This is a genomic window from Microbacterium sp. AC132 (assembly GCF_979258525.1).
This window is the reverse complement of the sequence record NZ_OZ409862.1, coordinates 169,856-1,082,130: the sequence shown is the minus strand read 5'-3', so window position 1 is coordinate 1,082,130 and position 912,275 is coordinate 169,856. Positions and strand designations below refer to the sequence as shown.

Here is a 912,275-nt window from a genome sequence, read left to right as displayed (position 1 = left end):
CGTAGCTGACTCCCGCATGATCGGCGAAGCCGACCAGCCAGTCCATGCCCTCGCGATTTCCCTCGACGTAGGCCTGCACGAGCGCCGCGGAGTGGTGCTTGCGGATCTCGGCGAGACGCTTCCCCTGCAGCAGGGTGAGCTTGCCGGTGTTGCCGCCGGTCGCGAGCTCGGCGACGGATCCCGCCTCGATCACGGCGACGTCGAGACCGGCGCGCGTGAGCATGACCGCCGTGCTGAGGCCGGTGAGGCCCGCACCCACGATGATCACGTCGTGTCGTGCGCCGGGGTCGAACGGTGTGCCGATGGGCGGGGTCCGGTCGAGCTTCCACAGTGGCTTCATGGCCTCAGTCTTCGCCTGCCGACCACCTTCGCCCAACGGGTTGACATTTGAGGAAGGCGTTGCAACGGCGCGGATAGAGTTGCCGGGTGACCTTTCGCCGCCTGCTCCTCGTCTTCGTCGGCGGCAGCATCGGCACCGCCGCTCGGCTCGCGATCGGTCTGCTGATGCCGGATGTCGGGGGCGTGCCTGTCGCGACGATCGTCGTGAACGTGCTCGGATCGCTGCTGATCGGCCTTCTCGCCGCGCGCCTGCCCGGCGCCACGGAGCTCAGACTGCTGCTCGGCACGGGCGTGCTCGGCGGCTTCACGACCTACAGCGCGTTCATGACCGGAACGGTCGCGCTCTGGGGCGACGCCCCGGTGCTCGCATTCGCGTATGCGGCCGCCAGTCTGGTCCTGGGACTCGCTGCCGCCGCGGCGGGCCTGCGACTCGGACGCCCGCGTCGACCGACGCTCCCTGCGGGAGGGAGCGCATGACTCCGCTGCTGTTCGTCGCGGCCGCTCTCGCCGGAGGGGTGGGAGCCCTCCTCCGGTACGTCATCGACCTCGGTGTCTCGAAGGTCGTCGGACGCCGCCTCCCTTGGGGCATCCTCGTCGTCAATCTCACCGGATCGTTCGCGTTGGGCCTGCTGACCACGGCACTGCCGTCCGAGTCGTTCGTGGTCGGGGCCGGTCTTCTCGGCGGATACACGACGTTCAGCACCGCCATGCTCGACACCGTCGTGCTGTGGCGAGACGGTCAGCGCAGAGCATCCGCTGTCAACGCCATCGGGATGCTGCTGCTCGGGCTGATCGCCGCTGGTCTCGGGCTGGCGCTCGGGTCGACGCTCTGACCGTCGACGCCGGGATCCGGGCGAACCCACAGCTTCGCGATGCAGAATGTACAAACGTACATGTACGCCCGTACAGGGGTGATCGCGCTGGGGGTCAGGATGAGCGATGGCACGCGCCGCCGCCGCGATCCTGAAGCGCGCCGTCGCGAGATCATCACCGCGGCAGCCGAGCTGATCGTCGAGATCGGCGTCGACGCACTCACCCACCGCAAGGTCGCAGCCCGGGCCGGAGTGCCGCTGGGATCGACGACGCAGTACTTCGCCACGCTCGACGATCTGCGTGAAGCGGCGATCGGAGCGCTGGCCGCCGAGATCGAGGCGCGCATCGACGCGACACGACGGGCCGTCGTGATCGAGGGAGTGACCCCGGAGGGGCTCGCGCGCCTCGTGCGCCGCGGGCTCGAGGACGCACGCGCCGTCCAGGCCGACCGCGCCGTCGTGACCGCCGCGGTGCATGACCCGCGCGTCCGGCAGTTCGCGCGACTGTGGTCCGACGAGATCGTCGGCTTCATCGCGCCCGTTCACGGGGTCGACAGAGCCAGGGCCGCAGCCGTCTTCATCGACGGCGTACTCTGGCACTCTCAGATCCACGACGAGCCGCTCGACGAAGAGCTCATCCGCGACGCCCTCGCCGGGATCCTCACTCCTCAGGCGTCCACCTCCGCACCCACCGCCGCAGCATCCGCCTGACCCGCAGAGAGAGAATCCGCCTTGTCGAACCTCGCCGTCCTGAGTCTGAAGAACCGCGCACTGATCGCGTTGATCACGATCGTCGCCGCCGTGTTCGGCGGGCTCGCTCTGACGAACCTCAAGCAGGAGCTCATCCCGTCGCTCGAGCTGCCCAACCTGATGGTCATGACGACCTACCCCGGCGCCTCGCCCGAGGTCGTCGAGAACGACGTCTCGACCCCCATCGAGTCGGCGATCCAGGGTGTCCCCGGCCTCGAGGGCACGACCGCCACGAGCACGACGAACGCGTCGATCGTGCAGGCCACCTTCGCCTACGGCACCAACCTCGCGACCGCCGAGCAGAAGATCCAGCAGGCGATCAACCGCATCTCGGGGCAGCTGCCGGAAGACGTGAGTCCGCAGGTGCTGACGGTGTCGATCGATGACTTCCCGGTGATCCAGGTCGCCGTGACCGGCTTCGAGGACGCCGAGAACGCGCAGGCCGAACTGCAGAGCGTCGCGATCCCCGAACTCGAAGACGTCGACGGGGTCAACGCCGCGGAGATCATCGGTGGCGTCGGCCAGCGCATCACGATCACACCCGACGTCGCGAAGCTGGCGGCGATCGGTCAGAGCACGCAGGCCATCACCACGGCGCTGCAGCAGAACGGCACGCTGTTCCCCGGCGGAGACATCACCGAGAACGGCCAGACGCTCACCGTCCAGACCGGCGCGAAGATCACCTCGGTCGATGAACTCGCGGCGCTGCCGCTCGTCGGCACCACCGAGAGCATCGGCGACGTCGCCACGGTGGTGCAGGAGAGCGACCCCATCTCGTCGATCTCGCGCGTCGACGGCAAGGACGCCCTCTCGATCTCGATCACCAAGCTGCCGGCCGCGAACACCGTCGAGGTGTCGCAGGGTGTCATCGCCGCGCTCGACACGATCGGCGAGGCCTTCCCCGACGCCGAGTTCACGATCATCTTCGACCAGGCTCCGTTCATCCAGCAGTCCATCGAGACGCTCGCCACCGAAGGCCTGCTCGGACTCGTCTTCGCCGTGATCGTCATCCTCGTGTTCCTGCTGTCGATCCGCTCGACGCTCGTCACGGCGATCTCGATCCCCACCAGCGTGCTCATCACCTTCATCGGGCTGCAGGCGTTCGGCTACTCGCTGAACATCCTCACCCTCGGCGCGCTCACGATCGCGATCGGCCGTGTGGTCGACGACTCGATCGTCGTGATCGAGAACATCAAACGGCACTATGTGGGGGACGCCGACAAGGGAGACGCCATCCGTCTGGCGGTGCGCGAGGTGGCGATGGCGGTCACATCCTCGACCATCACGACGGTCGCCGTCTTCCTGCCCATCGTGTTCGTCGGCGACATGGTCGGCGAGCTGTTCCGGCCGTTCGCCATGACCGTGTCGATCGCGATGGTCGCGTCGCTGCTGGTCTCGCTGACCATCGTGCCGGTGCTCGCGTACTGGTTCCTCCGCCCGGGCAAGCCGCTGCTCGATGAGAACGGCGTGCAGATCGACCCGGAGGACCCGGACGCTCCGCCGACGCGACTGCAGAAGGGCTACCGTCCGATCCTCGGCTGGACGCTGAAGCACTCCGGCCTGACCGTCGTGCTCGCCGTCGTGGTGCTCGGTGCGACTCTCGCCGCCGCACCGCTCATGAAGATCAACTTCCTCAGCGACTCCGGTCAGAACACCATGACGGTGACGCAGGACCTCGGCCCGACCGCGAGCCTGGAGACCAAGTCGGAGGCGGCGATCGCCGTCGAGGACGCACTGCTCGACATCGACGGCATCACCCACGTGCAGGCCTCGATCGGTTCGAGCGGATCCGCCCTGCGTGACGCGTTCTCGGGCGGAGCCGGTGTGACCTACTCGGTGCTCACCGACGCGGATGCCGACCAGGAGAAGCTCCGAGCCGACGTGCAGGACGCGATCGAGGGGCTCACCGATGTCGGCGAGGTGTCGGTCGCCGCCTCCGCCGGACTCGGCTCGAGCGACATCGAGATCACCGTCTCGGCATCCGACTCCGAAGACCTGCAGACCGCCACCACCGCCGTGGTGGACGAGCTCGACGGTCGGGACGGCATCGGACAGGTCACCGACAACCTCGCCGCGGCTCTGCCGTACCTGGCCGTGGTCGTCGACCGCGACGCCGCCGCGCAGCGTGGACTGTCGGAGGTCGCCGTCGGATCCATCGTCTCGAACACGATGCGCCCCCAGCAGGTGGGCACGGTCGAGATCGACGACACCGCGCTGACGATCTACCTCGCCGCATCCGAGCCGCCCGCCACCGCGCAGGCGCTTCGCGAGCTCACCATCCCGAGCGCCACCGGTGTGGTGCAGCTGCAGGACATCGCGACCGTCGAGGAGCGCAACGGCCCGACCTCCATCACCACCGAGCAGGGACGCCGCACCGCCACGATCACGGTGCCCCCGGCCTCCGACAACCTCGCCGTGGCGACCCAGTCGGTCACCGAGGCGCTGGCCGCGGTCGACCTGCCTGACGGCGCGTCGGCCGAGGTGGGCGGTGTCGCCTCGCAGCAGGCCGACTCGTTCTCGCAGCTCGGGCTCGCCATGCTCGCCGCGATCCTGATCGTCTACGTCGTGATGGTCGCGACGTTCAAGTCGCTGCGTCAGCCGCTGCTGCTGCTCGTCTCTGTGCCGTTCGCGGCCACGGGGGCGATCCTGCTGCAGATCGTCACGGGTGTGCCGCTCGGCGTCGCCTCGCTGATCGGTGTGCTGATGCTCATCGGCATCGTGGTGACGAACGCGATCGTGCTCATCGACCTCGTCAACCAGTATCGCGAGAAGGGGCTGTCGACGATCGAAGCGGTGAAGGCCGGTGGCGAGAAGCGTCTGCGTCCGATCCTCATGACGGCGCTGGCGACGATCTTCGCGCTCACTCCGATGGCACTCGGCATCACCGGGCACGGCGGGTTCATCTCGCAGCCGCTCGCCATCGTCGTGATCGGTGGACTCATCTCATCGACCGTTCTGACGCTGATCGTTCTGCCGACGCTCTACAACCTGGTCGAGGGTGCGAAGGAGCGTCGACGCGCCCGCAAGGCGGGGTCGGGCGACGACGGCTCTGCACCGAACGGCGACTCGGACCCCTCGGACGGCCCTCGTCCTTCGGGCGATCTGGCGCTGGCCGGCGCGGGCATGTCGGAATCGGGCTCGGCGGAATCGGGTTCGTCGCTGCCGCACGCGAATCAGCTGACGCGCCGGGAGTTGCGCGAGCGCGGCGAGTAGTCGCCCTCGCCGTCCCGTCCTCCGCACGACGGAGTCTGACGCCCGCCCGGAACTTCATTCCGGGCGGGCGTCAGCCGTTTCCGGCGGAGTTGTGGAGCGGGCGCGGCCGAGCTCAGTCGAGCGTGATGCCCCAGTCGAGGGTCCAGGTCTCACCGGGGGCGAGGCGGCGCAGGCCGACACCGCTGTTCAGTGCATCGGCGGGCGCGGTCATGGGCTCGATCGCCACCGCGAGGGACTGGCCCGGGTACTTGTCGGTCGTGTAGACCTGCGCGAAGTCGAACCCGGCGCCCTGCCAGAGGGTGAGTCGCCGACCGTCGGGGGCGGTCAGCGAGTGCCGGACCAGCCCGTCGGCATCACGGTCGAGGTCGGTGAATCCGGTGTCGAGGCTCACATCGCCGATGCGCACTCCGTCGCGCAGCGCGGCATCCGCCGGGTGCGTGCCCGTGGGGAGCATGCGCTCGTCGGTGTCGAACGCGGTCTGCGCCGGCACCCGCAGCACGAGCTCGTGCGGGTCGACGTCGCCGATCGTCACGAACGGATGCGTGCCGAGTGCCACCGGTGCCGCAGTGGCGGAACGGTTGGTCAGCGCGTGCGTGACGTCGATCCCGTCGGCACGCAGCACGTAGGTGACACTGGTCTCGACGAGATAGGGGTAGCCCGTCTGCGGCACGATCGTGGCGCTCAGCGTCGTCGCCGACGCCGTCTCCTCGATCGCGTAGGCCGTGAATCGCAGCAGCCCGTGGCTGGCGTTCATGAACTTCGGCTCGGTGATCGCGAGCTGCCGCTCGGTGCCCTCGTCGTTCCAGGCTCCATCCCTGACGCGATTCGGCCAGGGCGTGAGCACGACGCCCGAGCAGGAGGGGGTCGGCGAGTCGAGTGGATACGGGGCGATCAGATCGACGGATCCGATGCGGAGGGAGCGGAGGGATGCGCCGACCTGCGCGATCTGAGCGCTGACGTCGCCGAGCTGGAGGTGCACCTGTGTGCCGGTGGGGGATGCGGAGTTCACTCCGCAATCGTATGGCGAGCAGCATCCGCGATGGGGCTGGGCGGTTTTTCAGGTGCGACCGCTACACTTGATGGGTCGGCTTCGGACACCCGCGCATGGCGCGGACGTTTTTGTGTAAGAAGTGTGAGTCCAGGGGCCGATGGTGAGCGTCGCTCGACGCTAATCAACCATCACATGAATGGCCCCGGCCGCTGACAGTCCGGAACCCCGTCCGATCGCATCCGATCCGGCGCTGGGTGCTCGCGCGTGCGCGCGGCGCTGTTCTCGTGCGAGAACTCAGAAGGACACACCCATGCCCAAGAACAAGAAGCCCCGCGGCGGACGCCCCTCCGCCAACTTCGAGCCGCGCTACGGCGCGAACAAGACCTCGTTCCACGACCGCCACGCCGGTGGGCGCGACAGCGCTCGCGACACCCGCGATTCCCGCGACGTGCGGGGCGGACGAGCGGATGCCGGCGAGCGGCGCACCCCGGCGGCCGGCGTCGACCGTCGTCCCGGCAGCCGCAGCGCCAGCCACCGCGGCTACCGTCCCGCAGAAGAGGGCGCACCCAAGCAGCGCTGGTCCTCGCAGGAGCGCGCGGGTAGGGATGAGGCCCGTGGCATCCGCAACCGTGCGGAGTCGGGTCGCCGCGAGGCACCGCACCGCGGCGGTTCCGAGCGTCCGCGCTTCGACGATCGTGCCGAGCGCCCCCGCTACAACGACCGTTCCTCCACGGGCTTCGACCGTCCGCGTCGCGATGACCGCGGCGGCCAGCGTCCGACCGGTCCCGGTACGTACCGCGATGAGCGCGGCGGCCAGCGCGACGAGCGTCCGCGCCGCGACGACCGCGGTGCGGGCACGCAGCGCCAGGGCTTCCGCGACAACGATCACCGCGATGGCGGACGTCCGGGCCGTGACCAGCGCTCCGGCGGCTTCCGCGACGATCGCGGTGGTCAGCGCTTCTCCCGTGACGAGCGCCCGCAGCGCGACGACCGCGGCGCATCCGAGCGTCCGCGCTTCAACCGCGACGACCGCTCGCCGCGTTCGGGCGACCGCACCGAGCGTCCGCGCTTCGACCGCGCGGCATCCGAGCGTCCCCGCTTCGACCGTGACGACCGCCCGCGTCGCGATGACCGCGGCGCCGAGCGTTCCTACGACGCCGACCGCGCACGCCGTGCCTTCGACCGCGATCGCACGCAGCGGTCGATCGAGGGTGGGCGTGACGAGCGTTCGCGTCCCTCGACCGGTGGCGCGTACCGCACCGATCGTCCCCGCCCGCTGACGTCGGACACCCGCGGGCGGCCGTCGCGCAATGAGCGACCCAGCCGTAACGACTGGAACGCCACATCGAGCGCGGCACCCGCCAAGAAGTTCGAGCCGACGGACGACGTCGTGCACGAGCGCCTCGAGGCCAAGTCCGTCGCGGCGGTCGAGGTCGACGGTGTGACCTTCGGCGACCTGGGTCTCGGATCCAACATCGTCGAGACCCTCGTCGGCATGGGTGCGGCGACTCCGTTCCCCATCCAGGCGGCCAGCATTCCGGCCGTGCTCGAGGGGCGCGACGTCCTCGCCCGTGGCCGCACCGGCTCAGGCAAGACCATCGCCTTCGGCGCACCGCTCGTCGAGCGCGTGCTGCAGTCGCAGGCGGGCAAGCGCCGTGAGTTCGGCCGCTCGCCGCGCGCGATCATCCTCGCTCCCACGCGCGAGCTCGCACTGCAGATCGACCGGACCATCCAGCCGATCGCCCGCAGCGTCGGCCTGTTCACCACGCAGATCTACGGTGGCGTCCCGCAGGGCCGTCAGGTGGGTGCGCTGAAGAAGGGCGTCGACATCGTCATCGGCACCCCCGGTCGTGTCGAGGACCTCATCAACCAGGGCAAGCTCGACCTCTCCGACTGCCGCATCGCGGTGCTCGACGAGGCCGACCACATGTGCGAGCTCGGATTCGTCGAGCCCGTGCAGCGCATCCTGCGTCACACGGCCGACGGCAGCCAGAAGCTCCTCTTCTCGGCCACGCTCGACCGTGAGGTCGCGGCACTCGTCGACGAGTTCCTCGTCGACCCGGCCGTCTACGAGGTCGCCGGTGAAGATCAGGACTCGAGCACCATCGAGCACCGTGTGCTCGTGATCGAGCACCGCGACAAGGCCGAGATCCTCACCTCGCTCGTCGACCGCGACGGCAAGACCCTGGTCTTCGCCCGCACCCGCGCCTACGCCGACATGCTCGCCGAGCAGTTCGACGACGCCGGCATCCCCGCGGTCTCGCTGCACGGCGACCTCAACCAGGCCAAGCGCACGCGCAACCTGGAGCGCCTGACGTCGGGTCGCGTGAACGTGCTCGTCGCCACCGACGTCGCCGCCCGCGGAATCCACGTCGACGACATCGACCTGGTCGTGCAGGCCGACGCTCCTGACGAGTACAAGACGTACCTGCACCGTTCAGGCCGCACCGGCCGCGCCGGTCGCTCGGGACGCGTCGTCACGCTCATCACGCGTCAGCGCCAGCGTCGCATGACCGAGTTGCTGGATCGTGCGGAGATCGACGCGCCGTTCGAGAACGCGCGCATCGACGACGACCTGATCGAGGAGATCGCCGGTCGCGTGCCAACCGCCGCCGACCTCACGGCCTGATCCGTCACGTTCGAAGGCCCCGCTCCCGCATTAGCGGCGGCGGGGCCTTCGTCGTTTGCTCGGCCGATCTGCGGCACAGGGATGCGCGGTGCGGGCGGGTGCGCGTCCAGCGAAGGAGATCTCTCACTCCGAAGGGCTGACGCGTCGGATCGCTCCTACGGAGCGCGTGATCTCCTTCCGAGCGGCGGCTCAGCCGAGCTGGTGCTCGTGGATGGCCGTGGTCAGTGTCGTGCCGTTGAGGTCGAGGTAGAGCACCTGCTCGGTCACGGTGAGCGTCATCGTGTTGCGGCGTGCGATGAGCGGTGCCGCGGAGTCGATGAAGCCGGGGTCGAAGCTGTAGACCCGGAGGTCCTCGGAGCGGTGGATGCGCTTGTCGGCCCACGGCGCCATGACCTTCGCGGGGTCGCGGTGCGTATAGACGACGGTGCGCTCGGCGAGGCGGCTGCCGTAGTGGAGGCGCTCTGCATCGGGCGCGCCGACTTCGATCCACGCCGTCGTCTTTCCGGTGAGGTCGCGCACCAGCACGGCGGGCTCATCGGTCTGCGAGATGCCGCCGCCGAATGCGATGCCCTCGGTGAACTCGAGTCCATAGGCGAGCACGCGGGTCAGCATGTAGGCGTCGGTCTCGGACGGATGCCGCGCCACGCGCAGCGAGTAGTCGTCGTAGACACCGCGATCCATGTCGGCCAACTGGACGTCGAACGTGTGCATCGTGGAGCCGGTAGCCATAACGCTCGAGCCTACGCGCCCCGGGGGTGGCTTCCCGACCTCCGACGCTCCACCGGACCGGCGTTCAGAACAGCATCGGCTGTGCGGGGGCGGGCGCTGGCGTGAATGCGGGCGCCGGCCTCCCGTGCGGTGCAGAAGCCCGGATGCCGCGCACGGGGTAGTCGTCCTCGTGCTGCCCATCGAGTCCGTGCAGTCTGATCAGCGGCCGTGCGCGCTTCGCGAGCCATTGGCGGTAGCCCTTCGGCGCCTCGGCGGAGACTCCGGGGTACAACCCGCGATACGACGACACGAGGTCGGGGCGGAAACCCTCGAGCCACTGCATGAACCAGGGCTTCACTCCGGCGCGCAGGTGCAGGGCGCCGTAGATCACGCGGCTCGCTCCGGCCTCCTTGATGCGCCGCAGGGCGGTGTCGATCGCCTCGACCGAGTCGGTCATGTGGGGCATGATCGGCATCAGGAAGACGGTGACGCGGAAGCCGGCATCCCGCAGTGCGCGTACCGTGTCGAGCCGTGCCTGGGTCGTCGGAGTCCCGGGTTCGATCGCCTTCTGCAGATCGTCGTCGTACATCGCGATGGACATCTGGATGTCGACGGGAACGCGCTGCGCCGCCCGCACCAGCAGCGGGATGTCGCGCCTGATCAGGGTGCCTTTGGTGAGGATCGACATCGGCGTGCCCGACGTCGCGAGGGCATCGATGATCCCCGGCATCAGCTTGTACCGACCCTCGGCGCGCTGATACGGATCGGTGTTCGTGCCCAGAGCGACCGTCTCGTGCTCCCAGCTGCCGCGACGCAGCTCCTTCTTCAGCACCTCGACGACGTTGACCTTCACGACGATCTGCGAATCGAAGTCCGATCCGCCGTCGAGATCGAGATACTCGTGCGTTCCCCGCGCGAAGCAGTAGACGCAGGCATGGCTGCACCCGCGGTACGGGTTGATGGTCCAGGCGAACGGCATGCGCGATGCGCCGGGCACATGGTTGAGGGCCGACTTCGACAGCACCTCATGGAACGTCATGCCTGCGAACTCCGGCGTGGTCACCGTGCGGAGCACGCTGGAGCGATCTTCGAGGCCGGGCAGCGCAGCGGCGTCGACGTCACCGAGTTTCTGTCCTTGCCACCGCATGTCCTCCATTCGAACATAAAGACGATACTCCGTCAACCGAGCGTGTGAATTCTGTTCGAATGGACATGAGGGACAATGGAAGCATGTTCTTCCCGCCGCAGCCTCAGCATGCGGCGCCGCGCTCCCCGATCCGCGGTCCCGCGCTGCCCATCGGTCTCGCGGCGACGGCGATCGGCGTGCTGCTGTCGCTGGCCGGTGCGCCGGTGGCCGAGACGACCGACGAGCTGGCGATGCCGCAGCCGTCCGTCGTGCAGGAGGTGCCGGCGGTCGAGGTCGGTGCGACCACCGCTGCCGATCCGTGTTCGGAGCCGAGCGTGCTCGAGGCGATAGCCGTCGCCGACGATGCGGCGATCATCGCCGGCTTCGGGGGTGGCGAGAGCTTCCGTTCCGCTGTCGTGGCGGGCAACGCACCCTGCATCGCGCTCGACGACCCGGCTCACGTCTGGGTCGTCGTCAACAAGGCGCGTCCGCTCGCTCCGGTCTCCTTCGCGCCGTCGTCGCTCGCCGACCTTCCGCTGCAGATGACCACCCGCTCCGGTCAGGCGCGGACGGACGTCGCCGCGGCGGTCGGAGAGATGGCGGATGCGGCGGCCGCCGAGGGTGCGGGGCGCATCGGAGCGAACAACGGCTACCGATCGTATGAGCTGCAGGTCGTGACCCACGCCTCGCATGTGCGCAACAGCGGGCAGGCGGGAGCGGACGCCTCGTCGGCGCGTGCCGGTCACAGCGAGCATCAGACGGGGCTGGCGCTCGATCTCGTGGCGTGCGATTCGTCGTGCGGAGCCATCGAGTCGTTCGGCGCGACGGTGCAGGGGCAGTGGATCGCGACGAACGCCTGGGAGTACGGCTTCATCGTGCGCTACGAGCAGGTCGGCTCCGGCATCACCGGATACAAGCCCGAGCCCTGGCACCTGCGATATCTCGGACGCGAGCTCGCGGCGGCGTATCACCACGGCGGGTATCACACGCTGGAGGAGTTCTTCGGGCTCCCCGCGGCCCCTGATTACGCCCACTGAGCGCAGTGACAGCGGCGCGTGTGCGACCGCATTGCGGCATCCGACAATCGCGGTACCGAGTCTCACGGATTGTGGGATGCATTCTCACAACGAGCTGTCGCGGTGTCGGCGACCCGGCATAGAATCGCCGGAGCAATGACGCACGAACGTTCGGGAGGACGCAATGGAACGCGACATCTACGAAGAGGATCACGAGGCCTTCCGCGACCTCGTCAAGGACTTCGTCAAGCGCCACGTGAACAACGAGGCCATCGAGCGGTGGGATGCCGCGGGTGAGATCGACCGGGCGACGATGCTGGCCGCGGGCGAGGCCGGTCTGATCGGACTGTCCGTCCCCGAGGAGTTCGGCGGTGCCGGCATGCTGCAGGACTACCGCTTCCGCACCATCGTCATGGAGGAGGTCATCGCTTCCGGAGCAGGGTCGCTCGCGGGTGCCTTCGGCATCCAGGACGACCTCGCCGTGCCCTACCTCGTGCACATGGGCACGCAGGAGCAGAAGGAGAAGTGGCTGCCCCGCATGGCCACGGGCGAGGTGCTCGGTGCGCTCGCCATGACCGACCCCGGCGCGGGCTCTGACCTGCGCGGCATCAAGACCAACGCGAAGAAGGTCGACGGGGGCTACATCCTCAACGGCGCCAAGACGTTCATCTCATCGGGCTCGACGGCCGACGTCGTGGTGACCTTCGTCAAGACCGGTGAGGGCAACCGTCCCGACGCGTTCAGCCTGCTGCTCGTCGAGAAGGGCATGGAGGGCTTCGATCAGGGCAAGAAGCTCAGCAAGATGGGCTTCCACGGCTGGGACACGGCCGAGCTCAGCTTCACCGACGTGTTCATCCCCGACGAGAACCTCATCAGCGGCAAGGAGGGGCAGGGCTTCATCCAGCTGATGCTGAACCTGCCGCTCGAGCGGCTGTCGATCGGCGTGGCCGCGGCCGCTGCCGCCCAGGCCGCCCTCGACTGGACCGTCGCCTACACGAAGGATCGTGAGGCGTTCGGCGAGCGCATCGCCGACTTCCAGAACACCCGCTTCCGGCTCGCCGACATGGCGGCGACCACCGACGCGATGTGGGCGTACATCGACCGTGCGCTGCTCGCCTACAAGAACAGCACCCTCACCGCCGAGGACGCTGCGAAGGTCAAGTTCTGGGCGACCGAGCGCGAGTGGGAGGTGCTCGACACGGGTGTGCAGCTGCACGGCGGCTACGGCTACATCATGGAGTACCCGATCGCCCGCGCCTTCACCGACGCCCGCGTGCACCGCATCTACGGCGGCACGAACGAGATCATGCGCGACCTCGTCGGCCGCCAGATCGTCGGCAAGCGCTGACGAACCTCTCAGAGAAGGGCCCCGGATGCCGGCATCCGGGGCCCTTCTCCTGTCGATGGCACGGCTGACCGCATGAAACGGGCCTGCAGGCGCGCAGGCGGACAGGAGCCAGCGCGGGTCAGCGGGGCAGCCGGCCACCGACGCCGGCCTTGCGCAGCCGATCGGCGATGAGGATGCCGAGTGCGGTGGCGCCGAGGCAGCTGCCGAGGGTCACGGCGAAGAAGGTGATCTGAAGGGGAAGCCCGAAGCTGCCGAGATCGAACGAGGCCCAGGCGAGGATCGGGTAGACGATGCCGACGATCAGTGCCCCGAGGTAGTGCAGCCAGGTTCCCCAGTAGCGCCAGAGGACGAACAGGAACGGCAGCTCGGTGAACGCCGCCCACCAGAGGTTGGTGGCCACGCTGCTGAAGCCGTAGCCCGAGAACGGCACGATCACGAGACCGGCCAGCAGGCCCACCAGCAGGCCGACGAGCGGGCGCCGCAGCAGGCGGAGGGCGATCACCGAGGGGAGCAGCCAGAGGCCGGCCAGCGCCACGCTCACGAAGGGCAGGCCGGGGAAGAGGATCGTCGAGATCCAGTTCGCCGGGGCGAGGAGCGCGCCACCGGCGACTCCGAGTGCCGCGCACGTCAGCAGGATCGCCGTCGGGATGCGGAATCGCGAGCGTCCGCCGCCGGTGCGGGGTCGATTCTGCACCTCGGAAGCCGATTCGCGGTGCGTTTCCGACCCCGCACCGTTCACAGCATCCGCGCCGTTCATGCGAGGGGCTCCGCCGCAGCCTCGCGGGCCGCCTTCGAGGTGGGCGAGGCCGCGCCGATCTTCCAGTAGCCGCAGAAGCTCACGTCGTTCTTGTCGACACCGCGCTCGCCGACGAGATGCTTGCGTGCACCCGAGGCCAGCGACTGCTCGCCCGCGGCGTACGCGTGGAACGGCGCTGCCGGCAGTGTCAGCTCGCGCAGCCGGGCGAGGGCGAACGACCCGGGGTCGAACTCGTGCGGCCGCGCAAGCCAGATGATCTCGACGCCGGCGGGGTGCGGGAACTCCAGGGCGTCGGCCTCGGACGGCACCTCGATGATCGCCGTTCCCGTCGCGTCCGCAGGCAGTGACGCGCAGATCGAGGCGATCGCGGGGAGCGCCGTCTCATCGCCGACCAGCACCACGCGATCCGTTCCGCGCTGCGGGTTGAACGTGAGGCCCTCGTCGATGATGAGCACGTGCTCGCCGGGTTCGCAGGTCTCCGCCCAGCGTGACGCGGGGCCGGCCGTGCCGTCGGCCGCAGACCCGTGCAGCACGAAGTCGACGTCGATCTCGGCGCCCGACTCGGCGATGGCCGCCCGGTACGCGCGCACGCTGTAGTTGCGCATGACCGGGCGCTCGCCGTCGGGGATCCGCAGGAACCTGAGGTATCCGAACATCTTGTTCGCCTTCGCGGGAACGCGGTCGAGCCCCGCATCGCCGCCGATCGGCAGGAACAGGCGGAACCACTGGTCGAAGCCCATCGGGCGGAACTTCTCGATCTCACCGCCTCCGAGCGTGACCCTCATCCAGTGCTCGGAGAGGCGCTCGGTGCGCAGCACGCTGAGATGGAGGAGTTCGGCGGTCTCGGGCTTGACCAGTCTGCTGTATGCCATGCGGGCGCCTTTCAGGGCAGCTGCCAGGGGAAGAAGAGCATGAAGATCGCGGCGGATGCGGCGATCGAGGCGACGATGAAGACGGTGTCTCGGATGCGGAACGGCACGAGGTGCCTCTCGGTGCGCGTCGAGTGCGCGCCGAAGGCCCGCGAGTCCATGGCCAGGGCCACGCGCTCGGCGTGGCGGATCGCACCCGCGAGCAGCGGAACGATGTATCCCCAGCCGCGAGCGATGCGCGCGAAGGGACTGCTGCCCCCATGGTGCCCTCGCACGCGATGCGCGGCTCTGATCACCGCGAGCTCGTGCCCGAAGCGCGGCACGAAGCGGAACGCGGCCAGGGCCGTGTAGCCGATGCGGTAGGGCACCCGCAGCTGCTGCACGCTGGCGCGCACGAGGTCGGGGCCGGTGGTGGTCAGGCCGCCGATGAGTGCGAGCGAGACGATCGCGCCGAGCCGCAGAGCCGTGGCGAAGCCGATCGCGAGGGCGCCCTGGCGCAGCGTCCAGTCGCCGAGCTGCACCACGGCAGCGGTGTCGCGCACGATCTCGGCGTCGACCCACAGCGAGAACCCGAGCCCGATGGCGATCATGCCGAGTGGGAGTGCGAGAAACAGCACCGCGGCGATGCGCCAGGTCACCCGCGATCCGATGACGATCACCGCGAGGGACAGCGCCAGGAAGGCGGCGGGCGTGGCGAGGTCGCGCACGAAGATCAGCAGCACCATGGCCGGGGCGACTCCCGCGACCTTCGCCAGCGGATTGAGCGCATAGAGGAACTGGCGCCGAGACGATGCCGACATCGCGGAATACGGGTCGAAAGCGTGGGCGGTCATGCGATCGCCCGTCCCGCTGCGGCGAGCACGCGCTGCAGCGCCGGAAGGCGGAGCCCTGCCTCGACGAACGGCGTCTCGTCGGCGAAGAGCGCGTCGGTGCGATCGGCGGCGTGCACGCGACCGTCTTTCAGGATCACCGTGTGCGACGTGTGCTCGGCGACGAGCTGCAGGTCATGGGTCACGATGACGATCGTCGTCCCCTCGTCACGCAGGTCGTGCAGCAGAGTGAGGAGCTCGGACGCCCGTGCACGATCCTGGCCGAAGGTCGGTTCGTCGAGGGCGAGCACCCGCGGGCGGGTGATCAGGGCCGTGCCGACCGAGAGGCGGCGCTTCTCGCCGCCCGAGAGCAGGAACGGATGCACATCGGCCTTGGCCTCGAGGCCGAAGCGCATCAGCATGGCGTCGACGCGCTCGCGCGTCTCGGCATCCGGAGTGTGCCGCAGCCGAAGTCCGTGCGCGAGCTCGTCGAACACGGTGTGCGCGATGAACTGGTGCTCCGGGTTCTGGAACACGAACCCGATGCGGCTCGAGAGCTCGCGCGGCGAGGCCGACCCGGGGTCCATGCCGTCGACCGTGACCTGCCGCCGGGGCGGCGGGACGACACCGGCGAGCGCCTGCAGAAGGGTGGTCTTTCCGGCGCCGTTGGTCCCGACGATCGCCGTCAGGGTTCCCGCCTCGATGTCGAGGTCGATGCCGTGCAGGATCTCCGTGCGGTGACGACGAACCGTCAGCCCGCGGGCGCGGACGATCGGAGTGGCTGCACGGTCTGCCGCATCCGTCATTCCTTCGTGCGTCTGCAGGACCGACGCACGGATGCCGGAGGAGACAGCGGTATCCGGTCCTGCATCCGTGCCGTGGTCCTGCACACCGGACGGATCAGGAGTGGCGGATGCCGCCGCCAGTGCCGCGGCGAGCTCCTCGGGTGTCAATGGAAGGTCGTCGAGATGCAGTGTTCCGGCATCCCGCATCCGCAGCGCCGCGAGTGTCGCCGCAGGCAGCCAGACACCCATCTCGACGAGCTCCGCCGCGTGCTCCCGGATGATCCGGGCCGGCGGTCCGTCGAAGACGACCCGCCCTGCGCGGTCGAGCACGATCGTGCGGGTCAGGAACCCCATCGCGGCGTCGAGATTGTGCTCGACGAGCAGGATGCCGCGGTCGCCCGCTGCGATGACGTCGGTCAGTGCGGCGTAGACGTCGTCGATGCCCTGCGGATCGAGGTTCGCGGTCGGTTCGTCGAGCACGATCAGGGGCGACCCCATCGCCAGCGCGCACGCGATCGCGAGACGCTGACGCCCGCCGCCGGACAGGCGATCGGGGTTCTCATCGCGCCGCTCCCACAGGCCGACACGGCGCAGTGCGTCTTCGGTTCTCGTGCGCACCTCGTCGAGCGACAGCAGCAGGTTCTCGGGGCCGAAGGCGACCTCGTCGTAGACCGTGCCGGTGACGATCTGGGCGTCCGGGTCCTGGAAGACCATCGCGACGTGGGTGCTCAGCGATGCGGTGTCGGCATCCGCCGTGCTGACTCCGCCGGCCTCGACCGATCCCGTCATGGTCGCGGGCACGGCGTGCGGGATCAGCCCGTTGAGCGCGAGCGTGAGCGTCGACTTGCCCGAACCCGAAGGGCCGAGCAGCAGCACCACCTCGCCGGCATCGATGTCGAAGGTGACGTCCCGCGGCGAGGGGTGCACAGCATCGGCGTGGGTGATCGAGAGGTCACGCACGCGGAGGAGAGGCGCAGATGAGCGCACGGCATAACCCCGGTTTCAGCGGATCGGTACCGTTTTAACTTAGCTGAGCCTTACCTGATCTGCACAGGCCGGACGGCTCGGAAGGGTCGGACGCCGTGATCAGCGCCGAGCGACGCCTGCGCGGCTGAGAGAAGATCCGATCGCGAGTCCTGCTGCGGTCCACGCGATCGGACCGAGCACCGCGATCACGAGGTAGGAGATCTCCGCCCACAGCGGGAAGGTCGCGAGGTCGACGGCGAAGAACACCACGACGGCCACGATGACCCCGATGATCGCTGCGGAGATGAAGAAGCGCCAAGGGCCCCAGGAGCGGTAGCGGGTGAGCGCGGCGATGCCCTCCTGGATCGCCCCGAACAGCAGCGCGGTGCCGATGAAGCGCAGCGTCCAGGCCGGGTTGAACGCGCTCGAGATGAGGGCGGCGAACACGTGCGTGACGAGGGCCACGAAGGGGCGGCGCAGCACCTCCTGAGCGATGATCCCCGGCAGCACGTGCGAGCCGAGCACGAGTCCGTAGAGATACGGAGCGCCCACGATGACGATCGGCGTGATGAGCCCGGCGATCCCCCCGAGGATGCCCGTGGCGACGCCGATCGCGGCGCAGACCAGCAGCACGCGGGTCGTCAGAACGGGGGAGGGGGCCACCCCTCCAGCCTACTGTCGACCATTGTCGACACGGCTGGCCGTTCGTCCAGGAATAATCCCCGACCCTGGTGTGTGGACGGAAGCCGGGCGTAGCTTGAACGGCGGTGCGGCACCGCAGTCGCACCGTGATCATCGGGAGAAGCACATGGGTCGAACACCCCTCCGGATGGCAGCGGCCACCACCCTGGCAACGCTGTTCATCGCATCGACGGCAACCGCAGGCTACGCAGGCACGGAGGAGGTGACAAACCCCACTCCGGTCGACGGCACGCCCGGTCACTACATCGTCGTGCTGAAGTCCGATCCGCTCGCGAGCTACACCGGCGACGTCAACGGGCTCAAGGCCACCAAGCCCGCCGAAGGCGAGCAGCTCGAGACGCAGTCGCAGGATTCGCAGCGCTACGTGCAGCACCTCGAGGCCGAGCAGCAGACGGTCGCGCAGGAGGCGGGAGTCACTCCCGAGATCAGCTACCAGGTCGTGCTCAACGGCTTCAGCGCCGAGCTCACGGGCGCGCAGGTCGACAAGCTGCGGGCGTCGAAGGACGTGTACGACGTCTACCCCGACTTCGTCCGTCACCCCGACGCGCAGACCTCGACGGACTTCCTCGGTCTCGGCGATGACAAGAAGGGGCGTGGCGGCGTCTGGCAGCAGACCGGCGGCGTCGACAAGGCCGGCGAGGGCGTGGTCGTGGGTGTCATCGACACGGGCATCGCTCCCGAGCACCCCTCCTTCGAGGGCAAGAAGCTCAAGAAGCAGCCGAAGAACGACAAGCGCCACAAGGGCGGTCAGCCGTACACCGACGGCACCTTCGTCTACTTCGACAAGTCCGACGGCGGCCAGTTCCAGAGCACGATGGTCGAGGCTCAGGAGTGGGACAAGGGCGACTACTCGTCGAAGCTCATCGGAGCCCAGTACTTCTACACCGGCGCCGAGGCGGCCGGATTCGACTTCCAGTACGACTACCTCTCGCCGCGCGACGGCGACGGCCACGGTTCGCACACCGCGAGCACGGCGGCCGGCAACTTCGGCGTGAAGGCCTCGATCGAGGACGTCGACTTCGGCAAGATCTCGGGGGTCGCCCCCGGAGCCAAGGTCGCCGCCTACAAGGCCTGCTACGTCGGGCCCGATGAGGCCGTCACCACCGACGACATCTGCGCGGGCAGCGACCTGATCGCCGCCATCGACCAGGCGGTCGCCGACGGCGTCGACGTGATCAACTACTCGATCGGCGGCGGAGCGGCATCCACCGTGCTCGCCCCCGAGGACATCGCGTTCTTCAACGCGGCGGCAGCCGGCGTCTTCGTCGCCACGAGCGCCGGCAACGACGGTCCCGACTCCGTCACCGCCGACCACGCCTCCCCCTGGTACACCACGGTCGCGGCATCGACGATCCCGACGTGGGAGGGCACCGTGCAGTTCGACGGCTTCGCCCAGGCCGGCGCATCGGTGAGCGTGCCGTTCGGCACGACTGTCACCGGGCCGTCGATCTACGCGGGTGACGCGCCGGCTGCCGGACAGGCTGCCGCCGATGCCGCGTTGTGCCTTCCGGGCACGCTGGATGCGGCGAAGGTCACGGGTCACATCGTGGTCTGCGACCGCGGGGGCAACGCCCGCGCCGAGAAGTCGCAGGTCGTGAAGGATGCCGGCGGCATGGGCGTCGTGCTCGTGAACGTGCCCGGTGGTGCGGACTCGCTCGACAACGACTTCCACGCGGTGCCCACCGTGCACCTCTCGTCCGTGCATCGCGCAGCCGTGCTCGCCTATGTGCAGGGCGGCACCGATCGCCCGATCACGCTCGTCGGCGAGAACACGACCGGTGTCGTGACCCCGGTGCCCCAGATCGCCGGCTTCTCGAGCCGTGGCCCGATGCTCGCCGACGGCAGCGACATCATGAAGCCCGACATCGCAGCCCCCGGCGTCGCGATCCTCGCGGCCACGCAGAACGGGCCCGGAGAGGCGCCGACCTTCGGCATCCTGTCGGGCACGTCGATGGCGTCACCGCACATCGCCGGTCTCGCGGCGCTGTATCTCGGCGAGCGTCCCAACGCGAAGCCGGCTGAGGTCAAGTCGGCCATGATGACGACCGCCTACGACACGGTGAACCCCGACGGCTCGGCCAACAAGGACCCGTTCCAGCAGGGTGCGGGCCAGGTCGACCCGAAGCGCTACTTCAACCCGGGCCTGCTCTACCTGAACGACGTGCCCGACTGGGCCGCGTTCCTCGAGGGCAAGGGTCTGGCGGAGTTCGACGGCGTCGAGCCGATCGACGGCAGCGACCTGAACATCGCATCGTTCTCGATCGGATCGCTCGCGAGCGCGCAGAGCGTCACCCGCACGGTGACGGCGACCGAGAAGGGCACGTTCACGGCATCCGTCGATCTGCCCGGCGTCGACGTGACCGTCGAGCCCTCGACGCTGAAGTTCACCAAGCCCGGCCAGACCGCGACCTACACGGTCACGTTCGACAACCAGAGTGCTCCCGTCGAGCAGTGGGCGACCGGGTCGCTCACCTGGACGAGCAAGAGCAACTCGGTGCGCTCGCCGATCGCGGTCTTCCCCGTGACGGCCGACGCGCCGGCCGAGGTCGAGGGCACCGGAGTCGAGGGGGCGACCACGGTCGAGATCACCCCCGGCGTCGACGGCGCTCTGGCGCTCGGGCTCTCGGGACTCACGCCGTTCAGCCTGCTGGAGGACCCCGACGGCCGTGTCGTCGGACACTCGGGCGATGAGGCGTCGGGCGATGAGAACAAGGACGTGTCGTGGATCGTCGACGTGCCGGAGGGCACGACGCTCTCGCGCTTCGACCTCGACTCGTCGGATGACGCGGGCAGCGACCTCGACCTGACCGTCTACCGGGTCGTGAGCGCCGACGACCTGCGCTACTACGAGCGCTGGCAGTCGGCGACCGGTTCGGCGGATGAGCAGGTCACACTCCCGGCTCCGACGGCGGGCACCTACCTGGTGGTCGCGAACGTCTACTCGACCTCGGCCCCGATGACGTGGGACATGACCTACGCCAACGTGCAGCCCGAGGGCGAAGGGGCGTTCACCGCGACCCCGAACCCGATCGAGGCCGTCCGCGGCCAGGCGACGAGCTACGAGCTGAGCTGGACCGGCCTCACCGCCGGCACCCGGTACCTCGGCCTCGTGCAGTACGGCGAGTCCGCCGTGCGCACGATCGTGACGGTCGACGCGCAGTAGCGATCAGCGCCGGCGCCCCGTGCTCTTCGGAGCGCGGGGCGCCGGCGCGTGCGGTCGCCGCATCGTCGAGGCCGCGTCGAGGCCGCGTCGAGGCCGCGTCGCGTCGCGCGCGGGGCGCGGTGTCGCAGTCAGAGCCGTCAGATCTTGCGGCCGCGCGGCATCAGCCGCACGTCGGGAAGAGGCGGAGCGGGGATGCGGACGTCGTGCCCTTCGACGACACCGAACCGCGCGGAGGCCGCCTCCCATTCGGTGCGAGCCTCGACGATCTCCTCGTGCGTGCGTCCGGCGAAGTTCCACCACATGACGATCTCGTCCTCGAAGGGCTCGCCGCCGATGAGGAACAGCAGCGCTCCGTGTGTGCTGGACACCTCGACCGAGTCCCTCGAGTCGCCGAGGTACAGCATGTCGTTCGACGACATCCCGTGCGTGGCGACGACGGCATCACCCTCGACGAGCATGAGGCCGTGCTCCCATCCCGAACGCAAGGGCAGGTGCAGACGAGCGCCCGCGGGGATCCGGATCTCCGCGCCGACGATCGGAGTGTGCACGGTGGCCGGCGATGAGGTGCCGGCGAACTCGCCGAGGACGACGGTGGCGGTGGCGTCCTGACCCTCGTCGGCAGGGAGCGGCAGCTGTGGCAGCTCGGTGTGCCGTTCGAAACCGGCAGCACCGTGCCGTGCGCTCTCGGGCAGCACCACCCAGAACTGCAGGGCGTCGAGGGGAATCGGATCATCGCCGATCGAGTACTCCGAATGCGAGATGCCGTTGCCGGCGGTCATGAGGTTCAGCTGGCCCCTGCGGAGGTCGGCGTCGCTGCCGACCGAGTCCCGGTGACGGATCTCTCCGACCAGCGGCCAGGTCACGGTCTGCAGCCCGATGTGCGGATGCGGTTCGACCCGCATCCTGGTGTCGGCGGGGCCGAACCGGTCGAGGAAGCACCACGCCCCGATGGTCGGGAGGTTGCGATGCGGCAGCACGCGCAGCACGTTCATCCCGCGCACCCCGCCGAGCGGCACCTCGCGTGGCTCGAGCACGATGCGTCGTTCGCCGATCATCACGCCTCCGTCGGAGCAGCGCCGGGCCGCTTCGGCCAGCGGATCTCGGCGCCCGGGATCTCATGCGTCGTCAGGTACTTCGCGATGTACGGGCAGAGCGGCACGATCGCGTCGCCGGATGCCGCGGCATCCGTCAGGGCGCGCTCAGCGAGGATCCCCGCGAGTCCCTGACCCTGGAACGCGGGGTCGATCTCGGTGTGGATGAAGCGGATCGCGCTCGGACGCAGCTCGAACTCGGCGAAGCCGGCGAGCGTCTCATCCGAGTGGATCTCGTAGCGGGAGGCGTCGTCGTTGCGGGTGACGGTGATGTCGGTCATCGGGGCTCCTTCGGGCGTCTGCGACAAACCTACGCCCGCTGAGTGTCCACAGGCGCGGCCGACGTCGGCGGGGGTCGTTACGCTGGAGGGATGCCGCAGACTCCCCGTGACCCGTACGAGGATCTGCCCTACGCCGACGAGCCGTGGGACGGCGCAGGGTGGGAGCCCTCCGAGCCGCCCGAGCCGATGGACTGGGAGCCGCAGGGCGCCGGGTACGAGCCGCCGCTCGACTGGGGCCAGGGCCCCGTGACACCGGTCGGATCGGCGTCCGCGCGGTCATCCGCACGCTCGTCTGCTCCCGGGGTGACGGCGACGGCCGCGCGACAGGCCGCCCCCAGCCGATACGCGACCGCGGCCGAGGCGCTGCATACGGTCTTCGGCTACGACGAGTTCCGCGGCGATCAGGCCGCGATCGTCGATCAGGTCATCTCGGGCGGTGACGCTGTCGTGCTCATGCCCACCGGCGGCGGCAAGAGCGTCACCTATCAGGTACCCGCACTCGTGCGTGAGGGCACCGGCCTCGTGATCAGCCCGCTCATCGCTCTCATGCACGACCAGGTCGACGCGCTCCGGGCCAACGGCGTCAACGCCGCCTATCTCAACTCGACCCAGGCGATCGAAGAGCGGCGCGAGGTCGAACGGGCGTACGTCGCCGGCGAACTCGACCTCATCTACGTCGCCCCCGAGCGGCTGTCCTCCCCGCAGACGACCGCCCTGCTGCAGCGCGGCACGCTCAGCGTCATCGCGATCGACGAGGCGCACTGCGTGTCGCAGTGGGGTCATGACTTCCGCCCCGACTACCTCGCACTCGGCGATCTGGGCGAGCGGTTCCCCGGTGTTCCGCGCATGGCGCTCACGGCCACCGCCACCCGGGCGACGCACAAGGAGCTCACCGAGCGACTGCGTCTCGACGCCGCCCAGCACTACGTGGCCAGCTTCGACCGGCCCAACATCCAGTATCGGATCGTGCCCAAGGTCGATCCGCGCAAGCAGCTCGTCTCGTTCATCCGCGCGCAGCCGGAGGGCTCGGTCGGCATCGTCTACGCGCTGAGCCGGAAGTCCGTCGAGCAGACCGCGACCTATCTCGCCGCTCAGGGCTTCGACGCGCTGCCGTATCACGCCGGTCTTCCGGCCGAGGTGCGCGCGAAGAACCAGTCCCGGTTCCTGCGCGAGGACGGCGTCGTGATGGTCGCGACGATCGCCTTCGGCATGGGAATCGACAAGCCCGATGTGCGCTTCGTCGCTCACATCGACCTGCCGAAGTCCGTCGAGGGCTACTACCAGGAGACCGGTCGCGCGGGCCGTGACGGCGAGCCGTCGATCGCCTGGATGGCGTACGGCCTGGGCGACGTGGTGCAGCAGCGCCGCATGATCGACCAGAGCCCGGGCGATCGCACGTTCAAGATGCGCCTGGGGCAGCACCTCGACGCGATGCTCGCGCTGTGCGAGACGGTCGAGTGCCGCCGCCAGAACCTTCTCGGCTACTTCGGGCAGGACTCGCAGCCGTGCGGCAACTGCGACACGTGCCTCGACGAGACCGAGACCTTCGACGGCCTGATCCCGGCACAGAAGCTGCTCTCGACGATCGTGCGGCTCAAGCGCGAGCGCAATCAGGCCTTCGGAGCCGGGCATCTGATCGACATCCTCCGCGGAGCCTCGACCGAGCGCATCCGTCAGCAGGGGCACGAGAAGCTCGCGACCTATGGAATCGGCGCCGACCTCTCCGACCAGGACTGGCGCAGCGTCGTCCGCCAGCTGCTCGCACGGGGGATCATCGTGGCGCAGGGCGACTACGGCACGCTCGCTCCGGGCGAGCAGTCGGCCGGCGTGCTGAAGGGCGAGACCCCGGTGCCGTTGCGCAAGGACACGATCGGACGCCCCGCTTCGTCGCCGCGGGCACGCAAGGCGAGTGCGGCGGACGCGCTCGATCAGTCCGACCGCCCGCTCTTCGAGGCGCTGCGGGCGTGGCGCGCCGAGACGGCGCGCGAGCAGGGCGTTCCGGCGTACATCGTCTTCGGCGATGCGACGCTGCGTGCGCTCGCCGAGCATCGTCCGGCTTCGCTGGCCGACCTCGACGGGATCACGGGGATCGGCGCCAAGAAGCGGGATGCCTACGGCGAGGGAGTGCTCACCGTCATCGCCGCCGGCTGACGCAGGGCGCCGTTCAGCTCGGCAGCACGTCTTCGAGATGCGCGCGCAGGTGGGCGCCGACGTCGACGGCCCCGCGGTCGTAGAGCCACTGGTACTGCAGGCCGTCCCACAGGGCGATCAGCCAGATCGCCTCGTGCTCGGGGTCGCGGTGCTCGGGCAGATCGCCGTCGATGCGGGCGAGACGGAACAGCTCGGTGAAGTAGTCGATCGCCTGGGAGAACCGCGTGGCGAAGTAGTCGTGCGCAGGGTGCATGGCCGGCACCGCTTCGCAGGAGAGCACCGCGTAGACCTCGATGAGGCCGGGCTCGTCGAGTGCGCTCACACGTGCTCCGAGCGGGATCGCGCGCAGCGCGTCGGCGGCTCGCTCGGCATGGGTGGACTCGCTGCGCACACGGATCGCGCTGTCGCGCTCGGAGAGCACCGCGCTGAGCAGTAGTTCCTTCGACGGGTAGTGGTGGAGCAGAGTGGACTTCGAGACGCCGACAGCCTGAGCGATGTCCCGAAGACTGGTGTCCCCGTAGCCGTCCTGGGAGAACAGGCGTGAGGCGTCGGCGAGGATCTGCGCGCGGCGGCGCCGTCCCACCTCGTATCCCGGGGAGTCGTCGACGGCGGGCTCTCCGAACACAGGCGGCAGGGGGCCGGCAGCGGTCGGAGAAGGGTCGGGGCTGTCGGCATCCCGCCACCCGTAGGGCAGTGCCCACAGGGCTTCGCGCTCCTCGAGCATCTGCACGACGTCGACCCGCTCAGGCAGATACTGAGAGATCAGTTGCAGCCCGTCCCAGCCCGCGCTGTGACGCACGGACTCGTCCGCGACGTCGCGGTCGGCGCCGATCGTCCCATGCAGCGCCGCATCTTCGAGGACATCCGTGCTGAGGCGGTGCAGGCGTGCATACCGCTGGCGCATCCGCTCGTGCGCCGGGTGTCCGGAGGCGGATGCTTCCCCGGTGAGTGCGGCGAAGAGCTCGAGGTAGCCGGGGGTGCGCGCGTTGCGTCGAGCCACGTCCGCGAAGATCAGTTCACCGGAATCGGATGCCGCAGCGAGCAGGTCGAATGCCCGTTCGTTGTCGTCCTCGAAACCGGCGACGACCTCGGCGAGCAGGTCGTCCTTCGACGCGAAGTGTCCGAGCAGCCCCGGATGGCTCACGGATGCCGCGGCGGCGATGTCGCGCAGGGACGTCGAACGGTATCCGTTCGAGACGAAGAGCTCTCGGGCCGCGTCCACGATCCGCTGACGCGTGGCCGCGGCGCGCGCCTGGCGCGAGCCCGTCGTGGCTGCTGTCGTCATCCCGTCCACCCTTCCCTCTCATTCTCTCTCATTACCAATCGGTAGACATTCACTTACCAATCGGTCGATATTCCGGTATTGTCATCCTCACGTCGTGTCGCAGATGACCGGCGCACCTTGCCCGAAAGGATCCACCCGTGACAGAGCTGTCATCGGCCGCCACCGCGGCCGCCGTAGGAACGACCGGTTTCAAAGTTCCCGGCACCACCCCGCTGAAGACGCCCCGTGGCTACACCCCCGGACTCGCCGCCGTGAACTTCGGTGTCTACCTCGCCCTGCTCACCCCGGTGATGGTGTCGATGGCCTTCAAGATCCAGCGGCTCGACCCCACCAACACTGAGGCGAGCCTCGGACTGGTGATGGGTGTCGGTGCGGCCTTCGCGCTCGTCGCGAATCCCCTCGTCGGTCGCCTCTCCGACCGCACGACCTCGCGGTGGGGGATGCGCCGCCCCTGGATCCTCGGCGGCGCGATCGTCGGTCTCGGCGGCTTCGCGATCATCGGCGCCGCGACCTCGGTGCTCGTCGTTCTTCTCGCGTGGTGCCTCGTGCAGGCATCCATGAACGCCGTGCTCGCGGCGGCCAACGCGACCCTGCCCGATCAGGTGCCGGTCTCGAGCCGTGGCAAGGTGTCGGGCATCATCGGCATCACGACCCCCATCGGCATCCTCGCCGGCAGCTTCATCGTCAACTTCCTCCCCGGCGACTTCGAGCGCTTCTTCGTCCCCGGTGCCATCGCGCTGATCCTCGTCATCGTGTTCGTGCTCACCCTCAAGGACCGTCGTCTCACCGAGAAGCCCGCCACGCGCTTCACGGTCGGCACGTTCTTCGGCTCGTTCGTGTTCAACCCCCGCAAGCACCCCGACTTCGGATGGACCTGGCTCACGAAGTTCTTCGTGATGTTCGGCTACGCGGGCATCGCCACCTTCCTGCCGCTCTACCTGGTGACCAAGTTCCAGCTCGACGAGCAGGGCGCAGTCGGCACGATCCTGATCGCCAACCTCGCCTCCATGGCCGCGATGGCTATCTCCGCGCCGCTCGGCGGATTCCTCTCCGACAAGATCGGCAAGCGCCGGCCGTTCGTCGCGATCGCCGGCGTCATCATGGTCGTGGGCCTCGTCATCCTCGCGATCGCTCCGTCGATCGCCGTCGTCATCGTCGCTCAGGCCATCATCGGACTCGGTGCCGGGTCGTTCCTGTCGGTCGATCTCGCGCTGGCGACCGAAGTGCTGCCCAACCCCGACGACGTGGCGAAGGACCTCGGCGTGCTCAACATCGCCAACGCCCTTCCCCAGTCGATCGCCCCGGCCATCGCGCCGAGCATCATCGCTCTCGGCGCCGCGACGCCGCTGGGCGGCTACACGACCTGGTACCTCTTCGGAGCGCTCGTCGCACTCGCCGGCGCCGTTCTCGTCTACCGCATCAAGGGAGTCAAGTGACCATGACCGACACCGACGTGACCACTGCCCGACCGTGGCTCGACGCGGCCCTGCCGGTCGATGAGAGAGTGCAGCTCCTCCTCGACGAGATGACCGTCGAGGAGAAGGCCGGACTGTTCTTCCACACGATGATCGCGATCGGAGACCTCGATGAGGCGAACCCGATCTTCGGCACACCGAGCGCCCGCGAGTTCATCGACCTCAAGAACATGACGCACTTCAACCTGCTGGGGGCGGCGCCCACCGGGCGAGAGATAGCCGCCTGGCAGAACGAGCTGCAGCGGCTGGCGGCCTCGACCCGGCTCGGCATCCCGGTCACGCTGTCGACCGACCCGCGGCATTCGTTCAGCGAGAATCCCGGGGCGTCGATCCTCGCCGGACCGTTCTCGCAATGGCCGGAGACCCTGGGTCTCGCAGCCACCCGTGACCCCGAGCTGGTCGAACGGTTCGCAGATATCGCTCGTCAGGAATATACGGCTGTCGGCCTGCGCGTCGCCCTTCACCCGCAGGTCGACCTCGCCACCGAACCGAGGTGGGCGCGGCAGACGGCGACGTTCGGAGAGGACCCCGAATTGACGGGCATTCTGGGAGCGGCATATATCCGCGGGTTCCAGGGCGACTCGTTCGGTCCCGGATCGGTCTCGACCATGACCAAGCACTTCCCCGGCGGCGGGCCGCAGCTCGACGGCGAGGACCCGCACTTCCCGTACGGGCGGGAGCAGGTGTATCCCGGGGGTGCGTTCGACCTGCACCTCAAGCCCTTCGAGGATGCACTGGCCGCCGGCACGCGTCAGATGATGCCGTACTACGGCATGCCCGTCGGCACCGAGTACGAGGAGGTCGGGTTCGGCTTCAACAGGTCGGTGATCACCGGGCTGCTGCGCGAGCGATTCGGCTTCGACGGCCTGGTGTGCACCGATTGGGGTCTGATCAACGATGCGGAGATCTTCGGCCAGCCGTTCCCTGCCCGCGCCTGGGGCGTGGAGCATCTGACGCCGCGAGAGCGGATGCTCAAGGTGCTCGATGCGGGTGTCGATCAGTTCGGTGGCGAGGACTGCCCCGAACTGCTGCTCGGGCTGGTCGCCGAGGGCTCGGTCTCGGAGGAGAGGCTCGACCTCTCCGCGCGACGGATCCTGCGGGAGAAGTTCGAGCTCGGGCTCTTCGAGAACCCGTTCGTCGACGAGGACGCGGCGGACGAGATCGTCGGCAGCGCGGAGTTCCGCGCCGCGGGAGAGGCGGCCCAGCGCGCCTCCGTGACCGTGCTGACGAACGATGGCTCGCTGCCCTTCGCCCCCGGGATCAAGCTCTACGTCGAGGGGATCGAACCATCCGTCGCAGCCGCGTACGGCGACGTCGTGGCGACCGTCGACGAGGCCGACCTGGCGATCCTCCGTCTCCAGGCGCCGTTCGAGCAGCGCGACACGACCTTCGAGAACTTCTTCCATGCGGGGTCGCTCGAGTTCTCCGACGAGGTGCTCGCGCATGTCGCCGCCATCGCCGGAGCCGTGCCGACCGTGGTCGATGTGCTCGCCGATCGACCGCCCATTCTCGAACCGATCGTGGCCGGTGCGGCGGCCGTCACCGTCAACTGGGGGTCTCAGGGGCGGCGCTGCTCGATGTGCTGAGCGGCGTCGCGAGCGCGCAGGGCAGGCTCCCGTTCGACCTGCCGAGGTCGATGACCGCGGTCGTCGCCTCGCGACCCGATGTGCCGTTCGACACCGCTGATCCGCTCTTCCGATTCGGCGACGGGCTCGCTCTGTAGCCCTCGCTTCACGCCCTGAACCGCCCCGCAGACCTCGGTCTGCGGGGCGGTTTCGTCGTGTGGCCGGAGTGCGTGTCGCGCCTGCGCGGAGTGCGCTGGACCCCTCCTATTCGTCCTGGAAAAGACGTCCTCGCCGACAGACCTGTGGGCAGGTCTCAATGACCGATGACGAAATGTCTCATCTGATGACGTTTCCTGAAAGATCACTGGACAATCGCTGGACTTAACATTCTCGATCCGGCAATACTGTCTGGACATGCGCTCGGTCGGCACCTGTCGACGCCTGGGGAGGGCCTTGTGACGCGGAACATCTGCATCACGGGAGAGGCGAATGGAATTCTTGGAGGGGAAGACTCTGCGGCGACGCAGAGCCATCGGGGGAGGCATCGCCGGCGTGACCGTCGGCGCGATGATCCTTGCGGGTGCACTGGTACCGACGGCGGCGAATGCGCTCGATGACGCGAATCCGAACGATCCGTCGGTCGCGCAGGGACAGATCATCCAGTTGCCGGCCGACCTGCTCGGCGGATTGGACGTCGCCGCACTCGGGCACACGCTGACGAGCAACCCGGCCGCGGTCGGCCCTGAGCTCGGCGGTCTCGACCTCGACGTGCTCGAGGCGCTCAGCATCGACGTGGGCACGCTCAACGTGCCGCTGCTGACCGACGGCACGTCGCCCGGTCTGCTGCAGCTGGGCGATCTGGGGGGCGCGCAGAGCTTCAGCTCCTCACCCACGCAGACCCAGTCGATCGCGTCCTCCGGCGCGATCACCTCCGGTGGTGCGATCGACGCGGGGGCGATCGACGGAAGCGTCAACCCCGCCACCCTCGAACTCACCGATCTCTTCGACCAGCTCAGCGTCGCCGGTCTCACCGACGCCGTCCTCGACGAAGCGTCGGTCGGCATCGGAGCCCTCGCATCGCGGGCGGAGTCGAACGCCGGCGTCGCCGGCTCCGAATACCGCATCGCTGGCCTGGACCTCGACCTGCACAGCAACCTGGTCGCGGGGCTCGCGACCACTCTGGGCACGGCCATCCAGGGCACGGTGACCCCGGTCAGCGACCTCGCCGGTCCCGGCGGAGCGCTCACCGGGCTCGTCACGACCGTGGTCGACACGATCAACGCGATTCCGGATGTGCCCCTCGTCGCCGCCTTCGAGGCGACGGGCGGAACGGTCGCTATCGCCGGCCTCGACACAGTCGGGGCGACGGTCGTCACGGAGCTCCTGACGGAGCCGCTCGAGAACACCACGGGCTCGGTGCTCGTCGACCTGAGCGACGGGACGATCTCGGTCGACCTCGCTCAGATCCTCGTGGAGACGGGCGCAGGAGCCGACCTCAACTCGCTTCCCGCGAACACCCCTGTGCTGTCTGCGACGACGATCGCCGCCATCCAGCAGGGGATCACCTCTGCTCTGACCGGAACGCACCCGAACAGCCTCAACGGCAAGGTCGCGACCATCCTCGACTCCACCCTCGACTCGCTGGCGGTCACGCTCACCGTCGGGGTGGATCTCACCAACCCGCTCACCGGGATCGACCTGGTCTCCGGCGATGTCACGATCGCCGGCTCGCTCGCTCAGTTCGCGGGCACGGCCACGCCGGTTCCGACGGTGACCACCGACATCTCGCTCGCCGGGCTCAACATCGGTGCGCTGCTCAACCCGGTGGTGAGCGCTGTGACCACGGCGGTCACCACGACCACCGGCCCTCTAGTGAACACCGCGCTGACCAGCGTCATCCCGCTCGTCCAGCCGGCCCTCGCAGCGGTCACCGGCCCCGTGCTCTCGACGCTGGACCCCGTGCTGCAGGGCGTGCTGTCCGGCATCGCGACCATCACGATCAACGAGCAGTCCGAGCCGGGAGACATCCCCGGTGACAGCTTCACCGTGCGGGCGCTCGCCATCGATCTGCTCCCGGCCGTGGGCGGAGGGGTCGAACTCGATCTCGCGTCGTCGACCGTCAAGGCAGCGGCGGCGGCAGTCGCGGCTATCGACGCCGCAACCACCGTGCAGGCCGGAACCGATCTTCCGGTCACCGGCTCCGGCTGGCCGGCCAACACCCAGGTGACGATCCAGGTGGCAGCACCGGACGGAACCCCGGTCAACGAATCAGCGCCGGTGACCACCGACGCGTCGGGCAACTTCACCGGCACGGTCTTCATCCCGGCCTCGACCGTGCCCGGCACCGGCTACATCGTCACGGCGACCGACGGCACCAGCACGGCGACGGACACCACCGAGGTGACCGCCGCGGCAGCGATCGATGCGGCACCTGCCGTGCAGGACGGAACCGACCTCGGCGTCTCGGGCACCAACTGGCCCGCGAACACACAGATCTCGGTGCAGCTGACCGCTCCCGGCGGCGGCGCGAACATCGGCGGCCCCGAGCTCGTCACGACGGACGGGTCGGGTGCCTTCGTGCTCGGCTACCCCGTTCCGGCCGGAACTCCTGCGGGAACCGGCTACACGGTCACCGCGACGCTGGGCGCGCAGACGGCGACGGACACCACCGAGGTGACGAACGCTCCGGTCGCCTCGATCGATGCGGCGCCGACCGTTCAGGCAGGCACCGATCTCGCGGTCTCCGGCTCCAACTGGCCGGCGAACACCGAGATCTCGGTGCAGCTGACGGCTCCGGGCGGAGGCGCGGACGTCGGTGGCCCCGAGACGGTCACGACGAACGGCGACGGTGAGTTCACGCTCTCCTACCCGGTGCCCGCATCGGCGACGCCCGGCACGGCCTACACGGTCACCGCGACCGCTGGCGCCGAGACGGCGATCGACACCACCGAGGTGACGGCCGCCGCTGCGGTGGATGCGGCCGACACGGTGCAGGCGGGAACCTCTCTCCCCATCACCGGTGCGAACTGGCCGGCCGACACCGTCGTCGAGGTGCAGCTGACGGACCCGGACGGCGCTGACGTCGGGGGTCCCGAGACGGTCACGACCGATGGCGACGGCGGGTTCACGCTGAACTACCCGGTTCCCGCGTCGGCGACCCCGGGCACGGGGTACACCGTGACCGCGACGGTCGGCGGCCAGACGGCTGAGGACACGACCGAGGTGACCGCCGCGGCAGCGGTGGATGCCGCGGACACGGTGCAGGCGGGCACGAGCCTTCCCGTCACCGGCACCGGCTGGCCGGCGAACACCGAGGTCTCGGTGCAGCTGACCGCTCCGGGCGGAGCGACCGTCGGCGGTCCTGAGACGGTCACGACCGATGGCGACGGCGGGTTCACGCTCGACTACCCGGTTCCCGCCTCGGCGACGCCGGGCACGGGCTACACGATCACCGCGACCGTCGGCACGCAGACGGCGACCGACACGACGGAGGTGACCGCAGCGGCGACCGTCGACGCGGCCGCGACCGTCGAGGCCGGCACGGACCTGGCGATCACCGGTGCGGAGTGGCCGGCCGACACCGAGGTCACCGTGCAGCTGACAGCCCCCGGTGGTGCGGTCATCGGCACGCCCCAGACGGTGACGACCGGTGCTCTCGGCGGCTTCGCGATCGACTATCCGGTGCCGGCGGGAACTCCCGCGGGCACCGGATACACGGTCACCGCGAGCGCGGGCACGCAGACAGCCACCGACACGACCGAGGTGACGGCTGCTCCGGTCGTCGTCGACGCGGCCTCGTCGGTTCCGGCAGGTACCAACCTCGCCGTCACCGGCACGGGTTGGCCGGTGAACTCCACCGTGTCGCTGCAGCTCACCGCGCCAGGCGGGGGAGCGGACATCGGAGGCCCGGTCATCGCGACCACTGACGAGTTCGGTGCGTTCACGGAGAACTACCCGGTTCCGGCTGATGCCGAGCCCGGCGCGGGCTACCTGCTCACCGCGACATCCGGCGCGTCCAGCGACACGGACACCACCGAGGTGACCGCGGGCGACCCGGGTGACGTCAACACCAACGCGGCTGCATCGGCATCCGCTTCGGCTGACGCGACCGCAGACGGCGACCCGTCGGCGCAGGCGGCGGCTGAGGCCGCGGCCCTCGCAGACGCGACGTCGGCGGCCTCAGCGGCGGCGACCTCGGACGCCACCTCGGCGGCGGATGCGGCGGCGACGCCGGATGCCTCGTCGGCCGCGACGACCGATGCCACCTCGACGGCCAACGCCTCGGCGGCAGTTGCTGCGCAGGCGGCGGCCCAGGCCGACGCGTCGGATGACGTGAACGCGGATGCATCGACGGCGGCGGAGTCGAACTCGGCGTCGTCGTCGGAGTCGGCGGCCATCGCCGACTCGTCGACGGATGCCTCGTCCGAGGCTGCGGCCAACACGAACGCGGCGGCGTCGGCATCCGCGTCGGCGAACGCCGATGCATCGACCGACGCGATCGCTGAAGCGGCCGCGCAGGCGGCGGCGTTCGCGGACGCCACGGCAGAGGGATCGGCTGCGGCTGACCCGACGGCTGAGGCTGCGGCGGAGTCGGCGGCGACGGCGACATCGTCCACGGCAGCCACGGCGGACGCCACCTCGGAGGCGAACGCCGGTGCGGCGGTAGCGGCTCAGGCTGCGGCGCTGGCCGACGCGACGGCGGATACCGCGGCTGAGGCCTCGGCGACATCGGACGCCTCGACGAGCGCAGCATCGAACTCGAGCGCGGCGGCGATCGCCAGTGCATCGACCGACGCATCTTCCGATGCAGTCGCCACGGCCGATGCCTCGGCTGCGGCCGACCCGTCGGCTGAGGTCGACACCAACGCCTCGGCATCCGCTGCGGCGTCGGCTCAGGCTGATGACGACAGCAACGCGGCGGCTCAGGCGGCGGCTGTCGCTGCGGCTCTGGCCGATGCGACGAGTTCCGCTTCGGCGGCGGCTGACGTGACGGCTGATGCGGCCGCGTCTGCGGCGGCGACGGACGACGCATCCACGGACGCGTCGACCACGGCCACGACGGATGCGGACGCGTCTGCTGCAGCGGCCGCTCAGGCGGCGGCGCAGAACGATGCGACCTCGACGAGTGCGGCTGACGCGTCCGCGGCGGCAGATGCCGACCCGAACGCGTCGGCGGCCGCGGCGGCCAACGCCTCGTCGTCGGCCACGGCGTCCGCGACGGCGGCGGCTGACGCTTCCGCTGAGGCAGAGGTCGAGGCTTCCGCTGCGACCACGGCTGACGCTGCGGCTACGGCTGATGCCTCGGCTGCGGCCGACCCGTCGGCTGAGGTCGACACCAACGCCTCGGCATCCGCTGCGGCGTCGGCTCAGGCTGATGACGACAGCAACGCGGCGGCGCAGGCGGCGGCTGTCGCTGCGGCTCTGGCCGATGCGACGAGCTCCGCTTCGGCGGCGGCTGACGTGACGGCTGATGCGGCCGCGTCTGCGGCGGCGACGGACGACGCATCCACAGACGCGTCGGCCACGGCCACGACGGATGCGAACGCGTCGGCCGCCTCCGCGGCAGCGGCGCAGGCGTCGGCGCAGAACGACGCGACCTCGACGAGTGCGGCTGACGCATCGGCTTCGGCTGACGCTGATCCGAACGCGTCGGCGGCCGCGGCGGCCAACGCCTCGTCGTCGGCAACGGCGTCCGCGTCGGCGGCGGCTGATGCCTCCGCTGAGGCTGTTGCCGAGGCATCCGCCTCGGCGACTGCTGAGGCCTCGGCGTCTGCAGACGCGGCAGCCGACCCGACCGGACCGATCGCCATCACGATCAAGGTCCCGGTTCTGGAGCGCGGAGAGAAGCAGACGGCGGTCGGCACCGGGTTCCAGCCCGGCGAGTCCGTCACCGGTGTGATGACGTCCGAGCCGATCGCACTGGGCACCCAGGTCGCCGATGCGCAGGGCACGGTCACCTTCACCTGGACGATCCCCTCCGGCACCGACCTCGGAACCCACGCCGTGACACTGACCGGAGCGACCTCCGGCAGCGTGTCGGCCTCGTTCCAGGTCGTGGCCACGGGCCTCGCCACCACCGGTGGTGAGATCCAGGGCGGGTGGATCGCGCTGGCGGCTCTGCTGCTGATGCTCGGACTCGGAATGACGAGGGTCGCGCGTTCCAGACGGCCGCTCGTCCAGACGGAGTAACGCAGTGCAGGAACGCTGAGAGGTCGGGGCCGTCGCTGCGGCGGCCCCGACCTTCAGCGGTGAGAAGGATGTGGATGGGCACGATGACTGAGACCTCACCCGAAGTGCAGGATGCGGCGGTCGCCGCGACCGCCCCTCGACCGCGCCCGACCTGGTGGGTGAAGCTCATCGCGTTCGCCGCGTGTCTGCTCACCCTGTGGCACGTGGGGGCGTCGTTCCTGTGGATCGCTCCGTACTCGGCGCTCCGCGAGATCCCCACGCAAGAAGTCCTCGCCGGGTACATACTGCCGATGTTCGGTCAGTCGTGGAGCGTCTTCGCGCCCGAGCCCATCAACGGCGACTACCACTTCAACGTGCGTGCCGTCATCGAGAAGGACGGTGAGGAGATCGAGACCGGGTGGGTGAGCGCCACCGACGTCGAGCTCTCGATGATCCGCTACAACCTCTTCCCGCCCCGAGCGGGGATCCAGTCGAGCGAGGTCGCGAGCGGCCAGATGAACGCCTACAACAAGCTGGACGACGACCAGAAGGCCGTCGTCGGGCTCGACTTCGCCGAGGATGGCTGGGAGGAGTGGATGGTGCGCTCCTTCGACGAACTCGAGGGCGACAACCCGTCGACCGACGCGTACATGGCGGAAGAGCACCTCTCCACCGCCTACGCCACCCAGGTGGCCTATGCGATCTGGGGCGCCGACTCCGTCATCAAGGTCCAGTACCGCGTGAGCCGCCAGAACGTGGTGCCCTATGCGGATCGCAACGATCCGAGCGCGCAGCGCCCCGACCCCACGTTCTCGACCACCGGGTGGCGCCTGCCTATAGAAGAGGAAGGGCAGAGTCGCGAGAACTTCGCGAACACCTTCCGCGCCCAGTTCGAGAGGATCCAGCCGTGAGCGCGCCCACCAAGACCGCGCCCCAGACGAACGGCGCCGCGAACCGCAACCGGAAGAAGGATGCTGCCGGGCGGTCGACCGTGACGGCGCCCGCTCCGGCATCCGCTCCACCCGCCTCTGCCCCCGAGCCTTCGCCGCCGCGCATGCCCGCGCCTTCGGGTGCGCCTGCCGCCCCGCCTCCCCGGTCTTTCGTGACCCGCCTGCTGAGCTTCGCCTCGTCGATGATCGGCGGACTGTGGTCGATGGTCCTCTCGGCGATCGACCGGATCTCCGCGTTCGTGGGGGACTGGCTCTTCAACGGCAAGAAGGCCCTCTACGGTCTCGCGGTCACCCGCATCCTCTTCGGCGTCACGGCGATCGGCCTGCTCGCGTCGAACTTCAGCACTCGTCTCTATACGTTCGGCTCGGGGTCGGCGTGGAACGGCGAACTCGCCGAACCCGTCAGCGAGTTCCCGAAGATCTGGATCTTCAGCGCGTTCCATGCCGCGATGGGCAATGACGCGCTCTACACCGCCCTCTATCTGCTGCTCGGCGTGCTGGCGGTGCTGTTCGTCCTCGGCTGGCGTTTCCGGATCGTCCTCCCGGTGTTCTTCTGCCTCTGGGTCGGGTTCATCGAGGCGAACGACATGGTGGGCGATCAGGGCGACAACATGTTCCGCATCGCGCTGCTTCTGCTGTTCTTCGCCGACCCGGCCGCTCGCTGGTCGATCGATGCCAGACGTCGCGCCAAGAAGGGGGAGTGGTTCGCTCCGGGAAGCCAGCCCGCCCTCCTGGGAACGGTCTTCCACAATCTGGCCCTCGTGGCGCTGACCGCGCAGGTGTGCTTCGTGTACGCGTCGGGTGCTCTCTACAAGGCGGGAGGTGCGCCCTGGGAAGAGGGCTACGCGGTGTACAACCCGCTGCAGACCGCTCGGTTCGGCACGTGGCCGGTGCTCAGCGACCTGGTCACGACCTGGGGCCCGATGGTCGTCGCGGCGACCTGGGGTTCGATCATCCTGCAGGTGGCGTTCCCGCTGATGCTGCTCACGCGGCCCACTCGGCTGATCGGCCTCATCGGCATCCTCTCCTTCCACATCGGCATCGGCGTGCTGATGGGGCTGCCGTGGTTCTCGCTGACGATGATCGCGATCGACTCGATCTTCATCCGCGATCGGACGTGGGCGCGGTTGAGCGAAGGGACGAGACGGCGGTGGGAGCAGGCGCAGACCGCGCCTCCCACGCCCGCACGCGTCGAGGCCTGAGACTGCGGCTGGGCTGAGACTGTGGTCTGACGACAATCCGACCGGGCGCCGTCCCGGGAGCTTGTTGGAGGATGCGCACACAGCAGTTCGCTCCTGGTTGTGGCAGACCTACCATGGGAGTATCCCTACTTCCCTCTGAGAGGAACGCTCATGGTCGACGCCGCCGTCCGTCCGAAGACGACTCGCCCGCACACCGACAGCGCAGATGCGAACCTGAGGTTCGATGTCGCCCGGGTCACCGATCTGCTGATGGGCACCTGGGCCGACACGCGCCGCGAGGCGCGCGAGCTGATCAAGGATTCGGCGTTCTGGCGCGATGACGCGCTGAGCAAGGACGAGCACCGCGAGCGTGTGCTCAGCCAGCTGCACCTGCTCGTCGAGAACAAGGCAGTGCACCGGGCATTCCCGACCGCACTCGGCGGAGAAGACAACAACGGCGGCAACATCGCCGGCTTCGAGGAGCTCGTCGTCGCCGATCCGAGTCTGCAGATCAAGTCGGGAGTGCAGTGGGGGCTGTTCGGCTCCGCCATCCTGCAGCTCGGCACCGCCGAGCACCACGAGAAGTGGCTGCCCGGTGTCATGGATCTCTCGATCCCCGGCGCCTTCGCGATGACCGAGATCGGGCACGGCTCCGATGTGGCAGCGGTCGGCACCACCGCCACGTACGACCCGAGCACCGAGGAGTTCGTGATCAACACGCCGTTCCGCGGCGCGACGAAGGAGTACCTCGGCAACGCGGCGCTGCACGGCGTGGCGGCGACGGTGTTCGCTCAGCTGATCACGAACGGCGTGAACCACGGGGTGCACTGCTTCTACGTGCCGCTGCGCGGCGAAGACGGCGTCGATCTTCCCGGCATCGGTCGTGAGGACGACGGGCTCAAGGGCGGGCTCAACGGCATCGACAACGGCCGCCTCAGCTTCGACCACATCCGCATCCCCCGCACGAACCTGCTGAACAAGTACGGCGATGTGGCGGCCGACGGCACGTACTCGAGCGCGATCGACAGCCCCGGTCGCCGCTTCTTCACGATGCTCGGCACGCTGGTGCAGGGACGGGTCTCGCTCGACGGCGCCGCGTCGTGGGCTTCGGCTCTCGGGCTGAAGATCGCGATCACCTACGCGACGCAGCGCCGCCAGTTCGACGGAGCAGACGGCCAGGAGGTCGTGCTCATGGACTACGGCAAGCACCAGCGCCGCCTGCTGCCGCGCCTGGCGACGACCTACGCGCAGATCTTCGCGCACGACGAGTTCCTGCAGAAGTTCGACGGCGTGTTCTCCGGCCGCATCGACACCCCTGATGACCGTGAGGACCTCGAGACCCTGGCGGCAGCCCTCAAGCCGCTGTCGACCTGGCACGCGCTCGACACCCTCCAGGAGGCTCGCGAGGCCTGCGGCGGAGCGGGCTTCATGTTCGAGAACCGTCTCGTGGGACTTCGCGCCGACCTCGACATCTATGTCACTTTCGAGGGCGACAACAATGTGCTCCTCCAGCTGGTCGGCAAGCGGCTGCTCACCGACTACGCCAAGCAGTTCACCGGCAAGGATGCTGCGGCCCTGGCCAAGTTCGCCGTAGGCATGACCGCCGGCAAGCTGTTCCACGGCGCAGGCCTTCGTCAGTTCGGCCAGTCGGTCGTCGACCTCGGTCAGGTCTCGCGTTCGGTCGAGAACGGTCTGCGTGAGGAGCAGCAGCACCAGCTGCTCGCCGAGCGCGTGCAGCAGATGGTCGCCGACATCGCCGGCCGGCTGCGTCCGGCGGGCAAGGACAAGGCCCTCGGCGCGAAGCTGTTCAACGAGAATCAGGCCGAGCTGATCGAGGCGGCCCGTGCGCACGGTGAGCTGCTGCAGTGGGAGGCGTTCACGGATGCCGTCCACCGCGTCGACGACGCCGACACCAAGAAGGTGCTCACGTGGCTGCGCGACCTCTTCGGTCTGCAGCTCATCGAGAAGCACCTCGCCTGGCACCTCATCCACGGGCGTCTCTCGACGCAGCGCGCCGCCGCGGTCTCGCGATACATCGACCGTCTGTGCGCCAGGCTCCGTCCGTACGCACTCGACCTGGTCGACGCGTTCGGCTACGAGCCGGAGCACGTCCGGGCGCCCATCGCCTCCGGCGCCGAGCGCGTGCGGCAGGACGAGGCTCGGGAGTACTACGCGGCGCTCGCGGCATCCGGTGACGCCCCTGTGCTGGAGAAGGCGCTCAAGAAGAACGCGAAGCGCTGAGGTTTCCTCGTCGCTCCGCTGACGAAGGCCGGGATCAGTGGTCCCGGCCTTCGTCGTGGGCGGTCAGGTGCCGCAGAGGAGGGCGCGAGTAGTGTCGATCTGTCCCATCCGCACCGATCAGAGGAGTCCGAGATGACCCGCGTCACCGCCTATGCCGCACCCAGCGAGGCCGCACCGCTCGAGAAGACCGTCATCGAGCGCCGCGAGCTCGGCCCGAACGACATCCTGATCGACATCGCGTTCGCCGGCATCTGCCACTCCGACATCCACACGGTGCGCGGAGACTGGGGGCCGCAGCAGTACCCGCTCGCACCCGGACACGAGATCGCCGGAACCGTCGCGGCTATCGGTTCGGATGTCACCAAGTACGCCCTCGGCGATCGGGTCGGCGTCGGCTGTCTCGTGAACTCGTGCGGAGAATGCCGCAACTGCCTGCGCGGCGACGAGCAGTTCTGCTCCAACGGTGCGATCTTCACCTACGGCAGCACCGACCGTGACGGCAGCGTCACTCAGGGCGGATACTCCGAGCAGGTCGTGGTGACCGAGTCCTTCGCCGTGCGCATCCCCGACGCGCTCGGGCTCGACGTCGCGGCACCCCTGCTCTGCGCAGGAATCACCACGTACTCCCCGCTGCGGCACTGGAACGTCGGACCCGGCACGCGCGTGGCGGTCGTCGGCCTCGGCGGACTCGGCCACATGGGCGTGCAGATCGCGCACGCTCTCGGAGCAGAGGTCACCGTGCTGTCGCAGACGCTCAGCAAGAAGGATGATGGCCTCCGTCTCGGTGCCGATCACTACTATGCGACGAGCGATCCCGAGACGTTCCGCTCGCTGCGCGGGTCGTTCGACGTCATCCTCAACACGGTCAGCGCGGTCGTCGACCTCCGCGCCTACCTCGGTCTGCTCGACGTGGGCGGGTCGATGGTCTGCGTGGGAGCCCCCGCAGAACCGCTCTCAGTGAACGTCTCGTCTCTGATCGGCGGGCGTCGATCGCTCGCGGGGTCCAACATCGGCGGCATCCAGGAGACCCAGGAGATGCTCGATTTCTGCGCCGAACACGGCATCGCAGCCGAGATCGAGATCATCAGCGCATCGCAGATCAACGAGGCGTACGAGCGCGTGCTCGCCTCTGACGTGCGCTATCGCTTCGTGATCGACGCCGCGACCATCGCCGACTGAGTGCCGGAGAGGGTCCTCGGGCACGCCCCGGGGACCCCCGTCGGTTTCTCTCCTGGGACCGTTCGCGCAGTGGCTGCGGCGGTGTGGGCCGGGGTGATGCTGGGCCTGTGCGGCAGGGCGGCGCGGTAGCCGTAGCCGTAGCCGCGCTCAGTTCGCGGGATCCGGCTCGCGGTAGTACTCGAGGAAGTTGCTGCGCGTCGCGGCGTGCAGCTCGTGGATCAGATCTCCGGCTCGTTCGCCGTCACGGGCTTCGGCCGCTGCAGTGATCGCGCGGATGAAATCGCGCGCCTGGAGAGGCGTGACGAGGTTCTCGCGAGGCGTGAGGAAGCGCACCAGCTGCAGCGACAGGGTCTCGGCCTTCGCTCGCAGCACGGAGTTCGTCGCGGCGCGGACGACGACGAGGAAATACCGGCGGATCGCTCGTCCGAGAGCGGCCGCGTCATCTGCATCCACCGCATCCTCGACATGCGCCAGCTCGCGACGCAGGTCGGCGATATGCGCATCCGCGAGGTCGGCGGTGGTGGTGCGGGCAAGGTGCTCGTGGATCACTCCGATCACGAACAGGCTCTCGTTGATCGCCGCGACGTTCACCGGGGCCACCCGGGTGTGACGGTGCGGCACCAACTCGACGACGTCCTCCTCGGCGAGTCGATTGAGCGCCTCGCGGATCGGGGTTCTGGACGACCCGAGCCACGTCATGAGCTCCTCGTCGTGGAGAACTTCCCCGGGTTCCAACGTCCCGTCGAGGATCGCCCCGAGGATCGTGTCGTAGACCTCGTCGCGAAGCAGCCGCCGCGGCGGAGGTGTGTCCCTCGTGGGCATCACGCGTCCTCGCTTCCGCGCCGCTCAGCTGTATCGGCGCCAGCAGCGACCTGCGGGCTCGATTCGGCCGCATCTCGTGCCTGCACGCTTGCGGCCCCTGCAGTGAAGTACGCCTGTGCGGCCAGGGCTGCGGCATCCGCGTTCCCTGTGGCGGCGGCGGAGGCAAGTGCGTCGAGCGCGGCCGATGTGTCGGTCGCGTCGAGTGCGCCGGGTCGAGCGGTGATCATCCGGGTGACGTGCGGCACCGACTTCTCGCGGATGCGCTGAACGAGGGTGTTGCGGTAGCGGTCGACGAACACGTTCATCAGGTTGTTCACGATCCGTGCGCGTTCGAGGGCGTTCGAGGTCCGGCTCACCGTCGTGTGCAGGTCGGCGATCTGCGTCCGGTCCGCGTCGGTGAGGAGCGGGACAGCCTCGCGCACCGTCGCCGAGTACACGACGCCGAGCATCTCCATCTCCTCTGCGAACCTCGTGGGATCGAGAGGTGCGATGCGGGTGCCCCTCTGAGGAAGCACTTCGATCAGCCCCATGCCGGCGAGCCGGTTCACCGCCTCCCGGATCGGCGTGCGCGAGGCGCCCAACCAGCTCTCGAGCTGCTTGTCGGAGATCGGCTCCCCTGCGGCCAGGTCACCGGCGACGATGGCATCCAGAAGCGTGTCGAAGATCTGGTCGCGCAGCAGCTTTCGGGGCATTTGCGCCGGGGTCTTGGGCACAGGCATGGGTCAATGCTAGTCGGAATCATCTGGGTACCTGATATATCAATCGCCCGCAATATATACCCATGCCCTGGCTCTCGGTGGATGAGGCGACGACTTCAGGCAGGGTGCCGGAGCATTGAAATATCAGATGATTTGTGTCCGCGGCTCACTTATGTCATCCTCTAATCATCCAATATGTTAGTTGATGAGAGCGATGTGATCATGCCCATGGGCTCCCTCGAGGACCAACTGCGCCCGCAGCTTCTCAGCGGTCTCGCATACGAGCGCCTGCTCGCCGAGATCGTGAGCGGCCGCATCCCGCCCGGCCAGCGACTGCGGCTCGATCTGCTCGCCCACGCGTGGGCCGTCTCCCGGACGCCGGTGCGCGAGGCGCTGCAACGGCTTGTCGAGATGCGGTTCGTCCAGGTGTCTCCGAGCGCCGGAACTCGTGTGGCGGAGTGGTCGCGCGCTGACATGATCGAGCGCGCCCACGTCGTCGGTCGCCTGATCGTCGAGAAGAGCTGCATCGGCCCGCCCGTGCGCACGCACCAGCAGTCGACGCGACTGGCGGACGAGACCTGCGAGCTGCTCGGCTACCTCGAGCTCTCCGAGATCCTCATCTCGCGGGAGCTCGGCCGTCTGGGCCCCCGCCTCGCCCGCGACCACATCGACCCGCTGCGGCTGTTCGTGGATCCGCAGACGGCCCGCCACCACGGCATCGATCTCGACACGGATCGGGCCTCCCGCCGCCGTCTCCTCTCCGCGGCCCTCGCCGCCATCGAACGACAGGATGCTGCCGCGGCGCGCGAAGCTCTCGACGGGTTCTCGACGTCGTTCATCGACGCGCTCGGATCCGGCCCCGCAGAGGCCGCTGCGTAGTCCCGGCAGGAGAGCCGGGATCACCCGCCGTGTCGGTGGCGGCGGCTAGCGTGGGCTCATGACGTCTCTGATCGCCGGCCCCGACCTCCGCGACCGATGCGGGTGGGTGGGCGACGACGCCGAATACCGCCGCTATCACGACGAGGAGTGGGGCACCCCGCTTCACGGCGACCGGGCGCTGTTCGAGAAGATGGCCCTCGAGGGGTTTCAGGCGGGGCTCTCGTGGATCACCATCCTGCGCAAGCGCCCCCGGTTCCGCGAGGTCTTCGCCGGCTTCGAGCCCGAGCGGGTCGCCGAGTTCGACCGATCCGACGTCGAGCGGCTCATGGCGGATGCGGGGATCATCCGCAACCGGGCGAAGATCGAGGCCACCATCGGCAACGCCCGAATCGTGCGCTCGATGGCAGACGGCGAGCTGGATGAGCTGATGTGGTCGTTCGCGCCGGCATCGGGACCGCGGCCCGCATCGTTCGCGGATGTTCCGGCGGTGACGCCGGAGTCTACGGCGATGAGCAAGGAACTGCGTCGTCGCGGCTTCCGATTCGTGGGTCCGACGACGATGTACGCGCTCATGCAGTCCGCGGGCATGGTCGACGATCATGTCGTCGGGTGCTGGCGCGCCTGACCACCGAGGCGTGCTGGGCGCGCCCGCCGTGTCGGGGGCGAGCGGAGGGGCGACCGCCCGCCTTCGGGATCGTCCACACCCTCGATATACTCGTGGTCGGGGGGATCGCCCAGCGCGGCGCGCAGGGATCATGCAGAGCGCGGTCTCCCGACCGACCGTGAGGAGCATGGGTGGCCACGCGCATGGCATCGACACCGCCGACGCTGGCGGGGTACAGCTATGTGCGTCCGCTCGGATCCGGCGGGTTCGCAGATGTCTTCCTCTACGAACAGGACATGCCGCGACGCGTCGCCGCTGTGAAGGTGCTGCTGGCGGATGCCGTGAACCGCGAGGTTCTCCGCACCTTCAACGTCGAGGCCGACATCTCCGCGCGGCTCAGCGCCCACCCCTCGATCGTCACCATCTATCAGGCGTCCATCTCTGCAGACGGTCGGCCGTACTTCGCGATGGAGTACTGCCCCGACACCATGAGCGCCCGGTACAAGAAGGCGCCGCTGGCGCTCGCCGAGGTGCTCGACACGGGCGTGCGCATGGCAGGCGCCCTCGAGACCGTGCACAGGGCCGGACTCCTGCATCGCGACATCAAGCCGTCCAACGTGCTCATCAACTCCCTCGGCGCCCCCGTGCTGGCCGACTTCGGCATCGCGGCCGCCGTGATCGACGAGGGCGACGGAGAGACCATCGCGATGTCGGTGCCGTGGAGCTCGCCGGAGGTGCTGCAGGAGCGCGTCTCCGGATCCGTCCCGAGCGAGATCTGGAGCCTCGGAGCCACCCTGTACACGCTCCTCGCGGGAAGAAGCCCGTTCGAACGCGCCGACCGAGGCTCCAACTCCCGCGACCAGCTCACCGAGCGCATCATCAAGGCGCGCTATACCGCGGTGCCGATACCCGGCATCCCGCCGATCATCGACGAGATCTTCGCGACCGCGATGCACCGTGATCCGGCCAGACGGTTCGCGAGCATGGCCGACTTCGCGGAACGCCTGCGCTGGGCGCAGTTCGAGCTGGGTCTGCACCCGACGGCCTTCGAGGCGGCGTCCGCTGAATGGGCCGCAGCAGCGCCCGTCAGCTTCTCCGACTCCAGCGCCCGCGGCCCGGTGATCACCACCGTCGCCCCCGACTCGCGACGTGCAGTGCGCGCCGCGAAGCAGCAGGCGATGCCGCGCGACCGCGACGAACTGCCCGCCGCGCGTGCGAAGACCCGCTCGCCCCTCGTCGCCGGCGTGATCGGCGCGTTGATCGGAGCAGCGGTCCTCGGTGGCGTCGGCGTCGGCGTGCTCTACCTGACCGGGGTCCTGTGATGGCCATCGGCGACCGCGCTCGATCGGAGGCGAACCCCCGATCGCGCGGACGCCTGATCGCGGCCATCTCGGGTGTCGCCGCCCTGGCGGTGGTGCTCACGCTCGCCATCACGGCCCAGGGATACCAGTCGCAGGAGGTGCCCCGCCTCGAGTCGTCCGTCTGGGTCATGCGCGACAGCGGCCAGTACGCCCGCGTGAACACCGAGCTCGCCGAGATCGACACCGTGCGCAACGTCGACGATCCCGAGGCCGTCTGGCAGAGCGGCTCGGCGGCCGTCATCTACGCCCAGGGCAACAGGCAGCGGTGGGATCTCGACCCCGCGAATCCCGCCGACCTGCTCTCCGACGCGTCGGATGAAGGCACGCCGATCGCTTCCGAGCCGACGCCGGCGGGCACGCGGGAGATCCTGTCGGCCGGTGCCTATGTGGCGTATCGCACCGACACCGGCCAGGTATCGGTCACCACTCTCGAGGCGGGTGCCGCCACTGCTCTCGTCGACCCGTTCGCGGGCGTCGAGGTCGAGGAGGGCGAGGACCCTCCGACGTACACGGCGGATGCGATCGGGCTGTCGCCCGCGGGCCTGCTGGTGCTCTTCTCCGCAGACGAGGGCGCGATCCGCCGGTTCGACATCGACGAGCACCGCTTCCTCGGCGATCCTGAGTCCGTCTCGCAGGCTCCGGATGCCGCAGAGGGCCTCCTCGTCACGGTCGTGGGCGACCGCTGGGCGATGCTCCAGGCGGGCACCGGCGAGCTGTGGCTGCAGGGGCGCGACGAACCCGTGGAGCTGGACGTCGCTGAGGACGCGCGTCTCCAGGAGGGCGCTGAGTCGGGCGAGAACGTGTCGATCGCCGACTCCGACGGACTCGTGTCGGTCGATCTGGATTCCGGAGAGTCGGAGCGGGTCGCTGACGCGTCGGGCGTGCCGGCGACGCCGGTCGTCGTCGACGGCGAGGTCTATGCCGCCTGGCTCGACACGGGTGCGGGCACTCTGTGGGCAGGTGGCGAGACCGTTCCGCTGCGTGTTCCGGACGAGGCCCTCGACTCTTCGACGATCGAACCGGTCTTCCAGGAGAACGGCGATCGAGCGGTGCTGAGCGAGATCGGTACCGGACTCATCTGGACGGCCCCCGACGGCGTGCTCATCCCGCTCGAGCAGTGGGCGATCGAAGACGACACCGAGCAGCAGGAGGGCACGATCATCGTCGAGGACGTGGCCGAGCAGATGCCGCCCGTCGCCGTCGACGACGCATTCGGTGTCCGTGCGGGCGAGCAGGTGATCCTGCCGGTGCTCCTCAACGACCACGATCCGAACAAGAAGGACGTGCTGTCGATCGATCCCGAATCGGTCTCGGGCGGGCTCGGCGACCCGGCGTTCGGTGACCTGACCCTCGTCGCGAACGGGCAGTCGCTGGTGGTCGACGTCAAGGCGGGCTCGGGGCAGGCGAGCTTCACATATGCGGTCACCGACGGCGCCGCGGTGTCGGCTCCGGCGACCGTGACCCTGACCGTCGTCGATCCGGAAGCGAACTCCGCGCCCGTGTGGTGCGGAGTCGACGCCTGCCAGCAGGAGTGGCCGACGCCCCAGCTCCTTCCGGGCGGCAGCACGGTCGTCTCGGCGTTGTCGGGCTGGGTCGATCCCGAGGGCGATCCGTTCGTGCTCAGCGATGCCTACGAGACCGATTCCTCGTCGCCCGTCATGGTCGTGCCGATGGCCGACGGACGGGTGGCCATCCGCCACACCGACCCGAATGCCGCGGATGCCGTGATCTCGGTCACCGTGGTGGTCGAGGACGTGCACGGTGCGACCGCGGAGAAGACCCTCGATGTGCAGGTCACAGGGAGCCCGGCTCTCGTCGCCTCGCCGGTCGCGCTGACCGCGCGTGTCGGGGAGCTCCAATCGGTGCGCATCTCAGATCATCTGTCCGGCGGCTCCGGTTCGTATCGTCTCGTCGACGCTGTGCAGACTGCGGCGACCGCGCAGGGACTCGAGGTCAACCCGAACGCGGCATCCGGCACCGTCGAGATGACGGTGGCCGAACCGGGGCAGTACGTCGTCACCTACACGGCTCAGGACGTCACCACCCAGGCCGAGCAGTCGGCCGTCATCCGCATCACCGCGGTCGACGGATCCGCGGGCCTCGCGATGGCACCGCTGACCGCGTTCGTCCGCGAGGGCGAGGACACGACGGTCGACGTCATCCGCGCCGTGCAGAACACCAGTGGTCGGGTGCTGATGCTGGCCGATGCGGTGAGCTCGACGCCGCAGCTCGGCGTGCGTGTGGTCGGCAACGAGAGCATCCGGGTGAACGGCACCACGGAGGACGGCGAGCCCGGGGTCATCGGCAAGGCCACCGTGACGATCGCCGACGGCACCGGTGCCGCAGTGCAGGGAACCGTCACGGTCTTCCTCACGCCGCCGTCGACGGTGACGCGTCCGATCGTCTTCCCCGACGCGATCACCGTGCGCGCAGGTTCGCTCACGCGCATCGCTGTCACGGCCAACGACGTGGCGCCGCGAGGGGAGCCCCTGGTCGTTCTCCCCGAGGTGACCGGCTCGGGCGAATCGGGTGAGCTCGTCTTCGCCGACCGCAACGCGCTGCGCTATCTCGCACCCACGACGCCCGGCACCTACCGTCTGTCGTACTCGGTGTCACTCGAGCGCAACCCCGCCCTCGCCGACAACGGTGTCGTGACGGTCACGGTCGTGCCTCCGGGCACCAACCGTGCCCCGACGCCGTCGACCCTGACCGGCCGAGTCCTCAGCGGTCAGACCGTGTCGCTGCCCGTGCCTTCGACCGGCATGGACAGCGATGGCGATCGAGTCGTGCTCGCGGGCGTCGACCAGCCCCAGAAGGGTGCGGGCACGGCGACGATCTCGGCCGACGGCGACGCGATCGTCTACCGGGCGCCCGCGGGCGGTGTCGACGGCGGTCAGGTCAGCTTCGGATACACGGTGCGCGACCCGCAGGGCGAGCAGGGGACGGGCACCGTCCGCGTCGGCGTGCTCGACGCGGACATCGATGACGCGGCGCCCGTGACCTTCAGCGATTACGTGCGCGTCGAGGCCGGATCGACGACACCGATCGTCCTCGACCCGCGTCTCAACGACCTCGATCCGGCGCAGAGCGAGCTCGAGATCACCGAACTCATCCCGAACGCGCCACCGGTCAAGGGGAATCCGCTCTACGACCGCCTGAACGCGCTGATCGATCCCGACACCTCTCTCGAAGACGGCCGTGTCGTGCTGCGCGCGGGGGACACCGCCGGCACGAACTCCTACTTCTATACGGTCAGGTCCACTCGCACATCCAGCACGTCGCAGGGTCTCATCGTCGTGACCGTGACCGACGGTGCGGTCGCCGACCAGCCGAGCGTCGCCGACACGGTGCTCACTGCGCGCGATCGGGAGGAGCTCCCGGATCGCGGCATCGACGTCGTGACCGATCGTGTCAGCTGGCCCTCGGGTGACGCCTCCTCCCTCACCTTGAGCCTGTGGGGCGACCAGCCCGGGTTCACTGTTCGGGGGAACCGCATCGTGGGCGCGGCCCCCGAAGACGGTGCGCTCGTTCCGTTCCAGCTGAAGGGCGAGGGATCGGGCGGCAGAGCGGTGGTCGCCTACGGGTTCCTGCGCATACCCGCCTTCGACGACATGCAGGTCCAGCTCAAGCCCGCCTCGACTCCTGTCGTGGTCGACGAGGACGCCTCGGTCTCGTTCGATGCGGCGGACTACGTCGACCTGACCTCCTCAGATGCCCTCGAAGTGGGATCCGGGCAGTTCACCGCGCAGCGGGCGGCCGCATCGTGCTCCGCCGAGGGTGCAGGCAGCGCGACGTATCGCGCCGGCCGTGAAGCGCCATGGTCGGACACCTGCCTGGTCCAGGTGCGGTTGCAGGGGCAGGAGCGCTGGTCGTTCATCGACGTGCCGATCAGCATCCGTCCTGCCGAGCCGCAGCTGCTGCTGTCGTCGATCTCGCACACGATCGCCCCCGGAACCACCGAGACGGTCGACATGTACGCGAACATGGCCGCGTGGGAGGGCGGACGTGAGGGTGACGCGGGATCCCTCGAGTACCGGATCGTCTATTCGGGCTCGGCCTTCATCGTCACCCGAAACGGGCCTCAGCTGACCATCGAGGCACGCGCAGACGCGCGACCCGGCAACGCCGAGAACGTCAGCGTCACGGTGCCCCAGTACGGCGAGCCGTCGGCATCCGTCCGTCTCGTCGTCGGAGCCGCGCCGCCGGATGCGCCGCGCGGCGCGACCTTCACGAAGCAGTGCATCGTGACGAACCCCAGCTGCACCATCGACGTCGTCGACGTCGCCGGGGAGTACGACCCGTTCGCCGGGAAGCCCGGATCGGGCCTCCGACTGATGTCCCTCGGCGGGGGCACACGATGCGATGTCGCGTCGATCTCGACTTCGGGAAGCAAGGCGATCACGGCGAGCTGGCCCGGCGGAGGGCAGGCGCCGGGTGGACAGTGCATCATCCCCTTCGTCGTGCAGGATGCGCAGGGGCGCACCGGCACCGGAACTCTGACCCTCGATCTGCAGGGCTTCCCGCAGGCACCCGCCAGCGTCACGACGGTCGGATTCACCCGCTCGACCGTGGTGCTCGACGTGCCCCTCGGTGAGGCCGGTCGCGCGCACCCCGGCGTCACGGGGGTCGAGATCCTGCAGGACGGAGCGCCGGCGAACGCGTCGTGCAGCCCGGCGGCAGGTGCCTACCGGTGCACGGTGAACGGACTCGTCAACGGAGCGCCGCACGTCTTCACCGCGGCGGCCGTCAACTCGGTCGGCACATCGGCGGCGACGTCACCGCACACCAGCTGGGCGTATGCCGCCCCTGTGGTGTCGAAGGCGAACGCCACACCCGTCTATCGCCCCGGCAGCACGGAGCGCGGGCGCGGCATCGTCGCTCTCGCGGTCGATGCGTCGGACGACTCCCTCGCGTTCCGCATCGAGGAGACCGGGCAGGTCATCAACCGCACCGGCGCGACGACGACGGCCGACATCGCGCTGGCGCCGGGCCCGCAGAACATCACGATCGTCCCGATCAGCCAGTTCCAGCCGCCGACGGGCGATGGTGGAAACGAGGGCGGAGCCTTCCGCACGTCCGTCACCGCTGCGGGAACCGTCTACTTCGACCCCTCGGGAGCACGCGCGACCGCGACGTCGAACACCTCGATCGACGTCTCGGGAGTGGCAGCGCAGCCGAACGGCAGCGCCCTCGGCATCGACGTCGTGTACCTCGCCTGGCGATCGGGCAATGCGAGCTGCACCGCTGACGGCGACGGTCGTCTGCAGGTCTCGGGTGCGGAGGCGCAGTCGTCGTCACCCACCCTCACCAAGCTCGCCGAGTACTCGACCTACAACGTGAAGGCGTGCGCATCGAACGGCTTCGGCGTCGCCGAGTCGGCGACCACCCAGGTCTTCACGTTCACCTTCGTGGAAGGCCCGAAGGGCAACACGAGCTACACGATCGCCACCCAGCCGTCGGTCCAGGACAACCGCTATTCCTACCGGCTCGAGTCGGCGCCCGACATCGCCGTGCGAGACGGCTTCGTTCCGCAGTACTACATGTACGGGTCCTGGCGGTCGGACTTCCAGCTGAGCACCGACTCATCACCGTTGCCGGTCGGGGCGCGCTCCTGCCACGCGGTGCTGCGGGAGTACTGCTCCGATTCGGTCGAGATCTCGCCCCGGACGGCGCCGACGACGGTGGCGGTCGAGTTCCGCGAGTGTGTGCCCGCCAACCCGGATGACGCGTTCGTCGTCAGCCCTGCCGCCCGCGGTTCGTACTCCCTCGCCGTGACTCCGAGGATCGTCGACGGCATCTCCATGGTCGACATGAAGATCACGTGGACGGGCGCTTTCAGTTCGCTCAAGCCGATCACGCACCGCGTGACGCTGTGCACGCAACCGGAGCCGGAGCCGGAGGATCCGAAGGACTCCGACAAGCCTGCCGACCCCGCCGATCCTGCCGGATGAACCCGCCGCGATGACGACTCCCCCTCCCCACCGCCCTGCACAGCGCAGGTGCCAGAGACGAATACGGTTGCCCTATGCCTGCTCCCTCCGCTGCTCCCGTGACCATCGCCGCCGAACAGGCCGCCTGGTTCGCCGAGACGTTCTCGATCCTCACCGCCAACGTCGAACAGGCGATCCTCGGCAAGCGGCACGTGATCGAGCTCGTGCTCGCCGCCGCGGTCAGCGGCGGCCACGTGCTGCTCGAGGACTTCCCCGGCACAGGCAAGACGGCTCTCGCGCGGGCGATCGCGCAGACCGTGACGGGAACGAGCACCCGGATCCAGTTCACGCCCGACCTGCTCCCGGGCGATGTCACGGGCATCACCGTCTACGACCAGAAGGAGGGCGCCTTCGAGTTCCACGCCGGTCCCGTCTTCGCGAACATCGTGCTCGCCGACGAGATCAACCGGGCGAGCCCGAAGACGCAGTCGGCGCTGCTGGAGGTCATGGAAGAGGGCACGGTCACGGTCGACGGCGTCACACGGCCGGTCGGATCGCCGTTCCTCGTGATGGCGACGCAGAACCCGATCGAGCAGGGCGGCACCTACCGTCTGCCCGAGGCGCAGCTCGACCGCTTCATGATCAAGACGTCGATCGGATACCCCGACGAAGCCGCGACCATGCGCATCCTCCAGGGAGCAGCCCAGCCGAAGCACGTGCTCGACGGCATCGTCGGCGTCGACACCATCCTCACGATGGCCGAGATGACCCGCGGCGTGTACGTGAACCCGCTGGTCTCCGACTACATCATGCGCATCGTCGATGCGACGCGTCGAGCGTCCGAGGTCCGCCTCGGTGCCAGTGTGCGAGGAGCCCTCGCCCTGTCACGTCTCGTGATGACGTGGGCTGCCAAGAACGGTCGCACCTTCGTCACCCCCGACGACGTCCGAGAGCTCGCCGTCGTCGCCCTCGCGCACCGCCTGGTGCTCGAGCCGGAGGCCGAGTTCGACGGCGTCACCGCGGTCGCCGTGGTGGGGCAGATCCTGCTCGACGTCGAGCCGCCGCGCGAGAACGGCACTGCGTGAGCTTCAGCACCGAGTCCCGTCTGACGCGCACCACGGCGGGCACCAGCACGTCGACGCGCACGTCGACGGTCACGCGCTACGACCGCACGCGCCGCGGCCCCGTCCGCGGCGCCGTCTTCGGCGTGCGTCGGGCCGCTCGCAGCACGGAGCGCGCAACCCGAGCGGCTGTCGCGTGGGTGCGTGAGACGGTCACATCCGCCGGGATGCTGGTCGTCGCGGCGCTGGTCCTGTGCCTCACCGCCGGGCTGCTGTTCGGCTGGGTCGAGGCGTGGGCGGTGGCGGCGATCGCGCTCGTGCTGCTGATCGCCTGCATCCCCTTCATCCTCGGCACCCACGACTATCGCATCGAGCTGACCCTCGACCGCGACCGCGTGGTCGCCGGTGCCGAGATCGGTGCGACGCTCGACGTGCGCAACAACAGCGAGCGTCTGTCGCTGCCCGGCATCGTCGACGTTCCCGTGGGGGAGGGGCTCGTCGAAGCGCACGTCCCCCTGTTGCGCCCCGCCGCCCACCATCGCGAGCAGCTGACGATCGCCGCGCACCGCCGCGGTGTCATCGACGTCGGCCCCATGACCATCACCCGCGGTGATCCGATCGGCATCCTCCGCCGTGAGCTGCGCTGGCCCGATGTCCAGCGCATCCACGTGCATCCGGTCACGGTGCGCCTGCCCAGCACCAGCGCCGGTCTCATCCGCGATCTCGAGGGCACGCCGAGTTCGACCCTCGTCGATGCCGACCTCTCGTTCCACGCGGTGCGCGAGTACGTCGTGGGCGATTCGCAGCGGCACGTGCACTGGAAGTCGACCGCCAAGACCGGCAAGCTCATGGTGCGTCAGTACGAGGAGTCGCGGCACGCTCGCATCGCCATCATCCTCGACCTCGACAGCGAGTCGTACGAGAGCGACGACGAGTTCGAGAACACGGTCAGCGCCGCCGCATCCCTCGCCCTGCAGGGTGTGCGCGACGGTCGTGACGTGCTCTTCTCGGTGAGCAACGAGATCCCCGAGCACAGCCGCGCCGAGTTGCTGTCGATACGCACTCTTCCCACGGTGACTCCCAAGGCCCTCCTCGATGCCACCTCGACCATCGATCCGGCCGACCGCGTGATGCGGCTCGAGGCGGTCGCCGCGCTCACCGCCCAGTCCTACCCCGACCTGTCGATCGGATTCCTGATGACGGGCTCGCGCATGCCGCTCGAGCGGCTGCGCCACGCCGCCATCACTCTGCCGGCGGCGGTCGAGGCGGTCGCGGTGCGCAGCGAACTCGGCGAGCAGCCCACCCTGCGCACGGCGCGCGAACTGGCCGTGATGACGCTGGGCGCACTCGGCGACCTTCCGCAGATGCTCGCCCGCGGAGCACTGCGATGAGCGCCGCGGGTCCGCGGCGCGGCGTCGCGAGGTCGCGCCGGACGTTCGCGCTCTCGGCTCTGACCCTCTGGTCTCTCGGATATGTGCTGGTCGGCATCGGTCTCGCCACGGCGGCTGCATGGCCGGTGTACGAGTCCCCCCGGGCGCTGGCGGTCGGCCTGATCGGCGGCCTGCTGGGCATGGTCGTCGCCGTGCTGACCCGGCTGCTGCGGTGGGGGCTGCTGATCGGTGCGCTCGCGGTGACCGGCGTCTATCTGGTCGTCTCGGTTCCGCTCGCCATCCCCTCGGCGCTCCCGTCGCTTCCCGCGTTCCTGGGCGGAATCCGCGACGCGGTGCTGGGGGTGGTGCTCGGCTGGAAGCAGATGCTGACGCTGAACCCGCCCCTCGGTGAGTACCAGGCGGTGCTCATCCCGCTCCTCGTGGTCATGCTGTTCGGTTCCTTCATCGCCACTCTGCTCGTGCTCGAAGGCGGACGTCGGGCGACCATAGCGGTTCCCGTCGTGACCGCGATGAGCGTCTTCGGCATCGCCTTCGGTGTGAGCGGCACGACGGCTCCGGTCTCGGTGCTCGGCGTCGCGCTTCCCGCTCCTCGGGAATGGCTGATCGGCGTCGCGCTCTTCGTGGTCTCTCTCGTCTGGTTGGTCGGACGCTCGCGGCTTCAGCGGGCACAGGCGCTGCGCACCGTCGCGGCGGCGAACATCTCGCGCCGGGCGACCCCGGTGTGGCTCACGATCCGTCGGCATCTCCTGTCGGCCGGTCTCGCGGTGATCGCCCTCGTCGCCGGTTTCGCGGTGGCTCCCGCCGCGGCAGGGTGGAGCGACCGCTCCGTTCTGCGCGACGAGGTCGAGCCGATGATCGTCGTGCAGCAGCAGGCGAGCCCCCTCAGCGCCTACCGGTCGTGGTTCGCCGGCAGCACTCTCGATGACACGGTCGTGCAGGTGGAGGGCGATTCTGGAGCGCTGGAGCGCCTCCGGCTCGTCACCCTCGACTCGTACGACGGCGAGGACTTCCACATCGCGCCGGACGACCGGTTCAGCCGGCTGCCCCGCAGTGCGATGCCCGGCGAGGGCCGCGTGTCGCTCGGGATCACGATCGGCGACGCCTACCGGGGCATCTGGGTCCCCTCGCCGGCCGGTCTCGCCGAGGCGCCGGACTTCTCGGGTGCGCGCGCCGAAGCGCTCGCCGACGGGTTCCACGTCAACTCGGGCGGCGACACGGCGATCACCGTGGCAGAGGCACCCGGCGGGGGAGAAGGGCTCGTTCCGGGCGATCGCTACAGAGTGCTCGTGGACGCCCCGGCGAGCCCCGGCGATATCACCGCCGTGCAGGGCGGTGCCTCGAACCTCGACACCGACCTGTATCCCGCGCTCACCGAGTGGGCCGAGATGCAGGAGCAGCCCCGCACCGGGGCCGGGTATCTCGAGATCATCGACCGCCTGCGCTCCCGCGGTTACCTCAGCCACGCGCTGATCGACGATGAGGCGGCGGCGGGATGGATCGCCTCGTTGAAGGAGTCCGAGGGGTACGCTTTCGCACCCAGCTATGCGGGACACTCCGCGGCCCGCATCGAGGAGCTGTTCACCGACCTGCTCGAACAGGAGCGCAGGGCAGGCTCGGATGCCGCGCCGGAGCTGCTCGTGTCGGCGGTCGGCGACGATGAGCAGTTCTCAGTGGCAGCGGCGCTTCTCGCCGAGCACTGGGGGCTCGAGTCCCGAGTCGTGATCGGTGCGCGCCTTGCGGCCGCAGAAGAGGTGCCCGGCATTCCCGCCTGCACGGAGACCTGCACGGGCGCGAACATGAGCGCCTGGGTCGAGGTGAGAGGATCGGGCGGCGAGTGGATGCCGGTCGACACCACACCGCAGTACGCGATGCTTCCGAGTTCCATCACCGAGGGCGAGCAGCTGCCCGAGCATCCCACGGTGCCCGAGCAGCCCCGGTCGGAGGCGTTGGATCCGCCTCAGGCGCAGAGCGATTCCAACAATGACGCGCCTCCGCTCGAGTCGCCGCAGTCAGAGGTGCTCGCCGTCCTGCTGCCGATCCTCCGCGCTGTGGGGCTCGGCATGCTCGCGCTGGCATTGATCGCGCTGCCCTTCCTCGTGCTGCTGCTGGCCAAACGGCAGCGAGCCAGGGCCCGCCGAACCGCCGAAGATCCCGAGGTGCGTCTCGCCGGGGCGTGGGAGGAGCTGGTCGACGTGTACGCCGACCACGATGTGCCGATGGATGCCGAAGGCACCCGCATCCAGCGCGCGCTCTCGACCGACCGAGAGGCAGCGGACCGCCTGGCAGAGATCGTCGATCGCGCCGTGTTCGCCGAGCATCCTCCGACGGACGAGGATGCGCGCGCCGCCTGGGAGATCGTCGACGCCGAGCGGACGGAGCTCGCAGCGGCAGGCAGATGGTGGCATCGCATCGTCATGCGCGTGCGACCGACGTCGTTCGTCGGTCGCATACGGGGCGCGAACGGTCGTGGATTCACGGCCGCCGTGCCTGTGCTCGCTACGCTCGGATTGACCTGGTCGCCCGGCGACCGGAAGAAGGGGAACTCATGATCGCGCCCGTGGATACCGGCTACGTCACGATGCTCGCCATCGTCGGCGGCGTCGGCGTGCTCATCGGCCTCGCCGTCTACGTCTGGTACGCGCTGGCGCTGTCGCGCCTCTTCCCGCGCATCGACGGAGAGGGGTGGAAGGGCTGGGTCCCCATCCTCAACGAGGCGGAGATCCTGGCGCGCGGCGGAGTGCCGGCGTGGTCGGTGGTGTTCTACTTCATCCCGATCGTGCAGCTGTACGGCATCTACCTCAAGGTCGTCGCGACCCACCGCATCAATCGGAGGTTCGGTCGCGGTGCGGGAATGACGGTGCTCGCGATCCTTCTGCCCCCGGTCTGGGCGACGGTTCTCGCCTGGGGGGCGCCGCCGTACCCCGAGGGCGAACGGCTGGCCGCTCTGCAGCCCGGCCCGCGCCGAAGCTCGCAGCCCACGGCCACCCCGGCGAGGGACGCATCGGGGTACACGATCCCGTCGCTGGCTCCGCATACCCAGAGCCAGCCTGACGCCCCCGCGCCCGTGTTCCCCGACTACGCCGCACCGAGCCGTCCGACCGCGCAGCCCGACCGGACTGCGACCGCAGCCGCGGCGAGCGGTGGTCCCGCGGGTTCAGGGTGGGGCGCGCCTCCCGTCCCGGGCGCCCCGCCGGTTCCCGTCGCCGGACAGCCCGCTGTGCAGGGTGCGCCGGCGGCATCATTCGCTCCGCCGCAGCCGCCCACCTCGTCCTTCGCGCAGCAGCCTCCTGCGCCTCAGCCTCCTGCGCCTCAGCCTCCTGCGCCTCAGCCTCCTGCTCCTCAGCCTCCTGCGCCTCAGCCTCCTGCTCCTCAGCCTCCTGCTCCTCAGCCTGCGGCTCCTCAGGCGCCGGCTTTGCAGCCTCCTGCGCCGCCCGCGCCGGTGCGCGCACCTGAGCCCCCTGCAGTGGAGCAGCCACCCGCCGTGAACCCGCCGGCTCCGACCGAGGCGCACCCGACCACCGGCATCATGGCCGCAATGGGTGGCGCGCCTGTGGCTCCGGCGGCGCCGCAGCCACCCGCGCCGCCGGTACCGGTATCCGACGACGTCGTGCCTCAGCAACCGGCACAGACACCGGCGCCGAGACCGGCGGCGGCCCCGGCATCCGCTCCCGTGCCCGAGTTCGAGCGGCCGGCGGAGAACCGGCCTGCCGCGGCTCCCGCCGAAGAGGCGCAGCGGATGGTGCGGCCCGCTCCGCCCTCGTTCCGAGATGGTGGCCTCTCGGATGAACAGCCGCAGGCGCCGGTGATCCGTCCTGTCCCGTCGTCCCCCGCGGCTGCGGGGACCACCGCGGATGTGCCTGCGGCCGCCGTGGTGCCCCCGGCCGATGCAGCGCCCGCACCCGCGGTCGAGGAACCCGTGCCGGCGCCCCTCGCGATGCCGTTCGGAGGCCTCGCGGCCGACGTCGACAAGACGGTCGTCACACCGCGTCCGACGCACGATGTCGACGAGGACCTCGACGCCACCGTCGTCGTCGCCCGCAAGCGCGGAGTCCGCCGATCGCTCGTGCTCGATGACGGACGGAAGTTCTCGCTGTCCGGCGCCAGCGTCGTGATCGGCCGCAATCCGATCGGCGAGCCGGGCGAGCAGCGACTCGCCATCTCCGATACGACCCGCACGCTGTCGAAGACGCACGCTCGTCTCGTCGTGCACGACGACGAGTGGCGTCTCACCGATCTGCACGCCACGAACGGCGTCGTCGTGGTCGAGGAGAACGGCACCGAGACCCTGCTCGATCCCGGAGAGAGCGTCACCGGCAACGGCCGCTTCATCCTCGGTGAAGTGGGGATGCATGTGATCGCGGAGCGCGATTCATGACGCTCTCCTCGGTCGTCCTCAGCGTCGCGTCACTCACCGACACCGGTCTCACGCGCTCGGCGAATGAGGACTCGGTGCTGGTGGCGTCTCCGGTCTTCCTCGTCGCGGACGGCATGGGCGGGCATGAGGCGGGGGATCGTGCGAGCGCTGCGGTGGTGGAGGCGTTCGAGCCGCTTCGCGGGGCGACGGTCGACGTCGCCGACATCGGACAGGCATTGAGTCGCGCTTCGGCTGTGGTCGATGACATCTCCGCCGAGCACAAGCGCGGGGCAGGAAGCACCGTGACCGGTGTCGCTCTCGTCGATCACGACGGCGTGCCGCACTGGCTCGTCTTCAATGTCGGCGACTCCCGTGTCTACCGGCACCACGGCAACGAGCTGACACAGCTGACGATCGATCATTCGCTGGGGCAGGAACTGGTGGATGCCGGTGAGCTCCGCGCCGAGGATCTCTCGACGTTCTCGCAGCGCAACGTCATCACGAGGGCGATCGGTGCTCCCGACAGCACCGCGGACAGCTGGCTGCTGCCCGTGGTCGACGGCGAGCGACTGCTGATCTGCTCCGACGGCCTGAGCGGCGAGGTGAGCGACGAGGCGATCCGAGCGACCCTGACGATGAACGGGCGGCCGGAGACCGCGGCAGCGGCTCTCGTGAGCCGGGCGCTCAAAGCGGGTGGTCGCGACAACGTGTCGGTCGTCGTGATCGACGTGATCTCGGGAGGCGCGAACGGGCACTCGGACGACCTCACTGCGGGCCGCGATGCCGCATCCGCCTCGCTGACCGATTCGATGCTCGAGGGCACGACGATCCCGGTTCGAGCCAGATGACGGACGACGAGACCGAGGTCGAAGAGACCGTCATGCTGACCAGACGCGATCGGCGCCGGGGGAGACCGGTCGCCGAGTCCGGCGAAGTCGCCGAGTCTGCTGAGCCCGTCGAGCCTGCCGAGTCCGCTGAGCCTGCCGAGCCCGCTGAGCCCGTCGAGCCTGCCGAGCCCGCCGAAGTCGCCGAACCCGCTGAGCCAGCGGATGACGTGGACGAGGCGACGGTCGTCGTCGACCGGAGACCCGCGGAGGCTGAGGAGCCAGGTGCCGATCGGGAGGACGACCCTGTCGACGAGTCGACGGTGCTCGTCTCCCGGACGCCGCGTCGTGTGCGACGCAAGAGATCGGAACAGCCCGCCGACAGCGACGACTCTGCCGACCGCGCAGAGGCTGACGTGCCCGCCTCGTTCGAGGCGCCGACGGATGCGCCGGCACCGGAGATCTACCGGCCGCGTCCGGCCCCGCTCGGCCCTTCTGCCCCGCCCGTCGTGATCGGCGCCGCGGCGCCCACGCGCACGGTGGACCCGGATCTCCCGTCGGTCGCGAAGCAGGGACTGCGCTGGAGCCGGGCGGCCCTCATCACGTTCGCAGCAGCCTGCGTCGTCTCGGTCGCGGGTCTGGTGGGTCTGGGCTTCTTCGTCTTCGGGTGACGCCCTCACCCTGACGGAGCCGTGCTCAGCGTCCGCGCACTCCCACCGGCCGTCGGGCCGCCTGGGTGCCCTGAAGCGGCCGCGCCGTGTCGCTGCGGACCATCGCGCCGCGCGTCTCAGTGAAACGTGCTCGGGTCACCCGATGCCGGACCGGGGATGTTGAGCAGTCCGCCTTCGCGTTCGACCTCGACCGGATCCACGACCGGCTGCTCTCTGCGGCGACGCAGCACGATGAGGATGCCGAGCACACCGAGCAGAGTCGCTCCGCCGATCGCGGTGAACAGCGCGGCCTCCCGTGTGAGCAGGAACGGCGACGCTCCATGGTCGGGGTCGGCGGTGGCTGCGGGCGGTCGCACGGCGCTCTCCGAGGTGTCGAAGTATGGGCTCACGGGCCCGCGCGTCGTCTCATCCGGGAGCAGCTCGATGGCGGCGAGCGGCTGGATGAAGCCCCAGCCGTCGATGTCGTCCCGATTGTCGGCGTCGGTTCGCAGCGCGGTGGCGGTGAGCCGATACGCCCAGCCGGCGGGCGGATCGTCGGGGTGCGCTTGCGCCACCAGTGCGGCAGCCGCGCTCGCGTATCCGGTCGCGAAGCTCGAGGCAGGGGCATCGGCGGCGAAGACGCAGTCGCCCCCGCCCACCGCTGCGCTCAGCACCGTGCTTCCGGGGGCTGTCACGCCGACCTGGGGTCCGTGGATCGAGTCATCGGTCGCGCGCCCGGTGGCGTCGGCCGCGCTGACCCCGAGAACCTGCTCATAGGCCGCGGGGTAGCGAGCGCCGTCTTCCGCGTCCGGATCTGACGCCCGGTTCCCGGCGCTCGCCACGACCAGGGCGCCGACGGCGGACGCGTGTTCGACCGCCGCCCGGAGATCGGGGGAGTCGGCTGTCTGCGAGATCGAGACGTTGATGATGTCCGCGCCGTTGTCGGCCGCCCAGTGGATGCCGTCCGCGATGCGCTGCGAGGTGGGCCCGTACCCCTTGTCCTTGTCCTGCTGCTGCTCGCTGCGGAACACTCGCACGGAGAGCAGCCGGGCGTCGGGCGCGAGTCCGACGACGCCGGAGTCCGCGACCGGCTGTGCGGCGATCTGCCCGGCGATCGCCGTGCCATGCCCGGTCGTGTCGGTCAGACCGTCAGCCCGCTCGCCGTCTCCGACGAGATCGACACCGCCGATCACGGCTCCGGCGAGATGCGGATTGCCGGCATCGATGCCCGAGTCGACGACGGCGACGACGACCCCTCGGCCCGTGGCGACGCGGTGGGCCTCGTCAGCACCGAGCAGTGCGAGGGCGGGTGGGACCTCGGGCGTGAACACCACGTTGCCGGGTGTGCAGGCATCGCCGGACGTCGCCATCGATGCGATCGACGTCGGGACGGCAGGCGATGCCAGAGCGGATGCCGGTGCGCCCAGCAGCGTGGCGCCGAGGATGACGGCCGTGAGAGCGGCTGTGCGGCCGCGCATCAGTCGGTCCCCGAGCCGGGCGACTCTCTCGCAGCATCGGAGGTCAGCGCGGGGCCGGCGGCGAAGAACTCGATCCACGCGTCCGACACCTGTCCGACGTCATCGGGGAGTACCCGAGCTGAGCGATGGGGCCGCTTGCGGACTCCTCGGCGCTCTGCGCTGCTGCAGCACCGGGGATCGCGAACGCGGTGCCGGATTCGTCGATGAGCACGGCGAGACCCGCCGCGTCCTCGGACCCACCCGTGACCTCGACGAGGGCGCCGCCACCGACCTTCACATCGACGCCGGAGCGCTGCTCGGGCAACTCGGTGGTCGTCGCCGCGAGCACCGTGTGCGCGTCATCGGTGAGCATCGCGCAGGGCGTCTCGCCGGCGGCGAGCGTGGTCAACGGCAGCGTCGGCCAGTCCTCGCCCCCGATGTACGGGCGGGTCTCCACGTCGGCGACCTCGGCGGGGGAGACCTCCTGCTGAGCACCGACCTCCTGGCCGCTGCCGAGGAGGTAGAGCTGATATGCGAGGGGACTGAGCCTGGCGAGCTCGCCGGTGCCGAGCGCCACGTAGCGCTCGTCGGCAGGGCTGCCCTGGGTGTGCACGATCGTGCCGGCTCTCAGATCCGTTCCGGGCACCGATGCGCCGACGCCGTTGATGCGGATCGGCTCGAGCTCGTCACCGGACTCGAAGAGGTTGAGCCATCGTCCGTCGACCTCGAGGACGTCGCTGGTGCCGAGTCCGACGGCGCGGAGCACGGCGTTGGCATCGTCGGCGGGCACTGCGTGGCGTTTGCCGTCTGCGATCACGAACAGCTCGTCGCCGCGCTGGACGACGGCACCGGTTCCCGTCGACACCTCGGCGATCGGCGCGCTCGACAGTGACACGGCGGCGCCGGCCGTGTCGTCGATGCACGCTGTCCAGGAGGAGTTGATCAGTGCCGCGGGCGCGGGCAGATCATCGGGCGCACCGAGGATGCCGATCGAGGGGCCGACCGGGATCCCGTCGAGCGCCGCCTGATCCGTGCGCACCACCTTGAACTCTCCGGCGGGGATCAGAAGCCGTGCGCTGGCCGTGTTGATCACCGGGTACAGCGTGCCCTCGACGGAGACGTAGCGGGCACCGGTGTCGGTCGCGACGATCAGGCGGTTGTTCTGCCAGTCGCCGGGGAGCCCGGGCTGCATGATTCCCCAGAACACCCCGACGAGGATCACGCCGACCGTGAGTGCGACTCCGGCGACGACCGCGCGCAGGGGCTTCGCGGGGTCGAGCTCTTTGCCCCCGGGGGCTCCGCCGGTGAACGCCGAGAGGAGGCGGCGCCTGCTGAAGCCCTGGGCCTCGATCAGATCCTTCTTGGTCGCCATGGGTCAGATGAGTCCGGCCGTCGTGACGCCGAGCGGCAGCAGCAGAGCGAGTGCGATGACCTCGACCGTGTCGCCCAGCCTCGTGAGCCGCAGACGCGCTTTCGGCGTGAGCAGCGTGAGACCGACCAGGATCACGGTGGCCACGACCAGGATGAGAAGCATCCAGGTGCGGACGTCGGGCAGAGCGAGTGCCACCGTCACGCCGGTGACGGCGAGCCCGATCGCGCCGATGGCCATGAGGACGAGCACGCCGAGGCGCGCGTGGATCTGACGCGACTGGAACATCATGCCCACGAACGCGAGCACGCAGAGCAGAGCGCCGAAGACGCCGCTCCCGGCGACCAGAGGGGTCGCGATCAGCGCCGCGAGGCCCAGCGCAGCGCGCAGTGCGATGAGAGTGCGCGTCCCCGCGGCGGCGCGGCGCTTGACCTCGTCGGCATCGATGGGCTCGGGTGCGGCGAACATGTCGGCGTCGCTCTGAGGGGAGATGACTCTGATGCGCGTCGAGCTGAGAGCGAGCCACGGGATGCCGTTCGCGAGCAGTGCGGTCGTGGCGAGCATGATCGCGTAGGGAGCGAGCGCATCGCCGAAGATCGCGGCGGTCGTCGCGGTGATGCCGATCGAGGCGCCGAGCGCGATCGGCACGAGATGGATCTCGGGCTTCTCCTGGGTGACGGCGAGGCCGAGGCCGCCGACGATGACGAGACCCAGTCCCATGGCCGCGAGCGGCCAGCCCCAGATGCTCTGCACGGGAACGGCGAGGAAACCCGCGAGCCCTCCGTATGCCGCGGCGGTGAGTCCCAGGGCGTGTCCGGCTTCCGGCTGACGGAGGCGCATGAGCACGGCGGCCGCGACGCTGAGGACGATGGCTCCCGAGGCCGCGATGATCGCGGGCAGGAGGGACGTCGGCGGTGTGGCGACGAGCAGCAGCGCGCAGAGGGCGAGGAAGGTGAGGCTGACGAAGAGCGCTGTGCGCGAGCTGTCCGCGGGCGTCCAGGAGCCGTGCTGCTCTGCCGTCGCGTCGATCACCGCTTCGACGACGTCGTCGTAGACGCGCGGCTCCTGCATGAGGCCGCCGCGGACGAGAGTGAGCAGCTCTCCGTCGTGCACCCCCTGCGCCGCCGCGCCGCGTGCCGGGTCCAGGGGTGTGCCATCGGCTCGCTGCAACGAGTAGCCGCCGTGGGTGAGGGTCGGGTCGAGCACGCCGAGACTCCGGGCGAACCCGGGGATGATCTCGACCAGCGGGACCTGCGACGGCACGCCGACGTCGAGCCGACGGTCGTCGCTGACGACGGAAAGCCGCAGCACGGTGCCTGCCGTTGCGCTGCTCTGAGTCATGGAACGACGCCCCCTCCATGGTGTGCAGCCGGGCGGGAGGAGACCCGTGGCTGCGCATTCCGCCTTTCACCCTAGTTGAGGCGTGCGACAACGCACAGTCGCAGGATGCGACGTTTCTCCATCGACTGCACGATCTCCCGGAGGATGCGCTGTGCGTTCTGGTGATCGGAGGCAGGACCTCTCGAGCCTCTACGCGATACTCGAAGCGCGGGGGAACCAGTGCGCTGATCGTGTGCCGTGACAGGGCGCTGAACTGAGCATCTTCGATTTTCTCCATCGACTGCAGGATCTCCGCTCGGATGCATTATGAAATCTGGCGATTCGTTCCGATGTGTTCTAGCCTGTGTCGTGAAACAGATTCGTGGGGGGTTGTTTCGTTGTCGTCCCAAGACTGGGATGCGCTCCCCCGCACGTGTGTCCCATGTGGACCGGAGGGAGTGAGTTATGGCTGATGTCATCTCCGCAGAAGAAGGGGCTCTGCGTCGCGGAGCCCAGGCGGTGCGGGAGACCAAGTCCGGGATCGACCAGCAGACCAAGAAGGTCCGCGGTGAGATCGAGCAGCTGCGTGGTTTCTGGACCGGTGCGGCTGCTGTGTCGTTCACGACGCTGATGTCGCGGTGGGACGAGCAGGCGCGTCAGCTGAACGAGGTCCTCGTGACGCTCGAGGATGCTCTTGCGGGCACCGAGCGTGACCAGGCTGCGACCGAAGAAGCTCACCAGCAGACCATCTCGGGCCTCGGCTCGATGATGGGCGCCTGAGCGTAGACCACAGAGATTTCAAGGAGAACATGATGCAGTCGATGTCAGTTCGCCCGGAGCAGGTCAACGCTCTGGCAGCGCAGATCCGCAGCGGGTCGCAGGGTATTCGTTCCGAGCTGGACCGTCTCGAGTCCGAAGTCAGCAAGCTCCGTGCGGCGTGGGATGGTTCCGCGCAGCAGGCGTATGACCAGGCTCAGGCCAAGTGGAACCGTTCGCTGAGCGAGATGCAGCAGCTTCTCACGCAGATCGCGGGCAAGACCGAGGAGATCTCGGGCCAGTACGTCCAGACCGACAAGTCGGCCGCTGGGCGTTTCGGGGCCTGATCCGTGGCGCGGGCCCGACGCAGCGATGCGCCGGGCCCGCGCCGTCTGCTGTGCTGTTCGGCGATCGAGTCGGAGGGCGCAGCAGATGTTTCGGAATCATCTGCCGTTGTGAAGGGGAGGGGCGTCGATGAGCATCGCAATCGACTTCGATGGAGTGTTCGCTGAGCTGAAGCGGATCCTGCGTGAGCTGCAGGAGTTCCCCAGCCCGTCCGAGGTGGCGGTCTCCGAGGGAGGGTCGTCGAAGGCCACCGTCGACTTCCGGCGGGCCGTGGCCGATGCCGCGCAGTCGATGGGAGACGCCACGGCCCGGACCATCGCCAAGATCCAGGACACCCACGACGTGATTCGCGCCGCCGTGATGCAGATCGCTGAGCAGGACGCGTCGCTCGCCGACGAGACGAAGCTGATCGTGTCGCTGCTGGACTCGGCCGTCGCCCAGGGCGACGGCGACACCGCGACATCGACAGGCGCTGGGACCGGCGCGACGGGTGGGGGCTCAGCCGGAGTCCAGGCATCTGCACCGACGTCTACAGGTGCCGATGAGCCCGAAGAGGCCGACTACTGATGAGACGCACTCGCCGCGGAGTGATCGCGGCGGTCGGCGCTATGGCGCTGGCCGCCGCGATCGCGGTGCCCTCGAGCGCGACAGCGGCCGCCGCATCGGGTCTGTGGTGGTTCGATCGCGGCAAGGTCCAAGAGGCGCACGATGCGGGCTTCGACGGGGCGGGAATCAAGATCGCCGTGATCGACAGTCAGATCAACCCCGACGTGGTCGGGCTCCGCGGGGCGAACGTCACCGTCGATGACTCCTCGTACTGCTTCGACGCGACCGGCCAGCCGTATCCGGCGGTCTCTGCCGAGTACGGCAAGTCCTCTCACGGCACCCAGGTGGTCTCGATGATCGCCGGAACCGGCGAGGCTCCGGCCGGGGGCGCCCCGGTCAAGGGTGTGGCGCCGGGGGCAGAGGTGGTCTTCTACAGCACCGGCGTCCTCGACGGCGTCATCGGCGAAGACGGCGGCGATGCGGAGTGCCTCCAGGAGAACGGCGAGGAGCTGGGCGACGACGGTCGTTTCGCTCTCGACCGCGCGATCTCGGACGCCGCGGCAGATGGCGCCGACATCATCTCGATCTCCTCCGGAAGCAGCATCAACATGCGGCAGGGTCTCGCCGACGCCTATGCCTCCGACGCGGTCGTCGTCGCCGGCATGTCGAACGAGGACGGGATCAGCCTGTGGCCCGCGGGGCTCAACGGAGTCGTCGCGGTGCAGGCCTTCGGTGAGGACGGCAAGATCCAGACCGGAACGAACGGCAAGCCGAACCTGGCGGAAGACGTCGTCGTCGCCGCACCCGGGGTCGGGCTCCTCCTGCAGGGGACCCCGGATTCCTGGGACGCCCAGCAGATCGGGTCGGGAACGTCGTTCTCGACGCCTATCGTCGCGGGCTTCCTCGCGATGGTCAAGCAGAAGTACCCGGATGCGACAGCAGGGCAGCTGATCCAGAGCCTGATCCACAACACGGGCACCAAGGGCGAGCACGAGCCGGAGTGGAACGACAGCACCGGGTATGGAGCGGCCTCCCTCACGGGGATGCTCGCGGTCGACCCGTCGAAATATCCTGACGTGAACCCGCTCTTCGACACCGAGGACACGTACGCGCAGCCGTCTCTCGGCGACGTGAACGAGGCGAAGGCGGCGCTCGGAGGCGGCGCGCAGACACCCGTCCCGACGGACGGGCCGGTCGCCGAGCAACCCGATCAGCAGGCATCGCCGATCACTCCCTGGCTCATCGGCGGAGGGATCGTCCTCCTGCTGCTGGTGATCGGCGGGATCATCCTCGCGATCGTACTGACACGCTCCTCACGACGAGACACCACCGAACAAGGGGGAAACCATGGCCGGTAAGCAGATGGGCCCGGGCGGGTACGAGGCGGAACTGAACCGCATCCGGCAGCTCGACGACTCGATCATCCCGCGGCTCTCGGCCGTGACGAATGCGTTCACCTCACTGGAGCGAGCGCTCTCGGCCGTGCGCCTCTCCGAGTTCTGGGAGGGCGAGTCCGCCAAGGGGGCGACCGCTGACATCGACGAGATCCGGTCGAAGGTGTCGGCCATTCTCAGACTCGTCGAGGCCGTGGACTCCGCGGTCGTCGAAGGCAACTCGGCTCGACGCGAGATCGCGGCCGCCGAACTCCCGTCGGCATCGATCGACCCCTTCTGGGCGAACGCTGCCAAGGGCGCGTCCTTGGTGGTGCACCCGGTCCTCGGTCCGCTCGCGGCGGACAAGGCTCTGGACGCCATCGGCGACTTCCTCGGCAACCAGCGGGAGGATGCCGCGCGCGAGGTCGTTCAGAAGGTCGAGGCGTCGCTGACGGAGCCGACGAACAAGCTGGCTCAGGCGGCCCGCGCGATGAACGAGGTCGACTACCGGTCGTCGAAGGCCCCGTCCGGTTCTGACGAGCCGATCCCGGGCACGCAGATCGACGCCCCCTGGATCGGATCCCCGGGGATCGGCGGCGGCCCGTCCGGGTACACGCCCGGTGGCGGTGGATACCAGACCGGTGGCGGTGGAGGCGGGGTCGGCGAGTATGTCCCGCCGACGCCGACGGACCCGACCGTCCCCGAGTACCTGCCTGACCCCACCTATCCGACGATTCCCGATGGTCCCGGAGACTGGGAGTACGACCCCGACGGACCGGGAGGCCCCGGTGATACCGGCGGCGATGACCCGACGGTCGACTTCCCCGGCGGCGGCGTGCTGCCGGGAGGCACCGGCGGCGGCGGTTCAGGAAATGGAGGCGGGTATCCGCTGCACCCCGGTTCGACGCTCCCCGGCGGAGTCATCGGTGGGGGCAGCGGCATCGGCGGCATCGTGGGCGGCGGCGCAGGAGCCGCGGCCATCGCTGCGGGATCCAAGATCGCCGGTATCGGCAGCATGGGCACCCTCGGCGGATCCGCACTCGGAGGCTCGTCCGGCGCCGGCCAGAGAGGCAGTGGCGGCCTGCTGGGCAAGTCCGCCGTCGGCGGAGTGGGTGCGCGCGGCGCGGGTGGATTCGGCTCAGGTGTCGGTGGCGCTGGCGGCGTCGGTGGCGCTGGCGGTGTCGGCGGTGTCGGCGGAGCAGGCGGTGCGGCGGGCTCGTCCGGCGCAGCAGGCTCCGGCATGCGTCCGGGTATGGGAATGATGGGCGGCGCGGGAGGCGCCGACGAGGAGGAGAAGGCCAAGCGCTCCGGTCTCGGTGGTCCGATCGCTCCCAAGCTCGAAGACGACGAGGAGCGCGGTCCGCGTGCCAAGGGCGCCCAGGCGGGCTCCCGCGACGAGCACGCGGACTGATCAGGATCACCGCGGCGGGCGTGGACGGCGGATGCCGTCCACGACCCGCACGCGTGCATGGTCGGTGGTCGGTCACGCCGCGGAGTGAGCAGCCGCACACGGTCGATAGGGTTCAGGTATGTCAGTCGAAACGGTAGAACGGCGTCGGATCGTTCTTCAGAGCGAGGACCGTCGTTTCGACCTCTCGCTTCCCTTCGACGAGACCCTCGATGACGCGCTCGTCCTCAGCGGACTGTCGACGGCCGATCGCTTCGCGACGATCGGTCCCGGCGGATTCGAGATCCCCGGCGACACCGAATGCGAGGACCTCATCGACGGAGGCCTCTACGCGCTGATCGACCGCACGGCACTCGCGCCGCAGGCGCGAGCCACGGGCGCGCCTGAGCGGCCTTCGCGCGCGGACCACGGCGCCCGATGGTGGATGCTCGGCGTCAGCGGACTGCTGCTCGTCGCGGTCTTCGCCCAGGGGGCCGGAGATCCCCTGCTCAGGCTCCTGATCGGTCTCCTCCTCGTGGTCGGCGCCGTGAGCGGTGCCGTCGCATGGTCGCGCCGGGACTCCGCAGCGGGGGCGCGCGGCATCCTCGGCGTCCTCGCGCCTGTCCTCCTGTCGTTCTCGGCCGGAGCGCTCCTGATCCCGGCTCAGCTCGACGCGAGTGCGCACCTCTCTGCCGCATCCGGGTTCCTCGCCGCGGGCATCACCACTTCGGTCATCGCCGTCTCTGCCCGAGCCCGTCCGATGCGCGCGGCCGCCGGAACGGCGACCGTGCTCCTCGTGGGTCTCGCGGCGGTCTGGGGGCTCTCGCTGCTGCTGCGATGGGGCCCCGCCGAGGCCGCAGCCATCTCTCTCGGACTCGTGCAGCTCGGGCTGCGCGCACTGCCCAGCAGCCTGGTGAACCTCCCGGAGGGGTACTTCATCGACTACAAGCACTTCATGACCAGCCGGTGGACGGTCCGAGGGGCGATCCCGGAGTCGGTCGGGCTGCTGCGGCCCGAGCGCATCATCGCCGTCGTCGATGACTCCTCGGCCCGGCTCATCGCCGGAACAGCAGTGCTCAGCGTCGTCGCCGCGCTCATGGCTCCTCTCGCCTTCCTGCGCCCGTGGCCGGACGACCCCTTCGTGATCTCGGGTGGCATCGCACTCCTCGTCTGCGTCGCGCTCGCACTCCTCCTCACCCCTCGGCACACGACGTCGCGCATCCTCCGCTGGCTCCCGCGTGCGGCGGCGGCGGTGGTGTCCGTGGTCGCCGGGCTGCAGGCGGCCGCAGCGCTGGGCTCCGGCTTCCAGGTGCTCGGCGCCGCCGTGCTGTTCGCGGTGGGCCTCGCGGCGGTCGCCGTGATCATCCCCGTCTCCCGCGGCGCGAGCTCGCTCATCTGGTCGCGCTTCGGTGACGCCTTCGAATGGCTCGCCGTCGCCCTCGCCCTTCCCGCGGCGCTGCTCTACGCGAATGTGCTGTCCCTCGTTCGTGGAATGATGGCCGGATGAGCGGGAACGGTGAACCACAGTCCTGGCCGGGCGGTGGAGCGATCCCACCCGTCCAGCCCGGACCCGGCCAGCTCGGGGAGGTCCCGGCGCTGCCACCGGCACTGATCGCCGCGGCCCCCGGTGTCGACGGCGCGCCCCTCCGGTCCGCATCCGCGCCTCCGAGCCCCACTCCGATCGTCTCGACACGCGCCAGGACGAGACGACCCGAAGACGGGCTCGGTCCGGCTTTCGTCGGCTCGCCCGCGGGGACCGGGGCGCGGATCGCCGCCTTCACGCTCGACAGCGCCGCCGTCATCCTCGCCGCGTCCATCGTCCTCATCACCACTCGCAGCATGCTGCTGGCCGGCCTCACGGTCGCCGAGCTCGCGATCTTCCTATGCGTGCTCGAAGCGCGCACAGGACTCACCCTGGGCAACGCCGTGCTGCGTCTGCGCGCGTCTCGCGGCGACCGGCCGTACTCGCCCGGCGTGGGGCGCCAGTTCGTGCGGGGGATCATCACCGGCGCCGGCTTCCTCGTCGCGGTCGGCAGCTGGGTCGTCGTCGCCTCGAGCGCATGGGACCGTGGCGGACGTCGTCAATCGTGGGCCGATCGCGTGGCCGGCACGGTCGTCGTCGCCGTCCCGCCTCGGGCGCCCGCCGATGCGCCGCAGGAGGCGACGGTCGCCGAGGTCGCCACTCCGCTCGCTCCTCCGCAGGTCGTGCCTCTCGGTGCCCATCCGTCCGTCGTCGACGAGGACTCCGAGCCCACCGACGCCCGCGCGGCCTCGCACCGCACCGAGAAGCCCGCCCCCGCGGCCCAGGGTGACGACAAGCCGCTCTTCACGGTCGCCCCGGCGGCTGCGCAGCATTCCGATGCTCCGACTCCGGCATCCGAGTCCGGGGCGTTGCTCCTGATCTTCGACACCGGCCAGCGCGTGCAGCTGGGGCTCCCTCTGGCGGCGAACATCGGTCGCGCGCCGGTGGCGAGTGTGCACGACGATCGGCTGGTGACCGTGACCGACCCCGACTCCTCGGTGTCGAAGACGCACCTCCGGCTCGAGCACTCGCGCGGCAGAACCTGGGTGACCGATTTCGGCTCCACCAACGGGTCCGATATCCGATCCGACGACGGGCAGACGACCGAGCTCGTCGCCGGCGAGCGCGTTCTGCTCGACGATGCCGACCGGGTGCGCATCGGCAATCGGAGCTTCACCATCAGCCTCCTGCTGGCCACCGACAGCAGCGCCGGAGAGAGAGCATGACAGGACCCCGTCTCGCGCCGCCCCGAGTCCCCTCCGGAAAGCTCCCCGTCCAGGCGCCGCCCGAGCTGCAGCCCAATGACGGCGGTATGGGAATCCTCGGATCCCTCCTGCCGATGCTGGGCAGCGTGGGCGCGATCGTCATGGTCACGATGTCGAACCAGTCGGTGACCGGACTGCTCACCGGCGGGATGTTCCTGCTGTCGTCGCTCGGCTTCGTGGCGGTGAACGGATGGCGTCAGCGATCCCAGCGGCAGGCCGCGACGCTCGGCTCGCGCCGTGAGTATCTCGCCTACCTGACCGAGCTGCGTCAGACCGTGCGGGTCGCGGCTCGCCAGCAGCGCCGTGCAGCGAACTGGCACCTCCCCGCACCGTCGGCGCTGCCGTACATCGCCGAAGAGCGCACCAGGGTATGGGAACGCGGGATGAACGACCCCGACTTCCTCACGGTGCGTGTCGGCACGAGCGACCAGCCGCTGTGCATCTCGCTCGAGGCACCGGAGCTGCCGCCGCTCGCCCAGCTCGACCCGGTCGCCGCCTCTGCCGCGCACCGCTTCATGCTGACGCACGAGATCCAGAAGAACCTCTCGCTCGGCATCACGCTGCGCGACTACGCCCGTGTCGAGATCACGGGAGACGAGACCGAGTCCCGCGGCCTCGCGCGCGCCATCCTGCTGCACCTCGCGACGATGCACGATCCCGACACGGTGCAGGTCGTCATCGCGGCGGACGCGGCGGTGCTCCCGCAGTGGGAGTGGGCGAAGTGGATGCCGCACACGCACTCGCGCACGGTCAGGGACGGGCTCGGCGCTGCGCGCATGATCGGCTCTCAGCTGTCGGAGCTCGAGGAGATGCTTCCGGCCGAGGTCAGGGAGCGGCCGCGTTTCGCGCGTGACGGATCCGGTGCCAAGGTGCCGCACATCGTCATCCTGACCGATGGGGTCAGCACCTCCTTCAACGACGCGCTCGTCAGCGGCGACGGCGTGCAGGGTGTGACCGTGATCGACCTCCCCTCACGGTGGGGCGATCTCGACGATCCGAACGCCCTGCGCATCGCGTTCGAGCCGGGGGACAAGGGTCGCCGAGCCGAGCTGGTCAGCCTGCAGGTTCCCGCGCGTCCGTTCGAAGCCGACTCGATCAGCATCGTCGAGGCCGAGGCGACAGCGCGTCGACTCATCGCCCTCTACGCGGGTGGCACGACCATCGCGAAGAAGAAGAGCGCGACCGATCAGGCGGAGCTCGTCGAGCTGCTCGGCCTTCCCGACGTCCGCGATCTCGATCTCGATGCCGCGTGGGCTCCGCGTCTCGAGCGCGACCGTCTCCGGGTGCCCATCGGGCAGACCGAAGACGGCAGCCCTCTGATCCTCGACATCAAGGAATCGGCCCAGCAGGGCATGGGCCCGCACGGCCTCATCATCGGTGCGACGGGTTCGGGCAAGTCTGAGGTCCTCCGCACGCTCGTGCTCGCGCTGGCGATGACGCATTCTCCCGAGCAGCTCAACTTCGTGCTGGTCGACTTCAAGGGTGGTGCCACCTTCGCCGGTATGGCGGACATGCCCCACGTCTCGGCGATCATCACTAACCTCGGCGAGGAGATCTCGCTCGTCGACCGTATGCAGGATGCGCTGCAAGGCGAGATGGTCCGCCGTCAGGAGCTGCTGCGGGCGACGGGGCCCTTCGCCAACGTCGCAGACTACGAGAAGGCCCGCCGTGGCGGACGCACGGACCTCGCTCCGCTTCCCGCTCTGCTCATCGTCGCCGACGAGTTCTCGGAGCTGCTGTCGGCGAAGCCGGAGTTCGTCGACACGTTCGTCAACATCGGTCGCCTCGGACGTTCGCTCCAGGTGCACCTGCTGCTCTCCTCGCAGCGCCTGGAGGAGGGCAAGCTGCGCGGTCTCGACACGCACCTGTCGTACCGGATCGGCCTCCGCACGTTCTCGGCCGCCGAGTCGCGCACCGTGCTCGGAGTTCCTGACGCGTACCACCTGCCCACTCAGCCCGGTGCCGGAATCCTGAAGTCCGACACCGAGACGATGACGCAGTTCCGCGCCGCCTATGTGTCCGGGCCCCCGCCCCGCCGCCGGCGCCGCGCGACATCGGGCTCTGCGCAGAGCACCGGGTCGACAGCGGTCGAGCTCTTCACCGCAGCACCCGTGTGGCGGGCCGAGACGCCCGTCGACGAGCCTGAGGTCGTCGTCGACGCCGAGCCCGAAGAGAAGCGCAACACGTTCGAGATCGCCGTCGAGACGATGAGTGGCCGAGGACCGGCCGCCCATCAGGTGTGGCTCCCGCCGCTCGAGACGCCCGCGACGCTCGACCAGCTGTTCGGCGACCTCGTCGAAGACCCCGCCCTCGGTCTCATCTCCCCGCGCTGGCGGGGCGCCGGCGCACTCACCGTGCCGCTGGGAATCGTCGACGTGCCGCTCGAACAGCGACGCGAGAACCTCGCGATCTCGCTCGGAGGGGCGGCCGGTCACATGGCGATCGTGGGCGCTCCGCTCAGCGGCAAGAGCACCCTCGCCCGCACCACGTTGGTCGCGCTGGCGCTCACGCACACTCCGCAGGAGGTGCAGTTCTTCGTCATCGACTTCGGCGGCGGCAGCTTCACCGGCCTGCAGCGGTTCACGCACATCAGCGGGGTGGCCACGCGTTCGGAACCCGACATCGTGCGTCGCACGGTGGCGGAGGTCACGGGCCTGCTCAACGCCCGCGAGGTGTACTTCCGTCAGAACGGCATCGACTCGATCGACACCTACCGCCAGCGCCGCGCCCAGGGCCTCGCCGACGACGGCTACGGCGACATCTTCCTGCTGGTCGACGGCTGGGGCACCCTGCGTGCCGAGTTCGAGATGCTCGAACCGCAGATCCAGGCGATCGCCGCGCGAGGCCTCACCTACGGTGTGCACATCGTCATCACGGCGTCGCGCTGGATGGAGGTCCGAGCCAACATCAAGGACCTCATCGGCACCCGCATCGAGCTGCGCCTCGGCGATCCGACCGACTCCGAGGTCAACCGCAAGGCCGCCGAGAACGTCACGTCGATCCCGGGCCGCGGACTCAACGAGAACGGCCTGCAGATGCTGACCGCACTGCCGCGCATCGACGGTGTCGATGACGCCTCCTCGCTGGCCGACGGCATCGACGACCTGGTCACCCGGGTGGCATCAGCGTGGCACGGCCCCGCGGGTCCGAAGCTTCGTCTGCTGCCGTCGCGCATCAGCCACGCCGATCTGCGAGCGGTCGCCGCCGCCGCTTCGACCGACGGCTCGGAACCCCGCGAGATCCTGCTGGGAATCGACGAGGCCAACCTGGCCCCGTTCTCGATCAATCCGCTCGAAGAGCCTCTGCTCTACCTCTACGGCGACGCCGACTCGGGCAAGTCGTCGATGCTCCGTGGTGTCGTGCATGAGATCACGCGTCTCTACGGCCCGACGGAGGCGAAGATCTTCGTCGTCGACTATCGCCGCGCGCTGCTGGGCGAGATACCGCAGGAGTATCTCGGCGCCTACCTCACGTCGCACGAGATGACCGAGGGCGGGATGAGCGAGCTCGCGCAGTTCTTCCAGAGCCGCATCCCCGGCGCCGATGTCACGCCCGACCAGCTGCGCTCCCGGTCGTGGTGGAAGGGCGCCGAAGGTTTCGTGCTGATCGACGACTACGACCTCGTGGCGACGTCGCAGGGCAATCCGGTCGCTGTGCTCGCACCTCTGCTCGCGCAGGCCGCCGACCTCGGGCTCCACGTGATCCTCACGCGTCGCACCGGCGGAGCCAGCCGCGCGGCCTACGATCCGATCATCCAGCGGATGACCGACCTGGGTGCCACCGGCATCCTGCTCTCGGGAAACCCCGAGGAGGGTCAGCTGATCGGCAAGGTCAAGGCGATCCCGGCCATTCCGGGGCGCGCCCAGATCGTCAGCCGAGACCGCGGGCTGGTCGCCGCCCAGCTGCTGTGGGTGCCGCCGAGCTACCAGTAGTACCGAGAGAGAGGCCGTCATGACCTTCGAACCCCTAACGCCGTCTCAGCCGATGGTGCCGCCCGTGCTCTATCTGCCGTTGAGCGTGACGTCGACTCCGGAGGCGCAGCTCGTCGAGATCAGGGAGCTGAAGGACGGGCGGCTCGCTCTCCTCGCATACACGGCGCTCGACCGGCTGCTGACGCTTGCGGGCGAACGGCAGCCGTGGATCCTGGTGCGCACCGAGGACCTCGCGGAGATCAAGCGCGCGCAGCCGTACGACGTCGTGATCTTCGATCTCGATGTGCCCGCGTCGTATCGACGGGACGGGGCGATCGCATGACTCGCATCGCGATGGACCCGGAGGTCATGGCCGTCCACGCGAGCATGCATGAGGAGGCCGTGGAGGCGATCGAAGGCAAGCTCGCCGCCATTCCGACCGCCGTCGACGGTGGCCTCGCTTCCGATGCGGTGGCGGCGATCATGATGCGGGTCGGTGACGGCGTCGACGCGCTGTACCGGATCAACGGCACGCTCGGAGAGATCGTCCGTGCCATAGCACAGGATTCCGCGACGAACGAGCAGGACGTGATCGATCAGCTCACCCCGGTCGCGACGATCGTCGAGGACCTCTGATGACGATCGACACGACCACCCATGGTGACGCCGCGCAGGTGCGGGCGGCTGCGGAGTGGCTCGATCCCGGTCTGAAAGACGCGGCCGACGGTTCGTCCCGCACGACGAGCTTCATCCCCACGGGCGTGCGATCGCACTGGTACGGCGAATCGGCTGACGATTACGTCACCATCCTGTCGCGGACCACGGACGCGGCGGACGAGATCGCAGGGTTGGCGCGCGACGCGGCGGAGAAGCTGCGCTCGTACGCCGGCCAGCTGGAGCGGATGAAGGAGGACTTCGCCGCGCATCGGGAGAAGGCCCGCGGCGAGGGGCTCCCCGTGAACGGAATGGTGATCGGTCGGCCGGTCTCCCTGATTCCCGTGTGTCCTGCGACGCGCGACGATCCGTACTGGGATGAGTGGCAGCAGCACCTCGACCGCATCGACCTGTACAACAAGATCGCCGAGGACGTCGGTTCGTGGTGGGGCGAGCTCGAAGTCTGGATCAGCGAGAATCTCGACGGCTTCCTCGATGGGCTCCCGACGCAGTCCACCGCACAGAAGATCCTCGCCGGGCTCCACGAGGCGGGCGGTGAGGCTCCGAAGATCTACCTCGAAGGGCAGGCGCTCGCGTGGAAGACGACGGCGACCGACCTTGTCTCCCACGCGGAGGATCTCCGCCTCGGGGCCTCCGACTTCGTGCGCGAGCTGCGGTCCGGGAACCCGGCTGTGAAGGCGGCTGCTGAGGCGGCCAACCCCGGCGGAATGCGCTGGGCGGCGGACGAGGCGGAAGACCTCGCTCGGCGACTCTCCCGAGCGGGCAAGGCGCTGCCGGTCGTGGGCTGGGGCATCGACATCTGGAACCTGGGTTCCGACATGTCCACAGGTGACGACCCCTCCTCCACTGCTGTGGAGATCGGCGGCGGTGTCATCGGCGGCATCGCTGCCACCGCTGGCGTCGCGGCTCTCGCCGCGGCGGGTGTGATCACTCTGCCGGTCTGGGGCACTGCGGTCGTCGTCGGCGGGGCTGCGGTGGCAGTGGGCGCCGGCGCTGTCTGGGCGTACGAGAGCTGGGTGCCGCAGGACGTGCGGGAGTCCATCGATGCAGGGATGGAGAACGCATGGGACGCGACCACGGACTTCGCCGAGGACGCGTGGGAGAACACCACCGATTTCGTCGGCGACGTCGGTGACGGCGTCGGGAAGGCGTGGAAGGGTCTGTTCGGGTGATGGGGCAGGAGAAGACCGCGGAGACCGTCTGGGTTCCCGGCCATGCCGGATGGCAGGGCCAGAAGGGGTCGACGACGGGGCTGGTGGTGCTCGGCGTCGTGCTCACGGCAGCAGTCGTCTTCTATGCGGTCACACTGCTGGCTGACCCCGCCCCGGCCATGAAGCTCCTCGGATCGGGGGTCGTGCTGGCGGTAGGCGTCGCGGCGTGGCTGTTGACCGCTCATCTCCGGATCGAACGAGTGAGGGTCGTACGGGTTGCGGTCGACGGATCGACGGTCGTGTTCGGCGGTGCGGCGGAGGTCGTCTGGCCGCTGCGCGCGTTCGTCGCAGCCGGAGCGCTGCTCCTCGCCGGATGGGCGTGGAGCATCTTCACCGTTCCTGCCGAACGGATGACGATACTGACTCTGCTGGGCGTGCCGGTGATCGGGCTGATCCTGCTCACCGTCGGCGTGCGCTCGTGGTTCCGTCCTCTCGACGGCCATCGCCTCACCCTGCGTCGTGACGGGGTCGAGCTGCGGATTCCACGCAACCGCGTGAATGCGGCCTGGGATGAGATCTCGGCTGCATCGTTGGAGGGCGATCGCGTGGTCGTCCGGACGACGACGACGCGTCCATCCTCGTGGGCGACGCGCGATCTCGCGAGTGATCCGGTGATCCTCGCGGAACTCGTCTCCTTCTACGGGAAACGCCCCGAGGCCCGCGCCGAGATCGGAGCGGGAACTCTCGCTCGGCTTCGCTCGGGAGACTTCTGAGCGCGAGACGTGTGAACCCGCGAGCTCAGCGCGTGGCGTCGGCCAGATGACGCGCGTCGTGACTCAGCACCTTGACGATGATGCCGTGGCGACGCAGCTCCTTGGCGGTACGCGCGCCCTCTTCGGAGTCGCGGCCGAGAGCGTTGATGTTCGCCACGACCAGGACGTCACCGGGCTTCAGTGTGCTGATCAATCGCGACAGCCGATCGCTCCAGCTCTCGAGGATGTCGGGAGCGGGGTGCCGGAATCCTTCGATCGGCACCCCGAAACGCGTGAGATCGTCGCGCTGCTCGACCACCGAGGGCATGCCCTCGCGGGAGACCACGAGCCCTACCAGACGTGAACCGTCAGGGCGTGCGAGCCAGAAGTCGCGATTCTGCTGCAGTTCTGTGAAGCACTTGGGGCACTCCGCAGCCGCGTGCGGCAGATGCAGCGGGCTCGTCAGGGCCTCGTCGACGGATGCCGTCGCCTTCATAGGATCGATCGTCTCGCTCATCGCGCACCTCCGGCATCCATTCTGCCCTGCGCGGAGCCGGAGCGGTGACCTTTCAGAGCATCCCGAGGGCTGTGACCGCGTCCCGTTCCTCGACGAGCTCGGCCACCGAGGCATCGATGCGCGTGCGGGCCCACTCGCTGACCTCGAGCCCCTCGACGATCTGCCATTCTCCGTCGACCGACCGCACGGGGAACGACGAGATCAGGCCGGCGGGCACGCCGTACTCGCCATGCGAGACCACGCCGGCCGAGGTCCAGTCGTCGGTGCCGCGCACCCAGTCGCGCACATGCTCGATCGTGGCGTTCGCGGCGGAGGCGACGGACGATGAGCCGCGCACCTCGATGATCTCGGCACCTCGCTTCGCGACCCGGGGGATGAAGGTCTGCTCGAGCCACGTGGGCACATCGCCGACGATGGCCTCGAGCGCATCCGCGACGGGCCTGCCGCCGACGGTCGCGTGCGAGACGTCGGGGAACTGCGTCGCGGAGTGATTGCCCCAGATCGGCACACGTCGCACGGTGTCGACCGGCACGGCGAGCGTCTGCGCCAGCTGGGCTCTGGCGCGATTCTCGTCGAGCCGGGTGAGCGCCGCGAATCGCTCGGCCGGAACGCCGTCCGCCGAGGCCGACGCGATCAGCGCGTTCGTGTTCGCCGGGTTGCCGACCACCGTGACCCGCACGCCATCCGCGGCATGGGCGGCGATAGCGGCACCCTGGGGACCGAAGATGCCGGCGTTGGCCGCGAGCAGGTCTCCGCGCTCCATGCCCGGCCCGCGCGGTCTCGCGCCGACGAGCAGAGCGAGATCGCACCCGTCGAAGCCGACGGCCGGGTCGTCCGTGACCTCGACGTGCTCGAGCAGTCCGAAGGCGCCGTCCTGCAGTTCGAGGGCCGCACCCTCGGCGGCGCCGAGCCCCTGAGGGATCTCGAGCAGCCGCAGCCGTACCTTCTCGTCGAGGCCCAGCAGGTCTCCTGCGGCGATCCTGAAGAGCAGTGCGTAGCCGATCTGTCCGCCCGCACCCGTGAGCGTGATGGTGGTCGTCATGCCTCGAGCCTACGACGGTGCGAGCCCGTGGTGCAGAGTACCCTCGTGGCATGACCTTCAACCCTGACGCAGACGTCTCCGGCAACACGGCCCGCCGACGTGGCCGTGGTGCCGTCGTCGCCGGAGCGGGCGGCGTCGGCCTGCTCGGCATCATCGCCCTGATCGCCGGACCCCTGCTCGGCATCGATCTGACCGGCCTCCTGGGCGGCGGCACGACGGGTGGCGGGACGGAGCCGCAGGGTGGCAGTGTGATCGAGAACTGCCAGACCGGCGAGGATGCCAACGAGAACGTCGACTGCCGTGTCGCCGCATCCCAGCTCGCGCTCGACGGCTACTGGGAGGACTACATCGATCCGTATCGGCCGCCGCAGCTGATCGTGGTCGATGGAGCGACCTCGACCGCCTGCGGCACCGCGTCGAACGCGGTCGGTCCCTTCTACTGCCCGCCGGATGAGACGGTCTACATCGACCCCACGTTCTTCGATCTGATGGAGCAGCAGTTCGGAGCATCCGCCGGCAACCTCGCCCAGCTGTACATCGTCGGGCACGAGTGGGGACACCACATCCAGTACATCACCGGCGTCATGGACAGGTACCCGAACAACGGCACGGGGCCGGACAGCAACGGCGTGCGCGTCGAGCTGCAGGCCGACTGCTATGCGGGTGCGTGGATCGGGCAGATGACGAAGGAGAAGGACCCCGACGGGGTTCCTTACCTCCTGCCGCCGACCGAGGCGGAGCTCGAGGACGCCCTGAACGCCGCGAACACCGTCGGCGACGACAACATCCAGCAGCAGTCGTCCGGCACCGTCAATCCCGAGAGCTTCACGCACGGCACGAGTGTGCAGCGCAAGGCCTGGTTCGCCCAGGGATACACCAACGGTCTGGACGTCTGTGAGCAGCCGCTGACCGTGTCCGGCGGAGAGCTGTAGGCAGGCGCGATGGACCTGGACGCGCTGTACCCGCCCATCGAGCCCCATGAGACGGGCGAGCTGCTCGTCGGTGACGGACACCGCATGTACTGGGAGGTCAGCGGGAACCCCGAGGGCAAGCCCGTGGTCTTCCTCCACGGCGGACCGGGCAGTGGCACCTCGCCCTGGCAGCGACGATTCTTCGACCCGGAGGTCTACCGCATCGTGCTGCTCGACCAGAGGGGCTGCGGGCGCAGCACCCCGCACGCGAGTGCGCCGGACGCCGACCTCCGCTTCGTCACCACCGCGCACCTGATCGCCGACATCGAGCTGCTGCGCAAGAACCTCGGCGTCGAGCAGTGGCAGGTGTTCGGGGGATCGTGGGGTAGCGCGCTCGCACTCGCCTATGCGCAGGCTCATCCGGATGCCGTCAGCGAGCTGATCCTGCGAGGCATCTTCACCCTTCGGCGCGCAGAGCTCGAATGGTTCTACGAGGGCGGGGCCGCCGCACTGTTCCCCGACCTGTGGGAGGAGTTCATCGCTCCGATTCCGGTGCTCGAGCGCTCGCACATGATCGAGGCCTACCACCGGCGTCTGTTCGACGCCGACCCTGCGGTGCATGGTCCGGCGGCGGTGGCCTGGTCACGGTGGGAGGCGTCGACTGTGACCCTTCGCCCGGACGCCGCGCAGATCGAGGCGATGTCAGACCCGGACACGGCTATCGCCTTCGCCCGGATCGAGAATCACTTCTTCGTGAATCGCGGATGGTGGAGCGAGGGTCAGCTGATCGACGGTGTCGACGGCATCCGCCATATCCCGACGGTCATCGTGCAGGGACGCCACGACGTGTGCACGCCGATGATGACGGCGTGGGATCTGCACGTGGCCTGGCCGGAGGCGGAGTTCGTCGTGGTCGACGACGCGGGTCACTCGGCGACGGAGCCCGGCATCCAGCGAGCGCTGCGTGCCGCGACCGACCGCTTCTCGGCCTGACGGCTCGCGGCCGCAGGGAGCGCGTCAGGCGCGCAGAGCCGCAGTCAGCGTCTTCACCAGCCGGATCAGACCGCCGTCGGCGCGGAATCGCGTGAGCCCTTCGCTGACAGTCGCCCCCGTGCGCGCGGAGACGAACCACGGCGGCTTCGGGAGGATGCTGAGGCGTCCGCCGCCATTCGCCACCGGGAGCGACCGGGGGAAGGGACGGAACGGTCCGCGGATCACCGAGCGCTCGACGCGGTCGAGCAGGAGCGCGTTGTGGACCACTCCGATGCCGCTGCCGACGTCGGCGATCGTGCTGCCGGGGAATGCTCCCCAGGTCATCGTCGGGGTGATGAAGCCGAAGGCGGTCCAGCCGTTGATCGCGATAGACCCGTAGCGCAGGGCGGCGATGGCACGGTCGAATCCGGCGCCGAGGGCCTTCTCGGTCGACGGCTCGATGAGCAGGTTCGCCCCGAGGGTCCCCTGCAGCCGGTCATTCGCATAGGCCACCGCCGAGTCGAGGAACTCCTGACCGGTTCCGGTGAGCGAGACGACGCCCAGCACCGGGGCGAAGTACTCGGTGCTCTGCAGCGCCGTGGCGTCGTCGCCCTCGGAGACCTCGACCAGCACTCTGTCGCCGAGCACGAGGGCATCGGGGTACGCGTCGGTCGCGAGGTGCATCCGCGAGGGGGAGCCCGGGTACCAGATCGGTCGTTCCGGAGCGTTCGCATAGGCGCGGCGGAGGGCCGCCCGGAAGTCATCGGCCTGCGCCCAGTCGGAGGACATGATGACGACCTGTCCGGCGATGCAGTTGTGGCCGCTGTTCTGCAGGCGCATGGTGGCGACGTGCTCGGCCTGGTACGTGAGATCGGCGTCGGTCCACTCGCCCGGCACGATGATGATGGGCGATACTCCGCCGAGCTCGGCGGTGATGGGCTTCTTCAGCAGCGGGCGGTCCTCACGGCGTCGCCGGGTGGCGGCAGCTCCGGTGCCCCACACGATCGTGTCGAAGGTCGCGGCCGATCCGGTGATGTGCACGTGCGCGAGGCCGGAATGCCCCGTGAGGTAGGTGCCGACCTCGGGCCCGCCACGGGTGATGCGCAGCAGTCCTGGGCCGATGAGCGGTGCGAGCGCCCGCTTGTAGACGGGCACCAGCGCATCCTGGGTCGGATTGACCTTGAGCAGCGCCGTGCGATTGTGCGCGAGCAGTTCGTAAAGCACGTCGAGCACGGGGATCGAGGTGATGTTGCCGGCGCCGAGCACGAGCCCCACGCCTCCCGATTCCGAGGGTGTGCGCTGGGCCAGTCCGGCCGCGGCGCGTGCGCCGTTCGGGGTCACCCCGGGTTCGAGCCAGACCTCGCCCGTGTAGCCCGAGAGCAGGAACCGATCGAGGCCCGTGAGAGGGAAGGCATGCACGCGGGTGCGTCCACCCGGGGCGCGGTCGATCGTGATCCCGTCGAGCGGGTTGGTGCCGTGCGCGAGGCGCGCGAGGGTCTCGATGTAGGCGTCGAGGGCGCCGAGAACGCTGTAGGGACCGCTGAGCCATTCCTCGCCACGCAGCGGATGCCGGGCGTCGAGGCCCTTCGAGGCGGCTGCGGTGTGCGCCCAGTCCTCAGCAGCGGCGGCGACGCTCGAGCGGACGGCCCGCAGGAGCGTGACCCGCTGAGCCAGTGTCAGCGCTGCCCAGGTTCGGGTGCCGGCGTGCAGGTCCTCGATCGCGGTGTCGAGGCGAGTGCGTTCGGCCTCGCCCAGCTCGGGGCTCGCCGTCGAAGCGGCGGGCGTTGTCGCAGAAGTCATCGGCGTCTCCTTCGGACGGGATCCCAGCTTATGTCGCGGACTCCGGTCGGGTGTCGATGTCGGCGCGACGCAGACGGTAGTGGCGGAGCGTCAGCAGGCTCGCTGCCATCAGGAACGAGGGCAGGATGCTGAACGCCAGCACGATGCCCGTGATCGCGGCATCCGGTTGTGAGGCTGTGGCACCTGCGACGCTCGACACGTAGCCCGTCGCGGCGAGGGTGAGGGACACAGCGCTCGCTCCGAGCGCGAACCCGATGGTCTCTCCCGCCGTCCACACTCCCGTGAAGGTACCCGCCTGCCCGCGGCCGCTGTGCCGCTCATCGTGCGAGATCACGTCGGGGAGCATCGCCATGGGCAGCGACTGCAGCCCGGCGTAGGCGATGCCCGCCACCGCGATCGAGCCGTACATCCATGCTCCCGGCGTCCAGACCGCGACGACGAGCGATGCGGCGGCGATCAGGAAGACCCCGCTCGCGATCGCGAACGCCCGCTCCTTGCCCAGACGTCGCGCCACGATCGTCCACCCCGGCGTCGCCACCAGGGCGGGACCGACGAGCGCCAGGAAGACCAGCGTGACGGCGTCCTCCGAGCGCAGCACCCAGGTGGCCACGTACTGCGCGCCGGCGAGCATCGTGCCGGTGGCGAGCGCCTGCAGGAGGAACGTGCCGAGCAGTGCGCGGAAGGGCTGGCTGCGACGCAACGTGCGCAGGCCCGCAGCGTACTGCTCACGCAGGCCCACGGGGGCGAGGGCCTTCGGTCGGTCAGCCGCGGCCATGCTCCGCGCGGCCGCATCGGCTGTCCGCGATGCGATGAGCATGCCGATGCCGATGAGCACGCCGGCGACGACGCCCATCAGCAGGTATCCCGTGACGGGGTCGGCGGTCGCGCGTCTCAACTCGGGTCCGCCGGCGCCGAAGAGCAGGATGGATGCGGTGAGCACGACCACGCGCCACCCGAGCAGGCGGGTGCGCTCGTCGTACCCTGACGTCAGCTCGGCGGGCAGCGCGACGTAGGGCACCTGGAACAGGCTGAATGACGTCGCGGTGGCGAGGAACGCGAGCAGCACGCACACCGCGCCGGCGAGGGGCCCCCACGCCGGCGGCACCGCGAAGGTCAACGCGAAGAACACGGGGAGCGTCAGAGCGCCGACGACCATGAGTCCGCGACGCGAACCGGTCTTCGCGTACTGGCGGTCCGAGGCTGCGCCGATCAGGGGGTCGATGACGACGTCCCAGATCTTCGCCGCGGTCACGATGAGACCGGCCGCGAGTGCGGCGACGCCGAGATTGTCGGTCAGGAAGTACGTCAGCACGAGCCCGGGCAGCGTGGCATAGCCGCCTGTGCCGAGCGAGCCGATCGCGTACAGGGCGACCGTGCGAACGGGCAGGCGGACGGACGCCCGTTCGGGCCGAGCCGCGGTGCTCATCGCGCCAGTGTATCGGTGCGCGACGAGGCCGCTTCAGGTCAGATCAGGGAGAGTTCGCGGAGCTTCGACTCGACGTCCGCGTTCGACGGCTCGACGTGGTGCGAGGAGTCGGGGTAGACCACGACGGGGATGTTCGTGCGACCGGAGATCTCCTTCGCGACGTCGGCCGCGGAGGGGTCGGCGACGAGGTCGACATAGGTGTACTCCACGCCGAGGGAGTCGAGCTGCTTCTTGGTGCGGATGCAGTCGCGGCACCAATCGGCACCGAACATCGTGATGGCGGAGTCTGCAGGAGAAGTCATGTATCCAGCGTAGAGCCGCTCGGCTGGGCAGGCGCCGAGACGGCGGATGCGGCGATGCGACTGATCCGCCATTGATAGATAAGGGTACCCTTACCTATACTCGGGCGTATGAACAGCGCATGCGAGCACCTCGAGGATCCGGACTGGGAGAACATCGAGGGAGTCGTGCTGATCGCGGGTGATTCGACCGATGCCGGGGCCATCGCCGCCATCGCCGCTCGCATGCCGTGGGATGCCGAGGGGGTCATCCTCATCGAGGCGGCCGCTCGCATCCAGTTCCGCCACATCGACGTGCCCGAGGGAGTGTCCGTGCGGTGGCTGCTGCGCGGTGACGGTGCCCGTCAGCATGCGAAAGGCGAGCGCCTCGCGAACGCGGTGCACTCCTGGTGCGTCGAGTGGACGTGCGCGGAGCCGGCGCTGCAATGGACGGTCTGGCTCGGTGCGCACACGCCGCCGCACGTCGCACGGATGGCGCGCAGCCTGCTCGGCGTCGCGAACTGACTGACGGCAGGGTCCGGCCCGGGCCCGCCCCGCCGTCAGTCAGGGGCAGTCAGCGCGTCGCGAGCGCAGGAGCGCCGCCGACGGTCGCGCCTGCGCTGATCGCATCGAGCGCACGACGCAGCGACGAGCTCGACGTGTGCGCGGTGTACGGGAAGTACACGACCTCGACGCCGACCTCCCCGAACTCCCTCTCGAGCCGCAGGCCCTTCTCGGTGCCCCGCCAGTCGTCGCCCTTGAAGAAGTGCGTGAACTGCACGTCTCGCCACGAATCCATCTTCGACGGCGTGGTCTCGACGTACACATCATCGACGAACGAGATGTGACGGACGATCTCCGCCCGCTCGACGGTCGGGATGACGGGCTCGATGCCCTTCACCTGCCGCAGCATCTCATCGCTGACGACACCGGCGACGAGAATGTCGCAGTGCTGCTTGGCGTGACGAAGAAGGTTGAGATGCCCGACGTGAAACAGGTCGAAAGCACCCACGGCATAGCCGATGCGCGTCCCCATGATCTCCCCAGATCAGTATTTCCCCAGAGGCGGATCCCCATCCGCCCAGCGACTCCCACAGCCGCATCCCGTCACTCTAGCAGGTCGCGGTTTCCCGACGCATAGGAACACATGGAACTATGGAGTCCGCAGTGATGCCGGTACAGGCGAAGGGGGCGGACAGTGGGGACAGCGGTCACCGTCATCGTGCCGACCTTCAACGAACGCGACAACGTCGCTGAACTGGTGGCCCGCACCGCGCTCGCGCTCGCCGCGTACGACGCCGAGATCCTGTTCGTCGACGACAGCACAGACAGCACGGCCGCCGAGGTCGAGCGGGTCGCAGCCGATGCTCCGCTGCCCGTGCGCGTGATCCACCGGGCCGACAACACCGGTGGGCTCGGGGGAGCGGTCGTCGTCGGGCTGGAGGCCGCACAGCACGATCTCTGCATCGTCATGGACGGCGACCTGCAGCATCCGCCCGAGCTGCTTCCCGTTCTCCTGGGAAGGCACGGCGAAGGCGGCGCCGATCTCGTCGCCGCCTCGAGATACATCGGCGGCGGCGACACGAGCGGCTTGGGAACGGCGGTCCGCTTCGGTGTCTCCAGGGCGGCCACCTGGCTGACACGGGCGATGTTCCCGATCCGTCTCGCCCGCAGCACCGATCCGATGACCGGGTTCTTCCTCGTCGACCGGTCGCGTCTGGACCTGGCCGCCCTCAAGCCGCAGGGATTCAAGATCCTCCTCGAGATCCTCGCTCGCACGGACCTCCGCATCGCCGAGGTGCCGATGGAGTTCGGCGAGCGTCGTCACGGGACCTCCAAGGCGAGCCTGCGTCAGGGGGCGACCTTCGTGGCGCACCTGGCCAGACTCCGATTCGGCAAGATGTCGCTCTTCGCGATCATCGGAGTGATCGGCGCGGCTGCGAACCTGGGGATCATGTGGCTGCTCACCGCCGCAGGTGTTCCTTATATATGGGCCGCGATCATCGGCGCCGAGGTCACGATCATCGGCAACTTCCTCCTGCAGGAGCGGTTCGTCTTCGCGGACATGCGCACGGACGCACGCGGACTGGGCGGCCGATTCGCCGCGTCGTTCACCTTCAACAACGTCGAAGCCGCACTGCGGATCCCCGTGATGGCGCTCATGGTCGAGACCTGGCATATCTCCAGCGTGCTCGCGACGGGGCTGTCGCTCATCGTCGCCTTCTTCGCGCGATTCCTCTTCCACTCCCTCGTGGTCTACGCGCCGCAGCGACGGGCGAAGGAGGCGACGCAGGACGGGGAGCCGAAGCCGGACACGGCGACGCTGCGCATCATACGGGCGATCGATGCCGAGGCGATGAAGCCCGGCGAGCTCTGAGCCGAAGAGCGTACGACCGGGGCCGCCGGTGCTGCGGATGGCCGCGCTCCGACGCCGGGATCGAGCGACGTCGATGGCGTGCGAGGATGTCAGGCGGGGAGGCGACATGAAGCGCAAGGCACTGGGGGCCGTGATCGCGCAGGCGGCGCAGGCGGGTATCGGTCTGCTCCTGCAGATCCTCGTCGCCCGACTGCTCGGCATCGAGGAGTACGGCCGATTCGCGATCCTGTACGGTGTGGTGATCGTCGCCACCGCTGTCGTCACCGGCCTCGTCGGCGATTCCCTCGTGGTGCTCGACCGCTCGCAGCGCCCGATCAGGGCAGGCCTCGAGGCGATGCTGCTCGCATCATCCGCGGTGCTGGCGGTCGGCTCCTTCCTGATCGCCTGGCTCACCGGATTCTCTGACGCAGCGGAATCGGCGCTGTTCGCACTTGCCCTCGCCGCGTTCGCGGTCGAGGAGATCGTCCGGCGGATGCTGATCGCGCATCTGTTGTTCATCCGCACCGCGATCACCGACGTCGCAGGATTCGTCGTCGCGCTCGCCATCATCCTCACGGTGCATGTCACGGGCACCCTGACACTCGCCGCCTTCCTCGGCGGCATCGCCGCGGGACAGATCGTCGCGACGTTCGTCGGCTGGTTCCTGTCACCTCGGAGCGACAGGCGTCTCGTGGGCCTCCGTGGTGCGGACATGGCCGCGGTCTGGCGGTACGGAATGTGGCGTGGGCTTCAGCAGGTGCTGCGCCCGAGCCTGTTCACCGTGCTGCGTCTGCTGGTGCTCGCCGGCGCCGGGCTCACCGCCGTCGGTCTGCTCGAGGCCGCTCGCACCTACACCTCTCCGCTGATCCTCGTGATAGGCGGGCTCTCGTCCTTCCTCTTCGTGCGCTTCGCCGACCAGCACAAGGCAGGCGGAAGCGGATCCGTACGCGAGGCCGACCGTGTCGTGGTCTTCCTGCTCGCAGGCACGGTGGTGATGAGCGCGATCGCCGTGGTGCTCATCCCGTGGGTGAGTCCGCTCCTGTTCGATGTCGAGGTCGACCCGCTTGCTGTGATCGCATGGCTGGCCTACGGAATGTCCGTCGCTGTCGTGACCCCGTACGGGGCGTTGGGGGCGGTCGCCGGTCGCCAGGTAGCGGTATTCGTGATCCGTCTCTCCGACACGATCCTCGCGATCGCGGCCGTGATCGTGATGATCGCGCTGGGTGCGCAACCGTCGACGCTGCCGTTCGCGCTCGCCGTCGCATCACTGCTCGGGGGTCTGGGACTGCGTTGGCTGGTCGTCGCGGGTCGTGGCCCCGGCAGCCCGCGTGGTGACAGAGCACAGGACCGTGAATGATAGGTTTAGGCCCTGTCTTCGGCTGAGGGGGTTGGCGATGGAAGATGTCCCTTATGGACGTATCCTGCGCGAGGGATGGGTTGTCATCGTCGTACTCGCGGTGCTCGGTGCCGGCATGGGGTGGTTCGTCACGAAGCTGTTGCCCGAGACGTACGCGGCCACGTCGACACTGCTGCTCCGTGTCGATTCGACCGAGGCATCTCTCTTCGAGCGGAATCAGTTCAGCCTCGCCCGTATCAAGTCCTATCCGCCGCTGGTCGACAGCCCCGAGGTGATCGACAAGGTGCGCGCAGAACTCGACCTCGACGAGGACGAGTACACCGACCGTGACATTCGACAGATGCTGTCCGCCGAGAACACAGCCGACACGGTGCTGCTCGTGGTGCGCGCTGATGCTCCCACCGCTGAGCTCGCCACCGACATCGCCAACTCGGCCGCGACGCATCTCTCGGAGCTGATCGGCGAGACCGAGAACGACGAGGACGACGCACGGTACACTGTGGCACTCGATCAGGTGCTCCCGGCGGTCGCTCCCCTTGCGCCGATCTCGCCTCAGGTGACCGCGATCACCGGACTCGGTGGCATCGCGGGCCTCGCGCTCGGCGCCATCATCGCGGTCTATCGCACGACGACGAACCGTCGGCTTCGGACCATCTCCGACGTGCGGCGCTCCTCGGGTCTCCCGGTCATCGGGCAGATCCCGCGGCGCAGTCGACTCCGTCCCGATGACGGCTCCGGCGCGATCGTCGCATACGAGGAGGCGGCCGGGAACCTCGTGGCGCTCGCCGGAGGGCGCATGCGAACGCATGTGCTCGTCCCCGCCTCGGACGGAGCGATCGACGACGATGCGGTCACCGGGATGCTCGAAGCGCAGCGTCTGATCGGCGCGACCGCCTGTGTCATCGATACCCGCGAGGCCCACGTTGCCGGTCATGGGCACACCCTGAACGAGGTGCTCGACGGGGCGACGATCTCGGACGATGAGGACAAGAGAGCGGTCTTCGTCGCCGCGGAGCCCATCACGCTCGAGAGGCTCGTCTCCGAGCTCCCCGAGCTGGTCAGCTCCATGCACGACAGCTTCGACGTGGTGATCGTCGTGTGCGAACCCGGCGCATCCGCGCTCATCGAACAGCTCATGGGCCCGGGCGCCGGTCTCATCATCACGGTGAGGCACAACTCGACGTCGGCGACCGACCTCGTCGCCGTGGCGACACGGTTGCGGGTCATGGGCGTCCGCCCTCTGGGCGTCGTCATGCTGCACACGGGGTCTCGGTCGCTGGGCTCCATCGCCGAGTCGTGGCGAGTCTCCGATCGCGACACCGTCGCCGCGGGCGCCGGAGGCTCGCATGCTCGCTCCGACTGATCTTCAGCGCCCGCCTCGGCAGCAGTCCGCGCACCATCCCAGCGCGGCGAGAGTGGCGGTGGTGGGGGCTCTCTATGTGCTGATCATCGTGAGCGTGATCCCCTGGCGCAGCGCGACGATCTACTCCGGCGGCGCGGATGGGGTGGTTGTCGCCAAGGCGTTCATCGCGCTTCTCGCGCTCGCCGCGACGGTCGCGCTGGCGGCGAGGACGCGCGAGCGGGTCGCCGTCGGTATCGCACCCGCGGGAGTGATCGCCGTCGCGCTGCTCGTCAGTGTTCTCGGGTCGATTCTCGCGGGCAACGACTCTGCGACGATCGTCCTCGTCGGCAGGATGTTCCTGGTGATGGCGACGATCCTCTTCCTCCTCACGACGGTGCCGTGGGTGACGAGCATCGTGTGCCTGCTCGCGGCGATGGCCTCAGTGGCCGTCGTCGCGGCGGTGACCGGACTGCCGAGCCTGGCGGCGAGCGGTCGTCTCGGTGGGGGTATCCCCGAGATCCACCCGAACGAACTCGCCGGCCTTGTGGCGGCGCCGATCGTCGGTCTCGTCATCCTCATGCTGCGCAACGGCGTGCGGGTCTGGCGGCTGCTCGCCGCCGTCCTCCTGGTCGGCATCGCCGTGGCGAGCGGATCACGCACCGGCCTGCTCGCGATCGTGGTCGGAATCGGCGTCGCAGTGGTGGTCAACGGCATCCGGGACCGCAGCGTCGTCTACCTTCTTCTCGGCGCTCTTCCACTCGGCTACGCGATCGGGTCGTTCACCGACGTCTTCGGCAGCCTCGCCACCCGAGCAGGGTCGAACGACACCTCCACCGCTCTCGACTCGCGTTTCGACGTGTGGAGGGTCGTGATCGGATGGGACTGGAGCGAATGGCAGAAGTGGATCGGCATCGGCCTCTCCGCCAAGAAGATCCCGGTCGACATCAAATGGCGTGACGAGCAGGTGCTCGACAGCAGTTGGGCCTCGCTGCTCGCCCAGACGGGGCTCATCGGCACCGCGCTGATCGGAGCGCTGATCGTGTGGTGCGTGGCGAGCGCGCTGATCTCATCTCGGCGCCGATGGCTCATCACGCCTTTGCTGACGCTGGTCATCATCCGCTCCGTCACGGAGAGCGGTCTCATCGACAGTGCGACTGCCTTCATCCTGTTCTTCGTCGTGGCCTCATTGCTCACCCATCGTTCCAGGCACGCCGATGACCCTGTCGGACCCGAATACGATCGGGTGGACGGGCGCCGGTCGCGACAGGCGAGTCTCACCTAGAATGTCGGAATATCCGTGTCGTCGACGCGGAGACCCGGCGCGGAGGAGAGACCAGTGACTGAGTCGGTCGGAGGTCCGCAGCGGCGGATGGGGTGGCGTGGATGGACGATCGTCGGCGTGGTCGCCGTGCTCCTCATCGGCGGGATCGTGTGGGGCGTGATCGCGAACAGCAACTCAGGTCAGGGGGAGCCCGGTGCGTCGACCACACCGGGGGTCACCACCACACCGGGACCGACGCCGACACCACAGCCCACCGAATTCGAGACTCCGACGCCCGGTGCCACCGACGACGTCGCGAAGCCCGGCGACGGTGAAGAGGTGCCTCTCGACGAACCCGCCCCCGCGGTCGACGGCGTGGTCGCGGAAGTCACGGCGATCGAGTCGATCACCGCAGGCAACGACATCCCGGGCGAGCCCAGCGGGCCGGCGATCCAGGTGACTGTCCGCCTCACGAACGATTCGGATGCGCCCGTCGACACGGCGGGGGCGAACGTCACGCTGACCTATGGCGGGGACGACCGGCTTCCCGCGGCGGGGTTGACCGGCGAGGGCACCACAGTGTGGCCGGATTCCATCCCGGCAGGCGCCAGCGCGGATGCGATATACCAGTTTGCAGTTCCCTCTTCTCCTGACGGGGACGTGCGTGTTACTGTCGATATATTGGCCGCTGCGCCAAACGTCGTCTTCGTCGGTCCTCGACCTTAGGTCGTCACCGTCGGACGACGGATTACTGGGGAATCATCGTTCGGTGCCAATGTAGGGGTTGAGCGCGAACGGTCCATCATCTGGGGAGATGAACGATGGGCACTACAGCTCTGTCTTGGGGACGCCGCGCACGGGGAGCATCGATCGCGATCGCGATGACGCTCGCCATAGCCTTCGGATCGCTGGTGGCGATCTCGCCGGCTCAGGCGGACGTCAGTCCACCCGAGGGGGAAGCGCCGACGGTGACCGCCGACTCGCTTCCGACGGTTCAGATCAACGGCATCGTCTGGGATCAGGCAGTCGTGGGCAACGTCGTCTACGCGGCCGGAAAGTTCACCAGCGCACGCCCGGCGGGCGCGGCCGCGGGGACGAACGAGACGCCCCGATCGAACCTGCTGGCCTACGACATCCGCACGGGCGCGCTGATCACGTCGTTCGCCCCCTCGATCAACGGCCAGGTGCGCCAGGTCGAGGCCTCGCCCGACGGAACGCGGCTCTACATCGTCGGCGACTTCACCACGGTGAACACCCAGACGCGCAACCGCGTCGCCGCGTTCGATCTGCCCAGCGGCAACCTGGCCGCGTTCAACCCGAACTCCAACGGCGTCACCTCCGGCGTGGCCGCGACCAACGACACCGTGTACATCACCGGCACGTTCGGCCGAGTCTCGGGCAACGACCGCTCCGGCGCCGCAGCCTTCACCCGCAGCGGCACTCTGCTCCCCTGGGCGCCCGTGCTCGAGTCACGTCAGGGCCGCGTCGTCACCGTCTCTCCCGCGGGTGACAAGGTCGTGCTCGGCGGAAACTTCCTGACCCTCAACGGCAGCTCCAATCCCGGTTACGGACTGGCCATGGTGTCGGCATCCGACGCCTCGCTGCTGCCCTTCTCCGCGAACAACGTGATCCGCAACGCCGGTCTCGACGCGGCGATTCTCTCGCTCAAGTCCGACGGCGACGACATCTACGGCACCGGCTACGTCTTCGGCAACGGCGGCAACCTCGAGGGCTCGTTCCGTGCGTCGTGGTCGAGTGGCAACCTGGTCTGGGTCAACGACTGCCACGGCGACCAGTACGACGTCGAGCCCATGGGCGACAGCGTGTACGCGGCTGGCCACTCGCACTACTGCGGCAGCCTCGTCGACGGATTCCCGCAGAGCGACCCCTGGTCGTTCTACCGCGGCCTGGCCGTCACAAAGGACGTCGAGCGCACCACGCCCTATGGCCTGAACCTCGGCTACTACGACTTCGGCGGAAACCCCGCACCCAAGCTGCAGCACTGGTTCCCCGCCTTCAACGCGGGCAACGTCAGTGGCGCATCGCAGGGTCCGTGGTCGGTCTCCTCCAACAGCGAGTACCTCGTGTACGGCGGCGAGTTCACCCGGGTGAACAACACCGGGCAGCAGGGCCTCGCCCGCTTCGCCGTGACCAGCAAGGCTCCGAACGCACAGGGCCCTATCCTCTGGAACACCGCGTGGCCGGCATCCTCGATCGCGCTCACCGGCGGATCGATCCGCGTGAGCTGGCCACTCAACTACGACCGTGACAGCGAGTTCCTGAAGTACGAGGTCCTGCGCGACAACGTGGTCGTCAAGACCTACGAGAAGATCCGGTCGAAGTCCGCCGACTGGGGCCTGCCCCCGATGGCGTTCGTCGACACCACCGTCACGAACGGCACGAGCTACACATACCGGGTGCGCGCCACGGACAACGAAGGTCATTCGATCCTCGGCGGGACGACGACCGTGACGGCGTCCGGCTCGGCGGCTCCGAGTGCGTACCGTACCGCGGTGCTCGAGGACGCGCCCCTGAGCTACTGGCCGCTCGACGACTCGTCCGCGACCCTCTCGTACGACTGGGCCGGTGCATCGGACCTCGCGGTACGCAGCGGCGTCACCCGCGGAACCTCGGGCGCCATGCTCTCGGATTCCCGTGACGCCTCCGACTTCGACGGCTCGGCCAACGGCTTCGCGTCGACCACCTCGGCCATCGCCGGCCCTGACACCTTCGGTGTCGAGGCCTGGTTCAAGACGACCTCCACCGACGGCGGCAAGATCGTCGGCTTCGGCAGCAGCTCGACCGGCACATCCGGCAGCTATGACCGCCACGTCTACATGGAGGCCAGCGGACGCGTCACCTTCGGCGTCTACCCCGGCTCATCTCAGACGATCAGTTCGTCGTCCGCATTCAACGACGGTCAGTGGCACTACATGTCCGCCGGTCTCAGCGACGGCGGCATGGTGCTCTACATCGACGGCGTCCGGGTCGCCCAGCGCACCGATGTCACCTCTGCCCAGCCGTACAACGGGTACTGGCGTGTCGGTGGAGACACCTCCTGGTCTGGAGCCGCGTTCTTCGACGGTCAGATCGACGAGGTCGCCATCTACGGGGCTCCGCTGACGCGCGAGCAGGCAGCCGCCCATTACACCGCATCCGGGCGCGAGCTCGAGGGCTCGACCGCACCGAGCGACGCATACGGCGCAGCCGTCTACGCCGCCGACCCCGCGCTGTACTGGCGTCTCGGCGAGTCGACCGGCAGTGTCGCGGCAGACGCCTCCGGTTACAACCAGAAGGGCAACTACTTCGGCGCTGTCACCAAGGGCGCGAACGGAGCTCTCGAGGGAGTCAGCAACTCGGCGGCCACGTTCGAGGGCGGCCAGGTCATCAGCCAGAACGCCTTCACGAACCCGCGGTCGTACTCGCTCGAGGCGTGGTTCAAGACGGACACCACGACCGGTGGCAAGATCATCGGATTCGGAAACAGCGCTGACGGCAACTCCTCCGGGTACGACCGACACGTCTACATGACACCCGACGGCAAGCTGATCTACGGCGTGTGGGTCGGTTTCGCCGAGACGCTGCAGACCAGCGCGTCGTACAACGACGGTCAGTGGCATCAGGTGGTCGCGACGCAGGGCGCGACCGGCATGCGTCTCTACGTCGACGGCGTGCTGCAGGGGTCGAACGGCCAGACGAACGCGCAGGACTACACCGGATACTGGCACGTGGGTGGCGACGTCACCTGGGGCCCCGGAGACTGGGAGTTCGACGGAGCCATCGACGAGGTCGCGGTCTATCTGACGCCCATCTCCGAGACCGCCGTCTCTCAGCACTACGCGCTGGGAACGACCGGCGCGCCGGCGAACATCGCGCCGAGCGCCAGCTTCACCACCGCGGTCACGAAGCTCGGCCTCGCGGTCGACGCCTCGGCCTCGACTGACGCCGACGGCACGATCCAGGCCTACAGCTGGAACTGGGGCGACGGATCGCCCGCGGGCTCCGGTGCTACGGCGACGCACACCTACGCCGTCGCCGGGTCCTACACGGTGACCCTCACGGTCACCGACGACAAGGGCGCGACCGACACCGAGACGGCGATCGTCGAGGCGGTGGCCAACCAGGCGCCCGTATCGTCGTTCACCTCGGCGGCGGCCGACCTCAAGGTCGACGTCGACGCGAGCGCTTCTCAGGACACCGACGGCACGATCGCCGGATACTCCTGGAACTGGGGTGACTCGACGGCAGCGGGCTCGGGGGCCACGGCGACGCACACATACGCTGCAGCCGGCACTTACACGATCACCCTGACCGTCACCGACGACGAGGGTGCCACCTCGCAGAAGACCGCCTCGATCACCGTGTCGGCGCCGGTCGGTGCAGTGACATACGCCTCGGATTCGTTCAACCGCACGGCCGCCAGCGGCCTCGGGACCGCAAACACGGGTGGGGCCTGGACGCTGTCGAACACGGCATCCAACTACCTGGTCAGCGGTGCATACGCGGCGTTCCAGCAGCCCGCCGGAGGAGCGCAGCGGTACGCCTACCTCACCGGCGTCTCCTCGACAGACACCGCGGTGGACGTCGATGTGGTCCTGCCGCAGCTTCCGACCGGAGGCAGCGCGTACTACACAGTGGCGGCACGCCGCGTCGGCACCGAGGACTACAGGTCCCGTGTGATCGTGTCTCCGACCGGCGGGGTGCAGCTGCAGCTGCAGCAGACCACCACCGTGCTGACCACGGTTCCGACCGGGCTGACCGTCGCCGCGGGCGAGGCGCTGCATGTGCGCACCGAGGCGACCGGCACGTCTCCGACCACGGTCCGGGCGAAGGTCTGGAAGGTCGGAACGACGGAGCCGACCGCGTGGACGTCGACCACGACGAGCTCCGCGGCGGGACTGCAGTCGGCGGGCCACGTCGGACTCGGCGTGTACCTCGGCGGATCCGTCACCAACGTGCCCTTCCAGACACGGTTCGACAACTTCTGGGCAGGCTCGACCACGGGCGGTCCCACTCCTCCCGCCAACCAGGCGCCCACGGCCGCGTTCACCAGCTCGGTGAGCGGCCTCGCAGCGACGGTCGACGGGTCGACCTCGGCGGACGCCGACGGAACCATCGCGTCGTACGCATGGGAGTTCGGAGACGGGTCCACGGGTTCGGGAGCGACGCCGACGGCGCACACGTACGCCGCGGCGGGCACGTATCAGGTGAAGCTGACTGTGACGGACGACAAGGGTGCGACGGGCACGGTGACCAAGCCGGTGACCGTGACGGCTCCGGCCCCGGGGAACCAGAACCCGGTCGCTTCGTTCACGGCCACACCGACGGATCTCACCGTCGCAGTGGATGCCTCGGCATCGACGGACCCTGACGGCTCGATCGCCTCGTATGCGTGGAACTTCGGTGACAGCACCACCGGCACGGGCGCGACGACTTCGCACCCGTATGCCGCAGCGGGCACATACACGGTGACGCTCACGGTGACCGACAACGCCGGCGCCGTGAACACCGTCACCCAGTCGGTGACCGTGGTCGCTCCCGCGGGCGCTGCCTTCGCCGCCGACGACTTCGGTCGGGCGAACGGTGCTCTGGGAACGGCGCAGACCGGCGGCGTCTGGTCGCAGACCAGCGGAGCGGCGAACGTGTCGATCGACAACGGCGCCGCGAAGTTCACGACGCAGGCGGCGGGGCAGACCCGCACCGCATCGCTGAACGCGGCGACCTCGACCAGCACGGACCTGACCTTCACGGTCACGGCCCCCGCACTGCCGACGGGCGCGCGGGTCTACGTCGCGGCTCTCGCCCGGGTCGTCGGTGCGGACGACTACCGTGCACGCTGGCTGATCGGGGCCGACGGCTCGGTGACGGCGCAGCTCGCTCGCGGCGGCACGGCGCTCGTCTCGCAGAACCTCACCGGGTTCACATTCGCGGCGGGAACGATATATAACGTGCGAGTGCAGGCATTCGGCACAGGTACGACGACGCTGCGGAGTAAGCTCTGGGCGGCGGGAACGACAGAACCGGCTGCCTGGCAGCTGTCCACGACCGATTCCACCGCAGCCCTGCAGACCGCCGGCTACATCGGGATCTCGACATACGCGGGGTCCGGATTCAGCAGCGTTCCGTACACCGTGGCATTCGATGACTTCCGAGCACGAGGAGTGACCCCCTGAGTTTCGCAGACGCCTACCGGAGCCTTTCAGCAGCGCAGAAGGGGAGGGCCCGCGGGGCCCCCGCCTACTCGGTGTTCGTCAATCGTCCGGTGGGTCGAGTGATCGCGGCGGGCGCATACACCGCCGGCCTCACGCCCAACAAGGTCTCGCTCATCAGCGCCGCGTTCACCTTCACGGGGATCGTCCTGCTGGCGACGGTGCCCCCGTCCATCGTTCTCGGCATCGTCGTCTGGCTGCTTCTCGCGATCGGCTATGCGTGGGACAGCGCCGACGGCCAGGTGGCGCGACTGCGTGGGGGCGGATCGCTCGCCGGAGAATGGCTCGATCACGTTCTTGATTCGACCAAGCTCGTCTCCCTCCCGCTCGCCGTCGCGATCGGGTGGTACCGCTTCTTCCCGCTGCCCTCCGATCTCTGGCTTCTGGTTCCGCTCGGGTTCGCCGTGATCTCGACGGTCACGTTCTTCGGGATGATCCTGAATGACCTCCTGCGCGGCAAGCGCGGGGTGCCGCAGGCGGCGCAGGCCGGGGGATTCTCGCTCGTCCGTTCTCTGATGGGTCTACCCACCGACTACGGCGTGCTGTGCTTCGCGTTCGTGCTCTGGGGTTGGGCGCCCGCGTTCATGCTGGTATACAGCCTGCTGGGACTCGCCGCGCTGTTGTACCTGGCCGCGGCCTTGGCCATATGGTTCCGAAAGATGTCGGCGCTCGGCTGAGTCGAAAGGATCTCCGATCGCTGACGTTTACTCAATCGATATCAGCGAACCCAGCGTGACTACCCAGGGAATTCAGGCTATGGTCTAGGATAATCCGCCACCCGAAGGCGGATGTCGTAGCTGCCACCCCGACCCTGCAGTGACGAGAAGCACATCGGAGCCTCCCCCTCATGCGCAAAAAACCCTCCCCCTCATCGCATCCCTATCCGCACTTCTACTCCCCTTGGTCGTCGTCTCACCCGCCGCGGCGGCGACGACAGACGTGGTCGTGGTTCAGGACTCCATGACCCGTACCGTCGCCAAGGGCCTCGGCACATCGGCCCAGGGCACGACCTACGACGCGGCACCCGTGACCTCAGCCTCGGTCGCCAACGGCGCGGCGAAGCTGACCGCCGCCGCCTCGGGCGCCACGGTCACCGCTCGGCCTGTCGGCCTGTCGGTCAGAGACTCGACCCAGTCCACGGTCTTCACCCTCCCGAAGCTTCCGACTGCAGGCTCCGGCGTGTACCTGAGCCTGCAGTCGCGCCTCGCCGCCGACGGCTTCTATCAGACCCAGGTGCGCGTCGACCCGAAGGGCGTGATCCTTCTCGAGACGCTCCGAGTCAACGCCGGCGTGCAGACCTCGCTCGGCCACACCTCGGTTCCGGACCTGCGGGTCAAGGCCGGAGTCCCCTTCGTGCTCGAGACCCGTCTCGCGGGGACGGTCGCCGTCACCATCGACGCGCGTGTGCACGCCGTGGGCGTGAAGCCGTCCACCTGGAAGCTCAGCGTCACCGACCGTGCGACGAAGCGACTCACGGTCGCCGGCCGCACCGGAGTGCGACTCTATGTCTCGCGGAGCACTCCCGCACTCGCGGTCCTGTTCGACGATCTTCGGGTGACGACGAAGCAGGAGGTGAAGCCGACAACGCCCCCGGCGACGCCGACCGCTCCGACGGCCCCGACGACGCCGACCGCTCCGACGACGCCGACCGCTCCGGCGGCCCCCGCAGGTGGAGCCCCGGTCTGGAACGTGGCCGGCACTCGCACCGCGGCCGGTTCTGCGGTGATGGGGTCGACGAACTACGCCGTTCCATCGGGTGCGCTCTTCGTGAGTCCCAGCGGCACGGCCGCCGGAACAGGGTCGTCCGCAGCGCCTTTCGCCACCGTGCAGACTGCGGTCGACCGTGCAGCATCCGGGGCCACTCTCGTGCTTCGGGCAGGCACGTATCACGAGTCGGTCGTGATCCCCGCGGGCAAGAAGCTCACGGTGCAGTCTTACCCCGGCGAGGCCGTCTGGTTCGACGGGGCGTCGACGCTGAAGAACTGGCAGGGCTCGAGTGGACGCTGGTTCAGCGCCGACTGGAAGTACGACTTCGACTCCACCCCATCGTTCACGAAGGGTGAGGCCGACGGCACCGAGGCCGGGTGGAGATGGCTGAACGACGCGCATCCCATGGCCGCGCATCCCGAGCAGGTCTGGATCGATGGCGTCGCACAGGCGGAGGTCGCCTCGCTCGCGAATCTCAAGGTGGGCACATTCTTCACGGACGTCGCGAACGACCGCCTCTACCTCGGCACCGATCCGACCGGACGCAACGTCAAGACCTCGACGCTGACGAAGGCGCTATCGCTCCGAGGCGAGGGAGCCGTGGTGCGGGGGATCGGCATCCGCAACTATGCGACGTCCGTGTGGATGATGGGCGCCGTCACGGTCGAGGCGCCGCGGGCGACTCTCGAGAACGTCGTGATCTACGACAACGCCTCGACAGGACTCTTCGTCGGGTCGTCGAACGCCACGGTCCGCGATGTCACGCTCGCACGCAACGGCCTCATGGGCCTCGGCGCGAATTACGCCGATGCGCTCGTCATCGATGATCTGCTCGCTATCGAGAACAACGCCGAGCATTTCAACACATCGCCGGTGTCCGGCGGAGTGAAGATCGCGAAGTCGCGCGGCGTGACGGTGACCGATTCCGCGTTGCTGCGCAACGACGGGCCGGGTGTCTGGCTCGACCAGTCCGTGTACGACGTCCGCATCGCCGGATCCGACATCATCGAGAACAAGGGAGCCGGGGCATTCCTCGAGCTCTCGCAGAAGATCGATTTCGTCAACAACCTCGTGCTGCGAAACGTCGGCAACGGGGTCAAGATCAACAACACCGGTGGTGTGAACCTCTGGAACAACACGATCATCGGCGGCGACCGCGCCGTCAACGTCGTGCAGGACAGCAGAAGCGCCACTGACGCGTCGGTGCCGGGACACAACGCTCGGCGCCCGTTCCCGGACCCGACGATGCCGTGGCTCATCCGCGACATCTCGATGGGCAACAACGTCATCGGTGAGAGCGCGGGCAACTGCACGGTGTGCGTCGAGGACTACACCCACCGGTACACACCCGCGCAGCTGAACATCCGCTCGGACGGCAATGTGGTCCAGCGCAACGGTGCCGCCGCACCCACCTGGTTCGTCGTCTGGTCGCGCGGCGCGGAGAACGTGAACCCCTACGTCTTCTCGACGTGGGCGACGTACCGCGGCACGACCGGGCAGGACGCGAACTCGACCGCGATCGAAGGTCGTGCGGCCACCGATCGCTCCGGAAGGCTGCTGGCCGGGGTGACCGCGTCGGCCCGGACGATCCCGGCAGTGGTGGCGACGATCCTCGGTTCTGCGACGCCGACCATCGGGGCCCGCTTCCCCTGATCGGCGGAACACATGCAAGAGGCCGGGGTGCGTGAGCACCCCGGCCTCTTTGCTTCCCCTACTGAGCCGGGCCGGACCAGAAGTCGTCGTAGGTGTACACGACCGGCACTGCCGTCGCGCTCCCCGACAGGTAGCTGTTCACTCCGACGTAGCCGGCGGTCTGCAGGGACGCCGTCGCATCCGTGGCAGTGAGTGCCCACGCGGTGGGTTCGGTGGCCGACGTGCGCCACACCTTCGCCTTCAACGTGGTCGGGTTCGTTCCGGTGACCTGCAGTCTGACGCTCAGCTGATCTGCGGTGGTGACCGAGAGACCGGGGATCGTCGTAGACGACAGGACCGTCTCGACCCCGCCGATCGTCTTCGTCAGCCACAGCGACACGACGCCCGTGGAGGCTACACGGAACTTCGCGCGGTAGTCGTTGCCACTGTCGATCTGACGGCCCAGAGCCGAGAAGTAGAAGCCGCCGCCGGTCGACGGCTGGTTGAACGCCACGGTGAACCGCTCCTCGGTGTTCGTCGACGGCGTGGAGCCGGCGAGCGATGCCGAGTAGTTGTTGCCGGCGGACAGCGTGACCGTGCCGCCCGTGCCGTTGACGGCGAACTTGCTGAGGGCCGTCGCGCTGCTCGGGAACATGGTCCATGGGCCGCCCGTCGTCGTCGCGGTGCCCCAGCCGTTGGTCGCCGTGCGCGTGAAGGCGTCCTGCGCCCATACCTGCGGAGCCGCCACCGTGACCGCGTTCGTTGTGGTGGCAGTGGCGCCTCGGTCATCCGTCACCGTCAAAGTCACGGTGTACGTGCCCCCGGCAGCGTAGGCGTGCGTGGCTGTCGAACCCGAGCCCGAGGTGCCGTCTCCGAAGTCCCAGGCGTAGGAGGCGACGGTACCGTCGGCATCCGCGGAGCCGGAGGCGTTCACGGAGGCGGTGAGGTTCGCGACCGACGTGGTGAAGGCCGCGGTCGGTGCCTGGTTCTGCGCGACGGTGACGTCGTGCGTGACCGTCGAGGTGCCCCCTCTGTTGTCGGTCGTCGTGAGCGTCACCGTGTAGGTGCCGGCATTCGCGTAGGTGTGCTCCGCGGTGGCTCCGGTCGCGGTCGCACCGTCTCCGAACTGCCAGGCGTACGACTCGATGGTGCCGTCCGGGTCCGCCGCCGTGGACGCGTCGGTCGAGACCCGGAGCATGTCGGTCGCCGTCGTGAAGGCGGCCGTCGGATCCTGGTTCGGCGCCAGCGTCGTCGTCACCGTGCGAGTCGCGGTCGCCGTGGCGCCGCTGTCGTCGGTGACGGTGAGCGTTGCGGTGAATGTGCCCGCCGTCGTGTAGCTGTGCGACGCGGTCGCCCCGGTGCCTGTCCCGCCGTCACCGAAGTCCCAGGCGTACGAGGCGATCGTGCCATCAGGATCCGTCGATGCCGACCCGTCGAAGGCGACGTCGAGGTGATCCGCGTTCGTGGTGACGACTGCCGTCGGGACCTGGTTCGGAGCGACCGTCACGGCGCGCGTGAGGGTGTTGACCAACGATGTGCTGTCCGTCACCTTGAGCGTGATCGTGTACGTTCCGCCAGCGGCGTAGGTGTGCGACGCCGTCGGCCCGTCCGCCAGGGTGCCGTCACCGAAGTTCCAGGCGTAGACGAGCGGGCCCCCGTCAGCGTCGGTGGAGGTGCTGGCATCGACCGCGATGTTCAGCTTGTTCGCCGCAGATGTGAACGCTGCCACCGGGGCACGTCCTGGCACTGTCCGGCCGCTTGCGGCGAAGTGATCGCGCACCCGCTGCTCAGAGAGAGCGGTGGGGTACACGGCGACCTCGTCGAGTGTGCCGGCGATGTAGTTGCTGAGTGTGCTTCCCCAGGTGCGGTCCGCGCCGATGCGCCAGTAGCCGCGGTAGTTCTCAGCCCCTGCCATCGAGTTGCTGCCCACCAGCTGCGTGTCCAACCACAGTTTCATGCCGCCGGTGCCCTGAGTGGCCACCACATGGTGCCACTGCCCGTCGTTGTAAGCCGTGGGGGTCACGAGCGTCGTCTGCGGCTGCCCGCTTCCGAACTGGATCTTGCCGTCACTCTGCATCACCACGTGACGGTCGTACGACGAGCTCAGTCCGCTGGTCGAGTTCCCGAACCCGATCAGGGTCCCACCCCTGGTCGACGTCGTCTTGAACCACAGCTCGGCGCTGTAGGTGCTCGGCGCCGTCCAAGCCTCCTGAGCGACGACGAGCGCGCTCGTCCCGTTGAACGTGGTCGCCGTGCCGGCCCCGATCGCGGATGCCTGCCCCCGGGTCACGGTGCCGGAGAGGTTTCCGGTCGTGCCGCCGGTCGCCGAATCGACGATGCTTCCCGCAACGGTCTCGTTGAGACGCCAGAACAGGTCAGGCTTGTCCGTGGATACGGCGGCGCCGTAGACATCCGTCGGAGTCGAGGTCCAGGCTGCGGAACGCCCGCTCGCGAGGTAGTGCGACTGGATGTCCGACGGGCTCAGGGCCGCCGGATACACGGCGACGTCGTCGATCGTTCCCGCGAGTCCCGCGTTGGTGGGCTTGTTGGTGAAGCCGTTGGTCTGGTCGGCGCCGATGCGCCAATACCCGTCGTAGATCCTCGGCGAGGTTCTGGCCTGGTCGCGGTCGACGCGCTTGCCGTCGACGAAGAGCTGCATCCCCTCACTGCCGACGGTACCCACGATGTGGTGCCAGTTGCCGTCGTTCACGGCGGTCCGGCTGTAGATCGTGCGGTAGGAGCCGTCGTTGATCGCGAAGTTCGCTCGCCCCGAGGTGTCGAGGTAGAGCACGCGATCGGTGGTGCCCGAGGTCGAGGTGCCGGTGGCCGAGTCGCCGAAGCCGACGATTCGTCCGCCCCTGGTGTTCGTGGTCTTCACCCAGGCTTCGACGGTGACTGCGGCGGGCGCGGCGTTGACGTCCTGCGTCGTCATCTTCGGTGAGCTGCCGCCCGCGGAGGTGATGGCCGCGTTCGTGTCGTTCGTCATCGCGCCGCTCGAGCCGAGCGTGAGGCCTGTCGCAGTGCCCACTGCGTTTCCGATGTCGTCCTTGAGGCGGGTTCCCGTGGTCTCATCGAGGCGCCAGTAATGCTCGGCTCCGCTCGCTCGCACTGCCGCGCGGTATGCAGCGGTCGGCGTGCTCGACACGGTGACGTAGGGCGACCACGCGCTCCACTGGACGTTGCCGTCTGCGTCCTTGGCCCTGACCTGGTAGCGCACCTGCGCTCCGGGCGCCTGCCCGGTGTCGGTGATGCTGAGGTCCGGGAGGTTCCAGAAGCGGCCGTCGCTGCGCGTGAAGGTCGCGATCTTCACCGACGGGCTGCGGAAGACGTCGTACGTGATCGTGGCGTTGTCACGATCCCAGACGCTGGTGAACGGCACGCGCACGACGCCGGACTCGTTCGAGTACGGAGCCGGTGTGAGGCCCGCGTTGTACACCGGGCCGACCGCGTGCGGCGAGACGCTCGTCTTGCCGAAGCGGACGAGCCCCTGCTGAGCGACGTTGTTCACCTTCGGGAACTCGCCGCCGAGCACCACGTAGTTCGCGTTGCCGGTCACTGACCAGGCCGCCTGGCGAGAGCTGGTGTAGGTGCCGAACTCGAGGTCGGGGTACCAGTTCAGCTGCTCGGTGTACGGGAGTCCGGTGAAGTCCCAGCCGTAGGCGTCCTTCTTGGTGATGACGCCCGTGGGTGTCGTGCTCTCGGCGATGGCCTTGGTCCACCGTGAACGCGGGTTCGTGTCGCCGAACGCGCCGACCACACTGCAGTCGTGTTTGTGCGAGACGGAGTACAGCACCCCGTCCCTGGGGAACGAGCCGTAGGTGTCGCCGAGGCAGTCGTTGACCCAGTTGATCGAGCCCGTGTACGGGTCCGCAGCGAATGTTCCCTCGAACGACGCTCCAGCGCCGAAGGCATAGCCCGTCCCGTAGACCTGGGTGCCGTCAGTGCTGAGGCTCGAGATCGCGCCATTGAGGCCGGCCGTCTTGATCTTGTCGGTGGCGGCCCACGGAAGGGCGGCGCCCGACGCAGCATCGATCGATGCCATGCCGTAGGCGGACGCGCCGTTGAGCGTCGTGAAGGAGCCTCCGATGATGACGCGGGACGCGTCGGGACTCATCAGCATGTCCCAGACGAATCCGTCGCCGGCGGCAGACGGAGCCCACGGGAGGATCGCCTTGGTCGTGCTGCTCCAGGCGGCCAGCTCGCTGCGCGGTTGCCCCCCGCTGGAGCGGAAGTTGCCGCCGACGTAGACCGTGTCACCGGCGAACGCGAAACCGCGTACCTGTCCGTCAGCGCGCGGTGCCCAATCGAGCATCGCACCGGTTGCGACGTCGAACGAGGCCACATGCGCGCGAGCCTGTCCGTCGACAGCGGTGAAGTCGCCGCCGAAGTAGACCGTCTTGCCGTCGGGGGTGACCCGCACGACGAGGCCCTGGCCGTCGAAGGCGTGGTTGAAGTTCGGTACCGGGTTGCCGGTGGTGATGTCGAAGGCGAACACGTTGTTCGCGTCGATCTCGCCGGGGCCGCCGACGGCGACCCCCGGCGGACGCGCCTTGGTGAAGCTGCCCGTGACGTACACGGTGTTCCCGGCGACCGCCTGGCTCCAAACGACGCCGTTGATCTGCCACGTCGGCAGGACGTCGGCGGTGACGGTGTCGGGCTGGCCGGGGGTCTCAGCGGATGCCGACTCGGTCGGCAGCGCGATGAAAGCGATCATGGCGAGCGCCGTGGCCGCGGTGGCGATCGCGGCGATCACGCGACGGAGACGATCTGCTCCGCGGGCGGTGCGTGTCATGGAAGTTCCTCGTTCTGAGATGCGGTCGAGTCGAGTGGTGGCGCGCGGGCTCAGTGATGACATGTCAGTCGAGCCCTCCGCGGAAGATTGCGGATGTATGGTCGCCGTCGAAGTCGACGACCAGCGTGACCTCGTCGCGCGCATCGGCGGGAACGGCGAAGGCGTACGCGGCGGTGGCGCTCTCTCCGGCTGCCAGGACACCGGCGAGGTCGACAGTCTCAGCCTCTGCGGCGTATACGCGCACGGCGGTCGCACCGTTAGCGTCGAGCAATGTCAGCACGGAGGTGCCGAGGTCGATCGCCTGCGAGGAGCCGTTGTCGATCGTGATCGTCAGGCGGGCGTACTCGCGGTCCGGGAAGCTCCCGGGGCCCTGCGCCGTCTCTGCTGCGAACGTGACATCGTCGATCGCGACGCTCACGCCGTCGTCATAGGACACCGCATCCGAGGTGCGGGCGGGATCCGCCTTCACGCTCGGTTCGCCCGACTGGCCCGCCCTCTCGATCTTCGCGACCGGTTCGTCCGGAGACGGCCCGTCGGACTCGCTCGGTGCTACGGCACCCGCGGTCGGATCCGAAGTGGACGTCGCCGACGGATTCGCCGACGGCCCCCCGCCGCTCGGTGCCTCGCTGCTGCCGGTGCAAGCGACCAGGCTCACGCAGAGCGCGAGGGTCGCGATGGACATGCTTGTACGCGCAATCATCATGATTGTCGATCCCCAGATTCCCCAATCAGGGTTGCCGACATCGATCCGTTCAGAACGGATCGGTCAGCTTGTGTCATCCCCAAATGACACTATCCCCAGTGGCGAGATCATATCATGTCCACCGGATGGGGGACAAGAGACCTGTGGATAGAGTTCGCTAGACCTTCAGGGCAAGCGCGGCCAGGATGCCGTCCGAATAGCGCGCAGTCGAGAACGCCTCAGCGACGGCGACGGAATCCGCCAGTGCGAGCCGAGCCTGCGCGGGCCAGTCGTCGATCTTCGCGGCGATGGTCGCAGCCAGTTCGGCGGCGTCGCCGGGGGTGACGAGCGTGGCGCTCTGCGAGGCGCTGACAGCCTCGGGCAGACCCCCGACCCTGCTCACGACTGCGGGGCGCGCGGACAGCGCGGCCTCGACAGCGGTGTTCCCGAACGTCTCGTCGACCAAAGAGGTGACGAGCGAGAGATCTGTGCGGGCCAGGGCGTCCCACACGGAGGCCTTGAAGCCGAGGAAGGAGACGCGCTCGCCGAGTCCGCGCTGCTCGATGCGAGCGTGCAGTTCCTCGAGGTAGGACTCGTTGCCCGGGAAGACGGCTCCGACGATGTCGAGGCGGGCGTCCCGGCGACCGCGCACGAGGATGTCGAGCGCATCGACCGCGACATGCACACCCTTGCGGTGAGAGAGACGCCCGACGTACAGAAGGCGGGTCGGCGCGACGAGGGACGAACGCGGTGGCACGACCTCTGGCGGCCCCGGAACGGCGTTGTGCACCACCACGGTGCGCGAGCGCACCCGAGGCGCGGCCTCAGCGAGGACACGCCTTGTGAAATCGCTGTTCGCGATCACCCGATGGCTGAACACGAGTGGAAGATAGAGCGCGCGTCGCAGGATGCCCGACACGGAGCCTTCACCCTCATGGACATGGCACACGGTCAGCCGGCGGCTCCACCGGGCCAGGGCGATCCACAGCGGGGGAGTGATCGTGTTCACGATCACGGCGCCGGGGTCGACGCGCCGGATCAGTCGGAGGCCCGGTCCGATCGACCTCAGAGCGGTGACGAACAGGCTGATCAGCCCGCGCGGACTCAACAGGCCCTTGCGCACGATGGGAGTCGAGCATTCGACCACCTCGGCACCCGCCTGCGTGAGCAGCGGCACGAGAGGTCCCGAAGCCGGCACGGTGACGACGACTCGTCGCCCCGCACCTACGAGAGCCCGCACGGTCTCGAGCACCATCCGATCCGAGCCGTAGAGGTCGGCACCGGGGTTCGCGATCAGGACGACGTTGGGATCACCGGTGGGCATGTCAGCGCTGCGGCCAGTATTCGTCGACGAGACTCACTGTCGACGCGATGTTCGCCCTGCTCGATGCGCCGAAGACGATCGACTCGAGGTTCGGTAGCGAGGTCACCCATTCGATGGCCTCCCGCGGCGGGATGGCACCGCTGGCATACACCGACATCGCGACCGCGCGGAACGGGCGCTTGTCCATCGCCTCGCGGTAGGCGTCGACGCCCCCGGACATACGGAAGCCGAGCTTGTTGATGTTCGAGCACACGATCGGGTTCTCGACGCCGGCCTTGTCGAGGTCGTCGAGCAGGCGAGGCAGGTTCATCGTGATGAAACCGGGTTCCGCGTTGTAGCGCTTGCGCACGTGATCGGCGAAGATGCGGAACGCGTCGGTGAAGCCCAGCCCCGAGAGCAGATCGACGACCACGTTCTGAAGCCAGATGACGGGGGTGTCGAGGCCCTCGAACATCTTCATCTCGGCGTCGATGAGCAGCGTCGTCACGCCCTCGATGTCTTTGCGGGCGAGCGAGGAGGTGCCGCGAGCGATGCTGTCGAGGAGTCCCTCCTCCGGGAGGAACTTGCGGATTGCGCCGAGGAAGCCGTCTTCCGTCACCGCATTGGCGTACTTGTGCGCATACGGCATACACGGGAAGAAGGTCATGTCCGAGTAACGATCGGGGTGCGCGCGGACGTGGTCCGTCACCTCGGCGATCCGGTCGTGAGTGGTGCACATGAAGGTGTGGACACCCTCGTCGTACGCGGCGTCCAGGACGCTCATGATGGCGTCTGTGTCCTGGAAGCGCATCTGCTGCGCCCGTGCCTTCTCTTCTGACATGTGATTGACGCCGAAGAACTGGTTGTCACCGAACAGCAGCCGGTCCATCGTTCGAGTGGTTGTCGTCATGGTCATTTCCCTCCGCGCAGCGCGGTCAATGCCGCCGCGATGCGCCCCTTCGGTGCGGTGTTCACTGCGAGATCGGATGCTGCGTCAGAGGTGAGGCGCGAGTCCTCGCGCACCGCGTCCTCGCTGATCATGGAGATCACCCTGTCGGTGACCGCGGCCGACGCGAAGTCGTTCGTGCCGGCGGACGCACCGGCCTGCGCACGCTGCACGAACGAGTCGAGCTGGGCGCTGTACTCCTCGCCGCGCAGATAGAACCACGGTGCCTCGGTGAGCTCGGTGGTGTATCGGACGTTCCAACCGACACGGTATCCCTCGGGGATCGTCGCCGTGTCTCGCAGGTAGACGTGGATCTCCTGGCGGTCTGCGTAGATGCGACCGTTGGTGCCCCACAGCGTGATCTTGGTGGTCATCTTGCGCTGCGACTCGTCAGACCAGTTGGAGATGATCTGCGCCGTGCCGTCGGGGTAGTGCAGAGTGCTCGCGACAGCGTCGTCGATCTGGGCGGAGAAGATGCTCGTCAGCTGACTGCCGCTCACCGACTCCGGTGTGCCCAGGTACCAGGTGAGGAGGTTGAGCGGATGCGCCGCGTAGTCGTAGAGGCACCCTCCACCGGTCGCTCGCTCGCTTCGCCAGGTGCGCCCGGCGGGCTTGAGCACGACGGGGCCGTACGCCTCGGCGAGCGCGGTGTTCACGGTGCCGATCGCGTCGAGGTCGAGGAGTCGCTTGACTTCGCGGAAGGCGCCGACGAACCGATTGTGGTAACCGACCTGTGTGACCAGACCCTTCTGCTCGGCGAGTGCGGTGAGCTCGATGCTGTCAGCGGGGTCGATGACGAGAGGCTTCTCGCAGAACACGTGGATGCCGCGTTCGAGCGCCCGCCGGATCATGCCGGCGTGCAGGTGCGTCGGCGTCGCGATGATGATTGCCTGCGGACGAGCCTCGTCGAGCATCTTGTCGAGGTCCTTGTATGTCGTGACCCCCGTGTACTTCGCGAGGATGTCGAGAAGGTACCCCGTCGCATCGCACACTCCGACGAGATTCACGTCTGGGTGGGCCTTGATCATCGACAGGTGGGACAGTCCCATCTTCCCCAGTCCGACTACCGCGACATCGATCATGCGTTTACCCCTGTCTGCTGATGCGTGTGGCCTCGTCGCGCGAGTGCCGTCTGTAGCGCCTTCTCGTACTCGGCGCCGATCTTGGTCCAGGTGAATTCCGCGTGGAACCTGTCGCGGCTGGCGGCGCCCATGCGCTGCCGTCTGCTGTCATCGGAGAGCACGTCGTCGAGCAGGCCGGCGAGATCGTCGGCTCCGGTGAAGTAGGCGTTGTCGGGTCCTGCGACCCAGGTGTTGTAAGAGTTGTCGTGAGCGATCACGGGGTTGCCTGCGGCCATGGCCTCGACGAGCGAGGGGTTGGTCCCACCGACAGTGTGACCGTGCAGATAGAGAGCGGAGTGGAACCGGAGCGACCGCATCCGCTCCGGCTCGAAGATGGCACCGGGGAAGAGCACCTCATCGGATGCCGCCGCCCGCACAGCCACGTGGTAAGGGTCGTCCTCGCCGTAGGGGCCGACGACCACCAACGGCATTCCCCGTGAGGTGGCCGACCACGCCTGCACGATCTCGAGAACGGAGTTCTCGGGGATCGGTCGGCAGACGACGGTCGCATACCTGCCGGGCACGAGGCCGAGTTCCTCGACGGGGGCGGTCGGAGCATCGACGACCTCGTGGGCGCCATAGGTGATGGTCTGAACGCGCCGCGTGCCGAAGTGGCGCCGCAGATACGTCGCGATCACGGGGTGGTCGGCGATCAGCACATCGCCGACCCAGCCGGCGAGACGCTCGTTCGCCAGCAGGATTCCCTGCTTGACGATGCCCCAGCGCTTGCGTGTCCACTCCATGCCGTCCATGTTGATGACGTTGGGGATCCGCCGAAGCCGCGGGAAGACGTCGAAGACACCGGTGTTGTAGCCGAAGGTCAGCCAGACGTCGCCGTCGATGTGCTCGCGCATCGCGTGACGGATCGTGGTCAGGTCGAATGCCGACGTGCCCTTCCAGCCTTCACGTGGCTCGTGCACGAGCACGCGCTGGAGACCGTTCCAGTCGTCGACCGTGGTCGGACCCTCGCCCGGGAGCTGGCAGTAGACGATGACGTTCCACCCCTGATCGCGAAGATACAGACCGACGTTCTCGGCCGCCGTCTCGAAGCCGCCATAGGCGGCAGGAACGCCGTGGGTGCCAAGTATCCGAACGGTTGATGGCACGGTGATTTCCCCCTCATGTCGGGTGCTCCCGCACCCATTTCACTGCATCACGGCCCTGCATCCGCCTCCCCGGCAGACCGAACCACAGTGTTCTGTACCTAGTATGCCCCGCTGGGCTGCACCATGACCTTGGCGGTGCGCCACATGATCTGCAGGTCGTTCATGACCGACCAGTTCTCGACGTAGCGCAGGTCGAGGCGAACGCTCTCGTCCCACGAGAGATCGCTGCGCCCGGAGACCTGCCACAGGCCCGTGATGCCCGGCTTGATGTAGAGCCGACGGAACACGGTGCCGTCGTAGGCGGTGACCTCGGTGGGCAGCGGCGGGCGCGGACCCACGACGCTCATGTCGCCGATGAGGACGTTCCAGAACTGCGGCAGCTCGTCGAGAGACAGCTTGCGCAGGATCCTGCCCACCCGCGTGACGCGGGGGTCGTCCTTCATCTTGAACAGCAGGCCCGCTCCCTGGTTCTGCTCCTTGAGCGTCGCGAGCTGCTGCTCGGCGTCGGTCTTCATCGAGCGGAACTTCATGATCTTGAAGGTGCGACCGTCGCGACCGACGCGCTCCTGCGAGAAGAACAGCGGTCCGGGCGAGTCCAGCTTGACGAGGAGCGCGAGGATCGGCGTGATGAGTGCGATCGGGATGAGAGCGACGGACGCGACGGCGATGTCGAGTGCGCGCTTCAGCACGTGCTGACCGCCCTCGTACGAGGGGATCTGCACCTGGATCAGCGGAAGACCTTCGACAGGAGCGAAGGAGATGCGCGGGCCCGCGACATCGGTGAGGCGGCTCGAGAGCACGAGCTCTGCGGCGGTGCCCTCGAGCTGCCAGCTGAGGTGCTTCACGAAGTCGGGCTCGCCGTCTGGGCGGCTTGCGACGATGATCGTGTCGGCGCCCAGTTCGGCAGCCACGGTGGAGACGGAGTTGACGTTGCCGAGCACCGGGAACTGCTCGCCGCGTGCTTCGACATCTCGCGCGTTGCCGTCGAGCAGCGTCGCGCCCACCACCTGGTACCCGGAGGCGCCGATCGGGTGCAGGGTGCGGATGACGTACTCGACGTCGTCGCGGTTGCCGACGACGAGCGTGCGCGAGGCGAAACGACCTCGCGCACGCTGCGCCGTCAGCCAGTGCCGCCACGCCCAGCGCGTGACGAGCAGTGTGAGGACACCGAGCGGCAGGCCGACGAGCAGCACGAGCTGCATCGTCTGCCAGCCGAGCACGACGCTGAGCATGGCGATGATCCCGAACGCCAATCCACTCGCGTGTGCCACACCGCGGTACTCGGTGGCGCTGGCGCGGAACAGCGCTGCGTCACGGGTGTGCAGCGCGCCGAGCATCAGATACCAGAGCGTGGCCAGCAGAATGCCGTTGCGCAGGGCCTCTTCCCCTGCGACACCGGTCATCATCTGGACCGCTGCTGTGATTCCGACCGCGAACAGGATGACCCCAGCATCCGTGATCCGCAGTCGCATCCGATAACGCCGCTCCCACTGGCGACGTCGCTCCAACGTTGCGGACACGCGCGGTGTGACCACCGTGCGCGTGACCGACTTCGCGGCTCGCGGAGCAGAGATCGGCGTGAAGACCGAACCCGCGCGAGTGATGCTCAGAGCATCCTCGACGGAAGTCATGCCGAGGCCCCTTGAGCCTTGAATGTACGCAGAATTCCCCAGTGCGCCATAGTTATCCCCAGATATTCCCCAGACCACGGACCCCACGTCCATGGCATCGTCTGCGTTCCCGACCCCTCGGGTCCTGCTGCATCCGTGATCCCACATCACGGGTTGCGGTCACCGTCCCACACGGTGGTGCTGGCAGCAGGCACTGCAGACTTCGTTCACTCTAGCGGAACCAAACGTTCAAGGGAAGATAATTCACGGGAGTGGATCAACCTGTATTCCGGTACATCTGCTTAGTCGGAGAATGGCCCCGATATTCTGACCGCGTGACCACCACTTCAGCGCCTCGATTCCGTCTCAGCCGCATGCTGCCGAGGGATCCGGCTCAGCCTCATCGCACGGCCAGCACGCTCGAGCTGTTCTTCGATCTCGTCTTCGTCGTCGCGGTGAGCATCGCCTCGGCCCAGCTGCACCACGCGCTGAGCCACGGCGACTTCGTGCACGGAATCACCTCCTACGCGATGGTGTTCTTCGCGGTGTGGTGGGCGTGGATGAACTTCACCTGGTTCGCCACCTCCTTCGACACAGACGACTGGTTGTATCGCGTCACCACCATCATCCAGATGGGCGGAGTGCTCGTGCTCGCTGCCGGCATCCCCGCGGCGTTCGAGGAGGGGGACTTCACCGTCCCGGTGATCGGCTACATCGTCATGCGCGTGGCCATGATCGCGCAGTGGCTCCGGGCGTCCCGCGGTGCGGGAGATCTCAAGGCCGCCGCGCGTCGGTACGCCATCGGGATCGCCTGTGTGCAGGTGCTCTGGGTGCTCTTCCTGCTCATCCCGTCGGGCCCCCTCCAGCTCGTGGCCTTCGTGGTCTTCGCTCTCGTCGAGGTCAGCGTGCCCGTGTTCGCCGAGCACCGCAGACAGACGCCCTGGCATCCCCATCACATCACCGAGCGCTACGGGCTGTTCACCCTGATCGTGCTCGGCGAGAGCCTCCTCGCCTCCGCCAATGCGATCATCGACGCGAAGAACGAACTCGACTCCTTCGTCCCTCTCATCTCGATCTCCGTGCTGACCCTGGTCGTGACCGCGTCTCTCTGGTGGATCTACTTCTGGGCGCCGCACCACAGGGCGATCACGACGTTCGGCCGCTCGCTCCGCTACGGGTACACGCACTATCTCGTCTTCGCCGCGGCCGCCGCCTTCTCGGCGGGCATCGAGGTCGAACTCGACGTCCTGATAGGGGAGAGCCATCTCTCCACCATCCAGGCGTCGTTCACCGTGACCATCCCGATCGCGATCTTCCTGCTCGGCGTCTGGTGGATCGCGATCCGCGAGAACGCCGACAGGGTGGTGAACACCGTCGTGCCGGTCGGTGCGGCTGTCGTCCTCCTCGACGCCCTGCTGCCTATCCCCGTGGCGGTCAGCGCCCTCGTTCTCGTGGTGATCGTGGTCGTCCTCGTCCTCCATCCGCCGGTGCGTCGAGAGCCATAGATTCTGCATAGACGCGGCATAGCTCGCTGATCGTCTCCTCCGTGACCATGGGTACATCGACACCCATCCACATCGAGAGGAGCACGATCATGAGCCGCATCCCCGAACCCGTACAGACCCCTGAGGGCCCGACCTACGAGGGGCGGCTGCTCGACCGTGCCGATGAGGAGGTCGTGGATCAGGGCGCCGCCTTCGACATCCGCACCCTGGTGACGCGCCGCGGCATTCTCGGACTCGCCGGACTCGGGGTGGGCGCGATGGTGCTCGCCGCGTGCGCCCCGTCGGGCGGCGGCAGCACGAGCGAGTCGACATCGACGAGCGATACGGGGACGACGTCCGGATCGTCGACCACGACAGCGGCCGGCGAGATACCCGACGAGACCGCAGGTCCCTACCCCGGAGACGGATCGAACGGACCGGACGTCCTCGAGGATTCGGGCATCGTGCGACAGGACATCACGACGTCGATCGACGGGTCGGCGACAGCCGACGGCATCCCGCTGACCTTCGAGTTCCAGGTGGTCGACCTCGCGAACGGCAGCGTCCCCTTCGAGGGCGTCGCGGTGTACGCATGGCACTGCACGGCTGAGGGGGAGTACTCGATGTACTCGTCGGGGCTCGAGGACGTCACCTACCTCCGTGGAGTGCAGGTGGCGGATGCCGAGGGGAAGGTCTCGTTCACGTCGATCTTCCCCGGCTGCTACTCGGGCCGCTGGCCGCACATCCACTTCGAGGTCTACCCCGACCTCGCCTCGATCACCGACTCGGCCAACGCCATCGCCACGTCCCAGCTGGCACTGCCCGAAGATGTCTGCGCCACCGTCTACGCCGATTCCCGCTACCCGGGCTCGACGCAGAACCTGTCGCAGACGAGCCTCTCCGGCGACAACGTCTTCGGCGACGACTCCGGGGCCCTTCAGCTGGCCATTGTCACCGGCGGCGGCAGCGGATACACCGCGACGCTCGTGGTCGGCGTCGACACGGCCACGACGCCCGGCGCAGGCTCCGCGCCGTCGGGCGGCGCGGGCGGCCCCGGTGGTGGCGGCGAGCCGCCGTCCGACTGAACCCGAACCCCGACAACCCCTCCACGCGAAAGAACAGAGACCATGCTCCAGAACCTCACAGGGTGGCACGCCCTGATCATCCTCGCGATCGTCGTCCTCGTCTTCGGCGCCGCGAAGCTCCCCGCCCTCGCCAAGAGCGTCGGCCAGTCGATGCGCATCCTCAGATCGGAGGTCGCCGAGCCTTCGAACGAGGCACGGGTCGAGCCGACGCCGAGGGGCCGGGACCGTGTCGACGCTCGGGAGTCCGCAGACCTCCCGCAGCCCGTCCTGCGGCCCGCGGAGTAAACCGTGTCCTCGCTCGCCGCTGATGCCGTCGAGGCGAGCACCGCGCCCGCCCTGGCCCGGATGCCGCTGTCCTCGCACCTGCGGGAGGCGCGCACGCGCTCGTTCCGTGCGACGGCGGCGCTCCTGACCGGGGTGGTCGCCGGGTATCTCCTCTCGGACCACATCCTCGAGGTCGTGCGAGCACCGATCAGTGCGCTCGCCGAATCGCGCGATGCGAGCCTCAACTACGACAGCATCACCGGGGCTTTCGACCTTCGGCTCAAGATCGCGCTCTTCGCCGGTGTCGCGCTGTCGAGTCCCGTCTGGATGCACGAGCTGCTCGCGTTCCTCGCTCCGGGTCTGACCAGCAGAGAGAAGAGGTACACGTTCGGGTTCCTGGCGGCATCCGTTCCCCTGTTCGTCGGCGGATGCCTGATGGGCTTCCTTCTCTTCCCCCACATGGTCGAGCTGCTCGCGAGCTTCGCCTCGACCGAGGACAGCACGCTGCTGCAGGCGTCGTACTACGTCGACTTCATCCTCAAGATCGTGCTCGCGACCGGGGTCGCCTTCGTGCTCCCGGTGTTCGTCGTGATGCTCAACCTGCTCGGTGTCGTGTCGGCGGCGGCGATCGCGCGGAGCTGGCGTCTCGTCGTCGTCGCGATCGTCCTCTTCAGTGCGGTCGTGACCCCCGCGGCCGACGTGCTGTCGATGTTCCTGATCGCGATCCCCATGACCCTGCTGTTCCTGATCGCCCTGCTGCTCGCATGGCTGCATGACCGCAGGGTCGGGGAGTCGGCCGTCGGCACGACGGAGGCATGACGATGTTCGGACTCACGATCGAGAAGCTGTTCCTCGTCGCGCTGATCGCAGCCGTGATCATCGGTCCTCGGCGACTGCCGGAGTATGCGGGCCGTCTCGGCGCCCTCGTCCGCCGGGTGACGCTCACCGTCGGCGAGGCGGCGCGGCGAGCCGAGCAGGAGGCCGGAGTGGCGAGCATCCGCCAGGAATGGACCGCCGTGGATCCTCGGCAGTACGACCCGAGGCAGATCATCCGCGAGGCGTGGGGTGCGGGGAGGAGCCGGACGGCTCGAAAGCCGCTGAGGCCCCGCAGCCGGAGCCCGAGGGGCGCTGGATCGTGGCTGGATCGTCCGGTCATCCACGGCGCGTGTGGGAGCCCGCTGAGGCGGAGGCCCGCGTGCGCGGCGCCGACCTGCTAGACTGATGGAGCAACGTGAGTTCTGGCCGCCCTCTAGGCCACCACGAAGCCACTGATCAGGGCCATTACGGACCAAGCGCATCGATGCGCGCGGCATCCGCCTTCGATCTCACATCTTGCGGGTCGCGACAACGCGTGCCCGTCACACAGCAATGAGTATCACCATGAGCACGACCACTTTTCCTCCTTCCGATCCGTTGACCTGGAAACAGGCCGACACAGATGTGCACGTCGCGACCCGCGGCGGCGAGTTCGCCGGGTTCGTCGAATTCGACGGCACCGCGCATGTCGCCCGCGACCAGCGCGGTGACGACCTCGGCTCGTTCGAGTCGCTGGATGCCGCCCGTGACGCCCTCGAGAGCGCGAATGCGCCGAGATCTCGCCCGCGTAGCCTCAGCTCTCCCTTTCGCCGCGCCCTCCGCAGCCGACCGCGTCGCGCACGCGCCTGACCGTTCCATGCGGGGGAACTGTGAATCGTCAAGGGATGCTGATGTATTCCCCAAATCGCATGAGGGCAGGGTTAGCCTGAGTTAAGCGTTCGGCGATCTGCCTTGGGCTTCACATCAGCTCAAGGGCTCCGATCGACGGGAGAGCAACATCTCCATTTCACAGGTCGAAAAGACCGACGCAGTTCTCGGACCGGTACGTCAGACGTATTCGGGCAATGCGGACATTCCTCCGATGACCCACGCCTACAAGCAGGTCTCGCAAGTCATCCGCGAAACCGGCCTCCTCCAGCGCGCCGGATGGTTCTACATCTTCGTGGCCGCCGGCATCGCCGTGGCTCTGGGCGGAGTCATCACCGGCTTCATCCTTCTCGGCGACAGCTGGCTCCAGCTCCTGATGGCCGGGGCTCTCGGCATCATCCTCACGCAGGTGGCGTTCCTCGCCCATGAGGCCGCGCATCGTCAGATCCTCTCCACGGGCCCGGCGAACTTCCGCCTCGCCCGCATCCTCGCCGCCGGCGTGGTGGGAATCAGCTATTCCTGGTGGGACTCCAAGCACACCAAGCACCACGGCAACCCGAACCAGGTCGGCAAGGACCCCGACATCGAGGTCGACACGATCTCGTTCCTCGAGACCGATGCCGCGCAGTCCCGCGGTATCGTCCGTCTGATCACGCGCAAGCAGGGGTGGCTGTTCTTCCCGCTGCTGACGCTCGAGGGCCTGAACCTCCACTACCTGGGCGTGAAGCACCTGGTGACCAGCAAGAAGGCCAAGGGCCGCTGGATCGAGCTGGGCCTCATCGCCCTCCGGTTCGCGATCGTCCTCGTGCCTGTGTTCCTGATGCTGCCGCTCGGCATGGCATTCGCCTTCATGGGTGTGCAGCTCGCCGTCTTCGGCGTCTACATGGGCGCGTCCTTCGCGCCGAACCACAAGGGCATGCCGATCATCGATCCCAACGCCCGTCTCGACTTCTTCTCGAAGCAGGTGCGCACCTCTCGCAACATCCGTGGCGGATGGTGGGCCACCTGGCTCATGGGCGGACTCAACTACCAGGTCGAGCACCACCTGTTCCCGAACATGCCCCGCCCGCACCTCTCGAAGGCTCGCGAGGTCGTGCGCGACTACTGCGCCGCCAACAACGTGCCCTACACCGAGACCAGCCTCGGCCGGTCGTACGCGATCGTGATCGAGTACCTCAACCGCGTCGGTCTCGCCGCCGGTGCTGATCCGTTCGACTGCCCCGCAGCGGCCCAGTTCGTCCGGGCGTAGACACTCTCGCGGCATCGCAGCCGACCCGCACATCGAACGTCCCCATCCTTCGGGATGGGGCCGTTCGCATGCCAGACGGTCAGTTCCGCCGGATCCAGCGGAACGTCGCGCGGCTGAGGATGAAGCCGACCACGAGCCATGCGGCGAGGGCGACCGCCACGAGCCCGAGATCCCATGATCCGCTCGGCTCTGCCGAGGAGAACGACTCGGGCAGGATCGCCGCGCGCATACCCTGAGCCATCCACTTGAGGGGAAAGACCGCAGCGACGTTCTGCAGCCATTCCGGCAGCGCGGTGAAGGCGATGTAGACGCCGGAGATGAACTGCAGCAGCAGCACGACCGGGATCACCACGGCGGACGCCGTCTTGCCCGACCGCGGCACGGCCGACAGCGCGATGCCGAGCAGCGTGCACGAGAGCAGGCCGAGCACGAAGACCCAGGCGAAGCGACCCCAGGCCTCAGCATCCGAGGGCAGCTCGACCTGATAGAGGACGACCGCGACGACCAGCAGCAGAGTGATCTGCAGGATCGCGGTGACGAAGACCTCACCGATCTTGCCGATGAAGTACGTCGCCGGTGAGATCGGCGTGCTGCCCAGCCGCTTGAGGGTTCCGTCGCTCTTCTCCACTGCGATCTCGATCGACAGGCCCTGCATCCCGGAGAGGAAGATGCCTCCTGCGACGAGACCGGGAAGATAGTACGTCGCCATGCTGATCTTGTCGGGCCCTTCGCCGATGTCGCCCGTGAAGATCGTCGCGAAGATGAGGTACATGAGGGTGGGGAACAGGAAGGTGAAGAAGACCTGGTCGCTGGCACGGAAGTACTGACGCAGTTCGAACGGGATGCGGCGCACCCCGAGGCGAACCGTGCGAGCGAGCCCGAAGTTCGGCGTGGCAGTCGTGGTGTTCATGCGGACTCCGCCACATCTGCCCGCAGGGCCTCTGCGGTCGGATCGGAATCGGATGCGGCTCCGTGCTCACGGATGAGGCCGAGGTAGATGTCCTCGAGAGTGGGACGCACGACCTCGAGGCCGTCCGGCTCGCCGCCCGCTCGCTGAAGCTCGGAGACGACCGCGCCGGGAGCGTTCGTACGCTGCTCTTGGCGCACGCCGGCGGCATCCCTCCAGCGCACCATCGGCGTCCTCGCCTCGGGCCCGCCGATCTCGTCGATCTTCCCGATCGCCACGATGCGCCCGTCTGTGATCACCGCCGCGCGATCGCCCAGCCGGGCGGCCTCATCGAGATAGTGAGTGGTCAGCAGGATGCTGGTGCCCTCGGACTTCAGGGTGCGGATGAGCTGCCAGAACTGCTGTCGGGCCTCGGGATCGAAGCCGGTCGTCGGCTCATCGAGGAACAGGAGTTCGGGGCGTCCGATGATCCCGAGGGCGACATCGAGACGGCGCTGCTGACCACCGGACAGCTTGCCCGCTCTGGATCGCTGCTTGTGCTCGAGCCCCACGGCGGCGATCACCTCGTCGACCGGACGAGGGTGGGGGTAGTAACCGGCGAACTCGGTGAGCAGCTCCCGCACGGTGAAGTTGCCGGCCTCTCCGGTGGACTGCAGAACGATCCCCAGTCGCGCCTTCCACGCCAGACCGCCGCGCTGGGGGTCGACACCGAGCACGCGCACGTCGCCGGACGTGCGGTGACGATAGCCCTCGAGGATCTCGATGGTCGTCGACTTGCCCGCGCCGTTCGGGCCCAGAAGAGCGAAGGTCTCTCCCCGGCGGATGTCGAAGCTGATGCCGTCGACTGCGACGGCACCCCCGTACTCCTTGCGGAGATCCCGCACCTCGATCACGCTGTCTGTCATAGGTACAGCGTGCACGCTGACGGCTCCGAGCGATAGCAGGACGGGTGAACCGAGCGAGGGCGTGGACGGATATCCGCCCACGCCCTCGCTCGGTCAGTCAGGAGAAGTCGCTCAGCGGGAGGCCTTCTGATCGGACTCGACGACCTCGATGGTGATCTTGCCGTCGATCGTCTCGGCGTTCTCGTCGAGGAGCTCGTCCTCCAGTGCCTCGTCACCGCGGAACTCCTCGTCGCCGGTGACCTCGTCGACCGCGTCGTCGGAGTCGTCGATCAGCTCGGCTTCCTCGACCTCGACGGTCTCGGCGTCGGTGTCGTCATCGACCTGCGACGCGGCCGCTGCAGAGCCGACGGATGATGCCTCGTCGCTGAAGATGCCCTCCGGGCGGATCAGCTCGCGCACCTCGGCCATGAAGCTGGCGAGCTGCTGCTGCTGCCAGCGCAGCTGGCGCGCGTGGTCCTCGGCATCCCGCAGCACGGCGGACGTGTGACCCGTCACCGAGTCGACGATCTTCTGCGACTTCACGCGGGCACGGTCCAGGGTGTCGCGGGCGCGCACCTGAGCATCCGCTTCGATGGTCTGCGCCTGCGACCGCATCAGGCGCTCGTAGTCGTCAGCCTTCGCCGAGATGCGCTGCGCGTGATCGAGCGAAGCGGCCACCTGCTCGTTGGCATCGGTGGTGATGCGCTCGGCGTGGGCGACGGCCTGGTTGTGCAGCACCAGGAACTCCTGCTGAGCGTCGTCCTGCCGACGGGTGAGCGTCTCCTCGAACTCGAGGACGCGGGCGTTCATCTCGCGCACCTCGCGCTCGGCCTCGGCGCGCAGCTGGGTGGTCTCGCGGGTGACGAGCGAGCGGAGCGCCGCAGCGCCCTTCTCCGCCTCGGTGCGGATGGCCGTGGCCTCCTGCGTCGCCTGATGCACCCGCTCTGCGGCGTGCGCGGCCTCGCGCTCGAGCGTCGCCTGGTGGGCGGTGTACTCGGTGTCGATCTTCAGGCGCACCTGGTCGGCGTCGTGCTGAGCGTGCGCGATGATGCGGGTGACGTCGGCATCCGCCTCGGCCCGCTGTGCGGTGACCTCTTCGCGCGCGGCCGCCATCAGACGGTCGGCCTGCACGGCGGCGTTCTGGATGAGGACGTTGGCCTGCTCCTCGGCCACCCGGAGGATCGCCTCGAACTGCTCCCGCGACGGTGCCTCCTGGCCATCCGCGCGCGGGGTGTCGACGAGCTCGTTGGTGAGGGTGGCGACCTGCTGCTCGGTCTCGGCAGCCTTCGCCTTGGTGGCGAGGAGCTCCGCCTCGAGCTCTTCGCGGGCGATGCGCTCTTCTTCGCGAAGCGCCTCGACTGCGTCCTCGTGACGTGCCTCGGTGGCGGCGAGGTCGGCCTTCGCCTGCTTCAGCTGATTGCGCAGAGTGCTGAGGGCCGAGTCGACCTCCGCCTTGTCGTAGCCGCGGAACGAGGCCGTGAAGCCGGACTGCTCGCGCGGCGTCTCTTCGATCAGCTTGTCGAAGAAGTCGGGGGTCCGGTCGTTGTCGGGGGATTCACTCATGGGTCGGCCTTTCCGGCGCAGGTCACAGGGACTGAGAGCTGTGATGAGAAATGGTGCCGTCGCGAGGCCGACTGTGGGCTGGCCGGTGCGTGATCAGCAGTAACACAGCCTAGTTGCGACGGCTGTGGGATGCACCCGATGTTCCGGTACGCGCCGGGCTTCTCTACTCCGCGATCCACGACTCGGTCGCATCGTCGCGCCGGTGCCGCAAGGGCGGCCCGGGTGAGACCTGGACGCCCTCAGCGCGTGCTGCGGCGGAGACGGCGGAGCGCAGGTCTGACCAGAACTCGGAAGTGTTGGGAACGCCCAGATGCTCGCGGATCCTCTCCACCTGCAGACGGGTCCCGTTCTCATCGTCGACCACCCGCACGATCGCGTCATCCGGTGCGACGAATCGGATGCCGTAGCCTCCGCTCGCGAGCGGGGTGAACTTGCGTGGCTGCTGACGCACGACCCCGTCGACGATCTCCCTCGCCGTGGCCTCAGACGTCTGCAGCACCAGCGTCGTGCCCAGTTCTTCGAGTATCCCGGTGAGGCGGTCGGCCACGTGACGCTGCCCTGCTCTGCCGCCGGCGGCGCCGGTGGAGCGACGGACCCAGCGGGGCAGGAGGATCGCGAGCACGATGATCCCGCCGATCGCGGCGATGTAGATGAGCGGATTGTCCACGGATACAACCTACGTGCACCTCGTCCCCGAGGCCTTGGAGGAATTTAGCTCCAGTGCTACATTCGGAGCATGACGATCATCCGCCGTGTCCGTGCTCAGCTCCGTCGGCGACTCCTGATCACCTATCGGGTGGATCCGGAGGTCGCCGCCTCCTTGCTGCCCACGGGATTCCGCCCGCAGATCGTCGACGGGTCTGCGGTGGCCGGCGTGTGCGTGCTGGGGCTGGAGTCGATCCGACCGAGCTGGGCGCGGCGCCGGTGGGGTCTGCGCTCCGAGAACGCCGCCCACCGGGTCGCCGTCGAGTGGGACACCGCGGATGGCGTGCAGAAAGGCGTCTTCATCGTCGGTCGGCACAGCTCGGCGTGGCATCCGGTCATCTTCGGCGGACGGTTGTTCCCGGGGGTGCATCGCCGAGCGAGGTTCGAGATCGAGGAGGGGGATGATCGCTACGCGGTCACGATGGATGCCGGCGAGCACAGTCTCTGCGCGGATGTCGAGGTGGGAGGCGCATGGTCGAGCTCTCTCTTCGCCTCGATCGACGAGGCCTCGGACTTCTATCGCGCCGGTCGGCTCGGCTGGTCGGCGGCGCGGGGAGGGCGCGGCGTCGAATCGGTCGCGCTCAGCACCGACGCGTGGAGGGTCGAGAACGCACACCTGCACAGCGTGAGCTCGTCGTTCTTCGACGCTCTTCCCGCCGGCTCAGCGGTGTTCGACAGTGTCGTCGTGATGCGCGATCTTCCGCTGACGCTGTCGGACGTGCGCGAGTCCCAGATCGACGCGGTGCTCAGCCCAGCAGGAACATGATGAGGATCAGCACGGGCAGGCAGCCGAGAGTGGTCAGGAATACGGTGTCGCGCGAGATCGTCTCGCCGATGTCGTAGCGCTGCGAGTAGTTGAAGACGTTCTGTGCGGTCGGGAGCGCGGCGAGGATCACGACGATCAGCACCTCGGCCGGCGAGAGCGCGAAGACGAACTCGGCCACCACCCACGCGATCAGCGGCATCGCGATGAGCTTGAGCGAGGTGGCGAGGATGATGTCCCGCCGGTGGCCGGGGGCGCCGAGCACGCGCTGGCCGTGCAGGGAGATGCCGTAGCTGATCAGCAGAACCGGCACGGCGGCATCGGCGATCAGCTGAGCCGGCTCCATGATGAGGGGCGGCACTGTGAGGCCCAGCACCGAGATGAGCGTGCCGAGGAGCGACGCGATGATGATGGGATTCGTCGCCGTGCGCACGAGCGTCTTTCGCAGCGATACGCGATCGCTCGTGACGGCGTCGAGGATCGTCAGCGAGATCGGGGTGAACACCAGCAGCTGCATCAGCACCACCGGTGCGGGGTACGCGGCGCTGCCGAGAAGGTAGAGCGACAACGGGATGCCGATGTTGTTCGAGTTGACCTGCCCCGCCGACAGCGCTCCGATCAGGGTCTCTCCGACCGGACGCTTCCACCAGAGCCGCGCGATGAGGGTGTAGATCCCGATGATCGCGACGGCCGCGATCGCCGACACGGGGAGCAGCGAGGAGAAGAGCATCTTCGCATCGGCGTGGGCGAGCACGGTGAAGAGCAGGAACGGCGACAGCACGAAGAAGATCAGACGCCCGAGCACGTGCCGGGCGTGCGGTCCGAGCAGGTCGATCCGGCCGAGCAGATAGCCGAGTGCGATCGCGACTCCCACGACGGCGAATCCGGTGAGCGTCTCGAGCATGGTTCGAGCGTATCCAGCCCGGACGCACGTCGTCGCCACCGGCACGGTCCGCGCGCGGGAGTCCGCCGTAGCAGTCGGAGTGGGCCCGCGTCAATGGATGAGCTCCGATCAGCGTCAAGACGGGGTGCGGCCATACGCTGAGAACACGACGAGCAGCATCTGCCGCTCTCCGTCGGTCGAACCAGACGGTGCCCTCGAGTTCTCTCGGTCTTGAGCGCCCACATGGGGGTGGGTGCGCTTGCGGACCTTCTCATCGACTGCTCCGGTCCCCCCGTTCGGGCGCGGGGGACCGGAACCAACTCCCTCGGGAGTGGCCTCTACTTCAGGCGGAGCATCCTCTGCACGGCCTTCACGCCGGCGTTCGCGCTGCGGGCGCGCATCGCGGACTCGAGCTCCTCGAGCGATTCCTTCGTGTCCACCCGGGGCTCGCCGAGGTAGAGGTCGCGGAACACGAGATACCAGAAGTCGCTCAGCATGAGTCGATAGAGATCGTTGAGCGCGCGGTCGGTGAGGAACTCGAAGAGCTCCACATGGGCTTCGATCCATCCCTCGCCCGTTTCGACGGACCGGATGGCGTCGGCGATCAGTTCGCACGCGATGGCGAGATCCGCCTCGGACAGCGCAAGCGCGGCCTCACGGATGATCTCCCCGCCCTGAGAGGCGGCGAACTCGCGGGTGATGCGGGACCGCTCGTCGGTGATGTCGGTGACCATCGAGTAGCGGTTCGCGTGGACCTCCATCAGCCCGGCGCGCGCCAGTCGCTGCACGGCCTCTCGGACGGGGGTGCGGGTGACTCCCAGATCGTCTGCGATCGCCTTGTCGCTCAGTTTCGCGCCCGGCGCGTAGGTGCCGTCGGCGATCGACGTCGCGAGTCGACGAAAGAGCTCTTCAGCTCCGAGGTTCCGCTGCGCCCCAGGCACAACGGGCAGTTCAGGTCCCATATCGGTATATTACGACGCATAGGTATGGCGGGGCTGTCCGCCGAGCGAATGCGTGTTTGACCTGCGGCCCGTGCACCTGCTCGACGCATCGAGACGGTCGTCCTGAGACGTGTCGTCTCGTGGCTGGAGCGCGTGACGACAGGCACAGAACCAGCAGCCCAGGGGAGCGGAGCAGACACCGACTCTCACCGGAAAAGCGGAAACCCCCGCCATGTAGAAGCTAGGCGAGGGTTCCTAAGGTGACTGTAATGATCACCCTGTGGCTCCGACGGGCGTCGATCCCGTGACCTCACGATTTTCAGTCGTGCGCTCTACCAACTGAGCTACAGAGCCATGCGACCGGCTAGACCTGTCGCATCTAGACGAAAGGCCCTTCTCGAAGAAAAGGGCCCGTCGCTTAGAGCGACCCTGACGGGACTTGAACCCGCGACCTCCGCCGTGACAGGGCGGCACGCTAACCAACTGCGCTACAGGGCCATACTTGTTTTCAATTGTACCGGAAGGAGTGACCCCAACGGGATTCGAACCCGTGCTACCGCCGTGAAAGGGCGGCGTCCTAGGCCGCTAAACGATGGGGCCGAAGTCTGTCCCGGAGGACTTCCTTGCCGACGCTCAAGCATAAGGGAAGATCTGAGCAAAACGCGAATCGAGGGCGAGCCTGCTGTCTCCCGGGCGTGTTCAGGAGGACGATGGACTCACATCGCTGTGCCCTCTCCCGCTGTCCGCCCCCTGGTGCGGATGTGAAAGAAGTTGTTAGTGTGGCATCTGTGAAACCGGCGAAAGGGGCCGTGTGAACGACCATCACTCCACGTCGGATGCTGCTGCGGCGGCGTCCGACGACTGCGGCTGCGCGCCGACCCCTGCGGAGAGCCGCGCGTTCTGGAGGGACCGTTCGGTCACCCGTCGCAGCGCCCTCACGTTCGGCGCGCTCAGCGTCGTCGCCCTCAGCGCCTTCGGCGTCTCCTCAGGAGTGACCGCCGCGTACGCCGCCTCGTACCCCAGCTGGGACGACGTGCAGAACGCCATGAACAACGAGTCCGCGAAGGCAGCGGAGGTCACGCGCATCGAGGGACTCATCCAGTCGCTCAAGCAGCGGGTGGCGGATGCGCAGGCCAAGGCCGTGCTCGCGGGCGAGGAGTACAACGCCGCGCAGCTCGCCTACTTCGACGCCATCGCCGTCGCGGAGGAGCTCCAGTCGAAGGCCGATGAGCAGGCCGTCGCCGCCGATGACGCCACGAAGAAGGCGGCCCAGCTCGCGGCGCAGCTGTATCGCAACGGCGGCGACGACACCGCCCTCGAGCTGTTCTTCGCCGGCTCGGCCGACAACGCCGACCAGCTGCTCTCGCGTCTCGGCACGATGGACAAGGTCTATCAGTACAACCAGACCGTGCACGACAACGCGGTCGCTGCCCGCAACTCGGCCCAGCAGCTCACCGATCAGGCTGTCGTCGCCCGCACGGAGCGCGATCGCCTGCAGCAGATCGCCGAGCAGAAGATGATCGAGGCTCAGGCCGCTGCGGACGCCGCTCAGGCTGCGCTCGACGAGCAGTCGGCGAACCTCGCGACGATGCAGGCACAGCTCTCAGCCCTGAAAGACGCCACGGCGACGACCGTGGCCGGGTACAAGGAGGGCGTGCGCGTCGCGGAGGAGGAGCGCAAGCGTCGCGAAGCGGCCGAGGCCGCGGCAGCCGCCGCAGGCAACGGCGGCGGAGGAGGTGGCGGCGGAGGCGTCGGCGGCTCGCCGGGTTCCGGCGGCTGGGTTCGACCGCACGGAGGACACCGGAGCGCCGGATTCGGCCCCCGGCCCAAGCCCTGCGCAGCCTGCTCCGGCTACCACTACGGCGTCGACCTCGCGAACGGGTGCGGCGCGGCGATCTATGCGGCGCAGTCCGGAACCGTCGACTACGCCGGTCCGCGCGGCAACTACGGCAACTACATCCGCATCCAGCACGGTGGGGGAGTCTCCTCCGGCTATGCCCACATCAGGGACGGCGGCTTCGCCGTCCGCAGCGGGTCATGGGTCAACTCCGGTCAGGTCATCGCCTACGCGGGCAACACCGGAGCATCCGTCGGCTGCCACCTGCACTTCGAGGTGTACATCAACGGGAGGTACACCAACCCGATCACGTTCCTCGCAGATCGCGGCGTCTCGGTCTGAGAACGACCACAACGAGAAGACCCCCGGCCGCTGAGCGGAACCGGGGGTCTTCTCGTCGGAGCCTGGGGTCAGTGACCCTGCTCGCCGAAGCGGACGATCGCCTCGTCGAGGATGCGCTGCGCCTCTGCGGCGTCGCCCCATGCGTCGACCTTGACCCACTTGTTGGGCTCGAGGTCCTTGTAGTGCTCGAAGAAGTGCTCGATCTCCTTCTTGGTGTACTCGGCGACGTCGCCGATGTCCTGGATGTGGGCCCAACGGGGGTCCTTCGACAGCACGGCGACGAGCTTGTCGTCTCCGCCGGCCTCGTCGCTCATCTTGAGCACGGCGACCGGGCGCACCTCGACGACGACGCCGGGGTAGATGGCGTGGTCGAGGAGCACGAGAACGTCGAGCGGGTCGCCGTCCTCGCCGAGGGTGTTGTCGAAGTAGCCGTAGTCGGCGGGGTACCCGAAGGTCGTGTAGAGCACGCGGTCGAGGTGCACTCGTCCGGTCTCGTGGTCGACCTCGTACTTCACGCGGCTGCCGCGCGGGATCTCGATGACGGCGTCGTGTGCGCCCATGCGTGTGCTCCTCAGAAATGACGGTTGGATGCCGCGCACTAGCCTAGCCGGGCCGTCGACGGGTGCTGTCAGCGTTCGGCGGCCGGGGCGATGCCGAGCAGTGCATCCTGGACGGCCGCCGTGCGGTCGCGGATGGCGGCAGCCACCGCGGCGACCGCGGGCTGGCGCAGCGAGTCCGGACGCAGCACCATCCAGTAGGGCAGGCGCTCGGCGAAGTCGTCGGGGAGGAGCCGCACCAGATCGGCGTGGCCGTCGGCCAGGAAGCACGGAAGGAAGCCGATCCCCGCGCCGGCGCGCGTGGCCTCGACGTGGACGAAGACGTTGGTCGAGCTGAGCGAATCCGGCATCCCCGGCACGAGTCGTCGAGGAGCATCCAGATCGTCGACCTGGAGCATCGAATCGACGAAGTAGACCAGTGGATGCCTGCTCAGCTCATGGGAGTCGCCGGGCGTCCCGTGCTCGTCCAGGTACCCGTGCGACGCGTACATGCCCAAGGTGTAGAAGCCGAGTCGGATGGCCTCGGCGCGGTGCACCTGCGGTTCTCCGACCACCACTTCCAAGTCCAGCCCGGAACGGTACTGCAGAGCCCGCCGGGTGACGTTGACGATCTCGACGCTGAGTCTCGGATACTTTCGCCGCAGCTGCGCGACCGCGGGCGCGATGACGAACGCACTGAACCCGTCGGTGGCGGAGATCCGCACGACCCCGGCTATCTGATCGGACTCGGCTTCTCCTTCATGGATCGTCGCCACCGCCGTCTCCACGTCCTCGGCAGCGCGCACCGCCCGACGCCCGAGGTCTGTCAACTCCCACCCTCCCGAGCTGCGGGCGAGGACCCGCCCGCCGAGGACTCTCTCCAATGCGGCGATGCGTCGCGAGACTGTCGTGTGATTCAGCCCCAGGCTCTGGCCGGCAGTCGTGAAGCGACCGGTGCGCGACACGGCGAGAAGGATGAGGAGATCGTCGGCGTGCGGCTCGGAGGTACTCGGGGAAGATGTCACATCTGCAATTGTGCACTCCGTCTCTGCTCTACTGGTCATTGGCGCACAGAGCCGGGCATGCACATACTGGCGGAGGCCGCCCGCAGACGGGATACCGGCCCGCCAGGCAGCCGTCGACGAGGACGCTGCAGAACACGAAGGAGTGCATTCATGGGCGTCGAGCAACCGGTCGACTCGCAGGTCGAGACCCGAACATCCGGGCTGAAGAAGATCGTGGCCGCCTCGATGGTGGGCACGGTGGTGGAGTGGTACGAGTTCTTCCTCTACGCCACCGCCGCATCGCTCGTGTTCGGCACCTTCTTCTTCCCCAACGCCGGCACCGAGCTCGACGGCATCATCGCCGCATTCCTGACCTACGCGGTCGGATTCATCGCCCGACCGCTCGGCGGCATCGTGTTCGGCCAGATCGGCGACAAGCTCGGCCGCAAGCACACCCTGCAGATCACCATCATCCTCGTCGGGGTCGCGACCTTCCTGATGGGGTGCCTGCCCGGCTTCGATTCGATCGGCTACTGGGCGCCGGCGCTGCTCGTGCTCCTGCGATTCATCCAGGGGTTCGCCGTCGGCGGTGAATGGGGCGGTGCCGTGCTGCTGGTCGCCGAGCAGAGCCCCGACAGGTCTCGCGCGTTCTGGTCGAGCTGGCCCCAGGCCGCCGTCCCGGTGGGCAACCTGCTGGCGACCCTGGTGCTGCTCGGCATGTCCTGGGCGCTTCCCGCCGACCAGTTCCTGAGCTGGGGATGGCGCGTGGCGTTCTGGGTCTCGGCGATCGTCGTCGTCATCGGCTATTACATCCGCCGGCACGTCAGCGAGGCGCCCATCTTCTTCGAGGCCCGCGCACAGGTCGAGGCCGACAAGGCCGTGAGCTACGGAGTGCTCGAGGTCGTGCGCAAGTACCCGCGGGGCATCTTCGGAGCCATGGGCCTGCGCTTCGCGGAGAACATCCTGTACTACATCATCGTCTCGTTCACGATCGTGTACCTGAAGACGGTGCACGCCTACGACACGAGTCAGCTGCTGCTGGCGCTTCTGGTCGCGCACGCCATCCACTTCGTCGTGATCCCGCAGGTCGGCCGGCTCTCGGACGCCTGGGGACGCAAGCCCGTCTACCTCGCCGGCGCGGTGCTCGGAGCCAGCTGGGCGTTCTTCGCCTTCCCGATGTTCGACACCCAGAACCCGTTCGTGATCATCGCGGCGGTCACGATCGGTCTGTGCTTCCACGCGCTCATGTATGCGGGGCAGCCGGCGATCATGGCCGAGATGTTCCCGACCCGCATGCGCTATTCCGGCGTCTCCCTGGGGTACCAGGTCACCTCGATCGTCGCGGGCTCGCTCGCGCCGATCATCGCCACGGCCCTGCTGCAGGACTTCGGCTCGTGGCTGCCGGTGGCGATCTACGTCGCGGCAGCTTGCGCCGTCACCGCGGTCGCGGTGGTCACCCTCAAGGAGACCCGCGGGGTGTCCCTGCACGACATCGATGACGCGGATGCACGCAAGCACGGGCTGAACACTCCGCGGGTGAGCGCGGCATGACCGAGCGAAGCATCGAGAGGCCGGGTGCGGCCGGTCTGTCGCTGAGCGGCCGCCGAGCCCTGGTGACGGGAGGCGCCAGCGGGATCGGCCTGGCGGTCGTGCGAGCATTGGCCGCGCGTGGCGCTCACGTCGTGGTCGCAGACAAGGATCGCGCGCAGTGCGAGGCCGCCGCGGCCGACGTCGGAGGCTCGAGCTGGGTGGTCGATCTGCTGGAGCCGGCCGCCGTCACCGACGACCGGCTGGCCGACGTGCTGGCCGGTGTCGACATCCTGGTGAACAACGCCGGGATCCAGCACATCAGCCCGATCCAGGATTTCGATCCCGAGGACTTCCGACGGATCGTGACCCTCATGTTGGAGGTTCCGTTCCTGCTGATCCGCGCGGCTCTGCCGGAGATGTACGCGAACGGGTTCGGCCGCATCGTGAACGTCTCATCGGTGCACGGACTGCGCGCATCGCCCTACAAGTCCGCCTACGTCGCGGCCAAGCACGGGCTGGAGGGACTGTCGAAGGCCACCGCGCTCGAAGGAGGGGAGCACGGCGTCACCAGCAACTGCGTCAACCCCGGCTACGTGCGCACGGCGCTGGTCGAGAAGCAGCTGTCCGACCAGGCGCGTGTGCACGGCATCCCTGAAGTCGAGGTGCTGGCGAAGATCATGCTGACCGAAAGCGCGATCAAGCGCCTGATCGAGCCCGACGAGGTGGCATCGCTGGTCGCCTGGCTGGCGAGCGACGAGGCGTCGATGGTCACCGGGGCGAGCTATGCGATGGACGGCGGCTGGTCGGCGCGATGAGGAACGATCCGCGTCCAGAGCCGATCCAGGAGCGATGACAGAGGTCCGGTGAGCCAGAGCAGCAGCAGGGCGAGGTACCCCACCCCTCCGAGGCTGATCGCCAGCAGCATCGCCACCGCCGAGAGCAGGATCGAGGCGATGTCGGCGGCGGCACCGTGACGGATGCGGGAGGGCGGCGTCTTCGTCAGGTCAGGGTGCCGCAGCAGATAGATGCGCGCGCCGAGCGTGGTGATCTGCGTGGCGATGAGCGTGCCGATGTAGAGGACCACTTGCAGTGGGTCGGTGTCCATCTGACCGAGCATCGCCGTAGGCACCGGCAGCCAGACGATCGTCGCCATCCAGGCCACGTTGAGCCAGAGAAGCGGGCTCGTGATCCGCGTGACCTCGTCGTACTGTCGGTGGTGCCCCATCCAGAAATTGGCGATGAGGACGAAGCTCAGCCCGAAGCTCAGCAGCTGTCCTGCATGCTCCTGCAAGAACTCGGCGGTGCCCAGACCTCCGGCGGCGGCCTCGGACACGGACTCCATCAGCGGCAGGATCAGCAGCGTCATCGCGATGGCGACGACCGCGTCGACGAACGCCTTGAATCGTTCGGTCCTGAACCGCAGCACGTGATCCGTCACGGCGCCAGGCTAGAGCGCGATGCCCGTCGAGCGCGAGCGCTGTGCGGTGATCCGTCCCCGTGATCTACCGTTGGTCTGTGCCGTCGCTCTCTCCCGTCATCGCCGAGATCCGCCTCGCCGTGCGCACCGCGCTCGCCGATCTGCCCGAGGGGTCGACAGTCGTCGTCGCTCTCTCCGGGGGAGCGGACTCCCTCGCGCTCGCCGCGGCGACCGCTTTCGAGGCGCCCAAGCTCGGGCTTCGGGTGGGCACGCTCACCGTCGACCATGGGCTGCAGAACGGGTCGGATGCCGTCGCCGCGCGCGCTGCGAGAGCGGCGGCCGCGCTGGGGCTCGACGCGCTGGTCGTGCGCGTGGAGGTCGGCGCTGACGGAGGCCCTGAGGCAGCGGCGCGAGACGCGCGGCACCGGGTGCTGAAGGACGCCGCGACGGATGCGGGTGCGGCGGCCGTGATCCTCGGGCATACGCTCGACGACCAGGCCGAGACGGTGCTGCTCGGTCTCGCACGCGGATCCGGCGCCGCGAGCCTGCAGGGGATGGCTCCCGTGCGAGAGGACGATGACGGACTGCGCTGGGTGCGCCCGATGCTCGGGGTGCGGCGCGAGACCACGCGAGCGTTCTGCGCGGAATCCGATCTCGAGGTCTGGGACGACCCGCACAACACAGAGGATCGGTTCGCCCGGGTGCGGGTGCGCGACCGGGTCCTTCCCGTGCTCGAGACCGAGCTCGGCCCCGGCATCGCCGAGGCGCTCGCGCGCACCGCCGAGCAGCTGCGCGAAGACGCCGAGGCGTTCGACGAGATGATCCACGAGACGATCGAGGACATCGTCGAGCACGCCGAGGCGGGGATCTCCGTGAGCGTCGCCGCGCTCGCCGCGAACCCCGCCGCTCTCCGCAACCGCATCATCCGACTCGTGGTCGACAGCGAGTTCGGCGTGAGCCTGACCCGATCGCAGACCCTCGAGGTCGCTCGTCTGGCGATCGACTGGTCGGGTCAGGGGCCCATCGATCTGCCGGGGTGCTCGGCGGCTCGAGCGGGCGGTCGCATCGTGTTCACCGCGCGCTGAGCCGCGGCATCCCACCCTCGCAGAGACGGAGAACCCCCGCGGTCCCCCCCAGGAGGGGACCGCAGGGGTGTCGTCCAGCAGGCTGGCGGGGCTACTTCTTTCCGCCCAGCAGGCCGCCGAGGATGTCTCCGATTCCGCCGCCGCCCGACGAGCTTCCGCCGCCGAGGATGCCGCCGAGGATGTCTCCGATTCCGCCGCCGCCCGTGGAGCCGCCGCCGAGGATGCCGCCGATGACGTCACCGATTCCGCCGCCGCCCGACTGCGACTCTGCAGGCGCGGACTTCGCGGACTTGTCCTTGGTGGCGTTGGCGATCAGGCCCATCACGATCGGAGCGAGGATCGGAAGGAGCTTGCCGAAGTCGATGCCGGCGGTCTCCTTCGATTCGGTGAGCTTCTGGGTGACCTTCTGCTCGTCGTCGCCGAGGATGTGCGAGACGATCTTGCCGCCGTCGGTCTGATCGATGTCGTCGACCTTCGCCGCACCGGTCCGTCCCTCGTGGCGCTTGAGCGCGTTCTCGATCGCGGAGGAGCCCTCAGCGGTCGAGGCGTTCTTGGCGAGGCCGCCGAGCAGCACCGCTCCGCCCTGTTCGACCGCCTCCTTGGCGACGTCGGGGGAGACTCCGAGCTTCGCGGCGATGTCGTCGATCGGGACCTGCTTCAGGATGTCGTCGAGAGCCATGGGTGAATCCTTCCGTCCGGGGCGTCCGCCCGTCACACCGTCAGAGTAGTGGGGATGCCGGCGCGCTTCCGGAATTCTGGTCGACGATCTGCGGATGCTGTGCAGGACCATGGTGATGCGTCGCCTAAAATCGATCCATGCGCGCCGCGGAGATCCAGGACGACCTTGCTCAGATCCTCGTCACAGAGGAGGAGATCATCGCGAAGCTCGATGAGCTCGCGGCCCAGGTGGCGATCGATTACGAGGGCAAGGAGATCATCCTCGTCGGCGTGCTCAAGGGCGCGGTCATGGTCATGGCCGACTTCGCCCGCGCACTTCCGTTCCACGCTCCGATGGACTGGATGGCCGTCTCGAGCTACGGTGCGAGCACCAAGTCGAGTGGTGTCGTGCAGATCCGCAAGGACCTCGACACCGACCTGAACGGCAAGCACGTGCTGATCGTCGAGGACATCATCGACTCGGGTCTGACGCTCAGCTGGCTGCTCGAGAACTTCGAGTCGCGCGGTGCGGAGTCCATCGAGGTGCTCGCCCTCCTCCGCAAGCCCGAGGCCGCGAAGGTGGTCATCGACTGCAAGTACGTCGGCTTCGACATCCCGACCGACTTCGTGGTCGGCTACGGCCTCGACTACGACGAGCGCTACCGCAACCTGCGCGATGTGGCCGTGCTGGCCCCGCACGTCTACAGCTGAGCGGACGCTCCGGCGCACCCGCTACGCCGTGGGTGAACGCACAGCGGCCACCTAGGGCGCGCGCGATACGCTGATCCGACCATGGATGTCAAGAAGCTCACGCGGAACCCGCTGATCTACGTCGCTCTGATCGGACTGCTGCTGTTCGGCGGCTTCCTGCTGATCTCGAACCTCGGCGCCCCCAAGCAGATCACTACCCAGGAGGGTCTCGAGCTGCTCGGCGGCAAGACGGTGACCGAGGTCGTCAACACCGACGGCGACCAGCGGGTCGACATGACCCTGTCCAAGGCCTTCGAGGGCGCGGACAAGGTGCAGTTCTACTACGTCGACGCCCGGGCCGAAGAAGTGGTCACGGCGATCAACGACGCCGACCCGAAGGACGGCTTCAACGATGCCGTTCCGCGTGCGACCTGGTTCGACGGCATCCTCTCCCTTCTTCTTCCTCTCGTGCTGCTCGGCCTGCTGTTCTGGTGGCTCCTGTCGTCGATGCAGGGCGGCGGCGGCAAGGTCATGCAGTTCGGCAAGTCCAAGGCCAAGCTCGTCAACAAGGAGACCCCGACCGTCACCTTCGCCGACGTCGCCGGTGCGGACGAGGCGATCGAGGAGCTCCACGAGATCAAGGAGTTCCTGCAGGACCCGGCCAAGTTCCAGGCCATCGGCGCCCGCATCCCGAAGGGCGTGCTGCTGTACGGCCCTCCCGGAACCGGAAAGACGCTGCTCGCCCGCGCGGTCGCCGGCGAGGCGGGAGCCCCGTTCTACTCGATCTCGGGTTCCGACTTCGTCGAGATGTTCGTCGGTGTCGGCGCATCCCGAGTGCGCGACCTGTTCAACGTGGCGAAGGAGAATTCTCCCGCCATCATCTTCATCGATGAGATCGACGCCGTCGGTCGTCACCGCGGTGCCGGCATGGGCGGCGGAAACGACGAGCGCGAGCAGACGCTCAACCAGATGCTCGTCGAGATGGACGGCTTCGACCCGAACGCGAACGTCATCGTGATCGCCGCGACGAACCGTCCCGACATCCTCGACCCCGCACTGCTGCGTCCGGGCCGCTTCGACCGCCAGATCGGCGTCGACGCCCCTGACCTCCGCGGCCGCCAGAAGATCCTCGAGGTGCACAGCAAGGGCAAGCCGCTGTCGAAGAGCGTCGACCTCGAGGTCGTCGCCCGCAAGACTCCCGGATTCACGGGTGCCGATCTCGCGAACGTCCTCAATGAGGCCGCGCTGCTGACCGCCCGCTCGAATGCGCAGCTGGTCGACAACCGTGCGCTCGACGAGGCCATCGACCGTGTGATCGCCGGCCCTCAGCGTCGCACCCGCGTGATGAAGGACAAGGAGAAGCTCATCACCGCGTATCACGAGGGCGGTCACGCTCTCGCAGCTGCGGCGATGAACTACACCGACCCTGTGACGAAGATCACGATCCTGCCTCGCGGCAAGGCCCTCGGCTACACGATGGTGCTGCCGCTCGACGACAAGTACTCCGTCACGCGCAACGAGCTGCAGGATCAGCTCACGTACGCGATGGGTGGCCGCGTCGCCGAGGAGATCATCTTCCACGACCCGACCACCGGTGCCTCGAACGACATCGAGAAGGCGACCTCGATCGCCCGCAAGATGGTCATCGAGTACGGCATGACCACCCAGGTGGGTCCGGTCAAGCTCGGTTCCGAGGGTGGCGACATGTTCGTCGCGCGCGACATGGGCCGCGGCCGCGAGTACTCCGAGAAGGTCGCGGAGCGGGTGGATGCCGAGGTGCGCGCACTCATCGAGCAGGCGCACAACGAGGCGTACGAGGTCATCAGCGCCAACCGCGACATCCTCGACAGGCTCGCTCTGGCCCTCCTCGAGGAGGAGACGCTGGACCACAATCAGATCGCCGAGATCTTCACCGAGGTGAAGAAGCTCCCCGAACGTCCGCTGTGGCTCTCTAGCGAAGACCGCCCCGTCTCGGAGCGTCCCCCGATCGAGGTCCCGAAGAAGGACGTCTCGCTGGCTGCTTCGATCCAGGCGCCGGCGTCGGCTCCGCGCACACAGCCAGGATCGGCGGGAGCCGGTCAGGCTCGACCAGCGACGGCCTGACCCGTGTCTGTCGACCGCGCGCGTGTCGAGCGACTCACCAGGGAACTGCTCGAGGCGATCGGCGAAGACCCTGACCGTCCCGGGCTGAAGCAGACGCCGACGCGGATGGGCGATCTGTATGCGGAGTTCTTCGCCGGGGTTGGCGAAGACCCCGCAGCGCCTCTCGCGCACACGATCAGCGTCGCCCGGGGTCCCGCACCCGACACGCTCCCCTCGGGTGCCGTGCTGCTGCGGGACATCCGATTCCGGTCGGTGTGCGAGCACCACCTGCTGCCGTTCGCGGGGCGCGCGCACATCGCCTACCTTCCGGGCGAGCAGGTGGTCGGGCTGGGCGCGCTCGTGCGCGTCGTCGAGATCCTCGCCACCCGCCCCCAGGTGCAGGAACGACTCGGCGAGCAGATCGCCGACACCATCGCGGAGCACCTCGACACCCGCGGAGTGCTCGTCGTGCTGGATGCCAGCCACGGCTGTGTGACGATGCGCGGAGGACGGCAGCCGGAGGCATCCACGCTGACGATCGCCGCCCGCGGCGAGTACACGGACCCGATCGCGAGGGCGGAGCTCATCGCGCTGATCGGCGCCCCGAGCGCGGGGCACGCATGACGGGGATCTGGGGGATCGTCAACGTCACGCCCGACTCGTTCAGCGACGGCGGTCGGTATCTCGACGTGGATCGGGCCGTCGAACACGGCCTGCGGCTGCGGACCGAGGGAGCCACCGTGCTCGACGTCGGCGGCGAGTCGACGAGGCCGGGAGCCGAGCGCGTGGGGGCGGAGATCGAGCAGGAGCGCGTGCTCCCCGTGATCGAGCGACTCGTCGCTGAGGGCGCGCCTGTGAGCATCGACACCATCAACGCGTCGACTGCGGCGGCGGCCGTCCGAGCGGGCGCTCGGATCGTCAACGACGTCTCCGGCGGGCTCGCCGACCCCGACATGCTGGCTGCCGTCGCCGAGTCCGGCGCGGACTATGCGATCGGCCACTGGCGTGGTTTCTCCGCTGACATGTACGAGCACGCCGAGTATCGTCGTGCCGCCCGCGAGGTCGCGGGAGAGCTGCGCGAGCGCATGGGCGAGGCCGCGGCTACGGGCATCGCGCCGTCGCGCCTGATCGTCGACCCGGGGATCGGATTCTCGAAGAAGGGCGGCCAGAACTGGGGCGTCCTCCGCGGCCTCGACGAGATCGTCGCGCTGGGGCCACGCGTGCTCGTGGGCACCTCCCGGAAGAGGTTCCTCGCGGAGACCATCGGCGCCGACCCTGCGGCGGTGTCCGAGGCGCGTCGCGACCTCGCGACAGCGGTCACGAGCGCCCTCGCCGCCCGCGCCGGAGTCTGGGCCGTCAGAGTCCACGATGTCGGTGCCACCCGCGATGCTCTGGCCATCGTGCATGCCTGGGAGGGATGAACCATGGATGTCCTCGACGAGATCGTCCTCACCGGACTGACCGTGTTCGGTCGGCACGGCGTGTACGACCACGAGCGGGAGAACGGTCAGGAGTTCACGATCGATCTGCGCCTTCGGATGCCGCTGGACGATGCGGCGTCATCGGACGACGTGGCCGACACGGTGCACTACGGAGAGCTCGCCGAGAGAGTCGCAGAGGTCGTCGCGGGCGAGCCGGTGAACCTCATCGAGACGCTCGCCGATCGCATCGCGGCTGTCGCGCTCGCCGACGCCCGGGTGCACTCCGTCACCGTCACGGTGCACAAGCCGCATGCTCCGATCGCCCTGACCTTCTCGGACGTCGCCGTCACCGTGCACCGGGCGCGACAGCAGTTCGCCGAGGAGGAGTCGCGATGAGTCGCAATCTGGCGAACCCGCCGAGTCTCCCCGGCCCGCGACCCGGGCGCGAGGATGCCGTCGCGGTCGTCGCCTTCGGCGCGAATCTCGGTGATCGCGAAGGCACGATCCGCGCCGCCGCCGAGCGCATCTCGCGACTGCCGCTGGTCAGAGACGTGCGGTTGTCCTCGTTGATCGAAACCGTCGCGCTGCGGCTCGACGGGCCGGATCCCGACGCCCCGGGGTATGTGAACGCGGTCGCCCTGGTCACCACCCGCCTCGCTCCGTCGATCCTGCTCGGCATGCTGCACGCGATCGAAGACGAGTACGGCCGCGAGCGCCTGGAGAGATGGGGCGATCGGACACTCGACCTCGACCTGATCGCCTACGGTGACGAGTCGGCGGAGGGTGACGGACTGCAGCTGCCGCATCCCCGTGCGTTCGAGAGGTTGTTCGTCCTCGAGCCGTGGCTCGAACTCGATCGCGACGCAGTGCTTCCCGGTGCGGGTCGGGTCGCCGACCTCGTCGCGGATCTGCGACGCCGGGAGCAGCGATGAAGCGCACCTCGATCGGACTCCTCGTGCTTCTCGCCGTGCTCGCCGCCGGCGGGGGCTTCGTCCTCGACCACATGCTGACGGCGATGGGCCGCACGACCTTCACGCCGTCGTTGTTGCTGCCCGTGCTGCTCCTGCTCATCGGCGCAGCCTCGCTGGGCGTCGCCTGGCCCGTGCGCGCGAGTGTTCGCAACGGCGTCCGCATCGATCCGTTCCGTGCGACGCGCGCGGTGACGCTGGCGCGCGCGTCCAGTCTCGTCGGGGCGATCATGGCGGGGTTCGGAGCGGGCCTCTTGGCGTTCCTCCTCTCCCGGCCGATCGATCCCCCGGTAGGGTCGACTGTGGCGATGCTGGCACTGATCGGAAGCGCGGTCGTGCTGACCGTCGCCGCGCTCATCGCCGAACAGTTCTGCATACTTCCGAAGGATCCTGATGACTCAGAACCCAGAGATCGAGCCGGGGATCCCGGCCCCGCTGAACTCGGCGGAGGTCGCTGACCGCGCGGCCCTCGACCAGGGCACGTACCCGCAGCTGCGCACCGCGCGCAGCGAGGCGAGACTCGAGCTCGACGGGACCTGGCATCAGATCTCCCCTCGCTACGTGGTCTCGCAGAACGTGCAGAACCTGATCTTCATCGCCGTCGTCCTCGCGGTCGCGGCGGTTCTCGCGCTCGTGCTGCATCAGACCTGGGCGTGGATCCCGGCGGGTGTCGTCGTGCTCATCACGCTGATCACCATGGTCATCCTGCCGAGGCAGGCGAGGGCCATCGGATACATGCTCCGCGAAGACGACATCGTCTTCCGCAAGGGCATCCTCTGGCAGCGCATGATCGCCGTGCCCTACGGACGCATGCAGCTCGTCGACATCACCCAGGGGCCGCTGGATCGCGCGTTCGGCATCTCCCAGCTGAAGATGGTCACCGCCGCTGCGACGACCGGAGTGCAGATCCCCGGGCTCACACAGACGGCGGCAGAAGCGCTGCGGGACACCCTGATCGAGGTCGCCGAGACTCGCCGGACGGGCCTGTGAGCGAGCACCAGCCGCCGGCACCGACGGGAGAGCGGCCCAGCGCGGCCACCGGGCGCGAGACCCTCGCCGACGGCGAGTGGCATCGGATGCATCCGCTCACCCCGCTCTTCAAGGGCGGGCTGGCCCTCATCATCATCGCGGGCATCGCGATCGCCAACCTTCGCGACCGTCTGATCGCCTGGTTCGTCGACCTCTTCACCCCCGAAGAGGCGCAGTACGACTACAGCGGCGGGGATCCCGTCGACTGGGTGCTGCAGAACAACCTCATCGTCATCGTGCTGCTCAGCGTGCTCGGACTGGTCGTCGTCCTCGTCCTCATCTTCTGGTTCGTCTGGCGCTTCCAGCAGTTCCGGATCACGGGGGACCACGTCGAGGTCCGCAAGGGCATCGTCTTCCGCTCGCACCGTCGCGCTCCGCTCGACCGGGTGCAGGGCGTCAACCTCACCCGTCCGTTCCCCGCGCGCATCATCGGACTCGCGAAGCTCGAGGTCGTCGGTGCCGGCACCGATTCCAACGTCGAGCTCGAGTACCTCGCGACTCCGCGCGCAGAGGCGGTGCGCACCGACATCCTGCGCCTCGCCTCGGGTGCGCGCGCAGCCAGACTCACAGCTGCGGACGCCGCGGCCGGCGTGCGCTCCTCTGACGCCGCAGGCTCGGGGACGGTCGCGCCCGGTTCGGCACGGGCACAGCTCGTCGGATCGATGAACGCCGGCGTCAACGATCTGATCAGCGGCGTCGACCTCGCCGACGTCGAGCCCGAGAGTGTGGTGAAGATCCCGACGGGGCGTCTCGTCGGCTCCCAGCTCATCTCGAGCGTCCTCTGGCTCATCTTCTTCGGGATCATCTTCGGGGTCGCGGTCGGCGGCGTCGCGATCGGCTCGCTGATCGACGGAGACCCCATCGGCGGGTTCCTCGGTCTCGGGATCACGCTGGGCATCGCGATCCCCATGATCATCGCGATCGTCGGAATCACCTGGGCGCAGATCTCGAAGTCGCTGCGCTACTCGATCGCCCCGACGCCCGACGGCGTGCGGATCACGTACGGTCTGCTGACGACCGTGACCGAGACGCTGCCGCCTGGACGCATCTTCGCCGTGGAGGTCACGCAGTCGCTGCTGTGGCGGCCGTTCGGCTGGTGGACCATCAGGATCAACCGCATGAGCGGCAAGAGCGCCGCTCAGCAGTCGTCGGGTTCGGCGCAGCAGTTCAGCGTCGTGCTGCCGGTCGGCAAGCGCGCCGATGTCGAACGCGTGCTCGCGCTGATCCTTCCCGATGCTCCGGTCGCCGACATCCCGCTCGTGTGGGAGCACGGCATTCTCGGGCCGGTCGAGGGCGACCCGTACCGGACGATGCCTCGGCGCGCATGGTGGCGCAGGCCCGTGTCGTGGAAGCGTCACGGCTTCGCGTTGACCGAGTTCGGACTCCTGCTCCGGCGTGGCATCGTCTGGCGCAAGCTGGCGATCTTCCCGCTCGCCCGGCTGCAGGGAGTGTCGCTCTCGCAGGGGCCGATCGACCGTGCGCAGCGTGTGTCCGGTGCGCAGGTGCACTCCGTGCAGGGGCTCATCACGGGCTATCTGTCGGGTCTCGAACGCGATGACGCGCTGTACCTGCTCGACAGGGTGAGCTCGGCAGCGGTCGCCGCCGCCGCGCGCGATCACACCCACCGGTGGGGCGAATACGTGACGGATGCCGAGGGAGCGCAGGTTCCCGGGTACCCGGTCGCCGGGGCGGATGCCGCTGCAGGCGTCTCCGGGGCCCCGCTGCCTTCTCCTGTCGCGCCGCCCGCTCCGCCTGTCGTGCCTCCGGCTCCGCCTGTCGCGCCACCGGCTCCGCCTGTCGTGCCTCCGGCTCCGCCTGTCGCACCGCCCGCTCCGCCTGTCGTGCCTCCGGCTCCGCCTGTCGCGCCACCGGCTCCGCCTGTCGTGCCTCCGGCTCCGCCTGTCGCTCCGCCCGTACCTCCGGCCCCGCCCGCAGCGCCGGCTCCGAACGGTGAGTGATCCGACGCGCCGCGATGGACGCCTCGGAGTCGGCATCATCGGCGCGGGACGAGTGGGGCCGGTCATCGGCGCGGCTCTCGCCGGAGCAGGACACGCGATCATCGGCATCACAAGCGGCTCTGACGACGACCGTGCGTCAGCGGTGCTGCCGGACGTCCCGATCCTCGATGCGCTGGAGGTCGTGCGTCGCAGCGAGCTGGTCGTGGTGGCCGTTCCTCACGATCAGCTGGCGGGCCTGATCGCGGGCATCGCCGAGGTCGGAGGCTGGCAGCTCGGCCAGCTCGTGCTGCACACGGACCCCGGTCACGGCATCGAGGTGCTGCGACCGGCGGCCTCGAGCGGTGCGATCCCGCTCGCCGTGCATCCGGCGATCACCTTCACGGGCACGTCGATCGATCTGCGTCAGCTGCAGGCGAGCTATGCGGCGGTCACCGCTCCGGCGGCGGTGCTTCCCATCGCACAGGCTCTGGCAGTCGAGATGGGATGCGAGCCGGTCGTGATCTCGGAGGCGGATCGGGAGGCCTACGCCGACGCGATCCAGACCGTCACCGAGTTCTCACGCTCGATCATCGCGCAGTCCACCTCGCGCCTCGGTGAACTCGGCGTCGAGAACCCGGGGGGATACCTCTCCGCCCTGGTGCAGTCGACGGTCGAACGGGCGCTCCGCGATGCGTCAGGGCCGCCCCCTCTGCTCTGACGTCAGCGACCGCCCGAGAAGCCGCCTCCACCGCCTCCGCCGGAGAAGCCGCCGCCGAACGATCCGCCTGCGCTCGACGACGAGCTCGCACTCGGTGCCGCGTACGTCGCGGACGCGTGCGACGTCGCAGCGAACGCCACGAGCTGACCGCGGACGAAGGGCGCGCTGGGATCCCCGATCCACGACGCGCCTCGTTGCTCGTAGGCGTACACCTGCTCGAGAATGGCGCCCCATTCGTTCTCCATGCCGAACAGCATCGCGTAGGGGAGCAGGCGCTCGTAGACGACGATCACGTTCGCGCTGCCGTCCTGTCGCCTCTCGGCGCCCGTGTACGACTGGAGCATCCGGAGTCGGTCGGCTTCGGCGACGCGGATGAACTCCCTGACGCCCATGAGGTATTCGTACTGTCGGGCGCCTTCGGCGGTGAGGACGGTGTGCTTCGAGAAGCCGTAGAAGGAGGACAGGAGAACGAGGAAGACACCGAACGCGATCGCGACGAACGCAGGAATCGCTGTGACACGTCCGCCGATGATCCCCCAGAGGCCGAGGGCGAAGCCTGCGAGCACGACGCCGATCGCACACCACTGCAGGATCATCGCGCCCCTGCTGCGCGCCTTGGTGGTGAGGCCGCGTGACACCGCTGCCTCGACGCCGCTCTGCGACAGCGTCTTCATGCGGGCCGCGAAGTCCTCGCTCGAACTCGGAACCTCGGCGACTCCTGCGGCGTCGGCGCCGACGAAGAGCGCATCCAGTGCCTGGGCGTCGAGCTCGTCAGGAATCCTCCCACCCGGAAGGCGTCGCAGCCGTGGCTGCTCGACGTCGGTGCCCTCCTCGATGCGCAGCAGGCCGCGTACCGCGAGGTGGATGATCTCTGCGGGGATCGGGTCTTTGGCGCCGGGCACGATCCCGGCGGCCAGCAGTGGCGGCAGCGAATCCGGCACGTCGTACTGCGCGACGATGATGCCGCTGGATGTGCGTCGCTTCTTCTTGAACGCCGACACGGCGATCCAGCTTCCGACCGAGAGCCCGAGCCCGCCCAGTGCCGCGATCGCGGGAACGGTGTCGGTCACGGGATCGGGCTGCCGCGCCGACGGCTGCACAGCGGTGCCAGGGTCGAATCCGACGGCGACCGTGATCCCCTCGCCGGGGGAGAGCTCTTTCGCCTCGACAGCGAAGTGCGCGCCGTCGGGCGACGCGACGAGGTCGCACTCGTTCGTCGATCCCTGGTAGCCGGTGTAGCAGCGGGCGTTTCCGGTCAACCGATCCGTCATCGTCTCGTCGAACACGATCTCCGCACGGAAGTCCTCGACGGGCTGCGTGCTGTCGAGAGGAAGCAGGTCCCAGTAGAACTCGTCGACTCCGGAGTCTGCCGCCAGGATCACGTCGCGCATCTCGTATTCGATCACGTAGGTCGTGAGTCCGCGCACGTAGTCGTCGTCGCCGGTGAGCACCAGCAGCAGCCCGTCCTCCTGCTCGGTCTCGTAGGGCACGTCGGCCCCGGTCTCGTCGGTCACCGACAGCACTCGCACATCGAGCCACGCGTTCTCGTAGCTCGTCGGAAGGCCGCGGACGATCCCCTTGTTCTGATCGACCTCGGGGAATCGAGCCGTGAGGGACTCGGTGACGTGCATGTGCGAGCGGCCGTCGTCGTCGAGACCCACCTCGTACCGTGCATCCCACGATGCGTAGGAGAAGTCGTCCACGTCGGCGCGGATTGCGGTCGAGGCGCCGGCGGCGGGTGCGGGTCCCGCTGCTGCTGCAGCTGCCGGTGTCGTGGGCACGAGCAGTGCAGCGGCGGTGAGACCGATCGTGACGAGCGTGCGGGCGAGTCTGGTGGCTGCCATGCTTCGAGGCTACCCAGACTCGACCGCAGGGTGAGGGGTCGGACCTCGGTAAACTGGACACGACTTTCAAGGAGCCCCGAATGACTGACGCGTCTGCCGCGCCCGAGACGACCACCGCCGCCACCGAAGAAGACGTCCACGAGCAGAAGGCCGTGCGCCTGGCGAAGCGCGAGCGTCTGGTCGCGAACCGCGCGGACGCCGGCGGGGGAGCGTTCCCTGTCAGCGTGCCGGTGACTCACCAGATCCCGGCGCTGCGCGCCGAGTACGGCGAGCTCGAGGCGGGTGCCGAGACGGGCGTCGTCGTCGGAGTCGCAGGTCGTGTGGTGTTCAGTCGCAATACGGGCAAGCTGTGCTTCGCGACGCTGCAGGCCGGCGACGGCTCGCGGATCCAGGCGATGATCTCGCTCGCGAACGTCGGGGAGCAGTCGCTCGCCGATTGGAAGGAGTACGTCGACCTCGGGGATCACGTCTTCGTGCACGGCGAGGTGATCTCCAGCCGCCGCGGCGAGCTGTCGATCATGGCCGACGGGTGGGCGATCGCCTCGAAGGCGATCCTGCCTCTGCCGAATGCGTACTCGGAGCTCAGTGAAGAGGGCCGGGTCCGCAGCCGCTACCTCGACCTGATCGTCCGCGAGCAGGCGCGCACGACTGTCCGCGCTCGTGCGGCGGTGAACGCGAGCCTGCGAGCGACGTTCGGCAGCCACGACTACCTCGAGGTCGAGACCCCGATGCTGCAGGTGCAGCACGGTGGAGCATCCGCTCGCCCGTTCGTCACCCATTCGAACGCGTTCGACACGGAGCTCTACCTGCGGATCGCGCCCGAGCTGTACCTGAAGCGTGCCGTGGTCGGCGGCATCGAGCGGGTGTACGAGATCAACCGCAACTTCCGCAACGAGGGCGCAGACTCGACCCACAGCCCCGAGTTCGCGATGCTCGAGGCCTATCAGGCCTATGGCGACTACAACCAGATGGCCGCGCTGACGCAGGAGCTGGTGCAGCAGGCGGCGATCGCGGTCGCCGGTTCGACCACGGTCACCTGGGCGGACGGCACCGAATACGACCTCGGTGGCGAATGGGATCGCATCTCGATGTACGAGTCGCTGTCGGCGGCATCCGGTCGCACGATCACCCCGACCGATCCGGTCGAGGACCTGATCGCCTTCGCCGAGGCGAACGGCGTGGACCTGCCCGCTCAGGCCACGCACGGCAAGCTCGTCGAAGAGCTGTGGGAGCACTTCGTGAAGGGCGACCTCGTGCGCCCGACCTTCGTCATGGACTTCCCTGTCGACACCTCGCCCCTCGTCCGCGAGCACCGCTCGATCGAGGGCGTCGTGGAGAAGTGGGATCTGTACATCCGCGGGTTCGAGCTGGCGACCGGATACTCCGAGCTCGTCGACCCCGTCATCCAGCGCGAGCGCTTCGTCGAGCAGGCGAAGCTCGCCGCCCGCGGTGACGTCGAGGCGATGCCGGTCGATGAGGAGTTCCTGCGGGCGCTCGAGCACGGCATGCCGCCGTCCGGCGGCATGGGCATGGGCATCGATCGCCTGCTGATGGCAATCACCGGGCTCGGCATCCGCGAGACCATCCTCTTCCCCCTCGTCAAATAACGGGCGTCGCGCCGCGTCTGAACGCCCACTCCGGCAGCATCGCCGCGTCGATCATCGACGCGAGCAGCGCGGCGAGACCGTACTCGGGATCGATCGCCCGCACGAGATCGAGGTACTGCGCGGCATGGCTCGAGCGGCCGAGTGCCCACGAGAGCCATGCCGCAGCGGTGAGCGGAGCGGGTCTCGCCGCAGGCGGGGCGAGAGCGGCAGCCGTGCGGACGAGAGAGAGGGCGACTGCGAGTCGCTGCGGATCAGGAGTGGGTCCCCGGCCGAGGAAGACATCGCCCAGGTCGTCGGGCACCCTGGTCGTCGCGCCCGCGAAGTCGAGCTGCGCCTGGAGCGTGCGCTCGCCGCCGCGCGCATCGGTCGCCCATTGGGTCAGCGCGACGTCTCGGAAGAGCGGGCGATCGAGGCACCAGAGGAGGGCCGCGGTGGCGAACGGCGGCAGATCGTCCGGGGATGCCAGAACGGACTCGAAGAAGGCCGGGATGTCCTCGAGGAGCACGAGCGCCGCGATCGCCTGAGGGTTCTCCGTGCCCGTCGCCCCAGGTGTGCCACCTCGTTCGAGGAGACCGCTGACGTCACGCAGTGCGCGCCCCACCCGCTCCTTGTCGGCGAAGCCGACCGCAGGAAGAGCAGCACCGGACAGCTGGTCCCCGGAGACGTCGCCGACGCCCGGCACCTCGGGTGCGAGGCGGTCGAGACGGCGGACCTGCGGATCGCCGTCGAGGTAGCTCGACCACCCGTCGGGGGTCACGCAGAGCGCGTCGACGATACGCAGTCCGGCGTCCTCCGCCCGACCCAGCACTTCATCGACCTCGACGGCGAAGGGGAGCACCAGCCCGTCGCGTGTGCGCTGCACGGTGTCATCCGTATAGACCACGAGGGCGACCGCATCCGTCCGCTCGACTCGCGAGACGAGGCCGACCGCGGCATCCGCGTAGTCGGCGAGGTCGTCGTGGCTGCGGGGGAGGTCGAGTCGCATCGCGCCGTACGTGCGGGTGCCACGGAACGGCAGCAGGACGAGGCTCTCAGTCGGGGTGAAGCCTGCGAGAGAGGGGACGATGCTGAGGAACTCAGCGGAGCCGGAAGCGCGGAGCAGTGTTGTCATCCGGCGAGTCTCATCGCACGAGCACGCTCGCGGTCGGTCTCCACAGCGCCGATGGTCTATCCCCCTTCTGCGCCCGAGTGTGGAGGAGCAGTGGGGTAGTGAGTCGCGTACCATGGAGCCATGGAGAACTTCTGGCTCGCAGCCGCATGGTCGCTCATCCCGACCATCGGGGTGAGCGTCGTGTTCTTCTTCGTGCTCCGCGGAATCCTGCGGTTCGATCGCACCGAACGCAAGGTGCACGCACGGATCGAAGCCGAGGAGCGGGCCGCACGCGGTCTGCCGCCGCGCTCCTGAGCGGCGTCGGAACCATCGGCTACTGTGTAGCCAGCGCACCGTCATCGGTGCCCACTGAAGCGCCCGGCGTCGAAGTGCCGAGCGGCCGAGAGGACGAGGGATGACGCCCGAGATCTGGGCTTGGTGGACCGCGGCGTTCCTGATCGCCCTCGACCTGACCATCCGCATCACGGCGATCATCATCATCCCGCGCAACCGGCGTCCCACGGCGGCGATGGCCTGGCTGCTCGCGGTCTTCTTCATCCCGTTCGTCGGCGTGTTCCTCTTCCTGCTCATCGGAAATCCACGGCTGCCGCGAGCGCGGCGTCGCAAGCAGGATCAGATCAACGAGTACATCGCCGAGACGAGCGAGCACCTGCACTTCGGCACCCTGCGCCCGAATGCGCCGAGCTGGTTTCCCCGCTCGTCGAGATGAACCACCGTCTCGGAGCGCTGCCGATCTCCGGCGACAACGGCGCGCATCTGATCGCGGACTATCAGGACTCGCTCGACGCGATGGCCGACGAGATCCGCAAGGCCCAGGACTACGTCCACATCGAGTTTTACATCCTCCAGTCCGATGCGTCGACGGACAACTTCTTCCGCGCGATGGAAGAGGTGGCAGAACGCGGCGTGCATGTCCGCGTGCTGCTGGACCACTGGGCGAACAGGTGGAAGCCGAAGTACCGGAAGACCGTCGCCCGGCTCAATCGGATGGGCGCGAACTGGCACCTGATGCTGCCGGTGCAGCCGCTGAAGGGACGCATGCAGCGGCCGGACCTGCGCAACCACCGCAAGCTCCTCGTGGTCGACGGCAAGGTCGCGTTCCTGGGCTCCCAGAACGTCACGGACTCGACCTACAACCTTCCCAAGAACATCAAGCGGGGTCTGCACTGGGTCGACCTCATGGTCCGCATCGACGGGCCGGTCGTGCTGAGCGTGAACGCCATCTTCCTCAGCGACTGGTACAGCGAGACCGACGAGGTGCTGCAGGAGATCGACATCTCGCACGCCGAGGCGGGCTCGGGCGACCTGGACTGCCAGGTCGTGCCGTCGGGACCGGGGTTCGAGGTCGAGAACAACCTGCGTCTGTTCCTCGGGCTGCTCTACGCGGCCAAAGAGAAGATCATGATCGTCAGCCCGTACTTCGTGCCGGATGAAGCGCTGCTGCTCGCGGTCACCGCAGCGGTCGACCGAGGGGTCGCGGTCGAGTTGTTCGTCTCCGAAGAGGGCGACCAGGCGATGGTGTACCACGCCCAGCGCAGCTACTACGAGGCGCTGCTGAAGGCCGGGGTGCGGATCTGGATGTATCGCAAGCCGTACATCCTGCACACGAAGAGTCTGACCATCGACGACCAGGTCGCCGTGATCGGCTCGAGCAATATGGACATGCGCTCGTTCGGTCTGAACCTCGAGGTGTCGATGCTCGTCCGCGGCGAGGAGTTCGTCCTCGAGATGCGCGCGGTCGAAGACGTCTACCGCTCGCTCAGCCGGGAGCTCACTCTCGAGGAGTGGATGCAGCAGCCGCTCCGGTCGACAGTCCTCGACAACCTCGCCCGTCTCACCTCGGCGCTGCAATAGGGCGCCGATAGGGGGTGCTTTCGGCAGACCGCGGCCGGTACCCTGTGTGCATGGCTTCCCCGTCGCGTGTCGTCGCCGCTCTCTCGTCCCTGGCCGCTCTGCTGCTGATCGCGGGGTGCACGATCGGCCCCGGGGCCACAGGATCGCAGGCGACCTCGAACCCCTCGAGCGGGCCCGGGCAGAGCACCGACGATTCGGACGACGTCGAAGGCACGCTGCTCGACGACGGCCGCATGTTCGCCGTGGTGACGTGGGGCTCCTCGACGTGCATTCCCCAGGTCGACGCGGTGACGGCCGAGGGGCAGACGGTATCGGTGACGCTGGTCGAGCCGGAGTCAGAGACGGACGGCGAGAAGGCGTGCACCGCTGACCTGGCCTCCCGCGCGAGCATCGGCGCACTGCCCGAGGGAGTCGACCCGACGAAGGAGATCACTCTGCAGGTGACGTACGGCGACATGGTCGACGACGTCGAACTCGACGGCGACCCGTCGTTCACCGGCACCCCCGGCTCATCGACGGAGTACGCGCCGAGTGCCGGCTGGTTCGATGACGGCTCGCTGGTGCTGCTCACGTGGGGCTCGTCAGGCTGCCCCCCGGTGGTCGAGAGCCTCGAGGGATCTGGTGCATCGGGCACCGCGACCTTCACGACCGACGACGATCAGGTGTGCACCATGGACATGGCACCGCGCGCGACGATCCTGGAATTCGGCGAGGACGCCGTCGATGATGACGCCTTCACCCTCACGCTCGTCGGCGGGAACCTCGACGGCACGGTCGAGGTGCGCAGCTGACGCTGTAAGAAGTGCGCGCCCCGGTGGATCAGAGCGATGCGACCGGGTGATCGGCGGGGAGCGCCAGCAGAAGAGCCCCGGGATCGACCCGGCACGTGACGCGCACCGCTGTCCCGAACTCGTCGCCGTCGAGCTCGATCGGGGTGGGAGACGTCACCGCGGCTTCGGCGACGGCTCCGCGGAAGTAGTGCACCGATGCGTCCCGGCCCCGTCGCTCGAGCACGCGACGGCCGGCGCGCGAGCGTCGCAGCACCGAGTTGTCCCACCAGATCTTGCGCCACACGCCGAGCCAGCCCCAGACGCCGGTCGGCTGGATCACGGCGACGTCGAGGACGCCGTCGGTGATGGAGGCGTCGGGGATCAGCGCGATTCCCGCAGGCAGGGTCCCGCAATTGGCGAACAGGATGCTGTGCACCTTCGTCGAGTGCAGGCGGCCGTCGTCGATCTGGAACACGGATCGGAACGGCTCGGCGCTCACGAGCGACCTCGCCGCGCCGTCGACGTACGCGATCCAGCCGACCGACTTCTTGAGGTCCGGGCGCGTGTTGGCGATCATGTCGGCATCCAGCCCGACGCCGGCGAGAACGACGTAGGCGTGCTCCTCGTCTTGCCCGCTCTCTCTCGTCAGACGCGCCCAGCCGATGTCGATCGCGTGGCGGAATTCGCCCAGCGCCGCGCGGATCATCTCGTCGGGGTCGGCCAGCGGGAGGCCGAGATTGCGCGCCAGCAGGTTGCCCGTGCCACTCGGCAGGATCGCGAGCGGCACCCCGGTGTTGGCGATGGCCTCGGAGACAGCGCGTACCGTGCCGTCTCCGCCGGCCACCAGCACGACATCCACGCCGCGTGCGAGGGCCTCGGCCGTCGCACCCTGACCGGGATCTTCGATCGTGGTCGGATAGAAGGCCGGATGCTCCCACCCGGCCTCGTGCGAGAGAGCGCGGACTCGCGCCCGCAGCTGCTTCCCGTCGACCTTGATCGGGTTGTAGACGAGCGCTGCCTGGCGTCGGCCGGTGGCGCTCGTGGTCATGGCGCTACTCTAGCCCGGGCGTCGGCCCGCCCGGACGCGGCGGACGCGCCCGGGCCGCACCATAGACTTGATGGATGATCGACCTCGCACTCCTCCGCGAAAATCCGGAGATCGTCCGCCGCTCTCAGGCCGCCCGTGGCAACGACCAGGGCACCGTCGACACCGCGCTCGAGGCTGACCGATCGCGCCGAGCGGCGCTCGCCGCGTTCGAAGAGCTGCGCGCCGAGCAGAACGCCTTCGGCAAGCTGGTGGCGAAGGCTCCCAAGGAGGAGAAGGCGGCGCTCGTCGCTCAGGTCAAAGACCTCGCCGAGCGCGTCAAGCAGGCGCAGCAGGCCGCGAACGAGGCGGCAGACGCCCTGGCGGTGGCTCTCGCACGCATCGAGAACGTCGTCGTCGACGGCGTCCCCGCGGGCGGCGAGGCGGACTTCGTCGAGCTGCGACGCGTGGGCGAGGTCCCCGCATTCGACTTCGAGCCGCGAGACCACCTCGAGCTCGGCGAGATCCTCGGCGCGATCGACATGGAGCGCGGCGCGAAGGTGTCGGGCGCCCGCTTCTACTTCCTGCGCGGGATCGGAGCGCGGCTCGAGATCGCGCTCATGAACCTCGCCCTCGACAAGGCGCTGCAGAACGACTTCATCCCGCTGATCACGCCCACCCTGGTGCGGCCCGAGATCATGCAGGGCACCGGATTCCTCGGCGAGCACGCCGACGAGGTGTACCACCTGGACAAGGACGACGACCTCTACCTCGTCGGCACCAGTGAGGTCGCACTCGCCGGATACCACAAGGACGAGATCCTCGACCTCGGCAAGGGCGCGCTGCGGTACGCCGGATGGTCGACCTGCTACCGCCGTGAGGCGGGCTCCCATGGCAAGGACACCCGCGGCATCATCCGGGTGCACCAGTTCAACAAGCTCGAGATGTTCGTCTACACCAACCCGGAGGACGCCGAGGCCGAGCACCTGCGCCTCGTCGCGCTGCAGGAGGAGATGCTGACCTCGCTCGGTCTCGCCTACCGCGTGATCGACGTCGCCGCCGGCGACCTGGGCTCCAGCGCCGCACGCAAGTACGACATCGAGGCGTGGGTCCCGACGCAGGGAGCGTTCCGCGAGCTCACCTCCACCTCGAACTGCACGACGTATCAGGCGCGCCGTCTCGACATCCGCCACCGACCCGAGGCTCAGGAGGGGCAGACCGCGAAGACGCAGCCGGTCGCCACCCTCAACGGCACCCTCGCGACGACCCGATGGATCGTCGCGCTGCTCGAGACGCACCAGCAGGCCGACGGATCGGTCCGCGTGCCGGAGGTGCTGCGCCCGTACCTCGGCGGGCTCGAGGTTCTGGAGCCGACCGCGTGACAGCTCCCTGGCTCGTCGGGCTCGACGTCGACGGCACGATCATCCTGCAGGACGAGACGATGAGTCCCGGTGTTCCCGAGGCGGTCGCGCGCCTGCGAGACGCCGGCCATGTGGTCACGATCGCCACCGGACGCAGCTGGATGGCGACGCGTCGCTACGTCGAGCAGCTCGAGCTGACCGCCGATTTCGTGGTGTGCTCGAACGGTGCGGTGACCATGCGCCGTGTGGGAGACGACTGGGAGCGGTGGCACATCGAGACGTTCGATCCGTCTCCTGTGCTCGCTCTGCTGCGCGAGCGGCTCCCGGAAGCCCGCTACATGGTCGAGCTCGGGTCAGGGCTGCGGCTCTACACCGAGCACCTGGACGACTGGACGCTCGACGGCGGACGGCAGGTCGGCTTCGAAGAGCTCGTCGCCGAACCGGTGTCCCGTGTCGTCGTCGTCTCTCCCGGGCACGACGAGGAGGACTTCCACCGCCTCGTGGCGGACGCCGGGCTGAATGAGGTCTCCTACGCGATCGGCTGGACGGCCTGGCTCGACATCGCACCGCAGGGAGTGGACAAGGGCACGGCGCTGGAGCGCGTGCGCACCGAGCTCGGCTTCGAGCGCGGGCACGTCTTCGTGGCCGGCGACGGGCGCAACGACATCGGCATGTTCGGCTGGGCGCTGGGTCTCGACGGCCGGGCGGTCGCCATGGGGCAGGCGCCGACAGAGGTGAAGGATGCCGCGGGCGAGGTGACCGGCGATGTCGAGGACGGCGGTCTCGCGATGGCGCTGAACACGCTTCCAGCGGCCGCCCAGGTCAGCGCGGGAGAATAGAACTCGGCTAGACTCACGGCTTGTCGGCAGATTCGTCTGTCGGGAGGGTTGTCCGAGTGGCCGATGGAGCTGGTCTTGAAAACCAGTGGGCAGAGATGTCTCGTGGGTTCGAATCCCACACCCTCCGCATTCCAGGGACGGTGCCTCCGCGCCGTACGCTGAACCGAAAGGCCCCGAGTGAGTCCCACCACGCGACGCCGCCGCACCATCGCGCGCCACGGTCAGCTCCACACGCCGGGCCCCCTCAGCCAACTGCTCAAGTTCATCGCGATCGGTCTCGCCGTCGTCCTGGTGAGCGGCTTCGGCGTCGTCTCCTACATCGTCTACGACCTCTCGAGCACCGTCTCGGCCAACGCTGTCGAACTCGACAGCACCGAGGAGCTGCCGCCCGACATCAGTGAGTACAAGGGCGGATTCAATCTGCTGCTCACCGGTGTCGACACGTGCGAAGAGGCGTACGCGCAGTACTTCGGCGACCGCTGCACGGGCGCGGATTCCGAAGGCACCCTCAACGACGTGAACCTCCTCATGCATGTGTCGGAGGAGCCGCGCCGGATCACCGTCGTCAGCCTTCCGCGCGACATGATGGTCCCGATCCCCGAGTGCGAGGACGCAGAGGGCGAGGTGCACTCCGCGATGAACAAGCAGCAGATCAACGTCGCCTACACCGACGGAGGACTCAACTGCGTCGCGAAGACGGTCTCCGACCTCTCCGGTCAGGACATCCAGTTCGCGGCCTCGGTCACCTTCGGCGGCGTGATCGAGATCACCAACGCGATCGGCGGCGTCGAGGTGTGCCTCGCCTCCCCGATCAAGGACCGGTACACGGGCCTCGACCTCGCAGCCGGAAACCATGTGATCGAGGGCATCACCGCGCTGCAGTTCCTGCGGACCCGACACGGAGTCGGCGACGGCAGCGACCTCGGCCGCATCGGCAACCAGCAGCAGTACATGTCGAGCCTCGCGCGCACGCTCATCAGCGGCGAGACGCTCGGCAACGTGCCGATGATGCTGAAGCTCGCGACGACCGGTCTCGACAACGTCGAGGCGAGCACGTCGCTGGCCGACCCGATGAAGATCGTGCAGATCGCGCTCGCGGTGAAGTCCGTGCCCTTCGAGGACATCGTCTTCCTGCAGTACCCGACCTTCACGGACCCGGACGACCCCAACCGCGTCGTGCCGGACAAGACGTCAGCAGAGGCCATGTGGGACGCGATCAACCAGAACGCTCAGCTGCAGGTCACGCATCAGAACACCGAGAACGACGGCGTCGTCGTCACGGACCCGGGAACGCAGGCACCGGCGGAGCCGGGAGCGGAGGCGGCGACGCCGGACCCCTCGGCCGCACCCGAGAACGTGGTGGCGCTGCCCGACACGATCAAGGGCAACTCGGCCGCACAGCAGACCTGCTCGAACGGGAACGTGCGCTGACGCGCTGACTGCACTCTCCGTCACGAAGAACCGCCCCTCGCCTACAGCGCGAGGGGCGGTTCTCCGCATTCAGCCCTCTTGCGCGTCGGGCTGATCGGTCGGCGGGTAGAGCACATCCATCAGAGCGCTGATGATGCCGGGCATGTCGACCGAGCGGTCGATCATCCACTGCAGTTGGAGTCCGTCGGCGACCGCCTGGATCACGCGCGCCATGGTGTCCGGATCGAGAGCGGCTCGACGGTCGGCATCGTGGGCGAAGGCGTCGGTGATGCTCTCACGGAGTCGCTCGCTGCGCTCGAGGAAGTACTGATGCGCGGGATGCGCGGGGTCGACGGCATCGACGGAGAGTCGGGAGAACAGCTCCACGACGCCCGGGACCTCGGTGTTGTGGCGGATGACGTCGACGAACGCGGACTTCGCGTCTTCGGGGTTCGAGGTCTGCGGCGCCATCCCGTCGTGTTCGTCGCGCGTGCGCAGCACCTCGGTGAACAGCTCCTCCTTGCTGCCGAAGTAGTGCAGCAGGGCGGCCGGGGTGACGCCGACGAGTTCGGCTATCTGCTTGAGTGAGGCGTTCTGATACCCCTTGCGGCCGATCACATCGAGAGCGCTCTCGAGGATCTCCTCGCGCCTGGCGACGCCCTTCGCGTATGAACCTCGTCGTGCCATTCCTCGAGAGTAATCCTGAACAACGTTTGAGATCCAATACTTACTGGCATATAGTTTTCGCAAGACACCGTTGTCGCGCGCGAAAGGAAGACCATGACCGACACCTCGGCATCCGATCTCACCCTCGAGGAGAAGGCGTCGCTCACGAGCGGCGCGGACTTCTGGACCACGAAGGCCATCGATCGCGTCGGTCTGCCGTCGATCATGATGACCGACGGGCCGCACGGCCTGCGCAAGCAGTCGGGGGGAACCGACCACCTCGGCCTCTCGAGCAGCGTGCCGGCGACGTGCTTCCCACCGGCCGTCGGCATCGGATCGTCGTTCGACCCCGAGCTCATCGAGCGGGTCGGCGCCGCCATCGGAGTCGAGGCGGCCATCGAAGACGTCGCGATCGTGCTGGGCCCCGGCATCAACATCAAGCGGTCGCCGCTGTGCGGCCGCAACTTCGAGTACTTCTCCGAAGACCCGATCGTCTCGGGAACCCTGGGTGCCGCCTCGGTGCGCGGTGTGCAGTCGCAGGGCGTCGGCACGTCGCTGAAGCACTTCGCCGCGAACAACCAGGAGTTCGACCGGATGCGGGCGAGCTCCGACGTCGACCCGCGACCGCTGCACGAGATCTACCTGCGTGGCTTCGAGCGCGTGGTCAAGGACGCTCAGCCATGGACGGTCATGTGCTCGTACAACCGCATCAACGGCGTCTACGCATCGGAGGACCCCTGGCTGCTCACCCAGGTGCTCCGCGACGACTGGGGCTTCGACGGTCTCGTCGTGTCGGACTGGGGTGCCGTGAACGATCGTGTGGCGGGCGTCGCCGCCGGCCTCGATCTCGAGATGCCGTCGTCGGGAGGTCGGACGGATGCGCAGCTCGTCGCTGCCGTGCGGGCCGGCGAGCTCGCTGAGAGCGTGCTGGACACAGCGGCCGCCCGCGCGATCGATCTGGTCCGCAAGGCGCAGCGGCGTCCGGCCGTCTCCGGCCCGCTCGACGTCGACGCGCACCATGCGCTCGCCAGGGAGGCGGCCGGTCGCTCGATCGTGCTGCTCAAGAACGACGGAGACCTGCTGCCGCTCGCCCCCGAGCAGCGCATCGCGGTCATCGGCGCCTTCGCCACCGAGCCGCGATTCCAGGGAGCAGGATCGTCGCTCATCAACCCGACCAGGGTCGACAAGGCGCTGGACGAGCTGCGCGCGATCGGTGGGGACGACGTCGCATATGCGCCGGGCTTCGCCGTGGAAGGCGGCGACACCGCCGCATCCGGTCGCTCGGCTGACGACCTGCTCGCGGAGGCGGCCGCCGCCGCGTCCGCAGCGGATGTCGCGGTCGTGTTCCTCGGCCTCCCCGCCGCAGAGGAGTCGGAGGGCTTCGACCGCGAGCACATCGACCTTCCGGCGGCGCAGCTGTCGGTGCTCGACGCCGTGATCGAGGCGAATCCCGCGACGGTCGTCGTGCTCTCGAACGGCGGCGTCGTCGCGCTGCCCTTCGCCGACCGGGTGCCCGCGATCGTCGAGACCTGGCTGCTCGGACAGGCGGGCGGCGGAGCGGTCGCCGACGTGCTCTACGGCGCCGTGAACCCGTCGGGCAAGCTCACCGAGACGGTGCCGGTGCGTGTGGAGGACAACCCGTCGTTCGGCAGCTTCCCCGGCGAGTTCGGTCATGTCCGCTACGGCGAGGGAGTGCTGGTCGGCTACCGCTGGTACGACGCCAAGGGACTCGATGTCACGTTCCCGTTCGGCCACGGGCTCTCGTACACGGCCTTCTCGTACGGCGAGGCAACGGTCGACGCGGCCGAGAACGGTGACATCGCCGTGCGCGTCGACGTGACCAACACCGGAACCCGCGACGGCCGCGAGATCGTGCAGGTGTACGCCGCTCCGGTGTCCTCGGTCGTCCAGCGCGCGCCTCGCGAGCTCAAGGCCTTCGCCTCGGTGGCGATCGCCGCGGGCGAGACCCGGACGGTCGAGCTGGTCATCCGTCGCGAGGACCTCGCCTACTGGGACGTCCGCGTCGACCGCTGGATCGTCGAGCCCGGCGAGTACCGCATCGATGTCGCGGCATCGAGCCGCGACATCCGCTCCACCGCGACCGTCGAGGTGGCGGGTGATGTGGTCTCGCTGCCCCTCACCATGAACTCCTCGATCGGCGATGTGATGGCGCACCCCGTCGCGGGGCCGATCATGATGGGCGCGCTCGGCGGCTTCCTGGGCGAACTGAGCGGCGCCGATTCGTCGGCGGCATCGATGATGCCCAACGACGAGGCCATGGAGAAGATGATGGCGTCGTTCCCGATCGGCCGCCTCATCGGATTCCCGGGGGTGGACGTGACGCACGAGCAGGTCGAGGAGCTGCTCGCCGGAGCGAACGCCGGCGCGCTGCCGCAGGCCTGACCGCACGCCTCGGCGCCGAGAACTCAGGCGCCGAGGCGGGCCCCGTCGTCGAGCAGGGGAGCGAAGCGGAGCCCGAGGCCGTGGTGCGGGTTCTCGGTGAGGTGGCCGTCGGCGATCGTCACCGGCGAGGGGTCGGCGAGAGCTCCCAGCGCACCGAAGCCGGCGTCTTCGACGTCTTCGACCAGGACCTCGTGGCGGGTGTCTGGCAGAGTCAGCGCGAGCTGACCCGAGAGCTCGGGCAGAAGGTGCGGGTGCAGGGTCGCACCGTGCGCGGCGACCAGCTCGGCGATGCGGAGGAACGGCGTGATCCCGCCGACCCGCACGATGTTGGGCTGCAGGATCTGCGCCGCACCCGCGCGCAGGAAGTCGCCGAAACGGTGCGCGGTGTGCAGATTCTCGCCGAGCGCGATAGGCACGTCGATGCGCCGTGCGAGTTCCGTGTGTCCGTCGAGGTCGTCGGCGCGCAGGGGCTCTTCGATCCAGGCGAGGTCGAAGCGCGACAGGACCTCGACGGATGCGGTCGCCCGCGCCAGATCCCACCGCTGGTTCGCGTCGATCATCAGCCCCCGATCAGGGCCGAGCAGCTCGCGGACGGCGGCGACCCGATCGGCGTCCTCGGCCATGTCGGGCTTTCCGACCTTGATCTTGACCGCCTCGAACCCCGCATCGATCCAGCGCTGCACCTGGGCGAGCAGTTCGTCGAGCGAGTAGTGCAGGTTCACGCCTGAGCCGTAGGCGCGCACCCGTTCGCGGCGGCGGCCGATCGACTCCGACACCGAGACGCCGGTCGACCGCGCCTCCGCATCCCACAGCGCCAGGTCCAGACCGGCGAGTGCGATCGTCGTGATCCCCCCGCCTCCGGCTTCGTGCAGGTGCTCCCACATCCCCTGCCAGCTCTCGGCGGGCGTGGCGGAGCGGCCGACCGCGGCGGGAGCGATGTCATGCTCGAGCAGCGCCTGCACGGCGGGCGCACCGATCTGCGGACTCCACGAGAAGCCCCATCCCTCGCCACCGTCGGAGCGCACGACATGAGTCGCGATCACGCCGACGGAGGTGACGTCGGCAGCCCACGGGCGAGTCAGCGGCACCCTCTGCAGACGAGTCGACAGGCTCCGGATCGTGGTCACAGCAGTGCCAGCTCTGCACGCCAGGTGCGGGACGGGCGCCAGCCGAGGAGTCGGGCGGCCTTGTCGGACGAGAAGGCGGGGGAAGTGCCGGTCAGCGCCGCGGCCGCGTGCTCGGTGCCGGGGTGGAACTCGGGCAGCAGCTCGCTCAGCGGGCGGCGGGCGAGGGCATCGTCGGCTCCCACGAAGAATCTCTCGCCGTTCGGGATATGGTCGAGCGCGGCGAGGAGGGTGTCGGTGAAGGCTGCGACGTCGCGGGCGTCGACATAGTTGAAGAGCGCGGGCGCGGAGAGCGCCGGATCGTCGATACGATCGAGAACGGTGTGGCCCTGCTGGGTGAGAGCGCCGGCCCACTCCTCCGGGGCGATCACGTAGCAGGGGCGGAAGGAGGCGAAGCGCACGTCGTCGCCGGCCTGACGCCGCAGCATGTCGACGGTCTGCTCGATGAGCAGCTTCGACAGGGCGTAGGCGTTCCAGGGCTCGGTCGGCGACGTCTCGTCGAGGGGGAGGCGCTCAGGGGTCCAGCCGCGAGGTGCGCCATAGCCGACCACGGTGGGACTCGACGCCGCGACGACGCGGTGGATGCCGGCCCGTACGGCTCCGCCCAGCACCGACTGGGCGAGAGCCGCGTTCGTGCGGATGATCACGTCCTCGGGTGCGCTGAACGGCACTGCGATCGCCGCGAGATGGATCAGTGCATCCGCCGACGTCGCGGCGAGAGCGGATGCCGTGGCATCCGCGTCCGTCAGGTCGAGGGACGCCTGCGTGATCCCGTCCCGGTCGAGGGCCGCGCTCGGCTCCCGGTCGATCGAGACGATCTCGTGCCCGGCATCTGCGAGGCCCGTCACCAGGGTGCGTCCGAGTCTGCCCGAACCGCCGGTGACGATGATCCTCATGGCCGCGCCAGCAGAGCGATCCCGAGCTCGTCGACCTTCACCGGAAGGCCCGTCTCGAGTGAGCGGTTCCCCGCGATGCCCACCGCGATCGAGCGGATGCCGTCGGTCCAGTCGGCCGGACGCGCGAGGGGGTCGTCCCCGGGGCCCTCGAAGACATCGGACAGCAGCAGCTCGTCTCCACCGCCGTGGCCTCCGTCGCCGCCGTCGATCGGCACCTCGTAGGCCTCTTCCCAGTGGCGCTGAACGATCAGACGCTCGCTCTCAGGGCGCAGTGCGGTCGTGCCGTGGCCGCCGGAGAGGCTGGGGTCGATGTGCGGGTGCAGTCCCTCGCCCGCGAGCACGGCGCCGCGCTCGACCACCTCGAGCTCGACCCGGCCGAGGGTGCCGTTGACGGCGACGCGGTAGCCCTCCCAGGGGGAGTGCGCGTTCAACGAGTACGACATCGTCGCGCCGGACGCATAGTCGACGACGAGTGCGAGGTTGTCCTCGATCGTGATGCCTTCGCTGAACACGTCGAGATCGCGCCGGTACCCGTCGTGCTCCTCGGCGTCGAGGTAGAGCGCGGTGAGACGCTCATCGGTGCGCAGGTCGAGTTCGAACAGGTCGCCGTCGTCGTGGGTGCCTCGCGCCGGTCGCTCGCCGAGGCCACGGCCGGCCGCGTTCTCGGCTCCGTAGAAACGCAGGCCGCCGGACGCGAAGACGCGGATCGGCCGCGAGCGGATCCACCAGTTGACGAGGTCGAAGTGGTGGCTCGACTTGTGCACGAGCAGACCGCCCGAGTTCTTTTTCTCGCGGTGCCAGCGGCGGAAGTAGTCGGCGCCGTGGTTCGTGTCGAGCATCCACGAGAAGTCCACGGACGTGACGTCGCCGATCGTGCCGTCCTGGATCACCTGGCGCAGTGCGCTGTTGCGGGGCGAGTAGCGGTAGTTGAACGTCAGCACGACCTGGCGACCGGTGCGCTCGACGGCGTCTTCGATGCGGGCGGCGCTCGCCGCGTCGATCGTGAGCGGCTTCTCGACGACGACGTCGGCGCCCGCTTCGAGCGACCGGACGATCAGCTCGGCGTGGAGGTCGTCGCGGGAGCAGATGATGACCCGGTCGACCCGCTCGTCGCTGATCACCTGCTCGAGCTCGTCGGGGGTGGCGAGGCGGGGCGCCGGCGCGCCGACCTCCGCGATGCGGTCGGCGTAGTGCGCGGCCCGCACCGGGTTCGGCTCGATGATCGCCACGAGCTCGGCGCGGTCACGGTGCGTGCCGATGATCCCCTCGACGTACATCTGGGCCCGGGCTCCGGCGCCGGCGAGGGCGTAGCGGGTCTTCGTCATCGTGATCTCTCTTCGATCTCCGGGCAGGAAACGTTTTCTCGACGATAGCACAGGGGAGGTGTCGGGCCCCGGGACCGCCGACGGTTCAGGGCGTGTGGACGGTGGCGGTGCTGCCGCGCACGATCAGGGTCGGCGTGAAGGTGAGCGCTGCCGTGGGATCGCCGCCGGTGAGCTGGTCGTGCATCGCAGCCCATGCGGCTGCGCCGATCTCGACCGCGGGAACGGCCACGGTCGTGAGCGGGGGTGAGGTGTAGGCGGCGAAGGGGATGTCGTCGAAACCCGTGATCGACAGCTGCTCCGGCACGTCGATGCCGCGCACGGTCAAGGCCGAGAGCAGCCCCATGGCGACGAGGTCGTTGTAGGCGATCACTGCGGTGGCTCCGCTCGCGAGAACCTGGTCGGCGACCGCGGTGCCGCTGTCGAAGTCGACGCCTGCGGTGATCTCCTCGACTTCGAGCCCGTCGGTCCGGGAGAGCTCCGCCGCGATCGCATCCTGCCGCGCCCTGTGCGTCACGCTGCGGGTGGCGCCGGCGAGATAGACGAGCCGGCGGTGGCCGAGCGAGGTGAGGTGGCCGACGATCTCGCGCATGCCGGATCCGTAGTCGGCGCCGACCACGGGAGTGCTCGTCTGCGGGCCGCGGTTGATCACGACGGCGGGGGAGAGCATCGGCAGCAGTCGGCCAAGGTCCTCCTCGGGCATTCGAGGGGCGCAGAGGATCACGCCGTCGGTGCGCAGCCTGGTCGCTCGGGCGAGCGCCTGCTCTTCATCCAGGTCCTCACGCGAGTCGGCGACCAGCACGTGGTATCCGTCGGCCGCGGCCGCGCGGCTGAGGCCACGCAGGATCGCCTGGAACGTCGGGTTCTCGAGGTCGGGGATCACGACGGCGATGGTCTGGGTGCGGCCGAGCACCAGGCTCCGTGCCACGGGGTTCGCCGTGTAGCCGAGCTGCGCAGCGGCTGCCTGCACGCGCTCGGCGAGCGCCGGATCGACCGTCGGGTTGCCGTTCATCGCGCGCGACACCGTCGACAGTGAGACGCCGGCGAGTTTCGCGACGTCGGTGATGCCGGGGCGTGTCGATTCGCGTGCCATCGGCATCCCTTCGTATCCGCGAGAGGTCGCGGCTGTCGTCATACTACGAGAAAACGTTCTTCAGGGAGGGTCTCATGGCTGGAGCATCCGAGGACCGCGCCGAGAAGCAGGATCGGCTGGCGCGCGTGCGCCGAGAGGTCGACGGGGCGCCCGTGGTGCTCGTCTCTCACGAATCGCTGTCGTGGTACCTCGAGGGCGTGCGCACGCATGTGTCGCTCGCGGGTCCTCCGGTGCTCGCGGTGCGGGCGGAGGCGCAGGGCGATGTGCTCTTCATCGCCGAGAACGAGGCCGATCGGCTGATCGCCGAGGAACTGCTGCCGGAGGATGCCGCGCGCGTGGTGCGGGTGCCGTGGTGGATCCCACCCGCTGCCGCCGCGGCTGAGGAGGCCGGCGTCGCCGAATCGCACGTGGCGGCCGAACTGCGCGCGGCTCGCGCGCGCCTGCTGCCGGCCGAGCATGGCAGATATCGACTTCTCGGACGGGAGACGGCCGAGGCGCTGACGGATGCGCTCACCCGCGTCGGCCCGGAGCAGAGCGAGCGGACGGTCGCCGCAATCGTCTCCGCCGAGCTCATCGCCCGAGGGATCGATCCGCTGGTCGTGCTGGTCGCCGGTTCCGATCGGACTGCGTTCCGGCATCCGCTTCCGACCGCCGGGCTGCTCGGAGAGCGGGCGATGATCGTCGTGTGCGGGCGTCGGAACGGGCTCATCGCCAACGCGACACGCTGGGTCGGCGCATCCGTCGACGAGGAGCCGATCTGGGGCGTGGAGCGGGCTTTCCTCGATGCGTCTGTGCCGGGAGCCCGTCTGAACGACGCGTTCACGGCGGGCATCGCGGCGTACGCCCGCTTCGGGTTCGACGCCGACGAATGGCAGCGCCACCACCAGGGCGGACCGACCGGGTATGCCGGTCGCGATCCCCGCGCCACGGCATCCACTGCGGATCTGATCGTCGAGGATCAGGCGTTCGCCTGGAACCCGACCGCACCGGGCCGCAAAGTCGAAGACACCCTGCTGCGCACAGATGACGACTGGGAGGTGCTCACGGTCGATGAGCGCTGGCCGTCGGTCGAGTACGAGGGGCTGCATCGGCCGGTCTCGAGGGCGTACGGGACCTGATCGGGGGCTCGGTGGCGGGGCTCTGGGCCGAAATGCATGCTCAGGTTGCGGATGCATGTGAGCCGCCGAGGTCCGGGGAAGGCGGCCCCGGGTCAGCCGACGGTCGAGCTGCGTACGATCAGCTCGGGCGGGAACACGGTCTGACGGGGGATGCTCTCGGGGTCGGCCGCCTCTTCGAGCACGATCCGCAGCGCCGTGCGACCGATCATGCGGCTGGGCTGCCGGATGGATGACAACGGCACCGCGGCGGCGGCCGCGAACGGATTGTCGTCGAAGCCGATCAGCGCGATCTCGTCGGGGACGAGCAGGCGTCCGCCCGACACGAGCGACTGCAGCAGGCCGAGGGCGAGCAGATCGTTGGCGGCGAAGAGCGCGTCGGGCCACTCGCGCCGAGGGCGGGTGAGCAGGCGCGCTCCGGCGGCGACGCCCTCTTCGACCGTCATCGCCGCCGTCGGCACGACCTCGAGCTCGACGTGCACCGCCGCGTTCTCGGCCGCCGCGCGAGCGCCCGCGAGACGGTCGGTGACCTGACGCATGTCGAAGGGGCCCCCGACGAAGGCGATCCGCCGCCGACCGCCCTCGATGAGGTGCTCGACCGCCAGTCGCCCACCCGCGACGCTGTCGACCGACACCGACGAGAACCCGCTGTCGGCGCTGAATCGGTCGACGAGAACCGTCGCGATCCCGCTCGCTCGGAACTTGCGCAGCTGCGTCATGACGTCGCCGTAGGGGGCGATGAGCAGGCCGCGCACCTGCTGCTCGCGAAACAGGTCGAGATAGACCTTCTCGCGGGACGGGTCGTCGTCGGTGTTGCCGTACAGGATCGCGATGCCGTGGCTGGACGCCTCGTCTTCGGCACCGCGCACGACATCGTTGTAGAAGGGGTTCTGGCCGTCGAGCACGACGAATCCGACGGTCGTGCTCACGCCGGCTCTGAGCTTGCGGGCGGCGTCGTTTCGCACGTAGCCGAGCTCTTCTATCGCCTGCGTCACTCGCTCGACCGACTCGCTGGAGACCTCGTCCGGTCGGTTCAGGACGTTCGAGACGGTGCCGACGGAGACGCCAGCGCGAACGGCGACATCGCGGATGCTGACCGGCATTCGGCAGTCCTCTCGTCGTCGGGCGGATCACGCTTCGGCATCGGGGGTTGACCTGAGACCGGCATCACATACACTAGCCTGAAACGAGCTTGAATCGATTCAGGTAAAGTTCATTCCGATCATCATCCCCCTCAACGGAGAGGAAAGCCAGTGGTAGACGCAGCCTCCGCCCGCAGCGCTCCCCCCACCGCGCTCGAGCTGCATCGGGTGGTGAAGTCCTTCGGCCCCGTCGTCGCACTCCGCTCCGGCAGCCTGACGCTCCGCCCCGGCTCGATCCACGCCCTCATCGGCGAGAACGGCGCGGGCAAGTCCACGCTCGTGAAGATCATGGCCGGTCTGTACCGCCGCGACTCGGGCGATTTCCGTCTGCACGGCGACGATGTCGATTTCACCAGCACCGCCCAGTCGAAGGCCGCGGGCATCGCGGTCATCTACCAGGAGCCGACGCTGTTCCCCGATCTCTCGGTCACCGAGAACATCTTCATGGGACGTCAGCCCACCGGCTTCCTCGGCCGCATCGACCGCAAGGCCATGCGCACCGAAGTCGACCGGATCTTCCGCCGCCTGGGCGTGACGCTCGACCCCGACCGCATCACCGAGGGTCTGTCGATCGCCGACCAGCAGATCATCGAGATCGCCAAGGCCATCTCCCTCGACGCGAGCGTGCTGATCATGGACGAGCCGACGGCCGCACTCAGCGGCGTCGAGGTCGACCGACTCTTCGCGGTCGCGCGGAGCCTCCGCGACGAGGGACGCGCGATCCTCTTCATCTCGCATCGCTTCGACGAGGTGTTCGACCTGTGCGACACCGTCACCGTCATGCGTGACGGGGCATACATCGACACCACTCCCATCGCCGAGACCACGGTCGACGAACTGGTGCGCCAGATGGTCGGCCGCGACGTCACTGAGCTGTTCCCCAAGCAGGAGGCCGCCATCGGCGAGCCGCTGCTCGAGGTCACAGCGCTCACCCGTCCCGGCGTCTTCCATGACATCTCGTTCACGGTGCGCGCGGGCGAGATCGTCGCACTGGCAGGTCTCGTCGGCGCCGGTCGCTCGGAGGTCGCCCGCGCGATCTTCGGCGTCGATCCCTACGACGAGGGAGAGGTGCGGATGCTCGGCGCGGGCGTCGCCCGCCGCAACCCGACCGCCGCGATGCGCAGCGGACTCGCGCTCGTTCCCGAGGACCGCCGCAAGCAGGGGCTCGTGATCGACGCGAGCGTCGGAGGCAACATCACGCTCGCCATCCGCCGGCGCCTCTCGAAGTGGGGACTCATCACGAGCGGCATCGAGAACCGTGCGGCGAAGGAGTGGGCGTCGCGCCTCGAGGTGAAGACGCACGCGCTCGACACCGTGGCCTCCACCCTCTCGGGCGGCAATCAGCAGAAGGTCGTGCTGGCCAAGTGGCTGGCCACCGACCCGCGCGTCCTCATCATCGACGAGCCGACCCGCGGCATCGACGTCGGCACCAAGTCCGAGGTGCACCGACTGCTGTCGCAGCTCGCCGGCGAGGGCATGGGCATCCTGATGATCTCGTCCGAGCTGCCCGAGGTGCTCGGCATGGCGGATCGCGTGCTCGTGATGCGCGAAGGACGCATCACCGCCGAGATCTCCCGCGACGACGCCACCAGCGAGAACGTCATGTTCGCCGCCACCCACTCATCGGAGCTGCACTCATGAGCACCACCACCGCACCCGCGGCCGCCGCTCCGGCGATCGCGAAGAAGCCCGGCGGCATCGGCCGTGCACGCGAGTTCGGCATCCTCGCCGCGCTCGTGCTCGTCGTGATCGCCGCGACCGTCAAGAATCCGGCGTTCCTCTTCAGCTCCGACGGCTGGCGCGATCTGCTGCTCACGCCGTCGATCCTCATGCTCGTCGCCGTGGGCCAGGCGATCGTCATCATCACGCGCAACGTCGATCTGTCGGTGGGCTCGGTGATGGGCCTCACGGCCTACCTGACCGGACGACTCTTCGTCGACGTCCCCGGCATCCCGATCGTGGTCGTCGTGATCGCGGCCGTCCTGCTCGGGGCCTTCCTCGGCCTGGTCAACGGCGCATTGGTCGCCTTCGCGAAGGTGCCGGCCATGGTGATCACGCTCGGCACGCTCTATGCCTACCGCGGCATCAACGTGCTGTGGACCGGCAGCGATCGCATCAACGCCTCCGACATGCCCAAGGACTTCCTCGCACTCGGCACGCAGCAGATCCTGTTCATCCCTGTGCTGACGATCATCGCGGTGATCGTGCTCGCGCTCGCGGCCTGGTATCTGCGCAACATCCGCGGCGGACGCGAGTACTACGCGATCGGCTCCGACCCCTCGGCGGCCGAGCTCTACGGCCTCAAGGTCACCCGTCGGGTGCTCTCCGCGTTCGTCCTCTCGGGTGCACTCGCAGGTCTCGCCGGCGTCTTCTACGCCGCGCGATACGGATCCATCAGCTCGCAGGCGGGAAGCGGCTGGGAGCTGGATGCCGTCGGCGCAGCCGTCATCGGTGGCATCGCGATCACCGGCGGTGTCGGCACGGTCTGGGGCGCGGCCATCGGCGCGATGCTCCTGATGACCATCAACCGCGCGCTGCCCATTCTCGGCATCCCGGACTTCTGGCAGCGTGCCGTGGTCGGTGTGCTCATCATCGGGGCCATCGTGCTCGACCGGGTGCTCGCGGTCAGACAGAGACGCCAGCTCATCGAGGCGAGGGACGAATCATGACCACGACAACGACGACGACGTCGACCCGCGTCATCCGCGACTACGACCGTCCGCTGTGGCGGCGCATCTTCATCAACCGCGAGTTCGCGATCATCGCGCTCCTCGTGCTGGTGACGATCGTGGCGGCCGTCACGATCCGCGGCTTCGCCCAGCCGATCACCGCGAACTACCTCCTGCTCGACGTCGCACCGATCCTGCTCATCGCGCTGCCCATGACGCTCGTCATGATCACGGGCGAGATCGACCTGTCGGTGGGATCCATGGTGGGGCTCGCCAGCGTCGTCACCGGAGTCCTCACCGAGTCGGGTGCTCCCTTCGAGGTCGCCGCCCTTGCGGCCCTCCTCGTCGGCGTCGTCGGCGGAGCCTTCAACGGGTTCCTCGTCACGATCGTCGGGCTGCCGTCGCTCGCCGTCACGATCGGCACACTCGCACTCTTCCGCGGGCTTGCGGTCGGCCTGCTCGGCACCACGGCCGTCACGGACTTCCCCGAGACATGGACGGCGCTCGCGAAGGCGAAGATCGCCGGGACGACCATCCCGTACATCGTCATCCCGTTCCTGATCCTGCTGGTGCTGTTCGCCGTGCTGCTGCACTTCACGCCCTTCGGCCGTGGTGTCTTCGCGATCGGTCTGTCGAAGGACGCCGCGCGGTTCTCGGGCGTCGACGTCGAACGGACGAAGTTCATCCTGTTCGTGCTCTCGGGCGTGGTCGCCGCCTTCGCAGGCATCTTCTACACGCTGCGGTTCGGCAGCGCCCGAGGCGACAACGCCACCGGGCTCGAACTGCAGGTCATCGCGGCCGTGGTGCTCGGCGGAGTGTCGGTGTTCGGCGGACGGGGACACCTGCACGGCGTCGTCGCCGCCGTTCTCCTGATCGGGGTGCTGGGCAGCAGCCTGCGCCTCGCGGGCGTCACCTCCGACGTCATCAACATCATCACCGGCGGGCTGCTGATCTTCTCGGTCGTCGCAGCGAGCGTCCTCGCCTGGGCGCAGCGCGTCCGCGCGAAGGCCGGTCCGCCACTGCGCGTAGCAGCCTCTCCCGCACCATGAGGCAGCCTCTCATCGCCGGCACCCGCCAGCGGTGATCATCACGAAAGGAAGAACAATGACGTTTGCACGTAAGAAGATCGCGGGGTTCGCGGCGGTCGCCGTGGCCGCAGCGCTCGTGCTGAGCGGCTGCGCCGACACCAGCGGCGGATCCGGAGGCTCGGGTTCAGAGGGTGAAGGCGGATCCGACAACCTCGCGATCACGTTCCTGCCCAAGAACCTCGGCAACCCGTACTTCGACACCTCGAGCGAGGGCGGCAAGACCGCCGTCGACGAGTTCGGCGGCACGTTCGCCGAGGTCGGTCCGGCCGAGGCCACCCCCGACGCCCAGGTCAGCTACATCAACACCGCGACGCAGCAGGCCGTCGGCGCGCTCGTCGTCTCGGCGAACGACCCGAAGGCGATCTGCGACGCGCTGAACGAGGCCCGTGACGCCGGCGTCAAGGTCGTCACCTTCGACTCCGACACGAACCCCGAGTGCCGCGACCTGTTCATCAACCAGGCCGACTCCGAGGGCATCGCCAAGGTGCAGGTCGACCTGATCGCCGACCAGATCGGCGGAGCCGGCGAGGTCGCGATCCTGTCGGCATCGGCCAACGCGACGAACCAGAACGCCTGGATCGACCTGATGAAGGAGTATGTCGCCAGCGAGTACCCCGACATCACGATCGTCGAGACCGTCTACGGTGACGACGACGACCAGACGTCGTTCGACAAGACCGCTGCGCTGCTGCAGAGCCACCCGAACCTGAAGGGCATCATCTCGCCCACCACGGTCGGCATCGCGGCTGCGGCGCGGTACGTGTCCACCTCGGACTACAAGGGCAAGGTCGCCATCACCGGTCTCGGCACGCCGAACCAGATGCGCGAGTACGTCGAAGACGGCACCGTCACCGCGTTCGCGCTGTGGAACCCTGCCGACCTCGGCTACCTGGCCGCGTTCGCCTCCAAGGCGCTGATCGATGGTGAGATCACCGGCGAAGAGGGCGACACCTTCGAGGCCGGAGACCTCGGCGAGTACACGGTCGGCGCCGACGGCGTCGTTCTTCTCGGCGACCCGTTCGAGTTCAACGCAGACAACATCGGCGAGTTCGACTTCTGAGTCGAGTTCGTGAGGGGCGTCGGGGCTTCGGCCTCGGCGCCCCTTTCCGTGTGCGCCGCGGTGTGCGTTCTCCGGCGCCTGACAGGGCGGGCATCCGCAGCCGCACAGGGATTCGCACCGGCATCCATCGGGGATACGGGCGGTCGGATGAGGGGCTGCGACGGGCGTGAGGGAGTCAGCGCGGGTCGAAGCGCTCCGGTTCGTGCGTCGCGGCGACGAGGGCGCGCAGCTCCTCGAGGGATGCCGGGGCGGCGCCGAGAGCCCGTGCCTGCACGAGCACGTTGCCGAGGGCTGTCGCCTCGACGGGGCCGGCGAGCACGGGACGGCCGGTGCGATCCGCGGTGGCCTGGCACAGCAGACGGTTCAGCGAGCCGCCCCCCACGAGGTGGATGCTGTCGAGTTCGCGCCCTGACAGATCGGCTGCCGTCTGCACGGCATCCGCGAAGGCGGTCGCGATCGACTCGACGATCGACCGGGCGAAGGCGGGTCGCGTCGTCGGAGCCTCGGCCCCGAGCAGTGTCGTGATGCGCGCGGGCATGTCTCCCGGTGCGCTGAGCGACGCGTCGTTCGCGTCGAAGAGGGGCACGTCTTCTGTCACGGCGGATGCCGCGGCCAGCAGCTCGGGCAGGTCGATCCGCGAGCCGTCCTCCGCCTCCCACGCGCGCACGGTCTCGCTCAGCAGCCAGAGTCCCGTCACGTTGTGCAGGAAGCGGTAGCGACGGTCCACGCCGAGCTCGTGCGTGAAGTTCGCCTCGCGCGCGGCATCCGTCAGCACCGGCTCGGTCAGCTCGACGCCGACCAGCCCCCAGGTGCCGCACGAGATGTAGGCGGAGTGCGGGGTCGACAGGGGAGCGGCGACGACGGCGGATGCTGTGTCGTGCGACCCGACCGCGATCACCGGCAGCTTCTTGCCGATGCGCTCGACCAGGTCCGCGCGGAGTGTGCCGATCGTCTCGCCCGGATCGACGAGTGTCGGCAGGATGCGCGTCGGGATGCCGATGCGCTCGGCGAGCTCGGCGTCCCACTCGCCCGACTCGACGCCGAGGAGCCCGGTGGTCGAGGCGTTCGTCCGCTCGGCCACCGCTGTTCCGGTGAGCAGGAACGCGATGAGGTCGGGAATGAGCAACGCGGTGTCGGCGTCGGCGAGGCGGGCATCGACGCGGTACTGGTACAGCGTGTTGAACGGCAGGAACTGCAGTCCGTTGCGGCCGTAGAGCTCGGCGAAGGGCGCGACCGTGTGCACCTCGTCGACGCCGCGCGCCGTGCGCGCGTCGCGGTAGTGGAACGGCTCGGCGAGGAGTTCGCCGTCTCGCAGCAGGCCGTAGTCGACGGCCCACGAGTCGATGCCGACGCTCTCGATCGCCGGTTCGCGCCGTACTGCCTCGGCGAGCCCTGCGACGACGTGCTCGTAGAGAGCGCCGAAGTCCCAGTGCAGACCGTCTTCGCGCTCGACGGGCCCGTTCGGGAACCGCGAGACGAGTTCGAGGTCGAGCCGGCCGTCGCCGATCCGGCCGATCATGACGCGACCGCTGGTCGCTCCGAGGTCGACGGCGGCGACGGACCGCACCGTCATCGCAGGAACGCCGCAGCGACGCCGGAGTCGACCGGGATGTGGAGACCGGTCGTGCGGCTCAGCTCGGGACCCGTCAGCACGTAGACGGCATCCGCCACGTTCTCGGGAACGACCTCGCGCTTGAGGATCGTGCGGTTGGCGTAGAACTGGCCGAGGTCCTCTTCGGCGACACCGTAGGTCGCGGCACGGTTCGCGCCCCAGCCGGAGGCGAAGATACCCGAGCCGCGCACGACACCGTCGGGGTTGATGCCGTTGACGCGGATGCCGAACTCGCCGAGCTCGACGGCCAGCAGCCGCACCTGGTGGGCCTGGTCGGCCTTGGTCGCCGAGTAGGCGATGTTGTTGGGGCCGGCGAAGACGGAGTTCTTCGACGAGATGTAGATGATGTCGCCGCCGAGCTTCTGGTCGATCAGCACGCGGGCCGCGGCCTTCGACACGAGGAACGAGCCCTTCGCCATGACGTCGTGCTGCAGATCCCAGTCCTTCTCGGTGGTCTCGAGCAGCGGCTTCGACAGCGAGAGACCGGCGTTGTTGACGACGAGGTCGACGCCGCCGAACGCGAGCACGGCGTCGTTCAGCGCCGCCTGGATGGCATCCGCATCGGCGACGTTCGCCGCGACGCCGATCGCGACGTCGGTGCTGCCCAGCTCGGCGGCGGCCGCCTGTGCCTTCTCGAGGTCGAGGTCGGCGATGACGACGCAGGCGCCCTCTGCGGCGAGGCGGGTGGCGATGGCCTTGCCGATGCCGCTGGCGGCTCCGGTGACGAAGGCGATGCGTCCCTGGTGCGACTTCGGCTTCGGCATGCGCTGCAGCTTGGCCTCTTCGAGCGCCCAGTACTCGATGTCGAACTTCTCGGCGTCAGAGATGGGCGAGTATGTCGACAGTGCCTCGGCGCCGCGCATGACGTTGATCGCGTTGACGTAGAACTCACCGGCGACGCGGGCGGTCTGCTTGTTGGCGCCGTAGGAGAACATTCCGATGCCGGGCACGAGCACGATGAGCGGGTCGGCGCCGCGGATCGCGGGCGACTCGGCGGTCGCGTGCGCGTCGTAGTAGGCCTGGTAGTCGGCGCGGTACTCGGTGTGCAGTTCGTGCAGACGGGCGATCTGCTCATCGGCGGATGCCGTGACCGGCAGGTCGAGGATCAGCGGCTTGACCTTGGTGCGCAGGAAGTGGTCGGGGCAGCTGGTGCCGAGAGCCGCGAGTTCAGGGGCGCGCTCGGAGGCGAGGAAGTCGAGGACGACGTCGGAGTCGGTGAAGTGGCCGACCATCGGCTTGTCGGTCGACGCGATCCCGCGAATGGTGCCGGCGAGGGCCGCTGCGCGCTCACGCCGCTCGGCCTCGGGGAGTGCCTCGAAGCCGGCACGGACGCCGCCGAACGGATCGGCCTTGCCGTTGGCCTCGATGTAGGCGGCCGCGGTGTCGATGATCCAGAGGGAGTTGGCTTCGGCCTCCTCCGACGTGTCGCCCCAGGCGGTGATGCCGTGGCCGCCGAGGATCGTGCCGATGGCCTGCGGGTTCTTCGCCTTGATGGCGGCGATGTCGAGTCCGAGCTGGAATCCGGGGCGACGCCACGGAACCCACACGACCTTGTCGCCGAAGATCTTCGCCGTCAGCTCTTCGCCGTCGGCCGCGGTGGCGATCGCGATGCCCGAGTCGGGGTGCAGGTGGTCGACGTGCGCGGCGTCGACGAGCCCGTGCATCGCGGTGTCGATCGAAGGAGCTGCACCGCCCTTGCCGTGCAGGCAGTAGTCGAACGCGGCGACCATCTCGTCCTCACGGTCGAGGCCCGGGTAGACGTCGACGAGTGCGCGCATGCGGTCGAGGCGCAGCACGGCGAGACCCTGCTCTGTGAGCGTGCCGAGGTCTCCACCCGAACCCTTGACCCACATCAGCTCGACGGGCTGACCCGTGACGGGGTCGGTCTCCGTGCCCTTCGCCGACGTGTTGCCACCGGCGTAGTTGGTGTTCTTCGGGTCGGCGCCCAGGCGGTTCGACCGCTCGATGAGGGCGGCGGCGGTGGGGTTGGTCATGGCTGTTCCCTGTTCTGTGGAGACGTGGCGAGGATGCGGGCGGCGAAGCGGTCGATCGATGCTGTCGCTGCCGCGAGTTCGGGCTGATTGAGGTGGCCGTGGCGGGTGCCCGCCTCGGTCGAGATGTCGATTTCGACGCCCGCGTCGCGCAGCAGGGCGCCGAACGCCTCGCCGGAGACACGGAGCTCGTCGACCTCGCCGTTGATCATGATCGTGGCGGGGAAATGCGAGAGCTGGGCGGGGGACGCTGTGCCGGGCACGGCGTAGACGTCGCCACCGTCGACCGGCCCGCCGAGGTAGTTCTCGTACATGCCGCGCACCGGGTCGGGGCCGAACACGTCGGCATCGGGGTCCGCGTCGAGAGCGGCGCGCAGCGCAGCATCCGGGGCTGCCTGCACGGCGTGGAGCGTCGGATAGGCGAGCACCGCGAGCGCAGGGAAGGGCCCGGGACCGTGACTGAGGCGCAGTGCCGCGCCGGCCGCGAGGTTGCCGCCGGCGCTCGCTCCGCCGATCGACCACGGCCCCTCGGTGAGGCCGGAGTCGACCGCCCAACGGAATGCGGCCTCGACCTCCTCGGAGGCGACCGGGTAGTGCACGCCCTCTCGCTCGGGTGCCCCGGCTGCCGCAGCCCAGGTGCGAGGGAAGGGAGCCAGCGCGTAGTCGACCGACACCACGGCGATGCCGCGCTCGGCGAAGCTCTGCGCGACCCAGTCGGCCTCCGGCATGTCGATCTCACCGGCGGCGAACCCTCCGCCGTGCACCCAGACGAGTCCGGGGCCGACGGGAGAGGTCGGGGTGTACACCCGCACGCGCAGCGGTCCGTGCGGTCCGTCGAGCACCTGCTCGTTCACGGTGTCATCCGTTCTGTCGGGGGGCGTCGGGATGCGGGGATCGGCTCCCGCATCCCGACGGGTCGGGGTGCGGGCTCAGGCGCCCCAGCCGGCCTGCACGCCACCGACGCGGTCGGCGGCGATCTTCTGCTGGTAGCCCGACTCGGCGTAGGCCGCCATCGGGTCGGCTGCGAGGCCGCGCGACTCTCGCCATTCGGCGAGCGCGGGGCGCACGTCGGTGTAGAACGCGTCCATGAAGACGGCGTTGGCGGCGAGCACGTCGCCGGACTTCTGCGCCGCGGTCAGGGCGTCGCGGTCGACGATCAGCGCACGCGCCGTCATCTCCTGCACGTTGAGCACCGAGCGGATCTGACCGGGGATCTTGTCCTCGACGTTGTGGCACTGGTCGAGCATGAACGCCACATCGGGGTTGTTCAGGCCGCCGCCGCGCACGACCTCGAACAGGATGCGGAACAGTTGGAAGGGATCGGCCGCGCCCACGATGAGATCGTCGTCGGCGTAGAAGCGCGAGTTGAAGTCGAACGACCCGAGCTTGCCGAGGCGCAGCAGCTGCATGACGATGAACTCGATGTTGGTGCCGGGTGCGTGGTGGCCCGTGTCGAGGCACACCATGGCCTTGTCGCCGAGGGACGAGACCTGGGCGTAGGACGTGCCCCAGTCGGGAACATCGGTGTGGTAGAACGCCGGCTCGAAGAACTTGTACTCGAGCACGAGGCGCTGGTCGTCGCCGAGGCGTGCGTAGATCTGCTGCAGCGACTCCTGCAGGCGGTCCTGACGGCCGCGCAGGTCGGCCTGCCCCGGGTAGTTCGAGCCCTCGGCGAGCCAGATCTTCAGGTCGCGGCTGCCCGTGGCATCCATCACGTCGATGCAGGCGAGGTGGTGGTCGATCGCCTTCTGGCGGATCGACGGGTCTTCGTGGGTCAGCGCGCCGAACTTGTAGTCGTCGTCCTGGAACGTGTTGGAGTTGATGGTGCCCAGGGTCACGCCGAGGTCCTCGGCGTGCTTGCGCAGGTCGGAGAACGAGTCGACCAGGTCCCACGGGATGTGCAGGGCGACCGAGGGTGCGAGCGCCGTGTACTTGTTCACCTGCGCGGCATCCGCGATCTTCTCCCACGGGTCGCGGGGCGTGCCGGGCGTGCCGAACACCTTGAAGCGCGTGCCGGAGTTGCCGAACGCCCAGCTGGGGAGTTCGATGCCCTGCTGTTCGAGGGCGGCGAGGTTGTCGGACGAGAGGGTGCTCATGAGGCGCTGCCTTCGGTGTCGGTGCGGTTGTCGATGTCTGATGCGGGGGAGTCGCCGGCGTCGGCGAGCTGGTCTTCGAGGTGGAACACCTCGGCGAGTGCGGTGGCGGCCTGGTCGGGGCGTCCGTCGAGACCGATGAAGAATCGGCTCATCTCGGACTCCCAGCGCGCGGCGACGGGGGAGGCGGCGAGATACGCCTGGGCGGCGGCATCGTCGTCGGTCTCGTAGTAGCCGACGAGCGTGCCGCCCTCGGCGAGGAACAGCGAGTAGTTACGGCGGCCGGCGGCCGCGATCTCGGCCAGCATCTCGGGCCGGACCGGCGAGTGACGGGCGAGGTATTCGTCGAGCAGTTCAGGACGCACCTGCAACTGGAACGCGACGCGGGTCATGATGGTTCTCTCTTCATCGAGCGGATTTTGAATCGTTTCATTCAATGTCTCAACCCTAGACACGGGCGAGCGACGTGTCAAGCGAGCGTCAGCGGTCACATGGCGGTGATGACCGCGTTGTCGAGCTGATCGGCGTCCACGCCCGGGCGCACGGCCGCGTTCGTGAGCAGCACCCAGCAGACGCCCGCCGTCGGGTGCACCCAGAACTCCGTGCCCGCCCACCCGCCGTGGCCGAAGACGTCACGGTCCACCAGCCCCGGCGCTCGTGAGCGCAGGTTGAACGTGAAGCCCCAGTCCTGACCGCGCTCCGAGGGGTACGGGTCGAGGCGGGGGATCGCGCCGGTCAGCGGGCGGAGCATCATGGCCAGTCCCGCCGGAGACAGGATGCCGTCTTTCGCGCCCTGGCCGATGCGCAGCAGCTCGGCGCCGAGGTGCAGGAGATCCTCGGCTCTGCCCAGGAGTCCTGCGCCGGGAGCACGCGTGGCGTGGAACCGGTCGAGGTCGAGTCCGCCGACCGCGGCATCCGGAACCCCGAGGGACTCGCTCGGGTCGAGGGTCAGGCCGATCGCGCCGATGCGATGCGCCCAGTCGAATGTGCCGGCATCCCAGGTCGAACCGGTCGCGTGCTCGATCAGCGCCGCGATCCCCTCGAAGGCCAGGGTGGAATACCGCGACGCGGTGCCGGCGGCGAAGTCCCGCCCCTGGCTGAGCAGCTCGTCGCGCAGCGGAAGCGCGGTGTCGAGAGCCGGCTCGGAGATCCCCGAGGTGTGGGACGCGAGGTGCCACAGCCGCACGATGTCGTCACGAGAGGTGCCGAACTGCGGCAGGGCGTCGGCGAGCGGAGTGTTCGGGGTGAGCAGACCCCTCTCGATGGCGCGCGTCGCCGTGATGCCGGTGAGCACCTTCGTGATCGAGAACAGCGGATACACGGCATCCGTCGCGGCCCCGAAGCCCTCGAGGTCGACGATCCCGTCGGCGGTGGCCATGCCGAGCACCGCTGTCGGCAGGCGCTCCGCCTGCACGTGACCACGTGCCCAGTCGAATGCTGCGTCGAAGGTCATGGCTGCTCCTGCTGATTCGGATGGTCGCGCTTCCCAGACGGGTGCGGTGACTCTACGATAGGACCATGGCACAGAAAGCGCTTTCCCATCCGGCCGCGCTCATCGACGGTGATCACCCCACCCGCTCCGTGCTGCGCCTCGTCGCCCGCCGTCCCTGGCGACTGACCTTCGCGATCACGGCCTTCGCGATCAAGGAGATCCCGCTCTGGTTCCTGCCGGTGATCACCGCCGCGATCATCGACGTCGTGGCGAGCGACGGCGATGTCACCGAGGTGCTGTGGTGGTTCGCGCTGGCCGCCGTGCTGCTGCTGCAGAACTACCCGAACCACATCATCTACACCCGCAACTTCATGACCGTGGTGCGAGACCTCGGTGCCGATCTCCGCAACGCCCTCACCGCGCGACTGCAGAGCCTCTCGATCGGGTACCACACGAGGATGAGCTCGTCGATCGTGCAGACGAAGGTGGTGCGCGACGTCGAGAACGTCGAGCTCATGCTGCAGCAGGTCACGCATCCGCTCCTGTCGTCGACCATGGTGATGCTCGGCGCACTCAGCATGACGGCGGTCACCGTGCCGCAGTTCCTTCCCGTGTACGCCCTCGCCGTGCCGATCGCGATCGGCATCCGCTACGGCATGCGCAATCGATCGCAGCGTCGCAACGAGGTCTTCCGGCGCGAGATCGAGACGCTGTCGGCCCGCGTCGGCGAGATGGCGTCGCTGATCCCGGTGACACGCGCTCACGGGCTCGAGGAGACGGCGATCAACCGCGTCGCGGGCGGGGCGGATGGCGTGCGCCGCGCCGGACTCGACCTCGACCTGCTGAACGGCCGGGTGGCCTCGATCTCCTGGGTCGCGATGCAGCTGCTCGGCGTCGCCTGCCTCATGCTCGCCGCCGTGTGCGCGCTCACCGGCTTCCTCCCGATCACGCCGGGCGAGGTCGTGATGCTCTCGAGCTACTTCACGCTGCTGACCGGCGGGCTCACCCAGCTGCTCATGCTCATTCCCGTCGGCGCCCGCGGGCTCGAGTCGGTGCGCTCGATCGCCGAGGTGCTGCAAGAGCCCGACATCGAGCAGAACTCCGGCAAGCGCGTCGTCTCGGCGGTCGCCGGCGAGATCGTGCTCGATTCTGCGACGCATCGCTACGCGGATGCCGACGACGACGCCCTGTTCGAGATCGATCTGCGGATCGCCCCCGGCGAGACGGTCGCCTTCGTGGGATCGTCGGGCTCGGGCAAGTCGACCCTCCTGAACCTCGTGCTCGGATTCGTCCGTCCGACGAGCGGCCGCATCGTGCTCGACGGCGCCGACATGCAGGAGCTCGACCTGCGCACAGTGCGCCGGTCGATCTCGGTCGTGCCGCAGGAGTCGGTGCTGTTCGAGGGATCGGTCTTCGACAACATCGCCTACGGCATGCCCGACGTCACGCCCGATCGCGTCGAACAGGCGCTGCGAGACGCCAACGCGTGGGAGTTCGTGAGCGAGCAGCCGCAGGGGTGGGACACGGTGGTCGGCGAGCGCGGAGCGCGCCTCTCGGGTGGTCAGCGCCAGCGTCTGGCGATCGCCCGCGCGCTCGTGCGCGATCCGCGGATCCTGCTGCTCGACGAGGCGACGAGCGCGCTCGACCCCGAGTCCGAGGGACTCGTCAAAGAGGCCCTCGAACGGCTCATGCGCGGTCGCACGACGCTTGTGGTCGCGCACCGGCTGTCGACGATCCGGCAGGCCGATCGCATCGTCGTGCTCGAGCACGGACGTATCGTCGAACAGGGCTCGCACGACGAGCTGCTCGCCGCCGACGGGCGATACGCCCGCCTGCACCTGGTGCAGAACGGCATCAGATGACCCCGGCTCAGCGTCCTGAGGAGGAACGATGACAACCGAGAAGACCCTTCGCGCGGCCCTGGTCGGCACCGGGGCGGTGGCGAACGCGCACGCCCGCGCGGTCGCCGCGTACCCGCGCGCCGAGCTCGTCGCCGTCGCCGACCTCAGCCGGGAGAAGGCGCAGGGGTTCGCCGGCCGATACGGCATCGATGCCGCCTACGGCGACCTCGATGAGATGCTCGCCGCCGAGCGCCCCGACGTCGTGCTCATCTGCACGCCGCCCGGGCCGCACCGTTCGCAGTCGCTCGCAGCCTTCGCAGCCGGCGCGCATGTGATCGTCGAGAAGCCGCCGGCACCCTCGCTCGATGAGCTCGACGAGATGCGCGCGGCGGCCGAGGCCGCGGGCAGGCAGCTGGCGGTCGTCTTCCAGCAGCGCACCGGCACGGCCGCGGCGCACGTGCGCGGGCTGCTGCAGAGCGGAGCCCTCGGCCGCCCGCTCGTCGCCGTGTGTCAGACGCTCTGGTTCCGTGACGCCGACTACTTCGCGGTGCCGTGGCGCGGCAAGTGGGAGACGGAGGGCGGCGGAACGACCCTGGGCCACGGCATCCACCAGATCGACCTGCTCGCGCACCTGCTGGGCGACTGGTCGTCGGTGCAGGGCAGGCTCTGGCGGCTCGACCGCGAGACCGAGACCGAGGACGTCTCGACCGCGACCATCGTCTTCGACCGGGGAGTGGTCGCGCAGCTCGTCACCAGTGCCGTGTCGCCGCGAGAGACGAGCTCGATCCGCATCGACACCCAGAAGGCCACGGTCACGGTCGACCACGTCTACGGCCACGGTCATGAGAACTGGCGGATCACCCCGGCGCCCGGCTTCGAGTCGGAGGCCGAGGGATGGGCGCTCCCGGATGCCGAGGAGCGCAGCGACCACGAGCCGCTGCTGCGCGACGTGTTCGACGCTCTGCTGGAGGGAGCACCCCTGCCTCCTACTGCTGATGCACCCGCACGCTCGCTCGAGATCGTGGCGGCCATCTACGCCTCGGCCGCTGCGGACGGCACGGTGATCACCCCCGAGCTGCTGGGCTCGCACCCCACGCACCGGGCCGGCTTCGCGAGTCCGGTCACCGATCTCCGCAGATGAGAGAGCTCTACCGCGACCCCGTCTACGACGGAGCCACCGACCCGCGGGTCGTGGTCGACGCCGACGGGCTGTGGTGGATGTTCTACACCCAGCGTCGGGCGAGCCTCGCCGATGCGGGACCGGGGGTGTCGTGGGTGCACGGCAGCCGGATCGGGGTCGCGACATCGACCGACGGTCTGGACTGGCGCTACGACGGAACGCTCGAGCCCACGGCATCCGATCTCGTCCTCGAGCCCGGCCCGCCGCCCGCCGAGGTCGACCGCACCCACTGGGCCCCGGAGGTCTTCTGGGACGGTGCGCGCTGGCGGATGCATCTCACCGAGATCGACGGCATCCCCGACCGCTGGCCGGGGTTCGCTCGCGCCATCGTCGAGTACGCCTCCGACGACCTGAGGCACTGGTCGAGATGCGGCCCGCTCGTGCTGAGCAGCGATCGTGTGATCGATGCGGCCGTCGCGCGCACGCCCGACGGACTGTGGCGCCTCTGGTACAAGGATGAGGCGGCGGACTCGGTGACCATGGTCGCGTCATCGCCCGACCTCGTGGACTGGTCCCTCGACGGCGTCGCGATCGGAGGACGGCCGCACGAGGGGCCGACCGTGTTCGAGCTCGGCGGTCTCTGGTGGCTGATCGTGGACGAGTGGCGGGGAATGGGCGTCTATCGCTCCGACGACGGCACGCGCTGGACGCGTCAGGGTGATGCGGATGCCGTGATCCTCGCTGATCTGCCGACCGGAGGGGTCGGCAGTCACGGCGCGCAGGTGCGCGTCGGCGACGACCTGTGGTTCTACTTCTTCGCCGCCGCCGCGGAGCGGGCTCCGGCCCACTCTGCGACGGGCGAGCAGAGGCGATCCGCCGTGCATCGCGTGGGGCTCGAGGTCGAGGGCGGGAAGCTGATCGTGAGAGGATCGAAGACCCCACGGTAATCGATGTAATCCCCGCCGCGAATTGCCGGTTGCGAAACGTTTCAATCTGGATTAGCGTGCAGGTAAGCGTTTTCCCCGCACGATGGAGATCGCATCCCGCACCACATGGACACAGGCGTTCCGCGGCCCTGCCGAACGAGGACGTTCATCAGAGAGGACAACGATGTTCAGCAAGAAGCGTCTGGCGGCCGCAGCGGCCGTCGCCACCAGCGCAGCGCTGGTACTCGCCGGCTGCGCCGGCGGAGGCAGCCCCGAGGGCGAGCCCACGTACGACCCCGACGAGAAGGTCACGCTCGACCTGGCGTTCTGGGGCAACGACGTCCGCGCCGATCTCTACAACCAGGCGATCGAGGCGTTCAACGAGGAGTACCCGAACATCACGGTGAACGCGACGTTCCTCGGGTTCCCGGAGTTCTGGGAGAAGCGCCAGACCGAGGCCGCCGGCGGCGGACTCCCCGACGTCATGCAGTTCGACTACTCGTACCTGCGTCAGTACTCGGAGAACGGCCTGCTGCTCGACCTCGAGCCCTACCTCGGCTCGGTCATCGACACCGAGCCGCTCTCCGAGAACATCCTCGGCATCGGCGTCGTCGATGACACGACCTACGGCATCACCACCTCGACCAACGCGTGGGGCGTCTTCACCAACCCCCAGCTGCTCGAGACCGCAGGCGTCGAGGAGTTCCCCGGGGGCGACTGGGAGGACTACGACGAGTGGATGGGCGAGATCACCGATGCCGGCGCGGGTGAGTTCTGGGGCGGGTCCGACTGGACGGGGCGCATCCAGAACTTCGAGCTGCAGCTGCGCAGCGAGGGCAAGAACCTGTTCGACGAAGACGGCACGCCCGGCTTCGACGAAGACCGTCTGAAGGAGTTCTGGGAGGCCGGAGACGACATCCGCGACGGAGTCGTCGTTCCGCAGCAGGTCGTCGAGGAGCTCAACCCCCTCACCGCGTTCGACGCCGCGAAGAACGCCAGCGAGCTGACGTGGGACAACTTCGGTGCGGGCTACCTCGCCAACCTCGGCGAGAGCTACACCGAGCTCGGCCTCGTCGCCCCGCCGGTCACGAAGGAGGGCGCGAAGGATCTGTACCTGAAGCCCTCGATGCTGCACACGATCTCGGCCAAGACCGAGCACCCGGAGGCGGCGGCGACGCTCGTCAACTTCCTGGTCAACTCGCCCGAGTCCGGCGAGATCTTCGGCACCAACCGTGGCCTCCCCGCATCCGAGACCGCTCTCGAGGCCGCAGAGCTCGATCCCATGAGCCAGCTCGTCAAGGACTACGAGGAGTCGATCGCCGACCGCCTCGGCGACGCCCCGCCCGTGCCGATCGTCGGCTACGGCACCCTCGAGGAGAAGTTCCGGGTGCTGGGCACCGAGCTGAACTTCGGCACCACGACGGTCGACGAGGCCGTGACGCAGTTCTTCTCCGAGATGGACGTCGTCCTCAACCAGTGATCCCGTCGGTGGGCCGGGTGGCATCCGCCCGGCCCACCGCATCCCATCCACTTCGGAAGGAGCTGTCATGAGCACGACGGCGACCAGGACGATCGTCACGGGCAAGAAGTCCGGGCGAGGGCGGGCGCTGCGCAGCGGCCGCCGCCCCGAGAACGAACTCGCGCGGCCGGGCCAGCGCGCACGTCTGCGGCGTGAGACGGCGACCGGCTATGCGTTCCTCACCCCGTGGCTCATCGGCTTCTTCGGTCTCACCGCCGTGCCGATGATCTACTCCCTGTACCTCTCCTTCACGAAGTACAACATCTTCCAGCCGCCCAAGTGGATCGGGCTGGACAACTACATCCGACTCTTCACGAGCGACCCGAACTTCATCCAGTCGGCGCAGATCACGCTCGTCTACGTCTTCATCGGCACTCCGATCACCCTCGCGGCCGCTCTCGGCGTCGCGATGCTCCTGAACTACCGCGACAAGGGCGCAGGCTTCTTCCGCTCCGCCTTCTACGCGCCGTCGCTCATCGGCGGCTCGGTCTCGGTCGCCATCGTGTGGCGGGCCATGTTCTCCTCCGACGGTCCGGTCGACAGCGGTCTGCAGATCTTCGGCGTCGATCTCGGCGGATGGATCGGCAACCCGAGCCTCGTGCTCCCGATGATGATCCTGCTCGCCGTCTGGCAGTTCGGAGCCACGATGGTGATCTTCCTCGCGGGTCTCAAGCAGATCCCCAAGGAGCTGTACGAGGCCGCGGAAATGGACGGCGCGAACGCCTACCGTCGGTTCCGCGCGGTGACGATCCCGATGCTCTCCCCGGTGATGTTCTTCAACCTGCTGCTCGGTCTCATCGGCGCGTTCCAGGTGTTCGCCTCGGCGTACATCATCTCGAACGGCACCGGCGGCCCCGCCGGCATGACGAACTTCATCACCGTGTACCTGTACAAGCGAGGGTTCTCCGACGGACAGATGGGCTACGCGGCCGCGATCGCGTGGGTCCTGCTCGTCGTCGTCGCGATCATCGCCTTCATCCTCTTCCGCACTCAGAGGTCGTGGGTGCACTACTCGGGAGACGACAAATGAGCACCTCCAATCAGGCGACCACGTCCGGCGCCGCATCCACTCCGGTCTTCGCCGCGCAGCAGACGACGCCCGTCGGTCCGCCCGCCCCGCGTCGCCGCATCAAGCGCAAGACCTGGCAGACCGTCATCTGGTTCATCGGTCTCCTCGTGCTCACCGCGGTGGTGCTCTACCCGCTGCTGTGGCTGTTCCTGTCGACGTTCAAGCCGAACTCCGAGTTCGGTCAGAACCCCGGTCTGCTGCCGCAGGCGCCGACGCTCGACAACTACGGCAAGGTCATGGAGGGCATCGCCGGAGTGCCGATGTGGCGCTTCTTCCTGAACTCGCTGATCCTCGCGGTCTCGGCCGTCGTCGGCACGGTGCTCTCGTCGGCGCTCGCCGCCTACGCCTTCGCACGAGTGCAGTTCAAGGGACTCGGCGTGCTGTTCGCCGCGATGATCGGCACGCTGCTGCTGCCGTTCCACGTCGTGATCATCCCGCAGTACATCATCTTCAACCAGCTCGGATGGGTCGACACCTTCATCCCGCTGATCCTGCCGAAGTTCCTCGCCACCGAGGCGTTCTTCGTCTTCCTTCTCGTGCAGTTCATCCGCCAGATGCCCCGGGACATGGATGAAGCGGCGCGCATCGACGGAGCAGGCCACCTGCGGATCTTCTGGTCGATCATCCTGCCGCTCATCAAGCCCGCCCTGATCACCTGCGCGATCTTCTCGTTCATCTGGGCGTGGAACGACTTCCTCGGCCCGCTGCTCTACCTGACGAGCCCCGAGAACTACCCGCTGCCGATCGCGCTGCGCCTCTACAACGACCAGACCTCGTCGTCCGACTACGGCGCGACGGTCACGGCGTCGTTCGTGGCGCTCGTGCCGGTGCTGCTGTTCTTCGTGGTCTTCCAGCGCTTCCTCGTCGACGGAGTCGCCACGCAGGGACTGAAGGGCTAGTCATGTCGGTCATCAACGCAGAGCGTCGGGCGCACCGGGCGGCGAAGCGCGAGGCGCGGTCGGGCGCCGGCCCCACGGTCGCCGGTGTCGAGCCCGGGGTCAACCCCGGAGCGACCGCCAAGTTCGGTCTGTTCGGAGAGGTGCTCACGGTCGGGCTGCTGATGACGATCATCGCCCTCGGCGTCGTCACGCTGCCGATCGCCCTGGCCGCCGGCATCCGTCACCTGCGTCGCTTCGTCGCCGCGGAGGACTCGCGCACGGCCCTGTTCTGGGACGACGTGCGCACCGGCATCCTGCCCTCCCTCCGCGTCGGGGTGCCGGCGGCGCTGATCGCCGCCGTGCTCACGGTCGACGTCGTGCTCGCGGGCTCGGGCGCACTGCCCGGTGGCGAGATCATCGCGGTCATCGGCTGGGCGGGGCTGCTCGCTCTCGCGGTCGCCGTGCTGCTCGCCGCCGGCGCCTGGTCGCCGACGACCGGGTGGACCGCCGCGGTCCGCGCGGTGCCGGGGATGATCACAGCGGATGCCGCCGGAGCCGCGTACATCGCGGCCGCGGCCGTCTTCACCGGCGTCGTGACCTGGGCGCTCGCGCCCCTGTTCATCGCGGGCATCGGCTGCGCGGCGCTCGCCGTCGTCGCGGTTCCGGGGCGTCGTCGGCGCGGAGTTCACCCCGCGGAATGAGAAGGTAGTCGTGGCGCACGCGCGGACGGACGGAGGCAGGCCATGGCGGTAGGGGTGAAGGACGTGGCGGCTGCGGCCGGCGTCTCGGTCGGCACCGTCTCGAACGTGCTCAATCAGCCCGAGCGCGTGTCCGCCAAGACGGTCGAGCGCGTGCAGCGGGTGATCCAGGAACTCGGCTTCGTGCGCAACGACGCCGCCAGGCAGCTGCGCGCGGGTCGCAGCCGCAGCATCGGACTCGTGGTGCCCGACATCGGCAACCCGTTCTTCGCCGAGGTCGTGCGCGGCGCGGAGGACCGGGCAGCGGATGCCGGCATGACGGTGCTGCTCGGCAACAGCGACGAGCGAGACGAGCGCCAGGTCGCGCACCTCGAGCTCTTCCAGGAGCAGCGGGTCAACGGCGTGCTGCTCACACCCGCCACCGACGACCTCTCGGCCGTGCATCGATTCGCCGCGGGCGGCATGCCGGTGATCCTCGTCGACCGCGAGGTGGAGGAGGGGCTGCTGCCGTCGGTCTCGGTCGATGACGTCGAAGGCGGACGCCTGGCTGCCGATCACCTGCTGGCTTCGGGACGTCGCCGGCTGGCATTCGTCGGAGGACCGCAGTCGGTGCAGCAGGTCGCCGATCGTCTGCGCGGCGTGCAGGCGGCCGTCGCCGCTCACCCCGATGTCACTCTCGAGATCTTCGAGCAGTCCGCGCTCACGGTGCTCCAGGGCAGGGCTGCGGGCGAGGCCATCGCGGCGCGTGGGCCTGAATCGCGCCCGGATGCCGTCTTCGCCGCGAACGACCTGCTCGCCGTCGGGCTGCTGCAGGCGTTCAGCTTCGGCTCCGGCATCCGTGTGCCCCAGGACATCACCATGGTCGGCTATGACGACATCGACTTCGCCTCGGCGACCGTCGTGCCGCTGAGCTCCGTGCGCCAGCCGGCCAGGCTGCTCGGCTGGACCGGGGTGGATCTGCTGCTGAAGGAGCTCGACGGCGTCGAGCACGACCGTCGCGTGCGGTTCCAGCCCGAACTCGTGGTGCGCGAATCGAGCGCCGGCTGAGGGATCGTCTGGGGTCACGCGCCGTCACCCGTGCCGTGTGCATGACCGGAGCACGGATGCGGGAGCATCCGTCGGGTCTCGTCCTGCAGATGTGCTTTCGTCCTGCAGGCGGCCCGGCCGAGGACCCTGAGCCCCGATTCGTTCCAGCCACGGGAACCCGTTATGATTGCAAGGTGCATCCGCTCTTCACGGTTCGGATGCCTGGAGACGTCGCATAGTCCGGCCGAGTGCACCACCCTGCTAAGGTGGAGTCCCCTCACGGGGACCAGGGGTTCAAATCCCCTCGTCTCCGCAGAAAGAATCCCTGCCTCGGCAGGGATTTTCTGTTCTCAGGCGCTGACTCCGAGTTCCTGAGCCGCGATGGCATCCGCGAGGTACGACGCCGTGGTGCTTCCGCTCGCGGAGGCGACGGAACGCGGAGTTCCCTGCGCCACGACAGTGCCGCCGAGCTCTCCGGCTCCCGGTCCCATGTCGATCACCCAGTCGGCCTGTGCGACCACGCGCATGTCGTGCTCGACCATCACGACCGTGTTGCCGGCGTCGACGAGATGCTGAAGATGGACGAGCAGCCGATCGGTGTCCGACGGATGCAGTCCTGAGGTGGGCTCATCGAGCAGGTAGAGGGTGTCGCCGTGCTGGGCGCGCCGCAGTTCGGACGCCAGCTTCACGCGCTGCGCCTCGCCGCCGGAGAGCTCGGTCGCCGACTGGCCCAGCGGCAGATACCCGAGCCCCACGTCGAGGAGGGCATCGAGGTGTCGCGCGACGTCGGCATCGTCCTCGAAGAGGACACGCGCGTCCTTCACGCTCAGGGCGAGGACGTCGGCGATGGTGTGCCCGTGGAGCTCGATCTCGAGGGTCTCCGGGTTGTAGCGCGTGCCGCCGCAGGTGCCGCAGGGGGCGTGGACGGTGGGGAGGAAGAGCAGCTCGACCTCGACCGTGCCCTCGCCCTTGCAGGTGGGGCATCGCCCGCTCGCCAGGTTGAACGAGAAGCGGCTCGCGGCGTAGCGCCTCCGACGTGCTTCCGGTGTCGCGGCGAACAGCGCGCGGACGCGGTCGAAGAGCCCGGTGTACGTCGCCACGTTCGATCGAGAGGTGCGGCCGATCGGCTTCTGACTGACCTGCACCACGCGTCGCACGCGGTCGGCGGGGCCGGAGGCGCGACCCGTCGTGTGGGCGATCGGTGCGGAGAACAGCGGATCAGCTGCTGCGCTGCCCTGCTCTTCCCTCGTCGACGTGTCGGTCGACGAGCCGTCCACCTCGCTGGAGAGGCTGCTCTGCAGCAGGTCGGGCAGGGCCTGGGTGACGAGAGACGACTTGCCCGAACCGGAGACGCCCGTGACGGCGGTGAGGCAGCCGAGGGGGATCGACACCGAGACGCTGCGGAGATTGTTCCGCGAGACGTCGACGAGCACGAGTTCGGCATCGGGCTCGCGAGGGGCCCGCGGCTGTGCCGTCGGCTGCTCGGCCCGCAGGTCGTCGGCGAACAGATATCGTCTCGTCTGGGAGCGTTCCGCGTCCCGCAGCCCGTCGATCGGGCCGGAATAGACGACCTCACCGCCGGTGGATCCCGCTCCGGGGCCGATGTCGACGATCCAGTCCGCATGCCGGATCACGTCGAGGGAGTGCTCGACGAAGAAGACCGTGTTTCCGGAGTCTTGCAACGAGCGGAGGATGCGCACGAGCGCTTCGCCGTCGGCGGGGTGGAGGCCGGCAGACGGCTCGTCGAGCACGAACATGACCCCGAACAGCTGTGACAGCACCTGGGTCGCGAGCCGCATACGCTGCAGCTCACCCGACGAGAGCGTCGGGGTCGAGCGATCCAGCGAGAGGTAGCCCAGACCGAGCTCGATGATGGGGGAGATCCGATCGCGCAGCTCGTCGACCAGCCGATGCGCCGCGAGCTTCTTCTCGGGTGGGAGCGCTTCGCCACCGGCGCCGGGGGCATCCGTTCCGTTGCCGGAGGAGTCGAGTGCCGTCTCGAGGAGTGCCTCGAGGTCCGCGAGTGGCATCGCGGCCATCTCGGTGATGTCGAGACCGGCGAACGTCACGGCGAGCGCCTCGGGCTTCAGGCGGCGTCCGTCGCACATCGGGCAGCGGACGCTGACCATGAAGCTCGCCGCCTTCTCGCGCATCTTCGCGCTCTTCGAGTTGGCGAAGGTGTTGAGCACGTACTGCCTCACGCCGACGAACGTGCTCATGTACGAGGGCTCGATGCCGGCCGCGACGGCTTTGCGCACCTGCGCCGGGCCGCGGTCGGTGAACACCGGAACCTGAGGCGACTCCTCGGTGTAGAGCACCCACTGACGCTGCTTCTCAGGCAGATCGCGCCACGGGATGTCGATGTCGTAGCCGAGCGATATCAGGCTGTCGATGAGCTGCTTGCCGTGCCAGGCGCGCGGCCAGGCGTCGAGCGCACGGTCGCGGATCGACAGCGACTCGTCGGGGACCATGAGGTGCAGCGGCACGTCGTACACCTGCCCGATCCCGTGGCAGCGCGGGCACGCGCCCTGCACGGTGTTCGCGGAGAAGTCCTCGGCGAACAGCGGCTCCGCCCCACTGGGGTATGTGCCCACTCGCGAGAACAGCATGCGGATGACGTTGCCGATCGACGTGGCGCTGCCGACGGTCGATCGAGCGCTTCCCGCGGTGCGCTGCTGGGGGAGGGCCACCGCCGGAGGCAGCCCGCCGATGGCGTCGACGTCGGGGATGTCGACCTGGCTCATCAGGCGCCTCGCGTAGGGCGCCACCGACTCGAAGTACCGACGCTGCGCCTCGGCGTACAACGTGCCGAATGCGAGGGAGCTCTTGCCCGAGCCGGAGACGCCGGTGAAGGCCACGAGGGCGTCGCGGGGTATCGCGACGCTCACGTCGCGAAGATTGTGCACCCGTGCTCCGGTCACGACGATGGCGTTCGACGTGCCGGACAGCTTCGACGGTGGGGTCCCGCCCATCATGGACCTCTTCTCGTTTCCCGCGGGGAGCGGGGGTGAATGCGATGATCGCCGTCTCTCCGTCACGCTACCCCGACCGTCGGACTTCGTCGGTGTGGTTGACAGCGGTCGGTCGGGCCTGCGAGCGCGGACGCCCGTATGCCGGCGCAGCATGCATCGGAGTCCTGGTCCCGCTGTGCGAGAAAGCGCTATCCTGAAGCTCTTCCCGCCTCGGATCCAGGAGCGTCCCTCATGCCCATCGCCGCCGATGACCCCCGCCTGACGCATGCCTACGAGGCTGCGGCCACCCGCTACACCGACGTGCCGTTCCAGCGCGCAGGCTCCAGCGGGGTGAAGCTGCCGAAGGTGTCGCTCGGACTCTGGCAGAACTTCGGTCGCGACCGCACCTTCGACAGTCAGCGCGAGATCGTGCTGCACGCGTTCGACCGCGGTGTCGTGCACATCGACCTCGCGAACAACTACGGTCCGCCGTACGGGTCCGCCGAGTCGACGTTCGGGGCCGTTCTCGACAGCGGGCTCGCCCGCTACCGAGACGAGCTGTTCGTCACGACCAAGGCCGGCTACGACATGTGGCCGGGGCCGTTCGGCGACGGCGGATCGCGCAAGTACCTCATGCGCTCGCTCGAGCAGAGTCTGCAGCGCATGGACACCGACTACGTCGACGTGTTCTACTCGCACCGCCCCGACCCCGAGACCCCGCTGGAGGAGACGGTCACGGCGCTCGCCGACATCGTGCGCAGCGGCAAGGCGCTGTACGTGGGCATCTCGAACTACCCGGCCGAGCTGGCGCGTCGCGCGTATCAGCTGCTCGCGGATCAGGGCGTGAGGCTGCTGCTGCACCAGCCGCGGTACTCGCTGTTCGACCGCACTCCCGAGGCCGAGCTGTTCCCGGCGCTGCGTGAGCTGGAGATCGGCAGCGCCGTGTTCTCGCCGCTCGCGCAGGGCCTGCTCACCGGCAAGTACATCGACGGTGACGTCCCGGCCGACTCGCGTGCCGCGAACAGCCATTTCCTGAACGGGTCCGCGCTCACCGACAGTTACCTCGAGCGCATCCGCGGCATCGACCGCGTCGCGAAGGACGCGGGCCTCTCGATTCCCCAGCTCGCCGTGGCGTGGGTGCTGCGGGACTCCGTGGTGACCACCGCGATCATCGGAGCATCGCGCACGGGCCAGATCGACGACGCGGTGGCGGCCAGCCAGGTCGAGCTCTCCGACGACGTCGTCACCGCTCTCGAGGAGTTCGCTGCGGCGCCCGGCGCCAGCGTCGTCTGACTTTTTCCCTGGCGCTGCGTAATATTCCGGGCGGCAGCGAGTCTGTCTAGTGGGGGCCCCTGTCACAGGGGGCGTACACAACGGACCTGGGGAGCACCAATGACCATCGCCCACGCGGATCCACGGACGCACCACTGGACCCATCGCGGTGCCGTGCCGCTGCCCGAACTTGCCTTCCAGCACATCCTCGGGGCGATCCTGCGGGGGGACTATCGGTCGGGCGACACGCTCAACACGATGCGCTTCGCCCGAGAGCTCGACATGTCGCTCAACCCGATTCGCGAAGCGATCATCCGGCTGCGTGACATCGGACTGGTCGAGGTCACTCCCGCGCGCTACACCAAGGTCGCGGACCTCACCGCACGCGAGTCGCGTGCCGTCATCAGCTACGCCGGCGTGCTCGCGGGGACGGCGCTCCGCACGGCGCTGCCCACGGCCGCGGAAGGCGTCCGCTCCGATCTCGCGGCGTATGCCGAGGAGATCGGTCGCGCGCAGGCCGCAGCCGACCGCGACGCCGCGGCCATCGCGTTCCTCACCGCCGTCGACGATCTCGTGCGGCATCCGCGACAGGCGATGCACCTGGTCGAGGCCACGATCCTCGCTCAATGCGCGCTGCAGTTCTCCGAGACTGTACCCGGAGACGACGCGACACCCGGGCTGGTCGCTGCGGCCGAAGCCGTCGCCCACGCGATCCGTGCGGAAGATCCGGATGCCGTCGAAGGGGCCGTCCGCGCGCTCTTCGAGCACCTCGCCTAGGCGGCCTCCCCGCCTGACCCGTCGCTAGAGTCGGATGCATGACTGCGACGACGGTGCTGTTCATCGGTGGAACCGGAATCATCTCCTCGGCGGCGAGTGCGCTCGCGGCGTCCCGGGGGATGGAGGTCACTCTGCTGAATCGCGGACAGTCGCAGCGCGAGCCCGCTGACGGCGTCGAGGTGCTGACGGCGGATGTGTCGGATGCAGCAGCGGTCGACGCCGCCCTCGCCGGTCGTGAGTTCGATGTCGTCGCCGACATGATCGCCTTCACGCCGGATCAGGTGCAGCGGGACATCGAGCGCTTCGAGGGCCGGACGGGACAGTACGTCTTCATCAGTTCGGCATCCGCCTACCAGAAGCCGGTCTCTCGTCTTCCGATCACCGAGTCCACACCGCTGCGCAATCCGTACTGGCAGTACTCGCGCGACAAGATCGCCTGCGAGGACCTGCTGACCGCCGCGTACCGGGATCGCGGATTCCCGGTCACGGTGCTGCGGCCTTCGCACACCTACGACAAGTGGACGATCCCGGCGTTCGGAGGGTGGACGGCGATCGACCGCATCCGCCGGGGTGAGGAGATCATCGTCCACGGCGACGGCACGTCGCTGTGGACGCTCACGCACTCGAGCGACTTCGCGGTCGGCTTCGCGGGGCTGCTCGGCAACCCGCTCGCCAACGGCGACACCTTCCAGATCACGAGCGACTTCGTCTACACCTGGAACGAGATCTACGCGATCCTCGGTCGCGCGGCGGGAGCAGAGCCGAAGATCCGGTACGCCACGAGTGCGGCGATCGAGGATGCCGCACCCGACCGCGCCGGGCAGCTCACGGGTGACATGGCGCACTCCGTCGTCTTCGACAACACCAAGGTCCGCCGCCTCGTGCCGGACTTCGCCCCGCTCGTGCCACTGCACACCGCGGCGCGCGAGATCATCGACTGGCACGACGCGCATCCCGAGCTGCAGCGAGTCGACCCGGCCGTGAACGAGCTCTTCGACTCGCTCCTCGCCTGAGAGCGGCGCTCAGCCGGCGGCGAGCACGGCGAGGACGTTGCCGGCGGGGTCCGTGAACCAGGCGATGTCGGGCCCTCGATCGGGACCGCCTCGCAGGATGCCCTTCTCATCGGTGGCGAACTCCGAGTCGTCGTAGATCTTGGTCACGACGCCCCGCTCGTTGAGCTCGTCGACGGCTGCTTCGACGTCGTCCACCGGGAAGTTCAGGATCGTGAAGCTCGCGGGCTCATGGTTCGGCTTGCCGTAGACGAGGATCGATCCGCCGTCGGGCAGGCTGATGTCGAGGAACCCCATGGCATTGGTGGTGACGTCCATGCCGAGGGTGTCGCCGTAGAAGGAGCGGGCGGCGTCGATGTCGTCGACGCTGAACCCGCTGAACGCGTGTGTGGTCTGAAAGGCGGTCATGCCCTCAGCATGCGCCGCTCGCCCCGCGGTGTCCAGACCCTAGGGGTGCACCTGGTTGAGGAGATCATCGCCCGCGAGGAGGCGGGTCACATTCTGGTCGACCAGGCGTGCCGCTCCGACCGGACGGTTGCCGGCGATGTGAGGGGTGATGAGCAGGTTCGGTGCGTCCCACAGCACGTCGGATGCCGGAAGCGGCTCGGACTTCGCGACATCGATCGCCGCGGCGCGCAGCTGTCCCGACTCCAGCGCCGCGATCAGCGCAGCCTCGTCGACGGTCACACCACGACCGACGTTCACGAACACCGCGCCTGGCTTGAGCGCGAAGAAGAGCTCGGCGTCGAACAGGTCGGCGGTCTCGTCGGTGGCGGGCAGGATCGAGACGAGCACGTCGGTGTCAGCCAGCACGGCGGCTGCATCGGCATCCGAGTGCACCCGATACCCGGATCGCTCTCCGGCGGTGCGGGCGATGCCCTGCACCTCCGCGCCGAGTGCGGTGAGGAACGGCGCGAGCGTCGAGGCGATCGAACCGAATCCCCAGATGGTCACGCGCGCGCCGGACAGCGTGTAGAGCGCGCGAGTGGGTGCGGCGCTCTGCTCCTCGTTGAACGCCTCGTCCCAGACGTGCTCGCGCTGCGCGTCGCGCAGCCGGTCGAGACGTCGAACGGCGCTCAGGATCAGGGTCAGCGCATGCTCGGCGACGGGTCCGTCATGCAGCGAGCGACCGGAGCAGATGCGCACGTCGGCGCCGAACCCGGCGTTGAGAACCGCATCCGCGCCGGAGGCGAGGGCCTGGACGAGACGCAGGCGGGGCAGTGCGCGGGCGGCTTCCCGGAGCCACGACGAGGAGTTGTGCCAGACGACGAGCGCTTCGGCGTCACGGTGCTCGGCGGGAATCTCGGCGTCGATGTCGTAGACGACGGTCTCGACGTCTGCGGTCACCGGCAGCTCGATGGTGTTCGGGATCAGGATCTTCATGTGCGCCTCCAGGTCTCGGCGGTCAGTGGGGAGAATCGGTCGACTCGCGCCAGATGACGGTCAGCAGACCGTCGGGCTTCATCGGCTCATCGCCGCCGCGGACGGCTGCGATCAGACGGTGCATCGAGTAGGCGCCCAGTCTCTCGCGGTCCTGCGACACGCTCGTCAGCGACGGCACGAGGAACGCGCTCTGGGGGTGATCGTCCCACCCCGTGACGGCGACGTCGTCGGGCAGCGTCCATCCGCGTCGTGTCGCCGCTCGGATGGCTCCGGTCGCGATCACGTCGTTGGCGGCGATCACGGCGAGCGGCGGTGCGTCTGCGGGCAGCCTGTCGACGGCGGCCTCACCGGCGCTGCCGCTCCATTCCTCTCCGAACACACCGAGCGACTCGAGTCCGAGACGCTCGATCGCTTCGAGGTAGGCCGCGCGACGGGCTCGTGCCGACGGGAAGTCGTCGGGGCCGGCCAGATGCACGAATCTCCGATGTCCCTGTGCCGCGAGGCGTTCGATCATCTCGGTGATGGGTCGCGAATCGGTGAATGCGCCGGTCATGTGCATCGCGTCGTCGAACTCGCCGACCGAGAGCACGACGGGGCCGTCGGCGGGGGAGTCGGTGGCGGGCAGCGGCGTGAACGCGAGCACGCCCTCGTACTGCCCCGACCCGATGAGATCGGCGAGGCGATCGTCGCGCGCGGTCGCCTCCTCGGGCAGGCTCACCACCTCCACGACGTAGCCTGCCTCGCGCGCGGCGGAGATCGCGCCGGAGAGCAGAGTGAGCGGATTCATCGTGGCGATCGGCACGACGACGGCGAGGCGGCCGGTGCGCTGGGTGCGCATGGACCGGGCGGCCAGGTTGGGTCGGTAGTTCAGCTCGGATGCTGCGCGAAGCACCCGCTCGCGCGTCGCCTCGGAGATCCCCGGCCGCCCGGTGAAGACGAAAGAGACGGTGGACTGCGAGACCCCGGCGAGGTGGGCGACGTCGTGGCTGGTCGGGCGTTTCTCCACGGCATCCTCCTTTCCGGGCTTGACGTGGCGGGTGTCTGTCTCGATAGTATCTACTACGTCTTAGTAATACGTAGTAACACCTCATCGGGGAGGCAGCGAATGCTCAGGGTCGGCATCATCGGCACCGGCGGGATCGCCGACGCGCACATCAGCGGATACCTCGCCTTCGCGGGCGACTGCGAGATCGCCGCGCTCGCAGACGTCATCCCCGGGCGGGCCGCGCAGAAGGCCGAGGCGTTCGGGCTCACGCGGGCGGCGACGTTCGATGATCCGCTCGCGATGATCGCCTCGGGTCTCGTCGACCTGGTGAGCATCGCGACCCCGCCGTCGACGCACGCCTCGCTCGCGACCGCTGCGCTCGATGCCGGCATCCACGTGCTGGTCGAGAAGCCCATGGCTCCGTCCCTCCAGGAGTGCGATGCGATGCTCGCCGCGCAGGAGCGTTCGGGCCGTGTGCTGTCCGTCGTCGCGCAGAGCCGATTCCGCGACGATCTCGCCGCGCTGAAGGAGGTCGTCGACTCGGGTCTGCTCGGATCGATCTCGCACGTCCGGGTCGACTCGGCGTGGTGGCGTGGGCTGCCGTACTACGACCTCTGGTGGCGCGGCACTTGGGAGAAAGAGGGGGGCGGCTGCACGCTGAACCACGCCATCCACCACATCGACCTGCTGTTGTGGCTGCTCGGACGCCCGGCCGAGATCACGGCCATGCTCGCCAACGCGCAGCACGACAACGCCGAAGTCGAGGATCTCTCGGTCGCCGTCTTCCGCTACGAACGGGGGCTCGCGCAGCTGACCAGCTCCGTGGTGCACCACGGGGAGGAGCAGGCGATCGTGATCCAGGGGGCGAACGCCCGGGTGTCCCAGCCGTTCTCCGTCGTCGCCGAGCAGTCCCGACGCGACGGATTTCCCGCTGACGGCGGCGACCCCGATGTCGTCGCACGCATCGAGGAGCTCGTCGCCGGCCGTGCCCCGCTCGCCCACCTCGGGCATGAGGGCCAGATCGGCGACCTGCTCAGCGCGATCCGTGAGGGGAGAGTCCCGATCGCCGGCGGACAGGACGGCCGCGATGCGGTCGAGGTGGTGACCGCGATCTACAAGTCCGGCTTCGAGCGCCAGTTCGTCTCGCTGCCGATCACGGCGTCCGATCCCTACTATCGGGCGGGACAGCTGGTGGCGAACGCCCCGCACTTCTTCGAGAAGACCGCGTCGCTCGTGGAGGCGGCATCGTGACCGCATCCTCGTTCCCCGGCGGCACATCGCTGTCGCACCTCGACGTCTACCCGGATGCCGCGCCGGACGGCATCTGCGGCGGCAGCCCTCACATGCACCTCGTCTCGACCGAGGCCTATGTCGTGATCTCCGGTGAGGGAGCCCTGCAGACGATCGACGCCGCCGGGTTCCATGAGACCCCGCTGAGGTCGGGGTCCGTCGTCTGGTTCACCCCTGGCACCATCCACCGTGCCGTGAACGGCGGCGACCTGCGGGTCGTCGTGCTGATGAGCGACGCCGGACTCCCCGAGGCGGGTGATGCGGTCATGACGTTCCCCGCCGAGATCGTGGGCGACCCCGACGCGTATGCGGCGGCGGCCTCGCTCGGAGACGATGCAGATGAACGCGCCGAGCGAGCGGCCCGACGACGCGATCTCGCCGTGACGGGATTCGAGACGCTGCGGGATGCCGTCTCGGGTGGTGATCACGGCGCGCTCCGCGCGTTCCATGCCGCCGCCGGTGTGCTCGTACGCCACCGCGCCGAGGCGTGGGGCGACCTCGTGCGCCAGGGTCCGCTGGCTCAGGCCGAGCGCTCGGTGGCGCTCGCCGATGCCGTGGCATCCGGTTCGGTGGCGCACCTGGCCGATGCTCGCGTGCACGAAGCCGTACCCTCGGGGGAGACCGCGGATTCGGCATGTGCGGACGCCTGCGCACCTATGACATGAACCACGAGGAGACCCGGCGATGACCCGCACCTACACCTTCGATCCGCTCCCCGAACCTGTCGTCGCACCCGGCGAGTTCGTCTTCGCCGCGATCGGACTGGATCACGGTCACATCGTCGGCATGGTCGAGCAGCTGATCGAGGCCGGCGCGACCCTTTCGCTGGTCTTCGATGAGGACCCGGTGAAGATCGCCGACTTCCTCGAACGCTTCCCGCAGGCGCGTGCCGCCGCGAGCGAGCAGGAGGTGCTCGACGACTCGGAGGTGCGGCTCGTCGCCAGTGCATCGATCGCGAATCGGCGGGCTCCACTCGGCGTGCGCGTGCTCGACGCGGGCAAGGACTTCTTCGCCGACAAACCCGCCATCACGACGATGCACGACCTCGATGCCGCTCGAGAGGCCGTCGAGCGCACCGGGCGGAAGTTCGCCGTGTACTACGGCGAGCGCGTGCATTCCGAGGCGGCGATCCTCGCCGGCCAGCTGATCGACCGGGGCGCGATCGGCACCGTGCTGCAGGTCGCGTCATTCGGCCCCCATCGCATCGGCACGGGGCGGCCCGACTGGTTCTACGACCCCGAGCAGTACGGCGGCATCATCTGCGACATCGGCAGTCACAACTTCGAGCAGATGCTGTACTACACGGGCGCGACGACCGGCGAGATCGTGAGCTCGACCGTCGCCAACTACGCGCACCCCGACACTCCGGGCCTGCAGGACTTCGGAGACGCCCACGTCGTGCTCGACAACGGCACCACCGGCTACGTGCGCGTCGACTGGTTCACCCCGGCGGGGCTCGACGTCTTCGGCGACGGTCGCACCGTGCTGCTCGGCACCGACGGATACATCGAATTGCGCAAGTACACCGACATCACGACCGACAACGGCGGCGGACAGGTGCTGCTCGTCGATCAGGACGGACAGTTCCGCTTCGACGCGACAGGGAAGACGGGGTTCCCGTTCTTCGGTCAGCTGATCCGCGACTGCATCGACCGCACCGAGCACGCGATGACGCAGGCGCACGCCTTCGCTGCGGCGGAGCTGAGCATCATCGCCCAGCGGGACGCCAGGGTGCTGGCCGGCTGACGGCATCCGCCTCGCTCGTGTGCTCGGTCGTTCGGTCGCCCGCTCGGGAGGAGAACTGCGGTTCGGGAGGACGGATGCGGCGAATTCGTCCTCCCGGCAAGGAGATCTCCTCCCGACGGGGTGCGTTCCGGCGGGATCAGCCGACGAGCTGTGATGCCTGCCGGGCGGCGCCGAGCGCGACGTACTCGCCGGGCTCGGGCACCTCGACCGGCAGGCCGAGGATCTCCGGCGCGATGCGACGCACGGCCTCCGACTGCGCTCCGCCGCCGATCAGCAGGGCGCGTTCGAGCGGGATGCCGAGATCGCGCAGTGCATCGAGCCCGGCGCCGAGTCCTCGGAGCATCCCCTCGACGGCGGCGCGGGCGAGGTTCTCCCTCGTCGTCGAGGCGAGTGTCATCCCCGAGAGGGAGGCCGTGGCATCCGGCAGATTCGGGGTGCGCTCGCCCTCGAAGTAGGGGAGCAGAGTGAGGCCGCCCGCGCCGGGGGCGGCCCGCAGCGCGAGGTCGCTGAACTCGCTGTGCGTGACCCCGAGCAGCGCAGCGGTCACATCGACCACCCGCGCGGCGTTGAGCGTGGCGACGAGAGGCAGGAAGTTGCCCGAGGCATCGGCGAAGCCCGCGACGGTCCCGGTCGGGTCACTCAGAGGAGTGGTGCTGATGGCGCAGACCGTGCCCGAGGTGCCGATCGACACGACCACATCACCTGGCACGGCGCCGAGTCCGAGCGCGGCGGCCGCGTTGTCACCCGCTCCCGCACCGACGCGCCGGTCGTCGGCATCCGTCACCCACTCGTCGTGGGCGAGCACCCGGGGGAGGATCGCGTCATGGCCGAGCGCCGCCACCAGCAGCTCGCGGTCATAGTCGCCCGTCGACGGGTTCCAGTATCCGGTGCCGGAGGCGTCGGACCGATCGGTCACCAGCTCGTCGAGCGCGGGGTTGTCGGGTCCGAACCCGCGTAGACGCCACGTCAGCCAGTCGTGCGGCAGAGCGACGGCGGCGACCCGTGCCGCGTTCTCCGGTTCGTGGTCGCGCAGCCAGCGCAGCTTGGTGATCGTGAACGAGGCGACGGGCACGAGGCCGGTGCGGTCGGCGAGTTCGGACGCACCGAACTCGCCGATCAGATCGTGCGCCGCACCCGCGGAACGTGTGTCGTTCCACAGCAGCGCGTCGCGGATCACCGCGCCCGACTCGTCGAGCGCGACGAGGCCGTGCTGCTGCCCGCCGATCGACCACGCGGCGATGTCGTCGAGCGACCCCGCCTCCGCGATCGCGGCGTTCAGCGCCTGCCACCAGGCTTCGGGGTCGACCGACGTCCCCTCCGGGTGCGACGCGCGACCGGAGCGGACGACCGCCCCGGTCGACGTGTCGACGACGACGACCTTGCACGACTGGGTCGACGAGTCGACCCCGAGAACCAGTGGCATGACGATCAGCGAGCGCCGAGCAGGTGCTCGGTCGCGAGCTGCTGCAGCCGGACGAACCCGAAGCCCTTGCCGCCGAAGTACGAGTTCGCGTCGAAGTCCTCGTATGCCGAGCGATCGGCGAGGAAGTCGTCGTAGCTCTCTCCGGGGTTGAGGGTCGGCGTCGAGAGCTCTTCGACGCGGGCGGCGGCGAGCGCCTCCTGCACCTCGGGGTCGGCGCGGAATGCGGCCGCCCGCTCCTTGAGCAGCAGGTACGTGCGCATGTTCGCGGCGGCCGACTCCCACACGCCCTTCTCGTCTTCGGTGCGGCTCGGCTTGTAGTCGAAGTGACGGGGGCCGTCGTAGGCGGGCACTCCACCGGGGCCGCCGTTCTCGAGCAGATCGACGAGCGAGAAGGCGTTGTGCAGGTCGCCGTGTCCGAAGACGAGGTCCTGGTCGTACTTGATGCCGCGCTGGCCGTTGAGATCGATGTGGAAGAGCTTGCCGTGGAACAGCGCCTGAGCGATGCCCGCGGTGAAGTTGAGTCCTGCCATCTGCTCGTGCCCGACCTCGGGGTTCACGCCGACGAGCTCAGGGCGCTCGAGCGAGTCGATGAAGGCGATGGCGTGGCCCAGCGTCGGCAGCAGGATGTCGCCGCGCGGCTCGTTGGGCTTCGGCTCGATCGCGAAGCGGATGTCGTAGCCCTTGTCGGTGACGTAGTCGCCGAGCAGGTTGACGGCCTCGCGGTAGCGCTCGAGCGCCTGGCGGATGTCCTTGGCGGAGTCGTACTCGGCACCCTCGCGGCCACCCCACATGACGAAGGTCTTGGCCCCGAGCTCGGCACCGAGATCGAGCTGACGGAACACCTTGCGGAGCGCATAGCGGCGCACGTCGCGGTCGTTCGAGGTGAAACCGCCGTCCTTGAAGATCGGCGCGCTGAAGAGGTTGGTGGTGACCATCGGCACGACGAGGCCGGTGTCGGAGAGCGCTCCCTTCAGACGGTCGATCTGAGTCTGGCGCTCGGCATCGGTCGAGCCGAAGGCGAACAGGTCGTCGTCGTGGAAGGTCAGGCCGTACGCGCCGAGCTCGGCGAGCTTCTCGACGGCGTGCACCACGTCGAGCGCCGGGCGCGTGGGGCCGCCGAACGGGTCGGCGCCGTTGTAGCCGACGGTCCACAGGCCGAAGGAGAACTTGTCGTCACGGGTGGGGGTGGTCATGGCTGCTCCTGTGCAGGTCATCGAATAAGTTGTGATTCACAACATATCTCATGACAGAAGGTGCGTCCACCCCCTACAGTGAAGGGATGCCGACGCAGCCGAGCCCCGCGCTGGGCACCCGCCCGCACAACCTCGCCCTCCTCCTGCGGCTCGTGCACGAGAACGGCGCGCAGTCGAGAGCCGCGCTGACCGAGCAGACCGGGCTCAACCGCTCGACGATCGCCGACCTCGTCGCAGAGCTCGTCAGACGCGGTCTCGTCGACGAGCGCATACCCGACGTACCCGGCCGTGTGGGGCGTCCCTCACCGGTCGTGACGGCGTCGGCTCGCGTCGTCGCCATCGCGGTGAACCCTGAGGTCGACGCGATCGAGATCGCTGCGATCGGCCTCGACCGCAGCATCGTCCTGCGCGAGCGACTGCCGAACGAGACCGTTCCGACGCCGGATGCGGTGGTGTCGACGATCGCCGAGCGCATCGTCGCCTGGCGCGAAGGGGCGCTCGCCGCGGCACGGATCGCGGCGATCGGTGTCGCGGTCCCCGGCCTCGTGCGAACATCCGACGGTGTCGTGCGTAATGCGCCTCATCTCGGCTGGACCGATGTGCCGCTCGCCGATCTCGTCCGTTCGGCGACGGCGTCTGCGGCTTTCGTCGACAACGACGCCACGCTCGGAGCCATCGCCGAGCACCGCTACGGCGCCGGCCGGGGGATCGACGACGTGGTCTACCTGAACGGAGGTGCGTCGGGTATCGGAGGCGGACTGATCATCCACGGGAGGCCGGTCGCCGGGGCGGGTGGGTACGCGGGGGAGTTCGGTCAGAACAGGCCCCGGATCTCGGCAGACGCCGACCGCCGCACTCGCGACGGTGTGCTCGAGGCCGAGGTGAGCCGCCGGCTGCTTCTCGATGCGGTCGGCCTCGACTCGGCCGACGATGAGACGCTCGCCGCCGAGCTCTCCGAATCCGACTCGCCGGTGGTGGCCGCCGAGATCACGCGTCAGGCGCATGTGCTCGCGAGCGCGCTGGCCAATGCCGTGAACGTGCTCAATCCTGCTCTCGTGGTGCTGGGCGGATTCCTCGCCACCCTCGCCGATCTGCGGGCGGATCAGATCGTCGACGATGTGACGGCGCTCGCGATGTCGGAGAGCGCCGAGGCGCTCGAGATCCGCCCGGCCGCTCTCGGCGCTGACAGGCTGCTGATCGGCGCGGCCGAGCTGGCATTCGCCGACCTGCTCGCCGATCCGGGCGAGCGGAGCTGACCTCCGAGAGGCGATCGATCGGATCCGACACGGAAAGTCGGGTCGCAGATCGCCCTCGGGCCGCACGATGGTGGGGAAAGGAGGACCTCATGATCGGAACGCTCAACGCACTGGTCGATCTCGTCGAGGCGGGCACCGGCGACGAGATCGACGTCGCCGGGTTCGCTCGCGTGCACGGCACGACGGAGTACCACCTGCGCCGGATGTTCTCGGCTCTGGCGGGGATGCCGCTGTCGGAATACGTCCGCCGTCGGCGGATGACGCTGGCCGGCGCAGAACTCGCCGCCGGCGCCCCGAACGTGCTCGACGTCGCCGTGCGACACGGGTACGGCTCGATCGAGGCGTTCGGCCGGGCGTTCCGCGCCGTGCACGGGATCAGCCCGGTCGATGCGCGCCGAGACGGGGGTCCTCTCCGCACACAACCCACGCTTCGGTTCCGCCTGAGCGTCGAAGGGAGCACCCCGATGCACGTCACCATCACCACCACCCCCGAGCTCGTCCTCGTCGGCCATGCCGCACGAGTGCCGCTCCTCCACGAGGGCACCAATCCGCACATCCAGGCGCACATCTCCTCGATCGCCCCGGAGGAGCATGCTCGCCTCAAGGCGCTGAGCGATGCGCAGCCCGAGGGAATCCTGGCCATCACGGGGGACATCGCTCAGGATGCGCCGGAGGGCACCGAGCTCACCTACCTGCACGGAGTCTCCGTGCGGCCGACCACCTCGGTGCCCGACGATCTCGATGTCGTGAGGGTCGAGGCGGGCGCCTGGGCGGTCTTCGCCGCCACGGGTCCGTTCCCGGAGACCCTCCAGGCACTGTGGGCCGCGACGGCGACGGAGTGGTTCCCGTCGAATCCGTGGCGGCTGCGGCCCGCGCCCTCGATCGTCCGGTACCTCGAGTTCACCGGGACGCACGCGTCCTGCGAGCTGTGGCTCGCGGTCGAGCCCGCCTGAGCGCGTCAGGGTGGTCGGCGCGGATGCGCGCCGACCACCCTGACGTCCGTCGCCCGTGCGACACTGTGCCGACGGTCGGATGCCGATTCCGCCGTGAGAGGACCCGCGATGGCGCTCGACCCGAAGAAGACCCTCGACGCCTATCAGGCGAAGCACGGGGAGTTCCGCATCCTCGATGTTCCCTCGATGCAGTATCTGATGGTCGACGGGGCGGGCGATCCCAACACCGCCCAGGCATACCAGGACGCAGTGTCCGCACTCTTCCCGATCGCCTACGCGCTCAAGTTCGCGAGCAGGGAGCAGCTCGGGATCGACACGGTCGTGATGCCGCTCGAGGGGCAGTGGCACGCGCCTGACATGGAGTCGTTCACATCGCGCCGCGACAAATCGGCGTGGCGGTGGACTCTCCTGATCATGGTGCCCGACCACATCGCCCCGGAGATGTTCGACCACGCGGTCGACACGGTCGAGGCGAAGCTGGCGAAGAAGAAGCAGCCTGCACCCGCCCTCCGCTCCGTGCGTCTCGAGACCCTCGACGAAGGGCTCAGCGTGCAGACGCTCCATGTCGGCTCCTACGACGACGAGGCCCCGGTGCTCGACGAGCTGCACCATCGATTCATCCCCGAGAACGGCCTGTCGATGACGGGCCTGCACCACGAGATCTACCTCAGCGATGTCCGACGGGTCGAACCGGCGAAGCTCCGGACGATCCTGCGCCAACCCGTCGAGAGGGCGACCTGACGAGGGCGGCTCTCGGCACCGACGCAACCCCCTCCGACGTCTTCGCGCCGACAGATATCCTGCTCGGATGACCTCAGCGAAGGGTGCCGCGCGCACGGCGCAGCGTTCCGATGCCTTCCGGCGCGTGGCGCGGGCGGGATTCGTGGTGATCGGCCTCGTGCACATCATCATCGGGGCGATCGCCGTGTCGATCGCCAGCGGCGGCGGTGGAGACGCCGATCAGGACGGCGCGATGGAGCAGATCCGTTCGACTCCCGTCGGCGGGCTGGTCCTCGGCGTGATCGCGGTGGCCCTGATCGCGCTCGCGGTCTGGCAGGTCGCCAGCGGTCTCCTCACCGGCGGCAAGGAGACCAGGAAGTGGGGGATGAGGATCAAGCTGATCGGCATCGCGGGCGCGTACCTCGTGATCGCCGGCTTGGCCCTGATCTTCGCCTTCGGCGGGCACGTCGAATCCGAAGACACCTCTCGGGCGCTCAGCGCCGTCGTGCTCTCGGCGCCGGGTGGCATCGTGGCGCTCATCCTTCTCGGTCTGACCGTCGCGGGTGTCGGCATCGGATTCATCGTCATCGGATTCACTCGGGGCTTCGAGAAGACGATGGATGTCCCGACGGGCCCGTCGCGGCCCGGGATCATCGCCCTCGGGGTCGCCGGCTACATCGCCAAGGGAATCGCGATCGCGGTCACCGGTGCGCTCTTCGTGGTGGCCGCGTGGACGCAGGATCCGCAGAAGGCCGCTGGTCTCGACGCGGCTCTGCGGAGCCTCGTCGACCTGCCCCTGGGCCGAGCGATCCTCTGGCTCGTCGGGGTCGGACTCGCGATCTACGGCGTCTTCTCGATGGTCCGCGCCCGCTTCGCGCGTATGTGAGTCTCGGCCTCAGGCGTTCGCAGGCTTGTCGTTCCACAGCAGGAGGAACGCGCCGAGCCCGATCATGAGCAGGCCGCCGGTGGCGCCCATCGCCTCGATGCGTCGCGGAGAGCGTCCGAACCATTCGCGCGCGGCGCTCGCCAGCAGCACCCAGATCGCATCGCAGGCCACTCCGATCGCGACGACGATCGTGCCGAGCACGAAGAGCTGCATCGGCACCGACCCTGCGTGCAGGTCGACGAACTGAGGAAGGATCGCCAGGAAGAAGGCGATCGACTTGGGGTTGGTGACCCCGACGACGAACCCCTCACCGAGCAGACGCACGCCTGATCGCCGCGCCACAGGTCCTGTCACCGTGGCCGCGGCATCTTTTCGATGCCGGATGGCCTGGACGCCGAGGAACACGAGGTAGCCGGCGCCCAGCACCTTCACGATCGTGAACAGCACGATCGACTGCGCCACGACGGTGCCGACGCCCAAGGCGACGGCGACGACGAGCAGGATCGAGCCGAGCGCCGTGCCCAGGATGCTGAGGAACCCGCCCAGTCTCCCCAGGGCCATCGCCCGGCCGATCGTGAACAGCACTGTCGGTCCGGGGATCACGACCATGACGAACGCGGCCACGACGAAGGTCGCGAGGGTCTCGGCGCTGAACATGGTGCGAGCTTAGGGCAGCCCGAAGAGGCCCCCGAAAAGTTTTCTCCCGCGCCCGTCATAAAAAGTCCGCGCCGGGGTCTGGGTATGTGACGGGCGGCTTCTGCGTCCTGTCTCGCACTGGGGACACACACGACTTTCGGGGACAGGCATCCGCCTCTCGCGCTCCGCCGTATCCGGCGGGTCGAGGGCATGCCGGGATTGGGACATTCATGAGCATTCGCTCGCACCACCGCACGACGGAGCGGCCATTACGCTCCGCAGTCGCGCCTCGCCGACGGGCGATCACGCGGCTGCTCGGCGTGCTCGCCATCGCCGGCGTGCTCGTCGCCGGAGCGACGCTCGCCCCCAACAGTGGAATCACAGCCGCGGCGACGGTGCCCGGCACACCGGGAACCCCTCAGCCGGGTACTCCGGTGTACACCGAGGACTTCTCGAACCAGAGCGCAGCACTCTCCGCACGGTCGATCACCACCTACGTCGGCGGTGCGGCAGCCGCGAACTCGACGTACACGGCTTCGACGCAGTACACCCCGGCCGGCAACCAGTGCAACGGCTGGATCATGAGCGGTGCGACTCCGACGGCGCCCGTCACTGACCTGGGCTGCCTGAACAACGTCAGCACGACGTGGACGACGCTGCAGCAGATGGCTCGTGCGCTCGGAGTCGCGCAGGGCCAGACGACGACGCAGGCCGCGACCAACCAGGTGCTGACGTCGTACACGAATGCGACGAACGGAGCGATCGCCGCGGGCACGCAGTTCCGTACGGTCAACACCATCCCGGCCATCGGCGGTCACTACTACGCGGTCTCCGCATACTTCGCTGCGGTCAACTGTCCCGCAGCCGGCGGAGCGAACCAGCCCAAGGAGACCTTCAGCCTCCTCGTGAACGGCACCCCGATCGTGCTCAGCACGGGACTCAACCCCTGCACGAACAACACGGTGTGGGAGACGCAGATCGCGAAGCTGCAGTCCGCGGCATACCAGGTGCCCGTCGGAACCACGGCGAACCTCGGTCTGATGCTCTACAACGCGACGGCCACCGGCGCGGGCAACGACGTCGCCTTCGATCTGCCGCAGATCGTCGATGTGACCCCGCAGCTCGACAAGGCGTTCAGCCCGACCGTGATCACCAACGGCTCGACCTCGAAGATGACGCTGACCGTCACGAACACGACCGACCTGATGGCCAAGAGCGATTGGACCATCACCGACGCGCTGCCGACGAACCTCAAGATCGCGGCGGCGCCGAACGTCGGCGGCACCTGCACGCAGCGCACCGGTGCGGCTTATGTGGTCACGGCGCCGGCCGGCGGAACCTCGGTGTCGGTCACCGGCGGCGACCTCGCCCTCGGGCAGGCATCGTGCACCATCACGGTCGATGTCACCTCGACGGTGAACGGCACCTACATCAACGGTCCCGCCAACATCACGACGAACCTGAACCCGCCGGCCAACGCGTCGCTCGAGGTCATCCAGCCGTCGATCGACATCGTCAAGAGCATCACCGCCGTGAACGGCGTCGCCGTGACGAGCGACACCGATCCCGACAAGGTGTACTCGAAGGTCGGCGACGTCATCACCTACAGCTTCGTGGCGACCAACACGACTCCCCAGGCCGCGACGAACACGACGCTCAACACGAACCTCACGAACGTGCGGATCACCGAGGACACGTTCTCGGGTGCGGGCGACATGACGACGCTGTCCTGCACACCGATTCAGGGATCCACACTCGCCAGTGGCGCCAAGATGACCTGCACGGCCACCTACGTGGTGCAGCAGGCGGACCTCGACAGCGCTCCGCTGACGAACGTCGCACGGGCCACCGGAACGCCGGCGGTCGGACCGAACGTCACGGACACCGATGACGAGATCATCCCCGCCACCTGGACGCCCGCTCTCGTGCTCGACAAGACCGCCTCGGTCGTGGACATCGATCAGGACGGCGTGACCGGGCTCGGCGACCACATCATGTACGCGTTCACCGTCACCAACACCGGAAACATCACGGTCGCGAACATCACCGTGGTCGATGACCGCCTGACGCAGCGCAACATCACCGTCACCTGCACGCCCACGACGATCGCGCCGACCCAGATCTCGACGTGCGCCGCGAATGCGCCGTACGTCATAGGCCAGGCAGACGTCGACGCGAAGAAGGTCATCAACACGGCCTACTCCACGGGAACCGACCCCAAGGGCGGTCCGGTGCGCTCGAACAACGACAGCACCGAGACCCCCGTCGAGCCGTTCCGCATCCCGCTGAAGATCGAGAAGGTCGGCGAAGCGGCAGCGAACACCTGGGTGCGCATGGACGGCTCCTCGTTCGCGGTGCTCGCAGACGCGAACGGGCAACCGGGCACGGCGCTTCCCTTCACCATCAACGGGGTCGAGACCGGTCTGTTCCAGATCGACAGCATCCCGGCCGGCACGTACTGGTTGAGCGAGCTGACGGCACCCGACGGGTTCAGCCTGCTCGCCGCTCCCGTGAAGTTCGTCATCAACCCGGACCGCACGGTGAGCATCACCGCAGGCGGCGATCAGGCGGTGACCTCCACCGGTCAGATCATCACGGTGCGCGACGTGCCGGCGCTGACCCTTCCGACCACCGGAGGGACGGGCGCACTGCCCTACATCCTCGCCGGTTCCCTGACCGTGCTCGGCGCGGGCGGGCTGGCCCTCTGGGTCCGCCGACGCAACGCGCGTGCCGACACCACAGACCCGCAGATCTGATCTGCACTTCTCACAATCCACCATCTGTAACCCACCAGGGCGACCTGGCCACCTAGAGAGAGACACAGTGAACACTCCCAACAACGGACGCGGATCCCGCGTCGCGGCAGGTCTGCTCGTCGCAGGCGTCGCCGCGCTGACCCTCGCAGCGCCTGCAAGCGCCGCGACGCCCAACCTCGTCGACCCGGACGCCGTCGGTTCGCTGACGATCCACAAGTTCGAGGCACCCGAGACGCCCACCGGCCTGCCGAACGACGGCACCGAGCAGAACGTCGCACTGGCACCGCTGCCGGGCGTGGGCTTCACGGTCTATAAGGTCGACACGATCGACCTGACGAGCAACCAGGGCTGGGTCGACGCGAACGATCTCGCCGACCTGAACCCCGACAGCGTCGCTGACATCACGGCTGCCGGATACACGGCCAGCGCGATCGGCGGTCAGACCCTGACCGACGCGAACGGTGAGATCGCCCTGGCGAACCTCGACCTCGGCCTCTACTTCGTGGTGGAGACCGCTCCGCTCGCTGGCTCCACCGGCGTGGCCCCGTTCCTCGTGACGGTCCCGCTGACGGACCCGGCCGATGACAGCACGTGGCTGTACGACGTGCACGTCTACCCGAAGAACGCCCTCACCGAGGCGACCAAGACCGTCGAGGACTCGGCCGACATCAAGCTCGGCGACGAGATCGACTTCACGATCACGGCAGGCATCCCCAACGTCGCAGTCATCGACGGCTACAAGATCGTCGACACGCTGGACGCCAAGCTCGACTACGTGAGCGCCGCTGTGACGCTCGTCGACGGAACCCCGCTCGCTGCGGGTGACTACACGGTCGTCCACGACGCCGCCACCAACGCGGTGACGGTCGAGTTCACCGCCGCGGGTCGCGCAGTTCTCGCGGCTCACCCGGCCACCGAGGTTCAGGTCGTCATCACCGCCGAGGTCAACACGGTCGGCGAGATCGCCAACACGGCAGTGCTCTACCCGAACGCCGGTTCGTACACGGTCGCACCGGGCGAGCCCGGCGGACCCACCGTCACCCCCGAGGTCATCACCAAGTGGGGCGACATCACGGTCGAGAAGACCGACAAGGCCGGCGCACCGCTCACCGGTGCAGTGTTCTCGGTGTACCCGACCCAGCAGGACGCGATCGACGGCACCAACGCCATCGCGCTCGCCGGTTCGACCGAGTTCGCGGTCGCCGCTGACGGCACCGTGACCATCTCGGGTCTGCGCTACTCCGACTGGGCTGACAACGCCACCGTCGCCGTGGGCGAAGACGGCTACCAGTCGTACTGGCTCGCTGAGATCGTCGCACCCGACGGGTTCGAGCTGCTCGCAGCTCCGATCGAGTTCACCGTCACCGCCGCCACCTCGGCTGTGGGCGTCGACCTCGAGGTCGTCAACGTTCCCTCGAACGCCGGCTTCACCCTGCCGCTGACCGGTGGCACCGGCACGACCCTGTTCCTCGCCGGCGGCGTCATGCTGCTCGGTGGAGCGGTCCTGCTCGCCATCCGCAGCCGTCGCAAGGCCGCAGCACAGGCGTAACCCGAAAGACCGGCCGTGCGGGGGAGGTGAAGAGATCCCTTCCCCCGCACGGCCCATTCGTTTCCACCTACTTCTTCTCCAGCTCCGATCAGAAAGCGCAGCATGACCCTCATCGACGCGTCCGCACCGGACGCCCCAGCGCGACCCGCTACGGGTGCCATCGCCCAGAAGGCGCGGTGGGGATGGAGCCAGTCGATCGTCATGCTCATCGCGACCATCGGCATCGTGGTCCTCGTCTACCCGACCGCGGCCTCCTGGTTCTCGGCCTGGTCTCACGACACCGACGTCGACGGGTACATCCAGTCCGTCGAGCAGATCCCCGATGAGGCGGTCGACGAGATGCTCGCCGCCGCTGAGGAGTACAACGAGAATCTTCCGACCGGGCCGCTGCGCGACCCGTATGCCCTCGGAGCAGACGGACAGCAGACGGCGATCGGCGAGGGGGCCTCGGCGTACTTCGACACTCTGACCACCGAGGGAACCGACACGATGGCGCGGATTCGCATTCCGAGCATCCACGTCGATCTGCCGGTCTTCCACGGCACCGATGAAGACACACTGTCTCGCGGTATCGGGCACCTCTACGGCTCATCGCTTCCTGTCGGTGGACCGGGGACGCATTCGGTGCTCACCGGCCACAACGGCTTCGTGCAGGCCACCCTCTTCGATGACATCGATGAACTCGTCGAGGGCGACGTCATCATCGTCAGCGCACTGGGCGAAGACCTCTACTACGAGGTCGATCAGACCAAGACCGTGCTTCCCGACGACGCGGAAGACCTGCGTCAGGTCGCAGGCAAGGACTACCTCACGCTCGTCACGTGCACGCCCACCGGCGTCAACACGCACCGCCTGCTCGTGCGCGCAGAGCGCATCGATGCTCCGACCGAGGACTCCGCCGTGACGACCATCGCGGACACCACCGACCCCGCCGGCTTCCCGTGGTGGGCGCTGCTCGTCGTCGGGGTGCCGGCACTCACATTCATCGTCGTCAAGCCTCGCCGTGCCCGGAAGAACCGCAGCGGCCGACGAGCGACGCACGTGTCCGCTGGCTCCGACTCATGACGGTCGACGTCGCAGTGGACCGCACCGCCGCGAACGGCGACGAACCCGGCGAGCCCGTGACACGCCGCCGCCCGCGGCGACGTATCGGTCTGCTGTCGACCAGCATCCTGCTCGTCGGACTGGGAGCATCCTTCCTCTCCGCATCCGTGCTCGCCCCCGATGCGGTCGACAAAGTGACCGGTGACGTCAAAGTCTCGGTGCTGAAGACGTTCCATGAGGTCTTCGCGCCCGACGAGCTTCCCGTCATCAGGCTCGGGGTCGAGGGCGGGATGGTCGAGCTCGACCGATGCGACGGCACGTTCACCGAGATGGTCAGCTACCGCATCGACGACGTGCTGCCGCTGTTCGCCGCGCACAACAACTGCGGGGGAGACGTGATCCTCGGCTGGGAGCTCGGTCAGCGGGTCACCGTCGAGGGCTCCGACGTGATCTACGAGGTGGTCGAGGAGCGGCACACGCCCAAGTGGTCGAACGTCGAAGAACTCACCGGTATGACGGGGGAGTTCATGGTCCAGACGTGCTTCTACGGCGAGAACAAGATGCGCTTCCTGTCGCTCGCGCCCGTGGACCCGGCGGCGAGCGGCAGCTGATGTCCTGCACAGCGAGAATCTCGGGTTCTGACCGTCACGATTTCCGGTCATACCGGTCTTGTAGGTATGGCCATCGGCCTCGCGTCGGGTTCCCGGCCGACGCCCGCACAGCAGAGGTCGACCACTCCCCGGCCGAACCTTCGCAGAGCGGATTCGACCCTTACGAGAGTCGGAGGGACGAGGCATCCCCACTGCCTCGTCCCTCAACCGTCTCCGGCGCTGCGCTCGCGATGCCGGACTCGACAGCATCCGGAGCAGCATGATCCTCGGTACGTATCTCGACGACGACGACATCTCGGGTGAGCCGTCCGATGCCGAGATCATCGAGGCGGTGCGGGGTGGCGACATCGGCGACTTCGCCCTCCTGTGGCGCCGGCATGTCGAATCCGCGCGCCGAGCCGCGCGAGCGATCTCGCCCTCGGCGGATCCCGACGATCTCGTGAGCGAGGCGTTCGCGTCGATACTCCGGGTGACCAAGGCGGGCGGCGGGCCGAGCGACGCGTTCCGGCCGTATCTCCTCGCCACGCTGCGCAACACGGCCGCGCGCTGGTCCCGCAACGGGACCGACCTGTCGATCGACCTGATCTCGGAGGGCGATCTGTCGTCGGAGGGCGGCGATGCCTTCGAGCGCATCGCCGAGCGATCCAGCATCGCGGCCGTGTTCGGCACGCTGTCGGCTCGGCATCGCACGCTGCTCTGGTATCTCGAGGTCGAGGGCATGAAGCCGCGAGAGCTCGCGCCCCTGATGGGGATGACGGCCAATGCGGTCTCCGCTCTGGCGGCGCGCGCACGCGACAGCTTCAAACGCGCCTGGCTCGAGGCGCACATCCACGATCCCTCGCGGTCTGAGGACTGCAGGTGGTTCTGCGAGCGCGTGGTCGACCGTCGCGGTCGTCCGGTCGCGGTCGGTGACGCCGACCGTTTCAGAGAGCACATGAGCGTGTGCGGCGGATGCCGGATCGTCGCCGCGGAGATCGATACCGTCTCGCAGCGGCTTCGGGCGATCCTGCCTGCCGCGCTGTTGGGAGGCGTGGCGGCGGCGATCTACACCGGTGATGCCTCCGCGGAGGCGCAGGTCATGGGCGCGAGCTCCGTGGTGGGGTCCACCGGGTCGTCTGGCTGGGCCGATGCAGCAACCTCCTCGATCGGCGCGGGGGCGCCTGTCGCCGCGCACGGAGCAGCGGCGGTGGTACCGGCCGGTGGCTTGGCCGCCTTGGCGGCGACCGCCGTCGTCGTGGTCGGCGCCGTCATCCTGGCGGGCAGCGTCCTGAGTCTGTCGGCCGAGGAATCGGACGATTCGGAACTCACCCGGTCGATCTCCGAGGCGTCGGTCTCCGGTGAGGCGGGCCCGGTTCTCGAAGATCTGCCGCGCTTCCCGACTCAGCCGCCCGCATCGGAGCCGATGCCCGAACCGCAGCCCCTGCCGTCGCCGGAGCCCGAGGTCGATGCGGGACTGGAGTCCGATTCGGACGCGAGCCGTGAACCGGAGACTCCAGGACCCGGCGAGAGGCAGCCCCCACTGACCCCGCTCAGTATCGCCCCGGCCCCGTCGACAGCGGTTCCGACCCCGACTCCGACCCCGACCGACGCTCCGTCGGAGACACCGCCGCCCATCGACCTGGCGGGGTTCCGCATCACCCGGTCGATCGCCCAGGACTCTCTCGTGCCGGATCTGATCGAGGGGGTCGGCGCTGCAGGCGCGGTCGTCACGGTGACCGACGAGAGCGGCGTCATGCTCGACACCGGGGTGATCGACGAAGACGGCGCATTCGTGCTCGACGTCTCGGGCGAAGCCCTGCGTCAGGGCATGACGCTCAGCGTGAGGCAGTACGACGCGGCGACCGGAGTCACCGAGAGGGCGGAGGCGATGGGGCCGCTCACCTTCGCGACGCCCACGATCGCGGCCGCGGACCAGGATGCCTGTCCTGAGGCGTCCCTCGGCGCTGTCAGCTGTCTGCATCTGAGCGCCGCACCGGATGCATGGGTCGAGCTGCTCGATGAACAGGGGCGATCGCGCACTGTGCGGCTCGCGACCGACGACATCGACGGGATCGTCGTCCGATCCGGTGTCGGTGAGCCGTTCGTCGCCGCCCGGTACATCGAGCCGTCCACGGGTCGTGCCGGAGTGACCGTGCTGCTGCCGGCGGCGATCGAATGAGTCCTCACACTGCGCTGCGCGCGGTCGCCGACAGCCGGAGCCAGAGCCAGAGTCGCGTGGCCGGCGAATCGATGTCGATCCCGAGCTCGTTGCGCACGACATCGAGCCGATACCGGACGGTGTTCTGGTGAACGTGCAGTGCGCTGGCGGTCTCACGCACACTGCCGAGCTGGTCGAGGAAGACCCGCATGGTGTGCGTCAGACGGGTGCCCTGCGCGGCATCATGCTCGGCGAGGATGCTCGCGGCGTCGCCGACCGTGGCATCCAGGCCGTCGATCAGGTCGGCGACCTGGAGGATCGCCAGGCGATCGCGCATCTCGTCGAAGGTCGCGATGCGGGGCTCATGGTCGTCGCGGAGCGACGAACTCACGAGCACGCCGGCCGTGGCCCCGGCCTCACGATAGGAACGGCCGATGCCGTTGATGTCGTACGCGCGCGTGCCGATGCCGGCGATCAACGCGTCGTCGATCCGGATCACCGCCTGGGTGAAGGTCTCGACCGCAGCCGCGTTCGGGCCCGGGATGAGCGTCACGACCTCCGAGCCGACGACCGCGCTGTGGGAGCCGGGGAAAGCGGCGCCGGACACGCTCATCGCCAGATGGAGTACTCGCTGCAGACCGCGCATCGCCTCCACCTCGTCGAACGTGGTGATCCGGAAGCACACGACCGTGCATCCGGCTTCGGGACGGATGAGGAGCTGCGACGCCGCGCCGCGGGCATGCCGTCGATCTTCGAGAAGCGTGCGGAGCAGGTCGGATGTCCGACGGTCCCGGTCGCCCGCCTCCGCTCGAGCACGAAGCAGATGCTGGGCCACGATCGGTTCCATCTCCTCCAGCAGGGACCGGGTCCGGGCGGCCGGCGATGGATCGATCTGGATCACCCAGAGAGAGCCGAGCAGCTCGCCGGACGCTCGCACGGCGATCCCGACGCGTCCGAACTCGTCGGTGCTCGAGGGGAAGTGCCGTGCCTCGCTGGCGCGGAGCAGCGACCGGTAGCGCGAGTCGGATGCGATCGAGATGTCCTCCTGCAGCAGCAGAGTGGTGCGTCGACGGACGTCGTCGATCGGCTGCTCGCTGTGCGTGGAGTAGCCGACGATCTGACCGGTCGAGTCGACGATGCTGACGGCACCGTCCGCGAGGGTGGCGATGGCGTTGGCGAGGCCGAAGAGGTCTCCCAGTCGCACACCCGAGACCCGGCCGATCGAGTGACCGCTCAGCAGCGACCGCAGGACGTTCGCCAGCTGTGCCCAGTCCCCGTCACTGTGGTGGAGGACAGGCAGGGCGACGTGCAGATCGAGGGCAATGCGCTCCAGGCCATCGCCGTCATCGGGAGGGCGCACCACAAGCGCGGCCGCCCCGACATCGGCCAGCTCGGCGACGAGGGCCGGAACGCTCGTCGTCGCGACACCGGCCCCGAGGACGATGCGATCGGTGTAGTCGGATGCGGATGCCGACGGATCGTAGAACTCCACGCCCACGTACGTCCTGGCATCGAGCCGCGTGCTTCGACGGGGGAGAAGAGCCTCCCGTCGCTCAGGCGAAGCGCGTCGCGCAACGTCGGGGCTTCGGCGCGGATGTCATCGAAGGCCATGGAATCTTCTCTATTCGGTGTCAAGAACTCTCGTATGAATCTACATACCGGTCAGATCGCGATGTCGCGAGACTGACAGTAAGAAGTCGAAAGGGATCCCTGTGAACGACCCGTCCGTTGCTCCTGCCTCGATTCGCGCCGAACGGGTCGCGCCATGAGCTCGTCGACAGTGCGCGAGCGGCGCACGCGGATCGATCCCGAGACGAGTGACGACGAGCTCGTCCTCGCGACCCGAGCGGGGAACAGCAGTGCGTTCGGCGTGCTGTGGGATCGTCACTCGCCGGCAGCCCTCCGCGCGGCGCGTTCGATCACGAGCTCGATCGACCCCGAGGATCTCGTCAGTGAGGCGTTCGCCAAGACCTTCAGCGCGATCCGCAATGGCGGAGGTCCGACGGATGCGTTCCGTCCCTACATCTTCGCGGCCGTGCGCAGCGCGGCCGCCACATGGGGAGGAAAGCAGAAGGACGTCGTCGCGCTCGAATACATCGAGGAGCTTCCGACCGAGCACACGGAGGATTCGCTCGACCTGCTCTCTGACAAGGCGCTGCTGACGGTGGCGTTCAAGGACCTCCCCGAACGGTGGCGCACACTGCTCTGGTACCTCGAGGTCGAGGGCATGAAGCCGCGTGAGATCGCGCCGCTCATGGGCATGACTCCCAACGCCGTCTCGGTGCTGGCGGCCCGGGCGCGCGAGGGCTTCAAGCTCGCCTGGCTGCAGGCCCACATCAAGGAACCGGGACGTGACCCGGAATGCCGGTGGGTCTGCGAGCGCATCGTGGCGCAGGGGCGCAGGCGCCATGTGGCGCGTGCCGACCGAGCGCGATTCGACGCGCACCTGGAGCGCTGCCAGCGGTGCACGATGGCGAGCGCCGAGATCGAGCAGGCGTCATCGAAGCTGCGCGCCGTGCTGCTTCCCGTGGTCATCGGCGGACCGGCGGCGTTAGCCTATTCGGCCGGATCTCCTGCGCCTGCGACGGCTGCGTCTGCGCCGGCCTGGATGCCCAGGGCTACCGCTCGATGGCTGGTGGTCGGCGGATCCGTCGCGGCAGCCGGGGCCGTCGTCGCGGTCGCGGCGGTGGCCGCACAGCTGGCGCCCGTGGGCGCACCGAACGCCGAGGAGTCGTCGACACCGTCGTCCGCGCTCGTCGTCGCATCTCCGGCGCCGATCATGTCGCCCGAATCGACGGCGGCCCCGAGCCCGATCGCGCCGGCGGAGGAGGCCGAGACGGGTGTCGACCCGCAGACGCCCGTGACCGTTCCCGAGGAGCACGCCGGCCCCGAGGTCGTCATCGACCCGATCATCGTGGTTCCCCCGGTGGTCGACCCGTCCGTGGTCGCGCCTCCCGCCGGCGGCCCCTCGGTCATCGCGCCTCCCGTCGTGAAGGCGCCGGTCGTCGACCCTCCTGTCGTCGACTCTCCGGTGGTCGAGCCTCCTGTCGTCGACCCTCCGGTCGTCGACCCGCCGGTGGTTGACCCTCCTGTCGTCGACCCTCCGCTGATCGACCCGCCGGTGGTTGACCCTCCTGTCGTCGAGCCGCCTGCCGTCGACCCTCCCGTCGTCGACCCGCCGGCGGTTGACCCCCCGGTGGTCGACCCTCCGGCGATCGACCCTCCTGTCGTCGACCCTCCGGTCGTCGACCCTCCGGTCGTCGAGCCGGTGACGATGGACTGGAGCATCCTGCCGGGGACGACTGTTCCCCCGACCATCACCGGCACGGGAACTCCGGGAGCAGCGGTGCAGATCATCGACGAGACCGGCCTCGTGATCGCCTCCACCCTCGTCGGTCCTGACGGAGATTTCTCGGTGCGCCCTGATGTCGACACGCTTCACCAGGGCATGTCGATCTCGATGCGCCACACATCCCGGACCACCGGCGTGCGGACGGTGAGCGATCCGACGGGGCGCCTCTACTTCCCGGTCCCGGGGCTCGCCGAAGACTCGGACGGTGCGATCTCCCGCGTCGACTCCGACGGCGACGGGCGACGGGATGACCTCTCGCTCGACGTCCGCGGCGTCGCCGGCTCGACGGCATCCGTGTCCCTGGACGGGGAGACGGCGTCGCTCGCGCTGCTCGACGACTCCTCGACCATCGTGTCGTTCATCGACATCCGGCCCGGGGTCCATCGGATCACCCTGCGCTACGTCGACCCGGCGACGGGGGTCCTCGGCATCTCGGACACGGACTACATCCTCGTCGTTCCCTGACCGTCGCCCCGTGTGCGCAGGGCCCCGCGGGGTGCGCCAGATGAGAAGCTAGAAGGATGAGCATCTCCCGCGAATCCGACGTGATCGCCCCGACCGGGGGCGGCCCGCTGACCGATGTCGAGGTGAGGCGACTCCGCGAGGACTTCCCGATCCTGCGCTCCGAGGTCAACGGGCACCCGCTCGTGTATCTGGATTCGGGTGCGACGTCGCAGCGTCCGCTCGCCGTGCTCGACGCCGAACGCGAGTTCGCCACCACCCTCAACGCGGCCGTTCACCGTGGTGCGCACACTCTCGCGGCCGAGGCCACCGAGGTGTTCGAGGACGCTCGGGCCGCCGTCGCGCGGTTCGTGGGTGCCGACGAGGGCGAGATCGTGTGGACGTCGAACGCCACCGAGGCGCTCAACCTCATCGCGTATTCGATCTCGAACGCCTCGCTCGGCCGCGGGGGAGCGGCAGCCGAGCGCCTGCGTCTGCGCGAGGGCGACGAGATCGTCACGACCGAGATGGAGCATCACGCCAACCTCATTCCGTGGCAGGAGCTCGCGGCCCGCACAGGAGCGACCCTGCGGGTCATCCCGCTCGACGACGACGGTGCCCTCCGGCTCGACGCCGCCGCAGATCTCATCACCGACCGCACGAAGCTCATCGCCGTCACGCATGTGTCGAACGTGCTCGGCGTCATCAATCCGGTCGAGCATCTCGTGACGCGTGCGCGCGCCGTCGGCGCGCTCGTCGTGCTCGACGCCTGCCAGTCGGCACCCCATCTGCCGCTGGATGTCCGCGCACTCGACGTCGACTTCGCCGTGGTGTCCGGTCACAAGATGCTCGGGCCGACGGGAATCGGCGCGCTCTACGGGCGGCGCGAGCTGCTCGAGGCCATGCCGCCGTTCCTGACGGGTGGATCGATGATCACCACCGTCACCACGACGGAGGCGGCGTACCTGCCGCCGCCGCAGCGGTTCGAAGCCGGCACCCAGCGGGTGTCCCAGGCGGTCGCGCTCGCCGCGGCGATCGACTATCTGACGGCGGTGGGGATGCCGCGCATCGCGGCGCACGAGGCTGCATTCGGCGCGCGACTCGTCGAGGGGCTCACGGCCATCGATGGGGTGCGCGTGCTCGGTGCCGGCATCGATCTGCCGCGTGTGGGCCTGGCGAGCTTCGACGTCGAGGGCATCCACTCGCACGATGTCGGGCAGTTCCTCGATGATCGCGGCATCGCGGTGCGTGTCGGACACCACTGCGCACAGCCGCTGCATCGTCGCCTCGGCGTCACCTCATCGACGAGGGCCAGCACGTACCTGTACACGACCGATGACGAGATCGACGCCGTGATCGACGGCGTCCAGGGTGCGATCGACTTCTTCCGGAGGGGCGCATGAGCGACCTGCAGAACCTGTATCAAGAGCTCATCCTCGATCACTCCCGCACCCCGCACGGGTTCGGGCTCCGGGGTGAGATCGCCGCGCAGTCGCACCAGGTGAACCCGACCTGCGGTGACGAGGTGACTCTGCAAGTGCACCGCGGCGCCGACGGCGGCATCGAGGCGATCGCGTGGGAAGGGCACGGATGCGCCATCTCGCAGGCATCCGCGTCGCTGCTCGCCGAGCTCGCCGAGGGGCTCACGGTCGACGAGCTCGAGATCCGCATCGCCGCGTTCCGCGAGGCGATGCGTTCGCGCGGCAAGATCGAACCGGATGAAGAGCTGCTCGGCGATGCCGCTGCTCTCGGGGGCGTCTCGCGATACGTGGCACGGGTGAAGTGCGCCATGCTCGCCTGGGTCGCTGCGGAGGATGCACTCCACAAGTCCTGAGCACCGAGGCGATGCGGTGCAGGATGGAATCATGCCTCTTGAACTGACTCCTCTCACCGCAGACGCCTTCGACGACTGGCGCGAGGCCACGAGAGCACGACTCGTGTCGCTGCGGCAGGAGTCCGGGATGCACGTCGGCGACGATGCCGTCTCGCACGTGGACGCCGTGCTCGACGAGCTGCTCCCCGCAGGGCACGACACCGAGACCTCGCTCATCCTCACGATCGATGACGGCGACGCCCGGATCGGCACCGTCTGGCTCGCCGCGAACAACGGCGTGCTGTTCATCGTCGATCTCGCGTTCGCGACCGAGCCGAGTGGCCGACAGCTCGACGGCCTCCTCGACGAGCTGACGACGCTCGCGCGGAGGCAGCAGGTCGGTCGTCTGAGTGTCGCCCTGCATTCGTCCGACACCGCTGGTCGCGGTTTCGTCGAGGGGCGGGGATTCGAGGTCGCGTCGATCCAGATGCTTCTCGAACCGCTGCCGTCTCGGGCGGCACAGCCGTCAGACGGCGCGTTCGTCGTGGCGCCGATGACCCCGGAGCGCTTCGCGAGCTTCGCTGCCGCGTCCGAGGCGGCCTTCGCGGAAGACCTGGTGGCATCCGGTCGGTATTCGGCGGAGGATGCCGTCGTCGAGTCGCACCGGCAGATGGAGCTCGAGCTGCCGGACGGCATCGATTCGGAGGGGCAGGAGCTGTTCACCGCCCACGTGGACGGCATCGAGGTCGGGGTGCTGTGGATCGGCGTCCGTCGGCGAGGAGGGCGCCCGCACGGGTTCATCCTCGACATCGAGGTCGCCGAGGACCAGCGCCGCAAGGGCTATGGTCGTGATCTCATGCTCGCGGCCGAGCGCGAGGCCGCACGACTCGGTGCCGACTCGATCGGGCTGCATGTCTTCGGTTTCAACGCCTCCGCGATCCGTCTCTATGAGAGCCTCGGCTATCGCCGGGTCGAGGAGCGCTTCCTGCTCACGGTGTGATCGCGACACGCGGGGTCACGCGGGAATAGCGGCGCGTGACGGGCGTTGGGCCCAACATGACTACTCTCGGAATCATCGGTGCAGGACACATCGGCAGCCAGATCGCACGGGTCGCCGTGGCGAACGGCTACGACGTGGTGATCGCGAACTCCCGTGGACCGGAGACGCTCTCGGATCTCGTCGCAGAACTCGGCGATCGAGCGACTGCCGCAACCGCGGTGGATGCGGCTGCGGCCGGAGACGCCGTGGTCGTCACCGTCCCCCTGGGCAAGATCGACGAGCTGCCGGTCGAGCAGCTCGCGGGCAAGATCGTGCTCGACACGAACAACTACTACTTCGAGCGCGATGGGCACATCGAGGCCCTCGACCGCGGAGAGACCACGACATCGGAGCTTCTGCAGGCGCAGCTGCCGACGTCGCGCATCGCCAAGGCGTTCAACCACATCCTCGCGGCCGACATCACGACCGACGGATCGCCCGCGGGCACACCCGATCGACGCGCCCTCGCCACAGCCGGCGATGACGCCGAGGCCGTCGCCTTCGTCACCCGCTTCTACGACGAGGCCGGCTTCGACACGGTCAACGTCGGACCCCTCAGCGAGTCCTGGAGGGTCGAGCGGGATCGCCCGGCATACGTCGTGCGCCAGAACGCCGACGAGCTGACGGCGAACCTCGCGATCGCCAACCGTCTGCCCTGACGACACGGACGAGGGGAGCGGATGCCGAGGCATTCGCTCCCCTTTTCTCTGTCCGCCCCCGATGAAGCACCCGTAACATATGCGCCGCGTTGGGATACCAAACTTGTCGGGCGGTTCTCCGAGTGCGACAATTCGGTCATGGCGGGGGTGGGGACTACCGGCGAACTCGAGTCGGTGCGGGTGACGCGCGTTCTTCGCGATGACATCGTGCTCGGTCGGCGCGCCCCCGGTTCCCGGCTGGTCGAACGAGATATCGCGGCCGAGCTCAACGTCTCACGGCTTCCGGTGCGCGAGGCCATCCGCACTCTCGTCGGCGAGGGAGTGGTCGTCGCACGCCCGCGGACCTGGGCAGTCGTGCGGGAGTTCACGCATCGGGACATCCGGGATTTCGGGGAGGTCCGCGAGGCGATCGAGACCCTGATCTTCGTCTTCGCCGCCGAACGTCACACCGACGAGGGGATCGCGCGGCTTCGGGCGGCCTATGAGCGCGAATTCGCCGCAGCATCCGCGGGCGAGATCGAGGCAGCGCGAATCGCTGCGGGCGAGTTCCACGAGATCTCGGCCGAGCTCGCCGGCAACGAGATGCTGGGCGAACTCATCGCGGTGTTCGTCACACGGCTGCGCTGGCTCTTCGGGCAGCACGACGATCTGCTCGCGATGGCCGAGGAGCATCGGCTGATCCTCGAGGCGGTCGCCGCACGTGACACGGACGCCCTGCGCGTGATGGTCCCGCGCCATCTGGCCAGCGGGCAGGAAGCCGCCGAGCGACGCCTCAGCGACCAGGCATAGTCGATCTGATCGGCCCGGCCCGGCGTGCCGCGCGAACGCAGCGCACGACCGCGCCGCGCGGCCGACCACCGACCGGCCTGGAGAGCGGTCTCCCGCGGGGATATATTGGCCATACGGAATGGTTCCGGAGAGTCGTGTCCTGGGGAGCGATATGAGAGGCGTCGCCGTCGTCGCGGGGGGACTGCTGCTCCTCGGCGGAACGGTGCTCATCGCTGTCGCGGATCAGCAGCGTGTGGATGCCCTCGCCAAGGCGAGGGCGGCTGTCGTCCAGGCGGAAGAGCGGCTCGAGCTCGCGCGCGAGGTGAACCTCCGTCTTGCCGAGCAGCTGACGGCACTGCGCACCACCATCGCCGAACAGGAGACGCTGCTCACCGACACCTCCGGGTTCCTGCCGTGAGGCGAACGCTGTGATCCGGCGGTTCCTCTCCGTCACGATCGTCGCAGCAGTGATGCTGACTGCGGGCGTCGTCGGTCGCGCCGCGGCCCTGGACGAGGACAGGGCAGAGGCGATCGCCGAGCTGCAGTCGCTGGCGCAGTCGATCCGTACGGCGGAGATGCGCACGGACTACCTCGACGGATCGATCGCGATCGCCGAGAAGGACACCGCCGCGCGAGCCGCAGTCCTCGAGGTGCGGCCCGCTTTCGTCGACGAGATCGCGGCGCTGACTGCGGCGATCGAGGGAGCAGCCGGCAAGGTCGACACCTCGGCACACAGGGCCTCCGCGCAGTCGGCCCAGCAGTCCGTGCTCGACGAGCGCAAGAACCCGGCGACCGTGGTCGCCGCCACCGCCACCGTGCATGCCCTCATCGACAAGGTGGGTCAGGACATCGGCAGCTGGGAGACGGCGCAGTACGCCGCTCCCTCGGGCCCCGCGTGGGCATCGAGCGGTCCGGACGGGTACGCGCGCGTGCGTGCCGCTCTCGACCAGGTCGGCGGCGGGGGAGTCGGGCTCTACGAATCGGCTTCCTGTGCGGGAGGGACCGCGCCGGCGTGCGCGAACAGCGGCGGCTTCATCAAGTACCGCGCCGACATCGTCGACTGGAGTGCCGACCGACTGAACTGGGCGATGGCGCATGAGCTGGCGCACATCTACCAATTCCGGGTGTGGGGCGCCCTGACGTCGTCAGATGCCTACTACTCCGCGTTCGGAGGAGACGCCGAGTTCCTTGCGAACTGCATGGCGGTGGTTCGCGGATATCCGGGATCTGTCGGGTGCGACGCCGACCAGCAGGCGTGGGCGTCCGGGATCTGGGTCGGCGCAGTCGGCTGACTCAGGCGATCGGCGTCGTCGTGTCGATGGCCTCGCGCAGGGGACGCCGCATGACCCGCCAGTAGCTCGACGGGGCGACGCGGGTGAGTACATCGATCAGTCGCGCCTCCCGTCCGACCATCGTGCGGGCGCGGCGACGTTCGGTCGCGCGCACGATCAGCGCCGCGGCATCCGCGGGCTCCGTGTGGTACATCGCCGCCTGGGCGGCCGCGGCTCGCGCGGCGATGGCCGGGTCGATCGCCGCGGCATACCGTCCGTGCAGGATGATGCCCGTGCGCACGCCGGCGGGATACACCGCTCCCACCGTCACCGAGGTGCCGTCGAGTTCGTGGCGCAGGGCCTCGGAGAACGCGCGCACCGCGAACTTGCTCAGGGAGTAGGGGATGCGTCCCGCGGGGGCTGCCAGCGCGTAGACGCTGGCGAGGTGAGTGATGTGGGCGGCCGGCGCCGCGCGCAGGGCGGGGAGCAGCGCCTTCGTGATCGACACCGTGCCCCAGAGGTTCACATCCGTCAGCCAGCGCATCTCCTCCATGGTCAGCTGGTCGAGGTCGCCGAGCATCGACGAGCCCGCGCACGTGATCAGGGCATTCACCCTGGGGTGCGCCGCGGTGATCTCCGCGGCCGTGGCGAAGACGGCGTCGTCGTCGCGGAGGTCGACCACATGGGTGGTGAGGATGGCGCCCGTGAGCTCGGCGGCGATGGCTGCGAGGCCGTCGGCGTTGTGGTCGATGAGCGCCAGATGCACGCGTCGGCGAGCGAGCAGCCGGGCGATGTCGGCACCCATCCCGCTCGCAGCGCCCGTGATGACCGTCGTGCTTCCGGTGAGCGTGAGACGCTTCATCGCATCCCTCCTGGCGGCGATCGGGAGAGCAGCCGGTCGTGGAGCGGGTCGGAGAGACCCGATTCCGATCCATTCTGGCCCACTGCATCCCCGAGCGATACCGGTACTCTCGAAGGGAGGAGGTAGGGGTGGGACGAACAGCGGATGCCATCGCCGAAGGCGTTGCGATCGCGACCGCTGCGGCGCGCCTCGCCGTGAAGAATCACATCCTCATCGGCACGATCGCCGAGAACGGCGTCTTCGACACGGACAAGTACGTCGCCGATGCGCGGGAAGCGCTGCGGGCGATGGCCGAGGAGTCCGAAGAGGTCGAGCGCAACCTGACCGAGCTGCGCAAACGCGCTCGCGGTCGCCATTCCGACCCCTCGGGAACCCATGACTACCGGGACCGCGACGTGCGCAACCTGCGTCGGAGGGCCAAGCAGTCGCACGGGGTCGCGACCAAGCTGCGCGACATGATGGAGGACGAGGCCGCCCTGCGCGTCATCGTCGAAGAGGCGCGCGAAGGCGCCTGGGCCGACGTGCGGCACAACCTCGATCGTCGGCTGCGCGTCGAGGGCATGCGACCCGATCAGGACCCCGATTACGACCGGATGCGCGAGGCGCGGATGCAGGCGCTGCGACTCGTCGACCTGCAGGCGCTGTCGTCTCTGCAGCGTGCGAAAGCGAAGCGGAAGAACAAGCAGAACACGCCCGACAGTGACGAGTGAGCGCTCGTTTCGCTTTCGCGTCTCGTCTGTTGTAGGCTGTTCTACGGCCCGCTGAGCGGTCCAGGAGCGCCCGTAGCTCAATGGATAGAGCATCTGACTACGGATCAGAAGGTTAGGGGTTCGAGTCCCTTCGGGCGCACATCAGCTGAAACCCCCGTCGCGCAAGCGGCGGGGGTTTTGCGTTGTCCGGCATCCATGCGGTCTCCATCTTCGGCTCCACTTTTCGGCCCTCACGCCCATCCAGCGAACGCCCGTCCAGCGAAGGAGAACTCACGCTGCGAAGGAGCGGATGCGAGTTTCAGACCTTCGGCACGGGTGATCTCCGTCGCAGCGAGCGAGCGGGGACATGACCGCAGGTCAGTCCCTGCGCCACATCTCGCCGAGGGTGGACGTGCGGGGGAGCAGGCGCGGCTCGAGGGTGACGCTGCGCGCCGCCGCACCGGGGTCGGCGATGCGCTCCAGCAGGAGATCTGCTGCGACGGCGCCCATCTCCTCGCCCGGCTGACTCACCGTGCTGATCGGGATCGCACTCTCGGACGCGAAGTGGTTGTTGTCGTAGCCGGTGATGGCGATGTCGTTCGGAACCGAGAATCCGGTCACCTCGTTGAGGATCTGGATGAGGCCGATGGCCACGAGATCGGATGCCGCGACGATCGCGTCGTAGGTGCCCGCACCGCGGGCGAGGATCTGCCGTCCGGCATCCCGTCCGTGCCTGATGTTCACGCCTCGCGTCTCGAGGATCTCGATGCGCGCGTCGGGGTGCGCGGCGGTCGCCTGCTCGGCGCCCTCCCAGCGCTGGTTGACGGCCGTGAGGAAACGCGGACCGCCCACGAAGAGAAGTCGTCGGCGCCCGAGCGCGATCAGGTGCGATGCGGCGAGCGCCCCGCCGTGGCGCTCGTCGACGGTGACCCCCGGGTACGCGAGAGACGGGGACTCGAAGTTCACCAGCACGGTCGGAGTGGTGCGGTTCTCGGGGTGCGGCGACTTCGCGAGCGCCGTGTCGAGAGGGGCGAGGATGATGCCGGCCACGCGCGAACGGTCGAGCAGCTCGAGGTTGTGCACCTCGCGATCGGGGTCGACGTCCGAGTTGACGATCAGCACGTCCATCTTGTGGCGCCGCAGCGCTCTCTCGGCGCCGCGCGCGATGTCGACGAAGAAGGAGTTGCCGAGGTCGGCCAGCACCAGGCCGACCGAGGTGCTGTTTCCCGCGGCGAGAGAGCGCGCAGCATCATTGCGGACGAATCCGAGCTCGGCGATGGATGACAGCACCTTGCGACGGGTCGCCTCTCGCACCTTCTCGGGATTGTTGAGGGTGTTGGACACAGTGCCGAGGGCGACTCCCGCGTGAGCGGCGACGTCCGCCATGCTGGGCTTCGAGCGCCCGGGCGGGGGAGTGTCGGTCACGTCATCCTCCTCGGCATCGTCGCCATGACCTGGCTCTTCAACTCTAGAGCATCACTATTCGTGAAGCGCTTCATTTGTGATGCGTAACTCTCTTGACAATGCCTTTTTTTCTATGGCATGGTGTGAATGAAGCGCTTCAAAAGAGGCGTCGCTCTTCAAGGAGGAACAGTGACCACAGCAATGAGGCGCGCCCGTCGCCTGGCCCCCGCAATCGCGCTCATCGGCGTCGGCGCTCTCGCGCTCTCCGCCTGCTCCGGCGGCTCCGGAGGATCGGGCTCCGAGTCCGGCGCCGGTTCCGGCGAATTCACCTATCTCGGTCAGACCGAGAACACCACGATCATCAGCACGCTCGAGACCCTCGCCGGCGACCAGTGCAAGGCTGCGGCCGACGCGGCGCCGCTGACGTCCGATGACATCTCGGGCACGCAGTGGGACCAGCAGCTCCAGCTGCTCGCGAGTCAGGACGGTCTGTCGGACATGCAGATGGCTGCCGGCACCCCCGCGCTCATGTCGGAGTTCATCGACGGGGGCAAGGTGCTCGACCTCTCCCAGGCACTCGACGACCTGGGCGTCTCCGACCGGCTGCTGCCCGCGGCTGAATCGACGGTCAAGGCGCTCTATGGTGACGGTGCGCTGTACGCGCTGCCGACCGAATTCAACATCGAGGGGTTCTGGTACAACAAGGAGCTTCTCGAGAAGAACGACATCGAGGTGCCCGAGACGTGGGACGACCTCGTCGATGCCGCAGCCACCCTCAAGGACGCCGGCGTCCAGCCGTTCGCCACCGCGGGCAAGGACGGCTGGCCCGTCACCCGCCTCGTCGGCGACTACATCTTCCGCACGCTCGGCCCCGACGCACTCCAGAAGGTCGCGGACGGCGATGCGAAGCTGACCGACCCCGAATACGTCGCCGCCGCAGACGCGGTCGCTGAACTCGGCAAGGCCGGATACTTCGGTGACGCCGTCGGCTCGATCGACTACAACGCCTCGATGAACCTGTTCCTCAGCGGGAAAGCCGCCTTCTACTACATGGGCAGCTGGGCGCTGGCGAACTTCAACGACGAGGAGCAGAACCAGATCGGGGTCGACAACGTCGGCTTCGCGCGCTTCCCCGCAGTCGAGGGCGGCGAGGGCAGCATCGACCAGATCCCGGCCAACGTCGGCATCCCGGTGATGTTCGCCGAGAAGAACTACGACGATGAAGCGGCCGCGTGGCTGAAGTGCATCGCTGAGGGCTACGGCGACACGGCGCTGAACGAGAGCGGTGTCGTCTCGGGCTTCGTGGTCGACAACCCTCCCGCCGATCTGCCCTCCACGACGCAGACCGTGCAGGACGAGATCGCGAACGCTCCGTCGAGCGTGCTCTGGTTCGAGGCGCTCTTCACCCCGAAGGCGACCGGCATCAGCCAGAACAACGGTGCAGGTCTCGCCAACGGCAGCCTCTCCGGCGAAGAGTTCATGACGCTCGTCCAGGCCGCCAACGACGAAGGCTGACCCACTCTCGGGGCGGGCATCCGCCCGCCCCGAGACCGTCCTCGTCGCATCAGGAGATCCACCATGCACAAAGTCCTCGGTGACAAGCGCGCCATCTTCGTCCTGCTCGGACCCGCGCTGCTCGTCTACTCCCTCGTCATGCTCGTCCCGATCGTGTGGTCGCTGTTCTACACGGTGCAGGACGGCAACCCCATCACGGGCTTCACCTTCAACGGGTTCGACAATTTCACCAAGTTCTTCCAGGACCCCGCCGCCTGGGACGCGATCTTCTTCACCCTGAAGTACGCGCTCATCCTCACCGCCCTGCAGGTGATCGTGGGCTATCTGCTCTCTCTGATGTACGTCTTCTGGCTGCGCAAGGGATCGGGGATCATCCGCACGATCGTGTTCTTCCCCGTGGTGCTCCCCACGGTGGCGGTCGCGCTGCTGTTCCAGCGACTGTTCGAGGCCGCGCCGACCGTCGGACCGGTGAACTCGTTCCTCGGGATCCTCGGAGGGCAGAACCTCGACTGGTTCGGCACTCCTGATGCCTCCTTCTGGGTGATCATCGCGATGGACCTCTGGCGGTCGATGGGCTTCTATGCCGTGCTGCTGTACGCCGGACTCGTCGACATCCCCGATGAGTTGATCGAGTCGGCGCGCATCGACGGGGCATCCGGCTGGAAGCTCATCCGCACGATCGTCCTGCCGCTGTCGCTGCCCGTGCTGCTGTCATCGATCATCTTCAGCATCAACGGCACGCTGAAGGTCTTCGACACGGTCGTGGCGCTGACCAACGGCGGACCCGGCAACGCGACCACGCCGCTGACCCTGTACATGTTCCGCACCTCGTTCGCCTACGGCGACTACGGGTACGGGAGCACGATCGCCCTCATGCTGACGATCCTGTGCCTGCTGTTCACGGTCTTCATCTTCCGCTCCACCCGCCGCGATCTGACGAAGGACTGAACCAGTGAGTGCGACAACCGCCATCGTCACGGGCACCCCGCTGCCCACCCGCCGCGACGTCGATCCGAACCGTCGAGGCGCCAGAGACTTCTTCCGACGGCTGCCGATCCGGCTGCTCATCGCCGTGCTGCTCATCGTCGAGGTCTATCCGATCCTGTGGATGCTGCTCGGGTCGTTCAAGACGCAGAACGAGTTCCTCAACGAGCCGTTCTGGGCTCTGCCGCAGTCGTGGGACATCGTCAACTACATCGAGGTGTTCACCACCGGCGAGTTCGGCAAGTACATCCTCAACAGCGTCGTCGCAGTGTTCCCGTCGCTGGCGATCATCCTGGTCTTCGGCACCGCAGCCGGCTTCGCGCTCGAGGTCATGGTCTGGAAGGGGCGCGGCACGGTGCTGCTGCTCTTCCTCGCGGGCATCATGGTGCCTGCGCAGATGATCCTGCTGCCGCTGTTCACGATCTACTTCCGCACGAACATGACCGGCACGCTGTGGCCGCTCATCATCACCTACGTGGCGCTGGGGATGCCGTTGACCGTGTTCATGATGGCGACCTTCTTCCGCTCGGTGCCTCGGGAGATCTTCGAGGCGTCGACACTCGACGGCGCATCCATCTTCCGTTCGTTCTTCTCGATCGGCCTCCCGCTGGTCAAGAACGCCCTGTTCACGATCGGTCTCGTGCAGTTCTTCTTCCTCTGGAACGACCTGCTCATCGCCCTGACGTTCACCAACAGCAGCGACCTGCGCACGATCCAGGTCGGACTGCTCAACTTCACCGGAGAGTACGGAGCGGTGCAGTACGGGCCGACCTTCGCAGCGATCTCGGTCAACGTGCTCGGGACGCTGCTCATCTACGTGTTCCTCAACCAGCAGGTCATGAAGGGCCTGACCGCCGGATCGGTGAAGGGCTGACATGACGAACATCATCGAGATCTGGCTGGAGAACAGGCGCGGAGGCAAGACTCTCGGCATCGGCGAAACCGAACCACGGATCTCCTTCGTGGCGGATGCTGCGGCCGACGCCTTCGAACTGGAGTTCGTCGCCGACGACGGAACGGTGCGCGCCGAGCGCACGACGTCGATGCAGCGCGTCGCCTGGCCGTTCGCGCCTCTCGCACCACGCGCCGGGGGAGACCTGCGCATCCGCGCCCTCGATTCCGGCCCCTGGAGCGAAACGGTGCGGATCGAGTCCGGGCTCGGTGACGACTGGCAGGTCGACTTCGCCTCGCCCTCGGTCGTGGCCGACCGCACGGCACCGCGGCCCGCGTATCTGCTGCGGGCTGCCATCGCCGAGGGTGCACTGCCCGGCGACATCGTGCGGGCCCGGATCCACTCCACGGCGCACGGCGTGTACGAGCTCGAGGTCAACGGCGAGCGCATCGGGGACGACGTGCTCGCACCGGGGTGGACGAGCTACGGCCACCGTCTGCGCTATCAGACGCACGACGTCACCGCGGCGCTTCGCGTCGGAGAGAACGTGATCGGCGCATGGCTCGCCGACGGCTGGTACCGCGGCCACATCGGGTTCGACGGGGGCGTGTGGGACATCTACGGATCGGATGTCGCGCTGCTCGCGCAGCTCGAGGTCACCACGGCGGACGGTGTCACTCGACAGGTGGCCCTCGAGTGGCTCACGGCGCCGTCGCCGATCACCGCGGTCGGGTTGTATGAGGGCGAGAGCTTCGATGCGCGGTTGACGGAGGACGGCTGGTCCGCGCCGGGATTCGACGCCTCCAGCTGGGCTCCGGCGACCATGCTGCCCCGAACCGACTTCCCGGCGGCGATCGAACCGCCGACCGCTCTGCCGGTGCAGGAGACCGAGACGCTGCGCCCGGTCACGGTCGAGCGTCAGCCGAGCGGCCGCATCCGTCTCGACTTCGGTCAGAACATCTCGGGGGTGCTCCGTATCCGGGTGCGAGCGGATGCCGGTCACACCGTGACGCTCCACCACGCGGAGGTCATCGAGAACGGCGAACTCGGCATCCGTCCGCTCCGGGCGGCGACATCGGTCGACAGCTACACCGCCGCGGGTTCGGGTGAGGAGATCTACACCCCTCGCTTCACGATCCACGGCTTCCAGTACGCCGAGCTCGAGAACTGGCCGGGCGAGCTCCGCGACGGAGACGTCGAGGCGGTGGTGATCCACACCGGCATGCGGCGCACCGGCTGGTTCGAGTCGTCGAACGACGGGCTCGACAGGCTGCACTCGAACGTCGTGTGGAGCATGCGCGACAACTTCGTCGATCTGCCGACCGACTGCCCGCAGCGTGACGAGCGCGTGGGGTGGACCGGCGACATCCAGGTGTTCGCGCCCACCGCGCTGCGCCTGTTCGCGGCCCACGGCACTCTCACCGGATGGCTGCGCGACCTCGCTGTCGAGCAGGCTGATCAGGGGCACGTACCCAACTTCGTACCGTGGGTCGAGTGCGGCTTCCCGAACTTCCCGACGGCCGCGTGGGGCGATGCGGCCGTGATCGTGCCGTGGGAGATGTACCGCAACGACGGCGACATCCAGATCCTCTCCGACCAGTACCCGAGCATGCGCGCCTGGGTCGACCTGGTCGACGAGCTCACCGATCACACAGGACTCTGGAACACCGGCTTCCAGCTGGGCGACTGGCTCGACCCGACCGCACCACCGGAGGACCCCGGCAAGTCCCACACCGACAAGTACCTGGTCGCGACGGCCTATCACGTGCGCACGGCGCGCATCGTGGCCGACGCTGCTGCTCTGCTCGGCGAGGAGGCGGATGCCGCGCACTATCGCGGTGTCGCTGAACGAGCGTCCCGGGCCTTCCAGGATGAATTCCTCAGCGACAGCGGCCGCGTGGTCAGCGACACTCCGACCTCGATCGCCGTCGCGCTGGTGTTCGAGCTCTTCGAGAACGAGGAGCAGGTGCGGCGGGCCGGTTCGCGGCTGCAGGAGCTCGTCGGAGCGGGCGGCTTCCACATCTCGACCGGTTTCGTCGGCACCCCGATCATCTGCGATGCGCTGGTGCGCGCCGGGAGCATGGACTACGCCTATCACCTGCTGCTGCAGGACGAGCTGCCGTCTTGGCTGTATCCGGTCAGCATGGGCGCGACGACGATCTGGGAGCGCTGGGACAGCATGCTGCCGGACGGATCCATCAACCCCGGCGACATGACGTCGTTCAACCACTACGCGCTCGGAGCCGTCGCCGACTTCCTGCACCGGGTGGTCGCGGGGCTCGCGGCGGATGCGCCCGGGTGGGAGAGGATCCGCTTCGAGCCGCAGCCGGGCGGTCGTCTCGAGCACGCGAGTGCGCGGTACGACAGCGTTCGCGGCACGGCGTCGATCGCGTGGCGGCGTGACGGCGAGCGCCTGTCCATCGACGTCGAGGTGCCCGCGGCATCCATCGGCGTGCTCGTTCTTCCGGGATCCGCGGAGGAGATCCCCGTCGGCCCCGGGCGCCACTCGTTCACCACGACGTTCCGCGCCGTGGAGGACGACCCCGAACGGCCGTTCTTCGGCTGGCGCAGACCGGAGCCCGTTCTCGAGACCGAGGGAGCAGCATGACTCAGCAGCACATCCGGCCGGGGCAGGTGTGGCTCGACACGAAAGGCGAGCGCATCCACGCCCACGGCGGATCCGTCATCACCGTCGACGGCGTGCACTACTGGTACGGCGAGAACAAGGAGTTCTCGACGCCGGGGAGTGGGATCTGGCACTGGGGAGTGCGGTGCTACTCGTCGATCGACCTCGTGAACTGGGACGACCGGGGCGTCATCATCCCGCCGGACGAGGACGACGAGTCCTCACCGCTGCATCCGACTCAGGGGCTCGACCGACCGCACATCATCTTCAACGCCGAGACCCGCACGTACGTGTGCTGGGTCAAGGTCATGACGAAGGGATCGGTTCAGCGCTCGACGGTGCTCACCAGTGACAGCATCCTCGGTCCGTACGAGATCCAGCGCACCTGGCTGCGTCCGCTCGGCATGAGCGCCGGGGATTTCGATCTGGTCGTCGATCCGCACGACGGCAAGGGGTACTACTACTTCGAACGGGTGCATTCCGAGATGATCTGCGCCGACCTCACCAGCGACTACACCGATGTCACCGGGTACTACTCGACCCACTTCCCGCAGCCGCAGCCGCCGTACGTGCGCGAGGCTCCGGCGCACTTCCAGCGCGGCGGACTGCACTACCTGCTGACCTCCGGCACCACGGGGTACTACCCGAACCCGTCCGAGTCGGCGGTGGCGCGAAGCTATCACGGTCCGTTCGAGGTGCTCGGCGACCTGCATCCGGGCGACGAGTCGCGCACCTCGTACCACTCCCAGATCTCATCGGTGTTCCGGCATCCAGGAAAGAAGGACCTCTATATCGCCGTCGCCGATCGGTGGCTGCCGCGGTATCTCGAGCACGGCGACCGCGCGCGACAGGCGTTCATCGAGCATTTCGCACCGGGGAAGGACGGCGACGAGCCGATGGAGGAATTCGCCTACGTCGACACCTCGATCGCCGACTACGTCTGGCTGCCGATCCGATTCGAGGGCGACCGGCCGATCATCGACTGGCGCGACGAGTGGTCTCCCGACGAGTACGAAGACGCCTGAGCGACCTCAGTCGAGCAGGCTCGTGATGGCAGGGTCTCGGCGGGCGACCTCAGCGGCCGTGCCGACGATCACGTGACGCATCGCGGCCACCGCGACGGCCGGCGTGACGTCCGCACGGTGGGCCAGGCTCACCGTGCGCCTCATCATCGGGTGCGAGATCCTGACCGACCGCAGCGCCGGCTGATCGAGCAGCACCATCGCCGGAACCACGGCCACGCCGACGCCTCGTTCGACGAAGCGGAGCAGCGCGTCCATCTCGGCGCCCTCGAGGACGAAGTTCGGGGTCAGCCCTGCCGAGCGGAAGGCCGCATCGGTCGTCGCCCGCAGCTCATAGGTCTCGTCGAGCGCGATCAGCGGCAGGGTGGCGAGGTGGTCGAGGCTCATCACCGTGGAGGTCGAGACGGGAGGCTCGGATGCGGCGGACACGACCACCAGCTCTTCGGTCAGCAGCGGCATGCGCGTCAGGCTGAAGCCCGACGGCGGCGGACCCTCCGACTCCGTGATGAGAGCGATGTCGACGGCACCCACGGCCAGCTGATCGACGAGCAGCCTCGACCCGCTCTCGGTGAGGTGCAGGTCGACGCCCGGGTGGGCGGCGTGGAAGGTGCTGATCGCCTCGGCGACGAGGCTGATGCAGAGGGTGGGCGGTGCGCCGAGTCGCACGCGGCCACGGCGGAGTCCGGCGAGTTCGGCCATCTCCTCGCGGATCGCGTCGGACTCGGCGAGCATGCGCTGAGCGCGGGGGAGCAGGGCCTCTCCGGCGGCGGTGAGTCCGATGTGCCCGCGCGCCCGGTGGAAGAGCTCGGCGCCGAGCTCGCGTTCGAGTGTCGAGATCTGTCGGCTCAGCGACGGCTGGGCGAGGTGCAGGTGCTCGGAGGCGCGGGTGAAATGGCCGAGGCGGGCGACCTCGACGAACCCGCGGAGCTGCTCGAGGTTCATGTTTTCAGTGTATCGATACCAGTAGAACAATGCATTGGAGTTATCGGCACGCCGTACTTAGCGTGGAAGGCATGAGCACTCGCGAACGTCAGATCTCCACCACGGTCCTGGTCATCGGCACCGGCGGCTCCGGGCTGCGGGCGGCGATCGAAGTCGCCGAGCACGGCATCGACGTCCTCGCCGTCGGCAAGCGCCCGCGCCAGGACGCGCACACCTCTCTCGCCGCCGGCGGCATCAACGCCGCGCTGGGCACCATGGACGAGGCCGACAGCTGGCAACAGCACGCCGCCGACACGATCAAGGAGAGCTACCTGCTCGCCAACCCGCACACGGTCGAGATCGTGACGCAGGGGGCCGAGCGCGGCATCCGGGATCTCGAGCGCTGGGGCATGGACTTCGCCCGCGAGGACGACGGCCGCATCTCGCAGCGGTTCTTCGGGGCGCACACCTTCCGTCGCACGGCCTTCGCCGGCGACTACACGGGTCTCGAGATCCAGCGAACCCTCGTCGCGAAGGCCGAACAGCTCGAGGTGCCGATCCTCGACCACGTCTACATCACGCGTCTGCTCGTGCGCGACAACGTCGTCTTCGGCGCCTACGGCTTCGACCAGTCGGACGGCACGCGCTACCTCATCCACGCGGATGCCGTGATCCTCGCCGCGGGCGGGCACAACCGCATCTGGCGCCGCACCTCGTCACGACGGGACGAGAACACCGGAGACTCGTTCCGGCTCGCGGTCGATGCGGGCGCCCGCCTGCGGGACCCGGAGCTCGTGCAGTTCCACCCGTCCGGGATCATCGAGCCCGAGAACGCCGCCGGGACCCTGATCTCGGAGGCGGCCCGCGGCGAGGGCGGGATCCTGCGCAACGCCCTCGGTGAGCGCTTCATGTCGAAGTACGATCCTGAGCGCATGGAGCTCTCGACACGCGACCGTGTCGCGCTCGCCGCGTACACCGAGATCGCCGAAGGGCGGGGCACCGAGAACGGCGGCGTCTGGCTCGACGTCTCGCATCTGCCGCGCGAGACGATCATGACCCGTCTGCCCCGCGTCTACCAGACGATGATGGAGTTGCAGATGCTCGACATCACGACCGATCCGATCGAGATCGCGCCCACCGCGCACTACTCGATGGGTGGCGTGTGGGTGCGTCCCGACGACCACCAGACCGACGTCGACGGGCTCTACGCGATCGGCGAGGCATCGAGCGGCCTGCACGGAGCCAACCGCCTCGGCGGCAATTCGCTCATCGAGCTGCTCGTCTACGGGCGCATCGTCGGGCAGGCGGCCATGGCGCATGCCGCGGGGCTCGACGCTCAGCGCCGCTCGGCGGACGCGGTCGTCCAGGCCCGCGCCGAGATCGATGACCTTCTCACGGCCGACGGTCGCGAGAATGTGCGAGCCCTGCAGCGCGCGATCCGCAACACCATGACCCAGCATGCCGGTGTCGTGCGGTCGGAGGACGGACTCCGTGCCGGCCTCGCCGAACTCGACATGATCGAGGGGCGGATGGAGGACATCGGCATCCACCCGGACATCGCCGGATTCCAGGATCTCGCGCATGCCTTCGACCTCAAGGCATCGGCGCTCGCCGCGCGAGCCACTCTCGAGGCTGCGCTGGAGCGTCGGGAGACGCGCGGATGTCACAACCGCAGCGACTACCCCGACACCGACCCGACGCTGCAGGTCAACCTCGTCTGGTCGCCGACCGGCGGAGTCACGCGCGAGTCGATCCCGGAGATCCCCGCCGAGATCGCCGAGCTCATGCGCGAGGTCGACACCGAGGGCAAGCTCGTCGAATAGCCGCATCCGAACTCGCTCCCGTCGCAGGGTGCATCGCGACGGGAGCGGTGGGGTGGTCGAGCGAGGTAGGAGTCGCTCAGTCGCCCTCGTCGGTCTCCGGACCGTCGATGACCCCGATCCCGACCGCCTCATGGTCGGGCTCGGGGTCGTTTCGCGACGGAGCCTTGGGCTCTTCCGAGGGCTCCTTCTCGGTGCTCGGCTCTTCGAGTTCGTCGTTGCTCGGAACCTCCGACGGATCCGCGTCTTCGGGGGACTCCGCCTCCGCCGGCTTCTCGGCGGTGTTCGCCGGATCCTTGAACTCGCCGGCATCGCCGGACGAGGGCGTCGGAGTGGGAGTCTGGGCCTCGGGGTCGAGGCCGGAGGTCGGGTCCTGCTCGGGCGTGCTGTTCGTCATGATCGTCCCTTTCGCATCGAGTGCACCCCCAGCATCCGTCAGCGGCTGCGAGGCGAGAAGGGCCTTGACGACAGCCTCCGGAGCGTCCGTCTTCCTGCGCACGACGTAGGCTGAGGAGGTGACAGCGTACGTCTCGGCCTTCGATCTCTTCTCCATCGGAGTGGGCCCCTCGAGCTCCCACACGGTCGGACCGATGCGGGCGGCCCTCGCGTTCGCTCAGCGCCTGCGCTCGTCCGGAGCTCTCGATCGCGTCGCACGCATCGGATGCACGCTGTACGGCTCTCTCGGCGCCACCGGAATCGGTCACGGCACCCCGGATGCGGTCGTCGCGGGCCTTCGCGGGCTGTCGCCGGAGAGCTGCGACCCGGCCGACGTGCGCGCCGCCTGGACCGACCTTCGCGACGGCGCCACGGTGCGCGTCGACGGGGTCCATGAGATCCCGTTCTCGAAGGCCGACACCGTCTTCGAGCCGCGAACCCGGCTGCCCGGTCATCCGAACGCGATGACCATCACCGCCCGGGACGATGCCGGCGGTGTCGTCGCCGAAGAGACCTATTACTCCGTCGGCGGCGGGTTCATCCGCCGGGACGGCGAGGAGGCGAAGCTCGCCTCGGCCCCACTGCCCTACTCGTATGCCGACGCCGCGTCGCTGCTCGCACTGTGCGACGAGCACGGACTGTCGATCGCCGAGATCGCGCGACTCAACGAGACCGCTGAGCGCTCGGAAGAAGAGGTCGCCGCCGGACTCGATGCGATCTGGGACGCCATGGCTGCGTGCGTCGAGAACGGACTGCACTCGGACGGCGTCCTGCCGGGGATGCTCAAGGTCAAGAGGCGGGCGAGCATGATCCGCGCGCAGCTCGAGGAGGCGGAGGCCGACGGTCATCGCGAGCTGCCGGGAGAGTGGCTCGGTGCCTTCGCGCTCGCGGTCAACGAAGAGAACGCGGCGGGCGGTCGCGTCGTCACGGCGCCGACCAACGGCGCCGCCGGCATCCTCCCCGCCGTCGCGATGTACTGGTGGCGGTTCCTGGCGGACTCGGGCCTCGGTGCGGGCAATGCCGTGACGCCGTACGGAGAACTCGTCGGCAGTGCGCTGCTCGGCTTCGACGGCACGCGGGCGATCGAGGCGGCGCAGGCCGAGGACGACGACGCCGTCGCCGACGCGAACCGCCGCCGTGGCATCCGTCGGTTCCTCCTCACGGCCACGGCACTGGGCTCGCTGTTCAAGGCCAACGCCTCGATCTCGGGGGCCGAGGGCGGCTGCCAGGCCGAGGTCGGGTCGGCCTGCGCGATGGCTGCCGGAGGGCTCACCGCCGTGATGGGCGGCACCAACCGGCAGATCGAGAACGCCGCCGAGATCGCGATGGAGCACCACCTCGGGCTCACCTGCGACCCGATCGGCGGCCTCGTGCAGATTCCGTGCATCGAGCGCAATGCGATCGCCGCGTCGACGGCGGTGACGGCCGCCCGTCTGGCGCTGCGCGGCGACGGCAGCCACTACGTCTCCCTCGACGCGGTGGTCGAGACGATGCGCCAGACCGGAATCGACATGTCGACCAAGTACAAGGAGACCAGCGAGGGTGGTCTCGCGGTCAACGTCATCGAGTGCTGAGTCATTCCGAGCGCGTCGGCGGCTGCGGATAGCCTCCTCTGAGGAGGCGCGCATGGAATCGATCTGGACCCCGGGCAGTCGCAGGCGGCGGGAGCAGCCCATCGTCGCCGTGCGCGCGAATGGTGACGCGCCGGGTTCCGGCCGCATGTGGCCGACCACCATTCCCGCCGTCGCCCAGGTGCTCGAGGAAGGCATCGATCTCGCTCCCGGGGTGACCTTCCTCGTCGGCGAGAACGGCAGCGGCAAGTCGACGATCGTCGAGGGCATCGCCGTCGCCTACGGGCTCTCGCCCGAGGGAGGGTCCCGCCAGGCGATGCACAGCACGCGCCCCAGCGAGTCGCCGCTGTCGCAGTGGCTGCAGCTGCAGCGCGGAGTCGGAGCCAACCGCTGGGGATTCTTCCTGCGAGCCGAGACGATGCACTCGTTCTACACCTACCTCGAAGAGAATCCCTCCGCAACGGGCGACGTGGCGTTCCACGAGATGAGCCACGGCGAGTCCTTCCTCGCTCTGCTCGACAGCCGATTCGATGAACCCGGCTTCTACTGTCTCGACGAGCCAGAGGCAGCGCTCTCGTTCCAGTCCACCCTCGCCCTCATCGCGGTGCTGCAGCGCATCGTCGACGACGGAGGTCAGGTGCTGTGCGCGACGCACTCGCCGGTGCTCGCCGCGCTGCCGGGAGCTCGCATCCTCGAAGTGGGGGAGTGGGGCATCCGTCCCGCCGAGTGGAACGACCTCGAGCTGGTGAACCACTGGCGGTCGTTCCTGCAGGACCCGCCGCGGTACCTGCGGCATCTGCTCGACTGAGGGGAGCGCGCAGATCTGGTCGTAGGCTGGCGCCATGACCGAGCAGCGTGCGCCCAAGAAGCGCGGGCGTCCGCGTGGCGTCTCCGATGCGCGCGAACGCATCATCGCCGCCGCAGTCGACGAGTTCGGCGAGCACGGATACGACGGCACGACGGTGCGCTCGATCGCGGCTCGTGCCGACGTCGACTCGGCGCTCGTGCACCACTACTTCGGCACGAAGGCAGACCTCTTCGCTGAGGCGGTCGGCATCCCGCTGCGCCCCGACATCGACGTGCCGGCCATCGTCGCGGGTCCGCGTGACGCCGTCGGCGAGCGTCTCGTGCGGTACGTGCTCGAGGCCTTCGAGCAGCCCGACATCCGTCGCCGCGGGGTCATGCTCATTCGGACGGCGATCGGCAGCCGGCTCACCACGCCCCTTCTCGCGGGGTTCCTCTCTCGCGAACTCATCGGCCGGATCGCGAAGACGCTCGGCGTCGCGGATGCCGAGCTGCGCGCCACACTCGTCGCCTCGCAGATCGCTGGCCTGCTGCTGACGCGCTACGTGCTGCGGCTCGCGCCGATCGCCGCGGTATCCGTCGATGACATCGTCTCGCGGGTCGGACCGACCGTGCAGCGCTACCTCTTCGAATAGCGCGGGCCACGCGCCGCACTGCCGCCTGCATCTCGCCTCGGCTTCGGGCACGAGTACCCGTTGACCCCGCGACTCGCGCGGCGCATAATTCACCACATGATGAATAACGCGGCGGTCGAGATCTCGGGGCTGCGAGTGCGACGGGGAAGGACGCAGGTCTTCGACGGTGTCGACCTGGTGATCCTCCGGGGCGAGATCACCGGCTTGCTGGGTCCCTCGGGATGCGGCAAGACCACGCTGATGCGCTCGATCGTGGGTGTGCAGCGGATCACCGCCGGCATGGTGACGGTGCTGGGGGAGCCGGGCGGATCGCCGCGGCTGCGTCATCGGGTGGCGTACGGAACACAGGGTGCCGCCGTGTACGGCGATCTCACCGTCCGGCAGAACCTCTCGTACTTGGCGGCGGTGCTGAAAGCACCGAAGGGCGACGTCGACCGGGTGCTCGACGAGGTCGGGCTTCGGGCGCAGGCCGCCCAGCTCGTCGACTCGCTCAGCGGTGGCCAGGCGACGCGCATCTCGCTGGGGATGGCACTGATCGGATCCCCCGAGCTCATCGTCCTCGACGAACCCACGGTCGGCCTCGACCCCGTGCTGCGCGCCGAACTGTGGGACCTGTTCCGCGGCCTCGCCGCGCGCGGCGTCACCATGATCGTCTCGAGTCACGTGATGGACGAGGCGCTGCGATGCGATCGGCTCGTGCTGATGCGGGGCGGGCGGATCATCGCCGACACGGACCCAGCCGGACTCCTCGCCGACACGGGCACGACGGAGCCCGAGGCGGCGTTCCTCGCCCTGATCGAGCGGGACAGCCGAGCGACCGGGGGTCCAGCGGCGGGCAGCACCCGGCGCGCACGGCGGGAGGCCTCGGAATGAACGGCGGTCGGATGCTCGCCACCGCCGCCCGGGTGCTCGGACAGCTGCGGCACGATCCTCGCTCGATCGCGCTGATGCTGATCGCGCCGAGCCTGCTGGTCGGACTCTTCGCGTGGCTCTTCAGCGATCAGGACGGCGTGTTCGATCAGTTCGGGGGAGCGATCCTCGCGCTGTTCCCGTTCATCGTGATGTTCCTGATCACCTCGATCACCACTCTGCGGGAGCGACGCTCCGGCACCCTCGAACGTCTGATGACCACTCCGCTCGGCAAGGCCGACTTCATTCTCGGCTATGCCCTGGCGTTCGGGCTGATGGCGCTGCTGCAGGCGATCATCACCGTGTCGTTCGCGGTCGGCGTCTGCGGGCTCGACGTCGAGGGTGAGCTCTGGCAGCTCGGGCTCGTCGCCGTCGTCGACGCTCTCCTGGGCACCGCCCTGGGGCTCCTCGCGAGCGCCTTCGCGCAGACCGAGTTCCAGGCGGTGCAGTTCATGCCGCTGCTCGTCTTCCCGCAGATCATCCTCGGCGGGCTATTCATGCCGCGCGATCAGATGCCCGACGTGCTGTACGCCATCTCGGACTGGCTGCCCCTGAGCTATGCGATCGACACGATCAACGCCGTCACGGCCGGCGACGAGGGCTGGGACGTGTACGGACCCCTGCTGGTCGTCGTCGCCTTCGGAGTCGGGGCGCTCGTCCTCGCATCGCTGACCCTGCGACGTCGCACCGCGTGAGGCAGGGTCAGCGCGCGGCGCGGTTCTTGGTGTGCTTCGTGGGCACGGCCGCCCACGGGTCCTCCGGCCAGGGATGCCTCGGGTAGCGCCCTCGCATCTCCGCGCGAACCTGGGCGTAGGGGCCCGACCAGAACGAGGCGAGGTCGTCGGTGACCGCGAGAGGGCGCCCCGCGGGCGACAGCAGGTGGAACAGCACCGGCACGCGTCCGTCGACCAGTCGAGGAGTCTCGGCCCAGCCGAAGCACTCCTGCAGCTTCACAGCGACGACCGGGGGCGCCGAGATGTCGTCCGGGTCGGGGTAGGTGATGCGGATACGGGATCCGCTCGGCACCGCGAGGCGCCCGGGTGCGAGCTCCTCGAGGCGCGCCGCCTCGGGCCAGGGCAGCAGTCGACGCAGAGCCGAGGACAGATCCACTCGCGCTGCGGGGGTGCCGCCCGCCAGGGTGTCGAGCTCGGGAGCGAGCCAGTCATCGAGAGTGCTGAGCAGCCCGGAATCCGACACGTCGGGCCACGGGCCGCCGAGCTCTCGCCGCAGCAGGGCCAATCGGCGTCGGAACGCGGTCGCGGCATCCGACCAGGCGAACATGCCGAGCCCGTCGCGCAGGACCGCGCGGCGCACGGCATCCCGCCCCTCTTGAGCAGAGGGGCGCACGGGCGAGGACGAACGCAGGATCGCACCGACGCGGCGCTCACGGCGCGCCTGCACGCGACCTCCCGTGAACTCCGCCTCGACTCGGTCGGTCAGCAGGTGGCTCGCAGCGCGTTCCATCTGGGCTTCCGTGAGCACAGCCGCGGATCGGATGATCGCGCCTGACCCGGCCGCCACTCGCGCCGTGGCCCGCGCGACGTCGGCGACCGCGAGCCACTCGACTGCGGCGAGCGGGCCGGTGACTCCGGCACGGGTTCCGGACGCCAGGAGGAAGACCGCTCCGTCGGCGGTGCGCTCGACGCGATGCGCGATCCGGTCGGGGAACGCGAGTGCGATCACGAGTCCGACGCCCTCGAGATCCGATCGCACGTCTCGCGCCGGAGCGACCATGCGCTCGAGGCGGTTCGCGTCGTCACGCCAACGGCGAGCGTCCGGTGTCCGTCCGCCGCGCAGGGAGATGAGCGCCTGTGCGACGTCGGCCTCGGCGATGCGCAGGTCGCCGCCGAGCACGGCGACGACCTCTGCGGCGAGACGGCTGCCGACGACCGAGCCGCCGTCACGGAGAGCGCGGGCGAGCCGGGGGTCGGCGGGGATCCGGGCGAGAGCTCGACCCTCGGCCGTGGCGCGGCCCTCGTCGTCGATCGCGCCGAGACCGCGCAGCACCGAGACGGCATCGGCCAGGTTGTCTCGGGGCGGTGGGTCGAGCATGCGCAGGCCTTCTGCACCCGGGGCACCCCAGCAGGCGAGCAGCAGGGCGGCATCCGCGAGGTCGGTCACCGCGATCTCGGGTGCCGGGCGGGCCGGGGCGGCCGCATAGGTGCGTTCGTCGACGCAGCGGATGACGACGCCCGGTCCCTGGCGCGTGGCGCGACCGGCGCGCTGCACGCATGACGAGCGCGACGCGGCAGTCGTGACCAGACCCGTCATGCCGCGCGCGGCATCACGCTGCGGATGCCGCGACAGACAGCTGTCGACGACGAGGCGCACTCCGGGCACGGTGAGCGACGACTCCGCGAGCGAAGTCGTCACGATGATGCGCGGAGGCTCGTCCGGTCGACGGCCGCGGATCACGGCATCCTGCTCCGCCGCGGGGATCTGACCGTGCAGCTCTCGCACGTCGAACGCCGCGCTCGCATCGCGGATGCGGCGGGCGATCTCCGACACCTCCCGCGCGCCCGGGGCGAACACCAGCACATCGGCCCGAGGGTTCTCGCGGACCAGCTCGAGTGCGGCCGCTGTCGTCGTGCGTGCGACGTGGTCGAGGAAGCCCCAGGTGACACCGCGCTCATCGAGGCGCGGCGTCGGGCTGGGAGCCCAGCGCTCGGTGAGAGGGAACGCCGGCACAGCGTGGTCGACGATCGGCGCGGGCAGGTCGTCGGTGCCGAGGACGGAGGCGATGCGCGCGGCATCCAGCGTCGCCGACATGGCGACGACCACGAGGTCGTCGCGCAGCTCGCGGACCTCCGAGAGCAGGCCGATCAGCAGGTCGGTCTCGAGTGCGCGCTCGTGCACCTCGTCGAGGATGACGGCATCCACACCGTCGAGGCCGGGGTCGTCGATCATGCGACGCAGCAGCACTCCGGCGGTGACGAACTCGATGCGGGTCGCCGCACCTGCCGAGCGCTCGCCGCGCACGGTGAAGCCCACGCGGGTGCCGAGCGCCGAGCCGTCGAGATGAGCGAGGCGGCGGGCTGCGGCGCGAGCCGCGACGCGGCGAGGCTGGGTGACGACCACGCGCCCGGACGACCGTGACGCCAGCAGCGGCGGCACGAGAGTGGTCTTGCCCGTGCCGGGCGGGGCGCTCACGACCACTGATCCGCTCCCGTCGAGCGCGGCCCCGAGTTCGTCCAGCGCGGCCGCGAACGAGAGCCCGGCGCCGATGGCGGCGAGGTCGAAGGCGGCGGCGGTCATTCCCTCAGTCTGCCTGGTCTCCGGAGTCATCGAGCACGGGTGGCGGAGACGACGGATGCCGCGACCGAATCGGCCGCGGCATCCGCTGTGCGCTGTGTGCTGACTACTCCGCTGCGGGAGCCGGAGGTGCCGGCGGCGGCGGGGTGGTCGGCGCAGACTGGCGGGTCGGCGTGGACGGTGCGGATGCTGCGGCCACGCCTTCGCCGATGCCACGGCCCACGGCCTGCCCCTGGATGATCGAGGCCAGGTCGAGTCCGGTCGCCGCGCTGACGCTGTCGAACACCGACTTCAACGCCTTCGCGCTGTCGGCGCCGACGACGCTGGATGCGCCGTCTTCGCCCGAACCGCCGATGATCGAGACATTGCCGATCGCGGCGTAGCCCTTCGAGAACTCGGCCATGATCGACGGCAGGGTGTCGAGCACCCGCTGCGACAGGAACGCGTCCTGGTTCGAGGCGATGGCCTTCGCCTCTGCCTCGACGGCGGCGGCTCGCGCCTCACCCTCGGCGCGGATGGCGTCTGCTTCGGCGTTCGCACGCAGTCGGCGGGCCTCGGACTCGGCCTCGGCCTGCGCACGCAGTGCGTCGGCCTCACCGGTGGCTCGGGCGATCGCGGCTGCGGCCTCACCGTCGGCCTTGGCCTTGTCGGCCTGCGCCTGCTGCTCGGCGATGCGGGTGCGGGCCTCGGCCTGCTTCACCTGCTCGATCGCGCCCGCCTCCGCCGCACGCTCACGCGTGTAGAGCTCGGCCTGTGCCCGGGTCTCTGCCTCATAGCGCTGTGCGTCGGCGACGCGCTTGACGTCGGCGTCGAGCTGGGCCTGGCGGTTCTCCGCCTGCTGCTGCAGCACGGCCTGCTGAGCCTGCTCGCGGGCGAGGTTCTCGGCCTGCTCGGCCTCGGCGCGAGCCCGACCGATACCGGCGTTGGCGTTGGCGGTGTTCGTGTCGAGAGCCGTCTGCTCGACCAGGTTGGCTTCCTGGTTGGCGATGTTCTTCTGGTTGATCGCGCGGTCGGCATTGGTCTGCGAGATCTCGGCAGACTGACGTTTCGCCTGGATCTCGGGAGCACCCAGCGACTGGATGTATCCGACCTTGTCGGTGATGCCCTTGATCTGGAACGAGTCGAGGATCAGACCCTGCTCGGCGAGCTCCTGCGAGACGTCGGCGGCGATCTGGTCGGAGAACTTCTTGCGCTCGCGCATGAGCTCGACGACAGACAGCGTCGCGACGATTCCACGGAGCGCACCTTCGAGCTGCTCAGTGGTGAACTGCTCGATCGCCTTGTCCTGCGAGGCGAAACGCTCGGCGGCGCGGCGCACGAGGATGGGGTCGGAGCCGATCTTCACGATGGCGACGCCGTCGACGTTGAGGGTGACGCTGTCGAGCGACTGGGCCTCGGCGTTGAGCGACACCTGACGCGAGCGCAGCGAGATGATCTCGTGGCGCTGGGTGATCGGGTTGACGAGGGACTTGCCGTTCACGATGACCGTGACGGGCGACTCCGACATCTCGTCTCTGGTCGTGCCGTCGGCCGAGATGACGGCCCGCTGCACCTTCTGCTTGCGCCCCGAGATGACGAGCGCCTCATCGGCGCGAGCCACCTTGATCCAGCTGCGTGCGAACAGCAGCAGGATGAGCAGGACGACGATAGCGATGGCTATGCCGATCCCGACGATGATCAGGATGCCGACGATTCCGGCGATCTCCATGGATGACCTCCCTGGTTCCCCCCGAGGGGGCGGTCGTGGATGCCGGCGCGGCCGCGCGGGCGTTCACGCTCCACCCTGCCAGAAAAGAGGGGAGGGTGTCGGGGAGGGATGCCGCCGGATCTCGGCGATGCGGAGCCGATGTGCGATACGGAGGAGCTCAGCGCCGCGGCATCCTCCGTACGGCGGAAACCCTCCGTATGCGCCGAGCTCGTTCGGTCAGCGACCGTCGATTGCGTCCGTGCGTCGGGTCAGCGACCGCGGAGTTTCTCCGCCAGATCGCGGAGCGTCTTCAGCTCGGCGTCGTCGAGGCGCGACATCCGCTCGGCGATCGACCGGCCATGCACCGTGGCGACGCTGCGGAACTGGCGCACACCGGCATCCGTGGCCCTGATCAGCGCACCGCGCCCGTCGTCGGGGTCGGGGCACTTCGAGACGAGTCCGCGGGCGACCATGCGGTCGACGAGGCGCGAGACGCTCGGCTGGCTGATCAGCATGTTCGCCGTGACGTCGCGCAGGCGGGCCGACATGCCGGGGGAGCGGGTCACCGTGAGCAGCACGTCATACTCCGCCTGCCCGAGATCGGTGTCATCGAAGTCGGTGTTCATCTCCGTGAACAGCTCGTGCTGTGCACGGAACAGGCTCTCCCAGGCCTCGAGGGCGAGCTTGCGATCGGTCATGGAGAACAGCGTACTGGCAACAGTAAAGGGCCGGTCGGAGAGGCTCCCGACCGGCCCTTGTCCCTTGCACCAAGAGTGTCCTGCAATCACATGCGGTGTATGCCACAGCAAACATTCACCGTGCGATCACTCTATAACGGCGAGGTAACGAATGCAACGGTTTGGTCACGGAAATCTCGACGGGCCTGCGCAGCGATCCGGCTGAGGGCAGGCGAAGATGGTGATGTCTCCTGAACAGGGGACGACGCGCTCGCCGCCGACAGCCTTCCCATTCGCTCTCATGCGCACCCCGACACCGGAGACACACGATGAACCCCGAGATCATCACCTTCCTCATACTCGGTGCGGCCGTGATCGCGTTCGTGTCGAACCGCATCCCGATGGTCATCGTCGCGATGGCGGTGCCCATCGCTCTGTGGGCGACGGGAGTGCTCTCGCTCGGCGACGCCTTCGCCGGGTTCGGCGATCCCATCGTCCTGTTCATCGTCGCTCTGTTCATCGTCAGTGAGGCGCTGGATGCCACGGGCGTCACGTCGTGGGTGGGACGGCAGCTCATGCGCCGCGCCGGCAAGAGCCGTTCGCGCCTGCTGCTCATCGTGTGTCTGCTGGCCGCCGTGCTGTCGGCGGTGATCAGCATCAACGGTGCCGTGGCTGCCCTCCTTCCGATCGTGGTGCTCGTCGCGGTACGGGCAGGCATCGCGCCGTCGCGCATGCTCCTCCCGCTCGCATTCGCCGCCGGCGCGGGGTCGCTCCTCACGCTCACCGGAACGCCGGTCAACATCCTCGTGTCCGAGGCGGCCGCAGAGGCCGGTGGGCGTGCGTTCGGGTATTTCGAGTTCGCGATCGTCGGCATCCCGATGGTCGTCCTGACGGTCGTGCTCGTGCTCGCGCTCGGAGACAGGCTCCTGCCCGAGCGCGTTCCGGACCGTCTCGAGGAGCCCGCCGACCCGAGTCACGATGCCCGCGCCTGGCGCGAGACGTATGACGTCGCGCTCGATACGGGCAGCCTCTTCACGGTCGGCGAGGGCGTCGCGGAGGTGCTCATCGGGCCGAGGTCGAGCCTGATCGGCCGGGTCGTCTCGCCCGGGATGACGACGCGACAGGAGGACCTGGTGATCCTCGCGCTCCGGCACGGCAGCCGTCCGGGCGATGTGGGCGGAAGGGCGACCGGCGCGGTCACGCTGCAGGCGGGTGACTCCGTGCTCGTCCAGGGGCCGTGGGAGGCACTGCACCGCTATACGACCTCACCCGATGTGATTCCGGTCAGCTCGCCCCAGCAGATGCAGCGGACAGTGCCGCTCGGCCGGGGTGCGCGGCGCGCGCTGGTGATCCTCGGAGCGATGGTCGTGCTCCTCGCCACGGGTGTCGTCCCGCCCGTCATCGCTGGCCTTCTCGCGGCCGGTGCCCTCATCGTCACGCGGGTGCTCACCGTGACGCAGACGTTCTCGGCGATCTCGTGGCCCACTGTCACGCTCATCGCCGGGATGATCCCGCTGTCATCGGCGTTCGTCTCCACCGGCGCCGCCGATCTCGTCGGCGACGCGGTTCTCCAGCTGGTCGGCAACACCTCGCCCCATCTCGCTCTGCTCACCATCTGCGTCGCGTCGGTGATCCTCGGGCAGTTCATCTCGAACGTGGCGACCGTGCTCGTCATCGCGCCGATCGCGGTGTCGGTCGCATCGAGCATGGGCGTCAGCGTGCAGCCGTTCATGATGGCGCTCACGGTCGTCGGAGCGGCTGCGTTCCTGACGCCGATCGCGACACCCGTGAATCTCATGGTCATGCAGCCCGCCGGCTACCGATTCGGTGACTACTGGCGTCTCGGTCTCCCACTCGTCGCGATCTACGTCGCCGTCGCGGTGCTCTACGTCCCGCTCATCTGGCCGTTCTGACTCCCGATCACGCGGCATCACCGCACGAGGTGCGCGAGTTCCGGCCGACCGCCCAGCCGTGCCACGGTCGACGCGGCAGCCCGTGCAGCGAGATCCGCGACGCGATCCATCGACCACCCGTTCGCGATACCCCGCACGAGTCCCACGAAGAATGCGTCGCCGCCTCCCGTGCGGTCCACCACGGTTTCGTCGTCGTCATGTGCGCGGTAGGCGCTGCCGTCCTCCCAGACGACGAGGTCGCCTTCGCCTGCCACCTCCACGGCCGCTATGCGGGGTCCGCGAGCGAGCAGCCACCGGCACGCCTCGTGAGCCGAGTCCAGGTTCGACACGGCGATCCCCGTCAGTCCTTCGGCTTCCGTGGCGTCGGCACGCACGACGTCCGCTCCGGCGAGCAGTTCGTCGCGAACCTCCGGCTCGGGCGCTCCGTCGAGCGCCACCGTCGCGTCCGCTCGTCGCGCGATCATCAGAGCGGCCGACAGTGCATCGCCCGGTTGCTGAGACTGCAGACAGATCGTGCCTGCACGGCTGACCGCGCTCGCCGATGCCTCGACATCCGCGACGGTCAACAGCGACGTCGGCGGGACGTGCTCGAGCAGCATGCGCCGCGATGCCGGATCGACGACGTCCACCAGCACGGCCGAGCCCCCGCGCCGCACCACCCCGCAGACATCGATCGCGTCGTGCAGCAGGGCGGTGACGAGCCGCTCTCCGATGTCGTCCTCTCCGACCACGCCGACGATCGCGACCGAACCCCCGAGCTGACGAAGGCCTACGCCCTGGTTCGCGCCTTTGCCGCCGAGGAGCCGTCGCAGCTCCGAGACGCTGACGGACTCATCCGGCTCGGGGAGCGCATCGCCCCTGAGGACCAGATCCTGGGCGATCTGGCCGAACACCGCGAAGCGGTCTCTTCTCTCCGACATGCGTGCGCCGCCCTTCGACCGTTGTGACAGCACGAGGCTAAGCGTCGACGACGCCGACCGAGAGGGCATTGCGCGAGCGGGGCGCCGCTGTTAGCCGCGATGTCGAGCGAGATGCGCCGGTCATCACCCATGCGCGTGGTTCGCTCCGGGCTGGGGGATGCGCAGCACCACGTTTCCCCGCTTGCGGCCGGTGTCGACATAGCGGTGCGCCTCGACGATGTCGGCCAGCTCGAAGGTCCTGTCGATGACGGCCCGGAAGCGACCGGAATCCGCGAGGCTCACGAGGTGGGCGAGGTCCTCCGCGCCCGGCGTGCCGACGTTCCAGGTGACGAGCTTTCCCGACCGGCGAGTGTGCCCGCGGCTCGTCAGCATCGACCGCAGATCGCTGATGACGAGCAGCAGTGCACCGCCGGGGTTGATGAGTGTCTTCACCCGGCTGAAAGGGGCATTGCCGACGCAGTCGACGATCACGTCGTACGTGTCGCCCCCCGCCGCGAACTCCTCGCGGGTGTAGTCGATGACCCGATCGGCGCCGAGGGACGCGACCAGTGGGACGTTGCCGCCGCTCGTGACGGCGGTGACGTCTGCTCCGAGCTGCTTCGCGAGTTGTATCGCGGCAGTGCCGACCGCGCCGGATGCTCCGTTGACGAGCACGGAGGTGCCGGGGCCGATCGCGACCTGGGCGAAGAAGCACTGCGCGGTGATGCCGCCGAACACCAGCGTCACCGCCTCTTCGAAGCTCATCGTGTCGGGAGCTCTGGTGATCGGGCCGTCGGCAGACAGGCGCACGTACTCGGCATGACCGCCGAACGCTCCGCCGGTCGAGGCGATTACCCTGTCGCCGGGTGCGAAGGCGGTGACGCCCGAGCCGACAGCCGCGACGACGCCCGCGGCATCCATGCCCAGGATCGGCCGACTGGGACGGAACGCGCCGAGTCCGACTGCGGCGAGCACCCCGAGGCCGGCCGGGATGTCCCGAGCGCGGGCGCGATGATCGCCGACGCTCACGGTGCTCGCGTGCACCCGGATGAGCACATCGCCGGGCCGGGGCGTGGGGACCGCCCGCTGTTCGAGGCGGACCTCCTCAGGGGCGCCGAAGCGGTGGTAGACGGCCGCGGTCATGGTCGTGTCAGTGGTCATGTCTCGATGCTTGTCGTCCGGGGGATGCTCGTCATCGGCCAGTAAGCCCGGATCCGCTCGGCCGAAAGTACGGTTCCGAGTCCGTGCTGACGGCCGATGCCCCCGACTGCCGATGAGACGAGCATCGAGACATGTCGCAGCAGATGAAGGCCGCCCGATCGACTCCCGAGCAGAAGGAGCGGCGTCGGCGATCGAAGAGCGGGTGGCCGGCGATCACCGGCCTTCTGCTGCTCAGCGTGCTTCCCGTGATCGGTGGAGTGCTTCGTCTGCAGGAGGTGAGCGGGGAACCCGTGAGGACTCTCCTCCTGGCGTCGACGGTCGCGATCGTCGCGCACATCGTGGCGATGACCGTCTACTGCGTTCTCGGGGCATTCCAGTTCTCACCCGCGCTGCGAACGCGGCATGCCTGGCACCGCGTGGCCGGCCGCGTGCTGATTCCCGCAGGATTCGTCGCGGCCCTCTCAGCGGCCTGGCTCGCGGTCTTCTTCGGTGGTCCACCGGATGAACTCGCGCTCGCGATGGTTCGTCTCGTCTTCGCCGTGGCGATGACCCTGTTCCTCGTGCGGGGCGTGATCGCGATCACACGACGCGACTTCGTGGCGCACGGAGCCTGGATGACCCGCGCCTACGCCACCGCCGTGTCGGGAGGAACCCAGGCGCTCGTCTTCGCGCTGTGGACGATGCCCCTCGGTGAGGTCGACGCCTTCGGTGAGGCATTGCTCGTCGCCGCCGCGTTCATGATCAACAGTGCCGTGGCGGAGCTGCTCATCCGGCGCCGCTCGCGCCGGCAGACGCGGGGGTGTCGCGCCGTGGTGCGCTTGTATCATGACAGCGTGACCGGGCTCGTGCGTTCCGTGTGGAGTGCCCCGAGCGCTGTGCCCCCTCCGCCCTCCCGAGTCTGGCGGGATTGGGTGCTCCTGGCCCTCGTCGCCGTCCTGGCCGTGGTCGAGGGCATCGTCCGCACCGACCTGACGCAGCCGCTGCTCGCGGTGATCGCCCTCCTCGTCGTGCTGCCGACCGTGCTGTGGCGCCGCACGAAGCCGCTTCTCATGCTCATCATCGTGATGGTGCCGGTCGATCTGCTCCTGCCCGACTCGGCGCTGTACTCGAGTCTCTTCGTGATGGTGAACGTGTACGCCGTGTACCGGTGGGGGGCAGGTCGCGACCTCGTGATCGGGTCGGCCATCCTCCTGGCGAGCCTCGCGCTGACATTCGTCCGCGGGGAAGGCTTCGATGAACTCGTCGGGGGGTTCGCGCTGCTGCTGACGGTCGCCCTGTTCGGCATCGCCTTTCGCTACCGGGCGGGATCGAGACGACGAAGCCTCGACCGGATCCGGATGCTGGAGCGCGAGCACCTGGCTCGCGACCTGCACGACACGGTCGCCCACCATGTCTCGGCGATCGCGATCCGCGCCCAGGCGGGCATCGCGGTGGCCGGGCGAGACTCGCGCGCAGCGCAGGACGCGCTCGGCGTGATCGAGGCGGAGGCGGCCCGGACGCTGAGCGAGCTCAGGTCGATGGTGCGAGTCCTGCGGCAGGGAGAGTCGGCCGAGCTCGCGCCGAGCGCGCAGCTGGACGACATCGCGCAGCTCGCCGGAACGCGGCCGGGCGGAACGGTCGTCGTCGTCGAGGTCGCGCGCAACAACGACAGCATCCCGCCACCCGTGGCTGCCGCCGTCTTCCGTCTCGCGCAGGAATCGGTGACCAACGCCCTCCGTCACGCGCGACAGGTCACCCGCGTCGACGTCCGCGTGGAGGCAGACGCGGGTGGTGTGCGCCTGAGAGTGACGAACGACGGAGACGTGGCCGCGTCGCCGACTCCCGGCTTCGGCATCATCGGCATGAGGGAGCGTGCTGCCCTCCTCGGCGGTGCCTGCGAGGCGGGTCCGGCGTCAGGCGGCGGATGGATCGTCAACGCGGTGCTGCCCCGCGCCGGGTGGGCGCCATGATGATCCGAGTGCTCGTCGCCGACGATCAGGAACTCGTGCGCACCGGACTGAGCATGATCCTCGGCGCCCAAACCGACATCGAAGTCGTCGGTCAGGCGGCCGACGGCACCGAAGCGGTCGCCCTCGCCCGCAGTCTGCGACCGGACGTGTGCCTGTTCGACATCCGGATGCCCGGCCTTGATGGCATCGAGGTGACCCGGATGCTCGCCGGCCCAGGGGTGCCCGATCCCATGGCGGTCGTCCTCATCACGACCTTCGACCTCGACGAGTACATCTTCGCGGGATTGCGCGCCGGCGCCAGAGGTTTCCTGCTCAAGGACGCCGGGTCGGAGCTGCTCGCCCAGGCGATCCGCGCCGCAGCGAGCGGTGATGCCCTGATCGCCCCCAACGTGACGGTGCGCCTGCTCGAGGCCTTCGCCGGATCGGCCGCCGCCGCACCATCGCCGCCGCCGGTCGAGTCGCTGACCGAGCGTGAGGAGCAGGTGCTCGCGAAGGTGTCTGCGGGTCTGAGCAACGGCGAGATCGCGCGCGAGCTGTTCATCACCCTCAGCACGGTGAAGACGCACGTGGCGAGCCTCATGACCAAGCTCGGGGTCCGCAATCGCGTCGAGATCGCCATCTGGGCGCATCAGGCGGGGCGCATGAGCCCGCGAGCCACGGGCGGGGAAAACCGGAATCGATGACGGCCGGGACGCGTCGAGGCAGTCCCCGGTACGCCGCAGCCAACACCGCATCCCGGTATATCGGAGTTGTATACCGGTTGCCGCGTAATCCCCCCGCTTTTTCCTGATCTCTTAGATGTGTCGCATTGGGAGCGACGCGAATCGGATGGGGAGAACGATGACTGGGGAGCGTGGTGTCGTGCGTGCACGGACGAAGAGGATGAATGAGGCCAGGAGAGCCGGGGGAGCGAGGCCGCGACAGCGCGGCATCGTGGCGATCATCGTGGGGATGGTCTTGGCGATCGCGGGGCTGCTCGGCTCCACCGCGCCCGCAATGGCGGCTCCGTCCGTGACCTATCCGGGGGCGATCGGCAGCGTCTCGCTCGAGAACGAGAACGGCGGTGGCCCGCTGGTGCAATGGCAGACCGTGCGGATCACGGGCGAGTGGGCCGTCCCGACCGGGGCGCAGGCAGGGGAGACCTTCGGGATGACCCTGCCCGCGGAGTTCAGCCGTCAGTCGGCCGGTGAGTTCACGATCACAGACCCGGCGACGGGTCTGGTCATGGCGAACTGCGTCGTCGCTGCCGGGCAGGGGCCGGACATGGTGTGCACTCTGACCGCAGCGGTCGGCGGCCTCGAGGAGGTCGGCGGCTCGTTCTGGATGGAGGCGCGGGCTTCGCAGTCGACGACCAGCGAGACCGTCGAGTTCGACCTGGGTGACACGATCGAGATCGTCGACCTGCCCGGTGACGGCGGAGTCGTACCGGGAGATTCGGCGGAAGAGGACGAGCCCTACAAGTACGGCGGCGAGACCGCGACCCCTGGACTCCTGAAGTGGGTCATCGGTATTCCGAGCGGCTATGTCGACGACGGTGCCTTCACGATCGCCGACACGCTCGACGCCGGCCGCACCGACCATCACTACACCGGCGACGTCCGGCTGAGCCGGCGGGCCGTCGAGAACGGTGCACAGGTCGGCGACTGGAGCGAGGTCGACCCCTCTGCGTACACGATCGACATCGCCGGCGACGGACAGTCGTTCGAGTTCGCTGCATCCGGTCTGCCGACGGGCGGATTCGCGTATGAGCTGCTGTATTACACGCAGGCGGATGCGCCGGTGTCCGAGGGAGATGTCTTCGGCAACCACGCGATCGTCAACACGTTCGCGACCTCGGCGACCCACACGGTCGTCGAAACGGGTGGTGGCGACGGCAGTGGTGTCTCGTACACGACGTTCGGCATCACGAAGGAGCTCACCGGCGCGCAGGCGGATGCCGCTCGGGACGCGACCTACACCGTGCGCTATTCGGTCGAGGGTTCGGATGCGGCAGCCACCACGATGACGGTTCCGGTGGGGGAGTCGGTGCTCAGCGGACGTGCTCCGCTCGGTTCGACCTTCGTGATCGAGGAGATCGATCTGCCTGAGATCCAGGGGGTGACCTGGGGTGAGTGGACGATCACCGGCGACGGCGTCGTCGACGTCGGAGACGGCACCTTCGAGGTCACGCCGGAAACCACGGCCGGTATCGAGCTCACCCTCACCAACATCGCCAACCCGGTGCCCGTCGTGACGCCGACGCCGACGCCGACGCCGACGCCGACGCCGACCCCGGCCACGCCGGTTCCGACCCCGACCCCGACGCCGGTCGCAACTCCGGCACCGACTCCGGCGCCGACGCAGACCCCGGTCGCGGCTCCCGGCGAGCTCGCTCTGACGGGAGGCGAATCGGGCGCGGCATTCCTGTCGTTGGCGGTCGCACTGATCGTCGGTGGCGGACTGGCCACCGGAATCGCCGCCAGGCGCCGTTCGAGCGCCGGACGTCGCTGACCCCGACACGCACGGAAGCCCACTCGCGTTCGGCGAGTGGGCTTCCGTGCGTTCGACGTCGTTGTCTCAGCGGATCGCGTAGACGGCACTGCCGACGATCACCGCGACGATCGTCGTCCAGCCGATGATCGCGACAGCCTGCCAGATGAGGATGCGGACCTTGCCGACACCCGCCGCGGCGAGCATCGTGGCGGTGAACTGCGTCGGCAGCAGCAGCGGACCGAGCAGGCTGACCCCCGGCACGCCGTAGCGCTCGAACGCCCGCTGGAACTTCTCGCGGCGGGCGCCACCGCGGTCGGAGTCGATCGTGTCTGCGGGTGCCGCCTCGACGGCTCCGCCACCGGCCGCAACGGCCTGCCGGCTGCGGGACCGGTTCACGATCGCGGTGCGTGCACCGGAGCTCGCGATGACGAGCACGGCCACGCAGAGGAAGTTGCCGACGATCGCCGCGACGGCCGCGATCACCGGATTGATGCCGCCGATGATGCCGATCGACACGGCTCCCTCGCCCTCGATGAAGGGGATGGCGCCCGCGAGGGCGACGATGAGCGGCTGAATGAGTTCAGGCACCTGGGCGACGAAGCCCTGGAAGGTCTCGATGAGATTCATGGGTGGCTCCTGCCGGTCTGAGCGACGGTGTCTCCGTCGCGATGCATCCAGTCCACCGTCTGGCGTCGCGCTGCGGCAGTGCCGAACCGTCACTGCTTTCCGGGTGGTTCGCCCGCGGCATCCATGACATGTGTCACGCCCGTATCGTGGGGGCATGCGCAGCACTTCTCCGGTCGTCGATCCTGCCGACGACCCACCCCCGGGAGCCCGCCAGCTCGCCCGAGGCATCACCGCGACCTGGTGGTACACGGTGTCGGCCGTGGCCTTCCTCGAGCTCTTCCTGGTGCTGGTCTGGACGCTGCAGGCGCTCGCCGTGCCCGGCGATGCGACGGCGGCGTTCGTCGTCGGCGTGGGTGGCCTGCTCTGGTGGGGCTCCACCATCGTGCTGCTCGCGGACTACCGCCACCGGCTGGATGCCGAGCCGGGCATCGCGTGGACGCGCATCGCCCTTCCGCTGCTCATCGCGGTCGGCTACGGGATCGCGGGCGGCCTCGTGCTCGACAGCTGGCTGCTCGCGCTCATGCCCATCGCTCAGTCGGTGCTGCTGCTCAACTGGCCCAAGGGGGTGCGCCTGCGGATGGTCGTCCTGACCACCGTGGTGCTCGTGCTCGTCGCCGTCGCCGACGCCGCTCGGGGCGCGACCGAGATCGCGCTCCCCGGCTGGATCCCTGCGCTGTACGCGATCCTCATCCCGGCGATGTCGGTGAGCTCGCTGTGGTGGTGGGATGTGCTGGTCACCGTCGATCGTGCGAGGGCGTCGGAGGCCCGCCTCGCCGCGACGCAGGAGCGTCTGCGCGTGGCGACCGACGTGCACGACCTCCAGGGGCACCACCTGCAGGTGATCGCGTTGCAGCTCGAACTGGCCGAGCGCCTGATGAGGATCGATCCCGACGCAGCTCTCGAGCAGCTCCGGGCCGCCAGGGTCAGCGTCGACGAAGCCAGGCAGGGGACCCGAGATCTGGCGACGCGCTTCCGCTCGGTGCCGCTGGGTGACGAGGTGGCGAATGCCCGTGACCTTCTCGCCGCGGCCGGACTCTCCGTCGAGGCCGACATCGCACCCGACGCCGATGAGGCGCCGTCATCGGCTCTCGGTCCCGTCATCAGGGAGACGACCACGAACGTCCTGAGGCACGGGGCCGGGCGACGGGCTCGGCTCGACCTTCGCAGGGTCGACGACGGGTGGCGCTACGAGGTCGCGAACGATGTGGTGACCGGCGTGGCGACACACCCCGTCGGGTCGGGCCTCGACGGAGTGCGACGCCGGATCTCGGAGGCGGGAGGAACCCTGGAGATCCGGGAGGATGCCGACGAGTTCATCGTCTCGGTGACGGTTCCGCGATCCGATGTGTCGACCGCAGATGGGCAGAGCCGATGATCCGTGTGCTCCTCGCTGACGACGAGGGGATGATCCGTTCGGCGCTCGCCGCCCTGTTGCGTCTGGAAGGAGACATCGAGGTGGTCGCCGAGTGCGCCGACGGTGAGCAGGCGCTCGCTGCTGCGCTCGCTCTGACGCCCGACGTGTGCCTGCTCGATCTCGAGATGCCCGGTCTCGACGGTGTGGAGGTCGCGGAGCGATTGAACCGAGCCATCGTCACGCGCTGCGTGGTGGTCACCCGTCACGCGCGGCCCGGGGTGCTTCGGCGGGCTCTCGCATCGGGTGTCGCGGGCTTCCTGCCGAAGTCACGAGGAGCGGATCAGGTCGCCGATGTCATCCGCAGGGTCGCCGCGGGTGCCCGCTACGTCGATCCTGAGATCGCGGCCGACGCGCTGAGCGACGAACGGTCGCCCCTCACGGATCGGGAGCTGGACGTGCTCCGCGCCGGGCGCCGCGGTGAGACGACGACCCAGATCGCCAGGACCCTCTCGCTCGCGCCCGGCACGGTGCGCAACCACATCTCGGCGGTGCTCGCGAAGCTGTCGGTCGGCACCCGCCAGCAGGCGGTGCTGATGGCCGAGGAGCGCGGCTGGATCTGACTGCGCGGACGCCTGACCCGTGAAGCCCGGAAGGGCGGGTGGGGCCGTGGGAGTTGCCCCACCCGCGAGCCGCTCAAAGGGGAGAGTGCGGCTCAGACCCGAAACCGGCTCGTATCCCCCCAGGCCGACTTCAGGTCTCGTATGCAAGACCCCGAACTCGACGGAAAGTGACGCGGGCGGGAATTCTTTCTGGAACTCCGTGGTCGTCAGCGCATGTGAGGCGCGTCGTCGTGACGGTGGTGCTCGTGCTCGTGGTCGTGGTGCTCGTGCTCGTCCTCGAGGATCATGCCGATCGAAGTGGCACAGGCGTCGCCCTTCCAGGCTTCGAGACCCTCGCGTACCGCGAAGACCGCGATGACGAGGCCGGCGACGGCATCCGCCCACCACCACCCGAACAGGCTGTTGACGCCGAGTCCGATGAGCACGGCGGCCGAGAGGTAGCTGCAGATCAGCGTCTGCTTCGAGTCGGCGACGGCCGTGGTCGACCCGACCTCGAGGCCGGCGCGTCGCTCGGCGAACGACACGAGCGGCATCACGATCACACTGACCGCGGTCAGCACGAGACCGACCGTGCTGTGCTCCGGCCGATCACCGCCGAGCAGCGACAGCACCGACGACGTGACGACATAGGCCGCGAGAGCGAAGAACGCGACGGCGATGACACGGAGGGTGGGCGTCTCCCAGCGCTCGGGGTCGCGTCGCGTGAACTGCCAGGCCACGGCCGCTGCCGAGAGCACCTCGATGCTCGAGTCGAGCCCGAACCCGATCAGCGCGGCCGACGATGCGACTGACCCTGCGGCGATCGCGACGGCCGCCTCGATCACGTTGTAGACGATCGTGAACGCCACGATGAGGCGGATGCGGCGGTGCAGAGTCGCGCGCCGTTCGGCGGTGAGAGTGCTCGTCGACATCAGCAGCTGCATCCTTCGCCGTCGCAGCAGTCCGGTTCGACGATCAGCGTGATGCGCATGAGCTCGTCGAGCGCGGTCGCGAGATGCGGGTCGGCGAGCGCGTAGCGGCTGCGGCGTCCGTCCTGGACGCTTTCGACGAGCCCGCATCCTCGAAGGCACGCGAGATGGTTCGACAGGAGCTGTCGGCTGACCCCGAGCTCGTCCGCGATGTCGGACGGGTACGCCGGCGCCGCTCGAAGCGCCAGCAGGATGGCTGCGCGCGTCGAGTCCGACAGGGCATGACCCAGGCGGGCGACGGCGGCGGTATGGGTGGGCGAGGCGGCGAGGGTCACGATGCAACTGTACAGAAAAGCATGAATTAAGAGAATCGTGAATATATGGTGACGCGCGGCAACATCCCCGACATCTTCGCTCGGTACCGTGAATCGGGCGGCGACATCGGATCGAGAGGGCGACATGGGAGTGACGGTCGAGCGGGTGACATGGTCGCATCCGGATGCGGAGCGGCTCAGGGCCGCGCAGCGCAGCGAACTCGATGCGCGGTACGGCAGCGACGACCATGAGCCGGGCGTCATCCCCTCGGCGGACGACGTGCCCGTCTTCCTCATCGCACGAGAGGAGAGCGGGCTCGCCATCGTATGCGGCGGTCTCCGACCCCTCGATCCGGCCGTGCTCGGAACCGACGTCTCAGAGATCAAGCGGATGTACGCGGCTCCCTCCGCGCGCGGGACGGGCGCAGCCGTGGCGCTGCTGCGCGCACTCGAGGGAGAAGCGCGCCTGCTCGGCATCCGGTCCCTCGTGCTCGAGACGGGCACCGCTCAGCCGGATGCCGTGCGCTTCTACGAACGCGAGGGCTACGGACCGATCCCGCTGTTCGGCCACTACATCGGCAGCGGTCTGTCCCTGTGCTTCGCCAAGTCTCTCTGACCTGGCCGAAAGGCGATCAGCGCGCAGGTGCGACGATCGCCGCGGACTCGGGTGCGAGCACGATGGTCCGCGCGATCGTCCGCACGGGCGCCGTCTCCAGCAGTATCCGCGAGTCGGGGGCGAGATCGAACTCCACCTCCTGCTCGGCGAGATTCACGAGCACCGACACCTCGCCTCGTTCGATCCGGTAGGCCCGGTTCTCCGATGCGCCCTCCGTCTTCGACACGATGACGTGGTTGTGCGACATCTCGGGATCGGTCAACTCGGGCACCTCGCGCCGCAGGGCGATCAGGCGTCGATACAGATCGAAGATGCGGGCGTGCGATGCCGATGCGAGCTCGCTCCAGTCCAGCCGCGATCGCTCGAACGTAGCCGGGTCCTGTGGGTCGGGCACGGCGGCCGGGTCCCACCCCATGCGCGCGAACTCCGCGATCCGCCCCTCCGCGGTGGCTTTCGCGAGCTCCGGTTCCTTGTGCGACGTGAAGAACTGCCACGGGGTGGACGCAGCCCACTCCTCGCCCATGAACAGCATGGGGGTGCCCGGTGCGGTCAGGGTGAGAACCGCGGCGACGGCGAGTCGATCGGAGGAGAGCGAAGCGGCCAGCCGATCTCCCGCTGCACGGTTGCCGATCTGGTCGTGGTCCTGCGCGAATGTGACCAGTCGCCAGGCAGGGACGCTCGGCGGCAGCGGCGCGCCGTGCGTGCGCCCGCGGAACGACGAGTACGTCCCGTCGTGGAAGAACCCGGTCTGAGTGACCTTCGCCAACGCGTCCGGCGCGGCGAAGTCGGCGTAGTACCCGTCGGTCTCGCCGGTGAGCGCGACGTGCACCGCGTGATGCCAGTCGTCTGACCACTGCGCGGTGAGGCCGTTCCCTCCCTCCTCGTGGGAGAGGACCATGACCGGGTCGTTCAGATCCGACTCGGCGATCAGGCTCAGAGGGCGATCGACCTCGCGAGCGAGCGCATCTACGCGCTCGGACAGCTCGTGCAGGAGGTGCGGGGTGCTCTCGTCGTGCAGTGCGTGCACGGCGTCGAGCCGCAGCCCGTCGACGTGGAAGTCACGGAGCCACATCAGCGCGTTCTCGATGATGTACTCGCGCACGGCCGGCTCGTCGAGGTTCACCGAGTCGCCCCACGCCGTGTGCCGGCCCTCGCGCAGATACGGACCGAACTCGGGCAGGTAGTTGCCGCTGGGTCCGAGGTGGTTGTAGACGACGTCCTGGATCACCGCGATGCCGCGTGAGTGGGCGGCGTCGACGAACCGCTGGTATGCGGCGGGTCCCCCGTACCCCTCATGCACGGCGTACCAGAGCACGCCGTCGTAACCCCAGTTCCAGTCGCCGCTGAACGCGTTGACCGGGAGCAGCTCGACATGCGTGATGCCGAGTTCGACGAGGTGATCGAGATGCCCGATGAGCGCGTCGAGCGTGCCGTCCGGTGTGAATGTCCCGACGTGCAGCTCGTAGATCACGCCACCGTCGAGCGGCGCACCGCGCCAGTCCCCGTCGGTCCACTCGAAGCGGGCCGGATCGAAGAGAGCCGAGGGGCCGTGCACGCCCCGCGGCTGCCGCAGCGACCGCGGATCAGGGCGCAGGTCGGTGCTGTCGCCGAGGAGGAAGCCATAGCGCTCGCCCTCGGACATCGCCACATCGGTGCTCCACCATCCCGAACCGTCATCAGCCGACGTGAGGTCGTGCTCCGAGATCGTGGTGCACGCGGGTGTCAGACGACGCAACCGCACGCTGTCGGCGCGGGGAGCCCAGACCGAGATCATCGCTCGTCCACCAGCAGCGCGACCGGATACGTGTCGAGCAGGTCGGCCAGCCGGATCGAACCGCGGCCGAAGCGGCGACCGGTGATCGCGTCCGTCGCCGGCAGTTCGCGGCGCAGCAGCACGGTGTCGCCCCATCCGCCGCGGCGCTCGAGTCCGACGGGCAGACGCGACGCCACCGCCAGCACACCGCCCCGGTCCATCGCGACCACATGATCCGACGCCTCACCGGCGACACCGCCCGGGCGATACCGGTAGAAGAGCTCGGGGTTGTCCCGGCGCAGACGCAACGTGCGCGACGTGACGAGCATCTTCGCGAGGCCCGAGTCGTCGATGGGAGGAAGGATGCCGCGAGAGACGTCGGCATCGAGTCGACCCAGCATCGCCGAACGCGCTGCGAAATCGACCGGCCGCCGGTTGTCGGGGTCGACGAGCGAGTGGTCCCACAGCTCGGTGCCCTGGTAGACGTCGGGCACACCGGGAGCTGCGAGCTGCAGGAGCTTCGCGGACAGCGAGTTGACTCGACCGGGGTCGACGATCTCGCCGACGAATCCCTCGAGGATGGGTCGAGCCCGCCCGTTCGCCGCCTCGGCGATCGCTTCGACGCCCTTCTCGAACTCGAGGTCCGGATGCTGCCATCCGGTCGACTCCGCAGCCTCGCGCGCGGCCTTCAGCCCGTAGGCGAGCAGGCGCTCCGACGAGATCGGCCATGCTCCGACCGCGGCCTGCCAGAGAAGGGAATCGAGTGGCCCGTGTCCTGTCGAGGCGACGGCACGGAGCTCGGTCAGCACCTGCGCCCAGCGGTCCGGAATCTCGGAGAGCACCGACAGACGCGCACGGACGTCCTCGGATCGCTTGGTGTCATGGGTCGACAGAGCGGTGAGCGAGTACGGCCACGACGCGAGCCGCGCCTGCTGGGCGTCATGGAACTCGTCGACCGAGACGGAGGCGATCGAGGGATCGCCGCCGACCTCGGTGAGGGTGCCGAGGCGGGTGTGGCGGTAGAACGCGGTGTCCTCCACGCCCTTGGCCATCACCGCTCCCGTCACCTGCGGAAAGCGCTGCGAGACCTCGAGCGAGGTGTCGAGCAGCAGGGGCGTCAGCTCGGCGATCGATCCCGCGAGGTCGGGGCGGCGCCGTGCGGCGTCGTCGATCGCGTGCTGCAGATGCTCGCGTCCCGCCGGGAGGTAGGACCGGTAGACCGGGAAGCTCGCCACGATCTCGGCGAGCGCGTCCTCGGCGCCGACCACGCCGAACGGCAGAGCCCTGACGAGGCGTCGCACCTCGGACTGCAGGAGGTCGTCGGCGATCATCCGCTTCGTGGAGTGGATCAGGTCGGCCCAGGACTTCGCGGCCGGCAGACCGGTCTCGTCCCGCAGCCGCGAGTCGAGGAGGTCGAGGGCTGCGACTCCGTCGCCGTCGATCAGCACGCGGTCGATCTCGCCCATCGCGTCGTAGCCGGTCGTGCCGTCGGTGCGCCACCAGGACGGCAGCTGCTCACCCGGTTCGAGGATCTTCTCGACGACCGTGTACGCGCCGCCGGTGATGTCGGCGAGTCGCTCGAGGTACTCGCCGGGATCCGTCAGCCCGTCGGGATGGTCGACGCGGAGTCCGTCGGCCAGACCGTCGGTGATCCACCGGGCGATCTCGCGGTGCGACTCCTCGAAGACATCCGGGATCTCGACGCGGATGCCGGCGAGCTCGGACACGGCGAAGAACCGACGGTAGTCGAGGTCGGTGTTCTGGTCCTCCCAGAACCGCAGCTCGTAGTGCTGGGCGTCGAGGAGGGCAGGCAGATCGTCTGCGAGCTCTCCCGATCCCGGTGCCAGGGGAAGCACGTGGTCGAAGTACGACAGCGTTCCGTCGGGGGCATCGTCGGCCGGGGTCGTGTCGACGACGATCTCATCGGCTGACAGCACCTCCGCGAGCGACGACCCGAGGATCGGCAGTCGCACCCGTCCGTCGGACAGTCGCGGGTCGACGTCGAATGCCAGCGCATGGCGCGATGAGCGCCCGAGTCGCAGCAGATCCCACCACCAGAGGTTCGCGCGCGGGACGGCCACGCCGACGTGGTTCGGGACGATGTCGACGAGGACCCCGAGCCCCGCTGAGCGGGCCGCGGCGGAGAAGCGCTCGAGCCCCTCGGGGCCACCGCGGGCATCGTCGACCCGGGAATGATCGACGACGTCGTAGCCGTGGTCCGACCCCGGCACGGCCGCGAGCAGCGGTGAGAGGTACGCCCACGAGGCACCCAGCTCGGTGAGGTACTCCGTGATCGATGCCGCGTCGTCGAGCGTGAAACCCGCTCGGATCTGCAGACGATAGGTCGAGAGCGGGCGGTGGGTCATCGAGGCAGCTCCGGGGTCGGGGCGGGTGACGGAGCTTCGGCGCGCTCGGTCTGGATGCGCAGCGAGGCCTCGACGGAGTCGTCCGTCGGCACCTCGGTCTGATCGACTTCGCGCAGCACCAGCATCGAGTTGGCTTCGAGGGTCACCGGAGCGCCGGCGTCGATCGCGTCGCCTCCGGCACGGTCGCCGGCGGTGTCGACGGCGACCTCCCACGCACGCCCGTGGCGCTCGTCGGGGAGCACGGCGTCGATAGCCTCCGTCCCGCTGTGGAAGTAGACGAGGAAGTTCTGATCCGTCACCGGCTGTCCACGGCGGTCCTTCTCGCGGATGCCCTGTCCGTTCAAGAACATGCCGATCGCGAGACCGAATCCGGAATCCCAGTCCTCGGGCTCCATCCGGCGGCCGTCGGGTCGCAGCCAGACCACATCCGGCACTCGTTCGCCGTCCTCCGACCGCACCGGCCGGCCGTCGAAGAACCGGCTGCGGCGGAACGTCGGGTGCATGCGGCGCAGTCTCGCCACCGCTGCCGTGAACTCGACGAGAGGACGATCCGCCGCCTCCCAATCGACCCAGGTGAGCTCGTTGTCCTGCGCGTAGCCGTTGTTGTTGCCGTCCTGGGTGCGACCGAGCTCGTCGCCGTGCGCGATCATCGGCACTCCCTGCGACAGCAGCAGTGTCGCGAGGAAGTTGCGCTGCTGTCGGGCGCGGACGCGGTTGATCGTCTCGTCGTCGGTGGGCCCCTCGACGCCGTTGTTGCTCGAGCGGTTGTGGGATTCGCCGTCGTTGTTGTCCTCGCCGTTGGCCTCGTTGTGCTTCTCGTTGTACGACACGAGGTCGCGCAGCGTGAAGCCGTCGTGAGCGGTGACGAAGTTGATCGACGCCACGGGACGCCGACCGGAGTGCTCGTACAGGTCGGCGGAACCGGTGAGACGCGATGCGAACTCGCCGAGCGCCTGCGGCTCACCGCGCCAGAAGTCGCGCACGGTGTCGCGGTACTTGCCGTTCCACTCCGTCCACTGCGGAGGGAAGTTGCCGACCTGGTATCCGCCGGGGCCCACATCCCACGGCTCGGCGATGAGCTTCACCTGCGAGACGATCGGATCCTGCTGCACCAGCTCGAAGAAGGCCGCGAGACGGTCGACGTCGTAGAACTCGCGCGCGAGAGTCGAGGCGAGATCGAAGCGGAAGCCGTCGACATGCATCTCCGTGACCCAGTACCGCAGCGAGTCCATGATCAGCTGCAGCGCGTGCGGGTTGCCGGCGTTGAGGCTGTTGCCCGTGCCCGTGTAGTCGGTGTAGTAGCGACGGTCCTCTTCGAGGCGGTAGTACGCCTCGTTGTCGATGCCCCGCATCGACAGCATCGGCCCCATGTGGTTGCCCTCGGCGGTGTGGTTGTAGACCACGTCGAGGATGACCTCGATCCCCGCCGAGTGCAGTGCGCGCACCATGGCCTTGAACTCCTGCACCTGCTGACCGTGCTGCCCGCTGGAGGAGTAGTCGTTGTGCGGCGCGAAGAAGGCGAGCGTGTTGTAGCCCCAGTAGTTCGTGAGGCCCTTTTCCTCGAGGGTCGAGTCGTAGACGAACTGATGCACCGGCATCAGCTCGATCGCGGTGACGCCGAGGTGCACCAGGTGCTCGATGACCGACGGGTGGCCGATGGCCGCATACGTGCCCCGCAGCTCCTCGGGGATGTCCGGGTGCAGCTGGGTCAGTCCCTTGACGTGCGCCTCGTAGATCACGCTCTGTGCGTAAGGGGTCTTGGGCAGTCGGTCGCCCGCCCACTCGAAGAACGGGTTCACGACGACGCCCTTGACCATCGTCGCGGCGGAGTCTTCATCGTTGCGGGAATCGGGGTCGCCGAAGTCGTAGCCGAACAGGGGCTGCCCCCAGTCGACCCGGCCGGCCACGGATTTCGCGTACGGGTCGAGGAGGAGCTTGTTCGGGTTGAATCGCTTTCCCTGCGCGGGGTCGTACGGTCCGTGCACGCGGTATCCGTAGAGCTGTCCGGGCTGCACGGAGGGCAGATAGCCGTGCCAGACGAACGCGTCGACCTCTTCGAGCGGGACGCGCTCCTCGCTGCCGTCGTCGTCGAACAGGCACAGTTCGACCTTCTCGGCGCCCTCGCTGAACAGGGCGAAGTTCGTGCCCTGGCCGTCGAAGGTCGCGCCGAGCGGGTAGGGGGAACCGGGCCAGACCTCGTGGCTCACTGAGCGCGCCGCTTCGAGACGGCGCGGTGCAGGACAGTCCTCACCGCGTCGTGGAAGTCATGCACCTGAGCGATCTCGTCGGCGTGCGGGTAAGGGTGGCCGACGTAGCAGACGAAGACAGGATGCACGTGCTCGACGTATCCGACGGGGCCGTCGTGCAGCACGACGTAGCGATCGAGGTCGACACGCTCGTAGAGGGGTTCGGCCGGCGTCGAGGCTGTCGTGGGAGCCTGGCCGTCCGCGGGCTTGTGGTCATGCGCGGTATGGGTCTTCGCAGTCATGAGGGCTCCTGTTCTGTTGATGGGGTCCACGCTAAGAGATACGAGTTCACAGCGGAACACCATTGCCTCCGCGCGATGAACGCGCTATGTCGTGAGACGCGCATCCTGATCGTGAAATCACCCCGCGCCCACCTGCGACAATGGAAGCCCCGTGCCGATCCCGAACCGAGGAGCTCCCGTGCAGTACATCTCCACCCGAGGCGGCATGCAGCCGCTGCCGTACTGCGAGACCCTGCTCGAGGGGCTCGCGCCCGACGGAGGACTGGCCGTCCCCGAGACGATGCCCACGGTCGACGGAGAGACGCTCGAGCGCTGGCGTGCCCTGACGTATCCGCAGCTCGCCACCGAGGTGCTCGGTCTCTTCGCCACGGACATCCCGCGGGCCGATCTCGCCCGCATGACGGAGGCCGCCTACGAGCCGTTCCCTGAAGAGGTCGTGCCCCTGCGGTCGATCGGCGACGATCTCACCCTGGTGGGTCTCTCCGAGGGGCCGACCCTCGCTTTCAAGGACATGGCCATGCAGTTCCTCGGGCAGGTCGTCGAGTACGCGCTCGAGCGCAAGGGCTCTGTCCTCAACATTCTCGGCGCGACCTCGGGAGACACCGGCTCGGCTGCCGAGCACGCTCTTCGCGGCAAGGACCGCATCTCGGTGTTCATGCTGTCCCCGAAGGGGCGCATGAGCGCGTTCCAGCGCGCGCAGATGTTCTCGCTCGACGATGACAACATCCACAACATCGTCGTCGACGGCGTGTTCGACGATTGCCAGAACCTCGTCAAGTCCCTCGCCGGCGACCTCGACTTCAAGCGCGCTCAGCACCTCGGTGCGGTCAACTCGATCAACCTCGCGCGCATCACCGCCCAGGTCGTCTACTACTTCTGGGCGTGGCTGCGCGCGACGGACGCCGGCGGATGGACCGAGGTGTCGTTCACGGTGCCGTCCGGAAACTTCGGCAACATCCTCTCGGGGTTCTTCGCGAAGGAGATGGGGCTGCCCATCCGTCGCCTCGTGCTCGCCGCCAACGAGAACAACGTGCTCGACGAGTTCTTCCGCACCGGCGTCTACCGGCCGCGGAGCGCTGCCCAGACGCTCGCCACCTCGAGCCCGTCGATGGACATCTCGAAGGCGTCGAACCTCGAGCGCTTCATCTTCGAACTCGTGGGTCGTGACGCAAGCCGCGTCGTGAAGGCCTGGCAGGAGCTCGACACCCAGGGTTTCTTCGATTTCACCTCCGATCTGGCGCGTTTCGTCGAGGAGTTCGGCATCGTCAGCGGCACCTCGACGCACGACGACAGGCTCGCGACGATCAGGTCCGTCTATGAGGCGACGGGGGACATCATCGACCCGCACACGGCCGACGGAGTCAAGGTCGCTCGCGAGAACGTCGAGCCCGGTGTGCCCATGCTCGTGCTCGAGACGGCGAAGCCGCAGAAGTTCGCCGAGACGATCCGCGAGGCGATCGGCGTCGAGCTCGAGTACTCCTCAGAGCTGCGCGCGATGCTCGACGCTCCGCAGCGCAGGACCGAGATGGCCGACGACGAGCACGAGCTCCGAGCGTTCATCGAGGCCGAAGCCCTGCGCTGAGCGACTCACTCGGGGTCGCCGTGCAGCATCCAGGGGACTCCGAAACGATCGACGAGCATTCCGAACGTGCCGCCCCACGGCGGGGTGTCGAGCGGCATGGTGATCGCCGCACCGTCGGACAGGGCGTCCCAGACCTGTTGCGTCTTCTCCTGCGAGTTGCCGCTGAGCGAGACCGAGAATCCCTGGGGCGGCTCGAACGGGATGCCGTCGGGGGTGTCTGAGGCCATGAGCACCAGGCCGTCCGGCGTCGTGAGCTGCGCATGCATCACGAGATCGTTCTGATCCGGGTTCTGGACCATGTCGGGGAACTCGCCGAACACGTCGATCTCGAGATCACCGCCGAGCACGCCCTGATAGAACTCCATCGCCTGTCGCGCCTCGGTGCGGAACGAGAGATAGGGATTGAGATTGGCCATGACTGCCCCCAGCCTTGTCAGGCGGGGCCGCCGTCGGTCCCGCTGCGGCTCATTCTGCGCCGGGGGTCGGACATCCGCAAGAGCGACGTCGCGCTCAGGCGGGGAGGGCCTTCACCGCCGCCGTGAGCACCTGAGGCACCGTCGGCACACCTTCGGCGCGGAACACTTCTGCGCCCGAATCATCGCGGATGATGACGGTCGGGGTGACGCGGATGTCGAGCGCCTCCGCGGCATCCGGTTCTCTCGCGACGTCGATCTCGGTGACGGTCGCGTCGGGGAGGTAGCGCACGGCGTCCTCCACGACCGAGCGGGTGCGCGAGCACGCTCCGCAGAACGCGGAGGTCACGAGCGTCAGTTCCATGGCTCTCCTCTCGGCTCTCGAGGTGCAACCGCGCACCGTCTCGCGGTGTTCCCGAGCCGCGATCAGAACGAGGTGCGCTTGACGAGGCCCCGGTTCGTGCGGATGTGCTCGTAGTCCCATTGCACGACCCGCGACTCCGACAGCCAGACGGCGAGCCGGTCGGTGTCGATCTCCGAGGCGGAGGTGAATCTCTTCTCGGCGGCCTCGAAGGATCCTGAGGCGACGAGTCCGGGCTCTGCGAACGACTGGCCGCTCCAGAACATCAGTCGGACGGCATCCTTCAAGCGGTCGTATCCGACGATCGGATTGCCGTCGAGGAACCAGACCGGGTGCGCGTGCCAGACCTTGGCGGCGGCGTCGGGGAGTGCTCGGTCGATCTCGTCCGCGAGGAGGTCGCAGATCAGCCGATCCTCCGAGCTGAGCCTGCGGTGGTAGTCGGCGATCTCAGGCGCACGGGTCATGCTGCGAGTATGGCGCGTGCGACGGCAGACGTCGAGAGAGTCACACGGAAGACGTGGTCGCGCGCGGATGCAGCAAGCCGGAGATCGCACCCAGAGCAGCTCCGACGAGGGTGTCGACGATCCTCTCCCCGGCGACGTCCATCGAACCGATCTCGCCCGTCGCTGCGCCCGTCAGCAGAAGCACCAGAGGGGTGATGAAGACGAGCGCGAGAGCGTAGTGCCTGACGACGACGAGCTCGATCGTGAACTGCAGCGCGCCCAGCAGCAGAGCGAGCCACAGCCCCGACGGATGCAGCAGCGCGAGCAGCGCGTACACGCCGGCCCCGACCACGGTTCCGAGCATGCGATGGAGTCCGCGCTGGACGGCGGCGCGACGGGCGGCGGCCACGCCGATCACCGCCACCGCCGACCCCACGATCCAGTACGTCCGGGTGGGGTCGATCACCAGTCCCAGCAGGACGCCGATGACGGCGACGATCGCGACCCGGATCACGAGCATGCGCGAATCGGGGGTGAATGCGGGGCCCGGGAGCAGCTCGCTCAGCGGCCGAGCGGAGATCGAGCGCGCTCGAGGACGCAGAAGCGGCGCCATCGCGACCAGATAGGAGAACACGCAGCCGGCCGCGAGTGCCCCGAGATAGGTCAGCGGTGCCAGGGGCGAGCTCGCCACGACGTGCGCCGACAGGCCGAAGACCAGCACGAAGAAGAGCGGTCCGGGCGGGCCGAGCCGGAACCCGAACGCCAGGGCAGCGCTGACGACCGCGACCACCACGACGCCGATGCTCACGAGCCAGGCGTTGGCGGAGACAGCCACTCCGAGAGCGGCGCTGACGATGAGGCCCGCGGCGACGAACGGCAGGATCCTCGCCCGATCGATCACCGGTGCCGTCCCGGCGAAGAGGACCGTGAACGCGCCCGAGGCCGCGACGTAGCCGAGCGACGCCTCGCCGAGCACGGTCATGACCGCTATCGGCACCGCGATGCCCAGCGCCGCTTGGGTGGCGAGATGCCAGCGCGGACCGCGCTTGGGCGCCAGGGCGAACAGGCTCATCCCTCCATTGTCTCGCGTCGCCGGCGCTGAGCAGGACGGACGTCGACCGGAGTGCGGCGAGCCGGCGGGAATTGTCCCCGGCGATACGATGGCCGACGTGACGGAACCTCGACCGGGAATCGCCGAACGGCTTTCGCAGATGATCCAGCTGCCGACCGTGTCGGCCGAGGTCGAGGAGCGCGGAACCGAGCCGTTCGAGTCGTTCGTCGCTCTGATCGCGCAGCTCTACCCGCTCGTCCACGAGCATCTCGCACTCGAACGGCACACCGATTTCGGGCTGCTCTTCCACTGGACGGGCAGGGACGCCGGCGCTGCGGGGCCGGTCGTGCTGATGGCGCATTATGACGTCGTCCCCGTCGACGAGAGCGACGCATGGACGCATCCCCCGTTCGAGGGCGTCATCGCCGACGGAGTCGTCTACGGTCGTGGTGCTCTCGATGACAAGGGTCCGCTGATCGTCGTGCTCGAGGCGGTCGAGAACCTGCTCGCCGACGGGTTCACCCCCGCACGGGACGTCTACCTGTCGTTCGGGGGCAATGAGGAGACCTTCGGTCGAGCAGCCGAGGAGATCGCCCGCGTCCTGCGCGATCGCGGCATCATCCCGTGGCTCGTGGTGGACGAGGGCGGCGCCGTCGTGGATGCGCCGCTGCCCTTCGTTCCGGGACGGGCGGCGATGATCGGCGTGGGGGAGAAGGGCGTCATGACGCTCACGCTCTCGGCGCGTGGTGAGGGCGGTCACGCCTCGGCACCGCCCGCTCTCACAGCGGTCCGGCGCGTGGCGAGGGCCGTCGATCGGCTTGGCCCCCGCATGTTCCGACCGCGTCCGTCGAAGGCGATCGGACGGATGCTGTCGCAGCTCGGAGCTCAGACTCCCGGTCCGGCAGGGCATCTGCTCCGGCTGCTCGGCTCGGCCCCGCCGGTCACCGGCCGGCTGTTCGCCGCGCTCGGCGGCGAGCCCGCAGCACTCGTGCGCACAACGGTGGCTCCGACCATGCAGTCGGGCGGCACTGCCGCGAACGTCCTGCCGTCGCAGGCCTCGGCGACGGTCAACCTGCGCATCGCGCTGGGTGAGACGACGCAGCAGACGGTGCTGCGGGTGCGTCGGCGCATCCGGGATCCGCTCATCACCGTATCCGTCGAGGAGGCGAGCGAGCCGTCGCCCGAGTCCGCGACCGACAACGCCCAGTTCACGCTGCTCGCCGACGCTCTCGCCGTCTCTCACCCGGGAGTGCCCGCGGTCCCGTACGTGATGATGGCGGCGACGGACTCCCGCCACTTCCACCGTTTCGCCCCCGCCGTCTACCGCTTCGCGCCGCTCGAGATGTCGAACGCACAGCGGGCGTCGATCCACGGCGTCGATGAGAACGTCGAGATCGTCGCGCTCGAGCGGGGGGAGCGGTTCCATCGGGCGCTCCTCGAGCGGCTAGGGTGATCTCACCCCTCCGCGGGCGCTTCGGTGCCCGATCCAGTCCTTTCACCGAGGAGCCGCGATGACGCGCACCCGAACTCTGGGAACCCTCGCCACCGTCGTCGGCTTCCTCGCCTTCGTCGAGTTCACCAGCGGCGTGCTGCAGGGCTACTACACGCCCATGCTCACGGACATCGCGCGGCACCTCGGCATCCACGACGCCGATGTCAACTGGCTCGAGGGCACGCAGCTCATGCTGTCGGCTCTGGTGGTGCCCGCTTTCGCGAAGCTCGGCGACATGGTCGGCCACAAGCGGATGCTGCTCATCTCGACGGCGCTCACCGCCGCGGCGGCGCTCGTCCTGCCCTTCACCGATTCGTTCCCCGTGTTCCTGATCGGCTGGACGCTGATGGGGTTCTACGTCGTCTGGCTGCCGCTCGAGATCGCGCTCATCTGGTCGCGCTCCCGTCGCATGGAGGGGCGTTCGTCGATCACGGCGAAGGCCGCGGGACTCCTCGTCGCGGCGCTCGAAGGCGGCGCGATCATCGGTGCGCTCGTGGGCGGAGCCCTGATCGATGTCCTGCCCCTGACGGTGGTGCTGCTCATCCCCGCCGTGCTCATCGTCGTGTGCTTCTTCGTGATCCTGTTCGGGGTGAAGGAGTCTCCCGATCCGACCGGCGGTGTCTTCGACACTGTCGGCGTCGTGCTGATCTCGCTCGCCCTGATCTGCTTCACCGGGGGTCTCAGCCTGCTCCGTCTCGAGGGCGGACTCGTCAACCCCTGGTCCTGGGCCGTCGTCGTCCTCGGCCTTCTGCTCGTCATCCCGTTCGTGCTCTGGGAACTGCGCTGCGACGACCCGCTCATCGACGTGCGCATGTTCCGCTCGCCGGCACTCGGCCCGGTCTTCCTCACCGCCGGCCTGTTCGGGGTGAGCGTGCTGGGTGCACAGGCGCCGCTGTCGACGTTCGCCCGCACCGACCCCGGTGTCTACGGCTACGGGCTCGGAACCACGGGTTTCGCGACGTCCCTGATCATCGGGCTCTACCTGATCGCGATGATCGCGGGAGCCCTGCTGTTCCCGCTCATCGCTCGTCTGCTGACTCCGCGGATCACCCTGATGGGCGCATCCCTGCTCGTCGGCATCGGCTTCCTGCTGTTCCTTCCGTTCCACGATTCGTACGTGCAGGTGGTGACCAACATGGTCATCGTCGGCCTCGGCTCGGGTGCTCTCGTGGCCGCCCTTCCCGCGGCTGCGGCATCGGCGGCTCCGGCGACCCAGACGGGCGTCGCGACAGGCCTCACGAACTCGGTCAAGACCGTGGGCGGAGCGATCGCCTCGTGCATCTTCGGGATCGCGCTCCTCAACGGCGTGAGCGGGGCGGTCGAAGGCACTGCGGGATCATTCGCCGGGTACATCACCGTGTGGGTGGTCTGTGGCGTGACCGCGCTGATCGCCGCCGCGATCCTCGTCTTCGTTCCGAAAGAGGCCTTCACCGACCGCACGGATGCCGAGGCCGTCGCCGCACCCGTGGTCTGAGCTGCGGGCGGCCGGCTGCCGGTGTCAGTCGTCAGTCGCGGTCGAGGCCGAATGAGCGCTTGACGACGGCCTGCATGTCGCGGTCGAGTCCGTCGATCCGCGTGTTCACGGCATCGAAGCGGGCGTTCATCTCGCCCCGGAGTCCGCCGATCTGTGCGTTCATCTCCCCGCGCAGCCCGCCGATCTCGGTGCGCACCACGCGGATGAACAACGTCGAGACGACCGTGAGCATGCCGAACATGAGCGCGGTGAAGCACCCGATCATGGTCCAGATCTGGGCGTCGTTCATGAGGTGCACCGTGTCATCCTCGCATCGTTCCAGACGAGGAATCGGAAGAGGCGTCGCTGTATACCGCCATCCCGAACAGTGGGAGGAACTCGTGTTCCGGCCTCGGTGTGCAGGAGAGCCGGGCTCACCCGCCGCAGAGCGCGCGCGTCACTGGGACTCGCGCGGCGGGTTGTGCATGAACTCGATCCGGATGCCGTCGGCATCCTCCACGAACGAGGCGTAGTAGCGCTCCGTGTATCGCGGATATTCCTTGGGCTCGCGCACGGCCGACCATCCCGCATCGCGCGCGACGGCGTGAAGGCGGTCGACCTCGTCTCGCGTCGACACCGAGAAAGCGATGTGCTGCCATCCCACGCGGCCGTGACGATGGGGCCCGGATTCCTCATCCCAGGCGTACAGGATGATCTCGGTCTCGTCGCCGTTGTGCCACGAGATCGAGTGGTCGTCCTCACCGCCGCTCTGATAGCCGAGGGCCGTCAGCACGGGATGGAACTGCGCGCGACCGCGCTCCAGCTCGTTGACGGTGATGCCCAGGTGATCCAGAAGAGCCATGCGTCCAGTCTTCCAGTCGGCGCCCGGATCGCACTAGTGCGGAGCGTGGTACTCCGCTTCGCCCCGCTTCCAATAGCCCTTGACCACCGCGTTCGCGGAGTCGACGCCCCACCGGCTGAGCAGCGCGCGCCCGGGCTTCACGACCGACTGCTCGGCGGCGATGAACACGAACGGGTCGTCGCCGACCGAATCGTCGGCGGTCAGGCGGTTGAGGAATGCGATGAGGGCGGAGCCTTCGGCGGCGTCGCCACGGTGCAGCCATTCCACGTCGACCGGGGTGTCGATCTCGATCTCCCGGCCGACGGAGGCCGTCTCGATCACGATGCGGGCGGGCACCCCGGTGGGTATCGACGAGGCGAAGCGTCGGATCGCCGGGATGGCGGTCTCGTCTCCGACGAGAAGCCAGGATCCGGGGCTTCCGCTGAGCACGGCCGAACCGCGGGGGCCACCGACTCCGATCGATGCACCCAGCGGAGCGGTCGCGGCCCACGGGGCGCCGACCCCTGCGTCGCCGTGCACCGCGAACTCGACGTCGAGCCAGTCGTCGCCCCAGGCGAGAGGTGTGTACTCGCGACTCGGCGCCTCCCGCATCTGCGCGAGGGACTCCACGGGACCGGACGGGAAGAAGAGGCGCATGTGGTCGTCGGAGCCGGGAGAGTCGAAGCCCTCGAGGTCACTGCCACTGAGCCGGACACGCACGTAGCCAGGGACCAGCCATTCCCGGGCGGTCAGCGTGACGGTGCGGAAGCGCAGATCGAGGCCGCGGCGCTCGATGGAGAAGCGGGATTTCGTATCGCTCATAAAGTAAGGCTAACCTATCTTGGAGGTGGAGTTAGGGCATCCTAAGTCCGCCGTTCCCGCGCCGTTTCCGCGCACTCATCACCGCAGAACAGGAGTCTCTCCATGTCCATGCCCAGAATCCTCACCGCTACGAGCGTCGGTCTCGTCGGCCTCCTCACCCTCGCCGGCTGCGCCTCCGGCTCCGACGCCGAGCCGCAGGGGACCGCAGCCGCAGCGGACTCGGTCACCGTCGAGGACAACAGCGGATCGCACGAGATCGCCACGCCCCCTGCATCCGTCGTCGCACTGGACAACCGCACGTTCCAGACCCTCTCCGACTGGGGAGTCGAGCTCTCGGCCGGCGCTGTCGCGCTCATGCCGGACACCGTGTCGTACCTCGACGACGAGTCGATCGTCGACATCGGCCTGCACAGCGAGCCCGACCTCGAGGCGATCGTCGCCGTCGAACCCGACCTCATCATCAGCGGCCAGCGATTCACCCAGCACAACGAGGCGATCGCGGAGCTCGTGCCGGACGCCACGATCATCGACCTCGAGCCGCGCGAGGGCGAGCCCTTCGACGAGGAGCTCAAGCGTCAGACCACCGTCCTCGGCGAGATCTTCGGCAAGCAGGACGAGGCGCAGGCGCTCGTCGACGATTTCGACGCGGCCGTCGAGCGGGCCAAGGCCGCATACGACGACGCCGACACCGTCATGGCGGTGAACACCTCCGGCGGCGAGATCGGGTACCTCGCGCCGACCGTCGGGCGCTCGCTCGGACCGATCTACGACATCCTCGGTCTGACGCCGGCGCTCGAGGTCGATGACGCCTCCGACGACCACCAGGGCGACGACATCTCCGTCGAGGCGATCGCCTCCTCCAACCCCGACTGGCTTCTCGTGCTCGACCGCGATGCGGTCTTCGCCGCCGAGACCCCCGACTACGTGCAGGCGTCCGAGATCCTCGAGAGCTCCGAGGCGCTCGCCGGCGTCACCGCCGTTGCCGACGAGCAGATCGTCTACATGCCCACGGACACCTACCTGAACGAGGGCATCCAGACGTACACCACGTTCCTCGAGGACCTCGCCGACGCGCTCGAGGCCGCGCAGAAGTAGGGCCGACCGGCGGCATCCGCTCCGAGCGGATGCCGCCGTCCGGCGTCGCATGATGACCCGCACCCATACCCGCACCGCATCCGCCGAGTCGCCCCGCTCCGTCGGGCGGCTCTTCGACGTGAAGCTGCTCATCGGCATCCTCGTCGTCGTCGCACTCCTCGTCGTGTCGCTCTTCACGGGTGTGTACGACATCGCGGGGGCCGCGGGCGGCGCGGAGATGTTCCAGATCACCCGCGTGCCGCGCACGATCGCTCTCGTCCTCGCGGGAGCCGCCATGGCGATGGCCGGACTCGTGATGCAGCTCCTCACCCAGAACCGCTTCGTCGAACCCACGACCACCGGCACGACCGAGTGGGCAGGGCTCGGTCTGCTGACCGTCATGGTGCTGGTGCCGAACCCGTCGATCCCGTTGAGGATGACGGGCGCCATCATCGCCGCCTTCATCGGCACGATGGTCTTCTTCGCGTTCCTGCGTCGCGTCTCGCTCCGGTCGTCGCTCATCGTCCCGATCGTCGGGATCATGCTCGGCGCCGTCGTCGGATCGGTGTCGACGTACTTCGCGCTCGTCACCGACTCGCTCCAGGCGATCGGCGTCTGGTTCGCCGGCAGCTTCACCTCGGTGCTCCGCGGGCAGTACGAGATGCTCTGGATCGTGGCGGTCGTCGGGGCCGTCGTCTTCATCGTGGCGGACCGCCTCACGATCGCCGGACTCGGGGAGGAGATCGCCACCAACGTCGGCGTCGACTACAACCGCGTGATCCTGCTCGGGACCGTGCTGATCGCCGTCACCACCGGAGTCGTCACGGTCGTCGTCGGCAACCTCCCGTTCCTCGGACTGATCGTGCCCAACATCGTCTCGATGGTCCGAGGAGACGACCTGCGCAGCAACCTGCCGTGGGTGTGTCTGCTGGGCATCGCGATCGTCACGGTCTGCGACATCATCGGCCGCACGATCATCATGCCGTTCGAGGTCCCGGTCTCGCTGATCCTCGGGATCGTCGGCGCGATCGTCTTCATCCTCCTCCTGCTGAGGCAGCGTCGTCGTGGCTAGCGCACTCGCGGTCGATGCCCGCACCTCCGGATCCTTCACATCCGCGCGTGCGCGCCGTCGCTACGCCCTGGTGCTGGGCGTCCTCATCGTCCTCTCCGCGGCCTTCGCCTTCGCCCTGCTCGCCTGGGACAACCCCATGCCGATCGGATCGCCTGGGTTCTGGCGCATCGCGAAGCTCCGCGTGACGAATGTGACCGTGATGGCAGTGGTCGCGGTGGCGCAGGCGATCGCGACCGTGAGCTTTCAGACGGTCACGAACAACCGCATCATCACGCCGTCGATCATGGGGTTCGAATCGCTCTATCGGGTGGTGCAGACGACTACGGTCTACCTGTTCGGCGTCGCAGGGCTCGTCGCGATCCAGGGTGTCTGGCAGTTCGGCCTGCAGGTCGTCATCATGGTGGGGCTCGCGATGGCGCTCTACGGATGGCTGCTGTCGGGGCGCTACGGAAACCTCCAGATCATGCTCCTGATCGGGATCATCATCGGCGGCGGACTCGGGGCGATATCGACCTTCATGCAGCGGCTGCTCACACCGAGCGAGTTCGACGTGCTGGCGGCTCGCCTGTTCGGCAACGTCTCCAACGCGGACGCGTCCTACCTGCCGCTCGCGATCCCGCTGTGCGTCGCCGCGTCCGCGCTGCTGTGGCTGCGGGCACGGCGGCTGAATCTCCTCGCGCTCGGACCCGACGTGTCGCGCTCGCTCGGACTCGACCACAAGCGCGAGCTCTATGCCGTGCTCTTCCTCGTCGCCGTGCTGATGGCGACCTCCACCGCGCTGGTGGGCCCGATGACGTTCCTCGGCTTCCTCGTCGCGACCCTCGCGTACCAGTTCGCCGATACATACGACCACCGGCTCATCTTCCCGGTGGCGGTGCTCACCGCCTTCACGATCCTCGCCGGGGCGTACTTCGTCATGAAGAACGTCTTCTACGCGCAGGGCATGGTGTCGATCCTCATCGAACTCGTCGGAGGAACCGTGTTCCTCGTCGTCATCCTCAGAAAGGGCAGGCTGTGATCACACTCGACGGCGTCCGCCGCGACTACAGCGACCAGGTCGCGATCGGCCCTGTGGACCTCCGGATCCCCTCCGGCGGCATCACGGCACTGATCGGTCCGAACGGCGCGGGAAAGTCGACTCTGCTGACGATGATCGGCCGGCTCGGCGGCATGGACGCCGGAGCGATCGAGATCGCCGGATACGACGTGGCGACCACGAAGTCGAAGGATCTCGCCAAGATCGTCTCGGTGCTGCGGCAGGAGAACCACTTCGTCACCCGTCTCACCGTGCGCCAGCTGGTGGGCTTCGGGCGCTTCCCGCATTCGAAGGGCCGGCTGACGCGCGCCGACGAGGAGCTCATCAGCAGAGCGATCGACTTCCTCGATCTCGGGGACCTCGAAGGTCGATACCTGGACGAGCTCTCCGGCGGCCAGCGACAGCGAGCCTACGTCGCCATGGTCCTGGCGCAGGACACCGAGTTCGTGCTGCTCGACGAGCCACTCAACAACCTCGACATGAAGCACGCCGTGCAGATGATGAAGCACCTGCGCCGGGCGTCGGAGGAGCTGGGGCGCACGATCGTCATCGTGCTGCATGACATCAACTTCGCGGGGCACTACGCCGACCACATCTGCGCCATGAAGGACGGTGCCGTCGTCGAGTTCGGGTCGCCCGCCGAGATCATGACCGGCGACGTGCTCACCCGGGTGTTCGATACGCCCGTGCGGGTGGTCGAGGGGCCGTCCGGTCCGTTGGCGGTCTACTACTGACGCTCAGAGCTCGACGCCGTGGTCCTCGTCGTTGACGCCGGTGTTGTGGCCGCGCCGGGACTCGTAGCCGATGAACCAGCCGAGCCAGACGATCGCGGCGAGCAGGATGCCGAGCCAGACGTTCTGGAAGATCAGGCCGATCACGACACCGACGATGAGCAGCCCTGCCGTGACGGAGAAGCGGAGTGCGTTGCGGGACATGGCCTCAGCCTAGGGGCGATCCGCGCCGTGCGGCAGGGTCAGCGACTCCGATGATCCTCGGGGGAGAGCCGCGGCCCACGACGGGGTTCGCTCACCCTGCTCGCGAAGATGAGGCGGATCACTCGCTGCCGGTGGCCGACCCACGGGGCGAGCAGCTCGAGCATCCCGTCGTCATCCGTGCGGTGGCCCGTGAGGGCATAGCCGACCTGATGAGCCAGGTGGTAGTCCCCGACGCTCACGGCGTCAGGATCGCCGAGGGCTCTGATGCGGGTCTCGGCCGAGGTCCAGATGCCGACGCCCGGCAAGCTCGTCAGCACGCGATCGCGCTCCTCGCCGGCGGGGGCGGCCAGAAGTGCGCGCGAGACGCTCTCAGCGCGCTCGGCGGCGCGCACGACGGTCTTCGACTGCGGCGGCTGCACCGCGACCCGGTGCCAGTCCCACGACGGGATGCGGCGCCACTGCGCGGCGGTGGGGGCGGTGTACATCGGCCTCGGGGTGGGACCGGGTGCGCGCTCGCCGAACTTCGTGACGAGCTGTCTCCATGCGCGGAACGCCTCGAGGCCGGTCACCTTCTGCTCGATGATCGCGCACGCGAGAGCGTCGAACACGACGCCCGTGCGAGCCAGGCGGATGCCGACCGACCGGCGTGCGACGTCGGCGATCAGCGGATGATGGGAGGGATCGAAGCCGGTGGGGTCGTCGTTCGCGCCGCACAGCTCCGGGACGCTGTCGAGCGCGTGCTCCGCTCCGTCGCCCCACGCCGTGGCGATGATCTCGTCGCCGCGGGCGCGCAGCGCGAGTGCGGCAGGACCGAGCGGCGTTCGCAGCGTGCGCCAGATCACCGGGCCGTCGAACACCATGGTCGGGTCGCCGGGCCCCCGTCGCAGCATGCCCACCGTCGCGCGGAGATCGACGGGTGCGGCCGGCCGATACACGGTCTCGCGCGGCGCGCCGCGGGAGGCCGCATCGGCGGCTCCGGCATCCGCGGTCAGGGTCATGCGCCCACCATACGTGGCGGGGCTGACACTCGGATCAGAAGCGGTCGGGCGAGGGCGTTCCGTGGCCGTAGCGGATGACGACGTCGGCGTGCCGGTCGAAGCGGTAGCCGATGCCGCGCACGGTGCGGACGATGTCCTCGTAGCGGCCGAGCTTCGCTCGCAGACGCCGCACGTGCACGTCGATCGTGCGCTCGCCGGGAGTCTCGTCGTCCTGCGCCTGCCAGAGCGCGGAGACCAGCTCGCTGCGCTCGATCGTCCGTCCTTCACGGAGCACGAGGTACTGCAGCAGCTCGAACTCCTTGTAGGTGAACGCCGCGGACTCGCCGTCGATCAGCACGCGCTTGCGCGAGATGTCGACCACGACGCCGCCTTCTTCGTCGGTCGCCTCCTCTTCGGCAGCGGCCTTGGTGCGTGCGATCGCACCCGGCTCGTGCAGTGCGAGACGGACGACGTCGAGGTCGCGGCCGCCGGAGCCGTGCGGGGCCAGGGCGACGGTGGCGTGCGTCTCGGCACCCGGTGCGAGCTCGGCGAGGGTGCGGCGCAGAGCGTCGACCAGGAGCGGGAGGCTGACGCCGGCTTCGGCCGCCTTGATCTCGTCGAGACCGACGTAGAGGGCGAATCCTCGCGGCGAGCGGACGGCGGGAAGATCTGCATCGAGCGGTGCGGCGGGCTCCGACGAGACGGTGCGGACGGCGGTGGCGGCGGCGGGACGCTCGAGAAGTGCGATGTTCGACATGATGATGTAGTCCTCAGGACGTGAGCCGGAAGAAGGCTCTGATGCGTTGCATGAATGACCGGGCGAGCCGGGAAGCGAGCACGGGGTGGGTGCTCGGAGACCAGTCCTCGCAGATCGCGAGAAGTCAGGTCAGACGGAGTGGCTGTTCGTTCAGCGACACATTCGGCAACACATGCCAACGCGACCGGGCATCATCATCCCGGCAGTCCTGTTCGCCTCCTGGGCGGACAAAGGGCTTGCGTTGGTAGTCATGGGGGGATTATGTCGGAAGAAGTCCGCGCGTGTCAAAACGGCCGCCGGCCGGGGAGCGAGGCGTAACGTGGAGAAGGTGACCACTTCGACCCTCGCTGCCGGCTTCATCCTCACTGATGAGAAGGACGCCTCGCGGTACACGCTGACGCGCGACGGGCAGCTCGTCAGCGTGCTCGACTATCGCGACGACGGGAACACGATCGCCCTGACGCGAGCCTTCACCATCCCGACTTTCCGCGGCCACGGCTACGCGGGCGTCGTCGTGGAGGGAGCGGTCGCCGAGATCGAGGAGCGCGGAGATCGCAAGGTCGACGCCGTGTGCTGGTATGTCGCCGACTGGTTCCAGGCGCATCCCGAGCACGCGTCCCTGCTGCGCTCGCGCTGACGCATCGACGTGTGACGCTGTGTTACGCGGCGTCATTCCTCCGGTAATATGGATGCTCTGCTCAGCCCCGTCGGCTGAGGTGGTCAGGCGCTGACGCGCGCTGGTCCGAGGCTCGAAACCTCCGGCATCGTCCCCGACACCGGAGGTTCTTCCATGTCATCGTCCCTGCGCGCCCGCCCCCAGACACGGTGGTGGGCGCTCGTCGTCATCTCCCTCACGCAGCTGATCGTCGTCCTCGACGGCACCATCGTCAGCATCGCCCTGCCGCAGGCGCAGGCATCGCTCGGTCTGAGCGACGGCCAGCGTCAGTGGGTGGTCACGGCCTACGCCCTCGCCTTCGGCGCGCTGCTTCTGCTCGGAGGACGCATCGCCGACTACCTCGGTCGCAAGCGCACCTTCATGATCGGGATGGTGGGCTTCGGCGCGGCGTCCCTGTTCGGCGGCCTCGCGCAGTCCGGCTGGGAGCTGATCCTCGCGCGCGGCCTCCAGGGGGTCTTCGCCGCGCTCCTCGCTCCCGCCGCCCTCGCTCTCCTCACCGTGACCTTCCCCTCCGGGAAGGAGCGCAACACGGCGTTCGCCGTCTTCGGGACGGTCGCAGGAACAGGCGCGGCCGTCGGTCTGCTCCTGGGCGGATTCCTCACCGAGTTCACCGATTGGCGCTGGTGCCTGCTCGTCAACCTGTTCTTCGTCGCGATCGGACTGATCGGCGGAGCGCTCTTCCTGACGGAGAGCAGGGCGGACGGCGACAACCGCTACGACGTCTGGGGCGCGATCACCGTGACCCTCGGTCTCGGCTCCCTCGTCTACGGGTTCAGCCTCGCCGAGAACGGCTGGGGCGACCCGCTCACCATCACCTTCCTCGTGCTCGGAGTCGTGCTGCTCGCCGCGTTCGTCTGGGTCGAGAGCCGCGTGGCCCAGCCGCTCCTTCCGCTGCGGGTCGTCGCGGACCGGGTCAGGGGTGGTGCGTTCCTGATCCAGGGCGTGGCCGGAGCGATCATGATCGGCGCGACGCTCTACCTGACCTTCCACCTGCAGTTCGTGCTCGGGATGGGCGCGCTTCAGGCGGGCGCGGCGACCCTGCCGCTGCCGATCGCCACGATGATCATCGCCCCGATCGCGACCAAGCTGCTCGGAGTGATCGGACCGCGGCCGATGATGATCGTCGGACCGCTCATCGCCGCGGCGGGTCTGTTCCTGTTGTCGGGCATCACCCCGGACGGCGCCTACCTGGTGCAGATCGCCCCGGCGCTCGTGCTGCTCGGCGTCGGCATGGGCTTCGTCTTCATCCCGCTGCAGAACCTCGCTCTCACCGGAGTGGCTCCGCACGACGCGGGCATCGCGTCGGCAGTCGCCAACTCGGCCATGCAGATCGGCGGATCGATCGGCCTGTCGGTGTTCACAGCCGTGTACGCCGCGTCGGTCGGAGGGCACGCCCAGGCGGATCTCGACCCCGGGCAGCTGACCGACGCTTACGGCTGGGTCTTCATCGTCGCGTCGATCCTCATGCTCGTCGCCGCCGTGATCGCCGCGGTGATGGTGCGGGGCACGAAGGACGAGCTGATGCCGGCGCAGCCGGGACTGGCCGTCGCTGCGCACTGACGTCGTCGTGGCGTCCTCTCTCGGCCGGATCGCGGAGATCTCGATGCGGGGAACGGGCGCCACGGCACGCCTCGGACCGAATGTCGGTGGGGGTTCGTAGCGTGTGAGTATGCGAATCCTGCACACCTCCGACTGGCACATCGGCCGCACCTTCCATGGCAACTCGACCATGGACGCGCTGGCCGAGGTGCTCGGGGCGCTCACGGCGCAGGTTCGCGACCACGCGGTCGACGTCGTCATCGTCGCCGGCGACGTGTTCGACTCGGCGACCCCCGCCGGCCCCGCGTACACGCTTCTCGGTGACGCTCTCGTGGCGCTGCACGAGACGGGGGCACGTGTGATCGTCACGAGCGGCAACCACGACTCCGCCGCGCGGCTGGGGTTCCAGGCGCGACTGCTGCGTGACGGCATCCATGTGCTGACCGACCCCCTCGCGATCGGCACTCCGGTGACACTGACAGACGCCGACGGCCCCGTGCACTTCTTCGGCATCCCCTACCTCGAGCCCGCCATCGTCCGACAGCACTGGAACGGGGCCGAACTGCGCACGCAGGCGCAGACGGTGGCGCACGCCATGGACCTCGTACGGGTCGGTATGAATGAACACCCCGGCCGGTCCGTCGCGATCGCCCACTGCTTCTCCGCCGGGGTCGACGCCACGGTGGGCCTCGAGCGCGAGGTCCGGCAGGGCGGTCTCGACGTCGTGCCGCTGACCGTGTTCGACGGTCCCGACTACGTCGCCCTCGGTCACATCCACGGGCGCCAGCAGATCAGCGAGCGCGTGCGCTACTCGGGCGCCCCCCTGCATTACAGCTTCGGCGAGCAGAACAAGCCGCGCGGGTCCTGGCTGGTCGAGCTCGACGCGACCGGACTGGCATCGGTCGAGTGGCTCGAGCTCCCCGTGCCTCGCCGTCTCGTCACGCTCACGGGCACCCTCGAGGAGATCCTGTCGACCGAGAACGTCGCCGCTCACGCGGAGGACTGGGTCTGCGCGGTCTACACCGACGCGCTCGCCCAGACAGAGCCGATGCGCCGACTCCGTGAGCGGTATCCGCACTGCGCGATGGTGCAGCATCAGCCGTCCCAGACCTCGGAGACGATCGAGCGGTCGTACGTCGAGAGATTGCAGGGTGCCGGGACCGATCCTGAACGGATCGAGGCCTTCCTCGAGCACGTCCGCTCAGGACACGGGGCGACCGAGCGCGAGGCCGAGCTGATCCGCGAGGTGCTCGATGACCGCGTTCGTGCAGAAGCCCTCGTCTAGTCCGGTGGCCGCTCGACGCGAAGACTCTCCGACAGCGAAGGAGGCGCTCTGATGCAGCTGCACCTCCTCGAGGTCGAGGGCTTCGGGCCGTTCCGCGATCGTCAGGTCGTCGACTTCGACGCCTTCGCAGACGACGGCATCTTCCTGATCGCCGGTCGCACGGGAGCAGGCAAATCCAGCATCCTCGATGCGGTCTGCTTCGCTCTCTACGGTGGGGTGCCACGGTACGAGGGTGGCGAGAAGCGACTGCGCAGCGACCACTGCGAGCCCGACGACGTCACCGAGGTCGTCGTCGAGTTCAGTACTCCGGCAGGCCGATACCGGGTCACACGTTCGCCCGAGTACGAGCGTCCCAAGAAACGTGGCGGCGGAATGACGGTGCAGTCGGCAGCCGTGCAGCTCGACACGCTGGTCGGCGGCGAGTGGATCGGACTCGCTGCGAAGGAACGCGAGGCAGCCTACGAACTCGACGAGATCCTGCAGCTCAGCCGTGAGCAGTTCCTGCAGGTGATCCTGCTCGCGCAGAACCGCTTCTCGGAGTTCCTGCTCGCCGGCAGTCGTGAGCGGCAGGCGCTGCTGCGGCGGCTGTTCGGCACCGAGCGGTTCGAGGACGTGCAGACGCGTTTCGACGAGCGACGCAAGGCGGCGGAGCGGTCACTCGGAGCCCGTCTCGCCACCGTGTCAGCCCGCCTCGACGAAGGCGAGCGACTGGTCGACAACGCCGACCTCGGGCATGACAGCGACGCGCAGGGAGGCGACACCGCTTCGAGTGAGGCGGAGTCCCTCGTGATGACGACGGACGAGCGTCTCGACCGTCTGCGTCGCGCTCAGGCTCGAGCGGACTACCGCGCCGAGCGTCGCGCGGCGGAGCGTGTCGACGCCGAGAAGGAGTCGGATGCCGCGGATGCGGCGCTCGCGACGCTGCGAGACGAGCAGAGGGCGCAGATCGAGCGCGATCGTGCCAGGGCAGCGCTCGATCGTCTCGAGGCCGAGGAGCCTCGGATCGCGGACGCGCGGACGGAACTGCACGAGGCTCGGACTGCGGAGCTTCTTCGGGGCCCGATCACGGCCGCGGCGACGGCGTCTTCTGCGCTCGATGCTTCGGTCGAAGCCGAGAAGCGCGCACGCGCCGTGTGGGCGGCTCACGACATCGTCACGGACGATCTCGCGGAATGGGCGGCTGAACGCACCAGGCAGACGGGCACGTGGCAGCGGGCGGCGGAACTGGAGGGTTCCGCGTCCGCTCTCGACGCCGAACTCACCGCGGCCGCGGATGCCGTGGCGGCCGCGACCGCGCGCATCGAGGCGGCGGAGGCCGATCGCGTCGCTCTTCCGGGACAGCTCGAACAGCTCACTCTCGACCGTGACGCGGCGAGGCAGCGTGCCGATCGCGTCGCGGATCTGGCTGCAGCGCGAGATGGTGCCGCCGTGCGGCATGCCGCGGCGCTCGAGGCGGAACGCCTCCGTGTCGCGCACGGCGGAGCGGAGCGAGAGCTCGCTGAGGCCAGCGCCGCGCTCGCCGCGGCCCAGACGGCGCTGGCTCAGCTCAGACAGCGCCGCCTCGACGGCATCGCGGGAGAGCTGGCGGCTTCCCTGCAGGACGACGAAGCGTGTCCGGTATGCGGATCCCCCGAGCATCCCGCTCCCGCCGTGCACACGGATCCGGTGTCCGCCGACGACGTCGACGAAGCCGAGACCGAGCGCGACATCATCGCCGGGCGTGAGCGGGACGCCGCCGAGCACGTGTCCTCGCTGCGTGCGGATCTCGCCGCCGCAGTCACCCGGGCCGACGGCCGAGCAGCCGATGAGGCTGCCACAGAGTTGCACGACGCGACCGCCGCACACGCGGAGAGCGTCGAGGCCTCGCACGAGCGGACGATGCTCGAACAGCGGCGCGACGCCCTGATCGAACGCATCCGGCGGCTCGAGATCGATCGCGAACGTGACACCGCCGCGCTGGCCGCAGCCCGCGAGGAGCACTCGCTCGTGGCTCAGCGCATGGCCGAGGCGCGTCAGGCGATCGCCGACGCGAAAGGACCGTTCGACTCCGTGGCAGCGCGGCTCGCTGCGACGCTCGATGAAGTTCAGGCTGCTCTCGCGCTGGTCGAGGCGTCGGCCGAACGTGAGCGCAGAGCAGAGGCGGCGACCGCGGCGATGCTCGAGCGGGACGCCGCACTCGCCGCGTCCGAGTTTCCCGACGTGGCCGCTGTCGAGCGGGCGCTGCGCTCCGCCGCTTCCCAGGCGGCGCTCGAGAGCCGGATCACGCAGCATGCCGTGCTCAGAGAGAAGGAGCGCGCGATCCTCCTCGACCTCGAACTGCGCACGCTGCCCGAGGAGCCGATCGATCTCGATCCCGCCGAGCTGAGGTCCCTCACCGCTCGGCAGCGCTGGTCGGCAGCGGTCGACGAAGCCGGGCGAGCTGCCGCCGTGGCGGAGCAGCTCGCAGCACTCATCGAGGCCGCCGCCGCCGAGCACGCGCGCACCGCGGAGGACGCCGCCGAGTACGAAGTCCTGCAGAACCTGGCCGACACCATCGCCGGGCGCGGTGCGAACACGCGCAAGATGACCCTCGAGACGTTCGTGCTGGCCGCGGAGCTCGAGGAGATCGTCGAGGCGGCCAATCGACGCCTCGGTGACATGTCGACCGGGCGCTACCAACTGCGTCACTCCGACGCGCTCGCCGCGCGCGGCGCGGCATCCGGGCTCGGGATCGTCGTGTTCGACGCATTCACCGGCCAGACAAGGCCAGCGCAGTCCCTGTCAGGCGGCGAGACGTTCCTGAGTTCGCTCGCCCTCGCTCTCGGACTCGCCGAGGTGGTCACGGCGCGAGCCGGCGGCATCCGTCTCGACACCCTCTTCATCGACGAGGGGTTCGGATCCCTCGACGGCGACACGCTCGACGTCGCTATGCGCACCCTCGACGAGCTCCGACAGGGCGGTCGGACCGTCGGGGTGATCAGCCACGTCGAGGCGATGCAGGAGCAGATCCCCGCGCAGCTCTCCGTACGCGCGACGCCGAACGGGCCGAGCGTCATCGAGACGCGCTGAGACCCCGCACCGGCGCGGTGCCCGTCTCAGACGCCGTACTCCCGACGGATCACCTCGCGCAGCTGCACGCTGCAGCGGGCGATCGCCTCGCGGAAGTCGACGAGCGCACCGTCCTCGGCTCGATCGGAGATCGCACGGAAAGCACGGATCGGCACCCCGAACTTCCCGGCGACCCAGATGTACGCATAGGTCTCCATGTCGACCAGTCCCGCACCGGACGGCCGGATGACGGCCGTGATCCCCGCATCGCCGACGAAGCTGTCTCCGGTCGCGATCAGCACACCCTCACGGCCCGTCGACACGCGCGCCGGCAGGGAGACGTGCTGCCCTGCGACACCGTCGAGGTCGAACACGTCATGCTGCAGCGCGCTGCCGATCTCGTGGACCGTCGCCTCGAGTTCAGGGTCGATCCCACCGGCGGTGCCGACGACCACGACCTCGGAGTACTCCTTGGCGTCGAGCGCACGGGTCAGGGCGTAGACGGCCTGCATCTTGCCCTCGCCGGTCACGAGCTGGTCGAATCCCTCGAGCTCTTCCGGGAACGCTGCGAGTTCGGAGGCCATGGCTGCGACGAGAAGTTTCACTCCGCCATCCTCTCAGGTGCATCGGCCGCCGCGGAGTCACGCGCGTGCGATCCACGTCATCTCGATGTAACACTGGAGGAGGATACTGACGTCGGGTAGACCGGAGGAACACATGACCCTGCAGCAGCAGATCTCTGAAGCGCTCGGCGTGAGGGCCGAGATCGACCCCGAGATCGAGGTGGAGCGCCGCGTGCAGTTCCTCGTCGACTACCTGCGCACCACCGGCGCGAAAGGTTTCGTGCTCGGCATCTCGGGCGGTCAGGACTCGACACTAGCCGGTCGTCTGGCGCAGCTCGCCGTCGAGCGGGTGCGAGCAGAGGGCGGGGAGGCGAAGTTCCTCGCCGTCCGGCTGCCGTACCGCATCCAGAAGGACGCGGCGGATGCCCAGGCAGCACTCGAGTTCATCGAGCCGGATGCGTCGGTCGAGGTGAACATCCAGAACGGCGTCGACGGCGTCGAGGAGGACATCGAGTTCGCCGTCACGAGCGACATCAGCGACTTCAATCGCGGCAACATCAAGGCGCGAGTGCGCATGGTGACGCAGTACGCGCTGGCCGGCCACGACGGTCTGCTCGTGATCGGCACCGACCACGCGGCTGAGGCCGTGACGGGCTTCTACACGAAGTTCGGCGACGGGGCCGCCGACATCCTCCCGCTCTCCGGGCTCACCAAGAGGCAGGGGCGTTCGCTTCTCCTGCTCCTCGACGCTCCCGACCAGCTCGCCTACAAGGTGCCCACCGCCGATCTGCTCGACGGTCAGCCCGGTCGCGCCGATGAGGACGAGCTCGGACTCACCTACGAGCAGATCGACGACTTCCTCGAGGGGCGCCAGGTCGACCCGGAGGTCGCCGGGCGCATCGAGTCGCGCTATCTCGCCACCCAGCACAAGCGCAACCTGCCCGTGACGCCCGACGACTCCTGGTGGCGCTGAGCGGCCCATCGTGATCCCGTGTCGGATGCCGCGGCTAGTGTCGAAGTGTCCGACAGAACGGGAGCATCGTGCGGATCGACACTCAGGCGCAGCGCGTCATCTGGAGCGCGAGCGACCTCAAGGCGGCCGCCGAATGCGAGTTCGCGTGGTGCCGCGCGATCGACGCCAAGCTGGGGCGGGTCCCCGCGGTCGACGAGCCCGAAGACGCGACGCTGGCGCGGGCGGCGCTGCTCGGAGACGTGCATGAGCGGAACGTCTTGGCGCGCTATCTCGATGATCTCGGCGCCGATCGGGTGCATCTCGTCGAGAAGGTGTCGTCCGTCGACGCAGTTGCCCTGGCGGCGGCGGTCGAAGAGACGGTTCAGGCACTCGGCTCCGACGCTGTCGTCGTCTTCCAGGCGGCTTTCGCTACACCCGAGTTCGTGGGATTCGCAGATTTCCTGAAGCGCGACGACGACGGTCGCTGGCGGGTGCAGGATTCGAAGCTCGCCCGAAAAGCGCGGGTCACGGCCCTCATGCAGCTCGCGGCATATGTCGATCAGCTCGATCGGCTCGGCATCCCACGATCCGACGAGGTCGACCTCATCCTCGGCGACGGCTCAGTGAGCACCCACTCCGTCGACGACCTCCTTCCGTTGTTCCAGGTGCGACGGGCGCGTCTGCGCGCGCTCATCGCAGATCGTCGCATCGGCGACGGTTCCGCCGGGGCCGCGCTGGCGTGGGGCGACGACCGCGGCGATCTCGAGGTCGTGGCGTGCGGGCGCTGCGCCACCTGCGAGGAACAGGTGATCGCGCACCGAGATCTCCTCATGGTCGCCCGCATGCGGCCCGTGCAGCGTGCGCGACTGAGAGCCGCCGGCATCGAGACCATCGACGCCTTGGCAGAGGCGCCCACGCACCCTGACGGCATGAACACCGACACGTTCGAGACTCTGAGGGCACAGGCCCGACTGCAGATCCAGGCGGATGCCGACGGTGCGCCGACCTATGACGTGCACTACGCGGCCGCGATCCATACGCTCCCGGTGCCGAGCCACGGAGACATCTTCTTCGACTTCGAGGGTGACCCTCTCTACACCGAGCCGGCGCCGGACGGTCAGGCTCACTGGGGGATCGACTACCTCTTCGGATGGGTCGACAACTCCGATCAGTACACCGCGCTCTGGGCACACGATTTCGCGGCGGAACGCGAGGCGTTCGAGAGGTTCCTCGACTTCGTGAAGCTGCGGCGCGCGGCTCATCCGGGCATGCACATCTATCACTACGCCCCGTATGAGACCTCGCACCTCGTGGCCATGGCGGCGCGGCACGGCGTCCGTGAGGGCGAGATCGATCGACTGCTGCGTGAAGGAGTGTTCGTCGACCTGTATCCGCTCGTGCTGCGGACCGTGCGGGTCGGCACGAGGTCGTACTCCATCAAGAAGCTCGAGCCTCTCTACATGGGCGCGGATGTGCGCACGAGCGACGTCCAGAAGGGCGATGACTCGATCGTGCAGTACGTCGCGGCTCGAGAGCTCGCGGCGGCGGAGGAGCAGGAAGAAGCGGATGCCGTGTTCGCCGACCTCGCCGACTACAACCGCTACGACTGCGTCTCCACCCGGCGCCTCCGCAACTGGCTGATCGACATCGCGAGGGCTGAGGGCGTGACTCCGGCGCCGCCGGATGAAGCGGACGAGGTGATCTACGAGCCGTCACCGCGCTCGGTGTCACTGCTCGCCGATGCGGAGCGCGCGGTCGACGCAGGCGACGACGGTCAGGTGCATCGCATCGCGGCCGCGGCGATCGACTACTTCCCGCGCGAGGCGAAGAGTTTCTGGGTCTCGCACTTCCAGCGACTGCGCGAACCCGTCACGATGTGGGACGGCACGCGTGACGTCGTGCGCATCGACCGCGCCTCATCGCGCGTGCAGAGGGATTGGAGCATCGGCGAGGGCCGACGGGTGATGTCGCGCGACATCGAGATCCGCGGCGAGGTGTCGCCGGGCACCACTCTGGGCGCCGGGGCGCAGCCGTTCGCCCTGTATCCGGTGCCGGCTCCCTTCGACACCGAGGCACCGTCACGAGCGGTGCATGTCCCTCACACCGTCACGGTCGCCGAGGTGCTCGACGACGGCTACCTGATCACCGAGACGGCGATCCAGGGGCAGACCTGGGACGAGCTTCCCCTCGCTCTCACTCCGGCTGCGCCGCCACGCGTCGTCTCGCTGCAGGGCGCGATCGATGAGTGGGCGGACTCCGTCCACGCGGCCGCACCCGGGTTCCCGCGTGACGCGGCCACCGACGTGCTTCGTCGCATCCCTCCGCGCACGCTGTCCGGTCGTCCGCTGCCCGAGCAGGGCGACGACGTGATCGACGCCATCGTCCGAGGCGTGCTCGATCTCGACCGCAGCTACCTCGCCGTGCAGGGCCCCCCGGGGACCGGCAAGACCTACACGGGCTCGCAGGTGATCGCCCGGCTGGTGAAGGAGCACGGATTCCGGATCGGTGTCGTGGCGCAGTCCCACGCGATCATCGAGAACCTCCTCGAACGAGTCGTCGCCGACGGTGTGCCGGCGAGTGAGGTCGGCAAGGCTCCGAAAGACCCCTCCGTCGAGCCGGGCTACACAGTCATCCCCAAGAACGGCATGGCGTCATTCCTCGCCGAGCACGCCGAGCACGGTGCGGTCGTCGGCGGCACAGCGTGGGACTTCAGCAACACCGCCCGCGTCGAGCGCGGAGGGCTCGATCTCCTCGTGATCGACGAAGCAGGGCAGTTCTCGCTCGCGTCGACGATCGCCGTCGCGGCCGGAGCGAAGAACCTGCTGCTCCTCGGAGACCCGCAGCAGCTTCCTCAGGTCAGTCAGGGCGCGCACCCCGAGCCGGTCGACACCTCGGCGCTCGGCTGGGTCATGGGCGGCGACGCGGTCATCAAGCCCGATCACGGCTACTTCCTCGCGAGATCGTGGCGCATGCATCCGTTGGTCGCGGCCCCGGTGTCCAGGCTCGCGTACGCGGGCCAGCTCGCCTCGGCACCCGGAACCGAGAGGCGGTCGATCGACGGCGTCGACGCGGGGCTCCACGTCGTCCCGCTGCGGCATCGAGGCAACGCCACAGAGTCGCCGGAAGAGGCGGCCGAAGTGGTGGCGCTGGTACGCGGTCTCGTCGGACGCACGTTCACCGACAATGATGCGGAGTCCACGGCGCGCCCGCTGGCGCAGAACGACATCATCGTCGTCGCGCCCTACAACGCCCAGCGTCAGACCGTGCACGATGCGCTCGCCGCGGCGGGCTTCCACGACGTCCCGGTCGGCACGGTCGACAACTTCCAGGGCAAGGAGGCGGTGGTCTCGATCACCTCGCTCGCGGCGTCCAGCGGACGCGATGCTCCGCGAGGCCCGGAGTTCCTCCTGCTGCAGAATCGGTTGAACGTGGCGATCTCGAGGGCGCAGGTCGCGGCGTACCTCATCCACTCACCGGCCCTGCTCGACGATCTTCCGCGCACTCCCGAGGGGGTCGCTCGGATGAGCGCCTTCGCGCGTCTGGTCGGAGCGGCGAGCTGAGGTCGCCGGGGGCTGGGAGAGCGATGACTCACACGATCGATGATGTCCTGCGAGCCTCGGCCGCGTGGGTGTGGTTTCCCCGCGGCAGCGAGCAGCCGCGGAGCCATCTGCAGCTGGTGCGGTATCCGACGCGATTCGGTGGCGGAGTGCGCGGCTCGCAGGTCGACTCGGATGCGGATGCCGCAACCGTCGTAGAACACGCCATCGACCGCACGAGGGCGTGGGACGAGAGCGAGCTGCGGTTCTGGACCAACGCGTCCGACCGCCCCGATCTCGAAGCCGAGCTCCTCAGGCGCGGAGCCGAGCACATCGACACCGTAGCCGTCTTCGCGAGCCGGATCGACAGCGCCACGATCGACAGCGCCGCGAGCGATGTCCCGCCTGAAGCCAGGGCGGAGGTCGTGCGAACGCTCGAGCAGGTTCGCGAAGTCGACGCGATCAATGTGCCGGTCTGGAAGCAGCAGCCGCTCGATGACGAAGGCCTTCGCATCGAACTCGACGAGATCACATCGGCGTACGACGCAGACACGCAGGTGCGTGTTCTCGCCCGGCTCGGCGCGGACGGCGAGGCGGTCAGCACGGGCGGCTGCACGATCGTCGACGGCTTCGCACGCCTCTGGGGAGCGGCGACGATCGAGCAGGCACGGGGACGAGGAGCCTACCGTGCCGTCCTCGTGGAGCGGCTTCGCCAGAGCGCGGCACGGGGAGCGACCACGGCGTTGGTGAAGGGGCGCACCGCCACCTCCGCGCCGATCCTCGCGCGAGCGGGTTTCACGAAGTACGGCGAGGAGCGCTGCTACCTCCTGAGTGTGTGAGTCACACGACGCGGCTGCTCGAGCGCGGTCAGGCGCCGGTGCCGCCGAGTTCGTCGCGCACGATTCGCGCTCCCGCTGACAGGGCGCTCATCTTGTCGAGAGCGACGCGCCTCGGTAGGGGCGCCATCCCGCAGTTCGAGCTGGGGATGAGCAGGTCCGCATCGACGAACTCGAGCGCGCGCCGCAGGGTGTCGGCGACTTCTTCCGGAGTCTCGATCTGCTCGCTCGCGACGTCGATCGCACCGAGCATCACCTTCTTGCCGCGGATCAGCTCGATGAGGTCGAGCGGCACGTGGGAGTGGTGGCTCTCCAGCGAGACGATGTCGATGGTGGATCGCTGCAGAAGCGGGAACGACTCCTCGTACTGCCTCCACTCGGCTCCGAGGGTCGCCTTCCAATCGTTGTTGGCCTTGATCCCGTAGCCGTAGCAGATGTGGACCGCGGTCTCCGCACGCAGTCCTTCTGCTGCCCGCTCCAGAGCAGCGACGCCCCAGTCCTTCATCTCGTCGAAGAACACGTTGAACGCGGGCTCGTCGAACTGGATGATGTCGACTCCGGCTGCCTCGAGCTCTTTCGCCTCCTGATTGAGGATCGTCGCGAACTCCCATGCCAGCTTCTCGCGGCTGCGGTAGTGGCGGTCCGACAGCGTGTCGATCATCGTCATCGGGCCAGGCAGCGCCCACTTGATCGGCTGGTCGGTCTGCTGGCGCAGAAAGGCCGCGTCGTCCACGAACACGGGCGCGCGGCGGCTCACTGCGCCGACGACGGTCGGCACGCTCGCGTCATAGCGATCGCGGATGCGGACCGTCTCCCGATTCTCGAAGTCGACTCCGTCGAGATGCTCGATGAAGGTGGTGACGAAGTGCTGACGGGTCTGCTCCCCGTCGCTGATGATGTCGATCCCGCGTCGACGCTGCTCGTGCACAGCGGCGCGCAGGGCGTCATGCTTGCCCTCCGCGAGCGCATCGCCCTGCAGCTCCCACGGCGACCAGAGGACTTCGGGCCGGGCGAGCCACGCCGGCTTGGGCAGACTTCCGACGATCGAGGTGGGGAGGAGTTCTCGCACGGTCGACGATCCGCGGCCGGTCATCGGACCGCAACGGGGGAGGCGGACGCGGGGGAGGACGGAGCGGGATACCCGGCAGCCCACTGGTCCAGCACCGTCCGGTGCGGCGTGACGAAGTGCTCATCGGCGTAGCGTCCCTGCACGACGGCGAGCTGGCTGCGCTCCTCGCGGTCGTACGTGATCTCCGTCTGCTGATAGTCGTCGTGGGCGAGGCTCGGACGGTAGACGCTCTCGGCCGGCGCATTCGCGTTGTAGATCTCAGGCCGGTAGATCTTCTGGAAGGTCTCCATGGTGCTGATCGTGCCGATGAGCTGCAGATCGGAGTAGTCGCTCAGGAGGTCGCCGCGGAAGTAGAAGGCGAGGGGGGCGACGCTGCCGCGTGGCATGAAGTAGCGGACCTGCAGCCCCATCTTCCCGAAGTACTCGTCGGTGAGTGAGAAGGAGTCCTGCACGTACTCGGCGCCGAGCACGGGGTGGTGGTTGCCGTTGCGGTGATAGGTTCTGCTGGTCGAGACGCTGATGCAGATCACCGGCAGGGTCGAGAAGCGCTCCTGGTACGCCTCGGACTCGAGGAAATGCTGGAAGAGCTTGCCGTGCAGCACGCCGAAGTCGTCGGGAGTGGAGAATCCGCCGGCGGCCGCGCTCGCCGCAGGCAGGACGACGCTGAAGTCGTAGTCGCGGAGGTAGGAGGAGAAGTTGTTTCCCACGATCCCATGGTGGCGTTCGCCGGTCAGCCGGTCGACGATGTGGACGTCGAGCACCTCGAGCACCGGGAACTCCTCATCGTTGCCATCGGCGAATCGCAACTGCACCGAGACGATGTCGAGCTCGACCGTGTAGCGCTCGTCGCCGCCCGCGAGGTCGTTGAAGCGACGGTCGATCATCTCCAGGGCGTTGCGGAGGTTCTGCTGGCGGCGCTCGCCGCGCGCGAGGTTGGCGAAGTTCGTGGTGATGCGCGAGCTGTCGGACGGGGCATAGTCCTCGTCGAAGCGAGTGGTCGTGATGCTGAACGTGATCTCGTTCGCCATGAGGGGCCAATCCGGGAGAGGGGAGGCCCATCGGGCCTCGCGAAAGCGGTGATCTCATAGTGCAGCGATGCCAGAGCTATCGGGTAATTCGGCTCCGCTATGCGGTGATATAGCCTTCTCCTATGCCTAGGCGATCGAGCGGGATCACACTGCAACAGCTCCAGTACTTCATCGAGGTCGCTGCGGAGGGGTCCATCACCGCGGCGGCCGACGTGCTCTATGTCGCGCAGCCCACGATGTCCGCGGCGATGAAAGACCTCGAGAGCCGAGTCGGACGCGATCTGCTCACCCGGTCGGCGCGAGGGGTGACGCTCACGAGCGACGGCACGGAGTTCCTCGGGTATGCCAGACAGATCGTCGAGCAGGCCGAGCTTCTCGAGCAGCGCTACCTCGGGCGGCCACCGTCGCGCCGCCTCCTCGGGGTGTCCACCCAGCACTACTCCTTCGCCGTCGACGCATTCGTGCGGATGGTCAAGCGCTCGAGCGCCGCCGAATACGAGTTCTCGCTCCGCGAGACCCGCACGTGGGACATCATCGAGGATGTGCGGACGCTCCGCAGCGAACTCGGCATCCTCTTCCGCAACGACTTCAACCGCAACGTGATCGACAAGCTCCTGCGGGACTCGGGTCTCGCATTCCATCCGCTCTTCATCGCCGAGCCGCACATCTTCGTCTCACGGCGGAACGCACTCGCGTCGCGAGACCGTGCGACCCTCGAGGATCTCGTCGGCCTTCCGCGTCTCACCTTCGACCAGGGCGCGAACAACTCGTTCTACTTCGCGGAGGAGATCCTCTCGACCCTCTCGAGTGCGCGGGAGATCAGGGTCTCCGATCGAGCGACGATCTTCAACCTGATGATCGGTCTCGACGGATACACGATCTCGACCGGCATCATCAGCGACGATCTCGATCCCGAGATCGTCGCCGTGCCCCTCGACGTCGACGAGCGCATCGAGATCGGCTGGATCGGACGCACGGCCATACCGCTCACCGAACAGGCTCAGCAGTACCTCGGCGAGGTGCGAGACGTGGTGGCGAGCTTCGGCGTGCCCCTTCTCGAGGACGAACCGCGCGAGCCGGAGATCCGTCAGACGGTGCCGTAGAGCCGATCGCCGGCGTCGCCGAGTCCGGGCACGATGTAGCCCTTCTCATTGAGGCGCTCATCCAGGGCCCCGAGCACGATCGTCACGTCTCGGTCTCCGACGAGCGCCTCGATGGCGGCGAGGCCTTCGGGAGTGCCGAGCAGGCAGATCGCCGTGACGTCCTTGGCCCCGCGGTCGAAGAGGAACTGGATGGCGGCAGCCAGCGAGCCGCCGGTCGCGAGCATCGGATCGATCGCGAAGCACTGACGATCGCTCAGGTCGTCGGGAAGGCGCTCGGCGTAGGTGGTCGGCTCGAAGGTCTCCTCGTCGCGGACCATGCCCAGGAACCCGACCTCTGCCGTCGGCAGCAGCTTCACCAGGCCCTCGAGCATGCCGAGGCCGGCGCGCAGGATCGGCACGACGATCGGACGGGGCTCCGAGATCTTCACGCCCATCGTCGTCGTCACGGGAGTGGTGATCTCGACCGGACTGACCTTCACGTTGCGGGTCGCCTCATACGCGAGAAGCGTCACGAGCTCTTCGGTCAGCTGCCGGAAGACGGGCGACGGGGTGCGATGGTCGCGCAGCACCGAGAGCTTGTGAGTGACGAGAGGGTGGTCGGCGACGTGGACACGCATGGATACAGGCTAATGCGCCGGGGGCTCCGGTACGACATCGGATGCCGCCGGCCGCCCGAGCGGCTGTCGTAGGCTCGATGCATGACCGCCTCCGACGCCCGTGCGATGCGACGCGCGCTCGAGCTTGCGGCCGAGGCGTCGGCGGCCTCGGAGATCCCGGTCGGCGCGGTGGTGCTCGACGCAGAGGGCCGGATCATCGCCGAAGGACGCAATCATCGTGAGGCGACCCACGACCCCACGGGGCACGCCGAGATCGCGGCGCTGCGGTCGGCCGCGGCATCCGTCGGCTCGTGGAATCTCGACGGCCACACCCTCGTCGTGACCCTCGAGCCCTGCATCATGTGCGCGGGGGCGATCCTGCAGGCGCGGATCGGCCGCGTCGTCTTCGGCGCGTGGGACGACAAGGCGGGGGCCGCCGGCTCCATGTACGACGTGCTGCGCGACCGTCGGCTGCCGTACCGCGCCGAGGTCGTCGGCGGGGTCGAAGCGGATGCCGCCACGGCCCTGCTGCGGAGCTTCTTCGAGCAGCGGCGCTGACGGCTACGGCACCCCGCGAGCGATCAGTCGGAGGACTTGAGCACGAAGACGTCGGTCGACGGCTCGGGGTCGAGCGACGGCCGGTAGACATCGGGCTCGATGTAGATCACGCGTGCGATCGGAAGAGCCTCGCGGATGCGGGCCTCGATCGCATCGATGTCGACAGCTGCCTCGCGCAGCGGCTTGTTCGCGTTGAGTGCGATCTTCGCCGCGACCATGAGCTCGTCCGGGCCCAGGTAGAGGGTCTTCATGTGGATGATCTTCTCGATCTCGTCGCCCGCGTTGATCGCGTCGACGATGCGATCGTGATCGGCCTGCGTGGCGCCCTCGCCCACGAGGAGGCTCTTCGTCTCGACGCCGAGCACGATCGCGATGAGTACGAGCAGGATGCCGATCATCAATGTGCCGAGTGCGTCGAACAGCGGGTTTCCGGTGATCACGGTGAGCCCGACGCCGAGCAGTGCGAACGTGAGACCGGTGAGTGCCCCGACGTCCTCGAGGAGCACGACGGGGAGCTCCGGCGCCTTCGCGCGGCGCACGAACGACACCCAGGACTGGCCCGTGTCACGGACGAGATTGCTCTCTCTGACGGCGGTGCGCAGCGAGAACGACTCGAGGCCGATCGCGACCACCAGCACGACGATCGGCAGCCACCACCACGTCTTGTCGAGTTCATGCGGGTGCGTGAGCTTGTCGATCGCCTCGTAGATCGCGAACAGACCTCCGACGGAGAACAGGATGATCGACACCACGAACGCGTAGACGTACCGTTCCCGCCCGTAGCCGAAGGGGTGCGCCCTGTCCGCCTCGCGCTTCGCCTTGCGTCCGCCCAGCATGAGCAGCAGCTGGTTGCCCGAGTCGGCGACCGAGTGGATCGCCTCGGCGAGCATCGATGCGGATCCCGACAGCGCCCACGCGAGGAACTTCGCCAGGGCTATGCCCAGGTTCGCCAGGAACGCCGCGAGAATGGCCTTGCCGCCGCCGGATGCACTCATGCGTCGAGTCTAGATCGGCTCGTCCGTGGTCGCCCGGTGCGCCCGCCGTAAGATGGCGACATGGCTGACTCGCTTCCCGCTCTCGCGTTCCTCGGTGCCGGATCGATGGGCGGCGCGATCCTCCGAGGGGTGGTCGCATCCGGCATCCAGGTCGACGGGGGAATCACCGCGACGAACCGCACGCCCGAGAAGGCGGCGGCCCTCGCCGACCTCGACGGGGTCAGGAGCATCGCCCTGTCCGAGACCACCGACGGCAACGCGGATGCGGTCGCGAAGGCTCGCATCGTCCTCGTCGGGGTGAAGCCCGCGATGGTGCCCGATCTGCTGCGCGAGATCGCCTCGCATCTGGCCGACGACGCGATCGTCGTGAGCCTCGCTGCGGGAGTCACGCTCCAGACCTTCGCCGACAACCTCGGCGCCGACGTGCGGGTCATCCGATCGATGCCGAACACGCCCTCGACAGTTGGCAAGGGAGTCACCGGTCTGGCCGCGGGGGCAGCGGCATCCGACGACGATCTCGCCCTCGTGCACCGCCTCTTCGCCACCGTGGGCGCGGTCGTCGAGGTTCCCGAATCGCAGATCGACGCACTCTCGACGATCTCGGGTTCCGGCCCCGCCTACGTCTACCTGCTCATCGAGGAGCTGACCAAGGCAGCCGTCGGAATGGGCTTCAGCGAGAGCGACGCGCGGGTCATGGTGGAGCAGACCTTCATCGGCGCCACTGCGCTGCTCGATGCGTCGGGTGAGGAGCCGTCCGAGCTCCGCCGCAGGGTCACGAGCCCCAAAGGCACCACCGAGAAGGCCGTGGCGGTGCTGCAGGACGCGCACCTCGATCGCACCTTCGCGGATGCCGCCGCTGCCGCACTCGCTCGCGCGAAGGAACTCGCGGCCGGAGCCTGACATGCAGCTGCGGTTCTCCGGGGAGATCTGGTTCTGGCGCGGTCCCGCGCCGTTCCATTTCGTCACCGTGCCGCCGGCGGAGAGCGAGATGATCGGTGAGGTCGCGAGCGTCGTCACCTACGGATGGGGGATGATCCCCGCATCCGTCACGATCGGCGACACGACGGTGACCACCGCCCTCTGGCCCAAGGACGGCGGCTACATCGTGCCGATCAAGAAGGCCCTGCAAGACCGTGAGGGCGTCGGCGTCGAGGACCTCGTCGAGATCACGCTCGACATCGACGCCTGACGTCCGTCGCGCGGATGCCGGTCAGCGGTCGAGGGCGGCGAAGCGCTCGATGTCGCTGTTGGTGCCCGAGACGATGATCAGATCGTGGTTGGTCACGATCGTGTTCGCCTCGGCGTAGCGGAACGGCTTGCCCGGGCTCTTCACTCCCACGACCGTGACCTTGTACTTGCTGCGCACGCCGGACTCGTTCAGACCCACGCCGCGGATGAACTTCGGCGGGTACATCTTGGCCAGCACGAAGTCGTCGTCGAAGCGGATAAAGTCGAGCATCCGGCCGGAGACGAGGTGCGCGACGCGCTCACCGGCTTCTCGCTCGGGGTAGATGACGTGGTTGGCTCCGACGCGGGCGAGGATCTTGCCGTGCGACTGCGAGACCGCCTTGGCCCAGATCTGCGGCACCTTGAGGTCGACGAGGTTCGCGGTGATCAGCACCGACGCCTCGATCGACGAGCCGACGGCGACGACGGCGACCTGGAAGTCCTGCGCGCCGATCTGCCGCAGGGCGTCGATGTTCTTGGCGTCGGCCTGCACCGTGTGCGTGACGCGGTCCGACCATTTCTGCACGAGCTCGAGGTTGTCGTCGATCGCCAGGACCTCGCGGTCGAGACGATCGAGTTCGCCTGCGCAGGCGGCACCGAACCGGCCGAGACCGATGACGAGGACGGGAGCGTCGCCCCGGAGGACTTCAACCAACGATCGGCCTTTCCACGGGCAGTGAGTAGTACTGCGTTCGCGATGTCGCGGCGACGGCCGCGGCGAGAGTCACTGTACCAACGCGCCCCATGAAGATGGTGGTCGCGAGGACGTACGAACCGGCGTCGGGGAGATCGGCGGTGAGGCCGGTCGAGAGTCCGACGGTGGCGAAAGCCGAGATGACGTCGAAGAGGACGTGGCTGATGTCCGCCTTGGTGATCTGGGCGATGATGATCGTCGAGAGTGCCACGATCGTGGCTCCCCAGGCGACGACGCTCAACGCGACGCGCTGCACGTCGCTGGGGATGCGACGGCCGAACGCCTCGACGGACTGACGGCCCTTGGCCTCGGACCACACCGCGATCGCGAGCACCGCGAGGGTCGTCACCTTGATTCCGCCGGCGGTGGAGGCCGAGCCTCCGCCGACGAACATCAGCATGCTCGCGGCGAGGAGGGATGAGCCGTTCAGATCGTCCATCTCGATCACGTTGAAGCCGCCCGACCTCGTCATCGCGGACAGGAAGAACGCCTGGAAGGTCGTGTCCGCGGCATCCATCGACCCGAACGTCTTCGGGTTCGCGTACTCGAGGATCAGGAAGACGGCGGCGCCGAGCACGAAGAGCAGCACCGTGGTGACCAGGGTGAGCTTGGTGTGCAGCGACCACTTCTTCACGTGCCACACGTGCTTGGCCAGGGTGTAGATCACCGGGAAGCCGATGCTGCCGAGGAACACGCCGGCCATCAGCAGCGTGAGGACCAGATAGTCGTCGGCGAACACGGCGACTCCGCCGGCATTCGGCGCGAAGCCGGTGTTGGTGAAGGCCATCGCGGCGAAGTAGGGGGCCTCCCAGAGCGCTGCGATCGGCTCGACCCCGGCCATCACGAGTGCGGGGTAGAGGAGGACCGCGAGCACGCCCTCGATGATCAGCGCGGAGACGGCCACGGTCGTCAGGAGCTGACCGACTTCGCCCAGCCGGACGGTCTGGCTCTCGTTCACCACGCCACCGTGCGCGCGAAGGGGGTTGGTGTCTCCCGCGGCGAGGAGCTTGGCGCGGAGTCCCAGTCTCTTGGAGATGAGCATGCCCATCAACGAGGCGAGGGTGAGAACGCCGAGCGCGCCGATGTTGACGCCGATGAAGATCAGCACGTGACCGAAGGGCGACCAGTACGTCGCCATGTCGACGGTCGCGAGTCCCGTGACGCAGATGGTGGAGACCGCGGTGAACAGTGCATCCGCCAACGGCGTGACCGTGCGCGAGGCCGAGGCGATCGGCAGCGAGAGCAGCACCGTGAAGACCAGGATGAGCAGCGCGAAGATGACGATCGCGAAGCGCGAGGGCGACGACGTGATGATGTGCTTGCCCCAGGAGGCGGCGTTCTGGAGACGCTGTCGAGGCGACGACGCCGAAACGATGCCCGACATCGCGTCCCCCTTCGATCTTCCTGCTCCGACGTACGCGGATGCACGGCGCTGATCGCCGAGCCTTCGTCATGGTACTCCGTGCCGGGGACGACTACCCTGATCACATGACGGACATCTTCGACGTGATCGCAGACGGTACGAGGCGAGACATTCTCCAGCTTCTCCTGCGACGCACCGCCGAAGGGGACGCCGGAACGAGCGTGAGCCAGATCGTCGCCGACCTCGGCATCAGCCAGCCGACCGTCTCGAAGCATCTGAAGGTCCTGCGCGAGGCCGAGCTGGTCAGCGTCCGCGAAGACGGGCAGCGTCGTTTCTACAGCTTGGCCGTCGAGCCGCTCGAGGCCGTCGACGACTGGCTCGTGCCCTTCCTCATGGATGCCTACGGCGACGACGCACCCGACATCGACTACCCCGGACTGCCGCTGCCCGACGGAGCCGCACACGCGGCCGAGGTCGTTGGCCGTGCCGCGGCATCGGCCAAGCACGTGGTCGCGACGGCTCTCAAGCGCCTCGGCGGCTGATCGCGGCCGGAGACACACATCGCCCCTGACGATCGGGGGGCGTGTCGTCAGGGGCGAGGCCGCGGGCCCCAGCCCGCGTGACTCGGATGGTGCCATCGTGAGTCGTGTGGTCAGCCTCGCAGGGCAGTCTGAGCGGTTCCGGCATACCTCCTATGTCTCCGCTGTGACCTCGCCCGTTCCGCGGGCCATGATGAGGGGATGACCACAGTTTCCGCTTCGAGTCCCCGCGTGATCGACCTCAGCCACACGATCGAGGCGGGGCTGGTGACCTACCCGGGTCTTCCGGCACCGACGATCACTCCGCACCTCACTCGCGAGGACTCGCGCTCGAAGTACGCGCCGGGGACGGAGTTCGCGATGGACATCATCACGATGATCGGGAACACGGGCACCTACCTCGACGCGCCCTACCACCGCTACGACGACGGCGGAGACCTGGCCTCGCTCGACCTGAGCTCGCTGGTCGGGCTGCGTGCCGAGGTGTTCCACCTGCGAGGCGCCTGGAGTGCTGAGCATCGCGGGATCGATGCCGACGCACTCGTCGACCGCGACCTGAGCGGAGCAGCGGTCCTGCTCGACACCGGATGGGATGAGCACTTCGGCACACCGGAGTACGGGCGCGGGGCGCCGTTCCTCACGGAAGGAGGGGCTCGTCACCTCGCCGCCGCGGGGGTAGGCCTGGTGGGAATCGACTCCCTGAACATCGACGACACCGAGAGCGGAGGAGAGCGGCCCGCCCACAGCATCCTGCTCGCCGCCGGCATCCATGTGGTCGAGCACTTGACGCACCTCGACGCTGTGCCGTCGCAGGGGGCGCGGTTCACCGCTGCACCGCCGGCCGTGCGCGGATTCGGGACCTTTCCCGTGCGCGCCTTCGCGACCATCGGGGATGCACACTGATCACACAGGCCACATGGGTTTACACGTGTCCCACCTTGCCCATAGAGTGTGCACACAATCCAGAAAGGGGTACGTGGGATGCCCGAGGTTCCAGATGTCCGGTTCCTTACGGTGGCCGAGGTCGCCGAACTCATGCGTGTGTCGAAGATGACGGTCTATCGGATGGTGCACGCTGGGGAGCTGCCAGCCATCCGCTTCGGTCGCAGTTTCCGTGTTCCGGAATCCGCGGTCGCCGAGGCCCTGCAGCGACCGATAGCCGACGTCGGCTGACGTCCTCGGCGTCGTCTCGTGAGCGCGTGCAGCAGAAGCTCCACGGTTTGCTAGACTGATCCGAGGCATTTTTCCGTGCCCGTACCCGGGTGTCCGTCACCGACGACACCCAGCCACTGACTTAGTGAGGTTTCCGTGGGTTCTGTCATCAAGAAGCGCCGCAAGCGCATGGCGAAGAAGAAGCACCGCAAGCTGCTTCGTAAGACTCGCCACCAGCGTCGCAACAAGAAGTAAGCGACCAGACACGAGCGCCTGTCTCCGGACGGGCGCTTTGTGTCTCTGCCCCCGGTTTCCCACTCGTCGCAGGAGCATGCCATGAAGTCGATCACCGTCACCGAACTCGCCGAGCGGTCGAACACCCCGCTCATCGATGTCCGAGAGGTGGATGAGTTCGCCGCCGGTCACGTACCCGGGGCCGTCAACATCCCGATGTCCGAGATCGGCAACCGGCTCGAAGAGCTGCCCGCAGAGTCGTTCGACGTCATCTGCCAAGCGGGTGGGCGGTCGGCGCGCGTCGTCGAAGCGCTCGAGTCCCGCGGATACGACGCCACCAACGTCGAGGGCGGAACGGGCGAGTGGATCGCGCAGGGCCGCGATATCGAGGTGCCGTCGGCGTGACCACGCTGACCCTCATCGGCAAGCCGGACTGCCATCTCTGCGATGTCGCGTCCGAGATCATCGACGCCGTCGTCGCCGACCTGCCTGACGCGGCAGCCGAGCGCATCGAGATCGTGGAGGCCTCGATCGCCGACGATCCTGTGCTCTACGAGCTGTGGTGGGAGAAGATCCCCGTCGTCCTGATCGACGGCGACCTGCACGCGCACTGGCGTCTGTCCGCCGACCGACTGCGCGACGCGCTCGAATCAGCCGTGCAGCAGGACGCACTCGAGAAGGAAGCCCGATGATCCGTCACGTCGTCACCTGGAAGCTCGCAGCCGACGATGCGGCGACACGCGCCGAGCAGGCCGCCGAGGTCGCCCGTCGTCTGAACGCTCTCGACGGCGTCGTGCCGCAGCTGCGCTCGATCACCGCGGGCGCGAACGTCGCTTATCCCGACGCGAACTGGGACGTCACCCTCGTCGCGGACGTCGATTCGATCGCTGCGCTCGAGGAGTATCAGGTGCACCCGGCGCACGAAGAGGTCGTGGCGTATGTGCGCTCGGTCGTCGCCTCCCGTGTGGCCGTCGACTTCGAACTCTGAACCTCTGAACCTCTGATCGGCGGTTCTCGGTGTGATGAGCGCAGGGGGAATCGCAGGCGAGACCACCTGGCGTGACATCACGATCGCCTGGGCATCGCCCTCGCAGCTGCACGATTTCACTGAAGCCGATGCCGCAGCGATGGGTCAGCGGGAACGCCTCCGCGAGCTGAGCGGCAGCCGTGCCCAGGCGTTCCTCGCCGGCAGGGCACTGATGCGCGCCCTCGTGCGCAGGGTCACCGGAACGCACGACGTCGTCATCTCGAGCCGCTGTGCCAGGTGCGGGGCGGACCATGGTCGGCCGCGCGCCGACGGCGTCTTGCTCAGCGTGAGTCATGCGAAGGGTCTCGTCGTCGTCGCAGTGGCTCCGGCAGCGGTGGGGACCGCGGCGTCGCTCGGCGTCGATGTCGAGCAGGCATCTGCGGCCGGCCGTGTCGACGAGCTGCGAACGATGTTCTCTGACGGCGCAGCCCCGGATCTCGCGGGGTGGACGCGCATCGAGGCGGCGGTCAAGGCGGATGGTCGCGGATTCGAGACAGAGCCGTCAGAGGTGCTCCTCCGACTGCGCGAGAACACGGATCCCTGCGTGTGGTCGGCAGCGCTTCCGGGTCGTGCCGCCACGATCGACGTCACGACGCTGGTCGGCCCACCGGGGTACGTGCTGAGCGTCGCTCGGGGGTGATCCCGCTCGGTCTCAGGACCGGGATGCAGGAAGTGCGGGCAGCGGGAGTTCGTCGATCCAGGTCCGCACCAGGGTGCGCGCCCGGTCGTCGGCCACCTCGCCGACGAGGCCGAGGAAGTCGTCGCTGGTGACAGCGAGTCGCGCGAACCGCGCGGTCCACTCCCGCGTCAGAGCGAAGAACCGCTCATCGCCGATCGTGAGTCGCAGGGCATGCAGGGTGAGGGCGCCGCGCTTGTAGACGCGATCGTCGAACATGTCGTTCGGACCGGGATCCGAGAGCAGCAGATCCTGGGCGAGGCCGCGGAGGGCGGCGTGATGGGCCAGAGCGTTCTCGTGGGCGGTCGACGCGCCGGACGCTTCCGACCACAGCCACTCGGCGTAGCAGGCGAATCCCTCGTTCAGCCAGATGTCCCGCCAGCGGGCGACGCCGACGCTGTTGCCGAACCACTGGTGCGCGAGCTCATGCGCGATCAGGCGCTCGCTGCCCCCGGCTCCGTCCACGTGATTCGCACCGAAGATCGCCATGCCCTGCGCTTCGAGGGGGATCTCGAGATCGTCGGGTGTGATGACGACTTTGTAGGACTCGTAGGGATACGTGCCGAAGGCTTCGACGAACGTCTCCATCATGTGCGGCAGCGGGGCGAAGTCGGAGCGCACGCGACCCGCGAGAGCCCGCGGGTGGAACAGACGCCCGGGAGTCGTACCGAGAGCGACCCTGTCATCGTCGTACTGGCCGATCTGCACGGTCATCAGGTATGTCGCGGTCGGCACCGGCTGCTCGAAGATCCATCGGGTGCGACCGCGCTGCGTCGATCGCGTGGCTGCGCCGCCGCTGACCACGGTGTACTCGGGATCGGCCGTGAACTCCAACCGATACGTCGCCTTGTCCGAGGGCAGGTCGTTGCAGGGGAACCAGGTCGGCGCGCCGGTCGGCTGCGACGCGACGAGCACGCCGTCTTCGAGTTCTTCCCACCCGAGGAGCCCCCATCGAGTGCGCCGGGGCGACGGAGAACCGGAGTACTCGACCGCGACCGTGAGCTCCTGACCGCTCGCCCGCTCGCCCCCGAAGACCACTTTGAGCCGCCGGTCGTCCTGTCTGAACGAGGCGGCGCGATCACCGACGACCCGCACCTTCGTGACTTTGAGCCCGACGAGGTCGAACGAGACGTGCTTCGCCGATTCCTGCATCTGCAGCCGGATCGTCGCCGTGCCCGCGATGCGGTTCGTGGTCACGCGATAGTCGATGGCCAGGTCGTAGTGCAGCACCCCGTAGCGCCGATCGCCGCTGTGCGGGGTGTAGGGGTCGACGGTCATGCGTTCGAGGCCTGGTAGGAGCGCACTTTGACGGCACGCCACGGCCCGATGGGGTTGCCGCTCCATCGACTGCCGATCGGCACGAACTCGCCCCGCATCACGAGTGAGGCGGGCCCGACCGTGGCATCCGATCCGATCGTGGCCGCGGGCAGGATCACGCTGTGCGGACCGAGGGTCGCACCGCTCTCGAGGGTCACTGCGTCGATGCTCATCACTCGATCATGGAACAGATGCGTCTGAACCACACATCCGCGGTTCACGGTCGCACCGTCCCCGAGGGTGACCAGGTCGGGCTCGGGCAGCCAGTAGCTGTCGGTCCAGACGCCTCGGCCGATCTTCGCGCCGAGGGTGCGCAGCCAGATGGCGAGTGCAGGAGTGCCCGATGCGGCATTGGCGAACCAGGGTGCGGCCACCATCTCCGTGAAGGTGTCCGACACCTCCGTGCGCCACACGAAGCTCGACCAGAGCGGATGCTCGCCGGCACGGATCGGCCCCACGATCAGCCACTTGGCGGCGGTGGTGATCAGAGCGGCGAAGGCGCCTGCGGCGAGCATCACGGCGCTCGAGAGCAGCACGGCCCATGCGAGTCCCCAGGCCTCGACCACCGCGGCGAGCGTGAGCATCACACTCACTCCGATCGCGCAGGTCACGAACACCGGGATGATGCGGCACAGCTCCCACAGAGCCCGCGCGAGGCGGAGTCCCGGGCGCGGGCGATACGTGCGCTCGAGATCGGAGTCGTTCACCACACGGCGCAGTCGCGCGGCGGGCGAGCCCAGCCACGATGAGCCCGCCTTGGCCTTGGGCGGAGCGACGGACAGGACGGCGACGAGGCCGTCGCGAGGCACGTTGTGCCCGCCGGCGGCCATGCCGGAGTTGCCGAGGAACGCGCGCTTGCCGATGCGCGCGGTGCCCAGCCGCATCCATCCGCCCTGCAGCTCGTAGGTCGCGACCATGGTGTCGTCGGCGAGGAACGCTCCGTCGGCGATGGTCGTGAGCTTCGGGATGAGCAGCACGGTCGACGCCTCGACGTCGCGCCCGACCTCGGCCCCGAGGGCCCTGAGCCAGAAGGGAGTGGCACTGCTCGAGTACAGCGGGAAGAGGAAGGTACGGGCGGAATCGAGCAGACGCTCGGTCGTCCACGCCTGCCAGGCGATGCGCGAGCGCACCGGGTACACGCCTTCGCCGAGACCGGCTCCGAGCACACGCACGAAGACGAGCACGAGACCGGCGAACACGAATCCGGCGAGCAGCACTGCAGGAACCAGCAGCGCCAGGATGCTCGGGACGGCCGCTGTCAGGGAGTCGGACCCGCGCATGCCCAGCGCGAGCACCCAGGCGCCGGCGGCGAGCGAGAGGACAGGGAGGACGCCGAGCGCGGCGGAGGAGGCGGCGTAGGCCCACAACCACCGGGTGCGGCTGGGTGGGCGGCCCTCCGCGAACGGCCGCGACACTCCGCCGACGCGTGCCGCCGGCGATCCTGCCCAGCGCTGCCCGGCGCGGACCCGACCGAACACGGCCGAGCCGGGTGCGATCTCGGCGCCGCGACCGATCTTCGTGCCGGGGGCGAGGGTGCTGCGGGCTCCGATGGTCGCTCCCGCGCCGATGCGGATGCCGCCGATGCGCACGGTGTCGCCATCGATCCAATAGCCGGTGAGGTCGACCTCGGGCTCGATGGAGGCTCCGGAGCCGATGTCGAGCATGCCCGTGATCGGCGGGACGGTGTGCAGATCGACATCTCTGTGGATGCGGGCGCCGAGAGCTCGTGCGTAGTAGACGACCCAGGGAGCACCGGCCAGGCCGACCGGGTCGACCTGCTGGGCGATCTGCTCCGCGAGCCACAGACGCAGATGCACTCCGCCGCCGCGCGGATAGTCGCCAGGGCGGAGTCCGGCGAGCAGCAGACGCGCGGCGACGGCGGCGATCGTCATCTTCCCCACCGGGGTGACGAAGATCAGCAGGCCGACGATGATCGTCCACACCGGAACAGCGGGCAGGAATTCGAATCCGGGGGACAGCCGCAGGAGCCAGCTCGCGGCGAGCAGGTACAGCAGCCAGCGGATGCCGGTGAACACGAACAGCGGGAGACCCGCGATCGTCTGCACCCACTGCATCCGTCGGGGGGTCGGGACGGGCTGGCTGAAGACGCGTTCCTCGGCGTCCTCATCATCGGCCTCATCGTCGACGGCATCCGACATCTGGCGCAGCCGCGGCAGATCGTAGACGTCGGTCATCGTGAACTCCGGCGCCCGGGTGCGCAGGCGGGAGACCAGCTGGGCGGCTGCGAGGGACCCGCCGCCGAGCTGGAAGAAGTCGGCGTCCTCGTCGCCCGGGCGTACGCCGAGCACGGCGAACCACTGCTCGGCGAGCCACGCCGCCGTGCCGGACAGGGACGAGTCGTTCGCGTCGCCGGAATCGAGCGGCCAGGGGAGAGCCGCCTTGTCGACCTTCCCGGACGTGCGGACGGGCAGGTCGTCGACGATGGCGAGCAGGGGGATCAGCGGAGCGGGAAGCGTCTCCGAGAGCTCACCACGCGCCACCTGCCGGTCGAACCCCTCGTCGGGCACGACATAGCCGACGAGGATCGGCATGCCCGTCTCGGTCTTCTGCACCACCACGGTCGCCGCCGAGACGGAGCTCAGCGCCTGCAGCGCCGCCTCTACCTCGCCGAGCTCGATACGGCGGCCGCCGATCTTGACCTGGTCATCGGCGCGACCCTGGAAGATCAGTCCCTCGGAGTCGACCCGCACGACGTCGCCGGAGCGGTAGGCCCGGTCCCAGCCGAGAGTGGGCATGGGCGCGTACTTCTCGGCATCCTTCGCAGGGTCGAGGTACCGGGCGAGACCGACTCCGCCGATGATCAGCTCGCCGGTCTCGCCCTCGGCGACGCGCTGTCCGTCAGCATCGACCACGGCGAGCGACCACCCGTCGAGCGGGAGGCCGATACGCACGGGACCCGTACCGTCCATCAGCGAGGCGCAGGCCACGACCGTGGCCTCGGTCGGGCCGTAGGTGTTCCACACCTCACGTCCGTCCGACGCCAACCGGGCGACGAGCTCGGGCGGGCAGGCCTCCCCGCCGAAGATCAGCAGGCGCACGTTCTCGATCGCGTCCTGCGGCCAGAGGGCGGCGAGCGTCGGCACCGTCGAGACGACGGTGATGCCGTGGCCGAGCAGCCAGGGCCCCAGGTCTTCGCCCGAGCGCACGAGAGCTCGCGGTGCGGGCACCAGGCAGGCGCCGTGGCCCCACGCGAGCCACATCTCCTCACAGGACGCGTCGAAGGCGACCGAGAGGCCTGCGAGCACGCGATCACCGGGACTCAGCGGTGCGGCCTGGAGGAACAGACGTGCCTCGGCGTCGACGAAGGCCGCGGCCGAACGGTGCGAGACCGCGACGCCCTTGGGCACGCCGGTCGACCCGGAGGTGAAGATGATCCAGGCATCGTCGTCGACCGTCGGCGGCGCGACGATCGGGATCGCGGAGGTGCGCGGATGAGGTGACTCGCCGCCGAGTAGATCGACCGCCTCGGTCGCCCCGGCCGGCATGTAGCCGGCGTCGGTGATCGTGCCCGCGATGCGGGCCTCGTGGAACACGAGATCGGCACGCTCCTGCGGGTCGTCGGCATCGACGGGGACATAGGCGGCGCCCGCCGCGATGGTGCCGAGGATCGCGATGTACAGCTCGCGGTGTCCGGACGACATGCGGATGCCGACGCGGTCGCCGCGGCGCACGCCTCTCTCGTGCAGCAGGGCCGCCGTACGCCAGACGTGCGCGAGCAGCTCGGCGTAGCTGAGCGCCCCGTCCGCGTCCTCGATGGCCGAGGCGTCGGGATATCGCCGGGTCGTCTCCTGAAGGATGTCGATCAGCGTGCGGGGAGGAGGCGCGTCGGCACCCCGGTCGAGCGCCTCCTGCACGTCAGCGCGCAAGGAGGTCGAGCAGAGCGGCCTTCGTCAGGCGCGAGTATCCGGTGCGGCCCTCGGCGCGGGCGCGGGCGCGCAGCTGGACCAGGGTCAGCGCGCTGAGCTCCGGTGCCGCTGCAGAGGTCGCTGTTGGTACCGGTGCCGGTGCCGGTGCTGGTGCTGGTGCTGGTGCCAGTGCGGGTGCCGACGTCGGGGTCGTGATCGTGACCGTCGGCTCGACGGTCGGAGCCGCGACCACGGCCTTCGTGGCCACGGCCTTCTTCGCCTCGGCCTTCTTGGGGGCCTTCTTCGGGGCCGGCTGCTTCGCATCCGGCGTCGGCGCGACGGCGGACTTCTTGTCGGCCTTCTTCTGATCCTTCTTCGCGGCGGACTTCCTGTCCGACGCCTTCTTCTCGGCCTCCAGGCGTGCGGTGGCCTGGGTGAGGCGCGCGGTCGCCGCGGTCGCCGACTTCGCGACCTTCTTGGGCCGGTCCGCGACCTTCTTCTTCGAGACTTTCGCCGCGTCCTTCGCGTCCTCGACGAGAGGCTTCAGCTTCTTGGCGTCTTTCTTGGGCAGGGACTTGATCAGCTTCTTCGCGTCCTTCGCCGCATCCTTCGCCGCGTCGAGAGCGGCTTCGGCGGTGCGCTGTGCTGAGGTCTTCTTTGCCATGATCGGGTCTCCTCTGAGTCCGGAGCGTGTCGGCTCGGGCTGTCGGCACAGAGGATACTCAGGCAAGGTGAACAATCGGTGCCGCATCGTGCGTAACACGCCCGTCATATTCGGTCACACTTGCAACACAAATGTGATCCGCAGAAGGCGGCCGACGGCGGGTTCGGCCCGGTGGTGCATGTTTAGATGTTCTCCTACCCGTCCGTGGGGAACCACACCCTCGTCCTTCAGGAGCTGACATGCAGCGTCGCAACATCATCGCCGGGATCGCGCTCGCCGCGACCGCCACCCTCGCCCTCGCCGGATGCGCGACCGGCGGCAGTGACGCGGGATCGGGTGAGCCTGCGGCCGGCGACGAGTACGACCTCATCGAGGCGGGCACCCTGACGGTCTGCTCCGACATCCCTTACGCACCGTTCGAGTTCGAGGGCGGCGACAACGGCACGGGTTACACCGGCTTCGACATCGACCTGCTCGACGCGATCGCGAAGGAGCTCGACCTGAAGCTCTCGGTGCAGGACGTCGGATTCGACGCGCTGCAGTCGGGCACCACGCTCGCCGCCGGACAGTGCGACGTCGGCGCCTCGGCCATGACGATCACCGACGAGCGCAAGGCGAACATCGACTTCTCCGAGCCGTACTACGAGTCGCTGCAGTCGCTGCTCGTGCGCACCGACTCGGGCATCGAGTCGATCGACGACCTCTCGGGCAAGAACGTCGGAGTGCAGCAGGGCACCACCGGAGAGGCCTACGCGACCGAGAACGCCGAGGGCGCAGAACTCGTCCAGTACCCCTCCGACGGAGAGCTGTGGCCCGCGATGCAGGCCGGACAGATCGACGCGATCCTTCAGGACCAGCCGGTGAACCTCGAGCACGAGAAGGCCGACAGCGCGTACAAGATCGTCGAGGAGTACGAGACCGGCGAGTCGTACGGTTTCGCATACGCGAAGGGCGAGAAGGATGCTCTGCGCGAGGCGATCGACGGCGCGCTGCAGGATCTCCGCGACAGCGGCGACTACCAGACGATCTACGACACCTACTTCACCGCGAAGTAATCGGCGAGCGACGTAGGACAGGGAGACCTTGACAATGGCGTTGAGGCGCACCACGAAGAGCAAGCTGTATCGGTACACCGTCTATGCGGTGCTGATCGCGGTCGCCGTCTGGCTGATCGTCAGCACCGACTGGGCCCGCATCGCGCAGCTGTATTTCAACCCGGAGGTCGCGGCGAAGATGCTTCCGGGCATCATCACCACGGCGCTCGTGAACACTCTGTGGTTCACGGCGGTCGCGTTCGCCGGCGGTCTGCTGCTCGGCGTCGTGCTCGCGCTGCTGAAGCTGTCGTCCATCGGACCCTTCCGATGGATCGCGACGGCGTGGATCGAGCTCTTCCGCGGGCTTCCCGCGATCCTCACGATCTTCGCCATCGCGTTCATCCTGCCGATCGGACTCGGCGTGCCGGGCACGAAGCTCGGCGGACCGGTCGTGCTCGGCCTGATCGGTCTGATCCTGGTCGCATCGGCGTACATGGCCGAGACGATCCGCGCCGGCATCCAGGCCGTTCCCAAGGGGCAGACCGAGGCGGCACGTTCGCTCGGCATGTCGCCCATGAAGACGACGTTCTGGATCGTGGTCCCGCAGGGGTTCCGCATCATCATCCCGCCGCTGACCAACGAGTTCGTCCTGCTGCTGAAGGACACGTCGCTGCTCTTCGTGGCAGGTTCCTTCATCTGGTCGAAGGAGCTGACGAACTTCGCGCGTGACGCGAGCACGCAGAACGCGAACGGAACGCCGCTCATCATGGCGGCGGCCCTCTACCTGATCGTCACGATCCCCCTCACGCGCTTCAGCGCGTACCTGGAACGAAGGATGTCGAGGCAGCGATGATCACCGATCTGATTGACGTCCACGCCCCCGCGATCGACCTGCAGGGGCTCGTGAAGAGCTTCGGCGACAACGAGGTGCTCAAGGGCATCGACCTCACCGTCACCGCCGGAGAGGTCGTCTGCATCATCGGCCCGTCGGGCTCGGGCAAGTCGACGCTGCTGCGCTCGGTGAACCTGCTCGAGGAGCCGACCGGCGGCAAGGTGCTCATCGAGGGGATCGACATCACTGATCCCGATGTCGACATCGACCGAGTGCGCACCCGCATCGGCATGGTGTTCCAGAGCTTCAACCTCTTCCCCCACCTCGATGTGATGGGCAATCTCATGATCGCGCAGCAGCGCGTGAAGAAGCGGTCCAAGGCTGAGGCTGAGCGGGTCGCGAAGGAGATGCTCGGACGCGTCGGGCTCGCCGAGAAGGCGGACGCCTTTCCCGGACACCTGTCGGGCGGTCAGCAGCAGCGTGTCGCGATCGCGCGGGCGCTGTGCATGAACCCGGACATGATGCTGTTCGACGAGCCGACGTCGGCGCTCGACCCCGAGCTCGTCGGCGAGGTGCTGCAGGTCATGCGCTCGCTCGCGGACGAGGGCATGACGATGCTCGTCGTCACGCACGAGATGGGCTTCGCCCGCGAGGTCGGATCACGTCTGATCTTCATGGACGGCGGCTACATCGTCGAAGAGGGCGACCCGCGCGAGGTGCTCGCGAACCCGCAGCATCCGCGTACGCAGGACTTCCTGGCTCGCGTCCTCTGAGTTCGCGTCTCACCTGTCACGACGAGACCCCCTCCCGCTGAGTCAGCGCGAGGGGGTCTCGTGTGCGGAGAGTGGTGTGCGAGGTCAGGCCTCCACGACCTCGGCATCCGCGGCATTGCGGCGCACCGAATCGATGCCGTTGAGCGCGGACGATCTCGACGAGTAGCCCTCGCTGATCGCGATCACCTCGCCGTTGCCGGACTTGAGGCGGAACCGGTACTCGCCGGACTTGTCGGTGTACAGCTCGAACGTGCCTGCCATGAGGTGTCCTTTCTCGACGGTGAGGAGGGCACGAGGCCCTCGAGCATCACGGTATCTCGGAGTACTGCGCCAGCGATAGGGCTCGGTCAGCCGCGCGGATGCACGGCGACGGGCTCGGGAGCGACGGCGATCCGCACGCGATCGCCGAAGGCCGGGTGGATGCCCGGAGCGTGCTGGAGGCGCACCAGCTCGCCGGATTCGGTGCGCACGAGCGTGCGGCGCATGCTGCCGAGGAACGTGCTCTCCTGCACCAGCGCATCGGTCGCGGCATCCGCCTCGGAGGCGAAGTGCACGTTCTCCGGGCGCAGATACACGTCGACGGGCCCGTCGGCCGGCGACTGCAGGGGAAGCTTCTGACCCCACACGACCACGTGATCACCCTCGGCGACACCCGAGACGACGCTCGAGAGCCCGACGAAGGCAGCGACGCCCGCCGTGGACGGCGTCGTGTAGAGCTGCTCCGGGGTTCCGATCTGCTCGATGATGCCGGCGTTCATCACGGCGATCCGGTCGGAGACCGCGAGGGCCTCCTCCTGGTCGTGCGTGACGAACACGGTGGTGATGCCGAGCCGCAGCTGGATGCGCCGGATCTCATCGCGCAGCTGCACCCGCACCTTCGCATCGAGGGCAGAGAGCGGCTCGTCGAGAAGCAGGACCTTCGGCTCGGTGACCAGAGCGCGGGCGAGCGCGACGCGCTGCTGCTGACCTCCGGAGAGCTGATGCGGGTAGCGATCGGCGAAGTCCGAGAGCCCCACGAGCGCGAGGGCATCGAGGGCGCGCGTTGCCGCCTCGGCCTTGCCGACGCCGCGGCGACGCAGCCCGAACGCCGTGTTCTCCGCGACCCGCAGGTGCGGGAACAGGGAGTACGACTGGAACACCATGCCGATGTCCCGCTTGTTCGTGGGCACCCGGGAGACATCGTTGCCGCCGAGCAGCACCGCACCGCTGTCGAGCCCCTCGAGTCCGGCGAGCACGCGAAGCAGCGTCGTCTTGCCGCAGCCGGAGGGGCCGAGCAGCGAGACGAACTCACCGGGGGCGATGTCGAGATCGACGCCGTGCAGCACCGTGTTGCCCGAGTAGCTCTTCACGATGCCCTGCAGCTGCACGCGTGTGCCCTCTCCGGCTTCGGCGAGCAGCATGTTGTCGGCGGTCTGGGGGAGGGTCATGAGCGGGCCTTTCCGGTGCCGCGGGCGACGCGGCCGATGAGAAGCAGAAGCAGGAAGACGAACAGCAGCGCCAGCAGGGTGAAGATCGCCGGAGCGTACGGATCCTGCTTCTGCACGACGACCATGGCCGTCTGGAACACCTGGCGGTTGAGGAGCGAGGCGATCGTGAACTCGCCGAGCACGACGGCGATCGAGATGAGAGACGCCGCGAGGAGTCCCTGACGCAGGTTGGGAGCGAGCACCTTCAGCACGACGGTAGGCCAGCCGGCGCCGAGGGATCGGGCGGCTTCGGCGAGCGTGCGCAGGTCGGCGGCGTCGATGGAGGCCTGGATCGAGCGGTACGCGAACGGCAGCACGGTGATGCCGTAGGCGAAGGCCAGCGTCCACGTGCCGGTGCCGAGGGTGCGTCCGATCTGCAGGTAGATCGGTGCGAGACCCACGACCAGCACGATCGCGGGGATCGAGATCGGCAGCAGCACGGCGAACTCGAAGACGGGTTTGAGCTTCGCGAAGCGCAGGTTCACCAGGATCATGGTCGGTGCGAGCAGCAGGAGCACGATCGCGACGGTCACGACCGCGAGGACCAGGGAGTTGCCCAGGCCCATCCAGATCGGCCTGATCGCCGCCGACTTCGCGGGATCGAAGAGCGCGGCCCACCGCTCGAGGCCGAGACTGCCGTCGGTCTGGCGCAGCGTGTAGAGCAGGGTCGAGACGAGCGGGATCGCGAAGAATGCGCCGACGACCACGCCGATGATCCAGCGGGTCGCGAGTGACGGGCCGAGGCGGTTCATGACTGCCACCTCGCTGCCCGACGCTGGATGAGCGAGTACAGGGCCATCACGACTCCCACGATGACGATCATGCCGAGCGCGAGCGCGCCGGCGAGATTCTCACGGCCGAGAAGGGTCTCGCTCGTGAGGGCGGCGCGGATCTGCAGCGGCACGATCTGCGAACCCTGACTGGCGAGGGCGGCGGCGGTGGCGTACGACGAGAAGGCGTTCGCGAAGAGCAGCAGGAGGCTCGCGAGGAACGAGGGTGCGAGCACGGGGACGCCGATGCGCAGCCAGAAGCTCGCGCGCGTGCCGCCGAGCGTGAGGTTCGCCTCGGCCCACTGCGGCTTGAGGGCTGCGAGGGCGGGCATGAAGGTGATCACCATGAGCGGGATCTGGAAGTAGATGTACGGGAGGATCAGCCCGGGAAGCTCGTAGAGCCACGTGCCGTTCGCGAAGATGTCGATACCGAGGTCGTTCTTGAGGAAGAGGGTGACGACCCCCTGGATGCCGATCGTGGCGATGAAGGCGAAGGCGAGCATCACGCCGCCGAACTGGGCGAGGACGCCGGCCGCAGCATCCACGGTCGAGCGCACGGCGCCGTCCGGGTTCATGCCGAGCAGGGCATAGCAGACCAGAGCACCCGCGATCGCGCCGACGACGGCGGTCAGCAGCGACAGGCCGGCGGAGTTGGCGAACGTGGTGAGGACGACGGGGTCTGCCAGGGCCGACAGGTTCGACCAGGTGAACGACCCGTCCTTCGTGAAGAAGCCGGAGCCGATCGCGAGGAGGGTGGGAACGGCGAGGAAGAGCACGACGTAAGCGGCGAACGGCACGAGACCGAGCCAGGCGACGGACGGCGCGGAGCGCTGGGCCCGCGACGAGGTCGCAGGCCCAGCGCTGTGCGCTGCGGGGGAGACGGGGGCGGATGCCGTGGCATCCGCCCCCGCTGCGGTGGCAGTCGTCACTGGACCGCCGCGGCCCACTTCTCGCCGAGCAGCGTGCCGGCGTTCGTCGACTGCTCCTCGGTCGGGACGACCGTCTCGCTGGGGACCTCGGGAAGAGCAGCAGCCAGGTCGGCGTCGATGGTGCCGGCCTCGGTCATGGCCTCCATGCGGGCCGGGCGTGCGCCGCCCTTCAGCCACAGGTTCTGCACCTCGTCGCTGTAGAGGAACTCCTGCCACAGGCGTGCGGCGGCCGGGTTCGGAGCATCCTTGTTGATCGCCTGGTTGTAGTAGCCCGCGTAGCCGGTGCCGTCGAGGACGACGACCTTCCAGTCCTTGTTGTCGGTGGCGTGCGCCGCGTTCAGGTAGTCCCAGTCGAAGACGACAGGGGTCTCGCCGCTGGCCACGGTCGCGGTGGTCACGTCGACCTTGAGCAGGTTGCCGGCCTTCTGAAGGTCGGAGAAGAAGTCGATGCCGGGCTGGAAGTCGTCGAGGGTGCCGTCGGACTGCACGGTCGCGAGGCCCACGGCGGCGAAGGCCGCGCCGGCCTGCGTCGGGTCTCCGTTGATGGCGACGGCGCCCTTGTAAGCGGCATCCTTCAGGTCGTCGAGCGACTCGGGAGCGTCGAACTTCGACGAGTCGTAGCCGATCGACATGTATCCGCCGTAGTCGCCGACGAAGAGGCCGGTCGGCTCCTTGAGAGCGTCGGGGATCTCGTCCCACGTCTGCACCTGGTACGGCGCGAAGACGTCGGTGTTCTGCAATGCGACGGTCAGACCCAGGTCGAACACGTCGGGCGCGGTGTCGAGGCCCTCGTTCGTCTTCGCAGCCTGGATCTCCTCGGCGCTCGACACGTCGGGAGAGGCCTCGTTGATCGTGATCTCGGGGTACTTCTCGGCGAAGAGGTCGAGGATCTCGCCGTAGTTCGCCCAGTCACGCGGAAGCGCGATGACGTTGAGCTGCCCCTCGGCCTTCGCGGCCTCTTCGAGGTCGGAGAAGGAACCGAAGTCCTCGACCGAGGTCGCGGATGCGGCGTCGACAGCGTCGCTGCCTGCGGCCGGGGTCTCCGCGCCGGTGGCGCAGGCGGTGAGACCCAGCGCGGCGGTCGTGAACAGGGCGATGCCGGCGCCGATTCGTGCGCGGCGGTGGAAGTTGGTCATCAGGGTCCTCTCGGTGCCCGGCGCTGTGAGCCGGATTCGGGTTGCGAGAGGACACTATGAGCCGAGGGTTGCCGATGATCGCGGCTCGGGTGAACGACAGGTGTCGAGGGTGTGACGGGTCGGACTGCAGTGGCGTTCGAGGTGCCGCGTGGTCTGACATCCTGGACGGATGGACATCGGCAGTGTGCTCGGGCTCGAACAGCTCACCTGGGGCACGCTGATCCTCGTCGTCGTCGCGGCCTTCGCTGCCGGGTGGATCGATGCGGTGGTGGGCGGCGGTGGTCTGCTGCAGCTCCCCGCCCTGCTGCTGATCCCCGGGATCTCGCCGATCCAGGCTCTCGCGACCAACAAGCTCGCGTCCGTGTTCGGCACGGCCACGAGCAGCGTCACCTACTACCGACGTGCGAAACCCGATATCCGCACGGCTCTGCCGATGGCCGCGATCGCCCTGGTCGGATCATTCGGGGGAGCTGCCGTCGCGACTGTTCTGCCGGCCGCCGCCTTCAAGCCGATCATCGTGGTCGCGCTGCTCGCCGTCGCGCTCTTCACGGCCTTCCGCCCGCAGATGGGCGCCGCGACGCGGCTGCGCTTCAGCGGGCACAAGCACCACATCATGGCGGGTCTCTCAGGGCTCGTGATCGGCTTCTACGACGGTCTGATCGGGCCGGGCACCGGCACGTTCCTGGTGATCTCGCTCGTCGCGCTGCTCGGCTACGACTTCCTGCAGGCGAGCGCGAAGGCGAAGATCGTCAACCTGGCCACGAACACGGGCGCCCTGCTGCTCTTCATCCCGCACGGCGCCGTGCTGTGGCTGCTCGGCGGCATCCTCGCGGTCGCGAACGTCGCAGGCAGCTACCTCGGTTCCCGCATGGCCATCTCGCGCGGCACGACCTTCATCCGCGTCGTGTTCCTCGTCGTGGTGGTCGCCCTCATCGCCAAGCTCGGCGTCGACGTGTGGAACGAGAACATCGTTCCGGCGCTCGCGCAGCTGCGCTGAGCATCCGCGCTGGCGCACCTCCGCCCCCGCGCCTGCGCTCCGGCATCCGCCTGCGCTCCGGCATCCGCCTGCGCTCCGGCATCCGCTCGCCGTCCGCGCGGTGTTCTGCGCGTGTCACGGCCGGATTCGGCGAGTCCGGCCGATCCTGACGCATTCGGCCGAGCGGGGGATGCGCGGTGCATGCGTCCGGGATCCGGCCCGGCGCATACGCAGAGACCCCGCTCCGCTGAGCGGAACGGGGTCTCGGTGCGACGGGCGATGCGGCGTCAGGCCTCGTCGTCCTCGGGCTCGAAGTCGACGCCGGCCTCGGCGCGCTGCTCGGCCGTGATCGGTGCCGGAGCGGCTGTCAGCGGGTCGAACCCGTTGCCCGACTTCGGGAAGGCGATGACGTCGCGGATCGACTCGGTCTTCGACAGGTGCTGCAGCACGCGGTCCATGCCGAGGGCGATTCCACCGTGCGGCGGGGCGCCGAACTTGAAAGCGTCCAGCAGGAAGCCGAACTGCTCCTGCGCGACCTCGTCGCTGATGCCCATGACCTCGAACACGCGCTTCTGCACGTCTTCGCGGTGGATGCGGATCGATCCGCCGCCGAGCTCGGAGCCGTTGCACACGATGTCGTATGCATAGGCGAGAGCCGAACCGGGGTCGGTGTCGAACGTGTCCTGGAACTCCGGCTTCGGCCCCGTGAACGCGTGGTGCACGGCCGTCCAGGCTCCGGCGCCGACGGCGACGTCACCCGACGCCACGGCATCCGCTGCCGGCTCGAACATCGGAGCGTCGACGACCCACGTGAACGCGAACTCGTCGGGGTTCAGGAAGCCGAGACGACGTCCGATCTCGACGCGGGCGGCGCCGAGCAGTGCACGGCTCTCCTTCGTCGATCCGGCGGCGAAGAACACGCAGTCACCCGCGGATGCGCCGACGAACTCGGCGAGGCCCGCCTGCTCCGCCTCGGACAGGTTCTTGGCGGCGGGGCCGCCGAGCGAGCCGTCCTCGTTGAAGAGGACGTACGCGAGGCCACGCGCACCGCGCTGCTTGGCCCAGTCCTGCCACGCGTCGAGCTGCTTGCGGGGCTGGCTCGCACCGCCGGGCATGACGACCGCGCCGACGTACTCGGCCTGGAACACCCGGAACGGGGTCTCGGCGAAGTACTCGGTCGCCTCGACCAGCTCGAGTCCGAAGCGCAGGTCGGGCTTGTCGGAGCCGTACTTGGCCATCGCCTCGGCGTAGGTCATGCGGGGCAGCGGGGTCTGCACGTCGACGCTGATGGTCTTCCACATCGCGACGATGAGCGACTCCATCAGCGTGATGACGTCTTCCTGGTCGACGAAGCTCATCTCGATGTCGAGCTGCGTGAACTCCGGCTGGCGGTCGGCGCGGAAGTCTTCGTCGCGGTAGCAGCGGGCGATCTGGTAGTACTTCTCGACGCCGCCGACCATGAGCAGCTGCTTGAACAGCTGCGGCGACTGCGGCAGGGCGTACCAGCTGCCCGGGTGCAGACGGGCGGGCACGACGAAGTCGCGGGCGCCCTCGGGCGTCGAGCGCGTGAGGGTCGGCGTCTCGACCTCGGTGAAGTCCTCGCCGTGCAGCACATCGCGGACGGCCTTGTAGACGTTCGAGCGCAGACGCAGAGCGGATGCCGCGGCGGGGCGGCGCAGGTCGAGATAGCGGTACTTGAGGCGCGCCTCCTCGCCGACCGTCTCGGTGTCCGCGACGGCGGTCGACACCTGGAACGGCAGCGGAGCGGACTCGTTCAGCACCTCGACGTCGGTCGCGATGAGCTCGATCTCGCCGGTGGGCAGGTTGGGGTTCGCGTTGCCCTCGGGGCGACGCGAGACCTCGCCGGTGACCTTGAGGACGAACTCGTTGCGCAGCGGGTGCGCGATCTCCTCATCGCGGATGACGACCTGCGCGATGCCGGACGCATCCCGAAGATCGATGAACGCGACTCCTCCGTGATCACGACGGCGATCGACCCAACCCGAGAGGGTGACGGTCTGACCGATATGCTCGGCTCGCAGTGAGCCTGCCGAGTGGGTGCGAAGCACGGAGGATTCCTCCTGATCTGGGAAATGATGAACCCGCCCATTCTACGTGGGCGGGTGTCGCCTCCTCTGCCCGCGGCATATCGGTCAGTAGGATCGCCACGACAGAAAGGGTCACCATGGACTCCAACGGCATCTCCGACCTGTACGCGTCGATCTTCTCCGGCACGACCGGACTCATCGTGCTCGTCTTCTACGTCCTCGTCGCGGTCGGTCTGTGGAAGGTGTTCACCAAGGCGGGGTACCCCGGCATCCTCGCCGTCATCCCGATCGTGAACGTGGTGTTCCTCGTGAAGATCGCCGGGATGTCCGGCTGGCTCGCACTGCTCTATCTCATCCCCATCGTCGGCTTCGTCTTCGGGATCATCGTGGCGGTGCGACTCGGCGAGCGGTTCGGCAAGGGAGGGCTCTTCTCCTTCTTCCTGCTCTTCGTCTTCCCCTATATCGGGTATCTCATCCTCGGCTTCGGCGACTCCCGCTACAGCAGGGCGTGACGTGGTGGCATCGCGACTGCACCTCGTCCGCCACGGCGAGGTGCACAACCCCAAGCGCGTGCTCTACGGTCGGCTCCCCGACTATCACCTGAGCAGGGCGGGGCGGAAGATGGCGCGAGCCGCCGCCGATCACATCGCCGGGCTCGATCGTCCGGTCACGGGGCTCTACTCCTCTCCGCTCGAGCGGGCGCAGGAGTCGGCTGAGCCGTTCGCCGAGCGCTTCGGCCTCTCGCCCGAGATCGACATCCGTCTGATCGAGCCGACCAACGTGTTCGAGGGCACGCAGATGCGCCGCTCGCTTCTGAACCCGCTCAAGTGGTGGCACCTGCGGCAGCCGTCGCTGCCCAGCTGGGGTGAGCCCTACGCGTCGATCGCCGAGCGGATGCTGGGCATGATGGCCGAGGCGTGGCGGTCGGTCGACGACGGCGATCTGGTGATGGTGTCCCATCAGGCGCCGATCTGGATCACCCACCTCCGGGTGGCGGGTCTGCCCCTGCAGCACGACCCGCGCACCCGGCGCTGCGCACTGTCGAGCGTCACCTCGTTCGAGCTGGTGGGCGACGTGTGGCGTGAGGTCGATTACGCCGAACCTGCGGCGACCGGCGGTGCGGTGGACGTGGGAGCAGTCTGACCCCTCGCCTCGGTCTCCCTTCCGCTGCGGTCAGTGCGCCATCAGCGACTGGATGACGCCGACCGCCGCCATCTGGCCGGCAGCGGACGCGAGCAGCACCGATGCCATGGGTCCGGGAAGCGACGCCCGGTGCGCGAGGTCGCCCGCCGCGAAGACCCCGGGCTGCGATGTGCGCCCGAAGTCGTCGATCTCGATCGAGCCGGAGGGCAGCAGTTCCAGGCCGAGCTGATCGGCGAACGGCGCACGGTGGCGCAGGGAACCGGATGCCACGAACACGCCGGCCACGGTGTGCGCGGTCGACGCCGTGGTGATGCGCACATCAGCCGCCTCCGGCGCGACGGCGGCCACCGGTTCCGCACTGACCCGAACGCCCAGGCCTTCGAGAGTCCGCGTCTCGTCGGCCGAGAATGGCTGCTCGACGGGGAACACCGTGATGTCGCCGACGATGCGCCCGAGCAGCCCGATCAGGTGATCGGCGCGAGGAGCGGGCCCGAGGATGCCGATCGAGCGACCGGCGTGCTCGTGACCGTCGCAGAACGGGCAGCTGAAGGCCTTCGTGCCCCAGAGGTCCTGAAGTCCGGGGATGTCGGGGAGGTCGTCGGCGACGCCGGTCGCGAGGATGACATGTCGGGTCTCGACCGTCTCGCCGTCGGCGAGTCGTACGACGAAGCCGCCGTCTGAGCCGGTCACCGTCTGTGCTCCGACGTCGCGGAGCTCGACATCCGGGTACTCGGCGAGCTGCGCTCGCGCCGTCGCGCGGAACTCCGTCGGGGGAGTCCCGTCGTTCGCGACGACGTTGTGCATGTGCAGCACGGTGCCGTTGCGGTATTCGCCCGAATCCAGAAGCAGCGTGGGGCGGTGCATCCGCCCGAGGGTCAATGCCGCCTGGAGGCCGGCGGGGCCTGCGCCGATCACGATCGCGTCATACATGTGGGGTCCTTCCGAGGGGTGCTCGCTTGCGTTCGTCCTCAGTCTGTGACTTCATGTCAACATGAAGTCAAGCATCGAGAGTCCGTGGTCCGTGGGAGAGGTCGCCGAACGCTTCGAGCTGCCCACGAACGTGCTCAGGCACTGGGAGTCGGTCGGCCTGCTGCGCCCCGCGCGGGACCCCGCAGGGAGGCGCCGCTACGGCCAGGACGACGTCGTGCGCATCGCCGTCATCCAGCGCAGCAAGGCAGCCGGGATGACCCTCGATCAGATCGCCGTGCTCCTCGACGACGGCAGCGCGGGGCGTCACGAGGTGCTGCAGCGGCACCTCGACGATCTCGATCGGCGCATGGAGGAGATGCGCCGTTCGCGGGAGATGACCGAGCACGCGATGGGATGCCGGTCGCACGATATCGCCACCTGCCCGCGCTTCCGGGCCAGCGTGGAGGACGTCCTCGCGCGTCTCTGACGGCGGGCGAGCCCCCCCGGGCATCCGGCCCATGCATAGGAACCCCCGCGTAAACTGGGAATCGTGCCACTCGCCTCGACGGTTCGTCCGATCCGCAGCGGCCGCTCCTCCCGCATCCGGCCATCTCGCCGCGCGGTCGGGGCCGCGCTCGCCGCGGTGCTCGCCATCGGTCTGAGCGCCTGCGCTCCCGATCCCGTGAACGACTCGTTCCTCAGCGGTGACAACCCGGGCTATGTCGCGGCAGACGGAGCGATCGTCGAGATTCCGGTCGCCGAACGCGGCGAACCCGTCACCGATTTCGGCGGACTCACCGAGGACGGCGAGGACTTCTCCAGCTCTGACCTCGCGGGCAAGGTCACGGTCGTCAACTTCTGGTACGCCGGATGCGCCCCGTGCCGCCTCGAGGCGGAAGACCTCGAGAGCGTCTGGCAGGAGCATGGCGGCGACGACGTCGCCTTCCTGGGCATCAACACGCGCGATCAGGCCGACACCGCGAAGGCGTTCTCCGCCGAGTTCGGTGTGACCTACCCGAGCCTCATCGACGTCGACACGGCCGAGGCGAAGCTCGCCTTCGCGTCGTCGGTGCCGATCCAGGCGACCCCCACCACTCTCGTGCTCGACAAGCAGGGTCGCGTGGCCGCCCGCATCATCGGGCCCATCGACGGCACCTCGATCCTCTCGACGCTCGTCAAGGACGCGCTCGCGGAGGACTCGTGAGTCTCCCGGGAGCGGCGTGAACCCCGAAGTCATCATCGGATCGGGAGCCCTCTGGCTCGCGATCCCCGTCGCGCTGCTCGCGGGCCTCGTGTCGTTCCTGTCGCCGTGCGTGCTGCCCCTGGTGCCGGGCTACCTCGGATTCCTCGGGGGAGCGGTCGCCCCCCGCCGCGTCCCGAACCCGACGGACGGCTCGGCGGTGTCGACGGTCGAGGCCCCCGCTCGCGGCCGACTCGTCGTGGGCGTGCTGCTCTTCATCCTCGGCTTCAGCCTCGTGTTCGTGTCCCTCACCGCGCTCGGCGGGCTCGCCAACGTCTTCCTGCTGCAGTGGGGCGAGCTGATCACTCGCATCCTCGGCGGCGTGATCATCCTGATGGGCCTCGTGTTCCTCGGTCTGTTCGGGTTCGCCCAGCACGAGCTGCGATTCCACGTCGACTCGAAGGCCGGCCTGATCGGCGCACCGCTGCTCGGCATCGCCCTCGGCATCGGATGGGCGCCGTGCCTCGGACCCACGCTCACCGCGATCTTCGCCCTCTCGTTCAACGCCGGCGACCCGGTGCGGGCGGGCCTGCTCGGGCTGGCGTACTCGCTCGGCCTCGGCATCCCGTTCCTGCTGGTCGCGCTCGGCTTCGGATGGGCGACGAAGGCGATCGGATTCCTGCGCCGGCACATCCGCGTCGTGAACGTGATCGGCGGCGTGCTGCTCATCCTCCTCGGCCTGCTGATGGTCACGGGGCTCTGGACGGACATCATGTCCCGACTGACGGCGGTGATGAGCAGTGTCGACCTCCCGATCTGATCAGAAGAAGACGCATCGGAAGGATGACGTGAGCAGCACAACCGAGAGGTCGAGCGATCCGCTCCGGCCGTCCGACCACGTCGACGGCGAAGAGTCGATCACCCAGCCCCGCCTCGGATTCGTGGGCTGGCTGCGCTGGGGATGGCGTCAGCTGACCTCGATGCGCACCGCGCTGATCCTGCTGCTCGTGCTCGCGATCGCGGCGATCCCCGGCTCGATCTTCCCCCAGCGGATGGCCGACCCCAACGGCGTCACGCAGTGGGAGCGCGACAACCCCGATCTCTTCCCCGTGCTCGACGGGCTGAAGATGTTCGACGTCTACCTCTCGCCGTGGTTCTCGGCGATCTACCTGCTGCTGTTCGCCTCGCTCGTCGGCTGTGTCATCCCGCGCATCCGCCACCATGCGAAGGCCCTGCAGGCACGCCCCCCGCGCACCCCTGCACGTCTGAAGCGCCTCGCCGACTTCCGCGCGGTCGAGCGCGCCTCGACGGACGCTCCGGCAGAGGCCGCCGCATCGATCGACATCGCGCAGAAGCAGCTCAAAGCCCTGGGCTACCGGGTCGAGCGGTACGACGACAAACGATCGTCGTCGGTCTCGGCCGAGCGCGGCTACTGGCGTGAATCGGGCAACCTGCTCTTCCACCTCGCTCTCGTCGGCGTCCTGATCACGGTGGGCGTCGGGGGAGGGTTCGCGTACACCGGACAGCGCGTCCTGGTCGAGGGCGAGACGTTCGCGAACACCCTGCTCGACTACGACTCGATGAACCGCGGCCGCTTCGTGAGCGACGGAGCACTCGCGCCCTACTCGATGCGTCTCGACAGCTTCGACGTCACGTACCAGCCGTTCGGCGAGCCGGGCTCGGGCCAGGCCGGCGACTTCTCGGCCAACGTCACCGTGCAGGAGAACGGCGAGGAGCGCACCGGATCGGTCAAGGTCAACGAACCCCTCGGCGTCGCCGACGACAACGTCTTCCTGCTCGGCAACGGCTACGCGCCGACGATCACCGTGCGCAACCCCGATGGGGACGTGGTGTTCACGAACAGCACGCCGTTCCTGCCGCAGGACAACAACATGACCTCGCTGGGCGTCATCAAGATCCCCGACGGCCTCAGCGAGCAGGTCGGCCTCGTCGGCTTCTTCTACCCGACGACGGGGGTGCTCGACACCGGCGCGTTCTTCTCGGGATTCGGCGACCTCACCAACCCGACCCTCACGCTCGACGTCTACACCGGCGACCTGGGCATCAACGAGGGCATCCCGCGGTCGGTCTACGTGCTCGACACCACCGGTATGACCAAGGTCACCGGGCGCACGACGGACCTCGAATCGATCGAGCTGGCACCCGGACAGACAGCCGACCTGCCGAACGGCATGGGAACCGTGACCTTCGAAGACGAGTCCCCGGCGGGTGCGACAGACGCGTCGCAGTCGGTCAAGCGCTTCGCCTCGTTGCAGATCCACCGCGACGCGTCTGGCCCCTGGGTGCTCGGCTTCGCGCTTCTCGCTCTCGGCGGTCTGATGCTCGCCCTGTTCATCCCGCGACGCCGCGTGTGGGTCAAGGCGACGGCACAGGACGGCACCGTCTCTCTCGAGTACGCCGGTCTCGCTCGCGGCGAGGACCCGACGCTCGCGACGGCCGTCGACGACCTCGTGGCAGGTCATGCGCGTCTGATGGACGCGGCCGGGGTCACGACGGCGGTCGAGGTCGAGGAGCCCGACACCGACACGGACGCCTCAGAGGCTGAAGACCCTGAGGCTGACGGCTCCGACGCAGATGGCTCCGACCAGGCGGCGACGGCACCCGAGACGCCCGCCGACCGCGACTCCGCGCGCCCCGCATCCGACACCCCGAAAGTAGACTGACACCATGTTCGATCTCGAAGTGATCTCGCCGATCCTGCTGTGGACGGCGATCGCGATCTATGCGGCGGCCTTCGTGGCCTATGCCTTCGACCTCGCCCGTCGGTCGCAGCTGTCCGCGGACGCGGCGACCGTGCAGGAGTTCGAACTCGTCGGAGCCGGAACCCGTTCGCGCGGCGGCAAGGCGGCGACGGCTGCCGCGGCATCCGGATCCGAGGTCGCCCCGCAGCGCTTCGTGATGGCCCGCATCGGGACCTCGCTGACCGTGCTCGCGTTCATCTTCCATCTCGCCGCCACGCTCACCCGTGGTCTCGCGGCCGGGCGAGTGCCGTGGGCCAACCTCTACGAATTCGCGATGATGGGAACGCTGCTGATCGTCGCCGTGTTCCTGGTGGTGCTGACGCGCATCGATCTGCGCTTCCTCGGCACGTTCATCACGGGTCTGGTCGTCGTGCTGCTGGGTCTCTCCGCCACGAACTTCTACGTCGACGTCTCGCCCCTGATGGACCCGCTGAAGAGCGTGTGGCTGGTGATCCACGTCTTCGTGGCGTCGCTTGGCACCGCGTTCTTCGCTCTGGCCTTCGCCCTCTCGGTGATCCAGCTGATGCAGTCGCGTCGCGAGCGCCTCATCTCCGAGGGAGCGGAGAAGACCGGCCCCGGATTCCTGCGCACGTTCCCCGGGTCCGAGCGGCTCGAGAGCATGGCCTACCGCTTCACGATCATCGGCTTCATCCTCTGGACGTTCACGCTGATCGCCGGCTCCATCTGGGCCTACTACGCCTGGAGCCGCTTCTGGGGCTTCGACGTCAAGGAGACCTGGACCTTCGTCATCTGGGTTCTCTACGCCGGATACATCCACGCTCGCGCGACGCGCGGCTGGCGCGGCAACCCGTCGGCGTGGCTGGCGATCGTCGGCTTCTCGGCCGTGCTCTTCAACTTCACGATCGTCAACGTCTTCTTCAAGGGTCTGCACGCATACTCGGGCCTCAGCTGAGCGCCCGAGCGCGGCTCATCTGAACGAGCGCAGTCCGAAGGGGATGACCTCGGAGTGCTCGGCTCCGTCTTCGTACCAGACGAGCTCGACTTCGCTGATGGTCTCGGCGGGGCGCGAGCTGAGCGAGCGCCGCGACTTGTGCGACAGCTCCGTCCACGCCGCGGGCGCGAGCGTCTTCGCATAGATCACCGACAGGTGGAACGTCCAGTCGTCCGTGCTGCGCTCGTCGAGACGGCGGAAGTCCGTTCCCTCGAGCGCTTCGCTGAGCGTGGCGTACGCCGACACGATGGATGCGGTGCGCCGCAGCCGCAGGATGACGACCTGCCAGGGTGCGGGGAACACGTCGACGGCCTCGGCGACGACCTCGATCGGACGCTGCGCCACCGCCCACTCGCGGATCAGCGCGAGCAGCTCTTCGCGGCGCTCGGGCTCATGGAACGCGCGCAGGGTGACGTGCTCGGTGTGCGGGTGCGGAGCATCCATCCGGCCGAGCGCCGACCTCTGCTCGGCCCGGTACACGTCCGACACGGCCCGCGTGGGTCGCAGCACGAGATACTGCTGTCCCTCGAGTGACTCGAGCTGGGCGGGAGAGGTCATGAAGGGGCGACGCATCCTCTGATCGTACGTGCGCGGGCACACGTCCGAATACCGTTCGATCGCGAGCGGGCACGGATTCGGAGCGGATACAGGACGCGCCGCGCATCGTGATCGATGCGCGGCGCGTCCTGCGTCGTGGTCCGAAGCGGTGCTCGGCGAGGTGGTTCACGCCGTCGCGAGGGCCGCCTTCACGGAGGTGGTGCGCCGCAGCGCCACCGCGACGGTGGTCGCGACGAGCGACAGCACGCCCCAGACGATGAGGGCTGCGGCTGCGCCTCCGTTCGCGGTGATCAGCCCGGCGAACGCGGGGGAGGTCGGCAGCGATGCGCCGAGATCCGCCAGCCATCCCGGCACGGTCGAGATCAGACCGGTCGCGATCGCGAGCACGCCGACGAGCGCGCTGACCCAGCGGCCGACGCCGCCGAAGACCGCGACGAGTGCCTGGTTCACGGCCGCGAAGGCGACCCCGGCGAGCACGGCGATTCCTGCGAAGGCCCACCAGGCCGCGGCGTCGTATCCGGCGACGATCTGCACGATGAGCGACACCAGCAGACCCTGGGCTGCACCGATAGCGGCAGCCGGGGCGAAGGCGCGCAGGGCGAGTCCGGCCGACGAGCGCCGGGAGGTCAGGGTGCGCGCGGTGTAGGCCCGCATGACCAGGAACGAGGCGAGAGACCCGAACCACAGCACCACGGCGGCGAGCAGCGGAATCGCGGTCGGGCCGAAGATCGTGGCGCCGTCGGCGCCCTTGGACGCCACCGGATCGGCGATCACCGACGCGAGTGAGGTCGACTCGGAGTCGCTGAACGAGGGGAGCGAATCGGATGCGGTGCGCAGGCCGCCCGCGAGATCGCCGGTTCCCGTGGCGAGGGTGTCGAGGCCGGTCGCGAGCTCGCCGGCACCGGTCGCGAGCTCGGTCGCTCCGTCCGACAGCTGGGATGCGCCCGTCGCCAGTGCTCGTGCACCGCTCGCCGATTCGTCGAGACCCTGCGACGCCAACTGGTTCAGACCGTCCGCGAGACCCGTCGCCCCCGCACCCGCCTCGCCGAGCTGGGCCGCGAGAGTGGCGGGCAGCGTGGCCAGCTGCTGGACCCCGGCGTCCGTCTGCGTGGCACCGGCCGAGAGCGCGGCGATCTGATCGCAGTACTCCTGAGGGAACCCGCTGGGCACGCAGGTTTCCGCGAGCTGCTGCAGGCCTGTCGCCAGCTGCGCTGACCCGGCGGCGAGCTGCTGGGCGCCACCGGCCTGATTCTGCAGCTCCGTCGCGCCTGCGGTCAGCCCGGTGCCGATCTGGCTCGCGCCGTTCGCGGCCTCGCGGGTCTTCGACGCGAGTGTGTCGAGCCCGGATGCCAAGGAGGATGCGCCGTTTCCGAGCTCCGTGGCACCCGAGGCGAGCTGAGTCGCGCCGTCGGGGATCGCCGCGGCTCCCGTGGCCGCATCCCGCGCGCCGGTGGCGAGTTCGGCGGCGCCGTCCGCGGCCTCACCGATCTGGTCTCCGATCGTGGTGAAGCCGACGAGGATGTTCTCCGTCGTCGCCTCCGACAGCAGTGTGCCCATGCTCGAGGCCGCCACGTTCGCGATCTGACTCGTGATCAGGTCATCGGCGACGAGCCCGTCCTCCGGGGTGGTGACCTGGATCGTGGCCTGCTCCGCGTCGCCGCCGCCGTCCGAGATCGCCTGCCCCGCCGAGGTCGCTGCGGCCGAGAACTCCTCGGGGATCGTGATGACGGCCTGATACGAGCCGTCGGCGAGACCGTCGGCGGCGTCGTCCTCGTTCGAGATCACCCAGGTGAGGTTGGAGTCGAGCTCGTCCGATCCTTCGACGAGCCCCGAGGCGAGCTGTCGACCGAGCGGAGTGAGCTGCCCGTCGATCTCGACGGGCTCGTCGAGGTTGACGATCGCCGCGGTCATCGACTCGAGACGCTCGGTGGGATTCTGCAGGGCAGCGACCAGGATGCCGCCCACTGCCGCGGGAAGCAGCAGGACGCCGAGGATCGTCAGCCACGTGATGGGCTTGCGCGAACGGGCGCGTTCGATGGGGAGGGTCATGCGTTCACCTCGGTCGATTCGGTGGTGCCGTCGACGATGCGGGGCACCGGGGACTCGGATTGCGACTGTGCGGCTGGCGCGTCGATGTCGATCGTGTCAGCCGATGAACGGCCGGCATCGGCCAGGATCTCCAGGGCCGCCTGGGGATCGAGCGCGGTGAGCAGCATCGCCGTCGTGCTGCGGGAGTCGCGCAGTCGCGCCGCGAGCTGATCGCGTTCGGGGCGGGAGAGCCGGTCGGCTCCATCGATCACCACGAGAGCCGGCCGTCCGCGCAGTGCCTCGGCGAGGTCGGCCGACAGGCTCGCGGCATCCACGGCCATGACCGCTCCGACATGCGCCCGCACCCACGCGGATCGACCGGGCAGAAGATGGCCTGCGACCCGGAGGCGGCCGTCGTCCGCAGTCGCCCGCCCGGCGATCGTCAGAGCGAGCGCGCGCAATGCGCCGGCTGACGATCCGGTGAGCACGGCGGAGGCCCCGGGTGCGAGGCGCAGGTGGAGGCCGTCGATGCCGGCATCCGTCATCGTGAGGTCGTCGGCTGCGACGATCGAGTCGTCGCCCGGCCAGCCCGCCAGGTGACGCTCGCGTTCGACCGCCTCTCCTTCGATGTCGACGCTCGGGAGGATCCGCTCCAGCCAGGCCGGGATCTCCCATGCGCGCTCCCCGAGGATGGCCATGAGTGCAGGGATCAGCGTCATCCTCACCAGGAACGCGTCGATCGCGATGCCGGCCGCGAGGCCCAGCGCGATCGGCTTGAGTGACGAGTCGCCTTCGGGGACGAACGCCACGAAGACGGCGAACATGATGAGGCCGGCAGCGGTGACGACCTTCGCCGATCCCGTGAAGCCGCTGCGCACGGCACGCAGTGCCGCGGCTCGGCGAGTCACTCGATCGGGGCTCCTGCCGTCGGGATCGTGCACGAAGTCCTCGCGCATCCGAGACACCAGGAACACCTGATAATCCATCGCGAGCCCGAACAGCACACCCATCAGGATGATCGGCATGAAGCTGATGATCGGACCGACCTTCGCGACATGGAGGGCGTCGGCGAACCAGCCCCACTCGAACACGGCTCCCACGATGCCGAACGCGGCGACGATCGAGAGCAGGTAGCCGGCGGCTGCCGTGACCGGCACCCAGAGAGAGCGGAACACGATCGTGAGCAGGATCAGGGAGAGGCCGATGACGAAGATGCCGAACGGGAGAAGGGCGTTGCCCAGCTGGTCGGAGATGTCGATGCCCACCGCGGTGAACCCGGTCACCTTCAGGTCGATGCCGAACTCGTCGAGCCACTCGTCGTGGTGCGAGCGCAGCTCTCGCACGAGATCGGCCGTCGCGGGGTCATCGGGTGCGGTCTCGGGGATGATCTGCACGATGCCGGTGTCTGCGGTCTCGTTCGGGGTGGCGAGGGCGACCTCCTTGACCCCGTCGATCTGGGCGACCTCGTCGCCGAGATCCTCCATCAGGGTCAGCGGATCGGTCGACGTGACGATCGTGCCCGTCAGGATCAGCGGTCCGTTGAACCCGGGACCGAACTGCTCGCCGACCAGGTCGTAGCTCTGCCGCGCTTCGGAGTCCTGCGGCAGCACGCCCGCGTTGGGCAGCGCGAGATTCAGGCTGAGGGCGGGCACGGCGACGATGCCGAGCCCGAGCACGACGGCCAGGGATACGAGGATCGGACGCCGGGTGACGCCGGTCACCCAGCGCTCGCTGAAGCGACGGCGCTGCGCGGGGGCTGCCTTGCCCTTCTTCGCCTTCGGAGCCCGGCGCGGTCGACCGGCGACGCGGCCCTTCATGAAGCCGAGCAGAGCGGGGGTGAGCGTCACGGCGATGGCGACGGCGACCGCGACGGCGGCGGAGGCCGCGATGCCCATCGTCGTCAGGAACGGGATGCCCGCGAACCCGAGTCCGATCAGGGCGATCAGCACGGTCACGCCCGCGAACACCACCGCCGAGCCTGCCGTGCCCACAGCCCGCGCTGTCGACTCCTCGGGGTCGACTCCCTCGCGGACCTGATCCTGGTGCCTGGCCATGATGAACAGTGCGTAGTCGATTCCGACGGCGAGCCCGAGCATCAGGGCGAGGAGGGAGTGGTCGACGAGACCGTGGCGAAGGCGGTGGCGGCGAAGATGCCGGCCATCGAGATGCCCACACCGAGCACGGCCGTGAGCAGCGGGAGCCCTGCGACGACGAACGAGCGGAACGTGACGATCAGCACCAGCAGCGCGATCAGCAGACCCACGGCCTCGGTGAGCGTGACACCGGGGATGGAGGTGGCGAAGAGCTCTCCGCCGAGGGAGGTCTGTGATCCGTCCGGCAGCTCGTCGGCGAGTTCGGCCACGACGGCTCGCAGGTCATCCTGCGTCTCCTCCGAGACATCGCTGGCCTGGCCGTCGAACTGCAGGCGGATGATACCGGCCGTCTCGTCGTCGTTGATCATGCCGCTGACCATCTCGTCGAACGGGGAGGTCGCCGAGAGCACCGAGTCGTCGAGGTCGGCGAGCTGGTCGACGGCATCCTCGATGTCGGTCTTATATGCGTCATCCGTGATCGAGTCGCCGTCGGCGGCGACCACGATGATCTGCGCGCTGGTGCCGCTGACCGCGGGGAACGAGCGGTTGAGCTGCTCGAGGCCGGCCTGGGACTCGGTGCCCGGGATCGAGAAGGAGTTGTCCGTGCCAGCCCCGAGGACGAGGGCGCCGGCCCCCGCGATGCCGAGGGCGAGCAGCCAGGAGACGAGAACGCGCCACGGGTGCCGGTAGGACCAGCGACCGAGCGAGGACAGGAGTGTGGACACGAGGCTCCTCAGGGAATACGGGCTGGATACACAGGTGTATCCAATACATACCTGTATCGTAAGGTGGTCCGAGCCCCGGAGTCTGTGTGCGGGGTGTGAGAATGAGAGGCAGGAGGATTCGATGACGACACCCGCCACCCGCAGCCGGGAGAACACGCGAGCCCGGCTTCTCGATGCGGCCGCGCAGGTCTTCGCCGAGGTCGGCCTCGACGGCGCCTCCGTCGAAGCGGTCTGCGATCGCGCCGGGTTCACCCGCGGCGCGTTCTATTCGAATTTCGAGTCGAAGGACGAGCTCTTCCTCGTGCTCGCCGGCAGCGTCGGCGAGCAGCGCGTCAATGCGGTGCGTGACCGCGTCGACGAGATCGCCGCCGAGGGCGGTCTGTCAGAGGGATGCGACCCGGTCGAGCTCGTCCAGCGGATCATGGACGCGGGCGGCGATGACCGCCTGGGCGTCATGCTGATGAGCGAAATCCGGATCCGTGCTCTGCGTGACCATCAGTTCGGCGCTGCCTACCTCGTGCAGGAGCGCGAGATGGTCTCGAGCATCGCCGTGATCATCACCGACATCGTCTCGGTGAGCTCGCTCGAGCTGAAGGTTCCCGCCGAAGAGGCCGCGCGCATGCTCATGATCATCTGGGAGGGCATGACCGTTCGCGGAGCGATGGCCGGTCAGGACTCCGACCAGCTGCGGCATTCCAGCGGCGAGGAGCTCGGGCGCCTCGTGCAGCTGCTGCTCGCGGAGTGACCTCGCAGACGAACGGCGGTCAGCGCGCGTCGAGCACGGCGTAGCACCGCGCGAGGCGATCGAGCCACCAGTCCCGTCGGTCGTCCGAGGCGGCGAGCCGCGCCAACGCGTCGGGATCCGGGGTGACCCGAGCTGCCGGGATCGAACCGTCCACCGGGCGCAGGTCGGCGACGTCGTCGAGGAACAGGGATGCCGTGCCGAGCCCGCAGTCGTAGTCGAGAGTCGGCAGGGCGGCGGCGAGCGCCGCACCCTGCGAGAGTCCGATCGCGGTGTCGAGCGCGCTGGAGACCACGACGGGCAGGCCCGCGGCGGTGATGATCTGCAGCGCATGCGTGATGCCCCCGAGCGGCTGCGCCTTGATGACGAGCAGGTCGGCGGCCTTCTCGCGCGCGACCGCGAGCGGGTCGGAGGACTTGCGGATGCTCTCGTCGGCGGCCACCGGAATGCCCATGTACTTCACCCGGGTGCGCAGTTCGGCGAGCTCCGGCACTGTCGCGCACGGCTGCTCGACGTACTCGAGATCGAACTCGTTGAGCGCATGCACGGCGTGCTCGGCCTCGTCGACGTTCCACAGGCCGTTGGCATCGACGCGGATGCGACCCTCCGGCCCCATGGCCTCGCGCACGGCCCGCACACGGGCGATGTCGTCTGCGAGCGTCTGCCCGGGTTCCGCGACCTTGACCTTGGCGGTGCGGCAGCCGGCGAAGCGGGCCAGCACTTCGGCGACCTGCGCCGCCTCGACAGCCGGGATGGTGGCGTTCACGCCGATGCGCTCGCGGAGAGGTTCGGGCTGCGTCCTCCAGGCGAAGTCGATCGCCGCCGCGAGCCAGGTGGCCGACTCGAGATCGTCGTACTCGACGAACGGAGAGAATTCCGCCCATCCCTCCGGCCCTTCGACGAGCAGCGCCTCTCTCTTGTCGACCCCGCGGAAGCGGGTGTGCATCGGAAGCGAGACGACCCTGGCCGAGCCGAGCAGATCTGCGAGCGGTGGGAGCATGTGCTCATTCTGCTCTGTCGACGCCTCGTCGGGGATCCGCCGTGCCGACGGGTCCGCCTCAGCGCAGGCGCTTCTGCAGTTCGCCCATCCGCTCGCTGGGGCGGAACCCGAGCGCGGTGTTGACGGCGAGCATGTGCGCGTTCGACTCGGCGTTGTAGGTGTAGACGGCGCGGGTCTGCGGCGCCTCCCTCTGCAGCATCCGGAGATTGGCTGCCTTGACCGCGATGCCGAGCCGGTGCCCCCGGTCCGCGGTGCGCACGAGCGTGCCCCACTGATAGGCGTTGCCGTCGTCGGTCGACACGACGAGCTGCGAATACGCCGCGGCCTCGCCGTCGGTCGCAAGGGCGATGGCCCCGAACGACACGCGCCTCTGGCGGTCGAGCAGTTCCTCGCTCTCGCGGATGCTGTCGACATCGGGTCTCTGAGGTTCGATGGCGAGTTCGCCGGTCGGGGCTTCGGTCTCGAGCGCGGCGTCGAGGATCGTCCAGCGTTCCACGACCTCGTCGGGGATGCGGCCGACCCAGCTGCGGATCTCGTACGGAGCGATCGCCGATGCGATGTCGCTCTCGATCCGGTCGAGCAGTGCGGGGCCGACCGGGAGGTCGAGCCTGCTCTGCACGTCGCCGAGGGCCAGGCTGTAGCCGCGGGCGCGTGCGAACTCACGCCCCGGCGATCCGGCACCCTCCGAACCGAGTGCGTGGCGCCACGACGTCGCCCCCTGCGCGATCGTCCGACCGGACGCCGTGACCTCTGCCTCGAGGAACGCGAGGGCCTCGGAGCCGATGCCGCGCCGTCGGTGCTCGGGCGGCACGCTGATCGCGAGATGGGCGACGTGGGTGTTGTCCTTCAGGGGGAGCGCGAGGCTCGCGGAGCCGACGATCCGGTCGGCGTGGCGCAGCAGATAGGCGCGTCGATCGACGACGGCCGACTCCTGCTGCAGCTCGCTGCGCGACTCCTCGAGCGACCACACGACGGCATCCGCGCCGCGATCCGCGCGTTCGGCGGTGGCGTACGCATCCCACCATGCATCGACGGACCGGTCATCGGTCGCGTCGATGCGGAGGATCTCGATCGCCATGCGACCACCGTACGCGCCTTGTCCCTCACATGAATGTGTGATTGACAATGGTGTGTGACGCACAGTAATGTGATCGACATGAACGAGACCCTCGACACGCATCTGCAGGAACTGCGCCGCGGCACCGTGGTGCTGGCGTGCCTGCAGCTGCTGCGCACGGCGGGGTACGGCTACGGGCTGCTCGAAGACCTCGAGCGCCGCGGCTTCGCCACCGATGCGAACACGCTGTACCCGCTGCTTCGGCGTCTCGAGAAGCAGGAGTACCTGACGAGCGAGTGGAACACCGACGAGGCGCGGCCCCGCAAGTTCTACCGCACATCGGAAGCCGGCATCCGGCTCGCCGACACCCTGACCGAAGAATGGCGATCGCTCACGACGGCGATCGCGACCCTCACAGCTGAGGAGAACTGACATGCCCTCGACAGCCACGCTCACCGAGCGATACATCAGCGCCACGATCCGCAGCCTCACACCCGAGGTGCAGGACGACGTCCGCGCCGAGCTCGAAGGATCCATCGCCGACGCGATCGACGCGAGACTCGAACAGGGGGACGACCCGGCCGAGGCCGAACGGGCGGTCCTCACAGAGCTGGGCGACCCCGGCGTCCTCGCCGCCGGCTACGCCGACCGGCCGCTGCACCTGATCGGACCCCGGTACTACCTCGTGTGGTGGCGGCTGCTCAAGTTGCTGCTCATCATCGTGCCGGTGTGCGCGATGGGCGGTGTCGCGATCGCGCAGGCGATCGAGCGCGCACCCATCGGAACGATGATCGGCGCCGCCGTCACGGTCGGCATCTCGGTCATCGTGCACGTCTGCTTCTGGGTGACCCTGGTCTTCTTCATCCTCGAACGCACCGGAGCGGACACCGGGCTGAAGTGGGACGTCGACCAGCTGCCCGAGCCGACCCAGAACGGAGCCGGCAGGGCGGATGCGATCGCGTCGCTCGTGTTCCTCGTGCTGGGGGTGGGCGCGGTCTTCTGGGACGCATTCATCGGCTTCTTCCCGACGGAAGGAGATCCGATCGCGATCCTGAACCCGGGTCTGTGGCCCTGGGGGATCACGTTCTTCCTCGGGCTCTTCGTCGCCGAGGCGCTGCTGACGGTGGTGGTCTACGCTCGCCGCCGCTGGACGATCGGTGCCGCTGTGGTCAACACCGTGCTCGCGGCGGTGTTCGCCGTCTGGTCGCTGACGCTGCTGGTGCAGGGCGAGCTGCTCAACCCCGAGTTCCTCCGCTTCGTCTTCACCGACAACGGCGTGACCGATGAGACGATGCGCATCCTGACCGTGATCACCGGGTTCGCCCTCATCGCGTTCCCGATCTGGGACATCGTCGACGGCTGGATCAAGACCGCTCGCGCTCGCCGCGGCTGATCACCGCACGCAGACGGCGTCGCCTCTTCGGGGCGACGCCGTTTCCGTGTGCAACCCGGGCGGGAATAGGCTGGATGCTGTGACCAGCGCATTCGTCTCAGACCTGTTCGACCCGGACGAATGGGTGCTCGCGCCCGGTGCCGAGGACTACACCGACATCACCGCCCACGTGAGCACGGACGGCGGAGTCGCGCGCATCGCGTTCAACCGCCCCGAGGTGCGCAACGCCTTCCGCCCGCACACGGTCGACGAGCTCTACCGGGCACTCGACGACGCACGGCAGAACCCCCGCATCGGCGCGGTCCTCCTCACCGGCAACGGACCGAGTCCGAAGGACGGCGGGTGGGCGTTCTGCTCGGGCGGCGACCAGCGCATCCGCGGCCGCGACGGATACAAGTACTCCGATGACGAGACGACCGTGCACGATCCGGCTCGCGCCGGTCGCCTGCACATCCTCGAGGTCCAGCGTCTCATCCGCTTCATGCCGAAGGTCGTCATCGCCGTCGTGCCGGGCTGGGCGGCCGGCGGAGGGCACTCGCTGCACGTGGTGTGCGACCTCACGATCGCCTCCGCCGAGGAGGCGCGGTTCAAGCAGACCGACGCCGATGTCGGCAGCTTCGATGCGGGGTACGGATCGGCGTACATGGCGAGGCAGACCGGGCAGAAGTTCGCGCGCGAGGTGTTCTTCCTCGCCGAGGAGTACTCGGCGCAGCGGGCGTACGAGGCCGGGGCGGTCAACCGGGTCGTGCCCCATGCCGACCTCGAGCGCGAGGCGCTGAAGATGGCGCGCACCGTGCTCACCAAGTCGCCCACGGCGATCCGCATGCTGAAGTTCGCCTTCAACGCGGTGGACGACGGGCTCGTGGGGCAGCAGGTGTTCGCGGGCGAGGCCACGCGTCTCGCCTACGGCACCGATGAAGCGGTCGAGGGCCGCGACTCGTTCCTCGAGAAGCGGGACGCCGACTGGACCTCGTTCCCCTGGCACTACTGAGCGGATCGAGACGCACATGGTCGCGCTGACACCGACGGATGCCGAGGATCCGGCCGAACTGCGGGCCGCTCTGGCGCGCGCGCTCGACGGCGGGCCGGCGCTCGGATTCGGGATGCTCGGAGACGCCCCGAAATGGGTGCCGGACGGCACGGCCGTCGTGATCGCCACCTCCGGCTCCAGCGGAGTCCCCAAACGGGTCGCGTTGAGCGGCGAGGCGCTGCGGGCGAGCGCCGAGGCCACGGCGGCGAGAGTCGGCGGTGGGCGCTGGCTGCTCGCGCTGCCGGCCGGATACGTCGCAGGGCTCCAGGTGGTCGTGAGGTCTCTGATCGCCGGCACGCACCCCGTCGCGCTGGGCCGTCGGTTCTCGCCCGAGTCCTTCGCCGAGGCGACGCTGTCGATGCTCCGCCCGTCTGCCGGCGGTTCCGCCGCGATCCCCGAGCTGTACACCTCTCTCGTGCCTGCGCAGCTGTCGACTCTGCTCGACGCGGCCGACGACCGACCGGTGTCGGCCGCGCTTCAGGCCTACCAGGCGATCCTCGTGGGAGGACAGGCGCTGCCCGAGCCCCTCCGCGACAGGGCCGCCGATCTCGGCATCCGACTCGTCCGCACCTATGGCTCCACCGAGACGAGCGGGGGATGCGTCTACGACGGCGTCCCCCTCGACACCGTCGCCGTGCGCACGGTGGACGGAGAGCTGCGCATCGCCGGTCCGATGCTCGCTGACGGCTATCTCGGCGACGGGGAGCTCACGGCGAAGAACTTCTCGCGCGACGAGCACGGCATCCGCTGGTATCACACCGGCGATCTCGGGCTCTACGACGACGGCGTCGTGCGGGTGCACGGTCGTGCCGACAACGTGATCGTCTCGGGCGGAATCAACATCTCCCTCGACCGCGTCGAACGGCTGGTTCGCAGTGTCCCGGGACTCACCGGCGCGGTGGTCGTCGGCGTACCGGACGAGCGATGGGGTGAGGCCTCGGTCATCGTCGCACCCAGAGGCGAAGCTCTGCGACGAAGCGAGTCGGAGCAGCTCGCGCACGCACGAGACCTCGTCGCCGAAGAGCTGGGCAGGCACGCGAGGCCGGCGCGGCTGATCATGGTCGACGAACTCGCCGTGCTGGCCTCAGGCAAACCCGACCGCGAGTCGATCAGACGGGCCGTCGTCGAACTGCACTGACGGTCGATTCGTCGGAGTGGGAACTCTCCTGCCAGAGTGAGGCATGGCCACCTACACGCACGGACATCACGAGACCGTCCTCCGCTCTCACAGCAGCCGCACCATCGCGAACTCGGCGGAGTACCTGCGCCCCCACCTCACCGCGAACACCAGGCTTCTCGACGTCGGAGCGGGGCCCGGCAGCATCACGGTCGACTTCGCGGGCGTCGTCGCCCACGTGACGGCGACCGAGATCGATGAGAACGCGCTCTCACTCTCGCGCGATCTCGCGTCGAGCAGAGGGCTCTCGAACCTCGACTTCGCGGTCGAAGACGTGCACGCGCTGAGCTTCGCCGACGACACCTTCGACGTCGTCCACGCGCACCAGGTGCTGCAGCACGTCGGCGATCCGGTGCAGGCGCTGCGTGAGATGCGCCGGGTCGCAGCGCCCGGCGGTGTCGTGGCGGCACGTGACGCCGACTACGCAGGCTTCATCTGGTTCCCCATGCTCCCTGAACTCGACCACTGGCTCGACCTCTACCGGCGAGCGGCGAGGGCCAACGGCGGCGAGCCCGATGCGGGGCGCCGCCTTCTCGCCTGGGCCCGCGCGGCCGGATTCGATGACGTCACCGCGACGACCTCCAACTGGACCTACGCGAATCCCGAGGATCGCGCCTGGTGGGGCGGCATGTGGGCCGACCGCATCCTCGAATCGGCGCTCGCGCGGCAGCTGGTCGACAGCGAGATGGCGACGTCGAGCGACCTGCAGGAGATCAGCGACGCATGGAAGCGCTGGGCCGACGACGGCGACGGCTGGTACCTCGTGCCGCACGGCGAGATCATCGCCCGCGCCTGACCGGACCGCGGATACATCTGCAGGCGGATGCGAGGCGGATGCCGTGCCGCGTAGCGTGGGGGAGTGATCCGCCCGCTCTCCCGTACGGCGCTCGTGCTCGACATCGTCGGGGCGGCGCTGCTCTTCGTCATCCTCACACCGTTCTCCGTCGTCTTCTACGGCCCTGGGGCGGTCGGCGAGGGGATCAGCGGTGCGGCGGTCGCGGCTATCGTCACCGCGGGCATCCTGATGTTCGGCGGAGTCGCGATCGGCAGGCTCGCCCCCGGACTCGCGCTCGCCGTGGCCTGGGCGGGCGCGATCGTGCAGATGCTGTCCGGGTTCGGTCCGCTGCCGATCGATGTGGCGATCCTCCTGGTGCTCTACGCGACCGCCGCCTGGGGGTCCCGCGCGGTGCTGTGGTGGGGCTTCGGCTCGGCGCTGCTCGGTGCTCTGGTCTCGGCGGTCTACCTGGTCGTCGTCACGGGCGTCACCTCCGGCGCCAGCGGGTGGGATCAGCTGACGACCGGCACGCTGCTCCTGGTCGTCTCGGTGCTCGCGCTCGGATTCGCGTGGGTCTGCGGTCTGCTGTGGCGGGTGGTGCTGCGCGCGCGGAGCACCCGTTCGGCGCAGCTGAAGGCGGAGTCGCTCGCGGCGGAGGAGCAGGAGCGTGTGCGGATCGCCCGCGACATGCACGACATCGTCGCGCACTCGCTGGCCGTGGTGATCGCGCAGGCCGACGGCGCCAGGTATGCGGCCGCCGCGAAGCCCGAAATGGCCACCGAGGCCCTCGGGACCATCGCCCAGACCGCTCGCAGCGCCCTGAGCGACGTGCGTCTGCTGCTCACGCAGCTGCGCCACCGACAGGGGGACGGTCCCCAGCCGACGCTCGCAGACCTCGAGTCGCTGTTCGCGCAGGTGCGTCAGGCAGGAGTCGAGCCCCGGATCACCGTCGATCCGATGCCCCCGGGGGAGCCGCCGGGAGCCATCCAGCTCGCGGTGTACCGGATCCTCCAGGAGGCGCTCACGAACGCCATCCGTCACGGCGACGGCGCGGTCGACGTGCACCTCGCGTGGCTTCCCGACCGTGTCGACATCCAGGTGCGCAACACCGTGGGACGGGAGCAGCCGCAGATCGGCGGCGGTCACGGGGTGATCGGAATGCGTGAACGGGCGCAGCTCGTCGGCGGTAGCCTTCAGGCGGAGCGCCAGGGAGCGCAGTTCGTCGTCCGCGCCTCGCTCCCGATCGGAGAAGTCGCATGATCAGGGTCGTCCTCGTCGATGATCAGGCGCTGTTCCGCGCCGGAGTCCGCATGCTGCTCGCCTCGCAGCCCGATCTCGACGTCGTCGGAGAAGCGGGCGATGGCCGCGAAGCCGTCGCTCTCGTGCATGCGACTCGACCGGACGTGGTGCTGATGGACATCAGGATGCCGGTCATGGACGGGCTCGCTGCGACCGCCGAGATCCTCGCTCAGCCCGACCCGCCGCGCATCGTCATGCTGACGACCTTCGACCTCGACGAGGCCGCCGCTCGCGCGATCCGTCAGGGGGCGAGCGGATTCCTCCTCAAGGACGCCGACCCCGAGTTCCTCCTCGCCGCGATCCGCACCGTCCACGCGGGCTCGAGCGTCATCGCCGCGTCGGCGACCCGCGAGCTGTTCGAGCACTTCGCCGAGGAGCCGAAGCCGGTGCCCGTGCAGTTCTCCGCGCTGACCGAGCGTGAGCGCGAGATCTTCGCGCTCGCCGCCCGGGGGCTCTCGAACTCCGAGATCGCCGCTCGCGAATATCTCAGCGAGGCGACCGTCAAGACCCACATCAGCCGCATCCTGACGAAGCTCACCCTCCGCGACCGGGTGCAGCTGGTGGTCTTCGCGTTCGAGCACGGACTCGCCTGAGCCGATTCCTGGCCGCGGGATCATCCTTGCGATGTAGGCGGATGCGCCGTCAGGCCGACGCGGCGGAGCAGCCGGCGTCCGTAGCGTCGAAGGCATGGAGATCACGACCACCGACCTCGGGCTCGCAGCCCGCGTCCAGCACCTCAAGAAGACCTACGGCGCCGGCGAGGGCACCGTCCACGCGCTGGACGACGTCAGCGTCGGCATCCGCCGCGGACAGTTCACCGCCATCATGGGACCGTCCGGTTCGGGCAAGTCCACGCTCATGCACATCATGGCCGGCCTCGACACCCCGACGCAGGGGAGGAGCTGGATCGGCGACACCGAGATCACGGAGCTCGGAGACCTCGATCTCACGATCCTGCGCCGCCGCCGGGTCGGCTTCATCTTCCAGGCGTTCAACCTCGTGCCGACGCTCACCGCCCTCGGCAACATCATGCTGCCGTTCGAACTCGACGGGCGGCGACCCAGCGCGATCGAGAAGGCGCGCATCGATGGACTGATCCAGACGCTCGGGCTCGGATCCCGTCTGCAGCACCGACCGCATCAGCTCTCGGGGGTCAGCAGCAGCGCGTCGCCATCGCCCGTGCGCTCGCCACGGCGCCCGATCTCGTGTTCGCCGACGAGCCCACGGGCAATCTCGATTCCCGCACGGGGCGCGAGGTGCTGCAGCTGCTGGCCACCGCGAGCCGCGAGCATGGACAGTCCATCGCCATGGTCACCCACGACGCGATCGCGGCGAGCCATGCCGACCGGGTGCTGTTCCTCGGAGACGGCCGGATCGTCGCCGACCACCCGCGCCAGACCGCCGAGGAGATCTCGGCCTACATGCTCGCCGCCGAGGTCGCGGCATGAGCGCCGTCATCGAGTCTCCGACTCTCGCCGTCGTACCGCAGACGTCCGCGACCGGTCCGCGCCTCGCCTGGCTGCGCGACCGGGGCATGGGCGCCAGCATCCTGGTCGCAGCGCTCTCGGCCGCTTTCGGAGTGGTGCTGGTCGAGACCACGGCCTACCTCGGAGCCGTGCTGCAGGCCGACCCCTTCATCGGCGACAGCGAGACGCTCGCGTTCATCGTGGGACTGCTCTCGGTTCTGCTCACGGGCGTCGCGATGTACGTCGCCGCGATCGTCACCGCGAACACGTTCTCGACGATCATCGCCGGGCGCACGCGTCAGATCGCCCTGATGCGCCTCATCGGCGCGACCGCGAGGTCCCAGCGGGCCGTGGTCGGCCGGCAGGGCTTCGCGGTGGGGGTCATCGGCGCGGCACTCGGGCTTCTCGCCGGCCTCGCGATCGCCGCGGTCGGCGTGCAGATCGGTTCCGGTCTGATCGAGAACGTGCCGCAGGGGTTCTCTCTCGCCCAGCCGTTCATCGCCTTGCCGGTCGTCGGCGTCGCGCTCACGACCTGGGCGGCGGCATGGGTGGGCTCCAGACGCGTCCTCGCCGTCACGCCGCTGCAGGCGATCGGCGGGTCGGTCGAGCGCACTCACGACGAGCTGTCCCGCCCCGGGCGGCACATCGGCGCATGGATCCTGCTGGTTTCCGGCACCGTGCTGCTGGCGGCAGGGGTCGTCGTCGGCCTCGTGCACCCGCTCGGGGTGGTCGTCGCCTTCGTCGGCGGACTGCTCTCCTTCACCGGACTCGCGCTCGGATCGGTGCTGTTCATGCCTCCCGTGCTGCGTCTGGTCGGGCGGATGTTCGGATCGAGTGCCACGGCACGACTCGCGGCCGAGAACGCCCTCCGCTATCCCGAGCGCTCGTCGCGCATGGCGATCGGCGTCGTGATGGGGGTCACACTGGTCACGATGTTCGCGGTCGCGCTCGAATCGGTCAAGCAGATGCTGATCGGTCAGGTCGAGGGCGAGACGCCTGCGGAGTTCTTCACCCCGTTCGACGCCTTCGCATCGGTGATGATGGTGCTCGTGGCGGTGTCGGCGGTGATCGCCGCGGTCGGTCTCGTCAACCTTCTGACGATCGGCGTCGTGCAGCGTCGTCGCGAGCTCGGACTCCTCCGGTCCATCGGCCTGTCCAATGGGCAGGTGCGCCGCATGGTGCTGCTCGAGGCGGCGCACATCACGGTGGCCGCCACGCTGACCGGGTTGATCCTGGGCATCGCCTACGGATGGATCGCGGCGCAGTCGCTGCTCGGCTCCGTGCCGACCCTGCCCGACTTCGAGGCCGCCGGGCTCGTCGCACCGCACGTGCCCTGGCTGCCCGTGGTCATCATCGTCGCGGCGACCGCTGTGCTGACCCTGGTGGCTGCCGCGACGCCGACCCGCCTCGCCACCCGCGTGGCGCCCGTCGACGCACTGGCCGCCGACTGACGACTACGCCTGGGGATGCCCCGATGACCGAATCCGTCATCGGGGCATCGGCACCCGGGCGGTCGTTCTAGGCTGGACGGATGCCGTCTCCGTTCGACCAGTCCACGTATCAGGTGCGTCTCGAGTGGGGCGTCGACGGGCTCGATCGCCTCGCGACCGCCGATGTCGTCGTGGTGGTCGACGTGCTCCGTTTCTCGTCGACGGTGGCAGACGCTGTCGCGTCGGGCTCCGCGGTCTCGCTCGACGACGCGCGTGAATGGTCCCGCAACGGCGCCGCGGTCGCCGCCCGCGCCGGCGACGCGGTCGTGCTGATCGGAAGTCTCCGCAACGCGGCGGCAGTGGCACGAGCGATCGCGACGCTGCAGGAGCGCAACCAGTCACGCACTTCCGTGAGCGTGATCGCCGCGGGCGAAGCCGACGCCGCGGGCGCCGTGCGCTTCGCGGTCGAAGACCACCTGGGAGCCGGTGCGATCGTCGCCGCGCTCACCGAACTCGGCATCGACCACACGGCGCCCGATGCGGCCGTGGCCGCCGAGGGATTCCGCGCGCTGAAGAGGGCGCTGCGCCACATGGTCAGCGCGAGCGGTTCGGCGCGTGAGCTCGCGGACGGGGTCGCCGCGACCGAGCGGATGCGGGCATCCGGTGCTGCGCCGACGACGGTGTCGGACGCCGCCGAGCTCGACGCCCTGGATGTCGTCCCCGTGCTGCGTGATGGGCTCTTCGTCGCCTTCGACTGAGCGGTCTGCGGTCGTCCCCGGCGCGCAGGTCATCCCCGCTCGGGGGTGAGGCGCCTGTGGATCTCGTCCCTGCACGCGCTCGGCAACAGGCCGTGCATCCGGCACGGGTTTCGTGTTCCGCGACGTAGGGTCATGGCATGAGGTTCGTCCCCGCTTTCATCGTCGATGCCGTCCTGGTGCTCGTCTTCGCCGTGATCGGCCGTGCCTCGCACGGAGAAGATCCCGGCGGGTTCCTGATCACCGCCTGGCCGTTCATCGTCGCCCTTCTGCTGGGTCACATCGTGGCCGCGCTTCTGCCGGCGAGACCGCGTCGTCCGTGGTCGCTGGCCTGGGGTGCCGTCGTCTGGCTCGTCACCGTGGTCGGCGGGCTGCTGCTGCGCGTCGTGGCGGGGGACACCGCGCAGATCGCGTTCATCATCGTCACGACCCTCGTGCTCGGCGTCTTCCTCGTCGGGTGGCGAGCCCTGGCAGCGCTCCTGCGTCGGCGTGCGGGGCGTGCGAGCGATGCCGGTGCGGCGCGCGGGCGGCCTGAGGAGCGGGAGGATGACGACACTCCCGTCGACCGGGACGCACCCGCCGACGCGGCAGCCTCGGAGCGAGCGCAGGAGGAGCCCTCCCCCGAGGCCGATCCGGAATCAGGTCCTCACGCGCGCTGACCGCACTCTGTGGGTTCGCGGCGCTCGGGGCGGGTCGACGTCGTGCGCGGATCAGCGCGACATCTGCGCCGCGAGCCTCGTGTCGGCCGTGATCTCGCGCCGAGTCCAGTCGAACAGGTAGCGCGCGTCGTACGAGCGGGAGCACCGCGCGCACGATGTGGCGCGTGACGGACGCCGGTGGCGGTAGGTCACGTGACCAGCGGGGCACTGGCCGACCCACGGCGCGAGTTCGACCGCCGTCTCGCCATGGTGGGTGGTTCCGCCGACGTAGCCCAGGTCTCGGGCCACGCGCTTCCAGGTCGGGCCGTGGGCCGCTTCATGACCCGCGAGGGCATGCGCCACCTCGTGCAGCAGCACCTGATGGATCTCGTCGTCCTCGAACCGCGCAGCCAGATACCGCGACACGGTGATGCGCTTCTTCGTGTAGTCGCACTGCCCCGCCCGACGCTTCGCGTGGTCGAAGCCGAATGACCAGCTGTCGTCGAGGTGCAGCGTGATCAGTGCCTCGCCCCAGACGCGCACCCGGTCAAGTTCCGCCATGCGATCAGGCTAAGCCATACCGCCGACATCGCCCCTCAGCGGGGCACCGGCGGGCGTGTGCTGCCGTCAGCCGGCGACGAGCTGCGTCGTGCGGCGCCGCTCGGCGGCTTCGATGGCGAGCAGCACCGTCTCGAGCTCTCGGTCCTCGGCCCCGGCCTCGCGGCGCAGGAAGAGGGACTGCTTGAAGCTCTCGCGAGCGGTCTCGTAGTCGCCGGCCTCGTAGGCGTTCCTGCCGTGATGGTGGTGCGCGAACGCGGCGATCGACAGCCAGCGCTGTCCCTCGGCCTCGGCGGCGCACGTCGCGAGCTCCTGCTCGGCGGCGGCGTGGGCGCCGCGGTGCTGCAGGATCGTGGCGTGCAGCACCCTCGAGCGCAGGACGTCCTTGCGTGTGCCCGCCATGCGCGACTGGCGCACGGCCTCATCGGCGAGGGGGAGCGCTTCGTCCAGACGGTCGAGGACCTTCAGCAGCCAGACCCGCTCCAGCAGTGCCGGAAGGCTCCGCTGGCTCTCGATCTCCTCCAGCCGTGCGGCGCATTCACCGAGGTCGACCAGCTCGCGAAGGCTCTCCGGGTCGTATCCCTGGATGAAACTCATTGCTCTCCTTCCGCAGCGTCCCCCGTCAAGTGTGCCTCGCGTCGGCGCAGTCGTCGGGGCGGCACGCCCCACGGCCCCGCATCCGATCTCGATCGAGGCCTCAGCGGAGGAACAGCGAGGCGTCCGGACGGGGGGAGGCGACGGCATCCGCATCGGTCACCACGCGCGCACCCTGCACGAAGGCGGTCACCTCGGCACCCTGCGCGATCTTGGCGGGATGCGGCCCCGCGGCGAGCATCCTGGGCAGCCATTCGGTGGGCAGGGGAGCCGCCGATGCGGCGATCACGAGGTTGCCGAACCTGCGCCCCTTCAGCACCTGGGTGTCGGCGAGGACGCCGATCTCGGGCAGAACCTCCGCGATCGTCGCGACCTGTCGCCGGGCGAACGCGAGGCCCGGCCCGTCGGCGACGTTCACGAGCAGCACGCCGGCGGGCGCGAGCAGTTCGGCGAGTTCGCGGTAGAACTCGATGCTGGTGAGGTGGGCCGGCGTCTGGGCTCCGGAGTAGACGTCGGACACCACCAGATCGCAGGTGCCGACGATCGCCGGGGGAGGCGGCGGACGCCCTCGCGGGCATCTCCGATGCGGAGCCGGATGGCCGCGCCTCGCGGCAGGGGGAGGTGCTCGCGCACGAGGGTGGCCAGCGGTGCCTCGAGCTCGATCACCTGCTGCCGGGAACCGGGGCGGGTCGCCTCGATGTAGCGGGGGATCGTCAGTGCGCCCGCGCCGAGGTGCACCGCCGTCAGGGGTCCGGCGGCGAGCTGGTCGATCACGGCGCCCATCCGCACGATGTACTCGAAGTGCAGGTGCGTGGGGTCATCCAGGTCGACGTGCGACTGCGGGGTGTCGTCGACGATGAGCTCGAATCCGCTGGTGAACTCCGACGGCACGATGCGGGCGATGCCTCCGTGGTCGAGACGGACCTGCGGGTGCTCGGTGTCCTTCGCTCGCGTCCTGCCCATCCTCCGAGACTACGCGCTCACTCCGCCTCGACATCGTGTGGTCGGCTCACGCGATGGGAGGATTGAGGGCTGCTGACTCGCCGCGAGTCTGCCGCGGAGGCTCGATGTTACGGCCGCATGACGTTTCCGAGAATAACTTGCAGGGAATTAGTTAGTGATGAATACTTTTTCCTACGTGGTAGGCACCCGATGCCGCCAGGACGTTCAAAGAGGAGATCCCTGATGCATAAGCGCATTCTTCCGGTCGTGGCGCTGGGCGCCGTGGCCACCCTGGGCCTGGCGGCCTGTGCCGGCGGCGGAGCCGACACCGGCGGAGCCGTCGACGGAGAGGGCCAGGAGCTCACCGTCTGGATCATGAAGGGCACGAACCCGGACGCGAGCGCGTTCTACGACGAGGTCTCGAGCGCCTTCGAAGACGAGACCGGCGCCACGGTCAAGATCGAGGAGATCCAGTGGGCGGACGCTCACGATCGCTTCGTCACGTCGATCGCCGGCGGCACCACGCCCGACATCGCCGAGACCGGAACCACCTGGACCGCGGAGTTCGCGGACGCGGGTGCCCTCGAGCCGCTCGACGAGTACGTCGACGCCGAAGACGGCCTGCGTGACGACCTCGTCGAGGGCCTCGCGGTCGCCGGCACCTACGAAGACGAGCTGTACGGCATGCCGTGGTACGCCGGAGTCCGCTCCATCGTCTACCGCACCGACGTGTTCGAGGAGCTCGGTCTCGAGGCCCCGAAGACGTGGGACGACATCGTCACCGCTGGCGAGGCCATCAAGGCCGCCAAGCCCGACATGCTGCCGTTCCCCGTCGCGGGTGACGCGGAGTTCCAGGTGTACCCCTGGGTCTGGGGCGCCGGCGGCGAGGTCGCGACCCTCGACGGCAAGACCTGGACGAGCGAACTCGACAGCAAGGAGTCGCAGGCCGGCATCGAGTTCTACACCGGACTCGCGACCGAGCACGGCTTCTCCTCCGCCGGGGCCACGACCTGGAAGGAGACGGACCTCCGTGACTCGTTCACGCAGGGCAACGTCGCCATGATGCTCTCGGGCTCCTGGACCCCGAAGGCTCTGATCGAGGCCAACCCCGAGCTCGAGGGCAAGATCGGCGCCGCCGTGATCCCCGGCGAGGACGGCGGCATCGCTCCGTCCGTGCTCGGCGGCTCGCACCTGTCGGTCTTCAACACGACCGAGAACGCCGACCTCGCATGGGAGTTCGTCAAGCTGATGACCACGGGCGAGTTCGCCGAGAAGTGGGCTGACGAGACCGGATACTTCCCGGGCGTGCAGTCCGCGATGGAGGAGGCCCTGGCCTCGACCGACCCGCTCGTCGCTCCGTTCGCGCAGCAGATGGTCGAGGGCGGCGCATCCGTGCCGGTCACGCCGAACTTCGGTGCCGTTCAGGCGAAGAAGACCACCAACTCGATGATCCAGGCGATCCTCAGCGGGCAGAAGGACGTCGCCACGGCGACGAAGGATGCCGCTGCTGAGATGACCGATCTGCTCAACCAGTAAGGCTGTATCCCTTCATGTCGATGGTGCAAGCGCCACTGCCGGTCACGGAGGCGGAGTCCACCTCCGCCTCGGTGGCCGGCGGCCGGCCGCCCAAGCGGGGTTTCTCGCTGATCACGGCCCGCCCCTGGCTTCTTCTCGCCCCCGGGCTGGTCATCCTCGCGGTGCTCATGCTCTGGCCGCTCATCCAGGTCGTCATCTTCTCGCTGCAGGACTACGGTCTTCGCGAGATCAACACCGGCGAGAACAACTGGATCGGCGTCGACAACTACGTCGAGGCGCTCACCAACTCGACCCTGTGGACCGTCGTCCTGCCGAACACCGTCGGCTTCGCCGCCGTCGCCGTGTTCGTCACGGTCGCGGTCGGCACGCTCGTGGCGCTGCTGCTCGCGAAGCTGGGCACGGTGTGGCGCACCATCGTCTCGAGCTGCATCATGGTGGCCTGGGCGATGCCGGCCGTCACCGGAACCTACGTCTGGACGTTCATCTTCGATGCCGACCGCGGCATCTTCAACACCGTCCTGCAGGATCTCGGCCTGATGGACGACCCGGTGAACTGGTTCACCAATCAGTGGTCGTTCTACGCGATCGTGCTGCTGAACGTCGTGCACCACGGCTTCCCGTTCGTCGCCATCACGGTGCTCGCGGGCCTGCTCGGCGTCTCGAAGGAGATGCTCGAGGCGGCCGCGCTCGACGGCGCGAACGCGTGGATGCGGTTCTGGAAGATCATCTTCCCCACTCTCAAGCCCGTCTTCTCGGTCGTGATCATCCTGTCGACGATCTGGGATTTCAAGGTCTTCGCGCAGGTCTACCTGATGCCCGGTGGAGGCGGCGGCAACCGGTCGGTGCTGAACCTCGGCGTCTGGTCGTACGTCGAATCCTTCGGCCAGAACCGCTACGGCTTCGGTGCCGCGCTCGCCGTGCTGCTCACCCTCGTGCTGATCGGCATCACGATCGTGTACATCCGCTCCCTCATGAAGGAGGACGAGCTGTGAACCCCCGCCCGTCTGTCATGTCGCGCGTCGGCACCGGCATCGCGATCGCCGCCGTCCTGATCTTCACGCTGTTCCCCGTCTACTGGATGGTGTCCAGTGCGCTCGACGCCAAGGCGTCCAGCGGAGGGCAGTCGCTGCTGCCTCAGGAGTTCACGTTCGACAACTTCGCCTTCGTCCTCACCGACGGCGGTTTCGGCACCTACCTCCGCAACTCCGCGATCGTGGCTCTCGTCACCGTCCTGGTCAGCGCCCTCGTGTGTCTGCTCGCGGCTGTCGCGGTCGCCCGGTTCCGCTTCAAGTTCCGCACGACCATCCTGATGATGATCCTCGTCGTGCAGATGGTTCCGCTCGAGGCCCTCGTCATCCCGCTCTTCCTGCAGGTCAAGAGCCTCGGGCTGCTCAACAGCATCCTCGGCCTGATGGTCGTGTACGTCGCGCTCTCGCTGGCGTTCGGGATCTGGATGCTGCGCGGGTTCGTCGCCGCCGTGCCCGTCGAGCTCGAGGAGGCCGCGTACATCGACGGCGCCAGCTGGTGGCGGATGTTCCGCTCGATCCTGCTGCCGCTGGTGATGCCCGGTCTCGTCGCGACCAGCATCTTCAGCTTCATCACGGCCTGGAACGAATTCATCTTCGCCATGACGATCCTCGGCAGCGCGACTGACCAGTACACGGTCTCGATCGGACTGAAGTCGTTCTTCGGCCTGCACTCCAACGACTGGGGCAGCATCATGGCCGCGTCGACGATCATCACGATCCCGGTGATGGTGTTCTTCGTGATCGTGCAGCGTCGTCTCTCGGCCGGCATGGTCGCGGGAGCGGTGAAGGGATGACCGACGACCTCGTCCGCCTCGCCAACGGGGTGCTCTGGCCGGGGTTCCTCGGCACGGAGGCCCCCGAATGGCTTCTCGACGAGCTGCGCGACGGCCTCGCGGGTGTCGTGTACTTCAGTCAGAACGTCGGCGAGGGACTTTCGCCTCTGAGCGACGAGATCCGCCGGGCCAATCCGGACGCACTGATCGGGATCGACGAGGAGGGCGGCAACGTCACACGCCTCGAGTCCGCAGCCGGCTCCACGCTTCCGGGGGCGGCTCAGCTGGGCATCGTCGACGACGTCGAGGCGACGCGGGCATCGGGTGCCGAGCTGGCTCGACGAGTGGCCGCGATCGGCGGCAACGTCGTGCTCGGTCCCGTCGCGGATGTGAACACCGATCCGCGGAATCCTGTGATCGGCGTCCGTTCCTTCGGCAGCGACCAGAAGCTCGTCGCCCGACACGTGCAGGCGGCGGTGGAGGGCCTGCAGAGCACGGCGGTCGCGGCGTGCGTCAAGCACTTCCCGGGGCACGGTGACACGCACACCGACTCGCACCACGCACTGCCCGAGATCTCGCTGGGGATCGAGGAGTTCGAGCGCGTGCACCTCGAGCCGTTCCGCGCGGCGGTGGCCGCAGGTGTCGACGCCGTCATGACCGCGCACATCGTCGTTCCCGCCTGGGGCGCCGAGCCGGCGACGCTGAATCCCCGAGTGCTCGGGCTGCTCCGCGGCTGGGGCTTCGACGGCGTGATCATCACGGATGCCCTCGACATGGCGGCCATCCGCGAGACCGTCGGCATCGGCGAAGGCGCCGCGCGGGCCCTCGCGGCCGGAGCGGATCTGCTGTGCATCGGCAACCCGACGAACCGCGGTGAGGCCACGCTCCCCGACCAGGACCGTCGAGACTTCCTCGCCGCGCGCGACGGGATCCTCGCGGCAGTGGACGACGGCTCACTCTCTCGCGAACGACTCGCCGAAGCGGCCGGGAGGGTCTCCCGCCTGGGTCAGACCCTGAGCGTCCGTGCCGAGACCGCGACTCCCGTCGAGTACGACGGATCGGACATCGTCCGACGCGCGATTACAGGAGTGACGCGCGATGCCGAGGCGCTCGCCGTCGTCGATGCTCGCCGACGTTCGACGCTCGCGGTCGACAGCGCGTCGGCGTACGTGGCTGAGACTCTGGCGGCAGACGGTCATCGCGTGCGCGTCGACGTCGCACGGACGACGATCGACGAGCAGGATGGGGCTCTCGACGCGGCTGTCGCGGCAGACGGACTGACGGTCGTCCTCGTGGATCGTCCAGACACCGACGACGGGCAGCGTGCGCTCGTCGAGCGCGCCGCTCTGCGTGATCCCGACGCGGTCGTGGTCAACGTCGGACTCGCGGCACGGCGGCCTCTGCCCCTCGCGCTCGTGGAGGTCGGATCCGCGAACCGGATCGGAGCCCAGGCCGCCAGAGATCGACTGATCGGGGGCTCGTCGCGCCGCGCCGATCCGTCGCCCGACAGCGCAGGTGCCGCCGACTGAGGCAGGATGACACCGTGGACGCCGATGTTCTCGCGCTGGTGCGCCGATCCGTTCCCCGACTGAGTGCTGCAGAAGCACGGGTCGCGGAGACGATCCTCGGAGACCCCACGCTCGTCGTCGACCTCGCCATCAACGACCTCGCCCAGCTCTGTCACACATCGCTGTCGACCGTGGCTCGCTTCGCGCAGTCGCTCGGCTTCAGCGGATACCGGGAGCTGCGGGTCGCGGTCGCCCGCACGATCACGCTCGCCCAGGCGCAGCAGGCGCGCTTCGGCCTCGACACCACGGCGATCGATCCCGATGACGAGCCGTCCGCCATCGCTGCGAAGCTCGCGGCACAGGAGATCGACGCGATCGAGAAGACGGCGCTCGGACTGGACGCCGACGCGCTTGACCGCGTCGCCAGGGCCGTCGTGGCGGCGCGCCACGTCGATCTGTTCGGGCAGGCCGCATCGTCGTTGACCGCTCAGGACCTTCAGCAGAAGCTCGCGCGCATCGGGTGCTCGGTCGCGCACTCCGCCGATCCGCACCTCGCCCTCACGACGGCGTCGCTGCGGACCCCGGAGGACGTCGTCATCGCGTTCTCCCACGGGGGCGAGACGCAGGAGGTCGTCCGGGCTGTCGAGATCGCCAGAGATGCGGGCGCCTTGTCGGTGGCCATCACCAGCGCGCCCGACTCGACGCTCGCGCTCGCCGCAGACGTCTCGCTGATCACCTACGCGCAGGAGTCGCCGTTCCGCATGGCCGCGATGTCGAGCCGCATCGCGCAGCTGGCGCTGGTCGACATCCTCTTCGTCCGGGTCGTCCAGCACCGGGGTGAACCCGTGGTCATCCCGCTGCAGCTGACGCACGACGCTGCGGCGCCGCGTCGACGTCGCTAGAGGCAGGCGATGAGATACCCGTCGACCGTCACCGGTGCCCGTGGCGACCGGCAGGAACAGCGCCGCTGATCAGTCGATGTGGTCTCGGGTGCTGACCAGTGCCCTGGTCGCGATCCGGTGCGCGCGAGCGAGGCTGCCGGTGAGCGAGAGTCCCGACAGGACGCCGGCCAGGAATCCGGCGGCGAACGCATCTCCGGCGCCGATGGACTCCACGACGGGGACATCGAGCGACCTGCTGTCGGTGCGCTCGGCGCCGTCGAAGGCCACAGCGCCGTCTGGACTCGTGGCCAGCAGATACCTCGGTTCGGGGAACAGCTCGCGCAGTCGATCGGGCTCGCCGGTGCCGAAGACCGCCTCGGCGTCGGGGCGTGTGCAGAACGCGATGTCGGCGCGGCGGACGTAGTCCGCGATCACCGCGCGCCCCTCGTCCTGTCGCCCGCGCCACAGCGCAGGTCGCCAGTTCACGTCGAAGCTGAGCAGCCGCCCGTCGCGCGGCGCATCGAAGAGGGCGTTCTGCGCTGCGTGGGCGGTGTCCGAGAGAGCAGGCGTGATCCCCGAGGTGTGCACGAGGGCGGCCTGTGACAGCAGCGCGGATGCCGCGTCGGAGTCGAGCGTCGCCGGCGACAGGGCCGCGGCCGCGGAGCCCGAGCGGTAGTAGTGCATGGTCCCGTCGACGGAGCCGTCCGGACGCGGTGACAGCTCCTTGACGTAGAGGCCGGTGGGCGCCTCGGCGTCGATCTCCACGGCGGAGTCGTCGACCTCGTGCCGGCGCAGCTCGGCGGTGAGGAAGCGCCCGAACCCGTCGTCGCCCACACGGGAGACGACGGCGGCGCGGATGCCGGCCGAGGCCAGTGCGATCGCCGTGTTCCACTCCGCTCCGGCGAGCGAGCGGTGGAACGTCCGCACGTCCTCGAGGGGCGCGGCGATGGCCGGGACGAAGGAGACGAGGCCCTCGCCGACGCAGACGGCGAGGGGAGACGTGTCGGGCACGCTCTGGAGATTACCGGATCGGCCACACCCCCGGACATCCGTAACAGGAATGAAACCTGCAGGTGTTTGGCATCGGTCTGCGCACTGGGTAGTTTCAAGGAATCACCGTTTCCGAAGTCGACGATGTCTTCGGAACGCGCACAGCAGCGCTCGACAGGAAGGTCACACAATGCACCACTCAGTCATGCGTCGGCGAGGTCTCATCGCCGTCACCGGAGCGGCAGTCGCCGCGATGGTCCTCTCAGGATGCGTCGCCAGCGAGCGCGGCGACGACGGCGGAGAGGCGTCCGGCGATGTCGACGGAACCTTCGTGTTCGCGGCGTCCTCCGACCCGGCGAGCCTCGACCCGGCCTTCGCCCAGGACGGCGAGAGCTTCCGCGTCTCGCGTCAGATCTTCGAGGGCCTCGTCGGCACCGAGCCCGGCACGGCCGACCCGGCACCGCTGCTGGCCGAGTCATGGGAATCGTCCGAAGACGGCATGAGCCACACCTTCACGCTGAAGGAGGACGTGACCTTCCACGACGGCACGCCGTTCAACGCCGAAGCCGTATGCGCGAACTTCGACCGCTGGTTCAACTGGACCGGCCTCGCGGCCTCCGAGGCGTTCGGCTACTACTACAACAAGCTCTTCAAGGGCTACGCGGAGAACCCGGCTGACGCCGTCTACAAGTCCTGCACCCCCGACGGCGACTACTCCGTGACGATCGACCTGAACAAGCCGTTCGCAGGGTTCGTGGCGTCGCTGTCGCTGCCGTCCTTCTCCATGCAGAGCCCTTCGGCCCTGCAGGAGTTCGGTGCTGACGAGGTCAGCGGCTCGGCCGAGGCACCCGTCCTCTCGGAGTACGCGATGGGGCACCCGGTCGGCACCGGCCCGTACCAGTTCGACGAGTGGGCGCCGGGCGAGCAGGTCTCGCTCAAGGCGTACGACGACTACTGGGGCGAGGCGGGTCAGATCGACGAGATCATCTTCCGCACGATCGACGACCCGACCGCGCGTCGTCAGGCTCTCGAGTCCGGCTCCATCGACGGCTACGACCTCGTCGGTCCGGCCGACACGCAGGCACTCGAGGACGACGGCTTCACCATGGTCTCCCGTCCTCCGTTCACGATCCTGTACCTCGCGTTCAACCAGGCGCTCCCTGAGCTGCAGGACCCGAAGGTCCGCGAGGCGCTCTCGTACGCGGTCGACAAGGATGCACTGATCAGCCAGGTCCTGCCCGAGGGCACCGAGAAGGCGATCGAGTTCGTGCCCGACACCGTCAACGGCTACAACCCCGATGTCACGACCTACGACTACGACCCCGAGAAGGCCAAGGAGCTGCTGGCAGAGGCCGGCTACGACGAGGCCAACCCGCTGAAGCTGACCTTCAACTACCCGGTCAACGTCTCGCGTCCCTACATGCCGGACCCCGAGCAGATCTTCACGGTCCTCTCGTCGCAGCTCGCCGAGGTCGGCGTCGAGACCACCCCGGTCTCGGAGGAGTGGGTCGAGTACCTCGACCGCACCACCGGCACGTCGGACCACGGCATCCACCTGCTCGGCTGGACCGGTGACTACAACGACACGGACAACTTCGTCGGCGTCTTCTTCGGGCAGCAGAGCTCCGAGTGGGGCTTCGACAACCCGGAGCTGTTCCAGAAGCTCAACGAGGCTCGCGGCGTCTCCAACCTCGAGGACCAGACGGCCCTCTACGAGGAGATCAACGAGATGGTCGCGCAGTTCATCCCCGGTGTCCCGCTCGCGCACCCGGCGCCCACACTGGCGTTCGACCCGCGTGTCGAGAGCTACCCCGCCAGCCCGGTGAACGACGAGGTCTTCACGGACATCGTCCTCACCGAGTAGGTCTGACCGACTGAGTTGCCCACCCGGGTCCCCGCGCTCGCCGCGGGGACCCGGGCCCGGCGTACCTTCTGATCAACGGAGACCTCTTGCTGCGCACCATCGGCAGACGACTGCTTTTCCTCATCCCCACCCTGATCGGCCTCAGCATCCTGCTGTTCGCCTGGGTCAGGGCCCTCCCCGGCGGCCCGGCCGTCGCGCTTCTCGGCGAGAAGGCGACACCCGAGGCCATCGCGAGGGTCAACGAGCTCTACGGCTTCAACAAGCCCATCATCGAGCAGTACTTCATCTGGGTCGGCCGCCTGCTGCAGGGCGACTTCGGCACATCGATCCAGACCAACCGCCCGGTCACGGAGGAGTTCTTCCGCCGATTCCCGGCCACGATCGAGCTGAGCGTCGTCGCGCTCATCTTCGCGGTCGGCGTGGGCATCCCGCTCGGATACTGGGCCGCTCGCCGCCACGGCAAGTTCACCGACCACGCGTCGGTCGTGCTGAGCCTCATCGGCATCACCATCCCGGTGTTCTTCCTCGCCTTCATCCTCAAGTACGTGTTCGCCGTGCAGCTCGGCTGGCTGCCGTCGGACGGCAGGCAGAACCCACGAATAGACGCCACCCATCCGACGGGGTTCTATGTGTGGGACGGCATCATCACCGGCGAGTTCGACGCCTCGTGGGATGCCCTCATGCACCTGGTGCTCCCGGCACTCGCGCTCGGCACCATCCCGCTCGCGATCATCGTCCGCATCACCAGGGCGAGCGTGCTCGAAGTGCAGAACGCGGACTACGTGCGGACGGGGCGGGCGAAGGGCGTCGGCTCGTCGACGCTGCGCAGTCGCTTCATCCTCCGCAACGCGATGCTGCCGGTGATCACCACGATCGGTCTGCAGACCGGGCTCCTGATCTCGGGGGCAGTGCTCACCGAGACCGTCTTCGCGTTCCCCGGCATCGGGTCCTTCCTCGCGAGGGCGATCTTCACACGGGACTTCCCCGTGCTGCAGGGGTTCATCATCTTCATCGCGATCGCCTACGCGCTGATCAACCTGGCCGTCGATGTGTCGTACAGCTTCATCGATCCGAGAGTGCGGGTGCAGTGATGATCCGTCTCGTTCTCCGAAAGGGGGTGGCGTCATGACCATCTCGCTCCCACCCGCGCAGGGACCGTCCGCGGCGAGCGGCTCGGTCGTCGACACGGTCGCCGTGAATCAGGCCGGCCTCAAAGAGGGGCCCGGGGGGTTCTGGCGCGACGTGTTCCGCCGCCTCCGCCGCAACCCGACGGCCTGGATCGGCGCCGGCATCGTGCTGGTGTTCGTCCTCGTCTCGGTGCTCGCGCCATTGCTCGCCCCGTACCCCGAGACGGCGTTGCCCGGCGCGAAGTACATCACGCCGACGCACATCCCCGGTCCGGGGGAGCTGCCGGAGTTCCCCCTCGGGCTCGACCGCTTCGGCGGCGATGTGCTCTCCAAGCTCATCTGGGGCGCGCAGGCGTCGCTGCTGATCGGTGTGATCTCGACCGCGCTCGGTCTGGTCGGCGGAATGATCCTCGGACTCCTCGCCGGCACATTCGGCGGATGGGTCGACACCCTCATCATGCGCATCGTCGACATCATCCTGTCGGTGCCGAACCTGCTGCTGGCGGTATCCATCGCCGCGATCCTGGGCCAGACGCCCTTCGCGGTGATGATCGCCATCGGAGCATCCCAGGTTCCGATCTTCGCCCGCCTCCTGCGGGCGTCGATGCTGCAGCAGCGATCGAGCGACTACGTGCTCTCGGCCCAGACGCTGGGGCTCGGTCGCGGGCAGATCACCATGTCGCACGTGCTGCCGAACGCCATCGGACCTGTCATCGTGCAGGGCACGCTCACGCTCGCGACGGCGGTGATCGATGCGGCGGCGCTGTCGTTCCTCGGTCTCGGCGGCGGTCGCCCCGAGACGGCCGAGTGGGGCCGCATGCTCACCTATGCGCAGGCCGAGCTGGCCATCGCGCCATGGCTGGCATTCCTGCCCGGCATCTGCATCGCGGTCACCGCGCTCGGCTTCACCCTGTTCGGTGAAGCCCTGCGCGAGGCCATGGACCCGAGGACGAGAGCACGATGAACGCTGCGAAAGAGACACGGACCACGGACGCTCCGCTGCTGTCCGTCGAAGGGCTGGCGGTCGACTTCGCCACCATGGACGGCGTCGTGCACGCCGTCGAGGGAGTCGACCTCGAGATCGCGCCGGGCCAGACCGTCGCGATCGTGGGGGAGTCCGGGTCGGGCAAGTCGACCACTGCCATGGCCATCATCGGGCTGCTCGCCGGTGGCGGGCGCGTGGCCGGCGGCAGCATCCGCCTCGACGGCAAGGACATCACCCGCGCTCCCGAGAGCGAGCTGCGCACCATCCGCGGGCGCGACATCGGCCTCGTGCCGCAGGACCCCATGTCGAACCTGAATCCGGTCGCGAAGATCGGCACCCAGGTCGCCGAGACCCTGCTCGCCCACGGACTCGCCACCAGGCAGAACGTGCAGCAGAAGGTCGTCGAGGCGCTGACAGCCGCCGGACTGCCGGATCCCGAGAAGCGCGCGAAGCAGTACCCGCACGAGTTCTCCGGCGGCATGCGCCAGCGCGCGCTGATCGCGATCGGCCTGGCGTGCAAACCGCGCCTGCTGATCGCGGACGAGCCGACGAGCGCGCTCGACGTGACGGTGCAGCAGACGATCCTCGACCAGATCGGCGACATGACGCGCGAGCTCGGCACCGCCGTGCTGCTCATCACGCACGATCTGGGACTCGCGGCCGAGCGTGCCGAGCGCGTCATCGTGATGCACCGCGGCAAGGTGGTCGAGCAGGGGCCGGCGAAGCAGATCCTCGAGAATCCGCAGCACCCCTACACGCAGTCGCTCGTGCAGGCGGCGCCGTCGGTGGCTGCCGCGCGTCTGCGCCCGGAGGCGTTCCACGCCGAGGAACGTCCGTCCGATCCGAACGCAGCCGAGGATGCCTCGAGCGCGCTCGCCCTGCCGACAGCGGACAACATCGTCGAGATCGAGAACCTCACCAAGGTCTATCCGGTCCGTGGGCAGAAAGAGGACTTCGTCGCCGTGAACGACGTGTCGCTCGCCATCCCGCGCGGCGAGACGGTGGCGATCGTGGGCGAGTCCGGTTCGGGCAAGACGACGACCGCGCGGATGCTGCTGAAGATCATCGAGCCGACGAGCGGTCTCATCCGCTACGAGGGAAAGGACGTCTCCTCGCTCACCCGTGCGGAGACCCGGGACTTCCGGCAGAAGGTGCAGCCGATCTTCCAGGATCCGTACTCGAGCCTGAATCCGATGTTCACCATCGAGCGCCTCATCTCCGAGCCGCTGGACTTCTACAAGCGGGGGAGCGGCGCCGATCGGCGCAAGCGCGTCCGGCAGCTGCTCGACGACGTGGCGCTGCCGCAGTCGATGCTGCGCCGGTATCCGTCCGAGCTGTCCGGCGGTCAGCGTCAGCGTGTCGCGATCGCCCGTGCGCTCGCGCTCTCGCCCGAGCTGATCGTGTGCGACGAACCCGTGTCAGCGCTCGACGTCCTCGTGCAGGATCAGATCCTGAACCTGCTGGGCGACCTGCAGACCGAGTACGGACTCAGCTATCTCTTCATCTCCCACGACCTCGCCGTGGTCCGCCTGATCAGCGACTACGTGTGCGTGATGAAGGACGGCTCGCTCGTCGAGGCGGCATCCTCGGAGGAGATCTTCACGAATCCTCGAGACCCGTACACGCGACGTCTGCTGGCGTCGATCCCGGGGAACGAACTCAACATCGCCTCCTGACGACGACGATGCGTCCCGCCCCGAGCGCGAGCTCCGGGGCGGGCGCACCGGGTCGACGGACGACGCTTCCGGGTGCCATTACCGCAGCATCCGAAGAAGGTCAAGGATTGCGCTTGCCATGTCGCAAGATCGCGCGTATAGTTGGTAGTTGCGCTCGCTTCTCCGTGCCCTCATATGGTGGTCGGCATTTCGTTGAGTCTTTGAGCGCACACTCCACCTGACGACAAAGGAATCGAGAAGCCCTGCGGGGCTCACGGAGGTTATTCCCTTGGCTGCTGCTCGCAACGCATCCACATCCACCACCACCAAGAACGGACGCGGAGCTTCCCGTCTTTCGTTCGCCAAGATCTCCGACACGCTGACGGTCCCTGACCTTCTCGCTCTGCAGACGGAATCCTTCGGATGGCTCGTCGGCAACGACGCCTGGAAGGCTCGAGTCGCAGAGGCCAAGAAGGCCGGCCGCACCGACGTGAACGAGAACAGCGGTCTCGGCGAGATCTTCGAGGAGATCTCTCCGATCGAGGACCTCGGCGAGACGATGCAGCTGTCGTTCACCAACCCTTACCTCGAGCCGGAGAAGTACTCGATCGAGGAGTGCAAGGAGCGCGGCAAGACGTACGCCGCTCCGCTGTACGTCGAGGCCGAGTTCATGAACCACCTCACGGGTGAGATCAAGACCCAGACGGTCTTCATGGGCGACTTCCCGCTGCAGACCGACAAGGGAACGTTCATCATCAACGGCTCCGAGCGCGTCGTCGTCTCGCAGCTCGTGCGTTCGCCCGGTGTGTACTTCGACAAGACCCCCGACAAGACGTCCGACAAGGACATCGTGTCGGCTCGCGTCATCCCGAGCCGTGGTGCATGGCTCGAGTTCGAGATCGACAAGCGCGACCAGGTCGGCGTGCGCGTCGACCGCAAGCGCAAGCAGTCGGTCACCGTGTTCCTCAAGGCGCTGGGCATGACCAGCGAGGAGATCCTCACGGAGTTCGCCGGCTACACCTCGATCGAGGAGACGCTCGCGAAGGACACGATCGTCACGAAGGAAGATGCGCTCCGCGACATCTACCGCAAGCTGCGTCCGGGCGAGCAGGTCGCCGCCGAGGCCGCCCGCGCGCTCCTCGACAACTTCTACTTCAACCCGAAGCGCTACGACCTCGCGAAGGTGGGTCGTTACAAGATCAACCACAAGCTCGGTCTCGACGCTCCGCTGACCGACTCGGTCCTCACGGTTCAGGACATCGTCGCGACGATCAAGTACCTCGTGCGTCTGCACGCAGGCACGGAAGAGACCTTCCCCGGCATCCGCTCGGGCAAGAAGGCCGACATCCGCATCGCGACCGATGACATCGACAACTTCGGCAACCGTCGCATCCGCGCGGTCGGCGAGCTGATCCAGAACCAGGTCCGCACCGGTCTGTCCCGCATGGAGCGCGTCGTCCGCGAGCGCATGACCACGCAGGACATCGAGGCGATCACGCCGCAGACCCTGATCAACGTGCGCCCCGTCGTCGCCGCGATCAAGGAGTTCTTCGGAACCTCGCAGCTGTCGCAGTTCATGGACCAGAACAACCCGCTCGCGGGTCTGACCAACAAGCGCCGCCTCTCGGCTCTCGGCCCCGGTGGTCTGAGCCGTGACCGCGCAGGCGTCGAGGTCCGTGACGTCCACCCGTCGCACTACGGCCGCATGTGCCCCATCGAGACCCCTGAAGGCCCGAACATCGGTCTGATCGGTGCTCTCGCGACCTTCGCGCGCATCAACTCGTTCGGTTTCATCGAGACCCCGTACCGCAAGGTCGAGGGTGGCGTCGTCACCGAGCACATCGATTACCTGACCGCTTCCGAAGAGGTCGACTTCAACATCGCGCAGGCGAACGCCCCGCTCGACAAGAACGGTCGCTTCCGCGAGAGCCACGTCCTCGCGCGCCCCAAGGGCGGTAGCGGTGAGGTGGATCTCTTCCTTCCGGAGGAGATCGGCTACATCGACGTCTCGCCGCGCCAGATGGTGTCGGTCGCGACCTCGCTCGTGCCCTTCCTCGAGCACGACGACGCACAGCGCGCACTCATGGGCGCCAACATGCAGCGTCAGGCTGTGCCGCTGCTCCGCAGCGACTCGCCGCTCGTCGGAACCGGTATGGAGGGCTACACGGCCATCGACGCCGGCGACGTGCTCACGGCTGAGAAGCCGGGTGTCGTCACCGAGGTCTCCGCAGACCGCGTCACCGTCATGCTCGACGAGGGTGGAACGCAGGACTACCACCTGCGCAAGTTCGACCGCTCGAACCAGGGCACGTCGTACAACCAGAAGGTCGTCGTCAACGAGGGCGACCGCGTCGAGGTCGGAGAGGTCATCGCCGATGGCCCCGCCACCGAGAACGGCGAACTGGCACTCGGAAAGAACCTCCTCGTCGCGTTCATGACGTGGGAGGGCTACAACTTCGAGGACGCGATCATCCTGAGCCAGGACCTGGTCAAGGACGACACCCTCTCCTCGATCCACATCGAGGAGTACGAGGTCGACGCGCGCGACACGAAGCTCGGCAAGGAGGAGATCACCCGTGACCTCCCCAACGTCAGCCCCGAGCTCCTGAAGGATCTCGACGAGCGCGGCATCATCCGCATCGGTGCCGAGGTCCGCCCCGGTGACATCCTCGTCGGCAAGGTCACGCCGAAGGGCGAGACCGAGCTGTCGGCGGAAGAGCGTCTGCTCCGCGCGATCTTCAACGAGAAGAGCCGCGAAGTCCGTGACACCTCTCTCAAGGTGCCCCACGGCGAGCAGGGCACGATCATCGCCGTCAAGGAGTTCAACGCCGAGGACGGCGACGACGAGCTCGGCTCCGGTGTCAACCGCCGCGTCGTGGTCTACATCGCCCAGAAGCGCAAGATCACCGAGGGTGACAAGCTCGCCGGTCGTCACGGTAACAAGGGTGTCATCGCCAAGATCCTCCCGATCGAGGACATGCCGTTCCTCGCGGACGGTACCCCGGTCGACATCGTCCTGAACCCGCTGGGCATCCCCGGTCGAATGAACTTCGGCCAGGTGCTCGAGACCCACCTCGGGTGGATCGCGAAGCAGGGCTGGAAGGTCGAAGGCACCCCGGAGTGGGCTGCGCGACTCCCCAAGGACGCGTTCGAGGCTGCCCCCGGCACCAAGGTCGCGACCCCGGTGTTCGACGGTGCGAGCGAGGAGGAGATCTCCGGTCTCCTCGACGCGACCACCCCGACCCGTGACGGCATCCGCCTGATCGACTCGACCGGAAAGACGCAGCTGTTCGACGGCCGCTCCGGTGAGCCGTTCCCGGCGCCGATCTCGGTGGGCTACATGTACATCCTGAAGCTGCACCACCTGGTCGACGACAAGATCCACGCACGTTCGACGGGTCCGTACTCGATGATCACCCAGCAGCCGCTCGGTGGTAAGGCGCAGTTCGGTGGCCAGCGATTCGGTGAGATGGAGGTGTGGGCCCTCGAGGCCTACGGCGCCGCATACGCGCTCCAGGAGCTCCTCACGATCAAGTCCGACGACATCCTCGGCCGCGTCAAGGTGTACGAGGCGATCGTCAAGGGCGAGAACATCCAGGAGCCCGGCATCCCCGAGTCCTTCAAGGTGCTCATGAAGGAGATGCAGTCGCTCTGCCTGAACGTCGAGGTCCTCTCGGCAGACGGCACGCTCGTCAACCTGCGTGACACCGACGACGAGGCCTTCCGCGCTGCGGAGGAACTCGGCATCAACATCTCCAGCCGCTTCGAGGCCGCCTCGATCGACGAGATCTAAGGTCCAGGCCGCCGACCGCGCGTCACGCCCGGTCGGCGGCCCACCTCCCCGATTTCTTCAGAAGAATTCCTACACAGGAGAATTTGTGCTCGAGTCAAACACTTTCGATGAGCTTCGCATCGGCCTGGCCACCGCGGACCACATCCGCGCCTGGTCATACGGCGAGGTCAAGAAGCCTGAAACCATCAACTACCGCACCCTGAAGCCGGAGAAGGACGGTCTCTTCGGAGAGCAGATCTTCGGCCCGTCCCGCGACTGGGAGTGCGCCTGCGGCAAGTACAAGCGTGTCCGCTTCAAGGGCATCGTCTGCGAGCGCTGCGGCGTCGAGGTCACCAAGTCCTCGGTCCGTCGTGAGCGCATGGGTCACATCGAGCTCGCCGCTCCCGTCACCCACATCTGGTACTTCAAGGGTGTTCCCTCGCGTCTCGGGTACCTGCTCGACATGGCGCCGAAGGACCTCGAGAAGGTCATCTACTTCGCCGCCTACATGGTCATCTCGGTCGACGAGGATGCTCGTCACCGCGACCTGGGCACGCAGGAGAACAACATCCGTCTCGAGCTGAAAACGCTCGGAGACCGCCGCGACGCGAAGATCGCCGAGCGCCTGGCTCGCCTGGAGGAGGAGCTCGCTTCCCTCGAGGCGGAGGGCGCCAAGGCCGACGCGAAGAAGAAGGTCAAGGACGCCGCCGAGAAGGAGATGTCGCTCATCCGCAAGGGTGCCGACGAGGCGATCGCCAAGCTCGAGCGCGTGTGGGAGGACTTCCGCACGCTCGAGGTCGGCGCACTGCGTCCCGAGGACGACGTCTTCCACGAGCTCCAGGACCGCTTCGGTCAGTACTTCGAGGCCTACATGGGCGCCGAGTCGATCCAGCGTCGCCTCGCGGCGTTCGACCTGGCAGCCGAGGCGGAGAGCCTGCACCTGCAGATCTCCGAGGGCAAGGGCCAGCGCAAGATCCGCGCGATCAAGCGTCTGAAGGTCGTCAACTCGTTCCTGGAGACCGGCATGAGCCCGGCCGCCATGGTCCTCGACGTCGTTCCGGTGATCCCGCCGGAGCTGCGCCCGATGGTGCAGCTCGACGGTGGCCGCTTCGCGACCTCCGACCTCAACGACCTCTACCGTCGTGTGATCAACCGCAACAACCGTCTTCGTCGTCTGATCGACCTCGGTGCTCCCGAGATCATCGTCAACAACGAGAAGCGGATGCTGCAGGAGGCCGTCGACGCACTGTTCGACAACGGTCGCCGTGGTCGTCCCGTCACCGGTACCGGCAACCGTGCCCTGAAGTCCCTCAGCGACATGCTGAAGGGTAAGCAGGGTCGTTTCCGCCAGAACCTTCTCGGCAAGCGCGTCGACTACTCGGGCCGTTCGGTCATCATCGTCGGCCCGCAGCTGAAGCTGCACCAGTGCGGTCTGCCTAAGCAGATGGCTCTGGAGCTCTTCAAGCCGTTCGTCATCAAGCGCCTGATCGACCTCGGTCACTCGCAGAACATCAAGGCGGCCAAGCGCGCCGTCGAGCGCACGCGTCCCGAGGTCTGGGACGTGCTCGAGGAGATCATCCGCGAGCGTCCGGTGCTGCTCAACCGTGCGCCCACGCTGCACCGTCTCGGCATCCAGGCCTTCGAGCCTCAGCTCGTCGAGGGCAAGGCCATCCAGCTGCACCCGCTCGTCTGCGCGGCGTTCAACGCCGACTTCGACGGTGACCAGATGGCTGTCCACCTGCCGCTGTCGGTCGAGGCTCAGGCCGAGGCCCGCGTGCTGATGCTCGCGTCGAACAACATCCTGAAGCCGTCCGACGGACGCCCGGTCACCCTGCCTTCGCAGGACATGATCATCGGTCTGCACCACCTGACCACGGTCAAGGCGGGCGCAGCCGGTGAGGGCCGTGCATTCGGTTCGGTGGGCGAGGCGATCCTGGCGAAGGACGAGGGAACCCTCGACCTGCAGGCCAAGGTCCGCATCCGCATCCCGGGTCTCACGTTCCTCGAGGGCGAAGCTCCCGAGGGCTACGAGCGTCACGGTCTCGTCGACGCATCGCTCGGTCAGGCGATCTTCAACGACACGCTGCCCAAGGGATACCCGTTCGTCCGCGAGCAGGCTGACAAGAACAAGCTGTCGCAGATCGTCAACAAGCTGGCCGAGGAGTACCCGAAGGTCGAGACGGCTGCGTCGCTGGACCGCATCAAGGACGCCGGTTTCTACTGGGCCACGCGCTCGGGTGTGACCGTCGCCCTGAGCGACATCCTCACGCCGCCGAACAAGGCTGAGATCGTCGCGGGCTACGAGAAGCAGGCCGCGAAGGTCCAGTCCCAGTACGAGAAGGGCCTCACGACCGACGTCGAGCGTCGTCAGGAGCTCATCAAGATCTGGACCGAGGCGACCGACGAGGTCCAGGCTGCGATGAAGGCCAACTTCCCCGAGGACAACACCATCAACCGCATGGTGTCGTCGGGTGCTCGTGGTAACTGGCTGCAGATCCGGAACATCGCCGGTATGCGTGGTCTGGTGAACAACCCCAAGGGTGAGATCATCCCGCGTCCGATCATCTCCTCGTACCGCGAGGGTCTGTCGGTTGCGGAGTACTTCATCGCGACGCACGGTACCCGTAAGGGTCTCGCCGACACCGCTCTGCGTACCGCCGACTCGGGTTACCTGACCCGTCGTCTGGTGGATGTCTCGCAGGACGTCATCATCCGCGAAGAGGACTGCGGCACGTCGAAGGGCCTCGAGCTCCCGATCGCCGCTCCGAACTCGCAGGGTGAGCTCGTGCGCGACGCGAACGTCGAGAACTCGGTGTTCGCTCGTACGCTGGCCTCCGACGTGGTCGACAGCAAGGGTGAGGTCCTCGCCTCTGCCGGCGACGACGTGGGTGACGTTCTCATCGACAAGCTGGTCGGTCTCGGTGTCGAGAGCATCAAGGTGCGCTCGGTCCTCACCTGCGACTCCGCCGTCGGTGTCTGCGCGCAGTGCTACGGCCGTTCGCTCGCGACGGGTAAGACCGTCGACATCGGCGAGGCCGTCGGCATCATCGCGGCACAGTCGATCGGTGAGCCCGGTACCCAGCTGACGATGCGTACGTTCCACACCGGTGGTTCGGCGTCGGCAGATGACATCACGCAGGGTCTGCCCCGCGTGCAGGAGCTCTTCGAGGCTCGCACCCCGAAGGCCGCATCGCCGATCGCCGAGGCCGATGGCCGCATCACGATCGACGAGACGGACAAGGCCAAGAAGGTCATCCTGACGCCCGACAACGGTGACGAGGAAGTGATCTACCCGGTCCTGAAGCGTGCGACGCTTCTGGTCGAGGACGGGCAGCACGTCACGGTCGGTCAGCCTCTCCTGGTCGGCACGCTCGACCCCAAGGAGGTCATGCGCGTCATGGGTGCCCGCGAGGTGCAGCGTTACCTCGTCGGCGGCGTCCAGGGCGTCTACCGCTCGCAGGGTGTGCCGATCCACGACAAGCACATCGAGGTCATCGTCCGTCAGATGCTCCGCAAGGTCACCGTCGTCGATCACGCCGACACGACCCTGCTCCCGGGTGAGATGGTCGACCTCAAGCGCTACCAGGCGATCAACCGCGAGGCTGTGGCAGAGGGCAAGCGCCCCGCGTCCGGCCGTCCGGAGCTGATGGGTATCACGAAGGCGTCGCTCGCGACCGAGTCGTGGCTGTCGGCCGCTTCCTTCCAGGAGACGACCCGCGTTCTCACGCAGGCCGCCATGGAGGGCAAGCGCGACCCGCTGGTCGGTCTCAAGGAGAACGTCATCATCGGAAAGCTCATCCCCGCCGGAACCGGTCTCTCGAAGTACCGCGACGTCACGGTCGAGGCGACGGAGGAAGCCAAGAGCGAGCGCTACCCGAACCGGATCTTCGCATCCGACGGTGCGTACGCCGACGGCGACTTCGGTTACGTCGACTTCGACGCGTTCTCGACGGACGACATCACGCCGGGTACGTACAACTGATCGAGTGAGTGAGTGAGAAGGCCCCGGGCGATTCGCCCGGGGCCTTCTTCGTGCCCGGATCCGGGGTGCCTGCCGTGGACAGGGCGACGGATCAGTCGAAGAGGTGCGCCACGATGCTCGAGGTGTATCCCTCGGGCGCGAGATTCGAGTACTGGGAGTCGATCAGCACGTCGTCCCGCCAGAAGAGGGTGCGACCGTCGGTGACAGGGTACTGCTCGTTCTGCCAGGTCTTCTCGCAGCGCGTGCCGCCGTCGGGAGTGAAGCACGTGTAGCCCTCGTCGGCCACGAGAGCGTTCAGCATGTCGAGGGCCGGCCCTCGGTTCATCAGGGAGATGGTGGTGACCAGCCGGGTGGTGTCCGCCCTCGGATCCGCCCAGATGCAGGTGAGCTCGCCATCGTCTCCTACCCCGGACGGTCCGAAGGCCGCGTCATTGAGTGGCACTCCCTCGAGCTGTGCGAGCACGTCGTCCGAGAGGATCGCCCTGCAGTCGGTCGGCAGAGCGATCGGAGTCTCTGTCGGTGTGGGAGAGGGCGACGGGCTCTCCGATTCGTCCGGTCCCGGACTCGACGACGGTTCAGCGGAATCGTTCGACGGCGTGGTGCCCGAACCGGTCGGATCGCAGCCGGTGAGCACGGCGAGGAGCAGGAGAGCCGCAGCGCCGGCGGCGATTCGAGCGTTCATGCGCTCACCGTAGCGCTGTGCCCAGCCCGCGCAGGGAGGCTGACCGAACCGCCGAAGAAGCCGCTCTCGCGGTAGTGTCGGCGGAATGAGTGATGATTCCTCCCGTATGCCCGGTGCAGTCGTCGTCGGAGACGCGCTGATCGACGAGATCCACGACGTCGGCGGGGTGCGTGAGCTGGTCGGCGGCGCGGCACTGAACGTCGCCGTCGGTCTTCGCAGGCTCGGTGTGCCGACCACCCTGATCGCGATGGTCGGGGACGACGAAGCGGGGGCGCACATCCGCGAATACCTCGACGATCACGGCGTGCGGCTGATCGCCAGCGAGGCGCCGCTGGGCTCGTCTCGGGCGATCGTGCAGCGTGGTCCCGACGGCGAGCCCGTCTACGTGTTCAACGAGGCCGCGCAGCGGCGCAGCATCCGCTATTCCGACGAGGCTGTCCGTGCGATCGCCGATTCGGATCTCGTGGCCGTCAGCTGCTTCCCCTTCGACGTGCCCGGTGAGGTCGACGCACTGCTCGACGCCGTCGGCGACACTCGTCTCGCTGTCGACCCGAACCCACGGTCGGGGATGCTGAGCGACGGTGCCGAGTTCGTGCAGGGCTTCGAGCGCGCCGCCGCAGGAGCGTCGATCGTCAAGATCGGCGCCGATGATGCGGCTCTCCTCTATGACGGCGATCTCGATGCGCTGAGGGCGCGGCTGCGCGCGCTCGGGGTGAGCGCGGTGCTCGCGACCGCAGGCGCCGATGGTGCAGCCCTCGAGTCGGATGCCGGCATCGTCACGGCGCCCATCTCGACGCTGCCCGGTCGCGTCGTCGACACCGTGGGAGCCGGAGATGCGACTCTCGCGGCCGTGGCGGCCGGCCTTGCTCAGGGGACACCCTCCGATGCGAAAGGCTGGCAGCACCTGCTCGATCGAGCCATGGATGTGGCCGCTGCGACGTGCCGAGCCGAGGGCGGCCTGCTGCGGACTCCGGAGTCGATCGCTGACGCCGATCGCGGCGTGTTCGGCAGCTGAGCGTTCGATTTCTCACGCTTGCCCTCGGCAGGTATGATTATCTATCGTGCCCCCGGTTGGCTGTCGAAGTCGGACGGGTGCGCTCTGGCGAGTTACCCAAGCGGCCAAAGGGATCTGACTGTAAATCAGACTGCTCAGCATTCGGGGGTTCGAATCCCTCACTCGCCACCACTTCGAAACAGCCCCTGACTAGGTGTTCTCAACATCGGTGCAGGGGCTTTTTCGTGTTCATGGGGCGAGTTATGGGGCAAGCCCTTGATTCATCAGCGCCGCGAACCTTTCAACCGCCGAGCGCTGCATCGTCTGAGTAACGTGCGAATACAGGTCCGCCGTGATCGCGATCGATCCGAAACACGAGCCCCGTCGGTTCGCGCAGCGGGATCGCTACGACTGACCCCATAGGCCGGGGTGGTGTCTGTAGGGCTTGCCAGATGTCACCCCTTCAACTGCTGGTCCCTGCGTCTTGAGCAGCGCGGGGGCCAGCGTCTTCAGCATCAGAGGGGCCACTCGAGGCCTTCTTCGCCAGGTCGTTCGTGCGCCGCTTGGTAACTTTCTCCCGCGTCTCCATGAACTTCGTATAGCTGGTTGCGGAATCGCCGCCACCTCCCCGCGCGGCGTCCGCAGCGAGGTCTCCACCCAGACGCAACAAGTGAATGAGCTGGTCGTAGTTGGTTCGCTGCTCGAGCTTCGCGTAGATCTCCACATCCGGGAGCGCTTGAAGGATGTGCAGGACCTTTTCTCGCAGGTCGGTCGGACCGCCGATGGCGATCGCTTTCCGAATCGAGTGATCGAAACGCTCTGCGTGCCGCTCCTCGTATATCTCCCAGATCTCGCCCCACTGGAAGGTGACCGGCATTCGAGCGAATACGTCGATCAGCTCGTAGAACTGTTCGGCGATTCTGAGACATTCTGCCCGGACGCGTTCGGCATCGCGCTCGGCTCGATCTGCCTCGCGTGCGGCCGCAGCGTCCGCTCTTCGGCGCTTCTCCTGGTTTCCGGTAATCAGCAACGTCAGCAACCCGCTTGCGAGGACCGCACCCGCCGAAATTAGAGCCGCCTGCACCGTCGAATCCATGAGCCCATCATCGCAGCAACCCTCGCTGCGACTCCCCGATCACGAGGCCGGCGTAGCCCGCCTCACTCTAACCACGCGTCTCGCACGCGACATTGCCGAAGGGCACGAAAGGACACAACATGCTGCGCAATCTCGAAGACGCGTGGGGCTGGATCAAGCAGCTCAACGCGAAGGTGGACCGTCTCTATTCCGGCGCCTTGCTGGAGAACTCGTCGATCACGAACGGCCGCATGCGTTTCATCGGCGGGCTCCTACTCATCGACACAGGCGGAACACTCCAGATCGTCGGCGCGCTCGATGGTGAGGGGAACTTCCGGTGGGTTGGCCCCTGGGAGTTCGACAGCCCCGAGGGCGGTCGTATAGCTGGCGATGTCGACCTGGCAGGGGACTTCGACCTGACCGGGATCTTCAAGTCCGGAAACGTCCGCATCGAAGACGGGAAGATCTACGTCGGCACCGGATCGAACCTGATCGTCATCGACGGAGGGACGGGGAAGATCACGGTCGGCAGCATGGTGCTCGACCCGGACGACCACGACGGCATGATCACGATGCCCAACGACGGGCAGGTACTCGGCGCCGACGGGAACCTCAAGCTATACGGCCCCAATGGCACGGGCGGACGTAACGGCGTCATCATCAAGCCAGACCACATCGCGTTCGCGAAGATGCCTGAAGCGCCTTCAATGACGGGCCTGTCCTGGGTTGCCGTCGACGTCATCGGGAACTTCTGGAAAGTCTCTCCGAACGTGGGCGGACCCGAGGGCGGTCCGTTGCAGTGGCCGTTCCCTGCCAGCACGGTCTCTTCGGAGTATGGGCCACGGGAGTCGCCTGGTCCTGGTGGGTCGACGTTCCACGAGGGTATGGACTTCGACCCGGACGCGGGCGCCCCCATTCCCGCAGCAGCAGCCGGCACCGTCGAACTCGCAGGCACCAACGGCGGATTCGGGAACTGCGTCGTCATCGACCACGGCAACGGACTTAAGACTCTGTATGGACACATGCAGTCGACCCCGAGCGTGTCGGTCGGACAGACGATCGCCGCTGGGACGATCATCGGCGCAGTCGGCAACACGGGCGTCTCGTTCGGCGCGCACCTGCACTTCGAGGTGCACGTGAACGGCAGCCCCGTGAACCCGCGCACCAAGCTCACTCAGAACTGAGGGGGATCACGATGCCCCGAGCACCGCGACAGTGCGCATACCCAGGGGGATGCGAGAACCGCATCACCACCTCGAAGTACTGCCCCACCCACACCCAGCACAACTGGGCCAGCTCCGACCGCGCCTCACGGCTACCGAGTGACTGGCGAGACCGCCGCGACCTCACACGCACGAGGGCAGGCGGACAGTGTGAAGCCACCCTCACCAACGGCACACGCTGCCCCTCACCAGGTACAGAGTGCGACCACATCACCAGAGGCGACAACCACGACCTCACCAACCTCGCCTGGCTCTGCTCCCACCACCACAAGGCGAAGACACAACGCGAAGCCGCCGAAGCACGACGCACACGCACAGTCCTCCGACACCGAGACACCTGACAACTCACGTCAGGCACCGCGACACCACTGAGAGGTAGGGGCTACCCCCGCCCCTGCCACCCTCTCCACCCTCCGGAGAGATGCTGGTGAATCTATCCTCCGCATATGCCCTTGATCCGTTTTTTCAGCCCCAGGCGCTCGTCTGACGCCCGAAAAGGAGTTCCGCCATGCCGGACAAGCCCCGACGCCCCAGAAAGGCGCACACCGAAGGAACCGTTACACCTCGACTCGATCCCCGGGCGACCCTCGACGCGGCACTACCCGAAGACACTGAGTGGGATGAGAGAGAACTCATCCTCATGGCCATACTCGAACGGCAGGCCAAGCACGTCGAGAAGCTCGAAGCGGCCGTCGAAGAGCACGGCTACATGGTGGTCGGTTCGACCGGTCAACTGCGTGTCTCGCCCGCTCTGGTAGAGCTGCGTCAGTGGTACGCATCCATGACCCGGACTACCGAAGGTGTTCGCCTCCCTGGCGAGGAGAAGACCGTCGCCGTGCGGCAGCAGCGCGCCGCGAACAAGCGATGGGACGACCTCGCCAAGAATGGGAAACCAGGGGCACCTGCCCCTGTTGAGCTCAGCACCTGGACGCCGCGGACGGACGTGAAGTGATGTCGCGCCGCAAGAGCACCGTGTCAGCGCCGACCGGGATCTCACCGGTGTACCTACACCTGCACAATCAGGCGCTGGCAGCGATCGCCGAGTACGACGACCCGCGGCGGATGGAACGGCATCGTCAGCTCGTCGCCGACGGTATCGCCCGGCCGCTCGACGACCTCCTCCGCTTCCATCGGGAGCGTGCCGAAGCGTGCGAACGGCAGGAACCGATGACCGTCAGCCGGTTCGAGCTCTCCCGATGGTTCAAGGACCTGCCGGAGAACGTCTGGTCCTTCACTCTGTACCCTGACGGCACGGGGAGCGACTCACAGATACAGTGATCGCGTGAACGAATGGTCAATCGTCCTCGACATCGCGAGGCTCGTCGTCGCTGCCGGCATCGGAATCGGCAGCGCCCAGCTCGCCTTGCATTTCGAGCGCAAGCGGGCCGATCGCACTGCAGACGCTGAGTGGTCGCTAACCCCGGTGGCCGAACAGGTTGCTCGACGGAGCAAGGTACGTGCCTGGGTAGTCAAGAACACCGGAACGCGCACCGCGACGGACGTTACTTTGAAGGTGAGCGGATCAGAGATCCTCCGAGACCCGGACAAGAACGACGTCTTCCAGCCTGGCGAAGCAGAGATGATCTTCTTGGACCAGACGCCCACTGGTTCGATGAAGCTCCGCATCGGCTGGACTAACCACCGCGGAGAGCCTCGCGAAACCACGCGACTTCTCGAGATCACATACTGACAGTCGTTCAGCCTATACACTGTTGCCTTCCCGTACGATATTCCTAGGGGTGAAGGAGGTAAGGGCATGACGCAGTATGCGCCGCCGGTCTCTGCCTCGCTCCTTGCGAAGTGGTTCGTGCGGCGCGCAACCGATGCTCACGCCGGCGATCTCGACAACCTCAAGTTGCAGAAGCTCCTCTTCCTTGCACATAGTCGGTTCCTACATACGAATGGAAACGCACTGCTCCGGGAGAAGGTTGAAGCCTGGAAGCACGGTCCTGTGATTGACGTGGTCTACCAGGAGTACAAGCGGTTTGGGGACGAGCAGATCGTGCAACCTCTCGCGGCAGACGGACCCTGGAATCAGCTCCCCGGTGAGGTCTGCTCAGCTCTTGAGGAGGTGTGGGATTCGTTCGCAGTGCTGTCCGGGTGGGCCCTTCGCGAACTCACCCACGATGTCGGACCCTGGCAGGAGCATTATGACCGGAATCGCCGTCATGTTGTGATCCCGAACGAAGAGATTGGAGGTGCTTGGCCCATGTTCTCGACCCACGCTGCAAACCGCGGTGCTGAGGCGACGGCCCTGCGGCGCCTCCAAGAGCTTCGGATGAAGGCGGCCGCGCTGCCTTCGGCGCCGATCCAAGTGAACACTGAGGCTCTCCTCAAGGACTATGAGTCGCTTGCGGATCTTCGGAAGGAAGCGACCTCGCTCCTCTCATGACCGTCCCCATAAGACTGGGCGGCCTCTACTGGGTGCCTGATAGCGCCGTCAGCTTGCCTCCGCAGACGTTGAAGGAGCGCAACCTCCACCGGAGGCGCCCCTTTCTGGTGATCTCGAATGACTCAGTGAATACGGCGGAGCAGTGGCCTGTCGTCTTGGGGTTCCCGCTGACCACGTCTCACGAGTTCGCGACTTCTTTTTGCGTGAAGCTCGGGAAGGGCGTTTGCGACCTGCCGGAAGAGTGCTGGGTTCAAGTTCCCTTGCTTCAGCCACTAGCAAAGCCGAAACTGCTGGAGTATGTCGGTCCTCTAGCAGCTAACTTCGTGGAAGACGTGAAGCTGAAGTTGATCACCTACACCGACAATCCGTACTGAGCCGGTTCACTCTGCGCTGTCGACGACGACCGCGTTCCCCCAGACCCAGCAGCGGAACGTCTGATCGTCGGCTTCCGATTGCACCCCGGGATCTCAATGGGCCGATACGCTGAGCGACATGACTTCCTATGACGAGATCATTCAACTGCTGTCCGGTGTCGAAGACTTCGAGCTCAATCTCGGCGACGCCACCGTCGTGGTGCGTCGAGACTCGCCCGAGTCGTGGATCGTCTACCTAGAAATGGAGTACATCGGTCGTTTCGCACGACACGAGGAGGATCGTGCGATCTTCTTCAAGTCCGAGGCCGCAGGCGATCCGACCGTCACCGAGTGGGTGAGTGACAACCCTCTGACGGTGATTAGCCGCCTGGTCGACGTTCGCGACTGAAGCGCGCAGGTTCGAACTGTAGCTCCCCACCGTCCTCCGGGGCGGGTGGGGCTTTTTCATGCTCCGCCGGTAATCATCGAGCCTCTTGCGCGTCTCCGACTCGTCGAATCTGACTGATTACACGGCATATCCGACGGATCGTTGAACGCGTCATGAAACACAGACCCCGAGCCGACCTACGGTTTCGCCATGGGAACACGACGAGCTCGAGGCACAGGGACGATCTTTCGCGACGACCGAGGCTACTGGAAGGTTGCCCTGCCTCTGCCACCCAAGGATGGGAAGCGCCGGCGCCAGGTAAAACGCTTTCGAAAGCGTGCCGACGCGATGGCGTTCCTGCATGAGTACGAGCGATCGCGCAGCGGCACCGATCTCCCGGGCGCTTCGGAGTACCCGTCCGGCGTGGGCGTAACGACCGTCGGAGAGTGGTTCAACTACTGGATCTACGAATGCGTCTACCCGCAGTTGCGTCCCCGGACTGCGGACGGTTATCGGAGTGCGGTCGACACGCACATTGTGCCCAACCTTGGTGCGTCCACTCCCTTGGTGGCGATCCGCGCCGCCGACATCCGCAGGATGCAGCATGTGGTGAGGCAGGACCGATCGCCCACGACGGTTCGCAACGTGCACACGATCGCGGGCCGTGCGTTCGATGCAGCCGTGCGCGAGGAAGAGATTCAACGGAATCCGGTTCGACTGGTCGAACAGCCGCGGCCTGCGCGCCCCCAACTCGATGTACCGACCACCGCTGAGGTGAAGCATCTACTGACCGTGCTCAGGACGCGGCCCGACGGCTGAAGTGGATGACGTACATCCTCACCGGGGCGCGGCGAGGAGAAGTCGTCGGCCTCGAGGTCGACAGAGTCGGCACCCATCTGGACATCAGCTGGCAGCTGCAGACACTGAGGCGCGGCGATACCGGCCGACCGATCGCCCCGTCCGACTTCGAGTACCGCCACCTCTACGGAGGCTTCTTCCTCACCCGTCCGAAGTCGAGAGCGGGGTGGAGAGCGGTTCCGCTCATCAGCCCACTGAGGGAGATGATGGAGCACCACCTCGCCACGAAGGAGCCCAACGAGTGGGGGTTGGTGTTCACGCGCAAGGGCCGCCCGATCGACCCCAACATGGAGACGCGCCTCTGGCCAGCAGTCCAACGCGAGCTACTCGGCGCCGATCGGCACGTCCGGCTGCACGACCTCCGCCACGCCGCCGTCGACCTTCTGTACGCGGCCGACGTCCCTGAAGAGCTCATCGTCGAACTAGTGGGGCACTCCACCCGCGCCATGACTCGGTCTTACAAGAGTCCCGCACACCTCGACCGCCTCACTCGCGCGATGTCGAACGTGGAGAAGTTGATCGACTAGCCCCATGGGGCAAACGATGGGGCACCGTTGACGATATTGCTTGCACCCTGGGGTAGTTGCTTCGATCGCTGTCTCTCGCGACCCTTGATTTCTAGCGCCTAGAAGCTCCCGGACGGATCTCCTTGTATGTATGCACGTGGGAGTTCGAATCCCTCACTCGCCACCATGGGGTATTCCCGGATCTCGAGGATTTTGTTCTCGTATCTCAGAATGCCAGGTCAAACGAGGAAAGCCCCCGGGAATACCGGGGGCTTTCCTCGTTTCGGTGCCAGTTCTGCTTCTTGCGTGAGCTGTCGGCAGGCCGCCCAGAGGTCCCTGGGCTGGCTGGGTCGCACTGTGCGCGACCGTTGGGCAGTGGCAGCTCAACCGATGAGACAACAGGCACGACGAGAGCGTCGCAGGGCGAGCTCAGTCTCGACGTAGCAGGCCCTCAGGTAGGCGATCCCCTGGGGAGAGCCAGAACCTGAGGGCGACGGCGCCGCGGCCGAATCCTGAGTTTCGCCCGCTGGCACCTCAAGCAGGAGTAGGGCAGTCGGGGGTATCCGTGGGAATCGCGAAAGGAACGCGTGGGAAACGCGTAGGAATCGCGGGCCCCGATCCCTGTAAAGGGTAGGACTCGGGGACACGGGAAAACCCAACCCTCTGTTCGTTGTTCTCGATCACGAGATCCACGAGCCGGAGAAACGCCCCCGTCCTCGGGGGCGTTTCCTTTTCACGGCGTGCTCACATCGCAGGAACCAGGACGCGATCGATCGTGTGGATCACTCCATTGTTCGCGGTGATGTTCACCCGCCACAGCACCAGGGCCGGGTCCCGCAGGGTGGGGCTCTCGTCACGCAAGAAGACGCCGCGCGGCCGGACGACCCCGCCGTTGGCCATGGTGAGCGACTTCGACGTGATGACCTTGATCGGGCCCAGCTTCTTGCCCGCGACGACGTGGTACAGCAGGATGTCGGCGATCTGGTCGGTGGTGAAGGCGGTCGTGAGCGTGGTCAGTGCCGCCGCCTCGGATGCGGGTGCGGTGCCCGTCAGGTCGGACACCAGCCGCAGGAAGGCTCGATCGTTCGGAGCGAAGACGGTGAACGTTCCCGCCGGATCTGCGAGCGTGCTGTCGAGGCCGGTGGCGAGCACCGCCTGGACGAGCAGGTCGTAGTCGTTGGCGTTTCGGTCTGGAGCGCCTCCTCCTGAGGCGGTGACGAGAACATCGACGATGCTCCCCGAGGGGCGTGCTGTCTCGGCTGCCTGAGCGGGCGCGGCGGTCAGGACGAGGGCGAGTGCGGCCACCCCTGCGAGGGAGGCGCGGATCTTTCCAGTCATCGTTCAACTCCATTGTCGATCGGGGTCACGGCGAGGGTCGTGACACAGGGTTATTCCGCTGGTCACCGCCGTTTGGATGCACCGGCCGCGAAGTTTCTCTGAGCTGTCTCGGAGAGCGGAAGACAGTTTCTGGACTGTATTCAAAAACATATGGACAGAGTGATCGGGGGCGCGCATAATCGCTTCAACACCACCGGGCACCAGCGAAGGAGCACCCCATGAGTGATGAGAAGGAAACGTCCGAACTGTTCTCCGAGGCCTCGGGGCCGAGTGGAGCATCGATCACGGACTGGACGGATCTCGGCCGAGAGATGTGGGCCTATCTGACCGGTCGCGGAGCGGCGGTCAACTACACGTTCGAGGACATGACCGTGGAAGTCCCTCGGGACATCGGGCCGGATGCGCCTCGCGCGACGTGGAAGTTCAACGGCACGCTGCGCGTGACGACCAGCGACAGCGAGTCCGGCGAGAGCCGGCCGGCCTGACGGCCTGCCACCATGATCCGTCTCGATATCGACCTGAAGGTCGAGCACGTCGCTTCGGACGGCGCATCTCCGACTCGCTTCACGGTGCGTGCCGCGGGTCGGGCGGTCGTCATCTCGTTCGAGTCCACTGCGGGCCTCACCGGCATGGGTCGCCGCGAGCTCACGCAGCTGGCACCTCTCGCCGATGCCTTGTCGCGACGAGGCCTCAGCGTGCGTGTGGAAGGGCCGAAGGGGACTCTGCTCCAGCTCGGCGACGTCAGGTCAGGGCCTGTCGGCCGTGCGATCGCCGGGTCGTCGCACATCAGGCTCGGACATCTGTCGGCGCTGCTCTCGGAGGTGAAGCAGCGGGACGATGGCAGCCGGTTCCGCCTCCCCGCCCCGCCGCCCACTCTCTTCCCCCTCGTTCCCACGTTGGCACGTCGGGTGCCGCGGCGGGTGACGACCACCCACTACCTTCCCGGATCCGGTCGACCACGGCTGATCTTCGCGGTCGGGAACGGCGACTGGAACAGCACCAGGCCGCGTGAGTTCGATCTCCTTCCCGGACGGACGACGATCGGCTCGGGCAAGGACGCCGACCTGCGGCTCGAGGGAGTGGAGGCGCTGCACGCCGAGGTCCGCCACAACGAGGACGACGAGTACGTCCTGTACTCGTACGCCCCCACCGGCGGCGGGCGGCCCAATCTGCCGCACAGCTCGGAGGATGCCCGGATTCTGCGCACCGGATCGCGGATCGAGATCGGATCCTGGCGGCTGGCGTTCTATCGTGAGGAGTTCGCCGATCACGGACGCCCCTTCGGAGGGCGTCAGGGTGGCGAGTACGCCTTCCAGAGGCAGCAGCCGATTCGACCGTACGGATCGGGGGAACTCGGCTGAACAGACGCACACGAGAGGTACCGGACATGAGTGACCAGACACGGATCGCGCAGCTCGAGAAGGAGCACGTCGAACTCGTCCTGCGCCGCTTCGACCGCAGGGACGCATGGGAGCTGGGTCGCTCGATCGCAGAACGGGCATTGGCCGAGGGTCACCCGGTCGCGGTGGACGTGCGCACCCCGTCAGGGGTCCTCTTCCATGCATCTCTGCCGGGCGCGACGGCCGACAACGACGCATGGGCGGCGAAGAAGGCGGCGACCGCTCTCAGGTTCGAGACCAGCACTGCCCTGCTCGAAGCGCGCATCGAGAATGGCGGCCGGGACATGTACGAGCCGGGATGGCTCGATCCGGTCGTCTACGCGGTCGCGGGTGGGTCGGTGCCGATCCGCGTCGACGGTGTGGGTGTCGTCGCGGTCGCGACGGTGTCGGGACTTCCGTCATCGGACGACCACGACCTGGTCGTCGAGGGGATCGCAGGGCTGGGTCTGCTCACGGAGTAGCGGCGCGGATCTCGATCTCCGCGTATGGATAGTGGCAGTCGCCGGTCGCACCTGATCGCTCGCAATCGAGATCGGGTACGAGCATCAGCATCGGCGTCCCCGTGAGATCGGGCGGCACCTCGACCGACACCGAGGTCGCTCCGACCTCGAGACGTGAACCGGTGCGCAGATCGCCCTCGGGGGAGCGGATGATCACCTCGCCCGCCCAGAGCTCGTCGAGGCACTCGGGGGGATGCACTGACACGGAGACCGTCTGCCCGGCGGTGGCTGACAGTGGATCGACCGTCAACATCACAGCCACGCCATCGCAGCTGAGAGGGCTCGCACGAGGGGCGTCGCTGACCGAACCGGCGCCAAGGGTCGTCTCAGCAGTCGACGCATCGTTCGCAGGCTGAGTTCCGCCGGAGGAGGGCGAGCAGCCGGTCAGCCCGACGCTGAGCGTCGTCGCCGCGACCAGGATCCGCACAGCGCGCCACATCGAGTTCTTCATGACTCAGAGTGTCGCGGGCCGAGGAATCGTCTCAGTAGTCCGGGTGCAACCGCAGCCGTGACGCGATCTGAGCGGCCTGCTCAGCCGGCGTCAGAGCGATGTCGATCTCGATGGCCCGCTCGTCCGCCTCCAGGGGTTCGAGCGTCGCGAACTGCGAGTCGAGCAGTGTGGCGGGCATGAAGTGCCCCTGGCGGCGCAGCATCCGCTCGAGGATCAGCTCGCGCTCGCCGGCGAAGTGCACGAACGTGACCGCATCCCGGCGAAGCACGTCGCGGTAGCTGCGTCGCAGGGCGGAGCAGGTCACGATGCCGGGCTCGCCGGCGTCGATGCGCTCATCGATCCACTCGGCGATGCGGTCGAGCCAGGGCCAGCGGTCCTCGTCGTTCAGAGCGTGGCCGGCAGCCATCTTGGCGACGTTCGCCTCGGGATGCAGGTCGTCGCCCTCTTCGAACGCCCAGCCGAGACGGCCGGCGAGCATCGCTGCCACGGTCGACTTTCCGGTGCTGGCGACGCCCATGAAGACGAGGACGGGTGCGTTGACGGACATCATGGCGCGCTCAGACGAACATGCTCAGGACGAGGACGCCGGCGAGACCGGTGACGGAGATGAGGCATTCGAGTACTGTCCATGACTTCAGAGTCTGCGGGATGCTGAGGCCGAAGTACTCCTTGATGAGCCAGAAACCCGCATCATTGACGTGCGACAGGAACACCGAGCCCGAGCCGATCGCCAGCACCAGCAGCGCGACCATGGGGGAGTCGAGGGTCTCGGTGAGCGGCTGCAGGATGCCGGCGGCGGTGATCGTCGCGACGGTCGCGGATCCCGTGGCGATGCGGATGACGACGGCGACCAGCCACGCGAGGATCAGCACGGAGACGGACGACCCGGAGACGAACTGGGCGATCACGTTGCCGATGCCGGTGTCGACCAGCACCTGCTTGAATCCGCCACCCGCGCCGACGATCAGCAGGATGCCGGCGATGGGGCCGAGCGACGAGCCGACGATGTCGTTGATCTTCGTGCGGTCGAATCCGGCGCCGCGGCCGAGGATGAAGAATCCGGCGAGCACGGCGATGAGCAGGGCGATGACCGGCGTGCCGAGGAAGTCGAGCGCGACCTTCCACGGGGCGTCGGAGCCTGCGGCCGAGATGTCGGCGACAGCCTTGGCGAGCATGAGGAACACGGGGAGCAGGATGCTGAAGAGCGTCGCGCCGAACGACGGGCGGCGACGCTGCTCGATGCCCTCGTCCTCGTCCGTCACGAACAGCTCGGGGACCGGGACGTCGACCCAGCGCTCTGCGAAGCGGGCGAACAGCGGCCCAGAGATGATCACGGCGGGGATCGCGACGATCACACCGAAGGCGAGGGTGAGGCCGAGGTTGGCTCCGAGCGCGTCGATCGCGGCGAGCGGGCCCGGGTGCGGCGGCACGAGGCCGTGCATGGCCGAGAGGCCGGCGAGCGTCGGGATCGCGATGCGCATGAGTGGCGCCCCGGAGCGCCGTGCGACGAGGATGATGACCGGCACGAGGAGCACGAGGCCGACCTCGAAGAACATCGGGAGACCGATGACCGCACCGATGAGTCCCATGACCCACGGCAGCGACCGTGCGCTGGCACGGCTGACGAGCGTATCGACGATGCGGTCGGCACCACCCGAGTCGGCGAGGAGCTTTCCGTAGATGGCACCGAGGGCGATCAGGATTCCCACCCCGCCCATCGTGGTGCCGAATCCGGTCGAGAAGCTGGTGACCGATGCCGCGATGTCCATGCCGGCGATCGCGCCGGTGGCGAGCGCGCCGATGGTGAGCGACAGGAAGGGATGCAGCTTCACCCACGTGATGAGGACGATGATGATCGCGATCCCGAGCACTGCGGCGGTGATCAGCTGACCGGCGGGGCGGTCAGGGGCTGCCGTGTCGGCGACTGCCGTCATGAGCGCGTCGGCGGCGGGGGTGAAGAGTGCCATGAGCTTCCTTGATCCGGGCGTGGTTTACGACCTTATGCCGTACATAATAAGCACGCATACCACGTCATGCGCAACATAACCGAAACAATCGCCTGAGACGTCCCACGTCAACGACCCTGTGGCGGGCATACTCGACATATGACCGTCGCCGGCCCTGCAAGCCCTGTCCACGACTCGCTCGTCGCCGAGCTCGGTCGCGCGATCGTCGACGGCGAGCACCCCCCGGGGTCGCGGATGCTGACGGTGGAGCTCGCTCAGGAGCGGGGAGTGTCCCGCTCCGCCGCCCGTGAGGCGGTGCGGGTCCTCGAGTCCTTCGGTCTTGTCTGGGTGCGGCGGAAATCGGGTGTCGAGGTGCGGCCGCGCGCCGATTGGAACGTCTACGCGCCCGAGGTGATCGCGTGGCGACTCGCGGGCCCCGGTCGCGATGAGCAGCTTCGGGAGCTCAGCCAGCTCCGTTCCGTGATCGAACCGCTCGCTGCACGACTCGCTGCGGTGAACGCGACGTCGGAACAGAAGGTCGAGCTCGTCTCACTCGTCGTCGCGATGAGCGAGGAGGACCACGAGGCCGACCGAGAGCGCTATCTCAGCGCGGACATCAGGCTTCACCGTCTTCTGCTGGATTCGTCCGGCAATCGGATGCTCGCCGCTCTGGGCGGCATGGTCGAGGCGGTGCTCAGGGGGCGCACAGCGCATGACCTCATGCCGCACGTGGCCAATCAGAGCGCTGTGCAGTGGCATCGGGATGTCGCGTTTGCGGTTGCGGGCGGAGATGCCGATGCCGCCGCGTCAGCGATGCGGAGCATCGTCATGGAGGCCGACGAGGCGATGCAGCGCGCTGCCGAATAGCCGAAGAGCGGCATACTCAGCCGATATCTCGGTATACGTCGGCTTTCGCAGTATTCCGGAATCGTTCGCAGACCTACGATCGGATCGCGGAGAGTTTCGCGTTCTCGGGGGAGGCCGGCGATGGAGCAGGGGACAGGCGGACGTGCGCGCGGCGCGCGTCTTCCCCTGCACATGCTCGATCGTCCGCGGCTGACGGAGATCTTCGATCGAGGGCATGCCCTGACGGTCATCAGCGGCCCCGCCGGAGGTGGGAAGTCGGTTCTGCTGAGCCAGTGGGCGACGGTGCAGGAAGAGCGAGCGGCTGCTGCGGTGCGACTCGGGTTCGACGAGAGCGTCACGAACGAGCACCTCATGCTTCGCGAGATCCTGACCAAGGTCATCGTCCAGGACTTGATCGCTGATCGGAGCACCGCTCGCTCGGCGCTGCGTGGGTTCGACAGCGTCCGGGATCCGGGCGGCGAGCTCGCGCGTCTGCTCGGCGACCTGAGTCGCCCGTGCGTCCTACTGATCGACAATGCGGAGCGGGCCGATGAGCGGTCGTTTCTGGAGCGGGCTCTCGATCTTCTCGACGCCGCACCGCTCCTGCGGATCGTCGTGGCGACGCGCCGCTCGACGGTGACGCGGACGCTGCAGATGCTCGCGTCCGCGGACGTGTGCGTCGTCGGACCCGCGCATCTCTTCTTCACGTGTGACGAGGCTCGAACGGTGGTGGAACGCGTATCCGGTCAGGCGCTCCCGCCGCATCCGCTCAGTGAGGAGAGCGCACTGCCCCTCGCAGCCCGGGCGTTGGGCCTTGCTCTCGCGACCCATCGGGACCCGGTCGAGATCGCCGCCGTCGAGGTGCAAGGGCTCGCTGATGCTCTGATGGCCAGCCTGATCGGTCCGGATGCTCCGGCCGACTTCCAGGAGTTCCTGCTTCGGACTTCGGTGCCGGGGAGAGTGACGCGCGAGATCGTCCGGCGTCTCGGCTGGCCGGATGGCGGGGACGAGCACCTCGATCGGGCCGAGCTCTACGGACTGGGCATGTGGGAACCGGCGGATGACGGTCTCGGGTTCGTCTACACCCCGCTGCTGCGCGCAGCGCTCGCGCGCCGACTCGATCAGCGGCCACTCGACGCCGTGGCACCGATCCGCCGAACAGTCGCGCTGTGGGCTTCCGAGCACGGCCGCCATCTCGAGGCGCTGACCAATGCGATGAGAGCGAGGGACTACGTCCTCGCGGTGCGCCTCGGGCGCAAGTCCTGGTTCATCCTCTCCCGGTCGAGTCCGCGCGAAGTCGAGACGCTGCTGCGTCGCGAGAATCCTCTCGTGCTCGCGCGTCATCCGCTGCTCGGCATGCTGCTGGCTTTGGTCCTGCTGCGTCTCGGTCAACGGCTGCGCGCGTTCGCCTATTTCCAGGGCGCCGCGCTGTCACTCGGCCGCCGGGGCATCGACGATGACCCCGTCGAGCGGTTCTGGATGCTCAGCGCGAAGGCGCTGGCCGAGCGGTTCGCCGGGCAGTTCCGGCGATCCGGGATGTCCGCCGATCTGGTTGTTCAGGTCTTCCACACGATGGATGCCGAGCAGCGTGCGGAGTGCACCGGATTCGCGGCGCTGCTGCTCAGCAACTGCGGGCTCAGCTTCCTTCAGCTGGGTCGGATCTCGGATGCCATCGAGGTCCTGGAGCTCGGAATGACGATTCAGGTCGCGCATACCGTCATGATCCTCGAAGACGGTGTCGGTCTGCGGATGCCCGATGACGACGGCGGCTGGTATCACTGCGCTGCGACTCTCGCCGGCGTATACACCCTGCGGGGACGGCTGTCCGATGCGCGGCGGGTCCTCGACGAGATCGACGGCGCCGATCCGCCGCCCGCCTGGCGATCGGAGCAGTTCGGGATACTGGAGCAGATCGCCCACGCCGTCATCGCCATCGCGGCGCTCGATCTCGACGAGGCCAGACGCCGTACGGATTCGATCGCACACCACCTGGGAACGACGGAGCTCTGGCCCTACCTCGTCTGCGTTCAGAGCGAGATCGAGGTGCGCGAGGGGCGCGCGGCCGAGGCATCGCTGGCCATCGCCCATTCGCTCGGACGGGGCGTGAACTCGGCGGTCTCCGACTACGGATCGTCCCGGCTGACTGTCGCGCAGGCGATGGCGTCGCTGGCGCTCGGCGACCAGACGGCGGCCCGACGGACTGCGGCCGGGCTCCCCGGCGATGATCCGGCTCGGCTCGCCGTCGAGGCGTTCGTCGCGCTCCTCACCGGTGACGACGCGCGTTCCTACGCCGCGGCCGAGGTCGCCCAGGCCGAACGCGACCCGGACCTCGACCGGCTCTGCCTCGCAGCCATCACGTCCTCAGCCGCGGCAGCACGGTTGGGCAGGCGTGAGGCATCTGCCCGCGCGATGTCTCGCGCCGTCGCCGTGATGCGAGAGCAGCGCTCTCAGGCTCCGCTCGCGCTCTTCGCCGGTGACGTGCTGAGCGAGGTGCGCGAACTGTGCGCGCCGACCGAGCAGGAATTCCTCGACTCCTATCTCGCGCGCGCCTCGGACGGATGCCCGTTCCCGGCGCTGCCGCCCCCGGTCAGGCTCACGTCGAGAGAACTCGCGGTGATGCGAGAGCTGCGGACGACGTCGTCCACCGACGCGCTCGCCGCGGCACTCTTCGTCTCACCGAACACGGTGAAGGTCCAACGTCGCAGCGCATATCGCAAGCTCGGTGCGTCGAACAGGGAGCAGGCTCTTCTGCGCGCCGCAGAGCTGGGGCTGCTCGAGGAATGAGCGACTGACCGGTCGATCGAGGCGCACCCCGAGTTCGGGTGACGCGCGGTGCGCCTCAGAGTCGGGAGCGTGGGAGGGGTGAACCTGGGGGTTCGTGCTCTCGTCGACCTGTGTTCACGATAGGTGCGGGCGCGTCGGGGTCGTGAGGGAGCGCATCCAACACGCGGTATTTCGCCCTGGAACTCACCCTGGCCGCGCCTCGCCGCGATCTCGGACGCCTGGTCGCGACCCCATGCGCACCGGTGTTCATAGACTGGAGCGATGCGAGCGCTCACCGAAGCAGACGTCCGTGCCTCGTTCGTCAATGCGGATGCCGACGAGCTGCGGGTCATGGAGATGCCCCACGACTTCGTCCTGATCGACTGGGACTACCTGGATTTCTTCGCGTGGCGAGACCCGAGTGCGGGTCGGCGCGGCTACGTGCTCACTCAGCACGACGGTGAGGTCTCGGGGTTCGTGCTGCGAGTCTCGGACCCCGGCCGAGGTCGTTCGGGCATGTGCAACATCTGCCACACCATGCAGCCGGGAAACCAGGTGGCGCTCTTCTCAGCACGGCTCGCAGGCGAGGCCGGTGAGCGGGGCGACTCCGTCGGCACCTACATGTGCGCCGATCTCTCCTGTCACGAGAACGTGAGACTCGCCCACCCGCTCGCCCCGAACGAGATCCTCGCCCCCGGACAGGTGGATGTCCGTCTTGACGGCACGAGGCGGCGAATGGAGGCCTTCGTGGGCCGCGTGAGGCAGCAGGCCTGATCACGGTTAGCCTGGTCGCATACGTCCTGCGCTCGAAGGAGAAGCCATGAACGATGCCATCCTGTTCACCGTCGATGAGGGGCTGGCCCGGCTCACACTGAACCGTCCGGCACGGCTCAATGCCTTCAACTCCGATCTGGCGCACGCGTGGCGCGACGCGACGGCCGAGGCGACGTCGCGCACGGATGTGAAGGCGATCCTGATCGATGCGGCGGGCCCCGCGTTCTGCGCCGGCGGTGATGTCATCGAGATGGCGACGACGATGGGATCGGGTGACGAGATCACGGCCCTGGCCGAAGTCATCAACGCAGGCATCCGGTCGCTGACCGAGTCTGCGGTGCCGGTCGTCGCCGCAGCCCACGGGACGACCGCCGGCGGCGGGCTCGGCATCCTGCTCAGCAGCGACTACGCCGTGGTCGGCTCACGCTCTCGGCTGGGCAGCCTCTATGCGAACATCGGGCTGACACCCGACCTGTCGGTCTCGGCTCAGCTCGCTCGAGCGGTCGGACAGCGCCGCGCGCTGCAGCTGGTGCTGCAGGACCGCCTCCTGACGGCCGCGGAAGCCGTGGAATGGGGCCTCGTCGCAGAGGCCGTCGACGGGGCCGACTCTGCGGACGAAGCCGACCGGGTGAGAGCACGTGCGGAAGAGATCGCCCGCTTCTGGCTCGCCGGTGCGGCTGAAGCGTACGGTCACGCGAAGCGCCTCGTCCGCTCTCAGCCCGAGCGGACGTTCGCCGAGCAGCTGAGCGAGGAGGCGCGCTCGATCGGCGCCTCCCTGGCGACCCCGGACGCTCAGGCCCGGATCGCCGCGTTCGCCGCGGCATCCGCACGCAAGGGCTGATTCCCGCGGGAGCCGGTTCGCCCCGATGTATCCACGGATCATGTCGAGGCTCCTGCCTCCGCGCCGGCGCATGCAAGGATGAACGCAACGCCGCTCAACGAGAGGAACGCGATGTCGCAGCCGGAGATCACCCAGCAGCCCCCCGCGCTGGTCGAGAAGAAGAACATGTCCCTTCTCATCAGAGGGGCGATCTGGATCGCCATCGGCGCACTCATCGCCGCGGCGCTCGTCTGCGTCGTCTGGGTTCTGATCGGTGATCAGGACGGGCTGATCGGGCGGGCATTCCTCACGATCCTCCTGCTCGCCGCGTTCGCAGGGATCGCGATCCTCGAGGCGGGACTCGCCCCCAACCGTCCCGACTGGCTCGCGCTGTCGAGCATGGTCAGCTGGATCGTGGCTCTGCTGGTCGGAGCGGTCAAGATCTGGCTGCCCGAGGACGACGCGTTCTTCACCGGTGCAGAGCGCTTCTTCCAGCTGCTGCTCGTGGTGGGAATCCTCCAGCTCGCCCTGCTGCATGTGAGGCTGTTCACTCCGGCCGCGCAGCGTCACGTGACGACGTTCACCCGCATCATCTACATCGCGACGATCGTGTTCCTCGGCGGCCTCGTGGCCATGCTGATCTTCTTCCTCACCTTCCCGCACACCTTCGACTACGGCGAGCTGTACTGGCGAATCGTCGTCGCACTCACGATCCTGGCCGCGGTCGGAACCACGTTGATCCCGCTGCTCAACGCCCTGTTCGCTCCTCGCAAGCCGGCCGGCGCTCGTGCCGCCGCCGCGGCGCAGAGTGTCGCAGCCGCTCCGGCATGGCCGACCTACGCAGACGGTGTGACGCCCCTGCCGGTGCTGCCCGACGGCTCGCCGGACTGGAATGCCTACTACACCGGCCACCCGTCGCCGCAGCCGCAGCAGGCGCTCCCTGTCGCTCCCGCGCCGCAGGGGTTCCCCGTCGCGCCGTTCCCGACCGCGCCTGAGCCGTACTCGCAGGGCCCGGCGACGCCTCCGGCTCCGCCCGCGCCCGCGGCTCACGACGCCTATCCGCCGGCTCCCACTGCTCACGACGCCTACCCGCCGGCTCCGCCGCTGCCTCCCCAGTGAGCATCGAACTCGAACTGGCTGACCTCGCCCGCCGGATCGCACGCGAGGCAGGCGACCTGGCGCGGCACCGTCGCGACGAGGGCGTGCACCTCGCCGCCACGAAGTCGACGCTGGCGGACATCGTCACCGAGGCCGATCGCGAAGTCGAAGCGCTCGTCCGCGACCGGCTGAGGGTCGCTCGACCCGGCGACGGCTTCCTGGGCGAAGAGTCGGAGGCTGAACCCGGCGTGACCGGCATCACCTGGGTCGTCGATCCGATCGACGGCACGGTGAACTACGCATACGGAATCCCCTCCTATGCCGTGAGCATCGCGGCAGTGAGGGGCAGCGCAGTCGCGGGGGAGTGGGAGGCGCTCGCCGCTGCCGTCTACGCGCCCGCAACCGCCGAGATGTTCACCGCCGCTCGAGGTCATGGCGCCTTCCTGGGAGACGTGCGGCTGTCGGTCACGACCGAGACGCCGGCGGGAGCGCTGCTCGCCACCGGATTCGGCTACGACCCCGCGACGCATGACGGCGACCTCGCGACCGTGCGCAGGATCATGCCGATCGCGAGAGATCTCCGCCGCGCAGGCTCTGCCGCCCTCGACCTCGCTTTCGTGGCCTCCGGGCGGCTGGACGGCTACTTCGAGCGCGGCCTGAAGCCGTGGGATCACGCGGCAGGCGCGCTGCTGGTCACCGAGGCGGGGGGCGATGTCTCGCTGATCGACCGTGCCTCCGCGAGACCCATGCTCATCGCGGGTGGCACTGAGGTCCATCAGCGCGTCCTCGATATTCTTCGAGATGAAACGTGAACGATTCATGGCATTCACAGGTGGATCAGGCTAGGGTTTATCCGATCGTTACTTTCATCGGCCCGAATCGGTGAAGGTCGTAAGCGCCCCCGAGCTTGACGTTTGAACCCGAGAGAATCTGATTTGCCCTTCGAGAATCCCCAGGCTGCCTCTGCGCCCACGCGCCGCTCCAGCCGTCCCCGCACTGCGGCCTTCGAGGCCTCCGCGGCAGGAGTGACGGAAGCCGTCTCCGAAGCCGCGCCCGTCTCCGAAGCCACGGCCGTCCCCTCCGAGGCTCCCCTGTCTCGTCGTGCCGCCCGCCAGCGACTGAACACCGCAGAGGTCTTCATCGCCGCGACCGCGGTCGCGGCGGCGTCAGCAGCATCCGACTCCGCCGACGTCGTCGTGAGCGAGACGGCTGAGGCTCCCGCGGACGTCGCCGAGCCGATCGTCATCGAGCCGATCGTCGCCGAGCCGATTGCGATGCCCGCAGCAGCCGAGCACGATCAGCCCGACTCGGAGCGCGCGGACGACGCAAGCCACCGTTCGAGCGACGAGGATGCCTTCGAGACGGCTGCCCGTGCATTCCGTCGCGTGGCACCCGAGGCCGCGGCCGAGCCCGCCGAGGACCCGACGGAGGCCGCCGAGGCTGACGAGACTCCGGTCGAGCATGTCGTGCGCCGTCGCCCGTCTGCACGCAAGTTCCTCGCCGTCGGCGCGACCGTCGGCGTGATGAGCCTCGCCGGTCTCCTCGCCGTCGGCATGACCCTTCCTGCCGAAGCCGTCGCCGCAGTGCAGGGAACGCCATCGCTCGCGGCGACGTCCCTCGTCGCTGCATCGGGTACGGCGTCGAAGGCTGCATCCGACGACGAGATCCAGGCGTTCGTCACGTCTTCCGACGTGCAGAACGAGCCGCTCGCGCGCTCCGACAGCTTCTCGAGCGTGTCTCTCATCCAGGTGGCATCGGAAGAGGGCATCAACTACTCGAACGAGGTCTTCACCAACGACGCCGAGGCTGCCATCCAGTGGCCGTTCAAGGTCGGCGTGGGTATGAGCTCGGGATACGGCATGCGCTGGGGTCGTCTGCACGAGGGAATCGACTTCGTCCCCGGTGAGGGAGCGCCCATCCAGGCGATCGCCGACGGCGTGGTGCGCATCGCCACCGAGCAGGGCGGCGCCTACGGCGTCACCGTGTACATCGACCACGTGATCGACGGACAGATCGTCACGAGCCACTACTCGCACATGCAGTACGGCTCGCTGCAGGTCAAGCCCGGGCAGACCGTGAAGGTCGGCGACGTCGTCGGCCACACCGGAAACACCGGTCGTTCCTACGGAGCGCACCTGCACTTCGAGATCATCATCAACGGCGGCACGATCGATCCGTTGCCGTGGTTGCGCGAGAACGCGGGTCGTACCTCGTACTGACACCTCGATTTCATGAGGACGCCACAGTGATGGTATTCTCGTGTGGTTGCCCCGCGAGGGGCAGCACGCCCCGATAGCTCAGTGGCAGAGCACTTCCATGGTAAGGAAGGGGTCGTCAGTTCAATCCTGACTCGGGGCTCACAGCGTTCGTATCTGCGATGCGGATGCGGTGTGGCAGGGTAGCTCAGCTGGTCAGAGCGCACGACTCATAATCGTGAGGTCGCGGGTTCAAGCCCCGCTCCTGCTACAGATGAAAACCCCCGGGATTCCCGGGGGTTTTTGCGTACCCGGGCTCAGGATCGACCGAGACGCACTGCGGGCACGATGTTCGCACGGTGCCCACCCGATCGGGTGAGGTTCGGCGTGCGCGATGTCAAGGGGATGCCGTGGCGAGGCCTGCGGCGGTCACACTGGTCGTCAAATACCCGGACGATAGGAGCGACTCATGTCAGACCCCCAGGCAGCACCGGACGAAGGCGCCGAGATCGACGCGACCGGCGTGGACGCCGACTTCGTGACGAACGACCCGGACCCCGAGGTCGACCCCGCCACCCCGGGTGAGAGCCAGAAGGCCGACGGCGACAATGCGGATCACCCGGACGAGCTCGAGGTCGGCGACCTCCCCTGACCACGCACGAAAGACGGGCCCGCTCCTCATCTGAGGAGCGGGCCCGTCGCTCGTGAAAAGTCAGCGACCGGCGGGCGGGATGTCGCGCCGACCGGCTGCGATGCGGTCCTCGTCGCCGGGGGCGGCGTCACTTCGACCGGAGCCGCCGCGCTGCTCCGCCTCGAGACGCTCCGCCTCCTCGCCGCTGATGGCCTCGCCCCGAGCGACGAGCCCCGCCTGATCCGACAGCGGGATCTGCTTGAGGAACAGCGAGAGCACCAGAGCGAGAGCGATGAAGGGCACCAGGTACCAGAAGACCGGTGCGAGGGCATCCGCGTAGGCCGTGACGATGCCGTCCCTGACCTCGTCCGGCAGCGAGTTCAGCGTCGCGGGGTCGATCGTCGACGCCGCCTGCGAGGCGGCATCCGGTGATGCTCCGGCGTCGGCGAAGACGCCGAGCAGGTTCTCGGTCAGGCGGGTGGTGAAGATCGTGCCGAAGACGGCGGTTCCGAGTGATGCACCCACTTCGCGGAAGTAGTTGTTCGTGCTCGTCGCTGTGCCGATCTCGCCGGCGGGGACGGCGTTCTGCACGACCAGCACGACGACCTGCATGATCAGGCCCAGACCGGCGCCGAACACGAAGAGGAAGGCGCAGATCAGCCAGATCGGCGTCTCGGCCGAGAGGGTGGTCATCGAGATCATCGCGATGCCCGTCAGGATCGTTCCGACGATCGGGTAGATCTTGTACTTCCCCGTCTTCGAGATCGCGATGCCTGAGAAGATCGACGTTCCGATCAGTCCCACCATCATCGGGATCATCAGCAGACCGGATGCGGCGGCCGACGTGCCCGACGACATCTGCAGGAACGTCGGGACGAACCCGATCGCCGCGAACATCCCGATGCCGAGCACGAGACCGATCGCGGTCGCGTTGACGAAGATCGGATTGCGGAAGAGGCTCAGCGGGATGATCGGGTCCTGCACCTTGGCCTCGGTGATGACGAATGCGGTCGCGGCCACGATGAGCCCGGCTCCCCAGGCCCATGTGGCGAGCGAATCCCAGCCGAACTCCTTGTCGCCGCCGAAGTCGGTGAAGAAGATCAGACAGGTCGTCGCTATCGAGAGGAAGATGACGCCGAAGATGTCGATCGGCTTCTGGGCCTTCTTGCTGGGCAGCTTCAACGCGACGAGGGCGATGATGAAGGCGGCGATTCCGACCGGGATGTTGATGTAGAACGCCCACTGCCAGGTGAGGTGGTCGACGAAGAACCCGCCGAGCAGGGGGCCGGCGACGGCCGACAGACCGAAGACGGCGCCCAGGGGACCCATGTACTTGCCGCGCTCGTTCGCGGGGACGATGTCGGCGATGATCGCCTGCGACAGGATCATCAGACCGCCGCCGCCGAGGCCCTGCAGTGCGCGGAAGATCACGAACATCCAGAAGTCGGTGGCGAAGGCGCATCCGACGGACGCGAGCGTGAACAGCGCGATCGCGACGAGGAAGAGGTTGCGTCTGCCCAGGACGTCACCGAACTTGCCGTAGATGGGCATGACGATGGTGGTCGCGAGCAGATAGGCCGTGGTGATCCAGACCTGGTGGTCGACGCCGCCGAGCTGTCCGACGATGGTCGGCATGGCGGTCGAAACGATCGTCTGGTCGAGGCTCGAGAGCAGCATGCCCGCTATCAGGGCGCTGAAGATGATCCAGATGCGGCGCTTCGTGAGCAGGAAGGGCGCATCCTTGGTGGCGGTGGCGGACATTCAGTGGGCTTTCTGTGATGGTGCGAACACGGTGCGAGCGATCTCGAGGCGTCGGCTGACGAGGTCGCTGAAGGAGTCGGTCGAGTGGTGGTGCAGCAGCTGGTCCATGCACAGGCGCACCAGGGCGCCGACAGTGTGGACCATGACCTCGGCGCGCAGCGCGGCATCGTCGCCTCCACCGCTTCGCTGAACGACGAGCTCGCCGTCGCGCCTCTCGTTCTTCGCCAGCTGCTCGAATGCGGCCTTGAGCAGTCGAGGCTCCTGCTCGATCACCGCGAACAGGGCCGGTGCGTCGTCGAGGGGATTGAAGAGCTCGAATCGCGCGATCGTCAACCCGATGAAGTCGTCGAGCAGCTCGCCGTCCTGCGCGACGAAGGCGGCCTCGAGCGCTTCCTGTCGCGAGTCGATCGCGGCGAACCCGAAGACGGCGTTCTCCTTGCTCTCGAAGTAGTTGAAGAACGTACGCCGGGAGACGCCGACCGCAGAGCAGAGCTCCTCGACGGTGAAGCCGGCGAAACCGTGCTCGGTCGTCAGTCGGCGAGCCTCGTCGGTGAGTGCGCGGGACGTCTCCCTCTTGCGCTGCTCTCGCAATGAATCTGCACTCTCGCTCATGAAGTGCAATATTGCACTCTGAACCTAAGAGTGCACTGTGAGCTCCGTGCTCCGATCGTGTCGAATCCGTAATATTTACGAAACACTCCGTATCGTATCGTTGGGCCATGACATCCGACTCGACCGAGAAGCCCGGCCGCCCCACTGACGAGGACCTCACGCGACGGATCCTCACGACGGCCGGCGAGATGCTCGGGGGGCGCGGCTACCAGGCGCTGAGCGTCGAGCAGGTGGCCAAGGCCGTGGGCTGCGGCAAGACCGCGATCTACCGCCGATACGCGGACAAGGGCGCGCTCGTCGCCGCGGTGCTCCGATCGCAGGTCGAGATCGGGGCGATGCCCGACCGGGGCAGCGTCCGCGCTGATCTGCTCGAACACGTGCTGCAGAACCAGCGCAACCAGGAGCTGTCCCCGGAGCAGAGTCACGGACTCCGCGCGATGTTCGAGCCGGATGTCTTTCCCACCCTGTGGGACTCCTTCTTCCAGCACCGCCGTCGGCAGGGTGTCGAGATCATCGATCGCGCCATCTCCCGCGGCGAACTCCCGGAGGACGTCCACCACGACATCCTTCTCGACACGATCGCCGGGCTCACCCTGTACCGGCAGTCCGTCAAGCGCATCCACATCGATGAGCGCCACTACGTCGACATCATCGACGCTCTCGTCAGCACCCCGCCGCGTCGCATTGCAGACGCTGATGAACAGGCTTCCCCTTGACCACTGACACTCCACCCCTGACCGCATCCCTGCCGAAGGTGAGCGCCCGCGCCGTCGTCGGCTTCCTCGTCTTCTGCGAACTCGCGAGCGGATTCGTCCAGGGGTTCTACGCCCCTCTGCTCGGCGAGATCGCAGGACACCTCCAGGTGTCGGACGCCGACATCACCTGGTTCCTCACGGTCCAGACTCTGGCGGCCGCAGTCTGCGTGCCGCTGCTCTCGAAGCTCGGAGACATCTTCGGGCATCGCCGGATGCTGCGGATCGCCGTGGTCGCGGTGCTGATCGGCACCCTCGTCACCGCGTTCCTGCCGAGCTATCCGCTGGTGCTCGCCGCCCGGATCCTCGTCGGGCCGCTCGCCGTCTGGCTCCCGCTCGAGATCGCTCTCGTGCACAACCGCATCAAGGGCGAAACCGCGCGGACCTCGATCGGTCTGCTCGTGTCCTGCCTGACGGGTGGCGCGATTCTCGGCACGATCTCGGCGGGCGTGTTCTCGTCCGTGCTGCCCTCGCTGACCCTCACCCTGCTCGTGCCCGTGGTGTTCGTCGCGGTCAGCGTCTACGCGGTGTTCTTCAAAGTCCCCGAATCCACGTCGCGCACCGGTGCGAAGATCGACGTCCTCGGATTCATCGGCATCGGTCTCGCGATGGTCGTGCTGCTCTTCGGTCTGCGTCTCGCGTCCAGCGAGGGCTTCGGATCGATGTCGACCATCGTCACCCTGGTCGCGGCGGTCGTGATCTTCGCGTTGTGGGTGCTGTGGGAGCTGCGCGTGGCATCTCCGGCCATCGACGTGCGGCTGATCGTCTCGCCCCGGCTCGGACCTGTCTACCTGACCGCATTCCTGTTCGGCATGGTCATGTTCGGCGCGCAGGCGCCGTCGACGACGTTCCTCACCGCTGACCCTGACGTCTCGGGCTACGGCTTCGCGGCGACGGCCGGCACAGCGTCGGCCGTGACGGCGGTCGTGACGATCCTCGCGACGGTCGGCGCCGCCACCTTCGCGCCGATCGCTCGCAGAATCGGCATCCGCGCGGTCCTGGTCACCGGTGCGGTCCTGGCCGCATCCGGATCGCTCATCCAGATCGTGTTCCACGAGGAGCTGTGGCAGATCTTCATGATCTCGGCGATCAACGGGATCGGTATGGGCTTCCTCCTCGGAGCTCTCCCCGCGCTCGTCGCCGAACTGGCCCCGAGCGATTCGACCGGGATCGCGGCCGGGGTCTACAACTCGCTGCGCACCCTCGGAGGGTCGGCTGCCGGCGCGGTGTTCGCCGTGCTGCTCGCGGGCTTCACCGCATCCGGATCCCTCAGCTCGTCGATCGGCGGTTACATCACCATCTGGAGCGTCTGCGCCGGCGCGTTCATCATCTCCGCCCTCGCGCTCGCATTCATGCGGATGCCGCGCCTCACCGACTCCTCCGCACGAAAGGCCCACTCTTGAGCGCCCCCGATTTCGCGGCCGATGCCGTCGCGATCCTGCCCGACCTGGTCGCCCTGCGACGAGCTCTGCACGCCGACCCCGAGCTCGGACTCGACCTGCCGCGCACGCAGCAGAAGGTTCTCGACGCGCTCGAAGGACTGCCCCTCGAGATCACCACCGGCACGCGCACCACCTCGGTCGTGGCGGTTCTGCGCGGAGGGCGGCCGGGGCCCGCGGTGCTGCTGCGCGGTGACATGGACGCCCTGCCGATCGAGGAGACGACCGGTCTGGAGTTCGCCTCCACCAACGGCACCATGCACGCGTGCGGGCACGACCTGCACACCGCGGGCCTCGTGGGCGCGGCGAGGCTTCTCTCGGAGAGACGCGACGAGCTGCACGGCTCGGTGATCTTCATGTTCCAGCCGGGGGAGGAGGGGCACGGGGGCGCGAAGGTCATGATCGAGGAGGGGCTGCTCGACGCGGCCGGTGAACGTCCGGTCGCCGCGTACGCGATCCATGTCGCACCGGGTCCGCGCGGCCTCTTCGCGACGAGGAGCGGAGCGGTGGCCGCCGGATCCAACCAGCTCTTCGTCACGGTCGACGGCAGGGGAGGGCACGGTTCGCAGCCTCATCAGACGCTCGATCCGGTGCCCGCCGCGGCCGAGATCGTGCTGGCGCTCCAGAGCTTCGTGACGCGGCGGTTCGATGCCTTCGATCCCGTGGTGCTGTCGGTCACCCGGCTCTCGACGGGTGAGGGAGCGGTCAACGTCATCCCCGAGCAGGTCGAGCTCGCTGCGACCGTCCGCAACATGTCGCCCGCGTCGCTCGCGACCCTCCAGGAGGGGCTGCCTCGGGTGATCGAGGGGGTGGCGGCCGCGCACGGCCTCACCGCCGACGTGCGCTTCGACACGATGTATCCGGTGACCGTGAACGACCCCGCAGAGACGGCCGAGACCGTCGACGTGCTGCAGGGTGTCTTCGGCGAGCAGCGCGTCGTCATCATGCCGACGCCGATGATGGGATCAGAGGACTTCGCCTTCGTCCTCGACGAGGTGCCCGGCACGTTCATCGCGCTGATGACCTCGCCGCCCGACGCGGACCCGAGCACGATCGAGTGGAACCACTCGCCGAGGGTGCTGTTCGACGACGCGGTGCTCGGCGACCAGGCTGCAGCGCTGGCATCCGTCGCATTCGCCCGCACGGCTCGCTGACGTCCCCTCTCAGCGGAGGCCGCTCCCCGTCGGGGAGCGGCCTCCGTCATGAATGACGACCAATTTGTGACGAATCGTTCGTAGCATCCGTCTTAGTGGTGTCGCTGCACTGCGGCCCTCCCCGCAGGGGATCGGAACACACTGACGAAGGAGCACATGATGGCGAACGTCTCGAACGCACAGCAGCCCAAGGTCCAGGTCCCCCCGGCAGGTTCGACCGTCGCCTCGACGGGCGCGACGATCATCGAGAACGGCGTGGTCGCGAAGATCGCCGGCATCGCGGCTCGAGAGGTTCCCGGCGTGTACGCGCTCGGTGGCGGAGCCGCTCGCGCCGTCGGAGCCATCCGTGATGCTCTCAACTCCACCGACCTGACCCAGGGTGTCAGCGTCGAAGTGGGCGAGACGCAGGTCGCGGTCGACGTGACGATCGTCGCCGAGTACCCGGCGTCGTTGCAGAAGGTCGCGGACGATGTCCGCGCGGCGATCTCCGTCGCGATGAGCGAGTTCGTCGGCAAGCAGGCGGTCGAGGTCAACGTCACCATCAACGACGTCCACATCCCCTCCGATGACGCGTCGGACGACGACGGCGCCGCCGCCGACGACGCCGTGGAGACGCGTGTCCTGTGATCCATCGAGATGCGAACGAGTGATCGGATCAGCATCTCGTGACCTCGTGATCGGGTCGATGATCCGATCCGATCACGGGTCCGCTCCGAATCTATTCGGGGGAATGGAAAAGGGAGTCGACGCATGGCTGGGGAACGCTTTCGCTCTGCACTCGAGCAGGCCGACGACCGGATCGTCGCCGGTCGGGCGATGGATGGGGACGTCGCCGCATTCGCGGTGCTGGTGCGCAGGTACACGCCGATGATGCGCGCGTACACGCAGCGGATGCTGAACGCCTCGGCCGATGTCGACGACATCGTCCAGGAGACGTTCGTGACCGCGTGGCAGCGGTTCTCCGAACTGGACGACCCCGCGAAGGTCAAGAGCTGGCTGATGCGCATCGTGAGCCGCAAGGCGGTGGATCGCATCCGCGCACTGCGACCGATGATCGACGTCGACGACGTTGAGCAGGCCGCGCCGCCGCAGGGTGCTCCGGCGCGCGTCGTCGAGGCCCGCGCGGGGATCGAGGCGCTGGGGGCGGCGTTGCAGGAGCTGCCGGCCGCCCAGCGGGAGTGCTGGGTGCTCAGGGAGATGGGCGGGTACTCGTACGACGAGATCGCCGCCGAGCTCGACATATCGGTGTCGACGGCGCGTGGCCTTCTCGCCAGAGCCCGCAAATTCATGATCGTGCGAATGGAGGCCTGGCGATGAGCGATGATCAGGCGACCCCCGACGTCCGTCAGCTCGGTCTCGAACCGGGCGATCTCGACGGGCACACGCTCGAAGAGCTGAGCGACTATCTCGAAGCAGGGAGGGTTCCCCTCGACCCGTCGATCGAGGGCTCGCCGGGATGCCAGCTCGCTCTCGACGCACTCGAGCGGCTGCACGGCCTCGGCGGTCAGCTGATCGACGCCGATGCCGCCGCCATGCCCGAGGTCGATGACAGCTGGGTCGATCGCATCCTCTCGGGCATCGCCCTGGACGCCCGCGCCGGGCGTCGGATCCCGTTCGCAGAGACCGACCCCGCGGTCGACTTCGGAATCACCGAGGGTGCCGTCCGGGGCCTCATCCGCTCGGCGGAGAACGCTGTGCCCGGCATTCTGGTCGGGCGATCGACACTCGACGGCGACGTCACCGCCAGGGGCGAGCCGATCCGCATCGCGATCGAGGTCAACGCCGTCTACGGCGAGTCGATCCCGCAGGCGGTGGACCGGCTCCGCGAAGAGGTCGCCGAGCGTCTGCGGCGGCAGACGTCCCTCACGGTGACCGCGATCGACGTCACCGTGCGGGACATCCAGAGAATCAGCAGCGCGGCGGAGGAGACACCATGAGCGTTACCGATCCCACGGGACTCGCTGAGAGGTTCGAGGCGGCCGTGCTGGCCACCCCGGGTGTGCGCAGCGTCTACCGGTCGGGCTCACTGGTGTCGAATCTCGTCGGAGAAGGTGCGGTCGCGATCGGCATCAGCCGGGTCGACGAGCCGCTCGTGGCGGTTCGCGTCGCCGACGAGGGCGTCGTGGTCGAGGCATCGCTCGGCATCGAGTACTCGGCGAGTGCCGTCGAGCTGCTGCAGGACGTCCGCGGGGCCTTGGAGAAGGTCCTGGCGGAGGACGGGCTGGGGTCCGTCGAGATCGTGCTCACGATCGCGTATGTCCATCCTCGGGAGGCATCGTCGGACTGAGTCCGCGTGAGCGCGCTGAGGCGCCGGTCCTGGGTGAGGATCGGCGCCTCCTGGTGGGGCGGCCGGCCTGATGTCGAACGGCGGATCAGGCGATGGCGCGCAGGCCCTCGACGAGAGGCGTCGTGGGACGGCCGATGAGGCGCGCGAGCGTGCCGTCCGACTCGGAGAGCGCGCCCGACGCGATGCCGGCATCCAGAGCGACGACGAAGCCCGCCGTGCCCTCGTCGAGACCGGCCGCCTGGAGTCCGGCGAGCTGCTCGTCGGCCGTGAGCGGCTGATAGGTCACGTCGCGGCCGGAGACCTCCGCGATCGCGGCTGCGAGCTCGGTGTAGTCCCACGCGACGTCGCCGCCGAGTTCATACACCTGCCCGATGTGACCGTCTTCGAGCAGCACGACGGCTGCGGCCTCGGCGAAGTCCTTGCGGCTGGCCGACGCGACGCGGCCGTCGCCGGCTCCGGAGGCGAGCACTCCGGTCTCGGCTGCACGGGCGAGGTCAGCGGCGTAGTTCTCGGTGTACCAGTTGTTGCGCAGGATGACTGCCGGGAGACCGGACGCCGTGATGAGCTCCTCGGTGGCCTTGTGTTCGGGGGCGAGCACGAGATCGCTCGTGGTGGCCTTCGGAGCGCTGGTGTAGACGAACTTCGTGACACCGGCGGACCGGGCGGCGTCGATGACCGCCTGGTGCTGCGCGACGCGCTGCCCGACCTCGGAACCCGAGATCAGCAGGACGCTGTCCACGCCCTCGAGGGTGGAGGTGACGGAGGAGGGGTCGGTGTAGTCGAGCCGCGCGACCCGCACGCCGAGATCCTCGGCCTTCGCGACATCGCGGGCGCCGGCGATGATCGACTGCGGGTCGGCGCCGCGCTCGAGGAGGCTGGCGATGACGAGGCGTCCGAGGTTGCCGGTCGCACCGGTGACGAGGATGGTCATGGGGTGTCCTTTCGTAGGTGACAGAGGCGATAACCTGGCCACCGTGTCGGAACATTCCATACTGCGGGTACCCACTTTGAAGTAAGGTACCTACATGACGGTTAGTTATGCACAGATCCGCGAGTCGACTCCGCAGATCTTCGAGCCGGGATGCAGCACCCGCGTCATCCTCGACCACGTGATGAGCAAGTGGGGCGTGCTCGTGCTCTCGTCCCTCTCCGACGGCACCCATCGCTGGGGCGAACTGCGCCGCGAGGTCGGCGGCATCAGCGAGAAGATGCTCGCCTCGACCCTGCGAACCCTCGCCGACGACGGGCTGGTGCGTCGTGAGTCCTTCCCGACGGTGCCTCCGCACGTCGAGTACAGCCTGACTCCTCTCGGGCGGGATCTCATGGGGCGGATGCTGCCGCTCGTCGAGTGGGTCGCCGACCACGCCGACGGAATGATCGTTCGTGACTCACTCGACTGATTCCGTCGCTCAGTAGCGCAGACGCCCACGGAATCCGTCGGTATAAGAAAAGGATTGACGCGATATACGCGGTACCCGTATGTTCTGAGCATGTCAGCTACGACGCCGATCCATCTCGAACGCCCCGACGGCAAGGGCCTGGCCGCCGGCACCCTCGGTCTGTGGGGCTCGACCGTCATCGGCCTGGCCTCGACGGCCCCCGTCTACTCACTCGTCGCGACGCTCGGCTATGTGGTGCTGGCCGTCGGAGCTCAGGCACCGATCGCGTTCATCATCGCGTTCGTGCCGATGCTGCTGATCGCCTTCGCCTACCGTGAGCTGAACAACGCCGTCCCCGACTGCGGCACCACGTTCACGTGGGGGACGAAGGCGTTCGGTCCCTGGGTCGGCTGGATGGGTGGCTGGGGTGTCGCAGTCGCCGGCATGGTGGTGCTCGCCAACCTCGCCCAGATCGCATCGGTCTACTTCTGGTCCCTGATCGGGTTCGATCTCGAGAACAACGACTGGCGGATCGTCCTCGTCGCTGTGCTGTTCATCGCCGCGATGACCTGGGTCAGCTGGCGCGGCGTCGAGATCGGTGAGCGCATCCAGAACGTTCTGCTGGGCATCCAGTACCTCGCCCTGGCGATCTTCGTCGTCGCCGCTCTCTGGCAGTTCTTCGCGGGTACCGCCCCGAACCCGACGCCGTTCGAGATGGAATGGCTGAACCCGTTCGCGTTCACCAGCTGGCCCGGATTCACCGAGTCGATCCTGCTCGCTCTCTTCATCTACTGGGGCTGGGACACGTGCCTCGCGCTCAACGAGGAGACCAAGGATCCCAAGAAGATCCCCGGCCGCGCGGCGCTGCTGACGACCGTCATCCTCCTCGTCACCTACGTCGGCGTCACGATCGCCGCGATGATGTACGCCGGTCTCGGGTCGGAGGGCACCGGGCTCGGCAACGAGGCCAACGCCGACGACTTCTTCCTGGCGATCAAGGACGGCCTGCTCGGCCCGTTCGGCTGGGTGCTCGTGGTCGCCGTCGTGCTCTCGGCCATCTCGTCGACGCAGACCACGATCCTCCCCACCGCCCGCGGCACCCTCGCGATGGGCGTGTACCGCGCTCTGCCGGCGAAGTTCAAGGACGTGCACCCGACCTACAAGACTCCGTCCTTCTCGACCATCGTCATGGGGGTCGTGGCCATCGCGTACTACATCGGCATGACCCTGATCAGCGACGACATCCTCCAGGACTCGATCCTGTCGCTCGGTCTGGCGATCGCGTTCTACTACGCCATCACCGGGTTCGCCTGCGCCTGGTACTTCCGCAAGGACCTCACCCGCTCGGCGCGCGACTTCCTCTTCAAGGGGCTGTTCCCGGTGCTGGGCGCGGCCATGCTCACCTGGGCCTTCGTGCAGTCGGCGATCGACATGTGGGACGTGGACTACGGCTACACGGTGCTCTTCGGCATCGGCGGCACCTTCGTGATCGGCATCGGAGCGCTCGCGTTCGGCCTCGTGCTCATGTTCGTCTGGTACCTGTTCCCGCGGTCGAAAAGGTTCTTCCGCGGCGAGAGCCTCAACCGCGACACCCAGGTGATGGTGCCCGATGAGCCGGGCCTGATCCGCTCGATCGACGGCGGCATCTGAGCTGCGGCATCCTGTCCGAGCCGGATCGCGCGCGGGTACGCCCTAGGCTTTATCCGTGCGCATCCGGCTCGACATCGCCTACGACGGCACCCACTTCCGCGGGTGGGCCAAGCAGCCCACCCTGCGCACAGTGCAGGGGACTCTCGAGGCCGCGCTTGCTCGCATCGTCGGCTCCGAGGTGCAGTTCGTCGTCGCAGGACGGACGGATGCCGGGGTCCACGCCCTGGGTCAGGTCGCGCACGTCGACCTCGACGAGAAGCAGTGGGCCCGCATCGAGTCGCGTCAGGGTCGTGCGCCGCAGGACCCTGCGGCGTCGATCGCGCGACGGATGAGGGGAGTGCTCGGCGCCTACCCCGATGCGACCGTCACGCGCTCGTCCATCGCTCCCGATGGATTCGACGCCCGATTCTCTGCGGTCTGGCGGCGTTACCGCTACCGTCTCGCCGACTCGACGGCGGGGTACGACCCTCTTCGACGCCACGACACGACCGCGCACCGCGGCGTTCTCGACGACCAGGCGATGGATGCCGCGGCGCGGACGCTCATCGGACTCCACGATTTCGCGGCCTACTGCAAACCTCGTGAGGAGGCCACGACGATCCGGACGCTCCTCGACTACCGCTGGTCGAGGGACGCCGAGGGTGTGCTGGTCGCCGAGGTGAAGGCCGACGCGTTCTGCCACAGCATGGTGCGGGCCCTCGTCGGCGCGTGTGTCGCCGTGGGGGAAGGGCGTCTCGACATCGACGATCTGGTCGTGCTGCGCGACGCGCTCACCCGCACCAGCGAGTTCAAGGTCCTGGCGGCGCGGGGACTCACGCTCACCGAGGTCGGCTATCCCGCCGACGATCTGCTGTCGACCAGGGCGGAGCAGACGCGCGCCCGTCGTGACGGCACGAGCGCATGAGTCGGCTGGCTGCGATGTTCGTCGAAGTCACCTCCCCGGGCTGGGCGTTCTGGCGAGCGCTGGTCGACACCTGCATCGGGCTGATCGTCGGCACGCTCTACACGTTCGTCGGCATCATCGTGGTCGGCATCGTGGGGGAGGAGGCGCTGTCGTCCCTGTACTGGCAGATCGACCTCGACCCTCTGTTCCGAGCGAGCATGGGCGTCTTCCTGCTCGCGGCTGCGCTGCTGGCAGCCCTCGTCCCCGTCGTCGTGGTCGCCGAACGCTTCGCGGCACTGCGCGCCGTCGAAGCCGCTGCGCTCGAGAACCCGGATGCCGTGCCGCAGCACTCCCTGCGCCAGACGCTGCAGGCGTCACCGGCCGCACTCCTGCAGAAGACCGGCACGGTGATGTTCTGGTGCGTGGTCGGACTCGGCGCCCTCTTGGCGCTGGGGGTGCTCTTCACGGAAGATCTCCGTGAGGATGCGGTGAGCTGGGTCGCGCTCCTCGTCATCGCCGTGCTGGCCGCCGGCGCCGCGGCGGTGCGACGACTCGGGCGACGAGCCGTCGAGCGCGTTGGGCCGCGGATGAGCACGCAGTGGAGCCGGTGGAAGCGCCTGGTGCCGCTCGCGGAAAGGCGCGACGCCGACCGCAGGGACGCGGCGATGCGCACCGTCGTGCCCCGCTGGCTCGCGGTGCCGGGCGCGCGGACGGTCGGCCGGATCGCGAAGATCCTGCTGACGGCGACGCTCCTCTCGCTCGCGGCCTTCATGCTGTCGGTGTTCATGCGACAGCAGTGCCGCACCTGCGACCCGGTCTACTGGGACGAGCCCATCGAGAACGGCATCGATGTGCTGAGCCTGACCAGCGGCGCAGCGATCGCGATGTGCGCCGCCCTCGGCATCGTCGCCTGGCTCGGGGGAGTCGTCCTGCAGTTCTCGCGCGAGCGCGCGCTGGTGCGGTGGGTCTCTGACGGCGTGCCGCGTCGCGTCGACACGAGCCTGGTCGAGTCCCTGCTCGCGGGCAATCGGTCGATGGCCCGGCTGCAGATCGGTCTGTCCGTGGTCGGGGCGGGTGCTCTCATCGTGGGCACCGGCGCGATCTGGGCGGACTGGACGGCGATGGACGCACGGTGGCCCCTCGTCGCCGCCGTCGTGCTGATCGCCTCGGGCTTCGTCATCGGCTGGGCGGATTCGCGCCGACGTCGCAGAGAGCGCCAGCTCGCGCGGGATGCACTGTTCCCCGGCGACGTCGGACGCCGCGGCGACGCGACGACGCGAGGGCGGGCGATTGCCACCGGAATCCAAGACTGACGCACTACCGTGAAGTGCGATGAAGGTCATCTCGTACAACTTGCAGAAGCACCGCGCCGCAGGAGAGCTCGCGGCGCTGGCCTCGACGCACGATCCTGACATCCTGTGCCTGCAGGAGTGCGATGTCGCGGACCTGCCGGAGACCATCGGAGACCTCACCCTCGCAGATGCGACACAGGGCAACCGGCTGGGACTCGCGATGTTCTATCGCGCGAGCGAGTTCCACCTGCAGGGCATCCGCACGATCGAGCTGAAGAAGTCGCTGCACGACCGCATCGCCAAGCCCGCGCACGAGCGGGTCCTGGGCGCACGGCTGCGGGACATCGACGCGGGGCGCGAGTTCATCGCCGCGTCGTTCCATGCGGCGCCGCTCACGGCCCTGAACTCCCTGCGGCGGCATCAGATCCGGGCGGCGCTCACCGAGCTGGCGACGCTCGGCGAGGGACTGCCGCAGCTGATGGTCGGCGACTACAACTACCCCGTGTTCAAGGAGAACCTCGGTCAGACGATCCGCGAACACGGATACGCGCTGACACTGAGCGACGATCACACCTACACCCGGTACCGCGTGTTCCGCGGCCACTACGACTTCGCCACCTCTGTCGGCTTCGAGATCCAGCGGGTCACCACGCTCCCGCAGGGGATGAGCGACCACCGTCCGATCCTGGTGACCACCCGCTTCGACTGATCGCCGACCGGCCCGGTTTGGGAGAACGCTCGGAATGACGTAAGCTGTCACTTTGGTACTCGACTGCCGAGTGCCACGAACGTGAGCCCTCCACTGGCGTGTTCCTCCCTGTAGGGAAGAACCACCCCGGAGTGGGATTCACGAACTTCTCCGTTCGAACAAGAAAGCAGCACTATCGTGACGCGCACTTACACCCCTAAGGCCGGCGAGGTCCAGCGTGACTGGGTCGTCATCGACGCCACTGACGTCGTTCTCGGCCGTCTGGCCTCGCACGCCGCTACGCTCCTGCGTGGCAAGCACAAGCCCACCTTCGCCAACCACATCGACTCGGGTGACTTCGTCATCATCGTGAACGCCGACAAGGTCGCGCTCACCGGTCAGAAGCTCCAGAAGAAGCTGGCCTACCGCCACTCGGGTTACCCGGGCGGCCTGAAGTCGGTCACCTACGCCGAGCTCATGGAGAAGAACCCGGTCCGTGCTGTCGAGAAGGCCATCCGTGGCATGCTCCCCAAGAACAGCATCGGCCGTCAGCAGCTGTCGAAGCTCAAGGTCTACGTCGGTGGAGAGCACCCGCACGCCGCTCAGCAGCCGAAGACGTACACCCTCGACCAGGTCGCCCAGTAAGCGCCGTAAAGACTTAAGGACATACTCGTGGCTGACATCCAGGACACCACCGAAAACCCCCAGAACTTCTCGACGTCGACTCCCGAGACCGACGCAGTCGAGGCGGCTCCCCGCCCCGTGCTGAGCGTCCCGGGTGCCGCTGTCGGCCGTCGCAAGCAGGCCATCGCCCGCGTGCGTCTCGTCCCCGGCTCGGGAACGATCACGGTCAACGGCCGCACGCTCGAGGACTACTTCCCGAACAAGCTGCACCAGCAGCTGATCAACGACCCGTTCACCATCCTCAACCTCGCCGGCGGCTACGACGTCATCGCGCGCATCTCGGGCGGTGGCCCCTCGGGCCAGGCCGGTGCACTGCGTCTCGGCATCGCTCGTTCGCTCAACGGCATCGACGAGGAGAACAACCGTCCGACCCTGAAGAAGGCCGGCTTCCTGTCGCGCGACGCTCGCGTCAAGGAGCGCAAGAAGGCTGGACTCAAGAAGGCCCGCAAGGCGCCTCAGTACTCGAAGCGTTAAGGTCCACCGCTCCGATGCCGATCTTTGGCACGGACGGCGTGCGAGGGCTTGCCAATGGCATCCTCACCGCCGACCTCGCGCTCACCCTGGCCCAGGCGACTGCTGTCGTCCTGGGCCAGGGCCGTACTGCGGAGGCTCGTAAAGCCGAAGGCAAGCGACTCACTGCAGTCGTGGCCCGCGACCCCCGCGTCTCCGGTCACTTCCTGACCGCTGCCGTCTCCGCAGGACTCGCATCCTCCGGCGTCGACGTGCTCGAGGCCGGAGTGATCCCGACGCCGGCTCTCGCGTTCCTCGTCGCCGACCGCGACGCCGACTTCGGTGTGATGATCTCGGCCTCGCACAACGCGGCACCCGACAACGGGATCAAGATCTTCGCCCGCGGCGGCGTGAAGCTGCCCGATGTCGTCGAGCAGCGGATCGAAGAGGCCATGGCCGGCGAGAAGCTGCGTCCGACCGGTGCCGGCGTGGGCAGGATCATCCGATTCTCCGACGCCGAAGACCGCTACGTCGTCCACCTGCTCGGCTCGCTGCCGAACCGGCTCAACGGCATCAAGGTCGTTCTCGACTGCGCCCACGGCGCCGCATCCGGCGTCTCGCCGGAGACCTTCCGCGATGCCGGGGCCGATGTCACCGTGATCGGTGCCGATCCGGACGGCTGGAACATCAACGACGGCGTCGGTTCGACGCACCTCGACCAGCTCGCCGAGGCTGTCGTCCGTCTCGGTGCCGACATCGGGATCGCGCATGACGGCGATGCCGATCGATGCCTGGCTGTCGACGCTCAGGGCAACGTCATCGACGGTGATCAGATCATGGCGATCCTCGCGGTCGCGATGAAGGAACGCGGTCACCTCACCGACGACACCCTCGTCGCCACCGTGATGAGCAATCTGGGTCTGCACATCGCCATGCGCGAGCAGGGGATCACGGTTCGACAGACCGCGGTGGGCGACCGCTACGTCCTCGAGGACATGAACCGGGGCGGCTACGCCCTGGGCGGAGAGCAGTCCGGACACGTCATCATGAGCGAGTTCGCGACCACCGGTGACGGTCTGCTCACAGGGCTCCACCTCGTCGCCGAGATGGCGCGCCAGAACAAGACGATCGCCGAGCTCGCGAGCGTGATGACCGTCTACCCGCAGGTGCTGATCAACGTCCGCGACGTCGACAAGGACGCGCTCGAGTCCGATGCCGTCGTGCAGCAGGCCGTTCGCGAGGTCGCAGCCGAACTCGGCGAGACGGGCCGGGTGCTCCTGCGCAAGTCGGGCACCGAGGCGCTCGTCCGAGTCATGGTCGAGGCACCGGATGCGGAATCCGCGCAGTCGTACGCGGACCGCCTCGTCGATGTGGTGCGGGAGCGCCTCTCCCTCTGAACCGTCGAGCGCGCCGTGCGGCACCGACCCCTGGTCAGTCGCGCGGCGCGCTCCAGTTCAACTGCTCGATGTATCTCAGCAGCACGCCCTCGCGCAGCGCCCACGGCGATACTTCGAGCTCGTCGACGTCGAGCGCCGTCATTGCCGTGTGCAGCGATACGGCGGCGGCGACGATCTGGAACGTGCGATCCGCCGTGATCCCGGGCAGCTCCTGCCGCGCGGATGCGGGCAGGCGAGCGAGTCGAGGGATCCACGATCCCAGCGCTGCTCGCGGCAGCACCATGCGCTGGATCCCCGACCATCCGGGAACCGGATAGCCGGCCAGTCGAGCCAGAGACCGGATCGCCTTCGAGGAGCCGACGACGTGATCGGGCCGCGGGAGCGCGGTGAATCGGGGAAGCACCTCGGCAAGGGTGGCGCTCGCGTGCTCGCGAAGCCGCTCGACGTCGTCTTCGCCCGGCGGGTCCTGCGGAAGGAACTGCACGGTCATCCGACCGGCTCCGAGTGGGACGGATGCCGCGGCGTCGGGAAGCTCGTCACCGCCCGCCGCGACCTCGAGCGATCCGCCGCCGATGTCGAGGAGAAGGAGCTGGCCGGCCGACCAGCCGAACCAGCGCCGAACGGCGAGGAAGGTGAGTTCGGCCTCGGTCTCTCCATCGAGCACCTGCAGAGGCTGGCCGAGGGCGGCTTCGATGCGGGCGATCACGTCGGCGCCGTTCCGGGCGTCGCGCACCGCACTCGTCGCGGTGGCGAGCAGCTCATCGACCCGCTCGGCTTCCGCGACCGCGCGCGCTTGGGCCACGGCCGCTTCGAGGGCGCGCACCCCCTCTTCCGAGATCGATCCGTCATCCGTGAGGTAGCGCATCAGGCGCAGGACGGTGCGATCGCTGGTGGTCGCCAGCGGCCTGCCGCCGGGGCGGACGTCGGCGGCGAGCATGTGGACGGTGTTGGAACCGATGTCGAGTACTCCCAGGCGCACGGATAGAGACTACTCGTGCGCCGTTACGATGTATCCGTGACCACCGCCGACCCCACGCTGCCGCTGTCTCCGTATCGCGAGATCGGGCGCGATGAATGGGCGCGATTGGCGGCGGGACTCGACCAGCCGCTCACCGAGACCGAGGTCGTCGAACTCCGGGGCATCGGCGACCGGCTCGACCTCGCCGAGGTGCGCGAGGTCTATCTGCCGCTCAGTCGACTGCTGAGCCTCTACGCGACGGCCACCAAGCGTCTGGGTGCCGCGACCAGCTCGTTCCTTCAGGAGGACGATTCCACGACCCCGTTCGTGGTCGGCGTCGCCGGCTCCGTCGCCGTCGGAAAGTCGACGATCGCCCGTCTGCTGCGCGAGCTGATGAGCCGCTGGCCGGGCACCCCTCGCGTCGAGCTCGTGACGACGGACGGGTTCCTGTATTCGAATGCCGAGCTCGAGCGCAGGGGGCTGATGGAGCGAAAGGGTTTTCCGGAGTCCTACGACCGGAGAGCGCTGCTCGAGTTCCTCACCGAGGTGAAGAGCGGTGCGGCAGAGGTGCGGGCGCCGTTCTACTCGCACATGCGCTACGACATCGTCCCCGACGCCCATGTGGTCGTCCGTCGCCCCGACGTCGTGATCGTCGAGGGCCTGAACGTCCTCCAGCCGCCGCCCGCCCCCAATGACGTGGCCGTCAGCGACCTCTTCGACTTCTCGATCTTCGTCGACGCCGACACCTCGCACATCGAGAAGTGGTACGTCGATCGGTTCCTCGCACTGCGCCAGGGCGCGTTCTCGAATCCCTCGTCCTACTTCAACGTCTTCGCCCACCTGACCGATGACGAGGCGATCACGACGGCTCTCGGCTATTGGAACGAGATCAACATGCCGAACCTGGTCGAGAACGTGATGCCGACCAAGCATCGCGCGCGTCTCGTGCTCAACAAGGGCGTCGACCACAGCGTCGAGAGCGTGCTCCTGCGGAAGCTCTGACCGGTCGGCTATTTCGTTCGGAACCTTCGCAAAAAGCCCGCCTTACTCTTGACGACATGTGTGGAATCGTCGGATACGTGGGCCCGCGGCCCAGCCAGGACATCCTGCTCGCAGGCCTCGCCCGTCTCGAGTACCGCGGGTATGACTCCGCGGGTGTCGCCGTCATCGACGGCGACGGTTCCCTCGGGATGCGCAAGAAGGCGGGAAAGCTCGCCATGCTGCGCGATTCGCTGAAGGATGCCGAGCTGTCGGACGGCAACACGGGCATCGGGCACACCCGCTGGGCCACCCACGGTGGGCCCACCGACGAGAATGCGCACCCGCATCTCGCCGATGACGACAAGCTCGCCGTGATCCACAACGGCATCATCGAGAACTTCGCCTCGCTCCGCGACGAGCTGCTCGCCGATGGCGTCAGCTTCCGCAGCGAGACCGACACCGAGGTCGCTGCCGCGCTGCTCGGCCGCGAGTACCGCAACAACGGCGGAGACCTGCAGGGCGCGTTCCGCGCCGTCGTCAACCGCCTCGAGGGCGCTTTCACCCTGCTCGCGATGCATCAGGACCACCCGGGCCTGGTCGTGGGCGCTCGCCGCAACTCGCCCCTGGTGATCGGCCTCGGCGAGGGTGAGAACTTCCTCGGTTCCGACGTCGCCGCGTTCATCGAGCACACCCGCAAGGCACTGGCCATCGGCCAAGACCAGATCGTCTCGATCACCCCGGACGCCGTCACCGTCACCGACTTCGCCGGCACGCCTGTCGAGGCCGAGCCGTTCGACGTCTCGTGGGACGCCGCCGCCGCCGAGAAGGGCGGCTGGTCGAGCTTCATGGCCAAGGAGGTCGCCGAGCAGCCCGAGGCGGTCGCCAACACGATCCGTGGCCGCATCCAGGGCGACCAGGTCGTGATCCCCGAGCTCGACGGGCTCGACGACCTGTTCCTCGGCATCAACCGCATCATCATCACCGCCTGCGGTACGGCCGCGTACTCGGCGCTCGTCGGCAAGTACGCGATCGAGCAGTGGGCGCGGGTCCCCGTCGACGTCGAGCTGGCGCACGAGTTCCGCTACCGCGACCCGGTGATCGGCGACGACACCCTCGTGATCTCGATCAGCCAGTCCGGCGAGACGATGGACACGTTGATGGCCGTCAAGTACGCGAGGGAGCGCGGCGCGCGCACCCTCTCCATCTGCAACACGCAGGGTGCGACGATCCCTCGCGAGTCCGATGCGGTGGTCTACACCCACGCCGGGCCCGAGGTCGCAGTGGCGTCGACGAAAGCCTTCTCGGCGCAGATCACCGCTCTGCTGCTGCTCGGCCTGCACGTGGGGCGCGTGCGCGGCTCCGTCCAGGATGCGTCGGTCGACGTCGCCGAGCTCACCGCACTTCCCGAGAAGATCGCCAAGGTCCTCGAGAGCGAGCAGGAGCATGTCACCCAGCTCGCGAGCTGGATGGCCGACACTCGTTCGGTGCTGTTCCTCGGTCGCCACGTGGGCTTCCCGATCGCACTCGAAGGCGCGCTGAAGCTCAAGGAGATCTCGTACATCCACGCGGAGGGCTTCGCCGCCGGCGAGCTGAAGCACGGCCCGATCGCACTGATCGAGCCCGGACAGCCCGTCTTCGTGCTGGTGCCGTCGCCTCGACACTCGGCTGTGGTCCACTCCAAGGTCGTCTCGAACATCCAGGAGATCCGCGCTCGCGGAGCTCGGGTGATCGTGGTGGCGGAAGAGGGCGATGCGGCCGTGCTGCCGTTCGCCGACGAGGTCATCCGCATCCCGCTCGCCGGCGCGATGTTCGAGCCGCTGCTCGCTGTCGTCCCGCTGCAGATCTTCGCGATGGCGCTCGCCACGGCCAAGGGGCTCGACGTCGACCAGCCGCGCAACCTCGCCAAGTCCGTCACCGTCGAGTAAGCGTCGTCGGCCTCCAGTGGCCGCTCATCGAGACACGTCACCCATCCGGGGCACGGGCGCCGTGCAGAGGCTGGGCCGACCGATTCGGGATGCCGCGACTAGGCTGAACTGGTGATCATCGGGACCGGCATCGACCTCGTGGACATCCCGCGGTTCGAGCGGACGATGGAGCGCACGCCGCGGCTTCTGGAGCGGCTGTTCGCGCCGGGGGAGCGGGGTCTCCGGCTGCCGTCGCTCGCCGCGCGCTATGCCGCGAAGGAAGCGCTGATCAAGACGCTCGGCGGCTCTGACGGCGTGCACTGGATCGAGATCGAGATCGCCTCCGAGGCATCCGGCCGCCCGCATTTCGTGCTCTCCGGTTCCACCGCCGACGTCGTCGCAGAGCGCGGGATCACCCGACTGCACCTGACCCTCACCCATGACGCGGGGCTCGCCGCAGCGTTCGTGGTCGCCGAAGGAGAGCCGCTGTGACCGTTCCGTTCCGCGAAGCCCGCATCGAGCTGGATGCCATCAGCGACAACGTCCGCCATTTCCGCAGACTCACCGGCGTGCAGGTCATCGCCGTCGTGAAGGCGAACGCCTACGGCCACGGGGCTGCCGCGGCTGCCGTCGCCGCCCTCGCCGGGGGTGCCACTCGTCTGGGGGTCGCCGAGATCCCTGAGGCGCTCGAACTCCGTCGTCAGGGCATCACCGCTCCGATCGTCGCCTGGCTGCACGCGCCGGGCGAGCGTTTCGACCAGGCTGCGGCGCACGACATCGAGGTGGGAATCTCGTCGTTCGACCAGCTCGAAGCGGCGGGGGCGGTCGCCTCGGTCGACCGCCCGGTCGGCGTGCACCTCAAGTTCGAGACCGGGCTGTCGCGCAACGGCATCGCCCCGGCGGACTGGCGTCGTGTGCTCGCCGAAGCCGCGCGCCTCGAACGCATCGGGCGGTTGCGCATCGTCGGGCTCTTCAGCCACCTCTCGAACACGTCGCCTCAGGACGACCGTGAGGCACTCGCGAAGTTCGAGGAGGCGGTCACGGCGGCGGCGTCGTTCGGCATCCATCCCGAGATCCGGCACATCGCGGCGACAGCGGCCGCGATCGACCTGCCGGAGATGCGTCTGGATGCCGTGCGCATCGGCATCGGTATCTACGGCCTCTCGCCGTTCGATGACCGCTCTTCTGCGGAGCTGGGGCTTCGCCCGGCCATGACGCTGCGGGGGGCGATCGCCGCCGTCCGCCGCGTGCCGGCCGGCGCCGGGGTGTCGTACGGATACGACCACCGCACCTCCCGCGACACGACGCTGGTGCTCGTCCCGCTGGGATACGCCGACGGCGTGCCGCGCCACGCATCCGGGCGCCTGCCCGTATCGATCGCCGGGCGCCGATACACGAACGTCGGCCGCATCGCCATGGACCAGTTCGTCGTGGACGTCGGGGACGCCCCGGTGTCGATCGGCGACGAGGTCGTGCTGTTCGGCGACCCGACGCTCGGCGTGCCCTCGGCATCGGAGTGGGCGAACGCCGCATCGACCATCGACTACGAGATCGTGACGCGCATCGGCGCCCGTGTTCCCCGGCGGTCGGCATGAGCGTCGACCCGTCCTTCCTGGGGCGCCGCGAGATCGAGACCTCGGACGCGATGGAGCAGCTCGGCTTCCGTATCGGCGAGCAGCTCGAAGCGGGCGACCTGCTGATCCTCACCGGCCCGCTCGGCGCAGGCAAGACGACGTTCACCCGCGGACTCGCGGAGGGTCTGGGCGTACGCGGCCCCGTGCAGAGCCCCACCTTCGTGATCGCCCGCACGCACCCCTCGCTCGTCGGACGCGCGCCGCTCGTGCACGTCGACGCCTACCGGCTCGGCTCAGGGGCAGAGCTCGACGATCTCGACCTCGACCTCGCACGATCGGTCGTGGTGATCGAGTGGGGACGCGGGATGGCCGAGGACCTGGCCGGGACCTGGTGGGACATCGAGCTGGAGCGTCCCGTCGGCGGTGACGACGAGCTCGACCCCTCGGAGCTCGACGCCGACGCACCGCGGCACGTGTCGATCACGCGTGGCGGACGCTCAGCGATCACCGGCTGAACGACGACTACCCTGGAGAGGTGATCCTCGCCGTCGACACCTCCCTGGGCACCGCCGTCGCCCTCATCGACGACGACGGCACGCGTCTGTCAGATGCCTCGGCCGCCGATCCGCTCCGTCACGCGGAGGTCATCGGCGAGCTTCTCGTGCGGGCCCTCGACGCGCCCGGATCAGGCCCGATCGATCATGTGGTGGCCGGTATGGGCCCGGGGCCGTTCACCGGACTCCGCATCGGCATCGCGACGGCACGCACGTTCGCGCTGGGGCGTGGCATCCCCGTCGTCCCCGTGCCGAGCCACTTCGCCGCAGCGCTCACGGCCGTCGAGCATCACGCCGTGACCGGGCCGTTCGCCATCGTGACGGACGCCCGCCGCCGAGAGGTCGCCATCACCGTCTTCGACGGAACGGATGCCGACGGCATCCCGCACGTCATCACGGACACCGTGCTGGTCGCACGGGTCGACGCCGACGAGCACCTCCAGGGGATCCGTCGTATCGATGTGGAGACGCTGTCCGGCGTCGATCTGGCTCGCGTGGGCGCGAGGGCGTTGGCTGCCGGGCGCACACTCGCGGGCACCGAGCCGATCTATCTGCGTCAGCCCGACGTCACCGTGCCGGGAGCGCCCAAGAAGGTGGGGTCATGACCCTGCGCGACGCGACGCCCGACGATCTCGACGCCATCATGGCGATAGAGCACCGCTCGTTCCCCACCGACGCGTGGAGCTCGGAGGCGATGGCCCTGGAGCTCGCGAGCCCGCACGGACGCTATCTGGTCGACGAGCAGGACGGCGCGATCATCGGCTACGGCGGAGTCCGTGCACTGCAGGGGTCGAGTGACGCCGACATCCAGACCATCGCGTTCGACGTCGAGCACCGCGGTCGCGGTCGTGGCCGGGCGCTTCTGCGGTCCCTTCTCGATGCCGCGGTGGAACGCGGAGCCAGAGAGGTCTTCCTCGAGGTGCGGGCAGACAACCCCGGTGCCGAGGGGCTGTACCGCTCGGAGGGGTTCGAGGAGATCGGACGTCGCCCCCGCTACTACCAGCCCGACGACGTCGACGCGATCGTGATGCGCCTCGCCCTGCAGCATCCGCGCTCCGAGCATCGAGATGAGACGGCGTCGGATGCCGCGAAGGAGGCGACCTCATGACCGAGCCGCTGGTGCTGGGCATCGAGACGAGCTGCGACGAGACCGGCATCGGGATCGTCCGCGGACGCACGCTGCTCTCGAACACGATCGCGTCGAGCATGGACGAGCACGCCCGCTACGGCGGAGTGGTTCCCGAGGTCGCCGCCCGCGCCCATCTCGAGGCCCTGCAACCCTCGATCGATGCCGCCCTGGCCGAGGCCGGCGTGCGGCTCGGCGACCTCGACGCGGTAGCCGTCACGAGTGGACCCGGCCTCGCGGGAGCGCTCATGGTCGGCGTCGGCGCCGCCAAGGGGCTGGCGGTGTCGCTCGACAAGCCGCTGTACGCGGTCAATCACCTGGTCGGACACATCGCCGCCGACATCCTGACTCCCGACTCCGAGCCATTGGAGTACCCGACGATCGCGCTGCTGGTATCGGGCGGGCACACCTCGCTGCTGCACGTGCGCGATCTCACGACCGACGTCGAGATGCTGGGCGAGACCATGGACGATGCCGCGGGGGAGGCGTTCGACAAGGTCGCCCGACTGCTGTCGCTGCCGTACCCCGGCGGACCCGAGATCGATCGAGCGGCACTCGACGGAGATCCGAACGCGATCCGCTTCCCTCGAGGGCTTTCGCGCGCCTCCGACCTCGCGAAGCACCGTTACGACTTCTCCTTCTCCGGGCTCAAGACCGCTGTCGCGCGCTGGGTCGAGCGCTGCGAGGCAGACGGCGTTCCCGTGCCCGTCGCCGACGTCGCCGCGAGCTTCCGTGAGGCGGTCGTCGATGTGCTCGTGACGAAGGCGCTCGCCGCGTGCGCAGACCTCGGCGTGCCCCGCCTGCTGCTCGGTGGAGGAGTGATCGCCAACCGACGACTACGCGAGGTCGCCCTCGCGAGGGCGGAGAAGGCCGGCGTGACGGTGCGCATCCCGCCGTTGTCGCTGTGCACCGACAACGGCGCGATGATCGCGGCGCTGGCCGCGGAGCTCATCGCGTCCGGCCGTCGCCCGTCGACGCTGGCGTTCGGAGCCGACTCGACGCTTCCCGTCACCGAGATCCAGGTCGACGAGCGCGTCGCGGTGATGTGATGAGCGACGTGCCTCGCACTCCGGATAGGGCGGGTGCAGAACCGGGGCCCGCCTCGAGTGCCGCGGTGCCGCCGACCAAGATCGAGCGCCCGAGCGGCGAGGTCGAGCATCCGGCGGGGTCGGCACGCATACCCGGGTCGCGCCGCGAGGGATACACGAAGCTCCCCACCGGCCCGGTCGGAGTCGAGCCGGTGGTCGTCACGGGGCCAGTCGCCGAGGACATCGGTCGGGAGAGCGACTGGGAGCCGGCGACGGGCACGTCCGCCGTGGACGACACCCGCCTCGCTCCCTGGGCGCTGATGGCGGCGGTCGTCGCCTTGGCCGCGTCGTTCTTCGTCGGCTGGGGCATCCCGATCGCCATCGTCGCCGTGATCGCGTCGATCATGTCGCTGCGCCGACCGGTCGAGAGCCGCGCCATCGCTCGTTGGGCGCTCGTTCTCGGTCTGTGTGCGACCGTCTACAGCCTCGGCTGGCTCGTCTGGGCCGGGATGCAGTTCGAGAGACTCGGATAGCCGATGCTCGACGCGGACCGATCCGTCGAGCTGCGCGCGCTCCAGGCGCGGGCGTACGGCCGTGCGGGGGCGTTGAGCGCGGCGGATGCAGCGCGGCTGCGTGAGCTGGAATCCGCGAAGACGCGTCTGGCGGGGCCGCCGGCGACGAGAAGTCCGGAGACGCGTGCGCCGGACCCTGCGCAGGCTCCGCGGGGCGTTGCCGAGGAGGAGGGGAGCGCGTCACCTGCCGACCCGGTCGTGGACGTCGAGCGCCAGGGCGAGTCCCCGCTCATCGCGCTGCGACACCATCGGCGTCTCGCGGTCGCGGTCGCCACGGCCTTCGCGGTCATCGGCCTCGCGCTGGGCTGGCTTCTCTTCACCGACCGGGGTCCCGCGCCGATGCAGCTCAGCGCCCAGCAGGAGGAGTGGCAGAGCGCGATCGTCGCATCGGGGGACTTCGACCCGGGGTCGGTGCGGGCCATGGCGGAGGAAGAAGGCGTCGTGATCTGGTTCGCGACGAAGAACGAGAGCGCTGACGTGTGCCTGGTGCTCGGACACGAGGACGCGACGGCTCCCGCGTGCACGACGCGGGAGCAGGCCGTGGTCCAGGGCGTGAATGCCACTCTCACGAAACCTGTGAGCCAGAGTCAGGCTTACGACGTCGAGGCGCAGATGTTCCTCACGCCGGCCGGCGAGCCGGCGGTCGTCACCCGCAGCTACATCACCTCGCCGCAGTCCACGGCGATGTTCGCCAGCCCCGACGAGGCGGAGGCGGCGACCGCCCTCGCCGAGCGGACGGGACTGGACCGGCGGACGATCCTGGTCGCCGGCTACGACGATGATGTGCCGATCTGGACGGGGATCGACATGTCCACGCAGAGGTACTGTCTCGTCTACGACGGGTCGATGCCCGACCCTCCGATGGCCTGCGATGACAGCATCATGCTCGCCGACGCGGACAGGACGCTCGTGCTCGACGTCGTGGGTGAGGGGAAGACGACCCGCTACGAGTACCGGTTCGGCTACGGTCAGCAGTACCTGACCGTGACGAAGGGCTGGGAGGGCGACGATGCTGCAGGAGAGTGACTCTGCTGAGCTGCGCGCACTGCAGGTCAAAGCGTACGGCCGCGACGGCGGCCTGACCGAGGCCGAGGCGGCGAGGCTGAGAGAGCTCGAATCGCTGCGCGGCGAGCCTGGCAGGCCTGACCGGGTCGACCCTGGCCCGCGCGACCGGGTCGACGCGCCGGTCGGGCAGGGACCGGCCCACGAGCCGCCGACGTCGGAGAAGCCGTTCCGTGACGGTCAGGCACCCGTCGCCGACGCTTCCCCCAGCGCTCCCGACGAACACGCGGACGACGGACGCCGGTCTGCCGAGACCGGAGGCCTCCGCGCCGCATTCCGTCAGCACTGGAAGGCGGTCGCCGCGGCATCCGCACTTCTGCTCGTGATCGGTCTCGGCACCGGCTGGGCGCTCTTCGGGCGTTCCGGCGATGCCGTCGCGTTGACTTCCGCGCAGCAGGAGCGGCGTGCGGAATTGCAGGCCGCGGGCGGGTTCGACCCGGGCAGTCTGCGCGCGATCGGACAGGACGAGGACGCCCTCGTCTGGTACGCGACGAAGGACGACGGCGAGACGGTGTGCCTGACGCTCGACGCCGCCGACAAGTCGGCGGATCAGTGCCAGCCCGCGTCCGATCTCGACAACGGGAACGGCATCGGCCTGAACGCGAGCGTCGCGGTGCCGGGGGAGGGGGACGAGGGCCTCGAGGAGATCTGGGCGTCCGCCGCGCGAGCGATGAACGGGGAGGTCGTCGGCATCATCCAGCGATGGCGTTCGGACGAGAACTCCTGGCTGTCGCAGTTCCAGGGCGACGAGCGGGAACGCGCCGAGCAGCTGGTCGAGGAGGGTTTCGAAGAGTTCTCCTTCTCGGTCGTCGGGTACTTCCGCGATGCGCCGGTCTGGCGCGCACAGCGCGTCGAGAGCGACGACATCCAGGACTGCCTCATCGTCGATGCCGTCCAGGCCGTCGAATGCCGCCCGGCGAGCGAGGGACAATCGTCGGCGGACGTCATCGAGGTCGCCGGAACCATCGTGGACGAGGCCGGAGGGATGATCTCCGACTGGAGCGTGCGTCTCGCGTACACGTCGAACGGCATGCCCTACCTCGTGGTGTCCGGAGACAGCACGACGGCGACGGCTGAGCAGACGGTGAGGCCCGGTGAGACACTCGCGCTCGGCGGCGAATACCAGGATCCGATCCAGGTCGACATCCCGTCCGACGACTCCGAGGGCTAGGCGCCGGGGAGACGTCAGCCCGCTGCCGGCACCCGATCGGCGAGGATCGCTCGTCGCTGATCACCCACGCGAGTGAGGATCAGCGTCGCGGTCTGCTCGCCCCGCAGCGCCAGCTTCTTGCGGAAGGCCGCGGGGTCGATGTCCATGCCGCGCTTCTTGATCTCGAGGGATCCGATGTCGTTCGCCTTGAGGACTGCGCTGATCGCCTTCGGGTTCGCCGGCATCGTCTCGCGCACCCGGAACGACTGCACGAACGGACTGGTGACCGCGGCGTCGGAGGTGAGATACGCGATGCGCTCGTCGAGCATTCCCGCGTCGAGGCTGCGCGCGACATCGCCGATCAGACGCGCCCGGATCACCGCCCCGTCCGGCTCGTGCAGGAACGCGCCGAGTTCGCGCACGGGCTCGTCGACGGCGTCGGCGCCTGCGGTGAGTTCATGTGAGCGCTCGCCGCGGATCACGAGGGCGGAACGGCGGATGCCGTCGCGGGCGAGTGCGCGCGTCCAGAGCACGAGCTCGACCACGCTGCCGTCTGCGCTCACCCACTGCGCCTCGGCGTCGACGGGAAGCGAATCGCGGTCGTGACCGGGACCGAGCTTGATGCCCGTCGATGTGCGTGAGGCCACGTCGAAGGCCCAGTCCAGCGGCGGAGAGTAGTCATCGGACGAGACCCGGCGCGTCTCGCTGTGCCCGGCGGTGCGGCGGGCCGGATCCATCCAGATCGCCTGGTTCTCGTCGCCCTCGACGGGCACGTGCGCCTCGGCCGTGCCGTGGATCACCCTCGCGCTGTCTCCGAGAGGCGCCAGGTTGTACGCCGCGATCGCCGAGGTCACCTCGTCGGCGTCGACGGCGACGACGTCGAGCCCTGCACCGGCGAACGCAAGAGAATCCCCGCCGATGCCGCAGCCGAGATCCGCGACGCGAGTGATGCCGGCGCGGCGCATCCGCTGGGCATGCCGGGCGGCCACGCCCAGCCGTGTCGCCTGCTCGAGTCCGGCCCGGGTGAACAGCATCCGGGCCGCGAAGTCGCCGAACTTGCCTTTCGCCTTGGTGCGAAGTCGTGCCTGTCCGACCACGGCCGAGACGAGCTCGGGCGAGTGGCCGGCCGCACGCAGCCGGGATACGATCCGAGCGACGTCGGCGACCTCGTCGACGGGGCCGAGTTCGTCCAGCGCCTTCAGGCCCTCGGGGGTGAGCAGTGCGCGCAGCTCGGAGATCTCCACTGCCCCAGCTTAGGCGGCGGGCTGTTCGCCGCATTGGCACTCGCATTGCGTGAGTGCCAGCGGAACGCCTAGACTGGATTAGCACTCTCGGGTTGAGAGTGCGAAAAGTCTTCCTGTCAGCGTCAAGAAAGAAGAGGTAGACCGTGTCGGTTTCCATCAAGCCGCTCGAGGACCGCATCGTCATCAAGCAGGTCGAGGCCGAGCAGACCACCGCGAGTGGCCTGGTCATCCCCGACACCGCCAAGGAGAAGCCCCAGGAGGGCGAGGTCGTGGCCGTGGGCCCCGGCCGCATCGATGACAACGGCAACCGCGTTCCGCTCGACGTCGCCGTGGGCGACCGTGTGCTCTACAGCAAGTACGGCGGCACCGAGGTGAAGTTCGGCGCAGACGAGTACCTCGTCCTGTCGGCTCGCGACGTGCTCGCAGTCGTCGTCCGCTGAGACAACGTCTTCGGAAGGCCCGGATGCATCACGCATCCGGGCCTTCCTGCGTGTTCGGCCACCGGTGCATCGATTCCTGCCAATGTCCGGATGGCGGGTCTCGTGGGTCGGAGGCGGCGCGGCGACGGGCATAGGGTTGTGCGGTGACCCCGACGAACGCCGCCTCCCGAGCCACTCAGACGGCGGGAGTCGCGTACGCGGGGGAGCGTATCTGCTCTGGGGCGTGCTGCCCCTCTACTTCCTGCTGCTCGTGCCCACCGGTCCGTGGGAGGTCGTCGCGTGGCGCGTGCTGCTGTCGTTCGTCTTCTGCCTGCTCCTCCTCACCGTGATGCGCGGCTGGGCCGCCTTCGGCGTCATCGTCCGGCAGCCGAGGCTGCTGGGATGGACGGCTCTGGCGGGTGTCCTGATCTACGTCAACTGGCAGGTGTTCCTCATCGGAACCCTCTCCGGGAACATCGTGGAGACCAGCCTCGGGTACTTCATCAACCCGATCACCACCGTGCTGCTCGGGGTGTTCGTGCTCAAGGAGCGCATCCGCAGGCTCCAGTGGGCGGCGATCGGCATCGCGGCGGTCGCCGTGATCGTGATCGTCCTCTTCTACGGCGAGTTCCCGTGGATCGCCCTCTCGCTGACGGCTTCGTTCGGAGTCTACGGACTCATCAAGAAGAAGATCGGCCCCGCGGTCGATGCGGTCAGCGGACTCACGCTCGAGTCGTTCTGGCTGATCCCGATCGCCATCGTGCAGCTGATCCTCGTCGCCGCCACCCCCGCCGGGATCACGATGGGCTCCCAGGGTGTGTGGCATGCGGTGCTTCTCGCATTCGCCGGTGTGGCCACGGCGGTGCCCCTGCTGCTCTTCGCCGCGGGCACCCGGCGCATCAACCTCACCGTCATCGGGATGATCCAGTTCGTCACCCCCGTCATGCAGTTCATCATCGGCGCGGTCGTGCTCGGCGAGCCGATGCCGCCCGAGCGGTGGGCGGGCTTCATCATCGTCTGGGTCGCGATCCTCGTGTTCCTGATCGACCTGCTGCTCGCCGCGCGTCGCGGACGCCGGATCGATCAGCCGACACTCGTCTGAACTCCCGGTTCACCCGTCCGGAAACTCGGTGTCGGATCGTTAACGCACCGAAACATCGGCGACCCCTACGCGAAGCCTTTCAGTCCTAGTGTTAGAGCACCCGACCGTGGTCACAATCCACGGCCAGTCACGCAAGGGAGCATCATGACCTCATTCACGCGCTCGCGCAGCGCCAAGATTCTCGCCGGAGTCGCGCTGCTGAGCGTCTCGGCGATCGTCGTCGCGGGCTGCAGCGGCACGCCCTCTGAGGAGCCGTCCGACGGTGGTGGCGGCGGCGGATCGTCGGCCGACCTCACGCTCGAGCTCGGCTCGCTGCTGCCGCAGACCGGTTCGCTGTCGTTCCTCGGCCCGCCCATGGAATCCGGCGTCGGCCTCGCGGTCAAGGAGGTCAACGATGCTGCTGCCGGCGTCACGATCAACCTGACGGCTGAGGACGAAGGCGACACCGACACCAAGGCCTACGAGACGTCGATCAGCAAGCTCCAGGGCGCGGGCGTCACCGCCATCGTCGGCGCCGCGGCGTCGGGCGTCTCACGCCTGATCCTCGACGGAAACGTCAGCGCCGGCATCCTGCAGATCTCGGCCTCGAACACCGGCCCGGACTTCACCGACTGGGACGACAACGGTCTCTACTTCCGCACCGCGCCCAGCGACCTTCTGCAGGGTGAGGTCCTCGGCAACCTGATCGCCGAAGACGGACACAAGACCCTCGGCGTGATCTACCAGAACGACGCCTACGGAACCGGACTGTTCGACAACATCAAGTCGACGTTCGAGAACGCGGGTGGCGAGGTCGTCGCTGACGCGTCGTACAACGTCGGTGACGGTCAGTTCGACGCACAGGTCGAGACGATCAAGGCTCAGAACCCCGACGCCGTCGCGATCGTGTCGTTCGACCAGTTCAAGACCATCGCCCCGCTGCTGGTCAACGCCGGCATCTCGCCCGACAAGTTCTACCTCGTCGACGGAAACCTGTCGGACTACGGCTCCTCGCCCGACACGAACTTCCCGTTCTCGCTCGAGGGCGCACAGGGCACGAAGCCGGGACCGGCGCTCGAGGACGACTTCACCGACCGTCTGCAGACGTTCTGGACCGGTGAGGGCAACCCCGAGGTCAACGACTTCACCTACGCAGCCGAGGCCTACGACGCGGTCGTGCTCGTCGCACTCGCGTCTCTCGCCGCCGGTTCGACCGAGGGCGCGGACATCGCTGCGAAGATGGCCGAGGTCTCGGGCGGCAGCGGAGACGGTGAGAAGTGCACCAGCTTCGAGGACTGCGCGGCGATCATCAACGACGGTGGAACCGCCGACTACGACGGCTACTCCGGCGAGATCACGTTCGATGAGAACGGCGACCCGCAGGGTGCATCGATCGGCACGTACGAGTACGGCGCCGACAACCTGATCTCCCGCACCAACTGATCACGAGCGAAGGCCCCGGATCCTCGATCCGGGGCCTTCGTCGTGTGCGTGCCCCGAGCTGCGGCCGCGTGTCCGGAGCTGCGCGGGGGGACAGAAGAGGGGCGGATGCGAGTCGCATCCGCCCCTCTGTCGTGGGAGCCCTCAGGCGGCGTCGGTGCCGAGAGTTCCGAGGTAGAGGCCGATGACCTTCGGATCGTTCAGCAGGTCGCGTCCGGTGCCCTCGTACGCGTCCTTGCCCTGGTCGAGCACGTAGCCGCGGTCGCAGATCTGCAGGCAGCGCCGCGCGTTCTGCTCGACCATGATCGTCGTCACGCCCGCCTTGTTGATGTCGGAGACGCGGATGAACGCATCGTCCTGACGCACGGGGGAGAGGCCGGCGGAGGGCTCGTCGAGAAGCAGCACCGACGGGTCCATCATGAGTGCCCTCGACATCGCCACCATCTGCCGCTCGCCGCCCGAGAGCGACCCGGCGCGCTGCTTGAGGCGCTTGCCGAGTTCGGCGAAGATGCCGGTGACGAACTCGAGGCGCTCGGCGTAGATCTTGGGGTTCTGATACAGCCCCATCTGCAGGTTCTCCTCGATCGAGAGCGAGGGGAACACATTGTTCGTCTGCGGCACGAAGGCGACGCCCCGCTTGACGAGCTTGTCGGCCTTCAACCCGATGATGCTCTCTCCGTTCACGGTGATCTCGCCGCTGCGGACGTTCACCATCCCGAAGATCGCCTTCAGCAGGGTCGACTTGCCGGCGCCGTTGGGGCCGATGATGCCGATCAGCTCGCCCTGTCGGGCGACGAGGTTGGCGCCGTTGAGGATGTTCACACCGGGCAGGTAGCCGGCGTGCACGTCCTTCAGCTCGACGACGATGTCGTCCGTTCGCGGTGCCGCAGCGGAGGTCTCGGCGCTCATGCGTTGTCCTTCTGGTCGTGATCCGGCGTGCTCGTCGCTTCGAGCTCCGCCTCGGCTTCTGCTTCGATCTGCTCGCGGAGCTTGGCGGCGGTGGCGTTCTCGATCACGGGGATGCGACCGGTCACGGCACCGAGATCGAGGTCCTGGTGGGCGCCGAGATAGGCGTCGACCACGGCCGGGTCCTCCATGACCTCGTCGGGCGGGCCCTCGGCGACGACCTTGCCCTCGGCCATGACCACGACCCAGTCGGCGATGTGGCGGACCATGTGCATGTCGTGCTCGACGAACAGCACCGTCATGCCCAGGCCCTTGAGGTCGAGGATGTGATCGAGGAGCGACTGGGTCAGCGCCGGATTGACGCCGGCCATCGGCTCGTCGAGCATCACCAGGGTCGGATCGCTCATGAGGGCTCGCGCCATCTCGAGGAGCTTGCGCTGGCCGCCCGAGAGCGCCGCGGCGAAGTCCTTCTCCTTGGCGTCGAGCTTGAAGCGGGCCAGCAGCTCGCGGGCCTTGACCTCGATCTCCTGATCCTGCTTGCGCCACAGGAACGGGAACAGGCTCGACCAGAAGCCCTCGCCGCGCTGTCCCGGAGCACCGAGCTTCATGTTCTCGAGCACGGTGAGCAGCGACAGCGACTTGGTCAGCTGGAACGTGCGCACCTGTCCCATGCGCGCCACCTTGAAGGAGGGAACGCCCGAGAGGCTCGTGCCGTCGAACGACCAGGTCCCGCTGTTCGGCTTGTCGAAACCGCAGAGCAGGTTGAACAGGGTCGTCTTCCCTGCTCCGTTCGGGCCGATCAGAGCGGTGATGGCGCCGCGAGGGATCTCGACGTGGTCGACGTCGACGGCCGTCAGACCGCCGAAGCGCCGCTGCACGGCATCCGCGATCAGGATGGGATCGACCTTCGGCACGCCGGGGGCCGCAGGGCCCTTGGCGAGCCCGGTGGTCTTCGGTCGGCGGATGCTGCCGGTCGCGGGCGCCGTCTGGGCGCTCTCGTCGGGGGTCAGTTCATTTGACAAAGGTCATCTCCCTCTTGTCTCCGAGGATGCCCTGAGGTCGGAAGATCACGAGCAGCATCAGGGCGATGCCGACGAAGATGAACACCAGGGTCGAGGCCTGGCTGTCGGACATGGGCAGGATTCCGGACCGCGCCATCGCCGGGAGCAGGTTCGCCATGAAAGCGAAGACGACCCAGAAGAGGATGGCCCCGAGTGTCGGGCCGAACACGGTGGCCGCGCCGCCCAGCAGCAGGATCGTCCACAGGAAGAACGTGAGCGAGGTCGTGTAGCTGCCCGGCACGACAGCCGAGGGGAGGACGAAGACGATTCCTCCGGCTGCGCCGATCACGCCACCGACGACGAGCGCCTGCATCTTGTACGCGAAGACGTTCTTGCCGAGCGAGCGCACGGCATCCTCATCCTCGCGGATTCCCTTGAGGACGCGCCCCCACGGGCTGCGCATGAGCGACCAGACCAGCAGGATCGCGACGAGCAGCACGATGAGTCCGAACACCCGGTTCCACAGGTCGTTCGCGCTGTAGGTCCACGGTCCGAAGCCGTAGGTGCCCGGCGGGAACGGATTGGCGTCGCGGAACCCGCCGTTGAACTGCGCGAGACCGTCGGCCGAGTTGGTGTACTCGTCGAAGATCTGGGTGGTGAAGAGCAGTCGTACGATCTCACCCGCGGCGATCGTCGCGATGGCGAGATAGTCGGCACGGAGCCGCAGCGTCGGGATGCCGAGGAGGACTGCGAAGAACGCGCCCCCGAGGAGACCGATGAGCATGCCGACCCACCAGGGGAGCCCGAAGGTCAGCACGGAGATCGCGTATCCGTATCCGCCGACCGCCATGAAGGCGGCCATGCCGAAGTTGAGCAGGCCCGCATAGCCGAAGTGCACGGCCAGACCGGTCGCCGCCAGCGCGTAGGCGAGGGTGACGGGGCTGAACAGATAGACGGCTGTGTTCGAGAAGATGCTTCCGAAGTCCATGGCGATCAGCCCAACCTTTCCCTGCGTCCCAGCAGGCCCTGCGGTCTGACGAGGAGGATCACGATGAGCACGACCAGGGCGCTCGCATACTTCAGATCCGAGGGGATCCAGAGGGTGGAGACCTCGACCGCGATGCCGACGATGAGGGAGCCGACGAGCGCACCGAACGCCGTGCCGAGCCCGCCGAGGGTGATGGCGGCGAAGATGAGCAACAGCATCTGCATGCCCATGTCCCACTTCACGCCGGGGCGGAAGTAGGCCCAGAGGATGCCGGAGATGGCGGCGAGCGTGCCGGACAGGATCCAGACGTAGCGCACGACCTTGTCGACGTCGATGCCGGATGCTGCGGCGAGCTGCGGGTTGTCGGAGATGGCGCGGGTCGCCTTGCCGATGCGGGTGCGGGTGAGGAAGAACGCGACGCCCACGATCACGACGATGCTGACCACGATGCCGATCAGGTCGATGTAGGACAGCGAGATCGGACCGAACCGGAACGGCTCGGGGCTGGCCCCGGGGAGCTGGCGAGTGCCACCACCGATCATGTACTGGAACGCATAGCGCAGGGCGAGAGACAGACCGATGCTGACGATCATCAGCTGCACGACACCGAGGCCTCGTCGTCGCAGCGGACGCCAGATGCCGGCATCCAGGGCCCAGCCGAAGAGACCGCCCCCGATCACGGCGGCGATGATGCCGAGCCACAGCGGCAGATGCCAGAAGCTCGTCGTCACGAGGGCGACGAGGCCGCCCCACGTGACCATCTCGGCGTGAGCGAAGTTCGACAGCCGCGTCGTGCCGTAGATGAGCGCCGCGCCCATGGAGGCCAGCGCCAGCAGCAGACCGAAGTTCAGGCCGCCCACGAGACGTGAGAGGAGCTGGTCGATGAAGGACGTCGTCATCCTCTCGCCCTCACCGAGGAAGAGGTTGAGGATCTTCGTGCCGGTCAGGCCGAACTCGACCTCGAACGACGCCGTCGTGCCCGCGATGGGCTGGGTGCCCTCGGGCAGCTGCGCTGCATCGACGATCACGCCGTCGGGGAGGGTCTCCTCGTCGACGGTGAGCGTGTACGTGTCCTTCTCGGGCACGTACAGGCGCCACTTGCCCTCGGCGTCGGTCTCAGTCTCGCCTTCGAAGCCGCCGCCCTCGATCGTCATCACGACGCCTTCGACGGGGTCGTCATCGAAGGTGATGACACCGGCGAAGTAGAAGTCTGTGATCTCCTGGCCGTCGTCCGTTTCTTCGGCGGAAGCCGCAGCCGGAGGCTGCAACCACAGGAAAGCGATGGCGAGGAGCGACGCGAGCAGGATGATGACCCACCGCATTCCGCTTCGATTCGCCGAGATCGTCGGACGCACAGAACCTCCAGCCCAGTACACAGGCCATGACGGAGTTGTTCATCGGCCCTGATGTACGACGGTATGAGCGTAATGTGTCGGCTCTGTTTCGACCAAGGCACGATCTGCTCACGGTGAGAACGATCCCATCACGAAGTTGCGAAATACCGATAGGTCATCCGGGGCGTCCTGCGCGCGATGTCAGCGGGCGCAGGGAATTTCCTCAGCCGCTCCGCACTTAGAATTGGTACACCCTCGCCCCAGATCGCGCCCGCAGGAGGACTATCCATGGACCAGCACGACCCCTTCGGCTTCGTCGGACTCACGTACGACGATGTGCTGCTCCTTCCCGGGCACACCGACGTCATCCCCAGCGAGGCAGACACCTCGTCGCGGATCACTCGCCGTATCTCGGTCGCGACTCCGCTGCTCTCCAGCGCCATGGACACAGTTACCGAGTCCCGCATGGCCATCGCGATGGCGCGAGAGGGCGGCATCGGCATCCTGCACCGCAACCTCTCCATCGCCGATCAGGCGGCCCACGTCGACCGCGTCAAGCGCAGCGAGTCGGGCATGATCACCGACCCGATCACGACGTCGCCCGACGCGACCGTGGAAGAGGTCGACGCGCTCTGCGCCAAGTACCGCATCTCCGGTCTGCCGGTCGTCGACCCCGACGGCCGCCTCGTCGGCATCATCACCAACCGCGACATGCGCTTCGTCTCGGGCTTCGAGCGTCAGACCACCTTCGTGAAGGACGTCATGACGTCGGAGGGTCTCGTCACCGCACCGGTGGGCGTCGCCGCCGGCGAGGTCATCGCCCTGTTCGCGCATCACCGTGTCGAGAAGCTGCCCCTCATCGATGAGGACGGCCAGCTGGCCGGTCTCATCACCATCAAGGACTTCGACAAGAGCGAGAAGTATCCGCTCGCCACGAAGGACGACCAGGGTCGTCTGCGTGTCGGCGCGGCCATCGGCTTCTTCGGCGATGCCTGGGAGCGCGCAGAGGCGCTGCGTGACGCCGGAGTCGACGTCCTCGTCGTCGACACGGCCAACGGCCAGTCACAGGGCGTGATCGACCTCGTCACGCGGCTCAAGGCGGACGAGAGCTTCGCGCACATCGACGTCATCGGCGGCAACGTCGCCACCCGCGAGGGCGCTCAGGCGCTCATCGACGCAGGTGTCGACGCGGTCAAGGTGGGCGTGGGGCCAGGCTCCATCTGCACGACGCGCGTCGTCGCCGGCGTCGGCGTGCCCCAGGTCACGGCCGTCTACGAGGCGTCGCTCGCCGCACGTCCGGCCGGCGTCCCTGTGATCGCCGACGGTGGTCTGCAGTACTCCGGCGACATCGCCAAGGCGCTCGTCGCGGGTGCTGACGCCGTGATGCTCGGCTCGCTGCTCGCCGGCACCGACGAGTCGCCGGGCGAGATCGTCTTCCAGTCGGGCAAGCAGTTCAAGCAGTACCGCGGCATGGGCTCCCTCGGGGCCATGCAGACCCGCGGCAAGCAGACCTCGTACTCGAAGGACCGCTACTTCCAGGCCGACGTGCCCAGCGACGACAAGCTGATCCCCGAGGGCATCGAGGGACAGGTGCCGTACCGTGGCCCCGTGTCGGCCGTCGCGTATCAGCTGGTCGGCGGACTGCGGCAGTCGATGTTCTACGTCGGAGCCCGCACCATCGAAGAGCTCAAGCAGCGCGGCAAGTTCGTGCGCATCACCGCGGCGGGTCTCAAGGAGTCGCACCCGCACGACGTGCAGATCGTGGTCGAGGCGCCGAACTACAAGCGCTGAGACGAATCGAGAAGGGGCCGGATGCGATCGCATCCGGCCCCTTTCTCGTCCGGCCGCGAACTCAGCTGCAGGTGTAGGTGACTCCGCCGACCTGCCACACGCCCGGACCGAGGTCGGCGCACATCGCGAACAGGTTCGCGAAGACGCTCACGAGCACGATGATGCCGATGATCCAGATGACGGTGATGACGGCGCCGACCGTGATTCCCGCGATGGCGAGGCCGCGCGGTGCCCCGGCCTTGCCGAGCCTGACGGCGGCGACGATGCTCAGGATCAGTCCGAGCGGAGCGATGACGAAGGCCAGGACGAGTCCCGCGACCGCCAGCCCCTGCCCGGCGGGGGAGGTGTACGGCGTGGGCTGTCCCGGGCCGGCCATCGGGTAGGCGGCAGGATCCACGGCGGCATCCGCCGGTCGCGCTCCGTCCCACGCGGGAGGGCTGTACTGCGGGTCTTCGGGCCGCGTCGAGTCGGTCATGGTCGCTCCGTTTCGAGAGGGGCGGCCGTCCGCAGACCGCTTTCATCCTCGAGAGTACTGAGGGAGCAGCCGTGGCCGCCATCGCGGCGGTCTGTTGATATGCCAGTATTTAGAGACACCCGCTCGACTTCCCCTCGAGCTCCCGGCGCGAAGGGCGCAGGGAGTGCCACGCCGGCCGCTGACCGGCAGGGGGACTTCCCCACTGAGAGCTGCAGATATGCCCCAGGATGCTCCCCGCGTCCTCGTCGTCGACGACGACCCAGACGTCGCCCTGCTCGTCAAGACCGTGCTCGAGAGGCGGGCCGGCTGCGAGGTCGTGGTCGCTCACGATGGCGAGTCCGCCGTCGCGCGGCTCGAGACCTTCACGCCGGACGTGGTCGTCACGGACATCGAGATGCCCGGACTCGACGGGCTGGAGCTGCTCGCGCAGCTGCGTCGGAACGACCCGCTCCTGCCGGTGGTCGTCATGACCGCGCACGTCTCGGTCGAGTACGCCGTCTCGGCTCTGCGCGCGCAGGCCGACGAGTTCCTCACCAAGCCGCTCGACAACGTGAAGCTCGTCGAGGCGGTCACCCGGCTCGTGACGGAGGGCCGCACGCGCCGCGAGGCCAACCGCACCAAAGAGGTGGTGCTCGCCATCGGCGCGCACCCCGACGATGTCGAGATCGGCGTCGGAGGACTCCTCGCCGCGCACTCCCAGGCGGGCGACTCGATCACGATCCTCACCCTCTCGCGCGGTGCGCGCGGGGGAGACGCTGACAGCAGGCAGCACGAATCGCTCGCCTCGGCGGAGATGCTCGGTGCGCGACTGTTCGTCAAAGACCTCATCGACACCGAGATCTCCGGCGGCGGGGCCACGGTCCGGTTGATCGAGGAGGTCGTGCAGGAGGTCCAGCCGACGATCGTCTACACGCACTCGTCGAACGATCGGCACCAGGATCATCGAGCGGTGAGCGAGGCGACGATCGCCGCGACCCGGCGGGTCGGAACGGTCGCCTGCTACCAGAGCCCCTCGGCGACGATCGACTTCCGCCCGACGCGGTTCGTCCGCATCGACCAGTACATCGGTCAGAAGCTGCGGCTGCTCGAATGCTTCGGCTCGCAGACGGCGACCCGGGACTACCTCGAACCCGAGTTCGTGACGGCCACCGCTCGCTACTGGTCCCGCTTCGGCGGAGGATCGGCGGTCGAGCCGCTCGAGGTCGTCCGTGAGACCGCCGAGTTCATCGGCGCCCACGAACTCACACGACGGGAGAGCTGATGAGCGCGCGCGTACTGGTGACGGGCGCCGGTGGCCCGGCGGGCGTCGCCGTCATCCGCTCGCTGCTTCGTCGTGAAGACCTCGAGGTCTTCGCCGCGGACATGGACGGCTGGGCGAGCGGCATCTACCTCGTGCCGCCGACGCACCGCCGTCTCGTGCCGCCGGGGCGCGATGTCGACTTCGTCTCGGCGATAGCCCGCATGGTCGAGGATGACCGGCTCGATCTCGTGATCTCCACCGTCGATGTCGAGCTGATCGCGCTCGCCGGCAGGCGCGAGGAGCTGGCTCCGGCTGTGCTCGCCGCGCCCTCGCAGGACACGCTCGCCGTCGCCCTCGACAAGCTGCTGCTCGCCGAGCGGTGCGAGTCGACCGGTCTCACGCCGCGTACTGTCCTCGCGGGCCCCGATGCGCTGGCGGTCGATTGGGAGTTCCCCGTCTTCGCCAAGCCTCGTCAGGGAGCCGGCAGCCGCGGCGTACGGCTCGTCCCCGACCGGGCGGCGCTCGAAGCGCTGCCGCAGGACGAAGGACTCATCGTGCAGGACTTCCTCCCGGGCGAGGAGTACTCGGTCGATGTGATCGCAGATGCCTCCGGCTCGGTGGTCGCGGCGGTGCCGCGGACCCGAGCCAGGGTCGACTCCGGTGTGGCCATCGCGGGGCGCACGGTGCACGACGACGAACTCGAGAACGCGGCGGCATCCATCGCCCGGGCGATCGGACTCGTCGGCGTCGCCAACGTCCAGCTCCGGCGCGACCGCGACGGCCGAGCGGTGCTCCTCGAGGTGAATCCCCGATTCCCTGGCGCGCTTCCGCTCACGATCGCCGCGGGAGTCGACATCCCCTCGCTCGTCGCCGACCTGTTCCTGGGCCGCGGGATCCCGTCGACGGTCGCCTTCCGCGAGATCGCGTCGGTGCGCTTCCTCGAGGACGTGATCGTCGAGGTCGACGAGATCCTCGTCTCCGCGCACGCGGGACATCAGGAGGAACTGTGAGTCACGCGCTGCTGCGAGGCGACCACCACGTGCATTCGACGTTCTCGGATGACGCGGTCTCCACTCTCGCCGAGAACGTCGCCGCGGCATCCGCTGCCGGTCTCACGACCGTGCGCCTGGTCGACCACGTGCGGCAGTCGACGCCCTGGGTGCCCGAGTACCTCGCGGCGGTGAGGGCGCTGCGCGTGCCCGAGGGTCTGACGGTACTGACGGGAGTCGAGGCGAAGATCCTCGATGCCTCGGGAGAACTGGACATCCCCGAGCTGCCGAGCGGGATCGATCGCATTCTGATCGCCGACCACCAGTTCCCCGGAATCGACGGACCCCTCGGTCCGAGCGCCGTCCGCGAACGGCTCGACGCCGGCTGGGCCGCCGAGGACGCGCTCGATCAGCTCGTGTCGGCACTGATCGCGGCGATGCGACGTCACCCCGGCAATCAGCTCGCCCACTGCTTCTCGATCCTGCCCAAGATCGGTCTCTCCGAAGCGGAACTCGGTGCCGATCGCATCACCGCGTGGGCGACGACGGCGGCCGAGACCGACACGCAGGTCGAGGTGAACGAGAAGTGGGGCTGCCCCGGCATCCCCCTGCTCGACGCGCTGCGCAGCGCCGGCGCCGAGATCGTCGCGTCCACGGACAGCCACATCGCGTCCGACGTCGGACGCTACGCGCGCGTGACAGAGATCCTCGACCGATGGAGGGCGAGCTGATGGCCGAACTGAACTGGGTCGAGACCGTCGTCGTCGTCATCCTCCTGCTCTGCGTGCTGGTCGGCACCCTGCCGGTGATCAACACCGGGCTGCAGTTCCTCGCCCTGCCCGTGCACGCGTTCCGCAACCACTACGGCAAGGCGGCACCGCACCATCCCCGCATCGCGGTGCTGATCCCGGCGTGGAACGAGGGCCTCGTGCTCGGCCAGGCGATCGAACGCCTGATGCAGCTCGAGTACCCGGCCGACCGCCTGCGCATCTTCGTCATCGACGATGCATCGACCGATGACACCCCCGAGGTGGTCGCTGCGAAGGCGGCGGCATTCCCCGGACGGGTCGTGCATCTGCGCCGGGACAAGGGTGGCGAGGGCAAGGCGCACACGCTCAACCACGGACTCGACATCGTGCTCGCGGACGAGTGGACCGAAGCGGTGCTGATCATGGACGCCGATGTGATCTTCGCCCGGGATTCCCTGCGCAAGATGAGCCGGCATCTCGCCGATGAGAAGGTCGGCGCCGTCACCGCGTATATCGCCGAGGGCAGTCGCGACCGCAACTACCTCACCCGGTTCATCGCGATCGAGTACGTCATCGGGCAGCTCTCGGCCCGCCGGACGCAGAACGTCGGGGGAGCGATCGCGTGCCTCGCCGGAGGTGCGCAGCTGCATTCGCGCGCGAATCTCGAGGCGATCGGCGGCCGGATCCCGACGGGAACGCTCGCCGAGGACACCATGACGACCTTCGAAGGGCAGCTGGCCGGGCGCAGGATGGTGTTCGAGCCGCACGCGGTCGTGCTGGCCGAAGAGCCGCGCACGATCGACAGTCTGTGGAAGCAGCGCCTCCGGTGGGCCCGCGGCAATGTGCAGCTGACGTCGATCTACCGGCATCTGTGGTTCCGCCCGAGCCGAGTGCACAACCTCGGCAGCTTCGCCTTCGGGCTCGCGTGGTTCACCATCCTGCTGCTGCCGGCCTTCATGATCCTCGCAGCCACCGCGCTGCTCGTGCTGCTGGTCCTGCACAGCGACATCGCCGAGTTCGTGTTCCGATTCATGTGGATCGCCGCTGCGTGCATCTATCTGTTCTCGATGCTCTACGCCGTGCAGCTCGATGGGCGGATCGGCCGACAGTCGTGGCGTGAGGCGCTGATGTTCCCCGGGCTCGGCGCCCTCATCCTGATGGCGATCGCCCTGTTCCCCTGGCTGTTCGAATCGGGCCTGAACGACCTCGGGCTCGCGCTCACCGACGAGACGCGGTTGATGTGGGCTGTCGTCTTCTACCTCTGGGGACCGATCTCGATGCTCGGGATCTGGCTCGCCCGTGTCGTCGAGCCCCTGCCGGCAGGACGGTTCTTCGCCGGGCTGCTGCTCTACGTCTGCGGGTACGGCTCGCTGCTCTGCGCCATCACGGTGGACTCCTACATCAAAGAGTGGCGCCACGCCGACGCCGCATGGATCAAGACCGAGAAGATCGGACGGGTCGACTCATGACCGAAGCACCTTCGAGAAGCGCCGAGGAGGAGGAGATCGCCGCCGACGCCCGTCGGGAGAAGCTCCTGATCCCGCAGGCCCTCCTCGCCCTGGGCGTCGTCGTCGTCATCGTGATCGTGCGAGAGCTGTTCCTGCGATGACCGCGCGGCCGCTGGCCCTCGTGGTCGAGGACAGCGCAGACCAGACGGCGCTCCTGAAGCGCTATCTCGACCGCGAGGGCTTCGACGTGTTCGCCGCGGTGGACGCCGAATCGGCGATCGCCGCATTCTCGACGATCTCACCGGTCGTCGCCGTGCTCGACCTGCTGCTGCCCGGCATCAGCGGCTCGGAGCTGGCGAGACTCATCAAGACCCGCTTCCCGGAGTGCTTCCTGATCGTGAGCTCCGTGCTCGACGTCGCCGACTACCCCGACGCCGACGCGGCACTGCCCAAGCCGATCATCGGGGCCGAACTGCGGGCACTCCTCAGAGAAGTGGCACGATGACTCCGACCAGCACCGTCCAGCAGACGATGGAGCGCAGCTGGCGCCGGTACTTCGACAATCCGACGCCGCTGATGAAGCAGGGTCCCACGGCGATCGCCGTCGCGGTCGCCTCCGTCCTCATGTTCACGATCCCCGGCATCCCGGTGACCGACACCGGCGTCGCGATCTTCGGCCTCGCCACCATCGCGGTGGTGACGGCACTCGCGGCGGTGCTCTCGGTGCGCGGGGTGTACGACGGCTGGGTCGTGATGCTCATTCCGATGATCGACATCCTCGGATTGGGTGCGATCAGGGCGGGTACCGGCGGGCCGGCATCCCTCTTCTCCTCATTCGTGCTCCTCCCGGTCATCTGGATCGCCGCAGCCCCCGGTCGGCGCCAGGTCGTGATCGTCGGTGTGTTCTCATCGATCGCGCTGCTCATGCCGAACATCATCGATCCGCCGGAAGACCCCGTGGCCTGGCTTCGCGGTGTCATCGGCCCGCTGGTGTTCGCCACCGTCGGTGCGATCGTGAACGAGCTCTCCCGACTGCAGAGACTGCGCACGGCCCAGGCCGAGGCGCATGTCGTCGAGCGCACGGCCGCTCTCGCCGCGAACGAGGCGATGCTCGAGCAGCTGAAGTCGAGCGAGCAGCAGTACCGCGCGCTCTCCGAGTCCTTCACGAGCCTGTGGAACTCCATCACCGGCCAGGCGGTCATCGCCACCGACAACTGCGGGGTGATCACGGCATGGAATCCGGGTGCGGTGCGCCTGCTCGGCATGGCGGTGCCGGACGCGCTCGCCGCCGTTCCGGTCGACCGGTTCTTCCCCTCGCACGCTCTCGCCCCGTTCGCGACCGAGGCCGCCGCCCACGCTGACGACGGGCTCCACCCCGGCCTGCGTGCGCTGTTCGACGATGCCGACGCCGGTCTGCCGGTGGACTCGCACATCGACGTGGCGACCGTCGGCGGATCGACGGTTCCCGCGCGCGTCACCGTCACTCCCTACCAGGACTCCGACGGCTCCCGACACGGCTACCTGCTGGTGATCACCGACGAGACCAGGGCGGTGGAGGTCGCGCGCATGAAGGACGAGTTCGTCGGCATGATCTCGCACGAGCTGCGGACACCGCTCAGCGCCATCATCGGCTTCCTCGACCTGCTGCAGAACGATCCCGCGCAGCCTCTGACGACCGACCAGCAGGAGTTCGTCGACATCATCGAGCGCAACGCGCAGCGCCTGCTCAACCTCGTCGGGGACCTGCTGTTCACCGCCCAGGTGGAGTCGGGCCGCTTCCCGCTCGAGCGCCGAGACGCCGACGTCACCGAGCTGGTGCGCAGCGCCGTCGCATCGTCCGGCCCGCATGCGCAGCGCGAGGGCATCGAGATCGTGGCCGAGATCCCGGCGACTCCCGTCGTGCTCTCGGTCGACTCGGGACGTATCGGACAGGCCCTCGACAACCTGCTCTCGAATGCGATCAAGTTCACCGCTGCGGGCGGGCGGGTCACCGCGGGCGTGCGTCTCGTCGACGGAGGCGTCGAGCTCTCCGTGCGCGACACCGGTGTGGGCATCCCCGAAGACGAGCAGGGCATGCTGTTCACCCGGTTCTTCCGCGCGTCGACAGCGACCCGCAACGCCGTGCCCGGCGTCGGTCTCGGCCTCACGATCACCCGGGCGATCGTGCTCGCCCACGGCGGCACGATGGACGTGACGAGCAGAGAGGGCGTCGGCACCGAGTTCCGGATGCTGCTCCCGGCGGCGCCGCGCACCGAGGCGATCCAGGTGGTCGGCCGCACTCGCTGACCGGTCGGCCCGATTGCTGATAGCCTGGTCGGCTCGCCAAGCGGGCGGAAGGACGGCCACGCACGGTGGGATACATAGATGTTGCGGGGGTCTCGCTGACCCTTCCCGACGGCAGACCGCTGTTGGACGAGACGAGCTTTCGCGTCGGAGCCGGGTCGACGAGCGCCCTCATCGGGCCCAACGGGGCCGGCAAGACGACGCTGCTCCGCATCATCCGAGGCGACCAGCCCGCCGATGACGGCGTCGTGACGATCGACGGCGGCCTCGGCGTGATGGACCAGTTCGTCGGCCACGGCGAGTCCGGTCAGACCGTTCACGAGCTGCTGGTGCGGGTCGCGCCCCATCGCATCCGGCAGGCGGCGCAGGCTCTCGAGGCTGCGGAGGACGCGCTGATCGAGCGCGATGAGCACGACACGCAGATGGCGTATGCGACGGCGATCGCGGAGTACGCGGATGCCGGCGGCTACGAGCACGAGACGGTCTGGGACCAGTGCACGGTCGCCGCGTTGGGAGTGCCCTTCGAGCGTGCCCGCTTCCGCGATCTCACGACGCTGTCGGGTGGCGAGCAGAAGCGACTCGCTCTGGAGGCGCTGCTGCGCGGACCCGACGAGGTGCTGCTGCTCGACGAGCCGGACAACTATCTGGACGTTCCCACCAAGCGCTGGCTCGAGGAGCAGCTCAGGCAGACGCCGAAGACCGTGCTGCTGGTATCGCACGACCGGGAGCTGCTGGCCCGTGCGGTCGATCGGCTGATCACCCTCGAGCCCGGCGGCGCGGGGGCCTCGGCGTGGGTGCACGGCGGCGGATTCGCGACCTACCACCAGGCGCGCAGCGACCGCATGGACAGACTCGACGAGCTGCGCCGCCGGTGGGACGAGCAGCACGAGAAGCTGCGGACCCTCGTCGCGAACCTCAAGGTGAAGGCGTCGGCGAACGACGGATTCGCGTCGCGGTACCAGGCGGCGCAGACGCGACTGCGCAAATTCGAGGAGGCCGGACCGCCGGAGGAGCGACCCCCGGCTCAGGACTTCGACATGAGGCTGCGAGGGTCACGCACGGGCAAACGCGCGGTGGTCGCACACGGGCTCGAGCTCTCCGGGCTGATGAGGCCGTTCGACGCCGAGGTCTGGTACGGCGATCGGGTCGCCGTGCTCGGGTCGAACGGATCGGGGAAGTCGCACTTCCTCCGCCTCCTCGCACGCGGGGGCAGCGATCCGGACCCGACGCTGGGTCACGTGACGTCCACCGGGGAGCAGCTCGCGACGGTCGATCACCGTGGGCAGGCCGTGCTGGGAGCGCGCGTCGTGCCGGGGCTGTTCGCGCAGACGCATGCGCATCCCGAGTTCGTCGGCCGAACGCTGCTCGAGATCCTCCACAGGGGAGACGAACGACGGGCCGGCATGCCGCGGGATGCCGCGAGCTCGGCGCTCGACCGGTACGGACTCGTGCGGCAGGCGCAGCAGACCTTCGAATCGCTGTCGGGCGGCCAGCAGGCCCGGTTCCAGGTGCTGCTGCTCGAGCTCTCCGGTGCGACGCTGCTGCTGCTCGACGAGCCGACGGACAACCTGGACATCGAGTCGGCCGAGGCGCTCGAAGACGCTCTGCGTCGTTTCGAGGGGACCGTGCTCGCGGTCACGCATGATCGCTGGTTCGCCCGCTCGTTCGACCGGTTCCTCGTGTTCGGCTCGGACGGCGAGGTGTACGAAGCCGATGCCCCCGTGTGGGACGAGCGCCGCGTGGTGCGAGCCCGCTGAGTTCAGCGCAGTCGGAACGGCTCCGCCGCGAGAGCGGAGGGATCGAGGGCCAGATCGGCGAGGGTCGCGCCCACGCCAGGGGCGAACTTGAAGCCGTGGCCGGAGAAGCCGGCGCCGACCACGATCCGCCCCGATCGGTCGAGCACGAAGGCGCTGTCATCGGTCGAGGTGTAGGTGCAGCTGATCGGCTCCGCGGATGCCGGGTCGAGGCCCGGCATCCACTCGCCCACATAGTCGGCGAGGGCCTGCGCGTGCGTCACCGCGTGCGGGCGGGCATCCGGGTCGACGACGTCGCCCACGCGGTGGAACCCGACCTTGACGCCCTCGCCGGGCGTCGGCATCCCGTAGACCGTCGCCGGGTAGCGGCCGGGATCGACGTAGTGATTGAACGAGGGCCACACCGAGCCGGCGGCGGGGCGGAAGTGCGCGGGGAACTCCTCGGTGACCTCCAGGCGCGGCAGCGGGATGCCGGGAAGCATCCGCTCGGTCCAGGCGCCGGCCGCGACGACGACGACGTCTGCCCGCACGCGGGCGTCAGGCAGCACGATGTCGACGCCCTCGTCGGTCTCGTCGATCCGCGTGACGGGGGTCTCCCAGCGCACCTCGCCTCCCGCGGCGACGATCCGTCGCTCGAACTCGCCCAGCGCGGCGGATGCGCGGGCGACGCCCGCGTCGCGGGAGAAGAGCACATCGCCGCCGAAGCGCATGCCCGACCATCGCGACGATGCCTCGTGCGCCGTCAGCATCTCGGCGTGGATGCCGCGCTCGGACAGCCGCCGTTCGATCGCGGCGACGTCGACATCTCCGTGGGTGACCAGGCCGTGCAGACGCAGCAGCGGCTCGCCGCCCACCTGCCCGAGGGCGTCCCATCCGGCGCGTGCGCGGACGAGCAGGTCGAGATAGTGGTCCTCGTCGTAGGCGTTGTTGAAGTTGCGCGTGGCGCCGTGCGAGGCGCCCTGGTGGTGGCCACGGGCGAAGCGCTCGAAGACGACGGGCTTCCTCCCTCGTCGGGTGAGCTCCCACGCGGTCGCAAGGCCCATCACGCCGCCACCGACGACGGCGACCTCCACCGAATCCGACATATTGCCTCCCGACCTCTCTCTCAGTCTCCCAGCCGTCGGTGTCATCGCGTACGCCCGGTAGTCTGGGGTGGTGACCATGGAGATCGAGCTCGGCCGAGGCAAGCGTGCGCGTCGCGCGTACACGTTCGACGACATCGCGGTGGTGCCCTCGCGGCGCACCCGCAACCCGGAGGACGTGTCGACCGCCTGGACGATCGACGCCTTCGGCTTCGGGATCCCGGTGCTCGGCGCACCGATGGACTCCGTCGTGAGCCCTCAGACGGCGATCATGCTCGGGCAGCTCGGCGGACTCGGCGTCCTCGACCTCGAAGGACTGTGGACCCGTTACGAGAACCCCGAGCCCCTTCTTGCGGAGATCGCATCCCTCGGTGAGGGAGAGGCGACCGCGCGCATGCAGCAGCTCTACTCCGAGCCGATCAAGCCCGCGCTCATCACGCAGCGTCTCGCCGAGATCCGTGAAGCCGGAGTGACCGTCGCCGGATCGCTGACGCCGCAGCGCACGCAGGAGTTCTACGACACGGTCGCCGCCGCAGGGGTCGACCTGTTCGTCATCCGCGGCACCACCGTGTCGGCCGAGCACGTCTCGAGCGTCGACGAGCCACTGAATCTCAAGAAGTTCATCTACGACCTCGACGTGCCCGTCATCGTCGGAGGCGCAGCCACCTACACCGCGGCCCTGCATCTGATGCGCACGGGTGCGGCCGGTGTCCTCGTCGGGTTCGGCGGGGGAGCGGCGTCGACCACGCGCGCGACCCTCGGCATCCACGCTCCGATGGCCACGGCCGTATCGGACGTGGCCGCGGCCCGCCGTGACTACCTCGACGAGTCCGGCGGACGCTACGTGCACGTCATCGCAGACGGTGGCGTCGGCACGTCCGGTGACATCGTCAAGGCACTCGCGATGGGTGCTGACGCGGTCATGCTCGGCGTCGCCCTCGCACGCGCCACCGATGCACCGGGTCGTGGCTTCCACTGGGGTCCCGAGGCGCATCACCCCAAGCTCCCGCGCGGTCGTCGCGTCGAGGTCGGCGGCATCGGCACGCTCGAGGAGATCCTCTACGGTCCGGCGCCCGTCGTCGACGGCACGGCGAACCTCATCGGGGCGCTGCGCAAGTCGATGGCCACCACCGGATACTCCGACCTCAAGGAATTCCAGCGGGTCGAGGTCGTCCTCGCACCGTACGAGGCCTGAGGCCCGCACCACGCCGTGACTTCTGCTGCTCTGTTCCCCCCGACTCTCCGCGAGGTCATGCTCCGGGGACGCTGGATCGGGATGCTCGTGCTGTGCCTCGTGGTGGCCGGCGTGTTCGCGTGGCTGGGGCAGTGGCAGCTCGAGCGCGCGATCGAGACCAATCCGCCGCCCGCAGGAGCGACCGAGCAGGTGCGACCGCTGACCGATGTGGTCGAGCCGGGTGCGTACCTCCCCGAGCCGCTGGTCGGGCAGAAGGTCGAGACGTCGGGGACCTGGATCCGCGATGACTTCCTCATCGTGTCGAGCCGGTTCAACGACGGCGTCGAGGGCTACTGGGTGACCGGTCAGCTGCGGGTCGCGGAGCGCACGTCGATCGCGGTCGCGATCGGATGGACCGCCGACCGTGCCGTCGCCGAGGCGGCCGTCGAGAAGCTCGACGAGAGCGCAGAGGACGTATCCCTCGTCGGTCGGGTGATCTCGGACGAGGGGCCATCGGTGCCGCCGAAGGACGATCCCCAGCGCATGGACCGCATGTCGACCGCTGCGCTGCTCAGCCACTGGCACGACGTCGACGAGCTCGACGTGTATCGGCCGTACCTCGCCTCGATGACGGCGACGGCAGGTCTCACGGACATCTCCTCGCCTGCACCCGAGGAGCAGTCGCCGGTGAACTGGCTCAACATCTTCTATGCCGCGGAGTGGGCGATCTTCGCCGGGTTCGCCTTCTACCTCTGGTATCGACTCGCCAAGGACGCCTGGGAGCGTGAGGTCGAGGAGTTCGAGGACGCAGCGACCGCCGCCGGCGACTCCGTCTGATTCCGCCTGACCCGACCCGCATCCGCGCGGCGCATCGCGCTCATGTGAGCGGTTCGCGGTCCGATATTCCACCTTCGTCAGGGTCGGGTCCGGACGTTCGGTGAGGGCTTGGTTACCAATCGGAAAACTCCGTTGAGGTTGTCGGAGGGCCTCCGTATGCTCGCTCACATGTGCGTCGGCTGAGAGCCCGCACCGCCCGGTTTCACGAGAGCCGTCGCCAGAACACACCCGAGGAGACAACACAGATGATGTCCGCTCCCGACGCCGCGAATCACCAGGTTCCCGGGTCAGACCGCAGAAGTCGGGGGCGTCTCGGCGTTCTCGCCGCCACCTGCGTGGCCGCACTGGGCGCCAGCGCCCTGATCGCCGCGCCAGCCTCCGCAGACGTCTCGGGAACGGGGGTGGTGATCAACGAGGCCTACCTCTCCGGGGGCAGTGCCGGGGCGGCGTTCACGAACAAGTTCGTCGAGCTCTACAACCCCACGGCGGCACCCGTCACCCTCGACGGACTCTCGCTGCAGTATCGATCCGCGACAGGAACGGGCGGTTCGAACGGCGTCGCGCCGCTGACCGGCGTCATCCCCGCCGGCGGCCACTATCTCGTGCAGGCGGGCAGCAACGGAGCCAACGGCGCAGCACTGCCGACGGCCGACGTCGTCAGCACCCTCAACCCGAGCGGAACGAACGGCACTCTCGCGCTGGTCGAGGGCACCGCGGCGGTCACGCTGACCCCCGGCTCGGTCACGGGTGTCGACGGCGTCATCGACGTGCTCGGCTACGGCACCTCGAACACATTCGAGACCTCCGCCGCGACTCCTCCCACGGGCAACACCGACGTCAAGTCGCTCAACCGCACGGGTGGCAAGGACACCGACGACAACAAGGCGGACTTCAGCCTGTCGGCCACCATCACGCCGCAGAATGCGGGCACGGTTCCCGACCCCGACCCCGATCCTGAGCCTGAGCCCGAGCCGACCGACGTGTCGATCGCCGACGTCCAGGGAACGACCGACGTCTCGCCGCTGAACGGCCAGACCGTCACGGTCGAGGGCATCGTCACCGCCGACTATCGGACCGGCGGCTACAAGGGCATCGTGATCCAGACCGAGGGCTCCGGCGGTGCGGTCGACGCGACCCCCGGCGCATCGGACGGCGTCTTCGTCTTCCTCAACGCGCTCGCTCCCACGCTCGCGATCGGCGATCGCGTCTCGGTCACCGGCTCGGTCAGCGAGTACTTCGGCCAGACGCAGATCAACCCGGCAGCGCTGACCGGCATCTCGGTCTTGCAGGCAGGGGTGGGCGTTCCCGAGGTCACCCCGCTTCCCGATGCCGCCGTCGGCGGCGACCGTGAGCAGTACGAGAACATGTACGTGGCCCCGGCGGGCACCTATCGCCTGGCTTCCAGCCACCAGCTCTTCAACTTCGGAACCCTCTGGCTGAACGCCGGGGCGGATCTCAACGTCAAGAGCACGGAGCTCGTGCGTCCGGGAGCCGAAGCGGCGGCGATCACCGCGGCGAACCGCGCCAACCGGATCCTGCTCGACGACGGGTGGTCGATCCAGGTCTCGAACAGCGGGCACCCCAACGACCAGCCGTACTTCACGAAGGACCTCGTCGTCCGCAACGGCGACACGGTCGACTTCAGCGAGAACGGGTACGTGCTCCAGTACGGCTTCGACGACTGGCGTCTTCAGCCGGTCGTGCCGATCGACAGCACGTCGTCCGCCGACCTGAAGGTCGGCTTCCAGCCCACGAACCCTCGCACGGACACCGCCCCGACAGTCGGCGGCGACGTGCAGGTGGCGTCGTTCAACGTCTTCAACTACTTCACCACGCTGAAGAGCGAGAACTCGAACGCACGAGGCGCGGCGAATGCTGCCCAGTTCGAGATCCAGAAGTCGAAGATCGTCGCGGCGATCAACGGCCTCGACGCCGAGATCGTGTCGCTGATGGAGATCGAGAACTCGATCAAGCTCGGCGGCTCGCTCGACGAGGCGCTGGCCGATCTGGTCGACGGGCTCAACGACGCACTCGGCAGCGCGGAGTGGGACTACGTCCGCACTCCCGATGAGCTGAACGACTCGGCGACGACCGACTTCATCACGAGCGCGATCATCTACAAGAAGGACGCGGTCGAGACGGTCGGCGACAGCCTGACCGTGACGGACGAGAGCGTCTGGGGCAACGCCCGCGAGCCGATCGCGCAGGCGTTCGACATCGACGGACGCGTCGTCACGGTGGTGGCGAACCACTTCAAGTCGAAGTCGGCACCCGAGGGCGGCGGCGCCGAGCCGGCAGACGGCCAGGGCTTCTTCAACGCCGACCGCGTGAAGCAGGCGAACTCGCTCAAGACCTTCACCACCGAGATCGAGGAGACGACCGGCAGCAGCGACATCCTGCTGATCGGTGACTTCAACGCCTACGCGAAGGAGGACCCGATCGAGGTCTTCACGAGCGAGGGGTGGAGCGACGTCGCACGCGAGAAGGCTCCGGAACAGCACACGTACACGTTCGACGGCGAGCTCGGCTCGCTCGACCACGTGCTCGCGTCGCCGTCGCTCGCCGCATCCATCACGGGCGCGGGTGTGTGGAGCATCAACTCTCCGGAGTGGAGCGACCGCGGCTACGCGTTCGGCGCCACCGAGGCGGGAACACCGTTCCGCTCCAGCGACCACGACCCGATCATCGTCGGCGTCTCCTCCGAGGTCCCGCCGGTGAGCATCGACGTCGTCACCATGAACGACTTCCACGGTCGCATCGAGGCCGACGGCGCTGCCGCAGGCGCGGCGGTCGTCGCCGGAGCCGTGCAGCAGTTCCGTTCCGAGAACCCGAACACGATCTTCGCCGGTGTCGGCGATCTGATCGGCGCATCGACGTTCACCTCCTTCATCAACGATGACAACCCGACGATCGACGCGCTCAACGCCGCCGGCCTCGACGTAAGTGCCGCGGGCAACCACGAGTTCGACCAGGGCTGGGAGGACCTGCGCGACCGCGTGCAGGACCGCGCGGACTGGGAGTACATCTCGTCGAACGTGTTCGTCACCGAGACGGGCGAGCCCGCGCTCGCACCGGCCTGGGTGAAGGAGCTCGACGGCGTGCGCGTCGGCTTCGTCGGCGCCGTCACCGAAGACCTCGACTCGCTCGTGTCGCCTGAGGGCATCGCGGATCTCGAGGTGCGCAGCATCGTCGATTCGGTGAACGCCGTGGCCGACGACCTGCGTGACGGAGACGCGTCCAACGGCGAAGCGGATGTCGTCATCCTTCTCGTTCACGAGGGCGCGTCGAGCGTCGAGCTGTCGAGCATCACGCCGGATTCGCCCCTGGGCGAGATCGTCTACGGCGTGGACGATGACGTGAACGCGATCGTCTCGGCCCACACGCACCTCGCCTACAACCACGTGATCGACGGGCGTCCGGTCATCTCGGCCGGGCAGTACGGCGAGAACCTCGGACTGATGAACATCCAGGTCGACCCGAAGACGAAGGACCTGATCTCGATCACCAACGAGATCAAGCCCCTCACCTCGGCAGGGAAGGCGCTCTACCCGGCCGTCCCGGAGGTCGCCGACATCGTCGCGAAGGCGAAGGCTGAGGCCGACGTGCTCGGCGCGGTCAAGGTCGGAGACATCACCGCCGACTTCAACCGCGCTCGTCAGACGAACGGCTCGGAGAACCGCGGTGGGGAGTCCACCATCGGCAACTTCGTCGCCGACGTGCAGAAGTGGTCCACCGGTGCGGACATCGCGCTGATGAACCCGGGAGGCATCCGCGCCAACCTGACGTACGCCTCGTCGAACGCCAACGACCCGAACGGCAATGTCACCTACCGCGAGGCGGCCACGGTGCAGCCGTTCGCCAACACGCTGGTGACCCTGTCGCTGAGCGGCGTGCAGCTCAAGGGCGTGCTCGAAGAGCAGTGGCAGCCGGTAGGCTCGGCCCGTCCGTTCCTGAAGCTCGGCGTATCGGAGGGTCTCGTCTACACCTACGATCCGGCCGCGGCTCAGGGATCGAGGATCACGTCGATCACGCTCAACGGCACGCCGATCGACCCTGCGGCGAACTACACGGTCGCAGCGAACTCGTTCCTCGCCGGGGGTGGAGACAACTTCTTCACCTTCAAGGAGGGCGCGAGCAAGCGTGACACCGGCAAGATCGACCTGCAGTCGATGGTCGACTGGTTCGATGCGAACAAGACGGCGACCCCCGACCTCGCGCAGCGCGCGGTGGGAGTCTCGGTCAGTGCACCGGATGCCGACGGCTACAGCGCCGGCGACCAGGTGACGGTCGCTCTCTCGTCGCTGGCGTTCAGTGCGGGGGAGCAGGCGCCCGGCGAGGTGACCCTGTCGCTCGGCGGCACCCAGCTCGCTGCGAGCGCCGTCGATCCCACGATCGTCGACACGACCGATGAGGCAGGGCGCGCGTCGCTCGGCTTCACGGTTCCGGCGGGTGTCTTCGGTGAGCAGCTGCTCACCGTCGCCGTCGCCGGTACCGGGACCACCGTGCAGGTGCCGTTCTCGATCGCGGGGGAGGAGCCGGTCGAGTTCGCAGGATCGATCGACCTCGGCTCGTCGAAGGTGGCAGCGGGCAAGAAGCTCACGATCACCGGCGAGGGCTACCAGCCGGGTGAGACGGTGACCGTGCAGCTGCGACCGAAGAAGGGCGCGGCCCTCGACGTCGGCACCGTTCAGGTCACCGCCGACGGCACGTTCTCGACCACCGTCACGGTGCCGAAGAGCACGCAGCCGGGCAAGTACACGGTCGCGGTCGCTCAGGCCGACGGCGATGAGGCGACGGCCACCGTCACCGTCAACCGCGCGGGCGGCATCATCGGCGGCATCATCGACTGGCTGTGGGATCTCATCTCCGGCTGGTTCTGACCTCGATAGGCGGCACGCCCGCCTGACACGCACGAAGGCCGTCGGGAGTGATCCCGGCGGCCTTCGTCGTTCCCGTGGTTCGTCAGGGTGCCGCGTTGCAGCGCGGAGGAGGGATGTCATGGTGCTGGCATGGGGGTAGCAGTCGAGGTCGATTTCGACCAGATCCAGACCATGATCGATGTCCTGCTCGGGTCGCTTTCCGATCTGCGGGCCGAGGGTGCCGCTCTCGACAGCGCTTCGCAGCTGATGCTCGCAGGTTGGGACGGCGAAGCCGCAGACGCCTACGAGAGTCGGCACGCCCAGTGGCAAGCGGACCATGCCTACAGTCTCGACGCATGACTCCCTCAGACGACCTGACCGCCCGCATCGACGCTGTCATCGGACGAGGCGACTCGGAGTCTCGCGCATCCGTGCTCTCGGGGGTTCTCTCGTCCACCGCCCTGCCCTCGTGGCCCCAGCCCTCGTTCGCCTCATGAGCGGCGGCGGACCCGTTGCGCCGGGCTGGTACGACGTCCATCGACGCACCCAGAGGTGGTGGGACGGTCGCCAATGGACGGAGAACGTCATCCATCACGGGCGACCGATCACGGCCACGGCACTTCGCACAGCGACGACCAGGATGCAGTGGATGTGGGTCGGAGTCGGCGTGGTCGCCTGGGCGGCGTTCCTGGTCTTCTCGTTCGCCTTCGGGGCGAGCGCGGCGTTCGCGCTCGCCCTGCTGCCGGTCGCCGGCACGGCGGCGATCGTCGCCGCCGCGATCACCGGGTCGCGCCTGATCGCGGCTGTTCCCCCCACCCCCGGTGGCCCGGTCGCCTCCCGATGACGAGAGCGGTCAGGCTGAGGGGCTGATGACCTCGACCTCTGCCTGCGCGAGAGCGGCGGCGAAGGCCGGGGCCGGAGACGAATCCGTCACCAGGTAGTCGGCTCGGTCGAGCGTGGTGACCTGAGCGAACAGTCGTCGGCCGAACTTCGACGAGTCGGCAAGGATCGCGGTGCGCTCGGCCCGCTGGATCATCTCGGCCATCATGTTCGCGTCCCCCATGTTCGACGTCGAGAACCCGGCCTCGTCGATGGCGCCCACGGCGATCAGTGCCAGATCGCAGCGGATGTCCACTTCCGGGCCGCCCGGGGTCATCATGAACGCGACGGGTCCGGTGGTGGCCTGGGTGATCGCCCGCACGGCCCCGCCGAACACGTAGAGGTCGCGGAAGGCGGATGGCGAGATCTCCGCGGGGATCCGCAGGTTGTTCGTGGCGATCGTCAGGTCGCGATGGTTGCGAAGCGCCCGAGCGAGAGCCAGCGTCGTCGTTCCGGCGTTGAGCATCACAACCGCTCCGTCGTCGATGAGTCCCGCCGCGAGACGCGCGATCGTCTCCTTCTCCTCCGTCTGCAGCCGGAGACGGACGTCGAGCGCCCGGTCCTTGAGCTGCCCCTCGGCGCTGACCGCTCCGCCGTGGGTGCGGATGACGACGCCCTCTCGGTCGAGCTGATCGAGGTCCCGACGGATCGTGTCGATGGAGACGTGGAAGTGCTCTGCGAGACCTCCGACGGTCACTTCGCCGACCTGTTCGACGTAGGCGGCGAGGTCGGCTTTGCGGCCGGCGGGGAGTCGACGCTTGGGCGACGGAGTTGCTTCCATGCAGACATCTCTAGCACAGGTGCGCAGATAAACCGGCAGACTTCGGCAGAGATCGGCATCCGACGTATCCACGCGACCAACTTGGTTTTCGCCGTGACAATGCGGGTACAGTCGTGAAATCTGTAGTTACAAGTCGAAATAGATGCAGAGAATGCTTGACGATCTCGCAAACTACGGCATAACATTGCTCAAAACCGCATGAACAAGCATTGAAGCGCGAATGCGGCACGATCTCGAAGAGGAGAAGTGATGATCACAGTGGGGCGAGGGCGACGCATTCTGAAGCTCGCCGGCGCAGCGACAGCAGCCGTGACAGTCCTGGCCGTGGCAGGGTGCGCGGCAGGCGACAGCGGAACCGATGGAGGGGATGGCGGAGACGTCACCATCGAGTTCGCCCAGTGGTGGGAGCCCGAGCTCCCCGACGGTGAGTTCCGGGCGCTCATCGACGAATTCGAGGACGCCAACCCGGGCGTCACGGTCAAGCTCGTGAGCGGACCGTACGCATCGACCAAGGAGCAGCTGTTCGCGGGAGCGGCCTCCGGCACCATGCCGGACGTCGTCGGCCTCGACGGCGCGTGGGTCAACGACTTCGCCTCTCAGGGAGTGATCGCAGACCTCACCGCACTCATGGAGGAGTACGACTACGACGACAGCGAGCTGGCGAGCCAGATCCAGGTCGACGACAGCACATACATGATCCCGGTGGTGAACTTCGTCTACCCGATGTTCACCAACGACACGCTGCTGGCAGATGCGGGCGTCACCGCCCCGCCGGCCACGCGCACGGAGTTCGCCGACGCGGCATCGAAGGTCTCGGCGCTCGGCGGCGACGTGTCGGGCTGGGTGCTCCCGCTCTCCCTGGAAGCGCCGAACGGCGTGCAGAACGACGTCATGTCGTGGGTGTGGGCCTCCGGAGGCTCGATGCTCGAAGACGGTCAGCCCGATCTGACGAACGACGATGTGACGTCGGCGGTGGACTTCATCGGCGGCATGTGGGATGACGGCTCGATCGCCTCCGGTTCCTTCACGATGAAGGAGCAGGACAAGGTCGAGGAGTTCACCAACGGTCGTGTCGGCATGATGATCGACTCGCTCGCGCACATCAACCTGATCCGCGAGACGAACCCCGATCTGAAGTTCTCGATCTCGGCGCTGCCGGCCGAGGACGGATACGACGGCGAGCGCGGCATCCCCTACGCATCCTGGGGCATCGGCGTCGCCGAGAACTCGGAGCACAAGGAGGCGGCATTCAAGCTGGTCGAGTTCCTCATGAGCGAGCAGACCAACTCGGAGCTCTCGACGATGGCGAACGCGTTCCCCGGCAACTCGAAGTCGGTCCCCGGGTTCGTCGAGGACGATGAGCTGTTCAAGACGGCGTTCGAGATCTACCAGGCGGGCTACCCGGCGAACGAGTTCACCGGGCTCCCCGTGGCGGAGGAGCTGATGCGTCAGCTCGGCGAGCAGCTGCAGTCGGCCTTCGACGGTCAGCAGTCGATCGACGACGCGCTCAAGAAGGCGCAGGACGCGTGGGTCGCGGAGTTCTGATCTCCCACGACCCGCATTGAACGGGGTGCCGCATCGCTCCCGATGCGATGCGGCACCCGACCAACCAAGGAGCCACGCTTCCCATGAGCCTGAGAACGTCCGACGACACCGAGGTGATCGTCACCGGAGTCGCGCTGTCGCGTCGCCGACGGCAGCTGCGCAAGACGACCGAGTCGTACGCCTTCCTCTCGCCGACCATCATCCTGCTGTTCGTGCTGATGATCGTGCCGATCGTCATGGTGATCGGCTATTCGTTCCAGGACAACGTGATCCTGAACAAGTCGCCCGAGTTCGTCGGCATCGGCAACTACGTCGAGATCCTGTCGGATCCGCGCTTCTGGAAGGCGACGGGCAACACCATCCTCTTCACAGTGACCAGCGTGGTGGCGCACCTGGTGCTCGGTCTCGCCTTCGCGATGATGCTCAACAGCCCGCTGCTCGGTCGGTTCTCACGGTCCTTCTTCCGGGCCCTGTACGTGCTGCCGTGGCTGTTCACGGTCGCCGTGATCGCCGTGCTGTGGCGGATGCTGCTGGCCCCGAACGGTGTGGTGAACTTCCTGCTCAACACCGACATCGAATGGCTCGCATCGCCGCAGCTCGCGCTCGGCACCATCATCTTCATCAACATCTGGGCGGGATACCCCTTCTTCATGGTCAGCCTGCTGGCCGGCCTCCAGGGCATCCCGAATGAGCTGAACGAGGCTGCCACCGTCGATGGCGCGGGTGCCGTGCAGCGCTTCTGGAACGTCACCATCCCGCAGCTGCGTCCCATCATCGTCAGCCTCGTGCTGCTCGACCTGATCTGGACGTCGCAGCAGTTCGCGCTCATCTGGATGACCACGGGTGGCGGACCGATCGACGTGACCGAGGTGCTCAGCACCTTCACCTACAAGCTCGCCTTCGCGAAGTACGACTTCTCGCTCGCGGCGACCTCCGCTGTGCTGGTCCTGCTCATGTCGATGGTGCTCGCCGTCTTCTACGTCCGTCACCAGAAAGCGAGGGACTGACCATGGCTCTCACCGTGCAGAACCAGCGCCGCGTCGCCAAGACCGGGGTCATGATCGGCCTCATCCTCGGAGCGGTGTTCGCCGCAGGGCCCGTGCTGTGGATGCTGTCGAGCTCGTTCAAGTCGAACACGCAGATCTTCGAACTGCCTCCTCGTCTGGTCACCGACACGTTCTCGTTCGACGCCTACATCGCGATCTTCACGAACCCCGAGACGATGCGGTTCTTCTTCAACAGCTACGTCGTCGCGGGCTCCGTCACGATCCTCACCCTCCTCGTCGCGATCCAGGCGGCGTACGCGTTCAGCCGGTTCGACTTCCGGGGCAAGCGCATCCTCAACGTTGTCATCGTCAGCGTGCAGGCCGTACCACCCATCACCCTGCTGATCCCGTACTTCGGTCTGATGGTGGCGCTCGGGCTGTACAACTCGTACCTCGGGCTGATCCTCACCTACATGGTGTTCACGCTGCCCTACGCGATCATCATGATGACCGGCTACTTCAACACCCTCCCCAAGGAGCTCGACGAGGCCGTCCGCGTCGACGGCGCCGGATCCATGACCGCCCTGTGGCGCATCCTCGTGCCGATCTCGATCCCCGGGATCGTGTCCGTCGGCATCTACACGTTCATGATCGCGTGGAACGAGTACCTCTTCGCTCTCACCCTCACCCGCACGATCGACATGCGCACGGTGCCCATCGGCATCCAGCTGCTCATGGGGCAGCACTCGTACGAGTGGAACCAGATCATGGCGATGAGCGTGCTCGGCTCGATCCCGGTCCTCATTCTCTTCCTCATCTTCCAGCGGTACTTCATCAGCGGTCTCACGGCGGGGTCCGTGAAGAGCTGACGTCGTCCCGACGGATCCACGACCACCACGAAACAGGAGAAATCACGTGCTCTACACCGGCAAATCCATCCTCGATGTCGCCAATGCCAACAACTTCGCCATCCCGGCGTTCAACATCAGCGACTGGGCGATGTTCAACGGAATCATGGACATCAGCGAGGAGAAGGCCGCTCCGGTCATCATCGCGATCCACCCCGACGAGGTGTCGCACATCACCACCGACCTCATCCCCGCGATGCACGCCCGCGCCCACCGGTCGAGCGTGCCCGTCGCGATCCACTGGGACCACGGCGGAAGCTACGAGGAGATCATCTCGGCCATCAAGGCCGGCTTCACCTCGGTCATGATCGACGCATCGCTGCTGCCGTTCGACGAGAACGTCGCGCTCACGCGCAAGGTGGTCGACGCGGCGCATGCCGTCGGCATCCAGGTCGAGGGCGAACTCGGCACGATCGGCGCCAACGACAGCTACGGCGAGTCGGGAGCGGCCGAGATCATCTACACGAACCCGGAAGACGCGGTGCGCTTCGTCGAGGAGACAGGCGTCGACAGTCTCGCCATCGCGATCGGCACGTCGCACGGCCTGTACCCGAGCGACAAGAACCCTGAGCTGCGTCACGACCTGCTCGAGCAGATCAAGGCCGCGGTCGGCATCCCGCTCGTGCTACATGGCGGATCCTCGAACCCGGATGCGGAACTCCGCCGCGCCGTCGAGCTGGGTGTGAACAAGATCAACATCTCGAGCGACATCAAGGTCTCGTACCACAACCGCATGCGCGAGATCCTCGGCACCGATCAGCGTCTGCGCGAGCCGAACGCGATCCAGCCGGCGGCGCTCGAGGCCATGAAAGCCACCGCTGCTGAGAAGATCGAGCTGTTCGGTGCGGACGGCAAGGCGTCGCTGTACTGAATCCCGGATCTCGGAAGGATGATCGGCGACGTGGGCAGAACTCTCGTACTCGGACTCGGCGGCACCGTCGACTACGAGCTGAAGTGGGATTCGTCGGTGTTCGACAGGCTGGCGCACGCGCACGGAGTGCGGCGGCACGAGCTCACCACCACGGCGCCGATCACCGACGAACGGTCGTTGCTGGTGGCGGTACTCGCGTTCGTCGCCTCGGGGACCGGGGCGGAGCGTTTCGTCGCCTCGTCCGAGGTGATCGAGGACTTCGTGTCGCACTTCGAGCACGCGATCACGCTCGGTGGCACCGGTGTGCGAGCGGGGCTCGTGCTCGACGCCCTCGGCATCCCGAGCGTGCAGCACCTCGTCAGCATCGACGACAACGTCCGTCGTCTGCTGCCGGACACGATCTCCTACATCTGCTCGGCGACCGAGGACACCCTCGACCCGCATCTGATCGTGCAGTATCCGGTCGGCGCGCACGTGCGCCTCACGGACGGCGACGTCCTGTCGCCCGCGCCCAATCGGCTGATCTTCGCGAACGATCCGCCGAACCGGAGGATGCTGCTCGCCACCGATCTGCCGACGACGCTGGCCGACGCGGGCGTCTTCCTCGTCTCGGGATTCAACACGATGCAGGATCACGACCTGCTGGAGCTCCGGCTCGCCGAGGTGCAGGGCGCGATGCGCAGCCTCCCCGACGACGCGCTCGTCTACTACGAGGACGCGGGCTTCTACACGCGCGATTTCGCCGACACCGTGCGCCGCCGTCTGCTGCCGCAGATCCATGTCTACGGCATGAACGAGGATGAGCTGCAGGAGTACCTCGGACGCGCGGTGAACCTCCTCGACACCGACGACGTCATCCGCGCCCTCCGCGCGGTGCACGCGATCATCCCCGCGCGGGCACTCGTCGTACACACCCGCTACTGGGCGATCGCCATCGGACCGGATGCCGCCCGGCACGGTGCCGCCCTCGACTCCGCCGTCCGCGTCGCCGCCACCCGCTACCGCGTGGGTGACGGCCTGACCGCCGCGGACGTCGACGACACCGATGCGATGCCCCGCCACGGGGAGGGGAGGCGCTCGTCGCCGCTGTCGAGGCCGGTCTGCCCGGTTCCGCCGGGGTCGCCGCATTCTCGCTCGACGTCGCCACCCCGACGACCGTCGGACTCGGCGACACGTTCGTCGGCGGCTTCCTCGCCGGAGCCGTGCGATCGAAGGAGAACGTGTGAACCCGATCCTGCTGCCGTCCAACCGGCCCGCCGAGCGCTTCTACCGCGGCGGTGCGCGCATCAGCGCCTTCCGCGGCGAAGCCAGTGACGCTCCCCGCGAGCCGGAGGACTGGATCGGCTCGACGACCACGGTCAACGGCGAGCCCCTGCTCGGGCTCACCACGCTCCCGGACGGCCGCGTGCTGCGTGACGCGATCGAGCACGATCCGACGGCCTGGCTGGGCGATGCCCACGTCGCACGGTGGGGTGCGGACACACGACTGCTCGTGAAGCTGTTGGACGCGGGGCAGCGACTGCCGGTGCATGCGCACCCGCACGACGACTTCGCAGCGACGCATCTCGGTCGAGCACACGGCAAGGCAGAGGCGTGGTACATGCTGCAGGGCGGCACGGTGCATGTGGGACTTCGGGAGGACGTCGATGCCGCGGCGCTCGCCGACCTCGTGGATCGGCAGGACGTGGACGCACTGCTCGGTCTGCTGCACGAGGTGGAGGTCGCTGCGGGCGACGTCGTCTGGGTGCCGCCGGGCGAACTGCACGCGATCGGCGCCGGAATCCTGCTGCTCGAACTCCAGCAGCCCGAAGATCTGTCGATCCTTCTCGAGTGGGACGGCTTCGCGATCGACGGTGCCGAGGCCGGGCATCTCGGCCTCGGCTTCGAGCTGGCGCTCGCCGCGGTGAACACCCGTGGGCGTTCGGCGGCCGACCTGGATGCGCTGATCGGAACCGCCCCCGATTCCGGTTCCGTCTTTCCAGCCGCCGCGGACGAGTACTTCCGACTCGAGCGGATCCCCGTCGACGGCTCGACCGTCGTCGGTCGCGGCTTCTCGATCGTGATCGTGAGCGGCGGTGACATCGAGATCGACGGACGGAGACTCCGCATCGGTTCCTCGCTGCTCGTGCCGGACGCGGCCGGGGTGCTCGAGGCGACGGGCGCGGGCGAGCTTCTCGTCGCCCGCCCGCCCGCGCCCTGACTCGGAATCGACGCGGACTCTCCCCGGCTAGACTGGAGCCATGCCCGAACCGAAAGTCGCCAGCTTTCCGGCGATCCGTGGTGCGCTGAAGTTCTACCAGATCGCGTCGATCATCACCGGAATCATGCTGCTCCTGCTGGTCGCCGAGATGGTGCTGAAGTACACGCCGATCCGACTCGAGCTCTTCGCAGGGGGATCCGGCGGTCTGCTGTGGTTCGCACCCGTGGTCGAGGGACCCGAGGGCCTCGAATCGACCGGCGACGGACTCAACATCTCGCTCTCGATCCTCGTCGCGCACGGCTGGTTCTACGTCGTCTACCTCTTCGCGTGCTTCCGGATGTGGAGCCTGATGCGCTGGCCGTTCCTGCGCTTCATCCTGCTCGCGCTCGGCGGCGTCATCCCGCTGCTGTCGTTCTTCATGGAGGCCATCGTCGCCCGCGATGTCAAGGCCTACCTCGCTTCCCGGGAGGCCGCCGCGGCCCCCGCCCCTGCCACGGAAGGTGTCCGGTGACCGAACAGTCCGAGACCCAGCAGCGCCCCGCGCTCGTCGTCGACTTCGGCGCGCAGTACGCGCAGCTGATCGCCCGCCGAGTGCGTGAGGCGGGTGTCTACAGCGAGATCGTGCCGCACACCGCCACGGCCGCCGAGATCGCCGAGAAGAACCCCGTCGCCATCATCCTCTCGGGTGGTCCGTCGTCGGTCTACGAAGAGGGCGCCCCGCGCCTCGACCCGGCCGTGTTCGACCTCGGAGTGCCCACGCTGGGCATCTGCTACGGCTTCCAGTACATGGCGCAGACGCTCGGCGGCGAGGTCGCGAACACCGGGCTTCGCGAGTACGGCGCGACGGATGCCGTCATCTCCGGCGACGGCGGCACGCTGCTCGGCGGCCAGCCGGCAGCGCAGAACGTCTGGATGAGCCACGGCGACCAGGTCGCCAAGGCGCCCGAGGGGTTCGACGTGCTCGCCACGACCGACGCGACGAAGGTCGCGGCGTTCGCGAACGAGGAGCGCGGCTTCTACGGTGTGCAGTGGCATCCCGAGGTCAAGCACTCCGACCACGGACAGCAGGTGCTCGAGAACTTCCTGCACAAGGGAGCCGGGCTCGCCTCCGACTGGAACAGCGACAACGTGATCGCCGAGCAGGTCGAGCGCATCCGCGAGCAGGTCGGTGACGCCCGCGTCATCTCCGCCCTCTCCGGCGGTGTCGACTCGGCGGTCTCGACCGCGCTCGTGCACAAGGCGATCGGCGACCAGCTGACCGCGGTGTTCGTCGACCACGGCCTTCTCCGCAAGGGCGAGCGCGAGCAGGTCGAGAAGGACTACGTCGAGTCGACCGGCGTGCGTCTGATCACGGTCGACGCGGCTGATGTCTTCCTCGGTCACCTCGAGGGCGTCACCGACCCCGAGGAGAAGCGCAAGATCATCGGGCGCGAGTTCATCCGCGCTTTCGAGAAGGTGCAGCTCGACCTCGTCGCCGAGGCGAAGGCCTCGGGCGGCGCCCCGGTCAAGTTCCTCGTGCAGGGCACGCTCTACCCCGACGTCGTCGAGTCGGGCGGCGGTGCAGGCACCGCGAACATCAAGTCGCACCACAACGTCGGCGGGCTGCCCGATGACCTCGACTTCGAGCTCATCGAGCCGCTGCGCGCGCTGTTCAAGGACGAGGTCCGTGCGATCGGCCGCGAGCTCGGCATCCCCGAGGCCATCGTCGGGCGCCAGCCGTTCCCCGGCCCCGGCCTCGGAATCCGTATCATCGGCGAGGTCACGCAGGACCGCCTCGAGATCCTCCGCGAGGCCGATGCCATCGCTCGCGAGGAGCTCACCAAGGCCGGACTCGACCAGGACATCTGGCAGTGCCCGGTCGTTCTCCTCGCCGACGTCCGCTCGGTCGGCGTGCAGGGCGACGGACGCACCTACGGCCACCCGATCGTGCTGCGTCCGGTGTCGAGTGAAGACGCCATGACCGCCGACTGGACACGCCTGCCCTATGACGTGCTGGCCAAGATCTCCAACCGGATCACCAACGGCGTGCGCGACGTCAACCGCGTCGTGCTCGACGTGACGTCGAAGCCGCCGGGGACCATCGAATGGGAGTGAGCGTCTCGCTCACCTGATCTCGAACGGGCACGGACCATCACGGTCCGTGCCCGTTCGCGTTATTTCGGGCAGGATGAGCGTATGACCAAGGCGCGGACGAAGATCACGGTGATCGGTGCAGGCAGTGTGGGCGTCAGCGTCGCGTATGCGGCGCTGATCCGGGGAGTGCGGCCGAGGTCGCGCTCTACGACATCGCCACCGACAAGGTGGATGCCGAGGTGCTCGATCTCGCGCACGGGACGCAGTTCACCTCCGCGGCCGTGAGCGGCGGCTCCGACCTCGCCGTCGTCGAGGGCAGCGACGTGATCGTCGTCACCGCCGGAGCGAAGCAGCAGCCGGGACAGACCCGCATGGAGCTCTCGGGCATCAACGCTCGTCTGCTCGAGAAGCTCATGCCCCAGCTCGTCGAGCGCGCGCCGAACGCCGTCTTCATCATCGTCACGAATCCGGCCGATGTGATGACGGTCGTCGCCCAGCGTGTCTCGGGCCTGCCGCCGCATCGCGTCTTCGGATCCGGAACCGTGCTCGACACGTCGCGTCTGCGCTGGCGGCTCGCGCATCGCGCGAATGTGAGCACCGCGAGCGTGCACGCCGACATCGTGGGCGAGCACGGCGACACGGAGTTCCCGCTCTGGTCGAACGCGACCATCGGCTCGGTGCCGATTCTCGACTGGCCCTCCGATGAGCCGTTCACCGTCGACGAGCTCGACCGCATCGCCGTCGAGGTGCGCGATGCGGCCTATGCCGTCATCCGCGGCAAGGGAGCCACGAATCTCGCGATCGGCGTCAGCTGCGCCCGCATCGCCGAGGCAGTGCTGCACGACGAGCGGGCGGTGCTTCCGGTCGCGACGGTGCTCGACGGCGAATACGGGCTTCGCGGTGTCGCGCTGTCGGTGCCCTCGGTGGTGGGCGCTGCCGGGGCCGTGCCGTTGGCCGAGACGCCCATGAGCGAGCACGAATTCGCACTGCTGCGGGCCTCGGCCGACGCGATCCGGGCTGCGGTCGACGAGCTCGACTGAACGGCCATCGGAGAATCCCAGAGTTTTTTCGCGGAGATGTCGATCTGCGGCACCTTCGTTCGACGTCTTCAATGAGAGGGTCGACAGGCGGCCCCACCACCGAGGAGAACACCATGAAGTACATGCTGATCATGCGCTCGAACGACGAAGCGGTCGAGGCGTACAAGGAGATGCCGTTCGAGCAGGTCATCGAGGCGATGGGCAAGTACAACGAGTCGATGATCAAGGCCGGCGTGCTGGCTGCGGGCGAGGGCCTCAGCGACGCGGCGGAGGGATTCGTCGTCGACTTCAGCGCCGAGAAGCCTCTCATCACCGACGGCCCCTACGGAGAGACGAAGGAGCTGTTCAACGGCTTCTGGATCCTCGAGGTATCCAGTCGTGAAGAGGCGGCGGAGTGGGCGAGCAGGGCTCCCCTCGGCAAGGGGTCGTTCCTCGAGGTGCGGCGCGTGACCGACGAGTCCGACTTCCCGGCCGACAACGAGTGGATCGAGAAGGAGAAGGGCTGGCGCGAAGAGGAAGAGGCGCGTCGCGCCCAGCAGTGAGATGACCGACTCCGCACACCGCGAGACGGTCCGCCACGCACCCGACGAGGGCGTGCGGCGGGCCGTCGCCGCCGTGTGGCGCATCGAGTCGGCGAAGATCGTCGCGACCCTGACGCGTGTGGTCGGCGACTTCGGCCTCGCCGAGGACCTCGCGCAGGAGGCGCTGCTCGATGCCCTGCGGCAGTGGCCGGTCGAGGGCGTGCCGCGCAACGGCGCCGCCTGGCTCACGGCGGTCGCGAAGCGCAAGGCGATCGACGGCTGGCGGCGCCGCGAACGTCTCGACGACAGGATGGCCGTGCTCGCCCACGACCTCGAGCGAGAGCAGGCGGATGCCGCAGACGCGCCGCCCTGGGACCCGGATGCGGTCGACGACGACGTGCTGCGGCTGATCTTCATCTCGTGCCACCCGGTGCTCTCGCGCGAGGCGCAGGTGGCGCTCACCCTCCGCGTGGTGGGCGGCCTGTCGAGCGAGGAGATCGCCCGGGCGTTCCTCGTGCCGACGGCGACCGTGCAGCAGCGCATCGTGCGGGCCAAGAAGACTCTCGGTGCGGCGCAGGTCCCGTTCGAGATGCCACCACGGGAGGAGCACGCAGAGCGCCTGGGAGCGATCCTGGGCGTGCTCTACCTGATCTTCAACGAGGGGCACGCCGCGAGCAGCGGTCCCGACTGGATGCGCCCCGAGCTGAGTCTCGAGGCGATCAGACTCACGCGGGTGCTGGCCGCGCTGATGCCGCGCGAGCGCGACGTGCACAGCCTGCTGGCCCTGATGGAGCTCACCGCCGCGCGGTTCCCCGCCCGGATCGATGCCCACGGCGAACCGGTGCTCCTGTCCGACCAGGACCGTCGTCGCTGGGATCGCAGCCGCATCGCGCGGGGACGTGCTGCGCTCGCGGCCGCTGACGCACTCGGCTCGGGTCGCGGCCCCTACGGCCTTCAGGCGGGGATCGCGGAATGCCATGCGACAGCCGCGTCCGTCGACGACACCGACTGGGAGCGGATCGTGCTCCTGTACGAGGCGCTCGGTCGGATCGCTCCCTCGCCGGTCGTGGAGCTCAACCGGGCGGCTGCCGTCGCGATGGCGACGGGCCCGGCATCCGCTCTGCAGATCATCGACCGGCTCGGCGCCTCGGGTGCGCTGGCCGGTTACCACCTGCTGCCCGCGACGCGGGGGAACTGCTGCTGCGACTCGGTCGCGCGGAGGAGGCGCGCAGCGAGTTCGCCGTCGCCGCAGCGCTCGCAGGCAACGACAGGGAGCGGGCGCTGCTGCAGGCCAAGGCCGACGCGCGCTGACCAGACGGCACACAGAGAAACCGCCCTCTTCACCAGCGTCGCTGGGGAAGAGGGCGGTTTCCTGTTTGCTATGAGGTCAGCTGCGGGCCTTGCTGCCGCGGTTGACGATCAGGCCGTAGATCAGCAGCACGATGATCGAGCCGCCGATGGCGAGGAGCCACGTGCCCAGGTCCCAGAACTCCGTGAGAGGACGGTTCAGGATCAGGCTTCCGAGCCAGCCGCCGAGGAGGGCGCCGACGACGCCGAGGAGGAGGGTGATGAACCATCCGCCACCCTGCTTGCCGGGAAGGATCAGCTTCGCGATGGCTCCGGCGATGAGGCCGAGAAGAAGGAATCCGAGAAAGCTCATGTTCAGCTCCTTTGTTTCGTGAGCCCTGGGGTGCCAAGGCTCGTGTGATCCACTGTGCCCTCTCAGCTGATTATCAGCCAACCCCTTGCGCTGGAGGCCTCGGATATGCCAAGAGGCCCGCCCCCGAAGGGACGGGCCTCTGAGTGAGGCGGTTCGCGGTCAGTTGTTGCCGCGGACGATCGCGATGATGCGCAGGATCTCGACGTAGAGCCAGACGACCGTGACCATGATGCCGAAGGCGCCGAGCCAGCCGTACTTGCGGGGAGCGCCGTTGCGCACGCCCTGCTGGATCTGGTCGAAGTCGAGGACCAGCGAGTAGGCCGCCATGATGACGACCAGGACGCCGATGATCAGACCGAGCGGGATGCCGAAGATCTCAGCGCTGTAGAGGCCGAACGCCTGTCCCTGGGGGAGGACGCCGGTCCACATGAGCACGAGGTTCAGCAGCGAGAACACGAGGTAGCCGACCATGGCGATCATGAAGATCTTGGTGGCCTTCTTCGACGCGCGGACCTTGCCGCTGGCGAAGAGAGCGAGGGTCACGCCGACGACCGAGACCGTGGCGAGCGTGGCCTGCACGACGATGCCGGGCCACATGACCTCGAAGAACGCCGAGATGCCGCCGACGAAGAGGCCCTCGAATGCGGCGTAGGCGAAGATCAGCGCGGGGCGGACCTTCTTGCGCGAGGTGAACGTGATGACCATCGCGAGCACGAAGCCGCCGAGTGCGCCGACGATCCACGGCATGAGGTTCGGCTCGAAGCGGTTGTAGGGGTTCAGCTCGGGAGCGGCGACGCCGCCCAGAGTCAGGAACCAGCCGACGGCGGCGGTGACGAGCAGGATGGCGAAGAGTCCGGCGGTCTTCCAGACGGTGTCCTCGACGGACATGCGGTCGGTCTCGATCGCGCCGGCCGGGGGAGCCGCGTACATGCCCTCCAGCTGTGCGTTCGCCGCGGCGTCCATGGTGCCGTGCTGGAACGACGCGGCTTGCGCCCCCTGCGCTCCCTGCGGGGCACCCGGGTAGGTCGCGACGTTGCGCGGATCCTGCTGCTGGAACGCCGGGTTGTTGAAGGCGAAGTTGCTCATGTGGGCCTCACTCCAAAGTGGGTTGTAGGTCGCTTTCCTCCACGATACCCGGAAGGGCAGGTCATCAGGGTGTTCTACGCTGAGAGCGTGCCCAGGAAATCGCCTCTCGTGATCGGGCATCGCGGTGCGCCCGGCTATCGTCCGGAACACAGTCGCTCGTCATACGAGCTCGCCCTCGCGATGGGGGTCGATGCGGTCGAACCCGACGTCGTCGCCACGAAGGACGGCGTGCTCATCGTGCGGCACGAGAACGAGATCTCCGGCACCACGGATGTGGCCGAGCACCGGGAGTTCGCCGACCGGAAGACGACCAAGCGCGTCGACGGCGAGGCCCTCACCGGCTGGTTCACCGAGGACTTCACCTGGGATGAGCTCACGACGTTGCGCAGCCGGGAGCGCCTTCCGAAGGTGCGCGTGTCGAGCGCGAGCTTCGACGGTTCGCAGGCGATCCTGCGGTTGACCGACGTGCTCGACATCGTCCGCGCCGGCTCGGTCGAGTACGGACGCGAGATCGGCGTGGTGCTCGAGGTCAAGCACGCCACATACTTCGCGAGCATCGGCCTCGACCTCGCGCCGCTGATCGAACGCGACCTGCGTGCGGCGGGGTGGGCCGAGGGCGAGCTGCCGCTGATCGTGGAGTCCTTCGAGTCGACGATCCTCGGACAGCTGAGGGCCCGAGGCATCGCGGCGTCGTACGTCTATCTGATCGAGGCGTCGGGACGCGCGTACGATCTGGTCGTCGCTCAGGGCACGCAGGCGCCCACGTATGCGGCCACCGTCACCCCGCAGGGACTCGATGCGCTCGTCGGCCGGGTCGACGGAATCAGCGTCGACAAGCGCATGCTGCTCGCCGCAGGCAACTCGATCGTCCCCGATGCGCACGCGCGCGGGCTCACGGTCTTCACATGGACCTGTCGGCCGGAGAACGCCTTCCTCTCGGCGGAGTTCCGCGGCCACGGAGGCAAGAGCGCCTACGGGGACTACGAGGCCGAATGGGGCGTCATCGCTCGCACGGGAGTCGACGGGGTCTTCGTCGATCACCCCGACCTCGGGGTCGGTTTCTTTCGCGTCTGACCTCGATCAGAACGGGCCGAGCACGTCCGGAACGGGGCGATCGAGGTGGAGCGCTCGCAGCGGCTCGAGGATCTCGCGCTCCTCGAAGCGGAAGTGCGACTCCATGATCGCGCCGATGCCGTCGAGGTGGCGCTTCAGCGTCTCGCTGCCCTCTCCGCTCTCGACGGCCGTGCGGAGTCCTCCGAGCAGGTGGGCCAGCATCGAGTGATCCTGCATCAGCTTGGCGATCACGTCGCCGAGTTCCGGGTGCTGGTCGCGCAGCGCGGGGAACAGGGCGCGGTCCTCGCTCAGATGATGCCCATCGAGGGCCGAGCAGAAGCCGATGCAGAACAGCGCGAGCTCGCGCGCGGCATCCGGAGCATCCGAACCGTCCTGCACCGCCTCCCTCGTGGCCTCGAGGGCGGCGCGGAGTCTCGTGTGCGCCCGGCGCAGCTCTGCGTCCCAGGCGATCAGGCGATCGGCATCCATCCCGGCAATTCTAGAGCCGGCATCCGCGGTCAGAGCGTGCGGTCGAAGGCGCCGCGGCGCGACACGATCTCCTTGCCGAGAGGCATCAGCGAGACGGGCACCATCTTGAAGTCGGCGATGCCCATCGGGATGCCGATGATCGTGATGCAGAGCGCGAGGCCGGAGACGATGTGTCCGATCGCCAACCACCAGCCGGCGAGGATGACCCAGAGCACGTTGCCGAGGAACGAGCCGACTCCGGAGGTCGGCTTGCTGACGATCTCACGCCCGAACGGCCAGATCGCGTAGCGGGCGATGCGGAACGAGGCGATGGCCCAGGGGATCGTCACGATCGGAATGCACAGCAGGATGCCGGCCAGCATGTAGCCGAGGAAGAGAGCGAGTCCGGCGAAGATCAGCCAGATGATGTTGAGGATCGTGCGCACGGGCCGATTCTCGCATCGACGGCTGAGCATCCGCCTGTTCGCGGCCTCCCGGGCCGATGGCGAACCGCCACCGGTCGTTCACCATCCGTGCACCTGCACGCCGTCGTTCGGCCATGCGGGATCGCTGATGTGGAGTCCTACCCGACTGATTCCCTCAGGAGCCCTATGTCCCGCCTGCACTCTGCGGCTGCGGTCACGACGGTCTGCGCACTCAGCGCTGCCGCCCTGCTCGCCGTGCCGCTCGCCGCCACCGGAGCCGAACCCGGTGTCCGCATCAACGAAGTCGAGTCGAGCGGGGGAGCACCCGGCGACTGGATCGAGTTCGTCAACACGTCCGCCGTCGCGGTCGACCTGAGCGGTTTCGTCGTCAAGGACGACGGCGAAGATGAGGCGTACACGTTCCCGGACGGATCGGTGATCGAGCCCGGCGCGCATCTCGTTCTCGACCAGGCCGATGCCGGAGCGGGCGACTTCGCCTTCGGCCTCGGCAAAGAAGACCAGGTGCGACTGTTCGACCCGAGCGCCGTGCTCGTGGACGAGACATCGTGGGCGGCTCACGCTGCAGTGTCCTGGGGAGCGCGGGAGGTCGACGGCATCGTCGAATGGGCGGAGACGTCCGAGTCCACGAAGGGCGCGGCGAACGTCTTCGCATCCGACGAACCTCTGGGCGGCACCATCGCGATCAACGAGGTCGACTCGCAGCCGGCGGACTGGGTGGAGTTCCACAACGCGGGCGATGCTTCTCTCGACATCTCGGGCTACGAGATCCGCGACAACTCCGACGACCACCGCTGGCAGTTCCTGCCGGGCACGGAGATCGCCGCAGGCGAGTTCCTCGTCGTCGAGGAGGGCACCATCGGTCTCGTCGGTGGCGTCGAGACGGCCTTCCGCGATCCGATCGGAATCGGCAGCGCCGACCGCATCCGCCTGTTCGACACGGCTGGCGTGCTGGTCGACGACACGCAGGCATGGAGCGGCCATGCCGCCATCGACGGCGACGCCATCGCCGCGACCCTCGCACGCTGCCCCGACGGAGAGGGCGCCTTCGTGCTCGCATATGCGACCCCGGGGGTGACGAACACGTGCGTCATGCCGGACATCGTGATCAACGAGATCGAATCCGACGGCGACGCGACCGACTGGGTCGAGGTCGTCAACTCGGGCAGCACACCGGTCGACCTCTCCGGCTGGACCGTCATGGACGGCGACCCGGTCGGCCACGCGGCGGAGACGACGCCGCTGCCCGCGGGCACCGTGCTCGAACCCGGCGCGTACCTCGTCTTCGACCAGCCGAAGGACTTCGTGTTCGGTCTGGGCAACGGCGACACCGTCACGCTGCGCGACGCGAACCTCAACATCGTCGACGAGCACGTCTACGCGGCGCATGCGGCGGGCGTCCTCGCGCGATGCGCGGACGGAGCTGGAGAGTTCGCCGACATCGCGGTCTCGACCAAGGGCCAGCGCAACGCGTGCGGCAACCCGGTGCGGATCAACGAGGTCGAGTCCGACGGCGGATCGCCCGGTGACTGGATCGAACTCGTCAACCCGACCGCATCCGCCCTCGACGTCTCCGGCGTCGTCGTGAAGGACGACGACGACACCCACTCCTACGTCATTCCGGCCGCGACCACCATCGCCGCGGGCGGATACCTCGTCATCGAGGGCACGGACCTCGGCTTCGGTCTGGGTGACGGCGACTCCGTTCGCGTCTTCGACGGAGATCTGCTCATCGACTCCACCACGTGGGGCGCAGGGCACGCGGCCACCACGTGGGGGCGCTGCCCGGACATCGCCGGCACCTTCGCGGCGACCGCGGAGAGCACGAAGGGTGCGGCGAACATCTGCGCCGGCGAGATCCCCGTCTCGCCATGGCCGGGTTCGGCCGACGTCCGGGTGCTCGACACCGCGCCGACGTTCCTCGAGGACAGCTCGGGTCTCGACGTGCAGGAGACGTCGGACGGATCGTTCCTCTGGGCCGTGGACAACGGCGAGGGGCGCATCTGGAAGCTCGAGGCCCACGCCGACGGCTCGTTCTCGCAGATCGCCGGGTGGGAGTCGGGCAAGCGCGTGCGATTCCAGAAGGATGCCGGCGACCCGAACGCCGCAGGCCCCGACACCGAGGGCATCACCGTCGACGGCGAGGGATCGGTCTACGTCGCCTCCGAGCGTGACAACAGCGCCAAGGGCGTGAACCAGAACACCATCCTGAAGGTCGACCCTGAAGCCTCCGCCGACGACCTCGTCGCCGAGCAGGAGTGGGATCTGACCTCGTCGCTCCCCGCCGTGGGAGCGAACCTCGGCATGGAGGCGGTGCAGTGGGTGCCGGACAGCGCTCTTGACGGCGCACTCTTCGACGTCAACACCGCGGCCCCGTACGACTCGGCAGACTACGCCGGACACGGCGGCGGCCTGTTCTTCGTCGCGGTCGAGGACAACGGTCACGTTTACGCGTTCGCGCTCGGCGCCGACGGCCAGGCCACGCTGGTGTCGGAGATCGCACCCGGTCTGCCCGGCGTCATGGCGCTCGACTACGACAGCGTGCTCGACGTGCTGTGGGCGGTCTGCGACGACGGCTGCCAGGGGCAGTCGGCCCAGATCACGCTGAACGGCACCGAACAGCCCGGCATCGCGCACTTCGCCCGCCCTGCCGGCATGCCCGACATCAACAACGAGGGATTCGCGACCGCCCCGGCCTCGCTGTCGGTCGACGGTGAGCGTCCGGTCTGGTGGTTCGCCGACGGTTTCGCCGCCGAGGCGCTGCGAGTCGGCACCCTTCCCGGAGTGACCGGAGAGACGCCCGGCGAAGGGCCCGGGGAGAACCCGGGGCAGACTCCTGGCGAAGGCCCGGTCTCGAGCCAGCCCGGCGGCGCGCCTTCCGGTGACGACCGTGACGGTGCCGCCGGCCTCGCTGCGACCGGCGCGGAGGCGCCCGTGGCCCTGATCGCTCTGGCCCTGATGCTCGTCGTCGGCGGTGCGCTCGTCGCCGGTCGGCGCCGGCGCGTCAGCTGACACGAGCGACGCGACGACGATGGGGCGGATGCACGGGATCCCGTGCATCCGCCCCATCCGCCGGCAGTGTCGGTGGCGCGGCCTAGACTCGTAGAGCCATGACCGAAGCCCCCCTCATCGTCCCCGGATCCGTCGGCCCTCGCTCCACCGGAGCGCAGGGACAGGACGACCTCCTCGCCGGCCTCAACCCGCAGCAGCTCGAAGCGGTGACCTACCGCGGACCCGCGCTGCTGATCGTCGCGGGTGCAGGCTCCGGCAAGACCAGCGTGCTGACACGGCGCATCGCCTCTCTGCTGAGGTCACGCGAGGCATGGCCCAGCCAGATCCTCGCGATCACCTTCACCAACAAGGCCGCCGGTGAGATGCGCGAGCGCGTCGAGGCGATCGTGGGCGACGCGGCGCGGGGCATGTGGATCTCGACGTTCCACTCCGCCTGCGTGCGGATCCTCCGGCGTGAGGCTCAGCAGTTCGGGTTCACCAAGTCATTCACGATCTACGACTCCGGTGATTCGCGGGCGCTCATCAAGCGGCTGGTCAAGCAGCACGAGGCCGATGCCTACGGTCTCACTCCCGGGGCCGTGCAGTCGCGCATCTCCAAGCTCAAGAACGAGCTGTCGGATGCCGACGCGTATGCGCGACAGGCGAACATGAACGACCCGGCCGAGCGGATCTTCGTCGAGCTTTTCGCCGACTACCAGCGGCAGCTGCAGAAGGCGAACGCGTTCGACTTCGACGACCTGATCGGCCAGACCGTCTATCTGTTCCGCGCCTTCCCGCAGGTCGCCGACACCTATCGGCGCAGGTTCCGTCATGTGCTGGTCGACGAGTACCAGGACACGAACCACGCTCAGTACGCCCTCATCCACGAGCTGACGCGTCCGGTCTCGGGCGATTCGCCCGACCCGTATGCCTCCGACGGCATGATGATCTTCGAGCCGGAGACCACGCCGGAGCTCGAAGGCGCGTCACTCACCGTGGTGGGTGATTCCGACCAGTCGATCTACGCGTTCCGCGGCGCCGACATCCGCAACATCAGCGAGTTCGAGCGCGACTTCCCCGGCGCTCGCGTCGTGCTGCTCGAGCAGAACTATCGCTCGACGCAGAACATCCTCTCGGCGGCGAACGCGGTGATCGGCAACAACTTCGACCGCAAGGACAAGAAGCTCTGGAGCGACAAGGGCGACGGTGACATGATCGTCGGCTTCACCGGGTACTCCCAGCACGATGAGGCCCAATTCGTCGCCGACGAGGTCGAGGCGCTGCACCGCGCCGGCATGCCGTACTCCGAGATGGCCGTCTTCTACCGCACGAACTCGCAATCGCGTGCGCTGGAGGAGATCTTCATCCGCTCCGCCGTGCCCTACAAGATCATGGGCGGCACGAAGTTCTACGAGCGTGCCGAGATCAAGGACGCCCTCGCCTACCTGGTCGCCGTCGCGAACCCGGCCGACGAGATGGCTGTCCGCCGCATCCTGAACAAGCCCAGGCGCGGCATCGGCGATGTGACCGAGACGGCGATCGCGCGGTTCGCCGAAGACCACGACATCACGTTCCGGCAGGCCCTGTCCGTGCCCGAGCAGCTGGGCTTCGGTCCGAAGATCCAGGCCGGCATCGCCCAGCTCGATGCCGTGCTGGCCGAGGCGACGGAGATCATGCTCCCCGCCTCCGGCGAGGTTCCCGCTCCGACCACCGTCGCCGACGGGCTCAGCGTGCTGCTGTCGAAGAGCGGCTACCTCGACGCCCTGCGGGCGAGCCGCGACCCACAGGATGAGGCGCGCGTCGAGAACCTCGACGAGTTCGTCGCCGTCGCGCGGGACTTCGCGCGCAACAATCCTGACGGGACGATCGTGGACTTCCTCACAGAGGTCGCCCTGGTCTCGGATGCCGATGACCTCGATGACGAATCAGGGTCGGTGTCGATGATGACGATGCACACCGCGAAGGGGCTCGAGTACGACGCGGTCTTCGTGACCGGCGTCGAAGAGGATCTGATCCCGCACCGCATCTCGGCGGGGGAGCCGGGCGGTCCTCAGGAAGAGCGGAGGCTCTTCTACGTCGGCATCACGCGCGCGCGGAAGCGCCTGCACCTGTCGCTCGCGATGACCAGGGCCCAGTTCGGCGAGGTCTCGGTCGCGATGCCCAGCCGCTTCCTGCAGGAGATCCCCGCCGGACTCATCGACTGGCGCCAGTCGCCCGGCGACGTCAACTCCCGGGGAGGCATGCAGTCCCGTGCGCTCAATGCGCGCCGGGCAGGCGGATTCGGCGGCTCCGGTTCCGGCGACCGTTTCGCGGTGAAGCAGCTGCCGGGGCGCGACTCTCTCAAGCCGCTCTCGACCGCGATGGACAAGTTCCCCAACCGCGTGACGGCGAAGATGCGTGACAACGGCGACCTCGAACTCGCCGCCGGGGATCGCATCCGCCACACGGACTTCGGCGACGGACGGGTCGACGCGGTGACGGGCGAGGGTGCCAAGCGCATCGCGCACGTGCGCTTCGATTCCGCCGGCCAGAAGAAGCTCCTGATCAAGGTCGCGCCGATCGAGAAGATCTAGCCCTCTGGCGGGTTAGGCTGGCTGATATGGCCCTGTTCTCCCGCCGCAAGAAGTCCGCCGACGACGTCGTCGCCGACCAGTTCGACACCGAGACCGAGGAGTCCGCCGACGAGACTCCGGACGGTGCGGAGGCGCCGGCGGACGCCGCCGAGGCCACGCCCACCATCGGTATCTCCGTCCAGGCGTTCCGTGGGGTCGGTGCTCAGGCGGGACCGGAGGTCGAGCTGCCCGGTCCTGACGCGCCGGCAGCATCGGCGCCTGCGACAGCACCCGCCCCTGCTCCCGCTGCGCCGGCACCTGCCCCCGTGGCCGAGCCCGAGCGTCGACTGCCGCTGGCGCCCGCGATGCCGCCCGAGCAGACCGAGACCGTCCCGGGCATGAAGGACAACGTCCTGCTGCGTGAATCCCTGAAAGAGGTCGAGCAGGGCGCCACGAACGAGCAGCTGCTCGGAGTGCTCCGCCAGGCGCTGCAGGGGCACATGTACATCCGCGTCAACGGTGATGCACGCGCGCAGATCAGTGAGGGCAAGCCTCTCGCTGTCGCGGTCGTGCGTGATGGCGATCGTCAGTTCATGCTCGCGTTCAGTTCGGCCGCCGCTGTCCGAGACTCCGTGCAGCTCGAGAAGGACCCGACGGCGACATCTGCCGTCGCCCAGCCTGTCACGTCCGTTCTGCAGCAGGTCGTCTCGGGTGACTTCGCCGGCCTCATCGTCGACAACGCCTCTGCACCGCACCGCGTGGTGTTCCCGTCCGAGCTCCTGCAGAAGGCGCTCGAGCAGGCAGACGTCGACATGACGGTCAAGTCGCTGATCGCCGCACCGCGAGAGCAGGACACCGCATCGAAGGTCGGTGAGGCGCTCGCGACGAAGCGCATGTGGGTCGCCGTCAACGAGGGAAACCCCGGCGGACAGGTCGGGATCGCCGAAGCGCAGACTCCCGACGGCAAGCGGTTCCTCCAGCTCTTCTCGCACCCGCTCGAGGTGCTCGCGCTCGGTCGGGGCGATCGACCGCTGCCGTTCGAGCCGCTGCAGCTGGCCAAGATCCTCTCCAGCCACATCGATATGGCCGGGGTCATCATCGATCCGGCCGGCCCCAGCATCGTGGTCGAGCGCGACGCTCTCACCTCGGTGCTGATCCTCGCGATCGACATCGACGACTGACGGGCTTCCCCCGCGTCGCACCGGCCCTCTAGGGTCGGAGCATGGCCTCAGAACGCGTGACCCTGACAGTCATCGATCCCGATGGAGAGCGCGAGGTCGCGCTCTCGAGCCCGAACAGGGTCGTCTGGCCGAAGGACGGCATCACGAAGGCCGAGCTCGCGGAGTACTTCCAGCTCGTCAGCGTGCCGTTCCTCGAGGCGAACGGGAATCGTCCCGTCTCGCTCGAGCGCTTCCGCGACGGCGTGGGAAGCGACGGGTTCTTCTCGAAGAACCCGCCCAAGGGAACGCCCGACTATGTCGACGCCGTCACCGTGACCTACAACAGTGCGCGTCGGCATCCGCAGATCGTCCTGAATCGCCCGAGCGCGATCGTCTGGGCGGCGCAGATGAACACGATCGTCTTCCACCCCTGGGCGTCCCTCGCCACCGACCCGGACAATCCCGTCGAGTTGCGGATCGACCTCGACCCGCAGCCCGGCACGGGGTTCGCGGATGCCATCCCCGCCGCGCACGCGCTGAGAGAGGTGCTCGAGGAGGTCGGTCTCACCGCGTTCGTGAAGACCAGCGGCAACCGTGGACTGCACGTGTTCGCGCCCATCGAACCGACTCATGAGTTCCTCGATGTGCGGCACGCCGTGATCGCAGCCGGCCGCGAGCTGGAGCGACGGATGCCGGAGCAGGTCACGATGAGCTGGTGGAAGGAGGAGCGTGGTCAGCGGGTCTTCATCGACTTCAACCAGGCGAACCGCGACCGCACGATGGCCGGTGCCTACAGCCCCCGCGCGCTTCCCGGGGCCACGGTCTCGACGCCCGTGTACTGGGACGAGCTGGACGGTCTCGACCCCGCGGTCTTCACCGTCCGCAGCATCCCGAAGAGACTCGCCGAGGTCGGTGATCCCTGGGCGGGCAAGCAGGACGAGCCGGGGCGCATCGACACGCTTCTCGAGTGGTGGGAGCGGGACAAGGCGGCGGGCCTCGGCGAGTTGTCGTTCCCGCCCGAGTTTCCCAAGATGCCCGGAGAGCCCCCACGCGTGCAGCCCAGCAAGAAGGTCGACGCCCACTGGGATGCGAACGGTGATCCCGTCGAGGAGTGAGCCTCAGCCGATGACCTCGGCCAGGTCGTACCCGGCCACGGTGTCGAGCTGGTCGTAGGTGCACGACCGCGCATCCCGGTCCGGACGCCAGCGGTCGAACTGCACCGTATGGCGGAACCGCGAACCCTCGAGCTGGTCGTAGCGCACCTCGAGCACGAGCTCGGGGCGCAGCCGGACGAACGAGACATCCTTGGACCCGCTGAAGCGCGAACGCTCACCCTCGCCGGTGAGGGCCTCGCCGGAGTCGTTGCGCTGCACGAGCGGGGCGAGCTCCTCGACGAGCTCCCGGCGGCGCACATCACTCCATGCGGCCACGCCGCCGACCTGCCGCAGGGTGCGGTCGGAGTCGTAGAGGCCGACGAGCAGAGACCCGACGCCCGACCCGGACTTGTGCACGCGGTAGCCGAGCGCGACCACGTCAGCGGTGCGGGCATGCTTGATCTTGATGAGGGTGCGCTTTCCGGGCGCGTACGGCTGATCGAGTGGCTTGGCGACGACCCCGTCGAGCCCTGCGCCCTCGAACTCGGCGAGCCAGCGCACGGCGGCGTCCCGATCGCGGGTGGTGCGCGTGATGTGCAGGGGATGCTCGACCCCTTCCATCAGGGTCTCCAGGCGCGCGCGGCGTTCGGCGAACGGAGCGCTCAGGAGGTCTTCGTCGCCGACGGCCAGCAGATCGAAGGCGATGAACATCGCAGGCGTCTCCGCGGCGAGCTTCGCCACTCGTGAGGCCGCGGGATGGATGCGCTGACTCAGCGCCTCCCAATCGAGTCGCTGCGCCCCCTCGTGTCCCGTGGCCACGACGATCTCTCCGTCGAGCAGGCACGGCCTCGGAAGCAGTCGCGGGATCGCCTCGACGAGCTCGGGGAAGTATCTCGTCAGCGGTTTCGCGCCGCGGGAGCCGATCTCGACGGTCTCGCCGTCCCAGGCGATTAGCCCGCGGAATCCGTCCCACTTGGGCTCGAACAGCAGCCCTCCGGCGGTCTTCGCGGGATCGGGGACGGATGCTGCCGCCTTCGCCAGCATCGGGGACGGGATCTCGTAGCGCATGGATCCATCCTGGCGTCGGTCGCGTCGTGGCGGAAGGGTGATTTCGCCCGTCAGGAGAAGAGGTCGTCGAGGGAGACGCGCATGCCGGCATCCTTGAGCGCCGTGCGGGCGGCATGCCATCCCGCCATGCCGTTGACGCCCGGGCCGGGCGGTGTCGACGCCGACGCGAGGTACACCCCGTGCATCGGAGTGCGCCAGGGCGCGATGCCGAGGACCGGGCGCCGCAGCGCCTGCGGGATCGTGAACGCCCCGCCGAGGATGTCGCCGCCGATCTCCGACGGGTTGACCGCCTCGCGCGACGACGCCGGCACCGAGTGGTGCGCGAGGATGAGGTCCCGGAATCCCGGTGCGAATCGCTCGACCTGACGCGTGATGAGTTCGGTGGCGTCGAGATCGGAGTCCCGGGGAACATGGATGTACGCCCACAGCACCGCCTTGCCCTCCGGCGCCCTGCTGGGGTCGAAGACCGAGGGCTGCACCGTCAGGACGTACGGTCGGTCGCTGATCCGTCCCCGGGCGACAGCGTTCTCACTCGCCCACGTCTCCGCCGCCGATCCGCCGATGTGGACGGTGGGCGACTGGGCGACGTCGGGATTCGCCCAGGGAATCGGCCCGTCGAGAGCGAAATCCACCTTCGCAGCGGCGGGGCCGTATCGGTAGTTGCGGATCGCCCGCGCGTAGGCCGCGGGGATGTCCGGATGGGTGAGGGTGAGGCGGGGCGATGTGTTCAGCATCAGCAGATCACCACGGGCGGGGTCGCCCCAGTCGAGCGATCCCAGGTCGGTGACGTGGATGCCCGATTCGACGGATCCGCCATGGGCCTCGATATCGGCGACCATGCTGTCGGCGATGCGCTGCGCGCCGCTTCGCGGGTACATCCATCCGCCGGCGTGCGCCTGCGCGGCGAGCAGCAGCCCGGCTGCGGCGCCGGCGAGCGAGGGGAGCGGGGTGTTCGCGTGCGCCAGGACACCGGCCATCAGCGCGGCGGCCTCTTCGGTGCGGAAGCTGCGCCGGGCGAGCGGCGTGCCCTGGTCGAGCATCCGCAGCGCGAACCGGAGAGCCGTGATCGGCTCGCGAGGCACCCTGAGCATCTGATTGCCGGTGAAGTCGACGACGCCCTCGACGTGAGTGCTGAGCGGGCGCAGGAGCGACAGCCAGGCCCGCTCGTCGACGCCGAGCCCTGCCGCGGTGCGTTCGATGTCGCGCCATGCGATTCCGGCTCTGCCGCCGTCTAGCGGGTGCGCGTACGAGATGTCGGGGAGGATCCAGTCCACCCGTTCGGCGAGGCCGAACGCCTGGAAGAACGACGAAGAGAGCGCGGCCGGGTGCACGGCGGCGCAGACGTCGTGCCGGAAGCCCGAGAGGGTCGATTCCGTCGTGCGGACTCCGCCGCCGATCGTGTCGGCGGCTTCGAGCACGTGCACCTCGTAGCCGGCGCGCGCGAGGGACACAGCCGCCGCCAGGCCGTTCGGTCCGGAGCCGATGATCGTCGCGCGTGCCATTCGGCCAGTCTTCCATGCCCGGGCGTGAGATCCTTGAGGAAATGAATGAAGTTCAGGGCCCGACCCCCACAGGCAACTCCCGTCCGTACCGAACCCTCGCGGAGGCGCTCCGCGCGCATCGCATCGCCGAGGAGAACCACGAGTTCATCTCCGCGATCACCGACGCCGTCGGCATCTCCTCCTATATCGACCGCGGTCGCTACATCGAGGCGATCCGCCGCGGCGACGGCGCCCCGCTGCACATCGGCAAGACCTACACCAACGGCTTCACCGAGGACGAGACGATCGTCATCGGCTCGACGCCCCTGCGACTGCAGCCGAGCGAGGGACGCGCACCGTACTTCTACGTGACGCACCCGAGCGAGTTCCGCCCGATCGCGCCTGTCAAGGCGAAGAGATCGACGACCCCTCGTGTCGCGGCTGCGCCGAAGGCCGAGCGCGCGACCAAGACGGAAGAGCGCGACTACGGCGTGTGCGACGTCTGCTTCATGGTGAAGACGCCGGCCGGCGGCTGCGGCTGCGACTGACGTCCTCGTCGGCGCCGCGGTGGTGAGCGCTCAGGTGAAGGCGCTCATCCCCGTGATGTCGCGCCCGAGCAGCAGCGCCTGCACGCTCTCGGTGCCCTCGTAGGTGTGGATCGCCTCGATGTCGGCCATGTGCTGCATCACACCGTTCTCGAGCAGGATGCCGTTGCCGCCGAGGAGGTCGCGGGCGACGGATGCCACGCGTCGAGCTGCTCGCGTGTTGTGGAACTTCGCCAGCGAGGCCTGCGTGGGGCGAAGCTCACCCGCGGTCTCGAGGTCTGCGAGGCGACGGCAGTACAGCTGCATGGCCGTGAGGTCCTCGAGCATGTGCGTGAGGCGCTCCTGCACCATCTGGAACTTGGCGAGCGGCTTGCCGAACTGGATGCGCTGGGTCGAGTAGGCCAGCGCCGCCTCGTAGCAGGCCGTCGCGTGGCCGAGGGCCGACCACGCGACCCCTGAGCGGGTGGCGTAGAGGACGACCGACGCGTCCTTGAAGCTCTTGGTGCCAGGGAGCACGGAGTCGAGCGGCACCCGGACGTCGTCGAGCACGATGTGAGCCTGGTGGATCGCCCTCAGCGAGGCCTTGCCGCGGATCGGGGTCCCTGAGTATCCGGGGGTGTCCTGTTCGACGAGGAAGCACCGGACCGCACCGTGTTCGGGCGCCGTCTCGTCGTCGACGCGGGCCCACACGAAAGTGATGCCGCCCGAGGCGCCGTTGCCGATCCACTTCTTCGCGCCGCGGATGACCCACTCGTCGCCGTCGCGGCGGGCGACGGTCTCCAGCGATACCGAATCAGACCCGTGGTCGGGCTCGGTGAGGGCGAAGGATCCGAAGACCGAGCCGTCGGCTAGAGCCGTGAGCCACTTCTCCTGCTGAGCGGGGGATCCGAAGAGCGCCAGGGTGCGCAGCGCGAGCCCGCCTTGGACGGCGAGCACGGTGCCGAGCGACCCGTCGCCGCGCGAGATCTCCATGTTCACGAGCCCGGCAGCGAGGGGAGAGAGCCGGGTGAGGGCAGGATGCTCGATGCCATCGACGACGAGATCCATCTCGCCCATTCGGCGCGCGGCCTCGAGCGGATACTCCGCGCGATCCCAGGCGTCCGCCATCTGAGGCCCGACCTCGTCGATGTAGGCCTTGGCGCGATCCCAGGCCGACCGGTCGGCGTCGGGGATGTCGGCGAAGACGGTGTAGTAATCGCTGTCCTGTCGCCCGGTGATGTCGTACGACGAGACGCGCTCGCCGGGCAGGGGAGAGGCTGCGGTGCTCATGGTGACTCCTTCGTGACACCAAGTATCGTACGCTCTGAAACTCGGTTTCACGACTCCGGTGGAGAGAGTCCTGGTTCAGTCGAGTTGAGAGCGCAGGCGCCGGGTGACCTCGGCGATCGGCATCGAGCGAGGGAACACGGCGACGACCACGTCATCCGGAGCCTCGGAGACCGCGTCGGAAGGCACCCCGTAGCGGCGGCGGACGTCGGCGAGCGCCGTCTGCAGCGTCGAGAGCGGCACCTTCTTCTTGCCGCGCAGCAGCTGCCGCAGCACATGGTTGTGCACGGCGGTGACGAGGGCGGAGAACCCGACGGCATCGAGAGGATCGATCCCGGGGAGCGAGCTGCGCAGATAGTCGTCGAACAGCCGCTCGTAGCGGAACACCGTGATGATCTCGCGCTCACGGAGCACCGGCACCTGGCGGACGATCTGATAGCGGCGACGCGCGAGTTCGGGATCGTGCGCGAAGTGGGCGAAGACCGACTCGGATGCCGCGCAGACCGCACGCCAGGGATCGTCATGCCCTTCCGCGAGGAAGGTCCGCAACTGGTCGAGCAGCACCTCATGGTCCGCGAAGACCACATCCTCTTTGCCGCCGAACTGGCGGAAGAAGGTCGAGCGTGAGACGCCTGCGGCCTTCGCGATCTGCTCGACGGAGGTCTGGTCGAAGCCCTGTGACGCGAAGAGCTCGAGTGCAGCGGCCACGACGCCGGTGCGCAGTTCTGCGGATTCGTGCATGGAATGAGCCTAGACCTGTCGATGTCGTCGACGATCATGGGCGGTCGCCGTAGGGCCTGAGGCCGTGGCGACCGGACGGAGGCGTGGCCGTCTATGCCGTCGGACGGACGCCGCTGACGCGGTTCCAGATCTCCACCCGGTGGGTGAAGTCGGCGAGGGCCTCGGATTCCGCGTCGAAGGCGCGGAGCGAACCGGCGATGGGTTGTGCGCGTTCGTCTTGGATCCAGGTCTGGAAACCGTTCCTGCTGAAGGTCAGGACGATGACGTTCGGCTTGCCGCGCGGGTCCTCGAAGAGCGAGTACCCGGCATGGCCGCGTGCGCGGAGGTCGGCGAGCACGGTGTCACGGTTCATGCCAGTCCTCCAGGGACGCTCAGTTCGCGCACGAGTCCGAGTCGCAGATAGAACGAGAGCGGCAGGGGCAGCACGAGCTGGGTGGCGCCGCCGGGTTCGCCGAATGCGGGAGCCACCCTGCCGCTGTAGATGGGCTCGTCCCAGCGGTAGTAGCCGATCTCCACGAGATCGTCCAGGTCGCGGCGAAGCACGGCATCGCCGGATCGCTCGTATGCAGCACGGACGTGTACGCAATCGCCGATGACGATGAACTGGTGGTACGCCGACGGGTTCTCGACCCAGGGGAGCGAGCGCTCAGGATACGCAGCGGGCTGCCCGTTCTCGACGAGGTAGACGTAGCGGGTGTTCACGGGGCCGTACATGTCCCAGACCTCCGCGCCGGCCGGCACGGGCTCGCGAGTGAGGGCGCGGCCGTCGGGGCCGATCCAGAGCTCGGTCATGCGGAGTCCCCGATCCGGCGCACAGCGGTGGAATCCGCTGCCTTGTGCGACCGTGCCATCCGCAGGAACTGGTCGAGAGCCTCGGCTTCGGAGGAGAAGCGCGACGGGCCGAAGAACCGGTCGCCGCGCTCGTCGGTGTCCCACACGATCCACTCATCGCCGTCGCGATCGATCCATGCCGACCGTTCGCGACGGCCGGTGCGCCCGAACCAGTTCGCGGTGGCGGTGAGCTGTTCGTCCTGGATGATGCGCTGTGCGTCGGCGGCGGTGAGGTTCGTCATGGGATCTCCTTAAGCAGGCCCAGCGCGATGAGCTGCTCCGCGGTGAGCGGAAGCTGCACCTGGGAGCCGCCGCCCGGCGAGCCGAATCCGGGCGCGATGTCTCCCTGGTACCCCTGTGAACCGAGGTATTCGGGCTTGAGACCGCCCGCCAGGAGTTCGTCCTTGACGTGCTGAGGGGCACTGTCGAACGCACCACGCAGATCGGACAGATCGCCGACGACCTCGTAGCGGTGGTAATGCGCGGGATTCTCGACGTAGGGCAGGGAACGCTGGTCGTACGTGTACGGCCCGTCATCCGGCACCGGTGAGGTGTATCGACCGTCGGGGGGACCGTAGCGGTCGAGCACGTCACCGGGCTGCGGCGTGTGCGGCTGTCGGATCGGATTGTCGTTGGCATCCAGCACGTACCCGCCGCCGGGCACCTGGCTCCAGTCGATGCTCCCATCCGGCTGAAGGACCTCAGGCCCCTTGGGGATCTGCACGTCGGGTGGGAGCGTGCCGGTGTCGGCGAAGTCGTCGGCGTACTGCGGGTAGTTGCGCTCGAGATATGTCTGGAGCTGCTCGTCGGTGAGCATGCTCTGGTCGCGCACGCTGGGACCGGGCGAGGCGGGCCCGTCCGGCGTCGTGCCGTCGGGCGGGGTGTGGGGAGGTGTGCCGTTCGGGCTGTGCGGTGCTCCGGGGCCGGAGGGAGCGTTTCCGCCGCCCGGACCGCGCGAGAAGAGGTCTCCGAGGCGCTGGAAGAGCGCCTTGAGTTCGTCCAGGTGCTTGGCGAGAGCCGTGACGGCGTCGACGAGCTTGAGCACCGTGCCGGAGATCCGGGCGGTCATCGCCGAGACCCGGCTCGTCGCCTGCGCGATGACGTACGGGGTTGCAGTGCCGAGTGAGATCACCAGCGTGCTCGCGTAGGAGATCAGCGAGCCCACGAGCTGCGAGAGCGTGTCGCGCACGAGCTCATGAACGACCTGGACGAGCATGGATGCCGCTTCCATGCCGGTCTTCATGCCGCCCGCCCACGCGCCCGCGGCGGAGATATGAGCGGCGACGTCCGCCTGGAGTCGGAGGTACGCGGCGATCGCCTCGCCCGACATCGAGCTCACGTCGGCGAGTCGGGAATCGAGGGTCTCGCCCGCCTGCTGCAGATGCTGGGCGATGTTGCCCCACGTCGCGGCGAATCCGGCGACTTCACCTGCGTCGCCGGTCAGGTCGTTGAGCCAGCCTTTGAGCGGCTCGAGATGGTCCATGAGCCAGCCCAGACCCGCCGCGATCAGCGATCCGAGCGGATCCATCGCCGTCGCGACGGTGTTCGCCAGGGCGGAGAACGATGCGAGGCCTCCGGCCACCCAGTCTCCGCTCTCGATGGCGTTGACGAGCTCATAGCCGTCCTCGAGCAGCCCTGCGCCGCTGAACGGCGTCGTCGGATCGATCGGTCCGGCCACCAGCGGGTTCGGCGGCGTCATAGGACGCCGCCCTCGACCGATGCCATCAGACCGCTGATCGTGTCGAGCTGTCGCTGCTCGCCCTCATCGAAGTCATCGGCGAGACCTTTGAGCTGTTCCTCGGACTGCTCGAGCATGGTCGCCGCGGCGGAGATCGCGCCGATGGCGATCGACGAGACGAGTTGCGCAGGCGGAACCAGGAATGCGCACATCACCCCGAACGCCCCGCCGCCGACGTTCATCGACCCGGCGGCGTTCTCGGCGAGCCTGACATCCGACGCGATCTGGCCGACGCGCTGCGCGTGCCTGCGCACCGTCTCGGTGTCTACCGCGATCAGCTCCGCCATCAGCGGTACTCGATCCGTGGCTGGCCGTCCTGACTCGGGTCGGGGAGCTGAGCGATCTCTTCACGCAGGTGCTCGACGGCTGCGTCGTCCGCGCCGAACGCCTCGGCGGCGATCTCGACGGCCTTCGCGCCGGCCGCGCGCTGCGCATCTCCGGCGAGGGAGACGATCAGAGCGCCCAGCGCTGCGGGGGATCGGTCGTATGCGGCATCCGTGAGCGTGACCTCGGCGAGCCGACCGGAGGAATCCACCGTGACCGCGACATCACGGCCAGGCGACGTCGCCCGCTCACGCACGGCAGCGATGTCGTCGCGCACCTGCTCGGTCTGTGCCGCGCGGCGCTCTGCGTCTCTGACCTGCTGCTCGATGCGGGCCCGTGTGGCGATCGGATCCGACCAGTCGAACGTGTCCGTCATTGTCTCCCCCTGATTCAACGCACAAGAATGCTACCGGACGACATCGGCTCGTCGCCCGCGCTCTGCGGACGTAGGGGCGCTCAGGCGGCGGTAGTAGGCTGGGGGATTGATCGATGTCTCGACATCGAGAGAATTCCAGGCCGCAGCCCAGTGAAGGAAGCACAGTGGATCTGTACGAGTACCAGGCACGAGACGTTTTCGAGAAGTACGGAGTGCCGGTCCTCGCCGGCATCGTCGCCGACACCCCTGAGGAGGTGAAGGCAGCCGCTGAGAAGATCGGCGGCGTCGTCGTCGTCAAGGCCCAGGTCAAGACCGGTGGTCGCGGCAAGGCCGGCGGCGTCAAGGTCGCCAAGACCCCCGACGAGGCGTACGAGGCGGCCAAGGCCATCCTCGGTCTCGACATCAAGGGCCACATCGTCAAGCGCGTCATGGTCGCGCAGGGCGCCCGCATCGCTGAGGAGTTCTACTTCTCCGTGCTGCTCGACCGTGCCAACCGCTCGTACCTGAGCCTCTGCTCGGTCGAGGGCGGCATGGAGATCGAGGAGCTCGCTGTCGAGCGTCCCGAGGCGCTCGCGCGCGTCGAGGTCAACCCGCTGGCCGGCATCGACAAGGAGAAGGCCGTCGAGATCGCTCGCGCCGCCAACTTCCCGGAGGACCTCATCGAGAAGGTCTCCGACGTGTTCGTCAAGCTCTTCGACGTCTACAAGGGCGAGGACGCGACTCTCGTCGAGGTCAACCCGCTGGTCCGCACCGAAGAGGGCGACATCATCGCCCTCGACGGCAAGGTCACGCTCGACGACAACGCCTCCGAGATCCGCCACCCCGAGCACGAGGCGCTCGAGGACAAGGACGCAGCGGACCCGCTCGAGGCGAAGGCCAAGAAGAGCGGTCTGAACTACGTCAAGCTCGACGGCGAGGTCGGCATCATCGGCAACGGCGCAGGTCTCGTCATGTCGACGCTCGACGTGGTCGCCTACGCCGGCGAGAACCACAACGGCGTCAAGCCCGCGAACTTCCTCGACATCGGCGGCGGCGCCTCGGCAGAGGTCATGGCCGCAGGCCTCGACGTCATCCTGGGCGACCCGCAGGTCAAGAGCGTGTTCGTCAATGTCTTCGGCGGCATCACGGCGTGCGACGCCGTCGCCAACGGCATCAAGGGCGCACTCGAGACGCTCGGCTCCACGGCGTCCAAGCCGCTGGTCGTGCGCCTCGACGGCAACCGCGTCGACGAGGGTCGTGCGATCCTCGCCGAGTACGCGCACCCGCTCGTCACGCTCGCCAGCACCATGGACGAAGGCGCCGACAAGGCCGCCGAACTCGCCAACGCCTGATCGCAGAGAGACACAAGGACTAGAGAAATGTCGATCTACCTCAACAAGGATTCCAAGGTCATCGTCCAGGGCATCACCGGCGGCGAGGGCACCAAGCACACGGCGCTCATGCTGAAGGCCGGCACCCAGGTCGTCGGCGGCGTGAACGCACGCAAAGCCGGCACCACGGTCGCGCACACCGACAAGGACGGCAACGCCGTCGAGCTCCCCGTCTTCGGCTCGGTCGCCGAGGCCATGAAGGAGACCGGCGCAGATGTGTCGATCGCCTTCGTGCCCGGCGCCTTCACCAAGGACGCGATGATCGAGGCCATCGATGCCGAGATCCCGCTGCTCGTCGTGATCACCGAGGGTGTCCCCGTCGGCGACTCGGCAGAGGCCTGGGCTTACGCCCAGAGCAAGGGCAACACGACTCGCATCATCGGACCGAACTGCCCCGGGATCATCACCCCCGGTGAGGCGCTCGTCGGCATCACGCCGGCGAACATCACCGGAAAGGGACCGATCGGGCTCGTGTCGAAGTCGGGCACCCTGACGTACCAGATGATGTTCGAGCTGCGCGACCTGGGCTTCTCGACGGCCATCGGCATCGGCGGCGACCCCGTCATCGGCACGACGCACATCGACGCGCTCGCCGCGTTCGAGGCCGACCCCGAGACCAAGGCGATCGTGATGATCGGCGAGATCGGTGGCGACGCCGAAGAGCGCGCGGCCGACTACATCAAGGCGCACGTCACCAAGCCGGTCGTCGGCTACGTCGCGGGCTTCACGGCTCCCGAGGGCAAGACCATGGGCCACGCCGGCGCGATCGTGTCGGGCTCCGCGGGCACCGCCCAGGCGAAGAAGGAGGCCCTCGAGGCCGCGGGGGTCAAGGTCGGCAAGACGCCGTCCGAGACGGCCGCACTCATGCGTGAGATCGTCGAGTCGCTCTAAGCGCTAGACTGTAGGAGAAGGCCCTGGACTCCACTCCGGGGCCTTCTTCTATGCCCGGACGCTTTCGACACGCCATGTGCGTAGGGACGACGAAGGGCGGATGCCGCAGCATCCGCCCTTCGTGTTGTTCGTCGTCGCTCAGGCGACGCCGAAGAGCGCCTCGATGGGACCTCGGGCGAAGAAGATCACGAAGCCGACGGCGACGATCCACAGCAGCGGGCTGATCTTGCGGGCCTTGCCGGAGAACGCCTGGATGAGCACCCAACTGACGAAGCCGGCGCCGATTCCGTTGGCGATCGAGTAGGTCAGCGGCATCACGGTCACGGTCAGGAAGACGGGCAGCAGCACGTCGAACTCCGTGAGGTCGATGTACTTGATCTGCGCCATCATCATCGCGCCGACGATCACGAGCGCGGCGGCCGCGATCTCGGTCGGGACGATCGAGGTGAGCGGCGTGAGGAACATCGCGAGCAGGAACATGCCACCGGTGATCAGGTTGGCGAATCCGGTGCGCGCACCCTCTCCGATACCCGCTCCGGACTCGATGAACACGGTGCTCGACGACGAGGACGTACCACCACCGACGATCGCGCCGACACCTTCGACGACCAGCGCCGACTTGATGCGCGGGAAGTCGCCGTTCTCATTCGCGAGGTCGGCCTCCTTGGCGAGACCGGTCATGGTGCCCATGGCGTCGAAGAAGTTCGAGAAGACGAGGGTGAAGACGATCATCACGATCGCGACGAGGCTCACCTTGCTGAAGTCGAAGCTGAAGTCGACCGCGCCGACCAGGCTCAGGTCGGGCAGACCGAACGGCGATCCCGTGAGAGTCGGAACCGTGAGCCCCCAGCCGCCCGCGTTGTCGTCGGATGCGGCTCCGAGATGCCAGATCGCCTCGACGATCACCGCGAGGACGGTGCCGGTGACGAGGCCGATGAGCAGCCCGCCCTTGACCTTGCGCGCGACCAGGATGCCGGTGACGATGAGCGTGACGATGAACAGCACGGTGGGCACGGTCGCGACCGATCCGCCGACGCCGAGACCGACCGGCGGAGATGCGCTGCCGGTCGCGGTGACGAAGCCGGAGTTCACGAACCCGATGAAGGCGATGAACAGGCCGATTCCGACCGTGATCGCGATCTTCAGCTGGAACGGAACCGCGTCGAAGATCATCTTGCGCAGGCCGGTCGCCGCGAGAAGCACGATGACGAGACCGTTGATCATCACGAGAGCCATCGCCTCGGGCCAGGTGACCTGACCGACGACCGAGAAGGCCACGAAGGCGTTGATGCCGAGGCCGGCGGCGAAGCCGAACGGCAGGCGGGTGATGAGACCGAACAGGATCGTCATGATGCCGGCGGTCAACGCGGTGGCGGCGCCGACGGCGCTGAAATCGAGCGTGTCGCCGGCGACGTCGGCCGAGCCGGACAGGATGATCGGGTTGAGGATCACGATGTAGGCCATCGTGACGAAGGTCACCAGGCCCCCTCGGATCTCGGTGCCGATCGTGGATCCGCGCTTGCTGATCTCGAAGAAGCGGTCGAGGGCGTTCTTGGGTTGGGCCTCTGAGCGGGTGGGGGACGGGGCAGTTGTCATCGGGAAACCTCCGCTGGAGACGATATCGTGTCGCCCGAGTCGCGCGCGCCCACAGGCGACGACAGGGTTCTCGTCGTAGTCTCGATTCGATATGCAACGCCTCCTCGTCGCGCTCCTCGCCGCCTTCGATGCCGCAATCGCTGCGGCGGTCGGTCTCGTGGTCCTGCTGGCGCCGCTCACCCTGCTCTGGACGCTCTCGTTCGGCGTCACGGCCGACTGGGGAGCGCTCTGGCCGCTCACCGGGACCCTGTGGCAGTTCGGCCACGGCGTGCCGCTGAGCATCGACGTATCGACCGAGGTGCTCCGCACGACGGGCATCGCACCGGCGGCCGCCGCCTTCACGCTCTCGGTGACACCGCTCGCGTTCCTGATCTTCACGCTGCTCTTCGCAGCCCGCTCCGGCACCCGCGCCGCGCGCGCGGGGCCTGGCTCCTCGGCTCGCTCTCCGGCTCCCTCACGTTCGCGGCGATCGCGACCGGAGTCGCACTGACCGCCCATCTCGGAGCCGTCGAGACGCCCGTCGTCGAGGCGATCCTGCTTCCGACAGCCGTCTATCTCGTGGGCGCCGTGTGCGGTGCCGTCCGCATCGCCTGGGAGGACGGTGACGGCGGCTTCCTCGACCGGATCCACGACGTCGTCGACTCGTGGGGCGATTGGGGGCCGGTTCCGAGTGCGGCCGTGCGCGGAGCGGCCTTCGCCGTCGTGGGGACCACCGCAGTCTCCGCAGTGGCTGTCGCCGTGCTCACGGCGGCACGAGGCGGCGAGATGGTGGCTCTCTTCCAGGCGGCGCGGGTCGATGCGCTCGGCGCCGGAGTCATCACTCTCGGGCATCTCGCCTATCTGCCCACCATCCTCGTCTGGGCGGCGTCTTGGCTCGCCGGACCCGGATTCGCCGTGGGGGTCGGCACAGCGGTGTCCCCGGCGGGCACCCAGCTCGGCGTGGTCCCCGGAATCCCCGTGCTGGGGCTGCTTCCCGAGAGCACGTCGATCTGGATGCTCATCGTCATCATCCTCCCGATCGGCGCCGGTGCCTTCGCCGGCTGGGCGGTCCGGTCCCGCCTCGTCTGGGAGGGCACGCCGCTCGGCCTCGCCCCCCGTGCGACGATCGCCATCGGGATCGGCGTGCTGACCGCCGCTGTCGCCGCGATCGCCGCCCTGTTCGCCGGAGGGTCGATGGGGCCGGGGCGGCTCTCCGAAGCCGGGCCTGCCCCGCTGCCGTTCGCTCTCGCGCTGGGGGGAGAGGTCCTGCTCGGCGCAGCGATCCTGCTCCTGTCGCCCCGCAATCGCGATGAGCTCGCGGAAGAGCGCACCGACCGCTGGGTCGCCGAGATGACGGCATCCGATGCGGTGTCGAACGCACGCACGGATCCCAGCGACGGAACGGTCGGCTGGCCGGACGGACCGTCGACCTATGACACGGCGCCGCTGGATGACGCGGGCGGATTCCGGCTCCCGCGGCGCGATCCGCGCGATCCCGTCGGCTGACATGCGGCTCGGGTCCTCCCATCGGCCCCGGTAGACTGGGCGCGTGCTCACGGTCGCCGTTCTCATCTCGGGCACCGGCTCGAACCTTCGCGCCCTCCTCGAGGCTGCTCGCCACCCCGATTTCCCTGCGCGGGTGGTGGTCGTCGGCGCCGACCGCGAAGCCGATGGCCTGGCTCACGCCGAGGAATTCGGCATCCCGAGCTTCACGGTTCCGTGGCACGAGCACGAATCGCGCGAAGCCTGGGGCGAAGAGCTCGGCCGCCAGCTCGCCGTCTGGAACGCAGACCTCGTCGTGCTCAGCGGCCTGATGCGTCTGCTTCCTGCCGCCCTCGTCGCCGACCTCTCGCCACGACTGATCAACACGCATCCCGCATACCTGCCCGAGTTCCCCGGCGCACACGGAGTGCGCGACGCGCTCGCCGCGGGCGTCTCGGAGACCGGCGCGAGCGTGATCGTCGTCGACGACGGCGTCGACACCGGCCCGATCCTCGCGCAGGAGCGCGTGCCGGTCGTCGCCGGTGACACCGAGCACAGCCTCCACGAGCGCATCAAGCCCGTCGAGCGCCGACTTCTCATCGACGTGGTGCGCCGCATCGCGACCGGTGAGCTCTCGCTGACCTCAGCATCCTGAACCGATCCACGCACGCCCCCCTCGCACGAAGGAGCCCATCATGGCCGGCCCCCGCCACGACCACTCGCTGTACCGCGATCGCGACACCGTCCCGGTTCGCCGCGCACTCGTCTCGGTGAGCGACAAGTCCGGTCTGCTCGATCTCGCTGCCGCTCTCGCCGGCGCGGGCGTGCAGATCGTCTCGACCGGCTCGACGGCCTCCACGATCCGCGAGGCGGGCTTCGAGGTCACCGACGTCGCCGCCGTCACGGGAGTCGCCGAGATGCTCGACGGTCGTGTGAAGACGCTGCACCCGAAGATCCACGGCGGTCTGCTCGCGGACCTGCGCCTCGAGGATCACGAACGTCAGCTCGCGGATCTCGACATCGCGCCGTTCGAGCTCGTCGTCGTGAACCTGTATCCCTTCGTCGAGACGGTCGCCTCCGGTGCTGAGGGCGACGACGTCGTCGAGCAGATCGACATCGGCGGCCCCGCCATGGTGCGCGCCGCGGCCAAGAACCACGCGAACGTCGCGATCGTCGTCTCGCCGCAGTCGTATCCGGGCATCATCAGCGCCATCGAGAACGGCGGCACCACGCTGACCCAGCGCCGCGAGCTCGCGGCCCGCGCCTTCGCCCACACCGCCGCCTACGACACCGCGGTGGCCTCATGGTTCGCGGAGGGCACGCTCGGCGAGGGCGAGGACCTGCCGACGCACCTCACGATCCAGGCCGAGCTGCTGGCGACGCTGCGCTACGGCGAGAACTCGCACCAGCGCGGCGCGATCTACACCCGTGTCGGCGGCCACGGCATCGCCCAGGCGACGCAGCTGCAGGGCAAGGAGATGTCGTACAACAACTACGTCGACGCGGATGCCGCGCTGCGCGCCGCCTACGACATGGTTAAGCCGGCCGTCGCGATCATCAAGCACGCGAACCCGTGCGGCATCGCCACGACCGCACCGAACGCCCTCGACCCGATCGCGAGCGCGCACATCCGCGCCCACGAGTGCGATCCGGTGTCGGCCTACGGGGGAGTGATCGCCGCGAACGGCACCGTCACCCTCAAGATGGCCGAGAATCTGAAGGACATCTTCACCGAGGTCATCGTCGCGCCGTCGTTCGAACCCGCAGCCCTCGAGGTGTTCAAGGCGAAGAAGAACCTGCGCCTGCTGCAGCTGCCGGAGGACTGGCAGCAGGAGCGCATGGATGTGCGCCTCGTCTCGGGCGGACTTCTGCTGCAGGATGCCGATCGGTTCCCCGACGACATCGTCTCGGTCGCGAAGAACTGGGAGCTCGTCTCGGGCGAGCGCCCCAGCGACGAGGAGATGGAGAACCTCATCTTCGCGTGGAAGGCGTGCCGCGCCGTCAAGTCGAACGCGATCGTGCTCGCGAAGGACAACGCCACGGTCGGCGTCGGCATGGGTCAGGTCAACCGTGTCGACTCGTGCCGCCTCGCGGTCGAGCGAGCCGGTGATCGTGCAGCCGGTTCTGTCGCTGCCTCCGATGCCTTCTTCCCGTTCGCCGACGGTGCACAGGTGCTCATCGACGCGGGCGTCACCGCGATCGTGCAGCCCGGTGGCTCGGTGCGCGATGAAGAGGTCGTCGACGCCGCACGCAAGGCCGGCGTCACGATGTTCTTCACCGGGGAGCGTCACTTCTTCCACTGAGTGCGGCGGCCCTGAGGCCCAGGCACATCCGAGACCCCTCGCGCCGATGCAGGTGCGAGGGGTCTCGTCGTCGGATGATGCGGCCGATCCCGATGTCCACCGTGATGTCCGATTTCCGCCAGTCGATGTCGGAGGGCGGTGGCAGAGTGGAGGCATGAGCTTCCCCGTGACCGACTTCGATGAGCGATACCGTGCGATCAGCGCGCGCGACACCCGCTTCGATGGGCAGTTCGTGACCGCCGTGCGCTCTACCGGGATCTACTGCCGTCCGAGCTGCCCCGCGCGCACGCCCAAGCCGCAGAACGTCACCTTCTATCCCACCAGCGCAGCGGCGCACGAGGCGGGCTTCCGGGCGTGCAAGCGCTGTCTGCCCGAAGCTGCCCCGGGCTCGCCTGCGTGGGACCTGCGCAGTGACGTCGCGGCGCGGGCGATGCGTCTCATCGCCTCGGGCGTCGTCGAGCGCGAGGGAGTGTCGGGCCTCGCCGTGCGTCTCGGCTATTCGACACGGCACCTGACCCGACTGCTCTCGACCGAGCTGGGGGCAGGTCCGCTCGCCCTCGCGCGGGCGCATCGCGCGCACACGGCGCGCATGCTGCTGGTGGGCACGGACATGCAGATCTCGGATGTGGCTTTCTCGGCGGGTTTCGCGAGCATTCGGCAGTGCAACGACACGATCCGCGAGGTGTTCACTCTGACTCCGGGCGAGCTCCGGGCTCGACGGAAGACCCCGGCGTCCGCTGCTCCCGGTGCGATCGACCTCGTCCTCCCGTACCGCGGGCCGCTCGATGCGTCCGGAATCTTCCAGTGGATGGCTGCGCGTGCGGTATCGGGGGTCGAAGAGGCCGCGACCACATCTTTCTCTCGGCACCTGCGTATGGCGGGCGGGCCCGCGTGGTTCGAAGTGCATCAGGACTCGACGCAGCGACTGCACCTTCGGGCGCGCGTCGCTCAGCTCGGCGACCTCGCTCCGCTGGTGTCGACCGTGCGACGGATCTTCGACCTCGACGCCGACCCTCTCGCGGTCGACGAGGCGCTGAGCGCCCACCCCGAGATCGCTCCGCTGGTCGCGCGCACTCCGGGCATCCGCGTGCCGGGCTCGGCGGATCCGCACGAGATGCTGATCCGTGCCATGGTCGGTCAGCAGATCACCGTCGTCGCCGCGCGCACTGCCCTCACCGCGCTCGCCGACGCGCTGGGGGAGCGCACGGAGCAGGGGCTGCTCTTCCCGACGATGGCGGCGATCGCCGAGCACGGGGCCTCGGTGCTGCGCGGACCGGCCGCCCGCATCAGGGCGATCGTCGGCGCAGCCACGGCCCTCGCCGACGGCAGCCTCGCTCTCACGGTCGGCGACGACGGAGTCGAGCAGCGCGCTGCCCTGCTCGCGATGCCCGGCATCGGCCCCTGGACGGCCGACTATGTCCGGATGCGGGTGCTGGGCGACCCCGACGTGCTGCTCCCCGGCGACGTCGCACTTCGTGCGGGGGCCGCCGCGTCCGGACTGCCGGCGGATCCGCTGCCGCTGGTCGCGTGGGCCGAGCGGGCTGCCCCGTGGCGCAGTTATCTCAGTGCTCACCTCTGGCGAGCAGCGCCCGCACGTCCGGTTCGACGGCCGAGCGCGAGACAGACCACCGCCCTTGTGAAGGAGACCTCATGAACGCCATCATCCAGACCGTCGAGACGCTCGACGGACCGTTCACCATCCTCGCCGACGACCGTCAGCGGGTGCTCGCCTCTGGATGGACGGCCGACCAGGCGACGATCCTCGCACGGCTCGCCGTCCCGGTGCGGCCGACGGAGGTGCGCGAGGGCGAGACGGATGCGGCTGCCGCTGCGCTCTCGTTCTATGCCGGGGACCTCTCGGCGATCGACGCGGTCGCCGTGAAGCAGACGGGCACGGCGCTCCAGCTCACCGGATGGTCGGCGCTGAGGTCGATCGAGCCGGGGGAGCCGCTGACCTACACCTCGTTCGCAGCGCGGCTCGGCAACCCCCGTGCGGTGCGCGCCGCGGCATCGATCTGCGCCCGCAACGCCCCCGCGCTGTTCGTGCCGTGCCACCGTGTGCTGCGATCGGATGGCACCCTCGGCGGGTTCGCCTGGGGTCTCGACGTCAAGGCGAGCCTGCTGGAGCGAGAAGCCGCGCGGGCATGAATCGGGAATCTCTCTTGTGCTCAGCTTGTTCACAGGAATAGGCTGGTGGGCTGTCGCACCGACCGGGACGACATAGCCGAGCCCCTGAGGAGGACACCATGACATCGATCGCCGCTGTGCAGATCGCCGCTCTCGGCTCGACCCCGGTGCGCCCGCTCCGCTAGAGCCACTTTCCGACACGCACGACCACCGGATGCCGGACTCCGAGAGTCCTTCGCTGCGTCTGCCGCCTTCAGCAACCGCTTCCCCATACGAAACTCGTCTGAGAGACATGTCTTCCTCGCCTTCATCGCAGAACGCCTCCCCTTCCTCCTCCCTTTCCACACCGGCCGCACTGTGGCGCCTGAAGCCTTTCGTCAAGCCCGTCATCTGGCGGCTCGCGGGAGGCGCTGCGAGCGCGCTCGTCGCCGCGATCATCGCACTGATGATTCCCATCGTCCTCGAGCAGATCATCCGCGGTCCTGTGCGGACGGGCGCGATCGATGCGATCGCGTGGGGTGCGCTCGCGGTCTTCGGCCTCGCGCTGGGTGAGGCGCTCATGGTCTGGCTGCGCCGCCAGTTCGTGCTCAACCCCGCAACACAGGTCGAGTACAAGATGCGCACCGAGCTCTACTCGCGCCTGCAGACGCTGCCGGTCTCCTTCCATGACCGCTGGCAGTCGGGGCAGCTGCTGAGCCGGATGATGCAGGACATCGGCCTGATCCGCCGGTGGCTGGCCTTCGGCCTCGTCCTGCTGGTGGTCAACGTCCTGACCATCATCATCGGATCCGTGCTCCTGTTCCGCTGGCACTGGCTGCTCGGAGTGATCTTCATCGTCACCGCCATTCCGCTCTGGATCCGCGGCTACCTCTTCGAGAAGCGCTACGGCGCGCTCACTCGCCGCAGCCAGGACCAGGCCGGCGACCTCGCCACCAGCGTCGAGGAGAGCGTGCACGGCATCCGCGTGCTCAAGGCGTTCGGTCGGGGCAAGCACGCTCTGAGCCGCTTCAGCCGCCAGGCCGAGACGCTGCGTGAGACCGAGATGAGCAAGGCCGGCGCGATCGCGTCGATCTGGTTCTGGCTCGATCTCATGCCGCAGATCGCGTTCGGGCTGAGCTTGATGTCCGGCATCTGGCTGATCTCGCAGGGACAGATCGACGAGGCTCAGCTGTTCGCGTTCTTCGCCATGGCCGTCGTGCTGCGCTGGCCGATCGAATCGATCGGGTTCCTGTTCTCGTTCATGCTCGACGCCCGCACGGCGACCGATCGCGTGTTCGACATCTACTCCGAGACGAACAGCATCACCGACCCCGAGAACCCCGTGCACATCGCGGAACCCCGTGGCGAGCTCGCATTCGACAAGGCGCACTTCCGGTACCAGGACGCGGGCGCGAACGAGCGCGATCTGCTCGACGGCATCGATCTCGTGCTGCGCCCGGGCGAGACCATGGCGCTCGTGGGGCTGACCGGCAGCGGCAAGACCACCCTGACCACCCTGCCCACGCGCCTCTACGACGTCACCGGCGGGCGCGTGACGCTCGACGGCGTCGACGTGCGCGACCTGCCGCTCGCCGAGCTGCGTCAGCACATCGCGATGGCGTTCGAGGACGCCACGCTGTTCTCGGCCACCGTGCGCGAGAACGTCCTGCTCGGTCGGGCCGATCTCGACGTGCACAGCGACGAGGCCGAACGAGTGCTGCGCGAAGCGCTCGACGTGGCACAGGCCTCTTTCGTGGACTCGCTCCCCGAAGGGGTCGAGACCGTCATCGGCGAGGAAGGGTTGAGCCTGTCCGGCGGACAGCGTCAGCGTCTCGCACTGGCCAGGGCGGTCGCCGCCAAGCCGAAGGTGCTCGTGCTCGATGACCCGTTGTCGGCGCTCGACGTCGACACCGAGGCTCTCGTCGAAGAGGCGCTGCGGCACGTGCTGGCCGATACGACCGCCATGATCGTGGCGCACAGGCCCTCGACCGTGGCTCTGGCCGACCGGGTCGCGCTGCTCGAATCGGGCCGAGTCACCGCCGTCGGGACGCACAGCGAGCTGCTGAAGACGAGTCGTCACTACCGCCACGTCATCTCCAGCCTCGAGGCTGAGGAGGCGGCGCGCACCGGCGCGATCCCGATCATCCGCGATGAGGAAGACGAGATCGACGCCGTCGTGCAGGACGGGATCCGCCAGGACGCCGCCGACGAAGACATCATCACCGAGAAGGAGGTGCAGCGATGAGCTCCGCGATCACCGGAACCCAGGACGAAGACCGCTCCAGCTACACCAAGGAGGAGAGCCGGGCCATCCGTCGCCGGTCGCTCCGACTGCTGGGATCGCTCGTGCGTCCGCTGAAGCCGCAGATCACTCTGGCGGCCATCGTTCTCGTCATCTCGACGGCGCTCCAGGTCGCGGGACCGATCCTCATCAGCATCGGTCTCGACCGTGCCCTGCCCGCTGTGCTCGAGCGCGCCGATTGGATGCCGACCTTCATGATCGGCGGGATCTACCTTCTCGCCGGCGCCGTCGCGGCGGCGATGATCGCCTGGTACGTGATCATCGCGGCCAAGCTCACGCAGGCAGTGCTGCTCGACCTCCGCAAGCGGATCTTCCTGCACACCCAGCGCCTCAGCCTGGAATTCCATGAGTCCTACACGTCCGGTCGCATCATCTCGCGTCAGACGAGCGACCTCGACTCGATCAAGGAGCTGCTCGACGGCGGGCTGAACGAGCTCGTCTCCGGCGTGCTGTTCGGCCTGTTCACCTTCATCGCGCTGTGCGTGTGGGACTGGCAGTCCGGGCTCATCCTCGCGATCGGCGGCGTACCCCTGTTCTTCCTGATGCGCTGGTTCTACTCGCGCTCGCAGCTCGTCTACCGTGAGTCGCGCGTCATCAGCGCGAAGGTCATCGTGCAGTTCGTCGAGACCATGACCGGTATCCGTGCCGTCAAGGCCTTCCGCAAGGAGCCTCGCAACGACGTGACCTTCCAGAAGATCGCCGGCGACTACCGGGACGTCAACCGACGCTCGATGCTGCTGTTCGGCACGTTCGAGCCCGGCCTGATGGGCGTCGCGGCGCTCGTGCTCGGAATCGTCGTGCTGTGGGGCGGCATCAGGGTCTCGAACGAGACCCTCACCGTCGGCGTGCTGCTGTCGGCCGTGCTGTACGTGCGAAACTTCTTCGCGCCGATGCAGGAGATCGCGATGTTCCTGAACTCCTACCAGTCCGCCACCGCGGCCCTGGAGAAGGTGTCCGGAGTGCTCGAAGAGGTGCCGACGGTTCCGGATCCCGAGAAGCCGGTCGACCTGTGGGAGTCGCGCGGACACGTGCGGTTCGACGAGGTCACGTTCGGATACAACGGCGAGAAGACCATCCTGCCGAACTTCTCGCTCGACATCCCTGCCGGGCAGACGATCGCGCTGGTGGGTACCACGGGCGCGGGCAAGTCCACTCTGGCGAAGCTGATCTCCCGGTTCTACGACCCGTCGATCGGCACGGTCACGCTCGATGGAGTCGACCTGCGCAGCCTGCATCCGAAGGACCTGCGTCGCGCCATCGTGATGGTCACGCAAGAGGCCTACCTCTTCAGCGGCACGGTCGCCGACAACATCGCTCTCGGAAAGCCCGATGCCTCGCTGGATGAGATCCGTGCGGCTGCCCGCGCGGTCGGGGCAGACGAGTTCATCTCGTCGCTGCCCGACGGATACGGCACCGACGTCAACAAGCGCGGTGGCCGGGTGTCGGCGGGGCAGCGTCAGCTGATCTCGTTCGCGCGGGCGTTCCTCGCGGACCCTGCGGTGCTGATCCTCGACGAGGCGACCGCGTCGCTCGACATCCCCTCGGAACGTCTGATCCAGGATGCGCTGCAGACGCTTCTCAAGGACCGCACGGCGATCATCATCGCGCACCGGCTGTCGACGGTCGCGATCGCCGACCGGGTGCTCGTGATGGAGCACGGCAAGATCATCGAGGACGACACCCCGGAGACCCTCATCAGCGGCACGGGCAAGTTCGCTCAGTTGCACGCCGCCTGGCAGCAGACGCTGGTGTGACCGTCGCCTGAGCGAGCGCGACTGCTGTCGCCCTCCGCGTCTTCTGCGGCCAGGGCGCACTTCTGCGGCCACGACGAGAAGTCGTGGCCGCAGAAGGTCACTGTGGCCGCACGAACCGCTGGCCATCATCGGCGCCGACGGGGTGGAAGATGCAACCCCCGCGCGATCGCGGCCTGCAGAGTGCGCTCGACGGCTTCCCACCCGTTCACGATCTGCGCATAGGACAGCCGCAACACGGTGTACCCGCGCAGGCGCAGCTCGGCATCATGGGCGACATCGGATCCCCGCTGCGCCGACGAGGAGTGATGTGCGTATCCGTCGATCTGCACGACCAGGTGTGAGCCGATCACGATGTCGACCCGGCGACCCGCGAGCCGGACCTGCTGGCGCAGGGGCACGCCCCAACCACTGAGCCGTACGACCACCATCGTCTCCAGGCCGGAGTCCGACAGTCCGATGACCTCCTCGGCCAGTGCGCGCGACCGCGGCTCACGCCATTCCACCAGTCGAAGAGCTTCGACGTCGAGCCGCTCGATGCGGACGGCCGACTCCCAGATCACCCGTGCGTCCTCGTGGAGGCAGCAGCCGGCGATGTGCGCCAAAGCGTCTTCGACGGACGCCGTGAGTCGCCGCGGGCCGCAGTCGACGAGCGGCGCGCCCCAATGCAGGGTCGCGTCATCTCGGTGGCGGTGCGCATTGGGCCCGACCTGCAGGTGCAGACCGCCCGGCGCTCGATCCGGCACCCACCACCCGCGACGACGTGCGAGCGACACGCAGGTCAGCCGCGCGGATGCCGCGGCAGCCGCCACCAGGTCGTCGGGAGCCGATGCCAGGGCCACCCACTGAGCGCGCAGGCGGCGCACTGCTCCGGAGCGGATCGCCCCACGAACCTGTCTCGGGGCGAAGCCGTGTTCGGCAGCGTCCGATCGGTGGGCGATGCCGCCTCGCGCAGTGAGCCATTCCCTCAGATCCATCGCCTCAGGATGCCGCCCCGCCCACCTCCTCGAATGCCGGCTACCCGCATCCTGAGGAGAACCGACTGCCGAAGCGGGATGTGGAGGGGCAGTCACGCCCTCCACTTCGGCGGCTCGGGTGAGCTTCTGCGGCCGTGAGCATCGGCCCTGGCCGCAGAAGGTGACCAAAGCCGCAGATGTGGGGAGGGGGAGGGGGACAGGAGAAGGGGAGGGGGACACGAGGGAGGAGGGGAGGAGGACAGGAGAGGGGAGGAGAGAGAGGGGGAAGGGACACGAGCCTTGGCTCTGGGTACCATCGAGGTATGGATCCGCTGCTGCTCGCCGTCGAGTTGTGGTGGATCGCGCCCGCCGCAGCCGGGGGTGTCGCAGCCGGCGCGGTCGGGCTGCGTCGCCGCAGCATCAAGAGCGGACGCCGACTCGAGTACGACGCGGCTCGGCATGATCTCAAAGCCGCCAGGCAGACGGCGGTCGAGAGGCGGATGGCCGTCAAGCTGGCGCGCGCCGACGTCGCCCGCATCTCGGCCGAACGCAGCGCGCGGCGTGCGACCCCGGAGCAGGTCGCGGGTGCCAAGCGGATGCTGCGGGCGAAGGAGAACGACGCCAAAGCCGCGTCCGCCGACGTCCGCGCCAAGCAGGTGCGCCTGAACGCCGCCCGTGCGGCGATCCCGCCGGCATCCGCACCACGCCCCCTGGAGAGGCTTCAGGCGCAGCACGAGGCGATCGTCGTGCGCTGGATGAGCTACGAGACCGATCCGGGGCTGCAGATCGCCTACCCGGAGATGACCGACGTCCGACAGCCGGCGACTGCGGCGTATCTGCGCGCGGCAGCGCACGCGGTCGAGATGCGCCGCACCGCCACCGGAAGGGTCAGCGCGGCGGACTTCGCCGCGTACCGCGACGCCGTCGCCGATCTCGAGCGGGCCTTCGAAGCGGCCGAGCATGCCGCTCGGGTGCACGCGGGAGAGGCGTCTTCGGCATCGTCCACCTGGCAGGATGCCGCGCAGGATGTGATCAGTCGGTCGGCCGAGGCGATCGACCGTGCCGCCGGTGCCGCCGCATCGGCGTTCGCCGCGTGGAACGAACGCAAACGCCCGGACAAGCGCTGAGCGCCGCCTCCGCAGGGCGAAGACGGCGCTCGATGCTCACGTGAGTGCGGTGCCTCAGGCGCCGATCGTCCGTGAGGCGATCAGCTGTCGATACCAGTGCCCCGAGTCCTTGACGGTGCGTTCGAGCGAGTCGAAGTCCACGCGCACGATGCCGAATCTCTTGGCATAGCCGTAGCCCCACTCGAAGTTGTCGAGGAGCGACCACACGAAGTAGCCGCGCAGGTCGACACCGCGCTGGATCGCACGATGAGCGGCCGTGAAGTGCCTGCGCAGGTAGTCGGTGCGCTCGGGATCGGGGACGGAGCCGTCCTCAGCCACCTCGTCGTCGAACGCCGCCCCGTTCTCGGTGACCATGAGCGGCTGCGACGGGAACTGCTCCGACAGCGAGACGAGCAGCTCCTCCAGTCCCTCGGGCGCGATGTTCCATCCCATCGCCGTGTACGGCCCCGGCTGCTCGACGAACTCGACCAGCTGATCGCTGCCCGGCCACGCCGTGCCTCCGGCCGTGCCCTTGTGCCCGTCGTTCTGCTGCTTCTCCGACACCCCGTCCCACAGGCGGACGGTCGCCGTCGAGTAGTAGTTGACCCCGAGCACGTCGATCGGCTGGTTGATCGTGGCGAGGTCGCCATCCTGCACGAACGACCAGTTGGTGACCGATGCCGTGTCGTCCAGGAGGTCTGCGGGGTACTCGCCGCGCAGCATCGGGTTGGTGAAGGCGCGATTCGCGAGACCGTAGATCCGGCGCATGGCCTCGTCAGCGCCGTCGCCGACGCCCCGCAGGACATGGAAGTTCAACGTCACCGAGTAGTCCGGGTCACCGGTCGACGTCGCCCGGAGCGCCTGGATGGCGCGCCCGTGCGCAAGGTTCAGGTGGTGCACGGCCGACAGCGCGGAGGCGGGCTCGTGCCGACCCGGCGCGTGACCGCCCTGACCGTAGCCCAGGTAGGCGGAGCACCAGGGCTCGTTGAGCGTGGTCCAGGTGTGCACCCGGTCGCCCAGTGCTGCGCCCACGATCGACGCGTATCGCTCGAAGGCATCGGTCGTGGCGCGAGAGGTCCACCCGCCCGCATCCTCGAGGTACTGCGGAAGATCCCAGTGGTAGAGCGTCGCCACGGGGCGGATGCCGCGCTCGAGGAGTCCGTCGACGAGACGCGAGTAGAAGTCGATGCCCGCCTGATTGACTCGTCCGTCTGCCGCAGGGACGATGCGCGGCCAGGCGATCGAGAATCGGTAGGCCTGCAGTCCGAGATCCGACATCAGGTCGAGGTCCTCATCGACGCGATGGTAGTGATCGCAGGCCACATCGCCGGTGTCGCCGTTCCACACCTTGCCCGGCGTTCGGCTGAACGTGTCCCAGATCGACGGCGTCCTGCCGTCCTCGTCTGCCGCACCCTCGATCTGGTACGCGGCGGTCGCCGATCCGAACGTGAAGCCCTCGGGGAGGACGAGTCCGGATCCGCGGTAGTCATCGGCGGGGGAGAGAGTCACCGGGTCACCTCCGTCAGGTCGGTTTCGTAGATCTTCTCACGGCCGTCGGGGCTCGTGACCGTCACCGTCGTCGACCCCGATCCGCCGGGGAACACGCGCAGTCGCAGGCCGTCGTGATAGTCGTAGTCCGGCCGATCGGTGCGGGCGCCCCAGGGGAGCGCGGTGCCGGGGCGCACGTACAGCGGCAGTGAATCGAAGGCATGGGTCTCCCGGCGCCATCCGCCGCCCGCGACCGTCTCTCCGGTCAGCAGCGACGTCCACTCGCCCTCCGGGAGATAGAACTCCACCGTTCCGTCCTCCGAGAAGACCGGCGCGACGAGCAGGTCAGAGCCCAGCATGTACTGCCGGTCGAGGTAGCCGACGGCCGGGTCGTCCGGGAACTCCAGCTGCATCGGACGCATCACCGGCAGCCCGGTTCTCGAGGCGATGATGCCCTGCTGATAGAGGTAGGGCATGAGCTGCATCTTCAGGTGCGTGAAGCGCCTCGTCACGTCGACGGCCTCCTCGTCGAAGGCCCACGGCACCCGGTACGAGCTCGAGCCGTGGAAGCGCGAGTGCGAGCCGAGCAGGCCGAACGCCGTCCAGCGTTTGAAGACCCCGGCATCCGGAGTGCCCTCGAAGCCCCCGATGTCGTGACTCCAGAAGGCGAAGCCGCTGAGCGCCAGCGACAGCCCTCCGCGCAGGGTCTCGGCCATCGACGCATAGGTCGAGGTGGAATCCCCGCCCCAGTGCACCGGCATGCTCTGTCCGCCCGCCGTGGCCGAGCGCGCGAACAGCACGGCGTCATCCGCGCCGCGGGCGTCGACGAGCACATCGTGCACCGCGCGATTGTAGAGATCGGTGTACAGGTTGTGCATGCGCTCGGGGTCGGAGCCGTCGGCCCAGACGACCTCGGTCGGGATGCGCTCGCCGAAGTCGGTCTTGAAGCAGTCCACGCCCTGGTCGATCAACCCACGGAGCTTCGACTGGTACCAGGCGGTGGCCTCGGGGTTCGTGAAGTCCACGAGACCCATACCCGCCTGCCACAGGTCCCACTGCCAGACCGATCCGTCGGGGCGCTGCACGAGGAAGCCCTGATCGGCGGCCTCGCGGAACAGCGGGGAGCGCTGGGCGATGTAGGGGTTGATCCAGACGCAGACGCGCAGGTCCTTGTCGTGCAGTCGCGACAGCATGCCCTCGGGATCGGGGAACACCCGCGAATCCCAGACGAAGTCGGTCCAGTTGAATTCCCGCATCCAGAAGCAGTCGAAATGGAACACCGACACCGGCAGCTCCCGCGCCGCCATCTCGTCGATGAACGAGTTGACGGTCTGCTCGTCGTAGTCGGTCGTGAAGCTCGTCGACAGCCAGAGCCCGTACGACCAGGCGGGAACCACCGGCGGCCGTCCGGTGAGAGCGGTGTAGCGCGAGAGCACCTCCTTCGGCGTCGGACCGGCGATGACGAAGTACTCGAGCACCTCTCCCGAGACCGAGAACTGCACGCGCTCGACCGATTCCGAGCCGATCTCGTACGACACGTGACCCGGATCGTTCACGAGAACCCCGTACCCGCGGTTCGACACATGGAACGGGATGCTCTTGTACGCCTGCTCGCTCGAGGTCCCGCCGTCGGCGTTCCAGATGTCGACCGACTGACCGTTCTTCACCAGCGGGCCGAAGCGTTCGCCGAGTCCGTAGATGAGCTCGCCCACTCCCAGGTCGAGCTGTTCGTGCACGAAGACGGATCCGCTGGGGGTCGAGCCGCCCTGGCGGGCGTTGTCGACGATTCCGGCATCCACCTGCGCGTCCGGAGCGAGCCGGACGTAGCCCTGAGCCTTGTGCCCGCTTCCGGTCACACGCCTGCCGTCGACCTCGAAGGACAGGCCCCACGGCGCACCGTGGGTGATCCGCGCCACGAGCGAACCGGCATCCAGGACGCCGCCCGCCTCGCTCACGGATACGGAGGCGGCCCCCGCTCCTGCGCCGGGGAGGCCGAATCCGCCGTGCCAGCGGCCGCCTTCGTGGTGCGCGATGCGCACGCGCACCACCCCTTCGGCGGGAGAGGAGAGCGTGGTCGTGAGCACGGGACGGTTCAGGGTGTCGCCGCGCTTGGCGATCACCATGGTGGGCGCCGTGATGACGATCCCTCGCCCGTCGGGGGTGTCGGTGGTCTCGGCGATGTCATAGGCCTCCTGCGCGTACAGCGCGGTGACCCCTGGACGCAGTTGCCAGAACCCGTCGGTGAACTTCATTACTTGACTGCTCCTGCCGTGATGCCGCGCGTGAGGGTGCGCTGGAAGATGAGGAAGAAGATGAGCGTGGGGATGATGCCGAGCAGCGCTGACGCGCTCGTCGTCGTGACGTCCATGAGCCGGTCGCCCTGCAGCACGCTGATCGCCACGGGGACCGTCTGGTTGGCGTTCGACGCGAGGAAGGTCAGCGGGATCAGGAACTCGTTCCACGTCCAGATGAAGAAGAAGATGAGCAGCACCGACAGGGTCGGACGGCTGATCGGGAAGACGACCCGCCACAGGATCTGCCAGCGGCTCGCGCCGTCGAGAGACGCCGCCTCGAGGATCTCCTTCGGGAACGTCCCGTAGACCGACGACAGCAGATACGTGCCGAACGCCGCCTGGATCACGGTGAAGACGATGATCACCGACCACACGTTGTCGTACAGGCCGACGGACTTGAACATGTAGTAGAGCGGGTAGAGGAGGGCCTCCTGCGGCAGCAGGTTCGCGAGCAGGAAGAGCAGCACGATCCAGCTGCGTCCGCGGACTCGCCCGATGCCGATCGCGAAGGCGTTGAGCATCGAGATGACCACGGCGAGGACGGAGACCACGCCAGCGATGAAGAGCGAGTTCCAGACCTTCTCGGGGAAGTTCACCCTCTCCCAGAACTTGATGATCCCACCGAAGTCGAGGGTCTCGGGGAACGCCAGCGGACCCGACGTCGCGTAGTCGACCGGCGACTTGAACGAGTTGACCAGCACGAGGTAGAACGGCGCGATGATCAGCAGCGCACCGATCACGACGAGGGCGAGCATGAGCCAGTCGATCGGACGCTTCTTGGTCATGCCGCCGCGCGGACGGCTGGTGGCCGGCTTGCCGGTGACGATGGCGGTGGTGGCGTGCATCAGAGACCCGCCCTTTCCTTGCGCTCGAGCGAGTTCTGCACGCGGATGAAGATGATCGACACGATCACCACGACGATGGTCAGCACGGTGGCGATGGTCGCGCCGTAGCCGACGTTCCGCTTCGTGAAGAACTCCTGGTAGGCGTAGTACGCGGGCACCAGGGTGGCGCCGGCGGGGCCGCCGCGGGTGATGATGTAGACGGGGCCGAAGACCTTGAGCGCCGCGATCGTGCAGGTCAGAGTGACGACGAAGATCTCCGGGCGGATGATGCTCATCGTGATCGCCGAGAATCGCTGGAACCAGTTCGCCCCGTCGAGTTCGGCGGCTTCGTAGAGCTCAGGGTCGACGCGCTGCAGCGCCGCCATGAAGACGACCACGGGGTAGCCGAGCTGCACCCACACCATGACGACCATCAGCACGATGAGGGCCGAGGGCATCTGGCCGAGCCAGTCGTAGGCGGGGATGCCGAACCATCCGAGGATCTGGTTCAGCGCGCCGTCGCCACCCGGCCGGACGATCCAGCCGATCACGATGCCGGCGACGGCGATCGGGAGGATCTGGGGGAGGTAGTACGTCGCCCGCAGGAAGCTGCCCACCTTGCCGCCGAACTTGCGTCCGACGACGTCGAAGAGAAGGGCGGCGACGATGAGACCGACGATCGTGGGCACCACGACCATGGCGATGATCATCCACACCGAGTTCGTGAACGAGGTCCAGAAGTCGCTGTCGGTGAGGATCTTCTGCCAGTTCTCGAGACCGATGAACTCCGGTGCGCGGACGCCCTTCCACTTCGTGAAGGTCAGATACACGTTCCAGATCAGCGGGACGATGACGACGACGAGGAGCAGGACGAAGCCCGGGAGCAGGTACATCCAGTAGGCCCCGGTCCCACCGCTGCGCTGCGGGATTGACGGCTCTTCGGGCGGCAGCTTCGTGCGGCCCTCGCGGCGGGTGACGAGTGACATGTTCATCTCCAGGAGGATGCGGGGGCGGCGACGTGCGGTCGCCGCCCCCGCGAGTGGATCAACGGAATTCGGCCGTGCCCTCGTCGTACTGCTCGCCGAGGTTGGCGTTGGTCGTCTCGGCGTCCTGCGTGCCGGTGATCAGACCCTGGAGCTCCTGGACGATCACGTCGTAGAAGCCGGGGGCGGGCCAGTCGGGGTAGAACGAGAGTCCGTCGGCGTCGAGCACGCCGTTGAACGTCTCGATCAGGGCCGCGCTCTTCTCATCGGTGATGTCGGCGGTGTCTGCCGCGACGGGGAGGCCGCCGTTGTTGCCGATGATCGCCTGGATCTCCGGCCGCATCGTGATGTCGATGAACTCGTACGCGAGCTCCTTGTTCGCGGCGTTCTCGGGGACGACCCACAGGTTGCCGGACGAGCCGAGCGAGAGATCCGCTCCAGGGAACGCCGTCATCGTCCAATCGAAGCCGGTGGCCTCCGAGACGAAGCGTCCGAACCACCAGGAGCCCGAGACGAAGATCGGCGAGGTGCCGTTGATGAACGAGACACCGGCGTCCTCGGCCTTGACCGATGAGACGTCCGAGGCGATGTAGCCCTTGTCGACGTAGTCCTGGAGCGTCTCGGAGGCGGCGGTGACCTCCGGGCCCTGCCAATCGACCTCTCCGTCGTAGAGCTGATAGGAGTCGACGAAGTCGCGGTCTCCCTCGAGCAGCGCGAGCTGATACCACAGCTGTCCGAGCGGGTACTCCGCGCCGGCCTCGGCGAGAGGGGTGACTCCCTGTGCGACGAACGCGTCGAGCACGTCGATGAACTCCTCGTAGGTGGTGGGGATCTCGAGCCCTGCCGCGGCGAACGCGTCCTGGTTGTAGTAGACGCCGACGAACTCGCCGTAGTTCGGGACGCCGAACCACGTGTCACCGCCCATCACACCGTCTTCGGAGTACTTCGCGGTGGTCTGGAGAGAGGGTGCGAGCTTCTCGTCCCACCCGTACTCCTCGACGGCGTCGGAGATGTCGGCGATCAGGCCGGTGGAGGCGAGGAAGCCGGCCGTCGCGTTGCCCTTGTTGAACTCCATGAGGTCGGGGGCGGCGTCCGTGTCGAGCACCTGGCTGGCGGTCTTCTGGATCTGCTCGAAGGACTTCTCCTCGAACTCGACCTTCGCGCCGGTCTCCTCCTCGAAGATCGCGATCGCCTCGGCCCACGCCTTGCCCATCGCGCTGTCGGCGCCCTCGTAGTGCCAGAGCTTGAGGGTGTCGCCGCCGCCCCCCTCGTCGCCGGAACCGGCGGTGCATCCGCTCAGGGCGATGCCTGTCGCGGTGAGAGCGGCGAGAGCCGCCAACGTCTTCGTCCTGCGGGTGGTGCGTGCCATCGTCGGCACTCCTTTCTCGGTGGCCCTGGGGCCGGACACTTCAGTGGGTCGAGTGTTCAGTTGTGATGAGGCGATCGTCGAAGCGTTTCGATGATCGCGATGCGGCTACGTGGTCGACGCCCGTCACTCCCGAGCGGGAGCGACGGAGCCGGCGGACTGGTATTCGGGTGGGATCAGGTGGATCTGCGCGGGCAGGCCCGGTTCCTCCAGGCGTCGCACCGCGAGGTCGACGGCGAGCTCGCACGACCTCTGCGGCACGAGCGGGATCGTGTCGATCGGGACGACGAGCGCAGACGTGTCGAACGATGCGGCCGCCGAGATGACGGAGACGTCTTCTCCCACCGTCAGCCCCTGGGACGAGATCGTCTCGAGGAGGACATCGTGGACGTCGCCGACGGCGTGGACGATGAAGGCGCGGACGCCGCGCTCCAGCGCCAGCGCTGCGGCCGCGCGCACGGAGGAGGCATCGGTGGTCGTGACGCCCGTCGTCACCCAGTCGAGGTCGACGCCCCGCTCGGCCGCTCGCTCCTGCACGCCGAGGAGCAGGCGGCGAGGGAAGTTCGACTTCCGGTAGGAGACCTCGGTCTGGCCGAACAGCGTGACCGACGTATGTCCGGCATCGGCCAGTCGATCCATCGCGAGATGCCCCGTCGCCTCGAAGTCGAGGTCGACACAGGTCAGATCCCGGGCGTCGTCGGGGATGCCGATGAACACGGTGGGGGAGCGCAGGGAGCGGGCGATGTCCGCGCGCTCGTCGTCGGGGGCGACGTCGAGCACGAGGATGGCGTCGACCAGATTGCTCGCGGCGACGCGGTTCATGCCCTCTGACGCCTGCTCGTCGGTCAGGAGGAGGATGTCGTAACCGCGGCGCCGCGCGGCGACCGCGGTCGCGAGCACGAACGCCATGTGGGTCGGGGCGTGCGTGTCGGCGCGGAGGGGCTCGGTGAGCCCGAAGATCTGAGTGCGGCGCCCGGCGAGCATCCGTGCTCCGGCGTCGGGTTCGTAACCGAGCGTGTGCACCGCGTCCTCGATGCGTCGGCGCGTCTTCTCGGAGACGGGGCGCTTGCCGCTCAGAGCGTAGGAGACCGTGCTGATTGACACTCCGGCGGCTTCTGCCACCTCGTGGATCGTCGTCATCAGGACTCCATCGTCGTGTTTCGGTCACATCGTCGAAGCGTTTCGCTCTCGCCTCTGACAGCGATGATAGGCACGGTTCGACGCTGCACGCAACCCTTTTGTGGTCACTCGCAACAAATCGATCGCGGAGAACGCGGGAGCGGTCCCATCGATTCACCGGACAGGGCGACGGGGCCTCGATGGGGGAGGGGATTCGAGACCCCGCCGCCGGTCTACGAAGGGATGCGGATCTGAGCGATGACCTCGGAGTACTCGGTCTCGCCGACAGGGGTGAAGCCGACACGCAGGAAGAACGCCTCGGGGCCGTCTTCTCCGGCCTCGTAGATGACGTTGATGTGGTCGAATCCGCGGACTCGCGCCTCTTCGATGAGCTGCTCGACCGCGAAGCGACCCACGCCCTTGCCCTGGTCGTCGGCGTCGACGTTGATGCGCCACAGCACGGAGCGGAAGTGCTCTTCCGGGGCGTCGGCGTCGAAGTTCGCACTGACGAAACCGACGACCTGGTCGTCGTCGAGGACGACTCGCTGCCAGGAGGTCTGGGGGTTGATGACGGTCGCGGCGATGCCATAGGACACCGGAGCGAGGAACTGCTCCTGTCCGGGCTTGAGCGACATGTTGTTCACGGCGACGATCGTCGCAGCGGAGAGTTCGACCATGCGCAGTTCGGACATGATCACAGGCTAGCCCCTCATCGGGTCGCCGCGCAGAAACCTCGACTTTCGTCAGGGGTGCAGCTCTGCGGGATGCCGGAAGTCGATGTCCACCCCGCCTCGGGGCGAACGTGCGTCGGGAGCGGCTCAGGTATCTTGGTATCGAGACAAATATGCCCTCGCGAACGGAGAACCTCCTGGTGACCGACGACGCCATCATCTACACCTACACGGACGAGGCTCCGGCTCTCGCCACCGCTTCCTTCCTGCCGATCATCAAGGCCTACACGGGGCAGGCGGGCATCGAGGTCGAGACCCGCGACATCTCGCTCGGCGGACGCATCCTCGCGGCATTCCCGCAGAAGCTCACCCCGGAGCAGCAGGTCGGTGATTCCCTCGCCGAGCTCGGTGGCCTCGCCACGCTCCCCGAGGCGAACATCATCAAGCTGCCGAACATCTCGGCCTCGATCCCGCAGCTCAAGGGCGCGATCGCCGAGCTGCAGGCCCAGGGCTACGACATCCCCGACTTCCCGGACGAGCCGACCTCTCTCGAGGAGAAGGACGTCCGCGCCCGCTACGACCGCATCAAGGGCTCAGCGGTGAACCCCGTGCTCCGCGAGGGGAACAGCGACCGTCGGGCACCTCTGGCCGTGAAGAACTACGCGAAGAAGCACCCGCACCGCAACAAGCCGTTCGCCGAGGGATCGAAGACCCGCGTCGCGACGCTCGGTCACGACGACTTCAAGCACAACGAGCGCTCCTGGGTCGCCGCCCATGACGACGTCCTGAGCTTCCGCCACACCGCCGCAGACGGCACTGTGACGATCCTCAAGGAGGGGCTGAAGGTCCTTCCGCGCGAGATCATCGACGCGACGTTCCTCTCGGCCGCGCACCTCGACGCCTTCCTCGCCGAGACGCTCGAGACGGCCAAGAACGACGACGTCCTCTACTCGGTGCACCTCAAGGCCACCATGATGAAGGTCAGCGACCCGATCATCTTCGGTCACGTCGTGAGGGTGTTCTTCAAGGACGTGTTCGCGCAGTACGGCGACAAGCTGGCCGCCGCGGGACTCAACCCCAACGACGGTCTCGGCTCGATCCTCTCGGGCCTCGGTGACATCGCCGACGGCGACGAGATCGCCGCAGCGTTCGACAGGGCCATCGCCGAGGGGCCGCGTCTCTCGTACGTGAACTCCGACAAGGGGACCACGAACCTGCACGTCCCGAGCGACGTCATCGTCGACGCCTCCATGCCCGCGCTCGTCCGCAACGGCGGCAAGCTGTGGGGCAAGGACGGCGGCGAGGCCGACACGCTCGCGGTGATCCCGGACTCCTCGTATGCGAGCGTCTATCAGGCGGTCATCGACGATGTGATCGCCAACGGCCCGCTCGACCCCGCCACGATCGGCACCGTGCCGAACGTGGGCCTCATGGCGCAGGCGGCTGAGGAGTACGGCAGCCACGACAAGACGTTCGAGATCGCCGCCGCAGGCACTGTTCAGGTGCTCGACAGCGAGGGCACCGTGCTGATCGAGCACGAGGTCGGCGCGGGTGACATCTGGCGTGCGACGCAGACGAAGCACATCCCGGTGATGGACTGGGTCAAGCTCGCCGTCTCCCGCGCTCGCGCCACGGGCGTGCCCGCGGTGTTCTGGCTCGATGCCAACCGCTCGCACGACGCGCAGATCATCGCCAAGGTGCACCAGGGTCTCGCGACGCTCGACACCAAGGGCCTCACGATCACGATCCTCGCTCCCGAGGAAGCCACTCGCTACACGCTGGCGCGGATGCGCCACGGCCTCGACACCATCTCGGTGACGGGCAACGTGCTGCGCGACTACCTGACCGACCTGTTCCCGATCCTCGAGGTCGGCACCAGCGCGAAGATGCTGTCGATCGTCCCGCTGCTCGCCGGCGGTGGCCTCTTCGAGACGGGCGCCGGCGGATCGGCCCCCAAGCACGTGCAGCAGCTCGTCGAGGAGAACTACCTGCGGTGGGACTCGCTGGGCGAGTTCTTCGCGCTGGCCGCGTCGCTCGAGCACTTCGCCGACCGCACCGGGAACGAGAAGGCCCGGGTCCTCGCGGAGACCCTCGATGCGGCGACCGGAACGTTCCTCGAAGAGGACCGCTCCCCGGGCCGCGCTCTCGGCACGATCGACAACCGCGGCAGCCACTTCTACCTGGGTCTGTACTGGGCGCAGGAGCTGGCGAAGCAGACGAAGGATGCCGAGCTCGCCGCGTCCTTCGCACCGATCGCCGCCACGCTCGCCGAGAACGAGGAGAAGATCGTCTCCGAGCTCAACGCCGTGCAGGGCAAGCCCGTCGAGATCGGCGGGTACTACCGCCCCGACGACGCGCTCGTCACCGCAGTCATGCGCCCGTCCACCACGCTGAACGGCATCGTCGACGCGCTGAGCTGACGCAGATCACAGAAGAGGGGGCCGGATGCGAGAGCATCCGGCCCCTTCTTCGCGTGATCCCTCCGCGGAATCGACGACGCGTCGCGTGCGGGGGATCTGCTCGGTGAGAGCGGGGATCAGTAGTGGACCGCGACCTCGAGGCCCACGGGCGACCATTCGTAGACGTACCGGGCGACATCGATCGGCATGTTCACGCAACCGTGGCTGCGGGGATTGCCGAAGTCGTTGTGCCAGTAGGTGCCGTGGAAGCCCTCGTCGCCGTTGAAGTAGGTGACCCAGGGGACGTTGGGCGTCTCGGTGATCGAGCCGTCCGGCTCGCGGCTCTTCATGGTCTGCTCGCGCACGTGCGCGTAGACACGGAAGTTGCCGGTGTCGGTGGGTGTCGCGCTCTTGCCCGAGGAGATCGCCCAGGAGCGCACGACCGCGCCGTTCTCGATGAGGGTCGCGGTCTGCGACCCGAGGTCGACATCGATCTTGCGCACGAGGTTGACGGACTCGAACGGCGTCTCGGTGACCTCGATGGGGAAGATGCCCTCGCCGGCCTCGAGCTTCGTCGCGACGTCCGATGCGAGGGCAGAGGTGTCGCCGATCGCGCGACCGCTCACTCCCTCGGCCTCGGTGCGGAGGATCTTGCCGGCCGAATCGACGATGTTCGTCGCGTTGACCGGGGCCCGGTCGACGGCTGCCGGGAGGGCGTCGATCGTCGCCTGGATCGAAGCCTCGTCGGCGACCACGCTGAGCTCGCCACCGTCGTCGACGACGGAGATCCAGGTCGAGGCGGTCGCCGCGTCGACGGGCACCGTGCGCTCTTCGCCGATGTAGAAGCCGATCGAGCCGAGCATCGTGTTCAGTGAGGTCGCGAAAGCCGTGGCGTCTTCATCAGTGATCGCCGGCGCGGCTTCGGCCGGGTCGCCGGAGAACTCGAGGCTCGTGCCACCGTCCGCGATCGTGTCGACGATGGCGGCGGTGAGACCGTCGAGGTCGACGGCCGTCCCGGTGGCTGAGGGGGTGATCGCGTAGCCACCGCCTGCGGCGTCGAAGACGACGCCGGCATCGACCGCGTCTTCGAAACTCGACGGCACGGCCTCACGCAACGCGGCCTCGGCCGTCGCGGGATCGAGAGTGATCTCGCCGGCGACGGGTTCACCCATCCAGGCGGTCACGTTCCAGAGCGGACGCTCCGCGAAAGCGGCGTCCGCGAGTGCGGTCGCGTCGATCTCGGCGCCGAGATCCGCTCCCGTCAGCACGGTGTCGCCGCCTGCTCCGGTCAGAGTGACCTCTGCATCGGCGACGTGGGCCTGGATCGTGTCGGCCGCGGCACCGGGCGTGAGCCAGCCGACGGGAATCCCGGCGACCGTGGTGCCCGGCGCGATCAGGATCATCGAGGCGGCGGCCGTGCCCAGGGCCAGCGCGCCCACGCCGAGGCCGATCCACAGGCCGAGGCGCTTCTTCTTCGGAGCCGGTTCGATCGGCGCCCAGGCGAGTTCCTGGTCGCCGCTGCGCGGCGGCTGGGAGTCGGTGGGTGCGTCGCCGGAGTCGGCGGGCGCGACAGGATTCGGCTGGTCGCCGGAGGCGGTCGCCTCGGTCAGCTTCTCGGTCTTCGCATCCTGCGCTGAGATCAGATCGGTCACGAACTCACCCCCGGTTTCTCACGTGTCCTTAGCGATATGCTACGCGATCGCTGATAACGAGGAGGCAACGGTCCGTGGACCGCGGAAATTCCCGATGCGTCAGTCGCTGATGACGGCGAGGCCGTCGATCTCGACCAGCATCTCCTCGCGGGGGAGGCCCGTGAAGACGGTCGTGCGCGAAGGCAGGACCCCGCTGGTGGTGTGCGCTGTCACGAACGCGCCATACGCGTCGTTCATGATCGCGAAGTCCTCGCGCTTGGTCAGGTAGACGCGCAGCATCACGACATCGTCGAATGTCGCGCCGGATGCCTCGACGATCGCCTTGACGTTCTCGAGCGTGCGCGTGGTCTGAGCCGCGACATCGCCGGGGAAGAGGTATTCGCTCGTCTGGGGGTCGACAGGGCCCTGTCCGGAGACCTGCACGATCGGGCCCTTTCGGATCCCCTGCGAGAAGGTGTGAGCGGGAGCGGGGGCGGCGTCGGTCGACACTCGGATCTTCGCGGTCATGCGACCAGCCTAGTAGCCTTGTTAGATGCCTCTACAAATCCCGGATCCTGTACTCGGCACCTGGGCGAAGGGTTTCCCTCCGCGTTCCGCGGGGCTGCGGCTGTCGGAGGTACCCGACGCGGGCCTGCACCTGTCCGATCTCGTGACGCCGGTGCTGACGGTCCACGAGGCGGCGCTCTCCCACAACGAATCGACCGTCTTCGCCTGGGCGTCGGAACAGGGAGTCGTCCTCGCACCGCACGGCAAGACGACGATGGCGCCGGCGCTCTGGCAGCGGCTGCTCGATGCCGGCGCATGGGGGATCTCCGTCGCGACGCCGTGGCAGGCCGAAGTCGCGGTCGAGGCAGGGGTCTCCACCGTGCTCATCGCGAACGCCGTCACGGATCGTGGCGCCGCGCACCACCTCGGCGCTCTGCTCGCTGCGGCGGGCGATCTCCGGATCCTCTGCTGGGCGGACTCCGTCGAGACCGTCGGCATCCTCGCCGACGCGCTTCACGATGCCGAGCGTCCTCTCGACGTGCTCGTCGAACTCGGTGGCCGGGGCGGGCGCACGGGCGCACGCAGCGTGGAAGAGGGGGAGCGCATCTCCCAGGCGATCGTCGCGGCCCCCGGTCTGCGGCTCGCCGGAGTCGCCGGCTACGAAGGACCGTTCGGTCCCGACCGGTCGGAGGCGTCTGTCGCCGCCGTCGACGCCTATCTGTCCACACTCGTCGACCTCCACCGTCGCCTCGAGTATCCGCCCGGCGTTCGGCCCGTGCTCAGCGCAGGAGGCAGCGCCTTCCCCGACCGGGCAGCGGCGATCCTGGCCCCTCACGGAGCGGATGCCGACATCGTGCTGCGGTCGGGTGCGTTCCAGATCCACGATGACGGCTTCTACTCGCGCATGTCGCCGTTCGGCGCCCTGACATCGACGGCGCCGCTGCGTTCCGCCATGCACGCGTGGTCGCGCGTCGTCTCGCAGCCCGAAGAGGGACTCGCACTGCTGGACGCGGGCCGTCGAGATGTGCCGTTCGACCTCGACCTGCCGGTCCCGCAATCGGTCGAGGGGCGGATCACGGCCCTGAACGACCAGCACGCCTTCCTCGCTCTTGCAGACGGGGCAGATGTCTCCGTCGGCGACGTGGTGCGTCTCGGGCTGTCGCATCCCTGCACGGCTTTCGACAAATGGCGCGTGGTGGCGGTCATCGATGACCCGGATGCGGCGGACCCCCGGGTGATCGGAGCGGTCGCGACATGCTTCTGAGCACCGAGAAGCCCGTGCGGGTGTACCGAGGCGTCACCGTGGTCGACGGCACCGGAGCCGAGAGGTTCGCGGCCGACGTCGCGGTCGAAGGAGCCCGCATCGTCGCGGTGATCCGCGACGGAGATGAGAGGGTCCTGGAACTGCCGGCGGATGCGGTGGAGGTCGCGGGGGCGGGGCGGGTGCTGGCTCCCGGGTTCATCGACATGCACGCGCACAGCGAGCTGGCCGTGCTGCAGGGAGCAGCCCACGACGCGAAGATCCTCCAGGGCGTCACGACGGAGGTGCTCGGCCAGGACGGGCTCGGCTATGCCCCGCTGGACGACGCGACGGCGGCGGTGATCCCGGCTCAGATCGCGGGCTGGAACGGCATGCCGCCCGCCGTCCCCTGGCGTTCGATGGATGACCTGCTCGCTGCGATCGACTCGGCCGCGGTGGGCAACGCCGCGGTCCTGGTGCCGCAGGGCAATCTGCGCATGATGGTGGTCGGTCACGAGAACCGGGCGGCCACACCTGCGGAGATCGCAGCGATGTCCGGCATCCTCGGCGTGGCGCTCGACGCAGGCGCGTTCGGCATGTCGAGCGGATTGACCTACACCCCGGGGATGTACGCCGACACGGCGGAGCTGGAAGCGCTCTGCCGAGTCGTCGCCGAACGCGGCGGCTACTGGGCGCCCCACACCCGAAGCTACGGCGGGGGAGCCCTGGACGCCTATCGGGAGGCGCTCGACATCGGCCGTCGCACCGGGTGCCCGATCCATCTCACGCATGCGACCATGAACTTCGCTCCGAACCGCGGGCGTGCAGCAGAGCTGCTCGCTCTGGTCGATGAGGCCCTCGACGACGGCGTCGACGTGACCCTCGACACCTACCCTTATCTTCCCGGTGCCACCACGCTCGCGGCGCTGCTTCCGAGCCGACTGGCCGAGAGCGGCGACCTGCTCGCGACCCTCGCTGCGCTCGATGAGAGCGGACGCGAGACCGTCCGCGTCGAGCTCGAGGAGATCGGCTGCGACGGTTTCCACGGGGAGCGTGCCGACTGGTCGGCCATCCAGATCTCCGGCACCTCGTCGCCCGAACTCGCGGACCTCGTCGGACGGACCGTCGCGGAGATCGCCGAGTCGTCCGGCAGGCGCTCGGTCGACGTGGTGCTGGACACGATCCTCGAGGATGCGGGAGCCACCGGCATCTTGATGCACATCGGCGACGAGGAGAACGTCCGCACCATCATGCGGCACCCGCGGCACAGCGGCGGCAGCGACGGGATCCTGATCGGCGCGAGACCGCACCCGCGGGGCCGAGGGACCTTCCCGCGCTACCTCGGGCACTACGTGCGAGAACTCGGGGTGCTCTCCCTCGAACAGGCTGTGCAGCACCTGTCCGGCACGCCGGCGATGCGGCTGGGCCTCGACCGGGGTGACGCGCCGCGCGGTGTGATCCGCGAGGGAGCCACGGCCGACCTCGTGCTGTTCGATCCCGAGACCATCACGGCGGGGGCGACCTTCGATGCTCCCCACGAGGCGCCGATCGGCGTCGACGAGGTGCTCGTCGGCGGTGTGCCGGTGGTGCTGGCGGGGCACGCGTCCGGCGCGACCCCGGGTCGAGCGCTGCGAATGACGCCCGCCGCGCATCGTGCCCCGGTCCCGAACATCCCGTCGGTGACCGATCCCGCTGCCGAGCCGTTCGAGTGGACGGTTCACACCCCGGTGTCGGCTCCGGAAGCCCTCGTCGCGAGCGCATCCCGTCTCGGCGAGCATCTCGAAACCGCGAATGCGGCACCCGCGATCACGTTGAGAATCGACGAGTCTCTCGCGGGGGAGCCGTTCGCTCGAGGGCGTGTCGGCGCCGAGGCATTCCGCGTGACGGTGACGGCCGAGGGAATCGACGTCGCGGGGGCGAGTGCGGCGGGCGTGTTCCGGGGCGTCACGCTGCTCCGGCAGCTGCGCGAGCCCGGCTCCGATCGCGCTCGGATCCCCGCAGGAACATGGCAGTCTGCTCCGGCTCACACGTGGCGGGGGTCATGCTCGATGTCGCGCGGCACTTCCGCCCGGTCGAGGACCTGATGCGACTCGTCGATCTGATGGCCGACCACCATCTCACGGTGCTGCACCTCCACCTCACCGACGATCAGGGCTGGCGCTTCGAGGTGCCGGGGTATCCGCTGCTCACAGAGGTGGGCGCGCGCCGCGAGGAGACACAGCGGGGCCACGGGCCGCACGCCACAATGGTGCCGGGGCTGCACGAGGGTCATTACACGGATGCGGAGCTGCGCGACCTGGTCGCCTACGCCGCGGAGCGATTCGTGGCGGTCGTGCCGGAAGTCGAACTGCCCGGGCACATCCAGGCGGCGCTCGCCGCGTACCCCGCGCTCGGCAACACGGATGCGAGCGAGCGAGCTGTCGCGCCGTGGTCGCGCTTCGGCGTGAACCCTCGCACCCTCGCGCTGACGGATGACGCCCTCGCGTTCGGGCGCGCGGCGATCGACGCCCTGTGCGACCTCTTCGACTCTGCGTGGATCGGCATCGGCGGCGATGAGGTGCCGGTCACCGAGTGGGCGCAGAGCGCCGCTGCGCGCGAGCGGATGGGCGAGCTCGGTCTCGCGGCTCCCCACGACGTGCAGCCCTGGTTCACCGATCATTTCGTCGCCCACCTCCGCAGCCGTGGGCGCATCGCCCTGGCATGGGACGAGGTGCTCGAGGGCGATGTCCCCGAGGGTGTGCGGATCCTCGCGTGGCGGGGTCCCGTCGCGATGCGCGAGGCGCTGAGGCGCGGCATCCCCGTGATCGCGTGCCCCGACCTCGAGGTGTATCTCGACTACCCCCAGTCGGAGTCGGCGGAGGAGCCGATCCGGGTCGGCCCGCCGCTGCCGATCGAGCAGGCCTACACGCTGCGCATCAAGGACGGCGCGGTCGGCGGACAGGCCAACGTGTGGACCGAGCACCTCCCGACGAGAGATCGGGTCGACTTCGCGATGTTCCCTCGTCTCGCAGCGATCGCCGAACGGCTGTGGGACGGCGGCGAACCACCCTCGTATGAGGGGTTCGCGCGACGTCTTCCCGTGCATCTCAGACGCCTCGCCGAGTCCGGTGTGCGGTATCGTCCTCTCGACGGTCCGACGCCCGTGCAGAGGCGTCCTGGAGTGCCGGGGAAGCCTCTGACACGCGAGGCGCGGCAGGCGATAGTCGCGGGCCTCGTCGAAGGCCTGGCGGACTCGTCGGGCACCGCCGCCGGAGTACTCTCGGCATAATGTAACGTTTCCGTAACCCTCCCTGTGCTAACTGTGGCAGGGGTTGCGAAATTTTTGTTCGTAAGGTCTACTAACAAACATGTCCGTATCGGATGGATCGCGTCCTTCGACGTCGCCAGATTACGTCGCCGCGAGCGCGCACGCCTTCGGCCCGGGGCGCCACCTGCGCTCTCGCTCGAAGGTGCTCCCGGAACACGCTCGCGGTCACAACCGCGCGCTCGTGCTGCAGACGCTCTATCACTCGGGAGCGATGAGTCGAGCGGACCTCTCTCGCGAGACCGGCCTCACTCGGGTCACCATCTCCGACCTCGTCGCGGAGTTCATCTCCGACGGCATCGTCGTCGAGATGGGAGTGCGCGAGACGGTCGGACCGGGCAAGCCTCCGATCCTCATCGACATCGACCGAGTCGGGCACCAGATCATCGGGATCGATCTCTCCGGCCCCCATGCCTTCGTCGGCGCTCTGCTCAGCCTCGACGGCGACGTGCTCGAGCGCCGTGAGGTGCCGCGACCCGAGAGCGCAGACGGCGACGCCGCCTACGCCGCCACGCTGGAGCTGGCCCGAGCGCTCGCCGAGACGGCCACGCAGCCCATCCTCGGCGTCGGGATCGGCAGCCCCGGTGTCGTGCGTCCTGACGGCGTCGTGCTCAGCTCGCCCAACCTCGGGTGGAGCAATCTCCCTCTCGAGGCGAAGCTGGGCGTCGATCTCGATCTGCCGGTCCTCGTGCGCAACGACGCCAACGCCGCGGTGCTCGCCGAGTACACGTTCGGCGAGGCGAAGGCCGACTTCATGCTCATCAAGATCGGTCGCGGAGTCGGAGCCGGCGTCATCACCGGCAGCCAGCCGCTGCTCGGCAGTCGCTTCGCAGCGGGCGAGATCGGCCACGTCGTCGTGGGCACCGACGGGGGACCCCGCTGCGCGTGCGGCAAAGACGGCTGCCTCGAAGCGTGGCTGAGTGAGACGCGGCTGCGTCCCGCCATCGCAGACGCCCCCGGATCGCGCGACGAGATCCTCCGCGATGCGGGCACCCGCATGGGCATCGCGATCGCCCCGATCGTCGCGGCACTCGATCTGTCCGAGGTCGTGCTCTCGGGTCCCGAGGATCTGCTCGACGGCGTGCTGATCGACGCCGCGGTCGAGACCCTGCACGCGCGCACGCTCGAGGGCGTCTTCGAGGACGCGCTCATCCGCCGCACCCACCAGGACGACATCGTCCTGCGCGGTGCCGCCGTGATGGTGCTCTCCAGCCAGCTGGGCGTCTCGTGATCCGTACCGGCGGGAGCGACCGCGTCCACGAGCCGAAGACGAGCAGGGGCACCATCCGATGACGGATGCGCTCGCCGTCGACCTGTCCGGTCGGCCCATACGAGTGGGCCTGGACGTCGGCGGAACCAAGATCGATGCCGTCGCGGTGTCCGCGGACGGAGACATTCTGGCGCGCCTGCGCCGACCCACCGGCTGGGGTGAGGAGGCAGTCGTCGTCAGCATCCTCGAGACGGTCGATGCGCTCGCCGACGAGGGAGGATTCGCTCGCTCGTCGGTCAGATCGGTGGGCGTCGGGATCCCCGGGCTGGTCGACGCCGACACCGGTCGGGTGCTCCATGCCGTGAATCTCGGCGTCGAGTCCCTGGATCTCGCCGGGCGCGCCGGTCGACAGCTGGGCATCCCCGTCCGCGTGGAGAACGACGTGAAAGCGGCCGCCCTCGGGGCTGCGGTGCTGCGCGGCGTCGACGGGTCGATGGCCTATCTCAATCTCGGCACCGGGGTCGCTGCCGGGATCGTCGTCGACGGCACGATCTGGCGTGGCGCGCGAGGCACGGCCGGCGAGGTCGGGCACCTCTCGGTCGACCCGAACGGCCGTCTCTGCGGCTGTGGACAGCGCGGCTGCATCGAGACCTTCTGCGGCGGAGGCGCGCTCGCCCGAGCCTGGGATCGTCCCGGTGCGCTCCCGGTGCGCGACATCTTCGACGCAGCCGACACCGGTGACGAACTGGCGCTCGCGCTCCGCGCCGATCTCTTCCACGGCGGGGCCGCGGCGGTGCGTGCGCTCGTGCTCTCCGCCGACGTCGAACGCGTGATCATCGGCGGCGGCCTCACTTCGCTCGGCGACAGGCTCTACACGGGCATCCGCGACGCTCTCCGGTCCGATGCCGAGGCCTCGCCCTTCATGCGCTCGCTCCACCTGGACGACAGGATCGAACTGCTCCCTGCCGGCTCTCCCGCCGCGGCCTTCGGGGCCGCGGTCGTCGGCGCAACCACCCCCTCTAAGGAGACCGTTTCCCATGGCTGAAGTCGTCATCGTCGAGAACGCAGAAGCGGCAGGCGCCCTCGTCGCCGCCGAGATCGTCGAGCTGATCGACGGACGTGCGGATGCCGTGCTCGGCCTCGCCACCGGTTCGACGCCCCTCCCCGTCTACAAGGCGCTGCGAGACAGGCTCGCGGGTCGCGACGTCTCGCAGGTGCGCGGTTTCGCCCTGGACGAGTACGTGGGGATCGACCCCGCTCATCCCGAGAGCTACCGCTCGGTCATCACCCGCGAGGTCGTCGAGCCGCTAGGGCTCGACCCGCGACGGATCCATGTGCCCAACGGCGCACAGGCCACCATCCAGCACGCAGGTGACGACTACGAGACCGCGATCGACGCGGCCGGAGGAGTGGATCTGCAGATCCTCGGCATCGGCACCGACGGACATATCGGCTTCAACGAACCCGGCTCGTCGTTCGCCTCGCGCACGCGCGTGAAGACCCTCACCGAGCAGACCCGCGAAGACAACGCTCGCTTCTTCGACTCGATCGATGACGTGCCCATGCACTGCATCACCCAAGGGCTCGGCACGATCCTTCGCGCTCGGCACCTCGTGCTGCTCGCCTTCGGAGAGGGCAAGGCACAGGCCGTGGCGGATGCCGTCGAGGGGCCGCTGTCGGCCATCCTCCCGGGTTCGGCGATCCAGCTGCACCCGCACGCGACCGTCGTCGTCGACGAGGCCGCGGCGTCCCGGCTGAAGCTCGCCGACTACTACCGCTACACCTTCGCGAACAAGCCGAGCTGGCAGGGGATCTGACGCGGTCGGCTCTCAGGGCCGAATCGTCGGCCACGCCAGCGGCAGCAGGTGCTCGATGCTGAGCGGCGCCAGCGGCAGCGTCTCGGCATCCGCGGGTGTGATCCATCGCAGCTCGGCGAGCTCCGCCTGGACGACGACCTCCGCCGCGGCGATGGACACCGAGAACGCGTCGGCCACGACTCGGTGACCGGGCTCGTTGGCCGCCTCGGAGACGAACGTGCCGAGCGGCTCCAGATCGCCCTCATCCAGGCGAAGGCCGAGCTCTTCGTGCAGCTCGCGGATCAGCGTCTGCGACGGGGTCTCCCCGGGCTCGGGCTTGCCGCCGGGTTGCATGAAGCGCGTCGTGCCCTGCTTGCGCACGACGAGCACCCTGCCGGCGTCATCGACGATGACCGCGGCGCTGACGTGGATGTCAGGCATCGGGAGCGAAGACCTTGCCGGGGTTGAGGATTCCCAGCGGATCGAACACCCGAGTGATCTGACGCTGCAGCTCCCACTGGTCGTCTCCGAGCTCGTCGGCCAACCAGCGGCTCTTCAGCGTTCCGATGCCGTGCTCTCCGGTCAGCGTGCCGCCGAGCGCGATCGCGGCCCGGAACAGCTCGTCCGCCGCCGCCCAGACCTCAGCGGGAGGCTCTGCGCCCTCGAAGATGAAGTTCGGATGCAGGTTGCCGTCGCCCGCGTGAGCGACCGTGGGGATCGCCATCGAGTAGGCCTTCTCGATGCGGGCGATCTCGTCGAACATGGCGGGCATGGCGCTGCGCGGCACCGACACGTCTTCGATGAGGGTCGTGCCGAGCGCCGACATGGCGGGGTGCATGGCACGCCGGATGGCCAGGAGGCGCTCTCCTTCTTCGCGGTCATGGGAGACCTCGGTCACACCCTGATGAGCCGTCAGGATGTCGGAGATCATCGTCGCCTCGGCCACTGCCGCCGGACCATCGGTCTGGATCGTCAGCTGGGCGCTCCCGGCCACGGGCGAGGGAAGGTCGAGCAGGGCTGCGACGGCGGCGAGGCTCGCGGAGTCCATCAGCTCCATGATCGCCGGCTGCGCACCCGAGGCGGTGACCGCGGCCGAGCCGGACGCTGCGGCACGCACATCGGGGAAGACGGCCGTCACGGTGCAGGTCGTTCCCTCGACCAGTCGGCGCAGCTTGAGGGTGGCCCCGACGACCACGCCCAGCGTGCCCTCGGAGCCGATCACGAGCGAGGTGAGGTCGAGTCCTGTCACGCCTTTGACGCTGCGGTGGCCGAGGTGCAGCAGTCGGCCGTCGGCGAGAACCAGATCGACACCGAGGACCGCGTCTCGCACGACGCCGTACTTCGCACAGAGCAGCCCACCCGCTCCGGTGGCGATGTTGCCGCCGACCGTCGAGATCGCACGGCTCGCAGGATCCGGCGCCCACCAGAGTCCGTGCTCCGCGAGCACGTCGTTGAGGTCGGCGTTGAGGATTCCGGGTTCGACGACGGCAAGCAGGTCGTCGGCCCGGATCTCGTGGATCGCGGTCATCCGGCGAGTGGACAGGACGATCTCGCCCTCGCCGCCGTTCGCCGCGCCGGCGAGACCGGTGCCGGCGCCACGCACCACGACAGGGGTCGCCGTCTCGGTCGCGATGCGCATCACCGTCTGGACGTGCTCGACCGTCTCGGCGTGCACGACCGCGAGCGGCCGCCCGGGCGCCGCATGCCCGGATCTGTCGGCGCGGGCTTCTTCGAGGACCGTCGCATCGGTGTCGACGATGTCGCCGAGTGCGGCGACGAGCAGGTCGAGGGCGCTCATCGGATGCGACGCCGGCCGCTCACGACGCCGGCGCCGACGGCGACCACGGCGAACGCGATGCCGATGAGGGGCTGGTCCATCAGCCACCACGCGATCGTGACGCCGACGTAGATCAGCAGCTCGACGACGACGCGAAGGAACGGATGCAGTCGCAGGACGGGTCGCGGCGAGAGGAAGAGCGCCCAGATCAGGATCACGACGACCGGAGCCCCGATGCCGAGGATGACGTTGTACGGGAAGGGCCAGGTGGCGAATCCCCACAGGGCGAGGGTGCCCACTGCGACGATCAGGACGACCGATCGGACGACGTCGAGAGCGGTGATGGTGGGGCGGTCGACGCCGGGAACGGAGGCGGGATCCTGGGACATGGATCCAGTCTATTCGCCGCCGATGGCGGGTCAGAGCGCGGGCGCGGCCTCGTCTGCGGCCACCTGGTCGACCGGCGCGGTCTCGTCGGCGGGCGCGGTGTCGTCAGCGGGGGCAGGCTCTGCCGGAAGGGCGGTCTGGTCCTCGGTCACGGGCTCTGCCGGAGGAGCGGTCTCGACGGGAGCGGCCGGGGCCTCCGTCTCGGGTGCCGGCGTCTCAGGGGACGCCTCGGCGTCCGGGGACTCGGTCGGGGCAGCGGGTGCTGCCTCGTCCGTCGGCTCGGGGATCGGCGCGATCGCGTCGTCCGGAGTCGGCTCGGAGGGTATCGTCTCGGCGGGATCCGCAGCCGGCCCTCCGCACGAGGGAGCGAGGGCCACGGAACCGAGGGTCACCCCGAGAGCCGAGAGGCTCGTGGTCGTCGGCAGCATCGGACCGGCCGCCGTCACGTAGTGGACCTCGAGGGGCGCGCCGAGGAGAATCTGGACGAGACCGGGGCGCAACTCGATCGTGCCGGTCCCTGCGTCACTCAGCGATGTGCCGTCGACGCCGCCGCGGCGTCCGCCGAGCAGCGCTTCGATGTCCGCGCCCGGTTCGCCGGACACATTCACGGTCACATAGGTGACAGCGCGTGCGTCGAGGCAGATGCTCGCGAGGCTCACTTCGATCGGAGTCGTCGGCGCGGCCGGTTCCGTGGGGTTCTCGCCGGGGGTTTCTCCGGGGTTCTCGCCGGGGGTTTCGCCGCCGGGGGTTTCTCCGGGGTTCTCGCCGGGGGTTTCGCCGCCGGGGGTTTCTCCGGGGTTCTCGCCGGGGGTTTCGCCGCCGGGGGTCTCTCCGGGGTTCTCGCCGGGGGTTTCGCCGCCGGGGGTCTCTCCGGGGTTCTCGCCCGGGACCTCGCCATCGGGGTTCTCGCCGTCGGGGTTCTCGTCGTCAGGCTCTTCGTCCACGGGAGGGGACGTGGACTCGGGCAGTGCCGGCGCGGTCGACTCGGTCGGGGCCGGGGGTGAGACGATCGCCGGCGCGATGTCCTCAGCGGGCTGGGGGGTGACGGGTGCTTCGACGGGCGGGGTGACGGGCTCGGGCTCGGTCTCCGCTTCATCGACGATCGGCGTCTTGTCGTCGGACATCGACTCGTCGGGCCCGACGTCTGCACTGATCGACGAGGAATCGCTGTCGCCCGCACTCGGCATCGATGCCGCGGGCGTCGCGCCCGTGAGGCTCGGGATGATTGTGGCGGCCGCCACGACGCCGGCGACCACGAGGGCCGCCGATCCTGCGCTGACGAGCGCACCGACTCCGCTGAAGATGCCTCCGGTCGCCGTGCCACCGGCTCCGCCACCGGTCGCTGTGCCTGCGCCGGTCTCGCCGGCTCCGCCGGTGCCGCTCGACGATCCGGCGGCGGCTGTTCCGCCTCCCGCAGCCACGACAGCTCCCTCGGTGATCCCCGAGGGCATGGCCGCGAGCGCGACGATGGGCGTACCGCCACCCTGGAGGGTGGCGAGGTAGCCTGCGGAACCCGTGACTCCGAGGACGAGGGGCAGCAGCACGAGGGCCAGCCGCTTGGAGACGTCCTTCGCCTCCGCGGCGACGATCATGCAGCGTGCGCACTGGTCGAGGTGCTGCTCGAGACGGTTGTGGTCTCGCGTGCTGAGGTTGCCGCGCGAGTAGGCGCCCAGGTGCTCGATGGTCCACTGGCAGTCGGAACCTTCGGCCGCGCTGCGGAGGTGAGCCTGGATCCACGCTTCGCGAAGTCCTTCACGCGCTCTGAAAGCCAGCTGCGAGACGGCGCCGGACTTCATGCCGAGCAGGGTCGCGGCCTCCTGCGGCTTCATCTGCTCGATCTCTGTGTACCAGAGCACTTCCTGCCAGCGGGAGGGCAGGCTGCGGAACGCCTGCGCGGTCAGGCTGCGATCGAGGGCCTCGTTGGCCGCCTGGTCGGTGCTGTCGGGATCGGCGACGGAGTCGAGCTCGTCGATGGCGGACTCGCGTCGAGAGCGGCCCCAGGCGGCGGCGGTGTTGCGGATGCTCGTGAACAGGTAGGCGCGGAACGATCCGTTCGGTCCGCCGCCCTTGATGATCGCCTGATAGATGCGGGTGTAGGACTCCTGCACGAGGTCGTCGGGGTCGATCGACGACGTGATCGATCGCGCGACCGACATGCCGGAGGGATAGTGCCGCCTCCACAGTTCGCCGAAGGCCGCCGCGTCACCCGAGCGGGTGCGCAGGACGAGATCGGCGTCGGCGATCGTTTCCTCGTGTGAAGTGCTGTCCTGATCCACTGTCATCCATCTGTCGTGGAGCGCGAGTGCGCCTCCACATGAAGAGACGCGTGAACCCCATTTTCATCACGCGTCATCTCCATTCTCTCTCCTATCTCTCAGGCTTGCCACCCCTTCTCGAAAAGTGCTCGCAGAAGACCGGGCGCGAATAAAGACCTGATCACGGGCAGATCAGTCGGGCGCGCGGAAGAACCGTGAAAAAAGATCTGAGAAATCGCGTAATGAATCGGCGTCGACGTCGTCTCATCACTAGAGACAGCCGTGGGGCTCCACCGGGGGCGGAGCTCAGGCGCTGGTGCAAGGGGTAAGTGCACCGGCATGGTGGGTCGGGCACCTCGGGGAGGAGCGCTCGGCCCGCCAGCTCTCGCAACGTGGGGGGAATTGTGACGGGGTCGCCGATCTGGGGAACGGCGGCCCCTCACCCGCACCGGGCTACGGCCGGTCGCCGACCCACACGCGAGCGACCTGCAGCTGTGCGTTCAGCAGCACCGCGTCAGCGACGAACCCGACCGCCAGGCGACCGATCCGGTCGCCGTATCCGATCGCTCCCGCCGGTGTCTCGGTGAGCGCCCGGACGGCTTCCGTGAGAGGTGCGCCCGCCGCGGTCGCCCTGCGCAGCGCCACGTCGAGGGTGAGCGTCGACCCCGCGATCGATCCCGTGTCGTCCGCGCGCGCGATGCCGTCGAGGACCGTCACGCTCACCGCACCCAGGTCGTAGTGCCCGTCGGCGCTGCCGGCAGCCGCCATGGCATCCGTGATGAGTGCGACGCGACCGGGTGCCGAGTCGAACACGAGCTTGACCACGTGCGGGTCGAGGTGGATGTCGTCGGCGATCACCTCGAGCACCACGCGGCGGTCGGCCGCCGCCGCCAGTACCGGCCCCGGCGCTCGGTGATGGATTCCGGGCATGGCGTTGAAGGCGTGGGTCAGCACGGAGGCGCCGGTCCCGAATGCCGCGTTCGCAGTCGCGGCATCCGCACTCGTGTGTCCCACCGCTGCGACAGCGCCGGCGTCCACGATCATCCGGATCGCCTCGAGCCCGCCGGGGAGCTCCGGTGCGATCGTCACCTGCCGGATCGTCCCGCGGCCGGCGTCGAGCAGTCGGGCGACGTCGTCTCGTGTCGGAGTGCGCAGCAGGGACGGCTCGTGAGCTCCGTGGTGCGCCGGGTCGAGGAACGGCCCTTCCAGATGCGAACCCAGGATGTCGGCATCCGACTCCATCAGGTCGGCGATCTGCGCCACGCGTCGAGCGAGGGCGTCGACGGGGGCGGTGACGAGGGAGATCACCGATCGTGTCGTGCCATGAGCGCGGTGCAGAGCGCGAGCCGATCGGATCGCCTCCGGCCCGTCGTCGAATGACGCTCCCGCGCCGCCGTGGCAGTGGATGTCGATGAATCCGGGTGTGAGCACGGCATCCGGCCCGGCGACGACGGTCGCGTCGACGACCTCATCGGCGGGGGCCCACGTCTGGCCGGTGCCGAGAGCGGCGACCCGCCCGTGTTCCATGCGAACCCAGGCGTCCGCGACCTCGACGCCGTGGTCGATCAGTCGGGCCGAGTGGATGACGACCGATCCCGTCGCTGTCGAAACGGATGTCATTGCTCGCTCCAGGGGATCTCGTCTGCGGGGTGGAAGTCCACGCCCTCAGCCTTCCACAGCGGGGCGAGTGCGCCGAGTCGCCCGCGGAACGACTCCCAGTCCCGGCCGTCGGCGTCGCGCGGTGACCACGCGACCTCCGCCTGAGCGGCGGCCCGCGGGAAGACCAGCTGCTCGACCTCGCTCAGGGTGCGGGTGGTCTCGCTCCACAGCGGAGCCTCGATGCCGAGGATCGCGGACTCCGGGACGTCGAGCACAGCGGTCGGCTCCCACTCGTACGCCCTGCGGACATCGATGATCGCGGCCCAGGTGAGTCCGAGCGGAAAATCCTCGGTGTACTTCATGTCGAGGTAGGCGACGTCGGCGGTCGACATGATCAGCGCCCCGCCGCGCTCGACGAAGTGCGCCGCCTCCTCAGCGTGCGATCCCTCGGGTGTCGTCTTGCCCCAGTACTGGCCGATCGTCCCCTCGGCGATGTCCTTCGCTGCGCCCACCTCGTGCCAGGCGACGGGGATCTTGCCCTCTTCGAACACGATCGCGGTGGCGCGCTCGACGAACAGATCGAAGTCCGCCTGCGGGGTGCCGAGGGACTCGTCGCCGCCGATGTGGATGTACGGCCCCGGGGTCATCTCGGCGAGCTCGCGCACGACGTCACGGACGAACTCGTAGGTGCGCTCTTCATGGATGCGGACGCTCGAGTGCCCGACGCCCCACCCGAGATAGGGCTCGCCTGCGACGGGGAGCGGCTGCCCCAGGCGCGCCGATTCGGCGATCAGGCTGTCGTTCATGACCGGATCCTCGACGAGCTCCGGATACGCGACGCCGATGGCGTGCGTGTGACCGGGGAGGTCGATCTCAGGGATCACGACCATGTGCCGCTCAGCGGCGTACGCGACGATCTCGCGATAGTCGTCCTTCGTGTAGAAGCCGCCGGGGTCGCCGAGGGAGGCCGTGGACGAGGCGAGGTCGGTGAGCTTCGGCCACGAGTCAATCTGGATGCGCCAGCCCTGGTCGTCGCTGAGGTGCAGGTGCAGGTGATTGAACTTCAGGGCACTGGTGCTGTCGATGAACTTCTTGACCTCATCGACGTCGAAGAAGTGACGCGTGACGTCGAGCATGACGCCGCGACGTGCGAATCGTGGCGCGTCGGTGATCTCGGCGCGCAGGAACGCCCATCCCTCGCCGTCCTCGCGGAGCAGCTGCAGCAGCGTCTGCACGCCGTAGAAGAGCCCTGCCTCGTCGCCGCCCACGATCTCGACGGAGTCGCCGACTGTGAGTCCGTATCCTTCGGGCGTAGTGGCGGGGTCGATCCGCAGGACGATCGTCGACCCGACGCCGTCGCCGGCGCCGTCGCTGTCCGTCGAGTGCGACAGCCGGATGCCGCTGCGGCGCGCGACGGCGTCGATCAGCTGGGCCGCCGCGGGGGAGTCGCCGATGACTCGCAAGCCGTCGGAGACGGGCAGCCGACCATCCACGGCGATGGAGGAAGCGGGAAGAGGAACAAGGGGCATGGAATGGGGAAGGACCATGAACAAAACCTACCGTGCGCAGAGTCGGCAGCACAGGGAAATCCGCTATGCTTTCTCACGTCGCGACTGGCGTCTGGGTGGACTACCACCGGGGAGCGACTGACCACGGAATTCGACCGCGCGCCTGGGCCGATAGGTACACCCTTCGAATCCGTTGTCAGAGGAGCATGTCATGACCGACCGTTACTTCAACGCCCCACTCTCCGAGGTCGACCCCGAGATCGCACAGGTCCTCGACCGAGAGCTCGCACGGCAGCAGACGTTCCTCGAGATGATCGCATCCGAGAACTTCGTGCCCGTCTCCGTGCTCCAGTCCCAGGGCTCGGTGCTGACGAACAAGTACGCCGAGGGATACCCCGGCCGTCGTTACTACGGCGGCTGCGAAGAGGTCGACGTCGCGGAGGAGCTCGCGATCCAGCGCGCCAAGGATCTGTTCGGCGCGGAGTTCGCCAACGTCCAGCCGCACTCGGGAGCATCCGCGAACGCCGCCGTGCTGCACGCGATCGCTCGGCCCGGCGACACGCTGCTCGGCCTCGCCCTCGACCAGGGCGGTCACCTCACTCACGGCATGAAGATCAACTTCTCCGGCCGCCTGTACGACATCGTCGCCTACGGCGTCGACCCCGAGACCTCGACCATCGACATGGACGAGGTGCGTCGCCTCGCCCTCGAGCACAAGCCGAAGGTCATCATCGCCGGCTGGTCGGCATACCCGCGCACGCTCGACTTCGCCGCCTTCCGTGCGATCGCCGACGAGGTCGGCGCGCTGCTCTGGGTCGACATGGCGCACTTCGCCGGCCTCGTCGCCGCCGGCCTCCACCCGAACCCGGTGCCGCACGCGCACGTCGTCTCGTCGACCGTGCACAAGACGATCGGCGGCCCCCGTTCGGGCTTCATCCTGACGAACGACGCCGACCTCGCGAAGAAGCTCAACACGGCTGTGTTCCCGGGGCAGCAGGGCGGCCCCCTGATGCACGTGATCGCCGCGAAGGCGACGGCGTTCAAGCTCGCGGGCACCCCGGAGTTCAAGGAGCGCCAGGAGCGCACGCTGCGCGGAGCGTCCATCCTCGCCGAGCGTCTCTCGCAGCAGGATGTGAAGGATGCCGGCATCGGAGTGCGCTCCGGCGGCACCGATGTGCACCTGGTGCTCGTCGACCTGCGTGACGCCGCGATCGACGGCAAGCAGGCCGAGGACCTGCTGCACGACATCCACATCACCGTCAACCGCAATGCGGTGCCGAATGACCCGCGCCCGCCGATGGTCACCTCGGGTCTGCGCATCGGGACGCCGGCACTCGCCACCCGCGGCTTCGGCGACGCCGAGTTCACCGAGGTCGCCGACGTGATCGCACTCGCGCTGCTCCCCGGCGCCGACGTCGAGGCGCTCCGTGCGCGTGTCGATGCGCTCGCCGCAGGCTTCCCGCTCTACCCGGACCTGCAGCAGTGACCGCGAAGATCCTCGACGGCAAGGCGGCGTCGGCCGCGATCAAGGCCGAGCTCACCGAACGGGTCGCCGCGCTGAAGGCGAAGGGCGTGGTGCCCGGCATCGCGACCGTTCTCGTCGGAGCCGACCCGGCATCTCAGCTCTACGTCGGTATGAAGCACCGTCAGTCCGAGGCGATCGGGATGAACTCGATCCAGCGCGAGCTGCCGGCCGATGCCACCCAGGCCGACGTCGAGGCGCTGATCGACGAGCTCAACGCCGATCCGGACTGCCACGGATACATCGTGCAGCTGCCGCTGCCGAAGCACATCGACACGGACGCGATCCTCGAGCGGATCGACCCGGCGAAGGATGCGGACGGACTGCACCCGACCAACCTCGGTCGACTCGTGCTCAACGTCAACAACCCGATCCACACCCCGCTGCCGTGCACGCCGCGGGGTGTCATCGAGCTGCTGCTGCGCAACGGCTACGACTTCGCCGGCAAGCACGTCGTGGTCGTCGGACGAGGTGTGACGATCGGTCGCTCGATCGGCCTGCTGCTGACGCGCCGCGACCTGAACGCGACGGTCACGCTCACGCACACCGGCACGGTCGACATGCCGCGGTACCTGCGGGAGGCCGACGTCATCGTCGCCGCCGCAGGCGTCAAGCACCTCATCCGCGCCGAGGACGTCAAGCCGGGCGCCGCCGTGCTCGACGTCGGCGTGACCCGCGAGACCGACCCGGAGACGGGCAAGAACCTCGTCTTCGGAGACGTGCACCCGGATGTCGCCGAGGTCGCGGGCTGGGTGTCGCCGAACCCGGGCGGAGTCGGTCCGATGACCGTCGCCCTGCTCATGACCAACGTCGTCGAGGCGGCGGAACGCCTGGTCTGACCGTCGCCGGTCTCGATCTGCATCGTCGGTCCCGGTCCGTGGACTTCCCCGTCCGATCCGCTTGCGGATCGGGGTGAGGCCCGGGATCGGGGCCGTCTGCGTTCAGCCCAGCTCGTCGAGCATCCGCCGCTGCTCCGGGGTCAGACCGTCGTGGAGCTCCTCCCGCGCCTCCGCGGCGGCGGTCGTCTCCGGGGCGGGCGTGGAGGCTGCGGGCGCCGGCTTGCGGCGCGACACCTTGCCCTGCACGGCGTCGTACAGCTCGCCGGCCTTCGCCCGCAGCCTGTCGTCGACCTGGTCGTAGATCATCCAGCCGAACAGCAGGAAGAGCGGCGGGAGCGCGTAGCTCCAGAAGCCCGAGGCGCGGACGCCGCTCAGCCAGACGACGGCCACCCAGATGAGCAGCTCGACGAGGTAGACGAGGACGTACTGGACGACCTTCTCGCCGGTTCTCGTGCGATCGGCCGCGGACTTCGCCGCCGCGTTGCGGAACGCCGTGGTGAGCAGCGGCTTCACGAAGAGCGCCGCGAGCGTCAGGATGACGGCCGCCCACAGCGCGGTGAACCCGACAGAGACACCCGACGACAGCAGGCCGATGAGCAGCAGCACCGCGACGTTGAACACGTAGAGTGCGGCGAACCGGACGATTCCGTTCTTCATCTGATCAGAATTCCACACACTCTCGGATGCCGCGGCATCTCCGTGCGGAGCCTGGTGGGGATCAGCGTGCGGGAAACGCGCGTTCGACCGCATCGACCACGGTGCCGTAGACGGAGTCCCACGGGACGAGCGGGGGAGTGACCCCGGCGAGTTCGAGGCTCACGGCTCCATGCACCTGCGCCCAGACGGTGAGAGCGGCGGCCATGACCTGCGGTTCGTCGACGCGGGCCGCGAGCGCGCGCACGAGCGGCGCCATCGCCGTGCTCATGGTTGCGTCATCGGGGCGGCAGTCCTCGGTCGCCACTGCGCCGCCGAACATGAGGCGGTAGAGCGCGGGATTCTCCATCGCCCACGTCCGATACGCGAATCCGAGTGCGCGGAGCCCTTCCGGTTCGGCCGTGGCCTGCGCCTCGCCGAACGACGCGAAGCCGTGCTCGATGACCGCGACGAGCAGTTCGGTCTTCCCGCCGAACAGCGCGTAGACCGCTGAGGTCGAGGTGCCGGCGTTCTGTGCGATGTCGCGGAGACTGATCCGCTCGGGGCCCTTGTCGTCGACCATCTCGGCCGTCGCGTCGAGCAGGCGGTCGCGCAGGGCGTCGTCGTACAGGGGAGGTCTTGCCATGAGATCGATCTTATCGTAACGTTGTTGCATAACGCAGTTACGTAACGATGTTCCAAGGAGAGCGCATGACTCAGCACGTCTTCCCCGGCAGGTTCACGGCCGCTCCGGAAGGATCGGATGTGACGGTCTTCCTGATCGGGATGCGAGCCAATCGGTGGTGGCAGCTCGGCAGGGTGTGGCGCACGGCCAGCAAGATGCCCCCGATGCTGCAGCATCTCGCGACGCACCCGGAGGCGGGGATGCTCGGAGTGCACAGCTGGTTCGGTCGCACGACGATCCTGCTGTCGTACTGGGAGAGTCCGGAGCATCTGCAGCGGTTCGCCGCAGACCGCGACGCACCCCATCTGCAGCCCTGGCGCGACTTCATGCGCACGCTGCAGGGAACGGGGAGCGTCGGCGTGTGGCATGAGACCTATCAGGTGCCGACAGCGGATCTGGAGGCCGTCTACGTCGACATGCCGGCATTCGGACTCGCGGCGGCGACCGCGCACGTCCCCGTAGGGCCGGGCATGAAGACGGCGCGCCAGCGGATGGGTCGCTGACGCGCCGGCATCATCAGAGCTCAGCCCTGGGGGTGCAGGCTGCTCTCGATGTTCGTGATGCGAGCCTGCTCGTCGAAGCGGAAGGTCGCAGTGCCCGTGCCGTCGGCGACCGTGGCCCCCGAGAACGCCTCGTCGGTCCACGTGAGGTTCCACCCGGCGAGACGGGCGGCGTCCCAGACCGCCGTCCGGGCATCAGGCAGAGCCAGGCCCGAGAGGATCCGCGGAAGGGCGATGGAGGCTGCGGCGACGGTCAGGGCGGGGAGCGGCGCATCGAGCAGGAAGACGGCGTACGTGCCGCCGCCGACCGGCGCGAGGTAGTAGGGCGCTCGACCGGTGAGCTCGACCGCGACCGCGCCGACCGTGTGGGCGGCTGCGGTGATCCAGTCGGCGTCGCCGGCGGCGTCCGCGGGGAAGGGGAGCTCCTGCTCGCTCAGCTCCGGGATGCCGTGCTCCCTGCCGTAATCGCGCAGCTGGCCGGCGATGCCGGCAGGGTCGCCCTGCGGGTGCGCCCACGCCCAGAGCAGCGAGCGGGGACCGGGGGCGATCGTCGCGACGAGGTGGGCGCGGGCCACGAGCCGGCGCGCGGCATCGGCGTTCGAGGTGAAGGTGAGGGTGCCCGCCGCCATGTCGGCATCCCATCGATTGTCACCGAGGTCCTCGAGGGCGGTGGCCAGGGAGTCCTGACGGAGGGCGGAGAACAGTGCGGCACGGTCTGCGAGCGGCTGGAGCGCGGCGAAGGTCATGCCCACAGTCTCGCCCGGATTGCTATGAATCCGCCAACTCCGAGCGCGGGGACACTGCATCGGAGGGGCGGCCCATCCGCCAGACACTCGGTACCACCAGTGTCACGGCGGCGAGCACGGCATAGAGGATCCCCGAGGTGACCAGCACCGTCTCGACATCGCTGCGGGTGATCAGCCAGCCGTAGACGAGGGTGCCGATCGGCATCACGACGAAGCTGCCGAGCATGTCGTAGCTCGAGACGCGGGACAGCTTGTCGCCCGGGATGTTCTCCATCATCGCGAGGTTCCACCCGGTGCTGAACACCTCGGCCCCGGCGCCGGCGAGGAAGGCGGCGATGGCGAGCAGCACCACCGCGGGGTGCACGCCGAGGACGGTGAGCGGGATCGCGAACGCGGCCATGCCGATCATGCCGTAGCGCAGGGGGCGTTTCAGCGGGAACCACATCAGGACGAGGGTCATGAGCAGGATGCCGACGCCTTCGGCGCTGACGACCCACCCCCAGCCGGCGATGCCGAGCCGTTCGTCGTTCTTGGCGATGTACGGACCGACGACGCCCCACGCGCCGATGTGGATGGCGTTCATCACCATGAAGGCGAGAACGATGACCCACAGCCACGTGCGACTCCAGAACTCCTGCCACCCGATCCTGAGGTCGTGGAACATCGTGGTTCCGCCCGCATGATCAGGCGGAGGCAGTCGGACCATCGCCAGGACGGGGATCGCGATGACCCAGCCGATCGCCTGCACGACCATGGCCCAGGCGGGGCCGGCCGCGGCCACGACGATGCCCGCGATGATCGGGCCGCCGATCGTGGTCGCCGAGCGCACGAACGACAGCATCGCGTTGGCCTGCTGCAGGTGCTCGGGGGAGGTCAGCTGCGGGATGATCCCCTGCATGGCGGGGAGCACGAACGCGGTGGACGCACCGTTCACGACCGACAGCAGAGCGAGCAGGGGAACCGTGGCTGTGCCGCTGAACAGGAGGGCGGCCATCGCGCCCACCGTCAGGATGTCGATGACGTAGCAGGACTGAATGATCAGCGCGCGAGGCAGCCGGTCGGCGATCACGCCGCCGAAGAGCAGGAAGACGATGTTGCTGACGGTGAAGGCGGCCAGGACCAGGGAGAGCGAGCGTGCGTCGTTGTCGATCTCGAGCACGGCGAAGGCCAGCGCGATCGACGACATCGACCCTGCGATCAGGGTGATGGCGCGGGCGAGGAAGAACCAGCGGAATCCTCGGTCCTGCATCGCTGCGAGGGCGCGGATCATGACGGCTCGTCGCTGCTCTGCATCCGTCAATCCTGCCACTCGAGGGCAGCGGCAGGCGTCAGTAGCTGGCGCGGGTCGTGTCGTCGGATGCCGGGATGAAGCGGGCGGCCAGAGCCTCGGATGCGCGTGCCAGCATCGCCACGTCGGCACCGACCGCCACGAAGTCCGCGCCGGCGGCGGTGTACGCATCGGCGGCGGAGGGATCGAAGGCGTTCACACCGACGGGCGTGCCTGCGGCCGCGACCGCGGCGAACACCTGCTCGACGGCGGCGACGACATCCGGATGCGTCTGCTGCCCGAGCAGGCCCATCGACGCGGAGAGGTCGGACGGGCCCACGAACACGGCGTCCACGCCCTCGACCGCCGCGATCTCGGAGGCGGCCTCCACCCCGGCGACCGTCTCGATCTGCACGATGAGGGAGGTGTGCCGCGCCGAGTCGCGCAGGTAGCCGTCGACCCGGTTCCAGCGGGCGCTGCGGGCGAGCGCGCTCCCGACTCCTCGGACACCCTCTGGCGGATAGCGGGTCGCCGAGACGGCCGCGCGTGCCTCCTCGGCCGACGAGACCATCGGGACGATGAGGTTCTGTGCTCCGAGGTCGAGGACCTGTTTGATCGCCACGGTGTCGTTGGACGGCACGCGCACCACCGGGGTGATCGGATAGGCGGCGACGACCTGCAGCTGCAGCAGCGTGGACTCGAGCGTGTTGGCCGAATGCTCCATGTCGATCAGCAGCCAGTCGAGGCCCGAGCCCGCAGCCACCTCGGTGACGAGGGCACTGCCGGAGCACGCCCACATCCCGATGAGCGGGCGATCGGAGGCGGCGAGATGCTCGCGGAAGGAGGGGCTCAGATGAAGCGGCATTCGATCGTTCCCATCGGTCCGTAGTCGCACAGCACCTGATCGCCGCGAGACACCCACATCGGGCGTGTGAACGATCCTGCCAGGATGACCTCGCCGGCCTCGAGACGCGCGCCGTGCTGGTGGAACTTGTTCGCGAGCCAGGCGACGCCGGTGGCGGGGTGGCCCAGCACGCCGGCGGCGACTCCGGTCTCCTCGATCTCGCCGTTGCGCGAGAGCACGCCGGGCACCCATCGCAGGTCGATCTCGTCCGGGCGCCTGTGCACATCGCCGAGGACCATGGCCCCGTAGGCGGCGTTGTCGCTGATCGTGTCGACGATCGTCCTGCCCTCGAGTTCGATGTGCGAGTTCAGCACCTCGAGCGCCGGCACGGCGTAGTCGATCGCGGCGAGGGCGTCGTCGAGCGTGCAGTCGGGCCCCTCGAGCGGATGCTTGAGCACGAACGCGAGCTCGACCTCGATGCGCACGTTCGAGAAGTGGTCGACCGGGATCTCGGCACCCGACTCGTAGACGGTGTCGTCGAACATCACCCCGTAGTCGGGCTCGGTGATGCCGGTGGCCTGCTGCATCGCCTTCGACGTCAATCCGATCTTGCGTCCGACGAGACGGCGTCCCGCGGCGATCTGCGAGTCGCGCCAGACTCCCTGGATCGCGTACGAATCCTCGACCGTCGAGTCCGGGTACCGGGCGGTGATCCGGGGGATCACCGAGTGGGTCCGGTCGGCCTCGGCGAGCTCTCCGGCGATCTGCGCGACGATGTCTGCTGACAGCATCCGTCTCTCCTGTGTGTGCGAATCGATCAGAGCTGGTGGCCGAGCTTGTACTCGCCCTGCTTGTACTCCGGCATGGCCTCGTCGTCGCCGGGTCGCGTGTACGAGAAGCCGTCGGCACCGATCGTGACGGCCATCTCGGAGTCGTCGGTGCGGGCGACGACGGGCTGCGGGTCGCCGTCGAGGTCGAGCACGAGCGAGGCCTCGGTGTACCAGGACGGGACGACCGGGTTTCCCCACCAGTCGCGGCGCTGGTTGTCGTGCACATCCCAGGTGATGACGGGGTTGTCGGGGTCGCCCGTGTAGTAGTCCTGCGTGTAGACCTCGACACGGTGACCGTCGGGGTCGCGGAGGTAGAGGTAGAACGCGTTCGAGACGCCGTGACGGCCCGGGCCCCGCTCGATCGCGTCGGAGCGGCGGAGGGCTCCGAGCTTGTCGCAGATCGCCAAGATGTTGTGCTTCTCGTGCGTCGCGAAGCAGACGTGGTGCATACGCGGACCGTCGCCGCCGGTCATCGCGGTGTCGTGCACGGTGGGCTTGCGACGCATCCACGCCGCATACACGGTGCCCTCATCGTCCTGGATGTCCTCCGTGACGCGGAACCCCAGATCCTGCATGAACTTCACGGCGCGGGGCACGTCGGGGGTGACCTGGTTGAAGTGGTCGAGTCGAACGAGCTCGCCCGGGATGTGCAGGTCGTAGCGCCACGACATGCGCTCGACGTGGTCGGACTGGTGGAAGAACTCGATGGGGAAGCCCAGCGGGTCGACCACGCGCACCGAGTCGCCGACGCCCTTGACGAAGCCCTCCGGGCTGCGGCGCACGTCGCAGCCGAGCTCGGTGTAGAACGCCACGGCGAGGTCGAGATCCTCAGCCGAGCGCACGCGGTAGGAGAACGCGGCGACAGCGGCGATCGGCCCCTTTCGCAGCACGAGGTTGTGGTGGATGAACTCCTCGGTCGAGCGGAGGTAGATCGCCTCGTCGTCCTCTTCGGTGACATACAGCCCCAGGACGTCGACGTAGAACACCCGCGAGGCCGCGAGGTCGGTGACGACCAGCTCCATGTAGGCGCAGCGCAGCACGTCCGGGGGAGTGCTCTCGGGGGTCGCGATCGGGTTGGCGGTCTCGATCGGAGCCTCCTGGCTCACGTAGTAGCCCGAGGAGGTCAGCGTCTTCGCAGTCTTGTCGGTCATGTCGGGTCCTTGCTCAGTTCTTGCCGAAGGTCGGGTTGTGCGCGCCGCCGAGCGTGATGTGCACGCTCTGCTGGTCGGTGTAGAAGTCGATCGAGCGGTAGCCGCCCTCGTGGCCCAGGCCCGAAGCCTTGACGCCGCCGAAGGGGGTGCGCAGGTCGCGCACGTTGTTGCTGTTCAGCCATACCATGCCCGCCTCCACGGACTGCGCGAAGTTGTGGGCGCGCTTCAGGTCGTTCGTCCAGATGTAGGCGGCCAGGCCGTACTTCGTGTTGTTCGCGAGCGAGAGCGCCTCGTCGTCGGAGTCGAACGGGGTGATGGCGACGACGGGGCCGAAGATCTCCTCCTGGAAGATGCGGGCATCGGGGGAGACGTCGGCGAACACCGTCGGCGCGACGAAGTTGCCCTCGTCGAAGCCCTCGGGGCGGCCGCCGCCGGCGACGAGGCGGCCCTCGGTCTTGCCGATCTCGACGTAGCTCATCACCTTGTCGTAGTGCTCGGGGTGCACGAGCGCGCCGACCTCGGTGGCCGGGTCGTGCGGGTAGCCGACCTTCACGCGCTTCGCCTGGGCGGCGTAGCGCTCGACGAACTCCTCGTAGATGGAGCGCTCGACGAGGATGCGGGAGCCGGCGGTGCAGCGCTCGCCGTTGAGGGAGAACACGCCGAAGATCGTCGCGTCGACCGCGGCCTCGATGTCAGCATCGGCGAAGACGACGGCGGGGGACTTGCCGCCGAGCTCCATCGACAGGCCCTTGAGGAACGGTGCGGCGTTGCCGAAGATCAGCTGCCCGGTCGAGCTCTCGCCCGTGAACGAGATGAGCGGCACGTCGGGGTGCTTCACGAGGGCGTCTCCGGCGTCTTCGCCGAGGCCGTTCACGAGATTGAACACGCCCTGCGGCAGCCCGGCCTCCTCGAAGATGCCCGCCCAGAGCGAGGCGGAGAGCGGCGTGAACTCGGCGGGCTTGAGCACCACGGTGTTGCCGGTCGCGAGTGCGGGGCCGAGCTTCCACGACTCGAGCATGAACGGCGTGTTCCACGGCGTGATGAGGCCGGCGACGCCGATCGGCTTGCGGTTGACGTAGTTCATCTGCTTGCCGGGAACCTTGAAGGCGTCATCGGACTGGGCGACGATCAGGTCGGCGAAGAAGCGGAAGTTCTCGGCCGCGCGGCGGGCCTGGCCGAGCGCCTGGGTGATCGGCAGTCCGGAGTCGTACGACTCGAGCTCGGCGAGGCGGGCATCCCGCGACTCGACGATGTCGGCGATCCTGTGCAGCACCCGCGAGCGCTCCCGCGGCAGCATCCGAGGCCAGGGGCCCTCGTCGAACGCGCGCGTGGCAGCGGCGACGGCGAGCTCGATGTCGGCCTTCTTGCCGGCGGCTGCGGTCGTGTAGGTCTTGTTCGTCACCGGATCGAGCACATCGAACGTGTCACCGTCGACGGAGTCGACGAACGCTCCGTCGATGTAGTGCTGGATGTGGTCGGGCAGGTCTGCGGGGATGCGGGAATCGGTCATGACTCGTCTCCTGAGTTGTGGTGAGAACGGGTGTGCAGCGCGTCGAGGAAGGCGTCCCTCGTGCGCAGGCGGTGATTGCGGGCGGCGAGCTCGATCTCGAGCGGGTCGGCGCCCGTTCGGATCAGCTCGAGGATCTGCGCGTGCTCCTCGACCGAGTGCTGAGCCCTGCCGGGCACGTAGGCGAAGGTCGAATCCCGGATGCCGGACAGCCGCGCCCAGCCGCGGTGCACGAGGTCGAGGAGGTGCGGATTCGGGCAGGGTTCGAAGAGCAGCGAATGGAACTGCCTGTTGAGCTCGGTGAACGCATGGGCGTCGAGATGACCGAGCATCTGGATCATCCGCTCGTTCACTGCCTCCGCGGCGTCGAGCGCCTCGGCGTCGAGGAAGGGAGCGGAGAGGGCGGTGGCCGAGCCTTCGACCAGCCCGAGCGTCTGCATCGTGTGCGCGTATTCACTCTCGTCGACGAGGGTCACCCGCGCGCCCACGTTGCGCTCGAACGTCACGAGGCCCTCGGCTTCGAGCCGGCGGATCGCTTCACGCACCGGCACGACGCTCATCCCGAGCTCTTCCGCCAACGATCCCAGCACCAGACGGTAACCGGGGCCGAAGACGTGTCCCGAGATCCGCGAGCGGATCCAGGCGTACGCCTGCTCCGACTTGCTGGAGTTCGCCACCGTCGTCATGAGCCGGCACCGGTGCCGGTGGCGGCTTCGTACTTCTCCCGCCACGCGGCGTTGAGCGGGAAGAGGCCGTCGACCGGATGTCCGGCGGCGACCTGCTCGGCGATCCACGCGTCCTCGATCTCCTGCGCGAGCGCATCGTCTGCGACCTGCTCGGCGAGCGAGGGAGGGATCACGATGACGCCGTCGCCGTCGCCCACGATGATGTCGCCCGGCTGGACCGTGGCGCCGCCGCACGAGATGGTGACGTCGGAGTCCCACGGCACGTGCCTGCGTCCGAGGACGGAGGGATGAGCGCCCTGCGAGAAGACCGGGAGGCCGATCTCGGCGACCGCGTCGAAGTCGCGCACACCGCCGTCGGTCACGACTCCGGCGGCGCCGCGGGCGCGGGCGCGGAGCGCGAGGATGTCGCCCAGTGTTCCGGTGGTCGCGTCGCCGCGCGCTTCGATCACGATGATCTCGCCCTCGCCGACGGCATCGAACGCCCGCTTCTGGGCGTTGTATCCGCCGCCATGGCTCGCGAACAGGTCTTCTCTGAACGGCACGAAGCGCAGCGTCTTGGCTGTGCCGACGATCTTGCTGCCGGGGAGGTTCGCAGAGACGCCATCGATGAAGCACGAGTGGTGTCCGCGCTTGCGCAGCTGCGACGAGAGGCCGGCTGTCGGAGCTTCCATCAGCTTGGCGCGGAGCTCGGGGGACAGCGCGGACGTGGCCTCAGGCGGCAGACCCGCGTCTTCGCGGGAGCCCCATGCCTCGGTGCGCTGCAGATCGTCGACGGCGGGAAGCGAGCCGACCTCGGCGTCGAAGGGCACATCGCCCTGCGTGACGGTGGTCACCAGGCGTCCCGAGGAGGGGGAGCCCTCGGCATCCGGAGCATCCACCTCGATCTCGACCACATCGCCGGGGACGATCACGGAGGAACCCGCCGGCGTGCCGGTGAGGATGACGTCGCCGGGTTCGAGCGTGAAGTGCTGAGAGAGGTCGGCGACCAGCTGGGCGAGGGGGAAGATGAGGCCGGCGGTGGTGTCGTCCTGACGCAGGTCTCCGTTGACCCAGGCCCGGACACGCAGGGCCGCGGGGTCGACCGCGCGGGCGTCGATCAGCTCGGGACCGAGAGGCGTGTAGCCGTCGCCGCCCTTGGATCGCACGTTGGATCCCTTGTCGTTGGCGCGCAGGTCGTAGAGGCCGAGGTCGTTCGAGGCGGTGACCCAGCCGACATGGCTCCACGCGTCATCGAGCGAGACGCGGCGGGCAGGGGTGCCGATGACGAGCGCGATCTCGCCCTCGAAGGCGAGCAGCTCGGTGCCCGCCGGGCGCTCGACCGTGCCCCCGGAGACGCCGACGGAGCTCGCCGGCTTGAAGAAGTAGGAGGGAGCTGCGGGGCGCCGGCCGCGCTGGTCGGCTCGGGATGCGTAGCTCAGATGGATCGCGATGATCTTGCCGGGGCGGGTCATGGATGCCGTCACGGGGCGCCTCCTCGCGCTTCACGTCGACGCCTTGTGCGTCGTATTCGAAATCATATATCATCGTGTCACCCCTCGGCAAGCAACTCGACACACCTCGGACGCGAGCCGTGACAATGCGGTCACAATCAAAGGAGACACCCCTATGAGCGGGCAGTCACATGCTGGGTTCACACCCACCGGAACCATCGCGACACCGGCCGATCGGCGCCGGGTCGTGTTCGCCACCGTCGTCGGCACCACGGTCGAGTGGTACGACTTCTTCATCTACGCCACGGCGGTCGGGCTGGTCTTCGGGCAGCTCTTCTTCGAGCCGCTCGGCGCGAACAGCGCGTTGATCGCCTTCGCCACCGTCGGCGTCAGCTTCCTCTTCCGCCCGCTCGGAGCGTTCCTCGCGGGACACTACGGCGACAAGCTCGGGCGCAAGACCGTTCTCATGTGGACGCTGATCCTGATGGGAGCGGCGACCGCGCTCATCGGAGTCCTGCCGACCTACGACGCGATCGGGATCGCCGCACCCATCCTGCTGGTGCTGCTGCGCATCCTGCAGGGCATCTCGGCCGGAGGCGAGTGGGGCGGTGCGGTGCTGATGGCCGTCGAGCACGCCCCGAAGAAGAAGCGCGGGATCTTCGGCGCATCGCCCCAGATCGGTGTGCCGCTCGGTCTGCTGCTCGCGTCGGGAGTGATGGCGCTGATGACGGCGATCGCCCCCGGAGACCAGTTCATCCAGTGGGGCTGGCGCATCCCGTTCCTGCTCAGCGTCGTCCTGATCCTGGTCGGCTACTACGTGCGCCGCAAGGTCGAGGAGAGCCCGGTGTTCATCGAGCTCGCCGAGCGCAAGGAGAAGGCGAGCATGCCGATCGTGCAGCTGTTCCGCAAGCACCTCCTGCTCGTCATCGTCGCCGCCCTCGTCTTCGCCGGCAACAACGCGGTCGGGTACATGACGACCGGCGGATACATCCAGGGCTACGCCACCAACCCCGAGGGCCCGATCGGTCTCGAGCGCGGACCGGTGCTGTGGGCGGTCACCGGCTCGGCCGTCACCTGGCTCATCACGACGCTCATCGCCGGGTGGCTGTCGGACCGCATCGGTCGGCGCACGACCTACATCATCGGCTGGGTGATGCAGCTCGTCGGTGTGTTCACGCTCTTCCCGCTCGTGAACACCGGCCAGGTCGGACTGCTGTTCGCCGGCCTCGCGATCCTCACGATCGGTCTCGGCTTCACCTACGGGCCGCAGGCGGCGCTCTACACCGAGCTCTTCCCCGCCAGCATCCGCTTCTCGGGCGTCTCGATCTCGTATGCGATCGGCGCCATCGCCGGCGGTGCGTTCGCGCCGACCATCGCGACCGCCATCGTGCAGGCGACCGGCTCGACGCAGGCCGTCACGTGGTACCTCGCCGGCATGACGCTGCTCGGCCTCGTGGCGACGCTGCTGCTGCGTGATCGCTCGGGCATCCCGCTGGGGCCGGATCACGAGGAGGAGCAGTCCGTGAGCCCGATCCGCGGGCTCGCCAGGGCCTGACCCGCATCCACGCACGAGCGCACGTCCGCCTGGCGGGCGTGCGCTCGTGCGTGTGCAGGAGAGCGTCGGTCCGGTTCTCCGCCGCCGAGCGCTCAGCCGTCGAGCGCGTCGCGGATCGCGGATGCCGAGCGCCTCAGGCGGTCCGCGATCTCGGCGTCGTCGAGGGCGGTCGCGACGTGGACGACCGCGATCGCCGCGGGCCGCTGGCCGCGCAGCACGAGGGGCACGGCGACGGACTGCACGGTGGGGATGACCTCGTCATGGCTCGTCGCATATCCGCGGGCGCGAGCTCGGTCGACCTCTGCGCGCAGTGTCGCCCCCGGTTCTCCGGGCCACTGGGACACCGGGAGCTGCGTGAGGATCGCCTTGCCGGGCGCTCCGACCGTGACGGAGTGCCTGGCGCCCGGTCGCTGGGCGACGCTCGCGATCGCGTGGCGGGGTTCGATGCTCGCGAGCGTGATGCAGTCATCGCCGTCGAGCACGCCGAGGAAGCAGGTCATGCCGAGCTCGTTGGCGATCGCGGTCAGCTCGGGGATGGCCTCGGCCTGCAGATCGTGAGCCACGCCCGCTGCCAGCGCGGCCATGCGCGGTCCCAGGGTCACGGCGCCTGAGGCGTCCCTTCCGATGAGTCGGTGGTCTTCCAAGGTGCGCAGCAGGCGATACGCCACCGAGCGATGCACGTCGAGTCGCGCGGCGATCTCGTCGATCGTCAGGGGGATCCGCGCATCGGCGAGAACCTCCAGGATGCGGATGCCGCGGCTCAGGGTCTGCGAGGCCGGAGTGCCTTCGGGCATGCGTGCGCTCCCTTGCGTTTCGAGACGACCGTCCCTAAGCTGTGTTCAATAGTAGAACGTTGTGTTCGAATATAGAACACGAGCCGTTCGAAGGCAACACCTGACAGAGAAGTCCGGAAGGAATCGACGACGATGCAGTTCCACCACCACGGCTATGTCTCCGGAGACCCCCGCGTGAAGGACGCCGCGGGGCTCGGCGCGGACCGACCCGCCGACCTCCCCGACGAGATCGATGTGCTGATCGTCGGCTCGGGCCCCGCCGGCATGCTGCTCGCGGCGCAGATGTCGCAGTATCCCGACATCTCCACGCGCATCATCGAGAAGCGCGAGGGCCGTCTGGTGCTCGGGCAGGCCGACGGCATCCAGCCGCGCAGCGTCGAGACGTTCCAGGCGTTCGGATTCGCCGAGCGCATCATCGCCGAGGCCTACAACATCGGCTGGATGAACTTCTGGGGTCCGAATCCCGAGAAGCCCGACGAGATCGTCCGCACGTCGCGGACGGCGGACTACGCCTACGACATCTGCGAGTTCCCGCACCTCATCGTCAACCAGGCACGCGTGCTCGACTACTTCGCCGAGGCGGCGTCGAACGGTCCCGGCCGCATCGCGCCCGACTACGGCATCGAGTTCGCCGGACTCACCGTGCACGACGAGGGCGAGCACCCGGTCGAGGTCTCCCTGCGCTACGTCGCAGGGGAGCGCACCGGCGAGGAGCGCACGATCCGCGCGAAGTACGTCGTCGGCTGCGACGGCGCACGCAGCGGCGTGCGCCAGGCGATCGGCCGCACGCACGTCGGCGGCAGCGCCGCGCATGCCTGGGGTGTCATGGACGTCCTCGTGAACACCGACTTCCCCGACTGGCGCACCAAGTGCGCGATCAACTCGGAGGCGGGCAACATCCTGCACATCCCGCGGGAGGGCGGGTACCTCAGCCGGATGTACATCGACCTCGGCGAGGTCGCCGAGGACGACGACCACCGCGTGCGGCAGACGCCCATCGAGGACATCATCGCCAAGGCGAACGCGATCCTCAGCCCCTACACGCTGGACGTGAAGGAGGTCGCGTGGCACAGCGTCTACGAGGTCGGCCACCGGGTCACCGACGGGTTCGACGACGTGATCGACGGGTCGGGTCGCACGCCGCACGTGTTCCTCACAGGCGATGCCTGCCACACCCACAGCGCGAAGGCCGGCCAGGGCATGAACGTGTCGATGCAGGACGGGTTCAACCTCGGCTGGAAACTCGGATCGGTGCTGACCGGTCGGGCGCCCGAGGCGCTGCTCGCGACCTACGGCGCCGAGCGTCGGCCCGTCGCGCAGCAGCTCATCGACTTCGATCGGGAGTGGTCGACCCTGATGGCGCGCAAGCCGTCGGAGATCACCGACCCCACGGACCTCGCGACGTACTACCTGGCGACGGCGGAGTTCCCCTCCGGCTTCATGACGCAGTACACCTCGTCGATGATCACCGGGTCGGACGCACATCAGGCACTCGCGGGCGGCTTCCCCCTCGGCAAGCGCTTCAAGTCGGCCGAGGTCGTGCGGGTGGGCGACGGCAACGCGATCCATCTCGGGCACCACGCCAAGGCGGACGGGCGCTGGCGCGTCTACGCGTTCGCGGGTCGCGATGCGGCGACGCTCGACGCGTGGGCCGAGTCGGCGGCTCCGGTGCTCTCCCGGTTCACGCCTGCGGATGCCGACGTCGATGCCGTCTTCGATGTCAAGGCGATCTACCAGCAGCCGCACGAGGAGGTCGAGGTCACCTCGGCGCCTGCGCTGTTCCAGCCGAAGACCGGTCCGCTCGGGCTCACCGACTGGGAGAAGGTCTACGCGGCCGGCCCGTCGAAGTGGACCGAGACCGACATCTTCGAGGCGCGGGAGCTGTCGCGCGACGGCGTCATCGTCGTGGTGCGGCCCGATCAGTACGTCGCCGCGATCCTGCCCCTCGACGCGACGGACGAGCTGGCGTCATTCTTCGAGGGGGCGCTGCTGGCGGCATCCTGAGCCTGCGATCCGGGAGGGGATTTGCGATCCGGAGGGGATCTGCGATCCGGAGGTCGTGGTCCAGGAGGGCGCGATCCGGAGGGCATCTGTGATCCGGAGGGGATCTGCGATCGGGAGGTGCTTCCTGCGCAGGGCGCCCTCCCGATCGCAGATCTCCTCCCCATCGGGCGTCAGTGACGAGCGCAGACTGCGTCGGGCGAGAGCCTCTGGTGGGTGTCGGAGGCCCCGCGTACTCTGAGGGCCGATGGGCGAAGGCGCCCCGACAGGAGGAGTGCGCGATGGAGTGGAAGATCGAATTGATCTTCGTCCCGGTCTCGGATGTCGACCGGTCGAAGGAGTTCTACGAGAGGATCGGCTTCCACGCCGATCATGATCAGGTGCCCTACGAGGGCCTGAGGTTCGTGCAGCTGACACCGCCGGGGTCGGCCTGCTCGATCGCCTTCGGCACCAACCTGGGCGAGGGACTGCTGCCGGGGCAGCAGAACACGATCCAGGTGGTCGTTCCGGATGCCGATGAGGCGCTGGCGCACCTGACGGGCCTCGGCGTCGAGGCGCAGGGGGTCGATGAGCAGGCGTGGGGCCGTTTCGTGACCTTCGACGACCCCGACGGCAACACCTGGACACTGCAGGAGCTTCCCGACTACGGCGCGCAGTCCTGACGTGCTGTGATCCGGACGCTCACCGGACGCGCTCGACGAGGGTGAGCAGCGCTTCCGGTGCGCCCTCGGGGAACAGGACGCGGGTGCCGGCACGGATGTCGTCGATCGGCACCCAGCGAACCGGGCTGCCCTCGTCGAGGATGTGAAGCTCGGCGTCGAGGGGCACCGCATCCAGCTCGGCGGATGTCACCGCGAACACATGGGCGATCTCGTGACCGGGCGCGCCTTCGTACGTGAAGATGTTCTCGAAGACGCCGAGCGGCTCGGCGCCCTCGAGAGTGACGCCGAGCTCCTCCATGAACTCGCGACCGAGAGCTTCTGCGGCGGTCTCACCGAATTCGATCCCGCCGCCGATCGCCCGGAGGAAGTCCAGGCCGCGCGAGGCGTCGTGCCCTTCGAGCGCGAGCAGGTGTCCGTCCTTGACGGGCAGGCCGACGGCGATGTTGCGGATGGCAGGCATCTCGGAAGGCTAACGCAGCGGGTGCGTCGACGGGCTCAGGTCAGGGACGGGCTCAGGTCAGGAGAGACGCCCCGCCGGAGACCTCGATGCCGCCGGTCGGCGGGATCGTCACGGTCAAGAGGCTCGGACGACGCACGTGAGCGCCCTGATGGATGCGGACGGTCGTCGCCGGGTGTCCGAGGTCGCGCAGATACGCCCCGACCGATGCAGCCGCCGAGCCCGTCGCCGGGTCCTCGGTGATCCGTCCCACCGGGAAGAGGTTGCGGGCATCGAAGTCGGCGGTGCTCGCCGCGTGCAGCACTGTCGAGGTGCCGAACCACCCCTGCTCGCGCATGAGTGCGGCGACCTCGGCGGGCGAGAAGCGGAACTGATCGAACAGCTCCCGATCACGGAGCACGACGATCGGATGCCAGTTGCCGGCGAACGATTCCTTGGCGGGGAAGCGCTCATCGAGATCCGCCGGGGTGAGTCCGAGCAGCGCGAGGAATCGGTCGAGCACGTCGGAGCCGAGATCGCGCACCTGCGGCTCGACGCTCGTGAACGACACGGTCACCGCGCCATCCCGGTCCACCGTCGAGCGCAGCGTCACAGCGCCCGCGTTCGTGTCGAACACGACATCGCCCGGCCCGTCGCGCTCGGCGAGGGCGACCGCCGTCGCGACGGTCGCGTGTCCGCAGAACGGCACCTCAGCCGCCGGCGACCAGTAACGCGCCCGGTAGCGCGGCACACCGTCGCCGTCGGTGCGTGCGACGAGGAAGGCGGTCTCGGAGAATCCGACGTCCACGGCGATCCGCTGCATCTGCTCGTCGCTCAGATCTGAGCCATCGAGTACGACTCCCGCGGGGTTGCCTCCGTCAGGCGTCGCGGCGAATGCGCTGTATCGCAGGACTCCGGAATTCTCGGTCATGACGAGGATCCTAGCGACTCGGCGAGGTCAGGAATTCACGCGGATGATCTCCTGCTGGTACGGCGCGATCACGTCACCCGAGATGCGCAGGTCGAGCAGCAGGAACCGCCGCGTCGCAGCATCCTCCTGCGTCCATGTGGCGAGTCGATCGAGGTCTGCGAGCGTCTTCACGACGACCCCCTCCGCGCCCACCGCGGCGCCGAACGCCGCGAAGTCGACCTCGGGGATGCGCATCGGGCCCTCGGCGAGCCCCTTGAGCCCGTAGAGGTTGACCTCGGCACCGTAGGCGGCGTCGTTCCAGATCACGGCGATGCCTCGACCCGCTGCCGCGCGCACTGCCGACTCGAGGTCGGCGATCGCCATGAGTCCGCCGCCGTCGCCCGACGTCAGTACGACGGTCGACTCGCGGCGGGCGAGGGCTGCGCCGACGACACTCGGCCAGCCCTGCCCGATCGACTGGAAGGCGGTGCCGACCATCATCATGCGGTCGGGGGCCTCGACCGGCCAGTACATGTTCGCCCAGCCGATGAAGTGGCCGCCGTCGGAGACGACGACGCGATCGGGGGGCAGGAGCTCGGCGATGCGACGCGCGGCGGAGCGGGGGTCGAGGCGTCCGTCGGGAGCGAGCTCGTCGCCCTCGTCGTACGCGCGTGCGGCCTCGACGTCGACCGTCTCGCGCCACGGCTGTGCGGGCACAGCGTCGGATGCCGGGTGCGACTCGCCGTGCTGGACAGTCGGAGTCTCGGCGCGGTGTGCCTCCGCTCCGAGGCCGTGCTCGGCAGAACCGCTCTCAGGGGCGGCGCCGGAGCCGAGCGAGCCGACCCGGGCGACGAGCTCCTCGGCCGCCACGCGAGCATCCGCACGCACGAAGCCGCCGACGTGCGGGTGCGTGGCTGCGGGCGCGATGTCGATCTGGAAGACCCTGGTGCCCGGTGCGAAGAGTTCGCCGAATCGCATCGTGAACTGGTTCAGCGAGGCGCCGAACACCACGGCGACATCGGCGGTGCGCACGAGTTGCATGGCGCCGTCGGCCCCGAATCCTCCCGTGACGCCGAGGTCGAACCGGGTGTCGGGGAAGACACCGCGCCCCAGCGCCGACGACGCCGTCAGAGCGCCGGTGAGGGTCGCCAGCTCGCCGAGCGCCGCACCGGCCCCCGCGAGCCAGGCGCCGCGACCGGCCAGCAGGAAGGGGCGCGATGCTCCGTGAAGCGCCTGGGCGATCTCGTCGAGCGTGCCCTCGGCGAACTCGCCGCGCGGCGCGAGCGGCGCGGGGATGCGGGGCAGCGGAGCCTCGGGCACCGGGCCGGCCTCGCGTGAGGCCACGTCGTAGGGGATCGCCAGCACGACGGGCACGCGGTAGGTCAGTGCGTGCTCGATCGCGATGACGGTGGTCGCTGCGGCATCCGCGTGCCCGACCGTATAGGTGCGGGCGCCGACCGCCGAGGCCAGGGCGATCTGGTCGACGTCCCATGGACGAGGACCGGACGTCGGCTCATCGCCCACCACCAGCACGAGGGGGACATGCGCCTGCACGGCCTCGGCGAGTGCTGTGAGGGTGTTCGTGAAACCGGCGCCGTAGGTCGAGGTGCCCGCGGCGATCCTGCCGGACGCGCGGAAGTGCGCATCGGCGGCGACCACTGCGCCCTGCTCATGACGGACGGCCGTGAAGACGGCATCCGTCTGGGTCTCGATCGCGTCGAGGAAGTAGGCGTTGCCGTTGCCCATCACACCGAAGACGGCGTCGATGTGCTGGGCGAGAGTGAGTGCGACGTGCGCGGAGACGGAGGGCATGCGAAAGCCTTTCGAGACAGGGACGGAGAACGTTCGTATTCCGTATGTGTCTCGCCCCCGCGTCATCGTGGGGAGCTTCGTGCCTCTTTTTCAGGCACCGGCGTCGGAGAGCGCCGGACGCGTCGATCCTATCGCGCCCGTGCCGACGCGGCGCCGACTCGCGCGCGTAACACCGCCGAAACCGCGACACGGAAACATGCGGTCATGGAGTCACTGTTCGACGGATACACCTCGCGCCGGTCGCCGCAGCGAGCGGGGGCCGCGCCGTGGGACGAGATGTTCCCTGCCGATGCGCAGCCCGGTGGTGGGGGAGTGCGCCTGCCCTATCAGGACATGTATCCCGCGCTCGCGAGCATGGACGACGCCGAGCTGAGGGCACGGACCGACGCGCTCGCCAGCTCGTACCTCGCGCAGGGCGTGACGTTCGACTTCGCCGGGGAGGAGCGTCCGTTCCCGCTCGACGTGGTGCCTCGCGTGGTCGCCTCCGACGACTGGCGCTATGTCGAGTCGGGGGTGAAGCAGCGGGTGCGTGCGCTCGAGGCCTTCCTCGCCGACGTCTACGGTCGGCAGCACGCGGTGCAGGACGGCGTGATCCCCTCGTCGCTGATCAGCTCCTCCGCGCACTTCCACCGTCAGGCGGCCGGCATCGTCGGAGCGAACGGCGTGCGCATCCATGTCGCGGGGATCGACGTCATCCGCGACGAGCTCGGAGCCTGGCGCGTGCTCGAGGACAACGTGCGCGTGCCGAGCGGCGTCAGCTACGTGCTCGCGAATCGCCGGGTGATGGCGCAGACGCTCCCCGAGCTGTTCACCAGCCTGCGCGTGCGTCCCGTCGTCGACTACCCGGGCCGGCTGCTCCAGGCGCTGCGTGCGGCGGCGCCGGACGGCGTCGATGATCCGACCGTCGTCGTGCTGACCCCCGGGGTGCACAACTCGGCGTACTACGAGCACACCCTGCTCGCTCGCATGATGGGCATCGAGCTCGTCGAAGGACGCGATCTCTTCTGCTCGGGCGGTCGGGTGTGGATGCACACGACCTCGGGGCCGACGCGGGTGGACGTGATCTACCGCAGGGTCGATGACGAGTTCCTCGACCCGCAGCAGTTCCGTCCGGACTCGGTGCTGGGCGCGCCGGGGCTGATGCTCGCGGCGCGCCTCGGCACCGTGACGCTCGCGAACGCCGTCGGCAACGGCGTGGCCGACGACAAGCTCGTGTACACGTACGTCCCCGATCTGATCCGCTACTACCTGGGAGAGGAGCCGGTGATCCCGAACGTCGACACCTGGCGGCTCGAGGAGCCGGACGCGCTGGAGGAGGTGCTCGACAGGCTCGACGAGCTGGTGGTGAAGCCCGTCGACGGATCCGGCGGAAAGGGGCTGGTCGTCGGCCCCGACGCGTCGCGCGAGACGCTGGACGAGCTGCGTCGGTCGCTGCGGGCGGATCCCCGAGGCTGGATCGCCCAGCCGGTCGTGCAGCTCTCGACCATCCCGACGCTCGTGGAGGACGGATTCCGCCCGAGACACGTCGATCTGCGACCCTTCGCCGTGAATGACGGGCACGACATCTGGGTGCTGCCCGGCGGTCTCACGCGCGTCGCTCTGCCCGAGGGGCAGCTCGTCGTGAACTCGAGCCAGGGCGGAGGGTCGAAGGACACCTGGGTGCTGGATCCGTCGCTCTTCACCGGGCCGACGTCGACTCTGGACGGCGACCCGGACGCCGCCGCAGACGAGGTGTCGCTGGCGACCGGGGCGATCGCCGTGGTCGCTCCGGCGCGTGAGGAACCGCATCCGCCCTTCCTCTCGTCTCCGCAGGACGAGGACCTGGACCTGCGTCACCACCAGCAGCAACAGCAGCAACAGCAGCAGCAGCAGGGAGGCGCAGGATGCTGAGTCGCATCGCCGAGGCGCTGTTCTGGATCGGCCGCTACGTCGAGCGCGCCGACGGCACCGCCCGCATCCTCGATGTGCACCTGCAGCTGCTGCTCGAGGATCCGTGGGTCGAGGAGGACACCGCATGTCGGGCGCTCCTGTCGGTGATGGGGACGACGGCGGATGCCGGCACCGTGCTGAGCCGGGACGACGTCGTGCGGCTGCTCGCGCTGGATCGTGAGCACTCCGCGTCGATCGCCCATTCGATCGCGGCGGCGCGGGAGAACGCTCGTCGAGCGCGCGAGATCATCTCGACGGACCTCTGGGAGACGCTGAACGAGTCGAACGCACGGATGCCGCGGCGGATCGCCTCGGACAAGACGCACCCGTTCTTCCGCTGGGTGCGTGATCGGTCGGCGCTGGCCTTCGGGGTCGTCGACTCCTCGACGAGCCGGGATGAGGCCTGGCACTTCTTCGTGCTCGGCCGCTCGATCGAGCGCGCGGACATGACGGCGCGGCTGCTGGCGACGCGGTCGCTGACCGACGCAGGGGGCCGAGCTGGACGACGCTGCTGCGCAGCTGCGGGGCATACGAAGCCCATCTGCGCAGCCACCGGGCGGTGCCCACGGGAGCGTCCGCCGTGGAGTTCCTCCTGATCGACCGGCTGTTCCCCCGATCGGTGCTCTCGAGCATCCTCCAGGCCGAGGAGTGTCTGCGCGGTATCGATCCGGCGGGTGCGTTCGGCGTGCCCGATCGGGCGCATCGCGTCTTGGGACGCATGCGGTCGGAGCTCGAGTACCGACCGATCGGCGACACCGTGCATCGGCTGTCGGAGAGCATGGAGGAGGTCCAGGTGGGGATGTCGGTGGCGAGTGACGCGATCAGGGAGCGGTACTTCCCCTCGATCGCGATGCCGGTGTGGATCGGAGAGGCGCTGTGAGTCGGCTCAAGATCGTTCACCGCACCGGCTTCCGCTACGAGCAGCCGGCGACGGCGTCGTACAACGAGGCGCGGATGCTGCCGCACTCCCGGGACGGACAGTTCGTGCTGCAGGCGACGCTCGACATATCGCCGACCGCGACCCAGCACTCGTACACCGACTACTGGGACACCCGGGTCTCGACGTTCGAGCTGCTGACCCCGCATCAGATGCTCTCGGTCACCGCGACGAGCGTGGTGGATGTGAGGCCGCTGCCGACGGGAGAGGCGGACATCGACTGGGACGAGCTGGCAGCCCGGATACCCCAATCGCTCGAACTCGCGGAATGCGTGGCGCAGACGCCTGCCACCGCTCCCGATGACGAGATGCGCGACCTCGCCCTGCACATCGAAGCGGAGGGTGGTGGCGTCGACGAGACGGCCCGAGAGATCTGCCGCACCGTCGGGGAGGCCATGGAGTATCGCAGCGGCGTCACCGGCGTGAGCTCGACCGCCCGCGACGCGTGGCCCACCCGGTCCGGCGTCTGCCAGGACATCGCTCATGTGGCGCTGGGCGTGCTGCGCGCCGCGGGGATCCCGGCGCGCTACGTGTCGGGGTACCTGCATCCCGATCCGACGGCGGCGATCGGACAGGCTGTGACGGGGGAGTCGCACGCCTGGGTCGAGTGGTACTCCGGCGAGTGGCGCGGATACGACCCCACCAACCTCGTCGACATCGGCGAATCGCACGTCTATGTCGGCCACGGTCGGGACTACGCCGATGTCGCACCGCTGCGCGGGGTGTACGCGGGACCCAGCGCCTCCGAGCTGTTCGTCTCGGTCGAGGTCACGCGCCTCGGCTGAGGCGACGGCGTGGCGGGAGTTCGAGTGGTGGTGCAGGAGAATGAGACGATGACGGATGCATCGATCGAGCGCGAGACGCTCACCTGGGACGGCTTCGGATCCGCGACGCGAGACCTCGCGCGCCGGATCCTGGACAGCGGCTTCATGCCCGAGGTCGTGGTGGCCATCGCGCGGGGCGGTCTGCTGCCTGCCGGTGCCATCGCCTACGGTCTCGGAGCGAAGAACTGCGGTGCGATCAACGTCGAGTTCTACACCGGCATCGGCACGGTGCTCGACGCGCCGGAGGTGCTGCCGCCCGAACTCGACATGGCGTATCTCGACGGTCGACGTGTGCTGCTGGTCGACGACGTCGCAGATTCGGGTCGCACGCTCGCCCTCGCCGTGCAGCTGCTGAAGGACAAGGGCGCCGACGTGCGCTCGGTCACGATCTACACCAAGCCGTCGACGATCATCCAGCCCGACTACGCCTGGAAGGACACCGACCTGTGGATCAACTTCCCCTGGTCGTTCCAGGGCACGGTGCGCGAAGAGGACCTCGGTCTCGCTCCGTCGGCCTGACGAGAGTCACCCGCGCAGCAGCGCCCGCAGGGTCTGGATCGTGTCGGCGTCGGCAGGGTTCTTGTCGGGTCGATAGCCCTTGACTCTCGCGAACCTCAACGCGATGCCTCCGGGGTATCGCGGCGAGCGCTGCACGCCGTCGATCGCGATCTCGACCACGAACTCCGGTCTCAGGAACACCGCGCCCTGAGTGCGCCTCGTCTCGAGCGGCGGGAAGTTCTCCGTCTGCCAGCGCAGCAGCTCGTCGGTGAGCCCCTTGAACGTCTTGCCGACCATGACGAGACCGCCGGGCTCGCCGAACTCGCCGGTCGGGTCGAGTGCGCCGAGGTGCAGGTTCGACAGGAGCCCCTGGCGCCGACCCGACCCCCATTCGGCGGCGAGCACGACCAGGTCGTAGGTGAGCACGGGCTTGACCTTGACCCAGGACTTGCCGCGGCGTCCCGCCGAGTAAGGCGCATCGATCCCTTTGACGAGCACCCCCTCGTGGCCCGCGGCGAGAGCCTCGCGCGACAGCTGCTCGGCCGCTTCGGCGTCGTCGGTGACGATGCCCGGCATACGCCATTCGCCGACGACCCTCTCGAGTTCGGTCAGGCGGGTGGACAGGGGCTCGTCGAGCAGATCGCGTCCGTCGACGTGCAGGATGTCGAAGAACCAGGGCCGCAGCACGAGCTCGCGCGAGACGTCTGCCCCGAACCGCGACATCGTCTGCTGGAACGGCCGAGGGCCGCCGTCTTCGTCGAGTGACAGCGTCTCACCGTCGAGGATCAGATCGTGTGCGGGGAGCGCGCGCACGATCTCGACGATCTCCGGCACCCGGTGGGTGATGTCGGCGAGGCTGCGGGTGTAGACGCTCACATCGTCTCCCTGGCGATGCACCTGGATGCGCGCGCCATCGAGCTTGTACTCGACGGACGCGGTGCCGGTGATGTCGAGCGCGGCGGTCGGGGTGGCCGCGGTCGATGCGAGCATCGGCAGCACGGGGCGACCGACCACCAGGCCGACCGCATCGAGTTCGTCCTCCGTGCCGGTGAGTGCGAGCACGGCGGTCTCGCCCAGGTCGCCGGAGAGCATCGCTGCTCGTCGCACCGATGCCGCCGGGCGATCCGCGGCACGGGCGATGGCATCGAGCAGGACGCCGCCGAGCGCGCCCGTGCGCAGCTCGCCGAGCATGGCCCGCGACAGGAAGTCCCATTCGGGAGCCGTCGCTCGCGACGCGAGAGCCGAGAGGATCGCGGAACGCGCCGCGGCCGACCCCGACCCTGACGAGCCGGTCAAGGCCTCGAACGCGTCATCGACATCACGGATCGACAGCGAGGGCTCGGCAGCGTGCTGCACGTCGAGCGCCGCCACTCCGCGCCAGCCGACACCCAGCCGTCCCTGTCGCGGCGCCGCGAGCAGCAGCCCGACGAGGGCGGGCACGTCGGCAGCGTTAGCGCGTGCGAGCAGCCGGGACACGGCGTCGATCTTCGCCAGGCGCGATGCGGTGGCGGTGACCTCTTCGGCGGTGGAGACGAGCTCCGAGAGCAACATGCAGGCAGTCTCGCACCCGCATCCGACATCGGCGACGGCCTTGCGTCCGTCCGTCCTGCCGCAGTAAGCGGATGCGACTCAGCGGCCGCGGAACTCCGGCGTGCGTTTCTCCTGGAACGCCGCGAACCCCTCGCGGTAGTCGTCGGTGTCGCACAGGGCGGCCTGGGCGGCGTTCTCGAGATCGATCGACTCCCACAGCGCCAGGCGCTCGTCGCGGATCCTGGCGACCAGCTGCTTGCTCGCCAGGAAGGCGGCGGTGGCGCCACGCGCAGCGGTCGCCGCGGCATCCGTCGTCGCCTGCACGACCTCGTCGTCGGGCAGCACCCGGGAGAAGAGCCCCGATGACACGGCCTCGGTGCCGCTCATCAGCCGACCGGTGTAGATGAGGTCGAGTGCCCGGTGCGCCCCGAGACGTTCGACGAAGAGGGCGTGGCCGCCGGAGTCGAGAGTGGCACCGAGCGCGGCGAACGGTGACCCGATCTTGGCCGACTCTGCGACGTACACGACGTCGGTGGCGATGAGGAGTCCGAGGCCGACGCCGAGACAGGCGCCGTGCGCCACCGCGAAGGTCGGGGCGGGGAACCGTGCCATCCGCTGCAGCAGCGGGGTCACGAGCCCGCCGAGATACCCGATCACGTCGTCGTCACGGGGGTCGACGCCCGAGATGTCGCGACCGGCGCAGAAGGCCCGGCCCTCGCCCCGCAGCACCAGCGCGCGCACTCCCGCGGCATCCGCCTCGTCGTAGGCGCGGCCGAGATCGCGGAGCGCCTGCTCGTCGAGTGAATTCCGTTTCGTCGGCGCATTCAGGACGACGGTGGCGACGTCGCCGGCGACGGTCAGATCGATCATCCGATGCTCCTCAGACGTCGTAGTCGACCACGATGCGGTCGCTCGTGGGGTGGGATTGGCAGGTGAGGACGTAGCCGCGCTCGAGCTCATCGGGCTCCAGCGCGTAGTTCTCCGTCATCGTCACGCTGCCCTCGATGACCCTCGCACGGCAGGTTCCGCAGACGCCGCCCGCACACGCGAACGGCGCATCGGGTCGCACCCGCAGAGCAGCATTGAGCACGGACTCGTGCGCGTCGACCGGACTCTCGACGGTCGACGAGACGCCGTCGAGATTCACCTCGATGCGGATCGTCTTCTCGCCCGCGCGCACCTCGACAGGGCGGGCGGCGCGCGCCGGCTCGTCACCCGTCGTGAAGAGCTCGAAGCGGATGTGCTCACGCGGCACACCGACGTCGGCGAGCACGTCTCGGCACAGGTCGATCAGTGAGAGCGGTCCGCACAGGAACCATTCGTCGACGTCGGTCGGATCGATGAGCGCCCCCAGGATGGTGCGCAGCTTCTCCTCGTCGATGCGTCCGGAGAGCACGGGGGCCGTGCGCTGCTCGCGGGACAGCACATGGTGCAGCGTCAGGCGCGTCGGGTAGCGATCCTTGAGGTCGGCGAGATCCTCGAGGAACATCACGTCGAGCGTCGAGCGGTTCGTGTAGAGCAGGGTGAAGCGGGAGGTGTCGGAGCGCGTCAGCACGGTGTGGGCGAGAGCCATCAGCGGCGTGATGCCGGAACCGGCCGCGATGCCCACGACGTGACGCTGATCGAGATCGTCGAGCCCGGAGGTGAACGTGCCCTGCGGACTCATCACGTCGATCTCGAACCCGGGGTGAAGGCCCGTCTGCGCCCAGGTCGAGAAGAGCCCGCCCTCGTCGCGCTTCACGGCGACACTGAGCCGGGTCGGGACACCGGCGGAGATCTGCTCTGCCGTGCGGTGCTCGGGTGCGCGGCACAGCGAGTACGACCGGCGCACCTCCGTGCCGTCGAGCGACGTGCGCAGGGCGACATACTGGCCGGGCAGGTGGTCGTAGTCGTCGGCGAGGTCGGCGGGAACCGAGAAGGTCACCTCGACCGAGTCGTCGGTCAGCGGCCGCACCTCCTCGACGGAGAGGGTGTGGAAGCGCGCGCGCTTCTTCGTCGGCGCGGCGGCTCGACGAGGCGACGGCGCGGGCGTGGGACCGGAGAGGGCGAACAGCGACATCAGTGCACCTTGAAGTGGTCGAAGGGTTCGAGGCAGGCGCGGCATTCGAACAGCGCCTTGCACGAGGTCGAACCGAAGCGCGAGACCTCGCGGGTGTCCAGCGAGCCGCACCGAGGGCACCGCACGCTGATCGCGAGGCGGATCGGGCCGGACGAGATCGCCGAGCGCCCGGTCGGAGGCGCGATGCCGTACTCGGCGAGCTTCTGCCTGCCGGCATCCGACATCCAGTCCGTCGTCCATGCGGGGGAGAGCACGAGCCGGACCTCGACCTGTGAATATCCCGCGGCGGTCAGGGCGAGGATGACGTCGTCGCGGATCGTGTCCATCGCCGGGCATCCGCTGTAGGTCGGGGTGATGTCGACGCGCACCACGTCGCCGTCGACGCTGACCGCGCGCAGCACGCCGAGGTCCTCGATCGTCAGCACGGGCACCTCGGGGTCGGCCACGGCCGCGGCGATCCGCCAGGCGGTTGACCGGGGCGCGGTCTGCAGCGTGCCGGTCACCATGATGCTCCCGGATGCCGTCGCGCCAGGACCTGCATCTCCGCGAGGACATGGCCGAACGGACTCGCGTGCGCTCCTCGCCGTCCTCCGGCCGAGGATGCCGCGACGGCGGGAAGCGTCAGCTCGGCCTCGGCGAAGACGGCGGCGACGACGGCGTCGAAGCCCGCTCGCAGCGTCGACGGACGCGCCGCGGCGTCCCCGAGGCGGTCGATCAGGGGCTCGTCGCGGAAGAGCTCGTCGGCATACGGCCAGACGTCGCCCAGCGCGCGGATCATCCGCCGCCGGGATTCGTCGGTGCCGCCGGCGAGCCGCAGCACCCATTGCACCGCGTGGTCTCGGTGGTAGTCGACCTCTTTGAGGGACTTCTCGGCGATCGCCGCGAGGGTCGGGTCGCTGCTCGCCCGCAGGGCCGAGTACAGCTCGAACATGTAGGTCGACACGACGAACTGACGGGCGATGGTCTGCGCGAAGTCGCCGTTGGGCTGCTCGACGATCCAGGCGCAGCGGAACTCCGGCTCGTCGCGGAAGTACGCGAGGTCGTCTTCGGAGCGTCCGTCGAAAGACCCCGCGAAGTGAAGGAACGAGCGGGCATGCCCGAGCAGGTCGAGCGCGATGTTGCCGAGGGCGACGTCCTCTTCGAGTTCGGGCGCGCGGGAGATCCACTCACCGAGCTGCTGCGACAGGATCAGCGCGTCGTCGCCGAGCCAGAGCGCGTACTCGGCGACGTCGGCGGATGCCGCCGCGGAGCCGGTTCCGGTGAGCTCGTCACCGAGCCGCAGCTCGTCGACCGAGACGTCCCCGTGCGGGTCGCCGTGGATATCGCCCTGGATGTGGCTCACAGGTGCGGCACCCCCTCGGACGCCGTGTAGTACACGGCGTGCCGATAGTTCTTGCCGGCGGGGCTCTCGAAGTAGGCGCCCTTCGCGTCGGGGTCGCTGGTCGTGATCGCCTCGGCGGGCACCGCCCAGATCGACACGCCCTCGCCGCGTCGCGTGTAGAGATCGCGGGCGTTGCGGATGGCCATGTCGGCATCCGGGGCGTGCAGCGACCCGACGTGGACGTGGCTCAGGCCGCGGTTCGCGCGGACGAAGACCTCCCAGAGCGGCCAGGGCTCGCGGTCGTCGGCACCGGGCGTCGCCATCACGCCACCGCCTTCGTCTTCAGCGCCTGCTTGCGGGCGTACTCGGCCGCAGCCTCGCGCACCCACGCGCCGTCCTCATGGGCCGTGCGGCGGCGTTCGAGACGCTCGGCATTGCACGGGCCGTTGCCGCGCAGCACCTCGAAGAACTCGTCCCAGTCGATCTCGCCGATCACGTACTGGCCGGTCTCGTCGTCGAAGCGCAGATCAGGGTCGGGCAGGGTCACGCCGAGGATCTCGGCCTGGGGCACGAGCATGCTGACGAAGCGCTGACGCAGCTCGTCGTTCGTGAAGCGCTTGATCTTCCACTTCATCGACTGCGCGGAGTTGGGGGACTGGTCGTCGGGCGGACCGAACATCGCCAGGCTCGGCCAGTACCAGCGGTTCACGGCATCCTGCGCCATCGTCTTCTGCTCGTCGGTTCCCTGCATCAGCGACAGCAGGATCTCGAATCCCTGGCGCTGATGGAACGACTCCTCCTTGCAGACGCGCACCATCGCGCGGCCGTAGGGCCCGTAGGAGGCGCGGCACAGCGGCACCTGGTTGCAGATGGCGGCTCCGTCGACGAGCCACCCGATCGCCCCCATGTCGGCCCAGGTGGGCGTCGGGTAGTTGAAGATCGACGAGTACTTGGCCTTGCCGCTGATGAGCTGATCCATCATCTCGTCGCGCGTGATGCCGAGCGTCTGTGCGGCGGAGTAGAGATAGAGTCCGTGCCCCGCCTCGTCCTGGACCTTGGCCATCAGGATCGCCTTGCGCTTGAGGCTCGGCGCCCGGGTGATCCAGTTGCCCTCCGGCTGCATGCCGATGATCTCGGAGTGCGCGTGCTGCGAGATCTGACGGATCAGCGTCTTGCGATAGGCATCGGGCATCCAGTCGCGAGGCTCGATGCGCTGCTCGTTCGCGATGAGCTCGTCGAACAGGCGCTCGTCGTCGGACAGCTCTCCGTCGACGAGGGAGAGATCTGCGGGGCTGGTCATCATCGACTCCTCGGTTTCCGATCCGCTTTACTGACCGGTCGTTAGGTAATTCTGACACGGAGGTCGTCGCGGCGCAAGGAAGACCCCCGATGCGGCGCTCGGCGATATGCTCGGAGAGTTGCTCAGCGCGAGCGGGAGACGAGGTCGAGGAGGGCTCTGCCGTACGCCTCGGCGGGATCCGGATGCTCGAAACGCAGGGTCTCGCCGGCGATCTCGACCTCGACCACGAAGGTGTCGGAGAGGCGGCTCAGCGCCCGGAAGGTGCCGCGCAGCAGCTCGCGCAGCTGATCCTCGCGGGGGAGCCACACCGCGTCCGCGAGGGTCACGGCGTCGAGCGCCCACTCCGTCGTGCCGTTGAAGGCGAGGTCGGTGCCGCTCGGGGTCTGGCGGGCCTCGATCGTCATCTCGCTGACCGTGAAGACATCGGCTTCGGCCTCGAGCTCGACATCGTTCGGAAGATCGAGCTGAAAGCGGTCGCCCTCGGCGGGATGCCAAACGAGTCCGGCGTCGCGCAGGGATACGGCCAGTTCTCGGGTGATCATCGTCCCACGCTAGACGACGTCACCGAGGCTCGGCTCGAATCCGCCTGTGGATGGTGGCGCACCGGGTGTCGGAGGCATCGGGCAGAGTGGAGACATGACTTCTCCCGCCTCTGTCGACACCCGCACCGCTGCGCTCTCGGCTCTGCGCGAGCTGGTCGGCCGCCCGGACGCCGACTTCCACGACGGTCAGTACGAGGCGATCGAGGCTCTGGTCGAGGGGCGCCGCCGCGCGCTCGTCGTGCAGCGCACCGGGTGGGGCAAGTCGGCTGTGTACTTCGTCGCGACGCTGCTGCTGCGCCGCCAGGGGGCAGGGCCGACCGTCCTCGTCTCGCCGCTTCTCGCGCTGATGCGCGATCAGATCGCCGCGGCCGAGCGGGCAGGCGTTCGAGCGGTGGCGATCAACTCGACCAACGCGCACGAGTGGTCGGAGGTCATGGAGCAGCTCGACCGAGACGAGGTCGATGTGCTGCTCGTCTCTCCCGAACGACTCAACAATCCCGCGTTCCGCGAGCAGCAGCTGCCGGCGCTCGTTCGACGAATCGGCATGCTGGTGGTCGACGAGGCGCACTGCATCAGCGACTGGGGGCACGACTTCCGCCCCGACTACCGGCGACTGCGCGACCTCATCGAGCAGATGCCGCCCGAGGTGCCCGTGCTCGCGACGACGGCGACCGCGAACAGCAGGGTCGTGGCCGACGTCGCCGAGCAGCTCGGCACGGGAGGGGCGTCGGATGCCGCCGGCTCCGAGGTGCTCACGATCCGCGGCCCGCTCGCGCGCACCTCGCTGCGTCTCGGCGTCCTGCGTCTGCGCGACTCCGCCAGCCGGCTCGCGTGGCTGCTCAGTCATATCGACGACCTGCCCGGTTCGGGCATCATCTACACCCTGACGGTCGCGGCCGCGGTCGACACCGCCCGGCTGCTGCGCGATCACGGGCATGACGTGCGCGCGTACACCGGACAGACGGACACCGACGAGCGCACCGAGTCGGAAGGGATGCTGAAGCGCAACGAGGTCAAGGCCCTCGTCGCCACGAGCGCGCTCGGGATGGGCTTCGACAAGCCGGACCTCGGTTTCGTGCTGCACCTCGGCGCGCCGTCGTCGCCGGTCGCGTACTACCAGCAGGTCGGCCGTGCCGGTCGTGCGAGCGAGAGCGCCGACGTGCTCCTGCTGCCCGGCGTCGAAGACCGCGACATCTGGCACTACTTCGCGACCGCGTCGATGCCGGATCGGGAGCGCGCCGAGCGGGTGATCGCCGCCCTCGGCGATCAGCCCATCTCGACGCCCGCGCTCGAGGCGATGGTCGACATCCGGCGTACTCCGCTCGAACTGCTGCTCAAGGTTCTCGACGTCGACGGCGCGGTGCGCCGGGTGCAGGGCGGGTGGGTCGCGACGGGGCAGCCGTGGGCCTACGACGCCGAGCGCTATGAGCGCATCGCGGCCGAGCGTCGCGCCGAGCAGCAGCACATGATCGACTACGAGCAGACCGACGGATGCCGCATGGAATTCCTCCAGCGCTCACTCGACGACGACACGGCTGCGCCCTGCGGGAGATGCGACAACTGCGCCGGCATCTGGTTCCCGAGCGAGATCGGCGAATCGGCGACGACGCAGGCCGCGGAATCGCTCGATCGCGTCGGTGTCCCGGTCGAGCCTCGCCGCGCCTGGCCGACCGGAGCCGACAAGCTCGACGTGCCGGTGAAGGGGCGCATCCCCGCGGGGGAGCAGGCCGGAGAAGGGCGCGCACTCGCCCGTCTCACCGACCTCGGCTGGGGCGGCACGCTGCGCGAGCTCTTCGCGGCGGGAGCCCCTGACGCGGTGGTGACGCCCCAGGTCCTCGGCGGCTGCGTGCGCGTGCTCGCCGACTGGGGGTGGACCGAGCGCCCCGTCGCGGTCGTCGCCATGCCGTCGCGATCGCATCCGCTGCTCGTCGACTCACTCGCCCGCGGGATCGCCGAGATCGGCCGCCTGCCGTATCTCGGTGCGCTCGACCTCGTGAACGGCGGGCCGACGGGCCAACCCGGTGGCAACAGCGTGTTCCGGCTGGCAGGTCTGTGGGACAGATTCAGCGCGCAGGGCGTCGACGTGCCGACCGGTCCCGTGCTGCTCGTCGACGATCTCGCCGACAGCCGCTGGACGCTCACGGTCGCCGCGCGCACGCTGCGCCAGGCGGGGGCGAGCGACGTGCTCCCGTTCGTGCTCGCGCTGCGCGGCTGACGGCGGGGACACCCGGCTCGAGCCCTACCGCAGGTCGTAGACCCGCTGGTATTTGCCCTCGCTCCGGGGCAGCGTGCCCGGCTCCTCGACCGTCACGTCGACGCTGGTGCCGATGTGCATCTTGATGCGGTGGGTGAGCACCGCAGCGGCGGCATCGCAGTCCTCGGCACTCAGCGACGGGTGTCGCTCGATGCGCACGGTCATCGTGTCGAGCTGCCCGACGTGGTGCAGCTCGAGCACGAAGTGCGGGGTGAGCGTCTCGATGCCCATCACCAGCTCCTCGATCTGGGTGGGGAAGAGGTTCACGCCGCGCAGGATGATCATGTCGTCGTTGCGGCCGGTGATCTTCTCCATGCGTCGAAGCGCCGGAAAGGTGGTTCCCGGCAGCAGGCGCGTCAGATCGCGCGTGCGATACCGGATCACAGGAAAAGCCTCTTTGGTCAGCGACGTGAAGACGAGCTCGCCGAGCGCATCGTCCGGCAGCCGTTCCCCGGTCTCTCCGTCGATGATCTCGGGCAGGAAATGGTCCTCCCAGATGTGCGGGCCGTCTTTCGTGAGCACGCTCTCGCTCGCGACCCCCGGCCCCATCACCTCGCTGAGCCCGTAGATGTCGACGGCATCGATGTTCAGTCGCCGCTCGATCTCACGACGCATCTCGTTCGTCCACGGCTCGGCGCCGAGCACCGCGACGCGCAGCGACGTGGTCGTCGGATCGATGCCCGAGGCTTCCATCGCGTCAGCGATCGTGAGCAGATAACTCGGCGTGCAGAGGATGGCATCCGGTTCGAAATCCCTGATCAGCTGCACCTGCCGGGCGGTCTGCCCTCCCGACACCGGGATCACGGTCGCTCCGAGACGCTCGATCCCGGCATGCGCGCCGAGTCCGCCGGTGAAGAGCCCGTAGCCGTAGGCATTGTGCACCTTCATCCCCGCGCGGATGCCCGCGGCGTGCAGCGACCGCGCCACCAGGTCGCTCCACCGGTCGAGGTCTCCTTCGGTGTAGCCGACCACCGTCGGCCGCCCCGTCGTGCCCGACGACGCGTGGACGCGTCGCACGTCGGCCATCGGCACGGCGAACATGCCGAACGGATAGCTCTCGCGCAGGTCGGCCTTGGTGGTGAACGGCAGACGCCGCACGTCGTCGAGGGTGCGCACGTCGTCGGGGTGCACGCCGTGCTCGTCGAACTTGCGGCGATAGGTCGGCACGTTCTCGTAGGCATGCCGGACGGTCCACTGCAGGCGCTGCAGCTGCAGCCGCGCCAGTCGTTCAGGTGAATGCAGCTCGGCCTCGGCACCGATCTCGGCATGTGTTGCGGTCATCGTCGACTCCTTCGTCGGGGACAGAGCAGTGAGCGTGCGTGCGCTCAGGCGGGGTGCGACCGGTTCGTCGTGAGCGAGCGGCCGCGGACCTCGGCGACGACATCGCCCGATTCGTCGGTCACCGTCACGTCGTACAGGCCGTTGCGTCCGCTGACGACACGGCGCACCGCGCGCGCTGTCAGTCGCTGGCCGGCGGTCGTGGATTTCAGGAAGGTGATGTCGGCACCACCCGCGACCGTGACGCGATCGTCCTCGTTGCAGGCGATCGCGAAGGCGGTGTCGGCGAGGGTGAACACCAGTCCGCCATGCGTGATGGCGAACCCGTTCAGCATGTCGTCGCGCACGGTCATCGAGACGACGGCCTCTCCGGGGGCGTCCTCCTCGACGGTCATGCCGAGCATCTGCGATGCGGCATCGCGCTGCATCATCTCTCTCATGCGGCGACGACCTCGGGTGTCGGCTGCTTGTTCACCAGCGTGAGCACGTCGTAGGTGGCGACGAGCTCGTCGCTCTGATTGCGGATCACCGCGTCCCAGCGCACCTCTCCGTACTCGTCCGTCTCACGCGGCGTGATCTGCTTCGCGGTCAGCTCGACGCGGATCGTGTCGCCGGGGGAGACCGGCGTGATGAATCGCAGATTCTCCAGACCGTAGTTCGCGAGCACGGGTCCGGGCTCCGGATCGACGAAGAGACCCGCGGCCCACGAGACGAGCAGGTAGCCGTGCGCGACCCGTCCGGGGAAGAACGGGTTCGCGGCGGCGGATGCCTCGTCCATGTGGGCGTAGAACGTGTCGCCCGTGAAGTGCGCGAACGTCTCGATGTCGGCGAGGGTCACCTCGCGCGAGCCGGAGACGATCTGGTCGCCGATGCGGAGTTCCGCGAGCGACTTGCGGAACGGATGCCGACCGTCGCTGCGCGCGGCCGCCCCCGCGTGCCAGACACCCGTCAAGGCAGTCAGCATCTCGGGTGAACCCTGCACTGCCGTGCGCTGCATGTGATGCAGCACCGCGCGGATGCCGCCGAGCTCCTCACCGCCGCCGGCTCGACCGGGGCCGCCGTGCACGAGGTTGGGCAGGGGCGATCCGTGCCCGGTCGACGATCGTGCATCGTCGCGGTCGAGCAGCAGCATCCGGCCGTTGAACGGTGCGATGCGCGTGGCGAGCTCGACGGCCTGCGCCGGGTCATGCGTGGCGATGCTGGTGACCAGCGAGCCGCCACCCCGGGCGACGAGCGCTGCGGCCTCGGCGATGGTGTCGTAGGTGAGCAGCGACGACACGGGGCCGAAGGCCTCGATCGAGTGCGCCGCGTCGGACTGCGAGTCCTCGAAGCGCAGCAGCAGCGGCGACACGAAGGCTCCGTCGGGTGCGGTGCCGGTGCTGCCGTCTGCGCGGCGGACCTCGGGAGCATCCGTCGTCCCGACGACGACCTGCCCGCCCGCCGCCTGCAGGCGATCCACCTGGCGCAGCACCTCATCGCGCTGCCCCGTCGAGGCCAGGGGACCCATGGTGACGCCCTCGGCGCGGGGGTCGCCCAGCACGGTCTTCTCGGCGAGGCGCGCCTGCACGGCGCCGATGATCGCGTCGGCCGAGCCCGCCGGCACGATCGCACGCCGGATGGCCGTGCACTTCTGGCCGGCCTTGCTCGTCATCTCGGTGACGAGCTGGCGCACGTAGGCGTCGAACTCCGGGGTTCCCTCGATCGCGTCGGTGCCGAGCACCGAGGCGTTGATCGAGTCGGTCTCGGCGGTGAACCGCACGCCGCCGGTCTGCACCGCGGCGTGGGCTTTGAGGCTCTCCGCGGTCGACGCGCTGCCGGTGAACCCGACGATGTCGCCGAGCCGCAGGTTCTCGAACAGGTCAGGCACGCTGCCGCTGACGAGCTGCAGCGATCCGTCGGGCAGCAGTCCCGATTCGACGAGGATGCGCACCATCGCCTCGGCGACGTAGCCGGTGGGCGTCGCGGGCTTCACGAGCGTCGGCATGCCGGCGAGGAACGCGGGTGCGAACTTCTCGAGCGAACCCCACACCGGGAAGTTGAACGCGTTGATCTGCACAGCGACCCCGGGGAGCGTCGTGTAGACATGACGACCCAGGAACGACCCGTCCTTCGACAGCGGCTCCACGGGGCCGTCGACATGCACGCGGCTGTTCGGCAGCTCGCGGCGGCCCTTGCCCGAGTACGAGAAGAGCACGCCGATGCCGCCGTCGATGTCGACCCACGAGTCGGCCTTCGTGGCGCCGGTACGGGCGGACAGCGCATACAGCTCGTCCTTGCGCTCGGTGAGAGCGAGGGCGAACTGCTTCAGCAGCACGGCCCGCTGGTGGAACGTGAGCGCACCGAGGCTCTTCTGCCCGACGGAGCGGGCGTACTCCAGTGCCCCGGCCAGGTCGAGGCCCACGGACGACACGACGGCGACGACGTCGCCGGTGGACGCATCGCGGACCTCTGTGGATCGCGTGGGTGACGACGGCGTCCACCACTCGCCCTGGACGTAGCTCGGCAGATACTCGGTCATCTCTCCTCGTTCCATGCGTAGAACCCTTCGCCGCTCTTGCGGCCCAGCTTTCCCTCGGCGACCATGCGGCGCAGCAGTTCCGGTGCAGCGAATCGCTCGCCGAGCGTGCGCTCCAGCTCTTCGGCGATGCCGAGGCGTACATCGAGCCCGACGATGTCGGTGGTGCGCAGCGGACCCATCGGATGCCGATACCCGAGCGTCATCGCGGCATCGATGTCGGCGGCCGAGGCGACGCCCTCCTCGAGCATCCGGATCGCCTCGAGGCCCAGCATCACGCCCAGCCGCGACGACGCGAAGCCCGGGGAGTCGCTGACGACGATCGGCGTCTTGCCGAGGGCGGCCACCCAGGCGGTGGCGCTCTCGACGACCGACCGGTCGGTCGCTGCGCCGCGCACGACCTCGACTAGGGCCGACGCGGGCACCGGATTGAAGAAGTGCAGGCCGAGGAATCGCTCCGGATGCCTGCGGCCCGCAGCGAGATCGTCGATCGAGATCGACGAGGTGTTGCTCGCCAGAACCGCCGACGGGGGCAGCACGGCTTCGGCCCGCGACAGTGCGTCCTCCTTGAGGGCCCGGTCTTCGGGAACCGCCTCGATCGCGAGGTCGACCGCGGCGAAGGCTCCGGGATCGACGCCGGTCGTGATGCGCGCGGTCAATTCGGCCTCGTCGAGAGAGGGGTCGCGGTCGACGGATCTGCGGATGCTGCCGCCGATGCGGGTCAGCGCCGCATCGGCGCTCGCCGCATCGCGCTCGATCACGCTGACGTGAGATCCGGCGAGCAGGAACGCATGTGCGATGCCGGCTCCCATGCGGCCGCCTCCGAGCACGCCGACCCGATTCGGGGCGCTGCCGATGTCGCTCATCGTCTCTTCTCCAGGAAGTCGGTCATGCGGCGGATCTTCTCGGGCGACTCGAACAGCTCGGCCTGCAGTTCGACCTCGATCGCCGGGTGGCCTGCTCGCGGAGTGCGCAGAGCGCGTTTGATGTGCTGCGTCGCGAGGGGATCGTTCGCCGCGATGCGATCGACGATCCGGTGTGCGGCCGCGAGCAGCTCGTCGGCCGGATGGAGCGACGACACGAGTCCCCACCTCAGCGCCTCTTCGGCATCCAGAGCTCGGCCGGTGAGGAGCAGCTCGCTCGCCCTCGCGTCTCCGACGATCTCGGGCAGGCGCCAGGTCGCGCCGGCTGCGGCGATGATGCCGAGCCCGGTCTCGGGGTTGCCGATGCGGAGGGACGGCGTCGCGATGCGGATGTCGGCGGCGTAGGCGAGTTCGGCTCCGCCCCCGAGCGCGTATCCGTCGAGTGCGGCGATCACCGGCATCGGGAGATCATGGATGCGGATGAATGCGGTCGCATTGATGGCGCGTCGGGCGTCGTCGGCGGTGCGATCGCGCAGCTGGGCGATGTCGGCGCCCGCCGCGAAGACGCCGTCGGTGCCGGTGATGATCAGCGTGCGCGGCGTCCGCTCGAGCAGCGCGCAGAGGTCGTGCAGCGCGTCGATCGTCGCCTGGTCGATGGCGTTGCGCTTCTCGGGCCGGTCGAGCGTGGCGACCACCCGGTCTCGATGCTCCTCGATGCGCAGAGTCATGTCAGACGCTCCACGATCATCGCGGTGCCCTGACCCACGCCGACGCACATCGTGGCCAGACCGTAGCGCGCGTTCTCGCGCTCGAGTCGGCCGAGCAGTGTGACGATCAGGCGGGATCCGCTGGAGCCGAGGGGATGGCCGAGCGCGATGGCTCCGCCGTCGGCGTTGACGATCGACGGGTCGAGTCCGAGGCGGCGGATGCAGGCGAGGGACTGCGTGGCGAAGGCCTCGTTGAGCTCGACGGCTCCGAGGTCGCCGACCTGTAGGCCCGCCTTCGCGAGCGCTTTCTGCGTTGCCGGCACGGGACCCAGGCCCATGATCTCGGGGGCGAGCGCGGCGGTCGCCGAGGCGACGATCCGTGCGCGCGGACGAAGGCCATGTCGCTCGACCGCCTCGGCGCTCGCCACGATGATCGCCGAGGCTCCGTCGTTCAAGGAACTGGAGTTGCCCGCCGTGACGACCTGGCCGCCTGCGACGACCGGACGGAGTGCGGCCAGCGCGTCGAGCGTGCTGTCCCTGCGCGGGCCTTCGTCGGTGTCGACGAGTCCGCGGCCCGTCTCGACGCCCACGATCTCCGGGGCGAGGCGTCCCCCGTCGATCGCCGAGATGGCGCGCTGATGGCTCAGAAGCGCGAAGGCGTCGGCATCCGCTCTGGTGATCCCGTCGATGCGTGCGACCTCTTCGGCGGTCTCGGGCATCGAGAACGTGGCTTTGTCGCGGGCGCTCAGCCGCGGGTTCGTGAAGCGCCAGCCGATCGATGTGTCGAAGGCCGCGCCGGGCTTGGCCCATGCCCGCTCGGGCTTCGCCTGCACCCAGGGCGCGCGTGTCATGGACTCGACGCCACCCGCGACGATGAGGTCGGCGTCCCCTGCGCGCACGGCGTTCGCGGCGAGTGCGATGGCTGACATCCCCGAGGCGCAGAGGCGGTTGACGGTCAATCCGGGGATCGAATCGGGGAGGCCCGCGAGCAGCACGGCCATCCGTGCGACGTTGCGGTTGTCCTCGCCCGCCTGATTCGCGGCGCCGAGGATCACCTCGTCGATGTCGTCGCCGGGGATGGCGGCTCGCGAGACTGTGGCGGCGACGACGAGGGCCGCCAGATCGTCCGGACGGATGCCGGCGAGTGCGCCTCCGTAGCGACCGACGGGGGTGCGGACCCCGTCGACGAGATAGGCCTCGGACATCGTCATCCTCTCGAACGCCCACGCTGGCGATATTTTCAGACCGATCGGTCAGGAATACGATCTCAGATCCTTCCGCGAATGGCAACTCATCCGGACTGACAGACTGGGCCCATGGCAGAGCCCGGAATCCAGGCGCCGGCCCCCAAGCGCGGCCGGCCAGGTTATGACCGCGAGCAGGTGCTCGCGGTCGCCGTCAAGGTCTTCAACGAGCACGGCTACGACGCGACGAGCGTGGCCGACCTCAGCGCGACGCTGGGGCTGACGAAGTCGGCGCTGTACCACCACTTCGAATCCAAGTCGGCGATCCTCGAGCTCGCGCTGAACGATGCGCTCGATGCGCTCGAGGCCGTCGTCGATGATGCGACCGCGCAGCACTCGCTGGCCTCCGACCGGCTGCGGGCGATCATCCGCGGCGCGGTGCGGGTGCTCACCGAGAAGCTCCCCTCGGTGACGCTGCTGCTGCGCGTGCGGGGGAACGGCGATGTCGAGACCTCCGCGCTGGTGCGCAGACGTGCGTTCGACCAGCGCGTGACCGCGATCGTGTCGGAAGCGCAGACCGAGGGGCTGATCCGTGACGACGTCGATGCGGCGGTCGCCACCAGGCTCATCTTCGGGATGATCAACTCGGTCGTCGAGTGGTATCGACCCGGGGGTCCCGTCGATCCCGACGAGCTGGGGGAGGACATCCTGCGGGTGAGCCTCGACGGGCTGCAGTCCCGCTGAGCGGGCTCAGTCGTCGGCCGGCGCCACGCGGGGAGGCCAGCTGGTCGCTCCGAGCTCGCGGGAGATGTTGCGCGCCGTCTCGCGCAGCGCGTTGAGCACCGCGTCCGAGGCGGGAGCCTGCGATGTGGGCATCACGACGGCGACCGCGGCGACGATGTCGTTCGACGCGTCGGCGACCGGCGCGGCGACGGACGACTCTCCGAGCACGGCCTCATCGGTCTCCGAGGCGCTGCCCCGCTCGGCGATGGCCGGCAGGTCGAGCAGCAGTCGGGCGACGTCGGTGATCGTGTCCCCGGTGAGGCTGTGCAGCGGCCGCTCGAAGACGGTGCGCTGGAAGCCGAGGTCGTGCGCCAGCAGGACCTTTCCCATCGCGGAGGCATGCGCGGGGATCGCCACGCCGGTCTCGAGCATCTGCTGGCTGTCGTCCGGACGCAGGTCGTGGTGGATCACGAGCACCTCGTGGAAGTGCGGCGCCCCGAGGCGCACCGGCAGGTTCGTGCGGCGTGCGAGCTCCTGCGTCCACCGCATGGCTCTGGCCCGGACGTCGAGGGTGTCGAGGTAGACGTTGCTCAGCCGCAGCAGGGTGGGACCGAGCATGTAGCGCTGCCCGCCGCGCTCCTTCGCGACGAGTCCGTGCTCGCGCAGGGACTTGACGATCCCGTGCACGGTCGACGGGGGAAGGCTCAGGGCGAGCGCGAGATCCGTGATGCCGAGATGGCGCGCACCCTGCAGCAGCTCGAGCACTTTCGCTGCGCGATCGATGGCTTGGATCATCGCGGCTCCTCTCTCCGGATCGTCGTCGAGCCGGGCGGTCGCATCGGTCGTCAGGTCGATCTTGACAACTCGACTGCGCCCGAGCATATTCGACATTGACGAATAACTTTCCAATATTGCGAAAGAGCGCCGCCGTAGAGATCAAAGGAGATCGAACGATGAAGAAGCTCATCAACAACCCCGCCGATGTGCTGGTCGAGTCGCTGCGCGGCGTCGCGCTCGCGCATCCGGAGCTCTCGGTCGACCTCGAGACGCACGTGATCACCCGCTCGACGCCGAAGGCGGAGGGGAAGGTCGCGATCGTCTCGGGTGGAGGGTCCGGCCACGAACCGCTGCATGGGGGATACGTGGGCCTCGGCATGCTCGACGCCGCCGTCGCCGGCGAGGTCTTCACCTCGCCCACCCCCGATCGAGTGCAGGCCGCCACGAAGGCCGTCGATCGCGGGGCCGGTGTGCTGCACATCGTGAAGAACTACACGGGAGACGTGCTCAACTTCGAGATGGCGGCGGAGCTCGCCTCGATGGAGGGCATCGAGGTCGGCACCGTGATCGTCGATGACGATGTCGCCGTGCAGGACTCGCTCTACACGGCAGGGCGTCGTGGCGTCGGACTCACGGTGCTGCTCGAAAAGCTGGTCGGCGCCGCGGCTGAAGAGGGGCAGGATCTCGACGCCGTCGTCGCCCTCGCGAAGCGCATCAACGGACAGGGGCGGTCGATGGGCATGGCGCTCACCAGCTGCACGGTTCCCGCAGCGGGCAAGCCGACGTTCGATCTGCCCGAGGACCAGATGGAGATCGGCATCGGCATCCATGGCGAGCCCGGTCGGCACCGGGAGCCACTGGCGCCGGCATCCGAGATCGCCCGGCAGCTCGTGGAGCCGATCCTCGCCGATCTCGACGTCTCAGGTCCCGCCATCGTGATGCTCAACGGCATGGGCGGATCCCCGCTGATCGAGCTGTATCTGATGTACGGCGAGGTGGCCGCGCTGCTCGAGCAGGCGGGAGTGCAGATCGCCCGCAACCTGGTCGGCGACTACATCACCTCGCTCGACATGGCCGGCTGCTCGCTCACGGTGCTGAAGGCCGACGACGAGCTGCTCAGGCTGTGGGACGCACCCGTCAACACCCCCGGACTGCGGTGGGGTGCATGATGGCGGCGATCGACACCGCGGCCCTGGCCGACTGGATCCGGCGGTTCCGCGACGTCATCGCCGAGAAGCGCGAATGGCTCACCGAGCTGGACTCGGCGATCGGAGACGCCGACCACGGCGCGAACATGGCCCGTGGCATGGATGCGGTCGTGGCGAAGCTCGACTCGGGTGTGCCCGACACGGTCGACGAGCTGCTCAAGACCGTCGGCATGACTCTCGTGAGCTCGGTCGGAGGCGCCAGCGGGCCGCTCTACGGCACGCTGTTCCTGCGGATGGGGATGGCTGCAGGGCCCGTGACCGAGCTCGATGGCGCCGGACTCGGCGGCTCGCTGCGTGCCGGCCTCGATGGCATCGTCGCTCGCGGCAAGGCCGAGGCCGGCGACAAGACCATGTTCGACGCCATGGCGCCCGCGGTGGACGCGTTCGACGCCGCGATCTCCGGAGGGGAGACCTGTCTGCCGCGACGGCGGCGGCCGCAGAGGCTGCCGCGTCCGGTCGGGATGCCACCGAACCGCTCGTCGCCCGGAAGGGACGTGCGAGCTATCTCGGGGAACGCAGTGCCGGCCATCTCGACCCCGGTGCGGCGTCGACGACACTGCTGTTCGAGTCCCTCGCCCAGGCGACCGCGGAATCCTCCTGATGATCGGCATCGTCGCCGTCTCCCACAGCGCTCGACTCGGGGAGGCGGCGCTGGAGCTCGCCCTGCAGATGGTGCAGGGCGGGGAGCGCGAGTGAGAGTCGCCGCAGGCGCCGGAACGGATGCCGACGGCGCGCCCGTCCTCGGCACGGATGCCGTCGCTGTCGCCGCGGCGATCGATGAGCTGGCCGCCGACTGCGACGGTGTCCTCGTGCTGATGGATCTCGGCTCCGCAGTGCTGAGCGCCGAGCTCGCGCTGGAGCTGCGGACGAGCGATGTGCCGGTGCGCCTCGCCCCCGCGCCGTTCGTGGAAGGGCTGCTGGCGGCCGTCGTGTCGGCCGCTGCCGGCGCATCGCTGGACGTCGTCGCGGGGGAGGCGTCGATCGCGCTCGCCGCCAAGAGCGGCCAGCTCGAGGACCCGTCGACGGGAGCCGCTCCGATCGAGTCCGCATCGACCGACCGGTCGGGTGCCATGACGCGGACGGTGGTCGTGCGCAATCCGCTCGGTATCCACGCGCGACCGGCGGCTCTGATCGCCGAGGCATCGGCGGGCATCGATGTGCGACTGCGTCGACTGCCCGACGGCGCTGAGGCGTCGGGTGCGAGTCTGTCACGCCTGCTGATCCTCGGTGCCAGGCAGGGCGACCGGATCGAGCTGTCGGCACTCGGGCCCGACGCCGAGGGGGCGCTCGACCGACTGGTGGCCCTTTTCGACGACGGATTCGGTGAAGGCACGGACGTCGACGCCGTCGCCTCGGGGTCGGTCGGGGCGCACGCTGCAGAGACAGCCCTCGAGTCCCCTCCCGTCCGGGCAGGCGACGTGCTGCGTGGTCGCGGCGTGAGCTCGGGCAGGGTCGCCGCCGAGGCCGTGCTCCTCGCCGCGCCCGTGCGTGAGCCGGAGGAGAGCACCGTCGTCGCGCCTGGTGATCGGGAGGCCGAGGCATCTGCGATCGAGTGGGCCGCAGTGGCGGTGGCAGACCAGCTGCGGGCGCGCACGAGGGCGGCGACCGGCGAGGCTCGGGCGATCCTCGACGCGTCGCGTCTGCTGGCCTCCGACCCCGAACTGGTGGCCGAGGCGGCGGACCTCGTGCGGTCGCGGGGTCGAACGGCCGCGCGGGCGATCTGGGAGACATCGGCGGCGCACGAGAAAGGACTCGCGGCTCTCGGTGGGCGGATGGCCGAGCGAGCGGCCGACATCCGCGATGTCCGTGATCGGATGATCGCGGAGATCCTCGAGGTCGAGATGCCGGGCGTTCCCGAGCGTGAGGAGCCTTTCGTGCTGGTCGCGTCGGATCTCGCCCCCGCGGACACGGCAGCCTTGGAAGGCGGCAACTGCGTCGCGCTCGTGACGCAGCAGGGCGGCCCCACCTCGCATACGGCGATCATCGCCCGGTCGCTCGGAATCCCCGCAGTGGTCGGAGTCATCGGCGCGACCGGGATCCCGCGCGGTGCGGTCGTGCTCGTCGACGGCGATCGGGGCACGGTCGAGATCGACCCGAGCAGCTCTCGAGTCACCGAGGCGAAGGCCGCGTCGCTCGTGGTGCCGTTCGACGGCGAGGGGGTGCTCGCCGACGGACGGCGCATCCCGCTCCTCGCCAATGTCGGGGGAGCGGCCGAGGCCGTCGTGGCCGCTGCCTCGAAGGCCCAGGGCGTCGGTCTCTTCCGCACCGAGTTCTGCTTCCTCGACCGCGCCGACGCACCGACGATCGACGAGCAGGTCGACGCCTACCGAGGTGTCCTCGCCGCGTTTCCGGGGCAGAGGGTCGTGGTGCGCACGCTCGATGCCGGCAGTGACAAACCGCTGCCTTTCGCGAACTCCGACGCGGAGGACAATCCCGCTCTCGGCGTGCGGGGACTCCGGATCGCGCGACGGGCTCCGAAGCTGCTGGACGATCAGCTCAGGGCACTGGCGCTCGCCGCGGGGGCGGAGTCGGCACTCGTCGAGGTGATGGCTCCGATGGTGGCCACGGTCGATGAGGCACGCGACTTCGCGGAGCGTGCGCGAGAAGCCGGTCTGGAGACTGTGGGGGTGATGATCGAGACGCCCTCCGCCGCGCTCCTCGCGTCGGAGATGCTCGAGGTCGTCGACTTCGTGAGCATCGGGACCAACGACCTCGCCCAGTACGCGCTCGCGGCTGATCGACTGCTCGGAGAGCTGGGCGATCTGAACGATCCGTGGCAGCCGGCCGTGCTGCGACTGATCGGGCAGGCGGGTGCGGCCGGACGCCGGTGGAGCCTGCCGGTGGGGGTATGCGGCGAGGCCGCTGCCGATCCCGCTCTGGCCGCCGTGCTCGTGGGGCTCGGCGTCACGTCGCTGTCGATGACACCCCGTGCGCTGGGTCGAGTCGCGGCGGCGCTCGCGGGCGTCACGGGCGAACAGTGCGATGCCGCTGCGCAAGCGGTCCTGAGAGCAGCGACGGCTGTCGATGCCCGCGCCGCCGCAGCCGCCGTACTCAACGGAGAGTGACGCGGTCGTCGCGTCAACGACATATGCGCTCTCCGGCATCATTCTGATCTCGACATGTACGGGCTCCTGGTCGAGGTCGTCCCAGCGCGCCTAGGCTCCAGGAGGGGACGTCTGCATCGGCGAATGACGAGGTCGGAGGATTCAATGGCTGTCTTCATCACGGGTCGAGCGCGAGTGACGCTCGCCTTGATCGGGATCGGTGCCGTGGCCGCCGTGAGCGCCTGCGCCCCGAGTCCCCAGACGTCATCGCCTCCGTCGCCATCGCCGTCCCGGACGACCGCCGCGCCCGAGCCGTATGCCGGACCGATCGTGTTCGTCGGCGACGAGCTCGACGCATTCGCGCTCGCCCCCGAGGAGATCGTGGGGATCGTTCCGGACGCCACGGACGTCGGCGATCCGTCGCCGGTCCTCGAACAGATATCGGACGGCGGAAGCCTCCCTGCGGATCCGCCGATCTGCGACGCTCTCTACGCCGAGCAGTCACTCGGCAGCGTCGGGGCGAGGACGATCGAGTGGCAGGTGCCGACGGATCCCACGAACGGCTTCGGCCGGATGACGATCATGCAGTTCGCCGACGAGGCTCACGCCGAGGGCCGCATGGATCAGCTGCTCCAGGCGGCCGAGCAGTGCGCCGAGTTCGTCAAGGAGGGAACCGTCTCCTTCGATGCCGTGATCCCCGAAGCGTCCGAGAACACCCGGGCCTTCGCGGGCTCGCTGATCGATGCGGCGCTCGACTGGCGGTCGTTCAGCGCGTTCGCCTCGACCGGGAACGTGATCGTGCAGCTGTGGCAGCCTTTCAGCGGCGATCGCGACTTCGACGCCGAGGCGGCGGCGCTGCTGCTTCGAGAACGCGCTGAGGAGGCCCGGTCCGGGCTGGTCGAGGAGCTCACCGAGAACCCGCCCGTCGCCGAGACAGACCCGTCCGGCGATCCCGGAACCGCGTGGAGTGACTGGCAGGTCGGAGTCGGCGGCGTGGGTCCGCTCCGACTCGGCGACTCGGTCGAGTCCGCGGTCGCCGCCGCCGGCGAGGACGCGCAGGTCGTCGAACCCGAGTACGACGGCGGCCCGTGGACCCTCATCGCCCCCGCGGAGGCGGGGACGATCCTGGTGCGCCCCGTCGAGGCCGGCGATGCCGTCGGGTCGATCACCGTCGGGAGCGACCGCAGCCTCGGCGACATCGTCGGTGACGGAGCCGCGCTGCCGTCGCGAGGTGATATCCGCCTCGGCGCCCCCGTCGCGGATGCGATGGCTGCTTACCCCGGAGGCACCGTGGTCGAGGTCGTGTCGTCGAGCGATCACTTCTACGCCGTCACGACGCGCGACGGGCAGGTCTTCCGTTTCCAGGCCGATCGCGAGGTGCTCGAGGAGGGGGCGACGATCGTCGGCATCACGGTCGAGGACGCGACGGCACGCACGCCGCTGGTCTTCGGCTGACGACGGGCCGGTCGGATGACCGACCGGCCCGCAGCATGCCGGGAAGACGATGATCAGGCGTGCAGATCCACGCCCTTGGTCTCCTTCACCATCGACACGGCGATGAGGGAGATCACCGCCGTGATGGCGATGTAGACGCCGATCGTCCAGGCCGCCTGGAACTGGTTCATCAGAGCCTCCGCGATCATCGGTGCGAACGCCCCGCCGAGGATGGCACCCAGCGCGTATCCGATCGAGACGCCCGAGTAGCGGACGTTGGCCGGGAACATCTCGGCATAGAGAGCCGCCTGCGGGCCGTACGAGAGCCCGAGCGCGAACGTCATCACGAACAGCGCCACGAAGTACCAGAAGATGTTCGCCGTGTCGATCAGGAACCACATCGGCACCGCCCACAGCGCGAGCGCGATGTATCCGATCTGGAAGGTGCGGACGCGTCCGAGACGATCGGAGAGGTGGCCGCCCCAGAGCGTGAAGATGAGCCAGCCGAACGACGCGAGCGTCGTCGCCAGCAGCACGGGAGGACGCTCCATGCCGAGGGCGGTGACGGCGTAGGTCGCGAAGAACGCGATGAGCAGGTACCCGGCGGCGTTGTTGCCGATGAAGATCAGTGCAGTGAGCACGACCTGCTTGGTGTTCTTGCGGAACAGGCGACCCAGCGGCGCGGAGGCCTCCTGACGACGACGACGGAGATCCTCGAAGACGGGGCTCTCGTCGACGGCGCGCCTGATCACGTAGCCGACGGCGATCAGCACGATCGACATCAGGAACGGGATCCGCCAGCCCCACTCGAGGAACGCCTCGGGGGACATCGAGCTCGTCAGCACCCAGAGCGTGGCTGTGGCGAGGATCATGCCGATCGGGACGCCGATCTGCGGGAAGGCGCCGAAGAGCCCCCGGCGGGCCGTGGGGGCGTGCTCGACGGCCATCAGTGCCGCTCCGCCCCACTCGCCGCCCGCCGAGAACCCCTGCAGGATGCGGAGCACGATGAGAAGGATCGGAGCGGCGACGCCGATCGCGGCGTACGTCGGCAGCACGCCGATCAGCGAGGTGGAGAGTCCCATCATCACGAGCGTGAAGACGAGCATCTTCTTGCGGCCCAGCTTGTCGCCCAGGTGCCCGGCGACGATGGCTCCCAAGGGGCGGAAGAGGAAGGAGATCCCGATCGTGGCGAAGGAGAGGATCTGCGCGAATCCCTTGTTCTCCTCAGCGATCGGGGCGAGGAAAAGCGGCGCGAGCACGAGGCCTGCTGCTTGCGCGTAGATGAAGAAGTCGTACCACTCGATCGAGGTGCCGACCAGGGTGCTGGCGAGGACTCGCCGCTCCTCGGCGGGCATTCGCGCCGTCGAGGTGCGCGCGGATACTGCTGACGTCATGAAGAACTCCATTGTTCTGCGGGTGCGGAGGAGCGACGCTGCGTCACCCCGAGCTACTTACCGAATGATCGGTCAGTAATTGACGAGAGTAGCGCACGGTGGCCGGGCGACCCAAGCCCCACATCTGCGACCGCGCGACTCAGACGCCCTCAGACCTTGCCGAACGCGCGCAGCGGATGCTCGATGAGCTCCGTGACGCGGCGGAGGAAGCTCGCCGCATACCCGCCGTCGCACACGCGGTGATCGAACACCAGCGACAGTTGAGCGACGCGGCGGGCGACGATCTGACCGTCGATCACCCACGGGCGCTCGATGATGCGACCGATGCCGAGGATCGCGACGTCGGGGTGGTTGATGATCGCGGCCGAGCCGTCGACCCCGAGCCCGCCGTAGTTGTTGAGGGTGAACGTCGACCCCCGCAGCCGCTCCGGAGGCATCGCCCCCGAACGCGCCGTCGCCGACAGCTCGCGCAGCGCGACATCGAGCTGTTCGACGGTGAGCTCGTGCGCCCGCGGGATGACGGGCACCAGGAGGCCGCGCTCGGTGTCGGCGGCGACGCCGAGGTTGAGGCCGTCGAAGGAGATGATCTCCGACCCGTCGTCGCTCAGGCGGGAGGCGAGCACCGGATGCTCCGCGAGCGCGAGCACGACGAAGCGTGCCACGAGGGCAGTGATCGACGGTGCCCTGCCGCCGGCCGGAACCATCTCGGAGCGCAGATTCCAGAGCTCGGTGGCATCGACGTCGACCCAGACCGTGGCCTCGGGGATCTCGGAGCGGCTGCGGGTCAGTCGTGCGCTGACCGCCTTGCGCAGCGGGGACATCCGCTCACGGGAGACGACGGCGAGGCCATCGAGACGTTCGGCGTTCGCGGGCTGCGGTTGGTGATCATCGCGGCGATGCTGCGCCGCTGCCCCGTCGACGGCGTCGTCGACAGCGGCAGCCAGCACGTCGGCGCGCGTGACGGCGCCGTCATGGCCGGTCGGGGTGATGGCGTGGACGTCGAGTCCGAGGTCGCGGGCTAGTCGTCGCACCAGGGGAGAGCGGACGGCCACGGGCCGCCGTTCCGAAGCATTCGCGTCCGGCTTCTCGCGTGGCATCTCGGATGTCGCCTTCGCCTTCGGGCGCCGTCGGCCGGTCGCGCCGCGCTCCGTGGTCCCATAGCCGATCAGGACGTTGCCGGACCCTGCGCGCTCCTCTTCGCGGTACGCCTCCTGCTCCGAATCGCCGGCATCCGCACGGAGATCGCCTCCCGCATCCGTGTTCGGAGCGTCTGCCGAGGAAGGATCCGCAGAAGAAGAAGAGGCGCCGTCGGCGACCTCGAGCACCGGCGCTCCGACGTCGATGGTCTCGCCCGGTTCTCCGTGCAGTGCGGTGACGACGCCGGCGAAGGGCGACGGCAGCTCGACCACGCTCTTCGCCGTCTCGACCTCGGCGATCGCCTGGTCGGTGACGATCGTGTCGCCGACGGAGACGAGCCACTGCACGAGTCCGGCCTCGGTGAGTCCCTCGCCGAGGTCCGGCAGCCGGAAGACGTGGGTGGTCAGCGCCGTCATGACTCGTCCTCCCAATGCAGCGAGTCGATGGCGTCCAGCACGCGGTCGACGTCGGGCAGGTACCAGTGCTCGAGCTTGGGCGGGGCGTAGGGGGTGTCGAATCCGGTGACGCGGCGCACCGGAGCCTCGAGGTACTCGAAGCAGCGCTCGAAGACGCGCGCCTGGATCTCGGAGGCCACGCTGGCGAATCCGGGAGCCTCGGCGATCACGACCGCTCGTCCGGTCGCGCGCACGGCGGCGGTGACCGTGGCGTCGTCGAACGGGGACAGCGAACGGATGTCGACGACCTGCACGCTGCGCCCCTCGGATGCCGCCACATCGGCGGCCTCGAGCGCGAGCGGCACCGAGGCGCCGTAGGCGAGCAGGGTGACGTCGGTGCCCTCGCGGGCGATGCGGGCGGAGCCGATGTCCGCCGTCGCCGAGGTGTCGACCTCTCCCTTCGTCCAGTACAGCTTCTTCGGCTCGAGGAAGATCACCGGGTCGGGCGAGGCGATCGCCGCCCGGAGCAGCGAATAGGCGTCCTGGGGAGTCGACGGGCTCACGACGGTGAGGCCCGGGGTGTGCGCGTAGTACGCCTCGGAGGAGTCGCAGTGGTGCTCGACCCCGCCGATGCCGCCGCCGAAGGGGATGCGGATCACGAGCGGCATCCGCACCGCACCGCGCGTCCGGTTGCCGAGCTTCGCGACGTGACTGACGATCTGCTCGAACGCCGGCAGTGCGAAGGCGTCGAACTGCAGCTCGACGACGGGACGCATGCCGTTCATGGCCATGCCGACGGCTGTGCCGACGATGCCGGATTCGGCGAGCGGGGTGTCGAAGCAGCGGTCCTCGCCGAACCGCGCCGTGAGTCCGTCGGTGATGCGGAACACGCCGCCGAGCGCTCCGACGTCCTCGCCGAAGACGACGACCTCGGGATCGCTCTCGATCGCATCCGCGAGGGCGAGGTTCAGTGCGGCGGCCATGCTCATGGTCGACACGGACAGTGCGCGGGTGTCGACCCGGATGTCGTCGTGGGCGATGGTCATCGTGCACCTCCGGCTGCTGCGTGGTTGCGTGCGATCTCGTCCCTCAGCATCTGCCACTGCTCCTCGCGCTGCGGAGAGCGGGTCTCTGTGACGAAGCGGAACAGATCCTCGGGATCGATCTCGGCATCGACGTTGAGCGCCTCTCGCATCGCCGCGGCGGTCTTCTCGGCCTCCGCCGCGTACTCGGCTTCACGGTCGGCCGTGAGGACGCCGGCGCTCGTCAGGTGTGCTCGCAGTCGCGTCAGCGGGTCGCGCTCGACCCACGCCTGGACCTCGGCGCGCTCGCGATAGCGCGTGTCGTCGTCGGCGTTCGTGTGCGCCTGCATCCGATAGGTGTGCGCCTCGATGAGCGTCGGCCCGTCGCCCGAGCGGGCATGGGCGATGGCCTCGCCGAGAACGGCCAGCACGGCGGCGACGTCGTTGCCGTCGACGCGCTGCCCCGGCATCCCGTATCCGATCGCCTTGTGGGCCAGCGACGGCGCGGCGGTCTGGCGGCTGAGCGGTACCGAGATCGCGAACTCATTGTTCTGCACGAGGAAGACGACCGGCACACGGAAGACGGCGGCGAAGTTCAGCGCCTCGTGGAAGTCGCCCTCACTGGTCGCACCGTCGCCGCACAGTGCCAGGACGGCCGTCTGCTCTCCGCGCTTCTTCGCGGCATACGCGAAGCCGACCGCGTGCAGCAGCTGTGTGGCGAGCGGAGTGGCCTGAGGCGCGACGTGGTGCGCTCGCACGTCGTAGCCCGAATGCCAGTCGCCCTTCAGCAGCACCATCGCCTCGGCCGGTGCGACACCCCGGGCGATGACCGCGACCGAGTCCCGATACGTGGGGAAGAGCCAGTCGCCGGCGTCGAGGGCGAGGGCCGCTCCGATCTGGCACGCCTCCTGACCGTGCGACGACGGGTAGACGGCGAGGCGGCCCTGGCGGACGAGAGCGCTGGCCTGATCGTTGATGCGGCGCCCCTCGACGAGACCGCGATAGGCGGCGAGCAGGGTGTCCGTATCCGGCAGCGGGAAGTGCGGGTCGTCGACGACACGGCCCTCTGCGTCGATGAGCTGCACCGCCGTGTCGCGCGGGAGCAGGTGTGCGTGTTCCATCCGTTCGCCCTCCTTGCCGAACTCGATGACGCCAGCATGCTCTCCTCGCGACAGACGTCCAAGAACATTCGGCGCATCGTGGACGAATGCGATCTACTTGCTCACCTCCGTGACGAAATGTCAGAATTCAGGTAGAGGACGAAGGGGTTCCATGATCACGCTGGACGACACCGATCACGCGATTCTCGAGCAGCTGCGCATCGACGCCCGGGCGTCGATGACCGCCATCGCCGAGGCCGTGCACATCTCGAGAGCGGGCGCTCACGCACGGATCAAGCGGCTGACCGATGCGGGCATCATCACCGGCTACTCGGTGCGCACCGACCCCGTGCTGCTCGGCCACCATGCGAGCGCCTATGTGACACTCGCCATCGAGCAGGCCACCTGGCAGGAGGTCAGCGCCAGGCTGCGGATGATTCCCGAGATCGAGCACATGGCGCTCGTCGGCGGTGACTTCGACGTCATCCTGCTCGTGCGGGCGAGCGACGCGCGCGACCTCCGCCGCATCGTCTTGGAGGACATCCAGGCGATCCCCTCGATCCGCTCCACACGCACGACCCTCATCTTCGAGGACTTCACCCTGATCTGAGCGGATGCGGAGGTCATCCCTTCGCACTCGGACATCTGCGGCGCGCTCCGCGACAAGTGGGCTGCCGCATCGCGTTCGACAATGAGACGACCCGCCAGATCCTTGGCATGCGTCCCGCTCGAAGGAGAGTCCCGATGTCCGAATCCGCCGCATCCGCAGCCGCCGCGCTGCTCGACCGCATCCAGGCGCCGGAGGGCGCGGGGCGAGACATCCCGGATGCCGCCACACGCGAGGTCATGGGTCGTGCGCCCGAGCACTCGGTCAGCGACCTCGACGATGCGATCGCGCGAGCGCGAGCCGCTCAGCCCGGCTGGGAGTCCCTCGGCCACGCGAAGCGCAGCGAGCTGCTGATCGCTGCGGCCGATGCGATCGACGCGAACGCCGAGGCGCTCGCGCACCTGCTCTCGCGCGAGCAGGGCAAGCCGTTGAACGGCCCCAACGCGCGCTTCGAACTGGGTGCGTGCTCGGCCTGGCTGCGCACCAATGCGTCGATCCCGCTCGAGTCGCAGGTGCTCGTCGACGACGAGACCCTGCACGCCGAGCTCGTCTACAAGGCCGCCGGAGTGGTCGGCGCGATCGGTCCGTGGAACTGGCCGCTCATGATCACTATCTGGCAGATCGGTCCGTCGCTGCGGATGGGCAACACCGTCGTCGCGAAGCCGAGCGAGTACACGCCCCTGAGCGTCCTCGCGATGCTGGCGGTGATGAACGACGTGCTGCCCGCCGACGTTCTGATCGGTGTCTCCGGCGATCGCGAGGTGGGTGCGCGCCTCGCCTCGCACCCCGACATCGACAAGATCATGTTCACCGGATCCACCGCCACCGGGCGACGCATCATCGAGAGCTCGGCAGGCAACCTCGCCCGCCTCACCCTCGAGCTCGGCGGGAACGACGCCGGCATCGTGCTGCCGGGCACCGATGTGTCGGCGATCGCGCAGGACCTCTTCTGGGGCGCCTTCATCAACACCGGTCAGACCTGCGCCGCGATGAAGCGCCTCTACGTGCACGACTCCGTCTACGACGAGGTCGTCACCGCGCTCGCCGAGATCGCGGCATCCGTCCCGATGGGCAACGGGCTTGACGAGGACAACGTGCTGGGTCCGCTGCAGAATCGCGCCCAGTTCGACATCGTGTCGCGCCTGGTCGACGAGGCGAAGGGACGCGGCGCCCGTGTCGTCACGGGCGGCGAGGCGGCTCCCGAGCTCGGCGAGCTCTTCTATCGCCCCACGATCGTCGCCGACATCGACAACGACGCGGCCCTCGTGCAGGAGGAGCAGTTCGGCCCGGTGCTGCCGGTGATCCGGTACAGCGACGTCGACGAGGCGTTCGCGTTCGCCAACTCGGTCGACGTCGGTCTCGGCGCATCGGTGTGGTCGAGCGATCCGGACGCCGCCCGCGAGGCCGCGACGCGCATGGAGTCCGGCACGGTGTGGATCAACTCGCACGGCGGGCTGCACCCGATGGTGCCGTTCGGCGGCGTGAAGAGCTCGGGCTACGGCCTGGAGTTCGGTGTCGAGGGGCTCAAGTCCGTCGCCGTGACGCAGGTCGTGTCGGGGCCGGGCCGCAAGGCGCAGGCATGAGGACCGCGATCGTCGTCGGGGCCGGGACCTCGGGCGCGATCGTCGCGCGACGCCTGGTGGACGCCGGCGTCGAGGTGACGCTGATCGAAGCCGGAGGATACGACGCGAATCCGGCGATCCACGACCCGTCGAGGGCGGGGGAGCTGTGGCACTCCGCCGACGACTGGGACTTCTTCACCGTTCCGCAGAAGCACGCCGGCGGACGCCGACTGCACCTGCCGCGCGGGAAGGTCACCGGAGGCTCGCATGCGCTCAACGCCATGATCTGGGTGCGCGGCGCCGCCTCCGACTACGACGCCTGGGAACGCGCGGGCGCGACGGGGTGGGGCTGGAACACGGTCGAACCCGTCTTCGCCGCGCTCGAGCACGATGTGCTGCCCGTCACCGACGACTACGAGCTCTCGCCGATCCAGGCCTCGATCATCGACGCAGCCGTCGAAGAGGGGCTGCCCCGCAACCCGGACTACAACGGCGGCACCCTCGACGGCGTCTCGCAGCAGCAGGTGACGATCCGCGACGGCCGGCGGGTGAACACGTGGATGGCCTACGCGCAGCCGGTCGTCGACAGGCTCACGATCCTCACCGAGCGCGAGGTGCATTCGGTGATCGTCGAGGAGGGCCGCGCCGTCGGAGTCCGACTCGGCTCGGGCGCCGACTCCGAGGAGGTCTTCGCCGACGAGGTCGTGCTGTCGGCCGGTGCGATCGGATCACCCGTGATCCTCCTGCGCTCGGGCATCGGTCCCGCCGACGAGCTCGCCGCGCTCGGCATCCCCGTCGTGCTGGATGCACCGGGCGTCGGCAAGAACCTGCACGACCATCTGCTCTCACCGGTCATCTTCACCACCGAGAGGCCGGTCGGACCGCCGCAGCCGGGCGCTTCGGTCACGCAGTCGCACCTGTTCTGGCGCAGCCGCGACGACCTCGCCGAGCCCGACACTCAGCCCATCCACTTCTCGGTGCCGATGTGGGGCGAGCTCGAACCTCGAGGGGATGACGGATTCACCCTCATGGCCGGTCTCGTGACGCCGTACAGCCGCGGTGGGCTCACCCTGTCCGGTCCGGATCTCGCGGACCCGCCTCTGATCGACCTCGCCGCGCTCGAAGACGACAGGGACGTGGCAGCGCTCGCGGCATCGGTTCGTCAGTGCCGCCGGATCGGCGCGCAGCCGGCGCTCGCCGAGGAATGGGGAGCGACCGAGGTGTACCCCGGCCCCGACGTGTCGGACGACGGGATCGACGACTGGGTGCGCCGCACGGCCATCACCTACCACCACCAGGTCGGCACCTGCCGGATGGGATCGGATGCCGAGGCGGTGGTCGACCCTCTGCTGCGGGTGCGCGGTCTCGAGGGGCTGAGCGTGATCGACGCGTCGGTGATCCCCACCGTTCCGACGGGCAACACCAACGCCCCCGCGGCGATGATCGGCGAGCTGGGGGCGAGGTTCCTGCTCGGACGCTGACGTCGACGCTCGCGATGCCCCCTCCTGCCGAGTAGGGGGAAGGGGCATCAGCGTCTCATCCGGCGTGCGAGGTCGAACCTGCGTGTCGTCCCGCATGCGGGGTCACCAACGCATCCGAATCGCTGCTGAGCGGTGCGTCATCGACCCCGCAGGAAAAAGACGCGCACGCCAGGCGACGTGATCAGCCCGCGGAGTACACCTCGCGACCGGCGAACCACGTCGACCGCACGGGAGTGTGCACGATCTCGTCGGCCGGGCCGGCGATCGCATCTCGGGCGAGCACGACGAAGTCCGCGGACTTGCCCGGCGTCAGCGATCCGGTCTCCGCGCCGAGGCCCATCGCGGTCGCGGCATTGATCGTGAAGACCTGCAGGGCCTCCTCCGCCGTGATCGCCTGCTCGGGCCAGAGGACGCCGGGCGCTCGGCCGAGAGGATCGGCGCGCGTGACGAGACCCTGCAGCCCCTCGAGGGTGTTCGGCGATTCGCTCACCGGCCAGTCCGAGCCGCCGGCGACGAGCGCGCCGGCGTCGAGCAGGGCACGGTTGGGCTGCGAATGCTCGGCGCGGTCGCCGAGGACCTCGGCCAGCGCCTGCGGGATCACACCCGGGAACCAGATGAACGGCGAGATGTCGGCCGAGACGTCGAGGGCTCGCAAGCGCGGGATGTCGTCGTCGGCGAGGAACTGGCCGTGCGCGATCTGGATCGGGGTGGTGAAGCCGTCGGACCGGATGCGCTCGGCGACGTCGAGCACGAGACGCGCCGATCCGTCTCCCGTGCAGTGCACCTTGGCGCCGAGTCCGCGCTCGGCCACCGACCGCAGCCAGGTGTGCAGCTCGTCGAAGTCCATCGTCGTCTCGCCGTGGAAGTGCGCACCGTGCACGGCATCCGCGATGTACGGCTCGAGGAACGACGCCGTGCGCGCGGGTGGCACTCCGTCGAGGAAGATCTTCACGAAGTCGGGCCGGTGGTGCGGGGTGCGGAACTGCTCACCGAGATCGATGAGCGGGGTGCCGATCGGATCGAACCCGAAGATCTCATCGTTGATCAGCAGCGACGAGACGACCCAGGCGGTGAGCTCGTGCGACCGGTCGAGGGTCGCGAGGGCGGCGAGGATGTCGGTCGACACTCCGGCATCCTGGAAGGTCGTGATGCCGTAGGAGTTGAGGATCTCGACGCCGCGGCGCGACGCGGCCACGTGCTGCTCGCCCGTCAGCCCACCGCTGCGATCGTAGGCCTCCTGCACCGGGATTCCCGCTGCCTCGAACAGCACCCCGGTCGGCGTGCCGTCATCGGGATCGAGCACGGTGACTCCGCCGGAGGGGATGCTGTCGGCGGTGATCCCGGCGAGCTGCAGCGCCCGCGTGCTCGCCCACCTGTTGTGCCTCGAGTCCTCGACCAGGACGACGGGGCGACCGCCGGCCGCCTCATCGAGACGCTGCCTGATCGCGCTGTTCGCGAGGCCGGGCAGCAGAGTTGTCGACACCGGGCCGCCCACGATCCACGCGTCGGGCGGCAGCGCGCTGGCCTTCTCGCGCACCAGGTCGAGGATGTCGTCGAGGCCCAGCGAGGGCGGCAGCGAGAGCTCGAACAGCTCGGTGCGCCCGGCGAGAGCGTGGTGGTTGTGCACGTCGACGAAGCCGGGGTAGACCGCGGCATCGCCGACATCCAGCATCCTCGTGTCCGGTCCGCGGTGCGCGTCCATCTCGGCCCGCGTGCCGACGTCGAGGATCCGCCCGTCGCGCACCGCGAACGCCTCGACGATCGGTGCTCGGTGATCCGCCGTGCGGATCACCGAGCCCGTCACGATGAGCTCGGCCGTCGTCATCTCAGAGGGTTCCGAAGAGCGCCGGCTCGAGGCCGTTCGCGTGATGGGTCGTCGAGAGCAGTCGGCCGTGAGCGCCGAACGTGAAGTGCGTGGGCACCTCACCCGACTCGTCGAGCCCGAAGAGCACCCCGTGCGAGCGGATCGCGTTCACGTCCCGATGGTCGGCGATCGTGACCGATGCGCAGGGGATGACCTTCTCGCGCCACGCGAAGACGTAGATCCCGGGGCGCACCTCCCACACGCTGTTCTCGTCGGTGTCTGCGAGGCCGCGCTCGGGGCCGGCGAGGCACTGCCATGAGTACCAGCGCTCCGAGAGGTACACGTGCTCGTAGGCGTGCTCCTCGCTGTAGATCCACTCGACCCGGCGACCGATGAGCGTCGTCGTCGGCGCCGGCTCTGCACCCGTCACGGTCGCTCCGTCGATGATGCTCGGCGCGAAGACGTGCTGCACGCGGGTGCGTCCCTGCTCGGGCGCGGGCAGGATCACCGAGATGACGGCGAGGGCGCGGCCGTGGCGCAGGTCGACGATCAGAGACACTGCTTCGTTCGGCAGGTAGTCGTGATGGAACTGCACGAAGTACAGGTCGTCGTCGACCTCGAACGCCTCGTAGTCGTCGGTGTCGGAGGCGGGTGCTGTCGTGTCGTCGGCACCGGGCCGGTAGTCCCACGCGACCGTGGTGTCGGCGAACCGGTGCGAGATGCGGGTTCCCCGTGCGTCCACGACGGTGATCTCCCGACCGCTCAACGCGGTCGTATGCGGAGCCTTGTTCGCGTCGAAGCCGGGAGCCAGGCCCTCGAGCGGGAGCCAGGTGGAGGTGTCTGCGGGGTTCAGGGTCGTCATGTCTCTCCTCAGGTGAGTGGGGTTGCGGGAGCGTCAGCGGTCGCTGAAACGCTCGAGGTCGGATGCGAGGCCCTCGTACACGGCGGGCCGGGAGCGCTTGAGATACGCGCCGTAGACGATGCCGCCGATCAGCGCCACCACGAGCAGCAGCGGCATGAGACGGATGGCGAGCTCCTCGGATCCGGCGACGATGTTGAAGTTCACGATCGCCAGCACCGAGATCGCGGCGATGCCGAGGAATCCGATTCCGGGTGCGATGAAGGTGCTCCACCATCGTGGATCGCCGGCACGGCGGAAGTACACGACGATCGAGATCGCGGCGAGCCCCTGCAGGATCAGCACACTCAGGGTGCCGAAGCCGAGCATCGCCGGCACGAGCGTGAGGATGGGGTCGGCACCGGCGATCGCGAAGATGATCGCGACGAGCGCCGCGAACGATGCCTGCACGATCCCGGCCAGCTGCGGGGCGCCGTTGCGGCGGGTGCGGGCCAGCGCGTGCGGCAGGATGCGCGAGCGCCCCAGGGAGTAGAGATAGCGCGTCGCGGAGTTGTGGAACGCGAGCATCGCCGCGAACAGACTGACCAGCAGCAGGATCATCATCACGGTCGTCAACGGACCGCCGAGGTACTGCTGCGACAGCATGAAGATCAGGTCGCCCGTCGGCAGGTGTTCGAGAGCGGTTGCCTGCGCCTGCGCGACGCCGGTCGCGCTCACAACAGCCCAGGTGGTGACGCCGAGGATCACGCCGATCGCGATGATCGAGGTGTACGTCGCCCGCGGGATCGTGCGCAGCGGCTGCTTCGCCTCTTCGCTGAACAGGGCGGTCGCCTCGAAGCCGAGGAAGCCCGTCGCGGCCAGGAGGAGGCCGATCGGCAGCGACCCCGAGAACACGGCTTCCGGGCTGAACGCGGCCACGTCGTATCCGGTCTGCACGAGCACCGACACGTCGAACACCACGAGCATCAGCACCTCGAGCACCAGGCACACACCGAGGATCTTCGACGAGAAGTCCACCCCGACCCGTGCGAGCACGAAGCACACGACGATCGACAGCAGACCCCAGATGAGCCAGTGCACGTCGAGGCCGGTGAGGTCGCGGATGATGTTCTGCATGAAGAAGCCGCTGGTGCCGATCGTGCCGACGACGAAGAAGTTGTAGCCGAGCGTGGCGATGAGGCCGGCGACCAGACCGCCGGTGCGACCGAGGCCCTTCACGACGAAGGCGTAGAAGCCGCCGGCGTTGACCAGCTGCTTCGACATCTGCGCGTATCCCACGGCGAACAGCAGCAGGATCGCGGCCACGATGAAGAAGGCCATCGGCGTGCCGCCGCCGTTTCCGAGGGCGATCGCCAGCGAGGCGACCACGACGATGCCGGTCAGTGGTGCGACGGCGGCGAGCACGAGGAAGACGATCCCGGCGACGCCCAGCGCGCCGGGTCGAAGAGAGGTGTGGTCCTGCTGCGTCGTGGACGCAGATATCGGGTCTGCCACGTCGGCTCCTTTGCTCGGTGACGGCCGTGTCGGCACGGCATCGACGACGAGGGGTTCGTCGATACAGCGAGTCTGCTCGTGCCGGGAGCGCGGCGGTTGACCCTGAGCGAAGGACGATGGTGCCAGCGCGCACAGCCGTCCTGGTCGTGTTCCCGGCCCGGATCCGGCGGAGCAGGATGACGGTGATGACACCGCCGTCCTCGCGGAGCGCCGCCGGCGCCGCGGCGATGTCTCGAGGAGATCATGGACCTGCAGCTGACGGGCACGACCGCGCTGATCACCGGCGCCGCGAGCGGTATCGGCCGCGCGACCGCCCGCGCGCTCGCCGCGGAGGGGGTGCGCGTGGCGCTCCTCGATCGGGATGCCGTTGCGCTCGCAGAGACGGCACGCGGATGCGGTGACGCTGTGGTCCGGGTGGTCGATGTCACCGACGAGACACAGGTCGCGCTGGCGGTCTCCACGTCCGTCGAGGAGCTCGGCGGGGTGGATGCGGTCGTGTGCTGCGCGGGGATCTCGGGTCCGGTCGGATCGACGATCGAGCAGATCTCGCTTCACGACTGGAACGCCGTGTTCGCGGTCAATGTCACGGGGGCGTTCCTGGTTCTCGCGCAGGTCCTTCCCGCGTTGCGGGCGTCGCCTTCGGCATCCGTCGTGCTGCTCGCGAGCGACTCGGCGTTCGTGTCGTCGCCCGGCATGGCGCCCTATTGCGCATCGAAGGCCGCGCTCGTGCAGCTGGGGCGATCGTTGTCGGTGGATCTCGCCGGCACTGATGTCCGGGTGAACACGGTGGCGCCGTCGATCGTCGACACCCCGATGAGCCGTGGAGACCTCGGGGAGCACGCGTTCGTCTCCCCGGCTTTCGAGGTGCAGACGCCCGAGGACGTCGCTTCACACGTGCTGTATCTGGTGTCGCCGCGGAGCAGAGCGATCAACGGCACGACCATCCTCAGTGATTTCGGGTATTCGGCCCGATCAGGATTCCCGGCCTGATGGTCACGGGGACGACGGACCCGCGCACGAGCGCGGCGAGAGCGCGTGAGCGCGGCGAGAACAGGAGCGAACATGGGTAGTGCAGTGGGATCGACGGTCTCCGGGCGGGTCATCGTGATCACCGGCGGGGGTACCGGCATCGGGGCGGCGATCGCCGAACGGTATGCCGCTGAAGGGGCGCACGTCGTGGTCGTGGGGCGTCGGCCCGAGCCGCTGCGCGCCGTGGCCGACGCCGTCGGCGCGCATCCGATCATCGCGGATGCCGCGGACACCGCATCGGCGCAGGCAGCGGTGGCGGAGGTGCTCGCGACATTCGGGCGCCTCGACGTGCTGGTGGCGAATGCCGGCGGACACGGCTTCTCGCCGGTCGCCGACACCGACGACGACAGCTGGGATGCGGCGATCCGCGCGAACCTCACCACGGCGTTCGTCATGGCGCGAGAGACGTTGCCTGCGCTGATCGAGGCGAAAGGGCAGATCGTGATCGTGTCGTCTCTCGCAGGTCTCTTCGCGGGTCCGTCGGTGGCGGGATACACCGTGGGCAAGCACGCGCTGATCGGGCTGACGCGGACCCTCGCCCGCGACTACGGAAGGTAGGGTGTGCGCGTCAACGCGGTGTGCCCAGGGTGGGTGCAGACGCCGATGGCCGACGACGAGATGGACGAGTTCGCCACCCATGCCGGGCTGGGCTCGCGGGAAGAGGCTTATGCGACCGTCACGGCGGATGTGCCGCTGCGGCGCCCGGCTCGGCCGGCGGAGATCGCGTCGGTCGTGCGGTTCCTGGGATCGGGGGAGTCGTCGTACGTCACCGGTGCCGTGATCGTGGCGGATGGCGGGTCACACGTCGTTGATGTGCCGACGATCGCCTTCGACCGGGCGGGGATGTAGGAGGCGGTCGCTCGGGTGCCTGGTCGGTCGTCCCCGGCGTGGGCGCTCTCGTTCTGGTTCGGTCGTTAGCGCTCCGATGACGCCTCTGTGTTCTCCGTTCTCACGTATCCCGTCTTTCGCCTCTTCCCCGCTTCCTCCTGTCGGTCGCGCCTCTTGGGGGTTTCCCCTGCATCTCTCGCGCGATCTGGGCGCCTGCGCTGTGCCATTCCGGGAGATTGGAATACGGATCTGATCTGGGGTAATTCGGGGTGGTTTCGGGTCTCGGATGTCGGTGGCCCGGGGTTGACTAGGGGGTATGAACAGCACTGCGGAGCTTCTGGATCGGGTCATCGCCGACCTCGACACGGTGCTGTCCGATGACGCGCTGGCGGGGTTGTCGGATGCGGATCGGGTGACTGTTCTGCAGGGTGCGGGTGCTGTCTTCCGCCGCGCGGAGGCCGTGATTGTCGAGACGGTCGCGACGGGCGACGCGGCGGACTTTCCGCATTCGGCGGGGTGCCGTGGCCTGAACGAGCTGTTGCAGCGGACGGTGTCGGTGGATGTGCGGGGCGCGTCCCGGGTCGACAGGGTCGTCGATCTGGTGCGGCGTCCGGTGAGTCTGGCGGGGGAGAGGATGCCGGCCCGGTGGTCGGAGTTGCGTCTCGCGTTGCTGGATGGGGTGGTCGGCGTGGCCGGGTTTCTTGCGGCGACGGGGCCGATCGAGAAGGTGTGGGATCGGCTGACGGTGGATCAGCGGTTGGCGGCGGATGTCGCGTTGGCGGGGTGTGCCCGCGGCCACGGCGTCGTGGTCGACGCTGATGATGAGGGCCTGGAGGCTGATGAGCCGGGTCCGGCGCCGACCCCGCAGGACTTGAAAGCTCTCGCCGAGGATCTCGCGTCGATGTTCGACCCCGATGGGGAAGAACCCAAGGATGAGGACTCCCGGCGCCGGCGGGGCATCACGATCGGCCGTCTCACGCACGGCGTGCACGCGATCCGCGGGTATCTGACCCCGGACGTCGCGGCGCAGCTGCAGCTGATCCTGGACGCGATCCTCAACCCCAAAGGTGACGGCCCGCCCGTGCCCGGAGTGCACTTCGCCCCGAGCGAGGGCGCGGGTGCTGGTGCGGGTGCTGGTGCGGGTGCTGGTGCTGGTGCTGGTGCGGACGGTGACGATACGGATCCGTTCAACTCGGATCCGCGGTGTGTACTCGATGACCGCTCCGCGGCGCAGAAGCGTCACGACGCCCTCGCGATGGTGTTCGCCATCGCCGCGCGACACAAGGACATGCCCACCCTCGGCGGTTCCGCGCCGGTCCTCGTCGTGAACGTCGACGCGAAGGATCTCGTGGGCGGAATGGGAAACGGTGGGTGGGCGACGATCCCCGGATCCGGTGCCCACGTCCCGGTCTCCGTCGCCGCGCACGTCGGATGCGCGGGGACGATTCAACGGGTGCTGGTGGATGAGGGCAGGATCATCGGGATCACGACCACCGACCGGGTGTTCACCGTGCACCAACGCCGGGCGATCATCGCCCGCGACAAGGAGTGCCTCATCCCCGGGTGCCACGTTCCCGCGTCGTGGTGCGAGATCCACCATGTCGTCGAGCATGCCAGGGGTGGTCCGACGCATACCGACAACGGGGTGCCGTTGTGCTGGTGGCACCACCGATCCCTCGGGACCTCGGGGTGGGAGATCCGCATGGACGACGGGGTCCCGCAGGTACGAGGACCGAGATGGTGGGATCCCGACGAACGATGGCGCACACCGAGGCTCAGCGTGGCCCGACTCACACTCACCGTGCCGCTCGCCCGCACCGGATGACGCGGGTGATCGTCACCGATGCGACCGCAGCAGCGCATCAGCGCATCAGCGCATCAGCGCATCAGCGAATCGCGAGCTCGAAACCGTCCGCCGTCGGAATCACGGCCACCTGGGAGAGGTCATCGACATGGAAGGTCGGCTGATGAGACGTCGCGTGCGCGCCCACGCCGATGACCCGCATCCCCGCAGCATGCGCGGCCTGGATGCCGGCGCCCGAGTCCTCGAACACCACGCAGTCGGCGGGGTCGACGCCGAGCAGCTCCGCACCCAGCAGGAAGCCCTCGGGGTCGGGCTTGGAGGCCGACACGTTCTCGGCCGTGACCGTCAGTGCGGGCACGGTCAGGCCGGCCTGGCCCATCCGCGCGTTCATCAGCGTCACATCGGCCGAGGTGACGATCGCGTGGGGGTAGGGGAGCAGGGCGGCGAGCAGGGCGTCCGCACCCTCGATCGGGATGACGCCATCGACATCCTTGCTCTCGTTCGCGAGCATCACCGCGTTCTCGCGGATGTTGATCTCGTGGTCGCGCTCCGGCAGCATGATCGCCATGCTCTGATGCCCCTGCCGGCCGTGCACGACGCGCAAGACAGTCTCGGGAGCGATTCCGTGGGGCTCGGCCCACGCCAGCCAGAGCCGTTCCACGACAGCCGTCGAATCGACGAGAGTGCCGTCCATGTCGAGCAGGACGGCGCGGGCGCTGATGGTCTCGGTCATCCCCTCAGGCTACTGCCGCAGCATCTGAAGCCCGACCTGACGGCGCTACCCACCGAGGTACGCGCGGTGCAGCAGCTGCGAATCCTCCTTCAACGCCTCGGCGGTGCCCTGGAAGGAGACGCGCCCACCGGCCACCACCACGGCCTCGCGAGCCAGGCCCAGGGCGAGCTGCGTGAACTGCTCCACGAGCAGCACCCCGACGCCCGACTCGGCGATCGACTTCACGATCGGCATGAGCCGCATGAACACGACAGGCGCGAGACCGAGCGACATCTCATCGATCAACAGGATCCGCGGCTTCGCGGCGAAGGCACGTGCCAGCACCACCATCTGCTGCTCGCCACCCGACAGCAGCGCGGTGGGGGAGTCGATGCGCTTCTCGAGCTCAGGGAACTGCGCGAGCGCCGCATCCTGTTCCGCAGGCGTCCGCGCGGTGAGCGAGATGTTCTCGCGCACGGTCAGCGATGGGAACACCGCTCGCCCCTGCTCGATGTGCACGATGCCGCGCCGCGCTCTCGACACCCGGGACAGCTTGTCGAGCGGCTCGCCGTCGAGCATCATCGATCCCGCGGAGTGCGGGGTCACCCCCGACACCGATTCGATCAGACTGGTCTTGCCGGCCCCGTTCGGTCCGACGAGCGCCAGCACCTCGCCACCGCGCACGGTCAGCGACACATCCGAGATCACCGGCCCCGCGCCCCGGCTGACCGTCACCCCGTCCAGCACCAGTTCGCTCACTTCAGCAGCTCCGTCTCTCCCATGTACGCCTTCACGACCTCCGGGTTCGCGAGCACCTCGGCCTGCGGACCGCTCGCGAGCACTCGACCGAAGTCGAGCACAGTCAGCGTCGGGCACACCGAGCGCACGAGATCGAGGTCGTGCTCGATGATGATCAATGCCACGCCGAACCGGGCCGGCAGCTCGCGCAGACGCGCGGCGAGAGCCAGGTGCTCATCGTGCGACAGGCCGGCCGCGGGCTCGTCGAGGATCAGCAGCCGCGGACGAGAGATCACGTTCGCCGCGACCTCGACGAGTCGCCTGGTGCCGACGTCGACGCTCGACAGGCGCGCACCCGCCGGCGGGCATCCGAAGAACTCGAGAACCTCATCGATGTCGGATGCGGCGAGTCGGCGTCGAGCGACGAATCTCACGTACGCGCCGACCGTGAGCGACGGCGGGACCCTGTCCTGCTGGAAGGTCCTGCGCAGCCCGAGCCGGGCGCGACGCGTCGGAGACAGGCCGGCGAGATCACGATCTCCGAGCAGTACTCGACCGCCGTGCTTCGGCAGGAACCCGCTGATCGCATCCACGAACGTCGACGTGCCTGCCCCGTTCGGACCGATCAGGCCCATGATCGACGCCGCCGGCACCTGGAACGACACATCGTCCAACGCTGTGAGAGCACCGAACTGCACCGTGAGTCCGTCGACAGTGAGCACGGGTGCACCATCGAGCGCGCGCTCATCGACCGTCGCGGTGGTCGTTGTCGTGATCGCCCGATCCTCGGCATCCGCATCGGGAGGCAGCGCGGTCAGCTTCGCCGAGGCGGTCCTGCGATCCGCGCGCTTCCAGATGAGATTGCGGATGCCCTGACCGAGGTTGGTCCCGCTGGTGAGCGCCTGCACGCCGAGCACGCCGAAGACCACGAACGCCCAGTCCTGGGGAACGCCCCAGCGCTTCAGCAGCTCGGGCACGAGCACCCAGAGGATGCCGCCGAGGATCGCCATGTCGATCAGATGGGCCCCCGACATGACGGCGAGGACGTAGAGCGCCAGCGACTGCAACGGGGTGAAGCTCGATGCGAACGGAAGCTGCACCTGGCCGGCGAGGAGTCCTCCGGCGATGCCTCCCAGTGCGGCCGAGACGGCGAACGCGGTGAGCTTGGCGCTCTGCACGCTCTGCCCGGCGGCCGCGGTGCCGCGTTCCGAGAAGGCGACCGCCTTCCAGCTCGAGCCCCACCGTCCGCGCTGCAGGAAGAAGACTCCCAGCGCGCAGACGGCGAGCACCACGACCGAGAGGAAGAAGAACTCGCGATCGTTCGAGAACAGCGTCGGGCGCTCGACAGCCGTGCCGTCGGCGGACCCGGGGAACTGGATCTGCACGAGGGTGACATCCGCCGCCGCAGCGAAGCCGAGCGTGACGACGGCGAGATTCACGCCGCGCAGCCGCAGCGCGGGGAGCCCGACGAGGATGCCCACAAGACCGGCGGCAATGCCGCCGAGGAGGAGCCAGACGACGAAGCCGCCCGGCGCCTGCATGACGTTGAGCAGCGAGACGATCCAGGCGCCCACGGCGGCGAACGTGAGCTGGCACAGCGCGATCATGCCGGCGGAGCCCGTGACGATGCCCAGTCCCAGGATCGCGATGGCCGCGACGACTGCGCTGATCGCGAGGAACACGAAGTAGCCCGGAAGCGCCGCGCTCAGGATGGCACCCAGTCCGACCGCGGCGGCGGCGACGGCGAGGGGCCAGGACAGACGGAACCAGGGACGGTCAGCGAGCGGCATCCCACACCTCCTTGCGCTGCGTCCACAGGAGCAGGACGACGATGAATAGGAACGGGAGGAAATTGCGCACGAGCGCGACCTCGTCGATCTGCGCGACGAGCCCTCCCAGAACGCCCAGTACGACTCCGCCGACGACGGCGAGGTCGAGACGGCGGAAGCCGCCGAGCAGCGCAGCGGCTGCGGCGGGGACGATGAGCATCGCGAGGCTGGTCGCGTCGTTCGACTGCGACGGCGCCACGATCATGATGGCGATCGCGCTGATTACACCGGTCACGAACCACACCGCGATGGAGAGCGGACGGGAACGGATGCCGAGCAGCTCGGCGGTGGTGGGGCGCTCGGAGAGCGCGCGCAGCTGCGTGCCCACTCTCGTCCGGCGCAGCACGATCCGCACCACGACCGCCGTGACGACCGCCATGGCGACGGTGGCGACGGTGACCTGACTGATCACCACGCCCCCGAACGAGAAGGCGGGGCCCGCGATGATCGGGGTGAACGGCTGCGGTTTGTTGCCGAACAGGATGAACGACATCGAGATGAGCAGGAGAAGCGGACCGACGGTCATCGCCGAGCGAGTGGTGGTGGAGGCCTCGGAGAGCCAGGTCGCGGCGATCCACCCGATGGTGGCGGAGAGCGCCCCGCCGACGACGACGCCGAGCACGGAGCCGAGCCAGATCGGCACCGCCAGTTCGCTGACGAACCACACGGCGCTGAAGGCACCGAACATCCCGGTCGCGGCCTGGGCGAAGTTGACGACCCGCACGAGGCGCGACATCAGGGTCAGGCACACTCCGAGGACCGCATAGAGACCGCCGGCGGCGAGACCGGCGATGGCGCCTTGCAGCATGAGGCGTCCTTTCTGATGAGAGGGGAGAGGACCTGCCGCCGAGAATGCGCTCGGCGGCAGGTGAAGGGCGGCTACTCGCCGATGCGGAGCCAGTCGTCGGCGACCTTCTCCCAGGCGTTCGTGCCGGATTCGAGGATGATCGGCCATCCCGCGGTGTTCTGCGTGCCGAAGGCGTAGGGCGTTCCGACCATGGGGTTCTCGATCGGATCCATTCCGCGCAGCGCCTCGGTGACCGTCTCGCGGGTGATGTCGCCGTCCATGCCCTCGAGCACCTCGATGAAGTAGGTCGCGGCGAGGTATCCGCCCTGGCTGAATGAGGTGAGTGGGATGTCGTTGGCCTCCATCAGCTCCCGCCAGTCGGTGTTGATCTCGTCGTCGTCCGTGAACGGGTAGAACTCGGCGGGCACGTAGATGCCGGCCCCGGCGTCATCGATCGCATCCGCGAAGTTCTCGCTGTAGACGCTCGTCAGATAGAGCCAGGTCACGTCGTCCCAGCCCTGCGCGTTCGCGGCCTTGACCTGGCCGATCGCGTCGGGCTCGACGGGGTTGATCGCGAGCGCCTTGCAGCCCTGTTCGCGGGCCTTCACGATGTAGGGCGTATAGTCCGAGGCGCCGTACGGCACGGTGTCGTCGACGTACTTCGGCTCCTTGCCCGTGATCTCGGTCCACTTGTCGATCGCCGCCTGGTAGGTGGGTCGGGTGGATCCTGCGATCTCCAGCAGGATGCAGATGTCGTCGAGTCCGAGCACCTCCGAGCCGTACTGCAGCGTGAGGGTCATGTCGTTGAACGGACCGACGTTGGCGGGGGAGATGTTGTCGCTCGCGAAGCAGCCGGTATCGACTCCGATGCCGGGCAGCGAGAGGATCTCCTCCTGCTCGTAGTACTTCGCGTTGATCTCGCACTCGATCAGGCTCGCTGATCCGACCAGCGCGACGGCCCCGTCGCTGCCGACGAGCTCTCGGGCTGACGCGGTGGCTGTGGCCGGGTCGCCCTTGTCGTCGAGGGTCTTGTACTCGATGGTGCGTCCGTCGAGGCCTCCGGCCTCGTTGAAGGCGTCGAACACCGCGGCCGCCGCCTGCGACGCCTCGGGGAACGTCGCCGGACCGCTGATCGTGTTCACGGAGCCGACGACGATCGGGGCGCCGTCGCCACCTCCGCTGCCGTCTCCGCCGGCGCAACCTGCCAGAGTGAGGGCTGCCACGGCGATGAGCGCCGCAGTGCCGGATACTCGCTTGTTCATGTGATTCCTGCCTCTCGTGTGCTTGTGGTGCTGCGGTCAGTCGCGCAGCGCGCGGTTGACCAGTTCGGTGTCGGTGAACTGCTCGAACGCGACGACCCGGTGATCGGCCAGGCGCCAGACATGCGCGACACGTGCCGCGAAGAATCGGCCGGTCGCGCGGTACGTGCCCGAGTAGGTGCCGATGCCGACGACCACGTCCCCGCCGTCGATGACCTCGTCGATCGCGACCGTGTAGTCGTCCCACTCGTCCTGGATGCGCTGGAAGACGCCTGCCGCGACCGCATCCGGCCCGATGTACGTGCCGGCGTACGGGAAACCGGCGGCCTCGGTCCAGCTCACGTCGTCGGCGAGCGGCGCCAGCATGCCGTCGAGGTCGCCGCGGTCGCTGGCCGCGTAGTGCGCTGCGATGATGTCGGCGTTGCTCATGGGAGGTCCTCTCCTGGATCTCGTCGCGGGGTCAGACGGGCTGGGCGTCGGGGTAGTCGACGGACCCGAGCGGATAGATGTGACCGCCGCCGCGGGAGTGCTCCGCGGCGCCGTCGCCGGTGAGGCCGAGGAAGATCCCCGTCGTCATGAGCTGGTAGCCGAGGTCGTGCAGCCAGACGCTCGCGACCGCGATGCGGAACTCCCGGAAGCAGAAGAGGTAGAGGCCGTCGGCGAACTTCCAGACGGTCGACAGGTCCATGTCGCCGTGGCCCCGCTGCACGCCCTCGAGGCACTGCCAGGCGTAGCGCCGGCTCGAGATGTAGACGTGCTCGTAGAGGTGGTGCGGGCTGTACCGATAGATGTTGCGCTTGCCGATGAGGTCTCGGCTCGGCCCCGGCACCTCGCCCGTCGCGGGACCGGCATCGGTCGTCGCCGCCCAGAAGTCCTGACCGACCTGCGGTGTGCCCTCGACAGCCTCGGGCGCGATGCGTGATCGCACGACGGTGGCCCGGTGGGTCGAGGTCGAATAGACGACGGTGATCGCTTCGCGTTCACGGCTCTCGAGCGGGATGTTCACGAAGATGACGTCGTCGCGCACTGCGACGGCGTCGTACGGGTCGGTGCCCGACTCGCCGAGTCCTGACCAGGTGACAGCGACCGCATCGAACGTCAGCGCCAGCGCGGATCCATCGTCGAGCGTGAGCGTCAGCGCGGTGCCCGACAGCGAGGCGTTCGGCAGTCGGAAGGTGTCGATCCCGGCGGCGAACTCGTCGTACGTGCGCCATTCGTCGAGTGCGGGATCGGTCGTGACGGGAGCGGTCATGGGAGTCCTGACGTCGCATGCGGCGGAGCGTCCTCGCCCCGGGCACCGCATCCTCGCGGTGTGCTTGCCTCATGCTCCGGCTCGCCCTGGCATCCGCTCAAGTGAAGCGGCGCCATCGCGCGCCGACAGTCAACCGGCGTGCCCTGCAGAGCAAGGACGGGCCTGGGAATCCGCCGTGGCGTCAGCGGCGCGGCTCCGGGCGGGTGTCAGGATGAGTCATGCGAACAGAACCCCGGGCCGCCCTCTCGCCGGCGGTCAAGGCGGTCGCCTGGACGGCATCCGTCTTCTTCGCTCTCCTGTTCTTCGCCGTCGCGTGGGTCTGGTGCGGGATGTCGTACGAGGAGGAGTTCAGCGAGCAGTCGAAGGCCGTCTCCGCAGGGTCGACGATGGAGGGCTGGGGGTTCACCATCGGCCTCGTGCCCGTGCTGGTGCTCCACGCCCTGATCGCGATCGGCGCCTTCTTCGCCGTCCGGGACGGAGGACGCCGCGGGGTGCTTCTCAGTGCGATGCTCGCGCTCGCGCTCGTGGCGGCCGTGTCGCTGCCGGGCTTCGTCGCCGTGCAGATGCTGTACGGCGGCACGATGTTCGCGCCGCCGGTCTACGTCCCCTGACGGACGTTCTCCCGCTGCGCTGCGCTCAGTGCGCCGCGCGGTACTCGCTGGGGGAGATGCCGAACGCCGACTTGAACGCGCGGCTGAAGTGCGCCGCATCCACGAAGCCCCATCGGGCCGCGATCGCGGCGACGGGCCGGTCGGCGAGCATCGGGTCGAGCAGATCGCGACGGCACTGCTCGAGGCGGCGGGTGCGGATCCAGGTCGACACCGTCACGCCCTGCTCCTGGAACAGGCCGTGCAGGTGACGGGTCGAGATGAAGTGCGCCGATGCGATCGTCGCGGGTCCGAGATCCGTCGAGGCGAGGTTGCGGTCGATGTACGAGCGGATGCGCTGCACGAGCGCGCGATGAGGGTCGGCCGACACCTCGTCGAGGCCCAGCTCGCGGGTGAACACCGTCGTGACGAGGTCGAGCGCGCTGTGCGCCAGTCGTGCCCCTGTCGTGCCGGCGAGCTGGTCGAGGTTGCCTGCGAGCTGCGTCAGATACGGCACGACCATTCCGCCGAGACCGCCCTGACCCGAGATGCGCACCGCGGTGAGCTGGCCGATCATGTCGGAGGGCAGGCTGATCAGGTGCTTGGGGAACATCACGACCATCGTGCGGAAGTCGTCGTCGAAGACCAGCGAGTACGGGCGGTCGGTGTCGTAGACGGCGAGATCGCCGGCCTGGAGCACGGCCTCCCGGTCGTCCTGGATCAGCATCCCGGTGCCGGCGAGCATGAGGCTCAGCTTGAAGTACGACCGGTCGCTGCGTGCGATGAGCTCGGGTGTCCGCTCGACGACGTGCGAGGTGGCGCGCACCTCGTTGACGTGCACCTCGTCGACTGAGGCGCCGCGGATGATCCCGCGGAAGTGGTCGGGCCCGTCCGTCGACACCTGGAGCGGCACGAAGGACTCCGAGACGGCGGCCCGGAACTCGCTGATGTTGCGCGCGACGAGCGTCGACACCGATTCGGCGGGGGCGGCGAGTGCACCGTTCATGACTGATCACCTCGGGTGGTGGAACGACGACGTTGTATACGATCCGTGCCGTGATGCTATCACCGGCGCGGTCCGGAGGGCGAGGCTTCTATGATGTGGGCGGAGGCCAGTGATGCGATATCTCGGCGAGAAGGTCATGCAGGTCCTGCGTCAGCTGCGCGGACCCGACACAGCGGATGCGGTCTTCGAGGCCACCGCGCTCATAGTCGGGGCGGTGTTCTTCGTGCTCGGCTTCGCCATCGGGTGGCCGGTCTTCTGGGGTCAGGAGATGGCGATCAGCGGCACCGGATCGATCGGCGCGTTCGCCGCCTACGGCGGCGCGATCACCGCCGTCCTGGCGTTCGCGCTCGGGCGTCTCGTCGTGCGACCGGCGGCGGTCGCGCCGGACGGCACCCGTGATGGATTCAGCGTCCCCGGGGATCGGCTCCGCTGGTACGACCTGGCCGCCATCGCCTTCGCGCACGCCGCGATCGCGTACCTCGGATGGCTCGGAATCGCCGAACTGCTCGATCGCAGCTTCACCGACGCCCCGGTGTTCGCCTTCCCCGGGGCGATCCTGGTGGCCGTCGCGTTCGCCCTCACCGCCTATGTGACGTTCCTGAGCGCGGTGGCGCTCACGCCGATGGTGCTCTCCCTCGTCCTGGCGGTCTTCCTCGTGGTGGGCGCCTTCGCGGCGATGCTCGCCTCCAGCGATGTGCACTGGTGGCAGGACAACCTGTCGGCGCTGGGGATGAGCAGCAACAGCGCGTCTCTGGCGTTCAACGCGACGTTGATCATCGCCGGGGTCCTGGTGACGACGATCGCCCGCTATGCCACGGCGGGGCTGCCGGTCGACGACCACGTCGATCGTCGCGGACGGCGCGTGGTGCGAGGCGGGCTGATCCTGATCGGGATCTTCCTCGCGTGCGTCGGGATCTTCCCGGTCGACGAGTTCTTCCTCGTGCACAACACCGTCGCCACCGGGATGACCGTCGCGTTCGCCGTGATCGTCGTCGGGCTGCCCTGGTTCGTGCGCACGATCCCACGGGTGTTCGTGGTGCTCGGGTGGATCTACGTGCTCGTGATCGTGCTGCTCGGCGTGTTCTTCGCCGTCGGCTACTACAACCTCACGGCGGTCGAGCTGATCGCGGCGGTGCTGATCTTCAGCTGGATCATCGTGTTCCTCCGGACCGCAGGATCGGTGCACCCCGCCGCATCAGCGCACCCCGCCGGGCCCGTGCACGCGGGGCAGCGGCCCGGTCCGACCCCGGCCTGAGCGTCGGTCCTCAGCGCAGCGGCTGCGTGGCATCCGCCGTGCGCTGCAGCGCATGGATGGTGTGCGCGTGCCGGCGCTGGGCGACGCCGACGAACAGGCAGTCGACCAGTGCGAGCTGCGCGATGCGGCTCACCATCGCGCCCGCGCGGAGGCGAGGCTCACGCGCCCGCGTGAGCAGAGCGTGGTCGCAGTTCTCGGCGAGCGGCGAGGCCGGCCCACCCGTGACGCCGATCGTGGTGCCGGATGCAGCCCGTGCCGTCTGGAGGAAGTGCACGGTCTCGCGGCTCGTTCCCGAGTGGGAGAACCCGATCGCCACGGTCTTCCTTGCTCCGAGCGATGCGGCGGCGCTCGCCTCGTGCGCGTCCGTCAGGACGATCGCCGCGTGTCCGATGCGGAGCAGCTTGCGGCCGAGATCCGCAGCCGCCTGTCCGCTCGCGCCGATCCCGAAGAGCAGGACGCGGTCGGCGTCGTCGATCGCCTCGACCGCGGCCGCGAGCTCGTCGTAGTCGAGGTTCGCGACGGTCTCCTCGATGGCCAGCAGTTCGAGTGCGGCGACCTTCGCGGTCGCCTCCCGCAGGGTGTCGGCCGCGGAGATCTCGGATCCGAAACCGGATGCCGCGGGGAACTGCACGGATTCGCGACCGAGCTCTGTGGCCAGCGCCATCCGCAGCGCGGCGTAGCCGTTCACGCCGATGGTGCGGCAGAAGCGGACGACAGAGGCGACCGACGTGTGGCACCTCGCCGCGATCTCGGTGATCGTGCTGTCGACGACGATGGTGGGATCATCGGCGATCGTCCGAGCGATGCGGGCCAGCGACGGCGGCAGCTTCTCGGCGGCCGAGGCGATCGTCGTCTGGATGCTCATGGCTCTCCTGCGTCAGAGGCGGATTTCGGGCGTGTGAACAATTCTTTCATGATCGGATGCTCGTGCGTAGACTATTTCCATGCCCTCTTCGCATGCTCTCGTCGCCGTCGACCTCGGCAAGTCGCGCTGCCGGGCCGTGATCGCCGAATCATCCGGTGTCGACTCTGGCGTCGTCTCTGCCGCCGATGAGCGTCGAGTGCCCCGGCGTCCCGTGTACGACGGGATCGGGGCTCCCGGGCTCGCGGCCGCAGGCGGCGTCGACGCAGCTCTCGCCGCGATTCTGCCGATGAGAGATCATCTCGATGCACAGATCTCCGTGGTCTCGGTGGGTGCGGCCGGAGCCTGGGCCGCCCCCGAGGCCGCATCAGAGCTCGCCGCCGTCCTCGCCGATGCCTTTCACGTGCCCGTCGCGGTGACCTCCGACGTGGTGTCCGCTCATGCCGGAGCGCTCGGGGGCGGTGCGGGCGTACTGCTGATCGCCGGAACGGGCGCTGCGGCCCTCGGCATCGACGGCGAGGTGGCGACGCTGGTCGACGGGTGGGGGCCCGAGCTGGGAGACCTCGGCAGCGGATCCTGGTTCGGGCGCGAGGCGCTGCGTGCCGTCCTGCGCGCCTCGGTCGGGCTCGCGGTCGAGACCGTGCTCACCGATGCGGTCGCGGCGACGATCGGCGAGCCCGCCGCGGTTCCCGCCTGGATCTCCATGGACGGGCCGGTGCCTCGCCGTCTCGCGACTCTGGCGCCGCTGCTCCTAGATGCGGCGCAGAGCGGCGACGCCGTCTCCGCGGACATCGCCGCCGAGGGCATCCGCCTGCTCGTCGCGTCGGCGATCGCGGCGTCCTCGAGCAGTCGCGAGGTCGCCCTGCATGGAGGGCTCACCGACCATGTCTGGTTCCGCTCGTCGCTCGCCCAGGCGCTCCGCGCCGCTGACCGCACGGTCGTCGTCTCCTCCGGCGACGCCCTCGACGGTGCGCTCCTGCTCGCGGAGCGCACCGATCTTCCCCACGAAAGGTTCGTGCATCGTGCCGAATGAACACGCCAGACTGACTGCGCTCCTCGACGTCCTCTCGACGCTCGGCACCGAGGCGTCGACGACCGATCGCGGCGACCTCGATCTGCTCGACACCGATGAGCTCGTGCGGCGCATGAACGCGGAAGATCATCGTGTGCCGGCGGCCGTCGGCGAGCGGAGTGCGGAGATCGCCGCGGCGGTCGACGGCATCACCGCCCGCTTCCGCGCCGGCGGACGACTCATCTATCTCGGGGCGGGCACCGCAGGCCGCGTCGGAGTTCTCGACGCGAGCGAATGCCCGCCGACCTTCGGCACCGACCCCTCGATGGTGGTGGGGCTGATCGCCGGAGGCGAGACGGCCATCCGGTCGGCGGTCGAGAATGCCGAGGACGACGACGCGGCGGCAGCGGCCTCGCTGCGCGAGCTCGGCCTCACCGAGCGCGACGCCGTCGTCGGGATCTCGGCGTCGGGTCGCACCCCGTACGTCGTCGGCGGTCTGGAGTTCGCTCGGGGAGTCGGCGCGCTCACCGTGGCGATCGCCTCGAATCCGGCATCCGAGATCGGTGCGGTCGCCGAGATCGCGATCGAGGTGGTCACGGGGCCCGAGTTCATCTCGGGATCGACGCGTCTGAAGTCGGGAACAGCCCAGAAGCTCGTCGTGAACATGCTCACCACGCTGTCGATGATCAAGCTCGGCAAGACCTATCACGGCGTGATGGTCGATCTTCAGGCGACGAACGAGAAGCTGCGCGCGCGCTCGATCCGCACCGTGACGGAGCTCACCGGCGCAGAGGTCGACCAGGCTTCCGCCGCCCTGGATGCGGCGGGGGGATCCGTCAAGCTCGCGATCCTGATGGTCGCCACGGGGGCGTCCGCAGAAGCCTCGGCCCACGCGCTCGACAGCGCCGACGGCATCCTCCGTGTCGCGATCGCCGCACTGTCGTGAGGGGTACCTTCGCCGCGTGCTTCCGCCAGGGCGTTCCCGATGACGACGCGGCGTCGACCGCCGAGGCCGACGCCGCGGCTCAATGGGAGCAGGTGCAGCCCTCGCCACCTCCGCAGCATCCGGCGTCCTCGGTGACGTGCGCCTGAGACGACTCGGGAACATCCATCGCGGGGTTCTGATCGAGGAAGCCGTTCGGCTTGAACCAGAATCCGGCATAGTCGACCGGCATGATCGGCCAGTCCTCGGGGCGCGGGAAGTGCGTGAGTCCGAAGGTGTGCCACAGCACGATGTCCTCGCCGTCGAGCGAACGGTCGCCCGCCGAGTACTCCGGCAGGCCGGAGCCTCCCTGGTGCGCGTTCGGATACCGGCCGGCCGGCCAGATCTGCCCGTGTTCATGGCGGGTGGCCCAGAGATGCTTGGTCGCGAACGCCGCACGCGCGGCGACGGATGACGCGGGGTCGGCCATCAGCAGAGCGGTGGGCTCCGGGATCAGGTGATAGGCCGTGGGGCGGCCGACGTGGTTCGTCCGAGTGGTGCTCTGCACCTCCCACGCGCGCGCGACCGAGGTGTCCGCCTCCCGCTGCGCCCCGCCCTCGGAGAGCAACGGAGTCTCCGACCACGTGAAGGCGTTGCCGAACGGGTTGTCCGGCCCCATCGGGATGCGCTGCGCGTCGATCTCGACCAGACGGTTCTCCTCGCCGTCGACGGCGACATCGAGCCGTGCGCAGAACAGGTGCTGGTGCACCGGCGCGAAGACGCCCGGCGCGAGCTCGGTGGCGTGCTTCTGCCGCACCCCCGGTTCGCCGGCGCCGGCGAACACGATCCCCGTGGCCTTGGCGACGACCTCGATCGAGCCGTCGAGGGAGAAGTGCCAGTAGAACCCGTAGTCGTAGTTGCCGATCGTCGAGAAGTACGACACCACGAAGCGGCGCGAGCGGCGCACGTCCGAGCGGCCGGCGAGGTCGGTGTGCTTCCAGAGGACGCCGTAGTCCTCCTCGTGCATGCACACCACGTTCGGGATGCGCACCGGATGGCCGTGGTCGTCGGCGACATAGCCGTCGAGGTAGCGGATCACCCCCAGGCAGTCGCAGCCGAGCTCGAGGTGGTTCGCGTTCTTGCCGAGAAGGTACTCGCCGGCGTCGAAGTAGCTGATCCAGAAGCGCCCGGGTGCGGTGTCGCCGTAGGGCACGACCATCTCGGGCACGCTCGCCCGACTGAGAACCGACCGTCCGTCGAACCTGACGTCGTGCAGCACGAGACCCTCGCGAGCGTTGAAGCTCACCCGCATCGACCAGTTCTCCCACTCGACGAGCGAGGCGCTGACGGCGAAGCTGGGGCCTTCCGGCTGCGTGATCTCGATCGGCTTGAGCGAGGTGCGCGCGGCGCCCTGCACCTCGGGGTAGTAGTTTCCGTGGCCCGCCGGCACAGGCACGTCGCCCTCGTCGTCGATGCGGATCACGCTGTTCGTCGTGAGGTCGATGTGCACGACCAGCCCTTCGACGGGATGCGCCCAGGGGGAGTCGTGCTCGTCGTATTTGAGGAAGGTGAGAGAGCGGATGACCCGGCGGCCCACCTCATCGGCGCGGCCGGTGTACCCGGGGGCGAGCGGTCCGCAGAACGCGAGGGCCATGTGCGCGGCGAGTCCTCGGCGCGTCATCGCCGCCTGCCACTCCGGTGACGCCTTCGCGATCGCCTCAGCGCGCTCGTACTCCTCGAAGAGGTACTGGGGCTGGCCGTAGGGTGGCGCATCGTTGGGGACCCGCTCGGCGCGCAGCACCTCGCCGCGGGTGATCGAGACGACGACTTCGCTCGCGACGCCGGTCGCGGTGTCGAGCAGGGTCGCGTCGATGCGGCGATCGATGGGGGCGCCCGGCCTCCATGCGGCGAGCTCCTCCTTGGTGGGCTCATCGGGCAGCAGCATCGGCACGCGGACGGTCTCGCCGAGCAGTCCGGCGGACTCGAGCACGGCTCGGGCCGCCGCGATCTCCTCGCCGGTGAGGGGGTCGAGCGGGTGCGGCGCGGCGATCCTGTCGATGGTGACGGGCTGGGGGTGGGACATCGGCGTACCTCACTATTTCGAGCGTTCGCTCAATAAACGGATTGGGTCGATGGTACGACGGCGCGACGGGGCGCACAAGAGCGACGGGCGAGGATTCCGAGGGGCTCGGGCGGCGGCCGGACGAGGCGGCATCGGCGAACGGCAGGGGAGCGCGGTGTGCTCAGCTGCGCCAGGGGGCGAGGATGCTGTCGTACACCGCGAGGTGCGCTGAGGCCTCCTGCGGCTCGGTGACCTCGATGACCTGCTGTCCGTAGGTGATCGAGCGCAGCAACTCCATCACGGCGCCGGTCGGAGTCGACGGTGACAGCTCGCCGTCGGTGATCGCCTGATCGAGGGCGTCACGGATGCCCTCCTGCCAGGTCGCGACCGTGGGTGCCCCTGCGTTCGGCGCGGGCGCGAGAGTCGCGATGCGCCCCCAGAACCCGACGACGACGTAGGCCTCGGTGCGCGTGCGGTCGTCGATGGGGAGCACTTCGTGCATGAGCGCGTCGAGGCGTGCGAGTCCACTGAGCCCATCCGTGGCCGCGGCGATCCGTTCATCGGTGCGCCGGGTCACGATGGTCGCTGCGGCGCGGATCACATCGTCGAACCCGTCGAAGTAGTGCCAGAGCGAGCCTGTCGCGACACCGAGCTCCTTGGCCACGGCGCGAGACGACACCGCCTCATGGCCGTCGCGCGCGGCCACGGCCAGCAGCGCCTCGGCGATCTGCCGGCGGCGCTCATCATGGTCTACGACGCGGGGCACATGCCCATCCTGACGCATCCACCGCGGGTATCGCTATTTTGAGCAGTTGATCAATATGATGCGAGTGTGGATCACCTCCTCCCCGCAGCACCGTGGCTGATGGCGCTCGCCGCCGTCGTCTCGGCTGCGGCGTGCGTGGCTGCCTGGCGGGCCGTGCCGTGGCAGGGGCGGCAGAGCGCGCTGATCATGGCGGCGGCGATGCTCGTCATCGCAGTGAGCGGCGGTGATCCGCTGATCGGGCTGGTGACCGGACTCGTCCTCATCGTCTCCGCGATGCTGGGCACGGCCGGCGTGCGGGGCACCCCGGCGGCTGCGACCTGCTGCCACCGCGCGCTGGTCTCCCTCGTCATGGCGATCTGCTCTTTCGAGAGCCTGTCGGCGGGTGACGGGCGTGGGGCGACGCAGTCGGTGGTCGAGTCAGGCGGCCACGGCGGGCACGGGCTCGACGGACTCCTCTCGGTGCTCGTGATAGCCGGAGTCATCGGCGTGGTGCTCTGGACGGTCGTCTCCGAGTGGGTGCTCGTGCCCGTGCATCAGGGGCGGACCGCCCGCCTGCTCGCGGTGGAGTCGTGGGCGATGGCGGCGGGAGTCACCGTGATGTGCGTGGGGTTCTGAGGTCACGTCAGTGCGCGCCGCCGAACTCGATCAGCACGACGCCCAGGGCGATCAGTGCGACGCCGATCGCCATCATGACTGAGATGTGATCCTTGAAGATCACTCGGCCCAGGATCGCCGTGATCGCGACGCCGGCCGCTGACCATACTCCGTAGGCGACGCCCACCGGCATGCCCATGGCGAGGATCGTGCCGAGCAGTGTGAACGCGGCGAGATAGCCGACGACGATCACGGGGATCCACCCTCGGCGTCGGAGGCCTTCAGACGCGCGCAGACTGAGGGTCGCGGTGACCTCGCTCGCGATCGCGAGGGCGAGGAGCGTCCAGGTCACGACGCCACCTCGACCGGTGTCTCGCGTGAGTGGGATCCGAGCTCGACGAGCAGCACACCGAGCACGATCGCGCCGATCCCGATGATCTGCACCGTCCCGAGAAGCTCGCCGAAGAGCACCGTGCCCATGATCGCGGTGAGGACGACGCCGATCGCGGCCCAGATGCCGTAGGCCACACCCACGGGCATCCCTCGATCCAGCACGATCGACAGCAGCCAGAGCGAGCCGGTGTAGCCGATCACGACGGGGATCAGCCACAGCGGATGGGTGAAACCCTCGGCGGCCCGCAGCGACAGGGTGGCCGACACCTCGAGGACGATCGCGATCAGCAGCGGTGGCCACGCCGACGGGCGGGAGGGGGCGGTCATATGGAGCCTTTCGACGCGGGGCGTGCCCGGGGGACAACGCGTCGGATGGTCGCAGGATTCCCTGTCGTGTGGGTGAACGACGGGCGACAGGCCGCGATTTCAGAACCCTGCCGCGCGGCGCGTACCCTGGACGCATCCCCCGAAGCTCACCCGGCAATCTCGCGCGCCGGCGACCTCGGCGCGCTCACACATGCAAGGACGCAGATGAACGTAACCGCCGCACCCTACGACGACTGGACGGCGAGAGAAGAGCTGGCCGAGCGGATGATCCCGCTCATCGGCGCTCTCAAGCGCGAACGCGACGTGGTCACCTCCCTCCACGGCCACCGACTTCTCGGCCTCTCGGCCACCGGCATCGTCGAGGTGCACGACAGGGTGGCGCAGCTCGGGCATGAACAGCTCCCGCTCGACGAGACCCTCGGGGTGCTCGAGGCGGTACACGAACTCGCACCCGGTGCGTCGTCGCTCGACCTCGCGCGCCTCGCCGCGGGCCACGCCGACAGTGACCTGCCCCTCGACGCGTACCTGGCCGAGGTGCTCGCGCCGGCGATGGGTGCGGTCGCGGCAGCGCCCACCGACGTCGTGCTGTACGGCTTCGGTCGCATCGGGCGGCTGCTCGCCCGCATCCTCGTCGCGCACAACGGGGGTGGCAGCGGTCTGCGACTGCGCGCGATCGTGGTGCGTCGAGGATCCGAGAACGACCTCGTGAAGCGCGCGTCGCTGCTGCTGCGCGACTCGGTGCACGGCCGCTTCGCCGGCTCCGTCACGGTCGACGAGGACGCCGATCAGATCATCGCGAACGGCACCCGCATCCAGGTGATCTACTCCGATGACCCCTCGACGATCGACTACACGGCGTACGGCATCGACGACGCGATCGTCGTCGACAACACCGGACGATGGCGCGACGAGGCGGGTCTCAGCCGCCACCTGGAGTCGGCGGGGGTCGCTCGCGTGCTGCTCACGGCGCCTGGCAAGGGCGCACTCAAGAACATCGTGCACGGCATCAACGACAGCACGATCGAGCCCGACGACCGGATCATCACGGCGGCCTCGTGCACCACGAACGCCATCACCCCGGTGCTCAAGGCGATCGACGAGGCCTACGGCATCGTGCGGGGTCACGTCGAGACGGTGCACTCGTTCACCAACGACCAGAACCTGATCGACAACTTCCACAGCGGTGACCGTCGTGGCCGGTCTGCCGTGCTCAACATGGTGATCACCGAGACGGGCGCGGCGAAGGCCGTGGCGCGAGCGCTGCCCGAGCTCGAGGGCAAGCTCACCGGCTCTGCGATCCGCGTGCCGACTCCCGACGTCTCGCTGGCCGTGCTGCACCTCGGCCTCGAGCGCCCCGCGGTCAAGGACGAGCTGAACGACTACCTGCGTCGCGTCTCGCTGCACTCGAAGCTGCGTCAGCAGATCGACTACGTCGAGAGCCCCGAGGTCGTCTCGACGGACTTCGTCGGCTCGCATCGCGCGGGCATCGTCGACGGTCTCGCGACCATCGCGAACGACCGCGACGTCGTGCTGTACGTCTGGTACGACAACGAGTACGGCTACTCCTGCCAGGTGATCCGCGTGCTCGAGGTCATGGCGGGCTCGCACCCCATCGTGCTGCCGGAACGTCGCGAGGTGACGCTGCACGGGTGAGTGCGCGATGTCGGTCGTGCCCGGCATGATGAGGGCATGAAGACCGCGACTCTGCGCGCCGAGCGGCTCCGCTCGCATCGTCTCAGCGCTCCGGCGCGCACGGTGACGGATGCCGCGTCGCACATGCTCGCGGTGCAGAGCCAGGACTTCACCGCCGGACGGTGGGTCCTGGCTTCGCGCACCCGTGGCGAGCCGCCGCTCCGCGCGGTCGACCGGGCCTTCGCCCGGGGCGACCTGGTGCGCGCGTGGACCATGCGCGGCACGCTGCACATCATCCCGGCGCGTGACCTGCGCTGGGTGCTCTCGGTGACCGCCGCGCGGCAGCGTCAGCAGGCGGCGGGCAGGCGTCGCGATCTCGGGATCGATGCGTCGATGGTCGCCGCGGTCGTGGCGGCGGCGGTGCCGCGTCTGCGCGACGGAGGACTCACGCGGGCCGAGATGTTCGAGGTGTTCGCCGGTATCGGCATCGATCCCGCCGGGCAGCGCGGCATCCATCTGCTGAGCGAGCTCACCCTCGACGGGCTGATCTGCCAGGGTCCGGTCGTCGCGCGCGATGGTGTGAGCCGGGAGCAGCGCTTCGTGCTCGTCGAGCAGCACATCAGCGAGCATGCGGCGCCCGACGATCCGCTCGCCGAGCTCTTCGTGCGCTACATCGACGGGCACGGTCCGGCCGGCGTCGCGGACTTCGCCTGGTGGTCCGGCCTCACGCTGGGACAGGCGCGCGAAGCGCGGGATCACGCGGCGGCTCGCGTGGTCGAGGTCGAAGAGGGTGTGTTCGTCGGCGTCGCTCGTCCGCGGCGGTCATCGAGTGCCCCGGCGGTGCTGGCGCTCGGAGCCTTCGACGAGTACTACATCTCCTACGCCGACCGCACGGATGTCTGCGCCCCTGAGCATCTCGCTCTCGTCGGACCGGGCAAGAACGGCATGGTGCGGGCGACGCTCGTCGCCGACGGCCGGGTGATCGGATGCTGGACGCACGCGAGCGCCTCGCTCGGGTCTCCGCCGGAGCTCTTCGAGTCAGTGCCGGATTCGCGGCCGGTCGACGACGAGGCGGTGCGGGCGGCCCTCGCTCGGTTCACGCGCTTCCTCGACGTTTGAGTCGCCGAGTCGGTGCGAATCACTCGCTCGCGTGGCGTCCGAGGAAGTTGTAGACCTCGTTGTCATCGACGCCGGGGAACGCGCCACGGGGGAGCGGCGAGAACATGTGGGTGTGCACGCGGGCGCTCGGCCAGGCCTTCCCGTTCCACCGTTCGGTGAGGTCGGCCGAGGGGCGGCGGCAGCACGCCTCATCCGGGCAGGTCGAGACCGCGCGGTCGGCGGTCTCGCGTCCACGCCACCAGCGCGCGTCGTCGAAGGGAACGCCCACCGTGATCGAGAACTCGCCGTCGGTCGAGGCGCCGGTCTGCGTCGAGCACCAGAAGGTGCCGGAGGGTGTGTCGGTGTACTGGTGGTGTTCGTTCGTGCGGTTCTGCTGCGTGAACGCCGCGCGCGCCTGGAACTTCCGGCACACCCGCTGGCCCTCGACAGCGCCCGTGACGTCCATCGGCAGGGGGAGGTCGTCGTTCTCGTAGACCCGCGTGATCGCACCGGTGGCGTCGACACGGAGGAAGTGCAGTGACATGCCCAGGTGCTGGGTGAGGAGGTTCGTCATGCGCATCCCGGCCGCTTCGTGGGTCACGCCGAATGCGTCGCGGAAGTCTTCGACCGCGAGGTTGCGATCCTTCTTCGCCTGCTGCAGGAAGGCGACGGACGCCGTCTCGGGCATCAGGCACGCGGCGGCGAAGTAGTTGATCTCGAGCCGCTGCTGCAGGAAGTCGGCGTAGTCGGTGGGCGGGGTGTGTCCGAGCAGTCGGTGCGCCATCGCCTGCAGCGCCATGGACCGCAGGCCGTGACCCCCGGGGATCGATGCGGGCGGCAGGTAGATGCGCCCGTTCTCGAGGTCGGTGACCGAGCGGGTCGAGTGCGGCAGATCGTTGACGTAGATCAGTTCGAAGCCGAGCTTGTCGGCCATGATGCTCACGGTGCGGTGCGTCAGCGCGCCCTGCACATGCCCGGCGGACCGCAGCTGCTTCTCGGCGAGTCTCTCGATGTCCGCGAGGTAGTTGTTCTGCTCGCGCATCCGCAGACGCAGCTCGGTGTTCGCTCGTCTGGCTTCTTCGGGCGTGGCGATCGCCTCTCGTTCGCGTCGCTGGAGTTCACGGTGAAGGCCCAGAAGCGACTCGATCGTCTCGTCGCTCATCCCCTTCGTGACGCGCACGGGGGCGATGCCGAGCTGCCGGAACACCGGGCTCTCCTGGGCGCGTTCGAGTTCGATCTCGAGAGCGGCGCGACGGTTCGGCGGCTCGCCCGAGATGAGGTCGGTGACCTCGGTGCCCGTCGCCAGCGCGATGGCCTGCAGCAGTGAGAGCTTCGGTTCGCGCTTGCCGTTCTCGATCAGGCTCAGCTGCGAACCGGCGACGCCGACGAGTGCGCCCAGCTCATCGAGCGTGAAGCCCTTCTCGAGGCGGTGGTGTCTGATGCGGTGGCCGAGGGTCGCGAGGTGGATGCCGGAAGGAGCCATTCCTTGATACTAGCGAAAGAAGCGCGATTCTTATCGCTCGAAATGGCAGAAAGTCGTGCACGAACCGGAAGAAGATGGAACAAACGCCCCTCACTTCAAAGGAGTAGTCATGGCGATCGCCGAAGTCTTCACCCCCGAGCATCATCTGTCGCACCTGTGCGCACCTTCGGGACGGCTCCGACGTATGACACCCCTGCGATGGCAGAGCTCGCCGCCTGGGTCGATGAGATCGCGGCGCTCACGCAGCCGGCCTCGATCCACTGGGTCGACGGCTCGCGTGCCGAGAACGACTGGCTGCTGCGCGGGCTCGTCGACCAGGGCAAGCTGATCAAGCTGAACCCCGAGTGGCGTCCCGGCTCGTACCTCGCCCGCTCGCACCCCAGCGACGTCGCACGCACGGAGGGCCGCACCTACATCTCGTCCGAGAGTGAAGAGGATGCCGGCCCGACCAACAACTGGGCTCCTCCTGCGCAGATGCGCGAGAAGATGACCGAGATCTTCGAGGGATCCATGCGAGGCCGCACGATGTTCGTCGTGCCCTTCTCGATGGGGCCCGTCGGGGGACCGCTCTCGCACATCGGCGTCCAGGTCACCGACAGCGCCTACGCTGTCGCGTCGATCGGCATCATGACGCGCGTCGGCGATGCGGTCACCCGCCAGATCGCCGACGGCGCTCCGTGGGTCAAGACCGTGCACTCCGTCGGCGCGCCGCTCGCTGCGGGAGAGCCCGACGTCGAGTGGCCCTGCAACGACGACAAGTACATCGTGCACTTCCCCGAGACGCTCGAGGTCTACTCCTTCGGCTCGGGCTACGGCGGCAACGCGATCCTCGCGAAGAAGTGCTTCGCCCTGCGCATCGCCTCGGTCATCGCCCGCGACGAGGGCTGGCTCGCCGAGCACATGCTGCTCATCCGGGTGATCGATCCCACGGGCAAGGCGTACCACGTGGCTGCGGCGTTCCCCTCGGCGTGCGGCAAGACGAACCTCGCGATGCTGCGCCCGACCATCCCGGGATGGCGCGTCGAGACGCTCGGCGACGACATCGCGTGGATCCGCCCCGGTGAAGACGGCCGCCTCTGGGCGATCAACCCGGAAGCCGGATTCTTCGGCGTCGCGCCGGGCACGGGCGAGTCGACGAACGTCACGGCGGTCGAGACCCTCTGGGGCAACACGATCTTCACGAACGTCGCGCTCCGCCCCGACGGAGACGTCTGGTGGGAGGGTCTGACCGATCAGGCGCCCGCCCACCTCACGGACTGGGAGGGCAACGACTGGACACCGGACTCCGGCCGCCCCGCCGCGCACCCGAACTCGCGCTTCACGGTCTCGGCCGCGCAGTGCCCGCAGATCTCGGAGGACTGGGAGGAGGCGGTGCCGCTCGACGTGATCCTCTTCGGCGGACGTCGGGCGACCAATGTGCCGCTCGTCGTCGAGGCCACCGACTGGACCCACGGCGTGTTCCTCGGCTCCAACATCTCGTCCGAGCGCACCGCGGCCGCCGAGGGCAAGGTCGGCGAGCTGCGTCGCGATCCGTTCGCCATGCTCCCGTTCTGCGGCTACAACATGGCCGACTACTTCGGTCACTGGCTGAAGGTCGGCCGTGGTCTCCGGTTCGACCGCGCACCGCGCATCTTCCAGGTGAACTGGTTCCGTCGTGGCGAGGACGGCCGCTTCCTGTGGCCCGGATTCGGCGACAACTCGCGAGTCGTCGACTGGATCATCCGTCGCGTCTCCGGCGAGGTCTCGACGGTCGACAGCCCGATCGGTCGCCTGCCGCTGATCGAGGACCTCAATCTCGACGGCATCGACGTGCCCGAGGCCGACCTCGAGGAGCTCTTCTCGATCGACACCGACGCCTGGAAGACCGAGGCCGACCTCACCGAGGAGTTCTACGACACCTTCGGCGACAAGGTCCCCGCCGCCCTCCGGGCCGAGCTCGCCTCGCTGCGCTACCGCCTCGACAAGGCGTGACAGACCGGGCGCCGGTTCGGGGGAGCCGGCGCTCCACGGCCCCCGTGGCCCCAGACCCGCGAAGGCGGGACGTCAGAGACGAACCCATGGCTGAGTGGTCTCCGGCATCCCGCCTTCGCGTACTTCTCCCGCGCTGACCGCGTGCGCCCCTGCCGCGACGCTCAGGCGAGCAGCTGGTGCCGAGCCAGGTCGCGATAGAGCGGCGTCGACTCGATCAGCTCGGCGTGAGTGCCCTGACCGACCACTGCGCCGTCCTGCAGCACGACGATGAGATCGCTGTCGACGACGGTCGACAGTCGATGAGCGATCACGATGAGGGTGCGATCGGTCGAGACCGCGTCGATGGCCTCGCGCATGCGCTGCTCGTTCACGCCGTCGAGCGACGAGGTCGACTCGTCGAGCAGCAGGATCGGTGCGTCGGTGAGCAGCGCGCGGGCGATCGCGAGACGCTGGCGTTCTCCTCCTGAGAGCATCACGCCGTCTTCGCCGACGGGGGCATCGAGACGCAGCGGATCGCGATCGAGCACGTCGCCCAGGTTCACCGCGCGCAGCACCTGTTCGCAGGCCGCATCCGAGGCATCCGGCGAGGCGAGACGCAGGTTGTCGCCGAGCGTGCCGGCGAGGGTGGGGGCGTCCTGCTCGACGTAGCCGAACTGCGCGCGCAGCTCGTCGCGCGGGTAGGTGCGCGAGTCGTGGCCGTAGAGGCGGATCGAACCGCCTGTCGGGTCGTAGAAGCGCTCCACCAGCGAGAGGATCGTGCTCTTGCCGGCACCGCTGGGCCCGACGAGCGCGACGCGCGCACCTCGGGGCACCGCGAACGAGACGCCGCGCAGCACCTCGCGCTCCGCCACGGCGGCCGAGTCGTCGGTCGGTTCGAGGTGCGCGTCGGCCAGAAGCGTCTGCGCCTCCTTCGCGGCGGCGAGGCGAGCGGCGACCACGTTCTCGGGATAGCGGAAGCGCACGTCACGGAACTCGATCGCCGGAGCGAGGGGGTCTGCCGCATCGCGCGGGACGGACGCGGCGATCTCGGCGTCGTGCTGGGTCTCCGTCGGCAGGTTCAGCACCTCCTGGATGCGGCCGAGGGCGCCGAGTGCCTGGTTCACCGAGGTGATCGCCCCGAAGGTGGTGGCGAGCGGCATCACGAGCATGAACAGGAACAGGATGAACGTGATCAGCGAGGCGATCGTGATCGTGCCGGCCGCGACCCGGAAGCCGCCGACGCCCAGCACCACCAGGAGCGACACCTGCAGTGCGACTCCGGCGATGGGGACCACGAGCGACGAGATCTTGGCGATCCGCACCCCGATGCCGTAGGCCTCCGAGGCGAGCGCCGACACGGTCTCGGTCTCGCGCTCGGTGGCTCCCGAGGCGCGCACGGTGCGGATCGAGCCGACGGCGCGCTCGACCCCGGAGGCGAGTTCGCCGACCTTCTCCTGCTGAGCGGTGGACGCGGTGCGGATGCGGCCGCTGAGCGCCGTGACGACGACGACCGAGGCTCCGATCACGACGACGATGAGCAGCAGCAGGACCGGGTCGATCACGAGCATGGCGATCAGCGCGCCGAGGAAGAGGATCGCGCTGCCGACGGCATCCGCCAGCCCCTGGGTGAGCACGGCGTAGAGCAGTGTCGTGTCGGTGCCCACGCGCGAGACGAGGTCTCCGGTCCGGCGGGCGTCGAACTCGCTGATGGGCAGGTGAAGGATGCGCGAGATCAGCTTGCGACGGCTCGAGTACACGACCGCGGTGCCGGTGCGCTGCAGCAGATAGTGCTGGTAGCCGGAGATGATCGACGACACGATCACGAGACCGACGAGGACCCACACCAGGATCCCGAGGCCCTGATCGGACTGCACGGCTTCGATGAGCTGCCCGACCAGCAGCGGTTGCGCGAGCGAGGTGGCCGCCCCGAAGACGCTGAGCACAGCGACGACGATGAGCGTGCGCCTGTGCTCGAAGAGGAAGGGGAGGAGCTGGCGGAAAGTGGCGCGCGGGCCGTCGTAGTGCGCGCCGCGTCCGCGTCGGCGTGATGTCGCCGTGCTGGACATGCGGGACCTCGTTCTGAAAGGGGTAGTTCGACCGTACTTCGTGTACGGGCGGATCCTGTGGATGGGCTGTATGAGTGTCAGTGCCTGCCGAAACGGCGGTGCGCCGCCTGCTTCGAGACGCCGAGGGAGCTCGCGATCGCCTGCCAGGAATAGCCGAGATTGCGCGCCCGTCGCACCTGTGTCTCCTCGGCCCTGGCCAGCTCGCTGCGCAGAGCGGCGAGGCGGTGGAGCTCCGAGAGCGGCTCGCCGGCGTCATCCTGTGCGATGGCGGTCTTCATGGTCATGGGGAACCTCCTGCGTCAATACTTGTTGACGATCGACCCCTTGTCAACATGCATTGACGTTATCTCGGTGCTCAGGATGCGAGACTGGGCCGATGCTGTCCGCATCGAAACCCGTGCCCGGCGACCGCGTCGCCGTCCTGTCGCCCGCCTTCGCCGCGCCCGCGGTCGCGCCCGAGCTCCACGAGCAGGCGCTCAGCCGACTCGAGCAGCTGACCGGACTGATCCCGGTCGAGTATCCGACCACGCGGCAGCTCGATGCGAGTCCTGAAGCCCGGGCCGCCGACGTGAACGCGGCCTTCGCCGACCCGAGCATCCGGGCGATCCTGGCGACGATCGGCGGGGACGACCAGATCCTGGTGGTGCCGCACCTCGACGCCGCGCTCGCCCAGGCCGACCCGAAGCCGTTCCTCGGCTACAGCGACAACACCAACATCCTCAACTGGCTGTGGAGCCTCGGGATCCGCGGCTACTACGGCGGATCCACGGCCGTGCATCTCGGTCCCGGGCCTGCGGTCGATGACGTGCATCTGCGGTCGCTGCGCGCGGCGCTGCTCGACGGCGGCACGGTCGAGATCACGGAGCCCGGAGAGTCGGAGGACGTGGGGAGGCGCTGGACGGACCCGCGCGCTCTCACCGAATACGGCGATCGGGTCGCGACCGAGGACTGGACCTGGTCGGGTCCGGCTGTCCGCGTCGAAGGTCGCACCTGGGGCGGCTGCCTCGAGGTCGTCGATCAGCTCGCGCTCGCCGACAGGCTGCCCTCGGCATACGACCTGCGCGGCGGGATCCTGCTGCTCGAGACCAGCGAAGAGCGTCCGCCGGCGAGCTGGGTGGCGCGATGGATGCGCGCGCTGGGCGAGCGTGGCATCCTCGATGTGGTCGCGGGAGTGGTCGTCGCGCGTCCGCCCGTGAGCGATTTCGAGTTCCTCCCCTCGTCGACCGAGGCCGACGCGCTGCGTGCCGCGCAACGGGATGCGGTGATCGAGACGGTCTCGCAGTACAACCCCGACGCGGTGGTCTGCGTCGGTGTGCCTTTCGGCCACACGCGGCCGCAGTGGATCGTCCCGTTCGGCGGGACGATGGTGCTCGACGGCTCGACGCGCACCATCCACGCCGCCTACTGACCGCCGGACGACGAAGGGCGGCACCTCCCGAGGAGATGCCGCCCTTCGTGTGGACGAGCGCGTCAGAGTTCGACGGCGGCCGCGACTCCGAGATCCGATTCGTAGTCGTTGTCCTTGGTCTCCTTCGACAGCAGGAGCGCGATGAAGGTCAGCACGCCCATCGCCGACAGGTACAGTCCCACCAGCCACGGAGCGCCGTCGCCGAGCTCCCAGAGCCAGAGCGCGATGAGCGGAGCGACGGCTGCGCCGAGGATCGACGAGACGTTGTAGGAGATCGCGGATCCCGTGTAGCGGACGTTCGTCGGGAAGAGCTCGGGCAGCAGCGCTCCCATCGGACCGAACGTCGCGCCCATGAGCATGAACCCGAACACGAGGAACGCCTGCGCGAGGGCGCCCGTGAACTTCGGGTCCATCGCGGGGAGCAGGAACGCGTTGAACGTGAAGCCGAACACGATGATGAGCCCGGTGACCCACAGCAGCAGCTTGCGACGCCCGATCGTGTCGGCGATGGGACCGGAGAGCAGGGTGAAGATGCCGAAGAACACGACGCCGACGATCTGCATGAGCACGAAGTCCGTGTAGGCGAACCCGAGTCCCGGATAGAACTGCGCGGCGAAGGCCGACGCGTCGAAGTCCTTGCCCGTCGCCTCGGCAGCGGCCTGAGCGGCGGCGGACGCCGTCTCGAGCGTGGCCGGCTTGGTGCCGTACGCGAGGGTGAAGTTGGTCATCAGGTAGAACAGCACGTAGGTCGCCAGCATGATGAACGTGCCGAGGATCAGCTGCTTCCAATGGTGGCGGAACACGGTCGCGAGGGGCAGCTTGCGGATCGCGCCCTTCTTCTCGGCCTTCTTGAAGGTGTCGGACTCGACGAGCTTCAGACGCACCCACAGGCCGATGATGACCATGACGGCCGAGAAGAGGAACGGGATGCGCCAGCCCCAAGACAGGAAGGCCTCGGACTTCAGCGCGGGGTTGTCGGCGTGGGGAAGCAGCCAGTTGATGCCGAGGAAGAGGAAGTTGGCGATGATGAAGCCGAGCGGCGCGCCCAGCTGCGGGAACGTGCCGTACCAGGCGCGCTTGCCGGCCGGAGCGTTCTCGGTGGCGACCAGCGCGGCACCCGACCACTCGCCGCCGAGGGCGAAGCCCTGAGCGAGGCGCAGGATCAGCAGCAGCAGTGCCGCCCACCAGCCGATCTGCTGGAACGTGGGAAGGAGGCCGATGATGAAGGTCGCGATGCCCATCGTGAGCAGCGAGGCGACGAGCGTCGCCTTGCGTCCGAACTTGTCGCCGAAGTGGCCGAAGACGACCGCGCCGATGGGGCGGGCGACCATGGCGGCGCCGAACACGGCGAACGATGACAGCAGCGACGTGGTGTCGTTGCCGGTGGGGAAGAACAGCACGGGGAACACGAGCACGGCCGCTGTCGCATAGGCGTAGAAGTCGTAGAACTCGATCGTGGTGCCGACCAGGCTCGCCGTGATGACACGCGAACGCGGGTTCGCGGGGGCGGTGGACGTACTCATACAGCTCCTTAGATCCATGGCCCGGTATACCAAGGCACCGAGAGATCCTACGCCTTCCTGAGCGTTTGCTGGGTGCGTGTGACATCCCGCTGGATCGCGTGCGTAGAGTCGGAGGCGGATGCCCGTGCCCACCCGAGACGGAGAACCGTGACGACGAGACTGCTGCTGATCGCCGATACGCATGTGCCCGCCCGTGCGAAGCGACTGCCCGACGCGGTGCTGCGAGCGGTCGACGACGCCGACATCGTCGTGCACGCGGGGGACTGGATCGACCTCGCGACGTTGGATCTGATCGAGTCCCGGTCGCGGCTGCTCGTCGGCGTCCACGGGAACAACGACGGCCCCGCGCTGCGAGAGCGACTGCCCGAGATCGCACGGCTGACGGTCGAGGACGTCGAGGTCGCTGTGGTGCACGAGACCGGACCGAAGCAGCGGCGCGAGGAGCGGATGGATGCGGCGTTCCCGGGCGTCGACCTGCTCGTGTTCGGCCACTCCCACATCCCGTGGGACACCGTCGCCCCATCCGGGATGCGCCTGCTGAACCCGGGGTCGCCGACCGACCGCCGCAGGCAGCCCGTCTGCACGATGATGTCGGTCGCGATCGACGGCGCACGGGTCGACGCCACGCTGGTGCCGCTCGCATGACCACCGCACCTCGCGCGGGCGACGACATCGAGGTTCCCGCGGCGTACCGCGCCCCGATGAGGTCGCGCGACGACGGGGTGCGCGAGGGGCTCGCGGTCGAGCGCGCGCTGCGGATCGGGGTCTGCGGAGTGGGAGGTCGCCTCGACCGCATCCCGGAGTCGCCGGCCGACGCGCTCGCCGCAGTCGATGCCGCCTTCGGTGAGCGGATGGCGCGCAGGCTCGAGAGGTTCTCCTCGGTCGCCGAGGGGTCGTTCGTCTGGACGCGCGATGTCGACGGACTGCTGTGGCTCGGCCGGATCGCCGGGCCCTGGCGCTACGACGCGTCGGGCGAAGCCCGTGCAGCCGACCTCGTGCACGTGCGCGCGTGCGACTGGCTCGATCGTCCGGTGGAGCCGGCCGCGGTGCCGTCCGGCGTGCACGAGTCGTTCGCGCGGGGCGGTCGCAACTGGCAGAGCATCACCCGGGCCGACGCCGCGCACCTCACCGCGGCCGTCTGGAAGTCCCGCCGCAGCGGGTGACGGGCCCGATCAGTCGGTCGGGCGCAGGTCGCGGAGAATGGCGTCATACCGGCTGAGGAAGGCGCGCTCGTCGAGTCGCTTGCGTCGGAGCCACGACGTGACCTCGTCGTTGCGCTTGCTCGCATTGCAGGACCCGCACGCGGGCACCACGTTCTCGACGGTGTAGCGACCGCCGCGGGAGATCGGCATCACGCAGTCGCGTTGGAGCGCGATGTCGCCCGCTCCGCAGTACGCACATCCGCCCCAGGCCTCCTGCAGCGAGGCCCACTGCTCGGCGGTGAGGTCGTTGTCCGCTCTGGCCACCCGGCCCCGGCGTCGCTTCGCATGACGGGCGCGCGCAGCGGGCGTGGGGGTGGAGAATCTTCGGCGCGGCACAGACACACGGTACTGGGCGGATGCCCGTGCCTGTGATCTATTCCTCTGTGTCGCCGAGAGCGAGCGCCGGCACGAAGTCGGCCGTGGGCGCGAGCAGCTGCTCCAACTCGAGCACGATGAGCCGGTTGTCTCCCGCTCGCGTCGCCGGGGCCGGCACGAAGAGGGTGCGCTGCGGCCCGTTGCGCCAGTACCGTCCGAGGAAGAACCCGTTGACGAACGCATAGCCCTTGCTCCAGGCAACGGTGTCGAGGAACAGGTCGGCGGCGGAGTCGAGCGCGAAGTCTGCGACCCACGCAGAGGGTGCACTTCCGGAGCCGCTCGACGTGTTCCCGGCGCTGGAGCCGATCTCCGCCGCGATCCCTGCGACGTCCAGCGCGGTCGAGTGCCAGCCGGTCAGCGGCGTGCCGTCGAGGGCAGGAGCGCCGATCAGACCCTTCTGCTCGCCGAGTCGGTGGTCGTAGTTCACGCGGCCGCCCTCCTCGACGAGGATGCTGAGCGTCCGTCCCGCGGGAATCCGCAGGGAACGGTCGTGACGCGTGCGGGAGAGCGTGCCGACGGGCTGGCCGTCGACGCTCACCCAGGCGAGGTCGCGCACCTCGTCGAGCACGAGCTGACCGCCGCGACCTTCGGGAAGCTCGACGTCGTAGCGGACCAGAGCGCTCAGGTGTTCCAGCTCGTCGAATGTCCGCGGAACTGCGGATGCGGGCGTCGATGCCGCGGCATCCGTCCATGATCCCGCCGGCTTCAGCGGCACGGAGAAGATCGGTGCCGCGGTGGCCGCGGCGGGCAGCTCGTCGGGGACGGGCGCGTACTTCGCGATGACGTCGCGGAAGGCGAAGAACTTCGCGGTCGGGTTGCCGGCCTCGTCGAGAGGCGCGTCGTAGTCGTATGACGTGACGATCGGCAGGTAACGGCCCTTGTGGTTGGCACCGTTCGTGAGACCGAAGTTCGTGCCGCCGTGGAACATGTAGATGTTCACCGAGGCCCCCGCGGCCAGCAGTTCGTCGAGATCGGCGGCGGCGGTGTCCACGTCGGTCGTGTGATGCACGCCGCCCCACCAGTCGAACCAGCCGTCCCAGAACTCGGAGCACATCAGGGGGCCGGTGGGCTGGTGGGCGCGCAGGGTGGCGAGGCGCTCGGCGCTGCGCGATCCGAAGGATCCGGTCTTGTGCAGCTCGGGGAGGCTGCCGTCTGCCAGCATCCGATCGGTCGGCTGGTCGACCGTGGTGAGGGGCACGGTGATACCGGCTTCTCGGGTGAGGGCGACGAGCGCCTCGAGGTAGTCCTTGTCCGAGCCGTACGCGCCGTACTCGTTCTCGATCTGCACGAGCACGACCGAGCCGCCACGGTCGATCTGCCGGGGCGCGACGATGTCGTAGACCCGGCGGAGGTAGTCGCTGACATCGGCGAGGAACGTCGGCTCGGAGGAGCGCAGCTCGCGCTCGCCCGCGGTGAGCCAGTTCGGCAGCCCGCCGTTGTGCCACTCGGCGCAGATGTAGGGGCCGGGCCGCACGATCGCATCCATGCCCTCCGCCTGGATCAGGTCGAGGAACCGGCCCAGGTCGTTCCAACCCGTGGCATCCCACTCGCCGCGCCGAGGCTCGTGAGCGTTCCATGCGACGTAGGTCTCGATCGTGTTGAGTCCCATCAGACGGGCCTTGCGGATGCGGTCCTGCCACTGGTCGGGGTGCACCCGGAAGTAGTGGATGGCACCGGAGATCACCTGGTGGGGGAGCCCGGCGCGGAGGAAGTCTGTCTCGCCGATGGAGAAGGAGGTCACGATGAGGTGCTTTCGATGGGGAGGGCCGGACGGAGAGCGAGTCCCCGTCCGGCCCGGACGTGCGATTACTTGTTGACGGCGAAGCCCTGCGAGTTGCCGTACTCGACCAGCGCGTCCTGCCAGGTCATGAGGCCCTCGTTCAGGTCGGTGCCGTTCTGGTACGACTGGCCCACGGTGTCTCCGAAGATGCTGTTGCCGTAGACCTGGTAGGGCAGGTAGCTCCAGCCCTCGACCACGTCGTCGGCCGCTGCGGCGAGGACCTCGTTGATCTTCTGGCCGCCGAAGTACTCGGGCGCGTCGGCGAGGAACTCCTCGCTCGACAGCTCGGCGGTCGTCGACGGGAATCCGCCGGACTCGAGGAACGTCGAGATGCTCTCCTCCGAGTTGTTCAGCCACCACAGGAATCCGGCGGCGAGTGCCGGGTTCTTGCTCTGCGTGGTCACGGCCTGGCCGCCGCCGCCGTTCTCCGCCGTCGCCGGGGTGCCGTCGTAGGTCGGCATCGGAGCGACGCGCCAGTCACCGGCACCGTCGGGGGCGCCCGTGATCAGGTTGCCCGGCATCCAGGCGCCGATCACGAGGGTCGCGAGGCTGCCGTCGCCGAGAGCGCGGAACCACTCGTCGCTCCAGCTGCCGTAGGGCGCGAGCAGGTCCTCCTCGACGAGGCGGTTCCAGTTCTCGGTCCACTTCTTCGATCCGTCGTCCTGCAGGTCGATCGTGACGTCGGTGCCCGACGTGTCGAACGGCTTGCCGCCGGCCTGCCAGATCATCGAGGTCGCGAAGCCGGCGTCGCCGGTGTCGTTCGTGATGTAGGCGTCGGGGTTCGCGGCGTGGATCGCCTTCGCCGCCTCGTAGTACTCGTCCCACGTGGTGGGCACGGCGACGCCGGCGGCGTCGAACACGGCCTTGTTGTAGAAGAGCGCCATGGGGCCGGAGTCCTGCGGGAGGCCGTAGATCGCGTCGCCGTCGGTGACGGAGTTCCAGGTCGAGGCGGTGTAGTCGTCCTCGAAGTCGGCGAAGCCGTACTGCGAGAGGTCGACGAAGGCATCCGTCAGCGCGAACTGCGGGAAGGCGTAGTACTCCATCTGCACGACGTCGGGGGCGCCGGAGCCCGCCTTGATGGCGTTCTGCAGCTTGGTGTACTCCTCGTTGTTGGTGCCCGCGTTGACCACGTTCACCTTGACGTTCGGGTACTCCTTCTCGAACGCCTCGACCTGAGCCTCGGCGGAGGGGTCCACGACCAGTACGTTATCTCGCCCCCTTCTCGAGAGCGGCCTCGACGGAGTCGAACGAGCCGTCGCCGGCAGCGCTGCCGCCGGAGCCGGAGTCGCCGGTGCTGCAGCCGGCCAGCGCCAGCGCTGCCACGGTTCCGGCCGCGAGCACCGTGAGGGTGCGCCGTGCGGCGGGTGAGGGAAGGTGCTTCATTGCTGTGTCCTTTCGGGGGTGCGGTCCAGCGTCGGACCGACAGGGGGGCGGTGCGGAGGGTGCCGGAGGCTACTGCTTGACGCTTCCGGCGGTGAGACCTGACTGCCAGAACCTCTGCAGCAGCAGGAAGGCGATGACGATCGGGATGATGGTGAGGAGAGAGCCCATGATCACGAGGTTGTAGATCGGCTGAGACCCGGCGCCGATCGCCTGAGCGCTCCACTGGTTCAGGCCGACGGTGAGCGGGTACCAGGCCGGGTCGGAGAGCATGATCAGCGGCAGGAAGTAGTTGTTCCACGTCGCGACCACGGTGAACAGGGTCACCGTCACGATGCCCGGTGCGAGCAGTCGCATCGAGATCGTGAAGAAGGTGCGGAACTCTCCGGCGCCGTCGATGCGCGCCGCTTCCAGCAGCTCCGTCGGCACGGACTCCGACGCGAACACCCAGATCAGGTACAGGCCGAACGGGCTGATCAGCGAGGGGATGATCACTGCCCACGGGGTGTTCGTGAGCCCGAGCTCGCTGAAGAGCAGGAAGGTCGGCACGGCGAGGGCGGTGCCCGGCACGGCGACCGCGCCGAGCACGACGGCGAACACCGCGCGGCGGCCGGGGAAGCGGTACTTCGCCAGGCCGTAGCCGGCCATGGTGGCGAGCAGCGTCGCGCCGCCGGCGCCGACCACGACGTAGAGCAGCGTGTTGCCGAGCCAGCGCAGGAAGATGCCGTCCTGATACGAGAAGGTCGCCACCAGATTGTCGACGAATGCGAAGTCGTCGGAGAACCAGAGCCCGAACGAGCTGAACAGCCCGGACTGCGTCTTGGTCGAGCTGAACAGCAGCCAGACGAGCGGCACCAGTGTGTACAGGGCGTACATCACCATGACGATCAGCAGGATCTTCGACTTGCGCGGATTCATCAGATCGTGGCGCTTCTGCGAGGGACGGGCGAGGGGGAGTGCCATGTCAGCGCACCTCCGACTTCGAGCCGCGCAGCTGCACGACGTAGGCGATCACTGCGGTGATGACGCCCATGATGATGGCGATCGTCGCGGCGTAGTTGAACTGCTGTCCGGCGAACGAGAGGTTGTACGCGTACATGTTGGGGGTGAAGTACGTCGTGATCACGTTCGGAGCCAGGGGCCGCAGGATGTTGGGTTCGTTGAAGAGCTGGAAGCTGCCGATGATCGAGAAGATCGTGGCGATCACGAGAGCACCGCGCACCGAGGGGATCTTGATCGAGAAGATCGTGCGCCAGGCACCCGCGCCGTCGAGCGACGCCGCCTCGTACATGTCGGTGGGGATGGTCTTCAGCGACGAGTAGAAGATCAGCATGTTGTAGCCGACGAACTGCCAGGTCACGATGTTGCCGATCGAGACCAGGATCCACTCCCGGGCGAAGGGCGTGATGAGGTCGCTGCCGAGGAAGTCGTTGAAATTCGACGTCAGACCGAACTGGTCGCCGTAGATGTACCCCCACATGAGCACCGCGACGACCGCGGGCACCGCGTACGGCAGGAAGATCAGGATGCGGAAGAACGATGCGCCGCGCAGGCGTGCGCTGTCGAGGGCGAGCGCCGCGGCCAGCGCCAGGACGAGCATGATCGGCACCTGCACCACGAGGAACAGCACCACGCGGCCGAAAGCCTCCCAGAACTGCGGGTCGGTGAGAGCGCGGACGTAGTTGTCGAAGCCGACGAACGCCGTGCCGCCGATCAGCTTCTCCTGGAAGAAGCTGAGGTAGAGCGCGTAGGCGAGCGGGGTCAGGAAGACCAGGGCGAAGACGACCATGAACGGGCCGACGAAGGCCCATCCCTTCCAGTCGCGCTTCTCACGCCGGCGGATGCCGTGGTCCGCCAGGGCTGCGGAATCTTGAGTCGTCATTGACGAGAACCTTCTTAGAGATCGGGCGCTCACGGCGCCGTGTGTCAACGTCAACATATTCGATGCACTGCTAGTGTGTCAACGTCAACACATGAATGGATGAGTGCTCGTGACCTCGGTACAGTCGGCAGAGCCGCCGCAGCGGCGGCGAGACCCCTCCATGGAGGACGTGGCCCGCGAGGCCGGCGTCTCCGGACAGACCGTGTCGCGCGTCGTGAACGCGCGCGGCTACGTCGGCGCGGCCACCAGGGAGCGCGTCGAAGACGCCATGCAGCGGCTCGGCTACCGGCCCAACAGTGCGGCTCGTGCGCTGCGATCCGGCCGATTCCGGGCGATCGGCGTCATCATGTTCTCCTTCAGCTCGTACGGCAACCAGCGCACGCTCGATGCGATCGCCGTGCGCGCCTCGCAGATGGGATACGCCCTCACCCTCATCCCCGTCGAGTCGAGTGCCCGCGACACCGTCGCGGGAGCCTTCCGCCGCCTGGAGGAGCACGCCGTCGACGGGATCATCATCGTGATCGAGGCGCATCAGCTCGACGAGGCCGAAGTCGAGATCCCCGACGGTCTGCCCGTCGTGCTCGTCGACTCGAACCGCGGCACGACTCACCCGTTCGTCGACACGGATCAGGCTCAGGGTGCGCGCCTCGCGACCGAGCACCTGCTCGACCTCGGCCATGAGACCGTCTGGCACGTCGCAGGACCGGCGAAGTCCTACTCCGCAGAGCGTCGACGCGAGTCCTGGCGCTCGACTCTCATGGATCGCGGCATCGAGGCACCCGAGCCGCTGCAGGGCGACTGGTCAGCCGAATCCGGCTATCGCGCCGGGCTCCGCCTGCGTGACGACGACGGCGTCACGGCCGTGTTCGCGGCGAACGACCAGATGGCGATCGGCGTCGTGCGGGCATTCCGCGAGGCCGGTCGAGACATTCCCGGCGACGTCAGCGTGGTCGGGTTCGACGGCCTGCCGGATGCCGCCCAGCTGTGGCCGCCGCTGACCACGGTGCAGCAGCATCCCGAGAAGGTCGGCGCTCTCGCGGTCGACGCCCTCCTCGCCGAGCTCGATGGGGGAGAGCGCAGTCAGACGCCGCTCGTCGGCACCGAGCTCATCGTGCGCGAGAGCTCGGCCCCGCCGCGCGCCGCGCGCTGACTCCGGCATCCTCTCGCGCGCCCTCCCTCACTTCCAGCTCCCCGAGGTCAGAATCCGCTGATCCGGCGGAAGGGAAGGAGAGTCAGCGCCAGATGGCGGCGATGCCCGCGTTGAGGGCGGTCAGGATGCCGACGAGCCAGAACATCGCGGGCGGCACTCTGCCGGACTTGCGCTGCTTCGACGTGCCGATGCCGAGGAGCGCACCGATCGCGAGCAGCACCACGAGCTTCGTGCCGATCTTGGCGTAGTTCATCTCGACGCCCTCCGGCAGACCCCACGGAGCGGCGAGGGCGAGACCCGCGATCGCTGCGATGGTCATGCCGATGCTCATCAGGCGCGTGAACTCGCGCTTGCCGCCGAACGCCTGCACCGCCCAGGCGCCGAACAGCACGGCGAAGCCGATGAGATGGACGAACAGAACGACGTGCCGCAGAGTCTCCATGCCCTCACGGTACGAGCACGCGGGACGTGCGCGCCACCAAGGGGAGGCTGACCTACGGGGCAGGCTGACCTCAGCCCACGCGAGGGCCGGCCTCAGCCGCGCAGCGAGCGCACCAGGAGGGCCGTGCGCAGCGCGGCATCCGCAGCCTCCGCGCCCTTGTCCTCCTTCGAGCCCTCGAGTCCGGCGCGGTCGAGACCCTGCTTCTCGTCGTCGAGCGTCAGCACGCCGAATCCGACGGGCTTGCCCGCGTCGAGCGAGACCCGCGTCAGTCCGTCGGTCGTGGCTGCCGAGACGTATTCGAAGTGCGGGGTGCCTCCGCGGATGATCACGCCGAGTGCGACGACGGCATCCGCTCCACCTGCGAAGGCGGCTTGGGCGGCGAGGGCGAGTTCGAACGACCCCGGCACGCGGACGAGGCGGTAGTCGGCGTCCGCGTCATCGAGCACACGCTGGGCGCCGGCGATGAGGCCGTTCGTGATGACGTCGTGCCAGGTGCCGGCGACGATGACGACCTTCAGGCCTCGTCCGTCGATCTTCTCGGTCTTGGGTGCTCCTGCGCCGCTCATGCGTCGTCCTTCCGTCCGTCGGCGAGAGCTTCTGCGAGCTCCGCCTCACCGATGATGTGACCCATGCGGTCACGCTTGGTCTCGAGGTATTGATGGTTGTTCGGTCCGACGCCGACGATCAGCGGCACCTGCTCGACGACATCGAGTCCGAGGGTGCGCAGCTGGTTCACCTTGTCGGTGTTGTTGGTCAACAGGCGAACCTTCGAGACGCCGAGATCGGCGAGGATGCCGGCCGCAGCCGCGTAGTCCCGCGCATCCGCGGGAAGCCCGAGTGCGAGATTCGCATCGACCGTGTCGAGCCCCTCCTCCTGCAGGCTGTAGGCACGGAGCTTGTTGATCAGGCCGATTCCGCGACCTTCATGGCCGCGCATGTAGATGACGATGCCGCCGTCCTGCTCGATCGCGTCGAGGGCGGCGTCGAGCTGCGGGCCGCATTCGCATTTGAGCGACCCGAAGGCCTCTCCGGTCAGGCACTCGGAGTGCACGCGCACGAGCGCGGTCTCGCCGGGCTCGCCCGACACGACGGCGATGTGATCGGTGCCGGTCACCCGGTCCTTGTAGGCGAGGAACCGGAACGTCCCGTGCGTGGTCGGCACGGTCGCGTCTGCCCGCAGGCTGACACGACGACTGGCGCGTTCGGGCGACCAGCCGGTGGGGTCGACCTCGTTGAGGTGGGCGATGAGCTGCTCGATCGTGATGACCGGCATTCCGTCGCGTGCACCCAGCTCGATGAGTCCGGGCAGTCGCATCATGCTGCCGTCCTCTGCCACGACCTCGGCGATCGCGCCCACGGGCCGCAGGCCCGCGAGCTTCATCAGATCGACCGCGGCCTCGGTGTGGCCGCTGCGCTCGCGCACTCCGCCGTCGACGGCGCGCAGCGGCAGGACGTGACCGGGGCGGATGATGCTCGTCGCGGTCGAATCGGGATTCGCCAGGACGTTCAGCGTGTGCGCGCGGTCGTGCGCGCTGATTCCGGTGGTCACGCCTTCGGCCGCGTCGACACTCACGGTGTAGGCGGTCGAACGGGCGTCCTCGGAGGCGGCCACCATCGGCTGCAGGTTGAGGTTGTCGGCGAGGTCGGCGGGCATCGGCGCGCAGATGAACCCGGACGACCAGCGGACCGTCCATGCCACCCATTCGGGCGTGGCGAGCTCGGCCGACATGATGACGTCGCCCTCGTTCTCGCGGTTCTCGTCGTCTGCGACGAGCACGGGGCGCCCCGCGCGAAGGGCCTCGAGGGCTTCGGTGATGGTGGAAAGGCTCATCGCGAGCCTCCTTCCGGTGCTGCCCGGAACGCCAGCAGGCGCTCGACGTGACGGGCGAGGATGTCGGTCTCGAGGTTGACGCGGTCGCCGACCGCGCGGGAGCCGAGGGTGGTGGCGGCGAGAGTCTCGGGGATGAGCGAGATCTCGAACCAGTGAGCGTCCGCGTCGACAGCGCTGACCGCGCTCACGGTGAGGGAGGTGCCGTCGACCGAGATGGAGCCCTTGTCGACCACGAGCGGCGCGAGGTCGTCGGGCAGCGAGATGCGCAGCACGCTCCACTGCTCGCCGGGTCGCACCTCGAGGACATCGCCGACGCCGTCGACATGTCCCTGCACGATGTGACCGCCGAGCCGCGCGCCGACCGGCATCGCCTTCTCGATGTTCACGCGGGTGCCGACGGATGCGCCGCCCAGAGCGGCCACGTCGAGGGTCTGCCTCATGACGTCGGCGTCGAAGGTGTCGCCGGTCGAGTCGACGACGGTGAGGCAGACTCCCGAGACCGCGATGGACTCGCCGTGCACGGCGTCGGAGACCGCCTTGGGGGCGCGAACCGTCAGCCGCCAGCCGTCTCCGGCGGGCGCGATAGCGGTGATCTCGCCGATCTCCTCGATGATTCCGGTGAACATCAGGCGGCTCCTTCTTCGGTGGTGAGCGCGGGATGAGCGATCGCGAGCAGGTCGGACCCGAGGGGCTGCCACTGGTCGATCGTCAGTCGTCGGGCGGCGTCGATGGATCCGACGCCGATGTCGGTCAGTGCCAGCCGGTCGCCGCCGAGCAGCACCGGCGCGATGTAGACGAGCACGCGATCGGCGAGCCCCGCGGCGACGAAGGCGCTCGCGAGCGTCGGGCCCCCCTCGATGAACACGCTCTGGATGCCGCGAGCGTGCAGGTCGGCGAGCACGGCATGCAGATCATGGGTGTCGTAGAAGAGCGGAGTCTGCGGATGCCGGCGGATCGCCGCATCGTCGGGGGTGATGCGCGAGCCGATCACGACCGGGACGGGCTGGTGTTCATGGAGCGCCTCGCCGTGGCGAGCCGTCAGCGAGGGATCGTCGGAGAGCAGAGTGCCTGTGCCGACGACGATCGCATCGGCCGCAGCGCGACGTCGATGGACGTCCGCGCGGGCTTCAGGTCCCGTGATCCACCGGCTGCTGCCGTCGGATGCCGCCGCGCGGCCGTCGAGGGACTGCGCCCACTTCACGGTGACGTGGGGGCGGCCGAGGCGCTGAGCGGTGAGCCAGCCGTCGATGATGCGGTGTGCGACATCGCTCTGTTCGCCCGCATCGACGCTGACGCCCGCCGAGCGGAGGCGGTCGGCACCGCCGCCCGAGACGGCTCCCGGATCGTCGAGGGCGTAGACGACACGCGAGACGCCGGCCTCGATCAGCGCGACGGAGCAGGGGCCGGTGCGACCGGTGTGGTTGCACGGTTCGAGGGTGACGACGGCGGTCGCCCCCTCGGCGGCACCGGCGGAGAGTCGCGAGAGGGCATCGACCTCGGCGTGGGGCGTTCCGGCGCCGTGATGCCACCCTTCGGCGATGATCTCGCCGTCGGGGGAGAGGATGACGGCACCGACCTGCGGGTTCACTCCGCGAGGTCCGAGCGTCGCGAGCTCGAGCGCACGGGTCATCGCCCGGCGTTCCGCCTCGTTCACTGCCATCCGTGGTCCTCTCTGAGGCTCCGGGGGATCTCCTCGAGGGAGACGTCGGCAGAACGCGCGCGCGGCGGCGCACCGTGCTGCCTCCCTTCCGGACTAGCGAGGCTGGGCCTCGCACCACCGTCGGTCCCGGAATTCCACCGGATCGGCATCTCGGAGAACCGAGACGCTCGCGGACTGTCACCGCCGGTTCGGATTCTCACCGACCCCGGAGCACGTTGATGCTCTGAGTGTACTCAACACATCCGGATGCATTTCATTCCGCGTCGAAGTGCTACTTGAGCAGCCGTGACAACCGACGATCGGCGAGCGGTTTGCCACCGGTCTGGCACGTGGGGCAGTACTCCATCGAGCGATCTGCGAAGAAGACGCTGCGCACCGTGTCGCCGCACACGGGGCAGGCCTCGCCACGACGGGCATGCACCTGCATCCCACGGCGCTTGGCGTCTTTGAGGTCGGCCGGCGGCTTGCCCGAGGCCTCGGCGACCGCATCCGCGAGAGTCGTCTGCATGGCGGCATACAGGCGATCGACCTCGTCGTCGTCGAGCTTGTCGGCGATCGCGTACGGCGACATCCGCGCGGCGTGCAGGATCTCGTCGGAGTAGGTATTCCCGATTCCGGCGATCACGCCCTGATCGCGGAGCAAGCCCTTGATCTGCGTGCGCCGCCCCTGGAGCAGACCGCCGAAGACCTCCCGGGTGAACGACTCGTCGAGAGGGTCGGGCCCGAGCCGGGCGATCCCCGGGACGTCCTGCGGGTCGCGCACGACATACACGGCGAGCGACTTCTTGGTGCCGGCCTCGGTGAGGTCGAATCCGCTCTCGTCGTCGAGGCCGACACGGACGGCGATGGGCGACTTGCCGGGTTTGATCGGCGTCGTGGGCAGCGTCTCGTACCAGCGCAGCCAGCCCGCCTTGGCCAGGTGGAAGACGAGATGCAGGTCGTCGCCGCACGAGAGCACGACGAACTTTCCCCGTCGAGAGGCCGCAGTGATCTGCTGACCGTGCAGTGCGGAGTTCGGCGGGTCGTATGTCTTGAGCGCGGCGATCGCGCCCACGCTGGTTCGCACGATCGTCCGCCCCACCGCGCGCTGGGTGAGGAATGTGGTCAGGCCCTGTACTTCCGGCATCTCCGGCATGCGTTCATCCTGCCATCGGGGTCGGACACGCGACTAGAGCACCGGCCAGTCGACCGGTGTGCGGTCGTCGGATGCGAGGAGTCCGCCGAACCAGCCGTCGTCGCGGCCGCGCTCGCTCGTGAGCGCCTGGCGTGCGAATCCCTCGTAGCGGAACCCGAGCGCCCTCGCCGACCGTGCCGACGCGATGTTGCCCGCGACCGCCCGCCAGCCCAGCCGTGCGAGACCGAGCTCGTCGAAGCCCCAGTCGACGACGGCGCGCGCGGCCTCGACGAGGTAGCCGTTGCCGCGCGCGGCAGAGGTGACCCAGTATCCGAGCTCCGCGTGCCCGCCGGTGTGGTGCGGCGTGATGTGGTGCAACCCGATCGAGGCGACGAGCTCCTCGTCGCGATACGCGCACCAGATCGTCTGGCTCCCGTCGGCCCACCACTCGCCGATCAGGCGCACATAGTCCGCGGCGTGCTCTCGCGTGTAGGGGCTCGGCACGGTCGTCCACCGCGGGATCTCCGGATCCTGGCAGGCTGCGACGATCGCGTCGATGTCCGACTCGTCCGGCACATGCAGCGTGAGGCGGTCCGTGGTGAGGGTGACCGGTTCCATCCCGGAATCCTACGGGTCGGAGAACGCGTGTGCGCGCGGCTCCCGGTCCCGGTGTCGGCGGCCGCGACTAGGCTTGTCCGGTGACTGTTCCGGGGATTCTGCGCGCCTTGGAAGAGGCGTCTCTTTTTCGTGACGCCCTCGGCTGGGCGCAGACCGATGCCGATCTCGGCCTCGTCGACGGCCTCGACGCGCCGGCGCTCGCCGGCCTGCTCGAGAAGCGCCGCGCCGCAGGTCATCCCGCAGCGCTGCTGACCGTCGTCCCCACGGGGCGGCGCGCCGAGAGCCTCGCCGCGGCGCTCGGCGCCTACATCCCCGACGCCGAGGTCGTGACCTTCCCCGCGTGGGAGACACTGCCGCATGAGCGACTGAGTCCCAGCCCCGACACCGTCGGTCAGCGACTGCAGACCCTCCGTCGCGTCGCCGAGTGGTCGGGTGATCACCCCCTCGTCGTCGTCGCGTCGGTACGAGCAGCGCTCCAGCCCATCGCCGGCAACCTCGGCGAGATCGCTCCGCTCGAGCTGCGCGCCGGCACGCGCGGTCATGAGCTCGACCGCGTCGTCGAGCAGCTGGTCGAGCGCGCCTACTCGCGCGTCGATATGGTGTCGCGTCGCGGCGAGTTCGCCGTGCGCGGCGGCATCCTCGATGTCTTCCCCGCGATCTCGGAACACCCCTTCCGCGTCGAGTTCTTCGGCGATGAGGTCGACCAGATCCGCGCGTTCTCCGTCGCCGACCAGCGCTCGCTTCCGGGCGACGTCGACGGCGTCGATCTGCCTCCGAGCCGCGAGCTGCTGCTGACCCCCGATGTGCGCGATCGTGCGCGGGCGCTGATCGGCGGCTTCCCGGCGATCGCCGGCATGCTCGAGAAGATGGCAGAGGGCATTCCGGTCGAGGGAATGGAGTCGCTGCTCCCGGCGGTGTCCGGTCCGCTCAAGTCCCTGGCCGAGTATCTGCCCGAGGGCAGCGCGACCGCGGTCGTCGATCCCGAGCGCTCCAGCGCGCGGGCCATCACGCTGGGCGAGACGAACCGCGAGTTCCTCGATGCGGCCTGGAGCGCGGCGACGTCCGGCGCATCGGCTCCCATCGACCTCGGCGCCGGCGACTTCCTCACCATCGCCCGACTGCGCGAGGTCGTCCGCGACCGTGGCGGCGTGTGGTGGCGGCTGAGCCCGTTCGCGATGGGCGGCGAGGACGCCGAGACCATCGACGCCCAGGTCATCCCGTCGTTCCACGGCAACGTCGACGGCGCGATCTCGTTCGTCGACGCCAAGGTGGCCGAGGGGTGGCGCGTGGTGGTCATCGCCGCCGGTGCCGGACTCGTCGACCGCGCCCGCGACGTGCTCTCCGACCGCGGCATCGCCGCGCGCATCGTCTCCGAGCTCATCGAGGCGCCCGACACCGGCGTCGCGACGCTCGTCACAGGGTCCGTCGAGGCCGGCTTCCAGATCGGCGAGGCGAAGCTCGCCGTCCTCACCGACAACGAGTTCTACGGCCGCACCATCGGCGGCGACCAGCGGGTCGTCAAGAAGCTCGCCTCGCGCCGCAAGAACGTCGTCGACCCGTTGCAGCTCAAACAGGGCGACTTCGTCGTGCACAACACCCACGGCATCGGCCGCTTCGTCGAGATGACGCAGCGCGAGGTCTCCACGGGGGGCCGCAATGCGACCAAGTCGGTGCGCGACTACCTCGTGCTCGAGTACGCGCCGTCGAAGCGCGGCTACCCGGGCGACAAGCTCTACGTGCCGACCGACCAGCTCGACCTGCTCTCGAAGTACGTCGGCGGCGAGGGCCCCACGCTCTCGAAGATGGGCGGCAGCGACTGGTCGCAGGCGAAGGGCAAAGCGCGCAAGGCAGTGCGCGATATCGCCGTCGAGCTCGTCAAGCTGTATTCGGCGCGGATGAGCGCCAAGGGGCATGCCTTCGGTCCGGACACGCCCTGGCAGCGCGAGCTCGAAGAGGCGTTCCCGTTCGCGGAGACCCTCGATCAGCTGCAGACCATCGACGAGATCAAGGCCGACATGGAGCGGCCGATCCCGATGGACCGCCTGCTCTCGGGCGATGTCGGGTTCGGCAAGACCGAGGTCGCCGTGCGTGCGGCGTTCAAGGCGATCCAGGACGGCAAACAGGTCGCGATGCTGGTGCCGACCACGCTTCTCGTGAAGCAGCATCTCGAGACCTTCACCGAGCGCTTCGCCGGATTCCCGGTCAAGGTGCGGCCGCTGTCCCGCTTCCAGACCGACAAGGAGGCTCGTCTCACGCTCGACGGCCTGCTCGACGGCACGGTCGACATGGTGATCGGCACGCATCGCATCCTCACCGACCAGGTCATGTTCAAGGATCTCGGTCTGATGATCATCGACGAGGAGCAGCGCTTCGGCGTCGAGCACAAGGACACCCTCAAGAAGATGAAGACCAACGTCGACATCCTCGCGATGAGTGCGACGCCGATCCCGCGCACGCTCGAGATGGCGGTCACCGGCATCCGCGAGATGTCGACGCTCGCCACCCCGCCGGAGGACCGGCATCCGATCCTCTCGTTCGTCGGCCCCCGCAGCGACAAGCAGATCGCGGCGGCGATCCGGCGCGAGATCCTGCGCGAAGGACAGGTGTTCTTCGTGCACAACCGTGTGCAGTCGATCCAGCGGGTCGCGGCACAGCTCGCCGAGCTCGTGCCCGAGGCGCGCATCGCGGTCGCACACGGTCAGATGGGCGAGCACGCGCTCGAGCAGGTCGTCGACGACTTCTGGGAGCGCAAGTTCGACGTGCTCGTCTCGACGACGATCATCGAGACCGGCCTCGACATCTCGAACGCGAACACGATCATCATCGACCGCGCCGACAAGTACGGACTCAGCCAGCTGCATCAGCTGCGCGGACGTGTCGGGCGAGGTCGCGAGCGTGCGTACGCCTACTTCCTCTACGACGAGATGAAGCCGCTGAGCGAGACGGCGGCTGACCGACTCCAGACGATCGCCGTGAACAACGACCTCGGCTCCGGCATGCAGGTCGCGCTCAAGGACCTCGAACTGCGCGGCGCGGGCAACCTGCTCGGCGGCGAGCAGGCCGGGCATATCGCCGGCGTCGGATTCGATCTCTACCTTCGGATGATCGGCGAGGCCGTCGCGACGTTCCGCGGCGAGGATGTCGAGTCGGGACAGGAGCTGCGACTCGAGCTGCCTTTGGACGCGCGCATTCCGGAGCACTACATCGACAGCGAGCGACTCCGTCTCGAGGCTTACCAGAAGCTCTCCTCCGCCTCGGCGGCCACGGCGAAGGACGACGCGATCGACCTCGTCATCGACGAGCTCACCGACCGCTACGGCACCCCGCCCGACGAGGTCGAGGGTCTGATCGCCGTCGCACGTCTGCGTCGGCGCGCGGCCAGAGCAGGACTCTCCGACGTGGTGGTCATGGGATCGAACCTGCGCATCGCGCCGGCGCGGCTCGAGGACTCGATCAAGGTGCGTCTGCAGCGGCTGTATCCCAAGGCGAAGCTGGTCGCCGGGGGTGAGGCCCTCGTCGTGCCCATGCCCACCGTGCCGGCCGCCGTGGGAGTCGGCCTCGAACCGCTGCAGGCGGCCGAGCTGCTCGAGTGGGTCGGGCAGCTGTTCACCGCGATCTTCCCCGAGCCCGTCTCGGCCGAGAAGACCGTCGACGCCTAGGCGCGGCGCAGCGACCTCGCGTGCGTCACAGCGAGAACCCGCCGTCCGTGGTCAGCACCTGACCCACCACCCAGGAGCCGGCGTCGGTGCACAGCCAGCCGATCAGCCGCGCCGGGTCGTCCGGTCGACCGACTCGGCCGAACGGCGTGCCGGCGATCCATTCGTCGACGCCGGAGAGATCGCGATCCGTGGTGTCCGCATCGAGGTAGCCCGTGTTCACGGGGCCCGGGTTGACGGTGTTCAGCACGATCCCGACGTCGAGCAGCTCCGCCGCCGTCGACCGCGTGATGCCCGCGAGCGCGGCCTTGCTCGTCGCATAGGAGATCTCTCCGCGCATCGCTCCGTGGCCCTGACCGGAGGTCATCCAGATGACGTGCGCCGTCGGCTTCTCGAACGGGCCGAGTGAGGGGATGCTGTCGCCCGGGCGGGCGACGAGGGTGTCCGCGCCGCCGAGCTCGACCCGGACTCGACGCGCCAGGCCCGCGGTGAGCAGCAGTGATGCGCGCGCGTTCGCCTGCCAGTGCGCGTCCAGCCGGTCGGCGGTCATGTCGAAGATCGTCCCGTCGCCTCCGCTCATCGCCTGATTGCAGACGACGATGTCGAGCCGTCCTGACAGCGAGGACGCCGCATCGAGCAGCGGTTCGATGCTGTCGGGGTCACGGAGATCCGCCTCGGCGTCGCCCATCACCGCTCGGGATGCGAGCGAGTCCCGGATGCCGGTGCGGACGGCGTCGAGATCGTCGCCGCCCCAGGGGTGGTCGAGATCATGCGGGCGGAAGTGATGGACGAACACGTTCGCGCCGAGGGAGGCGAGCGTCGTGGCGGTCGCGAATCCGATGCCGCGCCTGCGCGAGACGCCGGTCACGAGCGCGGTGCGTCCGAGCAGGGGAAGGTCGGCGGAGTGCATGAGGATGCCTTTCGATCGAGGATGCCGCGGCATGCCGAGGGGCGGCCGGAGGCGGGGGAGAGATCGAGTCACCTGCATTGCATGGGCGTCAGCGTAGCAGGACGCCGCCGTCGGCCTTCTCGTCCCGTGCGCCGCACCACTACGCTGGCGTCATGTTGTACGAGCACCTCGGGACTCGGCCCCGGATCCATGACACCGCCGTCGTCGCTCCCACCGCCGTGATCTCCGGAGACGTGACGATCGGACCGGACTGCCAAGTGCTGCACGGCGCCGTGATCACCGCCGAGGGCGGGCCCATCACGCTTGGCGAGCACGTGATCGTGATGGAGAACGCGCTCATCAGGGCGACGGCCGCGAACGCCGTGCACATCGGCTCGCACACGCTCGTCGGAACCCTCGCGAGCATCGCGGGTGCGACCGTCGGCGAAGAGGTCTTCCTCGCGTCGGGCGCCCGGATCTTCAACGGCGCGCTGGTCGGGGACCAGTGCGAGGTGCGCGTGAACGCCATCGTGCACCGGCGGGCGGTGCTGCCGTCCGGCACCGTCGTGCCGATCGGCTGGGTCGCGGTCGGGGATCCCGTCCAGCTCCTCTCTCCCGACCGCGAGGAGGAGATCTCCGCGGCCCAGCCCGAGCTCGACTTCCCGGGGCACGTCTTCGGCGTGGACCGCGACACCCCCGACCTGATGGTTCAGCTGACCGAGCGGTACGGCAGTTCCCTGGCCCGGCATGCCGACGACGTGCGTCTCGATGCCGACGGCCACGCGGCGGGCCGAGGGTGAGTGACGGGGCAGGGCTCGTCCGACCGGACATCAGCACGGAGGACGCCGCGCTGATCGCTCGCGACTGCTACGGGGTCGACGCCCAGGCGAGCGAGCTCGGGAGCAACCAGGATCGGAACTTCGTCCTGATCGAGCCGGACGGATCACGCAGCGTGCTGCGCGTCGACAACCCGGTGTTCGGCGACGACGCGAGAGCCGCGCAGCATGCGGCGCTCGACGCCTACCGTGCAGCCGGCGTTCGTGTTCCCACCGTGCTCCCCGGGCTCGACGGTGAGCTCACCCAGCGCTGGCGAGGATTCGCGGTGCGGCGCAGCGAGTTCGCTGAGGGCGAGCCGATGGTCGACGCGGGCTATCTCGCTCCCGTCGTCCTGGGGGAGTTCGGCACGCTGGCTGCGGCGTCCGTGAACGCGCTCGCAGGTCTCGTGCATCCGGGGCTCGACCGTGAGCAGATGTGGGACATGCGCGTCGCGTACGAGCAGATCATCGCGCTGGCCCCGGCAGTGACCGAGGCCGCACTGCGCGTGCGCGTGCGCACGGCAGCCGATGAGGCTCACGCCGCTGTCTCGACCGTCGCTGCCGGCCTGCCTGTGCAGCCGATCCATGGCGACCTGACCGACGACAACGTCACCGGAATGCGCGGTGCCGACTCGCGGCTGCATCCGCACACGGTGCTCGATCTGGGAGACCTGGGTCTCGGTTGGCGCGTCGCGGAACTGGCTGTCTGCGTGTCGTCGATGCTGCACCATGAGCCGGAGCGCCCGCTTCGCGCACTCGACACCGTCGCGGCGTTCCACGCCGATGCCCCGCTCACTCGCGACGAGGCGGTCGCGGTGTGGCCCCTCGTCGTGCTGAGAGCAGCGCTGCTCGTCGCGAGCGGCTGGCGTCAGCTCGCGATCGACGGGGACAACGACTACGCCCGCGAGAGGATCGAGGGGGAGCAGGCCATCTTCGACGCGGCGACCGCCGTTCCGCTCGCCGAGATGTCCGAGCATGTGCTCGCGCGGCTCGGTTTCGCGTCTCCGGAGTTCGAGATGTCGGATGCCGAGACTCCGGATGAGACTCCGGATGCAGGGACTCCGGATGCTGGGACTCCGGATGCCGAGATTCCGGGTGCCGAGATTCCGGGGGACGCTCCCGACGTGCCTGACGCTCCCGACGTACCCGACGCTTCCCGCCGGGAACTGTCGATGCTGCTTCCCGATCTCGACGGCCGAGTCCTCCTGGTCGATCCGGGCATCGAAGCCGAGGGGCTCGATGCAGGGCGCTGGTCGCATCCGGATGCCGAGGCGATTCTCGTGGCCGAGGCCCACGCGGCGGGTGCTCGCGCTGCCGTGGTTCCCTACGGCGTCTTCCGGCTCACCCGGACGACCGTCGACGCCGTGAGCGCGGCCGCCACCTGGCCGGTGGAGACGGAGGTGCATGTCGCCCCCGGTCCGTCGTCGCGACTGGTCGCACCGACCGCGGGGGAGCTGAAGATCACCGACGACGGGGTGCGCATCGAGCTCGACGGCGGGTGGAGGCTCGCGCTCCGTGGCACCGACATCGAGCCGAATCGCAGCGGGAGAGTCGAGAGGGGCGAGAGCATCGGCAGGCTCGCCGCATCTTTCGAGAACCGCACGATGGTCATCGGGCTGACGCGAGGGGATGCTCCGCCGCTCCGCTCCCCGCTGCCGAATCCGCCGATCGCCGCGCGGCTCGTTACCCCGGAACGCGTCGCGGCCTGGCGTCGCTTCACCGCGGACCCCGCTCCGCTGCTGGGCCTCCGGTCCGCCGCGCAGCACGACGAGGCCGGTCAGGAGCTCGAGCGCCGCGAGCGCATCTTCGCGGCCGCACAGGAGCGCTATTACGAGCACCCGCCGCAGATCGAGCGAGGCTGGCGGCACCACCTCGTCGACACGACCGGTCGCAGCTACATCGACATGGTGAACAACGTCGCCGGGCTCGGCCACGGGCACCCGCGAGTCGCGGCGGCGGCGAACCGCCAGCTGAAGACTCTCGCCACGAACTCCAGGTTCCTGTTCCGCGGCCTCGCCGAGTACAGCGAGCGACTCATCGCGCTGATGCCCGAGGGGAGCGGCCTCGACACCGTGCTGCTCGTGAACAGCGGATCGGAGGCGGTGGACCTCGGCATCCGTCTCGCGCAGGCGGCCACCGGCCGACGAACTCTCGTCGCGTTGCGAGAGGCCTATCACGGGTGGACGATGGCGAGCGATGCGGTCAGCACCAGCGCCTATGACAATCCTGATGCGCTCGCGACGCGTCCCGACTGGGTGCACGTCGCCGATGTGCCCAACTCGTTCCGCGGCACGCACCGCGGCCAGGACTCGGCGGACCGGTACCTCGCCGACCTCGCCGCCGACCTCGACCGACTCAGCGTCGAGGGCCGGGATCCGGCCGGGTTCGTGTGCGAGTCCGTGCTCGGCAACGCGGGCGGGGTGGTCCTTCCCGACGGATATCTGACCGGTGCGTACGACCTCGTGCGTTCACACGGTGGCCTGTGCATCGCCGACGAGGTGCAGGTGGGCTTCGGGCGCATGGGATCCACGTTCTGGGGATTCGAGCAGTCCGGAGTGATCCCCGACATCGTCACGATCGCGAAGCCGATGGGCAACGGCTTCCCGATCGGCGGCGTGATCACCTCGAAGAGGATCGCCGACGCGCTGAGCGAGCAGGGCCAGTTCTTCTCCTCGGGCGGTGGCAGCACGCTCAGCAGCAGCGTCGGCCTCGCGGTCCTCGATGCCATGGTCGAGGACGACCTGCAGCGCAATGCGCTCGACGTCGGTCGGCATCTGGCGGAGTCGCTCCGTGGACTCGCGCTACGGCATCCGATCGTCGGGCCTGTGCACGGGCAGGGTCTGTACCTCGGGGTCGAGCTCGTGCGCGACCCCGAGACCCTGCACCCGGCGGCGGCCGAGGCGGCCGCGATCTGCGAGAGGCTTCGCGAGCTCGGCGTGATCGTGCTCACCACCTCGGAGCGCTCGAACGTGCTGAAGATCAAACCCCCGCTCTGTCTGTCGGTCGAGAGCGCCGACCATGTCGTCGCGATGCTCGACCGCGTGCTCACCGAGGGCTGGTGATCGAGCGGGGTCTTCGAATCGAGTCGGTTGTCGGCATGTTAAATGCGTATTTCGAATCAGATCCGCTCTTCCGCTGACGAATCTCCGGGGTACATACTGAGCGTCAGTGTCGGACCGCCCGAAGTCCGGCCCATGCGCTGTTCCCGAAGGAGTACTCATGGTCACGCCCATCAAGACGAAGCCGCTCGCGCAGGGCGGAGGAACCCTCCGCCGCAATCTCGGCCTCTGGGCGATCGTCGGTCTCGGACTCGGCTATATGACGCCGACCGTCGTCTTCGACACGTTCGGCATGGTGGCTCGCGACACCGACAACGTCGTCCCCGCGGCCTACCTCGTCGCCCTCGTCGTGATGGTGTTCACCGCCATCAGCTACGGCAAGATCTCCCGCGCCATCCCGAGCGCCGGGTCTGCGTACACGTACGTCCGCGAGTCGATCCACCCGAACCTCGGGTTCATGGTCGGCTGGACCTCGCTCATCGACTATGTGCTGCTCCCGATGGTCAACTGCCTCATCATCCGCAGCTACCTCGAAGCGCTCTTTCCCGACATCCCCGGCTGGATCTGGGTCGTGCTGTACTGCATCCTCGTCACGAGCATCATCTACATGACGATGCGCGGCACCTCGAACATGAACATGATCCTGCTCGTGTTCTCGATCGTCGTGATGGTCGTGTTCGTCGTCATGGTCGTCGCGCAGCTGATGCGCGGCGAAGGAGCGGGCACGATCGCATCGGCCGCGCCTTTCATCCACGACGGTGCGACGATCGGCGCGGTGCTCATGGGCGCGACGATCGTCTGCTTCTCGTTCATCGGGTTCGACGCCGTGACGATGTACGCCGAGGAGGCGAAGGATCCGAAGACGATGCCCAAGGCGATCCTGCTGACCGTGCTGCTCGGCGGCGCGATCTTCCTCGTCGCCGCGTACGTCACGCAGCTGCGCTTCCCCGACTGGAACGAGTTCGCACCCGGTGGCGACATGCAGTACGTCGAGGATTCGACGCTGCCGATCATCGGAAACCTCGTCGGGGGCAACGTGCTCATGGCCGTGCTGACCGCCGCCGGGTTCTGCGCCACGCTCGCCTCGGGTCTCGCCTCGCACGCATCCGTCTCGCGGATGCTGCTCGTGATGGGTCGCAACAACGTCCTTCCGCAGAAGGCCTTCGGCTACATCAACCCGCGCACACACACGCCCACCTTCAACATCGTGCTGGTCGGCGCGATCTCGCTGCTCGCGATCCCGTTCACCCTCGAGCTGATCGCGGCGTGGATCAACTACGGCGCCCTGATCGCGTTCACCTTCGTCAACATCTCGGTGATCGCCTGGTTCGCCGTGCGCAAGGGGCGGCGCCACACACCGCGCGACATCTTCTCGTACATCGTGATGCCGGGCATCGGCATGCTCCTCACGGGTCTGCTGTGGGTGAACCTGCACTCCGACGCCCTGACAGGGGGACTCATCTGGACCGCTCTCGGCCTGATCTACCTCGCCGTGATCACGAAGGGGTTCCGCAAGAAGGTGGTCGCGTTCGATGAGAACCAGGCGGTGACCGGGTTCAACAAGGTCGTGAAGGTGCCGGTCGACGAGAACTGAGAACCTCAGGCGTAGAGACGCGCAAGAGCCGCCTGCCCGGGAGGGAGGCGGCTCTTGTGTCGTGTGCAGTGGGTGCGACTCCGGTCAGATCACGCCCTGGGCGAGCATCGCGCCCGCGACGCGCTCGAAGCCCGCGATGTTCGCCCCGGCGACATAGTCGCCGGCCACGTCGTAGCGCTCCGCGGCGTCGAACGCCGCGCGGTGGATGTCCGCCATGATCTCGCGCAGCTTGTTCTCGCTCGCGTCGAAGCTCCACCGCTGGCGAGACGCGTTCTGGCTCATCTCGAGAGCGGAGGTGGCGACGCCTCCCGCGTTCGCGGCCTTGCCCGGCGCGAAGAGGACTCCGGCGCTCTGGAACGCATCGACGGCAGCGGGGACGCAGGGCATGTTCGCGCCCTCCGAGACCGCTCGCACGCCGTTGGCGATCAGGGTCTCGGCGGCGTGGAGATCGAGTTCGTTCTGGGTCGCCGACGGCACGGCGATGTCGACCGGGACCTCCCAGACGCTGCCGCCTTCGATGAATCGGGCGCCGGGGCGACGGTGGGCGTACTCGACGATGCGCGCGCGCTCGACCTCCTTGATCTGGCGCAGCAGGTCGACGTCGATGCCGGCGTCGTCGACGACGTACCCCGACGAGTCGGATGCCGTGACGGCGGTCGCGCCGAGCTGGGATGCCTTCTGGATCGCGTAGATCGCGACGTTGCCCGAGCCCGAGACGCCGACGCGCTTGCCGTCGAGCGAGTCGCTGTGCACGCCGAGCATCTCCTGTGCGAAGAACACCGCGCCGTAGCCGGTCGCCTCGGTGCGCACCTCTGCGCCACCCCAGCCGGTGCCCTTGCCGGTGAACATGCCGGACTCGTGGCGGTTGGTGATCTTGCGGTACTGGCCGAACAGGTAGCCGATCTCGCGACCGCCGACGCCGATGTCGCCGGCGGGGACGTCGGTGTGCTCGCCGAGGTGACGGTAGAGCTCGTTCATGAACGACTGGCAGAAGCGCATGATCTCGGCATCCGACCTGCCGTGCGGGTCGAAGTCGGATCCGCCCTTGCCGCCGCCGATGCCCTGGCCGGTCAGTGCGTTCTTGAAGATCTGCTCGAACCCGAGGAACTTGATGATCGACAGGTTGACCGACGGGTGGAAGCGCAGGCCGCCCTTGTACGGTCCGAGCACCGAGGAGAACTGGATCCGGTAGCCGCGGTTGACCTGCAGACGCCCGGCATCGTCGACCCACGGCACGCGGAACAGGATCTGCCGCTCCGGCTCCACCAGACGCTCGAGGATGCCGCCGTCGACGTACTGCGGGTTGCGCGCGAGCACCGGTGCGATCGAGTTCAGCACCTCGTGCACGGCCTGCTGGAACTCGGGCTCGTGCGGGCTGCGGGCGAGCACCGTGTCGAACACGGGCTGCACGTCGTCGGCGAGCGGATGGAAGTCGACGGAAGACGGAGAGGTCACGCGAAAGAGCTTTCTGATCGGGGGATGGTGCTGCGTGCGATCGTGTCGCGTGAGGGTGCGCCGGATACGGCGAAGTTTTCACTCTAGTGGGCACGCCGAGGTGAGCACCTTCACACCGGCATGCGCTTGATCGGGGACGACGACGCGGGGGTCACCCGGTGTTCTGCAGGCCCGCCGCGACGCCGCTCACCGAGAGCAGCAGCAGTCGCCGCTGCTCGTCGTCGGCACCCGACCCGGTCGCCTCGGCCGGGTCGCGCAGTGCGCGGAGGGCGCGCAGCTGCAGCAGCGACAGGGCGTCGACGTACGGAGTGCGCAGCTGCACGGCGCGCTGCAGGATCGGCTTGTTCTCGAGCAGGCCCACGCCGCCGGTGAGACGGATGACCCACTCGCGCGTCAGCGACAGCTCGTCGAGCACGAGCTGCGCGAGATCGTCCCGATCGCCGAGGGCGAGGTACTGGCGGGCGATGCGCTCATCGGTCTTCGCGAGGCTCATGGCGACGTTGTCGATCATGGTGCGCAGCAGCGGCCAGTCGCGATAGGCCTCGGCGAGACGGGCCTCGTCGCCGACGGCGGCGAGAGCGGTTCCGAGTCCGAACCAGCCGGCGAGGTTGATGCGGGCCTGGGTCCAGGCGAAGACCCACGGGATCGCGCGCAGGTCTTCCAGCGACTCGACCGACAGCCCGCGTCGAGCCGGACGGGAGCCCAGGGCGAGCAGGCCGATCTCCTCGAGAGGGGTGACCGTGGCGAACCAGGGGGCGAAGCCCTCCGCCTTGACGAGCGAGAAGAAACGCTCGCGCGACGAGGTGTCCATGACGGCGGCGATGTCGGCGAAGCGTGCGGCGGCGTCGCTCGTGTGCTTCTCGACGGACGGCGACGAGGCGAGCAGCGTCGCCGCGGCGACCTGATCGATGTGGCGCATCGCGATGGCCGGCTCGCCGTAGCGCGCGAAGATGACCTCGCCCTGCTCGGTGAGCTTGAAGCGACCGTCGACCGAGTGCGGCGGCTGAGCGAGGATGGCCGAATTGGCGGGTCCGCCGCCTCGGCCCAGAGCACCGCCGCGACCATGGAACAGGGTCAGTTCGATGTCGGAGTCTTTGGCCCACTGCGCGATCTTCTCCTGCGCCTCGTACAGGGCGAGGTTCGCGGCGACCGGGCCGACGTCCTTCGACGAGTCGGAGTAGCCGAGCATGACCTCGAGCCGGTTGCCCGTCGCGGCGAGGCGTTCCTGGAACTCCGGGAACGTCACGGCCTCCGCGAGGATGGCGGGCGCCGCCTGCAGGTCGGCGAAGGTCTCGAACAGGGGAACGACGTCGAGCACGGGGGCGTCGTCGCCCAGCGCGTGCCTCGCGAGCGCATACACGTTCGCGAGGTCGGGCGCCGACTGAGTGAACGACACGACATAGCGGCCGGCAGCCCGCAGGCCGCGGTCGCGCTGGATCTCGGCGATCACGCGGAAGACCTCGAGCACCTCCTCGGTCTGCGCGCTGATCGCGTCGCCGCTGGAGAGCTCCGAGAGCGCCTTGCGATGCACCTGCGAGTGCTGACGCACCTCGAGCTCGGTCAGATGGAAGCCGTAGGTCTCCACCTGCCAGATGAGGTGCTGCACGCCGCCGAACCCATGGCGCTTCGCGCCCGCATCCGCCAGCGACGACTGCACCGTGCGCAGGTCGTCGAGCAGCTCCTCGGGGCGCGAGTAGCGCTGCTCCTCGCCGCGGCGGGTGGCCGCGACACGGTGGGCGAGGGCGAGCAGCACGCGGCGGTGCGGCTCACCGGGGGAGCGGGCGCCCAGCTCCTCGGCGACGCGCGGCTCAGCGGCGGCGAAGGCCTCCCACAGAGCCGTGACTCCTGCGCTCGCAGGGGTGTCCTCGGCGTCCAGCGTGAGGGCGCGGCCGATGCGCTCGAGTGCGCGCTCCAGTCCGCGCAGCACGTGGTCGGACGCGATCTGCGACGCCTCACGGGTGACGGATGCGGTCACGAACGGGTTGCCGTCGCGGTCGCCGCCGACCCAGGACCCGATGCGCACGAACGCCGGCACGACCGGAGCGCTCGAGCCGGAGTCGTCGCCGCGGAGTGCGTCGTCGATGCGCCGGTACACGTGCGGCACGGTGGTGAACAGGGTCTCGTCGAACACGCCCATGACCGTGCGCACCTCGTCGGTCGGCGAGGGCTTCTCGGCGCGGAGCGGCGCGGTGCGCCAGAGGGTGTCGATCTCCTCCAGCATCCTCCGGCGCGCGCGGTGCTCCTCAGACCCGCCCTCGCTCGCGGCGTCGTGCTGGGTGAGCAGCTCGGAGAGGCGGCGGATGCTCGACGACACCGCGCGACGGCGTGCCTCGGTCGGGTGGGCGGTGAACACCGGGTGGAAGCGCAGGCCCTCGAGACGGCGGAGCGCCTCGTCGTCACCGACCTCCGTCTTCAGACGCGCATAGGCGGTGGCGACGGTGTCGGCCGCATCCTCGCGGCCCGGCTGGCCGGCCCGCTCGCGGAGCACCCGCACGCGCTGGTGCTCCTCGGCGAGATTGACGAGGTGGAAGTAGCAGGTGAACGCCCGGGCGACCTCGTCGGCGCGCGCGATGCTGAACGACTCGGCGATCGCGGCCGCCCGATCGAAGGCGTCGGAGGTCTCTTCGTCATAGGCCTGGATCGTCGCCAGCCGCAGCCGCTCGACGTCCTCGAAGAGGTCGTCACCGCCTGCTTCGCGCAGTACCTGTCCGAGAAGGGCGCCGAGCATTCTGACATCGGTGCGCATGGCATCCGGAATGCCGCGGCCCGCTTCGAAACGGCCGATGATGCGGATGGCCGAGGTGTCAGTGGGCTCGGGGAAGGCGTGTTCGGGGGTCACCGTTCGAGAGTATCCCGGGTCGGGGTCGTGCTCTGAACGCATGACGATGTGAGACGTGCGGGGCGCTCGCAACTACCATGGGGGCGATGCGCATCTCCGCGAACCCTCTCCGTGGCCAGCAGTTCCCTGCTGTCCTGCTCCTCGTCGCGGCAGGGCTCGGCATCCTGCTGGCGAATCTTCCCTCGCATGATGCGCTCGCCGCGGTGCTCGACTTCCACATCGCCGTGCCCGGCACAGTGCTCGACCTCTCGATCGAGCACTGGGTGTCCGACGGTCTTCTCGCCGTGTTCTTCCTCGTGGTGGCGATCGAGCTGCGGCACGAGCTCACCCACGGCGAGCTCGATTCGCCCAGCAAGGCCGTGCAGCCGGCCATCGCCGCCGCCGGCGGTGTGCTGGTGCCGATCGCTGTCTATCTGCTCATCGCGGGCGACTCCGCGACCGCCACCGGCTGGCCCATCCCGACGGCGACCGACATCGCCTTCGCGCTCGGCGTGCTCGCGATGTTCGGACGGGGGCTTCCGTCGAACGTCCGCGTCTTCCTGCTCGCGCTCGCGATCCTCGACGACATCATCGGCATCATCTTCATCGCGGTCCTCTTCGCGCACGACGTGCAGTGGCTGTTCCTCGCGCTCGCCGTCGCCGCCGTCGTCGCGTTCTGGCTGCTCAGCAGACTGCTCCACGCCAAGGGGCATCCGGCGGTGGCCGTCGCGATGATCATCGTCGGCGTCGTCGCCTGGGGCCTGGTGGCCTCGTCGGGCATCCACGCCACCATCGCCGGTGTGATGCTCGGGCTCGTGATGTCGCCCGTTCCTGCCGCGCGCACCAGGCACGTGCTCGAACCGACCGTGAACGGCGCGATCCTGCCGATCTTCGCGTTCGTCGCCGCCTTCGTGGTGATCCCCGCCCTCGCACCGTCGGAGCTCTCTCCCGCCTTCTGGGGGATCGTCGTGGCGCTGCCCGTCGGAAAGATCATCGGCATCTCCCTGTTCGGGTGGCTCGCGATGCGGATCCGGCCCCGAGGCGCGGCGCCGGCCCTGCCGTTCGCCGACATCTTCGCCGCCGGCGCGCTGGGCGGCATCGGCTTCACCGTCTCGCTTCTGCTCGCCAACCTCGCCTTCGCGGCCGACGCCGGCACCCGCGATCAGGCGATCCTCGGTGTGCTCGTCGGCTCGCTCGTGGCTCTCGTGCTCTCGGGTGTGATCGTGTCACTCCGCGCCCGTACGTACCGACGACGGGGCGCCGTGACCTCGTGACCGCGAGGCGACCCGAGTGGCGTTCGAAGGAGGACCGGTGAGTGCAGAGCCCGCCCGCGACCCGCTGCGCGCCGCAGCCGAGACGATGCGCGAGGTCCGGGATCGCTGCGTCTGGTCGCAGCAGATCACCCATCGTGATCTCGTGCCGTATCTCATCGAGGAGTCGCACGAGGTGATCGACGCCGTCGAGGACGGCTCACGGGCCGACCTGCGTGAGGAGCTCGGCGACCTGCTCTGGCAGGTGCTGTTCCACGCCGCGATCGCCGCGCAGGACCCCGACGACCCGTTCGACATCGACGATGTCGCGGCCACGCTCACCGAGAAGATGGTGCGGCGGCATCCTCACGTCTTCGCGGACGAGGTCGCGACGACCCCTGAAGAGGTCCTGGTGCACTGGAACGCCGCGAAGGCGGCGGAGAAACGCGCGAGACGCAGCGTCCTCGACGGGATCCCGCGCGGTATGCCGGCGCTCGCGCTGGCACAGAAGGTCGCCGGTCGAGCCGAGGGGGCCGGCGTCGTCGTCGCCCGGACCGATGCGGACGGGGCTGGACCGGCGCCCTCCTCGGAAGCAGAGCTCGGCGACGCACTTCTCCGCCTCGTGGCGGTCGCGCGCGCCGAGGGCTGGGATGCCGAACGAGCGCTGCGCGAACGGCTCCGAGCGGTCGAGGCCGAGGTCCGCGAGGCGGAATCCGAAGCCTGAGTCCACGGCCTGGCCCGCCGACCTGGAAAGATGGAGGCGTGGCTACTGTGAACCCGCCGCGCGGAATGCGCGACATCCTCCCCGCCGACAAGGCTCGCCGCGAGCGCGTCCTCTCCGTGATCCGTGATCGTTACCGCTCGCACGGGTTCGACGAGATCGAGACCCCGGCGCTCGAGGAGTACTCGCGACTGCACGCCGGCATCGGCGGCGACAACGAGAAGCTCGCCTACAACGTGCTGCGCCGCGGCCTCGATGCGGATGCCATCCGCGACGCTGCCGACGACCAGGGCGCCCTGGCCGACCTCGGTCTGCGATACGACCTCACGGTTCCGCTCGCGCGCTTCTACGCGAGCAATCGCGCTCAGCTCCCCGGTGTGTTCCGCGCGATCCAGATCGGTCCGGTCTGGCGTGCTGAGCGACCGCAGAAGGGGCGCTACCGCCAGTTCGTGCAGTGCGACATCGACATCATCGGCGACGACTCCTCGCGCGCGGAGGCCGAGCTCATGGTCGCCTCGCTCGATGCGGTCGACGCACTGGGTCTCGAGGGCGCCACCGTGCGCATCAACGACCGCCGTGCGCTGGACTGGATGCTCGACAGCTTCGGCTTCACGGGCGACGAACGTCCCGGGGTCCTCATCACGATCGACAAGCTCGACAAGATCGGGCCCGACGGCGTCGCCGCCGAGCTGCGCGAGCGCGGTTCGGCGCCATCGGCCGTCGACGCGTTCGAAGCCTTCCTCCTGCGCCCGCAGACCATGGAGTACAACCCCTTCGGCGAACGTCAGATCCGCAAGGCGCTTCCCGACGGTGCCCCGGACGAGATCGTCGGACACCTCGTCGCGATCGGCGAGGCCGTCGCCGCCGGCCGAGGCGCGACCGACATCCCGCTGGTCTTCGACCCGTTCCTCGTGCGCGGCATGGGCTACTACACGGGCACGATCTTCGAGCTGGCCCACCCTTCGGTGTCGTACTCGCTCGGCGGCGGCGGTCGCTATGACGGCATGATCGGCCGCTTCCTCGGCCAGCAGGTCCCTGCCGTCGGGTTCTCGCTGGGCTTCGAGCGCCTCGTCGACCTCGTGACGGCGGGCGCGGATGCCGGCGAGCGCGCCGTCGTGCTCATCCACGACGCCGACGTGCCGGTCGCCGAGCTCGTCATGCACAAGGCGGGTCTCGTGGGCTCCGGGGCGCGAGTGCGGCTGGAACGGCGCACGAAGAACGTGAAAGCCCTGCTCGAGCGCTCGGCCGCCGACGGATACACGGAGTTCGCGACCGTCTCGGCGGGAACCTCGGAGCTGGAGCTCAAGCCCCTCTCCTGAGTTCGGGGGATGCCGTTCACTCGGCGTTCACGCCGTTCCGGTCGAATCGGGACATGAGCCGACCGCCGTTCGTCGCCGTCGCGGCGGTGGGTGTCGCCACCGCGGTGGCCGCCGCCGGAATCCGGGTCGTCCTCACCCGACAGGCCGCGATCGCGCGTCGACGCATCGGCAAGCCGCTCGGTGAGGAGTCGATCGACGCCGACCGCGTCTGGCGTCGTTCGCTCGACGGCATGCCGATCGATCTGCTCGTGCTCGGAGACTCGCTGGCGGCGGGCCTCGGCGCCGAGCGGCGCAAGGAGACACTGGGCGGACGACTCGCCAAGGGTCTGGCGCGACGGATGCGACGACCGGTCCATCTGCGCACGGCCGCCGTCGTCGGGTCCGAATCGCCCGACCTCGCCGCCCAGCTCGACGCGCTGCCCGAGGACTACGCCCCGCATGTCGCCGTGATCGTGGTCGGGGGCAACGATGTGACGCACCGCATCCCCGTCGCCGTCTCGACGCAGCACCTGCGGGAGGCCGTCCGACGGCTGCGTGCTCGGGGTGCGGAGGTCGTGGTCGGCACCTGTCCCGATCTCGGAGCCCTCCGCCCGGTACCGCAGCCTCTGCGGCGCCTGATGTCGAGCATGTCCCGTCGACTCGCCAGGGTACAGGCCGAGACCGCTCGTGCCGAGGGCGCGCACCCCGTCGACCTCCGCCGCGCCGTCGGCCCGATGTTCTTCGACGATCCGGAGGCGATGTTCAGCCTCGATCGCTTCCACCCGAGTCCGCTCGGCTATCGGCGCACGGCGGAGGCACTGCTCCCGGCCGCGTGTCGGGCTGCCGAGACCGCGCTCAGCTCGCGCCGTCAGACGGGGCAGCACTGAAGGACGCCGCCCAGTCGGCGACCCGCCGTGCGCTCTCCTCGTCCGAGAGGTCTTCGACCCGGGTCATCACCGACCATCGCACGCCGAACGGATCCCGGATGCTGGCGAATCGGTCTCCCGACACGAACGCCGACGGAGCCTCGCGCACGGTCGCGCCCGCGGCGACGGCACGCTCGACGACGGCGTCGACGTCCGAGACATAGAGTCCCATCGAGTAGCAGTCGTCGTCTCCCGACGGCGCAGAAACCAGATGATAGTCGGGGCTCGGCTCGCCCAGCTGCAGGTGGCCGAACCCGAAGTCGAGGTCCGCATGGGCGACGACACCGCCGAACTCCGTGACATCGATGACGCGAGCGCCGAAGACGTCCCGGTAGAACTCGATCGCCTCCCGCGCCCGGGGGACCGCGAGGAAGGGAGTGAGGGAGGTCGCGCTGTTCGGTCGGCCGTCCGTCGTGTGCTCGCCGGTCACGCCGGTCCTGCTCTCGGTGCTCATGCAGCCACAGTAGGGAGCAGTCGCGGACGCGCGCTTGAACTTGAGCGACACGATCGTGCGCCGGGGTCATAGGGTCGAGGCATGGACGTCGACGACCTCGGACCGACCGTGTCCGCCATGCGGGTCACCGTGGCGATCCTCGCCGGCGGCTAGCGATGCGTGCGACCCGCGGTGTGCTGTATCCGGCCCGGCTGCCGGACTTCCATCGTCTGCCGCCTGCGACCGCCGCGCGGGACCTCGCGGTGTGGTTCTGGATCCCCGAGTGGAGCATCGAGCCCGCTCGATCGTCTCGCCAGGAGATCGTCGGCTACCCGGCGCTGAACCTCGTCGTCGAGAACGGTGACGTGAGTCTGTCCGGGGCGACGACACGGGCTTCGCATCGCGAGCTGACCGGCGCGGGCTGGGCAGTGGGCGCCCTGCTGCGACCCGCAGCTGTCGCGGCCCTCATCGACGACCCTGCCGCACTCGTCGATTCCGAGCGGCCGGTCGTCGCTCCCGAGCTCGCGGACGGGGTCAGTGCTGCGATGGCGTCGGGGGAGGGGCATCGCGAACGCGCCGTCGCGGTGTTCTCGGAGTGGCTCGCTCGTCGGGTCGGACCCCTCGACGACAGTGCGAGGCATGCGAACGCGCTGGTCGAGGCGCTCATGGAGGAGGGCGCGGCCGACTCGGTCGAGGAGGCCGCGACCCGACTCGCGGTCTCGCTGCGCACGCTGCAGCGCCTCGCCCATCGTCACGTCGGAGTGTCGCCGGCCGCCATGATCCGGCGCCGCAGGCTGCAGGAGGCCGCGGAGCACCTGCGTCTGCACCCATCGGTCGATCTGGCGGATCTCGCCGCCGACCTGGGGTACGCGGATCACGCCCATCTCACCCGCGACTTCCGGAACGTGCTCGGAATCGCGCCCCGCGCGTACCGGGCGTCCTCCGCGCAGGACGTTCGGAGCGCTGCCGCGCCACCCTGATCAGCGCGCGAGCCGCAGCCGGATCATCCGATAGAGCACACCGACCAGCACGACCGCGGTACCCACCACCGAAGCCACCACCGGCAGCGTGTTCACGAGCACGAGGCACCCGAGCGCACCGACGACCTGCAGCACCCGCGGATAGCGGCGAGCCGCAGTGCGCTGGCGGAATGCCGCCGCATTGGCGATGAGGTAGTACAGCAGTACACCGAACGAGGAGAAGCCGATCGCGTCGCGCAGATCGGCGACGAGCACGATCATCAGGATGATGACCGCGATCGTGATCTCGGCCCGACGGGGTACGTGCCAACGCTCGTCGACCTTCGCGAGGAAGCGCGGCAGATCCTCTTCGCGGGCCATCGCCAGTGTGGTGCGACCGATGCCGGTCAGGAGGGCGAGCAGAGCTCCGAGCGAGGCGGCGGCCGCGGCCACGCGGACGACAGGAGTGAGAGCCGTCCACCCCGAGGCCGTGACGACATCGGCGAGAGGGGTGGTGCTCGTGACCGCGTCGCCGCCGAGCACGACGACGACCGTGATCGCGACGAGCGTGTAGACGACGACCGTGCCGCCGAGGGCCAGGGCGATCGCCCGGGGGATCGTCCGGGCGGGGTCGACGACCTCTTCGCCCATCGTCGCGATGCGCGCGTATCCCGCGAACGCGAAGAAGAGCAGGCCTGCGCCCTGCAGCACCCCGTACGCGGAGGCATCCGGAAGGGGAGCCGGGGCGGTAGACGAGGAACCGCCGAGGCCCACCGCGACCACCACGGCGAGTCCGAGCAGCGAGCACACGACGAGGATGCGCGTGACGAGGGCGGTTCGCGTCACGCCGAAGCAGTTGACCGCCGCGAGAGCGACGACGGCAGCGACGGCGACCGGCACCTGCCAGCCGCCCGGTGCGGCGTAGGCGGCGAAGGTCATGGCCATCGCCGCGCAGCTGGCGATCTTGCCGATCACGAAGCTCCATCCGGCGACGAATCCCCACCACGGGCCGATCTCGGCGCGGGCGTACGCGTAGGTGCCGCCGGCGACGGGATGCGCCGCGGCGAGCTGCGCCGAGGCGGTCGCGTTGCAGTAGGCGACGATCGCGGCGATCGCCAGGGCGATCAGGATGCCGCTTCCGGCGACTCCCATGGCCGGTGCCCACACGGAGAACACGCCGGCGCCGATCATCGAACCGAGACCGATCGCGACGGCGTCGACCAGTGTCAGGCGGCGGGCGAGGGGCATCCCGTCATCGTGTCACGTCCGGGTGAACGTCCGGTATCGCCGTCGCCGTCAGCTCCGAGCGGTGGTGACGCGCTGCTTCTCGCGGATGTAGACCTGTCGGCGGACTCTGGCGACGACGTCTCCGTCGCGGTCGGTGATGACGGTCTCGAACCACTCGAGCACCTTCGCACCGCCGCGCGCCCGCTCGCGGATCTCCTCGGCCCGCTCGCGGCTGACCTCGAACTCGGCCGTCAGCACCCCGCGCCCGGGCTTGACGAACTCGATCTCGCCCCGGGTGTCCCAGACGACATAGTCCCGGCCGAGCTGATGCATCACGAGCATGAAGAAGTACGGGTCCGTCATCGCGGACATCGAGCCGCCGAATGCCGTCTTCACGTAATTGCGGGTGAACACGTTGACGTGCAGCTCGACCGTGGCGTGCGTCCAGTCCTCGCTGAAGCGGCGGATGCGGATGCCGCTGAACAGATTGGGGACCCACAGGCTCATGCCCGTGGCGAGACGACGGGGAGTGATGCGCATGAGGTCAGTGTGGCCGACGGCCTGATCCGGACAAAGCTCGCTGGAGGGTTGCGACAGTTGTTATAGTTTATGTAGAACTACTAGAAGATTGGAGGACGGGATGCTGATCCGCATCGACGCCGACAGCGCTCGGCCGCTCTTCGATCAGGTCGCGGCATCCGTTCGCGCCGATGTCCTCGCCGGACGTCTCGTGCCGGGTGACCGGCTGCCTGCCGCCCGTGAACTCGCCGAGGCGCTCGAGATCAACCTGCACACCGTGCTCCGTGCCTATCAGCAGCTGCGCGACGAGGGGCTGATCGATCTGCGCCGTGGCAGGGGAGCGGTGGTGTCCGCTGCTGCATCTCCGCTCGCCGAGCTCTCACAGGACATCGCCGCGCTCGTCGCCCGCGCCGCATCCCTCGGACTCTCTTCCTCGACACTGGCCGCGCTCATCAAGGAGACCGACGCATGACCCCCGAGATCCGCCGCGCCCGCACCGCCTTCTGGTGGGTCGGGGTCATCGTCCCCGCCGCTCTGATCGTGCTCGCCGCCGTCATCGTCCTGGCGTGGCTGCCCGACATCCCCGATCCTGCGGCGATCCACTGGGGCCTCGACGGGGCCGATGGCTTCGCGCCGCGGTGGACGCCACTGGTCATGCTGATCGGCCTGGGCGGAGGGATCGTGGCGATGTTCGCGATCATCGTCCTGGTCTCGCACAGGCTGCCCCCACGGGGCTCGGGCGGGCCGCTTCCTCAGTCGCAGTGGTCGACGACCGCCCGTCTGCTCGGAGCGGCCGGCCTCGCGATGGCGGGCCTGATGTCCATGCTCGCGATCACGACGACCGGCTCCCAGCGAGGGCTCTCCGATGCGACCGAGGCGCCCGACATCACCCTCTGGGTCCCGGTCATCGTCGCGATCGCCGCCGGCCTCGGGGTGATCGGATGGTTCGCGCAGCCGAAGGTTCCCGTCGCATCCGTCGCGTCCGCGGATCCGGCGGCACCTCTGCCTCTCGCCGACCACGAGCGCGCCGTGTGGATGAAGACCGTGAACGTGGCCCGCAGTGGCCAGGTCGTCCTCGGGATCAGCGTCTTCTTCACGGTCGCCGTGAGCGTGCTGCTGCTCGCCCGGGGCATCGCCGCCGGGTGGATCGTGGCGGGCATCACTGCGGTCCTCGTCATCGTCGTGGCGACGGGTCTGTCGTTCCGGGTGCGGGCGAGCACCGCTGGCCTTCGGGTGCGCTCCGTCGCCGGATGGCCGCGTCTCGAGATCGCCGCGGCCGACATCGCCAGCGCTCGCGCGGTGCAGGTCGACCCGTTCGCCGAGTTCGGCGGCTGGGGCTACCGAATCAGCACCGACGGGCGCCGCGGATTCGTGCTGCGCACCGGCGAGGCCCTCGAGATCACCCGCACAGACGGTCGCGTGTTCGTCGTCACCGTCGACGACGCCTCCACAGCGGCATCCGTCCTCGCTTCCGCAGCATCCCGATGATCGCACCGCACATCGACACCGAACAGCACATCGACACCGAACAGCACATCGACGCCGAACAGCACATCGACACCGAACCGGGAGTCAATCCATGACCCGCATCAGAGCCGCATCCGTCGTCCTCTTCGTCGCGCTCGCGTGCGGGCTCGCCTGGCTCGTCGCCCTGCCGCTGTGGCTGGGCGACGGCCTCGCCGAGCCCAGCACCTGGTTCCTGCTGCCCGTGATGATGCTGACCCCCGCGCTCGCCGCGCTCGTGGTCACCCTCGCCCTGCGTGTGCCGGCACCGGGGGAGCGGCTCCGCTTCCTGGGCATCTGGCCCCTGCGCCCGGCCAGGCGGGTCGTCTGGCTGATGGTGGCGGGCTGGCTCGTCCCTCCGGTTCTCGTCGCGCTCGGCATCGTGGTCGCGGCGGCCTTCGGATGGGTGCAGCTCGACCCGACGTTCTCGGCGTTCTCCGCTGAGATCGCGAGGTCGCTGCCCGCCGGTGCGCCGATGCCCCCGATCGAGCTCATCGTGATCTCGCAGATCGTGATGATCCCTGTCGGCGCCCTGATCAACAGTGTGCTGGCGTTCGGCGAAGAACTCGGCTGGCGCGGGTGGCTCGTCCCGGCCCTGCGACCGCTCGGCACGTGGCCGGCACTCCTCATCAGCGGAGCGATCTGGGGCTTCTGGCACAGCCCGGTGATCCTGCTGGGCTACAACTTCGGGCGCACCGACATCACCGGCGTGCTGTTCATGATCGGCGGCTGCATGGCCTGGGGTGTGCTGCTGGGCTGGCTGCGTCTGCGCTCCGCATCCGTCTGGCCCGCCGTCCTCGCGCACGGCTCGCTGAACGCGGCCGCCGGACTCGTCCTCATCTTCGCCGCATCGCAGCCCGATCTCGCACTCGCCGGACCTCTCGGCGTCGCGGGATGGATCGTCGCGGCGGCGGTGATCGCCGCATTGGCACTCACGGGCCAGTTCCGTCGTCAGCCCGAGCTCGCGGGCGCGCCCGGGCGGCTGCTGTCCGCTCCCCGAGCCGGGAGGGGTCCGCAACCCTCTTGACGCTCTTCGGGGCTCACGGTTTGCTGAGGGCATGGAATCCACTCCCGCCGCCTGGTCGAATGCCGACGCCTATCTCGCTGATCTCCTCGTCGGTCATGATCCGCAGCTGGAGGCGGCGCTGGCCGCTCAGCACGATGCCGGTCTTCCCGAGATCGAGGTCGCGCCGGTCGGCGGCAAGCTCCTCAACCTCCTGGCCCGCATCAGCGGCGCTCGCCGCGTGCTGGAGATCGGGACGCTCGGCGGCTACTCGACGATCTGGCTCGCACGGGCGGTGGGTCCCGAGGGGCGGGTGATCACCGTCGAGGCCGAAGCGGACAACGCCGCCGTGGCCCGCGCGAGCATCGATGCCGCCGGCGTCGGAGACCGCGTCGACATCCGGATCGGCCGAGGTGCCGACGTGCTCCCCACGCTGGTCGGCGGCTTCGACCTGGTCTTCATCGACGCCGACAAGGAGTCGAACACGGTCTACCTCGACTGGGCCGCGAAGCTGGGCCGTCCCGGAACCGTGATCGTGCTCGACAACATCGGACGGGAGGGTGAGATCGTGCGCGACGATGCGACCGACCCCAAGGTCGTCGGCACCAGGGATGCACTGCGGATGCTGGGCGAGGACCCGCGCTTCGACGCCACCGCGCTGCAGACGGTCGGTGTCAAAGGCTGGGACGGCGTCGCGCTCGCTGTCGTCGTGTGAACCTCCGGCCCCGACCCGGGTGCTGAGGGCCGGGCGGGCTAGACTGGGCGCGGATCGACGACGCTCCACACACCTTTTCTCTGAGCAAGGAGCACATCAGTGGCACTGATCGAGGCTGTAGGCGCACGCGAGATTCTCGACTCGCGCGGAAACCCGACCGTTGAGGTGGAGGTGCTCCTCGACGACGGCGTAGTCCAGCGGGCAGCCGTCCCGTCGGGTGCATCCACCGGCGCATTCGAGGCGTACGAGCTGCGCGACGGCGACAAGAGCCGTTATGGCGGCAAGGGCGTGCTCAAGGCCGTCGACGCCATCATCGACGAGCTCGGACCGGCGCTCGAGGGCATCGAGGCGAGCGAGCAGCGCATCGTCGACGAGATCCTGATCGAGACCGACGGCACCGAGAACAAGCAGCGTACCGGCGCCAACGCGATCCTCGGCGTCAGCCTCGCCGTCGCGAAGGCCGCGGCCGACTCGGCCGATCTGCCCCTGTTCCGCTACCTGGGCGGCCCCAACGCGCACGTGCTGCCCGTGCCGCTCTTCAACGTGATCAACGGCGGCGAGCACGCCGACAACGGCATCGACATGCAGGAGTTCTTCCTCGCGCCGATCGGCGCCGAGACGTATTCCGAGGCGCTCCGCTGGGGTGTCGAGACCTACCACGTGCTGCGCGGCGAGCTGAAGGCCGCCGGCTACGCGACGGGCCTCGGCGACGAGGGCGGCTTCGCCCCCGACCTGCCCAGCAACCGCGAGGGTCTCGACTTCCTCGTCAAGGCGATCGAGAAGGCCGGCTTCAAGCCGGGCACCGAGATCGCGCTCGGCCTCGACGTCGCAGCGACCGAGTTCTTCAGCGACGGCGTGTACCGCCTCGACAACAAGGACTGGACCGGCCCCGAGCTGATCGAGTACTACCAGGGTCTGGTCAACGACTTCCCGATCGTCACCATCGAGGACGCCCTCGCCGAGGACGACTGGGACAACTGGAAGCTCCTCACCGACGCTCTCGGCTCGAAGGTCCAGCTCGTCGGAGACGACCTGTTCGTCACGAACCCGACGCGTCTGGCTGACGGCATCAAGCGCGGCGTCGCCAACTCGCTGCTCGTGAAGGTCAACCAGATCGGAACGCTCACCGAGACGTTCGACGCGGTCAGCCTGGCACAGCGCTCGGGTTACACCGCCATGCTGTCGCACCGCTCGGGTGAGACCGAGGACACGACGATCGCCGACCTCGTGGTCGCGACGAACGCGGGTCAGATCAAGGCGGGTGCGCCTGCTCGCAGCGAGCGCGTCGCGAAGTACAATCAGCTTCTGCGCATCGAGGAAGAGCTGGGCGACGCGGCTGTCTTCGCCGGCCGCTCCGCGTTCCCGCGCTACCAGGGCTGAACACAGCTGAGACAGACAGAAGCCGCCTGAGCGGCTCGAACGGAGGAGGAGCCGTGGCACGACGACCGGCTCCTCCTTCGGCGTCTCCGGGGTCGTCCCGGCCCGCCTCAGCGCCGCCGTCGCCCGTACGGCGGCCCGCGGGTCGGACGCCCCGGGGCGCGGCGAGCAGAGGCGCGCAGGACCGCAGGGTCGATGTGCGCGAGTGGGCCTCCGGCATCCGCCTGTCGGCCTTCTCGGTCATCATGCTGTCTCTCGTGGTCCTCGGCGCATGGGTGCTGGTGCCGACCCTCGGCACCTTCATCGATCAGAGGCAGAAGATCTCGGCTCTGGAGCAATCGATCCAGGTCTCCGAAGACCAGATCGCCGCGCTCGAGAAAGAGCGTGAACGCTGGAACGACCCGGCGTACATCACCACCCAGGCGCGTGAGCGCCTGTATTACGTCAAGCCCGGCGAAGTCGTGTACCTGATCGACAACGACCTCGACCCCGCCGCGCTTCCGCAGCAGCAGGGCCCGGTCAGCGACACGCTCGAGGAGACGCCCTCCGACTGGATGCCGCAGCTCCTGCGCACTCTCACGTCCGCCGGACTCAGCGACACGGCCGCAGTCGCCCGCTGACCTGCGCCGCCGCCGCACGGTGCGTGTGCTCCGAGCATCCTCCCGGTCGGCTCCCGTACGCTGGACGGGTGACCACGCCGCCATTCCCCGCCCCCACGACCGCCGAACTCGCCGTGGTGTCGGCCCAGTTGGGGAGAACCGCGCGCGGCGTCGTCGGCATCGCAGCCCGTTGCGTGTGCGGCAACCCCACGGTCGTCGCCACCACGCCGAGGCTGCCGGACGGAACGCCGTTCCCCACCTTCTACTACCTCACCCACCCTGCCGCGACTGCGGCCATGTCGACTCTCGAGGCCACTCAGGTCATGCCGGAGCTCGCGGCGCTCCTCGCCGAGGACGACGGGGTCGCGGCGGCCTACCTCGCGGCGCACGAGGCCTACCTCGCCGACCGTGCGCAGTTCGGCGAGGTCACTGAGATCGACGGCATCTCGGCGGGCGGCATGCCCACGCGCGTCAAGTGCCTGCACGCTCTGGCCGGTCACGCTCTCGCGGCCGGCCCCGGCGTGAACCCCATCGGCGACGTGGCGCTCGAGCGTTCGACGTGGTCTCCCGAGAAGTGCCGGTGCGACGCCCCGGGCGCGGCACTGCGCGACGTCGAGGCGTCGACCGAATGAGGCCGACGCGGGTGCTGCGCAACGGCGTCGCGGTGGCGACGATCGTGGCATCCGTCCTGCTCCTCGGCGCAGCGGCGACGCCGCCGCCAGTGCCCGATGATCCCGCCGATCCGGTGCGCGCCGCCGAATACTGGCTCGATGGCGCCGGGATCCGAGACGCCTGGCAGACCACCCGCGGCGACGGAGTGACCATCGCCGTCATCGACACCGGGATCGCCAAGGTCCCGGGAGTGTTCGACGGGGCCGTCGTCGGCGGCACGGACGTGTCCGGCACCGGGACACCCGACGGGCGCACCCCGGTGGGTGCCATCGACGGCAATCACGGCTCGTGGGTCGCATCCCTCGCCGCCGGGCGCGGCGCGGCCGACGGCAAGGGCATGATCGGCGTCGCCCCCGAGGCCGATCTGCTCTCGATCTCCGTGGGGTTCGGCGCAGCTGCCGCCGTGCCGTTCACCGAGCAGGTGGCGAAGGCGATGCGCTGGGCGGTCGATCACGGGGCGGACATCATCAACCTCTCGTTCACCACGAACACGCTGGACTGGGACAAGAGTTGGGACGACGCGTTCCTCTACGCCTTCGAGAACGACGTCGTGGTCGTGGTCGCGGCGGGCAATCGGGGGAGCGGCACCGACATCATCGGCGCCCCCGCGACGATCCCCGGCGTGCTCACGGTCGGCGGAGTCGATCAGACGGGCACGGCGAGCATCGAAGCCTCGACGCAGGGGATCACCATCGGCATCGCGGCACCCAGCGAGGGCCTGCGCGGCGTCTCGGCGGACGGCACGGTCGTGCCCTGGAGCGGCACCAGCGGTGCGGCGCCCATCGTCGCGGGCATCGCGGCCCTCGTCCGGTCCGCGCATCCCGAGCTCGATGCCGCCAACGTCATCAACCGCATCATCAAGACGGCGATCGAGGTCCCCGGCATGGCGGATCCTCCCGACCCCCTCTACGGCTACGGTCTGGTGGATGCCGAGGCGGCGATCAGCGGGGACGTGCCCAAGGTCTCCGAGAACCCCATGGGAGACCTCGCCGAGTGGGTCCGCCTGTTCCGTCGGGCGGAGACGGTCCCGCAGCCGGAACCCACCGCCGCGCCGGTCGAGGTGCCGCCTCTGCCGGATGCGGACGCGCCGACGGAAGCCGGTTCACCGCTGCTTCCCAGCGCTGAATCGCTGCGCTACGGTACCCTGCCGCTCATCGCGCTCACAGTCCCTGGTATCCTGATAGCGCTTGGCGTCACCGCAGCTGCCCGGCGCATCCGATCGGCGCGCGCACGCACGCCACATTCCTGACTCCCGAGGAGTTGTCCCCCTGTGCCTCAGAACAGCACTGTGCCCAAGATTCTGATCGTCGGTGGAGGCTATGCAGGCTTCTACACGGCGTGGAAGCTGGAGAAGCACCTTCGCAAGGGTGAAGCAGACGTCACCATGGTCGACCCGCTGCCGTACATGACGTACCAGCCGTTCCTCCCCGAGGTGGCCGCCGGCTCGATCGAAGCCCGACACTCCGTCGTCGCCCACCGCCGTCACCTCAAGCGCACGAACGTGCTCACCGCCAAGGTGACCGGAATCAACCACGCCGAGAAGGTCGCGACGATCACGCCTCCCGTGGGCGAGCCGTACGAGTTCGCGTACGACCAGATCGTGGTGACCGCGGGTGCCGTCTCGCGCACCTTCCCGATCCCGGGCATCGCAGACAACGCGATCGGCCTGAAGACGATCGAGGAGGCCGTCGCGATCCGTGACCGCCTGATGTCGAACTTCGACAAGGCGGCGTCGCTGCCTGCGGGCCCCGCGCGTGATCGCCTGCTCTCCGTCGTCGTCGTCGGCGGTGGCTTCGCCGGCATCGAGGTGTTCGCCGAGCTGCGCTCGCTCGCCTCGTCGCTGGTCAGCAAGTACCCGCAGCTGACCTTCGACGACACCCACTTCCACCTCATCGAGGCGATGGGGCGCATCATGCCCGAGGTCTCGCTGCAGACGAGCGAGTGGGTGCTCAAGGACCTCGCGAAGCGCGGCGCCAACGTGCACCTCGACACGCAGCTCACCAGCGCGGTCGACGGCAACGTCGAGCTGTCGACGGGTGAGGTCATCCCCACCGATCTGATCGTCTGGACCGCCGGTGTCATGGCGAACCCGACGGTGGTGCGCGGTGGCGACCTCCCGATCGAGGAGCGCGGCCGCATCCAGACCCGTGCAGACCTCCGTGTCGGCACCCCCGAGGCCTTCGTTCCCGGGGCCTGGGCCGCCGGTGACGTCTCTGCCGTCCCCGACCTGTCCGGTGGTGGCGTCGGCGGCTTCTGCGTGCCGAACGCCCAGCACGCCGTCCGTCAGGCGAAGCTCCTCGCGAAGAACATCGTCGCCGTGCTGCGTGGCGAGGACCCGAAGGAGTACTTCCACAAGAACCTCGGCGCCGTCGCGGGCCTCGGGCTCTACAACGGTGTCTTCCAGTCCGGCAAGATCGCCCTCAAGGGGTTCGTCGCCTGGGTCGCCCACCGTGGATACCACGGCCTCGCGATGCCCACGTGGGAGCGCAAGTTCCGCGTGGTGTGGGGCTGGTGGAACAACCTGTGGCTCGGTCGCGACCTGGTGAACCTGGAGACGGTCCAGAACCCGCGCTATGTCTTCGAGGAGTTCGCCGCTCGCCCGCGTCCGGCCGCCGATGCGCCGGCTCCCGCCGTCACGGCTCCGGCCGCGCAGGCGACCGCCGTCGACAAGGCTGCTGATGAGAAGCCCGCCGGCCAGAAGACCGGTGCCAAGAAGCCGGCCGCCAAGAAGACCGCCGAGACGGCTGCCGCCAAGTAGTCTTCTCCTCGAACGCCCCGATTCCTCCGGAGTCGGGGCGTTCGTCGTCTCCGCCGACGGGGCGTGTCTCGCACCCCGTTCATAGGCGCGCTTGCTACCGTCGGCAGCGCAAGGGGAGTACTCCCGTCTGCGGTGGTGTCGTCATTACGGATACGAGGTCGTGTCCCGGCCCACCGGCCCGTGAGGGTGGAGGAGACCTGGCGTCCGTATCCGCGGACGGCCAAGGACCCCTCACCGCACCGCTGTCGAGATCCGTGGTCGTCCACACCACGAAGGAATCGTCACCATGGGAAAACTCAACCGACTGCTCGGGATGGCCGCTCGCGCCCTCGATCTCGACGAGAGCGGATCCCGCACGGATCGCGACGGCTCGCGGGGGCAGACGCCTCCCGCGCCCGGACGGCGTCACCCGGAGAATGATCGATACTCTCCTCCGCCGGTGCACCGGACGTCGCGTGACCCGTACTCTCCGCCTCCTGCCGGTGCCGCCTCCGCCTCCCGTGCAGCCGGATCGGGGTCGGACGCCGACCGGGCCGCGATCGCACGATACGACTACCTGCTCGAGACCGCCGATCCGCACCGCGTCGAGCAGATCCATCGCGAGGCGTTCGCGCGGCTGACGCCGGCGCAGCGCGCGCAGGTGCAGGAGCGCATGAACACGGAGCTCGCGCCCGGCGAACGCCCGACCTCGTCCTCGCCGGAGGATCTCGCACGCGCGGCCGGGCGCTCCGAGGCGGCGCACCCCGGACGCATGCGCGGCATCCTGTCGCGGGTGCGCGGGTTCGGCGCTGCCGGTGCCGTCGGCGGCGCCGCCGTGGGCGCGTTGGGCATCGTGGCGGTCGGCGCCGTCGGCAGTGCCGTCGCCGCCCCCCTTCTCGAGCAGGCGGCCGGGCTCGGTGTCGACTTCGACGCGCTCGCGCAGGGTGTCGACGTCGAGGCGATCGCGAGCGGACTCGGCGGAGAGGAGCTCGCGGGAGCCGCTGAGGGTGTTCTCGGATCGGCCGGCGAGACCGTCTCGGGCCTCGGCGACACCGCGAGCGAATGGGGCCAGCGGCTCGGCGACCTGGGCATCCCCGGAATCGGCGATCTGTTCGGCCGATGAGCGGCGCGATCATGGCGGCCGCCGAGTCATCGCCGTCGGATCACGGATTCTCCGGCCTCACCGGGTTCGCCGCCGACGTCCTCACCCAGCTCGGCGACATCGGGGTGGGCGTGCTGGTATTCCTCGAGGTGCTCGTCCCGCCCATTCCGAGCGAGGTGATTCTCCCGTTCGCCGGCTACCTGAGTCAGAGCGGCGACCTCACGCTCGGCTGGCTGATCGTGTGGAGCACCCTCGCCTCATGGATCGGGGCGCTCCTGCTCTACTGGCTCGGGGCGGCCATCGGCATCGAGCGGGCCGTGCGGCTTCTCGCGGCCACCAAGCTGGTCAGCCGCGGCGATCTGGACCGGGGAGTGGCCTGGTTCCAGCGAAGCGGAGGGTGGACGGTGCTCGTGGGGCGGATGGTCCCCGGCGTCCGCAGCCTGATCTCGATCCCTGCGGGTGCCACGCGGATGAACCTGGCCCGATTCAGCGTCTACACCATCGTGGGCAGCGGCCTGTGGAACACTCTGCTCATCGGGGTGGGTGCCCTGCTGGGAACCCAGCACGAGCAGCTCGAGCACCTGCTCGGGTATCTCGACTACGCCGTGTATTCAGCGCTGGCGATCGCCGTCGGTGTGCTGGTCCTGCGCCGAATCCGTGAGGCGCGCGGGTCGGCATCCGCGAACGGACAGACCCGCGGCGCGGCAGATGGACGCGCGGACGGCTGAGAAGCGCGCTGTGCCCCCGCTGGGACTCGAACCCAGACTGAAGCGATTTTAAGTCGCCTGCCTCTGCCATTGGGCTACGGGGGCTCCATGTGACTGGCTCAGATTACACGGGTATATCGGCCGCTCCGGCGCCGCATCCCGCACGGACAGGGCGAAGGGAGACGGGCGTCCCAGCGCCCGTCTCCCTGTGATGCTGCTGAGACAGCATCGCTACCCCCGGCAACCGGCCGGGCACGGCCGGTGAGCCGCCACGAATGACGGCCTCAGTGATAGAGACGGCGACCGTGGATGTTCATTACGAGCATTGCGGCTAAAGTACCGGGATTCCGGACGTGGCCGTACGACTGCGCTGCGACTCGATCTCAGAAAGCATGAATCCGCGTCCGCGCTGGACATAGGGTGGGGGAGTGCTCGACCTCATCGCCGATATGAGCCCCGATCAGGGACGAAACGCAGTCTCCCCCGAGTGGCACGACCCGTCACGGTACTGGCCGCGCCTGTCTGCGGCGACCGGCCACCTCTCTGCTCCCGTGGCGGTGATCGACAGAGAAGCGCTCCGGCACAACGCCCTGGATCTGCTGGTCCGTGCGGGCGGACTGCCGATCCGCGTCGCCTCGAAGTCGGTGCGCGTGCGCTCGGTGCTCGACGCGGTGCTGCAGCTTCCCGGCTACCGGGGGATTCTCGCGTTCACCCTCGCCGAAGCGCTCTGGCTCGCCGAGACCCATGACGACATCGTGATCGGCTACCCGACGGTCGATCGCGCGGGACTCGCGCAGCTCTTCGAATCCGAAGAGGCGGCGCGGCGCATCACGCTCATGGTCGACGACCCGGCGCATCTCGACATCGTCGACAGCGTCGCGCCTGCCGGCCATCGCCCCGACATCCGTGTCGCGATCGACGCGGACGCCTCACTGCGATCGGCGGCGCTCGGTCATATCGGCGTCCGCAGGTCCGCGCTGTTCACTCCGGGAGAGGTGGCGGCCTTCGCACGCACGATCGTCCGCCGCCCCGGCTTCACGCTCGTCGGCCTGCAGATGTACGAGGCCCAGATCGCCGGGCAGGGCGACAACGCGGGACCGGACGCGCCGGTGATCCGTCTGATGCAGGCGCGCTCGCGGTCAGAGCTGCGAGACCGACGAGCCGCGATCGTCGGCGCACTCTCGGAGATCGCCCCTCTCGAGTTCCTCAACGGCGGAGGGACCGGCTCCCTCGAGTTCACCGGCAGCGATGAATCGCTGACCGAGGCGAGTGCCGGCAGCGGACTGCTCGGAGGGCACCTCTTCGACGGGTATCGATCCTTCCGCCCGGCACCGGCGTCCGCGTTCGCGTTCGACGTGGTGCGGCGGCCGGCCGCCGACATCGCGACCGTGCTCGGTGGCGGATGGATCGCCTCGGGCCCCGCCGTGGCGTCGCGACAGCCGTCGCCTGTCTGGCCGCAGGGATTGCGCACTCTGTCGCGCGAGGCCGCGGGCGAGGTGCAGACACCGCTGCAGGGGCGAGAGGCCCAGCACCTCGGAGTGGGCGATCGGGTCTGGTTCCGCCACGCGAAGAGCGGCGAGCCTGCCGAGCGCATCGACAGCTACCAGCTCGTCTCCGGCGACGAGATCGTCGACGAGCTTCCCACGTATCGCGGCGAGGGGAAGGCGTTCCTGTGACCCGGATCGGCGGAACCTGGCAGAACTGGGGGCGGTCGGCGCAGGTGAAGCCGCTCCGCGTCGAGCGCCCGCGCACGCCGGAAGGCGTGCAGCGCGCCGTCCGGGCAGCTGTGTCGCAAGGTCTCACCGTGAAGGCGGTCGGAGCGGGGCACAGCTTCACGGGCATCGCCGTCGCCCCCGGAGTGCTCCTGGAACTCGACGACATGCAAGGACTCGTATCGGCCGACGCGTCCACCGGCCGCGCGACTCTGCTCGCGGGAACCCGGCTGCACCGCATCCCCTCACTGCTTGCGCCGTTCGGTCTCGCCATGGAGAACCTCGGCGACATCGACCGTCAGTCCATCTCCGGCGCGATCTCGACCGGGACCCATGGGACCGGGTCCGGGTTCGGAGGACTCGCCACACAGGTCGTCGCGGCGACCATGGTGACCGCAGCCGGCGAGTTCCTGAGAGTGGACGAGAGGCAGAACACCGATCTGCTGCCCGCGGTCACTCTGGGGCTCGGCGCACTCGGGATCCTGGTCGACATCACGCTGCAGTGCGTGCCGAACCTCCTCATGGAGGCAGTCGACGAGCCAGCGCCTCTCGACGACGTTCTCGAGACCCTGCACAGTCGGGTCGAGGAATCGGACCATTTCGAGTTCTACTGGTTCCCGCACACGGACATCGCTCTGACCAAGAGACAGACCAGACTGCCGGAGTCGACTCGGCGGCAGCCTCTCCCCGTCGTAGGGCGCTGGATCGATGAGACCCTGCTCTCGAACGGCGTGTACCGGGCGGTATGCGCCGCCGGGCAGGTGGCGCCCGTCATCACTCCGCCGTTCAACAGGCTCGCGGTGAAGCTCACGGGCGACCGGCGCTACACCGAGCTGTCGCACCGCGTCCTGACACAGAGCCGCACGGTGCGGTTCCGCGAGATGGAGTACGCGCTGCCCGTCGAGAACGTCGTGCCGGCCTTCCGCGCTGTGCGCGAGCTCATCGAGCGACGAGGATGGCGCATCGAATTCCCGATCGAGGTGCGCTTCGCGGCGGGCGACGACAGGTGGCTGTCGACGGCGTACGGCAGGGCCACGGGGTACATCGCGGTCCACCGCTACTGGCGCGCCGATCCTTCGGTGTACTTCGAGGCCGTGGAGCAGATCATGCTCGAGCACGGCGGACGCCCCCACTGGGGCAAGCTGCACACGCTCACCGCCGAGCAGCTGCGAGAGCGCTATCCGCGGTTCGACGACTTCACCGCCGTGCGCGACCGGCTCGACCCGGATCGCCGATTCACGAACCGATACCTGGATCGCGTTCTCGGCGCATGACGGGGCTGCAGCTGACCGTCGCACACCCAGTCGACGCGCAGGCTGCGCCGATAGGATGAGACAAACACGAGGAAGGGTGGGCCTCTGATGGAATGGCTCGTGCCGGTACTGATCGTCGTCGGTGTGATTCTGCTCATCGGAATCTACCTCTGGGCGACCTACAACTCGCTGGTGCAGCTCAACGTCCGCGTCGACGAGGCCTGGAGCGGCATCACGGTTCAGCTGAAGCGCAGAGCGGATCTGATACCCAACCTCATCGAGACGGTGAAGGGCTACGCCTCGCACGAGAAGGCGGTGTTCGAGAACGTCACGCGTGCGCGAGCGGAGACGCTGTCTGCCGGCAGCCCCGGCGAGGCGGGCATCGCCGAAGGTCATCTGCAGCAGGCGCTCCGCAGCCTGTTCGCGGTCGCCGAGGCCTATCCGCAGCTGCAGGCGAGCCAGAACTTCCTTCAGGTGCAGCAGGCCCTCGTCGACACCGAGGACAAGATCCAGGCTGCGCGCCGCTTCTACAACGGCGGGGTCCGCGAGCTGAACACCAAGATCAAGGTCTTCCCCAACAATCTCTTCGCCAAGGGACTCGGATTCACCGAGCGCGAGTTCTTCGAGGTCGCCGACAGCGGCGCGATCTCCGAGCCGCCACGCGTGCAGTTCTGATGTGTCACAAGGCCCGATGCGCACCAGCGCATCGGGCCTTCTGCATGTCCGGCCGCCCGTGGCGAGTCGATCGCGGGGCCTGAGCGACGCTCACCAGACGTCGAGCTCCACAACGTCACCCTCGACGGTCACGCCACCGCGGAGCGTCCAGGAGTCCGTGCGATACGTCTCGGTCCTCGGACTGCCGTCCTGACCTGTGCCCGACACGGTGGCGACGAGGACGCCCCCGTCGGCGACGAATCCACCGTCCGTGAGCTCCAGGACCGGCAGCTGCTCTATGCGGAACCGGACGTCGTCGACCGCGGCGAACTCGGTGCCCCACGGGATCCTGATCCCGCATCCGTCGGGAACGGCGTCATCGGAGACCTCCGCAGACGTGCACTCCTCGAGGTGGTCGTCCAGCGCCTGCTGTGCGGTCGTGCGCACATCGATCTCAGGCGTCGGTGAGCTGCTCGTCGCCAGGGGATCGGCGGCAGGGGACACATCTCCGGATGACAGCCACAGCCATGATGCCGCCACCATGACGACGAGAGCGGCAGCGACGCCGCCGATCGCCCATGCCCTGCGGCGATTCACGAGGGCACCTCTCTCGCGTGCACATGGCGGCGCACGGACGAGTCCGGGCGAACCGAGAGTGCGGCGTGAAGAGCCTCTGCCGCGGTGCCCCACCGCGAGACCGAGACATGCGCGAGGCCCTGCCATTCCGCTGCGAGCGCCAGCTCTGCGGCGATCCGCTCAGCGTCGGCGTCAGGCCTGGCCTGAGGTTCCCACCAGGCCGACTGCACCTGAAGCGTCGACGTCGCGCGGTCGGCCTTCAGATCGACGCGGGCCACGATCCGGTCGCCGACGAGCACGGGCAGCGAGTAGTAGCCGTATCGCCGCTTGTCGGCGGGGACGTAGATCTCGATCCTGTAGTCGAGCTCGAAGGCGCGCAGCGCTCTGTCGCGGAACCAGACGACGGGATCGAACGGTGTCAGCAGCGCTGACGCGTCGATGCGGCGCGGCAGCACGGCATCCCGATGTCGCCAGCTCGGGAGCGGGCGCCCACCGCGGTCCCAGCCCCGCACCGACACCGGGAGCAGCTCGCCCGTGTCGACCAGATCGGCGATCGACTGCGAGACCGCCGCGCGATCGCGGATGCGGTGGTAGTCGGCGAGATCCGACTGCGTCGCGACTCCCGACGAGAGCGCCGCCCGACGTGTGAGCTCGCGGATCGCATCGTCCCGCGGCACGTGGCGCGACAGGATGGCGTCGGGGATCACCTGCTCGGCGAGAGCGTAGCTGCGCTCGAAGCCCTTCCGACCGCTGATCGCGACGTCCCCGGTGCGCCACAGATGCTCGAGCGCGAGCTTGACGTCATCCCAGTCCCACCATGTGCCGCGCTCGCGGGGCGCATCTTCTCGGAGATCCGCCGGTCGCAGTGGGCCCCGCGCCCTGAGCTCGTCCTGCACCCAGCGCAGCGTCCGCGTGTTCAGGCTCATCCACGAGTCGGCCGCCGCCCATCGAGCGCGGAAGTGATCCATCCGGAATCGCCACAGCGGCCAATCCTCGATGGGGATGAACGTCGCCTCATGAGCCATGTACTCGACGTAGTGGGTGGTCCGGGAGTGGAACACCCGATCGAACAGCGCCGGATCGTAGGCTCCCAGACGCGAGAACAGCGGCATGTAGTGCGACCTCGCGAACACGTTGACCGAGTCGATCTGCAGCACGCCCAGCCGATCCATCACCCGGTGGATGTGCCGGGCCGACACCGATGCGGGGCGTGCGCGGGAGAAGCCCTGCGCGGCCAGCGCGATGCGACGGGCCTGGGCGGAGCTGAGGGTCTCGGTCACCTCGTCAGGGTATCTCCGAGCGCCGACATCCGGGCCTCGTACGTCCGGACGCGCGGCGCCCGCGCCGTAGACTTGGGCGATGAGCGAAGAGCTGCGTCCACGGCTGAGAGACCTCTTCCGTCCGCGCCCGGTCTCGCCGGATCGCACGGTGACCACCGAGGCCGATGAAGCCGTCCCGCGAGGACTCCGCATCACTGCCGCGTATTCCTGGCGCATCCTGCTGATCGCAGCGGTGGTGGCCGGATTCATCTGGCTCGTGATCGAGCTGAAGCTCCTCGTGATCCCCCTCATGGTCGGCATCCTCATCACGGCTCTGCTGTGGCCGGGATTCCAGTGGATGCTGCGCCACCGGTTCCCGCGCTGGCTGGCAGTGGCGCTGTCGATCATCGGCACGCTCGCGATCGTCTCCCTGCTGCTCTGGCTCGTCATCTGGCAGGTCCGCGCCCAGCTGCCCGACGTGCAGGCGCGGAGTTCCCAGGCGATCGAGGAGTTCCGGCAGTTCCTTCTCAACGGACCGCTGCACCTGAGTGAGACGCAGATCCAGGACTACATCGATCAGGGACTCGGCATCATCAACGAGCAGACGCAGACGCTCCTCAACGGGGCTCTCGCGGTCGGCACGACCGCCGCGCATGTGGTGACCGGAGCGGTCCTCTCACTGTTCATCCTGATCTGCCTGCTCGCCGACGGTCGGGGGATCTGGCGCTGGACGCTGCGCCTGTTCCCGCGCGCGGCGCGACCGGCCGCCGACGCGGCCGCGAGCAACGGCTTCGCGACGATCGTCAACTACGCCCGCACGCAGCTGCTGGTGGCCGCGATCGACGCGGTCGGCATCGGCGTGGGTGCCGCTCTGCTCGGCGTCCCGCTGGCGATACCGGTCGCCGTGCTCGTCTTCCTCGGATCCTTCGTGCCGATCGTCGGTGCGGTCGTGACCGGTGCGATCGCGGTCCTGCTGGCCCTCGTCTACAACGGGCCGTGGATCGCTCTGGCGATGCTGGCCGTCGTGCTCGGCGTGCAGCAGCTCGAGGGGCACATCCTGCAGCCGATCCTGATGGGCTCCGCGGTGAAGGTGCACCCGCTCGCGGTCGTGCTCGTCGTCGCCGGCGGCTCGATGGTCGGCGGCATCCCCGGAGCGCTGTTCGCGGTGCCTCTCGCAGCGTTCGTCAACGTCGCAGCGGTGACCGTCAGCACGGGATCGTGGAAGACCGGCGACGTCCCGAACGCAGACCTAATCTGGAGCACAGTTCCGCGCGAGCGGAGACGGAGGAATCGATGAGCGCAGTCCCCAGCCTGGACGAGTTCGAGAAGGCAGCTCAGAGTCTGGCTGAGGTGATCACGCGGACGCCGACGTTGCCTTCGCGCGCTCTGTCGGATGTCCTCGGAGCGCCGGTCGTGCTCAAGATGGAGAACCTGCAGCGAACGGGGTCCTTCAAGATCCGGGGATCCGCATATCGCCTCTCCCAGCTGAGTGCCGAAGAGCGCGCGCGCGGCGTGGTCGCGGCCTCCGCCGGCAATCACGCGCAGGGCGTCGCCCTCGCGGCGCAGACCCTCGGAATCCCGGCGACCATCTTCGTGCCGATCGGCATCCCGGTGCCCAAGCTGCTGGCGACCAGGAGCTACGGCGCCGAGGTCGTGCTCGAGGGAGAGACGGTCGCGACGTCGCTGCGGCTCGCCGCCGAGTTCGCCGAGCGCACGGGAGCGGTGATCATCCATCCGTTCGACCACCGCGATGTCGTCATCGGCCAGGGCACGCTCGGACTCGAGCTGCTCGAGGATGCTCCGGACGTCGACACGATCGTGCTGGGGATCGGCGGGGGAGGCCTGATCGCCGGTGTCGCCGCCGCGGTGAAGGCGAAGGCCGCCGAGATGGGCCGCACCGTCCGCATCATCGGCGTCCAGGCCGAGAACGCCGCGGCGATGCTTCCCTCGCTCGAAGCGGGATACCCGGTCGACATCGAGACGAAGCCCACGATCGCCGACGGCATCCTGGTCGCGCGCCCCGGCGCCATCCCGTTCGAGATCATCAAGGACCTCGTCGACGAGGTCGTCACGGTGACGGACGACGACCTCGCACGCGCCATCCTCGTGCTGCTCGAGCAGTCCAAGGTGATCGCAGAGCCGGCGGGTGCCGTCGGAGTCGCCGCGATCCTCGCCGGCAAGGTGAAGGCCAGCGGCAAGACCATGGCCGTGGTCTCCGGTGGCAACATCGACCCGCTGCTGCTGCAGCGCGTGGTCTCTCACGGTCTGGCGGCATCCGGCCGGTACCTGACGATCCGCATCCCGCTGCCCGACCGTCCCGGTCAGCTGGCGCGGGTGTCCGAGCTGATCGCGGAGGCCGGCGCCAACGTGATCGAGGCGATGCACACCCGTCACGGGCACGGGCTGCAGATCAGCGAGGTCTTCCTCGAGCTCAGCGTCGAGACGCGGGGCACCGAGCATTCCGAGCACACCCTCGACACCCTCCGTCGTGCCGGCTTCCAGCCGATGATCGTTCCGGACTGACCCGCGACGACAGAAGGCCCCGTCCATTTGGACGGGGCCTTCTGTCGTCGCGGAACGCGCGCGTGATCGGAGCGCGTCAGCCGGTGTAGGTCTCGACGTTCACGATCTCGACCGAGATCGCGCGGCCGTTCGGCGCCTCGTACGAGGACTTCTCGCCGACCTTGAGTCCGAGGATCGCCTGTCCGAGCGGGCTGGCCTCGCTGTACACGTCGAGGTCGCTGCCCACGGCGATCTCACGGCTGCCGAGGAGGAAGACCTCTTCGCCACCGGCGACCACGGCGGTCACGACCGTGCCGGGCTCGACGATGCCGCGGCTCGCGGGCGCCTCGCCGACCTTGGCGGTCTTGAGAAGGTTCTCGAGGGTGCGGATCCGCGCCTCCTGCTTGCCCTGCTCGTCCTTGGCGGCGTGGTACCCGCCGTTCTCCTTGAGGTCGCCCTCTTCGCGTGCCGCTTCGATGCGCTTGGCGATCTCTTCGCGACCGGTGGTGGAGAGGTGCTCGAGCTCGGCGACGAGCCGGTCATACGCTTCCTGCGTGAGGAAGGGAACCTGAGCGTCAGTAGACATGACGAAGCTCCTTCGTTAGGTACCCGGCGACGTTCCGCGGGGGATATGCCAAGACGCCCCGGCACGGTGCCAGGGCGTCATCTGTCTGGCTCGAGTCTAAGCGACCCAGCAGCTGTTCACCAAACCTGTCGTGGCGCTCGAGACGGTGGGAACCGTGGCAGAGAGCGCCTGCGAATGGGCATCTCCGGCGGGGATCTCGACGACCTTCCAGCCGACGACCCCGAACTCCTCGTCCAGCGCCTCGACGATGCAGGCCACGTCCTTGCCCTGCACCCCGGTGATCTGGAAGCGCACGGTGACGCTGTGCTCATCCACCAGATCGAAGCCGAGATCGTCCGAGTCGACCGCGTTCATCTGCGCCGCGACGATCATCCAGCCGAACGCGCCGACGAGAAGTGCCGCGATGGCGATCAGGACGATCCATGGCCCCCGGCGGGAGCGGGTGCGACCGTAGCGGTCGTCGAGCTGTTGTGCGGTCGTCACGGGGTAGGTCTTCCGGTCGTTAGGCTGGTAACTCCAGGTTATGCGACCTGCGCATGAAAGGCAGACTCCATGCTCGCTCTGACCGAGACACCGATGCCGACGCCCACGATGACGGTGGCACCGGAGCTGGTCACGCCCGGATTCGTCGGCTTCGCCGCCGTCGTGATCATCCTGATCGCGGTGATCCTGCTGATCCTCGACATGAACCGTCGCATCCGTCGGGTCCGCTACCGCGAAGAGGTCAGGGATGAGCTCGACGCCGAAGAGGCCGCGCGGGCGGCTGACGAGGCGACCGAGACGGATGCCGACCTGCCGATCGTGCGCGAGGGCGACGACGACCCCGAGAAGCGCTGACCGAGCCTTCGGCGGGTCAGGCCCCGAGTGACGGGGACAGCGGTGCGAGGGCGATGAGCAGACACGCGACCCAGTGGCACAGGAAAGCGAGCACCGTGCATACGTGGAAGATCTCGTGGAACCCGAAATGGCCGGGCCACGGGTTGGGCTTCTTGATCGCGTAGACGACCGCGCCGCCCGTATAGAGGAGCCCTCCGACGATGACGAGCACCATCATCGTGGCGTTCGCGACGAAGAGGTCGGCGAGGTACATCACCGCAGCCCAGCCCAGAAGCAGGTAGAGGGCGACGTACAGCCACCGCGGAGCATTGATCCAGAACACCCGGAACAGGATGCCGAGAAGCGCCCCGCTCCACACGAACACGAGCAGCAGGGCGCCCTTCTGAGGGGGCAGAGCGAGCACGGCGAGCGGCGTATAGGTGCCGGCGATCAGCAGCAGGATGTTCGCGTGGTCGATCCGCTTGAGGATCACCTTGACCTTCGGGCTCCAGTCGATCCGGTGATAGAGAGCGGAGTTGCCGAAGAGCAGCAGCGAGGTGGCCATGAACACGGCGGCGGCCCACTTGGCCGCGCCGCCCTGCGCGACGGTGATCAGCACCACCCCGGCGACGATCGCGACGGGGAACGTGGCCGCGTGGATCCAGCCGCGCCAGGTCGGCTTGATCTCGACGGCGGCGTCGTGCGCCGCCTCCTCCAGGAGGGGCAGCTGGGGGACGTCAGGTACCGAGGAGTCGGGAGTGCTCACGCCTTCACTCTATGCGGGCGCCCATGCAGGCGAGCGTACATATCCTGAGCGTCGGCCCTGGGTCCGCCGACGCCGACGCGATAGCGTAGGGAGGTGATGACACGCGATGGTCAGGGGCGGGGGCCGCTGTACCGCCTCTACACCAGCCGGCTGCGCCGCCATCTCGATCCGGAGACCGTTCCCCATCACGTCGCCATGATGATCGACGGCAATCGGCGCTGGGCCAGGCAGCTCGGCTACGAGACTCCCGCGGAGGGACACAGGGCGGGTGCCGCCAAGATGCGCGAGTTCCTCGGCTGGTGCGACGAACTCGGGGTGCGGGTCGTGTCGCTGTATCTCCTGTCGAGCGACAACCTGCGAAAGCGCGACTCCGCCGAGCTCGCCGATCTGATCGAGATCATCGCCGAGCTCGCCGAGGCACTGTCGCGCGAGGGCAATTGGCGTGTGAAGCACGTCGGACGCTCGGACATCCTTCCCGCGGAGCTCGCGAAGGTGCTGGACGACGCACAGGAGCGCACGCGCGACCACACCGGCCTCCACGTCAACCTCGCGGTCGGCTACGGCGGACGCAACGAGATCGTCGATGCGGTGCGCAGCATCGTCACGGCGCATCAGGCGTCCGGCGGCACGATCGAGGACCTCGCCGCTCATCTGACCCCCGAGATGATCGGGGAGCATCTGTACACCGGCGGCCAGCCGGACCCCGATCTCGTCATCCGCACGAGCGGCGAGCAGCGTCTGAGCGACTTCCTGCTCTGGCAGAGCGCCCACAGCGAGTTCTACTTCGTGGAGGCGCTCGGGCCGGACCTGCGCCAGGTCGACTTCCTCCGCGCGATCCGCGACTTCGCCGACCGCGACCGGCGCTTCGGCCGCTGACCTCGACGACGACGCCACCCCGCGTTAACCAACACGTAACGAACTCGTGGCGTGTCGAGTCCGTCAAATGTCGGCGGCTGGTCGTAGCTTCTAGGCATCGGGCAAGGTGCCCGTCGGGTCGGCCTCAGGATGACGACTCGTGACCCCCTGGTCGACTCGTTCGAATAACCGGGAGTTCCCCGGGTCGGGAGTGGGTCGTGACCTCACGTACAGCGCAGCAGTCCACCAGCACCGCGCAGCAGTCCACCCGTAAGACGACGATGCGAGCGGGGGCGGAGGGTCCTGATCAGGATCTTCGGACCTATGTGCTCGACACGTCCGTCCTGCTGAGCGATCCGCAGGCGTTCTTCCGGTTCGCCGAGCACTCGGTCGTCCTTCCGGTGGTGGTCATCACCGAACTCGAAGGCAAGCGGCACGACCCGGAGATCGGATACTTCGCCCGTCAGGCGCTTCGCCACCTCGATGACCTTCGCGTCGAGCACGGACGGCTGGACTTCCCCGTCGAGGTCGGCGAGGGCGGCACGCTTCGGGTCGAGCTGGCCAACACGGACTCCTCGGTGCTCCCGGCCGGCATCCGGCTGAGCGACAACGACACCCGCATCCTCTCGGTCGCGATGAACCTCGCGCAGGACGGTCAGGACGTCACGATCGTCTCGAAGGACCTCCCGATGCGCGTCAAGGCGGCCTCGCTCGGTCTGCGTGCCGAGGAGTACCTCGCCGAGCAGGCCGTCGATTCGGGATGGACCGGAATCACCACGCTCGACCTGTCCGGTGACGAGATCAGCGATCTCTACGAGAGCGAGGTGGGCATCAGCGAAGATGCGAGGGGCCTGCCGGTGAACACCGGGCTCATCATCCACTCCGAGCGCGGTTCCGCACTCGGCAGGATCACGGGAGACGGCGAGTACAAGCTCGTCCGCGGCGACCGCGACATCTTCGGCATGCACGGGCGGTCCGCCGAGCAGCGGATCGCGATCGACCTGCTCACCGACCCGGACATCGGCATCGTCTCGCTGGGCGGGCGCGCGGGCACCGGAAAGTCCGCCCTGGCTCTCTGCGCCGGCCTCGAGGCGGTGCTCGAACGACAGCAGCAGAAGAAGATCATCGTCTTCCGCCCGCTGTTCGCCGTCGGAGGCCAGGAGCTCGGCTACCTGCCCGGCGATCAGGGCGAGAAGATGGGCCCGTGGGGGCAGGCGGTGTTCGACACGCTCGGTTCGGTCGTGTCAGGCAACGTCATGGAGGAGGTCGTCGAACGGGGCATTCTCGAGGTGCTCCCGCTCACGCACATCCGCGGTCGGTCGCTGCACGACGCGTTCGTGATCGTCGACGAGGCGCAGTCGCTCGAGCGCAACGTGCTGCTGACCGTCCTCAGCCGCATGGGGCAGAACTCGCGCGTGATCCTGACCCACGACGTCGGCCAGCGCGACAACCTCCGTGTCGGCCGTCATGACGGCATCGCCAGCGTGATCGAGACGCTCAAGGGGCATGACCTGTTCGCCCACGTGACGCTGATGCGGTCCGAGCGCTCCGCGATCGCCGCCCTGGTGACCGAGCTTCTCGAAGGGGGCGAACTCAGCTGACCTGAGTGGTCCGACAGCGGATGCCGTGATGTCACGGCATCCGCTGTCGCATGTTCCGGCGGATGCGTCGGCGATTCGCTTCCGTCGGCGTGGTCGTCGGATTACGCTCGTGGCACCGAACGCAGACGATGGAGTGATGCGCCATGAGTGACACAACGAAGACTGTCGAAGACCACTCGCTTCCCCCGGTGGCTGTCGATGAGAAGCCGCGCTGGACACCGCTGAAGATCGTCCTCTGGGCGGCGATCGCGCTACTGGGCGGTGTCGCCTGGACGATGCTCGCCATCGTCAGAGGCGAGACGGTGAACGCGATCTGGTTCGTGTTCGCGGCGGTCTGCACCTATCTCGTCTTCTACCGTTTCTACTCGAAGTTCATCGAGCGCAACCTCGTCAAGCCGAACGACCGACGCGCGACACCCGCCGAGTACAAGGCGGACGGCAAGGACTACGTCGCGACCGACCGTCGAGTGCTGTTCGGACACCACTTCGCCGCGATCGCGGGTGCCGGCCCTCTCGTGGGACCCGTGCTCGCCGCGCAGATGGGCTACCTGCCGGGCACGATCTGGATCATCGTCGGAGTCGTCCTGGCGGGTGCCGTGCAGGACTACCTCGTGATGTTCTTCTCGATGCGCCGGGGCGGGCGCTCTCTCGGCCAGATGGCCCGCGACGAGCTCGGTCGATTCGGCGGCACGGCGGCCATCGTCGCCACACTCCTCATCATGATCATCATCACGGCGATCCTCGCTCTCGTCGTGGTGAACGCCCTCGGCGAGAGCCCCTGGGGCGTGTTCTCCGTGGCCATGACGATCCCGATCGCCCTGTTCATGGGTGCGTACCTCCGGTGGATCCGACCAGGCAAGATCACCGAGGTGTCGCTCATCGGGTTCGTGCTCCTGATGGCGGCGATCATCGGCGGCGGGATGGTCGCCGAGACCGACTGGGGTCAGGCGGTCTTCACCCTCGACCGCACGACGATCGCGTGGGGGATCATCATCTACGGCTTCATCGCCGCGGTGCTGCCGGTGTGGATGCTGCTCGCTCCGCGCGACTACCTCTCGACCTTCATGAAGATCGGCGTGATCGTGGCACTCGCCGTCGCGATTCTTTTCGTGCGGCCCGAGATCACCGTCCCGGCCTTCAGTGAATTCGCTGCGGGGGAGACGGGGCCGGTCTGGGCGGGCTCCCTCTTCCCGTTCCTGTTCGTGACGATCGCCTGCGGGGCGCTGAGCGGATTCCATGCGCTCATCGCGTCGGGCACCACGCCGAAGATGATCGAGAAGGAGAAGCAGACCCGCTTCATCGGCTACGGCGGCATGCTCATGGAGTCGTTCGTCGCGATCATGGCGCTCGTCGCCGCGATCTCGATCGACCGTGGTCTGTACTTCGCGATGAACTCCTCGCCGGCCGCGACCCTCGGCACCGTCGAAGGCGCCGTGCAGTTCGTCAACAGCCTCGGGCTGACGGGGGTGAACCTGACCCCCGAGATGCTCACGAGCACGGCCGAAGCTGTGGGGGAGGAGTCGATCGTCTCCCGGACCGGCGGTGCGCCGACCCTCGCTCTCGGCCTCGCGCACATCATGCAGCAGTGGATCGGCGGCACCGGGATGATGGCGTTCTGGTATCACTTCGCGATCATGTTCGAGGCGCTGTTCATCCTGACCGCGGTGGATGCCGGCACCCGTGTCGCGCGATTCATGCTGCAGGACTCGGTCGGCAACGTCATCCCCCGTTTCAAGGACACGTCGTGGCGGGTCGGGGCCTGGATCTGCACGGCGGTGATGGTCGCGGGCTGGGGCGCGGTGCTGATCATGGGCGTCACGGACCCTCTCGGCGGCATCAACACCCTGTTCCCGTTGTTCGGCATCGCCAACCAGCTGCTGGCGGCCATCGCGCTCGCCGTGGTGCTCACCATCGTCGCCCGCAGGCGCACGTTCACGGTTCTCTGGGTGGTCGCTCTGCCGCTGGCATTCGTGACGGTCGTCACCGTCACGGCGTCGCTGCAGAAGATCTTCTCGAGCGTGCCGCAGGTCGGCTACTTCGCCAATCACGTCGCCTTCCGCGACGCGCTGGCTGCGGGCGAGACGTCGTTCGGCACGGCGACCAGCGTCGCCGCGATGGAGGCGGTGGTGCGCAACACGATGATCCAGGGCATCCTGTCGGTGACTTTCCTGGTGCTGTCTGTGATCGTCATCACGATCTCGATCGTCAAGGTCATCCAGGCGGTGCGACCCGGGCCGATCATCGATCACGAGGACCCGGAGGTGCCGTCGCGTCGGTTCGCTCCGGCAGGACTCATCGCCTCACCGGAGGAGCGCGCGGTCGAGAAGGAGTGGAACGCGCTGCCCTCGTCCGCCCAGCCGACGAGGGGGCACTGATGTCTGCGGCGGTGACCGACGCGGCGCGCAGGATCTGGCACTCCGTCGCCTGGTACATGAACGGCGTGACAGGGCAGTCGCGGTACACGGCCTACGTCGCGCACGAACGGGAGCGGCATCCCGAGCGAGAGCCGCTCACCGAACGCGAGTTCTGGCGGGCGCACTACGCCCAGCAGGATGCCGACCCCGGAGCCCGCTGCTGCTGAGGGGCAGAGACGACGGATGCCGCAGGGAACAAGTCCCTGCGGCATCCGTCGTGTCAGTATCCGGTGATCAACCCGGGTGGGTCATCGACAGCAGGTCGAGCTTCTCGTCGAGCTGCTCGAGCGTCAGGTCTCCGCGCTCGACATAGCCGAGGTCGATCACGGCGTCGCGCACCGTGATGCCCTTCGCGACCGAGTGCTTGGCGATCTTCGCCGCAGCCTCGTAGCCGATGAGCTTGTTGAGCGGGGTGACGATCGACGGGCTCATTCCGGCGAAAGCCGCCGCGCGGTCGAGGTTCGCCTGCAGTCCGTCGACGGTCTTGTCGGCGAGCACGCGCGAGGCGTTGGCGAGCAGACGGATCGACTCGAGAACGGCGGTGCCCATGACCGGGATCGCGACGTTGAGCTCGAACGAGCCGGATGCTCCGGCCCAGGCGACGGTCGCGTCGTTGCCGATCACTCGTGCGCACACCATCAGCACGGCCTCGGGGACGACCGGGTTCACCTTTCCGGGCATGATCGAGGAACCCGGCTGCAGGTCGGGGATGTGCAGTTCGCCGAGTCCGGTGTTGGGGCCGGAGCCCATCCAGCGCAGGTCGTTGTTGATCTTGGTCAGCGAGACGGCGATCGTGCGCAGCGCGCCGGACGCCTCGACGAGACCGTCGCGGTTGGCCTGTGCCTCGAAGTGATCCTTGGCCTCGGTGATCGGAAGCTCGGTCTCGGCTGCGAGCAGCTCGATGACCTTCTGCGGGAACCCGAGCGGCGTGTTGATGCCGGTGCCGGTGGCGGTGCCGCCGAGCGGGACCTCGGCGACGCGGGGGAGCGCCGACTGCACGCGCTCGATGCCGAGGCGCATCTGACGGGCGTAGCCGCCGAACTCCTGGCCCAGGGTGACGGGAGTGGCGTCCATGAGGTGCGTGCGACCCGACTTCACCGCGTCCTTCCACAGCTCGGCCTTCGCCTCGAAGGCGACGGCGAGGTGGTCGAGCGCGGGGATGAGGGTGTCGATGAGCGCCTGCGTGACCGCGATGTGCACCGAGGTCGGGAACACGTCGTTCGACGACTGCGAGGCGTTCACATGGTCGTTCGGGTGCACATCCGCACCGAGGATGCGCGTCGCGAGGGTCGCGAGCACCTCGTTCATGTTCATGTTCGACGACGTGCCGGAGCCCGTCTGGTAGGTGTCGACGGGGAACTCGCCGTCATGTGCACCGGATGCGACCTCGTCGGCGGCCTGGGCGATCGCGTCCGCGATGGCCCCATCGAGCGTGCCCAGCTCCTTGTTCGCGAGCGCGGCGGCCTTCTTGATGCGCGCGAGGGCGGCGATCTGCGTGGATTCGAGGCCCTTGCCCGAGATCGGGAAGTTCTCGACGGCGCGCTGCGTCTGTGCGCCGTAGAGCGCGTTCACGGGAACCCGCACCTCGCCCATCGTGTCGTGCTCGATGCGGTAGCCCTGCGCGTCTGCGCCGCTGTGCTGGTCGGTCATTCCGAACCCTCCTTGGTTGCGGGGCTGTGCCCCTCGGTGTCGTTTCCGTCTGTGTCGAGTCCGACCGTGATGACGGGAATCGCGGTTCCCTCGGCCAGACGGTAGTTGGCGCCGACGATGCCCAGACGACCCTCGGCGACGGCGTGGGAGATCACCTCGGACGACTGCAGCAGGTCGCGGACCGTGTTGCGCAGGTGCTCCTGGCCGACCAGGTCGGCGTCGATCTCGGCGACCGTGGTCCCGCCGCTCTCGACGAGCACCTTCCGGGCCGCAGGCACGATCGGTGCGATGAGCTTCCAGATGTGCGGCGGCAGCGGCGCCGCGTCGATCGCGGTGCCGTCGATGGCGGCGCGCACAGCACCGCACGAGTCGTGTGCGAGCACGACGATCAGGGGGACGTTCAGCACCGCGACCGCGTACTCGAGGCTCGCGACGATCGACTCGCCGATCACCTGACCGGCATTGCGGACGACGAACAGGTCGCCGAGCCCCAGGTCGAAGATGATCTCCGCGGCCAGCCGGGAGTCGGAGCATCCGAACAGGGTGGCGACAGGATGCTGCGCTGCAGCCAGGTGCTTGCGTCGGGCGACATCCTGATTCGGGTGCCGCGGGGCGTCATCGACGAATCGCTGGTTGCCCTCCTGCATCTGCTTCCAGGCGGCGGCGGGCGTGAGCGTGTCTGTCATGAGGGCTACTCCGAGAGGTCGCGGATCTGGGGGACGAGGGACTCGGCGAGCTCGGCGGTGGAGTCGGCGGAGCGTGAGCCGTAGAGCAGCAGGTAGTCGTCACCCGCCTGGGTGCCGATCGCATAGGTGATGTTCTGCTTCGCACCGGCATCGCCGAGGTCGTAGACGTCCCACTCCAGCCCGCCGATCGACGTCGTGTCCGTCGGCGCGGTTCCGTTGAGGCGCTGCGGGGCCCAGGCTGCGTCAGCATCGAAGGCCTGTGCCAGCTTGATGAATCCGCGCTCATCCTCGGCTGACGGGGCGAGGGTGACATCCCAGACCGTCGTCGCGCCGCTCGTGAGCTCGGCCGTGTTGACTCTCCAGAAGTCGGCCAGGTCGGGCACGATCACCGGGCGATCCATGGTGGACTCCACGTCCGCGGCTACGCCGACCACGTCGATCTTCTGGGCGGTCGCGGGTTCGCCACGGGGAACTGCGAGCACGATCACCGTGACGATGGCCAGCGTGACGATCAGAGCGGCCACCAGGCTGCGCACCGTCTGGCTCGAGCGATAGGCCTTGCTCGACGCGGCCTTGCGGGCCGCCGTCTCTTCGGGGGTCTCCGGCCGGCCCAGTTCGGCGACGATGGGAGCGGGCTTGCTCATGAGTCGTCTCCGTCGGCGGCACCGGTCGACGTCGCACGGGCGGCCTCGAGGCGACGCTTGGCGCCGAGCAGCCATTCCTCGCAGCGGGCCGCCAGGGCCTCGCCGCGCTCCCAGAGAGCGAGCGACTGCTCGAGGGTCGGAGCGCCCTGTTCGAGTTCGGAGACGACCTTCACGAGCTCATCGCGAGCGGCCTCGAATGACAGCGTGTCCACAGGGGTGTCGTTCGGCGCACTCACGCCTCCATCCTACGCGGTGCGCGGGACCCGCTCATCCGGAGCGGGGCACCGGTGCTTCCGCGATCTCGCCCTCGGAACGGGCCGCGACGGAGCCGCGGTCGACCGTGATCGTCAGGCTGCTGCCGGCCGGAGCGTCGGCGGCGTCGCGGAGGATCATTCCGCCCTCGAGATGGGCGATCGCATAGCCGCGCGACAGCGTGGCCGCGGGGGAGAGCGCCCGCAGTGAGGCTCGCAGCTCGCTCGTCGCACGGCCGGCCGCATCGTGCTGACGGGTGATCGTGTCGCGTCCTCGCGAGAGCAGCAGCCACACGTCCTGAGAACGCGACTCGATGATCGGGTCGGGGGAGCGCAGCGAGGGACGGGACCGCAGCTGCTCGAGCTGCGCGATGTCGTGCGACAGCCGCTGCGTCAGTCGGGTCGTGGCTCGGGATCGCAGCTGCGCGATCAGCGCCCGCTGCTCGCTGACGTCGGGTACGACGCGCTTCGCAGCATCCGTCGGAGTCGATGCACGCAGGTCGGCCACGTCGTCCAGAAGCGGATGATCGTTCTCGTGTCCGATCGCGCTGACGATCGGAGTCGTTGCCGCGGCCACAGCCCGGACGAGCCGTTCGTCACTGAATCCGAGCAGCGTCTGCGGATCGCCGCCGCCGCGGGCGATGACGATCACGTCGACATCCGGGTCGGCATCCAGTCGTGCCAGAGCGGCGAGGGTCTCGGGGACGCACCGGTCGCCCTGAACAGCCGCATACTCCGTGCGGAAGCGCACCTGGGGCCAGCGCAACTCGGCGTTGCGGTGCACGTCCTTCTCGGCATCCGACTTCTCTCCCGTGATCAGGCCGATCACATGGGGGAGGAACGGGAGGCGCTTCTTGCGCGACGCGTCGAACAGGCCCTCCTGGCGCAGCTGCAGTCGCAGCTTCTCCAGCTTCTCCAACTGATCGCCGAGGCCCACGTGCTTCATCGCCGAGACGGCGAAGCTGAAATCGCCGGCCTTGACGAAGTAGTCGGCCTTGACGGCGGCGACGACATGGTCGCCGACAGCCAGATCACCGGGGATCCGCGGGCGCACACTCGACCAGATCCTGATGGAGATCTGCGCGTCGGAGCGGGTGTCCTTGAGCCGGGCGAAGATGTTGCCCCCGCGCACGTTCCAGGAGGTGATCTCGCCTTCGACCCACACCGTGTTCCAGCGCGCCACGAAGTCGCGGATCGTGGCGTTCAGGCGTGCGACCGAGGTCGGTGCGTCGGCCGAGGAGTCGCGTGGGGCGACCGCATCCGCCGGCGGAGTCTCGCCAGGACGCGTCGATGCTTCGAAGACCGTCATGCGCTCGGTGCCCCTTCCCGCTCCTGCTCAGGTTCTCGGCGGTAGAATTCAAGGGTGACCTCGACTGCCGTTCATCTGCCTCTGCCGCGCATCCCCCGAGTACGTGGGGCGGCCGGGCGGCTTCAGGATAACCCGGTCGTCGGGAACAAGCGTGTTCTGCTCGCCGCTCCGCGCGGATACTGCGCCGGCGTCGACCGGGCTGTGGTCGCCGTCGAGAAGGCGCTCGAGCGCTACGGCGCGCCGGTCTACGTGCGCAAGCAGATCGTGCACAACATCCACGTCGTCACCGAGCTCGAGGAGAAGGGCGCGATCTTCGTCGAGGAGGTCGACGAGGTTCCCGAGGGCGCTCACGTCGTCTTCAGTGCGCACGGAGTCTCGCCCGCGGTCGTCGAGGCGGCGTCGGACCGCGGCCTGCACGCCATCGACGCGACCTGCCCGCTGGTCACCAAGGTTCACCGCGAGGCAGTGCGTTTCGCCCGCGACGATTTCGAGATCCTGCTCATCGGCCACGAGGGGCACGAGGAGGTCGAGGGCACTGCGGGAGAGGCTCCCGAGCATGTGACCATCGTGAACTCGCCCGCCGAAGCCGACACCGTGCAGGTGAAGGACCCCTCGAAGGTGGTCTGGCTCTCGCAGACCACGCTCTCGGTCGACGAGACCATGGAGACCGTGAACCGACTGCGGGCCCGGTTCCCCGAGATGCACAATCCGCCGTCCGATGACATCTGCTACGCCACGCAGAACCGCCAGGTCGCCATCAAGAAGGTCGCGGCGAACGCCGACCTCGTGATCGTCGTCGGTTCCTCGAACTCGTCGAATTCGGTGCGCCTCGTCGAGGTCGCGCTCGAATACGGCGCGAAGGCCGCCTATCGCGTGGACTACGCCGAAGAGGTCAAGCAGGAGTGGCTCGACGGCGTTGCGACGGTCGGTGTCACCTCCGGCGCCTCCGTGCCCGAGGTGCTGGTTCGCGAGGTCCTCGACGCACTCGACGGAGCGGGTTACCGCGACGTCGAAGAGGTCAAGACGGCGGAGGAGGACCTCATGTTCTCCCTGCCCAAGGAGCTGCGACAGGATGCCGCGGGTCAGCGAGATGCTCGTGCGCTGGGAGGCCGTTCCTCCAGCGGGAACGCCTGACGGTGGCCGCCACAGAGGCGGCGCCGACGCTGATCGGCTCGGTGCAGCGCGCGCTCCGACTCGTCGACATGGTCGCGAACTCTCCGCGCCCGGTGCCGGTCAAGACTCTCGCCATGCGAACCGGCCTCACCCCGGGCACGACCTACAACCTCGTGCGCACACTGGTGCATGAGGGGTATCTCGTGAGCGAGCCCGACGGTCTGGTCCTCGGCGAGAACTTCCCCGCCTTCCGGCTGCAGTCCGACGCCGGGGGCGTGTTCTTCGCGCACGTCCGCATGGCCCTGCGTCAGACCGCCGACGAGGTGGGTGCTTCCGCATACCTGTCCCGCTATCAGGACGGCGAAGTGCACCTCATCGACATCGTGGATGCCCCGCGCAGTCCTCGGCTCGATCTGTGGGTGGGTCTGGATTCGAGCGCGCATGCCACGGCGCTCGGCAAGCAGATCCTCAGCGATCTGAGCGGAGAGGAGCGTGACGACTATCTCTCGCGGCATCCGCTGGAGGAACTCACGTCTCGCACGATCAGTGACCGGCGTGCGCTGATCGCGGAGCTCGACCGCTCTCCGGGATTCGCCGTGGACCGCGAGGAGTATGCCATCGGCAACACCTGCATCGCCGTTCCCGTGATCGCCCCGAGCGTCAGAGCCTCACTCGCCGTCTCGCTTCCGGTGGGACACCCGCGCTTCGATCGCGGCCTGGTCGGGAAGCTCAAGCTCGTGGCGAGGCGGTTGTCCATGCAGTTGGGGGCGGACGCTCTGGGCGGCGGCGCAGCCCGTCTGGCGACGCCGATCTGACGCAGCACGTGTCGCCCGTCTGATGCTCTTCACTATCTGAAGAAGTGCCTCTGGTGCTCGGGCACGCGCTTTCCTAACATGTGAGGTGTAGTCGTCTGTGCAATCGGCGCTACAGGTGGAGGAATGTCCCCAGCGTTCCTCACCCCACTTGGATGACGAGCGTCCCCAGCGTTCCGAGTCCGCGGCCCCGAGGAGTCCCCACTCCTCCGGGGCCGCCATTCTTTTGACGCCCGCAGTCTGTGAGTCGTGCAGAGACCGGGCGGATACCATGGCCGAATGACCGATCAGCGTCCCCAGTACGGCGAAATCGCGACCCTCGAAGAGCAGCGGAGGGCAGCAGGGCTGCCGCCGCTGGGCGAGGTGCCGGCTGTGGATGTGAGCGGGGCCGAGAACGCGCCCGCTCCCGGTGACCGAGTCCCGTCCGCATCGGCAGCGGCTCGTCCGCGTCCCGTCGATCGCTTCGTGACCATCGCACTGCTCGCCTACGGGCTGATCAATGTCGTGATGACAGGACTGTCATACCTCGACTTCTCCACCGCGATGAATCAGATGATGACGGTGCTCGGCGTGGACGGCGAGTTCACCAACTTCGCTGAGGGCCGGATCTGGGGCACCGTCGCGGCGATCGTGCTCGCCGTGGGCTGGTCGCTCACCGCTTTCCTGTCGATCCGCCGCCTGCGCGCCGGCAAGCTCTCGTGGTGGGTTCCGCTGGTCGGTGCGGCCGTGACCCTGCTCGTGGCGTCTGTGTGCGCCGCGATTCCGCTGATGAACGACCCGGCGTTCATCGACTTCGTCGCCAAGACGGCGGGTGGATGACCCCGTGAAACAGGAGATGCCCCCGGCCGTTCGGTCGGGGGCATCTGCGTTGTCAGGCTGGATCAGCTCTGGGACTGGCCGTACGAGCCGAGCTGGCGCGTGGACTCGACGACGCGAGCGGCCATGGCCGTCTCCGCGATCTTGCCCCAGGCGCGCGGGTCGTACTGCTTCTTGTTGCCGACCTCGCCGTCGACCTTGAGCACACCGTCGTAGTTCTTGAACATGTAGTCCGCGATGGCACGCGTGTAGGCGTACTGCGTGTCGGTGTCGATGTTCATCTTGATGACGCCGTTGGCCACCGCGAGGGCGATCTCCTCATCGGTCGAACCAGAACCGCCGTGGAAGACGAGGTCGAGCGGCTTCGCGCCGGTGTTGTACTTCGCGGCGACCTGCTGCTGGATCTCTCCGAGGAGCTCGGGACGCAGCTTCACTCCGCCCGGCTTGTAGACGCCGTGGACGTTGCCGAACGTGAGGGCTGCGATGTAGCGCCCCTGCTCGCCGAGACCGAGCGCCTGTACGGCCTGGTCGACGTCCGCGAACGTCGTGTAGAGGGCATCGTTGGATCCCTCGTGCGCCACACCGTCTTCCTCGCCGCCGACGACGCCGATCTCGACCTCGAGGATGGCGTTGATGTTCTTCATGCGGGGCAGGAGATCCTTGGCGATCTCGATGTTCTCCGCGAGCGGCACGGCCGAGCCGTCCCACATGTGGGACTGGAAGATCGGGTTGCGTCCCGCCTTGACCTCGTCTTCGGAGGCGGAGATCAGCGGCTCGACGAAGCCGGCGAGAGCATCCTTCGGGCAGTGGTCGGTGTGCAGCGCGACGGTGATCGGGTAGTTCTTCGCGACCTCGGTCGCGAAGCGCGCGAAGGCGAGTGCGCCGGTCGCGCGGGCCTTGACCGTGTGGCCGGCGAAGTAGTCGGCGCCGCCGGTGGTGACCTGGATGATTCCGTCGGAACCTGCCTCGGTCAGTCCCTGGAGGACGGAGTTGATGGTCTGCGAGCTCGAGACGTTGAAAGCCGGGTACGCGAAGCCGCCGGCCTTCGCGCGGTCGAGCATTTCGGCGTACTGATCCGGGGTGGCGACGGGCATGAGAACTCCTGCGATTTTGGGGAAGCCGGGACAGCAGTCACTCTATCGGGGCTGACTGCCCGATGCTGTCGGCGGTGACCGGGCGAGCACGCCCTCCTACCCGTGTGTTAAGAATCGGGATTCCTTCGTCGTCGCTCGACCGAAAACTGCCGTTTCAGACGTTCACGCTGGTTAGGCTGACCGCATGGTTAGTCTTACAGCGGATCTCAGCCCCCTTCGTCCCGATCGAAACCTCGCGATGGAGCTGGTGCGGGCCACTGAAGCAGCCGCCATCCGCGCCGTTCCGTTCATCGGTCGTGGCGCGAAGGAGGCGGCGGACGGCGCCGCCGTCGATGCGATGCGTGCCTTCCTCGGGACAGTGGCCTTTCAGGGGCGAGTGGTCATCGGTGAGGGCGAGAAGGACAATGCTCCGATGCTCTTCAACGGCGAAGAGGTCGGCACCGGCAGCGGCCCGGAGTGCGACATCGCGGTCGACCCGATCGATGGCACCTCGCTGACCGCAGCAGGACGTCAGAATGCGCTCTCGGTCATCGCCGTCTCCGATCGCGGATCGATGCTCGACGCGTCCAGCGTCTTCTATATGGACAAGCTCGTCACGGGCCCTGCCGGTGTCGGAGTGGTCGACATCCGCCTGCCGATCGGCGAGAACATCCGCAAGCTCGCGGGGGCTCTCGGCAAGCCGGTGGACGAGATCGTCGTCTCGGTGCTGAACCGTCCGCGTCACGAGCAGCTGATCCAGGAGATCCGGGATGCCGGTGCCGGGACGCGACTCATGAGCGACGGCGACGTCGCCGGCGGGATCAACGCGGCGCGTCACGCGGCCCGAACCGACATGTGCGTCGGGGTGGGCGGCAGCCCCGAGGGAATCGTGACGGCGTGTGCGATCAAGGCTCTCGGCGGTCACATCCAGGGGCGTCTCTGGCCTCGCGACGACGATGAGCGCCAGCGCGGAATCGACGCCGGCCTCGACATGGACAAGGTCTACGAGGCCGACGATCTCGTGCGCGGGGACAACACGATCTTCGTCGCCACCGGCGTCACGGACGGCCAGCTGGTGGCCGGCGTCCGACGCGAGGGCGGCTACATCTACACCGAGAGCGTCGTGCTGCGCGGTGCCTCGGGAACCCTTCGCCGGATCGCCTCGGAGCACCTCGTCTCGAAGTGGCTCTGACTGCCGAGACCTGAGAGCGCGAGTCGGGAACGGGCCCCTCATCGTTACCGACCCGGTACCGCTTTTGCGGTGCTGAGCCGAGCTTTCTCGTGCGTTCGTGTGACAATTGACACTGGATTTGTCGCCGTCGACGGAGCCGCCAGGCACCGCAGGCACAGGAGGGCAGACCGATGACAACGCAGCACACGAATGGTTCCCAGGGCACGCCGACCAAGATCGTGACGACGCCGACCGGCCGGATCATGCGGATCAACGTCGACGAGGCCGGAGTGCCTCTGCCGATCGCGACTCCGGCGGCGCCTGTCGTCAAGACGGCTGTCTCAGATCCCGCTCGACGTGCGGACGTGCTGTTCCGCAAGCGCCTCGACGAGGGGCACGAGATCAGCTCCTGGTGGATGGTCGGAGCTTTCGTCGTGACCAGCGGCCTCGTGATCCTGCTGCTCAGCGGCGTACCGGGCGTCGCCTGATCTCAGCGGCGGGGCTCTTCCGCCTCGACCGGTCGGGATGCTGAATCCGCGTTCGCCGATTCGTCGCTGACCCGGCCGCGAACGTCTCCGACATCGGCCTGGATCGACGTACCCGGCGCAGCGGACGCATCGTCAGCAGCATGGGGGATGCGGAGCTCGGAGCCGATCTCCGCTCCTGAGCCGCTCATGAGCTCTGCCGAGGTGAAACGTCGCGTCTGCGCGGTGATCGCCGGTGGAGCGGAGTCGAGCGTCGACGCGCTGATTCCGGGGAACTGCCTGGCCGTCACGAGCACACGGCTCTCGAGCGAACCCGCGAATCTGTTGTAGCTGTCGACCGTGCGCTCGAGTGCGCGGCGCAGATCGTCGGCGTGCCCCGCGAGGATGCCGAGTCGGTCGTAGAGCTGGGTGCCGAGATTCAGCAGTGCGCGCGCCTCGGTCGACACCTCTTGCTGCGTCCAGCTGTAGGCCACGGTCTTGAGCACGGCCCACAGATTCACCGGGGACGCGAGCGCCACCTTCTTCGTGAATGCGTAGTCCAGCAGCGTCGGGTCTTCGTCGATGGCTGCGGCGAGCAGCGACTCGCTCGGCAGGAAGCAGATGACGAACTCAGGACTGGCGTCGAGGCCCGTCCAGTACGCCTTCTTCGCGAGTGCGTCCACGTGCGCGCGAACGGCCTTCACGTGCTTCTGCATGTGGGAGCGACGCTGTGTCTCATGCGCGTCCCCGATCGGCAGTGCCGATGCCTCGAGGTAGGCATCGAGCGGAACCTTGGCGTCGACCGCGATCGATGTGCCGCCGGCGAGACGGATCACCATGTCGGGCCGTCCCTGACCCCGGTCCGACGAGATGCTGGACTGCAGATCGAAGTCGACGTGTCGGATCAGCCCTGCGGCCTCGACGACCCGTCGCAGCTGCGTCTCACCCCAGACCCCTCGTGTGGCTGTCGAGCGCAGTGCTCCGGCGAGCGACTCGGTCGTCGAGCGCAACGCCTCGTCGGACTCCTGCGCGCGCCTGAGCTGCTCCGCGAGCGATCCGAACTGCGCATGACGCTCCTGCTCGATCGCCGAGACCTTCTGCTGCATCTGCTGGAGACTCTCGCGCACGGGAGCGAGAGCGGTGAGCACCGCATTCTGCTGCTGCACCCGCTGCGCCTCGGCGCGCTGCTCGAGCCTCGCGTGCTCGACGGCATCCCGATACAGGTCGTACTGTCGGTCGCGATCGTCTCGAGCTGCGGCGAGCTCGGCCTCGGCGCGAGCGAGGTCTGCTGCTCCGCGCGATCCGCGGAGGAACCACCCCACGGCGGCGCCGGCCGCGAGCGCGACCAGGAGAAGAACGAGCGTGAGAGCATCCATGTGCTCCATGATGCGCTCGGCCACGGACATTCGTCCGGTGCGACTCAGGCGACCGCGCGCTCCGGGGTGGCGAGGACCGGCTCGGTCACTCGCAGCGACAATGCATCCGCCAGGGAGAAGACGTCGGACGCGCCGTGTCGGCGAGCGGCGTCGATGATGATGTGGGCGCACGCGAGCGCGTCCGCGAGCGCGTCATGGTGCGAGAAGCCGGTGAAGCCCGCAGCCTCTGCGGCCTTCGGGAGTCGGTACGACTCGAGGTCGTAGGTCTTGCGAGCCACCTGCAGGCTGCACAGCGAGCGATACGGCGGGCAGTCGCCGCCGGTGGCCTCGGACGCCCGGCGGAGCACGTTGAGGTCGAAGCCCGCGTTGTGCGCCACGAGCACGTCGGCGCCGGCGAAGGCGCACAGGCGGTCGAACTGATCGGCCCAGGTGGCCGCGTCGATCACGTCGTGGGCGCGGATGCCGTGGATCTTGGTGTTCCACTCCTGGAACTCGTCGTGACCGGCGGGCGGGCGGATCAACCATCCGGCGGTGGCGACGATCCTGCCGTCGCGCACCCGCACGAGGCCGACGGAGCAGGCCGAGGCGGGGCTGGAGTTCGCCGTCTCGAAGTCGATTGCGGTGAAATCCAGTGGCACATCCCCACTCTCTCCCGGCATCCGAGACGCTCCAGGATGACGCGCCGTAGGCTGGCGACATGAGTACCGACCGAGCGACATCCTTCGGCGCCGAGGCCGCGAACTACGAGGCGGGAAGACCCGAGTATCCCTTCGAGGCCGTGTCGTGGATGCTCGATCCGATGCCTCACGGCTCCCGTCGCACCGCCGACGTGGGCGCGGGCACCGGAAAGCTCACACGTGTGCTCGCGCAGGCCCCGGATGCCGAGGTCGTCGCCGTGGATCCGGACGCCGCCATGCTCGCGACACTGCGGCGGAGCGTTCCCGGTGTTCCGACTTTCCAGGGAACAGCCGAACGGATGCCGCTGCCCGACGCCAGCCTCGACGCCGCCGTGCTGGGTCAGGCCTGGCACTGGGTCGAGCCGTCTGCGGCGTCCCTCGAACTCGGACGAGTCGTCCGCACCGGGGGAGTGCTGGGGCTGATCTGGAACATCCGCGACGAACGCGCGGACTGGGTGCGCCGTCTCACTGACATCATGCACAGCAGTCCGGCGGAGGACATGGTCAACGGACCCGGCTCCGACGGCCCGCGCATCGAGGCCCCGTTCACGGGGATCGAGAAGCAGCAGTGGGAGTGGACCCGGGCGATGAACCGGACGCAGCTGCATCAGATGGCGCGCTCGCGCAGCTACCTGATCGCGGCGTCGAACGACGAACGCTCAGAGATCACACGGCAGATGGACGTGCTGTTCGACGAGCTCGGACTCGACGGTGAGGGGACGATCGACCTGCCCTACGTGACGCACGCATTCCGCGCCGTGCGAGCCTGACGCCGACACCCGCAGGGGCTGCGCATCTGCGACCGGTAGACTCGACCCCCGTGGCTCTCACTATCGGAATCGTCGGCCTGCCCAATGTCGGCAAGTCCACCCTCTTCAACGCTCTGACCAAGAACGACGTGCTCGCGGCGAACTATCCGTTCGCGACGATCGAGCCGAACGTCGGGGTGGTGAACCTGCCCGATCCTCGTCTCGACAAGCTCGCCGAGATCTTCGGCAGCGAGCGCATCCTGCCCGCCGCGGTGTCGTTCGTCGACATCGCCGGCATCGTGCGCGGCGCGAGCGAGGGCGAGGGACTCGGCAACAAGTTCCTCGCGAACATCCGTGAGGCGGATGCCATCGCCCAGGTCGTGCGCGGGTTCGCGGATGACGACGTCGTGCACGTGGACGGTGCGGTCAATCCGGCATCCGACATGGAGACCATCAACGCCGAGCTCATGCTGGCCGACCTCGAGACCGTCGACAAGGCGATCACGCGGTACGAGAAGGAGGTGCGCGGCAAGAAGATCGAGCCCGTCGTCCTCGAGACCGCCAACGCGGCGAAGGATGCGCTCGAGCGCGGTGTGCTGCTGTCCGTCGCGGGCATCGATCTGACGCCGATCCGCGAGCTCGGACTCCTCACTGCCAAGCCGGTCATCTTCGTCTTCAACGTCGACGAGGGCGTGCTCACCGACGACGCACGCAAGGCGGAGCTCGCCGCGCTGGTCGCCCCGGCGAAGGCCATCTTCCTCGACGCCAAGATCGAGTCCGAGCTGATCGACCTCGACCCCGAGGATGCCGCAGAGCTGCTCGCGTCGACCGGGCAGGACGAGTCCGGTCTCGACCAGCTCGCCCGCATCGGCTTCGACACTCTCGGACTGCAGACCTACCTCACGGCTGGCCCGAAAGAGGCGCGCGCGTGGACGATCCCCAAGGGATCCAAGGCGCCGCAGGCCGCCGGAGTCATCCACACCGACTTCGAGAAGGGCTTCATCAAGGCTGAGATCGTCTCGTTCGACGACCTCGTCGAGACCGGGTCCGTCGTCGAAGCCCGCTCCAAGGGCAAGGCGCGCCTCGAGGGCAAGGACTACGTCATGCAGGACGGCGACGTCGTGGAGTTCCGTTTCAACAACTGAGCGACGTTCTGCCCGAGTGCTGAGGAGATCGGCGCCGGCGCCTACGAAGCCGCGGGGTGCTAATCAGATCTCGTCGCGACGTCGAGCACGCACGGTCCAGCCGACCTGCGTCAGTGCCTCCGTGAGGCGGTCGGCGGCAGCGCTCGCGACGTCGACGCTTGCGTCAGAGCAGACGTCGATGGCGATCGGCGGCGGATCCGCGAAACGTGGGATCTGCACCTCTGCCCAGGCCTCGGGCGACAGCGGTACCCGAGGGGACGCGGTGCGGGCGTCTCGGATGGCGCTGTCCGCCGCGAAAGCGATGACGTCCAGCGCATGGAGCTTGGTGATCGGCATGTCCACCACGAGGGTGACGGCGAAAGTCGCGTCTGCGGTATCCCCGAATTCTGGCCTCACCGCATGAAGATATCACTGCGCGGTCGGTGCGGATACGAGCGTGACAGCGACGGGCGATGACCGCCATGCCGTGGAGTCGCGAGCGAACTCGGCGCGCACAGCCGGTCTAGCTGCGACGCTCGACATCCTGACTCAAGAGCTCGGGCCAGACTTGAACGTCTCCCGGAGTGCGGGCGACCCTCAGGGTCGCGTGCGGGAGCAGCTCGGCAAGGGATTCTGCGGTCGACAGCGGGTGGCCGGGGTCGTCCACCCAGGCCAATATCGTCGTCGGCACATCGATCCCTGCGACCGCCTCAGGGGCGGGCAAGTCGCTGAGCGCTGCACCGCGAAGCAACGACGGCAGAACGGCATCGGCGACGTCGGGCCATGTCTCCGGTGCCGAGACGGTGGCCGGGGGTGGCGTCGATCCGCGCGTGCCGGCGAGGAACGCCTCCACACCATCGGCTTCGATCAGCGCAGCCGCGGCTCGGTAGATATCCGCTTGAGCGGGTCTGGTCTTCCACCCGGTGGGCGGCACCATGAGTGTGAGTCCCGTGAAGCGGTCCGGCTCGAGCGACGCAGCGTGCAGAAGGGTCGCGGCACCCATCGAGGGGCCGACCCCGTGGACGTGCTCGCCGGGGAACCAATGATCGAGCAACCGCAGAAGATCATCCGCCAGGTTCGGCCAGCGATAGTCGTCGGCAACCTTCCGCCCGGTCGAACGGCCATGGCCGCGTGCGTCGTACCGCAGGAGTCGAGTTCCGCTCAGTCCGCGACCGAGGTCGAGATTGAGCACCCGGTCGCGGGCCCGGCTCGACGTGAGGCCATGCAGCTGGACGACGGGGTGCCCGCCTTCATCGCTCAGGGCGACAGCCAGCTCGGCTCCGGGTACCTCGAAGGTGGGCATCAGGCTCCTCGATCGATGACTGAGCGAGTCTGCTCGGGCAGTCGTGTTGAGTGATCAGGTTATCCGGACGATATGGTGCTACCCATGCGACTGACCAACGTCACGCACCTCCGCCTCCCCTTCGGACGGCTCTGGGGGTACGACGTCAGCGCGTCCGCGCTCGGACGACCCCTGCCCGTGTCGTTCGACCAGCGACTGCATGTCGGAGCGGGTGACCGACCCGGCTCCTGGATGGCTCTGTCGTTCCGGTTGCCCGCACAGACCGATCGTGAATCGATCGCGGATGCGTGGCTGGCTGTCGTCGCTCGACATGGCACGCTGCGATCGGCCTTCGCACGTGGTGCGGACGGCGATCCGACGCTTCACGAGATCGAGATCAGCCCCGGAAGCTGGGTCGAGCATCAGGTGGGCCCTGGTCAGGCGGTCAATGACGCGCTGCGCGATATCCTCGACGCGGAGTGCTCCCCATACGGACGTCCGTCCCATCGGCTGTGCGTACTGGAGACCGCTGCGGGGCTCACGGTCGTGATCGCGGCGGACCACGCGCACGTCGACATGTGGTCGATGCTCGTGATCGTGCGCGATCTGCTGTCGGCGCTGGACGCGGGCACGGCGGGCGCGAAGCCGATGTCGACGCCGAGGTCGGCGCCGGCATTCGTCGAACACACGCAGGCGCTGCTGGACAAGGACCCTGCACCGGACCACGTGCGGCGGCGATGGGAAGCGATCATCGCGGACAGCGGCGGGGTGATGCCGCAGTTCCCCCTATCTCTCGGCGCACCCGAGCCGCATCGCGAGCGCGTGGAAGTGCGCGATGTCTTCGATGTCGACGACGCCGCGGCATTCGCCGCGCAGGCCCGTGACGATGGCGTCTCCACGCTCGCATCGGCGGTGGTCGCGATGACCGCGGTGACGCGCGAAGTCGCGGGTACTGCGCTGCGAGCCGTGTTTCCCGTGCACAGTCGCTTCGAGGACGACTGGCATGACTCGGTCGGCTGGTTCATCACGAATTCCGTCCTCGAATCGGAGCTCGCCGAACCGCACGCTGGAGCAGCGGCCGTCAAGGAAGCAGTACAACTCGGTGCGTGGCCGCTCGCAGATGTGCTCGCACCGTGGGGTGGGATGCCGGTGGCTCCAGGGATGTTCGCGATCTCGTGGCTGGATCTGCGCAGGCTGCCCGTGCGGATCGACTCCGTCGGGCTCGACGCCCAGTACGTCAGCGCGGCAACCGACACCGACGGCGTCATGCTGTGGTTCATCCTGGACGAGTCCGGTCTGCACCTGAGATGCCGCTATCCCGACACCGCAGAGGCTCGCACCAATGTCGGCGGATGGCTCGACCTGCTCGTAGCCAGGATGCAGGCCGACGCGCGGTCCTCAGTGCGGGGACGACTGCAGGTGGCGGGCCGAACCTTCCGTGTCGAGCGGGCGACTCGGGATGACATCGAGGCGATCGCAGCGCTGCTGTCGGACGATCGATTCGGTGCAGACCGTGAGAGCGTCGAACTCGACCGATACGAGGCGGGCTTCCGCGCCGTCATCCGCGACGCATCCAACTACCTGGGGGTCGTCCGGGACAACGCCGACCGCATCGTCGCCACCATGCAGTTGACCGTCATCCCGGGGCTCTCTCGCGGCGGGTCGACCCGACTGCAGATCGAGGGACTGCGTGTCGCGACGGCGGAGCGATCACGGGGCCTGGGCGCGGCGATGCTGGAGTGGGCGCACGAGTTCGGTCGTGCGCGGGGGGCGACGCTGTCACAGATCACCACCGATGAGACTCGGGATCGCACCCGCGCGTTCTACACCCGGCTCGGCTACCAGACGGCCCACGTCGGGCTCAAACGGAACATCTAGCGCGCGTCACACCGCCAGGGCGTGCGGGTAATCCGTCGATCGTCCCTGGAAGCTCAGGATGCTCGGGTTCTGGATCCTTCCGTCGCGGATCTCGATCGCGCGTGTGAGCGTCGAGCTCTCGGCCCACGCGTCGGGGCCTTCGAGCACAGTGCGGAGGAAAGGCAGGAGAGCCTCGCTGATGTCCCACGTGGCCGAGTTCCAGAGATACGACGGGCTGTGGTCGACGGCGTAGTAGTTCACGCCCTGACCCACCGTGAACATCGGCTCGTCGAAGGTCGTCGGGGTCGCCCACTCGAAGCCCATGCCCTCGTCGCACGACACATCGATGATCAGGCTGCCCGAGGCGAAACGGGACAGGTCCTCGGTGCGCAGATACGTCAACGGCGCCGCGACATCCTGCAGGGTGCAGTTCACGACGATGTCGTACGTCGCCAGGAAGTCGGGGAGCAGCACGGAGCCGTCCTCCGTCTCGACCTCGCTGAGGTGCGTGGGTCCGTCGTCGGTGTTCAGCTGAGTGAGGTGCGAGTTGTGGATGGGGGAGCCCACGGCGGCCGCCCCGCGCTGAGTGAGGACTTCGATGTCGTGCACCCCGTGAGCATTCAATGCCGTCACCGCGCCGCGTGCCGTCGCCCCGAAGCCGATGACGACCGCGCGCAGGCGCGGGCCGTAGTCCCCGGTCGAGCCGACGAGGCTCATCGCATGGATGACCGAGCAGTAGCCGGCCAGCTCGTTGTTCTTGTGGAAGACGTGCAGGCTCATGTCTCCCTGCGGGGTCCAGTGGTTCATGGCCTCGAAGGCGATCAGCGTGAGACGGCTGTCGATCGCGGTCTGCGTGAGAGCGACGTCCTGCACGCAGTGCGGCCAGCCCCACAGAATGCCGCCAGCGCTGATCTCGGCGACATCCGCGAGCTGCGGCTTGGGCAGCAGCAGCACGTCAGCGGAGGCGAGCACGTCAGACCGCGCGGCGACCTGGCCGACGCGGGACTCCACATAGCCGGGCTCCAGCTGGAAGTCGACGCCGTACCCGTGCTCGACGATCATGCGAGCGCGCACATCCGCGTCGATGCGGTCGAGATGGCGGGGATGGATCGGGAGGCGCCGTTCGTTCTCCATCGAGGAGTTCGCCAGCAGGCCGAGGGTCAGAAGCTCCGGGCCGGAGGTCTGGGTATGGACGGACGAGCGTGTCGTGTCTGACAACGGGTTCCCATCTTCGGGGAACCAGAGTCAGCTCCTGGCCTGACTCTACGCCCCTGCGCGCCTGAGGTGGGGCGGCGACGATCTCCGCCGACGGGCTCGACTACGCTGGAAAGCGATCCCTGACATCCGAACGAGGAGCCGCGCGCCCATGACCGATACCCAGATCTTCGAGCCAGAGGGCCGCGCGATCCCCTTCGTGGATGAGGGAGACGGTCCGGTCAAGCTGGTTCTGATCCAGGAGCAGGGACTCGCCGCCGACGTGCTGGGCGTCGCCGCGCACTATCTCGCCGAAGAGGCGGGTTTCCATGTGCTGAGGATCGGCCACCGCGCGGCATCCGATGCCTCGCTCGACGAGCGTGTCGACGACGTCATCGACGTGATCGATCACGTCGGAATCGAGGACACCTGGGTCGGCGGTCATGGCTTCGGCGGGACGATCGCACGCGCCCTCGTGGCAGCGCACAGCGACCGGGCCAACGGTCTGCTGCTGCTCGGCGTCGAGGACGTCGACATCGCCGTCGCACCGGCGATCCCCGTGCTGATCGTTCAGGGAACCGAAGACACCGACACCCCGGCCGCCACTGCCGAGGCGTTGCAGGCCACGATGCCTGACCGTTCCAGCATCAAGACGATCGCCGGCGACCACCTGTTCCCGATGCACCACCCGATCGAGACCGGCGTGATCATCGAGGAATACCTGGACTGGGACTGACTCGGATGCCATCATCTGACCGCACTGTCGTCCTCGCGATCGACCTGCAGGCCGGCGTGATGCCGGGATGCTTCGACGAGCACAGTGTGCTCGCGCGTGCCGCAAGCCTCGTCGAGCGCGCTCGCGACGGTGGGGTTCCCGTGGTCTGGGTCCACCACGACCCCGTCGGAGTGGGCACACCCGAGTGGGAGCTCGCCGCGCCGCTGCGGCGGGACGAAGGAGAGCCGTTGGTTCGCAAGAGCTACCGCGACTCCTTCGCCGACACGAACCTGCGCGAGACCCTGGACGCCCTCGGCGCGACACGACTGGTGATCACCGGCGCGCAGTCCGACTTCTGCGTACGCACCACGATGCAGCGCGCGGCGGCGGAAGGCTATGACGTGACCCTCGTGAGTGACGCGCACACGACGGTCGACACGGAGTGGGACGGCGTGCCGATCTCAGGTGAGCAGATCGTCGCGCACACGAACATGTACTTCTCGGGACTGCGGTATCCCGGGCAGGAGTTCGCGATCGCGACGCATGATCAGGTCGCGCTCTGACGAGAGTCGCGCCCTCTCGGCACGCTCGCTCAGGTCGCCTTCTTCATCCTCTGGTTCTCGCTCTTCTTCCGCGCCGTGGCCTGACGGTCACCGGGCCGGGGCGGGCGTGGACCAGCCGTGAGCCTGACAGACTGGTCTGATGACCGCCACCCTCGTCGCCCAGAACCTGGCAGGCGGCTACGGCCACCGCATCCTCTTCGAGGGCCTCGACCTGACCGTCGCTCCCGGCGACGTCATCGGCGTGGTAGGCGCGAACGGCGCGGGGAAATCGACTCTGCTCCGCCTGCTCGCCGGTGTGGATGCGCCGATGGGCGGGTCGATCTCGCTCGCGCCCACCGACGCTTTCGTCGGCTGGCTGCCTCAGGAGCATGAGCGCGTCGACGGCGAGACGGTGGCGGGATACATCGCGCGCCGCACGGGCTGCGCGACGGCGACGAGTGAGATGGATGCCGCTGCAGCGGCGCTCGGCGATCCCACGCTCGCCCCGGCGGGCACGGACCCCGCCGACACCTATTCTCAGGCGCTCGATCGGTGGCTCGCGAGCGGTGCCGCCGATCTCGAGGAGCGCATCCCTGTGGTGCTCGCCGACCTCGGACTCCCGAGCACGAGCGGCGTCGCGGAGGACGCGCTCATGACCGGCCTGTCCGGCGGCCAGGCGGCTCGCGTCGGACTCGCCGCACTGCTGCTGTCGCGGTTCGACATCGTCTTCCTCGACGAGCCGACCAACGACCTCGACCTCGATGGGCTGGAGCGCCTCGAGGCGTTCGTACGCGGTCTCCGCGGCGGCGTCGTTCTCGTCAGCCACGACCGCGAGTTCCTGGCTCGCAGCGTCACCCGCGTGCTCGAACTCGATCTCGCCCAGGGATCGAATCGTCTCTACGGGGGCGGCTACGACGCCTACATCGAGGAACGCGCCGTCGTGCGTCGGCACCTGCGGGAGAAGTACGACGAGTTCGCCGACAAGAAGGCGGACCTCGTCGCGCGGGCGCGCACCCAGCGAGAATGGTCGAGCCAGGGCGTCCGGAACGCGATGAAGAAGGCTCCGGACAACGACAAGATCAGGCGCAAGGCGTCGACGGAGTCGAGTGAGAAGCAGGCGCAGAAGGTGCGTCAGATGGAGAGCCGGATCGCACGACTGGACGAGGTCGAGGAGCCGCGCAAGGAATGGCAGCTGGAGTTCACGATCGGCTCTGCGCCCCGATCGAGCAGCGTGGTCTCGACACTCAACGGGGCGGTCTTCCAGCAGGGCGCGTTCACGCTGGGGCCGCTGTCTCTGCAGGTGGACGTCGGCGACCGCATCGGAATCACCGGTCCCAACGGCGCCGGCAAGTCGACTCTGCTCCGTGGGCTCCTCGGACGACAGCAACCCGTCGAGGGGACCGCGGCGCTCGGGAGCAGCGTGCAGATCGGCGAGATCGACCAGGCTCGGTCGCTGCTGATCGGCGATTCTGCGCTCGCCGATGCGTTCGAGGCTCTCGTGCCCGAGATGTCGTCGGCCGAGGTGCGCACTCTGCTGGCGAAGTTCGGTCTGAGGGCAGACCACGTCACGCGTTCCGTCGAAGCCCTGTCACCGGGTGAACGCACGCGGGCGGCACTGGCGCTGCTGCAGGCGCGGGGAGTCAATCTGCTCGTCCTCGACGAGCCGACCAACCACCTCGACCTGCCGGCGATCGAACAGCTCGAGCAGGCGCTCCAGTCGTACACCGGAACTCTGCTGCTGGTCACGCACGACCGACGGATGCTGGAGGCTGTCCAGACCGATCGGCGGTGGTCCGTCGAGAGCGGCCAGGTCACCGAACGCTGAGGCTCAGCGACCCTGACGCTTCTTGTAGGGCTTCGGCTGACCCTTCACGATGGGCGCGCGACCTTTGCCCTTGGACGCCTTGGCCTTGCCGCCCGCCGGGCCCGCCGTCTTCGGCGCGGGCGGGGGAGCGGCGGCCACGGTCGCCTGCGCTTCAGCGAGGAACAGCTCTCCCACGTTCGTGAGTCGCGGCGTCCCTTCGCGATTGATCAGCGTGTGTCCGACCTCGTCCTCGAGCTTGTCGAGAGAGGTGTACAGGGAGGCCAGGGGAATGCCCAGCTGGGAAGCGGCTCGGGGGAAGTGCAGCGTCTCAGCGAGGACGACGTAGCGACGGAGCAATGCCAGCTTCATGCGGGGGAACGGTCCTTCTGGATCCGCGACGATCACGGGTCTCCGTCTAACCTACGCGAGGCGGATGCGCGGCAGTCCCAGACGCACGGATGCCGCGGCTCGATGAGCCGCGGCATCCGGTGGCGGATCTCCTCAGGAGACCTGCGGAAGCACGGCGAAGGACACGGATCCCTCGTCATCGACGCCGGCGTCGAGCACCTTGTCATCGAGCGCGGCTGCGGCGGTCTCATCGAGGAAGAGTCGGGTGCCCGACACCTCGACGACCTGGTCGTCGGGTTCCGGGTCCGGCGTCACGAGGACGGCGAGGCGCGCACCCCCATCCGGTCCAGGGGCGGGCGTGGAGTGGATGCGAAGCCCGGCGTCGTCAGCGTCGGTCTGACGGCTGACGAGGGTGTTCACGATTGCGGTGGCGTTATCGGTGAGGGTGAGCACAAGACTCTCCTTCCGGTTGCGGTCACGACGCGGGTGCGGCGTGACGGGCCACGATTCCGCACTCGGCGGGACGATTCAACCCGACGCGCCCGTTCAGAGGGGTCTCACACCTGATGCAGAGGTTTTCTCAGGAACACCTGCTCGGTTCCGTCGCCCTGCGGCACGCGCTCGGCCTCCTCGTATCCGCACGACTCGTACAGGCGGATGTTGGCTTCGCTCAGACTGCCGGTGAAGAGCTCGGCCACATCCGCGCTCGACGCGCGTTCGGCCGCGTCGAGCAGCGTGCGCCCGATGCCCTCTCCCTGCATGTCGGGCGCGATCGCGATCCTGCCGATCAGTAGCACGCCGTCGTCCTCGACGAACCGGATGACCCCGACCAGCCGTCCGTCCTTCCGCGCCGCGAGGCCGCTGCTGGAACGCAGCTCGGCCTCCACTTCGGGGAGCGTCTGGGTCAGCGGGGGCATATCGGCGCTGCCGTAGATCTGCGCCTCCGACACGAACGCCGCGCGCTGCAGGGTGAGCACCTCACCCGCATCCGACTCCGAGGTCGGGCCGATCACCACATCCGATGCGTGGTCGTCGATCTCGGTCTGTGCTCTCTCTGATTTCGTCACTGCGCCACGATCTGATGAGACCGGGGGGACTGTCAACCCCCTCGATACGGGCCGCGAGCGGAGCTAATCTCGCAGTTTCCAACCCCAGGAGGACTCATGGCTGAGAAGAGCACGTCCAAGAGCGCGTCCAAGACCGGCACCGCATCCAAGCGCGGAGCGAAGACGACGAGAAGGCAGAACGCCGAGAAGGGATTCACGGCGTCGCCCACCCTCGCCGCGAACCTGCAGCTCGTGCTGGTCGACCTGATCGAGCTCTCACTACAGGGCAAGCAGGCTCACTGGAACGTCGTCGGACGCAACTTCCGCGACACCCACCGTCAGCTCGACGAGATCATCGACGCCGCGCGCACGTTCAGCGACACGGTCGCCGAGCGGATGCGGGCACTGCACGCGGTGCCCGACGGACGCACGGACACCATCGCGGAATCGACCTCTCTTCCCGCGTTCCCGATGGGCGAGGTCTCGACGACCGACACGATCGACCTCATCACCGCGCGCCTCGAGGCGACGATCGGGACGATCCGCGACGTGCACGATGCCGTCGACGAGGAAGACCCCACGTCGGCCGACATCCTGCACGCGGTGCTCGAGAGCCTGGAGCAGTTCGCGTGGATGGTGAGTGCCGAGAACCGCACTCCCGCGACCAGCTGAGCTGACGTCTCACTCTCGTTCGTCCTCCCGCGTACGTTCGGCCTCTCGCCGGACCAGGCGCGGGAGGACGAGCCAGAGGAGGAGGACGGCGACCAGTGAGGAGACGAGCGCGATGAGCCCGGCGGCGCGATCGACGGTGAAGTCGATGATGAGGGTGGTCACACCGATCGTCAGCGCGGAGATCGCCACGAGGTCGATCTTCACGATCCGAGCGGCCACCCGGACGAGTTCGGGTTTGCGGCGGCGACCGAACAGCGCCCGGTGCATGCCCACCGGCGCGAGCGCCAGGATCGTCGCCAGCGCGGCGAGTGCCACCAGCACCACGTACAGATCCCTCTGGACCTCGTCCATGTCCTCGAAGCGGGGAGTGAAGGCGACGGCCAGCAGGAATCCGGTGAGGATCTGCGTACCGGTCTGCATCACTCGCAGCTCCTGCAGGAGCTCCTCCCAGTTGCGGTCGGCGCGCTCGTTCCGAGTCTCGTCGCGTCCGTCTCGTCGGTCGTCGAGCTCGCTCGACGGTGCAGATCGGTGGTCGGGTTCCATGCAGTCAGTTTTGCGGCACCGCTCGGAGTCTGTCCAGACTCTTGCGCAGATGCACTCGAGGAGCAGGGGATGACGCTTCCACCGATCCGCGAGTGGTGGCCCGGGCTGTCGCTCGAGGCACGAGTCGAGGTGCTCGGAGATACCGCGCCGCACCTCGGCGAGCGAACGCGGGATGAGATCAGGACGATCACCGGGGCTGTGGTCGGCATGGCCGAGACGCTGTCCGACGACGATCTGGAGTACGCCCGTTCCGAGGCCCGGTCGGAGATCGAGCAGGAGGACTCGGCCTGAGACGGCGTTGTCAGCTGTCGCCGTTCGGGTGCTCCTCGCGCAGCCGCGGCACGGTGCGGCGTTCGGGACGGAGACCGGCCTTGTCTGCGTAGAACGCCCGGATCCTGTCCATGTCAGCGGCGACGTCCCCCGTCAGCTCGATCGTGGGGCCGAGTCCGGTGGTCATCGTGGTGCGGTCGACGAAACCGAGAGTCACCGGCATCCCGGTCTCTCGTGCGATCCGATAGAAGCCGGACTTCCAGTACTCGTTGCCCCCGCGAGTGCCGTCGGGCGTGATCACGAGGCCGAAGACGCTGCCGGAATGGACCTGCTCCACGACGTCGTTGACGACCCGCGCCGGGTCGGCGCGGTCGACGGCGATGCCGCCGAGACGACGCATGATCGGACCCCGCCACCCGCGGAACAGGCTGTTCTTGCCGAGCCAGTGCACCTCGATGCCCAGTCTCCACGCGATCGCCAGCATGAGCACGAAGTCCCAGTTGGACGTGTGCGGCGCACCGATGAGGATGGTGGGTCTCTGAGGAGTGGCCTCGGCGGTGAGGGTCCAGCGGCTGACTGCCCAGAAGAAGCGGGCGAGGAGTCGTTTGAGCACTCGTCCACCGTAGGGCAGAACGTCTGATGATCAGCCGCCCCCGGCCGCGGCCGCATTTCCGCGCCATGCCGTCGCCACAGGCGTACGATCGAATGATGGCCAAGACACAGGACTCCGCCGAGCAGGACGCACCGACCGTGCTTCAGCCGCTGACCGGAACTCCGAACCTGCTTGATGACGACGCCGCCGGGTACTGCAGCGGCGGCGTCTGCCACTTCCCTGCGCCGAAGACGCAGTAGCAGGAGACGCCGCCGCAGCGGGACGATCAGTGTCCGCCGTGCGCTCCGCCGGAGACGTCGTCAGCGGGCTTGCGGACGAAGGGGCTCAGCGCCACCGCAGCCAGCGAGATGATCGCGGCGATGAGGAATGCCATGCGGGCACCCGGCGCACCGGCGACCGCCGTGGGGAGCCCTTCGGCTTCTCCGGCGTGCAGGATGGCGGAGTACGTCACCGTCAGCACCGCCACGCCCGCCGCGCCACCGACCTGCTGGAGGGTGTTCAGCACAGCGGAGCCGTGTGAGTACAGCGAACGCTGCAGCGACCCGAGCGACGCGGAGAACAACGGCGTGAACGACATCGCGAGTCCGACCGACATGGCCGCCTGCACGATGATGAGGACCCACCACACGGTGTGCTCGCCGACGGTCGAGTAGTAGAACAGCGCGGCCGACACCAGGATCGTTCCGGGGATCAGCAGCGGGCGAGTGCCGCGTGCGTCGTACACCCGACCCATGATGGGGCCGAGCAGACCCATCAGCACCGAACCGGGAAGCAGGATGAGGCCGGACTCGAGGGCGTTGAGGCCGGCGACGTTCTGCAGGTACTGCGGCAGAAGGGTCAGCGTCCCGAACATCGACAGCGCGAGGATCGTCATGATGACGACCGAGAATGTGAAGTTCGCCGAACGGAACACGCGCAGGTCGAGCAGTGCGTCGTCGACCCGCTGCAGCACCAGCTGGCGCCACACGAACAGCGCGAGTGCGACGGCACCCACGACGAGAGCGACGACACCGGCGGTCTCGCCGGATCCGCCTTCGCCGCCGAACTGGCTGAGACCGAAGACGATGCCGCCGAATCCGAGAGCGGCGAGCGGGATGGAGACGACATCGAGGGGGACCACGCGGGTCTCACCCAGGTTGGTCATCCACTTGACGCCGATGAGCAGCGAGACGAGCGCGATGGGCAGGATGATCGCGAACAGCGCACGCCAGTGGAGCGTCTCGAGGACCGCACCGGCGAGCGTCGGTCCGATCGCGGGAGCGAGCGAGATGACGAGTCCGACGCGCCCCATCATGCGTCCGCGCGACTGGGCGGGGACGACGTTCATGATGGTGGTCATGAGGAGCGGCATCATGATGCCCGTGCCGGCGGCCTGGATGACGCGGCCGGCGAGGAGGATCTCGAAGCCGGGCGCCACGAGGGCGACCAGGGTTCCGAGCGAGAACGAGATCATCGCGGCGATGAAGACCTGACGGGTCGTGAAGCGCTGCAGGATGAACCCGGTCGTCGGGATGACGACCGCCATGGTGAGCATGAATGCGCTCGTCAGCCACTGGCCGAGCTCGGGCGGGATGCCCAGATCGACGTTCAGATGGGGGATCGCGATGCCCATCGTGGTCTCGTTGAGGATCGCGACGAACGCGGCGACGAGCAGGAGCCAGATCACGCGCATGTCGCTGCGGGGGATCTCGCCGCTGCGCGCGGGAGGGGGCGTGGTGATCGACCCGGTGTCGACGGCAGACATACGGCCTCCAAGGCACTGAAGAGAGGGGAGATCGCGCGAGTGCGCGGGGACCACTCAGCGTAACCACAGGTTCGGACATTTCATTCCGGATCCCTCTGAATCCGCTCTCAGCGGACGGACGCCCGCGCTGAGCGCGTCCCGGGGTCATGCGTGCTGACTACGCTGGCGACATGAGCATGGGTGGTGGACGCGGGGGATTCCGCGGTGTGGACGAGAGCGCACAGCGTCGGCTCAACGCCGAGGCACCGCGCATCAGCGGGCTCGGATCCAGGGTGATCGCGCTGTTCCGTCCGTACCGCTGGCGCATCTTCTGGACCGGCGTATTGGTCGTGATCGGCGCCGCCATCGCCGTGATCCCGCCGCTGATCGTGCAGCGCATCTTCGACGACGCGCTCTTCCCCGTCGACGGCGGTGGCCCCCAGCTGCAGCTCCTGATCTGGCTGGTCTCGGCGATGGTCGGGCTCTTCCTCCTCTCCGCCGTCCTCGGCGTCGCGCAGACCTGGCTCACCTCGACCGTCGGCAACAGCGTCACGGGCGACCTGCGGGTCCGGCTGTTCGAGCATCTGCAGGCCATGGAGCTCGGATTCTTCACCCGGACGAAGACCGGCGTCATCCAGTCGCGTCTGCAGAACGACGTCGGCGGCGTCTCGGGCGTCCTGACCAACACCGTGACCAGCATCCTCGGCAATGTCGTGACGGTCATCGCCTCCCTCGTCGCGATGATCCTGATCGATTGGCGACTCACGCTGATCGCTGTCGTGCTCATGCCGTTCCTCATCATCGTGCAGCGACGCGTGGGGCAGGTCCGTGCGCGCATCGCCGGCGAGACCCAGGAGTCGCTGTCCGAGCTCACCTCCATCACGCAGGAGACTCTGAGCGTGTCGGGGATGCTCCTGTCGAAGGCGTTCAACCGACAGCGCACCGAATCGCAGCGGTACCAGGCCGAGAACCGCAACCAGGTGAGGCTGCAGGTACGGCGGGCGATGAGCGGGCAGGGCTTCTTCGCGGTCGTCCAGGTGCTGATGGCGAGCGTCCCCGCGGTCATCTACCTCGTCTCGGGCTACCTGATCGCCGGCGGCACCGGCGCGATCACCGCGGGAACCGTCGTCGCCTTCACGACCGTCCAGGCCCGTCTGCTGCAGCCGCTGATGGGCCTCATGCGGGTGTCGCTCGACCTCCAGACGTCGTCTGCGCTGTTCGCGCGCATCTTCGAGTACCTCGACCTGGTGCCCGAGATCCAGGACGCCCCGGATGCGATCACGGTCGCTGAAGCGCCGGGGCCACGGGGACGGATCGAGTTCGCCGACGTCGTCTTCCGCTATCCGGACGCGGCACCCGATGCTCGCCCCACCCTGCAGGGCGTCTCCTTCGTGGCCGAGCCCGGTCAGCACGTCGCATTCGTCGGTCCCTCGGGTGCGGGCAAGACGACGGTGCTGTATCTGGCGCCGAGACTGTACGAGGCGCATGGCGGCGCGGTGCTGTTCGCGGGAGCGGACGTGAAGACCCTCACGCAGGAGTCGATCATCGACCAGGTCGGCATCGTCTCGCAGGAGACGTACCTGTTCCACGCGACGATCCGCGAGAACCTGCTGTACGCCAGACCCGACGCGACGGACGAGGAGATGATCGCCGCCTGCACCGCAGCGAACATCCATCACATCATCAGCGGGTTCGAAGACGGCTATGACACCGTGGTCGGAGAACGGGGATACCGTCTCTCGGGCGGTGAGAAGCAGCGCATCGCGATCGCCCGAGTGCTGTTGAAGGATCCGCCCGTGCTGCTGCTCGACGAAGCGACGTCCGCTCTCGACACGGTGTCGGAGCGCGTCGTGCAGGAGGCGTTGGACGAAGCGGCCAAGGGGCGCACGACGCTGACGATCGCGCATCGACTCTCGACGATCATGGGGGCCGACGTCATCCATGTCGTCGAAGCCGGCCTGATCGTGGAGTCGGGCACTCACGCAGAGCTCCTCGCGCGGGGCGGTCTCTATGCCGAGCTCGCCGCGCAGCAGGTGGCCGCTTCGCGTGTGCTCGATACGGAGAGGGCCGTCGAGACGGCCGTCTCGGGAGGCGTGCGCGCGGCCCTCGCCCACCGTCGGGCCGACCGGGCTCCGGAGGATTCCGCCGGGGCGGATGCGGTCGACGCGCTCACCGCTCCGGTTCCGCTGCTCGACGTGTCCCGTGCCGACGAGCGGGTCTACCCGGCCGAGGGGTGAGACGTGCTCAGTGCACCGACAGGCCGCCGTCGATGAACAGCGACTGCCCGGTGACGTAGCTCGAGCCGGCGCCGGCGAGGAACACGGCCGCGGCCGCGAAATCCGATGGCAGTCCGTTGCGTCCGATCATGGTCCGTGCGGCGAGGGCGGCGATCTGCTCGGGGTCCTCCTGCAGCCGGGCGTTGAGCGGGGTGAGCACGAACCCCGGGACGAGACTGTTGCTCGTGACTCCGGTGCCTCCCCATGCCTCGGCCTCCGAGCGCATCAGCGACTCCACGGCTCCCTTCGAGGCGCCATAGACGCCGCTGCCGACGAACGCGCGGTGCGCCTGCTGTGAGCTGATGTGGATCAGGCGCCCGTAGCCCCGCTCGGCCATGCCGGTGGCATAGCGCTGGCCGAGCAGGAAAGGGGCGAGCGCATTCACGGTCATCGTCGCGTCCCAGTCGCCCTCGGTGATCTCGGAGAACGGCGGGCGGATGTTGATCCCTGCGGAGTTCACCAGGATGTCCGGCTCGCCGAACGGCTCGACGGCCGCTTCAGCGAGGGCTCGGATTCCCTCCCGCGTGCCGAGGTCTCCGACGACTCCTGCCGCCCGGCATCCGGCGCGGGTGAGCTCCGCCACGGTCTCGGCAATCCGCGCTTCACCGCGCGCCACGATCACGGTCGAGGCGCCTGCGCTCGCGAGTGCCGTCGCGATGCCGCGTCCGATGCCCGAGCTGCCACCGGTGACGACGGCGGTGCGCCCCTCGAGCGAGAAGAGGTCGGCGAGGTACTGGTTCATCGGTCTCCAGAGTGCGCGTCTCACCACGCCAGCGCGGCGGTGAGGGCGGGATCGGGGCGGGCGGCGGCGTGCTCGGGGAGTGCTTCGATCTCGGCGACGAACGCGTCGACCTCGTCTGAGTAGTCCGGTTCGGTGTGCGTGCGCGCGATCTCGAGCAGCGGCGGAATGTCCATGGCCAGGATCAGCTCGAGACGGGCAGTGACGGCGGCCTGTGCCCCCGCCTCGTGCAGCACGCGGATTCCTCCGCGCAGAGCCGTGAGATAGTCGCGCAGCACGGGGAGCTTCGCACGCCCCTGCGTGATCGAGGTGCCGTCCGCGCGCAGGCGCCAGCGCACCACGGTGTCGGGGATGACATCGAAGCTGCGCGCCCGTGTGTACATCAGCTGGGCGACCACCTGATCCTCGTAGGCGACGCCCTCGGGGAACCTCAAGTCGTTCCAGAACTCGGTGCGGCTGACCTTCGACCAAGCCACGATGTTCGCGCTCGCTCGAGGGTGCTCCGCGATCGTGGTGGCGAGTCGTTCGGGCGACGTCGCTGCCGACACCCACGGCTGCACGCGCCCCGCGACGTAGCGCTCGCCGTCGAAGCGCGACCGCACGTAGGCGCCGGCGACGAAATCGCTGCCGGTCTCGGCGAGCGTCCCGACGAGTCGTTCGAGGGCCGAGGGCGTGAGTTCGTCGTCTGCGTCGAGGAAGCCGATCAGGGGAGTGTCGACGAGGTCGATGCCGACGTTCCTTGCGGCACCCAGGCCGCGGGACGCCTCATGCTGCACCGCCCGGAACCGTGGATCCGATGCGGCGGCCGCGGCGAAGATCTCCGCCGTGTCGTCTCTGGATCCGTCGTCGATGAGGATCGCGTTCCACCGCGTCTCGGTCTGCGAGCGCAGCGACTCGAGTGCGGCAGGAGCGAAGGCGCCGATGTCGCGGCCGGGGACGATCAGGGTCACGATCGGGGCGGAGGCGGTCACGAGCCGAGTCTATGGCCGGCCGGTCGGGCTCGTCGTTCAGGGGTGGGTGACCGCGCGCACCGATTCGGCGACCAGCCCGGCGAGCCGTTCGGCCAGGTCGTGCGGGAGCGCCTCGCGTCCGAAGGTGAACCGCACAGAGGTCTGCGCGACCGTGGGGGAGATCCCGCATGCGAGAAGCACATGCGAGGGCTCGTCGCTTCCGGCGGCGCAGGCAGAGCCGCTCGACGACACCACGCCCCGACGCTCGAGCTCGAGCAGGACAGCCTCCCCGCTGACTCCGGCGAACGTGAAGCTCGCTGTGCCGGGCAGCCGTGTCACGGGGTCGCCGGTGAGGGCCGCCTGCGGCACGAGTGCGTGCACCGCGGCGATGAAGCGCCCCGTCGACTCAGCGACCCGGGCGCTCGCCTCCTCGCGCTCCGCGTCGGCGAGCTCCAGCGCTGTCGCGAGGGCCACCGCGCCGGCGACGTTCTCGGTGCCCGAACGGCGTCCTCTTTCCTGGCCGCCCCCGTGCATGAGCGGCTCGAGCGCGACGCGCCCTCGCACGGCGAGCGCTCCGACCCCCTTCGGAGCTCCGAGCTTATGCCCGGCGATCGCGACGGCATCCGCTCCGAGGCCGCTGAGCGGCAGCCACCCCGCAGACTGCACGGCGTCGACATGCACCGGGACGCCTGCCTCCCTCGCGGCTGCTGCGAGGGAGGCGACGTCCTGGACCGTGCCGATCTCGTTGTTGGCGTGTCCGAAGGCGGCCAGTGCGGTGTCATCGCGCAGGGCCTGCGTCAGAGCGGCGACGGAGATCCTGCCGAGGCCGTCGACGGGGATCGGCGTCACCTCGACGTCGTGGAAGCGCCGCAGGTGGTCGGCGGATTCGAGGATCGACTCGTGCTCGATCGGCGAGACGACCAGATGCCGGCGACCGCGTGCGAGGGCTGCCAGCACGATGCCCTTCACCGCGAGATTGTTCGATTCCGTTCCACCGGATGTGAAGATCACATCGCCCGCGCGCATGCCCAGCACTCGGGCCACCCGCGACCGCGCGTCGTCGAGTGCGCTCGCCGCGGCCTCACCGTACGTGTGGTGGCTCGACGGATTACCGAAGACCCCGGTCAGGAACGGGCGCATGGCCTCGACGACCTCCGGTCGCACCGGAGCCGTTGCGGCGTGATCGAGATAGAGCATCCCCGTCAGTCGATCCGCACGTCGAGACCGAGATCGAGCGCCCGGGCGGAGTGCGTCAGGGCGCCGACCGAGATGACGTCGACCCCGGTCGCCGCGATCGCCCCGACCGTGTCGAGAGCGACCCCGCCCGAGGCTTCGACCTGCGCGCGATCGCCGATCATCGAGACCCCGGCGCGCAGGTCGTCGAGAGAGAAGTTGTCGAGCAGCACCGTGTGCGCACCCCCGTCGAGCACGGCGGGGATCTGATCGAGCCGGTCGACCTCGACGACCACGTGCGTCGTGTGAGGCAGTCGGGAGAGCGCATCCCGCAGAGCCGAGGCGAGGTCGACGCCCGAGCGCTTCAGCACCGCGAGATGGTTGTCCTTGGCCATCACCGCATCGGACAGCGAGAACCGGTGGTTGTGACCACCGCCCGAGAGCACCGCATGCCGTTCGAACGCTCGCATGCCCGGGGTCGTCTTCCGCGTGTCGGCGATCCGCGCCGATGTCCCCTCGACCGCGCGCACGTAGGCGGCGGTGGCTGTCGCGACACCGCTCATCCGCTGGGTGAAGTTCAGAGCGATGCGCTCGGCGGTGAGGATGCCGCGGGCCGAGCCGGATACCGAGGCGAGCACGTCGCCTGCATCGAAGGCGTCTCCGTCGCCCACATGCACGTCGACCGCGATCGCCGGATCGGTGAGGTGGAACGCGGCCGCGAACACCTCGCCGCCGCTGAAGGTGCCCGCTTCGCGGGCGACGAGGTCGGCAGTGGCGGTGGCATCCGCGGGAAGCAGGGTCGCGCTCGTCAGGTCGCCCCAGGGGGCGTCTTCCTCGAGGGCTGCGCTGACGACGCGGGTGATGTGGGCGGCGGTGAGCATCAGACTGTCTCCAGGAGAGGTGAGGCGAGGGGGTCGCGGAAGTGCGCACCGACGGAATCGGTGCGAGCGAGCGCGGCAGACGCGGTCGCGCGGGCGAGCAGGAGGAGGTTCGCATCCTCGCGCTCGCGGACGGTGGCCGGCTCGGGAATCGCGGCGAGCCAGCGGCCGACGATGGTTGCGGCGTGTCGCAGACCCTCGTCCGAGCGCAGCAGGCCGACGTGGTCCCACATCAGGCGCTGCAGCGCTGCGCGACTGAAGTCGGCGCCGACAGCGATCTCGCCGGTGGATTCCGACTCCTCGGACAGAGGTGCGCGAGGCGCCGAGCCGCGCTGCGAGCTGACGGGAGGATGCTGCCAGGGCGTGCCGAGCGCGGCTGCCGCGCGGGCTCCGAAGACCGCGCCTTCGAGCAGCGAGTTCGAGGCGAGGCGATTCGCACCGTGCACACCGGTGCGCGCGACCTCGCCCACGGCGAAGAGCCCGGGGACGGAGGTGCGCCCGTCGAGGTCGGTGACGACGCCTCCCATCAGATAGTGGGCGGCGGGTGTCACCGGGATCGGAGTGGAGGCCCAGTCGAGACCGCGTTCCCGCGTCACGCGATCGATCGTCGGGAACCGCTGCGCGAGCCTGAGTCCGCCGATCATGGTCGCGTCGAGACGCACGGGGGAGCTCTGTCGGGTGGACTGGCGGGCGATCGCCCGCGCGACGACGTCGCGCGGGGCGAGCTCGCCGTCCGGGTGGCTGTCGAAGACGAATCGCCGACCGTCGGCGTCCACCAGCGTCGCCCCTTCGCCGCGGACCGCTTCCGAGACGAGGAAGGCGGGACCCTCGGCCAGGATCGTCGGATGGAACTGCACGAACTCGAGGTCGGCCACCGCGGCCCCGATCCGCAGGGCGGCGGCGATGCCGTCGCCCGTGGTGCCGAGGGGATTCGTGGTGTGCGCATACAGGTGCCCTGCGCCGCCCGTGGCGAGCACGACCGCGTCGGCGGAGAGCTCCGAGACCGCCCCGCCGACCTGGACACGCACGCCGCGCACGACGCCGTCCTCGGCGATCACGTCGGCCAGGAAGGCGCCCTCCACGACGGTGACATCCGCGTCGCGGACCGAGGCCACCAACGCCCGGGTGATCGCTGCTCCCGTGGCATCCCCTCCGGCGTGCACGATGCGTGCGTGACGGTGCGCGGCCTCCCGCCCGAGCAGCACCCGCCCGTCGGGTGAGCGGTCGAACGTGACGCCTCGGGCGATCAGCTCCGCGATCCTGGTCGCGCCCTCGTGCACGAGAACATCGACCGCGGCGGGATCCGAGAGTCCTGCTCCGGCATCGATGGTGTCTGCGGCGTGCTGTGCCGCCGAGTCGCCGACGCCGTAGATTCCGGCGACGCCGCCCTGCGCGTACCCTGTGCAGCCGTCGCCCAGCGCACCCTTCGTCACGATCGTGACCGAGTGGCCGGTCTCGTGCGCGTGCAGGGCCGTCGTGAGTCCGGCGATGCCCGAGCCGACGACGACGACGTTCATCGGGCGCTCGCCGCCACGGGCGGCTTCGCCGCCAGCATCCGTTCGAGGGCGATGCGGGCGGGGTCGGCCACGTCCGCCGTCACCGTGATCCGATTCGGCGTGCGGCCCGCGACGAGCTCTTCGAGCACCCAGGCGAGATACCCGGGGTGGATGCGGTACATCGTCGAGCAGGGGCACACCACCGGGTCCAGGCAGAAGATCTCGTGCTGGGGGAACTGCGCCGCGAGGCGACGGACGAGGTTGATCTCGGTGCCGATCGCGAAGGTGGTCGGCGTGGTCGCTGCGGCGATCGCCCGACGGATGTAGTCGGTCGATCCCGCCTGGTCCGCCGCGTCCACGACGGCCATGGGGCACTCGGGATGCACGATCACCCGGACCCCGGGGTGCTCGGCCCGCGCCTGGTCGATCTGATCCACGGTGAAGCGGCGGTGCACCGAGCAGAACCCGTGCCAGAGGATCACCTGCGAGTCGACGAGCTGTGCCGCGGAGGATCCACCGAGCGCCTGGCGTGGGTTCCACATCGGCATCCGCTCGAGCGGTACGCCCATCGCCTTCGCGGTGTTGCGGCCGAGGTGCTGGTCGGGGAAGAAGAGCACGCGCTGACCGCGCTCGAACGCCCACTCGAGTACGGTCTGCGCATTCGAGGAGGTGCACACGATTCCTCCGTGGCGCCCCACGAAGCCCTTGATCGCGGCCGACGAGTTCATATACGTGACGGGGATCACCGGCACCCGTCCACCCGCATCGGGTGTGTCGAGGTCGCCCAGCACGTCTGCGAGCTGCTCCCAGCAGTCCTCGACCTGATCGATGTCCGCCATATCGGCCATCGAGCATCCGGCCGCCAGATTGGGCAGGATCACGGCCTGGTCGGGTCCCGAGAGCAGATCAGCCGTCTCGGCCATGAAGTGCACTCCGCAGAACACGATCGCCTCGGCGTTCGGACGCTCCTTCGCCGCGGTCGCGAGCTGGAACGAGTCGCCCACGTAGTCGGCGTGCCGCACGACCTCTTCGCGCTGGTAGAAGTGCCCGAGCACGACGGCGCGGTCACCGAGGGTGGCCTTCGCGATGCGGATGCGCTCGTCGAGGTCGGCCTCGCCGGCCTCTCGGTACTCGGCGGGGAGCTCTCCCTGCCGCGGAGCGCCGGTGGGGATGACGTCGCCCATCGACGACCCGGGACCGTATCCGGGGCGGGAGTCGAAGTCCCAGGGGCCGGCGGCGAGGTCGGTCGCGCACGTCGCGTCGGTCGAGGCGCCGGACACGATCGACTGGATCGCGTGATCGACAGAGGCGTCGATCGGCTGGACGACCGGTGTGGGAACGAAGGTGATGCTCATCGGGTGCTCGTCTCCTCGGGGCCGAGGGGGCCGTGATCGGCCAGCTCGACGTCGGTGTTGTAGCGGTACAGGCGGGCGGGTCGGTGGTTGCCGGTGCGGAACCGGTCGGTGGGAAGGAGGTTGCCGGCGGATTCGACCTGGCGGCGGAAGTTGGCCGGATCCAGGTGCTTGCCGAGAATGGCCTCGTACGCCTCGCGGAGATCCGCCAGGGTGAACTCGGCAGGAAGGAAGCCGTGGGCGACGCGGCTGTAGCCGACCTTGTTCCGCAGCCGCCACAGGGCGTACTCGACGATCTTCGTGTGATCGAAGGCCAGCGCCGGGAGCTCATCGAGGTCGACCCAGCGCACGTTCTCCGGAGCCTTGCCGGATGCCCGATGCGCCGCGCTCTGCGCGTCGACGTCATCCTGGCGGAGCAGTGCCCAGTACACGATCGACACGACGCGGGTGGGGGAGCGGTCGACGGCCCCGAAGGCGTAGAGCTGCTCGAGATAGCTCGGCGTCAGTCCCGTCGTCTCGGCCAGAGTCCTGGCTGCGGCGTCGACAGCCGATTCGGTCTCGGTGAGCCAGCCGCCGGGGAGGGCCCACTGGCCGGCGAACGGCTCGCGCGTGCGCAGCACGAGTGGCAGCGCGAGCACCGCCGAGCCGTCCTCGGTGCGTCGAAGGGTGAGGATCACGGTCGACACGGCGACGTCGATGCCTCTGCTTTGGGTCATATGTACCTTAACCTCCTGCTCCGATCTTAGTGTCATCTCGACTGTTAGTGCATCTTCATGACGCCACCGCCCCTGAGGCCGAAACGTTATATACCAGCGTTCTGGACTCTTGTCGCTATGAAAGGGATTTGTTAGGTTACTGTCCTAACAAATCCCTTTCGGGATCTGTTGCGAACTCCGTCCGGAGTTCGACTCCACCCGGAGAAATCCCTCCTGCAGTGCAGCACCGAGAGGAAATACAGAATGATCCGTAACGGAAGGCGCAAGATCGCGCTCACCGCTGTGGCGGGGGCATCCGTCCTCGCCCTGGGCCTGACGGCCTGTGGCGCAGGCGGAGGCAACGAGGGGAGCGGTGGCGATGGCGACCGTGCTCTTCGTGTCTGGGCCGGCAGCCAGACCCCCATCACCGCGAACTACAACCCGTTCGCCCCGACCGTGCTCCACGGTGCACTCGGGCCGATCTACGAGCCGCTGTTCTTCTTCAACAAGACGGCGGATTCCGAGCCCGTCGGTCTGATCGGAGACTCGTACGAATACAACGAGGACGGCACGGTGATCACGATCGCCATCAAGCCCGATCTCAAGTGGAGCGACGGAGAGCCGCTGACCGCCGCGGACGTCGCGTTCTCCTTCACCTACGAGGCCAACAACCCTGAGGGCAACGGTCTCGTCTCGGCGGAGGCGACCGACGACACCACGGTCGTCCTCACGTACACGACCGCGCAGTACACGACCGAGTTCCAGCGCCTCGGTTCGACCTACATCCTCCCCGAGCACGTGTGGGCGGAGGTCACCGACTTCGCGAACTTCGCCAACGAAGAGCCGGTCGGCTCCGGCGCCTACGTGGTCGACAAGACGACGAGCGAGTCGTACACGCTCGTCGCCAACGAGAACTTCCGCGACGCCGACGAGCTCGGAGTCAAGAAGGTCCAGTACATCGCGGTCGACAACAACCAGACCGCACAGGACCTGCTCGCCGCCGGCAAGCTCGACTGGACGGGCATGTTCATCCCGAACCCGGACGACGTCACGGGCAACGGAGCGATCGATTGGATCAACACGCCGCAGGACCCGACCGTCCTGTACACGTGCTCGAACGCCGAGCTCGGCTGCACGGGTCCCCAGACCGACGTCGCGGTTCGACAGGCGCTCAACGTCGCGATCGACCGCGCGGCCATCAAGGACAAGGCGTTCGTCGGTCTGACCGGCGACATCTCGCCGACCTTCGCGCTGCTGCCCCGTGACGAGAAGTGGGTCGCGGACTCCGCCAACGAGATCAGCCCCCAGGAGGCGAACGCCGACGAGGCTGGCGAGATCCTCGAGGCCGCCGGCTACACGAAGGACGGCGACTTCTACGCGAAGGACGGCGTGCCGCTCGAGCTCAGCCTGATCTCGGTCGACGGCTGGACCGACTACAACGATGCGGCGAAGCTGATCGCCGAGCAGGCAGAGGCTGCCGGCATCAAGATCACGGCATCCACGGTGCAGTGGCAGGAATTCTCGGACGCCCGTCAGGGCGGTGACTTCCAGCTGATCGTCGGCGGTGTGGTCGGAACCTCGGTGGCCGACCCGTTCCAGATCTACCGCGACTGGTTCGGCGGCACGACCGTCGGTTCGACCGCAGCGGTGGGCTCGGAGGTGCCCGCGGGGCGTTGGAACTTCAGCCGATACAGCAACCCCGTCGTCGACACGGCCGTCCAGGCCGCGATCAGCACGAACGACGAGGCAGAGAAGAAGGAGCTGTACGGCACGATCCAGACCGAGATCGTCCGTGATCTGCCCTACATCCCGCTCGTGATCAACGCGACGCAGACCTTCTACAACACGAAGGACTTCACGGGATGGCCGACGGAGGAGGACCTCTACGCCTTCCCGCCGTCCTGGGGTGCGATCGCGGCGGGCTACGTCCTGACGCAGCTCGAGCCGGCGAACTAAGCACATGGAGTCGGGGGAGCAGGAAGCACGGTCAGTGACATGAAGTTCTATGCACGAAGAATCGGGTTCTACGCGTTCACGCTATGGGCCGCGATCTCACTCAACTTCCTGCTTCCCCGGCTCATGCCGGGGAACCCGGCGGACATCATGATCGCCAAGATGCAGCGAGCGGGCGGCGAGGTCTCCGAGACCACGATCCGCAACATCAAGCTGCTTCTCGGCGGTGATGACTCGTCCCTCTGGGATCAGTACATCGCGTACTGGGGGCGCATGTTCCAGGGCGACCTGGGCATCTCCGTCACCAAGTTCCCCGCGCCGGTGAGCGAGCTGATCGGGCAGGCGCTGCCCTGGACGCTCATCCTCGTCGGCACGGTGACCGTGATCTCCTTCATCCTCGGCGTCGTCCTCGGCGCCTGGGCGGGATGGAAGCGCGGAACGTGGGTCGACCACCTCATCCCGGCGACCACCGTGCTGCAGTCCATCCCGTACTTCTGGATGGCGCTGCTGCTCGTCTCGGTGTTCGCGGTCGGGCTCGGCTGGTTCCCGATCTTCGGCGGCTACGACGTGTTCGACTTCCCGGACGGTCCCGAGCCGACCTGGGCGTTCTTCATGGATGCGCTCTCGCACGCCATCCTGCCCGCACTGACGATCGTGATCTCGTCGGTGGGCGGCTGGATGTTCGGGATGCGCAACATGATGGTGCAGACCATGGCCGAGGACTACGTGCTCACGGCCGAGGCCAAGGGGCTCCGTCCGCGTCGCATCATGACGACGTACGCCGCCCGCAATGCCGCGATCCCGTCGATCGCCGGCTTCTCGATCACCCTGGGATTCGTTGTCGCCGGCTCCATCGTCATGGAGCAGGTCTTCACCTACCCGGGCATCGGGAAGCTGATGTTCCAGGCGGTCACGAACAACGACTACGCGCTGATGCAGGGACTCTTCCTCGTCATCACGATCACGGTGCTCGCCGCCAACTTCATCATGGACCTCGTCTATGGCTTCATCGACCCGAGGGCTCGCCAGAATGTCTGACACCGAGAACACAGTGCTGATCACGAAGGATCAGCCCATGACCCAGCCTGCGAGCACGATCTCTCTCGCCACCCAGCGGGGCCGCAGACGCCGCCGCGTCCTTCCCACCTCATCGACGAAATTCATCATCGGCGCGAGCATCGTGATCGCGATCGTGCTGTTCGCGATCATCGCGCCGATCTTCTCGCAGGACCCTCGAAGCACCGACAACCCCGCACTGCTCCCGCCCTCGCCGGAGCACTGGTTGGGCACCACCAAGCTCGGCAACGACATGTTCGCCCAGCTCGCCATCGGCGCCCAGGGCTCGCTCCTCGTGGGCGTGGTAGCGGGCGGAATCGCCATCATCCTGTCGCTTGTCTTCGGAGTCCTCGCGGGGTACCTCGGCGGATGGCGCGAGGACACCCTGGCGCTGCTGACCAACGTGATGATCGTGATCCCCGGCCTGCCGCTGGTGATGGTGATCTCCTCTTTCGTCCCGCAGCGCAGCTGGCAGCTCGTCGCGTTCGTTCTCGGCATCACGTCCTGGGCCGGTGCCGCCTACGTGCTCAGGCTGCAGACCCGATCTCTGCGCACCCGTGACTACGTCTACGCGTCCAAGGTCGCGGGAGAGCGATCCTTCCGCGTCATCCTGGTCGAGATCATGCCGAACCTGCTGCCGTTGCTCACCGCGCAGTTCCTGTTCGCGATCATCTTCGCGATCCTCGGCGAGGCCGGTCTCTCGTACCTCGGTCTCGGCCCCAACTCCTCCATCACCTGGGGGACGATCCTCAACGACGCGCAGTCAGGTCAGGCGCTCGGACGAGGCGCCTGGTGGTGGTTCGTCCCACCGGGAATCATGATCGCCATGCTCGGCGCGGGACTCTCGCTCATCAACTTCGCGATCGACGAGGTCATCAACCCCAAGCTCCGCAATGCACCCGACGCCGCTCGGCGCGTGCGCAAGGCCGCCAAGACGAAGGGGGTCGCCGCATGAGCGCTCCGGATGCCGTGCTGACCGCACGCGACGTGTCGATCGAGTACGAGGTGGATCCGCCCGTGAAGGCGGTCCGCAACGTCTCTCTCACACTCAACCGAGGCGAGATCCTCGGCCTCGCCGGTGAGTCCGGCTGCGGCAAGACGACGCTCGCCTACGGCATGAATCGGCTGCTCAAGGCTCCTGCGCTCATGACCAGCGGCGAGATCGTGTTCCATGACCGCGACGGCCACGACATCGACATCGTCGCTCTCGACGGCGATGGGCTGCGGGCCTTCCGCTGGGACAAGATCTCGATGGTGTTCCAGGGAGCGATGAACTCGCTCAATCCGGTCATCAGCGTCAAGGCGCAGATCTTCGACATCTTCGAGACCCATCGCCCCGGCATGTCCAAGAAGGACAAGCAGGCGCGGGCCGAAGAGCTGCTGACCCTGGTCGGGGTCGACCCGTCGAGACTGACGAGCTTCCCCCATGAGCTGTCCGGTGGCATGCGTCAGCGCATGATGATCGCGATGGCGCTCGCGCTGGACCCTCAGGTGATGATCATGGACGAGCCGACCACGGCGCTCGACGTGGTCGTGCAGCGCGGGATCATCCGCGAGATCATGCGGTTGCGTGAGCGGCTGGGCTTCGCGGTGATCTTCATCACGCACGACCTGCCCATGCTGATCGAGATCAGCGACCGCATCGCCGTGATGCTGCAGGGGCAGATCGTCGAGGAGGGCACCGCGGAGGAGATCTACCGCACGCCCCAGCACGAATACACCAAGAAGCTCCTGTCGAGCTTCCCGAGTCTGACCGGCGAGCGCGGAGATTTCGTCCGCACCGGCAACCAGCCCAGTCAGGAGGAGGTCCGATGAGTGCTCCCACCCTCGAAGCCCGCAACCTGGTGAAGGACTTCACGCTGCGATCCGGCCTCAAGACGTCGGTCCTGCACGCGGTGAAGGACGTCTCGTTCACCATCGAAGCGGGGAAGACGGTCGCTCTCGTCGGCGAATCCGGGTCGGGCAAGTCGACGATCGCCCGGATGCTGATGAAGCTCGAGACGCCGACGGGCGGGCAGATCCTGCTCGACGGCAAGGACTCGGGCATGCGCGGCCGCGCCGTGGAGGACTACCGCTCCCAGGTGCAGATGGTCTTCCAGGACCCCTTCGCGTCACTCAACCCCTTCCACACGATCATCCATCACCTGGAGCGGCCGATCCGGCTCCACCACCCCAAGCTGTCTGGCTCCCAGGTGCGGGCGCGGGCGATCGAGCTGCTCGAGCGCGTGCGGCTGTCGCCCGGCGAGAGCTTCGCCGAACGTCGCCCGCATGAGCTGTCCGGTGGCCAGCGGCAGCGCGTGGCGATCGCTCGTGCGCTCGCCCCGGGAGCGCGGTTCATCGTCGCGGATGAGCCGGTCTCGATGCTCGATGTCTCGATCCGACTGGGAGTGCTCAACCTGCTGGCAGATCTGCAGCGGGAGGAGAACCTCGGCGTGCTCTACATCACGCACGATCTCGCGACGGCACGTCACTTCAGCGACGAGATCATGGTGCTCTACAAGGGCGATGTCGTCGAGCGCGGCCCCGCCGACGAGGTCATCCTCAATCCGCAGCACGAGTACACCAGGACATTGCTGGGCGCCGCACCCGAGCCCGAGAACCTCGGGCGTCTGCGAGACGAGGTCAGAGCCGAGCTGGCGGGTCGCTGACCTCTAGTGCATGACGCCGCGCTCGCCTGGCGCCCCACCCTCGGGGCGTCGGGGGAGCGCGGCTTTCTGCGGCCTGTGCCGACGACGTCGACCCGCTAGACTGAGGCCACAAGTGAAGACAGGCCGAATGACCCACGCGGGAGAGCCCCGGCGAATGCAGCCGGGCACCGAAGGAGCAAGCCTCCCCGCCAATCTCTCAGGTACGCGTACCGCGCGGTTCCGGCCACTCTGAAAAGCGATCTCGACCGACGCCGCGTCAGCTCGGATCCGCCGACGGTGAAAGCCCAGTCTCTGGGCGAAGCTCTCAGGCTCATGACAGAGGGGGAGTTCCCAGGAGCAGCGTCGCTGTTCCGCCCGATCCAGCCCGGGAGAACTCCATGTCCGACCCCCGCTACACCCCGCTGCGTGAGCGCCACGAGGCGCTCGGTGCATCGTTCACCGACTTCGGCGGTTGGCAGATGCCGGTGCGATACACGTCCGACCTCGCCGAGCACCACGCCGTGCGGCAGGCGGCCGGCATCTTCGACATCTCCCACATGGCGGAGTTCCTCGTCACCGGCGACTTCGCCGGGGAGTTCCTCGACTACTCGCTCGCGGGCCGGCTGTCGGCGATGGCGGTCGGCAAGGCGAAGTACTCCCTGATGCTCGCCGACGACGGCGGGATCATCGACGACGTCATCGTCTACCGGCTCGCAGACGACCGCTTCCTGGTGATCGCGAACGCGGGAAACCGCGGATTCGTCGACCAGGCGCTCGCATCGCGCGTCCGTTCGTTCCCATCGCGGATCGAACGCGAGATGCCCGCCAGGGCCGAGGGAGAGGACCGCAGCTTCGCGGGGTTCATCGGCGACAGGGGCGTGGACGTCGAAGACGTCTCCGACGACTATGCCCTGCTCGCGGTCCAGGGCCCCGCCTCCGAGGCGATCGTCTCGTCGACGCCGGGCATCACCGATCTCGGCACCCCATGGGCGGAGCAGAAGTACTACGCCTGGGCCGATGCGCTGTTCCAGGGTGCACCGCTGCTGCTCGCCCGCACCGGCTACACGGGCGAGGACGGATTCGAGCTTCTGGTGAGAGCCGCCGACGCACCCGCCCTGTGGGATGCCCTCGTCGAGGCGGGTCAGCCGCACGGGCTCGTCCCCGCGGGCCTCGCTGCGCGCGACACCCTCCGGCTCGAAGCGGGGATGCCTCTCTACGGTCACGAGCTCTCGCGCGAGACGAAGCCGTCTCAGGCCGGTCTCGGGCGAGTGGTGGTGTCCGACAAAGATGACTTCATCGGCAAGGGGGCGGTGGATGCCGCATCCGACGCTCCGGTGCTCGTCGGCCTGGTCGCCGAGGGCAAGCGAGCCGGACGCGCGGGCTACTCGGTGGTCGACGCGGACGGCATCGTGCTGGGCGAGGTCACCAGCGGTGCACTGAGCCCGACGCTCGGCCACCCGATCGCGATGGCCTACGTGGCACCTTCTTCCGCTGCCGCGGGAACCGCAGTATTCCTTGATGTGCGGGGGACCAGGATCCCCGCGACCGTGACCGCCCTGCCTTTCTACCGGAGGACCAAATGACCGATCTCAACGCACTCACCTATACCGACGAGCACGAGTGGATCGCCGCTGACGGTGACACCGTGACCATCGGGATCACCGACTACGCGGCCGACAAGCTGGGAGACGTCGTGTTCGTCGAACTCCCCGCCGTCGGCACCGAGATCACCGCAGGGTCGGTCGTCGGTGAGATCGAGTCGACCAAGTCGGTCGGCGAACTCTACGCCCCGGTCACCGGCACGGTCGTCGAGATCAACGACGCCGTCGTCGACGACCCGTCGCTCGTGAACGCCGAGCCGTTCGACGGAGGCTGGCTCATCAAGGTCTCCGTCGCCACCGGTGCGCTCGAGGGCCTGATGGACCGCGACGCGTACGTCGCTCTCACGGAGGGCTGATCGTCCAGTGGTCTCTTTCGCCGATCGTCATATCGGAACCACCGCCGCCGCCCAGCGCCAGATGCTCGACACGCTGGGCGTCGAGTCGAAGCTCGAGGACTGGAGCCCGGTCGAGGCGCTGATGCGTCAGGCCGTGCCCGCTTCGATCTTCACCCCCGCCTCCACCGAGTCCGTGATCCCGCGCGCAGCGAGCGAGACCGAGGCGCTCGCCGAGCTGCGCGCGCTCGCGTCCCGCAACACGGTGAACCGGCCGATGATCGGTCTCGGGTACTACGGCACGATCACCCCTCAGGTGATCCAGCGCAACGTGCTCGAGAATCCGTCGTGGTACACCGCGTACACGCCGTACCAGCCCGAGATCTCGCAGGGTCGCCTCGAAGCACTCATCAACTTCCAGACGATGGTCGCCGAACTGACCGGCCTGACCACCGCGAACGCGTCGATGCTCGACGAATCGACCGCTGTGGTCGAGGGGATGCTGCTGGCGCGCCGCGCGTCGAAGAAGGCGTCGAACGTCTTCGCCGTCGACGCCGACGCGTTCCCGCAGACGAAGGCACTGCTCGAGACCCGTGCCGAGGCCGTGGGCATCGAACTGGTGTCCGTCGACTTCGCGGCGGGTGAAGAGCTGCCCGCCGAGTTGTTCGGCGTCTTCGTGCAGTACCCGGGGGCCTCCGGGCGAGTCTGGAACCCGGCGGCCGTGATCGATGCGGCGCACCTCGCGGGCGGGCTCGCCGTCGTCGCGGCCGACCTTCTCGCGCTCACCCTCATCGCGTCGCCGGGCTCGCTCGGGGCCGATGTCGCGGTCGGGACGACGCAGCGCTTCGGCGTGCCGATCGGCTTCGGAGGCCCGCACGCGGGCTACATGGCTGTGCGCGCAGGGCTCGAACGTCAGCTGCCCGGCCGTCTCGTCGGCGTCTCTGTCGATGCCGACGGCAAGCCGGCGTATCGGCTGTCGCTGCAGACCCGTGAGCAGCACATCCGCCGCGAGAAGGCGACGAGCAACATCTGCACCGCTCAGGTGCTGCTCGCCGTGATGGCGTCGATGTACGCCGTCTACCACGGTCCCGATGGACTGAAGGCGATCGCCCGGGAGGTCGCGGCCAAGACCGCGATGCTGCGCGACTGGCTCGCCGATGCGGGTGCGGACGTCGTGCACGACTCGTTCTTCGACACCCTCCAGGTGCGGGTGCCGGGGCGCGCTGCCGAGTTCGTGGAGCAGGCCCATCACGGTTTCGGCATCCTGCTGCACGCCGCGGATGCCGACACGATCGGCATCTCGATCGACGAGACCACGACGGTCGCCGAGCTCCATCAGGTCGCTCAGGTCTTCGGCGGTGCCCGGGAGCGCGCATTCGGATTCTTCGGCTCCGGTTCGCAGGGCGGCCTCCCCGGCGATCTGCTCCGTCAGGACGAGTACCTCACGCACCCCGTCTTCCACGCGCACCGCAGCGAGACGGCGATGATGCGCTATCTCAAGAGCCTCGCCGATCGTGATTATGCGCTCGACCGCGGCATGATCCCGCTCGGGTCCTGCACGATGAAGCTCAACGCGGCGACCGAGATGGCATCGATCACGTGGCCGGAGTTCGCGGGCATCCACCCGTTCGCGCCGGCATCCGATGTCGCGGGGTATCTCGACATGATCACGCAGCTCGAAGCGTGGCTCGCCGAGGTCACGGGGTACGACGCCGTCTCGCTGCAGCCGAACGCCGGCTCGCAGGGCGAGCTGGCCGGCCTCCTCGCCATCCGCGGATACCACCTCGCGAACGGCGACACGCAGCGCACGGCGTGCCTGATCCCGTCGTCCGCGCACGGCACCAACGCGGCCTCCGCTGTGCTCGCCGGAATGAAGGTCGTCGTCGTGGCGTGCGATGAGCTCGGGAACGTCGACCTCGACGACCTGCGGGCGAAGATCGCGGCGCACGCCGACGAGCTCTCGGCGCTGATGATCACCTACCCGTCGACGCATGGCGTCTACGAGCAGGACGTGGTCGAGATCACGACCGCGGTGCACGACGCCGGCGGCCAGGTGTACGTGGACGGTGCGAACCTCAACGCGCTGCTCGGCTACGCCCGGTTCGGCGATCTCGGCGGCGACGTCTCGCATCTCAACCTGCACAAGACGTTCGCGATCCCGCACGGCGGCGGCGGCCCCGGTGTGGGCCCCGTCGCAGCCAAGGCGCACCTCGCGGCCCACCTGCCGTCGCACCCGCTCGCGCAGCGGGCGGAGCATGCGGGCGGATTCGTCTTTGAAGGCGGCGCGGTGTCGGCGGCACCGTACGGATCTGCGGGCATTCTGCCGATCTCCTGGTCCTATGTGCGAATGATGGGCGCCGACGGCCTCCGTCACGCGACCGCGGCCGCGGTGCTGTCCGCGAACTACATCGCCGCGCGCCTGGGCGAGCACTTCCCCGTGCTGTACGCGGGGGAGGACGGCCGGGTGGCGCACGAGTGCATCCTCGACCTGCGTCCGCTTCGCGAGGAGACCGGGATCACCGTCGACGACGTCGCCAAGCGACTGATCGACTTCGGCTTCCACGCACCGACCATGTCGTTCCCGGTCGCGGGGACTCTGATGGTCGAACCCACCGAGTCCGAGGACCTCGGCGAGATCGAGCGGTTCATCGAGGCCATGATCATGATCAAGGCCGAAGCGGATGCCGTCGCCGCCGGGCGCTGGCCCGCGGACGACAACCCTCTCGTCAACGCTCCGCACACGGCCGTCTCGCTGATCGCGGGGGAGTGGGAGCACGCCTACAGCCGTGAAGACGCCGCCTATCCGGTGCACGCTCTGGTGGCAGGCAAGTACTGGCCGCCCGTGCGCCGCATCGACCAGGCGTACGGTGACCGCAACCTCGTGTGCGCCTGCCCGCCGATCGAGGCGTTCGCCTGAACCGAATCCTGAGGGGTGACGGCGTCGTGTCCATGCGGACACGACGCCGTCACTCGTTTCCGTGCATTTCCGCGTGTTTCGGGGATGTTTCAGTTGGTCACCACTCAGTAACGGTTCATTAGCCGAGAGCAGCGTCCGCGAAACCGCGGGTTACAGTCAACTATCCCTACGCGTTCGACGATGAGCGCGCAGTCTGATGAATACCCGTCCACAGGAGGACACAAAGTGAAGCGCAACAAGATCGCCCTTGCGGGCACTGCGCTGTTCGCGATCGGCGCCCTGGCGCTCGCGGGCTGCGCGAGCGGTGGAAGCGGCAATGAAGGCGACGGCGGCTCCGGTGCGAACACCGACGCCGACGCCATCATCACCACGAACGGCTCGGAGCCCGAGAACCCGCTGATCCCCACCAACACCAACGAGGTGGGCGGCGGAAAGATCCTCGACGAGATCTTCGCCGGTCTGATCTACTACGACGCCGACGGCAAGCCCGTCAACGACGTCGCTGAGGAGATCACCACGGAGGACCCGCAGAACCTCACCGTCAAGATCAAGGAAGGCCTGACCTTCACCGACGGTGAAGAAGTCACCGCCGACAACTTCATCAAGGCGTGGAACGAGGGCGCCAAGGCGTCGAACGCTCACCTCTCCAGCTACTTCTTCGAGGACATCGAGGGCTTCAGCTATGACACCGACTCCGAGCTCACGGGTCTCAAGCAGGTCGATGACTACACCTTCACGATCGCGCTGAACAAGCCGGCATCCGACTTCGCTCTGCGTCTCGGCTACTCGGCCTTCTACCCGCTCCCCGACGTCGCGTTCGAGGACATGGAAGCGTTCGGTCAGAACCCGATCGGCAACGGTCCGTACATGATCGACGGCGAAGACGCGTGGCAGCACGACGTCCAGATCGACCTCGTCCGCAACGACGACTACGACGGTGGCCGTCAGGCCGCCAACGGCGGTCTGACCATCAAGTTCTACGCCACGCAGGAGGCCGCATACGCCGACCTGCTGTCGAACGAGGTCGACGTCATCGACGCGATCCCGACGAACTCGCTCCCGGTCTTCACCGACGAGCTCGGCGACCGTGCTGTGAACCAGCCGTCCGCTGTGTTCCAGTCCTTCACCATCGGCCAGTTCCTCCCGCACTTCAGCGGCGAAGAGGGCCAGCTGCGTCGTCAGGCGCTGTCGATGGCGATCAACCGCGAGGAGATCACCGAGACGATCTTCTCGGGCACCCGTACCCCGGCATCCGACTTCACCTCTCCGGTCATCGACGGCTGGTCCGACTCGGTTCCCGGCAGCGAGGTCCTCGACTTCGACCCCGAGAAGGCGAAGGAGCTGTGGGCTGAGGCCGACGCCATCGCACCGTGGGACGGCGAGTTCAAGATCGCGTACAACTCCGACGGCGGCCACGACGCCTGGGTCGACGCGGTGAGCAACAGCATCAAGAACACGCTCGGCATCGAGGCATCGGGTGACCCGTACCCGACCTTCCAGGACCTTCGCACGAAGATCAACGACCGCACCATCACCACGGCTGCGCGCTCGGGCTGGCAGGCCGACTACCCGGGTCTGTACAACTTCCTCGGACCGCTCTACGCCACCGGCGCAGGCTCCAACGACGGTGACTACACGAACCCCGAGTTCGACGAGCTCATCTCCGCCGGCATCAGCAACCCCGACGCCGAGGCTCAGATCGAGGACTTCACCAAGGCGCAGGAGGTCCTGTTCCAGGATCTTCCCGCGATCCCGCTGTGGTACTCGAACGTGACCGGTGGCTTCAGCGAGAACGTCGACAACGTCACGTTCGGCTGGAACTCGGTTCCGCTGTACTACGAGATCACGAAGGCCGGCGAGTAAGTCTGACGGCACTTCACCTGTGAGGCGGTGACGATTCTTCGTCACCGCCTCACAGGCTTGTGTTCACGTAGCTTTCTTTCCCCTCAAGAAGGGACAAGCGGATGCTCGGTTACATTCTGAGACGTCTCCTGCAGGTGATCCCGGTCTTCTTCGGAGCCACCCTGCTCATTTACTTCCTCGTGTTCGCCATGCCCGGCGACCCGATCCTCGCCCTGTTCGGCGACAAGACGCCCAACCCGGCGGTCGTCGAGCAGCTGCGCGCGCAGTACCACCTGGACCAGCCGTTCATCGTGCAGTACTGGTACTACATCACCGGCGTCTTCCAGGGCGACCTGGGCACGACCTACTCGGGCCGCCCGGTCTCGGCTGTGCTCGCCGCCACGCTTCCTGTCACCGGCCGACTCGCAGTCATGGCCATCGCCATCGAGTTCGTGCTCGCCATCGTCATCGGCACCATCTCGGCGCTGCGCAAGGGCAAGCTGTTCGACAACGTCTCGCTCGTCGTGGCGCTGGTCGCGATCGCGATCCCGATCTTCGTGGTGGCGTTCCTCGCGCAGTACTTCCTCGCGATCCAGCTCGGCTGGTTCAAACCCACGGTGGGTGCGGACAACGACTGGGGCGGGTTGTGGCTGCCGGCGATCGTGCTCGGTTTCAGCCTCTATGCGGTGAGCATGCGTCTCATGCGCAGCTCGGTCATCGAGACCCTGAACCAGGACTGGGTGCGCACGGCGTACAGCAAGGGGCTCTCGCGCAACCGCGTGCTGCCCGTGCACGTGCTGCGCAACTCCCTGATCCCGGTGATCACGAACTCCGCCACGAACTTCGGCGTGCTGCTCGTGGGCGCCACCGTCACCGAGGGCATCTTCAACGTCCCCGGTGTGGGAAACACGCTCTTCCAGGCGATCCAGCGCGGCGAGGGACCCACGGTCGTCTCGTTCGTGACCGTGTTCGTCATCCTGTACGTGTTGGTGAACCTTCTCATCGACCTGCTCTACGGTCTGCTCGACCCGAGGATTCGCTATGCCTGATCCCACATCTCAGAAGCACTACGTCGCTCCGATCGAGACGGAGTCGATCGCGGTCGACGCCGTTCGGATCTCGGACAAGCCCAGCAACCTCTGGCGTGACGCCTGGTTCGACCTGCGTCGTCGTCCGCTGTTCTGGTTCTCGGTCGTTCTCGCGCTGTTCTTCCTCGTGATGGCGCTGTGGCCGACTCTTTTCACCGCGACGCCGCCGAACAACGACTGCCAGCTGTCGAACAGCAACGGCGGTCCGACGGACGGACACCCGCTCGGGTTCACGTTCCAGGGCTGCGACATCTATGCGCGCATCGTCTGGGGTGCTCAGACGTCGCTGGCCGTCGGCCTCATCGCGACGCTGATCTCGTCCGTTCTCGGCCTGATCATGGGAGCTCTCGCGGGCTTCTACGGCGGATGGCTCGACTCGGTGCTCTCGCGCATCGGCGACATCTTCTTCGCCATCCCGTACATCCTCGCGGCCGTCGTCGTGATGACCGTGTTCCGGGATTCCCGTTCGGTGTGGACGCTCGCGTTCGCCATCGGAGCGTTCGCCTGGGCGTCCACGGCTCGCGTCGTGCGGGCCGAGGTGCTCCGTGTGCGTCAGGCGGACTTCGTGATGGCGTCGCAGGCGCTCGGTCAGTCGAAGTTCAAGATCCTCCTGAACCACGTGGTCCCGAACGCCATCGCTCCGCTGCTCGTCGTCTCGACGCTCGGCCTCGCCGCCGCGATCGTCGCGGAAGCGACGCTCTCGTTCCTCGGGGTGGGTCTCGGCAGCGACGTGATGTCGTGGGGAAATGACATCGCGAAGGCTCAGGCATCGCTGCGTGTCGCGCCGATGGCGCTCATCTATCCGTCGATCGCTCTCACCCTCGCGGTGCTGGCGTTCGTCACCCTGGGCGAGCTCATCCGAGACGCCCTCGACCCGAAGGCGAGGGCACGCCGATGAGCGAGCGAATCACCGAACAGGTCCCGCTGCTGAGCATCCGCGACCTGAGCGTCGCGTTCCGCACGCAGGAGGGTCTGCGCGAAGTGCTCCACGGAGTGAGCTTCGACGTCATGCCCGGAGAGACCGTCGCGATCGTGGGCGAGTCGGGCTCGGGCAAGTCCACGACGGCCACGGCCATCGTGAACCTGCTGCCCGGCACCGGCCAGGTCACCGCGGGATCGATCACCCTCGAGGGACGCGAGCTCACGACGCTCAACCGTCGCGAGATCGAGGCCGTCCGAGGCCGGGACATCGGCTTCGTGCCGCAGGACCCGATGTCGAACCTCAACCCCGTCTGGAGCATCGGCTTCCAGGTGAAGGAGGCGATCCGTGCGAACGGCATCGCCCAGGGGCGCGACGCGGCCAAGGCGCGCACCGTCGAGGTGCTGCAGCAGGCCGGACTCGCCGACGCCGAGAAGCGTCTGCACCAGTTCCCGCACCAGTTCTCGGGAGGCATGCGCCAGCGCGCGCTGATCGGGATGGGCCTCGCGGCCGACCCCAAGCTGCTCATCGCCGACGAGCCGACCTCGGCTCTCGACGTCACCGTGCAGCGCGTGATCCTCGACCACATGGCGTCGCTCACCCGTGACAAGGGCACCTCGGTGCTCCTGATCACGCACGATCTCGGTCTCGCAGCCGAGCGTGCGGACAAGATCATCGTGATGAACGGCGGCAACATCGTCGAGTCCGGTCCCAGCCGCGAGATCCTCGAGAACCCGCAGCACCCGTACACGAAGCGACTGGTCGCCGCGGCGCCCAGCGTCGCATCGCAGCGCATCCAGGCGGTGGTGGAGGACCGGGGGATCGAGACGCTCGACGACCTCGCCGACATCCCGCCGACGGTGCGCGTCGCCGGACTCACGAAGGACTACCGGATCCGCCAGGGGAACTTCCGCAGTGAAGCGTTCCGCGCTGTCGACGACGTGTCCTTCGAGATCCCTCGCGGCAAGACGCTCGCGCTCGTGGGCGAGTCGGGCTCTGGCAAGTCCACGGTCGCCAAGATGGTGCTGAAGCTCGAAGAGCCGACCAGCGGAACCATCGAGATCGACGGGCAGGATGTGTCGAGGCTGTCGAATGCGCAGGCGTTCGGTCTGCGTCGGCGCATGCAGCCGGTCTTCCAGGACCCGTACGGCTCGCTCGATCCACTGCGCAACATCGGCAACACGATCGCCGAGCCGATGCAGATCCACGGCGTCGGCGATCGCGCCTCGCAGCGCGAGCGGGTCGAGGAGTTGCTCGACCAGGTCTCGCTTCCGCGCGTCCTCGCGACCCGGTATCCGAACGAGCTCTCGGGCGGTCAGCGTCAGCGTGTCGCGATCGCACGCGCTCTCGCGCTCAAGCCCGACATCATCGTCCTCGACGAGGCGGTGTCGGCGCTCGACGTGCTGGTGCAGGATCAGGTGCTGCAGCTGCTGGCCGAGCTCCAGTCGGAGCTGGGGCTCACCTACCTGTTCATCACTCACGACCTCGCGGTCGTCCGAGTGTCGAGCGATCTGGTGTGCGTCATGGAGAAGGGCAAGATCGTCGAGCAGGGCACTGTCGACGAGATCTTCACGAATCCCCAGCAGGAGTACACCGATCGTCTGCTCAAGGCGATCCCCGGGGCGACCATCACCCTCGGCGGTCACTGAGAGTGAGCATCGACCCTCGACCGGAGGCCGCACGGACTTTCCGTGCGGCCTCCGGGCCTGTCTCCCTCGTGCTGTGCTCGCTGCTCGCGATCTTCCTGCTCGGTGACGCCGTCGTACGCGCCGGCTGGGGCCAGATGCTCCTGCTCGCACCCTGGGTGCTGCTCGGACTCTGGGTGGTCTACGAGATCGCGTTCGTCTCGGTCGTCCGCATCGACGACCAGGGAGCGATGGTGCAGAACATGCTGCGTCGCACCTCGTTCGGCTGGAGCCGCGTGCGCGACGTCGACCTGCGCTGGCAGCTTGTCTTCTCGCTCGACGACGGCACCGACCTGTCGAGCTACGGAGGGCCGGCTCGAGCGCGGCCCGTGCGACGCGCGACCGGCGACGACGAGGCCAAGGCCCCCGTCGCGCTCCGCGACCTCACCGACGTCCGTGACCGCTGGCAGGCGGCTCTCTCCGGTGCGGACGCGCCGATCCGCCGCACGTGGGACTATCGGGCGCTCATCGCCCTCGGTGTCATCGTGCTCTGGGCCGTGGCGTCGATCCTGATCGCGAACGGCTGACCCCGCCTCGGCTCTCAGCCGGGCAACCCGAACAGCGCCGGCCAGGTCGCCGCAGCCCACAGGTAGCCGACGAACACGGTCGCGTCGATCAGGAAGTGCGCCACCAGGAACGGCATCAGCCGGCCACTGCGCTGGAACAGCCAGCCGAACAGCAGGCCCATCGCGAAGTTGCCGATGAAGGCGCCGGGCCCCTGGTAGAGGTGGTAGCTCGCGCGCAGCAGCGATGTGGCGACGATGATGGCCCACGGACCCCAGCCGAGCTGCCTGAGCCGGGCGAAGAGATATCCGAGCACGACGAACTCCTCCTGCAGCGATGCGCGCGCTGCAGCGAGGAGAAGCACCGGGATGGTCCACCAGTGGCTGTCGAGCCCCGCGGGATTCACCGCGACGAACAGCCCGAGTGCGCGGCCGGCGAGATACAGCCCGATGCCCGGGATGCCGATGGCTGCCACCAGGAGGATCCCGCGACCGACGTCCGGACCCACCCGGGTGCCGTCGAGACCCAGGCGCGCGAGGTGCGGCCTCGAGGATTGCCAGAGAAGGAAGCACACCAGCAGCACCGGGACGAGGGAGAAGCCGATCGACAGGATCTGGTAGATCAGGTCGAAGATCTCCCGATCGCTCCGGGAGGGGTTCAGGGTCGCGGTCTGGTCGGCGAGCGGCGTCTCGTCGGTGAGGCGGTACGCCAGCTGAACGACCGCATACACCGCTGACTGACCGAGGCCGAGCGCGAGGACGATCGCCACCTCCCACCACAGACGACTGCGTGAGGGAGCGGGGGAGAGGTCGGCGACGGTCACGATCACGATGCTACTTCGAGAGCGCTCAGGAACGACTCGCCCGAATACGATAGTCTGGAACGTCGGCTTCTCGGCAAAACCCCACACTCTTTAGGACATCTGCATGGCGCACGCCCTTCGCTCTGACCTCCGCAACGTCGCAATCGTCGCGCACGTCGACCACGGCAAGACCACTCTCGTCGACGCCATGCTGCGTCAGACCGGCTCGTTCGGCGAACACGCCCACGTCGATGAGCGCGCGATGGACTCGAACGACCTCGAGCGCGAGAAGGGCATCACGATCCTCGCCAAGAACACGGCGATCACCTACAAGGGCAAGCATGCTCAGGGCAAGGAGATCACGATCAACGTGATCGACACCCCCGGCCACGCCGACTTCGGTGGTGAGGTCGAGCGCGGCCTGTCGATGGTCGACGGCGTCGTGCTGCTCGTCGACGCCAGCGAGGGCCCGCTCCCGCAGACCCGTTTCGTGCTGCGCAAGGCTCTCGAGGCCAAGCTGCCCGTCATCCTCCTGGTCAACAAGACCGACCGTCCCGACGCTCGTATCGCCGAGGTCGAGGAAGAGGCTCACGACCTGCTGCTCGGCCTCGCGTCCGACCTCGTCGACGACGTGCCCGACCTCGATGTCGACGCCCTGCTCGACGTTCCCGTCGTCTACGCGTCCGGCCGTGCCGGCGCGGCCTCGCAGAACCGCCCCGCCGACGGATCGCTGCCCGACAACGACGACCTCGAGCCGCTGTTCGAGGCGATCCTCGAGCACGTCCCCGCTCCCGCCTACGACGACGAGCACCCGCTGCAGGCCTGGGTCACCAACCTCGACTCCAGCCCCTTCCTCGGTCGTCTCGCTCTGCTGCGCGTCTTCAACGGCACGCTGAAGAAGGGCCAGACGGTCGCCTGGGTCCGCGCTGACGGCACGCACCAGAACGCACGCATCACCGAGCTGCTCAAGACGCGGGCGCTCGAGCGCTACCCGGCCGATTCGGCGGGCCCGGGCGACATCGTCGCCATCGCCGGCTTCGAGAACATCACGATCGGCGAGACCATCGCCGACCCCGAGGATGTCCGGCCGCTTCCCGCGATCACCGTCGACGACCCGGCCATCTCGATGACGATCGGCACCAACACCTCGCCGCTCATGGGCAAGGTCAAGGGTCACAAGCTCACCGCTCGCATGGTCAAGGACCGTCTCGACAAGGAGCTGATCGGCAACGTCTCGCTCAAGGTCGTCGACATCGGACGCCCGGACGCCTGGGAGGTGCAGGGCCGCGGAGAGCTGGCGCTGGCCATCCTCGTCGAGAACATGCGCCGTGAGGGCTTCGAGCTCACCGTCGGCAAGCCGCAGGTGGTCACGAAGAAGATCGACGGCAAGACGTACGAGCCGTTCGAGCACCTCACGATCGACACGCCGGAGGAGCACCTCGGCGCGATCACGCAGCTTCTGGCGAACCGCAAGGGCCGCATGGAGAACATGACGAACCACGGCACCGGCTGGGTGCGCATGGAGTTCATCGTCCCGTCGCGCGGTCTCATCGGGTTCCGCAGCGAGTTCCTCACGACGACCCGAGGCACCGGCATCGCGAACGCGATCTCGCACGGCTACGAGCCGTGGGCCGGTTCCATCACGACCCGTCAGAACGGCTCGATCGTGGCCGACCGTCAGGGCGTCGTGACTCCGTTCGCGATGATCGCCCTGCAGGAGCGCATGTCGTTCTTCGTGCAGCCCACGCAGGAGGTCTACGAGGGCATGGTCATCGGCGAGAACTCCCGCGCCGACGACATGGACGTCAACATCACGAAGGAGAAGAAGCTCACCAACATGCGTGCGGCGAGCTCCGACACCTTCGAGTCGATGACGCCCCCGCGCCAGCCGACGCTCGAGGAAAGCCTCGAGTTCGCCCGTGACGACGAATGCGTCGAGGTCACGCCCGAGGTCGTCCGCATCCGCAAGGTGAATCTCGACGCGAACACTCGTGCGCGTGAGACCGCTCGCCTGAAGCGCCAGGACGCGAACGTCTGAGAATCGTCTGAGAGAAGGGGCCCTGTACCGCCGGAATCGGCGGTACAGGGCCCCTTTCTCACGAAACGTCCAGGAGTGCCGTTGCAGAATCGTTACCTTGCGCCTGGGGCGATCTCCCGATGAGTGTCCTGTGACGGGCGTACGACGACCCGAAAGTCGAACCCAATGCTTCACACCACCCGTGCGCTTCGGCGCGCCCACGCGGCGGCGACAGCTCGTGACGCCATCACGGCGCGTCGCCCGAAACTGATTCTCGGAACGATCACCGGAGGCGTGCTCGGCCTCGCTCTGACGGTCGGCATCGTGTCCGCCCCCGCGGCCGGCGCCGAGCTGCCGGACGCCGTCGCAGGCGTCACCTCGTTCGTCACCGGCGAGCCGGACGCCCCGGCCAAGAGCGCGGATGACTCGGCGCTCACGATGGTCGCCGCTCAGGATGCCGTCGCGGCAGCGGAGGCGCTGAACGCAGAGGTCGCGGCATCGGGCCTCGATCTGGGCGCCGCACCCTCGAGCGTCGACACCGCTGACGTGACCACGTGGGTCGATCAGCTGGCGGACCGTGATGACTTCTCGAACAGAGAGCTCTCGAGCCTGACCGCGTACGCAGTCACCGGAACCGACGAGATCGTCGCGGAGACCGCTGCGCTGCAGGCGTCCTATGTCGCGGCCCAGGAGGCGAAGGCCGCTGCGGACGCGGCTGCGGCCCAGGCGGCGGCTGAGGCCGCGGCGCTCGCTCAGACGAACACCGTCGACGGCGCGAAGGCCGCGGCTCGCGACATCGCGTCGAGCGAGTACGGCTGGGGCGAGGACCAGTTCTCCTGCCTGAACTCGCTGTGGACCAAGGAGTCCGGCTGGAACTACAAGGCGTACAACGCCTCGGGTGGCGCGACGGGGATCCCGCAGGCTCTGCCCGGAAGCAAGATGGCGTCAGCCGGGTCCGACTGGCAGACCAACGCGGCCACTCAGATCCGCTGGGGCCTCGGGTACATCTCGTCGGTCTACGGCACCCCCTGCAGTGCGTGGGGCCACTCCCAGTCGGTGAACTGGTACTGAGCCGCAGCTCCGCACACCCTCCCTCCGAGACCCACCCCGCCTGCGTGCGGTGGTGGGTCTCGGTGTGTCCGGACATGTGTCGCAACAGGGCACTGCATGCCCTAGGCAGCGCGACGCATTGGCACTACGGTGAGCGATGACGGCTGGGGGGTCGTGGACTCGAAGGAGAACGCATGGACGTCGCGGCGCTGGCTGGCATCCCGCAGCAGGTCTCGACGGGTGGGCTGCCCGGGTGGGAGAGGGTCGACCAGCTCGTGCGTGAGGCTCATCGTCTGTATGCGCAGGACCACGGCGGCGCGGTCGCCGACTACATCCCGGTGCTCGCCGAGGCCGACCCCGAGCTGTTCGGTCTCGCGGTCATCGAGGTCGACGGCGGCCTGCATGACGCCGGGGATGCGCAGCATCCGTTCTCGATCCAGTCGATCTCGAAGATGTTCGTCTACGCCCTGGCGATCCAGGAGCACGGCCATGAGCGGGTGCGCGACATCGTCGGCGTCAACAACACCGGCCTCGCCTTCAACTCCCTGATGGCGCTCGAGCTCAACGGCGGACACCCCATGAATCCGATGGTCAACGCCGGTGCGATCGCGACGACGGCACTGATGCCGGGGCAGACGGCTGTCGAGCAGTGGGAGCGCGTGCGCGAGGGGCTCTCTGCTTTCGCCGGGCGCGCGCTGAGCCTCGACGGCGTGGTGTACGCCTCGGAAGCCGCGACCAACGAGCGCAACCGGGCGATGGGCTGGCTGCTCCGCAGCTACGGACGGCTGGTCGGCGACCCCGACGAGGTCGTCGACGTCTACACGCGTCAGTGCGCTCTCAGCGTCACGGCCCACGACCTCGCGGTGATGGGGGCGACGCTCGCCGACGGCGGCGTGAATCCGATCACGGGCGAGCGGGTGGTCTCTGCGGACGTCTGCCGCGACACTCTCGCAGTGGTGGCATCCACGGGCCTCTACGAGGCCTCGGGGGAGTGGCTGTTCGAGATCGGGCTGCCCGCCAAGTCGGGTGTGGCAGGAGGGATCGTCGCCGTCGCGCCGGGCAAGGGTGCCGTCGCCGGATTCTCACCGCGCCTCGACGCGGCGGGAAACTCCGTGCGATCGCAGCTCGCCATCGGTCACCTCTCCCGCGCTCTCGGACTGAACCTGTTCGCCTCCGCGCCCGCGCCGACCGCTCGGTCGACGGATTGACCTCCTTCCCCGCTCAGAGGACCCTGCCATGACACTCACTGCTCCGGCATCCACGAAGACCTCCTGGATGCCGCTCGTCAGTCTCTTCCTCGCCCAGGTGCTCATGTCGTTCAACGTGGCAGCCCTGCCGATATCCCTCGGTGGCATGGTCAGTGAGTTCGGCGTGCCGCCGACGGTCGCCAGCACCACCATCGTGATGTACGGCCTCGCCGTGGCCGCCCTCGTGATGACCGGCGCGAAGCTCGGTCAGCGGGTCGGCTGGGTCCTCATCTTCCGGATCGTGATCGGCCTGTTCGCCGCGTCGTCGGTGCTGATGATCGTGTCCCCGAGTGTGGGCTGGGCCATCGCGGGGCAGGCGGTCGCCGGCGCCGCCGCAGCGATCATCGTCCCCTCGATCGTGGCGCTGATCGCCGAGAACTATCGGGGCGCGCAGCAGGCGACGGCGATCGGTGCGATCGGGTCCGCCCGAGCCATTTCGGGAGTCACCGCGTTCCTCATCGGCGGCACGCTCGGCACCCTGGTCGGATGGCGGCCGATGTTCTTCATCGTGTTCGGCATCGCCGTGGTCGTCTTCGCGTTCAGCTTCACGCTGCGAGGTGATGGGGGAGACGCGTCGATCCGCATCGACCTCGTGGCGTCGCTCCTCATCGGCGCGGCCATCGTGCTTCTGACCCTGGGTTTCAACAACCTCAACGGGTGGGGTGCCGTCGCTGCGACCGAGGCCGCACCGTTCAACATCCTCGGGCTCTCGCCTGCGCCCGCCTTCGTCGTCGTCGGGATCGTGCTCGGTCAATGCTTCTTCGTCTGGACTCGCCGTCGGATGGCCGAGGGCAAGGTGCCGCTGATCGACCTCAGCATCCTCGACTCGTCGAAGGAGCGCGCTGCCGTGTACGCGATGTTCATCGTCGTGGCGCTCGAGGCGTGCGTGAACTTCACCATCCCCCTGTACATCCAGATCGTGCAGGGAAGGACGCCCTTCGACACGTCGCTCGCGATGATGCCTTTCAACCTGACCGTGTTCATCACCGCCACACTCGTCGTCCGGTTCTACAAGCGCTACCCGCCGCGGGTCATCGGCGTCTTCGGCTTCATCCTCACCACGGTCGCGCTCGTCTGGCTGTCCTTCGTGGTGAACAACAACTGGGAGACGCTTCCGACGATCCTCGGGCTGGTCGTGTTCGGCATCGGTCAGGGTGCGCTCGTGACCCTCGTCTTCAACGTGCTCGTCACCGCGGCGCCGGCTGAGCTCGCGGGTGATGTCGGCTCGTTGCGCGGCACCACGCAGAATCTCGCCTCGGCGGTCGGGACCGCTCTGGCCGGCGCACTCCTCGTCTCGCTCCTCGGGGTGAGCATCGGCCGCGCGGTCGTCGAGCACCCCGAGCTGCCGCCGTCGCTCGTCGCGCAGGTCGACATGGACAACCTGAACTTCGTCAGCAACGACGACCTGCGCGCAGCACTCGAGCAGACGGATGCGACGCCCGAGCAGGTCGACGCGGCGGTGGCCGTCAACGAGGAGTCCCGTCTGGGGACGCTGCGACTCGGCCTGCTGCTGCTCGCGGGACTCAGTGCCGTGGCGATCCTGCCTGCATCCCGGCTGCCGAAGTACAAGCCGGACGAGATCCCGGACCCGTCACCGGTCTCGGGCTCCGCGCCGAAGTGATGCTCAGCGCAGCTCCGAGATGAGCACCGCACTGGTCGAGGCGATGGTCGCCTCGAACACGTGGGGCGCGTCTCCGGCGTACGAGAGATAGTCGCCCGGGTTCAGTAGCACGGGGGCGTCCGACGGACCGATCCGAGCCTGGCCGGAGATGAGGATCACGTGTTCGGTCGTTCCCACGTGATGCGGATCGGAGCGGCGTGGATCCCCCGGATCCGCGTGGATCAGGTACACATCCCGCCTCGCACCCGGCGGGCTCGCTGAGAGCAGGGTCGCGCTGTACGCGGCGACCGACGACGGGACGCCCGTGAGATCATCGGCGCGGATGAGCGTCGGCGCGTTGCTCTGCTGATCGACGAGGACGGCGAACGGCACCCCGAGCGCGACGCCGAGCGCCCAGAGCGTCTCGACGCTGGGGTTGCCGGCACCGGACTCCAGCTGGGAGACGGTCGCCTTCGAGATTCCCGCTCGACGCGCCAACTCCGACACGGACAGTCCGGCTCTCTCCCTCTCTCTGCGCAGAGTGCGGGCGATGCGTGTTCGGAGTTCCTCCATGTGTTCATCATGTCAAACGATCGTTCGCTTGACTATCCCGGACACCGCGTTCAGAATGATGGTCATGTGTTCACCGCAGCGAACGATCGTGCGATGAGCGCCGACCGCGAGGTCTGGCGTGAAGCGCTGGGAGTCGTGCTCGCCACCAGCGCCTATGGCATCTCGTTCGGCGCGCTGGCCGTGGCATCCGGACTCGACGTCTGGCAGGCGTGCGTGCTGAGCCTGCTGATGTTCACGGGCGGGTCGCAGTTCGCCTTCGTCGGAGTCTTCGCCGCCGGAGGAGTGTCCGCACTGCCGTCGGCGATCGCGTCGGCCGCGCTGCTGGGAGTGCGCAATGTCGCATACGGCATGCGGATGTCACCCGTCGTCGGCACGACCACCGGACGGCGGATAGCGGCGGCGCACTTCACGATCGACGAGTCGACCGCCGTGGCCATCTCGCAGACTGATCCGCGGCTGAGGCAGGTCGGCTTCTGGGTCACCGGGATCGGCATCTTCATCGGCTGGAACATCACGACCCTGATCGGGGCACTCGTCGGCGACGTGCTCGGTGACCCCAAGACCTGGGGGCTGGATGCTGCGGCGGCCGCGGCGTTCCTGGCTCTGCTCTGGCCGCGCCTGAAGGAACGTCAGGCCATAGCGGTCGGGGTGGCTGCGGCGGTGGTGGCGGCCGCCCTCACGCCGTTCATCATGCCCGGGCTGCCCGTGCTCGTGGCAGCCGTCGTCGCGATCATCGTGGGCTGGTTCAACTGGCTCGGTCGAGTCGATGCCTCCGCACCTGACGGTGGGGAGGCCGCCGCGTGAGCATCTGGAGTGCGATCCTTCTCGCTGCGGTGATCTGCCTCGCTCTGAAGGCCGCCGGGTACCTCGTGCCGCCCTCGGTGCTCGAGGCACCGCGACCGGCGCGCATCTCCGATCTGCTCACCGTGGCCCTGCTCGCCGCGCTCGTGGCCGTGCAGACCCTCGGAGCCGGGCAGGCCGTCGTCGTCGATGCACGGGTTCCCGCTCTGCTCGTCGCGGCCGGGCTTCTCTGGCTGCGTCAGTCGTTCCTCGTCGTGGTGGTCGCGGCCGCCCTCGTCGCGGCTCTCCTGCGCCTGTTCGGGCTCGCTGTCTGAGCGCTCCTTCGCGGCGGCGCGCGTAGGATCGACTCGTGCGTATCGGATGGATCTCCCGGGTGCTCTCCTGGATCGCCGCGGCTCTCGTCGGCGGCGTGTTCGGCGTCGCAGGGACGATCGGTCACAGCCTCATGTGGGGTCCCGTGCCCGTCGGACTCATCGTCGGAGCGATCGCGTGCGGCGCGATCCTCGTCGCGATCCGCGCGCTCACCCACGACCGAGGCGCGACTCTCGCCGCGGGGCTCGGCATGCTCGGCATGCTGGTGCTCATCTCCGGCGTCGGGCCCGGGGGATCGGTGGTGGTCGAAGACACGCTCAGCGGTCGCATCTGGACCTATCTCGTCGCGGGGCTCGTGCTCCTCGCTGTCGCATGGCCCTCGTTCTCGCGGCTTCCGACTCGCACCGAGGCGCAGGCGTCGACGGCCGCGGCATCCGGCACGGCGCCCGGCGCAGACGAGGCGACCGCTCCTCGTGCCCCCGTCCTGGGCGATCAGACCGGCGGCGAGTCGTAGACTGGAGGGGTGACGTATGTGATCGCCCTCCCGTGCGTCGATGTCAAGGATCGCGCCTGCATCGACGAGTGCCCCGTTGACTGTATCTACGAGGGCGAACGCTCGCTGTACATCCACCCCGACGAATGCGTCGACTGCGGCGCGTGCGAACCCGTCTGCCCGGTCGAGGCGATCTACTACGAAGACGACCTGCCCGACGAGTGGCAGGACTACTACAAGGCCAACGTCGAGTTCTTCGACGAGGTGGGCTCCCCGGGCGGTGCGGCCAAGGTCGGCGTCATCGCACACGATCACCCGATCATCGCCGCTCTCCCGCCGCAGGGCGAGTAGTCCGTGAGTGTTCGCGATCTCGCCGACTACCCGTGGGATGCGGTCGTTCCCTACCGCGAACGCGCCGCGCGTCATCCGGACGGAATCGTCGACCTGTCGGTCGGTTCGCCCGTCGACCCGACGCCCGAGCTGATCCGCCGGGCACTGTCGGAGGCGACCGATGCGCACGCCTACCCTCAGACCGTCGGCACTCCCGCCCTTCGTGAGGCGATCGTCGAGTGGTACGCGCGGCGCAGGGGAGTGAGCGACCTGACCGTCGACAACGTCCTGCCCACCATCGGCTCGAAGGAGCTGGTGGCTCTGCTGCCGACTCTTCTGGGTCTGGGGGAGGGCGACATCGTGGTGCATCCCCGAATCGCCTACCCGACCTATGAGGTGGGTGCTCGCGTCGTGGGAGCGACCCCGCTGCCGTCCGACGATCCGACGGAGTGGCCTGACGGCACCAAGCTCATCTGGATCAACACGCCCGGGAATCCGGACGGCCGTACCTGGACCGTGGAGGAACTGGCTGCTGCGGTCGAGCGGGCTCGAGAGCTGGGAGCCGTGCTCGCGAGCGACGAGTGCTACGCCGAGCTCGGCTGGGACGGCCGCTGGGCGACTGAGCCGATTCCGTCGATCCTCGATCCTCGCGTGACCGGTGGCAGCAGGGCGAATCTGCTGAGCGTCTACTCGCTCAGCAAGCAGTCGAATCTCGCCGGCTATCGTGCGGCATTCGTCGCAGGGTGTGCGCGCATCGTCGGCGAACTGCTCACCGCCCGCAAGCACCTGGGCCTGATGCCGCCAGAGCCGGTGCAGCACGCCATGGCAGCGGCGCTGGGCGATGACGAGCACGTCGCCGCTCAGAAGGCGCTCTACCGAGCGCGACGCGACATGCTGCGGCCTGCGCTCGAGGCGGCGGGGTTCCGGATCGACGGCTCGGAGGCCGGGCTCTACCTGTGGGCGACGGAGGGGCAGGACGCGTGGGCGAGCATCGAGCGGCTCGCCGATCTCGGCATCCTGGCGGGTCCCGGTCCGTTCTACGGTGAGTTCTCGACCCAGCACGTGCGACTGGCTCTGACGGCTCCCTCCGACAGGATCGCTGAGGGCGCGCGGCGTCTGCACGCACAGGCCGTGTAGGTTCTGGCCTCAGATCAGTGGTTCTTTTGTCGGTTGTCACAGTAGGCCTGTGTGCCTACTAGGCTGTAAAGGCGATTCGGTCGTGTATCGACGATCTCGAACTGACCTGGTGCACAGCGCCGTGACATCGCCACATCCGACTTGATGAAGATCCATGAGGAGGCCCGCGTGAGCGCAGCGGCAGAGCAGCAGGCGACGGCGAAGCTGACGATCGGCGATACGACCGCTGAATTCCCACTCGTGCGCGGCACGGCCGGCAACGACAGCATCGACTTCTCGACGCTGACGCGGCAGACGGGTTACACGGGACTCGACTACGGGTTCGTCAACACGGCGTCGACGAAGTCCGCGATCACGTTCATCGACGGAGACAAGGGCATCCTGCGCTACCGCGGGTATCCGATCGAGCAGCTTGCCGGTTCGACGAGCTACCTCGAGGTCGCCTGGCTCCTCATCTACGGCGAGCTTCCCTCCGCCGCCGAGCTCGCCGAGTTCGACGAGAAGATCCGTCGGCACACACTGCTGCATGAAGACCTCAAGCGCTTCTTCTCGGCGCTTCCGCACACCGCGCACCCCATGTCGGTGCTGTCGTCTGCCGTCGCAGCCCTCTCGACCTACTACGAGGGTCAGACCGACCCGCACAACCCCGAGCACGTCGAGCTGAACATGATCCGGATGCTGGCCAAGCTGCCGGTCATCGCGGCGTATGCACACAAGAAGAGCATCGGCCAGGCGTTCCTGTACCCCGACAACTCGCTCGGCTTCGTCGAGAACTTCCTGAAGCTCAACTTCGGCGTGCATTCCGAGGAGTATCAGGTCAACCCCGTGATGTCGAAGGCCCTCGAGCTGCTGCTGATCCTGCACGAGGACCACGAGCAGAACGCGTCGACCTCGACTGTGCGTCTCGTCGGCTCGACGGGCGCGAACCAGTTCGCCTCGATCTCCGCCGGCATCCAGGCTCTCTCCGGCCCGCTGCACGGCGGTGCGAACGAAGCCGTGCTCACCATGCTCGGGCAGATCCGCGATTCCGGTCAGAGCGTCTCGCGCTTCGTCGAGCGGGTGAAGAACAAGGAAGAGGGCGTGAAGCTGATGGGCTTCGGGCACCGGGTCTACAAGAACTACGACCCGCGCGCCAAGCTCGTCAAGGAGGCGGCGGGCGAGGTGCTCGCCGAGCTCGGCGTCACGGATCCGCTGCTCGACCTCGCTCAGGAGCTCGAGGAGCTGGCTCTCGCCGACGATTACTTCAAGGAGCGTCGTCTCTACCCGAACGTCGACTTCTACACCGGCGTGATCTACAAGGCGATGGGCTTCCCGACGCGCATGTTCACCGTGCTGTTCGCGATCGGCCGTCTGCCCGGTTGGCTCGCACAGTGGCGCGAGCTGCAGCTCGACCCGCAGACCAAGATCGGTCGCCCGCAGCAGCTCTACACAGGATCTCCCGAGCGCACCTTCCAGACCCGCTGAATCGACTCGCGATGCCTGTCGTGAGCGCGGAGGCCGTCGTGCCGGTGGATCCGGCGACGGCCTTCGCCGTCTCACAGACGACGGGTGCGATCCGACGCCGGTGGGATCCGTTCATCAGTGAGCAGCACTTCCTCGATGGCGCCGATGTCGCGGCCAAGGATGTACGGACGTTCACCAGGCAGCGCTTCGGCTTGTCGATGGTGAGCCGGTATGTGTCCTACGCCCCGCCGAGGAACGTCGGGATGGTCATGGAGACCGGGCCGTGGTTCTTCACGAAGCTCGGCGGAGGCTGGCGGTTCACCGAGGTGCCTGAGGGCACGCTCGCCGTCTGGAAGTACAACTTCTCGTGTCAGCCGACCTGGCTCGCGCCGATCACCGAGTGGATCGGCGCGCGGGTGCTCGGGTTCGAGATCCGTCGGCGCATCGCCGGTTTCGCCCGAGGGTGCTCAGACCCGCAGGTGCTGGCCGCCGTTCGCGGCTGACCTCGCGCAGGCGGGACGAAGAAGGCGGGTGCCCCGACGCTGAGCGTCGGCGCACCCGCCTGTATGTCTCTCGGGTCAGCGGCCCTGCGAGCCGCGACCACGGCCGCCCTGGCCACCGGAGCGGGATCCGCCCTGGCCACCCTGACGGCTGCCGGCCGTGGCGCCCTGGCCGCCCTGGCCCGAGCGGGGACGACGGCTGCGGCGCGACGGCGGGTTTGCCGCTGAATTGCGCTCGCCGCCGGCGGGGCGCTGCTTCGACGACTGACGCTGCTGCTGCTGGGGCTGAACCGGAGCCGGACGCACGTGCGGCGCACGCTCGGGGACGAGCTCGGTGACGGCGTTCGACGTGACGGGCTCGAGCGCGGCGGTGATCGACGCCTTGCGCAGGAGGTCCTTCACATCACGACGCTGCTCGGGGAGGACCACCGTGACGACGGTTCCCGCGGCTCCCGCACGGGCGGTGCGGCCGGAGCGGTGCAGGTATGCCTTGTGCTCCATGGGCGGGTCGACGTGGACGACGAGGTCGACGTTGTCGACGTGCACGCCACGGGCGGCGACGTCGGTCGCGACGAGGACGCGCACGCCTCCGTCGGCGGGATCTGACGAGAAGGCGCCGAGGTTGCGCTCACGCGCGTTCTGCGAGAGGTTTCCGTGCAGATCGACAGCGGGGATGCCCGCCGCGGTCAGCTGCTTCGCGAGCTTCTTCGCCTGGTGCTTCGTGCGGGTGAAGAGGATGCGGCGACCGGTGCCCGAGGCGAGCTCGCGCACGAGAGTGGTCTTGTTGTCGGTGGAATCGACGACGAGCACGCGGTGCGTCATCTCGCCGACGGGCACGCTCTCCTCGTCCACCTCGTGGCTCACGGCGTTCGAGAGGAACCGGCGGGCGAGGGTGTCGATGCCGCGGTCCAGCGTGGCGCTGAACAGCAGGCGCTGTCCGCCGGCGGGCGTGGCGGTGAGGATGCGGGTGACACCCGGCAGGAAGCCGAGGTCGGCCATGTGATCGGCCTCGTCGAGCACAGTCACCTCGACGGAGTCGAGCTGCACGACCCGCTGCTTCATCAGGTCTTCGAGGCGGCCGGGGCACGCGACGACGATGTCGACGCCGTTGCGCATGGCCTGTTCCTGGGGACGCTGGCTGACGCCGCCGAACACGGTGGTGACGCGCAGGCCTTTCGCCTCGGCGAGGGGCGCGATGGTCGCGGCGATCTGGGTCGCGAGCTCACGGGTCGGAGCGAGGACGAGTCCTCGGGGGTGCCCGGGACGGCTCTTGCGCGACGAGGCGGCGAGGCGGGCGACGAGGGGGAGCGCGAAGGCGATCGTCTTGCCGCTGCCGGTGCGGCCGCGGCCTAGGAGGTCGCGTCCGCCGAGCGAGTCGGGAAGCGTGTCGCGCTGAATCGCGAACGCCTCGGTCTTGCCGTCCTTCGCGAGGACGGCGGCGAGGTCGGCGGGCACGCCGAGATCGAGGAAGGAAGTCATGAAGTATCTCCGAGAAATGCACGCACGAGCCGAGGGGCCGGGTGCGGAAGGTGGGCGACGGCGCGGGATCGCGCATCGTTTCGCCGTTCGAAATGGCCAGAACCAGGCAAGTGGCGCGGGAGCGTGTCGACGACGCAGACGTCTCGCAGTGCGAGTGGCGTCACCGCGACACTATCACGGCAGTCCCGGAGAAGGCTGAGACGGCCCGCTCTCAGCGAGTCGTGCGATCAGGCGTGGAGTGCGTCGTTGAGGGTCACACCGACGCCGGCGCGCTGCACGGCTTCGACCGCGCCGCTCAGCGAGTTGCGGCGGAACAGCAGTCCGTCGCGCCCGGACAGCTCGGAACCCTTGGCGGTCTTCCTGCCGCCGTCAGGCGTCGCCGGGCCGTCGACCAGCACGACCTTCGTGCCGGCCGTCACGTACAGTCCGGCCTCGACGACGCAGTCATCGCCGAGCGAGATGCCGATGCCCGCGTTGGCTCCCAGCAGCGTGCGTGCCCCGATGGAGACGCGGTGTGCGCCGCCGCCCGAGAGCGTGCCCATGATCGACGAGCCGCCGCCGATGTCGCTGCCGTCGCCCACCACGACGCCCTGGGAGATACGTCCTTCGACCATCGACGCACCGAGGGTGCCTGCGTTGAAGTTCACGAAGCCCTCGTGCATGACGGTCGTGCCGGGGGAGAGATGCGCGCCCAGGCGGACGCGCGACGCATCTGCGATGCGCACACCGGCAGGCTGCACGTAGTCGGTGAGCCGGGGGAACTTGTCGAGCCCCTGAACCTGGATCCCTGAGCGCTGGAGCACGGGTCGAAGCCGCGCGGCATCCACGGGGTGCATGGGGCCGGCGTTCGTCCACGCCACGTTCGGCAGATGCGCGAAGATGCCGTCGAGGTTGAGTTCGTTCGGTCGCACCAGGAGGTGCGACAGTGTGTGCAGCCGCAGATAGGCGTCAGCGGTCGAGGCCGGCGCAGCATCGAGATCGATCTGCAGCTGTACCGTCTGCACCGAGACGTTTCGACGTTCGTCCGGACCGGTGAACTCCTCGAGCGCCGCGAGCGCGGTGGCCGCATCGTCGGCACCGGGCTCGACGGCCGTCACCTCGGGGAACCAGGCATCGAGTACGGTGCCGTCACCGGCGATCGTCGACAGTCCAGTACCCCACACGGTGCGCGCCTCAGTCATACCTCCACGGTATCGCTACCGGCGACGGGGGATGGTCCAGATGTCGGGGTAAGTAGGCTGGGGTCATGATGCTCGATCTGACCGCGTCCTCCGTCGACCTGACCCGTGCGATCTGCGACATCCCGAGCGTGTCGGGTGACGAGAAGGCGCTTGCGGATGCCATCGAGCAGGCGATCTCCGCGTATCCCCATCTCGAGGTGATCCGCCACGGCAACACGATCGTCGCGCGCACCGATCTCGGGCGAGCGCAGCGGGTCGCGATCGCCGGACACATCGACACCGTGCCGATCAACGGCAACGTGCCGACGAAGGACGTCGAGATCGACGGCGTCGAGTACATCTGGGGCCGGGGAACCGTCGACATGAAGAGCGGCACCGCTGTGCAGCTGAAGCTCGCCGCCGAGCTCACCGAGCCCTCGGTCGACATCACCTGGATGTGGTACGACAACGAAGAGGTGGAGGCCTCGAAGAACGGGCTGGCGCTCCTCGCCGCGGTGCGGCCGGATCTCTTCCAGGCCGACTTCGCGATCCTCGGCGAGCCGTCCAACGGCGAGGTCGAGGGTGGCTGCAACGGCACGATGCGCGCGATCGTGCGCACCACCGGCGTGCGTGCGCACGCGGCACGTGCGTGGATCGGTGAGAACGCCATCCATCGGGCAGCCCCGATCCTCGCGCGCCTGGCCGAGTACCGTGCACGAGAGATCGCGGTCGACGGACTCCTGTATCGGGAGAGCATGAGCGCCGTGCGCATCACAGGCGGGGTCGCAGGCAACGTGATCCCCGATGCCTGCGAGGTCGAGGTGAACTACCGGTTCGCTCCGAGCAAGTCGGCAGCAGATGCAGAAGCGCACATCCGCAACCTCCTCGCCGGCTTCGACGTGGAGATCACGGACGCCGCAGAAGGCGCGCGGCCGGGCCTCGACGCGCCGATCGCCCAAGACTTCGTGGCGGCCGTCGGCGCCGAGCCTCGCCCGAAGTACGGCTGGACCGATGTCGCTCGGTTCTCCGCCCTCGGCATCCCCGCCGTGAACTACGGACCGGGAGACCCGCACCTCGCGCACCATGACGAGGAGCGCGTGCCGCTCGCGCAGATCGACGCCGTCGAGCGAGGACTGCGCGCATGGCTCAGCTCGCGCTGACCGCGACCCGCCGGTGGGCCGCAGCGCCACTGGCGCTGCGCGTGGCCCTGATCTACCTCGCCGCTCGCGCGGTGACGACCGCGATGATGATCGCGGCGGCGACGCAGTCGACATCGCTGTCGAGGTTCGGCGCAGAACCGGGCCTCGCCGATTTCATCGTCGGGTGGGACGCGCAGTGGTACTGGCTCGTCGCCGAAGAGGGATACCCCTCGGATCTGCCGCTCACCGAATCGGGTGACGTCGCTGAGAACGCCTGGGCGTTCATGCCGGTGTTCGCCTTCGCCGCCAAGGCGATCGGCTTCGTGTTCGGGTCGTGGGGGATGGGCGCCTTCCTGCTGTCATTCGTGGCCGGCTACCTCGCCTGTCTCGCGCTGCACCGATTGCTGCGCGATCGGATCGGCGCGCGTGCGGCGATGTGGGCGGTGGTGTTCTTCGCCTCCGGACCGATCGCGGCGATGTTCCAGGTGGGGTACGCCGAGACCCTGTTCCTGCTGCTGCTCTTCCTGGCTCTCGATGCCACGGTGCGACGGAACTACGCCTGGCTGTATCTCCTCATCCCCGTGATGGCGTTCACCAGACCGGGGATTCTCGCGTTCGCGCTGTACCTGGGTCTGCACGGCATCCTCCGCTGGTGGCATCGCAGGGATGATCCGCTCGCCCCGCGGGAGATCATGCACATCGTGGCGCTCGGCGCACTCGCCACGGTCGCGGGCTTCTCGTGGCAGGTCATCGCCGGTGTCGTGACCGGCGATCCCGGTGCGTACCTGGCGACCGAGCTCTCCTGGCGTCGCAACTGGCTCGTGGGGGGTGTGGACGGGTTCGTGCCTTTCGAAGGGTGGGTCCAGGCATCCCAGTTCTGGTTCGGTCAGTGGGGACTCCCCGGCTCGTGGGGGCCGGTCGCCGTCGCGCTCCTGGTGGTGGCAGTGGGTGCCGCCCTGCTCTACGTGCCGCAGGTGCGTGTGCTGGGTCCCGACCTGCGGCTGTGGAGCGCGAGTTACCTCCTCTACCTGCTCGCGGTGTTCTTCCCCCAGTCGAGCACCTTCCGGCTGCTGCTGCCCGTGAGCCCGATCGGGGGAGCACTCGCGGTGCCGCGCTCGCGCGTCTGGCGGCTCGGGGTCCTGGCCGTCTGCCTGTTGGGGCAGTGGCTGTGGATATTCCACATCTACGCCCTGGGGAACACCTTCTGGCAGGTGCCGTGAATGTTAAGGCTTGATGCATTTCTTCATAGGGGACATCCAGGTTCCGGTAACACCCGATAAACTGATCGCATACCACCGGAGGAAAAGGAGCCCACGATGGCAGCGATGAAGCCGAGGACCGGAGACGGACCCATGGAGGCCGTGAAAGAAGGGCGACTCATCATCGTGCGCGTCCCGCTCGAAGGCGGCGGCCGTTTGGTCGTCTCCGTGAACGACGCAGAGGCGAAGGAGCTTCACGACGTGCTGGCAGCCGTCGTGACGCCCGCCTGATCGAACTCGAATTCGCGCACGCGGATTCACGAAGAGGGCGACGGATCGATGATCCGTCGCCCTCTTCCGTCCGTTCACGACGGTGTTCGGCTCAGCTCTCGCCGACGCTGATCAGCTGCAGCAGCCCCTCGCCGGAGGCAGAGACGGTCGCGAGCACGGCTGATGACTCCTGAGTCTCCTGCACGAGCGAGCGGTAGGCGGAGGTCACCTCGTCGCGCTGCACCGGATCGGCGACACGGCCGCCTCCGAGAATGCGGGGGACGAGAACCATTCCGCCTCGACGCACCAGCCGCAGGCCATGCTCGACGTAGTCGATGACGTTCTCGGGGTCGGCATCGACCAGCACGATGTCGTATGACGCCTCGTTCATGCGGGGCAGCACGTCGGCCGCGCGACCTGTGATGAAACGCGCCTTCGTCGCGGGGACGCGTGCGTCGGAGAAGGCCTGACGGGCGGCGGCGAGGTGCTCGGGCTCGTTGTCGATCGAGGTCAGCACCGCCTGCGGCGCGCCGCGCAGCAGCCAGAGACCCGAGACTCCGGCGCCCGTGCCGATCTCGACGATCGATCTGGCACCGGTCGCGGCGGCCAGCACGGCGATCTGCGAGCCGACGGCCGCGCTGATCGGCGACGCGCCGAGTTCGATGGCGTGCGCACGCGCGCGGGCGATCGGCGACGGCTCCGCGATGGACTCGCGGATGAAACGTGCATTCGCATCGTTCTCGCTCATTGCCTGATTCTCCCGACTGAGATATGTGTTCTCCCAGGGTATGCGCTCGGTGCGCGGCACAACGGCAGGCGCGGCGGTAGCCTGGACAGATGCAGTTCGGGATCACCTTCGAGAAGCTGCTGCTCATCGGTCTGATCGCTGTGCTTCTCATCGGACCGGAGCGGCTGCCCCGCTACGCCGAGAGCGTCGCCAAGCTCGCTCGGCGCGCCGGCGAGTTCCTCCGCGACACCAAATCGCGTGTCCGCGACGAGATGGGTCCCGAGATCGACGACGTCGACTGGCGCAAACTCGATCCACGGCAGTACGACCCCCGGCGCATCATCCGCGACGCGCTCTTCGAAGACGACGCTGCGCCCGGTCCCGCCCGTGCGGAGGCAGTCGTTGCGGAGCCGACGGTGAAACCGGTGCGGACGGCGAGGGTGCGACCGGAGTTCTCGGTCGCGAGTCCTCCGCCGTACGATTCCGAAGCGACATAGCCCGAGTCTCCGCCCGGCGGAGCTCCGCTGCGAAGGCTCAGCCGATGCGCGCGCGCAGCGTGGCGAGGTCGTCGTCCGTCACCAGTGACCGGGGGATGGCGGTGATCGCCGACGCGCCACGCAGCTTGAGCAGCACCGCGTCAGCGCCTGCTCGCACGCTCTGGAAGGTGCTGTAGTCGATGTCGGACGAGCGATGCCCCGCGCCGATGTGCAGGGCAGTGTCGCCCAGTCGCACCCAGACGACGGTGCCTGGCGGGGTCGCCGAATGCACGGCACGCCGTGCTCCGACGATCGTCATCACGACGGCATAGACCATCAGACCGATGCTCGCGACGGGGAGCAGACCCGACAGCCCCGGGTTGCCTCCGGTCGCGCTCAGATTCAGGATGCTCAGCGCGAGCGCTGCAGCGAGGGCGATCCACATCACGATCGCCGCAGGACGAGTGAGCGCGTAGACCGCCGCATCTCGAGCCATTCCCCGAAGCAACCGCTCATCGACGGTGACAGTCATGGTCGGGCCTATCCGACATTCATGGGAAGCGACCGGCCGGCGAGTCCGCGCCCCTGTCCGGCGAGAGTGCGGGCCAGATCACGGATCGCCGTCGCCGCCGCATCGGCGCCGTCGCTCAGGACGACCGGCACACCGTCGTCGCCTCCGGAGCGCAGCGCGGGGCTGAGCGGGATCGACGCCAGCAGCGGAACGGACTGCGTCTCGGACAGCGCCTCTGCGACGGCCGCACCTCCGCCCGAGCCGAACAGGTCTATCACGCTGCCGTCCGGCAGGGTGAGCGCGCCCATGTTCTCGACCACGCCGATCACCCGCTGACCGGTCTGACGCGCCACCAGCCCGCTGCGGATCGCCACGTCGGATGCGGCCGCCTGCGGGGTCGTCACGACGAGCACCTCGGCGTGTGGCAACAGCTGCCCGATCGAGATCGCGATGTCGCCGGTGCCGGGGGGCATGTCGATCAGCAGGATGTCGAGGTCGCCGAAGAACACGTCCGTCAGGAACTGCTGCACTGTGCGGTGCAGCATCGGACCGCGCCAGGCCACCACGGCCTCGCCGTCGCGCAGGAACATGCCGATGGAGATCGTCTTCACTCCGTGGGCGACGGGCGGGAGCATGAGGTCGTCGATGCGCGTGGGCTGTGTCCCCGCGGGGATGCCGAGGAGCCCGGGGATCGAGAAGCCGTGCACATCGGCGTCGACGAGACCGACTGCGAGACCCTGCGCGGCGAGTGCGACCGCGAGGTTCGCCGTCACCGTGGACTTGCCGACCCCGCCCTTGCCGCTGGAGACGAGGATCACCCGCGTGAGCGAGTCCGGGCCGAAGGGCATCTGGCGCGGCGGCCGGCCGTCGCGCAGCTTCTCGGTGAGCGCCTTGCGCTCGGTGGGCGTCATGACACCGACCTCGACGTCCACCTCGGTGATCCCCGGCACGGAGGCGGCGGCCGCGCGGACGTCCGATTCGATGCGGGCGGCAGCCGGGCAGCCGACGATCGTGAGGACGATCGCGACGTGCGCGCGCGGACCGTCGACGTCGATCTCCCTGACCATGTCGAGATCGCCGATGGGGCGTCGCAGCTCGGGATCTGTGACCGCGGCTACGGCCGCCCGCACGGAATCAGCCGTGCTCATGATGATGCGGCGCGGCCGCGGGGGCGTCGCTCGACCGGCTCGTCGTCATGGTCTCCGAGCTCGGCGAGCAGCGACTTGAGCTCCTGCCGCAGCACATCGCGGGTCACGACCTGGTTGTTGCGCTCCTCGAGCGACATCCGCAGCGCGACGATCTCACGGGCGAGGTACTCGGTGTCGGCGAGGTTGCGCTCGGCCCGCTGACGATCCTGTTCGATCTGCACCCGGTCACGGTCGTCCTGGCGGTTCTGCGCGAGAAGGATCAGAGGGGCCGCGTACGACGCCTGCAGCGAGAGCATGAGGGTGAGGGCCGTGAAACCGAGCGCCGCGTCATCGAAGCGCAGGTGGTCGGGCAGCAGTGTGTTCCAGCAGATCCAGAGCACACAGAACAGAGTGAGGATCAGCAGGAACGCGGGGGTGCCCATGGCGCGGGCGACCCACTCGGTGAAACGGCCGAAGCGATCACGAGACGTCGAGCGCTGGCGGGAGGTGCCGCGGCCCAGGGGTGCGTCGAGCCGAGGCGAGCGCGAGCGGGAGCGGGGCATCAGCGCACCTCCTTGGAGACCGTCGGCTCGTCGCTGTCGTGCGTGCGCCAGTCATCCGGCAGCAGGTAGTCGAGGACGTCGTCGATGCTGATCGCGCCGACCAGTCGGTGGGCGGCATCGATCACGGGGAGCGAGACGAGGTCGTAGCTCGCCAGCATCCTGGCGACCTCAGCGGCGGACGCGGTGACCCGCACCGGCTCGAGGCTGTCGTCCATGATGGCCCCGAGACGTTCGTGCGGCGGGTAGCGCAGCATCCGCTGGAAGTGCACCATGCCGAGCAGCCGACCGGTCGGCGTCTCGAACGGCGGCAGGGTCACGAAGACCGCGGCTGCGAGGGCGGGGTGCAGCTCGTGGCGCCGGATGAGGGCGAGCGCCTCGGCCACCGTCGCGTCGGCCGACAGGATGATCGGCTCGGGCGTCATGAGTCCACCGGCCGTGTCGGGGCCGTAACGGAGCAGCATCCTGACGTCCTCGGCCTCTTCGGGCTCCATCAGCTCGAGCAGCTGCTCGAGACGATTCGGCGGAAGCTGCGCGAGGAGGTCCGCGGCGTCGTCCGGTTCCATCTGGTCGAGGATGTCGGCGGCGCGCTCGTCGCCGAGTCGATCGAGGATATGCACCTGCTCGTCTTCGGGCATCTCCTCCAGGGCATCGGCCAGGCGGTCGTCCGAGAGCTCCTCGGCCACCTCGATCATGCGCTGCTGGGGGAGGTCGAGCAGGGTGTTCGCGAGGTCGGCTGCGTGGAGCTCCGAGTACGACGCGACGAGCTGCTCGGCCGACTGGGACTCGCCGGGGGAGTGCTGCTCGGCGACCTCGCTCCAGGCTGCGAACGTGGTCGGTCCCTTCGCGAACGGAGAGGCGCTGGTCTTCGGTCGACGCAGGAAGAGCTGACTGATCGCCCATTCCCCGATGCGGTTCGGCTCGATGGCGACGTCTTCGATCACGGCGGTGCCGCTGCCGTCGACGAGGCTCACCCGACGCCCGAGGAGCTCGGCGAGAACGCGCACCTCGCCGGCGCGCGGTGAGAATCTGCGCACATTGATGAGACCGGTGCTGATCACCTGGCCCGCGCGGATCGACGTCACCCGTCCGATGGAGAGGAAGACCTGTCTGCGCCCGGGGATCTCGACGACGAGGCCGATGACGCGGGGAGCACCCGTACTTCGGTACACGATGACGACATCACGGACTTTGCCGAGCCGGTCGCCCACGGGGTCGAAGACGGCGCAGCCAGCAAGGCGCGCGGCGAATACCCGTTGTGTGCTCACTCGTCCAGCGTAGTCGCCGGTGTCGCAGGGGTGGGCCCCGGCGGCACCGCTGCACGACACACTCCCGGCCCTGTCACCACAAGGCATGGAACAATGGCGGGATGAGCATGCTGAACCGTCCAGCCGACAGCCGCGATGAGGGCGAGATCGTCGCCTCCACACGCGATTACGAAGGCGCCCAGAAGACGGTGTCGAAACTGATCGCCCAGGAGGTGCCCGCCCGGGACATCGCGATCATCGGACAGAGCGTCCGGACGGTCGAGCGCATCACCGGGCGTCTGGGCTATGCAGCAGCCGCCCGATCGGGAGCGATCAACGGCGTGCTCATCGGTCTCTTCCTCTCTGCGATCCTCGTGATCGGCAACCCGGAGGTTCCGATCCAGTTGTTCGTCGGATTCGTCTTCATCGGCGTCGCACTCGGGATGCTGCTGAGCCTCGTCACGTATGCGATCGTGCGGCGACGCCGCGACTTCGCGAGCGTCACGCAGTTCGCGGCCGATCACTACGAGGTCCGCGTCCAGGCCGCTTCGCTCGCGAAGGCCCGTCTCGCCCTGGGTGCGGCCACGCCGGCACCGGCGCGGGCACTGGTGAACCTCGACGAGCCGCCGCGGTACGGCGAGCGCATCACCCCCGGCGCGCACGAACCGGCCGGACAGCCGACGACCACGACACAGCCGACGCCCGAAGAGCCGACGCCCGGAGCTGATCCGACTCCCGGCAGCGAGCCGACACCGCCGCTGGGCGGTGGTGTCACTCCGCCTGCAGAGCCGGCCGTCCCGCCGAGGCCCGCGGATTCGGAGCCGCCGTCTCCCGCGGCGCCCGGGACCGGTGGCGCGGGGGTTCCTCCGAAGTCTGCGGAGCCCGCCTGATGTCAGACGCACCCCGCGATCCGTCGACCCCGTCCGAGCGATCGGCGCAGCCCGCACCGCCGCCCGTGCCTCCCGTTCCGCCCTTCCCTGACGGGCAGCAGCCCGCGGCGCCGGCCCGTCCGCTGAACCCGTACGCCCCGCCGCCGGCGCCCGGCTCAGCCCCGCAGCAGTCGCACGGCTACGCACCGCCCCAGGGCTCCGCGTACGCACCGCCGCAGGCCCCGGGGTATGCGGCACCCCAGGCCCCGGGGTATGCGCCGCCTCAGGCGCCGGGCTACGCGCCGCAGCAATCGGCACCGGGCTACGCGCCGCAGCAATCGGCACCGGGCTACGCGCCGCCGGCCTACCCCGTACAGGGGTACCCCGTCGGCGCCTACCCTGCGGCCGTCCCCCCGCGGGGTCTGCTTCCGTGGGCACTGGGCCTGCTGATCCTCATCCCGTTCCCGTTCGTCGGCGGACTCGCGTCCGGACTCGCCATGGCCGTGAGCGGCGGGGCGTCCCGTCGATACGGCGGGGTCGCGCGTGAGAACGCTCGCGCTGCGCTGAACTGGGGGCTGACGTACCTTCTGGTCTCCACGGTGCTCCTGGTCACGCACTTCGTGCTGCTCTTCGCGCTGACCTCCGATTCGCCGACCACCGGCTTCTACCCGCTCGGCATCCCCATCACGCTCTATTTCGCGCTCTCGGTGCTGCACGTCGTGCTCGTGATCGTGGGCATGGTGCGTGCGTCGAGCGGCAAGGTCATGCGCGTGCCGTTCGCCATCCCGTACCTGCGGGCCTGATGATCGAGATCCCTGTCGAGCTGCCCTCCGGGGTGACGACGGTCTCTGCCGACTGGGCGCCCGGAGACAACGGCGCGACAGTCCTGATCGCCCACGGCGCCGGTGCGGGCAAGGACCATCCATTCCTCGTGGGATTCTCGGATGCGCTCTCGGACCGGGGATTCTCCACCCTGCGGTTCAACTTCCCCTACGTGGAGCAGGGGCGCAGGATGCCGGGGCCTGCGGCGCACGCGATCGCGACGTGGAACGCGGCGGTGGCCTTCGCGCGCGATCTCGACGCGGAGGCCGCCATCTGGGCCACAGGCAAGTCCTACGGCGGACGCATGGCATCGATGGCCGTGGCCGAGGGACTGGCGGTCGACGGTCTCGTCTACCTCGGCTACCCGCTGCACGCTCCGGGCAGACCGGAGAAGCCGAGAGCTGAGCACCTGCCGGCGGTCGCTGCGCCGCAGCTGTTCATCGAGGGCACGAACGACCCCTTCATCCAACCTCTGACACAGTTCGATGACGTCGTCTCCACGTGTCAGGACGCCCGCGTCGTCTGGATCGAGGGTGGCGGTCACACCTTCGAGGTGAAGGGGCGCAAGCGTGCGGCATCCGACATCGGCGCGTCGCTCGCGCCGATCGTCGCGGAGTTCGTCCGGCCCTGACAGCATGGCAGGGTGAGTCTCGAACGCATCGCCCTGATCTCCGATGTCCACGGAAACCTGACCGCTCTCGAGGCGGTGCTCGCCGACATCCATCGCCGGGGCATCGCCCGCATCGTCAACCTCGGAGACACGGCGGGCAAGGGACCACGAGGCGAGGACGCCGTGCGGCGCTGCCGCGACGTGTGCGAGGTGAACGTCCGCGGCAACTGGGACGACTTCCTGCCGACCATCCCCGACGACGGGCCGTCCGAGATGCTGTGGTGGCGAGATGAGCTGTCGGCGTCGAGCAGGGCGTGGCTCCGGTCGCTTCCGCTGAGTGTCGATCTGGTCCTCAGCGGTCATCGGATCCGCCTGTTCCACGCGTCGGCGCAGAGCCCGCACGTCCGCGTGCACTTCGCCCACACGCCCGAGCAGTTCTCCGCGATGTTCGAGGCGACGGAGATGACCGGCGACGGCCCGCTGCCCGATGTGGTGGGCTACGCCGACATCCACGACGCCTACATCGAATCGAACGACGGACGTACGCTGTTCAACGTCGGAAGCGTCGGGAACCCGCTCGACACACCCGTTCCGTCCTACGTGATCCTCGAAGGAGGACAGTCGGCGGACGATCCCTTCGGGATCCAGTTCGTGCGCGTGCCCTACGACGTCGAGGCCGAGATCGCCGTCGCCGAATCGCTCGACATGCCGACCGCCGATGTCTGGGCCGTCGAGCTCCGCACTGCCGTATATCGAGGGCGGCAGGCATCGCAGACGGCGACGCCATGATCGCTCAGAGGTTCGCGAGGTCCGGATCGTCGAGCAGACGCCTCATCGTCGACCGTCCCAGACCGCTCATGGCGGGGTTCGAGGACTCGTAGGACCAGACGAGGCCCATCGCCTGCTGCAGCGCCCAGGCTGCTCCTCGCCGCCACTCGCTGTCGGAGACGCGCAGACGGTCACGCACGACGGATCGCCCCCGAGCGTCGAACAGATGCCACGCGGCGACGAGATCGAGCGCAGGGTCGGCAGGGCCGAAGCCCCCGCCGTCGAGGACACCGACGAGACGACCGTCCGCCACCAGCAGGTTGAACGGCGTGAGGTCCCGGTGGCTCATGACGTCCGCACCCTCGCGGGGCGCGTCGCGCAGCGAGCTCCAGAGTCGATCCACGCGATCAGGATCGACCTGGTGCGCGCTGCGCTCGATGCAGAGCGCGACCCACTCGTCGTGGTCGCGGAGAACACCACCGCGGCCGCGCCCGTCGAACTTCCGTCCGCGGGTCTCGGTCGACCGCAGCGCAGCGATCAGCCCGGAGACGTCCGAGACGAGCGACTCCGACGATGCGTGGCCGGCGGGGGTCGCGGCGACACCCGCCAACCAGGTCTGGATCGACCAGGCAGACGGATGCTCCTCGGTCGCCGCGGCGAGTCCGACAGGCCGCGTCGCCGGCACGACGCAGACGTCGGCGAGCTCAGCCATCGCCGCGGCCTCGGCGCCGAGGACATCGCGCGATTCTGCGACGAGCGGGAACCGTGCCGCGAGGTCGTCGCCGATCCGGAAGATCGTGTTCACCGTGCCCATCGAGCGGACGCGCTCGATCGGCAGGTGGGCGAGCTCGGGGAACGTCTGCGCGATCAGCCGCGCAGCGCGATCGTCCGTGAGTGCGAGCTCGCCCTCGTGCATCCGTGAGGTCAGTGCTGGACTCGTGCGATCCAGGCTTCGACCTCGTCCGCCGTGCGCGGGATGTCCGCCGAGAGGTTCACCGGGCCGTCCTCGGTCATCAGGATGTCGTCCTCGATTCGCACACCGATACCCCGGTACTCCTCGGGAACGGTGAGGTCGTCGATCTGGAAGTAGAGGCCGGGTTCGATCGTGAAGACCATTCCCAGGGCGAGGATGCCGTCGTAGTACATCTCCCGCCGGGCCTGCGCGCAGTCATGGACGTCGATGCCAAGGTGGTGCGATGTGCCGTGCACCATGTAGCGGCGGTGCTGCCCGCCGGTGTCGCCGTCCAGCGCCTCCTGCGCGGTCACGGGGAGCATTCCCCACTCGGCGACGCGCGCGGCGATGACGCGCATGGCCGCCTCGTGGACCTCGCGGAAGCGCACCCCGATGCGAGCCGCGGCGAACGCGGCATCAGCGGCCTCGCGCACCGTCTCGTACACCCGGCGCTGCACCTCGGTGAAGGTTCCGGAGACGGGGAGCGTGCGGGTGATGTCCGCGGTGTACAGGCTGTCCGCTTCGACGCCCGCGTCGACGAGGATGAGGTCTCCCGGCACAACCGTGCCGTCGTTGCGGGTCCAGTGCAGGTAGCAGGCATGGGGACCTGATGCGGCGATCGTGTCGTAGCCCTCGCCGTTGCCGTCTTCGCGCGCGCGGCGGTGGAAGACGCCCTCGACGACGCGCTCGCCGCGAGCATGAGCGATCGCGTCGGGAAGCGAACGGATGACGTCCTCGAATCCCTGCGCGGTGATGTCCACCGCTCGGCGCATCTCGGCGATCTCGTACTCGTCCTTCACGAGCCGCAGCTCCGAGACGAAGCGGGTGAGGTCGTCGTCCTCGTCGAGCACGAGCTCTCCCTCGGCGGCCGAGAACCTCTCGAGGTGGTCGGTCGCGATGTCGAGGTCTGCCGCGACGCCGGCGAGAGACGGGCGAGGGCCGATCCAGAATTCACCGACCGTGGCGTCCGCATAGAACTCCGTGGTGGTGCGATCGGCGCGCTCCCGGAAGTACAGCGTCACATCGTGGCCGGACTCGCCCGGCTCGAACACGAGGATCGAGTCGGGCTCGGCATCCGAAGCCCATCCCGTGAGGTGTGCGAAGGCCGAATGCGCACGGTACGGGTAGTCGGTGTCGTTGCTGCGCTGCTTGAGCGAACCGGCAGGGATGACGAGTCGCTTGCCGGGGAAGGCAGCGGACAGGGCGGCGCGACGCACAGCGGCGAACGGCGCCTGCGCTCGCGGCGCGGGGATCGACTCGGGGCGCTCCGCCCATCCGGTCGAGATCGTGTCGAGGAATCCGCGGGGGAAGGGCTGCTTCCGATTCGTGGTGGTCGTCTCGGCGGGAGTCTCGGTCGTGGGCTCTGCGATCGTGTCGCGCTCAGCGGTGCTCATCCCTCCAGTCTGTCACCTGAGCGACGGCCACGGCATGTCAGCCTGCGGGTTCGAGCTGCACCACGAGACCGCGGTGGTCGCTTCCCGAGCCGCCGATCACGACGGAACCCGTCGTGGACCAGCTCGGCGACGCCATGACGTGGTCGATCGGGGTGCTCAGCAGCGCCGGCAGCGAGCTCGGCCATGTGCCGCTGTATCCGTTGCCGGAGCGGCTCGCGCCGTCGCGGCAGTACCCCATGTCGCCGCCGTCGACGCCGAGCCCCGCCATGTGGTCGATCGTCGCGTTGAAGTCACCCGCGAGGATGAAGTTCCCCTCGGGGCACTGGTCGGCGATCCAGCGCAGGTCGCTCTGCCACTGCGCCATGTCCTCCATCCGGGGCGCGACGGCGTGCACCGCGACGATCGTCGGACCCTCGCCATCGACCGGCATCAGCACCGCGCTGGGCACCGAGCCGGTGTTGTTGGAGCCGTCCTCGGACGACTCGATCACGGAGTACTCGCCGAGGTCGGGGGAGACGAGGACGGTCGTGTGCCAGGACTTGGGGCCGTCGACGACGTCGGGCTTGAACTGCACATGGTGCACCCACATGGGGTGATCCTGATCGCGCAGCAGCACGGCGATCTGCTCGCCCACCTCTTCGGTGGTCTCGGGCAATGCGACGACGTCAGCGCCACGCTCGAGGATCTCCCGCGCGATCTCCTCGGCGGACACCTCGTCGCCGGCGGTGTTCCAGGTGAGCACACGGATGCTCGAATCGGTGGCGGCGGGGAGCGTGTCCGCGCCGAACCCGCGCATGAAGCCGATGGCTCCCGTCGCACCGGCGCCGAGCAGGGCGACGATCAGCACGGATGCCGCGAAGCCGCGCAACGGCTTCGCGAACAGGAGCAGCAGCGAAACGGCCGCGACGAGGAGGAATGCCGCCAGGACCACGCCGCGGGCGGCGACGATCTGCGCGAACGGATAGGTCTGCTCGAGATGGAAGAACTGCGGCCAGACGACGACGGCCGTCGCGATCGCGAGCAGCACGGTGACGAGGATCCCCAGTAGTCGAAACATCCTCTTCAGCCTAGAAGTCCTCTCTGTGAAGTCCCTAGAGCGACAGGCGTGCGCGGCCGACGTCCACGGTCGTCGGTACGCTCGGAGCATGGCCACCGCTCGATCCCGCCGTTTCGCCGGTCCGTCCGACCTGCACATGCACTCGAATCACTCGGACGGAACGGAGTCGCCCGGCGATGTCGTGCGCCAGGCACACCGGTTCGGGGTGCGTACGATGGCGCTGACCGATCACGATCGCACGACGGGGTGGGACGAGGCGGCGGCGGCGACGGCCGAGCTCGGGATGACGTTCATCCCCGGCATGGAACTCTCCGCGAAACACGAGTGGCGCAGTGTGCACGTGCTGAGCTACCTCTTCGATCCGCTCGACGAGGCGCTCGGATCCGAGACCGATCGCATCAGAGGCGACCGGATCGGTCGTGCCGAGCGGATCGTCCGCAGCATCGGTCGTGACTACGACCTCGACTGGGACGATGTCCTCGCCCAGACCACTCTCGACGCGACGGTCGGCCGTCCGCACATCGCCGATGCCCTTGTGGCCCGCGGAATCGTGCGCGACCGCACCGAGGCGTTCGACGGGATTCTGCACCCCAGAGAGGGTTACTACGAGCCCCACTACGCGCCCGACCCGCTCACGGCAGTGCGTCTGATCACCGAGGCCGGAGGGGTGGCGATCATCGCGCACCCTGCCACGATCGGCCGCGACCACATGATGCCGGTGCCGTTCATCGAGCAGCTCATCGCCGCAGGCCTGGGCGGTTTCGAGATCGATCATCGGGAGAACACCGCGGCAGGCCGGAAGACGCTGCACGCGATCGCCGCGAAGCACGATCTCATCGTCACCGGCTCGAGCGACTATCACGGCACCGGGAAACCCAATCTGCCGGGCGAGAACACCACATCCGACGAGATGGTGGAGCGACTGATCGAGCGCGCGACCGGCTCCGCGCCCCGCTACGCCTGACGCCGGGACGGCAGAGGGGCGGATGCCGCAGCTGCAGCATCCGCCCCTCTGTGAGTCCCTGAGGTGGAGTCGATCAGGCTCCGACGACCGGAGCCGCTCCCGCGCCGCCCGAACCCCCGCGGCGACGACGGCGACGACGGGCCGGGGCCGGCTTGCCGTCGTGGTGCTCCTTGCCTGCGCCGTCGTGGGTGCCGGCGCCCTCGGCGCCGCGGTCCGCTGACGGCGAGGACTGAGAGTCTCCGGGTGATGCGTCGGCAGCGCCCTCGGCGAACGTCGAGCCCACCGGGGTCGAGCCGCCCCGACGACGCCGACGACGGCGGGTGCCGCCCTCATCCGTGCCCTCGGCCGCGGCATCGGCCGCACGCTCGGGGCGCGGTGCGCGCTCGGTCTTGACCGACTGGGTCTTGGGAGCCGAGACGAGACGGCCCTTGGTGCCTGCGGGGATGTCGAGGTCACTGAACAGGTGCGGGCTCGAGGAGTAGGTCTCGACCGGGTCGGGCTGCCCGAATTCGAGGGCGCGGTTGATCAGCGCCCACTTGTGCAGGTCCTCCCAGTCGACGAAGGTCACGGCGATGCCGGTCTTGCCCGCACGGCCGGTGCGACCGGCGCGGTGCAGGTACGTCTTGTCCTCGTCGGGGATGGTGTGGTTGATGACGTGCGTGACATCGTCGACGTCGATGCCGCGGGCGGCGACATCGGTCGCGACGAGGACGTCGCGCTTGCCGGCCTTGAACGCGGCCATCGACCGCTCGCGCTGGTCCTGTCCCATGTCGCCGTGCACGCCGCCGACGTTGAAGCCGCGGTCGCTGAGCTCGTCGACGAGGCGCTGCGCGGCGCGCTTGGTACGGGTGAAGATCACCGTCTTGCCGCGACCCTCCGCCTGGAGGATGCGGGCGATGATCTCGTCCTTGTCGAGCGAGTGGGCGCGGTACACCAGGTGCTTGATGTTCGCCTGCGTGAGACCCTCGTCGGGGTCGGTCGCGCGGATGTGGATCGGGTTCGTCATGAACCGACGAGCCAGCGCGACGATCGGTCCGGGCATGGTCGCGGAGAACAGCTGGGTGTGACGGACGGCCGGGACCTTCTGGAAGATCTTCTCGATGTCCGCGAGGAATCCGAGGTCGAGCATCTTGTCGGCCTCGTCGAGCACGACCTCGGTCGCGTTGGAGAGGTCGAGCAGACGCTGGCCGGCGAGGTCGATCAGGCGACCGGGCGTGCCGACGACGATCTGGGCGCCCGCCTTGAGCTGGTCGATCTGGCCCTCGTATGCCTTGCCGCCGTAGATCGCGACGACGCTGGTGGAGCGGTTGCTCGTCAGCAGGTCGATGTCCTCGTACACCTGCACCGCGAGCTCGCGCGTCGGCACCACGATGAGCGCCTTGACGCCGTGCTCGGGGTCGAGGCCGAGCCGCTGCACCACGGGGATGCCGAAGCCGAAGGTCTTGCCTGTTCCGGTCTTGGCCTGGCCGATGATGTCCTGGCCCGGAAGGCCGAGGGGGATGGTCTGCTCCTGGATCGGGAATGCGTCGACGATGCCCTTGGAGGCGAGAGCGTCGATGATGTCCTGATCGATTCCGAGATCAGCGAAGGTTGTCAATGTTCAGATGCCTGTCCGGCGACCTGCGAGGATCGCCATGTTCACGGATCCACGCCGTCTCTTGTGCCACAGGCGCGGGCCCCGCTCCGACGGCGGGGACAGGGACAGCCTACCCGAGGGGGTGGCGACGCCCGGGAATATCGCGTCTCCCGGGTAGTGTGAACCCCGTGGTGAACTGGTTCTGGAAGCGTAGGACGCCCCGGCGCACGATGACGTTGCGCAGTCGGGGCGATCAAGGAGCGGCGACGCGGGTCGACTTCGCCGAACTCGCGCCGGAGCTGCCGCGATTCCTGGGACAGGCGGCGTACCTCCAGCTGGGGTACTTCGAGACGCTCACGCGGCTGATCAGGGCGACTCCGGAGCTCTCCGAGAAGGAGGCGCTCTCCCGGGCAGCCGGTGCTGCGCTCACCAAGCATCGGGCGATAGTCGAACTCATCGCGGAGCGCGGAGACGATCCGACGCAGCTCATGCTCCCGTTCCGGGAGAACCTCGACGCCTTCCGGCGCAAGACCATCGGCGCGCGTCCGCGGGAGACTCTCCTCGCCGTCTACATCACGGCAGGCATGCTCGACGACTTCTACTTCGCGCTCGCCTCGAGCTACGGCGACACGGGGGAGAGGGTCGCGGAGATCCTCTCCGAGGACGATGCGCGACACGAGATCGTCGCCATCATCCAGGAGACGATCGACGGCGACGGCGAGTGGCGGTCGCTGCTCTCGATGTGGGCGCGCCGGCTCGTGGGGGACACGATCCTGGTGTGCCGGTCGGCGCTGCGTCAGCCCGAGCTCGCCGCGATGAGCGAGGACCGCGTCGAATTGGTCTACACCGAGCTGATGGGCGCGCACGCACGCCGCATGGATGCGATGGGTCTCGCCTCCTAGCCGACGGACCCGGCCGACGGCATCAGATGCCGAGTGCCGCCTTGGCCGCGGCATCGCTGCGTCGGCGCGACGCGACGATCGCGACGGTGGCGACTGCCGCGATGCCGACGGAGCCCACGACGCTCGCGAGCCATAGCCAGATGCTGTCCTCGCCCACGCCGAGCCACTGCAGGCCGGTGTAGATGACGGCCGCGAGGGCCGTGGCGACAGCGGGGGTGAGAGCGACCCCGCGCAACTCCCGCCCACCGATCATGTAGTGGGCCGCGATGCCGAGCGCGCACGCTCCGACGAGAGCGAGGAGGATGTACATCGTGGGGTCAGGCGAAGAAGCCGACGCGACGAGACTCCTCGGTGCCGAGCTCGATGTACGCGAGGTTCGCGGTCGGAACCAGGTAGGAGTTGCCCTTGACATCGGCGAAGCTCAGGTGAGAAGTGTTCTGCTCGAGAGCCGAGGAGACCTGCGTGCGGACCTCGTCCGCGCTCGATGCGGTCTCGAAGCTGAGCTCACGGCCGGTGTTGATGATGCCGATGCGGATTTCCACGCGTACTCCTGTTTTCCAGTCGACGATGCTGTGGTCGAGTCGACCTCGGAGGTCTACGACTGAGCCCAACTCTACCGGGCGGCGAGGTGACGGGATCCGCGGATCGGGCCGGTTTCGCCCTGAGCGCACACCGTCGCGAGACGCCGACGCCCGGTGATGTCGGCGCGCCGCAGTAGCGTGGAGGACATGACAGAGGATGCCGCGCAGAACGCCGTGATCGGTGCAGACGCCTCGGCATCCGGCGTCATCATCGGGGCGCCGGGCACAGGCAAGACCCGCACTCTCACCGAGCGCGTCGTCCATCTGCTCGACACAGCGGGGATGCGTCCGGAGCAGGTCCTCGTCCTCACTCCCAGCAGGCAGGCGGCGACCGCGCTGCGGGACCGCATCGGGGTCAGGATCGGTCAGGCCACTCCCGGGCCGCTGGCCAGGTCGCTCGGGTCGTTCGCATTCCAGGTGGTGCGCGGAGCGATGGTTCGCGAAGGGGCGGAGCCACCGGCTCTGCTGACCGGTGCAGACCAGGACCGCCTGATCGCCGAGCTCCTCGCCGGCGATGCGGAGGACGAGCGCATCGACTGGCCGCAGGCGCTGAGCCCCGCCGTACGCGCCTCCAAGGGGTTCCGCTCCGAGCTCCGTGCCTTCCTCGCGGAATGCGTCGAACTGGGGGCGCAGCCCGACGAGCTGCGCACGTCCGATGTCCCCGCCTGGTCGTCCGTCGCCGAGTTCCTCGTCGAATACCGCGCCGTGCTCGACCTGGCACGGGCATCCCACCGCGACGCGGCAGACCTGCTCGCCGAGGCGTGCACGATCCTGCGCACCGCGGAGCCGAGTGCCCTCGGCCCTCTCGCCGACCTCAGGGTGGTGCTCATCGACGACGCGCAGGAGCTGACACGCGGTGGCATCGCGGTGGTCGAGGCGCTCCGTGCGCGAGGGACGGCAGTGCTCGCCTTCGGTGATCCTGACATCTCCTCCGGAGCTTTCCGCGGCGCGAGCCCCGAGTTGTTCGCGCACCTCGCCACGGCGCTGGGCGAGGTCCACGTGCTCGATGTCCCTCATCGTCAGGCGCCGGCGCTCACCGCGCTGACCCGCACCGTCACGCAGGCGATCGGCGTGTCGGGTCGCGTCGACCACAGGCGCGCGCCCGAGCACGTCGCCGCGCACAGCCCGGGCGCCCCCGGCGACGTGAGCACCTTCATCGCCCCGTCACCGCATGAAGAGCTCGACCGCATCGCGGGTGTCATGCGCGAATGGCATCTCGTGGATGACGTCCCGTGGGATCGCATCGCGGTCATCGCACACGACACCAGGCAGGTCACGCAGCTCGACGCAGAGCTCGCCGCGCGGGAGATCCCGACGAGAGCCGCGGGCGTGCAACGTCCTCTCGGCTCCGAGCCGATCGTGCGCGACATCGTCGGCATCGTGCGCCTGGCCCTCACGCCGGCCGAGGAGCGGACTCCCCAGGACTGGGAGGAGGCGCTCCGCACTCCCTTCGGAGGCATGGATGCGATCGGGCTCCGACGCCTTCGCGCTCGTCTGCGCCATATCGAGCTCGACCTGGGGGGCTCGACGCCCGCACGGGAACTGCTGCGCCAGGCGCTGGCATCGCCCGACCACTTCACGCTCATCGACGCCCAGGAATCGCGCCTGGCCGCGCGCTTCGCCGCGACGATCGCAGATGTGGCCGCCGCGGCTGCCGACGGCGAGACGATCCACGATCTCCTGTGGCGGGTCTGGGACCAGGCCAGAGCGGTCGACGGGCGCAAGCTCCAGATCGCCTGGCGTGAGATGTCGTTGCAGACCAGCGGCGCGGAGACGGCGCGAGCCCTCGATGCGCTCGTCTCCCTGTTCGGTGCGGCCAAGCGATTCGTCGAGCGCACCCCGAACGAGAAGCCGGAGGTCTTCGTGCGCGACATCCTCGACAGCGAGGTGCCCGAAGACTCCCTCTCGAGTCCCGACCGGCCGGGCCGTGTGACCCTGCTCACACCGGCGACCGCACTCGGAACGGAGTTCGACGCGGTCGTGGTGGCCGGAGTGCAGGACGGAATCTGGCCGAATGTGCGGCTGCGCGGCGGGATGCTCCAGTCCTGGCGTCTCGCCGACGCACTGCTCGCATCCCGCACCGGAACCGCCGAGCACCCGCCCGAGGCACTCGACAGGCGCCGCGCCGCTCTGCACGATGAGCTGCGCCTGTTCGTCCGCGCCATCTCTCGTTCGCGGAGCAGACTCCTCATCACCGCGGTCGATGACGACGACATGACACCCAGTGCGTTCTTCGGCTTCCTCCCGCCGCCCGACCCGCCCGAGCTGCATGCCTCGGCCGAGCACCCGCTCACGCTGCGCGGTCTCGTCGCGCGTCATCGTCGGGTACTGACGACCTCGAGCGTCCGTGCCGCCCGAGACCACGCCTCCGCCCAGCTGGCGGTGCTCGCGCGGGAGGGAGTGCCGGGCGCCGATCCGGACGAGTGGTACGGAGTGACGCCGCCGACGACCGATGCACCGCTGCACGACCTCGCCGTCGACGCCGCCCGGGTCTCGCCGTCGCGGATGGAGTCCTTCGAGGAGTGCGAGCTGAACTGGGCGGTGTCCGCCCTGGGCGGCGACACCGTGATGCCGCCGTCGGCCGGAATCGGCACGATCATCCACGAGGCGATGGAGCAGGTGCCCGACGGCGAACTGGACCGTCTGCGTGAGGTCCTGGCCGAGCATTGGCCGGAGCTCGATTTCGAGACGGCCTGGATAGGTCGCAAGGAGAGGCGCCGCGCCGATCTGTACATCGATCGACTGCACAGCTACCTGTCGGACGTGTCGGACGAAGGCGGTCGAGTGATCGCCGGCGAGGTGGAGTTCCGGTTCGCGGTCGAGGTGCCCGAGCAGGAGGGCATCGCGCCGGGCGTGCGTGCGGCGAGCGTCGACGGCGACCCCCATCCGCACCATGCGATCGTGCACGGCTTCATCGACCGGGTCGAGGCGTACACCGCGGGTGGTGGAGAGCATGCGAAGGCGCGGGGACAGAAGTGGACGCGCATGGCCGATGCGCAGAGCGGGGAGCGCGTCGTGGTCGTGGACTTGAAGACCGGCAAGTACGAGCCGGAGAGCGAGCAGAAGGTGGCGGACCACGCCCAGCTCGCCGCATACCAGGTGGCGGTGCAGGAAGGACTCGTGGCGGGAGCGGATCCTGCGGCCCTCGCCGGCGCGCGCCTCGTCCTGGTCGCCAAGACCCTGGCCGGCAGCGATTTCCGCGTCGCGCACCAGCACACCCTCGCCGGTGAAGAGCGTGTCCAGTTCCTCGGGCGGATCGCGGAAGCCGCCCGAGGGATGTCGGCGGCGAGCTTCACGGCCCATGTCGAGGCTCACTGCGCGGATACGCAATGGCGAGTCCAGCCGTGTCGCATCCACACCGTCGCCGCGGTGAGCGCGTGACGGCGTGGACGGGAGCGGGGAACGGGATCTCTGCTCTGGACGTCGCCGCCGCGCTCGGTCTCCCCGCACCGACGGAGGCTCAGCAGCGGGTGATCGAGTCGCCACCGGCGCCGGCTTTGGTGGTCGCGGGCGCGGGCAGCGGAAAGACCGAGACGATGGCCGGCCGCGTCGTCTGGCTGGTCGCGAACGGGCATGTGCGACGCGATCAGATCCTCGGCCTGACCTTCACGCGCAAGGCTGCGGGTGAGCTCGCGGAGCGCATCGGCGTCCGTCTGGCGCTCATCGACGAATACGGGAGACGAGGACTGCTGCCGCACCTGCCCGAGATCGTGGCGAGCGGTGCCCTCGATCGGGTGTCGAGAGCCGCGAACGCCAGACAGCGCGAGGTCGTCCGATCGCAGGTGCTCGACGAGCTCGCCGCACGTTTCGGCACCGGGGCGGTCTCGACCCCCGTTCGGCCGAGGATCTGTTGATCCGTCCCAAGGTCTCGACCTACAACGCGTTCGCGGATGGCATCGTGCGCGAGCACGCGGCGCGCATCGGCCGCGACTCCGACGTCGCCATGCTCAGCCAGGCCGCATCCTGGATGCTCGTGCGCGACGTGGTGCTGCGCGCCGACCTGCCGGAGCTGGAGGAGATCGACCGGTCGGTGGCGGGGGTGGTCGACGCGGTTCAGAGATTGGCCGGCGACTCGCTCGATCACCGGGTCGATCTCGACCGCGCCGATCGCATCGCGCTGCGCCAGGCCGAGGCGTTCGAGCCGTACCTCAGCAACGCGGAGGTCGCGACCGCGGCTGCGAACCTGCGCGCTCTTCCCGCTCTGTCCGTCCTGGTGCGCGATTACATCGCCGAGAAGGAGCGCCGCGGAGTGCTGGACTTCGCCGACCAGGTCAGCGGCGCCTACGACATCGTGGAGTCGTCTCCCGACGTGCGCGAGGACCTGCGGCAGCAGCATCAGGTGGTGCTGCTGGACGAATACCAGGACACCTCGGTGATCCAGACGCAGTTCCTCGCCCGACTCTTCCGCGACACCGCGGTGATGGCGGTCGGGGATCCGCACCAGTCGATCTACGGATGGCGAGGCGCCAGCGCGGACAATCTGCACGCCTTCGCGCGCACCTTCTCCGAACACGAGAGCGTCGGCAACTACAGTCTGATGACGAGCTGGCGCAACGACCGGAGCATCCTCGGTGTCGCCAACCGCATCCTCGGTCCGCTGCGCAGGCCCGGATTGGATGTGCCACCGCTCGAGTCTCGTCCCGGCGCCGGCCCCGGGGCGGTCGAGATGAGCTTCCCGCTCACCGTCGATGACGAGGCTCGCGCGGTCGCCGAATGGTTCGCGGCGCGTCGCGCGGAGCACGACGACCTCGCGAAGCCGCATACCGGAGCGGTGCTGTTCCGGTCGAAGCGGCACATGCAGACGTTCGCGGCGGCCCTTGCCGCAGAAGGTATTCCGCACCGCATCCTGGGGCTCGGGGGACTCCTGGCGACCCCCGAGGTCGTCGATGTCGTGTCGACGCTGCGCGTGCTGCACGATCCGACGGCGGGCTCTGCGTTGATCAGGCTCCTCGTCGGTCCTCGATTCTCCGTCGGTGTCGCCGACATGGCGGCGTTGCAGCAGCTCGCGGCGGAGCTCTCCCGTCGGGACAGCGGGCTGCTGCCGCTGGACGACGAGCTCCGCAAACGCATCCGCGCGTCACGGGGGGCGGACGAGGCGCTGTCGATCATCGACGCCGTCGACGTGCTCCGCGGTCTCAGCGACGACTACCGCCTTCTCGCCGGGATCACGCCGGACGGGCGTTCTCGCATCCGTGCCGCGGGCGAGATGCTCGAACGCCTCCGACGGGCGTCGTCGCTTCCGCTTCCCGATCTGCTGAGGCTGATCGAGCTCGAGCTGCGTTTGGACATCGAGCTCGCCGCGAACGAGACCAGAGGGCCGGCGCGTATCGCGGCGACGCAGCTGCGCGCGTTCACTGACGAGGTTCGGTCGTTCCTCGCCGCAGACGAACGGGGGACCATCTCGAGTCTCCTCGCCTGGTTGGAGAAGGCCGAGAGCACGGACGAGCTGGTGCCGCGGCCCGAGCCGCCCGAACCCGGGGTCGTCCAGCTTCTGACGATCCACGGATCCAAGGGGCTGGAGTGGGATGCGGTCGCCGTCGTCCGCATGGTCGAGGGCGAACTGCCGTCGCGCCCGACGGACACCTCAGGATGGTTCGGCTTCGGAGTGCTGCCGTTCGCTCTGCGAGGCGACAGCGCGGCCCTGCCGACCTTCAGTTGGATAGCGCCCTCGGACGAAGAGCTCGATGCGGAGAAGCGGCTGAAGGCAGGTATCACATCGCTGACCAGCAGGAGCAAGACAGCGCCGGGCGCGATCACGGTCTTCAAGGACGCCTACCGCGAGTATCAGCAGGAGGAGGAGCGTCGACTCGCCTACGTCGCCGTCACCAGGGCGCGCAGTCATCTGCTTCTGACCGGGGCCCACTGGGCGGGGCAGAAGCAGCCGAAGAAGCCGAGCCCCTATCTGACCGAGGCGATGGAGATTCTCGGAATCGCTCCGATCGAGCCCGTGGATCCGGACGAGAACCCCTACGACGGCCCCGGCGCGACGCTCACCTGGCCTCTCGACCCGCTCGGCGCTCGGCGTGGAGTCGTCGAGGCAGCCGCCGCCGCCGTGCGCGCGGCAGCCGACGGGGAGCCGGAGGCCGCTCCCGAACTGGCGCGTCTGCTCGCCGAGCGCGCCGCCCGATTGCGTGGCACCGACGCATCACCGCCCACCCGGGTGCCGGCCTCCCGCTTCAAGGACTACGTCACCGATTTCACCGGCACCGTGTCTTCCATCGTCCGTCCGATGCCTGAGCGGCCATATCGGCAGACCCGGCTGGGCACGCTGTTCCACGCATGGGTCGAGCGGCGGAGCGAACTCGTCGGCGTCGGTCAGCGCGTCGACGAGGCGCTGTGGGAGGTCGACGAGGATGATCTCTCGTTCATCGAGACCGTCGGCGGAGCGGAGGTCTCGTCCGCCGACGCCGCCGACCTCGAGACCCTGCAGTCGATCTTCGAGGCCAGCGAGTGGGGAGCGCTCAAGCCCATCGCGGTCGAGATCGAGATCGACTTCGCGCTGGGTGGCGCTGTGCCGGGTGACGAACGCCATATCGTCATCTGCAAACTCGACGCGGTCTATCGACGCGAGGATCGCGGCGGGCGCATCGAGATCGTCGACTGGAAGACGGGCAAGGCCCCACGCACACCTCGGGAACGGGAGGAGCGGATGCTGCAGCTCGCGCTCTACCGTCTCGCCTACCACCGTCGTTTCGGAGTGCCCCTGGAGGAGATCGACGTGGCGCTGTACTACGTCGCGGACGACCTCGTCATCCGCGGTGACCGCGTCTACTCCGAGTCGGAGCTCTTCCAGCGCTGGAGCGCTGCTCGGGCGGCCCGCTGAGCCTCGTCCTCCGGCGATCCCTCGTCTGAGCCGTCCGCTCGCTCAGTCCGCGCCGGGTCATCGACCGGGCGTCGCTCCGCGGTGGGCTCCTGCGCGGTGTGCCTGCGCACGCCTGAAAGATCTTCCGTCTCGAGGCCACCGACCTCGAGACGACGAGCGGCGTCCGCGGCGGCGTCGCTGAGATCGCTCGTCGCCTGATCGTCGGCATCGCCATCAGGACCGTCGGCGTCGTCGTCGCGCCACAGCTCGTTCGGGTTGTACGCGTCGGTCTGCATCGACGTGTCGGCCCCCGCCGAGGCGCGTGCCGGCACTCTGTCGAGCGCGTCCAGGGCGGACTCGACGCCCTCGTTGCGCGACGCGATCACGCCGAGATCGTCGCTGTGCAATCCTTCGGCGAGTGCCTCGAGAAGGGCGGCGGCGTCGTCGACGATGTCGGGTCGGTGCAAGGAGTCGCCGTGGACGAGCCATCGGGCGAATTCGAGCTCGGCGAGCAGGCGTGCGCGCACCTCGAGAGCGCCGTCCGGCCCGCGGTCGGCGGCCCGAGCGTACGCGGCATGGACGTCGTGCGCCGCATCAGGGGCGGTGGACAGCCACGACAGATCGATCGCCGGATCTCCGACGGCCAGCGAGTGCCAGCCGATGAGTCCGGTGACCTCGGGACCGAGATCCGGGTCGTCCCGGAAGATGAAGGAGGTCGACTGCACGCCGCCCAGCACGACCGTCGATTCGAACCGCCAGAGATCGTCATCGGCGACGGCGTCGCGCCATCGCACGGTGAGCCGCGCGGGGACGCGCCCGGTCGATGCCGCGGAGTCGATCAGTCGAGCGAGTTCGTCGCGGCTCTCCTGCGCAGACCGCGTCGTCAATCCGGCGCCTCTCACGACGGAGGTGGGCAGGGAGTGCACTGCCGCGATCGCCGCACCCATCGATTCGGCGGCGCCACGGCCGGCCGGCACCATCGCCGCCTCGATCTGGAATCCGGGCAGCAGCTCCGTCACGAGCGCGCGGGCGTCTGCGAGTCGCGTCTCGCCGATGTATTCGGGGGCTCGGAAGGGGAGCATCGCCCGCGCACCGGCCGTCAGAGCCCGCAGCGCGAGGGCCTCGGCGGCCAGCTCGCGTGAGGTCTCATCGTCATCGGCGACACGGATCGCGAGCTCGCGCCCGTCTGCGAGAGTGGCGACCGCGGAGTCGAAGCGTCCGTCACCGTCGGCGCTGAGCGTGCGGGCCCCGATCACCTCGGCGCCGGGCAGTGCGGCAGTCACCGCCGCGGCTAGAGTGAATGGAGAGCGTCCCATGCCTCCAGGGTAGGTGGACGTGGGGGTGGTCCAGCTTCCGCCACGCCCGTGAGAGAGGGAGACGATGATCGCCGGCAGCAGCACATCCCTCGATCGCGCAGCGGATCTGCGGGTCGAACCCGGAGTCCTCGATCGTCTGCGCGCCGACGAGGCGACGCGGGTCATCGCCGTACGAGACGGCCGCGTGCGCATTTCGGGCGCCGACCTCGAATCGGCCACGCTGCTGCGGGTTCCCGCCGGCGAGATCGTCGATGCGACCTGGGCGCTCCTCGGGCGCGAAGGTGACGGTACCGCCGTGCTTCTCGCCGTTCTGCAGCCCGAGGGCGACACCGTCGACACCGCACCCGACGAGGTGTGGCTGGGACTCCGCGACCTCGGCGCGCGTCTCGGCTCGGGTGACACAGAGCTGCTCATCGAGGCGCTCGCGCTGGGAGGCTGGCTGCGGGACGCACCGTTCTGCCCCCGATGCGGCGGAGGGACGGAGCTGCGCCAGGCCGGATGGTCGCGCCGCTGCCTCGTCTGCGGTCGCGAGCACTTCCCTCGGACGGACCCAGCCGTCATCGTCGCGGTGGAGAGCTCTGACGGCGAACGGCTCCTGCTCGGGGCGAACGCCAATTGGGGCGGCCGGATGTACTCATGCTTCGCCGGATTCACCGAGGCGGGCGAGTCGTTGGAGTCGACCGTGCATCGTGAGCTCGAGGAGGAATCCGGCGTTCGGCTGGCCTCGCTGCGTTACGTCTCGTCTCAGCCGTGGCCGTTCCCTCGCTCGCTCATGCTCGGCTTCCGTGCCGTCGCTCTGGATGAGCACGAGCTGCGGCCCGACGGGGAGGAGATCATCGACGTCCGCTGGTTCACCCGTGACGAGATCGGGTCCGCTCTCGCCGGTGACGGACCCGTCGGCCTCCCCGGACCCGCGTCCATCGCGCGCGCACTGATCCTCGACTGGTTCGAGGAGCGCGCGTGAGCGCGCTCGAAGCCCTCGACGATCGACAGCGGGAGGCGGCATCCGTGCTGCGCGGTCCCGTCGCCGTGCTCGCAGGTGCGGGAACCGGGAAGACCCGAGTGATCACCCACCGGATCGCCCATGGCGTCGACACCGGTGCATACTCGCCGTCGCGCGTCATGGCGGTGACCTTCACGGCCAAGGCGGCGGGCGAGCTCAGGGGTCGTCTGCGCGCGCTCGGCGTCGAGGGCGTGGCCGCGCGGACATTCCACGCCGCCGCCCTCGCCCAGCTGAACTTCTTCTGGCCCACACTGGCCGGATCACCCGCTCCGTCGATCATCGACAACAAGGTGAGGCTGCTCGGCCAGGCTGCCGACGCGATGCGACTGCGGCCGAGCACCGCGACGCTTCGCGACCTCGCCTCGGAGATCGAATGGCGCAAGGTGTCGATGTTGTCGATCGAACAGCACGCGTCGCTCGGCCGCACGTTGAGCGGCGTCGACTCCGCTCAGTTCGTCGAACTGCAACAGCGCTATGAAGCGTTGAAGGACGAGCGGCGCCAACTCGACTTCGAGGACGTGCTGCTGGCCTGCGCCGGGATGCTCGAGGCCGAACCTCGCGTCGCAGCGTCCGTGCACGAGCAGTATCGGCATTTCACGGTCGACGAGTACCAGGACGTCTCTCCGCTCCAGAACCGCCTGCTCGAACTCTGGCTGGGCGATCGCAAGGACATCTGCGTCGTCGGTGACGCGAGTCAGACCATCTACTCGTTCGCCGGCGCCGAACAGCGATTCCTCCTCGAGTTCGAGCGGCGGCATCCCGATGCCACGGTCGTGCGTCTCGAGACCAACTACCGTTCGCAGGCCCCGATCCTCGAAGCGGCGAACGCCCTGATGAAGGGGCGGCCGGGCGCCCTCGAACTCGTCCCGGCGAGAGAGACGTTCAACGCGGATTCGCCCACGGTCACGGCGTACGACTCCGAGCGCGACGAGGCAGAGGGGATCGCCGCCGCCGTGGCGGCGCGGATCGAGTCAGGGGCGTCGCCCTCAGAGATCGCCGTGCTCTACCGGGCTCATGCGCAGTCCGCGGTGCTGCAGCAGGCGCTCGCCGCCGAGGGCATCGCGACATCGGTGCTGGGTGGAACCCGGTTCTTCGCGATGCCCGAGGTGCGACAGGCGATCCTGGCCCTGCGGGCCGCCGCGGTCGCGCCGACCGAGCACGGTTTCCTGCCCGGGGTCCAGAGGGTCCTCCGCGAGCTCGGTCTCTCCGACGAGCCACCGGCGGCCGGGGGAGCTCAGCGCGACGGCTGGGAGGCTCGGCGGGCGATTCTGCGTCTCGCCGAAGACGCCGGACCCGATGAGACCCTGCGCACCTTCAGCGACGCGCTCATGGCGCGCGCGAAGGACCAGCACGAGCCCACCATGCGCACCGTGACTCTGTCGACGTTGCACGCCGCCAAGGGTCTCGAATGGCCGCATGTCTACCTCGCGGGGTGGGCGGAGGGCGCACTTCCGATCTCCTACGCCACCGGCTTCGAGGCGATCGACGAAGAGCGCCGCCTCGCTTACGTCGGCGTCACGCGGGCCGCGCGTACTCTCTCGCTGTCGTGGTCGCGCTCAGCGGGACGCGGGGAACGCGCCCCGTCGCGGTTCCTGGCAGAGATGGGAACGACTGCTCGCGGCACCGGCATTCTTCGTGAAACGTCACCGAGCGCCAGTCGCGGCGCCCCTCGCCGCTGACCTCGACGAACGAGCCCGGGGCCGCGCTCTCTGCGAGCAGCCGCGCGACGAGCGTCGCCGCCTCCGTGATCCGCGCGGCACTGATCGGACCCGCGCCGCGCCCGATGAGTTGGGCGTGCATGCGGGGCCAGGCATCGTCGCGCTCGCGTTCATGCTCGTCGCGGCAGGTCAGGCAGGCCGATTCGCCGGGCACCACCAGGGGTCCGACCGTGATCCGTCCTCGCTCGAGCGCGACCGGAAGGTGCGAGGTGTCGTCGCGAAGGTAGCGTGCGAAGTGCAGCGCGGCCGCCGCACCTTCGACCAGCACGATGCCGATGTCGCGGGGATTCTCCCGCTCGCCGACGGCGATGCCCTCGTCGAGGAGCGCCTCGCGCATGCGGAACTCGCATCGCGCGTCGGCGACGTCGATGCTCTCCACCCACGCAGCCGGGGGAGCGGGAGAATCGTCGACGAGCAGCGGCTCGAGCCGCGACAGGAGCATCCGCGCCTCTGCGCGCGGGGCGCCGGCGGCATGTGCCACGACATCGAAGCCCCCGCGCCGGAATCCGGCGGCCATCCGAGCGATCAGACGCTCGACCCACGGCTCCGAGGCGGCGATGCGCAGTGTCCCCTCGATGCCGATCTGCAGGGTCTCACCGTCGCGCCAGAGCAGCGGAACCGCGGGGTCCAGGCGAGTGATGGTCTTGGGTGTCAGAGGAGACATCCCTCGATTCTGCGCAAAGCCGAGCTCCCGGTGGGGGAGTCGCGGGCATCCGTGGAAAAGTCCTCGCGCCTCTGCCACCCCGTCGGTCACACGGGTCGGTCGCCCCCTGGGCCGTCGTCACCGTCCGTGTCCTGCTCGCCTTCGGGCGTCTCCGGCTGCTCTCGCGAGAAGTCGTCGCCATCCAGCAGACGTGCCAGCGCCTCGTCGAACTCATCGGCGACCGGCTGCTCTCCCCGCGCGCTCGCCTGCAGTCGCGCCACGAGCGCCGACGGGTCGTCGATGTCGTCCGACGTCGGCATGAGGTCGGGGTAGTCCCACAGGGAGTCGCGCCCGGCGATGCCCACGGCGTCTGTCACCGCCTGCCACATGGCCGATGCCTCGCGCAGACGACGGGGCCGCAGCTTGAGTCCGACGAGAGCGCCGAGTGCGTCCTCGGCGGGACCGCCCACCGCGCGGCGGCGACGAGCGGCTTCTGCGATGCGGGCACCGTCGGGAAGACGGGAGGTGGCCTGCGCGGTCACGACGTCGACCCAGCCGTCGATCGTCGCGACGAGGTTCTCGAGTCGGTCCAGTGCCTCGCGCTGCGCGTCGGTCTGCGTGGGAAGCAGCGCACCGCCTTCGATGGCCGCGCGGAGCTCTTCGGGGTTGGACGGGTCGAGGCGGCTTGCGACGTCCTCGAGTGCATCCACGTCGACCGTGACCCCGCGGGCGAAATCGGTGATCTGCGCCATGACGTGCAGGTGCAGCCACTTCGAGTGGCGATACAGCCGGGCGTATGCGAGTTCGCGGGTCGCGAGATAGAGGGTGATCTGGTCTTCGGGGATCTCGAGACCCTCGCCGAACGCTGTCAGGTTCTGGGGGATGACAGCGGCAGTGCCGGCCGGAAGCACCGGGATGCCGACGTCTCCGCCCGACACCACTTCGAGTGCGAGGTTGCCGAGGACCTGGCCGAACTGCGCCGCGAAGACCGAGCCGCCGAGACCGCGCATGAGCTTGCCCGCGCCCTGCACGACGTCGCGCATCTCTTCGGGCACCTGCGTGTCGAGCGCGCTGGTGAGCGCATCGGCGATGCTCGTCGACACGGGGCCGGCGATCTCCTTCCACACGGGCAGGGTCGCTTCGACCCATTCGCCGCGCGTCATGGCCTTCGGCGACTCGCCGAGTTCGGAGATCGTGGTCGCCTCGCCGAGCCAGAGGTCCGCGAGGGCGAAGGAGTCGACGAGCGAGGTCCGCGAGCCGTCGGTGATGCCGAGACCGTCGCGGTTGGCGATGTGCAGCGCCTGCCGCAGCGCGTTCTCCCAGGGATCGCCGCCGAACGCACCCTGCAGCTGCGACATGATCGTCTGCATCATCGCCGGGTCGATCTGGATCCCATCCATGCCCGCGAAGGCGTTCTGCAGCGCCTCGGGGTCGATGTCTCCGGCGCCCTGGCCGGACATCATGCGTCGGAGGAACTCTTGGAAGTCCTCGGGGGTCGGGTCGTTGTCTGACATGTCGCTCGCCTCTCAGCACGCCTAAAGCCGTGGCATCTACGCTAGTCACAGGATCGGCCGCGAGACCCCGAAGCGGGCAGATCGCTGTACGCCGCCCGCGAACGACGGAGGAACCCTGTGGATCGAACCCGGTCTGTCAAGCTCGGACTGGGAGTCTGGGCGCTGGTCGTCGCGTTGATCGCGCTCGTCGTGCTGACCTTCCTCCCGACGCCTTACGTGATCCAGCGCCCGGGCCCGGTCTACGACACCCTCGGCACCGCGGCAGGAGCCGACGGCGAGCAGGTTCCGCTCATCCAGGTCGACGGCGCCGAGACGTTCGAGACCGGAGGCACTCTCGACCTCACGACCGTGCAGGTCGTCGGAAACCGTGAGCGCACCCCGAGCTGGTTCGAGCTCGCTCTCGCGTGGATGGACTCCTCACGAGCGGTGGTGCCTCTCGACTCCGTGTTCCCCGAGGGGGTCACGACGGAGCAGCGTGACGAACGCAACGCGACACTCATGGTGGACTCGCAGCACGAGGCGACCGCGGCAGCGCTCAACGAGCTGGGCTACGACACCGGAGCCGAGGTCGTCGTCCAGGAGGTCGTCGAGGATGCACCGGCCGAGGGAGCGCTCGAGGCGGAGGACGTCATCACCGCCGTGGACGGCGCCGCGGTGACCTCCGCGAAGCAGCTGCGTCAGGCGATCCAGGATGGGGAGGGCGCGCCGGTCTCGCTCACCGTGCAGCGCTCCGGCGAGGAACAGGTGGTCGAGGTGACGCCCGTCGAGCAGACCGACGGTGACGTGACGACGTGGCTGATCGGTGTCACGTTGCGCACGGACTACGATTTCGAGATCGATGTGACGCTCCAGCTCGACAATGTCGGTGGACCCAGCGCCGGGATGATGTTCGCGCTCGGCATCATCGACACCCTCACCGAAGGGGAGTTGAACGGCGGCGAGAACGTCGCCGGCACCGGCACGATCGAGGCCGATGGGACGGTCGGGCCGATCGGCGGCATCCGTCAGAAGCTCTACGGTGCCCGTGATGCGGGGGCGGAGTACTTCCTCGCTCCGTCGACGAACTGCGACGAGGTCACCGGCCACGTGCCGGACGGACTGACCGTGATCAGCACCTCGACGCTGGAGGAATCGCTCGACGCGCTCGAGGTGATAGCGGACGGCGGCGACGTGGGATCGCTCCCGACCTGCGACGTCGTGACCTCCCCGTGACAGGTATGACAGCCGCAGCACAGTAAGGCGTGCCTAGGATGGGAGGGTGACCTCGACTTCTGCACCGAACCCGGCCACTCCCCGAACCTCGCGAAGAATCTTCGGTATCTCGCTGGCGATCATCGCCGCGCTGATCGCCGCCTTCTTCGTCTTCGCGTCGCTCTACACCGAATTCCTCTGGTTCGACCAGGTGGGCTTCGCGGGAGTGCTCACCACCCAATGGTTCGCCACGGCGGTGATGTTCGTCGTCGGATTCCTCGGCATGGCCGTGCCGCTGTTCGTCGCCATCCAGCTCGCGTACCGACTGCGCCCCGTCTACGTGCGGCTCAGCTCGCAGCTCGACAGGTACCAGGAGGTCATCGAGCCGCTCCGCCGCCTCGCGATGTGGGGCATGCCGATCTTCTTCGGCCTCTTCGCCGGCTTCTCGGCGGCCAGCCAGTGGAAGACCGTCTGGCTCTGGGCCAACGGCGTCGCGACCGACGCCACCGACCCGCAGTTCGGCGTCGACACCGGCTTCTACATGTTCGCGATGCCGTTCTACTCGATCCTGCTGGCTTTCGTGTCTGCGGTCCTGCTGCTCACCCTCATCGTCACCGCGCTGGTGTCGTACCTCTACGGGTCGGTCCGCATCGGTCAGGGCGAGCTGCGCATCTCGAAGCCCGCACGCATCCAGCTCGCTGTGATCGCGGGGCTGTACCTTCTGGTTCAGGCGGCGAGCCTGTGGCTCGACCGCTACAAGACCCTCGTCGCACAGGACGACCGCATCGTCGGCCCGGCCTACACGGGCGTCAACGCCACGATCCCCGGCCTCGCGATCCTCGCGATCATCGCCGCGCTCGTCGCCATCCTCTTCTTCGTCACGGCCGTCATCGGCCGGTGGCGGTTCCCTCTCGCCGCGACCGCGCTGCTCATCGTCGCCTCGCTCGTCGTCGGCGTCGGATTCCCGTGGGCCGTCACCACGTTCCAGGTCCGCCCGAACCAGAACGCCTACCAGGCCGAGTTCTACCAGCGGAACATCGACGGCACCAAGGAGGCGTACGGGGTCGCCGACCTCGAGACCACCCCGTTCGAAGCCGAGACCGATGCCGAGGCCGGCCAGCTGCGTGAAGACGCCGAGACCACCGCATCGATCCGCATCGTCGACCCCAACGTGATCAGCCCCGCCGTGCGACAGCTCGAGCAGTACCGCGGCTACTACCAGTTCCAGGAGAAGCTCGACGTCGACCGCTACGAGATCGGCGGGGAGATGCAGGACACGGTCGTCTCCGTCCGCGACCTCGACATGAACGGCGTCGACGTCACGAACTGGAACAACCGCGCCGCTGTCTACACGCACGGCTACGGCTTGGTCGTCGCAGCGGGCAACCAGCGCACGCCCGACGGCGAGCCGGTCTTCCTCGAGCGTGGCATCCCGTCCGACGGCTTCCTCACCCAGCAGGAGGAGTTCGAGCCGCGCGTGTACTTCGGCGAGAACTCGCCGGGGTACTCGATCGTCGGCTCTCCCGACGGAACCGATCCTGTCGAGATCGACTATCCGCGAGGCAAGGACGGCGCCAGCGAGACCAAGACGACGTTCGAGGGCGACGGCGGACCGAAGATCGGGAGCAGCTTCACGAAGCTGCTGTACGCGCTGAAGTTCCAGTCGGAGCAGATCCTGTTCTCGAACCTCGTGAACGAGGACTCGCAGATCCTGTACGACCGCGATCCCAAGACGCGCGTGCAGAAGGTCGCCCCGTACCTCGAGCTCGACAGCGACCCGTACCCGAGCGTCGTGGACGGCAGGATCGTCTGGATCGTCGACGGATACACCACGAGCTCGACCTACCCCTACTCGACGAACGTGAGCCTGTCGGATGCGATCGCCGACTCGAACCTCCCGTCGCCGACGCTCGCGATCGACGAGATCAACTACATCCGCAACTCGGTCAAGGCCACGGTCGACGCCTACGACGGTTCGGTCACCCTGTACGCATGGGACGACCAGGATCCCGTGCTGCAGACCTGGCAGAACATCTACCCGTCGACGCTCAAGCCGGTGAGCGACATGTCGGCCGATCTGATGAGCCACGTCCGCTACCCGACAGACCTGTTCAAGGTGCAGCGCGACATCCTCGGCACCTACCACATCGACACCGCCGGCTCCTTCGCGCAGCAGGACAACCGCTGGCAGACACCGAACGACCCGCGCAGCGAGCAGGTCCTGCAGCCGCCGTACTACCTGACGATGCAGATGCCGGGTCAGGATTCCCCGCGCTTCTCGATGTTCTCGACGTTCATTCCTTCGGCGCAGGGCGGCAGCAACCGTGACGTGCTGATGGGCTATCTCGCGGTCGACTCGGATGCCGGATCGGAGGCCGGCGTGAAGGCGGAAGGCTACGGCCAGCTTCGAATGCTCGAGATCGACACCGATACGACCGTGCCGGGCCCGGGCCAGGTGCAGAACACCTACAACTCGGACACGGCTGTGGTGCCGCAGCTCAACCTGCTGCAGCAGGGCGAGTCCGAGGTGCTGTACGGAAACCTCCTCACTCTGCCCGTGGGCGGCGGCCTGCTCTACGTGCAGCCGGTGTACGTGCAGTCCTCGGAGGGCACCAAGCTGCCGCGTCTGCAGAAGGTCCTCGTGGCCTTCGGCGACAAGGTCGCGTTCGAAGACACGCTGACCGCCGCGCTCGACACCCTCTTCGGCGGAGATGCCGGCGCGACCGGTGGAGACGATGAGGTCGAGCCGACCGAGCCCGACCCGGACACCGGTGAGGCCCCGACCGAGCCGACGGTGCCGACCGACGCCGAGGCCGAGGCTCTTGCAGCCGCGCAGCAGGCGCTGACCGACCGAGAGGCCGCATTGAAGGCAGGCGACCTGACCAAGTTCGCCGAGGCCGACAAGCGTCTCACGGATGCCGTGAACACGCTGCTCGGACTGGAAGCCGCCTCGGGGGAGTAACAGCCCCGGCCCCGTCTGCAGACGATGCCGTCCCTCGTTCGCGAGGGGCGGCATCGTCCGTTTCTGCCGACGCCCGCGGAGGCAGGTGCCGGGCGCGACGAGCAGTCCGCTGACGCCGCCTCGATCCGCCCGGGCCGATCAGTCCGGTCGGTCAGTCCGCGTCGTAACGGCAGGTCACGGAGCCCGTGCCGCTCTGCTCGACGACCAGCTCGTCGTTCCACAGAATCTGACAGCTCACGGTCGCGTCCGTGTCGTCGTCCGGGGCGGTGACGACGATCTCCGCCGAATCGCCGGTCGTCGTGTACTGCTTCCAGCCGCTGGAGGCCCACTCCTCGTCGTACGCCTGTGTGTCATCGGCGAAGGAGACCGTGAATGTGGGTCCGCCCGTGGCACGCACCTCGACGTGGTTGAGGCCGTTGCCGGCGAGGACGCCGACTGCCATCACGACGACGAGAATGAGATCGACGATGAGGGCGACCGCTGCGACGACGACGGCCGCCGTTCCCGTGCGAGCGACCGCGGAGCGTCTCGCTCGACCGGCCAGCAGGAGAGCGACGATCGCCAGCAGCGCGGCGGCTGCTGCGACCGGGAGCAGGGCCGGTACGGGCACGAGGAGCACGATCAATGCGACGGAGATCAGCAGAGCCACGGCGCCGATCCAGAGGCTGACGATCGCGCGCCGCGATGAGCCTGATGCAAGCGCGGGACGGTTCCCCGCGGCGCTGTCGGGAGTCTGCGTCATCATGGACCTCCGGGTCATTGTTTCCACCGACCGCGCCGCCGTCGACGGTCGCGCCGTTCGGTGGGACAGTCTAACGAGTGGATCCGAGGGCGTTGCGGGTGTCGTCTGGTCGCGAGCGAAGGAGTCCGGGAATCGATTAGTCTCTCGGTGGAGCCGCCCCGACGCGTCGAGAGATGTCCGGGCGGCACTTCACGGAAATCGAGACTGGAGGGGATCGAGATATGCCTGACTATTCGGAGTTGCCGGACATCATCGGCAAGATGAAGCGCGCTGCGATCGACTGTTTCATGGCGGACCAGGGCTTTCACCCGAACTGGGGAAATGACCAGATCTACGCGAAGTGGGGCTTCATGCTCAACTTCTACAACCGGCCGAATGCCGCAGGCGAGGGCGGGGGCGACGGCAACGGCGTGAACCACTCGGTCGCACCGGCTTTCGACGACATCCGGGCCGCGATCGATGCCCGCGTGTCGAAGTGGCTTGATCTGCCGGACGGCGGCGACGCCTGCGAGGCACCGGCGAGTGCGACCTCGGCGGCAGCAGCGATCCTCGGCACCTCGGGCGCGGGTGCGTCGGTGCAGAACACCGGTGCGATCGGCACAGCCAATGACTCGGTGCACGAGATGATGGCGAACAAGATCGAGGGCAGCTTCAAGCCCGCGTTCATCGACAAGTACTACATCCAGTTCCAGTCCGTCACCCACGGCCTGGGGGACGCATGCGTGATCCTCCAGCTCAACTACAGCGCTCAGGCCGCCATGTGGCCCGCCGCGCGACAGGACGTCGTGTCGATCTGCGACAGCGCTCGCGCCGCCTGGGACCAGAAGGCGGGGAACGCCGCTGCGGCCAACGGGACGCTCGTGCTGACCGTCGTCGGAGCGGTGGCGGGCGTCGTATCCGCGATCGTGACGGCCGGCACGGGCACGGTGGCCGCAGCAGCCGTGCTCTCGGGAATCGCCGGCGCGGCCAGCAGCGCCGTGCAGGGGATCGCCCGCAACGTCGTCATCGAGGGCAACACCTATTCCGACATCCTGTCGTCTCTCGACGAGGCGCTCGGCAATCTCGATAAGGCGCTCGAGAAGCAGGAGAACGAGCTCAACGACGCGATGACCGAAGCCGCGAGCATCATCCGCTCCGACAACGCCACCTACAATCTGGACGCGTTCGCTCTCGGCCCGTACCCGGTCGGTGACGGCACGATGAGCATGGACAGGAGCAATGCGACCGTGGTGTCGAACAGCATGGGCCGGATCGATACGGAGCTCGCCAGTGCCGCGGCGGCGCTCGGCAGCGCGCCGGCGTCGAACCCGACTCCCCGCGGCGCCGGCGTCGGGCGCTCGTCGAACGGCACGCATTACGCGGCGAGCGACCTCTACGCGCTGACGGCGCGCTGCCTGGCCCTCACCGTGGCCGAGTATGCCCGAGGGCATCAGCTGTTCGACGCGACTGTCGAGGACTTCTTCTCGTCGGATTCCGCGGCTTCGCAGGAGGTCTCGCGCCTCCTTGCCGAAGAGATCCTCAGCGCGAATCTGGGGGTGTGAGCTGATGGAGAGCCGTCATCTCGGACAGATCACCCTCGACGGCGGAACCGGAGGAGGCGCGATGAACGGCTCGGTGCCGTTCGACGGAGACGATGTGCAGGTGCGCATCGAGATCGACTATCCTGACCGCTTCGACGAGTCCGTCCTCAACGACGTCGATATGGTTCTCGACAATCTCGCCTTCCTCGACGAGATGGCGCGCACCACCATCTCCGAGGGAGTGCAGCGCGACAGCTCACCCGCGGCGAGTGTCTTCCGCACCTGGGAACAGGGCCGGGTCGGGGGCGCCTCGGCGGGTGACTTCGTGGACGCGCTCTCGGTCGCGCGCGTCCTCATCCTGCCGGACGGCGGAACCGCGAACAGGGACCGCGTCGTGATGAGCTACGTCGCGGCCGGCGCGGCGGCGCTGGGCAGCGTCCGAGTCAAGTTCGTCGAGCCGACCGGTCCTGAGCTCACACTCAGCTACCGCTGATCCTTCGCAGCCGAGCGATCTCGATGTCGCTCGGCTGCGAGGCCGGCGTGAGGTACACATGCGAAAGGCCCCTGATCGGAATATCTCCCGATCAGGGGCCTTTCGTGTGTCGCATTCTCGTTGCGGGGACAGGATTTGAACCTGCGACCTCCGGGTTATGAGCCCGGCGAGCTACCGAACTGCTCCACCCCGCGGCACGATCAATAGCCTAACACGCGAATCAGGAGTGCGCGAATCGAGGCCGCGAGGACGCGTGTGCGAGAGGATGGGAGCATGCCAGAGACCCCCGCCGTGCCCGTCGCTGTGCCCGTCGCCGTCTGTCAGTTCGCCCCCATCGCCTCCCGTGCGGCCAACCGGGATCGGATCGCGGAGCTGACGGCGGAGGCCGCCGCACGCGGTGCCAGGCTGGTCGTGTTCCCCGAGTACTCGAGCTACTTCGTGGATCCGATGGACGCCACTCTCGCCGAGAACGCGGAGCCACTCGATGGTGAGTTCGTGTCGACACTGACTGCGCTGGCCTCCGACTACGCAGTGGTGATCGTGGCGGGGCTGGCCGAGCAGGCCTCGGACGCCGCTCATGTGAGGAACACGGTGGTCGCGGTGCGCGGCGACGGCATCCTCGCGACCTATCGCAAGCAGCACCTGTATGACGCCTTCGGCCAGACCGAGTCCGACTGGGTCGAGGCGGGGGAGGTCGGGGGAGCGGCGACGTTCGAGCTCGCGGGCATCCGCTTCGGACTGATGACCTGTTACGATCTGCGATTCCCCGAGGTGTCGCGCACTCTGATGGATGCCGGCGCCGACGCCCTGGTGGTGCCGGCCGAGTGGGTCCGCGGTCCGCTCAAGGAGCACCACTGGACCACGCTGCTGGCGGCACGCGCCATCGAGAACACCGCGTACGTGATCGCCGCCGACCACCCGACCCCGATCGGCGTCGGGCACTCGCAGATCGTCGATCCGCAGGGCGTCGTGCTCGCCGGGGTGGGAACGACCGAGGGCATCGCGGTCGCGACAGTCGAGCGGAGCACGATCGATCGCGTGCGGGCAGTGAACCCGTCCCTGCGCGGGCGCCGCTACGCCGTCGGTCCGCGCTGAACGGGTGCGTTCAGAAGCTCGTCGCGAGCCTCGTCGCCGCGTCCTCCAGGATCTCGACGCGTTTGCACGCCGCGAAGCGGACGAGCCCGGCGTACTCGCGTCGGCGTGACTGCGACACGAAGGCGGTCAGCGGGATCGCCACCACTCCTGCGCGTTCGGGAAGTGCGCGGCAGAACTCCGCGGCATCCGCTCCGCCGATCGCTGACGCGTCGGCCACCGTGAAATAGCCGCCCTGGGGCGGATGCACGGTGAACCCGGCGGCGCGCAGGCCGGCGCCGAGTATCTCGTGCTTGCGCGCCAGCGTCGACGCGGCATCCGCGAAGAACGCATCTCCGAGGCGCAGACCCACGGCGATCGCCGGCTGGAACGGCGAGCCGTTCACGTATGTCAGATACTGCTTCACGGTCAGCACAGCGGTGATGAGATCGGCGGGGCCGTGCACCCAGCCGATCTTCCAGCCGGTCGCGGAGAACGTCTTGCCTGCCGACGAGATCGTGAGCGTGCGCTCGGCGGCACCCGGCAGGGTGGCGACGGGGGTGTGCGGGATCTGGAAAGCGAGATGCTCGTAGACCTCGTCGGTGACGATGATCGCATCGTGCAGGTCGGCGAGACGGACGACCTCCGAGAGCACCTCGCGACCGAAGACGGCTCCGGTGGGGTTGTGGGGGTCATTGACCAGGATGATGCGCGTGCGGTCGGACACCGCGGCCGCCAGCTGCTCCAGATCGGGCTGGAAGTCCGGTGCTCGCAACGGCACCGTTCGCAGTCGTGCGCCGGCGAGAGCGACCGCCGCCGCGTAGGAGTCGTAGTACGGCTCGAAGACGACGACCTCGTCGTCAGGACCGTCGATGAGGGCGAGCAGCGTCGCGGTCAGCGCCTCGGTGGCACCGGCCGTCACGATCACCTCTGTGGAGGGGTCGACCGCGAGCCCGTAGAAGCGCCGCTGGTGTTCGCTGATCGCGGCGAGCAGGTCGGCGTTCCCTCTTCCGGGCGGGTACTGATTCACCCCGCGGGAGATCGCGTCCCTGGCAGCGTCGAGCACCTCTGCAGGACCGTCCTCGTCGGGGAAACCCTGGCCGAGATTGATCGCACCGGTTCGGGCCGCAGCAGCGGACATCTCTGCGAAGATGGTGGGCGCGACGGTTCCGTCTGGTGCGAGCAGACCGGCTCCCGCTGCCGTGCGCCGCCATGCGCCGGGGATGACACTCATGAAGAACAGGCTAAGGCCATAGGTGAAACTCATCTTCGCCATACGAAACGCACAGATACAGGCGTCACTCTGAGAGGGCGTTGTTGAAGGAGCACACACCATGAACGAAGACAGCACCCAGGACCACACGGCACCTGCGTCGAATGACGCAGCGTCGTCCACCGAGGCAGCAGAGGTCGTCGACCGTTCGACGACGGATGCCGCCGCTCAGACCCCCGGCATCGTCGCCGCCCCGGGGCCATATCAGGGACACCACGTTCCCGCGACGTTCACATCGTCACCCGCGCCGGCATTCGAGGCGCCGGCCGCCCCGGTGGCGCCGGACGCCCAGACCGTCCCGCAGCAGTACCTCGGAGCGCCGGGACACCACCCTGGCCACGCATCGGGCCCGGTCGGCGGACCGGCCGCGGCCTCTCCCGGTGCGGCGTTCGGTCTGCACACCGGAGCGCAGCCCGGGCAGCCGGTCGACGGCTCCGTCAAGGTCAAAGAGCAGAAGCCGCGCGCCGGAGTGAAGTTCGCCGCGATCGTCGTGGCGGCTGCGCTCGTCGGCGGTGTCGCGGGCTTCGGCGGCGGAGCGATCCTCAACGGGATCTCCGACCAGAGTTCGACGGGCGTCGCCCAGGGTCCCGAGACCATCACCGTCAACAACCCCGGCTCCGTCAACGAGACGACGGCCGTCGCGACCGCGGCGCTCCCGTCGGTCGTCACCATCGAGGTGGCCGGCTCCGATCAGGGCGGCAGCGGATCGGGCGTCATCATCAGCGACGACGGCTACGTGCTCACGAACACTCACGTGGTGACGCTCGGCGGCGCAGTCGCCGATCCCACGATCCGCGTCACCACGTCGGACGGCCGCATCTTCTCGGCGACCGTCGTCGGGACCGACCCGATCTACGACCTCGCCGTCATCAAGCTCGAGGACGCGACAGATCTCACCCCGATCGACTTCGCAGACTCCTCCAAGCTCAACGTGGGGGACACCGCGGTGGCTCTGGGCGCACCGCTCGGCCTGTCGAACTCGGTCACGACCGGAATCGTCAGCGCTCTGAACCGCAGCATCCAGATCGCGTCGTCGGCGCTTCCGGACTCGTCCTCGGAAGATGCTCCGCAGAACGAGCAGCAGACGCCTGAGGAGGGCGAGGGTCCGTTCCAGTTCGATCTGCCCGGCAACACCTCGCAGCAGACGTCGGAGTCGATCTCGATCGCCGTGATCCAGACGGATGCCGCCATCAACCACGGCAACTCCGGCGGAGCGCTCGTGAACAGCAAGGGCGAGCTCATCGGCATCAACGTCGCGATCGCGAGCTCCGGGAGCTCGGAGGAGTCGGGATCCATCGGGATCGGCTTCGCCATCCCCGCGAACATCGCTCAGCGGGTGTCGGAGGAGATCATCGCCGACGGCGCAGCCACCCATGGCCTGCTCGGGGCGTCGGTGCAGGATGCGGCCAGCGTCAAGGATGCCGACGTGTCGGGTGCCTACATCGCGGATGTCACCGGTGGCGGCGCTGCCGCGGCCGGCGGGCTGAAGGCCGATGACATCGTGACCGCGTTCAACGGCGTGCCCATCACGAGCGCCAGCGACCTCACGGCGCAGGTGCGGGCGGCAGCCGGGGGCAGCGACGCGAAGGTCACGTACATCCGTGGCGGCAAGGAATACGAGGCCGATGTGACCCTGGGCGACCTCGCCGGCTGACTCCGGCAACCGTGCTCACCGAGAAGGACGCCACCCCGCGATAGGCTCGCGGGGTGGCGTCCTTCTCTTTCGGCTCCGGCAATGCGGCCAAGCTGCTTCGGATACCGCTCTACCTCGCCGGACGCGCCGGCACCCTCGTGATTCCGCGCGGCGCCCGATGGGTGTTCGGGTGCGGTGCTGGCGTCGGGGATGGGGCTCTCGCCCTGCACCGTGTCGCCGCAGCAGAGGGGCACGACACCGTGTGGCTCACGTCCTCCGATCGGGAAGACCGCGATGCCGCGGCGCTCGGCCTCCGCACGATGCGCAAGGGCAGCCTGCGAGGGTGGTGGGCGACGGCGCGTGCCCGCGTCGTCGTCGTCACGCACGGCCTCGGCGACGTCAACCGCTATGCGGTGTCCGGTGCCTTCGTCGTGCAGCTCTGGCACGGCATCCCCCTCAAGCGGATCGGATTGGACTCACCCGCGACCACGCAGGTTCCGGAAGTCCCCGGTGCGCCGCTGCTGCGTCGTCTCGTCGGCTTCCTGTACCGCCGAGCCGCTCAGCGGATCCGAGTCTTCCCGGCCGCATCGCACCGGTCGAGGGGTCGGCTCGAGTCGGCCTTCGCGCTCGGCGACGGCCGCGTCGTCGTCACGGGCGAGCCGCGCGTCGACGTGCTGTCCGCAGGCGACCCGACCGAGCGTCGGGCCGCCGCGTCCGATGCGCTGGCGCGCGTCGTCGGCGAATTGCCGACCGCATCTCGGACGATCCTCTACGCCCCGACCTGGCGCGACGGAGCCGATGATCCGGCAGTCCCGTCGGCGACTCAGTGGGTGCGGATCATCCAGATGCTCGAGCAGCGGGATGCCGTGCTGCTCGTTCGCTCCCACCCGCTCGGAGAGGGCGGGTATGCGCCTCCGCTGCCCAGCAGAAGGGTGCGGATGCTCGGCTCCGGCCTGCTCACCGACGTCACGCCGGTGCTGCCGGCGATCGATGTGCTCATCACCGACTACTCCTCGATGGCGTACGACGTGGGACTCTTGAGAATGCCGGTGCTGTTCCTCGCTCCCGACGCCGAGGACTATGCGCGGACGAGAGGCTTCTACGGTCGGTTCCAGGACGTCGCCGGCGACGACGCCGCGACCGGCTGGGACTCGCTCTTGCCGCAGCTGTCTGCACTTCTGGACGACGAGGACCTCTTCTCTGCACGCGCCGAGCGTTCGGATACGCTCAGCGCGGAGATGCACGCCTTCCGCGACGGCGGCAACACCCGGCGCGTCTACGAGACAATCCGTGCGCGGGGGATCCCCGCGCCGAAGGGAGCAGCATGACCACGGCCCGGATCGATGAGGCGGCAGAGACGCTGGTCATCGCAGGCGCCGGCCAGCGCCCCACCACCGCCGAGCTGATCGGGCCGCGCGCCCGGGTCGGCGCGCGCATCACCGGCGGAGGCAAGACCTGGAAGGCGACGTTCCCGCTGCGCGCAGCACGGTGGGGCGGCCCTGAGCTTCCCCTGCCGACTGGGGACTACGAGCTGCACATTGCCGACGTGGAGCTCGGTGATCTCCTCGTCGCAGCGGAGGTGCTGACCGGCGTGCGCGTCGCCGTCGACGGGACGACCGTGCGCATCGCGGCCCCGATCGATCCCGCCTATGAGACGAGCGAGGGGCAGGCGACGCTCGAGGGCCGCTACCTCGCACATCCCGGGGCGACCGAGAACGCCGTCTTCTTCGAGAGCTTCTACGGACGTGCCGTCGGCTGCAACCCGCAGGCGATCGACCGCGCCTTGTACGCGCAGGCGCCGGACGTCACGCGCTACTGGAGTGTGGTCGACCTGTCGGTGGCGGTTCCCGACGGGGCGATCGCGGTGGTCGAAGGCAGCCCGGAGTGGTGGCGTGCCCGCGCGGCATCCCGCCTGCTCGTGGTCAACGACTGGCTGCGCCGCCGCTTCGCCCGCAAGCCCGGCCAGAAGGTGCTGCAGACCTGGCACGGCACGCCCCTGAAGCGGCTGGCGCTGCATCGTCCGGGGTTCGCTCCTCGACGGATGGCGGCGGTCATCAAGGAGTCTCGACGCTGGGACGTGCTTCTGGCACAGAACACCTACTCCGAGCGCATTCTCCGCAAGGCGTACGCATTCTTCGGACGGCCCATCTGGGTCGAGGGGTATCCGAGGAACGACGCTCTGGTCACCGGGGATGCCGCAGCGATCCGCGCGGACCTGGGCATCGCCGACGGCGAGCGCGTGCTGCTGTATGCGCCCACCTGGCGCGACGACCGACCCGAGATGGTCGACTTCATCGACGCGGAGGAGCTCGCGAGGCAGACGGACTCCGTCGTGCTCGTGCGCGGCCACTCGCGCACGATCGACACGGGACGGGACCGAGCGGGCGCTCGCGTGATCGACGTCACCGGATACCCCGAGACCTCGCAGCTTCTGCTCGCCGCCGACGTGTTGATCACCGACTATTCCTCGGTGATGTTCGATTTCAGTGTCACGGGCAAGCCGATGTTCTTCCTCGTGCCCGACCTCGACCACTATCGCGGAGAGCTCCGTGGGTTCTACTTCGATCTCGAGACCCGCGCCCCCGGCCCTCTGGTCCGCACGCAGGATGAACTGGTCGCGGCACTCGCCGACGGCGAGCACGGGAACGTCTATGCCGAGCGATATCGTGCCTGGCGGGCGCAGTTCAACCCGCGGGATGACGGTCGCTCCGCCGAGCGGGTCGTCGCGCGGATCCTGGACCAGGGGTACGTCACCCGGTGAGCCGGTCGGCGGTGCGGCGCGTCAGGGGAGTGGCGTGTTGCGGGTGCCGAGTCGGGACGCGTCGACCGTGTCGCGAGCGCCGCGCAGCACGCCCTCGATGAAGCCGAGGCCCCAGGAGAGGTGCATGGTGGGCAGAACCAGCAGTGTCCACAGTCTCTGGCGCAGCCCGCCACCGCCGGGAAGGCAGGCGACGCCCACCACGAGCAGCAGATACGCCACCAGCGGCAGATAGACCACAGCCCCGACGACGAGCGAGAGAGCGCCGGAGAGGATGCCGGTCAGCTGCAGGACGCCGGTGAGGAGAGCGGCCGAGACGAGGACGACGAGCGCCGGGGGAGCGAAGTACCGGATGCCGTTGCGGCGTCCGTATCGTCGCACGAGTTCGCCGCGCCACGCGCCCGTGGCCCGGAACTGACGGGCGAGCCGCAGCCAGCTCTCGCGAGGCCAGTAGGTCACCGAGAGATCGGGATCGAACCAGACGAGATGTCCTGCCTGGCGGATGCGGAGGTTGAGCTCCCAGTCCTCTCCGCGACGGATCGACTCGTCGAAGAGCCCGACCTCGTCGAGCACCGACCGACGCATGACGCCGAGGTAGGCGGATTCGGCCTCGCCCTCGTGGGTGCCGCCGTGGTAAGCCCCGCCGCCGAGGCCGACGGGGGAGTTGTAGAGGCGCGCGACGGAGGTCTGGAACGGCGTGCGCCCGTCAGCGCGCATCACACCGCCGACGTTCGCGGCACCCGTGCGTTCGAGAGTCGCGAGGGCGAGGGCCGCATAGCCCGGAGCGAGTTCGGAATGGGCGTCGACGCGGACGATCGTCGCGAAGCGGCTGGCCCGGATCGCGGCGTTCAATCCGACCGGGATGTGAGCTGCGGGGTTGTCGACGAGCCGGATCCGCGCGTCCCCGGCGGCCAGGCGCTGAGCGAGTTCTGTCGTGCCATCGGTGGAAGGCCCGAGCGCGAGCACCAGCTCGGCGGGGACAGTGAGCTCCTGCTGGAGCACGGAGGCGACTGCGTGCTCCAGATAGGCGCGCTCGTTGAGCACGGGCATGACGAAAGACACTCCGTTCTCCGGGGCGGCGATGTCGTTGTCAGGCACATGACGATCATGGCATGCGCTTCTCGCGCGTTCGCTGATTCCCGGCACCGGTGATCTCGGAAGGCGTCAGGCGGGGCGAGCCGCCGCACTCGGTATCCTGGAGGGATGGGTGCTGTGTCCGATGCGAAGAAGGCCTACCGTCTGCTGAAGCGGGCGCTCGCCTCGCGCAAGGCTGTGCAGCGAGTGCGGCGGCGCCTCGCCGAGCGCGAACCGCACCCGCCGGAGCACTACCAGGTGGCGGTGTACTTCGCCGACGGCGACGTGAACATGTACCAGATGCGGCAGTGGTATCGCCCTCTCGTGGAGCTGTCGAAGCACTGGCCAGTCGTCGTGCTGTCCCGGTCGGCGACGGGCGCCGACAAGCTGCTCGACGAGGCCGGTCCTCCCGTCGCCTTCGTCCCGACGATCCGTGATCTCGAACGCTTCCTCAGCACGCAGGACATCCGTGTCGTCCTCTACGTGAATCAGAACACCCGCAACTTCCAGATGTTCCGCTACGGCAGGCGCTGGCACGTGTTCATCAATCACGGCGAGTCGGACAAGATGTACATGACGACCAATCAGTACAAGGCGTACGACTACGCCCTGGTCGCAGGACAGGCTGCCCGTGACCGCCTGTCACGGACTCTCTGGGACTGGGACATCGATCGACGGACGATCGAGATCGGCCGGCCGCAGGCCGACCACTACTCGGGCACGCTGCCGTACGTTCCGGACGAGCGCACCGTGGTGCTCTACGCCCCGACGTGGGAGGGCGACCGCCCGAGCGCGCACTACGGGTCGATCGCCACCCACGGCGAGACCCTCGTCACGACGCTGCTCGCGTCGGAGAGGCACCGCGTGATCTACCGCCCGCACCCGCGAAGCGGCGTGATCGACGACGCGTACGGTGCCGCGCACCGACGCATCATCGCCGCCATCGCGGCCGCCAACGCCGCGGATCCGTCCGCACAGCACGTCTACGACGACGGCGCGGAGCTCGGATGGCAGCTGGCCGCCGCCGATGTCGCGATCGTCGACATCTCGGCGATGGTCTACGACCGCCTCGCAGTAGGCAAGCCGCTGATGATCACACGGCCGGCCGATGAGAGGGCATCGATCGACACCAACGGCTACCTGTCGGACTGTGAATGGCTCGACGCCGGCGCTGCGGGTGACATCGTCGCCGAGGTGGAACGCGTGCGTGCCGACGAGGTCGCCATCGCGAGGCTGCGCATGTGGGTGCAGCACTACTTCGGAGACACGACCCCCGGAGTGGCCACGGAGAAGTTCCACGCCGCGATCGCGCAGCTCATGCAGAAGTGGGATCGTTGGCAGGCGAACGAGATCGGGGCAGTGCGCACCGATGAGGACGATGACGACGAAGAGGCCGACGAAGAGGAGGTCTGACGTGGACCTTCCACTCACTGCCGCGGTCGCCTCACGTCTCGAGGTGCTGACCGAAGCAGGCTCGACGAACGACATCTTGAGCGAGCGAGCGCGCGATTCGCCGTCGACGCCGCACCTGTCCGTTGTCGTCACCGACAACCAGACGGCGGGGCGCGGCAGACTCGGCCGCTCCTGGACATCCGCGCCTGGCGCATCGCTCGCCGTCTCCGTGCTGCTGCGGAGGCTGCCCTCGGCGGCGGATTCGCGAGGCTGGATCCCGCTCGCGGCCGGAGTGGCGATGGCGGATGCGATCGCCGAACAGCTTCCCGACCACGACGTGGCGGTCAAATGGCCGAACGACATCTTGGTCGACGGTCGCAAGATCTGCGGAATCCTGGCGCAGGCGACTCCGGATGCCGTCGTCGTCGGAACCGGTGTGAACACGGCGATGACAGAGTCGGAGCTTCCGGTGCCGACCGCGACGTCCTTCGCGATCCTCGGCGTCGAGGCCGACGCCGACAGGCTTCTCGCCACCTACCTGCGCGCACTCGATCAGCTGGTCGCCGAGCTCGGGGGAGCGGGCGACGCCGTCTCGAGCGGTCTCCACGCCGCCGCGACCGAGCGGTGCGCCACGATCGGTCTCGACGTCAGGGTCTCCCTTCCCGGCGATTCCGTCCTCGTCGGAAGAGCCACCAAACTCGACGTGGACGGTCGGCTCGTCGTGCAGGGGGAGGGTGCCGAGACATCGATCTCTGCCGGAGATGTGGTGCACGTCCGTCCGGCGTGAGTCTGACACGCCCGGCGCGCGAGCCGCGATGTCGGCGGTTGCGGGCACAATGGAGGGGTGACTCAGCCCGTGACTCTCGGCGGAAGGCCGACGATGCCACCGCCGGGTGCGCCCGCGGAAGAGCTGCTCATCGCCCGGTTCCGCACTCACGCCCGGAGGCTCTTCTGGTCGGCGCTCGTGCTCATCGCCGTCTTCGGTGCGACGTCCTTCTTCTACGACAACCTCCCGGCGCCGTTCGAGAACTGGATGCTGCTGAGTGCAGCCGGGGCGATCGTCCTCCTGTTGGTCGTCGTGCCCTGGGTCATCTGGTACTCGCGCTCCGTTACTCTCACCACGCGGAGGGTCATCGTCAATCACGGTATCGGCGCCCGCAACAGGCGGGAGATGTCGCACGCTCGGGGATACACGATCGGCGTCCGCCGCGGCATGATCCAGCGGATGTGGGGCGTCGGAACGATCACCCTCTCGAACGGGGTCGATGCGCCGTTGCGTCTGCCCAATGTCCCGAACGTGACGCTCGTGCACGAGACACTGGCCGATCAGATCGAGGTGAGCCAGATCCTGGCGCACCGCGATGCGCAGTCAGGTCACGACGGCACTGCCGGATTCTGAGCGCGGTACCGCGTCGGGCGGGACGCGTGAACGGCGCCCGCGCTGATGCGCGAGAATGGTCAGGACGAAATGGAGGCGGCCCATGGCGCTGCGCGTTGGTGTGATCGGTGGAGGCCAGCTGGCTCGGATGATGATCGCTCCGGCGGTCGAACTCGGACTCGATCTGAGGGTGCTCGCTGAGGACGAGGGGATGTCCGCGCAGCTCGCCGCGACGGCGGTCGGCGACTACCACGACCTCGAGGTCGTCCGCGCGTTCGTCCGCGACGTGGACGTCGTCACCTTCGACCACGAGCACGTGCCGCAGGAGGTGCTGCGGGCACTGGTCGCCGACGGGGTCGCCGTGCACCCGGGGCCGGACGCCCTGCAGTTCGCCCAGGACAAGCTCCTGATGAGGGCGAGGCTCGAAGAGCTCGGGGTTCCTCAGCCGGACTGGGCGCCGGTGCGCGACTCCTCCGAGCTGCAGGCATTCCTCGACGAGCACGACGGGCAGGGTGTCGTGAAGACCCCCCGCGGCGGATACGACGGCAAGGGAGTCCGCGTGGTCCGAGAGGCCGGCGAGGCTCAGGACTGGTTCGACGGGCTCGCCGACGGCGAGGCGCTGCTGGTCGAGGAGCTGGTCGGATTCGTGCGCGAGCTCGCGCAGCAGGTGGCTCGTCGTCCGGGCGGCCAGATCGTCGCCTACCCGGTGGTCGAGACGGTGCAGCGCGGGGGCGTGTGCGCAGAGGTGATCGCGCCGGCGCCTCATGCGGCCGAGCGCCTCGTCCGGGTCGCCGAGGAGATCGGTCGATCGATCGCGGAAGGACTCGGGGTCACCGGGATGCTCGCGGTCGAGCTCTTCGAGACCGACGATGAGCGCATCCTCGTGAACGAACTCGCCATGCGTCCGCACAACAGCGGCCACTGGAGCCAGGACGGCGCGGTGACCGGGCAGTTCGAACAGCACCTGCGCGCTGTCGCGGACCTGCCCCTCGGCGACACCGCGCCTCAGGCGGCGTGGTCCGTGATGGTGAACATCCTCGGAGGGCCGCAGACCGGCACGCTCGGCGACCGTTTCGCCGGAGCCATGGCCGAGCATCCGTCGGCGAAGATCCACACCTACGGAAAGAGCCCGCGACCGGGTCGCAAGGTCGGGCACGTCAATGTGACGGGCGACGACCTCGACGACGCGGTGTACGTCGCGCGCGCCGCGGCGGCGCACTTCGACTGAGCGTGCGGTCAGGGGTGTGCCGTTCGGGGTTTCTCCCAGCACCAGACCGTAGCCTGAGTGGGTGACTGAGCCACTGCACTCCTCCACCGCGCCCCTCGTCGGCGTCGTCATGGGTTCCGACTCCGACTGGCGCGTGATGAGCGACGCCTCTCAGTCGCTGAGCGACTTCGCTATCCCGCACGAGGTGGAGGTCGTCTCGGCGCACCGCACCCCCGACAAGCTCATGCAGTACGCGCGGGAAGCGCGCGGTCGCGGCATCCGTGTGATCATCGCAGGTGCCGGCGGGGCCGCTCATCTTCCCGGGATGCTGGCCTCGATGACCGCGTTGCCGGTCATCGGAGTCCCCGTTCCGCTCGCGTACCTCGACGGGATGGACTCGCTTCTCTCCATCGTGCAGATGCCCGCCGGAATCCCGGTCGCGACGGTGTCGATAGCGGGAGCGCGCAACGCGGGCATCCTCGCGGCGCGGATCCTCGGCACCTCCGACGACGACCTCGCTGATCGTGTCGAGGCCTACGCGCTCGACCTCGAAGCGCAGGTCGAGGAGAAGAACGATCGGCTGAAGGGGTCCCTGTGACCCTTGCGCCGCCGCGAGGTACGGCGCGACCACTGATCGAGAGCCGCCCGATCCGGCATCCGAACACCGCCGATGCGGGGATGATGACCAAACGCGGGTGGTGGCTGGTGCTGCTCAACCTGCTGGTGCCCGGTTCTGCCCAGGTTCTCGCCGGCAATCGCAGGCTCGGACGCTTCGGTCTCGGGGCGACGCTGACCGCATGGCTGCTCGTGATCGTGGGCGCAGGGCTGGCGCTGTTCGCTCGTCCTGTGCTGCTGTGGCTCACGGTCGGCGGAGGCTGGTTCTCCGCGGTCATCCTGACTCTCGTTCAGGTGCTGCTGATCGCCTACCTCGTGCTGTGGGTGGTGCTCACCTTCGATGTGCTGCGGCTCGTCCGACTGGTCAGGGTCCCGGGCCCGTCCAAGTTCGCGATCCCACTCGTCGCCCTGCTTCTGCTCGGTCTCGTCGGAACCGGAACGGCATACGCGGCGTCGTACGTCGGCACAGCGCGGGGAACGATCAGCACGATCTTCGGACAGAGCGGGCCCAGCCTGCCGCCGAGCGAGGGGTATTACAACATCCTGCTGCTCGGAGCGGACAGCGGCGAGGGCCGAGACTCGATGAGGTTCGACAGCATCTCGGTGGTCTCGGTGAACGCGACCACCGGCGCCGTGACGATCACCGGGATCCCGCGCGAGCTGCCCAATGCACCCTTCAGCGAGGGAAGCCCGATGCAGGCTCTGTATCCGAACGGCTTCGAGGGCCACAGCTCCAGCGCGTGCGGCTGGAACGGCTGGATGAACCACGTGCGCAATGCCGCAGAGATCTGCCGTGACGACAACGGCACCGGCCTGTACCCGGACGCCGCATCGCACGGTTCCGATCCCGGCATCGAGGCGACCAAGGATGCGGCGGAGGGCGTTCTCGGCATCGAGATCCCGTACTACGTCTTCGTCGACATGCACGGCTTCGCTGCGCTCGTCGACGCGCTCGGCGGTGTGGACATCACTGTGACGGAGCGGCTGCCCAAGGGGGGCCCACCCGAGGGCACCGACCCGTATGACGTCGACGCATGGGCGATCGGGTGGATCGAGGTCGGCGAGCAGCACATGGACGGTGACACGGCGCAGTGGTATGCGCGATCGCGGTACACGACGAGCGACTGGGATCGGATGAAGCGCCAGCGCGAACTGCAGGAGGCGATCCTCGCGCAGTTCACCCCGCAGACCGTGCTCACGCGCTTCAACGAGGTCGCTGCCGCGGGTACCGCGCTGATCAGCACCGATCTGCCTCAGGACAAGCTGCCCGAGTTCTTCGACCTGATGACGAAGGCCCGAGAGCAGACCGTCGCCACGATCGAGCTCACTCCTGACAACGGGGTGGACGAGCACACACCTGACTACGGGTACATCCACGAGCTGGTCCGGCAGACGCTGCACCCGCCGACGGAGACGCCGACGCCGACTCCGTGAGCGGTGGCGTCGATCGGGATGTTCTCCCTCGAACGGCCGGTGCGCATGAGTGAGCCCACGGCCGCCACCTGAGAGTGAAGGTGGTGGCCGTGGGCCTCCGGTTCAGGACCGGATTCACCAGACGACGGTGATCGGAGGGGAGGGATCACCGTCGTCCAGTCGGTTCCCGCTGAAAGCGGGGACCTGACCTAGGCGCGCTTACGGCGCGTGACGCCTGTGGCGACGAGTACTCCACCAGCCACCAGAGCAGCTGCCCCACCTCCGAGAACCCACGGCGAGACGCTGCCACCCGTGAGAGCGAGCTCGAGCCCGCCGCCGGTGAGCGGAAGCTCCGTGCCCGCGGCCGCGACACCGGGATCGTGGTCGCAGCTCACCGCCGAATCGTGGCCGTGCGAGACGGTGATCGTCGCCGTGTACGACCGCGACCCGTCGAAGGCGAGTGCGTAGGAGCCCTCGCCGTCGGCCGGCGGGCGGAAGGTGACGACGAGGCTGCCGTCCGCCGCGGCCGTGTTGCCCGAGACAGCGGAGTCGCCCGCGTTGAGGCCCGAGACCGACACTCCGACGTTCTCAGACGGCAGGAAATAGCCTGCGCCGAAGACGACGGTGGACACTTCGCAGATGTCGATGATCGGATCATCGACGCTCACCCGCGGCGTGCCGGCATACGAGTCGGACTCGGTCGGAACGACCGGCGAGGCGGAGGCGACAGCAGGTGCCATGAGCACGAGTACGCCAGCGGTAAGGCTGATGGCAGCCAGTTTCTTCAGCATGATTCTCCCCAGAAATACACGCGGAATCGCCTTCGGATACACCCCTGCATCCGACTGCGTGAGCTCTTCCTGTCCCCACGACAGAATTGCAGAACTCAGATATTCCCCAGTGAGAATGACCCTACATCATCGAAACAGGAAAGTCACGACGCGCAACGCAGTTGTTCGCGGGACACGTCGGGTGCGGTGACCATGGGGGTGTGATCGACCACCGTCAGTCGTTCTCCGGCACCGGTTCCCTGATATTCGACGGTGATCGTCGACGATTCGCCCGGAGCCAGCAGCACCTCGTGCTGAACGGCGGAGCGGGAGCCGAGCAGAGCCGTTTGCACACTGACCTCTTCTCCGTCGCGATCGATATGAGACGGGGTCGCGCCCTCGGGGCCGTACACGGTGATCAGGGTCCTGGTCGACCCGGCGGGTACTCCGTAGAACCCGTTAGCGGTCACGTATGGCGGCAGCGCCGTCCCGGCGTCCGCGGGCGCGTCGTTCTTCCAGGTCACCGTCACCTGCGTGGTCGGTTCGCCGTCGCACGTGCCGATCGACGTCGTGATGGCCGCGTCCGCGTAGAAGTCCATCTTCCCGCCGGTCGTGTCGTTGAAGAGCACGCCGACGTGGGTCTGGGGGCCGTCCTCGGGCAGCGCCCCGCCGAGCGTCGACGCCGACAGGATCGCCTCTTCGTCCTCATGCGCGCTCCAGATGCGGATGCGTCCCTCGTCGGCCGACTCGGCGAGGGCGGCGACGAGATCCTTCGGGGCCGCTTCGGTCAGTGCAGCGGACAGCAGCGCTCCCGCCGCCTGGGAGAAGATCTCATCCTGCGCCGCCGGATCGGGCACGCTGGCGTAGATCTCCGAGATCAGCAGGCCCACGACGGTGTCTTTCGTCGCGCTGAACGGCCCGAAGGTGAGCGGGCCCGTGGCTGCGACGAGGTTCTCCGTCATCACGGCGTCGACCGCGATGACGCCATCGATGGGGTGCCCGAATCGGTTCTGCCACCGCGCCGCGATCGCGGGGCCCGCTTCGGTGAAGTCCGGAATGCTCGTCAGGTTCTGCATATACCGACCGGGGCTGTCCTCGAAGAGGGCGACGGTCGACTCGCTCAACGGCAGCGGCGTGTCGAGGGAGGGGAAGTCCGGAACGGAGGCTTGCTGCACGAGCGTGATCCGGCCGTTCTCGGCGTGCAGCAGGGCGATCGCCCCGATGATGCCGCCGGACGATCGCAGCTCGGCATTGTTCTGCATCGCGAGCACATAATTGCGGGGACCCTCGCCGCCGAGCATGCTGGGCAGCAGTGCGGACGCTCCATGCAGCGCTCCCACGACGGTGGCAGCCTGCGTGACGGCCGATCGCATCTCTCTCACGGCATCGGCGAGTGGAGGAATCGTCGCGCCCGCGTCGATGTCGAGCGCTCGCGTCTCCGCAGAGGTCAGCGTGGCACTCGCCTCAGCCAACGGGGGCTCGATCTGCGCGAAAGGCGTGAGGTCCACGACGCCACCCGAGAGGCCCAGACTCGCCAGATCGAGTTCCTCAGCGGCGGCCAGCACCGGAACGAGCGCGTCCGACGCGACGTCGTCGGCGATCTCGGCGACGTCGCTCACCGCCGAGAAGTTCGGTCCGAGCCAGGGCAGCAGACCGAAGCCTGACCAGATCGGATCGGATGTCAGGTCGTGCGCGGACCCCGCGTGGTGAGCGATGCGCGCAGAGAGCGCCGCGGCCGTGTCGAGGTCACCCTGCCCGATCGCCTGCTTGAGCTTCGATGACGACGCGGAGACCTGCTGCAGATCGTTCACAGCACCGATTCCGCGGATGCCCACCCAGCCGATCGCGAGCACGATGAGGGTCACGATCACGCCGATGGTCCACCGCAACCATCGACGACGCACAGGCAGACGTCCGTCACTCACCCCTGCATTCAAGCACGAAGCGAGATATCGGCGGCGGACGGCCCCGCAATCCTCCGCGCACCCGGTGCTGCTCCCAGGTTCGGGGCGGGTGGGCGATTACTGTTGTCGCATGGGTGCTCGGCTGCGTGTTGTTCTGGATCAGCTGACGCATGTCGTGCACGCGGACCACGCCTCAGCGGCGTCGGACCTCACCGCTGCGCTCATCTCGACCGCCCCCTCCGGGTGCGAGGTCGAGGCCATCGTCCCGTCGGGCGTCGACGTGCAGATCCCGGGTCTGGTCGACGTGCGCAGACTGTCACTCGCGCGGCGCGAGCTCGCGGCGTCCTGGCAGTTGGGCATCGTCCCCGGGGTGGGCGGGGGGCTCATCCACTCGCCGACCCTGATGGCTCCGCTGGTGCGTCACGACCGCCTGCACGACCTCGATCAGACGACAGTCACGCTGTGGGATCTGCAGGCGTGGGACGAGCCGGATTCGCTCACCAAGTCCGTGGTCGCCTGGCAGCGGGCGATGCTGAAGCGAGCCGTCAAGCACGCGGATGCCGTCGTGGTGCCCTCCCACTCGGTCGGTGAGCGACTGACGGAGATCGCGAAGCTGAGCGGACGGATCCGCGTCATCCCTGGGGCCGCCCCAACTGCTCTGGTGATGCCCCTCGACGCGCGAGAACGACGAGCCGCTCTGTCCCTGACGGAAGGGTATGTGCTGCTCACCGGATCGGCGCAGTCGCTCGAGCACGGCTTCCGGGCAGCTGTCGCGTCCGGCAGGGATGCCGTCGTGCTCGACGCTCCGGAGGGGGCAGAGCCGCGACTCGTCGAGGTCGCAGTGGCCGCAGGGCTGCCTGAAGCACGGGCCCACATCCGCGGCGCTCTGTCGACGGAGGATCGGGCGGCCGTCTTCGCCGGGGCGTCGGCGCTGGTCGCGACCAGCCCACGCGCTGCGTGGCCATGGCGTGCGGTCGAGGCCATGACCCTCGGTGTGCCGGTGGTCGCCGTCGACAGCGGAGTCCATCAGGATGTGATCGCTGACGGGGGCGCGATCGTGCCGTCGACCGAGATGGCCGAGGCCGTCGTCGATGCGGTCGGCGACGGCGCACGGCGTCTGAGCGTGCTCGGCGCGGATCGATCGAGGTCGTTCTCCTGGCTCGGCGCGGCCGAGCGTGTGTGGGGACTCCACGCGGATCTCTGAGAGGACCGTCACCGCTGTCGTCGAGCTCGCCGACAGCGTCAGCGGGGTCTCAGGAGCGCATGACCTCGACGGCTTCCGCGCTCGGTCCGTCGAAGCGCACTTTGCCCTTCTGAAGCAGGATGCCGCGGTCGCACAGGTTCGAGACCATGTTGAGGTCGTGGCTGACCACGACGAGCGTCTTCCCCTCAGCGTGCAGTTCGCGCACGCGAGCGAGGCACTTCTTCTGGAACGGCTCGTCGCCGACGGAGAGGATCTCGTCGATCAGCAGAACGTCCATCTCGGTGTGGATCGCCACGGAGAACGCGAGTCTGAGGAACATGCCGGACGAATAGTGCTTCACCTCGGTGTCGATGAACTGCTCGATCTCGCTGAACGCGACGATCTCGTCGTACCGAGCCTCGGTCTCCTTCTTGCTCATGCCGAGGATCGCGGCGTTGAGGAAGATGTTCTCGCGTCCGGACAGATCGGGGTGGAACCCCGCGCCGACCTCGATCAGGCCGGCGATGCGGCCGCGAGTGAGCACGGTGCCGGCATCGGGCTCGAGAACACCCGAGATCAGCTTGAGCATCGTCGACTTGCCCGATCCGTTGAAACCGAGGAGAGCGACGGATTCGCCCTGCTGGATGTCGAACGACACGCCGTCCAGGGCGTGGAAGTCGGTCGTCAGCGGCTTGCGACGGATCGCGGCGAGAGCCGTCTCCTTGATCGAATGCGTGTGCCGGAGCTTGAAGGTCTTGTGGACGTCGTCGATGATGATCCGCGGAAGTGGCTGCGCATCAGAGATCTTGGGCAAAGCGGCCCTCCAGTCGGCGGAAGACGAGCTGGCCGATGACCAGCGCGATGAGAGACGTCACGAGGGCGATGAGCCCGTACATCCACACGTCGGGGAGCGGGGACGCGTCAGGCCCGAGCGGGAACCAGACGCCGTAGTGGAAGAGCTCCACGGCGGCGGTGATGGGGTTCAGTCGATAGAGGACGAAGAGCCAGTCGGGTACGACATTGGCGACCTGCGTCCACTCGTACATCACGGGGGAGGCCCAGATCGCGACCATCACGATGATCTCGACGAAGCTCTGCGCATCGCGGAACGTCACGTTGATCGACCCGAAGAAGAGCCCGAGGCCACTGGCGAGCACGGCGATGATGACGAGTGCGAGAAGGATGGCGCCGAGCGAGGCGAAGGTGGGCGCCCACCCGAAGAACAGCGAGATGGCGATCACGACGATGATCTGCGGCACCGTGTTCACGGCGGCGATCATCATGCTGGCGATCGGGAACATCTCGCGAGGCAGGTAGATCTTCTTGATGAGCGCCGCGTTGTCCACCAGGGACCGGGTGCCGTTGGAGAACGCCTCGTTGAAGAAGGTGACGACGGTGATGCCCGAGAGCAGATAGATCGGGAAGTAGTCGACGCGGTCGTTCAGGCCGAGGAACACGCCGATCGCGACGAAGAACACCACGAACTGCACGAGTGGCTTCACGTACGACCACAGCCAGCCGAAGATGGAACCCCGATACCGGATCTGGACTTCCTTGCGCACGATGAGCGAGAGGAGATGCCGTTGCCGGAAGACCTCGAGGAGCCCTCGATTCGCGCCAGGAGTCGTCATTCTCTGGTCGTCGGCTGTGCGAGCCTGTTGCACCGCGATTCCACCTTCCGAGGCGCCGACGGTCTCGGGCGCACCGAGAGCAATCATACGATCCTCCGCGCGGTGTCCCTGGCAGATCGATGGGGATGCGTCCGAACGCGCGGCACAGGCGCAACCCAGGGTCAGGGGCTGGGCCGCTGGTAGGATCGCGGAGGTCTCGTGCGTCCGTCGATCCGAAAGCAAACTGTATCCGTGACACCTCTTCAAGCTCTCGATCAGCCTGCACTCTTCCGCTTCGAGGACCCGCAGACGGGCGCCGATCTGTCGGAGCGCGAACGCCGCCTTCTCGTCGGCGCGTTGAACTTCCACGCGCTCATGGCACCTCAGCGAAAGCTGCGGATCCATCTCTACGACGGCTCGGTGGAGACGACGCCTCGACTGACCGACGACAGCACGTTCGACGGACTCTCGAGGAACAACCGACACCGCATCGTGAGCTTCGACATCGTCAGCTCCGTCTCCGTCGAAGAGCGTGAGCCCGAGCGTGCGGAAGCGGCCTCGGCCCGTCTCGTGGCGTCGCCCGCCAGGCATCTGCACGTGTCATCCGACGATGTGCTCGACTCGGACCCTTACCGCCCGCAGCGTCCCGGCCTGGTCGGCCGGATCGCACGGAGCGTCAAGTCGCGCGCGCCGCTGCTCTACGACGACGCCCGGGACCTCTCGCTGCTCAGATTCCGCCGCAAGCTCACGACGGCCATCGAGCCTCGCGATTACGAGGCGGAGTTCCGTCCGGGGGGCGCACACGAGGACGACGTGATCGTGCCGGCCGGCCCGGTTCTCGACGGGGCGCCGAAGGCCGTGATCATCGGACTCCACTGGTTCGAGCTCGGTGGCGCCGAACTCTGGGCGTTCGAGACGGTGCGTCTGGTGCGCGAAGCCGGCTTCCTTCCCATCGTGCTGACCAATCGGGACTCTCACCAGCCATGGGTCACGCGGCCCGAGCTCGACGGAGCGCTGCTCATCCCGTTCTCCGAGCCCACCGTCACCTCGCAGACCGCCGGCGTCGAACCGCTGCTCCGCTCGCTGCTGCGCACCTTCGACGTGCGCGGTGTCGTCATCCACCACAACCAGTGGCTGTACGACCGGGTCGCCTGGATCGCCGCATCGCGTCCCGGCATCCCCATCATCGACAGCACTCACATCGTCGAGTACACCGGCGGCGGGTATCCGCTGAGCAGTGCGATCGCGTCCCGATCGATCACGACGCATCACGTCATCTCGCCGAGCCTCGCCCGCTGGATGACCGATGTGCAGCGCATCCCTGCTGACCGTGTGGTCATGGCACCGCTCGGCGGACTCACCGTGAAGCCGAAGGATGCCGTGTTCCGTCCGCGGACCGCGGGTGAGCAGTTCACCGTCGCGTTCATCGGCCGGATGGCCCGGCAGAAGGCGCCCGAGGTGTACATCACCATGGCGAGGCGGTTGAAGCGCCAGGGATACTCGCTGCGTTTCATCCTTCACGGCGGCGGCGAGCTGTCGAGCTGGGTCGATGACATCATCCGTGCCGAGGGGCTGGGGGAGGACATCGTCCGACGCAGCTCGGACACCCCTGTCTCCGAGACGCTCGATGAAGCGCATGTGCTCGTCGTCGCGTCGCACAATGAGGGACTCACGCTCACGACGCTCGAGGCGATCGCACACGGCGTGCCGGTGATCTCGACGGATGTCGGGGCACAGAGCGACATCATCCCCGAATCCGCTCTGGTTCCGCGTCACGCACGTGTCGCCGCTCGTCGGCTCGCCGAGGCGGTGGCCCCGCTCGTCGACGACGAGGAGTCGAGGGAAGCGCTGTGGCGGAAGGAGCGCAAGGCGGAGAAGAAGTTGCTGTCCCAGCAGTCCGCGAGTTCATGGTTCAAGGAAGAGGTGGGCTCATGGTGAGTGTCGCTGGAGTGGTCGTCACGTTCAATCGGCTCGAGAAGCTGAAGACGGTGATCGCATCGATCGAGGCGCAGACGCACGCCGTCGAGACGCTGTTCGTCATCGACAACGCCTCGACCGACGGCACGGCGGAGTACCTGGCATCCCTCGAGACGTCCGTCCCCCTCGAAGTCGTGACCATGTCGACCAACTCCGGGGGAGCGGGTGGCTTCTCCGAGGGGATGCTGCGCGGATACGCCTCCGGCGCGGACCACGTGTGGATCATGGACGATGACTGCTATCCGAAGCCGGAAGCGCTCGAGAGCCTCATCGCCGGATTCGACGGGGCCGTCCAGGAACTCGGCGGCGACGTCCCCTTCGCATGCTCCGTCGTCGAGTTCACCGACGGCAGCATCTGCGAGATGAACAACCCCGTGACGACGTGGGACTGGGGTCGTCTGCTCGTCAAGGGCCAGAACAATGTCATGGTCACAGCGTGCTCGTTCGTCTCCGTGCTCATTCCACGCTGGGCGATCGCGGAGTACGGGCTTCCTTACTCCGAGTACTTCATCTGGTTCGACGACCGCGAGTACACCCTTCGCCTCACCGCTCGTTGCCCCGGCGTGCAGGTGCTCGACAGCGTCGTGGTCCACGACATGGGCGACAACCGCGGAGTGAACTTCGCGATGGTCGACCGCAAGAGCCTCTGGAAGTTCTCGTACGGCGTGCGCAACGAGGCCTCCTGGCAGCTGCACCATCGCGGATTCCTGTACTTCATCGAGTTCGGCGCACGGCTCTTCGTGAGCCTGCACCGCGGTCGCGTCCCGCTGGATCTGCGCGCGAAGCTGCTCGGCAAGTGGCTGAAGGGCATCACCTTCAATCCGAAGGTCCGCTACCCGGAGGCTGAGGCGGCGTGAGCTGGGTCTCGATCCTGCCCGCACTGATCGTCACCGGAGCTCTTCTCTTCCTCCCGGGACTCCTGCTCGGCTTCCTCCTCCGCCTGCGCGGAATGAGACTCCTCGCGCTGGCACCGGCGCTGAGCGTCTCCCTCGTCGCGGTCGCCGCCATCGCAGCGCCTTTCGTGGGAATCCGATGGAGCATCCTGCCCGTCCTCGTACTCACCGCGGTGGCGTCGCTCGCCGCCTTCTTCTGGTCGAAGCACGTCGGAGTCCCGGCGCGACCACGCACGCACGTGAGCGCGAGGCAGCTGGTCGCGATCATCGTCTCCATCGCAGTGCCCGCTGCGCTGATCGCGTTCGTGCTCGTGCGGAGCATGCACGACCCAGAGTTCTTCTCACAGCGTTACGACAACTTCTTCCATCTGAACGCTGTGCAGTACGTCCTGGACACCGGGAACGCATCGCCGCTGTGGCTGGGAAGCATGACGTCGCCGGCCGGCGTCCCCTTCTACCCGTCCGGATGGCACGCGCTCGTCTCCATCGTCGTCGCCCTGAGCGGGGCATCCGTGCCCCTCGCCACCAATGCGATGATCATCGTCGTCGCGGCGGTCGTCTGGCCGATCGGCGCGGTGTTCCTCGTGCGCGAGCTTCTGGGACGAAACCAGATCATGACGGTGATCGCGGGCGCTCTGGCTGCCGCCTTCCCCGCGTTCCCCTTCCTGCTCCTGCACTACGGGGTGCTCTATCCGCTGTTCCTCGGCCTGGCCGTGGCTCCGGCCGCGATCGTCGTCGCCTGGTGGCTGCTCAGGCCCGGGCGAGTGTCGCGCCGCCAGGACTGGGCCCTGCTGTTGGTGCTCGTCGTGCCGGGCCTGGGTGTCGCGCACCCCGGGGCTCTCATGGCGGTCGTCGCTCTCACGGTGCCTTTCGTCCTCGCCAGGCTTCTGCATCAGATGAGGGCTCCCGGACGCCCGCGGGTGATCGCGATCGGCCTGCTCGTCGCCTACGCCGCCGTCGGCGTGGTCCTCCTGCAGGTCGTGCGTCCCCCCGGAAGCCAGATCTACTGGCCCATCATCAACACCGTGCCCGACTCCATCGGAGAGGTCGTCGCGGCGAGCGTGTACGGCTACCCGAGTTCGCTCGGGATCACCGCTCTGATGATCATCGGCGCGTACAGCGTGATCCGCCGAGGCACCTATGCGCGGTGGTCGGTCCTGGCGATGGCGGTCATCTCCGCCGTGCTCTATATCATCGTGTCGGCGTCACCGTATGAGACGCTCCGGTTCTGGTTCACGGCCCCGTGGTACAACAACCCGCCTCGTATCGCCGCGTTCTGGGCGATCGGAGTCCTCCCGCTCGCCGCGCTCGGCGGCATCGTGCTGGTCACGTGGCTTCTGCGCCAGCGGCTGCTCGCGCCGGTGAGGCGCTTCTCCGAGCGTCTGCCGATCGTCCTGATCGCCGTCGTCGTGATCGCACTCGTCGGAGTCACCCAGAACGCCGCGATCCGGCAGGCCGCAGCAGATATCGAGTTCACCTACGAGCTGCGACCGGGTGGGCCGATCCTGTCTCCGGACGAGCTCGATCTCATGGAGGATCTGGACGAGCTCGTTCCCGAGGATGCCGTCATCGCGGGGGACCCGTGGACCGGAGCGTCCTTCGCCTATGGCGTGAGCGGGCGACGCGTCCTCATGCCGCATCTCCTGATGGATCTCACCGACGACGCCGAGGCGATCAACACGAAGCTGAACACAGACGGCGACTCTCCGCAGGTGTGCGACGCCCTCGAGGACACCGGTGTCGCGTACGTCCTCGACTTCAGCGCCGACGGCGACTTCCAGGAGAACGACGGCGACTACTCGGGACTCGAGGACCTCGAGAGCTCGCCTTACGTCGAGCTCGTCGAGCAGCGCGGAGATGCGAAGCTCTACAAGATCGTCTCGTGCGGACTCGGCTCATGACGTACGAGATCTTCGTGCCTTTCTGGGGAGACCCCGAACAGCTCTACGAGACCGTCGAATCGGTGCGCGCCCAGACGGACCCGGACTGGCGGCTGACAATCATCGACGACTGCTATCCCGATGAGTCCGTCGCGGCGCACTTCGACGAGGAGTCGGACGAGCGGATCATCTACACCCGGAACGAGCACAACGTCGGGATCACCGAGAACTTCCGGGAGTCGGTCCGCCGCGCGTCCGGGGACTTCGTCACGATCCTCGGCTGCGACGACCTCCTGCACCCGAACTACGTGGCGGTCGTCCGCGCCGCGGCGCGTGCCGTGCCCCACGCGGATGTGATCCAGCCGGGAGTCCAGGTCATCGATGAGCGCGGCGCGGTCGTGCTGCCCCTCGTCGATCGGATCAAGCAGCGCCTGCTCACCCCGAAGGGCCAGGGGATCACCGTGTTCAACGGCCCTGACATGGCCACGACGCTGATCCGGGGCAACTGGCTGTATTGGCCCTCGCTCTCGCTGCGGGTCGAGACGCTGCGCAGGATCGACTTCACGGATGACCTCGCCGTCATCCAGGATCTCGCTCTCCTCATGGACATCGCGTTCGACGGGGGCACGCTGGCGTATACGCCGCCGCTCGCGTTCTCCTATCGGCGTCATCTGGCGAGCGCGTCTCAGAAGACGCTGCTCGACGGCAGCCGTTTCCTCGACGAGCGTCGGTACTACCGCATCGCGCGTCGATCGGCCGCTGCGCGGGGATGGAGCCGCACAGCGCGGACCGCGCGAGTACGCCTCATGTCCCGTCTGCACGGAATCGCCGCGTTGCCCCTCGTCCTGAGGCATGGCACGGCGCGGGGTGTGCGGTCGGCCCTGGCGCACGTCGCGGATCCCCGCTGAGGGTCGGCACGGGAAGCGGCTCAGCCGCTGTCTACGGGGCTGAGCGGCCTCGGCTGAGTCGCCGTGCCGCGGCGACGCGACGTGATGCCTCGCGCCAGGCACGGAGAAGCATCCACCGCGACTGCAGAGCCTTTCGGAGACCCCGTGGCCTCGGTGCCGACGCATTGGCATCGTGCAGCCGACGTCGCAGAACCGGGCTCTGCACATGCGCGAGCACACGGGCCGTGTTGCCGACCGTCGCGATCCACAGGTCGTGGGACTCGACCAGGAACCCCGGGAAAGGCAGGATCAGCTCCGAGGCCTCACGTCGGATCGCCATCGCGCAGCCGTAGTAGGGGGCATCGCCGGCCAGCAGACGCAGCTCGTTCGCCAGCGATCCGCCCGAGGGCAGCGGAGCGAGGCGCCAGGGTCGTCCGGTGAGCGGCGAGCTCAGTGGCGAGTCGTCAGGGAGCAGCACCAGGTCGCCGGCGGCGATCGAGCGGTCGCGGAGTGCCTCGACCAACAGGTCGCGACGCCCGGCGACCCACTCATCGTCCTGGTCGGAGAGGAAGATGACGTCACGGTCCGCCAGCGACAGCGCACGCTCGAACGTCTTGACGTAACCGAGGTTCTTCGGGTTTCTGTACACGGTCACGCGCGCATCGCGGTATGTCTCGAGAAGGGCGACGGTGCCGTCGGTACTCGCGTCGTCGACGATGACGACCTGATCGTCCGGCCGCAGTCCCGCGAGGATCGAGTCGAGTTGCTCGCGCAGATACCCTGTGCCGTTGTACGTCGCCATGCATACGCACACGGTCTCAGTCATGTGCGACTCCTCGCTCAGACGGTGCCACGAGAGCGAAAGCCGCCCGCCTCTCCCGCAGCAGATGATGTGTTCCGGCCGACCCGACGACGGCGAGGATCACGAGCTCCGAGGCGGCGAGGCCGGCGATGATCCCGCTGAGACCCCACTGGGACGCCCAGATCATGAGCGGCACTCCGACGACAGCGGCGCCGAGGGTGCCGTAGAGCACGTAGCGGTTGAGGCCGGCCGGCACCAGGACGTTGCGGATGAAGGGGGTCGTCAGGCTCGTCAGCGCGAAGGTGGCGCCGAAGCCCAGGAACACGGCGATCTCGGGCGTCGCCGCGCGGCCGAACAGGAGCGTGGACAGCACAGGGCCGAGCAGAGCCAGCGCCGTACCGCCGAAGAGAGCGAGGGCTGTGTGGAGGCCGAATGCCACGAGATGGCGGCGCGCCCGGCCATGCGCATAAGACACTTCGAGCACCCACTTCTGCAGAGTGTTCGACAGCACCGTGACGGCGAAGAGGGCGATGCGGAAGAACTTGTCGGCGGAGGTCGCCTGACCACTGGCCGTCGCGCCGAGGAGGCCCTGGGCGAGCGGGATGGGCGCAGAGGTGTAGGTTCCGCCGATCGTCTCGGCCGCGGCGACCGAGACGTTCGCGCGATATGCGCGCAGGACGCGCCGCCCGGCGAACGGAGGCACGGGTCGTCGGTAGAGGCGGAGGTTCAGAAGCAGCGGGCCGGTGAGGAAGCCGATCAGAGTGAGGACCGGATACCACAGCAGCTGCTCGGTGAGCAGGAGGAGCGGGATCGCGAGAGCGACGCTGAGGCTCACTGGCACGGTCTCGAACAGCAGGACGACCCGCGCATCCCCGACGCCGACTGCGTACCAGACGACGGTCATGGCCGCGGCGGTGGTCGCCAGCGTGACGAGGGCGGCGACAAGGCGGAACTCGGGGGGAACCAGGGCCGAGCTGAGGGCGGCACCGACGAGTCCCGCCGCGACGACGAGCAGTCCGCGGCACCAGAACGAATCACCGAAGAGCTGACGTCGGGCGTCGTCGTCGGCACTGAGCGCGATGCGCGCTCCGCCCGAGATGTTCCAGCCGAATCCCGCGACTATCGCGCAGACGGTTCCCACGGCCTGAGCCGTGCCCACGGAGCCCCACGCCGCCAGACCGAAGACGTTCGGGATGATCGGCAGCAGGAACAGCGGCGCGATGAATGAGATCAGAGGAACGGCGCTGAAGCCCGCGAAGCGTGACAGCAGAACCTTCATCGATGGGACTCCTCGGACCATTGCGGCCCGACACCATTCCGGATGGCGCGGACGTGAACGCGTGCGACCCTAGACTACTTGAGTCGGCGTGAACGAGAGGTCAGGGTCCCATGGTTGGTGTCATCGTGCTCGCCGCCTACCGACCTTCCCGGGAACTCTTCAGCCGCCAGCTCGCCTCTATTCGCGATCAGACGGTCACCGACTGGGAGTGCATCATCTCCGTCGACGGAGAACTGGAGACCGTCGAGGAGGTCGTCGCCGAGGTCGCGGCCGGGGACGAGCGCTTCCGCATCGTCGCGGACGGCAGACGCCTGGGTTTCTACCTGAACTTCGAGAGGGGTCTCGCAGCGGTGCCCGCCGAGACCGAGTGGGTGGCGCTGAGCGACCAGGACGACTTCTGGTATCCCGACAAGCTCGAGAAGCTGCTCCCGTACCTCTCGCATTCGGCGATCGTCTCCGGGCAGGCGCGTCTGGTGTCCCATCCCGGTGACGAGGTGCTCGGATTCACCGACCGCCGGCAGCTCGACCCGGCATCGACGATGATCGTGAATCAGTTCACCGGTTCGTTGTGCCTCTTCCGCCGAGACCTGCTGACGACGGCGCTGCCGTTTCCCCGCCTCTCCTCACACACGGTCGCGCACGATCACTGGCTCGCTGTCGTCGGGATGGCGCAGGGAGGCGGTCGCATCGTGGATGAGGTCGTGCAGGACTACGTGCAGCACTCCGCGAACGTGTTCGGCGACCCGAGCAGGCTGAGACTCGGACCGATCGCGACTCTGCGGAGAGCCTGGGGCAATGCCGTCACGTTCGCCGTGCGGTACGAGGGGGCGGCGACGCCGTCCGCGATGACCCGGATGCTGTTCTGGATCTATGTGGGGTGGCGCCAGCTCATGGCGCAGACGCTCCTGGAGCGTGATCCCCGCGCGGCACGCGCGATCGAGTTGGATCGGCTCTTCGGCTCGGGTCGGCGACTGCCGGTGACCCTGGGGATGTTGCGGAGGGTTCGCCGCGCGCGGGCCGTCCCGACGCCTTTCGTCATCGCCTATGTCGCGAGCTGGGCAGCGGGGTGGCTGATCCGGGGCCGGCGGCGCACTCCGACGGTGGCACGCTGAGCGGTCCGTTCGCAGATCTCGCGCCGGTCACACAGGGCGCGCGCGCCAGGTGACTCGAGCGGCGTCAGCGGCGAGTTCCGGGCTCATCCTGCCCAGGCGCTCAGCGCGTCCGTCACGGAACCCCGCGATGAGCAGCTTGCGCATGGTGGATCGGGGCCTGGCCAGCATCCACGCGATGAGGAAGTACGCGTAGTCGGCTCGCGCGTCGCGACGCAGGCGCGCCCGATGACGCGGATGCCGCCGTCCCACGACGATCCGATTCCTCGCCCTGTAGTAGTACCGGAACGGCGTGCTCAGCGTGAGGGTGGGAAGCACCGCTCCGAGCGGGCCGGGTACCCGGTAGCGTGCACCCAGGCGGTGGGGCAGGCGGAGGCCGGGGGCGACGATGCACGGCAGGTCGGCATCCAGGCAGCGGATCTCGAAGTCCGTATCCACGAGGTCGATGAAGAGGGCTTCGTCCATCAGCCCGACCCGTTCGAGCACCTCTGACGGAAGATACATGCCGGACTGGATCGCGTGGGCGGCGTGGACCACTCCCTGCGGCGTCGATGACCCGGCCTGGGAGACGTCCGCGAAGAACTCCGGAACCACGGGGCCCGCGGGAACGCCGTGCGCGCGCGCATGCTCGTGCGCGGCGCCCAGAGCGGCGACGAAGCCGGGGGCGATGGTCGAGTCCTGGTCGAATGTCACGACCGCGCTCGCGCCGTGTTCGATGGCGCAGCGGATGCCGTGATTCAGTGCCGCACCGATGCCGCGGTTGCTCTCCAACGTGATCACCTGCGCACCGGTCGATGCGATGTCCGCGCGGATCACGTCGAACTCTGCACCGCTGCCGTCATCGACCACGATGATGCCGGTGACTTGCGGAGCGAGATCTCCCAGAAGCGGAGGCACCTGTGCCGGGCGATGCACGGTGACGACGCCCCAGACATCGGCGCTCGGGGCTCCGGACGTCATGCCGGGGGAGCGCTGTCGGCGTCGCGGCCGCGGTGCTGAGCCTCCAGAGCGGCGATGCGGCGATCCAACCTGTCGATCTCGGCGCGCGACAGCGCCGCTTCCTCCGCGACGCGGCGGATCTCGTCCTCTGCCTGGGAGAGCTCCCAGGAGAGGTGCAGCGCGACTCCCAGGAGCAGGGTGATCGCGAGAGCGAACAGCAGGTTCGCCGGCACTTGCACGCCGAGCAGCGATGTCGCCCAGAGCAGGAGCTGGGGGAAGATCCCGAGCAGCAGGACGCTCAGCGCGATGACGATCCACATCACCGCGTACTTCTCGCGAAGACGTCGCGTCAGCAGCATCCAGAAGACCAGTGCGAGGATGACGAGAGCGAGAGCGATCCCGACGATGACGATCATCGTGCGACCTCCGGTTCGCCCACGGATGTGGACCGACTCGTCGAACCGGGTCGTCGCAGCATCGCCAGGCCGAGGGTGAACACCGAACGCAGCAGGTAGATCGATGCTCCGATCGGGCCCTGACTCGGGGTGCCGTGCACGCGCGGGCGCATCGCCACCGGCACCTGCGTCACCGTCAATCCGGCGTGGCACGCTGCGACGAGCGAGTCGATGGTGTCGCCGAGGTACTCGGCGGGGTAATAGCGGACGTACTGTTCGATGGCTCTGCTGTTGGCAGCGCGGAAGCCGCTCGTCACGTCTGTCAGACGGGTCTTCGCGACCCGGGACACGGTCTTGGCCAGGAACACCATCGCCCAGTGGCGCGGGCCGCGAACCGAATAGTCGCCGACGTCCGCGAAACGTGCGCCGATCGAGATGTCCGCGGTGTCGAGACCGTCGAGGACTCGCGCGATGTCGACGGGGTTGTGCTGGCCGTCGGCGTCGACCTGGATGGCCCGGGTGTAGCCGTGGCGCTTCGCGTAGGTGAAGCCGGTGCGCATCGCTCCGCCGACGCCGAGGTTGAAGGGGAGGGAGATGACCGTGGCGCCGGCCTCTCGCGCGACCGCGCTCGTGTCATCGGTCGATCCGTCGTCGACGACGAGCAGATCGAAGTCGGCGCTCGCTGCCCGGATCTCGTGCACGGTGCGTCCGACGTTGCGGGCCTCGTTCCATGCGGGGACGATCACGAGGACACGGTCCGACGACAAGCTCATAGTTCACCGATCCTATCCGATCGGCCGAACGCGACGATCACGTGATCGGAGCGCCCATGGCGTAGTCGGCCTTGAAGGCGGGGGCGAGCTGGAGCACTGCGGGTGCACGCCCTCCACCGAGCCGGAGGAGAACCCCGATCGACGTCACATGTCGGAGCTTGCCGTTCTCGTAGAAGTAGATCTCCGGCGCGCCGGTGAACTGCACGAAGTCGGTTCCGCTGGTCAGCAGAGGGGATCCCACCTTGTATCGCGACAGCTGATCACCCGGGAGCACGTATTCGCGCGGCGCGGTTCCCCCGTTCAGCTGGAGCAGGGTCGTGATGCTGCGGACGTGACGCAACGTCCCGTTCTCGTATCGGTAGATCTCCTCGCGCCCGGTGAAGCGCACGAACGACTTCTCGGGCAGGTTCGCCGCACCGGTGCCGAACCATTCGACGGTGGCCGGTGACCAGGGCAGCACCTTCAACGGCCTGGACCCGTTGAGGGCCAGCAGGTCGGCAGGGGACGGCACATGACGCAGCGTGCCGCCCGAGACGACGTAGATCTCCGGGGCTCCCTGCGGCTGGATGAACAGAGGTGCGGAGACCGTGGTCTTCGAGCGGGGCATCGCGCCGCATTCCCCGCTGCCCAGCGTGGTCGGCTTGATGCCGCCATACTGCGTGCCCGACACCGGATGGAGCTTGCCGCCCGCGGCGATCAGAGTGCTGCTGCCGCACGAGACGACGGGGGTGAGCGTCGAACCGACTCTCGTGTTGGCTGCGACCGAGCTGCTCGGCACCACGGTGATGCCGGCAGCGCCGAACTCACGGGCGAGGGCGGTGCTCGGTACGCGCAGCAGGCGGTCGCCGAGAAGCGTGAGGAACACATCCTGTGTTCCCGCGGCGCGGATCAGGCTGTTCGCCTTGATGACGAGGAGCCCGTTGCCGATCGATGCGGCCGCGGACGGCTTCATCGACGCGACGTACCCGGATGTTCCTTTGGAGACCTCGAGCCAGGTCTGCTGGTTGGCCACATGCCTGCGCAGACCGCCCTGGTAGAGGTAGACCTCGGGGTCCGCCCCCGAGCGGAAGAACGAACCGACAGGGGCACCCTCGGAGAATCGGTCCGCAGTAGTGCCGGTGAGGTTGACGTACGAGCTGAACGCGTATCCGAACAGAGCGACTTGAGCAGCGTCGACGAAGCGATGGCGGGTGCCGTCCGGTTCCAGGAGGTACAGCGTCCCGGTGCGAGGGTCGTGCACGTACCGCGTGACCGGCTTGCCCTCGGGCATCGGGTCGAGGTACGCCGCGGCCACGGACACGGCACCGCCGAGCCTCGACCGCAGCGCGGCGAGGTCCTCCGCAGCGACGACATGGTGGCGGACACCGGACTGCACGAGGTAGATCTCCGCGCGACCCGGCACCTGCGCGAGGGTGGCCGGAGCGGCGCCCGTCGTCTGAGTGCTGCCGAACCAATCGGTGAAGAGCTGGTAGAAGTTGCGATTGCCGTAGCTGGAGCATCCGTCCCCGGTGCCGTATCCGGCGTTGAGCGCCGCCCGATTCGGCTGGTAGGGCGTGTAGTAGTACAGAGCGGCGGTCGCCTTGTTCTCGACCCTGACCGGGGCGGACCCGCAGGCCCGGTTGGGGTCCGGGTGGTAGAGGATGTTCCAGGTCTTCCCCGGCGCGTAGTACGTGAACCAGCGTCCCTCGGCGTAGATCTGCATCTGCCGGGCGGCGCCGTAGATCTGGTAGAAGAAGCCTGCGTAGGCCGGATCGCACGGCGCAGTGTCCGGGCACCCCTGGCCGAGGGCCATGTCGAAGCGCCAGGTGCTCGGCCACGTGTGCGTGACCAGGCTCTGCTCCTTCTCGAGCATGACGATGAGCACCCGCGGGTTGATGCCGCAGGACTGCGCGACCCGCGCGATGATCGTCGCCGCCGACTCGTTCGGTGCTCCGGAGTATCCGCGGCAGTAGCTGTCCGCAGGACGGTTCGGTGTGTTCTGACGGTAGTCCTTGAGGCAGACGTACCCACCTCGGCACGAAGCCACCTTCCCGCGGAAGAACGAGTCGATCTGGCCGGCGGACATGGTGTCGCTCTGGAAGAACACGCCATCGGAGATGATGTTCCCCGGCTTGAACTGCGCGAGGTTCGCGGTGTCCCGGATGGATGCGTCCGCGGAACCCGTCACCGCGGTCGAGGATGTCAGCGTGGCCCCCGCAGTCGACAGAGCGCCGGAGGAGGAGGGCGCGACGGCGTTGGCCGGCGTCGCCACGAGCAGGGATGCGGCGAAGACGACAGCCGCTGCACTGGCGATGAGGCCGAGCAGGTGGGGGGATTTTGAGCCGGTCACCTGCTCATTGTGACGGAAATGCACAGACGATGCCAGTGTGAACGATGTGACGCAAGTAAATCGTGCCTGTCTGAGTCCCAGCTGGGATGTGGCACGATATGGGGGTGAAAGGCATAATTCTCGCTGGTGGCTCAGGAACCCGACTGCATCCGATCACGATCGGCATCTCCAAGCAGCTGATACCCGTGTACGACAAGCCGATGGTCTACTACCCGCTGTCGACGCTGATGCTGGCGGGGATCCGGGACATCCTGATCATCACCACGCCTCACGACGCCGAGCAGTTCGAGCGTCTTCTCGGTGACGGGTCGCAGTTCGGGGTCAATCTCACGTTCGCGCAGCAGCCGTCGCCGGACGGCCTCGCACAGGCCTTCGTGATCGGAGCCGACTTCATCGGCGACGACAAGGTCGCCCTCGTGCTCGGTGACAACCTGCTCTACGGTCCGGGGCTCGGCACCCAGCTCAAGCGCTACACGGACGTCGAGGGCGGTGCCGTGTTCGCCTACTGGGTCGCAGAGCCCAACGCCTACGGTGTCGTCGAGTTCGACGCCGACGGTCGCGCCGTCTCTCTCGAGGAGAAGCCGGAGCACCCCAAGAGCAACTACGCCGTGCCCGGACTCTACTTCTACGACAACGACGTGGTCGAGATCGCCCGCACCCTCGAGCCGAGCGCTCGCGGCGAGTACGAGATCACCGACATCAACCGCGCATATCTCGAGCGCGGCGGGCTCCAGGTCGAGGTGCTTCCTCGCGGAACCGCGTGGCTCGACACCGGAACGTTCGATCAGATGTCGGATGCCGGTGACTACGTGCGCACCATGGAGCGCCGCACCGGGCTGCGCATCGGCGTGCCGGAAGAGGTCGCCTGGCGCCAGGGCTTCCTCACCGACGACGAACTGCGTGAACGGGCCACGAAGCTCGTGAAGTCCGGCTACGGCACATACCTGCTCGAGACCCTGGAAAGAGGTCGTTGATGTCGAACATCCTCGTCACCGGAGGCGCCGGATTCATCGGGTCGAACTTCGTCCACTATGTGGTCGAGCACACGGACCACACCGTCACGGTCCTCGACGCGCTCACCTACGCCGGCAACAGGGCCTCGCTCGCGGGGTTGCCTGAAGACCGTGTGCGGTTCGTGCACGGCGACATCACCGATGCCGAGCTCGTCGACGGGCTCACCGCCGAGGCGGACGCCGTGGTGCACTACGCGGCGGAGTCGCACAACGACAACTCGCTGCACAGCCCCCGTCCTTTCCTGGACACCAACATCATCGGCACCTACACGCTGCTCGAAGCCGCGCGCAAGCACGAGACACGGTTCCACCACATCTCCACCGACGAGGTCTACGGCGACCTCGAGCTCGACGACCCCGAGCGGTTCACCGAGCAGACTCCGTACAACCCGTCGTCGCCGTACTCATCGACGAAGGCGGGCAGCGACTTGCTCGTCCGTGCCTGGGTCCGCTCGTTCGGCGTGCAGGCGACGATCTCGAACTGCTCCAACAACTACGGCCCCTATCAGCACGTCGAGAAGTTCATCCCTCGGCAGATCACCAATGTCATCCGCGGCATCCGTCCCAAGCTCTACGGGGCGGGCGAGAACGTCCGGGACTGGATCCACGCGAACGACCACTCGTCTGCAGTGCTGACGATCCTCGAGAAGGGTCAGATCGGCGAGACCTATCTGATCGGAGCCGACGGCGAGCGGAACAACAAGGACGTCGTCGAACTGATCCTCGAAGAGATGGGCCAGCCGCGAGACGCGTACGACCACGTCACCGACCGCGCAGGTCACGATCTTAGGTATGCGATCGACTCCACGAAGCTGCGCACGGAGCTGGGCTGGAAGCCGGAGTTCGCGGACTTCGAGTCCGGACTGGCGGCCACCATCGAGTGGTACCGCGACAATGAGTCGTGGTGGGCACCGTCCAAGGATCAGACCGAGGCGTTCTACGCCTCCAAGGGGCAGTGACCGATGACCGAGATCGACTTCGGCAAGTCCCTGAGCCGCACTGAGACGACGATCCCGGGGCTCGAGATCTTCGATCTGCCGGTGCACGGCGATTCGCGTGGGTGGTTCAAGGAGAACTGGCAGCGCGAGAAGATGACCGCACTGGGCCTCGCCGATTTCGGTCCGGTGCAGAACAACGTCTCCTTCAACGACGCCGTCGGCACGACTCGCGGGATCCACGCCGAGCCGTGGGACAAGTGGGTGTCGATCGCGACCGGTCGGATCTTCGGGGCCTGGGTCGACCTGCGAGAAGGCCCGACATTCGGAGCGGTCTTCACGGCGGAGTTGGATCCCTCGAAGGCGATCTTCGTGCCTCGCGGCGTCGGCAACTCCTACCAGACCCTCGAGCCCGACACCGCGTACACCTACCTCGTGAACGATCACTGGTCGCCGGACGCCTCGTACTCGTTCCTGAATCTCGCTGACGAGACCGTCGCGATCGAGTGGCCCATCCCGCTCGCCGAGGCCGAGGTGTCTGCGAAGGACCTCGCACACCCGCGTCTCGCGGATGTCGAGCCGGTCGCCCCGAAGAAGACCCTCGTCATCGGCTCGGGCGGGCAGCTGGGAACCGCGCTGCGAGCCGAGTTCGAAGGCGTCGGCAGCGTCGAATGGACGACGCGCGCGGATTTCGATCTCGGATCGACGACTCTGACCGACGCGCGACGGTGGCGCGACTACGACACGATCATCAACGCCGCCGCGTACACGGCCGTGGATCGTGCGGAGACGCCCGAGGGCAGGCGGGATGCGTGGGCGGTCAACGCCGCCGGACCGGCAGCTCTCGCTCGCATCGCTGCGGAGCACGGCATCACCCTCGTGCATGTGTCGAGTGACTACGTCTTCGACGGAACCGCCGAGCGACCGTACACGGAGGACGACGTCGTGTGTCCACTCGGTGTCTACGGCCAGTCGAAGGCGGCGGGCGATCTCGCCGTCTCCACAGCCCCTCGTCACTACATCGTCCGCACCTCGTGGGTGATCGGGAGTGGTGGGAACTTCGTGCGCACCATGGCGTCGCTGGCCGCGAAGGGAGTCGACCCGAAGGTCGTCGACGACCAGCGGGGGAGACTCACGTTCGCTGAAGAGATCGCGCGCCTCATCCGCACCGTCGTCGAGACCCGCCCGCCGTTCGGCGTCTACAACCTGACGTCCGAGGGCGAGAGCGTCACCTGGGCCGACATCGCCCGCCGTGTGTTCGAACTCGTCGGCGAGGATCCGGCGCGGGTCACGGGTGTGTCGACTGACGCGTACTTCGCCGCGGCGACGTCGCCCGTCGCCCCGCGCCCCACGAACAGCGTCCTCGACCTGACCCGGGTGCAGAGCATCGGCTTCACCCCTCGCGTGGGAGACGAGCTCCTCAGGGACTATCTCGGGTCGTGAGCGTGTCGTTGCGGAGCGCAGACGCTCCGACCGCGGCGCCGAAGGCGCGGGTGTTCCGAACCGACATCCAAGCACTTCGCGCCGTGGCCATCGGCCTGGTGGTGCTCAATCACCTCTGGCCGATGCGCCTGCCCGGCGGCTACGTCGGAGTCGACGTGTTCTTCGTGATCTCCGGCTTCCTCATCACGGGGCACCTGGTGGGCGAGATGACACGGACCGGGGGAGTGCGCCTCGGTGCGTTCTACGCCCGACGGATCCGGCGCCTGCTTCCGGCGGCGCTGCTCGTCCTCGCGGTGTCGCTGGTGCTTCTCGTGCTGTTCCTTCCCTACCCTCGCTGGGAGCGGGGCGCCTGGGAGGTCGCAGCGAGCGCGGGGTACGTCGAGAACTGGTTCCTGGCATCGATGTCGGTCAACTACTCGGCGCTCAATGATGCGGCGAGCGTGGTCCAGCACTATTGGTCGCTCTCGGTCGAAGAGCAGTTCTACATCGTCTGGCCCGTGCTGCTGGTGGCCGCGCTGGCCGTGTCGCGGCGCACCGGACGACCGGACACGCGACGCGGAGTGAGAGCGCGGACGGCCACGGCGCTGATCGCGGTCGTCGCGCTGGTGGGGGTCGCCTCCTTCGTCGCCAGCGTCGTCTACACGACCATGGCTCCGCCTCAGGCGTACTTCGCGACGTTCACGCGCGGGTGGGAATTCGCGATCGGCGGGGCGGTCGCGCTGCTCGGCAGTCGAATCCCGCTCGGACGCGCCGCGGCCGACATCGTCAGCCTGCTCGGGTTCGGCCTCATCGTCGTCGCCGCCTTCGCCTATGATCATGCGACTTCTTTCCCCGGGTACGCCGCACTGCTGCCGGTTCTCGGCACCGCAGCGGTGATCCTCGCCGGAAACTCGCACGCCGCTCTCTGGCATGCGAAGGTGACCGCACTGAGACCTGTGCAGTGGATCGGCGGAATCTCGTACTCGCTCTATCTCTGGCACTGGCCGCTCATCGTCGTCGCCCCGTTCGTCATCGGTGGCGAAGCGAGCACTCTCTCGAAGATCGCGGTTCTGGCCATCTCGCTGGTGTTGGCCGTGCTCACGAAGAGGTTCGTCGAAGACGCCGGACAGACCTGGGGATATTGGCGTGGCTCCTCGCGCCGCGCGTTCGGGCTCATGGTCACGGGGATGCTCGTCATCGCGGCGCTCGTGGCGGCGGTCCTTGCCGCATATGCGGCGAGGGTCGAGGCGGACAGCCCACCGGACGACCTCGCCGCGTCGACGTGCGACGGGCCTTCGGCGCTCGCACCGGGGGCCGAGTGCGACGACCCTTTCGGGGCTGCGGACTATTCGGTGATGACCAAGAAGAACGAGTACTTCTACACGCCTGCGGAGTGCGGCGAGTTCCTGCCGATTCTCACGTATGGGGACCTCAAGACCACCCACGAGTGCGATTTCTCGCGAGGCGAAGAGGATCCGACGAGGGTGTGGCTCATCGGGGACTCCCATGCGCAGCAGTGGCAGGGAGCTGTGTTCGACATCGCAGAGGAGCACGGCTGGATCGTCGACACGAGTTTCTACGGCGGGTGTCCCGCAGCCGACGTCGAGTTCATCGGGTTCCGCAGCGCGTGGGGTGCCGCCGACGTCGAGAGGTGCCGCGAGTGGTCGAGCGACCTCGCCGACACCGTCGCCGAAGAGGATCCGGACCTCGTCATCACCGCGATGGCGTCGCGGCTCCAGCTGGTGGACGACGGCAGCGACCGGCCGCAGGTCTATCAGATGTCGGACGGACTGCTCGATTACTGGACGCGGTGGAGCGAGGAGGGGATCAAGGTGCTCGCGCTGGCGGATCCTCCGTTCAACGCTGAGGTCAGAAGCCCCGACTGCGTGCTGCACAATGCCGAGGACCCGAAGTCCTGCGCGCGCCCTCGAGCCGAGGCACACCCGGTCGACCCGGTGGTCGTGGCGGGCGCTCAGGCAGAGTCACCGTCGATCAGCGTGCTGGATCTGACCGACCGATTCTGCGACGCGACATCGTGCTACGCCGTGGTCGGCGGCATCCCCGTCTACTACGACGCGGATCATCTCAATCTCGAATACGCCAGACTGCTGGGAACCGAGATCGACGCGGCGGCCGAGCGACTGCTCGCAACGGGCGGATAGGCTGGCAGAGGCAGACGGTCGACCCGAGACGACTGCGGCGACACCCCTCGCCGATACGCCGCCCCTCATGAAAACGACGCACCCGACACCGCTTCCTCCGACCGCGCCTGTCGCCGGGGATCCGCTCACCCGCCGCGCGGACATCGACGGTCTGCGCGCGCTTGCCATCCTGCTGGTCGTGGCGTACCACGTGTGGCTGGGGCGCGTCTCGGGCGGCGTCGACGTGTTCCTGATGGTCTCCGCCTTCTTCCTCACCGCGTCGTTCGTGCGACGAGTCGGGTCGGAGCGTCCGCTCGCGCTCGCGTCCTTCTGGTTGCGCCGCTTCCGGCGGCTGCTGCCCGCCGCGGCCGTGACGATCGTCGGCGTCCTCGGCGTCGCGTTCGCGGCGTATCCGCAGACCGAGTGGCCGCGCGTCTGGCGTGAGGCCTGGTCGAGTCTCTTCTACGTCGAGAACTGGACGCTGGCCCTGTCGGAGGTCGACTACTACGCTCGCGACTCCGTGACCCCGAGTCCGTTCCAGCACTTCTGGTCGCTGTCGGTCCAAGGACAGGTCTTCATCCTGTGGCCGCTCATCATCGCCGCGGTCTGGCTGATCCTCCGTCGTCGGCGCCACCTCGTCATCCCCGCACTCGCCGTCGTCTTCGGGACGATCTTCGTCGCCTCGCTTGCATTCTCGGTCGTCGAGACGATGCGCGCCCAGTCCTTCGCCTATTTCGACACCCGCACGCGACTGTGGGAGTTCGCGGCCGGCTCGCTCGTCGCGATCGCTCTCCCGCATGTCCGCGTCCGACCGTCGATCGCCGCACTCCTCGGTTGGGTCGGGATCGTCGGCATCGTCATGTGCGGAATCGTGCTCGACGTGCAGGGCGGATTCCCCGGGTATCTCGCTCTGTGGCCGGTGATCTGCACGGCGCTCGTCATCGTCGCCGGGCGCGACCGCCCGCGTGGCGGCCCCGCGATGATCCTCGAGTCGGCGCCGCTGCGATTCGTCTCCCATGACGCGTACGCGCTCTACCTCGTCCACTGGCCGGTCCTCGTGACCTGGATGATGGTGAGCGGCAGGTCCGAGCCGGGATGGCTGGCCGGCGCCGGTATCGTCCTGGTCTCGTTCGTGCTGGCGCGGATCGTGTCGACGCTCGTGGAGCGCCCGATCCGCGACGCCGCGTTCTTCGATGGCTCCCGTCGTCTCGGCGTCCTCGCACTCGCAGCCTCGGTCCTGCTGGTCGCCGCACCCCTCGCCGCCTGGCAGCTCACGATCCAGCATCGTGCGGCGGCGCTGATGGACAGCGACAGCGGCGGGTATCCGGGTGCCGCCCAGATCGACTCGCCGATCGATCTCGCCGTCACCGATCTCCCGCTGATGCCGCCGGCCACGGCGCTCGATGACGAGTGGGTGGACCTGAACGGCAGCTGCGCGGGAGACCTCGAACCTGTGGAGCCTGCGCTGGAAGGCAGCTGCGCCCAGACCGCGGCAGCGGAGGACTCCGACGCCTGGCGAGTGCTCGTGATGGGGGATTCGCACGCACAGCAGCTCATGTCGCCTCTCGCCGTTCTCGCCGATCAGCAGGGATGGGGCCTCGTCGCTCTGCTGAAGGGAGGGTGCGCCATCGGCATCGGAGCTCCGACCTGGTCGGCGGCGGGTACACCCTGCGACGAATGGCGCGCCGCGGCGATCGAGTATGCGATGCGGGTCCAGCCGGATGCGGTCTACCTGGTCGCGACCCGGGCGACGCCCTCGTCTCCCGAGGTTCTCGTCGAGGGGATCCGCGAGATCGCGGAGGAGCTCACGGCGAACGGCATCCAGGTGATCGCCGTGCGCGACAATCCTCGCTTCGATTTCGACATGTACGAGTGCGTGTCGGAGGATTCGGAGGTCGTTCCGGGTGCCGACGCCGCATCGTGCGACGTGCCCGAACTCGCCTTCGTCGACGGAGAGGATTTCGACGATCTCACGGCGGCTGACGGGGTGATCGCGGTGGACTTCCGACCCTGGCTGTGTCCTGAGGGCGTGTGCAGGGGCTCGATCGGCAACGTCGCCGTCTACATCGACGACAATCACCTCTCCGACTCGTATGGGCGCACGCTCGCCCCGATGCTCCAGCAGATGCTGGACGTGGGAGGGCGTGTCGGCACCGACGCGGGCTGACAGGCAGCGCCGAGTGCGCTGCAGGTAGAGTTGTCTGCTGTGTGCCGCGCGACGCCGTGCGGATGTCAGCCTTGTGGGCAGAAAGCAGCAACATGGATCTTCTTGTCGTCGGGTCGGGCTTCTTCGGCCTCACCATCGCAGAACGCGCCGCCGATGCAGGCCGCAAGGTGACGGTCATCGATCGTCGCCACCACATCGGCGGGAACGCCTACAGCGAGGCCGAGCCCGAGACGGGCATCGAGGTCCACCGCTACGGCGCGCATCTGTTCCACACCTCCAACGCCACGGTGTGGGAGTATGTCAACCGTTTCACGAGCTTCACGAACTACGTGCACCGCGTGTACACGACACACAAGGGCACCGTGTTCCCGATGCCGGTCAACCTCGGCACGATCAACCAGTTCTTCCAGTCGGCCTACACGCCCGACCAGGCACGGGCCCTCGTGCGCGAGCAGGCGGGGGAGTTCGACGTCAAGACGGCGTCCAACTTCGAGGAGAAGGGCATCGCGCTCGTCGGCCGCCCCCTGTTCGAGGCGTTCTTCCGCGACTACACCGCGAAGCAGTGGCAGACGGATCCGCAGAAGCTGTCCGGCGACATCATCAGCCGCCTGCCTGTGCGATACACATACGACAACCGCTACTTCAACGACACGTGGGAGGGGCTGCCGACGGACGGCTACACCGCGTGGATCGAGCGGATGGCCGATCACCCCAACATCGAGGTGAAGCTGAACGTCGACTTCTTCGATGAGGCTCAGCCCCTGAACAAGAAGGCGACGGTCGGACAGCTGCCCATCGTCTACACGGGCCCCGTGGACCGCTACTTCGACTACACGGCGGGTGCCCTCAGCTGGCGCACGCTCGACTTCGAGCAGGAGGTGCTGAACATCGGCGACTTCCAGGGCACCAGCGTGATGAACTACCCCGACATGGACGTGCCGTACACGCGCATCCACGAGTTCAAGCATTTCCACCCGGAGCGTAAGGACGTCTACGAGTCGGACAAGACGGTCATCATGCGGGAGTTCTCTCGCTTCGCGAACCGCGAGGACGAGCCGTACTACCCGGTGAACACCCCGACGGACCGTGACGGCCTGCTCGCCTATCGCGAGCTCACGAGGGGCGAGAAGGACGTGCACTTCGGCGGACGCCTCGGCACGTACCAGTACCTCGACATGCACATGGCCATCGGCTCGGCGCTGTCGCTGTGGAACAACTCGCTCTCGTAGACTCGACACCGTGAGTCACGCTGCTGTCGGGGCGCCCGGGACGCCCCGGCGCTATCTGCATTCTCTGTGGTTGTTGTCGGCCAGAGACCTCAAGGTGCGGTACTCGACGAGCCTGCTCGGCTATCTGTGGTCGGTGCTCGATCCGCTCGTCATGAGCGTGATCTACTGGTTCGTCTTCACGCAGATCTTCAACCGCGACGTCGGCGAGGACCCGTACATCGTGTTCCTCATCAGCGCTCTGCTGCCCTGGGTGTGGTTCAACACGTCGGTCACGGACTTCACGCGCGCGTTCAAGAAGGATGCGCGGCTCGTACGATCCACCGCGATCCCGCGCTCGATCTGGGTCAACCGCATCGTGTTGAGCAAGGGAATCGAGTTCCTCTTCTCGCTGCCTGTGCTCGCTGCCTTCGTGATCATCAACCTGCTGGTCGAGCAGGATCCGGCGCACACGGTGCAGGTGGGCTGGGGAGTCCTCTGGGTGCCGGTCGCGATCTTCCTGCAGACCGTCCTGCTCGTGGGCCTGGGGCTTTTGGTCGCCCCGCTCTGCGTCCTCTTCGTCGACCTGGAGCGCACGACCGCGCTGATTCTGCGCGCCATGTTCTATGCGACTCCGATCATCTACAACGTCACCGACCTCCCCGGCATCTTCCAGACGCTCGGTGCATTCAATCCTCTCGCCGGGATCTTCATGCTCTATCGGATGCCGTTCTTCCCCGACCAGTGGAACCCCTTCACTCTGCTGGTCAGCGTGGGCATGACCCTCGTCATTCTGGCGCTCGGCGTGTGGACGTTCCGCTCCCTCGAGCGCTCCGTGCTGAAGGAGCTGGGATGACCGTCGCGATCGAGGCCAAGGATCTCGGTGTCCGCTTCCGTCGGAACCGCCGTGGAAGCCGAAACTTCAAGGACCTGTTCGCGGGTGCGTCGCGTCGCTCGCGTCCGGGCGAGTTCTGGGCGCTGCGCGATGTCTCGTTCACGGTGCAGCAAGGAGAATCGATCGGCGTCGTCGGGCGCAACGGTCAGGGGAAGTCCACGCTTCTCCGTCTCGTCGCCAAGGTGCTGCTCCCCGACGAGGGATCGGTGACCGTGCACGGCGGGGTCGCTCCGCTGATCGAGATCACGGGTGGATTCGTGGGGGACCTGACCGTGCGGGAGAATGTCGCCTTGATGGCGGGTCTGCACGGAATGCCGCGCGACGCTGTCGCGCTGCGCTACGACGACATGATCGCCTTCGCCGAGCTGGCGGGATTCGAGGACACTCCCTACAAGCACCTGTCCAACGGCATGAAGGTGCGCCTGGCGTTCTCGGTCGTGTCCCAGCTCGACGAGCCGATCCTGCTCGTTGACGAGGTTCTCGCCGTTGGAGACAAGGCGTTCAAAGACAAGTGCTACAAGCGCATCGACGAGCTCCTCGCCGAAGGGCGCACGCTCTTCTTCGTCAGCCACAACGAGCGGGACCTCCGTCGCTTCTGCACCCGAGGTCTGTATCTCGACAAGGGCACGCTCGCCCTGGACGGGCCGATCACCGACGTCCTCGACCGGTACAACGCCGACTACAACCGCGGCTGAGCGGGATTCGCCGGCGATCTCCCGGTCATTCCCCGAGCTTCTTCTGTTCGACGTGCGCGTTGAACGCGGCGAGCTCGGGATGCGCGTCGAGCACCGCCACGATCCCGGTCGCGTCCAGCGACGCGGCACCGTGCTCTTCGATCAGCCTGCGGATGACCGTCAGGTCCTCCGGAGTGTCCAGCGTCACCCGATAGCGCGAGGCATCGACGTCCTGCGTGATCGAGTGGATGTTCGCCCGCGGTGACCCGCCCGCGTAGAGATAAGGGGTGACGTGCTCGCGCTCCGCCGGCTCGGTGGCGTTCCTGTCGGCGTCGGCGAGAGCGGCCGCGGAGAACACCTCGAAGTCGAAGCCTCGCGGGTACGTGCGCTGGAGGACGTTGGAGACATGAGCGTGAGGATCGTCCAGCTCGATGAATCGACGGACGCCTTCGAGGACCACGGCGGGATCGATCAGCGGGCAGTCCGACGTCACTCGGACGACGACATCCAACTCGGCGGAGGAAGCCGCCCCCGAGAACCGACTCAGCACATCGGTCTCGCTGCCGCGGAACACGTCGATGCCGCGTGCGTGCCCCAGGGCCGCGAGAGGGTCGTCTGCGGCGTTCGTGGTGGTGGCGAGCACGATCGGCAGATCGGCGGCGGCGAGCCTGTCGAGGTGGTGGTCGAGCATGGAGCGGCCGCCGGCCGGGATCAGCACCTTCCCCGGAAGACGGGTGCTGGTCATCCGCGCCTGCGTGATGATCCCGATCCGCGTCAACGCAGAGCCCTGAGGAGCGACTCGACGACCTGGTCGACCTGGTCGTCGGTGAGCTCGGGGTGGATGGGGAGCGAGAGCTCCTCGGCGTAGAAGGCCTCCGCGTTCGGGCACATTCCGCGGCGATAACCGGCGTCCGCGTACACGGGGTGCCAGTACACGGGCATGTAGTTGACCTGCACCCCGATGCCGTCCGCGCGCATCCGGTCGAAGACCGTCCGACGCCGTCCGTCGAGGATGCGCACCGGATAGAGATGCCGGATCAGCTCGACGTCGTCACGCTGGATCGGAGTACGGACCCCGTCGACGCCTGCGAGAGCCGCGTCGTAGCGCCGCGTGATCTCGGCGCGTCGCCGCCGGAACAAGTCGAGCCGCGCCAGCTGGGCGATCCCGAGTGCACAGGCGATGTCGTCGAGGCGATAGTTGAACCCGAACTCATGGACTTCCTGATGCCACGCGCCTTCCGTCGTCATCGCGAAGCGATCGGCATCCCGCACCAGCCCGATGAAGTGGAACTCGTGGGCGCGCTGGGCGATCTTCGGATCCTTGGCGACGAGCGCACCGCCCTCGCCGGTCGTGAGGTTCTTCGTCGGGAAGAACGAGAACGTCGTCAGGTCCGCGAGATCGCCGACCGGCCGGCCCCGGTACGTGCTGCCGATCGAATGGGCGGCGTCGTCGAGGACGAGCGCGTCCACACGCGCCGCGATCTCTGTCAGTCTGTCGTAGTCGGCGGGGTGTCCCGCATAGTCCACGGCGGCGATCACCTTGGTGCGTTCATCGACGAGGGCGTCGACCGCGTCCGGGTCGATGAGCGCTGTGTCCTCCTCGACGTCTGCGAAGACGATGTCGGCCCCGAGGACCGACGCCATCGAGGTCGTGGCGATGAAGGTCATCGGAGTCGAGATCACGGTGTCTCCGTGCGTGACCCCCGCAGCCGCGTACGCCATGTGCAGCGCCGCCGTGCCCGAGGTCGCGGTGACCGCCCGGTGCCCGCCGGCGATCTCGCCGAGTCGCGCTTCGAATGCGGCCACTGCCGGGCCGGTCGTGAGCCAGTCGCCACGGAGCACCTCGACGACGGCCTGGATGTCCTCCTCGGAGATCGACTGCCGTCCGTAGGGCAGCATCGTCAGATCCCCGCCTCGATGATCTCGGAGATCTCCTGCTGCGAGTACCACTGATCGTTGCTGTCCGACCGGTACGCGAAGCCCTCCGGCACGGGTACGGCTCCGGCGGGCATCTGATACCCCCAGGACGCGAGGTCGGGCTGGATGATGAAGTACTTCCCATCGCTGACCGTGACGGCGCGACGGCCCTCTTCCGGGCTGATCATCTCCTCGTGGAGCTTCTCGCCCGGGCGCAGGCCCACATCGACGAGTTCCGCTCCCGGCACGACGGCGTGGGCGAGATCGGTGACCTTCATCGACGGGATCCGCGGAACGAGGAGCTCGCCGCCCTGCATGAGCTCGAACGTGTCGATCACCATCTCGACCGCCTGGGGGAGTGTGATGAAGAACCGCGTGCATCGAAGATCAGTGATGGGAAGCGGCTTTCCCTCGGCACCCAGGCGGGAGAAGAAGGGGATGACCGAGCCGCGGGATCCCATGACGTTGCCGTAGCGGACCACCGCGAACCGCGTGTCGTACGCGGCTGCGTAGTGATTGCCGGTGATGAAGAGCTTGTCGGCCGTGAGCTTGGTCGCACCGTAGAGGTTGATCGGACTCGAGGCCTTGTCCGTCGACAGCGCGACGACGCGCTTCACACCGGCGTCGATCGACGCCTCGATCACGTTCTGGCTGCCGAGGATGTTCGTCTTCACGAACTCGAACGGGTTGTACTCGGCCGTGTCCACCTGCTTGAGGGCAGCGGCGTGAACGACGTAGTCGACGCCGTGCAGCGCGCGAGCGAGTCGCCTCTCGTCGCGGATGTCGCCGATGAACCACCGGAGTCGAGGGTCGTCGCCGAACTGCTGCCGCACCTCGTACTGCTTGAGTTCGTCGCGCGAGAAGATGACGAGACGCCGGGGATTGATGTGGGTCAGGGCGTGACGTATGAACGCCTTGCCGAACGACCCGGTGCCGCCAGTGATGAGGATGCTCGCGCCCTCGAGAACCGACACTCTGTCTCCTCAGCGTTGTCGTGATGGCACGGATGCTCGGGTTGTTCCATGCCCGGCCTATCCTATCGGGTGGGCGCAGCCGCGCCCCCGAGGAGAGGGACGTGTGATGAGCGGGCGACGGGTCCTCCTGCACTGCAATGCCGGTGTCGAGGCGGGCATGGGGCACCTCATGCGCACTCTCACCATCGCCCGCGAGGCGCGGGACCGGGGGTGGGCGGCGTCGGTGTTCGGCGATGTGGATGCGGTCGGCGCGGAGGTCCTGCGCCGGATGGATCCGGAACTCGAGCTGCTCACCGTGGACGGCGCCGCGGCGAGCCTCGGCGACTTCGCGGAGCTCGGGCGGGACGCCGACGTGATCCATCTGGACACCTATCGCGAAGTCCCCGACCTCTCGTCCCTCGCAGTGCTGCTCAGCAACATGCAGGATGGTCCGTTCGGTGTGCGCGACGCCGATCTGGCCATCGATGCCAATCTGGCGTCCGAGCGCACCTTCGCGAGTCCTGAACGCAGCCGGAGTCATCTGGCCGGCATCGACGCGGCTGTCGTACGCGCTCAGGTGCTCGCTCAGCGCGACGCCCGGAGGACGGCGGCGGCAGCGCCTCGCGTGCTGATCGTGATGGGCGGCACGGACCCTCACGGCGTGACCGCGCGCGTCGTCGCCGCGTTCGATCGCGTTCCTTCTCCGGTGGAGATCACGGTGATCGACCCCCGGCGGCGTCCCGACGTGCTGTCCGCGGCGGGGTCCTCGCGTCATGCCGTCCAGGTCCTCGGCTTCGTCGAGGACCTCCCCGCGATCGCCGCGTCCCACGACCTGGCCGTGACCGCTGCCGGCACCTCGGTCTGGGACTTCGCGTGCATGGGTCTTCCCATGGCGCTCGTCTGCGTGGCGGACAACCAGCGGGTCGGCTACCGTCAGGTCGTCGAACAGGGGCTCGCGGTGGGCCTCGGGGAGCCGCCCCATCACGGACTCGAGGAGAGGATCGGCGCGCTCGCCGATCTTCTGGCTTCTCCGGCATCGCTCGCCCGGACGGCCGCCGAGCTGAAGCGGACCGTCGACGGACTCGGGAGCTGGCGGATCGTGGCGTCCTGGGAACAGCTGCTGACGACCCGCCCTTCCGTCGAGCCTCCCTCCGGACTCGTCGCCCGTGCGGCGAACGTCGACGACGGGCGGAGACTGTTCGAGTGGCGCAACGACCCGGAGGTCCGCTCCGGCTCGCGCTCACGCGGCGAGATCGACTGGAGATCGCACACCGATTGGCTCGCGCGAAGCCTGCGGAACCCGGACCGGCGACTCCTGATCGTCGAGTCCGACGGGGTGCCGGTCGCCACCTGCCGATGGGACCGACGGTCGGCCGACGAGTGGGAGATCTCGATCACGGTCGCACCCGAGAGCCGTGGCCGCGGGCTGGCGGCATCGGTGCTCCAGGCCGCGGAGCGAGCCCTCGCCGCACAGCCGCCGGTGCGCATGGTGGCCACCGTGCACGGCGACAACGTCGCATCACGACGATTGTTCGAGCGCGCCGGCTATCTGCCGTACCTGCCCGCCGACGATGCCGGCTTCCTCACCCTCGCCCGGTGGCGGCTCACGTAGGACTCGCGGTCTAGAGCGCATCCCAGGTCAGCGGGGTGCCGCGTTCGACGTCTCGCGTGAACGTGCGTCCGCTCACCAGGGCGAAGTCATCGGGGCGGAGTCCGCCGGCGGGGCGAATCGACCGCACGTTCTCGGGTCCCACGGTGTCGCCCGCTCGGACGTCGGTGACGACGAACAGCGAACGGCGAAGGGCGAGCACCGCTTCTTCCTGAGCGGTCGGTCCGAAGGACACACCGCTCGCGGATGCGACGCGCGCCTGTTCGGAGGCCACGACGAGAGCGCTGAACTCGTCGGGTGTGAGAGAGAAGTCCGCGTCGACGCCGCCGTCCGTTCGGTCGAGCGTGACGTGCTTCTCGATCACGACCGCGCCGAGGGCCGCAGCGGCGACCGCGACCCCGATCCCGAGCGTGTGGTCCGAGAGCCCCACCGGCACGTCGAAGGCGTCTCGGAGCGCCGCGATGTTGCCCAGTCGCGCCTCTTCGGGAACCGCGGGATAGGCCGCTGTGCAGGCCAGCAGCACGAGCTGGGTGCCTCCGGCACCGCGGATGGCGGTGACCGCCGCATCGATCTCCGAGAGCGTCGCCATGCCGGTCGACACGATCATCGGCTTACCGGTGCGGGCGACCTCCCGGAGGAGCGGGATATCGACGATCTCAGCGGATGCCGTCTTGTAGATCTCGACCCCCAGCTCTTCGAGGAACGAGACCGAGCTCGGATCGAAGGGCGTCGAGAAGGGGATGAGTCCGTGGCTGCGCGCGCGATCGAAGATCGGCGCATGCCACTCCCACGGCGTGTGAGCCTCCTGGTAGAGGGAATAGAGGTTCCTGCCGCCCCAGAGCCCGTGGTCGCTCGCGACCCGGAAGGCGGGCTTGTCGGAGTCGATCGTGAGCGTGTCGGCGGTGTAAGTCTGGATCTTGAGAGCGTCGGCGCCGGTGGCGGCGACCGCGTCGACGATCGCGAGCGCCCGATCGATGTCGCCGTTGTGGTTTCCCGACATCTCAGCGATCGTGAACACGGGGGAGCCGGTGCCGATGCTCGCCGTGGAGAGCGGGATGGTCTGCGAAGAAGTCACGCCGACAACTCTAGACGCGTCCTCTCCGTGACTCGCCGCCCCGCCGATGGGACAGCCGCCGCGGTGCCCTAAGCTGAGGTCTCATGGGGCGTGTGACGGATCTTGTCGGTGATGACAGGGCGATTGCCGGAGAGGTCGACTTCTACGACCGACTCCGTCCGCTCGTCACGGCATACGGGCGAGCGGATACCGCTCGTCGGATCGCCGTCGTCGGAAATCAGCCGCTCGAGCCGTCCGACGAGCGCGCCGCGATGATCGACACGGCTGACATCGTGTTCCGAGTCAACGGCTTCCGTGTCGACGACGTCGACGGCATGCCGTCGGTGGGTCGGCGCGCCGACGTCGTCGTGTTCAATCGCGGTGTGCGTCCGACGCCCTGGTTCTTCGAGGGCTACTCCGAGCGCCTCTACCTGATGATCGAACCCGGGCGCCTGCTCTGGGAGAACCCGAAGCTCCCGGCCTTCTGGCCCGCGGATCTCGGAATCGTGACGATGCCGAACCGCGAGGTGGTGCTGCCACTCGGCGAGGCGATGGGAGCCGATCCGCGCAGCGGTGGCCAGTGGGCGACGACGGGGACGGTGATGCTCTGGATCGCCACCCGCCTGTTCCCGGACGCCGCGGTCGATGCAGCCGGATTCTCCTTCGTCGACGCGCCGGATCAGACATCATGGAACCACGCCTACGGAGACCCCTCGGCGGTCGGAGCAGAGCACCGGATCGACCTGGAGTCGGCGCTCGTGCGGCACTGGATCGACTCCGGCCGCGTCACCTATCACCGCTGAATCCCACAGACCATCGACAATCACCCGAATGATTGAGGACTGAATGCTGAACCGACTCCGTCGCAGACTCGACGCCGTCGTCGAACGCCGTGTAGACGCGAGAGTGGACGCCCGCATGGGGCGTGCTCTCGAGCAGGTCGAACACGCGCAGCGCGACTACGAGGCACGCCTCGCGGGAACCCAGGCCGACTTCTCTTACATCAGATCCGAGTTCGATCGCATCGCTCCTCAGGTCGCCGCGCTCGAGCAGCGGTTCGAGTGGCTGCGCGTGCGCCTCGATGTGGCTGATCTGGAAGCCGACGAGGCGCTCAGCCGCGCCCAGTCGGAGCACGAGCGTGCGCGACTGCGCCTCGAACTCGCGGCGCACTACGAGGAGCGCCTGCGCCGCCTCGAGTCCGACGGCGACTGAGCCGAACGGATCGGGCCGCCGCCGCGGGATCAGAGCCCGACGAGGCCTCGAAGCTGATTCGCAGCCGAGCGTGCGCTGTCGACGCTCGGCTGCATCCCTGCGGCCGCGTCGGAGTGCAGCGAGCTGAGCGCCTGGTCGTACTCGCTCAGCGCGCTGCCCCAGGCGGATTCGATGGATGAGGGCGGAGCGCTCTCGCCGAGCCGCTGCGCGTCGGCCTGGAGGCTCTCGATGACCTCGGTCGCGTCCTGTCCACTGGACTCGCTGACGATCTGCAGTCCTGTCAGCGCATCATCGAGCCAGCCCTGAACCTGTCCGCGGAAGGCGTCGACCGAGGGGTCCGCGACGGGGGCGGGGTCGTGATCGGTGTCATCGTCGGCGCGGGCTCCGCCGTCGGCTGAGGGGTCTCGGTCTGCGTCGGCGACGCTGACGGGGACGGGGACGGGGATGTCGATGCCGACGCGGAAGGGGAGGGCGAGCCGCTGGCTCCCGGAGTCGGGGTCTCGCCCCGCGGGAGGAGGAAGAACAGCAGCACGCCCACGATGACGAGCACGGCGACGACGAGCCCGACGATGAGCCAGACACGACCACGATTGCTCGGCTTCGGCTCCAGTGGCGCCCAGCGGAGTTCCGGCTGCGGTTCGTCGGTCATGCGGTCAGTCCTTCAGAGCGGGCATGGGCGTCCAGGAGCGATCGCGGCCGAGCTTGCCGCCCTCCTTGAGTCCCCGGAACAGATTGCTCGTCCCTCGCACCGTGCGCTCGACGAACAGGAGCCGGATGAGCTCCTTCGCGAACGTCATCGACGTCCCGAGCCCGAACAGCACCGGGTTGTAGTTGCGGTGAACGCGGTAGTACTGCTTGATGTACGCCCGGTTGCGCATGATGTAGAACCGGTAGGCGTTGCTCGAGGCGTTCATGTGGCGGATGCCCATGTCCCACTGCTTGATCTCGCGAGTGCGTCGCAGGACGAACTCGTCGACGATCACCGCAGTGGTCTTGCGCGAGGCGAGCCACCCGTACATCTGGTCATCCCAGTAGATGAAGAAGCGGTGGTCGGGCAGACCGATCTGCTTCACGATGGACCGATGGATGAACATGCCTTCGAAGCATCCGCTGTTCATCTCCTTGTAGCCCGACGCATCGAACCCGGACGGCGCGAACGGGATCGGGATGCCCATGCGCTCGGCGATCCGGTACTGCCAGTAGAACTCGCTGCCGTCGTAGTCGTACCGGCGGCCCTGGATGCTCTTGAACCGCGGGGCCCACTTGCCCATCTTCGCCAGGCCGTCGGTCACGACCTCGACGTCGTCGTCCATCATCCAGATCCACTCCGAACCCAGCTCGTACGCCGTGCGCATGCCTTCGCTGAAGCCGCCCGACCCACCGGTGTTCGTCTCGAGGCGTCGGTAGACGATCTCGGTGCCGAGCCGAGGACGGAAGGAGTCGACGACCTCGGTGGTGTCGTCGGACGAGGCGTTGTCGATGATCACGACGTGGCCCGGCTTCGGGTCCATCGCCGTGATGCTCTCGAGGAGGCCGGTCAGGAGGTGAGACCGGTTGTACGTGACGATGACGATCGTCGCGGAGGCCGGGTCGAAGGGGGCGTGAGTCACGAGGTGAAATCTCCGGAGGCTCGGGGCCCGCAGGGCGCCGCGAGCAGATCCACCCTACCCGGAGCAGTTCGGAATCCGCCGAGGGCGCGGCGCGGAGGTCATCGTTCGGGACGCAGCGTCGGGATCGCTCCGGTGTGCGCGGCGTCGATGTTCTCCCGCCACGACCTCGTCTGGCCGGCCCGCAGCGCACAGAGCACGAGCATGAACCAGCCTGCGCCGACGATCGTGAAGCTCTCGAACATCGACTCGACGGCGAGTGTGACGAGCATGAGCGGGGTCCAGGCGTAGACCACCGAACGCCGAGCGCTCGCGACGAGCCAGGACCGGACGGTGGCGATGCCGCCGAACAGGAGGAAGAGCACGAGGCCGGCGGCGCCCAGTTGCAGCAGGACGTCGAAGTATGCGTTCAGCGCGCTCTGGTGGTGGTCGTCGAGCAGGAAGTTGATGTACGTGAACGGGAACTCTCCGCGGGCCCACGCGCCGTACCAGCCCCACCCCTCGACCGGCTTGAGAGCGACGAAATCGAGGATCGTGTTCCACAGGGTCGCTCTGATCGAGAAGTCCGACCCGGCATCGAGCAGCGCGATGATCACATGGCGCAGTGCGAACGCGGCGGCGAGGGCGAGAGCGACGAGGACACCGAGCACCCACTGCACGATGGTCCGCCGCTCGGGCGGGGTGTGACGGACGATCGCGAGCGCGACGGCGACGACGCCGACTGCGGCCGCGAGCACGAGCACGGTGGGGGAGGAGGAGAAGAAGGCCAGCAGCGCCGCGAGCGCGATCGAGGGGATCGCGATGCGAGCGGTCAGCGACTGCGACCGCCACTCCACCACGAAAGTGATGAGTGCGATCACGGTGACGAAACCGAGCATGTTCCTGCTGCCGAAGATCCCCTGCACGGGTCCGCCGACGGCCAGGTCTCCCTGGATGCCGAGGAAGAGGAAGGGCGTGTCGAGCAGCACGCCGGAGAGGAGCTCCAGGCCCAGAGACACGAGGAGGAGGAACCTCAGCGAGTCGCCCAGGGCTCGGACGGTCTGGAGGGTGTCGCGGATGTGGCCGACGGTGATCGCCAGGAAGGCGAAGCCGAAGAGCTCCATCCACCCGAACGCGGTGTCGGACTTGTCGGTCGTCCACACGATGCTGACGGCGGCCCACGCCAGGAAGGCCAGCAGCGAGGAGGGAGCGATCCGCAGCAGCGACAGCTCCTCCCTGCGCACCCACAGGATCCAGGCGCCGACGACGCACAGGACGGCGATGATCGTCGCGAGGGTGACCGATGAGGCGATGTGCTCGATCGCGAACGACGAGAAGACCGCTGTGAGGACCGCGATCGTGTACGCGCGGGCGAACTCGGCCGAGCCGAGCAGATCGCTCAGACGACGTTCGGGCGTCACGGAACCCGCCGGCTTCGCTCGCCGCGCTCGATCACACGCTCGCGTTCACCGACGCCGACCAGGGGCACGACCTTGATCTTGAACGAGAGCAGGACCAGCAGCATCCAGCCCCAGAGCATGATCGGGGTCGATTCCGTCAGACCCTGCACGAGCAGCACGACCGTGAAGAGGCTCGGAAGCAGAGTGATCGCCGAATAGTCGCGGTCCGACCTCAGATCCCAGCGCGGGCGGTCGATGGCGAAGAACCACGAACGCCAGAGCAGGCTGAGATAGGCGAGAGCCATGAGGGCGACCCCCACCGCGCCCAGCTGCATCAGCACGTCGAGCCACATGTTGTGCGCGTGGAACACCGTGATGCCGTGATCCTTGATCCATCCGGCGAAGGCAGGATCGAAGGGGACCCAGGGACTCGAGAACCCGTTGCCGAAGATCGGATGCTCCGCGGCACGCGCGAGGACCTTGTCCCAGATCTTGTCGGAGCGCCCGGTGAGGTCTGCGCTGCGACCGATGAGGGCGAACAGGGGTTCACGCAGGAGCCAGACGGCGGATCCGATGACCACGGCGCCGCCGATGAACAGCACATACAGTCGGGTTCGTGCGCCCGGAGACGTCGCGCGGCGCATCAGCAGAGCGACGACCAGGACTACGGCGGCAGCGGCGGCGCACACGTATGCCGTCGCGGATCCGGCCCGGACGAGGAAGTATCCCGCGAGGAGGGCCCAGAGCGCGAGAGTGGTGCGCCAGCGCGTGCGCGCGGCGAACAGCACGCCGAAGGTGAGTATCGCGAACAGGCAGATGATGGCGAGCACGTTCGAATTGCCCACGATGCCCTGGATCCGGCCGCCGTCCACGAGGTTGCCGCGAACCCAGTACCAGTGGGCATTGGTCTCGCCGTCCGGCCGCACGAAGAAGTTCGGCAGGATCGGAGCGTGGACGACAAGGGCGACCCACAGCTCGAGCGCGAGGGACAGGCCGAGGATCCACTTGAACGCGGAAGCGAGCGCCCGCACGATCTCGTGCCAGGTGAGCACATGGACGATGAAGAGCGCGTTCACCGTGACGGTGGCGAGCAGGACCCAGGTGATGACGGTCGCTCCGCGCCACTGAGACCACGCGATCGAGAGCAGGGCCAGCGCGGTGTACGCGACGGCGGCCCAGGGCAGGCGACGCCACGCGAACGCGGCAGGTCGCCGACGGGCGATCATCGGAACGCCGATGGAGAGCGTCGCGATCAGGAAGACGAGGAGGGTGATGAATGCGCCGATCTCGCCCACGAGGTTGTACACCGCCGAGTGCGCGAAGGTCGCGAACAGCACCAGGCCGATGTACCCGCGCAGCAGAAGGTGCCCCGTGGACTCGCGCTCGGGAGCGGCGGGCGGGGCGGCGACCGGGTGCTTCGTGTATTGCGCCATCGCGTTCAGGCTACCGCGCGGAAGTCGGGAGTCACCGATGGGACGGTCGTGGCACCGCAGGGGTTCCCTGCCAATAGCCTGGTGGCATGCTGCTCAGTCTCTCGAATGCACCCCGTGACTACGCGTGGGGATCCCCGACGCTCCTGGCCGACCTGGAAGGCCGCACCCCCACGGGTGCGCCTGAGGCGGAGGTGTGGTTCGGCGACCACCCGGGAGACCCGTCCGACGTGCAGGGCGGCGGGACGCTGGACGCCGTCACGGGCGGTGCTCTGCCGTACCTGCTCAAGCTCCTCGCGGCCGCATCGCCGCTGTCCATCCAGGTGCACCCGACCGTCGAGCAGGCGAGAGCCGGGTGGGCGAAGGAGTCGACGCTCGACGCCACGGACCCGACTCGCAACTACCGCGATGACAACCACAAGCCCGAGCTGATCGTCGCCCTGAGCGACCGGTTCGAATCCCTGAGCGGGCTGCGCCCCGTCGGCGACACCCTGGGCCTGTTGGGGGAGTTGAAGCAGAGCGCCGGGGTCGAGGAACTCGCTGATCGTCTCCGCGGTGAGGGCGACGTCCTGCGCGACACGATCGGCTGGCTGCTGTCCGGCGATGCGCGGTCCGTGGTCGACGACGTCGTCGCCTCGGTGAGCGCGGCCGCAGCCTCCGCGTCGGGCGAATGGGCCGAGACGCTCCGCGGTGTGGCGGCGATCGCGGAGACCTATCCGGGAGACCCCGGTGTGGTCGTCGCGCTGCTCATGAACCACGTGGTGCTTCGCAGGGGCGAGGGCATCTTCCTGCGGGCCGGGCTCCTGCATGCCTACATCGCCGGTCTCGGAGTGGAGATCATGGCGGCGAGCGACAACGTCCTGCGCGGCGGTCTCACGCCCAAGCGCATCGATGTGGCCGAGCTGCTCTCGGTCCTCGACACGACGACCGGCGAGGTGCCGGTGCTGCGCCCGACGACGGATGGTGCGATCACGGAGTACCCGGTGCCCGTCGCGGACTTCTCGCTGAGAAGGGTCGAACTCGACGGCCAGGACGTCGTCATCGACGTGGACGGACCGACGATGGTCCTCGCGACGTCCGGTCGCGTCAGGGTGGGCGGTGCGGACGGTGCAGTGCTCGATGTTCCGGTCGGCACCGTCGCGTTCGCGTCCCCCGACGAGGTTCGATTGACCGTCGGCGGCCAGGGCGAGGCGTTCGTCGCATCGCCCGGCGATCTCACCTCCGGCCGCTGACTCCTCGGGCGGACGTGCGACACGCCGTACGGAGGTCAAGAACCTTCAAGACCGGATTGAGGGTTTACGATCCGCGACTTGACCGATGGGAATGACACGGGTGTAATTAGTTGAGCACGGCCCGCCGAGGGGGCGGAATTTAGGGGTTGGAGAGCGAGATGACGGGTTACCGTTCAGACGTACCGGAGAACTGGTTCGTCGATCCGATCAACCTCGGTGTTCCCGGGGTTCGCAAGGTCGAGACCGACGATGACAATGCTCTCGCATGGCAGAGCGATGCACTGTGCTCGCAGACTGATCCTGAGGCCTTCTTCCCCGAGAAGGGCGGATCGACCCGCGACGCCAAGAGGATCTGCACGTCCTGCGATGTCCGCGGCGAGTGCCTCGAGTACGCGCTCAACAACGACGAGCGCTTCGGAATCTGGGGCGGTCTCTCCGAGCGCGAGCGCCGCAAGCTCAAGCGTCGCGCGAGCTGACCCGGCAGTGATTCGTCCGCGTTCATAGCTTCGCGGCCACGCCGGGTCGGGTCAGCCCCCGATTCCTGTCGCACGCATAGGCTGACCACGTCATGCCAGCCCGAGTTCACGCAATCATCGTCGCGCGCCCCGGTTCCTCCGCCCGCGCGCAGCTGCTCCGCACACTCGATGCGTTGCGCTCCCAGACGACGCCCGCAGCCGCCATCACCCTGGTGATGTGCGGCGACGCGGCGTCGGCTCGCGAGAGCGAGGCCGTGACGAGCACAGTCGAGGGCATCATCCAGGCGCGCGGCAACACCTCATTCGCGGATGCCGTCGAACTCGCCAGACCCCGCATCCTCGAGGGCAGCGCCGTCTGGCTGCTCGCACAGGACACCGCTCCGCACCCGCGAGCGCTCGAGCGCCTGATCGGCACTCTCGAACGATCTCCGTCGGCGGCGATCGTGGCGCCCAAGCTCGTGCAGACCGACAACGACCGCGAGATCGTCTCTCTGGGCGTCAGCATGACGACTCTGGGGCGCTCGGTGGAGCTGGCCGGCGGCGAGCTCGACCAAGGACAGCACGATGCCAGCGACGACGCGCTCGGTGCGGACATCCGCGGCATGCTGATCCGCGGCGAGGTCCGCGATGCGCTCCGTCCGGATCCGGCGCTCGCGGGAGCCGACCTGGGTCTCGACCTCGGAGTCCGTGCCCGCCTCGGTGGCGGACGCGTCGTGCTCGCGCCCTCGGCGCGCGTATCCGTGTCACCGGACGGACCAGGGACACCTCCGACCGCGCGGGGCAGGCGCGCGTTCGCGACCAGACTCGCCCAGCTGCACCGCCGCCTCGCTTATGCCCCGGCGATCTCCGTCCCGCTGCACTGGCTCACTCTGCTTCCTCTCGCGCTCTGGCGATCCATGGCCGACCTGATCGGCAAGCGGCCGGAGGCCGTCGCGCCCGAGTGGGCGGCTGCGGTGACGGCGATGTTCCGCTTCGGCGCGATCGCGCGGTCTCGTTCTCGCATCCGCTCCTTCCGCACCTCGAGCTGGTCGAGCATCGCCCCGCTGCGTGTGAGCAGCTCCGATCTTCGTCGTCGGCTGGATGACGGCCACGGCAGCGAGGGCGGAGCGGTCAGTGAGCTCCGGTTCTTCTCGGGCGGCGGCGCTTGGGCGGTGCTGGGCGCCCTCGTCGTCAGCATCGCGACCTTCACCACGATCCTCGCGTGGCCCGTGCTCGGTGGCGGTGCGCTGCTTCCGCTGCGGTCGACGGTGGGTGCGCTGTGGAATGACGCCGCCTGGGGGCTGCGCGGTCTCGGAGTCGACGTCGTCGGCCCCGCGGACCCCTTCTCCGGAGTGCTCGCTGTGCTCGGCTCTCTCTGGCCGGCCGCCCCGTCGTTCTCCCTCGTGCTCCTCTGGGTGCTGGCGCTGCCCCTCGCCGTGCTCGGCGGCTGGTTCGCGGCCACGCGAGTGACCGATCGTGCGGGTCTGCGCATCTTCGCCGGAATCGTGTGGGCGCTCGCTCCCACCTTCCTCACCGCGCTCGTCGACGGTCGCCCCGCCGCTGTGCTGGTGCACCTCCTCCTGCCCTGGCTCTTCCACGCAGGGGCGGTAGCCCATCGTTCGTGGGGCGCGGCAGGTGCAGCATCGCTCCTCTTCGCCGCGGTCACGGCATGTGCGCCCTCGCTCGCCCCGGCACTCCTCCTGCTGTGGGTCGTGGCGCTCGGCATCACCCTCGCCGGCGCTCGTATCCGCGGAGCCGTCCGCCTGGTCTGGGTGCCGATTCCCGCCGTCGCCCTCTTCGCGCCGCTCGTGGTCTGGCAGCTGAGCCGCGGCGACATCCTCGCGGTGCTCGCGGATCCCGGCTCGATCTGGGCCGGTCCGCAGGCAGCGGCCGATGCCGCAGGCAGGCTCGCGTTGGCCAGTGGGTTCCCCAGCGGTGACATGGCCGGGTGGGCGACGTGGCTCGGCCTCGAGCTCGCGCCGTGGGTGGGGGTGCTGCTCGCCCCGCTCGCGCTCCTCGCTCTCGCATCAGCGGTCGCCCCGCGCTGGCGAGCCGGAATCACTCTTCTGCTTGTCGCGCTCTGCGGCCTGGCCACCGCGTTCTTGGCCGTGGGAGTCGCCGTGTCCTTCGCCCAAGGGACTCCCGTCGCCATCTGGCCGGGTTCGGGTCTCAGCCTCGCGTGGATCGGCGTCACCGGAGCCGCCCTCGTGACGCTCGACACCGCGGTGACCATGCCACGGGTCCGGGTGCTCAGCGCGGCGGTCGCCGGTCTTGCGATCGCCGTGTGCGCTGTTCCTGCCCTGGCCGCGGTCCACGCGGACGAGTCGGAGCTCCGAGACGGTCCCGCATCGACGCTGCCGGCGTATGTCGCAGCGCAGGCGGGTGCCGACCGTCAGATCGGAACCCTCGTGCTCACCCCGCAGAACGACGGCGGCCTGGCGACCGAGGTGGCGTGGGGCGGAAGCGAGACGCTGAGCGCCCAGACGACGATCCTCTCGACAGCGACGGAGCTGCGCGGCTCCGACCTCACGACGCTCGCGGTCGATCTGCTCTCGGCCAGGGACTTCGATGCGGCTGATGAGCTGGCTCGGACGGGGATCTCGTACGTCCTGCTCGCACAGGTCTCGGGTGAGGAGTCGGACCGTGCTCGCTCTCTGCGCACGGCCGCGGTGACATCGCTCGACCAGCGGGCCGGTTTCGTCCAGGCCGGCTCGACCGACCGTGGTGTGCTCTACAGGCTCGAGGCCGACGCCTCGCCACGGGCTCCGCTCTCGACCGCTCAGCAGGCGACAGCGCGCCTCGTGATCACGGTCCAGCTCGTGCTCGTGCTCGCGGCGCTGCTGCTGTCCGTGCCGACACGTGCGTCGCGGCGAGCAGCCCGCGCCCGCTCGCGCATCGTCGGACGAGCACCGGAAGAGCCGCTCGTGCTGCCTCGGCACCCCGAGGACCGCGACGGCGCCGCAGAACCGCACGGCGATCCGGAGGTCGCTGAGACAGCCGCAACAGCCGACGCCGCGCCCTCGGACGGGCCCGAGCCGGATGCGGCAGTCGAGGCCCATCCGTCGACCGAACAGGGTGAGGAGGAGCGGCGATGACCCGCAACCGCGCATTCCGGGTGGCGGCGACCGGCGCTCGAGTCCTGACAGGCGCCGTCGTCGCAGGAGCGTGCGTCGTCGGTGTCGTCGTCGGCATCACCGCGCCGTGGCCGACTGTCTCGCACGAGCCCGCTCAGGCGCAGGTGGCGCCCCTTCCGGGTGACACCGTTCTCGTCTGCAACGGTGACCTTCGCGCGGTCGGTCGAGATCCCTCCAACCCGCTCGAGATGGTGTCGGCGGCGTCTCCCCAACTGACCTCCGAGGGGTCGTCCGGGCGACCGGAGTCGAGTCCCCTGCCTGCGAAGGACCTCGCCGACGGCGGATCCGCGCAACGCCTCGTGGGCCCTGTCGAGGGACGCCAGGCGCCGCTGCTCGGCGCCACGGAGTCGGTCAGCGTGCAGGAGGCGGACCTGTTCGGTCTCGCCGCGGCGCCCTGCCGTCCTGCGGGCATCGAGTCGTGGCTCGTCGGCGGAACGGTCGCCACCGGGACCGAGGACCTGATCGTTCTCACGAACCCCGGGGTCGTGCCCTCCACTGTTTCTCTCGGCGTGTTCGGGTCTGCGCGGGCGTCCAGCACCGTGATCGTCCCCGCGGAGTCTCAGGTCGCGCTCGCGCTGTCATCGATCGCCGCCGGATCGGACTTCCCGATCGTCAAGGTGACCGCGACAGGGTCGCCCGTGCGCGCTGTACTGCAGTCGTCGCTCACCCGGACCCTCGATCCCTCGGGCATCGACCTGCAGGATGCGGTTCCCGCTGCGCAGCGTCAGCCGGTGCTCCCGGGCATCCAGGTCTTCGAGAACCAGGGCGACAACGCAGACATGGCGGTTCTGCGGCTGATGTCACCCGAGGTCGATTCCCAGGCCGTCGTGACGGTCAGAGAGGTCGGTGCGTCCACGATCGCCGACGAGTTCACCGTTCCGCTCACCGCCGACGCGCCCACCGAGCTGTCGCTCTCCGCGCTGTCGCCGGGGGAGTACACGATGAGCATCGAATCGGACAACCCTGTGCTCGCCGCGGTGCGGCAGCAGGATGTCGCCGGGCCGCAGGACGATTTCGCCTGGGTCACGCCGGCGCCGGAGCTCGAGGATGACGTGTACGTCGCCGTTCCTGCCGGGCCGACGCCGCGCCTCGTGCTCGCCAACGACGAGGATTCCGATGCGACGGTGCAGGTCGCATCGACATCGGGCGGAGAGCCCGTCGAGGTCACTGTCCCCGCCCACTCGTCGGCGTCGGTCGATGTGACGCCGCGCACGGTGTATGCGCTGTCGACCTCGGCGCCGGTGCATGCCTCCGTCACGATGAGCGCGCCCGGAGCGCTCGCGGTCTGGCCGGTATGGCCGGCTGCGGGAGCGCAGCAGAGCATCACCGTCTACCCGTGACCTGCGGACCGGCGAGGACGGTCTCTGAGTTCAGTGCTCGTGGCCGCCGAGGTCCCAGGGCTCGCGGCCGACGTACTCGGCCGCAGCTCTGAACACGGCGCTCTCGATCGCCATCCTTCGGTGGGCGGAGTCGTCGTGTCCCGGCGGCAGCAGCCGTTCGATGGGAAGCCGGAAGAGCACGATGCGCGCCTTCTCGTGATCGAGGTACCAGCGCGGGACCTCGTCTGCGGCCTCGAACGCGGGCATGGCGCCGATCTCGAACCGCACCTCCTGCAGTTCGGGCCAGGTTCCTCGAAGGAACTCCACCGCAGTGCCGACGGTCAGATCGAACCGGTCGATGCGCCCGTCGAGAGGGGCGAGTGGAGGGCGCACGACCTCGCTGCGTCCGAGCCGACCGTGGCGCCCGTGCCTGGCCCCGCGGCGGGGTGCGTCAGAGGTGCGGGAGCGACGGGGCATAGCGAAAGTCTAGGCTGAGTCCGACGGGCGCGGCGGCGCGGCATCCGCTCATCCGATGAACCTCGACGTAGCCTGGCGTGAATGGACGGAAGACTCTGCTCTAAGGTCGGCTGCGCGCGCGAGGCCGTGGCCACTCTCACCTACGACTACGGCGATCAGATGGCCGCGCTCGGGCCCCTGGGGATGGCGCGCCACCCGAACGCGCATGATCTGTGCGCACAGCATGCGGACCGCCTGTCCGTTCCCGCAGGATGGCTCGTCGTCCGGCACGAGGCGCTTCGCGCCTGATATACCGTCCGCATCGCCGACGGGGACACGCCGCCTCGGGGCGGGTGGGTCATCGACGCATGCCGATACGCTGACCGCGGATGCGCCAGGGCGGCGCCGCCGGAAAGGCAGCCGTGATCGTCTGGCGACGCTGGATCTTCCCTCTTCTTCTCGTTCTCGTCTTCGGCGCGTGCGCCGCGGCTCTCGTGAAGATCGCGTTCTTCCCGGACGCCACAGAGGCGATGGTCAGCCCCGAGTCGTCGATCGTCGATCCCGTCATCCCGGTCGAACGGGGCTCGGTGGTGAACGCTCTCACCCTGAGCGGCAACGTCGCACGCGATGACGCGTTCCCGGTGCGGTCGGAGATCACCGGAACGGTCATCGCCGTGCATGTCCCCGACGGGGCGACCGTCGCGGCGGGGCAGAAGCTCTTCACGATCAGGCAGGACGAGCCCAAGAAGGATGTGGACGTCGTCGCGCCGGAGGCCGGCGACGTCTCGGAGATCGCTCTCGTGAAGGGTCAGGCGACATCCACCGGAACCGAGATCTTCACGCTCACGCCCGCGCGCTACCACCTGCTCGCGACCGTCGAGCCGGTCCAGCTGTACCGCCTGGTGAATGCGCCGGCCGACGCATCGGTGACGATCACCGGGGGGCCCGCGCCGTTCGTGTGCACAGGAGTGCGGGTGCAGGTGAGCGCTGAGGGCACAGCGAGCGTGCGATGCGCGGTGCCCGGTGACCAGGTCGTCTTCGCCGGTCTGCCGGCGACGATGGATCTGGCGCTCGGGCAGGTGGACGACGCCCTGGTGGTGCCGGTCACCGCTGTGCAGGGTGGCGCGGGCACGGGCAACGTCTGGGTCGATGCCGGCGACGGCGCTGAACCGGAAGAGCGAGCGGTCGAGCTCGGCGTGAACGACGGGGCCATGGTCGAGGTGGTCTCCGGCCTCGAAGAGGGGGAGTCGATCCGCCAGTTCGTCCCCGGCTTCGTCGCCCCGGTCGAGGAGGTCTGCTACGAGGTGGCTCCCGGAGTCGAGCAGTGCGACAGCGGGGTCAGCTGGTGACTCTCGTCGCGCTGAGCGATGTGACGAAGAGCGTGCGGCTCGCTGACGACTCGGAGCTGGAGATCCTGCGAGGGATCACGCTCGAGGTCAGTGCGGGCGATCACGTCTCGATCGTCGGCAGGTCGGGCTCCGGGAAGTCGACGCTGCTCAACATCCTCGGGATGCTCGACGCTCCGACCACCGGCTCCGTGTCGTTCGAGGATCGCGAAGTGCGTCGGATGCGGTCGGGGCGGCTGGACCGGCTGCGCGGCGACAACGTCGGCTTCGTGTTCCAACAGTTCAATCTGCTCCCGGGGCGCACCGCGCTCGACAATGTGATGATGCCACTCGGCCATGCGCGCGGTCGGCTGTTCTGGAACAGGAGGCAGATCGCCGCTGACATGCTCGAGAGAGTCGGCCTCGGTCATCGCATCGAGCAGGTCGCCGATCGACTCTCGGGAGGAGAACAGCAGCGGGTCGCGATCGCGAGGGCCCTCGTGCGCAGGCCCGTGCTGATCCTCGCGGACGAGCCGACCGGCGCACTCGACATCGACACGGGCGCGTCCGTCATGTCGCTGCTCGACGAGGTCGCGACCGAGACCGACGCGGCGCTCGTGACCATCACGCACGACCTCCATGTGGCCGCCCGTGCCCGACGGCACTACCGACTCGACGCCGGGGTCCTCGAGCCTGCGGATCTCAGCCGCGCCTTCGAAGCCTCGACCCTCGCGGCGTCCGTTCCCTCCGCATCCGTTCCCTCTTCATCCGTCCCGGCCGCATCCGCACCGGCGGCTGCGTCCAACGGGGCCGAGATGCCGACACCCGGCAGCATGCCGGCCATGCCGTACTCGCGTCGCGGGGCCGCGTCATGACCGGCATCCTCGGAGCGCTGTCGGATGCGTGGGCGGAGATCCGCGTCCACAAGCTGCGTGTGCTGCTCAGCCTGATCGGCATCGCGGTCTCGGTGGCAGCCCTCACCGGGGTCGTCGCCGTCTCGGAATATCAGCGTCAGTTCCAGGCGGAGCAGTCGGATCGCTGGGGAGGCAGGGCGGCGACCCTGGTCGTCACGATCAGCAGCGACGACGGGGCGCCGGTCGACTTCGACGCCTTCGATGAGAGGTTCACGCGCGTCACCGAGCGGTTCGAGTTCAGCCACACGGCCCGGATCGCGCAGGGCATGGTCGTTCCGGTGCAGCTGCCGGACGGCATCGTCGATGTCAACTCACGATTGATCGATCCGCTCTACTCCGAGATCCACCGCGAGCAGCTGCTCGTGGGCCGATGGATGCGGGATGCGGATGCCGACGCACTCTCCCCGCCCGTCGTGATCACGGAGGCGCTGTGGGATCGCATCGGTCGCACGCCCGTCGCGGAGCATCCGATTCTCACGCTCGCGGGGCCTGCGGGTGGTACTTATCAGGTCGTGGGTGTCGTGCCTCGCCAGGGGTTCGGAGACGAGGAGCTTCGGGTCGACATCCTCTACGACGCGTATCGTGCCCGCGTCGATGCTCTGCCGGAGAGCGCCTGGCCGCAGTACGAGGTCTGGCTCGGACAGGAGCAGGTCGACGAGATCGCACCCGTGCTCGCCATGGATCTCCGCGCAGGGCTCCCGGACGGGCAGACGGTGTCGGTGAGCCGCTCGGACTGGGCTGCTCAGCCGGGTGCGCTGGATGCGCAGGCGACCTTCGAGATGGTCACCGGCGGCATCGCTGCCGTGATCCTCGCGCTGGGAGCTCTGAGTCTGATCAACATCCAGCTCGTCGCGATGCGGCAGCGAGTGCGTGAGATCGGCGTGCGTCGCGCTTTCGGCGCCACCTCGGGCCGGGTCTTCTTCTCGGTCTTCCTCGAGAGCCTCGTCGCGACGACGGTGGCGGGGCTCGTCGGCATCGCGATCGTCGTCGCGGTGCTCCGTTCGGACTGGGTCGTCACCTCGCTGTTCTACGGGATCCAGGACGTTCCGCCGTTCCCGATGCGCGCGGCCTTCGTGGGGCTCGCCGCGTCGATCCTGGTGGGCGCCGTCGCCGGCTTCATCCCTGCACTGGTCGCCCTTCGCGTCAAGGTGATCGACGCGATCCGATTCTGACGGCGCCGGGGTTCGCGAAGAGACCGGTGTGCTCAGGCCCCGACGCGTCGGCCGGTGAGCTTCTCCGCTCGGCGGTCGGCGTTCTCCAGCGCTCTGCGCTCCCGCTCGCGCCGCAGCACGGTGATGCCGATGAGCGCAACCTCCGGGGCGGCCTGAGGCAGAGGCGAGACGAACGGCGATGCCTCGGTCAGGAGATCCTGCGCCACTCGGGCGCGAGCTGACGGGACCATCCGCTGAGCGCTCTGCAGGAACTGCGAGATGCGGCGCGCGAGACGGTCGGGGAGGCGCGCGACATCGGCGATCTGCGCCCAGCCGGCGAGCATCGGCGGCAGCACGGGGACGCTCGGGATCAGCTTCGGCGTGCGCACGCGCTGGCTGTAGGTGCCGGCGACCATGTCTCCCAGCCGCTGCGAGCGGGCGCTGAACGCTCCGGCGAGCACCGCGATGCTGCCCAGCGTCATGTAGATCTCGAGGACGCCGAGGAGTGCCCTGATGAACGCATGGCGGAAACCGGTCGCGCCACCGTCGAGTCGCACGATCCGACCCCCGACGGCGAGCTTGCCCAGGCTGCGGCCCTTGAGGGCGACCTCCATGGTGATCGGCAGCACCACGAAGCTGATCACGATCGAGGCGATCAAGGCGATCGTGTCTGTCGCCTGGGTCAGGATGCCGATGTCGAGGAGCCAGATCCGCAGGAAGATCGTCGACAGGAACACCGCGAGCCCGACCAGGAGGTCGATGATCGCGCCCGCGGCTCGCAACACGAAGCCGATCGGCTGCACATCGATCGCGACGGCCTCGCCCGAGAGGACCTCGTCGGATGCATCGAGCGCGGCGGACATGAGTACAGTAAATCAGGTGGATGCCGATGCGCTGACAGATGCACGCCGCGCCGAGTGGGAACGGCTCGACCAGCTGAGCCGTGCTCGGCTCGACGGCGCGGGCGTCGACGAGCTGATCGTCCGCTACCGCGCGGCATCCGCGGATCTCGCTGAGCTCAAGACCTCGGTGGGGGAGTCACCTCAAGGTGCGTACCTCTCGACGATCCTCGTGCGCGCGCGGCTGCGACTCACCGGGGCGTCCGACAGCATCCTCACCCAGACCGGCCGATTCTTCTCGCTGCAGCTGCCCGCCGCGCTCTATCGACTGCGCTGGACGACGCTCGTGATCGCGGCGTCATTCATCGCGATCGTCGTCGGGACCGCGACATGGATCTCCGCAGATCCGGCACTCCTCGCGACCCTCGGCCCGCCGGACCTGCTGGAGCAGTACGCCGACGAGAGCTTCACCGGCTATTACACCGAGAACCCGGCCGCGGTGTTCATGGGCATGGTCTGGTGGAACAACGCCTGGATCGCCCTGCAATGCGTGCTGTTCGGCATCACCGGCATCTGGCCGATCAACGTCCTCGTGCAGAACGCGATGGGGCTGGGCGTGTCGGGCGCCGTCATGGCCGCACACGACCAGGTCGATGTGATGATCCTCTACATCCTCCCGCACGGACTGCTGGAGATGACGTCGATCTTCGTCGCGGCTGCGGCGGGTCTGCACCTGTTCTGGTCGTGGGTCGCGCCGGGACACCGTTCGAGAGGCGAGTCACTCGCGTCCGAGGGACGCTCGCTCGCGACAGTGGCGATCGGACTCGTCTTCGCGCTGTTCGTGTCCGGACTGATCGAGGGATTCGTGACGGGGTGGGCGCTGCCCTGGCCTGTCAAGATCGGCATCGGCGTCGCCGCCCTCGCCGCGTTCCTCATCTATATGCTCGTGATCGGCGGTCGAGCGTATCGCCGCGGCGAGACCGGAGACCTCGTCGAGTACGAGGCAGGTACGCCCAGGCTCCTGGCCGGCTGACTCTCTGCGTTCAGAGGCGCCCGGCGGCCTTCAGCTCCAGGTACCGGTCTGCGATCCTCGGAGGCAGCGACTCGGGGTCAGCGGCGATCGCCTCGCCTCCCGCGCGGCGCACCGCGTCGGCCACGTTCTCCGCGTCGCGCATCGTGCGTTCGGCCGCCGCAGCGAGGTAGATCTCCTCTCGAGATCCGCGCCGCGTCGTGAGATCCGCGATGCCGTCGTCGGTGACCGAACCGACGAGGATCGATGTCGACCTGCTCGCGTCGGGGAACGCACCGAGGAATCCGCGAGCCGACTCGGCCGCATCCTGAGCGGTGAGCACCACGATGAGCGAAGGACGGGTCGTGAGCGTGCGCACGGCAGCGAAAGCACCCGGCCAGTCGGTGTCGACGAGACGCGCGTGCACCGGAGCCATCGCATCGGTCAGCGCCGGAAGCAGCGCTGTCCCCTCCACACCGGTCACGCGCGCCCGCACGACCCGGTCGTACATGAGCAGATGCACGTGGTCGCCCGCACGCGCGGCGAGGGCCGCGAGCAGAAGAGACGCCTCCAGGGCGGCATCGACCCTCGTGCCGTCGCCGACGCGCGCGGCGGCCGTGCGGCCGGTGTCGATGATGATCACGACGTGGCGGTCGCGCTCCGGTCGCCACGTCCTCAGCATCGTGGTGCCCGCGCGAGCGGTGGCGCGCCAGTCGATCGACCGCACGTCATCCCCTCGGACGTACTCACGGAGCGAGTCGAACTCGGTACCCTGACCGCGCACCTGGATGCTCGTGTTCCCGTCGAGCTCCCGCAGACGCGCGAGGCGGGAGGGGAGGTGCTTCCGCGACGAGAAGGCGGGCAGCACCCGGATGGTCCCGCGTACGAGGTGACGGGCCTGCCGGCCGGCGAGGCCGAGCGGACCGAGCGAGCGGATCATCACGAACTCGCTCGCCAGCTCGCCGCGACGTCGTGGCAGCAGGGGGATGGAGACGCGTCGCCGTTCACCCGGCGGGACGCTGAGTCGCTGACGGGCCTCACCCGCTCCAGCCGTCGGCTGCCAGGCATCGCGGATCAGCGCATGGAGCGTCCGGGGACCCTGATTCTGCAGCGCGACGCTCACGGGGACCTGCTCGCCGATGCGGGTGCGCGTCGGCACGCGCCTGGTCACGACGACGGAGCGGGGGCTCGGAGCCAGCAGCACATCGACGACGATCAGCAGGACGCAGAGCAGCACCCAGATGCCGAGGGCGGCATAGGGCGGGAAGTCCGCCAGCCCGGCGAGGACGAGCGGGACGATGCCGACGGCGACGGCAAGCGCGAGACGGCCGGTGACGAACACCTAGATCGGCACCCTGGTCTGCTGGACGACGGATGTGAGCACGGCATCCGCTGACACGCCCTCCATCTGGGCGTCCGGACGGAGCTGCAGCCGGTGCCGCCAGACGGGGACGAGCATCGTCTGCACGTGATCCGGCGTGACGGCAGAGGATGCGTTGAGCCACGCCCACGCCTTCGCAGCGGCGAGCAGACCCGTGGAGGCGCGGGGGCTCGCGCCGAGCTCGACCGAGGGCGATTGCCTCGTGGCTCTGGCGAGGTCGACGACATAGCCGAGGACGTCATCGGTGACCTCGACGCGTCCTGCCGCATCCTGAGCCGCACGGATCTCGTCCGCGGAGACGGTGGCCTCCACGCCGGTGAGCTCGCGCGGGGAGAAGCCGGAGGCGTGCTTGCGCAGCACGGACACCTCGGCATCCCGCTCCGGCATTCCCACGACCAGCTTCATCAGGAAGCGGTCGAGCTGGGCCTCCGGCAGCGAATACGTGCCCTCGTGCTCGATCGGGTTCTGCGTCGCGGCGACGAGGAACGGGTCGGGCAGAGCTCGGCTGACACCGTCGGCGGACACCTGACGTTCTTCCATCGCCTCGAGCAGGGCGGCCTGGGTCTTCGGAGGCGTGCGGTTGATCTCGTCGGCGAGAAGGATGTTCGTGAACACCGGACCCGCACGGAAGTCGAACTCGCCCGTGCGGGCGTCGTAGACCAGCGAACCGGTGACGTCTCCCGGCATGAGGTCGGGGGTGAACTGCACGCGCTTCGTGTCGAGGCCGAGCGCCCGCGCGAACGAGCGCACGACCAGGGTCTTCGCCACCCCGGGCACGCCCTCGAGCAGCACATGTCCTCGCGCGAGCAGCGACACCAGCAGGCCGGTCACCGTGCCCGCCTGGCCCACGACGGCCTTGTCGACCTCCGTGCGCACGCGGTGCATGGCCTGACGCAGCTCGGCGTCGTTGAAGTTCTCAGCGGTCACGTGGTGTCCTCGGCTTCCGGTCGGATGATGGATGGACGGCGGTTCGGCGGGGGCGGTTCATTCGGATCTCCGCTCCGTGAAGGACGAGGCGTCGACGGCGCTCTCGAGTTCCTGCAGTCGGCGCGCGAGGTCGATCAGTGACGGATCGTCGACGGGTGGCGCGCCCGCGAGCAGCTCGTGCAGCGAGCCACGCGGCACGCGCAGCCGGTCGGCTGCGGCATCCGCGACCTCCTCGGCACTCGCGGTGACAGCGAGGCCGAGCCTGCGCGCCAGGCGGCGCCGGCTCCCGTCTCGGAGAGCTTCGCCCGCGTGCGCAGCGTCGCCGGCCTTCGCGGTCAGACGTGCGCGACCGTGCATGGTCTCCGAGGCGCGCACCGTCACCGGCAGCGTCTCGGCGACGAGCGGTCCGAAGCGCTGACCGCGCCACAGTGCTGCCGCGACGCCGGCGAGCATGAGCAGCAGGATGGCCGGTGTCACCCATCCCGGTGTGAGCGACCCGAGGGTGTCCTCGGTCTCGCCCTCGATGTCCGTGTCGCCGAAACTGGGCACGTACCAGACGACGCGCTCGGTCTGTCCGAGCAGCGCGAGCGCGAGTGCGGCGTTGCCGTCGTCTGCGAGATAGGCGTTGCTGAAGAGGCGCGCACCCTCGACGACGACATGCGTGGCTCCGTCGCTCTCATCGATGAGCACGGCCGCCGCGTCGTCGTCGCCGAAGCATCCCTTCACGCCGTCGGCGGGCGTGAACAGCCGATCAGGACGGATCGAGCCGACGTCCGCGAACTCGGGTGCGTCGCAGTCTGCCTGCGCCGGGGTGAAATCCGGGGTGGCGTTGTCGCCGATCCTCAAGAGGCTCAGCAGGTGCGTACTGCTCGACAGGAAGACCACCCGGTCGGCGGGCTCGATGAGCTCGGTGATCGCCTCGTCGGAGAGCGTGTACGGATTCGCCATCACGAGCGTGGCGTCGTCATCGAGCGCTTGGCGCGCCTCGGCGCGCGAACGGAAGACCGAGACCTCGACACCGTTCTCCTGCAGGATCTGCGCGATGGCCATGGCACCCGAGTCGCTCACGCTCTCGGGATCGAGTGAACCCCGCTGATCGGGCATGCGCACACCGACCTGTATCGCGACGAAGACGCCGCCGAGGACGAGCGCCACGATGATCAGCCATCCGAGCAGAGCTCGCGACCGTCGGCCTCGAGGCGCGCGTTCGGCGGTCGACGCGGGGACGTCCCGCTGCTCGAGAACGCTCACGCGGTCACTGCTTCCGGGCGCAGGGCACTGAGCCGGTCGTCTGTCGCTGCGAGCTCCGCGTAGCGATCAGCGGTCGCGGGATGCCGCAGATAGCGCACGTCGTCGAAGAACACGGCGGCCTGGCGGACGGGCGTCGTCTCCGCAGGGAACACGACAGAGACCTCGCGCGCGATCGCCTGGGCCGTCGCGCCGGGGGACGGCTCGATGAGGTCGCGCTCGAGGAGTCCTCTCGCGAGCGCGCGGAACCGCAGGACCGTCGCCTCGTCCCAGTCCGCCGCTCGCGCGGCACGGTCGGCATCCGCACGCAGCTGCGCCGCCGAACGGTCGTCCTCGGCGCCGAGAAGCCCGGCACCCGGCCGACGGATCGCCTGGGAGCGGCGAGGGCGACCCCAGATGATGAGGGCCGCCACAAGAGCGCCGAAGACGATGACGCTGACGATGATCAGTGCAGACGGCCCGACGCTGGCGCCGTTGTCGGAGCTGAACAGATCGGCGAGGAACCGTCCGATGTCACGCGCGACGAGATCGAACCACGTCGGCTTCGCATCGGCATAGCGCGGGTCGGAGAGCTCCTGCTCGGCCCACTGTCTCGCCTCGTCTCCGTCGGGCACCAGCACATCGTCCAGCGGGCGGATCATGCAGATCCTTCGCTGCCCGCTCCGGGGGCCGCCCAGGTGGAGTCGTCCGCGGGCGCTGAGGATGCCGGGGGAGCGGCGGGCGCCGGTGCCGGCCGATACGCCGGTGGCTGAGGCGGGACGGTCGCAGCCGGCGGCGCGTACGGCGGCTGTGAAGGGGGAGGCTGAGTCGGGTACCCGTACTGCTGCCCGGGGTACGGCTGTGCCGGGTACTGCTGCCCGGGGTACTGCTGCCCGGGGTACGGCTGCCCTCCATACGGCTGCGCCTCATGGCCGGCCGGCGTCATCGTCGCCCATTCGGGCACCTGCTTGGGCGGCGGTGCACTCGAGACGGCGCGCGTGGCGTCGACGACGAAGGGGTCGCCGAGCTGTTCCTCCGTCCACCCCAGGTCGCGTCGCTCGACATGACTGATCAGCGCCTGGTCGAGACCCTCGTAGCGCATCCGACTGTCGAGATACACGAGGGTTCCTGCGGTGCTCTGCACCACGAGCGTGATGGCCTGCAGCACGAGGAGCAGGATCTGCGGGGCGAGGAGGGCGAAGACGAACCCCATGATGGCGGCAGTGTCCGCAGAGCCGGTCGGGGCGATGACCGATCCGAGCATCGAGCTCAGCAGCGACACGGGGAGATTCACGAGCTGCATCGCGGCGCCCATGATGGCGCCGATCAGGAAGGTGACTCCCCAGGCGATCCAGAAGCGACCGCGGGTGAGTCGCCACGAGCGCACGAGCGCATCGCGGAGCTTCGCGCGCTCGAGGACGAGGATGGACGGCACCAGCAGCAGCTTGGTCGTCAGCCAGACCAGGAGGGGGATCGTCGTGAGCAGGACGAGCAGCACGAGGATGACGACGCCGCCGATGGCCTCAGCGGATCCGCCGAGCCCGCTGGCGACGAAGCCGGCGACGATGACGAAGAGGATGACGATCACACCGAAGATGAAGATGACCGAGAGTGAAGCGAAGGCGGCCAGCCGCCAGAACGACGGGGTCATCTTGCGCCAGAGGGTCTTCAGCGTGGCCTTCACGCCGATCGCGGCGTAGCCGATCTCGGCTGCGACGACGCCCTGCATCAGAGCGGTGAAAGCGACGGACGCGAGACCGACGGAGATGCCCGCGACGATGTTCATCGCGATCGTTCCGGCGAACACGGCCTCGAAGTCCGGGGAGGAGGGAGAGAGCGACTCGAGCCGCGTGAACGTCGTGACGAACACGAAGCCCATCACCGTGGCGCTGAGCACCACGACCGCGAGCTGGATGACGACTCCGAAGCCGAAGAGGACCTTGGGGTTGTGGCGCAGTGCGACGAACGACTTGCTCAACAGCATCCCGAACGTCAGCGGATGCAGGGGGATGATGCCCTTCTTCGGGGCAGGGGTCCATGTCTGGCCGCTCACCGGCACTCCCTCCGTCGTGCGCTCCCATCGTGTCACATGACCCGTCGGGCGCGTAGACAGGAGGACCGTGGTACTGAGTGCCATAAGGTAACAGTTATGACCTCACGCATTCTTGTGGTCGACGACGACACCGCGCTCGCCGAGATGATCGGCATCGTGCTGCGCACGGAAGGTTTCGAGCCGGTGTTCTGCGCCGACGGTGCGCGGGCGGTCGACGAGTGGCGCGCACAGCGTCCCGATCTCGTGCTGCTCGACCTGATGCTGCCCGGGATGGACGGCATCGAGATCTGCACGCGCATCCGCGCCGAATCCGGAGTCCCCGTCATCATGCTCACCGCCCGCAGCGACACCGCTGATGTGGTCAGAGGACTCGAGGTCGGAGCCGACGACTACATCGTCAAGCCCTTCAATCCGAAGGAGCTCGTCGCTCGTATCAGAACCCGACTGCGGCCCACGTCGCAGAACGTGGGGGAGCAGCTGCGCGTGGGGGACCTCACCGTCGACGTCGACGCCCATGAGGTGCGCCGCGGTACGGCTCCGATCGCTCTCACTCCACTGGAGTTCCAACTGCTCGTCGCGCTCGCGTCGAAGCCCCAGCAGGTGTTCTCGAGGGAGATGCTGCTCGAGCAGGTGTGGGGTTACCACTACAAGGCCGATACGCGGCTGGTCAACGTGCACGTGCAGCGTCTGCGGGCGAAGGTCGAACTCGACCCGGACAACCCCAAGATCGTCATGACGGTACGGGGCGTCGGCTACCGTGCCGGGAGCGCGGGCTAGGCCCACGATGGCCGCGACCACAGCGACCACCACGGCGGTCGCTGTCATCCGCGACTGGCGTGGCTGGCCGACCGTCGTCCAGGCGTTGTGGCGCAGTTCTCTGCGATTCCGGACGCTCACGATCACGCTTCTGCTGACGTCCACCGCGATCCTGATCACCTGCGTGACGATGGCGCTGGTGATCCAGAACGATCTGTTCGAATCCCGCAAGAACGAGGCGCTCGAAGACGCGGCACGCTCGGTGAACCAGGCGCAGGCGACCCTGGACGCGACGGCGCTGGGCGATGACCCGGCAGCCCTGCCGGAGCTGTGGGACAGCGTGCAGGAGGACCTCGGACGCAATTCGACGGCCGAAGGTCTTGCCGGATTCCGCATGGAGGTCGACCCCGACGTCCCGCTCAACGGCTTCACCGCCGGGCTGAGCGACAATCTGATCACCTCGGGCCTCAGGAACAGGGTGGTCGAGTTCGACGACTGGCAGTCCTGGCAGTCCGTATCACTCGAGGTCGGCGGCCGAGCTGTGCCCGGGATCATCGTGGGGCAGCAGCTGCGGGTTCCCGAGGCGGGGCCGTTCGAGATCTACTTCGCGTACGACCTCGCGGATGCAGACAACACTCTCACCTTCGTGCAGCGCACCCTGTGGGTCGCCGGCATAGGTCTGGTGGCGATCGTCGCCGCGATCTCCTTCATCGTTCTCCGCACCGTGTCGACGCCTATCGTCGAGGCTGCCGAGACGAGCGCACGTCTGGCCTCGGGCGACCTCGGCGTCCGCATCGACGTGCACGGGGAAGACGAGATCGCGACCCTGGGACGCTCCTTCAACGCCATGGCCGACAGCATCGAATCCCAGATCAAGGAGCTCGGCGAGCTGTCACTCGTGCAGCAGCGCTTCGTGTCAGATGTGTCGCATGAGCTGCGGACTCCGCTCACCACGATCCGCCTCGCCGCAGACATGCTGAACGATCAGCGGGAGGAGTTCGATCCGACGACCGCTCGCACCACCGAGCTCCTGCACACGCAGGTGCAGCGGTTCGAGACGCTGCTGTCGGATCTGCTCGAGATCAGCCGCTACGACGCAGGCTCCGTGCAGCTCGAGCTCGAGGCGACGAGCCTCGCGCATCTCGCAGAGGACATCATCGAGCAGATGCGTCCTCTCGCCGACGATCGCGGCAGCGAGCTGAGGCTCGTCGCCCCCGGCGGTTACTCGCCGGTCGACATGGATCCGCGGCGGGTGCGACGAGTGCTGCGCAACCTGATCGGCAATGCGATCGAGCACGGCGAGGGTCGGCCGATCGTCGTCACCGTCGACAGCAATCAGCATGCGGTCGCCGCCGGCGTCCGCGACTTCGGGCTCGGCATGGACCCGGCGGATGCCGAGCGGGTGTTCGACCGATTCTGGCGCGCTGATCCCTCCCGCCAGCGCACTCTCGGGGGGACGGGTCTCGGACTGTCGATCGCGCTCGGCGACGCGACTCTCCACGGCGGATCGCTCGCGGTATGGTCCGAACTCGGCGTCGGGACGAACTTCGTTCTGACCCTGCCTCGCCGTGGCGATGCGACGGATGGGCCTTCGCCCATCCCGATCGAGCCGCAGGAGCCGCTCGCCGAACTCGGCGATGCCACGCAGCCGATCCAGCTCGCCGACGTCCCGGCGGAGCTCTTCGATCGAGGGAGCATCGAATGACCGCGCGGACTCGGCGCGCGCTGCGCGGTCTCGTGATCGCGGCGACCGTGCTCATCCTGTCAGCGTGCACAGGTCTTCCGACCAGCGGAGACGCACAGCCGGGAAAGCCTCTCGGGGCGTCCCCCGAGGGGCAGGACTTCCTCCCGCTCGCTTCGGGCCCGGTGGACGGCGCGGGGCCTGCGGCGATCGTCGAAGGCTTCATGGAGGCCGCGATCACCCCGGCCGACAACTGGAACACCGCTCGCAGCTTTCTCACCCCGGAGCTCGCATCGACCTGGCGTCCGAACACCGGCGTGTCGATCGATGTGAGCTCGGCGACCCGCTCCTTCAGCTCGAATGTCGACGAAGACGACGATGCCGATGACGGCGACACGGCCGACGTGAGGGTCGCCTTCGATCAGGTCGCCAGCGTCGACGCGACCGGAGCGTACTCCGAGGCGTTCGGCGCCTCGAACTCGGCTTTCGTGGTCGAACTCACTGACGGCCAGTGGCGGATCGCCGAGGCGCCGGACGGCGTGGTGATCGACGAATCCAGGTTCTCGCGCGTGTACGACGACTACGCGCTGCAGTACTTCGATCAGACGTGGGAACGACTCGTGCCCGATGTGCGCTGGTTCCCTCGACGCGCCACGGTGGCGACGACCATCGCGCAGTCGCTGATCGGCGGCGCGCCCAGCCCCTGGCTCGATCCGGCCGTGCAGAGCGCGTTCCCGCAGGAGGTGCAGCTCGCACGGGACTCCGTGCCGATCGACCCCGACCAGATCGCCGACGTCGCCCTGAACCGGGCGGCGCTGGGCCTCGACCCGACCACCCTCGCGCGCATGCGCACTCAGCTCCAGGCGACCCTGACCGCCGGGGGCGTGCAGATCGACCAGGTGCGCTTCACGGTCGACGGCCGCACACTGGAGGCCGGGGTCGTCGAGGTCGTGACGGACAAGGCCGATCCGGGCAGCCTCGTGCTGAAGGACGGGACCTTCGGCATGCTGGTCGGTGGAGAGATCACGCCGATCCCCGGCGTCTCGGACCAGATCGTGAACGCGGGTCAGCCCGTCACAGCGGTCGACGTGTCGGTCGACAGCTCCCACGCGGCCGTGCAGCTCATCGACGGGCACGTGTGGCTCGCAGGTGAAGGCAGCTTCAACGAGCTGGACGACCGCCCATCGCTGGTGCGGCCGTCCATGGATCCCTACGACTACACGTGGTCGGTCCCGTCTAACGCACCGGCGGCTCTGCAGGCGATCGGCAGCGATGTCGCCCCTCAGAGCATCGCGGGCGCGTGGCCGGAGGCCTCCTCCGTATCCGCCATCCGCGTCTCGGCGGATGGGGCCCGCGTCGCCGCGGCCGTCGTGATCGGGGGCGAGCGCTGGATCGTCGTGTCATCGGTGATCCGCGATGAGGCCGGGCTTCCGACCGAGCTCGGGCCCACCGAGCCGCTGGCGCAGCTCGACGGCGGCGCCATCGGCCTCGTCTGGCTGGGCGCGGATCGTCTCGGACTGCTGACGGATCCCGCAGACCGGATGGTCGTCACGCAGGTGGTCGGAGGGCCTGGCACGTCAGAGGTGGCTCCGACCGGCGCGGTGTCCCTGGCGGGTGCGCGCGCAGCCACCGGTCTGCGAGTGCTGGGCGCGGACGGCGCCGTGTTCGCCCGTGCGGGCTCGGCATGGAGCGAGTCGATCAGCGGAGTCTCACTTCTCGCGACGCGTGCGGGGCACTGAGCGCGACTGTCCCTGCACGGCCGTCCGACATCGACTGACAGTCCATGACGGCCGCGTTCCGCGCAGCCTCTGCAGCCCCGGCGCCGGACTGTTGCGAGAGCATCGACGGATGTCACCGCATCCACCGGCCCGCGCCGTAGGACTCGAGATACTCGCCCTTCTGCTCGCGGCGACCTGCGCGGGGTGCGGCCGGCCCGGGACGCTGCTCTGCGGCTCGTGCCGACAGAGCATCCGACCGGAGCCGCTCGTCCGCCGCACGCCCGCCGGACTGGAGGTCCGAGCGGCGATGCCCTTCGAGTCGGTCGCGGCGCGATGCATCCGCAGGATGAAGGACGACGGCGAGACGCTGCTCGCTCGCCCGTTCGGATCGGCGCTGGGGGAGGTGGTCGACGTGCTCGAGGCACGCGCGGATACCGATCGACCGCTCCACCTCGTGCCGATCCCGACATCGGTGGCCGCCTTTCGACGGCGCGGCTACCGGGTGCCCGAGCTGCTGATCCGGCGGGCGGGTCGGCTTCCCGACCGGTTGCTCGTTCTGCGGGGTCGGCGCACGGATCAGCGAGGCCTCGATTCCGTGAGCCGAGCGGAGAACGTCCGCGGGAGCATGCGAGCGCGACGTGTGCTCGAGGGGGAGACCGTCGTGCTCGTCGACGACGTGGTCACGACGGGTGCGACGTTCGATGAGGCGGCTCGCGCGCTGAAAGACGCGGGCGCCCATGTCCTGGCAGCGGTCGCGCTCGCCGCCACGCCGCGTCACAGCGAACGGAATGTGAACGCATCGGGGACACGCAGCAACTGACCCGTGACATCCGAGGTCAGGCCGACTACCGTTGGGGGTCACAAGGCGACCACGGTCCGCCCTTGGCCGGGAGGACCGGGACAAGGAGGCAGCAATGGAAACGAGCATCGTTGGCGTCGGGGTGGGTATCACCGATCGATTCCGAGCCGTTGTCGAAGAGAAGATCGCCAAGATCCAGACGTTCGCGTCCCGTGCGCAACGGCTGGATGTCAAGGTCACCCACCGGGTGTACCGCAACGGTCACGTGCCGGACGAGACCGTGGAGCTCACGCTCGTCAGCAAGGGCCCCGTCGTGCGCGCTGAAGCCACGGACGGAGACAAGTTCGTCGCACTCGACATGGCCGTCGACAAGATGGCCGAGCAGCTTCGTCGAGCGAAGGAGAAGCGAGTCGACGGACGTCAGCACCCACGCGGGGCGCACTTCGAGAAGGAGAGCGGAGCGCTGGAGGGCATCGATGTCCAGCCGGCATCCGTGGATGTCCTGCGGGCCGTCGCGACCGGCAACGTGCCGATCCAGAACGAGGACGACGAGGTCTACTCACCGGTGGTCATCCGCACCAAGAACTTCGGAGCGGAATGGATGACCGTCGAAGAGGCCGTCGACCGGATGGAGTTGGTCGGGCACGATTTCTTCCTGTTCGTGGACGTGCGCACCGACCACCCGAGCGTCGTCTACCGACGCAAGGGCTGGGATTACGGTGTGATCGCTCTCGAGACGCAGGCTCCGCCCACTGAGGCGCTCGCCTCCTGAGGCTGAGACGACGACGGCCCGGCTCCAGAGGGAGCCGGGCCGTCGTCGCGTTGTGCGACGGCGTCAGTCGAAGATGCCGTCGAGGATGCTGCCGATGACGAGACCGCCGAGGATGCCCGAGGCGACGTCGCCGCCACCGCCGCGTCGGCCCCCGCCGCTCCAGCCGCCGCCGCCCCAGCCGTTTCCGCCGCCCCAGCCCTGATCCTGCGGCCGTGAGGAATCGATGTCGCGCTGGGCGAGCTGCAGGGCCTCAGAAGCCAGGTGTGCGACGCGTCGTGCACTGGTCAGAGCCTCGTCGCGCGTCTCTTCCGCCGGAAGCAGATCCGACAGATCGACCCGCAGCCTCTCGGCCTCGGCGAGGCGCGTGCGCGCGTCGGCGCCGATCCAGCCGCGGTGCCCGGCGATGAGTCCGCGGGCGACGCCGAGCTGGCGGTCGGCATCATCGATCGCATGCTGCACCTGCTGGATGCTGGGCAGCGGGTGCGCCTCGCGGTGCCGAGCGGTGGCGATCGCGTCGTCGAGAGCCGTGTTCGCGTCGCGCAGCTGCGACAGCTCGGCGAAGGGATCTCCGGGGGTCCCCGCGGGCGACAGGGCGCTCAGCGCGTCCTGCAGCGCGGAGACGGCGGCCGCGACGGCCGGCGCCTGGGGTGCGGTGCGCGCGGCGATGAGGTCGTTGCGTGAATCCGCGACGACCTCGGCAAGGGTCGACTCCGCACGCAGCGCTTCGATCTCGAAGTCCTCCACGGCGTCGAGCAGCGCGGAAGCGCGCCGCGTGGCCTCGGTGGCGGTCTCCAGTGCGAGGTTCGCCTCCTCGTTCTGCTTCGCTGCGCGGCGACGTTCTGAGACGGCCGCGCCGTGCGTTGCGAACGCGATCAGCTGCTCTGCTTCGGCGGCGCTCGCCGTGATCTGGTGCATCGCCGAGTCCGAGTAACGCGCGGAGAGACGCGCGACGGTCTCGTTCGTGTGCGGGATCCGTGCGCTCAGCGCCTCGGCATCGGCACGCACCTGGGCGATGATCTCGGGTGCGCGACGCACCTTCGAGATCGATGCGGCGAGATCGGACGTCTTCTCGTCGAGCAGATCCTGCGCCCAGTCGCACAGCTGGATGATCCTCGCGTTGCGGGTGCGGAGCTCCTCAGGCGTGTCGGGAATCTCATCGTGGTTGAGCTGGTGGAGCTGAAATGCCTCGCGCAGATGCGTGCGCACCGCAGCGAGCGCCTTCTTCAGGTCGCGAGTCAGCTGATCCCCGAGTTCGGCCTCCGCGAACGCCAGTTCGTCGGAGGTGCTCCTGATGCGCTCGTCCGCCGAGACGAGTGCCTGCTCAGCGCGGCGAGCCAGGTCGGCGTCCTGTGCGGCCAGCTCTTCCTGCTCGCGCTTGCGTCTGCCCCATATTCCAGCCATAGGACTGATCCTAGTTTCCCGGGCGACGCCGCTGGCTGTGCATACGCTTGAGGCGAAACCCGTCAGACGAGTGCCGCCACGTCTGACCTCGAAGGCCTGCCACGTTTGGGTCGATCGGTCGTCAACTCGAGAGCGAGGGCGTGGACAGGGTGCTGGGCGAGCCGGGTCTGCACATGGTCGAGCCAGCGGATCTCGGCCTCCGCCGTGAAGATCATCGAATCGACGACGAGCGACCATGCGAGCCCCTCGGGGCTGTCGTCCTCGCGCGTCGCCCTCGTCGCGGTGAGATCTGCGAGATGCTCTTCCGACGCCGCGCGCTGGGCCGCGATGACTCGGGCGGCGTCCGCGCCGGGGAGGGTCGCCGCCACAGCCAGCTTGATGGCGAGCTCGTTGCGCGTCGCCTGGCTTCGTGGCGCGGGAGACGCGAGCCAGCGGTCCACCTCGGACGCGCCGGTGGCCGTGATCTCCCAGTAGACGTGGCCGTGCTCGTCCGCTGCACCGCGAGCGACGAGCCCGTCACGCTCGAGGCGCTCGAGCGTGTTGTAGATCTGACCGACGTTGAGCGGCCATACCGAGCCCGTGCGGCGGTCGAACTCGTGCCGCAACTGGTAGCCGTAGCAGGGGCCCTGAGCGAGGATCGCGAGCAGACTCTGTCGGACCGACATATGGACCTCCCGGTGTCGTGGACCAATATATACATACTCGGAAACGCGTTGGAGGCACGCCATGCAGACGACGTGCAGGTCACGGACCGGTAACATGACAAGGTATGCCTGGCACGCGCCCGACACGCGGCGCCGCCGGAACCATCGACAGGGAGATGACATCTGTGGCCAATCCTCTTGAGAAGCTGCTGCGCGCTGGAGAAGGGCGGGTCATCCGACGCCTGAACCAGGTGGTCAAGGCCGTGAACGCGCTGGAAGAGGACATCTCCAAGCTCACGGACGACGAACTTCGCAACGAGACCACCGAGCTGCGTGAGCGGTTCGCGAAGGGCGAGTCGCTCGATCAGCTCATGCCCGAGGCGTTCGCCGCCGTGCGCGAAGCGGCGAAGCGCACCCTCGGTATGCGCGCGTACGACGTGCAGATCATGGGTGGTGCTGCTCTCCACCTCGGCAACATCGCAGAGATGAAGACCGGTGAGGGCAAGACCCTGGTCGCCACCTTCCCGGCGTACCTCAATGCGATCGCGGGCGAGGGCGTCCACGTGATCACGGTCAACGACTTCCTCGCGAGTTATCAGGCAGAGCTCATGGGGCGCGTGTACCGGGCCCTCGGCATGTCGACGGGAATCATCGTCTCGGGCCAGACCCCGGCTGTGCGCCGCGAGCAGTATGCGTCCGACATCACCTACGGCACGAACAACGAGTTCGGCTTCGACTACCTCCGCGACAACATGGCGTGGCGCAAGGAAGACCTCGTCCAGCGCGAGCACTACTTCGCGATCGTCGACGAGGTCGACTCCATCCTGATCGATGAGGCGCGCACGCCGCTGATCATCTCAGGACCGTCTTCCGGTGAGGCGAACCGCTGGTTCGCGGAGTTCGCGAAGATCGCGCGCACCCTCGAGGCGGGCGTCGACTACGAGGTCGACGAGAAGAAGCGCACCGTCGGCGTTCTCGAACCCGGCATCGAGAAGGTCGAGGACTACCTCGGCATCGACAACCTGTACGAGTCCGCGAACACGCCACTGATCTCGTTCCTCAACAACTCGATCAAGGCCCTCGCCCTGTTCAAGAAGGACACCGACTACGTCGTCATGAACGACGAGGTCATGATCGTCGACGAGCACACCGGTCGCATCCTGGTCGGACGTCGCTACAACGAGGGCATCCACCAGGCCATCGAGGCGAAGGAGGCCGTGCCGGTCAAGGCCGAGAACCAGACTCTCGCCACGGTCACGCTTCAGAACTACTTCCGCCTGTACGACAAGCTCGCCGGCATGACCGGTACCGCCGAGACCGAAGCGGCCGAGTTCATGTCGACCTACAAGCTCGGTGTCATCCCGATCCCGACGAACCGTCCGATGATCCGCAAGGACCAGTCCGACCTCGTCTACAAGAACGAGACCGCCAAGTTCACGCAGGTGGTCGAGGACATCGCCGAGCGTCACGCGCAGGGGCAGCCGGTGCTCGTGGGCACCGTGAGCGTCGAGAAGAGCGAGTACCTGTCGCGGCTCCTCGCGAAGAAGGGCGTCAAGCACGAGGTCCTCAACGCGAAGAACCACGCGCGCGAGGCCGAGATCGTCGCTCGCGCAGGGCGCCTCGGCGCCGTGACCGTCGCCACCAACATGGCCGGTCGTGGAACCGACATCATGCTCGGCGGCAACGCCGAGTTCCTCGCCGTGCAGGAGCTCAAGGGCAAGGGACTCGACCCCGTCGAGACGCCCGAGGAGTACGAGATCGCGTGGGACGAGACGTACGAGGCGATGAAGTCCATCGTGTCCGAAGAGGCCGAGAAGGTCATCGAGGCCGGTGGGCTCTATGTCCTGGGCACGGAGCGCCACGAGTCGCGCCGCATCGACAACCAGCTGCGCGGTCGCTCGGGCCGTCAGGGCGACCCCGGCGAGAGCCGTTTCTATCTGAGCCTCACCGACGATCTCATGCGCCTGTTCCAGTCGGGCGCCGCCGAGGCGATCCTCGCGCGCACCAACTTCCCCGACGACGTCCCGATCGAGTCGGGCCTGGTGTCGCGGGCGATCCGCAGCGCTCAGTCGCAGGTCGAGTCGCGCAACGCCGAGATGCGCAAGAACGTCCTCAAGTACGACGACGTCCTGAACCGTCAGCGCGAGGCGATCTACGCCGACCGCCGCCACATCCTGCAGGGCGATGACATCGCCGACCGCGTCCAGCACTTCATCGAGGACGCGATCAGTGGCGTGGTGCGCGATCACACCGGCGAGGGTCACAACGAGAGCTGGGACTTCGACGCACTCTGGACCGAGCTCAAGACGCTGTACCCGGTGAGCGTGACCATCGACGAGGTTGTGTCCGAGGCTGCCGGCCGCAAGGGTGGCATCACCGCAGAGGGTCTGACCCGCGAGCTGCTGTCGGACGCGAAGATCGCATACGAGACCCGTGAGGAGTCGCTCGGAGAAGCGGCGACCCGTGAGCTCGAACGACGCGTGGTGCTGCAGGTGCTCGATCGCCGCTGGCGCGACCACCTCTACGAGATGGACTACCTCAAGGACGGCATCGGTCTCCGTGCGATGGCGCAGCGCGACCCGCTCATCGAGTACCAGCGCGAGGGCTACGCGATGTTCCAGTCGATGATGGGGCAGATCAAGGAGGAGTCGGTCGGCTACCTCTACAATCTCGAGGTCGAGGTGCGTCGGGCGGGCGATTCGCAGACGGCCGAGGTCGAGGCGAAGGGCCTCGCCGAAGACGGTGGAGACCAGCGGCTCGAGTACTCTGCCGCGAACGACGCCGGCGAGGTCGAGGTCCGCAACGACCGCGGTCAGGTTCAGCAGGCCGCGACCGAGAAGCTTCGTCAGGCAGCGGCCGCGCGTCAGGCGCCCGCCGAGGAGGCCGAGTCGGCTGAGGCTCCGCGCGGCGCGTTCGGGCAGCGCACCGAGGGCTCGGCAGCTCCCGCGGGCAACCGCGAGCAGCGGCGGGCGCAGGGCAAGAAGAAGAAGTAGCAGAGCGCATGACGAGGGGCCGGTCCGTGGGGATCGGCCCCTCGTCGCGTCATTGTAGGCTTGCTCAATGACACCAACGCGCCACTTCGACCAGTCGTCGAAGCTCAAGAACGTCCTGTACGAGATCCGTGGAAACACGCTCGTCGAGGCGGCGCGGCTCGAGGCCGAGGGACATCGGATCCTCAAGCTCAACACGGGCAACCCCGCCATCTTCGGCTTCGAGGCACCCCACCAGATCGTGCATGACATGCTGGCGGCGCTTCCGACCGCTCACGGGTACAGCGACAGCAAGGGGATCATCTCGGCACGGCGAGCAGTCGTCAGCCGGTACGAGGAGATCCCCGGGTTCCCGCGGTTCGATCCCGAGGATGTCTTCCTCGGCAACGGCGTCTCCGAGCTCATCACGATGACGATGCAGGCTCTTCTCGACGAGGGCGATGAGGTGCTCATCCCGGCACCCGACTACCCGCTGTGGACCGCCATGACGAGTCTCGCCGACGGCACCCCGGTCCATTACCTGTGCGATGAGGACAACGGATGGCAGCCCGACCTCGAGGACATCCGATCCAAGATCACTCCGCGCACCAAAGCTCTCGTCATCATCAACCCCAACAACCCGACCGGCGTGGTCTACTCACGCGAAGTTCTCGAGGGCATGGTGCAGATCGCCCGTGAGAACCAGCTGCTGCTGCTTTCCGACGAGATCTACGATCGCATCCTGTTCGATGATGCGGTGCACATCCCGACGGCGACCCTGGCGCCGGACCTGCTGTGTCTGACGTTCAACGGGCTCTCGAAGACCTACCGGGTCGCCGGCTTCCGGTCCGGGTGGCTCGTGATCACCGGGCCGCAGGACCACGCGAAGGGGTTCCTCGAGGGGATCAACCTGCTCGCCTCGACGCGTCTCTGCCCGAACGTCCCCGCCCAGTACGCGGTTCAGGCGGCTCTCGGGGGAGTGCAGTCCATCGACGCGCTGATCGCGCCGACCGGGCGCCTGCATGAGCAGCGTGACATCGCCTGGAAGGGACTCGAATCGATCCCCGGTGTCTCGTGCGTCAAGCCCGTCGGCGCGTTGTACGCCTTCCCGCGTCTGGACCCGAACGTCCACGAGATCAGGGACGACGCGAAGCTGGTCTACGACCTGCTGGTCTCCGAACACATCCTCCTCGTGCAGGGAACCGGCTTCAACTGGCCGACCCCCGACCACCTCCGACTCGTCACGCTCCCCGAGCCCCGCGTGCTCGCAGAAGCCGTCGAGCGCCTCGGGAACTTCCTCTCGAGCTACCGCCAGTAGGCGGCTCTGCTGATGTGGAGACGAGAGTCTCCACGACGCGGCGCACGCCGGCGACGAGGGACGAGCGCGGAGTGAGGTCCGCCATCGGTCGGGCGTGCAGGAGGGCGGCGTCGGCGGCCCGCTGATCGAAAGGGAGGAACGCGACGTCCGCGATGCCGGCGAACCTCTCGAGCGTGCGCCGGATCTGACCTCGCGCATCCATGCCCAGGGGGCCGGGGCGCACGCGGTTCACCACCACTCTGATGGGCGTCGGGGTCGTGAGCCGTCGTAGCTCGGCATGCTCCCTGATGAACCTGCTCATGCCGAGCGGGTCGGCCGCCGCGATGGCGATGATCAGGTCTGCCTCCTGCAGCGCGGCAACGGTGGCTGCGTGGCGACGCGGGCCGGTGAGGTCGTACGTCGCCTCATCGTCGGCGTCGAAGGCGCTCGCGACATCGACGACGGTCTCCTCTGCCCAGCTGCGGCATGCGCGCAGCGTCGCCTCCAATCGACGTGCGCCGAGTTCCGGCCAGCGCCCAGGGCGATTGATGCCCCCGAGGACCTCGATCTCTCCTGCGCTCGTGTCGAGGACGGTCGCCAGCCGTGTGAGTTCTGCCGAGTCGAGTGCGCCGAGTTCTGCCCGACGGCACGCGGCGGCGATCCCGGGTGCATCATCGCTGAGTCCCAGCAGCAGCGCGAGGGAGGGAGCGACGGTGTCGGCATCCACCAGGGCAGTGCGGCGTCCTGCCCTGGACAGCTCGACGGCGAGCTGGATTGCGACGGTCGATCGTCCCGGCGCACCGGACGGACCCCAGACCACCGTGACACGACGCGGAGATTGCGCGATTCGCTCGACGGAGCCCGCAAGGTCGGCGGTGAGCGCGGCAGCGATCTCCCAGCCGCGCGCTTCTGTCGGGAGTGCGGCCGCGAGGCCGTAGCGCCCGAGCAGTCTGCTGTCGCCGTCGCCGAGCGGCAGGATCCGCACCCCTGCCCTGTCGCAGTCGGCGACGAGCGCGGGCGTCAGCACCGCGCGGCTGGCGGGAACGATGACGGCATCGACGCCGTCGGGCAGGGGCAGGATCCTGCTCGGCGCGACGACGGAAACCACGCTGATGCCTTCGAGCTCGAGTTCCTCGGCCAGGGTGCGCGCACGGGAATCGGGTAGGGCGATGATTACCGACGTCATGAGGTCGAGCCGATCGGCACGACGGACAGGACAGAGCCGCCGGTGATCGCGGACAGCACATCGGCGACATCCGCTCGGTCGATCACGATCTCAGCCGTGGTGCCGTCGGCGGCGAGCATTCCTTCGGTCTTCGTCACCGATGTGACGATCGCATCGGCGACGAGGATGCGCGGCGTCCCCGGGAGGGCGCCTTCGTCCACCGGAGGAGATTGCCAGAGTTCGATGATGCTCCCGGCGCCCACATCGGCCGGGATGCCGGTGCTGCTCTCGACGACGATCGTGGTGGTTCTGTTCGCATCCGCGTCCTCGGCGGCAGAAGTCGGCATCAGCTCGCCGTCGACGACCGTCCGGGACGCGATCTGACCGGGCCGAAGGTCTTGGGGCGCGAGGTAGCGATCCGAGACGGCGCCGAGTCCCACGTCCACCACCTGGAAGTCACCGGAGACGAGCGCTTCGCCGAGCGGTATCGTTCGCGTCGCCTGGAGTACCGGTGTCGTGGCGCCGGAGGAGGAGACGACGGCCCACACGCCGGCGACAGACAGCGCGACCACGGCGATGCCGATCAGGAAGCGGGCATCACCCCAGACGGCACGCCGTGAACGGGAGAACTTGCTCATGGCGACATGGTCACAGAAATCGCCGCGGCTGCTCGAGACTTATCCACAGCATCGGATGGGCCCTGGCGTATCGGCACGGCAGGGGGAGAATGGGAGCATGCCCCATTCCTCTCCGGCCACGCAGCGCTTCCTGGCGCCGGCGCAGGTGGCGGAACTGCTGAGCATCGGGGTCGACGAGGTCATCGAACTCATCTACGCGGGACGTCTGCGCGGGTCCAAGCTCGGTGCACCCGCCCGGTGGCGCGTCGAGGAGTCGAGCCTTTCGGAGTATCTCGCCGAGCAGTCCGAAGAGGCCAGACGGATGGCGCTGTGGCGTGAGGCGAATGAGGCGAGTTTCCCAGAGGTCTGGGGCACATCCCGCCGTCACGGCATCTGATCTCCCGCGGTCTGAACCGACGTGACGGCTGCGAACGGGATGATCTGGAACGCACGCACCGCCGAGGCGGTCCTCGCCTCGCCCGGGTCGTGCAGGGCGAGATCCAGATGGTCCGCACCCGCTCGGTCGATCGTCCCGTGGAGGTCGGATGCATCGACGCTGACGATTCTGACCGGAACCCGCCGCCGGGCGAGGTCACGGAGGACGAACCCGAGCGACATGCGCTCGCGGAGCACGGGGGCGGGGTCGTCCTCTTCGTCCAGGCTCGACAGCAGCAGACCGTGATCGACGGTGAGTCCGCGGAGCGCGTGGAGGGGGACGATCACGGTCGACCGCGTCGTCCGTGATTCCTCGGCCTGCGCGATCGTCGCAGCGATCCAATCGGAGCCCAGCGCGTTCAGTCGTGCCCGAACGCGAGCTCCACCCGGCAGATCCAGGGTGGCGGGAGCGGCCGATGCGCAGAGCACTCTGAGCCGGCTGCGAAGCTCGAGCCTCGAGATGCGCAGGCGCTCCGACTCGGCGTCGAGCGCCGCGCGCTCGCTCTCCCACTCGGAGGCCAGCTGGCCTTCGAGGTCTTCGAACAGTCGATCCCAGTGCACGCGGACCACCGTAAATGAAGTCCGGGAGCGCATGTACGAGTTATCCACATACATCACGAACGCGACCGGATCGGCCAGTCGACGCATGCTCTACTTGGCGCAGTCTTCCCGATGGAGAGTGCCTCAGATGATGCTTCACGAGTACTTCGCACCACAGCCGACGCCCCGCGCCGAGCTGCCGGATCCGAGTCCGCTGCTGCGGAGCCTGACCCAGGGCGTGCTCGAGGTGCTCGCGGGAGTCAGAGAAGTCGATCAGCTCGCCCGCTGGTTCAATGAAGACGCGTACCGGAGTTTGGTGACGCGGGCGAATCTGTCGGCGAGGGCGCGCAGCGCGAGGGGGTCTCGCCTGCGCGCCCGACTTTCGAGATCCTGTCGATCCGCGTGACGGAACCGGTGGACGGCAAGGTGGAGGCTGTCGTCGTGGTCGCGGGTCCCGGTCGCACCCGGGCGGTGGCGATTCGCCTCGAAGGTCTCGACCGACGCTGGCGGGCGACGTCGCTGGCCGTTCTCTGAGCGGACGCGCTCTAGGCTGGTGGGGTGTCAACGCTCAGCGACCTCGCCAATGCCCAGGGCCGTCTTGCCGAGAACGATGTCGAGTGGCTGCATCGACTCGCCGGCGACGGTCAGCTTCTCGCGGACCTCGCGTCGGCGGACATCGTCGTCTGGATCGAGACCGACGACGGATCGTTCGTCGCCGTAGCCCACGCCCGTCCGAGCGGAGCGGCCACCCTGTTCTACCGCGACATCGTGGGCGAGCGGGTGCGGCCGCAGTGGCGCACGCAGGTACAGGGGGCGTTCGATTCGGCGGAGATCGTGGACTCGTCCTCGCCGGATTGGTTCGAGGAGACCCCGACGCGCGTGAGGGCGGTGCCGATCGTCAACGAGCGCCGCGGCAGTGAGCACCAGGGGACCGTCATCGGCGTCGTCACCCGGCACACGAACCTCGGCGAGGCCCGGACGCCGTCGCGACAGCAGATCACGTTCGACGAGTGCGCGAACGACATCTTCCGGATGATCGCCGACGGCAGCTTTCCCGATCCGGCGGCTCCGACCTCCCCGCGCCGCGGAGCTCCCCGAGCGTCAGACGGCTTGATCCGGATCGACGTCGACGGCATCACGACGTTCGCCAGTCCGAACGCGCTCTCGGCGTTCAATCGCATGGGTTTCGATGACGAACTGGAGGGCGAGTCTCTCGCCGAGGTCACCACGAGGCTCGTGCCGCCGTCGCGACAGGTCGACGAGTCGCTGCCCGTCGTCGTGACCGGGCGGGCCCCCTGGCGCACCGACATCGAAGCACGCGGCGTCACTGTCTCGCTGCGGGCGATTCCCCTCAAGGATCACGGGACGCGCATCGGTGCCATCGTGCTGTGCCGGGACGTGTCGGAGCTGCGTCATCAGGAGCAGGAGCTCATCACCAAGGACGCGACGATCCGTGAGATCCATCACCGTGTCAAGAACAACCTGCAGACGGTCGCATCGCTGTTGCGCATCCAGGCGCGTCGTACGCACTCGGACGAGGCGCGCGATGCGCTGACCCAGGCGATGAGACGTGTGGACTCCATCGCGGTGGTTCACGACACCCTCGCTCAGGGGCTGACTCAGAAGGTCGACTTCGACGAGGTGTTCCACCGGGTTCTGAAGCTCGTCGCCGAGGTCGCATCCGCGCCGAACACCCGTGCGCGCACTCGGTCGACCGGGCGCTTCGGGGTCCTGCCGAGCGAGTATGCGACGCCGTTGGCTCTCGCGCTCACCGAGGTCGTCACGAACGCGGTGGAGCACGGCCTCGCAGGGCAGGAGGGCATGGTCACGATCGACGCCGCGCGCACCGAGGAGAATCTGCGCGTCACGGTGCACGACACCGGCAAGGGCCTGCCGGAGGGGCGCATCGGTCAGGGACTGGGAACGCAGATCATCCGCACCCTGATCCAGGGGGAACTCAGCGGATCGATCGAGTGGCGGGGGAGCGAGGGAGAGGGCACCGAGGTCGTCATCGACATCCCGCTCCGCTGGCTCACCGCGTGACGAGTCCGCCGCTACGGTGAGCAGATACGCAGAAGCGGCCCGAGACATCGTCTCGGGCCGCTTCTCGATGTTCAGGAGGCGCGGCGGGCGCGGGCGGCGCGGCGCTTGAGTGCGCGGCGCTCGTCCTCGGAGAGGCCGCCCCACACGCCCGAGTCCTGGCTGGACTCGAGGGCGTACTGCAGGCAGATCTCGGTCACCGTGCAGGTGGCGCAGACGGTCTTCGCCTTCTCGATCTGGTCGACGGCCGGACCCGTGTTCCCGACAGGGAAGAACAGTTCGGGGTCGACAGTCAAGCAGGCGGCCTTATCGCGCCAGTCCATGGGGGCTCCTCGGTGTGGTTTTTCAGAAATCGACGCACTGCGACGACTCGGATTTCGGGTGCAGATCGGGTTCAGCTACCCTGTATGAGATACGGACGGATGCCCGCTTTCTGTGATGCGAGCTCGAAGCCCGCCCCACGCCGCTGTGGGAGCACATGACGCTGTCTATTCTGTTACATGAAACCGGCGAAATCAAGGGTTTCCGCCGTTCTCATCCGATTCTCAGGAGACAACTGTGCGCTCACCCGGCCTCGCTCTGGCGGCATCCGCGGTCCTCGCGGCGGAGGGCGCCGCCTTGATCGTCTTCGCTCTCATCGAGCTCGTGGGCCTCGGTGCAGGGGACGCAGCCTCACTGCCGACAGCGCTCGCTCTCATCGTGCTCACTCTCCTCGGCGCCGCCGCGCTCATCGCGTTCGCGATCGGGACGAGGACGGGGCGGTCATGGGCGCGATCGGGTGGCGTCGTCTTCCAGGTGCTCGCCATCGCGCTCGCGCTCGCCTCGCTGACGCTGCAGCCGGTCGCGTGGGCGTTCACCGTCGGAGTGGGTCTGCCAGCACTGCTGTGCTTCGCGCTGCTGATCGCCAGCACGCGAGCCGAGAACGAGCGCCCGGCGGAGTGACCGTCAGGCGTCGACGCCGAGGAGCTTGCGCAGGCGCGCGACGTGTCCGGTGGCCTTGACGTTGTACTGGGCGAGTGCGATCGTGCCCTGCTCATCGAGCACGAAGGTCGATCGGATGACGCCCTCCACGACCTTGCCGTAGTTCATCTTCTCGCCCCATACGCCGTACGCGGAGTGCACCGCGTGGTCGGGGTCGCTGAGAAGGGTGAAGGTGAGGCCGTCGCGCTCGCGGAACTCGGCGAGCTTTGCAGGCTCGTCGCGCGAGACCCCGATCACCCGGTATCCGGCGCCCTCGAGCGACGAGATGCTGTCGCGGAAGTCGCAGGCCTGCGTCGTGCAGCCCGGGGTCATGGCCGCGGGATAGAAGTACAGCACCGTCCTGCGGCCGCGCAGATCGTCGAGGGTGACGGTCTGTCCGTCTTGGTCGAGGAGAGCGAAGTCGGGGGCAGCGGTTCCGGGTTCCAGGCGCACAGTCACCCCTCCAGCCTAGCGGCCGGGCGTCTGCTCCGCCTTGTCGGCGAAGGTCTGCAGGAGCCGCTGGAGGGAGTCCAGACGCGCTCGTCCCGTCTCGCTGAGCTCGCCGCTCTCCGCGGCTTCGATGAGAGCGCAATCCGGGGCATCGGCGAGGTGCGTGCATCCGCGCGGACAGTTCTCGGCGATCTCGGCGAGTTCGGTGAATGCGGCGAGGATGTTCGCGGGGTTGACGTGCCCGAGTCCGAAGGACCGGACCCCCGGGGTGTCGATCACCCAGCCGCGACCTTCGGGGCCGACGTACCGCAGAGAGACGGTGGACGAGGAGGTGTGCCTGCCACGGCCGGTGACCTGGTTGACGTGCCCTGTAGCGCGGAGCGCGCTGGGTACCAGGGCGTTCACGAGCGTCGACTTGCCCACGCCGGAGTGGCCGACGAACACCGTCGAGTGACCGACCAGTGCCGCGCCGATCTCATCGACGGGCATCTCCTCCTGCGCACTCGTGAAGACGCGCAGGTCGAGGCCGTCGAAGTGCGACAGGAAGGCGCTGGGATCGGCCAGGTCGGTCTTGGTCACGACGAGGAGCGGGCGGATGCCGGCGTCCAGAGCGGCGACGAGATAGCGGTCGACCAGTCGGGCTCGCGGCTCGGGGTCGGCCGCGGCGACGACGACCAGCATCTGATCGGCGTTCGCGACGATGACGCGCTCGACCTGGTCGGTGTCGTCGGCGCTGCGCCGGAGCAGAGAGGTGCGATCGGCGATGCCGATGATGCGCCCCAGTGTGCCGTCCTCGCCGGAGATGTCGCCGACGACCTTCGCCTGGTCGCCCGTCACGATCGGGTTCCTGCGGAGTTCTCGTGCCCGTGCCGCGGTGATCATCCGCTCATCGGGCGTGTCCTCATCGAGCAGCACGGAGTAGCGGCCGCGGTCGACACCGAGGACGCGTCCGATCTGCGCATCGTCATGGGCGGGCCGCCGCTTCGTGCGGGGGCGATTCGCCTTCGGGTTCGGACGCGCGCGGATGCTGCTCTCATCGAAGTCCTCGAAGTCGTCCTCGAGGTCGTCGGAGTCGTCGAGCCAGCTCACGCGGACGCGCCCCGCAGCATGCGCTCCCACAGGAGGGTGAATTCCGGGAGGGTCTTCGATGTCGTTCCGATGTCGTCGATCTCGACTCCCGGAACGCGCAGGCCGATGAGGGCGCCCGTCGTCGCCATGCGGTGGTCATGGTGCGCCGCCCAGCCGCCGCCTTGCAGATCCCGCGGGATGATGCGCAGACCGTCGGAGAGCTCCTCGGCCTCGCCTCCCAGCGCGCGGATGTTGCCCACGAGGGCCGCGATGCGATCGGTCTCGTGGAGTCGGATGTGACCGATTCCGCGGATCGTCGTCGGGCCGGACGCGAACGCCGCGAGCCCGACGAGGGTGGGAGTCAGCTCGCTCGCTGCGGACAGGTCCATGTCGAGTCCGCGGATCTCGGAGCCGGCCCTGACCGTCAGCGTCCCGCTGTGCCGGCCGACGTGCGCGCCCATCGCCTGCAGGATCTCGGGAAGCAGTGCGCCGGGCTGGGTGGAGTGCACCGGCCAGCCGGGAACCGACACCGCCCCGCCCGTGACCAGGGCCGCGGCGAGGAACGGCGCGGCGTTCGAGAGATCGGGCTCGATGGCGATCTCCTTGGCGCGGGGCACCCCGGCTTCGACGAGCCACTCTCCGGTGGCGGGCCGCTCGATGCGAATGCCACGACGACTCAGCGCCTCGATCGTCATGTCGATGTGGGGCAGGCTCGGCAGATGCTCGCCGGTGTGCACCAGGTGCAGACCCACGTCGAACCGCGGCGCCGCGAGCAGCAGTCCCGAGACGAACTGGCTGGATGCCGAGGCATCGATCTCGACCCGTCCACCGCGGATGCGGCCGTGTCCGCGGACGGTGAACGGCAGCGCCCACGTCCCCTCGTCGTCGATGTCGACTCCCAGGTCGCGCAGTGCGCTGATGAGGCCGCCCATCGGCCTGTGCAGGGCGGTCTCGTGAGCGGTGAGGTGCACGTCGTGCTGCGCGAGGCCCGCGAGCGGCGCGATGAAGCGCATGACCGTGCCGGCCTGGCCGCAGTCGATCGTGGTGCCGCCGACGAGTTTGGCGGGAGTGATCGCCAGATCGGGGCCGAAGTCTCCGTTGCCGTCGACCTCCTCGATGCCCACACCCAACGCCCGCAGCGCGTCGATCATCCGGCGGGAGTCGTCGGAGTGCAGCGGAGCGATGAGCCGGCCCGGTCCGTCGGCGATCGCGGCGATGATGAGCTCGCGATTCGTGAGCGATTTCGAGCCCGGGATCGTCACGGTCGCGTGGACGGCGTTCGCGCTGGTCGGCGCGACGTAGACGCCCTGGACAGGGAGGGGGAATACCTGTTGGCGCTCATCGGTTCCCACCTTAGTAAACGCGAGTGCTCGCATGACGGAATCCGGGCGCTCGACGACAAGGAGAGAGCATGCTCGCAACGCTGGAACGCGAGTCGGTGGACCTCGCCCGCCTAGACTGGCCGGTGATGGATGACACGGCAACCGCAGAGACGGTCAGCGACCCTCGGCGCGAATTCGAGGAACAGGCGATCCCGTTCATGGATCAGCTCTACGCCGCGGCGATGCGCATGACGCGCAACCCGGCTGATGCTGCTGACCTCGTGCAGGAGACCTTCGTCAAGGCGTACGGATCCTGGGCGACGTTCTCGCAGGGCACGAACCTCAAGGCGTGGCTCTATCGGATCCTCACGAACACCTACATCAACATCTACCGCAAGAAGCAGCGGGAGCCGTTCCAGGGCACGATCGACGAGCTCGAGGACTGGCAGATGGGCGGTGCGGAGTCGACCACGACCACCGCGTCGCACAGCCGTTCGGCGGAGGCGGAAGCCATCGACCACATGCCCGCATCGGTCGTCAAGGACGCGTTGCAGGCCGTACCCGAGGACTTCCGGCTGGCGGTGTACCTCGCGGACGTCGAGGGCTTCGCCTACCAGGAGATCGCGGACATCATGAAGACGCCCATCGGCACCGTGATGAGTCGCCTGCATAGAGGCAGGCGGATGCTGCGGGAGCTGCTGGCTGACTACGCCGTGGAGCGGGGAATCTCCGCGGCCGACCCGAGGAGCAAGAAATGACCGACTGCGGCTGCGACAAGGCCCGCAAGGATCTCGAGGAGTACCTCCGCAACGAGGTCTGCAACACCGAGCACACGGAGATCCGCGAGCATCTCGAGAACTGCCCGTCCTGTCGGGACGAGGCACTCGTGGCGACGACCCTCACCGAGGTCGTGGCGCGCGCCTGCAAGGAGACGGCTCCGGAGGAGCTGCGCGACCAGGTGTTCGCGCGACTGCGCGAGGTGCAGTCCGCTCAGCACTGACCGCGGGCGAGCAGCCGTCGACCCCTGAGATCGTGATGTCGGCATCCGCCCATAGGCTGGAAGCATGACGCTCATCGATTCACGCGACATCCCGGCCGATCCGACCTCCACCGAGCGACTGGCGGCGGAATCGCTGGTCTACCGGGTCGTCGACACCGCTGACGACGCACAGTCCGAGAGCTTCCAGAGGGCGATGACCCGAGGTTTCCTCGGCGCGGAGCCCACACCGGAGGTGCTCGCCTTCGGCCGAGCGGCCTTCGAGTCGCGACGCAACATCGGCGTCTACGACGCAGCGGCGACGGACGCCCCTCCGGTCGCCACGATCGACTCCTGGGTCACGCCGCTGACGCTGCCCGGTGGGGGCGAGATCCCGATGTGGGCGATCAGCGGAGTCACGGTGTCGGCCACGCACCGACGTCGCGGCATCGCGCGAGCGCTCCTCGAGGGCGAGCTCAGGGCAGCGGCGACGGCAGGAGTGCCGATCGCGGGGCTGACGGTCTCGGAGGCGACCATCTACGGCAGGTACGGCTTCGGGTCGGCTGTGCATATGTCGCGCGTCACGGTCGATACCCGTCGCGCCGGCTGGGCAGGTCCGTCTTCGGACGGCCGCGTCGAATACCTCGACCGCGAGTCGCTCGCCGCGGAACTCGGAGCGGTGCATGATCGGGTCCGCGGTCATCGTGGCGGCCAGATCCCCGGGTGGCACTCGCGATGGACCGGCATCGCGGGCCTGTCACCGAGTGACACCGACCGCGATCAGGTGCGCGGCATCCGCTTCGTCGATGCGGACGGCGAGGTGCGCGGGGCGATGGCCTTCACCCTCAGCGAGCGCACCGGATCCTTCCGATTCGCCCTCGCCGTGCGCCTGCTGGTCGCGGAGACTCCCGAAGCGACTGCCGCCCTGTGGGGGTTCGCGCTGCAGCACGATCTCGTCGACGAGGTCACCGCCGATCTGCGTCCGCTCGACGACGCGCTTCCGTGGCTGGTTCGCGACCCGCGTGGTGTCACCCAGACGGTGCACGACCATGGCTGGCTGCGCCTGCTCGACGTCCCCGCGGCTCTCCCTGCGCGACGGTACTCGGCGCCCATCGATGTGATTCTGCGCGTTCGCGATCCGCTCGGCTTCGCGTCGGGTGACTGGCGTCTGCGCGTCGACGAGACGGGGGAGGCATCCGTCGAGGCCGTGGACGATGCCGCGGCCGTGGATGCGGAGCTCGATGTGTCCGCGCTCTCCATCCTCTATGCCGGGGGTGTGCGGGCCTCGTCTCTGCACGTCGCCGGACGGATCGATGCCGACGCCGCCGTCGTGGAAGAGCTGGACCGCGCGTTCGTGGCATTCCCCGTGCCGGCACTCGACATCTGGTACTGAACTCTCAGACGAAAGGGGCGCCTCGACCGAAGTCGAGGCGCCCCTTTCGTGTCTGCCGAGTATCAGCCGAGCGTGAGGGCATCCCGCAGCAGCTTCGCCTGCTCCGCCGCGTGCACCTTCGACGAGCCCGTCGCGGGCGATGCCGAAGCCGGACGCGACACCGGACGGAAGCTGCGGTCACCCGGGACATCGGCGAAGGCGAGTGCCAGGAACGGCCAGGCTCCCTGGTTCTCCGGCTCCTCCTGCACCCACACCAGCTCGGCGTTCGGGTACGAATCGGTGATGGCCTTCAGTCCGTCGATCGGGGTCGGGTAGAGCTGCTCGAGCCTGACCAGCGCGATCTCGGGGTTCGGGTTCTTCTCGAGTTCGGCCTTGAGATCCCAGTGCACCTTGCCGGAGTGCACGAGGACGCGCTTCACGGCATTGCGATCGAGGCCCCGGTTGTCGTCGAGAACCGGCTCGAAACGGCCCTGCGTGAAGGCCTCGACCGGGCTCGTCGCCCCACGCAGACGCAGCATGGCCTTCGGGGTGAAGACGATGAGCGGCTTGCGCGGACGCGCGTAGGCCTGTCGGCGCAGCAGGTGGAAGTACGACGCGGGCGTCGAGGGGCGCGCGACGATCATGTTGTCCTGCGCGCACATCTGCAGGAACCGCTCGATGCGCGAGGAGGAGTGGTCCGGCCCCTGACCCTCGTAGCCGTGGGGAAGGAGCAGCGTGACGCTGGACTGCTGTCCCCACTTCTGCTCCGCAGCCGAGATGTACTCGTCGATGACCGACTGAGCGCCGTTGACGAAGTCGCCGAACTGGGCCTCCCACAGCACGAGGGCCTCGGGAGCCTCGACGGAGTAGCCGTACTCGAAGCCGAGCGCCGCATACTCGCTGAGGAGCGAGTCGTAGACGAAGAAGCGGCCCTGGGACTCGGAGAGGTTCGACAGCGGCAGCCACTCCTGGCCGTTCGCGCGGTCGTGCAGAGTCGCGTGACGCTGCACGAACGTGCCGCGGCGCGAGTCCTGCCCGGCGAGCCGCACGGGCGTTCCCTCGACGAGGAGCGAACCGAAGGCGAGAAGCTCGCCGAAGCCCCAGTCGATGTTGCCGTTGCGGCTCATGTCGAGACGCTTCTCGAGCTGCTGCTGCAGCTTGGGGTGCACGGTGAAGCCCTCGGGCTTGTTCACGAACGCGTCGCCGATGAGCTGGATGACCTCGTTCGAGACTCCGGTGATCTCAGGAGCGCCGACCTGCTCGTCGACCGGCGGCAGATCCTGGGCGACCGGGTTGGCACCGGTCTCGGCGGCGTGCGTCTCGGCGAACGCGATCTCCAGACGGTTCTGGAAGTCGGCCTTGGCCTCGTCGTACTCCTCTTCGGTGATGTCGCCACGACCGACGAGCGACTCCGTGTACAGCTTGCGCACCGATCGCTTCGCCTGGATCAGGTCGGTCATCAGCGGCTGCGTCATCGAGGGGTCGTCTCCCTCGTTGTGACCACGGCGGCGGTAGCAGACGAGGTCGATGACGACGTCGCGGTGGAACCGCTCGCGGTATTCGAACGCGAGCTGCGCGACGTGGATCACAGCCTCGGGGTCGTCGCCGTTCACGTGGAACACGGGTGCCTGGATGGTCTTCGCGACATCGGTCGAGTACACCGAGGAACGCGAGTCGTTCGGGAGGGTCGTGAAGCCGACCTGGTTGTTGACCACCACGTGGATCGTGCCGCCGGTGCGATACCCGCGCAGCTGAGACATCTGCAGCGTCTCGACCACCACGCCCTGACCGGCGAACGCCGCGTCGCCGTGCACGAGGATCGGCAGCCAGGCGAACGTGCCGATCGGCCTGCGGTCCTGCTTGGCGCGCACGATGCCCTCGAGGACTCCGTCGACCGTCTCGAGGTGAGACGGGTTCGCGGCCAGATACACCGGGAGCTCGGAGCCGTCATCGGCGACGAACGTTCCCTCGGTGCCCAGGTGGTACTTCACATCGCCCGAGCCGCGCTGGTTGCCGGGGGTCTGCGTGCCCTCGAACTCCTGGAACACGTGACCGTAGGTCTTGCCCGCGATGTTCGTCAGCACGTTCAGACGGCCACGGTGCGCCATGCCGATCGCGGCGCCCTCGAGTCCGGATGTGGCCGCACCCTGGAGGATCTCGTCGAGCAGCGGGACGAGAGACTCGCCGCCCTCGAGCGAGAACCGCTTCTGACCGACGAACTTGGTCTGCAGGAAGGTCTCGAACGCCTCGGCCTCGTTGAGCTTGCGGAGAACCCTCAGCTGCTCGTCGTGGCCGGGCTTCTGGTACTTGACCTCGACCTTCTCCTGGAACCAGCGGCGCTGCTCGGGGTCCTGGATGTGCATGTACTCGATGCCGAGCGTGCGGCAGTACGAGTCGCGAAGGACGCCGAGGATGTCGCGCAGCTTGGCGACCCGACGGCCACCGAACCCGCCCGTCACGAACTCGCGGTCGAGATCCCAGAAGGTGAGCCCGTGGCTCTCGATCTCGAGGTCGGGGTGCGAGCGCTGGACGTACTCGAGCGGATCGATGTCGGCCATCAGGTGACCGCGCACGCGGAACGAGTTGATGAGCTCCTGCACGCGGGACTGCTTGTCGACGCGCTCGGCGAGATCCACCGCGATGTCGGGGTTCCAGCGGATGGGGGAGTACGGGATGCGCAGAGCGGCGAAGATGTCGTCGTAGAAGCCGCGCTGTCCGATCAGGAGCTCGTGGACCTTCTTCAGGAACTCGCCGGAGCCGGCGCCCTGGATGACTCGGTGGTCATAGGTGCTGGTCAGCGTGATCGTCTTGCCGATCGCCAGCTCGTTGAGCGTCTTCTCGCTCGCTCCCTGGAACTCGGCCGGGTACTCGAGGGCGCCGGCGCCGATGATGCAGCCCTGCCCTTTCATCAGACGAGGCACGGAGTGCACGGTGCCGATGCCGCCGGGGTTGGTGAGTGAGACCGTGGTGCCCTGGAAGTCGGCCGCCGTCAGCTTGTTGTTGCGGGCGCGCGTCACGAGGTCTTCGTAGGCGACGAGGTACTCGCTGAAGGTCAGCGTGTCGGCGCGCTTGATGCTGGGGACCATCAGAGCGCGCGTGCCGTCGGGCTTGGGCAGATCGATCGCGATGCCGAGGTTCACGTGAGCCGGAGCCACGACCGAGGGCTTGCCGTCGATCTCGGCGTAGAAGACGTTCTGGCTGCGGAACTCGTCGAGCGTGCGGATCAGCGCCCAGCCGATGAGGTGGGTGAAGCTGATCTTGCCGCCGCGCGTGCGCGCCATGTGGTTGTTGATGACGATCCGGTTGTCGATCATCAGCTTCGCGGGCACCGTGCGCACGCTCGTCGCGGTCGGAACCGTCAGCGACTCGTCCATGTTCGCGGCGAGGGTCTTGGGCAGACCGCGGAGGGGCGTGACCTTGTCCTCTTCGACGGGCTCGGCTGACTCGGGCGCCTCAGCCTTGGCTGCGGGCTTCGGAGCCTGCGCGGGGATCGGGGCTGCAGCGGCGGGCTTGGTCGTGGTCCGAGCGACCGGCTGTGCGCCGATGACCGGGATGGGCGCGGTCACGGGGTGAGCCGGCTGCTCCGTGGCGGCTGCGGGGACCGCGCTGCCGGTCGCGGCATCCGACTGGTACTTCTCGAGGATCGGCCACCACTCCTTGTCGACGGAGTCGCGGTTCACCTTGTACTGCTCGTAGAGCTCTTCCACGAGCCAGGAATTGGCTCCGAACCCCCCGTCGCCCCCGACGCCGGTCACCTGGTTCGACACGCTCGATCGCCCTCTTTCATCGCTGAAGTCCATATATGCACACCAGGACGCGTGATGCGTCCGGGCCCGCACACTCTCGACTTCCAAGCCTAACGTGTTTCCTCGGGCATTCGTCGAAGGCATGCGCCCTCGGCGGCGCTATCTGAGTACCGTGGGGGTATGGAGTTCTCCGGTGAGTCACCCGCAGTCGATCTGACCTATTCCGACGTGTTCCTCGTGCCGCGACGATCGGCTGTCACGAGTCGTCTGCAGGTCGATCTGGCGCCGCAGGACGGGACTCCCGCGACGCTCCCGATCGTGGCCTCGAACATGAATTCCGTCACCGGTCCTCGGCTCGCCGCGGTGCTCGCACGGCGGGGCGGGCTCGGAGTGCTTCCGCAGGACATGCCCCTGCAGGGGCTGGACGCCGCGATCCGCGATGTCAAGGCGCAGCCGGTGCTGTGGGACACGCCGATCGTGCTGCCGCCCGAGGCGTCGGTGGCGGACGCCCTTCGTCTGATGCCGGCCACCGCCGGGCACGGCATCGTCGTCGCCACGGGAGAGGCACCGCACGATGCGGAGAGGATCCTCGGCGTCCTGCCCGCGACACGGCTGGCGACCGCGCTGCCCGATGCGCAGCTGGGCGATCTCGTGCACGTCGGCACACCGTCGCTCGACGCCGACGACATCGGATCCGAGCGTCATGCGTTCGACGTGATCACCGACGCGGGCGTCGACATGGTCACGATCACGCACCACGGACATCTCGTGGGCACCCTCAGTGCGCGCAGTGCTCTGCGCTCGACGCTGTATCAGCCGGCCCTGGACCGCGATGGCCGTCTCGCCGTCGCGGCGGCGGTCGGCATCAACGGAGACGTCGCCGCCAAGGCGAAGGCACTGGCGGCCGCAGGCGTCGACGTGCTCGTGGTCGACACGGCGCACGGGCACCAGGAGGGGATGCTGCGTGCGCTGAGCGCCGTGGCCGCTCTGGACCTCGGCATCCCGATCGTGGCGGGGAACATCGTCACCGCCGACGGCGTCAAGGACCTCGTCGAGGCGGGCGCCTCGATCCTCAAGGTCGGCGTGGGGCCCGGCGCCATGTGCACGACGCGGATGATGACCGCGGTCGGCCGCCCGCAGTTCTCCGCCGTGCTCGAGACCGCAGAAGCGGCACGCGAGCAGGGCGCGCACGTCTGGGCGGACGGGGGTGTGCGATATCCGCGCGATGTGGCGCTCGCGCTCGCCGCAGGCGCAGCATCCGTCATGGTCGGCTCCTGGTTCGCCGGGACGATCGAAGCGCCCGGAGAGCTGCAGAGCGACGCGGAGGGCCGTCTCTACAAGGAATCCTGGGGGATGGCCTCGACGAAGGCGGTGCAGGCCCGATTCGGACGCCTCGATGCCTATGAGCGCGCACGGAAGGAGCTGTTCGCGGAGGGGATCTCCTCGTCGAAGATCTACCTCGATCCGCTGCGCCCGGGACTCGAGGACCTGCTCGACATGATCACCTCGGGCGTGCGGTCGTCGTTCACCTATGCCGGTGCGTCTTCGGTGCCCGAGTTCCACGACAGGGCGCTCGTCGGGCTGCAGTCCGCGGCCGGATACGAAGAGGGCAAGGCGCTGCCGGTCAGCTGGTAGCGGTCCGTCCTCCGTCGCACCGGCATCCCGTAGAATCGTGGACACCATGGACGACCCTCCCAGTTGTAGTACATCGCCCCACTGCCTGCCTCTCCACATCGGGAGGAACGACTGATGGACTACATCCTCTTGGGCGTGGGGCTTCTGCTCACTGTGGGCACGGGGCTGTTCGTCGCGAGCGAGTTCGCGCTGGTCAATCTCGACCGTGCCGACCTCGAAGCCCGCCAGGCCCGAGGCGAGTCCCGCCTGTCGCTGACGATCAGCGCACTCAAGCACACCTCGACCCACCTGTCGTCCGCCCAGCTCGGCATCACCCTGACGACGCTGCTGACCGGGTACACGATGGAGCCGGCGCTCTCGAACCTCCTCGGTCCGACGCTCGTCGCGTGGAGCATCCCCGACGCGGCCGTCGGCCCGATCGCCACCATCGTCGCCATGCTGGTCGCCACGGTGCTGTCGATGATCCTCGGCGAGCTCGTTCCGAAGAACTTCGCTCTCGCCCTGCCGCTCGCGACCGCGAAGCTCGTCATCCCGTTCCAGGTCGCCTTCACCACCGTCTTCAAGCCCGCCGTCGTCGTGCTCAACGGCAGCGCGAACGGGGTCCTGCGGAGCATCGGCATCGAGCCGAAGGAGGAGCTCTCGGGCGCCCGCAGCGCAGAAGAGCTCTCCTCTCTCGTGCGTCGTTCGGCGAGCGCCGGGCTGCTCGAAGCCGACACCGCCAGCCTGCTCGACCGCACCCTGACATTCTCGCGATTGACGGCCGCCGATGTGATGACGGCTCGGCCGAGCATGCATGCGCTCGCCGTCGGAGACTCGGCGGACGACGTCATCCAGCTCGCTCGCCGGACGGGGCACAGTCGCTTCCCGGTGTACGACGACGATCTCGACGACATCACGGGTGTCGTTCACCTCAAGGCCGCGATCTCCGTGCCGCGCGAGCGACGCGGCGAGGTCCCTGTCGGCGCGCTCTCGACCGATCCGCTGCGCGTGCCGGAGACCGTGCACGTCGATGCGCTCATCTCTGAGCTCAGAGCCCGCGGATATCAGCTGGCGGTGGTCGTCGACGAGTACGGCGGAACTGCCGGTCTCGTCACGCTGGAGGACCTCGTGGAGGAACTCGTTGGCGAGGTCTCCGACGAGCACGACCGCACGCGCGCCGGTGTCGTCCGCAATCGGGACGGCATCACGTTCCCCGGGGAGCTGCGGCCCGACGAGCTGCGCCGCAGAGCGGGCGTGGAGGTTCCCGAGGGAGATGTGTACGACACCGTGGGCGGGTATGTCATGAGCGTCCTCGAGCGCGTGCCGTCGGTGGGCGACGAGGTCGCCCTCGACACGGGCACGCTCCAGGTCGTCCGGATGGACGGTCGCCGCGTCGATCGGATCCGCTACGTTCCGAGTCCGGATCTGCCGGGAGAGGTGGTCGGACGATGAACGACTGGGGAGGACTGGCCTGGCTGGTCGTGCTGCTGGTGGCGAACGCGTTCTTCGTGGGCGCAGAGTTCGCAGTGATCTCCGCGCGTCGATCGCAGATCGAGCCGAAGGCCGACCGCGGGTCGCGCGCCGCCAAGACCGCGCTCTACGCGATGGAGCACGCGACGCTGATGCTCGCGACCTCGCAGCTGGGCATCACCATCTGCTCGCTGCTGATCCTGAACGTCTCAGAGCCCGCCATCCATCATCTGCTCGCTGTGCCGCTGCACGCGATCGGCTGGTCGGACGGCGTCGTCGACGCGGTGTCGTTCACGATCGCCCTGCTCATCGTGTCGTTCCTTCACGTCGTGTTCGGTGAGATGGTGCCGAAGAACCTCGCGTTCTCGGTGCCGGATCGCGCGGTGCTCATACTCGCGCCGCCGCTCGTGCTGGTGTCCAAGATCTTCATGCCGGTGATCTGGCTGCTGAACGCGGCCGCCAACGGCGTGCTGCGGCTGTTCCGGGTCGAGCCCAAGAACGAGGCGGCGTCGACGTTCACACTCGACGAGGTCGCGACGATCGTCGACCAGTCACGGCGCGAGGGCGTGCTCACCGACACTGCGGGCACGGTCGCGGCCGCCGTGGAGTTCACCGACAAGAAGGCTCGCGACGTGGCTGTTCCGCTCAGCGATCTCGTGACCCTTCCGCAGTCCACGACGCCCGACGACATCGAGAAGGCCGTCGCCCGGTACGGATTCTCGCGCTACGTGATCGTCGACGACGAGGGTGCGCCGGTCGGGTACGTCCACCTGAAGGACATCCTGCGGGCGTCGGACGGGCCGGGCTCTGCCGCGAAGCTGGTCGAGCCGCTGCCCTCGAAGCGCATCAACCACATGGTGCCGATCCAGGAGGACACGGATCTGGAAGACGCACTCGCGGTGATGCGCCGAGCGGGTCGACACCTGGCGAAGGTGCGCGACTCCCAGGGGCGCACGACCGCCGTGCTCTTCCTGGAGGACATCCTCGAGGAGCTCGTGGGCGAGGTGCAGGACGCGACCCGTCGCATCCGCGGCCATTGAGCCGCACACATGACGAAGGCCTCGGTCCGAGCGGACCGGGGCCTTCGCCGTGGGTGGTGGTCAGCGCCAGTGCGCGCGCTCGTACTGCGGCGGCCAGGTGATGTCCGCGCCGAGTTCGTGCGCGGCGCGGAGCGCGAAGTGCGGGTCGCGCAGCCACTCCCGGCCGGCAAAGATCGCGTCGGCGGCCCCGTCGGCGAGCACCTGCTCGGCCTGTTCGGCAGCGGTGATCAGGCCCACGGCGGACACCGGGATGCGTCCGCCCTGGCGCACAGACTCGGCCAGCGGCACCTGGTATCCGGGGAACACGCTGATCTGCTGATGCGCGACGAGCCCGCCGCTGGAGACGTCGATGAGATCGGCCCCGTGCTCGGTGGCCCAGGTGCTCACCGTCGCCGCCTCCTCGGGCGTGAACCCGCCCTCGGCGTGATCGGTCGCCGAGATGCGGACGAACACCGGCACATCGTCACCGGCGACCTCGCGGATCGCGTCGACCACCCGGAGGAGCAGCCGAGCCCGGTTCTCGAGCGATCCGCCGTACTCGTCGTCCCGCAGGTTCGACAGAGGAGAGAGGAACTGGTGAAGCAGGTATCCGTGTGCGCCGTGGACCTCGAGCACGTCGAAGCCGGCGTCGAGCGCCCGTCGAGTGGCGGCGGCGAATCCCGCCACGACGGCGTCGATGCCGGCCGCATCGAGTGCGACCGGTGCGGCGAAGCCCTCGAAGGCGATCGCGGACGGGGCCGTGGTCGTCCATCCGCCGTCGGTCTCGGGCACGGATCCGCGCTCGTCGGCCCAGGGCCACCAGGTCGACGCCTTGCGGCCGGCGTGCGCCAATTGGATGCCCGCAGCGGCACCGCGCGAGTGGATCGCCTCGACGATCGGCGCCCAGGCGTCGCGCTGCTCGTCGTTCCAGAGCCCGGCGTCTCGCGGTGAGATGCGACCTTCCGGCACGACAGCGGTCGCCTCGGCGACGATCAGGCCCGCGCCGCCGGAGGCGAACTGCGCGAGGTGAGTGTGGTGCCACTCCTGCACGACGCCGTCCACCGCGCTGTACATGCACATGGGGGACACCCAGAGCCGGTTGCGGAAAGTGGAGGAACGGATGCTCAGGGGAGAGAAGAGAATGCTCACCCCTCGACGCTACTGTGCGGCTGGGGCGAGGAGGGCCGTCGCACTAACGTGGAGTCATGCCCGACGCACGCGATTGGTCCCGCGACGACACCGCCCGCCTCCTGCGCGTGCCGGGCGCGGATGACGACAAGTACTCCCGCGGGGTCGTGGGCCTGCGCACCGGGTCTTCGGACTACCCCGGCGCAGCCGTGCTCGGCGTGGAAGCGGCGTGGCGTGCCGGAGCAGGATTCGTCCGGTATATCGGTGAGGGACGAGCGGCGGATGCCGTGATCGCTCGCCGCCCCGAGACGGTGGTCAGCCCGCGGGCCGCCGGCGCACGCGTCGGCGCCTGGGTCATCGGATCGGGGACGAATGCCGCGAGCAGGACCTCCGACGAGGAACGCGAGCTCCGCGACCTGCTCGACGGCTCCGTCCCGGTGGTCGTCGACGCGGGGGCACTGGATCTCGCGCCCGGGAGCCGCGCGCCGCTCGTGCTGACGCCGCATCGACGCGAGTTCGAGCGGCTGCAGACTCAGCTCGGCTTCGCCGGTGACGATGATCGGGCGACCGCGGTCGCCCGCGTGGCGAGCGAGATCGACGCGACCGTGCTGCTGAAGGGCGCGCAGACGCTGATCGCAGACCCCGACGGCGGCGTCATCCGAGTGGAGGCAGGCACCGGCTGGCTGGCGACGGCCGGCACCGGTGATGTCCTCGGGGGTGTTCTCGGAGCGCTGCTCGCGGGCGACGTCGACGCATCGACTGCGGAGATCGCGGCCGCCGCCGCCTGGCTGCACGGTCACGCCGGGCGCATCGCTGCGGGCATCGGCGCAATCGGCGGCGCGCAGGGGCATCCGATCGTCGCCCTGGATGTCGCGGAGGCTCTTCCTCGCGCGATCGCGGACGTCATCGCGTGAGTCGCACCACGACGGTTCGTCTCGTCGCGCTGTGGAGCGCGTTCGCGACCGTGCATATCGCGATCGCGGTCATGGGGTGGCTGTACCCGAGCCAGCCGATGGGCGACGTGGTGCTGGTCTACGAACCCTGGTCGACCGCCGCGCTCTCGGGAGGAGCGATCGTCGGGATCACCGAGTCGTGGGTCTATCCCCAGCTCGCGCTCGTTCCCATGCTGCTCGCCAAGGTCCTGTCGGCCCCGCTCATCGCCGTCGTGGGCGCCTCGGAGGCCTATCTGATCGCGTGGGCTGCGCTTGTGACGGTGCTCGATGCGATCGCCTTCGCGGTGCTTCTCGGCCGCGCATCATCTCGGCCGCGGCGTGCGGCGGCGTGGTTCTGGGTCGCCGCCCTGCTTCTGCTAGGCCCGATCGCGATGTACCGCATCGACGCGATCACCGTGCCTCTGACGGTGATCGGCGGGCTCTGGCTGGTCCGTCGCCCCGCTGCGGCAGCCGCGCTGCTGACGATCGGCGCCTGGATCAAGATCTGGCCGGCCGCCCTCGTGCTCGCCGCCGTGGTCGCGCTCGTGAGCAGGATGCGCGTCCTGCTCACGGCTGCAGCCGTGTCCGCCGTCGTCATCTCGCTGCTGTTCCTGCTCGGAGCCGACACCGAGATCTTCGGATTCCTGACGGAGCAGACCGGGCGGGGCCTCCAGATCGAAGCCGTCGCGGCGACCCCGTTCCTCTGGCTCGCGATCTCGGGTGCCGCTCGCATCGAGTACAGCTTCGACATCCTGACCTTCCAGATCAGTGCTCAGGGTGCGGACGCGGTCAGTGCGGTGCTCACACCGCTGATGGCGGTCCTCGTGGTCGTCGTGATGGTCGTCGGGGGACTCAAGGCTGCGCGGGGCGCATCGTCGGCGCGGTTGTTGCCTCCTCTCGCGCTGAGTCTCGTCACGACCCTGATCGTGATGAACAAGGTGGGCTCGCCGCAGTTCCAGACGTGGCTGATCGCTCCGGTCATCCTGTGGTTCGTCTTCGACCGCGCACGAGCCGTCTGGCCCGCCGTGCTCGTGCTCGCGCTCTGTGCCCTCACGTGCCTGGTCTACCCGCTCAGCTACGACGCGCTGCTGCGCGCGGAGCTGCAGCCCATCGTCATCCTGACCGCGCGGAACGTCCTCCTCATCGTGCTCCTCGCCGTCGGCATCCGCGCCGTCGTCCGTGTGCCCGCCCGCAATCCGTCCACCACCCGGGAGTGAACCCATGTTGATCGCCTTCTCCGTCGCGCCGAGCGGCACACCCTCCGACGGATCGGAGCGCTCAGACGCGTCGGTCCACGACGCGGTCGCCGCCGCCGTGCGGGTCGTGCGCGAGTCGGGACTGCCGCACCGCACGACCAGCATGTTCACCGAGATCGAAGGACCGGACTGGGACTCGGTGATGGACGTCGTCAAGCGCGCGACCGAGGCCGTGATGCCGTTCGGGTCGCGGGTCTCGCTGGTGCTCAAGGCTGACATCCGACCCGGGTACGCGGGGGAGCTCGATGCGAAGATCGAGCGGCTCGAAGCGGCGATCGACGACTCGGACACCCCGTAGACTCGACGGGTGAATCCCTCGACTGAATCGAGGGGTGCGGCGAAGTGGGCGCTCCTCTCCCTCGCCATCGGCAGCTTCGGCATCGGCATGACCGAGTTCGTCGTCATGGGCCTGCTGCCCAACATCGCTGACGAGCTGCTGCCCACGCTGTGGGCCAGCAGCCCCGAAGACGCGCTGAGCCAGGCCGGCTGGCTGATCTCGCTCTACGCTCTCGGCGTCGTCGTCGGAGCTCCCACGATCGCCGGCTTCGTCGCGCGCTACCCGCGGCATCGCGTGATGATCGGGCTGGCTCTGGCGCTGACCCTGTTCAACGCGCTCACGGTCTTCCTCCCGACCTTCGAACTCGTCGGTGCCTCGCGATTCCTCGCGGGGCTGCCTCACGGCGCCTACTTCGGCATCGGCGCGCTGGTCGCGGCTGACGTGATGGGGCCGGGCAACCGAGCCAAGGGCGTCGCCTTCATCCTCACCGGATTGACGGTGGCGAACGTGGTCGGGGTGCCGTTCGGGACCTTCCTCGGTCAGCTCTGGGGGTGGCGGGCAGCCTTCGCGGTCGTGACCCTCGTCTTCGCCCTCGCGACCGTCTGCATCATCTTCTTCGTGCCCGAGCATCCCGGCTCTCCCGGCCGGACCATGCGCGAGGAGCTCGGCGTGTTCCGCATCCCGCAGGTCTGGTTCACGCTCGGCGTCGGTGCGATCGGGTTCGGCGGCTTCTTCGCGGTCTACAGCTACATCGCGCCCCTGGTGACCGAGGTGGCGGGCTCTCCCGAGTGGGCGGTGCCGATCGTGCTGGTGCTGATGGGATTGGGCATGACCGCCGGCAACCTCGTCGGCGGGCATCTCGCCGACATCGACCTGCGACGCACGCTGCTCTTCGGACTCGCAGCGATGGCGCTCGTGTTCGCACTCCTCGCCGTGCTCGCATTCTGGATCGTCAGCCTCGCCCTCCTCGTATTCGTCGTGGGCTTCGTGTCCTCGGTGCTCAGCCCGACGATCCAGACGCGGTTGATGGATGTCGCCGGAGACAATCAGTCGATCGCCGCGGCGATGAACCACTCTGCGCTCAACATCGGCAACAGCCTCGGCGCGTTCCTCGGCGGCATGGTGATCGCGGCCGGATGGGGCTTCGTCGCGCCGTCGTGGACGGGGGCGGCCCTCGCCGTCGCGGGCCTCGTGATCGCGTTGCTGTCGTATCGCACAGAGGCGCGCAAGCCCGTCCTCGTTCAGGCCTGAGCGGCATTGCGCCTCATAGAGTGAGGCTGTGACCGATCTCGACCATCTGCCCGTCGCCGGGACGGCCGTGCTGCTGCGCTCGACACCCGGCGGCTTCGCTGTGCTGCTGATGCGCCGGCCGGATCGCGGTTCGTTCGCCGGTGCGTGGGTGTTCCCGGGCGGCAAGGTGGAGCCGTCCGACCGCCGCGCGGGGGCGGAGGAGAGCGACGACGCGCGTCGAGCGGCGATCCGTGAGACGCGCGAGGAGGTCGGCCTGACGATCGCCGATCCGGTGCTGCTGTCCCGCTGGCAGCCGCCGGCCGAGGCGCCGATCCGCATCCGGACGTGGTTCTTCCTCGCCGGAGCGCCGCGAGGGGACCTGCGGTTCTCGCCCGACGAGGTCGTCGACGCGGTCTGGCTGAGCCCTGCCGAAGCTCTGTCGAGGCATGCGACGGGGGAGTGGACGCTCTTCCCGCCGACCTGGGTCACCCTGCATCAGCTCAGCCGGTTCGACACGGCCGAGGACGCTCTCGCGTCGGCTGGCGAGGCGCAGCACTTCGCGACCCGAGTGGTCCAGTCGCCACAGGGCACCGACTTCGAGTGGGAGGGCCTACGGCTGCGCACCGGATGCCTGCCGTGGACGATCGATCCGATCTAGCTCGCGAGCAGCCGCCGCAGGTTGCTGCCGACCGCCTCGGTCTCGATGAGGAAGCCGTCATGCCCGAAATCGCTGTTCAGCACCACGGCCTCGGTGCCGTCGAGGGTGTTCGGGATGCTGCGGGAGATGCGGTGCTGGCCGTCGACGGGGAAGAGGCGGTCGCTGTCGATGCCGAGGACGAGCGTCGTCGCCGTCACGGCGCGCAGCGCCTCTTCGACCCCGCCGCGATCGCGGCCGACGTCGTGCGAGTTCATCGCCTCGACGAGGGTGATGTAGCTGTTCGCGTCGAAACGGCGGGTGAACTTGTTGCCGTGGAAGTCCAGGTACGACTCGACCGCGAAACGTCCGCCATGGCCGAGAGGCGACACCCCTGACTGCCACGAGCGCTGGAACCGCTGGTTGAGCTCGATCGGACTGCGGTAGTTGAGCAGTGCCATACGACGGGCGAGCGCCAGTCCGCGGTGCGGGCCGTCGCCGTCGGCCAGATCGTAGTACTCGCCGCCCAGGAACCGGGGATCCATCCGGATGGTCTCGAGCTGCACCGTGTTCAGGGCGATCTGATCGGCTGTCGTGACCGGAGGCGATGACAGCACGGCGAGGCGAGCGACACGCTCGGGGTGCGAGACCGCCCATTCGAGCGCGTGCATCCCGCCCATGGAGCCGCCGATCACCGCGGCCCAGCTGTCGATGCCCAGCGAGTCGGCGAGGCGTACCTGCGCGGCGACCTGGTCGCGGATCGTCAGGTAGGGGAAGCGCGAGGCCCACTCGTATCCGGAGGGGGCGATGCTGGCCGGGCCGGTGGATCCCTGGCAGCCGCCGAGCATGTTGGGTGCGATGACGAACCAGCGGTCGGTGTCGAGCGGTGCTCCGGGGCCGGTGATGTCCTCCCACCAGCCGGCGGTCGGGTGTCCCGCCCCGGCGGCGCCGCGCACGTGACTGTCGCCGGTGAGCGCATGCAGGACGAGGATCGCGTTGTCCCGGTCGTCGTTCAGCTCGCCCCAGGTCTCGAACGCGAGGCGGAAGCCCGGGAGCTCGGCGCCGCTCTCGGTCGGGAAAGCGCCGAACGAGGTGAAACGCCGTCCGCCGGCCGGGTCCCCGTCGCGCCAGGCGCCGGTGGCGGGAGGTCGTGCGCGAAGCAGGCGCACGTCGGCCTCCGTCACGGGCGCCGACGGCACCGTGTCCTCAGAGGTCGTCTGCCAGTCCATGCTTCCATTCTCGCCTGACGCGCGACGCGCCGGCCGCAGGTTACGCGCCCGGTGCGCCGCGGACGGATGCGTCGTCGGATCGCTCAGAACGCGAGGGTGGTGACCGTCGCCAGGTGGTCGCTGCTGCCTGCCCGCATGGTCGTCGAACCGAGCACGGTCAGGCCGCGCGTGAAGACATGATCGATCCTGGCGAGCGGGAGTGCGGCGGGCCACGTGAACCCGAGGGCGCCGTCGGTCGGCCTGACCCAGTCGAGCTGAGATCGGATGGCGCCCAGGGCAGGATCTGCAGAGGCGGCGTTGAAGTCGCCGACGACGACGACCGACCCCGATGAATCGGCGGCGACGGCATCGGCGATGCCGGACAGCATCGCGTCCCGCTCGCTCTGCACGCCTGGGCGGACGGACGCCGCGTGCATGACGTAGACGGCCACGTCGCCGTCCGGCGCATTCACGACCACACGCAGTGCGCGCTTCCAGTCGAGTCCGAGCGACAGCGCCTGCGCATCCGCGATCGGCAGGCGGCTCCACACGGCGACCGTGCCGACGGCATACGAGTGCGGGTAGTCGGCGGCGAGCGTGTCGCGTGCCGCCGCGAGGCTGTCGGCGTCGAGCTCGGTGAGGGCGATGACCTCGGCGCCGGAGCCAGCGAGGTCTGTCGCGGATTCCGCCGCGCCACCGGAGTGGGCGCGCACGTTCTGGCTGACGATCCGCACGCCGGGCGATTCGTCGGCGCTGCCCGATGCGAAGCCCGGAGCAGACGGAGCGATCGCCAGCATCCACGCGACGATAGGCACGAGCAGCACCAGGAGGACACGTCGGGCGAGGAGGAGGGCGACCACCGCCAGCACTCCGAGCGCGAGACCGCACCAGGGGAGAAGCGCAGCGGCCGCGGTTCCCACCACGCCCGGGACCCAGACGCACACGATCATGACCAGCACGACCAGTGCGACGACGGCGATGGCTCGCCCCGCGGGTACGTGCGTGCGTCGGCGGGTCGGCGGATGCGTCGTGGCGGCGATCGTGAGCTCCTCGGGTGGGTTCTCATTGTCGTCCGCGCCGCCTGTGCACGGGCCGAACGAGCCGGGGACGAGAAGTGCCCCGAGCCGAAGCCCGGGGCACTTGCTCTGCGTGATGGCGGTCAGGCGCGAGCGGCCTCCGACACGCGGCGAGCCGCGGCGAGTGCCTCGTCGAGGTCTGCCTTGAGGTCGTCGATGTTCTCGATGCCCACCGACAGTCGCACGAGGCCGGGGGTGACGCCGGCCGTGAGCTGCTGCTCGGGCGTGAGCTGCGCGTGGGTGGTCGACGCCGGGTGGATGACGAGAGAGCGCACGTCGCCGATGTTCGCGAGGTGGCTGAACAGCGACAGGCTGTTGACGAACTCGCGACCGGCTTCGACGCCGCCCTTGAGCTCGAACGACAGCACCGCGCCGACGCCCTTGGGCGCGTACTGGTTCGCCTTGGCGTACCAGGGCGACGAGGGCAGGCCAGAGTAGTTGACGGATGCCACGTCGTCCCGGCTGTCGAGCCACTCGGCGATCTCCTGGGCGTTCTGCACGTGACGCTCGATGCGCAGCGACAGCGTCTCGATGCCCTGGATGAGGTTCCAGGCGCTCTGCGGCGCGATGGCCGAGCCGAGGTCGCGGAGCAGCTGCACCCGGGCCTTGATGATGTAGGCGAGCGGGTCACCGACCGCGGCGGTGTAGCTCGCGCCGTGGTACGACGGGTCGGGCTCGGTGAGGCCGGGGAAGCGCTCGACGTTCTTCGACCACTCGAAGGTGCCGCCGTCGATGATCGCGCCGCCGATGGTGGTGCCGTGGCCGCCGAGGAACTTGGTGACCGAGTGCACGACGATGTCGGCGCCGTGCTCGAACGGGCGGATCAGGTACGGAGTCGCGATCGTGTTGTCGACGATCAGCGGGACGCCGCCCTCGTGCGCCACGTCGGCGACGGTGCGGATGTCGAGGATGTTGATCTGCGGGTTGCCGATGGTCTCCGCGAAGAAGAGCTTGGTGTTCGGTCGCAGCGCGCGGCGCCACTCCTCGGGGTCGTCCTGGTTCTCGACGAACGTGACCTCGATGCCGAGCTTGGCGAGCGTGTACTTGAACAGGTTGTACGTGCCGCCGTAGATCGAGCTGGACGAGACGATGTGGTCACCGGCCTGCGCGATGTTGAGCACAGCGAACGTCGACGCCGCCTGACCGCTGGCGAGGACGAGGGCTCCGGTGCCCCCCTCGAGCGCCGCGAGGCGCTGCTCCAGGACGTCCTGCGTCGGGTTCTGGATGCGGGTGTAGATGTTGCCGAACTCCGCCAGGGCGAACAGGTTCGCGGCGTGATCCGCGCTGTCGAACACGTAGGACGTGGTCTGGTAGATCGGAGTGGCGCGGGCCTTGGTCACGGGGTCGGGAGCAGCGCCGGAGTGGATCTGCTTGGTCTCGAAACGCCAGGTCTCGGGTGCGGACATGTGTTCCCCCTGGAACTGTTGGAAGGTCGATTCGACTGATGTCGTTGATGCGACAGTACGGAATATCGGAAGTTGTCAACAGTGGGTGGGAAATGTGACGTAATGAACACCGGCCGGATCCCGGCGCCGGTGCGCGTGCGGGTTCAGGGCCGGCCGAGCAGCCTCGCCGCCCACGTGCGAGCGATCGCGAACGGCTCGGCGAACGTCGTCATCCCGACCGTGACGATCGCGCCCTCGTACAGCAGCATCATCGCCTGTGCCATCGCCTGCGGATCGGTGATCCCCGCTTCGCTGCAGAGCTCCTCGAACAGATCGAGGAGCCAGGCCTTCTGGCGAGACACCTCGGGGAACACCGGGTGGTCGTCGTTGCCCTCGCCGATCTCGGCTCGGGCGTTGATCGCGCTGCATCCCTTCGGGCTGTTCTCGTCGGACCAGGAGATCGCGGCGTCGAAGACCGCGAGCACACGGTCGGCGCCGGGATCGGGCACCCGGGCGAGCTGGCCGGCGACGTGGTCGCGCCACCGCGCATCCCGGTGCTGGAGGTAGGAGACGACCAGCGCCTCCTTCGACCCGAAGCGGTCGTAGAGCGTCTTCTTCGTGACTCCGGCCGCCTCGGCGATCGTGTCGACCCCGACCGCGTGGATGCCTCGCTCGTAGAACAGTCGGGATGCGGCGTCGAGAACGCGCCGCCCTCCGGGCGTGAGCGGGACGAGTTCGGGAACGGACGAGGTCATGCGGACGACTATACCAGTCTGTATAGTCGACATCATGAGTAAACAGATCGGTGTACTTCCGGTCGTGACGACGGCGACCGCCGCGACCGCATTCGTCGTGACCTGGAGCTCGGGGTTCATCATCCCGGCGTTCGCCACCGTCGAGGTCTCGCCCCTGACGCTCCTCGTGTGGCGGTTCGCACCCCTGGCCGTCGCGCTGCTCGTGCTCGTCGTCGTCTCAGGAGCGGCGACGGGGATGCACCGACGTGAGCTCCGGATCCAGGCTTCGATAGGGATCTTCGCGCAGTTCGGCTACTGCATCGCGGTCTACGGTGCCGTCGCCGCAGGCATCGCCACCGGCACCGTGGCTCTCATCGACGCGGTGCAGCCCCTGGTGGTGGCTGTGCTCGTCGGGCCCATCCTCGGTCTGCGTGTGCGCGGAGCTCAATGGGTCGGGCTCGGAGTGGGCGCGATCGGAGTGCTGCTCGTCGTCCAGTCGCAGCTCGGCGCCACCGAGGCTCCACCTGCGGCCTATGCGCTGCCGGCCGTCGCCATGGTGTGCCTCATCGTCGGCACCCTGCTGCAGCGGAAGACCGGGGTGCAGACCGGCGTGCTCGTGACGCTGACCGTCCATGTGACGGTGACGGCGGCGCTGCTCGTGGTGATCGCGGCGGTGACGGGGACGCTGGTTCCGCCCGCCTCCGGATCGTTCTGGCTCGCCGTGGTGCTGACCGCGGCCGCTCCGACGCTCGCCGCATACGGTCTGTACTGGTGGCTGCTGAAGCGCATCGGCATCACCGCCCTGCAGGCGCTGCTCTTCCTGATCGCGCCGACGACGTCACTGGCCGGAACCATCCTGCTGGGGGAGCCTCTGACGATCCTCACGATCGCCGGATTCGCCCTCTGCGGAGCCGGGGTCGCACTCGTCCTCGTCTCCGAGGTCCGGTCGGCGCGCGTCGACTCCCGACGCGGCGCGTCGAGACGACCCGACGATGCGCAGCGGCTTTCGCGGCCGGAACATCGTACGGTGGAGGAATGGTGAACAGGCGTGCAGTGGTGACGGGTGCGAGTTCGGGTATCGGACAGGCGACGGTGCGCGCGCTGCGCGCCCGCGGCTGGGGGGTCGTGGGAGTCGCGCGACGGGCGTCCCGACTGGAGGCGCTCTCGGCGGAGACCGGGGCGTCGACGATCGCGTGCGACCTGACGAACCCGGAAGCCGTCGCAGCGCTGGTCTCGGAGCTCGAGGATTCGGGACCCGTGCATGCTCTCGTGCAGGTCGCGGGCGGAGCGCGAGGCACGGATCGCATCGAGAACGCGTCGATCGACGACTGGCAGTGGATGTACGACGCGAACGTGCTCTCGAGCCAGCGTCTGGTGGCGGGGCTCCTGCCTCTGCTTCGTCGGGCAGCCGCCGCAGACGGTCACGCGGACACCGTGTTCGTGACCTCGACGGCCGCCCAGGTGGCCTACCCGGGCGGCGGAGGCTACAACGCCGCCAAGGCCGCGCAGGCCATGCTCGTGCACGCCCTCCGTCTCGAGTTGAACGGCGAGCCGATCCGCGTGTCCGAGATCGCTCCCGGAATGGTGCACACCGAGGAGTTCACGCTCAACCGTCTGGGCGGAGACGCGGTCGCGGCAGAGGCCGTGTATTCGGGCGTCGAGGCGCCGCTGCGCGCCGAGGACGTCGCCGACGTGATCGCCTATGCCCTCGACGCGCCCGCTCACGTGAATCTCGACCTCGTCACGATGCGACCCGTCGCGCAGTCGGCCAACCATCTTCTCGCCCGCGGACCGCTGCGCGTGCGGCCGATCGACTGAGGATGACCGCGCGCACTCTCGCCGAGCTCGCCGGCGACGGTCTCATGGACCCCGAATGGGCGGACGCACTCGCTCCGGTTCAGCAGACGATCACCGCCCTCGGGGAGCGGCTGCGGGAGGAGCAGGCCGCAGGACGCGGTTATCTTCCCGCGGGCGATCACGTGCTGCGCGCCTTCGAACGCCCGATGTCCGACGTCAAGGTGCTCATCACCGGTCAGGACCCGTATCCGACTCCCGGGCACCCGATCGGGCTGTCGTTCGCCGTCGACCATGACGTGCGGCCGCTGCCGCGCAGCCTGGGGAACATCTACCGGGAACTCGAGAGCGATCTCGGCATCCCGCCCGCCCCGCACGGAGATCTGTCCGCGTGGAGCGACCAGGGGGTCCTGCTGCTCAACAGGGTGCTGACCGTGCGGCCCGGCGAGGCCGGCTCCCATCGCCGCTGGGGATGGGAGCAGGTGACCGAGCTCGCGATCCGCGCACTCGTCGCGCGGGACCAGCCGCTCGTCGCGATCCTGTGGGGCAAGGACGCGGCGAATCTGCAGCCCCTCCTCGGCGAGACCCCCGTGATCGCCTCGGCGCACCCGTCTCCGCTCTCCGCACGGCGCGGATTCTTCGGCTCTCGGCCGTTCTCGCGAGCGAACGAGCTGCTCGACGGGCTCGGTGCGAGTCCGATCGACTGGCGCGTCGGCGAAGCGCCCCCTCTAAGCTGATCGCATGCAGTTCGAGCCCGGTGATCGCCGCCGTGTGCTGCCGCGCCATCTGCGCCCGCAGCCCGAACCCGACGTGTTCTCGTACTCGATCCGCCCCGCACGTTCGGGCGACCTCCCGTACGTGCGCGAGATCTACAACCATTTCGTCAGCAATTCGGTGGTCACTCTCGATGAGCGGCGCAGCAGCATCCCCTACTGGCGTGAGAAGTTCGCGCTGCTGAGCAAGCTCGGCCTGCCCTTCCTGGTGGCGGTCTCGCCGGCGGGGGTCGTGATCGGGTACGCGCTGGCGCAGCCGTGGGCGGGCAAGAACGCGTACCGGTACACGGTCGAGGACTCGATCTACCTCGGTCCGGGAGCCGGCGGCAAGGGGCTCGGAGCTGCGCTGCTGCAGGCGCTGATCGACGCCTGCGAACAGCTCGGCATCCGCGAGATGGTGGCCGTGATCAGCGACACGAAGGCCGACGCCTCGATCCGGCTCCACGCGAAGCTCGGCTTCGTCGAGGCCGGACGGATGGGCCGAGTCGGGCACAAGTTCGGCCGCGACCTCGGGACGGTCTACATGCGCCGCGCGCTGCGTCCCAGCCGTCGACGGAAGTTCTTCAGCACGAGCTCGGCGCGCTGACGACTCTGCTCACGACGGGGGAGCGGGGATCACGGGGATCGCGGCGAGGAGCGCCTTCGTGTAGTCCTGCGTCGGGCGCAGCAGCACGTCTGCGGTGGGTCCTCGCTCGACGACGGCGCCGTCCTTCATCACGACCACCGTGTCGCACAGGTTCTGCACCACGCCGATGTCGTGCGACACCACCACGAGCGTCAGGTCGGCGCTGCGTCGCAGCTCGATCAGGAGCTCGAGGATCTGAGCTCGCACGGTCACGTCGAGCGCCGACAGGGGCTCGTCTCCGACGAGGATGCGGGGTCGATGCACGATGGCGCGGGCCAACGCGATCCGCTGCCGCTGCCCTCCCGAGAACTCATGCGGGTAGCGGTCGCCCATCTCGGGTTCGAGGCCGACCTGCTCGAGCACGTCGCGTACACGTGCGCGGTGGTCTCCCTCGATGCCGAGCGCCCAGAGGGGCTCGCGGATGATCTGGGCGGCGGTCATGCGAGGGTCCAGCGATGCGTACGGGTCCTGGAACACGAGCCCGGTCTGACGGCGCAGCCAGTGCAGCGAGCGGGCGGATGCCGCGGCATCCACGGCTCTTCCGTCGACGGTGACGGTGCCGGACGTCGGACGGTCGAGTCCGAGCAGCAGTCTGACGAGCGTCGATTTCCCCGACCCGGATTCGCCGATGATCCCGACGGACGACCCCTCGACGATGTCGAGGTCGGTCGGTGCCAAGGCTGTCTGCCTGCGCGTCGGCTCGAAGGCGGAGCGCTTGGGGATCACGAAGTCACGCCGCAGAGACCGCGCCTCGATCAGGCTCATCGCGTGCCTCCCTCGGGCCGCCACAGGGTCGCGGTCGCGTCGCGGAGCAGCCCCTGGGTGATCGGCGACGTCGGGGCGGTGAGGAGCGTGCTCACGGGAGCCGCCTCGACCACGTGGCCGTCTTCGAGAACCACGCCCTGGGTCGCGACCTGAGCGAGGACGGCGAGATCGTGGGTGATGAACACGAGTGACATGCCCTGCTCCTCGACGAGGTTCAACAGTAGAGCGAGGATCTCGGCTTGGATCGTGACGTCGAGAGCGGTCGTCGGCTCATCGGCGATGAGCAGACGCGGTCGGCACGCGAGCGCCATCGCGATCGCCACCCGCTGCCTCTGACCGCCGGACAGCTGGTGCGGATACCGATCGACGATCGACGTCGGGTCGGGCAGGCGCACGCGAGCCGCCTCCTGGATCGCTCGCTCTCGGGCCTCTCGTCGACCGATGCCCTCGTGGATGCGGATCGACTCGGCGATCTGCCTGCCGACCGTGCGGATCGGGTTCAGAGCGGTGCGCGGCTCCTGGAAGACGATCCCGATCTCGTCACCGCGCAGGCGTGCGAGCTCGCGATCCGGCATTCCGATCAGCTCAGTGCCGTTCCAGCGGATGCTGCCGCTCGCGGTCGCGCCGTCGGGAAGGAGCCCGAGAACGGCCAGGGCGGTCAAGGACTTGCCGGATCCGGATTCGCCGATCAGGCCCAGGCGCGATCCGTCCGGCACCTCGAACGAGACGCCGTCGACCACCGGCCGTCCGTCGATGCGGACGACGAGGTCGGTCACTTCGAGACTCATGCGATCACCGCCGGCGTGTGGATCTCGGCGGCGCGATGGCGCAGCGTGGGATCGGTGGCCTCGCGCAGGCCGTCGCCCAGGAGGTTGAGAGCGAGCACCGTGATCGTGATCGCGAGGCCCGGCCAGATGACCGAGAGGGGATGCACGCCGATGTAGCGCTGGAGATCGGCGAGCAGCAGCCCCCAGCTCGGCTCCACCACCGACGCGCCGAAGCCCAGGTACGACAGTCCCGCTTCGGCGAGCACGGCGACCGCCATCGACCACGACAGCTGCACGATGAACACCGGCGCGACGTTGGGCAGCAGGTGGCGTGCGAGGCTCTGACCGGTCGTCAGGCCGGAGGCCCGCGCGGCGAGGACGAAGTCGCTCTGCTGCACGCGGCGCAGCTCTGGTCGGGTGACGCGAGCGATGTTGACGCCGAAGCCGATGCCCACCGACCAGATCACCACCCAGAGCGAGCCGCCCCAGACCGACGAGATCATCATCGCGATGAGCAGCACGGGGAAGGCGATCAGGATGTCGACGAGCACGGCCACCGTCTCACGCAGCCACCGTGCCGTGAGCGCGCCGAGCGCGGCCAGGGCGATGCCGACGACCGTGGCGACGAGCCCGGCGCCGATGCTCACGAACACCGTCGTCCGAGAGCCCGCCATGAGCAGACTGAGGATGTCGCGCCCGGTGTCGTCGGTGCCGAGCAGATGGGGCCAGCCGGGGACACCCCAGCGAGCCGCCAGATCGGACTCCTGCGGGTCGAACGGCGTCCAGAACAGCGAGACGAGCGCCGTGAGAGCGACGATGGCGACGACGATCAGACCGAATCGCCCGGTCGCGGTCCGCCACAGTCTCGACAGCCAACCGGACATCAGGCCTCCCTCTGCCGAGGATCGATCGCACGATGGACCAGATCGACGACGAAGCCCACCACGAGCACGAAACCGGTGAGCACGAGCAGCTCGCTCTGCACCTTGACGAGGTCGCGCGTTCCGACGTCGGCCACGAGCATCCGCCCGATACCCGGGAGGGTGAACAGCTGCTCGATGACGACCGAGCCGACGATGATGCCCGCGACCTGCAGTCCGAGGACAGTGATGATCGAGAGTCCGACTGCCGGTATGCCGTGGGAGATGAGTGCGCGCGTGCGGGTGAGTCCCTTGGCGGCGGCGGTGCGGACGAAGTCCTGTCCCGCAGCCTGCAGGGTCGCACTGCGCACGAATCTCATGAGCATCGCGCCCTCGACGATGCCGATCGTGAGAGCGGGCAGCAGCAGCGATTCGATCGCTCGCCAGGGCGTGCTCCACCCGGTGCGGGGGAAGCCCTGCGGGGGAAGCCAGCCGAGCCAGACCGAGAAGACGACGATGAGCATCATGCCCGCCCAGACGACGGGCACCGCGGCGAGAGCCTGCGCGCCCACGCTCAGCGCCGTGCCTCCGCGACCGCCACGACGAAGCGCGGCCAGGATGCCGAACGGCACGGCGATGAGGACGGCGATGAGCAGGGAGAGGATGCCGAGCGGGACCGTGACCTGCGCCTTCTCGAGCAGCTCCTCGCCGACCGAGGCGCCCGAGAGGAGCGACGTGCCAAGATCGCCGCGGAAGATCCCGCCGATCCACTCCGCGTACTGCGCGGGGAGAGGACGGTTCAGACCGAGGGATTCGCGAAGGGCCTCCACCTCGTCGGGGGAGGCCTGCGTGCCCGCGATCAGCTGCGCGACATCGCCGGGGAAGACCCGGAGGGTCAGGAAGATCACCGCACTCGAGACGAGGAGCCCTGCGATGAGCAGGGCTCCTCGAACGAGCGCGTAGCGGATCACGACGTGCGCGTCATCACTTCTCGGTGGCCACGGTCACCCCGGCCAGGTTGATGCGGGAGTTGATCGAGTCCTCGGGGAAGCCGGTCACGAGCGGGCTCACGGCCGTGATGGTCGCACCGTTGTACAGCCAGTCCGCCGCGTGGTCCTCGGACACGATGCGCGCGGCTTCGGCGAGCAGGTCCGCGGACTTGTCGGGATCGACCTCGGCCAGCGCCTCGGTGTACAGGCCCTGCACCTCGGCGTTGTCGTAGCCGAAGTAGTAGTCGGGGTCCGCGAAGTTGCCGAAGTCGCGCGGCTCGACGTGCAGCACGAAGCTGAGGTCGTAGTCGTGGTTGGTGTAGACGTCCTCCAACCAGGCCGGGAACTCGACGGAGTCGACATCGAGGGTGACGCCGACCTTCTGGAAGTCCGAGATGAGCACCTTGGGGACCGTCGTTCCGTAGAAGCTGGGGATCGTCAGGGTGAGCTCGAGATCCTCCTGGCCGGCTTCTGCAAGCAACTCCTTCGCCTTCTCCGGATCGTAGGAGACGACATCGGAGAGGTCCTCGTAACCGGGGTCCAGCTCGGGGATCGGTCCGTACAGGGTGGATCCCGCACCGACGGCCTCGACGAAGGCCTCGTGATCGATCGCGAGGCGGAGTGCCTCGCGTACCCGCACGTCGTCGAGAGGCGCCTTGGCGTTGTTGAACGCGAGCGTGGCCTTGTCTGTGGTGCGGCCGGTCGTGAGGGTGAAGTCGCCGGAATCCTCGAGCTGCGGGGCGAGATTCGGGTCGACGGCTGTGAGAACCTGAACCCCGCCGTCGAGAGCGGTGTTCACTCCGGCGGTGAAGTCGGGGATGTACTGGAACTCGACCTCGGCGACTCCCGCCGGTTCGCCCCAATAGGCGTCGTTGCGGGCGAAGGTGATGGCGCTGCCCTTGTTCCACCGAGTCAGGGTGAAGGGGCCGGTTCCGTTCTCGGCGGTCTTGAGGTCGGTCGTGTCGCCCGTCTGGAAGACGAGACCCGCAGGCCCGGTGAGCGAGAACAGGAAGTTCTGGTTCGGCTCCGTGAGCACGATCTGCACCGTCGCGGGGTCCGGGGCGGTGATAGAGGCCACCGAGGCGAACTCGGCGTTGCCCTGCAGCGTCGCGTCCGTGCGCACGGCCTCGTACGAGGCGACCACGTCGGCCGAGGTGAGTGCGGTTCCGCTGTGGAACGTGATGCCCTCGTTGAGGGTGAACGTGTAGGTGAGTCCGTCGTCGGAGACCTCGTAGTCCGAGGCGAGGCGGGGCACGATCTCGTTCTCCTGCGTCCGGCTGATCAGACCCTCGTAGATGTTGTCGATGAGGATCTGCTCGAGGGCGGCGCCGCTGGTGTGACGGATGTCGAGATTGGTGGGTTCGAGGACGAGCCCTACCTGGAGCGTCGCGTCCGGATCGGGCTCTCCGACGGGCTCAGTGGTCTCGGGCTCTGCGGCACCTGCGCAGGCGGTGAGGACGATGGCGCTCGCCGCGATGGCGGAGATCAGCGCGAGTCGTCGCGTACGTCGGAACATGGGTTGTTTCCTCTCGGTGCGGCAGTTGCTGTGTGCCGATGGATCGAGCCTAGGGATGTGTCGGGTGGGTGAGGGCGGAATGTGGAACGGAACGTCACATTCCGTGCGGCGGGAGCGAGGACGAGATCACCGCGGCGAGCTGCCCGGGCGCGGTCTCCTGAACGTTGTGGGTGGCCTGGACGGCGACCACGCGGGCCTGGGGCAGACGATCGGCGAACTCCTGCGCATCCGCTGCGGTCACGAAGCCGTCGATCGCGCGGAGGAGCGTGATCGGTGCCGACGTCTGCGAGAGATCCTGCCAGCCGGTGGTGTGAAGTGCGGACGGCGCTGAGACGTCGCCGCGGTCGTGCGCAGCGAGCGTTTGGGCCGCGAGGTGCGCGAAGTGGTGCTTCCACTCGACGCGGCCGTCGGCGCGCACGCGGGTGTTCAGGAACACACCCCGCTCGGTGTCAGACCTGGCGCCCCCGAACCCGAACGAGATCGCGCGGTCGACGAGCTCGTCGCGCGTCTCGAAATCCGTGGGGCCGGCGTAGAACTCGCGCAGAGCGGCGGGCCCGGCGGACGTGTCGATGCCCGGGGTGATGTCGACCACGATCAGCTCCGACACGAGGTCGGGACGGGCAGCGGCGAGAGCTGCGCCGGTGAGGCCGCCGAGCGAGTGGCCCACGACCAGCTGCGGGGCGTCCGTCCAGGCGTCGAGCGCCGCGGCGACGTCGAGGGCGAGAGTGCGAGGGTGTAATCGAGGTCGTCTCGCCACGACGAGTCGCCGTGACCGGCGAGGTCGATCGCCAGCACCGGCTGCTGGAGTGCGAGCACGGTCGTGTCCCACGTGTGCGCGTTGAGACCGGCGCCGTGCAGCAGCGTCACTCGAGGCGCCTCGTCGCCGAATCGCAGCGCGCTCACCTGGCGGCCGTCCGGCAGGGGCAGCGTCAGGCGTCGAACGGACGGTTCGGCGACCCCCATCGTCTGCGCCTGTGCGGGAAGATAGCTGAACTCGCTGGTGTCGATCGCCACCTGCATATTCTGCTCTGCTTCGAGGGCGGTGGGGAAATGCGGGAGCATTATGTTTGCCGTAACCCGGCTCACCCTTGGCGAAAAGGCATCAAATCGGCGCTGTCATTTCGCGCTCTGCATTCTCGCTTCCTGTGAGCGGCTCGCCAGCTTGAGTGCACAACGGAATATCATTGAGCCATGAGCGAGACGCGAGTGCACCTCTCAAAGACCGAGCCGGCGGCCTACCAGGCGCTCGACGCCTTCGCCCGCACCGTGGGAGACATCTGCGCAGCCAACGGGATCGACGATCGGCTCAAGGAGATCGTGATGATCCACTCGTCGCAACTCAACGGGTGCAGCTACTGCACGCGTCTGCATGTGGATCGCGCGCTCAAGGCGGGCATCGACACCGACACGCTCATGCAGATCGCGACGTGGCGCGAGAGCAATGTCTTCAGTGACCGCGAGGAAGCCGCGCTCGAGCTCGCCGAGGCTTTCACCTTCATCTCCGAGGAGGGCATCTCCGACGACGTGTACAACCGGGTCGGTGGAGTGTTCACCGAGAAGGAGTACGCGGCACTGAGCTGGGCCTGCATCTCGATCAACGCCTTCAACCGAGTCGTGATCGCCGGAAGGTACCCGGTTCCGCCGCGCTCGCCGCAGGCGCAGGCGCAGGCGCAGGCATGAGCGTTCTCGAGGTCGACGGGGTCAACAACTTCCGCGACGTCGGAGGGATGCTCGCAGACGGTGGTCGGATCCGTTCGGGCGTGCTGTTGCGATCCGGCCAGCTCTCGGCGGCGACCACTGCCGGGGTGAACGAGGTCCGTCGCCGCGTCGCTCACATCGTCGATCTCCGCGACGGCGAAGAGGTCGCCGCAGAGCCGACCGAGATCGAGGGTCCCGACACCACTCACCTTCCGCTGTTCCTCGGATCCGTGCGGTCGTTCTTCGAGACGGACACGAGCCTGGAGGATCTCTATCTGCACCTGCTCGAGGAGAGCGGAGATCGGCTCGTCGCCGCGATCCGCATCATCGCTGAGGGGGAGCCGACTCTCGTTCACTGCACGGTCGGCAAGGACCGCACCGGGGTGACCGTCGCGCTCGCACTCGCCGCAGTGGGCGCCGACCGTGAGGCGATCGTCGCGGACTACGCGCTCACGGAGTCGCTGCTGCCCGCCGAGCGGTCGCAGCGCATCGCTGCATACCTGAGGTCGCAGCATCCGCAGGCTGTGCACGCCGTCGCTCTGGCGACGCAGTCGCCGGCACCGGTGATGCGGGCGCTGCTCGAGCAGGTCGACGAACGTTGGGGTTCGGCCGCCGGCTACCTGCGCGCGAACGGGATGACGGACCAGGAACTCGAGGCTCTGCGATACGCACTTGTGGAAGAAGTCCCCGAGCAAGGTTAGGCAACCCTTCATGTGCTGTATGATGGATGCATCATGGAGACCTTCCTCGAGACCCGCAGCACGCGTGCCGAACGCCGCGCCGCACGTCGCCGTGCTCACCACCTGGTGACGGCCGACGAGCACTCGCTCACCGAGCTCGAGGTCTTCCTCGCCACTCTGCCGCTGTGCGCGTCGGGTCGGATCTTCATCGAGGTCGCCGACGCGTCCGACATCGGCGTGATCGAAGCCCCTGGACGCATGACGGTCACGTGGCTCGCTCGATCCCAGCGATCGGGCGCACCGGGAAGCGGGCGAGCGTGCGCACCCGGCGAGGCTCTCGCCCGAGCGACCTGCGCATGGGCAGACGAGATGCTCTGCGACGACGAACTCGACACCCACGTCACCCTTCTCGGAGGCTTCCTCGGCACGGCTGACATCGTCGAGCACCTGACGGGCGCCCTCGAGATCGAGCCTGCTCAGATCCACGCTCCTGAGCGCTTCGGGCTGCTGCCCGTCGACCGCTGAGCGCCTCCGCGCTCTACGGCCGCGACCTGCTGCGGCGCACGTAGTTGCCGTCTTCCAGGCCTGCCTCGATCTCGAAGCGGTTACGCAGCGGATCCCTGCCCGCGAACAGGTAGAGCACCGGAAGCAGGATGCCGTAGCGCAGCCACTGCGCCTTGTGCACCGCCTCGTGGCGCAGCACGGCGTCGCTCGGACGGGCGTCACCCGTCAGGAAGCAGCCGCCGACGCACACTCCGCCGCGGTTGAACGTCCAGTTCGGCATCCCCTGGAACACCCACAGGCCCGATCGGCGTTCGACGGGACCCGTGCTCCACAGGGACCCCCAGATCCAGCCCACGGACGTGCCCCACCAGTAGCCGATCCGGCTGATCGGCGAACGCAGGAGGAACGCGGGGATCCGGCGGTCGAGTCTCCGACCGCGAGCCACAGCGCGCTCGGCGGCCGGCCGCCAGTCGGACGTCATGCGACGGCTCCGACGAGACGGAGCAGCGCGCCGAGGTCGTCGACCGCGTCAGCGGGTGAGCGAGGGGCGAACCCCGCGATGGTGGCGCCCGCCAGCGGCACACGGGACCGCAGTGCGCGGATCGCGGTGCTCAGACTCGCGGGCGAGAGTCCGAACGGTGCGGGGGAGGAGACGCCGGCGATCTCCGCAGGGTCGAGCACATCGACGTCGATGTGCACCCATACGCGGCGCGCGCCGGTCGCTTCGACCGCGTCGGCGAGAGCGTCGGGCGATTCCAGATCGTCGACGGAGAGCTGGGCGAGGCCGTCGAGGGCGGTGACCTCGTCGTCGTCGAGATTGCGCATGCCCACCGTGACCACCCGATCGCGGGGGATCCCGGGCGAGAGCGCGAGTTGAGGCTCTCCGTCGCCGAGTACCGCGCGAAGCGCCATGCCGGAGAACGCTCCGGAGGGTGAGGTGTCCGGCGTGTGCAGGTCGGCGTGGGCATCGCACCACACGACGGCCAGGTCGTCGGTTCCGCCGGGAAGCGCCGCCAGGGCGGCGACGGTCACGCTGCAGTCGCCGCCGATGATCACGGTGTCGGCGGTCATGCCGGTTTCGACGAGCTCTCGGGTGCGAAGGAGAGCGCTGAGTCGGCGGACGCCGGTGCCAAGGGATTCACCGGCTTCGACCGGCACATCGAGCACCGTGGTCGCGGCACGCGGAAGGTCGCCGGCGATCGCCGAGGCGCCGTCGACGAGCAGCATCGCGCGAGCGGCGGGGGAGCCCTGCCACTGCGGGACGACGAGGAAACGCACCATGGGTGCCTCCAGCTGAGAAAGAGGAGCGGGTGCCTCGGACGCGAGGATCCGAGGCACCCGCAGGTGTGTCAGGAGCCTTCGATGGCCTGGCGAGGGGCGGAACCGCCCGCCTTCAGCTCGGCGAGACGAGCCTCGACCTCGGTGAGCTCACCGAGGTCTTCGAGGCTCTCGAACTGAGCGTCGAGGCTGGATGCCGCGAGCTCGATCTTGCCCTGGGCGAGGGCCTCCTGACGGCGGACCTTGTCTTCGAAACGTCCCAGCTCGCTGGTGGGGTCGAGGACGTTGATCGAGGAGACCGCATCCTGCACCTTCGTCTGAGCCTCGGCGACCTTGGCGCGGGCGAGCAGCTCGCTGCGCTTGTTCTTCAGCTCGCCGAGCTTGTCCTTCATGCCGTTGAGGCCGGACTTCAGCTTGTCGACGATCTCGGTCTGAGCGGCGATCTGCGGCTCGGCCCCGGTCGCCTCGCGCTCGGCGCTGATCTGGCGCTGCAGAGCGATCTTCGCGAGGTTGTCGAACTTGTCGGCATCGGCGGCGTCGCCGGTGGAGCGCATCTCGTCGGCCTTGCGGCTGGCGGCGAGAGCCTTGTTGCCCCACTCGGTGGCGGCCTGGACGTCTTCCTCGTGGTCGCGCTCCAGCAGACGCAGGTTGCCGATGGTCTCGGCGATGGCCGACTCCGCGTCGGCGATGCTGTTCGTGTAGTCGCGAACGAGCTGGTCGATCATCTTCTGCGGGTCTTCCGCAGAGTCCAGGAGCGAGTTGATGTTCGCGCGGACGAGGGTCGAGATACGTCCGAAGATGGACTGCTTGGTCATGCGTGGTTCCTTTCAGAGGGTCGGACTCGATGTCTGGGGTCGATAGGTGTGCGGTTCAGAAGCGTCGCCCTCCCGAACGGCCGCTGCGGCCGCTGGAGCGGCTGCCGCCGCCTCCGCCGAAACCGGAGCTGCGGAACCCGCCGCCACCGCTGGAACGCCAGCTGCTGCTGCGCGAGGAGCCGCCGCCTCCGCCGCCGCCGGAGAGCAGACCGCCGATGATGCCGCCCAGGATGTCGCCGCCGAGGCCGGAACCGCCGGAGCCTGATCCGCCGCCGAAGATGCTGCCGCCGGCGCCGCCCCATCCGCTCTCATAGCGGCTCGGACTCATGGCCGCGACATCCGCCTGGGCGGACGAGGTGGCCTGCCGGGCGAGTTCGAGCGCGCGTCCTGCTTCTGCGAGCGCGGTCTCGGGATCCGACGACCGCAGACTCACGGCCTGAGTAAGGGTCGCGTCGGCCTGGGAGAGGCGGGTGCGAGCCGTGGAGCCGACGGTTCCCCGCCGCGTCTCGATGTACTCGCGCGCTGCTCGGATCTCGGAGCCCGCCTGCGTCAGGGTCTGCTCGAGAAGCTGCTGCACGCGTCGCGCCCGTTCCACGGCCTGGGTGCCCTCCGCGATCGCGGCGTCGATCTGCGTGTTCGCCGCGCTGAGCGCTTCGAGCACGCGCTGCGGACTGCGCGATGCTCCGGAGAGGTCGGCCTGCGCACGCTGCAGCTGCTGCGAGGTTGCGGCCGCGACCGCGGCGAGCGTGCCTCCGGCGTCAGGCAGCTGCTGTGCCGCGGCGATGTCGGCCTGCAGCTCGGCGACGAGAGCCTGCGCCTGCGATTCGATACGGGAGAGTTCGGTGCCCAGCGCGGTGATGGCCTCGACCAGCTGTGTCGCCTGCGCCACCGACTGCTCGGCCGTGCGGATGGCGAACGCCGCCTCGCCGGAGCGACCGGCCGCTATCGCCTGCTGCGCGGCCTCGATCGAGCGGTCGGCCAGGGCTGCCCGCTCCTGAGCCTGTGCCGGGTTGTCGGACACCGTGCTTAGTGCCGATGCGTCGTAGGTGGCGGACAGCGCGGCCAGAGCGGGAGCAGCGGAAGTCAGAAGCGGGATGAGAGCGGCTCGCTCGCCGCGGACTCTGTCGAGTTCCTGTGGTGCGTTCTGCTCGAGCTTGCGGAGCGCGTCGAACGCGTCGGTGTTCTCGTCGAGGACGTCGTCGATCTCGTCGCACAGCCGGATGATGCGGATGTGCCAGGCGCGGCGATCGTGGACGGTGTCCTCGATCTCGTCGTCGAGCTTCTGCTTCAGATCGAAGGCCTCGGACATCTTCGACTTCGCGGTCTCGACTGCTCCGCTGAACTCGGCGGTCGCCGCGTCGCCGAACTGGGCGACGGCGAAGCCGAGCTCCTCGCGGCTCGAGGTGATCGCATCGTCCGCCTGCACGAGTGCGGCCCCCGCCTGCGTCTCCACCTGCTCGTCGGTCAGCGTGGAGAACGGATCGTTCGGATCGGGCATCTCGGGCATGGCGCCACGCCTGCGGATCGCGGCATTGCGACGCGCGCGGCGAATGAGGGCGATGACCAGCCAGATGATCAGGCCGACCGCGATGACGGCGACCACGATCAGTGTGGCCCGTAGAGCGCCCGCACCGCCGTCGCCCTCGATCTCGTCGGCGGCGAGGACGATCATGCCCTCCCAGTCCTCCTGTGCGGCCAGACCCTGGATCTTGTTTTCCACGTCGTCGAGCTTGCTGTCGCTGAGCGGGCCGTCGGGTGCTGCCGAGATGTAGTAGCTGCGTCCCTCTACCGCGATCGCGAGCAGGTACTGCTCGGAGCCGAGGTTGTTGTTCTCTGCGACGGTATCGGCCCAGGCGACGTTGTCGGTCGGCGAGGTGAAGTCATCGACGAGGACGACGAAGAGATCGGACGAGGAATTGTCGCTGAGCGTCTGGAGTCGAGCCTCGACGGCGTCCTCTTGGCTCGGGCTGAGGACGTCGGCGTCGTCCGTCACGTATCCCGAGTCGAGCGTCACGGGGTCGGTCGCGGAGGCAGCAGATGCGGAGAACGCGGCTGCTGCAGCCGCCGCAGTCAGTGCGGCCAGCGCCAGCCACCGTGTCTTCATCGTGTTCCCTCCGACCGGCAGCCGAGCCCCATGGCACGAGTCTATGCACAGAGGCCGACACGCGACACCTTCCGAGCGGGGATAGCCGTTCGCCCTCAGCGGAGACACATACGCTGGATGGCATGGACGACAGGTACGGATCCGATGTGCTCGCTGCCGGCTGGAGGGAACGAGCAGCCAAGCCGGTGCCGCAGGTTCCCGCCGAGCTCGATCTCGTCGTCGAGGTGGCGCAGGACGGATTCTGCGGAGCGGTCACACGGGTGCAGGGCGGCAACGTCGAACTCGAGGACCGGGTGGGGCGCAAGCGCCTCTTCCCGCTCGGAGGCGGGTTCCTGATCGACGGATCACCGGTGCGGCTCACGGTCCCGGCCGCGAAGGAGCAGGGCCTCCGACGCACGGCATCCGGCTCGTTCGTCGCCGCCGATCAACGAGCCAGGGTCGCGCTTCCCAGCCGGATCCTGGTCGAGGGCAAGCACGACGCCGAGCTGGTCGAGAAGGTATGGGGAGCGGACCTGCGGGTCGAGGGCGTCGTCGTCGAGTTCCTGCAGGGAGTCGACCTGCTCGACGAGCTGCTCGCCGCAGAGCCTCCCAGCGCATCGCGCCGCTACGGGGTCCTCGTGGATCACCTCGTGCCCGGGTCGAAGGAATCGCGCATCGCCGACGCCGTCGCCCGGGGTCCGCACGGCAGGCATGTGAAGATCGTCGGCCACCCGTTCGTGGATGTCTGGCAGTGCGTCACCCCTCGGGCTCTCGGTATCGCGAGATGGCCGGAGATCCCCCGGGGCACGGACTGGAAGACCGGGATCTGCCGCGCATTCGGGTGGCCGTACGAGACGCAGGCGGACACCGGTCGCGCCTGGCAGCACATCCTGTCGAAGGTGCACACCTACCGCGACCTCGAGCCCGCGCTCCTCGGTCGGGTGGAGGAGCTGATCGACTTCGTGACGGCACCGGCCTCCTGACCCGCGGTCGGTGGCGTTCAGCGCCGCCGACTACCCTGGAAGCATGCCCGAACCCCGCACCTTCCGCGACGAACCGGTCTCCTTCGTGCGCCGCAGCGGCCGGATGTCCGATGCTCAGGAGCGCGCGTTCGAAGAGCTCGGACCGCACTACCTCCTCGACGTGCCCCGCGATGTCGCCTGGACCTCGGTGCACCCGGAGGCGCGTCTCGATCCCGCCTCCGAGTACGGGCGGGATGCGGACCTGTACGTCGAGATCGGCTCCGGTCAGGGGCACGCCATCGTCGCTGCCGCATCGTCCCGCCCCGACGACGACTTCCTCGCGGTCGAGGTCTTCCGTGCGGGTCTCGCCAGGACCATGCTCGACGCCGACCGCGAAGGCGCTCGCAACGTCCGCGTGGTCGAGGCGAATGCGCCGGAGGTGCTCTCGTCGTACCTCCCCGAAGCGGCAGCGGCAGAGGTCTGGATCTTCTTCCCTGATCCGTGGCACAAGAAGAAGCACACCAAGCGCCGTCTCGTCCGCCAGGGGTTCGCCGACACCGCCGCTCGCGCACTCCGTGACGGCGGTCTGCTCCGCCTCGCGACCGACTGGGAGGACTACGCGCTGCAGATGCGCGAGGTGCTCGACGCGGAGCCTCTGTTCGAGCGCGCCTTCGACGGCGACTGGGCCGAGCGATTCGATGGACGCGTCATGACCGCATTCGAACGCAAGGGGATCGCCAAGGGGCGAGACATCCGCGATCTCGTGTATCGGCGGAAGTCGCGCGCGTGATCACCGCGCAGCGCATCTCGGCGACGTGGCCGGCGGTCGTCTCCGCGCTCTTCGTGTGCGCTGCGGCGCCGGCGTTCTTCGTGGTGCAGATCCCGTGGCTCGGCTGGGCGCTGCTCGCACTCGGCGTCGGGAGCGCGTGGCTCGTCGAGCGCCGTCTGCCGGTGACGGCGGATCAGGCGGTGCGCGTGGGCACGCGTCGAGAGAGCGCCCGAGTCGTGGGGACCAGCCGTCAGCCCTCGCTCACCAGGGACCTGTCCCTGATCGCCCTCGGCATGCTCATCGTCAGCGTGATCCCGCTCGCGGCAGAGCTCGACAACCTCGCGATGCTGCGGTTCACGCTCGCCCTCGGCGGCGCGGTGGCGGTTCCGTACGTCGTCTCCCGCTTCGTGTTCCGCGACCGGGCGATCGGCTTCCCCTGGCGGGCGCATCGCCGGTGGGGGCGCCTGCAGTGGGGCTGGCTCGTCGCCGTCCTGGTGCTCGGCTGGCTGATCCTGCCGTTCTACTTCATCACCAGCGGCGTCTATCAGAACTGGCCGGTCGTGGACTCGCCCGACCTCATCGCCCGGCTGTTCGTCGGCGTCGGAGCGGTCGGCATCTGGGACGAGCTGTTCTTCATCTGCACCGTCTTCGCCCTGCTGCGCAGGCATTTCCCCGACGCCCTTGCCAACGTGCTGCAGATGATCGTGTTCGTCTCATTCCTGTGGGAGCTGGGCTATCGCGAGTGGGGACCGCTGCTGACCATCCCGTTCGCGCTGCTGCAGGGGTTCATCTTCATGCGGACGCACTCGCTGGCCTATGTCGTCACGGTGCACCTGCTGTTCGATGCGGTGGTGTTCGGGGTGCTCGTACACGCCCACAACCCCGGGCTTCTGCCGATCTTCCTGATCTAGCGCGAGCGGACATCGATACGATCGAGTCATGCTCATCGTCGGACTCGTCCTCGCCGCGGCCGCTGCCGCCTTCCACGTCTTCATCTTCGCGCTCGAGTCGCTGAGATGGACAGAGCCCGAGACGAGGAAGATCTTCGGCGTCGCGAGCGAGGCGGACGCCCTCACGACGAAGGCGCTCGCCTTCAACCAGGGCTTCTACAACCTGTTCCTCGCGCTGACCGCGCTGCTCGGCGTCGGCTTCGTGATCATCGGCTTCACAACGGTGGGACTGACTCTCGTGTTCGCCGGAACGGGGATGATGCTCGCCGCCGCACTGGTGCTGATCCTCTCCGATCGCACGAAGGCGCGTGCCGCGGTGATGCAGGGCACGCTGCCGCTCCTCGCCGTGATCGCGACCGCGATCGCCGTCTCGATCGGCTGATCTCGGTGATGCGCTGATCGTCTCCGAGGGGTGACAACTCGCCCGGCACGGGCCACACTCGGTGCATGACCGACTGGGTGCTGCACGTCGACATGGATCAGTTCATCGCTGCGGTCGAGGTGCTGCGCCGACCGGAGCTCGCAGGGCTTCCCGTGATCGTCGGCGGCCGGGGTGACCCGACGGAGCGCGCCGTCGTGTCGACGGCGTCGTACGAGGCGCGGAAGTTCGGCATCGGATCCGGGATGCCGCTGAAGATCGCGGCGCGCAAGGCGCCTGAGAACGCGGTCTTCCTGCCGGTGGACCACGACGCGTATGAATCGGCCTCCACCGAGGTGATGTCGACACTGCGTGCACTGCCCGGGGTGGTGCTCGAGGTCATCGGCTGGGACGAGTGCTTTCTCGGCGTGACCACGGACGACCCCGAGCAGACGGCGCGCAGCGCGCAGAACGCGGTGCTCGAGTCGACGGCACTGCACTGCTCGGTCGGCATCGGCGACAACAAGGTGCGGGCCAAGATCGCCACCGAGTTCGGCAAGCCCCGGGGCGTCTTCCGGCTCACCGCCGAGAACTGGTTCGACGTGATGGGAGACCGGCCTACTCGGGACCTGTGGGGAGTCGGCCCGAAGGTTCAGAAGCGGCTCGCCACCCACGGCATCACGACGGTCCGGGAACTCGCTGACGCGGACGAGGCAGAGCTCATCGCGGAGTTCGGACCGCGGATGGGCGTCTGGTACCACGGGCTGGGCTCGGGTCGCGGTCCGACCGTGGTCGACAGCACCCCATGGGTGGCCCGCAGCCACAGTCGCGAGATGACGTACCAGCAGAACCTCACGACGACTGCAGAGGTTCAGGCGGCGCTGACCGAACTGGCGGGGCAGGCCTTCGACGACTGCGCCGCCGAGGGGCGTCCGGTCGTCCGCGTGCATCTGAAGGTGCGCTATGCGCCGTTCGAGACCAAGACCTTCGGCCGCAAGCTGCCGGAGCCGACCACCCGGCGCGCGACGGTCATCGAGGCGGCACTGGCGCTCGGTGCCACGCTCGATCACGACCGGGAGGTCAGACTGCTCGGCGTCCGCGCGGAGATGGCGATGCCCGAGGGCGGTGACTCGGCCGAGCGGACCCCGGTGCGCGGAAGGATCTGAGTCGGCTCGCCGCGGTCATTCGCGGATGACGGCGGCGATCGCGCTCACCTCGATCACTGCGCCCGGGACGCCGAGGCCGGCCACGAGGGCTGCGGTCACCAGCGGAGGGGCGCCATCACGGGCGAGCGTCGCTGCGACGGCACCGTAGGCGGCACGAAGATCGGCATCCTGGTGGATGTAGATCGTCCAGCTGATGACATCGTCGAGGCCTGCGCCCGCCGACTCGAGCGCGATCCGAGCGTTCTCGACCGCTCGGAGCGACTGATCGGCGGCATCCGTCGAGACGAGCGCGCCCGTCTCATCGACGCCGTTCTGGCCGCCGACGTGGATCGTCGTGGCCCCGGGCGGGACGACGGCGACATGACTGAAGGCGGGGCTCACGACGAGTCCCGCCGGCTGTGCGAGTGTGATTTCCATCTGCAGAGTGTGCACCCGGGGGCGGACATCCGCGAGAGGGTTCGTCGGCGGTGCATCGGGGCGGGCACGGGGCCCGCCCCGACGGGGATCAGCCGACCTTCTTGACCGTGTATCGGAACACGTCCGTGCGGAGCACGTCTCCTGACGTCTTCACGACCTTGATCGTGTGCTCGCCGTCCTTCAGCCCGGTCGCCTCGAACAGGGTCTGATTCGAGACGCGCGACTCGGCGTGGGTGTCGACGCTCTTCACCTTCTTGCCGTCGATGTACACATCGACGGCTCCCTGGTCGGGTGCCTTCGGGCCGAGCCACGCGACGCCCGTCCCGCGGAACGTGAACGACACGGAGTCGCCGTCGGCCGTGGTGGCGTGGACATCGTCGAGATGGTCTCCGGTGAACGCGAAGTCCAGCGTCGCGTCTCCCACCGGGAGTGCGGCGAGGTACGACGACTTCAGTGTGACCGTCGATCCGGACAGCGTGTAGTCGGCGTCGCGCTCGAGCGGCTCACCGCCGAGGCTGATCGAGGAGAGCTCGCTCGGGTCGCGCAGCACATCGACCGTCACGTCGGCGGGAGCGGCCTTGTTGAACGCACCCGAGGTCGTGCTCAGCTGGCTGTCGAGAGTGACGACGAGCTTGTCGAGCAGCATGAAGGATCCGGACTTCTTGACCACCCGCAGGGTGTGACTTCCGCTCGCGAGATCGGCGACGGCGTAGACCACCTGCTGGGAGAGGCGCCCGTCGGCCGCGGGCAGCGAGGTGTCGACGGTCTCGACCAGCTGTCCGTCGAGGTAGACCTCGACCTCGCCCTGCGATTCGTGCTTCTCGGTGACGTACTGGATCCCGGTTCCCTGGAACGTGTACTCGAAGGTCGCTCCGTTCGTCTCGACGTAGTGGACGTCGTCGCCGTGGTCGCCCAGCCCGCGGTTGTTGCTGTCGCCCCAGGACCCGCTGTAGCCGATGCGTGAATCGTCGTCGTTCAGGGTCACTGTCAGCCCGGTGGCGGGCGGTTCGGGCGTGCCTCCACCCGGGGTGTCGGACACCGCGACGGTGAAGGGCTGCGATGTCGCAGGCACCTCGTTGCCGTCGTTGCGGACCCACGCCCCGTCGTAGCCCACCCGCAGCGAGTCGTCGTTGACGGTGAGTGCCGCCTGCTTCGCGGGCGTCACCTTCAGCAGCCGCACGCCATGGATCGGCACGCTCTCGGCGGTGAAGCCCTCCGCTTCCGATCCCAGGTTCTTGCCGGCCCAGAGATCACGGACCTTCGCGGAGCCGTCGAGTCCGATGTCGGACCAGTCGACCGTGATGTCGGCGTCTGCACGGCCCAGGTTGTACAGCGCCACGGTGTAGGTGCCATCCGGGTTCAGTGCGTACCAGACCTGCTGCTTCGTCGCCGTCGAGACGGGGCGAGCGGGCACGCCTGCCTGGTTCACGGCGATGACCTCGCGGTTGGTGATCAGCTCGAGCCCGTACTCGTCGAGGTTCGTCAGATCGTTGCCCAGGTACATCGGCGCCGCGGAGGTCGCCCAGAGCGTCGTCGCGGTGCGGCGTTCGTCGCGCGTGAGGCCGTCCATCTTCCCGTTGCCCACGTTGAGAGAGTCGAGGTCGTTCCAGCCTGCGGGCCCGGCGTGGCGCCACCAGTCCGAGAGCCTCGGGAACAGGCGGGCGACGTTCTCCCAGGTGGTCAGGGCCTCATCGCCGCAGTAGCACTCGACGTCCCAGTCGATGCGCCAGCCGTCTGCATATTGCTTCCAGTAGTCCGCGTAGTCGATGTCGACGGCCCAGGAGAGCTCGAACCAGATGTCGTTGCGGTCGAGTGCCCGAGACCAGGCGGCGACCTCCTCGCGGGCGTCCATCGACAGGTCGCTGATTCCGGAGCCGGGGGTGACGCTGTCGAACTTGATGAAGTCGACTCCCCATTCGCCGAGCAGATCGGCGATCGAGTCGATGTACTTCTCGGTGCAGGGGTTGTCGAAGTCGAGTCGGTACCCGTAGCCCCAGTAGTCGCCCTGCTGGAGAGGCTGCTTGAGCAGATTCTCGGTCGTGCAGCCGGGAGCGCCGTAGATCGGGAGCGCCTTCTGCGCCGTCTCGAGGCTCATCCCGGGAATCAGATACAGACCCACCTTCTGGCCGTTGTCGTGCACGTGGTCGATCACCGCGTCGAGCCCGTCGGGGAACAGCGTCGTGCTGGGAATGGGGCGTCCGTACTCGTCCTGGCCTCCGTTCCAGCCGGCGTCGATGTTGATGTAGTCGTAGCCGAAATCTTGGAGCTTGTCATGCATGGCATCCGACTGAGCCATGATCTGATCGGCGGTGATCCACTGGCCTCCTTCGTACACCTGCATGCTGTAGCTGCTCCAGCCCATGTAGGGGGCGGCCGATCGGTTCGAGATGCCGTCATCGGTCTCGTCCGCAGGCGTGCGCGTCGCATCCGCCGGTGGCTCCTGCTCCGGGGTGCTCGAGGGAGCAGGTTCCGGTGCCGGCTCTTCAGTCGGTGCCTGCTCTTCGGTCGGTGCCGGGTCGTCCGTCGGCGCGGGAGCCGTCGTCGGCGTCGTCTCCGGCGCCGGAGTCGGTTCCGGTGTCGCCTCGGTGGCCCAGCTCGCGCCAGGTGCCAGAGCGAGGACGATCGCTGTCGCGGCGAGTGCCGCGGTCAACGAGGCCGCTCTCCTTCTCTGTCGGTGTGCGTTCATTGCTTTCCTCTCGCGTTCGACTGCTCTGTCGGGGGATGGGAAGGAGGTGTGACCGTCAGCCGTCTGCGCGCCTGATCTCGATGAGCATCGCCTGCTGCGGATTGAGCGTCGGCAGGGGTACGCCGGCGGTGGCGAGGACGGACCCCGGCATCTCGACCGGAGCGGCGACGGCGGCCGTCACCCACTCGGGGTCTCCGCCGTGTCTGCTCGACGCGCCGAGATCCTCGCGGATCCGGACGATGTACGGCGCAGCGGTATCCAGTCCGGGAAAACGCACCCGACCGGACTGACCCGATGCCGATGTCGTGAACCGGCTCCAGGTGAACAGCGCTTCGGATGCGTCTCGGGCCACGATTCCCGAAAGTGATGTCGCGGGATCCGCGAGGTCCGCGTTGACGACGCGACCGCTGTGCAGCAGGTCGCGGAATTCGCGGTACATCGCGGTCCAGCGGGCGATCGCCGCCAGCTCGCCGTCGTCGACGACGGTGAGGTCCTGCTCGATGCCGGCGTGCGCGGTCAGCGACGTCGCCAGACGGAACGACAGATCGGTGGTGCGGGCGGTGGTGTGCGATCGCGCGGAGCCGAGGTGGGAGCCGATGAGTTCGGGAGGGACGAGGCTGCGCGTCCACCGCTCGATCTGGACGCGTTCGACCGGATCGTTGCAGTCCGAGGCCCAGACACGATCGGTGCGGTCGAGGATCCCGAGGTCGATGCGTCCGCCGCCGCCCGAGCATGTCTCGATCTCGAGCCCCGGGTGCCGCGACCGCAGCTCGTCGAGCAGGCGGTAGAGCGCGGCCGTCTGCCGGTGCACGCTGGGCCTGTCCCCCTCGCCGCCGCGACTGACCGCTTCGAGAAGATCGCGGTTGTGATCCCATTTCAGGTAATCGATCGAGTGCTCGCGCACAAGAGCGTCGAGACGCGCGAGAAGGTAGTCGTACGCCTCGGGGCGCGCGATGTCGAGAACGTGCTGCGACCGGGATTCCGGGCCGAGGCCCTCGGCCGGACCCAGTACCCAGTCCGGATGGGCGCGCGCGAGATCGGAGTCGAGATTGATCATCTCGGGCTCGAACCAGAGACCGAACTGCATCCCCTGAGCACGCACGACATCGACGAGGGGCCCGAGTCCGTCCGGCCACACCTCATCGTCGACGAACCAGTCGCCCAGGCCGGCATCCGCTTCGCGGCGTCCGCGGAACCAGCCGTCGTCGAGCACGATGCGCTCGACCCCCACCTCCGCCGCACGCTCGATCAGCGCGGTGAGGCGCTCGAGGTCGTGGTCGAAGTAGACCGCCTCCCAGGTGTTGAGCACCAGGGGTCGCGGCGAGCGCGGATGCGTCGGACGCGCGCGCAGGCGCCGGTGGAGTCGGTCGCTGATGGCGTCGAGTCCGCTGTCGGACCAGAGGAACAGCGCGGTCGGTGCGTCGTAGCGGTCGCCGTCGTCGAGGATGATCTCGCCTGGGTGGAGCTCCTCACCGGCTCCGATGACCGAACTGAACACGCCGGCGCCCTCGGGAAGGCGCTCGGCGAGGTACTGCTGTTCACCGCTCCACGCGAGGTGCACGGCCCAGATCTCTCCGTGCCGGAAGCCGAATCCGGCGGTTCCGGCCGCGAGCAGGAAGGGCGAGTCGTGTCCCGGCTTGCCGCGGTGCGCGGCGCGACGGTGGGTGCCGAAGCCGAAGGGCGAACGCTGCGGGGAGCGCTCGCGGCACCACTTCCCGGTGAAGTCGAGGATCTCGGTCGCGCGCTCGGGGAGCGGAAGCAGCGACAGCACGGCGCCCACCGTGTAGGGGGTCCGACCGATGC

General features: G+C 68.5%; 808 protein-coding genes, 11 tRNA genes, 14 pseudogenes and 4 riboswitches (2 of these 837 running past the window's edge). Of the genes and pseudogenes, 491 read left to right on the top strand and 342 right to left on the bottom strand.

What is annotated here, in order from left to right; translation table 11 throughout:
- Positions 1–340 carry the 5' end (the start) of an FAD-dependent oxidoreductase gene (locus ACZZZQ_RS04970; protein WP_463507034.1) on the bottom strand. 1,190 nt of this gene lie to the left of the window's left edge, so only the first 340 of its 1,530 coding nucleotides appear in the window; its start codon is at positions 338–340; its stop codon lies beyond the left edge, outside the window.
- Between the two features lie 86 nt (positions 341–426).
- Here ACZZZQ_RS04970 and ACZZZQ_RS04965 point away from each other — a divergent pair, with 86 nt between their 5' ends.
- The 4 genes from ACZZZQ_RS04965 (at position 427) to ACZZZQ_RS04950 (ending at position 5,114) form a co-directional block, all read left to right on the top strand.
- A complete protein-coding gene (locus ACZZZQ_RS04965; RefSeq protein WP_463507033.1) occupies positions 427–816 on the top strand; it encodes a fluoride efflux transporter FluC in 390 nt (129 codons plus the stop codon).
- Complete coding sequence (locus tag ACZZZQ_RS04960) at positions 813–1,172, top strand: fluoride efflux transporter FluC (RefSeq protein ID WP_056276557.1); 360 nt, start codon at positions 813–815, stop codon at positions 1,170–1,172. The genes ACZZZQ_RS04965 and ACZZZQ_RS04960 overlap by 4 nt, the downstream gene beginning before the upstream one ends.
- A gap of 99 nt (positions 1,173–1,271) precedes the next feature.
- Positions 1,272–1,862, top strand: a complete 591-nt coding sequence (locus ACZZZQ_RS04955; protein ID WP_285363842.1) for a TetR/AcrR family transcriptional regulator — start codon at positions 1,272–1,274, stop codon at positions 1,860–1,862.
- Positions 1,863–1,883: 21 nt separating this feature from the next.
- Positions 1,884–5,114, top strand: a complete 3,231-nt coding sequence (locus tag ACZZZQ_RS04950) for an efflux RND transporter permease subunit (RefSeq protein WP_463507032.1) — start codon at positions 1,884–1,886, stop codon at positions 5,112–5,114.
- Positions 5,115–5,226: 112 nt separating this feature from the next.
- Here ACZZZQ_RS04950 and ACZZZQ_RS04945 read toward each other — a convergent pair whose 3' ends face one another.
- The gene (locus ACZZZQ_RS04945) at positions 5,227–6,123 is read right to left on the bottom strand and encodes an aldose 1-epimerase family protein (RefSeq protein WP_463507031.1); all 897 of its coding nucleotides are present in this window, start codon (positions 6,121–6,123) and stop codon (positions 5,227–5,229) included.
- 292 nt (positions 6,124–6,415) lie between these two features.
- Between ACZZZQ_RS04945 and ACZZZQ_RS04940 the strand changes: the two genes are divergently transcribed.
- On the top strand, positions 6,416–8,734 hold the full coding sequence (locus tag ACZZZQ_RS04940) for a DEAD/DEAH box helicase (protein ID WP_463507030.1): 2,319 nt from the start codon (positions 6,416–6,418) through the stop codon (positions 8,732–8,734).
- Positions 8,735–8,923: 189 nt separating this feature from the next.
- Here the strand turns inward: ACZZZQ_RS04940 and ACZZZQ_RS04935 are convergent, their stop codons facing one another.
- Both ACZZZQ_RS04935 and ACZZZQ_RS04930 read right to left on the bottom strand, forming a co-directional pair.
- Positions 8,924–9,463, bottom strand: coding sequence for a YaeQ family protein (locus tag ACZZZQ_RS04935; protein WP_053098637.1), 540 nt, complete (start codon positions 9,461–9,463; stop codon positions 8,924–8,926).
- Between the two features lie 64 nt (positions 9,464–9,527).
- Positions 9,528–10,589, bottom strand: a complete 1,062-nt coding sequence (locus ACZZZQ_RS04930; RefSeq protein WP_463507029.1) for an Rv2578c family radical SAM protein — start codon at positions 10,587–10,589, stop codon at positions 9,528–9,530.
- A gap of 83 nt (positions 10,590–10,672) precedes the next feature.
- Between ACZZZQ_RS04930 and ACZZZQ_RS04925 the strand changes: the two genes are divergently transcribed.
- On the top strand, positions 10,673–11,605 hold the full coding sequence (locus tag ACZZZQ_RS04925) for a M15 family metallopeptidase (protein ID WP_463507028.1): 933 nt from the start codon (positions 10,673–10,675) through the stop codon (positions 11,603–11,605).
- A 163-nt stretch (positions 11,606–11,768) separates the two neighbouring features.
- Positions 11,769–12,932 carry an acyl-CoA dehydrogenase family protein gene (locus ACZZZQ_RS04920; RefSeq protein WP_053098639.1) on the top strand — a complete coding sequence of 388 codons (1,164 nt, stop codon included), beginning with the start codon at positions 11,769–11,771 and terminating at the stop codon, positions 12,930–12,932.
- Positions 12,933–13,050: 118 nt separating this feature from the next.
- Here the strand turns inward: ACZZZQ_RS04920 and ACZZZQ_RS04915 are convergent, their stop codons facing one another.
- The 5 genes from ACZZZQ_RS04915 to ACZZZQ_RS04895 form a co-directional block, all read right to left on the bottom strand.
- Positions 13,051–13,626 carry an ECF transporter S component gene (locus ACZZZQ_RS04915; protein WP_053099367.1) on the bottom strand — a complete coding sequence of 192 codons (576 nt, stop codon included), beginning with the start codon at positions 13,624–13,626 and terminating at the stop codon, positions 13,051–13,053.
- A gap of 59 nt (positions 13,627–13,685) precedes the next feature.
- Positions 13,686–14,561, bottom strand: a complete 876-nt coding sequence (locus ACZZZQ_RS04910) for a siderophore-interacting protein (protein ID WP_463507027.1) — start codon at positions 14,559–14,561, stop codon at positions 13,686–13,688.
- A gap of 11 nt (positions 14,562–14,572) precedes the next feature.
- Positions 14,573–15,391 carry an energy-coupling factor transporter transmembrane component T gene (locus ACZZZQ_RS04905; protein ID WP_463507026.1) on the bottom strand — a complete coding sequence of 273 codons (819 nt, stop codon included), beginning with the start codon at positions 15,389–15,391 and terminating at the stop codon, positions 14,573–14,575.
- Complete coding sequence (locus ACZZZQ_RS04900) at positions 15,388–17,139, bottom strand: ABC transporter ATP-binding protein (RefSeq protein WP_056276576.1); 1,752 nt, start codon at positions 17,137–17,139, stop codon at positions 15,388–15,390. Before ACZZZQ_RS04900 ends, ACZZZQ_RS04905 begins: the two co-directional genes overlap by 4 nt.
- A 99-nt stretch (positions 17,140–17,238) precedes the next feature.
- Positions 17,239–17,781, bottom strand: a complete 543-nt coding sequence (locus tag ACZZZQ_RS04895; RefSeq protein WP_053098643.1) for an ECF transporter S component — start codon at positions 17,779–17,781, stop codon at positions 17,239–17,241.
- Positions 17,782–17,947: 166 nt separating this feature from the next.
- Between ACZZZQ_RS04895 and ACZZZQ_RS04890 the strand changes: the two genes are divergently transcribed.
- Complete coding sequence (locus ACZZZQ_RS04890) at positions 17,948–20,983, top strand: S8 family peptidase (RefSeq protein WP_463507025.1); 3,036 nt, start codon at positions 17,948–17,950, stop codon at positions 20,981–20,983.
- Positions 20,984–21,120: 137 nt separating this feature from the next.
- Here ACZZZQ_RS04890 and ACZZZQ_RS04885 read toward each other — a convergent pair whose 3' ends face one another.
- Together ACZZZQ_RS04885 and ACZZZQ_RS04880 are read right to left on the bottom strand one after the other, a co-directional pair.
- Entirely contained in the window at positions 21,121–22,038 is a 918-nt protein-coding gene (locus ACZZZQ_RS04885; RefSeq protein ID WP_463507024.1) for a pirin family protein, read from the bottom strand.
- Positions 22,038–22,355: a GNAT family N-acetyltransferase gene (locus ACZZZQ_RS04880; protein WP_056276588.1), complete on the bottom strand. Its 318-nt coding sequence runs from the start codon at positions 22,353–22,355 to the stop codon at positions 22,038–22,040. Before ACZZZQ_RS04880 ends, ACZZZQ_RS04885 begins: the two co-directional genes overlap by 1 nt.
- A 90-nt stretch (positions 22,356–22,445) precedes the next feature.
- Between ACZZZQ_RS04880 and recQ the strand changes: the two genes are divergently transcribed.
- The gene (gene recQ / locus ACZZZQ_RS04875) at positions 22,446–24,506 is read left to right on the top strand and encodes a DNA helicase RecQ (RefSeq protein WP_053098647.1); all 2,061 of its coding nucleotides are present in this window, start codon (positions 22,446–22,448) and stop codon (positions 24,504–24,506) included.
- A gap of 13 nt (positions 24,507–24,519) precedes the next feature.
- Here recQ and ACZZZQ_RS04870 read toward each other — a convergent pair whose 3' ends face one another.
- Positions 24,520–25,791, bottom strand: coding sequence for a TetR/AcrR family transcriptional regulator (locus ACZZZQ_RS04870; RefSeq protein ID WP_320489722.1), 1,272 nt, complete (start codon positions 25,789–25,791; stop codon positions 24,520–24,522).
- A gap of 137 nt (positions 25,792–25,928) precedes the next feature.
- Between ACZZZQ_RS04870 and ACZZZQ_RS04865 the strand changes: the two genes are divergently transcribed.
- The 7 genes and pseudogenes from ACZZZQ_RS04865 to ACZZZQ_RS04835 all read left to right on the top strand — a co-directional run bounded on the left by ACZZZQ_RS04865 (position 25,929) and on the right by ACZZZQ_RS04835 (position 40,550).
- Positions 25,929–27,227 carry an MFS transporter gene (locus tag ACZZZQ_RS04865; RefSeq protein WP_056276597.1) on the top strand — a complete coding sequence of 433 codons (1,299 nt, stop codon included), beginning with the start codon at positions 25,929–25,931 and terminating at the stop codon, positions 27,225–27,227.
- A 2-nt stretch (positions 27,228–27,229) separates the two neighbouring features.
- Positions 27,230–28,989 (top strand): annotated as a pseudogene (locus ACZZZQ_RS04860) (glycoside hydrolase family 3 protein).
- Positions 28,990–29,320: 331 nt separating this feature from the next.
- Positions 29,321–35,020 carry a choice-of-anchor G family protein gene (locus ACZZZQ_RS04855; RefSeq protein ID WP_463507023.1) on the top strand — a complete coding sequence of 1,900 codons (5,700 nt, stop codon included), beginning with the start codon at positions 29,321–29,323 and terminating at the stop codon, positions 35,018–35,020.
- Between the two features lie 83 nt (positions 35,021–35,103).
- A complete protein-coding gene (locus tag ACZZZQ_RS04850; RefSeq protein ID WP_463507022.1) occupies positions 35,104–35,910 on the top strand; it encodes a DUF5819 family protein in 807 nt (268 codons plus the stop codon).
- Complete coding sequence (locus ACZZZQ_RS04845; RefSeq protein WP_463507021.1) at positions 35,907–37,151, top strand: HTTM domain-containing protein; 1,245 nt, start codon at positions 35,907–35,909, stop codon at positions 37,149–37,151. The genes ACZZZQ_RS04850 and ACZZZQ_RS04845 overlap by 4 nt, the downstream gene beginning before the upstream one ends.
- Positions 37,152–37,301: 150 nt before the next feature.
- The gene (locus ACZZZQ_RS04840; RefSeq protein ID WP_056276610.1) at positions 37,302–39,371 is read left to right on the top strand and encodes an acyl-CoA dehydrogenase family protein; all 2,070 of its coding nucleotides are present in this window, start codon (positions 37,302–37,304) and stop codon (positions 39,369–39,371) included.
- Positions 39,372–39,503: 132 nt separating this feature from the next.
- Positions 39,504–40,550 carry an NAD(P)-dependent alcohol dehydrogenase gene (locus ACZZZQ_RS04835; RefSeq protein WP_463507020.1) on the top strand — a complete coding sequence of 349 codons (1,047 nt, stop codon included), beginning with the start codon at positions 39,504–39,506 and terminating at the stop codon, positions 40,548–40,550.
- A gap of 147 nt (positions 40,551–40,697) precedes the next feature.
- On the opposite strand, the gene ACZZZQ_RS04830 is transcribed toward ACZZZQ_RS04835, so the two are convergent.
- Complete coding sequence (locus ACZZZQ_RS04830; protein WP_295100767.1) at positions 40,698–41,372, bottom strand: GntR family transcriptional regulator; 675 nt, start codon at positions 41,370–41,372, stop codon at positions 40,698–40,700.
- Positions 41,372–42,091 (bottom strand): GntR family transcriptional regulator, encoded by a 720-nt coding sequence (locus ACZZZQ_RS04825; RefSeq protein ID WP_187248890.1) that lies wholly within the window; start codon positions 42,089–42,091, stop codon positions 41,372–41,374. Before ACZZZQ_RS04825 ends, ACZZZQ_RS04830 begins: the two co-directional genes overlap by 1 nt.
- Before the next feature lie 201 nt (positions 42,092–42,292).
- On the opposite strand from ACZZZQ_RS04825, the gene ACZZZQ_RS04820 reads away from it, so the two are divergent.
- From ACZZZQ_RS04820 to ACZZZQ_RS04775, 10 genes are all read left to right on the top strand, one after another.
- Positions 42,293–42,949, top strand: a complete 657-nt coding sequence (locus ACZZZQ_RS04820; protein WP_198032370.1) for a GntR family transcriptional regulator — start codon at positions 42,293–42,295, stop codon at positions 42,947–42,949.
- Positions 42,950–43,007: 58 nt separating this feature from the next.
- On the top strand, positions 43,008–43,574 hold the full coding sequence (locus tag ACZZZQ_RS04815) for a DNA-3-methyladenine glycosylase I (protein WP_053098659.1): 567 nt from the start codon (positions 43,008–43,010) through the stop codon (positions 43,572–43,574).
- A gap of 170 nt (positions 43,575–43,744) precedes the next feature.
- Complete coding sequence (locus ACZZZQ_RS04810) at positions 43,745–44,875, top strand: serine/threonine-protein kinase (RefSeq protein WP_230100873.1); 1,131 nt, start codon at positions 43,745–43,747, stop codon at positions 44,873–44,875.
- Positions 44,875–50,865, top strand: a complete 5,991-nt coding sequence (locus tag ACZZZQ_RS04805; protein ID WP_463507019.1) for an Ig-like domain-containing protein — start codon at positions 44,875–44,877, stop codon at positions 50,863–50,865. The genes ACZZZQ_RS04810 and ACZZZQ_RS04805 overlap by 1 nt, the downstream gene beginning before the upstream one ends.
- Before the next feature lie 98 nt (positions 50,866–50,963).
- Positions 50,964–51,929 (top strand): AAA family ATPase, encoded by a 966-nt coding sequence (locus tag ACZZZQ_RS04800; RefSeq protein WP_053099368.1) that lies wholly within the window; start codon positions 50,964–50,966, stop codon positions 51,927–51,929.
- The gene (locus ACZZZQ_RS04795) at positions 51,926–53,296 is read left to right on the top strand and encodes a DUF58 domain-containing protein (RefSeq protein ID WP_463507018.1); all 1,371 of its coding nucleotides are present in this window, start codon (positions 51,926–51,928) and stop codon (positions 53,294–53,296) included. The genes ACZZZQ_RS04800 and ACZZZQ_RS04795 overlap by 4 nt, the downstream gene beginning before the upstream one ends.
- On the top strand, positions 53,293–55,845 hold the full coding sequence (locus tag ACZZZQ_RS04790; protein ID WP_463507017.1) for a transglutaminase domain-containing protein: 2,553 nt from the start codon (positions 53,293–53,295) through the stop codon (positions 55,843–55,845). The genes ACZZZQ_RS04795 and ACZZZQ_RS04790 overlap by 4 nt, the downstream gene beginning before the upstream one ends.
- On the top strand, positions 55,842–57,671 hold the full coding sequence (locus ACZZZQ_RS04785) for a DUF5684 domain-containing protein (protein WP_463507016.1): 1,830 nt from the start codon (positions 55,842–55,844) through the stop codon (positions 57,669–57,671). Before ACZZZQ_RS04790 ends, ACZZZQ_RS04785 begins: the two co-directional genes overlap by 4 nt.
- The gene (locus tag ACZZZQ_RS04780) at positions 57,668–58,498 is read left to right on the top strand and encodes a PP2C family protein-serine/threonine phosphatase (RefSeq protein ID WP_056276631.1); all 831 of its coding nucleotides are present in this window, start codon (positions 57,668–57,670) and stop codon (positions 58,496–58,498) included. The genes ACZZZQ_RS04785 and ACZZZQ_RS04780 overlap by 4 nt, the downstream gene beginning before the upstream one ends.
- Positions 58,495–59,145 carry a hypothetical protein gene (locus tag ACZZZQ_RS04775; RefSeq protein WP_463507015.1) on the top strand — a complete coding sequence of 217 codons (651 nt, stop codon included), beginning with the start codon at positions 58,495–58,497 and terminating at the stop codon, positions 59,143–59,145. The genes ACZZZQ_RS04780 and ACZZZQ_RS04775 overlap by 4 nt, the downstream gene beginning before the upstream one ends.
- A 116-nt stretch (positions 59,146–59,261) precedes the next feature.
- Here the strand turns inward: ACZZZQ_RS04775 and ACZZZQ_RS04770 are convergent, their stop codons facing one another.
- From ACZZZQ_RS04770 to eccD, 3 genes are read right to left on the bottom strand one after another with little or no spacing between them, the layout of a single operon-like run.
- Positions 59,262–60,602, bottom strand: coding sequence for a S8 family serine peptidase (locus ACZZZQ_RS04770; protein ID WP_463507014.1), 1,341 nt, complete (start codon positions 60,600–60,602; stop codon positions 59,262–59,264).
- Between the two features lie 43 nt (positions 60,603–60,645).
- The gene (gene eccB / locus ACZZZQ_RS04765) at positions 60,646–61,953 is read right to left on the bottom strand and encodes a type VII secretion protein EccB (RefSeq protein ID WP_463507013.1); all 1,308 of its coding nucleotides are present in this window, start codon (positions 61,951–61,953) and stop codon (positions 60,646–60,648) included.
- A 3-nt stretch (positions 61,954–61,956) separates the two neighbouring features.
- A complete protein-coding gene (gene eccD, locus ACZZZQ_RS04760; RefSeq protein ID WP_463507012.1) occupies positions 61,957–63,291 on the bottom strand; it encodes a type VII secretion integral membrane protein EccD in 1,335 nt (444 codons plus the stop codon).
- Between the two features lie 444 nt (positions 63,292–63,735).
- Here eccD and ACZZZQ_RS04755 point away from each other — a divergent pair, with 444 nt between their 5' ends.
- The 12 genes from ACZZZQ_RS04755 (at position 63,736) to ACZZZQ_RS04700 (ending at position 76,974) form a co-directional block, all read left to right on the top strand.
- On the top strand, positions 63,736–64,050 hold the full coding sequence (locus tag ACZZZQ_RS04755) for a WXG100 family type VII secretion target (protein WP_053098670.1): 315 nt from the start codon (positions 63,736–63,738) through the stop codon (positions 64,048–64,050).
- Between the two features lie 41 nt (positions 64,051–64,091).
- Positions 64,092–64,373: a WXG100 family type VII secretion target gene (locus ACZZZQ_RS04750; RefSeq protein ID WP_082298072.1), complete on the top strand. Its 282-nt coding sequence runs from the start codon at positions 64,092–64,094 to the stop codon at positions 64,371–64,373.
- Between the two features lie 127 nt (positions 64,374–64,500).
- Positions 64,501–64,938: a hypothetical protein gene (locus ACZZZQ_RS04745; protein ID WP_053098672.1), complete on the top strand. Its 438-nt coding sequence runs from the start codon at positions 64,501–64,503 to the stop codon at positions 64,936–64,938.
- Entirely contained in the window at positions 64,938–66,275 is a 1,338-nt protein-coding gene (locus ACZZZQ_RS04740; protein WP_463507011.1) for a S8 family peptidase, read from the top strand. Before ACZZZQ_RS04745 ends, ACZZZQ_RS04740 begins: the two co-directional genes overlap by 1 nt.
- Positions 66,265–67,701, top strand: coding sequence for a hypothetical protein (locus ACZZZQ_RS04735; RefSeq protein ID WP_463507010.1), 1,437 nt, complete (start codon positions 66,265–66,267; stop codon positions 67,699–67,701). Before ACZZZQ_RS04740 ends, ACZZZQ_RS04735 begins: the two co-directional genes overlap by 11 nt.
- Before the next feature lie 118 nt (positions 67,702–67,819).
- Positions 67,820–69,184 (top strand): hypothetical protein, encoded by a 1,365-nt coding sequence (locus ACZZZQ_RS04730; protein ID WP_463507009.1) that lies wholly within the window; start codon positions 67,820–67,822, stop codon positions 69,182–69,184.
- Positions 69,181–70,425, top strand: a complete 1,245-nt coding sequence (locus tag ACZZZQ_RS04725) for an FHA domain-containing protein (protein ID WP_053098676.1) — start codon at positions 69,181–69,183, stop codon at positions 70,423–70,425. The genes ACZZZQ_RS04730 and ACZZZQ_RS04725 overlap by 4 nt, the downstream gene beginning before the upstream one ends.
- Complete coding sequence (eccCa, locus tag ACZZZQ_RS04720; RefSeq protein WP_463507008.1) at positions 70,422–74,396, top strand: type VII secretion protein EccCa; 3,975 nt, start codon at positions 70,422–70,424, stop codon at positions 74,394–74,396. Before ACZZZQ_RS04725 ends, eccCa begins: the two co-directional genes overlap by 4 nt.
- Positions 74,397–74,415: 19 nt before the next feature.
- Complete coding sequence (locus ACZZZQ_RS04715) at positions 74,416–74,718, top strand: SAV_915 family protein (RefSeq protein ID WP_053098678.1); 303 nt, start codon at positions 74,416–74,418, stop codon at positions 74,716–74,718.
- Complete coding sequence (locus tag ACZZZQ_RS04710) at positions 74,715–75,011, top strand: hypothetical protein (protein ID WP_053098679.1); 297 nt, start codon at positions 74,715–74,717, stop codon at positions 75,009–75,011. Before ACZZZQ_RS04715 ends, ACZZZQ_RS04710 begins: the two co-directional genes overlap by 4 nt.
- Positions 75,011–76,222, top strand: a complete 1,212-nt coding sequence (locus tag ACZZZQ_RS04705; RefSeq protein WP_056276658.1) for a hypothetical protein — start codon at positions 75,011–75,013, stop codon at positions 76,220–76,222. The genes ACZZZQ_RS04710 and ACZZZQ_RS04705 overlap by 1 nt, the downstream gene beginning before the upstream one ends.
- Positions 76,222–76,974: a hypothetical protein gene (locus tag ACZZZQ_RS04700; protein ID WP_056276661.1), complete on the top strand. Its 753-nt coding sequence runs from the start codon at positions 76,222–76,224 to the stop codon at positions 76,972–76,974. The genes ACZZZQ_RS04705 and ACZZZQ_RS04700 overlap by 1 nt, the downstream gene beginning before the upstream one ends.
- A 25-nt stretch (positions 76,975–76,999) precedes the next feature.
- Here the strand turns inward: ACZZZQ_RS04700 and ACZZZQ_RS04695 are convergent, their stop codons facing one another.
- Entirely contained in the window at positions 77,000–77,470 is a 471-nt protein-coding gene (locus ACZZZQ_RS04695; RefSeq protein WP_056276664.1) for a recombinase family protein, read from the bottom strand.
- 52 nt (positions 77,471–77,522) lie between these two features.
- Positions 77,523–78,512, bottom strand: a complete 990-nt coding sequence (locus ACZZZQ_RS04690; protein WP_463507007.1) for a malate dehydrogenase — start codon at positions 78,510–78,512, stop codon at positions 77,523–77,525.
- A 50-nt stretch (positions 78,513–78,562) separates the two neighbouring features.
- Here ACZZZQ_RS04690 and ypfJ point away from each other — a divergent pair, with 50 nt between their 5' ends.
- Entirely contained in the window at positions 78,563–79,444 is an 882-nt protein-coding gene (gene ypfJ / locus ACZZZQ_RS04685; RefSeq protein ID WP_056276671.1) for a KPN_02809 family neutral zinc metallopeptidase, read from the top strand.
- 9 nt (positions 79,445–79,453) lie between these two features.
- The gene (pip, locus tag ACZZZQ_RS04680; protein WP_171821979.1) at positions 79,454–80,416 is read left to right on the top strand and encodes a prolyl aminopeptidase; all 963 of its coding nucleotides are present in this window, start codon (positions 79,454–79,456) and stop codon (positions 80,414–80,416) included.
- Positions 80,417–80,440: 24 nt separating this feature from the next.
- Here the strand turns inward: pip and ACZZZQ_RS04675 are convergent, their stop codons facing one another.
- Genes ACZZZQ_RS04675 through ACZZZQ_RS04665 form a run of 3 tightly spaced genes read right to left on the bottom strand, consistent with a single transcriptional unit; the run spans position 80,441 to position 83,923 of the window.
- On the bottom strand, positions 80,441–82,195 hold the full coding sequence (locus tag ACZZZQ_RS04675; protein ID WP_400340157.1) for an aldehyde dehydrogenase family protein: 1,755 nt from the start codon (positions 82,193–82,195) through the stop codon (positions 80,441–80,443).
- 28 nt (positions 82,196–82,223) lie between these two features.
- Positions 82,224–83,621, bottom strand: coding sequence for an MFS transporter (locus ACZZZQ_RS04670; RefSeq protein ID WP_463507006.1), 1,398 nt, complete (start codon positions 83,619–83,621; stop codon positions 82,224–82,226).
- 38 nt (positions 83,622–83,659) lie between these two features.
- Complete coding sequence (locus ACZZZQ_RS04665; protein ID WP_053098687.1) at positions 83,660–83,923, bottom strand: glutaredoxin family protein; 264 nt, start codon at positions 83,921–83,923, stop codon at positions 83,660–83,662.
- Between the two features lie 108 nt (positions 83,924–84,031).
- On the opposite strand from ACZZZQ_RS04665, the gene ACZZZQ_RS04660 reads away from it, so the two are divergent.
- A complete protein-coding gene (locus ACZZZQ_RS04660; protein ID WP_056276678.1) occupies positions 84,032–84,424 on the top strand; it encodes an SIP domain-containing protein in 393 nt (130 codons plus the stop codon).
- A gap of 49 nt (positions 84,425–84,473) precedes the next feature.
- Here ACZZZQ_RS04660 and ACZZZQ_RS04655 read toward each other — a convergent pair whose 3' ends face one another.
- A complete protein-coding gene (locus tag ACZZZQ_RS04655) occupies positions 84,474–84,935 on the bottom strand; it encodes an FAD synthase family protein (protein WP_053098689.1) in 462 nt (153 codons plus the stop codon).
- 162 nt (positions 84,936–85,097) lie between these two features.
- On the opposite strand from ACZZZQ_RS04655, the gene ACZZZQ_RS04650 reads away from it, so the two are divergent.
- The 8 genes from ACZZZQ_RS04650 to ACZZZQ_RS04615 all read left to right on the top strand — a co-directional run bounded on the left by ACZZZQ_RS04650 (position 85,098) and on the right by ACZZZQ_RS04615 (position 99,784).
- A complete protein-coding gene (locus tag ACZZZQ_RS04650) occupies positions 85,098–86,276 on the top strand; it encodes a glycosyltransferase (RefSeq protein ID WP_056276680.1) in 1,179 nt (392 codons plus the stop codon).
- 106 nt (positions 86,277–86,382) lie between these two features.
- On the top strand, positions 86,383–87,612 hold the full coding sequence (locus ACZZZQ_RS04645; RefSeq protein WP_400340164.1) for a lipopolysaccharide biosynthesis protein: 1,230 nt from the start codon (positions 86,383–86,385) through the stop codon (positions 87,610–87,612).
- A 37-nt stretch (positions 87,613–87,649) separates the two neighbouring features.
- The gene (locus ACZZZQ_RS04640; RefSeq protein WP_463507005.1) at positions 87,650–88,975 is read left to right on the top strand and encodes a hypothetical protein; all 1,326 of its coding nucleotides are present in this window, start codon (positions 87,650–87,652) and stop codon (positions 88,973–88,975) included.
- Positions 88,976–89,036: 61 nt separating this feature from the next.
- Positions 89,037–90,236, top strand: coding sequence for an O-antigen ligase family protein (locus tag ACZZZQ_RS04635; protein ID WP_150115149.1), 1,200 nt, complete (start codon positions 89,037–89,039; stop codon positions 90,234–90,236).
- A 54-nt stretch (positions 90,237–90,290) separates the two neighbouring features.
- A complete protein-coding gene (locus ACZZZQ_RS04630; RefSeq protein WP_463507004.1) occupies positions 90,291–90,941 on the top strand; it encodes a hypothetical protein in 651 nt (216 codons plus the stop codon).
- A 95-nt stretch (positions 90,942–91,036) separates the two neighbouring features.
- Positions 91,037–96,388 (top strand): PKD domain-containing protein, encoded by a 5,352-nt coding sequence (locus tag ACZZZQ_RS04625; RefSeq protein WP_463507003.1) that lies wholly within the window; start codon positions 91,037–91,039, stop codon positions 96,386–96,388.
- Between the two features lie 89 nt (positions 96,389–96,477).
- A complete protein-coding gene (locus ACZZZQ_RS04620) occupies positions 96,478–97,101 on the top strand; it encodes a CDP-alcohol phosphatidyltransferase family protein (protein WP_082586533.1) in 624 nt (207 codons plus the stop codon).
- Between the two features lie 283 nt (positions 97,102–97,384).
- Positions 97,385–99,784, top strand: coding sequence for a right-handed parallel beta-helix repeat-containing protein (locus ACZZZQ_RS04615; protein WP_463507002.1), 2,400 nt, complete (start codon positions 97,385–97,387; stop codon positions 99,782–99,784).
- Between the two features lie 58 nt (positions 99,785–99,842).
- On the opposite strand, the gene ACZZZQ_RS04610 is transcribed toward ACZZZQ_RS04615, so the two are convergent.
- The 7 genes from ACZZZQ_RS04610 to ACZZZQ_RS04580 all read right to left on the bottom strand — a co-directional run bounded on the left by ACZZZQ_RS04610 (position 99,843) and on the right by ACZZZQ_RS04580 (position 111,344).
- Entirely contained in the window at positions 99,843–104,555 is a 4,713-nt protein-coding gene (locus ACZZZQ_RS04610; protein WP_463507001.1) for a PKD domain-containing protein, read from the bottom strand.
- A 64-nt stretch (positions 104,556–104,619) separates the two neighbouring features.
- Positions 104,620–105,237 carry a DUF4352 domain-containing protein gene (locus ACZZZQ_RS04605; protein WP_053098699.1) on the bottom strand — a complete coding sequence of 206 codons (618 nt, stop codon included), beginning with the start codon at positions 105,235–105,237 and terminating at the stop codon, positions 104,620–104,622.
- A gap of 178 nt (positions 105,238–105,415) precedes the next feature.
- Entirely contained in the window at positions 105,416–106,561 is a 1,146-nt protein-coding gene (locus ACZZZQ_RS04600) for a glycosyltransferase family 4 protein (RefSeq protein ID WP_463507000.1), read from the bottom strand.
- 1 nt (position 106,562) lies between these two features.
- Complete coding sequence (locus tag ACZZZQ_RS04595; protein WP_200955152.1) at positions 106,563–107,450, bottom strand: hypothetical protein; 888 nt, start codon at positions 107,448–107,450, stop codon at positions 106,563–106,565.
- A gap of 2 nt (positions 107,451–107,452) precedes the next feature.
- Positions 107,453–108,568: a Gfo/Idh/MocA family protein gene (locus tag ACZZZQ_RS04590; protein ID WP_053098702.1), complete on the bottom strand. Its 1,116-nt coding sequence runs from the start codon at positions 108,566–108,568 to the stop codon at positions 107,453–107,455.
- Positions 108,565–109,713 carry a DUF1972 domain-containing protein gene (locus ACZZZQ_RS04585; RefSeq protein ID WP_053098703.1) on the bottom strand — a complete coding sequence of 383 codons (1,149 nt, stop codon included), beginning with the start codon at positions 109,711–109,713 and terminating at the stop codon, positions 108,565–108,567. Before ACZZZQ_RS04585 ends, ACZZZQ_RS04590 begins: the two co-directional genes overlap by 4 nt.
- A gap of 98 nt (positions 109,714–109,811) precedes the next feature.
- On the bottom strand, positions 109,812–111,344 hold the full coding sequence (locus tag ACZZZQ_RS04580; RefSeq protein ID WP_463506999.1) for a sugar transferase: 1,533 nt from the start codon (positions 111,342–111,344) through the stop codon (positions 109,812–109,814).
- A 353-nt stretch (positions 111,345–111,697) separates the two neighbouring features.
- Between ACZZZQ_RS04580 and ACZZZQ_RS04575 the strand changes: the two genes are divergently transcribed.
- The 7 genes from ACZZZQ_RS04575 to ACZZZQ_RS04545 all read left to right on the top strand — a co-directional run bounded on the left by ACZZZQ_RS04575 (position 111,698) and on the right by ACZZZQ_RS04545 (position 117,088).
- Entirely contained in the window at positions 111,698–112,828 is a 1,131-nt protein-coding gene (locus tag ACZZZQ_RS04575; RefSeq protein WP_463508085.1) for a low temperature requirement protein A, read from the top strand.
- A gap of 89 nt (positions 112,829–112,917) precedes the next feature.
- Positions 112,918–113,892, top strand: coding sequence for an intradiol ring-cleavage dioxygenase (locus ACZZZQ_RS04570; RefSeq protein WP_463506998.1), 975 nt, complete (start codon positions 112,918–112,920; stop codon positions 113,890–113,892).
- Between the two features lie 42 nt (positions 113,893–113,934).
- The gene (locus ACZZZQ_RS04565) at positions 113,935–114,177 is read left to right on the top strand and encodes a twin-arginine translocase TatA/TatE family subunit (RefSeq protein WP_056276723.1); all 243 of its coding nucleotides are present in this window, start codon (positions 113,935–113,937) and stop codon (positions 114,175–114,177) included.
- A 3-nt stretch (positions 114,178–114,180) separates the two neighbouring features.
- Positions 114,181–114,975: a twin-arginine translocase subunit TatC gene (gene tatC, locus ACZZZQ_RS04560; protein ID WP_463506997.1), complete on the top strand. Its 795-nt coding sequence runs from the start codon at positions 114,181–114,183 to the stop codon at positions 114,973–114,975.
- On the top strand, positions 114,972–115,373 hold the full coding sequence (locus ACZZZQ_RS04555; protein ID WP_463506996.1) for a Sec-independent protein translocase subunit TatA/TatB: 402 nt from the start codon (positions 114,972–114,974) through the stop codon (positions 115,371–115,373). The genes tatC and ACZZZQ_RS04555 overlap by 4 nt, the downstream gene beginning before the upstream one ends.
- Before the next feature lie 163 nt (positions 115,374–115,536).
- A complete protein-coding gene (locus tag ACZZZQ_RS04550) occupies positions 115,537–115,821 on the top strand; it encodes a hypothetical protein (protein WP_295100509.1) in 285 nt (94 codons plus the stop codon).
- Between the two features lie 148 nt (positions 115,822–115,969).
- Positions 115,970–117,088, top strand: coding sequence for a fatty acid desaturase family protein (locus ACZZZQ_RS04545; RefSeq protein ID WP_053098710.1), 1,119 nt, complete (start codon positions 115,970–115,972; stop codon positions 117,086–117,088).
- 79 nt (positions 117,089–117,167) lie between these two features.
- Here the strand turns inward: ACZZZQ_RS04545 and ACZZZQ_RS04540 are convergent, their stop codons facing one another.
- From ACZZZQ_RS04540 to ACZZZQ_RS04525, 4 genes are all read right to left on the bottom strand, one after another.
- Positions 117,168–117,998: an ABC transporter permease gene (locus ACZZZQ_RS04540; RefSeq protein WP_463506995.1), complete on the bottom strand. Its 831-nt coding sequence runs from the start codon at positions 117,996–117,998 to the stop codon at positions 117,168–117,170.
- Entirely contained in the window at positions 117,995–118,900 is a 906-nt protein-coding gene (locus ACZZZQ_RS04535; protein WP_463506994.1) for an ABC transporter ATP-binding protein, read from the bottom strand. The genes ACZZZQ_RS04540 and ACZZZQ_RS04535 overlap by 4 nt, the downstream gene beginning before the upstream one ends.
- Before the next feature lie 111 nt (positions 118,901–119,011).
- Complete coding sequence (locus ACZZZQ_RS04530; protein ID WP_056276732.1) at positions 119,012–120,442, bottom strand: coiled-coil domain-containing protein; 1,431 nt, start codon at positions 120,440–120,442, stop codon at positions 119,012–119,014.
- 163 nt (positions 120,443–120,605) lie between these two features.
- The gene (locus tag ACZZZQ_RS04525; protein ID WP_463506993.1) at positions 120,606–121,109 is read right to left on the bottom strand and encodes a hypothetical protein; all 504 of its coding nucleotides are present in this window, start codon (positions 121,107–121,109) and stop codon (positions 120,606–120,608) included.
- A 69-nt stretch (positions 121,110–121,178) separates the two neighbouring features.
- Here ACZZZQ_RS04525 and ACZZZQ_RS04520 point away from each other — a divergent pair, with 69 nt between their 5' ends.
- On the top strand, positions 121,179–121,913 hold the full coding sequence (locus ACZZZQ_RS04520) for a DUF2071 domain-containing protein (RefSeq protein WP_463506992.1): 735 nt from the start codon (positions 121,179–121,181) through the stop codon (positions 121,911–121,913).
- Here ACZZZQ_RS04520 and ACZZZQ_RS04515 read toward each other — a convergent pair.
- From ACZZZQ_RS04515 to ACZZZQ_RS04495, 5 genes are all read right to left on the bottom strand, one after another.
- Positions 121,894–122,814: an AEC family transporter gene (locus ACZZZQ_RS04515; protein WP_463506991.1), complete on the bottom strand. Its 921-nt coding sequence runs from the start codon at positions 122,812–122,814 to the stop codon at positions 121,894–121,896. The two genes, ACZZZQ_RS04520 and ACZZZQ_RS04515, sit on opposite strands and share 20 nt — an antisense overlap.
- A 317-nt stretch (positions 122,815–123,131) precedes the next feature.
- Positions 123,132–123,755: a GntR family transcriptional regulator gene (locus ACZZZQ_RS04510; RefSeq protein WP_082297981.1), complete on the bottom strand. Its 624-nt coding sequence runs from the start codon at positions 123,753–123,755 to the stop codon at positions 123,132–123,134.
- A gap of 260 nt (positions 123,756–124,015) precedes the next feature.
- A tRNA-Phe gene (locus ACZZZQ_RS04505) sits at positions 124,016–124,088 on the bottom strand.
- Between the two features lie 70 nt (positions 124,089–124,158).
- Positions 124,159–124,232, bottom strand: a tRNA-Asp gene (locus ACZZZQ_RS04500).
- A gap of 29 nt (positions 124,233–124,261) precedes the next feature.
- A tRNA-Glu gene (locus ACZZZQ_RS04495) sits at positions 124,262–124,334 on the bottom strand.
- Positions 124,335–124,545: 211 nt separating this feature from the next.
- On the opposite strand from ACZZZQ_RS04495, the gene ACZZZQ_RS04490 reads away from it, so the two are divergent.
- Positions 124,546–125,913 (top strand): M23 family metallopeptidase, encoded by a 1,368-nt coding sequence (locus ACZZZQ_RS04490; protein ID WP_463506990.1) that lies wholly within the window; start codon positions 124,546–124,548, stop codon positions 125,911–125,913.
- A gap of 68 nt (positions 125,914–125,981) precedes the next feature.
- On the opposite strand, the gene ACZZZQ_RS04485 is transcribed toward ACZZZQ_RS04490, so the two are convergent.
- Both ACZZZQ_RS04485 and ACZZZQ_RS04480 read right to left on the bottom strand, forming a co-directional pair.
- The gene (locus ACZZZQ_RS04485; RefSeq protein ID WP_053098719.1) at positions 125,982–126,473 is read right to left on the bottom strand and encodes an inorganic diphosphatase; all 492 of its coding nucleotides are present in this window, start codon (positions 126,471–126,473) and stop codon (positions 125,982–125,984) included.
- Between the two features lie 68 nt (positions 126,474–126,541).
- Positions 126,542–127,513, bottom strand: a complete 972-nt coding sequence (locus ACZZZQ_RS04480) for a LysR family transcriptional regulator (protein ID WP_463506989.1) — start codon at positions 127,511–127,513, stop codon at positions 126,542–126,544.
- Positions 127,514–127,624: 111 nt separating this feature from the next.
- Between ACZZZQ_RS04480 and ACZZZQ_RS04475 the strand changes: the two genes are divergently transcribed.
- Both ACZZZQ_RS04475 and ACZZZQ_RS04470 read left to right on the top strand, forming a co-directional pair.
- The gene (locus ACZZZQ_RS04475; RefSeq protein WP_463506988.1) at positions 127,625–129,004 is read left to right on the top strand and encodes an MFS transporter; all 1,380 of its coding nucleotides are present in this window, start codon (positions 127,625–127,627) and stop codon (positions 129,002–129,004) included.
- The gene (locus ACZZZQ_RS04470; RefSeq protein ID WP_463506987.1) at positions 129,001–129,798 is read left to right on the top strand and encodes a 3-hydroxybutyrate dehydrogenase; all 798 of its coding nucleotides are present in this window, start codon (positions 129,001–129,003) and stop codon (positions 129,796–129,798) included. Before ACZZZQ_RS04475 ends, ACZZZQ_RS04470 begins: the two co-directional genes overlap by 4 nt.
- On the opposite strand, the gene ACZZZQ_RS04465 is transcribed toward ACZZZQ_RS04470, so the two are convergent.
- Positions 129,765–130,421, bottom strand: a complete 657-nt coding sequence (locus tag ACZZZQ_RS04465; protein ID WP_400340195.1) for a TMEM175 family protein — start codon at positions 130,419–130,421, stop codon at positions 129,765–129,767. The genes ACZZZQ_RS04470 and ACZZZQ_RS04465 overlap by 34 nt on opposite strands.
- 77 nt (positions 130,422–130,498) lie before the next feature.
- Between ACZZZQ_RS04465 and tilS the strand changes: the two genes are divergently transcribed.
- Positions 130,499–131,485: a tRNA lysidine(34) synthetase TilS gene (gene tilS / locus ACZZZQ_RS04460; protein ID WP_463506986.1), complete on the top strand. Its 987-nt coding sequence runs from the start codon at positions 130,499–130,501 to the stop codon at positions 131,483–131,485.
- Between the two features lie 91 nt (positions 131,486–131,576).
- Here tilS and ACZZZQ_RS04455 read toward each other — a convergent pair whose 3' ends face one another.
- Complete coding sequence (locus ACZZZQ_RS04455; protein ID WP_056276759.1) at positions 131,577–132,164, bottom strand: DUF937 domain-containing protein; 588 nt, start codon at positions 132,162–132,164, stop codon at positions 131,577–131,579.
- A gap of 137 nt (positions 132,165–132,301) precedes the next feature.
- On the opposite strand from ACZZZQ_RS04455, the gene hpt reads away from it, so the two are divergent.
- The 10 genes from hpt (at position 132,302) to ACZZZQ_RS04405 (ending at position 140,987) form a co-directional block, all read left to right on the top strand.
- A complete protein-coding gene (hpt, locus tag ACZZZQ_RS04450) occupies positions 132,302–132,853 on the top strand; it encodes a hypoxanthine phosphoribosyltransferase (RefSeq protein WP_053098725.1) in 552 nt (183 codons plus the stop codon).
- An 81-nt stretch (positions 132,854–132,934) separates the two neighbouring features.
- Complete coding sequence (gene ftsH / locus ACZZZQ_RS04445) at positions 132,935–134,935, top strand: ATP-dependent zinc metalloprotease FtsH (protein WP_056276765.1); 2,001 nt, start codon at positions 132,935–132,937, stop codon at positions 134,933–134,935.
- Positions 134,936–134,938: 3 nt separating this feature from the next.
- Positions 134,939–135,538 (top strand): GTP cyclohydrolase I, encoded by a 600-nt coding sequence (gene folE, locus ACZZZQ_RS04440; protein WP_053098727.1) that lies wholly within the window; start codon positions 134,939–134,941, stop codon positions 135,536–135,538.
- Positions 135,535–136,335, top strand: coding sequence for a dihydropteroate synthase (gene folP / locus ACZZZQ_RS04435; RefSeq protein WP_463506985.1), 801 nt, complete (start codon positions 135,535–135,537; stop codon positions 136,333–136,335). Before folE ends, folP begins: the two co-directional genes overlap by 4 nt.
- Before the next feature lie 3 nt (positions 136,336–136,338).
- Entirely contained in the window at positions 136,339–136,731 is a 393-nt protein-coding gene (gene folB / locus ACZZZQ_RS04430) for a dihydroneopterin aldolase (protein WP_056276771.1), read from the top strand.
- Complete coding sequence (gene folK / locus ACZZZQ_RS04425; RefSeq protein ID WP_053098730.1) at positions 136,728–137,267, top strand: 2-amino-4-hydroxy-6-hydroxymethyldihydropteridine diphosphokinase; 540 nt, start codon at positions 136,728–136,730, stop codon at positions 137,265–137,267. Before folB ends, folK begins: the two co-directional genes overlap by 4 nt.
- On the top strand, positions 137,264–137,761 hold the full coding sequence (locus tag ACZZZQ_RS04420; RefSeq protein WP_463506984.1) for a DUF3180 domain-containing protein: 498 nt from the start codon (positions 137,264–137,266) through the stop codon (positions 137,759–137,761). Before folK ends, ACZZZQ_RS04420 begins: the two co-directional genes overlap by 4 nt.
- Positions 137,697–138,293 carry a PH domain-containing protein gene (locus tag ACZZZQ_RS04415; RefSeq protein ID WP_463506983.1) on the top strand — a complete coding sequence of 199 codons (597 nt, stop codon included), beginning with the start codon at positions 137,697–137,699 and terminating at the stop codon, positions 138,291–138,293. Before ACZZZQ_RS04420 ends, ACZZZQ_RS04415 begins: the two co-directional genes overlap by 65 nt.
- Positions 138,290–140,290, top strand: coding sequence for a PH domain-containing protein (locus ACZZZQ_RS04410; RefSeq protein ID WP_463506982.1), 2,001 nt, complete (start codon positions 138,290–138,292; stop codon positions 140,288–140,290). The genes ACZZZQ_RS04415 and ACZZZQ_RS04410 overlap by 4 nt, the downstream gene beginning before the upstream one ends.
- Positions 140,283–140,987, top strand: coding sequence for a DUF2520 domain-containing protein (locus ACZZZQ_RS04405; protein ID WP_053098733.1), 705 nt, complete (start codon positions 140,283–140,285; stop codon positions 140,985–140,987). The genes ACZZZQ_RS04410 and ACZZZQ_RS04405 overlap by 8 nt, the downstream gene beginning before the upstream one ends.
- 2 nt (positions 140,988–140,989) lie before the next feature.
- Here the strand turns inward: ACZZZQ_RS04405 and ACZZZQ_RS04400 are convergent, their stop codons facing one another.
- On the bottom strand, positions 140,990–142,831 hold the full coding sequence (locus ACZZZQ_RS04400) for a DUF2207 domain-containing protein (RefSeq protein WP_463506981.1): 1,842 nt from the start codon (positions 142,829–142,831) through the stop codon (positions 140,990–140,992).
- Between the two features lie 80 nt (positions 142,832–142,911).
- Between ACZZZQ_RS04400 and lysS the strand changes: the two genes are divergently transcribed.
- Positions 142,912–144,438: a lysine--tRNA ligase gene (lysS, locus tag ACZZZQ_RS04395; protein ID WP_463506980.1), complete on the top strand. Its 1,527-nt coding sequence runs from the start codon at positions 142,912–142,914 to the stop codon at positions 144,436–144,438.
- Here the strand turns inward: lysS and ACZZZQ_RS04390 are convergent.
- Positions 144,431–145,549 carry a DUF4192 family protein gene (locus ACZZZQ_RS04390; RefSeq protein WP_463506979.1) on the bottom strand — a complete coding sequence of 373 codons (1,119 nt, stop codon included), beginning with the start codon at positions 145,547–145,549 and terminating at the stop codon, positions 144,431–144,433. The genes lysS and ACZZZQ_RS04390 overlap by 8 nt on opposite strands.
- Before the next feature lie 120 nt (positions 145,550–145,669).
- On the opposite strand from ACZZZQ_RS04390, the gene ACZZZQ_RS04385 reads away from it, so the two are divergent.
- The 3 genes and pseudogenes from ACZZZQ_RS04385 (at position 145,670) to ACZZZQ_RS04375 (ending at position 148,194) form a co-directional block, all read left to right on the top strand.
- Entirely contained in the window at positions 145,670–145,843 is a 174-nt protein-coding gene (locus ACZZZQ_RS04385) for a hypothetical protein (RefSeq protein WP_171821981.1), read from the top strand.
- A 100-nt stretch (positions 145,844–145,943) separates the two neighbouring features.
- Positions 145,944–147,403: pseudogene (cls, locus tag ACZZZQ_RS04380) on the top strand (cardiolipin synthase).
- Between the two features lie 50 nt (positions 147,404–147,453).
- Entirely contained in the window at positions 147,454–148,194 is a 741-nt protein-coding gene (locus tag ACZZZQ_RS04375) for a hypothetical protein (RefSeq protein ID WP_053098738.1), read from the top strand.
- A gap of 28 nt (positions 148,195–148,222) precedes the next feature.
- Here ACZZZQ_RS04375 and ACZZZQ_RS04370 read toward each other — a convergent pair whose 3' ends face one another.
- Positions 148,223–149,221: a diacylglycerol/lipid kinase family protein gene (locus ACZZZQ_RS04370; protein WP_072590707.1), complete on the bottom strand. Its 999-nt coding sequence runs from the start codon at positions 149,219–149,221 to the stop codon at positions 148,223–148,225.
- A 74-nt stretch (positions 149,222–149,295) separates the two neighbouring features.
- Here ACZZZQ_RS04370 and serS point away from each other — a divergent pair, with 74 nt between their 5' ends.
- From serS to ACZZZQ_RS04350, 4 genes are all read left to right on the top strand, one after another.
- Entirely contained in the window at positions 149,296–150,579 is a 1,284-nt protein-coding gene (serS, locus tag ACZZZQ_RS04365) for a serine--tRNA ligase (protein ID WP_053098740.1), read from the top strand.
- A complete protein-coding gene (locus tag ACZZZQ_RS04360; protein WP_053098741.1) occupies positions 150,576–151,397 on the top strand; it encodes an HAD family hydrolase in 822 nt (273 codons plus the stop codon). The genes serS and ACZZZQ_RS04360 overlap by 4 nt, the downstream gene beginning before the upstream one ends.
- A gap of 42 nt (positions 151,398–151,439) precedes the next feature.
- Positions 151,440–151,524: transfer RNA gene (locus ACZZZQ_RS04355), tRNA-Ser, on the top strand.
- Between the two features lie 50 nt (positions 151,525–151,574).
- Positions 151,575–152,828, top strand: coding sequence for an LCP family protein (locus ACZZZQ_RS04350; protein ID WP_053098742.1), 1,254 nt, complete (start codon positions 151,575–151,577; stop codon positions 152,826–152,828).
- A gap of 69 nt (positions 152,829–152,897) precedes the next feature.
- On the opposite strand, the gene ACZZZQ_RS04345 is transcribed toward ACZZZQ_RS04350, so the two are convergent.
- Positions 152,898–153,494, bottom strand: coding sequence for a TetR/AcrR family transcriptional regulator (locus ACZZZQ_RS04345; RefSeq protein WP_463506978.1), 597 nt, complete (start codon positions 153,492–153,494; stop codon positions 152,898–152,900).
- Between the two features lie 93 nt (positions 153,495–153,587).
- Between ACZZZQ_RS04345 and ACZZZQ_RS04340 the strand changes: the two genes are divergently transcribed.
- On the top strand, positions 153,588–155,876 hold the full coding sequence (locus ACZZZQ_RS04340) for a glycoside hydrolase family 3 C-terminal domain-containing protein (protein ID WP_463506977.1): 2,289 nt from the start codon (positions 153,588–153,590) through the stop codon (positions 155,874–155,876).
- A 23-nt stretch (positions 155,877–155,899) separates the two neighbouring features.
- Here the strand turns inward: ACZZZQ_RS04340 and ACZZZQ_RS04335 are convergent, their stop codons facing one another.
- The 4 genes from ACZZZQ_RS04335 to ACZZZQ_RS04320 form a co-directional block, all read right to left on the bottom strand.
- Positions 155,900–156,964, bottom strand: coding sequence for a mandelate racemase/muconate lactonizing enzyme family protein (locus tag ACZZZQ_RS04335; protein WP_463506976.1), 1,065 nt, complete (start codon positions 156,962–156,964; stop codon positions 155,900–155,902).
- A 35-nt stretch (positions 156,965–156,999) separates the two neighbouring features.
- A complete protein-coding gene (locus tag ACZZZQ_RS04330) occupies positions 157,000–157,896 on the bottom strand; it encodes an NAD-dependent epimerase/dehydratase family protein (protein WP_463506975.1) in 897 nt (298 codons plus the stop codon).
- The gene (locus ACZZZQ_RS04325; RefSeq protein ID WP_463506974.1) at positions 157,893–159,221 is read right to left on the bottom strand and encodes a Gfo/Idh/MocA family protein; all 1,329 of its coding nucleotides are present in this window, start codon (positions 159,219–159,221) and stop codon (positions 157,893–157,895) included. Before ACZZZQ_RS04325 ends, ACZZZQ_RS04330 begins: the two co-directional genes overlap by 4 nt.
- A gap of 85 nt (positions 159,222–159,306) precedes the next feature.
- On the bottom strand, positions 159,307–160,311 hold the full coding sequence (locus tag ACZZZQ_RS04320) for a LacI family DNA-binding transcriptional regulator (RefSeq protein ID WP_463506973.1): 1,005 nt from the start codon (positions 160,309–160,311) through the stop codon (positions 159,307–159,309).
- Positions 160,312–160,385: 74 nt separating this feature from the next.
- Here ACZZZQ_RS04320 and ACZZZQ_RS04315 point away from each other — a divergent pair, with 74 nt between their 5' ends.
- Complete coding sequence (locus ACZZZQ_RS04315; RefSeq protein WP_463506972.1) at positions 160,386–161,429, top strand: M24 family metallopeptidase; 1,044 nt, start codon at positions 160,386–160,388, stop codon at positions 161,427–161,429.
- A 92-nt stretch (positions 161,430–161,521) separates the two neighbouring features.
- Here ACZZZQ_RS04315 and ACZZZQ_RS04310 read toward each other — a convergent pair whose 3' ends face one another.
- A complete protein-coding gene (locus ACZZZQ_RS04310; protein ID WP_187249926.1) occupies positions 161,522–162,529 on the bottom strand; it encodes a LacI family DNA-binding transcriptional regulator in 1,008 nt (335 codons plus the stop codon).
- Positions 162,530–162,679: 150 nt separating this feature from the next.
- Between ACZZZQ_RS04310 and ACZZZQ_RS04305 the strand changes: the two genes are divergently transcribed.
- The 4 genes from ACZZZQ_RS04305 to rhaS are packed head-to-tail and all read left to right on the top strand — an operon-like array spanning position 162,680 to position 167,385.
- Positions 162,680–164,209 (top strand): sugar ABC transporter ATP-binding protein, encoded by a 1,530-nt coding sequence (locus ACZZZQ_RS04305; RefSeq protein ID WP_053098749.1) that lies wholly within the window; start codon positions 162,680–162,682, stop codon positions 164,207–164,209.
- On the top strand, positions 164,206–165,237 hold the full coding sequence (locus ACZZZQ_RS04300) for an ABC transporter permease (RefSeq protein WP_053098750.1): 1,032 nt from the start codon (positions 164,206–164,208) through the stop codon (positions 165,235–165,237). Before ACZZZQ_RS04305 ends, ACZZZQ_RS04300 begins: the two co-directional genes overlap by 4 nt.
- Entirely contained in the window at positions 165,234–166,286 is a 1,053-nt protein-coding gene (locus ACZZZQ_RS04295; protein WP_053098751.1) for an ABC transporter permease, read from the top strand. Before ACZZZQ_RS04300 ends, ACZZZQ_RS04295 begins: the two co-directional genes overlap by 4 nt.
- A gap of 55 nt (positions 166,287–166,341) precedes the next feature.
- Complete coding sequence (gene rhaS / locus ACZZZQ_RS04290; RefSeq protein WP_463506971.1) at positions 166,342–167,385, top strand: rhamnose ABC transporter substrate-binding protein; 1,044 nt, start codon at positions 166,342–166,344, stop codon at positions 167,383–167,385.
- Positions 167,386–167,560: 175 nt separating this feature from the next.
- Here the strand turns inward: rhaS and ACZZZQ_RS04285 are convergent, their stop codons facing one another.
- From ACZZZQ_RS04285 to ACZZZQ_RS04260, 6 genes are all read right to left on the bottom strand, one after another.
- Positions 167,561–168,958 carry a rhamnulokinase gene (locus ACZZZQ_RS04285; protein ID WP_463506970.1) on the bottom strand — a complete coding sequence of 466 codons (1,398 nt, stop codon included), beginning with the start codon at positions 168,956–168,958 and terminating at the stop codon, positions 167,561–167,563.
- Complete coding sequence (locus tag ACZZZQ_RS04280) at positions 168,955–170,991, bottom strand: bifunctional aldolase/short-chain dehydrogenase (protein ID WP_400340225.1); 2,037 nt, start codon at positions 170,989–170,991, stop codon at positions 168,955–168,957. The genes ACZZZQ_RS04285 and ACZZZQ_RS04280 overlap by 4 nt, the downstream gene beginning before the upstream one ends.
- On the bottom strand, positions 170,988–171,842 hold the full coding sequence (locus ACZZZQ_RS04275) for an alpha/beta hydrolase (RefSeq protein WP_056276823.1): 855 nt from the start codon (positions 171,840–171,842) through the stop codon (positions 170,988–170,990). The genes ACZZZQ_RS04280 and ACZZZQ_RS04275 overlap by 4 nt, the downstream gene beginning before the upstream one ends.
- Positions 171,843–171,917: 75 nt before the next feature.
- Positions 171,918–173,084: an L-rhamnose isomerase gene (gene rhaI, locus ACZZZQ_RS04270; protein WP_463506969.1), complete on the bottom strand. Its 1,167-nt coding sequence runs from the start codon at positions 173,082–173,084 to the stop codon at positions 171,918–171,920.
- Positions 173,081–173,473 (bottom strand): L-rhamnose mutarotase, encoded by a 393-nt coding sequence (locus tag ACZZZQ_RS04265; protein WP_053098757.1) that lies wholly within the window; start codon positions 173,471–173,473, stop codon positions 173,081–173,083. The genes rhaI and ACZZZQ_RS04265 overlap by 4 nt, the downstream gene beginning before the upstream one ends.
- 95 nt (positions 173,474–173,568) lie before the next feature.
- Positions 173,569–174,534 (bottom strand): serine hydrolase domain-containing protein, encoded by a 966-nt coding sequence (locus ACZZZQ_RS04260; protein WP_463506968.1) that lies wholly within the window; start codon positions 174,532–174,534, stop codon positions 173,569–173,571.
- A gap of 65 nt (positions 174,535–174,599) precedes the next feature.
- Between ACZZZQ_RS04260 and ACZZZQ_RS04255 the strand changes: the two genes are divergently transcribed.
- The 9 genes from ACZZZQ_RS04255 to ACZZZQ_RS04215 all read left to right on the top strand — a co-directional run bounded on the left by ACZZZQ_RS04255 (position 174,600) and on the right by ACZZZQ_RS04215 (position 183,903).
- Positions 174,600–176,375: an ABC transporter ATP-binding protein gene (locus ACZZZQ_RS04255; protein ID WP_463506967.1), complete on the top strand. Its 1,776-nt coding sequence runs from the start codon at positions 174,600–174,602 to the stop codon at positions 176,373–176,375.
- A gap of 28 nt (positions 176,376–176,403) precedes the next feature.
- Entirely contained in the window at positions 176,404–177,495 is a 1,092-nt protein-coding gene (locus ACZZZQ_RS04250) for a Gfo/Idh/MocA family protein (protein WP_463506966.1), read from the top strand.
- A complete protein-coding gene (locus tag ACZZZQ_RS04245; protein WP_463506965.1) occupies positions 177,492–178,421 on the top strand; it encodes a glycoside hydrolase family protein in 930 nt (309 codons plus the stop codon). Before ACZZZQ_RS04250 ends, ACZZZQ_RS04245 begins: the two co-directional genes overlap by 4 nt.
- Positions 178,422–178,584: 163 nt before the next feature.
- On the top strand, positions 178,585–179,880 hold the full coding sequence (locus ACZZZQ_RS04240) for an ABC transporter substrate-binding protein (protein ID WP_053098762.1): 1,296 nt from the start codon (positions 178,585–178,587) through the stop codon (positions 179,878–179,880).
- 67 nt (positions 179,881–179,947) lie between these two features.
- Entirely contained in the window at positions 179,948–180,949 is a 1,002-nt protein-coding gene (locus ACZZZQ_RS04235) for a carbohydrate ABC transporter permease (RefSeq protein WP_053098763.1), read from the top strand.
- Positions 180,946–181,887, top strand: coding sequence for a carbohydrate ABC transporter permease (locus ACZZZQ_RS04230; RefSeq protein WP_053098764.1), 942 nt, complete (start codon positions 180,946–180,948; stop codon positions 181,885–181,887). Before ACZZZQ_RS04235 ends, ACZZZQ_RS04230 begins: the two co-directional genes overlap by 4 nt.
- 2 nt (positions 181,888–181,889) lie before the next feature.
- Positions 181,890–182,567 carry a hypothetical protein gene (locus ACZZZQ_RS04225; protein ID WP_463506964.1) on the top strand — a complete coding sequence of 226 codons (678 nt, stop codon included), beginning with the start codon at positions 181,890–181,892 and terminating at the stop codon, positions 182,565–182,567.
- Between the two features lie 42 nt (positions 182,568–182,609).
- A complete protein-coding gene (locus ACZZZQ_RS04220; RefSeq protein ID WP_463506963.1) occupies positions 182,610–183,611 on the top strand; it encodes a LacI family DNA-binding transcriptional regulator in 1,002 nt (333 codons plus the stop codon).
- A gap of 203 nt (positions 183,612–183,814) precedes the next feature.
- Positions 183,815–183,903: transfer RNA gene (locus ACZZZQ_RS04215), tRNA-Ser, on the top strand.
- A 37-nt stretch (positions 183,904–183,940) separates the two neighbouring features.
- On the opposite strand, the gene ACZZZQ_RS04210 is transcribed toward ACZZZQ_RS04215, so the two are convergent.
- Positions 183,941–186,565 (bottom strand): excinuclease ABC subunit UvrA, encoded by a 2,625-nt coding sequence (locus tag ACZZZQ_RS04210; RefSeq protein ID WP_463506962.1) that lies wholly within the window; start codon positions 186,563–186,565, stop codon positions 183,941–183,943.
- 228 nt (positions 186,566–186,793) lie between these two features.
- Here ACZZZQ_RS04210 and ACZZZQ_RS04205 point away from each other — a divergent pair, with 228 nt between their 5' ends.
- The 3 genes from ACZZZQ_RS04205 (at position 186,794) to ACZZZQ_RS04195 (ending at position 189,603) form a co-directional block, all read left to right on the top strand.
- Entirely contained in the window at positions 186,794–187,834 is a 1,041-nt protein-coding gene (locus ACZZZQ_RS04205) for an aldo/keto reductase (RefSeq protein ID WP_463506961.1), read from the top strand.
- Between the two features lie 99 nt (positions 187,835–187,933).
- Positions 187,934–188,590, top strand: a complete 657-nt coding sequence (locus ACZZZQ_RS04200; RefSeq protein ID WP_463506960.1) for a GntR family transcriptional regulator — start codon at positions 187,934–187,936, stop codon at positions 188,588–188,590.
- A 38-nt stretch (positions 188,591–188,628) separates the two neighbouring features.
- Positions 188,629–189,603 carry an NAD-dependent epimerase/dehydratase family protein gene (locus ACZZZQ_RS04195; protein ID WP_463506959.1) on the top strand — a complete coding sequence of 325 codons (975 nt, stop codon included), beginning with the start codon at positions 188,629–188,631 and terminating at the stop codon, positions 189,601–189,603.
- A gap of 9 nt (positions 189,604–189,612) precedes the next feature.
- On the opposite strand, the gene ACZZZQ_RS04190 is transcribed toward ACZZZQ_RS04195, so the two are convergent.
- The 3 genes from ACZZZQ_RS04190 to ACZZZQ_RS04180 are packed head-to-tail and all read right to left on the bottom strand — an operon-like array spanning position 189,613 to position 191,989.
- On the bottom strand, positions 189,613–190,008 hold the full coding sequence (locus tag ACZZZQ_RS04190; protein ID WP_053098770.1) for a VOC family protein: 396 nt from the start codon (positions 190,006–190,008) through the stop codon (positions 189,613–189,615).
- Positions 190,009–190,047: 39 nt separating this feature from the next.
- Positions 190,048–190,983 (bottom strand): NAD(P)-dependent oxidoreductase, encoded by a 936-nt coding sequence (locus ACZZZQ_RS04185; protein WP_463506958.1) that lies wholly within the window; start codon positions 190,981–190,983, stop codon positions 190,048–190,050.
- A gap of 22 nt (positions 190,984–191,005) precedes the next feature.
- The gene (locus tag ACZZZQ_RS04180) at positions 191,006–191,989 is read right to left on the bottom strand and encodes a LacI family DNA-binding transcriptional regulator (RefSeq protein ID WP_053098772.1); all 984 of its coding nucleotides are present in this window, start codon (positions 191,987–191,989) and stop codon (positions 191,006–191,008) included.
- 99 nt (positions 191,990–192,088) lie between these two features.
- Between ACZZZQ_RS04180 and ACZZZQ_RS04175 the strand changes: the two genes are divergently transcribed.
- Genes ACZZZQ_RS04175 through ACZZZQ_RS04165 form a run of 3 tightly spaced genes read left to right on the top strand, consistent with a single transcriptional unit; the run spans position 192,089 to position 195,004 of the window.
- Positions 192,089–193,219, top strand: coding sequence for a Gfo/Idh/MocA family protein (locus ACZZZQ_RS04175; RefSeq protein WP_463506957.1), 1,131 nt, complete (start codon positions 192,089–192,091; stop codon positions 193,217–193,219).
- Positions 193,216–193,923: a cupin domain-containing protein gene (locus ACZZZQ_RS04170; RefSeq protein WP_463506956.1), complete on the top strand. Its 708-nt coding sequence runs from the start codon at positions 193,216–193,218 to the stop codon at positions 193,921–193,923. Before ACZZZQ_RS04175 ends, ACZZZQ_RS04170 begins: the two co-directional genes overlap by 4 nt.
- 19 nt (positions 193,924–193,942) lie before the next feature.
- Positions 193,943–195,004, top strand: a complete 1,062-nt coding sequence (locus ACZZZQ_RS04165) for a Gfo/Idh/MocA family protein (protein ID WP_463506955.1) — start codon at positions 193,943–193,945, stop codon at positions 195,002–195,004.
- A 136-nt stretch (positions 195,005–195,140) separates the two neighbouring features.
- On the opposite strand, the gene xylB is transcribed toward ACZZZQ_RS04165, so the two are convergent.
- A complete protein-coding gene (gene xylB, locus ACZZZQ_RS04160) occupies positions 195,141–196,427 on the bottom strand; it encodes a xylulokinase (RefSeq protein WP_463506954.1) in 1,287 nt (428 codons plus the stop codon).
- Between the two features lie 5 nt (positions 196,428–196,432).
- A complete protein-coding gene (xylA, locus tag ACZZZQ_RS04155) occupies positions 196,433–197,620 on the bottom strand; it encodes a xylose isomerase (RefSeq protein ID WP_463506953.1) in 1,188 nt (395 codons plus the stop codon).
- 86 nt (positions 197,621–197,706) lie between these two features.
- On the opposite strand from xylA, the gene ACZZZQ_RS04150 reads away from it, so the two are divergent.
- From ACZZZQ_RS04150 to ACZZZQ_RS04135, 4 genes are all read left to right on the top strand, one after another.
- Entirely contained in the window at positions 197,707–198,876 is a 1,170-nt protein-coding gene (locus ACZZZQ_RS04150) for an ROK family protein (protein WP_463506952.1), read from the top strand.
- Positions 198,877–198,965: 89 nt separating this feature from the next.
- Positions 198,966–199,829, top strand: coding sequence for an AraC family transcriptional regulator (locus ACZZZQ_RS04145; RefSeq protein ID WP_463506951.1), 864 nt, complete (start codon positions 198,966–198,968; stop codon positions 199,827–199,829).
- A 108-nt stretch (positions 199,830–199,937) separates the two neighbouring features.
- Positions 199,938–200,570 (top strand): GyrI-like domain-containing protein, encoded by a 633-nt coding sequence (locus ACZZZQ_RS04140; RefSeq protein ID WP_400340256.1) that lies wholly within the window; start codon positions 199,938–199,940, stop codon positions 200,568–200,570.
- A gap of 67 nt (positions 200,571–200,637) precedes the next feature.
- Positions 200,638–201,435 carry a DUF1206 domain-containing protein gene (locus tag ACZZZQ_RS04135; protein WP_053098781.1) on the top strand — a complete coding sequence of 266 codons (798 nt, stop codon included), beginning with the start codon at positions 200,638–200,640 and terminating at the stop codon, positions 201,433–201,435.
- Between the two features lie 9 nt (positions 201,436–201,444).
- Here the strand turns inward: ACZZZQ_RS04135 and ACZZZQ_RS04130 are convergent, their stop codons facing one another.
- Complete coding sequence (locus ACZZZQ_RS04130; protein ID WP_295101767.1) at positions 201,445–202,092, bottom strand: LysE family translocator; 648 nt, start codon at positions 202,090–202,092, stop codon at positions 201,445–201,447.
- A 209-nt stretch (positions 202,093–202,301) separates the two neighbouring features.
- Here ACZZZQ_RS04130 and ACZZZQ_RS04125 point away from each other — a divergent pair, with 209 nt between their 5' ends.
- The 5 genes from ACZZZQ_RS04125 (at position 202,302) to ACZZZQ_RS04105 (ending at position 210,189) form a co-directional block, all read left to right on the top strand.
- Entirely contained in the window at positions 202,302–204,827 is a 2,526-nt protein-coding gene (locus tag ACZZZQ_RS04125; RefSeq protein WP_463506950.1) for a prealbumin-like fold domain-containing protein, read from the top strand.
- 67 nt (positions 204,828–204,894) lie between these two features.
- Positions 204,895–206,376, top strand: coding sequence for a SpaH/EbpB family LPXTG-anchored major pilin (locus tag ACZZZQ_RS04120; protein WP_053098784.1), 1,482 nt, complete (start codon positions 204,895–204,897; stop codon positions 206,374–206,376).
- 102 nt (positions 206,377–206,478) lie between these two features.
- Positions 206,479–207,441, top strand: coding sequence for a class C sortase (locus ACZZZQ_RS04115; RefSeq protein ID WP_463506949.1), 963 nt, complete (start codon positions 206,479–206,481; stop codon positions 207,439–207,441).
- Complete coding sequence (locus ACZZZQ_RS04110; protein WP_053098786.1) at positions 207,438–208,031, top strand: hypothetical protein; 594 nt, start codon at positions 207,438–207,440, stop codon at positions 208,029–208,031. Before ACZZZQ_RS04115 ends, ACZZZQ_RS04110 begins: the two co-directional genes overlap by 4 nt.
- A gap of 259 nt (positions 208,032–208,290) precedes the next feature.
- Complete coding sequence (locus tag ACZZZQ_RS04105) at positions 208,291–210,189, top strand: sigma-70 family RNA polymerase sigma factor (RefSeq protein WP_463506948.1); 1,899 nt, start codon at positions 208,291–208,293, stop codon at positions 210,187–210,189.
- Positions 210,190–210,193: 4 nt separating this feature from the next.
- On the opposite strand, the gene ACZZZQ_RS04100 is transcribed toward ACZZZQ_RS04105, so the two are convergent.
- Positions 210,194–211,660 (bottom strand): PucR family transcriptional regulator, encoded by a 1,467-nt coding sequence (locus ACZZZQ_RS04100; RefSeq protein WP_463506947.1) that lies wholly within the window; start codon positions 211,658–211,660, stop codon positions 210,194–210,196.
- A 273-nt stretch (positions 211,661–211,933) separates the two neighbouring features.
- Here ACZZZQ_RS04100 and ACZZZQ_RS04095 point away from each other — a divergent pair, with 273 nt between their 5' ends.
- The 8 genes from ACZZZQ_RS04095 to ACZZZQ_RS04060 all read left to right on the top strand — a co-directional run bounded on the left by ACZZZQ_RS04095 (position 211,934) and on the right by ACZZZQ_RS04060 (position 219,532).
- Entirely contained in the window at positions 211,934–213,985 is a 2,052-nt protein-coding gene (locus ACZZZQ_RS04095) for a sigma-70 family RNA polymerase sigma factor (RefSeq protein WP_463506946.1), read from the top strand.
- A 56-nt stretch (positions 213,986–214,041) separates the two neighbouring features.
- Entirely contained in the window at positions 214,042–215,364 is a 1,323-nt protein-coding gene (locus ACZZZQ_RS04090; protein WP_363519686.1) for a cysteine desulfurase, read from the top strand.
- Positions 215,361–215,795 (top strand): Fe-S cluster assembly sulfur transfer protein SufU, encoded by a 435-nt coding sequence (gene sufU, locus ACZZZQ_RS04085; protein ID WP_056276906.1) that lies wholly within the window; start codon positions 215,361–215,363, stop codon positions 215,793–215,795. Before ACZZZQ_RS04090 ends, sufU begins: the two co-directional genes overlap by 4 nt.
- A gap of 31 nt (positions 215,796–215,826) precedes the next feature.
- On the top strand, positions 215,827–216,774 hold the full coding sequence (locus ACZZZQ_RS04080; RefSeq protein WP_463506945.1) for a GNAT family N-acetyltransferase: 948 nt from the start codon (positions 215,827–215,829) through the stop codon (positions 216,772–216,774).
- A 56-nt stretch (positions 216,775–216,830) separates the two neighbouring features.
- Complete coding sequence (locus ACZZZQ_RS04075; protein ID WP_285365206.1) at positions 216,831–217,472, top strand: NADPH-dependent F420 reductase; 642 nt, start codon at positions 216,831–216,833, stop codon at positions 217,470–217,472.
- 138 nt (positions 217,473–217,610) lie between these two features.
- Positions 217,611–218,261: a GntR family transcriptional regulator gene (locus tag ACZZZQ_RS04070; protein WP_053098794.1), complete on the top strand. Its 651-nt coding sequence runs from the start codon at positions 217,611–217,613 to the stop codon at positions 218,259–218,261.
- Between the two features lie 151 nt (positions 218,262–218,412).
- Positions 218,413–218,658, top strand: coding sequence for a hypothetical protein (locus tag ACZZZQ_RS04065; RefSeq protein WP_463506944.1), 246 nt, complete (start codon positions 218,413–218,415; stop codon positions 218,656–218,658).
- A gap of 10 nt (positions 218,659–218,668) precedes the next feature.
- On the top strand, positions 218,669–219,532 hold the full coding sequence (locus ACZZZQ_RS04060) for a hypothetical protein (RefSeq protein ID WP_463506943.1): 864 nt from the start codon (positions 218,669–218,671) through the stop codon (positions 219,530–219,532).
- 1 nt (position 219,533) lies between these two features.
- Here the strand turns inward: ACZZZQ_RS04060 and ACZZZQ_RS04055 are convergent, their stop codons facing one another.
- On the bottom strand, positions 219,534–220,373 hold the full coding sequence (locus tag ACZZZQ_RS04055) for an SDR family NAD(P)-dependent oxidoreductase (protein WP_463506942.1): 840 nt from the start codon (positions 220,371–220,373) through the stop codon (positions 219,534–219,536).
- Positions 220,374–220,501: 128 nt separating this feature from the next.
- On the opposite strand from ACZZZQ_RS04055, the gene ACZZZQ_RS04050 reads away from it, so the two are divergent.
- Complete coding sequence (locus tag ACZZZQ_RS04050; RefSeq protein WP_072590748.1) at positions 220,502–221,083, top strand: asparagine synthase; 582 nt, start codon at positions 220,502–220,504, stop codon at positions 221,081–221,083.
- Between the two features lie 66 nt (positions 221,084–221,149).
- A tRNA-Arg gene (locus ACZZZQ_RS04045) sits at positions 221,150–221,222 on the top strand.
- A gap of 218 nt (positions 221,223–221,440) precedes the next feature.
- On the opposite strand, the gene ACZZZQ_RS04040 is transcribed toward ACZZZQ_RS04045, so the two are convergent.
- Positions 221,441–222,487: a LacI family DNA-binding transcriptional regulator gene (locus ACZZZQ_RS04040; protein WP_315985304.1), complete on the bottom strand. Its 1,047-nt coding sequence runs from the start codon at positions 222,485–222,487 to the stop codon at positions 221,441–221,443.
- 168 nt (positions 222,488–222,655) lie between these two features.
- On the opposite strand from ACZZZQ_RS04040, the gene ACZZZQ_RS04035 reads away from it, so the two are divergent.
- The 5 genes from ACZZZQ_RS04035 (at position 222,656) to ACZZZQ_RS04015 (ending at position 229,508) form a co-directional block, all read left to right on the top strand.
- Positions 222,656–223,981, top strand: coding sequence for an ABC transporter substrate-binding protein (locus ACZZZQ_RS04035; protein ID WP_295101751.1), 1,326 nt, complete (start codon positions 222,656–222,658; stop codon positions 223,979–223,981).
- Positions 223,982–224,044: 63 nt separating this feature from the next.
- Complete coding sequence (locus ACZZZQ_RS04030; RefSeq protein WP_053098799.1) at positions 224,045–224,929, top strand: carbohydrate ABC transporter permease; 885 nt, start codon at positions 224,045–224,047, stop codon at positions 224,927–224,929.
- 4 nt (positions 224,930–224,933) lie between these two features.
- Complete coding sequence (locus tag ACZZZQ_RS04025; RefSeq protein WP_230101259.1) at positions 224,934–225,839, top strand: carbohydrate ABC transporter permease; 906 nt, start codon at positions 224,934–224,936, stop codon at positions 225,837–225,839.
- Between the two features lies 1 nt (position 225,840).
- Positions 225,841–228,465 carry a family 78 glycoside hydrolase catalytic domain gene (locus tag ACZZZQ_RS04020; RefSeq protein WP_463506941.1) on the top strand — a complete coding sequence of 875 codons (2,625 nt, stop codon included), beginning with the start codon at positions 225,841–225,843 and terminating at the stop codon, positions 228,463–228,465.
- Positions 228,462–229,508 (top strand): family 43 glycosylhydrolase, encoded by a 1,047-nt coding sequence (locus ACZZZQ_RS04015; RefSeq protein WP_463506940.1) that lies wholly within the window; start codon positions 228,462–228,464, stop codon positions 229,506–229,508. The genes ACZZZQ_RS04020 and ACZZZQ_RS04015 overlap by 4 nt, the downstream gene beginning before the upstream one ends.
- A 6-nt stretch (positions 229,509–229,514) precedes the next feature.
- Here the strand turns inward: ACZZZQ_RS04015 and ACZZZQ_RS04010 are convergent, their stop codons facing one another.
- Positions 229,515–230,447, bottom strand: coding sequence for a LysR family transcriptional regulator (locus ACZZZQ_RS04010; RefSeq protein ID WP_053098801.1), 933 nt, complete (start codon positions 230,445–230,447; stop codon positions 229,515–229,517).
- A gap of 71 nt (positions 230,448–230,518) precedes the next feature.
- On the opposite strand from ACZZZQ_RS04010, the gene ACZZZQ_RS04005 reads away from it, so the two are divergent.
- Entirely contained in the window at positions 230,519–232,249 is a 1,731-nt protein-coding gene (locus tag ACZZZQ_RS04005; RefSeq protein ID WP_295104255.1) for an L-aspartate oxidase, read from the top strand.
- Positions 232,250–232,325: 76 nt separating this feature from the next.
- Here ACZZZQ_RS04005 and ACZZZQ_RS04000 read toward each other — a convergent pair whose 3' ends face one another.
- On the bottom strand, positions 232,326–232,745 hold the full coding sequence (locus ACZZZQ_RS04000; RefSeq protein WP_285365183.1) for a prolipoprotein diacylglyceryl transferase: 420 nt from the start codon (positions 232,743–232,745) through the stop codon (positions 232,326–232,328).
- 16 nt (positions 232,746–232,761) lie between these two features.
- On the opposite strand from ACZZZQ_RS04000, the gene ACZZZQ_RS03995 reads away from it, so the two are divergent.
- The 5 genes from ACZZZQ_RS03995 to ACZZZQ_RS03975 all read left to right on the top strand — a co-directional run bounded on the left by ACZZZQ_RS03995 (position 232,762) and on the right by ACZZZQ_RS03975 (position 237,295).
- On the top strand, positions 232,762–234,255 hold the full coding sequence (locus ACZZZQ_RS03995; RefSeq protein WP_463506939.1) for an L-serine ammonia-lyase, iron-sulfur-dependent, subunit alpha: 1,494 nt from the start codon (positions 232,762–232,764) through the stop codon (positions 234,253–234,255).
- 52 nt (positions 234,256–234,307) lie between these two features.
- Entirely contained in the window at positions 234,308–235,060 is a 753-nt protein-coding gene (locus ACZZZQ_RS03990) for an AAA family ATPase (protein WP_463506938.1), read from the top strand.
- A gap of 34 nt (positions 235,061–235,094) precedes the next feature.
- A complete protein-coding gene (locus ACZZZQ_RS03985) occupies positions 235,095–235,691 on the top strand; it encodes a TetR/AcrR family transcriptional regulator (protein ID WP_463506937.1) in 597 nt (198 codons plus the stop codon).
- A 96-nt stretch (positions 235,692–235,787) separates the two neighbouring features.
- The gene (locus ACZZZQ_RS03980) at positions 235,788–236,564 is read left to right on the top strand and encodes an ABC transporter ATP-binding protein (protein WP_463506936.1); all 777 of its coding nucleotides are present in this window, start codon (positions 235,788–235,790) and stop codon (positions 236,562–236,564) included.
- A complete protein-coding gene (locus ACZZZQ_RS03975) occupies positions 236,561–237,295 on the top strand; it encodes an ABC transporter permease (RefSeq protein WP_320490879.1) in 735 nt (244 codons plus the stop codon). The genes ACZZZQ_RS03980 and ACZZZQ_RS03975 overlap by 4 nt, the downstream gene beginning before the upstream one ends.
- A 7-nt stretch (positions 237,296–237,302) precedes the next feature.
- Here the strand turns inward: ACZZZQ_RS03975 and hrpB are convergent, their stop codons facing one another.
- The 3 genes from hrpB to ACZZZQ_RS03960 all read right to left on the bottom strand — a co-directional run bounded on the left by hrpB (position 237,303) and on the right by ACZZZQ_RS03960 (position 242,237).
- Entirely contained in the window at positions 237,303–239,855 is a 2,553-nt protein-coding gene (gene hrpB, locus ACZZZQ_RS03970; RefSeq protein WP_463506935.1) for an ATP-dependent helicase HrpB, read from the bottom strand.
- 103 nt (positions 239,856–239,958) lie between these two features.
- On the bottom strand, positions 239,959–241,560 hold the full coding sequence (locus ACZZZQ_RS03965; protein WP_463506934.1) for an SPFH domain-containing protein: 1,602 nt from the start codon (positions 241,558–241,560) through the stop codon (positions 239,959–239,961).
- Between the two features lie 248 nt (positions 241,561–241,808).
- The gene (locus tag ACZZZQ_RS03960) at positions 241,809–242,237 is read right to left on the bottom strand and encodes a MarR family winged helix-turn-helix transcriptional regulator (RefSeq protein WP_053098809.1); all 429 of its coding nucleotides are present in this window, start codon (positions 242,235–242,237) and stop codon (positions 241,809–241,811) included.
- A gap of 308 nt (positions 242,238–242,545) precedes the next feature.
- On the opposite strand from ACZZZQ_RS03960, the gene ACZZZQ_RS03955 reads away from it, so the two are divergent.
- Positions 242,546–244,129 (top strand): SLC13 family permease, encoded by a 1,584-nt coding sequence (locus tag ACZZZQ_RS03955; RefSeq protein ID WP_463497890.1) that lies wholly within the window; start codon positions 242,546–242,548, stop codon positions 244,127–244,129.
- 17 nt (positions 244,130–244,146) lie between these two features.
- On the opposite strand, the gene ACZZZQ_RS03950 is transcribed toward ACZZZQ_RS03955, so the two are convergent.
- The gene (locus tag ACZZZQ_RS03950; RefSeq protein ID WP_463506933.1) at positions 244,147–245,049 is read right to left on the bottom strand and encodes a PfkB family carbohydrate kinase; all 903 of its coding nucleotides are present in this window, start codon (positions 245,047–245,049) and stop codon (positions 244,147–244,149) included.
- A 123-nt stretch (positions 245,050–245,172) separates the two neighbouring features.
- Entirely contained in the window at positions 245,173–246,189 is a 1,017-nt protein-coding gene (locus tag ACZZZQ_RS03945) for an NAD(P)-dependent alcohol dehydrogenase (protein WP_463506932.1), read from the bottom strand.
- Between the two features lie 131 nt (positions 246,190–246,320).
- Between ACZZZQ_RS03945 and ACZZZQ_RS03940 the strand changes: the two genes are divergently transcribed.
- The 3 genes from ACZZZQ_RS03940 (at position 246,321) to ACZZZQ_RS03930 (ending at position 250,628) form a co-directional block, all read left to right on the top strand.
- Entirely contained in the window at positions 246,321–248,138 is a 1,818-nt protein-coding gene (locus tag ACZZZQ_RS03940) for a DUF2306 domain-containing protein (protein WP_463506931.1), read from the top strand.
- Positions 248,135–248,821, top strand: coding sequence for a response regulator (locus tag ACZZZQ_RS03935; protein WP_463506930.1), 687 nt, complete (start codon positions 248,135–248,137; stop codon positions 248,819–248,821). The genes ACZZZQ_RS03940 and ACZZZQ_RS03935 overlap by 4 nt, the downstream gene beginning before the upstream one ends.
- A gap of 250 nt (positions 248,822–249,071) precedes the next feature.
- Positions 249,072–250,628 (top strand): DUF5979 domain-containing protein, encoded by a 1,557-nt coding sequence (locus ACZZZQ_RS03930; RefSeq protein WP_463506929.1) that lies wholly within the window; start codon positions 249,072–249,074, stop codon positions 250,626–250,628.
- Positions 250,629–250,694: 66 nt separating this feature from the next.
- Here ACZZZQ_RS03930 and ACZZZQ_RS03925 read toward each other — a convergent pair whose 3' ends face one another.
- Positions 250,695–251,237 (bottom strand): hypothetical protein, encoded by a 543-nt coding sequence (locus tag ACZZZQ_RS03925; RefSeq protein WP_053098813.1) that lies wholly within the window; start codon positions 251,235–251,237, stop codon positions 250,695–250,697.
- A 154-nt stretch (positions 251,238–251,391) separates the two neighbouring features.
- Between ACZZZQ_RS03925 and ACZZZQ_RS03920 the strand changes: the two genes are divergently transcribed.
- Both ACZZZQ_RS03920 and ACZZZQ_RS03915 read left to right on the top strand, forming a co-directional pair.
- Positions 251,392–252,612 (top strand): sensor histidine kinase, encoded by a 1,221-nt coding sequence (locus ACZZZQ_RS03920; protein ID WP_056277026.1) that lies wholly within the window; start codon positions 251,392–251,394, stop codon positions 252,610–252,612.
- Positions 252,609–253,211 (top strand): response regulator transcription factor, encoded by a 603-nt coding sequence (locus ACZZZQ_RS03915; RefSeq protein WP_053098815.1) that lies wholly within the window; start codon positions 252,609–252,611, stop codon positions 253,209–253,211. The genes ACZZZQ_RS03920 and ACZZZQ_RS03915 overlap by 4 nt, the downstream gene beginning before the upstream one ends.
- Before the next feature lie 206 nt (positions 253,212–253,417).
- On the opposite strand, the gene ACZZZQ_RS03910 is transcribed toward ACZZZQ_RS03915, so the two are convergent.
- Positions 253,418–254,122, bottom strand: a complete 705-nt coding sequence (locus tag ACZZZQ_RS03910) for a cation efflux transmembrane domain-containing protein (protein ID WP_463506928.1) — start codon at positions 254,120–254,122, stop codon at positions 253,418–253,420.
- A complete protein-coding gene (locus ACZZZQ_RS03905) occupies positions 254,122–254,457 on the bottom strand; it encodes an ArsR/SmtB family transcription factor (protein WP_053099385.1) in 336 nt (111 codons plus the stop codon). Before ACZZZQ_RS03905 ends, ACZZZQ_RS03910 begins: the two co-directional genes overlap by 1 nt.
- A 121-nt stretch (positions 254,458–254,578) precedes the next feature.
- Between ACZZZQ_RS03905 and ACZZZQ_RS03900 the strand changes: the two genes are divergently transcribed.
- On the top strand, positions 254,579–255,049 hold the full coding sequence (locus tag ACZZZQ_RS03900; RefSeq protein WP_463506927.1) for a GNAT family N-acetyltransferase: 471 nt from the start codon (positions 254,579–254,581) through the stop codon (positions 255,047–255,049).
- A 16-nt stretch (positions 255,050–255,065) separates the two neighbouring features.
- Here the strand turns inward: ACZZZQ_RS03900 and treZ are convergent, their stop codons facing one another.
- Genes treZ through ACZZZQ_RS03880 form a run of 4 tightly spaced genes read right to left on the bottom strand, consistent with a single transcriptional unit; the run spans position 255,066 to position 261,656 of the window.
- Entirely contained in the window at positions 255,066–256,823 is a 1,758-nt protein-coding gene (treZ, locus tag ACZZZQ_RS03895; RefSeq protein WP_463506926.1) for a malto-oligosyltrehalose trehalohydrolase, read from the bottom strand.
- Positions 256,820–259,168 carry a malto-oligosyltrehalose synthase gene (treY, locus tag ACZZZQ_RS03890; RefSeq protein ID WP_463506925.1) on the bottom strand — a complete coding sequence of 783 codons (2,349 nt, stop codon included), beginning with the start codon at positions 259,166–259,168 and terminating at the stop codon, positions 256,820–256,822. The genes treZ and treY overlap by 4 nt, the downstream gene beginning before the upstream one ends.
- Complete coding sequence (gene glgX / locus ACZZZQ_RS03885; RefSeq protein ID WP_053098819.1) at positions 259,165–261,375, bottom strand: glycogen debranching protein GlgX; 2,211 nt, start codon at positions 261,373–261,375, stop codon at positions 259,165–259,167. Before glgX ends, treY begins: the two co-directional genes overlap by 4 nt.
- Positions 261,372–261,656, bottom strand: coding sequence for a hypothetical protein (locus ACZZZQ_RS03880; RefSeq protein ID WP_053098820.1), 285 nt, complete (start codon positions 261,654–261,656; stop codon positions 261,372–261,374). The genes glgX and ACZZZQ_RS03880 overlap by 4 nt, the downstream gene beginning before the upstream one ends.
- A 178-nt stretch (positions 261,657–261,834) precedes the next feature.
- On the opposite strand from ACZZZQ_RS03880, the gene thrC reads away from it, so the two are divergent.
- A complete protein-coding gene (gene thrC, locus ACZZZQ_RS03875) occupies positions 261,835–263,238 on the top strand; it encodes a threonine synthase (RefSeq protein ID WP_072592216.1) in 1,404 nt (467 codons plus the stop codon).
- A 5-nt stretch (positions 263,239–263,243) separates the two neighbouring features.
- On the opposite strand, the gene ACZZZQ_RS03870 is transcribed toward thrC, so the two are convergent.
- From ACZZZQ_RS03870 to ACZZZQ_RS03855, 4 genes are all read right to left on the bottom strand, one after another.
- The gene (locus tag ACZZZQ_RS03870; RefSeq protein WP_463506924.1) at positions 263,244–263,654 is read right to left on the bottom strand and encodes a VOC family protein; all 411 of its coding nucleotides are present in this window, start codon (positions 263,652–263,654) and stop codon (positions 263,244–263,246) included.
- A gap of 94 nt (positions 263,655–263,748) precedes the next feature.
- On the bottom strand, positions 263,749–264,015 hold the full coding sequence (locus ACZZZQ_RS03865; RefSeq protein ID WP_463506923.1) for a thioredoxin domain-containing protein: 267 nt from the start codon (positions 264,013–264,015) through the stop codon (positions 263,749–263,751).
- Between the two features lie 62 nt (positions 264,016–264,077).
- Positions 264,078–264,476, bottom strand: coding sequence for a DUF1801 domain-containing protein (locus ACZZZQ_RS03860; protein WP_053098823.1), 399 nt, complete (start codon positions 264,474–264,476; stop codon positions 264,078–264,080).
- Positions 264,477–264,516: 40 nt separating this feature from the next.
- Positions 264,517–265,527 (bottom strand): FUSC family protein, encoded by a 1,011-nt coding sequence (locus tag ACZZZQ_RS03855; RefSeq protein ID WP_053098824.1) that lies wholly within the window; start codon positions 265,525–265,527, stop codon positions 264,517–264,519.
- Between the two features lie 88 nt (positions 265,528–265,615).
- On the opposite strand from ACZZZQ_RS03855, the gene ACZZZQ_RS03850 reads away from it, so the two are divergent.
- Positions 265,616–266,959 (top strand): M20/M25/M40 family metallo-hydrolase, encoded by a 1,344-nt coding sequence (locus ACZZZQ_RS03850; protein ID WP_463506922.1) that lies wholly within the window; start codon positions 265,616–265,618, stop codon positions 266,957–266,959.
- Between the two features lie 58 nt (positions 266,960–267,017).
- Positions 267,018–268,472 carry an MFS transporter gene (locus ACZZZQ_RS03845; protein WP_463497879.1) on the top strand — a complete coding sequence of 485 codons (1,455 nt, stop codon included), beginning with the start codon at positions 267,018–267,020 and terminating at the stop codon, positions 268,470–268,472.
- Positions 268,473–268,503: 31 nt separating this feature from the next.
- Here ACZZZQ_RS03845 and ACZZZQ_RS03840 read toward each other — a convergent pair whose 3' ends face one another.
- The 3 genes from ACZZZQ_RS03840 to ACZZZQ_RS03830 all read right to left on the bottom strand — a co-directional run bounded on the left by ACZZZQ_RS03840 (position 268,504) and on the right by ACZZZQ_RS03830 (position 270,114).
- Positions 268,504–268,761: a hypothetical protein gene (locus ACZZZQ_RS03840; RefSeq protein WP_072592217.1), complete on the bottom strand. Its 258-nt coding sequence runs from the start codon at positions 268,759–268,761 to the stop codon at positions 268,504–268,506.
- A 147-nt stretch (positions 268,762–268,908) separates the two neighbouring features.
- Positions 268,909–269,313: a VOC family protein gene (locus ACZZZQ_RS03835; protein ID WP_072590779.1), complete on the bottom strand. Its 405-nt coding sequence runs from the start codon at positions 269,311–269,313 to the stop codon at positions 268,909–268,911.
- 33 nt (positions 269,314–269,346) lie between these two features.
- On the bottom strand, positions 269,347–270,114 hold the full coding sequence (locus ACZZZQ_RS03830) for a siderophore-interacting protein (protein ID WP_463506921.1): 768 nt from the start codon (positions 270,112–270,114) through the stop codon (positions 269,347–269,349).
- A 102-nt stretch (positions 270,115–270,216) separates the two neighbouring features.
- Between ACZZZQ_RS03830 and ACZZZQ_RS03825 the strand changes: the two genes are divergently transcribed.
- Genes ACZZZQ_RS03825 through ACZZZQ_RS03810 form a run of 4 tightly spaced genes read left to right on the top strand, consistent with a single transcriptional unit; the run spans position 270,217 to position 274,030 of the window.
- Positions 270,217–271,209, top strand: a complete 993-nt coding sequence (locus ACZZZQ_RS03825) for a siderophore ABC transporter substrate-binding protein (RefSeq protein ID WP_285365127.1) — start codon at positions 270,217–270,219, stop codon at positions 271,207–271,209.
- Positions 271,210–271,261: 52 nt separating this feature from the next.
- Entirely contained in the window at positions 271,262–272,260 is a 999-nt protein-coding gene (locus ACZZZQ_RS03820; protein WP_463506920.1) for an iron chelate uptake ABC transporter family permease subunit, read from the top strand.
- On the top strand, positions 272,253–273,278 hold the full coding sequence (locus ACZZZQ_RS03815; RefSeq protein WP_187249980.1) for an iron chelate uptake ABC transporter family permease subunit: 1,026 nt from the start codon (positions 272,253–272,255) through the stop codon (positions 273,276–273,278). The genes ACZZZQ_RS03820 and ACZZZQ_RS03815 overlap by 8 nt, the downstream gene beginning before the upstream one ends.
- Positions 273,275–274,030: an iron ABC transporter ATP-binding protein gene (locus ACZZZQ_RS03810; RefSeq protein ID WP_363519819.1), complete on the top strand. Its 756-nt coding sequence runs from the start codon at positions 273,275–273,277 to the stop codon at positions 274,028–274,030. The genes ACZZZQ_RS03815 and ACZZZQ_RS03810 overlap by 4 nt, the downstream gene beginning before the upstream one ends.
- A gap of 3 nt (positions 274,031–274,033) precedes the next feature.
- Here the strand turns inward: ACZZZQ_RS03810 and ACZZZQ_RS03805 are convergent, their stop codons facing one another.
- From ACZZZQ_RS03805 to ACZZZQ_RS03795, 3 genes are read right to left on the bottom strand one after another with little or no spacing between them, the layout of a single operon-like run.
- A complete protein-coding gene (locus ACZZZQ_RS03805; RefSeq protein ID WP_053098832.1) occupies positions 274,034–274,231 on the bottom strand; it encodes a hypothetical protein in 198 nt (65 codons plus the stop codon).
- A 38-nt stretch (positions 274,232–274,269) separates the two neighbouring features.
- Positions 274,270–275,229: a DNA-3-methyladenine glycosylase family protein gene (locus ACZZZQ_RS03800; protein WP_463506919.1), complete on the bottom strand. Its 960-nt coding sequence runs from the start codon at positions 275,227–275,229 to the stop codon at positions 274,270–274,272.
- 34 nt (positions 275,230–275,263) lie between these two features.
- Positions 275,264–275,965 (bottom strand): winged helix-turn-helix domain-containing protein, encoded by a 702-nt coding sequence (locus tag ACZZZQ_RS03795; protein ID WP_053098834.1) that lies wholly within the window; start codon positions 275,963–275,965, stop codon positions 275,264–275,266.
- A gap of 328 nt (positions 275,966–276,293) precedes the next feature.
- On the opposite strand from ACZZZQ_RS03795, the gene ACZZZQ_RS03790 reads away from it, so the two are divergent.
- The 4 genes from ACZZZQ_RS03790 (at position 276,294) to ACZZZQ_RS03775 (ending at position 282,513) form a co-directional block, all read left to right on the top strand.
- Positions 276,294–276,602, top strand: coding sequence for a GNAT family N-acetyltransferase (locus ACZZZQ_RS03790; RefSeq protein WP_053099389.1), 309 nt, complete (start codon positions 276,294–276,296; stop codon positions 276,600–276,602).
- A 153-nt stretch (positions 276,603–276,755) separates the two neighbouring features.
- Complete coding sequence (locus ACZZZQ_RS03785; protein WP_056277063.1) at positions 276,756–278,201, top strand: MFS transporter; 1,446 nt, start codon at positions 276,756–276,758, stop codon at positions 278,199–278,201.
- Between the two features lie 109 nt (positions 278,202–278,310).
- A complete protein-coding gene (locus ACZZZQ_RS03780) occupies positions 278,311–279,465 on the top strand; it encodes an exonuclease SbcCD subunit D (protein ID WP_463506918.1) in 1,155 nt (384 codons plus the stop codon).
- Positions 279,466–279,516: 51 nt separating this feature from the next.
- Positions 279,517–282,513 carry an AAA family ATPase gene (locus ACZZZQ_RS03775; protein ID WP_463506917.1) on the top strand — a complete coding sequence of 999 codons (2,997 nt, stop codon included), beginning with the start codon at positions 279,517–279,519 and terminating at the stop codon, positions 282,511–282,513.
- A 26-nt stretch (positions 282,514–282,539) separates the two neighbouring features.
- Here the strand turns inward: ACZZZQ_RS03775 and ACZZZQ_RS03770 are convergent, their stop codons facing one another.
- The gene (locus tag ACZZZQ_RS03770; RefSeq protein ID WP_072590787.1) at positions 282,540–283,097 is read right to left on the bottom strand and encodes a phosphorylase family protein; all 558 of its coding nucleotides are present in this window, start codon (positions 283,095–283,097) and stop codon (positions 282,540–282,542) included.
- A gap of 112 nt (positions 283,098–283,209) precedes the next feature.
- Between ACZZZQ_RS03770 and nadE the strand changes: the two genes are divergently transcribed.
- From nadE to ACZZZQ_RS03755, 3 genes are all read left to right on the top strand, one after another.
- On the top strand, positions 283,210–284,028 hold the full coding sequence (gene nadE, locus ACZZZQ_RS03765; protein WP_053098839.1) for an ammonia-dependent NAD(+) synthetase: 819 nt from the start codon (positions 283,210–283,212) through the stop codon (positions 284,026–284,028).
- Positions 284,029–284,096: 68 nt separating this feature from the next.
- Positions 284,097–287,567, top strand: coding sequence for a TM0106 family RecB-like putative nuclease (locus ACZZZQ_RS03760; RefSeq protein ID WP_463506916.1), 3,471 nt, complete (start codon positions 284,097–284,099; stop codon positions 287,565–287,567).
- 23 nt (positions 287,568–287,590) lie between these two features.
- Positions 287,591–288,382, top strand: a complete 792-nt coding sequence (locus ACZZZQ_RS03755) for a GNAT family N-acetyltransferase (RefSeq protein ID WP_463506915.1) — start codon at positions 287,591–287,593, stop codon at positions 288,380–288,382.
- 28 nt (positions 288,383–288,410) lie between these two features.
- On the opposite strand, the gene ACZZZQ_RS03750 is transcribed toward ACZZZQ_RS03755, so the two are convergent.
- On the bottom strand, positions 288,411–289,448 hold the full coding sequence (locus ACZZZQ_RS03750; RefSeq protein ID WP_157557399.1) for a methionine synthase: 1,038 nt from the start codon (positions 289,446–289,448) through the stop codon (positions 288,411–288,413).
- 20 nt (positions 289,449–289,468) lie between these two features.
- Positions 289,469–290,476 carry a putative oxygenase MesX gene (locus ACZZZQ_RS03745; RefSeq protein ID WP_463506914.1) on the bottom strand — a complete coding sequence of 336 codons (1,008 nt, stop codon included), beginning with the start codon at positions 290,474–290,476 and terminating at the stop codon, positions 289,469–289,471.
- 122 nt (positions 290,477–290,598) lie between these two features.
- On the opposite strand from ACZZZQ_RS03745, the gene ACZZZQ_RS03740 reads away from it, so the two are divergent.
- Positions 290,599–291,579, top strand: a complete 981-nt coding sequence (locus ACZZZQ_RS03740) for a LysR family transcriptional regulator (protein ID WP_295101154.1) — start codon at positions 290,599–290,601, stop codon at positions 291,577–291,579.
- Here ACZZZQ_RS03740 and upp read toward each other — a convergent pair.
- Positions 291,564–292,196 (bottom strand): uracil phosphoribosyltransferase, encoded by a 633-nt coding sequence (gene upp, locus ACZZZQ_RS03735; protein ID WP_042538962.1) that lies wholly within the window; start codon positions 292,194–292,196, stop codon positions 291,564–291,566. The two genes, ACZZZQ_RS03740 and upp, sit on opposite strands and share 16 nt — an antisense overlap.
- 81 nt (positions 292,197–292,277) lie before the next feature.
- On the opposite strand from upp, the gene tadA reads away from it, so the two are divergent.
- On the top strand, positions 292,278–292,733 hold the full coding sequence (gene tadA / locus ACZZZQ_RS03730; protein ID WP_056277087.1) for a tRNA adenosine(34) deaminase TadA: 456 nt from the start codon (positions 292,278–292,280) through the stop codon (positions 292,731–292,733).
- 23 nt (positions 292,734–292,756) lie between these two features.
- Here tadA and ACZZZQ_RS03725 read toward each other — a convergent pair whose 3' ends face one another.
- Positions 292,757–293,728, bottom strand: coding sequence for a cation diffusion facilitator family transporter (locus ACZZZQ_RS03725; protein WP_072590790.1), 972 nt, complete (start codon positions 293,726–293,728; stop codon positions 292,757–292,759).
- A gap of 60 nt (positions 293,729–293,788) precedes the next feature.
- On the opposite strand from ACZZZQ_RS03725, the gene proC reads away from it, so the two are divergent.
- Positions 293,789–294,628 carry a pyrroline-5-carboxylate reductase gene (proC, locus tag ACZZZQ_RS03720; protein ID WP_400340329.1) on the top strand — a complete coding sequence of 280 codons (840 nt, stop codon included), beginning with the start codon at positions 293,789–293,791 and terminating at the stop codon, positions 294,626–294,628.
- Between the two features lies 1 nt (position 294,629).
- The gene (locus tag ACZZZQ_RS03715; RefSeq protein ID WP_463506913.1) at positions 294,630–294,917 is read left to right on the top strand and encodes a DUF1905 domain-containing protein; all 288 of its coding nucleotides are present in this window, start codon (positions 294,630–294,632) and stop codon (positions 294,915–294,917) included.
- A 21-nt stretch (positions 294,918–294,938) separates the two neighbouring features.
- Here the strand turns inward: ACZZZQ_RS03715 and ACZZZQ_RS03710 are convergent, their stop codons facing one another.
- Positions 294,939–295,610: a potassium channel family protein gene (locus ACZZZQ_RS03710; RefSeq protein WP_047520565.1), complete on the bottom strand. Its 672-nt coding sequence runs from the start codon at positions 295,608–295,610 to the stop codon at positions 294,939–294,941.
- On the bottom strand, positions 295,603–297,033 hold the full coding sequence (locus tag ACZZZQ_RS03705; RefSeq protein ID WP_053098848.1) for a TrkH family potassium uptake protein: 1,431 nt from the start codon (positions 297,031–297,033) through the stop codon (positions 295,603–295,605). The genes ACZZZQ_RS03710 and ACZZZQ_RS03705 overlap by 8 nt, the downstream gene beginning before the upstream one ends.
- A gap of 104 nt (positions 297,034–297,137) precedes the next feature.
- Between ACZZZQ_RS03705 and ACZZZQ_RS03700 the strand changes: the two genes are divergently transcribed.
- The 8 genes from ACZZZQ_RS03700 (at position 297,138) to ACZZZQ_RS03665 (ending at position 300,604) form a co-directional block, all read left to right on the top strand.
- Positions 297,138–297,554 (top strand): ArsR/SmtB family transcription factor, encoded by a 417-nt coding sequence (locus tag ACZZZQ_RS03700; RefSeq protein WP_056277731.1) that lies wholly within the window; start codon positions 297,138–297,140, stop codon positions 297,552–297,554.
- Between the two features lie 198 nt (positions 297,555–297,752).
- On the top strand, positions 297,753–298,454 hold the full coding sequence (locus tag ACZZZQ_RS03695; protein WP_463506912.1) for a cyclase family protein: 702 nt from the start codon (positions 297,753–297,755) through the stop codon (positions 298,452–298,454).
- Positions 298,455–298,532: 78 nt separating this feature from the next.
- Positions 298,533–298,724 (top strand): helix-turn-helix domain-containing protein, encoded by a 192-nt coding sequence (locus ACZZZQ_RS03690; protein ID WP_053098849.1) that lies wholly within the window; start codon positions 298,533–298,535, stop codon positions 298,722–298,724.
- A 135-nt stretch (positions 298,725–298,859) separates the two neighbouring features.
- Entirely contained in the window at positions 298,860–298,958 is a 99-nt protein-coding gene (locus ACZZZQ_RS03685; RefSeq protein WP_003792170.1) for a 30S ribosomal protein bS22, read from the top strand.
- A gap of 81 nt (positions 298,959–299,039) precedes the next feature.
- On the top strand, positions 299,040–299,342 hold the full coding sequence (locus tag ACZZZQ_RS03680; RefSeq protein ID WP_053098850.1) for a rhodanese-like domain-containing protein: 303 nt from the start codon (positions 299,040–299,042) through the stop codon (positions 299,340–299,342).
- The gene (locus tag ACZZZQ_RS03675; RefSeq protein WP_053098851.1) at positions 299,339–299,629 is read left to right on the top strand and encodes a glutaredoxin family protein; all 291 of its coding nucleotides are present in this window, start codon (positions 299,339–299,341) and stop codon (positions 299,627–299,629) included. The genes ACZZZQ_RS03680 and ACZZZQ_RS03675 overlap by 4 nt, the downstream gene beginning before the upstream one ends.
- Positions 299,626–299,925 carry a Dabb family protein gene (locus ACZZZQ_RS03670; protein ID WP_053098852.1) on the top strand — a complete coding sequence of 100 codons (300 nt, stop codon included), beginning with the start codon at positions 299,626–299,628 and terminating at the stop codon, positions 299,923–299,925. Before ACZZZQ_RS03675 ends, ACZZZQ_RS03670 begins: the two co-directional genes overlap by 4 nt.
- 34 nt (positions 299,926–299,959) lie before the next feature.
- Complete coding sequence (locus tag ACZZZQ_RS03665; RefSeq protein WP_463506911.1) at positions 299,960–300,604, top strand: 4'-phosphopantetheinyl transferase family protein; 645 nt, start codon at positions 299,960–299,962, stop codon at positions 300,602–300,604.
- Positions 300,605–300,616: 12 nt separating this feature from the next.
- Here the strand turns inward: ACZZZQ_RS03665 and ACZZZQ_RS03660 are convergent, their stop codons facing one another.
- Genes ACZZZQ_RS03660 through ACZZZQ_RS03650 form a run of 3 tightly spaced genes read right to left on the bottom strand, consistent with a single transcriptional unit; the run spans position 300,617 to position 306,487 of the window.
- Positions 300,617–301,918, bottom strand: coding sequence for a M1 family metallopeptidase (locus ACZZZQ_RS03660; protein ID WP_400340335.1), 1,302 nt, complete (start codon positions 301,916–301,918; stop codon positions 300,617–300,619).
- A complete protein-coding gene (locus ACZZZQ_RS03655) occupies positions 301,915–305,844 on the bottom strand; it encodes a Pls/PosA family non-ribosomal peptide synthetase (RefSeq protein WP_463506910.1) in 3,930 nt (1,309 codons plus the stop codon). Before ACZZZQ_RS03655 ends, ACZZZQ_RS03660 begins: the two co-directional genes overlap by 4 nt.
- On the bottom strand, positions 305,834–306,487 hold the full coding sequence (locus ACZZZQ_RS03650; RefSeq protein WP_463506909.1) for a hypothetical protein: 654 nt from the start codon (positions 306,485–306,487) through the stop codon (positions 305,834–305,836). The genes ACZZZQ_RS03655 and ACZZZQ_RS03650 overlap by 11 nt, the downstream gene beginning before the upstream one ends.
- A 239-nt stretch (positions 306,488–306,726) precedes the next feature.
- Here ACZZZQ_RS03650 and ACZZZQ_RS03645 point away from each other — a divergent pair, with 239 nt between their 5' ends.
- From ACZZZQ_RS03645 to ACZZZQ_RS03635, 3 genes are read left to right on the top strand one after another with little or no spacing between them, the layout of a single operon-like run.
- Positions 306,727–307,542: a transporter substrate-binding domain-containing protein gene (locus tag ACZZZQ_RS03645; protein WP_053098857.1), complete on the top strand. Its 816-nt coding sequence runs from the start codon at positions 306,727–306,729 to the stop codon at positions 307,540–307,542.
- Positions 307,543–307,576: 34 nt separating this feature from the next.
- Positions 307,577–308,374 carry an amino acid ABC transporter permease gene (locus tag ACZZZQ_RS03640; protein WP_053098858.1) on the top strand — a complete coding sequence of 266 codons (798 nt, stop codon included), beginning with the start codon at positions 307,577–307,579 and terminating at the stop codon, positions 308,372–308,374.
- Positions 308,371–309,126: an amino acid ABC transporter ATP-binding protein gene (locus tag ACZZZQ_RS03635; protein ID WP_053098859.1), complete on the top strand. Its 756-nt coding sequence runs from the start codon at positions 308,371–308,373 to the stop codon at positions 309,124–309,126. The genes ACZZZQ_RS03640 and ACZZZQ_RS03635 overlap by 4 nt, the downstream gene beginning before the upstream one ends.
- An 84-nt stretch (positions 309,127–309,210) precedes the next feature.
- On the opposite strand, the gene ACZZZQ_RS03630 is transcribed toward ACZZZQ_RS03635, so the two are convergent.
- The 5 genes from ACZZZQ_RS03630 to ACZZZQ_RS03610 all read right to left on the bottom strand — a co-directional run bounded on the left by ACZZZQ_RS03630 (position 309,211) and on the right by ACZZZQ_RS03610 (position 313,427).
- Positions 309,211–309,387, bottom strand: coding sequence for a YegP family protein (locus ACZZZQ_RS03630; protein WP_082297996.1), 177 nt, complete (start codon positions 309,385–309,387; stop codon positions 309,211–309,213).
- A gap of 86 nt (positions 309,388–309,473) precedes the next feature.
- Positions 309,474–310,553, bottom strand: coding sequence for an ABC transporter ATP-binding protein (locus ACZZZQ_RS03625; protein ID WP_053098860.1), 1,080 nt, complete (start codon positions 310,551–310,553; stop codon positions 309,474–309,476).
- Positions 310,550–311,344 carry an ABC transporter permease gene (locus ACZZZQ_RS03620; protein ID WP_072590800.1) on the bottom strand — a complete coding sequence of 265 codons (795 nt, stop codon included), beginning with the start codon at positions 311,342–311,344 and terminating at the stop codon, positions 310,550–310,552. Before ACZZZQ_RS03620 ends, ACZZZQ_RS03625 begins: the two co-directional genes overlap by 4 nt.
- Positions 311,341–312,291 (bottom strand): ABC transporter permease, encoded by a 951-nt coding sequence (locus ACZZZQ_RS03615; RefSeq protein WP_285365078.1) that lies wholly within the window; start codon positions 312,289–312,291, stop codon positions 311,341–311,343. Before ACZZZQ_RS03615 ends, ACZZZQ_RS03620 begins: the two co-directional genes overlap by 4 nt.
- Positions 312,288–313,427, bottom strand: coding sequence for an ABC transporter substrate-binding protein (locus tag ACZZZQ_RS03610; protein ID WP_053098863.1), 1,140 nt, complete (start codon positions 313,425–313,427; stop codon positions 312,288–312,290). Before ACZZZQ_RS03610 ends, ACZZZQ_RS03615 begins: the two co-directional genes overlap by 4 nt.
- Positions 313,428–313,596: 169 nt before the next feature.
- Between ACZZZQ_RS03610 and ACZZZQ_RS03605 the strand changes: the two genes are divergently transcribed.
- Positions 313,597–314,424, top strand: coding sequence for a sulfite exporter TauE/SafE family protein (locus ACZZZQ_RS03605; RefSeq protein ID WP_187249995.1), 828 nt, complete (start codon positions 313,597–313,599; stop codon positions 314,422–314,424).
- Between the two features lie 266 nt (positions 314,425–314,690).
- On the opposite strand, the gene aspS is transcribed toward ACZZZQ_RS03605, so the two are convergent.
- The gene (gene aspS / locus ACZZZQ_RS03600; protein WP_463506908.1) at positions 314,691–316,472 is read right to left on the bottom strand and encodes an aspartate--tRNA ligase; all 1,782 of its coding nucleotides are present in this window, start codon (positions 316,470–316,472) and stop codon (positions 314,691–314,693) included.
- A gap of 116 nt (positions 316,473–316,588) precedes the next feature.
- Between aspS and ACZZZQ_RS03595 the strand changes: the two genes are divergently transcribed.
- Positions 316,589–316,963, top strand: a complete 375-nt coding sequence (locus ACZZZQ_RS03595) for a DUF5684 domain-containing protein (protein ID WP_053098866.1) — start codon at positions 316,589–316,591, stop codon at positions 316,961–316,963.
- Between the two features lies 1 nt (position 316,964).
- Positions 316,965–317,594 (top strand): histidine phosphatase family protein, encoded by a 630-nt coding sequence (locus ACZZZQ_RS03590; protein WP_372983902.1) that lies wholly within the window; start codon positions 316,965–316,967, stop codon positions 317,592–317,594.
- A 30-nt stretch (positions 317,595–317,624) separates the two neighbouring features.
- Here ACZZZQ_RS03590 and ACZZZQ_RS03585 read toward each other — a convergent pair whose 3' ends face one another.
- Positions 317,625–318,524 carry an NAD(P)/FAD-dependent oxidoreductase gene (locus ACZZZQ_RS03585; protein WP_372983903.1) on the bottom strand — a complete coding sequence of 300 codons (900 nt, stop codon included), beginning with the start codon at positions 318,522–318,524 and terminating at the stop codon, positions 317,625–317,627.
- Between the two features lie 61 nt (positions 318,525–318,585).
- Between ACZZZQ_RS03585 and ACZZZQ_RS03580 the strand changes: the two genes are divergently transcribed.
- The 5 genes from ACZZZQ_RS03580 to ccsB all read left to right on the top strand — a co-directional run bounded on the left by ACZZZQ_RS03580 (position 318,586) and on the right by ccsB (position 323,358).
- On the top strand, positions 318,586–318,990 hold the full coding sequence (locus ACZZZQ_RS03580) for a MerR family transcriptional regulator (protein ID WP_463506907.1): 405 nt from the start codon (positions 318,586–318,588) through the stop codon (positions 318,988–318,990).
- A 63-nt stretch (positions 318,991–319,053) separates the two neighbouring features.
- Positions 319,054–319,707: a TlpA family protein disulfide reductase gene (locus ACZZZQ_RS03575; protein ID WP_082297998.1), complete on the top strand. Its 654-nt coding sequence runs from the start codon at positions 319,054–319,056 to the stop codon at positions 319,705–319,707.
- A gap of 16 nt (positions 319,708–319,723) precedes the next feature.
- Positions 319,724–320,503 carry a cytochrome c biogenesis CcdA family protein gene (locus tag ACZZZQ_RS03570; protein WP_463506906.1) on the top strand — a complete coding sequence of 260 codons (780 nt, stop codon included), beginning with the start codon at positions 319,724–319,726 and terminating at the stop codon, positions 320,501–320,503.
- A 28-nt stretch (positions 320,504–320,531) separates the two neighbouring features.
- Positions 320,532–322,367: a cytochrome c biogenesis protein ResB gene (gene resB, locus ACZZZQ_RS03565; protein ID WP_056277738.1), complete on the top strand. Its 1,836-nt coding sequence runs from the start codon at positions 320,532–320,534 to the stop codon at positions 322,365–322,367.
- A gap of 4 nt (positions 322,368–322,371) precedes the next feature.
- Positions 322,372–323,358 carry a c-type cytochrome biogenesis protein CcsB gene (ccsB, locus tag ACZZZQ_RS03560; protein ID WP_053098871.1) on the top strand — a complete coding sequence of 329 codons (987 nt, stop codon included), beginning with the start codon at positions 322,372–322,374 and terminating at the stop codon, positions 323,356–323,358.
- Positions 323,359–323,373: 15 nt separating this feature from the next.
- Here the strand turns inward: ccsB and ACZZZQ_RS03555 are convergent, their stop codons facing one another.
- The 3 genes and pseudogenes from ACZZZQ_RS03555 to ACZZZQ_RS03545 form a co-directional block, all read right to left on the bottom strand.
- Complete coding sequence (locus ACZZZQ_RS03555) at positions 323,374–323,955, bottom strand: 2'-5' RNA ligase family protein (RefSeq protein ID WP_463506905.1); 582 nt, start codon at positions 323,953–323,955, stop codon at positions 323,374–323,376.
- Positions 323,956–324,120: 165 nt separating this feature from the next.
- Complete coding sequence (locus ACZZZQ_RS03550) at positions 324,121–326,004, bottom strand: YhgE/Pip domain-containing protein (RefSeq protein WP_463506904.1); 1,884 nt, start codon at positions 326,002–326,004, stop codon at positions 324,121–324,123.
- Positions 326,001–328,801: pseudogene (locus ACZZZQ_RS03545) on the bottom strand (MMPL family transporter). Before ACZZZQ_RS03545 ends, ACZZZQ_RS03550 begins: the two are co-directional and overlap by 4 nt.
- Before the next feature lie 121 nt (positions 328,802–328,922).
- On the opposite strand from ACZZZQ_RS03545, the gene ACZZZQ_RS03540 reads away from it, so the two are divergent.
- Entirely contained in the window at positions 328,923–329,546 is a 624-nt protein-coding gene (locus ACZZZQ_RS03540) for a TetR/AcrR family transcriptional regulator (protein ID WP_053098875.1), read from the top strand.
- Between the two features lie 19 nt (positions 329,547–329,565).
- Here the strand turns inward: ACZZZQ_RS03540 and ACZZZQ_RS03535 are convergent, their stop codons facing one another.
- Complete coding sequence (locus ACZZZQ_RS03535) at positions 329,566–330,543, bottom strand: o-succinylbenzoate synthase (protein ID WP_053098876.1); 978 nt, start codon at positions 330,541–330,543, stop codon at positions 329,566–329,568.
- A gap of 58 nt (positions 330,544–330,601) precedes the next feature.
- Complete coding sequence (locus ACZZZQ_RS03530) at positions 330,602–331,621, bottom strand: GNAT family N-acetyltransferase (RefSeq protein WP_463506903.1); 1,020 nt, start codon at positions 331,619–331,621, stop codon at positions 330,602–330,604.
- 78 nt (positions 331,622–331,699) lie between these two features.
- Between ACZZZQ_RS03530 and ACZZZQ_RS03525 the strand changes: the two genes are divergently transcribed.
- The 11 genes and pseudogenes from ACZZZQ_RS03525 (at position 331,700) to ACZZZQ_RS03475 (ending at position 341,584) form a co-directional block, all read left to right on the top strand.
- On the top strand, positions 331,700–332,032 hold the full coding sequence (locus ACZZZQ_RS03525; protein ID WP_082586537.1) for a PadR family transcriptional regulator: 333 nt from the start codon (positions 331,700–331,702) through the stop codon (positions 332,030–332,032).
- 1 nt (position 332,033) lies between these two features.
- The gene (locus ACZZZQ_RS03520) at positions 332,034–332,993 is read left to right on the top strand and encodes a permease prefix domain 1-containing protein (RefSeq protein ID WP_463506902.1); all 960 of its coding nucleotides are present in this window, start codon (positions 332,034–332,036) and stop codon (positions 332,991–332,993) included.
- A 79-nt stretch (positions 332,994–333,072) separates the two neighbouring features.
- On the top strand, positions 333,073–333,984 hold the full coding sequence (locus ACZZZQ_RS03515; protein ID WP_053098880.1) for a 1,4-dihydroxy-2-naphthoyl-CoA synthase: 912 nt from the start codon (positions 333,073–333,075) through the stop codon (positions 333,982–333,984).
- 16 nt (positions 333,985–334,000) lie between these two features.
- Positions 334,001–335,161 carry an AMP-binding protein gene (locus ACZZZQ_RS03510; RefSeq protein WP_463506901.1) on the top strand — a complete coding sequence of 387 codons (1,161 nt, stop codon included), beginning with the start codon at positions 334,001–334,003 and terminating at the stop codon, positions 335,159–335,161.
- A 43-nt stretch (positions 335,162–335,204) separates the two neighbouring features.
- Positions 335,205–335,996, top strand: coding sequence for a class I SAM-dependent methyltransferase (locus ACZZZQ_RS03505; protein ID WP_463506900.1), 792 nt, complete (start codon positions 335,205–335,207; stop codon positions 335,994–335,996).
- A 63-nt stretch (positions 335,997–336,059) separates the two neighbouring features.
- Positions 336,060–337,235 carry an ATP-binding protein gene (locus ACZZZQ_RS03500; protein WP_463506899.1) on the top strand — a complete coding sequence of 392 codons (1,176 nt, stop codon included), beginning with the start codon at positions 336,060–336,062 and terminating at the stop codon, positions 337,233–337,235.
- On the top strand, positions 337,232–337,867 hold the full coding sequence (locus ACZZZQ_RS03495) for a response regulator (RefSeq protein ID WP_053098884.1): 636 nt from the start codon (positions 337,232–337,234) through the stop codon (positions 337,865–337,867). Before ACZZZQ_RS03500 ends, ACZZZQ_RS03495 begins: the two co-directional genes overlap by 4 nt.
- A gap of 94 nt (positions 337,868–337,961) precedes the next feature.
- Positions 337,962–338,722: pseudogene (locus ACZZZQ_RS03490) on the top strand (ABC transporter ATP-binding protein).
- Positions 338,719–340,191 carry an ABC transporter permease gene (locus ACZZZQ_RS03485; protein ID WP_463506898.1) on the top strand — a complete coding sequence of 491 codons (1,473 nt, stop codon included), beginning with the start codon at positions 338,719–338,721 and terminating at the stop codon, positions 340,189–340,191. The pseudogene ACZZZQ_RS03490 and the gene ACZZZQ_RS03485 overlap by 4 nt, the downstream one beginning before the upstream one ends.
- An 80-nt stretch (positions 340,192–340,271) precedes the next feature.
- Complete coding sequence (locus ACZZZQ_RS03480; protein ID WP_056277169.1) at positions 340,272–340,928, top strand: 2-phosphosulfolactate phosphatase; 657 nt, start codon at positions 340,272–340,274, stop codon at positions 340,926–340,928.
- A 137-nt stretch (positions 340,929–341,065) separates the two neighbouring features.
- Positions 341,066–341,584 (top strand): DUF3054 domain-containing protein, encoded by a 519-nt coding sequence (locus ACZZZQ_RS03475; protein ID WP_463506897.1) that lies wholly within the window; start codon positions 341,066–341,068, stop codon positions 341,582–341,584.
- Positions 341,585–341,635: 51 nt separating this feature from the next.
- Here ACZZZQ_RS03475 and ACZZZQ_RS03470 read toward each other — a convergent pair whose 3' ends face one another.
- The 3 genes and pseudogenes from ACZZZQ_RS03470 to ACZZZQ_RS03460 all read right to left on the bottom strand — a co-directional run bounded on the left by ACZZZQ_RS03470 (position 341,636) and on the right by ACZZZQ_RS03460 (position 343,678).
- Positions 341,636–342,124, bottom strand: a complete 489-nt coding sequence (locus tag ACZZZQ_RS03470) for a SprT-like domain-containing protein (protein WP_053098888.1) — start codon at positions 342,122–342,124, stop codon at positions 341,636–341,638.
- A gap of 66 nt (positions 342,125–342,190) precedes the next feature.
- Positions 342,191–342,718 (bottom strand): hypothetical protein, encoded by a 528-nt coding sequence (locus tag ACZZZQ_RS03465; RefSeq protein WP_056277172.1) that lies wholly within the window; start codon positions 342,716–342,718, stop codon positions 342,191–342,193.
- A 100-nt stretch (positions 342,719–342,818) separates the two neighbouring features.
- Positions 342,819–343,678, bottom strand: a pseudogene (locus ACZZZQ_RS03460) (spermidine synthase).
- A 222-nt stretch (positions 343,679–343,900) separates the two neighbouring features.
- Between ACZZZQ_RS03460 and ACZZZQ_RS03455 the strand changes: the two are divergent.
- Genes ACZZZQ_RS03455 through ACZZZQ_RS03435 form a run of 5 tightly spaced genes read left to right on the top strand, consistent with a single transcriptional unit; the run spans position 343,901 to position 349,404 of the window.
- On the top strand, positions 343,901–345,193 hold the full coding sequence (locus ACZZZQ_RS03455; protein ID WP_053098891.1) for a sugar ABC transporter substrate-binding protein: 1,293 nt from the start codon (positions 343,901–343,903) through the stop codon (positions 345,191–345,193).
- A 14-nt stretch (positions 345,194–345,207) separates the two neighbouring features.
- Positions 345,208–346,185 (top strand): carbohydrate ABC transporter permease, encoded by a 978-nt coding sequence (locus ACZZZQ_RS03450; protein ID WP_463506896.1) that lies wholly within the window; start codon positions 345,208–345,210, stop codon positions 346,183–346,185.
- Entirely contained in the window at positions 346,182–347,015 is an 834-nt protein-coding gene (locus ACZZZQ_RS03445; protein ID WP_053098893.1) for a carbohydrate ABC transporter permease, read from the top strand. The genes ACZZZQ_RS03450 and ACZZZQ_RS03445 overlap by 4 nt, the downstream gene beginning before the upstream one ends.
- Positions 347,012–348,523, top strand: coding sequence for a glycoside hydrolase family 3 N-terminal domain-containing protein (locus ACZZZQ_RS03440; RefSeq protein WP_463506895.1), 1,512 nt, complete (start codon positions 347,012–347,014; stop codon positions 348,521–348,523). The genes ACZZZQ_RS03445 and ACZZZQ_RS03440 overlap by 4 nt, the downstream gene beginning before the upstream one ends.
- 14 nt (positions 348,524–348,537) lie before the next feature.
- Complete coding sequence (locus ACZZZQ_RS03435; RefSeq protein ID WP_056277179.1) at positions 348,538–349,404, top strand: MurR/RpiR family transcriptional regulator; 867 nt, start codon at positions 348,538–348,540, stop codon at positions 349,402–349,404.
- Positions 349,405–349,473: 69 nt separating this feature from the next.
- Here the strand turns inward: ACZZZQ_RS03435 and ACZZZQ_RS03430 are convergent, their stop codons facing one another.
- The gene (locus ACZZZQ_RS03430) at positions 349,474–350,394 is read right to left on the bottom strand and encodes a sugar kinase (protein WP_463506894.1); all 921 of its coding nucleotides are present in this window, start codon (positions 350,392–350,394) and stop codon (positions 349,474–349,476) included.
- A gap of 169 nt (positions 350,395–350,563) precedes the next feature.
- Between ACZZZQ_RS03430 and ACZZZQ_RS03425 the strand changes: the two genes are divergently transcribed.
- The 6 genes from ACZZZQ_RS03425 to rpoC all read left to right on the top strand — a co-directional run bounded on the left by ACZZZQ_RS03425 (position 350,564) and on the right by rpoC (position 363,758).
- Positions 350,564–352,237 (top strand): ABC transporter substrate-binding protein, encoded by a 1,674-nt coding sequence (locus tag ACZZZQ_RS03425; RefSeq protein WP_053098897.1) that lies wholly within the window; start codon positions 350,564–350,566, stop codon positions 352,235–352,237.
- Positions 352,238–352,323: 86 nt separating this feature from the next.
- Positions 352,324–353,328 (top strand): ABC transporter permease, encoded by a 1,005-nt coding sequence (locus ACZZZQ_RS03420; protein ID WP_053098898.1) that lies wholly within the window; start codon positions 352,324–352,326, stop codon positions 353,326–353,328.
- Positions 353,329–353,362: 34 nt separating this feature from the next.
- The gene (locus tag ACZZZQ_RS03415) at positions 353,363–354,328 is read left to right on the top strand and encodes an ABC transporter permease (RefSeq protein ID WP_053098899.1); all 966 of its coding nucleotides are present in this window, start codon (positions 353,363–353,365) and stop codon (positions 354,326–354,328) included.
- Positions 354,325–356,025 (top strand): ABC transporter ATP-binding protein, encoded by a 1,701-nt coding sequence (locus ACZZZQ_RS03410; RefSeq protein WP_056277185.1) that lies wholly within the window; start codon positions 354,325–354,327, stop codon positions 356,023–356,025. The genes ACZZZQ_RS03415 and ACZZZQ_RS03410 overlap by 4 nt, the downstream gene beginning before the upstream one ends.
- 268 nt (positions 356,026–356,293) lie before the next feature.
- Positions 356,294–359,797 carry a DNA-directed RNA polymerase subunit beta gene (gene rpoB, locus ACZZZQ_RS03405; protein WP_053098901.1) on the top strand — a complete coding sequence of 1,168 codons (3,504 nt, stop codon included), beginning with the start codon at positions 356,294–356,296 and terminating at the stop codon, positions 359,795–359,797.
- An 85-nt stretch (positions 359,798–359,882) separates the two neighbouring features.
- Positions 359,883–363,758 (top strand): DNA-directed RNA polymerase subunit beta', encoded by a 3,876-nt coding sequence (rpoC, locus tag ACZZZQ_RS03400; RefSeq protein WP_053098902.1) that lies wholly within the window; start codon positions 359,883–359,885, stop codon positions 363,756–363,758.
- 91 nt (positions 363,759–363,849) lie between these two features.
- Here rpoC and ACZZZQ_RS03395 read toward each other — a convergent pair whose 3' ends face one another.
- Positions 363,850–364,440 (bottom strand): hypothetical protein, encoded by a 591-nt coding sequence (locus tag ACZZZQ_RS03395; RefSeq protein ID WP_053098903.1) that lies wholly within the window; start codon positions 364,438–364,440, stop codon positions 363,850–363,852.
- A gap of 85 nt (positions 364,441–364,525) precedes the next feature.
- Here ACZZZQ_RS03395 and ACZZZQ_RS03390 point away from each other — a divergent pair, with 85 nt between their 5' ends.
- Complete coding sequence (locus tag ACZZZQ_RS03390) at positions 364,526–365,455, top strand: carbohydrate kinase family protein (RefSeq protein ID WP_463506892.1); 930 nt, start codon at positions 364,526–364,528, stop codon at positions 365,453–365,455.
- Positions 365,456–365,541: 86 nt separating this feature from the next.
- Positions 365,542–365,626, top strand: a tRNA-Tyr gene (locus tag ACZZZQ_RS03385).
- A 271-nt stretch (positions 365,627–365,897) separates the two neighbouring features.
- On the opposite strand, the gene ACZZZQ_RS03380 is transcribed toward ACZZZQ_RS03385, so the two are convergent.
- Positions 365,898–366,530 carry a hypothetical protein gene (locus ACZZZQ_RS03380; protein ID WP_463506891.1) on the bottom strand — a complete coding sequence of 211 codons (633 nt, stop codon included), beginning with the start codon at positions 366,528–366,530 and terminating at the stop codon, positions 365,898–365,900.
- A gap of 119 nt (positions 366,531–366,649) precedes the next feature.
- Here ACZZZQ_RS03380 and ACZZZQ_RS03375 point away from each other — a divergent pair, with 119 nt between their 5' ends.
- The 9 genes from ACZZZQ_RS03375 to ACZZZQ_RS03335 all read left to right on the top strand — a co-directional run bounded on the left by ACZZZQ_RS03375 (position 366,650) and on the right by ACZZZQ_RS03335 (position 372,250).
- Positions 366,650–367,693, top strand: coding sequence for a M23 family metallopeptidase (locus ACZZZQ_RS03375; protein ID WP_463506890.1), 1,044 nt, complete (start codon positions 366,650–366,652; stop codon positions 367,691–367,693).
- Between the two features lie 547 nt (positions 367,694–368,240).
- Positions 368,241–368,684: a hypothetical protein gene (locus tag ACZZZQ_RS03370; RefSeq protein ID WP_463506889.1), complete on the top strand. Its 444-nt coding sequence runs from the start codon at positions 368,241–368,243 to the stop codon at positions 368,682–368,684.
- Entirely contained in the window at positions 368,684–369,010 is a 327-nt protein-coding gene (locus tag ACZZZQ_RS03365) for a hypothetical protein (RefSeq protein ID WP_463506888.1), read from the top strand. The genes ACZZZQ_RS03370 and ACZZZQ_RS03365 overlap by 1 nt, the downstream gene beginning before the upstream one ends.
- 4 nt (positions 369,011–369,014) lie before the next feature.
- On the top strand, positions 369,015–369,422 hold the full coding sequence (locus ACZZZQ_RS03360) for a hypothetical protein (protein ID WP_463506887.1): 408 nt from the start codon (positions 369,015–369,017) through the stop codon (positions 369,420–369,422).
- Positions 369,423–369,488: 66 nt separating this feature from the next.
- Positions 369,489–370,124: a Panacea domain-containing protein gene (locus tag ACZZZQ_RS03355; protein WP_463506886.1), complete on the top strand. Its 636-nt coding sequence runs from the start codon at positions 369,489–369,491 to the stop codon at positions 370,122–370,124.
- Positions 370,121–370,498 (top strand): type II toxin-antitoxin system PemK/MazF family toxin, encoded by a 378-nt coding sequence (locus ACZZZQ_RS03350; protein ID WP_463506885.1) that lies wholly within the window; start codon positions 370,121–370,123, stop codon positions 370,496–370,498. The genes ACZZZQ_RS03355 and ACZZZQ_RS03350 overlap by 4 nt, the downstream gene beginning before the upstream one ends.
- Before the next feature lie 118 nt (positions 370,499–370,616).
- Entirely contained in the window at positions 370,617–370,886 is a 270-nt protein-coding gene (locus ACZZZQ_RS03345) for a hypothetical protein (RefSeq protein WP_463506884.1), read from the top strand.
- Between the two features lie 189 nt (positions 370,887–371,075).
- Positions 371,076–371,684 (top strand): tyrosine-type recombinase/integrase, encoded by a 609-nt coding sequence (locus ACZZZQ_RS03340; protein WP_463506883.1) that lies wholly within the window; start codon positions 371,076–371,078, stop codon positions 371,682–371,684.
- 5 nt (positions 371,685–371,689) lie between these two features.
- Positions 371,690–372,250 carry a tyrosine-type recombinase/integrase gene (locus ACZZZQ_RS03335; RefSeq protein WP_463506882.1) on the top strand — a complete coding sequence of 187 codons (561 nt, stop codon included), beginning with the start codon at positions 371,690–371,692 and terminating at the stop codon, positions 372,248–372,250.
- A 723-nt stretch (positions 372,251–372,973) separates the two neighbouring features.
- Here ACZZZQ_RS03335 and ACZZZQ_RS03330 read toward each other — a convergent pair.
- On the bottom strand, positions 372,974–373,567 hold the full coding sequence (locus ACZZZQ_RS03330; RefSeq protein WP_463506881.1) for a fasciclin domain-containing protein: 594 nt from the start codon (positions 373,565–373,567) through the stop codon (positions 372,974–372,976).
- A gap of 218 nt (positions 373,568–373,785) precedes the next feature.
- On the opposite strand from ACZZZQ_RS03330, the gene ACZZZQ_RS03325 reads away from it, so the two are divergent.
- From ACZZZQ_RS03325 to ACZZZQ_RS03315, 3 genes are read left to right on the top strand one after another with little or no spacing between them, the layout of a single operon-like run.
- Positions 373,786–374,052 (top strand): hypothetical protein, encoded by a 267-nt coding sequence (locus ACZZZQ_RS03325; protein WP_053098914.1) that lies wholly within the window; start codon positions 373,786–373,788, stop codon positions 374,050–374,052.
- A gap of 12 nt (positions 374,053–374,064) precedes the next feature.
- On the top strand, positions 374,065–374,928 hold the full coding sequence (locus tag ACZZZQ_RS03320) for an FHA domain-containing protein (RefSeq protein WP_463506880.1): 864 nt from the start codon (positions 374,065–374,067) through the stop codon (positions 374,926–374,928).
- A gap of 26 nt (positions 374,929–374,954) precedes the next feature.
- Complete coding sequence (locus ACZZZQ_RS03315) at positions 374,955–375,428, top strand: heme-binding protein (protein WP_053098916.1); 474 nt, start codon at positions 374,955–374,957, stop codon at positions 375,426–375,428.
- On the opposite strand, the gene ACZZZQ_RS03310 is transcribed toward ACZZZQ_RS03315, so the two are convergent.
- From ACZZZQ_RS03310 to ACZZZQ_RS03300, 3 genes are read right to left on the bottom strand one after another with little or no spacing between them, the layout of a single operon-like run.
- Entirely contained in the window at positions 375,418–375,918 is a 501-nt protein-coding gene (locus tag ACZZZQ_RS03310) for a hypothetical protein (protein WP_463506879.1), read from the bottom strand. The genes ACZZZQ_RS03315 and ACZZZQ_RS03310 overlap by 11 nt on opposite strands.
- Positions 375,919–375,949: 31 nt before the next feature.
- Positions 375,950–376,465 carry a gluconokinase gene (locus tag ACZZZQ_RS03305; protein WP_372984381.1) on the bottom strand — a complete coding sequence of 172 codons (516 nt, stop codon included), beginning with the start codon at positions 376,463–376,465 and terminating at the stop codon, positions 375,950–375,952.
- A gap of 10 nt (positions 376,466–376,475) precedes the next feature.
- On the bottom strand, positions 376,476–377,885 hold the full coding sequence (locus ACZZZQ_RS03300; protein WP_372984322.1) for a GntP family permease: 1,410 nt from the start codon (positions 377,883–377,885) through the stop codon (positions 376,476–376,478).
- A gap of 138 nt (positions 377,886–378,023) precedes the next feature.
- Between ACZZZQ_RS03300 and ACZZZQ_RS03295 the strand changes: the two genes are divergently transcribed.
- From ACZZZQ_RS03295 to ACZZZQ_RS03250, 10 genes are all read left to right on the top strand, one after another.
- Positions 378,024–378,731: a FadR/GntR family transcriptional regulator gene (locus ACZZZQ_RS03295; protein ID WP_400340394.1), complete on the top strand. Its 708-nt coding sequence runs from the start codon at positions 378,024–378,026 to the stop codon at positions 378,729–378,731.
- A 120-nt stretch (positions 378,732–378,851) separates the two neighbouring features.
- On the top strand, positions 378,852–381,494 hold the full coding sequence (locus ACZZZQ_RS03290) for a LuxR C-terminal-related transcriptional regulator (RefSeq protein WP_463506878.1): 2,643 nt from the start codon (positions 378,852–378,854) through the stop codon (positions 381,492–381,494).
- A 261-nt stretch (positions 381,495–381,755) separates the two neighbouring features.
- Positions 381,756–382,247, top strand: a complete 492-nt coding sequence (locus ACZZZQ_RS03285; RefSeq protein ID WP_053098921.1) for an FBP domain-containing protein — start codon at positions 381,756–381,758, stop codon at positions 382,245–382,247.
- 46 nt (positions 382,248–382,293) lie between these two features.
- Entirely contained in the window at positions 382,294–383,088 is a 795-nt protein-coding gene (locus ACZZZQ_RS03280) for an enoyl-CoA hydratase/isomerase family protein (protein ID WP_463506877.1), read from the top strand.
- 78 nt (positions 383,089–383,166) lie between these two features.
- Complete coding sequence (locus ACZZZQ_RS03275; protein ID WP_157538099.1) at positions 383,167–384,186, top strand: hypothetical protein; 1,020 nt, start codon at positions 383,167–383,169, stop codon at positions 384,184–384,186.
- On the top strand, positions 384,183–384,977 hold the full coding sequence (locus ACZZZQ_RS03270; protein WP_072590834.1) for an inositol monophosphatase family protein: 795 nt from the start codon (positions 384,183–384,185) through the stop codon (positions 384,975–384,977). Before ACZZZQ_RS03275 ends, ACZZZQ_RS03270 begins: the two co-directional genes overlap by 4 nt.
- Positions 384,978–385,100: 123 nt before the next feature.
- The gene (locus ACZZZQ_RS03265; RefSeq protein WP_400340399.1) at positions 385,101–386,384 is read left to right on the top strand and encodes a peptidoglycan DD-metalloendopeptidase family protein; all 1,284 of its coding nucleotides are present in this window, start codon (positions 385,101–385,103) and stop codon (positions 386,382–386,384) included.
- A 67-nt stretch (positions 386,385–386,451) separates the two neighbouring features.
- Positions 386,452–386,523: transfer RNA gene (locus tag ACZZZQ_RS03260), tRNA-Thr, on the top strand.
- Positions 386,524–386,557: 34 nt separating this feature from the next.
- A tRNA-Met gene (locus tag ACZZZQ_RS03255) sits at positions 386,558–386,631 on the top strand.
- Between the two features lie 198 nt (positions 386,632–386,829).
- Positions 386,830–387,012, top strand: a complete 183-nt coding sequence (locus ACZZZQ_RS03250; protein ID WP_053098926.1) for a hypothetical protein — start codon at positions 386,830–386,832, stop codon at positions 387,010–387,012.
- A gap of 60 nt (positions 387,013–387,072) precedes the next feature.
- On the opposite strand, the gene ACZZZQ_RS03245 is transcribed toward ACZZZQ_RS03250, so the two are convergent.
- Complete coding sequence (locus ACZZZQ_RS03245) at positions 387,073–388,752, bottom strand: MDR family MFS transporter (protein ID WP_187250040.1); 1,680 nt, start codon at positions 388,750–388,752, stop codon at positions 387,073–387,075.
- A complete protein-coding gene (locus ACZZZQ_RS03240) occupies positions 388,753–389,364 on the bottom strand; it encodes a TetR/AcrR family transcriptional regulator (RefSeq protein WP_285364993.1) in 612 nt (203 codons plus the stop codon). It abuts the gene before it with no gap.
- Between the two features lie 107 nt (positions 389,365–389,471).
- On the opposite strand from ACZZZQ_RS03240, the gene ACZZZQ_RS03235 reads away from it, so the two are divergent.
- From ACZZZQ_RS03235 to ACZZZQ_RS03205, 7 genes are all read left to right on the top strand, one after another.
- Positions 389,472–390,080, top strand: a complete 609-nt coding sequence (locus ACZZZQ_RS03235) for a TetR/AcrR family transcriptional regulator (protein WP_400340402.1) — start codon at positions 389,472–389,474, stop codon at positions 390,078–390,080.
- Complete coding sequence (locus ACZZZQ_RS03230) at positions 390,077–391,519, top strand: MFS transporter (protein WP_463506876.1); 1,443 nt, start codon at positions 390,077–390,079, stop codon at positions 391,517–391,519. The genes ACZZZQ_RS03235 and ACZZZQ_RS03230 overlap by 4 nt, the downstream gene beginning before the upstream one ends.
- A complete protein-coding gene (locus ACZZZQ_RS03225; protein ID WP_053098930.1) occupies positions 391,516–392,709 on the top strand; it encodes a M20 metallopeptidase family protein in 1,194 nt (397 codons plus the stop codon). The genes ACZZZQ_RS03230 and ACZZZQ_RS03225 overlap by 4 nt, the downstream gene beginning before the upstream one ends.
- A gap of 159 nt (positions 392,710–392,868) precedes the next feature.
- Complete coding sequence (locus ACZZZQ_RS03220; RefSeq protein ID WP_463506875.1) at positions 392,869–393,336, top strand: Asp23/Gls24 family envelope stress response protein; 468 nt, start codon at positions 392,869–392,871, stop codon at positions 393,334–393,336.
- 123 nt (positions 393,337–393,459) lie between these two features.
- Positions 393,460–394,026 carry an RNA polymerase sigma factor gene (locus ACZZZQ_RS03215; protein WP_056277222.1) on the top strand — a complete coding sequence of 189 codons (567 nt, stop codon included), beginning with the start codon at positions 393,460–393,462 and terminating at the stop codon, positions 394,024–394,026.
- Complete coding sequence (locus ACZZZQ_RS03210; protein ID WP_463506874.1) at positions 394,023–394,646, top strand: Asp23/Gls24 family envelope stress response protein; 624 nt, start codon at positions 394,023–394,025, stop codon at positions 394,644–394,646. The genes ACZZZQ_RS03215 and ACZZZQ_RS03210 overlap by 4 nt, the downstream gene beginning before the upstream one ends.
- Entirely contained in the window at positions 394,643–394,996 is a 354-nt protein-coding gene (locus ACZZZQ_RS03205) for a hypothetical protein (RefSeq protein ID WP_463506873.1), read from the top strand. Before ACZZZQ_RS03210 ends, ACZZZQ_RS03205 begins: the two co-directional genes overlap by 4 nt.
- 85 nt (positions 394,997–395,081) lie before the next feature.
- On the opposite strand, the gene ACZZZQ_RS03200 is transcribed toward ACZZZQ_RS03205, so the two are convergent.
- Complete coding sequence (locus ACZZZQ_RS03200; protein ID WP_463506872.1) at positions 395,082–395,927, bottom strand: SDR family oxidoreductase; 846 nt, start codon at positions 395,925–395,927, stop codon at positions 395,082–395,084.
- Positions 395,928–396,021: 94 nt separating this feature from the next.
- Here ACZZZQ_RS03200 and ACZZZQ_RS03195 point away from each other — a divergent pair, with 94 nt between their 5' ends.
- The 8 genes from ACZZZQ_RS03195 (at position 396,022) to glmM (ending at position 403,419) form a co-directional block, all read left to right on the top strand.
- On the top strand, positions 396,022–396,396 hold the full coding sequence (locus tag ACZZZQ_RS03195) for a winged helix-turn-helix transcriptional regulator (protein WP_053098935.1): 375 nt from the start codon (positions 396,022–396,024) through the stop codon (positions 396,394–396,396).
- Between the two features lie 90 nt (positions 396,397–396,486).
- Positions 396,487–398,025 (top strand): APC family permease, encoded by a 1,539-nt coding sequence (locus ACZZZQ_RS03190; protein ID WP_053098936.1) that lies wholly within the window; start codon positions 396,487–396,489, stop codon positions 398,023–398,025.
- A gap of 55 nt (positions 398,026–398,080) precedes the next feature.
- Positions 398,081–398,929, top strand: a complete 849-nt coding sequence (gene truA / locus ACZZZQ_RS03185) for a tRNA pseudouridine(38-40) synthase TruA (protein WP_463506871.1) — start codon at positions 398,081–398,083, stop codon at positions 398,927–398,929.
- 14 nt (positions 398,930–398,943) lie between these two features.
- Positions 398,944–400,221 (top strand): hypothetical protein, encoded by a 1,278-nt coding sequence (locus ACZZZQ_RS03180; protein ID WP_463506870.1) that lies wholly within the window; start codon positions 398,944–398,946, stop codon positions 400,219–400,221.
- Between the two features lie 19 nt (positions 400,222–400,240).
- Positions 400,241–400,909 carry an endonuclease/exonuclease/phosphatase family protein gene (locus ACZZZQ_RS03175; RefSeq protein ID WP_053098939.1) on the top strand — a complete coding sequence of 223 codons (669 nt, stop codon included), beginning with the start codon at positions 400,241–400,243 and terminating at the stop codon, positions 400,907–400,909.
- A gap of 177 nt (positions 400,910–401,086) precedes the next feature.
- Positions 401,087–401,533 carry a 50S ribosomal protein L13 gene (gene rplM, locus ACZZZQ_RS03170; RefSeq protein WP_045253410.1) on the top strand — a complete coding sequence of 149 codons (447 nt, stop codon included), beginning with the start codon at positions 401,087–401,089 and terminating at the stop codon, positions 401,531–401,533.
- A 27-nt stretch (positions 401,534–401,560) separates the two neighbouring features.
- Positions 401,561–402,046, top strand: a complete 486-nt coding sequence (gene rpsI / locus ACZZZQ_RS03165; protein WP_042539158.1) for a 30S ribosomal protein S9 — start codon at positions 401,561–401,563, stop codon at positions 402,044–402,046.
- Positions 402,047–402,060: 14 nt separating this feature from the next.
- A complete protein-coding gene (glmM, locus tag ACZZZQ_RS03160) occupies positions 402,061–403,419 on the top strand; it encodes a phosphoglucosamine mutase (protein WP_053098940.1) in 1,359 nt (452 codons plus the stop codon).
- Between the two features lie 34 nt (positions 403,420–403,453).
- Here glmM and ACZZZQ_RS03155 read toward each other — a convergent pair whose 3' ends face one another.
- The gene (locus tag ACZZZQ_RS03155; protein ID WP_053098941.1) at positions 403,454–404,398 is read right to left on the bottom strand and encodes a Ppx/GppA phosphatase family protein; all 945 of its coding nucleotides are present in this window, start codon (positions 404,396–404,398) and stop codon (positions 403,454–403,456) included.
- 36 nt (positions 404,399–404,434) lie between these two features.
- Between ACZZZQ_RS03155 and coaA the strand changes: the two genes are divergently transcribed.
- From coaA to ACZZZQ_RS03100, 11 genes are all read left to right on the top strand, one after another.
- Positions 404,435–405,379 carry a type I pantothenate kinase gene (gene coaA, locus ACZZZQ_RS03150; RefSeq protein ID WP_053098942.1) on the top strand — a complete coding sequence of 315 codons (945 nt, stop codon included), beginning with the start codon at positions 404,435–404,437 and terminating at the stop codon, positions 405,377–405,379.
- 56 nt (positions 405,380–405,435) lie between these two features.
- Entirely contained in the window at positions 405,436–407,283 is a 1,848-nt protein-coding gene (glmS, locus tag ACZZZQ_RS03145; RefSeq protein ID WP_053098943.1) for a glutamine--fructose-6-phosphate transaminase (isomerizing), read from the top strand.
- Positions 407,284–407,394: 111 nt separating this feature from the next.
- Positions 407,395–407,754, top strand: a complete 360-nt coding sequence (locus tag ACZZZQ_RS03140; RefSeq protein WP_056277247.1) for a holo-ACP synthase — start codon at positions 407,395–407,397, stop codon at positions 407,752–407,754.
- On the top strand, positions 407,751–408,857 hold the full coding sequence (gene alr, locus ACZZZQ_RS03135) for an alanine racemase (RefSeq protein WP_072590842.1): 1,107 nt from the start codon (positions 407,751–407,753) through the stop codon (positions 408,855–408,857). Before ACZZZQ_RS03140 ends, alr begins: the two co-directional genes overlap by 4 nt.
- Positions 408,854–409,351 carry a tRNA (adenosine(37)-N6)-threonylcarbamoyltransferase complex ATPase subunit type 1 TsaE gene (gene tsaE, locus ACZZZQ_RS03130; RefSeq protein ID WP_463506869.1) on the top strand — a complete coding sequence of 166 codons (498 nt, stop codon included), beginning with the start codon at positions 408,854–408,856 and terminating at the stop codon, positions 409,349–409,351. The genes alr and tsaE overlap by 4 nt, the downstream gene beginning before the upstream one ends.
- Before the next feature lie 20 nt (positions 409,352–409,371).
- Complete coding sequence (gene tsaB / locus ACZZZQ_RS03125) at positions 409,372–409,995, top strand: tRNA (adenosine(37)-N6)-threonylcarbamoyltransferase complex dimerization subunit type 1 TsaB (protein WP_295104128.1); 624 nt, start codon at positions 409,372–409,374, stop codon at positions 409,993–409,995.
- The gene (rimI, locus tag ACZZZQ_RS03120) at positions 409,992–410,498 is read left to right on the top strand and encodes a ribosomal protein S18-alanine N-acetyltransferase (protein ID WP_053098948.1); all 507 of its coding nucleotides are present in this window, start codon (positions 409,992–409,994) and stop codon (positions 410,496–410,498) included. Before tsaB ends, rimI begins: the two co-directional genes overlap by 4 nt.
- A complete protein-coding gene (tsaD, locus tag ACZZZQ_RS03115) occupies positions 410,495–411,565 on the top strand; it encodes a tRNA (adenosine(37)-N6)-threonylcarbamoyltransferase complex transferase subunit TsaD (RefSeq protein WP_056277258.1) in 1,071 nt (356 codons plus the stop codon). The genes rimI and tsaD overlap by 4 nt, the downstream gene beginning before the upstream one ends.
- Positions 411,565–412,077, top strand: a complete 513-nt coding sequence (locus ACZZZQ_RS03110) for a hypothetical protein (protein WP_463506868.1) — start codon at positions 411,565–411,567, stop codon at positions 412,075–412,077. Before tsaD ends, ACZZZQ_RS03110 begins: the two co-directional genes overlap by 1 nt.
- Before the next feature lie 3 nt (positions 412,078–412,080).
- A complete protein-coding gene (locus tag ACZZZQ_RS03105) occupies positions 412,081–413,142 on the top strand; it encodes a hypothetical protein (RefSeq protein WP_463506867.1) in 1,062 nt (353 codons plus the stop codon).
- Positions 413,126–414,349 (top strand): hypothetical protein, encoded by a 1,224-nt coding sequence (locus tag ACZZZQ_RS03100; protein ID WP_463506866.1) that lies wholly within the window; start codon positions 413,126–413,128, stop codon positions 414,347–414,349. The genes ACZZZQ_RS03105 and ACZZZQ_RS03100 overlap by 17 nt, the downstream gene beginning before the upstream one ends.
- A 14-nt stretch (positions 414,350–414,363) precedes the next feature.
- Here the strand turns inward: ACZZZQ_RS03100 and ACZZZQ_RS03095 are convergent, their stop codons facing one another.
- A complete protein-coding gene (locus tag ACZZZQ_RS03095; protein WP_463506865.1) occupies positions 414,364–415,572 on the bottom strand; it encodes a class I SAM-dependent methyltransferase in 1,209 nt (402 codons plus the stop codon).
- A gap of 143 nt (positions 415,573–415,715) precedes the next feature.
- On the opposite strand from ACZZZQ_RS03095, the gene groES reads away from it, so the two are divergent.
- The 3 genes from groES to ACZZZQ_RS03080 all read left to right on the top strand — a co-directional run bounded on the left by groES (position 415,716) and on the right by ACZZZQ_RS03080 (position 418,515).
- Positions 415,716–416,012 (top strand): co-chaperone GroES, encoded by a 297-nt coding sequence (gene groES / locus ACZZZQ_RS03090; RefSeq protein WP_039394204.1) that lies wholly within the window; start codon positions 415,716–415,718, stop codon positions 416,010–416,012.
- Positions 416,013–416,235: 223 nt separating this feature from the next.
- Positions 416,236–417,093, top strand: a complete 858-nt coding sequence (gene rarD / locus ACZZZQ_RS03085) for an EamA family transporter RarD (protein WP_463506864.1) — start codon at positions 416,236–416,238, stop codon at positions 417,091–417,093.
- A gap of 144 nt (positions 417,094–417,237) precedes the next feature.
- Positions 417,238–418,515: an ABC transporter substrate-binding protein gene (locus tag ACZZZQ_RS03080; RefSeq protein WP_053098955.1), complete on the top strand. Its 1,278-nt coding sequence runs from the start codon at positions 417,238–417,240 to the stop codon at positions 418,513–418,515.
- A 141-nt stretch (positions 418,516–418,656) separates the two neighbouring features.
- Here the strand turns inward: ACZZZQ_RS03080 and ACZZZQ_RS03075 are convergent, their stop codons facing one another.
- From ACZZZQ_RS03075 to ACZZZQ_RS03060, 4 genes are read right to left on the bottom strand one after another with little or no spacing between them, the layout of a single operon-like run.
- Complete coding sequence (locus ACZZZQ_RS03075; RefSeq protein WP_053098956.1) at positions 418,657–419,421, bottom strand: ABC transporter ATP-binding protein; 765 nt, start codon at positions 419,419–419,421, stop codon at positions 418,657–418,659.
- A complete protein-coding gene (locus ACZZZQ_RS03070; RefSeq protein ID WP_053099395.1) occupies positions 419,418–420,383 on the bottom strand; it encodes an ABC transporter ATP-binding protein in 966 nt (321 codons plus the stop codon). Before ACZZZQ_RS03070 ends, ACZZZQ_RS03075 begins: the two co-directional genes overlap by 4 nt.
- 46 nt (positions 420,384–420,429) lie before the next feature.
- Positions 420,430–421,407 carry a branched-chain amino acid ABC transporter permease gene (locus ACZZZQ_RS03065; protein WP_053098957.1) on the bottom strand — a complete coding sequence of 326 codons (978 nt, stop codon included), beginning with the start codon at positions 421,405–421,407 and terminating at the stop codon, positions 420,430–420,432.
- A gap of 5 nt (positions 421,408–421,412) precedes the next feature.
- On the bottom strand, positions 421,413–422,729 hold the full coding sequence (locus tag ACZZZQ_RS03060) for a branched-chain amino acid ABC transporter permease (RefSeq protein ID WP_042539449.1): 1,317 nt from the start codon (positions 422,727–422,729) through the stop codon (positions 421,413–421,415).
- A 300-nt stretch (positions 422,730–423,029) separates the two neighbouring features.
- On the opposite strand from ACZZZQ_RS03060, the gene guaB reads away from it, so the two are divergent.
- The gene (gene guaB, locus ACZZZQ_RS03055) at positions 423,030–424,532 is read left to right on the top strand and encodes an IMP dehydrogenase (protein WP_463506863.1); all 1,503 of its coding nucleotides are present in this window, start codon (positions 423,030–423,032) and stop codon (positions 424,530–424,532) included.
- Between the two features lie 61 nt (positions 424,533–424,593).
- Here guaB and ACZZZQ_RS03050 read toward each other — a convergent pair whose 3' ends face one another.
- The gene (locus ACZZZQ_RS03050) at positions 424,594–425,007 is read right to left on the bottom strand and encodes a hypothetical protein (protein WP_463506862.1); all 414 of its coding nucleotides are present in this window, start codon (positions 425,005–425,007) and stop codon (positions 424,594–424,596) included.
- A 217-nt stretch (positions 425,008–425,224) separates the two neighbouring features.
- Between ACZZZQ_RS03050 and ACZZZQ_RS03045 the strand changes: the two genes are divergently transcribed.
- The 8 genes from ACZZZQ_RS03045 to ACZZZQ_RS03010 all read left to right on the top strand — a co-directional run bounded on the left by ACZZZQ_RS03045 (position 425,225) and on the right by ACZZZQ_RS03010 (position 433,473).
- A complete protein-coding gene (locus ACZZZQ_RS03045; RefSeq protein ID WP_053098960.1) occupies positions 425,225–426,268 on the top strand; it encodes a response regulator in 1,044 nt (347 codons plus the stop codon).
- Positions 426,268–427,257, top strand: coding sequence for an ATP-grasp domain-containing protein (locus ACZZZQ_RS03040; protein ID WP_230101012.1), 990 nt, complete (start codon positions 426,268–426,270; stop codon positions 427,255–427,257). The genes ACZZZQ_RS03045 and ACZZZQ_RS03040 overlap by 1 nt, the downstream gene beginning before the upstream one ends.
- Positions 427,254–427,967: a PHP domain-containing protein gene (locus ACZZZQ_RS03035; RefSeq protein ID WP_056277280.1), complete on the top strand. Its 714-nt coding sequence runs from the start codon at positions 427,254–427,256 to the stop codon at positions 427,965–427,967. The genes ACZZZQ_RS03040 and ACZZZQ_RS03035 overlap by 4 nt, the downstream gene beginning before the upstream one ends.
- Positions 427,952–429,454 carry a glycosyltransferase family 2 protein gene (locus ACZZZQ_RS03030; RefSeq protein WP_463506861.1) on the top strand — a complete coding sequence of 501 codons (1,503 nt, stop codon included), beginning with the start codon at positions 427,952–427,954 and terminating at the stop codon, positions 429,452–429,454. The genes ACZZZQ_RS03035 and ACZZZQ_RS03030 overlap by 16 nt, the downstream gene beginning before the upstream one ends.
- The gene (locus ACZZZQ_RS03025) at positions 429,451–429,594 is read left to right on the top strand and encodes a hypothetical protein (protein ID WP_200955156.1); all 144 of its coding nucleotides are present in this window, start codon (positions 429,451–429,453) and stop codon (positions 429,592–429,594) included. The genes ACZZZQ_RS03030 and ACZZZQ_RS03025 overlap by 4 nt, the downstream gene beginning before the upstream one ends.
- The gene (locus tag ACZZZQ_RS03020; RefSeq protein WP_053098963.1) at positions 429,591–429,938 is read left to right on the top strand and encodes a response regulator transcription factor; all 348 of its coding nucleotides are present in this window, start codon (positions 429,591–429,593) and stop codon (positions 429,936–429,938) included. Before ACZZZQ_RS03025 ends, ACZZZQ_RS03020 begins: the two co-directional genes overlap by 4 nt.
- Positions 429,935–431,719: a sensor histidine kinase gene (locus ACZZZQ_RS03015; RefSeq protein ID WP_056277283.1), complete on the top strand. Its 1,785-nt coding sequence runs from the start codon at positions 429,935–429,937 to the stop codon at positions 431,717–431,719. Before ACZZZQ_RS03020 ends, ACZZZQ_RS03015 begins: the two co-directional genes overlap by 4 nt.
- Before the next feature lie 65 nt (positions 431,720–431,784).
- Complete coding sequence (locus ACZZZQ_RS03010; protein WP_053098965.1) at positions 431,785–433,473, top strand: ABC-F family ATP-binding cassette domain-containing protein; 1,689 nt, start codon at positions 431,785–431,787, stop codon at positions 433,471–433,473.
- 2 nt (positions 433,474–433,475) lie between these two features.
- Here the strand turns inward: ACZZZQ_RS03010 and ACZZZQ_RS03005 are convergent, their stop codons facing one another.
- Positions 433,476–434,555: an FAD-dependent oxidoreductase gene (locus ACZZZQ_RS03005; protein WP_463506860.1), complete on the bottom strand. Its 1,080-nt coding sequence runs from the start codon at positions 434,553–434,555 to the stop codon at positions 433,476–433,478.
- A 76-nt stretch (positions 434,556–434,631) separates the two neighbouring features.
- Here ACZZZQ_RS03005 and ACZZZQ_RS03000 point away from each other — a divergent pair, with 76 nt between their 5' ends.
- From ACZZZQ_RS03000 to ACZZZQ_RS02975, 6 genes are all read left to right on the top strand, one after another.
- Positions 434,632–435,747 carry a GuaB3 family IMP dehydrogenase-related protein gene (locus ACZZZQ_RS03000; protein ID WP_053098967.1) on the top strand — a complete coding sequence of 372 codons (1,116 nt, stop codon included), beginning with the start codon at positions 434,632–434,634 and terminating at the stop codon, positions 435,745–435,747.
- 57 nt (positions 435,748–435,804) lie between these two features.
- Positions 435,805–436,563 (top strand): SURF1 family protein, encoded by a 759-nt coding sequence (locus ACZZZQ_RS02995; protein ID WP_463508084.1) that lies wholly within the window; start codon positions 435,805–435,807, stop codon positions 436,561–436,563.
- Between the two features lie 245 nt (positions 436,564–436,808).
- Positions 436,809–441,443 (top strand): ExeM/NucH family extracellular endonuclease, encoded by a 4,635-nt coding sequence (locus ACZZZQ_RS02990; RefSeq protein WP_463506859.1) that lies wholly within the window; start codon positions 436,809–436,811, stop codon positions 441,441–441,443.
- A gap of 129 nt (positions 441,444–441,572) precedes the next feature.
- Positions 441,573–441,782: a WXG100 family type VII secretion target gene (locus ACZZZQ_RS02985; protein WP_463506858.1), complete on the top strand. Its 210-nt coding sequence runs from the start codon at positions 441,573–441,575 to the stop codon at positions 441,780–441,782.
- A complete protein-coding gene (locus ACZZZQ_RS02980; RefSeq protein ID WP_463506857.1) occupies positions 441,779–441,919 on the top strand; it encodes a hypothetical protein in 141 nt (46 codons plus the stop codon). The genes ACZZZQ_RS02985 and ACZZZQ_RS02980 overlap by 4 nt, the downstream gene beginning before the upstream one ends.
- Entirely contained in the window at positions 441,916–442,266 is a 351-nt protein-coding gene (locus ACZZZQ_RS02975) for a hypothetical protein (protein WP_447647473.1), read from the top strand. The genes ACZZZQ_RS02980 and ACZZZQ_RS02975 overlap by 4 nt, the downstream gene beginning before the upstream one ends.
- Positions 442,267–442,275: 9 nt before the next feature.
- On the opposite strand, the gene ACZZZQ_RS02970 is transcribed toward ACZZZQ_RS02975, so the two are convergent.
- Positions 442,276–443,082: a DeoR/GlpR family DNA-binding transcription regulator gene (locus ACZZZQ_RS02970; RefSeq protein ID WP_053098975.1), complete on the bottom strand. Its 807-nt coding sequence runs from the start codon at positions 443,080–443,082 to the stop codon at positions 442,276–442,278.
- A gap of 249 nt (positions 443,083–443,331) precedes the next feature.
- Here ACZZZQ_RS02970 and ACZZZQ_RS02965 point away from each other — a divergent pair, with 249 nt between their 5' ends.
- From ACZZZQ_RS02965 to ACZZZQ_RS02915, 11 genes and pseudogenes are all read left to right on the top strand, one after another.
- On the top strand, positions 443,332–444,627 hold the full coding sequence (locus ACZZZQ_RS02965) for an ABC transporter substrate-binding protein (RefSeq protein ID WP_056277298.1): 1,296 nt from the start codon (positions 443,332–443,334) through the stop codon (positions 444,625–444,627).
- Positions 444,628–444,710: 83 nt separating this feature from the next.
- Entirely contained in the window at positions 444,711–445,634 is a 924-nt protein-coding gene (locus ACZZZQ_RS02960) for a carbohydrate ABC transporter permease (protein WP_053098977.1), read from the top strand.
- A gap of 2 nt (positions 445,635–445,636) precedes the next feature.
- Complete coding sequence (locus ACZZZQ_RS02955) at positions 445,637–446,482, top strand: carbohydrate ABC transporter permease (protein ID WP_053098978.1); 846 nt, start codon at positions 445,637–445,639, stop codon at positions 446,480–446,482.
- A 46-nt stretch (positions 446,483–446,528) separates the two neighbouring features.
- Positions 446,529–447,392, top strand: a complete 864-nt coding sequence (locus tag ACZZZQ_RS02950; RefSeq protein WP_053098979.1) for a ketose-bisphosphate aldolase — start codon at positions 446,529–446,531, stop codon at positions 447,390–447,392.
- A 30-nt stretch (positions 447,393–447,422) separates the two neighbouring features.
- Positions 447,423–448,706: an ADP-dependent glucokinase/phosphofructokinase gene (locus ACZZZQ_RS02945; protein WP_463506856.1), complete on the top strand. Its 1,284-nt coding sequence runs from the start codon at positions 447,423–447,425 to the stop codon at positions 448,704–448,706.
- The gene (locus tag ACZZZQ_RS02940; RefSeq protein ID WP_463506855.1) at positions 448,615–449,592 is read left to right on the top strand and encodes a class I mannose-6-phosphate isomerase; all 978 of its coding nucleotides are present in this window, start codon (positions 448,615–448,617) and stop codon (positions 449,590–449,592) included. Before ACZZZQ_RS02945 ends, ACZZZQ_RS02940 begins: the two co-directional genes overlap by 92 nt.
- Positions 449,593–449,632: 40 nt before the next feature.
- Positions 449,633–450,103, top strand: a complete 471-nt coding sequence (locus ACZZZQ_RS02935; protein ID WP_295101086.1) for a DUF3817 domain-containing protein — start codon at positions 449,633–449,635, stop codon at positions 450,101–450,103.
- Positions 450,100–451,686 carry a glutamine-hydrolyzing GMP synthase gene (guaA, locus tag ACZZZQ_RS02930; protein ID WP_053098983.1) on the top strand — a complete coding sequence of 529 codons (1,587 nt, stop codon included), beginning with the start codon at positions 450,100–450,102 and terminating at the stop codon, positions 451,684–451,686. Before ACZZZQ_RS02935 ends, guaA begins: the two co-directional genes overlap by 4 nt.
- An 81-nt stretch (positions 451,687–451,767) precedes the next feature.
- Positions 451,768–452,705: pseudogene (locus ACZZZQ_RS02925) on the top strand (L-lactate dehydrogenase).
- Positions 452,706–452,818: 113 nt separating this feature from the next.
- Positions 452,819–453,247, top strand: a complete 429-nt coding sequence (locus ACZZZQ_RS02920) for a YciI family protein (RefSeq protein WP_053098985.1) — start codon at positions 452,819–452,821, stop codon at positions 453,245–453,247.
- A 1-nt stretch (position 453,248) separates the two neighbouring features.
- Positions 453,249–454,537: pseudogene (locus ACZZZQ_RS02915) on the top strand (RNA polymerase sigma factor).
- Between the two features lie 76 nt (positions 454,538–454,613).
- Here ACZZZQ_RS02915 and ACZZZQ_RS02910 read toward each other — a convergent pair.
- Positions 454,614–454,886 carry a GlsB/YeaQ/YmgE family stress response membrane protein gene (locus ACZZZQ_RS02910; protein ID WP_053098987.1) on the bottom strand — a complete coding sequence of 91 codons (273 nt, stop codon included), beginning with the start codon at positions 454,884–454,886 and terminating at the stop codon, positions 454,614–454,616.
- 159 nt (positions 454,887–455,045) lie between these two features.
- Positions 455,046–455,972, bottom strand: coding sequence for a Bax inhibitor-1/YccA family protein (locus ACZZZQ_RS02905; RefSeq protein ID WP_295101094.1), 927 nt, complete (start codon positions 455,970–455,972; stop codon positions 455,046–455,048).
- An 87-nt stretch (positions 455,973–456,059) separates the two neighbouring features.
- Between ACZZZQ_RS02905 and ACZZZQ_RS02900 the strand changes: the two genes are divergently transcribed.
- Entirely contained in the window at positions 456,060–457,046 is a 987-nt protein-coding gene (locus ACZZZQ_RS02900; protein ID WP_295101096.1) for a glycerophosphodiester phosphodiesterase family protein, read from the top strand.
- Positions 457,047–457,052: 6 nt separating this feature from the next.
- Here ACZZZQ_RS02900 and ACZZZQ_RS02895 read toward each other — a convergent pair whose 3' ends face one another.
- Positions 457,053–457,514, bottom strand: coding sequence for a hemerythrin domain-containing protein (locus ACZZZQ_RS02895; protein WP_187250070.1), 462 nt, complete (start codon positions 457,512–457,514; stop codon positions 457,053–457,055).
- 29 nt (positions 457,515–457,543) lie between these two features.
- The gene (locus ACZZZQ_RS02890) at positions 457,544–457,939 is read right to left on the bottom strand and encodes a YccF domain-containing protein (RefSeq protein WP_187250071.1); all 396 of its coding nucleotides are present in this window, start codon (positions 457,937–457,939) and stop codon (positions 457,544–457,546) included.
- Between the two features lie 165 nt (positions 457,940–458,104).
- On the opposite strand from ACZZZQ_RS02890, the gene ACZZZQ_RS02885 reads away from it, so the two are divergent.
- The 4 genes from ACZZZQ_RS02885 to ligD all read left to right on the top strand — a co-directional run bounded on the left by ACZZZQ_RS02885 (position 458,105) and on the right by ligD (position 465,754).
- Positions 458,105–460,948, top strand: a complete 2,844-nt coding sequence (locus ACZZZQ_RS02885) for a lamin tail domain-containing protein (RefSeq protein WP_463506854.1) — start codon at positions 458,105–458,107, stop codon at positions 460,946–460,948.
- A gap of 98 nt (positions 460,949–461,046) precedes the next feature.
- The gene (locus ACZZZQ_RS02880) at positions 461,047–463,500 is read left to right on the top strand and encodes an ATP-dependent helicase (RefSeq protein ID WP_463506853.1); all 2,454 of its coding nucleotides are present in this window, start codon (positions 461,047–461,049) and stop codon (positions 463,498–463,500) included.
- 26 nt (positions 463,501–463,526) lie between these two features.
- Complete coding sequence (locus ACZZZQ_RS02875) at positions 463,527–464,660, top strand: SseB family protein (RefSeq protein WP_053098993.1); 1,134 nt, start codon at positions 463,527–463,529, stop codon at positions 464,658–464,660.
- 41 nt (positions 464,661–464,701) lie between these two features.
- On the top strand, positions 464,702–465,754 hold the full coding sequence (gene ligD, locus ACZZZQ_RS02870; RefSeq protein WP_056277321.1) for a non-homologous end-joining DNA ligase: 1,053 nt from the start codon (positions 464,702–464,704) through the stop codon (positions 465,752–465,754).
- A 3-nt stretch (positions 465,755–465,757) separates the two neighbouring features.
- On the opposite strand, the gene ACZZZQ_RS02865 is transcribed toward ligD, so the two are convergent.
- Together ACZZZQ_RS02865 and ACZZZQ_RS02860 are read right to left on the bottom strand one after the other, a co-directional pair.
- Complete coding sequence (locus ACZZZQ_RS02865; RefSeq protein WP_463506852.1) at positions 465,758–466,801, bottom strand: ATP-dependent DNA ligase; 1,044 nt, start codon at positions 466,799–466,801, stop codon at positions 465,758–465,760.
- Positions 466,802–466,851: 50 nt separating this feature from the next.
- Positions 466,852–468,303 (bottom strand): phytoene desaturase family protein, encoded by a 1,452-nt coding sequence (locus tag ACZZZQ_RS02860; protein ID WP_463506851.1) that lies wholly within the window; start codon positions 468,301–468,303, stop codon positions 466,852–466,854.
- 41 nt (positions 468,304–468,344) lie between these two features.
- Between ACZZZQ_RS02860 and ACZZZQ_RS02855 the strand changes: the two genes are divergently transcribed.
- Positions 468,345–468,830, top strand: coding sequence for a hypothetical protein (locus ACZZZQ_RS02855; RefSeq protein ID WP_053098997.1), 486 nt, complete (start codon positions 468,345–468,347; stop codon positions 468,828–468,830).
- A gap of 30 nt (positions 468,831–468,860) precedes the next feature.
- On the opposite strand, the gene ACZZZQ_RS02850 is transcribed toward ACZZZQ_RS02855, so the two are convergent.
- The 8 genes from ACZZZQ_RS02850 to ACZZZQ_RS02815 all read right to left on the bottom strand — a co-directional run bounded on the left by ACZZZQ_RS02850 (position 468,861) and on the right by ACZZZQ_RS02815 (position 474,103).
- Positions 468,861–470,096 carry an acyl-CoA dehydrogenase family protein gene (locus ACZZZQ_RS02850; protein ID WP_463506850.1) on the bottom strand — a complete coding sequence of 412 codons (1,236 nt, stop codon included), beginning with the start codon at positions 470,094–470,096 and terminating at the stop codon, positions 468,861–468,863.
- A 75-nt stretch (positions 470,097–470,171) separates the two neighbouring features.
- Entirely contained in the window at positions 470,172–470,834 is a 663-nt protein-coding gene (locus tag ACZZZQ_RS02845; RefSeq protein ID WP_053098999.1) for a TetR/AcrR family transcriptional regulator, read from the bottom strand.
- A gap of 91 nt (positions 470,835–470,925) precedes the next feature.
- Positions 470,926–471,186 (bottom strand): hypothetical protein, encoded by a 261-nt coding sequence (locus ACZZZQ_RS02840; RefSeq protein ID WP_463506849.1) that lies wholly within the window; start codon positions 471,184–471,186, stop codon positions 470,926–470,928.
- Positions 471,183–471,626: a hypothetical protein gene (locus ACZZZQ_RS02835; RefSeq protein WP_463506848.1), complete on the bottom strand. Its 444-nt coding sequence runs from the start codon at positions 471,624–471,626 to the stop codon at positions 471,183–471,185. The genes ACZZZQ_RS02840 and ACZZZQ_RS02835 overlap by 4 nt, the downstream gene beginning before the upstream one ends.
- On the bottom strand, positions 471,623–471,907 hold the full coding sequence (locus tag ACZZZQ_RS02830) for a hypothetical protein (RefSeq protein WP_056277343.1): 285 nt from the start codon (positions 471,905–471,907) through the stop codon (positions 471,623–471,625). Before ACZZZQ_RS02830 ends, ACZZZQ_RS02835 begins: the two co-directional genes overlap by 4 nt.
- Positions 471,904–473,364, bottom strand: a complete 1,461-nt coding sequence (locus tag ACZZZQ_RS02825; RefSeq protein ID WP_285364889.1) for a glycohydrolase toxin TNT-related protein — start codon at positions 473,362–473,364, stop codon at positions 471,904–471,906. Before ACZZZQ_RS02825 ends, ACZZZQ_RS02830 begins: the two co-directional genes overlap by 4 nt.
- On the bottom strand, positions 473,361–473,690 hold the full coding sequence (locus ACZZZQ_RS02820; RefSeq protein WP_463506847.1) for a hypothetical protein: 330 nt from the start codon (positions 473,688–473,690) through the stop codon (positions 473,361–473,363). The genes ACZZZQ_RS02825 and ACZZZQ_RS02820 overlap by 4 nt, the downstream gene beginning before the upstream one ends.
- Entirely contained in the window at positions 473,690–474,103 is a 414-nt protein-coding gene (locus tag ACZZZQ_RS02815; protein WP_463506846.1) for a YbaB/EbfC family nucleoid-associated protein, read from the bottom strand. Before ACZZZQ_RS02815 ends, ACZZZQ_RS02820 begins: the two co-directional genes overlap by 1 nt.
- A gap of 164 nt (positions 474,104–474,267) precedes the next feature.
- Here ACZZZQ_RS02815 and sucC point away from each other — a divergent pair, with 164 nt between their 5' ends.
- Both sucC and sucD read left to right on the top strand, forming a co-directional pair.
- Positions 474,268–475,434 carry an ADP-forming succinate--CoA ligase subunit beta gene (sucC, locus tag ACZZZQ_RS02810; protein WP_463506845.1) on the top strand — a complete coding sequence of 389 codons (1,167 nt, stop codon included), beginning with the start codon at positions 474,268–474,270 and terminating at the stop codon, positions 475,432–475,434.
- Positions 475,435–475,461: 27 nt separating this feature from the next.
- Positions 475,462–476,364, top strand: a complete 903-nt coding sequence (sucD, locus tag ACZZZQ_RS02805) for a succinate--CoA ligase subunit alpha (RefSeq protein ID WP_056277351.1) — start codon at positions 475,462–475,464, stop codon at positions 476,362–476,364.
- 138 nt (positions 476,365–476,502) lie between these two features.
- Here the strand turns inward: sucD and ACZZZQ_RS02800 are convergent, their stop codons facing one another.
- Positions 476,503–477,960 (bottom strand): NCS2 family permease, encoded by a 1,458-nt coding sequence (locus ACZZZQ_RS02800; RefSeq protein ID WP_053099008.1) that lies wholly within the window; start codon positions 477,958–477,960, stop codon positions 476,503–476,505.
- 91 nt (positions 477,961–478,051) lie between these two features.
- Here ACZZZQ_RS02800 and ACZZZQ_RS02795 point away from each other — a divergent pair.
- From ACZZZQ_RS02795 to ACZZZQ_RS02765, 7 genes and pseudogenes are all read left to right on the top strand, one after another.
- Positions 478,052–479,445: pseudogene (locus tag ACZZZQ_RS02795) on the top strand (cell division protein PerM).
- A 43-nt stretch (positions 479,446–479,488) separates the two neighbouring features.
- Entirely contained in the window at positions 479,489–480,076 is a 588-nt protein-coding gene (gene purN, locus ACZZZQ_RS02790) for a phosphoribosylglycinamide formyltransferase (protein WP_056277354.1), read from the top strand.
- 40 nt (positions 480,077–480,116) lie between these two features.
- Complete coding sequence (gene purH, locus ACZZZQ_RS02785; protein WP_053099011.1) at positions 480,117–481,724, top strand: bifunctional phosphoribosylaminoimidazolecarboxamide formyltransferase/IMP cyclohydrolase; 1,608 nt, start codon at positions 480,117–480,119, stop codon at positions 481,722–481,724.
- A gap of 154 nt (positions 481,725–481,878) precedes the next feature.
- Complete coding sequence (locus ACZZZQ_RS02780) at positions 481,879–483,378, top strand: DNA-3-methyladenine glycosylase 2 family protein (RefSeq protein WP_056277357.1); 1,500 nt, start codon at positions 481,879–481,881, stop codon at positions 483,376–483,378.
- Positions 483,375–483,872 (top strand): methylated-DNA--[protein]-cysteine S-methyltransferase, encoded by a 498-nt coding sequence (locus tag ACZZZQ_RS02775; protein ID WP_056277359.1) that lies wholly within the window; start codon positions 483,375–483,377, stop codon positions 483,870–483,872. Before ACZZZQ_RS02780 ends, ACZZZQ_RS02775 begins: the two co-directional genes overlap by 4 nt.
- 271 nt (positions 483,873–484,143) lie before the next feature.
- On the top strand, positions 484,144–486,075 hold the full coding sequence (locus ACZZZQ_RS02770) for an ABC transporter ATP-binding protein (protein WP_053099014.1): 1,932 nt from the start codon (positions 484,144–484,146) through the stop codon (positions 486,073–486,075).
- A complete protein-coding gene (locus ACZZZQ_RS02765; RefSeq protein ID WP_053099015.1) occupies positions 486,072–487,886 on the top strand; it encodes an ABC transporter ATP-binding protein in 1,815 nt (604 codons plus the stop codon). The genes ACZZZQ_RS02770 and ACZZZQ_RS02765 overlap by 4 nt, the downstream gene beginning before the upstream one ends.
- A gap of 125 nt (positions 487,887–488,011) precedes the next feature.
- Here ACZZZQ_RS02765 and ACZZZQ_RS02760 read toward each other — a convergent pair whose 3' ends face one another.
- Complete coding sequence (locus ACZZZQ_RS02760) at positions 488,012–488,860, bottom strand: endonuclease domain-containing protein (RefSeq protein WP_463506844.1); 849 nt, start codon at positions 488,858–488,860, stop codon at positions 488,012–488,014.
- Between the two features lie 302 nt (positions 488,861–489,162).
- Here ACZZZQ_RS02760 and ACZZZQ_RS02755 point away from each other — a divergent pair, with 302 nt between their 5' ends.
- On the top strand, positions 489,163–489,966 hold the full coding sequence (locus ACZZZQ_RS02755) for a hypothetical protein (protein WP_463506843.1): 804 nt from the start codon (positions 489,163–489,165) through the stop codon (positions 489,964–489,966).
- A 54-nt stretch (positions 489,967–490,020) separates the two neighbouring features.
- Here the strand turns inward: ACZZZQ_RS02755 and ACZZZQ_RS02750 are convergent, their stop codons facing one another.
- From ACZZZQ_RS02750 to ACZZZQ_RS02720, 7 genes are all read right to left on the bottom strand, one after another.
- A complete protein-coding gene (locus ACZZZQ_RS02750) occupies positions 490,021–491,454 on the bottom strand; it encodes a GH1 family beta-glucosidase (RefSeq protein ID WP_463506842.1) in 1,434 nt (477 codons plus the stop codon).
- Positions 491,451–493,685, bottom strand: coding sequence for an alpha-xylosidase (yicI, locus tag ACZZZQ_RS02745; RefSeq protein WP_053099019.1), 2,235 nt, complete (start codon positions 493,683–493,685; stop codon positions 491,451–491,453). Before yicI ends, ACZZZQ_RS02750 begins: the two co-directional genes overlap by 4 nt.
- A complete protein-coding gene (locus ACZZZQ_RS02740; RefSeq protein WP_198032385.1) occupies positions 493,685–494,572 on the bottom strand; it encodes a carbohydrate ABC transporter permease in 888 nt (295 codons plus the stop codon). Before ACZZZQ_RS02740 ends, yicI begins: the two co-directional genes overlap by 1 nt.
- Positions 494,572–495,537 (bottom strand): carbohydrate ABC transporter permease, encoded by a 966-nt coding sequence (locus tag ACZZZQ_RS02735; protein WP_295102610.1) that lies wholly within the window; start codon positions 495,535–495,537, stop codon positions 494,572–494,574. The genes ACZZZQ_RS02740 and ACZZZQ_RS02735 overlap by 1 nt, the downstream gene beginning before the upstream one ends.
- Before the next feature lie 58 nt (positions 495,538–495,595).
- Positions 495,596–496,903: an ABC transporter substrate-binding protein gene (locus ACZZZQ_RS02730; protein ID WP_463506841.1), complete on the bottom strand. Its 1,308-nt coding sequence runs from the start codon at positions 496,901–496,903 to the stop codon at positions 495,596–495,598.
- A gap of 123 nt (positions 496,904–497,026) precedes the next feature.
- On the bottom strand, positions 497,027–498,040 hold the full coding sequence (locus tag ACZZZQ_RS02725; protein WP_463506840.1) for a LacI family DNA-binding transcriptional regulator: 1,014 nt from the start codon (positions 498,038–498,040) through the stop codon (positions 497,027–497,029).
- Positions 498,041–498,252: 212 nt separating this feature from the next.
- Positions 498,253–498,711 (bottom strand): GNAT family N-acetyltransferase, encoded by a 459-nt coding sequence (locus ACZZZQ_RS02720; protein WP_056277753.1) that lies wholly within the window; start codon positions 498,709–498,711, stop codon positions 498,253–498,255.
- Positions 498,712–498,890: 179 nt separating this feature from the next.
- On the opposite strand from ACZZZQ_RS02720, the gene ACZZZQ_RS02715 reads away from it, so the two are divergent.
- Complete coding sequence (locus ACZZZQ_RS02715) at positions 498,891–501,110, top strand: NADP-dependent isocitrate dehydrogenase (RefSeq protein WP_056277754.1); 2,220 nt, start codon at positions 498,891–498,893, stop codon at positions 501,108–501,110.
- Positions 501,111–501,226: 116 nt separating this feature from the next.
- Here the strand turns inward: ACZZZQ_RS02715 and ACZZZQ_RS02710 are convergent, their stop codons facing one another.
- Together ACZZZQ_RS02710 and ACZZZQ_RS02705 are read right to left on the bottom strand one after the other, a co-directional pair.
- Entirely contained in the window at positions 501,227–502,741 is a 1,515-nt protein-coding gene (locus ACZZZQ_RS02710) for a L,D-transpeptidase family protein (RefSeq protein WP_230101198.1), read from the bottom strand.
- A gap of 99 nt (positions 502,742–502,840) precedes the next feature.
- Entirely contained in the window at positions 502,841–503,248 is a 408-nt protein-coding gene (locus tag ACZZZQ_RS02705; RefSeq protein WP_053095391.1) for a RidA family protein, read from the bottom strand.
- A 25-nt stretch (positions 503,249–503,273) separates the two neighbouring features.
- Between ACZZZQ_RS02705 and ACZZZQ_RS02700 the strand changes: the two genes are divergently transcribed.
- From ACZZZQ_RS02700 to nagB, 6 genes are all read left to right on the top strand, one after another.
- A complete protein-coding gene (locus ACZZZQ_RS02700) occupies positions 503,274–504,491 on the top strand; it encodes an alanine racemase (protein WP_463506839.1) in 1,218 nt (405 codons plus the stop codon).
- Positions 504,482–506,551, top strand: coding sequence for an N-acyl-D-amino-acid deacylase family protein (locus ACZZZQ_RS02695; protein WP_463506838.1), 2,070 nt, complete (start codon positions 504,482–504,484; stop codon positions 506,549–506,551). Before ACZZZQ_RS02700 ends, ACZZZQ_RS02695 begins: the two co-directional genes overlap by 10 nt.
- Positions 506,509–507,735 carry a beta-N-acetylhexosaminidase gene (locus ACZZZQ_RS02690; RefSeq protein ID WP_463506837.1) on the top strand — a complete coding sequence of 409 codons (1,227 nt, stop codon included), beginning with the start codon at positions 506,509–506,511 and terminating at the stop codon, positions 507,733–507,735. The genes ACZZZQ_RS02695 and ACZZZQ_RS02690 overlap by 43 nt, the downstream gene beginning before the upstream one ends.
- Before the next feature lie 79 nt (positions 507,736–507,814).
- On the top strand, positions 507,815–509,002 hold the full coding sequence (locus ACZZZQ_RS02685; protein WP_056277392.1) for an ROK family transcriptional regulator: 1,188 nt from the start codon (positions 507,815–507,817) through the stop codon (positions 509,000–509,002).
- A gap of 58 nt (positions 509,003–509,060) precedes the next feature.
- Positions 509,061–510,026 (top strand): ROK family protein, encoded by a 966-nt coding sequence (locus tag ACZZZQ_RS02680; protein ID WP_463506836.1) that lies wholly within the window; start codon positions 509,061–509,063, stop codon positions 510,024–510,026.
- The gene (gene nagB / locus ACZZZQ_RS02675) at positions 510,019–510,798 is read left to right on the top strand and encodes a glucosamine-6-phosphate deaminase (protein ID WP_053095395.1); all 780 of its coding nucleotides are present in this window, start codon (positions 510,019–510,021) and stop codon (positions 510,796–510,798) included. The genes ACZZZQ_RS02680 and nagB overlap by 8 nt, the downstream gene beginning before the upstream one ends.
- A 12-nt stretch (positions 510,799–510,810) precedes the next feature.
- On the opposite strand, the gene ACZZZQ_RS02670 is transcribed toward nagB, so the two are convergent.
- The 6 genes from ACZZZQ_RS02670 to ACZZZQ_RS02645 form a co-directional block, all read right to left on the bottom strand.
- Complete coding sequence (locus ACZZZQ_RS02670; protein WP_187250104.1) at positions 510,811–511,218, bottom strand: NUDIX hydrolase; 408 nt, start codon at positions 511,216–511,218, stop codon at positions 510,811–510,813.
- On the bottom strand, positions 511,211–512,575 hold the full coding sequence (locus tag ACZZZQ_RS02665) for an FAD-binding oxidoreductase (RefSeq protein ID WP_463506835.1): 1,365 nt from the start codon (positions 512,573–512,575) through the stop codon (positions 511,211–511,213). Before ACZZZQ_RS02665 ends, ACZZZQ_RS02670 begins: the two co-directional genes overlap by 8 nt.
- Entirely contained in the window at positions 512,572–512,943 is a 372-nt protein-coding gene (locus ACZZZQ_RS02660) for a YrdB family protein (RefSeq protein ID WP_053095398.1), read from the bottom strand. Before ACZZZQ_RS02660 ends, ACZZZQ_RS02665 begins: the two co-directional genes overlap by 4 nt.
- A gap of 30 nt (positions 512,944–512,973) precedes the next feature.
- Positions 512,974–515,223 carry a sigma-70 family RNA polymerase sigma factor gene (locus ACZZZQ_RS02655; protein ID WP_463506834.1) on the bottom strand — a complete coding sequence of 750 codons (2,250 nt, stop codon included), beginning with the start codon at positions 515,221–515,223 and terminating at the stop codon, positions 512,974–512,976.
- 426 nt (positions 515,224–515,649) lie between these two features.
- Positions 515,650–516,816 carry an N-acetylglucosamine-6-phosphate deacetylase gene (gene nagA / locus ACZZZQ_RS02650; protein WP_463506833.1) on the bottom strand — a complete coding sequence of 389 codons (1,167 nt, stop codon included), beginning with the start codon at positions 516,814–516,816 and terminating at the stop codon, positions 515,650–515,652.
- Positions 516,813–518,342, bottom strand: a complete 1,530-nt coding sequence (locus ACZZZQ_RS02645; protein ID WP_463506832.1) for a family 20 glycosylhydrolase — start codon at positions 518,340–518,342, stop codon at positions 516,813–516,815. Before ACZZZQ_RS02645 ends, nagA begins: the two co-directional genes overlap by 4 nt.
- A gap of 52 nt (positions 518,343–518,394) precedes the next feature.
- Positions 518,395–518,479, top strand: a riboswitch (ZMP/ZTP riboswitch).
- Between the two features lie 35 nt (positions 518,480–518,514).
- Between ACZZZQ_RS02645 and glyA the strand changes: the two genes are divergently transcribed.
- Together glyA and ACZZZQ_RS02635 are read left to right on the top strand one after the other, a co-directional pair.
- Complete coding sequence (gene glyA / locus ACZZZQ_RS02640) at positions 518,515–519,789, top strand: serine hydroxymethyltransferase (protein ID WP_053095402.1); 1,275 nt, start codon at positions 518,515–518,517, stop codon at positions 519,787–519,789.
- Positions 519,786–520,664: a bifunctional methylenetetrahydrofolate dehydrogenase/methenyltetrahydrofolate cyclohydrolase gene (locus ACZZZQ_RS02635; protein WP_056277410.1), complete on the top strand. Its 879-nt coding sequence runs from the start codon at positions 519,786–519,788 to the stop codon at positions 520,662–520,664. The genes glyA and ACZZZQ_RS02635 overlap by 4 nt, the downstream gene beginning before the upstream one ends.
- Before the next feature lie 102 nt (positions 520,665–520,766).
- Here ACZZZQ_RS02635 and ACZZZQ_RS02630 read toward each other — a convergent pair whose 3' ends face one another.
- Together ACZZZQ_RS02630 and ACZZZQ_RS02625 are read right to left on the bottom strand one after the other, a co-directional pair.
- Complete coding sequence (locus ACZZZQ_RS02630) at positions 520,767–521,321, bottom strand: hypothetical protein (RefSeq protein WP_053095404.1); 555 nt, start codon at positions 521,319–521,321, stop codon at positions 520,767–520,769.
- Positions 521,322–521,382: 61 nt separating this feature from the next.
- On the bottom strand, positions 521,383–521,943 hold the full coding sequence (locus tag ACZZZQ_RS02625; RefSeq protein WP_261987829.1) for a TetR/AcrR family transcriptional regulator: 561 nt from the start codon (positions 521,941–521,943) through the stop codon (positions 521,383–521,385).
- A 65-nt stretch (positions 521,944–522,008) separates the two neighbouring features.
- On the opposite strand from ACZZZQ_RS02625, the gene ACZZZQ_RS02620 reads away from it, so the two are divergent.
- Positions 522,009–522,485 carry a DUF4188 domain-containing protein gene (locus ACZZZQ_RS02620; RefSeq protein ID WP_463506831.1) on the top strand — a complete coding sequence of 159 codons (477 nt, stop codon included), beginning with the start codon at positions 522,009–522,011 and terminating at the stop codon, positions 522,483–522,485.
- Positions 522,486–522,505: 20 nt separating this feature from the next.
- Here ACZZZQ_RS02620 and ACZZZQ_RS02615 read toward each other — a convergent pair whose 3' ends face one another.
- The 8 genes from ACZZZQ_RS02615 to ACZZZQ_RS02580 are packed head-to-tail and all read right to left on the bottom strand — an operon-like array spanning position 522,506 to position 530,964.
- The gene (locus ACZZZQ_RS02615; protein ID WP_463506830.1) at positions 522,506–523,228 is read right to left on the bottom strand and encodes a DUF6882 domain-containing protein; all 723 of its coding nucleotides are present in this window, start codon (positions 523,226–523,228) and stop codon (positions 522,506–522,508) included.
- A 22-nt stretch (positions 523,229–523,250) separates the two neighbouring features.
- On the bottom strand, positions 523,251–524,498 hold the full coding sequence (locus ACZZZQ_RS02610; RefSeq protein WP_230101191.1) for an MFS transporter: 1,248 nt from the start codon (positions 524,496–524,498) through the stop codon (positions 523,251–523,253).
- Between the two features lie 58 nt (positions 524,499–524,556).
- Positions 524,557–525,360, bottom strand: coding sequence for an HpcH/HpaI aldolase family protein (locus ACZZZQ_RS02605; RefSeq protein WP_463506829.1), 804 nt, complete (start codon positions 525,358–525,360; stop codon positions 524,557–524,559).
- Complete coding sequence (locus tag ACZZZQ_RS02600) at positions 525,345–526,130, bottom strand: fumarylacetoacetate hydrolase family protein (RefSeq protein ID WP_463506828.1); 786 nt, start codon at positions 526,128–526,130, stop codon at positions 525,345–525,347. Before ACZZZQ_RS02600 ends, ACZZZQ_RS02605 begins: the two co-directional genes overlap by 16 nt.
- 26 nt (positions 526,131–526,156) lie before the next feature.
- Positions 526,157–527,320: a 3,4-dihydroxyphenylacetate 2,3-dioxygenase gene (gene hpaD, locus ACZZZQ_RS02595; RefSeq protein ID WP_463506827.1), complete on the bottom strand. Its 1,164-nt coding sequence runs from the start codon at positions 527,318–527,320 to the stop codon at positions 526,157–526,159.
- 13 nt (positions 527,321–527,333) lie between these two features.
- Positions 527,334–528,830: a 5-carboxymethyl-2-hydroxymuconate semialdehyde dehydrogenase gene (gene hpaE, locus ACZZZQ_RS02590; protein WP_053095411.1), complete on the bottom strand. Its 1,497-nt coding sequence runs from the start codon at positions 528,828–528,830 to the stop codon at positions 527,334–527,336.
- Entirely contained in the window at positions 528,827–529,513 is a 687-nt protein-coding gene (locus tag ACZZZQ_RS02585) for a GntR family transcriptional regulator (protein ID WP_053095412.1), read from the bottom strand. Before ACZZZQ_RS02585 ends, hpaE begins: the two co-directional genes overlap by 4 nt.
- Complete coding sequence (locus ACZZZQ_RS02580; RefSeq protein ID WP_320491365.1) at positions 529,510–530,964, bottom strand: fumarylacetoacetate hydrolase family protein; 1,455 nt, start codon at positions 530,962–530,964, stop codon at positions 529,510–529,512. Before ACZZZQ_RS02580 ends, ACZZZQ_RS02585 begins: the two co-directional genes overlap by 4 nt.
- Before the next feature lie 154 nt (positions 530,965–531,118).
- Between ACZZZQ_RS02580 and ACZZZQ_RS02575 the strand changes: the two genes are divergently transcribed.
- Positions 531,119–532,498 carry an MFS transporter gene (locus ACZZZQ_RS02575; protein ID WP_463506826.1) on the top strand — a complete coding sequence of 460 codons (1,380 nt, stop codon included), beginning with the start codon at positions 531,119–531,121 and terminating at the stop codon, positions 532,496–532,498.
- A gap of 92 nt (positions 532,499–532,590) precedes the next feature.
- Here ACZZZQ_RS02575 and ACZZZQ_RS02570 read toward each other — a convergent pair whose 3' ends face one another.
- Positions 532,591–533,292: an IclR family transcriptional regulator gene (locus ACZZZQ_RS02570; RefSeq protein ID WP_053095415.1), complete on the bottom strand. Its 702-nt coding sequence runs from the start codon at positions 533,290–533,292 to the stop codon at positions 532,591–532,593.
- Positions 533,293–533,424: 132 nt separating this feature from the next.
- Between ACZZZQ_RS02570 and ACZZZQ_RS02565 the strand changes: the two genes are divergently transcribed.
- Together ACZZZQ_RS02565 and ACZZZQ_RS02560 are read left to right on the top strand one after the other, a co-directional pair.
- Positions 533,425–535,296, top strand: a complete 1,872-nt coding sequence (locus tag ACZZZQ_RS02565; RefSeq protein ID WP_463506825.1) for an FAD-dependent monooxygenase — start codon at positions 533,425–533,427, stop codon at positions 535,294–535,296.
- Between the two features lie 278 nt (positions 535,297–535,574).
- Positions 535,575–535,955, top strand: coding sequence for a VOC family protein (locus ACZZZQ_RS02560; RefSeq protein WP_463506824.1), 381 nt, complete (start codon positions 535,575–535,577; stop codon positions 535,953–535,955).
- A gap of 19 nt (positions 535,956–535,974) precedes the next feature.
- On the opposite strand, the gene ACZZZQ_RS02555 is transcribed toward ACZZZQ_RS02560, so the two are convergent.
- From ACZZZQ_RS02555 to ACZZZQ_RS02545, 3 genes are read right to left on the bottom strand one after another with little or no spacing between them, the layout of a single operon-like run.
- Positions 535,975–536,415 (bottom strand): NUDIX hydrolase, encoded by a 441-nt coding sequence (locus ACZZZQ_RS02555; RefSeq protein ID WP_072590905.1) that lies wholly within the window; start codon positions 536,413–536,415, stop codon positions 535,975–535,977.
- 52 nt (positions 536,416–536,467) lie between these two features.
- Positions 536,468–537,322, bottom strand: coding sequence for a PhzF family phenazine biosynthesis protein (locus ACZZZQ_RS02550; protein ID WP_463506823.1), 855 nt, complete (start codon positions 537,320–537,322; stop codon positions 536,468–536,470).
- A 27-nt stretch (positions 537,323–537,349) separates the two neighbouring features.
- A complete protein-coding gene (locus ACZZZQ_RS02545; RefSeq protein WP_463506822.1) occupies positions 537,350–539,113 on the bottom strand; it encodes a thiamine pyrophosphate-binding protein in 1,764 nt (587 codons plus the stop codon).
- A 204-nt stretch (positions 539,114–539,317) separates the two neighbouring features.
- Between ACZZZQ_RS02545 and ACZZZQ_RS02540 the strand changes: the two genes are divergently transcribed.
- The 4 genes and pseudogenes from ACZZZQ_RS02540 (at position 539,318) to ACZZZQ_RS02525 (ending at position 543,322) form a co-directional block, all read left to right on the top strand.
- A complete protein-coding gene (locus tag ACZZZQ_RS02540; protein ID WP_463506821.1) occupies positions 539,318–541,003 on the top strand; it encodes a circularly permuted type 2 ATP-grasp protein in 1,686 nt (561 codons plus the stop codon).
- Positions 540,997–541,922 (top strand): annotated as a pseudogene (locus tag ACZZZQ_RS02535) (alpha-E domain-containing protein). Before ACZZZQ_RS02540 ends, ACZZZQ_RS02535 begins: the two are co-directional and overlap by 7 nt.
- The gene (locus ACZZZQ_RS02530; RefSeq protein WP_053095423.1) at positions 541,919–542,764 is read left to right on the top strand and encodes a transglutaminase family protein; all 846 of its coding nucleotides are present in this window, start codon (positions 541,919–541,921) and stop codon (positions 542,762–542,764) included. Before ACZZZQ_RS02535 ends, ACZZZQ_RS02530 begins: the two are co-directional and overlap by 4 nt.
- A 48-nt stretch (positions 542,765–542,812) precedes the next feature.
- The gene (locus tag ACZZZQ_RS02525; protein WP_053099026.1) at positions 542,813–543,322 is read left to right on the top strand and encodes a phosphoribosyltransferase; all 510 of its coding nucleotides are present in this window, start codon (positions 542,813–542,815) and stop codon (positions 543,320–543,322) included.
- A gap of 6 nt (positions 543,323–543,328) precedes the next feature.
- On the opposite strand, the gene ACZZZQ_RS02520 is transcribed toward ACZZZQ_RS02525, so the two are convergent.
- The 8 genes from ACZZZQ_RS02520 to ACZZZQ_RS02485 all read right to left on the bottom strand — a co-directional run bounded on the left by ACZZZQ_RS02520 (position 543,329) and on the right by ACZZZQ_RS02485 (position 550,053).
- Positions 543,329–544,852 carry an ATP-dependent DNA ligase gene (locus ACZZZQ_RS02520; RefSeq protein WP_463506820.1) on the bottom strand — a complete coding sequence of 508 codons (1,524 nt, stop codon included), beginning with the start codon at positions 544,850–544,852 and terminating at the stop codon, positions 543,329–543,331.
- Between the two features lie 78 nt (positions 544,853–544,930).
- On the bottom strand, positions 544,931–545,701 hold the full coding sequence (locus tag ACZZZQ_RS02515; protein ID WP_463506819.1) for an enoyl-CoA hydratase/isomerase family protein: 771 nt from the start codon (positions 545,699–545,701) through the stop codon (positions 544,931–544,933).
- A 10-nt stretch (positions 545,702–545,711) separates the two neighbouring features.
- Positions 545,712–546,890, bottom strand: a complete 1,179-nt coding sequence (gene paaE / locus ACZZZQ_RS02510) for a 1,2-phenylacetyl-CoA epoxidase subunit PaaE (protein WP_463506818.1) — start codon at positions 546,888–546,890, stop codon at positions 545,712–545,714.
- The gene (paaD, locus tag ACZZZQ_RS02505; protein WP_295102221.1) at positions 546,890–547,396 is read right to left on the bottom strand and encodes a 1,2-phenylacetyl-CoA epoxidase subunit PaaD; all 507 of its coding nucleotides are present in this window, start codon (positions 547,394–547,396) and stop codon (positions 546,890–546,892) included. The genes paaE and paaD overlap by 1 nt, the downstream gene beginning before the upstream one ends.
- Positions 547,390–548,232, bottom strand: a complete 843-nt coding sequence (gene paaC / locus ACZZZQ_RS02500) for a 1,2-phenylacetyl-CoA epoxidase subunit PaaC (RefSeq protein ID WP_463506817.1) — start codon at positions 548,230–548,232, stop codon at positions 547,390–547,392. The genes paaD and paaC overlap by 7 nt, the downstream gene beginning before the upstream one ends.
- Positions 548,229–548,534, bottom strand: coding sequence for a 1,2-phenylacetyl-CoA epoxidase subunit PaaB (gene paaB, locus ACZZZQ_RS02495; RefSeq protein WP_053095429.1), 306 nt, complete (start codon positions 548,532–548,534; stop codon positions 548,229–548,231). Before paaB ends, paaC begins: the two co-directional genes overlap by 4 nt.
- The gene (gene paaA / locus ACZZZQ_RS02490) at positions 548,534–549,511 is read right to left on the bottom strand and encodes a 1,2-phenylacetyl-CoA epoxidase subunit PaaA (RefSeq protein WP_400340542.1); all 978 of its coding nucleotides are present in this window, start codon (positions 549,509–549,511) and stop codon (positions 548,534–548,536) included. The genes paaB and paaA overlap by 1 nt, the downstream gene beginning before the upstream one ends.
- Positions 549,512–549,633: 122 nt before the next feature.
- Entirely contained in the window at positions 549,634–550,053 is a 420-nt protein-coding gene (locus tag ACZZZQ_RS02485) for a pilus assembly protein CpaE (protein ID WP_394195366.1), read from the bottom strand.
- 94 nt (positions 550,054–550,147) lie between these two features.
- Between ACZZZQ_RS02485 and ACZZZQ_RS02480 the strand changes: the two genes are divergently transcribed.
- Positions 550,148–552,268 (top strand): RecQ family ATP-dependent DNA helicase, encoded by a 2,121-nt coding sequence (locus ACZZZQ_RS02480; protein WP_463506816.1) that lies wholly within the window; start codon positions 550,148–550,150, stop codon positions 552,266–552,268.
- A gap of 24 nt (positions 552,269–552,292) precedes the next feature.
- On the opposite strand, the gene paaK is transcribed toward ACZZZQ_RS02480, so the two are convergent.
- Genes paaK through ACZZZQ_RS02450 form a run of 6 tightly spaced genes read right to left on the bottom strand, consistent with a single transcriptional unit; the run spans position 552,293 to position 558,875 of the window.
- On the bottom strand, positions 552,293–553,588 hold the full coding sequence (gene paaK / locus ACZZZQ_RS02475; protein WP_363522020.1) for a phenylacetate--CoA ligase PaaK: 1,296 nt from the start codon (positions 553,586–553,588) through the stop codon (positions 552,293–552,295).
- Between the two features lie 44 nt (positions 553,589–553,632).
- Positions 553,633–554,016: a hydroxyphenylacetyl-CoA thioesterase PaaI gene (paaI, locus tag ACZZZQ_RS02470; RefSeq protein WP_082297754.1), complete on the bottom strand. Its 384-nt coding sequence runs from the start codon at positions 554,014–554,016 to the stop codon at positions 553,633–553,635.
- Positions 554,017–554,021: 5 nt separating this feature from the next.
- Complete coding sequence (gene paaZ / locus ACZZZQ_RS02465; RefSeq protein ID WP_431738398.1) at positions 554,022–556,103, bottom strand: phenylacetic acid degradation bifunctional protein PaaZ; 2,082 nt, start codon at positions 556,101–556,103, stop codon at positions 554,022–554,024.
- Positions 556,100–556,966, bottom strand: a complete 867-nt coding sequence (locus ACZZZQ_RS02460) for a 3-hydroxyacyl-CoA dehydrogenase family protein (RefSeq protein ID WP_431738397.1) — start codon at positions 556,964–556,966, stop codon at positions 556,100–556,102. The genes paaZ and ACZZZQ_RS02460 overlap by 4 nt, the downstream gene beginning before the upstream one ends.
- Positions 556,963–557,691, bottom strand: a complete 729-nt coding sequence (locus ACZZZQ_RS02455) for an enoyl-CoA hydratase/isomerase family protein (RefSeq protein WP_463506815.1) — start codon at positions 557,689–557,691, stop codon at positions 556,963–556,965. Before ACZZZQ_RS02455 ends, ACZZZQ_RS02460 begins: the two co-directional genes overlap by 4 nt.
- On the bottom strand, positions 557,688–558,875 hold the full coding sequence (locus ACZZZQ_RS02450) for a thiolase family protein (RefSeq protein ID WP_463506814.1): 1,188 nt from the start codon (positions 558,873–558,875) through the stop codon (positions 557,688–557,690). The genes ACZZZQ_RS02455 and ACZZZQ_RS02450 overlap by 4 nt, the downstream gene beginning before the upstream one ends.
- 111 nt (positions 558,876–558,986) lie before the next feature.
- Between ACZZZQ_RS02450 and ACZZZQ_RS02445 the strand changes: the two genes are divergently transcribed.
- The gene (locus ACZZZQ_RS02445; protein ID WP_053095438.1) at positions 558,987–559,598 is read left to right on the top strand and encodes a TetR/AcrR family transcriptional regulator; all 612 of its coding nucleotides are present in this window, start codon (positions 558,987–558,989) and stop codon (positions 559,596–559,598) included.
- Positions 559,599–559,604: 6 nt separating this feature from the next.
- On the opposite strand, the gene ACZZZQ_RS02440 is transcribed toward ACZZZQ_RS02445, so the two are convergent.
- Positions 559,605–560,372, bottom strand: a complete 768-nt coding sequence (locus tag ACZZZQ_RS02440; RefSeq protein ID WP_053099028.1) for an IclR family transcriptional regulator — start codon at positions 560,370–560,372, stop codon at positions 559,605–559,607.
- Between the two features lie 158 nt (positions 560,373–560,530).
- On the opposite strand from ACZZZQ_RS02440, the gene dhaK reads away from it, so the two are divergent.
- The 5 genes and pseudogenes from dhaK to ACZZZQ_RS02415 all read left to right on the top strand — a co-directional run bounded on the left by dhaK (position 560,531) and on the right by ACZZZQ_RS02415 (position 566,061).
- Complete coding sequence (dhaK, locus tag ACZZZQ_RS02435; protein WP_056277499.1) at positions 560,531–561,523, top strand: dihydroxyacetone kinase subunit DhaK; 993 nt, start codon at positions 560,531–560,533, stop codon at positions 561,521–561,523.
- Positions 561,520–561,906, top strand: a pseudogene (dhaL, locus tag ACZZZQ_RS02430) (dihydroxyacetone kinase subunit DhaL); the annotation flags it as partial. The gene dhaK and the pseudogene dhaL, both read left to right, overlap by 4 nt.
- Positions 561,907–561,974: 68 nt before the next feature.
- Positions 561,975–562,163 carry a DAK2 domain-containing protein gene (locus tag ACZZZQ_RS02425; RefSeq protein WP_463508083.1) on the top strand — a complete coding sequence of 63 codons (189 nt, stop codon included), beginning with the start codon at positions 561,975–561,977 and terminating at the stop codon, positions 562,161–562,163.
- On the top strand, positions 562,081–564,627 hold the full coding sequence (gene ptsP, locus ACZZZQ_RS02420; protein WP_463508082.1) for a phosphoenolpyruvate--protein phosphotransferase: 2,547 nt from the start codon (positions 562,081–562,083) through the stop codon (positions 564,625–564,627). The genes ACZZZQ_RS02425 and ptsP overlap by 83 nt, the downstream gene beginning before the upstream one ends.
- Positions 564,628–564,771: 144 nt before the next feature.
- Positions 564,772–566,061, top strand: coding sequence for a hypothetical protein (locus ACZZZQ_RS02415; protein WP_463506813.1), 1,290 nt, complete (start codon positions 564,772–564,774; stop codon positions 566,059–566,061).
- 53 nt (positions 566,062–566,114) lie between these two features.
- On the opposite strand, the gene ACZZZQ_RS02410 is transcribed toward ACZZZQ_RS02415, so the two are convergent.
- The 4 genes from ACZZZQ_RS02410 to pdhA form a co-directional block, all read right to left on the bottom strand.
- The gene (locus ACZZZQ_RS02410; protein WP_056277770.1) at positions 566,115–567,434 is read right to left on the bottom strand and encodes an MFS transporter; all 1,320 of its coding nucleotides are present in this window, start codon (positions 567,432–567,434) and stop codon (positions 566,115–566,117) included.
- Positions 567,435–567,583: 149 nt separating this feature from the next.
- Complete coding sequence (locus ACZZZQ_RS02405; protein WP_463506812.1) at positions 567,584–568,987, bottom strand: dihydrolipoamide acetyltransferase family protein; 1,404 nt, start codon at positions 568,985–568,987, stop codon at positions 567,584–567,586.
- Positions 568,984–570,012, bottom strand: coding sequence for an alpha-ketoacid dehydrogenase subunit beta (locus tag ACZZZQ_RS02400; protein WP_463506811.1), 1,029 nt, complete (start codon positions 570,010–570,012; stop codon positions 568,984–568,986). Before ACZZZQ_RS02400 ends, ACZZZQ_RS02405 begins: the two co-directional genes overlap by 4 nt.
- Entirely contained in the window at positions 570,009–571,109 is a 1,101-nt protein-coding gene (gene pdhA / locus ACZZZQ_RS02395) for a pyruvate dehydrogenase (acetyl-transferring) E1 component subunit alpha (RefSeq protein WP_056277509.1), read from the bottom strand. The genes ACZZZQ_RS02400 and pdhA overlap by 4 nt, the downstream gene beginning before the upstream one ends.
- Before the next feature lie 151 nt (positions 571,110–571,260).
- Between pdhA and ACZZZQ_RS02390 the strand changes: the two genes are divergently transcribed.
- The 3 genes from ACZZZQ_RS02390 (at position 571,261) to ACZZZQ_RS02380 (ending at position 574,738) form a co-directional block, all read left to right on the top strand.
- Entirely contained in the window at positions 571,261–571,698 is a 438-nt protein-coding gene (locus tag ACZZZQ_RS02390; RefSeq protein WP_187250130.1) for an Lrp/AsnC family transcriptional regulator, read from the top strand.
- 134 nt (positions 571,699–571,832) lie between these two features.
- Entirely contained in the window at positions 571,833–573,278 is a 1,446-nt protein-coding gene (locus ACZZZQ_RS02385) for an aldehyde dehydrogenase family protein (protein ID WP_463506810.1), read from the top strand.
- Positions 573,275–574,738: a GMC family oxidoreductase gene (locus ACZZZQ_RS02380; protein ID WP_463506809.1), complete on the top strand. Its 1,464-nt coding sequence runs from the start codon at positions 573,275–573,277 to the stop codon at positions 574,736–574,738. The genes ACZZZQ_RS02385 and ACZZZQ_RS02380 overlap by 4 nt, the downstream gene beginning before the upstream one ends.
- Before the next feature lie 181 nt (positions 574,739–574,919).
- Here ACZZZQ_RS02380 and ACZZZQ_RS02375 read toward each other — a convergent pair whose 3' ends face one another.
- From ACZZZQ_RS02375 to ACZZZQ_RS02365, 3 genes are read right to left on the bottom strand one after another with little or no spacing between them, the layout of a single operon-like run.
- On the bottom strand, positions 574,920–576,563 hold the full coding sequence (locus ACZZZQ_RS02375; protein WP_463506808.1) for an amidohydrolase: 1,644 nt from the start codon (positions 576,561–576,563) through the stop codon (positions 574,920–574,922).
- Position 576,564: 1 nt separating this feature from the next.
- On the bottom strand, positions 576,565–577,404 hold the full coding sequence (locus ACZZZQ_RS02370) for a molybdenum cofactor biosynthesis F family protein (protein WP_463506807.1): 840 nt from the start codon (positions 577,402–577,404) through the stop codon (positions 576,565–576,567).
- A gap of 33 nt (positions 577,405–577,437) precedes the next feature.
- Positions 577,438–578,895 carry an APC family permease gene (locus ACZZZQ_RS02365; protein ID WP_056277523.1) on the bottom strand — a complete coding sequence of 486 codons (1,458 nt, stop codon included), beginning with the start codon at positions 578,893–578,895 and terminating at the stop codon, positions 577,438–577,440.
- 243 nt (positions 578,896–579,138) lie between these two features.
- Here ACZZZQ_RS02365 and ACZZZQ_RS02360 point away from each other — a divergent pair, with 243 nt between their 5' ends.
- From ACZZZQ_RS02360 to ACZZZQ_RS02350, 3 genes and pseudogenes are all read left to right on the top strand, one after another.
- Positions 579,139–579,885: an SDR family NAD(P)-dependent oxidoreductase gene (locus tag ACZZZQ_RS02360; RefSeq protein WP_463506806.1), complete on the top strand. Its 747-nt coding sequence runs from the start codon at positions 579,139–579,141 to the stop codon at positions 579,883–579,885.
- Between the two features lie 72 nt (positions 579,886–579,957).
- Positions 579,958–580,773 (top strand): annotated as a pseudogene (locus ACZZZQ_RS02355) (SDR family NAD(P)-dependent oxidoreductase).
- A gap of 295 nt (positions 580,774–581,068) precedes the next feature.
- Positions 581,069–582,577 (top strand): HNH endonuclease signature motif containing protein, encoded by a 1,509-nt coding sequence (locus ACZZZQ_RS02350; protein WP_463506805.1) that lies wholly within the window; start codon positions 581,069–581,071, stop codon positions 582,575–582,577.
- A 61-nt stretch (positions 582,578–582,638) separates the two neighbouring features.
- Here ACZZZQ_RS02350 and ACZZZQ_RS02345 read toward each other — a convergent pair whose 3' ends face one another.
- The 7 genes from ACZZZQ_RS02345 to ACZZZQ_RS02315 form a co-directional block, all read right to left on the bottom strand.
- A complete protein-coding gene (locus tag ACZZZQ_RS02345; RefSeq protein WP_463506804.1) occupies positions 582,639–583,289 on the bottom strand; it encodes an HAD-IA family hydrolase in 651 nt (216 codons plus the stop codon).
- Positions 583,290–583,334: 45 nt separating this feature from the next.
- Complete coding sequence (locus ACZZZQ_RS02340) at positions 583,335–584,027, bottom strand: ABC transporter ATP-binding protein (RefSeq protein ID WP_053095453.1); 693 nt, start codon at positions 584,025–584,027, stop codon at positions 583,335–583,337.
- Positions 584,024–585,796: a branched-chain amino acid ABC transporter ATP-binding protein/permease gene (locus tag ACZZZQ_RS02335; RefSeq protein ID WP_463506803.1), complete on the bottom strand. Its 1,773-nt coding sequence runs from the start codon at positions 585,794–585,796 to the stop codon at positions 584,024–584,026. Before ACZZZQ_RS02335 ends, ACZZZQ_RS02340 begins: the two co-directional genes overlap by 4 nt.
- Positions 585,783–586,643, bottom strand: a complete 861-nt coding sequence (locus tag ACZZZQ_RS02330) for an ABC transporter permease subunit (RefSeq protein WP_463506802.1) — start codon at positions 586,641–586,643, stop codon at positions 585,783–585,785. Before ACZZZQ_RS02330 ends, ACZZZQ_RS02335 begins: the two co-directional genes overlap by 14 nt.
- 71 nt (positions 586,644–586,714) lie before the next feature.
- Positions 586,715–587,884: an ABC transporter substrate-binding protein gene (locus tag ACZZZQ_RS02325; RefSeq protein WP_463506801.1), complete on the bottom strand. Its 1,170-nt coding sequence runs from the start codon at positions 587,882–587,884 to the stop codon at positions 586,715–586,717.
- A 36-nt stretch (positions 587,885–587,920) separates the two neighbouring features.
- Complete coding sequence (locus ACZZZQ_RS02320; protein ID WP_072590934.1) at positions 587,921–588,310, bottom strand: nuclear transport factor 2 family protein; 390 nt, start codon at positions 588,308–588,310, stop codon at positions 587,921–587,923.
- Between the two features lie 31 nt (positions 588,311–588,341).
- On the bottom strand, positions 588,342–589,133 hold the full coding sequence (locus tag ACZZZQ_RS02315) for a MoaF C-terminal domain-containing protein (protein WP_463506800.1): 792 nt from the start codon (positions 589,131–589,133) through the stop codon (positions 588,342–588,344).
- Positions 589,134–589,351: 218 nt separating this feature from the next.
- Here ACZZZQ_RS02315 and ACZZZQ_RS02310 point away from each other — a divergent pair, with 218 nt between their 5' ends.
- Positions 589,352–589,744 (top strand): hypothetical protein, encoded by a 393-nt coding sequence (locus tag ACZZZQ_RS02310; protein WP_053095459.1) that lies wholly within the window; start codon positions 589,352–589,354, stop codon positions 589,742–589,744.
- A 25-nt stretch (positions 589,745–589,769) separates the two neighbouring features.
- Here ACZZZQ_RS02310 and ACZZZQ_RS02305 read toward each other — a convergent pair whose 3' ends face one another.
- Positions 589,770–590,726, bottom strand: coding sequence for an AraC-like ligand-binding domain-containing protein (locus tag ACZZZQ_RS02305; RefSeq protein WP_463506799.1), 957 nt, complete (start codon positions 590,724–590,726; stop codon positions 589,770–589,772).
- A 112-nt stretch (positions 590,727–590,838) separates the two neighbouring features.
- On the opposite strand from ACZZZQ_RS02305, the gene ACZZZQ_RS02300 reads away from it, so the two are divergent.
- Positions 590,839–591,981 (top strand): DUF998 domain-containing protein, encoded by a 1,143-nt coding sequence (locus ACZZZQ_RS02300; RefSeq protein WP_463506798.1) that lies wholly within the window; start codon positions 590,839–590,841, stop codon positions 591,979–591,981.
- Between the two features lie 10 nt (positions 591,982–591,991).
- Here ACZZZQ_RS02300 and ACZZZQ_RS02295 read toward each other — a convergent pair whose 3' ends face one another.
- A complete protein-coding gene (locus ACZZZQ_RS02295) occupies positions 591,992–592,846 on the bottom strand; it encodes a MurR/RpiR family transcriptional regulator (protein WP_463506797.1) in 855 nt (284 codons plus the stop codon).
- 79 nt (positions 592,847–592,925) lie between these two features.
- Here ACZZZQ_RS02295 and ACZZZQ_RS02290 point away from each other — a divergent pair, with 79 nt between their 5' ends.
- Positions 592,926–593,876, top strand: a complete 951-nt coding sequence (locus ACZZZQ_RS02290; RefSeq protein WP_295102514.1) for a BadF/BadG/BcrA/BcrD ATPase family protein — start codon at positions 592,926–592,928, stop codon at positions 593,874–593,876.
- The gene (gene murQ / locus ACZZZQ_RS02285; protein WP_056277815.1) at positions 593,866–594,801 is read left to right on the top strand and encodes an N-acetylmuramic acid 6-phosphate etherase; all 936 of its coding nucleotides are present in this window, start codon (positions 593,866–593,868) and stop codon (positions 594,799–594,801) included. The genes ACZZZQ_RS02290 and murQ overlap by 11 nt, the downstream gene beginning before the upstream one ends.
- 79 nt (positions 594,802–594,880) lie before the next feature.
- Here the strand turns inward: murQ and ACZZZQ_RS02280 are convergent, their stop codons facing one another.
- The gene (locus ACZZZQ_RS02280) at positions 594,881–596,860 is read right to left on the bottom strand and encodes a primary-amine oxidase (protein ID WP_463506796.1); all 1,980 of its coding nucleotides are present in this window, start codon (positions 596,858–596,860) and stop codon (positions 594,881–594,883) included.
- A gap of 160 nt (positions 596,861–597,020) precedes the next feature.
- Positions 597,021–597,605, bottom strand: coding sequence for a TetR/AcrR family transcriptional regulator (locus ACZZZQ_RS02275; protein WP_431738776.1), 585 nt, complete (start codon positions 597,603–597,605; stop codon positions 597,021–597,023).
- A gap of 66 nt (positions 597,606–597,671) precedes the next feature.
- On the opposite strand from ACZZZQ_RS02275, the gene ACZZZQ_RS02270 reads away from it, so the two are divergent.
- Complete coding sequence (locus ACZZZQ_RS02270; protein WP_372984268.1) at positions 597,672–598,220, top strand: hypothetical protein; 549 nt, start codon at positions 597,672–597,674, stop codon at positions 598,218–598,220.
- Positions 598,221–598,227: 7 nt separating this feature from the next.
- Here ACZZZQ_RS02270 and ACZZZQ_RS02265 read toward each other — a convergent pair whose 3' ends face one another.
- On the bottom strand, positions 598,228–598,551 hold the full coding sequence (locus ACZZZQ_RS02265; RefSeq protein WP_463506795.1) for a DMT family transporter: 324 nt from the start codon (positions 598,549–598,551) through the stop codon (positions 598,228–598,230).
- Positions 598,548–598,919 (bottom strand): DMT family transporter, encoded by a 372-nt coding sequence (locus ACZZZQ_RS02260; protein WP_372984271.1) that lies wholly within the window; start codon positions 598,917–598,919, stop codon positions 598,548–598,550. Before ACZZZQ_RS02260 ends, ACZZZQ_RS02265 begins: the two co-directional genes overlap by 4 nt.
- Before the next feature lie 204 nt (positions 598,920–599,123).
- On the opposite strand from ACZZZQ_RS02260, the gene ACZZZQ_RS02255 reads away from it, so the two are divergent.
- Together ACZZZQ_RS02255 and ACZZZQ_RS02250 are read left to right on the top strand one after the other, a co-directional pair.
- Positions 599,124–600,572: a glyceraldehyde-3-phosphate dehydrogenase gene (locus ACZZZQ_RS02255; protein WP_320491243.1), complete on the top strand. Its 1,449-nt coding sequence runs from the start codon at positions 599,124–599,126 to the stop codon at positions 600,570–600,572.
- A gap of 36 nt (positions 600,573–600,608) precedes the next feature.
- Positions 600,609–601,670 (top strand): winged helix DNA-binding domain-containing protein, encoded by a 1,062-nt coding sequence (locus ACZZZQ_RS02250; protein ID WP_463506794.1) that lies wholly within the window; start codon positions 600,609–600,611, stop codon positions 601,668–601,670.
- Between the two features lie 19 nt (positions 601,671–601,689).
- On the opposite strand, the gene ACZZZQ_RS02245 is transcribed toward ACZZZQ_RS02250, so the two are convergent.
- Complete coding sequence (locus ACZZZQ_RS02245) at positions 601,690–603,132, bottom strand: XRE family transcriptional regulator (protein ID WP_056277833.1); 1,443 nt, start codon at positions 603,130–603,132, stop codon at positions 601,690–601,692.
- Between the two features lie 198 nt (positions 603,133–603,330).
- Here ACZZZQ_RS02245 and ACZZZQ_RS02240 point away from each other — a divergent pair, with 198 nt between their 5' ends.
- Positions 603,331–605,103 (top strand): phosphoenolpyruvate carboxykinase (GTP), encoded by a 1,773-nt coding sequence (locus ACZZZQ_RS02240; protein ID WP_463506793.1) that lies wholly within the window; start codon positions 603,331–603,333, stop codon positions 605,101–605,103.
- Between the two features lie 161 nt (positions 605,104–605,264).
- Here ACZZZQ_RS02240 and ACZZZQ_RS02235 read toward each other — a convergent pair whose 3' ends face one another.
- Positions 605,265–607,148 carry an ABC transporter ATP-binding protein gene (locus ACZZZQ_RS02235; protein WP_056277840.1) on the bottom strand — a complete coding sequence of 628 codons (1,884 nt, stop codon included), beginning with the start codon at positions 607,146–607,148 and terminating at the stop codon, positions 605,265–605,267.
- Between the two features lie 77 nt (positions 607,149–607,225).
- Positions 607,226–607,432, bottom strand: a complete 207-nt coding sequence (locus ACZZZQ_RS02230) for a hypothetical protein (protein ID WP_053095473.1) — start codon at positions 607,430–607,432, stop codon at positions 607,226–607,228.
- A 92-nt stretch (positions 607,433–607,524) separates the two neighbouring features.
- Here ACZZZQ_RS02230 and ACZZZQ_RS02225 point away from each other — a divergent pair, with 92 nt between their 5' ends.
- Positions 607,525–608,556: a S66 family peptidase gene (locus ACZZZQ_RS02225; RefSeq protein WP_463506792.1), complete on the top strand. Its 1,032-nt coding sequence runs from the start codon at positions 607,525–607,527 to the stop codon at positions 608,554–608,556.
- Between the two features lie 62 nt (positions 608,557–608,618).
- Here ACZZZQ_RS02225 and ACZZZQ_RS02220 read toward each other — a convergent pair whose 3' ends face one another.
- Complete coding sequence (locus ACZZZQ_RS02220) at positions 608,619–610,079, bottom strand: MFS transporter (protein ID WP_053095475.1); 1,461 nt, start codon at positions 610,077–610,079, stop codon at positions 608,619–608,621.
- Between the two features lie 147 nt (positions 610,080–610,226).
- Here ACZZZQ_RS02220 and ACZZZQ_RS02215 point away from each other — a divergent pair, with 147 nt between their 5' ends.
- Positions 610,227–610,724: a metallophosphoesterase family protein gene (locus ACZZZQ_RS02215; RefSeq protein WP_056277844.1), complete on the top strand. Its 498-nt coding sequence runs from the start codon at positions 610,227–610,229 to the stop codon at positions 610,722–610,724.
- Positions 610,721–611,242: a GAF domain-containing protein gene (locus ACZZZQ_RS02210; protein ID WP_463506791.1), complete on the top strand. Its 522-nt coding sequence runs from the start codon at positions 610,721–610,723 to the stop codon at positions 611,240–611,242. Before ACZZZQ_RS02215 ends, ACZZZQ_RS02210 begins: the two co-directional genes overlap by 4 nt.
- Positions 611,243–611,251: 9 nt before the next feature.
- Here ACZZZQ_RS02210 and ACZZZQ_RS02205 read toward each other — a convergent pair whose 3' ends face one another.
- From ACZZZQ_RS02205 to ACZZZQ_RS02185, 5 genes and pseudogenes are all read right to left on the bottom strand, one after another.
- Positions 611,252–611,617, bottom strand: coding sequence for an HNH endonuclease (locus ACZZZQ_RS02205; RefSeq protein WP_053099033.1), 366 nt, complete (start codon positions 611,615–611,617; stop codon positions 611,252–611,254).
- Positions 611,618–611,654: 37 nt separating this feature from the next.
- Positions 611,655–613,397 (bottom strand): glycoside hydrolase family 35 protein, encoded by a 1,743-nt coding sequence (locus ACZZZQ_RS02200; RefSeq protein WP_463506790.1) that lies wholly within the window; start codon positions 613,395–613,397, stop codon positions 611,655–611,657.
- A 65-nt stretch (positions 613,398–613,462) separates the two neighbouring features.
- A pseudogene (locus ACZZZQ_RS02195) lies at positions 613,463–614,819 on the bottom strand (ABC transporter substrate-binding protein).
- Positions 614,820–614,888: 69 nt separating this feature from the next.
- A complete protein-coding gene (locus ACZZZQ_RS02190; RefSeq protein WP_056277856.1) occupies positions 614,889–615,734 on the bottom strand; it encodes a carbohydrate ABC transporter permease in 846 nt (281 codons plus the stop codon).
- Between the two features lie 46 nt (positions 615,735–615,780).
- Positions 615,781–616,698, bottom strand: a complete 918-nt coding sequence (locus ACZZZQ_RS02185) for a carbohydrate ABC transporter permease (RefSeq protein ID WP_056277859.1) — start codon at positions 616,696–616,698, stop codon at positions 615,781–615,783.
- Between the two features lie 160 nt (positions 616,699–616,858).
- Here ACZZZQ_RS02185 and ACZZZQ_RS02180 point away from each other — a divergent pair, with 160 nt between their 5' ends.
- On the top strand, positions 616,859–617,848 hold the full coding sequence (locus ACZZZQ_RS02180; RefSeq protein WP_187249589.1) for a LacI family DNA-binding transcriptional regulator: 990 nt from the start codon (positions 616,859–616,861) through the stop codon (positions 617,846–617,848).
- A gap of 82 nt (positions 617,849–617,930) precedes the next feature.
- Here ACZZZQ_RS02180 and ACZZZQ_RS02175 read toward each other — a convergent pair whose 3' ends face one another.
- The 7 genes from ACZZZQ_RS02175 to ACZZZQ_RS02145 form a co-directional block, all read right to left on the bottom strand.
- Positions 617,931–618,290 carry a Fe-S protein gene (locus tag ACZZZQ_RS02175; protein WP_463506789.1) on the bottom strand — a complete coding sequence of 120 codons (360 nt, stop codon included), beginning with the start codon at positions 618,288–618,290 and terminating at the stop codon, positions 617,931–617,933.
- Between the two features lie 92 nt (positions 618,291–618,382).
- On the bottom strand, positions 618,383–618,856 hold the full coding sequence (ribH, locus tag ACZZZQ_RS02170; protein WP_053095484.1) for a 6,7-dimethyl-8-ribityllumazine synthase: 474 nt from the start codon (positions 618,854–618,856) through the stop codon (positions 618,383–618,385).
- Positions 618,853–620,121, bottom strand: coding sequence for a GTP cyclohydrolase II (gene ribA, locus ACZZZQ_RS02165; RefSeq protein ID WP_463506788.1), 1,269 nt, complete (start codon positions 620,119–620,121; stop codon positions 618,853–618,855). Before ribA ends, ribH begins: the two co-directional genes overlap by 4 nt.
- Entirely contained in the window at positions 620,118–620,747 is a 630-nt protein-coding gene (locus ACZZZQ_RS02160; RefSeq protein WP_072590953.1) for a riboflavin synthase, read from the bottom strand. The genes ribA and ACZZZQ_RS02160 overlap by 4 nt, the downstream gene beginning before the upstream one ends.
- Complete coding sequence (gene ribD / locus ACZZZQ_RS02155; RefSeq protein ID WP_463506787.1) at positions 620,747–621,781, bottom strand: bifunctional diaminohydroxyphosphoribosylaminopyrimidine deaminase/5-amino-6-(5-phosphoribosylamino)uracil reductase RibD; 1,035 nt, start codon at positions 621,779–621,781, stop codon at positions 620,747–620,749. The genes ACZZZQ_RS02160 and ribD overlap by 1 nt, the downstream gene beginning before the upstream one ends.
- Positions 621,782–621,852: 71 nt before the next feature.
- Positions 621,853–621,998: riboswitch (FMN riboswitch) on the bottom strand.
- A 54-nt stretch (positions 621,999–622,052) separates the two neighbouring features.
- On the bottom strand, positions 622,053–622,916 hold the full coding sequence (locus ACZZZQ_RS02150; RefSeq protein WP_463506786.1) for an Fpg/Nei family DNA glycosylase: 864 nt from the start codon (positions 622,914–622,916) through the stop codon (positions 622,053–622,055).
- A gap of 33 nt (positions 622,917–622,949) precedes the next feature.
- Positions 622,950–623,513: a GNAT family N-acetyltransferase gene (locus tag ACZZZQ_RS02145; protein ID WP_463497571.1), complete on the bottom strand. Its 564-nt coding sequence runs from the start codon at positions 623,511–623,513 to the stop codon at positions 622,950–622,952.
- Between the two features lie 80 nt (positions 623,514–623,593).
- Here ACZZZQ_RS02145 and mfd point away from each other — a divergent pair, with 80 nt between their 5' ends.
- Positions 623,594–627,172: a transcription-repair coupling factor gene (mfd, locus tag ACZZZQ_RS02140; RefSeq protein WP_072590957.1), complete on the top strand. Its 3,579-nt coding sequence runs from the start codon at positions 623,594–623,596 to the stop codon at positions 627,170–627,172.
- A gap of 25 nt (positions 627,173–627,197) precedes the next feature.
- Here mfd and ACZZZQ_RS02135 read toward each other — a convergent pair whose 3' ends face one another.
- Positions 627,198–628,079 (bottom strand): SDR family oxidoreductase, encoded by an 882-nt coding sequence (locus ACZZZQ_RS02135; protein ID WP_463506785.1) that lies wholly within the window; start codon positions 628,077–628,079, stop codon positions 627,198–627,200.
- Positions 628,080–628,231: 152 nt separating this feature from the next.
- On the opposite strand from ACZZZQ_RS02135, the gene ACZZZQ_RS02130 reads away from it, so the two are divergent.
- From ACZZZQ_RS02130 to ACZZZQ_RS02120, 3 genes are all read left to right on the top strand, one after another.
- Positions 628,232–628,858 (top strand): gamma carbonic anhydrase family protein, encoded by a 627-nt coding sequence (locus ACZZZQ_RS02130; protein ID WP_400340614.1) that lies wholly within the window; start codon positions 628,232–628,234, stop codon positions 628,856–628,858.
- Positions 628,855–631,935 (top strand): aminotransferase, encoded by a 3,081-nt coding sequence (locus ACZZZQ_RS02125; RefSeq protein ID WP_463506784.1) that lies wholly within the window; start codon positions 628,855–628,857, stop codon positions 631,933–631,935. Before ACZZZQ_RS02130 ends, ACZZZQ_RS02125 begins: the two co-directional genes overlap by 4 nt.
- 157 nt (positions 631,936–632,092) lie before the next feature.
- Positions 632,093–633,526: an APC family permease gene (locus tag ACZZZQ_RS02120; RefSeq protein ID WP_082297762.1), complete on the top strand. Its 1,434-nt coding sequence runs from the start codon at positions 632,093–632,095 to the stop codon at positions 633,524–633,526.
- 84 nt (positions 633,527–633,610) lie between these two features.
- Here the strand turns inward: ACZZZQ_RS02120 and gdhA are convergent, their stop codons facing one another.
- The gene (gene gdhA / locus ACZZZQ_RS02115) at positions 633,611–634,981 is read right to left on the bottom strand and encodes an NADP-specific glutamate dehydrogenase (RefSeq protein ID WP_056277909.1); all 1,371 of its coding nucleotides are present in this window, start codon (positions 634,979–634,981) and stop codon (positions 633,611–633,613) included.
- Positions 634,982–635,132: 151 nt separating this feature from the next.
- Entirely contained in the window at positions 635,133–637,820 is a 2,688-nt protein-coding gene (locus tag ACZZZQ_RS02110) for a phosphoenolpyruvate carboxylase (RefSeq protein WP_463506783.1), read from the bottom strand.
- Between the two features lie 86 nt (positions 637,821–637,906).
- On the opposite strand from ACZZZQ_RS02110, the gene ACZZZQ_RS02105 reads away from it, so the two are divergent.
- From ACZZZQ_RS02105 to ACZZZQ_RS02090, 4 genes are all read left to right on the top strand, one after another.
- A complete protein-coding gene (locus ACZZZQ_RS02105) occupies positions 637,907–639,073 on the top strand; it encodes a Na+/H+ antiporter NhaA (RefSeq protein WP_187249349.1) in 1,167 nt (388 codons plus the stop codon).
- Between the two features lie 85 nt (positions 639,074–639,158).
- Positions 639,159–639,773 (top strand): nucleoside triphosphate pyrophosphohydrolase, encoded by a 615-nt coding sequence (locus ACZZZQ_RS02100; RefSeq protein WP_053099038.1) that lies wholly within the window; start codon positions 639,159–639,161, stop codon positions 639,771–639,773.
- Between the two features lie 65 nt (positions 639,774–639,838).
- Complete coding sequence (locus ACZZZQ_RS02095; RefSeq protein ID WP_463508081.1) at positions 639,839–641,089, top strand: histidine--tRNA ligase; 1,251 nt, start codon at positions 639,839–639,841, stop codon at positions 641,087–641,089.
- Positions 641,090–641,142: 53 nt separating this feature from the next.
- Entirely contained in the window at positions 641,143–641,955 is an 813-nt protein-coding gene (locus tag ACZZZQ_RS02090; RefSeq protein WP_320491275.1) for an SGNH/GDSL hydrolase family protein, read from the top strand.
- On the opposite strand, the gene ACZZZQ_RS02085 is transcribed toward ACZZZQ_RS02090, so the two are convergent.
- A complete protein-coding gene (locus ACZZZQ_RS02085; RefSeq protein WP_463506782.1) occupies positions 641,924–642,448 on the bottom strand; it encodes a VOC family protein in 525 nt (174 codons plus the stop codon). The two genes, ACZZZQ_RS02090 and ACZZZQ_RS02085, sit on opposite strands and share 32 nt — an antisense overlap.
- Positions 642,449–642,603: 155 nt before the next feature.
- Here ACZZZQ_RS02085 and ACZZZQ_RS02080 point away from each other — a divergent pair, with 155 nt between their 5' ends.
- Positions 642,604–643,407 carry an AraC family transcriptional regulator gene (locus ACZZZQ_RS02080; RefSeq protein WP_463506781.1) on the top strand — a complete coding sequence of 268 codons (804 nt, stop codon included), beginning with the start codon at positions 642,604–642,606 and terminating at the stop codon, positions 643,405–643,407.
- Here the strand turns inward: ACZZZQ_RS02080 and ACZZZQ_RS02075 are convergent, their stop codons facing one another.
- Positions 643,408–644,634: an APC family permease gene (locus ACZZZQ_RS02075; protein ID WP_463506780.1), complete on the bottom strand. Its 1,227-nt coding sequence runs from the start codon at positions 644,632–644,634 to the stop codon at positions 643,408–643,410.
- A gap of 48 nt (positions 644,635–644,682) precedes the next feature.
- Positions 644,683–645,153 carry a PaaI family thioesterase gene (locus ACZZZQ_RS02070; RefSeq protein ID WP_463506779.1) on the bottom strand — a complete coding sequence of 157 codons (471 nt, stop codon included), beginning with the start codon at positions 645,151–645,153 and terminating at the stop codon, positions 644,683–644,685.
- A 100-nt stretch (positions 645,154–645,253) separates the two neighbouring features.
- Between ACZZZQ_RS02070 and ACZZZQ_RS02065 the strand changes: the two genes are divergently transcribed.
- The 11 genes from ACZZZQ_RS02065 to ACZZZQ_RS02015 all read left to right on the top strand — a co-directional run bounded on the left by ACZZZQ_RS02065 (position 645,254) and on the right by ACZZZQ_RS02015 (position 655,568).
- The gene (locus ACZZZQ_RS02065; protein ID WP_072590965.1) at positions 645,254–645,604 is read left to right on the top strand and encodes a GntR family transcriptional regulator; all 351 of its coding nucleotides are present in this window, start codon (positions 645,254–645,256) and stop codon (positions 645,602–645,604) included.
- Positions 645,601–646,620, top strand: coding sequence for a DUF1648 domain-containing protein (locus ACZZZQ_RS02060; protein ID WP_463506778.1), 1,020 nt, complete (start codon positions 645,601–645,603; stop codon positions 646,618–646,620). The genes ACZZZQ_RS02065 and ACZZZQ_RS02060 overlap by 4 nt, the downstream gene beginning before the upstream one ends.
- 91 nt (positions 646,621–646,711) lie before the next feature.
- On the top strand, positions 646,712–647,662 hold the full coding sequence (locus ACZZZQ_RS02055) for a CPBP family intramembrane glutamic endopeptidase (RefSeq protein WP_447647897.1): 951 nt from the start codon (positions 646,712–646,714) through the stop codon (positions 647,660–647,662).
- 31 nt (positions 647,663–647,693) lie between these two features.
- The gene (locus ACZZZQ_RS02050; protein WP_072590968.1) at positions 647,694–648,353 is read left to right on the top strand and encodes an O-methyltransferase; all 660 of its coding nucleotides are present in this window, start codon (positions 647,694–647,696) and stop codon (positions 648,351–648,353) included.
- A gap of 99 nt (positions 648,354–648,452) precedes the next feature.
- A complete protein-coding gene (gene eno, locus ACZZZQ_RS02045; RefSeq protein WP_053095504.1) occupies positions 648,453–649,733 on the top strand; it encodes a phosphopyruvate hydratase in 1,281 nt (426 codons plus the stop codon).
- Between the two features lie 194 nt (positions 649,734–649,927).
- A complete protein-coding gene (locus tag ACZZZQ_RS02040) occupies positions 649,928–650,350 on the top strand; it encodes an FtsB family cell division protein (RefSeq protein WP_285363096.1) in 423 nt (140 codons plus the stop codon).
- 68 nt (positions 650,351–650,418) lie between these two features.
- Complete coding sequence (locus ACZZZQ_RS02035) at positions 650,419–650,961, top strand: DUF501 domain-containing protein (RefSeq protein WP_053095505.1); 543 nt, start codon at positions 650,419–650,421, stop codon at positions 650,959–650,961.
- Positions 650,958–652,250: a S8 family serine peptidase gene (locus ACZZZQ_RS02030; RefSeq protein WP_463506777.1), complete on the top strand. Its 1,293-nt coding sequence runs from the start codon at positions 650,958–650,960 to the stop codon at positions 652,248–652,250. The genes ACZZZQ_RS02035 and ACZZZQ_RS02030 overlap by 4 nt, the downstream gene beginning before the upstream one ends.
- A gap of 39 nt (positions 652,251–652,289) precedes the next feature.
- Positions 652,290–653,759 (top strand): NAD(P)/FAD-dependent oxidoreductase, encoded by a 1,470-nt coding sequence (locus ACZZZQ_RS02025; protein WP_053099042.1) that lies wholly within the window; start codon positions 652,290–652,292, stop codon positions 653,757–653,759.
- Positions 653,760–654,045: 286 nt separating this feature from the next.
- Positions 654,046–654,861 carry a hypothetical protein gene (locus ACZZZQ_RS02020; RefSeq protein WP_053095507.1) on the top strand — a complete coding sequence of 272 codons (816 nt, stop codon included), beginning with the start codon at positions 654,046–654,048 and terminating at the stop codon, positions 654,859–654,861.
- On the top strand, positions 654,858–655,568 hold the full coding sequence (locus ACZZZQ_RS02015) for a DedA family protein (protein ID WP_056277947.1): 711 nt from the start codon (positions 654,858–654,860) through the stop codon (positions 655,566–655,568). The genes ACZZZQ_RS02020 and ACZZZQ_RS02015 overlap by 4 nt, the downstream gene beginning before the upstream one ends.
- A gap of 11 nt (positions 655,569–655,579) precedes the next feature.
- On the opposite strand, the gene ACZZZQ_RS02010 is transcribed toward ACZZZQ_RS02015, so the two are convergent.
- Positions 655,580–655,652 (bottom strand) — tRNA-Leu (locus ACZZZQ_RS02010).
- A 323-nt stretch (positions 655,653–655,975) separates the two neighbouring features.
- Between ACZZZQ_RS02010 and ACZZZQ_RS02005 the strand changes: the two genes are divergently transcribed.
- The 3 genes from ACZZZQ_RS02005 to ACZZZQ_RS01995 all read left to right on the top strand — a co-directional run bounded on the left by ACZZZQ_RS02005 (position 655,976) and on the right by ACZZZQ_RS01995 (position 659,187).
- On the top strand, positions 655,976–657,223 hold the full coding sequence (locus tag ACZZZQ_RS02005; RefSeq protein WP_072590972.1) for an alanine racemase: 1,248 nt from the start codon (positions 655,976–655,978) through the stop codon (positions 657,221–657,223).
- A complete protein-coding gene (locus tag ACZZZQ_RS02000) occupies positions 657,220–658,533 on the top strand; it encodes a D-arabinono-1,4-lactone oxidase (RefSeq protein ID WP_372984291.1) in 1,314 nt (437 codons plus the stop codon). Before ACZZZQ_RS02005 ends, ACZZZQ_RS02000 begins: the two co-directional genes overlap by 4 nt.
- 87 nt (positions 658,534–658,620) lie before the next feature.
- Entirely contained in the window at positions 658,621–659,187 is a 567-nt protein-coding gene (locus tag ACZZZQ_RS01995) for a LemA family protein (RefSeq protein WP_042542063.1), read from the top strand.
- Between the two features lie 90 nt (positions 659,188–659,277).
- On the opposite strand, the gene ACZZZQ_RS01990 is transcribed toward ACZZZQ_RS01995, so the two are convergent.
- Both ACZZZQ_RS01990 and ACZZZQ_RS01985 read right to left on the bottom strand, forming a co-directional pair.
- Positions 659,278–659,763 (bottom strand): hypothetical protein, encoded by a 486-nt coding sequence (locus tag ACZZZQ_RS01990; protein WP_463506776.1) that lies wholly within the window; start codon positions 659,761–659,763, stop codon positions 659,278–659,280.
- Positions 659,760–661,022 (bottom strand): winged helix-turn-helix domain-containing protein, encoded by a 1,263-nt coding sequence (locus tag ACZZZQ_RS01985; protein WP_463506775.1) that lies wholly within the window; start codon positions 661,020–661,022, stop codon positions 659,760–659,762. The genes ACZZZQ_RS01990 and ACZZZQ_RS01985 overlap by 4 nt, the downstream gene beginning before the upstream one ends.
- Before the next feature lie 79 nt (positions 661,023–661,101).
- On the opposite strand from ACZZZQ_RS01985, the gene ACZZZQ_RS01980 reads away from it, so the two are divergent.
- Both ACZZZQ_RS01980 and ilvA read left to right on the top strand, forming a co-directional pair.
- Positions 661,102–662,298 carry an AI-2E family transporter gene (locus ACZZZQ_RS01980; RefSeq protein ID WP_082297766.1) on the top strand — a complete coding sequence of 399 codons (1,197 nt, stop codon included), beginning with the start codon at positions 661,102–661,104 and terminating at the stop codon, positions 662,296–662,298.
- Entirely contained in the window at positions 662,295–663,524 is a 1,230-nt protein-coding gene (gene ilvA, locus ACZZZQ_RS01975) for a threonine ammonia-lyase (protein ID WP_053095513.1), read from the top strand. The genes ACZZZQ_RS01980 and ilvA overlap by 4 nt, the downstream gene beginning before the upstream one ends.
- Positions 663,525–663,600: 76 nt before the next feature.
- Here ilvA and greA read toward each other — a convergent pair whose 3' ends face one another.
- Both greA and ACZZZQ_RS01965 read right to left on the bottom strand, forming a co-directional pair.
- The gene (gene greA / locus ACZZZQ_RS01970; RefSeq protein ID WP_053095514.1) at positions 663,601–664,089 is read right to left on the bottom strand and encodes a transcription elongation factor GreA; all 489 of its coding nucleotides are present in this window, start codon (positions 664,087–664,089) and stop codon (positions 663,601–663,603) included.
- A 96-nt stretch (positions 664,090–664,185) separates the two neighbouring features.
- Complete coding sequence (locus tag ACZZZQ_RS01965) at positions 664,186–664,572, bottom strand: DUF4307 domain-containing protein (RefSeq protein WP_053095515.1); 387 nt, start codon at positions 664,570–664,572, stop codon at positions 664,186–664,188.
- A gap of 69 nt (positions 664,573–664,641) precedes the next feature.
- Here ACZZZQ_RS01965 and ACZZZQ_RS01960 point away from each other — a divergent pair, with 69 nt between their 5' ends.
- Entirely contained in the window at positions 664,642–664,926 is a 285-nt protein-coding gene (locus tag ACZZZQ_RS01960; protein ID WP_053095516.1) for a hypothetical protein, read from the top strand.
- 16 nt (positions 664,927–664,942) lie between these two features.
- Here the strand turns inward: ACZZZQ_RS01960 and trhA are convergent, their stop codons facing one another.
- Positions 664,943–665,671, bottom strand: a complete 729-nt coding sequence (trhA, locus tag ACZZZQ_RS01955; protein ID WP_072590976.1) for a PAQR family membrane homeostasis protein TrhA — start codon at positions 665,669–665,671, stop codon at positions 664,943–664,945.
- Between the two features lie 96 nt (positions 665,672–665,767).
- Here trhA and ACZZZQ_RS01950 point away from each other — a divergent pair, with 96 nt between their 5' ends.
- The 4 genes from ACZZZQ_RS01950 (at position 665,768) to ACZZZQ_RS01935 (ending at position 670,708) form a co-directional block, all read left to right on the top strand.
- Positions 665,768–666,547: an isoprenyl transferase gene (locus ACZZZQ_RS01950; protein ID WP_056277965.1), complete on the top strand. Its 780-nt coding sequence runs from the start codon at positions 665,768–665,770 to the stop codon at positions 666,545–666,547.
- 260 nt (positions 666,548–666,807) lie between these two features.
- On the top strand, positions 666,808–668,127 hold the full coding sequence (locus tag ACZZZQ_RS01945) for a PhoH family protein (RefSeq protein WP_053095519.1): 1,320 nt from the start codon (positions 666,808–666,810) through the stop codon (positions 668,125–668,127).
- Positions 668,128–668,270: 143 nt separating this feature from the next.
- Entirely contained in the window at positions 668,271–670,502 is a 2,232-nt protein-coding gene (locus ACZZZQ_RS01940; protein ID WP_230100675.1) for a carbon starvation CstA family protein, read from the top strand.
- Positions 670,502–670,708, top strand: a complete 207-nt coding sequence (locus tag ACZZZQ_RS01935; protein ID WP_463506774.1) for a YbdD/YjiX family protein — start codon at positions 670,502–670,504, stop codon at positions 670,706–670,708. The genes ACZZZQ_RS01940 and ACZZZQ_RS01935 overlap by 1 nt, the downstream gene beginning before the upstream one ends.
- 67 nt (positions 670,709–670,775) lie before the next feature.
- Here ACZZZQ_RS01935 and ACZZZQ_RS01930 read toward each other — a convergent pair whose 3' ends face one another.
- From ACZZZQ_RS01930 to xseA, 5 genes are read right to left on the bottom strand one after another with little or no spacing between them, the layout of a single operon-like run.
- Positions 670,776–672,191, bottom strand: coding sequence for a class II fumarate hydratase (locus tag ACZZZQ_RS01930; protein ID WP_053095522.1), 1,416 nt, complete (start codon positions 672,189–672,191; stop codon positions 670,776–670,778).
- Complete coding sequence (locus ACZZZQ_RS01925) at positions 672,188–672,877, bottom strand: carbonic anhydrase (protein ID WP_053095523.1); 690 nt, start codon at positions 672,875–672,877, stop codon at positions 672,188–672,190. Before ACZZZQ_RS01925 ends, ACZZZQ_RS01930 begins: the two co-directional genes overlap by 4 nt.
- Before the next feature lie 5 nt (positions 672,878–672,882).
- The gene (locus ACZZZQ_RS01920) at positions 672,883–673,521 is read right to left on the bottom strand and encodes a DUF4245 family protein (RefSeq protein WP_053095524.1); all 639 of its coding nucleotides are present in this window, start codon (positions 673,519–673,521) and stop codon (positions 672,883–672,885) included.
- Complete coding sequence (locus ACZZZQ_RS01915) at positions 673,518–673,757, bottom strand: exodeoxyribonuclease VII small subunit (protein ID WP_053095525.1); 240 nt, start codon at positions 673,755–673,757, stop codon at positions 673,518–673,520. Before ACZZZQ_RS01915 ends, ACZZZQ_RS01920 begins: the two co-directional genes overlap by 4 nt.
- A gap of 31 nt (positions 673,758–673,788) precedes the next feature.
- Positions 673,789–675,081, bottom strand: a complete 1,293-nt coding sequence (xseA, locus tag ACZZZQ_RS01910; RefSeq protein ID WP_463506773.1) for an exodeoxyribonuclease VII large subunit — start codon at positions 675,079–675,081, stop codon at positions 673,789–673,791.
- 90 nt (positions 675,082–675,171) lie between these two features.
- Between xseA and ACZZZQ_RS01905 the strand changes: the two genes are divergently transcribed.
- The 3 genes from ACZZZQ_RS01905 to ACZZZQ_RS01895 all read left to right on the top strand — a co-directional run bounded on the left by ACZZZQ_RS01905 (position 675,172) and on the right by ACZZZQ_RS01895 (position 677,825).
- On the top strand, positions 675,172–676,215 hold the full coding sequence (locus ACZZZQ_RS01905) for a 4-hydroxy-3-methylbut-2-enyl diphosphate reductase (RefSeq protein WP_053099044.1): 1,044 nt from the start codon (positions 675,172–675,174) through the stop codon (positions 676,213–676,215).
- Positions 676,216–676,217: 2 nt separating this feature from the next.
- On the top strand, positions 676,218–677,009 hold the full coding sequence (locus ACZZZQ_RS01900; RefSeq protein ID WP_053095527.1) for an IclR family transcriptional regulator: 792 nt from the start codon (positions 676,218–676,220) through the stop codon (positions 677,007–677,009).
- A gap of 276 nt (positions 677,010–677,285) precedes the next feature.
- Positions 677,286–677,825: a DUF6264 family protein gene (locus ACZZZQ_RS01895; protein ID WP_463506772.1), complete on the top strand. Its 540-nt coding sequence runs from the start codon at positions 677,286–677,288 to the stop codon at positions 677,823–677,825.
- A gap of 62 nt (positions 677,826–677,887) precedes the next feature.
- Here the strand turns inward: ACZZZQ_RS01895 and fbaA are convergent, their stop codons facing one another.
- Positions 677,888–678,916: a class II fructose-bisphosphate aldolase gene (fbaA, locus tag ACZZZQ_RS01890; protein ID WP_053095529.1), complete on the bottom strand. Its 1,029-nt coding sequence runs from the start codon at positions 678,914–678,916 to the stop codon at positions 677,888–677,890.
- A 184-nt stretch (positions 678,917–679,100) separates the two neighbouring features.
- Between fbaA and glpX the strand changes: the two genes are divergently transcribed.
- Both glpX and ACZZZQ_RS01880 read left to right on the top strand, forming a co-directional pair.
- Entirely contained in the window at positions 679,101–680,087 is a 987-nt protein-coding gene (gene glpX, locus ACZZZQ_RS01885; protein ID WP_053095530.1) for a class II fructose-bisphosphatase, read from the top strand.
- A gap of 170 nt (positions 680,088–680,257) precedes the next feature.
- Positions 680,258–680,554, top strand: a complete 297-nt coding sequence (locus ACZZZQ_RS01880; RefSeq protein WP_053095531.1) for a hypothetical protein — start codon at positions 680,258–680,260, stop codon at positions 680,552–680,554.
- Between the two features lie 2 nt (positions 680,555–680,556).
- Here ACZZZQ_RS01880 and ACZZZQ_RS01875 read toward each other — a convergent pair whose 3' ends face one another.
- Complete coding sequence (locus ACZZZQ_RS01875; protein ID WP_463508080.1) at positions 680,557–681,906, bottom strand: DNA recombination protein RmuC; 1,350 nt, start codon at positions 681,904–681,906, stop codon at positions 680,557–680,559.
- A gap of 44 nt (positions 681,907–681,950) precedes the next feature.
- Positions 681,951–682,544: an exonuclease domain-containing protein gene (locus ACZZZQ_RS01870; protein ID WP_053095533.1), complete on the bottom strand. Its 594-nt coding sequence runs from the start codon at positions 682,542–682,544 to the stop codon at positions 681,951–681,953.
- Between the two features lie 59 nt (positions 682,545–682,603).
- Between ACZZZQ_RS01870 and ACZZZQ_RS01865 the strand changes: the two genes are divergently transcribed.
- Together ACZZZQ_RS01865 and ychF are read left to right on the top strand one after the other, a co-directional pair.
- Positions 682,604–683,353, top strand: a complete 750-nt coding sequence (locus ACZZZQ_RS01865) for a class I SAM-dependent methyltransferase (RefSeq protein WP_463506771.1) — start codon at positions 682,604–682,606, stop codon at positions 683,351–683,353.
- A gap of 50 nt (positions 683,354–683,403) precedes the next feature.
- Positions 683,404–684,477, top strand: coding sequence for a redox-regulated ATPase YchF (gene ychF, locus ACZZZQ_RS01860; protein WP_056277996.1), 1,074 nt, complete (start codon positions 683,404–683,406; stop codon positions 684,475–684,477).
- Between the two features lie 63 nt (positions 684,478–684,540).
- Here ychF and ACZZZQ_RS01855 read toward each other — a convergent pair whose 3' ends face one another.
- Together ACZZZQ_RS01855 and ACZZZQ_RS01850 are read right to left on the bottom strand one after the other, a co-directional pair.
- Complete coding sequence (locus ACZZZQ_RS01855) at positions 684,541–684,873, bottom strand: hypothetical protein (protein ID WP_463506770.1); 333 nt, start codon at positions 684,871–684,873, stop codon at positions 684,541–684,543.
- 106 nt (positions 684,874–684,979) lie between these two features.
- A complete protein-coding gene (locus ACZZZQ_RS01850) occupies positions 684,980–685,759 on the bottom strand; it encodes an alpha/beta fold hydrolase (protein WP_463506769.1) in 780 nt (259 codons plus the stop codon).
- 84 nt (positions 685,760–685,843) lie between these two features.
- On the opposite strand from ACZZZQ_RS01850, the gene ACZZZQ_RS01845 reads away from it, so the two are divergent.
- Positions 685,844–687,616, top strand: a complete 1,773-nt coding sequence (locus ACZZZQ_RS01845) for a GNAT family N-acetyltransferase (RefSeq protein ID WP_463506768.1) — start codon at positions 685,844–685,846, stop codon at positions 687,614–687,616.
- 6 nt (positions 687,617–687,622) lie between these two features.
- Here the strand turns inward: ACZZZQ_RS01845 and ACZZZQ_RS01840 are convergent, their stop codons facing one another.
- Complete coding sequence (locus ACZZZQ_RS01840) at positions 687,623–688,729, bottom strand: N(5)-(carboxyethyl)ornithine synthase (RefSeq protein WP_463508079.1); 1,107 nt, start codon at positions 688,727–688,729, stop codon at positions 687,623–687,625.
- 232 nt (positions 688,730–688,961) lie between these two features.
- Between ACZZZQ_RS01840 and ACZZZQ_RS01835 the strand changes: the two genes are divergently transcribed.
- From ACZZZQ_RS01835 to ACZZZQ_RS01825, 3 genes are all read left to right on the top strand, one after another.
- Positions 688,962–689,525, top strand: coding sequence for an alpha/beta fold hydrolase (locus tag ACZZZQ_RS01835; RefSeq protein ID WP_053095540.1), 564 nt, complete (start codon positions 688,962–688,964; stop codon positions 689,523–689,525).
- Positions 689,526–689,530: 5 nt separating this feature from the next.
- Positions 689,531–690,067 carry an isochorismatase family protein gene (locus tag ACZZZQ_RS01830; RefSeq protein ID WP_463506767.1) on the top strand — a complete coding sequence of 179 codons (537 nt, stop codon included), beginning with the start codon at positions 689,531–689,533 and terminating at the stop codon, positions 690,065–690,067.
- 139 nt (positions 690,068–690,206) lie between these two features.
- A complete protein-coding gene (locus ACZZZQ_RS01825; protein WP_463506766.1) occupies positions 690,207–691,871 on the top strand; it encodes an ABC-F family ATP-binding cassette domain-containing protein in 1,665 nt (554 codons plus the stop codon).
- A gap of 3 nt (positions 691,872–691,874) precedes the next feature.
- On the opposite strand, the gene ACZZZQ_RS01820 is transcribed toward ACZZZQ_RS01825, so the two are convergent.
- From ACZZZQ_RS01820 to ACZZZQ_RS01810, 3 genes are all read right to left on the bottom strand, one after another.
- Positions 691,875–692,219, bottom strand: a complete 345-nt coding sequence (locus ACZZZQ_RS01820; protein ID WP_053099048.1) for a LysR family transcriptional regulator — start codon at positions 692,217–692,219, stop codon at positions 691,875–691,877.
- A 132-nt stretch (positions 692,220–692,351) separates the two neighbouring features.
- Complete coding sequence (locus ACZZZQ_RS01815) at positions 692,352–692,651, bottom strand: Fe-S cluster assembly protein HesB (RefSeq protein ID WP_053095543.1); 300 nt, start codon at positions 692,649–692,651, stop codon at positions 692,352–692,354.
- A 104-nt stretch (positions 692,652–692,755) separates the two neighbouring features.
- Positions 692,756–693,265, bottom strand: a complete 510-nt coding sequence (locus ACZZZQ_RS01810) for a GNAT family N-acetyltransferase (RefSeq protein WP_372984305.1) — start codon at positions 693,263–693,265, stop codon at positions 692,756–692,758.
- A gap of 96 nt (positions 693,266–693,361) precedes the next feature.
- On the opposite strand from ACZZZQ_RS01810, the gene ACZZZQ_RS01805 reads away from it, so the two are divergent.
- Positions 693,362–693,916, top strand: a complete 555-nt coding sequence (locus ACZZZQ_RS01805) for a Dps family protein (protein ID WP_053095544.1) — start codon at positions 693,362–693,364, stop codon at positions 693,914–693,916.
- 9 nt (positions 693,917–693,925) lie between these two features.
- Here the strand turns inward: ACZZZQ_RS01805 and ACZZZQ_RS01800 are convergent, their stop codons facing one another.
- A complete protein-coding gene (locus ACZZZQ_RS01800; protein ID WP_056278016.1) occupies positions 693,926–694,459 on the bottom strand; it encodes a DUF6328 family protein in 534 nt (177 codons plus the stop codon).
- 69 nt (positions 694,460–694,528) lie between these two features.
- Between ACZZZQ_RS01800 and ACZZZQ_RS01795 the strand changes: the two genes are divergently transcribed.
- Positions 694,529–694,750 (top strand): hypothetical protein, encoded by a 222-nt coding sequence (locus ACZZZQ_RS01795; protein WP_053095546.1) that lies wholly within the window; start codon positions 694,529–694,531, stop codon positions 694,748–694,750.
- 10 nt (positions 694,751–694,760) lie between these two features.
- Here ACZZZQ_RS01795 and ACZZZQ_RS01790 read toward each other — a convergent pair whose 3' ends face one another.
- Complete coding sequence (locus ACZZZQ_RS01790; protein WP_463506765.1) at positions 694,761–695,342, bottom strand: 1-acyl-sn-glycerol-3-phosphate acyltransferase; 582 nt, start codon at positions 695,340–695,342, stop codon at positions 694,761–694,763.
- A gap of 95 nt (positions 695,343–695,437) precedes the next feature.
- Between ACZZZQ_RS01790 and ACZZZQ_RS01785 the strand changes: the two genes are divergently transcribed.
- Entirely contained in the window at positions 695,438–695,581 is a 144-nt protein-coding gene (locus ACZZZQ_RS01785) for a hypothetical protein (RefSeq protein ID WP_164481686.1), read from the top strand.
- 26 nt (positions 695,582–695,607) lie between these two features.
- Here ACZZZQ_RS01785 and ACZZZQ_RS01780 read toward each other — a convergent pair whose 3' ends face one another.
- On the bottom strand, positions 695,608–697,086 hold the full coding sequence (locus tag ACZZZQ_RS01780; protein WP_463506764.1) for an MDR family MFS transporter: 1,479 nt from the start codon (positions 697,084–697,086) through the stop codon (positions 695,608–695,610).
- Between the two features lie 170 nt (positions 697,087–697,256).
- Between ACZZZQ_RS01780 and ACZZZQ_RS01775 the strand changes: the two genes are divergently transcribed.
- On the top strand, positions 697,257–699,302 hold the full coding sequence (locus tag ACZZZQ_RS01775; protein ID WP_053099050.1) for an ABC transporter ATP-binding protein: 2,046 nt from the start codon (positions 697,257–697,259) through the stop codon (positions 699,300–699,302).
- Between the two features lie 7 nt (positions 699,303–699,309).
- Here ACZZZQ_RS01775 and ACZZZQ_RS01770 read toward each other — a convergent pair whose 3' ends face one another.
- The 7 genes from ACZZZQ_RS01770 to ACZZZQ_RS01740 are packed head-to-tail and all read right to left on the bottom strand — an operon-like array spanning position 699,310 to position 706,645.
- Complete coding sequence (locus ACZZZQ_RS01770; protein WP_463506763.1) at positions 699,310–700,083, bottom strand: SDR family NAD(P)-dependent oxidoreductase; 774 nt, start codon at positions 700,081–700,083, stop codon at positions 699,310–699,312.
- A 20-nt stretch (positions 700,084–700,103) separates the two neighbouring features.
- A complete protein-coding gene (locus ACZZZQ_RS01765) occupies positions 700,104–701,051 on the bottom strand; it encodes a glycosyltransferase family 2 protein (RefSeq protein WP_187249376.1) in 948 nt (315 codons plus the stop codon).
- A 36-nt stretch (positions 701,052–701,087) separates the two neighbouring features.
- Complete coding sequence (locus tag ACZZZQ_RS01760; RefSeq protein WP_463506762.1) at positions 701,088–702,227, bottom strand: cysteine desulfurase family protein; 1,140 nt, start codon at positions 702,225–702,227, stop codon at positions 701,088–701,090.
- A 5-nt stretch (positions 702,228–702,232) separates the two neighbouring features.
- A complete protein-coding gene (gene nadC, locus ACZZZQ_RS01755) occupies positions 702,233–703,084 on the bottom strand; it encodes a carboxylating nicotinate-nucleotide diphosphorylase (protein ID WP_053095552.1) in 852 nt (283 codons plus the stop codon).
- Positions 703,084–704,598 (bottom strand): L-aspartate oxidase, encoded by a 1,515-nt coding sequence (gene nadB, locus ACZZZQ_RS01750; protein ID WP_463506761.1) that lies wholly within the window; start codon positions 704,596–704,598, stop codon positions 703,084–703,086. The genes nadC and nadB overlap by 1 nt, the downstream gene beginning before the upstream one ends.
- A complete protein-coding gene (gene nadA, locus ACZZZQ_RS01745) occupies positions 704,595–705,932 on the bottom strand; it encodes a quinolinate synthase NadA (RefSeq protein ID WP_463506760.1) in 1,338 nt (445 codons plus the stop codon). Before nadA ends, nadB begins: the two co-directional genes overlap by 4 nt.
- Positions 705,929–706,645, bottom strand: a complete 717-nt coding sequence (locus ACZZZQ_RS01740; RefSeq protein ID WP_053095555.1) for an NUDIX hydrolase — start codon at positions 706,643–706,645, stop codon at positions 705,929–705,931. The genes nadA and ACZZZQ_RS01740 overlap by 4 nt, the downstream gene beginning before the upstream one ends.
- A gap of 243 nt (positions 706,646–706,888) precedes the next feature.
- Between ACZZZQ_RS01740 and ACZZZQ_RS01735 the strand changes: the two genes are divergently transcribed.
- From ACZZZQ_RS01735 to ACZZZQ_RS01675, 13 genes are all read left to right on the top strand, one after another.
- On the top strand, positions 706,889–708,580 hold the full coding sequence (locus ACZZZQ_RS01735; protein ID WP_053095556.1) for an ABC transporter substrate-binding protein: 1,692 nt from the start codon (positions 706,889–706,891) through the stop codon (positions 708,578–708,580).
- 39 nt (positions 708,581–708,619) lie between these two features.
- Positions 708,620–709,615 carry an ABC transporter permease gene (locus tag ACZZZQ_RS01730; protein ID WP_053095557.1) on the top strand — a complete coding sequence of 332 codons (996 nt, stop codon included), beginning with the start codon at positions 708,620–708,622 and terminating at the stop codon, positions 709,613–709,615.
- A complete protein-coding gene (locus tag ACZZZQ_RS01725) occupies positions 709,608–710,588 on the top strand; it encodes an ABC transporter permease (protein WP_053095558.1) in 981 nt (326 codons plus the stop codon). Before ACZZZQ_RS01730 ends, ACZZZQ_RS01725 begins: the two co-directional genes overlap by 8 nt.
- Entirely contained in the window at positions 710,585–711,448 is an 864-nt protein-coding gene (locus ACZZZQ_RS01720; RefSeq protein ID WP_053095559.1) for an ABC transporter ATP-binding protein, read from the top strand. The genes ACZZZQ_RS01725 and ACZZZQ_RS01720 overlap by 4 nt, the downstream gene beginning before the upstream one ends.
- A complete protein-coding gene (locus ACZZZQ_RS01715) occupies positions 711,445–712,281 on the top strand; it encodes an ATP-binding cassette domain-containing protein (protein ID WP_072590993.1) in 837 nt (278 codons plus the stop codon). The genes ACZZZQ_RS01720 and ACZZZQ_RS01715 overlap by 4 nt, the downstream gene beginning before the upstream one ends.
- A gap of 127 nt (positions 712,282–712,408) precedes the next feature.
- A riboswitch (glycine riboswitch) is annotated at positions 712,409–712,503 on the top strand.
- A 1-nt stretch (position 712,504) separates the two neighbouring features.
- Positions 712,505–712,607, top strand: a riboswitch (glycine riboswitch).
- Between the two features lie 51 nt (positions 712,608–712,658).
- On the top strand, positions 712,659–713,843 hold the full coding sequence (locus ACZZZQ_RS01710; protein ID WP_463506759.1) for a glycine cleavage system aminomethyltransferase GcvT: 1,185 nt from the start codon (positions 712,659–712,661) through the stop codon (positions 713,841–713,843).
- Positions 713,840–714,217 (top strand): glycine cleavage system protein GcvH, encoded by a 378-nt coding sequence (gene gcvH / locus ACZZZQ_RS01705; protein ID WP_463506758.1) that lies wholly within the window; start codon positions 713,840–713,842, stop codon positions 714,215–714,217. Before ACZZZQ_RS01710 ends, gcvH begins: the two co-directional genes overlap by 4 nt.
- Positions 714,218–714,278: 61 nt before the next feature.
- Positions 714,279–717,110, top strand: coding sequence for an aminomethyl-transferring glycine dehydrogenase (gcvP, locus tag ACZZZQ_RS01700; RefSeq protein WP_463508078.1), 2,832 nt, complete (start codon positions 714,279–714,281; stop codon positions 717,108–717,110).
- Positions 717,111–717,335: 225 nt separating this feature from the next.
- Positions 717,336–718,973, top strand: coding sequence for a peptide ABC transporter substrate-binding protein (locus ACZZZQ_RS01695; protein ID WP_150115049.1), 1,638 nt, complete (start codon positions 717,336–717,338; stop codon positions 718,971–718,973).
- A gap of 101 nt (positions 718,974–719,074) precedes the next feature.
- Complete coding sequence (locus tag ACZZZQ_RS01690) at positions 719,075–720,001, top strand: ABC transporter permease (protein ID WP_053095564.1); 927 nt, start codon at positions 719,075–719,077, stop codon at positions 719,999–720,001.
- Positions 719,994–720,938: an ABC transporter permease gene (locus ACZZZQ_RS01685; RefSeq protein WP_053095565.1), complete on the top strand. Its 945-nt coding sequence runs from the start codon at positions 719,994–719,996 to the stop codon at positions 720,936–720,938. The genes ACZZZQ_RS01690 and ACZZZQ_RS01685 overlap by 8 nt, the downstream gene beginning before the upstream one ends.
- Positions 720,935–722,608, top strand: coding sequence for a dipeptide ABC transporter ATP-binding protein (locus tag ACZZZQ_RS01680; protein WP_463506757.1), 1,674 nt, complete (start codon positions 720,935–720,937; stop codon positions 722,606–722,608). Before ACZZZQ_RS01685 ends, ACZZZQ_RS01680 begins: the two co-directional genes overlap by 4 nt.
- A 2-nt stretch (positions 722,609–722,610) precedes the next feature.
- A complete protein-coding gene (locus ACZZZQ_RS01675; protein WP_295104154.1) occupies positions 722,611–723,171 on the top strand; it encodes a PH domain-containing protein in 561 nt (186 codons plus the stop codon).
- 14 nt (positions 723,172–723,185) lie between these two features.
- Here ACZZZQ_RS01675 and ACZZZQ_RS01670 read toward each other — a convergent pair whose 3' ends face one another.
- Positions 723,186–723,971 (bottom strand): CPBP family intramembrane glutamic endopeptidase, encoded by a 786-nt coding sequence (locus tag ACZZZQ_RS01670; RefSeq protein WP_463506756.1) that lies wholly within the window; start codon positions 723,969–723,971, stop codon positions 723,186–723,188.
- Between the two features lie 103 nt (positions 723,972–724,074).
- Here ACZZZQ_RS01670 and typA point away from each other — a divergent pair, with 103 nt between their 5' ends.
- The 4 genes from typA (at position 724,075) to ACZZZQ_RS01650 (ending at position 729,885) form a co-directional block, all read left to right on the top strand.
- Positions 724,075–725,988, top strand: coding sequence for a translational GTPase TypA (gene typA, locus ACZZZQ_RS01665; RefSeq protein ID WP_463506755.1), 1,914 nt, complete (start codon positions 724,075–724,077; stop codon positions 725,986–725,988).
- Between the two features lie 165 nt (positions 725,989–726,153).
- Positions 726,154–727,038 (top strand): aggregation-promoting factor C-terminal-like domain-containing protein, encoded by an 885-nt coding sequence (locus ACZZZQ_RS01660; RefSeq protein WP_463506754.1) that lies wholly within the window; start codon positions 726,154–726,156, stop codon positions 727,036–727,038.
- A 173-nt stretch (positions 727,039–727,211) separates the two neighbouring features.
- Positions 727,212–728,225: a glutaminase A gene (gene glsA, locus ACZZZQ_RS01655; protein WP_053095570.1), complete on the top strand. Its 1,014-nt coding sequence runs from the start codon at positions 727,212–727,214 to the stop codon at positions 728,223–728,225.
- A gap of 28 nt (positions 728,226–728,253) precedes the next feature.
- Entirely contained in the window at positions 728,254–729,885 is a 1,632-nt protein-coding gene (locus ACZZZQ_RS01650) for an MFS transporter (RefSeq protein ID WP_072590999.1), read from the top strand.
- 3 nt (positions 729,886–729,888) lie between these two features.
- Here the strand turns inward: ACZZZQ_RS01650 and ACZZZQ_RS01645 are convergent, their stop codons facing one another.
- Positions 729,889–730,437, bottom strand: a complete 549-nt coding sequence (locus ACZZZQ_RS01645; protein WP_463497496.1) for a helix-turn-helix domain-containing protein — start codon at positions 730,435–730,437, stop codon at positions 729,889–729,891.
- 93 nt (positions 730,438–730,530) lie between these two features.
- On the opposite strand from ACZZZQ_RS01645, the gene ACZZZQ_RS01640 reads away from it, so the two are divergent.
- From ACZZZQ_RS01640 to ACZZZQ_RS01610, 7 genes are all read left to right on the top strand, one after another.
- Entirely contained in the window at positions 730,531–731,241 is a 711-nt protein-coding gene (locus tag ACZZZQ_RS01640) for an AzlC family ABC transporter permease (RefSeq protein WP_187249388.1), read from the top strand.
- Positions 731,238–731,552 (top strand): AzlD domain-containing protein, encoded by a 315-nt coding sequence (locus tag ACZZZQ_RS01635; RefSeq protein WP_053095573.1) that lies wholly within the window; start codon positions 731,238–731,240, stop codon positions 731,550–731,552. The genes ACZZZQ_RS01640 and ACZZZQ_RS01635 overlap by 4 nt, the downstream gene beginning before the upstream one ends.
- A 35-nt stretch (positions 731,553–731,587) precedes the next feature.
- On the top strand, positions 731,588–732,064 hold the full coding sequence (locus ACZZZQ_RS01630; protein WP_463506753.1) for a histidinol dehydrogenase: 477 nt from the start codon (positions 731,588–731,590) through the stop codon (positions 732,062–732,064).
- A gap of 9 nt (positions 732,065–732,073) precedes the next feature.
- Positions 732,074–732,394, top strand: a complete 321-nt coding sequence (fdxA, locus tag ACZZZQ_RS01625; protein WP_042542002.1) for a ferredoxin — start codon at positions 732,074–732,076, stop codon at positions 732,392–732,394.
- A 3-nt stretch (positions 732,395–732,397) separates the two neighbouring features.
- Complete coding sequence (dapC, locus tag ACZZZQ_RS01620; protein WP_463506752.1) at positions 732,398–733,510, top strand: succinyldiaminopimelate transaminase; 1,113 nt, start codon at positions 732,398–732,400, stop codon at positions 733,508–733,510.
- 144 nt (positions 733,511–733,654) lie between these two features.
- Positions 733,655–734,974, top strand: coding sequence for a citrate synthase (locus ACZZZQ_RS01615; RefSeq protein ID WP_187249390.1), 1,320 nt, complete (start codon positions 733,655–733,657; stop codon positions 734,972–734,974).
- Between the two features lie 11 nt (positions 734,975–734,985).
- Positions 734,986–735,456 carry an SRPBCC family protein gene (locus ACZZZQ_RS01610; protein WP_463506751.1) on the top strand — a complete coding sequence of 157 codons (471 nt, stop codon included), beginning with the start codon at positions 734,986–734,988 and terminating at the stop codon, positions 735,454–735,456.
- Between the two features lie 75 nt (positions 735,457–735,531).
- Here ACZZZQ_RS01610 and ACZZZQ_RS01605 read toward each other — a convergent pair whose 3' ends face one another.
- Both ACZZZQ_RS01605 and dapD read right to left on the bottom strand, forming a co-directional pair.
- A complete protein-coding gene (locus ACZZZQ_RS01605) occupies positions 735,532–736,932 on the bottom strand; it encodes a DEAD/DEAH box helicase (RefSeq protein WP_053095576.1) in 1,401 nt (466 codons plus the stop codon).
- 227 nt (positions 736,933–737,159) lie between these two features.
- Entirely contained in the window at positions 737,160–738,113 is a 954-nt protein-coding gene (gene dapD, locus ACZZZQ_RS01600; protein ID WP_053095577.1) for a 2,3,4,5-tetrahydropyridine-2,6-dicarboxylate N-succinyltransferase, read from the bottom strand.
- 65 nt (positions 738,114–738,178) lie between these two features.
- Between dapD and dapE the strand changes: the two genes are divergently transcribed.
- From dapE to ACZZZQ_RS01585, 3 genes are all read left to right on the top strand, one after another.
- Positions 738,179–739,252 carry a succinyl-diaminopimelate desuccinylase gene (dapE, locus tag ACZZZQ_RS01595; RefSeq protein WP_056278082.1) on the top strand — a complete coding sequence of 358 codons (1,074 nt, stop codon included), beginning with the start codon at positions 738,179–738,181 and terminating at the stop codon, positions 739,250–739,252.
- The gene (locus ACZZZQ_RS01590; protein WP_463506750.1) at positions 739,234–740,451 is read left to right on the top strand and encodes a hypothetical protein; all 1,218 of its coding nucleotides are present in this window, start codon (positions 739,234–739,236) and stop codon (positions 740,449–740,451) included. Before dapE ends, ACZZZQ_RS01590 begins: the two co-directional genes overlap by 19 nt.
- A 96-nt stretch (positions 740,452–740,547) precedes the next feature.
- Positions 740,548–740,721 carry a DUF3117 domain-containing protein gene (locus ACZZZQ_RS01585; protein ID WP_067122349.1) on the top strand — a complete coding sequence of 58 codons (174 nt, stop codon included), beginning with the start codon at positions 740,548–740,550 and terminating at the stop codon, positions 740,719–740,721.
- Positions 740,722–740,812: 91 nt separating this feature from the next.
- Here the strand turns inward: ACZZZQ_RS01585 and ACZZZQ_RS01580 are convergent, their stop codons facing one another.
- Positions 740,813–741,448: an O-methyltransferase gene (locus ACZZZQ_RS01580; RefSeq protein WP_053095580.1), complete on the bottom strand. Its 636-nt coding sequence runs from the start codon at positions 741,446–741,448 to the stop codon at positions 740,813–740,815.
- Between the two features lie 89 nt (positions 741,449–741,537).
- On the opposite strand from ACZZZQ_RS01580, the gene ACZZZQ_RS01575 reads away from it, so the two are divergent.
- Positions 741,538–741,924 carry a Sec-independent protein translocase family protein gene (locus tag ACZZZQ_RS01575; RefSeq protein WP_053095581.1) on the top strand — a complete coding sequence of 129 codons (387 nt, stop codon included), beginning with the start codon at positions 741,538–741,540 and terminating at the stop codon, positions 741,922–741,924.
- Between the two features lie 37 nt (positions 741,925–741,961).
- Here ACZZZQ_RS01575 and ACZZZQ_RS01570 read toward each other — a convergent pair whose 3' ends face one another.
- From ACZZZQ_RS01570 to ACZZZQ_RS01555, 4 genes are read right to left on the bottom strand one after another with little or no spacing between them, the layout of a single operon-like run.
- Complete coding sequence (locus tag ACZZZQ_RS01570; protein ID WP_082297768.1) at positions 741,962–742,435, bottom strand: hypothetical protein; 474 nt, start codon at positions 742,433–742,435, stop codon at positions 741,962–741,964.
- 8 nt (positions 742,436–742,443) lie between these two features.
- Entirely contained in the window at positions 742,444–743,562 is a 1,119-nt protein-coding gene (locus ACZZZQ_RS01565) for an Mrp/NBP35 family ATP-binding protein (protein ID WP_320487893.1), read from the bottom strand.
- The gene (locus tag ACZZZQ_RS01560; RefSeq protein ID WP_053095584.1) at positions 743,559–744,104 is read right to left on the bottom strand and encodes a DUF1003 domain-containing protein; all 546 of its coding nucleotides are present in this window, start codon (positions 744,102–744,104) and stop codon (positions 743,559–743,561) included. The genes ACZZZQ_RS01565 and ACZZZQ_RS01560 overlap by 4 nt, the downstream gene beginning before the upstream one ends.
- Positions 744,104–745,369, bottom strand: coding sequence for a magnesium transporter MgtE N-terminal domain-containing protein (locus tag ACZZZQ_RS01555; RefSeq protein WP_053095585.1), 1,266 nt, complete (start codon positions 745,367–745,369; stop codon positions 744,104–744,106). The genes ACZZZQ_RS01560 and ACZZZQ_RS01555 overlap by 1 nt, the downstream gene beginning before the upstream one ends.
- Positions 745,370–745,470: 101 nt before the next feature.
- Between ACZZZQ_RS01555 and ACZZZQ_RS01550 the strand changes: the two genes are divergently transcribed.
- The 4 genes from ACZZZQ_RS01550 to ACZZZQ_RS01535 are packed head-to-tail and all read left to right on the top strand — an operon-like array spanning position 745,471 to position 748,438.
- Positions 745,471–746,238, top strand: a complete 768-nt coding sequence (locus tag ACZZZQ_RS01550) for a YflT domain-containing protein (protein ID WP_463506749.1) — start codon at positions 745,471–745,473, stop codon at positions 746,236–746,238.
- Positions 746,238–747,020 carry a DUF4870 domain-containing protein gene (locus ACZZZQ_RS01545; protein WP_463506748.1) on the top strand — a complete coding sequence of 261 codons (783 nt, stop codon included), beginning with the start codon at positions 746,238–746,240 and terminating at the stop codon, positions 747,018–747,020. The genes ACZZZQ_RS01550 and ACZZZQ_RS01545 overlap by 1 nt, the downstream gene beginning before the upstream one ends.
- The gene (locus tag ACZZZQ_RS01540) at positions 747,020–747,670 is read left to right on the top strand and encodes an alpha/beta hydrolase family protein (protein WP_295100551.1); all 651 of its coding nucleotides are present in this window, start codon (positions 747,020–747,022) and stop codon (positions 747,668–747,670) included. Before ACZZZQ_RS01545 ends, ACZZZQ_RS01540 begins: the two co-directional genes overlap by 1 nt.
- A gap of 12 nt (positions 747,671–747,682) precedes the next feature.
- Positions 747,683–748,438, top strand: coding sequence for a metallophosphoesterase family protein (locus ACZZZQ_RS01535; protein ID WP_463506747.1), 756 nt, complete (start codon positions 747,683–747,685; stop codon positions 748,436–748,438).
- A gap of 4 nt (positions 748,439–748,442) precedes the next feature.
- Here the strand turns inward: ACZZZQ_RS01535 and ACZZZQ_RS01530 are convergent, their stop codons facing one another.
- The 3 genes from ACZZZQ_RS01530 to ACZZZQ_RS01520 are packed head-to-tail and all read right to left on the bottom strand — an operon-like array spanning position 748,443 to position 751,820.
- Positions 748,443–749,333, bottom strand: coding sequence for a phosphotransferase (locus tag ACZZZQ_RS01530; protein ID WP_463506746.1), 891 nt, complete (start codon positions 749,331–749,333; stop codon positions 748,443–748,445).
- A gap of 8 nt (positions 749,334–749,341) precedes the next feature.
- Positions 749,342–750,763, bottom strand: a complete 1,422-nt coding sequence (locus ACZZZQ_RS01525; protein WP_463506745.1) for an aminopeptidase P family protein — start codon at positions 750,761–750,763, stop codon at positions 749,342–749,344.
- 37 nt (positions 750,764–750,800) lie between these two features.
- Complete coding sequence (locus tag ACZZZQ_RS01520) at positions 750,801–751,820, bottom strand: endonuclease/exonuclease/phosphatase family protein (RefSeq protein ID WP_230100660.1); 1,020 nt, start codon at positions 751,818–751,820, stop codon at positions 750,801–750,803.
- Between the two features lie 88 nt (positions 751,821–751,908).
- Between ACZZZQ_RS01520 and ACZZZQ_RS01515 the strand changes: the two genes are divergently transcribed.
- Positions 751,909–752,784, top strand: coding sequence for a PHP domain-containing protein (locus ACZZZQ_RS01515; RefSeq protein ID WP_463506744.1), 876 nt, complete (start codon positions 751,909–751,911; stop codon positions 752,782–752,784).
- Positions 752,785–752,857: 73 nt separating this feature from the next.
- On the opposite strand, the gene ACZZZQ_RS01510 is transcribed toward ACZZZQ_RS01515, so the two are convergent.
- Positions 752,858–754,381, bottom strand: coding sequence for a DEAD/DEAH box helicase (locus tag ACZZZQ_RS01510; RefSeq protein WP_053095593.1), 1,524 nt, complete (start codon positions 754,379–754,381; stop codon positions 752,858–752,860).
- Between the two features lie 167 nt (positions 754,382–754,548).
- On the opposite strand from ACZZZQ_RS01510, the gene ACZZZQ_RS01505 reads away from it, so the two are divergent.
- The gene (locus ACZZZQ_RS01505) at positions 754,549–755,262 is read left to right on the top strand and encodes a ferritin-like fold-containing protein (RefSeq protein WP_053095594.1); all 714 of its coding nucleotides are present in this window, start codon (positions 754,549–754,551) and stop codon (positions 755,260–755,262) included.
- Between the two features lie 22 nt (positions 755,263–755,284).
- On the opposite strand, the gene ACZZZQ_RS01500 is transcribed toward ACZZZQ_RS01505, so the two are convergent.
- Together ACZZZQ_RS01500 and ACZZZQ_RS01495 are read right to left on the bottom strand one after the other, a co-directional pair.
- On the bottom strand, positions 755,285–755,572 hold the full coding sequence (locus ACZZZQ_RS01500; protein ID WP_053095595.1) for a hypothetical protein: 288 nt from the start codon (positions 755,570–755,572) through the stop codon (positions 755,285–755,287).
- A 7-nt stretch (positions 755,573–755,579) separates the two neighbouring features.
- Positions 755,580–755,804 carry a DUF3107 domain-containing protein gene (locus ACZZZQ_RS01495; protein ID WP_053095596.1) on the bottom strand — a complete coding sequence of 75 codons (225 nt, stop codon included), beginning with the start codon at positions 755,802–755,804 and terminating at the stop codon, positions 755,580–755,582.
- A 186-nt stretch (positions 755,805–755,990) separates the two neighbouring features.
- On the opposite strand from ACZZZQ_RS01495, the gene ACZZZQ_RS01490 reads away from it, so the two are divergent.
- Together ACZZZQ_RS01490 and ACZZZQ_RS01485 are read left to right on the top strand one after the other, a co-directional pair.
- Positions 755,991–759,224, top strand: coding sequence for an ATP-dependent helicase (locus tag ACZZZQ_RS01490; RefSeq protein ID WP_463506743.1), 3,234 nt, complete (start codon positions 755,991–755,993; stop codon positions 759,222–759,224).
- Positions 759,221–762,666 (top strand): annotated as a pseudogene (locus ACZZZQ_RS01485) (UvrD-helicase domain-containing protein). Before ACZZZQ_RS01490 ends, ACZZZQ_RS01485 begins: the two are co-directional and overlap by 4 nt.
- Here the strand turns inward: ACZZZQ_RS01485 and ACZZZQ_RS01480 are convergent.
- Positions 762,612–763,961, bottom strand: coding sequence for a phosphotransferase (locus ACZZZQ_RS01480; protein ID WP_233277299.1), 1,350 nt, complete (start codon positions 763,959–763,961; stop codon positions 762,612–762,614). The pseudogene ACZZZQ_RS01485 and the gene ACZZZQ_RS01480 overlap by 55 nt on opposite strands.
- Positions 763,962–764,025: 64 nt before the next feature.
- Here ACZZZQ_RS01480 and nudC point away from each other — a divergent pair, with 64 nt between their 5' ends.
- Both nudC and ACZZZQ_RS01470 read left to right on the top strand, forming a co-directional pair.
- Positions 764,026–764,925, top strand: coding sequence for an NAD(+) diphosphatase (gene nudC / locus ACZZZQ_RS01475; RefSeq protein WP_400340714.1), 900 nt, complete (start codon positions 764,026–764,028; stop codon positions 764,923–764,925).
- Complete coding sequence (locus ACZZZQ_RS01470) at positions 764,922–766,643, top strand: ATP-dependent helicase (protein ID WP_053095601.1); 1,722 nt, start codon at positions 764,922–764,924, stop codon at positions 766,641–766,643. The genes nudC and ACZZZQ_RS01470 overlap by 4 nt, the downstream gene beginning before the upstream one ends.
- Before the next feature lie 789 nt (positions 766,644–767,432).
- On the opposite strand, the gene ACZZZQ_RS01465 is transcribed toward ACZZZQ_RS01470, so the two are convergent.
- Positions 767,433–768,839: a zinc-dependent metalloprotease gene (locus ACZZZQ_RS01465; protein WP_394194306.1), complete on the bottom strand. Its 1,407-nt coding sequence runs from the start codon at positions 768,837–768,839 to the stop codon at positions 767,433–767,435.
- 117 nt (positions 768,840–768,956) lie between these two features.
- On the opposite strand from ACZZZQ_RS01465, the gene ACZZZQ_RS01460 reads away from it, so the two are divergent.
- Both ACZZZQ_RS01460 and ACZZZQ_RS01455 read left to right on the top strand, forming a co-directional pair.
- Positions 768,957–770,051, top strand: coding sequence for a YlbL family protein (locus ACZZZQ_RS01460; RefSeq protein WP_463506742.1), 1,095 nt, complete (start codon positions 768,957–768,959; stop codon positions 770,049–770,051).
- Between the two features lie 46 nt (positions 770,052–770,097).
- Positions 770,098–772,992 carry a UPF0182 family membrane protein gene (locus ACZZZQ_RS01455; protein WP_463506741.1) on the top strand — a complete coding sequence of 965 codons (2,895 nt, stop codon included), beginning with the start codon at positions 770,098–770,100 and terminating at the stop codon, positions 772,990–772,992.
- Positions 772,993–773,143: 151 nt separating this feature from the next.
- On the opposite strand, the gene ACZZZQ_RS01450 is transcribed toward ACZZZQ_RS01455, so the two are convergent.
- Entirely contained in the window at positions 773,144–773,737 is a 594-nt protein-coding gene (locus ACZZZQ_RS01450; RefSeq protein WP_072591017.1) for a hypothetical protein, read from the bottom strand.
- 218 nt (positions 773,738–773,955) lie between these two features.
- Between ACZZZQ_RS01450 and ACZZZQ_RS01445 the strand changes: the two genes are divergently transcribed.
- A complete protein-coding gene (locus ACZZZQ_RS01445; RefSeq protein ID WP_053095606.1) occupies positions 773,956–775,275 on the top strand; it encodes a hypothetical protein in 1,320 nt (439 codons plus the stop codon).
- 4 nt (positions 775,276–775,279) lie between these two features.
- Positions 775,280–775,747, top strand: a complete 468-nt coding sequence (locus ACZZZQ_RS01440) for a hypothetical protein (protein ID WP_053095607.1) — start codon at positions 775,280–775,282, stop codon at positions 775,745–775,747.
- 120 nt (positions 775,748–775,867) lie between these two features.
- On the opposite strand, the gene ACZZZQ_RS01435 is transcribed toward ACZZZQ_RS01440, so the two are convergent.
- Positions 775,868–775,941, bottom strand: a tRNA-Met gene (locus tag ACZZZQ_RS01435).
- A gap of 79 nt (positions 775,942–776,020) precedes the next feature.
- Here ACZZZQ_RS01435 and ACZZZQ_RS01430 point away from each other — a divergent pair.
- Positions 776,021–776,842, top strand: a complete 822-nt coding sequence (locus ACZZZQ_RS01430; RefSeq protein WP_463497459.1) for a carbon-nitrogen hydrolase family protein — start codon at positions 776,021–776,023, stop codon at positions 776,840–776,842.
- Between the two features lie 10 nt (positions 776,843–776,852).
- On the opposite strand, the gene ACZZZQ_RS01425 is transcribed toward ACZZZQ_RS01430, so the two are convergent.
- Positions 776,853–778,052, bottom strand: a complete 1,200-nt coding sequence (locus ACZZZQ_RS01425; protein WP_463506740.1) for an aminotransferase class I/II-fold pyridoxal phosphate-dependent enzyme — start codon at positions 778,050–778,052, stop codon at positions 776,853–776,855.
- A 100-nt stretch (positions 778,053–778,152) separates the two neighbouring features.
- Here ACZZZQ_RS01425 and ACZZZQ_RS01420 point away from each other — a divergent pair, with 100 nt between their 5' ends.
- The 3 genes from ACZZZQ_RS01420 to ACZZZQ_RS01410 are packed head-to-tail and all read left to right on the top strand — an operon-like array spanning position 778,153 to position 782,485.
- Positions 778,153–779,745 carry a S1C family serine protease gene (locus tag ACZZZQ_RS01420; protein WP_463506739.1) on the top strand — a complete coding sequence of 531 codons (1,593 nt, stop codon included), beginning with the start codon at positions 778,153–778,155 and terminating at the stop codon, positions 779,743–779,745.
- Positions 779,746–779,798: 53 nt separating this feature from the next.
- Entirely contained in the window at positions 779,799–781,052 is a 1,254-nt protein-coding gene (locus ACZZZQ_RS01415) for a CDP-glycerol glycerophosphotransferase family protein (RefSeq protein WP_463506738.1), read from the top strand.
- Positions 781,049–782,485: a CDP-glycerol glycerophosphotransferase family protein gene (locus tag ACZZZQ_RS01410; protein ID WP_431738152.1), complete on the top strand. Its 1,437-nt coding sequence runs from the start codon at positions 781,049–781,051 to the stop codon at positions 782,483–782,485. Before ACZZZQ_RS01415 ends, ACZZZQ_RS01410 begins: the two co-directional genes overlap by 4 nt.
- Before the next feature lie 21 nt (positions 782,486–782,506).
- On the opposite strand, the gene ACZZZQ_RS01405 is transcribed toward ACZZZQ_RS01410, so the two are convergent.
- Positions 782,507–783,532: a glycosyltransferase family 2 protein gene (locus ACZZZQ_RS01405; protein WP_187249597.1), complete on the bottom strand. Its 1,026-nt coding sequence runs from the start codon at positions 783,530–783,532 to the stop codon at positions 782,507–782,509.
- A 153-nt stretch (positions 783,533–783,685) separates the two neighbouring features.
- Between ACZZZQ_RS01405 and ACZZZQ_RS01400 the strand changes: the two genes are divergently transcribed.
- The 6 genes from ACZZZQ_RS01400 to ACZZZQ_RS01375 all read left to right on the top strand — a co-directional run bounded on the left by ACZZZQ_RS01400 (position 783,686) and on the right by ACZZZQ_RS01375 (position 789,582).
- Complete coding sequence (locus ACZZZQ_RS01400; RefSeq protein ID WP_072591026.1) at positions 783,686–784,969, top strand: CDP-glycerol glycerophosphotransferase family protein; 1,284 nt, start codon at positions 783,686–783,688, stop codon at positions 784,967–784,969.
- A 1-nt stretch (position 784,970) separates the two neighbouring features.
- Positions 784,971–785,735 (top strand): biotin--[acetyl-CoA-carboxylase] ligase, encoded by a 765-nt coding sequence (locus ACZZZQ_RS01395; protein WP_463506737.1) that lies wholly within the window; start codon positions 784,971–784,973, stop codon positions 785,733–785,735.
- 57 nt (positions 785,736–785,792) lie between these two features.
- Positions 785,793–786,347, top strand: coding sequence for a PH domain-containing protein (locus ACZZZQ_RS01390; RefSeq protein ID WP_056278146.1), 555 nt, complete (start codon positions 785,793–785,795; stop codon positions 786,345–786,347).
- Between the two features lie 82 nt (positions 786,348–786,429).
- Positions 786,430–787,554 (top strand): 5-(carboxyamino)imidazole ribonucleotide synthase, encoded by a 1,125-nt coding sequence (locus ACZZZQ_RS01385; RefSeq protein ID WP_187249410.1) that lies wholly within the window; start codon positions 786,430–786,432, stop codon positions 787,552–787,554.
- A 109-nt stretch (positions 787,555–787,663) separates the two neighbouring features.
- Positions 787,664–788,131: a 5-(carboxyamino)imidazole ribonucleotide mutase gene (purE, locus tag ACZZZQ_RS01380; protein ID WP_053099056.1), complete on the top strand. Its 468-nt coding sequence runs from the start codon at positions 787,664–787,666 to the stop codon at positions 788,129–788,131.
- A gap of 80 nt (positions 788,132–788,211) precedes the next feature.
- The gene (locus ACZZZQ_RS01375) at positions 788,212–789,582 is read left to right on the top strand and encodes an LCP family glycopolymer transferase (RefSeq protein ID WP_222839157.1); all 1,371 of its coding nucleotides are present in this window, start codon (positions 788,212–788,214) and stop codon (positions 789,580–789,582) included.
- Between the two features lie 188 nt (positions 789,583–789,770).
- Here ACZZZQ_RS01375 and ACZZZQ_RS01370 read toward each other — a convergent pair whose 3' ends face one another.
- Together ACZZZQ_RS01370 and ACZZZQ_RS01365 are read right to left on the bottom strand one after the other, a co-directional pair.
- Positions 789,771–790,352, bottom strand: coding sequence for a hypothetical protein (locus tag ACZZZQ_RS01370; protein WP_053095618.1), 582 nt, complete (start codon positions 790,350–790,352; stop codon positions 789,771–789,773).
- 143 nt (positions 790,353–790,495) lie between these two features.
- Entirely contained in the window at positions 790,496–792,256 is a 1,761-nt protein-coding gene (locus ACZZZQ_RS01365; protein ID WP_463506736.1) for a DUF4012 domain-containing protein, read from the bottom strand.
- Between the two features lie 109 nt (positions 792,257–792,365).
- Between ACZZZQ_RS01365 and ACZZZQ_RS01360 the strand changes: the two genes are divergently transcribed.
- The gene (locus ACZZZQ_RS01360) at positions 792,366–793,439 is read left to right on the top strand and encodes a glycosyltransferase (RefSeq protein WP_463506735.1); all 1,074 of its coding nucleotides are present in this window, start codon (positions 792,366–792,368) and stop codon (positions 793,437–793,439) included.
- Between the two features lie 49 nt (positions 793,440–793,488).
- Here the strand turns inward: ACZZZQ_RS01360 and ACZZZQ_RS01355 are convergent, their stop codons facing one another.
- Both ACZZZQ_RS01355 and ACZZZQ_RS01350 read right to left on the bottom strand, forming a co-directional pair.
- On the bottom strand, positions 793,489–794,232 hold the full coding sequence (locus ACZZZQ_RS01355) for an ABC transporter ATP-binding protein (protein ID WP_053095621.1): 744 nt from the start codon (positions 794,230–794,232) through the stop codon (positions 793,489–793,491).
- Positions 794,216–795,049 carry an ABC transporter permease gene (locus ACZZZQ_RS01350; protein WP_053099057.1) on the bottom strand — a complete coding sequence of 278 codons (834 nt, stop codon included), beginning with the start codon at positions 795,047–795,049 and terminating at the stop codon, positions 794,216–794,218. Before ACZZZQ_RS01350 ends, ACZZZQ_RS01355 begins: the two co-directional genes overlap by 17 nt.
- A 231-nt stretch (positions 795,050–795,280) precedes the next feature.
- On the opposite strand from ACZZZQ_RS01350, the gene ACZZZQ_RS01345 reads away from it, so the two are divergent.
- Genes ACZZZQ_RS01345 through ACZZZQ_RS01330 form a run of 4 tightly spaced genes read left to right on the top strand, consistent with a single transcriptional unit; the run spans position 795,281 to position 800,686 of the window.
- Positions 795,281–796,966, top strand: a complete 1,686-nt coding sequence (locus ACZZZQ_RS01345; RefSeq protein WP_463506734.1) for a glycosyltransferase — start codon at positions 795,281–795,283, stop codon at positions 796,964–796,966.
- Positions 796,960–797,862: a glycosyltransferase family 2 protein gene (locus ACZZZQ_RS01340; protein WP_056278153.1), complete on the top strand. Its 903-nt coding sequence runs from the start codon at positions 796,960–796,962 to the stop codon at positions 797,860–797,862. The genes ACZZZQ_RS01345 and ACZZZQ_RS01340 overlap by 7 nt, the downstream gene beginning before the upstream one ends.
- Complete coding sequence (locus tag ACZZZQ_RS01335; RefSeq protein WP_372984654.1) at positions 797,859–799,799, top strand: DUF6541 family protein; 1,941 nt, start codon at positions 797,859–797,861, stop codon at positions 799,797–799,799. Before ACZZZQ_RS01340 ends, ACZZZQ_RS01335 begins: the two co-directional genes overlap by 4 nt.
- The gene (locus ACZZZQ_RS01330) at positions 799,796–800,686 is read left to right on the top strand and encodes a glycosyltransferase (protein ID WP_056278159.1); all 891 of its coding nucleotides are present in this window, start codon (positions 799,796–799,798) and stop codon (positions 800,684–800,686) included. The genes ACZZZQ_RS01335 and ACZZZQ_RS01330 overlap by 4 nt, the downstream gene beginning before the upstream one ends.
- A gap of 31 nt (positions 800,687–800,717) precedes the next feature.
- Here ACZZZQ_RS01330 and ACZZZQ_RS01325 read toward each other — a convergent pair whose 3' ends face one another.
- Complete coding sequence (locus tag ACZZZQ_RS01325; protein ID WP_463506733.1) at positions 800,718–801,491, bottom strand: glycosyltransferase; 774 nt, start codon at positions 801,489–801,491, stop codon at positions 800,718–800,720.
- Positions 801,484–802,746, bottom strand: a complete 1,263-nt coding sequence (locus ACZZZQ_RS01320) for a lipopolysaccharide biosynthesis protein (RefSeq protein WP_372984657.1) — start codon at positions 802,744–802,746, stop codon at positions 801,484–801,486. Before ACZZZQ_RS01320 ends, ACZZZQ_RS01325 begins: the two co-directional genes overlap by 8 nt.
- Positions 802,747–802,856: 110 nt before the next feature.
- Here ACZZZQ_RS01320 and ACZZZQ_RS01315 point away from each other — a divergent pair, with 110 nt between their 5' ends.
- Positions 802,857–803,858, top strand: coding sequence for a glycosyltransferase (locus ACZZZQ_RS01315; protein WP_400340726.1), 1,002 nt, complete (start codon positions 802,857–802,859; stop codon positions 803,856–803,858).
- A gap of 27 nt (positions 803,859–803,885) precedes the next feature.
- Here ACZZZQ_RS01315 and ACZZZQ_RS01310 read toward each other — a convergent pair whose 3' ends face one another.
- Genes ACZZZQ_RS01310 through ACZZZQ_RS01295 form a run of 4 tightly spaced genes read right to left on the bottom strand, consistent with a single transcriptional unit; the run spans position 803,886 to position 808,291 of the window.
- Positions 803,886–804,815 carry a glycosyltransferase gene (locus ACZZZQ_RS01310; protein WP_053095629.1) on the bottom strand — a complete coding sequence of 310 codons (930 nt, stop codon included), beginning with the start codon at positions 804,813–804,815 and terminating at the stop codon, positions 803,886–803,888.
- Positions 804,812–805,210, bottom strand: a complete 399-nt coding sequence (locus ACZZZQ_RS01305) for a DUF2304 domain-containing protein (protein ID WP_053095630.1) — start codon at positions 805,208–805,210, stop codon at positions 804,812–804,814. Before ACZZZQ_RS01305 ends, ACZZZQ_RS01310 begins: the two co-directional genes overlap by 4 nt.
- A complete protein-coding gene (locus ACZZZQ_RS01300; RefSeq protein WP_053095631.1) occupies positions 805,207–805,962 on the bottom strand; it encodes a glycosyltransferase family 2 protein in 756 nt (251 codons plus the stop codon). Before ACZZZQ_RS01300 ends, ACZZZQ_RS01305 begins: the two co-directional genes overlap by 4 nt.
- Before the next feature lie 37 nt (positions 805,963–805,999).
- Entirely contained in the window at positions 806,000–808,291 is a 2,292-nt protein-coding gene (locus tag ACZZZQ_RS01295) for a hypothetical protein (protein ID WP_463506732.1), read from the bottom strand.
- A 104-nt stretch (positions 808,292–808,395) separates the two neighbouring features.
- On the opposite strand from ACZZZQ_RS01295, the gene rfbA reads away from it, so the two are divergent.
- The 8 genes from rfbA to ACZZZQ_RS01255 all read left to right on the top strand — a co-directional run bounded on the left by rfbA (position 808,396) and on the right by ACZZZQ_RS01255 (position 818,764).
- Complete coding sequence (gene rfbA / locus ACZZZQ_RS01290) at positions 808,396–809,265, top strand: glucose-1-phosphate thymidylyltransferase RfbA (protein WP_295104846.1); 870 nt, start codon at positions 808,396–808,398, stop codon at positions 809,263–809,265.
- Positions 809,265–810,263, top strand: coding sequence for a dTDP-glucose 4,6-dehydratase (gene rfbB / locus ACZZZQ_RS01285; protein ID WP_463506731.1), 999 nt, complete (start codon positions 809,265–809,267; stop codon positions 810,261–810,263). The genes rfbA and rfbB overlap by 1 nt, the downstream gene beginning before the upstream one ends.
- 3 nt (positions 810,264–810,266) lie before the next feature.
- The gene (gene rfbD, locus ACZZZQ_RS01280; protein WP_463506730.1) at positions 810,267–811,682 is read left to right on the top strand and encodes a dTDP-4-dehydrorhamnose reductase; all 1,416 of its coding nucleotides are present in this window, start codon (positions 810,267–810,269) and stop codon (positions 811,680–811,682) included.
- Between the two features lie 50 nt (positions 811,683–811,732).
- A complete protein-coding gene (locus ACZZZQ_RS01275) occupies positions 811,733–813,823 on the top strand; it encodes an acyltransferase family protein (RefSeq protein ID WP_463506729.1) in 2,091 nt (696 codons plus the stop codon).
- 67 nt (positions 813,824–813,890) lie between these two features.
- Positions 813,891–815,969: an acyltransferase family protein gene (locus tag ACZZZQ_RS01270; RefSeq protein WP_463506728.1), complete on the top strand. Its 2,079-nt coding sequence runs from the start codon at positions 813,891–813,893 to the stop codon at positions 815,967–815,969.
- A gap of 92 nt (positions 815,970–816,061) precedes the next feature.
- Positions 816,062–817,198, top strand: coding sequence for a UDP-galactopyranose mutase (gene glf / locus ACZZZQ_RS01265; protein WP_072591042.1), 1,137 nt, complete (start codon positions 816,062–816,064; stop codon positions 817,196–817,198).
- A 10-nt stretch (positions 817,199–817,208) separates the two neighbouring features.
- A complete protein-coding gene (locus tag ACZZZQ_RS01260; protein ID WP_463506727.1) occupies positions 817,209–818,030 on the top strand; it encodes an ABC transporter permease in 822 nt (273 codons plus the stop codon).
- Entirely contained in the window at positions 818,027–818,764 is a 738-nt protein-coding gene (locus ACZZZQ_RS01255; protein WP_463506726.1) for an ABC transporter ATP-binding protein, read from the top strand. The genes ACZZZQ_RS01260 and ACZZZQ_RS01255 overlap by 4 nt, the downstream gene beginning before the upstream one ends.
- 25 nt (positions 818,765–818,789) lie before the next feature.
- Here the strand turns inward: ACZZZQ_RS01255 and ACZZZQ_RS01250 are convergent, their stop codons facing one another.
- Genes ACZZZQ_RS01250 through pseB form a run of 3 tightly spaced genes read right to left on the bottom strand, consistent with a single transcriptional unit; the run spans position 818,790 to position 821,634 of the window.
- On the bottom strand, positions 818,790–819,632 hold the full coding sequence (locus tag ACZZZQ_RS01250) for a glycosyltransferase family protein (RefSeq protein ID WP_269635022.1): 843 nt from the start codon (positions 819,630–819,632) through the stop codon (positions 818,790–818,792).
- On the bottom strand, positions 819,518–820,642 hold the full coding sequence (locus tag ACZZZQ_RS01245) for a DegT/DnrJ/EryC1/StrS family aminotransferase (protein ID WP_463506725.1): 1,125 nt from the start codon (positions 820,640–820,642) through the stop codon (positions 819,518–819,520). The genes ACZZZQ_RS01250 and ACZZZQ_RS01245 overlap by 115 nt, the downstream gene beginning before the upstream one ends.
- Before the next feature lie 2 nt (positions 820,643–820,644).
- Positions 820,645–821,634: a UDP-N-acetylglucosamine 4,6-dehydratase (inverting) gene (pseB, locus tag ACZZZQ_RS01240; RefSeq protein ID WP_056278197.1), complete on the bottom strand. Its 990-nt coding sequence runs from the start codon at positions 821,632–821,634 to the stop codon at positions 820,645–820,647.
- 106 nt (positions 821,635–821,740) lie between these two features.
- On the opposite strand from pseB, the gene ACZZZQ_RS01235 reads away from it, so the two are divergent.
- On the top strand, positions 821,741–823,225 hold the full coding sequence (locus ACZZZQ_RS01235) for a GNAT family N-acetyltransferase (protein ID WP_463506724.1): 1,485 nt from the start codon (positions 821,741–821,743) through the stop codon (positions 823,223–823,225).
- Positions 823,226–823,235: 10 nt separating this feature from the next.
- Here ACZZZQ_RS01235 and pseI read toward each other — a convergent pair whose 3' ends face one another.
- Positions 823,236–824,297: a pseudaminic acid synthase gene (pseI, locus tag ACZZZQ_RS01230; RefSeq protein WP_072591045.1), complete on the bottom strand. Its 1,062-nt coding sequence runs from the start codon at positions 824,295–824,297 to the stop codon at positions 823,236–823,238.
- A 92-nt stretch (positions 824,298–824,389) separates the two neighbouring features.
- Between pseI and ACZZZQ_RS01225 the strand changes: the two genes are divergently transcribed.
- A complete protein-coding gene (locus ACZZZQ_RS01225; RefSeq protein ID WP_447647853.1) occupies positions 824,390–825,079 on the top strand; it encodes a glycosyltransferase family 29 protein in 690 nt (229 codons plus the stop codon).
- A gap of 43 nt (positions 825,080–825,122) precedes the next feature.
- Positions 825,123–825,488 (top strand): hypothetical protein, encoded by a 366-nt coding sequence (locus ACZZZQ_RS01220; protein WP_053095645.1) that lies wholly within the window; start codon positions 825,123–825,125, stop codon positions 825,486–825,488.
- Between the two features lie 280 nt (positions 825,489–825,768).
- Here ACZZZQ_RS01220 and ACZZZQ_RS01215 read toward each other — a convergent pair whose 3' ends face one another.
- The 4 genes from ACZZZQ_RS01215 to ACZZZQ_RS01200 all read right to left on the bottom strand — a co-directional run bounded on the left by ACZZZQ_RS01215 (position 825,769) and on the right by ACZZZQ_RS01200 (position 829,907).
- A complete protein-coding gene (locus ACZZZQ_RS01215) occupies positions 825,769–826,137 on the bottom strand; it encodes a hypothetical protein (protein WP_463506723.1) in 369 nt (122 codons plus the stop codon).
- 4 nt (positions 826,138–826,141) lie between these two features.
- A complete protein-coding gene (locus ACZZZQ_RS01210; RefSeq protein WP_463506722.1) occupies positions 826,142–827,098 on the bottom strand; it encodes a glycosyltransferase family 2 protein in 957 nt (318 codons plus the stop codon).
- A 98-nt stretch (positions 827,099–827,196) separates the two neighbouring features.
- Positions 827,197–828,495 (bottom strand): O-antigen ligase family protein, encoded by a 1,299-nt coding sequence (locus ACZZZQ_RS01205; protein ID WP_053095648.1) that lies wholly within the window; start codon positions 828,493–828,495, stop codon positions 827,197–827,199.
- On the bottom strand, positions 828,492–829,907 hold the full coding sequence (locus ACZZZQ_RS01200; RefSeq protein ID WP_463506721.1) for an O-antigen ligase family protein: 1,416 nt from the start codon (positions 829,905–829,907) through the stop codon (positions 828,492–828,494). The genes ACZZZQ_RS01205 and ACZZZQ_RS01200 overlap by 4 nt, the downstream gene beginning before the upstream one ends.
- 86 nt (positions 829,908–829,993) lie before the next feature.
- Here ACZZZQ_RS01200 and manA point away from each other — a divergent pair, with 86 nt between their 5' ends.
- From manA to ACZZZQ_RS01180, 4 genes are all read left to right on the top strand, one after another.
- Positions 829,994–831,136, top strand: a complete 1,143-nt coding sequence (gene manA / locus ACZZZQ_RS01195) for a mannose-6-phosphate isomerase, class I (RefSeq protein ID WP_463506720.1) — start codon at positions 829,994–829,996, stop codon at positions 831,134–831,136.
- 158 nt (positions 831,137–831,294) lie between these two features.
- Positions 831,295–831,612 carry a WhiB family transcriptional regulator gene (locus tag ACZZZQ_RS01190; protein WP_072591048.1) on the top strand — a complete coding sequence of 106 codons (318 nt, stop codon included), beginning with the start codon at positions 831,295–831,297 and terminating at the stop codon, positions 831,610–831,612.
- Between the two features lie 92 nt (positions 831,613–831,704).
- Positions 831,705–834,686, top strand: coding sequence for a glycosyltransferase (locus tag ACZZZQ_RS01185; protein ID WP_463506719.1), 2,982 nt, complete (start codon positions 831,705–831,707; stop codon positions 834,684–834,686).
- Positions 834,683–836,065: a DUF5719 family protein gene (locus tag ACZZZQ_RS01180; protein WP_463506718.1), complete on the top strand. Its 1,383-nt coding sequence runs from the start codon at positions 834,683–834,685 to the stop codon at positions 836,063–836,065. The genes ACZZZQ_RS01185 and ACZZZQ_RS01180 overlap by 4 nt, the downstream gene beginning before the upstream one ends.
- A gap of 30 nt (positions 836,066–836,095) precedes the next feature.
- Here the strand turns inward: ACZZZQ_RS01180 and ACZZZQ_RS01175 are convergent, their stop codons facing one another.
- Positions 836,096–836,437, bottom strand: a complete 342-nt coding sequence (locus ACZZZQ_RS01175; RefSeq protein WP_053095652.1) for a metallopeptidase family protein — start codon at positions 836,435–836,437, stop codon at positions 836,096–836,098.
- 165 nt (positions 836,438–836,602) lie between these two features.
- On the opposite strand from ACZZZQ_RS01175, the gene ACZZZQ_RS01170 reads away from it, so the two are divergent.
- The 4 genes from ACZZZQ_RS01170 (at position 836,603) to ACZZZQ_RS01155 (ending at position 839,911) form a co-directional block, all read left to right on the top strand.
- The gene (locus tag ACZZZQ_RS01170) at positions 836,603–836,809 is read left to right on the top strand and encodes a DUF3499 family protein (protein WP_053095653.1); all 207 of its coding nucleotides are present in this window, start codon (positions 836,603–836,605) and stop codon (positions 836,807–836,809) included.
- 80 nt (positions 836,810–836,889) lie between these two features.
- Positions 836,890–837,849, top strand: a complete 960-nt coding sequence (locus ACZZZQ_RS01165) for an efflux RND transporter periplasmic adaptor subunit (RefSeq protein ID WP_222839162.1) — start codon at positions 836,890–836,892, stop codon at positions 837,847–837,849.
- Positions 837,846–838,700 (top strand): ABC transporter ATP-binding protein, encoded by an 855-nt coding sequence (locus tag ACZZZQ_RS01160; RefSeq protein WP_463508077.1) that lies wholly within the window; start codon positions 837,846–837,848, stop codon positions 838,698–838,700. Before ACZZZQ_RS01165 ends, ACZZZQ_RS01160 begins: the two co-directional genes overlap by 4 nt.
- Positions 838,697–839,911, top strand: a complete 1,215-nt coding sequence (locus tag ACZZZQ_RS01155; RefSeq protein WP_320487955.1) for an ABC transporter permease — start codon at positions 838,697–838,699, stop codon at positions 839,909–839,911. Before ACZZZQ_RS01160 ends, ACZZZQ_RS01155 begins: the two co-directional genes overlap by 4 nt.
- Positions 839,912–839,943: 32 nt before the next feature.
- On the opposite strand, the gene ACZZZQ_RS01150 is transcribed toward ACZZZQ_RS01155, so the two are convergent.
- A complete protein-coding gene (locus ACZZZQ_RS01150; protein ID WP_463506717.1) occupies positions 839,944–840,753 on the bottom strand; it encodes an RDD family protein in 810 nt (269 codons plus the stop codon).
- Between the two features lie 16 nt (positions 840,754–840,769).
- On the opposite strand from ACZZZQ_RS01150, the gene ACZZZQ_RS01145 reads away from it, so the two are divergent.
- Positions 840,770–841,762 carry a stage II sporulation protein M gene (locus tag ACZZZQ_RS01145; protein ID WP_053095656.1) on the top strand — a complete coding sequence of 331 codons (993 nt, stop codon included), beginning with the start codon at positions 840,770–840,772 and terminating at the stop codon, positions 841,760–841,762.
- Between the two features lie 10 nt (positions 841,763–841,772).
- Here the strand turns inward: ACZZZQ_RS01145 and ACZZZQ_RS01140 are convergent, their stop codons facing one another.
- From ACZZZQ_RS01140 to ACZZZQ_RS01120, 5 genes are all read right to left on the bottom strand, one after another.
- Positions 841,773–843,080, bottom strand: coding sequence for a DUF58 domain-containing protein (locus ACZZZQ_RS01140; RefSeq protein WP_056278220.1), 1,308 nt, complete (start codon positions 843,078–843,080; stop codon positions 841,773–841,775).
- The gene (locus ACZZZQ_RS01135) at positions 843,081–844,004 is read right to left on the bottom strand and encodes an AAA family ATPase (RefSeq protein WP_222839202.1); all 924 of its coding nucleotides are present in this window, start codon (positions 844,002–844,004) and stop codon (positions 843,081–843,083) included.
- Between the two features lie 99 nt (positions 844,005–844,103).
- Positions 844,104–845,297 carry a DUF4350 domain-containing protein gene (locus ACZZZQ_RS01130; protein WP_463506716.1) on the bottom strand — a complete coding sequence of 398 codons (1,194 nt, stop codon included), beginning with the start codon at positions 845,295–845,297 and terminating at the stop codon, positions 844,104–844,106.
- Positions 845,294–845,935 carry a DUF4129 domain-containing protein gene (locus ACZZZQ_RS01125; protein WP_320487958.1) on the bottom strand — a complete coding sequence of 214 codons (642 nt, stop codon included), beginning with the start codon at positions 845,933–845,935 and terminating at the stop codon, positions 845,294–845,296. Before ACZZZQ_RS01125 ends, ACZZZQ_RS01130 begins: the two co-directional genes overlap by 4 nt.
- The gene (locus tag ACZZZQ_RS01120; protein ID WP_463506715.1) at positions 845,932–847,326 is read right to left on the bottom strand and encodes a DUF3824 domain-containing protein; all 1,395 of its coding nucleotides are present in this window, start codon (positions 847,324–847,326) and stop codon (positions 845,932–845,934) included. Before ACZZZQ_RS01120 ends, ACZZZQ_RS01125 begins: the two co-directional genes overlap by 4 nt.
- Before the next feature lie 96 nt (positions 847,327–847,422).
- Between ACZZZQ_RS01120 and mtrA the strand changes: the two genes are divergently transcribed.
- The 5 genes from mtrA (at position 847,423) to hpf (ending at position 853,052) form a co-directional block, all read left to right on the top strand.
- Positions 847,423–848,103, top strand: coding sequence for an MtrAB system response regulator MtrA (gene mtrA / locus ACZZZQ_RS01115; RefSeq protein WP_053095661.1), 681 nt, complete (start codon positions 847,423–847,425; stop codon positions 848,101–848,103).
- A 7-nt stretch (positions 848,104–848,110) separates the two neighbouring features.
- On the top strand, positions 848,111–849,787 hold the full coding sequence (gene mtrB / locus ACZZZQ_RS01110; RefSeq protein ID WP_053095662.1) for an MtrAB system histidine kinase MtrB: 1,677 nt from the start codon (positions 848,111–848,113) through the stop codon (positions 849,785–849,787).
- Positions 849,784–851,502 carry a GerMN domain-containing protein gene (locus tag ACZZZQ_RS01105; protein WP_053095663.1) on the top strand — a complete coding sequence of 573 codons (1,719 nt, stop codon included), beginning with the start codon at positions 849,784–849,786 and terminating at the stop codon, positions 851,500–851,502. The genes mtrB and ACZZZQ_RS01105 overlap by 4 nt, the downstream gene beginning before the upstream one ends.
- 109 nt (positions 851,503–851,611) lie before the next feature.
- On the top strand, positions 851,612–852,301 hold the full coding sequence (locus ACZZZQ_RS01100) for a ComF family protein (protein WP_463506714.1): 690 nt from the start codon (positions 851,612–851,614) through the stop codon (positions 852,299–852,301).
- A 94-nt stretch (positions 852,302–852,395) separates the two neighbouring features.
- Positions 852,396–853,052 carry a ribosome hibernation-promoting factor, HPF/YfiA family gene (gene hpf, locus ACZZZQ_RS01095; protein WP_053095665.1) on the top strand — a complete coding sequence of 219 codons (657 nt, stop codon included), beginning with the start codon at positions 852,396–852,398 and terminating at the stop codon, positions 853,050–853,052.
- A gap of 63 nt (positions 853,053–853,115) precedes the next feature.
- Here the strand turns inward: hpf and ACZZZQ_RS01090 are convergent, their stop codons facing one another.
- The gene (locus ACZZZQ_RS01090; protein ID WP_463506713.1) at positions 853,116–854,453 is read right to left on the bottom strand and encodes a coiled-coil domain-containing protein; all 1,338 of its coding nucleotides are present in this window, start codon (positions 854,451–854,453) and stop codon (positions 853,116–853,118) included.
- 62 nt (positions 854,454–854,515) lie between these two features.
- Positions 854,516–855,118, bottom strand: coding sequence for a PadR family transcriptional regulator (locus tag ACZZZQ_RS01085; protein WP_072591057.1), 603 nt, complete (start codon positions 855,116–855,118; stop codon positions 854,516–854,518).
- A 164-nt stretch (positions 855,119–855,282) separates the two neighbouring features.
- On the opposite strand from ACZZZQ_RS01085, the gene secA reads away from it, so the two are divergent.
- Positions 855,283–858,090 carry a preprotein translocase subunit SecA gene (gene secA, locus ACZZZQ_RS01080; RefSeq protein ID WP_372984406.1) on the top strand — a complete coding sequence of 936 codons (2,808 nt, stop codon included), beginning with the start codon at positions 855,283–855,285 and terminating at the stop codon, positions 858,088–858,090.
- A 67-nt stretch (positions 858,091–858,157) separates the two neighbouring features.
- Positions 858,158–859,384 carry a pyridoxal phosphate-dependent aminotransferase gene (locus tag ACZZZQ_RS01075; protein WP_463506712.1) on the top strand — a complete coding sequence of 409 codons (1,227 nt, stop codon included), beginning with the start codon at positions 858,158–858,160 and terminating at the stop codon, positions 859,382–859,384.
- On the opposite strand, the gene ACZZZQ_RS01070 is transcribed toward ACZZZQ_RS01075, so the two are convergent.
- Together ACZZZQ_RS01070 and ACZZZQ_RS01065 are read right to left on the bottom strand one after the other, a co-directional pair.
- A complete protein-coding gene (locus tag ACZZZQ_RS01070; RefSeq protein WP_463506711.1) occupies positions 859,308–860,549 on the bottom strand; it encodes an AAA family ATPase in 1,242 nt (413 codons plus the stop codon). The two genes, ACZZZQ_RS01075 and ACZZZQ_RS01070, sit on opposite strands and share 77 nt — an antisense overlap.
- Positions 860,546–861,166, bottom strand: a complete 621-nt coding sequence (locus tag ACZZZQ_RS01065) for a CpaB family protein (protein ID WP_072591059.1) — start codon at positions 861,164–861,166, stop codon at positions 860,546–860,548. The genes ACZZZQ_RS01070 and ACZZZQ_RS01065 overlap by 4 nt, the downstream gene beginning before the upstream one ends.
- Positions 861,167–861,263: 97 nt before the next feature.
- On the opposite strand from ACZZZQ_RS01065, the gene ACZZZQ_RS01060 reads away from it, so the two are divergent.
- Complete coding sequence (locus ACZZZQ_RS01060; protein ID WP_463506710.1) at positions 861,264–861,542, top strand: helix-turn-helix domain-containing protein; 279 nt, start codon at positions 861,264–861,266, stop codon at positions 861,540–861,542.
- Here the strand turns inward: ACZZZQ_RS01060 and ACZZZQ_RS01055 are convergent.
- Positions 861,530–862,141 (bottom strand): hypothetical protein, encoded by a 612-nt coding sequence (locus tag ACZZZQ_RS01055; RefSeq protein ID WP_072592252.1) that lies wholly within the window; start codon positions 862,139–862,141, stop codon positions 861,530–861,532. The genes ACZZZQ_RS01060 and ACZZZQ_RS01055 overlap by 13 nt on opposite strands.
- 127 nt (positions 862,142–862,268) lie before the next feature.
- Here ACZZZQ_RS01055 and ACZZZQ_RS01050 point away from each other — a divergent pair.
- Both ACZZZQ_RS01050 and ACZZZQ_RS01045 read left to right on the top strand, forming a co-directional pair.
- Positions 862,269–862,654: pseudogene (locus ACZZZQ_RS01050) on the top strand (Rv3235 family protein).
- Between the two features lie 24 nt (positions 862,655–862,678).
- Entirely contained in the window at positions 862,679–864,163 is a 1,485-nt protein-coding gene (locus tag ACZZZQ_RS01045; RefSeq protein WP_053095672.1) for a sensor histidine kinase, read from the top strand.
- Between the two features lie 71 nt (positions 864,164–864,234).
- Here the strand turns inward: ACZZZQ_RS01045 and ACZZZQ_RS01040 are convergent, their stop codons facing one another.
- Positions 864,235–864,483, bottom strand: a complete 249-nt coding sequence (locus ACZZZQ_RS01040; RefSeq protein WP_028503730.1) for a WhiB family transcriptional regulator — start codon at positions 864,481–864,483, stop codon at positions 864,235–864,237.
- A 235-nt stretch (positions 864,484–864,718) separates the two neighbouring features.
- Between ACZZZQ_RS01040 and ACZZZQ_RS01035 the strand changes: the two genes are divergently transcribed.
- Entirely contained in the window at positions 864,719–865,102 is a 384-nt protein-coding gene (locus ACZZZQ_RS01035; protein WP_053095673.1) for a hypothetical protein, read from the top strand.
- 3 nt (positions 865,103–865,105) lie between these two features.
- Here ACZZZQ_RS01035 and bcp read toward each other — a convergent pair whose 3' ends face one another.
- The 3 genes from bcp to aroA are packed head-to-tail and all read right to left on the bottom strand — an operon-like array spanning position 865,106 to position 868,014.
- On the bottom strand, positions 865,106–865,579 hold the full coding sequence (bcp, locus tag ACZZZQ_RS01030; protein WP_463506709.1) for a thioredoxin-dependent thiol peroxidase: 474 nt from the start codon (positions 865,577–865,579) through the stop codon (positions 865,106–865,108).
- A gap of 9 nt (positions 865,580–865,588) precedes the next feature.
- Positions 865,589–866,659 (bottom strand): ribosome small subunit-dependent GTPase A, encoded by a 1,071-nt coding sequence (rsgA, locus tag ACZZZQ_RS01025; protein ID WP_463506708.1) that lies wholly within the window; start codon positions 866,657–866,659, stop codon positions 865,589–865,591.
- The gene (gene aroA / locus ACZZZQ_RS01020) at positions 866,656–868,014 is read right to left on the bottom strand and encodes a 3-phosphoshikimate 1-carboxyvinyltransferase (RefSeq protein WP_463506707.1); all 1,359 of its coding nucleotides are present in this window, start codon (positions 868,012–868,014) and stop codon (positions 866,656–866,658) included. Before aroA ends, rsgA begins: the two co-directional genes overlap by 4 nt.
- Before the next feature lie 35 nt (positions 868,015–868,049).
- Here aroA and ACZZZQ_RS01015 point away from each other — a divergent pair, with 35 nt between their 5' ends.
- The 3 genes from ACZZZQ_RS01015 (at position 868,050) to ACZZZQ_RS01005 (ending at position 870,329) form a co-directional block, all read left to right on the top strand.
- Positions 868,050–868,718, top strand: a complete 669-nt coding sequence (locus ACZZZQ_RS01015) for a sigma-70 family RNA polymerase sigma factor (RefSeq protein ID WP_053095676.1) — start codon at positions 868,050–868,052, stop codon at positions 868,716–868,718.
- Positions 868,715–868,960, top strand: a complete 246-nt coding sequence (locus tag ACZZZQ_RS01010) for a zf-HC2 domain-containing protein (protein ID WP_053095677.1) — start codon at positions 868,715–868,717, stop codon at positions 868,958–868,960. The genes ACZZZQ_RS01015 and ACZZZQ_RS01010 overlap by 4 nt, the downstream gene beginning before the upstream one ends.
- A 64-nt stretch (positions 868,961–869,024) precedes the next feature.
- Positions 869,025–870,329, top strand: a complete 1,305-nt coding sequence (locus tag ACZZZQ_RS01005; protein ID WP_463506706.1) for a GNAT family N-acetyltransferase — start codon at positions 869,025–869,027, stop codon at positions 870,327–870,329.
- Positions 870,330–870,391: 62 nt separating this feature from the next.
- Here the strand turns inward: ACZZZQ_RS01005 and ACZZZQ_RS01000 are convergent, their stop codons facing one another.
- Entirely contained in the window at positions 870,392–874,075 is a 3,684-nt protein-coding gene (locus tag ACZZZQ_RS01000; protein WP_463506705.1) for a multifunctional oxoglutarate decarboxylase/oxoglutarate dehydrogenase thiamine pyrophosphate-binding subunit/dihydrolipoyllysine-residue succinyltransferase subunit, read from the bottom strand.
- Between the two features lie 159 nt (positions 874,076–874,234).
- Here ACZZZQ_RS01000 and guaB1 point away from each other — a divergent pair, with 159 nt between their 5' ends.
- From guaB1 to ACZZZQ_RS00985, 3 genes are all read left to right on the top strand, one after another.
- The gene (gene guaB1, locus ACZZZQ_RS00995; RefSeq protein WP_463506704.1) at positions 874,235–875,689 is read left to right on the top strand and encodes a GMP reductase; all 1,455 of its coding nucleotides are present in this window, start codon (positions 874,235–874,237) and stop codon (positions 875,687–875,689) included.
- A 114-nt stretch (positions 875,690–875,803) separates the two neighbouring features.
- Entirely contained in the window at positions 875,804–877,120 is a 1,317-nt protein-coding gene (locus ACZZZQ_RS00990) for a hemolysin family protein (RefSeq protein ID WP_053095681.1), read from the top strand.
- On the top strand, positions 877,117–878,178 hold the full coding sequence (locus ACZZZQ_RS00985; protein WP_056278271.1) for a hemolysin family protein: 1,062 nt from the start codon (positions 877,117–877,119) through the stop codon (positions 878,176–878,178). The genes ACZZZQ_RS00990 and ACZZZQ_RS00985 overlap by 4 nt, the downstream gene beginning before the upstream one ends.
- Positions 878,179–878,238: 60 nt before the next feature.
- On the opposite strand, the gene ACZZZQ_RS00980 is transcribed toward ACZZZQ_RS00985, so the two are convergent.
- Entirely contained in the window at positions 878,239–879,306 is a 1,068-nt protein-coding gene (locus ACZZZQ_RS00980; protein ID WP_053095683.1) for an NADH:flavin oxidoreductase/NADH oxidase, read from the bottom strand.
- A gap of 56 nt (positions 879,307–879,362) precedes the next feature.
- Here ACZZZQ_RS00980 and ACZZZQ_RS00975 point away from each other — a divergent pair, with 56 nt between their 5' ends.
- From ACZZZQ_RS00975 to ACZZZQ_RS00955, 5 genes are read left to right on the top strand one after another with little or no spacing between them, the layout of a single operon-like run.
- Positions 879,363–880,199, top strand: a complete 837-nt coding sequence (locus ACZZZQ_RS00975; RefSeq protein ID WP_295105615.1) for an NAD(P)H-hydrate dehydratase — start codon at positions 879,363–879,365, stop codon at positions 880,197–880,199.
- On the top strand, positions 880,196–881,434 hold the full coding sequence (locus tag ACZZZQ_RS00970; protein WP_463506703.1) for a hypothetical protein: 1,239 nt from the start codon (positions 880,196–880,198) through the stop codon (positions 881,432–881,434). Before ACZZZQ_RS00975 ends, ACZZZQ_RS00970 begins: the two co-directional genes overlap by 4 nt.
- Positions 881,435–881,438: 4 nt before the next feature.
- The gene (locus tag ACZZZQ_RS00965; RefSeq protein WP_056278282.1) at positions 881,439–881,771 is read left to right on the top strand and encodes a thiamine-binding protein; all 333 of its coding nucleotides are present in this window, start codon (positions 881,439–881,441) and stop codon (positions 881,769–881,771) included.
- A gap of 9 nt (positions 881,772–881,780) precedes the next feature.
- A complete protein-coding gene (locus ACZZZQ_RS00960) occupies positions 881,781–883,001 on the top strand; it encodes an MFS transporter (RefSeq protein ID WP_053095686.1) in 1,221 nt (406 codons plus the stop codon).
- Between the two features lie 28 nt (positions 883,002–883,029).
- On the top strand, positions 883,030–883,638 hold the full coding sequence (locus ACZZZQ_RS00955) for an NUDIX hydrolase (protein WP_463506702.1): 609 nt from the start codon (positions 883,030–883,032) through the stop codon (positions 883,636–883,638).
- Here ACZZZQ_RS00955 and metX read toward each other — a convergent pair.
- The 4 genes from metX to ACZZZQ_RS00935 all read right to left on the bottom strand — a co-directional run bounded on the left by metX (position 883,635) and on the right by ACZZZQ_RS00935 (position 888,038).
- On the bottom strand, positions 883,635–884,843 hold the full coding sequence (gene metX / locus ACZZZQ_RS00950; protein WP_463506701.1) for a homoserine O-acetyltransferase MetX: 1,209 nt from the start codon (positions 884,841–884,843) through the stop codon (positions 883,635–883,637). The genes ACZZZQ_RS00955 and metX overlap by 4 nt on opposite strands.
- 83 nt (positions 884,844–884,926) lie before the next feature.
- The gene (locus tag ACZZZQ_RS00945; RefSeq protein WP_463508076.1) at positions 884,927–885,772 is read right to left on the bottom strand and encodes an endonuclease/exonuclease/phosphatase family protein; all 846 of its coding nucleotides are present in this window, start codon (positions 885,770–885,772) and stop codon (positions 884,927–884,929) included.
- Positions 885,773–885,981: 209 nt separating this feature from the next.
- Positions 885,982–887,304 carry a bifunctional o-acetylhomoserine/o-acetylserine sulfhydrylase gene (locus ACZZZQ_RS00940; RefSeq protein WP_056278296.1) on the bottom strand — a complete coding sequence of 441 codons (1,323 nt, stop codon included), beginning with the start codon at positions 887,302–887,304 and terminating at the stop codon, positions 885,982–885,984.
- A 143-nt stretch (positions 887,305–887,447) separates the two neighbouring features.
- Positions 887,448–888,038, bottom strand: a complete 591-nt coding sequence (locus tag ACZZZQ_RS00935; RefSeq protein WP_053095691.1) for a TetR/AcrR family transcriptional regulator — start codon at positions 888,036–888,038, stop codon at positions 887,448–887,450.
- A gap of 34 nt (positions 888,039–888,072) precedes the next feature.
- Between ACZZZQ_RS00935 and ACZZZQ_RS00930 the strand changes: the two genes are divergently transcribed.
- Genes ACZZZQ_RS00930 through ACZZZQ_RS00915 form a run of 4 tightly spaced genes read left to right on the top strand, consistent with a single transcriptional unit; the run spans position 888,073 to position 891,170 of the window.
- Positions 888,073–889,059, top strand: a complete 987-nt coding sequence (locus tag ACZZZQ_RS00930; protein WP_320487975.1) for a DMT family transporter — start codon at positions 888,073–888,075, stop codon at positions 889,057–889,059.
- Positions 889,053–889,835: an SDR family oxidoreductase gene (locus ACZZZQ_RS00925; RefSeq protein WP_171821902.1), complete on the top strand. Its 783-nt coding sequence runs from the start codon at positions 889,053–889,055 to the stop codon at positions 889,833–889,835. Before ACZZZQ_RS00930 ends, ACZZZQ_RS00925 begins: the two co-directional genes overlap by 7 nt.
- Before the next feature lie 2 nt (positions 889,836–889,837).
- The gene (locus ACZZZQ_RS00920; RefSeq protein ID WP_053095692.1) at positions 889,838–890,548 is read left to right on the top strand and encodes a uracil-DNA glycosylase; all 711 of its coding nucleotides are present in this window, start codon (positions 889,838–889,840) and stop codon (positions 890,546–890,548) included.
- Between the two features lie 4 nt (positions 890,549–890,552).
- Positions 890,553–891,170 carry a GNAT family N-acetyltransferase gene (locus ACZZZQ_RS00915; RefSeq protein ID WP_053095693.1) on the top strand — a complete coding sequence of 206 codons (618 nt, stop codon included), beginning with the start codon at positions 890,553–890,555 and terminating at the stop codon, positions 891,168–891,170.
- A gap of 9 nt (positions 891,171–891,179) precedes the next feature.
- Here ACZZZQ_RS00915 and ACZZZQ_RS00910 read toward each other — a convergent pair whose 3' ends face one another.
- The 6 genes from ACZZZQ_RS00910 to ACZZZQ_RS00885 form a co-directional block, all read right to left on the bottom strand.
- Positions 891,180–891,974 (bottom strand): ABC transporter ATP-binding protein, encoded by a 795-nt coding sequence (locus tag ACZZZQ_RS00910; protein WP_463506700.1) that lies wholly within the window; start codon positions 891,972–891,974, stop codon positions 891,180–891,182.
- The gene (locus ACZZZQ_RS00905; RefSeq protein WP_056278304.1) at positions 891,971–892,762 is read right to left on the bottom strand and encodes an ATP-binding cassette domain-containing protein; all 792 of its coding nucleotides are present in this window, start codon (positions 892,760–892,762) and stop codon (positions 891,971–891,973) included. Before ACZZZQ_RS00905 ends, ACZZZQ_RS00910 begins: the two co-directional genes overlap by 4 nt.
- Entirely contained in the window at positions 892,759–893,625 is an 867-nt protein-coding gene (locus ACZZZQ_RS00900; RefSeq protein WP_053095695.1) for an ABC transporter permease, read from the bottom strand. The genes ACZZZQ_RS00905 and ACZZZQ_RS00900 overlap by 4 nt, the downstream gene beginning before the upstream one ends.
- Positions 893,625–894,572 carry an ABC transporter permease gene (locus ACZZZQ_RS00895; protein WP_463506699.1) on the bottom strand — a complete coding sequence of 316 codons (948 nt, stop codon included), beginning with the start codon at positions 894,570–894,572 and terminating at the stop codon, positions 893,625–893,627. Before ACZZZQ_RS00895 ends, ACZZZQ_RS00900 begins: the two co-directional genes overlap by 1 nt.
- 13 nt (positions 894,573–894,585) lie before the next feature.
- Positions 894,586–896,106 (bottom strand): ABC transporter substrate-binding protein, encoded by a 1,521-nt coding sequence (locus tag ACZZZQ_RS00890; RefSeq protein WP_463506698.1) that lies wholly within the window; start codon positions 896,104–896,106, stop codon positions 894,586–894,588.
- A 94-nt stretch (positions 896,107–896,200) separates the two neighbouring features.
- A complete protein-coding gene (locus tag ACZZZQ_RS00885; protein WP_463506697.1) occupies positions 896,201–896,863 on the bottom strand; it encodes an alpha/beta fold hydrolase in 663 nt (220 codons plus the stop codon).
- A 434-nt stretch (positions 896,864–897,297) separates the two neighbouring features.
- Here ACZZZQ_RS00885 and ACZZZQ_RS00880 point away from each other — a divergent pair, with 434 nt between their 5' ends.
- The 3 genes from ACZZZQ_RS00880 to ACZZZQ_RS00870 are packed head-to-tail and all read left to right on the top strand — an operon-like array spanning position 897,298 to position 899,009.
- Positions 897,298–897,786 (top strand): carboxymuconolactone decarboxylase family protein, encoded by a 489-nt coding sequence (locus tag ACZZZQ_RS00880; protein ID WP_394194263.1) that lies wholly within the window; start codon positions 897,298–897,300, stop codon positions 897,784–897,786.
- Positions 897,783–898,505, top strand: coding sequence for a tyrosine-protein phosphatase (locus ACZZZQ_RS00875; RefSeq protein ID WP_053095700.1), 723 nt, complete (start codon positions 897,783–897,785; stop codon positions 898,503–898,505). The genes ACZZZQ_RS00880 and ACZZZQ_RS00875 overlap by 4 nt, the downstream gene beginning before the upstream one ends.
- Positions 898,506–898,538: 33 nt before the next feature.
- Positions 898,539–899,009: an SIP domain-containing protein gene (locus tag ACZZZQ_RS00870; protein WP_463506696.1), complete on the top strand. Its 471-nt coding sequence runs from the start codon at positions 898,539–898,541 to the stop codon at positions 899,007–899,009.
- Between the two features lie 13 nt (positions 899,010–899,022).
- Here the strand turns inward: ACZZZQ_RS00870 and ACZZZQ_RS00865 are convergent, their stop codons facing one another.
- The 4 genes from ACZZZQ_RS00865 to ACZZZQ_RS00850 form a co-directional block, all read right to left on the bottom strand.
- Positions 899,023–899,469 (bottom strand): hypothetical protein, encoded by a 447-nt coding sequence (locus ACZZZQ_RS00865; RefSeq protein ID WP_053095702.1) that lies wholly within the window; start codon positions 899,467–899,469, stop codon positions 899,023–899,025.
- Positions 899,466–900,269, bottom strand: coding sequence for an arginase family protein (locus tag ACZZZQ_RS00860; protein WP_056278317.1), 804 nt, complete (start codon positions 900,267–900,269; stop codon positions 899,466–899,468). The genes ACZZZQ_RS00865 and ACZZZQ_RS00860 overlap by 4 nt, the downstream gene beginning before the upstream one ends.
- Before the next feature lie 68 nt (positions 900,270–900,337).
- A complete protein-coding gene (locus ACZZZQ_RS00855) occupies positions 900,338–901,081 on the bottom strand; it encodes a PspA/IM30 family protein (RefSeq protein WP_053095704.1) in 744 nt (247 codons plus the stop codon).
- Between the two features lie 55 nt (positions 901,082–901,136).
- Entirely contained in the window at positions 901,137–903,185 is a 2,049-nt protein-coding gene (locus tag ACZZZQ_RS00850; RefSeq protein ID WP_463506695.1) for a TPM domain-containing protein, read from the bottom strand.
- A gap of 122 nt (positions 903,186–903,307) precedes the next feature.
- Here ACZZZQ_RS00850 and ACZZZQ_RS00845 point away from each other — a divergent pair, with 122 nt between their 5' ends.
- From ACZZZQ_RS00845 to ACZZZQ_RS00825, 5 genes are all read left to right on the top strand, one after another.
- Complete coding sequence (locus tag ACZZZQ_RS00845) at positions 903,308–904,147, top strand: DUF3097 domain-containing protein (RefSeq protein WP_056278323.1); 840 nt, start codon at positions 903,308–903,310, stop codon at positions 904,145–904,147.
- A gap of 43 nt (positions 904,148–904,190) precedes the next feature.
- Positions 904,191–904,916: a tRNA (guanosine(46)-N7)-methyltransferase TrmB gene (trmB, locus tag ACZZZQ_RS00840; RefSeq protein WP_053095707.1), complete on the top strand. Its 726-nt coding sequence runs from the start codon at positions 904,191–904,193 to the stop codon at positions 904,914–904,916.
- The gene (locus tag ACZZZQ_RS00835) at positions 904,913–905,806 is read left to right on the top strand and encodes a CPBP family intramembrane glutamic endopeptidase (RefSeq protein ID WP_463506694.1); all 894 of its coding nucleotides are present in this window, start codon (positions 904,913–904,915) and stop codon (positions 905,804–905,806) included. The genes trmB and ACZZZQ_RS00835 overlap by 4 nt, the downstream gene beginning before the upstream one ends.
- Before the next feature lie 28 nt (positions 905,807–905,834).
- The gene (locus ACZZZQ_RS00830) at positions 905,835–906,227 is read left to right on the top strand and encodes a DUF1304 domain-containing protein (protein ID WP_053095709.1); all 393 of its coding nucleotides are present in this window, start codon (positions 905,835–905,837) and stop codon (positions 906,225–906,227) included.
- 65 nt (positions 906,228–906,292) lie between these two features.
- Positions 906,293–907,369, top strand: a complete 1,077-nt coding sequence (locus ACZZZQ_RS00825) for a DNA polymerase IV (protein WP_463497354.1) — start codon at positions 906,293–906,295, stop codon at positions 907,367–907,369.
- 15 nt (positions 907,370–907,384) lie between these two features.
- On the opposite strand, the gene ACZZZQ_RS00820 is transcribed toward ACZZZQ_RS00825, so the two are convergent.
- The 3 genes from ACZZZQ_RS00820 to ACZZZQ_RS00810 all read right to left on the bottom strand — a co-directional run.
- The gene (locus ACZZZQ_RS00820; protein WP_400340800.1) at positions 907,385–907,786 is read right to left on the bottom strand and encodes a RidA family protein; all 402 of its coding nucleotides are present in this window, start codon (positions 907,784–907,786) and stop codon (positions 907,385–907,387) included.
- Between the two features lie 88 nt (positions 907,787–907,874).
- Entirely contained in the window at positions 907,875–910,436 is a 2,562-nt protein-coding gene (locus ACZZZQ_RS00815; protein ID WP_463506693.1) for a X2-like carbohydrate binding domain-containing protein, read from the bottom strand.
- A gap of 91 nt (positions 910,437–910,527) precedes the next feature.
- Positions 910,528–912,275: the 3' portion of an alpha-galactosidase gene (locus ACZZZQ_RS00810; protein ID WP_463506692.1), read on the bottom strand. The gene runs 457 nt beyond the window's last position; only the last 1,748 of its 2,205 coding nucleotides appear in the window; the start codon falls outside the window, past its right edge; its stop codon occupies positions 910,528–910,530.

Excerpts from the sequence above, each read along its gene's own strand:
- ACZZZQ_RS04960 (WP_056276557.1), top strand. The coding sequence starts at position 813 with ATGACTCCGCTGCTGTTCGTCGCGGCCGCTCTCGCCGGAGGGGTGGGA.
- ACZZZQ_RS04955 (WP_285363842.1), top strand. The coding sequence starts at position 1,272 with ATGAGCGATGGCACGCGCCGCCGCCGCGATCCTGAAGCGCGCCGTCGC.
- ACZZZQ_RS04940 (WP_463507030.1), top strand. The coding sequence starts at position 6,416 with ATGCCCAAGAACAAGAAGCCCCGCGGCGGACGCCCCTCCGCCAACTTC.
- ACZZZQ_RS04935 (WP_053098637.1), bottom strand. The coding sequence starts at position 9,463 with ATGGCTACCGGCTCCACGATGCACACGTTCGACGTCCAGTTGGCCGAC.
- ACZZZQ_RS04930 (WP_463507029.1), bottom strand. The coding sequence starts at position 10,589 with ATGCGGTGGCAAGGACAGAAACTCGGTGACGTCGACGCCGCTGCGCTG.
- ACZZZQ_RS04925 (WP_463507028.1), top strand. The coding sequence starts at position 10,673 with ATGTTCTTCCCGCCGCAGCCTCAGCATGCGGCGCCGCGCTCCCCGATC.
- ACZZZQ_RS04920 (WP_053098639.1), top strand. The coding sequence starts at position 11,769 with ATGGAACGCGACATCTACGAAGAGGATCACGAGGCCTTCCGCGACCTC.
- ACZZZQ_RS04910 (WP_463507027.1), bottom strand. The coding sequence starts at position 14,561 with ATGGCATACAGCAGACTGGTCAAGCCCGAGACCGCCGAACTCCTCCAT.
- ACZZZQ_RS04905 (WP_463507026.1), bottom strand. The coding sequence starts at position 15,391 with ATGACCGCCCACGCTTTCGACCCGTATTCCGCGATGTCGGCATCGTCT.
- ACZZZQ_RS04890 (WP_463507025.1), top strand. The coding sequence starts at position 17,948 with ATGGCAGCGGCCACCACCCTGGCAACGCTGTTCATCGCATCGACGGCA.
- ACZZZQ_RS04885 (WP_463507024.1), bottom strand. The coding sequence starts at position 22,038 with ATGATCGGCGAACGACGCATCGTGCTCGAGCCACGCGAGGTGCCGCTC.
- ACZZZQ_RS04880 (WP_056276588.1), bottom strand. The coding sequence starts at position 22,355 with ATGACCGACATCACCGTCACCCGCAACGACGACGCCTCCCGCTACGAG.
- recQ (WP_053098647.1), top strand. The coding sequence starts at position 22,446 with ATGCCGCAGACTCCCCGTGACCCGTACGAGGATCTGCCCTACGCCGAC.
- ACZZZQ_RS04870 (WP_320489722.1), bottom strand. The coding sequence starts at position 25,791 with ATGACGACAGCAGCCACGACGGGCTCGCGCCAGGCGCGCGCCGCGGCC.
- ACZZZQ_RS04855 (WP_463507023.1), top strand. The coding sequence starts at position 29,321 with ATGGAATTCTTGGAGGGGAAGACTCTGCGGCGACGCAGAGCCATCGGG.
- ACZZZQ_RS04850 (WP_463507022.1), top strand. The coding sequence starts at position 35,104 with ATGACTGAGACCTCACCCGAAGTGCAGGATGCGGCGGTCGCCGCGACC.
- ACZZZQ_RS04840 (WP_056276610.1), top strand. The coding sequence starts at position 37,302 with ATGGTCGACGCCGCCGTCCGTCCGAAGACGACTCGCCCGCACACCGAC.
- ACZZZQ_RS04835 (WP_463507020.1), top strand. The coding sequence starts at position 39,504 with ATGACCCGCGTCACCGCCTATGCCGCACCCAGCGAGGCCGCACCGCTC.
- ACZZZQ_RS04830 (WP_295100767.1), bottom strand. The coding sequence starts at position 41,372 with ATGCCCACGAGGGACACACCTCCGCCGCGGCGGCTGCTTCGCGACGAG.
- ACZZZQ_RS04825 (WP_187248890.1), bottom strand. The coding sequence starts at position 42,091 with ATGCCTGTGCCCAAGACCCCGGCGCAAATGCCCCGAAAGCTGCTGCGC.
- ACZZZQ_RS04820 (WP_198032370.1), top strand. The coding sequence starts at position 42,293 with ATGCCCATGGGCTCCCTCGAGGACCAACTGCGCCCGCAGCTTCTCAGC.
- ACZZZQ_RS04815 (WP_053098659.1), top strand. The coding sequence starts at position 43,008 with ATGACGTCTCTGATCGCCGGCCCCGACCTCCGCGACCGATGCGGGTGG.
- ACZZZQ_RS04805 (WP_463507019.1), top strand. The coding sequence starts at position 44,875 with ATGGCCATCGGCGACCGCGCTCGATCGGAGGCGAACCCCCGATCGCGC.
- ACZZZQ_RS04790 (WP_463507017.1), top strand. The coding sequence starts at position 53,293 with ATGAGCGCCGCGGGTCCGCGGCGCGGCGTCGCGAGGTCGCGCCGGACG.
- ACZZZQ_RS04785 (WP_463507016.1), top strand. The coding sequence starts at position 55,842 with ATGATCGCGCCCGTGGATACCGGCTACGTCACGATGCTCGCCATCGTC.
- ACZZZQ_RS04780 (WP_056276631.1), top strand. The coding sequence starts at position 57,668 with ATGACGCTCTCCTCGGTCGTCCTCAGCGTCGCGTCACTCACCGACACC.
- ACZZZQ_RS04775 (WP_463507015.1), top strand. The coding sequence starts at position 58,495 with ATGACGGACGACGAGACCGAGGTCGAAGAGACCGTCATGCTGACCAGA.
- ACZZZQ_RS04770 (WP_463507014.1), bottom strand. The coding sequence starts at position 60,602 with ATGCGCGGCCGCACAGCCGCTCTCACGGCCGTCATCCTCGGCGCCACG.
- eccB (WP_463507013.1), bottom strand. The coding sequence starts at position 61,953 with ATGGCGACCAAGAAGGATCTGATCGAGGCCCAGGGCTTCAGCAGGCGC.
- eccD (WP_463507012.1), bottom strand. The coding sequence starts at position 63,291 with ATGACTCAGAGCAGCGCAACGGCAGGCACCGTGCTGCGGCTTTCCGTC.
- ACZZZQ_RS04755 (WP_053098670.1), top strand. The coding sequence starts at position 63,736 with ATGGCTGATGTCATCTCCGCAGAAGAAGGGGCTCTGCGTCGCGGAGCC.
- ACZZZQ_RS04750 (WP_082298072.1), top strand. The coding sequence starts at position 64,092 with ATGTCAGTTCGCCCGGAGCAGGTCAACGCTCTGGCAGCGCAGATCCGC.
- ACZZZQ_RS04745 (WP_053098672.1), top strand. The coding sequence starts at position 64,501 with ATGAGCATCGCAATCGACTTCGATGGAGTGTTCGCTGAGCTGAAGCGG.
- ACZZZQ_RS04740 (WP_463507011.1), top strand. The coding sequence starts at position 64,938 with ATGAGACGCACTCGCCGCGGAGTGATCGCGGCGGTCGGCGCTATGGCG.
- ACZZZQ_RS04735 (WP_463507010.1), top strand. The coding sequence starts at position 66,265 with ATGGCCGGTAAGCAGATGGGCCCGGGCGGGTACGAGGCGGAACTGAAC.
- ACZZZQ_RS04730 (WP_463507009.1), top strand. The coding sequence starts at position 67,820 with ATGTCAGTCGAAACGGTAGAACGGCGTCGGATCGTTCTTCAGAGCGAG.
- ACZZZQ_RS04725 (WP_053098676.1), top strand. The coding sequence starts at position 69,181 with ATGAGCGGGAACGGTGAACCACAGTCCTGGCCGGGCGGTGGAGCGATC.
- eccCa (WP_463507008.1), top strand. The coding sequence starts at position 70,422 with ATGACAGGACCCCGTCTCGCGCCGCCCCGAGTCCCCTCCGGAAAGCTC.
- ACZZZQ_RS04715 (WP_053098678.1), top strand. The coding sequence starts at position 74,416 with ATGACCTTCGAACCCCTAACGCCGTCTCAGCCGATGGTGCCGCCCGTG.
- ACZZZQ_RS04710 (WP_053098679.1), top strand. The coding sequence starts at position 74,715 with ATGACTCGCATCGCGATGGACCCGGAGGTCATGGCCGTCCACGCGAGC.
- ACZZZQ_RS04705 (WP_056276658.1), top strand. The coding sequence starts at position 75,011 with ATGACGATCGACACGACCACCCATGGTGACGCCGCGCAGGTGCGGGCG.
- ACZZZQ_RS04700 (WP_056276661.1), top strand. The coding sequence starts at position 76,222 with ATGGGGCAGGAGAAGACCGCGGAGACCGTCTGGGTTCCCGGCCATGCC.
- ACZZZQ_RS04695 (WP_056276664.1), bottom strand. The coding sequence starts at position 77,470 with ATGAGCGAGACGATCGATCCTATGAAGGCGACGGCATCCGTCGACGAG.
- ACZZZQ_RS04690 (WP_463507007.1), bottom strand. The coding sequence starts at position 78,512 with ATGACGACCACCATCACGCTCACGGGTGCGGGCGGACAGATCGGCTAC.
- ypfJ (WP_056276671.1), top strand. The coding sequence starts at position 78,563 with ATGACCTTCAACCCTGACGCAGACGTCTCCGGCAACACGGCCCGCCGA.
- pip (WP_171821979.1), top strand. The coding sequence starts at position 79,454 with ATGGACCTGGACGCGCTGTACCCGCCCATCGAGCCCCATGAGACGGGC.
- ACZZZQ_RS04675 (WP_400340157.1), bottom strand. The coding sequence starts at position 82,195 with ATGACTTCTGCGACAACGCCCGCCGCTTCGACGGCGAGCCCCGAGCTG.
- ACZZZQ_RS04670 (WP_463507006.1), bottom strand. The coding sequence starts at position 83,621 with ATGAGCACCGCGGCTCGGCCCGAACGGGCGTCCGTCCGCCTGCCCGTT.
- ACZZZQ_RS04665 (WP_053098687.1), bottom strand. The coding sequence starts at position 83,923 with ATGACTTCTCCTGCAGACTCCGCCATCACGATGTTCGGTGCCGATTGG.
- ACZZZQ_RS04660 (WP_056276678.1), top strand. The coding sequence starts at position 84,032 with ATGAACAGCGCATGCGAGCACCTCGAGGATCCGGACTGGGAGAACATC.
- ACZZZQ_RS04655 (WP_053098689.1), bottom strand. The coding sequence starts at position 84,935 with ATGGGGACGCGCATCGGCTATGCCGTGGGTGCTTTCGACCTGTTTCAC.
- ACZZZQ_RS04645 (WP_400340164.1), top strand. The coding sequence starts at position 86,383 with ATGAAGCGCAAGGCACTGGGGGCCGTGATCGCGCAGGCGGCGCAGGCG.
- ACZZZQ_RS04640 (WP_463507005.1), top strand. The coding sequence starts at position 87,650 with ATGGAAGATGTCCCTTATGGACGTATCCTGCGCGAGGGATGGGTTGTC.
- ACZZZQ_RS04625 (WP_463507003.1), top strand. The coding sequence starts at position 91,037 with ATGGGCACTACAGCTCTGTCTTGGGGACGCCGCGCACGGGGAGCATCG.
- ACZZZQ_RS04615 (WP_463507002.1), top strand. The coding sequence starts at position 97,385 with ATGACCCGTACCGTCGCCAAGGGCCTCGGCACATCGGCCCAGGGCACG.
- ACZZZQ_RS04610 (WP_463507001.1), bottom strand. The coding sequence starts at position 104,555 with ATGACACGCACCGCCCGCGGAGCAGATCGTCTCCGTCGCGTGATCGCC.
- ACZZZQ_RS04605 (WP_053098699.1), bottom strand. The coding sequence starts at position 105,237 with ATGTCCATCGCGACCCTCGCGCTCTGCGTGAGCCTGGTCGCTTGCACC.
- ACZZZQ_RS04600 (WP_463507000.1), bottom strand. The coding sequence starts at position 106,561 with ATGCCCACCGGTGATCCCAACGTCGTCCTGATCGCGAACCCCGGTGCC.
- ACZZZQ_RS04595 (WP_200955152.1), bottom strand. The coding sequence starts at position 107,450 with ATGACGACAACCACTCGAACGATGGACCGGCTGCTGTTCGGTGACAAC.
- ACZZZQ_RS04590 (WP_053098702.1), bottom strand. The coding sequence starts at position 108,568 with ATGATCGATGTCGCGGTAGTCGGACTGGGGAAGATGGGACTGTCCCAC.
- ACZZZQ_RS04580 (WP_463506999.1), bottom strand. The coding sequence starts at position 111,344 with ATGACTTCCGTCGAGGATGCTCTGAGCATCACTCGCGCGGGTTCGGTC.
- ACZZZQ_RS04575 (WP_463508085.1), top strand. The coding sequence starts at position 111,698 with ATGCTGCCGAGGGATCCGGCTCAGCCTCATCGCACGGCCAGCACGCTC.
- ACZZZQ_RS04570 (WP_463506998.1), top strand. The coding sequence starts at position 112,918 with ATGAGCCGCATCCCCGAACCCGTACAGACCCCTGAGGGCCCGACCTAC.
- ACZZZQ_RS04565 (WP_056276723.1), top strand. The coding sequence starts at position 113,935 with ATGCTCCAGAACCTCACAGGGTGGCACGCCCTGATCATCCTCGCGATC.
- ACZZZQ_RS04555 (WP_463506996.1), top strand. The coding sequence starts at position 114,972 with ATGACGATGTTCGGACTCACGATCGAGAAGCTGTTCCTCGTCGCGCTG.
- ACZZZQ_RS04550 (WP_295100509.1), top strand. The coding sequence starts at position 115,537 with ATGAGCACGACCACTTTTCCTCCTTCCGATCCGTTGACCTGGAAACAG.
- ACZZZQ_RS04540 (WP_463506995.1), bottom strand. The coding sequence starts at position 117,998 with ATGAACACCACGACTGCCACGCCGAACTTCGGGCTCGCTCGCACGGTT.
- ACZZZQ_RS04535 (WP_463506994.1), bottom strand. The coding sequence starts at position 118,900 with ATGACAGACAGCGTGATCGAGGTGCGGGATCTCCGCAAGGAGTACGGG.
- ACZZZQ_RS04530 (WP_056276732.1), bottom strand. The coding sequence starts at position 120,442 with ATGAGTGAATCCCCCGACAACGACCGGACCCCCGACTTCTTCGACAAG.
- ACZZZQ_RS04520 (WP_463506992.1), top strand. The coding sequence starts at position 121,179 with ATGACGATCATCCGCCGTGTCCGTGCTCAGCTCCGTCGGCGACTCCTG.
- ACZZZQ_RS04515 (WP_463506991.1), bottom strand. The coding sequence starts at position 122,814 with ATGCTCGAGACGCTCACCGGATTCGCCGTCGTGGGAGTCGCGATCGCA.
- ACZZZQ_RS04510 (WP_082297981.1), bottom strand. The coding sequence starts at position 123,755 with ATGGGACCTGAACTGCCCGTTGTGCCTGGGGCGCAGCGGAACCTCGGA.
- ACZZZQ_RS04485 (WP_053098719.1), bottom strand. The coding sequence starts at position 126,473 with ATGGGCGCACACGACGCCGTCATCGAGATCCCGCGCGGCAGCCGCGTG.
- ACZZZQ_RS04480 (WP_463506989.1), bottom strand. The coding sequence starts at position 127,513 with ATGACCAGTAGAGCAGAGACGGAGTGCACAATTGCAGATGTGACATCT.
- ACZZZQ_RS04475 (WP_463506988.1), top strand. The coding sequence starts at position 127,625 with ATGGGCGTCGAGCAACCGGTCGACTCGCAGGTCGAGACCCGAACATCC.
- ACZZZQ_RS04470 (WP_463506987.1), top strand. The coding sequence starts at position 129,001 with ATGACCGAGCGAAGCATCGAGAGGCCGGGTGCGGCCGGTCTGTCGCTG.
- ACZZZQ_RS04455 (WP_056276759.1), bottom strand. The coding sequence starts at position 132,164 with ATGGCTCTCGACGACATCCTGAAGCAGGTCCCGATCGACGACATCGCC.
- hpt (WP_053098725.1), top strand. The coding sequence starts at position 132,302 with ATGCGCGCCGCGGAGATCCAGGACGACCTTGCTCAGATCCTCGTCACA.
- ftsH (WP_056276765.1), top strand. The coding sequence starts at position 132,935 with ATGGATGTCAAGAAGCTCACGCGGAACCCGCTGATCTACGTCGCTCTG.
- folP (WP_463506985.1), top strand. The coding sequence starts at position 135,535 with ATGACGGGGATCTGGGGGATCGTCAACGTCACGCCCGACTCGTTCAGC.
- folB (WP_056276771.1), top strand. The coding sequence starts at position 136,339 with ATGGATGTCCTCGACGAGATCGTCCTCACCGGACTGACCGTGTTCGGT.
- folK (WP_053098730.1), top strand. The coding sequence starts at position 136,728 with ATGAGTCGCAATCTGGCGAACCCGCCGAGTCTCCCCGGCCCGCGACCC.
- ACZZZQ_RS04420 (WP_463506984.1), top strand. The coding sequence starts at position 137,264 with ATGAAGCGCACCTCGATCGGACTCCTCGTGCTTCTCGCCGTGCTCGCC.
- ACZZZQ_RS04415 (WP_463506983.1), top strand. The coding sequence starts at position 137,697 with ATGACTCAGAACCCAGAGATCGAGCCGGGGATCCCGGCCCCGCTGAAC.
- ACZZZQ_RS04400 (WP_463506981.1), bottom strand. The coding sequence starts at position 142,831 with ATGGCAGCCACCAGACTCGCCCGCACGCTCGTCACGATCGGTCTCACC.
- lysS (WP_463506980.1), top strand. The coding sequence starts at position 142,912 with ATGACTGACGCGTCTGCCGCGCCCGAGACGACCACCGCCGCCACCGAA.
- ACZZZQ_RS04390 (WP_463506979.1), bottom strand. The coding sequence starts at position 145,549 with ATGACAACACTGCTCCGCGCTTCCGGCTCCGCTGAGTTCCTCAGCATC.
- ACZZZQ_RS04385 (WP_171821981.1), top strand. The coding sequence starts at position 145,670 with ATGGAGAACTTCTGGCTCGCAGCCGCATGGTCGCTCATCCCGACCATC.
- ACZZZQ_RS04375 (WP_053098738.1), top strand. The coding sequence starts at position 147,454 with ATGGCTTCCCCGTCGCGTGTCGTCGCCGCTCTCTCGTCCCTGGCCGCT.
- ACZZZQ_RS04370 (WP_072590707.1), bottom strand. The coding sequence starts at position 149,221 with ATGACCACGAGCGCCACCGGCCGACGCCAGGCAGCGCTCGTCTACAAC.
- serS (WP_053098740.1), top strand. The coding sequence starts at position 149,296 with ATGATCGACCTCGCACTCCTCCGCGAAAATCCGGAGATCGTCCGCCGC.
- ACZZZQ_RS04345 (WP_463506978.1), bottom strand. The coding sequence starts at position 153,494 with ATGGCACGACGAGGTTCATACGCGAAGGGCGTCGCCAGGCGCGAGGAG.
- ACZZZQ_RS04340 (WP_463506977.1), top strand. The coding sequence starts at position 153,588 with ATGACCGACACCTCGGCATCCGATCTCACCCTCGAGGAGAAGGCGTCG.
- ACZZZQ_RS04330 (WP_463506975.1), bottom strand. The coding sequence starts at position 157,896 with ATGAGGATCATCGTCACCGGCGGTTCGGGCAGACTCGGACGCACCCTG.
- ACZZZQ_RS04325 (WP_463506974.1), bottom strand. The coding sequence starts at position 159,221 with ATGACGAAGACCCGCTACGCCCTCGCCGGCGCCGGAGCCCGGGCCCAG.
- ACZZZQ_RS04320 (WP_463506973.1), bottom strand. The coding sequence starts at position 160,311 with ATGGCACGCGAATCGACACGCCCCGGCATCACCGACGTCGCGAAACTC.
- ACZZZQ_RS04315 (WP_463506972.1), top strand. The coding sequence starts at position 160,386 with ATGGCTGGAGCATCCGAGGACCGCGCCGAGAAGCAGGATCGGCTGGCG.
- ACZZZQ_RS04310 (WP_187249926.1), bottom strand. The coding sequence starts at position 162,529 with ATGCCGGTCAGCATCCGCGATGTCGCCGTTCGCGCTGGCGTCTCCGTC.
- ACZZZQ_RS04300 (WP_053098750.1), top strand. The coding sequence starts at position 164,206 with ATGAGCACCACCACCGCACCCGCGGCCGCCGCTCCGGCGATCGCGAAG.
- ACZZZQ_RS04295 (WP_053098751.1), top strand. The coding sequence starts at position 165,234 with ATGACCACGACAACGACGACGACGTCGACCCGCGTCATCCGCGACTAC.
- rhaS (WP_463506971.1), top strand. The coding sequence starts at position 166,342 with ATGACGTTTGCACGTAAGAAGATCGCGGGGTTCGCGGCGGTCGCCGTG.
- ACZZZQ_RS04285 (WP_463506970.1), bottom strand. The coding sequence starts at position 168,958 with ATGACGGTGCGGTCCGTCGCCGCCGTCGACCTCGGAGCGACCAGCGGT.
- ACZZZQ_RS04280 (WP_400340225.1), bottom strand. The coding sequence starts at position 170,991 with ATGACCAACCCCACCGCCGCCGCCCTCATCGAGCGGTCGAACCGCCTG.
- rhaI (WP_463506969.1), bottom strand. The coding sequence starts at position 173,084 with ATGAGCACCCTCTCGTCCGACAACCTCGCCGCCCTCGAACAGCAGGGC.
- ACZZZQ_RS04265 (WP_053098757.1), bottom strand. The coding sequence starts at position 173,473 with ATGACCCGCGTCGCGTTCCAGTTGCAGGTGCGTCCTGAACTGCTCGAC.
- ACZZZQ_RS04260 (WP_463506968.1), bottom strand. The coding sequence starts at position 174,534 with ATGACCTTCGACGCAGCATTCGACTGGGCACGTGGTCACGTGCAGGCG.
- ACZZZQ_RS04255 (WP_463506967.1), top strand. The coding sequence starts at position 174,600 with ATGGCACAGAAAGCGCTTTCCCATCCGGCCGCGCTCATCGACGGTGAT.
- ACZZZQ_RS04250 (WP_463506966.1), top strand. The coding sequence starts at position 176,404 with ATGACAACCGAGAAGACCCTTCGCGCGGCCCTGGTCGGCACCGGGGCG.
- ACZZZQ_RS04245 (WP_463506965.1), top strand. The coding sequence starts at position 177,492 with ATGAGAGAGCTCTACCGCGACCCCGTCTACGACGGAGCCACCGACCCG.
- ACZZZQ_RS04240 (WP_053098762.1), top strand. The coding sequence starts at position 178,585 with ATGTTCAGCAAGAAGCGTCTGGCGGCCGCAGCGGCCGTCGCCACCAGC.
- ACZZZQ_RS04235 (WP_053098763.1), top strand. The coding sequence starts at position 179,948 with ATGAGCACGACGGCGACCAGGACGATCGTCACGGGCAAGAAGTCCGGG.
- ACZZZQ_RS04230 (WP_053098764.1), top strand. The coding sequence starts at position 180,946 with ATGAGCACCTCCAATCAGGCGACCACGTCCGGCGCCGCATCCACTCCG.
- ACZZZQ_RS04225 (WP_463506964.1), top strand. The coding sequence starts at position 181,890 with ATGTCGGTCATCAACGCAGAGCGTCGGGCGCACCGGGCGGCGAAGCGC.
- ACZZZQ_RS04220 (WP_463506963.1), top strand. The coding sequence starts at position 182,610 with ATGGCGGTAGGGGTGAAGGACGTGGCGGCTGCGGCCGGCGTCTCGGTC.
- ACZZZQ_RS04210 (WP_463506962.1), bottom strand. The coding sequence starts at position 186,565 with ATGATGGGCGGGACCCCACCGTCGAAGCTGTCCGGCACGTCGAACGCC.
- ACZZZQ_RS04205 (WP_463506961.1), top strand. The coding sequence starts at position 186,794 with ATGCCCATCGCCGCCGATGACCCCCGCCTGACGCATGCCTACGAGGCT.
- ACZZZQ_RS04200 (WP_463506960.1), top strand. The coding sequence starts at position 187,934 with ATGACCATCGCCCACGCGGATCCACGGACGCACCACTGGACCCATCGC.
- ACZZZQ_RS04195 (WP_463506959.1), top strand. The coding sequence starts at position 188,629 with ATGACTGCGACGACGGTGCTGTTCATCGGTGGAACCGGAATCATCTCC.
- ACZZZQ_RS04190 (WP_053098770.1), bottom strand. The coding sequence starts at position 190,008 with ATGACCGCCTTTCAGACCACACACGCGTTCAGCGGGTTCAGCGTCGAC.
- ACZZZQ_RS04185 (WP_463506958.1), bottom strand. The coding sequence starts at position 190,983 with ATGAAGATCCTGATCCCGAACACCATCGAGCTGCCGGTGACCGCAGAC.
- ACZZZQ_RS04175 (WP_463506957.1), top strand. The coding sequence starts at position 192,089 with ATGCTCAGGGTCGGCATCATCGGCACCGGCGGGATCGCCGACGCGCAC.
- ACZZZQ_RS04165 (WP_463506955.1), top strand. The coding sequence starts at position 193,943 with ATGACCCGCACCTACACCTTCGATCCGCTCCCCGAACCTGTCGTCGCA.
- xylB (WP_463506954.1), bottom strand. The coding sequence starts at position 196,427 with ATGCCACTGGTTCTCGGGGTCGACTCGTCGACCCAGTCGTGCAAGGTC.
- xylA (WP_463506953.1), bottom strand. The coding sequence starts at position 197,620 with ATGACCACCCCCACCCGTGACGACAAGTTCTCCTTCGGCCTGTGGACC.
- ACZZZQ_RS04150 (WP_463506952.1), top strand. The coding sequence starts at position 197,707 with ATGCCGACGCAGCCGAGCCCCGCGCTGGGCACCCGCCCGCACAACCTC.
- ACZZZQ_RS04145 (WP_463506951.1), top strand. The coding sequence starts at position 198,966 with ATGATCGGAACGCTCAACGCACTGGTCGATCTCGTCGAGGCGGGCACC.
- ACZZZQ_RS04140 (WP_400340256.1), top strand. The coding sequence starts at position 199,938 with ATGGCGCTCGACCCGAAGAAGACCCTCGACGCCTATCAGGCGAAGCAC.
- ACZZZQ_RS04135 (WP_053098781.1), top strand. The coding sequence starts at position 200,638 with ATGACCTCAGCGAAGGGTGCCGCGCGCACGGCGCAGCGTTCCGATGCC.
- ACZZZQ_RS04130 (WP_295101767.1), bottom strand. The coding sequence starts at position 202,092 with ATGTTCAGCGCCGAGACCCTCGCGACCTTCGTCGTGGCCGCGTTCGTC.
- ACZZZQ_RS04125 (WP_463506950.1), top strand. The coding sequence starts at position 202,302 with ATGAGCATTCGCTCGCACCACCGCACGACGGAGCGGCCATTACGCTCC.
- ACZZZQ_RS04115 (WP_463506949.1), top strand. The coding sequence starts at position 206,479 with ATGACCCTCATCGACGCGTCCGCACCGGACGCCCCAGCGCGACCCGCT.
- ACZZZQ_RS04110 (WP_053098786.1), top strand. The coding sequence starts at position 207,438 with ATGACGGTCGACGTCGCAGTGGACCGCACCGCCGCGAACGGCGACGAA.
- ACZZZQ_RS04105 (WP_463506948.1), top strand. The coding sequence starts at position 208,291 with ATGATCCTCGGTACGTATCTCGACGACGACGACATCTCGGGTGAGCCG.
- ACZZZQ_RS04095 (WP_463506946.1), top strand. The coding sequence starts at position 211,934 with ATGAGCTCGTCGACAGTGCGCGAGCGGCGCACGCGGATCGATCCCGAG.
- ACZZZQ_RS04090 (WP_363519686.1), top strand. The coding sequence starts at position 214,042 with ATGAGCATCTCCCGCGAATCCGACGTGATCGCCCCGACCGGGGGCGGC.
- sufU (WP_056276906.1), top strand. The coding sequence starts at position 215,361 with ATGAGCGACCTGCAGAACCTGTATCAAGAGCTCATCCTCGATCACTCC.
- ACZZZQ_RS04080 (WP_463506945.1), top strand. The coding sequence starts at position 215,827 with ATGCCTCTTGAACTGACTCCTCTCACCGCAGACGCCTTCGACGACTGG.
- ACZZZQ_RS04075 (WP_285365206.1), top strand. The coding sequence starts at position 216,831 with ATGACTACTCTCGGAATCATCGGTGCAGGACACATCGGCAGCCAGATC.
- ACZZZQ_RS04070 (WP_053098794.1), top strand. The coding sequence starts at position 217,611 with ATGGCGGGGGTGGGGACTACCGGCGAACTCGAGTCGGTGCGGGTGACG.
- ACZZZQ_RS04065 (WP_463506944.1), top strand. The coding sequence starts at position 218,413 with ATGAGAGGCGTCGCCGTCGTCGCGGGGGGACTGCTGCTCCTCGGCGGA.
- ACZZZQ_RS04055 (WP_463506942.1), bottom strand. The coding sequence starts at position 220,373 with ATGAAGCGTCTCACGCTCACCGGAAGCACGACGGTCATCACGGGCGCT.
- ACZZZQ_RS04030 (WP_053098799.1), top strand. The coding sequence starts at position 224,045 with ATGCACAAAGTCCTCGGTGACAAGCGCGCCATCTTCGTCCTGCTCGGA.
- ACZZZQ_RS04020 (WP_463506941.1), top strand. The coding sequence starts at position 225,841 with ATGACGAACATCATCGAGATCTGGCTGGAGAACAGGCGCGGAGGCAAG.
- ACZZZQ_RS04015 (WP_463506940.1), top strand. The coding sequence starts at position 228,462 with ATGACTCAGCAGCACATCCGGCCGGGGCAGGTGTGGCTCGACACGAAA.
- ACZZZQ_RS04010 (WP_053098801.1), bottom strand. The coding sequence starts at position 230,447 with ATGAACCTCGAGCAGCTCCGCGGGTTCGTCGAGGTCGCCCGCCTCGGC.
- ACZZZQ_RS04005 (WP_295104255.1), top strand. The coding sequence starts at position 230,519 with ATGAGCACTCGCGAACGTCAGATCTCCACCACGGTCCTGGTCATCGGC.
- ACZZZQ_RS03990 (WP_463506938.1), top strand. The coding sequence starts at position 234,308 with ATGGAATCGATCTGGACCCCGGGCAGTCGCAGGCGGCGGGAGCAGCCC.
- ACZZZQ_RS03985 (WP_463506937.1), top strand. The coding sequence starts at position 235,095 with ATGACCGAGCAGCGTGCGCCCAAGAAGCGCGGGCGTCCGCGTGGCGTC.
- ACZZZQ_RS03980 (WP_463506936.1), top strand. The coding sequence starts at position 235,788 with ATGATGAATAACGCGGCGGTCGAGATCTCGGGGCTGCGAGTGCGACGG.
- ACZZZQ_RS03975 (WP_320490879.1), top strand. The coding sequence starts at position 236,561 with ATGAACGGCGGTCGGATGCTCGCCACCGCCGCCCGGGTGCTCGGACAG.
- hrpB (WP_463506935.1), bottom strand. The coding sequence starts at position 239,855 with ATGACCGCCGCCGCCTTCGACCTCGCCGCCATCGGCGCCGGGCTCTCG.
- ACZZZQ_RS03965 (WP_463506934.1), bottom strand. The coding sequence starts at position 241,560 with ATGGAGATCGCCGGAATCGTCGGCATCCTGATCATCGTCGGGATCGGC.
- ACZZZQ_RS03960 (WP_053098809.1), bottom strand. The coding sequence starts at position 242,237 with ATGACCGATCGCAAGCTCGCCCTCGAGGCCTGGGAGAGCCTGTTCCGT.
- ACZZZQ_RS03955 (WP_463497890.1), top strand. The coding sequence starts at position 242,546 with ATGAACCCCGAGATCATCACCTTCCTCATACTCGGTGCGGCCGTGATC.
- ACZZZQ_RS03950 (WP_463506933.1), bottom strand. The coding sequence starts at position 245,049 with ATGTCGGAGAGAAGAGACCGCTTCGCGGTGTTCGGCCAGATCGCCCAG.
- ACZZZQ_RS03945 (WP_463506932.1), bottom strand. The coding sequence starts at position 246,189 with ATGACCACTGACACGACCATGACCGCGGCCGTCTACCACCGCTTCGGC.
- ACZZZQ_RS03940 (WP_463506931.1), top strand. The coding sequence starts at position 246,321 with ATGTCGCAGCAGATGAAGGCCGCCCGATCGACTCCCGAGCAGAAGGAG.
- ACZZZQ_RS03935 (WP_463506930.1), top strand. The coding sequence starts at position 248,135 with ATGATGATCCGAGTGCTCGTCGCCGACGATCAGGAACTCGTGCGCACC.
- ACZZZQ_RS03925 (WP_053098813.1), bottom strand. The coding sequence starts at position 251,237 with ATGAATCTCATCGAGACCTTCCAGGGCTTCGTCGCCCAGGTGCCTGAA.
- ACZZZQ_RS03920 (WP_056277026.1), top strand. The coding sequence starts at position 251,392 with ATGCGCAGCACTTCTCCGGTCGTCGATCCTGCCGACGACCCACCCCCG.
- ACZZZQ_RS03915 (WP_053098815.1), top strand. The coding sequence starts at position 252,609 with ATGATCCGTGTGCTCCTCGCTGACGACGAGGGGATGATCCGTTCGGCG.
- ACZZZQ_RS03910 (WP_463506928.1), bottom strand. The coding sequence starts at position 254,122 with ATGTCGACGAGCACTCTCACCGCCGAACGGCGCGCGACTCTGCACCGC.
- ACZZZQ_RS03900 (WP_463506927.1), top strand. The coding sequence starts at position 254,579 with ATGGGAGTGACGGTCGAGCGGGTGACATGGTCGCATCCGGATGCGGAG.
- treZ (WP_463506926.1), bottom strand. The coding sequence starts at position 256,823 with ATGATCTCGGTCTGGGCTCCCCGCGCCGACAGCGTGCGGTTGCGTCGT.
- treY (WP_463506925.1), bottom strand. The coding sequence starts at position 259,168 with ATGACCCACCGCCCGCTCTCGACCTATCGTCTGCAGATCCGAGCGGGT.
- ACZZZQ_RS03880 (WP_053098820.1), bottom strand. The coding sequence starts at position 261,656 with ATGACTGCGAAGACCCATACCGCGCATGACCACAAGCCCGCGGACGGC.
- ACZZZQ_RS03870 (WP_463506924.1), bottom strand. The coding sequence starts at position 263,654 with ATGGCCAATCTCAATCCCTATCTCTCGTTCCGCACCGAGGCGCGACAG.
- ACZZZQ_RS03865 (WP_463506923.1), bottom strand. The coding sequence starts at position 264,015 with ATGGAACTGACGCTCGTGACCTCCGCGTTCTGCGGAGCGTGCTCGCGC.
- ACZZZQ_RS03860 (WP_053098823.1), bottom strand. The coding sequence starts at position 264,476 with ATGACCCGTGCGCCTGAGATCGCCGACTACCACCGCAGGCTCAGCTCG.
- ACZZZQ_RS03855 (WP_053098824.1), bottom strand. The coding sequence starts at position 265,527 with ATGAGCCTGTTCGCCCTGGCGCCCAAGCGCGGTCCGCGCTGGCATCTC.
- ACZZZQ_RS03850 (WP_463506922.1), top strand. The coding sequence starts at position 265,616 with ATGGCCGACGTGACGGAACCTCGACCGGGAATCGCCGAACGGCTTTCG.
- ACZZZQ_RS03845 (WP_463497879.1), top strand. The coding sequence starts at position 267,018 with ATGACGCGCACCCGAACTCTGGGAACCCTCGCCACCGTCGTCGGCTTC.
- ACZZZQ_RS03840 (WP_072592217.1), bottom strand. The coding sequence starts at position 268,761 with ATGAACGACGCCCAGATCTGGACCATGATCGGGTGCTTCACCGCGCTC.
- ACZZZQ_RS03835 (WP_072590779.1), bottom strand. The coding sequence starts at position 269,313 with ATGGCTCTTCTGGATCACCTGGGCATCACCGTCAACGAGCTGGAGCGC.
- ACZZZQ_RS03830 (WP_463506921.1), bottom strand. The coding sequence starts at position 270,114 with ATGAGCGATACGAAATCCCGCTTCTCCATCGAGCGCCGCGGCCTCGAT.
- ACZZZQ_RS03825 (WP_285365127.1), top strand. The coding sequence starts at position 270,217 with ATGTCCATGCCCAGAATCCTCACCGCTACGAGCGTCGGTCTCGTCGGC.
- ACZZZQ_RS03820 (WP_463506920.1), top strand. The coding sequence starts at position 271,262 with ATGACCCGCACCCATACCCGCACCGCATCCGCCGAGTCGCCCCGCTCC.
- ACZZZQ_RS03805 (WP_053098832.1), bottom strand. The coding sequence starts at position 274,231 with ATGTCCCGCAACGCACTCCGCTTCTCCGTCACGGCAGGGCTGCTCATC.
- ACZZZQ_RS03800 (WP_463506919.1), bottom strand. The coding sequence starts at position 275,229 with ATGACCCTGACCGCGGATGCCGGAGCCGCCGATGCGGCCTCCCGCGGC.
- ACZZZQ_RS03795 (WP_053098834.1), bottom strand. The coding sequence starts at position 275,965 with ATGTCGAACATCGCACTTCTCGAGCGTCCCGCCGCCGCCACCGCCGTC.
- ACZZZQ_RS03785 (WP_056277063.1), top strand. The coding sequence starts at position 276,756 with ATGTCATCGTCCCTGCGCGCCCGCCCCCAGACACGGTGGTGGGCGCTC.
- ACZZZQ_RS03780 (WP_463506918.1), top strand. The coding sequence starts at position 278,311 with ATGCGAATCCTGCACACCTCCGACTGGCACATCGGCCGCACCTTCCAT.
- ACZZZQ_RS03775 (WP_463506917.1), top strand. The coding sequence starts at position 279,517 with ATGCAGCTGCACCTCCTCGAGGTCGAGGGCTTCGGGCCGTTCCGCGAT.
- nadE (WP_053098839.1), top strand. The coding sequence starts at position 283,210 with ATGACCCTGCAGCAGCAGATCTCTGAAGCGCTCGGCGTGAGGGCCGAG.
- ACZZZQ_RS03755 (WP_463506915.1), top strand. The coding sequence starts at position 287,591 with ATGACTCACACGATCGATGATGTCCTGCGAGCCTCGGCCGCGTGGGTG.
- ACZZZQ_RS03745 (WP_463506914.1), bottom strand. The coding sequence starts at position 290,476 with ATGGCGAACGAGATCACGTTCAGCATCACGACCACTCGCTTCGACGAG.
- ACZZZQ_RS03740 (WP_295101154.1), top strand. The coding sequence starts at position 290,599 with ATGCCTAGGCGATCGAGCGGGATCACACTGCAACAGCTCCAGTACTTC.
- upp (WP_042538962.1), bottom strand. The coding sequence starts at position 292,196 with ATGCGTGTCCACGTCGCCGACCACCCTCTCGTCACTCACAAGCTCTCG.
- tadA (WP_056277087.1), top strand. The coding sequence starts at position 292,278 with ATGACCGCCTCCGACGCCCGTGCGATGCGACGCGCGCTCGAGCTTGCG.
- ACZZZQ_RS03725 (WP_072590790.1), bottom strand. The coding sequence starts at position 293,728 with ATGAGTGCATCCGGCGGCGGCAAGGCCATTCTCGCGGCGTTCCTGGCG.
- proC (WP_400340329.1), top strand. The coding sequence starts at position 293,789 with ATGGCTGACTCGCTTCCCGCTCTCGCGTTCCTCGGTGCCGGATCGATG.
- ACZZZQ_RS03715 (WP_463506913.1), top strand. The coding sequence starts at position 294,630 with ATGCAGCTGCGGTTCTCCGGGGAGATCTGGTTCTGGCGCGGTCCCGCG.
- ACZZZQ_RS03705 (WP_053098848.1), bottom strand. The coding sequence starts at position 297,033 with ATGTCGGGCATCGTTTCGGCGTCGTCGCCTCGACAGCGTCTCCAGAAC.
- ACZZZQ_RS03700 (WP_056277731.1), top strand. The coding sequence starts at position 297,138 with ATGACGGACATCTTCGACGTGATCGCAGACGGTACGAGGCGAGACATT.
- ACZZZQ_RS03695 (WP_463506912.1), top strand. The coding sequence starts at position 297,753 with ATGACCACAGTTTCCGCTTCGAGTCCCCGCGTGATCGACCTCAGCCAC.
- ACZZZQ_RS03690 (WP_053098849.1), top strand. The coding sequence starts at position 298,533 with ATGCCCGAGGTTCCAGATGTCCGGTTCCTTACGGTGGCCGAGGTCGCC.
- ACZZZQ_RS03680 (WP_053098850.1), top strand. The coding sequence starts at position 299,040 with ATGAAGTCGATCACCGTCACCGAACTCGCCGAGCGGTCGAACACCCCG.
- ACZZZQ_RS03670 (WP_053098852.1), top strand. The coding sequence starts at position 299,626 with ATGATCCGTCACGTCGTCACCTGGAAGCTCGCAGCCGACGATGCGGCG.
- ACZZZQ_RS03665 (WP_463506911.1), top strand. The coding sequence starts at position 299,960 with ATGAGCGCAGGGGGAATCGCAGGCGAGACCACCTGGCGTGACATCACG.
- ACZZZQ_RS03660 (WP_400340335.1), bottom strand. The coding sequence starts at position 301,918 with ATGACCGTCGACCCCTACACCCCGCACAGCGGCGATCGGCGCTACGGG.
- ACZZZQ_RS03650 (WP_463506909.1), bottom strand. The coding sequence starts at position 306,487 with ATGGCAAAGAAGACCTCAGCACAGCGCACCGCCGAAGCCGCTCTCGAC.
- ACZZZQ_RS03645 (WP_053098857.1), top strand. The coding sequence starts at position 306,727 with ATGCAGCGTCGCAACATCATCGCCGGGATCGCGCTCGCCGCGACCGCC.
- ACZZZQ_RS03640 (WP_053098858.1), top strand. The coding sequence starts at position 307,577 with ATGGCGTTGAGGCGCACCACGAAGAGCAAGCTGTATCGGTACACCGTC.
- ACZZZQ_RS03635 (WP_053098859.1), top strand. The coding sequence starts at position 308,371 with ATGATCACCGATCTGATTGACGTCCACGCCCCCGCGATCGACCTGCAG.
- ACZZZQ_RS03630 (WP_082297996.1), bottom strand. The coding sequence starts at position 309,387 with ATGGCAGGCACGTTCGAGCTGTACACCGACAAGTCCGGCGAGTACCGG.
- ACZZZQ_RS03625 (WP_053098860.1), bottom strand. The coding sequence starts at position 310,553 with ATGACCCTCCCCCAGACCGCCGACAACATGCTGCTCGCCGAAGCCGGA.
- ACZZZQ_RS03620 (WP_072590800.1), bottom strand. The coding sequence starts at position 311,344 with ATGAACCGCCTCGGCCCGTCACTCGCGACCCGCTGGATCATCGGCGTG.
- ACZZZQ_RS03610 (WP_053098863.1), bottom strand. The coding sequence starts at position 313,427 with ATGACCAACTTCCACCGCCGCGCACGAATCGGCGCCGGCATCGCCCTG.
- ACZZZQ_RS03605 (WP_187249995.1), top strand. The coding sequence starts at position 313,597 with ATGGACATCGGCAGTGTGCTCGGGCTCGAACAGCTCACCTGGGGCACG.
- ACZZZQ_RS03595 (WP_053098866.1), top strand. The coding sequence starts at position 316,589 with ATGGACTCCAACGGCATCTCCGACCTGTACGCGTCGATCTTCTCCGGC.
- ACZZZQ_RS03585 (WP_372983903.1), bottom strand. The coding sequence starts at position 318,524 with ATGTATGACGCGATCGTGATCGGCGCAGGCCCCGCCGGCCTCCAGGCG.
- ACZZZQ_RS03580 (WP_463506907.1), top strand. The coding sequence starts at position 318,586 with ATGAAGTCAAGCATCGAGAGTCCGTGGTCCGTGGGAGAGGTCGCCGAA.
- ccsB (WP_053098871.1), top strand. The coding sequence starts at position 322,372 with ATGTTCGATCTCGAAGTGATCTCGCCGATCCTGCTGTGGACGGCGATC.
- ACZZZQ_RS03555 (WP_463506905.1), bottom strand. The coding sequence starts at position 323,955 with ATGACCTCTCCCGCCCAGCTCGAGTCACTCGAGGGACAGCAGTATCTC.
- ACZZZQ_RS03550 (WP_463506904.1), bottom strand. The coding sequence starts at position 326,004 with ATGACCCTCCCCATCGAACGCGCCCGTTCGCGCAAGCCCATCACGTGG.
- ACZZZQ_RS03540 (WP_053098875.1), top strand. The coding sequence starts at position 328,923 with ATGACGACACCCGCCACCCGCAGCCGGGAGAACACGCGAGCCCGGCTT.
- ACZZZQ_RS03535 (WP_053098876.1), bottom strand. The coding sequence starts at position 330,543 with ATGCTCCCACCGCTCGCAGATCTGCTCGGCTCGGCCAGGGTCGTCTCG.
- ACZZZQ_RS03530 (WP_463506903.1), bottom strand. The coding sequence starts at position 331,621 with ATGGCGATCGAGATCCTCCGCATCGACGCGACCGATGACCGGTCCGTC.
- ACZZZQ_RS03525 (WP_082586537.1), top strand. The coding sequence starts at position 331,700 with ATGAACGAGACCCTCGACACGCATCTGCAGGAACTGCGCCGCGGCACC.
- ACZZZQ_RS03520 (WP_463506902.1), top strand. The coding sequence starts at position 332,034 with ATGCCCTCGACAGCCACGCTCACCGAGCGATACATCAGCGCCACGATC.
- ACZZZQ_RS03510 (WP_463506901.1), top strand. The coding sequence starts at position 334,001 with ATGGTCGCGCTGACACCGACGGATGCCGAGGATCCGGCCGAACTGCGG.
- ACZZZQ_RS03505 (WP_463506900.1), top strand. The coding sequence starts at position 335,205 with ATGGCCACCTACACGCACGGACATCACGAGACCGTCCTCCGCTCTCAC.
- ACZZZQ_RS03495 (WP_053098884.1), top strand. The coding sequence starts at position 337,232 with ATGATCAGGGTCGTCCTCGTCGATGATCAGGCGCTGTTCCGCGCCGGA.
- ACZZZQ_RS03485 (WP_463506898.1), top strand. The coding sequence starts at position 338,719 with ATGAGCGCCGTCATCGAGTCTCCGACTCTCGCCGTCGTACCGCAGACG.
- ACZZZQ_RS03480 (WP_056277169.1), top strand. The coding sequence starts at position 340,272 with ATGCCGTCTCCGTTCGACCAGTCCACGTATCAGGTGCGTCTCGAGTGG.
- ACZZZQ_RS03475 (WP_463506897.1), top strand. The coding sequence starts at position 341,066 with ATGAGGTTCGTCCCCGCTTTCATCGTCGATGCCGTCCTGGTGCTCGTC.
- ACZZZQ_RS03470 (WP_053098888.1), bottom strand. The coding sequence starts at position 342,124 with ATGGCGGAACTTGACCGGGTGCGCGTCTGGGGCGAGGCACTGATCACG.
- ACZZZQ_RS03465 (WP_056277172.1), bottom strand. The coding sequence starts at position 342,718 with ATGAGTTTCATCCAGGGATACGACCCGGAGAGCCTTCGCGAGCTGGTC.
- ACZZZQ_RS03455 (WP_053098891.1), top strand. The coding sequence starts at position 343,901 with ATGCATAAGCGCATTCTTCCGGTCGTGGCGCTGGGCGCCGTGGCCACC.
- ACZZZQ_RS03450 (WP_463506896.1), top strand. The coding sequence starts at position 345,208 with ATGTCGATGGTGCAAGCGCCACTGCCGGTCACGGAGGCGGAGTCCACC.
- ACZZZQ_RS03440 (WP_463506895.1), top strand. The coding sequence starts at position 347,012 with ATGACCGACGACCTCGTCCGCCTCGCCAACGGGGTGCTCTGGCCGGGG.
- ACZZZQ_RS03425 (WP_053098897.1), top strand. The coding sequence starts at position 350,564 with ATGCACCACTCAGTCATGCGTCGGCGAGGTCTCATCGCCGTCACCGGA.
- ACZZZQ_RS03415 (WP_053098899.1), top strand. The coding sequence starts at position 353,363 with ATGACCATCTCGCTCCCACCCGCGCAGGGACCGTCCGCGGCGAGCGGC.
- ACZZZQ_RS03410 (WP_056277185.1), top strand. The coding sequence starts at position 354,325 with ATGAACGCTGCGAAAGAGACACGGACCACGGACGCTCCGCTGCTGTCC.
- ACZZZQ_RS03395 (WP_053098903.1), bottom strand. The coding sequence starts at position 364,440 with ATGAACGCTCGAATCGCCGCCGGCGCTGCGGCTCTCCTGCTCCTCGCC.
- ACZZZQ_RS03390 (WP_463506892.1), top strand. The coding sequence starts at position 364,526 with ATGAGTGATGATTCCTCCCGTATGCCCGGTGCAGTCGTCGTCGGAGAC.
- ACZZZQ_RS03380 (WP_463506891.1), bottom strand. The coding sequence starts at position 366,530 with ATGGATTCGACGGTGCAGGCGGCTCTAATTTCGGCGGGTGCGGTCCTC.
- ACZZZQ_RS03375 (WP_463506890.1), top strand. The coding sequence starts at position 366,650 with ATGCTGCGCAATCTCGAAGACGCGTGGGGCTGGATCAAGCAGCTCAAC.
- ACZZZQ_RS03370 (WP_463506889.1), top strand. The coding sequence starts at position 368,241 with ATGCCGGACAAGCCCCGACGCCCCAGAAAGGCGCACACCGAAGGAACC.
- ACZZZQ_RS03365 (WP_463506888.1), top strand. The coding sequence starts at position 368,684 with ATGTCGCGCCGCAAGAGCACCGTGTCAGCGCCGACCGGGATCTCACCG.
- ACZZZQ_RS03355 (WP_463506886.1), top strand. The coding sequence starts at position 369,489 with ATGACGCAGTATGCGCCGCCGGTCTCTGCCTCGCTCCTTGCGAAGTGG.
- ACZZZQ_RS03350 (WP_463506885.1), top strand. The coding sequence starts at position 370,121 with ATGACCGTCCCCATAAGACTGGGCGGCCTCTACTGGGTGCCTGATAGC.
- ACZZZQ_RS03345 (WP_463506884.1), top strand. The coding sequence starts at position 370,617 with ATGACTTCCTATGACGAGATCATTCAACTGCTGTCCGGTGTCGAAGAC.
- ACZZZQ_RS03340 (WP_463506883.1), top strand. The coding sequence starts at position 371,076 with ATGGGAACACGACGAGCTCGAGGCACAGGGACGATCTTTCGCGACGAC.
- ACZZZQ_RS03335 (WP_463506882.1), top strand. The coding sequence starts at position 371,690 with ATGACGTACATCCTCACCGGGGCGCGGCGAGGAGAAGTCGTCGGCCTC.
- ACZZZQ_RS03330 (WP_463506881.1), bottom strand. The coding sequence starts at position 373,567 with ATGACTGGAAAGATCCGCGCCTCCCTCGCAGGGGTGGCCGCACTCGCC.
- ACZZZQ_RS03325 (WP_053098914.1), top strand. The coding sequence starts at position 373,786 with ATGAGTGATGAGAAGGAAACGTCCGAACTGTTCTCCGAGGCCTCGGGG.
- ACZZZQ_RS03320 (WP_463506880.1), top strand. The coding sequence starts at position 374,065 with ATGATCCGTCTCGATATCGACCTGAAGGTCGAGCACGTCGCTTCGGAC.
- ACZZZQ_RS03315 (WP_053098916.1), top strand. The coding sequence starts at position 374,955 with ATGAGTGACCAGACACGGATCGCGCAGCTCGAGAAGGAGCACGTCGAA.
- ACZZZQ_RS03310 (WP_463506879.1), bottom strand. The coding sequence starts at position 375,918 with ATGAAGAACTCGATGTGGCGCGCTGTGCGGATCCTGGTCGCGGCGACG.
- ACZZZQ_RS03305 (WP_372984381.1), bottom strand. The coding sequence starts at position 376,465 with ATGTCCGTCAACGCACCCGTCCTCGTCTTCATGGGCGTCGCCAGCACC.
- ACZZZQ_RS03300 (WP_372984322.1), bottom strand. The coding sequence starts at position 377,885 with ATGGCACTCTTCACCCCCGCCGCCGACGCGCTCATGACGGCAGTCGCC.
- ACZZZQ_RS03295 (WP_400340394.1), top strand. The coding sequence starts at position 378,024 with ATGACCGTCGCCGGCCCTGCAAGCCCTGTCCACGACTCGCTCGTCGCC.
- ACZZZQ_RS03290 (WP_463506878.1), top strand. The coding sequence starts at position 378,852 with ATGGAGCAGGGGACAGGCGGACGTGCGCGCGGCGCGCGTCTTCCCCTG.
- ACZZZQ_RS03285 (WP_053098921.1), top strand. The coding sequence starts at position 381,756 with ATGCGAGCGCTCACCGAAGCAGACGTCCGTGCCTCGTTCGTCAATGCG.
- ACZZZQ_RS03280 (WP_463506877.1), top strand. The coding sequence starts at position 382,294 with ATGAACGATGCCATCCTGTTCACCGTCGATGAGGGGCTGGCCCGGCTC.
- ACZZZQ_RS03275 (WP_157538099.1), top strand. The coding sequence starts at position 383,167 with ATGAACGCAACGCCGCTCAACGAGAGGAACGCGATGTCGCAGCCGGAG.
- ACZZZQ_RS03250 (WP_053098926.1), top strand. The coding sequence starts at position 386,830 with ATGTCAGACCCCCAGGCAGCACCGGACGAAGGCGCCGAGATCGACGCG.
- ACZZZQ_RS03245 (WP_187250040.1), bottom strand. The coding sequence starts at position 388,752 with ATGTCCGCCACCGCCACCAAGGATGCGCCCTTCCTGCTCACGAAGCGC.
- ACZZZQ_RS03240 (WP_285364993.1), bottom strand. The coding sequence starts at position 389,364 with ATGAGCGAGAGTGCAGATTCATTGCGAGAGCAGCGCAAGAGGGAGACG.
- ACZZZQ_RS03235 (WP_400340402.1), top strand. The coding sequence starts at position 389,472 with ATGACATCCGACTCGACCGAGAAGCCCGGCCGCCCCACTGACGAGGAC.
- ACZZZQ_RS03220 (WP_463506875.1), top strand. The coding sequence starts at position 392,869 with ATGGCGAACGTCTCGAACGCACAGCAGCCCAAGGTCCAGGTCCCCCCG.
- ACZZZQ_RS03215 (WP_056277222.1), top strand. The coding sequence starts at position 393,460 with ATGGCTGGGGAACGCTTTCGCTCTGCACTCGAGCAGGCCGACGACCGG.
- ACZZZQ_RS03210 (WP_463506874.1), top strand. The coding sequence starts at position 394,023 with ATGAGCGATGATCAGGCGACCCCCGACGTCCGTCAGCTCGGTCTCGAA.
- ACZZZQ_RS03205 (WP_463506873.1), top strand. The coding sequence starts at position 394,643 with ATGAGCGTTACCGATCCCACGGGACTCGCTGAGAGGTTCGAGGCGGCC.
- ACZZZQ_RS03200 (WP_463506872.1), bottom strand. The coding sequence starts at position 395,927 with ATGACCATCCTCGTCACCGGTGCGACCGGCAACCTCGGACGCCTCGTC.
- ACZZZQ_RS03195 (WP_053098935.1), top strand. The coding sequence starts at position 396,022 with ATGACGGTTAGTTATGCACAGATCCGCGAGTCGACTCCGCAGATCTTC.
- ACZZZQ_RS03190 (WP_053098936.1), top strand. The coding sequence starts at position 396,487 with ATGTCAGCTACGACGCCGATCCATCTCGAACGCCCCGACGGCAAGGGC.
- ACZZZQ_RS03180 (WP_463506870.1), top strand. The coding sequence starts at position 398,944 with ATGTTCGTCGAAGTCACCTCCCCGGGCTGGGCGTTCTGGCGAGCGCTG.
- ACZZZQ_RS03175 (WP_053098939.1), top strand. The coding sequence starts at position 400,241 with ATGAAGGTCATCTCGTACAACTTGCAGAAGCACCGCGCCGCAGGAGAG.
- glmM (WP_053098940.1), top strand. The coding sequence starts at position 402,061 with ATGCCGATCTTTGGCACGGACGGCGTGCGAGGGCTTGCCAATGGCATC.
- glmS (WP_053098943.1), top strand. The coding sequence starts at position 405,436 with ATGTGTGGAATCGTCGGATACGTGGGCCCGCGGCCCAGCCAGGACATC.
- tsaE (WP_463506869.1), top strand. The coding sequence starts at position 408,854 with ATGAGCGTCGACCCGTCCTTCCTGGGGCGCCGCGAGATCGAGACCTCG.
- rimI (WP_053098948.1), top strand. The coding sequence starts at position 409,992 with ATGACCCTGCGCGACGCGACGCCCGACGATCTCGACGCCATCATGGCG.
- tsaD (WP_056277258.1), top strand. The coding sequence starts at position 410,495 with ATGACCGAGCCGCTGGTGCTGGGCATCGAGACGAGCTGCGACGAGACC.
- ACZZZQ_RS03110 (WP_463506868.1), top strand. The coding sequence starts at position 411,565 with ATGAGCGACGTGCCTCGCACTCCGGATAGGGCGGGTGCAGAACCGGGG.
- ACZZZQ_RS03105 (WP_463506867.1), top strand. The coding sequence starts at position 412,081 with ATGCTCGACGCGGACCGATCCGTCGAGCTGCGCGCGCTCCAGGCGCGG.
- ACZZZQ_RS03100 (WP_463506866.1), top strand. The coding sequence starts at position 413,126 with ATGCTGCAGGAGAGTGACTCTGCTGAGCTGCGCGCACTGCAGGTCAAA.
- ACZZZQ_RS03080 (WP_053098955.1), top strand. The coding sequence starts at position 417,238 with ATGACCTCATTCACGCGCTCGCGCAGCGCCAAGATTCTCGCCGGAGTC.
- ACZZZQ_RS03075 (WP_053098956.1), bottom strand. The coding sequence starts at position 419,421 with ATGAGCGCCGAGACCTCCGCTGCGGCACCGCGAACGGACGACATCGTC.
- ACZZZQ_RS03065 (WP_053098957.1), bottom strand. The coding sequence starts at position 421,407 with ATGGACTTCGGAAGCATCTTCTCGAACACAGCCGTCTATCTGTTCAGC.
- ACZZZQ_RS03060 (WP_042539449.1), bottom strand. The coding sequence starts at position 422,729 with ATGCGGTGGGTCATCATCCTGCTCGCGTCGCTCCTCGCCATCGCTTTC.
- guaB (WP_463506863.1), top strand. The coding sequence starts at position 423,030 with ATGGACCAGCACGACCCCTTCGGCTTCGTCGGACTCACGTACGACGAT.
- ACZZZQ_RS03050 (WP_463506862.1), bottom strand. The coding sequence starts at position 425,007 with ATGACCGACTCGACGCGGCCCGAAGACCCGCAGTACAGCCCTCCCGCG.
- ACZZZQ_RS03045 (WP_053098960.1), top strand. The coding sequence starts at position 425,225 with ATGCCCCAGGATGCTCCCCGCGTCCTCGTCGTCGACGACGACCCAGAC.
- ACZZZQ_RS03040 (WP_230101012.1), top strand. The coding sequence starts at position 426,268 with ATGAGCGCGCGCGTACTGGTGACGGGCGCCGGTGGCCCGGCGGGCGTC.
- ACZZZQ_RS03030 (WP_463506861.1), top strand. The coding sequence starts at position 427,952 with ATGGAGGGCGAGCTGATGGCCGAACTGAACTGGGTCGAGACCGTCGTC.
- ACZZZQ_RS03025 (WP_200955156.1), top strand. The coding sequence starts at position 429,451 with ATGACCGAAGCACCTTCGAGAAGCGCCGAGGAGGAGGAGATCGCCGCC.
- ACZZZQ_RS03020 (WP_053098963.1), top strand. The coding sequence starts at position 429,591 with ATGACCGCGCGGCCGCTGGCCCTCGTGGTCGAGGACAGCGCAGACCAG.
- ACZZZQ_RS03015 (WP_056277283.1), top strand. The coding sequence starts at position 429,935 with ATGACTCCGACCAGCACCGTCCAGCAGACGATGGAGCGCAGCTGGCGC.
- ACZZZQ_RS03005 (WP_463506860.1), bottom strand. The coding sequence starts at position 434,555 with ATGTCGGATTCGGTGGAGGTCGCCGTCGTCGGTGGCGGCGTGATGGGC.
- ACZZZQ_RS03000 (WP_053098967.1), top strand. The coding sequence starts at position 434,632 with ATGGAGATCGAGCTCGGCCGAGGCAAGCGTGCGCGTCGCGCGTACACG.
- ACZZZQ_RS02995 (WP_463508084.1), top strand. The coding sequence starts at position 435,805 with ATGCTCCGGGGACGCTGGATCGGGATGCTCGTGCTGTGCCTCGTGGTG.
- ACZZZQ_RS02990 (WP_463506859.1), top strand. The coding sequence starts at position 436,809 with ATGATGTCCGCTCCCGACGCCGCGAATCACCAGGTTCCCGGGTCAGAC.
- ACZZZQ_RS02985 (WP_463506858.1), top strand. The coding sequence starts at position 441,573 with ATGGGGGTAGCAGTCGAGGTCGATTTCGACCAGATCCAGACCATGATC.
- ACZZZQ_RS02980 (WP_463506857.1), top strand. The coding sequence starts at position 441,779 with ATGACTCCCTCAGACGACCTGACCGCCCGCATCGACGCTGTCATCGGA.
- ACZZZQ_RS02975 (WP_447647473.1), top strand. The coding sequence starts at position 441,916 with ATGAGCGGCGGCGGACCCGTTGCGCCGGGCTGGTACGACGTCCATCGA.
- ACZZZQ_RS02970 (WP_053098975.1), bottom strand. The coding sequence starts at position 443,082 with ATGGAAGCAACTCCGTCGCCCAAGCGTCGACTCCCCGCCGGCCGCAAA.
- ACZZZQ_RS02965 (WP_056277298.1), top strand. The coding sequence starts at position 443,332 with ATGATCACAGTGGGGCGAGGGCGACGCATTCTGAAGCTCGCCGGCGCA.
- ACZZZQ_RS02960 (WP_053098977.1), top strand. The coding sequence starts at position 444,711 with ATGAGCCTGAGAACGTCCGACGACACCGAGGTGATCGTCACCGGAGTC.
- ACZZZQ_RS02955 (WP_053098978.1), top strand. The coding sequence starts at position 445,637 with ATGGCTCTCACCGTGCAGAACCAGCGCCGCGTCGCCAAGACCGGGGTC.
- ACZZZQ_RS02935 (WP_295101086.1), top strand. The coding sequence starts at position 449,633 with ATGCCCGAACCGAAAGTCGCCAGCTTTCCGGCGATCCGTGGTGCGCTG.
- ACZZZQ_RS02920 (WP_053098985.1), top strand. The coding sequence starts at position 452,819 with ATGAAGTACATGCTGATCATGCGCTCGAACGACGAAGCGGTCGAGGCG.
- ACZZZQ_RS02910 (WP_053098987.1), bottom strand. The coding sequence starts at position 454,886 with ATGAGCTTTCTCGGATTCCTTCTTCTCGGCCTCATCGCCGGAGCCATC.
- ACZZZQ_RS02905 (WP_295101094.1), bottom strand. The coding sequence starts at position 455,972 with ATGAGCAACTTCGCCTTCAACAACCCGGCGTTCCAGCAGCAGGATCCG.
- ACZZZQ_RS02895 (WP_187250070.1), bottom strand. The coding sequence starts at position 457,514 with ATGGATGCCGATCGCCTGATCGCCTGGGACGCAGAGCTGCGCCGGGCG.
- ACZZZQ_RS02885 (WP_463506854.1), top strand. The coding sequence starts at position 458,105 with ATGTCCCGCCTGCACTCTGCGGCTGCGGTCACGACGGTCTGCGCACTC.
- ACZZZQ_RS02880 (WP_463506853.1), top strand. The coding sequence starts at position 461,047 with ATGACCGAAGCCCCCCTCATCGTCCCCGGATCCGTCGGCCCTCGCTCC.
- ACZZZQ_RS02875 (WP_053098993.1), top strand. The coding sequence starts at position 463,527 with ATGGCCCTGTTCTCCCGCCGCAAGAAGTCCGCCGACGACGTCGTCGCC.
- ligD (WP_056277321.1), top strand. The coding sequence starts at position 464,702 with ATGGCCTCAGAACGCGTGACCCTGACAGTCATCGATCCCGATGGAGAG.
- ACZZZQ_RS02865 (WP_463506852.1), bottom strand. The coding sequence starts at position 466,801 with ATGCGCTACGAGATCCCGTCCCCGATGCTGGCGAAGGCGGCAGCATCC.
- ACZZZQ_RS02860 (WP_463506851.1), bottom strand. The coding sequence starts at position 468,303 with ATGGCACGCGCGACGATCATCGGCTCCGGACCGAACGGCCTGGCGGCG.
- ACZZZQ_RS02855 (WP_053098997.1), top strand. The coding sequence starts at position 468,345 with ATGAATGAAGTTCAGGGCCCGACCCCCACAGGCAACTCCCGTCCGTAC.
- ACZZZQ_RS02850 (WP_463506850.1), bottom strand. The coding sequence starts at position 470,096 with ATGAGCACCGCAGCCTCTCCCCTGCCCGGCGAGCGCGTCTCGTCGTAC.
- ACZZZQ_RS02845 (WP_053098999.1), bottom strand. The coding sequence starts at position 470,834 with ATGCACGAATCCGCAGAACTGCGCACCGGCGTCGTGGCCGCTGCACTC.
- ACZZZQ_RS02840 (WP_463506849.1), bottom strand. The coding sequence starts at position 471,186 with ATGAACCGTGACACCGTGCTCGCCGACCTCCGCGCACGCGGCCATGCC.
- ACZZZQ_RS02835 (WP_463506848.1), bottom strand. The coding sequence starts at position 471,626 with ATGACCGAGCTCTGGATCGGCCCCGACGGCCGCGCCCTCACTCGCGAG.
- ACZZZQ_RS02830 (WP_056277343.1), bottom strand. The coding sequence starts at position 471,907 with ATGACGAACCTCACCGCCGCCGACGCACAGCGCATCATCCAGGACGAA.
- ACZZZQ_RS02825 (WP_285364889.1), bottom strand. The coding sequence starts at position 473,364 with ATGACGCCGCCGAACCCGCTGGTGGCCGGACCGATCGATCCGACGACG.
- ACZZZQ_RS02820 (WP_463506847.1), bottom strand. The coding sequence starts at position 473,690 with ATGGCGGAGCTGATCGCGGTAGACACCGAGACGGTGCGCAGGCACGCG.
- ACZZZQ_RS02815 (WP_463506846.1), bottom strand. The coding sequence starts at position 474,103 with ATGACGGACACGTTCGACTGGTCGGATCCGATCGCCACACGGGCCCGC.
- sucD (WP_056277351.1), top strand. The coding sequence starts at position 475,462 with ATGTCGATCTACCTCAACAAGGATTCCAAGGTCATCGTCCAGGGCATC.
- ACZZZQ_RS02800 (WP_053099008.1), bottom strand. The coding sequence starts at position 477,960 with ATGACAACTGCCCCGTCCCCCACCCGCTCAGAGGCCCAACCCAAGAAC.
- purH (WP_053099011.1), top strand. The coding sequence starts at position 480,117 with ATGGCCGGCCCCCGCCACGACCACTCGCTGTACCGCGATCGCGACACC.
- ACZZZQ_RS02780 (WP_056277357.1), top strand. The coding sequence starts at position 481,879 with ATGAGCTTCCCCGTGACCGACTTCGATGAGCGATACCGTGCGATCAGC.
- ACZZZQ_RS02775 (WP_056277359.1), top strand. The coding sequence starts at position 483,375 with ATGAACGCCATCATCCAGACCGTCGAGACGCTCGACGGACCGTTCACC.
- ACZZZQ_RS02770 (WP_053099014.1), top strand. The coding sequence starts at position 484,144 with ATGTCTTCCTCGCCTTCATCGCAGAACGCCTCCCCTTCCTCCTCCCTT.
- ACZZZQ_RS02765 (WP_053099015.1), top strand. The coding sequence starts at position 486,072 with ATGAGCTCCGCGATCACCGGAACCCAGGACGAAGACCGCTCCAGCTAC.
- ACZZZQ_RS02760 (WP_463506844.1), bottom strand. The coding sequence starts at position 488,860 with ATGGATCTGAGGGAATGGCTCACTGCGCGAGGCGGCATCGCCCACCGA.
- ACZZZQ_RS02755 (WP_463506843.1), top strand. The coding sequence starts at position 489,163 with ATGGATCCGCTGCTGCTCGCCGTCGAGTTGTGGTGGATCGCGCCCGCC.
- yicI (WP_053099019.1), bottom strand. The coding sequence starts at position 493,685 with ATGAAGTTCACCGACGGGTTCTGGCAACTGCGTCCAGGGGTCACCGCG.
- ACZZZQ_RS02740 (WP_198032385.1), bottom strand. The coding sequence starts at position 494,572 with ATGCACGCCACCACCGCCATCGTCACCGGCAAGCCGGCCACCAGCCGT.
- ACZZZQ_RS02735 (WP_295102610.1), bottom strand. The coding sequence starts at position 495,537 with ATGTCACTCGTCACCCGCCGCGAGGGCCGCACGAAGCTGCCGCCCGAA.
- ACZZZQ_RS02730 (WP_463506841.1), bottom strand. The coding sequence starts at position 496,903 with ATGGCACGCACCACCCGCAGGACGAAGACGTTGGCGGCTCTCGCCGCT.
- ACZZZQ_RS02725 (WP_463506840.1), bottom strand. The coding sequence starts at position 498,040 with ATGACGACGATCCACGAGGTGGCAGAAGCCGCCGGAGTGTCAATCAGC.
- ACZZZQ_RS02720 (WP_056277753.1), bottom strand. The coding sequence starts at position 498,711 with ATGTCCGAACTGCGCATGGTCGAACTCTCCGCTGCGACGATCGTCGCC.
- ACZZZQ_RS02705 (WP_053095391.1), bottom strand. The coding sequence starts at position 503,248 with ATGACCGCGAAGATCCGAGTGTCGACCGACGCCGCCCCCGCTCCCGCT.
- ACZZZQ_RS02700 (WP_463506839.1), top strand. The coding sequence starts at position 503,274 with ATGCCTCTACAAATCCCGGATCCTGTACTCGGCACCTGGGCGAAGGGT.
- ACZZZQ_RS02695 (WP_463506838.1), top strand. The coding sequence starts at position 504,482 with ATGCTTCTGAGCACCGAGAAGCCCGTGCGGGTGTACCGAGGCGTCACC.
- ACZZZQ_RS02690 (WP_463506837.1), top strand. The coding sequence starts at position 506,509 with ATGCTCGATGTCGCGCGGCACTTCCGCCCGGTCGAGGACCTGATGCGA.
- ACZZZQ_RS02685 (WP_056277392.1), top strand. The coding sequence starts at position 507,815 with ATGTCCGTATCGGATGGATCGCGTCCTTCGACGTCGCCAGATTACGTC.
- ACZZZQ_RS02680 (WP_463506836.1), top strand. The coding sequence starts at position 509,061 with ATGACGGATGCGCTCGCCGTCGACCTGTCCGGTCGGCCCATACGAGTG.
- nagB (WP_053095395.1), top strand. The coding sequence starts at position 510,019 with ATGGCTGAAGTCGTCATCGTCGAGAACGCAGAAGCGGCAGGCGCCCTC.
- ACZZZQ_RS02670 (WP_187250104.1), bottom strand. The coding sequence starts at position 511,218 with ATGCCTGACATCCACGTCAGCGCCGCGGTCATCGTCGATGACGCCGGC.
- ACZZZQ_RS02665 (WP_463506835.1), bottom strand. The coding sequence starts at position 512,575 with ATGAGCGCCCTCGACCTGCTCGTCGCCGCACTCGGCGACATCGTCGAC.
- ACZZZQ_RS02660 (WP_053095398.1), bottom strand. The coding sequence starts at position 512,943 with ATGTCCCAGGATCCCGCCTCCGTTCCCGGCGTCGACCGCCCCACCATC.
- ACZZZQ_RS02655 (WP_463506834.1), bottom strand. The coding sequence starts at position 515,223 with ATGACAGTGGATCAGGACAGCACTTCACACGAGGAAACGATCGCCGAC.
- nagA (WP_463506833.1), bottom strand. The coding sequence starts at position 516,816 with ATGACATCCGTTTCGACAGCGACGGGATCGGTCGTCATCCACTCGGCC.
- ACZZZQ_RS02645 (WP_463506832.1), bottom strand. The coding sequence starts at position 518,342 with ATGGTCCTTCCCCATTCCATGCCCCTTGTTCCTCTTCCCGCTTCCTCC.
- glyA (WP_053095402.1), top strand. The coding sequence starts at position 518,515 with ATGACCGACCGTTACTTCAACGCCCCACTCTCCGAGGTCGACCCCGAG.
- ACZZZQ_RS02630 (WP_053095404.1), bottom strand. The coding sequence starts at position 521,321 with ATGAAGAACGGAATCGTCCGGTTCGCCGCACTCTACGTGTTCAACGTC.
- ACZZZQ_RS02625 (WP_261987829.1), bottom strand. The coding sequence starts at position 521,943 with ATGGCAAGACCTCCCCTGTACGACGACGCCCTGCGCGACCGCCTGCTC.
- ACZZZQ_RS02620 (WP_463506831.1), top strand. The coding sequence starts at position 522,009 with ATGACTCAGCACGTCTTCCCCGGCAGGTTCACGGCCGCTCCGGAAGGA.
- ACZZZQ_RS02615 (WP_463506830.1), bottom strand. The coding sequence starts at position 523,228 with ATGACCTTCGCCGCGCTCCAGCCGCTCGCAGACCGTGCCGCACTGTTC.
- ACZZZQ_RS02610 (WP_230101191.1), bottom strand. The coding sequence starts at position 524,498 with ATGATCCGCGCCCTCGCAGCGATGCAGGACCGAGGATTCCGCTGGTTC.
- ACZZZQ_RS02605 (WP_463506829.1), bottom strand. The coding sequence starts at position 525,360 with ATGCCGCTTCATCTGAGCCCCTCCTTCCGCGAGCATCTCGCCGCCTCC.
- ACZZZQ_RS02600 (WP_463506828.1), bottom strand. The coding sequence starts at position 526,130 with ATGCTGTCAGCAGACATCGTCGCGCAGATCGCCGGAGAGCTCGCCGAG.
- hpaD (WP_463506827.1), bottom strand. The coding sequence starts at position 527,320 with ATGACCGACAAGACTGCGAAGACGCTGACCTCCTCGGGCTACTACGTG.
- hpaE (WP_053095411.1), bottom strand. The coding sequence starts at position 528,830 with ATGACCGATTCCCGCATCCCCGCAGACCTGCCCGACCACATCCAGCAC.
- ACZZZQ_RS02585 (WP_053095412.1), bottom strand. The coding sequence starts at position 529,513 with ATGACGACGGTGGCGAACTCCAGCAAGTCGGAGCAGGCGTACGCCTGG.
- ACZZZQ_RS02580 (WP_320491365.1), bottom strand. The coding sequence starts at position 530,964 with ATGACCCGCCCCGGCAAGATCATCGCGATCCATCTGAGCTACGCATCC.
- ACZZZQ_RS02575 (WP_463506826.1), top strand. The coding sequence starts at position 531,119 with ATGAGCGGGCAGTCACATGCTGGGTTCACACCCACCGGAACCATCGCG.
- ACZZZQ_RS02570 (WP_053095415.1), bottom strand. The coding sequence starts at position 533,292 with ATGCCCGAAGGCACTCCGGCCTCGCAGACCCTGAGCCGCGGCATCCGC.
- ACZZZQ_RS02565 (WP_463506825.1), top strand. The coding sequence starts at position 533,425 with ATGCAGTTCCACCACCACGGCTATGTCTCCGGAGACCCCCGCGTGAAG.
- ACZZZQ_RS02560 (WP_463506824.1), top strand. The coding sequence starts at position 535,575 with ATGGAGTGGAAGATCGAATTGATCTTCGTCCCGGTCTCGGATGTCGAC.
- ACZZZQ_RS02555 (WP_072590905.1), bottom strand. The coding sequence starts at position 536,415 with ATGCCTGCCATCCGCAACATCGCCGTCGGCCTGCCCGTCAAGGACGGA.
- ACZZZQ_RS02550 (WP_463506823.1), bottom strand. The coding sequence starts at position 537,322 with ATGACCGAGAATTCCGGAGTCCTGCGATACAGCGCATTCGCCGCGACG.
- ACZZZQ_RS02545 (WP_463506822.1), bottom strand. The coding sequence starts at position 539,113 with ATGCCCTCCGTCTCCGCGCACGTCGCACTCACTCTCGCCCAGCACATC.
- ACZZZQ_RS02540 (WP_463506821.1), top strand. The coding sequence starts at position 539,318 with ATGGAGTCACTGTTCGACGGATACACCTCGCGCCGGTCGCCGCAGCGA.
- ACZZZQ_RS02525 (WP_053099026.1), top strand. The coding sequence starts at position 542,813 with ATGACGGATGCATCGATCGAGCGCGAGACGCTCACCTGGGACGGCTTC.
- ACZZZQ_RS02520 (WP_463506820.1), bottom strand. The coding sequence starts at position 544,852 with ATGTTGCTCTCGGAGCTCGTCTCCACCGCCGAAGAGGTCACCGCCACC.
- ACZZZQ_RS02515 (WP_463506819.1), bottom strand. The coding sequence starts at position 545,701 with ATGATCGATCTGACCGTCGCCGGCGACGTCGCCACCGTCGTCCTGAAT.
- paaE (WP_463506818.1), bottom strand. The coding sequence starts at position 546,890 with ATGTCGCTGTTCGCCCTCTCCGGTCCCACGCCCGCGCCGTCGCCTCGT.
- paaD (WP_295102221.1), bottom strand. The coding sequence starts at position 547,396 with ATGGTGACCGGCACGCTGCAGACCGCGCCCCGGTCAACCGCCTGGCGG.
- paaB (WP_053095429.1), bottom strand. The coding sequence starts at position 548,534 with ATGGCGACGCCCGGTGCCGACGACCGCGAGCCCTGGCCGCTCTGGGAG.
- paaA (WP_400340542.1), bottom strand. The coding sequence starts at position 549,511 with ATGACCAGCCCCGCAGATCTCTCCCTCGTCGACGGAGAGCTGTCCGAC.
- ACZZZQ_RS02485 (WP_394195366.1), bottom strand. The coding sequence starts at position 550,053 with ATGATCACCCGAGAACTGGCCGTATCCCTGCGCGACGCCGGACTCGTT.
- ACZZZQ_RS02480 (WP_463506816.1), top strand. The coding sequence starts at position 550,148 with ATGACTTCTCCCGCCTCTGTCGACACCCGCACCGCTGCGCTCTCGGCT.
- paaK (WP_363522020.1), bottom strand. The coding sequence starts at position 553,588 with ATGACCGCAACACATGCCGAGATCGGTGCCGAGGCCGAGCTGCATTCA.
- paaI (WP_082297754.1), bottom strand. The coding sequence starts at position 554,016 with ATGATGCAGCGCGATGCCGCATCGCAGATGCTCGGCATGACCGTCGAG.
- paaZ (WP_431738398.1), bottom strand. The coding sequence starts at position 556,103 with ATGACCGAGTATCTGCCGAGCTACGTCCAGGGCGAGTGGTGGACGCCG.
- ACZZZQ_RS02460 (WP_431738397.1), bottom strand. The coding sequence starts at position 556,966 with ATGAGCGACATCGGCAGCGCCCCGAATCGGGTCGGCGTGCTCGGAGGC.
- ACZZZQ_RS02455 (WP_463506815.1), bottom strand. The coding sequence starts at position 557,691 with ATGACTCTGCGCATCGAGGAGCATCGAGACCGGGTGGTCGCCACGCTC.
- ACZZZQ_RS02450 (WP_463506814.1), bottom strand. The coding sequence starts at position 558,875 with ATGTCCGAGGCCTATCTCGTCGACGGGGTCCGCACCCCCGTCGGTCGC.
- ACZZZQ_RS02445 (WP_053095438.1), top strand. The coding sequence starts at position 558,987 with ATGGCAGAGCCCGGAATCCAGGCGCCGGCCCCCAAGCGCGGCCGGCCA.
- ACZZZQ_RS02440 (WP_053099028.1), bottom strand. The coding sequence starts at position 560,372 with ATGATCCAAGCCATCGATCGCGCAGCGAAAGTGCTCGAGCTGCTGCAG.
- dhaK (WP_056277499.1), top strand. The coding sequence starts at position 560,531 with ATGAAGAAGCTCATCAACAACCCCGCCGATGTGCTGGTCGAGTCGCTG.
- ACZZZQ_RS02415 (WP_463506813.1), top strand. The coding sequence starts at position 564,772 with ATGGCTGTCTTCATCACGGGTCGAGCGCGAGTGACGCTCGCCTTGATC.
- ACZZZQ_RS02410 (WP_056277770.1), bottom strand. The coding sequence starts at position 567,434 with ATGACGTCAGCAGTATCCGCGCGCACCTCGACGGCGCGAATGCCCGCC.
- ACZZZQ_RS02405 (WP_463506812.1), bottom strand. The coding sequence starts at position 568,987 with ATGACGGCGCTGACCACCCACGTCTTCCGGCTGCCGGACCTCGGCGAG.
- ACZZZQ_RS02400 (WP_463506811.1), bottom strand. The coding sequence starts at position 570,012 with ATGACCATCGCCCACGACGACATCCGGGTCGACACCCGCGCACTGTCC.
- pdhA (WP_056277509.1), bottom strand. The coding sequence starts at position 571,109 with ATGGAACACGCACACCTGCTCCCGCGCGACACGGCGGTGCAGCTCATC.
- ACZZZQ_RS02390 (WP_187250130.1), top strand. The coding sequence starts at position 571,261 with ATGATCACGCTGGACGACACCGATCACGCGATTCTCGAGCAGCTGCGC.
- ACZZZQ_RS02385 (WP_463506810.1), top strand. The coding sequence starts at position 571,833 with ATGTCCGAATCCGCCGCATCCGCAGCCGCCGCGCTGCTCGACCGCATC.
- ACZZZQ_RS02380 (WP_463506809.1), top strand. The coding sequence starts at position 573,275 with ATGAGGACCGCGATCGTCGTCGGGGCCGGGACCTCGGGCGCGATCGTC.
- ACZZZQ_RS02375 (WP_463506808.1), bottom strand. The coding sequence starts at position 576,563 with ATGACGACGGCCGAGCTCATCGTGACGGGCTCGGTGATCCGCACGGCG.
- ACZZZQ_RS02370 (WP_463506807.1), bottom strand. The coding sequence starts at position 577,404 with ATGACGACCCTGAACCCCGCAGACACCTCCACCTGGCTCCCGCTCGAG.
- ACZZZQ_RS02360 (WP_463506806.1), top strand. The coding sequence starts at position 579,139 with ATGGACCTGCAGCTGACGGGCACGACCGCGCTGATCACCGGCGCCGCG.
- ACZZZQ_RS02350 (WP_463506805.1), top strand. The coding sequence starts at position 581,069 with ATGAACAGCACTGCGGAGCTTCTGGATCGGGTCATCGCCGACCTCGAC.
- ACZZZQ_RS02345 (WP_463506804.1), bottom strand. The coding sequence starts at position 583,289 with ATGACCGAGACCATCAGCGCCCGCGCCGTCCTGCTCGACATGGACGGC.
- ACZZZQ_RS02335 (WP_463506803.1), bottom strand. The coding sequence starts at position 585,796 with ATGCCGCTCGCTGACCGTCCCTGGTTCCGTCTGTCCTGGCCCCTCGCC.
- ACZZZQ_RS02330 (WP_463506802.1), bottom strand. The coding sequence starts at position 586,643 with ATGCTGCAAGGCGCCATCGCCGGTCTCGCCGCCGGCGGTCTCTATGCG.
- ACZZZQ_RS02325 (WP_463506801.1), bottom strand. The coding sequence starts at position 587,884 with ATGAACAAGCGAGTATCCGGCACTGCGGCGCTCATCGCCGTGGCAGCC.
- ACZZZQ_RS02320 (WP_072590934.1), bottom strand. The coding sequence starts at position 588,310 with ATGAGCAACGCCGACATCATCGCAGCGCACTACGCGGCCAGCGACCGC.
- ACZZZQ_RS02315 (WP_463506800.1), bottom strand. The coding sequence starts at position 589,133 with ATGACCGCTCCCGTCACGACCGATCCCGCACTCGACGAATGGCGCACG.
- ACZZZQ_RS02310 (WP_053095459.1), top strand. The coding sequence starts at position 589,352 with ATGCGAACAGAACCCCGGGCCGCCCTCTCGCCGGCGGTCAAGGCGGTC.
- ACZZZQ_RS02305 (WP_463506799.1), bottom strand. The coding sequence starts at position 590,726 with ATGAACGGTGCACTCGCCGCCCCCGCCGAATCGGTGTCGACGCTCGTC.
- ACZZZQ_RS02300 (WP_463506798.1), top strand. The coding sequence starts at position 590,839 with ATGCGATATCTCGGCGAGAAGGTCATGCAGGTCCTGCGTCAGCTGCGC.
- ACZZZQ_RS02295 (WP_463506797.1), bottom strand. The coding sequence starts at position 592,846 with ATGAGCATCCAGACGACGATCGCCTCGGCCGCCGAGAAGCTGCCGCCG.
- ACZZZQ_RS02290 (WP_295102514.1), top strand. The coding sequence starts at position 592,926 with ATGCCCTCTTCGCATGCTCTCGTCGCCGTCGACCTCGGCAAGTCGCGC.
- ACZZZQ_RS02280 (WP_463506796.1), bottom strand. The coding sequence starts at position 596,860 with ATGTCCCACCCCCAGCCCGTCACCATCGACAGGATCGCCGCGCCGCAC.
- ACZZZQ_RS02260 (WP_372984271.1), bottom strand. The coding sequence starts at position 598,919 with ATGACCGCCCCCTCCCGCCCGTCGGCGTGGCCACCGCTGCTGATCGCG.
- ACZZZQ_RS02255 (WP_320491243.1), top strand. The coding sequence starts at position 599,124 with ATGAACGTAACCGCCGCACCCTACGACGACTGGACGGCGAGAGAAGAG.
- ACZZZQ_RS02250 (WP_463506794.1), top strand. The coding sequence starts at position 600,609 with ATGAAGACCGCGACTCTGCGCGCCGAGCGGCTCCGCTCGCATCGTCTC.
- ACZZZQ_RS02245 (WP_056277833.1), bottom strand. The coding sequence starts at position 603,132 with ATGGCTCCTTCCGGCATCCACCTCGCGACCCTCGGCCACCGCATCAGA.
- ACZZZQ_RS02240 (WP_463506793.1), top strand. The coding sequence starts at position 603,331 with ATGGCAGAGCTCGCCGCCTGGGTCGATGAGATCGCGGCGCTCACGCAG.
- ACZZZQ_RS02235 (WP_056277840.1), bottom strand. The coding sequence starts at position 607,148 with ATGTCCAGCACGGCGACATCACGCCGACGCGGACGCGGCGCGCACTAC.
- ACZZZQ_RS02230 (WP_053095473.1), bottom strand. The coding sequence starts at position 607,432 with ATGACCATGAAGACCGCCATCGCACAGGATGACGCCGGCGAGCCGCTC.
- ACZZZQ_RS02225 (WP_463506792.1), top strand. The coding sequence starts at position 607,525 with ATGCTGTCCGCATCGAAACCCGTGCCCGGCGACCGCGTCGCCGTCCTG.
- ACZZZQ_RS02220 (WP_053095475.1), bottom strand. The coding sequence starts at position 610,079 with ATGAGTACGTCCACCGCCCCCGCGAACCCGCGTTCGCGTGTCATCACG.
- ACZZZQ_RS02210 (WP_463506791.1), top strand. The coding sequence starts at position 610,721 with ATGACCACCGCACCTCGCGCGGGCGACGACATCGAGGTTCCCGCGGCG.
- ACZZZQ_RS02190 (WP_056277856.1), bottom strand. The coding sequence starts at position 615,734 with ATGAATCCGCGCAAGTCGAAGATCCTGCTGATCGTCATGGTGATGTAC.
- ACZZZQ_RS02185 (WP_056277859.1), bottom strand. The coding sequence starts at position 616,698 with ATGACGACTCAAGATTCCGCAGCCCTGGCGGACCACGGCATCCGCCGG.
- ACZZZQ_RS02180 (WP_187249589.1), top strand. The coding sequence starts at position 616,859 with ATGGAGGACGTGGCCCGCGAGGCCGGCGTCTCCGGACAGACCGTGTCG.
- ACZZZQ_RS02175 (WP_463506789.1), bottom strand. The coding sequence starts at position 618,290 with ATGGAGACTCTGCGGCACGTCGTTCTGTTCGTCCATCTCATCGGCTTC.
- ribH (WP_053095484.1), bottom strand. The coding sequence starts at position 618,856 with ATGAGCGGCGCAGGAGCACCCAAGACCGAGAAGATCGACGGACGAGGC.
- ribA (WP_463506788.1), bottom strand. The coding sequence starts at position 620,121 with ATGAGCCTTTCCACCATCACCGAAGCCCTCGAGGCCCTTCGCGCGGGG.
- ACZZZQ_RS02160 (WP_072590953.1), bottom strand. The coding sequence starts at position 620,747 with ATGTTCACCGGAATCATCGAGGAGATCGGCGAGATCACCGCTATCGCG.
- ribD (WP_463506787.1), bottom strand. The coding sequence starts at position 621,781 with ATGGCAGTGAACGAGGCGGAACGCCGGGCGATGACCCGTGCGCTCGAG.
- ACZZZQ_RS02150 (WP_463506786.1), bottom strand. The coding sequence starts at position 622,916 with ATGCCGGAGATGCCGGAAGTACAGGGCCTGACCACATTCCTCACCCAG.
- ACZZZQ_RS02145 (WP_463497571.1), bottom strand. The coding sequence starts at position 623,513 with ATGGAACCGGTCACCCTCACCACGGACCGCCTCACGCTGCATGTGCCG.
- ACZZZQ_RS02135 (WP_463506785.1), bottom strand. The coding sequence starts at position 628,079 with ATGCACTCCGCCGACCTTCCCCTGCTCGGACGCACCGCGCTCGTGACC.
- ACZZZQ_RS02130 (WP_400340614.1), top strand. The coding sequence starts at position 628,232 with ATGTTGTACGAGCACCTCGGGACTCGGCCCCGGATCCATGACACCGCC.
- ACZZZQ_RS02120 (WP_082297762.1), top strand. The coding sequence starts at position 632,093 with ATGGTCACGCCCATCAAGACGAAGCCGCTCGCGCAGGGCGGAGGAACC.
- ACZZZQ_RS02105 (WP_187249349.1), top strand. The coding sequence starts at position 637,907 with ATGCGCATCTCCGCGAACCCTCTCCGTGGCCAGCAGTTCCCTGCTGTC.
- ACZZZQ_RS02100 (WP_053099038.1), top strand. The coding sequence starts at position 639,159 with ATGCGCGAGGTCCGGGATCGCTGCGTCTGGTCGCAGCAGATCACCCAT.
- ACZZZQ_RS02095 (WP_463508081.1), top strand. The coding sequence starts at position 639,839 with ATGCGCGACATCCTCCCCGCCGACAAGGCTCGCCGCGAGCGCGTCCTC.
- ACZZZQ_RS02090 (WP_320491275.1), top strand. The coding sequence starts at position 641,143 with ATGAGCCGACCGCCGTTCGTCGCCGTCGCGGCGGTGGGTGTCGCCACC.
- ACZZZQ_RS02085 (WP_463506782.1), bottom strand. The coding sequence starts at position 642,448 with ATGAGCACCGAGAGCAGGACCGGCGTGACCGGCGAGCACACGACGGAC.
- ACZZZQ_RS02080 (WP_463506781.1), top strand. The coding sequence starts at position 642,604 with ATGCGTGCGACCCGCGGTGTGCTGTATCCGGCCCGGCTGCCGGACTTC.
- ACZZZQ_RS02075 (WP_463506780.1), bottom strand. The coding sequence starts at position 644,634 with ATGCCCCTCGCCCGCCGCCTGACACTGGTCGACGCCGTCGCGATCGGT.
- ACZZZQ_RS02070 (WP_463506779.1), bottom strand. The coding sequence starts at position 645,153 with ATGCGCATCACTCCCCGTCGTCTCGCCACGGGCATGAGCCTGTGGGTC.
- ACZZZQ_RS02065 (WP_072590965.1), top strand. The coding sequence starts at position 645,254 with ATGCTGATCCGCATCGACGCCGACAGCGCTCGGCCGCTCTTCGATCAG.
- ACZZZQ_RS02060 (WP_463506778.1), top strand. The coding sequence starts at position 645,601 with ATGACCCCCGAGATCCGCCGCGCCCGCACCGCCTTCTGGTGGGTCGGG.
- ACZZZQ_RS02055 (WP_447647897.1), top strand. The coding sequence starts at position 646,712 with ATGACCCGCATCAGAGCCGCATCCGTCGTCCTCTTCGTCGCGCTCGCG.
- ACZZZQ_RS02050 (WP_072590968.1), top strand. The coding sequence starts at position 647,694 with ATGGAATCCACTCCCGCCGCCTGGTCGAATGCCGACGCCTATCTCGCT.
- ACZZZQ_RS02030 (WP_463506777.1), top strand. The coding sequence starts at position 650,958 with ATGAGGCCGACGCGGGTGCTGCGCAACGGCGTCGCGGTGGCGACGATC.
- ACZZZQ_RS02020 (WP_053095507.1), top strand. The coding sequence starts at position 654,046 with ATGGGAAAACTCAACCGACTGCTCGGGATGGCCGCTCGCGCCCTCGAT.
- ACZZZQ_RS02015 (WP_056277947.1), top strand. The coding sequence starts at position 654,858 with ATGAGCGGCGCGATCATGGCGGCCGCCGAGTCATCGCCGTCGGATCAC.
- ACZZZQ_RS01995 (WP_042542063.1), top strand. The coding sequence starts at position 658,621 with ATGGAATGGCTCGTGCCGGTACTGATCGTCGTCGGTGTGATTCTGCTC.
- ACZZZQ_RS01980 (WP_082297766.1), top strand. The coding sequence starts at position 661,102 with ATGAGCGAAGAGCTGCGTCCACGGCTGAGAGACCTCTTCCGTCCGCGC.
- ilvA (WP_053095513.1), top strand. The coding sequence starts at position 662,295 with ATGAGCGCAGTCCCCAGCCTGGACGAGTTCGAGAAGGCAGCTCAGAGT.
- greA (WP_053095514.1), bottom strand. The coding sequence starts at position 664,089 with ATGTCTACTGACGCTCAGGTTCCCTTCCTCACGCAGGAAGCGTATGAC.
- ACZZZQ_RS01960 (WP_053095516.1), top strand. The coding sequence starts at position 664,642 with ATGCTCGCTCTGACCGAGACACCGATGCCGACGCCCACGATGACGGTG.
- ACZZZQ_RS01950 (WP_056277965.1), top strand. The coding sequence starts at position 665,768 with ATGACACGCGATGGTCAGGGGCGGGGGCCGCTGTACCGCCTCTACACC.
- ACZZZQ_RS01945 (WP_053095519.1), top strand. The coding sequence starts at position 666,808 with ATGCGAGCGGGGGCGGAGGGTCCTGATCAGGATCTTCGGACCTATGTG.
- ACZZZQ_RS01940 (WP_230100675.1), top strand. The coding sequence starts at position 668,271 with ATGAGTGACACAACGAAGACTGTCGAAGACCACTCGCTTCCCCCGGTG.
- ACZZZQ_RS01935 (WP_463506774.1), top strand. The coding sequence starts at position 670,502 with ATGTCTGCGGCGGTGACCGACGCGGCGCGCAGGATCTGGCACTCCGTC.
- ACZZZQ_RS01930 (WP_053095522.1), bottom strand. The coding sequence starts at position 672,191 with ATGACCGACCAGCACAGCGGCGCAGACGCGCAGGGCTACCGCATCGAG.
- ACZZZQ_RS01925 (WP_053095523.1), bottom strand. The coding sequence starts at position 672,877 with ATGACAGACACGCTCACGCCCGCCGCCGCCTGGAAGCAGATGCAGGAG.
- ACZZZQ_RS01920 (WP_053095524.1), bottom strand. The coding sequence starts at position 673,521 with ATGAGCAAGCCCGCTCCCATCGTCGCCGAACTGGGCCGGCCGGAGACC.
- xseA (WP_463506773.1), bottom strand. The coding sequence starts at position 675,081 with ATGACGGTCTTCGAAGCATCGACGCGTCCTGGCGAGACTCCGCCGGCG.
- ACZZZQ_RS01895 (WP_463506772.1), top strand. The coding sequence starts at position 677,286 with ATGACCGATCAGCGTCCCCAGTACGGCGAAATCGCGACCCTCGAAGAG.
- fbaA (WP_053095529.1), bottom strand. The coding sequence starts at position 678,916 with ATGCCCGTCGCCACCCCGGATCAGTACGCCGAAATGCTCGACCGCGCG.
- glpX (WP_053095530.1), top strand. The coding sequence starts at position 679,101 with ATGGTTAGTCTTACAGCGGATCTCAGCCCCCTTCGTCCCGATCGAAAC.
- ACZZZQ_RS01880 (WP_053095531.1), top strand. The coding sequence starts at position 680,258 with ATGACAACGCAGCACACGAATGGTTCCCAGGGCACGCCGACCAAGATC.
- ACZZZQ_RS01875 (WP_463508080.1), bottom strand. The coding sequence starts at position 681,906 with ATGGATGCTCTCACGCTCGTTCTTCTCCTGGTCGCGCTCGCGGCCGGC.
- ACZZZQ_RS01865 (WP_463506771.1), top strand. The coding sequence starts at position 682,604 with ATGAGTACCGACCGAGCGACATCCTTCGGCGCCGAGGCCGCGAACTAC.
- ACZZZQ_RS01850 (WP_463506769.1), bottom strand. The coding sequence starts at position 685,759 with ATGCCCACCTTCGAGGTACCCGGAGCCGAGCTGGCTGTCGCCCTGAGC.
- ACZZZQ_RS01845 (WP_463506768.1), top strand. The coding sequence starts at position 685,844 with ATGCGACTGACCAACGTCACGCACCTCCGCCTCCCCTTCGGACGGCTC.
- ACZZZQ_RS01840 (WP_463508079.1), bottom strand. The coding sequence starts at position 688,729 with ATGGAGAACGAACGGCGCCTCCCGATCCATCCCCGCCATCTCGACCGC.
- ACZZZQ_RS01835 (WP_053095540.1), top strand. The coding sequence starts at position 688,962 with ATGACCGATACCCAGATCTTCGAGCCAGAGGGCCGCGCGATCCCCTTC.
- ACZZZQ_RS01830 (WP_463506767.1), top strand. The coding sequence starts at position 689,531 with ATGCCATCATCTGACCGCACTGTCGTCCTCGCGATCGACCTGCAGGCC.
- ACZZZQ_RS01825 (WP_463506766.1), top strand. The coding sequence starts at position 690,207 with ATGACCGCCACCCTCGTCGCCCAGAACCTGGCAGGCGGCTACGGCCAC.
- ACZZZQ_RS01820 (WP_053099048.1), bottom strand. The coding sequence starts at position 692,219 with ATGAAGCTGGCATTGCTCCGTCGCTACGTCGTCCTCGCTGAGACGCTG.
- ACZZZQ_RS01805 (WP_053095544.1), top strand. The coding sequence starts at position 693,362 with ATGGCTGAGAAGAGCACGTCCAAGAGCGCGTCCAAGACCGGCACCGCA.
- ACZZZQ_RS01800 (WP_056278016.1), bottom strand. The coding sequence starts at position 694,459 with ATGGAACCCGACCACCGATCTGCACCGTCGAGCGAGCTCGACGACCGA.
- ACZZZQ_RS01795 (WP_053095546.1), top strand. The coding sequence starts at position 694,529 with ATGACGCTTCCACCGATCCGCGAGTGGTGGCCCGGGCTGTCGCTCGAG.
- ACZZZQ_RS01785 (WP_164481686.1), top strand. The coding sequence starts at position 695,438 with ATGGCCAAGACACAGGACTCCGCCGAGCAGGACGCACCGACCGTGCTT.
- ACZZZQ_RS01780 (WP_463506764.1), bottom strand. The coding sequence starts at position 697,086 with ATGTCTGCCGTCGACACCGGGTCGATCACCACGCCCCCTCCCGCGCGC.
- ACZZZQ_RS01775 (WP_053099050.1), top strand. The coding sequence starts at position 697,257 with ATGAGCATGGGTGGTGGACGCGGGGGATTCCGCGGTGTGGACGAGAGC.
- ACZZZQ_RS01770 (WP_463506763.1), bottom strand. The coding sequence starts at position 700,083 with ATGAACCAGTACCTCGCCGACCTCTTCTCGCTCGAGGGGCGCACCGCC.
- ACZZZQ_RS01760 (WP_463506762.1), bottom strand. The coding sequence starts at position 702,227 with ATGCTCTATCTCGATCACGCCGCAACGGCTCCGGTGCGACCGGAGGTC.
- nadC (WP_053095552.1), bottom strand. The coding sequence starts at position 703,084 with ATGCTCACCGCCGCCCACATCACCCGCGTCGTCAGCGCAGCCCTCGAG.
- nadB (WP_463506761.1), bottom strand. The coding sequence starts at position 704,598 with ATGAACGTCGTCGTCGTCGGCTCGGGCATCGCCGGACTCACGACGGCC.
- nadA (WP_463506760.1), bottom strand. The coding sequence starts at position 705,932 with ATGAGCATCACCTTCGTTCCCACACCGGTCGTCCAGCCGATCGACGCC.
- ACZZZQ_RS01740 (WP_053095555.1), bottom strand. The coding sequence starts at position 706,645 with ATGACCCAAAGCAGAGGCATCGACGTCGCCGTGTCGACCGTGATCCTC.
- ACZZZQ_RS01735 (WP_053095556.1), top strand. The coding sequence starts at position 706,889 with ATGATCCGTAACGGAAGGCGCAAGATCGCGCTCACCGCTGTGGCGGGG.
- ACZZZQ_RS01730 (WP_053095557.1), top strand. The coding sequence starts at position 708,620 with ATGAAGTTCTATGCACGAAGAATCGGGTTCTACGCGTTCACGCTATGG.
- ACZZZQ_RS01725 (WP_053095558.1), top strand. The coding sequence starts at position 709,608 with ATGTCTGACACCGAGAACACAGTGCTGATCACGAAGGATCAGCCCATG.
- ACZZZQ_RS01720 (WP_053095559.1), top strand. The coding sequence starts at position 710,585 with ATGAGCGCTCCGGATGCCGTGCTGACCGCACGCGACGTGTCGATCGAG.
- ACZZZQ_RS01715 (WP_072590993.1), top strand. The coding sequence starts at position 711,445 with ATGAGTGCTCCCACCCTCGAAGCCCGCAACCTGGTGAAGGACTTCACG.
- ACZZZQ_RS01710 (WP_463506759.1), top strand. The coding sequence starts at position 712,659 with ATGTCCGACCCCCGCTACACCCCGCTGCGTGAGCGCCACGAGGCGCTC.
- gcvH (WP_463506758.1), top strand. The coding sequence starts at position 713,840 with ATGACCGATCTCAACGCACTCACCTATACCGACGAGCACGAGTGGATC.
- gcvP (WP_463508078.1), top strand. The coding sequence starts at position 714,279 with ATGCTCGACACGCTGGGCGTCGAGTCGAAGCTCGAGGACTGGAGCCCG.
- ACZZZQ_RS01690 (WP_053095564.1), top strand. The coding sequence starts at position 719,075 with ATGCTCGGTTACATTCTGAGACGTCTCCTGCAGGTGATCCCGGTCTTC.
- ACZZZQ_RS01685 (WP_053095565.1), top strand. The coding sequence starts at position 719,994 with ATGCCTGATCCCACATCTCAGAAGCACTACGTCGCTCCGATCGAGACG.
- ACZZZQ_RS01680 (WP_463506757.1), top strand. The coding sequence starts at position 720,935 with ATGAGCGAGCGAATCACCGAACAGGTCCCGCTGCTGAGCATCCGCGAC.
- typA (WP_463506755.1), top strand. The coding sequence starts at position 724,075 with ATGGCGCACGCCCTTCGCTCTGACCTCCGCAACGTCGCAATCGTCGCG.
- ACZZZQ_RS01660 (WP_463506754.1), top strand. The coding sequence starts at position 726,154 with ATGCTTCACACCACCCGTGCGCTTCGGCGCGCCCACGCGGCGGCGACA.
- glsA (WP_053095570.1), top strand. The coding sequence starts at position 727,212 with ATGGACGTCGCGGCGCTGGCTGGCATCCCGCAGCAGGTCTCGACGGGT.
- ACZZZQ_RS01650 (WP_072590999.1), top strand. The coding sequence starts at position 728,254 with ATGACACTCACTGCTCCGGCATCCACGAAGACCTCCTGGATGCCGCTC.
- ACZZZQ_RS01645 (WP_463497496.1), bottom strand. The coding sequence starts at position 730,437 with ATGGAGGAACTCCGAACACGCATCGCCCGCACTCTGCGCAGAGAGAGG.
- ACZZZQ_RS01640 (WP_187249388.1), top strand. The coding sequence starts at position 730,531 with ATGAGCGCCGACCGCGAGGTCTGGCGTGAAGCGCTGGGAGTCGTGCTC.
- ACZZZQ_RS01615 (WP_187249390.1), top strand. The coding sequence starts at position 733,655 with ATGAAGATCCATGAGGAGGCCCGCGTGAGCGCAGCGGCAGAGCAGCAG.
- ACZZZQ_RS01610 (WP_463506751.1), top strand. The coding sequence starts at position 734,986 with ATGCCTGTCGTGAGCGCGGAGGCCGTCGTGCCGGTGGATCCGGCGACG.
- ACZZZQ_RS01605 (WP_053095576.1), bottom strand. The coding sequence starts at position 736,932 with ATGACTTCCTTCCTCGATCTCGGCGTGCCCGCCGACCTCGCCGCCGTC.
- dapD (WP_053095577.1), bottom strand. The coding sequence starts at position 738,113 with ATGACTGAGGCGCGCACCGTGTGGGGTACTGGACTGTCGACGATCGCC.
- dapE (WP_056278082.1), top strand. The coding sequence starts at position 738,179 with ATGATGCTCGATCTGACCGCGTCCTCCGTCGACCTGACCCGTGCGATC.
- ACZZZQ_RS01590 (WP_463506750.1), top strand. The coding sequence starts at position 739,234 with ATGGCTCAGCTCGCGCTGACCGCGACCCGCCGGTGGGCCGCAGCGCCA.
- ACZZZQ_RS01585 (WP_067122349.1), top strand. The coding sequence starts at position 740,548 with ATGGCAGCGATGAAGCCGAGGACCGGAGACGGACCCATGGAGGCCGTG.
- ACZZZQ_RS01580 (WP_053095580.1), bottom strand. The coding sequence starts at position 741,448 with ATGAGCGAGAACGATGCGAATGCACGTTTCATCCGCGAGTCCATCGCG.
- ACZZZQ_RS01575 (WP_053095581.1), top strand. The coding sequence starts at position 741,538 with ATGCAGTTCGGGATCACCTTCGAGAAGCTGCTGCTCATCGGTCTGATC.
- ACZZZQ_RS01570 (WP_082297768.1), bottom strand. The coding sequence starts at position 742,435 with ATGACTGTCACCGTCGATGAGCGGTTGCTTCGGGGAATGGCTCGAGAT.
- ACZZZQ_RS01565 (WP_320487893.1), bottom strand. The coding sequence starts at position 743,562 with ATGAGCACGGCTGATTCCGTGCGGGCGGCCGTAGCCGCGGTCACAGAT.
- ACZZZQ_RS01560 (WP_053095584.1), bottom strand. The coding sequence starts at position 744,104 with ATGCCCCGCTCCCGCTCGCGCTCGCCTCGGCTCGACGCACCCCTGGGC.
- ACZZZQ_RS01550 (WP_463506749.1), top strand. The coding sequence starts at position 745,471 with ATGAGCATGCTGAACCGTCCAGCCGACAGCCGCGATGAGGGCGAGATC.
- ACZZZQ_RS01545 (WP_463506748.1), top strand. The coding sequence starts at position 746,238 with ATGTCAGACGCACCCCGCGATCCGTCGACCCCGTCCGAGCGATCGGCG.
- ACZZZQ_RS01540 (WP_295100551.1), top strand. The coding sequence starts at position 747,020 with ATGATCGAGATCCCTGTCGAGCTGCCCTCCGGGGTGACGACGGTCTCT.
- ACZZZQ_RS01530 (WP_463506746.1), bottom strand. The coding sequence starts at position 749,333 with ATGCACGAGGGCGAGCTCGCACTCACGGACGATCGCGCTGCGCGGCTG.
- ACZZZQ_RS01525 (WP_463506745.1), bottom strand. The coding sequence starts at position 750,763 with ATGAGCACCGCTGAGCGCGACACGATCGCAGAGCCCACGACCGAGACT.
- ACZZZQ_RS01520 (WP_230100660.1), bottom strand. The coding sequence starts at position 751,820 with ATGTTTCGACTACTGGGGATCCTCGTCACCGTGCTGCTCGCGATCGCG.
- ACZZZQ_RS01515 (WP_463506744.1), top strand. The coding sequence starts at position 751,909 with ATGGCCACCGCTCGATCCCGCCGTTTCGCCGGTCCGTCCGACCTGCAC.
- ACZZZQ_RS01500 (WP_053095595.1), bottom strand. The coding sequence starts at position 755,572 with ATGTACATCCTCCTCGCTCTCGTCGGAGCGTGCGCGCTCGGCATCGCG.
- ACZZZQ_RS01490 (WP_463506743.1), top strand. The coding sequence starts at position 755,991 with ATGACAGAGGATGCCGCGCAGAACGCCGTGATCGGTGCAGACGCCTCG.
- ACZZZQ_RS01480 (WP_233277299.1), bottom strand. The coding sequence starts at position 763,961 with ATGGGACGCTCTCCATTCACTCTAGCCGCGGCGGTGACTGCCGCACTG.
- nudC (WP_400340714.1), top strand. The coding sequence starts at position 764,026 with ATGATCGCCGGCAGCAGCACATCCCTCGATCGCGCAGCGGATCTGCGG.
- ACZZZQ_RS01465 (WP_394194306.1), bottom strand. The coding sequence starts at position 768,839 with ATGTCAGACAACGACCCGACCCCCGAGGACTTCCAAGAGTTCCTCCGA.
- ACZZZQ_RS01450 (WP_072591017.1), bottom strand. The coding sequence starts at position 773,737 with ATGATGACGCAGACTCCCGACAGCGCCGCGGGGAACCGTCCCGCGCTT.
- ACZZZQ_RS01445 (WP_053095606.1), top strand. The coding sequence starts at position 773,956 with ATGCCTGACTATTCGGAGTTGCCGGACATCATCGGCAAGATGAAGCGC.
- ACZZZQ_RS01440 (WP_053095607.1), top strand. The coding sequence starts at position 775,280 with ATGGAGAGCCGTCATCTCGGACAGATCACCCTCGACGGCGGAACCGGA.
- ACZZZQ_RS01430 (WP_463497459.1), top strand. The coding sequence starts at position 776,021 with ATGCCAGAGACCCCCGCCGTGCCCGTCGCTGTGCCCGTCGCCGTCTGT.
- ACZZZQ_RS01425 (WP_463506740.1), bottom strand. The coding sequence starts at position 778,052 with ATGAGTGTCATCCCCGGCGCATGGCGGCGCACGGCAGCGGGAGCCGGT.
- ACZZZQ_RS01420 (WP_463506739.1), top strand. The coding sequence starts at position 778,153 with ATGAACGAAGACAGCACCCAGGACCACACGGCACCTGCGTCGAATGAC.
- ACZZZQ_RS01410 (WP_431738152.1), top strand. The coding sequence starts at position 781,049 with ATGACCACGGCCCGGATCGATGAGGCGGCAGAGACGCTGGTCATCGCA.
- ACZZZQ_RS01405 (WP_187249597.1), bottom strand. The coding sequence starts at position 783,532 with ATGCCCGTGCTCAACGAGCGCGCCTATCTGGAGCACGCAGTCGCCTCC.
- ACZZZQ_RS01400 (WP_072591026.1), top strand. The coding sequence starts at position 783,686 with ATGGGTGCTGTGTCCGATGCGAAGAAGGCCTACCGTCTGCTGAAGCGG.
- ACZZZQ_RS01385 (WP_187249410.1), top strand. The coding sequence starts at position 786,430 with ATGGCGCTGCGCGTTGGTGTGATCGGTGGAGGCCAGCTGGCTCGGATG.
- purE (WP_053099056.1), top strand. The coding sequence starts at position 787,664 with ATGGGTTCCGACTCCGACTGGCGCGTGATGAGCGACGCCTCTCAGTCG.
- ACZZZQ_RS01375 (WP_222839157.1), top strand. The coding sequence starts at position 788,212 with ATGATGACCAAACGCGGGTGGTGGCTGGTGCTGCTCAACCTGCTGGTG.
- ACZZZQ_RS01370 (WP_053095618.1), bottom strand. The coding sequence starts at position 790,352 with ATGCTGAAGAAACTGGCTGCCATCAGCCTTACCGCTGGCGTACTCGTG.
- ACZZZQ_RS01360 (WP_463506735.1), top strand. The coding sequence starts at position 792,366 with ATGGGTGCTCGGCTGCGTGTTGTTCTGGATCAGCTGACGCATGTCGTG.
- ACZZZQ_RS01350 (WP_053099057.1), bottom strand. The coding sequence starts at position 795,049 with ATGACGACTCCTGGCGCGAATCGAGGGCTCCTCGAGGTCTTCCGGCAA.
- ACZZZQ_RS01340 (WP_056278153.1), top strand. The coding sequence starts at position 796,960 with ATGGTGAGTGTCGCTGGAGTGGTCGTCACGTTCAATCGGCTCGAGAAG.
- ACZZZQ_RS01330 (WP_056278159.1), top strand. The coding sequence starts at position 799,796 with ATGACGTACGAGATCTTCGTGCCTTTCTGGGGAGACCCCGAACAGCTC.
- ACZZZQ_RS01325 (WP_463506733.1), bottom strand. The coding sequence starts at position 801,491 with ATGACTGAGACCGTGTGCGTATGCATGGCGACGTACAACGGCACAGGG.
- ACZZZQ_RS01320 (WP_372984657.1), bottom strand. The coding sequence starts at position 802,746 with ATGAAGGTTCTGCTGTCACGCTTCGCGGGCTTCAGCGCCGTTCCTCTG.
- ACZZZQ_RS01315 (WP_400340726.1), top strand. The coding sequence starts at position 802,857 with ATGGTTGGTGTCATCGTGCTCGCCGCCTACCGACCTTCCCGGGAACTC.
- ACZZZQ_RS01310 (WP_053095629.1), bottom strand. The coding sequence starts at position 804,815 with ATGACGTCCGGAGCCCCGAGCGCCGATGTCTGGGGCGTCGTCACCGTG.
- ACZZZQ_RS01305 (WP_053095630.1), bottom strand. The coding sequence starts at position 805,210 with ATGATCGTCATCGTCGGGATCGCTCTCGCTCTCGTCATCCTCGCACTG.
- ACZZZQ_RS01300 (WP_053095631.1), bottom strand. The coding sequence starts at position 805,962 with ATGAGCTTGTCGTCGGACCGTGTCCTCGTGATCGTCCCCGCATGGAAC.
- rfbB (WP_463506731.1), top strand. The coding sequence starts at position 809,265 with ATGTCGAACATCCTCGTCACCGGAGGCGCCGGATTCATCGGGTCGAAC.
- rfbD (WP_463506730.1), top strand. The coding sequence starts at position 810,267 with ATGACCGAGATCGACTTCGGCAAGTCCCTGAGCCGCACTGAGACGACG.
- ACZZZQ_RS01270 (WP_463506728.1), top strand. The coding sequence starts at position 813,891 with ATGAAAACGACGCACCCGACACCGCTTCCTCCGACCGCGCCTGTCGCC.
- glf (WP_072591042.1), top strand. The coding sequence starts at position 816,062 with ATGGATCTTCTTGTCGTCGGGTCGGGCTTCTTCGGCCTCACCATCGCA.
- ACZZZQ_RS01255 (WP_463506726.1), top strand. The coding sequence starts at position 818,027 with ATGACCGTCGCGATCGAGGCCAAGGATCTCGGTGTCCGCTTCCGTCGG.
- ACZZZQ_RS01245 (WP_463506725.1), bottom strand. The coding sequence starts at position 820,642 with ATGCTGCCCTACGGACGGCAGTCGATCTCCGAGGAGGACATCCAGGCC.
- ACZZZQ_RS01235 (WP_463506724.1), top strand. The coding sequence starts at position 821,741 with ATGAGCGGGCGACGGGTCCTCCTGCACTGCAATGCCGGTGTCGAGGCG.
- ACZZZQ_RS01220 (WP_053095645.1), top strand. The coding sequence starts at position 825,123 with ATGCTGAACCGACTCCGTCGCAGACTCGACGCCGTCGTCGAACGCCGT.
- ACZZZQ_RS01215 (WP_463506723.1), bottom strand. The coding sequence starts at position 826,137 with ATGACCGACGAACCGCAGCCGGAACTCCGCTGGGCGCCACTGGAGCCG.
- ACZZZQ_RS01200 (WP_463506721.1), bottom strand. The coding sequence starts at position 829,907 with ATGGCGCAATACACGAAGCACCCGGTCGCCGCCCCGCCCGCCGCTCCC.
- manA (WP_463506720.1), top strand. The coding sequence starts at position 829,994 with ATGCTGCTCAGTCTCTCGAATGCACCCCGTGACTACGCGTGGGGATCC.
- ACZZZQ_RS01190 (WP_072591048.1), top strand. The coding sequence starts at position 831,295 with ATGACGGGTTACCGTTCAGACGTACCGGAGAACTGGTTCGTCGATCCG.
- ACZZZQ_RS01185 (WP_463506719.1), top strand. The coding sequence starts at position 831,705 with ATGCCAGCCCGAGTTCACGCAATCATCGTCGCGCGCCCCGGTTCCTCC.
- ACZZZQ_RS01180 (WP_463506718.1), top strand. The coding sequence starts at position 834,683 with ATGACCCGCAACCGCGCATTCCGGGTGGCGGCGACCGGCGCTCGAGTC.
- ACZZZQ_RS01170 (WP_053095653.1), top strand. The coding sequence starts at position 836,603 with ATGGACGGAAGACTCTGCTCTAAGGTCGGCTGCGCGCGCGAGGCCGTG.
- ACZZZQ_RS01165 (WP_222839162.1), top strand. The coding sequence starts at position 836,890 with ATGCGCCAGGGCGGCGCCGCCGGAAAGGCAGCCGTGATCGTCTGGCGA.
- ACZZZQ_RS01155 (WP_320487955.1), top strand. The coding sequence starts at position 838,697 with ATGACCGGCATCCTCGGAGCGCTGTCGGATGCGTGGGCGGAGATCCGC.
- ACZZZQ_RS01150 (WP_463506717.1), bottom strand. The coding sequence starts at position 840,753 with ATGTCCGCCGCGCTCGATGCATCCGACGAGGTCCTCTCGGGCGAGGCC.
- ACZZZQ_RS01135 (WP_222839202.1), bottom strand. The coding sequence starts at position 844,004 with ATGCACCGCGTGCGCACGGAGGTCGACAAGGCCGTCGTGGGCCAGGCG.
- ACZZZQ_RS01125 (WP_320487958.1), bottom strand. The coding sequence starts at position 845,935 with ATGATCCGCCCGCTGGACGATGTGCTGGTGCCCGACGGAGACGAGGCG.
- mtrA (WP_053095661.1), top strand. The coding sequence starts at position 847,423 with ATGACCTCACGCATTCTTGTGGTCGACGACGACACCGCGCTCGCCGAG.
- mtrB (WP_053095662.1), top strand. The coding sequence starts at position 848,111 with ATGGCCGCGACCACAGCGACCACCACGGCGGTCGCTGTCATCCGCGAC.
- ACZZZQ_RS01105 (WP_053095663.1), top strand. The coding sequence starts at position 849,784 with ATGACCGCGCGGACTCGGCGCGCGCTGCGCGGTCTCGTGATCGCGGCG.
- ACZZZQ_RS01100 (WP_463506714.1), top strand. The coding sequence starts at position 851,612 with ATGTCACCGCATCCACCGGCCCGCGCCGTAGGACTCGAGATACTCGCC.
- hpf (WP_053095665.1), top strand. The coding sequence starts at position 852,396 with ATGGAAACGAGCATCGTTGGCGTCGGGGTGGGTATCACCGATCGATTC.
- ACZZZQ_RS01090 (WP_463506713.1), bottom strand. The coding sequence starts at position 854,453 with ATGGCTGGAATATGGGGCAGACGCAAGCGCGAGCAGGAAGAGCTGGCC.
- ACZZZQ_RS01085 (WP_072591057.1), bottom strand. The coding sequence starts at position 855,118 with ATGTCGGTCCGACAGAGTCTGCTCGCGATCCTCGCTCAGGGCCCCTGC.
- ACZZZQ_RS01075 (WP_463506712.1), top strand. The coding sequence starts at position 858,158 with ATGACACCAACGCGCCACTTCGACCAGTCGTCGAAGCTCAAGAACGTC.
- ACZZZQ_RS01070 (WP_463506711.1), bottom strand. The coding sequence starts at position 860,549 with ATGACGTCGGTAATCATCGCCCTACCCGATTCCCGTGCGCGCACCCTG.
- ACZZZQ_RS01065 (WP_072591059.1), bottom strand. The coding sequence starts at position 861,166 with ATGAGCAAGTTCTCCCGTTCACGGCGTGCCGTCTGGGGTGATGCCCGC.
- ACZZZQ_RS01060 (WP_463506710.1), top strand. The coding sequence starts at position 861,264 with ATGCCCCATTCCTCTCCGGCCACGCAGCGCTTCCTGGCGCCGGCGCAG.
- ACZZZQ_RS01040 (WP_028503730.1), bottom strand. The coding sequence starts at position 864,483 with ATGGACTGGCGCGATAAGGCCGCCTGCTTGACTGTCGACCCCGAACTG.
- aroA (WP_463506707.1), bottom strand. The coding sequence starts at position 868,014 with ATGCGAGCACTCGCGTTTACTAAGGTGGGAACCGATGAGCGCCAACAG.
- ACZZZQ_RS01015 (WP_053095676.1), top strand. The coding sequence starts at position 868,050 with ATGCTCGCAACGCTGGAACGCGAGTCGGTGGACCTCGCCCGCCTAGAC.
- ACZZZQ_RS01010 (WP_053095677.1), top strand. The coding sequence starts at position 868,715 with ATGACCGACTGCGGCTGCGACAAGGCCCGCAAGGATCTCGAGGAGTAC.
- ACZZZQ_RS01005 (WP_463506706.1), top strand. The coding sequence starts at position 869,025 with ATGACGCTCATCGATTCACGCGACATCCCGGCCGATCCGACCTCCACC.
- guaB1 (WP_463506704.1), top strand. The coding sequence starts at position 874,235 with ATGGAGTTCTCCGGTGAGTCACCCGCAGTCGATCTGACCTATTCCGAC.
- ACZZZQ_RS00990 (WP_053095681.1), top strand. The coding sequence starts at position 875,804 with ATGGACTACATCCTCTTGGGCGTGGGGCTTCTGCTCACTGTGGGCACG.
- ACZZZQ_RS00985 (WP_056278271.1), top strand. The coding sequence starts at position 877,117 with ATGAACGACTGGGGAGGACTGGCCTGGCTGGTCGTGCTGCTGGTGGCG.
- ACZZZQ_RS00975 (WP_295105615.1), top strand. The coding sequence starts at position 879,363 with ATGCCCGACGCACGCGATTGGTCCCGCGACGACACCGCCCGCCTCCTG.
- ACZZZQ_RS00965 (WP_056278282.1), top strand. The coding sequence starts at position 881,439 with ATGTTGATCGCCTTCTCCGTCGCGCCGAGCGGCACACCCTCCGACGGA.
- metX (WP_463506701.1), bottom strand. The coding sequence starts at position 884,843 with ATGGACTGGCAGACGACCTCTGAGGACACGGTGCCGTCGGCGCCCGTG.
- ACZZZQ_RS00945 (WP_463508076.1), bottom strand. The coding sequence starts at position 885,772 with ATGATCGTGTGCGTCTGGGTCCCGGGCGTGGTGGGAACCGCGGCCGCT.
- ACZZZQ_RS00940 (WP_056278296.1), bottom strand. The coding sequence starts at position 887,304 with ATGTCCGCACCCGAGACCTGGCGTTTCGAGACCAAGCAGATCCACTCC.
- ACZZZQ_RS00935 (WP_053095691.1), bottom strand. The coding sequence starts at position 888,038 with ATGACCTCGTCCGTTCCCGAACTCGTCCCGCTCACGCCCGGAGGGCGG.
- ACZZZQ_RS00930 (WP_320487975.1), top strand. The coding sequence starts at position 888,073 with ATGAGTAAACAGATCGGTGTACTTCCGGTCGTGACGACGGCGACCGCC.
- ACZZZQ_RS00925 (WP_171821902.1), top strand. The coding sequence starts at position 889,053 with ATGGTGAACAGGCGTGCAGTGGTGACGGGTGCGAGTTCGGGTATCGGA.
- ACZZZQ_RS00920 (WP_053095692.1), top strand. The coding sequence starts at position 889,838 with ATGACCGCGCGCACTCTCGCCGAGCTCGCCGGCGACGGTCTCATGGAC.
- ACZZZQ_RS00915 (WP_053095693.1), top strand. The coding sequence starts at position 890,553 with ATGCAGTTCGAGCCCGGTGATCGCCGCCGTGTGCTGCCGCGCCATCTG.
- ACZZZQ_RS00910 (WP_463506700.1), bottom strand. The coding sequence starts at position 891,974 with ATGAGCCTGATCGAGGCGCGGTCTCTGCGGCGTGACTTCGTGATCCCC.
- ACZZZQ_RS00905 (WP_056278304.1), bottom strand. The coding sequence starts at position 892,762 with ATGAGTCTCGAAGTGACCGACCTCGTCGTCCGCATCGACGGACGGCCG.
- ACZZZQ_RS00900 (WP_053095695.1), bottom strand. The coding sequence starts at position 893,625 with ATGTCCGGTTGGCTGTCGAGACTGTGGCGGACCGCGACCGGGCGATTC.
- ACZZZQ_RS00890 (WP_463506698.1), bottom strand. The coding sequence starts at position 896,106 with ATGTTCCGACGTACGCGACGACTCGCGCTGATCTCCGCCATCGCGGCG.
- ACZZZQ_RS00880 (WP_394194263.1), top strand. The coding sequence starts at position 897,298 with ATGAGCGAGACGCGAGTGCACCTCTCAAAGACCGAGCCGGCGGCCTAC.
- ACZZZQ_RS00875 (WP_053095700.1), top strand. The coding sequence starts at position 897,783 with ATGAGCGTTCTCGAGGTCGACGGGGTCAACAACTTCCGCGACGTCGGA.
- ACZZZQ_RS00870 (WP_463506696.1), top strand. The coding sequence starts at position 898,539 with ATGGAGACCTTCCTCGAGACCCGCAGCACGCGTGCCGAACGCCGCGCC.
- ACZZZQ_RS00865 (WP_053095702.1), bottom strand. The coding sequence starts at position 899,469 with ATGACGTCCGACTGGCGGCCGGCCGCCGAGCGCGCTGTGGCTCGCGGT.
- ACZZZQ_RS00860 (WP_056278317.1), bottom strand. The coding sequence starts at position 900,269 with ATGGTGCGTTTCCTCGTCGTCCCGCAGTGGCAGGGCTCCCCCGCCGCT.
- ACZZZQ_RS00855 (WP_053095704.1), bottom strand. The coding sequence starts at position 901,081 with ATGACCAAGCAGTCCATCTTCGGACGTATCTCGACCCTCGTCCGCGCG.
- ACZZZQ_RS00850 (WP_463506695.1), bottom strand. The coding sequence starts at position 903,185 with ATGAAGACACGGTGGCTGGCGCTGGCCGCACTGACTGCGGCGGCTGCA.
- ACZZZQ_RS00845 (WP_056278323.1), top strand. The coding sequence starts at position 903,308 with ATGGACGACAGGTACGGATCCGATGTGCTCGCTGCCGGCTGGAGGGAA.
- trmB (WP_053095707.1), top strand. The coding sequence starts at position 904,191 with ATGCCCGAACCCCGCACCTTCCGCGACGAACCGGTCTCCTTCGTGCGC.
- ACZZZQ_RS00830 (WP_053095709.1), top strand. The coding sequence starts at position 905,835 with ATGCTCATCGTCGGACTCGTCCTCGCCGCGGCCGCTGCCGCCTTCCAC.
- ACZZZQ_RS00825 (WP_463497354.1), top strand. The coding sequence starts at position 906,293 with ATGACCGACTGGGTGCTGCACGTCGACATGGATCAGTTCATCGCTGCG.
- ACZZZQ_RS00820 (WP_400340800.1), bottom strand. The coding sequence starts at position 907,786 with ATGGAAATCACACTCGCACAGCCGGCGGGACTCGTCGTGAGCCCCGCC.